The organism is Afipia sp. DC4300-2b1 (assembly GCF_049895725.1).
GTDB lineage: Bacteria > Pseudomonadota > Alphaproteobacteria > Rhizobiales > Xanthobacteraceae > Afipia > Afipia broomeae.
Genome location: NZ_JAFCSX010000002.1, coordinates 224,586 through 1,112,037 on the forward strand (window position 1 = coordinate 224,586; position 887,452 = coordinate 1,112,037).

Here is an 887,452-nt window from a genome sequence, read left to right on the forward strand (position 1 = left end):
TCACCGACATCCAGTCGGGCAAGTTCACCCGCGACTGGATGCTCGAGAACAAGGTCAACCAGGCCTCGTTCAAGGCGACCCGCGGCCGCAACAACGCCCACCAGATCGAGGCCGTCGGCGAGAAGCTCCGCGCCATGATGCCGTGGATCAAGGAAAAGGCTCTGGTCGACAAGACCAAGAACTGATTTCTGCCCCTTCCTTCTTGAGAAAGGCCGGTTGCCGCGAGGCAGCCGGCCTTTGCTTTTGGGGTAACTGAACGCCTGCTGAAAGCCGGCCTTAACCGAACGAAATATGTCGCAGGGCCAGTCCCTTGCGGCTACATGACGGTTACATTACGCTTTTGTGACACGCTGCGGTTTCCGGCCGCGCGGTTGGCTTCCTGGCCTTCGCCAGCCAAGGCCTCAGACAGTGCCGGGGTTAGTTCGCGTCGAGGCAATGTTGCCGCTGCCGACACCAGGTTCTCCAGCGATGAACCCGATGGCTGCCCGCCGTCGCTTTCCGTCGTAGCGGGCGGGCCGTGTCCGTTATCACCACATCGACTCCCGCCAGCAGCAAGGTTCAGCTTTGGCTGAAGTGGCTCGGCGATACCGGATGGTTATGGCGGCTACGCGTCGCGCTGATCGCCGCGATGCATCTCACGGCTATCTACGTTCTCGCCTCGGTTGAATACGGACCGTTCGCGATGACGCTGGCGCTGCTGACATGGGGGCTGCTGAACTTCCTCTGGCTAATCGCGTTTCGCCGTCCCGGCGTATCCGCGGCGTTGTCGCTGGCGCTGGTCGCAGCGCTGATCGTGCTGTCGCAGTTCAAGTACGGAATCATGCAGCTCACGCTGACGTTCCTGGATTTCCTGATCATCGACCGCGACACGGTTTCGTTCCTGCATTCGATCTTCCCGCAGCTCAAGACGCAGTCCATCGTGCTGGTGGCCATCGCCGTGCCTGTGATGTGGCTGGTCTGGCGCGCGGACCCGTTCCGGGTCCGCCGCGCGACCGCCGCTGCAGGTGCAGGCGTCTGCATGCTCGGCATCGTCGGGCTGTCGGTCGCTAATCCAGAACAGCCGTGGGAACCATTCCAGGGCGTCAATCACATCTCCAATCTGGCGCGATCCGGCGTTGTCTCTGTTTCGCATCTGACGTCGACGACGGGCTGGATCGAGGCCGACTCGAAGAGCCTTGTCGGGTCCGCGCAGGCCACGCCGCTCACCACATGCGCGCCGCGCGGCAAGCGTCCGAACATCATTATGGTGCTCGACGAATCCAGCTTCGACATCACGGCTGCCCCCGGCATCAAGGTGCCTGAGGATTATCGGAACTATTTCAAATCCTCCGACGGGCAGAGGCGTTCCTTTGTCACCGAATCCAGCGGCGGGCCGACCTGGTACACCGAGTTCAACGTGCTGACCGGTTTGTCGGCGCGGTCATTCGGCAAGATGAAGTTCTATGTCACGCGGATCACGGCGGGGAAGATTTCGCGCGGGTTGCCGCAGGCGTTGCAGCGGTGCGGGTACCGGACGTTCTCGCTGTATCCGACTTACGGGAATTTCCTCAGTGCGCGCAACTTCCAGACATCGGCAGGGGTCGGCAAGTTCATCGACATGGCCGACATGGGCGTCAGCGAGGACATGCAGCCCGACAAGTTCTATTTCGATCAGGCGTTGCAACTGATCGCGCGTGAGCGCAAGGCCGAGCAGCCGATGTTCGTTTTCGTCTACCTCACCGCCAATCACTTCCCGTGGACATCGACGTATCGTTCCGATCTGACGCCCGCCGGCTGGAAAGCGCCGGGCAACACCGGGGAAGTCGACGAATACATTCGTCGCCAAGCGATGACGGCCAACGATTATGCAAGCTTCGTGGCCCGACTGAAAAGCGAACACCCCGATGAGCCGTTCCTGCTGGTGCGGTTCGGCGACCATCAGCCCGCGATCTCGCAGAAGCTGCTGGAGCCGAAGCTGCCGCAACCGCTGCTGGCCGACCGCATCATGACCCACGATCCGCGCTACTACAAAACCTACTATGCGATCGATGCGCTCAACTACAAGCCGGATCTGTCGTCGGCTCTGGAGACGCTGGACGCGGCTTATCTGCCGCTCGCGATCCAGGATGCGGCGGGCATCCCGCTCGATCCGTCGTTCGTCGAGCAGAAGAAGATCATGCTCCGCTGCCGGGGGCTGTTCTATGCATGCAAGGATGGTGCGGAAGCGAAACGCTTCAACCGCCTTCTGATGGACGCGGGGTTCGTGAAGAACCTTTAGCGCTTCCCAATCTTCTCCCAAAGCCACCGCGCCACTGCGTCTGGCGAACTCGTGCCGTCGCCGCTGCTGGCGCGCAGGTTGGCCTCGCGCATCGTGGCGATGTCGATCTTGCCGAGCAGCGGCTGTAATGCCTCGCGCAGCTTCGTGTCACTGGTGCGTTTCGGTGCAACCAGCACCACGGCGTCGTAGGGCGGGATCGCTGCTTTCGGATCGCCCAGCACGACCAGATCGTATTTCGCGATCAGGCCGTCGCTGGTGTAGCCCGCAATCACATCCACCTCGCCGGATGCAACCGCCGCGTACATGAAGTCGGGCTGCATCTGCCGCTGCTGGCGAAAGGCGAGATTGTAACTCCGCCGCAGCGCCGCCCATTCCGGCCGAGAGAAGAACTCATAATCGCCCGCGATCGAGAGCGAGGATGCGCGCGGCGCAAGATCGGCAATGGTACGGATGCCGAGTTCTTCGGCGCGCTTGCGCGGCATCACCAGCGCATAGGCATTTTCAAATCCAAGTTCGCCGAGCAGTGAAATCCCGTGTTTGTCCTTGAGCGTTGTTGCCAGGTCGCTCAGCAATTCCTTGCGTGGCCTGATGTCGGTGCGCTTGAGCTGGTTGGCCCACAGCGTGCCGGAATAATCCACATAGACGTCGATGTCGCCGGAAGCGAGTGCCTCGAAGATCACATTGGAGCCGAGGCCTTCGCGCGGCGAGGCCGACAGCCCCGCGGCCTGCAGGCGCTGCGCGATCAGCGATGAGAGGATGTACTGCTCGGTGAATGTCTTGGCGCCGACGATATAGTTCGTTCTGGCGCGGGCCATTGCAGGCATCAGTGTGGCGGCGATCAATGCGATCAGACCAAGGCACCCCGCGACGATGCGCGTGCGGCTGTTCAGTTTCACGCCGCCTTCGATCAGCGCCAGCAACTGATCGACTGCGAGGGCCAGCAAGGCCGCGGCGGCGCAGCCGAACAGCACGAATACCCAGTTCTGCGTCTGCAATCCGGCGAAGATGTAGTTGCCCAGGCTTGTCTGGCCGATCGGCGTCGAGAGCGTCGCCGTGCCGATCACCCAGACGGCCGCGGTGCGGATGCCCGCCATGATCACCGGCAGCGCCAGCGGAAGCTCAACCATCGTGAGCGATTGCCGCTGTGTCATGCCGACACCTTCCGCGGCTTCCATGATCGCAGGATCGATCCCCTGTAATCCGGTGATGGTGTTCCGCAGCACCGGCAGCATGCTGTAGAGTGCCAGCGCCAGAACCGATGGCAGGAACCCGAAGGCCGAAAAGCCATGGCCGAACCATTGCAGCGACAGTCCGGCCAGCGCCAGTAACAGCGGATAGAACAGCGCGAGCAAGGCAAGGCCTGGGACAGTCTGCACGATGCTGGCGATGCCGAGCGTGATGTCACGCAACACCGGCCGCCGCCGCACGATCAGCGCCAGCGGAAAGCTGATCACAAGGCCGAGCGCCAGCGCCGTCAGACTGACACGGACATGACTGCCGAGATAATCGGGCAGGCGCGTCAGGGCGTCGTTCCATCGCGGATCGGACAAGAAATTCATGCCCGATCCTTTGGCAATAGTTCCTGCAATCGCTCGGCCTGACGGCGCGGCGTGTTCAGCAGTTCGCCGACATAGGCGTCGCTGCTGCTCGATAATTCCTGCGCCGCGCCTTGCGCGACCAGACGCCCGGCGCGCATCACCGCGACACGATCCGCGAGCAGCAGCGCTTCCGCCATGTCGTGGGTGATCATCACAGTGGTCAAGCCGAGGCTGCGATGGAGCGCACGATAGTCTTCGCCAAGCGCATCGCGGGTGAGGGGATCGAGCGCGCCGAACGGCTCGTCCATCAGCACGATCTTCGGATTTGCCGCCAGTGCGCGCGCCACGCCGACGCGCTGGCGCTGGCCGCCGGAGAGTTCGTGCGGAAACCGGTCTTTGTGCGCCCGCTCCAGTCGGACCAGATCGATCAATTCATCGACGCGCGCGGAGATCTTTTGAGCCGGGGTGCCCAGCAGCCGCGGTGTGATGCCGATATTGTCTGCGACGGTCATGTGCGGGAACAGCCCGCCGCTCTGGAATACGTATCCGATGCTTCGGCGAAGCGCGATGGGATCGAGGCCGCGCACATCGTCACCGTGAACGCGCACAGTGCCGCTGTCGGGGGCGATCAGGCGGTTGGCCAGCCGCAACAGCGTGGTTTTGCCGGAGCCGGAGCCGCCGACGACGGCCAGAAATTCTCCGGCCGTCACATTAAGCGAGACGCCGTCGACGGCCTTGATACGGCCCCGCTCGAAGCTCTTGCCGACATTTTCGTAGGCGATGGACGGCGCGGCACTGGTCATGCCGCATGATGGACCATCGGTGCTAGGCTGTCGACGGGCCGTGCGCTGCCGTGTAGCGTGCCGCGATCAATCGGAGAGTTTTCGTTATGGCCAGGAACGGCAAGTCCGCGCAACCGAGCGCGAAACAGTTGAAGTCCTATGTGGACCCGTTCCGGGTCGATGGTTCGCAGGAATTTCACCTCAAATCACACAAGCCCGACGAGAAGGGCGGTCTCGACAAGGACGCGGCGCGCGCGCTCGTCGACGCCAATCGCGGAAGAATGCGCGAACTGCAGGAGAAGCTTTATGCGCAGGATCGCTGGTCGGTTCTGCTGATTTTTCAGGGCATGGACGCCGCCGGCAAGGACAGCGCAATTGAAAACGTGATGTCGGGCATTAATCCGCAAGGCTGCCAGGTCTATTCGTTCAAGCAGCCGTCCACGAAAGAACTCGATCACGATTTCATGTGGCGGACCTCGAAGTGCGCGCCCGAGCGCGGGCGGATCGGCATCTTCAATCGTTCCTATTACGAAGAGGTGCTGGTGGTTCGTGTGCACCCGGAGATTTTGGCGAAGCAGCGGATTCCGCCCGAACTGGTGACGAAGAATATCTGGCGCGAACGCTTCGAGGATATTGCGTCGTACGAGAGATACCTTGCGCGCAACGGCACGCTGATCCTGAAATTCTTTCTCAACATTTCCAAAGAGGAGCAGCGCCAGCGTTTTCTCGATCGGCTCGATCAGCCGGCGAAGAACTGGAAGTTCTCGCTCGGCGATGTGGCTGAGCGCAAATTATGGGACAAGTATCAGGCGGCCTATCAGGATCTGATCCATCATACGTCGGCAAAGCACGCGCCGTGGATTGTCGTGCCGGCGGACCACAAATGGTTCGCCCGCCTCGTGATCAGCTCAGCCATTGTGACCGCGATGGAAAAACTCGACCTGAAATTTCCTGAGGTGGACAAAAGCGACGCCGGAGAATTGAAAAAAGTGAAGGTCGCCCTCGAACGAGAGGGACGGAGCGCGGCCGTTCGTGTGCCGAAAGCAAAGGTTGCGCCCTCGAAAAAGGGAACTGGTTGATAGGATTACGACCCCCATCGGTCTGCCCCCGCAATTCACAGTTCCCACATTGCGGGTTGCCGAGAGCGCCTGCCGAAAATATTATGCAGATGGGCGAGGATTCTTTCTGTGGCTAGTCTGCGAACGCTTGGTTTATTGGTTGTCTTGATCGGCCTCGGCGCCGCATCGAGCCCGATGGCCTATGCCGAGTGGTGGAAGCTCTATGCGCCGAAAGACTTCGAGGAATGTTCCCAAGGCGCGGAACAGCCGGGTCTGTCGAAGGATGCCCAGGCAAAGATCATCTCGGAGTGCGATTCAAAATTCGCAGGCCGCCGCAAAGCTGGCGGCGGCTACACTTATTTCGATTTCATGCAAAATCGTCACTTCGACATCGCGGGCCCTAATCCCACGCCGCAAGAACTAAAGCGGATGGATCAGGACTATCTGGCCTATCTGGAAACAAACCCGGAAACGCCGACCGAGGTCGTTGATACGGGTCAGGCACTCGCCGCGATTACCAACCAGATGAAGCCGGTCATTGATCAGAAACCGGCGGTTCGGACCAAAGCCACGGCCGTGGCCGTGGAGACGCCGCCTGCTGCCTCACCGGCACGCGTTCGCAAGAAAGACGTCTGCAAAGACGACGCTCTGTCATGCGGGTTGGCGAAAATCACGGACACCGTGAAAAGCCTGAAGCACGCCGTGCTGGGCGCGGACGCCGGCGTGAAGCGGCCACCTGGCGACCTCTCGAGGTCGCGGCCCGCGGGTGGAGCCTGACGGCTCGTCCGCGTATAGGGCAGCCTTGCTGACCAATCTTTGGCGTTGCGGCACCGCGCTTTTCTCGTCTAGAACAGCCTGAGGGAACGCGTCGGCAACCATCCATCAACGGTTTTGGGCCGATTATGCGTTTTTCGGGGACTGAATCGATGATTCGCGGCGGCATTCAGGAACAGCAGGGAACGGTGGCATTCGCCGCCTGCCTCGACGCGATTCCTGCTGCGCCGATGTCGTCCCTTCTTGGCGGGCTTCTGCTTCTTATCTGCCCCTGAGGGCCGTCTGGGCTTTTGCGCCTGGGCACTCAGGGGTTCGACGACAGCACCGAAACCCGAGCGCCCTGATGTGGCGCATCTGACCAAAGGATTTTCCCAATGACCACCGCGAACAAGTCCGACAAGGACCGCGTCGTTATCTTCGATACCACCCTGCGCGATGGCGAGCAGTGCCCGGGCGCAACCATGACGTTCGAGGAAAAGCTCGAGGTCGCGGATCTGCTCGACTCCATGGGTGTCGATATTATCGAGGCCGGTTTTCCGATCGCCTCGGATGGCGATTTTGAAGCCGTCCGCGAGATCGCCAAGCGCACCAAGAACGCGGTGGTTTGCGGCCTCTCCCGCGCGGCCCACAAGGACATCGACCGCTGCGCCGAAGCTATCCGCCCGGCGCGGCGCGGCCGCATCCACACGTTCCTGTCCACCTCGCCGGTGCACATGAAGTACAAGCTGCAGATGGAGCCGAAGGACGTGCATGAAATGGTGATCTCGCAGGTCACCCGTGCGCGCAACCACACCGACGACGTCGAGTGGTCGTCGGAAGACGGCACCCGCACCGAATTCGACTTCCTGTGCCGCTGCGTGGAATCGGCGATCAAGGCCGGTGCCACCACCATCAACATCCCGGACACCGTCGGCTACAGCGTGCCGGAAGAATACTACGACCTGTTCAAGCGGGTGCGCGAGACGGTGCCGAATTCCGACAAGGCGGTGTTCTCGGTTCATTGCCACAACGACCTCGGCATGGCGGTGGCGAATTCGCTGGCCGGTGTGCGCGCGGGTGCGCGGCAGATCGAGTGCACTATCAACGGCATCGGCGAACGCGCGGGCAATGCCGCGCTCGAGGAAGTCGTGATGGCGATGCGCGTACGTAACGACAAGTTGCCGTACTGGAACAACATCGACACCACGATGCTGACGCGAGCATCGAAATCGGTGGCGGCGGCGACGTCGTTCCCGGTCCAGTACAACAAGGCCATCGTCGGGCGTAACGCTTTCGCTCACGAGAGCGGCATCCATCAGGACGGCATGCTGAAGAACGCGCAGACCTACGAAATCATGCTGCCGGAAACGGTCGGCGTGAAGCAGACCTCGCTGGTGATGGGCAAGCATTCGGGTCGCCATGCTTTCATCCACAAGCTGGAGGAGATGGGTTACAAGCTCGCCAGCAACCAGCTGGAAGACGCCTTCGTGCGCTTCAAGGCTTTGGCCGACCGCAAGAAGGACATCTACGACGAAGACATCGAGGCGCTGGTCGATCAGGAGATCGCGGAATCACACGACCGAATTCATCTCGTGTCGCTGACCGTCATCGCGGGTACGCATGGTCCGCAGCGCGCGACCATGAAGCTCGATATCGAAGGCCAGATCAAAATCGAGGAAGCCGAGGGCAACGGTCCGGTGGACGCAACGTTCAACTGCATCAAGTCGCTGGTGCCGAACGAAGCGAAGCTGGAACTCTATCAGGTCCACGCCGTGACCGCTGGCACCGATGCGCAGGCTGAGGTCTCGGTACGGCTGTCGCAGGACGGACGTTCCGTCACGGCACGCGCTGCGGACCCTGACACTTTGGTGGCTTCGGCCAAGGCGTATCTCAGCGCCCTGAACAAAATCGTCATGAAGAAGCAGCGTGACATGCCTGCGGTGGCTGCCGCGGGACACTGATCGCCCTTTCATCTGAACTAACGAAACGCGGTGCATCTTTGATGCACCGCGTTTTGCGTTGCAGCAATCGCGCGTTACGACCCCTGCTAACGGGCAATGGTCTTGACCACGCCGGTCTGCGATGATCCGGTCTGGTTCAGAAAAACTGGAGCTGCGGAACTGCCGTGGCCCAACCAAGCCTCCGGGAGGAAACATGAAAAAACTCATTCTGGCTGCGGCCTCAGTCGCAGTGCTCGCGCTCGTTGGCCCCGCCACGGCGCAATCGCCGATCGTCATCAAGTTCAGCCATGTCGTCGCGCCGAATACGCCGAAGGGGCAGGGCGCCGAGAGGTTCAAGCAACTCGCCGAGAAGTACACAAACGGCAAGGTGAAGGTTGAGGTCTACCCGAACTCGCAACTCTACAAGGACAAGGAAGAAGTCGAGGCGCTTCAGCTCGGCGCAGTCCAAATGCTTGCGCCGTCGCTTGCCAAGTTCGGCCCGCTTGGCGTGAAGGAATTCGAGGTGTTCGATCTGCCCTACATCCTTCCGGACAAGGCGGCTCTCGGACGCATCACCAAGGGCCCGATCGGCAAAAGCCTTCTGGCGAAGCTCGAGCCGAAAGGCATCACGGGTCTCGCTTACTGGGACAACGGCTTCAAGATCATGACGGCCAACAAGCCGATGCATAAGGTCGCCGACTTTCAGGGCCTGAAGATGCGCATCCAGTCGTCGAAGGTTCTCGAAGCCGAAATGCGCGCGCTTGGCGCCATTCCGCAGGTGCTGGCGTTCTCGGAAGTCTATCAGGCGATGCAGACCGGCGTCGTCGACGGTAACGAGAACACACCGTCGAACGTCTACACCCAGAAGATGCACGAAGTGCAGAAGCACGCCACGCTCTCCAACCACGGCTACATCGGCTACGCGGTGATCGTGAACAAGAAGTTCTGGGATGGCCTTCCTGCCGACGTAAAGCCGCAGGTCGAGAAGGCGATGGCGGAGGCGACCGAATTTGCGAACGACATCTCGCAGAAGGAAAACGACGATGCCATCGCGGCGATGAAGAAGGCCGGAACCACGACCTTTTATGAACTGACACCCGCAGAGCGCGCCGAGTGGATGAAGGCCCTCGAGCCGGTGACTCAGGAGATGGCTTCGCGCGTCGGCAAGGATCTGATCGCGGCGTTCCAGAAGGAAGCCAACGCCAAGACCAACTAAGGCGGTTTTCGCGATAGGATAAGTGGTCCGGGATTCGACCCGGGCCACGCCCGTCTGATAAGGTGACGCGGGGCATCGGCTATATCGGAACGCGCGAAGACGCGGCCGCTGCGGGTGGGGACGAACTTGAAATCATTCATGCGCATCCTCGATCGTCTCGAGGAAACCCTGATTGCAACGCTGATCGCGGCCGCGACGGTGGTGATTTTTGTTGCCGTCGCCCATCGCTACACCACGGATTTCGTGGTCAACCATCGCAGCTGGCCCGGCGCGGTGCCCGCCTACGTGTTCCTCAGCAAGATTCATCTGTCCTGGGCGCAGGAGCTTTGCATCTACATGTTCGTGTGGATGGCGAAGTTCGGCGCGGCCTACGGCGTGCGCACGGGCATTCACGTGGGTGTCGACGTTCTGGTGCTGGCCCTCAGTCCGAAATGGCGCAAGTGGACGATCCTGTTTGGACTGCTCTGCGGCGCGCTGTTCACTGGCATCATCGGCACCATGGGCGCCAGTTTCGTCTACGGCCTGTCGCACACCGATCAGACCTCGCCAGATCTCGAACTGCCAAGCTGGATCGTCTATCTCTGCATCCCGCTGGGTTCTTACCTGATGTGCTTCCGCTTCCTGCAAGTCGCGTTTGCCTACTGGCGCACGGGCGATCTACCGCATCACGATCACACCCATGTCGAGGGCATCGAGGTCGATACCGCGATTGGTCCGACGCCGGAGGGCGTCCGATGACCACGCTGTTTATCTTCGCGCTTCTCATCGCCCTGATGCTGACCGGCATGCCGATCTCGATCGCACTCGGCCTGACGGTTCTGACGTTCCTGTTCTTCCTGACCAGCGTGCCGATCGAAGCGGTGGCGTTGAAACTGTTCACCGGCATCGAGAACTTCGAGATCATGGCGATCCCGTTCTTCATCCTTGCCGGTAACTTCCTGACCCACGGCGGCGTCGCCAAGCGCATGATCAATTTCGCGACCTCGATGGTCGGGCATTGGTATGGCGGCCTCGGCCTCGCGGGCGTTATGGCCTGCGCACTGTTCGCTGCCATTTCAGGCTCGTCGCCTGCGACCGTGATCGCAATCGGTTCGATCCTGATGCCGGCAATGGTCGCGCAGGGCTTTCCCAAGCGCTTCGGTGCGGGTGTCATCACCACATCGGGCGCGCTCGGTATTCTGATTCCGCCGTCCATCGTGATGGTGATCTATGCGGTGGCGACGGGCGGCAGCGTTGCCTTTGGTCCCGGCGGCGAACGCGTGACATCGGCCTCCGTCGGGCAGTTGTTCATGGCGGGCGTGATCCCCGGACTGATGCTGGCCTCGCTGCTCGGCCTGACAACGGTCTACCGCGCATGGAAGTTCGACTATCCGCGGCTGCCCCGCGCGACATGGGTCGAACGGTTCAAGGCATTCCGTGAATGCATCTGGGGTCTGCTGCTGATCGTGATCGTGCTCGGCGGCATTTACGCCGGCCTGTTCACGCCGACGGAAGCTGCGGCCATGAGCGCGGTTTATGCGTTCATCATCGCCGTGTTCGTCTACAAGGACCTGACGATCAGGGATGTACCCCGCGTTCTGCTCGGCTCGGCCAGCATGAGTGCGATGATCCTCTACATCATCACCAACGCGGTGCTGTTCTCGTTCCTGATGACCAGCGAACAGATCCCGCAGCAGCTCACCGCCTGGATGCTGGAGAAGGGCGTCAACTGGGTCACCTTCCTGATCTTCGTCAACGTCCTGCTGCTGGTCGCAGGCAACGTGATGGAAGCCAGTTCCATCGTGCTGATCACCGCGCCGATCCTGTTTCCGATCGCGGTGAAGCTCGGCATTCATCCGGTGCATCTCGGCATCCTGATGGTGGTCAACATGGAGGTCGGCATGTGCCACCCGCCGGTGGGCCTCAATCTCTATGTCGCGTCCGGCATCGCCAAAATGGGCATCACCGAGCTCACGATCGCGGTATGGCCGTGGCTGCTGACAATGTTGATGTTCCTGGTGGTCGTGACCTTCGTGCCGGAAATCTCGCTGTGGCTGCCGCGAACGTTGGGGATGCTGAATTAATGCGCGTTCACCTAGCTGTCCAAAGCTTAAGTTGAAAGCGCGACAGCGGCTGTCATCTTCGGGGAAGTTTCACCCGGAGATGCCCCCATGAAAAAAGCTATCCTCGCCGGCGTCGCGGCGGTTGCTATTATCGGATCGACCGCCGTCTACGCACAGCATCGCCATCATCATCAGCGCATGAGCACGGAAGACCGGGCGGCCTTCGTCGATGCGAAGATCGCGGCGGTGAAGGCCGGTCTTCAGCTCACGCCGGATCAGGAAAAGATGTGGCCGCCGGTCGAGGCAGCGGTCCGCGATTTCGCCAAGCAGCGGATTGCGATGGCCAATGCGCGCGCCAGCGAGCGTGATGCGCGCCGTGCGGAACGGGATCAGAAGGGGTCCGAAGACAGCAAGCCGTCAACAGCCGATCAGACCCGCGATCCGGTGGCCCGTTTGCGCGACCGGGCCGACAGGATGGCAGAGACCGCTGCCGGCCTGAAGAAGATCGCTGATGCGGCTGACCCGCTCTACAAGAGCCTCAACGACGGCCAGAAGCGCCGGCTGGCGGTGCTGACCCGCATGGGCGGTCATCACGGCTGGCGCGGACGGGGCTTCGAGCGCGGGCTGGACGATGACCGATTCGACCGGGATCGCGGTCCTGACCGTGATCGCGGCACCGGCGGCTCCGAGCGCCTCTGAAGGATCGGCTGAAAGCCTGTCGCGCCAACAAAAACCGCCAGATTTCCGGCGGTTTTTCGTATCCGGAACCATCTGGTTTTCCATTGCCTCAGGGGCCGGGAAAACACTGCAACCTTGCTGGACATGGCCGTTTCGCTTTGCTAAACGACGCCGTCCTCAACGGACATCCGGATTGGATCCGGGCGCATAGCTCAGTTGGTAGAGCAGCTGACTCTTAATCAGCGGGTCCCAGGTTCGAGCCCTGGTGCGCCCACCACCCATTCCTCTCAAACCGCCAATCCCGAGGTCGATTTGAAAAGGGCCGTTTCTGGCGCATTTATTGCGTCGGAAATGCATGTTTCCGGTCTCTTCGGAGCCAGGCCGGGAGCAATGGCCACTTTTGACCTCCGGTTTCTGCCTCCGAAAATTCCGTTCCCGGCGATCTGGATTTCTTCGCGCACGACAACGGTAAAGAAGCCAAAAAGAGCAAGTGCGCAAAGAAGTCGAACTGGCCTGCAACTGTAAGAACGAAGGGGCACTCCGCCGCGCCGCGCGCTAGTGCCCGCTATTGACGCGTACGCACGTTCCGCATTCCATAACATTCGATCTGAGCAGGTCTGCTTATGATCCGAAGCAGACGTTCAGGTTAGGGCAAGCCGCGCCTTGAGGCGCGGTGTGACCCAATTGAGAAAGGCTCGTAATTTGAGCGGCACCGGTTTTCGGGGCGCGTAGATGACATGCACCGGAAGTGGTTCCGGCTCAAATTTTTCGAGCACCACGTCGAGCTTTCCCGAGCGCTTGGCTGCATCCATCTTGTATGACATCACCCGGGTGAGGCCGGCGCCTTCGATGGCCGCCAGGACGGCAGCTTCCGATGTGTTTACGCACAGCCGAGACCGGATTGGCGCGATTGTTGGGCGCCTGCCCTGCACAAACTTCCACGATGTTGGCGTGTCGTTCTCGTCGATGGTGATGCAGTTGTGATTCTTTAGATCGCTGAGTTTCTGAGGTCGTCCATAAGCCGCCAGGTATGCAGTGTTGGCGCAGACCACGATGCGTATCGAGCCGATGCGGGTTGCGATCATACTGCTGTCTGGAAGGACGCCCACCCGGATGGCGACATCGACGTCCTCCGCGACAGTGCTGACGATGCGGTCTGTCAGTAAAAGTCGCAGAGAAATATCTGGATAGGTCTCCAGGAATTCCACCGCGATCGGCAGCAGATGGGTGTGCCCCAAGCCCCATGGTGCGGTCACAACCAGATCCCCTTTGGGAATCCGGTATTCGCCGGACACTTCGCGCTCGGCGTCTTCCACCTGCTCGATGATGCGTTTGCAGGCATCAATGTAAGACCGTCCAGCGTCGGTCAGCGTCATTCGTCGTGACGAGCGTTGAAATAACTGAGCTTTCAGGCGCGTTTCAAGCTCGGCAACTTTACGGCTGACGGTCGCAACCGGCGAGCCCAGACGACGCGCCGCGGCGGAGATGCTGCCGGTGTCGGTCACGGCGATGATCACTGACATCGCCTCCAAGCGGTCCATTGGACTTCGGCCCTTCCCATAAACTGAGAACTTCCTTCTCGATCATATGGGTTGCCCGGTTGCCTCGCAACGCGCTACGCGGGAATTAGTGGGAGGCCTTGGATGATAAGTCCGGACCATCATTGCGCCGATGTTAGTGCTTCCTCACGGCACATCGTCATGTTTGGTGGCTTGGCCACCGCCTCAACGCTGGCGGTTCTCCCCAACACCACGGCCACCACGGACCCCAAAGGCGCGAGTGGTCCGCCGGTTGGGGCGGGCGTGATCGCGACAAAAGACGGCACTCAGATTTACTACAAGGACTGGGGGAAGGGCCCAGCGATTATTTTCAGCCATGGCTGGCCGCTCAACGCCGACGCCTGGGACGACCAAATGGTTTTCATGGCGGCGCGCGGTTTCCGCTGCATCGCGTTCGACCGACGCGGTCATGGCCGTTCGAGCCAGCCGTGGCAAGGAAATGATTATGACACTTTTGCGGAAGACCTCGCGGCGCTGATCGGCGCGCTTGATCTCAAGGCAGCAACGTTGGTCGGTCACTCGGCCGGCGCAGGCGATATTGCGCGTTACATCGGCAGGCACGGTACAGCACGTGTTGCCTCGACTGTGATGGTGTCAGCGATCCTGCCACTGATGCAGAAGACGCCAGCCAATCCTCACGGCGTACCCGTTGAAGTATTCGACAATATCCGTGCCAGCGTCACTGGCGACCGGGCGCAATTCTATCGCGATCTTGGCGATGGACCGTTCTACGGCGCCAACCGCCCCGGCTCGAAAGTATCGCAAGGAATCAAGGACGCTTTCTGGCTCTGGTGCATGCAGGTTAGCCTGAAAGCCTCCTACGACGGCGTCACGGCATTTGCCGAAACCGACTTCACGCAAGATCTCAAGCGGTTCGACGTGCCGACGCTAATCGTGCACGGCGAGGACGACCAGAACGTGCCGATTGCGACCACGGCGCTGGTGTCGTCGAAGATGATCAAGAAAGCGACGATAAAGGTGTATCCCGGCGCGCCGCATGGGCTAACCACCACTCACAAGGACAAATTTAATAACGAACTGCTGGCGTTCGTTAAAGGCGCGAGTTCATGACGGCGGTCACGGCGCTCGCGGCAATGGGTTTAAGCGACCGGTCGTTCGAGCAACGGAGCAAAAACGCTATGATATTGTCAGACCAGCATTCTTTATCGCGGCGACGCTTTTGCCTCTGCTGCGTCGGCGGTGCCGCCTTCGTTGCGACCGGCGGCTGGCTTTCGCCGCGCCAGGCTTACGCCGAAGCGCGCGGCCTGGTCAGTCTGATCAAGGATAGCGCTGCCGTCTCGCCGATCGTTACCCATAAATTGCGCAACAATATAAGCGTGCTCGAAGGCTCCGGCGGCAATATTGCCGTGCTCACTGGTCCCGACGGCAAGGTGTTGATCGATGCCGGCATCGGCGTTTCGCGGTCGCGCATGAGCCAGGCGCTCGCCGATCTCGGGCCGGAGCCGATCACGCATCTCGTCAATACGCACTGGCACTTCGACCACACCGACGGCAATGCCTGGCTCAATGCCGCGGGCGCCAAGATTATTGCCCAGGAGAATACCCGAAAATATCTGTCCGAAGTGAAGCGCGTTGAGGACTGGGACTATAATTTTCTGGCACTACCGCCGGGCGGCATTCCCAGCGAAGTGTTTGCCAGCGAGCGCAGCCTTAAGCTCAACGGCGCGACACTCGCGCTGAAGTATTACGGGCCTGCGCACACCGACAGCGATATCTCCGTCACCTTTGCTGAGGCTGATGTCATGCATGTCGGTGACACCTTCTGGAATGGAATTTATCCGTTCATCGATTATTCGACTGGCGGCAGCATCGACGGGACGATTGCGGCCTGCGACGCCAATCTTGCCGCGGCGAAGGACACCACTATCATCATCCCTGGTCACGGCAAGCCGGTCAGCAACAGGGCCGAACTCAAGGAATGGCGCGACATGCTTGTTGCCATTCGTGACAACGTCGCCGCGCTCAAGAAACAGGGTCGCTCGCGCGACGAGACCGTTGCTGTCAAACCAACCGCGGCTTTCGATGCCAAATTCGGCAACTTCGTCATTGATCCCGGCTTCTTTACCCGGCTGGTTTACGAGGGCGTGTGACCACACACATCAGGCAGATTGATTTATCATCTTGAATCCGGAGACTTCGATGACGTTTGTTCAGCTGACCGACACACGCGTCGTTCTGGACCGCCGGCGTTTCTTTCTCGGCGTGTCTTTACTAGTAGCCGGTGCCGCTTATCCGTTGGAAGCGTTCGCCGCGAAAACATCGCCAGCCGTCAAGGCGCCGATCGTTACCCATCATCGCTACAAGACCGTCGACGGCATCAAAATCTTCTACCGCGAGGCAGGGCCTGCCGACGCGCCAGTCGTGCTGCTGTTGCACGGCTTTCCGACCTCTTCGCACATGTTCCGCACCCTGATCCCTGAACTCGCCGACCGCTATCATGTGATTGCGCCGGATTATCCTGGCTATGGTCAGAGCGATATGCCAGACCGCACGAAATTTTCCTACACTTTCGATCGCTTTGGGGAGTTGGTTGACGGTCTGCTCGATCAACTCGGCGTTAAAAAGTACGCCATGTACGTCATGGACTACGGCGCGCCGGTGGGCTGGCGTCTTGCTCTCAAGCATCCCGATCGAGTGACGGCGCTGATTGTGCAGAACGGCAACGCCTATGACGAAGGTCTCAAGGAATTCTGGGATCCGATCAAGGCGTACTGGTCGGATCATTCGGACGAGCACCGTAAGGCGCTCTATAAGCTGGTCACGCCCGAAATCACCAAATTCCAGTACACCGACGGCGTCAGCGACGTGACCCGCGTTGCGCCCGACAACTGGGTGCAGGATCAAGCGCTGCTGGACCGGCCAGGCAATGCCGAGATCCAGATGGATTTGTTTTACGACTACCGCACCAATTTGCCGCTCTATCCGAAAGTGCAGGCCTATTTCCGCAAGTACCAGCCGCCAACGCTGATTGTCTGGGGTAAGAACGATAAGATTTTCCCCGCCGATGGTGCGTACCCTTACAAGCGTGACCTTCCCAAAGTCGAATTCCACCTTATCGACACCGGGCATTTTGCGCTCGAGGACAAGTCTGATGAGATGGTACCGCTGATCCGCGATTTCCTGAGGCGCAAGGTGCGGTCATGAAGGGCCATGCCGCGAGAAAAATTGCAGTTCTGTTGAGCGTGGCCGCCGCCGCGATCTTCATTGCCACGGCCGCGCCTTTCACTACGGCGGGCGCCGAAGATGACAGCTCACCGATCTTCGGCGTCAAAATCCCTGCAGGATACAGGCAGTGGGAATTGATAGCGCCATCACGCGAGGCAGGCTTCGTCGAGCTTCGCGGCATTCTTGGCAACGCTGTCGCGATTAAGGCCTATAGCGAGGGCACGCTGCCTTTCCCCGATGGCGCCATGTTGGCAAAACTTGCCTGGAAAGAAGTGCCGTCGGCCGAGTTCAATGGCGCCTTCGTGCCGGGCCACACCACAACGGTGCAGATCATGGTCAAGGACTCGAAAAAATATACCTCAACTGGTGGCTGGGGCTTTGGCCGCTTCATCGACGGCAAAGCGGTGGACCGGGCGCAACACGAGACCTGTTTTGGCTGCCACCAGGCCAACGTGAAAGATCATGACTTTGTGTTTACACGGTTTGCACGGTGACAGACGAGCACCATCCTGATGAGTTCGATTTGCCGGCAATCGCCAAGCCAGCTGAACAGCCGCCGCCACGCCTTATCGTCTCGCCGCCGCTCGGGGAGGCGCTAGCCAGCGGCCTTCTTGTTCTGCAGTACCGCGCCGACAATCTGCGCATCGCTCCAGTCTACGGCGCCGGCGCACTCCAGGTGGTGCCGCGCCTCGGACATGTCCACGTCACGCTCGACGATGCGAATTGGCATTGGGTCGATGCAAGTGGAGAGCTGATCGTCCAGGGTCTCGACCCTGGAGCCCATCGCTTGCTGATCGAACTCGCGGATCCGACGCATCGTGTGATCGACAGCAAAACCGTAAACTTCCATATTCCAGCACGGTCGGCCGCGCATTGAAAAAATCGCGGTGCTGCGACAAATTGCGACCGGGCCGACGGCCGGTCCAATCTGGAGTCATTCTTTGCCGTTCAATCAATGACAATGAGGACGTTTGGTATGGGCAGAGCGTTAAGCATTCCCGCGTCGTTCTTCGGCATGGTGCTCGGCCTTGTGGGCCTTGGAGGTTGCTGGCGCGTGGCTCATCGAATCTGGGGTGTCTCAGCTTTGATTGGCGAATCCATCATGATGTTGGCCGTAGGGGTTTGGGCGCTGCTCGCTATACTTTACGTGGCGAAGTGGATCTGGCGCCGTGCGGAAGCTCAGAGCGAATTCGAGCATCCGGTTCAATGCTGCTTCCTCGGACTATTTCCTGTCGCAACAATGCTCATAGCTCTGGCCCTGCTACCCTACAGTCATAGCACAGCGGTGATACTCGGTATCATCGGTGGCCTGGGACAATTGGGATTCGCCGTCTACCGAACCGGTCAGTTGTGGACAGGCGGGCGCGATCCACTGACGACGACCCCCGTTCTATATTTGCCGACCGTAGCTGGAAATTTTGTATCCGCGAATCTTGCAGCTGCTTTTGGATTGGGGGACCTGGCAGCAATCTTCTTCGGAGCGGGCGTGCTGGCGTGGATGGCGCTGGAATCAGTGCTGATGCACCGACTGTACGTACATGCGCCGCTTATTCCTCCGCTGCGGCCGACGTTAGGCATTCAGTTGGCGCCGGCTGTCGTCGGGTGTTCGGCTTACCTCTCTCTTACCTCAGGATCACCAGATATAATTGCAAAGGGTCTGCTGGGATATGGACTGTTACAAGCTCTTATTCTTGCCCGGCTTCTTCCTTGGATTATGGAGCAACCGTTTGCCGCGTCCTATTGGGCGTTCACGTTCGGCCTAACGGCGATGGCTTTTGATGGACTAAGGTTTGTCGAGCGTGGAGCGGACGAACTAATGCTTCCATTGGCCTATGTTCTGTTTGCGCTGGCAAATATCAGCGTGGCTGCGATCGCGCTCGGAACGGTGTGGTTGATTATCCGCGGCCGTTTATTCGCCGCACCGTCCGCGACTAAACCCGCTACGCCCTGACTCAAGACAGATCTTTCCGCGCCCCGAGCAAACCTGTCCTTCGTTCAGAAACCCCGCCGTGCATCCGCACTGAAACGCGAAGTGGTCGATGAAAGCCTTCTGCAACGGGGACAATTCGCCCATCTCATCCAAGGTGCGGGCATGAATCTTCCGGGCAATGGCTACTGCTTGTATGCGATCAGATGTTGCGAGATGTCGTCAGCCGCGGCTTTCAGATCCGGCATGAATTTCTTGAACAGCGCCTTCGGAGAGTGGCGCGCGAGATTTGTGGACAGGTTGATGGCCGCGATGGTGCTGCCGTTAGCCCCGTAGATCGGAACGGCCATACCGAACGCGCCGAGTTCGAGCTCTTCGGTAACCACGCTCCAGCCCTGAACGCGCACCTTTTCGATTTCCTGCTCAAGCTTGTGGACATCGGTCACCGTCGTTCGGGTCCATTGACGGCGTTCCGAATTGGCGAGCACTGCGGAGCATTCGTCTTTTGGCAGTCCTGCGAGAAGCACGCGCCCCATCGATGTGCAGAACGCCGGAATGCGGCTTCCGGTGATCAGTCCTCGGCGCAGCACGCTCGTGACTTCGGCACGTGCGATATAGAGAACGTCTGCGCCGTCCAGCACCGAGATGGCGACGACCTCGTCAACCTTGCGGGAGAGGGTCTCGATCACTGGCTGCGCCACCTCGCGCAGCGACAGCGACGACAGATATGCAAAACCCAACTGGAGAATGCGCGGCGTCAGCATGAAGTCGTCACCCTCCTGACGCGCCATCCCGAGTGTGACCAGCGTGTACAGCAGCCGGCGCGCGCCGGCCCGCGGCAAGTTCGTGTGCCGGGCGACATCGGTGAGGGTCAGCTTGCGGTGATCACCGAACGCCGAAATGACGGCGAGGCCTTTTGCGAAGGCTTCGACGAAGGTGTCGCTGCCGCCCGGCCATTTCGAGATGTCCGTCCAAGGATCGCTGACGCGCACGGTCATTGTTGCCAAACCCCTCGGCTTGTGGCTATCGTTGTTCGATAGTCGACAATAAGTTCGACAGCCGAACAATGAAAGAGGGGAAATGATGCGACGATCGTTTAATTTGCTGAAGGTGCTGGCTCTGGGGGCGGCCTGTCTGGCGGCTCCAACCGCGCAGGCCCAGGATTTTCCGAACCGGCCGATCAAGATCGTCGTACCTGCCGCGGCGGGCGGTCCCACGCACATCACCGCGCAAATGCTTGCGGAGAAGATGCAGGCATCGCTCGGCCAGCCGGTGATCGTCGAGCCGAAGCCCGGGGCCGGGAACAATCTCGGCGCGGAGTTTGTCGCAAAAAGTGCGCCGGATGGCTACACGCTCCTGTTCGCGACAACGGGCACGCACGCGATCAACCAGACCTTGTTCAAGAAACTGCCGTTCGATCCGATCAAGGATTTCGATCCGGTTTCGCTGGTGGTGCAATATCCCCTGATGCTGGTTGTTTCATCGGACCTGCCGGTTAAATCGGTCAAGGAACTGATCGAGTACGCCAGAAAGAATCCCGGCAAGCTCAATCGTGCATCCGGCGGAATGGGTACGTCGATGCATCTGTCGGGCGAATTGTTCGTCAAGCAGGCCAATATCGAAGCGCCTCACATTCCGTACAAGGGCAGTGCGCCTGCGCTCAACGACCTCATGGGCGGGCACGTCCAGTTGATGTTCGACTCCATGATTACGACGATGCCGCTCGTCGAGAGCGGTCAATTGCGTGCGCTGGCCGTCACAGGCAAGAAGCGCTCTCCGCTGCTTCCTAACGTGCCAACCATCGCCGAAAGCGGGCTGCCGGACTACGAAGCCACCGGCTGGACCGGCATCGTGGTGCCGGCGGGGACGCCGCGGGACGTCATCATGAAACTGAACGGCGCGATCGTCGAAGCGATCAAGTCGCCCCCGGTGCAGGAGGCGTTCAGGAAGCAGGCCGCGGAGCCGGTCGGCTCGTCGCCGGAAGAGTTTGCCGCGTTTATCCGCAAGGAAACCGACAAGTGGGGCGCGACCATCCGCGCTGCGGGCATCAGCGCTGACTGACCGCTACCTGTCATTTTGAACCGGAAGAACGCTCATGCTTCAGTCCCTGGTCTCCGAGAAGAAAATCGATTGTGACGTTCACGTCACTTTGCCGACAACGGCGAAACTGGCGCCGTACCTTGACGACTACTGGCGCGAGCAGGTGACGACGCGTGGAATCGATCGGCTGGAACTGACCAGCGATATCTCGAACATCAGTCCGGCCTTGCGGCCGGACTGGAAGACAGGCAGCGATGTGCAGACAATCCGCACATTGGCGCTGGAGCCGTTCGGCACTGACATAGCCATCTGCAACTGCCTTTATGGCGCGCAGGCGGTCTACAATGCCGACCTCGCCGTGGCGCTGTGCCGTGCGATGAATGATTGGCTGGCCGAGGAATTCCTGAGCAAGGACCAACGGCTGCGTGGATCGATCGTCTTGCCTTGGCAGAGCCCGGAGAAGGCCGCGCTGGAAATTGAGCGGCTCGCATCCGACCGGCGGTTTGTCCAGGTATCGATGATGGCCATGGGCGACATGCCGCTCGGCCGGCGCGCGATGTGGCCGATTTATGCCGCGGCGGAAGCTCACGGTTTCGCGGTCGGGGTTCACGCGGGCACGGCTTACCGGTTCGCGCCCTGGACCAACGGATGGCCGTCCTACCACATCGAGGATCAAGTCGCGCAGAGTGTCGGTGTGCAGACGCAATTGCTCAGCCTGATTACCGAGGGTGTGTTTGAGGAATACCCGAAGCTGAAGGTTGTGCTGATTGATTCTGGCGTGACATGGCTTCCGCCGTTCCTGTGGCGCATCGACAAGCTCTGGCGCGGCCTGCGGATGGAAGTTCCGTGGCTGAAGAGGTCTCCGAAAGAGATTGTATCCGAGCATGTGCGCCTGACGCTGCAGCCGTTCGACGGTCCCAAGGACGCGCAAGTGATTCAAGAACTGGCCGAACAGATCGGCGAGCACATGCTGCTGTTCTCGACCGATTATCCTCGCTGGAATTTCGACGGCACCGATGCCGTGCCGCTGCGAGGGCAGCCGGATCTGATGCGAAAGCTCCGCACGGAGAACCCATTTGAAACCTACGCACGGCTCCGGGAGGTCTGACATGACGGTGATCGAGAGTCCTCAAGCGGGAATCGCCAGGAAGGCGGATGCCGGCATCATCGACTGCGATATTCACCCGCTTCCGAAGAGCGCCAAGAGCCTCCACCCGTTTCTGCCCAAGCGATGGCAGGAGCACTCCGAACAGTTCGGCGGGCATCTGCGGCAACCCTTCATAAACACGACACAGTATCCGCGTTCGGCGCCGCTGATTTGCCGCCGCGATGCGTGGCCGCCGTCCGGCGGTCCGCCTGGCTCCGATCTCGACTTCATGCGCGAGCAGCATCTCGATCCGTTCAACATCATCAACGGCATTCTCATCCCGTTGTTCGGGAACGTCGGAAGTGAGCGTAACCTCGGTTACGCAGCAGCCCTCGCCACGGCTCACAACGACTGGCAAGTGGCCGAATGGCTCGACAAGGAATCGCGCCTGCGCGGCACGCTTGTTGTTTCGCAGGACGATCCCGTTGCTGCGGTGAAGGAAATCGAACGCTGCGCGCGGGACCGGCGCTTTGTGCAGATCATGCTGGCGCCGCGCAGCAGCGAGCCGCTGGGGCGGCAGCGTTACTGGCCGATCTATGAAGCCGCCGAAGCGCACGACCTGCCGCTCGGCATCCACTCCTATGGCGTCGGCGGTCATGCCTCGACAGGCGGCGGCTGGCCGTCATTCTATATGGAGGAGCACTACGCGACCACCATGGGCGGACCGGCGACCATGAGCAGCCTCATTCTTGAGGGCGTGTTCGAGCGCTTTCCCAAGCTCAGGGTTGTGCTGGTGGAAATCGGTTTCGCGTGGGTGCCCAGCTTCGTCTGGCGCATGGATCGCTTGTGGGAACGGATGCGTGGCGAAGTCCCTCATCTGAATCATCCGCCGTCGTATTATGCGAAGCGCAATTTCTGGTACACAACCCAGCCGATGGAGGAGCCGGGCAGGCCGGACGACTTGCGCCGCACCTTCGATTGGGTGGGCTGGGACCGGTTGCTGTTCTCCACCGACTACCCGCATTGGGATCAGGACGATCCCGCTTACGCCTTCAACATCAAGCTGACGCCCGCGGAGCGGCGGCAAATCTGCCACGACAACGCCGAACAATTCTACCGGTTCTGAGCATGCCGAAACATCGTATTGCCTTCGTCAAGGAAATCCCGCCGGGGAGCAACAAGGTCGTGAACATCCGCGGCCGTGAAATCTGTGTCTTCAACGTCGGTGGCGACTTCTTTGCACTGCTGAATCGTTGCCCGCATGAAGGCGCGAAGCTCAGCCGTGGCGTTGTCGTCGGCTTGCCGGAATCTGAAACGCCCGGCTGTTACAAACTCTCGCGGCCCGGTGAAATCCTCCGTTGTCCCTGGCACGGATGGGAGTTCGATCTGAAGACAGGCAAATCGCATTGCGATCCGGAACGCATGTTCACGAAGCAATACAAGACGTGCGTCGAGAACGAGACGGCGGTTGCCGAGCGCGAGCTTCAGGCGGAGACGTTTCCTGTCGTGGTGGAAGAAGCAACGGTCTTCGTCGAAATGTAACCCGCTGCCGCAGCATTCCCTTCAGAATAAGAAAATGAGCAAACGATGAGCGAAAACGGTTGGCATGCGATTTGTCAGAATACCGATATCGATGAAGGGGGAATGCTTCCCTTCGAGGTCGGCAATTTTCAGGTCGCGCTCTACAAGGTGAACGGCGAGATCTTCGCCACCGACAACGTGTGCACGCACGGCATGGCGCTGCTGACGGACGGTTTCCTGGATGACGATGTCGTTGAATGTCCGCTGCACGGCGGCATGTTCAACGTCAAGACGGGGAAGGCCCTGTGTGAACCGGTCGACTGTGATGTGAAGGTGTACAAGACGCGTCAGGTCGATGACCGGATCGAGGTCCTGCTCAGCGAGTAACCGGCGGCGTCTTGCGGGCCTCGATCGCGAAAGATACGTTCGAGTTTTCCAGTTCAGGGGCATGTTCGGATGACGACGTTCCTGTTTGACGGGCCCGAAGCCGCTGACATCACCATTCTTCTCGCGCACGGCGCCGGCGCGGCGATGGATTCCGCTGCGATGACAGCGAGTGCCAAAGTCCTCGCGCAATCCGGCTTTCGCGTCGTGCGCTTCGAGTTTGGCTATATGGCCGCTCGGCGGACGTCGAACACAAGGAAGCCGCCGCCCCGCGCGGACCTGTTGAAAACGGAGTATCTCGCGGCTGTCGATGCCCTCGGCGCAACGGACAAACTCATCATCGGCGGAAAATCGATGGGTGGCCGCGTTGCCAGCATGGTCGGCGATGAGCTCTACGCGTCCGGAAAAATCGCCGGGCTACTGTGTCTCGGTTACCCATTTCATCCGCCAGAGAAACCCGAGCAGTTGCGCACCGCGCATCTTGCCGATCTCAAGGTGCCAACACTCATCGTGCAGGGCACGCGAGACCCGTTCGGAACAAGGGACCAGGTTTCCTCGTACTCTCTCTCAAAGAGGATCGAGATTCTCTGGCTTGAAGACGGCGACCACGATCTGAAGCCGCGAAAAAGCGTGTCAGGCCATTCCGCGGCGGATCATTTGAAGACTCTTGGCGAGGCGGCCGCATCCTGGGCTCAAAAAATCACGTCGTGAGCACGGTCAGTGCTCTGAGCCACGCGCATCTATCATTTTATCGCAGCGGCATCGGTGGCCGGGGAACGCTGGTATCGCCGGGCGGCGGCGGAAGTTGCTGCACGGGCGCAGGAGCGGGTGGCGGGATGTACGCTTCGCGTTGCGCGGCGGTTTGCGGATAAGCCGGGCTCGGCGAATAAGCATGTGATGGTGAAGGCGCAGAGGTCCGAGACATCGCAGGCGAGGGCGGTTGCCGCGAAGCTGGGGCCGGCTTCGTCGCCTGTGCGACAGGCTTGCGTTGCGCTGTTTGCTCTGTGGCTTTCGCGACATCGCGGCTCAGTTGCCGCTGGCCAGCTTGCAACTGTTCGACGGTTTCCTTGAGTGAAGCGATTTCGCGCGCCATGGTTTCAACCGACTTCGCGAGTTCGAGCGAAAGTTCAGCCTGCGCCGGCGAAGCTTCCGCCGCCCGTGTTGATGGCGGTGTCGCGGATTCGGCTGGCGCGGCCGGTGGCGCAGCGACAGTCTCCGGCGCTGATGCGCGTGCGGCAGCCTGCTGGGATTCCGGGATCGGGGAGGCAGCATCCTGCTGTTGGGCGGATTTGGTGTCTTGCGCGGGAGCCGGCGTGCTCACCAAGAGCTGCGGCACGAGGTCTGAGATTCTCTGCTTTGCGGCGTCGCCATAGGAATACCAGACCGCAGCCATCCCGCAGCCGGTGCATGCGATCAGCGCCAGGCGCCCCATACCGCGGCCGAAACCGGTGCGTGATACCGGATCGCGAACGTCGACGATGTTATCGTTCAGGGGAGTGTCGATAGCCGATGGCTCGCTGGCCGACTCCGTTACCTCGGTCGGTGTCGCATGAACCTCGGACTGATTGGGCGTCAGCCGCGGCGCAAGATCGCGAAGCTGGGCAGCGATGACATCATGCGGATCGTCGGTCTGCGAGTCAGCGTGTTGCAACTTGAATTGCATTGGCGCTCCGTGATTTTGAAAGGTGCGATGCGCGGGAGATTTCCGGCCGATCTGCAGGCGCAAGGGGGACATCGCGCTTTGACCGCAGCAAGGCAGCATCATGAAAACTGTGAGGCAGCGGAACCGTCGCGAATCTTGCGCGACGCGGCAGGCGGCCGGCCGGGAAACCTGCATGGGCCAATTGACGACCGTGCAGACAGGTGCAAATTCAGGCAGCTAGCTGGAGGGAAATCCATGCCTCACATCGTCTGCCATTATTCCGCGTCGCCCGATATGCCGCCGATTCTCGATGTGATGCTGGGGCTTCATCATGCCGCGGCGTCGACTGGCGTCGTTCAGGCCGACGATCTGAAGATCCGGGCGCTGCCATTTTCGGATTATCTTGTCGCCGGAGAGGAGCGCTCGTTCTTTCACATCTCGCTATATCTGCTGGCTGGCAGAACTCCGGAGCAGAAGGAGCGGCTGAGCATCGCGCTGCGTCAGGAGCTTGCAGAGCTTCTCCCCGGCATCACCAGTATCAGCATCGACGTCCGCGATATGGACCCGCAGGCTTACAAGAAGCGGCTGCTCGATAGTCCGTCTCACTCCGCGCGGCAGGCCTAAACCAGCAGCGGCTTGGCCGTGACGGCCATGTCCTTGAGCAGCGGAAGAAAGCGGTCGATCATTTCGCCGGTAGTGATACGGTCGACATGTGCGCCGATATTTGCCGCCGCCACGACCGCGCCATCGTAGCGATGAATCGGCACCGAGATCGAGCGGAAGCCAGGCTCCGCTTCGCGGTCGACCAGCGAATAACCCTTGCTGCGGTCGCTGATGATGGTGGCGATGACGGTGGATTTGTCTGTGACGGTTTCCGGCGTCTGGGCCGTCAGCGTCATGGCCTCAACCGCGGATTTTAGCTCTTCGTTGGAGAGGCGGCCGAGCAGCACGCGGCCCACCGACGTGCAATAGGCCGGTAGCCGGTAGCCGATATCGATGCCGGCGGAAAAAACCCGCGCCGGACTGGCCCTTGCGACAAAGACGGCTTCCTGCCCGTCCAGAATCGCGAGCGAGCAGACTTCGCGGGCCTTCGTGGAAATGTCGTCCATCAGCGGCTGCATGACGGCAACGATCTGATTTGACGACAGATAGGCCGAGGCCAGCGCCAGCACACGCGGTGTGAGCGAAAACAGCCGCTCGTCGCCGACGACGAAGCCGGACTTCTGGAGGGTCAGCAGAATTCTGCGGGCGGTGGCGCGCGGCAGATTGGATGCCTTGGCGATGTCGCTCAGGGTCATCGGGCGATGCTCGGTGCCGAACGATTGCAGCACCCGAAGGCCGCGGTCGAGGCTCTCGATGAACTCGCCGCCGTCGCGTCTGGCTTCTTCTTCCTCTGCGGTGCGCTTCACGCGGGGCATGCTCGGTCGGCCGTTCTTTCCGGTCATGAGTCGATCCGCCAGACGAGACCATAATTCGCGGGATTATGCACCCACCGCTTTGATCGTTGTCAAAAGCGTCTTGAAGTCGAACGAGAGGTCAGCGGCTTGCTCCGGCGTCGGTGAAACGCCGCCGCTGATCAGCCGTCGGGCCGCCATCTGATCGCCGGCGCGGTTGACGCTGTCGACGGCGCACAGTTTGTCCCGGCGATAGTAGAAAACCGAGAACTGCCCGTCTTCCAGCGATCCGCGTACCGCCTGCCGGTCGAAATTGCGCGATATCCCCACGGTCTGCAGTTTGGCGTCATACTGATCTGACCAGAAGCGCGGCACGCTGTCGTAAGGCCCGGTTTTTCCGGCGATAGCGAGTCCGGCGGCCTTGGCCTGATCCTGTGCATTCTGGACCGATTCCAGGCGAAGCCAGCCCTGCGCATGGGCGTTGTAGTGATTGGCACAGTCGCCGGCCGCGTAAATAGCGGGATCGCTGGTCAGGCCGTGGTCGTCGACAACGATTCCGTCGGTGCAGTTCAACTGCGCATCACGCGCCAGTTGATCGTTGGGCACGCCCCCGATTCCCACAAGGACGAGATCGGCGCGCAACCGCGCACCGCTTCGCGTTCTCACTACGCCGGCAAGGCCGTTGCGGTCCTCGATTTCTGCAACACCTTCGTTGAGCCGCACATCGACGCCGTGCCTTGTATGCAGATCGAGCAGGAACTGCGAGACGACCGGCGAGACGGAGCGTTCGAGCAGCCGGGACGCGCTCTCGATGACGGTGACTTTCTTGCCGAGCTTGCTGGCGGATGCTGCGACCTCGAGGCCGATAAAGCCGCCGCCGACGATCACGATCTCGGCCGCATTCCGCAGCCGCTCCTTCAGGTCGATCGCGTCACGGATCGAGCGCAGATAGCACACGCCGTCGAGGTTCGAGCCGGGAATGGTCAGCCGCCGCGCGTGGGAGCCTGTGCCGATGAATAGCTTGTCGAAATCCAGTGTCGTGCTGCCGTTGATCGAAAGCTGCCGCGCGCGCCGGTCGATCGCATGGACGCGCGTTTCGAGAATCAGATCGATCTGCTTGAGCTTGAAGAATGCGTCGTCGCGAAGAACCAGCCCATCCTGCTTGATCTTGTCGAGCAGGAAATCCTTGGACAGCGGAGGGCGCTGATACGGCAGCAAATGATCGTCGGTGACGACCGTGATGCGCTCCGCATAACCGCTGTCGCGTGCCGACAGTGCGGCCTGGATGCCGGCATACGATGCGCCCACGACGACAAGGCCGCTCATGATTGCGCTCCGGGAATATGGACGGTCAGGGCTGTGATCGAAGGCGGGAGTTTCAACTGGCAACTCAACCGGCTGGTGGGTTTGCGGATGGCGGCGACGGAGCTGAGCAGCTCGAGCTCTTCCGGCTGCGGTGGCGCCAGAACGCCTGAATGGCTTTCGTCTATGTAGACATGGCAGGTGGCGCAGTCGAGGCAGCCGCCGCACTCTGCATCGATTCCAGAAATGCCATTGCGGATAGCGGCGAGCATGACGCTCGTCCCGCTATTGATGTTCACGACATTCTCTGAACCGTCGGGCTGAACGAATGTGATCCGGGCCATGACTGTGTCCGCTGCTGAGCGCCATATGCAAAGTTCATTTAACGAACATATGGGCGTTCAACGAACATATCAAGCCGGAGGGAGCCGCGCAGGTCCGCTCGAAGCATTCAATTTCGCATTTGCAGCATAAATAAGCGCTCGCAGCCGTCAAATTGCACTTGCGTGTTTTCCAATTTGGAGACAGTCTAACAAATATCGCACATATGTTCGTTGATCGAACAGATGTGAAGCGCGGAGAAGGAAACCTGAGAAGCAAAGCCGGCTTCAAAGGTGCTGCCGGGTGAGGAGTTGCCGCTTGCGGCAATTTTGTATCTCCGGGCCTCGCGTGTTGCGGTGGAAAGGTTTTCAATCGTTGAAGCATCGCGGCTTCAACCTGGCCCAAGCGCGGGCCATCGACGTCTTCGGCAGGAAATCGTCTCGGGACCGGAAGGAAGAAACAGCCATGATGAGCCAAGAGCAGAATGATCTGATCACGCGCACCGGCCCGGCCGATCCCGCCGGCAAGCTGCTGCGGATGTACTGGCAGCCGGCGGCGCTGGTCGACGAACTCGAGGGCCCACGGCCCATCAGGGCGGTCAAGTTGCTCGGCGAGAACTTCGTTCTGTTTCGCGACGAGCAGGGCCGTTACGGACTGATGGATCGCGATTGTCCGCATCGCGGCGCGGACCTCGCCTTTGGCCGGCTTGAGAATGGCGGCCTGCGCTGTGCTTTCCATGGCTGGCTGTTCGACGTTCAGGGCAACTGCCTTGAGACACCGGCCGAACCTGTGGGTTCGGTGCTCTGCAAGAACATCAAGCAGCGCGCCTATCCCGTCGTGGAGAAGGGCGGCATCCTGTGGGCCTATCTCGGTGAGGGCGAGCCGCCCGCGTTTCCGGAGATCGACTGCTTCGTCGCGCCCGATGCCTATACGTTTGCGTTCAAAGGCCTGATCGAATGCAACTGGCTGCAGGCGCTGGAAGTCGGCATCGACCCGGCGCACGCCTCGTTTCTGCATCGCTTCTTCGAGGATGAGGACTTGGAGAAATCCTACGGCAAGCAATTCCGCGGCGCCTCCGCGGGCAGCGATCTGCCGATGACCAAGATCCTTCGTGAGTACGATCGCCCGATCATCAATGTCGAGAAGACCGAGTACGGCCTTCGTCTGGTGGCGCTGCGCCAGATCGATGACGAGCGCACCCATGTACGCGTCACCAATCAGTTGTTCCCGCACGGCTTCGTCATTCCGATGAGCCAGGAAATGACGATCACGCAGTGGCATGTCCCGGTCGATGACACGCACTGTTACTGGTATGCGATCTTCACCAGCTACACGACGCCGGTCGACAAGAAAAAGATGCGCGAGCAGCGTCTCGAGCTTTACGAACTGCCTGACTACAAATCGCGCCGCAACAAGACGAATGATTACGGCTTCGATCCTCACGAGCAGGCGACCGAGACCTATACCGGCATGGGCCTCGACATTAACGTCCACGACCAGTGGGCGGTGGAGTCGATGGGTGCGATCCAGAATCGGACCCGCGAACATCTCGGGCAGTCCGACAAGGCGATCATCCAGTATCGCCGCCTGCTGCGTCAGGAAATCGAGAAGGCCGTTGCCGGCGGCAGGCCGCTGCTGTTCCTCGATGAAGCGCATGCGCGCAGCATCCAGGGGCCGGCCACAATGGACGGCATCGGGCCGACGCGCGGCTGGGAAATCTACTGGATGGAGGTCGATGTCAAACGGCGGCGCGGTGCACCGTGGGCTGCACCGATCCCGACAGAGATCGCCGAGAAGGTGCCGCATCTCACCGCGGCCGAATAAGGATCTGCTGAGCCAATGTCAGGGAAAGCAACGTCATTGAGCTTTGTCGCGCGACATCGTCTTTGGTCTGAGGAGCAGAACGAAGCGGCGGTCCGCCTTCGCCGGATCGTCGAGGAGAAGGGACTCGACACCATCCGGCTGTCGTTCCCCGATCAGCACGGGATTCTGCGCGGCAAGACCCTGGTCGCGAGCGAAGCGCTGCGCATCCTTGAAAACGGCTGCACGATCACGACCACGATGCTGGCGAAGGATACGTCGCATCGCACGGTGTTTCCGGTGTTCACCGCAGGCGGCGGCTTCGGGATGACCGAAATGCAGGGCGCCGCCGACGTTCTGATGATTCCCGACCCAACGACCTTCCGGGTGCTGCCCTGGGCGCCGACCACCGGCTGGATTCTGTGCGATGTTCATTTCGCCGACGGTCGCGCGGTGCCATTCGCAACGCGCGGTCTCTACAAGTCGGTGCTGAACAAGCTTTCCGCGCGCGGTTATGATTTCATGGCCGGGCTCGAAGTCGAGTTTCATGTCTTCAAGGTCAACGACCCGAAGATGCAGCCCGGGCATGCCGGGCAGCCCGGCGAACCGTCGGATGTCAGCCTGCTGTCGCACGGCTATCAATACCTGACCGAGCAGCGCTACGACCAGATGGAGCCGGTGCTCGAACTGATCCGGCGCGATGTGGTGGCGCTGGACCTGCCGCTGCGCTCGATCGAAGTCGAGTTCGGTCCCAGCCAGTGCGAGTTCACCTTCGCGCCGACCGTCGGGCTCGATCCGGCCGATACGATGGTGCTGTTCCGCAGTGCGGTGAAGCAGATCTGTCATCGCCACGGCTATCACGCCACCTTCATGTGCCGTCCGCGCATTCCGAATGTCGTGTCGTCAGGATGGCATCTGCATCAGTCGCTGGTATCCCGTGCCGATGGCCGCAATGCCTTCATGTCAGACGCCGACGGTGAGTTCCTGTCGGACTTCGGCAAGGGCTATCTCGGCGGGTTGCTCGAACACGCCCGTGCCGCGACCGTGTTCACGACGCCGACGATCAATGGCTACAAGCGCTACCGGTCGTATTCGCTGGCGCCGGATCGTGCGATCTGGGGGCGTGACAACCGCGGCGTCATGATCCGCGTCCTGGGCGGTCCAAAGGACCCCGCCACACGGTTCGAGAACCGGGTCGGCGAGCCGGCGGCAAACCCGTATCTTTATATGGCGTCGCAAATCCTGTCGGGACTGGATGGCGTGGACCGCGCCATTGACCCGGGCCCGTCAGCCGATACACCTTACGAGACCAAGGCCAGCCTGCTGCCGAAGTCGCTGCGCGAAGCGGTTTTCGCGCTGAACGACGATCCATTTTTCAGGAACGCAATGGGCGCGGAACTGGTAGATTACTACGTGCACATCAAGAACGCCGAAATCGAGCGCTTCCAGGCCGAAGTCACCGAATGGGAGCAGCGCGAATATTTCGAGATGTTTTGACGCGCGCCGAACAGGTTTGACGTAACAAAAACAAACAGGAGCAGGGGACCACATGAACAAGGCAGTTAATTACGCGTGCGCTCTGGCCGTCGCCGGGCTGATGTCTGGGGCGGCTCACGCCGACACCATCAAGGTCGGCGTCATCGGGACCATGTCAGGGCCGTATGCGTTGTTCGGCCAGAACTTCAAGGCGGGCATCGAAGCCTGGGTTGCCGAGAATGGCAACAAGGTTGCCGGTCACGACGTCGAGTTCATTTATCGCGACGAGGAATCGCCGAACCCCGCGAAGTCCAAGGCGCTCGCGCAGGAACTGATCGTCAAGGACAAGGTGCAGTACATCGCCGGTCTCTATTTCACGCCTGACGCCATGGCGGTCGCGCCGCTGCTCGAAGAAGCCAAGACGCCGATGATCGTCTTTAATGCTGCGACGTCGGCGATCGTCGAGAAGAGCCCGTACATTGTCCGCACCTCGTTCACGATGTGGCAGAACACCGTTCCCGCCGCCAAGGTTGCGAAGGCAAAGGGCGCGAAGAAGGTGGCGATCGCCGTCACCGATTACGGTCCCGGCATTGACGCGGAAGCTGCGTTCAAGAAGACCTTCGAGGCCGACGGCGGCACGATCGTCGAAGCCATTCGCATGCCGATCGCCACCACCGATTTCAGCCCGATCATGCAGCGTATCAAGAGCTCGGGCGCTGACACCATCTTCACCTTCCTGCCGGCCGGTCCTCCCACGCTGGGCTTCGTGAAGGGTTACATCGACAACGGTTTGAAGGCGGCCGGCGTCAAGCTGATCTCGACCGGTGACGTGGTGACGGAGCCGGATCTGCCGAACATCGGCGACAACGGTCTCGGTATTCTGTCGACCTATCACTATGCGGTGTCGCATGCGTCGCCGGAGAACAAGGCGTTCCTTGAGCGGCTCGCCAAGGGCGGTACTGCGGCCGACAACGTGACGATGACGTCGGTCGCCGCTTACGACGGTGCGCGCGTGATCTACAAGATGATCGAGGCTACCCAGGGCCAGCGCGATCCGGAAAAGGCTGTAGCCGCGGTCAAAGGCATGAAGTGGGTCAGCCCGCGCGGCCCGGTGTCGATCGATCCGGCGACGCGCCACATCACGCAGAATGTCTATCTGCGCGAAGTCGCGAAAGAGAATGGCAAACTGATCAACAAGGAGCTTCAGACATTCGAAGCTCAGCCCGACTGGGCGCTGGTCAAGAACTAAACCACACACTCGCCACGCATGGATTGGCGCGAGTTCGCTCGCGCCAATCTTTTAGCTAACAGACAACTGGCCGAGCAATGCCGCACAGCCCGGACACCCTGCGATTCATCAATGCGCGGATCTATCGATCCGCCGGTGACACACGACCGGCCAGCGCGCTTGTCACCCGGAAGGGCGCCGTCCATTGGGTCGGCGAGAGGCAGGACGCGCCGGAGGCTGGCCGCACCATCGACATGCAGGGTGCGACGATCATCCCGGGCCTGACCGATGCACATGTTCATCTGTTCGCCATCGCCAACGAGCGCCAACAGGTTCAATTGAATGGATCGGGCGTCTGCACGATTGCGGATGTTCTGCGCCACGTGTCCGCATCGGCAAAGACGACTCCACCGACGCAATGGATCAGGGCGGTGGGCTTTGACGAGAACAATCTCGCCGAGCATCGCTATCCCATGCGAGATGAAATCGACGCCGTCGCTCCCCATCATCCGGTTATCATTCGCCGCTTTTGCGGGCACACCGCGATCCTCAACAGCGCTGCGCTGAAGCTGCTTCAGATCGGCGAGGGCGTGTCCGATCCGCCGAGCGGATCGTTCGGGCGCAGTGCCGCCGGGCGTCTGGACGGCAGCGCCAAGGAAAGTGCCGCGGAAGCGGTGTTCCGCGCGATCCCGGCTGTCGATCCGGCCGCGATGGCTGCTTCGTTGCGCGAAACCATCGAAGACAGCATGCGGATGGGCCTGACTGCTGCTGTCGAAGCCGCCGTCGGTTTCACCTGCGGGTTCGACGATGAATTCGCGGTATGGAAGTTGCTTCGTCAGGAGTCCTCGTTCTCACCGATCCGCCTTGGATTCATGTATCAGCTCGATCCCAAAGACGCCGCTATGCGCGGTTTGACGCCGCGCCCCGATCCTGACTGGCAGGCGATGACGCTAAAGTTTTTCGCCGACGGCATCGTCGGTGCGCGCACGGCGGCGGTCAGCAAGCCGTTTGCCGATACGGGCTCAACGGGTTTCTTTATGCGCGAGGAAGATGATCTCGAACGGGTGATTGTGGAGGCGCATCTCGATGGCTGGCAGACGGCGACTCATTGTGTGGGCGACCGCGCATCCGCACGCGTCATCGCGGCCTTCGAGAAGGCGGAGAGGGCGCTGCCGGGACAACAGCCGCGCCATCGGATCGAGCACTATTTCGTTCCGCCGGACGGTGGTCTTGCACGCATGAAGGCGCTCGGCGCCTTGATCGTGACGCAGCCGAGCTTCCTGACGCGGATGCGGCGTTCGATCCTGGAAGCATTCGGCCCGGATGCCCACACCAAATATCCTGCACGATCGGTGATCGATGCCGGTGTCACCTATGTCGGAAGCTCCGACGCGCCGACCGGGCACGTCTCGCCATGGATTGGCATGGCGAATGCCGTGGACCGCGGAGCGTCGCTCGGGTCTCCGATTGGAGCGGATGAGGCTCTGACACGCCGGCAGGCCGTCGGCAGTTACATCCATGGCGGCGCCTTCGCCATGAGCCAGGAAGACTGGCGCGGGACGCTTGTGCCGGGCATGGCGGCGGATTTCATCGCGCTTGATCGTGATCCGTTCGACGCTTCTACTGATCTCGCTGCGACTAACGTGCTGATGACGGTACTTCGCGGCGCGGTGCGCCATGACACGCTGTCGGCTGCTGCCGAGATGCAGGCGGGGGTGCACTGATGCTGACCGCGCTGAGCATCCTGCTGGACGCGATATCCTACGGAATGGTGCTGTTCACCATCTCCATCGGCCTGTCGATCATGATGGGCCTGATGCGCGTGGTGAACCTCGCCCATGGCGCATTCGCGATGATCGGCGGCTATCTTGCGTCCTATGCGTTGAAGACGCTCGGTATCAGTTATCCGATCGCCATTGTCATTGCCGTGATCGGTACAATCCTGATCTCGATTCCCTTCGAAGTCCTGCTGTATCGCCGTATCTACCGCCATTCCGATGCGCTGACCCAGCTCCTGCTCACCATCGGCATCACCTTCGTCATCATCGGATTGGCGAACTTCACCCTCGGGCCGACCTCGAAGCCGATCCCGCTTCCGGCGGCGCTCAGCGGTCCGTTCGATCTCGGCTTCCGCATGATCTCGACACATCGGCTGCTGGTGATCGCGTGCGGGCTGACAACGGCGCTGGCGCTGTGGCTGTTGATCGACAAGACGGAGTTCGGCGTGCGGATGCGCGCCGCCGTCGACAACGGCGATATGGCGGAATCCCTCGGCATCCGAACGCAGTGGATTTATTCGGCGACATTTGCGCTGGCCGTGGGGCTTGCGGCCTTCGGCGGCGTGCTGGGCGCGGAGATGCTGCCGATCGAGCCGTTCTACGCGCTGCGCTACATGGTCACATTCCTTGTTGTTGTATCGGTGGGTGGTGCGGGATCGATCCTCGGCGCGCTCGCGGCGTCGCTGTTTCTGGGGCTCGCGGACACCACGGGAAAGTATCTGGCGCCCGAGTTCGGCGAGTTTTTCTTCTATCTCGCGGTGATCCTGACGGTGTTCCTGTTCCCGCGCGGCCTTCTCGGACGGGCCCACTGACATGACCGAGCAGACCATCAAATACGATGTGCCGCGGCCGGGATTTCCGCTCCAGCAGGAAATCCTTGGTCTGCTGACGGTCGCGGTCGTGGGCGCGATCGGCTATTTCGCGTTTCCCGATGACCTTGCATTCCTGACGCGGCTGATCAGCATCACGTTCCTTGTTCTCTCGCTCGATCTCGTCACCGGCTATTGCGGTGTGGCAACGCTGGGGCAGGCGGCGTTGTTCGGCGTCAGCGCCTATGCGGTCGGCAATGCCTGCATCGCAGGGATTACCAATCCGCTGATCCTGCTCGCCATTGGGGCCTTCACCGGCGCGGTGATGGGGCTGATCTCCGGCGCGCTGATCACGCGCTTTCATGGTCTGCCGCAACTCGTGCTGTCCATCGCGATCGGTCAGCTCGTCAGTTCGCTGGCGAACAAGCTGTCGTCATGGACCGGCGGCAGCGACGGCCTGTCAGGCATTTCGCCGGGGAAAATCTTTGGCGTGTTCGCGTTCGATATGTACAGCCGGACATCGTACATCTTCTCGCTGGTGACGCTTGCGGTCGTCATGGTGCTGCTGCTGCGGTTCGTCCGTTCTCCGTTCGGCCTGCTGTGCCGCGGCATCAAGGATGACTCCCTGCGCGCGCTGATGATCGGAGCCTCGGCCTATCCGCGGCTCGTGATGATGTATGGCGTGTCGGGAATCGTTGCGGGTCTTGGCGGTGCGCTGATGGCGATCAACACCGGCGTGGTCGGGCTCGACAGCGTGAGCTTCGAGCGGTCCGCCGAAGTGCTTGTCATGCTGGTGCTGGGCGGAGCCGGAAACCTGTGGGGCGCGCTGGCAGGCGCGGTGATCTTCCAGATATTCGAGCACATTGTCTCGGCGGCCAATCCGTTCCACTGGATGACCCTGGTCGGGCTGTTGCTCATCATCATCGTTATCTTTGCGCCGCGCGGTCTCGGGCACAGCATCGCCTCGCTCTGGGCTTCGTTCTCGCAGCGGAGGCCGCGCCCATGAGTCCGCTGCTGGAACTGCGAAACGTTTCGAAGTCGTTCGGCGGTCTGCATGTCAACCGCGACATTTCCTTCAGTCTCGGCAAGGGCGATCGCGTTGCGCTGATCGGCCCGAACGGGGCGGGAAAGACCACATTGGTCAACGTGATTTCCGGTGATCTCTCGCCGTCCGACGGCAACATTTTCTTCGAGGGCAATGACCTGACGTCGGTCCCGATTCCCGGCCGCGTCCGGCAGGGGCTGGCGCGGACATTCCAGATCACCCGGCTGTTCACCAGTCTCTCGGTCGCCGAAAACGTCGCGCTGGCCGTCATGCAGCGCAAAGGTCTCACGCGCCGGTTCTTCTCGGTGGAGACGTTCGCGCCGCAGGTGCGCGACGAATGGATGCATATCCTGGGTATGCTTGGCATTGCACATCTGAAGCAGCTTCCCGTCGCGAAACTGGCCTATGGCCAGCAGCGTCTGCTCGATCTCGCCATCGGTCTCGCGTTGACGCCGAAGGTGCTGATGCTGGACGAGCCGGCGGCGGGCGTTCCGCACGACGAAGCGCCGAAGATTCTCGAAGCGATCAACCGCCTGCCGTCCGATATTGCCGTGCTCATGATCGAGCATGATATGGACCTCGTATTCCGGTTTGCGAAGCGTGTGCTTGTGCTCGCCAACGGTCGCCTGATTTTCGAAGGTAGTCCGCAGGACGTCACGAAGGATGATGAAGTCCGCCGCGCCTATCTGGGGAGCTACGCCGATGCCAGCCGCACGGCTTGAGGTCGAACGCCTGAGCGCGGGCTACGGCCCGACGCAGATCGTCTCGGAGATGTCGTTCGAGGTGCCGGCCGGCGGCCGTCTTGCGATCCTCGGCCGCAACGGCGTTGGCAAGACGACGCTGCTCGCGACTCTGATGGGGCTGTCGACGCGGCATCACGGCCGCATTGTTGCGGACGGACAGGACATCAGCGCGATGAAGACTTCGGCGCGGGCGCTGCGCGGCATGGGCTACGTGCCGCAGACACGCGATATTTTCGGTTCGCTGACCGTGGAAGAGAACCTGTCGACCGGCTTCAAGACGCGCGAGCGGGACGGGCTGGCCGGAATTTACAAGATGTTTCCACGCCTCGCAGAGCGCCGGCGGCATCTCGGGCTGCAATTGTCCGGGGGCGAGCAGCAGATGCTGTCGATGGCGCGGACGTTGCTCGGAAAACCGTCGATCCTGCTGCTGGATGAGCCGCTGGAAGGGCTGGCGCCGGTGATCTGCGATCAGTTGATGGAAACCATCTCTCGCCTTGCCACCAGCGGCGATATGACGATCATCCTGGTCGAGCAGCAGATCGAGCGCGCGCTCAATTTCGCGGATCGCGTAATGGTGGTCGAGCGTGGCCGCGCGGTCTGGGAAGGCGTGTCGGACGAACTGAAGTCCGATCGATCTCTGGTGAACCGGCTGCTTGGTGTAGGCATTCACTGACCGGCTTGCTAAGCTGGCCGGAACAACGAAAAGAAGACGCCCATGACGTTGATCTATCCGCGAGACAGCAACGCCGCCCATGCGCCGCGGTTGTCGCCGGCCTACAAGAGCACGGTGCTGCGCTCGCCGACCAGGCCGCTGGTGATGATTCCGCATACGCTGTCGGAATTGACCGGGCCGGTGTACGGACACGAGACCGTGCGCGAGAACGACAACGATCTCACCATCCAGCACAAGGGCGAACCGCTCGGCGAGCGGATTATCGTTCACGGCCATGTCCGTGACGAAGACGGCCGCGGCGTGCCGAACACGCTGCTCGAAGTCTGGCAGGCCAACGCCTGCGGCCGCTACATCCACGTCGTCGATCAGCATCCTGCGCCACTCGATCCGAACTTCACCGGCGCAGGCCGCGCACAAACGGACGCACAGGGGTACTACCGCTTCATCACCATTAAGCCGGGTGCATATCCGTGGGGCAATCATCCCAATGCGTGGCGGCCCGCTCATATCCATTTCTCGGTGTTCGGGCACTCCTTCATCTCGCGCATCGTGACCCAGATGTATTTCCCCGGCGATCCGCTGTTCGCTTACGACCCGATCTTCAATTCGGTGACGGACGAGAAGGCGCGGATGCGGATGGTGTCGAGCTTCGACCTGGAAAACACCAAGCCCGACTGGGCGCTCTGCTACCGTTTCGACATTGTATTGCGCGGGCGCAACGCCACGCCGCTGGATAACGACTGATGAGCAACATCACGCCGTCGCAGACCGTCGGTCCTTACTTCAAATACGGCCTCACACCGGGCAATGACTACGCGTGGAACGACGCGTTCAGCAACGATCTGGTGACGCCTGACGTGTCGGGCGACCGCATCCGCATCGTCGGGCAGGTGTTCGACGGCGAGGGCAAGGTCATTCCCGATTCCATGCTCGAAATCTGGCAGGCCGATGCGCAGGGACGCTTCGCCGATCCGCAGGACACGCGCGCCGCTCCGAACGCCGTGTTCAAGGGCTTTGGCCGCTGCGGCACCGACGCCAAGGGCGGGTTTGAATTCCGCACTATCAAGCCCGGTCCGGTGCCCGGTCCCGGCGGCAAGCCGCAGGCGCCTCATATTCTTCTCGCGGTGTTCGCGCGTGGCATGACACAGCAGGCGATCACGCGGATTTATTTCGAAGACGAGGCCGCCAACGCCGCCGATCCGATCCTTGCGCTTGTGCCGGCGGATCGCCGTGCGACGCTTTTTGCAAAGCGCGAGAAGGGTGATGCCGCAATCTACCGGTTCGACGTTCACCTGCAGGGCGACAGCGAAACCGTGTTCTTCGATCTTTAGCCGGACGGGCTAAACCGGCAGGGCGATCGAGTACTTCACCTGACTGAGCGCGAAGCTGGACTCGATCGAGGCAATGCCGTCGAGCCGCGTCAGCTTGGTTTTCAGGAAAGCTTCATAGGATGGAAGGTCGGCGGTGACCACGCGCAGCAGATAATCCCGGTTGCCGGTCATCAGATAGCACTCCAGCACTTCGTCCCACTTCGAGATCGCCCTGGCGAAGCGGTTGAGGTCTTCTTCCTTCTGCCGCTCCAGCTTGATCGAGATGAAAACGCTGACCGGAAGTCCCACCGATTTCTGGTCTACCATCGCGATGTAGCGCGAGATCACGCCGCGCTCTTCGAGCAGTTTCACCCGGCGATGGCACGGCGACACCGAGAGGCCGACCCGATCGGCAAGGTCCTGCATGGTCACGCGGCTGTCGGACTGAAGAATCGCAAGGATTTTGCGGTCGATCGCATCAAGTTCTGTCATTGGAATGAAATCTCACAAATATCCTTCTTATTGGTATACTATACTAATATTTTGCCGCCGGTCGAGATGATTTGAGATTTTTCAGCGCCCGGCGAGGACTAGCATTGGCTCGGACCTTTATCCCGGTGAACGCCATGCCCATCGAACCTTCTCGTCTGGAAATTCTGTCCGCGCTGACCCGCAAGGTGCTGTGGCTGTCGTCGTGGACCATCCATCATGCCAATCACATCCGGCCGGATTCCGACGGGCTGAAAGTCGGCGGCCATCAGGCCTCATCGGCGTCACTCGCGACGATCATGTCGGCGCTGTATTTCGGCGTGCTCAAGCCCGAGGATCGCGTGGCGGTGAAGCCGCACGCCAGTCCGGTATTCCATGCGATTCAATATCTGCTCGGCCAGCAGACCCGCGAGAAGCTGGAGAATTTCCGCGGTTTCAAGGGCGCGCAGTCCTATCCCTCGCGCACCAAGGATATCGACGACGTGGATTTCTCCACCGGTTCGGTCGGGCTTGGTGTGGCGCAGACGCTGTTCTCGTCGCTGGTGCAGGACTACGTGAAGTCTCACGGCTGGATGAAGGATCGGCCCGAGGGGCGCATGATCGCGCTGGTCGGCGACGCCGAACTCGATGAAGGCAATATCTTCGAGGCGCTGCTGGAGGGCTGGAAGCAGGGCCTGCGCAACACCTGGTGGGTAATCGACTACAACCGCCAGAGCCTCGACGCGGTGATCCATGAAGGGCTGTGGGAAAAGCTCGAGACCATGTTCCGCAATTTCGGCTGGGACGTGGTGATCGTGAAGTACGGCAAGCTGATGCAGGCCGCCTTCGCGGAGCCTGGCGGCGAGGCGCTGCGGAAGTGGATCGATAACTGCCCGAACCAGATGTACGCGGCGCTGTGCTTCCAGGGCGGCGCGGCGTTTCGCAAGCATCTGCTCGACGACATCGGCGATCAGGGCGCGGTGACGAAACTGATCGAGAAGCGCAGTGATGACGAACTGCTGGCGCTGATGTCCAATCTCGGCGGCCACGACATGGCCAGCATGCTGGAAGCTTTCGAGGCGATCGATCACGATCGGCCGGTCTGCTTCATCGCCTACACCATCAAGGGCGTCGGCCTGCCGTTCCAGGGCCACAAGGACAATCACGCCGGGCTGATGACGGTTTCGCAGATGGAAACCTTCCGCGCGGCGCAGAACATCCGCCCCGGCCACGAATGGGATCGGCTGGAAGGTCTGCCGCTCGACCACGCCCGCATCGAAAAATTTCTAAAGGATGTGACCTTCGCGCGCGATGGCGCACGGCGGTTCGATGCACCGAAGATCGAAGTGCCTGCGCAACTCAATGTGACGCTGACGCCGCGCATGGCGACACAGCAGGGCTTTGGCCTGATCCTCAATGAACTGGCGCGGGGCGATACAAAACTCGCGGAGCGCATTGTCACCACGTCGCCGGACGTCACGGTCTCGACCAATCTCGGCCCGTGGGTGAACCGGCGCGGCCTGTTTGCGATGGCGGAGAACACCGACCTGTTCCGCAAGGAGAAGATTCCCTCGACCTTCGCGTGGGATTACTCGCCGAAGGGCCAGCACATGGAACTTGGCATCGCGGAGATGAATCTTTTCATCATGCTCTCCGCGCTCGGCCTGTCTCACTCCATCAATGGCGAACGGCTCCTGCCGGTCGGCACGCTGTACGATCCGTTCATTGAGCGCGGGCTCGATGCGCTGAACTATGCCTGTTATCAGGATGCGCGTTTCATGGTTGCGGCGACGCCGTCGGGCATCACGCTGGCGCCGGAAGGCGGCGCGCACCAGTCGATTGCGACGCCCCTGATCGGCATGGCGCAGGATGGGCTCTCGTCATTTGAGCCCGCTTTTGTGGACGAACTTGCGGTCATCATGCGCTGGGGCTTCGAACACATGCAGCGCGATGACGACGGCGGATCGGTGTATCTTCGGCTGTCGACACGCACGCTGGATCAGCCGCAGCGAACGATGACGCCGGAACTTGCGAGCGACATTGCCGCGGGCGCTTACTGGCTGCGCAAGCCCGGGCCGAATGCCGAACTGGTGATCGCTTACACCGGCACCGTTGCGCCGGAAGCCATCGAGGCGACGGGATTGCTTGGCGAGTCACGCCGGGACATCGGCCTGCTTGCGATTACGTCTGCGGACCGGTTGCACTCCGGCTGGAGTGCGTCACGCAAGCTTCGCCGCAGCGGCGGGCCGCGCGAACCGAGTCATATCGAGCGGCTGCTTGCGCCGTTGCCGCGTGACTGCGGACTCGTCACCGTGATTGACGGTCATCCGGCGACACTGGCCTGGCTCGGCAGCGTTCACGGTCACCGCGTCGAAGCGCTCGGCGTCGAAAAATTCGGCCAGACCGGCACCATCGGCGATCTCTATGCCCACTACGGTCTCGATGCCAACACCATCATCGATGCGGCGGCGGCCCTGACATTCGGCGGCTCGCCGATCCGGCATCGCAAGATGGCGGTGTGAAAGGGCGCCCGGGCGCGGTTTTAACCACGCGGGGCATCCGCAGCCGGATCGATGAATTGCCGAGTTGACCGGACGCGGCAACCGCAGCACCATTGCCCCCATATGGGTTAAGGTGCTGAATGACCGAGCTTTCCAACCGCCAGTCCGACATTCTGAACATTGCGCGCGCCTCCGGGCGGGTGACGGTGGAGGATCTGGCGCGGCGCTTTGAAGTTTCGGCGCAGACCATCCGCAAGGACCTGAACGATCTGTGCGACCGCCGCTCGATGACGCGGGTTCATGGCGGCGCGATCATCGCCTCGGGCGTCGAAAACCTGGCCTACGAGGCGAGACGGTTCGTCGCGGCGGAGGAAAAGAAAGCCATCGGTGCGGCGGCGGCTGCGCAGATTCCCAATGGCTGCTCGCTGTTCATCAATATCGGCACCACGACGGAAGAGGTCGCGAGCGCGCTCACGGCGCACGAGGACCTGCTGGTCATTACCAATAATCTCAACGTGGCGATGCTGCTCTATCGCCTCCCGCGAATCGAGGTCATCGTCGCCGGCGGCACGGTGCGCCGCGCGGACGGCGCCGTGATCGGATCGACGGCGAACAACCTCATCACCCAGTTCAAGGTCGATTACGCCATCATCGGCGCATCGGCGATCGACGAGGAGGGCGCGTTGCTCGACTTCGACTATCGCGAGGTGCAGGCGGCGCAGGCCATCATCGCCAACGCGCGTAGCGTGATGCTGGTGGCCGACAGCACCAAGCTCAGCCGCAACGCGCCGGTTCGCATCGCGCATCTCAGCCAGATCCATACCTTCGTCACCGACCTGCCGTTGCCCACCGGGCTTCAGGCGATTTGCAATAGCCGGGGCATCGAGGTCATCGCGGCGATGCCCGACAAGCCCGCTGACGTGGCCTGACGGCCTTCAGCCGATTCCGCCGCTTGCTGGTTCAGCTTGTGGACAGTTGGCGCTCGCTTCTTGCTTGTCTGTCGACGCTGGAGCTGTAACTCCCTCACATATCTTCACTTTTCCCGAGTGCTGGCGCGTCTGCCTGCGCATTCATCACGCCGCTTGCTTTCGTTTTAAGTTGTGATTTAATCCAATACGAAAGCGAAATCGCTATAAGTGAAAATAGCGAGCGCCGGGGAGAGACGTTGGACAAGGTTTTCGACCTCGCAATCATCGGCGGAGGCATTAACGGCTGCGGCATCGCCCGCGACGCCGCGGGCCGGGGCAATTCCGTGTTCCTGTGCGAGATGAACGATCTCGCCAGCGGCACGTCGTCGTGGTCGAGCAAGCTCATCCACGGCGGCCTTCGCTATCTCGAGTATTACGAATTCCGCCTGGTCCGCGAGGCGCTGCTCGAGCGCGAGGTGCTTTGGCAGATTGCCCCGCACATCATTCGCCCGCTGCGTTTCGTGTTGCCCCATCACGCGGGACTGCGTCCGGCGTGGCTGCTGCGGCTCGGCCTCTTCATGTACGACTACCTCGGCGGTCGGCGTCTGCTGCCGGCGACGCGCACTGTCAATCTGGCGCGCGATCCGGTCGGTCAGCCTCTCGCCCCCGGCCGCTTCACCAAGGGCTTCGAATATTCCGACTGCTTCGTCGATGACGCGCGCCTTGTGGTTCTCAACGCGCGCGACGCGGCCGATCGCGGCGCGGTCATCCGCACGCGAACCCGCGCGATCGAGGCGCGGCGGCTGGACGATTGCTGGCAGGTCGTGCTGGAAGACATGATCACCGGTGCGCAGAGCAGCATCAAGGCGCGTGCGCTGGTCAATGCCGGCGGTCCATGGGTCGAGGATGTGCTGAGCCGCCGTGCGGGAATCAACGCCAAGGCCAAGGTGCGCCTGGTGCAGGGCTCGCACATTGTCGTGCCGCGCCTCTATGACCACGATCACGCCTACACGTTCCAGAACAGCGATGGCCGCGTCGTCTTCGTGATTCCGTTTCAGAACGACTTCACCCTGATCGGTACCACCGATCGCGATTACGACGGCGATCCGTCCAAGGTGAAGGCCTCGGCGGAAGAAATCGCCTATCTGTGCCAGTCGGTGAACGACTATCTCGCCAGGCAGGTGACGCCCGCGGATGTGGTCTGGGCCTATGCCGGCGTCCGCCCGCTTTATGACGACGGGGCCAGCGAGGCGAAAGCCGCAACGCGGGACTATGTCTTCGAATTCGATGCGCCGGGCGGGTTGCCATTACTGTCGATCTTCGGCGGCAAGATCACCACCTATCGCCGCCTGTCCGAAGAGGCTTTAGAGCGGCTGGAGCAGTATCTGCCGGGCAAGGCAAAGCCGGCGGGCTGGACCGGTACGGCGCCGCTGCCCGGCGGCGATCTCGATGTGTCCGCGATCCCGGCGCTGGCTGATGAACTGATCCGCGACAATTCGTTCCTGTCGCGCTCTCTCGCACTTCGTCTGGCGCACGCCTATGGTACGCGGGCCAGCAAGGTTCTCGATAAGGCGTCGTCGGCGGCGGATCTCGGACAGTTGTTCGGCGACACGCTGACCGAGCGTGAAGTCCGCTATCTTATCGCGCACGAGTTCGCGCGCACCGCCGAGGACATCGTCTGGCGACGGTCCAAGCTGGGTCTGCGTCTGTCAGCCGATGAAGTGAAGGCGCTCGACGACTGGATCGCCACGCATCGCAGCGGCTTCGACCGGCCGCTGAAGGAAGCGGGAGGCCGTGCATGAGCGTCACCCTCGAAAAGGTTTCGCGCGAGGTCAACGGCGTTCCCTGGATTCGGGATGTCTCGCTGACACTTGAGCGCGGAACATTGAGCGTGCTGCTCGGCCCGACGCTGGCGGGCAAGACATCGATCATGCGGCTGCTCGCCGGGCTCGACAAGCCCACCTCCGGCCGCGTGCTTGTCGACGGCAAGGACGTCACCGGTTTCGATGTACGCAAACGCTCGGTGGCGATGGTCTACCAGCAGTTCATCAACTATCCGACGCTGACGGTTTACGAGAACATCGCGTCGCCGCTGCGCGTGCAGGGCGTCGCGCGCGACGAGATCGAGACCCGCGTCAGGAATGCCGCAAAGCTGCTGAAGCTCGAACCCTATCTTAACCGGACGCCGTTGCAGCTCTCGGGTGGCCAGCAGCAGCGCACCGCCATCGCCCGCGCGCTGGTGAAGGGCGCGGACCTCGTGCTGCTCGACGAGCCGCTCGCCAATCTCGACTACAAGCTGCGCGAGGAACTGCGCACCGAACTGCCGCGCATCTTCGAGGAGTCCGGCGCGATCTTCGTCTATGCGACGACTGAACCCTCGGAAGCCCTGTTGCTGGGCGGCCGGACCATCTGCATGGGGGAAGGGCGGGTGCTGCAGGCCGGTGCGACGCCGCAGGTTTACCGGCGTCCTGACACGGTAGAAGTGGCGGAGGTGTTTTCCGATCCGCCGCTCAACACCGTCGGCATCGAGAAGAAAAACGGCTCGATCTTCTATTCCGGCGGCGAACGCGCGTCGGTGGCCGGTCTTTACGAAGGTTTGAGCGACGGCGCCTACCAGGTCGGCTTCCGCGCGCATCAGCTTGAAGTGGCGGCCCCCTCCAACGGTCGCCATGGATTCGTCACCACCGTCAGCGTGACCGAGATCACCGGCTCCGAAAGCTTCGTGCATCTCAAACGCGAAGGTTACACCTGGGTCGCGGTGCTGTCCGGCATCCACGAGTTTCTGCCTGGGCAGGAGCTTGAAGCGGTGCTCGATCCGAACGACCTGTTCATTTTCGATCAATCCGGCCGGCTCGTCGCCGCGCCGACAGCACGGTGAGATCATGGCTCGCATCGATCTTGTCGATCTTGCGCATTCCTACGGCGGCAACGCGGCGGACCGGGCGTCCTATGCGCTGAAGCCGATGACCATGACATGGCGGCAGGGCGGCGCTTACGCGCTGCTGGGACCGTCCGGCTGCGGCAAGACCACGCTCTTGAACATCATCTCGGGCATCGTCACGCCGTCGCACGGCAAGGTGCTGTTCGATGGCACCGATATCACGCGCTCCACGACGCGCGAGCGCAACATCGCGCAGGTGTTTCAGTTTCCGGTGATCTACGACACCATGACGGTGGGCGAGAACCTCGCGTTCCCGCTCAAGAACCGGGGCCTGCCGCGAAAAGAGATCGATGCACGCGTGACGGAAATCGCCGAGCTGCTCGATTTGACGCCCTACGTGAATCGTAAGGCGGTCCGGCTCAGCGCCGACGCCAAGCAGAAGATTTCACTTGGCCGCGGTCTCGTGCGGTCCGACGTTGCGGCGGTGTTGTTCGACGAGCCGCTGACGGTGATCGATCCGCACCTGAAATGGGAACTGCGCTCGAAGCTCAAGGCGCTGCACCAGGCGCTCGATCTGACGATGATCTACGTCACCCACGATCAGACCGAAGCGCTGACCTTTGCCGATACGGTGGTGGTGATGCACGACGGCAGTGTGGTGCAGAGCGGGACGCCGGAAGAACTGTTCGCGAAGCCGGCGCACACCTTCGTCGGATACTTCATCGGATCACCCGGCATGAATATCGTAACCGCCGAGGTGAAGGCCAATGAGGCGAAAATCGACGGCCACACCATCAGGCTGAACCGGACCTATGACAGCCTTCCGCTTGGCGCGAAAATCGAAATCGGCGTGCGGCCTGAGTTCGTTCATGTTGCCGCGCCCGCACCGGGATTGCTGTCGGCGCAGATCGAGCGGATCGACGACCTCGGCCGCGTCCGCTTTGCGCGCGTACGGATCGGCGACGTGAAGTTCGCTGCCCGCGTGCCGAATGGATTCTCTGTTCCGGACAACACCGCCGGGCTGGTGTTCGATCCGGCCCATATTCACGTCTATGCCGACAGTCTTTTGGTTGAAGGGCGCGCGTGATGGACAAGACGATCAACAACAAGGCCTGGTTGCTGGTGCTGCCGGTGTTCCTGATCGTGGCGTTCTCGGCGGTGCTGCCGCTGATGACGGTGGTCAACTATTCGGTGCAGGACACGTTTGGAAACAATCAGTTCTTCTGGAACGGGGTCGGCTGGTTCAAGGAATTGCTCGATCCGTCGACGGACCTCGGCGACCGCTTCCTGGCGTCGCTTGGACGCAATCTGCTGTTCTCCGCCATCATCCTCGCTATCGAAGTGCCGCTCGGCATTCTGGTCGCGCTGTCGATGCCGCGCGAAGGCTGGCGCGTCGCAGCCTGTCTCGTCATTCTCGCGCTGCCACTGCTGATTCCATGGAATGTGGTCGGCACCATCTGGCAGATCTTCGGACGTCCCGACATCGGCCTGATGGGCTACACGCTGAACAAGATGGGATTCGACTATAATTACGTGTCGAACAGCTTCGACGCATGGTGCACCATCATTGTCATGGACGTCTGGCACTGGACCAGTCTCGTCGCGTTGCTGTGCTACGCCGGGCTGAAATCCATCCCCGATGCATACTATCAGGCCGCGCAGATCGACGGCGCGTCGCGCTGGGCGGTGTTCACCGCGATCCAGTTGCCGAAAATGAAGCGCGTGCTGCTGATCGCGGTGCTGTTGCGGTTCATGGACAGTTTCATGATCTATACCGAGCCGTTCGTCGTGACCGGCGGTGGCCCCGGCAACTCCACGACCTTCGTGTCGATCGAACTGGTCAAGATCGCGCTCGGACAGTTCGACCTTGGCAAAGCGGCGGCGCTGTCCATTGTCTACAATATCATCATATTGATCGTGTGCTGGGTGTTCTACACGGTGATGACGAACGCCGATAACGAACGCGTGCAACCGGCGGGAGGTGCATGATGCATACCATTCCCGGACGTCGCATCATTCTCGGACTGTTCCTGATCTTCCTGCTGTTGCCGATCTATTGGCTCGTCAACATGAGCTTCAAGACCAACACGGAAATCGTCACGACCATGACGTTGTGGCCGAACAATCCGACGCTTGTTCACTACAAGCGCATCTTCACGGATTCGAGCTGGTACTCCGGCTACATCAATTCGCTGAAGTACGTCCTCATCAACACCATTCTGTCGATCTCCTTCGCGCTGCCCGCGGCGTATGCTTTCTCGCGTTACCGTTTCCTCGGCGACAAGCATCTGTTCTTCTGGCTGCTGTCGAATCGCATGGCGCCGCCGGCCGTGTTCGCGCTGCCGTTCTTCAATTTGTACTCGGCGATCAATCTGTTCGATACGCCCTGGGCGGTCGCGCTGGCGCACTGCCTGTTCAATGTGCCGCTGGCGGTGTGGATTCTCGAAGGTTTCGTGTCGGGCGTTCCGAAAGAGATCGACGAAACCGCGTTCCTCGACGGCTATTCGTTTCCGCGCTTTTTCGTGAAGATCCTGATGCCGCTGATCGCGAGCGGCATCGGCGTCGCGGCGTTCTTCTGCTTCATGTTCTCGTGGGTCGAATTGCTGCTGGCGCGCACGCTCACATCGGTGAACGCCAAGCCGATCGCCGCGACCATGACGCGCACGATCTCAGCATCCGGCATGGACTGGGGGTTGCTGGCCGCCGCCGGCGTCCTGACCATCATCCCGGGTGCTCTGGTGATCTGGTTTGTCCGCAACTATATCGCGCGCGGCTTCGCGCTGGGACGGGTGTAACCATGGAACATATTGCATGGATGGCCTGGACGGCACCAACGGCGATCTTCTTCTGTCTGCTGGCGGGAACGCTTGGAGTCATGACCTGGCTCGCGGTGCGCTACCCCGAGGCCGAGCGCGTCGGAATCCTGCATATTCCGACAACGCGCGGCGACAGGCTTTTCATATCGCTGATCGCCGCGGCGGTCATTCATCTTTTGTGGATTGCATTTGCGGGCACGAACACGATTGCGACGCTCCCGATCGGCGAGGGCGTCGAGGTCTCGAGTTTGTGGATCGCTACCGTAATTTCCATCGTGTCGGCCGTTGTCATATTTCGCAACGTCTAGCGGGTGGAGAAGAGGCAGATCCGTGGATCAACCCGGACCTGAAGTTGTGTTTTCAACGGAGGAAACCATGCGACACGTTATAAAAAGGAATCGTCTTTTGACGATGACAAGCGCGGTGGCATTGATTGCGGCGTCAGCCGCGATCAGCGCGCCGGCTTTCGCAGACGAAGCTGCGGCGAAGAAGTGGATCGACACGGAATTCCAGCCTTCGACATTGTCGAAGGAAGACCAGATGAAGGAGATGCAGTGGTTCATCAAGGCCGCTGAGCCTTTCAAGGGCATGGACATCAATGTCGTGTCTGAAACGATCACGACGCATGAATACGAGTCGGGGACGCTGGCCAAGGCGTTCACCGAAATCACTGGCGTCAAGGTCAAGCACGACCTGATCCAGGAAGGCGACGTTGTCGAGAAGCTGCAGACGCAGATGCAGTCAGGCAAGAACGTCTATGACGGCTGGATCAACGACTCCGATCTGATCGGCACCCACTTCCGCTACAACCAGACCGTGGTTCTGTCGGATTACATGACCGGCGAGGGCAAGGACGTCACCGACCCGATGCTCGATGTCGATGATTTCATCGGCAAGTCGTTCACCACCGGACCGGACGGCAAGCTGTATCAGTTGCCGGACCAGCAGTTCGCGAACCTGTACTGGTTCCGGTACGACTGGTTCACCAATCCGGACTACAAGGCGAAGTTCAAGGCCAAGTATGGCTACGAGCTTGGCGTGCCGGTGAACTGGTCGGCCTATGAAGACATTGCCGAGTTCTTCACCAACGACATCAAGGAAATCAACGGCGTCAAGGTCTATGGCCACATGGACTACGGCAAGAAGGACCCGTCGCTCGGCTGGCGTTTCACCGACGCCTGGCTGTCGATGGCGGGCAACGGCGACAAGGGCATCCCGAACGGCAAGCCTGTCGACGAATGGGGCATCCGCATGGAAGGCTGCCGTCCGGTCGGTTCATCCGTAGAACGCGGCGGCGACACCAACGGACCCGCGGCGGTCTACTCGATCGTCAAGTATCTCGACTGGCTGAAAAAGTATGCCCCGCCGCAGGCGCAGGGCATGACCTTCTCCGAAGCGGGCCCGGTTCCCGCGCAGGGCAATATCGCCCAGCAGATCTTCTGGTACACCGCCTTCACCGCGGACATGGTCAAGCCCGGTCTGCCGGTGGTGAATGCCGACGGCACGCCGAAGTGGCGCATGGCTCCGTCGCCGCATGGATCGTACTGGAAGGAAGGCATGAAGCTCGGCTATCAGGACGCCGGCTCCGCGACCTTGCTCAAGTCGACCCCGCCGGATCGCCGCAAGGCGGCCTGGCTCTACCTCCAGTTCATCAACTCCAAGACGGTGAGCCTGAAGAAGAGCCATGTCGGTCTCACGTTCACCCGCGAGTCTGACATCTGGGACAAGTCGTTCACCGAGCGTGCGCCGAAGCTCGGCGGTCTGGTCGAATTCTACCGCTCGCCCGCGCGCGTGCAGTGGACCCCGACCGGCAACAACGTGCCTGACTATCCGAAGCTGGCTCAGCTCTGGTGGCAGAACATCGGCGATGCGTCGTCCGGTGCGAAGACCGCGCAGGCTGCGATGGACTCGCTGGCTGCGGCCCAGGACTCGGTGCTTGAACGCCTTGAGAAGTCGGGCGTGCAGGGCGCCTGCGGACCGAAGCTCAACAAGAAGGAAACCGCGGAGTTCTGGTTCGCCAAGTCGGAGAAGGACGGCAACATCGCTCCGCAGCGCAAGCTGGCGAACGAGAAGCCGAAGGGCGAAACCGTCGACTACGACACGCTGATCAAGTCGTGGCCGGCCTCGCCGCCGAAGCGCGCCGAAGCCAAGTAGGCAAAGCAACCTCCCTGTGCGCTTAAGTGATGCGCACAACTTCAAGGCCGGGAGCAATCCCGGCCTTTTTCGTTTGATGCATCGCACTCTTTTGGGTGTTGTTGACACCTCGTTTCGGTTTGGGTCTGATTACGAAAAGGCTCGTGCAAAAAACGCATAGCTAATCGACACAAGAACCAAGCAAGGCGATCGATAGGATCGCGGCGTGACCAAATGCGATCGCTAGAATCGCGGCACGTCGGGGAGGGGTAACCGGGATGCTGGACTTCGTTCAGCAGTTGGTGAGCGGCATTGCGCTCGGCTGTGTCTATGGCCTGATCGCACTTGGCTTTGTCCTTGTTTACAAGGCCACCGAGGTCGTCAACTTTGCGCAGGGCGACCTGATGATGCTGGGCGGGTTCTTCGCCTTCACCTTCATCAGCCTGCTGGGTTTCAATTACTGGCTTGGATTCATTGCCGCGGTCGCGGCGATGGCCATGTTCGGCATGCTGGCCGAGCGTCTCGTGGTGCGGCCGATCCTCGGCTATCCGCAATTCTCCATCATCATGGCCACCATCGGGCTCGGGTTCTTCCTGCGGTCGGTTGCGGGCATGATCTGGGGCACCGACGATCTCAAGATCGAAACGCCGTTCAGCCAGGGCGTGCTGCGGCTCGGCAGCCTGGTGCTGGCCTATGACAAGCTGTCGGTGATCGCTGCGACCATCGTTCTTTGCGGCGTGCTGTATCTCTTCTTCAACAAGACCACCCTTGGCACCGCAATGCGGGCCAGTTCCGAGAACATGCTCGCCGCCTATTACATGGGCATTCCCGTCAAGCGCGTGGTGTCGATCGTCTGGGCGATCAGCGCCGCGGTTGCAACCTGCGCCGGCGTGCTGCTGGCGCCAATTACATTCGTCCATTCCAATGTCGGACTGGTGCTGGGTCTGAAGGCATTTCCCGCGGCGGTGCTCGGCGGATTCGGATCGATCCCCGGCGCCGTGGTCGGCGGCGTTCTGATCGGCGTGATCGAAAGCATGGCGGGCTTCTATCTGCCGCAGGGCTGGAAAGACGTCGCGCCTTACCTCGTGCTTCTCGCAGTGCTGCTGCTGAAACCCGAAGGCATCTTCGGGATTCACACGCGGAAGAAAGTCTGAGGGGCGTCGCATGCGGTTTCTGTTCAAGACCGACTACAACGACGACATCCGGCTCATCCCGCACAGCGGCTACTTCTGGTCGTATGGTGCGTTGCTGATCCTGCTGGTGATCGCGCCGTTCACGCTCTCTAGCTATCTGATGAGCCAGCTCGTGTTCGTCTGCATCTACGCCACCGTTGGCGTCGGACTGATGATCCTCACCGGCTTCACCGGACAGGCTTCGCTGGGGCACGCGGCGTTTCTTGCCATCGGGGCCTATACGGCCGGATACTTGCAGCAACTCGGCGTGCCGTTTCCGGTGTATTTCCTCGCCGCGGGAATCCTGACCGGGATTATCGGCGCGATGGTCGGATTTCCGGCGCTGCGGCTGCAGGGCATCTATCTTGTGATCGCGACGATTTCCTTCGCGCTGATCGTCGAGGAAGTGCTCGCGCGCTGGGAAAGCGTGACCCATGGCAATGACGGCATGCGGGTCAAGACCATTCAGTTGCTCGGAAAGACGATTCCGCGCGACAGCCCGACCTTTTATTACCTGTGTCTCGGTCTGCTCATTCTTGTCATTGTCGGTACGCTGAACCTGATGCGCTCGCCCACAGGCCGCGCCTTTGTCGCGATCCGCGACAGCGAAACCGCGGCCAAGAGCATGGGCATCAATGTCGCGCGCTACAAGGTGAAGTCGTTCGCGCTGAGTGCCGCGATCACCGGCTTCGCGGGCTGTCTGTTCGCGCACAAGATGTCCTTCATCAGCCCGGAGATGTTTACCCTCCAGCTCTCCATCGAATTCATCATGGTCATCATCATCGGCGGCGTGCTCAGCCTGCACGGCGCGGTGCTGGGCGCGATCTTCATCGTGATGGTCGATCCGTTCCTGACTTTCCTGAAGGATGACATTCCCGGCGTGATCGCTGGACTTGCCGCGACATTCGGTGCGGGCGCCGAGCAGGCGGCACATATCAAGGCAAATGTTGCGGCGATTGCCTCGGCGAACGGCCTGAAGGGCGCGATCTACGGCCTGATTATCATGCTGTTCATCCTGTTCGAGCCTTACGGAATTTACGGGCGCTGGCTGAAGATCAAGCTCTTCTTCCAGCTTTTCCCGCTCTACAAGCGCGCGACCTTCAAGCGGCAGAAGATCTACGTGAAGTCGGAGCGGAACCGATGAGCTGTTTCCGCGCGGAAAATCTCTCGCTTCACTTCGGTGGCCTCAAGGCGGTGGATTCTGTCAGCTTCGCGGTGGAGAAGGGCGAAATTCTCTCGATCATCGGCCCCAACGGGGCGGGCAAAAGCTCGATCTTCAACCTGATTTCGCGGCTCTATGAGCCGACCTCGGGAAAACTCTATTTCGAGGATCAGGACATTACCGCCGCGCAGCCGTACGACATCGCAAAATTGGGCATTGCCCGGACCTTCCAGAACATCGAACTGTTCGAGAATGCCACCGTTCTGAGCAACCTTCTGGTCGGGCGGCACCGCCACTCCACCACCAGTCTCTGGCAGGAGCTGCTGTTCCTGCCGAACGTGCGCCGCGACGAAAAAGCGCATCGCCGCCGCGTCGAGCAGGTCATTGATTTCCTTGACCTTGCCGCCCATCGGGACAAGCTCATCTCCGGGCTACCCTATGGCGTGCGCAAGGTGATCGAACTGGCCCGCGCGCTGTGCACCGAGCCGAAGCTGATCCTGCTGGATGAGCCCTCGTCCGGGCTGAATGTGGAGGAGACCGACGACATGTCGTTCTGGATCCGCGACATGAAGACCGAGCTTGGCATCACCGTGCTGATGGTCGAGCACGACATGACGCTGGTCAACCGCGTCTCCGACCGGGTGATCGCGCTGAACTACGGCAAGGTGCTGGCTATGGGTGCGCCCGCCGAGGTGCAGGCGCATCCCGATGTCGTCGCCGCCTATCTCGGCACATGAGGATTGAGCTCAGATGGTAAAGCGTAAACTATCGATTTTTTGCTTCACCTCTCCCCGTCGGGGAGAGGTCGGCGCGCAGCGCCGGGTGAGGGGGATCGATATTTCCGTTCTAGCATTGAACCCCCTCACCCCAACCCTCTCCCCCAAGGGGAGAGGGAGTACATTACGCCGCGTTCGTGTTGCGAGGACGATGTCATGAGCAGCCCCGACATCATTCTCAGGCTGAGCAACATAGAAAGCTATTACGGGCCGATCATGGCCATCCGCGGTATCAGCCTTGAAGTGCCGCGCGGCAAGATCGTCACGCTGCTCGGCGCCAACGGCGCAGGCAAAACCACTGTGCTCAAGACCATTTCCGGTATTCTCGATCCGCAGAAGGGCTCGATCGAATTCAAGGGCCAGCCGATCCAGCGCATGGAAGCCGACCGGATCGTGCGCCTCGGCCTCAGCCATGTGCCCGAAGGGCGCGAGGTGTTCCCGTTTCTCAGCGTGCGCGAAAACCTGATGATGGGCGCCTATCCGCGCAAGGATCGCGACGGCGTTGCTTCTGATATCGAGCGTGTCTACGGCTACTTTCCGCGTCTGCGCGAGCGCATCAATCAGCCGGCGGGGCAGCTCTCTGGCGGCGAGCAGCAGATGCTGGCCATCGGCCGCGCGCTGATGAATCGCCCGGCCTTGCTGCTGCTGGATGAGCCGTCGCTTGGTCTGTCGCCGCTGCTGGTGAAGGAGATCTTCACCATCATCAAGCGCGTCAACAAGGAGCAGGGCATGTCGATCCTGCTGGTGGAGCAAAACGCCAAGGTCGCGCTGGAGACGGCGGACTACGGATATGTCCTCGAAATCGGCCGTGTGGTGATGAACGATACCTGTGAGAGGCTGATGCAATCGCAGGATATTCAGGAATTCTACCTCGGCGCCAAGGAAGACGGCGCGCGGGGCGAACGGCGCTGGAAGAAAAAGAAGACCTGGCGATAACGATCAGGTTCGAAGTCCGGCAACAAGACCGGGCGGCAAGAATGGGAGAGAACGAACGCCGCGTGATCCGCGGCGAGGATAGGGAGCGAGCTATGGCGAAACCCGCAGTGATCACCGTCGCGGATACAATCGCGAAGAGTTTTCTGCTGGCGGTTGAAACGCGCGGCGACAAGACAGCGATCCGGGAAAAGCATCTCGGCGTCTGGCAGTCGACGAGCTGGCGGCAATGGCTGCAGACGGCGAAGGAGATCGCCTACGCGCTCCATGCATCCGGCTTCAAGCCGGGCGATGTTGCCTCCATCGTCTCGAATGCCACCCCTGAATGGGTGTTCGCCGATATGGGCGTGCTCTGCGCGGGCGGCGTTTCGTCCGGCATCTATCCGACTGACTCGGCCTCGCAGGTCGAATACCTGATCAACGACTCCCGGACCAGGATCATCTTCGCCGAGGACGACGAGCAGCTCGACAAGGTGCTGGCCTGCCGCGCGCGGTGCCCGACGCTTGAAAAAATTGTCGTGTTTGACATGGAAGGTCTCAGCGGCTTCAGCGATCCGATGGTGATGTCGCTGGACGAGTTCATGGCGCTCGGGCGCAACCACATGAACGGGCGCGAGGCGCTGTGGAAGGAGATGATCGAAAGCCGCGGCCCGAACGATCTCGCCATTCTGGTCTACACCTCGGGAACGACGGGCCCGCCGAAGGGCGCGATGCACTCCAACCGCAGCGTCACCCATCAGATGCGCTACGCGGACTATCTTCTGGTTCCGACCGATCACGAGGAGCGGCTGGTATTCCTGCCGCTGTGCCATGTCGCCGAGCGGATCGGCGGCTACTATCTGTCGATCGCCGTCGGCTCGATCATGAACTTTGCCGAAAGTCCGGAAACAGTGCCGGACAATCTGCGCGAGGTGCAGCCGACGGCGTTTCTCGCGGTGCCGCGCATCTGGGAGAAGTTCTATTCGGCCATCACCATCGCGCTGAAGGACGCCACGCCGTTCCAGCAGTGGATGTACCGCCACGCGCTCGCCATCGGCCAGCGCCTGACCGACTACCGGCTCGAAGGGGAGACGCCGCCGCTGCATTTGCGGCTGGCGGGGAAGGCGGCTTACTGGCTGGTGTTCCGCAATATCCGGCGGATGCTCGGCCTCGACCGCGTCCGCATCGCATTTACCGGCGCCGCGCCGATCTCGCCGGACCTGATCCGCTGGTATCTCGCCATCGGCCTCGACATGCGCGAGGTCTATGGCCAGACCGAGAATTGCGGCGTCGCGACCCTGATGCCGAACGACCGCATCAAGCTCGGCTCGGTCGGCAAGGCAGCGCCGTGGGGCGAGGTGATGATCTGCCCGAAGGGGGAGATTCTCATCAAGGGCGATTTCCTGTTCATGGGCTATTTGAATCAGCCCGAGAAAACCGCTGAAACCATTGATGAAAAGGGCTGGCTGCATACTGGAGATGTCGGCACTATCGACAACGAGGGCTTCGTCAAGATCACAGACCGGATGAAGGACATCATCATCACGTCCGGCGGCAAGAACATCACGCCGTCCGAGATCGAGAACCAGTTGAAGTTCTCGCCCTATATCTCGGACGCCGTGGTCATCGGCGACAAGCGGCCGTACCTCACATGTCTGGTGATGATCGACCACGAGAACGTCGAGAAGTTCGCGCAGGACTACAATATCCCGTTCACGAACTACGCGAGCCTGTGCCGCGCGCCGGAGGTCCAGGACCTCATCAGACGCGAGATCGAAGCGGTCAATGCGAACTTTGCCCGCGTCGAAACCATCAAGAAATTCCATCTGATCGAGCGGCAGCTCACGCCCGAAGATGAAGAACTGACGCCGACCATGAAGTTAAAGCGGAGCTTCGTGAACAAGTCCTACGCAGCCGAAATCGATGCAATGTACCGGGCGAGCGCTATGGCGTAAGCTCTTGAATACACTGTGCCAATAGAAGCGCATTCCGCGGCCTGAAAAGGCCGCTCAGCGGCGAAGGTAGCAAGGCCCGGCCTTCGCTGAATATGGGCCAACAGGAAGGAGACCGTTATGTCGAAATCGTTCAAGGCGCTTGGCCTTGCGGTGGGGGCGCTCGCGCTGACCCAGTCGCCGGCCTTCGCACAGACCAAGGTGACCAACGAAGGCATCTCGCCGACCGAAATTGTCGTCGGATCGCATCAGGATCTGTCCGGCCCGATCAAGGGCTGGGGCGTGCCGGTGGCCAACGGCCTGAAAATGGCAGCCGACGAGATCAATGCCGCCGGCGGCATCAACGGCCGCAAGATCAAGCTGATCGTGGAAGACAGTGGCTACGATCCGAAGCGCGCGGTGCTCGCCTCGCAGAAGCTGATCGAGAAGGACAAGATCTTCGCCATGGTCGGACCGATGGGTTCCCCCACCGTGCTCGCGGCGCAGGACATTTTGTTCGATGCCGGCGTGCTGCAGCTTTTCCCGCTCACCGCAGCGGAGTTCACCTTCAAGTTCGATCCTGCGAAGCCGCAGGAACGGCTGAAGTTCAACAACATTCTTCCTTATGTTGAAAGTACGCGTGCTGCGCTCAAGCACATGATCGAATGGAAGAAATTCGCCAAGCCCTGCATCATGCATCAGGATGACGAATACGGAAAAAGCGTGCTCGACGGCTTTAACCAGCAGACGGCTGCGATGAAGCTGACACCGGCGTCGATCACCAGCTACAAGCGGGGCGCATCCGACTTCAGCGCGCAGGTCGCGAAGATGAAGTCCGATGGCTGCGATCTCGTGGTGCTCGGCACTGTGATCCGCGAAACCATCGGCGCGATGGGTGAAGCCAAGAAGCTCGGCTGGGATGTGACGTTCCTCGGCGCAACACCGACCAACGTGCTTGAAGTGCCTGCCCTCGGCAAGGAAGCCGTTGAAGGTCTCTACGCCGCGGCAGGTTTTGAGATCCCATACCCGGACACCGCGAAGGGCAAAGCCAAGGACTGGCTGGACAACTACAAGAAGGCGTTCGGCACCGACGCGAACACGCAGGCGATCATCGGTTATAATGCGATGATGACCTTCGCCCATTACGTCAACAAGGCGGGCAAGGATCTGACCGGCCAGAAGGTGCTCGATGCGATGGAATCCGGCGACGTGTTCCAGGACATTTTCAACTCTCCGCCGACCAAGTTCTCCAAGACCAACCATCTTGCGAGCACCGTGACGCAGGTTCAGCAGGTCAAGAACGGCCGCTGGGTTCTGGTGAAAGAAGGCCTGATGTTCTGAGCAGGCCGCTCTGAAACGACATCGCGTGCGCGGTTGCCCGCGCACGCGATTTTATTTACGGTCCGGCTCCAACAAGAGAGCCAGCAAGCCCCAAGAATCCAGATGACGATTGAGAGTACGCTCAAGGCCGGCATCGCGCGCTGGTTTCCGGGAGCCACAGGCATCGATCGCCTCGCTCAACTCTCCGGCGGGGCAAGCCAGGAAACCTGGTCGTTCGATGTTCTCCATCCTGAACGAGACATGGCGGTCATTCTGCGCCGCGCGCCATCGGGTTACGGCGCGGCTCCGGGCCGTGCGGCCGGTCTCGAAGCCGAAGCAGTCCTGATGCAGCAAGCCTATGAGGCAGGAGTTCCATCGCCGCGCGTGCGTTATGTTTTGCGGGCGGATGATGGCCTTGGCAGCGGCTTCATCATGGACCGCGTCGAGGGCGAAACCATTCCGCGCAAGATCCTCCGCGATGCGGAGTTCGCCAATGCGCGCAAGGTGCTGGCGAGTCAGCTTGGCAGGGTGGTTGCGGACATTCACGCGCTGGATAAGGCGCGTTTGCCGAAGCTGCGGCTGATGACGGTGGCGGGCGAGCTCGACGATCTTGCCGCCGAATACAAATCCTTCGACTGGCCGCGCCCGGTGTTCGATCTGGCGCTGCGCTGGCTGCGCGACAATGCGCCGACGACGTCCGACACGGTGACGCTGGTTCACGGCGATTTCCGCCATGGCAATCTTATCATCGGGCCTGAAGGGGTCCGCGCGGTGCTGGACTGGGAACTGGCCCACTTTGGCGATCCGATGGAAGACCTCGGCTGGATCTGCGTGAACTCGTGGCGGTTCGGCGAGATCGACAAGCCGGTCGGCGGCCTCGGTTCGCGCGAGGACTTGTTTGCGGCGTATGAAGCCGCATCCGGCTGTCCGGTCGATGTGGCGCGGGTGATGTTCTGGGAGACACTTGGCACCTTGCGGTGGGGCATCATGTGCTGCGGCATGATGCAGCGCTTTCGTGCCGGTCCAGATCACTCCATGGAGCGCGCCATGATCGGCCGCCGCGCCTCGGAAACCGAAATCGATCTGTTGCGGCTGCTCTCGCCGCGTCGAGGGAAATAGTATGCAGGATCAGCCCACACCGGTCGAACTGATCAACGCAGTCGCGGAATTTCTTCGCTCCGATGTCGCGCCGCAATTGTCCGGACACGCTGCGTTCAAGTTGCGTGTCGGGCTGAACGCGCTCGATCTGGTCGCGCGTCAGCTCACCCTTGAGGCATCCGGTGATGCCGCCGAGCTTGAACGGCTGTCAAAGCTGCTTGGGACATCCGGTTCGCTGGAGGAATTAAACCGTCTGCTGTCGGCACGGATCGCAAGCGGCGAGGTCAGCTTTGATACGCCGGGACTGACCGAACACGTCTGGCAGACCACGCTGGACAAGCTCGCCATCGACCAGCCGAATTATGCGTCCTATCGCCGCGAGCGGGACAGCAAGAATTGATGTGGATTCGTCCTTCACCTCTCCCGTGGGGAGAGGTCGGGAGGCGAAGCGTGCCGGGTGAGGGCGTAGAATCTCTCGATGGATTTAGGGCCCTCACCCCAACCCTCTCCCCACCGGGGAGAGGGAGTCGACTTGCATTGCGTAAACTTACCGACCCTTCCACTGCGGGGGGCGCTTTTCCGCGAAAGCCTTGGGGCCTTCGATGTAATCCTCTGATGCGGCGAGCGCCTTGACGGCCGGATAGTCGAACTGTTCGGCCAGCGCCTGTTCCAGCGACACGCCGAGGCCGCGATGCATGGTCTGCTTCGAGGCGCGGATCGACATCGGGCCGTTCTGCAGAATGAGATTGGCCCAGCGCTCGGCGCCGGCCAGTGCTTCGCCTTTCGGAACCACCTCGTTGACGAAGCCAAGCTCCATGCCCTCCTTCGCGGAGACATGACGCCCGGTCAGGATCATGCCCATGGCGCGCTTGAGTCCGATCAGGCGTGGTAGGCGATGCAACCCGCCGGCAAGTGCAGCGAGACCGACACGGGGCTCGGGCAGGGCGAAGGTCGCGTTTTCCGATGCGATGATCAGGTCGCAGGCCAGCGCGATTTCAAAGCCGCCGCCCATGGCCACGCCGTTGACCGCGGCGATGATCGGCTTGTCGCAATCGAAACGGTGGGTCAGTCCCGCAAAGCCGCTGGTGTCCCAGCCGCGCTGGCCCCCCTGCGCCTGCCACTTCAGATCGTTGCCCGCGGAAAACGCCCGGTCGCCTGCGCCCGTCACGATCGCGATCCACTGATCGGGGTCCTTGTTGAACTCGTCAAAAACGCGATGCATCTCAAAGTGCATCGGCGAATGCACGGCGTTCATCACCTCGGGGCGATTGAGCGTGATGATGGTCAGCGGACCTTTGCGGTCCACTTTGGCGAATTCATAGGCCATGCGCGATTTCCTCGGACGTTTCTTGCGTTGCGTTGCAACATTTGAGCGATGTTGTCGTGGCCGGAATAGACCAGCAAAGAAGCTGCTTCACAAATTAATTAAGCGCTTGACTAACGCCTCGGCGCTTATCTTAATTCGCCATCCGTCGCGGGCATTCTCAAGCAGCGCGGCGCAAAGAAAAAACCAGGTCCGGGATGGACGTTCGGGAGTTGCGCGTTGGATTTCTCGCTGCCTGATGATCTGACTGCGTACCTCGCCGAGCTCGATCGTTTCATCGATCAGACCATCAAGCCGCTCGAGCAGCGCGACGACAACATCCGTTTCTTTGATCACCGCCGCGAATGGGCGCGCACGGATTTCGACAAGGGCGGCCTGCCGCGCCATGAATGGGAAGACCTGCTGCGTCAGGCGAAAAATCTCGCTGATGAGGCCGGGTATCTGCGCTTCGCAATTCCCAAGCGCTACGGCGGCAGGGACGGTTCGAATCTCTGGATGGCGGTGATCCGCGAGCATTTCGCCGCCAAGGGTCTCGGCCTGCACAACGATTTGCAGAACGAGCACTCGATTGTGGGAAACTTTCCATTGGTCACCATGCTGGACCGCTACGGCCGCGACGATCAGAAGGCGATGATCGAAGGCGCGCTCACCGGCAAGTATCGCATCACGTTTGGTTTGACCGAGCCCGATCACGGCTCCGACGCCACGCACATGGAAACCACGGCTGTGCAGGCCACGCGCGACGGCGTCAGCGGCTGGGTGATCAACGGCGAAAAGATGTGGACCACCGGCATGCATGTCGCGACGCATTGCGCGACCTTCGCACGCACATCGGGCAATGACGGTGACGCGCGCGGCATTACGTGTTTTCTCGTTCCGGCGAATGCGAAGGGCGTGAAAGTCGAGGAATATCTCTGGACCTTCAACATGCCGACCGATCACCCGCGCGTCAGCTTCACCGATGTCTTCGTGCCGGACGATGCATTGTTCGGCGAGGTCGGACGCGGTCTGTCGCTGGCGCAGTGTTTTGTGCATGAGAACCGGATTCGTCAGGCTGCGAGTTCGCTCGGCGCGGCTGTGTATTGCATCAACGAGAGCGTGCGCTATGCGCGCGAGCGCAAGCCGTTCGGTCACGCGCTGTCGGAAAATCAGGCGATCCAGTTTCCGCTGGTCGAGCTTGCGACGCAGGCCGAGATGTTGCGGCTTCTGATCCGCAAGACGGCGTGGGAGATGGACCGTATGACCCAGGCCGATGTCGAGCATCGGCTCTCCGACAAGGTGTCGATGTGTAATTTCTGGGCGAACCGGCTGTGCTGCGAGGCGGCGGACCGGGCCATGCAGGTGCATGGCGGCTTGGGTTATTCGCGGCACAAGCCGTTCGAGCACATCTATCGCCATCACCGGCGCTACCGCATCACCGAAGGGAGCGAGGAAATCCAGAAGCGCAAGGTCGCCGGATTTCTGTTCGGCTATATGGGGGCGGGAAAATTCGAGACCACGGAGAAGAGCCGCTAATTCGAGTTTCACAAGAGGCGAACAATCGCCCGTGAAGAATATGTTTCTGGAGGAAACGATGCGCAGGTGTACGTCCGGCCGGTCCGACCGGTTCATGCTGATCAGTTCGGAGCGTGTGTTCTACGCCGGGCTGCATGGCAAGCCCTCGGTGCGCACGCTCGGCGCGCTCGCGGTCTGTGTGCCGCTGCATGGCACCGCGTGCCTCGAAGTGGCCGGGCAGCCGCCGCGTGTTGGCGAGATTCTCGCCGTTCCGGCCTATCTGCCGCACAAGATCACATCGGAGTCGCGTGAAATTCTCGGGCTGCTGATCGAGCCTGAATCGGTCAGCGATGACGATCTCGCGCAGATCATCCGCCAGTGCGACGATCCGGTTGCGGCCGGCCGGCTCGCCGCGCGGTTTCGCGAAATCTATGCGACCATGGCGCTCAGCGGGACCAGCGGTTTCACTTCGGCCGATTTCGACCAGATCTTTCTCCAGCGCCGCCTGAAGCCGCGCGACCTTGATACGCGCATATCGACCGTCGTGTCGCGCTTTCAGGCGAAGCCGTCGAGCAGCATCTCGGGTGACGATTGCGCCAGCGGCGTCAAGCTGTCGCTGTCGCGGTTCCTGCATCTGTTCAAGGACGAGACCAGCATGAACTTCAAGACATTCCGCGCCTGGAAGCGCGCGCGGAATATTCTGCATCATGTCAATGTCGAGCGAAACCTTGCGCATTTCGCGCTCGATGCCGGCTATCCGGACTCGACGCATTTCAGTCACTCGCTGCGCCGCATCTACGGGCTTCAGCCGAGCGCGCTGTTTTCCGGCTCACGGCGCTTGCAGATCATCAACGGCAGGGATGTTGCGAGCGACGCCGCGAGTATGCGGGCTTAGGTGGCGGCCGGAACTCTCGGCGCGACCCCTTGCTCAATGCTGGCGCGGTCCTGCGCGGCAATCGCCCTGCGGAAGCCGTCGCGCTGCTTGAGCCGTTCCCAATAGGCGGCAACGGCATGGGTGAACTGAGCGGACAGTCCATTGGACTGCGCGAACATCAGGGCATAGCCGACGGAAATGTCCGCGGCGGTAAAGCGCCCGGCGCAGACCCAGTCCGACTGCGAGACGGCAGTTTCCAGCGCGCGCAGCCGGGCAAGAAACCAGCGTGCATAGTCGGCCGCGGCCTGCGGGTTCTTTTTCTCGTCAGGCTCAAGCTGCGAATAGCGGAAATAGATCGTCTGCGGAAACGTCAGCGTCGCTTCGCCGAAGAACAGCCAGTTGAGATACGCGCCATATGCAGGCTCATCGACTGCGACGTTCAGCGGTGTGGGGCCGTACTTCGTTACGAGATAGAGGCAGATCGCGGACGACTCGGTCATCCGCGCATCGCCATCGACGAGAAACGGAATGGTGCCCAAGGGATTTAGCTCGAGATACTCGCGCTTCAGGAAACGCGGCGGGAAGGGCAGCATCGTCAGGTCGTAGGGAATGCCAAGCTCTTCCAGGGTCCAGAGCGGACGGAAGGAGCGTGCACTCGAGCAGTGATAGAGCGTCAGCATATCGATAAATCCCTGAAGATGTCCGGCGTTATACAACGCGGAAGGTGCCTGAATGCAAGCGCTTACTGCTCCGGCAACGTCCCCATGTATTTGCACAGGATGCTGAGCATGACTTCATCGGCGCCGCCGCCGATGGAGGTCAGGCGGCGGTCGCGATAGGCGCGGCTGACGCGGGTTTCGTTCATGAAGCCCATGCCGCCCCAGTATTGCAGGCAGGCGTCGGGAATTTCGCGGCCCAGGCGTCCGGCCTTCAGCTTGCCCATGGTCGCAAGCGGGGTCACATCATTCCCCGCGATGTATTCCTCACAGGCACGATAAAGCAGCGAGCGCAGCAATTCGACTTCAGTCTTCAGTTCGGCAAGCCGGAAGTGGATCACCTGATTGTCCAGCAGCGGCTTGCCGAACGCCTTGCGCTGACGCGTGTAGTCGATCGTCTCGTCGATGGTCTTTTCGTGAGACTTCAGGCACGCGGCAACCGCCCACATCCGTTCCTCCTGGAACTGCATCATCTGATAGGTGAAGCCCTTGCCTTCATCGCCAATCCGGTTGCGCTTGGGAATGCGGACATCGGTGAACTTGATTTCGGCGGTGTCCGAGCAGTGCATGCCCATCTTGTCCAGCTTGCGCAGCACCTCGACGCCCTTGGTCTTCATCGGCAGGCAGATCAGCGACTTGTTGCGGTGAACCGGGCCATCGCCGGTGTTGGCGAGCAGGCACATCCAGTCGGCCTGCGTGCCGTTAGTGATCCACATCTTGCCGCCGTTGATGATGTAGTCGTCGCCGTCGGAGCGGGCCGTGGTCTTGATCGAAGCCACATCCGATCCTGCGCCGGGCTCCGACACGCCGATGCAGGCAACCATGTCACCCGCGATCGATGGCGCTAGAAATTCGCGCTTCATCTCGTCCGAGCCGAACCGCGCCAGCGCCGGTGTCGCCATGTCGGTCTGCACGCCGATCGACATGCCGACGCCGCCGGCGTTGATTGCGCCGAGTTCTTCCGCCATCACCATGCCGTAGCTGTAGTCGAGGCCCGCGCCGCCGTATTCGACCGGCTTGCACAGGCCAAGCAGGCCGAGATCGCCCATCTTCTTGAACACCTGACGGGCCGGATAGATCCCATCGCGCTCCCATTCATCGACGAACGGATTGATCTCGTTCTTGATGAACTGCTGCATGGTGCGGCGGATGGCGTCGTGTTCCTGCGTGAACTGCATTGCGTTTCCTGATGCCTTTAATTTTTGGCGTACATTTTCTGGACGGATTTGCTTGCGCGGGTTTGTGCGTCAAGCGAGATCGGCTCCCTCTCCCGTGGGGAGAGGGTTGGGGTGAGGGCGTAGAATCTATCGAGAGACCGTACGCCCTCACCCGATGCACGTCGTGCATCGACCTCTCCCCACGGGAGAGGTGAAGAAAGGTCTATGCTCTTGCATTCTATCCTCATGGCCGCGCTCTAAAGTCCCATCTGGCGGCTTGCCAGATCCTTCATGATTTCCTCGGTGCCGCCGCCGATGGCGTTGACCTTCACCTCGCGGTAGATGCGCTCGACTTTCGGCCCACGCATGAAACCGGCGCCGCCGAAAATCTGCACGGCTTCGGAGGCACAGTAAGCCATGGTCTGTGTCGCCTGATTCTTGCACATGCAGACCTCGGCCACGGGATTGTCGCCTTGCTCCAGCCGCCAGATCAGCATTTCCAGCATGGCTTGTGTGGCCGCCACGCGCTGCGCCATGTCCACGATCTTGTGGCGGATCACCTGATGATCGGCGAGACGCTTGCCGAAGGTCTTGCGCTCGCGGGCATAGGCGATGGCTTCCTCGACGCAGACGCGCGCGAATCCGGTACAACCGGCGGCGAGACCCAGCCGCTCGCTGTTGAAGTTCTTCATGATCAGCTTGAACCCGGCATTCTCGGTGCCGATCAGGTTGGCGACGGGCACGCGGCAATCATCAAAATAGAGTGTCGCGGTGTCGGACGCCCACCAGCCCATCTTTTTCAGCGGGGTGCGCGAAAAACCGGGTGTATCGCGCTCGATGAGTAACAGGCTGACGCCGCCCGCGCCTTCGCCGCCGGTGCGCACTGCCACGGTGTAATAGTCCGCGCGCATCCCGGATGTGATGAAGGTCTTCTCACCCTTGACCACGTAGTGGTCGCCGTCGCGCCGCGCGGAGGTGCGCAGGTTGGCCACATCCGAGCCGCCGCCGGGTTCTGTAATGGCCAGCGCGGAGATTTTCTTGCCCGCCAGGATGTCCGGCAGCACCCGTGCCTTCATCTCATCGGACCCGCCGTAAACGATCGGCGGCGCGCCGATGGTGTGGCTTTTCAGGCTGGCGCTGACGCCGCCGGCTCCGGCGCGGGCCAGCTCCTGCGCAGCGATCATGGACATGAAGCGGTCGCAGGGGATGCCGCCATATTCTTCAGGGAAGCCAAGCTGAAGCAGGCCGATGGAGGCGGCTTTTAGATAAAGCTCGCGGGGGAATTCCCCGGCCTCGTCCCATTGCGCTGCAAAAGGCTCGATTTCGGTGGCCACAAAGCGCCGCAGCATATCGCGGAACGCCAGATGTTCCGGGGTCAGAAAGGGGCTGGCCGACGTCTCGGCAAACCGCTCGGGGGCATCCATTCTCATCCTCCATGTCGGAGATTTATGGCCCGTTCCCGTGTCGCAGACTTGCGTTAAGCCGCCATGTCTTCTGAAATTATGCGCCCGAAAATTGTGGCAAGCCCAGCTAGTTTTCACAAGACGCTGGCAGCCTCCGCCTTTTACCGTTTGGAGCAATTCGCGATCGAACCCCGAGGACCCGAATGGACAAGGCCGTCGTTACCTGTGCGCTCAACGGCGTGCTGACCAATCCCAAGCAGCACCATGTCCCGGTCACCCCGGAGGAGATGGCGCGGGAGGCGAAGGCGGCGTTCGATGCCGGCGCATCGGTGATGCATATGCATCTGCGTCAGCAGGACCCCGACAAGGGCCACATGCCGTCGTGGGATGTGAACCTGTCAAAGGAAGTGCAGCAGGCGATCCGCGAGGCGTGCCCCGGCGTCATCATCAATCACACCACCGGCGTCAGCGGTCCGAACTATCAGGGTGCGCTCGATTGCGTGCGCGAAACCGCGCCGGAAATGGCCGCCTGCAACGCCGGCTCGCTGAACTATCTGAAAGTGAAGGCCGATGGATCCTGGGCCTGGCCGCCGCATGTATTCGATAATCCGCCGGACAAGATCCAGAAGTATCTCGACGTGATGAAGATCACCAAGACGCTGCCGGAATTCGAATGCTTCGATGTCGGCATCGTGCGCAGCGTGGCGATGTACAAGCAGAACGGCATGTATTCCGGCCCGCTCGAATACAATTTCGTTATGGGGGTCGCTTCCGGCATGCCCGCCGATCCCGAATTGTTGCCGATCCTGCTCAAGCTGAAACTGCCGGACTCCAACTGGAGCGTCACCGCCATCGGCCGCGAGGAGATCTGGCCGCTGCATCAGCGCTGCGCCGAACTCGGCGGCCATCTGCGCACCGGACTTGAAGATACATTCTATCTCGGCGACGGCACCAAGGTGACATCGAACGGGCAATTGATCGAAGGCATCGTCACATGCGCGCGCAAGGCTGGCCGCGAGATTGCCTCACCGGCCGAAGCGCGGAAAATTCTCAAGCTGTTGCATTGAGCCGAAGCGGACAAAAAAGAACCGCACGCTGATACAGGGAGATAACGTCATGAGCGATCTGACCGCAACGGGCGGCGTGCCCGGTCCCGGACGTATCGGGCGCGTGGCTGTGGGCGATATCCTGCGCCGCGCAGCCAAGCGCTTCCCCGATCGCATCGCGCTGACCGACCGTGCGCGGCAGGTGACGTTTACCGAGGTCGATCACGACGCCAACCGTTTCGCCAACTATCTTCTCGCGCGTGGCCTGAAACCCGGCGCCAAGATCTCGACCATCTGCAACAACTCGGTGGAATTCGTCAAAGCGCTGTTTGGTATTCACCGCGCGGGTCTGGTCTGGGTCCCGATCAACACCATGCTCGGGCCGGGCGACATGGATTACATCCTAGGCCATGCCGAGGTTCGCTTCGCGCTGATCGACGACAACCTGCATGCGCAGCCGGAGCGGCGCGCGGCGCTGGAGCAGCGTGGCATTGATCTGATCGCAGTCGATCTGACCGGCAAGGCGAAAGAGCAGGGGCTCGAAAGCTTCAACGAACTGATCAAGGGAAAGCCCGACATCGAGCCGGAGATCGCCTTCGATGACCGCGATCTGGCGATGATCATCTACACCTCGGGGACGACCTCGCGGCCCAAGGGCGCGATGCATTGTCATCTGGCGGTGGTGATGGCGGCGATGAGCAATGCGATCGAGATGCATCTCGACCGCAATGACGGCATCACGGGACAATTCCCGCTGTTTCATTGCGCGGCCCATGTCCTGCTGCTGACCTATTTGTCGGTTGGCGGGAAGATGGCCATCATGCGCGGGTTCGATCCCGTCGCCTGCATGGAAGCGATCCAGCGCGACAGGCTGACCGTCTTCATCGGATTGCCTGCAATGTATCAGGCGATCCTCGATCATCCGCGCCGCAAGGAATTTGATCTCTCGACCCTGCGCACCTGCGTTTACACCATGGCGCCGATGCCGCGTCCGTTGCTGGAACGCTGTATCGCCGAGTTGTGCCCGACATTCGTGCAGCCGAGCGGCCAAACGGAGATGTATCCGGCGACCACCATGTCACAGCCGGACCGGCAGCTTGCGCGCTTCGGTAACTACTGGGGCGAGTCGATGATCGTCAATGAAACGGCGATCATGGACGACGAAGGCAATCTGCTACCGCCCGGACAGGTCGGCGAGATCGTCCATCGCGGACCCAACGTGATGATGGGCTATTATAAAGACCCTGAAGCCACTGCTGCCGCGCGTAAATTCGGCTGGCATCACACCGGCGATCTGGCGCTGATCGACGAGCATGGCGAGGTGCTGTTCATTGACCGCAAGAAGGACATGATCAAGTCCGGCGGCGAGAATGTCGCCTCGGTGAAGATCGAGGAAACGCTGCTGGCGCATCCCGAAGTGCTGAGCGCAGCGGTGGTCGGCCTGCCGCACCCGCAGTGGGGCGAGGCGGTCTCCGCTTTCGTCAAGCTGAAGCCCAATGCGCAGGCTCGTGAGACGGACATCATCGAGCATTGCCGCAAGACGCTCGGCGGATTCCAGATTCCGAAACTGGTGCGAATTCTGGACGAGATGCCGATGACCGCCACCGGAAAACTGCGCAAAGTCGAACTGCGCCAGCAGTTCGTCGATCACTTCAACACGACATCGGCGGCCTGAAAGACAATTATCCATGGCGGTGATCGAGAATTCCATTTCGCCCACAAGCGCGAGCTATCAGGCCAATCGCGCGGGGATGCTGGCGCAGATCGCGCGGGTTGATGCCGTGGTGGGGCGGACGGTTGCGGCGTCCGAGCTTTCCAAGAAGCGATTTCACGAACGAGGACAATTGCTGCCGCGCGAGCGCATCGCGCTGCTGCTCGATGCCGGTGCGCCGTTTCTCGAACTCTCAGCCCTTGCCGGATACTGTCTCGATACGCCGGACCCGGACAAGAGCATTCCCGGCGGGGGCACCATCGCGGGCATCGGCTTTGTCTCTGGCGTGCGCTGCATGGTAACGGCGAGCGATTCCGGCATCGAGGCGGGATCGCTGCAGCCGATGGGTCTCGACAAGCGGCTGCGCTCGCAGGAGATCGCGCTGGAAAACAAGCTGCCGTCGGTGCAGCTTGTGGAAAGCGCGGGCGCGAACCTGATGCGCTACCGTGTCGAGGATTTCATTCGCGGCGGCACGACCTTCCGAAACCTTGCTCTGCTCTCGGCGGCAGGGCTGCCGGTGATTACCGTCACGCACGGTTCATCCACCGCAGGCGGCGCGTACCAGACGGGTCTGTCCGATTACATCGTGATGGTGCGCGGGCGGACGCGCGCGTTTCTGGCCGGGCCGCCGCTGCTGAAAGCCGCGACAGGCGAAATCGCGACGGAGGAGGAACTCGGCGGCGCGGAGATGCACACCAGCATTTCCGGACTTGGTGACTACCTCGCCGAAGATGACCGCGAGGCGCTCGGAATCGCGCGCCAGATCATGGCCGATCTCAATTGGGACCGTGCGCAGCCAGAGAGCGGCGGGCCGCCGCGTGCACCATTGTACGACACTGAAGAGTTGCTCGGCATCATGCCGATGGACCACAAGCGGCCTGTCGACATGAAGCAGATCATCGCGCGCATTCTCGACGGATCTGATTTTCTCGAGATTGGCGCGAACTACGGCCCTGCAACGGTTTGCGGCCATGGCCGCATCAACGGCCACGCCATCGGGATCATCACCAACAACGGCCCGCTGGACCCGAACGGCGCCAACAAGGCGACGCATTTCATTCAGGCCTGCTGCCAGTCGCGCACGCCGATCCTCTATCTCAACAACACCACGGGCTACATGGTCGGGAAGGCTTACGAGGAAGCCGGCATGATCAAGCACGGCTCGAAGATGATTCAGGCCGTGACCAACGCCACCGTGCCGCAGATCACCATCTATTGCGGTGCGTCGTTCGGCGCGGGCAACTATGGCATGTGCGGGCGCGGTTTTCATCCGCGGTTCTGCTTCTCCTGGCCCAACGCCAAGACGGCGGTGATGGGCGGCGAGCAGGCCGCCGGCACCATGGCGATCGTCGCGGAAGCCGCCGCCGCGCGGCGCGGCAAACCGATGGAGCCGGAAAAACTGGAGGCGATGAAGGCACAGATCATCGATGTGTTCGAAAAGCAGATGGATGTGTTTGCCACCAGCGGGCGGCTGCTCGATGATGGTGTGATCGATCCGCGCGACACCCGCGCGGTGCTGACAAATGTGCTGGCGATCTGCCGCGAAGCGGAACAGCGCAATCCGCAACAGGTCCAGTTCTCGGTGGCGCGGCCATGAGTGGGGCAAAACTGACACCGTTCCGCAAGATCCTGATCGCCAATCGCGGCGAGATTGCGCTGCGCGTGATGCGCACCGCCAAGCGTCTCGGCTTTGAGACCGTCGCGGTGTATTCCACGGCCGATGCCAACGCGCGCCATGTGCGCGAGGCCGATCAGGCGGTGTGGATCGGCGAATCGCAGCCCTCGCAATCGTACTTAAGGGTCGATGCCATCGTGGCCGCCGCGAAGGCGAGCGGCGCGGACGCCGTGCATCCCGGCTACGGCTTCCTTGCGGAGAATGCGGAGTTCGCCAAAGCCTGCCGCGATACGGGTCTTGTGTTTATCGGCCCCTCGCCCGAGGCGATTCACACCATGGGCCACAAGGCGGGCGCCAAGGACATCATGCAGAAGGCAGGCGTGCCTTGCGTTCCCGGTTATCAGGGCGAAGACCAGAGCGACGCGACGATGCTCAACGCCGCGAAGCGCATTGGTTTCCCGGTGATGATCAAGGCCGTGGCCGGTGGCGGCGGACGCGGCATGCGCCTTGTGGCGGATGACGCTTCGTTTCCGGATGCGCTGCGCGCGGCGCGCTCGGAAGCACAGAATGCGTTCGGCGATCCGACGGTTATTCTTGAGCGCGCGATTGTCCAGCCACGCCACATTGAAATTCAGGTGTTCGGTGACCGTCACGGCAACGCGATCCATCTCGGCGAGCGCGATTGCTCGGTGCAGCGCCGGCACCAGAAGCTGATCGAGGAAGCGCCATCGCCAGCGGTGTCGCCGGAATTGCGCGCGCGGATGGGCGCGACCGCCGTCGCCGCCGTCAAGGCCATCAATTATGAAGGCGCGGGCACGCTGGAATTCCTGCTGGATGGCGCAGGCAATTACTACTTCATGGAAATGAACACGCGGCTGCAGGTAGAGCATCCGGTGACGGAGGCGATCACCGGGCTCGATCTGGTTGAACTGCAGTTGCGTGTGGCGACCGGCGAGCCGCTGCCGCTCAAGCAGGAGGACGTGAGGTTCGAAGGCCATGCCATCGAGGTGCGGCTCTGCGCCGAGGATGCCGCGCACAATTTCATGCCGCAGTCCGGCAAGATGTTGCGCTGGCATGCACCCTCGGATTTACGCGTGGAGGACGCGCTGGAATCCGGCAGCGAGATCCCACCATTTTACGATTCGATGATAGCCAAGATCATCAGCCATGGCGCGACACGCGACGAGGCGCGGCGGAAGCTGATCACGGGCCTCGATCGCATGACGGCGCTGGGCGTCACCACCAACCAGTCGTTTCTCGCGCGCTGTCTGGACCATCCGGCCTTCGCGGCGGGGCAGGCGACGACGGCGTTCATCGCAGAACACTCGGCCGATCTGTCGCCGCCGAAATCCGAAGACGGACGTCATGCGGCCGTCGCCGCTCTGCTGGTGCATGTTTCAGCGATTGGTGCTGTTCACGCGCAACAGGGCCTCGGGCTGGCGCACGTCTATGCTATTCCGCTGCGCTTTGAACTAGACAGCCACGTTGTCGAACCGACGGTGCGGCGCGAACGCGGCGACGTCTTCAAGATCGGCATCGCCGAGTCCGAACACGCACTGGCGCTTGGGCCGCGCGACGGCGATGTGGTGCATTTTACCAGCGACGGCGTTCAGGGAGCAGCGAGGTTCGTTCGCGTCGGGACTGATCTCTATTTCAGTTTCGCTGGCGTCACGTCGCATGTGCGCGATCTGTCGCACATGGCCGTGATGAAGGCGGGTGCTGCCGGATCGGACGGCAAGCTGCGTGCCTCCATGAACGGGCGGGTGGTGTCGGTGCTGGCGAAGGCAGGAGATATTGTCGCGGCCGGCGCGCCTGTCATTGTGCTGGAAGCGATGAAGATGCAGCATGTGCACGCGGCGCCGGTCTCCGGCAAGCTCACCGCGCTGAATGCTGCGGAGGGCGATCAGGTGACGACCGGATTTGTGGTCGCTGAGATCGAGGCCGTGCAGGACGCGGCTTGAGGAGTACAGGGAATGTCTGACGCACCGGTTTTGCACGACAAGCGCGGCCACGCATTCTGGATCACCATCAACCGGCCCGACAAGCGCAACGCCCTGAATGCGTCGGTGATTGCCGGGATCGTCGAGGGCTTCCGCCGCGCTCATGAGGACAATGATGTGCGCGTCATCGTGCTGACCGGTGCCGGCGTCAAGGCGTTCTGCGCGGGCGCCGATCTGCAGCCGGGCGCGGGCTTTGCGTTCGATCTGTCGCAACCCAATCTCGCCTATGCTGATATGCTGCGCACCGCACAGAACGCCACCAAGCCGACCATTGCCCGCATCAACGGTGTCTGCATGGCGGGCGGCATTGGTCTTCTGTGCATGACCGACATGGCGGTGGCGGCGGACAATGTCGTGTTCGGCCTGCCCGAAGTGAAGGTTGGCGTATTCCCGATGCAGGTGCTGAGCCTGTTGCAGGCGATCGCGCCGCCGCGTCTGGTGCGCGAATGGTGTTTCACCGGCGAGCCGTTTACGGCATCGGAAGCCAAGGATGCCGGGCTGCTCAATCATGTGGTGCCAGCCGCCGAGCTCGACGGCAAGGTGGAATGGCTGATCGGGCGTCTCACCGACAAGTCGCCGACCGCCATCCGGCGCGGCAAATATGCCATGCGCGCGATGGCGTCGATGTCGTTCGATCAGGGCATCGCCTACACGGAATCCCAGATCGCGCTTCTTGCGATGACGCAGGACGCGAAGGAAGGACTTGCGGCCTTTGCCGAGAAGCGCAAGCCGGTGTGGACCGGGAAGTAACGCCATGAACAAGGTCTGGATCGAGGCTGCGCTGAACGGACCCTGGACCCGCGCCAGGCAACCGGGCATTCCCGTTGCCGTCGAGGACATTGTCGCGGACGGTATCGCCTGCGCTGAGGCGGGTGCCGCGATCATCCATGCCCATGCCTATGATGTGACGACCGGCCGCCAGAAGGACGACTGGGAGATTTATGCGCGGATCATCGAGGGCATCCGCGCCAAGGCGGATGTCATCGTCTATCCGACCATTCCGAGTCCGGGGCTGGGACAGGAGCAAAACACCAATCGCTTCGGCCATACGCTGGAGCTGGCAAAGCGCGGCCTGATCGAATGGGCGGTGATCGATCCGGGCTCCGTGCATATTTCGCGGTTTGACGATCTGGCCCACGGCGGCGTCTACGCAAATCCGCATGAAGACATTATGGAGGGCATGCGGATTGCGCGCACCCACAATGTCCATCCAAGCTACGCGATCTATGAGCCGGGTTTCACGCGGCTGGGCGCGGCGCTGGCAGCGATTGCGCCGCCATCACCGACGCCGATCTATCGCTTCATGTTCTCGGACGAATTCGCCTGGGGCTTCCCGCCGCGCGAAAAATATCTCGACATTCATCTGGATCTGCTGGCAGAGACAGCGCCGGGCGCGCCGTGGATAATCGCGGGTCTCGGCGTCGATATCACGCCGCTGATCCCGCACACGGTCGCGCGCGGAGGTCACGTCCGTGTCGGGCTTGAGGATGCGCTCTGGGGCAATCCGCAAACCAACGAAGCGCTGGTGAAGGATGCGGTGAAGCGTGTCCGCGATGCAGGCAGCGAACCGGCGACCACGGCGGAGGTCCGTCGCGGACTAAAGGCGATGAATGCAGCACGAGGGCGGACCTGACACCGTCATTGCGAGGAGCGCAGCGACGAAGCAATCCAGCTTCTTGCAAGAATGGATTGCTTCGCTTCGCTCGCAATGACGAACTTGTCTGTTGAAATCCAGTCAGACCAATAGGCGTTCTCAGCGCCCCTTGAACACCGGCTTGCGCTTTTCCATGAAAGCGGCGCGGCCTTCCTTGTAGTCTTCGCTCTTGAAGCACGCATCAACAAGGTCCTCACAGCGCTTCATGTCGCGCTTGAGTTCGTCCTTGCAGGCCTCGCCGACAATGAACTTGATCGAATCCACCGTCAGCGGCGCATTGGCGGCGATCGTGGCGGCGTAGTTCTTGACGTAGAATTCGAGTTCGTCATTTTCGACGATGCGGTTCACGAGGCCCATCTCGACCGCTTCCATGGCCTCGAACAGCCGCGCGGTGAAGAAGATTTCCTTGGTGAAGGAGGGGCCAACGACGTCCATCAGCCGCTTCACGCCGGGATAGCCGTAGCCGAGGCCGAGCTTGGCGGCGGGAACGGCAAAGCGCGCATCTTCGGAGCAGATGCGCAGGTCGCAGCAGCTTGCGATGCCCATGCCGCCGCCGACGCAGAAGCCCCGGATCATCGCGATGGTGGGTTTCGGGAATTCGTGGACGCTGGCATAAGCGGCTTCCACCGCGTCGTTGTATTTCCTGACGCCTTCCTCGGTCGAGCGCTCATCGCCGAATTTGGAGATGTCCGCGCCCGCGACGAACGCCTTGTCGCCCGCGCCCGCGAGCACGACGACGCGGATGCTGTCGTCTTTTGCGTATTCGCTCATCAGCCGTGTGGTGGCTTCCCACATCTCCAGCGACATGGCATTGCGCCGTTCGGGATTGTTGAAGATCACGTAACCGACGTTGCCGTCCTTGCGCGAGATCACCTTGTCGGTCGAAGCCATATGCGTGGTCCTTAAATTCAGACGACCTTGCTCTGCTGGAGCGAGGCGATTTCCTGTTCACTGAAGCCGAATTCGCTGAGCACGTCGCGGGTCTGTTCGCCAACGCGTGGCGGGCGCGCAGCCATGCGGCTCGGCGTGCGCGACAGCGTGAAGGGCTGGCCTACGAGCTGCTTGCCGCCGTCGGGCAAGGCTTGCGCGATGCCAAGATGCTTGACCTGCGTGTCATCGAAGACCTGATCGATAGAGTAGATCGGTCCGCATGGCACGCCGGCATCGTTGAGAATCTTGACCCATTCGCCGGTCGTGCGCTTCGCCATGTACGTTCCGATCGCGGCGTTCAGCGCATCGCGGTGCTTCGAGCGCAGCGCGATGGTCGCGTAGTCGGGATGCGTCAGCAGATCCGGCGCGTCGATGGCCTGCGCGAAGCGCTCCCAGATTCGCCCGCCGGTGGTGGCGATATTGATGAAACTGTCGCTGGTCTTGAACACGCCGGTCGGAATGCTGGTCGGGTGATTGTTGCCCGCCTGCTGCGGGATGTCGCCATCGACCAGCCAGCGTGCAGCCTGGAAGTCGAGCATGAAAATCTGCGCCTGCAGCAGCGAGGTCTGCACCCACTGGCCCTCACCGGAGACATCGCGCTCCAGCAGCGCGGTCATGATGCCGAGCGCGCAGAAGAGTCCTGCCGTGAGGTCGGCGACAGGAATGCCGGCGCGCACCGGGCCTTGTCCCGGCAGTCCGGTGATCGACATCAGCCCGCCCATGCCCTGCGCGATCTGGTCGAAGCCGGGGCGCTTGGCATAAGGCCCGTCCTGTCCGAAGCCGGAGATGCTGGCATAGACGAGGCGCGGATTGATCGCACGCATGCTTGCGTAATCGATGCCGAGCTTGTCCTTCACGTCGGGACGGAAGTTCTCGACGATGACGTCGGCCTTGGCGGCGAGGCGCTTGAATACCTCAAGACCTTTCGGGTCTTTCAGGTTGAGCGTCATCGCGCGCTTGTTGCGATGCAGGTTCTGGAAGTCCGGGCCGTTGCGCGGCCCGCCCGGCTGCTCGCTGTCGGCGAGGTCGGTCGGCGCCTCGATCTTGATGACGTTCGCGCCCCAGTCCGACAATTGGCGCACGGCGGTCGGCCCGGAACGAATCCGGGTGAGATCCAGAACCGTGAAGCGCGAAAGGGCGGACGAGGCGCGCGGAAACGTCATCGATTTCTCCGAAGAGATTACCCGGCGTTGCCGACCAGGCCCGCGGCGGCGATGCCGGCGAGGGCCGCGGTTTCGTCGTTGTCGGAGGTGTCGCCGCTGATGCCGATGGCGCCGAGCAGGTTGCCGTCCTTGTCATTGATGAGGACGCCGCCAGGCACCGGAACCAGCGCGCCGCGCGCCATGGTGTTGATGGCGTCGACGAAATAGGGCTGCTCGTTGGCGCGCTTGAAGATCGCGCGCGAACCCATGCCCAGCGCCAGCGCGCCATAAGCTTTGCCATGGGCGACTTCGCCGCGCAGCAGGCTGGTATTGTCTTCCGCCACGAACGTCTTGAGCGCGCCGCGCGCATCGAGGATCGCGATGGCCATCGGCTTCAGTTTCAGTTCCCGGCACTTGGCGAGGGCGGCATCGGAAATCTTGCGGGCAACGTCGAGCGTCAAAGTCGTCATGATTGGTCCTTCAAACGAAATAATCCCGGGTCTTTGAGCACGAGGCTGGATAGCGATCAAGCCTCGTGCCGGTGATGTGTCATGCGTGCGGCGACGGATTAAGGCGCTATGGCGAGTGACTGCAGGCCCGCACGGTCGAACGCCTTGCGGACGGTGCCGTCCTTTTTGGCCTCGTCGACGAATTCTTTCACATAAGCGAGAGCGGCGGGCTTGTTCTTCTGGATGCCGATGGCGACCCCTACGGTCTGAAATGCGCCGTCCAGAATGACGGAGCCTGGAAGCTGCTTCTGCAGCTTTGGCAGAGAGTCGTGGGTCAGGGCGAAGCCCTGCACATCGCCGGCCTTCATCATGGCCATGGCATCGTCCACCGACTTTGCCGGTGTGATGTTGGCTTGCTTCAGAGTTCGGGCGGCCGCGCGCATGGTGGTCGAGCCATCGATGCCGACGAGCTTGATGCCGGGCCTGTCGATCTCGCTCATCGATTTGATGCCGGAAGCGGCGGTGGTTATGAATGTGCTTTCGATCACGAAGTAGGGCGGGCTGAAATCGAGCTTCTGCCTGCGCGCCTCGTCGGCGGGCATGAATCCGATGTCGATGGTGCCTGCGCTGCCTGCTTCTGTGAGTTCGCCGGTGGTCGCAGTGACATGAAGCTCGACCGGAACGCCGAGCTTTTTGGCCAGCGCATTGCCGATGTCGAACGCGGGGCCGCTGACGTTGGCTCCGTCCCTGGCAACGAAGATCGGCGTGGGCGACGGGGCATAGGCAAGGCCGACGCGCAGCTTGCCGGTGGGTGCGAGTTCCTTCAGCACTTGTTCCTCAGCGGCCATGGTGTGAGTGGAAAAGATTTGGGTTGAAACAGAGGTTGCGGCAATCAATCCGAGAAGCGTGCTCATTTTCATTGGTTTCCCCCCCTTTGTTTTCGCGTGAGTTGTTTAGATCAGCGGTGTCCCCCGACTTCGGCAGAGAAGCCGGTCTTGACGTTGCTGTTCAGGCTCATCGCCAGCACCCGCGCGACATGCAGCGCCCCGCGGCCCGAACCGTCCTTGATCTGGTGGCGGCAGGATGTGCCGTCGGCCACAATCAGTGCGTCATCGGCAGCCTTGCGCACAGCGGGGAGCAGGGAGGCTTCTGCCATCTCGATCGACACATCATAAGTGTCCGCGCCGTAGCCGAAGGCACCGGCCATGCCGCAACAGCTCGACTCGATCTTCTCCACCTTCAGGCCGGGCACCAGCCGGAGAATCTTCTCCACCGGCGCGAACGCCCCGAACGATTTCTGGTGGCAATGGCCGTGCACATGCGCGCTCTTGTCGATAGCGCCAAGCGGCAGCCTGAGCTGGCCGGTCTCCGCCTCGCGGACCAGGAATTCCTCGAACAGCAGTGCATGGGCGCTGACCTTTTTCGCAGCTTCGTCAGAGCGCAGCGACAGCAGTTCATCGCGCAGCGTCAGAAGGCAGCTCGGCTCGAGGCCGACGATGGGCACGCCGCGCGCGGCGAACGGAATCAGCGTTTCCACCACGCGCTTGAGTTCGGCTTTTGCATTCTCGACCAGTCCCGCCGACAGGAAGGTGCGGCCGCAGCACAACGGCCGTCCGCCATCGATCGCGCGGGGCAGGTGAACGCGATAGCCACCGTCGACAAGAACGCGCAGCGCGGCATCAAGATTCTCGCGCTCATAGGCGCGGTTGAAGGTGTCGGCAAACAGCACCACCTCGCGGCCATTGTCCGGGCCAAAGGCAATTCCAGCCGGCGCGAACACATCGCTGCGGAATTCCGGCAGATCGCGTTTCGCACTGATGCCCGCGACTTTTTCGAACAGTCCCCGCAGCAGCGTGCTTTTGTTGCGCAGATTGGCGAGCCACGCAAAACGTGACGCCAGCCCGGCATAGTGGGGGAGGTAACCGACCAGCCGGTCGCGCAGGGTCAGACCGTGTGTCGCCGCGCGCGCCGCCAGCACCTCGATTTTCATTTTCGCCATGTCGACGCCGGTCGGGCATTCGTGGCGGCAGGCCTTGCAGGAGACGCAAAGCTTCATCGTGTCCATCATCGCATCAGACGACAGCGCGTCGGGGCCGAGCTGTCCGGAGATCGCAAGGCGCAGCGTATTCGCGCGCCCTCGCGTGACATCCTTCTCGTTACGCGTCGCGCGATAGGACGGGCACATCACGCCGCCCTCCAGCTTGCGGCACGCGCCGTTGTTGTTGCACATCTCGACGGCGCCCTGGAAACCGCCCGCCGCGCCGGGATACGCCGACCAGTCCATCACCGTCTTGATGTTCTCGACCTTGTAGCCAGGCGCATAACGGAACAGCGAGCGGTCATCCATCTTCGGCGGATGCACGATCTTGCCGGGATTGAGCGTGTTGTCGGGGTCGAAGCGCTCTTTCACTTCCTCGAACGCGTGAATGATCTGCGGGCCGAACATCTGCGCGTGGAATTCGGAGCGGACGATGCCGTCGCCGTGTTCACCGGAATGCGAGCCTTTATACTCGCGCACCATTGCGAAGGCTTCCTCGGCCATGGCACGCATCGCCTTGACGTCCTTGTCGAGCTTGAGATTGAGCACGGGGCGCACATGCAGGCAGCCCTCGGACGCGTGCGCGTACATGGTGCCGCGCGTGCCATGTTTCTCGAAGACTTTATTGAGGCGGTCTGTGTAGTCGGCGAGATGCGGCAGCGGCACCGCGCAGTCCTCGACGAAGGAAACCGGCTTGCCCTCCTGCTTCATCGACATCATGACGTTGAGGCCGGAGGTGCGGAAATCGGTGATCGCCGCCTGCATCGCAGGTTCGATCACTTCGACCACGCCGCCCCATTTGCGTTTCTGCAGGTCCCAGCCGAAGCCGAGGTCACCCATCAATTCGGAAAGCTGCTTGAGCTTGGCGAGGTTCGCCGCCTGATCCGCTTCTGCGAATTCCACCACCAGCAGGGCTTCCGGCTCTCCCTTCACCACCGCTTCAATGGTTGGCCGGAACATCGCGATGTCGCGGCCGAGCGCGACCATGGTGCTGTCCACCAGTTCAACCGCGATCGGTTTCAGCTTCACCAGATGCTGGGTGGCGTCCATTGCTTCATAGAAGCTGCCGAAGTGGCAGACGCCGAACACCTTCGCGCCGATCAGCGGCCACAGCTTGAGTTCGACGCGGGTGGTGAAGGCGAGCGTGCCTTCGGACCCCACAAGCAGGTGCGCCATGTTGTTGACCGGCTGCGGCGTCAAAGCATCGAGGTTGTAGCCGCCGACCCGCCGCTGCACATGCGGGAAGCGCGCCGCAATCTCACCCGCCTCACGCTCACCGAGCGCCAGCATGTCGCGAAACAGGTCGCGTCCCGGCTGCTGAATGTTCTGCCAGGCGGTATCGCGCGGCATCTCGCCGAAATGCAGCAGGGTGCCATCGGCCAGCGCCGCGTCCATCGAGATGGTGTTGTCGCGCATGGTGCCGTAACGCAGTGAGCGACCGCCGCAGGAATTGTTGCCCGCCATGCCGCCGATGGTGGCGCGCGAGGCGGTCGAGACATCGACCGGAAACCACAGGCCATATTTTTTCAGTTGCCGGTTGAGATCGTCGAGCACGATCCCGGGCTCGACCACGCAGGTGCGCTTCTCGACATCGAGCGAGATGATTCTGTTTAGATACTTCGAGACATCGACCACAATGCCGCTGTTGACGGTCTGGCCGCATTGCGAGGTGCCGCCGCCGCGCGGCGTGACAATGTATCCGTCGTCGCGGGCAATCGCCATGGCGCGCAGCGCGTCGTCCATGGTGCGGGGCACAACCACGCCGAGCGGCTTGATCTGGTAGAACGACGCGTCGGTGGCGTAGCGGCCGAGATCAAACGGATTGAACAGCACGTCCCCGCTGACCTCGCGCCTGAGACGCAGGGCGAGGGCGCTGTCCTGCGCGGTGGCGTTTCCCGTTGCGGCTTTCTGTTGCGCCATGTGTCTCAAGTGCTCTCGATGTTAATTGTCATTGCGAGCGAAGCGAGCTTGCTTTTCTTCACCTCTCCCCGAGGGGAGAGGTCGGCGCGAAGCGCCGGGTGAGGGGGTTCGAATTTCGATTCAGGCATCTAGATCCCCTCACCCCAGCCCTCTCCCCGACGGGGAGAGGGAGTTTGTCTGCCTTCGTCGCTTCGCCCGCAATGACGAGCAGGAACGTCAATTTTCCTCGCCGCGCAGCGCAGAGACATCGGCCCCGCGGCCGCTCGGCTGCTGCTCGCGCATGTATTCGCATACGGCGTCGCACTTACCTCGCATGTGGTCGAACATCAGCTTGCTGAGTTCATCGCCGTTGCGGCGGCGCAGGGCATCGACCATGGCCTCGTGCTCGCGCATGGCGTCGCTGAGCCGGTCGCGCCGCAGAAGATTGGCCGAGTAGCGCAGGCGTCGGACCATGGCGTTCGCGGTGGCGTAGTTCGAACTCAGGAACGGATTCGCCGCGGCATCGACGATGGCCTGATGGATCTTCTGGTTCAGGCGGAAATAGTCGGTCAGCTCCTGGCGCATATAGTGGGTGTACATTTCCAGATGCATGCGCTCGATGGCGGCGATGTCCTCGTCGGAAATCCGCTCGCAGGCCGCGCGGCCGGCGAGGGCATCGAGCCCGGCGATCAGTTCGAACAGATGGCGGATGTCCTGTTCGGAGAACTGGCGGACCCGCGCACCGCGATTGGGCAGCAGTTCGATCAGGCCTTCCGACGCCAGCACCTTGAGCGCTTCGCGCAGCGGCGTGCGCGAGACATCGAACTTCTCGCACAATTCGCGCTCGGGAATGCGGCTGCCCGGCTCCAGATGCCCCTCGACAATAAAGTCGCGGATCTGGCTCAGCAGGTCATCGTGCAGCGAGGCCGGCGCGGTCTCGACGATTTCCAGCGACTTGGTTCGCAAAAGATTATTCAAAATCCACAGCCTCCGAGAAGGTGACGTGCTGGATTTTATTCGAAATCGGCCAGCTACGCACGCTTTGCATCGATAAATGGATTAGTACTCGATTTATCTGTTGTCAGGAAGGAAATTTTGAATACAATCCATTCCAAGAAAATCTTGCGGTGCACAATTTATTGCATGCAAAAATGTCAACAAGGTCTTCAGGGAGCGGCGATCCGATGTCCAACGCCTCAGTCCACACCGGGCGGCACTTTCTCCAGATTCCGGGGCCGACCAACGTTCCCGATCGCGTGCTGCGCGCGATGGACATGCCGACCATCGATCATCGCGGTCCTGAATTTGCCCAGCTTGGCCTTGAGGTCATCGAAGGCTCGAAGAAAGTCTTCAAGACGAAAAATCCCGTCATCATCTATCCGTCGTCCGGCACCGGGGCGTGGGAAGCCGCCATCGTCAATACGCTGTCGCCCGGCGACAAGGTGCTGATGGTGGAGACCGGCCACTTCGCGACGCTGTGGCGTGCGATGGCCGACAAGCTGAAACTCGATGTCGAGTTCGTGCCGGGCGACTGGCGCCACGGCGCGAGCCCTGAGGATATCGAGGCGCGGCTGTCGAAGGACAAAGATCACAGCTTCAAGGCCGTGATGGTGGTCCACAACGAGACCTCCACCGGCGTCACCAGCCGCATTCACGAGATCCGCAAGGCCATCGACGCTGCGAAACATCCGGCGCTGCTGATGGTCGACACCATTTCGTCGCTCGGCTCGATCGATTACGAGCACGACAAGTGGGGCGTGGATGTCACCGTGTCCTGCTCGCAGAAGGGTCTGATGCTGCCGCCGGGTCTCGGCTTCAACGCCGTGTCCGACAAGGCGCTGGAAGCCTCGAAGAAGAACAGCTCGCTGCGGTCCTATTGGGACTGGCACGAGATCATCGCCGCCAACAGGGGCGGTTCGTGGTCCTATACGCCCGCGACCAACATGCTCTATGGCCTCAAGGAAGCCATCGCGATGCTGATGGAAGAGGGGCTCGACAACGTGTTCGCCCGTCACAAGCGCTATTCGGCGGCGACACGGGCGGCGGTGGAGACCTGGGGTCTGGAAAATCTCTGCCTCGATCCGCGCGAATACTCGCCGATCCTGACCGCGGTGGTGATGCCCGAAGGGCACGACGCAGACCAGTTCCGCAAGGTGACGCTGGACAACTTCGACATGTCGCTCGGCGCGGGCCTCAGCAAGATCAAGGGCAAGGTGTTCCGCATCGGCCACCTCGGACATTTCAACGACCTGATGCTGATGGGCACGCTGGCCGGCGTCGAGATGGCGCTCGATCTTGCGAAGGTGCCGCATCGCGCAGGCGGCGTCATGTCCGCGATGAGCGTTTTGACCGGACGCGACGCGAAGGCCTCTCAGGCGAAGACGGCAGTGGCGTAACGCCGCGTTGGCGGCGCCATTGATTTGAATTCAAAATCCGCAGGATAGCGGAAACACAAACAAGGTCCGGCGCACGCCGGGCTTCACAAAAGCGACAGGGAGAGACCGCATGAAGAATCTCATCAAGGCGACAAGTGTGCTTGCGCTTCTGGCGGCGACGCCGGCTCTGGCATGGGAGCCGGCCAAGCCGGTCGAGATCGTGGTCGCGGCAGGCGCCGGCGGCGCATCCGACCAGATGGCGCGCATGATGCAGGCTGCGATTCAGAAGAACAACCTGATGAAGCAGCCGGTCATCGTGTCGCTGAAGGGCGGCGCGTCGGGCGCCGAAGCCCTGATGTACATGAAGGGCAGCGATGGCGATCCCAACAAGGTGCTGATCGCCTATTCGCTGATCTACATGCTGCCGCTGTCGGCGAAGATTCCGTTCAACTGGCGCGAGCTGACGCCGGTTTCGGTGATCGCGATGGACCAGTTCGTGCTGTGGGACAATACATCCGGCCCAAAGACCGTGAAGGAATTCATTGAGGCTGCGAAGGCCTCAAGTTCGCCTTTCAAGATGGGCGGCACCGGCTCGAAGCGTGAAGACCACGTGCTCACCGTCTTCATGGAAAAGAAGACCGGCGCGAAGTTCTCCTATCTGCCCTACAAGTCGGGCGGAGAGGCTGCGACCCAGCTCGTCGGCAACCACACCGAAGCCAACGTCAACAATCCGTCGGAAAACCTTGAAGTCTGGCGCGCCGGTCAGGTGCGTGCACTGTGCGTGTTCGACAAGGAGCGCATTTCCTACAAGACCAAGGTCACCGAGACGCAGTCGTGGAATGACATTCCGACCTGCAAGGAAGAAGGCCTCGACATGCAGTACCTGATGCTGCGCGCGATGTTCCTTCCCGGCAAGGTGACGCCCGAGCAGGTCGCCTTCTACGACGATCTGTTCAAGAAGGTGACGCAGACTACCGAATACAAGGAATACATGGAGAAGCAGGCGCTGAAGCCCGTCTATCTCAACGGCAAGGACATGCTCAAATTCCTTGAAGAGGACGATGCCCTGAACAAGTCGCTCATGACTGAAGCAGGCTTCGTCGCGAAGTAAAACAAGCGCCTCCCATCCCACGGGATGGGAGGCCGTTTATCGTTTGCTCCAGATTTGTCCTTCATCCGAGCCGCATGTGCGGTTCGGCCTCTCCCCGCACGCGGGGAGGGGTTCAAGACAGCGAATGCATCATGGCCCAGGACATCGAAATCGTCGTTGAAGATCCGACCGCGCCGGACGAGAACTCGCCCGCGATCACCAACAATCGCACGATCGAGATGGCGGTGATGGCGCTGCTGCTCGGGCTCGCCGTGTTGCTTGGATGGGACAACTGGCGCACCGGCGCGTCGTGGGACGACACGGGCCCGCAGGCCGGTTATTTCCCGTTCTATCTCTCGGTCATCCTCGGCGGCGCTGCGCTCTACGGATTTGTCAGCGTTGCGATCAAGCGCACCGAGGGACTGGAAACCTTCGTCACCCGCGCGCAGTTCCGCCGCGTACTGCAGGTCTTCGTGCCGACCCTGCTGTTCTGCCTCGCGATGCAGTGGCTGGGGCTTTATGTCGCGAGCTTCCTGCTGATCGCGGGCTTCATGGCCATCGTCGGCAAGATCGCATGGTGGAAGTCGCTGCTCACAGCCTTCATCTTCGTCGCGATCATGTTCGCGACGTTCGATGTCGCGTTCGACGTCATCATGCCGAAGGGTCCGCTCGAAGCGGCCTTCGGACGCTAAGCCAGAACCGGGGACAGGATCATGGAAGCACTCGGCCTCTTGTTTCACGGTTTCGCGGTTCTTTTCACCTGGAAGATTCTCGCCTTGATGATGGTCGGGCTGGTGCTCGGCATCTTTGTCGGCGTGCTTCCCGGCCTCGGCGGCCCCAACGGCGTCGCGATCCTCTTGCCGCTTACGTTCTCGATGGACCCGACATCCGCCATCGTGATGCTATCTTGTATTTACTGGGGCGCGCTGTTCGGCGGCGCGATCACCTCGATCCTGTTCAATATTCCCGGTGAGGCCTGGTCGGTCGCGACCACCTTCGACGGCTATCCGATGGCCCAGCAGGGCAAGGCCGCCGAAGCGCTGACGGCAGCGTTCACGTCATCCTTCATCGGCTCGCTGGTCGCGGTGATGCTGATCACGTTCCTCGCGCCGAGCATTGCGGGCTTCGCGCTGAAATTCGGCCCGCCGGAATTCTTCGCGGTTTATCTTCTGACCTTCTGCTCGTTCGTCGGCCTCGGCCGCGAGGCCAAGCACAAGACCGTCATCTCCATGGCGCTCGGGCTGCTGCTCGCCGGCGTCGGTCTCGACACGGTGTCGGGGCAGTTGCGCATGACCTTCGGTTCCAACGATCTCTTGCGCGGTGTGAACTTCCTTGTCGCGGTGATCGGTCTGTTCGGTATCAGCGAAATCCTGCTGACCATGGAGGAGCGGCTGGCGCTGCGCGGCCATGCGGCGCGCATCAGCCTGCGGACAGTCTGGAACGTCTGGAAAGATCTGCCGAAGTACTGGGCGACGCTGGTTCGTTCGTCCGTGATCGGCTGCTGGCTCGGCATCACGCCGGGCGGCGCGATCGCCGCATCTTTCATGGGCTACAATCTCGCCAAGCGCTTTTCCAAGGACAAGGAATCCTTCGGCAAGGGCCGCATCGAAGGCGTGTTCGCGCCGGAAACCGCGGCGCATGCGTCGGGCACCGCCGCGCTGCTGCCGATGCTCGCGCTCGGCATTCCGGGGTCAGGCACGGCGGCGATCCTGCTCGGCGGCCTGATGGTGTGGGGGCTTAATCCGGGTCCGCTGCTGTTCGTGGAGCACAAGGATTTCGTCTGGGGTCTCATCGCGTCGATGTATCTCGGCAACGTCGTCGGTCTGGTGCTGGTGCTGACCACCGTTCCCATTTTCGCCTCGATCCTGCGGGTGCCGTTCGCGGCGATTGCGCCGATGATCGTGGTGTCCTGCGCGATCGGCGCCTACGCGATCCAGAACGCGATGTTCGACATCTGGCTGATGCTCTTGTTCGGCGTCGTCGGCTATGTGTTCAAGAAGATCGGCATTCCGCTGGCGCCGTTCACGCTGGCGCTGGTGCTCGGCAGCCGCGCGGAAGATGCGTTCCGTCTTGCGATGATCGGCTCGGGCGGCAGCGTGAAGGTGTTCTGGTCGAACGGCCTTGTCGGCACCATCACGACGCTGGCGATCACATTGCTGTTCTGGCCGGTGATCGACCGGATCTTCGCGAGCTTCAGCGGCAAGAAGGAAAGCCCGGCGCGGGCGTGAGCTTCTCCCTCGCTCTAGCGCCGCCATCTTTCGAGGCTCGCAAAGGCTCGCAGCTCAGGATGACGGGCTCGGCATCTGTTAAAACGAGCAACGAAGCAGGAACGTCATCCTGAGGTGCGAGCCGCTCTTTGCGGCGAGCCTCGAAGGATGACCGGTCACTAAACCTGCTTTGATTGTCCGCCGCGCCGCCTTGCTCGATTTTGGACGGTTTTCCAGTCCGACCTTATGAGCGCCTGCTTCTTTGCACGGCCCCAGCCTTTGATCTGTCGTTCAGCCGCAATAGCGTCGGTGATCCGGTCAAAGTATTGAGACCAAGCCAATTCAACCGGTCTCCGCGAATATGTGTAGCCGGGAAAATACCCCTGATTGTGCTGACCAATCCGGGTTGTTAGATCATTTCCGGTTGCAGACCCGACGTAGAATGACTTGTCCGAACACAGGAGAATGTAGACGTAAGCACCCATTGCCCGTCATCCTTCGAGGCTCGCAAGAGCTCGCACCTCAGGATGACGATATCGGTATCGGTCGAGACTTGCCAAGGCAAAGGGAGCCATCATCCTGAGGTGCGAGCCGTTCTTTACGGCGAGCCTCGAAAGGACGACGCGAACGTCCTCAGCCCTGCACCGCGCCGGTGACCTTGCAAGATCCTTCGGCGGTTTCCTGATCGATGAACGGGAATTTGGTCTTCTTGAACAGCTTGGTGGTCTTCGCCTTGACCGTCAAAGCCAGCCTCTGTTCGGTTTCGATCTTCCGGCCGCCGGTCTTGGACATGTAATCGCATTTCACGCGAATGTCCTTCACGGCGAAGTCATTGTCGTTGGTGACGGTGATATCGGCCGTGCCGGCGTTGTTGGAGCCGGGCTTGCGCCATTTCTCAATCGAAACCTTGACCTTGTCGCCGGGTTCGGCGGCGATGGCGATGCCGGTTGTGCCCAGAAAAATCCCTGCGATGGCGGTAATAATGATCGTCTTCATGGTCGAAATCCTGGTTGCATTCAATACAGCCACGACGCCGAGCGGCGGCCTGGCCTCAAATCCGGAAAAGAACGAGTGGCCATTGAGCGGGGGCGTTTCGCCGCTACTATAACGGCCACGATATTCAAGCAGCAACGGCGGTTGGACAGGAATTGCAATGAACGACATCTGGCGTCTCTCGGCTACTGAACTTGCGTCGCAGATCAGGTCCAAAAAGCTTTCGGCACGGGAGGCCGCCTCCGCCGCCATCGCGCGCCTGAATGCCGTCAATCCGGCCATCAACGCCGTGATCGATCATCGCCCGGACGAGACGCTGGCGCAGGCCGATGCCGTCGATGCCGCGATTGCGAAAGGGGCGGATGCCGGGCCGCTGGCCGGTGTACCCATCACCATCAAGGTCAACGTCGATCAGGCCGGATTCGCTACCACGAACGGTTTGACCCTGCAGCGTGACCTTGTGGCGCAGACCAACAGCCCGGTGGTCGATAACCTGCGCAAGGCGGGGGCGGTGATTGTCGGGCGCACGAACACGCCGGCCTTTTCGGCCAGGTGGTTCACCACAAATTTGTTGCACGGCGAAACGCGAAACCCGCGCGATCCCTCGATCACGCCCGGCGGCTCCTCCGGCGGCGCGGCGGCGGCTGTGACGGCCGGCATCGGGCACATCGCCCATGGCACCGACATCGCCGGATCGATCCGCTATCCGGCCTATGCCTGCGGGGTCCACGGCCTGAGGCCGACCATCGGGCGTATCCCGGCCTTCAACGCGTCGTCGCCCGAGCGGCCGATCGGCCCGCAGATCACGGCGGTGTCCGGGCCCTTGGCACGGACCGTCGGCGATGTGCGGCTGGCGTTTCATGCCATGTCGAAACGCGATCCGCGCGATCCCTGGTGGGTGCCGGCGCCGCTGGAAGGCCCAAGCCGCGAGAAGCGTGCGGCGATCTGCCTGCGTCCGGATGGTCTGGAGACTGTGAAAGAGGTCAGCGATGCCGTTGCCGACGCAGGCAAGCGGCTGGCGCGCGCAGGCTGGACCGTCGAGGAGGTCACCGAAATTCCGCCGTTTGAAGAAGCTGCGGATCTGCAGATGAAGCTGTGGCTGTCGGACGGCTATGACGCGCTGCGGGACATGGCCGAGCGCGAGGGCGATCCCGGCGCGCTGGCCGTTCTGCGCGACCAGGAATCGGTCGCGCGCGCCCTCGATCTCCCGACGTTTTCAAGACTGCTGACCCGGCGCGCGACACTGGTGCGTGCGTGGGAGATGTTCTTCGAGACCTGTGCCGTGATCGTGATGCCGCCGTGCGGCGAACTGCCCTTTGAATGGCAGCTCGATCTCAAGGGCGACGCCTCGCTGCACCGCGTGCTTCGGGCGCAGATGCCGCAGATTGCGCTGCCGTTCATCGGCATGCCGGGCCTGACGGTCTCGACCGGTCTGGTCGGGCGCGTGCCAGTCGGTGTCCAGATCGTGGCGGGACGCTACAGGGAGGATCTTTGCCTGCTGGCGGGCGAGGCGATCGAGGCGGGCGGCGTGCCGGCAAGCCCGGTCGATCCGGTATCGGCCTGAAGGCGGCGCTTGGCGTTGAATACGCTTTCAGTGTCGGCGAGAAGCTGCTGCGTGCGCCGGACGACGTTGCGCCCGGCCTTGAGATCGCGATTGGCAACGTAAAGCAGGCGATGCCCTTCGACGACGAGTTCACGGGCATGCTTGATTTGCTCGTCGAACGAGACAGCCTCTGGCGCTGCTTTGGCCGTCGTCATGGTGCGGCTCCCGACTATGCCTTCGTAGTGTCTGCATCTGCCCGACGATCACCAACGCCGATGTTAGCGAATCGTTCAGGGCGAGTCCCGCGAACGGCCAAACTTTCCACCAAAACGTGATTCGGGCGGCAACGCCTTGGCCGCCTTGGGGGAATTTTGCTTTGAACCCAACCGGAGGCGCAGCCGTCCAACAAAAAGCGCGGCGGGGGCGATGGCTTGCCGGCATGGACGCGGTGACTGGCGCGGTCGCAGCCGCCATCGCGGTGGCGCGGCTGCGTAAAAGGCGGCAGGGCGCAAATCCCGCCGATGCGCCGGTCTGGTGTGGTGGTTCGCAAGTCCGCATCATTTCTTCTGCACGCTTTTGCGGACTTTTATTCCCGCAGGCTCGCGCTTTTTATCGAGGGCCGCTCGCCGACCTTTGACTTGGCAAAGGCCCAATGGCGTCGCAGAACAAGGGCCATGCGAATGCGCCTGGTTCTTCAGATGCTCTGTCTCTTGTGGCTGCCGCCGGTAGCGGCGAGCGCGGCTGCGCCGATGGAGCGCGGCGTTGCCATCACCGATCCCGGCCTGCTGCAACGGCTTGACGAGTCGGGCTTGAGCCTTGGCAAGCTGCTCGGCGCGGAAGCGGGTACTGCAACCGCTGATCTGTTCGCGTTGCCGTCGATGACGCAGGTTCAGGAAGCGACGGATCGCGATTTCAACAGATATGTCCTAGACCATCACGACGATCTCGACACGCTCTTTCTGTTCGACCGCGATGCGCTGAACGCGCCCGGCACGCGGTTCGACATGGTGGGGATCATCAACCGGATGGATCGCGCGTTTGTTTCTCCCGATGCGTGCGGCGAAATCCGCCTGATCTATCGGCCGATCGCCAATCACGACTCCAGAAACAAGGATAATCCGCCGGTACGGCTGCCGATGACGCTTAATCTTGTCATGAAAGCGAAGCCTGCGGGGGCGGATACCACATGCGCTGAACTCGCCCGGCGCTGGCTTGCGCTGGCCGACCGCCCGCCCGCATCCGAACAGTCAGAGATGCTCACTGAAAAAAGCGGTGCGCTGGAATGGGTCACGCGTGATGCCATCGACAGGATCGAAATCAATGTGCAGATCGCACGCGCCTCGGCGGACGCGAATGACTTCGAGGGCCGGGCGGATTACCTGATGAAGGTGTTCCACTTCGATGGATTGAATTTCGTGGAATCTCCCATGGAGAACCAGATCGACGCGGCGCGCATTCGCGCGGATGAAAAGCTGCTGGCCGATTTCAAGGTATGGCTGCTTGATCCGGTTCAAATTGCGAACCTCGATCGCGGGGCTATCGTGCTGCCCGATCGCTTTCTGGCATCGGGTTCGATCAACGTGACGCCGGTGCGGGAAAATCCCGAAGACCGGGCACGCGCGCTGTTTACCGAAGATGAAGTCGTGGCCGCTCTCGCCAAGGCATCGGCCGATGCGCCGCTGCAAAACCTGCTGTCGCCTGCGGGTTTTGCGCGCCGTCTCGACGACATGACCTGCAGTGGATGCCACCAGACCCGCGCAGTCGGCGGGTTTCATTTTCCAGGCAAGGAGCGTCCCGAATGGGCAGCGGGTGCGGTGGTGGCGGCGGCATCGCCGCATTTCTTCGGCGATCAGGAGCGCCGCCGCGATGTTCTCGGCGCATTCCGCGATGGCCGCGCCCCCGATTTCTCGCGCGGCTTCTCCGCGCGTCCGCAGGCAAGCCGGTCCATTGAACTGGCCGGAACGACCTATCTGAATGGCTGGGGCGCTGTGTGTGCCGTGCCGGACGCGAATGCCGCGTCTGACAAGAGCTTTACGTCGTGGACCTGTGCCGAGGGGCTGACGTGTCAGGCCGCGACCGGCGCGAAGGATGCGCGGATCGGATTTTGTTTTCCGAAGGAGAAGTAATGCAACGTCGTCATTGCGAGGAGCGCTTGCGACGAAGCAATCCATTCTCCTTAAAGGTGGATTGCTTCGCTTCGCTCGCAATGACGATGGATGGATGATTGCGTTTCCTTACCTCTCCCCGCACGCGGGGGAGAGGGGGAGTTACGCCACAATCCCCGCCGCTCGCATCTTGGCGATTTCCGCGGCATTGAAGCCTACCGCAGCCAGCACCTCGTCGCTGTGCTGGCCGACATTGGGCGCCATGCGCGGCTGCACCTTCTTCGCGCCCTCGATGAAGATCGGCGTGTTGATGGTGCGCAGGTCGCTGTCGGCGAACGGCACGACAGCCTCGGTCACGCGCATCTGCTCGTCGTCCGGAATGTCCTGCGGAATGCCGACCACGCCGAAGATCAGACCGTTGCCATCGAGCGCCTTGCGCCAGTGCGCCAGCGGCTTGGTCGCGAACACCTTGTCGAGGATGGCGATCAGTTCCGGCGCATGCTTGTGGCGTGCGGGCTTGGTTTCGAAGCGCGGATCGGCCAGCAGGTCCTCGCGCTCGATCACCTTGGCGAATACCGGGAACTGCTTCTCTTCATTGAGCAGCGAGAGGATGATCCAGCGGTCGTCGGCGCACTTGTAGTGGCAGGTGACGGCGTTCAGCGCGCGGTCGCGCGGCGGACGCTTCTGGAAGGTCGCGCCGCACAGCGCGGCCTGCGCGTAGATGCCGTTGGACCAGATGCCGTTGACCATGAGATTTGACATCACCTGGGTGCCCTTGCCGGTCTTTTCGCGCTGATAGAGCGCGGTGACGATGCCGGCGAACAGCGACATGGCGCAGGGATGATCGCCCATGCCGGGCATCGAGCGGGCAGGCGTAGTCTCATCGGTTTCGCGCACGAGGTCCATCAGGCCGGAGCGCGCCCACCAGGCATTGCTGTCGAAGCCCGGCTTGTCGGCTTCCGCGCCGGTCTCGCCGTAGCCGGTGAACGAGGCGTAGATCAGCCGGTCGTTGAGCGGCGCGAGATCCTTGTAGGTGACGCCGAGCTTCTTGCGCACCGGCGGCGGGAAATTGGTGATGAACACGTCGCATTCGGCGGCGAGTTTGCGCAGAACGGCCTGCCCTTCGGGCTTGGACAGATCGAGCGCGAGGCTCTTCTTGTTACGGCCTTCCAGCATCCACGCATAGTTGTGGGGGCTGATCGGGTATCCCGGCAGGTGGGGCAGGTTGCGGACCGGATCGCCGGCGCCCGGCGGCTCGATCTTGATGACGTCGGCCCCGAAGTCGGACAGCGCGGTGGCGGAGGATGGTGCCGCGATGAAACTCGCGCAGTCGATGACCTTCAGACCCTCGAAAATTCCCATTTCGGCGTGTTCCCTGTGTTTCTTGCCGGGACCGCCGTTGGGCCGGTGGTCCGCTAATCGTTCTTGCGTTCGTCCGAAATCGCCTTGCCGTCGTTCGGCAGCGACCCCGGGCTTACGAAAGTGACATTGCCGGACAGCTTTGTCACGGCACGGAGGGTCGACGCAACTGCATCCCGCAATGCGTCAGCAGGGGTTGCAGTTTCCGCCGAAAGGGTCATCGCGTCGGTTTCCCTGTCGCGGGTCACCACAAGGCGCAGACGGCCCAGTTCTGGATGCCGGTTGCCGATTTCGGCGATCTGTTCGGGGCGCACGAACATGCCCTTGACCTTGGTGGTCTGGTCGGCGCGGCCCATCCAGCCCTTGATGCGCATATTGGTCCGCCCGCAGGGGCTTTCCCCGGCCAATACGGCGCTGAGATCGCCGAGCGCCAGGCGAACCCACGGATGATGCGGATCCAGCGTGGTCACGACGATTTCGCCGACGTCGCCGTCGGTGACCGGCTCGCCGGTACCGGGCTTGACGATCTCGACGATGATATTCTCGTTCACCACCAGCCCTTCGCGCGCCGGGGTTTCATAGGCGACGATGCCGAGGTCGGCGGTTCCGAAGTTCTGATAGGCGTCGACGCCGCGCGCCTTCATTTCGTCCTGCAGCGATTTCGGGAACGCGGCGCCGGACACCAGCGCGCGCTTGATCGACGACGCGTCGCGTCCGGTCTTGTCTGCCGCATCGAGCAGGATCTTCAGGAAGTCCGGCGTGCCGGAATAGCCGGCGGGCCGATAGGTCTCGATCAGCTCGAACTGCTGTTCGGTGTTGCCGGGGCCGCCGGGAATGACGGCGCAGCCGAGAGCGCGGGCGGAGCTGTCGAAAATGAATCCGCCCGGCGTCAGGTGATAGCTGAAGGTGTTGAGAATGATGTCGCCGGGGCGGAAACCGGCGGCGAACACCGCGCGCGCCCCGCGCCACGGATCATCCACGGCGGATTCCGGCTCGAAGATCGGGCCGGGCGATGTGAACAGCCGCCCGAACGATCCTGCGGGCGACGACACGAAGCCGCCGAACGGCGGCGCGGCCTTGTGCAGGGCCGGCAGTTCGGATTTGCGCAGCACCGGCAGCGCTGCGAGCGCGGCGCGGCTGGTGAGGGCCGCGGGATCGATGCCCTTGAGCCGCTCCGCATAGGCCGGCGCTTTTGCCGCTGCGCGCAGCACATCCGGCAGCCGCTTGAACAGATCGGCCTCGCGCTCGGACGGGGAGCGTGTTTCGAGAGCGTCGTAGTGGTTGGTCATCGGTAGTCCATTTGTTCGTCATTGCGAGGAGCGAAGCTATGAAGCAATCCAGCCTTTGCCTGGCACTGCTACCTATGGATTGCTTCGCTCCGCTCGCAATGACGGATGTGGTTACAGCCAGCGCTTGCGGCGCTTGAAGCTTTTCAGGTTCTTGAAACTCTTACGCTGGTCGCCCGCGCCGCCGAGATAGAATTCCTTGACGTCTTCGTTGTTACGCAGCTCATCGGCGGTGCCGTCGAGCACCACCTTGCCCTGCTCCATGATGTAGCCGTGGCTCGCGACCGAGAGGGCGGCGCGCGCGTTCTGCTCGACAAGGAGAATGGTGACGCCGAGGTCGCGGTTGATCTGCTTGATGATGCCGAACACTTCCTTGACCAGCAGCGGCGACAGGCCCATCGACGGCTCGTCCATCAGGATCATCTTCGGGCGCGCCATCATCGCGCGGCCGATCGCCAGCATCTGCTGTTCGCCGCCGGAGAGATAACCGGCGAGGCCGGTGCGCTCCTTGAGGCGCGGGAAATACTTGTAGACCATGTCGATATCGTCATCGACGTTCTTGTCGCTGCGGGTGAACGCGCCGAGCCGCAGGTTTTCCAGCGAGGTCATGTCGGCGATGATGCGGCGGCCTTCCATCACCTGGAAAATTCCGCGGCGCACGATCTTGTCGGGATCGATGCCATCGACCCGCTCGCCGTCGAACACGATCTCGCCGCGCGTGACTTCGCCGTCCTCGGTCTTGAGCAGGCCCGAGATCGCCTTCAGCGTCGTGGATTTGCCGGCGCCGTTGGCGCCGAGCAGCGCGACGATCGCGCCCTTCGGTACGTCGAGGCTCAGCCCGCGCAGCACGAGGATGACGTTGTCGTAAACGACTTCGATGTTGCGCACGGCCAGCAGCGGCGCGGCTGCGGCAGCGACGGCAGGCTTTGCGGTTGTCACGGTTTCGGTTTGCACGTCGGTCGTCCTGGGTTTTCTGAACCTCTCTCCGTTTACGGGAGAGGTCGAAGCCTGAGCGTAGCGAAGGGTTCGGGTGAGGGGCGATGTTCCGAATCGAAGTCTTGCCCCTCACCCCAACCCTCTCCCCGCAAAGCGGGGAGAGGGAGCAGTGCTTACCAGCCGAGCCATTCCGGCTTGCGCGGCAGGTCGACAGTCTTCACCTTCTCGAGCTTGACCGTGCCGTTCTTGACGAGATCGGCAACCGAAGCGTCGGTCGCGCCGGACACCTTCATGCGATAGATGTCGACCTTCAGCGTCGGGCGATGGTCCTTCTCGGTCCAGGTGGAGGGATTGCAGACGCCTTCCATTCCGGCCGGCACCCAATCCTTCTTCTGGTAGAAGCCCTTCTTGACGTTCTCGCCGACCGCGCCGCCGTTCTTGGCAGCCCACTCGACGGCTTCCTTCATGTAGAGCGCGGTGCAGACGCCCGCGACGTAGTGCACGGGACGATAGGCCGTGCCCGCAGCGTCCGACATCTTGGAGATGTCCTGCACCAGCTTCATGCCGGGAGCATTGCCGCCCCAGGCGACAGCGGTGCGCAGCGGGAACACCACGCCGTCGGCGGCAGCGCCTGCGGCCTTCGCGGCGTTCTCGTCCATGCCCCAGACGTTGCCCATGAACTGCACGTCGGTGCCGGCTGCCTTGCAGGCATTGAGCACGGAGATGTTGGAGCCTGCGGTGTTGCCGAGATAGGCGTAGTTCGCACCCGAGCTCTTCAGCGTCAGGCACTGCGCGCTGTAGTCGCCCGGCGTGAGCGCGAACACGATCGCCGGCAGCACGTCGAAGCCGAGTTCAGCGGCAAGCGCTTCACCCGCGGCCTTCGGCGCGTTCGGATACGGATGGTTCGCGCCCATGTGGACATACTTCGGCTTGCCCGGCTTGCCCTTGGACTTCCAGTCTTCGGCGGCCCAGGTCAGCATGCCGCGCAGCGCGTCGGAATAGCTCGGACCGTAGAAGAAGTTGTAGGGAGCGGCCTTGCCCTTGCCGCCGGCGCCGGTCGGATCGGACAGCGCCGCCGAGTACGAACCCGAGATGTCCGGGATCTTGTCTTCGGACAGGAAGCCGGTGAGGGCTTCGGTATCAGCCGTGCCCCATCCGAGAATGGCCGCAACCTTTTCGCCGCCCGACCACTTTTTGTACTGCGCGATCGCGCGCGGCACCTGATAGCCGTAGTCGACGGTGTCGACATTCACCGGCTTGCCGTTGATGCCGCCGTTCTTGTTCACATAGGCGAACGCATCGGCGACGCCCTGTCCAAACGGCGTGCCGACGTCGGATGTCGCGCCGGAATAATCGGCAAGGTGGCCCAGCGAGATCGGCGCCTGCGCCAGTGCAGATGAGCCGCCAAGCATCACCGCCAGAGCAGCGGTGCTCAGAAAGGTTTTCGTCATCATAAGCGTAATCCTCCGGTTTCCTCTCGAGGTCTTCTTATTGTCTGTCCCGTTCCGACCTCAATGCGAGAACGGGTAGAGTTTCCAGTAAGCCTTGATTTGCCGCCACCGGTGAGCAAGCCCATCCGGCTCGAAGATCAAAAAGACGATGATGATGACGCCGATGGCCATCTCGCGCAAGAAAGCGATGTTGTTCTTGAGCCCCAGCGCGTGATCGATTGCGCTGCCGCTGAGCGCGGCGCTGATCCACTCCATCGATTCCGGCAGCAGCACCATGAAGGCGGTGCCGAGCAGCGTGCCCATGATCGAGCCGATGCCGCCGATGATGATCATGGCGAGGAAGATGATCGAGCGGTCGATGCCGAAACCTTCGTTGGAGACGACTTGATTATAATGCGCGTAAAGCGCGCCGCCGACGCCCGCGAAAAATGCAGCCAATCCGAATGACAGCGTTCGGTATTTGGTGAGGTTGATGCCCATGATTTCGGCGGACAGGTAGTGATCGCGCACCGCGACCAGCGCCCGCCCGTCACGCGTCCGCATCAGGTTTGTGACGAGCAGATAGCAAACGATCACGTAGGCGAGCACGACATAGAAATACTGCCGGTCGCCGCGCAGGGTCTTGCCGAAGATCGAGAACGCATCCGCATGGGCCGGGACGCTGCCGCCGGTGAACCATTCGGCGCGTGAGAAGAAATCGAGCAGGATGAACTGCGCGGCCAGCGTTGCGATTGCGAGATAGAGGCCCTTGAGCCGCGCGGCGGGGAGGCCGAAGATCAGGCCGACCAGCGCCGTGACCACGCCCGACAGCGGAATGGCGAAGAACACCGGAACGTGCAGCTTGCTCGACACATAGGCTGAAGTGAACGCGCCGAAGCCGAAGAACGCGGCGTGGCCGATAGAAATCTGTCCCGTGAAGCCGACCACGATGTTGAGGCCGAGCGCGGCGATGCCGAAGATGCCGATCTGGATCAGCAGGCTGAGCGAATACTCATTCAGCACATACGGCGCAAAGCAGATCAGCACGATGCCGAGGATCATCATGTTCCGGCTGGTCGTGGTCGGAAACACGGTGGTGTCGGCCGCGTACGTGGTGCGGTAATCGCCTGCGGGGAGAAGGGTCTGGCCTGCCATGATCAGATACGCTCGAACTTGTTTTCACCTCTCCCCACGGGGGAGAGGTCGACGCGCGAAGCGCGGCGGGTGAGGGGGGACGGGGCGCGCGTTGCGGAGGCATGTAACCCCCTCACCCCAACCCTCTCCCCCACGGGGAGAGGGGGTAAATCGAGCCGGTGGCAGACCTTAAATGTTACGTGTGCCATCCTCATGATCAGATCCGCTCGATGTCTTTGGTGCCGAACAGGCCATAAGGCTTGATCATGAGGATGATGATGAGGGCATAGAACGGCGCGATCTCGAACAGATTGCCCCAGTGCAGGTATTCGCTGTCGACGAAATGCGCGAGGTTCTCGAGCAGCCCGATGATGATGCCGCCGATCACCGCGCCGCCGACACTGTCGAGGCCGCCGAGGATCGCCGCCGGGAACACCTTGATGCCGTAGGCGGCAAGGCCGGCCGACACGCCGTTGACGACGGCGACGACGACGCCGGCCACTGCGGACACCGTGGCGGAAATTGCCCAGGCCATCGCGAACACGCTTTTCACCGAGATGCCGAGCGACTGCGCGACCTGCTGGTTGAAGGCTGTCGCGCGCATGGCGAGGCCATACTTCGAGACCTTGAAGAACCAGGCCATGCCGCCCATCATCGCCACCGACACCGCAAGGCTGAGGAGGTAGACGGTCTGCACCTGCAATCCGAAGATGTTGATGAGCTTGGTATGGAAGACCGGCGGGAACGGCTGCAGGTTGACGCCGAACATCCATTTCATCAGCGCGGAAAACACCGTGGACAGCGCGATGGTCACCATGATGACCGAAATGATCGGCTCGCCGATCATCGGGCGCAGGATCACGAGCTGGATCGCGATGCCGAACAGGAACATGAACACCAGCGTGATCGGCATGCCGAGATAGAACGGCACCTGATATTTGGTCAGCAGCCACCAGCACACCCATGCGCCGATCAGCAGCAGTTCGCCTTGCGCGAAGTTCACCACCTGCGTGGCCTTGTAGATCAGCACGAACGACATCGCGACGACGCCATAGAGCGTACCGACCACGAGGCCGTTGATGAGAAGCTGGATCAGAAGCTGGGTGTTCACTCGGCCGCCTCCGCCGTCTTGTTTCGCGTTCCGAGGTCTATCACCGGCAGGGTGCAGCGGATGCGCTGCGTGGTGCCGTCCTGGAAGCGGATCACGGTGTCGATGTCGATGTCGGGTCTGTCGCCATAGATGGCGTTGATGATGTCGCCATACTTTTCGTTGATGACGGTGCGGCGCACTTTTCTGGTGCGGGTCAGTTCGCCGTCGTCGGCATCGAGTTCCTTGTAGAGCAGCAGGAACTTGGAGATGCGCTGCGCCGGCGGGAGCGTAGCGTTGACCGCTTCGACTTCCTTGCGCAGCAGCTCATAGGTCTCTGGCCGCGAGGAGAGGTCGGTGTAGGTGGTGAAGGACAACCGGTTCTTTTCCGCCCACTTCGAGACGATGGAGAAGCGGATGCAGAGCATGGCCGCGAGATAGTCGCGCCCGTCGCCCAGCACCACGGCTTCGGCAACATAGGGCGAGAACTTCAGCTTGTTCTCGATGTATTGGGGCGAGAAACGGTCGCCGCGCGAGGTCTGCGCCAGATCCTTGATGCGGTCGATGACCACAAGCTGCTTCGCCTTGTTGAAGTAGCCGGCGTCGCCGGAATGCATCCAGCCGTCGCGCATATCGACGGCGGTCGCGGCTTCGTTCTTGTAGTAGCCGGAGAACATGTTCGGATGGCGCACCACGATCTCGCCGACGCCGTTGATGTCGGGATCGCGGATTTCGATCTCGATGCTGTCGGCCATCGACACGCCGGTGGTGTCGGGATCGACCTCGTCGGGCTTGTGCAGCGTGAACGCGCCCAGCGTTTCGGTCTGGCCGTAGAGCGTGCGCAGCGGCACGCCCATGGCGCGGAAGAACTTGAAGGTGTCCGGGCCGAGCGCCGCGCCGCCGGTCGCCGCCGAGCGCAGCCGCGAAAAGCCGAGACGGTCGCGCAGCGCACGGAACAGGAGGGTGTCCGCAAGAGCGGAATGCTTGCCTTCGGCCAGCGCGGCAAGGCCCGCTTTCATGCCGACATCGTAAAGCCGCTGCTTGAGCGGAGACGCGTCCATCACGCGGGCGCGGACATCGGCGGCAATGGCTTCCCAGATGCGCGGCGCGAACAGCACGAAGGTCGGCGCGATCTCGCGGAAGTCGTTCATCATCGTGTCCGGCTCTTCGACGAAGTTGACCTTCATCCGCGAGAGCAGACCTTTGCCGAGCGCGTAGACCTGCTCCATGATCCAGGGCAGCGGCAGCACCGAGACGTATTCGTCGTCCGGGCCTTTGGGGTCGAAGGCGAGATAGTTCGCGCAGTGGCTGAGCACGCGGCCCGCCGCAAGCATGGCGAGCTTGGGGTTCGACGTGGTGCCCGATGTCGTGCAGAGAATGGCGACGTCATCGCCTTTGGTCGCGTCCACCAGTTGATCGTAAAGCTGCGGCTCGCGCGCGGCGCGGTCGCGGCCCATCTTCGCCAGCTTGTCGGCGTCGAGCAGGCGTGGATCGCTGTATTTGCGCATTCCGCGCGGATCGGAATAGACGATGTGCTTGAGGTGCGGCGCGCGGTCGCCAAGTTCGAGCAGCTTGTCGACCTGCTCTTCGTCCTCGGCGAACACGATCTTGGTTTCGCCGTAGGTCAGAAGATACAGCACTTCCTCGGGCAGCGACTCGCGGTACATGCCGAGCGACATGCCGCCGACGGCGTGGGCCGCGATTTCGGCGGCGACCCAGTCCGGCCGGTTGTCGCCGATAATGCCGATCACGTCGCCGCGCTTGATGCCGAGCTCGACCATGCCCAGCGTGAAATCACGCACGCGGTTCTGATAGTCGTTCCAGGTGAAGACGCGCCAGAGACCGAAGTCCTTTTCGCGCAACGCGATCTCGTTGCCGTGCTCCGCCGCATTGAGCCGCAGCATCTTGGGGTAGGTGTCGGCCTGTGCGACGCGGCTTGCATAATCCATCATGCCGTGGCCTCCGCGACAGGATTGGTGTCGTCGAGGACTTCGTCTTCCTCGCCGAGATAGGCCTTGCGCACATGCGGATCGTCCAGCACGTCGGCAGGCAGGCCTTCGGCGATCTTGCGCCCGAAATCCAGCACGGTGACGCGATGGGAAATATCCATCACCACGCCCATGTCATGCTCGATCATCATCACCGTCATCCCGTACTCTTCATTGAGATCGACGATGTAGCGGGCCATGTCTTCCTTCTCCTCGAAGTTCATGCCGGCCATCGGCTCGTCGAGAAGAATGAGTTTGGGCTCCAGTGCCATGGCGCGCGCGAGTTCGACGCGCTTGCGCAGGCCATAGGAGAGGGTTCCCGCGGTCGCCTTGCGCACCGACTGCAGATCGAGGAAGTCGATGATCTCTTCCACCTTGCGGCGGTGTTCGAGTTCCTCGCGCCGTGCGCCGGTCAGCCAGTAGAGCGAGCCGGTGATGAAATTGTTTTTCAGGAGGTGATGCCGCCCGACCATGATGTTGTCGAGCACGGTCATGTGGTGGAACAGGGCGAGATTCTGGAACGTGCGGCCGATGCCGAGCGCGGCGCGCGCATTCGGCTTCAGCCCCGTAATGTCGTGGCCCTGATAGAAAAGCTGTCCTTCCGTCGGGGTGTAGCGGCCGGAGACGCAGTTGACGATCGAGGTCTTGCCGGCGCCGTTGGGGCCGATGATCGAAAACAGTTCGCCTTCGTTGACGCCGAAGCTCACATCGGTCAGGGCGCGCACGCCGCCGAACCGCAGTGAGACCCCCCGCACCTCCAATGCGTAAGCCACTCAATTCCTCCCAGATACGGCGCTTGGCGCGCTCTTTATCTATGGTTCGACACCATGGGCCCGATCCTATACCGGGGGGCCCAGGCAAGCCATTCTACTATTGATGTTTTGCGCCGCAGGACGCATTTGCCGTAGCCGTCCTTACGGCAATCCGCGACATTGAAATGTCTTGTGCCTGACAATTCATTGGGCAATTTCACAGCGCGCGCGGTATACCAAAAGACGTTATGCCGCGTCGCAGCATGACGCGAGGGGCGATCGGGACAGCATGGTTTCTGCGGAATACCTCAAGCGCATTGCGGTCTGGTCGCGCGGCCTGAACGAGCGGGAAATCGACGTCGCGCGCGCCGGCGTGATTGAGAAAACGTTCGGCGCGAACGAATTCATCTGCATGCGCGGCGATCATTTCGAATACTGGATGGGCGTGGTCACCGGGCTGGTGCGGATCGGAACCGGGTCGCGTGACGGCAAGGCCGTCAGTTTCACCGGCATGACCAACGGCGCGTGGTTCGGCGAGGGGACCGTCCTGAAGAACGAGGCGAGGCGTTATGACGCGGTGGCCCTGCGCGATACCCGCCTCGCACTGATGGATCGCGCGACCTTCGTCTGGCTGTTCGAGAACAGCGTGGCCTTCAATCGCTTCCTGGTCGGGTTATTGAATGAGCGCCTCGGCCAGTTCATGGGTCTGGTCGAATACGGCCGGATGCTGGATGCGAAAGCCCGCCTCGCACGCTCCATCGCTTCGCTGTTCAATCCGATCCTGTATCCAGACCACTCGCGCCATCTCGACATCACGCAGGAAGAACTCGGCGCGATTTCCGGCATCTCGCGGCAGAACGCCAACCAATGCCTCAAGACGCTGGAGAAGGAAGGGCTGCTGCGGCTCGAATACGGCGGGGTGACAGTGGTGGATCTCGAAAAACTGCGGGCATACGGGGAATAGGTTTTCGCGATCTATCTCCGCGTCGGCCAAGGCCGGACGACGGGTTGCCATCACCGCGACGCCTTCTTCTTTCCCTTCATCAACGTCCTGATCTTGTCGGCATCGCCTTTGGTCAATGGATTGTAGATGACCATGCCGAGATCTGGCCGGCCATCGACGGCAAAGGCGGAGTATTCCATCTGCAGCGGCCCGACCTCGGGATGATGCAGCGTCTTGGTGCCGTCGCCATGCGCACGCACATCGTTGTTGCGCCACATCGCCGCAAACTCCGGGCTTTCGCGGCCCAGATCATCGACCAGTCCCTGAATCGCATTTGTCGCTCCTGCGCGGGCGGCATCGGCGCGAAACGCGGCGACCACGAAGCGCGCGACATTGGTCCAGTTATCCTGCCGGGAGCGCACGCCGGAGTCGCGAAAGATCAGCCGCAGGATATTGCGCTGCTCGGGCGCGAGTTGCGCGTAATCGGTCAGCACCGCCGCAGCCGCCTTATTCCACGCGACGACATCCCATGTCGGGGTTTTCACAAAGGCGGGACTGACCTCAAATGCGTCGAGCACGCGCTGCAGGCGCGGCGTGACACCTTCGGGCGTTTGATAACGGACTTCGGGCGGGCGGCCGAGGCCGAGCAGGAAGATGTGCTCGCGCTCGATATCGGTCAGCATCATCGCGCGCGCGATGCGGTCCAGCACATCGGCGGACGGCGCGCCGCCGCGGCCCTGTTCAAGCCATGTGTACCAGGTCGCGCTGACATTGGCGCGCTGCGCCACTTCCTCGCGCCGCAGGCCGGGCGTGCGTCTGCGCCTGAGCGGCAGACCGAAGGAAGCCGGATCGAGTTTCGCGCGCCGGTCCTTCAAATAGGTCCCAAGCAGATTGCCGCCTGTCTCCGTCATGGTCTGCCTGTTAGTTATTATACCCGTATAAAGTCACTACTTTACCAGCATAACGCAAAGCCCGACATTTGTCCCGTTCGATGAAGGAGAATGTCTATGCGTGTGTTTGTCACCGGCGCGACCGGATTTGTCGGCGAGGCCGTGGTTCAGGAATTGATCGGAGCAGGGCACAAGGTGCTCGGCCTTGCGCGCTCCGACGCGGGCGCGGCGTCACTGACTGCGGCGGGTGCGGAGGTGCATCGCGGCGATCTGCAGGATCTCGCCAGCCTGCGTCAGGGCACCATCGGAGCGGATGGTGTGATCCATCTCGCCTTCAATCACGACTTCTCGAAGTTTGCGGAGAACTGCGAGATGGACCGGCGCGCGATCGAGACGCTGGGTGTGGCGCTTGAAGGGTCGGAACGACCGCTGCTGGTGACATCGGGTCTGGCGCTGGTTGCGCCCGGCCGCATTGCCACCGAGGCCGACAGTCCTGCACCGGGTTTTCCCCGCCTGTCGGAAGCGGCGGCTGAAGCGCTTGCCGCGCGGGGCGTGCGGGCCACTGCCGTGCGGCTTGCGCCGTCGACCCATGGCGCGGGCGATCACGGTTTCGTTCCGAACCTGATCAAGCTCGCGCGCGAGAAAGGCGTCTCGGCCTATATCGGCGATGGATCGAACCGCTGGCCCGGCGTGCATCGCTTCGATGCCGCGCGGCTTTATCGGCTCGCGCTGGAAAGCGGTGCAGCGGGCGGTCCGTATCATGCCGTCGCCGATGAAGGCGTGCCGTTCAAGGAGATTGCGCGCGTGATCGGCTGGTGGCTGAGCGTGCCGGTGGTCTCAAAGTCGCCGGAGGAAGCCGAGGATCACTTCGGCTGGTTCGTGCGTTTCGCAGGCATGGATATTCCTGCCTCCAGCGAACGCACGCGCAAACTGCTGAATTGGCAGCCGACGCATCCCGATCTGCTCACGGATATCGACCAGAAGGCGTATTTCGAGGTGTGAACAGCAGATCGTCATTGCGAGGAGCGCAAGCGACGAAGCAATCCATTCGTCTTAAAGGTGGATTGCTTCGCTTCGCTCGCAATGACTACAACGTTTAGTCACTCCGCCCATTCCTGATCGGTCGTGAACACGATGGTGAGCCAGCGGTCCGGCGTGTCGTTGCCGATGGCCTCGCCAATCTCGTCGCGGATATTGTCCCATTCCTCAAGCCGTCTGGCCGGCAGGCCCATGGGAACGATGAAATAGAGCTCGATCTGCCGGCCGCGGCCGACCCGCGCAACATAGGCGCGGTATGACAGGAACTGATAGCGCAGCACGATTTGCTTGGCGATGGCCTCGACGTGCTGCATGAGATCGGGCGGCGTGACCAGCAGGGCGTCGGCCAGCGCCTGACGCACCGTGCCGATCGGAATCGGAATCACGATCAGGCAGACGATGGCCAGCGCGGCAGGATCGATGTAGGGCGACAGCCATTTCAGGCTGGTGCCCTGAATCAGGTAGCCGAAGATGAAGGCAACGAGCAGCGCGGCGGTCAGCGCCGCCGACATCATCCATGCCTTGGCGTCCAGCGCCACGAAATTGGATTTGATGGTCCGGTTGGCCCGCGCATCGAAGACCGCCATGCCGACCGCGGCGAGGGTGATTACCACGGCGTAGATGATCGCCTGATCGAAGGCGAGTTCGCGCCCGCCGGTCAGCAGGCTTCCAATGGCGTTGATCAGCGCGTAGATCGCCGCGCCTATCAGCAGAATGCCGTTCAGACCGAGGACCATCGGCTCCAGATGCCAGAAGCCCATGGTGAACTGTGCGATGAGCCGGGATTTGGAGCCGCCTTCCCGGGTGGATGCCGCGATCAGGTTGGCGACCAGCAGGGCGAGGATGGTCATGACAGCGTCGATCAGCGCATAGACGCCGTCGAAAACAATGGCGTAGGAGCCTGACAGAAGGCCGAACAGAATCCCCATCCCTGCGAGAGCCAGGGTCACGGCGATCGACAGGCGCAGAACACTTTGCTCGGTCATGCGAACGCATCCGGCACTACCGCGACGTCAAGGTCTCCATCGCGGGGCGGAGGGTATCACACTTCCAGCCATTCCTTGCGGACGGCCTGGTTGGCCTTGAGCTCGGCCGGGGTGCCCTCGAACACGATCCGTCCATGGCCCATCACATAGAGCCGGTGGGAGATCCGCATGGCGATGGACAGCTTCTGCTCGACGAGAAGGATCGCCACGCCGCGCTTGGCGATTTCCGCGATCAGGTCGCCGACCTGCTGCACGATCAGCGGCGCCAGCCCTTCGGTCGGCTCGTCGATCATGATGAGTTCGGGATCGCCCATCAGCGTCCGGCAGATGGTCAGCATCTGCTTTTCGCCGCCGGACAGCACGCCTGCGGCCGTATCGGCGCGCGCCTTGAGGTTGGGGAACATCTCGAGCATGTCCTCGAGCTTCCACTTGCCCGGACGCTTGGTGTCCTTGATCCCGAGCAGCAGGTTCTGCCGCACGGTGAGGCCGGGGAAGATGTCGCGATGCTCCGGCACGTAGCCGAGCCCGAGATGCGCGATCTTGTAGTTCGGCAGACCGGCGATGTCCTGGCCCTTGAACTTGATGGTGCCGTGCGGCGGCACTTCGCCCATGATCGCCTTGACCGTGGTCGAGCGTCCGACGCCGTTGCGCCCGAGCAGGCTGACGACCTCGCCGGCGCCGATATGCATATCGACGCCCTGAAGGATGTGGCTTTTGCCGTAATAGGCGTGCAGATCCTGGACTTCCAACATCACGCAGCTTCCTCGCCCAGATAGGCTTCCTTGACCTTCGGACTGTTACGGATTTCCTCAGGCGTTCCGGATGCGATGATATGGCCATAGACCAGCACCGAGATGCGGTCGGCGAGGCCGAACACCACGCTCATGTCGTGCTCGACGATCAGCAGGGTCTTGCCGACGGTGAGGCGGCGGATCAGATCCACCGCACGCTCGGTCTCGGCATGGCTCATGCCCGCGGTCGGCTCGTCCAGCAGGATGACATCGGCGCCGCCCGCAATCGTGATGCCGATTTCCAGCGCGCGCTGTTCCGCATAGGTCAGAAGACCGGCCGGGATGTCGCGCCGCGAGGTGAGGCTGATGTCTTCCAGAATCTGCGCGGTGCGCTCGCGCACTTCCGGCAGCTTGTCGACGCTTTTCCAGAACGCGTATTTGTGTCCCGTGGCCCACAGCACGGCGCAGCGCAGGTTCTCCCACACCGTCATGTTGGCGAAGACGTTCGTGACCTGGAAGCTGCGCGACAGCCCGCGGCGGTTGATCTGGTAGGGCGGCAGCCCCGAGATGGTTTCGCCGCGCATCAGGACATCGCCGCTGGTCGGCGCCATGTAGCCGCTGATGAGATTGAACGTGGTCGATTTGCCGGCGCCGTTCGGGCCGATCAGGGCATGGCGTTCGCCCTGCGCCACTTTCAGATTGAGGTCGCGGATCACCTTGGTGATGCCGAAGCTCTTCTGAACGTCGCGGATTTCGATGGCGTTGGGCTTCACGTCCGAGGTCATGCTGCCAATTCCTTCGCACGTGCTACGGTCAGCGCCTCATCCCAGGCCACGGCGACCCGCTTCCATGTCATCCGCGAGACGAAGAAGCCGCCGACGATCAGGATCACCGACGTGGCCCATGTCAGCGGGCTTGCGGCATTGAACGGAATGCCGAACGCCTTGATGTTCGGATCATCCATCGGATTCATCGTGTAGTGCACGATACATTCGATCCCGAGCATCAGTCCGATCATCAGCGCAAGCGTGGGAACCAGCGCCACGGCATAGGACGGCAGCACGCTGCCGAGCGTGCCGCCCCTGATGAGCGGCCGATGCATCATCAAAAGGCCGGTGATGCCCCCTGGCGCGTACATCACCACCGCGATGAAGAACAGGCCGAAGTAGAGCTGCCACACCGTCGTCAGGTCGCTCAGGCCGAGCGAGAGAATCGTGACGAAGATCGCGCCGACGATCGGGCCGATGAAGAACCCGATGCCGCCGATATAGGCCGCGAAAAGCACCGTGCCGGACTGCACCGCGCCGAGATAGGCGGAGTTCGCGATCTCGAAGTTGATGGCGGCGAGCGACCCTGCGATGCCGGCAAAGAAGCCCGAGAAGCAGAACGCGATATAGCGGACCACATGCGGATCGTAGCCGACGAACTGCACGCGTTCCGGGTTGTCGCGGACCGCGTTGCACATCCGTCCCAGCGGCGTGCGGGTCAGCGCGTACATCGCGATCATGCAGATCAGCGTCCAGGCCGCGACCAGATAGTAGATCTGGATTTGCGGGCCGAAGTTCCAGCCGAAGAAGCTCAGCAGCTTGGTGCGGTTGGCCGAGATGCCGGCTTCGCCTCCGAAGAACGTCCGCAGGATCAGCGCGGAGGAGGCGACCAGTTCGGCGACGCCGAGCGAGATCATGGCGAATGCCGTGCCTGAGCGTTGTGTCGACACCCAGCCGAGCAGGATCGCGAACACAAGGCCCGTGAGTCCGCCGACCAGCGGCACCAGCGGCAGCGGGATCGCCCACTTGTTGGCGCCGATGATGTTGATGGCGTGAATGACCAGGAAGCCGCCGAGGCCGTAATAGACTGCGTGGCCGAACGACAGCATGCCGGTCTGGCCGAGCAGGATGTTGTAGGATAGCGCAAAGATGATCGAGATGCCGATCAGGCTGAATGTCGTCAGGGCGCCGCCCGAGCCGAAGACCTTGGGCAGCACGAGCAGGAAGATCGCGACAGCGGCCCACAGCCCGTAGAACTTGAGATTGTCGGCAGCGGTCGGTGGCGGCGGCGCGGCGCGTGAGGTGATGTTGCTCATGTTTCACGCGTCCCCAACAGACCCATCGGACGGAGCGCGAGGATCAGCACCAGCAGCACATAGGGCATGATCGGCGCGATCTGCGCCACAGTGACGTTCCAGATGTCAGCCAGCCATGTTGATGCATAGGCAGGGCTGAGCGGACCGAACACTTCCGACAGCGATCCGTTCATCGAGACCGCGAAGGTCTGCACGAAGCCGATCAGAAGCGAGGCGATGAATGCGCCCGGCAGCGAGCCGAGCCCGCCGACCACCACGACCACGAACAGGATGGGTCCGAGAAGACCGGCCATGTTCGACTGGGTGACCAGCGCGGGGCCTGCGATGACGCCGGCGACTGCAGCGAGCGCGGTGCCGACGCCGAACACCATCATGAAGATGCGTCCGACATTGTGGCCGAGATGGCCGACCATGTGCGGATGGGTGAGGGCGGCCTGAACGATCATGCCGACCCGCGTCCGCTTCAGTACGACCAGCAGCGCGATGAAGATGGCGATCGACACCAGCAGCATGAACATCTTGTAGGCGGGGTAGTTGGTCGAGAAGATCGTGAAGGCCGGGAAATCGAGCAGCGGCGGCACGCGGAAATCGACCGGGCTCTTGCCCCAGATGATCTGCACTACTTCCTCGATCGCGAATGCGAGGCCGAAGGTGAACAGCAGTTCGGCGACATGGCCGTTGCGGTGAACCTGGCGCAGGCCGTAGCGCTCGACGCCCGCGCCGATGATGCCCGCGAGGATCGGGGCGATCAGAAGGGCAGGCCAGAACCCGAACCACCGGCTGATCTGAAATCCGAAGAATGCGCCGAGCATATAGAAGCTCGCATGCGCGAAGTTCAGCACGCCGAGCATGCTGAAGATGACCGTCAGGCCGCTGGCCATCAGGAACAGCAGCATCCCGAACAGGACGCTGTTCAATGTGGATATGACGATAAGCTCGAGCACGACCCCAGCACTCCCCCCGGATACATGAAGGTCCCGTGTTCACCCCGGCAGGCGCCGGGGCGAACACAACTAGTTGGCGAAAGAAGCCAGCTTGCAGTGACCTCTTATGGGCGGGTCATCTTGCAGGTGGTCGGCAGGATGGTCTTGTCGGTCTCGATCTTGGCGACACCCTTCCAGCCCCAGCCGGTCTTCTCTTCGTCGAACGGCTCCTTGTTCTTCAGTTCGCCGAACTGGGCGACGTACATCGGCTGGAAGAACTGGTGATCGTCCTTGCGCATGACGCCCTTGCCGCCGGTGAAGACCTCGAATTCCAGGCCTTCGAGGGCTGCAGCGACCTTTACGGGCTCAAGCGATTTGGCCTTCTCGGCCGCCGCCGCGAACATCCGCATTTCGTTCGCTGCGCGCGGATACCAGAAGGTCTGGCCAGCGTACTTGGCGCGGAACGCCTTCTCGAACTCGATCGATTCCTTGTGGTCGATGTTGGCGTAGCCTTCGACGATCGTGAACACCTGATCGTTGAGGTTGCCCTGCTTGATCGCGGTCGGGCCACCGGCGCCGCCTGCGTAGTAGGTGTACCAGCCAACCTTGAGGCCCGCGTCAGCCGCGGCCTTCAGCAGCAGTGCGAAGTCCTGGCCCCAGTTGCCGGTGATCACGGTGTCGGCGCCCGACGCCTTGATCTTCGCAATGTAAGGCGCGAAGTCGGTGATCTTCAGCAGCGGGTGCTTTTCGTCGCCGACGATCTCGATGTCAGGACGCTTCTCTTTCAGCATCGCACGCGCCGTGGTCCGCACGGATTCGCCGAACGAATAATCCTGATTGATGAGGTACAGCTTCTTGATGGAGGGAACGCCCTTCATGTAGTTGGTGAGGGCTTCCATCTTGATGTCGGAATTCGCGTCCCAGCGGAAGTGCGCAAAGCTGCACTTGTCGTTGGTGAGGATGGGGTCCACCGCGGCGTAGTTGAAGTAGAGCACTTCCTTGCCGGGGTTGCGTTCGTTGTACTTGGTGACGAAGTCACTCAGCGCGCCGGCCACGGAAGAGCCGTTGCCCTGGGTGAGGTAACGCACGCCGGAGTCGATGGCCTTCTGGGCCTGGATCAAGCTTTCCTGCGGGTTGGTCTTGTTGTCGAGCGGAACGATCTCGACCTTCTTGCCGAGAATGCCGCCTTTGGCGTTCAGTTCTTCGGCCAGATACTGGAAGGTCTTGAGGCCGACCTCGCCGACGCTGGCGCCGCCGCCCGAGAGCGGGTCGATATAGCCGATTTTTACAGTGTCCTGGGCCATCGCCGCTCCGCCCAGCATGGGAAGCGCGACTGCCGCAGCCATCATCATTTTACGCATTTTCATCTCCCTGAATTCTCTTTGAGAACGGCCTGTTTGATGGACGGTCAAGATCTTGATCGCAGGATCTTGATCTGGTGCCGTCCGCGGCCATTTCGTGGAACGGATTGTGGTCCAAGGGCCCGCAGGCCGCAAGCCCCGGTCTTGGGCAGGATGGGGAATGCTTAATTTGCCGGTCCCGGCGCGCGTGTGGTAGAGCCCCCGAAACCATCCGTCCGGCGCCCGCGACCAACATGTGCACGATCGCGCTCGGTGACAGTTGTATTTTCCGCCGAACTGCTTTTTGGTAATTCGGGCAGCCGGGATTTTGTATGCCAGCATTGATGAAAGAGTTGCGGCCGGCCGGGTCGCGTTTTGGGGTTGCCGATGGCCGCGTTGCCGTTTGATCTGAAGGGCAAGCGCGTCTTTGTGGCAGGCCATCGGGGGATGGTCGGTGGCGCCCTGGTGCGCCGGCTTGCGCGCGAGAATGTCGAAATCCTCACCGCTTCGCGCAGTGAACTCGATCTGCTCGATCAGGCCGCCGTCAACAGGTGGTTCGCGGCGATGCGCCCGCAGGTTGTATTGCACGCCGCCGCGAAGGTCGGCGGCATCGTCGCCAACAACACCCTGCGCGCAGAGTTCATCTACGAGAACCTCCTGATCGCGACCAACGTCATCCATGCGGCGCATGTGCAGGGCGTCGAGAAGCTGCTGTTTCTCGGCTCTTCCTGCATCTATCCGAAACTGGCGCCGCAGCCGCTGCGCGAGGATTCGCTGCTGACCGATACGCTGGAGCCGACCAACGAGCCGTATGCGATCGCCAAGATCGCCGGCGTCAAGATGGCGGAGGCCTATCGCAGCCAGTACGGCAGCGACTTCATCAGCATCATGCCGACCAATCTTTATGGTCCCGGCGACAACTATCATCCCGAATACAGTCACGTTGTCGCAGCGCTGATCCGCCGCTTTCACGAAGCGAAGGAAACCGGCGCGGCGGAGGTCGTGGTGTGGGGCACCGGCACCCCGCGGCGCGAATTTCTCTATGTCGACGACATGGCCGACGCGTCGATCCATCTGATGAAAAATTATTCCGAGGGCGGTCTCATCAATGTCGGCTCGGGAGAAGATATTTCCATCGCCGATTTCGCTCACGTCGTCGCCCGGACCGTCGGTTATACCGGCAGGATCGTGTTCGATACGTCGAAGCCGGACGGAACGCCGCGCAAGCTGCTCGACGTGAGCAAGCTTGCCAATTTCGGCTGGCGCGCCACGACCTCGCTCGACGAGGGCATGAAGCGCGCCTATGCCGCGTTCCTCAAGGAACAGCGGTAACGCTGTGACGGCGAAAGCTTTCCGGACCTACTGCGATGACGGTGCGGGGTTCTTGCGCATCTGTCTGGCGTTTGCCGAGCGCGGGTTTCGATAACAGTCGGCAAAGACCGCAGCGCCCGATTGCTTGCACTCACTATAGGACGCAAACAGGCACTCGCCCGGACGGCTAACGTCCCCCTTTGTCCGGATGCAGAAGGCCTTATCATTGGCTGACGCAGTTGATGGCGACGTCGCGCCGACAAGTGGCGAGGCGAGGCCGGCTGCGGGGATCGCGAGACCGCCGATGGCGACCAGGACCGCGGAGATGAGCTTCATGGGAACCTCCCGTGCTGTTCAGGAATAACCCCTCCGGCCAGGTCCAGGTTCCGCAATATCCTTGGCGCGTCCGGCACGGGAACAGCCGATGAACGATGATTTCGATCTTGAGCGGTTCATGGCGGCGCAGGCGCCGGTATATCCGCGCGTGGTCTCGGAGTTGCGTGCTGGCCGGAAACAAAGCCACTGGATGTGGTTCATCTTCCCGCAGATCGAAGGTCTCGGATTCAGCGCGATGGCGCAAAGGTATGCCATCGGTTCGCGCGCAGAAGCGGTGGCGTATCTTGAGCATCCGGTGCTTGGGCCACGGCTGCGCGAATGCACGCAACTGGTGAGTGCCGTTGCGGGCAAGGATATCCACGCGATTTTGGGTTCGCCCGACGACATGAAGTTCAAATCGTCGATGACGCTGTTCGCCAACGTGACGCCCGACAACACAGATTTCGTCACGGCCCTGCAAAAATACTACGATGGCGAATTCGATGAGGCGACAATCGCGCGGCTTGAGCATCCATGAAGCAAAGAAAACAGGCATGAAGCAGACACCCGTTCTCTCAACCGGCGTCGAGACCATCGCCAGCGCGGTGCTGACCGTGCCGACGAAGGGCGAGGGCTTTACCGACATCACGCGCGAGGTCGCGCGGTTTCTGAAGCAGGCCAGTGGAAGAGCCGGGACTGTCAGCCTGTTCATCCGGCATACGTCTGCATCCCTGACCATTCAGGAGAATGCCGATCCCGATGTGCTGGCCGATCTGCTCACGTCGCTGCGGCGGCTCGCGCCCGCCGATGGCGGCTGGCGTCACACCGTCGAGGGCCCGGACGATATGCCCGCGCATATCAAGACCATGCTGACCTCGGTCAGCCTGCAAATCCCGGTAATCGACGGCGCGCTCGCGCTCGGCACCTGGCAGGCGATCTATCTGATCGAGCACCGCGCGCGGCCGCACAGCCGCGAGGTGGTGATGCAGTTTATGGGAAGCTAGAGAGTATCATCACCGTCATTCCGGGGCGCTCGCACTTGCGAGCCAGCCCGGAATCCCGAAGTTGCTTCCGATGAACTCTTCTGGATTCCGGATCAGTCCGCTGCGCGTCCTGTCCGGAATGACGTGCTTGAGGAATTAACTCGCCGCGCTCGCGGTCTTGCCGTCGCTCTTCTTTGTCTTCGGTTTCGGCAAGGTCGCCTCGGTGCCGATGATCTCGCTGCGCTCCAGCTCGGCGATCTCGGCATCGCTCAGTCCCAGCACCTCGCGCAGCACCTCGTGATTGTGCTGGCCGAGCGTCGGCGCGAGATGGGTGATCGCATAGGGCAACTGTGAATCGCCCTCGCGATAGGCGACCGACGGCAACAGGTGCGGACCCATGAAGGGCCGGTCGCTCGGCTGCCAGTGGCCGGTCTTGAGCAGATGCGGATCGCTGGCGAGATCCTGCGGCAGCTTGGCAATGCCTGCGGGAATGCCGGCCTTCTGCAATGTCACCATCGCGATATCGGGGCGCACGTCGGCGAGCCAGTGCCGGATCGCGACCTCGATGGAATCTTCGTGTTCGCGCCGGCCTTCGACAGTCGCGAGCCTGGAATCGCCCGCCAGATCCGCGCGCCGCATCACGCCGCAGAGCGCTTTCCACTCGTCATCGCTGCGCACCGCGATCGTGATCCACTGATCGATGCCGAGCGTGGGAAAACATCCGTTCGGCACATATTGCGGATGGCGGTTGCCGATACGCGGGCTCGTCGCGCCGGTGGCTGACTGCTCAAGAATCGACGGAGCGACCATCGGCAGCATGCACTCGACCTGGCTGAGATCGATGTGCTGGCCTTCGCCGGTTTTCCGCTGCTGCATGAAACCCAGCAGCAAAGCGGCGGCAGCATTCAGGCCGCCGATGGGATCGCCGATCGCCGCATGCAGCATCACCGGCGGATCGTCCGGGCCGCCGGTGACCGATGGCAAACCCGATGCCTGTTCGAGTGTCGAGCCATAGGCGCGCACGCCGCTCCACTTTCCCGTCATGCCGAAGGCGGGCATGGTCACGACAACGAGACGCGGATTGATCTTGAGAATGTCTTCGACACCGAGGCCGAGGCGCGGCATCACATCGGCGGCGTAATTGTCGATCACCGCGTCGGCGTCCTTCATCAGGCGCTTGAGCAACGAGAGACCGGCTTCGGTGGTCAGGTCCAGCGTGATGCCGCGCTTGTTGCGGTTGTTCATCTGGAACCAGTAGGTCTTCTCGTAGGTCCGCTCTTCATGATAGGGCGGGCGGGTGTCGGTGCCGCGGAACCAGTCCGGATACTGGCAGGACTCCACTTTAATAACGTCCGCGCCGAGATCGCCCATCTGGCGCGTCGCGGTCGGCCCGGCCCAGCCCATGGTGAGATCGATGATGCGCAGGCCGTTCAGCGGCAGCGCATCCTGTGGTGTCGCGGCGCGCGTCGCCTTGCGCTGATGCGCGGGCAGGGCGGCCTTGTCGTCCGCCCCGGCCAGCGGCGCGCGGCCATTGGGTTTCGGCCGCGAGAGCGTCAGATACTGCGGAAGCACCGGGCCCTCGAACGACGCCGTGCCGATCTCCACCGGCCCGAATGCGCCGCGTTCGCGATACACATCCTGTTCGAGCAGTTCCTTCATGTCGGGCACCACGGCGAGCGGAAGCCGCAGCTCGATGCCCATCTCGAACCATTCGAGCGCGGTCTTCTTCAGCAGCGCCGGCGTGATGATCGCCTTCAGTTCGTCCGCATGCATGAAGCGGCCGATGGTCGCCGAATATTTCGGATCGGCGCCAAGCTCGGGCATGTCGAGCATGGTACAAAATCCAACCCACTGCGCGGGCGTGACGACCGTGACGCCGAGCCAGCCATGCTTGGTGACGAAGTTGCCGGACGGATAGCCGCGGCCGAACCGGTTGATGCCGGCGCGCGGACGCGTGAAGCCTGACTCAAGCGCAAGTCCGGTGTCGAACTCGCTGATGTGAAGCATGGCTTCGAGATTATTGACGGCGAAGCGGCGTGCGCCATGTCCGTAGCCGTAAAGCCCGGCGAGGGTTGGAATGAACGCGGTCAGTCCGCCGACCACGCCGATCTGTCCGTCACGCGGCAGCACGGGCGGGCCCTCGACCGGGCCGACCAATTTCACCAGCCCGGCGAGGCTGCGGCACACGGAATCGGTCGCGAGATAATTGCGATAGGGGCCGTGTTCGCCGAACCATGAGATCGCGGTGATCGCGAGTCCGGGATCGGCCTTGCGCAGGCGGTCGTGCGAGATCTGCGATGCCTTGATCTCGTCGGGATGCCGCGCATCCAGCAGCAGATCGGCGCCGGCGAGCAGGTCGAGAATCCGGCTCGCACCGTCGGCCGTTTCCGGATCGGCGATGATACTTTTCTTGTTGGTGTTCAGCCACGCGAAGGTGAGGCTCTCGCGCCTGCCTTCGCCCACGTCGGCCAGCGGCGGAATGCGGCGGCCCGGATCGCCGCCCTGCGGCTCGATCTTGATGACCTCCGCGCCGAAATCCGCAAACAGCTTGCCGCAATAGCCGAGCGTATCGCCCGATCCGAGTTCAACGATGCGGAGGGAGGAGAGGGGGAGAGAGGACATTTGATCCCTGTCTTTTATTGGCTTTGTTTTTTGCAGGGTGCCTGATCTTGGTGAAAAGCTCAATCGGAGGTTTTGTTGTCATTGCGAGCGAAGCGAAGCAATCCATTCTTGAGCAACAAGCTGGATTGCTTCGTCGCTCTCGCTCCTCGCAATGACGCGCCTGCAACAGAGTTTTCGGATTATCCGTTGTTCTTCGCCGCCCGCGGCGGTGCCTTGTTCAAAGCGAGCGCCATCGCGCTGATCAGCGGCTTCATGAAGAATGACTCATTGGCGGGATAGATGTCGGTGTGCAGGCCGTAGGCTTTCAGCTCATCCGACACCACCGGGCCGACCGACGCCACCGGCGTCTGCGCAAGACCCGCGCGCAATCTGTCCTCGCATCCATGCGCGCGCGCCACGTCGATCAGCCGGCGCACCTGACCAGAACTCGTGAGCGCGATGGCATCGACGCGGCGCTCCGCCATCTCGCCAATGGCTTCCACGATGTTGGTGTCGGCCGCCTGTGCGTCATAGATGTAGGGCAGCACGGTTTCGACGGTCGCGCCGTATGAGGTGATAGCGCCGATCAGCTTGGTGTGATCCTTGTCCGGATAAAGCTGAAGCCCGACGCGGTGACCTTTCAGGTCCTGCTGCGCCAGCATGGCGGCGACGCCTTCCGACGTCGGCGTTTCGGTCTGCATGTTGGCTTCAAGCCCGATCTCGCGCAGCGCGCGCACCGGCTTCGGGCCGCGCGCATATCGTTTCGATTTGGCAATGGCCGCGATGAAATCCTGATCGACGCCGACGCGCCGCGCGACCTTCATCATGCGGCGCAGGCCTTCGCCGGTCATCAGCACCAGATCGTCGAACGGCCTGTCGATGAACAGCCTGATCCAGGCCTCGACCGGGGCAGGGTCCGGCGCGTCATGAATGGTGAACATCGGGCATTGCAGCACGTCGGCGCCCTGTTCCTGAAGCAGGCGCGAAAACTGCGCTTCCTCGCGCGTTTCCAGAATCAGGATGCGGTAACCTTCAAGCCTGCCGGGCATATGGACCTTTCGTCGACAAAAGTCGCGCGTAGGACTTCAATTTAGGACGATGGCAGATCGGGTGAAAGCTTTTTGGGGCGATAAAATAGCTGTCGTCCCGCGAAAGCGGGGACCCATGACCGTGATATCGCGTCATCCTGAGGTGCAAGCCGCATCTTTTGCGGCGAGCCTCGAAGGATGCGTGGAACAAATACGGATCGCGCCATCATCCTTCGAGGCTCGCAAGCGCTCGCACCTCAGGATGACGGCGCTTTAGTTCTCGCACTCGGCCGTATGGGTCCCCGCTTTCGCGGGGACGACATGGAATGTGTGGCGCGATTCCTGTTCTGCCGCGATCACCACCATTGGCCAAAGTTCGGCGCGGGTGCTAGAGGAGGGGCCACATTCCGCCCCTCCAGATCGTGTTTCCCAAGATTTGTCCCCCATGTCCGCACAGCAATTCGTCCTGACCCTGTCCTGCCCGGACCGCCCCGGCATCGTGTCGGCGGTCTCCACCTTCCTGTTCGCCAACGGGCAGAACATTCTCGACGCGCAGCAATACAGCGACACCGAGACCGGCAGGTTCTTCATGCGGGTGAGCTTCGATTCGCCCGCCGCGAAGGCCGATCTGCCGACGCTTCAGGCCGGGTTCGGCATGATGGCGAAGCCGTTCGACATGGTCTGGCAGTTGCGCGACCGCGCCGTGCAGCAGCGTGTGATGCTGATGGTGTCGAAGTTCGATCACTGCCTTGCCGACATTCTCTATCGCTGGCGGCGCGGCGAACTGCCGATGACCCCGACCGCGATCGTCTCCAATCATCCGCTGGAAACCTATGCCGGGCTCGATTTCGCAGGCATCCCGTTTCATCATTTGCCGGTGACGCGCGCGACCAAGGACGAGCAGGAAGGCGCGGTCTGGAAAATCATCCGGGACACCAAAACCGATCTCGTGGTGCTTGCGCGCTATATGCAGGTGCTGTCGGAGGATTTCGCGGGCAAGCTGTCGGGCCGCTGCATCAACATCCACCACTCGTTCCTGCCGGGGTTCAAGGGCGCCAAGCCCTACCATCAGGCGCATGAGCGCGGGGTCAAATTGATCGGCGCAACCGCGCATTACGTCACCAGCGATCTCGACGAAGGCCCGATCATCGAACAGGATATCGAGCGCATCAGCCACCGCGACTCGCCGGAAGACCTTGTCCGCAAGGGCGCGGACATCGAGCGCCGCGTGCTCGCCCGCGCGATCCGCTATCACCTTGAAGACCGCGTTATCCTCAACGGGCGCAAGACGGTGGTGTTCACGGACTGACCGTTACGCCGCCGTCAGGTGCCGCTCGATGTCTGCGAGCGGATGGCTGGTCAGATCCTTGTCGATTTCGGCGATGATGCGGGCTCTCACATGGGGGTCGAGTGCGCGGCGCAAATCCGCAAGTGCGCGCGGCGGGGCAACGATGACGAAGCCCGGGATGTCGCGGTCCCGCGCCAGGGCCTCAAGCGCGTCAGCGATGGTTCGGGCAAATCGCTGCTCCCCGATCTCATGCCAGTCGGTCTGTTCGACCGAGCTGCGGCTGTTACCGACGCTCTGGAAACTGCGGCCCGGCGGGCCCGATCCCTGGTCGCGCGTCGGCGGATTGTCGTTCTGAAAAACCTGCTCGGTTTTCAGACGGGGCGCGGCTCCGTTGCCTTCGTTGCGCAGGAAAAGGGCTTTGCGGCCATCGCCGACAATGACGTACGCGTTGTGGGGAATGCGAAGGAAGTCGGATTTGGTCATGTGGAAGTCTCCCATGCCTCGGAAACCAACCATTCCGTCCGGGTTTCGTTCCTGCGGGCCGTCCCCGCGGTATCATCGGAATGGAGGGGGGCTGGCCGCAATGCGGAAAAGTTGCTCAGTCTTGCTAACCGGATTGTGGTAGTGAGCGCTGCAAAAAGAGGCGCATGAGTCGATCCGGAGAACATGATGCAAAGGCCGAAGCCGCCGTTTCGCGCTGACCATGTCGGCAGCCTGCTGCGGCCGCAACGGGTCAAGGATGCGCGCGCGCGGTTCGCCCGCGGCGAGATCACGGCCGCCGAATTGCAGCGCGTCGAGTCGCTCGAAATCGGCAAGATCGTTCAGAAGCAGAAGCAGAGCGGCCTGCGGCTCGCGACCGACGGCGAACTGCGCCGCTCGTGGTGGCATTTCGATTTTCTGAAGCACCTTGCCGGCTGCGAGCTTCACAAGACCGACGGCATCCAGTTCAACGGGATGACGACGCGCGGCGAAAGCATCCGCGTCACCGGCAAGCTCGATTTCCCGGCCAGCCATCCGATGATCGGGCATTTCAAGCTGCTCAAGGACAAATGCGATCTCGCTGGCATTCTGCCGAAGATGACGATCCCGTCGCCGTCGCTGCTGCATTATCGCGGCGGCCGGAGCGCAATTTCGCAGGAGGCCTATCCGCAGATCGATGACTTCTTCATCGATCTGGCGAAAACCTATCGCAAGGCCGTGCAGGCGTTCTACGACGCGGGCTGCCGCTATCTGCAATTCGACGACACGGTGTGGGGCTATCTCTGCTCCGAGGACCAGCGGGCAAAGCTGCGCGGGCGCGGCGAGGACCCCGATGCACTCCCGGCGGTCTATGCGCGCGTCATCAACTACGCGATTGCCGAGCGCCCAAGCGACATGACGATCACCACGCATGTCTGCCGCGGCAATTTCCGCTCGACCTGGATTTCATCCGGCGGTTACGAGCCGGTGGCCGAAACGCTGCTGTCGCGCGTCAATTACGACGGCTATTTCCTCGAATACGATACTGACCGCGCGGGCGGGTTCGAGCCGCTGCGCTTCCTGCCGAACGGCACCAAGATCGTCGTGCTCGGTCTTGTTACGTCGAAGACCGGCGCGCTGGAGACCAGGAGCGACATCCGGCAGCGCGTGATGGAGGCGGCGAAGCTTGTCCCGCTCGATCAGCTTGCGCTTTCGCCGCAATGCGGCTTCGCCTCGACGGAAGAGGGCAACATCCTCACCGAGGATGAGCAATGGGCAAAGCTGCGACTGGTCGCCGATGTCGCGACCGAGGTGTGGGGCACATCCTGACGGGCGGGCCCTTGAGGCCGAACGCCGATATAAGGACTGTCCGCACGCCGCCCGCCGGAAGACGGCGCACTCTGGGCCGTCACGCCACACGTCCGGCCCGCTGTCCCGGAACGTTTTCGGCCGCCCGCCGTTGACCTGCGGGCAGATGCGCCGCTTGCGGCAAGGGAACATGATATTGAACATCGCTGACAGGATTGTGCGGCCGGACGTGACTCCAGCGCCGCGGGGGCCGGGCGTCTCCTCCGCGATCATTGCCGCGCTCATCATCACCGGTCTCTACGTGGGCCGCGAAATCTTCGTCCCCATTGCGCTTGCCATTCTCCTTAGCTTTGTTTTGACGCCGCTGGTGGAGCGCCTCGAGAGCTGGCGCGTGCCGCGCAGCGCAGCGGTGCCCATCGTCGTGGTCGCAGCCTTTCTCGCGATCTTCGCTCTGGGGAGCGTGATCGCTTCGCAGCTCACGCAACTGGCCGAAGGCTTGCCGGGCTATCAGCAGACCATGCAGCGTAAGATTTCATCGCTGCGCAGCGTCACCTCGGTGGGTCCGCTGGAGCGCGCAGCGGGCGTCTTGCAGGATCTCGGCAAGGAATTGAACAGGCCCGAGGCCGATAGCGTCGAAACTCCACGCCCGGTCCCGCAGCCGGATCAAACGAAGCCCATTCCGGTCGAGGTGCGGACGCCGCCGCCCACCGCGCTTGAAAACATTGCATCGCTGATCTCGCCATTGCTGCACCCGTTGGCGACGGTTGGCGTGGTCGTGATCTTCGTGGTGTTCATTCTGTTTCAGCGTGAGGATTTGCGAAATCGCTTGATCAAACTTGCCGGGGCGAATGATCTGCAGGCCGCAACGTCCGCCATTAGCGATGCCACAGGCCGCCTCAGCCGCCTGTTTCTGTCGCAACTCGGATTGAACACGGTCTTCGGCATCGTGATCGGGCTAGGTCTTTCCCTTATCGGCGTGCCGAGCGCAATTCTCTGGGGCATTCTCGCCGGCATCATGCGCTTCGTGCCGTATATCGGTGCATTCGTGGCGGCCTTCTTTCCCCTCACGCTCGCGATTGCCGTCGATCCCGGCTGGTCGATGCTGGTATGGACTGTCGGGCTGATCATCATCACCGACGTGCTGGTTGGTCATGTGATCGAGCCGATGCTGTTCGGCCGCAGCAGCGGCCTCTCGCCCTTTGCGGTGGTGGTATCGGCAACATTCTGGACCGCGCTGTGGGGGCCGATTGGTCTCGTGCTGGCGACGCCGATGACGGTATGCCTCGTGGTGCTGGGTCACCATGTGGAAAGCCTGAAGTTTTTCGACATCTTGCTGGGAGATCGGCCGGCACTCTCGCCTCCTGAGATTTTCTATCAGCGCATGCTCGCCGACGATCCGGGCGAAGCCGTCGAGAAGGCCGAGGAATATCTGAAGGAACGCACGCTCTCGGAATACTACGAGGAGGTCGCGCTGAAGGGTCTGAAACTCGCTCAGAAGGATCTGAAGCGGGATCGACTGCCGGTCGCCCGCCTTACTGAAATTCGCGACAGCGTCGTCGAATTGATCGAGGATCTGGCCGACGAGCGCGATGACGCGCGCGAGGGCAATACGGTTGATGCGGAAGCCGAAGCCGCGATCGAGGCATCGGTGCCCATGCCCGAATTGCCCTTTGTGATCCGCGAAGGTCTTCCCGCCGCATGGCAGGCGGAGCATCCTGTGCTGTGCGTCGCGGAGCGCACGGACCTCGACGAAGCTGCCGCGCGGATACTCACGCAAATCCTGTCGAAACACGGGCTTGGCGCGCGCGTGGCAAAAAAGGAAGACATCTCAAGCAGCGGAATTTTCCGCCTCGATGGCGAGGGCGTCGCGCTTGTCTGCATCTCTGTGCTGGATGATGGAAGTCCGTCCTATACGCGCCATGTCGTGCGCAAGCTGCGCCGCAAGATGCCCGAAGCCAGGATCCTCGTCTGCTACTGGATGGCCGAGAACTCCGCCATCACGAAGGATACCGTTCAGGCCGATGCGATCGCCACGAGTCTCAGCACGGCCGCGAAGTATTGCCTTGATCTCGCGCAGCCGCGGAGCAAAACGGACGAAAAGGATGCTGCGCCTCGCGATGTCGGTCTTCGCGTTGCCGGCTGAGAGCAACGCAGGCTTCGTGTTGAAGTTCAGTGTCCGCTCAGCACCAGCGTCTTGACCGGCAGCAGCAGCGCCTGAATCCGCAGCAGCATTGCATGCACGATGCCGACCGCATCGACCGCGTGGAGCCAGATGCGCAGGCCCGAACTGGTGGTCTTGGCGTCGATCAGGTCGTGGTTGCTGGTGTAGGCGTTGGCGATGCAACTGCTGCCCGGCGTCACGCCATCAAGGCCGCCTTTGTAGATCGGCTCCATCAGAACCAGAATTGAACCCGGACGCAGTGTCTGTTGGGCTTCGAGCAGGAGTTCGCCGCCACGGAACTGGCCGGCGGCGATGTAATCCTGCACGCTCGTAATCACCATCGGGATGACGGTCCATGGTTTTGAAATGCAGGTCGCTTCCGCCACCATGCCGACTTTCATCACCTGGGCTTCGATCTGTCCAAATCCAGCAGCAAGAGCTTGCCGTCCCGCGCCTTCGGGAATGAGGATACCGGCCGAGCGGATCATCGGATTGACGAGGTCGCCCGGCCGCAACAGGAACTGCTCGACACGCCCGTCCACGCCGGCCCGTATGCTGGTCTTGTCGAGGTCGACCTGTGCCTGGGCGAGAGCTGCTTCCGCGCTGTCCCGCTCCGCCGGCAACAATGTTGTGGTGCGGATCACGGCGGATTGCTTTGCTGCCGTCACGGCGTCGAGCGTGCCCTGTCGCCCCGTCACCACTACTTCGAGCTTTTCAATATCGCGCTGCGGGACGATGCCGGGATTGCGCCGCTGCAGTTCGCGCTTGACCTCGAGTTCATCCGTGGCCTGCCGCAGCGAACTTTTCGCTTCCTGAATCTGGGCGTCGGCTTTCACCACCTCCGATTGCGCGGCGACCATCTGCGCATCGACCTCGGCGATCTTGCGCTGTGCGGTTTTGACCGCAGCTTCCTGCTTTGAACTGTCCAGTCTGAAGATGACGTCGCCCTTCTTGACCGGCGCGCTGAAATCAACGTTGACCTCCGCGACGCGCCCGATTGTCTCGGGAACGAGCGGGACCGTCCTGTAGTACAGCGTTGCGCTGGTGGTGGACGGATGGAAATAGAAAATGACGGTGATGAGCGAGACCGTCAGCATCACGCAGGCGGTGATGCCCCATCGCAGTTCGTACCAGACGGAGAACAGCGTGATCTCCTTGCCGATCCGCTTGCCCTGCGCATAGCGCCGATAAAGATAATCGGGAAGGATCGTCAGAATGGAGCAGAGGATCAGCTCAAGCATGATGCGACTCCACACGCTTGGCTGCTGCGTCCCTGGCTTTGCCGGGTGCGTCCGGGGAAGCGCCGTGAGCTGTCACTTGGTCCAGCGGTTCGGATGGATCGGGGTCCGGCGGAATACCAGCCATTTTCTGGACGGAGCCGGCGATGCTGCGCAGCGGCGTGCTGAAATCGGGCAGGTCGACCAGCGCAAGAAGCAGGGCGATCACCCAGAACAGGTGATTGTGGGTGAACAGCGCAAGCAGGCAGAGCACGGCCACGATCTCGAACTGCAGCTTCTGCGATTTGTGCGCCATCCGCTCGGGGAGCGAATGTATTTTCAGGTAGATGTTGCCGACGAACAGCACCGAGGCGAGCAAAATGATTCCGACCACGACCATAAGAATGTCGGTGTCACCGGGAGCGGTGATGAAGCCGGGGAGGTGATGGGGCGCCGCAGGGTGAAGTGACTCGCTCAAGGCAGTCTCCTCTCGCGAACATTGTGGTCAACATATGCAGAGATGGACCGTAACTATCGGCATGCCGAAAGTTCCATCCTTGCACAGGCATGGAACTTCGCAAGAGCAAAGTGCGCGATGTTGATCTGGGTCATGGTCGAGGGAAGACGTGCGCTGTCATCCCACCGCGCGAAGCTTGTTCATCTTCACAGAGAGTGGGCATCGGTGATGCGTTGCCGCTCGTGCCATTTCGACATGGGCCATGCGCCCGATCGCCGTCACCATCCCGCCTTTTGCGCGGAGGTTCGCCACCATCTCGCCTTTGCGGCGCGATCGTCAGTGATGCGTCGCGTCCGATCCGGAGATATTCAACAGTTCAACGACATGGCGCAGCTTGTCGGGATTGCGGATGATGTAGATCTCGGTGATCTTTCCGTCCTCGATGGCAAACGCTGTGGTCTGGAAAATGTCATCGCGCTCATAGCTGACATAGCCCGGCAGGCCGTTGATACGCATCGGGCGGAACAGATCGCGCGAGGGACGTCTGGCGAGTTTGCGCGAGAGACCCTGATACGCACGAAGCACGCGCTCCAGCCCGAGAATCGGATTGATAAAGGCGTGAACCTTGCCGCCGCCGTCGGAGCGCACCACCACGTTCTGGGCGAGGATTGCGCGTAGGGCGTTGGTGTCGCCGCTGCGCGAGGCGATGAAGAAGGCCTCGGCGATCCGGCTGCCTTCGTCGCGGGCCACGGTGTAGCGCGGCCGCGATTCCTGCACATGCTTGCGCGCCCGCGCGGCGAGCTGGCGGACGGCGGCGGGTTCGCGCTCAACCGTCGCCGCGACCTCATCCAGCGGAACGCTGAACACATCGTGCAGCAGGAAGGCCGCGCGCTCCAGCGGCGACAGCCGTTCAAGCGCAAGCATCAGCGTCAGCGTCAGGTCGTCCTGATCCATTTCGTCCGGCTCCTCGATCATGGGTTCAGGGAGCCACGAACCGACATAGGTTTCCCGGCGGGAGCGGGCGGATTTCATGACGTCGAGACACAGCCGCGTCACGATGCGCGACAGGAAGGCGGCCGGAGTTTCCACCGTTGTGCGATCGGCCTGCTGCCAGCGCAGCCACGCGTCCTGTACCACGTCCTCCGCCTCCGCGACCGAGCCGAGCATGCGATAGGCGAGACGCATCAGCCTGGGCCGGTGCGTCTCGAAGATCGTTGTGCTGGCCTCAGGCCGCGACACGGCTGCCTTCCTTCGGGTGTGCGAGCCGGAAGGCGATGGCGAGCCGGTTCCATGCATTGATCGCGCCGATCAGCATGGTGAGATTGACCTGTTCGGCGTCGCTAAATTCGGCCTTCACGAGTTCATAATCCTTGTCCGGTGCGCCGGTGGCCGCAACCATCGTCAGGCTTTCGGTCCAGGCAAGCGCAGCCTGTTCGCGCGGCGTGTACAACGTGGATTCACGCCAGGCATTGAGCATGTAGAGCCGCATTTCAGTTTCGCCAGCCTTCCGGGCGTCGGTTGAATGCATGTGGATGCAGTAGGCGCAGCCGTTGATTTGCGAGGCACGCATCTTGACCAGTTCGATCAGGCTGTGTTCGAGGCCGCTTTTTACAATGGCTGTCTCAAGCGCTGTCATCGCCTTGTAGGCATCGGGGGCGAGCTTGAACGGGGTTTGTTCCAGTCGTGGGGTGGTCATCATAGTCTCCATTGGAGGGTGGTGGGTTGCAGTTGCAGGTCTCGGCTCATTTTACTTTATGTCGGTCGTCAGAACCTTCTCGTCGGTGTCGAGAACGAACACCGCGAGCAGGGTTGCCGGCTCGGTGTCGCTCGCGTTCGCGCTGACGGCGTGCCGGTCACCCGGCATCTCCGCGAAGTTCTCACCGGCACGATAGGTCTTTTCCGGTCCGTCGTTCACCTTGCTGCGGATCGCGCCCTTCAGCACGGTTGCGTAGATGAAGGCCGAGTTCGGATGCGTGTGCGCGGGCGACGAGCCGCCCGGCTGATACTCGACCAGCACGCCTTTCATGCTCTTGCCTTTTACGTTCGGAAGAACGTGATCGAAAACCACCGTGACCTTCGCCTTGTTGTTGGCCGCGTCGTGGGCTGTTGCTCCGCTGACAAGCAGCAGGCCGATGGCGGCGGAGCCGAGAAGTGTCCTGAACATGTTTGACTCCGGTTAGGCGGCCGCGGAGGCCTGATTGCGGCGCAGCCACGCGTCGAATGTGATCGTGCCGGTGCGGGCGCCGGCATCCGGCGTCAGCGAGCGATCGTTGAGCTTGATGCCGAAATAGCGTGCGTCGGGATCGGTGATCACCTCTTTCCCGTCGTTGTTCGCGGAGAGGTATTTCCGGATCAGTTGATCCATCGGGAAGGATTCCGGTCCGCCAACCTCGACCATGCCCTGTGCGGGGGCGAGCGCTGCATCCGCAACTGCTGTCGCAACATCGTCGGCTGCCATCGGCTGGAATTTCGCAGGCGGGACGCGAACGGTTTGTCCCTCCGTTGCTGCCTGCGCGATGCCGCCGACGAATTCGAAAAATTGGGTGGCGCGCACGATGGTGTAGGGCACGCCTGAATTTTCAATGGCGCGCTCCTGCGCCAGCTTGGCGCCGAAGTAGCCGAACTCGAGCAGGCGTTCGGTGCCGACCACCGACAGCGCGACGTGCAACTTCACGCCGGCGGCTTTCTCCGCCGCGAAGATGTTGCGGCCCGCCGCCTCGAAGAAGGCCAGCGCGGCTGCGGCCTCGAACGACGGCGAGTTCGCCACGTCGACCACGACGTCGGTGCCCGCAAAGGCTTCCTTCAGTCCTTCGCCGGTGACCGTGTTGACGCCGGTCGATGGAGAGGCTGCGACAACCTCATGGCCGCGCTGACGCAGCCGGGCGACGACTCGCGATCCGATCAGGCCGGAACCTCCGATAACAACAATCTTCATGATGGCCTCCTCTTGTGCCGCGATGCGCGGCGGTGAAAAAGGCACGGAAGGCGTCCGATTGCGGCTTGCCGTGCACGTTCGCAGTCAAGACGAGGCAGCAGGGGCGGGATGTGACATCGCCCGAAAGATTTTTTTGGAAGGGCGCAAAGGAATGTAAGTTTAAGCCGCTTCGGTCCCGATGGCCTGATTTGAGGCAAATACGTCATTTCGGCAGGGTTTTCCGCCGCGTAGGTCTTGGTCTGGCTTTTTTGACGATGGAGCGAGCCATGGAAGACCTGCTGACCAACATCATCGACGCCCATGGCGGCATCGACCGCTGGAACTCATTTCAGAAGGTCGAAGCGACCATCGTGTCGGGCGGTGAACTCTGGGGCATGAAGGGCCTGGTGCAGGACGCCAATCCGCGCCGCATGACGGTGTCGCTGCATGAGGAATTCGCATCGGTCACGCCGTTCGGGGCCGCCGACCAGCGCACCAGTTTCACGCCCGATCGCATCGCCATCGAAAAGCTCGACGGAACGGTGGTGGCCGAGCGGCACGATCCACGGGCGCTGTTCGACGGTCACGATAAGATGACGCCGTGGGGGCCGCTGCATCGCGCCTATTTCAACGGCTATGCCTTGTGGACATATCTGACCACGCCGTTTCATCTCGTGATGAAGGGCGTCGAGGTTTCGGAGCTTGAGCCCTGGCGCGAAGGCAGCGAGACATGGCGCGTGGTGCGTGCGCGTTTCCCGAAATCGGTCGCCACCCACAGCGACATCCAGGACTTCTTCTTCGGCGAGGATTTCCTGCTGCGGCGGCACGATTACAATGTCGATGTCGCAGGCGGCTTCGACGCGGCCCAGCATGTGTTCAATTACATCGAGGCGGACGGGATCAAGCTGCCGTCGAAGCGGCTGGCTTATACGCGTGGCCCCGACCATCGGGCCGCGCTCGATCCGCTGATGGTTTCCATCGACATCAGCGATGTGCATTTTAGCTGAGGCTTTTGGTTGAGGCGGCGCAACGCAGGCCGTTGCGCTAGTCCATCCTGGTGAGGCGCATCAGGTCGAAGCCCTGGCCATCGAGCAGCAGAAGTTTCCGCTGCGCCTGATCGATGCGCCACGTTCTGACTTTCTCAAGCGTGCTGTGGAATTTCGCTTCCTGTCTCATCACCGCGGCCGAGCACGCCATGCGCGTCGAGGCCATCGGCAGAAACTTGATCGTGTTGCCGCTGACCGTCACTGAGCCCGCATAGCGGTTGCAGCCACCCATGCCGGTGACGATGCCGTCGTCGCGAATCTCCAGCGTTGTTTGCAGCCGGTCGATCACGCCGCCGCCATCGATGTCTTCCGCCAGCCACTTGCCTGTCGGTGTTGCAGGGTCGGCGGCCGCACCACAGGCGAGCACACAGACAAGAAGCGCGGACGCAGCGAGTTTCTGCAACATGGATAGCGGCCCTGGAATGATGGGATTTATGTTCTGCGAGGACAGCTATCCCCGTTCCGGTGGGCGCGGATAGGGCTGATTTAAAGGCAGTGATTTTCCGGAATGGCGGTTTCAATCGTGGGCAGATGATGGTAGGAGACTCGGCACGAATTCGTTCTGCCCACAAATTCTGGCCCACCCGAACGCTGCCCACCGGTCTGATGAAAAACGACCAGCTCCTGGCTCAGATTTCCGAATACTGCCGTCAGGCAGGTATGGCGGAATCGACGTTCGGCCGCCGCGCGGTGAACGACGGCAAGCTGGTGCACCGGCTGCGCGAGGGCAAGCGCATAACCGTCGACACACTGGAGCGGATTAGAGCTTTTCTTGGGGACGGCGTGCCGGTCGTGAGCGTGCCGGAACCGCCGATCGAGAAGCGGGATCCCACAGGCAATTTCCGGTTTTTCGAGAACCGGCAGAAGTATCTGCTGTTCGTTCACACCTGCTCGGAAAAGCGGGTGATCGCTGATCGCGTGGCGCTGGAGTTGGGGAGCATCCATCCCAGGCCGCCCGCCTTGCGTGTTTTCGACGCAGGGGTGGGCGACGGGACAGTGCTGGGGCGGGTGATGCGCGCGATGCACAGCCGGTTCCCGAACATGCCGTTCTATATCGCCGGCAAGGAAATCAGCCTCGAGGACGTGCGGCTGACCCTGAACAAGGTGCCGGACCGCCTGTTCGAGCATCCGGCGACGGTGTTCGTTCTGACCAACATGAATTACGCCGAGGCGCCGTGGCTGGCGCCGAAATCGCCGACCGCTGCGGCGGCGATGATCTGGCGCGAGGTCGCGCTGCGCGGCTCCTCGTCCGGCGAATTCGAGACGCAGATCGCGGATTTGCAGCCGTTTCTGGAAGAAAACTGGCGCGCCAGCGTCAGCGCCCGTTCGGGCATGCCGGTCTATGAGCGGCCGATCGCGCTTGTGATTTACCGCGAGGATCACCGGTTCCTGCTGGATGCGATGATTCCGCGGGCAGGGCGGGTCGAGGCCAATTTCGATCTGGTGATCGCTTCGCAGCCTTACCGGGCGAGATCGTCGCTGAACTTCCGCGCCAAGAAGATTGTTGCGCCACTGGCCCGCGCGCTGCGCGCCGGCGGACGGCTGATCGGGATTCACTCCTACGGTCACGATCCCGGCATGGAAATAGTGCAGTCGGTGTGGCCTGGAGAAAACCCTTTCGCGGTCAGCCGCCATGAGTTACTGCGCGCCGTGAAATACGAGCTGGGATCGGCCGGCCGCGATCTCAACTTTAACGCTTACGCGGATAACCGCTCTATTTTCCGGTACGATATGGAAGCGCTGCCCAACGAGGTAACAGGGCCGATCGGGACCTCGACGGCCTTTGCAGCATGGAATGCGGCGGTGTATGTCGCTCAGGTCGAAGACGACCGCCTGGACGAAGTCACGCAGAGCGGCCGTTATCTCGACGCCACCAGGGACGTGCTGCGCAAGCATAACGGTCTCTGGTTCTACGACGAATCCTACGTCATCTCCCGGCGTCGCGATTGAAAGAGTTCATGGTGTTTTCAAAAACGGAGCGGTGATCGTTCGCGTCATGAAAGCACGTCAAGTGAAGATGGAGCCCTGGTTCTGAAACCGGGGTTCTGAAAATTCAAACGGGCCGACCGCGGCCCATCTGGAAGGGATTGGTTGATGCGCGCGTCTTATCTGTTCACGAGTGAATCGGTTTCTGAGGGTCATCCGGACAAGGTTTGCGACCGGATTTCGGACGAGATCGTCGATCTGTTTTTCCGTGAAGGCCCCAAGGCCGGCATCGATCCGTGGGCGATCCGCGCCGCGTGCGAAACGCTTGCCACCACCAACAAGGTCGTGATCGCGGGCGAGACGCGCGGACCGGCCACCGTCACCAACGAGCAGATCGAAGCGACCGTGCGCGCCGCGATCAAGGACATCGGCTACGAGCAGGAAGGCTTCCACTGGAAGACCTGCGATATCGAAATCCTGCTGCATCCGCAGTCGGCCGACATCGCGCAGGGCGTCGACGCACTTCAGCCCGGCACCAACAAGGAAGAGGGCGCGGGCGACCAGGGCATCATGTTCGGTTACGCCACCAACGAGACGCCGGAACTGATGCCGGCGCCGATCCATTACGCGCACAAGATCCTGCGCCTGATCTCGGAAGCCCGCCACTCGGGCGTCGAGAAGGTGCTCGGCCCGGACTCCAAGAGCCAGGTTACCGTGCAGTACGAAAACGGCAAGCCGGTCGGCGTGCGCGAGATCGTCGTGTCGCATCAGCATCTCGTCGAGGACATGACCTCGAACCAGGTGCGCGAGCGCGTCGAGCCGTACGTCCGCAAGGCGCTGCCGGAAGGCTGGATCAACGGCAAGACCATCTGGCACATCAACCCGACCGGCAAGTTCTTCATCGGCGGTCCCGATGGCGACGCAGGCCTCACCGGCCGCAAGATCATCGTCGACACCTACGGCGGTGCGGCTCCGCACGGCGGCGGCGCGTTCTCCGGCAAGGACTCCACCAAGGTGGACCGCTCGGCGGCTTACGCGGCTCGCTATGTCGCCAAGAACGTCGTCGCGGCTGGCCTCGCGGATCGCTGCACGTTGCAGCTCGCTTACGCCATCGGCGTCGCGCGTCCGCTGTCGATCTACATCGACACCCACGGCACCGGCAAAGTCTCGGACGACAAGATCGAGAAGGCCGTCGCGGAATCGATGGATCTGACCCCGCGCGGCATCCGCAAGCACCTCGACCTCAACAAGCCGATCTTCGCGCGCACGTCGGCTTACGGCCACTTCGGCCGCACCCCGGACGCCGACGGCGGCTTCTCGTGGGAGAAGACCGACCTCGCAGACACGCTGAAGAAGGCGGTCTGATTCTTTCTTCCCCTCTCCCCTTGTGGGAGAGGGTGCCCGAGCACAGCGAGGGCGGGTGAGGGGTGTTTGCTTGTCGCAGACATCGGCCCCTCACCCAATTGAGTTTTATCGCTGCCATTCGCGCAGCCCTCTCCCACAAGGGGAGAGGGCACAGCAACGGCACCCCGCACAGGAACCAGGACAGTTAAAATGAGCACCACCACCAAGCCCCCAGCAGGCTTCAACGACTACATCGTCGCCGACATCGGTCTTGCCGATTTCGGTCGCAAGGAGCTCTCGCTCGCCGAGACCGAAATGCCCGGCCTGATGGCCACGCGTGAAGAGTACGGCCCCAAGCAGCCTTTGAAGGGCGCGCGCATCGCCGGCTCGCTGCACATGACCATTCAGACCGGCGTGCTGATCGAAACCCTCAAGGCACTGGGCGCCGACATCCGCTGGGTGTCGTGCAACATCTATTCGACGCAGGATCACGCCGCGGCCGCCATCGCCGCGGCCGGCATTCCGGTGTTCGCCGTCAAGGGCGAGACGCTGAAGGATTACTGGGACTACACCGCCAAGCTGTTCGACTGGCACGGCGGCGGCCACCCGAACATGATCCTCGATGACGGCGGCGACGCCACCATGTACGTCCACCTCGGCCTGCGCGCCGAGAACGGCGACACGGCATTCCTCGACAAACCGGGCTCCGAGGAAGAGGAAGTGTTCTTCGCGCTGCTCAAGAAGCAGCTCAAGGAAAAGCCGAAGGGCTACTTCAGGGCGATCGCCGACAGCATCAAGGGCGTGTCGGAAGAGACCACCACGGGCGTGCATCGTCTTTATGAAATGCAGAAGGCCGGCACGCTGCTGTGGCCTGCGATCAACGTCAACGACTCGGTCACCAAGTCGAAGTTCGATAACCTCTATGGCTGCCGTGAATCGCTGGTGGACGGCATCCGCCGCGGCACCGACGTCATGATGTCGGGCAAGGTCGCGTTCGTCGCGGGCTTCGGCGACGTCGGCAAGGGCTCTGCCGCGTCGCTGCGTCAGGCCGGCTGCCGCGTGCTGGTGTCGGAAATCGATCCGATCTGCGCGCTGCAGGCGGCGATGGAAGGCTATGAAGTCGTCACCATCGAGGACGCACTTCCGCGCGCCGACATCTATGTCACCGCGACCGGCAACAAGGACATCATCACGCTGGACCACATGCGCGGCATGAAGGACCGGGCCATCGTCTGCAACATCGGCCATTTCGACAACGAAATTCAGGTCGCGCAGCTCAAGAACTTCAAGTGGACCAACATCAAGCCGCAGGTCGACGAGATCGAGTTCTCCTCCGGCAAGCGCATCATCCTCTTGTCCGAAGGCCGCCTCGTGAACCTCGGCAACGCGATGGGCCATCCGTCCTTCGTGATGTCGGCGTCGTTCACCAACCAGACGCTGGCGCAGATCGAACTCTTCGCCAACAACAAGGACGGCAAGTACAAGAAGGAAGTCTACGTGCTGCCGAAGTCGCTCGACGAGAAGGTCGCGCGGCTCCACCTTGCCAAGATTGGCGCGAAGCTCACCGAGCTGCGCAAGGATCAGGCCGACTATATCGGCGTGAAGCCGGAAGGCCCGTACAAGACGGATCACTACCGCTACTGAGAACCACCCGTCATTCCGGACGGTCTGCGAAGCAGGCCGATCCGGAATCTCGATGGGTTGGAAAAGAACCTCTGGATTCCGGGTTCGCTCGCGATGCTCGCGCCCCGGAATGACTGAAACAGAAAAGCCCCGGATTGTTCCGGGGCTTTTTTGCTATTTGCTGCTGGGCGCTGCCGGCGCCGTGATGGTCACGCTGGGCCCGGAGCTTTTGCTCTTCATTCCGCCCTGCAGGAAAAAGAAACCAATGCCGACAACGATTACGGCGCCCACGATCACGCCCAATATTCCAATTCCACCACTTCCGCCTTCAGCCATCTTGTCCTCCTCCTAAAAAATGGCAACGGTCACGAAGCTGTTATGTTCCCGCCCGCACAATCCGGCATGCGCGTATCGCGGTTTGCGAATCCCGATAAGATGCGCAGGTTTCCGGTTCATTCGCTGATGCGAGGTTGCTCGTGACCGAATCAAGCGCCTATCCGACGACGGTTTCGCTGCTCGGTGTGCCCATCGAAGTGGGGGCCTCGCAGAAGGGCGCGCTGATGGGCCCGGCGGCGCTGCGCACGGCGGGCATCGCACAGCTTTTGGAGAGCCTCGACTTCAAGGTGGAGGATCACGGCGACATCGCGCCGCGTGAGCTGAGCTTCAGCGATGAAGCGCCCCCGGCGAACGCGAAGCACTACCGCGAGATCAAGGCCTGGATCGGCGAGACCTCAAGGCGTGCCTACGCCATGGCGAAGTCCGGCGCGATTCCGATATTTCTCGGCGGCGATCATTCGCTGTCGATGGGTTCGGTGAACGGCGTCGCGCGGCACTGGCACGAGCAGGAGCGCGAGCTGTTCGTGCTCTGGCTCGATGCCCACGCCGATTACAACACGCCCGCGACCACGATCACCGGCAACATGCACGGCATGTCCGGCGCATTCCTGTGCGGCGAGCCGGGGCTGGACGATCTGCTGCCGCAGAGTGAGCGCTCCTCCATCGTGACGCGCCAGCTCGGCCTGTTCGGCCTGCGCTCGGTGGACAAAAAGGAAAAGGAATTGCTCGCGCAGCGCGATGTCTGGATCGCCGACATGCGCCGGATCGACGAGTTCGGCGTCAGCGTCCTGATGCGCGAATTCATCGAGCGGGTGAGGGCGCGCAGCGGCGTCCTCCATGTCAGCCTGGACGTGGATTTCCTCGATCCGGTGTCGGCCCCCGGCGTCGGCACCACGGTGTCGGGCGGGGCGACCTATCGCGAGGCGCATCTGGTGATGGAGATGCTGCAGGATTCCGGGCTGGTGCGCTCGCTCGATCTGGTCGAGCTCAATCCGTTTCTGGACAACCGCGGCCTCACCGCGCGCACGGTGGTCGAACTGGTCGGCTCGCTATTCGGCCAACAGATTCATGACCGCCCGACGCCGAGCAATGCGGTGGTGTAGGCGAATTCAGTTTCAGTGCGAGATTTCCAACGCAGCCGGAGCGTTGTCTTTCAGCGCGATGAGCGGCGCATTCAATTCGCAGACGAGACCGTCCGCTGCATAGGTCGTGGTGACCTTGCCCGAGAAGTCTCCCTCGAGTAAGCGCGAAATCAGTCGCGACCCGAAGCCTTTCGCAGCCGGAAGCGGCTCCGTGACTTTTGGGCCGCCTTTTTCTGTCCATATGAAACGAAAGCGGGGTTCGGCATCGATGACGTCATTCGTCCACTCAACATTGACGGTGCCGTTTGTGGAAAGCGCCCCGTATTTGACTGCGTTCGTTGCAAGCTCGTGAACAGCGAGCGCTATTGCCAGCGCCTGCTTGGGCAACAACTCTACGTCGGGACCGCCGATAGTGATATGCCTTTGTCCGGTGCGGTGCGGAGCCAAAGCGCCTTCCACAACGGCTTTAATCGGCGCGCCCACCCAACTCGTCTGGGTCAGGATGTCGTGTGCGTGACTGAGCGTGAACAGGCGCGCTAAAAACGCCTGGCGGGCATCGGGAAACGCTTTCGCCCCGCATCGTTTGGTTTGCGATCGCACTGACGATGGCGAGTGTATTCTTGATGCGATGCTGTAATTCAGCCGTGAGCAGGGCCTGTTGCTCGATAGCATCCTTCAGCGCTTCCGTGGCTCTCCATTCTTCCGTGATATCGCGAGAGATCGAGAGCAGGTGTGTGGGTTTGCCTGCGTCATCGACGATAGGGGACACCTGCACATCCCAATAACGAGGATTCCCTTTCGCGGTGTTTGCCGCTCCCTTGAAGCGGCCGATACCGCCAGCTTTTGCCGTTGCAACCGCCTGACTGGCATCGATGTTACCGGTGCCTTCCCAGAAGTCCGGCCAGGGGCAGCCTTTCAATTCTGAGAAGTTTTCGACTTCCATAACGCGCTTTCCGCCGTCGCTCATGAACTGAAGGCGGCCGTCGAGATCGAGGATTTTGATGCAATCGCCGCAACCCGCCAGCACGCTTCGCAGGACATCGGCATTTCCAACCAGCGTTGGGCTTGCGGCGTTCAGTTCGTCGTTCATGGAACTGGTCGTCGATGAAGAGGCAACGTCAGATGGCATCGCTTAGCGGGTCCAAAAATCCAAATGAGTAATGACAAACACTAAATACGGCGCCTCAACCAAAGGCTAGAACTCCATGCAGGAAGAACTTCAATTCATTGCCAAAGTTCCGGAGGAGCCATCCTTCTTCGCGGCGTCGCGCAGGCCTGCGGGCGCGGTGCAGTGACAGGCCGGCATGGATGCCTCGCTGGTTAGTTGAAGTGAATCTTCCGGGAGAGCTTTAATGCTCGTTCCGCCCGTTAAGCTGGAAATGCCGCAGCACCTGCGGGTTATTTTCAGCGCCCAAGCCTCTGGCATTGCTCGCTTAAACGCCTGCGCCGCCGCGCGAACACAATTGAGTTGTTGCTTTAGGGCCGGCAACTGCTACAAGCCTCGCATTCGACCTGCGGCACAGCTTTTGTTAAAGCGCCCTTTGGACCTTTTCGGTCCCCTTCGGCTCCTTACCCTAAGACATCGCTAGATTGGATTTGCTCCGCGCGACGTCGTGCGGGACTGCGCATGTACGCGCCTCTAAGGATTGTTTGTTATGACGACTGGTACTGTGAAGTGGTTCAACGGCCAAAAGGGCTTTGGTTTCATTCAGCCGAACGATGGCGGCACCGATGTGTTCGTTCACATCAGCGCTGTCGAGCGCGCTGGCCTGACCGGCCTCGCCGAAGGACAGAAGGTTTCGTACGAAGCCAAGGTTGACAAGATGCGCGGCAAGACCAGCGCAGAAAACCTGCAGATTCTGTAAGGCCGATCGCGGCAGCCGGACACCGGTTGTCGCGCAAGCCCGAACAAGAAAAAGAGCCAGGCGCTGCATCCACGGATGTACTGGTTGCAGCAGCCAGCTTTTCGCTCGTTTCACGGATGTAATGAAACGGACGTCACTAGTGGAGCGGATTTGACATTCGCTCCATTTTTGCGACTGCTTCCCAAAGCGAATGTCAAATCCAAAGCTCCACTAGAAATATATCTGCCGGTGGGCCTTTGATTCTAACATTCGCAAGGAAGCCCGCCGCAATATGATGCGAATGTTAGAATCGGCCCACTAGGCCCCGTCAGAAATGATGGGGCTTTTTGCTGTCCGGTCCTGATCCCGAAAAGCGGACATCGTTTCAAACAAGGCGTTGCGCGCACCGACGCCGCAAAATCGGGTTGCCATGCCGCCCCGCTTGCCGGTTAAATCCGGGGCAGGGAGACTGAAATGCTCGACAAGACCAAAACAAATAACGACCACTTCGATGTGCTGGTCGTCGGCGCGGGCCTGTCCGGCATCGGCGCGGGCTATCACCTGCAGAAGAACTGCCCCGGCAAGAGCTACGCGATCCTCGAAGGCCGCGAGAGCATCGGCGGCACCTGGGATCTGTTCCGCTATCCCGGCATCCGCTCCGACAGCGACATGTATACCCTCGGCTATTCGTTCAAGCCGTGGACCGAGCCCAAAGCCATTGCAGATGGTCCGCGCATTCTGAATTATGTGCGCGAGACCGCGCGCGACAACGGCATCGAACAGAAGATCCGTTTCAACCATCGCGTCAAAAGCGCGTCGTGGTCGTCCAAGGATGCGCGCTGGACGGTGCAGGTGGAACGGGGGCCTGCAAAGGAGATCGCGCAGTTCACCTGCGGCTTCCTGTTCATGTGCAGCGGCTACTACTCCTATGAAGGCGGCTATGCGCCGGAGTTTCCCGGCGCACATACATTCAAGGGCCGCATCGTTCATCCGCAGAAGTGGACCAGCGACATCGATTATGCCGGCAAGCGCGTCGTGGTGATCGGCTCGGGCGCGACGGCGGTGACGCTGGTGCCGGAAATGGCCAAGACCGCTACCCATGTCACCATGCTGCAGCGCTCGCCGACCTATGTGGTGGCGCGGCCCGCCGAAGATGCGCTCGCCAACAAGCTGCGCGAGAAGCTGCCGGCCAAACTCGCCTATCACCTGATCCGCTGGCGCAATGTGCTCTGGGGCATGTATTTCTTCCAGCTCTGCCGCCGCAAGCCGGAGCGCGCCAAGCAGTTGATCCTTGGCGGCGTGCGCCATGCGCTCGGGCCGGATTACGATATCGGCACCCATTTCACGCCGCGCTACAATCCCTGGCAGCAGCGGCTGTGCCTGGTGCCCGACGGCGACCTGTTCAAGTCGATCAAGGAAGGCAGTTCCTCGGTGGTGACCAGCACCATCGACACCTTCACGCCGAAGGGCATCCGCCTCGCTGACGGAAGCGAACTGGAGGCCGATCTGATCGTCACCGCCACCGGCCTCAATCTGCAGGTGCTCGGGGGCATGCAGGTCAGCGTCGATGGGCGCGCGGTCGATTTCGCGCAGACCCTGAACTACAAGGGCATGATGTATTCCGACGTGCCGAACCTGGCCTCATCGTTCGGCTACACCAATGCCTCGTGGACGCTGAAATGCGATCTCACCTGCGAGTATGTCTGCCGCCTGATCAATTACATGGACAGGCACGGCTACAGGCAGTGCACGCCGCGCAACACCGATCCCGAGGTGCAGCGCGAGAACTGGCTCGATTTCACCTCGGGCTATGTGCAGCGCGCGGTGGCGAAGATGCCGAAGCAGGGCTCGAAGCGGCCGTGGAAGCTCTATCAGAACTACGCGCTCGACATCGTCTCGCTGCGTCTCGGCAAGGTCGATGACGGCGTGATGGTGTATGAGTAAGGGCGCTTTCTGCCATCATTCCGGCATGTGGCTTGTTGATCTCTCCACACGTCATTCCGGGATGCGCCCGCTTGGCGCAGACCCGGAATCCATTTTCCTCTATATATCACTGGATTCCGGGCTCGCGCGAAGACGCGCGCCCCGGAATGACGATGGAGTTTGATGCGATGAAGTCCCTTCCGTTCGCGCTCGGCCTGATGCTGGCCGCATCGCCGCTCTATGCCGACACCCAGCCTGCAACCAGCAAGGTCGTGGTCAAGCCGGTGATGTCCGCCACCACGACGTCGAGCGGGCAGCCGATCGTGCTGCCGCAAAAGGATGCGCAGGTCATCGTTTCGACCTACGAGATTCCGCCGGGCGCGGTGCTGCCCAAACACAAGCATCCGTTTCCGCGCTACGCCTATGTGCAGGCGGGGACCATCGCGGTCACCAATCTCGACACCGGCAAGACGCAGACCTTCAAGACCGGCGACTTCATTCTCGAGGCGGTCGATCAGTGGCACTTCGGCGCCAACAAGGGCAAGGTGCCGGTGAAGCTGCTGGTGATCGACATGGTCGAGAAGGGCGCGGTCAACACGGTGCTGCAGAAGTAAGCTCGCTCACATGTGACGGCGGATGAACGCGCCCGCGTGTTCCAGCGCGCGGCGGCCGGGTTCGAGATGCGCGTTCCACAGCGGCCAGGCGTGGATCATCTCCGGCCACACCTCCAGCGTCACGTCCACATCCGCCGCGCCCAGCGCCGCCGCGAAGCGAGCGGCGTCGTCGAGCAGCGTCTCGTGCGAGCCGACCTGAATCAGCGTCGGCGGAAAGCCGTGGAGATCGGCGAACAGCGGCGAGATGCGCGGATCGTTGCATGCGACGCCCGAGGGCACGAAGGCGTCGGCGAGTTCGCCGAGATAGCCCTTGTGGATGATCGGATCGACCGCGTCCTTTGTGGCCAGCGAGTTGCCCGACATGGTGAGGTCGGTCCAGGGCGAGGCCAGCCACGCGCAGGACGGATGCTCGCCTTGCACGCGCAGCGTGTTGATCAGCACGGCATTCAGATTACCGCCCGCGCTGTCGCCGCCGATGGCGATCTGCGACGGCAGATAGGCCTGCTTGCGCAAGTAGCGCCACGCGGTCATCGCGTCGTCCAGCGCTGCGGGAAACGGATGCTCCGGCGCAAGACGATAGCCGACCGCCAGCGTGCGGATTTTCGCCGCGCGTCCGGCTTCGGTGACCATGCGGCGATGGCTTGTGAGCGAGCCTGAGCAGTAGCCGCCGCCGTGGAAGTACATCAGCACGCGCGAGGCATCGCTGCCGGGCGCCAGCGACCATTCGCCCGGCACGCCGCCGAGATCGACGCTTGTCAGAACGATGTCGTCGGCCACCGGCCAGACCGAGCCGATCTCGTCCAGCCGCTCGCGGCGCTGCGCCCAGCCGACCGGCCGGGCCTTCGCCGTCAGCAGCGCGCGGATGGCGTCGATCTCGGAGGAGGGCATGGTGCTGCTCCTGTTGCGGTGAAGACCTTACTTCTGTTCGAGCCGCCACACACCGTCCCAGTCATCGCCGGGCGGGTCTGACGCAAAGCCGTCGAGACGCTTGATGAATGTCAGCGACGGCCCGTCATCGGGGACAGCTTTGAGCGCCGCGGCAAAGGCGCCGCGCGCATCGTCCCAGCGCCGGGCGCGATAGGCGGCGAGGCCGTCGGAATAGTGATCGCGAAGCGCGGTCTGCGATGCCGTCAGCGTGCCCTTGCGGCCCATGATCTCGAACACCGTTTCCGGGTGGGTCTGGCCCAGCGTCACGATCCGGTCGATCTCGCGCGTATCGATCTCGCCGGCGGCGCTGGCAACCGTCGCCTCCGAAACAAGGATGCGGCTGCCATAGGCCTTGTTCGCGCCTTCGAGGCGAGAGGCGAGGTTCACCGTGTCGCCCATCACAGTGTAGCTCATCATCAGTTCCGAGCCGATGCTGCCGACCAGCACCTCGCCGGTGGCGATGCCGATGCGAATGTCGAACGGCGCGGGGAGATTGCGCACCCCGAGCAGTTCGGGAAGCTCATTGCGCAGTTGCGGGACAAGCTCCAGCATGTCGAGGGCGGCGATGCTGGCGAGCCGCGCCTGATCGGCATCGGCGGTGAAGGGAGGGCCCCAGTAGGCCATGATGGCGTCGCCGATATACTTGTCGATGATGCCTTCATGCGCGCGCACCGGTGCGGACATCGCCGAGAGATAGCGGTTCATCACCTTGACCAGCCCCTGCGGCGTCGTCCCCCGGCTGGTGCTGCTGAATCCCTTCACATCGCAGAACAGCACGGTCATGACGCGGCGCTGCCCTTCGGATGCGATCGCCGGCTTGTCGATCAGTCCCTCGACCACGCGCGGATCGATATACTTGCCGAAGGTTTCGCGGATACGCTCCTTGAGACGCAATTGCTCGACCATGCTGTTGAACGCGGTGGTGAGCTGGCCGATTTCGTCCTGCGTGGTGACGATGATCTTTTCCTCAAGATGTCCGGCTTCGACCGCGCGTGCACCTTCCAGCAGTTTCCGGACCGGCCGCGTCATGCCGGCGCTGACCAGCATGGAGAACACCAGCCCCATGGTGGCCGCGAGCGCGGTCAGCACCGCGGCGATGATGGTGACCTGCGACTGCTTCTGCCGGGTCCGGTCGGCTTCCGTCCGCAATACCGCGAACATGTCCGCACGGATCGAATCGAGGCTCTCGTTGAGTTCATTGCGCAGGGCATCGACCCGCGCCAGCCCGTCATCGATGGCCTTGGTGTCGCCGGTTTGAAGCAGCGGCAGCATGCGCTCGATCTCGCTGTTGAGATGGCTGCGGGAGACGTTGAGTGCGGTCTCCAGCCGGGTGTCGAGCCGGGCCAGCGCTGTCGGGTCGGAGAATGTGACGCCTTTCTGGATCAGGCCGTTGATCAGTGTGCGTGCGGCCTGCACTTCCTGCTCGACTTCAGCGCCTTTGGTCTCAAAGACGCTGCGGATCGCGGTCAGGCGGTCGCTGCCGAATGGCGAGCGAATCCGTTCGATCACCATGCGGCGCAATTCCAGCGCCCGCTCGACGGAGCGGATGTTGGCGCGCGCCAGATTGCCGTAGGCCGGAATGTAGCTGGTCGTCAGTTCTTCGAGGCGGGCGGATACCTGCATCACCGACACCATGGACAGGATCGCCGTGACCGCCATCAGGACGATGAGCGTCACGGCAATGCCCATGATTTTTCGCCGGATCGACAAACGGATCATCGCAATTCCCCAAGGTGGGGGGAACTTTATCGCGAAATATGCGACCGCGATATGCGGCGGCATCTTGGGGGCAAACCCCACGCCGAGATATTTCAACAATTATTGAAATATTTCTTGCGCCGGCGAAAATATTTCAATAATCATTGAAATATGAACAAGCCGGATATCCTCGCGGCGCTGGCCGCCCTTTCGCAGGAAAACAGGCTGGATGCCTATCGCCTGCTGGTGCAGGCGGGTCCCGATGGGATGCCTGCGGGCGAGATTGCCGCGGATCTCGGCCTGTCTCCCAACGCGCTCACGTTCCATCTCGACCGGCTGCGCGAGGCGGGCCTTGTCAGCGCTCGGCGCGACGGCCGTTCGATGATTTACGCGGCCCAGTTCGACACCATGAACGGCCTGATCGGATACCTCACCGAAAACTGCTGCGGCGGGGCGGTCGATTGTGCGCCCGCTGTGTTGTGCAAGCCTGTGCGCAGGCGCACCAAGGTTTCTGCGTAAACGAAGGAGAGATTCCATGAAGCGTTTGCACGTTCACGTCGCCGTCAACGATCTCAGTCAATCGATCGGCTTCTATTCCGCATTGTTCGCTGCGCAGCCTTCGATCGTGAAATCCGACTATGCGAAATGGATGCTGGACGATCCGCGCGTCAACTTCGCGATTTCATCGCGAGGCAGGGAAGCCGGCCTGGACCATCTCGGCATTCAGGTGGAAGACGCACAGGAGTTGCAGGAGGTTTACGCACGGCTTCGCGTTGCCGGTGGCGAGGTCGTCGAGCAAGGTGACACCGCCTGCTGTTATGCAAAGTCGGAAAAGTCTTGGATCGGAGATCCGGCCGGAATCTCGTGGGAGACTTTCCTCACCAAGGGGGAGAGCACCAATTACGGCGACGGAACCGGCGAAAACGAAGCGCGTATCGCACACGAGAAGAAATCGGCGTGTTGTGCGCCGGAGATGAAGCCTGCTGCGGCCTCGGCCTGCTGCTAGAGGTCACGATGTCTGGCGAGATTTACAACGTCCTCTTCCTTTGCACCGGAAATTCCGCGCGCTCGGTGATCGGCGAGGCGATCCTCAACAAGATCGGCGCGGGCAAGTTCCGCGCCTACAGCGCCGGAAGCCAGCCCAAGGGTCAGATTCATCCGGAGACCATCAAGCTGCTGGAAAGTCTCGGTTACGATACGTCTGGCTTTCGGTCGAAGTCATGGGCTGAGTTTGCGCGTCCCAGCGCGCCCTTGTTCGATTTCGTCTTCACCGTCTGCGATAGCGCAGCGGCGGAATCGTGCCCTGTCTGGCCGGGGCAGCCGATGACGGCGCATTGGGGCATTCCCGATCCGGCGGAAGCGACGGGCACGCCCGCCGAGATCGCGATGGCCTTCAAGGAGGCCTACCGGCTGCTCAATCAGCGCATCGCAATTTTCGTTGCTCTTCCAATTCGCTCTCTCGACGAACTGGCTCTCCGCAACAAACTGAAGGACATCGGCGGGATGGAAGGCGCAACGAAAGCGCCCGAACGGACCTGATGCCTTCCCTCGCACAACGTGCCTTCGCCGAATGGCTCGGCACGGCATTCCTGCTGGCTGCGGTCGTCGGTTCTGGAATCATGGCGGAGAAGCTCGCGGGCGGAAACGGCGCCGTCGCGCTCCTGTGCAACACCTTGCCCACTGGCGCGATCCTTGTCGTCCTGATCCTGATCTTCGGTCCGATTTCGGGCGCGCATTTCAATCCGGCGGTTTCGGCCGCCTTCGCGATGCGCGGTGAATTGTCATGGCCCATCGCCGCGCTTTACATCGCAATGCAGGTGACCGGCGGGATCGCGGGGGTGTGGGCCGCGCACCTGATGTTTGAACTGCCGCTCTGGCAGTTCTCGACCACGGTGCGTTCAGGCGGCGGGCAATTGTTCGCCGAGGGTATCGCCACTTTTGGATTGCTGTTGACGATTCTGGGGTGTGTGGCGCGCGCGCCCTCAGCGGTGCCTTACGCGGTCGGGCTCTATATCACCTCGGCATACTGGTTTACGGCGTCCACATCCTTCGCCAATCCGGCGGTGACGGTCGCGCGTTCGCTGTCGGATACATTTGCCGGAATCGCACCCGCAGGCGTGCTGGCCTTCATCGCCGCTCAGCTTGTCGGCATGCTTGCCGCCGTCGTAGTGAGCGGCTGGCTGTGGAGGCGAACCACAAAGCCAGCGTAGCCCGGATGAAGCATGGCAATTTCCCATCGTCATTCCGGGATGCGCCCCTTGGCGCAGGCCCGGATCCACGACTGCGAAAATCACCTGAGTGGCTGTGGATTCCGGGCTCGCAGGAAGACGCGTGCCCCGGAATGACGGCGGACTCTCGAAACATTTCGTGATGGGGATACAAATCCCCGCGCTCTGAACCTCACTTATGTTTGCCGTGTCCCGCCCCGTCATGAGGGGCGTTTCGCGATCGTCACGATACGCGGGGCGGGATGCGGTGGCGCGGCAGCGTCAGGCCGGAGCGAGGGTCGCGGGGCGCAAGCCCGGATCGCGCGCACGCACCCGCAAGGGCGTGCGCAAGATCCGGAGGCGTGTGAGCGATGCAAGCGACGGCAGACGAACCACGCTGTGCGTTTGACGCGACGCGGGAAACCGCTTCGCCTGGCAGCGAGTCATCATTGACGCGTTGTCTACGGCGAACCGGAAGACCACTTCGCCGGACAACGCTATCCCGCGCCGGCCCAAGTCGTGTGGTCCCGACGCCCGAAGCTGGCGTCAGTCCGGCAGAGAGCTGCTTCCAACCGGAGGCGGAAACCCTCAGCAGGGATGCGGTGACGTAGCATCGTCCACCGGGGAGAGCACGAAGCAAGCCGGAGCCCCACCGCGTGCGGAACGCCGGATGCAAACGGCGTGACCGTGGCGACTACGCTCGTGTGCTTTCTCACTTTTGCACACGGGGCTGCGGATGCGCTTGCGCATCCGGCGTTCCGCGCGCCCTCATTCAAGGGCGAAGCGATCAAGATTTCGGGCGCCCCCGCGCCGTCATAACAACAGGGGCGATGAAGCGTGGCTACGCGAGGGATCGCGCGATGTGCCGGGCGAATGCTAAATTTTAGAAGCATTGCCTTCTGCCTGCGGAAAATACATTCTCCCGGCTCCGTACCTGCAAATCAAAAAGAGCTAAGACAGCCTCAAATGACAGCCTCATCCCGTGACCGCCTCGAACAAGCCCTCGTGAAAATCGCCGATCCCGCCGGGGAAGGCGCGCGCTCCTGCCTCACCGTCTATGCCGACGAGGCCCGCAAGGCGGCCGATGCTGCCGACGCACGCATCAAGTCCGGCGGTTCGCGCGGCCCGCTCGACGGCGCGGTCATCACCATCAAGGATCTGTTCGACGTCAAGGGCGAGGTCACCCGCGCCGGATCGAAGGTGCTGCCGGCGCGCAGCAAGCCGGCCACGGCGGATGCCGCCATCGTCACGCGTCTGCGCGAGGCGGGGGCCGTGATCGCCGCCAAAACCAACATGACCGAGTTCGCCTATTCGGGCCTCGGCGCCAATCCTCATTACGGCACGCCGGGCAATCCTGCGGACCGCAAGCGTGTGCCGGGTGGTTCGTCCTCCGGCGCCGCGGTCGCGGTGGGCGACGGCGTCGGCGAGATCGCCATCGGCACCGATACCGGCGGTTCGACGCGCATCCCCGCGGCGTTCTGCGGCGTCACCGGCTTCAAGCCCACGGTGAAGCGCGTGCCGCGCACCGGCGCATTTCCGCTGTCGTTCACGCTGGATTCGATCGGGCCGATCGCGCGCAGCGTTGCCGATTGCGCCAATGCCGACGCCATCCTGGCCGGCGAGACGCCATCGCCGCTGTCGCCGCCTGCGCTCGGCGACGTGCGCGTCGGCCTGGTGCAGGGCTATCCCGTCGAGGGCCTCGATGACATCGTCGGAAAGGCCTATCCGCTGGCGCTGGCCAGGCTCGGCTCGCACTGGAAGGGCAGCGACATCACCCTCGATGCACTCTCCATCATGCACACCGCCAACGAACGCGGCGGTGTCGCCCCGCCGGAGGCGTATGCCATTCACCGCACCCTGCTGGCGGAGGCGGGCGAGGGCGTCGATCCGAATGTGCGGGCGCGCCTGCTGCGCTCGGAGAAGATCAGCGCGGCGGATTACATCCTCGCCTTGCGCGACCGCGAGCGCGGCATCGCGCAGATGGACGCCGTGTTCGACAAGGTCGATGTGCTGGTGATGCCCACGGTGCAGATCGTCGCGCCGACCATGGACGAGGTGTCGACGCCGGAAAGCTTCAACAAGCGCAACGTTCAGGCGCTGATGAACACCGCGATCTGGAATTTCTTCGACACCTGCGCGATCTCGCTGCCGATCCGGCTCGGCAATGCGCTGCCGGTCGGCCTGATGCTGGTCGGCCGTCACGGCGGCGACCGCAAGCTGCTCGCCATCGCGGCTGCGGTGGAGAAACAGTTGGAGGCGTAACGGGACGTTGCCACATCCTCGATCGTCATCACCGGGCTTGACCCGGTGATCCACCTTCCTAAATGCAATGAAAAACGTGGATGGCCGGGTCAAGCCCGGCCATGACAGTTTCAGAGGTTTGCGTTAGCCGATCGCGACCTTCAGCGTGCCGATGCCGTCGATGCCGCATTCGATCTTGTCGCCGGGCGACAGCGCGGCGACGCCGGCAGGGGTGCCGGTCAGGATGATATCGCCGGCGCCGAGCAAGACCTGCAGCGAGAGCTTGCCGATGATTTCCGCGACATTCCAGATCATCTCGGAGAGATCGCCCTTCTGCTTCTCCGTGCCGTTGACCGAGAGCCAGATCTTGCCCTTCACAGGATGGCCGATCTCGGCGGCGGGACGCAGCGCGCCGCAGGGCGCGGAGAAATCGAACGACTTGCCGATCTCCCAGGGCTGCTCCTTCTTGCGCGACGCCATCTGCAGGTCGCGGCGGGTGAGGTCGATGCCGACGCCGTAGCCGTAGACGTGATCGAGCGCCTTGGCCGGATCGATGTTGGCGCCGCCGCTCTTCAGCGCGACGACCAACTCGACCTCGTGCTGGAAATCCTTGGTCAGGGAGGGATAGGGGATTGTCGCGCCGTCGCCGGTGATCATGTCGGCGTGCTTGGCGAAAAAGAATGGCGGCTGGCGCTCGTCGTTGCCCATCTCGCGGATGTGCTCGAGATAGTTGCGGCCAACGCACCAGATGCGGCGCACCGGGAAGGATTTCGATTCACCGGCGACGGGAATGGACGGTTGCGTGAGTGCGGGAATGACGAAGCTGGCGCTCATGGGAATTCCGGTTCTGGGAGGGCAACGAGGCGGGAGACGCGATCTTACGCGCTGGCGGCGACGGGAGCCAGCGGGTTGGCTTCACGATGCTGCAAACGGAAGAACGAGGCATAGCGCCCGCCGCGCCGCAGCAAGTCATCGTGACGCCCGGTTTCGACGATGGTGCCGTTCTCGACCACCAGGATCTGGTCGGCGTGCATGATGGTGTGCAGGCGGTGGGCGATGACGATGGTGGTGCGGTTCTGGCAAAGATGCTCGATCGCTTCCTGCACCTGCTTCTCGGACTCGGAGTCGAGTGCGGCGGTGGCTTCATCGAGCAGGATGATCGGCGCGTTCTTCACCAGCGCGCGGGCGATGGCGATGCGCTGGCGCTGGCCGCCGGAAAGCTGCGTGCCGTGTTCGCCGACCGGCGTGTCGTAGCCGCGCGGGAAGCTCATGATGAAATCGTGGGCGCAGGCGGCCTTCGCGGCAGCGACGATCTCTTCCTCCGATGCCCCGGCTTTGCCGAACGCAATGTTCTCGCGAATGGTGTCGCGGAACAGGTAGACGTCCTGTCCGACATAGGCGGTCTGCTGGCGCAGCGAGCGGCGCGAGACGTCGGAGATGATCTGCCCGTCGATGACGATGGCGCCAAACTTCGCCTCGTACAGCCGTAGCAGCAGCGCCAGCACGGTGGATTTTCCGCCGCCGGACGGGCCCACCAGCGCGGTCATCTTGCCGGGCTCGGCGACAAAGCTCATGCGGTTGAGCACGGTCTCGTTGCCGCGATAGGCAAAGGTGACATCGCGGAATTCAACCTTTGCTTCGGTCAACTGCAATGCGGGCTTGTCGCTGTCGTCCGGTTCGCTCGCCGGGCTGTCAACGATTTCGAGCAGCTTGCGCGCGCCGATCAGATAGCTGTTGAGTTCGATGTTGAGGCGGGCGAGCCGCTTGGCCGGTTCATAGGCCAGCAGGAACGCGGTGATGAACGAGAAGAACTGTCCCGGCGTCGCGCCGGTCGCGATGATGCGATAGCCGCCATACATCAGGACGCCGGCGATGGCGAAGCCGCCGAGGGTTTCCATCAGCGGGCTCGACCGGCCCTGGACCCGCGCCATCTTGTTGGCGTTGGCTTCAACCATCGCGATGTTCCGGTCGATCCGCGCCTGCATGGTGTCTTCAAGCGTGAACGCCTTGACCGTGCGGATGCCTTGCAGGGATTCCTGCATGGTTTCGAGAATGTCCGCCGTGCCGGTGAACTGGTTGTGAGCGAGGCCTTTGATCCTCTTCACCAGCTTGCGGATGACGAACAACGCAGGGGGTGCAATCAGCAGCCCGGACAGCGACATCCACGGGTCCTGAATCACCATCACGGCGGCCAGCCCGACCAGCGACAGGAAATCGCGTCCGACGGCGTTGATCAGGAGACTGAGAACCTGGGTCACGGATTGCGCGCCCGCGGTCAGCCGCGCGAGGAACTCGGAGGAATGGCGTTCGGAATAGAACCCGACATTCTCGCGCATCAGTTTCGCGAACAGCCGGCGCTGATTGCTGGCAAGGATGGCGTTGCTGATCTTCGACAGGATGACCGTATGACCGTAGGTCGCTGCGCCCTTGAGCGTGAACAGAACGATGATCGCCAGCGACAGCATCACGATGCCGTTGATGCTGCGATTGACGTAGGTCTGGTTGATCACTTCGCCAAGCAGCCAGGCGGACGCGGCTGTCGCGCCGGCGGATAACGCCATCAGGACGAAAGCGACCGTATAGCGCCGCCAGTGCTGGAGGCCCTGTTCGGTGATCAGGCGGCGAATAAGGGCAGCCGCCCCATAAGGGTCGTCGGTGATTTTTCGTGGAAGCTCGGTCATCCGCGTTCCATTGACGGCCGACACAACCGGCGCCCCGTCAGGGTTTCTGCGATGTCCGTCTCTTGCCCGCTATGGACCGGATTTTCAAGCGGAATCAGGGCCTTTGGGTCAATTCTACACTACGCTGAAACCGCCTGCCGGCCGTCCCGGAGCCGGTCTGCCAGCAGTTTTTCCTCCCATGCCAGCGCATGGCGGGCGATGGTGTCGAGATCGTCGTAGCGCGGCGTCCAGTCCAGCGTGGCGCGAATGCGTGATGTATCCGCGATCATGGTCATGATGTCGCCGGGGCGACGATCGGCATACTGAACGGCGAAATTACGGCCCGACGCACGCCGCACTGCCTCGACGGTTTCGAGCACCGAATAACCACGGCCATAGCCGCAATTCAGCGTCGCCGAAGGACCGCCGTTCTCGAGATAGGCAAGCGCCGCGCGATGCGCGTCGGCCAGATCGGTCACGTGGATGAAGTCGCGGATACAGCTTCCGTCAACCGTCGGATAATCCGTGCCGAAGACGTCGATCTTGGCGCGCTGGCCGGTCGCGGCTTCGACGGCGATCTTCAGCAGGTGCGTCGCGCCGACGGTTGCGAGACCGATCCGGGCTTCCGGGTCGGCGCCGGCGACATTGAAGTAGCGGAGCACGGCGTAATGCATGCCGTGCGCGGAGGCGACGTCGTGCAGCATGATCTCGGTCATCAGCTTCGACGAGCCATAGGGCGACAGCGGACGTGTCGGCGCTTCTTCGGCAACGGGCATCTGGTCAGGATTGCCGTAAACCGCGGCCGTCGATGAAAAGATGAAGCGGCTGATGTTGCACCTGACCGCCGCGTTCAGAAGATTGCGCGTCGTCATCGTGTTGTTGCGGTAGTAGCCGAGCGGATCGCGCAGCGAGTCAGGCACCACGACCGAGCCTGCGAAATGAATGATCGAGCTGACGTTGTGCGCGGCGATCACGCCTTCGACCAGGTTTTCGTCCGCGACATCGCCGATGAACAGGGGCACGCCCTCGGGCAGGAATTGCGAAAAGCCGGTCGAAAGATTATCGACGACGACGACGCTTTCGCCCGCATCGACCAGCGCACGAACCGTGTGGCTGCCGATGTAACCTGCGCCTCCGGTGACCAGAACTGTCATGGCTTTCCAATCCGCATTGCGTCCGCGCTCCGTTGGGCGCCTGTTGCGCGGAATGTGGAGCGAAGATGTTGCCGGAAGCTTGCAGAGAAACGATGGAAATGGGGTATAAAGCCGGGCTCTCGCGCCAAAAGGCTTCGCTTTTCCCGGCCGAAACCGCTTTATGGTTTCCAAAACGTAACGCCTAACAAGAGTTCCAGCCCCTCGCTCCGATGCCCGGTATCATTTTCATCAAGACCTCATCGCTCGGCGACGTGGTGCATCACATGCCGGCCGTCACCGATGCGCACCTTCACGCGCCCGATGCGCGGCTGACGTGGGTGGTCGAGGAAGCTTTCGCGCCGCTGGCGCGGCTCCATCCGGCGGTCAGCGAAGTGATCCCGGTTTCGACGCGGCGGTGGCGATCACAATTGATGCGCTCAGAGACCTGGAGCGAGGTCTCCGCGTTCAAGGCGAGATTGAAATCGGTCAAGGCCGAGAAGGTGATCGATACGCAGGGGCTGATCCGTTCTGCGCTTATCGCGCGAGCAGCATCCGGTGAGCGGCACGGCTACGACGCATCGAGCATCAAGGAGCCGGTCGCATCGTGGTTCTATGACGTCAAGCACGCGGTTGCGCGCGATCAGCATGCGGTGATGCGCAACCGGACGCTCACCGGATTGAGTCTCGGTTATCGGCCCGATCGGGCCATCGACTACGGGCTGATTAAGCCGCCGCGCAGTGGTGATGCGCGTTATGCGGTATTGTTTCACGGCACATCGCGCGCATCGAAGGAATGGCGTGAGGTCGACTGGATCGGTGCAGGCAAGTGGCTGCACGCGCAGGGCCTTGAGGTTGTGCTGCCGTGGGGCAATGAGCGCGAGCGGTTGCGCTCTGAGCGGCTTGCTCAAGCTATTCCGGGAAGCCGCATTCTTGATCGCCTGCCGCTCGATGAGACGGCGAAAGTGATTGCCAATGCTTCGCTGGTGGTCGGCGTCGATACAGGTTTGCTGCATCTGGCCGCGGCCTATGAAGTGCCGCTGATCGCGGTGTTCCTTGCCACCGATCCCGGCCTGACAGGTCCAGTCGGCAACGGATCGATCACGGTGGTCGGCGGGAAGGATGCTTATCCGTCTTTCGAGCGGGTCATCGAAGCGGCGGAGAAGCTGCCGCTCAAGCGCTGACGCGCTTGCTCAAGATATTCTCGACAAATCCCGAAATATCCGTTCCCGAAAACAGATAGCCCTTGATGCCCGCCGCCATGCCCGCATCGAGATCGCGTTGCTTGTCGCCGATGACGAAGCTGCGCTCCCTGTCGATCTGCCAGTGCTTCATCAGATCGAAGATCATGCCGGGCTGCGGCTTGCGCCAGCCGCACTCGTGATCGTATCCGGTGACTGTTCCGTCAGGATGATGCGGGCAATAGCGGAAGTCATCGATGCGCGCGCCGTCGCGCGCCAGTTCATCGCGCATCCAGTTGTGCAGCGCGCGCACATCGTCCTCTGAGAAAAAGCCGCGTGCGATGCCGGACTGGTTGGTGAAGACGAAGACGTAATAATCGGCCTCGTTCAGCTTCCTGATCGCATCCGCCACTCCCGGCATCCACCGGAGTCTGTCGCGGGTGCCGACATAGGCGTCGTCGAGATTGATGACGCCGTCGCGGTCGAGGAACGCCGCTGGTTTAGGTGTCGCGCCGCTGTCCGCCATCATTTTGGTTTTGTCGCGCCGATCAGCACTTGCTCGACCTCGTCGCAGATTGCGTGCATCGCCATCATATGGACCTGCTGGATCACGGGCGTGTCGTCGGTCGGCGAAACGAACAGATGATCGCAGGAGGCGCGCATGCTTTCGCCCTTTGCGCCTGTGAAGCCGACGGTCGTCACGCCCAGATCGCGCGCCAACTTGATCGCGGCGAGGATGTTCGGCGAACGGCCCGATGTGGAGAGCGCAAACAGCACGTCGCCACGCTTCGCAAGTCCCTGCACCTGCCGCGCGAACACCTGCTCGAAACCGTAGTCGTTGGCGATGGCCGTCAGCGCGGATGTATCGGTTGTCAAAGCGATCGCAGCCCAGCCGGCGCGCTCCTGCTTGTAGCGGCCGACGATCTCGGCGGCGATATGCTGGGCGTCGGCGGCGCTGCCGCCATTGCCGACCAGCAGGAGCTTGTTGCCGGACTTCAGAGCATCCGCGACAACGCGCGCGATGGTATGCGTCGTCGCGAGAAGCTCGTTGCTCCGCACGGCTTTGGTCAGCCCGTCGAGCGAACTTTGAAAATGTGCCGCGATCCGGTCCTGGCTCACATGTCACCGTGTGGGTTCGAATTCGCCTCAGTGGTAGTCACAGCAGGATAGAGGCGCAAGTGCGAGCGTCTTTCGAGATTAACGGGCGCTGGCCATCACGCGCTGCGCAGTCTCCACGACCTCTGATGCCGTGATGTCGCGCATGCAGTGATGATCGTTCTGGGTGCAGACCGGTTTATGACACGGCTGACAGGGCAGGTCGGTGGCGCGCTTGATCGTCGCCGCGAGGCCGTTCAGCGGCGCCCAGTGATAGGGGCTGGTCGGGCCGAAAATACCGATCGCCGGGGTGCCGATAGCAGCAGCGATGTGCATCAGGCCGGAATCGTTGGAGATCACGGTTTTCGCCGCCGCCATCGCCATGATGCCGTTGCGCAGGTCGGTCCCGGTGAGATCGCGCACCCGTGGTCCTGCGAAATTCACAATATCGGTCGCGATGGCTTTTTCGCCCGGTCCGCCGACCACCCAGACCTCAAAGCCCTGTTCGGCGAACATCCGCGCCGCCTCTGCATAGTAGGTCCAGCGCTTCGAGGCGCCGACCGACCCGGGCGCCAGCGCGACCGCAGCGCCGAGGCCGAGGTTTTTGGCCTGCCGCCAGGTTGCGACTTCTGCGGGCGGCACCACGAGTTGCGGCACGGGCCATTGCTTCGGCAGCGGGGCGTTGGCGGGCAGGGCGAGGGCGGCGTTCTTGTCGATAAAGCGGGGCATCTTCCGCTCGCCCCAGCGCCAGTCGTTGATCAGCCCAAACCGGACCTCGCCGACCCATCCCGTGCGCTGGGGAATGCCGGCCAGCGTCGGCGCAATGGCGGATTTCCAGGTCCGCGGCATCACAAGGGCGGTGCCGTAGCCGGCGGCCCGGAACTGCTGGGCCAGCGCCCATTGTTTCTTCAGGGCGAGCTGCCCCCGCGGGAGGTCCCAGACGATGCCTTTGCGGACGCCCGGCATGTAATCCACCAGCGGCGCGCACAGGCTGGTGACCAGGAGGTCGACCGGCCGGTTCGGCCACCGCTCTTTGAGGACCCGAACCACGGTATGGCCACGCACGAAATCCCCGATCCACATGTACGGGACGACCAGAACCGGGCTGGTTTCCGTGGGGTCGGGCGTCACGCCAATATCGCCTAAAAATGAATTTATGTTCATTTATTGAAGGGTTTCGGGTCGATCGTTACGGGTCCGGGAGAATTGTGGACGATCAGCCGGTTACCGCGTCCCCCGCACCACGTCCAGATGCGTTTTTGCGGCTCCGGGCAGGCTGGCGTCCTTCACCACAGTGCCGGACGTGAGTTGCCTGCCGGGCGGGAGTGAGGCAAAGGTGACTAGTGTGGTGGTTCGCAAGTCCGCCGTTTCTGCAGCTCGTGCATTTGCGGACTTGCGAACCAAAACCACACTAGAATCATGGATTTCTAGTGTCCTTTTGAATCCGAAGTTCGCTTGAGAATGCGCCGCACAAGCAGGCGAACTTCGGATTGAGGACACTAGCGTGAACTGGGCGGGATTCCTCAATGCTGTTGGTGACCGGAGGAGCCGGTTTTATCGGGTCGAACGTCGTCGCCGCCCTCAACGATGCGGGCCGCGCGGATGTGGCCGTATGCGATTTTCTCGGAAATGACGGCAAATGGCGTAATCTCGCCAAGCGGCAGCTCGCCGACGTGGTTCCCCCGGCTGAACTGATGCAATGGCTGAACGGCCGCAAGCTCGACGCCATCATCCATCTCGGCGCGATTTCGGAGACCACCGCCACCGACGGGGATCTCGTGATCGAGACCAATTTCCGCCTGTCGATGCGGCTGCTCGACTGGTGCACGGCGAATTCCGTTCCGTTCATCTACGCCTCGTCCGCATCGACCTATGGCGACGGCGAGCAGGGATTTCGCGACGACGCTTCGCTCGACGCCCTGAAGAAGCTGCGGCCGATGAATCTCTACGGCTGGAGCAAGCATCTGTTCGACATGGCCGTGATCGAGCGCGCCGCGAAGGGCGGGAAGATGCCGCCGCAGTGGGCCGGCCTCAAGTTCTTCAATGTGTTTGGCCCGAATGAATACCACAAGGGCACGATGATGAGCGTGCTGGCGCGCCGCTTCGACGACGTCAAATCCGGCCGTGTGGTGCAGCTCTTCAAATCCCACCGCGATGGCATTGCCGACGGCGATCAACGCCGCGATTTTATTCATGTGGATGATGTGGTGCGCGTGATCATGTGGCTGCTGGCCACGCGTTCGGTGAACGGCATCTTCAATGTCGGCACCGGCAAGGCGCGTAGCTTCCGCGACCTGATCCTTGCCGCCTATGGCGCGCTCGGCGTCAAGCCGAATATCGAATACATCGACATGCCCGAACAAATTCGCGGCAGCTACCAATACTTTACCGAAGCAGAGGTCGATCATCTGCGCGGCGCAGGCTACAATGGCGGCTTCACGGCGCTCGAAGATGCCGTCGGCAGCTATGTCAGGGATTTTCTCGACCGGCCCGATCGCTACCGCTGATCGTGCAAGAGACATACAGGCGTTTTCAGGGATACAGGCGTTCTCATGTTCGATTTTGACGCGCTGTCGCAAGCGATTGTCCGCCAGACGGTGCTCTGCGTCGGCGACCTCATGCTGGACGAATTCGTCTATGGCGAGGTTTCGCGCATTTCACCGGAAGCGCCTGCGCCGGTGATCGCGGCCCGGCGCAGCGAGATCAACGTTGGTGGCGCGGGCAACGTTGCCCGAAACATCGCCTCCCTTGGTGCGAAGTGTATCTTCGTCGGGTTGGTCGGGAATGACATTGCCGGCGAGACCCTGAGAGCAGAACTCGCCAGGGAAAAGCTGATCGAGCCGATTCTGGTGACCGATCCGGCGCGGCCAACCACGCGCAAGGTGCGTTTTGTCTCCGAGCATTTTTCGACACACATGCTGCGGGCGGACTGGGAACTGTCGGCGCCCGCGTCGGAAGTCACCGAACGCAAGCTGATCGACGCTGTGGTGGCCGCGCTGCCTCGCGCCGATATCGTGTTGCTGTCCGATTATGCCAAGGGCGTGCTGACGGCGCGCGTGATCCGCAACATCATCGACGCCGCGCGCAAGCTCGGCAAGCGGGTGATCGTCGATCCGAAGAGCGCCAATCTGGCGATCTATCGCGGCGCGACGCTGCTGACACCGAACCGCAAGGAATTTGCCGAGGCGACACGGCGCCGGATCCAGTCGGATGCCGATATCGCGGACGCGTCGATCGAGGCGCTGCGGACCGCCGACGCCGAGGCCGTGCTGGTGACCCAGAGCGAAGACGGAATGACGCTGGCCCATCGCGATGGCACCCTGATCCATGTTCCGGCGCAGCCGGCGAAGGTTCGCGACGTATCCGGAGCAGGCGACACGGTGGCTGCGGTTCTGGCTGTGACGCTCGCTTCTGGAATGGACTGGGAAACGGCCTTGCGCTGTGCGGCGGCGGGCGCTTCCGTGGCCGTCAGCAAGCCGGGCACGGCAACGGTGTCTCTTGCCGAACTGCGGCGCAAGATCCTGCCGCATGCGTCTCTCGCGGCAGAAGAGAAAATCGCTTCAAGCGCTGCGGACCTTGATGCGCATCTTGCCGAGTGGCGCACACAGGGATTGCGCGTCGGCTTCACCAACGGCTGCTTCGACATTCTGCATCCGGGTCATGTGCGCGTGGTGACACAGGCGCGCGCCGCCTGCGACCGCCTGATCGTCGGTCTCAACAGCGATGCGTCGGTGCGGCGTTTGAAGGGTGCCGAGCGGCCGGTGCAGGATGAGCGCGCGCGGGCCGAAGTTCTGGCCGCGCTCGAGGCGGTCGACCTGGTCGTGATCTTCGAACAGGACACGCCGCTGGAACTGATCACGCAGATCAAGCCGAGCGTTCTTGTGAAGGGCGGGGACTACACCCGCGAGCAGGTTGTCGGCCATGAGATCGTCACCGCCAACGGCGGCGAGATTGTGCTTGTCGACATTCTGCCGGGCCACAGCACGACGTCGCTGGTCAAACGGGCGCGAGAAGGCAAGGCATGACCGCGAACGCGTCCAATCTTGCGACCGGCGTCTCGCCCTCGATTTGGCGCAACACAGCCGCCTGGACAAAGGCGGCCGATGTCGCAGTCGTCCTCATGGCCGCTTCGCTGCCATGGTCGACGTCGCTGGTTGCGATATTTGCGGTGGCATGGCTGCTGTTGCTCATTCCCACAGCCGAGCTACGGGATTTTTCTGAAACGCTGAAACGGCCAGCCTGTTTTCTCCCGGTCACACTTTTTGCGCTGGCCCTTGCCGGCACGCTGTGGTCGACGGACATTCCTTGGGCTGCGCGCCTGCATGCGGTCAACCCGGTTGGCAAGCTGATTGCGATCCCGATTCTCATCCGTCATTTCGAGAAGTCGGGCAGAGGCCTGTGGGTTGCGCTGGCCTTCATTGCGTCCTGTGCCGCGGTGATGCTGGCGTCGTGGGCGATGGTCGTTGATCCGAGGCTGGCTTTCGATGCCTCACGAATACCCGGTGTCCCGGTCAAGAACACGATTGCGCAGGGGCAGGAATTCACACTGTGCGCGTTCGGTGCTCTTGGCGGGGCGATGTATGCGCTGTCGCGGCAGCAAAAGAGGATCGCGCTGTTGCTTGCGCTGCTGAGCGCAGGTTTCGTCGCGAACATGGTTTTCGTCGCCAATTCAAGGACCGCGCTGGCTTGCATCCCGATCTTGTTCGTTCTTTTCCTTGCGATGTATTTCAGCAAACGCACGGCGGTCATATTGGTGATAGGCGGCATCATTGCGGCGACCCTCGCCTGGAATACGTCGTCATACCTGCGTTCTCGCGTGGAGCAAGCGATTACCGAATATCAAGCCTATCGCACGTCGCATGCCGCAACATCGGCCGGGCAGCGGCTAGAATTCTGGCGCAAGTCAGTGAAGTTCTTCGAGGCTGCGCCTATTCTGGGACACGGCACCGGTTCAACCAAACTCTTGTTCGAGCGGGATGCTGTCGGCCAGACAGGCGCTTCAGCCGAAGTGATCGCCAATCCGCACAATCAGACATTGAACGTGGCGGTGCAGTGGGGGATCGCCGGAATCATAGTTCTCTATCTGATGTGGATTTCGCACCTGAAACTCTTCATCGGCAAGGAAGGGTTGTTCGCGTGGATCGGCCTTGCGGCTGTGGTCCAGAACTTCTTCAGTTCGCTGCTCAACTCCCACCTGTTTGATTTTACTGAAGGCTGGATTTACGTGCTGGCGGTGGGGGTTGCTGGCGGCATGATCGCTCGCGCCCAGAACGCCGATGCGCTTGCGGGGCAGGGATAGTTATGGCTGGCTTGTCCCGGATCAGATTCCCGCGCCTCACATGGCGAAATCTGCTGATCGTGATCCATGACGTGCTGGCGACGATCTTCGCGGTGGTTGCGAGTTTCTATCTCCGGTTCGAGGGCAGCGGCCTGACCGAGCGCTTGCCGCTGCTGCTCCACATCCTGCCTTACTTCGTCATTTTCAGCATTCTCGTCTGCTACACTTTCAGGCTGACGACGACAAAGTGGCGGTTCATTTCGCTGCCGGACTTCTTCAACATCGTCAAGGCATCGACGGTGCTGGCGCTGATGCTGCTGGTGCTGGACTACATTTTCATCGCGCCGAACGTCTATGGGACATTCTTTTTCGGCAAGACGACGATCATCATCTACTGGTTCCTTCAGAACTTCTCGCTTGGCGCGCTGCGAATTGCCTATCGCTATTTCCGCTACACCCGAACGCTGAACCAGGCGCGTGGCCTCGATGCCGCTCCGACGCTGCTGGTGGGGCGTGCTGCGGACGCGGAAGTGTTGCTGCGCGGCATTGAGAGCGGTGCGGTGAAGCGGATGTGGCCGGTCGGTGTACTGTCTCCTTCGGTATCCGATCGCGGACAGTCGATCCGTGGCATTCCCGTGCTCGGTGCCATCGATGACCTCGCCGATATCGTCGATGATTTCTCGCGCCGGGAAAGACCTCTTGAACGCCTGGTCATGATGCCGTCCGCTTTCGAGGCCGATGCGTCACCGGAGTCGGTGCTGACGCGAGCCCGCAAACTCGGACTGACTGTCAGCCGTCTGCCGTCGCTTGAGGGGAGTGGCGAGGCGCCACGTCTCGCACCGGTCGCGGTTGAGGATTTGCTGCTGCGGCCGAGCGTGAAGATCGATTATCAGCGTCTCGAAAGCTTCGTGAAGGGCAAGTCCGTCGTCGTCACCGGCGGTGGCGGCTCGATCGGATCGGAGATATGCGACCGCGTCGTTACGTTCGGCGCGTCACGGCTGCTGATCGTCGAGAATGCCGAGCCGGCGCTTCACGCGGTGATGGAAGACCTGACGGTCAAGTTTCCAACGGCGATTATCGAAGGCCGCATCGCGGACATTCGCGACCGTGCGCGCATTTCGCATCTCATGGCTGAATTCAAGCCAAGCATTGTCTTTCATGCAGCTGCGCTGAAGCACGTCCCGATCCTCGAGCGGGACTGGGGCGAGGGCGTCAAGACCAATATCTTCGGCACCGTCAATGTCGCGGATGCTGCGGTGAGCGCCGGCGCTGAGGCGATGGTGATGATTTCCACCGACAAGGCGATCGAGCCGGTGTCTATGCTGGGACTGACCAAGCGCTTTGCCGAGATGTACTGCCAGGCGCTCGACCGGGAGTTGATGCACAAGGCAAACGGCAAGGCGCCGATGCGGCTCATCTCGGTCCGCTTCGGCAACGTGCTGGCGTCCAACGGGTCGGTGGTGCCGAAATTCAAGGCGCAGATCGAGGCCGGCGGTCCGGTGACCGTGACGCACCCGGACATGGTCCGCTACTTCATGACCATTCGCGAGGCGTGCGACCTCGTGGTGACTGCGGCGACCCACGCGCTCGATCCCGTGCGGCCCGATGTGTCGGTTTATGTGCTGAACATGGGGCAGCCGGTGAAGATCGTCGATCTTGCCGAACGCATCATCAGGCTGTCCGGGCTTCAGCCGGGTTACGATATCGAGATCGTCTTCACAGGCGTCAGGCCGGGCGAGCGTCTGAACGAAATCCTGTTTGCCCATGAAGAGCCGACCGCCGACATCGGCATCGCCGGCATTGTCGCGGCGCGTCCCAACGAGCCGCCGCTCGACACGCTGCAACGGTGGCTGTCCACGCTGGAAAAGGCTGTGGCCAGTGAACAGCGCAGCGTCATTGTGGGTGTCTTGAAGGACGCGATCCCGGAGTTCAAAAGCGGGGCCGCGTAATCTAGCCGAGCGGTTCCCGTTGCCGGGAGAACCGGCTGAGCACCAATGCCACGGTGCTTAAGCCCAATGCCAGCGTCATCCCCTGGACGTAGGGCGATTTCAGCCAGATCGTCACCGCGGCAAATGCCCCGAGAACGACATTCAAAATGAAGACTTCGCTGACGACCTGCGTCACGCTGAAACCGTTGTTGGTCGCCTGCTGGTAGAAATGCGACCGGTGGGCAAGCCAGACGGCTTCACCCTTCAGCAGGCGCCGAACGAGCGTGAGCGTTGCGTCGGCGAGGTAGTAGAGCGGCAGCAACAGCGCAGCGATCAGGTGGCCTTGTCCCGCAAGCTCAATGAGGCACCATCCCATCAGCAAACCGATCGGCAGGCTGCCCACATCGCCGAGAAACAGCTTCGCGACGGGTTTGTTGAACGGCGCGAAACCGATCATCGCACCGCAGAGTGCGAGTGCAACGATTGTCGGGCCAGAAGACAGCTCGCCGTAGAGCCCAAACAGCGCCAGCGCGGCCGTCACGGGAACGACCTCCGCGACGGTGATCCAGTCAAGGCCATCCATGAAGTTGACGAGATTGACGAACCACAGTCCGCCGATCAGCATAAGCGACCGCTCCACCCAGACCAGCAGGAGGGGCACGAGACGAAGATCAGCCGGAAGCGTGGCGAGGACGATGCCGACGGCGACCGCCTGCATCAGAAGACGAGGCATGACAGGCATCGTCCGCAGGTCATCGTAGGCGCCGACCAGGGCGAGCAACACGGTTGCAGCGAAGATCGCCAACAGGGAAGAATTTACCGGTGCCCCAAAAAGAGAAGCCGGTATCGCGACCGACGCGATGACTGCCGCGATCACTGCTGCACCGCCGCCCTGTGGTGTCGGTGTGCTATGCGACGAACGTGCGTTCGGCCGCGCCAGCGCATAGCGCGCAAGCAACGGGTGCAGCACGACAATCAGCCCCGCGCACATGATGCAGGCTGCTAGCGGGGTTGCGATGGTCAGCAATGAATTCATGAAATGAGGATCACCCGGTCAGCGCTTGATGCCGACGGCGCACCAGTAAGGTACGCGCTCCGAGAAACGAATGTCCTGAAATCCGGCGGTCGTCAGCATGTCGCCAATCTGCACGCGTGTGAAGCGTTGTTCGAGGCGGGTGCAGAACCGGTCATATGCGTCGGTTCTCATCACGTAGAACGCGCGGTGCTTGTAGGATTCCAGCGGCAGCGCCGCGGCGGAAAATCCGAGCCGTTCGACGAGCGCGGCAAGCCGGGCCAGCGGCCAGTAAACGAACACAGCAATGATCTGACTGATCCAGAGGCGCGGCTTTTCCGGAAGGCTTGAAATCACGACGCGGAAGATGTTGCTGAATTTCCAGAGCGCGCGATACCAGGCCGGCCGGTTGTCGAGCGCGTAGTAAAGGTAGATCAGGAAAGGCGCGCCGGGTTTGAGTTTTGTCGAGATCTCGGAAATCGCGGCCTGGGTGTCGGGAACATGATGCAGCACACCCAGCGAGAACGCGAAGTCAAGCGAACCGTCGGGCAGGGGAAGTTCTCCAACGCTGGCGTGATGAAAACTCACGTTCTTCGCCGCGGCCAGATTTGTCCGCGCGACATTCAGCGCGTCGGCGCTTGCGTCGAGAAGGTGGAGGTGTCCGACGCGCGGCGCCACCATGACGGACCATCGGCCGCTGCCGCATCCGACATCCATGCCGACGGCGCTGGCCGGCAGGCGGTCCCAGGGAAAGATGTGAAAATAGCATTCAAAAATGGCCGCCCTGTCGTCCGCGGAAAATGCGTCCTCCCCCTGACGGAAGGTCGACCATTCATGGCCGAATCCGGCGGCAACTGCGGGGTCGATATTGCTGGGCGGACGATCGGTCATGAACTCTCACGTGGCTGCCGACGCGAAGATATATCGGCGCTTGGGCTTGCGGAGTGTTTAATCAAACTCGGAAGGGGTGACAACGTCCTCCGGGCATACCGCTGGTCCGGAAAATCATCGAACGGGGCGGTGCCTGTCCGCCGCGGCGTTTTTTCAAGTCCCGGATCCCGCTTTTCACCGGCACGCCGAAGCGATAGTAATGCGCCCCGGACAGTCTGGGAGTGGGTAGCTTGGTGGCTATTCGGTTGCTTCAAATGCTGCTCGCGGCTGTGCTGCTCAGCGGGTGTACCTTCTTCTTCGATGTGCAGGATTCCGTTCAGGCGGACCCCCAGCCGGATTCCCGGCAACTGCGGGTCATCGTCGGAGAGATCCAGCGCATTACGCAATCGATGAAGCTGGTCGGTGCTTCGGAAGTTTCCAATGTCGGGCCGAATGAGGCGCAGTCGGGTCCGGAAAGATGGACCGTTTGCTCGCGCGCGAACTTCGGCAATGAGATTCGTTACTTCACGTTTTTCCTGAAAGGCGAAGCGGTTGCTAACTGGCGGCCTGCCGTCATCAATGACAAATGCGAAGCGCGTAACTTCGCGCCGCTGGAACAACGGTAGCGCGCACAGCGTCGGCAGGGATTGAAGCTAGCGAATGCGCTGCAACTGCTCTTCATAGAGGGCGACCGTTGCCGCTCCGATCGCCTGAGCGGACATCTCATCAACGACGAGTTGCCGGGCCGCCGCGCCATAGCGGGTCCTCAACTCTTGGGATGCGGCCAGTTCACCTATGGCTTTGGCCAGCGCCTGCGGATCCTCGATCGGCACCAGCAAGCCCGTTTTTTCGTGTATCACGATCTCCCGGCAACCGGGGGCGTCGGTGGCAACCATCGGCCGGCCGCAGGCGGCAGCTTCAAGCAGACTTTTCGGCAGGCCCTCGCGGTGGGACGGAAGGGCCGCGATATGAGAGTCTCTCCACAGTGAAGCAATGTCGCCGACCTGGCCCAGCCACTTAATGCCCGGCTCACGGTTCCATTGCTGCGCCTCCTCTAACGTCACCGAATCGGGATTGGCGGGATCGGGAGTTCCCGCGATCAGGAGCCGAATATCCATGCCCTGAGTCCGCAGAATCCTGTGTGCGGCAACCAGCGCGCGAATGCCCTTGCTGGTCAGGAGGCGCCCCGCAAATCCCACGGTGATCGGGCCGTCGGGTTCCGGCAGCGGCGTCAGCTTGTCGGTATCGACGCCGGAGCCAGGAATGCGCGCGAGGCGATGATGATCGATCCCGATTGTTTCCAGCGCCGTGCGGTCGTCGGGATTTTGAACGAGAAAGACCGCGTGATCCCGGTTGAGCAGAAATCGCAACGCGACCGCGATGACGATACGAAGCAGAAGCGCTTGAGCCGTCGCCGAGGTAAACGCGTAGCCGAGACCGGTCATCGCATTGATCTGCGGCGTCGTCATTCCAAGCGACGAAATGCCGCCGAGCACGCAGATCTGCATGCCGACATGGTGCACAATCGCGGGGGCGAGTTCGCGCTTGATCTTGCGAAGCGCCTGAATGGTCGAGATGGCTCCCAAAGGAGACAATCCGCCTCGCCGCAGCGGCATGGGATGGATGGTGAAACCTTCGGCGCGTATGGCCCCCGCGGCAGGTCCAACCGACGTTGCCACGTGAACGTCAAAACCCGCCTCACGTGCCGCACGAGCCATGGGAAGCCGATGGGACAGGAACGCCTTGTCCTCGGTCACGACGTAAAGGAGCTTTTGCGCGCGCAGCGTCATACTTTTTGTTTACAGTCGTGTACGGAGACCAAGCATAGCGAACCTGTTAGGCCTGATCGGAGTCAGATTATTTCTGCAACCGATACACGTATTCGTCGCATCCTGATCCGAGTATTCCGCTGGTTTTAGACCGAGCAAAGATCCGCTCTGCTTTGAAACCAAGATCGATCATCCGACGGTCAACCTCCGCGGCAAGTGTCGTTTCGTATGGGTATCCTCCCAGCCAATCATGGACGTCGTGATCAAAATCCATGCCTCGGCTGGATTTATAGTTTGCAACATAAGTCTGAAAATCTTCTCCTCCTCTGATGAGGCTAGCCAGCCGGAACGCTCCTACGTAGCCACTTTTGAGAAATTTCTGAACGAAGATAGGTGCACCAGAATAAAGGCGCTTCTCAAATTTCCAGAACGCGTCCATGTATGTGGTACGATAGAGTGCAAGGGCTAGCAGTCCGTTTGGTGCGACCATTGCGGCGGCTTTGTTAACGGCCTCCCACATACTTCCGGTATGGTGCAAAACTCCCCACGAATACACGATGTCGAATGTCCCCAGAACTTTCGGATCAAGGTCAAAGACACTGGTATTTTCGATAAGCCAAGGAGTTTCCAGATTTCGACTTGAAAGTACGTTCTTGGCTGTATTCACGCTGTCTGGGTCGATATCCACACCAACAATCCGACCGGCGCCTAACCGAGCAGCAGCTAAAGCATGAAGGCCAGACCCACATCCGATATCCAGAAAAGAGCGACCTTCAAACTCTTCCGCTGGGATTAGCTTCAGCAAGCCCTTCTTTGCTTGTTCAATCTGCGGTTCATCGATCAGCTTCGAGTAGGAAGCCCAATTCTTGCCGAACGCGAAATGTGTATCGACCTTTTTGAGATGTTCATTTGACATACAGTAGTCCTTTTAGTTCAGCGCGGCAAAGCGCGAACGGCACAACATGGATAATGTCATCGATGATAAGGCACAGTTGCGATAAGCCGATCCCATTGTCTGAACACGATTTCAGGTTGGAAGGTCTCGGCGCGAGTCTTTGCTGCTTGTCCCATTTTTAGCCTCAACTGCGGTGCGGTCATGAGTTGAGCGAGCGCTTCCGCAAACAATTCGTTGGAATTTCCTGACACGAGTTGAACCGAGCGAACAAGAATACCGCTTTCGCCGGAAACGACGAGGTCTTCAACGCCACTCACGTCCTCGAAGGCTACCGTCGGAAGGCCGACAGCCATAGCCTCGGCAAGGGCATTTGGAAAGCCTTCGTAACGAGACGGAAATGCCAAGATATGAGAGCGCGCTGTCTCGCCGGCGATATCGCGTGATATTCCCATCAGCTTTATTCGACCGTCCAGTCCATGGAATGCAATGCGGTCGAGCAGCGTGGGACGGTCCGGCCCCTGTCCAAAAATCACAACGTCCCAGTCGGGAAATCTGGTCGCAAGTGTTGCAAAGCTGTCGATCAGAATATCGAACCCTTTCTGGTGATCGAGTCTGCCAATACCGATAATTCGAAACCGGCCTTCAGGTGACACGCGATCGGGATATGAAGCCACGTTGGCGAACGGTACAGGATTCGGAATCGTGACGATCTTACCCGTGGGTGAGTGCTCAAAGAATCTCGCCGCGCGGCGTGTTTGAACGACAATCCGGGCCGCATAGGGATATGTCAGGCGGCGGAGCGCTCGATCGAGCCAAGACAGGCGATACGAATGCGCTGTCGGATCGATGCGTTCGGAAACGATCACGGGAATTTTGAGGCCGCGGATAGCCAAAAGCACCATGACATTTGTGAGGTCAACAAACGATATCACAACGTCGGGCCGGAGGGCGGCGATGGTCCGCCGCAGCGCCGCTATCCAGGCCACGACTCTGACAATTCTGGCGACACCTGAGCCTTCGACGAAACGGCCGAGAGGGCATCGTTGCACTGCGCTGGAAACATCGTAGAACGATATCTCAGAAGCCGGGCTCAATGTAACGAGCGCTACCTCATGGCCTTTCTTGGCAAGATGATTGCAAAGCTGGGCCATAACCCGCTCGGCGCCGCCGGCTTGCATGCCTGCGATCACACAAGCCACTCGTAAAGGGCGCTCTCGTGTAGTTTGGGGGAGGATGGATGCTGGCACTTAGGGAGCTCGCTCACCCACGTAAACAAGACCGCCTTTCACTATTCGGCGATTAACGGCCAGTGAGCGCAGTTTGCCGAGCCATCGCTGCCAGGCGACCGGTTTGACTATGCGCGTTACGAATCCCGCTTGCTCCACCCGCACTGCGAGCGTTCCGGCAGTCCATACCCTGACATGCTGCCATCGATGAAAAGTACAGCCGCATTCGGGACAAAGGATTTTAGAAGCGTCATAATCTTCGTTGTTAGGTGTTGTAAAGAACACCTGCCCCCCGGGCTTAAGCAGCCTGTGGCACTCGGCGAGCATTCCGTCCAGTTCGGAATCGAGCAGATGTTCGATAACCTCCGTGGCAATGACGACATCGAAGAAGCCGTCGGGGTAGGACGTGGGCAACGATTGCGTCAGAACGGAGCCCTTGAACCGAGGCTCATCCTTGAATCGATCTGCAACGTGCCGCACGTACGTGTCGGAGAAATCTGTTGCATACATCTCTTGAGTGCCTCGCATTAATGGGAGGCAGGCAGCAATAACATCGCCGGGGCCGCAACTGAAATCCAGCAAGCGTGCATCTTCAGGTGCAGAGATCGAAGCGAAGAGTCGCTTTGCGACCATATTGCCGGCCATGAAGCCGAAGAAATTTTCGGCATATTTCGGATTGGACCCGTAATAGTCCCACAGCCGCTTCGATTTCTCTGCGGTCCATTCGATTTCGTGAGGTGTGAAGGGCATAGGGAGTTCCAATAGGTGTTTGTTTAGCGGATAGGAAGCAGGAGGGACTTCGCCATGTGTAAGTCGGAAATGCGGATAGCCCCGAATAAAAACGGCAGCGCTGCGACGCCTATCAAAGCCAGAAGCTTTGCCGCAGTGCTGGCCCAGCCGATTTCGAGCTGAAAAACGCAAGCGACTATGCCAGCTGCGACGACCCACATTAACCCGTGGCGGCTCCAAGGATAAGTGACCGGCATGAGGCGCGCGGAGGCCAACTGCAGCAAAACGAGCATGACAAAAAAGCTTACAATCATGGCTGCAATGATTCCCCATGCACCGAGGCTAGGGGTCAGAGAAAGAGCAGTCGCAAGGAATGCTGCGGACGCGATCGCTCCGATCCATGCATAATGGATTGTGCGTTGCCTCGCCTGCAGCCCCTGAGAAAATCCGGTTACAAAGCAGAACAAACAGTAGGCAATCGCCAACCCGGGTACAAAAAGATATCCGCTGCGAAAAGCTGGCCCCGCCAGAACAATAAACAGTTCGTGGGCAAACACGCAAAGCATTGCTGCGGTCATCAATAGTGTCGCTGAATAAAGCGAAAAAATACGAATTTGAGTTTTAGCAATGTCAGGTTCGTCTTTGCGTCGCAGGACAAACGGCGTCCATACGCCCTCGAAATTGCTTGATACGAGTACGAGGAGTCCAGCGGCTCCGGAAGCAACTGCAAACAGGCCGCTATCATTGACGTGGCCCGCTCGTGTCAAAAAGAATGCCGCAGAACTTGTCGTTAATAGTACCGCGATCTGCCAAGGCAGCATTTGCAAGCCTATACGAGCTGCTTCGGCAAGCTTATTCACTTGAAAGCCGCCAGTTAACCAGTGCCTCAAGGTCACCACATATGCAGCCGTTGTAAACAGCCCCGCAAGGGCGGTCGCGACATACTGGCTCTTAATAGTCAATGAGGCGGAAGCGATAAACCAGCCGAGCAAGCCGACCTGTAGAATCAAAGCCGGCACTTGCACCATCGGGTAAAGCTTATGCTTCTCGACCAAACGAACAATGAAGACAAGGCAAAGTGACCAAGCGTTCAGAAAAGCGGACAGCGCGCCCAGAGCGATAACGCCGCTGTATGAAGGGGTGTGAAGAAAGAATACGGATATTTCGCGCGAAAGCAGTGCGGTCGCTAGGTACAAGGTAGAAAGTATGCCGCCGATCGACAGGATGATTGTAGTGCTGATAGCACGGCGGGAGTTGTCCGTTTCAGCATTGCTGAATAGCGTTGGCAGTGCCTGTGCCAAACCGAAGCCGAACAATAAATTGATCAAAGCGGCACCGTTACCGATAAGCAGCATGACCCCGTAGTCAGCAGGGGTCAAAATACGAGTCATCCAGGGGAGCAACAGGAGCCTGGCCGCATTGTCGGCTATAGTAACTGCCAGGTAACCCGCCGATGATCCGAAGATGAATTTGGCACTCATCAGGTATCAAGCGCTCCACGGCTGCTTGTGGATATGCCCTTGATTAGAAATCCGCCGCCGTCCGGCAGAGCAATCATTTTCTCTGGCTTGTTCTTAAGTGTTTCGTTCACGGCTCTTGTCGCGCCAGGGCAAGTGGTGAAGCCATAGTCATCGCAAACAATGATACCGCCTGGGTTCATGCGCTGGTAGAAGAAGCTCATGCTATCCAAGGTAGGCTGGTACAGATCCACATCAATGTGAACAAACGCAAAGTGTTTTTCCTTCACGTCGTTGAAGCGCTCAGGAATCCATCCTTTGTGAAGTTCATATGCGGTAAATTCGGTTAGATTTTTTCGAACGATCTCTTCGCCTCGCGACATGTCTCCCTTATGCCAATAGACACCATCTATAGCCGCAGGTGTTGAGAGACCCTCAAACGAATCGAATACATGGTGGACCCGATTGAAATTGGAGTTTGCTGCGTTTGCATGGCAAATGAGATATGACCCGGCACCTTCGAAGGCACCACATTCCGCTGTATCTCCCGGGACTATCTCAACTAGTCTCATGAGTTCTCGAAGTATCCAGCGGCGTTCTTTATTGAACCCGCGTTCTTCACCGAATTTCTCAAGGTAACTGCCGAACCAAGGGTCTCTCAGCCAGTCGAGCTGTGACCACTTGAAGGGGTACTGCCTAAAAATAAGCGAGCCCAGCTTCACCAGCAGCTTAAATCTGAATTCGTCTGACAACATGCGCGGATTGATTGATTTTGCGGTTGGGATGTAGAGGAAGCAGGTTTCGGGATGGATTCCGTAGCTATCTGATAGAGTGGCAAGTAACGCCTGGGCAGCCCGAAGTACATGTCTTTATTGGATTAGTTCACTCTCATTATCGACTTAAGCATGCCTGATCCAGTACAAAGAGGTATGCCCCGCGGACCCTTGAAATCGCCCGAAATGCCTGAAGTCCTGTACGTTATTAGCAACCTCGGCATCGGGGGAGCGGAGCGCCATTTGTCGCTTGTAGGGCGCGCCCTGGTCGGCAGGGGGCACGGCGTCTGCGTTTACAGCTTGGCCGGGGATGGCCCTCTCCGCGGGGTGCTGGAGGAGGGCGGCGTCACCGTTTTTGTCCCTCCTGGGAGCCGCGCCGGTTCCGAAGGGTCGTCCATATCTCGTGCAATGCGATCGGCGCTTGCGGCGGTCCATCTCACCTACGTGATGCTGCGAACGCGACCGAGGATTGTGCATTTTTTTCTGCCCGCGGCATATTTGATCGGTGCGGTCGCCGCCGGTCTGGCGCGCGTAAAAATCCGGGTCATGAGCCGCAGAAGCCTCAACGTCTATCAGCGTGGTTACCCGATGATGCGCTGGCTGGAGATGAAACTTCACGGCGGGATGACTGCCATCCTCGGAAACTCCATGGCGGTCGTCCGTCAGTTGCGCGACGAAGAAGGCGTCCCTGAAGACAGGCTTGGCCTCATCTACAACGGAATTGAAATTCCGCAGAGTGCCGGCAATCGCATCGCTGTTCGATCTTCGCTCGGGCTTGACGACAAGACATTGGTATTTGTCATTGTTGCCAATCTTATCCCTTACAAGGGACATCTGGATCTCATCAAGGCTTTCAGCCTCGCGCATGACCGGATCGCTCAGCCCTGGCATCTTCTTGTCGTCGGGCGGGACGATGGCATTGAACCCGAACTGCGAGCGGTTGCCAGCCAACTGAACATCGACAAGCACATCTCGTTTCTCGGACTTCGCTCGGATGTCGCCGGTTTGATGTCGGCGAGCGATGTCGGATTGCTGAGTTCGCACCAGGAAGGTTTTTCGAATACGATCCTCGAAGGGATGGCAGCCGGCCTTCCGATGATTGTGACGAACGTCGGAGGCAATACCGAGGCGGTCGTCGATGGCGACACCGGCTTGGTCGTCAGTCCGCATGATCCCGCATCGTTCGCGGAAGCGATTGTTCAGCTTGCGGGTGATCCAGCATTGCGCCAGCGTTACGGTGATGCTGGCCTCAAGCGCATTGAGGCGCATTTTCTGTCGCATACATGTGCAGAAAAGTATGAAGCCCTGTATCGCGGATTAATGCAGGGAGCGCTGCCGCGCAACATTCCCGAGGTGCGTTACAAGACTGTCTGATCGAAAGCTCAGCCCCAGCGTTCCCGCCAGCTTTCGAACATCAGCAGATCCCAAAGCAGATACTGCCAGTTTCTGGCGCCGGACAGATGGTCGTGCCAGTAGCGCCGAACCAGGGCGACATCGAAAAGACCGGTTTCCGCCAGCCGCTGTTCCGACAGCAGGTTCTCCGCCCAATCGCGCAGCGGTCCCCGCAACCATTCCGCAAGCGGAACGCCGAAACCCATTTTGGGGCGTTCAACGAGTTCACGAGGAACATGCCGGTAAAGCACCTGCCGCAGGAGCCATTTTGTGACGCCGCCCCGGATTTTCACAGAATGAGGCAGGCGCCAGGCGAGTTCGACAACGCGATGATCGAGCAGGGGGACTCGCGCCTCAAGCGCGATCGCCATGCTGCAACGGTCGACTTTCGTGAGGATGTCGTCTGGCAAATAGGTCACGAGATCGAGGAACTGCATTCTGTCCAGCAGATCCGGAAAATCCTTCCTCACCGATTCATCCCAAAGGATGCCACGGGTTTCTTCAGTTCCCGCCATAAGAGCGCTTGGCTCCCAGTGGCTGACAAGGCGGCGGTAAAGAGCGTCCGCATCACGGAGCTTCAGTACGGATGCAACCTTGTGAATCTTGTCGCCGAGTTGTGGCGGTGTGAGGCTGCGAGGAAGGACTTTCGAGAGCCTGTCCCAGCGCTCGGTCGGTTGAGAGGTCAACGCGGCAGCTACACCGTTGCGTGCGAATTCCGGCATGAGCGAAAGCGCTTGCCATGAACGAGAGGTCAGCTGGTAACGATTATATCCCGCAAAGAGTTCGTCTCCGCCGTCGCCAGACAGCGCAACGGTGACGTGTTTGCGGGTCATGGCGGAAACGAGATAGGTCGGAATCTGGGAGGAGTCCGCGAACGGCTCGTCGAACATGTCCGCCAGCTTCGGCACGACATCCAGCGCCTCGCGCGCAGTCACCGTGAGTTCGGTATGATCCGTTCCAAGGTGACGTGCAATTGCAGCGGCGTGCGGCGCTTCATTGAATGCGGCCTGCTCGAAACCAATCGAAAATGTCTTCACCGGGCCGGAATTGGCGGCCTTCATCAGCGCAACGACTGTCGATGAATCGATGCCTCCGGAAAGGAACGCACCAAGCGGAACATCCGCCATCATTCGTTTTCCGACGGCGTCGATGAGCAGGGCTTCAAGGCGGTCCGTGAGCGCTGCATCAGTTTCCTTCAGGGGATTTTGGACGCCCTCGATCGCGATTTTTCTGGCGTCCCAGAACTTTTCCAGCTTCGGCTTTCCGCCCCACGGCAATGTCAGAATTGTGCCGGGCTCCAGCTTGAACACGCCTTCATAAACGGTGTGCGGAGCCGGGATGTAGTTGTGCCGCATGAATGAGGCGACAGCGTCGGATCTGATGCGCGGTGTCCAGTCCGGATGCTGGCGCAGCGCCTTCAGCTCCGAAGCGAAGGCGAACAGTCCAGCGGTGTGCATCCAGTAGACCGGCTTGATGCCTAGCCGGTCGCGCACAAGAGTCAGGGTGCGGTCTTTCCTGTCCCAGATGGCAAACGCGAACATCCCGATAAGCCGGGAGGCGGTGGCGGCGATGCCATACTCAGCGACCGCCTCGAGGATGACTTCGGTGTCCGAGTGGCCGCGGAATTGATGGCCGGCTGCTTCGAGGTCCGCGCGTATCGCCCGATGGCTATACACCTCGCCATTGTAGCTGATGATGTAACGCCCATCGGCGGAGTGCATTGGCTGGTGGCCGGCCGGCGAGAGATCGACGATCGCGAGCCGCCTGTGAACCAGGGCAATTCCAGCATCGTCGTCGATCCAGACATCGTGGCCATCGGGGCCACGATGTTCCAGACTGAAATCCATCGCTTTCGCGACGGCTCTCATTTTGTCGGCTGCTGATCGGTGCGCCGGGTTGGCGACGAAGCCCGCGATTCCACACATGGTTATGGGGCCGGCAGCCGACGCAGAATGTGTGCTTGGGCAATCATCGAAAGCCGGTCTCGACCTGATCTAGTCATGGCGATAAATCGCGGTTACGCACCGGCTTATAGCGAAATATTGGCTGCCGACGCAAACTGCAAAAGCGGCGCCAATCGGACCAAATTGGCCATTACGAAGCTTGTGAAAACCCGATTGTCAGCGCATAAGTTCGCCCGAAAAGGGCCTTTTACAGGCTTTGTCATCTCTGGATTTCATGCAGTAAAATGTCGATAGTTTCTGGTTCTGCCCACAAGCAGGCGATCTTCGCTCATTCGGAGGAATATGCAGCCTCGCGCCCCGAGTGGCGGAGCAAAGCTTCATTTTTTCATGGTGAGGATGAAGCCTATCTGCGGTTCCTGATTCCGAAGAATGCGCGCGTTCTTGAAATCGGATGCGGCATCGGCGACACGCTCGCAGCGCTCAAGCCTGCCCATGGCGTGGGCATTGATTTCAGCCCTGCGCTGGTTGGCATCGCTCGCGAGCGGCATCCAGATCTGACATTTGTCGTTGGCGACGCTGAGGATCCCGCCACGATCGCGTCGGTAAAGGGTCCCTTCGACTACATTCTGGTGCTGGATACCATCGGATCGCTCGACGATTGCCAGAAGTTTCTCGAACAGCTTCATCCGCTTTGCACGCGCGAGACGCGCACTATTATCGGGCACTTCTCGCATTTGTGGCAGCCCGTCCTCAGATTCGCGGAATGGATCGGGCAACGCATGCCTGCTCCGGAACAGAACGTGCTTTCGGCGGCTGATATTCAGGGACTACAAAATCTCGCGAACTTCGATCAGGTGAAGGGTGAGCAACGAGTTTTGATGCCTGTTTCGCTCCTTGGAGTGGGGCGCCTGATTAACAGGTTTATCAGCATTCTTCCCGGGTTTCGTTTTTTCGCTTTGCGTCATTATTCTGTTTGCCGGTCGTTACTAGCGGCAGGCGAGGATCTCAAATCGGCGACAGTCGTGATTCCCGCGCGCAATGAACGTGGAAACATCGAGCCTGCGGTGCAGCGGCTGCCGCAGTTCTGCGATGACATCGAAATTATCTTCATCGAAGGTCACAGCAAGGACGGTACTTTCGAAGAAATGGAACGCGTCAAGGCGGCGTATCCGGACAAGGACATCAAGCTGATGCGCCAGCCCGGCAAGGGCAAGGCGGACGCCGTGTTCACAGCCTACGATGTGGCACGTGGCGATGTCTTGATGATCCTCGACGCCGACCTCACCATGCCGCCCGAGCAGTTGCCGAAATTCTGGGAGGCGATCAAATCGGGGAAGGGTGAATTTATCAACGGCTCGCGCCTCGTTTACCCGCTTGAGGATGACGCCATGCGCTTTCTCAACCTGATCGCGAACAAGATATTTTCCTATTTGTTCTCGTGGCTGCTGAATCAGCGCTACACCGACACCCTCTGCGGGACCAAGGTGATGCGGCGCTCCGATTACTATCGGTTGCGCGCCGGCAAGGCATATTTCGGTGACTTTGATCCGTTCGGCGACTTCGATCTTATCTTCGGCTCCTCAAAACTTAACTTGAAATCCGTCGACATGCCCATCCGGTATGCTGCTCGCGCCTACGGTGAAACGCAAATCTCTCGCTTTCGCCATGGTGTGATGTTGCTGCGTATGGTTGTTTTCGCGTTCTTCAAAATCAAGGCAATCTAGGAGCGGTGCACTGGCCCTGGACGCCTGTTGGCGGTTGCTCTGGCCGGGCCGTTCCGGCGGATGATTTCGATTAGAGGATGTATGGCGGTATCTTCCACGAGTCTGAAACCTGCGCCGCCAGTCGATCAAGACGCGGGAATCGATGCTTTTGCGAGACTGACGCCGTTCGGCTGGTGGGGCGGATTGGGCGTCATCCTTGTGCTGCTGACAGCCTCATTCCTGCTCGCAGGATATTTCCTCGTCTACTGGCGCAATGCCGATATGGATTTCATGATTACGTACAGCGCGCTCTCGCTGAACGATGGCCGATACGTCTTTTTTCCCCATCCAGCCTATTTCACTATTCTGTCCGTAAATCGGTGGTTCCAGTTTCTGCATTTTATCGGACTGCTCGATACGTCTTCGCTCTCCGCGATGCCATCCGCATCCAATGGCCCGGCTTTCGATGCCGCGATGACGTCAGTAATTCGGGCGGCGCGTATCGTTGCGTGGCTGACAGCGACAGCCTTTGTCCTTGTTTTCGCCGGCCTCGCGCGGTTGCTGGTGAAGGACTGGCGGCTGGCATTGCTGGGAACGTTTGCGTTCGCATTCTCGGGTGGCATTGCCGTCCACATGCGTGCGCTGCGCAGCGAAATGATCTCGGGATGCGTTTTTGCATTCGCCCTGATGATCCTGATCATCGTGGCGCGGCGCGGAACGAATTGGCGCCCGGCCGTGGTGGGTCTCGCCGCGATGCTTTGCTTGCTGGCTATCGAGAACAAGATCCATGCAGTTCTGCTTGTTGCAGCGCTGCCATTTCTGATTCTCCCATTCGGTTCTGCGTCAGGATTAAGCGCGCCATTCTGGGGCCATTCACCGCGCGCATGGTTCGCCGTCCTTGGAGCGGCATGTCTCGCGGCTGTGCTGGTTTATGCCGCCTGGCCTTTGATAGCGATTGGATTCAATCCGGCAAATACGGAGGTGAGTACACTCCGCCCTCTGCTTCTGGGCAGGTTCGGCGTCTATCAGATCGGCCTGCTTATCTGGACGGGTCTCTGCATGCTTGCCTTTGCAAGGCTGTGGCGCGTTGAACCGTCCGAGACTCTCGCGGCGATCTTGGCCGTGATAGCCGGAGCTTCGCTCGCGCTTCTCGCGCTCTATATCGATTTCGATGCCAGCAATGTCTTTATCGTTTTGAATCCGCTTGAAGAGATGCTGGTTTTTGCCGATCCCCAAGCCATATCGGCGGCCGGTGGAGGCGGCCCGTTCGCGGCAATCAGCCTGCTGATATCGGGGGTGATGAGTGTTTTGCGGCGTTACACGTTCATATTGTTTTCGTCGCCGCGTCCAACGGTGTTTCTGACCTGGCTGATTTTGCCCGGGATCATTTACGCGTGGAGGCGGGGAGAGCGGCATGCCGCGCTGCAGGCCGGATTGCTGATGCTGTCGGCGATTGGAATCGACGCGCTCGGTATCCGTCGTGGACTGAAGGCCGAATATTTCATACTGACCGACCCTTTAATCATTCTCGCCGGCATGGTGCTGCTTGAACGAATGGCTGACCTGAGATTTCGCAAGTGGGCGTATCCGGTCGGCGTTGTGCTTATCGTTCTCCATGTTGGAATAAGTCAGGCAGAGCCTGCCAAGCTGGTTTTGAAGCGAACGGGGCCGGAAGCCATCTGCGAGTGGAACCAGCACTACTTGCCTCGCCTGCCACTGCCGTGGTGCGATCTTCCGCCTAAACGCTGACAGATATTAGCTGTCAGCGCGTGCAATCACATTGATGCTCGCGCCGTCGCCGACAAGTTGGCGGAGGTCTTCGGGCGAGGAAGAGAGCAGGCGTTCGTTACGCTCATGGTAGAACCGGTATCCGTTGGGAGCAAAATAGGACAAGAGTTCCTCGAGCGATGAGCCGCGCTCGTCGAGAACATAGGGCGACAGCTCCATCAGGAACGTTGGACGACTGTTGCGCAGCAGCGCCGAGCAGCCCCGCAGGACTTCGGTTTCGAATCCATCCACGTCCATCTTGATGAGTTGAACAGCTGGATTGGCGAGTGCGGCGAGCACGCCATCGATACTGCGAGCTCGTGCGATATTTGTCGGCATAGCCTGACCGAGATGTTTGGCATGCAGCCCGTTTTGCGGGCTAAGCGGCCAGCTAGAATAGATCGTCTCGGGCACTTCAGCATCATCCTTCTCAGCAAGAAAGCAGTGAAACGGTGTCACGCGGCCGGCGAGATCGGGATTCAATTCCAGATTCCGCGATAGTTTTGCAAACGCAAAGTCAGTCGGCTCAAAACACAGCACGCGGCCGGACGGCCCCACAAGTTGCGCCAGCAAAAGCGAGTGCACGCCGATGTTGGCGCCGATATCGAGAACCAGAGCGGATGGCTTCACCAGTTTTCGAAGCGCATTGCGTGTTCCTGGTTCAAACAGATTGCCAAGGAAAATCGCGAAATCGATGCCTTGGGATAGGTCGAGTTCATATTTCACGCCATCACGGATCACGATACATGAGTCTGAGAGACCCATGGCTGCGCGGGCGCGGTGAACGACCTTGTAAGCTGCTCGGGCAAGGGCAATTTTGTGGACGGTTTTCATCTATCCAACTCGAAATTCATTATGCGCGGTGATCTTCGTACGCTCTGAATTGCCAGCAGCGCACGGCGAGGGCGGCGAAGAGCAACTTGAACAGAAGACGCTGATCCGAAGGCCTCGGCGCCGGCGTCGCAGCCGTGGCCACAAGCGGTTATTCGCCCTCGGGAACGGCATGAGATATCTCGGACGTCTTCTCGGCGCTCAAGATCCAGACCAATCCGCCGATGGCGCCGACGACGAAGGAAGATGCGCCGAACAGCAGCGACACCACGGTGCCGTCGGTGGGGGCGAGACCGGCATAGCCGAACGCAACCATCATCGTCGCCTCGCGCACGCCCCAACCGGCGATCGAAATCGGCAGCATGGTGATCAGCATGATCGGCGGCACCAGCAGGAACAATTGCTCGAAGGCCGCCGGGGCCGCAATGGAGCGGACCGCGCACCATGCGATCACCACCGCCATCACATGAATCATTAATGAGAGGACGGCAACTTTCGGTCCGCTGCTGCGGTTGAAGATCACCTGATTGGCGATCACCGCGCAGGCATGGATGTGGCGCAGCGGCCAGAGCTTCTTGAGCCAGTTCCAGCGCAGCGCGCCGTAAACGAGAAAGCCGAGGCCGGCCGAGATTGCGGCAACGTCGACCAGCAGCAGCGCGAGGCGTCCGCGCGGGCTGCCGATCAGGTCGTAACTCCACGGCAGGCTCGCGACCACGATCAGCGCAAGCGCGATCAGACCGATGGCGCGGTCGACGAGAACTGAGTAAGTGGCGGCGCGCCAGCCTGCACCCGTGTGCCGTACAAGCCAGAGCCGCATCGCGTCGCCGCCGATTGTGGACGGCAGCGTCTGATTGAAGAACGCGCCGATCATGTTGTAACGGAAGGCCTGTCCTGTCCCGAGCGGTGCGGCGCATCGCGCGCTGATCTCGCGCCAGCGCAGCGCGCCAAGGAAAATCTGGAAGATCGTCGCCAGCACGGCAAGCAGAAACCAGCCGGGGCTGATCTGGCTCAGGCGGGACTGGATCGCCGCGAAATTGATGCCGCGAAACGCGATATAGAGCAGCGCCGCCGACACCAGTATTCGAGCGGCAAGAAGGAGAAATCCGCGCATTCCGGACCGCGATGGTTAATGTTGCTGAATATCTGACAAGGAGCGCTGAATACCGCGCTTGAGGGCCCTTTTCAGGCGTCTTGGTATGGCTTTAGGGCTGTTCTGGCAATAGGTAAGGTCCGCTATTGCCGCCGCCGCCGCACGGCGGCTAAAGAGGGCGGCTTGTTCGGGGCATCTGGCGTGGGTGACGCTTGTTGAGGCTTGGGGACGGAAACGCGTGACACACGGGCGCAAAATTGCGGTCATTGGACTGGGTTATGTCGGATTGCCGGTCGCGGCCGCTTTTGCCCGCGCCGGGGTTCCGGTGACCGGTTTCGATATCGATCAGCGGCGCATCACTGAACTGTGTAATTTTCATGATCGCACCAACGAAGTCGAGGCCGCCGATCTGCGCCATGCGTCGCTCTCGTTCACGCACGACGTGAGTGCGCTGGCCTCGTCCGACTTCTTTATTGTGACGGTTCCCACACCAATCGATGAAGCGCGCCAGCCCGATCTCGGCGCCATGTTCGCTGCCTCACGCACGGTCGGCACCGTGCTGAAGAAGGGCGATATCGTCGTCTATGAATCGACCGTTTATCCGGGCGCTGTCGAAGACGAATGCGTGCCGCTTCTGGAGAAAGCATCCGGCCTCAAGGCAGGAGATGATTTCAAGGTCGGCTACTCGCCCGAGCGTATCAACCCCGGTGATAAGCAGCACCGCTTCGAGACCATCATGAAAGTGGTGTCGGCGCAGGACGCGCCAACCCTCGACATCGTCGCCGACGTCTATGGGTCGGTTGTGACTGCAGGCATTCACCGCGCACCGTCCATCAAGGTCGCGGAAGCTGCCAAGGTGATCGAGAATACGCAGCGCGATCTGAATATCGCGTTCATGAACGAGCTGTCGTTGATCTTCCAGGCTCTGAACATCGACACCGGCGACGTGCTGGCCGCAGCGCGCACCAAATGGAATTTCATGCCGTTTCAGCCGGGTCTCGTCGGCGGACACTGCATCGGCGTCGACCCCTACTACCTGACCTATCGTGCGGAGCGGGCAGGGTATCATCCTGAAGTTATTCTGGCGGGGCGCCGCATCAATGACGGGATGGGCCAGCGCGTTGCCCGCGAATGCATCAGAGGTCTGCTGCGGCGTAAGAGCAACGGCGGGATCGTTACAATTCTCGGACTCACCTTCAAGGAAGATGTGCCGGATACGCGCAACTCGCGTGTCGTCGATATTATCCGTGAACTGGAGTCATTCGGCCTCAATGTGCAGGTCAGCGATCCGATGGCAGACCCTGCGGATGCCATGCACGAGTATGGTGTGAAGCTGATTGATTTCGATTCGTTGCAGCCCGCCGATGCCATCATCGTGGCGGTCGCCCACAAGACTTACGTCGATGCGGGATGGCCCATGATCCAGAAATTGTTGAAGGGCGGAAGCGGTCTCGTTCTCGACGTCAAGATGCGGCTCGATCGCGACAGACTGCCCGCCGGTATCGAGTTGTGGCGCCCTTGATTGCTGGATGGTGAAAAGAATGTCGGATGAGACAGTACTCGTTACGGGAGCCGCGGGCTTTATCGGCTTCCACGTCACGCAGAAACTCCTGCAGGCCGGCCGCCGTGTCGTCGGACTGGACAACATCAACAGCTATTACGATCCGAAACTGAAGGAAGCGCGCCTCGACGTGCTGAAAAACGATCCGGCCTTCAACTTCGTCAAACTCGATCTCGCTGACAGGGCCGGCGTGGCGGACCTGTTCAGCACCCACCGCTTTCCCGTGGTCATCCATCTCGCGGCACAGGCGGGTGTGCGGTACTCGCTCGAAAATCCCCACGCCTATGTCGACGCAAATCTTCAGGGCTTCACGAATATCCTGGAAGGCTGCCGGCACAACGCATGCCGGCATTTGCTGTACGCGTCGTCGTCATCGGTGTACGGCGCCAATACCAAGCTGCCGTTCTCGGTGCACGACAGCGTCGATCATCCCATCAGTCTTTATGCCGCCTCGAAGAAGGCGAATGAACTGATGGCGCATGCCTACAGCCATCTTTACGGCATTCCCTCGACCGGCCTGCGGTTCTTCACGGTGTACGGGCCGTGGGGCCGTCCGGACATGGCGATGTTCCTGTTCGCCAAGGCCATTCTTGAGGGGCAGCCGATCAAGCTGTTCAATCACGGCAACATGCAGCGCGATTTCACCTACGTCGATGACGTGACGGAAGCCATCGTGCGGCTGATCGATCACGCCCCCAAGGGACAGGCCAAGGCGCCGGACGCTGCTCCCGATCCCGGGACGAGCGCTGCGCCCTGGCGGGTTTTCAATGTCGGCAACAATCATCCCGAGGAATTGCTCAAGGTCGTGGCGCTCCTTGAAAAGGAGTTTGGACGCACCGCGGTCAAGGACATGCTGCCGATGCAGCCGGGTGATGTGCCTGCCACTTACGCCGACGTCGATGATTTGATGCGTGAAGTCGGTTTCCGTCCTTCCACCACGATCGAAGACGGCGTCGCGCGGTTCTCGGCGTGGTTTCGCGACTATCATCGGCTATAAGCCTCTGAAACATTTTGAGGACGCATGAGCGAGCGAATTATTCCACTGATTATGTGCGGCGGTGCAGGCACGCGGCTGTGGCCGGCTTCGCGCGAAGGGCGTCCCAAGCAATTCCTTCGGCTGTTCGGTTCGAACTCCACCTTTCAGGAAACGATGCTTCGCGTAAGCGATCCGAAGCTGTTCGTGCGGCCCATCGTCATTACCAACGCGGCCTATCGTTTCATGGTGCTCGAGCAGCTCGGCGAAATCGGGCTCGAAGCGGATATCCTTCTCGAGCCGGCGCGGCGCGATTCCGGCCCTGCGATCGCCACCGGCGCGGCTTTCGCGCTGACCCGGGATCCGGATGCGGTTGTGCTGGCGCTGGCTGCGGATCACGTGGTGCGCGATGCGGCTGCGTTCGTTGATGCCTGCCGGAAAGCGCTGAGCGTTGCGAATGCCGGCAGCATCGTCACGTTCGGTGTTCTGCCGGAGCGGCCCGCGACCGAATACGGATACATCCGGCCCGGCGAGGTTGTGTCCGGCGACGTTCGGAAGGTCTCGAAATTTGTCGAGAAGCCCGACCCCGCGACCGCGGCGGGCTACGTTGCCGACGGCTATCTGTGGAACTGCGGTAACTTCATGTTTCGCGCCCAGATGCTGCTTGATGAATACCGCGGCGTCGATCCCGACAGCGTCAGCACGCTCGTCGATGCTGTGGCCAGCGCCGGCCGCGATCTCGATTTCGTCACGCTCCCGCTCGAGTCGTTCGGGAAAGCGACGCCGATCTCGATCGACTATGCCGTCATGGAAAAAACCAACCAGGCTGCCGTTGTGCCGGTTGATTGCGGCTGGTCCGATGTCGGCTCCTGGCACGCGGTGTGGGAGCTGTCGGACAAGGACGAGCACGGCAATGTTTCGCAGGGACTGACGGTGTTCGAGGACTCGCGCAACTGCAATGTCTCGACCGACAAGGCGCTGGTGGCGCTGGAAGGCGTCGATGATCTTGTTGTCGTGGCGACGCAGGATGCCATTCTGGTGTCCCGCCAGAACGATCCCAACGGTCTGAAGCGGCTGGTCGGCAAGCTGCGAACCGTGGCTCCGCAGGTGACCGAAGACCATATCAAGGTGCATCGGCCGTGGGGGTCATACCAGTCGCTCGATATCGGCGAGCGTCATCAGGTAAAGCGGATTATCGTAAAGTCCGGCGGCCGTCTGTCGCTGCAAAAGCACCACCACCGGTCCGAACACTGGATCGTCGTGCGCGGCACGGCGCTGGTGACGGTGAACGAGATGCAGAAGATGGTTCACGAGAATGAGTCCATCTACATCCCGATCGGCGCAGTCCATCGCATGGAGAACCCCGGCAAGATTCCGCTGGAACTGATCGAGGTCCAGACCGGCAGCTATCTCGGCGAAGACGACATCATCCGCATCGAGGACGACTACCGGCGCTCGTAAACCGGAATCCTTTTGAAAATATTCCGGTTTTCAACGGGTTACGCCGGCCGCCGATGTAATTCTTTGAATCAAAACGTGTCCGAATTCCGGGCTCGTTCGTTCGCCACACATGTGACGGCATGCTAGGACATTCGCGGCGAGTGGGCAGGTGACTCGTGCCCGTTTTCAAGGAATCAGATGATGAGTTCGACGGCGTCGACGAAGAATACGGCTGGCAATGAAAAGGCGCTGCGCATTGGCGTTGTTGGCGCGGGTGTCATGGGCACCAATCATGCCCGCGTGCTGGCCGGTCTGCCCGGTGTCGAACTTGTCGGCATTGTCGATCCGCTTCAGGCGCATCGCACCCGCGCGGTCGAGATCGTCGGGTGCCCGACTTTCGCGACTCTTGAAGAGATGCTCGACACCGGACCCGATGCGGTCACCATTGCCGCACCGACGCATCTCCACCGCGATGTTGCGCTCGCCTGCATCGCGCGAAAGATTCACGTCCTCGTCGAGAAGCCGATCGCGTCTTCTGTCGAGGAAGGGAACGAGATCGTCACCGCCGCCCGCATCGCCGGCGTGACGCTGATGGTGGGTCACGTCGAGCGCTTCAATCCGGCCGTTGCGGCGATCAAGCAGGCGATCAAGGACGAGGAAATTCTGTCGATTGCGATTACCCGCGTCGGCCCGTTTCCGCCGCGCATGTCCAATGTCGGCGTGGTGATCGATCTCGCGGTCCACGACATCGACCTGATCCGCTGGTTCACGGAATCCGACATTGTTGACGTGCAGCCGCAGCTTGCGAGCGCTGTTGCCGAGCGCGAAGACATCGCGCTGCTTCAGTTCCGCACCGCCTCCGGCGTGCTTGCGCATATCAACACCAACTGGCTGACGCCGTTCAAGGCGCGCAGCGTCACCGTGGCGACGCGCGGCAAGTACGTTCAGGGCGACTTGCTGACGCGGCAGGTGACCGAATGTTTCGGCTTCCAGCGCGACGGCAGCTATTCCATGCGGCATCTGTCGGTCGGCCATGACGAGCCTCTGCGCGCCGAACTGGTTGCCTTCCTCGATGCCGTGCGCAGCGGGAATGCGCCTGCGGTCACCGGCGACGAAGGCGTCGCAAGCCTCGAAATCGCGATCAAGTGTCTCGATGCTCCGGCCGGCTCGATTGCCGCGCCGCTGCGCAAGGGACCGCGCGCCGTCGCAAGCTGACGGTAACATCGAACATCTTTCGGAATGGATTCGGCACGCACCATGAACCAGCATCTGCGATCAGAACCCGTGGCTTTTATCGACATCGGCGCGCAGCGCCGCCGCCTCGGCACGAAGATTGACGACGCCGTTGCGCGCGTGCTGACCCATTGCCAGTTCATCAACGGTCCCGAGGTCGCCCAGCTTGAGGCCGATCTCGCGGCCTATTGCGGGGCAAAGCATGTTGTCGCCTGCGCCAGCGGCACAGATGCGTTGCTGATGGTGCTGATGGCGCAGGGCATCGGCCCCGGAGACGCGGTGCTCTGTCCATCGTTCACCTTCTGCGCCACCGGCGAAGTGGTCGCGCTTGCCGGTGCGACGCCGGTGTTTGTCGATGTGAATGAGACATCGTTCAACATGGATATCGCGTCCCTGAAGAAGGGTATCGCGACCGCGCGCAAGCTCGGCCTGAATCCAAAAGCGATCGTGCCGGTCGATCTGTTCGGCCAGAGCGCGGACCATGACGCCATTGCCGAAGTCGCCAAAAACGAGGGTCTATTCGTGCTCGACGACGCCGCGCAGTCCTTCGGCGCCACCTACAAGGGCAAGCGTCTCGGTACGTTCGGTCTGGCGACGGCGACCAGCTTCTTTCCGGCCAAGCCGCTCGGCTGCTACGGCGACGGCGGCGCCATCTTCACGAACGATGCCGATCTTGCCGAGCGCCTGCGAAGCATCAGGGTACACGGGCAGGGCACCGAGAAATACGACAACGTCCGTCTCGGTCTGACCGCGCGGCTGGACACCATGCAGGCCGCGATCCTGATCGAGAAGCTGAAGATTTTCGACGACGAGATCGAGGCGCGTAATAAGGTCGCGAACCGCTATTTCGACGCGCTGCATAACATCGTGATCGCGCCGCGTGTGGCGGACGGCAATGTGTCGACCTGGGCGCAGTACACCATCCGCCTGCCCAATGGCGGCCGCGAGGCATTCGCCGATGCCCTCAAGGCGCAGGGCATTCCGACCGCGATCTACTACCCGAAGTCCATGCACCAGCAGACGGCCTACAAGCACTATCCGACCGTGGAGGGCGGGCTCCCGGTCAGCGAGAAACTGTCCGCGGATGTCATCAGCCTGCCGATGCATGCCTACCTCGATCAGGCTGCGCAGGATCGCGTCATCAAGGCTGTGCGCGACGCGCTGTCCTGAATTTTGCCAGAACTGCCAGATGATCGTCATGCCCGGGCTTGTCCCGGGCATCCGCGTCTTGGTGGCAACGTCAAAAAGACGTGGATGGCCGGAATAAATCCGGCCATGACGGGGCAGGTCAGGACTTCACCGGTTCGCGAACGGGACATCATGCGGTAGGACTAGCGGATGCTCGGACGCATTTTCACCGTCGGCGGCTATACCCTTCTTTCGCGGGTCACCGGGTTCGCGCGCGACATCATGCTTGCGGCGATCCTCGGCGCCGGTCCTCTGGCCGACGCCTTCTTTGTGGCGCTGCGGCTCCCCAATCACTTCCGGGCGATCTTTGCGGAGGGGGCTTTCAATGCCGCCTTCGTGCCGGCCTATGCGCATATCCATGGCGAGCGCGGCGAGGCCGCGGCAAAGCTGTTCAGCGACCGCATCTTCACCCTGCTGTTCGTTTCGCAGGTCGTACTGCTGGTCCTGGCGATGGTTTTCATGCCGCAGGCGATGTCGATCCTCGCGCCAGGCTTCACCGACGATCCCGCGCAGCGCAATCTTGCGATCGAACTCACCCGGATCACGTTTCCCTATCTGCTGCTGATCACGCTGGTGACGCTGTATGGCGGGATGCTCAATGTCATGCACCGCTTCGCCAGCGCCGCGGCGGCGCCGATCTTCCTGAACCTGTCGATGATGGCGACGCTGGCGCTGGCCGCGTTCTTTCCCACCGCCGGACATGCGGCGGCATGGGGCGTGCTGATCTCGGGTTTCCTGCAATATGTCCTGCTTGCAGGAGACGCCAAGGTTCACGGTATTCTCCCAAAATTCACCTCGTTGAAGCTCGATGAAGATGTGCGCGGATTCTTCCGCGCGCTTGGTCCTGCGACGCTGGGTTCGATGGGGACGCAGGTCGCGCTGTTCGCCGACACGATCATTGCGACGTTCCTGGCCGCCGGTGCGTTGTCGGCGCTGTATTATGCGGACCGGCTCAACCAGTTGCCGATCGGGGTGATCGGCATTGCCATCGGCACCGTGCTGCTGCCGGAAATGTCACGGCGAATTACCGCTGGCGATGATGAGGGCGCGATTGCTTCGCAGCGGCGCGCATTCGACTTCACATTGCTGTTCTCGGTCCCCTTCGTCGCCGCCTTTCTTGTCGTCCCTGATGTCATCATGCGCGCCATGTTTGCGCGGGGCGCGTTCTCGAAAGCCGATGCGGCGGCCGCCGGTGCGACGCTCGCGGCTTATGCGGTCGGACTCATTCCGTTTGTTCTGATCAGGAGCGCCGTCGCGACTTTCTATGCCCGCAAGGACACCGCGACACCTGTCAAGGCTGCGCTGACCGGCGTGGCCGTCAATGTCGCGCTGAAACTTGCGCTGGTCGGGTCGCTGGCGCAAATCGGGCTCGCGCTGGCCACCGCTGTTGGCGCATGGGTCAATCTCCTGCTTGTTGTGCTCTTTGCGGTGCGCCGCAAGTTCTTCGTGTTCGATCGGGCTTTTCTTGTGTCCTTGGCGAAGTTCGCGACAGCGGGCGTGGTATTGGCTGCGGCCCTGTGGCTCACGTCCCGCTGGGCGGCGACAGCATTGGCGGGGATGACATCGCTTCGCGATGAAACTGCTCTCGGAATTTTGATCGTGGTCGGCGTCATTGTTTACGGCGGCAGCGTGTTGCTGCTGTTCGGAAAGCGATGGCTGACAGCGCTGATTCGCGGGTAAGCCATTTGCGCTTCCTTCCATTCCGCTGCATGATGGACGTTAGAACCGTTCCAGATCGCAGCCGGAGATAGCATGGCTCCCGTAAAATTCGGTGTCGGGCAGAGCGTCCTGCGCAAGGAAGACGACGCGCTCATTCGCGGCAAGGGCCGTTATACGGACGATTATACGCCGGCGGCGGCGATGCATGCCCTGGTGCTGCGGTCTCCGCACGCCCATGCAAAATTCAAGATCGATGTGTCGCGTGCCAGAGGGCTCCCCGGCGTTGGGGCGATTCTCACCGCCGACGACATCCAGGATCTCGGCAGTCTTCCCTGTCTGTTCAACCTGCCTGACGAGCCTTTTACGGGGCCTCCGTATCCGATCCTCGCGCGCGACGTGGTGCGTCACGTTGGCGATGCCGTCGCTTTCGTGGTCGCGGACACTGTGGAGCAGGCACGCGACGCCATTGAGGCGATCGAGGTCGAATGGACGGCGCTTCCAGCCGCCATCGGTCTGGTCAATGCGGTGAAGAAGGATGCGCCGCAGGTCTGGCCCGATCATGCCGGCAACATTCTGTTCGACACATCGATCGGCGACAAGAAAGCAGCCGAGGCCGCCTTCGCGAAGGCGCATGTGGTGGCGGAAGTCACCATCGTCAACCCGCGCATCGTGACGAATTACATGGAAACCCGCGCGGTGGTTTGCGAGTATGATGCGAAGCGCGATCATCTGACGCTGACCATCGGCAGCCAGGGCAGCCACCGCCTGCGCGATATCCTTTGCCAGAACGTCCTCAATATTCCCGTCGAGAAGATGCGGGTGATCTGTCCGGATGTCGGCGGCGGTTTCGGCACCAAGCTGTTTCCTTACCGCGAGTATGCGCTCGCGGCGGTTGCTGCGCGCAAGCTGAAGAAAACGGTGAAGTGGACCGCGGAGCGCGCCGATCATTTTGTCGGCGATGCGCAGGGACGTGACAATGTCACCACGGCGCGCATGGCTCTGGCAGAGGACGGCAAATTCCTTGGCATGGACGTCGACCTGATGGGCGACATGGGGGCGTATCTCTCGACTTTCGGGCCTTACATCCCGCATGGCGGCGCAGGCATGCTGCCGGGCCTCTACGATCTTCAGGCGTTTCATTGCCGCGTCCGCACGGTGTTCACCAATACCGTGCCGGTCGATGCCTACCGCGGCGCTGGTCGACCGGAAGCCGCCTATGTGGTCGAGCGCCTGGTCGATGCAGCGGCGCGCAAGCTGGGCATGACGCCGGACGCGATCCGCCGCAAGAATTTCGTTTCTCCGCGCGCGATGCCGTACAAAACCGCCACCGGCAAGATTTATGACTCCGGCGACTTCGCCGCGCACATGAAGCGGGCCATGGACGTTGCCGAATGGAAGGAGTTTCCCAGGCGCGCCAAGGCGGCGAAGAAACAGGGCCTCGTGCGCGGCATCGGTATGGGCACCTATGTCGAAGTCTGCGGCACGATGGGCGAGGAAACCGCGCAGGTGCGGCTCGATCCCGACGGCGATGTCACGATCCTGATCGGCACCCAGTCCAGCGGGCAGGGGCATCAGACCGCGTATGCGCAACTCGTCGCCGAGCAGTTCGGAATCGCGCCGGAGCGCGTGCATATCCATCAGGGCGACACGGACGAGATTCCGACCGGTCTTGGCACTGGCGGTTCAAGCTCGATTCCGTCCGGCGGCGTCAGCGTGGAACGGGCGACGCGCAAGCTTGGTGAAAATCTGAAAGAGATTGCCGCAGACGCGCTGGAAACCGGCGCAGGCGATCTTGAATTTCGCGATGGAGCGATCCGGATTGTCGGCACCGACCGCACGATCTCGTTCGCCGACCTCGCCAAGCGTGCCGATCCGTCCAGGCTCAACGCAAGCGCCACCTTCAGCAGTGCGGACGGCACCTATCCGAACGGCACGCACATCGCCGAAGTCGAAATCGACCCGGCGACCGGCGTCATCCACGTGGTGAATTACGTCATCGTCGATGACTTCGGAGTGACGCTGAATCCGCTGCTGTTGGCAGGGCAGGTTCACGGCGGCACCATGCAGGGAATAGGGCAGGCCCTGATGGAGGCTGCGGTTTATGACGCCGCCGACGGCCAGCTCGTGACCGGCACATTCATGGATTACGCGCTGCCGCGCGCCGCCGACGGCCCGTCGATCAAGTTCGAAACCCACAACGTGCCGTGCAAGACCAATCCGCTTGGCGTCAAGGGGGCGGGTGAGGCAGGCGCGATCGGCTCGTGTCCTGCGGTGGTGAATGCGATTATCGACGGTCTCTACCGTGAGTATGGCATCGACCATATCGACATGCCGGCAACCGCGGAGCGGGTCTGGATGGCGATCGCGAAAAGCCGCCGGGAGCACCGATTGTAAAAAATTCCCGCCACACAAAGAAATTGTTGGGCTTGTCAGTTCGCGACGGGAATGTTGGATTCTGCCAGGCGTTGCGGAAAGAACAATTTTGAAACCGAGGGAAGGAAATATCCTGATGATCCGTTCCGTTCTTGTGGCAGCTGCGATCTTGCTCGGCGTGACGGCTGTCTCCGCCCAGCAAGACATCGCCGAGCAGCAGGATAAGCTGATGAAGACACTGGCGAGACCGATGTATGGGGTGCTTGGCCGCACGGTGAGAGGCCAGTCCGCCTACGATCAGGCGGCTATCGATGCCGCACTGGTTCAGCTCGAAGAGAATGTCGGAAAGATTGCGAATGTTTTTGCGGTCAATCCGAAGGAAGATGTTTTCGGTGCGGACTATGGATCGTCGCAAAAAATCTGGCAGAACAAGGCGGATTTCGACTCGAAAATTCCTCCGGTTGCCAAGGCCATTGCGGACGTCAAGGGCAAGATCAAGGATGCGGATAGTCTGAAGGCGGCTTACACCACCATCAACGACCGGTGCAACGATTGTCACGAAACCTACCGGGTCAAGCTGAAGTGACTGCTTGATTTCATCCAGTTCAGGCAAGTGATCACGGGGCGGTCGCATTCAAGCGATCCGCCCCTTTTGTTATCCGGTAAGATCTCGGCTGCGAAACTACTTCGTGACCTGCCCGCGAATTTCGCCGCCTGGATTCGCCGCGGTGTGGACGTTGATGTACAGCTTTCCAGCCATCAGATCAGCGGCCTGCGCATCGGTCAGGGTCGCGCTGCCTTCGGCTCCGCTTGCGGCGTCCTTGAACGGGATCACGACGGGAGCGTTCTTGCCGGCTTCGGCAGGGCCATGAAAATGCGCCATGGTGGCGGGCCCGGTGAGGCCGGAATAGGTCGTCTTCCAGGTCAGCATCTTGCTTGCGGTATCGTAGGTCACGTCCGCTGTGCCCTTGCCGGGGCTGGTGTTGGCAGGCACCTCGGCGGCACTGGTCAGATTGGCCTTCATGCTGATTTTCTCGGCGAAAGCCGGCCCGCTGAGTGCGACGCAAGCGCCGATGGCAAGGACTCCACGCGCAATTGCTTTGCTGTTCATCGTTTTCTCCCTTAGTTTTTGGCTTTCCAGTACCGATTGAACACTGGCCGAGGCCGTTTAGTTCCTGCCGTTTTCTCTGGGGGCACTTATGTTTCGGAAGCTTTTCCTGCTGGCGATCGTTGCGCTCGCTGCCGGTCTGGGAGTTTTCTGGTTCGTCACCGTTCCGGCTGTGGTTTCCGCCGAGGCGTTGCCGGCCTATTCCCCCAACATCGCCAACGGAAAAACCGTCTTCAACGCCGGGGGCTGTGCGTCATGCCATGCAGTGGTGGGTGAGCCGCGCACCATGCTCGGCGGCGGACTTGCCATCCCATCTCCGTTCGGCACTTTCTACGCGCCGAACATTTCGCCGCACAAGCAGAACGGGATCGGCAGCTGGAGCGAGGCGAATTTCGTCACTGCCGTGAAGCACGGCACCTCGCCAAACGGAGAGCACTACTATCCATCTTTTCCGTATGGGTCGTACACGCACGCCACCAACAACGACATCCGCGACCTGTTCGCCTATATCAAAACCTTGCCGCCGCTGTCCGGGCGCCCGCGTTCTCACGATGTGAACTTTCCGTTCAACGTCCGCCGCCTCATAGGCGGATGGAAATTCCTGTTCATGGACGACAAGCCGTTCGCGTCAGACCCGAAGCAGTCAGCGGCGTGGAATCGCGGCGCTTATCTGGTCAATGGGCTCGGCCACTGCGCCGAGTGCCACAGCCCTCGCAATTTCCTCGGAGGCATTGTGTCCTCGCAGCGCTTCGCCGGAGGCCCGAATCCGGAAGGTGAGGGCTGGGTGCCGAACATCACCCAGAAGGGCCTCAAGGACTGGAGCGAGAAGGAACTCGCCTGGTTCCTCAAGACCGGCGAATTGCCGAGCGGCGACACCGCGGGCGGCTCGATGGCGCGCGTGATTAAGAACACATCGCAGTTGAGCGAGGAGGATCTCGCGGCGATGGCGGCTTACATCAAGTCCCTGCCGGCGGTGGACGGGCCGGTGCGGCCCAAGAAGAAGACCTGAGGCGGGGTCAGTTCGGGGCGGAAAGAGCCCTGCATACCCCGGCCCAAAGCCATGTTGGGAGCGGGGTTTCCCGGATCGCCACCCCGTGCTTTGTCGGCCCGGAATTGCCGCAGGATTCTCGACTTTTTCCATGAATATCGTCAAAGCCGTTTCGTTCAAGGTCGCCAGCACATTGATGTTCGCGGTGATGGGCGCCCAGGTCCGTTATCTGGCCGGGGCCTATCCGGAAGGTCAGGTCGCGTTCTTCCGTTCAGTGTTTGCGCTGATCCCGATTCTTGTCGTCTTCGGCTGGCGCGGACAGCTCAAGGGTGCGCTTCGGACCGAGCGGCCGTCCGATCATCTTCTGCGCGGTGTCTTCAGCGTGGTCGGCACGTTTGCCACCTTCGCCGCGCTGGCCCGGATTCCGATTGCCGACTTCACCGCCATCGCGTTCGCGTCGCCGCTCATCACGGTGATCTTCGCGGCGGTGTTCCTGAAGGAAAAGGTTCACGCCTATCGCTGGTCCGCCGTCGCCTTCGGCTTCTGCGGCGTGATCCTGATGCTGATGCCTTACTTCCGCGATCACGCCGCGCTGACGGCGTCGATGATCGTTGGAATTCTGTTCGCGCTGACCAACGCATTCACCGCAGGCGGGGCGTCGATCCAGATCCGCCGCCTGACGGCGACCGAGACGACGTCGTCCATCGTGATCTTCATGACGCTTCTGGTGTTGCTGGTCTCGCTGCTGACCGCGCCGTTCGGCTGGCGCATGCCTTCCACCTGGCAGGATGTTGCGATCCTCGCCGGGATCGGCATCGCGGGCGGGCTCGGCCAGATTTTCTTCACGGACAGTTATCGGTTCGCACCGGCGTCGTTTCTGGCGCCGTTCGATTACACGGCGATGCTGTGGGCATTCCTGCTCGGCTACTGGTTCTTCGGTGAAGTGCCGACGCTTTATGTCGTGATCGGCGCGATCGTTGTCGCCGGCGCCGGAATTTTCGTCATCCTGCGCGAACGTTATCTCGGGCTGAAACGGCTGCGCGATACGCCGGTCGCGGCGATCGCCACCATGGCGGACGATGAAGAGAACCCGGACGCGCCGGTGTCCGATGAGGCCAGGGCGGCCTGAGAGCATCGTGCCCTGATCGCGGCCGCAATGGGTGAATCGTCATCCTGAGGTGCGAGCTCTTGCGAGCCTCGAAGGATGACATGCCATGAATTGCCGTCGCCCTTCGAGGCCTTCGCTTCGCTACGGCGCCTCAGGGTGACGGCGCGCCAAGAGTGAATTCAGGCCCTGGTGGGCTGGATAGATGCTCTCACACCCCGAAGGCCTTGAACGTGATGATGGTGTAGGTGTCCTGGATGCCCGGGATGACCTGCAGCTTCTCGTTCACGAAATGGCCGATGTCGGTCCCGCCGTCGACGTAGAACTTGACCAGCAAATCGTAGTCGCCCGCCGTCGAGTAGATTTCCGACGCGATCTCGGCCTCGGCAATGGCGTTTGCGACCGTATAGGACTGGCCCAGCTTGCATTTGATCTGGACAAAGAAGGGCACCATCGCTGTGTCTCCGGCAGGGCAATTTGACGTCTTCTGAAGCCGCAATAGAACCAAATCCGCTCCTTGTGGCAAGGCGGGTTGCCGGACGTTTCTTCTTGCTTCCTTCTCCCGTGGGGAGAGGGCGGCGAGCGAAGCGCGGCGGGTGAGGGCGTAGAATCTCTCGTTGGATCGAACCCCCTCACCCCAACCCACTCCCCGACGGGGAAAGGGAGCAGATTGCCTGCGTGGCAATGCTTCTCTCCCCAGTCAAAATGATCTAGAGCCTTGATGCAGGCCGCTGAGAGTTCGGTCGAATGATGAGAGAGCCATGAGCATACCGATTGCGCTCACCATTGCTGGTTCGGATTCGAGCGGCGGCGCCGGGATTCAGGCCGACCTCAAGACGTTCGCTGCGTGCGGCGTTTACGGCGCGTCCGCGATCACCGCGCTGACGGCGCAGAATACGACGGGCGTCACCGGCATTCATGATGTGCCGGCGGATTTCATCACCGCGCAGATCGATGCGGTGTTCAGCGATCTCGACGTCAAGGCCGTCAAGATCGGAATGGTCGCGCGGCGGGAAGCGATCGAAGCCATCGTGGCCGGTCTCGGCCGCTGGGTGCCGAAGCACGTCGTTGTCGATCCGGTCATGGTCGCGACGTCAGGTGACCGGCTGCTGTCGCCAGATGCGATCGATGCTCTGCGGACAAAGCTGTTGCCGCGCGCGAGCCTGATCACGCCGAACCTGCCGGAGGCCGCCGCACTGCTGAACGAGAGCATCGCAGAGAGCGGGCAGGATATCGAACAGCAGGGCAGGCGATTGCTCGCCATGGGATGTCCCGCTGTTTTGATCAAGGGCGGTCACGGGCACGGACCGGAGAGCACGGATTATCTGATCGATGCGAGCGCCGTGATCCGGCTCGCGGCGCCGCGCATCGCCACAAGCAACACGCACGGCACCGGCTGCTCCCTGTCGTCGGCCATTGCTGCGGGATTGGCCAAGGGGCACGATCTTGAAACCGCCGTTCGCGACGCCAAGGCTTATGTCAGTGCCGCCATCGCTGCAGCCGACCGGCTCGACGTGGGTCATGGCCACGGGCCCATCCACCACTTTCATGCGTTCGATTGATCGCGAAGCCTGAGAGTGGCTCCCTTCACCTCCCGTGGGGCGAGGTCGTCCGGCGAAGCTCGCGCAGCGAGCGAAGACGGGCGGGTGAGGGCGTAGAATCTCTCGATTTACCAAACCCCCTCACCCCAACCCTCTCCCCCGGGGGAGAGGGAGCACATCGCGCCTGGAGATGAGGTTGCGAACGGCTCAGAGCACGCGACAACCTGACGCGTTTGTCGCCTGTTTGTCGTACTCCGCTGCTAATCGCCATTAAGCGAAACAAAATCTGATTCTTCAGAACGCTTATTGGAACCAAGATGAGCTCGACCGATCTCGACAAATCCGTTGTTGAAACCGCCTATGCCCGCTGGGCGCCGATCTACGATGCGGTCTGCGGTCCGGTCATGGTGAAAGGCCGGCGTGCAGCCGCTGCCGCCGCGCGGGCCATCGGCGGGAAAATTCTGGAAGTGGGTGTCGGCACCGGCCTGTCGTTCGATGACTACGACAGCAGCACCGAGATCACCGGCATCGATATGAGCGCGCCGATGCTGGAGAAGGCACGCGCGAAGATGGCGAGCGGCAAGTATCCGTTCGTCAAAGCGGTCCACCAGATGGACGCCCATCACATGACCTTCGACGATGCGACGTTCGACTGCGTCGTGGCGCAGTTCGTGATCACGCTGGTCGCCAATCCGGAGCAGGTGCTGTCCGAGTGCCACCGCGTCGTGAAGCCCGGCGGCCGCATCATCCTCGTTAACCATCTCTATTCGGAAGTCGGCGTCGCGGCGGCTGTCGAGCGCTGGGCGGCGCAGAAAACCCGTGCGCTCGGCCTGCGGCCTGAATTTCCGTTCGCGCGCCTTCAGGCATGGGCGCAATCTAACGCAGGCACGACCCTCGTCGAGCGGCGCAAAGTTGCGCCGTTCGGCATCTACACACTTGTTTGTTTCGAGCGAACTGTCAGCTCGCAGGCTGCCTAGTCCGTCATCGGACTGTCATGCGATTCTGATAAGCGCTCGCCCATGGAAAGACAGGCTATGAGCGACAGTAGTCCAGAACGGCTCTTTCGCACTTTGTTTATCTCCGACGTCCATCTCGGAGCCCGCGGCTCGCAAGCCGACCGCCTTCTTGATTTCCTGCGCTGCCATGACGCCGATACCATCTATCTGGTCGGCGACATTATCGACGGCTGGGCGCTGAAATCGAACTGGCACTGGCCGCAATCCCACAACGACTTTGTGCAGAAGATGCTGCGCAGGGTCCGCAAGGGTGCCAAGGTCATCTACATCCCCGGCAATCACGACGAATTCCTGCGCTCGTACTACGGCACGCATTTCGGCGGCGTCGAAGTTGTCGAGACCGCGATTCATGAAGGTGCGGACGGCAAGAAGTATCTCGTTATTCACGGCGATATCTTTGATCTTGTCGTGCAGAACGCGCGATGGCTCGCGCATCTCGGCGATCGGGCCTACGATTTTGCGATTCAGATGAATCGCATGGTCAATGCGTTCCGCAAGCTGTTCGGCCGGCCTTACTGGTCGCTGTCGCAATGGGCCAAGCTGAAGGTGAAGAACGCCGTCAACTACATCGGCGCGTTCGAACAGACGCTGGCGGGCGAAGCCAAGCGCCACGGCGCGGACGGCGTGATCTGCGGGCACATTCACTACGCGACGATCCGCGACGAGAACGGCATCCGCTACATGAACTGCGGCGACTGGGTCGAGAGCTGCACGGCGCTGGTCGAGCACGAAGATGGCCGCTTTGAAATCCTGACCTGGACCGACCCGGTGCGCCGGCCGCAGCCCGCACCGCGCGTTACGGCGCAGGCCGCCTGATGCGTATCCTGGTCGCGACCGACGCGTGGCACCCGCAGGTCAACGGCGTTGTTCGCACGTTGACCAAGATGGCTGAAGCCGCCGCGTCGATGGGCGTCGACGTCAAATTCCTGACGCCGGAATCTTTTCGCACGATCTCGCTGCCCAGCTACGCCGACCTGCACGTCGCATTGCCGCGGCCCGGCAAGATTGCGGGCATGATCGAAGAGGCGCAGCCCGACTACATCCATATCGCGACAGAAGGACCGATCGGGATTCTGGTGCGGCGTTATTGCCAGAAGAACAAGGTGCCGTTCACCACGAGTTTCCACACCCGCTTCCCCGAATATGTCTCTGCGCGTTTCCCGATCCCCGAATCCTGGGTCTGGGCCGCGCTTCGCTTCTTCCACGGAACGAGCGATGCCGTGATGGCGGCGACGCCCGCGCTTGCAGATGAACTGCGCGGGCGCGGCTTCCGCAATGTGGTGCTGTGGTCGCGCGGTGTTGACGCGGAGTTGTTCCGGCCGCGCGATTTCGATCTCGCTCTGCCGCGCCCGATATTCCTGTCGGTCGGTCGTGTCGCGGTCGAGAAGAACCTCGAGGCGTTTCTGGATCTCGATCTGCCCGGCACCAAGGTCGTGGTCGGTGATGGCCCGGCCAAGGCCGAGCTTGAACGTAAATATCCTGACGCCGTGTTCCTTGGCACTATGCAGGGTGAAGCGCTTGCCGAGACGTATTCCGCCGCGGATGTCTTCGTGTTTCCGAGCAAGACCGACACCTTCGGTCTGGTCCTGCTCGAAGCGCTCGCCAGCGGTGTGCCTGTCGCGGCGCTGCCGGTGTCCGGCCCGCTCGATGTGATCGGCGACGCGCCGGTCGGTGTGCTGAACAATGATCTGCAGGCGGCATGTCTGGCGGCCTTGAATATCCCGCGCGATATCTGCCGCGAATTCGCGGCATCCCGAAGCTGGGGCGCATGCGCGCAGGCCTTTATCGACAACGTGACGCGTGAGCGTCCGCCGCAGGTCAAGCGCCGCTGGCGCCGCCGTCTTGCCCGCCGGCTCCGGCTGACATCGGAATCCCTGCCAACCGCCTGATCGCGAGGTGCCGCGATTCTTCGTGTCTGATTCTTCGGTGTCGATCGGGAGCGAGACGCACGTTCCTCTTCACCTCTCCCATGGGGAGAGGTCGGATCGCTTGAGCGATCCGGGTGAGGGGGTACGCTCTCTCGATAGATTCTACGCCCTCACCCCAACCCTCTCCCCACGGGAGAGGGGGCCGACCGCGTCCGGTGCTGCACCGAGACAAATAAGGTAGTTCAGACGGTCAAGCGCCGACGATCTTGCCCATATGCATCAGCGCGCTATACATGCGCCATGACCGAACCTGCTCTTCCCACCAATGCCGATGTCGAAGCCGCCGCGCGTGTTCTGGCGCCCGTCGCCATGCGAACCCGTCTCATCTCGTCGCCGGCGCTTGATGCGCTCGTCGGCGCGCGCGTGTTTCTGAAGCCCGAGGTGTTGCAGCGAACGGGTTCTTTCAAGTTTCGCGGCGCTTTCAACAAATTGTCTTCCATTCCGGAGGCGGCGCGCAAAGCTGGTGTCGTCGCGTTCTCATCCGGCAACCATGCGCAGGGCGTCGCGGCTGCGGCACAGATTCTCGGCATGCCGGCAGCGATCGTGATGCCGTCCGATGCGCCAGTGTCCAAGATCGAGCGGACCAAGAGTTACGGCGCTGAGGTCATTCCCTATGACCGCGACAAGGAAGACCGCGATGCCATCGCTCGCGATCTCGCGAGCAAGCGCGGCGCGACTGTCGTTCCTCCTTACGACGATCCGTGGGTTATCGCGGGGCAGGGCACCGTGGGCCGCGAGATTGCGGAGGATTTGTCGGCGCTTGGTGTCGCACCGGACATCGTATCCGCGCCGGCATCCGGCGGCGGGCTGATGGCAGGCATCGCGCTTGCAACCAAAGCGAAGTTTCCCGATGCGGGGCTGGTCACTGTCGAGCCTCATGGCTTTGATGATCACGCGCGTTCGTTCGCGGCCGGGCATCGCGAGCCGCACCGCGCGGTGGGCCGCACCATCTGCGACGCGCTGATGGCTTCCATTCCCGGCGAGATCACATTCGCGGTCAATCAGAAGCTCGGTGCTCGGGGCGTGACGGTGACAGACGATGAAGTCGCGAAGGCAGTGGGCTTCGCGTTTCGCGAACTGAAACTCGTTGTCGAGCCGGGCGGCGCGGTCGCGCTGGCGGCGCTTCTTGCGGGATACCTCAACGCCAAAGGCAAGACCGTTGCCATCGTCCTGTCCGGCGGCAATGTCGATGCGGATCTCTACGCGAAGCTGATTCAGTAGGCGTCACAATCCGGCCTTTTGCCCGCCTTTTGCGGCGAAGACCGTCACAACTTCGCCTTTAGCTGAAAAAGGCTACTTTCTCGGCCTGGCTCATCCGCCGGATCGGCGCCAGCGGATCGCTGCGCGGCGTCGCGGGCCTTGCGATAATTCCGCTGGCGATCAGGCTCTCACCAAGCGATGCCGGGGCGGTCATCTCCGGCACAATCTCCAGAGCCGGCTCGGGCGCTTCCGGCAGGATTTCCAACTGTATGGCCATCGCCGGCTCGGAAGCCTCGATCGCCTCCGCCGGAATTGCCAGCTCGACCGCCAGGCTTTCTTCCACCAGCAGCACCGCTTCTGTCGCCATCTCCGGGGACGAAGCCTCAGACACGGCCGCTACGTCGAACGATTCCTCATCGGCAGCTTCAATCTGCACCTCATCGGAGGCCTCGATAGGGGCCGTGTCGGCGACGTGGAGTGCCGCAACGGATTCAGCCTCGCTCAGCGGCTCGATGGTGGAGGGGGCAATGGCCTCGAACTCGCGCGCAGCCTGATCGAAGGCTTGCAACACGCCGTCTCGAATGCCGCCCGCGGCAACGTGATCGCAGGCGGCGTTGATCGCATCGACCTGCGACTCGAGCAAAAAGCAGATCCGTCCATCCGCACCGGATTCGCGCAGCCCCCAGGCGATCTCGCGGATCACCCGCGCGCACTTGCGCGACGGCGCGAGGGATTCCTCGAACACGCTACCGGACAGGCTCGCGGACACGCTTTCGCGGGCCGCGGCTACGATGGCGCGGACCGCGGCCATTGCCTCAGGTAACTCGTTCGATGGCGGTTCAACCGGCGGGATTTCGACAGCGGCCTGCTGCCGCTGTTCTTCTTTCTGGGCAGCGAGCGAGCTTTCGATGCGCGCAACGGCCTCGAGCACCATCGCGGTGTCGGCATTGCGGTTGCGCCGTGTGTATTCGTCCAGAAACCAGCGGCCGCGCGCGGTCTCCAGAAACGCCTCGCGAATAGCCTCGAAGTCCGCGTCCGTCGGCGACGCGGCGCGGGCTGAGATCGGCGACAGGGCGAAGGCTTCGTTGGCCATGAAAACCCGTGAAACAGAAACCTGTAGAACAGAAACGCGGTGACGCGATCCACACGCAAAAGCGATGTCCAGATACACCGAACACGCGCTAGATAACGATCACCACGAACCGCAGCGAATCGCAATTCCCTTGCTCACCAGCGAATCACAAAAGCACCCGGCCGGGCAATCCATCGCCCGCCGATTTGCCGTGCGGATCAGCCTGTTTTACGCCTCGACTTTCGGCATCATCGGTGTCCACCTGCCGTTCTTCCCGGTCTGGCTGAAGGCGATCGGCGTCGACGTGTCCTGGATCGGATTCATCACGGCCGCGCCGTCGCTCTCCCGTTTCACTGTCCTGCCGTTTGTCACAGCGGCGGCCGAGCAGCGCCAGATCCTGCGCGGGACCATGATCGCGCTTGCGTTCATCACGGCCGTTGGCTTTGCCATCCTGGGGCTGCTTCGCGACCCGCTCACCATCCTGATCGTGTACGCCATTATCGCCTGCCTCTGGACGCCGCTCAGTCCGCTGACGGACGGTTACGCGCTGAAGGGCGTCACACGTCACGGGCTCGACTACGCGCAGATGCGGTTGTGGGGGTCTGCGTCGTTCGTGGGGTTCGCGATGATTGCGGGCCTTCTGTTCAAGGTCATCGATCCGCAGAATCTGATCTGGATCATCGTTGCGGTCGCGCTTCTCAGTGCCGTTGTCGGTCTCGGCATTGTCCCGCTGGATGCGCCGCCGGCCGGTACCGCTCCGCAGGGGCGAGCGAGCGGCCTGTTACGGAAGCCGCTGTTCCTCGCCATCATTGGTGCCTCGGCGCTGATCCAGGGCAGCCACGCCGCCTATTACGCGTTTTCCTCGATCACCTGGCAGAATGCCGGATTTGGCGGATTCGCCATCGCGGCGCTGTGGTCGCTCGGAGTGGTCGCTGAGATCGTGGTGTTCGCGATTTCGCCGCGTCTCGCGTTATCGCCAACGGTCATGGTCCTGATCGGTGCCGTCAGCGCGGTGGTGCGCTGGGCTATCACCGCGCAAGAGCCGCGGATCGAGTTGCTGACGGCGGTGCAGGTGATGCACGGGCTGACCTTTGGGATCACGCAGGTCGGCACCGTCGCCTTGATGGTTCGCAACGTGCCGCATCACATGCTCGCAAGCGCGCAGGGCTATATGGTGGCCTCGCAGGGGGCCGTGACCAGCCTGACCATGATGCTGTCCGGTTTGATCTATGCGCGGGTCGGCGAGGGCGTCTATTACGCCATGGCCGTGATGGCGTTCTCCGGTGGGCTCATGATGGTCGCCGCACGCCGGCGGCTCGATGCGCACCACGCGGTGACGGACTAACCCCAGAGTTCGGCACCGGGCGGATAGACCGTGCTGCCGTCATAGCGCAGCCCGTCATCGCGATCCCTGGCCAGCAGCAACGGCCCGTCGAGATCGACCACCCGCGCACCCTGCGCGATCGTCAGCGCGGGCGCCATCGCCAAGGATGTCGCGACCATGCAGCCGACCATCAGATCGAACTCCAGTGCCTTGGCGGACTCGGCCATCACCAGCGCCTCGGTGAGTCCGCCGGTCTTGTCGAGCTTGATATTGATGGCGTCGTAGCGTTCCCGCAGGCCTTCCAGCGACGCGCGGTCGTGCACGCTTTCATCGGCGCAGACCGAGACGGGCCGCTTGATCCTGGCCAGCGCCTGATCCTGTCCGGCGGGCAGGGGCTGCTCGATCATCGTCACCCCGGCAGCGGCGCAGGCCGCGAGATGCCGTTCCAGGTTACCGTCGGTCCAGGCCTCGTTGGCATCCACGATCAGTTCGGCGTCCGGCGCAGCCTTCCGTACGGCGGCGATCCGGGCCTCGTCGCCGTCGCCCCCGAGCTTGATCTTGAGCAACGGCCGACGGGAAGCCTTGGCGGTTGCTTCCGCCATGGTCTCAGGTGTCCCCAGCGAGATCGTATAGGCCGTGGTCAGCGGGCGCGGCGCGGAGAGGCCAAGGAGCTCCCAGATGCGCTTTTCCGCCTCCTTCGCCTCAAGGTCCCACAGGGCGCAGTCGAGCGCGTTGCGGGCGGCGCCTGCACGCATCTCCCCTTGCAGCCCTAACCGGTCCAGCCCGCCATCGAGCGCGCCCTGCATGGCGAGGATGGCCTCCAGTGTTCCCTCCGGCGTCTCGCCATAACGGGCATAGGGAACGCACTCGCCGCGCCCGACAATGGCCTTACCGTTGGGGCCTTGGCGACTTACCTCGGCCACAATCACAACGGCTTCTGTCTTGGCGCCCCGGCTGATGGTGAAGCCGCCGGCAATAGGCCAGCGCTCGATCCGGGCGGCGAGTGTCAGCGATGGCATCATTTGTGAAATCGATTTTCGTGAGGGCGGGCTTGCCCAGATACGTCATTTATGGCTCTTAGTCACATCCCCGTACAGTTCGTTGGCATCGTGATAGGTTGCTTGATCAACCGGCACAGGAGTTGGGCTTGAACGGCAATCCGACATTGGAGCAGATACCCGTCGGCGCCGGTCTCGCGCTGCGTGCGGCTGGCCAATGGACGGTCCATCACGCGCCTGACCTCGAAAAGATCATTGAAGACACCGAACGGCTCAAGAACCGTCCGGACAATATCGTGATCGACGTCTCGCAGGTTTCCAGCCTCGATACGTTCGGGGCCTGGCTGATCGAACGGCTGCGCCGCAGCCTGACCCAGGGCGGCGTCGAGCCCAATGTGGCCGGCCTGTCCGCGAACTACGCGAGCCTCGTGAACGAAGTGCGTCAGGTCAAAGCCGGCGTCGTGCACAAGCGGCCACGGCAAACCCTGCTTGGCATGCTGGACGGCATCGGCCGCAGCGTCGTCGATGTCGGCGGCACGCTGGTCGGCCTGATCGGCATGCTGGGTGCGATCCTCAACGCGCTCTGGCGCGTGATCCTGCACCCGACCAGCTTCCGCTTCACCTCGATGATCCATCACCTCGAACAGGTGTGCTGGCGCGCGGTGCCGATCGTGGTGCTCATCACCTTCCTGATCGGCTGCATCATCGCCCAGCAGGGCATCTTCCATTTCCGCAAGTTCGGCGCCGACGTGTTCGTGGTCGACATGCTCGGCGTACTGGTGCTGCGCGAACTCGGCGTGCTGCTGGTGGCGATCATGGTCGCGGGCCGCTCGGGTAGCGCCTACACGGCCGAACTCGGCTCGATGCGGATGCGCGAGGAAGTCGACGCGCTGCGCACCATGGGCTTCGATCCCACGGAGGTTTTGATCCTGCCGCGGATCGTCGCGCTGATCATCGCCATGCCCATTCTCGCATTCCTTGGCGCGATGGCTGCGCTTTACGGCGGCGGGCTCGTCGCCTGGGGTTACGGCGGCGTGCAGCCCGACGCGTTTCTGGTTCGTCTGAAGGAAGCCATTTCCATCAATCATTTCACGGTGGGCATGGTGAAGGCGCCGTTCATGGCGCTGGTGATCGGCATCGTGGCCTGCGTCGAGGGCGCGGCGGTGAAAGGCAGTGCGGAGTCGCTCGGCCAGCACACCACGGCCTCGGTGGTGAAGTCGATCTTCTTCGTCATCGTCATGGATGGCCTGTTCGCGATCTTCTTCGCAACGATCAATATTTAGGATTGGATGATGGCGGAGAACTTCGACGATCACATCATCCGGGTGCGCGATCTCACGGTGAAGCTGAACGAGAACCTCATTCTCGATCATCTCGACCTCGATGTTAGGCGCGGCGAGATCCTTGGCTTTGTCGGCGCATCGGGCGCGGGCAAGTCCGTTCTGACCCGCACCATCATTGGCCTGATCCCGAAGCTGGCCGGCACCATCGAAGTGTTCGGCGTCGATATGGGCAAGGCCAGCGAGGATCAGCGCCGCGCGGTCGAGCGCCGCTGGGGCGTGCTGTTCCAGCACGGCGCGCTGTTCTCCTCGCTCAGTGTGAAGCAGAACATCCAGTTCCCTGTGCGCGAATTCATGAACGTGTCCGAGCGGCTGCTCGATGAAATTGCCATCGCCAAGCTCGCGATGGTCGGCCTCAAGCCGGAGGTCGCCGACCGGTTCCCGTCGGAACTCTCGGGCGGCATGATCAAGCGCGTGGCGCTGGCCCGCGCGCTCGCGCTCGACCCGGAGATCGTGTTCCTCGACGAGCCCACCTCAGGTCTCGACCCGATCAGCGCCGGCGATTTCGATCAGCTTGTGATGACCTTGCAGCGCACTTTGGGACTGACCGTTTTCATGGTAACCCATGATCTCGATAGCCTTAAAACGGCCTGCAACCGGATTGCAGTGTTAGGGGATCGCAAGGTTCTCCTGGTAGGCACGATGGATGACATGCTGGCCTCGCAGCATCCTTGGCTGCGGGCCTATTTTCATGGCAACCGCGCCCGGGCCGTGATCGCGTAATCAGTTTGCGTATTTGGAGTTTAAGTCGATGGAAACAAAGGCAAATTTCGTCCTGATCGGGGCGTTCACGCTCGCGGTGGTCGCCGCGGCGTTTGGCTTTGTGTTCTGGTTCCAGAACCTCGGCGCGGCCGCCCAGCGCGTTCCGCTGCGCATTGTGTTCGAGGGCGCGGCCTCCGGCCTGCGCACCGGCGGCAACGTCAACTTCAACGGCATCAAGATCGGTGAAGTCACCTCCATCAAGCTCGACGATCCCAAGCGCGTCGTGGTGATCGCCAACGTCGACAAGAACGCTCCGATCCGCAAGGACTCGCTGGTCGGCCTCGAGTTTGCAGGTCTCACCGGCGTGTCGTCGGTGTCGCTCAAGGGCGGTTCGGTCGAGGCGGGCGGCGTGCCCGTCGCCGAAGACGGCGTGCCGACACTGACGGCCGATCCCAACGCGATCCAGGATATCGGCGAAGCGGTGCGCGGCGTGCTTCAGAACGTCAACAAGCTGGTTCTTGAAAACCAGGAGACCCTGCACAACAGCATGACCAACATCGAGGTGTTCTCGAAGAGTCTTGCCGCCAACTCCGCGCGCATCGACAGCATCATGGCTGGCGTCGATGGCTTGATGGGCGAGAAGGGCGAATTGCAGGCCGCTGCGAAATCGTTCCGCGAACTGGCCGACAATCTCGACAAGCGTTCCGCCGGCCTGATCATCGACGGCCGCCGCACGCTCGCCGACATCAGCCGCGCGGTGAACAACTTCGACCGCAACCCGACCCGCGTGCTGTTCGGCGCGGGGCAGAAGGACGCTGCACCGGCTCCGCCGGCTCCGGCTCCAACCCCGGTCCGAAGTCCTGCCGACGCCCGCGCACGGCAGCGGTAGGGGTTTCACCTCGCCCGCTTGCGGCGAGTGGCGTTGAGGCATCCACGCAATCTCTCAACTGGTCGTCCCCGCGAAGGCGGGGACCCGTACTCCCTGAGTTCTCGATTTGAGGGAGATACCGGAGCAATCTTCTCGCCATCATCAGGATGTTCGGTGGTTATGGGTCCCCGCCTTCGCGGGGACGACGATTGGGTGTGATGCGACAGCGTGCGCCACTTCAATTTTCCGATTCAATTTTCAAACAGCATGCGCGTGTGGGGCTTGCCCCATTCGCGCCAACGAAGACGAGCGCCATCGCTCTCGCGCCGCGCGCGAGGTGAGCTTTTGGTTCTGCCCCAAACTTTGAGGGGCATGGAGCGCCGCAAGGCGCACCTTGTGTTCGTTTCGCTTCCGGCACCGCGTGCGAGGCGATGGTCTTCCGGAAGCGCATCGCCTTGCGGCGCTCCATTGCGGCGATTTTGGGCGAGGGGACCGTACTTCCGGGTGCGGACGGGGGAGGTTACTCGACCCCTGATCCGGACGGCTTTCGCCGCCTTCGTCCGCTCCGCGTCCAGCCGGCGAACGGCAGAGCCACATAGTTGGCCCGGACGGTGACCCCAGCCTCCCGGACGCGTGTGTGCGAAACACGCGCGCAGGCGCCGCATCCTGCTCCGCTTCAAAAGCGCCCTCGAGAAGCGCCCCTCACGACCAGGACATGGCGAACTTAAGCGCGGTTCAGAACACGGGGACGCGTATCCCCATCACGAAATGTTGCAGCCACCGTCATTGCGAGGAGCGAAGCGACGAAGCAATCCATTTTTTGCTGATAAAAGCACGAGGCAGATGGATTGCTTCGCTTCGCTCGCAATGACCATCGTGGGTGTCGAGACGTCCCGCACAAATCTTCTGCGTTATGCCGGCGAAAGCCGAGACGACATCGCGTGTGTCGCGTCATCCTGAGGTGCGAGCCGCGTTTGCGGCGAGCCTCGAAGGATGCGTGGCAAACACGACGGATCGCGCTGTCATCCTTCGAGGCTCGCAAATGCTCGCACCTCAGGATGACGATTCAGAATGTGCCGTCATTGCGAGGAGGGAAGCGACGAAGCAATCCAGTCTTTCGTGGCGACACGTGAAGATGAATTGCTTCGCGGCGCTCGCAATGACGTGCGTGGCGATACATGCCAAAAGAAAAAGCGGAGGCTTGCGCCTCCGCTTTTGATTGTTGCCGCACCTCTAACAGGCGGGTGTCTGAGCTTACCCCAGCCGGCCCGCTGCGTGAGCGAGCAGGGTGTAGACGAGGCCCGTTTCCGAGACGAGGTGGCTGCGCAGGGCTGCCGGTCCGCGCTCGTCGCGCGAGACTTCGTCCAGCAGGCGTTCGAACTCGTTGATGTAACGGTCCACCGTCTGCTTGAAGTTGCGGTCGGCGCGATACTTGCGGGCGACCTCGTCGAAAGCCTTCTGGCCCGCCGGCGTATAGAGCCGCTTGGAGAACGCCTTGCGCTCGCCGCGCTGATAACGGTCCCACATTTCAGCCGCGAGTTCGCGGTCCACCAGCCGGGCGATGTCGAGCGACAGCGCTTCAAGCGGGTTTGCGGACTGACGCGGAGCGGACGGCGCGGCACGGCCGCGTGCGCCGTCGTCGTTGTCCGAACGGTTCAGCAGATCGGACAGCCAGCCGTCGTTGTTGCCGCCATTGCCGACCGGGGAGACCGATGGCGCTTCGGTGCGGCGCGGCGCAGGGCTGGCCGGGCCGAACTCCGGCGCGGGCAGGCTGGATGCGCTGGCAACGTCGCGCGGACGCGGCGCAGGCCGCGAGGCGGTCTCGGCGCGGCCGCCGGCTGTCGCCATCACGGTTTCTTCCTCGCGATAGACGGTGCGGGTGGTCGGCGCGACGTCGAGGCCCTTGCCGTGGCGGGCGACGATGCGGTTCAGTTCGGCCAGTGCTTCGATCTGGTCGACGATCACCTTGCGCATCTGCGCGGTGCTCTCAGCCGCTTCCTGCGGCACTTCGAGAACGCCGCGGCGCAGTTCGGCGCGGGTGGCGTCGAGTTCGCCGTGCAGCTCGGAGGCCATCTGCTTCATGCCGTGCACGATGGTCGCAAACTTGTCTGCAGCCTGGCGGAACATGTTCTCCGCCTCGCGGGTGCCCTGGTCGTACAGTTCGGCCATGGCTTCGGAGGTCTGGCGGCGCTCGTCCTCGACGGCCATGCGGACCGCTTCGAACTGGCGGCTGACTTCAGCCGAGCTGGAGCCTGCGGTCTGCGCCACGATCTGTGCGATGTCGCGTGCCCGCGTTTCGGCCGCGGCGAGCGAGTCGTCGAGCAGGTTGGTGAAGCGCGAGAGACGCTCGTCGAGGTCGTGGGTCCGCAGGTCGATGGTCGAGACCAGCGATTCCAGCAGGGCGTTGCGTTCGGCGACGGAGTCGCTGGCGCGATCGTTGCTCCGCTCGATCAGGGTCGCAGCCTCGGCGAGGGCGCGGCCATGGTTCTCGAACTGCGACGAGATCGAGTTGAGGCTTTCCAGCGCGCCCGAGGTCTTGGCGGTGAACAACCCGAGCGACTGTTCCAGCGTTTTGGTGGAGTCGCCGTTGCGGCTGGTGACATCGTTCATCGTCGAGACGAACTCCGCAACGCGCGTAACAAGCGTGCGCTCGAGCGAGTTGAGGTTGTCGTGGGCGCCGGTGAGCACTTCCTGGAGCAGGATGTTGCCTTCACGCAGCCGCTCGAACAGGGCGAGCGTATCGGTGCGCAGGATCTTCGAGGTCTCCTGCAGCTCGTTGATGGTCGACGTCGCCACCTGACGTGACTGGTCGATCGCCGCGCGCGAGGTCTGGTCGATGTCCTTCAGCGACTTGCTGACGGCGCCGATCGCGATCTCGCTGGCGGTGTTGATCTGGCGGGCCAGATCCGAGGAGTTGTTCATCATCGCGACGGTGAATGCGCCGCCGTGATTTTCGATCGACTTCAGCGCGGAGTCCGCGGCGCTGCCGATGGTCGACGAAATTTCTGCGGCCTTGCTGCCGAGGGCTTCGACCAGTGCACCGCGGCGCGTGTCGACCAGCTGCGAAAGCTGCTCGGTCTGCTCGCGGACGCCGTCGGTGATCGCCTCGACCTTGCCGTTGAGCGTCGCGCCGAAGCGGTCGGTCGAGACCGCGATGGTGCGCTCGATTTCGGCGGAGGCCGACTTGATCTGCGCGGTCGCGCTGGTCGATGCGACGGTGAGGGTGTTCTCGGCTTCGCGCGCGGCCATCTGGATGGAGCGCTCGAGGTCGCCGGAGACCGACTTGAGGCTGGTGCCGACGTCGCCGGAGATGCCGCGAAGATGCGCGCCGACTTCGCCGGAAATATCCCGGAGCTGGGTGCCGACATCGCTGGTGATGCCGCGAAGCTGCGAGCCCACTTCGCCCGACACCGTCTTCAGATCGGTGCTGACTTCGCCGGACACGGCCTTGAGCTGGCCGCTGATTTCACCGGAAACCGCCTTGAGCTGGCTGCTGACGTCGCCGGAGAGCGAGATCAGCGACTGCTGGGCGGTGCGGGCGCCTTCCTGGATCGTGGTCGAGGTGTTGGACATCAGGCCGGTGAGGGCGCGCTCGGCTTCCTCGACGCGGGTCTTGATCGCCTGGGTCATGTCTTCCGAACGCGAGCCGATCGCCTCGGCGGCATGCTGGCCGCTGGTGGTGACGCGGTTCGCCGCTGCCTCGACCCGCGTATCGAGCAGGTTCTCGAACTGCGCGACGCGCGCGCTGATGTCCGAGGCGAGGGAGGAGACGTTGAACTCCAGATTGCCCTGGATGTCCTTGATGCGCGCGGTCATGGCGCTGGCCATATCGTCGACGCCGCCGGTCAGCATATTCATCACCTGGGTGCCGCGCGACTCCATGGCCTCGGCAATCGAGGCGGCGCGGTTTTCGACCACCGACGCGAAGGCCGCGGCGCGGCTGTCGAAGGTCTGCACCAGCGATGCGGTGCGGGTATCGACGGTGTCGGCGAAGGCCGCGGTGCGGGTGTCGATGGTGTCCGCGAAGGCGGCGGTGCGGGTTTCGACGATGTTCGCAAGTGCCGCGGTGCGGGTTTCCAGCGCATCGGTGATTGCGGCGGTCCGGGCATCGACGATGGTGGCGAAAGCTTCCGCTCCGGTGTCGACCCGTTCGGTGATCGCCGCCGTGCGCGCCTCGATGAGATCGGCGAAGGCCGTGGTGCGGCTGTCGATCGTATCGGTGAAGGCCGTGGTGCGGTAGTCGATCGATTCCTTGAACGCCGTGGTCTTGTCGTTGATCGTTTCGGTGAATTCGGCGGCGCGGGTGTCGAACACCTTGGCGATTTCGGCGGTGTGCTCGCCGAGTTTCTCGGTGAACGTCATGGCGCGGCCGTCGATCGCATCGGTGAAGGACGCTGCGCGGTTGCTGACCGTGTCGCCGAAGGCGGCGGCGCGGCTGTCGAACGTTTCCTCGAGGGCCTTGGTGCGGTTGGCAACGGTCTCGTCCAGCGCGTTGACGGTGGAGAGCAGGGACGTGTCGAGGCTGTCGATCCGGGCTTCGATCGCGGTCTTGAAGCCGGTGAGGCTCTGATCGAGCTTGTTGTGGATCTCGTCGCGATGCGTGGTGACGCGGGTGTCGAAGGTGTCGACATAGGCCTTGAGGTTGTCGGCGAGGCCCTGGGTGTGTTCGCCCATGCGTTCGACGATCTCGCCGCCATAGGTTTTCACCGTGCGGTCGAATTCGGCGATGTGGCGGGTGATCAGCGCGCCGAGCGTGCCGCTGTCGCGCGCGAACTTCTCGGCCAGTTCGTTGCCGTGTTCCTTGACGATACCGTCGAACAGGCCGATCTGGTTGCTCAGCGTCTCGTGGGCGCTTTCGGTCTGGCTCACGACCTTCGCCACCAGCGTATTGATGGTAACGTCGAGCGCTTCGCCGGCCTTGTCGCCGCTGGTCAGAACGCGGTCGGCAAGGCGATTGCCGGCCTCGTCGATCTGCTCGGAGAGGGTGGTGCCACGGACATCGAGCTCGGAGAGCAGGGACTCGCTCGAAACCCTCATCGATTCGACGATTTTGTCGGTACGTTCCGCAACGCTGGCAACGATTTCCTCCGAGCGGGCGGCGATGCTGTCGACGATGGTCGCCGAGCGCTGTTCGAACTCGCCGGTCATCTTGTCGAGGCGTTCGTTCAGGGCGTCGTGGACGCGGTCGGCGAGGTCCGCGAATTCCTCGTGAACGTGGCCGGTCTTGAAGTTGAGGCTGGCGGTCAGCTTTTCGCTGGCGTCGAGCACGCTGGCGGCGGTCTGCGTGCTGGCTTCCTCGAGGCGGTCGAGCAGGTCGCCGCCGCGCTCGCCGAGCGCGATGATCATGTTGTCGCCGGCGCTGGAGAGCGCGCGGGTGATGTGCTCGCTGCGCTCTTCGAGGGCGCCGGTGATGCTGCTGGCCACTTCATCGACGCGCGATGCGATGGCGTCGCTGATCAGGGCAATGTCCTGACGCAGATCGATCTGCACGCCGGAAATGGCGTTGCGGACCTGCTCGGCCTGGCCGACCAGGTTGTCGCGCTGAACCGCGATGTCCTGGAGCAGGGCGCGGATGCGCACTTCGTTGTCGCTGTAGGCACGCTCCAGCGAGGAGACTTCGTTGGCGACGAGGGCTTCGAGTTCGCCGGCGCGCGCGACGGCACGCTCGACGCCGTCACCCATGGCCGCGACTTCGCGGCGGATCGCCTGACCCACGGTCACGATCGCGCCGTTGGCGACATGCTCGGGCTCGGAGAAGCGGACGGCCATCTGCGCCATCGACTGGGCGATCATGCTCATTTCCTGGCTGCGCCACGCCATGCTGGCGATGAAGTAGAACAGCAGCAGCGGTGCAACGAGAACGGCGATCAGGCCGATCAGCGCCAGCACACCGGCGCTGCCCTGGCCGACGATTGATTCGAGTGCAGGCAGGAAAGCGAACGCAAGGAAGCCGACGCCTGCGATCCACAGGCCCGAAAACAGCGTCGCGACAGTATAGGCGTTGCGCCGCGGGCGGCCCTTCTGGATGGTCTGGAGAATGGCGCCGATGGTTTCGCGGTCGTCATTGGCGGGACTGCGGTCGAAGCTCGGGACGCCGAGGTCATCGGCAACAGGCGAACGCAGGTCGGCGCCGCGGCTGGCAGCGCCAAGTGACGGTTCGTTGCGCGCCAGATTGTCCCGACTGCTGTCGGACGGAGGCAGATCGCCGATGTTCAGAGCTTCCTGGATCGCCGAAAGGGCGGCTTCAGTTGGATCCTTGACCTTCGGATTTTTCGCCATGTGTCCCGCACGCCTTTATTTTTTACGCATCCGCAAGTGGCACCGCAGCCAGGGCTGCGCGCCGTCGAATGTTCCCCGATACCGGTAGACGAAACGAAGTTACGTTCGCCGATTTGTCCCGCCGGTTGTCCCGCACTTCCGCAAACATCCTATTGGCTCGGTGGGTCGAATGAAATGGGATGGGTTAATAGATTTTTAATCATCGTTAACACCGGCACGGTTAACGCTTTCAGAAATCAACAGTTTTCAAAAGCACTTTGGTATTTCTAGGCGGCGAGGCGGCGAAAACATGGCTAAATCGAGGCGAATGCCTGATACATTTCGTTAACCATTGGTGTGATTGCCTGACGGTGTTTCCGGCCGGATTCGAGCCGGTGCCGTCAGCAATTCGGATGGGTCATGTCACTTAACCTGGAGCGGTTGAACTGGATGCCGTCACCACCGCTCGTTCCAGAAGACTCCGCCATCGACGTCCAGCATCTCGGACGCATGACCCTCGGCGAAGCCGCGCTTGAAGCCGAAGTTCTCGGGCTTTTCGCGGCCCAGAGCGCCGATCTCGTCGCCCGCCTCAAAACCATCCCGGCGGACGCAGCCGCGCTGGCGCATACGCTGAAGGGGTCCGCGCGGGCGATCGGCGCATTCCGCGTGGCGGAGGCCGCCCTCGGCGTCGAAGCCGCCATGAAGAGCGATGGCGACGTTGCAGGCGCGATCACGCTGCTTCAGCGCGCGGTCGAGGAAGCCAGAGCCGCGATCGGCCAGATGTTGAACCGGTCCTGACCGGCTTTTCCGCACGGCTTTTATCCCCGGGCAGTGCTGGCGTCTGGCCAACTGACCCGTTATAGGACGTCTCCAACTGAATTATCCGGGCAGCACGTCAAATATGGTCAAGATCAATTTCACCGATCACTCGGGCACCACCCGCACCGTCGACGTCGAGGCGGGCGCGACCGTCATGGAAGGCGCGATCCGCAACGCAATTCCCGGCATCGAAGCCGAGTGCGGCGGCGCATGCGCCTGTGCGACGTGCCATGTGTATGTCGATGAAGCCTGGCGCGAGAAGGTCGGATCGCCGACGCCGATGGAAGAGGACATGCTCGACTTCGGCTACGACGTGCGGCCGAACTCGCGGCTGTCGTGCCAGATCAAGGTGACCGACGAACTCGACGGACTTGTGGTGTCGACGCCCGAGCGCCAGGCGTAAGTTCGCTATCGTCCTCCGGCTCCTCAGCCGGAGGCGGAATTTGTCGGGCAATAATCCATTCGATAATCGCGGTCACAAGGCCGACGACGAAAGCGGCGGCCACGATTCGCGTGTCCGCCTGCATCAGCATCGCAACAATGCCGAAGATCCAGATCGCGCCGGTCAGCCGGAGCGCGATCGCGAGCGTCGGTGGCCGATGATGCATAGCCCGAACTCAGAACGGCACTGACGCGCGGGCGCGGTAGGTCCAGAGGGCCGCGCCACTGTTGCTGCCGAGTCCGCCGCGCTCCGCGCCGACGGAGATCTGCGCACCGTTGGCGAACTTCAGATTGGCGCCGCTCGCGACACGCGCCGACCAGCCGTCGAGGATGGCGGCTGACACGGTCGCAAGGCTTGCGGGCGGGACGGCCGCAGTGTCGCCGTTGAAGTAGTAGTCGCCGTACAATCCGACATACGGCGCAATGGCGACCGACGACCACATCACCGGATAGGCGAGCCGGAGCCCCGCGCTGGCACGGCCTGTGGTGAAGTCGCGCGCGGTTTGAACCGTGCCGAGCGTGTCGTTGTAGGCGTTCTCGTGCTCCCACAGCGCGTAGATGCGCGCCGACGGTTCGATCATCAGGCCGTAGGTTTCATACTTGCCGGTCAATCCGCCCGATACCAGCCAGCGATTGCCGGTGAATGAGCCGGAGGCAGTGCCCGCGGTGCCGTCATAGCCGAGGCCGGAGTATCCGACTGCGGCATCGAAGCGGATGGTCTGGGTGATCTTCCAGCCGAGATAGCTGCCGACCGTCCAGCCGTCGCCCTTCATGCGGCCCTGCAACTGATCCGAACGATAGTCGAATGTCTCGTAGCCGCCGAATGCGCCGATCAGGAAGTCCGGCGCAAGCCTGCGCGTTAGACCAGCAAGCACGTTGATCTGGTTGCCATAGAGGGTCGACGTGCCTGCACCCGCCGCGCTCCATCGCTCGAGCGTTGCGCCGCGTACTTCCGCCCAGCCAAGCCAGTCGCGCGGTTCGACGAAACGCTTCGGGGCCTTGACCGGTCCGGCATAGGCGAGGGCATCGAAAGCGTCGTTGACGCGCGACTTGTCCGAGGTCGCGCCGAACGGAGTGGCCGAACTCACCTTTGACGAAGCCTTCGGATCGTCACTGCCGCTGTCGGCGGCGAAGTTGAAACGGATGCCGCTGTTGTTCGGGCTGACCAGCGATCCGCCATCGTCGGCGAAGCCTTCGTTGACGGCATTGTCGATCGCACCGGAGATTGCCTGACCGGAGAACTGGCTCACCACGGGCGTCGCCATGGCTTGCAGCGCGCGCAGCTTCAGGCTGTCTGCGGGAATGTTGATCGACTGCATCAGCGGCGATGATGTGCCGCTCGTAAAACCGGGGCTGCCGCTATAGCTCGCGGTGATGGTGTGGCTACCCAGCGCCAGCGCGGACGTGGTGAGCGTGGCGACGCCTGCAGACACGCTGGCGCTGCCGAGCGTTGTCGCACCGTCCATGAAGGTCACGGTGCCGCCGTTCGGCGCACCAGCGCCGCTTGTGACGCTCGCGGTGAATGTCACCGGCTTGCCCACGTCGCTTGGATTTTGCGACGACGCCAGCGTTGTCGTGGTGGTGGACAGGCTGATGGTCTGGGACAGGGCGGAGGATGTCGAACCGTTATTGTTGGTGTCGCCACCATACACTGCGGTGATGGAATGCGGTCCCGCAGACAGGGCCGAGGTCGAGAAGGTGGCGCTTCCCGCCGATACAATTCCGGACCCGAGCAGCGTCGCGCCGTCAAAGAACTGCACCGTACCGGTGGGATTGGTGCCGGTGACTGTCGCGGTGAAGGTTACGGATTGTCCGAACGGGCTCGGATTGGCGCTCGAGCCGAGTGTGGTGCCCGAGGTCCCGGGATTGACCGTGATCGAAGAGGTGGATGGTGTTGCGTTGGTGTAGTTCGTATCGCCGCTGTAGGTCAGGCTCACGGTGAAGTTGCCGCCGAGCGTATAGGTGTGCGTGGTGCTGCCAGTTCCGCCGCTCAGCGTGACAACAGCCTGAGACGAGCCGTCGCCGAAATTGATCGTCGCCGTGCCGGTCGGAGCCGGCACACCCGACGCGGTGGGCACCGTCACTGTAAATGTCGATGCCTGACCGACAACAGCAGGCGAGGGTGTGATGTTGAGGCCTGGCGAACTCGTGGCCTTGTTGACGGTTTGCGTCATGCTGGCCGAGCTTGCGACATAGTTGGTGCTGTCGCCGCCATAGTTCGCGGTCACGGTCTTGTTGCCCGCTGTCGCATAGGTATGACTGATGGATGCCGTGCCGCCGCTGAGCGTGACGGGTGTTGCCGCTGTGCCGTCGCCGAAGTCGAAGGTGACGGTGCCGTTCGGAGTGCCGTTGGATGCGGTCCCGGTCATGGTGGCGGTGAACGTCACCGATTGTCCGGCGATGCTTGGACTTCCGCTGCCCTGGATTTCCGTCAGGCTGGCATTGGCCGGGCCAGGTGTGCAGGTGACCGTGATCCAGTTCGAGGCGCCGCCTGCGCCATTGTTATAGATGTAGGCGATGATGGAGGACTCGTTGCCTGCAGCCGTCAGCGTGAAGGTCGAGAAGTTCGGAGGATTGCTGCGCTGCGCGCTCCTCTGGCTGCCGTCCGTGAACACCAGGTAGACCAGGTTCAACGAGCCGTCATTGGTGCGGGATGTCGTGGTCAGCACGTCGCCGGGGGCGAAACGCTTGCCGGAGATGCTATGCGAGGCCATCGGCGTTGAAGTGGACGCGGAGACGTCGAGTTCGCCATTGTTGACGGCATCGCAGCCGGCCGATGCCCATGCGCTTGACGTGGCCGAGACCGCCAGAAGGCCACCCGCCAACAGCGCGAACGCGGCTCGTTTGATCGCCGCGATCCTCTCAACGCACCCCATGCCCCACCCATTACTCCATGCTCCGTCGCCAACCGGGCGGCGGAGGTCTCAGCAGGAAACGTGTGGCAGATCGATTTGGAGACGTCTTCTCATTGCGCGCACGCGTTCTGTCCGGATGCCTAAAATCCGAATCTTTTCCGGCTTGTGGCGTAGCGGCCACATGGGGCGGCGTGAGAAATTTTTTGGTGATGAAATGGAAGCTCGAAAAATACGGGCGCAACGAATTTTTACGTCATGAAAGGTGACGTCAAGCCTCGCCGATACGCTCTCCAACGGACATGTTTTATCAAGATGGCCACAGGCCGTCTTCTCACTCCGCGCAAACGCCAAACTTTTTCGCGCTACGTGCGCCGTCCGTGTGATCTCAGAACGTCTGACTGACGCCGAGGCGGAGACGTAAGTGACCACCTGACCGGGCGTGAGCGAAGCCGTGACCGAGGCGTCCAGCCTCAGCCATTGACGGCTCCCCAACCGGCCTTGGCCTAACAAATCGGGAAAAAGCCGTCTTCTCATTGCGTGCAAACGCCCGGCCCCAAGGCTCAAAAAGAGAGTCTCTTCAGGCCTGTGGTCCGGGTGCCACAGGGTTCACGCGTTAAGAGACATCATTCGAGCGTCGCCCGGCGTCATGCCGTAGGCGCTGCGGAACACGCGGTAGAATGTCGCGATGCTGTCGAAGCCGCAGGCATAGGCGATGTCCGCGACCTGCCGCGCCGGTGTGAGGCCGAGCAGCCGGCGTGCTTCCTTGAGGCGCATCGCTGTCAGCGTCCGCGCGAAGGACAATCCCGTCGGCTCGAACAGCACATGCACCTGCCGCAGCGAGATCACGAGTTCGGCGGCGACCGTCGCCGATGTCAGATCCGGGCGGTGCAGATCGCGGATCATGATCTCGCGCGCCGCGTGAAGAAATCCGGCACGCAGCGCGGCGCGGCCTTCGGGTGAGCCTTGCGCAAGGCGGCCTCGTGCGATCAAGGCAAGCCGGGCGATGGATTCGATCTCGCCCGATGCCTGAAACGGATCGTGCTCCAGTGCGCTCAGCGTTGCCTTGATCAGCCGGGTCAGGCGGGCGCCCTGCATCAGCGGTTCAGGAAAGAGATCGTGGGTTCGCGCGCCGAGCGCGAGATCGTTCGTGAGCGGGATTTTCAAGGTGCGGAAATCGAAGCCGTCCGATCGTTCCGGCGTTCCCGCGAACATCATGTTCGAGTGGTTGATCGTGACGTCGCCTTCGCGCACCAGATGCACGCGGTCTCCCTTGGTCTTCATCCAGCCCGGCCCGCGGATCTGCAATCCGATGCTCAGACTGTCGCTCGAGACGCGCGCGATGTCGGCCGGTGTGCGGCTGACGCGATAGGACGACGCTGTCATCTCCGCCAGCACGGCGTTTCCAATCGGTGTCGCGGAGAACCGGCCGTGGAAGCTGGCGCGTTTTTCACGCTCCAGTTCGATGGTGACGCCGAACAGACTCTTGCCGCGCACTTCGCACCAGTGGTCGAAGCGATCCTGCGGACGAATGTCGTCGGTGGAGAAACTCAGCATCGCAGACGATCAGTCGAGGACGGCTGCGGTCCGCGCATCGCCTGGCGTGACGCCGTAGACATTGCGGAACACGCGGTAGAACGTGGCGGAGCTGTCGAACCCGGACGCCTGCGCGATCTCCGCAACGGGCTGCATCGGTGCATTTCTGAGCAGCCGCAGCGCTTCCGCGGCACGCATCGCCGTCAGCGTGCGTGCGCAGGACATGCCCGTCGGTTCAAACAGCAGATGCAGTTTCCGCGGCGAGATTCCGAGTTCGGCAGCGACCGCCGCCGGTGTCAGGTTGGGGCGATGCATGTTGCGCGCGAGGACATCGCGGGCGGCGTGCAGAAAACCGGACCGCAGCGCGGCGCGGCTCTCCGGCGAGCCGTGCCGTACACGCCCCTGGGCCAGCAGTGCGAGCTGCGCGAGGTGATCGACGGCGAGATCGAAATCGTTGTCGGGATTCCTGGCACAGTCCGCGGCCAGTGCTGCCAGCGAAGCGGATATGACGGTTTTCAAGCGCGGATTGTCGCTCAGCAGCGCCGGCGACAGACCTCGCGCCGCGCGGACGAGATCCTCCCGGCCGGTGAATGGAATTTTCAGAACGCGCAGATCGAAGCCGTGCGCGGTTGCCGGCCGGGTCAGATAGGGCAGGTCGGTGTGGCTGATGGCGATATCGTTCGCCGCCACCACGAACTCGCCGCCGCCTTTGCTGTTGAACCAGCTCGCGCCGCCGAGCTGCTGATAGATGCAGAGACTGTCGCCGGGCGCGCGGGCAACATCGGCGGCGGTGCGCGACACCCAGTAGGATGAGGCCTGCATCTCGCTGATCATTGCCCCGCCCGCGGGAACGGCCGTAAACCGTCCCCTGAAATTCTGCCGCTCATGCGGGTTCAGCGAGATCGTCACGCCGAACAGATTGCGGGCACGTACTTCGCACCAATAGTCAAACCGGTCCTGAGGACGGAGATCGTCGGTGTTGAAGCTGAGCATGACGGACGACTGGCCCGGTTATCGCAAATTCGCCTCAGAGATTTAGAGGCGAACGGCCATGGCGGCAACAGCAATTGCGGGGCAGCTTGTCGCTATGCGCGCAGCAGCCAGGGCTGAAATCGCTCGATGATCTCGGGCGTCAGCGGGGTCGGTTTGCGGGTCGTGGCATCCACCAGAACCGTGACCGCTTCCGCCGAGGCGGTGCAGACGTCGCCCGCGAACACCACCTGCGCGAAGGTCGCGGAGGTCCGCCCGAGCTTCGAGACGCCGATCCCCAGCTCGAAGCTTCCAGGCCAGTGCATTTCGGCGCGGAAATCGATGGCGAGATGCACCAGCATCCAGCTCAGCCCCTTCGGCATCAGTCCGCGGTCGCCGCTGCGCAGCAGCGTGACGCGCGCCGTCTCGAAATAGGTTGAATAGACCCCGTTGTTGACATGCTTGTTGGGATCGAGATCGCCGTAGCGGACGTTATCGGCCAGGCGGAACGGGTAGTCTTCCAGCTTGAAACTGGACTGTGGGCGGATCGGCGCGTTCAACGAATAAGTCTCCGGATTTATGCACCCTTACCTGAAAAAAGCCGGTCGTCACAAGCCGGTGGAGCATGCCCGCCAGCCCGAAAATCCCTTCCCCAGAGGGGCCGTCTTGGCTAGACAATGCCCTTAAAAGCGGCGCCTTGCGTGCCCGCACCTCGATCTTTCTCCCATGACAGACCGGAACGAGCATGACCGACACGATCAAAACTGATGTCCTGATTATCGGCGCCGGCCCCTGCGGGCTGTTCGCAGTGTTCGAACTCGGCCTGCTCGATATGAAAGTGCATCTGGTCGATATTCTCGACAAGCTGGGCGGACAGTGCGCCGAGCTTTATCCGGAGAAGCCGATCTATGACATTCCGGCGATTCCGATGGTCACAGGGCAGGGCCTCACCGATGCCCTCATGGAACAGATCAAGCCGTTCAATCCGACCTTCCATCTCAACGAGATGGTCGAGACCATCGAGAAGATCGGCGACCCGCTGTTCCGCGTGACGACGGATGCGGGTCAGGTGTTCGAGACCAAGGTCGTGGTGATCTCGGCAGGCGGCGGCTCGTTCCAGCCGAAGCGTCCGCCGGTGCCCGGCATCGAGGCCTATGAGGGCACCTCGGTGTTCTATGCCGTGCGCAAGATGGAGCAGTTCCGCGGCAAGGATCTGCTGATCGTCGGCGGCGGCGACAGCGCGCTCGACTGGGTGCTGAACCTTCAGCCGATCGCCAGGCGCGTGACGCTGCTGCATCGCCGTGACGACTTCCGCGCGGCGCCGCACAGCGTCGATCAGATGCGCAAGCTCGTTGCCGCGGGCAAGATGGATCTGAAGCTCGGGCAGGTGACCGCGCTCGAAGGCGAGAACGGTATGCTGGCCGGCGCGATGGTGAAGGGCACTGACAACGAGACCTTCAAGATCGACTGCAACACCATGCTGCCGTTCTTCGGGCTGACCATGAAACTCGGTCCGGTCGCGAACTGGGGCGTCAAGCTCGAGAACAATCTGGTGCCGGTGGATACCGAGGCGTTCGAGACCAACGTGCCCGGCATCTTCGCCATCGGCGACATCAACACCTATCCCGGCAAGCTGAAGCTCATTCTCTCGGGCTTTCATGAAGGCGCGCTGATGGCGCAGAAAGCGAGCCGCTACGTCTTCCCGGACAAGCGTGTCGTGTTCCAGTACACCACGTCGTCGTCGAGCCTGCAGAAAAAGCTCGGCGTGAATTGAAGCGTTCGAATTTTTCAACCTGTCATTCCGGGATGCGCCTCTTGGCGCAGGCCCGGAATCCATTCTTTGTCGCAACCTTGGATTCCGGGTTCACGCGAAGGGCGCGCCCCGGAATGACGGTTTTTCCGATAGTCAGGCTGATTATTGTCTTGTAGGCGTCGCCGGCGAGAGCGGTTCGCTGACCACTGGTGCTTCTGACAGACCAAGCCCCAGCACGCTCATTGCGGCGGGAAGTGCCGCGTCCGCCATTGCGGCATGACCTTCGGCGGTCGGATGGATTGCGCCGCCATAGACGGCGGAGAGCACGCCCCACGTCGCGTCATGAATGTCGCCCGGCTGGTTGGTCGGCGCTTTCTGTGCCTGCGGATAGGTCATCGCCGTGAAGTAGCTGTCATTGGCATCGCGGATCCAGCGCGCGCGCGGCGAGTACGGACGGAAGTCACTGGCGCCCGCGCCGCAGACCAGCGGATTGTTCGCGGCATCGACGATGTCCGCGACGAAGCTTTCGCCCTTTGCGGAGAAACATTCACGGTCGAACGGCGGATCGGTTTCGGCGCGCGCGCAGAACCCGTGACTGGCGAAGGCGGCCTGATGCTGATCGACGAAGGTCATGCGGTCGCGCGCGGGATTGCCGCACAGCACGCCGCCGCTGCATGTCGCCAGCTTCTTGAGCGAAGGCAGAAACTCGCTCTGCACGAATTCGGTGACCTCGGCGAGGCGCTGCGGGTCGGCGTTGAATGCGGGATGAATGTCGAAGCCGGCGCGTCCGCCGGGGCAGGGCGCGCCATTCAGCAGCGACGGGTTCGCGTAGGATGTGTAGATCACGCGCGAGAGGTCGCCGCCGACGAAAGGTTTCAGCGCCTGCCGCAGTTTGTTGAAATCCTGCGGCAGTTCGCGTTGCAGGGTGGAGCGTGCCTCGTCGACCGAACTGAGGACGCCGGTGCGCCGTGACAATGCGCGTTCGGTCTGCCGTTCGACAATGACGTCGGCGACAAGTCCCGAGAAGTCGACATCGTTGGCGCCGATCGAGAGCAGAATGAGATCAAGTTCCCGATCCGGCTGGCGCTTCGTTACCGCGGTCAGCGCCTCGCGCAATTCGGCGATCTGCGCATTCACAGTGCCCTGACAGGTCAGGCTGTTCTTCCCGACCACGCATTCGCGGGCGCGCTGCGCGCCGAACATGCCCTCATCGATCGTCGCGCCGGTGCAGGCCAGCGGCAAGTAAGTTACCGCGATCTGCGGATTCTGCGCGGCCAGCGCGATCGCCATGCGGGCCTGGTAGCTGTAGAGCGAACGGTGGCACGCCGGATTCATCCATTGCGCGCCGGCGCGCTGCCAGTTCTGCAGGCTGGTGCCGTCGGAGGTATCGCAGGCACGCGCGCCCTTGAAGCCCGCGCGGCCGGGGCGGAAGTACATTCCGGCAGGCCCGCCGAGATAGGAACGGAAACAGAAGCCATCGTCGCTGAGCGTCACTGCACGATCCGGATTGCCTTCGCCCGATGCGATCGAGTCGCCGAGGCCTGCAATGAAAATGTCGCGCACTGCGATCTGTGTCGTGACCCGTTGCGGTGCCTCGGACCCGCTTGAGACGTCGACGGTGACGGGCGTCGGGCGGCCGTAGCGGACGCGCAGGTTGATCGGCTCGGCGCAATCGAGCGTCGACTGCCGCGGCGGATCGCCGTCCTCGAAGGTCCATGCGCAGGTCGCGCCGACCGGCACCGCGCCGGTAAGACGGATCGTCACCGGATGATCGGTGGGCGTGAGATAGCTTTCCTTCACGCCGTCGCGCGTGCAGGGCTCGCTGACACGGCCCGTTGCGTCAATGCACAGGCGTCCCAGTATGTTGCGCGCCCAGCCACGGCCGTCGCTCTGCATTGCCAGTGCCTGTTCAGATTCAAGAATGGAGCGGCCGCTGAGCGAAGCGATATGAAGCTGGAAATCGCGCTCCTCGCGAAACAGGCGGAAGCGGTTGCGGACTTCCCACGAAATCTGCATCGTCGTCGTGAACTGCGGAACGGTCTGTGCGACGGAAGGCGGCACGAGCGGCGTCTGCGCCGCAGCAGCACTTGCCATCGCGCCGCCGAGCGCCGCGATCAGGAGCGATAAGCGGATTACGCGCGACTTGAGCATGAGGGTTTGAAGCCGACGGATAAGGCCAAAATGTGGGGCGGGGCTGAAACCTAAGATACGTTTCGGGACCCCACAAGCCACATCTTTGTGCGCAGGATTACTCCGCGGCCTGCTTCGGCTTCGACTGTGGAGGTGACGATTGCGCGACGGCGGGCGCGGGCTGAAGTTTTCGGCTCTGTTGCCACGGCAGGATGACGCTGAGCCACAATTCCCGGATGCCGAGGATCGTGATCGACGTGGCGAACGGGATCAGGAAGTAGAGGATGCGGAACACCAGCAGCGACGCCAGCAATTCCTCCTTGCCGAGCATCGGCAGGCCGACCAGCATCGCCGCATCGAACACGCCGAGACTGCCGGGCGCGTGACTGGCAAAGCCGAGCAGGGTGGCGAGAATGAACACGACGGAGAGCGTCACGAAATCGAGGTCGGGACTCGACGGCGCGAGGAGATACATCGCGAACGCGCAGAATCCGAGATCGACCACGCCGATCAGGATTTGCAGCGCCGTGAGCGGCGCTGACGGCAGATGAACCTTCCAGCCGTCCTTGCCGAGCTTGCGGCGGCCCTTGCCGGTGGCGATCCATGTCAGATAGATGCCGATGCCTGTGAGCAGGCCGACGCCGATCAACTGGTTGATGCTTTCGGGCAGCAGATCGATCGATGATGCGGCGGCCGGGTGCCAGATCATTCCGATGCCGAGCACGAAGGTGTTTCCGAGCCAGAATGTCAGGCCGGAAATGAAACAGATTTTCGCGACATCGATCGCGGTCAGCCCCCAGTCCGAATAGATGCGGAAACGGATCGCGCCGCCGGTGAACACGGTGGCGCCGATGTTGTGGCCGATCGTATAGCTGGTGAAGCTCGACAGCGCGGCGATGCGATAGGGAACGTGCATCTTGCCGATCGTGCGCAACGCGAAAAGATCATAGAACGTCAGGGTGAAGAACGCGCACAGCACGCACACTGCGGCGAGCGCGATCTGGCCTTGCGATTTTTCGGCAAGCGCAGTCAAAACGATCGCCGTATCCACGCCCTTGAGGGTGCGGAACAGATGCATGATCGCAATGGTCACGATAATTAAGCTGGCAACGATCCCGAGCCGTTTCCAGCCGATTCGTTCCCTGAAAACACGCCCTAGCGTGCTCAACACCTGTTGCATTCGTCCTCCCGGCAGGGCGCGTAACCTATAGAAGCCGATTGAGGCGACAGTGAGCAAGCGGCTGCGGCGGTACTCATACGCGAAATCCCATGCTTGGAAAATAGGTCGTTGTGCGGCGCAAGGTGCCGTTATTGCTAAGAAACCGGGGCCGGCCGGGCTGTCATCTTTGCTTCATATCCGGCCGGATGCCGCGATTCATCGATTAGCCGGATATGGGAAACGAAGATGCTGTTGCAAAGGGTGAGAGAGGCCAATCCTTTTCACCGGTTGCCATGATCTTCAGGAACATCCGCGTCTTCTTGATGGAATCTATGCGCTCAGGCAGAGCAGCCGTGTTGTAAAGGATTGTCGACGAGGAAAAGGCAGCCGACCGGAAGCTGACGCAACTGGCCGAAAGGGGGATCAACCAGAAGGCGTCAAGTCAGCCACGGCTACGATTCAACGTGAGGCTGAATGAGGCAAAAAGCCGCGCCGGCGCAAGCTCGGGGCGGCCTTTCACGCCAAGGGATCAGGCCCGGCGCATTGCGAACTTCGCGCCGCAGAAAGCCATTATGGCGCCAAGCCCGAGGGCGGCGAGACCTGCGAGCACACCGGCCAGTGTCGGGATCGCGCTCGGTGCTGCCGCGGCCTGACCCGCGGCCGCCAGCATGATAACGCCGACCACGACCAGAAACTGCCGCAGCCGAAGCGAGATCTGACCGGATACTGCGCTCTGCATCAGCGACGCGGAAATGAAGCCTGCCAGAAACGCCACCGCGGCGATCAGCCACCAGGCCAGCGCGGCACGCGCGGGCATCAGCTCGGGCACGTCGGTGCGCCACAGGTCTCCGAGATTGAGATTGAAGCGCTGGATGATGATGTGGATGCCGAGCGCAAGCAGCACGCCGAACAGGATCGATGCGGCAAGAACGATAGTTTGCGAGAAATAGGCAGGCTTGGCCATCAGGGTGTTTCGTCCGGGCACGGCAGGCTGCTATGACTTGTAGAATAGCGGCCGGTGGTCCCGCAAGGTGACCGGCCCCCGATTGCAGCCGATTGAAGGATTTTCATGCTCTCGCAATTGTTCGGTGCCACGCCGCGCGCCGGAGTGAAAGGCCTGGAGGTGGCTGGCGACGGCACGCAATATGTCTTCAAGCCATCACTGGTCGGGGGCGCGTCGCAATTCGACCTCACCGGCGAGGGACTGTCCTGGCAGGTGAGAGGAAAGCACGGTGTCTGGCCGCTGGAGAAGATAGCGGCGATTCGTCTGTCGTATCGTCCGGTGTCGATGCAGTCGCGGCGATTCCGTGCCGACATCGAGGACACGCGCGGCGAACGCGTGACGCTTTACTCAACGACGTGGCACACCGTCGCGCTGATGTCGCCGCAGGACAACGGCTACCGCGCGTTCATCGTGGAATTGCATCGCCGCCTTGCCGCGATGGGCAGCAAAGCCGTGCTGGTGGTCGGAATTAACCCGGCGATCTACACGGCGGGGCTTGTCGTGCTTGGACTTGTCGGTGTCTCAATGCTTGGATTGCTGATCCGTGCGCTGATCACGGGTGAGTTTGCCGGCGCGCTGTTCCTGATCGGGTTTGCTGCGCTGTTCGGCTGGCAGATTGGCGGCTTCCTGCGGCGTAACAAGCCGCGCACCTACACGTTCGATGCTCTGCCGAAGGATGTCCTGCCGTAACAGGGGTCAGCTCGGCCGGGCGTCGTTGGCCGGCCCGGCCAAACCTTACCGCCCGATGATGGGGATCACCCTCTGGCGGCGGGTGGACCATAGTCCAGGATGAAGCTGGAGAGAAGTCAGCCGAATGTGAAAATCGTTTCGTGGTTGGTTAGGCGCCCTAATGCCGCACCACGAGCACTGAGCATTTTGCATAACGCACGACGTGCCCTGCGTTCGAGCCGAGAAAATAACTCTGCATCGAGGGCCGGTGCGATGTCATGACAATCAGGTCCGCGCCGATGTCGGCGGCTTCCTCAAGCACCTCATGATAGATGCCGCCCTGCCGCACGGTGACCGAAATGCGCTTGCTGTCGATTCCGGATTCGCGCGCCACGATAGCCAGCGCTTCCTCGGATGACTGGCGCTGCTGAATCTCGAAATCGGGCGGGACATACTCCGCAAGCATCACCGGCGTGATCGGCATCACGTTGACCAGCCGCACCAGTCCGCTGGAGGATTTCGACAAGGACGCCGCCGTCTCGATGGCCGGTTTTGCGAGATCGGTATCGGCAAGGTCGATGGGGACGAGGATGGATTGAAACATCGGTCTCTCCGGTCGCGCGCGTTGGAATGATCACGATGGATTCGTTGGCGGCAAGATGCAAGGCCGCCTCGCCTGAGTGCGTTACGCCCCCTCAGATCCTTCGCGCAGCAGCTTCGGGCTTGCGAAGCGCTCGAGCCGTCCGGTGCGAAAGCCGACCTTCTCCCAGTCGTCGATCTTGAAATCGATCACAGTGACGCCCGCCGTCGGCAGGTTGCTCGCCAGCGCCTGACGCCCGGCGGGATCGCCGCTGGCGATAAGGCCGAGCGCCAGTTCATGCAGTCCCGGGTTGTGCGCGAGAATCAGAAGACATTGCGGATCTGCATCCGCGACACCGTGAATGATCCGCAGCAGTTCGGATGGATCGGCGCCGTACAATGCCGGCAAATGTTTTACCCGCACAGATGGCATCGCTGCGCGAAGCAACTCCCAGCTTTCCTGGGTGCGCGTTGCGGTCGATACCAGCACGAGGTCCGGCCGATAGTCGTGCAGGGCAAGCCATCGCCCCATCTCCGCGCCGTCATGCCGGCCGCGCTCGTCGAGACGGCGATCCTGATCCCTGCCGGAAGGGGCGTCCCGCTCGGTCTTGGCGTGGCGCAGCAGGATCAGACGGCGCATATCGCGATCTCGTTTCGGTGGGCGTGGCAAATGATGCGAACTTCGGTGGTGAACCACTAGGGCACGGCCCGGAATAGTGTACAAGCTTACGTCCGATATTGTGACGGACGGGACACCGTTACACCCAGAAAATACAGCTTGCGACAGGCGATCTTGGAACAGCGACCATGGATAACCCTTCGGTGAATTCGTCGGCGGATCTGCCGGGCCGCCCGCGGCTGACGTTCGACCTGGATGTCGACATCTGCGTGATCGGGGGAGGGCTCGCCGGTCTGACCATGGCGCGGGAAGCGGCGCGAATGGGCGCAAGCGTCGCGCTCCTTGAAGGCCGTGAGATCGGGTGGAATGCGTCGGGCCATAATCTCGGCACCGTCATGCCGGGCTACGGCATCGCTGTGTCCGATTTGATCGACCGTGTCGGCTTTGATAACGCGCGCGAACTGTGGTCGCTGGCGCAGGAAGGCGCCGACTATGTACGCGCCACCGTGACCGGCAACGCCATGCCCGGCGTGACATTGACGGAAGGCGCGCTCGAAGTTTCCACAGTCGATGCCGGCGATGAACTCATCAGCCGGTTGCAGACGCTCGGAGAAGATTTCGGCACCGAGATCGAAGGCTGGCAGATCGACCGCGTTCGCGAGACGCTGAAAACCGATCGCTACTTTCATGCGATTCATTTTCCGAAGGCGTTTCAGATCGACGGGCGGCGATATGTCCATGGTCTTGCGGCGCTGGCGGAAGAGGCGGGCGTGCGGATTTTCGAGGACACGCCCGTGATCGGTCTCGATCCGGCGGGCATCCGCAAGCGCGTCTTCACGCCGTCCGCGAAACTGCGTTGCACCCATGTTGTGCTCGCGGGCAATGCGCATCTTGGCGCGCCGGGCCGGCGTCTCACGGCAACGCTGCTGCCGACATGGCGATACGCGGTGCTGACCGAGCCGCTCGGCGAGCGGCTTGCCGATGCGATCACCTTTCAGGGGTCGGTCACCGATACCCATGACATCGATCACTTCCGCATTGTCGAGGGCGACCGGCTGTTGTGGTCGAGCCCGGAAACGACATGGCAGGGCGATCCGCAGCGTTATGCCAAGCGCATCCAGAATCGCATCTCCGCGTTTTTCCCGAAGCTCAAGCAGGTCGGGATTGCCGAGGCCTGGAGCGGGATGTTCGGACAGACCGTGCACGGCATGCCGCAGATCGGCGAACTGCAACTGGGTCTTTGGGTGCTGAGCGGCTTCGGCCGCCAGGGATTGAACACGACGGCGATGGGCGGTCAGCTTCTCGCGCGCAGCATTCTGCACGGCGATGATCGCTGGCGGCTGTTTTCGCCGTTCGAGCTGGTCTGGGCCGGCGGCTCGGCCGGGCGTGCGGCGGGGCAGGTGTTCAACATCTGGTCGCGCGGCTATTCAAATGCGGCCAGCGCGTTGTCGCGCTACCGCGAGCGCGCCCGCGGCCGCGAACAGATGCGGGAACGCGCCCGGGAGGCGCGGATTGCGGCGGCCAGGGCGCAGACCGCCCGTTTGAAATAACACTCTGCCGGCGGGGTTATTGGAACATGAGGGCTGAGGCTGTTCCGGCCTCGCGGGAAAGTGAGCCTGCGGCTGGAGTGTTGCTGTAACTTTTCGCGAAATGGACCGTAGATCGTGATGGACAGCCTGTTTCCCGACTTGCACGGAGCTTTGACGATGATCGACCGCCGTATCCTGCTCGCATCCGCGATGAGTCTCGCCGCATTTTCGGCATTCCGCTGGCTTGGTCTGGGCAGTGCCAGCGCGGGTGAAAAATCCGCCGAGAAATTCGAGGTCGAGAAGACGCCGGAGGAATGGCGCAAGCAGCTGACCCCCGCCCAATATAATGTGCTGCGCGAAGCCGGCACCGAGCGCCCGTTCACCAGCCCGCTGAACAAGGAGAAACGCAAGGGAACCTTCACCTGCGCCGGCTGCGACCTGCCGCTGTTTGCCTCCGAGACCAAGTTTGACAGCGGCACCGGGTGGCCGAGCTTCTATCAGGCGCTCCCCAACGCCATTCTCGAGAAGTCCGATCGCAGCTACATGATGGTGCGGACCGAAACCCTGTGCCGGCGGTGCGGCGGCCATCTCGGCCATGTGTTCGACGACGGCCCGAAGCCGACCGGCCTGCGCTACTGCATGAACGGGCTGGCGCTGACCTTCAAACCCGCGGACGGCTCATCGTCCTGATTTCGCGCGGCAATTCTTGCCCGCTAGGCAATTGTGCCCCGGTCTTTTGGCCGGGGCATTTCTTTTAGTGCATTGATATTGCAGCATAAATGCTGTTGGCACGGCGCTTGCGACCTCTTCTTCGACTACGGCCATGGCTATGGACACACCGGCGGGCCGCCCGGATCGAAGTTGGAGAAAATGTAATGGGTCTCTTTGGCGCACTCACCACGTCCGTCGCAGGTCTTCGTGCTCAGTCCTATGCGCTCGAAAACATCTCCGGAAACATCGCGAACTCGCAGACGACAGCGTTCAAGCGCATCGATACGAGTTTCCTCGACCTCATTCCCGATACCGGCACCAACAACCAGCTCGCCGGCAGTGTCGCGACCAACTCGCGTGAAACCAACACGGTGCAGGGCGACGTCCAGAAGGCCGCGGTTTCGACCTACATGGCGATCAGCGGCGACGGCTTCTTCGTGGTGCAGAAGCCCGGCAGCTTCACCGACAGCAACCCGGTCTTCAACGGCGTCAACAACTACACGCGCCGCGGCGACTTCACGCTCGACAAGAACGGCTATCTGGTGAACGGCGCCGGTTACTATCTGGAAGGCATTCCGATCGACCCGACCACGGGTAACGTCACCGGCAGCAATCCGCAGGTTCTGAAATTCGGCGGCGACTTCCTGCCCGCGCAGCCCACCTCGACCGTGACCTATCGCGCCAACCTCGCTTCGTATCCGATCACCACGAAGAGCGACAAGTCCGTTCCGGGTTCGGAACTGCTCAACGTCGGCGACTTTACCGTCAATCCGAGCACGGTCGGCACGCCGCCGCTGCCTTATCTCGACAACGTCGGAAGCGGCGCGTCGATGAACAGCGCGCTGACCACCGCGACCAAGATCAACGGCACGACCGCGCTGTCGGGCGCGCCGAACACCAACTCACTGTCGGCGAGCTTTGCGGCTGGCGACACGATCACGGTGAACGGAACGCCGATTACTTTCACCGACGCATCCAGCGTTCCGCCAAACCAGAATGACGCGACCCATATCCCGATCGGCAGCACCATCGATCAGCTCCTCGACAAGATTGACGGGCTGAGCGGCAACTCCGCGCTGTCCTCGACCGTCAACAATGGCTCCGTGCAGTTGCATACGGGTCTCGCGAATAACCTGGTTATCACCTCAAGCAATGCAACGGCTTTTGCCGCGCTCGGCTTCTCCGGCACCGTCACCGTAAATCGCCTGGGTGGCGGTTCGGCGGGCGCCGGTCACGTCATCGGCTCCGACGCCGCGACATTCATTTCGCAATCGATCGCGGGCGGCGCCACCACCGGCTACGACATCTCCGGCTCGCCTGTCAGCATCCAGTTCCGCTGGGCGAAGATGGACTCATCGACGCTCGGCCCAGGCCATACCGACAAGTGGAACATGTTCTATCAGGTCGATCCGAACGCGACGGGCGGCGCGACGGCCTGGCAGAACATCGGCACCGATTTCACGTTCAGTGCAAACGGCCAGCTCACTCCGGCGGTGGCATCGGTGACGCTCACCACTCCGACCATCAGCGGCGTCACGCTGGGCAATATCACCGTGAACTTCGGCGTCAGCGGCCTGACCTCGTTCGCCGATGCCAACGGCAACGCGCAGGTCAACGACATTCACCAGGACGGCTTCCCTGCGGGTTCGTTGCAGACGGTTTCGATCGGCGACAACGGCCGTGTGGTCGGCAACTATTCCAACGGCCGCAACATCGATCTGGCGCAGATCACGCTGGCGACCTTCAACGGCGCGAACTTCCTGAAGCGCCTCGATGGCGGCGCGTTCGAGGAGACCGACCAGTCCGGTAACGCGGTTTTCGGAAAGGCCGGCTCCATCACGGGTTCGGCGCTCGAAGGATCCAACAGCGATATCGCGGACGAGTTCACCAAGCTGATCGTCACGCAGCAGGCCTATTCGGCGAACACCAAGGTCATCACCACTGCGAACCAGATGGCGCAGGATCTGCTGAACGTGCTGCGATAATCGCTGAACACATTGTTGCGTGATCCGACCTGAGATGGGCAGTATGTTATGGGTCTGAGCCAAGCTCTTTCAACCGCGATGGCCGGCTTGCGGGCAAACCAGGCGTCGCTCGCGCTGGTTTCGTCCAACGTCGCGAACGCGGAAACGCCGGGTTACGTCCGTAAGACGACCAACCAGATCCAGACCGCGGTCGGCAACGGCGCCGGCGTCGAAACCATCGGCGTCAATCGCGTCCTCGACGATTACATCCAGAGCCAGTTGCGGACGGAAACCTCGGGCGCGGCCTACACCCGCACGCGTGCGAATTTCCTGAACAACCTGCAGAGCGTCTATGGTGATCCGGATTCGTCTGCCACGATTGAAGCGGCATTCAATTCGCTCACGACCGCGCTTCAGGCGCTCTCGACAAGCCCCGACTCGCAATCGGCGCGCACCGGCGTGCTCAATGCGGCGCAGGCGCTGGCCCAGCAGTTGAATTCGACCTCGCAAGGCATCCAGGCTCTGCGCAACAGTGCCGAGACGGGGATAGCCAACTCGGTATCGACGGCCAACAACGCCCTGACCCAGATCGCCAAGATCAACCGGCAATTGCAGGGCTATGCCAACCAGGACGCCGCGACGGCGGCGTTGCTGGATCAGCGCGATCAGTTCATCACGCAGTTGTCGGGACTGATGGACGTGCGCGTGGTCAAGGGCGAAGGCAATCAGGTTTCCGTTTACACGACCTCGGGCACGCAACTTGTCGGCGGCTCCGATGCCGCGCAACTGTCGTTCAACACTCAAGGCACGGTCACGCCGGAGGCGCAGTGGAACGCCGATCCGTCGAAGAGCACGCTCGGCACGATCTCCATTTCCTATCCGAATGGCGGAAGCATCGATCTCATCTCCAGCGGAGCAATCCGCTCCGGATCGATCGCGGCGTTTCTCGAATTGCGCGACAAGACGCTGGTGCAGGCGCAGGACCAGGTCGACCAGCTCGCGGCAGCGATGGCGAGCGCGTTGTCCGACAAAACCACAGGCGGCACGGCATATCCGCCAGCCACGCCTGTTCCGCCGCCCGGCACGCCCGCCGGCTTCGATCTTGATCTTGCCGGTCTTCAGGCCGGCAACACCGTTCATCTGACGTACACCGACAACATCACCGGCGTTCAGCACAATATTTCGATCATCCGCGTGGATGATCCGAGCGCGCTGCCGCTGAAGGACACGGCGACGATCGATCCGAACGACAAGGTGATCGGCGTCGATTTCTCCGGCGGCATGTCGTCGGTCGTCTCGCAGCTCAATGCTGCGCTGGGCGGCGCCAGCATCCAGTTCTCGAACCCGGCCGGCTCGACGCTGCGTGTGGTTGATGACGGCGCGACCGGCTTGTCAGACGTCAATGCCGCATCGGTCACGACGACGGCAACATCGCTGACCGGCGGCGGTCCGCAGGTCGCATTGTTCACCGATGGCGGACGATCTTACACCGGAGCGATCACGGCATCCGGTTCTCAGCAAACGGGCCTCGCGGGACGCATCACCGTCAATTCCGGATTGCTGGCGGATTCGTCGCGCCTGATCGTCTACAGCACGAGTCCCGCGACACCGGCTGGCGACACCACGCGTTCCGACTTCATCCTGTCGCAACTGACGTCCGGCACTTACAGCTATTCGGCAACGACCGGTATCGGCTCGAGCAGCACGCCCTATAAGGGCACGCTGCTCGGATTCACCCAGCAGTTCACGAACATGCAGGCCAATGCCGCGAGTTCGGCGCAGCAGCTCTCCGACGGTCAGGATGTCGTGCTGAACACGTTGCAGAAAAAAATGGATGCGACCTCGGGCGTGGATATCGACACCGAAATGGCCAACCTGCTCGCGCTGCAAAACGCTTACTCGGCAAATGCCCGCGTGATGTCCACGGTCAATTCAATGTTCCAGTCATTGATGCAGGTACTGTGAGGATCTCATGACAATCGATGGCGTTAGCGGCCGGACTTCGTATCTCGGCTCGTCGATTCTCAATCTGAAGAGTCAGCTCGACACGCTGACGCAGCAGCTCGCTTCGGGAAAGAAGTCGACATCCTATGCCGGTCTCGGCGTCGACTCGGGAACGGCGACGGGGCTGCGCGCGCAGATTTCGTCGATCGCCGCTTTTGCGAACACCGGCACCGTCCTGAATACGCGCATCAACGTCGCGAACCTGTCCTTGCAAGGCATCAAAGACGCAGGCAGCCAGGTCAAGGCTGCGGCCGCAGGCGCAACGCTGAATCTCGACAGCAATGGCAAAACCGCCGGGCAGAAGACCGCGATGGCGTCGTTCACGCAGGTTATCGCGCTTCTCAACACCGAGGTCGGCGGGCGTTACATGTTTTCCGGCCGCGCCACCGATACTCCGGCGACCGAGCCGGCCGATGTGATTCTCAACGGCAGCGGCACGCGCGCCGGTTTAAACCAGATCATCGACGAACGTGGTCAGGCTGACGGCACCTCGGGTCTCGGCCGGACAGTGATCACGTCGCCGACGCCGACCTCGGTGACGATCGGCGAAGACGTCGCGGGATCTCCGTTTGGCCTCAAGCTGAGCGCGATTACGACGACCTCGGCGACTGCGACAGTGACCGGCCCCGCGCCGCCGGCGGCGCCTCCCGGCGCGCCTTCGGAAATGTCGGTCGATCTCGGCGCGACCAATCCGGCCGATGGCGACAAGGTCCGCTTCACATTCAGCCTGCCGGACGGCACGTCTGAAACCATCGAACTCACGGCGACGACGACGACGCCGGTGCCTGCCGGCGGCTTCGCCATCGGCGCCGATTCAACGGCGACCGCCGCCAATCTCAAAACCGCGCTCAACACTGCGGTCGGCACCTTGTCGAACACCGCGCTGGTCGCGGCCTCCGCCATGGCCGCATCCGATAATTTCTTCAGTTCGTCCCCGCCATTGCGGGTCGGCGGTTCTCCGCTCAGTACCGCAACGACGCTCGTGAACGGCACCGCAACCAACACCGTGTCCTGGTACACCGGTGAGGACGGTCCTGATCCGGCGCGCGGAACGGCGGTTGCCGGCATCGACCAATCCATTTCGGTGCAGTACGGCGCGCGAGCCAACGAAGATGCGTTCGTTGCTCAGTTGAAGAACATCGCCGTCTATGCCGCGGTGTCGACCAACGCGAGCAATCCGAACGCGAACGGTCAGCTCACCGCACTGAACTCGCGGATTGTCGACAATCTCGCGGTGCATCCGGGTACGCAATCGATCCAGGATATCCAGGCCGATTTCGCCGGTGCGCAGGCTGCGGTCCAGACGGCGAAGGATCGGCAGACCCAGACCGGATCGGTCGCGCAGTCGATGCTGGATTCGATCCAGGGCATCGACGACAACGAGGTCGCAACCAAGATACTTGCGCTGCAGACTTCCTTGCAGGCGTCCTATCAGACCACCGCGTCGCTCTATCAAATGAGCCTGGTGAAGTTCCTCTAGCCGCCCTGCAACGATGAAACGAAAAAGGCCTCCTTCTGGAGGCCTTTTTTGTTCACTGGTCTGCGTGTGGTGTCAGGCGGCGCTGCTGAGGCTGGCTTCGCGCGCCTGTCCGTCTTTGGCGCTGTCGAGAAGCTGCTTTTCGTAAGCGATCAGTTTTTTCGATTCCTTCAGCGCTCTATAATAGTCGCCGCTTAAAATGTAGTTATTGATTTCTTCGACGAAGCCGGCCGCGCTTGGCGCGACGCTGAGGAAGTCACGCATCACGTCGAAGTACACCGAATGATGCTCCTGCGGATCGTGCGAAATGTACATGAGCTGGACCGCCAGATAGATCAGCTTCGCCGGCGTGTCGGCGGTATCCGGCGTCAGGATATCTTTCTCTCGCAAGACGGGCAGCCTCTCTCCTTCGATCAGGAATTTCGCGCGCTGATCGGTATTGGTGATGACGCACGACCCGACGATGATCTTTTCGTGCGGCTTGAGTTCGACCTTCAAAGCCATGGCGGTTCTCCGTGCGAGCCGGTTTCAAATCGATCCGGCGGATGGCGCGATCCTTTCGCGTTATGGTTAACGCGAGGTAAACGCCACGGTGACCATGGGGCGGCGGCGTTTAAGAAATAGTCCTGTCAAATCAACGTATTTGCGGTTTGCCGCAGTGCGTCCGCAGCCGCGTTTTGCGGACAGTTGAACGAAACCGGTTCACACCTTTTTAGACTGTTGGTTCCAATGTCGGACGGCTCGCTGATCGAAGCTATCAGCGGCACGCTTGTACACGTTGCGTTTTGCGTCACACCAGAAAGGTACGCCCAATGTCTTCTATCGTTCTCTCGTCGTCGGTTCGTCAGAACCTGCTCTCGCTCCAGTCGACCGCAGACCTCCTGTCGACCACCCAGACCCGCCTTGCCACCGGCAAGAAGGTCAACACCGCTCTCGACAACCCGACCAACTTCTTCACTGCCGCCGGCCTCGATGCCCGCGCCAGCGACATCAACAACCTCCTCGACGGCATCGGCAACGGCGTGCAGGTCATTCAGGCCGCCAACACCGGCATCAGCTCGCTCCAGAAGCTGGTTGATACCGCGAAGTCGATCGCCAACCAGGCTCTCCAGACCCCGGTCGGTTACACCAAGTCGTCCGTGACGTCGCTTGCGACCACCGGCGCGACCGCTGCCAACCTGCTCGGCGATCCTGATACGGCTGCTACGCGCACCGGTACCGCCACCGGTACTCTCGCGGCTGCTTCGGCTCTGACCGGCGCGACCGGCGGTAGCTTCGTTGCCGGCGACACCGTCATCGTCAACGGCACAACGATCAAGGTCACCGCTGCCGGCGCTGGTACTGCGACCGTCACCACCGATCCGGATGGCACGATCAACCTGAACACCACCGCGACCACTGCTGCGACCACGACCGACTTGACCGATGCGATCAAGACGGCTCTGGGCGGCGGCACCGCGGCTGCGTCGATCGCCAGCAACCAGGTTACGATCACGGCTGGCAACACCACCGACAGCATCACCCTCGGCGGCACCGCGCTGGCCAAGATCGGCCTCACCGCCGCGACGACTGCTCCGACCTCGACGGTGACCGGCAAGACGCTGACCATTGCTTCGACCGGTGGCGGCACAGCGACCAACATCACCTTCGGTAAGGGTGCTGGTCAGGTTTCGACCCTGAACGAGCTCAACGCGGCTCTGCTGTCGAACAACCTGCAGGCTTCGATCGATACCGCTGGCAAGATCACCATCACCACCTCCAACGATGCCGCTTCGGCGAACATCGGAACCATCGGCGGTACGGCGGCGGCGTTTGCCAGTGCAGCGGCCTCTCAGGCGGTTGCCGATCCGAACTCGCAGGCAACCCGCACCAGCCTGGTCAACCAGTACAACAACGTCATCGACCAGATCCGCACGACGGCTCAGGACGCGTCCTTCAACGGCGTGAACCTCCTGAACGGCGACCAGCTCAAGCTGGTGTTCAACGAAACCGGCAAGTCAACGCTGAACATCACCGGCGTCAACTTCAACCCGGCTGGCCTTGGTCTTGGCTCGCTGAGCGTTGGCACCGACTTCGTCGACAACGCGGCGACCAACAAGGTTCTGGCTTCTCTGAACACCGCCAGCACCACGCTTCGTTCGCAGGCTTCGGCTCTGGGTTCGAACCTGTCGATCGTGCAGACCCGTCAGGACTTCTCGAAGAGCCTGATCAACGTGCTGCAGACCGGCTCGTCCAACCTGACGCTGGCTGACACCAACGAGGAAGCGGCGAACAGCCAGGCGCTGTCGACCCGCCAGTCGATCGCGGTGTCCGCACTGTCGCTGGCCAACCAGTCGCAGCAGAGCGTTCTCCAGCTGCTCCGCTAATACCGGAAGCACTGCAAACCATCAGAACGGCGGGGGAAACCCCGCCGTTTTTTTATGGGTTTTGCTCGCGGAACGGTGCCGGAAGGCTCAAGCGGAAGGAATTTGAGGCGCAGGCGAGGGGTCGAAAACGCATTTACCCTTCGTTAAGGAAACAATTTAATCGGCTCTTAACCATAATTTAAACGGTGCCTCCTAAGAATTGGGGAAAGACGGTCGTTCTCCAAGTTGCATCACGCCGCTTCGTCGCCGGCTTTTGCTTATCTAAGGAAGGTACACAAATGTCCGATATCGTTCTTACGGCGTCAGTTCGCCAGAACCTGCTGTCGCTGCAATCGACGGCGGACCTTCTCGCAACCACCCAGAACCGCCTCGCGACCGGCAAAAAGGTCAACTCGGCCCTCGATAACCCGACCAACTTCTTCACGGCCGCCGGGCTCGACGCCCGCGCCAGCGACATCAACAATCTTCTCGACGGCATCGGCAACGGTGTGCAGGTCCTGCAAGCCGCCAACACCGGCATCACTTCGCTGCAAAAGCTGATCGACAGCGCAAAGTCGATCGCCAACCAGGCGCTCCAGACCAACGTCGGCTACGCCAAATCGAGTTTCACAACTGGCCCGAACCCCGGGGCGACGGGCGCCAACCTGCTTGGATTGCCGGATACCGCTGCAACCGTGACCGGCGCTGTCGTCGGCGGCGGCCTGACTCCGGCCACCACGCTGGCCGCTGCCGGCTTTGCCAATGGCGACTCGTTCACCGTTAACGGCAAGACGATTTCGTTCGTCACCGGTTTGGCTGCCGATCCGGCATCCACGACCGATCCCGTCACCGGTAATGTTTCGATCAGCCTGGCGAGTACCGCCGGCGGTACCGTCGCGACCATCCAGAGCGCTATCAGCAGCATCACCGGCGGTACGACGAGCATCGCGGGCAACCAGCTGACCGTCAGCAACGCAGTCGCCGACACCAGCAACAGCATTGTGTTCGGCGGCACCAGCAGCGTGCTGGCCAAGCTCGGCCTCTCGACCGGCACCACGCCGCCGACCTATACCTTCTCAGGCAAGACACTGACCATCCCGTCGACTGCGGGTGGACCGGCGACCAACATCGTCTTCGGCAATGGTGTTGGACAGATCTCCACCATCAATCAGCTCAACGCGGCGCTGCTGCCGAACAATCTTCAGGCCAGCATCGATTCGACCGGCGCGATCACCGTCACCACATCCAACGACGCCGCGTCTTCGACGATCGGCGCCCTCGGCGGCACCGCGACGGCGCCCGGTGAGTTGTTCGCGGGCGTGATCGTCTCCGCGCCGGTTGGCGAAGCCAACTCGCAGGCAACGCGCGCGGGCCTCGTGTCGCAATACAACAACATCATCAACCAGATCAAAACGACATCGCAGGACGCGTCGTTCAACGGCGTGAACCTCCTGAACGGCGACCAGCTCAAGCTGGTGTTCAACGAAACCGGAAAGTCGACGCTGAACATCACCGGCGTCAATCTCGATCCGGCTGGCCTCGGTCTTGGCGCGCTGACCTCCGGCACCGACTTCATCGACAACGTCGCGACCAACAAGGTGCTCGACGCGCTCAACTACGCGAGCAGCTTCCTGCGCTCGCAGGCATCGACGCTGGGTTCGAACCTGTCGATCGTGCAGATCCGCCAGGACTTCTCGAAGAACCTGATCAACGTGCTGCAGACCGGTTCGACGAACCTGACCATCGCCGACACCAACGAGGAAGCCGCCAACAGCCAGGCGCTGTCGACCCGCCAGTCGATCGCAGTGTCCGCGCTGGCGCTTGCCAACCAGTCGCAGCAGAGTGTGCTTCAGCTTCTCCGGACTTAAGAGACGGCTAAGGCTTAAGCAGGAAAAGCGGCGAGGGGGCATCCTCGCCGCTTTTTCGCGCCTTAAATTGCCGGTATTGCTCGTGACGGGCGGGCGCCGGTTCTGACACGAACTGCGCAGCGCAAGGGAGACAGAATGTGGCCCTCAGAGTCGAACTCAAGCCGTTTGAACGCATCGTCATCGGCCAAAGCGTCATCACCAATTCGGAAACGCGTGCGACGTTTCTGATCGATGGTGAGGTGCCGATTCTGCGCGAGAAGGATATTCTGACTGCGGAGACCGCGAACACGCCGGTCAAGCGAATCTATCTCTGCGTTCAGCAGATGTATCTCGAAGACGACATACCGAAATATCAGGATCTCTATCTCGGCTTCGTCAAGGATTTGCTGGAAGCAGTGCCAAGTTTCCGCAGCCACATAGAGGCCGCAAGTAATCTTATTTTAAGCGGTTATCTTTACAAAGCTCTAAGAGAAATCAGGAAACTGATAAGTCGCGAAGACGAACTCCTATCGAGGTGATGAATGTCTAACGCTGCCCAAGCCTACGCACGCACCGCTCAGACGACGGCGTCTCCCCGGGAGATCGAAGCGCAGGCTCTTCTGAAGGCCGCGAACAAGCTTCAGCATGCGATGACGAACTGGGATCATCCCGATACGAATTTCGCCGAAGCGCTGCTCTTCAACCGCAAGCTCTGGGCGATCCTTCTGAGCGCGGTGACCAGCGACGAAAATCCGCAAACTATCGAGGTTCGTCAGAACATTGCCAACATCGGTACGTTCGTCCTGACGCAGACCGCGGAATTGCAGCTCAACCCGCAGCCAGAAAAGCTGAAGTCGCTGATCGACATCAATTGCAATCTGGCGGCTGGCCTGTCCGGCCGCGCCTGACACCAGCGCATGGACGAACGATGGCCGATCTTTTAAGCATCATATCGTCGAACTACGTGGCGGTCGGCTCGAACGTCAACTATTCGAAAGGGCCTTACGTGCCCGTCGATGCCGCCAGCTACGAGGGTAACTGGACCGGCAAGTACGCCAACAACGACACGTTCAGCATTCAGGTCTCCAACGTCATCGGCTTCCGCGCCAAGGCGCGGTATCAGAGCGGCTCGACGGTGAAGTACCAGGACGTCCTGATCAGGGACAACTCGTTCAAGATCGGCGATTCGAAGTTCACGCTGACGAAGCAGGGTACGGCGCAGATCAAGACGGTCATGACCACCAACGGCACCCAGACCCTCGAGACCGCCTACGCCCAGCAGAACGGCCGTTAAACCCTCAAATCCGTATTTCTGCGCATGTTGTCCTCACGGGCGAGATCCATTGCCCGCAGATAGGCGCGTGCGCGCAGCCGCGCCTCGTCAGGATACTGGCGCACGACCAGGCTGGTTCTGCTGTCGACGGTGCGATAGACGATCTCGGCCGCGGCGCGATCGATAATCACCTGCTTCGAAAGCCGATCGGTTTCCGCCTGGGGATTGATGCGTGCCTGAACCGAGGGATCCGGCGCCGTAACGGCCTTGTCAGGTGGCAGTTGCGTCTGGACAGCCGTCTTCGCGCCGTTGGATGCCGGCTCGACGTATGTTGCAGAAACCGATGCCCCCACCGGTTTGATGTTGAAATCCGCACTCATGGCAGCCTCTGGCTTCCCCTTGAGTCAAACCCCAACCCTCCAATGCCGATTATGAGTGGAACCGGATGAATCCGGTCCTTATGTTCCCGCGCGGAATTGAATCAAAGTATCTGCATTTCGCATCGCGGCGACGTGCGAACGTCATTGCGAGCGAAACGAAGCAATCCAGACTGGCTCATCGCAGGCAGGCGCTGGTGCTTCGCCGCTTGCTTCTCGCAATGACGGCGCGGAATATCTAAAAATAATCGCTAAAGCGAACGGCTGACGGACAGCGGGGTCACCTGACGCGGTCCCGGCGTCGCGCGCTGTCCGCCGGCGGTGTAGCCGTTCGGAAGATTCTTCCGCTGCATTTCGCTGTTGACGCCGCGCACGATGCCCTCGGAGACCGCGTGAGCCGTCGCAAGTACGGTGAGATTGACCTGCAGCATCGCGCGGAACGTGTCGTGATGGCGGTGCAGCGCGGCGAGCAGTTCAGGCGTCGATTGCTTGAGGTAGTCGCGGCTGTGCGCAAGTCGGGAAATCGCGTCGGTGTACTGCCGCGACATCTCGTTCTTTTCGGTCTCCAGCGTCATCGCTTCGCGGATATTGCCGGCGCGGACCAGTTCGGTCTCGCGCTCTACGATCCCGAGCAGGGTGCTCATGATCTTCAGCAGCCCTTCAGCCAGCTTGCGCGCCTCGACCGGCGTCGCTGCTGGCGCGGGAGCCGTGGTTGCTTTGGCATTTTGCTGTTGCGTCATGGGTGCTCTTCCGTTGCGTCTAGCCGGCGCGGTTGGCCTGCTGAAGAATGAGAGTGCGGTAGACGTCGTTTGAAATTCCGACGCCGCCCGCCTGCGCGAAAGACTTGGAGTATTGCTCCGTCATCATCGAGCGCCAGACGCCGGTGCCCGGCGTGTTGCCGTAAGGCCCGTCGCCCTTGATGCCGTTCATCATCTGCGAAAACATCGAGTTGAGAAACACGGCCTCGAAATCCTGCGCCTGGCTCTTGGCTTTCGCCTGCGCCTGCGGCGAAACTTTCGTCAGCGCGTCTTGCAGCGTGAGGTCGGGACGTCCGCCGGTGAAGGTGGCAGGTGCCCGCGTGGTGGTCGGGGTGATGCTCATTACATCACCTCGATGTCGGCCTGGATCGCGCCCGAAGCCTTGATGGCTTGCAAGATGCCGATCAGGTCGCGCGGGCCGATGCCGAGGCCGTTGAGGCCATCGACCAGTTGTTGCAGCGAGACGCCGTCCTTCACGACCGCGAGTTTTTTGCCGTCCTCCTGAACGCCGACGCGTGTATTCGGTGTGACCACAGTGCGTCCGCGCGAGAATGGCGCGGGCTGGCTGACCTGCGGGCTTTCCGAAATGGAGACGGTAAGATTGCCCTGTGCGACCGCGACGGTGGCGACGCGCACATCGCGGCCCATCACGATGATGCCGGAGCGTTCGTCGATGATGATCTTGGCGCCGAGATCCGGCTCGACCTGCAACTGTTCGATCTCGGTCAGCAGCGCGACCACGTTACCCTTGAACTCCGCCGGAATGCTGAGCTGTACGGTGGAGGGATCGACCGGCTCGGCGGTCTTGGTGCCGAGATAGTCGTTGACCGCGGCGGCAATGCGCTTGGCGGTGGTGAAGTCGCCGTTGCGCAGGGCAAGGCGGACGTTGGGCAGGCGGTTCAGCGCGAACTCGATTTCGCGCTCGATGATCGCGCCGTTGGCGATGCGGCCGACTGTCGGGACGCCCTTGGTGACACTTGCACCTTGGCCTTCGGCCGAAAAGCCGCCGATCGCCAGCGAGCCTTGTCCGACTGCGTAAACGTTGCCGTCGGCGCCGAGCAGGGGGGTGACCAGAAGCGTGCCGCCCTGAAGGCTCTTGGCGTCGCCGAGCGCCGACACCGTGACGTCCATCCGGGTGCCCTGGGTGCCGAAAGCGGGCAGGTTGCCCGTGACCATGACGGCCGCGACGTTGCCGGTGCGGATGGTGGAGCCGCGGATGTTGACGCCCATGCGCTCAAGCATCGCCTGCAGCGACTGCTTGGTGAAAGGGATGTTGTTGAGCGTGTCGCCGGTGCCGTTCAGGCCGACCACGAGGCCGTAACCGATCAACTGGTTTTGGCGCACGCCCTCGATGTTCGCGAGATCCTTGATCCGCGATGTCGCCTGGGCCGATGCGCTGAAGGCGGACAGCATGGCGATCGCCATGCAGGCAGCCTGAAAAATCCGAAACATCCTCTGCTCCCCGCTGAGGTCTCTGCGGTCCGACCCCGTGCTCCCCACGAGGTTAGTCCGCAGTTAACTATGCGAGGGCCGTGCCAGAGCGTGCCGCTCCTTAAGATATTGTTCTGGCTAACGAATTATCGAAAGCGTCCGGTCGCTGTCCTCCGCCCGGAGCGCCGAACTTGCCGTATCCGGCATAAATTGCCGGGCTGTTTACTTCCCGTTAACCATAAATGGCCACTTTGGGGCATGGGGTTCCGCGGACCGGTGTAACAGCAGAGCTGGTGGTCCCGACCTGTTGTCTTGCGAGATAGGCACGATGCGAATCTACGGACCGAATGGAGCCAATCTGACATCGCCGGCGGCAAACGCGCGGCGCTCAAGCTCGACGTCCTTTTCCCTCGGCGACATCGGCACAACATCGGAAACCCGCCCGGCGGCAGCGCCGCGCGCCACCAGCGGCATCGATGCACTGCTGGCGATGCAGGGTGTTGAAGACTCCACGGAGCGCCGCCGCCGATCGGTGGCGCGGGGCCGGACTGCGCTCGATGTCCTCGATGATCTCAAGATCGGTCTCCTGGCTGGATCGTTCGATTCGACCACGGTCGCCCGCTTGCGCACTGCAGCGGCCGACCTGAAAGCCAGTTCCGGCGACCCCGGACTTGACCAGGTGCTGTCCGAAATCGAGCTGCGGGTGGAAGTCGAACTCGCCAAGGCCGGGCAGTAAGGCGGCTCGAAGGCGGTTCCTTTAGCCCGGAATTCCGGCCATTTCCGCGCCCGGGGCGGGGTGAGGTTCCCTGTGGAAGGCCTTATTTCAGCGCCCTATTCGGGTGCTTTCCGGCCCATCCGCGATATTGTCTGTCACATAGCGTAGCTATATAAGCTGCCGCGCGGACAGGCATTTTCCGTCCGCCTTGCATGTCGACATGGACCGCACTTGGAAAAGTTGAAGAACTACAGGCCCTCTGAAAAAGAGCCTTTCATGAACGAGCGTCAGCGGGAGTATTTCCGCCGGAAGCTGCTCGACTGGAAGGAAGAGATCCTTCGGGAATCGAAGACCACGCTTCAGCAGCTTCAGGAAGAGAACGTCAATCATCCTGATCTTGCCGACCGCGCTTCATCAGAAACCGATCGCGCCATCGAACTTCGCGCGCGCGACCGTCAACGCAAGCTCATCTCCAAGATCGACGCCGCCTTGCAGCGGATCGAGGACAATACCTACGGCTACTGCGAAGAAACCGGCGAGCCGATCTCGCTGAAGCGGCTGGAAGCGCGCCCGATCGCGACGCTGTCGGTCGAGGCGCAGGAGCGCCACGAAAAGCGCGAGAAGGTTTACCGCGACGAATAACGCAACCCGCGTCGCAACCTGTTGATCGATTTAGCCCGGTGGTCGAAAGATCATCGGGCTTTTTCGTTCCGTTTCGGAACAGGAGGGGCCTTCGCGAATTACGCCTAACAACAAAGGGAGGATAATCGTGAAGATAATTTTGATCGCACTGGCGCTGGCGACAGCATCGTTCGCCTTCATCGGTCAGGCCGATGCGCGTGGTTACAGGTATTGCCTCAAGAGTTCGCCTGGCCCCGGCGACTGCAGATACGCAAGCTATCAGCAGTGCAAGGCTTCGGCATCGGGTGTGGGCGGGACCTGCGTGCGCAACTATGGGCGGCGCTGAGCCGGAATTCTCCGGCTATGCGGCAAGGCTGAAGCCGGAGATCTGAACCCGGTTGCGGCCGGAAGCCTTGGCTTCATAGAGTGCAGCATCTGCTCTGCTGAGCAGCGCCTGAAGCGTCTCCGGCTCCGCCGAACGGATTGCGATTCCTGCACTGACCGTTGCCCGGACCGGTCCATTCTCGGTGTGAACGATCGTTGCTTCGATTTGAGATCGGATGCGGTCCGCAACAGCGGCCGAAGCCTTCGGACTGGAGTCCGGCATGATGATGCAAAATTCTTCGCCGCCCATCCGCCCGGCAAGATCGTTCGCACGGATGTTCGCGTGGATCACGTCGGCGAACGCCATCAGAATCCGGTCGCCGGAATCATGTCCGAAGCGGTCGTTGATCGTCTTGAAGTAATCCAGATCCATCATCACGACCGCGGTGCCGGCTGGAGCGGTCCCCATCCGGCCGTCGAATAATGCGCGCCGGTTGAGAAGGCCGGTCAGCGCGTCTCTCATTGCCTCCGACTTGTGGCCGTTCGCGATCCGCATCTGATTGAGGGTGAGGGAGAGGGCTCCGATACCGGTCAGCCCGGCGATCGCCATGATCGAGTTAAACTCCTCGGCCCAGTTTGAAGGCCGCGACGTCAGCACGATCTGGCCCTGCTCGGCGAGGGCGTAACCGCACGCGATGAAGGACGCCGCTGTGGCGACACAGCATATGGTGTTCGCCGTCATCAGGAGTGGGGATTCGGCGCGCGCCAGCCAGTAATGACGCGCGATCAATAAAAGAAGCGCGCCAATCGCGATGTTGCCAATCATCGTTCCGATACCGGAGTACCCCAGCGCGAAGGCTGCCGATGTCGAGATGAAAGCAAGCGCGACGGATACGGTTGTCGACGTCCAGTTGCTCCGGCCCGTGCAAAACCTGGCGCAGCCCGCGTGAAGCAATCCAAATCCCGCGATCAGGAACAGGAAGGATGTCAGCAGAAGTCCCGAATTGTACTTATCAACGACAGCGCCGAAGACAACGACGCCGGCGACGATGAGTGCAAGTCCGATCGACCAGATCAACAGATGGGTCTCGGATCGTCCGATCGCCCACATCATGAGGAACGTGATGCCGAGCGATGCGCCCGAAAAGCCGATGGCGACGAGGACGGATAGCTGATCGAGAAACATGACGCGTCCGCGGGTGAATTCTGGCCCCTAGATAGGTCAATGATCGTTACCTAACCAACGACAGCGGCGTCATTCGCTCCTCAGGGTGATCAAATGGTTACTCTGTTCAATCAAAGGATCGCGGTACCTCTCGTGCCGAGAAAGCCAGAGGCACGCACAAAGAAAAATGACCCCGTGAGGGGCCATTTCCTGCAACTCGATCAGCGATGGTTATGGTGATGATGGCCACGCTTGATGACGATCACCTTCTTGTTGTGGCCGCGATGCCATCCATGATGGCGATGCATTTCGGCGCGCGCGCCGCGATATTCACCGTGATGATGACCACGATGCATTCCACGATCGCCGGTCTTGACGACAACGGTCTGCGCGCTGGCGATCGACGGGACTGCGATGGCGAGCGCCGCAACAGCCGCAACAACAAAACCAAACTTCTTCATATCTTTCTCTCCTTTGAATAAAGCGAGAGTAGAACAGAAGCAGCAGGCTATCGTTCCGTGTGTTTCGCCGGTATTTTTATGAACCGCTGTTCATGCGCGGCCGCTAGGCCAGGGTATGTACGATGACGGGTCCGGCGACGGCGGTGGCCGGTCCAGTGAGCAACGGCGCAAGACTCTGCTCGATCCATGCAAGTCCGCGCCTGTTCGACTCTTCCGCGCCCGCGAAATTGTTGAAGATGCTGATCGCCGTCACCGTGTCGTCCGGCGCATAGATCACATAGTAAGCGATGAAGCCTTCGACATCGCTGATGATCGGGATCGCGCCTTCCTTGATCGTGCGCGCGAGTTCCTCGGCCATGCCGGCCTTTGCCTTTCCCTGACGAATAGCGGCGTACATGACACCCTCCTTCACCGGTCGGCTGCTCAAGGTTGCGAACGCTGCGACGTTGCATCGCGCCCATTCAGAGGCGGCCGAGCAGCAGGATTGTCCGCGCTGAAGGGTACGCAGCTTGCGCGGATGGAAATTATCACTTCCGTCGCCCTCTGAACACGGTGAATGTTTGCCCAAACGATCACGGCTCTCATCAGGGGAGCTGATGAGAGCCGCGTCGTGAACACCTTGCTGCGCCTAGGTTCGCCGCCGGGTGTGGGAGCTGGGAGAGAGACGGTGGGAGCCGTCCCTTATCGAAGAGACATCATCCTTTCCGAAATCGGGCCTGTCTTGAATTGCGCCTCGGTGTGGCGGTTAGAACGGCAGCAGAATATCGAAGGCCTGCTGGCCGTAGCGAGCTTGCTGCACATCGGTGAGCTGGCCGCGGCCGCCGTAGGCGATGCGGGCCTGCGCGATCTTGCTGGAGTCGATGGTGTTGTCGCTCTGGATATCCTCAGGGCGCACGATGCCCGCCACGACCAGTTCGCGGACTTCGAAGTTGACGCGGATTTCCTGTTTGCCTTCGACCACAAGGTTGCCGTTCGGCAGCAACTGGGTCACGACGGCGGCGACGTTGGTCTGCAATGCTTCCTGTCGGTTCACCGAGCCCTTGCCGTCGCTGGACGAGGTGGAGTCCGCGGTCAGCATCCGGCCCGGAGGGATCGCGGCATTGGTGCCGGGAATCTTGTTGATGCCGAAGAAACTGGTGACGCCGGAATTTTCCGAGTTGGTGCGGCTGCGCTGGGTCTCGTTGGCGATATTGGCCTTGTCTGTAATGTTGACCTGCACCGTGAGGATGTCGCCGATCTGGTGCGCGCGCTGATCTTTGAAGAAGGCGCGCGATCCGTTCCGCCACAGCGAGTTCGGATTGAACGACGCCGGCTGCGGCGCGGGCATCGGCATCGACACCGGCTTGTAGCCCGCCTGCGTTGTCGGATTGTCGATCGCCGAGAGTTTCGGCTTTTCACCGATCGCCGCGAGACGATCGAGGGACGAACAGCCGCTGGCCATGGTGCCGAGTGCCAGCAGGCTGCCGGCGACTATAAGGCGATTGAACACGTGGGACTTGGACATGACTGATTACTCGGCTTTTCTGGATTCGGGTGCGGGAGCGGCAGGTGGCTCGCTGTTCGAAAGTGCTGCGGTGGTAAGGCGAGGGCCGGGGGCGGTGATGGTGACCTGACCGGGGCCGGTCACAACGCCCTGGACGGTGCGTTTCGATTGCAGGTTGACGATGTTGACGATGTCGCCTTCGGTGCCGCTGTCGAGCGCTTTGCCGCGGCCGGTGAGATAGAGGCCCGGTGCTTCGTAGATCAGCATGACGCCCTGATCGCGCGAGACCAGATCCGGCTTTCCGAGGTCCGCCGCTTTCAGCGCCTGTCCGGCGCGCATCTGCTTGCGGGCCTGCATGCCGACCGAACGGTCGCGGTTGATCACGTCGTTTCCGATTTCACTCCTTGGCCGCCGCTCGACCACCACGTCCGATGATCGCAGAATCTCGTTGCGCTCCACCGCGCGGGTCAGCACGGCTGCTTCGATGGTTTCGACCGCGGTGCCGATGAAGCGCAGCTTGGTCGGATTGTAGGTAACGTCGTTGGGAATCTCGAAGGTGATGTCGAAGCGTCCGTTGCGCGGGTCGAATCGCACGATGGTCGCGCGCATGTCGCCGGTATGGGCGGCGTCGAGCTGCAATTCGCGCAGGTCACGCTCGAATGTGACGGAGATGTTGGCGGCGTCACCGAGGCCGTTGCGCCGTTCCAGCACGCGGGCGATCTGCTGTTCGATCTCTTTCGAGACGAGGGTGCGCGAAGAGCGGGTGATCGACACTTCGCGAAGGTCGCGGGTATCGACGCCGATCACCTGATGCGTGCGCAGCGCGGTCAGGAGCTGCGCGACGGGCAGCGATCCGGTGGTGCCGAGATCGGGCGCACGGAAGATCGCGATCTGCGCGGCGCTGCCGGCGTTCTCCACGATGTCGCCGATGCGGACAATGTCGCTGCTCACCGTCACGCTGGCGCGCAGCGACGGCTGCGCAAGCGTGTCCTGGTCCGACTGCGCCAGCACGGCGCCGGACATTGCGGCGAGGAGGGCGGCGGCGATGACGAATGAACGCAACATCACTCTCTCCCTTAGCGGAACATGCCGGTGGTGGATTGCATCATCTGATCTGCGGCGCTGACGACCTTGGCGTTCATCTCATAGGCGCGCTGCGCGGCGATCAGGTCGGAGATTTCCGAAACCACCTCGACGTTGGCCGATTCAAGATTGCGCTGCTGCATGTCGCCGAAGCCGTCGGCATTGGCGAGGCCGTCCTGCGGCGGGCCGGAAGCCGGCGTGTCGGTGAACAGGTTGTCGCCGATCGATTGCAGGCCGGCCTTGTTGATGAAGCGGGTCAGACCGATCTGGCCGACCACGGTGGGCGTGGTCGAGCCCGGCGTCATGACCGACACCTGGCCCTGCTGGTTGATGGTGAGCTGCGATGAATTCTGCGGGATCGTGATGGTCGGCTGCACCGGGTTGCCCTGTGCCGTTACCACGCGGCCCTGGCCGTCGGTCGTGAACGAGCCGTCCCGCGTGTAGGTGTAGGTGCCGTCGGTCATCTGGATCTTGAAGTAACCCTCGCCGCGGATGGCGATATCGAGATCGCCGCCGGTCGGATTGAGCGTGCCCTGTGTCATCAGGCGCGGCGTGCCGACGGTCTTGACGCCGCCGCCGATATCGATGCCGACCGGAAGGATGGTGCCCTGATCCGAAGCCTGCGCGCCGACGCGCTTGACGTGTTCGTAGATGAGATCCTGGAACTGCGCGCGCTGCTTCTTGTAGCCGGTGGTGCGCAGGTTCGCGATGTTGTTGGAAATGACCTGGACGTTGAGCTCCTGAGCCGCCATCCCGGTCGCTGCTGTGTAAAGTGCGCGCATGGATCAGTTTCCTTATGCCGGAACGTCGGCGAGTGTCTGGAGTGCGGTTTTGCGGAGGTCATTCTGCTGCTGCATCAGCGAGGCGACCGACTGATATGTGCGCATGACTTCCATCATGCGGGTCATTTCAGCCACGGCGCTGACATTGGACTTCTCGACGAAGCCCTGATTGAAGCGCGAGGCGAGGTCAGGCTGGGCCACGGTGCCGGCCGGCGCCGAATACAGGTTCGCGCCCTCCTTCTGGAGCTGCTGCGGATTGTCGAACTTCACCAGCTTGAGCTTGCCGCGAATGGAGTCGAACTGGGTCACGATACCTTCGCGCACCGTGACCGTGCCTTCGCTCGAGATCACGATCTCCTTGTCGGTCGGCTGGAACACGATCGGACCGTTGGTGCCAAGCACGATGTTGCCGCCGGTAGTGACAAGCTGGCCCTGGGCGTTGATCTGGAACGAGCCGTCGCGGGTGTAGCGTTCGCCCTGTGGGGTCTGCACCGCGATGAAGCCCTTGCCGTCGATCGAGACGTCGAGCGGGTTGCCGGTCTTTTCAGCGGGACCTTGCGTAAAATCGTGATAGGCGGTGCGGTCCTGGACGAAGCTGACGCGGCGGTCGCGAACCGAGAAGTTGTCCTCGTGCGCGCCCGTGTTCAGGTATTCCTCGAACAGCGACTTGTTGGCCTTGAAACCATTGGTGTTGGTGTTGGCCACATTGTTGGCAATGATGTCGATCTGCCGCTCAAGCGACATCTGCCGCGACAAAGCGACGAGAAGCGTATTCTCCATCGGCCAATCTCCCCTTGTTGAACCGCGCCGTGCCTCTCCCAAGGCGTGACGCGGATCGTGCGAACCGTTGAGGCTCTCCCAAGCCGCGGTTCTTCCCTTACAATGCGAGAGGTGTGCCAACTCAAAAATACAAGTAATTTCAATTTGTTATGGATTCTGAGAGGCCGCGGGGAGTCGGCAATAACCTCTTGTTGACCATGTTGCCCCGGCAAAATTTTCCCACCTGAAGAGCAAAAGAAAGATTTCGTTAACCATTGCGTCCGTACGGTGCTCAAACAGGGCGCTCACGCGCCGGCGGCCTTTGTATCGCGTCATTTAAAGCCAGTTCGGCAGCATCGAGCCCATCCCAGGACTGCGGGCGGGGGCAATGGCAGACGACGATCAGGTCGAGGAGGGCGCGGAAGCCGCTGCTCCGAAGAGCAAACGCAAACTCATTATGATTGGCGGCGCCGCGGTGCTGGTGCTCCTGCTGGCCGGGGGTGGCTGGTTCTTCTTTATGGGCGGACACGGCAAGGAGGAGCACGCGGCTGCTCCGCCGCCGAAGCCGCCGGTGTTCCTCGATGTGCCCGAGGTCCTGGTCAATCTCGCGAACGCGCCGGGCGAGCGGGTTCAGTATCTCAAGGTCAAGGTCGTGCTCGAGGTCAAGGATCAGCCCTTGGTGGCGCAGATCCAGCCGACCATGCCGCGCGTGATGGACCTGTTTCAGACCTATATGCGCGAACTGCGTCCGACCGATCTCAACGGATCGATCGGACTGTTTCGCCTGAAGGAAGAGCTGACGCGCCGCGTCAACGCTGCGATCTCGCCCAGTCAGGTGAACGCTGTGCTGTTCAAGGAAATCGTCGTTCAGTGACGGACGGAAGTTGAATCATGTCTCCGGGCGATAACAATGATGTCGATCAGGATGCGCTAGCCGCCGAATGGGAAGGCGCGCTGGATTCTGAAGATCCGGCCGCGGCTGCGGCTGAGGCGGAAGCCAACACGCTTACCGAAACCATGGCCGAGCAGTGGGCCGCCATGGTCGACGACGGCAGCCGCAATCTTGAAATCGGCAAGGCCGGTGGCGAGCGCGTCCTGTCGCAGGAAGAAATCGACAACCTGCTCGGTTTCAGCGACGGCGAGCTCAATATCGACGAGAACTCCGGCATTCGCGCCATCATCGATTCCGCGATGGTGTCGTACGAGCGCCTTCCGATGCTCGAAATCGTGTTCGACCGCCTGGTGCGGCTGATGACGACGAGCTTGCGCAATTTCACCTCCGACAACGTCGAAGTCTCGCTGGACCGCATCACGTCGGTGCGCTTCGGCGACTATCTCAATTCGATCCCGCTGCCCTGCGTGCTCTCGGTGTTCAAGGCCGAGGAGTGGGAGAACTTCGGCCTGTTCACCGTCGATTCGAGCCTGATCTATTCGATCATCGACGTGCTGCTCGGCGGCCGCCGCGGACAGCCATCGCTGCGCATTGAAGGCCGTCCCTACACCACGATCGAAACCAATCTCGTCAAGCGCCTTGTTGAAGTCGTGCTCGCGGATGCCGAGCAGGCGTTCCGGCCGCTCTCGCCCGTGACTTTCACCATCGACCGGCTTGAGACCAATCCCCGCTTTGCCGCCATCAGCCGGCCCGCCAACGCCGCCATCCTGGTCCGCCTGCGGATCGACATGGAAGACCGCGGCGGCAATATCGAGCTTCTGCTGCCTTACGCCACCATCGAACCCATCCGCGACGTGCTGTTGCAGATGTTCATGGGTGAAAAATTCGGCCGTGATCCGATCTGGGAAGGTCATCTGGCCACCGAGATCGCGCGGGCGGAAATCGCCGTCGATGCCGTGCTGTACGAAGCCAACATTCCGCTGAAGCAACTGATGATGCTGAAGGTCGGCGACACCCTGCCGCTCAACGTGCGTCCCGATGCGCTGGTCACCGTCCGCTGCGGCGACGTGCCGCTCAGCGAGGGCCGGATGGGGCGCGTCGGTGACCGTGTCGCCATCCGCGTCACCAAGCCGCTGCGCAAGCCGCACACAACTTACGCGATGTTCGAGAAGCAAGACGAGCAAACCAAACTGATGGAGGCACAATGAGTCACTCATTCGGACTGGTGATCGAGAGCCTGGTCGCGGTGCTGCTTCTGCTCACGATCGGATATTGCATGCTGCTGAACCGGCGGCTCAAGCGGCTCCGGGCCGACGAGCAGTCGATGCGCGGCATGATCGCCGAACTGATTACGGCAACCGAAATCGCCGAACGCGCGATCGGGGGCCTGAAGGTGACCGTGCGCGAATGCGACGAAAACCTCGGCGCGCAACTGAACGCTGGAACTGCGCTGTCAGCAAAGCTCAGCAAGCAGGTGATGGCCGGCGAGGCGATCCTCAACCGTTTGACGCAGATCGCGCTCGCGGCACGGCCCTCCACCCCTGAGCCGGAAACCGCGGCGGAAGCCGAGGCACCCGCGGCGCACAAGCCGTCGAATGCGAAGACCCTGCTCGCCGCCGCCCAGGCGTTCTCCGAACGGCGAAAGGCCACTGGTCTGGCTGCATGAAAGCGCTTCTTCGCGATATCCGGATCATTCCGATACTGCTGATCGCGACCTGTTGTCTGGTCGTGCTCAAGGTATCGGGCCTGCTTCTCGACGGCGGATACATTCTGAACGACACGCCGAAGCCGAAGTCATGGGCGCAGGACACGTTCAACTTCCCGTCGCCGGGCAAGATCGATGCCTCGGATATCACCGGCTCGGTCGCAGCGAAGAAGGAAGAGAAGCCGGTGGTGGCGGCTCCGGAAGCCGCGCCGATCCCGGATGGCAAGGTGGTCTATCCTGATCCGAACCGCGCGGTGACGGCGTCCGAACGGGCGGTTCTCGAAAGCCTTCAGTCACGGCGGCAGGAGATTGAAGCTCGCGCACGCGAAATCGAGATCCGGGAAAGCCTGATGAAGTCCGCCGAGAAGCGGATCGAAGGCAAGATCGAGGAGATGAAGGCGACCGAGGCGCGGGTGTCCGTTGCCGGGCAGCAGAAGAGCGAAGTGGAGGCGGCGCGGTTCAAGGGGCTCGTGACGATGTACGAGTCCATGAAGCCGAAGGACGCCGCGAAGGTGTTCGACCGGCTCGAACTGTCGGTGCTGTTCGAGATCGCTTCGCAAATTGCGCCACGAAAGATGTCCGACATCATGGGGCAGATGCAGCCGGAAGCCGCGGAGCGGCTGACGGTCGAAATGGCACGCCGCGCGACTGGAGATAAAATGTCATCCGCGAACGACTTGCCCAAGATCGAGGGCAGGCCGCAAGCGCAAGGCCGTAACTGAGGCGTGTTGGGAATGTCCTGCAAGGCCGCCGGCATATTCAAGCCCATCCGCAAGTCCGGCTCCAAAGCCCGGTCTTTCGCGGACAGGCTTCGTCGCGGCCTGCGGCCATCGGCGTTTGCGCTGGCTGTCCTGTTGTCCTGCCTTTCCATCGCTGCGGAAGCCGCTCCGGCTGATCCTGTGAAAGGCGAGGCGACGCTGACGGCGCAGCCCGGCTACGCGCGCCTGGTTCTCAAGTTCAAGGAAGACGTTCCGACCGAGGTCATTGTCGCGGGCGCGATCCTGGTCATTCAGTTCAAGAACTCCGTCGACGTTCCCATCGATCTCCTGGCGGATTCCGCGCCAGCCTATGTCGGATCGGTTCGCCGCGATCCTGACGGGACCGCGATCCGCATGGCGCTGACGCAGAAAGTCAGCGTCAATGTGATGACCGCGGGCGAGCGCGTGTTCATCGACCTGTTGCCCGAGAAATGGGTCGGCCTTCCGCCGGCATTGCCGGCCGAGGTCGTGAAAGAACTGTCCGAGCGCGCGCTGGCAGCGGAACGGGCGCTGCGGATTCAGAAGATCGCCGATGAGGCGAAGAAGCGCCCGCCGGTTCGCGTGCGGGCATCGGTTCAGCCGACCTTCGTCCGGTTTGTCTTTGAGATGCCCGATGGCGTGAATGTGTCATCGTCGCTGGGAACGGAAAAGTTCACGCTGTCGTTCACAGCGCCGCTGGTCTTCGATCTCGCGGACGCCAAGATCGCGATGCCCGCGAACATCACCTCGATCAATCAGAAGATCGACGGCGAGGCGTCACGCGTCGATATTGCTCTGGTCGGCGAGGCGGATATTCATTCGTTCCGCGAGGACAAGAACTACGTCGTCGATGTTGCTTTCGAGCCGTCGCAGAAGCCGCAAACCGTTTCGCCGGCGAAATCCTCTGTCCCCGGTGACAAGGCGAGCGAGTTCGCGCAGCCGACGTCCGAACAGATCGCGCGGCTGATGAAACCGGACGCCAAGCCGTCCGAGATAAAGCCGCCCGAGGTCAAACAGCCGGACGTCAAGCCAGTCGACGCCAAGCCGCCTGCGCCATCGCCCGAGGCCAAGACGGAGGCGGTGATCGCAAAGCCGGAGCCCGCCGCGCCAGCGCCGACTCCGGCTGTGGTCGCGGAAGCGCCCGCGCCAGTGAAGGTGCCGCCGGTGGCTTCGCCGCCCGCCGTGAAGGCACCGCCGCCCGAAGTCGCGACGGCCAAACCCGCAGCCGGGGTGACGGTTGAGGCAAAACTGACCAGTGACGATCTCCGTCTGACATTTCCGTTCAGCACTCCCACCGCCGCGGCGGTGTTTCGCCGTTCGGACTCGATCTGGCTGGTGTTCGACACCGATCAGGCGATCGATACCAGCGCCGTCCGCCGTGACGGCGGATGGATTGTCGCCGACGTGGAGCCGGTCGATCTGCCGAAGGGCCGCGCGCTGCGGATCCGCCTGAACCGTCCGCAGCTCGCAAACCTGATCGGAGACGAGCGCGCATGGACCCTCGTGCTTGCCGACAAGGCGCTGCCGCCGCAACAACCGCTGATCGCCACGCGCAACATGGCTGATCCGGGCCGCGCCAGCGTCAGCGTGAGCCTCGCGAAGCCCGGACAGCTTCACCGCCTGAACGATCCTGACGCCGGCGATCTCCTGTTGGTGATGACCGCTGGTGCACCGGCGCGCGGTTTCATCAAGCGCCAGGACTTCGTTGAATTCTCGCTGCTGGAATCGATCCACGGCGTCGTCATCCAGCAGAAGTCCGACGACATCACTGCGGGCATATCCTCCGACACTCTGACCCTGACGCGGCCTGGAGGATTGACGCTATCGACCGCGACATCCGCGCCGGAGCGCGCCGCGTCGCTGATCCGCCCGGTCTTCGATGTCACCGAATGGCGCGACTATCAGAACGCCGAGTTCATCCCGACGCGCAACAAATTGCTGACCAAGGCCGCCCAGGCAACCGGAACGGCGCGCTTGCCGGTCCATGTCGATCTGGCGCGGTTCTATCTCGCGCGCGGGATGTATCCCGAAGCAAAGGGCGTTCTCGACCTGGCGTTTTCCGAGATCAAACCGGGCGAGGAAGACGCGCCGTCACTGACCGTTCACGCGGTCGCCAGCACGCTGGCGGGTCGTCCTGCACTTGCGATGGCCGACCTCAACAACCCCTTGGTGACGGCGAATGTCGATTCCCAGCTCTGGAAGGCGCTCGCGCTGGCGCGGCAGGAAAAATGGGCCGAGGCACGCGAGAAGTTCAAGAACGTCGAGTTCGCCATCACGGCGCTGCCGCTCGATCTGCAGCGGATCGTGATCGCGGATGCGTTTCGCGCGTCGCTGGAGGTGAGGGATTATCCGGGCGCAGGGGTGCGGAGTAACGATCTGGATGTTGTCGGCGTCGGTCCCGAGCAGACAGCGGCGATCGCCCTGCTGCGCGGGCGGCTCGCCGAAGCGCTTAGCCGCGATCAGGATGCGCTGGCTGCGTTCCAGGCGGCCGCAGGATCAGCGGATCGCCCGTCCGCGGTCGAGGCGCAGGTCCGCCAGATTGCACTGCGCCAGAAGCGTAGCGAGATCAGCGATGACGACGCGCTTCGTGACCTCGAAGCCATTTCGGTCACCTGGCGCGGCGATTCCATCGAGGTGAAGACGCTGGAAATGCTGAGCCGGCTCTACGCGGCCAAGGGGCGTTATCAGGAGGCCTTCAGCGCCGTGCGCACGGCGACCATGCTGCAACCGAACTCCGAAGCGTCGCGGAAGATGCAGGACGAAGCGTCCGCCATGTTCGAACAGATCTACAACGGCGCCAGGGGGGACGACCTTCCGCCTGTCGAAGCCCTTGCGATGTTCTACGAGTTTCGCGATCTGACGCCGATCGGCCGCCGCGGTGACGAGATGATCCGGCGTCTGGCGGATCGTCTTGTCGCGGTCGATCTGCTGGAGCAGGCGGGCGAACTGCTGCAATACCAGATCGATCACCGGCTTGAAGGTTCGGCCCGCGCGCAGGTCGCCTCACGGCTGGCGATGGTCTACCTGATGAACCGCAAGCCCGAGCGCGCCATTACCGCGCTGCGCACCACGCGAATCGCCGATCTGGCCGGCGAGATTCGCCAGCAGCGCCTGCTGCTCGAGGCGCGGGCGCAGAGCGACATCGGCCGACACGATCTGGCGCTCGACATCATCTCGAACGTCGGCGGCCGTGAAGCGGTCCGGCTGCGGTCGGATATCTACTGGGCGTCGCGGCGCTGGCGCGAATCCGCCGAACAGATCGAACTGCTCTATGGCGATCGCTGGCGCGATTTCCAGCCGCTGTCGCCCACCGAGAAGAGCGATGTCATTCGCGCCGTGATCGGATATGCGCTGGCGGAGGATGCCATCGGCCTTGCCCGGTTCCGCGAGAAGTACAGTCCGAAGATGGACGGCGGCGACCGCGCGGCCTTCGACGTGGCGTCGCAGCCGGCGACGGCGAACAGCGCCGACTTTGCCCGGATTGCGAAAATGGCGGCGACCATCGACACGCTCGATGGCTTCCTGCGCGAGATGAAGGCTCGTTTTCCCGACGCCATGGCGCGCGCCAAGCTGCCGCAGGAAATCAAGGCCGATCCGAATCCGACAGGCAGTCTGCCCGAGATTATTGGATTGAAGCGGGTGAAGTCCGCACGTTGATTGCTACCTCGTCATTGCGAGCGTAGCGAAGCAATCCACTCTTCCCAGGAACAAATCCCAAGAACAAAAGCTGGATTGATTCGTCGCTGCGCTCCTCGCAATGACGTAAGTGGGCGCGCTGACATCACCCGCCGCCGTAGCTTTGCACGAGGCTGCCGGCCACCAGCGACCAGCCGTCCACCAGCACGAAGAAAATCAGCTTGAACGGCAGCGACACCACCACTGGCGGCAGCATCATCATGCCCATCGACATCAGGACCGATGCGACGACGAGATCGATAATCAGGAATGGCAGAAATAGCAGGAAGCCGATCTCGAACGCGCGCTTCAGTTCGGAGATCATGAAGGCGGGGACAAGGATACGCAGCGACATCTGCTCCGGCGACGCGGCCGGCGGTTCGCCCGACAGATCCATGAACAGCTTGAGATCCTTCTCGCGCACATTCTTCTGCATGAAGCTGCGCAGCGGCACGGTGCCGCGCTCGAACGCCTGCTCGACGGTGATCTGGTTGGCGACCAGCGGCTTGATGCCGTCGTCGTAGGCCTTTTGCAGCACGGGCCCCATCACGAAACCGGTCAGGAACAGCGCCAGCGCGATGATGACCGAGTTCGGCGGCGCGGTGGCGGTGCCCAGCGCCGTGCGCAGCAGCGACAGCACCACCACGATGCGGGTGAACGACGTCATCATCACCAGGATCGACGGCGCGATCGACAGCACCGTCAGCAGCGCGATCAACTGGATCGCGCGTTCGGTGACGCCGCCGTTGCCCTGACCCAGATTGATGCTGATATCCTGCGCGCTCGCGGGTTCGATCAGGAACCCGGCGGCGGCGACAAGACTGGCAAAAAATAAAACTCTACGCGGTGATGTCGAGAATCTCACGCGGGAGGCTTTGGACGGCCGAGGAGATTGGCCATCTCGTCTTCGAGATTCTCGAACGCAGCCTTCGGAGTGGGCGGCGGCGGAGGCGCCGGCGGCACTGGCGGACGCGGAGCGCCTTCGGAACGGGGCGCCGGCCGGTTGCCCATCGGTTCGGGAGCAACCGGTGGCGCGCCCGGCCGCTCGACCGGGCCGATCGACGGCGCGGTATCAAGGCGCGGTTCGCCGCCGGGGCGGCGCAGGGCGGCTTCGAGCCGCTGCGCCATATCGGCAAGATTCTGATCGGCCGATGACAGCGAAGGATCGGCGGCGGGACGCGCCGGCGGACGCGGCGGCAGCGGCGGCGCTTTCGGAGCGTCGCCCGAGCGCGGCACGCGCGGCGGCAACGGTTCGCTGCGCTCGCTTCGCGGGATTGCGCGAGGCTCCGAACGCAGCATCGGTTCGGGCCGCAGCGAGGGCTCCGCACGGATCATCGGTTCCGGCGTGAAGCTCGGCATCACATCGGGGCTGTGACGTTCAGGCAGCGGCGCCGGAGGGCGGCGAGTGTCGTCGAAATGGGGCGCGCGCAGCGGGCGCGGCGGCGGTTCAGGCGCGAGGGGCTCGCGATGTTCAAATGTGTCGGCATGGGGGGCTTCGCCGTCGGACCAACCGGCATCAGGCGCCAGACGTGGCGGAAGCTCGGTTCCCACGGGCCCGCGCGGCGCTGCCTGGTCGCGCTGCGGCATGCCGCGCACGATGTTGGGTTCGACCACGAGATCGGCGGGGCCGCCGATCATCAACAGATGCTCGACGTTGTCGCGCCGGACCAGCACCAGCCTGCGGCGGCCATCGACCGCCGCGGCGTCGATCACAGCGAGGCGGGGCATGCGTCCCCGGCTGGCTCCGGAACCGCCGAGACTGCTTCCGCCAAACCGGCGAACCAGCCAGGCGGCCACTCCGATCAACGCAAGAACGATGACGAAGGCGATGAAGAACCAAAGCGTTTGCGGCATGTCCTGTCCCCGTCAAACAACACTCGCATCTATGCCAGATTCGCAGGTCAGTGGCCGCGAAACAAGCAGTTTGGGACGAATTGAGTGCTAAGTGCGCGCTACCGGTTAATTCTTGACGGCAAATGCTGCCGCCGGCGGATCAGTACCCTATTAAAGCGCGGCGGGCCGAAATAGTTCTTCTGCCAGCGTCTCGAATCCGAAGTTCGCTTTATTTTGCAACACCTTCCTAACGAACTTCGGATTCGTAAGGACGCTGGAAACCTATGTTTCTAGTGTGGTTTTGGCTCAGACGTCCGCAACCGAAGGTGCTGCGGAAACGATGCGGACGTGTGAGCCACCACACTAGGACTTCAATGACTTGTCCGTTGAAGGCCATTCATGGCGAAAATGAGTCCGGCCGGTTCTTAACCCCTTATTAACCATACACACGGCAAATTCTGCCTACCTGAGGCGCTGCGCTTCGGGCTGAGGGCTGGCCGATGGCGATCACCGATCTTCCGATGTTGTCCGCGCTTCGCACCAAGATGCAGTGGCATCAGGAGCGGCAGCGGGTGCTTGCGGACAACGTCTCAAACTCCGACACGCCGAATTTCAAGCCGCGCGACCTGGTGGAACCCAAGTTCGACAGCAGCGGCGCGGGCCCGGTGACCGGCGCGATGCCGTCGCTGTCCATGGCGCGCACCAGCGCCGGGCACATCCAGGCGACCGGCGTCAGCGAGAATTTCAGTTCAAGCAACCGCGGCGGCTACGCGACGCGGCCCGCGGGCAACGCCGTCAATCTCGAGGACGAGATGCTGAAAGTCTCCGCCAACCAGGGTGACTACGCGGCGGTGACCGCGCTCTACACCCGCAGCCTCGGGCTTCTGAAGACCGCCATCGGAAAGCGGTAACGCGCATGACCCCGCCTAGGAGAGCCAAAGCATGAGCGACGGCAACGATTTTCTCAGGTCCATGAGCATCGCGACGTCCGGTCTGCGCGCGCAGGCGGGCCGGATGCGGGTGATTTCGGAAAACATCGCCAACGCGGATTCGACCGCAAAGACCGCGGGCGGCGATCCGTATCGCCGCAAGGTGCCGACGTTCTCCTCCGAACTCGATCGCACGCTCGATTCGCGCGTCGTGACGCTGGGGAAGATCAAGCCGGACAATTCGGAATTCCGCATCAAGCACGAGCCGGGCAATCCGGCGGCGGACGCCAACGGCAACGTCAAATACCCTAACGTGAACTCGCTGGTCGAAATGACCGACATGCGCGAAGCGCAGCGATCTTATGAAGCGAACCTCAACATCATCTCCGCCACGCGCCGCATGATCCAGCGCACCCTCGACATTCTCAAGGCCTGACAAAAGGGAATCAACTCATGGCTTCGCCAACAGTCGCTGCCAATGCCTATGCAAGCCTTGCGAAAATCATGGAATCAGCCGGCGGAGCCGCTGGTGGCGCCAAGGTTGGTGACACCGGCGGGGTATCGTTCGGCGCACTGCTCAAGGAAAGCCTCGGCAGCGTGATGGATGCGGGGCGCAAGTCCGACGCGCAGACCATCGCGATGGCGCAGGGCAAGGCCAACGTCATGGATGTCGTGACCGCGGTGGCCGAAACCGACGTCGCGGTGTCGACGCTGGTCTCGGTGCGCGACCGGGTGATCCAGTCCTACGAAGATATCATGCGGATGCCGATCTGATTCTGGCTTTTGAAATGCCTGCGGGCGGGGGATTGAAATGACAGGTGCTGAAGTTCTCGACGTCTCGCGCGATGCGATCTGGACCATCGTGAAGGTGTCGTCGCCGCTTTTGATCGTCGGCCTCGTGGTCGGCGTCGCGATCTCGCTGGTGCAGGCGCTGACGCAGATTCAGGAGCAGACGCTGGTGTTCGTGCCGAAGATTCTCGCAATCTTCGTCACACTTGTTCTGGCGTTGCCGTTCATGGCGGATGCGCTTAACAGCCAGATGCTGCGGATATCGTCGCGAATCATCGGCGGCTAGCGCATGATGCCGTCACCCTGAGGTGCGAGCACTTGCGAGCCTCGAAGGGCGACGGCGATCCTTCGAGGCTCGGCGCAAAAAGAGCGCCTCGCACCTCAGGATGACGCCGCCGAAAGTAATCGCTCGCATGAAAGTCAGGGGTATTTTATTCATGCGTATCGACATCTCGCTGCTTCCGGCGCTTGCCGCGGCCTTCATGCTGGTGTTCGCCCGCATCGGCGCCATGGTGATGCTGCTGCCCGGATTCGGCGAAGCCAACATTCCTGTCCGGGTCCGCCTCGGCATCGCGCTGGCGCTCACGCTCATTCTCCTGCCGCTGCATCGCAATGCCTATACCGTCAGCATGACCTCCATCGCGCCGCTGCTGGTGCTGATGGTTCATGAAATCATCATCGGCGTGGTGCTCGGCGCTACCGCGCGCGTCACGCTCTCCGCACTGGCCGTGGCCGGGTCGGTCATCGCCCAGCAGCTCGGCCTCGGTTTCGTGACCACGATCGACCCCACGCAGGGCCAGCAAGGTGCGCTGATCGGCAACTTCCTGACCATGCTCGGGCTGACGCTGCTGTTCGCGACCGACATGCATCATCTGGTGATCGCGGCGCTGAGCGAGAGCTACAACGCATTCTCGCCGGGCGAACTGATGTCGAGCGGCGACGTCGCGGCGCTGGCGACCAAGGCCTTCGCGACGGCTTTCAAGATAGGCATCCAGTTGTCAGCGCCGTTCATCGTGTTCGGTCTGGTCTTCAACCTCGGCCTCGGCGTGCTGGCGCGCCTGATGCCGCAGATGCAGGTGTTCTTTGTCGGCGTGCCGCTTTCGATTCTCGGCGGCTTCCTGATCCTGGCGGCGATCATCGCCACTATGATGGGAACTTACCTCGACTACTTCGGCGGTGTCCTCCACGAACTCGCGCCGCGGCGCTGAGGGCAGGGCATGTCAGACGAGGACAAGGAATCAAAAACACAGGACCCGACGCAAAAACGTCTCGACGATGCGTTGGAAAAGGGCGATGTCGCCAAGAGCCAGGAGGTCAATACCTGGTTCGTGATCGCCGCCTCGACGCTGCTGCTGTCGTCGTTCTCCGGATCGATCAGCAAGGGCATCGAGGTGCCGATGCGCAACCTGCTGATGAACATGCATCAGATCCGCGTCGACGGTCCCGGCCTGCTATCGTTGCTCAGCCAGATCGAACTGATGCTGATCGGCGTTCTCGGCGTCCCGCTGCTGCTGCTCTTGATCGCGGGCGTCGGCAGCAATCTGATCCAGCACCGGCTGGTGTTTTCGACGGAGCCGCTCAGCCCGAAATTCAGCAAGATCTCGCCCATGGCGGGCTTCCAGCGGCTGTTCGGCAAGCAGGCGGGTGCGAACTTTCTCAAGGGCATCTTCAAGGTCGTTCTGCTCGGCGTCGTGATGTTCCTCGTATTATGGCCTGAGCGTCACCGGGTTGATGCGATGATCCGGTTCGACCCTATGTCGATCCTGAACGTCACCAAGACCATCTCGGTTCAGTTGATGGGCACGGTGGTCGCAGCGCTCGCGCTGGTGGCGGCGCTCGACTACCTGTTCCAGTACCGGCAGTGGTTCGAGCGGCAGAAGATGTCGCTGGAGGAGATCAAGGAAGAATACAAGCAGTCTGAAGGCGACCCGCACATCAAGGGACGCATCCGGCAGCTTCGCCATGCGCGTGCAAAAAAGCGCATGATGGCGGCGGTACCTACGGCATCGGTGATCATCACCAACCCGACCCACTATGCGGTCGCGCTGAAATACGATCGCGGCATGGCGGCGCCGGTCTGCGTCGCCAAGGGTGTCGACGCGCTGGCGCTGAAGATCAGGGAAATCGCGACGGCCAACGATATCCCCATCGTCGAGAACGTGCCGCTGGCCCGCGCACTGCACGCAACCGTCGATATCGACGACGAAATTCCGGTCGAGCACTACCATGCGGTCGCCGAGGTGATCGGCTACGTGATGAAGCTCAAGCGCAGGATTTCCGGCCTTGGCTAATCGCTTGTTGACCTTGGGGAACCGGGTCTGGCGCGGGCAGGAGCACGGACGTAATGTGCCTTGCATTAGAAGGCCCGATTCAGGCACTCAGAGGCCGGTCGACTGCGAACTACAATGACTTGCGCGTCTTTTGCGGACTACGCGCGAACAGGCTGAGATGACAACCGATACGGGCAACGAACTTCGTCCCTCTTTCGCCGCCGTGCATGAGCCGGCCCGGCGAAGCGGAAGCATCTTTCTTGTGCTGCTGGTGGCGGGTGCGATCATTGCCGCGGCCGTAGCCTTTATGACCCTGGGCCGCACCCAGGCCCAGCCCTATATCCTGGTACTGCTGGCTTTGCTGGCGATGGTCGGGCTGTTCACGCTGTTCGCCTTTGCCGCCGGGATCGTGCGGTTCGCCGATCGTCTGGCGGAAGACCCGATCACGCGGCCGATCGCCGATCATGCGTTCGACGGGCTGGCGGTGACCGATCCGCGCGGTCATGTCGTCTACGCCAATACGGCCTATCTCGCGCTGACCGGCGCATCCGGTCCGAACGATGTGCGGCCGGTCGAGCGGGTCTTCATCGGCAATCCCGACGTCTCCGAAGCGGTGTTTCGCCTGCTCAAGGCCGCGCGTGAGGGGAAGCGCCAGCAGGAGGAGGTCCGCGTTGCAGGCGTCGACAGCGCCCATGGCCGTTGGCTGCGCATGCGCGTTCGTCCGCTGGGCACCGACAAGCGTCAGGCAAAATTCGCGGTGTGGTCGGTGGCCGACATCACCCGGGACCGCGAGCGTCAGGAAGACGTCTTCCAGGAATTGCAGCACGCCATCGAATATCTCGATCATGCGCCCTGCGGCTTCTTCTCCGTCAACGCCAAGGGCGAACTGGTCTACGTCAACGCGACGCTCGCCAACTGGCTGGATTACGATCTCGCGGAAATCGGGTCCGGCGGCCTGAAGGTCGCCGACATCATGTCCGGCGACGGCGCGTCGCTTCTGACCTCGATCACCCCGGAGCCGGGCGAGGTGAAGACCGAGGTGTTCGATCTCGACTTGCGGATGCGCAACGGCAAGACCATGCCGGTGCGGCTCTATCACAAGCTGGCGTTCGGCGCCGACGGCACGCCCGGCGCATCGCGTACGCTGGTCATCAATCGCGCGCGCGACGATCATTCCGATCCGCAGCGCGCGGCGGAAGTGCGTTTCATGCGCTTCTTCGATCATACGCCGATGGCGATCGCCACCGTCGACAAGGCGGGCAACATCGTGCGCGCCAATGCACGGTTCGCCAAGCTCACCCAGAGCCTGTCACCGGCCGGCACCGGCAGCAAATCGATCTTCGCTGTGGTGCACGAGCGCGAGCGCGGCGAACTGGTTACCGCGATCAACAAGGCCGCCGACGGGCAGGGCGATATTCCGCCCGTCGAGGCGATGCTGGACAGCACCAAGGAGCGCTGGGGCCAGTTCTTTGTCACCTCCGTCGAGCACGACGCACGCGATGCGGAAGCCGCGATCGTCTATCTGCTCGACACCACCGAAAAGCGCACGCTGGAAAACAGCTTCGCGCAGTCGCAGAAAATGCAGGCAGTAGGTCAACTCGCCGGCGGCATCGCGCACGACTTCAACAACGTGCTCTCCGCCATCATGATGGCGAACGACTTCCTGCTGAACGCGCACAAGCCGACCGATCCGTCGTTCCAGGACATCATGCAGATCAAGCAGAATGCCAACCGCGCGGCGGCGCTGGTCCGGCAATTGCTGGCGTTCTCGCGCAAGCAGACGCTGCGTCCGCAGGTGCTCGACATCGGGGATGTGCTCTCCGACATCAACGTGCTGCTGAAGCGCCTGCTCGGCGAGAAGGTGAAGCCCGAATTCGTCTACGGCCGCGACCTGTGGCCGGTGAAGGCCGACCTGTCCCAGTTCGAGCAGGTCATCGTCAATCTGGCGGTGAATGCGCGCGACGCGATGCCCGAAGGCGGCAAGCTGACGATCCGCACTGCCAACGTATCGGCGAAGGATGCCGAGCGCGGCGAATACAAAGGCATGCCGGCGGCGGACTATGTTCTGGTCGAGGTCACCGACACCGGCAGCGGCATTCCGGCGGACATCGTCGACAAGATCTTCGAGCCGTTCTTCTCGACCAAGGAAGTCGGGAAGGGGACCGGGCTCGGTCTCTCCACGGTTTACGGCATCGTCAAGCAGACCGGCGGCTTTATCTATGTCGACTCGGTCGAAGGACGCGGCACCGTGTTCCGGATTTTCCTGCCGCGGCATTTCCCGGAAGTCGAAGCCGTTCAGGAAGCTCCGGCCGCCGCCAGCGCGGTGGCGCAGGCACCGGCTCCGACCCGCGCGCCGGATCTGACAGGGCACGGAACCATCCTTCTGGTCGAGGACGAGGACGGTTTGCGCTCGCTCAACGCGCGCGGTCTTCGCTCGCGCGGTTACACGGTCATCGAGGCGGAGAACGGTCTGGATGCCCTGGAAGCCTTGGAGCGCGAGGAAGGCGCGGTCGATCTCGTTGTGTCCGACGTGGTGATGCCGGAAATGGACGGTCCCACCATGCTGACCGAGATGCGCAAGCGGAATCCGGACCTGCGGATCATCTTCGTATCGGGTTATGCGGAAGATGCCTTCGAGAAGAGCCTGCCGGAAGGCCAGCAGTTCAACTTCCTGCCGAAACCCTTCACGCTGAGCCAACTTGTGGCTTCGGTGAAGGAAACCATGACAGCTCCGTCATAGTCCGGGCCTGATTCGACCACGCCCCCGCGACTGAGGGCCGCAGGCCCTGTCCCGCCTATCCGCTTCCCTTATCCCGCGACGCTGCCCATGTATTGCGGGTCCCCTTTGCCGGGGATCAATGCCCCTTGAGGGCCGAGAGGGAACAGACATGATTTCGTCGCAGCGCTTGCGCTCAGTCATCAAAATACTTGCTGTGGTCATGGCCGTCGCCATGCCGCTGGCAGTCACCATTTCATCGTCGGTGGATGCCCGCCCGAGCAGCGGCGGCAGCCGCGGTTCGCGCACATTCTCCGCGCCGCCATCAACTCCGACTGCGCCCAACGCTGCGCAGCCGCTTAACCGCACCATCACCCAGCCCGGCGCGAAGGCACCGGCAGCGGCGCCCGCAGGCGGCGGCTTCTTCAACCGTCCCGGCATGGGCATGCTCGGCGGTCTTGCCGCGGGCTTCCTCGGCGCCGGCCTGCTCGGCATGCTGTTCGGCGGCGGATTGTTCAGCGGCCTCGGCGGCCTGTCGTCGATCATCGGCCTGATTCTCCAGATCGGCCTGATCTACCTCGTGGTTCGTCTTGCGATGTCGTGGTGGAAGCGCCGCAACGCGCCGGCCTACGCCCACGCATCGGCTGCGCCTGGTCAGGCTCCGCAGCCGGATCAAGGACCGATGGCCAACGCGCGATCCGGCTTCGGCTTCGGTCTGGGCGGCGGTTCGAACGACGCGCCGCTTGAGATCAAGCCGGACGACTATGATGCGTTCGAGCGTCTGCTCGGCGAAGTTCAGACCGCGTGGTCGAACGAGGACATCGGCAAGCTGCACACGCTGGCGACGCCGGAAATGGTCTCGTACTTCACCGAAGATCTCAACGCGAACAAGGAACGCGGCGTGATCAACAAGGTGTCCGACGTCAAGCTGCTGCAGGGCGATCTTGCGGAAGCCTGGCGCGAAGGCACGACCGACTATGCAACTGTCGCGCTGCGTTACGGCCTGATCGACAAGACCATCGAGCGTGCCACCGGCAAGATCGTCGAGGGCAGCGATGCGCCGCAGGAGGTCACCGACGTCTGGACGTTCGTGCGCCGCCCCGGCAGCCAGTGGGAACTCTCGGCCATCCAGGCGACCTGATCCCGCCGGATCGCTCAAAGATAATGAGAAAGGCGTCGCGCTCGCGCGGCGCCTTTTTGTTTGGTGGCTGGAAAGCGATCCTTCTGAACATCCGGCCGTGCCGGGTGTTACCATCGCCGGACCATCAAGGGATTCCCCATGCGGTACGAACTCTATTACTGGCCGACCATTCAGGGCCGCGGCGAATACGTCCGGCTCGCGCTGGAAGACGCGGGCGCGGATTACATCGATGTCGCGCGGGGCAGGGGCGGCGACAGCAAGATGATGGCCATGATGAAGCGCGGAGCGAAGCCGCCGTTCGCACCGCCGTTTCTGAAGGCCGGCAAGCTGGTGATCGGACAGACCGCGAATATCCTGCTCTATCTCGGCGCGCGTCACGGGCTCGCGCCGAAAGCCGAGGCGCAGCGCCTGTGGGTGCATCAGCTTCAACTGACCATCGCGGATTTCGTGGTTGAAGTTCATGACACCCATCATCCGCTCGGGCCGACGCTTTATTACGAAGATCAGCGCCCCGCCGCCAAGACGCGCACCAGCGTATTCTGGAGTGATCGTGTGCCGAAGTTTCTCGGCTATTTCGAGCGGCTGATCGGCGCCAGCGGCGGGCCGTATCTCAATAGCCGCAGGCTTTGCTACGCTGATCTGTCGCTGTTCCAGATCGTCGAGGGGCTGCGCTATGCGTTCCCGAACAACATGAAGCGCTTCGAGCGCAAGGTGCCGCGCGTGATCGAGCTGCGCGACCGGATTGCAGCGCGGCCGAACATCAAGGCTTATCTCGCAAGCGACCGGCGCATTCCCTTCAACGAGGACGGCATTTTCCGCCATTACAAGGCGCTCGACCCGTAGGACGGAATATTCCCTGACGCCATAACAAATCAATTTGATCTGCAATGGCAAATCCTGTTGCGGCTTCCCTGCTAAGAGTAGCGCCGTCCGAAGGTACTCAATCAGGGAGCAGACCTATGACGAAATTCGCGCTCTACGTTCCGCTTGAAGCAAAGCCGGGTAAGGAAAAGGATGTCGCCGCGTTTCTGAAATCCGCGCTGCCGTTGGTCGATGCCGAACCCGGCACGATCTCCTGGTTTGCAATCCAGGAAGGTCCGTCGTCGTTCGCGATCTTCGATACATTCAACGACGAAGCCGGCCGTGACGCCCATCTCAACGGCAAGGTGGCCGCGGCGTTGATGGAAAAAGTGAAGACGGGCGATCTGTTCGCCAAGGCTCCGCAGATCATGAAACTCGAGATTATCGCTTCCAAGCTTCCGAAATAGGCTTCAGAGCACGGCGCATCGGTTTTATATCGCTCCTATATCGAAGGCAGCCCGGCCCTCTCGAATTCCTATGGCCCACAGATCATCTTCCGGTTGTCACTCCGCATCTGCGTCGTGGCGATTTGGGAGATGGCCATGGCCGCTTTGTTTACCGGCGACGACAATCGCAACTTCTATGCCGAGGATGATTATCGCGCCTATCTGATCAGCCGCAATCCGCCGCCGATCGTTCATCACTCCGGCTCGGTTTATGTGAAGCGGCTGCGCGTCCATGGGCGGCGCGCTGTGAATCTCGTCGACTTCGTTCTGCATCGCATGGTCGAAGCGCTGGCCAGATCCAAGACGCGCCGTATTCAGCGTGAATTGCAATTGCGCGGCATACGCTATCCGCAAGAGACGCATGACGAGCCGTCATCGCAACGCTGAAATAAGAACTCCCCGATTGCCGGATTGCCGCGTAGACTGAGCGTCTGTTTCGATGCCGGTCCCGGCGATCCCTCACTCCGGAGTTTTCTCATGAAGATCACACCGTCTGGCTCCGTGCCGACCAAGCGCGCGCCTGCGTCCTATTTCACCGGCACGGTGTGGCAGGATCCTGTGATCGACACGCCTGCGCCGGCACGACTCAATGCGACGCGCGTAACCTTCGAGCCCGGTGCGCGTACGGCGTGGCACACCCATCCCGTCGGTCAGACTCTCTATGTGCTGTCCGGCACCGGTCGCGTGCAGACGGAGGGCGGCCCGGTGCTTGAGATTCACCCCGGCGACGTGGTGTGGATTCCGCCGGGTGAAAAACATTGGCATGGCGCCGCGCCGACAAGCCTGATGACTCACCTCGCGATGCAGGAATCCGAGAACGGCAGCTTCGCGACATGGCTTGAGCACGTGACCGACGCGCAATATGCAGTGGAGCCGTCAAAGTAACGGATGTCATCGCGCTGTCGTGCATCTGCCGCAGCGAAACGGCGTGAATAATTTCATCGCGAAACATGTCCGAAGCGCTGACGCATCGCGTTGCGCGGCGCAACGACGAATGCGCTTGACGATTGGTGTGCATACGACTTTAGTTTGCGCGGTCTGGGAGGTGCGTATCATGCCTTATGGGTCCGGGTTTCTTCTCAACAAACATCCTTGCGCTCAATGCGGTCAGCCGATCGCTTCACCGCTTTGGTCCGAGCGGGAGCGTAATCGCGTTTCGTTTCTGTGGTCATGCCATGCGTGTGACTATCAGTTTGTCACCATCGCGATCCTCAAGTCCGAGATGAGAGAGGATCCGGTTCCGCGGCAACCGCCAATGGCTGAAGTCGCTGTCCACGACGAGCCGGCGATCGCAGCCTGATTGTCTTCAAGCGTCGATGCGGATCAGCGCCGGTCCCGATTCGGGTTCGTGACGCTTGCGCAGGTGCGCCGGGCTTTCGGTGAGGATGACTGCGAGGGTGGGGCGCGCATGCGCCTCGCCGAGATGTCCCGCCATGGCGCTGCCGCCTCGCCGAATTGCGCTGTCCGCCGGTGTCGCGCAGCGGTTTCGATTGCGTCGCAGGTTCCATTTTGACTGAAACGTCAGCGGCGCGTCGCGATCAGGGTTCCCGAATCACCCATCTCGCCGCAATACTGTCGCATTCGCCCTGTCTGTTCCGGCTTCATTCACATCGCGAAGCAGGAGGATCGATGCGCATCATCACCCCCGCCATCTATGCAGCCCTGCTCGGGGGCGCGATCTACATCGCCATCTCGCAGAATCCGCTGCCAAACGCGGTCGCATCCGTGCAGCCCGAGGGCACCAAGATCGCCTACGCGGTGCCGACCGACAGCAAATCGCCCCCGGTGGTGCGCACCGGCAGGCGCGAAGTCTGCCGCCAGGCGGTGACGGCGAAGCATCTCAGCCGCCATCAGGCCCGCGATCATATGCAACTGTGCGTGGCGCAGGCGCGGGTCGAATGCCTGAAGCAGGCGATCGACCAGAAGCTCCGCGGCGCAGCCCGCCGTGTCTATGTGAAGAGCTGCGTCGCGGCGTAATCCGTCCCTAGCGGATCATCAAATCCTCAACGCGTGCAGCGACAGGCTCTGCTGCCTCCGGCTGTGCTTCGTGGAGAGGCACTGCGGGGAGTTGCAGGACCGTGGCGCGCTGACCGGGATCGAGCTGGGTCAGCAGCACGAGCTGCCCGTCGGGAAATTCCAGCGCGTCATGATGACGGTTCGGGTTGTCGAGATCGACGGTCCGGAACCGCGCGACGGTATGACGAACCTTTTTCCTGAAGAACGCTCCGTCGTATTCCACCTCGCGTTCGAACGCGAGTTCGGTGCCGGGGCGAACGCAGACCGCAACATTCGGCTCACCTTCGCCGGTGAAGCCGCGGGTTACGGTCATGGGAAATTTCGTCGACACCAGTTTTTCGCCAAGCCTGGCGGGGCGGCTTGCGACGGCGTGCAGACTATAGTCACACATTGCGGCCACTCCTGTTGTTGATCGATCAACCGGGTGATGCGCGGTGTATCAAAAAGGTAATGCGCTCGGGGCGGCGTTGTTATGCTGGCGCGCCGTCACCTTTTCGTGAAACGGCGAAGGCCGTGTTGCTCCATCCCTGATGGTGTCGTGGACGGGACTGACGTGGCCATCCATCTTCGAGTGATGCTTTTTGCAAGGATGGATCGCCGGGTCACGCCCGGTGATGACGTCATGATTGGTTGAGACGTCGCGCTCAGGCCGGTGGGCGGTCAGCGGCTCAGGTGAGCGGGCGTTCTGTCGCGCATGTGTGCGGCGCACTTCTCCCGCGCCATGCGCTCGGCCAGTTCGACGATCTTCAGGCGTCCCTGCATGTTGGGAATAGCCCTGAACGCGGCGAGCAAACGCTGCGCTTCCTCGTCCGATGTCACCAGAATATCCCTCAGCATTGTCCGTCCCTGCGACTTTAAGCGTCTCTTGGTTAGGCCGCTTCTTAGTCGCGGGACGTTACCATCCGGTTCATGCGCGAATGTGACGGCTTTACTGCGGTGTCAGCGTGGTTAAGCGGGTGTAAGCGCGGGCGAGGGAACAGCGCGGTTCCTCTTGGCGTGTCCGCGCACGCTCTCTCGTCGGCCCCGCGATCTTTCTCCGGTCGTCCCCGCGAAGGCGGGGACCCATACTCCCTGGACCATCGTGTTGTTGGGAGCGGGACAACTCTTTCCTTCGTCATCATAACGCTTAGTGGTTATGGGTCCCCGCTTTCGCGGGGACGACATCGAGGGTGGGGCAACAGGGCGTGTCCGCGTCATCCTGAGGTGCGAGCCGCGTTTGCGGCGAGCCTCGAAGGATGCACGGTTCGCGTCGTTGTCATCCTTCGAGGCTCGCAAGCGCTCGCACCTCAGGATGACGATCCGTTGCATTTCAGATCCACCGATTCAAACAGCCCGCGCGCGGGGCTTGCCCCGTTCGCGCCAAAGACAACCCGCGCCGACAGAAGCCACGCGCCATCGCCCCTGTTGTTATGACGGCGCGGGGGCGCCCGAAGTTCTTTCATCGCCTCGCCCTGAATGAGGGCGCGCGGAACGCCGGATGCGCGAGCGCATCCGCAGCCCCGTGTGCAAAAGTGAAAAGCACACGAGCGTAGTCGCCACGAACACGCCGAAATCATCCGGCGTTCCGCACGCAATGGTTGGAACGGCTTGCTGCGTGAGGCACCCCCGGTGGCCGGTGCTGAGTACACCACCGTTGTGTGGACTGACGGACTCGTCCATCGCCCTCTGTACGAGGAGCGACGGCGTCGTCCTGCCCCTTGGCGCGAAGCCGATGCGCCGGGATGACACGCCTTGGGCCGTCCGCAAACGGTGTGGTCGTCATCTCCGTGCCGCGCGAGATCACCCGGCAAGCCGGGAAATTCACGCGCGTCACGGCCTTCGAACACCGCCGCGGCCACCGCATCCCGCCCCGCGTATCGTGACGATCGCGAAACGCCCCTCATGACGGGGCGGGACATGACGAACATAAGTGAGGTTCAGAACGCGGGGATTGGTATCCCCATCACGAAATGTTTCGGCGGACAACGGCTCCCGCGAAATCCGGCGAACTAAGCCGCCTTGTCTTCGTCGATGAGCGGTTTGATCTTGTTAAGAGCAGACCCGATTTCGCGTGCGGCTACTTGCATGTCATACCGGTTCTGAAGGTTCATCCAGAAGTCGCCGGTGGTCTTTAACGCACGCCCAAGCCGCAAGGCGGTGTCGGCGGTCACACCGGTTTGCTCGTTCGCGATCCGCTCGATGCGGGTGCGCGGCAAGCCACAGGCCTTTGCAAGCTTTCCCGGCGACATTTTGAGAGGAAGAAGAAATTCTTCCCGGAGGACTTCGCCCGGGTGCATCGGCGGCAGTTTTTTTGTCATGTCCATATTCCCCCTTGGTGGGTGGGCGCTGCCCCTAATGATAGTCGGTCAGTTCAACATCCGTCGGCCCTTCGTCGCTCCAGATAAAACAAATCCGGTATTGATCGTTGACCCGGATCGAGTGCTGTCCCTTGCGATCGCCGCGCAACGCCTCAAGGCGATTTCCCGGTGGGGACCGCAGGTCCGCGAGAATTGCAGCCGCGTTCACCATTTCCAGCTTTCTACGGATAACCTTGAGGATGTCCGACGGGAAGCCTTTACCGGTCCGCCCATCGAAAGCGGCTGCCGTTACTTCATCCTTGAAGCTTCGGATCATTTGTCCAGTGTATCATTTAATGATACGCGTTGCAATATATATGTATCATTAAATGATACGCTTTAGCCCCCATCACACACCCTTCTCGCGCGACATCGTGATGCGCACGCCGGTCTTGGCGACAGTGCAGTGGACGTCGAGCTTGCGGTAGCGTGAATCGATATTGTAGCCGCGGATGATATTGGTGCGGCTGACGCAACGCTTTGCGCCCTTGACCGCGTCGGGCTTCGGGATGGTGAACACCAGCGCCGCCGCCGTGCCGATGAAATCGTAATAGGCTTCCGCCGGCTTCTTCTTGTCGGTGGAGGCGAACACGTCATTGGTGCGGTTGCGGCTCGAACAGCCGAGCGAGGCCTGCGTCACGGCGGGGTGTTCGAGATAGATCACGCCTGCGACCGTCTTGCCGATCTTGAGCCCGGGAATCTGGTTGACGAGATCTTTTGCGAGATCGTCGCAGCGGTCGGCGCGGGCAGGGGTGCTGCCGAGCGCGGCCATGGCGGCAACAAGCGCAGCCGCGACGGCGGAATGTCTAAAAACCGAGGTGCGTTTTGTCATGGTTTCTCCCATGGCATTGAAGCGTGCGGGACGGGTGAGTGCAAGGGGCGCTCTTTATCCCTCCCCCTTGTGGGGAGGGTAGCTTGTCGCGCACTTGTGCGCGGCAAGCCGGGTGGGGGTGTCGTTCAGCGTCGAAGATTTCAAGCGTAATGATGTACCCCCACCCCGGCCTCGCTTCGCCTGGCCGACCCTCCCCACAAGGGGGAGGGAGAACATGCGTCGTTGTGAGAATTCAAAACCCGTAGATCATCACGCCGATCGCGAACCCGACGAGCAGCACGAGATTGAACAGCGTCGGGACGGCAGCAAGGAATGTCGCGCGGCCGAGATGCTCGTTATGCGCCGCATAGGCGATGGCGCAGGCGGCGATCAGCGGGAAGGCGATGACCTTCGCGGTGGTTTCCACCGCGCCGAACGCGCTCCTGAACTCGAGCCCGTGCGCGACGACCGACGGCATGTCGTTCAGCCACGCCATGATGATGATGGTGCCGAGTGCGACGATCGCGTGCCGCACGCGGCCCATGGCCGCGAACACGATGGCGGCAACCGCCAGCACCGGATGGGCGGCAAGATGCGCCTTGACCAGTCCGGCGCCGATGCCCGAGCCGATATGCGACATGTCGCCGAACAGCGTCGGCGCATCGGAGAGCCCGAGCCCGGCCTCGATCAGGGCCAGAATAATGAGCACGGCGCGCAGCCCGAGCATTTGCGGGGCAGGCATGGATGTGGGCTCGGGCGCGGGGGAATCGGCAATCACCGGCGTAGCGGGGGACATGTCTGAAAGTCCTGATCGAAATCCATTCTGAAAGGCCGCACCGTAGCGCGTCCTCAGGCCGCGCACAGCCGCCCTGCAACGCTTCTGGCCATCTTCCCTTTGTCGGAAAAGCGATTAGAACGGTTCAAACCTAAGATGAGGCGCGAGCAGGACCCTTGAAAGTCCAACGCTTTTCGCCCTTCCAACCCGCGAGACCCTCCATGAACGCCCCGATCCCTGTGCCCGCGCCCAAAGCCGTTCCGCCCTACAAGCACACCCCGCTGTTTCCGCTGGGCGCGGACAAGACGCCGTACCGGAAGATCACGGCCGAGGGCGTCCGGGTCGAGACGGTGATGGGCAAGGAGATGCTGGTGGTGACCCGCGAGGCGCTGCGTGCGCTCTCCGAAGCTGCGTTCGGCGACATCAACCACTACCTGCGGCCGGGCCATCTGGCGCAGCTCCGCAAGATTCTCGACGACCCGGAAGCCAGCGATAACGACAAGTTCGTCGCGTTCGACTTTTTGAAGAACGCCAACATCGCCGCCGGCGGCATCCTGCCGATGTGCCAGGACACCGGCACCGCGATCATCATGGGCAAGAAGGGCGCGCGCGTCATCACCGAGGGCGACGACGAGGCTGCCTTGAGCGAAGGGGCGCGCGACGCGTATCTGCGCCGCAACCTGCGCTATTCGCAGGTCGCACCCCTGTCGATGTTCGAAGAGAAGAACACCGCCAACAACATGCCGGCGCAGACCGAGATCTATGCCGAGGGCGATGACACCTACAAGTTCATGTTCATGGCCAAGGGCGGCGGAAGCGCCAACAAGAGCTTCCTGTTTCAGGGCACGCCCTCGCTGCTGACCAAGGATCGCCTGCATGCGTTCCTGAAAGAGAAGGTGCTGACGCTCGGCACCGCCGCGTGTCCGCCGTATCATCTTGCCATCGTCATCGGCGGCACCTCGGCCGAACTCTGCATGAAGACGGTGAAGCTCGCCTCCGCGCGTTATCTCGATGAACTGCCGACGCACGGCTCGCCGGACGGCAATGCGTTCCGCGATCTGGAGATGGAGCAGCAAATCCTGAAGATGACGCAGTCGCTCGGCGTCGGCGCGCAGTTCGGCGGCAAGTATTTCTGTCACGACGTGCGTGTGATCCGGCTGCCGCGTCACGGCGCGTCACTTCCCATTGGTCTCGGCGTGTCGTGCTCGGCGGACCGTCAGGTGCTCGGCAAGATCACCAGGGACGGCGTGTATCTGGAGGAACTCGAACACAATCCGGCGAAGTATCTGCCGGAGGTGGAGGCCAAACTCGGCGGCGAGGTGGTGCAGATCGATCTCAACCAGCCGATGAAGGATATTCTCGCCACGCTGACGAAGTATCCGACCAAGACGCGGCTCTCACTCACCGGCACCATGATCGTGGCGCGCGACTCTGCGCATGCCAAGTTGCGCGAGCGCCTCGAGAAGGGCGAGCCGCTGCCGGATTACTTCAAGAACCATCCGATCTATTACGCGGGACCGGCGAAGACTCCCGAAGGCTACGCCTCCGGCTCATTCGGTCCGACCACGGCGGGCCGCATGGATTCGTTCGTGGATCATTTCCAGGCCGCGGGTGGCTCAATGGTGATGCTGGCGAAGGGCAACCGCTCGGCGGCGGTGCGCGACGCGTGCAAGAAGTACGGCGGGTTCTATCTCGGCTCGATCGGCGGCTCGGCGGCGAACCTCGCCGAACACTGCATCAAGAAGGTCGAGGTGGTGGAATATCCCGAACTCGGCATGGAAGCGATCTGGCGCATCGAGGTCGAGAACTTCCCGGCCTTCATCATCATGGACGACAAGGGCAACGACTTCTTCAAGGAGTTGAATCTGGGGTAAGATTTGACCGTGCCAGCCAAATCCAGCAAGCCGCCGTGGAAGAAGCCGAGCCCGCGCAAAAGCCGCGGCGGCAAGTCGTCGAAGCTCTCCCCGGAATTGCGGGAACTGGCGCGCGAACGCGCAGCGAAGGCGGGGCGTCGCTATCCCAACCTCATCGATAATATGTGGGCGGCGCAGCGTGCCAAGGCCTCAAGGATCGATGGCGATGCATGATCGCCCTCGGCCTTGATGGATTCAGAAACGGCTGGGTCGCCGTCCGCATCGATGGCGCGCGGCGCACGATTCATTTCATTGAGCATGTGCGTGAGATTGTTGCGCTCGGCTTTGACCGCGCCGGCATCGATATTCCCATTGGCATGACGGAGAACGGCGTTCGCGACTGCGATCTGAAGGCGCGCGAAAAGCTCAGGCCGCATTCGTCGCGCGTTTTCACCGGCGCGCGCCGGTGGCTTTGGCAGGATTTCACCGACCCCGACGAGGCCAACGTTGAAGCGCACCGGCGTGGGCAACCGCGCGTGTCCCGGCAGCTCTGGCATCTTGGCCCAAAGATCATGGAGGTCGATGCCTTCGTTCAGACGAACCCGTCTCTTGAGGTTCGCGAGGTGCATCCCGAACTGGTGTTCCTGCAGCTCAACGATAGCACACCACTGGATTCGAAGAAATCAGCGCGGGGCGCACGGCTGCGCCGCGCGTTGCTCAAGCGCGACGGATTTGCGATGATCGACACGTGGCTGAACGAGACGCGCATCGGCAAGGGTGCGAAAGCAGACGATGTCCTCGATGCCTGCGCCTGCGCGATTGCGGCGCGAGATTTCCGTGCTCGTCTGCCCGAAGGGGATGCTCCGCGAGATTCCAGCGGACTGCCCATGCAGATATGGTTCTAGAGCTGGCTTTGCCGCAGGTCGGGCGGCAGTTTACTTCCCCGGCGCGATGCCCTTGAACGACAGCCGCAACGCCGCAGCGACACGCGGATCGTTCTTCTTCCACATGCCGTCGCTGATCAGCGATGCCACGCCGTGCGCGACGGCCCATGCCAGCGCCAGCGTATCGGGATCGGTCGGTTTGCCCGGATCGGACTGGACGCCCGCAACGGCGATCCGCAACTGGTCGAATGAACCGGGGATGCCGTCGGTCTCGGCGCGGCTGTCCGAGCCGAAGCGGCTGAACGCCAGCCGAAACAACCGCGGCTCCGCCGAGGCGAAATCGATATAGGCCATCGCGGCGGCGTGAAGCCGTTCCTTGCCCTTGAGGCCCGTCGTCGCCTTCTGCGTGCGATGGGCGAGCAGATTGAGCGCCTCGGCTGCCACCGCCGCCAGCAATTCATCCTTGTCCGCGAAATGCTTGTAGGCGGCGCCCGACGTGACGCCCGCATCGCGCGCGGCCTCGCGCAGGCTGAAGTTCTCCGCGCCGCCCTTGCGGACGCGCTCCATCGCGAGGGCAACCAGGGCGCTGCGCAGGTCGCCGTGGTGATAGGCCTCTTTTTTTACCGGCTTCATGTAACTGGTGTTTACATTGGCCGGACCGAGTCGTAAAGTATGCACTGTTTACTTAAGCCAAAACGGCATTCAGGGAGAACGATAATGAGTCAGGTGGAGACCACAGCCGAGAAGCCGTACTGGGAGCGGGGCAACCTCGCGCCGGTCTTTGAAGAGGTGACCGCGTTCGACCTGACGGTGGAGGGCGCAATTCCGCCCGAGCTGAACGGGCTCTATGCGCGCAACGGCGCCAATCCGCGCGAGGGCCATGCCGGCCACTGGTTCATGGGCGACGGCATGCTGCACGGCGTTTCCCTGAAGGACGGCAGGGCGGAGTGGTACCGCAACCGCTGGGTCCGCACGCCGCGCTTCAACGGCGCGCCGTCGCGGCCGGGTATCCCCGACATCCGCGCCTCCACCGCCAACACCAACGTCATCGCCCACGCCGGAAAAATCATGGCGCTGGTCGAGAACGCGCTGCCGATGATGATGACCCGCGACCTCGATACGGTCGGTTTCCATGACTACGGCGGCAAGCTCGATACGCCGTTCACCGCGCATCCGAAAATCTGTCCGACGACTGGCGAAATGCATTTCTTCGGTTACGGCTTCATGCCGCCGTTCCTGACCTATCACGCAGTGGACGCGAGCGGGGCGCTGTTGCGCAGCATTCCGATCCCGACCAAAGCGCCGACCATGATGCACGATTTCGCGATGACGTCGGACCACGTCATCTTCATGGACCTGCCGGTGGTGTTCGATATGCCGGCCGCGCAGCGCGGGACCATGCCGTTCGCGTGGAACGACAGCTACGGTGCACGGCTTGGGATTCTGAAGCGCGGCGCGGGCATCGAGTCACTGCGCTGGGTGGAGATCGATCCATGCTATGTCTTCCATGTCGCGAACGCGTTCGAAGAGACAGACGGTAGCATCGTGATCGATGTGGCGTGGTACAACGAACTGTGGCGCGGCGGACCTTCGGCAACCACTTTCGACAAGGCCTCGCTGAAGCGCTGGCGGATTCCACCCGGAGCAACCAGGGCGCAGGAGCAGTTGCTGGACGACAAGGCGATCGAGTTTCCGCGCGTCAACGAAAGCCTGACCGGCTCGCGGCACAACATCGTCTATTCGGTCGATACCGGATCGGATCTCGCGTCCGGGCGCTACACCAGCGTGCGCAAATACGATCTGAAGTCCGGCAATAACACGGTTCATGACTTCGGGACCGGTGTGCCGAGCGAGTTCGTGCATATCGCCCCCGAGGGCAGCACCGGCGAGGATGACGGCTGGCTGATGGGATTTGTCTACGACCGCGCGCGCGACGCCAGCGATCTTGTCATTCTCGATGCGCAGAAGATCGAGTCCAAACCGGTGGCGCGGATCGGTTTGCCGGCGCGGGTGCCGCAGGGCTTCCACGGCAACTGGATGCCGGGGGTGTGATGGATTTCGCCGCGTTGGGGAGGCTGTAATCTCCGCTCATTCCCGCGCAAGCGGGAATCCAGTTCTTCAAGTCAGGACTGGGTCCCCGCTTTCGCGGGGACGAGCGGTTGAAGATGCCCGGAGCAAGAAGTTGTCATGGCCGGGCATAGCCGTTCGAAAAACGGCGTCGCTTTCGCTCGCCTATGACCCGGCCATCCACGTCTTAAACATACTATGAGCGAAAGAAGAAGACGTGGATCACCGGGACAAGCCCGGTGATGACGTCCATAAGTGTTGCGGTGTGCGGCGTTTTACAAGTTTCCCTCTCCCCGTAAACGGAAGAGGGAGCGCGTTCTTACGCCCGCGTTCCCTTGAACGGGAAACTGCCCATCGGGCCGATGCTGACATCACCGGAGATGGAATCGCCGTCGACCTTGCCTGAGAAGGCGAGCGTCAGCGGCATCGGATTGGTGATCGACGCCTTCCAGGCGACATTGTTGCCGTTCACGGTGCCGTCCACGATATCGGCTTCGTTGCCGTCCGCCGCCTGCTTGCCGGTCAGCGCGCCGCCATCGGATTTCAGCATCAGCGTCGCATCGCGATCGCCGAGCGGCGTGCTCAGGGTGATATTCCAGTTTCCGTCGACTGCCATGTGTTTCCCTCTCTCCGCGCCCGCAAGCCTGAATTGGTCTGAAGCGGGGCGCGCCGAGGCGGATATACCTCTTTTCCATTGGCTATGCGAATTTTGCACGGTGCATGTGCCGAACGCACGACCGCGCATTTTACCAATCCTTAGGACGTGCTTCCTAGCGTGAGCATCTGTATATCTACGTAATAAATTTGCGGTCGGTATGGATAAAGACAAGCGGGGCGCACCTCGCGTTAATTTTGAGCGTGGTGTCACTGTCCGGATACTCGCCATTGACGGAACGTGGCAGCGCCAGTGCGAAATGCTCGATGTTTCCGAGACCGGTGTTCTTCTGAGAGTTCTGGGCAGCCTCGCCGGGCTCGACTTGAAAGAGTTCTTTCTCGTCCTTTCGTCGCGTGGAACGGCGCACCGACGTTGCGCGCTGGCGTGGTTGGAAGGTGAACGGCTTGGCGCCGGGTTCGTCAAAGACAAGATTGAGAAGAAGAAAAATGCGTTCAAGCGGATCTAAATTGCGCGTTCTTCAACTGCAATTCGTTACCTGAACACCGTCGCCACAGCCACGTACCTTGTCGTGGCTTTCCACCAGTGTCCAGAAACCGCTGCATGGGCATCTTGCTGGGTCAGTTTGCCGGCTGGGCGGCCGCCGCTGCGGCGCGCAGCTTCCGCGTGATGGTGACCCGGAAGACCACATACTGAATGGCGAAGGCCAGCACCTTGGCGCCGATGGCGATCACCGTCACGTAAAACGCCCACAGTTTTACGTCGCCAATCATGGCGAATACAATGACGCCGATGCCGAGGACGAACATCAGAACGGCCCAGGCATAGCCCGCAATGGTGACGAGGTGAGGGATGTTCTCCTGCACGATCGGCGGCAGGTAACGCAGCATCCAGCCTTTGCGCAGCATGATCGCGCCGATGGCGAAATGCGCGATGCTGGGTTTGATCAGGACGAAGCGGGGATCTTTTGTCAGCAGCGTTGCGCTGCCGAGAACGATGACGAGCCCGAGGCTCGCCCACGTCATGATATCGAGTTTCTGCTGCTTGATCCGCGCGCGGATGAATTGCCCGACCGCGCCTGCGATAGCGACGCCTGTCGCGATTAAAATGTCTCCCGTCGCGGCATAGACCACGAGGAAGACGATGGTGGAGAAGAAATCGACGAAGAGCTGACGAAAGACGGCGGCCATGCCGCAACTGTCACACGGGGCCGGGCGCCGGAGCAAGGGCTTTCGGGGTTTCCGGAGCGTGGCGGAACGGGACGGGCAAGCCGCGCACCTTGGCCGCGGGCTTGCAGGCGCAATCGGTCACCGTGCCGGTGATGTCGGTCTGCGATACCAGCGGCTCTGTCGTATCGTCGCCGGCAAGAGAAACGCCGGTGAGCGTCAGGACAATTGCGAGACTGCCCCAGATCGCGACGCTTGGCTTCGCGCTGGTGGTTCGCCCGAACACGATCTGGGCGACGACCACGGAGATCGCGGCCAAGGCCGCCAGCACGACATCGCCGACGAGAACGAAGGCCGCGAAAAAGACAGCAGTCGAGAGGAAGCCGAGGACAATTTTGAGAGCAGTGCGGGCCATCGAAGGCTCCTTGAGTTTGTAACGATTGCGCTGTGGTCGGGATCAGGCAGCAGCCGCATTGGCGCTGGCCGCGATCCCGGCGCGAACGTGCTTCGGGTACCATTTCGTGAAGTAGGTGGCGGTGTTGCGGGCGGCGAACGCGATAGCGGCGCAAACCCACAGCGGCGTGCTGGGCAGATAGATCGTCACCATGTCGGCGAGGAGCATCAGAACAAAGGCTGCGCTCCAGACCCAGGTGAGGATGTAGTTGGTCCGCATGAAGTGCGGCAGCTTGGCGGTTTCGGCATCAACCACTTCCCGCGCATGCTGAATCGTGAAGGGCAGGCGGATTGCGATGGAAACGAGGGCGATGGCGAGCACGCTGCCATCGACGGCGAGACGGACGGATGTCGGGCTCATCTCGGCGGCAGCGATAAAGTGGTATCCGGCGAGCGAAGTGAAAATGACGAGGGCGCCGATGGGCAGCATCTTGATCGAGCGGCCTTCGACCATATCTCGAAGGACCAGCCCGAGAGCGACCAGAGCGCTGGCCGCAAGACTGATCTTCACCGTCGTCAGCAGCATGAGCGTGGCGAAAGTGGCGAACGGAGCGAGGATCAAAAAGAGGGCCATGGCGGTCTGCCTGGAAATATCTTGACGTTGTAAAGATGCATTTAGGCCCTCGCCGGGGAGTCGTCAAGGAAAATCTTGACAGCGTCAAAATGCATACCTAGATTGCGGTCATGGGTGCTCAAAACGCAGCAAAGCGGGAGAAACTCCCGAAGACCGCAGCGGCTGGAAAAAAGCCGCTGTCCAAGCCTGCGTCTGTGAAAAAAACATCTCCGGCCGCTGCCAGGTCCGCTCACAAGGGTGATCGCGGCCAGCCCTATCATCACGGCGATTTGCATGAAGCCCTGCTCAAGGCGGCCAAGACGGTCGCCGAGCGTGAGGGGATCAACGGGCTGACGCTGCGCGCGGTGGCGCGCGAGGCGGGTGTCTCACATGCCGCGCCGGCGCATCATTTCGGCGATGTCACCGGTCTTTTGAGCGAACTGGCGGCCATCGGTTTCAAGAAATTCTCCGAACAACTTGGCGCTGCGACGTGCAGCGAGGTTGCTCCGGAGGCTGTCGCTGCACGCAAGGCCAGCGCCTACGTCGCCTTTGCGCAGGATAATCCGTGCATGTTCCAGTTGATGTTTCGGGGCGAGCGCCTCGATCACGACCGGCCCGCGCTGCGCGAGGCATCCGAAGCCGCCTTTATCAAGCTCGCCAACATCGTTGCTGCCCGCCGTCACGAAGAGGTTGTACCCGACCATCTGACGCTGGAGCAGGCGGCCGATATCGCGCGGATCTGGTCGATGGTGCACGGATTCGCGATGCTTTATCTGGATGGCCGGCTGTCGCCGATCATGGACGGCCTGCCGCCCGGTACGACCGTGGAAGCGTTGCTTGCCACGATGATGACGCCGGACCATCGGCCGATTTAAGTTCGGCCCTCATGCTGCCGATATTTTGAGCGGTTGCCCGGATGCCCTGCCGTCGAGGGCGCGCGCGGTATCACCGCCATCATGAAAACGCTGTGAAATGTGCCCGGCGTAAACTGGAACCCGTTTTGCCAGGCGCTGTTGTGACACATCGCCATTGGCTGCGTCAGGCGTGTGGATCGTCAGTGGATCGTTCATGGGCTTGACGCGAAAATCATGTCATGTTGTGCGGAATCGCATTAGAACACCGCCAGCGCGCCTTGTGTCCTCGTTCGTTTTGCAGTGAGCCATGCCCGAAATATCTTCGAATAAGCCCTATCGCATCGGCCGCTCCAAGACCGGCCTCGGTCTCTTCGCCACGCAGAAGATCAAGAAGGGCACCAAGATCATCCGCTACTTCGGGCCGATGCTTGATTCGAAGAACAAGAAGCACGACGACATCGACAACAAGTATCTGTTTGAAATCAACAATCGCTGGACCATCGACGGTTCGGTGCGCAAGAACATCGCCCGCTACATCAATCACGCCTGCCGGCCGAACGCCGAGTCCGACGTCAACTCGCGCAAGCGCAAGGTCGTGATCCGCGCCATCAAGACCATCCAGCCGGGCGAGGAAATCAACTACGATTACGGCACCGACTACTTCAAGATTTTCCTGAAGCCGATCGGCTGCAAGTGCGACCACTGCGAGAAGAAGCGTGCGAAGAAACGCGCCGAAGCTCGCGCCGAGAAACTGCGGCTCAAGCTGAAGGCCGAAAAGAAGGCCGCCAAAGAGGCGCTGAAGAGCGGCAAGAAGGCCGACAAGTCCTTGAAGAAAGTGGTCAAGGCGGCGAAGTCCAAATCCCTGAAATCCAAGGCCGCGCCGAAGCGCAAGACCGTGGTCGGCGGCGCCAGGACGGGCGCAAAGGCCAATCCGCATGCGCGCGGCACCGGCAAGCCGACCAAGACCAAGTCGGCGCGGACCAGGCCGCTCTCGCAGATCGTCCAGGCGCAAAGCCCGGATCGTGCGAGCCGGGCTTCGTCGACCTGATCATCCGGCGGCGGCGCGCAACCGCCGCCCCGACATCCGCGCTCACAGACCTCTGAAAAGATTTCCTGCCAGCAGCAGGATGTAGCCGATGCCGAGCGTGGCGAAGGCGTGACCGCTGACCAGCGGAATCTTGACGCCAGCATAGGCGACGAGTGCGGCCAGCACGGCGAGAATGACCGAGATCAGAAAGATCGGAAACGTCGGTGCGCTGAGATTCATGACAAGTCCCCCGGAGAGATGCTCCGCACGATTGCGGTGGAGGGACTGAAGCCTGCCCGGACGGCTCCGGGCAAGGGCACGGCCACGCTCGCCTGTGGATGAATGCCGCCGCGCGCTATTCGGCGATGACGGCTTCCACGGCCTTGATGGTCTGCTGGATCGCCGCGATTTCCTGAATCAGGGCCTTTGATAGGGCAGGCGCGCCGGAGCCCATCTGCATCACCAGTTCGCGGCGGCGTTCGCGCAGCAGAACGAGCGGCAGGCGATGGTCGAACGTGTCTTCGGTGGTCATTCCAAATTCCGCTTCGATAACCGACATGTTCGGCTCCCATCAACGACAGGGACCAAAGCTAGCCGTTTTGAATTAAATGGCTGGAACGGAGATCGTTAAACTTGGATCGAATCCGGAAAACATGAGGCGGCATGAAAATGCCGGGCGGACGGGATGTCCGGCCCGGCATTTGTTTTGAAATCACGACAGTCAGCGTGCAGTCACGGCGCCCTCGCTCTTGCGCAGCCCGATGAATTCCAGTTCCGCGAACACGCCGACGGCGATCGCCTGCATCACGATGAAGGCCTGCCCGAGAAGATTGGGCGAGACCCAGCCGCTGGCGAGCAGCGCGATGCTGTCGATGGTCCAGATCGCGTTGATGACGATCACGGCCCATACGGCAGTCTTTGACACCACATCGCGCGAGGCGAGGTAACCGACGCCCAAAGCGAAAGGCACCAGCACGAGGCCGGCGTTACGCAGAAAGGCTTCGGGCAGATTCAGCAGCGCGGCGAAGAAACCTGCGCCGAATATCAGCATCAGCGCGGCTGCGCCGCTGAAGATGGCATCGATCTGAAGGGCGCGGCGAAGGAAGGGGGACGCATTGAGCATGTCAGTTCTCCTTTGGGGTTGACGGGTGGGTTTGGGTCAGAACTTGCGGCGGCGGGCGAGGTATTGACGCAGCAGGGTGAGCGGGCAGAGCGTCTTCAGCGCGCGGTCTTCGGCGGCCTGCACATGGGCAAACACGAACACGCCGGTGCCGTGCAGCAGCGGCTCGGGCATGTTGAGCGACTGCGCGAGCAGGCGCTTGGCGAGTTTGGCGATCCAGCCCAGCGGGCTTGTCGCGATGATGGAAGTGTCGAACCCTGCGGTCCGGCCGCCCTTCGCCGATGGCGGCTGCGGAGTGGCGGGCTTTGGTTGTGATGTCGTTCGCGTGGTCATCGGTCATCTCCTGTGATGCGGAAGATGATCCGGCGGCGGGACCAAATCGATTACCTTGCAGGTAATGGAACGCGTGAATTCTGCATGGTAGGTTTTCCACCATGATGAACGCACCATCTTCGGCGCGCCGCGCCGTCAAATCGTCCGCCAAGTCTTTGGTGAAGACACCGCCCAATCACTTCGGTGAGCACCTGCGCGAATGGCGGCAGCGCCGCCATCTCAGCCAGCTCGATCTTGCAGGCCATGCCGAGATTTCCGCGCGGCACTTGAGTTTCGTCGAGACCGGCCGCGCCGCGCCGTCGCGCGACATGGTGCTGCGGCTTGCCGAGCGGCTCGACGTGCCGCTGCGCGAGCGCAACGTGCTGCTGGTCGCGGCTGGGTTCGCGTCGGCGTTCCCCACGCGCTCGCTCGACGATCCTGCGCTCGCCGCCGCGCGTCAGGCGATGGAGCTTGTGCTGAAAGCCCATGAGCCGTATCCGGCGCTCGCCGTCGACCGGCACTGGAACCTGGTGTCGGCCAACGCCATGATCGCGCCGTTCCTTGCCGGCGTCGCGCCGTCGCTGCTGGAGCCGCCGCTGAACGTCATGCGCCTCAGCTTCCATCCGCAGGGGCTTGCGCCGCTCACGGTCAATCTTGCGGAATGGTGCGGGCATCTGCTGGAGCGGCTGCATCGCCAGTGCGAGGCCACCGCCGACCCGGTGCTGGTCGCGCTTTATGACGAGTTGAAAACCTACCCGATCCCGGCGCGGGGCGGGGTGCGCTCGAGTCTCGCCGATTCCGTGGCGATCCCTTTCCAGATGCGGTTCGGCAACGAGGTGCTGAGCTTCATCTCCACCACCATGATTTTCGGCACGCCGGTGGACGTCACGCTGTCGGAGCTGGCGCTCGAGACCTTCTTTCCGGCGGATGAGAAGACCGCTGCGTTCATGAGGGCAATGCAGCCGCGGTGATTGCAGGTTCTCTCGTTCATCGCCTACAAGCGCAAAAAACGCATGGATCGATGGACATGATGAGAAGCCCCGCTGACGCCGTTGAGACCTACATTCTGGCCAAGGACGGCAACCGGCCGTTCCTGATGCAGCGCGCCTTCGACGCGAATGCCGAGCTTGAAATGGTGGTGAAGACCGACGCCATTTCGTTTCCGAGCACGGCGAGGGGCGTGAAGGCCATCGCGGACGTGCTGGTCCATCGTTTCGGCATCGACTACGAAAACGTCTACACGGTTTGCCTCTCGCGTCCGTCGGACGCCGACCGCCGCAACTTTTCATGTCTCTGGCTGGTCGGGATGTCCGCCAAGAGCGACGGCAAGGTCCGGGTTGGTGCGGGGCGTTACGACTGGACGTTCGGTTCGGACGGTCTGGTGGAAAAGCTCGTCATCACCATCGATGTGATGAACATGTTCCCGGCCGCCGAACTCGTGGCGACAATGAACTGGCTGTCGCGCCTGCCGTATCCCTGGTGCACGCCCGGCGACGTTCTTGACGGCATGCCGAAGGCCGAGGGATTTGCGGCAATCGAAGCCTACGTCAAGCAGGCCAAGGCGATTCCGCAGGCGCAGTAACGGCCGTCGCGCCTTGTCTCATGGCCTCAATGGCTTATCTTCCGGTCACATCAGGCCGAGAAACAGCCCCGAGGATTCCATCATGAGCACTTTGAAGCCGTTGAAGATCGATATCGTGTCCGACGTGGTGTGCCCGTGGTGTTACATCGGCAAGAAGCGGATTGAAGATGCGCTGGCGCTGGTGCCGGATGTTCCAGTCGAGGTGAACTGGCGGCCGTTCTTCCTCAATCCGTGGGTGCCGCGCGAAGGCATCTCGCGTGACGAATACCTCACCGCCAAGTTCGGGTCTCCCGAGGCCTACAAAGGCATCGCGGGTCGCGTGGTCGCGGCTGCTGCGGAGGAGGGGCTCGAATACAATTCGGACCGCGTGAAGCGCCAGCCCAACACCATCGATTCCCATCGCCTGATCCACTGGGCCGCGGCGGAGGGCAAGGCGGCGCAGATGAAGCAGCGCCTGATGGAGCTTTATTTCCGCGATGGCGGCGATCTCACCGATACCGATGTGCTGGTGCAGGCGGCGGCTGACGTCGGTCTGGACGCGGACAGCGTGCGCAAGCGCCTTGCCACCGACGAGGACGTGGACCGCATTTCAGGTCAGGCGCAGGAAGCCTCGGAGAAGGGCATTTCCGGCGTACCGACATTCGTGTTCGCGCAGAAGTACGCGGTCTCCGGCGCGCAGCCTGCGGATCAACTCGCCCGTGCGATCCGTCAGGTCTCGGCGGAGATCAACCAGGCGGCGTGAGGGTTCCGGCAATGCCGTCATTCCGGGATGCGTCCTTGGGCGCAGGCCCGGAATCCATTCTTTCATCTGAGGTAATGGATTCCGGGTTCGCCTGCTTCGCTCGCGCCCCGGAATGACAGGGAGGAGCTGCTACGCTGCCGCCGCAGCTGGCGTCGGCAGCTTCGCCGGCAGACATGCCACCGCAACGAAGATGACCGCCGCCGCGCTGGCCATCAGCCGGAACAGCGTGTCGAAGCCGTAATTGCCGTAGACGAACGAAATCATCGGCAGCGCCAGCGCGAGCACCGTGAAGCTGACGACATAGCGCACGCCGTAGATCCGCGCGCGGGCTTCGCCGCTCGCCATCTTGCCGATCATGAAGTCGTTGATCGGAATCTGGCCGAACGCGCCGAGCATGAAGCCGAACGCCGCCGCCAGCGCCCATGCGTCGCGCAGGCCCGGCATCACCGCGAAGAACACGATCTGGATCGCGGCGACGATCATGAAAACCGTGCGCGGCCCGAGCCTGTCGAGCAGGCTGCCGACCACGAGCTGGGCCAATGAGGCCACCGCGAACACGATGAAGGTGAATGCGCCGACCATGGTGGCGATGTCGCCCTTGGCCGCCGCCACGCCGCTCGCCGACAGCCATTGCGTCATGTCGGTGGCGATGCCCTGCAGCCGCTCGTCGAAGATTTTCGGCAGTGCGAAGGTCGTCGATTGAAACACCAGGCTGGAAACAGCCGTGGTGAGAAACACGATGGCGGAGATGCGCAGCAGCAGCGCCTTCATGCCGGCGGATTGCGCAGGCGGGGCGGCAGCAGCTGCCGGCGCCTTCTGGTGCGCAGTGGACACTTCGCTCCACTGGTGCGCGGCATAGAGCACGCCGATGACGATGGAGAAGATGCCCGGCACCACGAAAGCGGTGCGCCAGCCGCCGTGATCGATGAAATAGCCGGTAATCAGCGCGGCGCTGGCGACACCGAGATTGCCCCAGACGCCGTTCACAGCCAGCCGCATGCCGGTGTTCTTCCATTTCTGGGTGACAATGGCGAGGCCGACCGGATGATAGATCGCGGCGAATACGCCGACGATGAAGAGACCGATGCCAACCTGAAGCGGCGTCTGCGCGAATGCGGTTGCGATCGACGAGATGCCGATGCCGATGAAGAAAACAACGATCATGCCTTCGCGGCTCCACTTGTCCGCGAGCCAGCCGGCGGGCAGCGAGAACAGCCCGAACGCGAAGAAGCCCGGCGTCGCATATTTCAGGAGTTCGCTGTAGCTGAGGCCCCATTCGCGCGAGAGCGCCAGCGCCGCCACCGTGGCGAAGATCAGCGTGAACAGATGATCCAGATAGTGGCCGATGTTCAGGAACAGGAAATGGATGCGGTCGCGCGTCATGGGAGCCTCGAAACAGAATCTCTGACGAAAAAGTACCCTTGGCAGGATGGCGCGGTCATGCCAATTTTCGTCGAGAATCTGCCATCGGGACTTCGACCGGCCATGACCCCGCGTTCACGCCGCAGCACTGACGCCAACGACTATCAGTTCGTGCCGCGTCCGCTGGCGGCGATGTCGAAAAGCTTCAAGGACGGCTTCGAGATCGAGCCGCATCATCATGCGCGCGACCAGCTCGTTTATGCGGTGACGGGCGTGATGCGGGTGCGCACGGCTGACGAGGCGTGGATCGTGCCGCCGGATCGCGCGGTGTATCTTCCGGCGCGGACGGTGCACGCGATCAGCATTCGCGGGCTTGTGGAAATGCGCACGCTCTACATCGCGCGCGATGCCCGTGACGATCTTCCGGCCGCGCCGACGGTGCTCGAAGTCTCGCCGCTGCTGCGCGAACTGGTGCTGGCCCTGATCGAGGAGCCGGTGGTCTATGACGAGCAGGGGCGCGGCGGCGCGGTGGCGCTGCTGATCCTGAGTGAGATCGCCAAGGCGAAACGGCTGTCGCTGGTGATCCCGATGCCGCGCGATCCGCGCCTGCTACGGGTTTGCAATGCGCTGCTGGCCGATCCGGCAAGCCGCCTCACCCTGGACAGTTGGGTCGATACCGCGGGCGCCTCGACGCGCACGCTGGCGCGGCTGTTCGAGGCTGAACTGGGTTTGAGCTTCGCCGCCTGGCGGCAGCGCGTGCGCTTTCACAACGCGCTGGAAGCGATCGTCGCCGGCGAGCCGATCTCGCGCGTCGCGGAGCGCAACGGCTATCGCAGTTCGAGCGCGTTCTCGGCGGCGTTCCGCAAGGCCATGGGCCAGCCGCCGAGTTCGCTGAGGAGAGAGGGAGTTGCGTGAGCGATGAGCTCACGCCTTCTTCAGATAGTAGTTCGCGTTCTTGCCGAGCGCGATGCGGCGGATGATGCGGCGCATGGTCTCCGAGCCGCGCAGCGGCTCGATGATCGCAGCGGCGGTGCGGTACACGGCGAGTTTCATAGCGTCGAGCGCCGGGTTCTTGCCCGGAGCCGCCTGCGGCAGGCCGAGGCTGCGCAGCATCGAGTTGAAGCGATGCAGGTCGTTCAGGCGGCGCACTTCCTCGGTCTTCCAGGTGATTGCCATGGAGATCGAGTAGGAGCCTGCGGTCTTCACCCAGTGCGGCCACTGATACGGGATGTAGCAGCCGTCGCCGGCGTCGAGATTGAATTCGATGCCGCGCGGGCGGAAGCTCTCATGGAACGGAACGTTGCGGTGCTTGACTGTGGAATGCTCGACCTGCGCATCGTCGGCGATCTTGCCGTCGCGGTTGTCGTAGACCGCGAAAATCTTCTCGCCATGGATCTGCACGAAGAAGTTGTCCTCGGCGTCCATGTGGAACGGCGTCGTCGAGTTCGGCGATGACACGAACAGGAAACCCTCGATCTGCGAAAAGCCCGCGTCCTCGATGCTCTTGAATCCCCGCGCGCGGGCGACCGATGTCAGTGCGTCCTCCAGAAGCTGGCGATACTCAGGCGCCTTCTCGATGCGCTTGAGCACCATCCATGCGCCGGCGGTCTGGATGCGGTTGACCACTTCGACCGGATCGAGGTCGACGCTCTTCACCTTGTCGGGGTCCTGGCTGATCGCGGCGTCGCCCGAATTATACTCAATCAGGTCGCGGGGCATGCTTGATGCGAGCTGCGCGATGCGCGGCAGCGTCAGCAGCGGATGACCCGAGAGCTTGTGACGGATCGCGAACGGCTTGAGCGGAAAATCCCGCTTCAGCGATTCATTGTCGGCAGTGATGACCGGCGAAATGCTTGAGGCGACGTTCATGAGCGTGTCTCCCGGAATTTTCTGATGAAATGAACGAGGCGGCGCGCGGGCTCGCGAACGAGCGCGCGCAGGGCGAGGCCGAGCCGGATGGCCGGCACGAACGGATCGCGGCGATTGAGCGGGATGAGGACGTCGCCGATGGCAAGCCGTCCGCGCCAGATCGGATCAATCATGGGGTGGCCGGGCATTGCGGTGGAATCCACCATCGCGATGCTCGGGTCGGCGCACATATGGCGCGTCAGTTCGAGCGTCAGTTGCACGCCGGGCGAATATTTGGCGAAGTTCTCGTCGACACCGAGCTTGAAATAGAAGGCGCGGTCGAGGTGACGCAACACGATAGCGGACGCGACCGGCGTCTCACCCGCATGCAGTGTCACGATTTCGCAACTGCCGCGCGCGGCCGCATCGAACACCGCACGGCGGACGAACGCGGCGTCGCCTTCGTTCTGGGCCAGCGCTGTGCCGCGCCTGGCTTTCCAGCCGCTGGCTTCGAGGGTGAGGAAAATTCCAAGGTCGCGTTTGATCTCGCTCGGCGCGGTCGCGATGGTGAAGATCACCTCGCCATGGTCGGCGAGCCGGTTGCGCTGGCGGCGGAGTTCTTTGAGTTTCTTCGGGCCGAGCGCGTCACGCAGCAGATCTTCGGCATTGCGCGTGGCGTCGAGGCTGGCGCGGGCGTGACTTTGCAGGATGCGCGGCTTCAATCCATCGCTCGCGAGAGCGCGGGTGAACGCCATCATGGCCGCGCCGTCGATCGGAATGTCGCGCAGGATCAGCGCATGCGCGCCGGCGTTGCGTGCCTGCTGCATTAAATCTGCTGCGGCCTCGTCCGCGCCGTCGCGGTCGAGCAGCGGCGTTGCGAGTGTGCCGTAGGGATCGGCGCTGACAAGCGCGGGCAGGGGCAGGTTATAGGCGCGCCATGCGGAAATCACCGGCAACAGGCCGATCAGGCGCGGCGCGTCGTTGGCCACGATAGCATCGACGCTCGCCGTGAGGGCGCTGACATTGGTGCGCGCCTGTGCGGAAGCATTCACCGCCAGTTCCCATTCGGGCAGGTAGTAGCCGTTCGGTTCGATGGCGTTGTCGCTCAGGCGCCGCCAGCGTTCCGCGGAAATCGTATCGAGCAGCGGCAGTGGGGCCGATGCTCCGGCTGCGGAGCGGCCGCTTTCGTCCGCTCGCTCGCGGGCAAAGCCCAATGCGCGGCGCGCGGCGGCGGCTTGTGCTGCGTTGGCAATCTCGACCACGTCCCAGTCCCTGTTCACGCGTTTTTTTGAGCGCGCAGCTTTTGGCGTCGCGCAGTTTTGTCGTGCGTCCCTGGTCTTCGACGCTATGCGGGAAACATCAAAATCGGATGTGGGGTTCGGGTTAAATGCGCGGTGCTTTTTTCATCAATCGTTAACGATGACGCGACGGGCTGCGATGGCGCGATCACGCCTGCCGGTATCATCTGGTTGAAAATGATCCGTACGCTTAAGGAAGTTTAAGTAATTGCGCGTAATGTCAAATTATTATGACACTACCGACGTCCGGTTTTCGCGGCGCCGGCCGTTTAAGACGACAGTTTTTGTAAACCGAAATTCTGGAAATACATTTTCACAAGCAGCCTCTGAAGGAGGTCGCAATGAGCAAGGAACTTCGTAAGAGCCAGCGCATCGATTTCGAGCGTGGTTTCGATGTTCAGATCATGGGAATAGACGGCACCTGGCGCCGCCCATGCAAGATGCTGGACGTCTCCGAGGGCGGCGCGTTGCTGAAGGTCGACGGCTCCGTCGGGAATCTGGACCTGAAGGAATTCTTTCTGCTGCTGTCCTCGACGGGACTGGCTTACAGGCGTTGCAAGATGGTGCGCGTGAACGGCGACCAGATTGGCGTGATTTTCCTGAAACCGGAAACCACCAAGAAAAAGATGGCCTCACCGTCGGCGAGACGGACGTCAGTGCAAGGGGTGGCCTGAATGTACTCTCTGCAAGATCATTCACGGATGTTCGCATGTCTCAAGAGCGCCGCTTTAACCGCGTAAAGCCGTCGGGAAGTCTCTCCCGAGCTGCCAAGATCATTGTCGATCCGAAATCTCCGGTGATCGGCTGCAATGTCGTGGATTATTCCGCGGGCGGGGCGTGTCTCGAGGTGGTGCCTCGCATGCCGCTGCCGCAGCGGTTCGAACTGCTCTACGCCGGCTCCAAAAAGAAATGCCGCGTCGTATGGGTGAAAGGCCCGCGTCTCGGGGTTTCGTTCTAGCTCATCTTCCGAGCGATGCGGACGATGCGTTCAGTCGAACGCAATGCCGAAGCGCTTGCCGTTGCTCCAGATCACACGGCACCGGGCCAAAAAATCGTCCGCCTTGATCGCGAGCCGGAACGTCGGCGGAATGACCGCCGCGTTGGCGACATCAAGCGCCGCGCCGCCGCCCGAAATGTTGCGCACCGTGCAATCGATTCCCGCGCCGCCGAATGTGATGACGCCGCCCTTGAACACGCGGCGGCGCGCTTGCGACCGCCTGTCCACCTGTAGTGCTTCTGTCATGGCTGCGAGCCTCTGGATCATGGGCGCCAGACTCGTGTGGTGGTTCGCAAGTCCGCATCGTTTCTACGGCGCGCTCCATTGCGGACTTGCGAACCCAAACCTCACGAGAGTTATATTTTCCTAGTGTCTCCCGAATCCGAAGTTCGATCCAGACGGTGCCGCAGAATGAAGCGAACTTCGGATTCGGACACTAGGGTATGGCCGGTTGCCAGCCTTTAAACCGATGCCCCGCGCCGGGCGCGGTCGCATTCAGGATTGATTCACGATAGGGGCCGCGCGGCAGGGCTCGGCCGTGCCGACGGATAAAATGACCGTGAAACCGGCTGATTCCGGCCGTTGCAGGGTACTCGCCCCGTCTTGGCCATCGTTTCACGGTGGAGTAGAACGGTGCACGGTCGCCGGTCGGGCGGCGATAACAATCTCAAAGACGAACAACCTCAAAAATTGACCGGGGTGGGGAGAGTTTCAATGCACGTGTTTCGGGTGGCGATGCTGATCGGAGCAATGACGGTTTCCGTCTCTATCCCGGCGCTTGCCCAGTTCACTCCCGGTTTCAGGCTCAACGAGACCAAGGAGCTTACCGAGGAAGAAAAGGCGCGGAACAAGGCCAATGAGGATGCGGCCAAGGCCGCCCGTTCCAAGATCCCGGACGCCAAGGCGAGCAACGATCCATGGGCCTCGGTCCGCAGCGAGCCTGCGGCCAAGCCGGCAAAATCGAAATCGACCGCCACGAAGTGATGCCGCGCTGGTGGCTATTTCAGAGGTTTCGGATCTGCTGACAGCCAGTTGTTCAGGTTGACGGCGATGTCGAGCTGACTGGCCTTCTTCAAAAGCTCATCGCGCTTCTGGCAGGGCGGCATCTTGCTCGCCTGGTTTCGCGTGTCGTCCGCGATCTTTTGCCACTTTTCTTCGATGGAGATTGAATTGGTCCGGGCCATGGATGGCGCTCTCCTGTTCGTCAGGGGTGAGCCAGGGCGGCAGCCTTGTCGAAGCAGCCGCCGGTTTCCGTAAACCGGTTCAACCGGCGGTTGGCCGAAACGATCCCTTGGCGAGGATGGCCGGCCGCGACATATTTTTGCATCGCGGTGGAACGAAAGCCGCGGCTCATTTGTCTTGCTGAGATATGACGAGCGGGGGACGAATGTTCAGCCTGATCCGGCTCATCCAGAGATGGCTATGGCCCGCGGGGGACGAGACTCCGTCCCCGGCGCAGGATTCGACCAGCATGGCCGACCTGGTCCGGTTGCTCGAGACGGACGCCGAGCCGTCCGACCCAGCGGGGACACCCAAGACCGACGCTGCCGATGGTTCCGGCGCCTGAGGCGTGATGCGGAAATCTTACTTCCCCTCGGGCGGCCGCACCGCGTGCACAAGCCGGTCCCACTTCGGCGATTTGAACGGATCAAAGCCGTCGCAGGTGTCGCACACGTACTGTTTGTGCCTGTTCGTGAAGACCAAGGTCATCCGTTGCCCGCAGACGGGACACATTGAAGGATCGAACGAGTTCATGGGTAGCTCCGCGTGGACGAGGCGGGAGCGCAAAACTCTCAGTCACCGGTGATGCCACAGTCGGACGGTGATGAGACAAGCCTAGCGGGTTCTGTTTTTCGCTGCATCAGAAATCGCGTCGGAAAGATCAGAACACGTCTACCTCATTGGAAGTAGGCCAAGGCGATTTTCAAAACTCGGCGGCGCGCAAAGCGCGAGTTGAAGAAGATTTTAACAAGGAGACTGCCTGAGCCGCCGCATGTTGATGCCCGCGCAGCGGATCTAGTGAAGGCGCCCGGCTTCCTGCTGCTGTGCAAGTTTTAGTTCTTCGGCGCGCTCCTGGCGTTCCCTCGCCAGAAACTCCCTCTCGCGTTTTTCAAACGCTTCCAGCTCTTTGTGGACCACCTGCATGAACTGGTCGTGCGCCGATTTAGCGATCTGGGTCGGGTTCATGGTCGGCACTCCTGTCAAGAAACAGTCACAGGAAAAAGCATAGCGGTGGCAAAAGTTCGGCTCCATTCATCACTTCGGGTTACAGCCCTGCGGCGCCTTGCAAAAAACCTTGAACGGCGAAGCAACGGAACGGCGGAGAGCGGGCATCGCCGGCGTTGCGGACTGTGACCATCTTCACAGACCCGGCCGTCAATTCATGGTTTGAAGACGCCGGCTCACGCGAGCCATCGTGAACCTCAGCGGCGCTCATACCGCTGGGGTGCCCTTGTCGGGCGTTCCTCCCAGACTTGGCCGCCGCTTCCTTGACGCGGGGCGGCGGCTTTTTGAACCAGCCAGGGGGCCTTACTTCTTGGGCTCGTGCAAAAGCCCTTTAATCAGCTTCTTCAACTGCGGCGATTTGATCGGGTCTGGCCGATCGCAGTGGATGCACTGGTAGGTGCGTGGGCCTTCGCGACCGGGCGGCAGCATCAACTTCAAAGGCTTCCCGCACTTGGGACAAATGTGCTCCTTCACGGGCATTGCGATCACCCTGCCAAGGGGAGATCCATCCTAGTTCCTGCGCTGGATGAGAATCGAGTCCAATCTTTGGATGAGGCTACGCCCAGAAACCCTCCGCGCCGGGAGGCTGGGGGAATTGTTGGATCGGCTCCTGCTCACCCGGTCGTCTGTATGCTTTTCAAAATCCGCGTAAGGCGACGAATAAAGCTGTCGATCCATGTGTCGGGCAAAGGTCGCGCCTTCGGCTTGCGATTAAATTGGTCCAGGCATGAGAGATGGATCGTAGTTTTTGTTGGGCCTGTCATTTGATATGGTCCTACCGGCAGCCTGAAGCCGGCTGTCATGGAACCAAGTTCGTATAGCGAACATCGTTCCATTAGAGGCCGCTTCCATAATTAAAACAGGCCACCTAGGGTTAAAACAGGCCAGTACCCGGTCCCGGATATATACCCTCTGGACATGTAGAACAAACCCGGTTAGAGTACCTATATTCTACGGGGAGGCTCACATGGCTCAGAAGTTGTCGAATATCCGGCAGTTCCAGAAGCGGTTCCCCGATGAGGACGCCTGCCTTAGTCACCTGATGCGGACACGGTTTGGCGAGCGGTTCACCTGTTTCAAGTGCCAGAAGCAGGCGACCTATTACCGGGTAAAGGCCCGCCGTTCGTTCGAGTGCGAGCATTGCGGCTATCAGGTTTACCCGACCGCTGGCACTCCGTTTGAGAAGACCCGCACCAGCCTGCGCGACTGGTTCTATGTGATGTTTCTGTTCTGCACGACACGCAACGGCGTGGCGGCAAAGGAAGTGCAGCGCCAGCTTGGCGTGACCTACAAGACGGCGTGGCGCATGTGCCGCCTGATCCGCCTCTATATGGGCTACGTGGACGGTGACTACCCTGTGGGTGGCCACGGCAAGACCGTGGAAGTGGACGAGACGTTTATCGGCGGTGTTGATAGCGGCAAGCCTGACGACAAGTCCGTCGTGTTCGGTATCCTAGAGCGTGGCGGTGACGTGGTGACACGTCATGTTATCGACCGCACCGCAAAGACGCTCGTTCCGCATGTCGTGAACTTCGTGAAGAAGGGATCGCGCGTCCACACGGACGAATTGTCCAGCTATCGCTCACTGACTGAGCGTCATGGCTACGATCACGAAACGGTCGATCACTCAGCCAAAGAATATGTTCGCGGCGACGTTCACACGAACGGAATTGAGTCGTTCTGGTCCAGCGTGAAGCGCGGGATCAACGGGACTTATGTTTGGGTTTCAAAGAAGCACTTGCAGACTTACCTGCGCGAGTTCGAGTATCGCCATAACTTGAGGAGTCAGCCTGCTTTGATGTTCGAGTTGCTTTTGCAGGCTTTTCCGAAGGTTCGGGTTGAGTAGCCATCATTTGCAAAAGCTTGTCGAAGCGCTTCATCTCAGGGCTTTCTGTGTTTCTTCGATTCTTAGTTTGCATCGGCCCGCCCAGTTTCGAAAATTATTGTCGCCGTTAAGAACCATATTGTCCCGCGCAAGGGTAACCAACTTCACCAAATTGTCCCGCTTGCTCGGATCATAAGGAAGAGATGTCTGTTGGTGAAAGACGCCCTGATAGTCCCTAAAGACCGTCAAGGCGTTGTGGTACTCGTTCAGAGCAATCTGCATTTTCTCAATACCCCAATCATTCGGCTGCAATAGGGCATTCAATTCGGAATTGTAGTTCGTGTTGTCGGGAATAAGTTTACCAAACAGCGCGGTATGAAGCTCTCCTATGGACGCCTGCATATCTCGTATGGTCGCGAGATATGGCGCGATGTCTTCGTTAGGCTTGTCCCAGCCTCCAGCAATCTGCGTCAAGCCAGCTTGAACCTTTGGCAATGCCCGATTGATCGCTACCGAAGCACTAAATAGCAGTTCGGATATTCGCTCCTTGTCGCCGCTTGAGTAGTACTTGGCTGGAATTAAAACCGAGCCTAGAGCGGGCTGTGTCGGTGCAGCCGGAACTGCTGATTGGGTTGGTTTAACTGGAGGAGCTTCCTCGACAGATTTAGGCGTTTGTATCTGCTGATACCCAAACGCGACAACTGCAACGAGCAAACCAAATGCAATGAAGTTCCTAGGTTCAAATATAGCCATCACTGTTTCGCGGTTAGAGGTCGTCCACCACGCAAGGCAAACTAGGGCAAAGGCCCCAGAGACCCAAAAAATTACGCCAGCCAACCATTTGTGCTCTGGCCACCTCATAGGGGCCACGCCTGCGGCGGTTTGTACCGCGAACAGGAAGAAAGTGAGAAAGAGCGGCGTATCCATTTAGGGCCCGTGCATCTGATTTCCCGCATACTACTGCGAGTAGAGGCGGGGCAGGCAATACCACAAAACATGTTACATGTCCTCAGGGTATATACTTGCCCGGTCCCTGAAAAGAACATATTGCGAACTTGGAACAAAAAGGGTACATTCTTTTCCATCGGATCACCACCGATTCCGGTCCGCCGACCCTGGGAAGCCGTTTGTCCGGCAGGCGAATCCCATACATAAGAGGAGCATCAGATGGCCCCCGCCGCCCTGCGTATCGTTGAAGGATCGTCCATGGACAAGACCAAGGCCCTGTCGGCCGCGCTCTCCCAGATCGAGCGCCAGTTCGGCAAGGGCTCCGTGATGAAGCTCGGCAAGAACGACCGCTCCATGGACATTGAGGTCATTCCGTCGGGCTCGCTTGGGCTGGATATCGCACTCGGCGTCGGCGGTCTGCCGAAGGGACGGGTGGTCGAGATCTACGGGCCGGAATCCTCCGGCAAGACCACGCTCGCGCTGCATACGGTGGCCGAAGCCCAGAAGAAGGGCGGCATCTGCGCCTTCATCGACGCCGAACACGCGCTCGATCCGGTCTATGCCCGCAAGCTCGGTGTCAATGTCGATGAACTTCTGATTTCGCAGCCGGACCACGGCGAGCAGGCGCTGGAAATCGCCGACACGCTGGTGCGCTCGGGTGCGGTCGATGTGCTGATCGTGGACTCGGTGGCGGCGCTGGTGCCGCGCGCCGAACTCGAGGGTGAGATGGGCGACGCGCTGCCTGGATTGCAGGCGCGACTGATGAGCCAGGCGCTGCGCAAGCTGACCGCCTCGATCAACAAGTCCCACACCATGGTGATCTTCATCAACCAGATCCGCATGAAGATCGGTGTGATGTACGGCTCGCCGGAAACCACCACCGGCGGCAATGCGCTGAAGTTCTACGCCTCGGTGCGCCTCGATATCCGCCGCATCGGCCAGATCAAGGAGCGCGACGAAGTCGTCGGCAACTCGACCCGGGTCAAGGTGGTGAAGAACAAGCTGGCGCCGCCGTTCAAGCAGGTCGAATTCGACATCATGTACGGCGAGGGCGTCTCGAAGATGGGCGAAATCCTCGACCTCGGCGTCAAGGCCGGCATCGTCGAGAAGTCCGGCGCCTGGTTCTCCTACGACAGCCAGCGCCTCGGGCAGGGCCGCGAGAATTCCAAGGCGTTCCTCAAGGCGAACCCCGAGATCACCGCCAAGATCGAGGCTTCGATCCGGCAGAACTCCGGCCTGATCGCTGAGCAGATTCTGGCCGGCTCGCCGGAACGCGATGCCGACGGCGAGGAGCCGCAGGACGAATAAAGCGTTTTCAGGCGAAGTGGGAACCGGTTCGCGTTAAGAAAACGCGACAACTAAAAAGAGTTCATTTTCGACCGGGCTTCACGGCCCGGCCGGTGCGATCCGAAAAGACGGGAATCCTTTTCGGGCATCCATCGCACCTTCGGAAGCAAACGGGCGTTGTGGATGTTGAGTTGCCGACATCCCCAGCGCCCGATTTGTTTTTGAGCTATGAGCGCGGCTGTTCTCTCTCGGCGTCGTCCCCGCGAAAGCGGGGACCCATACTCCCCGAGCTATCGATGCCGTGGGATGTGGGGCGGATGCGTCGTTCTCTTCAAATGAGAAAGAGGAAGGTGGATCCCCGCTTTCGCGGGGATGACCGGTTTAGAAATCGCGCGTGCGACTACTCCGCCGCCTGCGCGTAATCCGCGACCGGCGGGCATGAGCAGACCAGATTGCGGTCGCCATGAACGTTGTCGACGCGCCCCACGGGCGACCAGTACTTGTCGCTGCGCGAGGTGCCGGCCGGGAAGCAGCCTTCCGCGCGCGTATACGGCCGCTGCCAGTGATCCTCGGCGATGTCGTGCACGGTGTGCGGCGCATGACGCAGCGGCGAGGCCGCGATAGGCCATCGTCCGGCCTCGACGTCGGCGATCTCGCGGCGGATCGCGATCATGGCGTCGCAGAAGCGGTCCAGTTCCGCCTTCGATTCGGATTCGGTCGGTTCGATCATCAGCGTGCCCGGCACCGGGAAGCTCATGGTCGGGGCATGGAAGCCGTAGTCGATCAGCCGCTTGGCGATGTCGTCCACGGTGACGCCCGATCCTGCCTTCAGCCCGCGCGGATCGACGATGCACTCGTGCGCAACACGGCCGTTGTGGTTGCGATAGAGCACCGGGAAATGCGGATCGAGCCGCCTGGCGATGTAGTTCGCGTTCAGGATTGCGACTTCCGTCGCGCGGGTCAGGCCTTCGCCGCCCATCATCAGGATGTAGATGTAGGAGATGACGAGGATCGATGCGGACCCGTAGGGCGCCGCCGACACCGGACCGACCGGGGCCTTGCCGCCGTCGGTTGCGACATGTCCGGGCAGGAACGGCGCGAGATGCGCGCGCACGCCGATCGGGCCCATGCCCGGTCCGCCGCCCCCATGCGGAATGCAGAAGGTCTTGTGCAGATTGAGATGGCTGACATCCGCGCCATAGTCGCCGGGGCGGGCGAGCCCGACCTGCGCATTGAGATTCGCGCCGTCGAGATAGACCTGTCCGCCGTGACCGTGAACGATGTCGCAGATTTCGCGGATGTGCTCCTCGAACACGCCGTGGGTCGACGGGTATGTGATCATCACCGCGGCAAGATCGTTCGCATGCTGCGCAGCCTTCCTGCGCAGGTCCTCGACATCGACGTCGCCGCGTGCGTCGCAGGCAACCACCACCACGTCCATGCCGACCATGCTGGCGGATGCCGGATTGGTGCCATGGGCGGAGGAGGGGATCAGGCACACCTTGCGGTGCGCCTCGCCGCGCGAGCGATGCCAGGCGCGGATCGCCAGCAGCCCGGCATATTCGCCCTGCGCGCCGGAATTCGGCTGCAGCGACACGGCGTCATAGCCGGTGATGTCGGCGAGCCATTTCTCGAGCGTCGTGAACATGGCGTGATAACCGGCAGCCTGTTCCTTCGGCGCGTAGGGATGCAGTCCGCCGAATTCCGGCCAGGTCACCGGGATCATTTCGGTGGTGGCGTTCAGCTTCATGGTGCAGGAGCCGAGCGGGATCATGGCGCGGTCGAGCGCGAGATCGCGATCCGAAAGCTTGCGCATGTAGCGCAGGAGCTCGGTCTCCGAGCGGTGCTCGTGGAACACCGGATGGGTCATGAACCTGCTGGTGCGTGCGAGGCTGGACGGCAGCGCGTCGCGTGCCTCCTTCTCGATGTCGGCGTAAACCAGATTGCCGCCGAAGGTACGCCACACGCTCTCGACAATCGCAGGCGTTGTGGTTTCGTCCAGCGCGATGCTGACGGTGGTCTCATCGAGACGCAGATTGATGCTCTCATGGGCAGAATGCGAGATGATGGCCTGCCGCTGGCCATTGATGGCCACCGTCACCGTGTCGAAATAGGCGTCGTTCAGCGGCGCGAAGCCGAGTTTCTTCAACCCGGCCGCCAGCACTGACGTGCGCCGGTGCACGGTCCGTGCGATATGGCTCAAGCCTTCGGGGCCGTGATAGACCGCATACATCGACGCGATCACGGCGAGCAGCACCTGCGCGGTGCAGATGTTCGACGTCGCCTTTTCGCGGCGGATGTGCTGTTCGCGCGTTTGCAGGGCGAGGCGAAAGGCAGGGGCGCCGCGCGAATCCACCGACAGCCCGACAATGCGGCCGGGAAGCGAGCGCTTCAGCGCATCCTTCACCGCCATGTAGGCCGCGTGCGGTCCGCCGTAGCCCATCGGCACGCCGAAACGCTGGGTAGAGCCGATCGCAATGTCCGCCCCGAGATCGCCCGGCGATGCGAGCAGCGTCAGCGCCAGCGGATCGGCAGCGACGACGGCAATGCCGCCTTTTGCCTTGAGCGCTGTGATGGCGGCGCGCGGATCGAACAGCCCGCCGTGCGTGCCCGGATACTGGAACAGCGCGCCGAACACGTCGGCATTGCCCAGATCACGCGCAGGATCGCCGGTGATCAGCGACCAGCCGAGCGGTTCGGCACGGGTGCGCAGCACCGCCAGTGTCTGCGGATGCACTTCATGATCGACAAAGAACGCTTTGGTCTTCACCGATGACGAACGCTCCGCCAGCGCCATGGCTTCCGCTGCCGCGGTGCCTTCATCGAGCAGCGATGCGTTGGCGATGTCGAGGCCGGTGAGATCGCAGATCATGGTCTGGAAGTTGAACAGCGCTTCAAGACGTCCCTGACTGATCTCGGGCTGATACGGCGTGTAGGCCGTGTACCATGCGGGATTTTCGAGAATGTTGCGCTGGATCACAGCGGGGAGGATCGTGCCGGAGTAGCCTTGGCCGATCAGCGACGTGAACACCTGATTGCGCGCCGCGATGCCGCGCATGTGCGTCAGCGCTTCGGTTTCGGAAAGCGGCTTGCCGAGATCGAGCGGTGCCTTCTGCCGAATGGAAGCCGGCAGCGTCTGATCCATCAGCGCACTCAGGCTGGCCACGCCGACGGTCTGCAACATCGCGTTGATGTCGCGCGGCGAGGGGCCGATATGCCGGCGGACGAAATCGACGGCGGGTTCAGCGGGCTTACGGTGAGTCGTCATTGGACGCTCCTTGAGTTCTCAAGAACAGCGATTGAAGCGGACTTCACCTCTCCCCGGCGGGGAGAGGTCGCGCGCGAAGCGAGCGGGTGAGGGGGATCGATGTTCGATCGGAGGCGGTAGACCCCCTCACCCCAACCCTCTCCCCGCGGGGGAGAGGGGGAATATCTCGCGTGCCGCAACATCTCGTCTAAGCCGTGTGTTGCTTGTACGCGGCTTCATCCATCAGGCCGTCGAGATCGCCCTTGTTGGCGATCTTCAGCTTGAAGAACCATGCGGCCTTGCCGGGATCGGAATTGATCAGCGCGGGATCGGCGACCAGCGCGTCGTTGATCTCGATCACTTCGCCGGTGATCGGCGCGTAGACGTCGGACGCCGCCTTGACGCTCTCGACCACAGCGGCGGCTTCCGCCTTCTTCAGCGCGCGGCCGACCTTCGGCAGTTCGACGAACACCACGTCGCCGAGCTGGGTCTGGGCGTAGTCTGTGATGCCGATGGTTGCGACATCCCCCTCGATGCGGAGCCATTCGTGATCGGGCGTGTACAGTGTGGTCATGAAATCCTCAGCCTGTTGATTGCTATCGTTTGTAACCGTTGGGCACGAACGGCATCGCCGATACGCGCAGCGGCAGACGCTGCCCGCGCACATCGGCGAACACCGCCGTGCCTTCGGTGGAAAGAGATGTCGGCAGATAACCCATGGCGACCGGCGCGTTCAGAGTCGGTCCGAAGCCGCCGGAGGTGACCGCGCCGATTTTCTCGGGCGATGTTTCGCTGGCGTACAGCGCAGCGCCTTCGCGCACCGGCGCGCGGCCTTCCGCCCGCAGGCCGACACGGCGGCGCGGCGCGCCGGTTTCGAACTGTTTCAGGATGATGTCCGCGCCGGGGAATCCGCCCGCCCGCGCGCCGCCGGTCCGGCGGCTCTTTTGGACCGACCATTCCAGCGCGCCTTCCACCGGCGTGGTGGCGGTGTCGATGTCGTGGCCGTAAAGACAGAGGCCTGCCTCCAGCCTCAGGCTGTCACGCGCGCCGAGGCCGATCGGCAATACGGCGGGATCGGCGAGCAATGCCGCTGCGAGACGTTCGGCGTCTTTCGCGGGCACCGAAATCTCGAAACCGTCCTCGCCGGTGTAGCCGGAGCGTGAGACGAAGCAATCGATGCCCAGAACCTTGTGCGGTCCGGCATCCATGAACTTCATCGCAGCTATTGTCGGCGCATGCTTGCTGAGCACCTCGACCGCCTTCGGTCCCTGAAGCGCGATCAGCGCGCGGTCCGGCAGCGGTTCGATGATGCAGGTGCCGGAGAGATGCCTGCGCAGGTGCGCTTCGTCTGCGGTCTTGCAGGCGGCATTGACCACCAGGACCAGGTGATCGCCGAAATTCGCCACCATCAGATCGTCGAGAATGCCGCCGGCATCGCTGGTGAACTGCGCATAGCGCTGGCGGCCGTGCGGAACCGCGAGAATGTCCTGCGGGACCAGCGTTTCGAGTGCGCGGGCGGCGTCTTCGACCTTGCCGGATTTCGCCGTGAGCGTGATCTGCCCCATGTGGGACACATCGAACAGGCCGGCGGAGGCGCGGGTGTGGAGATGTTCCTTCAGCACGCCGGCGGTGTACTGCACCGGCATCTCGTAGCCTGCGAAGGGCACGATCTTGCCGCCGCGCGCCACATGCAGGTCGTGCAGCGGAACACGCTTCAGCGCAGTTTCGGCGGAGTCTGGTTGGCGCTCGGTGGCAAGCATATTCAGGGCTCCTGACGGATTCCGGGACGGTTCCCGAAACCTTGTCGAAGCCCCATCTGTCGCTGTGCCTGAGAGTATTATCCCGTCGGCGGATGCCGCGCCGGTCTCCCGGCCGCATCTCTTTCCAGATTTCAGTCAGTCACACGGTCCGTTTGCCTGAGAGTTTCCGGGGCGGTTGCTCCTTCGGCGCCGGCATGAAGCCGGTCTCTCCCGACGTGACTTGTCAGCTTAGTATATAGCTTACTTAGGCAGGGAAACACGCCTTTCGAGGCCCTGTCAACGCAACTGCGAGATTATCAACGGCCTTCATGGCGCGCTTAAGACTGCTTGCAAGCCGCTGATCTGGTGCACACTTTCTGGACATACCCGGCCTGTTCCGTCTAGAAACAGGGCGGGACAAATTGCGCTGCACGCGTCATTGAAGGCGGGCGGCACATCCGAGTGTTTTCGGGCGAAACAGAGCGTGTTTTGCAAGCCGAAAATGCACCAGAACATTCAGGCTTCTTGAAAGCTTTTTGGGCGCGATTGGACGAGTATGAGCGGCGTTAACGAGATCAGGTCGGCGTATCTGAATTATTTCGCGAAAAACGGCCACGAGATCGTGCCGTCGTCGCCGCTTGTTCCGCGCAATGACCCGACATTGATGTTCACCAATGCGGGCATGGTGCAGTTCAAGAACGTGTTTACGGGCCTTGAGAAGCGGCCGTATCAGCGCGCGACCTCGTCGCAGAAATGCGTCCGCGCCGGCGGCAAGCACAACGACCTCGACAATGTCGGCTACACCGCGCGGCATCACACCTTCTTCGAGATGCTCGGGAACTTCTCGTTCGGCGATTATTTCAAGGACCGCGCCATCGAGCTTGCCTGGAATTTGATCACCAAGGAGTACGGGCTCCCTAAGGACAAGCTGCTGGTCACTGTCTATTCCGAGGACGACGAGGCGTTCGGTCTCTGGAAAAAGATCGCAGGCCTGCCCGAATCGAAAATCATCCGAATCGGGACGTCGGACAATTTCTGGCAGATGGGCGACACCGGCCCCTGCGGCCCGTGTTCGGAAATCTTCTTCGATCACGGCGACAAGATCTGGGGCGGTCCTCCGGGTTCCGCCGAGGAAGACGGCGACCGCTTCATCGAGATCTGGAATCTGGTGTTCATGCAGTTCGACCAGATCGCGCCGGGCAACCGCGTCGCGCTGCCGAAGCCCTCGATCGATACCGGCATGGGCCTGGAGCGCATCGCCGCCGTGCTTCAGGGCAAGCACGACAACTATGAGATCGACCTGTTCGTCGCGCTGATCCGCGCGATCGCCGAATTGACGGGCGCCGATCCGAATGGCGAACAGAAGGCGTCGCTGCGCGTCATCGCCGACCATCTGCGTGCGTCGTCATTCCTGATTTCGGACGGCGTGCTGCCCTCGAACGAAGGCCGCGGCTATGTGCTGCGCCGGATCATGCGCCGCGCGATGCGCCACGGTCAGTTGCTCGGTGCGAAAGAGCCGCTGATGTATCGTCTCGTGTGGGCGCTGGTGCGCGAGATGGGCCAGGCCTATCCGGAACTGGTGCGCGCCGAGAACCTGATCGAGGAAACGCTGAAGCTGGAAGAGACCCGGTTCCGCAAGACTCTGGATCGCGGCCTTTCGATTCTCGACGAGAAAAGCGCTTCCCTGAAAAAGGGCGACATGTTCGACGGCGAGACCGCGTTCACGCTGTACGATACCTATGGCTTCCCGCTCGATCTGACGCAGGACGCGCTGCGCAACCGCGGCATCGGCGTCGACATCGCGTCGTTCACCGATGCGATGGACCGCCAGCGTGCCAAGGCGCGCGCCTCGTGGGCAGGGTCCGGCGACACTGCCACGGAGACGATCTGGTTTCCGCTGCGCGAGAAGCTCGGCGCCAGCGAGTTCCTGGGATACGACACGGAAGTCGCCGAAGGCGTCGTCACCGCGCTGGTGAAGGACGGCAAGGAAGTGGATAGCGCCAAGAGCGGCGACAGCGTCGCCATCGTCATGAACCAGACGCCGTTCTACGCCGAGTCTGGCGGTCAGGTCGGCGACACCGGCGTTCTGACCGGCGACGGCGTGCGCGTGCGCATCACCGACACCCAGAAGAAGGCCGGCGATCTTTATGTGCATCTCGGCACCGTCGAGCAGGGCACGGTGAAGCTCGGCGTGCCGTTGCAACTCGAAGTCGATCATGGGCGGCGCACGGCGATCCGCGCCAACCACTCGGCAACACATCTTCTGCACGAGGCGCTGCGTCAGGTTCTGGGAGATCACATCGCGCAGCGCGGCTCACTGGTCGCGCCGGAACGGCTGCGGTTCGACTTCGCGCACAACAAGCCGATTACGGCGGAAGAACTGCGCCGTATCGAAGATATCGCCAACGACGTCGTGCTGGAGAACGGCGAGGTCGTCACCCGCTCGATGGCGGTGGACGATGCGCGGGATTCCGGCGCGCGTGCGCTGTTCGGGGAGAAATACGGCGACGAAGTGCGCGTGGTGTCGATGGGCGCGGGCAAGGGTAATGCGCTCGGCTGGTCGGTCGAACTGTGCGGCGGCACCCATGTGCGGCGTACCGGCGACATTGGCCTGATCTCCATCAGCGGCGAAAGCGCGGTGGCGTCGGGCGTGCGGCGTATCGAGGCGCTGACCGGAAACAATGCGCGTCACGCCGTGAATGCAACCATACAGACGGCCAAGGCTGCGGCTGCGGAGATGAAGACCACGCTCGACGATCTGCCCGCGCGTGTCGCCGCGCTTATCGAGGAGCGCAAGAAGCTGGAGCGTGAACTCTCCGAAGCGCGCAAGAAGCTCGCCATGGGCGGGGTCAGCGTCGCGAGTTCTCACCGCACGGAGGACGACTTCCAGGAAGTGAAGGGCGTCAAGTTGATGGCGAAGAACGTGTCCGGCATCGAGATGAAGGACCTCAAGAGCCTTGCCGACGATGGCAAGAAACGCCTTGGCTCCGGCGTCGTGGCCATCGTCAATGTGGGCGAGGACGGCAAGGCCGGTGTTGTGGTCGGCGTCACATCGGATCTGACCTCGCGGTTCAGCGCGGTTGATCTGGTCAAGATCGCGTCTGAAGCGCTGGGCGGAAAGGGCGGCGGCGGACGTCCCGACATGGCGCAGGCCGGCGGCCCCGATGGCGCGAAGGCGGACGCTGCGCTGAAGGCGATCGAAGCCGCGATGGGGGCTTAACGCGACCTAGCGCAAAAACACGTAGTCCGCTGAATAAGGCACGCTCTGGTAAGCGCCCCGCTTGTCGCAAGCACCTTGCAGCTTTCCGCCCGCGGTATTGATCCGCTGCACCGTCGTGATTGCGCTGAGCGCGCCGCTTCCCCGCTGCGAGACGACTTCGAGCTTGAGCCACGGGATGTCCTTGTCCGTCGCGCCCGGCGCATTGCCGGCCGCCTTGCCGACGACTGCACTGCCGTCGCTGTATTCCCAGTTCGGTCCGGCGTAATGGCGCCCAACGGTCTTTCCGTCGGCAAGCAATGTCGCAATCGGCTCGCGGAAAACCCACGCGGGTTTTCCTGACGCGTCGGCCTTGCATTCGTAAACCTGCGCGCCTTCCGCGTGCAGCGTCAGCACAACCGTGCCGGTGGCCGCGATAGCAGCCGGCGTCTGCGCGTATGTGGCGGAGAGTGGTGCGAGGACGAAGCCTGCAATCGACAGCAATGCGAGGAAATCAGCTCTTATCGGGGTCATCGCGAGGTCCAATCATCGCCGGCGCTGTCGTCAGCGTGCCATCGTCTCCCGCCCATGTGTCGTAACCTTGTCGTGACTGCATTTAGATCGAGACGCGATTTACTGCGGCGATGGGTAGCGAAAGATGCACTGGCATCCATTTCCCCTATGCGTCAAAATGCGGCATGCATCACAATACTCCCTTGATTTCGACGGTCGTCGTCGGCCTTGTGCTGGCTTTTGTTCTCGGCGCGCTTGCCCAACGGGTCCGCATTTCACCGCTTGTCGGCTATCTCCTCGCGGGCGTGGTGATGGGCCCGTTCACGCCCGGCTATGTCGCGGATCAGAACATCGCCAACGAACTCGCCGAAATCGGCATCATTCTGCTGATGTTCGGCGTCGGTCTGCATTTCTCGCTGAAAGATCTGCTGTCGGTGCGCGCCATCGCGGTCCCCGGCGCAGTGGTGCAGATCGCTGTGGCGACGCTGCTCGGCATGGGGCTTGGCTGGACGCTGGGCTGGCCGGTCGGCGGGGGGCTGGTGTTCGGCCTCGCGCTGTCGGTGGCAAGTACGGTTGTGTTGCTGCGCGCTTTGCAGGAGCGGCGGCTGGTCGACACAGAGCGCGGGCGAATCGCGGTCGGATGGCTGATCGTCGAGGATCTTGCGATGGTGTTGACGCTGGTGCTTCTGCCGGCGCTTGCGGGATTGCTGAAAGGCGAGGGCACAAGCGGTCTCAGTGCCTACGCGATGGCGCAGCCGGTGCTCATTACGCTCGGCAAGGTCGCGGCGTTCGTCATCTTCATGCTGGTGGTCGGCCGCCGCGTGATCCCGTGGGTCCTGCATTACGTGGCGCATACGGGTTCGCGCGAACTGTTTCGTCTCGCGGTGTTTGCGATTTCGCTCGGTGTGGCATTCGGCGCGGCAATTCTGTTCGACGTGTCGTTCGCGCTCGGCGCGTTCTTCGCCGGCATGATTCTGAGCGAATCCGAACTCAGCCAGCGCGCCGCGAACGAAACCCTGCCACTGCGCGACGCATTCGCGGTGCTGTTCTTCGTGTCCGTCGGCATGCTGGTCGATCCCGCGATCATCGTGCGGGAGCCGCTGCCGCTGCTGGCGACCGTCTTCATCATCATCTTCGGAAAATCTGTCGCGGCTTTCGGCATCGTGCGCATGTTCGGGCATCCGACATCCACCGCGCTGACGATCTCTGCAAGTCTCGCACAGATCGGCGAGTTCTCCTTCATTCTGGTCAGCCTCGGTGTCAGTCTTGCGCTTCTGCCGGACCGTGGCCGTGATCTTGTTCTTGCGGGAGCAATCATCTCGATCATGCTGAACCCGCTGTTTTTTGCGTTGCTGGATCGCTATGAGGCGAAAAAACAGGCAGCCGAGGAAGCCGCGGCAGCAGCCTTGTCAGCGGAGGATTCCGCTGCAGAGGTGGCCGCGGAGGCGGCAAGGAAGAAGCCGGCCCGCGTCGAGTTGCCTGTCACCGCTCTCACCGGTCATGTCGTGCTGGTCGGATACGGGCGCGTCGGGAGTGTTGTCGGCGCTTCGTTAAAGCAGGGAGGCGTGCCGCTTCTGGTCATCGAAGATAATCCGGGATGCCTCGAAAAGCTCGCTCAGGCGGGAATCGAGAAGATCACGGGCAATGCGGCCGCGCCGGGAATGCTGGTTGCGGCAAACCTCGAGGCCGCGCGCGGGCTCATTGTCGCAATACCCGATGCGTTCGAGGGCGGGCAGATCGTCTCCAAGGCCCGCGCGATCAGCGCGACGCTGCCGATCATCGCGCGGGCGCATTCAGAAGAGGAAATTGCGCACCTCAAGCATCACGGCGCGAATAGCGTCATCATGGGCGAGCAGGAGATCGCCAAGGCGATGATTGCGCAGATCGGTCTCGCCAGCATCTGAGCGCTGGCCGCTGCGGGTCAGGATGCGAGATGCTTCTCGCGTGTTGCGATCAGGTTGCGGACCTCCCGAGTGATCGGAGCAGGCCGATGCGTCGATTGATCGGTGTTCACCCAGACGATTTCACCGGTGGCCATCAGATCCGCGCTGTCCTTCAGGAAGATTGCCAGTTCGAACGTCATGCTCGAACTGCCGATCCGCCCGACGCGGACGCCGACCTCGATCTCGGCATCGAAGCGGATCGGCGATTTGTACTCGACGACGGACTTCACGACATGGAAGTCCATGCCGGTCTTCTTGGCGTCGGCGTACTGATCGTATTTGAGCTCACGGAAATATTCGGTGATGGTGGTGTCGTAGAACGTCAGATAATGGGCGTTGAACACCACGCCCTGACCGTCGATCTCCGAATAGCGGATGCGGAAGGGATGGAAGAAGCTGAATTGGTCTCGCGTCATGTCCGGCGTTCCGGTTCTTTTTGAAATTCACAAGCAAACGGCGCAGACAACGTCTGCGCCGTCAAAGACATGAGATGCAGCTTGCGGCGCCTTACGCCGCAGGAGCCATCGCCTTGGTGAGGTTTTCCGCGACCTTGTCGAGGAAGCCCGTGGTCGAGAGCCACTTCTGATCGGCGCCGACCAGCAGCGCGAGGTCCTTGGTCATGAAGCCGGACTCGACCGTATCAACGCAGACCTTCTCCAGCGTCTTGGCGAACTTCGCCAGTTCCTCGTTGTTGTCGAGCTTGGCGCGGTGGGCGAGGCCCTGCGTCCAGGCGAAGATCGACGCGATGGAGTTGGTCGAGGTTTCCTTGCCCTTCTGGTGTTCGCGGTAGTGACGGGTCACGGTGCCGTGGGCAGCTTCGGCTTCCACAACCTTGCCGTCCGGCGTCAGCAGCACCGAGGTCATCAGGCCGAGCGATCCATAGCCCTGAGCCACGGTGTCGGACTGCACGTCGCCGTCGTAATTCTTACAGGCCCACACGTAGCCGCCTGACCACTTCAGCGCCGAGGCGACCATGTCGTCGATCAGGCGATGTTCGTAGGTAAGGTGCTTGGCTTCGAAGTCCTTCTTGAATTCGGTGTCGTAGATTTCCTGGAAGATGTCCTTGAAGCGCCCGTCATAGACCTTGAGGATGGTGTTCTTGGTCGACAGGTACACCGGATAGCCGCGCGACAGGCCATAGTTCATCGAAGCGCGTGCAAAGTCACGGATGGAATCGTCCAGGTTGTACATGCCCATCGCCACGCCGGCGCCGGGAGCCTTGAACACCTCACGCTCGATCACCGTGCCGTCCTCGCCGACGAACTTCATCGTCAGCACGCCCTTGCCCGGGAATTTGATGTCGGTAGCGCGGTACTGGTCGCCGAAAGCGTGGCGGCCGATGATGATCGGCTTGGTCCAGCCGGGAACCAGACGGGGCACGTTCTTGCAGATGATCGGTTCGCGGAAGATCACGCCGCCGAGGATGTTGCGGATGGTGCCGTTCGGCGACTTCCACATTTCCTTGAGGCCGAATTCCTTCACGCGGGCTTCGTCCGGCGTGATGGTGGCGCACTTGACGCCGACGCCCTGCTTCTTGATCGCGTTGGCCGCGTCGATGGTGACCTGATCGTTGGTCTTGTCGCGGTATTCCATCCCAAGGTCGTAATATTCGAGCTTCACATCGAGGAAGGGGTTGATCAGCTTGTCCTTGATGTACTGCCAGATGATCCGGGTCATCTCGTCGCCATCGAGTTCGACGACGGGGTTGGTCACCTTGATTTTTGCCATGGGGGATCGGGCCTTAAATTGGGGGCGGAGAGGGCGAGAGAACCGCAACGGTTCCGTAGCGAGGCTATAGCACCCGCGTTCGCGGGCTGGAAGGCAACGCACCTGAGACTTTCTGGCATGTCGGGCGAGACAAGCGTGCCGGCAGGTCAATCCTGGAGCTATTTCAGCCGGTGATTTTGAAGCAGTTCGCGCTTTCGCGGCCGCTCGCGGAAACCGTGCAGTGGCAAAACCCTTCAGCACTTCCGCCGGGTGCAGTTCGCCGGGACGCAACGGCGAGGATTGCCGGCGGGCACTTCTGCCTCGCGTTTCGCGCGAGATTCAAACGATTCGATAACCCCATGATTTATAAGGGTAATTTCAGGCGACCATGGCCGGAGCTGAATCGATCTGTTCGGTTCTTGAATCAATTCCTTCACGGGTTGAATCAAAATCTTCAGAAGGTGATTCAAAACCTTCACGCGTTGAATCCACATCATCAGAACCTGATTCAAGACCTTCACCGCGCTGATTCAGAATGTTGGGATTTCGGGCGGAGAACGGCGCTATCGGGCTTTGGGTGTGAAGGGCCCGGGCGGGGATTTCGTAATCAGGGCGGTCACGAGAAGCCCTATGATCGCGAAACCGAAGGTCAGCCAGAAGCCGTCGATATAGGCCAGCACGTTGGCCTCGCGCTGGACCATGCCGGCCAGTGTTCCGACGCTGCGCGCGGGGGCCGTCGCTGTGCCATGGCCAGCGAAATAGCCCGACATGCGGGCAAGAAACTGCTCCACCTGATCGGTGGCGTGGGTGATGTGCTGACCGATCAGGTTGGAGTGGGTCTGTTCGCGCACCCGCAGCCAGGTGGCCATCAGCGCAATGCCGATTTCTGCGCCGCCGAGGCGCATGATCTGGATATAGGCCGCAAACGCCGTCGCCCGGGTCGGATCGGAGTTGGACAGCGCGATGATAATGATCGGGAACAGCGTGAATGCCTGGCCGACCGATTGCAGCAACACAATCGGGATGAAGTCGGCCAGCCGCCAGGTATTGGTGATTTGCGTTCCGAGCAATGCGGCGATTGCGAACGTGATCAGGCCGATGATCAGGACGATTCTCACGTCGTATCGCCGCAGCAGCCAGATCGAGAGGGGAAACAGCACGGCAAAGGGCAGAACGCCATAGATCACAAGCAGGCGCCCCGTCTGTTCGGGCCGGAGCTGCGCAACGGCCGAGAGGAAATTAGGCACCAGCGACGAGTTGGAGAGACTGGTCAGGGTGTAGAGCAGGATGACGACCAGCGCGAAGCCGATGTTGCGCGAGAACAGCACATTGGCGTGCGCCCACGGCTCCTTCACCACGGCCTCGTTGATGAAAAACGCCACCAGCAGAAACGCACCGCAGCCGAGCATTGCGACAACAGTTCCGGAATTGAGCCAATCCAGCCGGTTCCCTTGATCGAGGCCGGCATAGACCATGGCGATGCCGGTCCCCAGCAACAGCATGCCGCCCCAGTCCGCGGTTTCCAGCAGCGTCCGGTTGACCGGATCGCGGGCGGCGCCAAAGTAAACCAGGATCGCCATCAGCACGGCGATGATCGCATCCTGCCAATACAGCCACTGCCAGCCGATCTGATCGACATAGAAGCCGACCAGCGCCGGACCGAAGTTGAGCGCAAAGCCGACTCGCAACGAATAAATCCCGATCGCCACCAGCCACCACTGCATCGGCAGGTTGCGGAAAATGATCATCAGCGTGGCCGGGACGAAGGTGCCGATCAGCAGGCCATGAAGGATCGTGAGGGCCAGAAGTGTCTGGTAATCGCGGACAAATGGGAGAACCAGCGAGATCACCGCGAAGACCAGACTAGGTAAGCCGAGAATGCGGCGCAGGCCGAATACGGTGGCAAGCCAGGCCACCGAAGGCGCGATGAAAATCTGCGACGCGGTCGAGGCCGTGCTCAGCCACGCGCCTTCGTCGAAGCTGAGAGAAAAGGCGCCCTTGATATCGGGCAGCCCAATCGTGAACATCCGGCTGTCGATGTTGGCCATCGACGAGCCGAGCAGCACGGCGATCACGGCGAGCAGCGGATGGTGAACAGCCTGACCGACCGAGACCGGCCCGCTGGCGATGATTTTAGCTTCCGCCACCGGCTTTGGCTCCGGCGTTCGAGGGCACAACGGTTCCCTCGGTGTTGATCCGCGTTACCGCCGACATGCCCGGCAGCAGACGATCGAGCAGCGGCTGGCCCTTGTCGAATTCGATCCGCAGCGGAATTCGCTGCACCACCTTGGTGAAATTGCCGGTGGCGTTGTCGGGCGGCAGCAACGCGAATTGCGATCCGCTCGCCGGGGAAACACGTGCGACATGCCCGCTCAGCTTCGCGTCCGGGAAGGTATCGATGGTGATTTCCACCGGCTGCCCTGGCTTCACGCGCGTCAGCTGCGTCTCCTTGTAGTTCGCGATGACATAGACATTCGGCAGCGGCACCACGTTGAACAGGTTGCTGCCGATGTTGACGTAATCTCCTGGCTGAACCTGCCGGGCTCCGACCACACCGTCGAACGGCGCGAGGATCCGGGTGTAGCCGAGCTTGAGTTTTGCGGCTTTCAGCGCGGCCTGAGCGGCGAGAACATCGGCGGCGCGCTGCTTTTTCGTTCCGGCGAGAACTTCGAGCTGGTGCCTTTGTGCGGCGATGACAGCGCGGCTGGCGCGGACATCGGCGTCCGCCTTTGCAAGGGCCGCGGTCGCCTGCTCGAGCCGCTGGCGGGTGAAGGCAGGGCTTTGGATCAGACCATGCTGGCGGTCGTATTCCTGCTGCGCTTCGACCTGGATGGCTTCGGCGGAGGCGAGCTGCGCTTCGGACTGCGCGATGGTGGCGTATTGAAGTTCGACCTGATTGGCGAGGTTGTCGAGCGCGGCCTGTGCCCCGGCGACGGCGGCTTCCGCCTGCGCAACCTGCGCCTCGTAGTCCGCAGGGTCGATCTCGACGAGCAGATCGCCGGCCTTGACGTGCTGATAATCGCTCGCGGCGACTTTCAGCACTTCGCCGGCGACGCGGCTGCTGAGTTGTGTTGTCTCGGCGCGAACATAGGCGTCGTTCGTGGTCTGGATCACGGCGCCGCCGATCCAGGCGTCCCAGCGCAGCGTCGCCACCATCACGAAGGTCGCCGCCGCAATCAGGCAGGCGACGGGAATCGCGACCCGGCGCAGCGTGGCGCTGACATGCGAAGGCTCGGGAGGCGGGGCGGACGCTGCCTGCTGTGGGGGAGTGCCGGCGGCGGGGTTATCTGTCTGAGCCATGGGTCACGCTACTCCAACCGGCGGAGAAAGTTCAAAGCCAAACCTGCAATTTCGGCATGACCGTATTGCAGGGGTTTTGCCGGACTTCCAGCGACCCGAAAACGAAAAATGTCTTGACCTGTCCGGCGTCAACTGCGTTACGGCATGGGAAAATGTGACACACAAAGCAGGGACAATGACCGGTTCAGGCACCGACAAAACCAAGACGCGCAAAGAATTGAACGGGCCCATCGTGGTGCTGGTCGAGCCGCAGCTTGGCGAGAACATCGGCATGTGCGCGCGCGCCATGGGCAATTTCGGCCTGACGCGGCTGCGCATCGTCAATCCGCGCGACGGCTGGCCCAATATGGCCGCCCAGCGCGCCGCCGCGGGCGCCGATCACATTCTTGATAAAGTCGAACTGTTCGACACGGTGGAAGCTGCGGTCTCCGATTGTTCGCTGCTGTTCGCGACCACGGCGCGGGCGCACGATCAGGCCAAGCCGGTGGTGGGTCCTGAAGAGGCTGCCCGTCAGATTGTCGGTGAAACAGCGGCAAGCGGCACGGCGGCGATTATGTTTGGACGCGAGCGCTACGGCTTGCAGAACGACGAGGTCGCGCTCGCCAATCGCATCGTCACGTTTCCGGTCAATCCGGGCTTCGCCTCGCTGAACCTGGCTCAAGCGGTTTTGCTGATGGGCTATGAATGGTTCAAGCTCGCCACCGCCAACGCACTGCCGTTCGACATGCCGGAACGATCGGAGCGGGCCTCGAACCATCAGATGCAGGCGTTCTTCGACAACCTCGTCAATGAACTCGACAAGGTTGAATTCCTCCGCCCGCCGGAAAAGCGGGACACCATGCTGGTGAACATGCGCAACATTTTCACCCGCATGGAGCCGACCAAGCAGGACATGCACACGTTGCATGGCGTGATCATGGCCATCGCGGAAGGCCGGAAAGGCCCGGCGAAAGGCGGGGTTCTCGACGGCAACGAAGCGACGCGGCTCCGTGCCTTGCTGGCGGAACAGTCCGACGGCCGCACACCATCCGAAAGCGGCGGCACGGTGAGGGGACTGGCGCGCCTGCTGCGGCGTAATCCGACCGATGCGGAGCGTATTCTCTGGCAGGCGCTGAGGACGGACCGCCGTTTCGCATCCCACTTCAAGCGGCAGACGCCGGTGGGGCGTCACATTCCGGATTTCGTATCGTTCACGAGGCGGCTGGCGATCGAACTCGTCAACGCCAATGAGACCGATGTCATCGCTCGCGACCGCGCGGCCCGGCGCGAATGGCTCGAGGCGCGGGGATATCGTGTTTGCCTGATCAACGCGGCTGACGTGGAAGCAAACCTCGATGCGCAGCTCGAACGGCTCGCCGCAACGGCCTAGCCCTTCGCTTGTGCAATATCGATTCTTGTTCAGCGGCGGGATTAAAGCAGGATAGGAAGGGTTGCTACAAAACGCACAAACCAAAAACCATCAAAGGGAGGCTTCCGTATGCGTTCACTTGGTCTTGCAGCATTGACGACTGCTGCAATCGTTCTCGCCGGTCCGGCTCACGCCCAAGCGCCGCAGGTTGAAAAGAATGTCTCGATGGCCATGGCCATCGCCATCATCCAGGGCACCATCGAGCAGTGCACCAAGGACGGCTACAAGGTGTCCGTCACAGTGGTGGACAAGGCCGGCAATGTCGCGGCGCAGGTTCGCGGCGACGGCACCAATCCCCACACCATGGAGTTCAGCCGCCTGAAGGCCTACACCTCGCGCACGCGCGGCCAGACCTCGCTCGAATTCATGAAGCTGGTTGAAAAGCCCGAGACGGCCTACCTCAAGCAGGTCCCGGGGACCGTGGCTGTCGGCGGCGCGGTTCCGATCAAGGTGGGGAACGAAATCATCGGCGCGGTCGGCGCATCGGGTGCGCCCGGCGGCGAAAAGGACGAAGTTTGCGTCCTCGCCGGCGTCGCGAAGGTTCAGGATTCGCTGAAGTAAAGCGATTCTGAATCGTCATTGCGAGGAGCGCAGCGACGAAGCAATCCAGCTTCAAAGGTGGATTGCTTCGCTTCGCTCCCAATGACGTGAAGGTTTTAGGTCGATGCGCGGCAGGCTTACTGCCCGGCCTTGATCTGGGCGACGGCGACCGCCACCAGTTCGTCCATCTTCTTGCGAACGTCGGCTTCCGACACGCCCTTGCTGGCCAGGTCGGCGGCCACCTTGCGCAGGACGTCGGTATCGCCGGCTTCCTCGAAATCGGCCGCGACGACCTCCTTGGAGTAGGCCACGGCGTCATCACCGGTTTTGCCCAGTTTTTCCGCCGCCCAGAGACCCAGCAACTTGTTCCGGCGGGCCTCCGCCTTGAACTTCTGTTCCTCGTCGAGGGCGAATTTCTTCTCGAAACCTTCCTCGCGCTTGTCGAAAGTGGACATATATCTGTTCCGTAAAGCTGAATTGGTCATGCCGGATGTCGGCGGGACCCTGCATATAGGAGGTCCGACCCCGGCAAGGCAACGTCCCAGAGGTCGCAGGAGGTGGCGATTGCGGGCGAAATGACCCGAAACTGGAATTCTTGAGGAATTCCAGCGCAAAACACCGCTTACTTTTGCGGGAATACGCGCTGCGTTGCGTTGTATCGGCCGGTTCAATCGGGTAGGTTGCCGATGAGTCCGGTTCGCGGTTTGTTTCACGATTCCGGACTTCACGGCAGCTCCGCCGTGGGTCGCGTAAATCACCCGGAGCACCCCATTCATGGACTTCAACAGAACACGGTACATCCCTATGAGCCGTCGGCGTCGCATTTACGAAGGCAAGGGCAAGACCCTTTACGAAGGGCCTGAGCCTGGAACCCTGATTCAGCATTTCAAGGACGACGCCACCGCGTTCAATGCCAAGAAACACCAGATCATCGAGGGCAAGGGCGTCCTCAACAACCGGATCTCGGAGTATGTCTTCCAGCATCTGAACGACATCGGCGTGCCGACGCATTTCATCAAGCGTCTCAACATGCGCGAGCAGTTGATCCGCGAGGTCGAGATTGTGCCGCTCGAGGTTGTGGTGCGCAACGTCGCCGCCGGATCGCTGTCGCAGCGCCTCGGCATCGAGGAAGGCACGCAGCTGCCGCGCTCGATCATCGAGTTCTACTACAAGAACGATCAGCTCGGCGATCCGATGGTCTCCGAAGAGCACATCACCGCGTTCGGCTGGGCCACGCCGCAGGAGATCGACGACATGATGGCGCTGGCCATTCGTGTCAACGACTTCCTCACCGGCCTGTTCCTCGGTGTCGGCATCCGTCTTGTGGACTTCAAGATGGAGTGCGGCCGCCTGTTCGAGAACGACATGATGCGCATCATCGTCGCCGATGAAATCTCGCCGGACTCGTGCCGGCTGTGGGACATCAAGTCGAACGAGAAGATGGACAAGGACCGCTTCCGCCGCGATCTCGGCGGCTTGCTGGAGGCCTACACCGAAGTGGCCAAGCGTCTCGGGATACTGATCGAGAACGACCGTCCCGCGGGCTCCGGCCCGGTGCTTGTGAAGAGCTGAGTTCGATGAAGGCACGCGTTACCGTCACATTGAAGAACGGCATTCTCGACCCGCAGGGCAAGGCCATCGAAGGCGCGCTGAAGTCGCTCGGCGTCGATGGCATTGCCAGCGTGCGGCAGGGCAAGGTGTTCGACATCGAAGTCGCCGGCGCGGACAAGGCGAAAGCCGAAGCCGCGCTGAAGGAAGCAGCAGACAAGCTGCTGGCGAATACGGTGATTGAGAACTACCGCGTCGAGGTTCTGGGTTAGGCGAAGCGACCAATGAAATCAGCCGTCCTCGTCTTCCCCGGCATCAATCGCGAACGTGACATGGCGCGTGCGCTCAAGCTCGCGTCCGGAAATGACGCCGCGATGGTGTGGCACGCCGACACGGCGTTGCCGAAAGGCACCGATCTGGTCGTGGTGCCGGGTGGTTTCTCCTACGGCGACTATCTGCGCTGTGGGGCAATTGCCGCGCGCGCCCCGATCATGGACGCGGTCCGCGCCCATGCTGCGGCTGGCGGTTTGGTGATGGGCGTCTGCAACGGTTTTCAGATTCTCTGCGAGTCGGGCCTGCTGCCCGGCGTATTGATGCGCAATGCACAGCTCAAGTTCATCTGCCGCGACGTGCATCTGCGCGTCGAGCGTTCCGATACGCCGTTTACGCGCGGCTACAATGCCGGGCAGGTGATCCGCGTGCCGGTGGCCCATGGCGAGGGCAACTACGCCGCCGACGAGGAAACCATCCGCCGTCTCGAAGGCGAGGGCCGGGTGCTCTATCGCTATTGCTCCGCCAACGGCGAAGTTGGCGACACCCACAACATCAATGGCGCGGCTGCGTCCATTGCGGGCATTGTCAGCGACAAGGGCAACGTCCTCGGCATGATGCCGCACCCGGAAAACCACGTCGAAGACATCATGGGCTGCACCGACGGCCGCGGACTGTTCGCGGGCCTGGTGGCGCATTTGAAGGCCGCCTAGAGGGCTTTTTTAGCCGGGATTTCTCCCTATCTGATGCTTGCCGCAGGCCGGGCCGCCGTGCACAAAAGAAGCCCGGAATCACGCATATTCCGCCTTGTCCGACCCCTCTGAACCCCCGGAGGGCCGCCGAAGCATTTGACCCGGAGCGACGTCGCCTTGACGATCAGGAACGAACCCCAGATCACCCCCGAACTCGTCGCCCAGCACGGCCTGAAGCCTGATGAATACGAGCGCATCCTCAAGCTGATCGGGCGGGTGCCGACGTTTACGGAACTCGGCATCTTTTCGGCAATGTGGAACGAGCACTGCTCCTACAAGTCCTCGCGCATCCATCTGCGCGGCCTGCCGACCAAGGCGCCGTGGGTCATCCAGGGGCCGGGCGAGAACGCGGGCGTCATCGATATCGGGGACGGGCTCGCCGTGGTCTTCAAGATGGAGAGTCACAACCACCCGAGCTACATCGAGCCCTATCAGGGCGCCACCACCGGCGTCGGCGGCATCCTGCGCGACGTGTTCACCATGGGCGCGCGCCCGATTGCCTGTCTGAATGCGCTGAGCTTCGGCGATCCGAAACATCCGAAAACCCGTCATCTCGTCTCCGGTGTGGTCGCGGGCGTCGGCGGCTACGGCAATTCGTTCGGCGTGCCGACGGTGGGCGGCCAGACGCGCTTCCACACGCGCTACGACGGCAACATCCTCGTCAACGCAATGGCGGTAGGCCTCGCGGAAAGCGACAAGATTTTCTATGCGGCCGCCTCCGGCGTGAACATGCCGATCGTCTATCTCGGCTCCAAGACCGGGCGCGACGGCATCCATGGTGCGACCATGGCGTCGGCAGAATTCGATGACGACAGCGAGGAGAAGCGCCCCACCGTGCAGGTCGGCGATCCGTTCGCGGAAAAGCTCTTGCTGGAAGCCTGTCTCGAAATCATGGCAGCGGATTGCGTGATCGCGATTCAGGATATGGGCGCGGCGGGCCTCACATGCTCGGCGGTCGAGATGGGCGCGAAGGGCGACCTCGGCGTCGAACTTCATCTGGACTCGGTGCCGACCCGTGAGACCGGCATGAGCGCCTATGAGATGATGCTCTCGGAAAGCCAGGAGCGCATGCTCATGGTGCTCAAGCCAGAGAAGGAAAAGCAGGCCGAGGCGATCTTCAAGAAGTGGGGCCTCGACTTCGCCATCGTCGGCTACACCACGCCGACCCAGCGTTTCGTCGTCAAGCACGGCGGCGATGTAATGGCCGATCTCCCGATCAAGGAACTGGAGTCGGAAGCGCCGCTTTATGACCGTCCGCATGTGCCGTCGCCGCAACTTCCTGTGATCCATGCGCGCGACGTCAAGGCGCCGGTGTCGATCACCGAAGCGCTGTCGAAGCTGATCGCCACGCCTGAACTATGCTCGAAGCGCTGGGTGTGGGAGCAGTACGATCATGTCATCGGCGGCAACACCTTGCAGCGCCCCGGCGGCGATGCCGCGGTGGTGCGCGTGCAGGACGGGCCGAAGGGCCTCGCGCTGACCTGCGATGTGACGCCGCGCTACTGCGAGGCCGATCCGTTCGAGGGCGGCAAGCAGGCTGTTGCAGAGGCCTGGCGCAACATCACGGCGGTGGGTGGCAAGCCGCTCGCGATCACCGACAATCTCAACTTCGGCAATCCCGAGCGTCCCGAGATCATGGGGCAATTCGTCGGCTGCCTGAAGGGCATCGCGGAAGCCTGCCGCACGCTGGATTTCCCGGTCGTGTCGGGCAACGTGTCGCTCTACAACGAAACCAACGGCCGCGGCATTCTCCCCACGCCATCGATCGGCGGCGTGGGCCTGCTGGATGATTTCACAAAGTCCGCGACGCTCGCATTCAAGGCGGAGAACGAAGCGATCCTGCTGATCGGCGATACGCAAGGCTGGCTCGGCCAGTCGGTTTATCTGCGCGACATCTGCGGCAAGGAAGAGGGCGCGCCGCCGCCGGTCGATCTCAGTGTCGAAAAGCGCAACGGCGATGTGGTCCGCGGCATGATCAAGGGCGGCACTGCGACCGCGGTGCATGACGTGTCCGACGGCGGCCTGCTTGTGGCGCTCACCGAAATGGCGATGGCCGGCGGCATCGGCGCGATCCTCGATGCGCCGCCGGAGGAGATCGTGCCGCATGCGTGGTGGTTCGGCGAAGACCAGGCTCGCTACGTCATCACCGTGCAGGAAGAGCATCTGCTGACGGTGCTGAGCAAGCTCAAGGCGGTCGGCGTGCCGTGCCATGTCATCGGCAAGACCGGTGGGCACGACATCGCGGTCGAAGGCGAGACGCCGGTTTCGGTGGCGTCGCTCAAGGCAGGCTTTGAGAACTGGCTGCCGGCCTACATGTCCGGAAAGAACTGATCGCGCGCTGCGATCATTTCCTGCTTTGACGTGTGCGCCGTCGCGGCGTCTCCTGCCGCGATGCCATGAATGCTTTTGCGACGTCGATGAACCGCGCCGCCAGCGGCGACAGATGATCCTCGCGCCACACCAGCGAGATATCGAGGGTCGCTGTCGAGTCCGCGATTTCCAGCGCCACGATGCCCGGCGGCAGCGTCGGGATGAAGGATGCATCGAGAATGGTGCAGCCGAAGCCCGACCGCACCAGTTGCAGCAGCACCGGCACGTCGTCGGCTTCTTCCGCAATTGTCAGGGAGAAGCCACGGTCCGTCACCAACTCATCGATGAGCGCGCGAAAGCCGCGCCATCGGCGGGTGCTGCCGATCACCAGCGGTGAGGTGGACAGGGTTCGCAGCGAAATCGCACGATTTGCCGCCCAGGCGTGACTCGCCGGAACCAGGGCGACCAGCCGTTCGCGCGAGATCGGAAGTGTCTGCTGCGGCGGCACTACGACATTCGACATCATGAAGCCGAGATCGAGCGTGCCCTCGTCGAAGGCGGCTGCCTGTTCGGATGACGCGAGCAGCCGCAGGCCGACCTGCGCCTGCGGGTGATGCTTGCGGAATTCGATGATGATGTCGGACATCGGGCCGGTGGCGGCGAATGTCGAATAGCCGACGCTGACGGTGCCGCTGAGCCCCTGCGCGACACGTTCGGCATGCATCGTGGCGCGGGCGAGACGCTGCATCGCGTCGGCGCTTTCGCGATAGAGCACTTCGCCGGCCGGTGTCAGCACAACGCGCCGGGTGGATCGCTCGAACAGCGGAAAGCCCAGATGGCGTTCGAGATCCCGGATGCTGCGGCTGAGCGCGGGCTGGGCGATGCCAAGCTGTTCGGCGGCTTTGCGGAAGCTCAGCGTTTCTCCGACGGCGAGGAAGTACGGAATTCTGGCGGGAAGCAGGGGGCGGATCATGAGAACGGGCCGCGCGAGCGGATTCCTATTATTGCTTTAAAGGCATCAATCCAAGCTTGATTGGTATTGGACAGGTATGAATGCCATCTGTCAAACCGGTCCGCATCAGCCTGCGGGGTGCGGTTCGCCCTGCCTCGCCGCGCCGGCGCAACCACAAGAAACTCACGGGAGAGGCCATTGCCCAAAGGCAAGGAGATGATCGTCGCGGCGCAGGCGGAAGCGGCGGAAGCCGGAGCGGAGATGTTGCGGGCCGGTGGCAACGCCATCGATGCGGCAATTGCCTGCGCGCTGGTTCAGGGCGTTGTCGATCCGCTGATGACCGGCATCGCCGGCTTCGGAAGCTGCGGAATCTACTTTCCCGGACAGAACTTCCACCAGTATCTCGATTTCCACGCGCCCGCACCGGCGGCCGCGCGTCCGGACATGTGGGAAAATCTGATCGAAGGTGAGGCGCGCGACGGCTACGGCTTCATTCTGCGCGGCAAGGTCAACGATCTCGGCTATCAGTCGATCTGCGTGCCGGCGTCGCTGAAGGCGTACTATGAGGCGCATTCGCGGTTCGGTGTGCTGCCGTGGCGCGACATCGTCGCGCCAGCGATCGCATGGGCCGAGCGCGGCTGGATGGTGCGCCCGCATGTCGAACTGTTCTGGTCCGACCCGGGCATCATGGACCGTGCCTCGGGCATCGATCGTCTGTCGTTCACGGCGTCGGGGCGGAAGCTCTATTGCCGCGAGGACGGCAGCTACAAGCGCGTCGGCGATCTAGTGCGTAACCCGGACTATGCACAGACGCTTCGCATGATCGCGGAGGGCGGCTCCGACGTGTTCTATCGAGGCGAACTGGCGAAGCGGATCGCCGCCGACATGATGGCCAACGGCGGCCTGATCACCGAAGACGATCTCGCACGTTATCAGCCGCGCTGGTGCGAGCCGCTGCGGGGCCAGTATCGCGGCTATGAAGTGACGACCAACAATCCGCCGGGCGGCGGGGTCATGCTGCTCGAGATGCTCAATGTGCTCGAGAGCTTCGATCTCGCGGCGCTCGGGCACAACAGCGTCGAATATCTGCGCGTGGTCTGTGAAGCGATGAAGCGCGCGACTGCGGACAAGGATCGGTTCCTTGGCGATCCGGGATTCCTTGATATTCCCGTCGGCAAGCTGACGTCGAAAGACTATGCCGCGACGATGGCCGCCGAGATCAAGCAGGGTATCAAGGGCGATGTGCCGCGCTTCAATTCGGGGCATCCGTCGAAGGACACCACGCATGTCTCGGTGGTCGACCGCGACGGCAACTGCGTGACCATGACCCATTCGCTCGGCATGCCGTCAGGCGTCATCACGGACGGTCTCGGCTTCATCTACAACGGCTGCATGGGCGTGTTCGATCCGCGGCCGGGTCGCCCCGGATCGGTCGCGCCGGGCAAGGCGCGGTTTACCTCGGTCGTGCCCTCGATCGTCTTCAAGGGTGGCAAGCCATATCTCGTGATCGGTGCGCCGGGCGCGACGCAGATCGCCATGGGTGTGCTGCAGGCCATTCTCAACGTGCTCGACTTCGGCATGACCATGACCGAGGCGGTGAGTGCGCCGCGATTCTCGGCCACGAGCAATGCCATCGACGTGTCCAACCGCATTGTGCACGGCGTGACGCGCGAACTTGAAGCCGACGGCTACGAGGTGATCCGCAGCCCGTACACCTTCGGCTTCGCGGCGGTGCACGGCATCCGGATCGACGGGGACAAACTCGACGGCGGCGCAGACCCCGGACACGATGGCATCGCGCTGCCGGTCTGACACAGAACAAGAGATAACAGAGGGAGGAAGAATTATCGTGAGAACAACAAGGATCGGATTGACCGTCGCGGCCATGCTGATGGCAGGCAGCGCGGCGCAGGCGCAGGTCTCCGACAATGCCGTCAAGATCGGCGTGCTGACCGACCACTCGGGCGGCTTCGCCTATCTGGTCGGCAAGCACTCGGTCGAAGCGGCGCAGATGGCGGTCGATGATTTCGGCGGCAAGGTGCTGGGCAAGCCGATCAGTGTCGTCACGGCCGACCATCAGAACAAGGCGGATATCGCGTCCGCGATCAGCCGCAAGTGGTTCGAGACCGAGGGCGTCGACACCATCACCGACGTCGCCGGGTCAGCCGTGGCGCTGGCGACCCAGGAAATCGCGCGCTCGCGCGGCAAGGTGCTGCTGATCTCCGGCGCCGCCACCACCGAACTGACCGGCAAGGCCTGTTCGGAAACGACGTCGCAGTGGAGCTACGACACCTACGCCTTCGCCAAGGGCACGGCGAGCCAGGTCACCAAGCAGGGCGACGATAGCTGGTACTTTCTGACCAGCGATTACGCGTTCGGTCATTCGCTCCAGCGCGATGCGAGCCGTTTTGTCGAGGCCAGCGGCGGCAAGGTGCTGGGAAGCGTGCGATTCCCGTTCGGTTCGCCGGACTTCTCTTCGTTCCTGCTTCAGGCGCAGGCATCCAGGGCCAAGGTGATCGGGCTCGCCATGTCGGGCGCGGACCTTCTGAGCGCGGTCAAGCAGGCGCGTGAATTCGGCATCGTGCAGTCCGGGCAGAACCTCGCCAGCCTCGTCATCTACATCAACGATATCGAGGGTGTCGGCCTGAACGTCGCGCAGGGCCTGACGCTGACGACCTCGTTCTACTGGGACGCCAACGACGAGACCCGCGCCTGGGCCAAGCGGTTCATGGAGCGCTCGGGCGGCTTCATCCCGAACCTGATCACGGCGGGCACCTATGCGTCGGTGCTTCACTATCTGAAGGCCGTCGAGGCCGCCGGCACCGATGAAGGCAAGGCCGTGGCTGCGAAGATGAAGGAGCTGCCGGTCAATGACTTCTACAACAAGAATGTGCAGATCCGTGCCGACGGCCGGGTGATGCACAAGACCTTCCTGATGAAGGTGAAGTCACCCGCGGATTCGAAATATCGCGGCGATTTCTATCAGCAACTGGCCGAAATGTCGGGCGACGAGTCGTTCAAGCCCCTGGCGGAAAGCGAATGTCCGCTGGTTAAAAAATAGAGGCCCAACGAAAGCGCGTGACTGAAACAGAAAAACCGCAGGTCAGCCTGCGGTTTTTCTTCGTTCTGACTGCGGTTTGCAGAATTACCAGCGGTCGCGCCCGACACCTATGCCGATGCCGACGCCCGGCGCGTATACGCCGACGCCAGGACCTTCGTTGTAGTAGCCGCGCTCCCTGTATCGGCGCCGCGGAGCGTAAGCATACGAGTCGTCCTGAACAATCACACGGCGTGCGCCGCGGGTGCGATAACAACGTCCGCTTTCATCGCACACCATGCGGACATGCTCGATGTCCGATCCGGTCTTCACACCCGAAATGCTATTCGTCATTGGCGCTGCAATCGCACTGCCAGCAAAAAGAGCGCTGGCGCCTGCTAAAAGCGCTATCGTGAAATGTCTCATTGTATGTCTCCTACCGGCAAAAGTACCGCTGGGGAGGCAACAGGAGGGACCGGTTGTTGTTCCATGTCATTCTGCGCGCGACAGAGCCGATTATCGAGGCGCGCGCATGACGGATTACATTTCCTCGATCATGACCTTGTTGGGGTAAAACGCCAGATGCCCTTCGATCTCTTTCACCGATTCATAGGGCGTCTCGTAGGTCCAGATCGCGTTTTCCAGCGTCTGGCCGCCTGACACGATGCTGAAATAGCTCGCGTCGCCCTTGTAGGGGCAATAGGTGCTGTGGTCTGTCCGCTTGAGCTTGTCGAAATTGGCATCGGCGCGGGGAATATACTGGACGGCGGGGTAACTTGCCTCTTTGAGCGTCAGGGCGTGGCTGGTTTCGGCGATCACCTCGCCACCGACGCTGATCCGGACCCGTTTGGGGTTCTTTGCGATTGTAATCGGGTGGTCCGGGCCTGGAATCTTCATACGAATGTTCATGGCGGGCTTCCTGTTGAGAGCCACAATATAGGAGCTATCTTCCGCAATGCCCGCGTGACGGCGCGGGTTGCAAGGGCTAGAATCAGGCATATTTCGGTGCGTTGCTTGAGCCGGGCTCGGCTCAACATGAGGAGATTCAAAGACATGCCAATGGACGCGCGGGACATCGAAACGATGATCAAGGCTGCCTTGCCTGACGCGCAGGTCACCATCCGCGATCTCGCCGGGGACGGCGATCACTACGCGGCCACCGTCATCTCGGAATCCTTCCGCGGCAAGTCGCGGGTGCAGCAGCACCAGATCGTCTATCAGTCGCTGAAGGGGCAGATGGGTGGTGTGCTGCATGCGCTGGCGTTGCAGACGGGTGTGCCTGACGCCTGATCGACGAAAGCGGGGGCGCCGTGTCGACCAAGAGAGCATTGCTGCGGGCGCGCGCGCCGCACCAGCATCATCGCGTCACTTACGTCGAGCTTTTCTTCGATCTGGTCTTTGTTTTCGCCATTACGCAGATTTCCCACACGCTGCTGGCGCATTTCACGCCGCTCGGCGTTCTGCAAACCACGATCCTGTTTCTGGCGGTGTGGTGGGTATGGATCTACACATCCTGGATCACCAACTGGCTCGACCCGGAGCGCACGCCCATCCGGGTGATGCTGTTCGGTCTGATGATCGCCGGCCTGCTGCTGTCCACATCCATTCCCAAGGCCTTTGAAAACAGGGGGCTGGCGTTCGCGCTGGCCTTTGTCGCCATGCAGGTCGGCCGCTCGGCCTTCACCTATTGGTCGATACCCAGGTCTGAGCCGGGTTTGCGCATGAATCTGTTGCGCATCACCCTGTGGCTCGCGTGCAGCGGCCTGTTCTGGATAGCAGGCGGGCTCGCTGAGGGGCAGGCGCGGCTCCTTCTGTGGATCGTCGCGGTGGCGATCGAGTATTGCGGACCGATGATGCGATTCCGGTTTCCCGGGTTAGGCGCGACGCCTCTCGAAGACTGGGAGGTCGAAGGCGGCCATATGGCCGAGCGCTGCGCGCTGTTCATCATCATCGCGCTGGGCGAGTCCATCGTGGTGACCGGAGCCACCTTCGCGGAAGCTACATGGACCGCGCCGACGGTCTCTGCCTTTGTTGTCGCTCTGCTCGGGAGCATCGCGATGTGGTGGGTGTATTTCCATATCGGGGCCGAGGCCGGAGCCGAGCATATTTCGCAGTCCAGGGACACCGGCCGGCTGGCCCGGCTTGCCTATACCTATCTGCACCTGCCGATTGTTGCGGGGGTCGTGGTGACGGCGGTCGGCGACGAACTGGTGCTGGCGCATCCCGCGGGTCATGCGGACACCAAGGCCATACTCAGCATCATCGGCGGGCCGCTGCTGTTTCTGATCGGCACGATCTTGTTCAAGCGCAGCATCCGCGGCATCTTTCAGCTCTCCCACCTCGTCGGTATCGCTCTGCTGGTCGTGCTGATCCCGTTCGCGCACTCGCTGTCACCGCTGCTGCTGTCAACGGCAACGACGATCGTCATGCTGATCGTCGCGGCCTGGGAGGCGATCTCGCTCGGCTCCGGGACGAAGGAAGACGAGATCTAGAGGTTGGCCGCTCCCACCTTGCGGGCTTATGCCTACGCCACCAGCGCGTGAACCGAGAACATTCCGTCGGGATCGGTCCATGAGGCGCGCGGCGTCCATCCCGAACTGCGCGCCAGATCCGTAAAGCGGTCGATGCTGTACTTATAGCTGCTTTCGGTGTGGATCGTCTCGCCGGTACGGAACGTCGCCGTGTGGTCCAGCACCCGCACAGTCTGCGGCTTGCGGCTGATCAGGTGCATCTCGATGCGATGGCGCTCGCGGTTGTAAATCGCACGGTGTTTGAAGCCGTCAAGATCGAGGTTGGCACCGAGTTCGCGGTTGATGCGCGCCAGCACATTGAGATTGAACTGACCGGTCACGCCTGCCGCGTCGTTATAGGCGTCGTGGAGCACGCGCTCGTCCTTCTCGAGATCGACACCGACGATCAATGTCGCACCTTCGCCGAGAATGGCGCGCGCGCTGCGCAGGAAGGCACAGGCTTCATGCGGGTCGAAATTGCCGATGGTTGAGCCTGGAAAGAAGCCCACTTTCGGCATGTCCTTCACTTCCGGCGGCAGTTCGAACGGCTTGGTGAAATCGGCTGTCACCGGATAAACCGCAAGATCGGGGAAGTCCTCGCGCAGCGCGCTGGCCTGGCTGTTGAGGAAATCGCCGGAGATATCCACCGGCACATAGGCCTTGAACGCGCACTGTTTCAGGAGAAGACGCACCTTGGTCGTCGCACCGGCACCGAATTCCACCAGCGCCGCGTTGGTCGGAATCGCGGTTGCGATCTCTGTCCCGCGATCGCGCAGAATGCGCAGTTCGGTGCGGGTCGGATAGTATTCCGGCAGCAGTGTGATCTGTTCGAACAGTTTCGAGCCTGCCTCGTCGTAAAAATATTTGGGCGACAGCTTTTTCGGCTGTTGCGACAATCCCTCGATCACGTCCTGCGCGAAGGAACGGTCAATTTGATCGGGGGACGGGGCATCAGTCCGCGCGTTGATATGCACATTCATGACGATCTCGTGCGTTGAGGATTCAGACGGCGTAATCGGCGAGGCGCAGTCCGGTGAACTGCCAGCGGTGATGTGGATAGAAGAAATTGCGATAGGTGATACGGCTGTGATTGTCAGGCGTAGCGAGCGATGAGCCGCGCAGCACCAGTTGGTTGACCATGAACTTGCCGTTGTATTCACCCAGCGCGCCTTCGAGGGCGCGATACCCGGGATATGGCGAATACGAACTGCGGGTCCACTGCCAGACGATGCCGAAGGCGTCGTTGAGATGACCCGCGCGCGCGGCGACTTCCCATTCCATTTCTGTCGGCAGGTGCTTTCCGCTCCAGCGCGCGAAGGCATCGGCCTCATAGTAGCTGACATGCGAGACGGGGGCTGATGGATCGATCGGCTGCAAACCGCCGAGCGTCATGATCTTCCATTCTCCGTCAGTGTTGCGCCAATGGCCGGGGGCCTGCCATTCCTCACGTTCGGCGGCCGCGAAGCCATCCATGAGCCACAGTGTCGGCGTCGTGTAACCACCGTCGTTCATGAAGGCGAGCCACTCGGCATTCGTGACGAGATTGCGCGCCAGTTTCACAGGGCCGACCAGCGCGCGGTGCGCAGGCTTCTCGTTGTCGAAATGGAATGACTCGTCGGTATGACCGATGGTGTGGATGCCTTCCATCAGCGTGACCCATGCGTCGCCGGTGCGGGTCGCAGCCGGAAATCTCCAGCCAGGCTGGTAGGCGGGCGGGATCGGGTTCTGTGCGAAGGCGTGCAGGATGTCGGTGAGCAGCAATTCCTGGTGCTGCTGCTCATGATTGAGACCGACCTCAATCAGCGGCTCCAGCTTCGCCAGCGTGTCGGCGTCCGCTGAATCGAAAAATGCCGCGACCGCGGCATCGACGTGCTTGCGATAGGCCGTCACCTCGTCCGCACCGGGGCGGGTGAGGTGGCCGCGCTGGGCCCGGGCGTGACGCGGCCCGGCGCTGACGTAATAGGAGTTGAACAGGTAGGCGTAATCCGGGTGGTAAGGCCTGTAGCCTGGAGAATGCTGGCCCAGCAGGAATTGCTCCCAGAACCAGGTGACGTGGGCGCGGTGCCATTTGGTGGGGCTGGCATCCGGCATCGACTGGACCAACTGGTCCTCGGGTGACAGCGGGGCCGCCCGCCGCTCGGTCTCGTCCCGGACCGTGCGATAGGCTGTCAGCAGCCGGGCCGCCAGTTCGTTGCGGGATTCCTGGCCAGATTTGGCCGTAAATGCGGAGGAAGTGGCGACACGGGCGTCTGACTGGGATGCTGGTTTCGTCACGAGTATCTCCGATTGAGGAGAGAACGATTCTTCTCCGGAACGGTTCCGCAGAAGGGATGCTCTAGATAGGGCGCCCCGCCGGAGATAAAAGGTAGCGTCGGCCATGAAATCGATACGTTGCGCAGGCGACGATTGTTTCAGGCGCCCGGCATGGCAGATCCGCGCTCCCGTCCGGGGGGCGCCGCATGGCACCTTTTCGGCGATTTGATTGGGCTGCCGAGCCGTTTCACGCTACATATATGGGGAGAGAGCAGGTCGGTGACCGAATCCCGGCCTGGGCAAGCCACTTAAGGACGCGAATATGAGCATCGACCAATTCATCGACAACGAAGTGAAGTCCAACGACGTCGTGCTGTTCATGAAGGGCACGCCGCAGTTTCCCCAGTGCGGCTTCTCGGGCCAAGTGGTCCAGATTCTCGACCACGTGGGCGTTGCCTACAAGGGTCTGAATGTTCTCGAGTCCGGCGAACTGCGCGACGGCATCAAGATCTATTCGAACTGGCCGACCATTCCGCAGCTCTACGTCAAGGGCGAGTTCGTCGGTGGTTGCGACATCATCCGTGAGATGTTCCAGGCTGGCGAATTGCAGCAGTTGCTCGCCGACAAGGGCATCGCGGTTCAGCAGCCCGTTGGCTGATGTTTTTCAAGGCGAGACGGCTTAAGCCGTCTCGCTTGTGCGGCCGCCTTTTTCACAGATACAGTCCTTCCATCCCGGACACGTGCCATCCGGGATGGAGGGATTTTTTATGCCCGTTTCCGCAACTCGTCAGCTGATTGAGGCAACGCCCATTCTGCGCCATGCCCGCAGCATTCTGCCTGTCGCGCTTTTTCTTATCACCGCTGTTCAGGCGTCGGCCGACGGCGCAATGCGGACTTATCCGCCGAACGCCGTTCTTTCTCCGCAGCGCCTTGAGCGCATCACCGACTTTTTCAATGCCGAAGTCGCGAACAACAAAATTGCCGGCGCGATCGTTCTGGTTCAGCACCGCGGCAAGCAGGCCTATTTCAAATCCTTCGGCAAGATCGACATGACGACCGGCGAGCCAATGACACCGGACGCGATCTTCCGGATTTTCTCGATGACCAAGCCGATCACGAGCGTTGCCGCGATGCTGCTGGTGGACGACGGCAAGCTCAGGCTGGACGATCCGGTGTCGAAATACATTCCATCATTTGCGGACGCCAAGGTCGGCGTGGAAACCAAGGCCGAGAACGGCGATCCCGTTCTTAAACTTGTACCGCTGGAGCGTCCGATCACCATTGAAGACCTCATGCGGCAGTCGGCCGGTATCCCCTATGGGTTTTATGGGACGGGCCTGGTGCGCTCTGCCTACAAGAATGCCGATATCTACGCCGAAGGGACTGACAACGCCGCCGTGGCCGAAAAGATCGCGCGGCTGCCACTGGCCGAGCAGCCCGGTACGCTGTGGGACTACGGCCACTCGCTGGACGTGCTCGCACGCGTGATCGAAGTGATATCGGGAAAATCGCTTTACGCCTTCGAAAAGGAACGGCTGTTCGATCCGCTTGGCATGAAGGACACCTCGTACTATGTGGCCGACCCGTTGCAGTATCGCCGGATTGCTGAGCCGCTGCCGAGCGACAGCAATTTTAGGACCGGGAATTCCCGTGATCCGCGTAAACCCTATAAATGGGAGCCGGGGACCAGCGGATTGCTCACCACCATCGGAGATTATAGCCGGCTGGCGCAGATGCTACTCAATGGCGGTGAACTCGACGGCAAGCGTTATCTGAAGCCTGAGACCTTCGCGACCATGACCGCGAACCACATCGCGCCTGCAACAAGCGTGAAGCGTGGATCGTACTACTTCCCCGGCGACGGCTTCGGATACGGCCTTGGCTTTGGCGTTCGCACTGAACCCGGGAATGCCACGCCTCCACCGCCGGGATCGCTCGGCGAAATCAAATGGGACGGTGCCGGTGGCACTTATTTCTGGATCGACCGCGCACAGGATATGTTTGTGATCCTGATGATGCAGTCGCCGTCAGAACGCGGCCGCATTCAGCCCGCGCTGAAAGCCATGGTTTATGACGCTTTAGAGTGACCGGCGCGCTTTGCACGATAGCCGCTGCCCGCTAAAGTCCGGCTCATTGACCGGATTTGCGGAGATCGGTTTTGTTTTATTCAAATATCGTCCGGCGCGCTGGCGCTGCCATGGTTGTCGCAGCGATCTCTGCAACGACATCACTGCCGGCTTGTGCGGAAAGCCTTGGGCGAACAGACCCGGACAAGGCCGGGTTCTTCCCGCAGCGGCTCGCGCGCATCACCGCGTATTTCAACAACGAAGTCGCGACCGGCAAGATCCCGGGCGCGATCGTGCTGATCCAGCGCCACGGCCAGCCCGCATACTACGAATCTTTCGGCGTCCGCAGTCTTGCCACCAAGGCGCCGATGACGCCGGACACCATCTTCACGCTGTTTTCGATGACCAAACCGATCACATCGGTGGCGGCGCTCATGCTGGTGGAGCAGGGCAAGCTCGCGCTCGACGATGAGGTGGGGCAATATGTCAAAGGTTTTTACCATATCAAGGTCGGCGTGGAGAAGCCGGGCCCGGATGGCAAGCCCGAACTCGATCTTGTCGCGCCGCACCGCCCGATCCAGATTCACGATCTGCTACGGCATTCAGCGGGCATTCCATATGCATCGCTCGCGTATGGCGTGGTGAAGAAGCCCTACGAAGATGCCGACCTGATGTCCGGCAAATTCACCAACGCAGAAGTTGCGGACAAGATCGCCGCGCTGCCGCTGATCAGTCAGCCCGGAGAATACTGGACCTACGGTCACGCCACAGATGTGCTCGGGCGGGTGATCGAGGTGGTGTCGGGAAAATCGCTTTACCAGTTCGAGAAGGAGAACCTGCTCGGGCCGCTCGGGATGACCAATACGAGCTTCTTCGTCACCGATCCGGCGAAGCAGGCGCTGATCGCCGATCCATTTCAAACCAAATATGACAAGCTCGATCGTGATCCGCGTGAGGTCACCAAATGGGAATCCGGCGGCGGCGGCATGGTGTCGTCGATCGCGGACTACGCGCGCTTTGTGCAGATGCTGCTCAATGGCGGTGAACTCAACGGCACGCGCATTCTGGCGCGCAAGACCATCGACCTGATGACGTCGAACCACATCGGCGAGGGAACGGGCATCAAGCCGTGGGTGTACTATTTCCCTGGTGCCGGATTTGGCTTCGGCCTCGGCGTTGCCGTGCGGACGGACGCTGGCGTCAGCCACTGGCCCGGCTCGGTCGGCGAGTTCGAGTGGAGCGGGGGCAGCGGAACGTATTTCCTGGCAGATCCAAAGGAAAACATGTTCGCGATCCTGATGATCCAGTCGCCTTCACAGCGCGGACGCATCCAGTCGGCATTCAGGAGCCTTGTTTACGGCGCGATGAAATAATCAGAACCTCACAGCAAGGTTGGCCCTGACCGAATGGGCGCTGGCATCGGCGGCGAGACGCCCGGTGTAAAGAATTCCCAGAATTGCATTCCGGTGAACGAGCGCGTCCAGCCCGGCCTCGACCAGCAGCGTGTCGGCGGCAATCGGAACGCCCGCAATCGCAAATGGCGACGGGCTTGCCGCAAACGACATCAGCGAGACGGGCGTAGCTCCATCGTAGGCGTGCTGCCATCCGAGCGACCCGCGCGCCGTCATGGCCCATGGGCCGATCGCGGGGATGGGCGCCTGTGCGCGCAGGCCGAGCGTTGAATAAGTGGCGGCGGTGGTGGCCTGTGCGACTCTGAGCGCCGCCGGCCCGCCTGTTTCCGTGAAGCCGTCGCTTCGGACCGACACGTAAGCGAGGTTTGCGAAGGCCTCGGCGTTCACCCAACTCCTGACGACGCCGTAGGCGGCTTCGCCGAAGACCTGTGCCGTGCTGGCGCTGTAGCTCGCGGTGGCCGTGTCCGCGAAGCCCGGGAAGGCGATGGTGCGTGTGGTGGAGATGTCGTGATGCGAATAGGCCGCGCCGGTGCGGACTGCGAGGTCGCCAAGTCGCCCGCCGCCGTACGCCGCGAGATGGAAGGTGTCGATGGTGGCGGATGACGTGCGTGCATCGACGCGGGCATCGGTTCGTCCGCCGCCGGTCGCTACGCCGAGGCGCCAGTTTTGATTGAGGGTCACGTCTACGCCGCCAATGGCCCCGCCGCTGGTCGCGCGCAGCGTCGCGGCGTTGCCGTCGCTGTTGAGGCGCGTCCAGTTGCCGTAACCCTGCACCCACGCGGCATAAACCGGTGCGATGACGGGTGCCGGCGCCTTGATCGGCCACTTTGGCCCGCCCTTGGCCTTGCGCGTCTTCTTCGCATAGGCGAGCGCGGATTCCTCTTCATCTGCAAATCCGGTTGCCTGTGAGCCGCTCGCGGGGTCCAGCCGCTGCCGCCCAAGAATAGCGTCGCGGATCAGAGAACTCTCATCCAGCATCAGCGAGCGCAGGCTCGGATGAATCTCGCCCGATACGCTGTCAAAGGCCGCGCGGGCCTGATCCGGCGTCAGCATCAGCGCCGCGTTGACGATCGGATTGGTCATGCCCAGCGCGGCGAGGCCACCGCCCGCCGAAATCTGGTTCGGTGTAATGCCGACGCTGGCGAAGTCGATGCTGTTGCGGACCAGCGTCAGATAGACGTTGTTGGGATCGTAGGTGAGCGTCGGATCGAGGAACGCGAAGTTCGATGTCACAGCGTCGTACGTGCCGGTGCGCGAGCCGGTGGATGTCAGAATGGTATAGATGGTCGTCGGGTTGTAAGCGCCCATGCCCGCGAACACGCGAACGGTGCCGCCGTTGATGGTTGCCGTGCCGGTGACGTTGATGAGGTCGGACTGTCCTGCGGCGTTGACTTCGACGTTGTAGAACGATCCCGCGTTCTGCACGTAGGGACCGTTCACGTTCAGCGTACCGATCGAATTGCCGGGCGCAATCGTGCCGTTCACGGTTGTCTGCCCGACAGTGCCTGTTCCACCGAGGACGCCATTGGTGTTCACGGTCGTGGTGCTGTTGGACAGATTACCATTCACTGCGAGCAGGCCGTTGTTGACGGTCGTCGTCCCTGTATAGGCCGAACTGTTGCCGCTCATGGTAAGCGAGCCAGTGCCTTGCTTGATGAAACCGCCGCTGCCGGTCAGGTTGCCCTGGAACGTGCGATCGAGATTGTTGCCGACTGTCAGCGAGCCTGTGCCGATTGCCGCCGTGCCCGGCCCGCTAAACGCGCCGACCGTCTGGCTGAAGCCTGCGAGATCGAAGGTCGCGCCGCCGAAAATGAACAGACTTCCGGCCGATGCAAGGCGGTTGCTGGCGCCGAGGCGCAACGTGCCTTGTGAAACGGAGGTGCCGCCGAGGTAGGTATTTGCAGCCGTAAGAGTGACGACTCCCGCGCCGCTTTTGGTGACGCTGCCGGTACCGGAAATCAGGTTGCTGAATGTGAATGAATTGGAGCGGTTGAAGGACAGGATCGAGTTATTGACGATATTGCCGCTGATCGAGCCCGTGCTGCCGCCAGCGCCGATCTGCAACGTGCCGGCAGAGATCGTGGTGCCGCCGGTAAATGTATTCGTGCCCGTCAGGCTGAGTGTATTGCTTCCAGCCTTTTCAAATGTGCCGTTACCGGAAATCGCTCCGGCATAGGTGGCGGACGACGAGAGGTTGACGATCATCGCGCCGTTGTTGTTGACGTTGCCGCTAATGAGACCCGTCGTGCCGCCGTTGCCGAACTGCGCGGTTGCGCCAGACGAGATATTTGTCGCTCCCGCATAAGTGTTGTTGCCGGACAGGATCGTCGTGCCGGCGAGAAAGTTCACGGTGCCGGGGCCAGTGCCCTGAATGCCCGGAGCAAAAACGTAGTTGTTCGAGGTGTGGTTGAAATTGATCGTGCTGGTCGCGCCAGTCGCGAAGATGACATTCGTTGCGTTCAGCGTGCCCGCTGCGGCGGCGGGAGACGCCGCTGCCGCGCCGATGTTGAGCGTTCCCTGACTGCCGGCGGCGCCGCCGATAACAACCGAACCGCCGGTCGAATTGATGTTGACCGTGCCGCCGTCGGCGATGGTCAACGTGCCTCTGCTGGTGGACGAACTTCCGATCGCCAGGCCTTGCGGTTGACTGCCCGGAACGTTGGGCATGTCCGAGATCGTCCAGACCGATCCTGGTCCCGTGACAACAGCATTGCCGGTGCCGCTGGCGCCGAGAATGGTGTAGCCGGTGTTGAGCGCGCCGCCGTTGCTGACTGTGATGTTGGCGGTCGTGCCGGCATTGTATGCGGCCCACACGTCATAGGGTGTGGTGAACGATGAATTCGCGCCGGTGACAGTTAGCGAACCGGTCGAGCCGGACGCGATGCCCATGCGAAGCTGCATGAACTGACCGTTGGTTGTCGCCGCGCCGTCCCTGATCGCGACCTTACCGCCATTCGATACGGTAAGCGTAGCCGTGCTGCTGGCCTTGCTGCCGATGCCGACCACGCCCTGCGACACGCCAGCGGAATTGCCCACAATGTCCCATTGCGAACCTGAACCGGTCACGGTGGCGCCGCCTCCGAGAGAGACGGCGGGAACGACAGTATTGCTGCTTGTCGTCGTGACTTTCGCGCCGCTGGAAATCGTCAGCGCGCCTGCACCGCTGGTGCCGATGTTCGCGGTACCGGTGCCCCAGGTCGTTCCCGCGCCACTGATGTTCGCAGTGCCGTTGCCGGTGGCGTTGGTGCCAATGGAGACCGATCCGGTAGTCGCGGTGGAGCCGCCGTTCAGATTGAAGGTGCCGGTGCCCCGTTCGCCGATTGTCATCGCGCCAGTGCTGACCGACGACCCGTTTGTGACAGTGAGTGTGCCGTTAGCGGTTGACGAGAAGTAACCCAGGATCGTCTGGGCGGTGGTGAGTGAGGCGCCGTTCTGGATTGTCACCTGACCGAGCGTATTCACGTCGGCTGCGACGTAGAGTTGTCCCGGATTGAACTGGGTGCCGGCGCCAGAGACGGTGACCGTCCCGGAGGAGTTCGCACTGTCGGCAACAGAGCCGAGGCCGGTCGCCGAAACGATGCTGCCGCCGGAAATATTGAGCGTTCCCGAGCCCAGCAGGCCGACATAAATGGTGCCGGTTGTGGCGAGGCCGCCGCTGTTGACGTTAAGCGTCCCGCTCTGTCCGCCAGTGCTTCCGAGCGTCACTGTGCCGGACGCAGCACCCGGTGCGTTAATGGTCGCGGGATTTGGAGTTGCTGCGTTGTTGATGTTGACAGCCGTACCCGAACCGGGGACAGCGTTTGGATTCCAGTTCCCGGCTGTAAACCAGTCAGCCGAGACCGTCCCGAGCCAGTCGGCGGATTCAGCCGGGCTAACGCCCAAAAAAGCCGTTGAGGCCAAAAGAACGCAACGAAACCGCCGCACTGGCGCGGATTGTCCAGCGCCATGCACGCCACAAACTGACTTTGTCACTGCCGCCCCGCTTCCCCAGAACAACGGGCAGACGGTGCCAAAGGGAGATACGTCACGCACTATTCAAATGAATAGGGTTAGTTTTAAATTGCTATGCGATTTTGGCTTTCCACAGCGGGTGCGGCGGGGTGGTCGTGAGCGAGGCCGAAGGCAAATTTCTGGACGCGCTCTATCAGGGTGTTTCCGACAGCAGCCAACTCACGCTCGCGCTGGAGCTGATCCAGAACATGTTCGGCTGCCGCAGCGCCGTTCTGGTGATGGTTGACGCACGCGATCCGACGGCGAATTTTGTCGAGACATCGGGCACGCTGCTTCAGAGCTTGCAGCTTTATGTCGAGAAATATGCCCAGATCGATCCTGCCCCGGCGCGCTTTCTCAGCCTGCCGGCGGGCCGCGCCATGAGTACGGATCGTCTGTTCACGCCTGAAGAACGCGCCACCGGCCAATTTTATAATGAATTCTTCAAGCCGATCGGGCTGATCGAAACGCTTGGCGGGCCCCTCTATTCCAGCGACGGAAATTTCGCGATGATCGCGCTGATGCGCGGCGATGATCGTCCACCCTTCGACGATCGGGAAGCGGCTTATCTAGAGCAGCTTATGCCGCACATCACGCGCGCGCTGCAACTGCGCCGCACGTTCTTCCGGATCGATTCACGAAATGTCGGCTTGCAGGCAACGCTCGACCGGCTGCAGGCCGGCCTGATGTTGCTGGCGGCTGACGGGGAGGTGCTCTTCGTCAACGCGGCGATGCACGCTCTCACACAGCAGAGCGACGGCTTTGTGCTTGGCCGGATGGGCAAGCCTCTGGTCACCCATACCGACGCGCGCCGGCGCTTTGATGCGCTGTTGATCAATGTCGCAGGCGGCGGTGCCGGCGGTGTGGTTGCCGTGCCGCGCGCCAGGGGACGGGACTATGCTGTCCTGGTCGCGCCGTCTCCGGCGTCCTCCGCGCAATCCGACTGGGAGCGCGGCGGGCCGCGTGGCGCGATCGTTGTCGTCCACGATCCCGATTCCGGATCTGCCAATACGTCCGAAATTCTGGAGCAGGGGCTTGGGCTGTCAAAGGGAGCCGCGCGGCTGGTCGCGGCTCTGGCGGCTGATCACGATCTCAAGACATTTGCAGAGAGCGAAGGCGTCACGATTCACACCGCGCGATTCCATCTGCGGAGTGCGCTGTCGCGCACCGGAGCCAAGACACAGGCCGAGGTGGTGCGGATCGCAGTTCGTCTGTTGCGGGATTTCGCTTTGGCCGAACCCAATCCGGTATCCTCCACCTGATTCGATCAGCCAAAGAAAAAGGCCGCCCGGTGAGGCGGCCTTTCGTATGTCTGTGATCCGCGCTGAGGAGTTAGCGCGAATAGAATTCGATGATGAGGTGCGGCTCCATCTGAACCGGGAACGGCACTTCCGAAAGACCCGGAACGCGCACGACCTTGGCAGTCTGCTTGCCGTGATCGACTTCGAGATAGTCAGGTGTGTCGCGTTCGCCGAGCTGGTTGGCTTCGAGCACGAAGGCGAGTTGCTTGGACGATTCCTTGATCTCGACGACGTCGCCGACCTTCACCTTGTAGCTGGCAATGTTGACGCGCTTGCCGTTCACCTTGATGTGGCCGTGGTTGATGAACTGACGTGCGGCGAACATGGTGGCCACGAACTTCGCGCGGTACACCACGGTGTCGAGGCGGCGCTCGAGCAGGCCGATCAGGTTTTCACCCGAGTCGCCCTTCAGGCGGCTGGCTTCGACGTAGATCGCGTGGAACTGACGCTCGGAAATGTTGGCGTAGTAGCCCTTCAGCTTCTGCTTGGCGCGGAGCTGCGTGCCGAAGTCGGAGAGCTTGCCCTTGCGGCGCTGGCCGTGCTGGCCGGGGCCGTATTCACGCTTGTTGACGGGGCTCTTCGGGCGGCCCCAGATGTTCTGGCCCATACGGCGATCGATTTTATACTTCGCCTCACTACGCTTAGTCATCGCGTCCTCTTTCTTTGAACGTGGGTTTTGAGGAAACGCGCCCTCCTGTGCAGCGGGATATGATCCCGGTGCTGACAGGTCCGCCTCATAAGCTTGATGGGGAGGACCACGGGTCGCGAAACGCAACGCGGGCCGAAAACCGGCCCGCGAGCAACGTGTTCATAGGTAGAAAAGGCCACGAAGTCAAATAGTTCAGGCCCTTATTTAGGGGCTGGGGTCGCGACCGGCTTGCCTTCCTCGACCACGTAAACAGCCATGATTTTCAAGCCCTTAGCGCCCGTCTTGACGTCATGAGGAATGCCGGCGGGAACCGCGTAGGAGTCCCCGGCCTTGAGCGCCTGATCAGGCTTGCCCTCGACAATCAACGTGGCGTCGCCTTCGAGGACATAGCCGGTGTCGATGCCCGGATGGGTATGACGGCCGGCCAGCGTGTCGGCCGGAATCTCGGCGATGACGGTGACGATATTGTAGCCCTTGGGGAACTCGATCTTTTGCAGCGGGGTGCGCTTGATGCCCCCCGGAGCCGGTGCCTGGGCTATCGCCGCGCCGACACCGGCAAATGCAACAACCGTCAGGCCGAGAATGATCTTCTTGAGCATGTGTATCTCCCTTTCGCTGTTCTCTTTCGGAACAGACCGCGCGGGAGGCTATCAGCCGAAGGATACCGGCGAAAGGGCGGTCTCAACTCACGAGGCTGGCGCCGAAGAACGGCATGAGCGCCTTGGCCAGCACCGGAGAGGGCGCTTGTCCGGACGTGAAGAGGATGCGCGCACCCAGCGCCTCGCCAATGCCATTGGCTGAGCCGAGCAGGTCGCTGACCCGCCGCGCGATCGCGGGCGCGGGGTCGATCCAGTCCACGTCCCATGGCGCAAGCGCAAGCATCTGATTGATCAGCAGGGGATAGTGCGTGCAGGCCAGCACCACGGTGTCGGTCCGCGCAGCGCCGTTGAGGAAGCACGGCGCAATCTCGGCCGCGATGGCGTCGTCGCTGACGCGCTCGCCGCGCAGCGCCGCTTCGGCGAGGCTTGCGAGATTTTCCGCGCCGACCAGCGTCACGTCGCAGCCCTGAGCGAAATCCGCTATCAGTTTTTTGGTGTATTCGCGCTTTACGGTGCCTTTGGTGCCGAGCACCGAGACGCGTTTGGTCCTGGACGAGGCGCAGGCGGGCTTGATCGCCGGCACCGTGCCAACGAACGGGACCGTGTAGGCTTCGCGCAGATGGGTCATCACCAGCGTTGACGCGGTGTTACAGGCGATGACGACAAGGTCGGGCGTGTGCTCGGCGATCAGGTCGCCGACCAGCGGCACGACGCGGGAGACGATCTCGTCCTCGGTGTGCTGGCCGTAGGGGAAATAGGCGTCGTCCGCGACGTAGGTGTAACGTGCGCCCGGCCGCAGCTTCACGATCTCGCGGAAGACGGTCAATCCGCCGAGGCCGGAGTCGAAAACCAGGATGGTGGGAACACGGGACACGGCGGGAGTGTATCGAAAGAGCCGTTACGATTCAGTTGTTTTAACGCCAGTCTGCCCTGCCCGAATGATAGCAGCGGCGGCGCTCTTCAGGCGTTCCCCGCTGACTGAGCGCGGGTCGATGCTGCCCGAGGCATAAGCTCCGTTGACCAGCAGCATAATTTGCTCGGCGATCCATCCCGGATTGGCAACGGATAGCTGTGCCGCAAGGCGCTCAAGCTCGGTCTTCAGCCGCATCTTGTTGGCGGAGGCCATGATGCGTGCCGGATGAGTTTCGTCGGGAATTTCCACCGCCAGGTTGATCATCGGACAGCCGCGATACGCCGGGCGCGCGATGCTCTCTGCCACGTCGTCGAGAGCGGCATTGATCTGATCGAGCGGGCTGTCTTGATGAGCCTCGGCGGCCTTATTCCATTTGTCCCAGAACCGTTGGTCGTGGGCTTCTGCGTAGGCCGCGATCAGTTCGTCCTTCGACTGGAAAACCCGATAGAGGCTGGTCTTCGACACCCCTGACACCTCGACGATCCGGTCAACGCCCGTTGCACGGATGCCTTCCCGATAAAACAGGTCAGCGGCCACGGACATGATCCGCTCTCTGGCCGTTGCGTCGGTCTTTCGGGGGGCGCCACGCCGGGGCCGGGATAATTCCAGTTCGCTCAAAGGCCTGCTCGGGTTCACCAGTTGAAGTTGACAATGTAACAGGTTTGTAACTATGTACAAGTTACAGACAGGTCTGTAACTTTATCGGAGCGAGCTAATGCGCGTCATCGAAGCATTTGAATTCACGGGATATTCGGGGTTGCGACTGGTCGAACGCGAGTACCTTCCGAGCCGGGACCTGGTAACAGTCCGCCTGACAGCGGCAGGCGTGAACCCGCTCGATCACACGATTCTGTCGGGCGGGCATCCGCGCGCCAAGCCTCCGGCCGTGTTCGGCAACGAGGGCGCGGGCGTTGTCACGCATAGCGGTCCGTCGTCGCTGCCAGTGGGCGCGCGCGTGATGTTCACCGCTCCATTCGGCAACGGGAGCTGGCAGGAATACGTACAGATCAAGGCTGAAGAACTGCAGCCCATCCCCGACGGCGTCGACGACGTCACTGCCACCGCAGCCGTCGTGGGTTATCTGTCGGCCTATCTGACGCTGCAGCAGGCGGGTTTTGCGGCGGGCAAATCGGTGCTCGCGCCTGCGATCGGCGGCGCTGTCGGCAACGCCACCTATCAGCTTGCCAGGGCGCTGGGCGCGTCGAAAGTGGTTTCAACGGCGGGCAGCAAAGCGAAGGCCGAGCAGGCGCGTGAGCGCGGCTACGATAACGTTGTCGATCTGTCCGCAGAGTCGCTCGCGCAAGGCGTACGGAGACTGACCGATGGTGCTGGCATCGACGTGGTGATCGATGCCATTGGCGGCACCATCACGAGCGAAGCGCTCAAGGCCATGGCCATGGGAGGATCGCTGGTGACGCTCGGCTATTCGGCAGGCCGCAATACCACGATCGATGTGACGGACATCATCTGGAAGGATCTTTCGGTCACCGGATTCAGCCTTTTCCGGTGCACGCGTCAGGAGATTCAAGCCGCGTGGGACGTGATCTCGCCGCTGCTTGTGAAGGGCACGGTCAAGCCGCCGGTGGCGCGCATTTTCCCGCTGGAGGAGGCGGCGAAGGCGCTTCAATACCTGATCGAGGAGCGGCCGTTCGGCAAGGTTATCCTGAAAATCGCCGACTGACGTTCGGCGCTGAAAAGTCCGAATGATCCGTCATGCCCGGCTCTATGCCGGGCACTCACATCTGATGTGTTTCCGTACTTCAGACCGGTTCGAGCGCCCGGTGCGGACCGTCCGGCAATTCCACCCGGACGGGATCGCCCGGCCGGACGTCGCCCTCTGCCAGCACGATGCTCATGACTCCGGCTTTGCGGATCAGCTTGCCGTTCGCATCCTTGCCGAGCGTTGCAGCCATCAGGCCCTTCTGAAAGCGATCGATCTGGATGCAAGGATTGCGTAATCCCGTGATCTCTACGATGGCGCTGTCCCCCAGATGAAGCCGGGTGCCTGAGGGAAGGCCGAGCAGGTCGATGCCGCGGGTGGTGACATTTTCGCCCATCTCGCCGGGGCGGACGATGAAGTTCTTGGGAGCGAGTTCGCCGAAAAGTTCTTCGTGGATCAGGTGGACCTGACGCAGGTTCGGCACCGTGGGGTCTTTGGCAACCCGCGAGCGGTGTTTCACCGTCTCGCCCATATGCGCGTCGCCGTCGACACCGAGGCCTTTCAGCAGCCGGATGCTGAGGGCGTTCGTCTTGCTGAAATGATGGCCTTTGCGAAGGCTGACAGCGGTGACGACAGCCATCAGTTCAGCTTGCCCCAAACACCCGCTTGAAAATCGTATCGACGTGCTTGAAGTGATACGCGAGATCAAATTGCTCTTCGATCTCCTTGTCCGACAGATACTTCTTCACGTCGGCGTCCTTCTTCAGAAGTGACTGGAAGTCGCCTTCGCCGCGCCAGACCGGCATCGCGTTGCGCTGGACCAGCTTGTAGGCGTCCTCGCGCGAGGCGCCTTTCTGCGTCAGCGCAATCAACAGCCGCTGCGAATGAACGAGGCCCCCGAGGCGATCGAGGTTCTTCTGCATGTTGGCCGGATAGACCAGCAGCTTTTCGACAACGCCGGCGAGGCGGTTGAGTGCAAAGTCCAGCGTCACTGTGGCGTCGGGACCGATCATGCGCTCGACAGAAGAGTGCGAGATGTCGCGCTCATGCCAGAGCACGACATTCTCCAGCGCGGGTGTCACGGCGGAGCGAACGATGCGCGCGAGGCCGGTGAGGTTTTCCGTCAGCACCGGGTTGCGCTTGTGCGGCATCGCCGACGAACCCTTCTGGCCTTCGGAGAAGAATTCCTCGGCTTCCAGAACCTCGGTGCGCTGCATGTGGCGGATTTCGGTGGCGAGACGTTCGACCGAGGAGGCGACAACACCAAGCGTCGCGAAGAACATCGCGTGGCGATCACGCGGGATCACCTGCGTCGAGATCGGCTCGACCGTGAGCCCCATCGCCTTCGCCACGTGCTCCTCAACCCGCGGATCGATCTGCGCGAAGGTGCCGACTGCGCCGGAAATGGCGCAGGTCGCGATTTCCTTGCGTGCGGCAATCAGGCGCTCTTTCGCGCGGGTGAATTCGGCATAGGCATAAGCCAGCTTGAGACCGAACGTCACCGGCTCGGCATGGATGCCGTGAGAGCGGCCGATGGTCGGCGTCATCTTGTGCTCGAAGGCGCGGGTCTTGAGCGCCGCGAGTACCTTGTCGGTGTCGGCAATCAGGATGTCGGCGGCGCGCGCGAGTTGCACATTGAGACAGGTATCGAGTACGTCCGACGAAGTCATGCCCTGGTGGACGAAGCGCGCTTCGGGACCGACGATCTCGGCCAGATGGGTCAGGAAGGCGATGACGTCATGCTTGGTCTCGCGCTCGATCTCGTCGATACGCTCGACATTGAACACCGCATCCTTGGCCTTGGCCCAGATCGTCTTTGCGGCGTCCTTCGGGATCACCCCCAGTTCGGCCAGCGCGTCGGCGGCATGCGCCTCGATCTCGAACCAGATCTTGAAACGCGTCTGCGGCTCCCAAATGGAGACCATTTCGGGGCGGGAATAACGGGGAATCATCGCGAACTCATAGGGTTGGGGATTACGCCGCGCTTTAGCAGATCGTATCCTGTGAGGCCACCCTGCATTGACATCATCAGCGGCGGTATGCCGTCCTATTTCCGATTTTTAAGGAGCTTACATGACCAGCGACACCATCCGACAGGAAATTGCCACCGGCGAGCGGGTGCTTTGGAATAAAAAGGCACTCGGGGGACTGAGATTGGAAGCCGGCGACTTACAGAAATCTGGCTTTGGATTGCTTTTTTTCGGCTTCTCGCTGTTCTGGATTTACGGTGCTTGGAATGACGCATCCAATGCCAAAGCTAGCCTTTTTCCTCTGCTTGGATTGCCATTTGCGCTCGTTGGATTTTATCTATTTGTCGGCCATTTTTTCTGGACCGCACTTTGCAGGCGGTACACGGAATACGCTGTGACCAACCAGCGTGTAATTGTCAGTTCTGGGATATTCAGTCGAGCGACGCAATCGATTGAATATCTTAAAATTCCCGTTCTTACGATGATTGAAAAATCTGACGGAAGCGGGAGTATTCAGTTTGGCGAGACAAAAAGTGTAAATCAGGGCGACGGCGTGTCTTTCGTCGCAACAAAAATCGATGCTGTCCCTGAGGTGCGTGCCGTTTACAATCTGCTTCGCAAAACATCGCATTCGTCGAACAAGTCTGAATTGACGAACGCTTAGATTGCCTCGCCGCGCGCGGACGCCGCCGCACCGCGGATCGCTGCAATGTTCGCTTTGTAGCTGTCCAGTGTACCGCCCTTGAACACAGCAGATCCGGCGACCAGAGCATTGGCTCCGGCTGCGGCGACCTTGGCCGCATTGTCTGCGGTGACACCGCCATCGACTTCGATATCGATCGGACGCCCGGCGCACATGGCGCGGACCTGCGAGATCTTCTCCAGCACGGCGGGGATGAACGACTGTCCGCCGAAGCCCGGGTTGACCGACATCACCAGCACCAGATCGATCATGTCGATGACGTACTCGATGGCGCTCGCAGGCGTTGCCGGATTGAGTGACACACCGGCCTTCTTGCCGAGGGCGCGGATTGCCTGCAGCGAGCGATGCAGATGCGGGCCCGCCTCGGCGTGCACGGTGATGACGTCCGAGCCGGCCTTGGCGAAGGCTTCGAGATACGGATCGCACGGCGCAATCATGAGATGCGTATCGAAGATTTTCTTCGAATAGGGACGCATCGCCTTGATGACGTCGGGGCCGTAGGAAATGTTCGGCACGAAATGGCCGTCCATTACGTCCAGGTGAATCCAGTCGGCGCCGGCCTGATCGACGGAGCGGACTTCCTCACCAAGTTTCGCGAAATCCGACGCCAGGATCGACGGCGCGATAATCAGCGGACGAGATGCGAAGGGCTGGGACATGGCGGTTTCCGATGGTTCCCCTTGCGCAGGGGGCGATGGCTTCGCCTAACACGCCGCCCGTGCGCGGGCAACGAGAGGCGGCTGGCGTGCACAGGAACCACGCGCTGAACCGGCAAATCCTGCCGCCGCGGGCAGAAATTGCCCTGCGGGACGTGCCGATCGAGGGAGAAAAACCCTGCATTTGCTGGGCTTTTCGAGCGGCACGGCAATTGCTGGATATCTGCCGGGATCATCTCGGCCGCGTATCAGCGGCCTTGGGGAGTATTGTGATGTTCTTTGCCGCAGGAGCAGTCGGGGCCGCAGCCGTTGGTGCGCTGGATCTGCTGTCGTCGCTGACGCCGGACAAGTCGAATGCGGCCAAGACCGGCGTCAAGCAGACGAACTCACTGTTCGATGTGGGCACGAGCGCCAGCGCGACCAACACAGCGACAATCACCTCAAGCACACCGACGCAGGCCGGAGCGCTGTCGCCATCGACATTCAACGCATTGCTGTCGGCGCAGGATGCGAACGGAAAAGCCAACCCGTCGGATGCGCTGAAGGACCTGTTCGCGCAGATCGACATCAACGGCGATGGCAAGATCACCAAGGCTGAGTTCGAAGACAAGCTCGGCGCAGGCGGCACCAATATCGCGGCGGCCGACAATGTTTTTGACAAGATGGATGCCGACAGTGACGGCTCCGTTAGTCTCGACGAGATGGCGTCGGCGTTGAAGCCCAAGGGCGGCCACCCCCATGCACATCGCGCCGGTGGCGGCGCTGATGCGCTGATGCAGGCGCTGCAAGGCGCTTCGAGCACCTCGACAACGAATAGCGATGGTTCGATCACCACCACGCTGACATATGGCGACGGATCGAAGATCACGATTAGCCAGCCTGCGGCTGCCGGCACGTCGACCAGTGCTTCGTCGCAGTACAATCTCGTTGATAAAATGATGCAGCGTCAGACAGATGCGCTTGCCGCTGCCGCGAAGCAGTCGGTCTCCGTCAAGGTCTGATTGTTGATGTAGCTGATACCGCCTGCATCGGTAGCACTACGCACAAGTCTTTCATTTTCATCAGTCGCTAACCACGCCGGATCGCTAATCGCGCTACGCAAATTTTGCGAGGTGCGAAGTGCAGATTGTGCTGAGGATAGCGGCGTGTGCCGGCATTATCGCCGCCGGCGCGAGCAGCGTTCATGCCGAAGACGATTTCATTTTTTCGCTGCGGCTGCGCGGGGGCTACGACACTAACCCGCAATTCTCGAACGGAACCGGAATTGGCGGGAGCGCCTTCATCGGCACGGACACCGCGCTTGCCGCCGGCACCAAAGAGAAGGGTTACAGCTACGGAGTCGCGGCGGAAGCAAGCACCACGCAGTACGCCAATCCGCTCGCGGTCCCCGCGCTGAGCGGAAAGGTCATCCTCCGCGGCACCTATGGCGGTGACGATGCCAATATTGCGGCCACCACGACCATCGCCGACACCAACACCTACAATCTGCGTTCGTCCGATCTCGTCCAATCGATCAAGGGCGAGGTGAAATTCGGATCAATCAAGATTTTCACGACGGTCGAGGGGGCCCGCTCGAGTCTGAACCAGACTAACGCGATCTTTCAGGATTTCCTGCCGAACCCGCAGGTCTATCTGCGCGGGACGCTGATACCCGGCATTGCGTATGTTCGCGACAGGTTCGAGATCGGTGCATCGGTCAACCTGTCGGTGCGACGCTATCAGAAAGAACTGGATGACTTCGGCTATCGCCGCGACAACGAACGTGTGCAGCCGTTCCTGTTCGCCAAATATCAGGACAAGGACATCACGGTGTTCGGCTCGATTTCGCAGTTGTACGGCACCTTTCATGACGTCGACTTCACCAACGTCAACACAACCCTGTTCGATGCGAGCCTGTCCTGGCGCATTGCGCCGTTTACGGTCGATCTTGCCGCCTATCGCCGCGCCAGCGAGACCACATTTCCGATCTCGCCGATCACCATCGATGCGGCTTTTACGGCGAGAGCGAGTTGGCTGGTCGAGCCGAAGCTGACGCTGACAGTGGCGGTCGGGTATGCCACGACGGATTATCTGGATTCGCGATTTAGCGCGCAGACGCTAAGTTACGGCATTGGAGCGTCGCACGATCTTGGAAATGGTTATGCGCTCGGGCTCGATCTTACGCGTGCGCAAGGGACACTCATGTCCGGTGAGAAAGCCAGCGCGATCGTCATCAGTTCATCGCTGACGAAGAAGTTTTCACCTTTCGCAAAGGACGAGAAGAAAGAGGAGCCGAAAGATAAACCGGCGGTGACGAAGAGCTAGGTGGCAGCCTGATCGAGCAGGGGGAATGCCGACCAGGCTGCCGCGCGAATGAGACTTGGGATGTGGGGAACTCATTCGCGGTCTTGCAGTGGCCTACACGTCAGTGCCCGCAGCCGCAGCCGCCTCCGAGCAGACCGCCAAGGGCGCCGCCCTTGCCGAGTACAGCGCCGAGGACGCCGCCCTTGCCGGTGGTGACCGCCGCGTTGACGACGAGAGCGCCCCGGCCATCAAGCAGGCCGAGCACACCGCCCTTGCCGGTAAGCACGTTCGCTCCGACGTTCAGACCTTTGCCACCACCGCCACCACCGGCGAGGGCGGGAGCGCTGATGAACGCCGTCGCGACAACGGCCAAGCACAGCATTTTCTTCATGACGTTTTTCTCCACTGTTGCGTGCACGACGTTGTGCACGCAGCGGACCGTATTGCGGAGAATGCCGGCTGCAATCGAAAGGCAAAGATAACCTTAAACAGCAGGGGTTTTCTGCATTTTGCGACATTATGATGCGAGAGTACTTACGGACAAATACGTAAGCAGCCGCACGGCAAAATCAGTCACTATTTTGCGAACCGCATTTTCCACGACGGCAACGCGCCGGCGAAGGGCAACGCGTTGGCTTCGTAGACGCCGCGTGCGATCGCACGCGCGACGACGTTCGCGGCAACGGCGCCTAGCTCGGTTAGCCCATACAGCGGATCGATTGCGTTCTCGCAGGTCGCCGCCGCGAACACGACGTCGCCGTCGAGTGGCGCGTGCACCGGATAGATCGCGCGGGCGAATCCGGTCTGTGCAATGATGGCGAGGCGCTTCACCTGCGGCTTGGTCAGGATGGCGTCAGTGACGACAATAGCAAGGGTCGTGTTTTCAATCGATGACGCGGCAGGGCCGCCCTTCAGCCGCATCGCAAGCATGTCGGGTGTGAAGGAAGACGGCAGACCGCGCCCGCCGAATTCCTTGTTCTCTTCGAACGGAGCCGCCCAGAACCAGGGCCCATCGCCGACGGTGACGCTGCCGACCGCATTGACCGACGCGATGGCCGCCACACGCACGCCATTTGCCATCACGGCCGAGGCGGAACCAAGCCCGCCCTTGAAATTGGCGGTGGTCGCGCCGAATCCTGCACCGACGCTGCCGAGCGCGAACGCGCCATCGGTCGCAGCGGCTGCCGCCGTGTATCCCAGATCACGATAGGGCGGGAAGCGGCCCCATTTCTTGTTGCCGCCGTTCAGCATGTCGAACTGAACGGCTCCCGGAACGATCGGGATCAGAGCGTCGCCGACTGCAAAGCCCCGTCCTTGCTCGGCCAGCCAGGCCTGCACGCCGCCGCCGGCCTCCAGCCCGAAGGCGGAGCCGCCTGAAAGCGTGATTGCATCGACGCGCTCGACCGTATTGACCGGCTCAAGCAACGCGCCGTCCCGGATTCCCGGTCCGCCCCCGCGGACATCGACAGAGGCCACAGCGGCCTTGTCGAAGATCACCGCGGTCACGCCGGACGCAACGCTTTCGTCGTGGGCATGGCCGACGCGGATACCGGGAATGTCGGTCAACAGGTTCTTCAAGGCGGCGAACTCCGATCACAGTCCGTTCACAACAGGCGGAACGGGCAGGGCTGGCGCTTGCATAGCATATGGGCGACAGTGCAATAAGCGGCATGATCCAGGACGTTTCCATCCCCGCCGCGCTCGCCGCCGGCATCATCAGCTTTCTGTCGCCCTGCGTGTTGCCGCTGGTGCCCCCGTATCTGATTTACCTGACGGGCGCGACCATCGAGCATGTCGCTAACGACGAGGAACCACGCGCATCCAAACGCGCAGTGATGTTGTCTGCGCTGGTGTTCGTGCTTGGCTTCTCCACCGTTTTCGTGGCGCTGGGCGCCAGCGCCAGCCTGATTGGCGGCCTGATCCGGGCCTGGTCCGCGCAACTGTCGATTGTTGCCGGCATCGCCATCATTCTGATGGGGCTGCATTTCCTTGGCCTGACACGCATCGGCTTCCTGATGCGCGAGGGACGCCTGCCGATTCCCAAGCCGGTCGGGTTGTGGGGCGCTTACGTCATGGGCTTGGCGTTTGCGTTCGGATGGACGCCGTGCATCGGGCCGATCCTCGCGGCAATCCTGTCGGTGGCGGCGTCGGAGACAACGGTCACGAAGGGAGCGGGGCTGCTCGCGGTCTATTCCGCCGGTCTCGGCATTCCGTTCCTGATCGCGGCATTTATGGTGGAGCAGTTTTCAGCAGTGCTCGCGCGGATGAAAAAACATCTCGCCACCGTCGAACGCGTCATGGGCGTCCTGATGATCCTGGTGGGAATCGGATTTCTTACCGGCGCAGTCACGGATATCAGCATCTGGCTGCTGGAGACCTTCCCGGCGTTGCAGAACTTCGGGTAACGGCGGCTAAATATAATGGCCGGGCGAGCCCGGCCATTATGATGTGCTGTTCGTGCAAAGGGACGCTTACGATCCCTTGTTCAACTCGGCGTAGTTGCCCTTGGCATCCCACTTGTAGACCACGTAGTCCAGCAGCTTGATGTCGCCCTTGGCATCGAACGACAGCTTGCCGAGCACGGTGTCCCATTCGCCGCCCTTGATGGCCTCGATGACCTTCTTCGGATCGGTGCTCTTGATCTTGTTCACGGCCTGCGACCAGACCTGGAACGAAGCGTAGGTGTAGAGCGTGTAGCCTTCGGGATCGATGCCCTTCGCCTTGAACTTCTCGACGATGGCCTTCGCGGTCGGCTTGTTGCGCGGATCGGGGCCGAAGGTGAACAGCGTGCCTTCCGCAGCCGCACCGGTGATCGAGGCGAATTCCTTATCGTTCATCGCATCACCGGCCATCAGGACCGTCTTCAGGCCCTGATCGCGCATCTGACGCAGGATCAGGCCGGCTTCCTGATGATAGCCGCCGACATAGACCAGATCGATGTTGTCGCGCTTCAGGCGCGAAACGATGGAGTTAAAGTCCTTGTCGCCCTTGTTGTAGGACTCGAACAGCTTCTCCTTGAAGCCGGCGGCGTTCAGCGCCTTCTTGGTCTCGTCCGCAAGACCCTTTCCGTAGGTGGTCTTGTCGTTAAGGATGGCGACGTTCTTGCCGGCGAACGCCTTGAGGATGTACTGCGCGGCGACAAGGCCCTGCTGGTCGTCACGGCCGCAGACGCGGAGCACGTTCCACAGCTTGCGCTCGGTGAACACCGGATTGGTCGAAGCCGGGGTTATCTGCAACACGTTGCCTTCCGCGTAGGCTTCCGACGCCGGGATCGACGACGACGAACAGAAATGACCGGCAACGAACTGGACTTTCGAGCTTGCGAGCTTTTCGGCCACCGACCGCGCCTGCTTGGGATCACATGCGTCGTCACCGACCTGCAATGCCAGCTTCTTGCCGTTCACGCCGCCCGCGGCGTTGAGATCGGCGACGGCGAGGTCCGCGCCGTTCTTCATCTGGCGGCCGAATGCGGACTCGCTGCCGGTCATCGGACCGGCGACGGCGACCGAAATGTCTTGCGCAAACGCAGCAGTCGACATGGCAATCGACGCGCCGAGTGCGAGGCCAAGGATGTGGATCGATTTCATAGGACAGTCCTCATGAAGGTCTCGAAGGGCGTGGCCGGACGGCCCGCCGGGCGAACAAATCCTGTGTATTGTCGGCTGATTTTACCGCCAAGTCATCGGCAATTTTGGTGACGGCTCAGGAGTTGGATGGCGCATCTTGCCGCAGCCGCCAGCCGAGGGGGCCGCTTGGCTCGTAGAGCCAGTAATACTGCTTCACCATCTGCCAGGCGCGGGTTCGCTGGAACGCGAGGCACGAAATTGCCATAAGGATGATGGTTTCCAGCAAATAGGTTTGCGGTTGCCACAGTGTTTCGTTGAACAGCGCGAAATGCACGAATCGCACTGCCAGTCCCATCGGAATCATGGCAACGGCCGCAATCCAGATGCTTCGCCACGTCAGCGCAATCGCGCGGCCCGCGAGCAACGCGCATCCGCCGCCAAGCACCAAGGTGATGAACAGCACCTGAAAAACGGATTCGTTGGCGTAAAACTGCTGCATCAGCGTCGCCCGCCTTCAAGGTAAGCTGCCCTAATCTCCGGCCGCGTCAGCAGTTCCTCGCCGGTTCCGCTGAGCGTGATGAGGCCGTTGACCATCACGTAGCCGCGGTTCGCCAGTTTCAGTGCATGGTTGGCGTTTTGCTCGACGATCAGAACGGTCAGACCATCCTGCCGGTTGAGCGTGCGGACAGCGTCGAAGATCTGCCGCGCAATCAGCGGAGCGAGGCCAAGCGACGGTTCATCAAGCATCAGAAGCCTTGGACGGCTCATCAGCGCGCGTCCGATCGCCAGCATCTGCTGCTCGCCGCCCGACAGCGTGCCGCCTCGCTGCGCGATGCGCTCCTTGAGGCGGGGAAACAGCGTGAAGACGCGTTCGAGGTCGACGCTGCGCTCGGCCTCGGTGCTTTCCACGGCGGCGTCCGCGCCCATGCGCAGGTTCTCCGCCACCGTCATGCGCGGAAAGATGCGCCGTCCTTCTGGGGACTGCGCAATCCGCAGCCGGGCGACATGGTGAGTCGGCTCGTTGGTGATGTCCCGGCCGTCGAACTCGATCGTGCCGGCGCGGGCGCGTGGCCGTCCGAACACCGACATCATCAGCGTGGACTTGCCGGCGCCGTTGGCGCCGATCAGGGCCACGATCTCGCCGGCATTGATGTCGAGGTCGACGCCCTTCAGCGCTTCGATATTGCCGTAGGCCGCGACGAGGCCGCGAATCGAAAGGAGCGCACTCATGTTCCGCCATCCATGACTTCGATGGCGGTCTTTTCGTCCGCGCCGAGATAAGCGGCGATCACCTTGGGATCGTCGCGGATTTCACGCGGCGTTCCGGCGGCGATCTTGACGCCGTGGTCGAGCACGAAGATGCAGTCGGAGATTTCCATCACCACCGACATGTCGTGTTCGATCAGCAGGATCGATGTGCCGTGATCCTTGCGGATCGCGCGGAGCAGTTCGCTCAGCTCGTCACTCTCGCGCGCGTTCAGCCCAGCCGCTGGCTCGTCGAGGCAGAGAAGTGCAGGCTCGGAGCACATGGCGCGCGCGATCTCGAGCCGCCGCTGGTCGCCATAGGGCAGGTTTCCTGCGGCATCATCGGCGCGGGAGGTGAGGCCGATGCGATCGAGCCAGTAACGCGCTCGCTCAATGGCGTCACTTTCCGCGCGGCGAAAGCTTGGCGCACCGACAAGGCCGAGAAAGGTGTAGCCCGACGCCAGCATCAACGCGTTGTGCTGCGCCACCATCAGATTTTCCAGTGCGGTCATGCCCGCGAACAGCCGGATGTTCTGGAATGTGCGCGCGACCTTCGCGACCTTGGAGATGCGATAGTCGAACAGCCGCTCCAGCAGGAACTCGCGGCGATCTTCGTGAACGAGACGCATCATGCCAGTGGTTGGCTTGTAGAAACCGGTGATGCAGTTGAACACGGTGGTCTTGCCGGCGCCGTTCGGGCCGATCAGTGCGGTGATGTCGCCGCGCTTCGCGGTGAACGACAGATCGTTGACCGCGACGATGCCGCCGAAGCGCATCGACAGGTGATCGACGTGAAGAATGGTGTCGTCGCCCGCCATCAGCCGTGGCCTTCCTTGACCATGGACGATGAGATCTGGGTCGGCTTTTCCAGAAACACCGACGGTGCGCGGTGGCCGATCAGGCCACGTGGGCGCCAGATCATCAGCAGCACCATGGCCGAGCCGAACACCAGCATGCGGAACTGTTCCAGCCCCCTGAACAGCTCAAAGCCGCCGATCATTGTGAGTGCGGCGAGCGCGACGCCGAGCTGGGAGCCCATGCCGCCGAGCACGACGATCGCGAGCACCAGCGCGGATTCGTGGAACGTGAAGGACTCGGGGCTGATGAAGCCCTGGCGTGTGGCGAAGAACGCGCCGGCGAATCCACCGAACATCGCACCGGTCGCGAAGGCCGTGAGTTTCGTGGTGGTGGTGTTGATGCCGAGCGAGCGGCACGCGACTTCGTCTTCGCGCAGTGCTTCCCATGCGCGGCCGATCGGCAGGCGGCGCAGACGGATGGTGACCCAGTTGGTCAGCAGCGCGAGCGCGAGGATCAAATAGAACAAAAACACCACGCGGTGTGTGGTGGAGAACTCGATGCCGAGCAGGGCTGCGAGTCCGTCGTCGGTGTTGGTCAGCGGAATGCCGAAGAACGAGGGGCGCGGAATGCCGGTGATTCCGTTCGGGCCGCCGGTGACATGCTGCCAGTTAAGCAGGATAAGGCGGATGATTTCACCGAATGCCAGCGTGACAATGGCGAGATAATCGCCGCGCAGCCGCAGCACCGGGAAGCCCAGCAGCACGCCCCAGAAGGCGGCGAGAATGCCCGCCAGCGGCAGGCAGGCCCAGAACGACAGGCCGAAGGTCGTCGCCAGCAGTGCGTAGGAATACGCACCGACCGCATAGAACGCGACGTAGCCGAGATCCAGCAGGCCGGCGAGACCCACGACGATGTTCAGACCCCATCCGAGCATGATGTATGTCAGCACGAGGATGCCGAGGTCGAGGATGTAGCGCTGATCGTAAAAGATCACCGGCACCAGCAGGGCGAAGACGAGCAGCGCCGGAGCGAAGAAACGGCCAAGGGTATCAACCGCGCCCTTGGCTGACTCTGGAACGAGCGAGATGCTTTTTGACGGCCCGATCCACTGCCGCAGCAATTCGACGATGATGCTGCCGAAAAACACTGCGGCCACGAGCGCGGCAAGATCGCCGAACCGCGTCCAGTAGATCAACTGTCCTTCCGGTCCGGCTTCGGTGCGGACGCCGATCATCAGCGAAAACAGAACCAGCGCCACAAGGGCGCTGATGAGGGATTTCTTGAGAATGAAAGCGACGCCGTGCGGAGCAGCGGCGGCGGCTTTGGGCGCGCGGGCGGCGGGATCGGTCGGACGCGCCACGCTGCCTCTCAGACTTTTTCGACTTCCGGACGGCCGAGCAGGCCGGTCGGAAGAAAGATCAGGACGACGATCAGGATCGAGAACGCCGCGACGTCCTTGTATTCGGACGAGAAGTACGCGGACCAGAACGTCTCGATCAGGCCGATGAGGAGGCCGCCGAGCATCGCGCCGGGCAGGGAGCCGATGCCGCCGAGCACCGCCGCGGTGAACGCCTTGATGCCGGCGACGAAGCCCATGAAGAAATCGACCACGCCGTAATAGAGCAGGTACATCATGCCAGCGACCGCGGCCAGCGCCGCGCCGATCACGAACGTCATCGAGATGGTGCGATCGACATCGACGCCGAGCAGCGCCGCCATGGTCTGGTCCTGCTCGCAGGCGCGCATGTCGCGCCCGAGCCGCGTCCGCGCCACCAGCCAGGAGAAGATCGCCAGCAGGATGACGGTGGTGATGACGACGATGATCTGGATGTTGGACAGCCGCACCACGAAGCCGTCGTTTTCGAACAGCGTGTAGCCGCCGGTGATGACAGGAGGCACCGGCTTGACGCGCGCGCCCTGCGACACCTGCGCGTAGTTGGTCAGGACGAACGACATGCCGATGGCGGACAGCATCGGCGCGAGACGGAACGATTGCCGCAGCGGGCGATAGGCGATCCGCTCCACGGTCCAGCCGTAGAGGGCGGTGATTGCCATCGCCACCAGCAGCACCAGCAGCAGGATGACGGGAATGGCCGTGAGGCCGATCGAGACCAGGATGAGGAACGTGATGAGGGCGATGAATCCGCCGATCATGAAAATATCGCCATGGGCGAAATTGATCATGCCGACGATGCCGTACACCATCGTGTAGCCGATCGCGATCAGGCCGTAGATCGAGCCGAGCACCAGTCCGTTGATGAGTTGCTGGGCGAAATAATCCATGGGCTGCCGTGTTCGAGCGAAGCGAGCGACACGTCGAAGGCCCCGGCAGCCGGATCGTCGCGTCGTCTCATTTTCTAACAGCGGGAACTGGGTGCGGCAACCGTACCGGGTGCGGCGTGGGGTCGTCGTCCACGATGTTTGCGTTGCCGCGAAATGGTCACGCCGGAACTCGGGTTCCTCTGAAACCAATGGAGATGCCGGCCGTTGGGGCTATGTTCAACGAAGGAGAGTCAACATGGGTAACCAGAACAATCCGAACCAGAACCCGGGCCAGCAGAGCCAGAATCCCAGCCAGAAGCCGGGTCAGCAGCAGGGTGGCGGCCATAAGCCGGGCCAGCAGCAGCAGGATCCAAGCCAGAAGCCCGGCCAGCCGGGTCAGCAGAAGGGCGGACACTGAATTTTCGGGCATGATCTTCATGCCTTGATTGTTCCGTTCGGACAGTCTGAGGAAATCCCGCCGAAAGGCGGGATTTTCATTGGCGGCCTGGTCGTGGTCGTTGTCCACAGGGGCGGGTGCGCCGTTAAGGTTAAGAAAGGGTTTAAATTGCCGCTCGCCTTTGAGGGGCGTTAGCTCCGCCGATCATCATTGCGGTGTCCAGCAGGGCGCTGCTTTGGCCGGGCATGATCGAAGCGCCAGTTTCAAGGCGCCGTGCCCTTCAGATCAGGGTGAGGCGGCATGCCGAAGGATTGGCGGATCAGCACGTTCAATGGCGTGCTTCTGGCGTGCTATTTCATCCCGTCATGGGTGATTTCGGCGATGAAAATCTGGGTCTCGCCGATCCGCGGGTTTTATGACCGCACCAATATCGCCGCGGCGATGTATGTCAGCGACTTTGTGACCCTGTCGGCGATGGGAACCATCCGCATCGCGTGGCTGCTCGCCCTCTCCAAAGTGATCGTAGCCGCGTTCTTCTTCGTGTTTCTGCTGCTGGTGATCCGCGCGGCGATCCGCAACAAGGGCGGAGCCGACGAGGCGCTGGCTTTCGCGCTCGGGGTTGGCTCCTTCATCAGCATGGCAAGCCTGATCGCGGCGTCAAAAGTCGGCGAACTCGCGGCGCTGCGGCTTCATGCCAGTGAATCGTTGCTGCTGATCGGCGCTGCGATTTTGCTGATCGTCGATACCGATCAGGCAACTGCGCCGGCGACCGAGAAGGCAGCCGCAGCGGAGCCGCATCACAGCTACTTCTCGAGCAGCCCTAATTCCTGAACCACGGCGGCGGCTTCCTTGACCGCATGATTGGCAGCGGGGACGCCGCAATAGATCGCCTGCTGCAGCAGGATTTCCTTGATGTCGTCCGGAGTGAATCCGCCTTCGCTTAAGGCTGCGCGGACATGGAGGCGAAACTCGTCCCATTGTCCGAGCGCCACCATGGTCCCGATCACCAGCACGCGGCGGGTGCGTTCGTCGAAATGCGGACGCGTCCAGATATCACCCCATGCGTAGCGCGTGATGAGATCGATGAAGTCGGCATTGAATGCGTTCTTGCCGGTCACCGATTTATCGACCCAGGCGTTGCCGAGCACCTTGCGCCGTTTTGCCGTGCCCTGATCGCGGCGTTGATCGTCGTCCATGGTTTCTCTCAGCGCTGGGTCAGGAAGCCGACCACGGCCTCGGTGAAGTTGTGCGACTGCTCGACATTGGAGATGTGCGCCGCGTCGAGCAGGGTCATGCTTGCATTGGGGATGTGACTGCGGATGTACACGCTGGCCTCGACCGGCGTCGAGACGTCGTGGCGTCCTGCGATCACCAGCGTCGGCGCGGTGATGCGGGGCAGCAGGTCGCGCTGGTCAAGCCGGCTCAATGCCTCGCAGCAGGCGACATAACCTTGCACCGGGGTGGCGACCAGCATGGCCTTCATCCGTGCGGTGATTTGCGGCTCGCGTTCGCGGAAATCCGCCGTCAGCCAGGCAGCAATAACGGCATCCGCGATGGAGGCGATCCCACCTTCGTTGACCGCCTTGATGCGGTTCAGCCAGTTGGTCGGATCGGGATAGTAGCAGGACGTATTGGCGAGAATCAGTTTTTCGATCCGCTCCGGCGCGTTGGCGCCGAGCCACTGGCCGACCATTCCGCCCATCGACAGGCCGCACCAGTGGATCTTTTCAATATTGAGATCGTCGAGAATCGCCAGCACGTCCTTGCCGAAACGCTCCATCGAATACGGCCCGGCTGGAACGCCGGATTTGCCATGGCCGCGCCGGTCGTAACGGATGACGCGATACAGCTTTGTCAGCGCCGCCATTTGCGGCTCCCACATCTGCATCGTCGCGCCGAGCGAATTCGACAGCATGATCGTTGGTCCGCCGTCGCGCCCCTCCACCGAGACATTGAGCAGGCATCCGTCGGCGTCGATCATAGGCATATTGGGTCTCCGTGAGTTCTTGTTGTTATTCGCTGGCCATCGATGCCAGCAGCCGGTCGATCAGCGTTTGCGCGACGCCCTGATAGGCCATCGGATCAAACAGGCCCTTGAGCGTATCGGCGTCTATGTGGGTCGTGACACGGGTATCTTCCGCAAGAACCTCGTGCAGATGCCGTCTGGTCTCGATCGCCCTGCGGCTTGCGGCCTCGACGATGTGATGCGCTTCGCTCTTGCCGACCTTTTCCGCCAGCGCCATCGATACGGCCTCGGCCATCACAAGACCTTGAGTCATGTCGAGATTGGCGCGCATCCGCTCGGGATCGACCTCGAGTCCCTCGGCGATCTCTGCAATCGCCTCGAGCGCTCCCGATGTGACCAGTTGCAGCGTCGGCAATGTCGGCCATTCGGCATGCCAGGGGCCGGCGCTGCGCTCGTGATCCTGAACCTGCGCGGCCATGATCGTCGCTGCAAGATTCGGCGCCATGGTCGCGGCCGCCAGTACTCTTGCCGCGGCAACCGGGTTGCGCTTGTGGGGCATGGTCGACGAGCCGCCGCGGCCTTCGTCCGCAGGCTCGAAGGCTTCTGCGACATCTGTCTGCATCATCAGCGAGACGTCGCGGGCGATCTTGCCGCAGGTGCCGGTGAGAATGGCCAGTGCCGACGCCACGTCCGCGATTCGGTCGCGATGGGTGTGCCATGGCGCGTCCGGCAGCGGCAGCGATAATTCCTGGGCGAGCTGTTCGGCGACCTTGAGGCCGTTGTCGCCAAGGGCGGCGAGCGTTCCGGCGGCACCGCCGAATTGCAGGGCGAGGGTTTCGCGGCGGAGCCGCTTCAGCCGCTCGCGCGAGCGATGCAGCGCAGCCGCGTATTCCGCCAGCTTCAATCCGAACGGCATCGGCAGGGCATGCTGCAACCAGGTGCGCGCGACGACCGCCGTCTCGCGGTGCCGGATCGCCAGGCGGGCAAATCCTGCAATTGCGCGGTCGAGATCCGCGATCAGGGCGTTGAGGGCAGCACGCAGGCCCAGCATCGTGGCGGTATCGATCACGTCCTGGCTGGTCGCACCCCAATGCACATAGCGCGCAGCAGAGGGGTCCAAGGTGGCGATCTTCGCGGTCAGCATCTTCACCAGCGGAATCGCCAGATTTCCGGCCTGTACCGCAGCCTCGGCAAGCGCTGCGCGGTCGAACGATTCGGCATGACAGGCTTTCGCGATGCTGACCACGGCGCTCGCTGGAATGATGCCGACCGCTGCTTCAGCCCGCGCAAGGGCGTGCTCGAAGTCCAGCATATGCTGCAAATAGACTTCATCGTCGCACACGGTGCGCATGGCGGCGCTCGACAGCAAGGGCGCGAGCAGGGGAGGCAGGGAGGAGCTCATGATGCGCGGACCCTATCCAAGCCATGCAGGTGTGCCAATAGCGCGATCCCCATTGCCGGAAGCGCCGCAACATTTCCCGGGCGCATTGCGTAAGTTTTGCAACGCTCCTTCCCGCACGATACCCTTTCCTTTGCGGGCGCTGTATCCTAACTGAGACCGGCAGAGCCGCAGGCGCGGTTAAAGAACGAGGAGGCTTGCACATGGCGATGACGATGACGGGCGAGGTGCAGCTTCCTGCTTCCCGCGAAGTGGTGTGGGCCAAGCTCAACGATCCGGCCGTTCTGAAGGCCTGCATTCCGGGCTGCGAAGAACTGAATGTCGCTGGCGAGAACCAGTTCGAGGCCGTTGCCAAGATGAAGGTCGGGCCGGTGTCAGCGCGCTTCAAGGGCAAGGTCACGCTCAGCGATTTCGACCCGCCGAGCAGCTACAAGATTTCCGGCGAGGGCGAGGGCGGAGTCGCGGGGTTCGCCAAGGGGGGAGCGACGGTCGCGCTGGCCGAAAAGGATGGCGGCACCCTGCTAAGCTATAATGTGGAGGCCCAGATCGGCGGCAAGCTCGCGCAGCTCGGGCAGCGGTTGATCAACGGCGCGGCCAAGAAGCTGGCCGATGAATTTTTTGCGAAGTTCGCGGACGCGGTGAAGACGGGCTGAGGCCGTTTCGGCATATCAGGTCCTCGTACAAATCAAGCCTTCTTGTTCGGAAGCGGCGCGCCATGAGGTTGCTCATTGCCGCAATGGCCCATATTATGAATTTGGAACCATTATAAACGCGTTTTGCGCCGCGCCATGCGGTGCTGCGTGAGTCCCAGAACTTGAGTCCCACAATCTGGGCGCCAAGCTGAAAACAAGAGAGTGTTGATGGCCAAGATTTCACTGATCGTGAACGGCAATCCCGTGACAGGGAAAGTCGAACCGCGCACGCTGCTCGTCCAGTTTCTCCGGGAGCATCTGCGGCTGACAGGCACCCATGTCGGCTGCGACACCTCGCAATGCGGCGCCTGTGTCGTCCATCTCGATGGCAAGGCCGTGAAGTCGTGCACCACGCTGGCGGTGATGGCCGACGGGCACGAGGTCAAGACCATCGAGGGTCTTGCTGCCGACGGCGCTCCGCTGCACCCGATGCAGGAAGCCTTCCGCGAGCATCACGGATTGCAGTGCGGCTTCTGTACGCCGGGAATGATCATGACTGCGGTCGATCTCGTGCATCGCAAGGGCCACGACCTGAGCGATGAAGTCATCCGCGAAGAGCTTGAAGGCAATCTGTGCCGTTGCACCGGTTACCAGAACATCGTCTTGTCGATCGCAGCCGGCGCCAAGGCGATGGCCAAATCCGATCTCGCGTAACCGACGCCGTTCCCGAAGGACCGCTCATGTACGATTTCAAATATCATCGTCCGGGGACTGTGCGGCAGGCCGCCAATCTTCTCGTCAAGAACGAAGACGCCAAGCTGATCGCCGGTGGTCACACCCTGGTGCCGGTGATGAAGCAGCGGCTCGCCAGCCCGCCGCATCTGGTCGATCTCAGCCACATCGAAGGGCTTAACAGCATCGAGATGAAGGGCCGCAATCTGGTGATCGGTGCGACCGCGACCCATGCGGAAGTTGCGAACTCCGCCGTTGTCGGCGAAGCGATCCCGGCGCTTGCGGAACTTGCCGGTCTGATCGGCGATCCCGCCGTTCGCCACAAGGGCACCATCGGCGGCTCGCTCGCCAACAACGATCCGACGGCGGATTATCCCGCTGCCGTCACGGCGCTGGGTGCGACCATCGTCACCAACAAGCGCCGGCTGAAGCCGGAAGAATTCTTCCAGGGCCTGTTCACGACCGCGCTGGAGCCGGACGAGATCATCACCCGCGTCATGTTTCCGCTGCCGAAAAAGGCCGCGTATCAGAAATTCCGCAATCAGGCGTCGCGTTACGCTCTGGTCGGCGTGTTCGTCGCGCGGCGTCCGTCGGATGTCCGTGTTGCAGTGACCGGTGCGGGCGGTGACGGGGTGTTCCGCGCCACCGAGTTCGAAGAAGCGCTGAAGAAGCGGTTTTCGGCGAAGTCGCTCGAGGGGCTCACCGTGTCTGCCGATGGCCTCAACAGCGACATTCACGGCAGCGCCGAATATCGTGCGCATCTGATCGGCGTGCTTGCGCGCCGTGCTGTGGAAGCCGCGACCGCGAAGAGCTGAATTTGGAGTCTGTGTGAGCATGAGCAAGATCCCCGCATCCGTCGATGCAACGCTCGATCTGCTCACCAGCCGTGGCTATCTCGCGGAGCGCTCGCTGGCGACGGTGGTCTACCTGTCGCTCAAGATGGGCCGGCCTTTGTTTCTCGAAGGCGAGGCCGGCGTCGGCAAGACCGAGATTGCAAAGGTTCTCAGCGCTGCTCTCGGGCGCAGGCTGATCCGGTTGCAATGCTATGAAGGCCTCGACGTCGCGTCCGCAGTCTACGAGTGGAACAGCGCCGCGCAGATGATCGCCATTCGTCTGGCCGAGGCCAGCGGTGAAACCGACCGCGAGCAATTGTCCGCCGACGTGTTCGCGGAAAAGTATCTCATCAAGCGGCCGCTGCTTCAGGCGCTGGAGCCGGATGTCGCCGGGCCGCCGGTGTTGCTGATCGACGAACTTGACCGCGCGGACGAGGCCTTCGAGGCGTATCTGCTGGAAATTCTCAGCGACTTTCAGGTCACGATTCCGGAATTCGGCACGGTGAAAGCACCGCAGCCGCCGATCGTCATCGTCACGTCAAACCGCACCCGTGAGATCCATGACGCGCTCAAGCGCCGCTGTCTCTATCACTGGGTCGATTACCCCTCTGCCGAACGCGAGCTTGCCATCGTCAAGTCGCGGGTGCCGAATATCGGCGCGAAGCTGTCGGAGCAGGTGGTCGGATTCGTGCAGGCGCTGCGCGAGCAGGATCTGTTCAAGGTGCCCGGCGTCGCCGAGACCATCGACTGGGCGACGGCGCTCACCGAACTCGATGCCCGCTCGCTGACGCCGCAGGTGGTCGGCGATACGCTCGGTGCGCTGCTGAAGTATCAGGATGATATTGCGCGCATGCAGGGCCCGGCACTCGACAAGGTCATCAAGGAAGCCGTCAGCGATCCTGCGGCCTGAATGCGCTTTCGGGAATCGTCATGCCAGATGACATCGAGACCCCAACGACCGGATTGATTGCGGACAATGTTATCGGCTTCGCGCGTGCGCTGCGCGTCGCCGGGTTGCCGATCGGGCCGGGTGCCGTGATCGATGCGCTGAAGGCGATGCGGCTGATCGATATCGGCAACCGCGCCGATCTGTTCACCACGCTGGAATCGATTTTCGTCAAGCGCCATGAGCACGCGCTGATTTTCGCGCAGGCGTTCGACCTGTTCTTCCGCCGTGCCGAAGGCATCGAAAGCATGCTCGACTCGGTGCCGCTGCCGCCCGAAGCGCAGAAGCCGCCGCCGCCCGCCTCGCGCCGTGTTCAGGAAGCCTTTGCGCAGAGCCGCAACATCGAAGGACCGGAGATCGAAGAGAAGGACGTCCAGCTTTCGGTGTCCGATCGCGAAGTGCTTCAGCGCAAGGATTTCGCGCAGATGAGTGCCGCCGAGATCGCGGAAGTGACCCGCGCCATCGCGAAGATGAAGCTTCCGCAGGCTGAACTGCGCACCCGCCGCTTCAAGCCGGACGCGCGGGGCCAGCGGCTCGATCTGCGGCGGACGCTGCGTGGCAGTCTGCGCACCGGCGGCGAGATTGTGAAATTCCAGCGGCTCGGGCGCATCGATAAGCCCGCACCCATTGTGGCGCTGCTCGATATTTCCGGCTCGATGACCGACTATACCCGTCTGTTCCTGCAATTCCTGCATGCGATTACCGACGCGCGCAAACGCGTTTCGGTGTTTCTGTTCGGCACGCGGCTGACCAACGTGACGCGTGCGCTGCGCGCGCGCGATCCTGACGAGGCGCTGGCGGCGTGCTCGAGCAGCGTCGAGGATTGGGCCGGCGGGACGCGGATCGCGACCTCGCTGCACAACTTCAACAACCTCTGGGGCCGCCGGGTGCTCGGGCAGGGTGCCATCGTACTCCTGATTTCAGACGGGCTCGAGCGAGAGGCCGATTCCCGGCTGGAATTCGAGATGGACCGGCTGCATCGGTCGTGCCGCCGCCTGATCTGGCTCAACCCTCTTCTGCGTTTTGAGGGCTTTGAAGCCAAGGCGCAGGGCATCAAAATGATGCTTCCGCATGTTGATGAATTCCGTCCCGTGCATAACTTGAAGTCCATGGAAGGGCTGATCGGCGCACTGACCGCGGACCAGCCGCCCCGGCGGATCGAAACCCGCTCCGCAGCCTGAGGAATCGAACCATGCTCAACCGCGATGACGACATTCTGAAAGCCGCTGAGACCTGGATGAAGTCCGGACACGGCGTGGCGCTCGCCACCGTGGTCGAGACCTGGGGCTCCGCGCCGCGCCCGGCTGGATCGAGCCTCGTCATCAATGACGACGGGACGTTTCTCGGCTCCGTCTCCGGCGGCTGTGTCGAAGGCGCGGTGGTCACCGAAGCGCTCGATGTGATCGCCAGCGGCAAGCCGAAGATGCTGGAGTTCGGCGTCGCGGATGAGACCGCGTGGAATGTCGGGCTGTCGTGCGGCGGCACGATCCGGGTTTTCGTCGAGAAGGTGGGCAACTCTTGAAACAGAATACGCTGGCTGAGCTGAACGCCGAGCGCGCGGCGCGCCGGGCCGTGATCGTTGTGACCGATGTCGTCAGCGGCGATCAGCGCCTCATCAAGGCCGCGGACATCGCAGCCGATCCGCTGCACGCCGAACTCGACAAGCATCTGCGCATGGGCAAGAGCGGCATGATCGAGAGCGACGGCAGGAAGCTGTTTCTCAATGTCTATGCCCCGACCGCGCGCCTGGTCATTATCGGCGCGGTCCACATCAGTCAGGCGCTGGCGCCGCTGGCGCAGTCGCTGGACTATGATGTGTTCGTGGTCGACCCGCGCACGGCCTTTGCCTCGCCCGAACGGTTCCCTGATGTGCCGCTGTTTGCGGATTGGCCCGATGTGGCGCTGCCGCCGCTCAACATCGACCGCTACACGGCGTTCGTCGCGCTGACCCACGATCCCAAGATCGACGATCCGGCGCTGTTGCATGCGCTTGAACGCGACTGTTTCTACATCGGCGCGCTGGGCTCGCGGAAAACGCATGGCAAACGTCTCGAGCGGCTGAAGGCCCAGGGTGCGAGCGACGCCGCGCTGGCGCGCATTCACGCACCCATCGGTCTCAATATCGGCGCGGTGTCGCCCTCGGAGATCGCGGTTGCGATCATGGCCGAGATCACGGCGCGGCTGCGGCTTCCTGCCGACACGCCGCTCAAGACGAAGTCAGCGGCATGAAATTCGGTCCTGTTGCGCCGGAAGACAGCATCGGCGGCGTCACCGTTCACGCCATCCGTCAGGGGCCGCTTGTCCTCAAGAAGGGCACCGTCATCGGTGCGGCTGAGGTCACGGCGCTGAAGCAGGCGGGCGTCAAGGAAATCGTCGTCGCGCGCCTCGACAAGGACGATGTGTCCGAGGACGAGGCGGCCGCCGGTATCGCTGCGGCGGTGGCGGGCGAGGGCGTCAATGTCGAGCGCGCCTTTACCGGCCGCGCCAATCTGTTCGCGACGGAAGCCGGCGTGCTGGTGGTGGACCGCGAGGCCGTCGACCGCATCAACCGGGTGGACGAAGCCATCACCTTCGCCACGCTTTCGGCATTTAAGCCGGTGGTGGCAGGTGAAATGATCGCCACCGTCAAGATCATTCCGTTCGGCGTCGAGGCGAAGCTGCGCGACGCTGCGGTGGTCGCCGCCCAAGCTGGACAGATGCGGGTCGCGCCGTTCACGATCAAGCGTGTCGGGGTCGTCTCGACGATCCTGCCGGGACTGGCCCCGAAGGTGATCGAGAAGACCTTGCGCGTCACCGAGGAACGTCTCGCGCCGACCGGCGCACGCATCATCGGTGAGCGCCGCGTCCCGCACGATGAAAGCGCGCTTGCGCCGGCGATCGAAGAACTGCTCGGGCTCGGTGCTGAACTGGTGTTGGTGTTCGGCGCATCCGCCATTGCCGACAGGCGCGATGTGATTCCGGCGGCGATCGAACGGATCGGCGGTGCGGTCGAGCACTTCGGGATGCCGGTCGATCCCGGCAATCTCATGCTGATCGGAAACGTCAGGAATTTTCCGGTCCTCGGTGCGCCGGGCTGCGCGCGCTCGCCGAAGGAAAACGGTTTCGACTGGATCCTGATGCGGTTGCTGGCGGGGCTTCCGGTCACCCGCGCGGATGTCACCGGCATGGGAGTCGGCGGGCTCCTGATGGAAATCGTGACACGGCCGCAGCCGCGCGTGCCAATCGAGGCCGACGGCAATCGCAAGGTCGCTGCCGTGATCCTCGCCGCCGGGCGCTCCACCCGGATGGGCGGGCCGAACAAGCTGCTGGCCGAACTGAACGGCAAGAAGCTGGTGCGGATCGTCGCCGAGCAGGCGCTGGCCTCGAAAGCATCGTCTGTCATTGTCGTCACCGGCCATCAAAGCCTCGAGGTCGAGGCGGCGCTGAAAGGACTTAAAGTCGAATTCACCCGCAATCCAGATTTTGCCGAAGGTCTTGCGACGTCGGTGAAAGCCGGCATCGGCGCGGTGCCTGACACCGCTGATGGCGCTGTGGTCTGCCTCGGCGATATGCCGCTGATCGACGCTAAACTGATCGACCGCCTGGTGGATGCTTTCGCGCCGGATCGCGGTTCGCTGATCGTGGTGCCGGTGGCGGGCGGGCGTCGCGGTAATCCGGTGCTGTGGTCGCGGAGATTCTTCCCGGAATTGATGACGCTCGACGGCGACATCGGCGCGCGGCATCTGATCGCCCAGCATGCCGAGGCGGTGGCGGAAGTCGAGGTCGAGGGCAAAAGCGCCTTTCTCGATATCGATACGCCGGAAATGCTGGCGGACGCGCGGCGCGGCTAGCGTTTACCTCTTTCCTTTCCACCCTGTTCACCAAGTTGAAACGCCCTCCCGCCTAATGTCCTTTCCGGAATGACCTCGGGGGAGGGGACGTTGACGGCTTTCATGGCGGCGCGTTGCCGCGCACTTTTTGTTTTTGCTTTGGTTTCAACTTTTGCCGCCCATCTCGTCACAACACCGGCTTCCGCGGCCGGCGCGCTGGCGATTGGCAAGTGCGGCGCCTATGGCCAGGCGTTCGATTATCCGGCCGAGCAGGCTGCGCGGGCCGCGGCCCTCAAGCAGTGCAAGGGCGATTGCTCCGCCGTGAACATGAAGCGCGCCTGCGCCGCGCTGTCGCTCGATATGACCAAGCCTTGCGGGGCTCACGGCTACGCTGTTGCTCCGCGCATCTCGACCGCGCTCAATGACGCGATGAAGAAGTGCTACGCGTTCGGCGGCAAGGAATGTGTTATCCGCGCCTGGGCTTGCGACGCAAAAGGCTAGTTTGCGGCTCCACATGGCGTTGCCGTTGCCCCGCGGCGACCATCGACTCTGGATAATCATTAAATAATTCAATATTTTATGAGATTTCTTCAAGTGTTTTTCTTTCCTCTTGAATATGACTGACCAGTCAGTCATATTCAAGGAATGGCAAAACGTCGTCTGATCGACACCCATACCGCCAAAGATGAACCCGCGCGCGGTGCGCGAACGCGCGCGTCCGCACATCGCACAGCACCAGCGCGCCCGTCAAAGCGCGCGGTCGGCGCGACCGAGCGGCGGGCTGCGATCATCGCGGCGGGTCTCGATGAATTTACCGCGAAGGGCTTTGCCGCAACGCGCCTCGACGATGTGGCCAGGCGCGCGGGTGTCGCCAAAGGCACGATCTATCTGCACTTCAAGGACAAGGAAGCGCTGTTTCAGGAACTGGTGCGCACGGCGCTCGGACCATTGATCACACGGATTTCGAATCCGCAGATCGGCGCAGGATCGGCGCGCGCGGCGATCGAATCATTGGCCGAGACGTTTGCCCGCGAGGTCATCGGCACAAAACGCGCCGATATCGTGCGGATGATTATTTCCGAAGGCACGCGCTTCCCGCAGCTCGCGGAATTCTACTACCGCGAAGTGGTCGCACACGGCATCGCCGGAATGCGCAAGCTGATCGAATACGGCGTCGCACGCGGTGAAATCCGTAACCCGGGGCTTGCGGAATTTCCGCAACTTCTGGTCGGGCCGCTGGTTGTTGCGGTGATCTGGCAGGGTCTTTTCGGCAAGCAGGCACCGCTTGATGTTGCCGCGATGCTGCGGGTTCATCTCGATCTGATTTTCAATGAAGGGAAAGCGACATGATTGCGTCGCGAAGCATTGCACGGGGCCTCGTGCTGTTGCTGGCCTCGATAAGTCTGGCCGGTTGCTGGGATTCCAAAAATCCCGGCTATCAGGGATGGGTCGAGGCCGACATGATCTTCGTCAGCCCGGACGAGCAGGGGCGTGTGGTCAAACTCAATGTCCGTGAGGGCGATCATGTCGAAGTCGGCATGCCGCTCTATGCCGTCGATGACGATCTTCAGCAGGCCGCCCTGAACCAGAGCAATGCCACGCTCGCCAACGCGCAGCAGGCCTACGATCGCGCAGCGTCTCTGAGCAAGACCGGCTCCGGCACACAGGCCAATTTCGATTCCGCGCTGGCCGGGCTGCGCGTCGCCGAGGCACAGGTGAATACATCGCAAACGCGGCTTGCACGCCGGCGCATGAACGCGCCTATCGCGGGCACGATCCAGCAGATCTATTTCCGTGAGGGCGAAACCGTTCCCGCGCAGAAGCCGGTGGTGTCGATTCTGCCGCCCGGCAACATGAAGGTCCGCTTCTTCGTGCCGGAGCCCGATTTGCCGAAGCTGAAGGTCGGCGAGGACGTTCGCGTGACATGCGACGGTTGCGCCAGCGATCTGACCGCGAAGATCTACTTTATCGCGACCATGGCGGAATACACGCCACCCGTGATCTACAGTCTCGATGAGCGCTCGAAGCTGGTCTATCTGATCCAGGCGCGGCCGAACAAACCGGATAGCCTGCGCGTCGGTCAGCCGGTCAGCATCTTCACAGACGGCAAGACGCCGTGAGCACCGACACCGCACAATCCGATATCGCGATCGAGGTCCACGGCCTGTCGAAGTCGTTCAACGGCCGTGAGGTGGTGCACGACCTGTCGATGCAGGTGAAGCGCGGCTCGATCTACGGATTTCTCGGTCCCAACGGCTCGGGCAAAACCACGACCATCCGCATGCTCTGCGGCCTGCTGACGCCGGACAGCGGCGAGGGGACATGCCTCGGCTACGACATCCGGCGCGATGCCGACAAGATCAAGCGGCGCGTCGGCTACATGACGCAGCGCTTCAGCCTCTATCAGGACCTGTCGGTGCGCGAGAACCTGGAGTTCGTCGCGCGGCTTTACGGCGTGCCGGACCCGCGCGGCGCGGCGCGCGAGATGATCAAGCGCATCGGGTTGTCGGGGCGAGAGGAACAGCTCGCCGGCGAACTGTCCGGCGGCTGGAAGCAGCGGCTTGCGCTGGGCGCCTGCACATTACCAAGTCCGCAGTTGCTGCTGCTCGACGAGCCGACTGCCGGTGTCGATCCCAAGGCGCGGCGCGAATTCTGGAACGAGATCCATGCGCTGGCGGCGGAAGGGCTCACCGTGCTGGTCTCAACGCACTACATGGATGAGGCCGAGCGATGCCACGAGATCGCGTATATCGCCTACGGCAACCTGCTGGTGCACGGCACCGTCGAAGACGTCATCGCGAAGTCGGCGCTGACAACCTACACCGTGACCGGCGAGGGATTGAACAAGCTGACCGCCGATCTCACCGGCAAGCCTGGGGTCGATATGGTCGCGCCGTTCGGCACCAGTCTGCATGTGTCGGGACGCGATGCGGCAGCGCTAGAGGACGCAATCGCGCCATACAGGTCTGGCGGCGATACGACATGGCACAAATCCGAACCATCGCTCGAAGATGTCTTCATTGAGTTGATGAGCCGCTCGAAGGATAACTTCCAATGAGCGCAACCGAAACAAGCAACGGCGGCGCGCGCGGCTTCTGGCAGCGCACCTATGCGATGCTGGTGAAGGAATTCCTTCAGCTCCGCCGCGACAGAGTCTCGTTCGCGATGATCGTGATGCTGCCGATTATGCAACTCCTGCTGTTCGGCTATGCCATCAATACCACGCCGCGCAACCTGCCGACCGCCGTGCTGTTGCAGGAGGACAGCGACCTCGGACGCTCGATCCTGAAGGCGCTGCAGAACACCGCCTATTTCCGCTTCACGCGCGAGGTTCACACCGTCGCTGAATTCGACAGTCTGCTCGAGTCCGGCAAGGTCCTGTTCGGGGTTGAGATTCCGCGTGGCTTCGAGCGTGCCGTCCGGCGCGGCGACAAGCCCGCGCTGCTGGTGGCTGCGGATGCCACTGACCCTGTGGCGTCCGGCTCTGCACTCGGCGCGCTGGGACAGATCGCGCAGTCGGCCCTCAAGCATGATCTTTACGCCGGCGATCCGCCTTCGATGCCGTTCGAGATCCGCGCCCACGCGCGCTACAATCCGGCAGCGGAGTCGCGGCTGAATATCGTACCGGGTCTGGTCGGGACGATCCTGACCATGACGATGCTGATTTTTACCGCGCTGTCGGTGACGCGCGAAATCGAACGCGGCACCATGGAAAACCTGCTGGCGATGCCGATCACTCCGGTGGAGGTGATGCTCGGCAAGATCATTCCATATGTGCTGGTTGGTTTTCTCCAGGCCACCATCATCATCGGCATCGGCTACTTCCTGTTCCAGGTGCCGATCCTCGGCAGCTTGGGGATGCTGGCGCTGCTCTCGACACTCTTCATCGCGGCCAATCTGTCGATCGGCTACACGTTCTCGACCATCGCGCAGAACCAGCTTCAGGCGATGCAGATGTCGATGATGTTCTTCCTGCCGAACATCCTCCTGTCAGGGTTCATGTTTCCATTCGCGGGCATGCCGGTCTGGGCGCAATGGATCGGCGAGGCGCTCCCGCTGACCCACTACATCCGCATCGTCCGCGCCATCATGCTGAAAGGCGCGTCGCTGGAGAACCTGCAGTACGACGCCATCGCTCTGTGCGTGCTGGTGCTGGTCGCCATGAGCATCGCTGTCACGCGATTCCGGCGCACTTTGGATTGAGGCCGCTAGCCGATGCTGTATTCTGCCCCGTAAAGGGCTGTAGGGGCAGGCATGGTACGCGGTCTGAGAGAGCTTTTGAGCAGCGAGGGACAGGACCCGGTTTCTGCGGACTTTCACCGCGCATTGACGCGGGAAATTCTGAAAACCGAACTGATCCGGATCAAGGCTCTCATCATCACGGCTTCGGCGATCGCCGGCATGTTGTGGACGGTGTACCTGATCGCACCTGAACAAATCGAACGGCTCTGGCACGGCAATCTCAAGCCGGCCTACCTCTTCATCGTTCTCGGGCCTTTCCTTCTGTTTGAGCTGCTTGCCCATGCCCTGGTGAAGCGGCAGCTCGAGCTTGACCGGGACGTATCTGTCGCAAGGCGCTACGCAAGCGCCTTCATCGAAACCAGCATGCCGACGATCGCGCTTGCGCTACATATCGACAACATGGGGTCGGTCACGGCGCTCGGTTTCGTCGCACCGCTGGTCTATTTCGTTTTCATCATCCTTTCCACATTGCGGCTTGATTTCTGGCTGTCGACCTTCACCGGATTTGTCGCCGCCGCCGAGCTGCTTGCGATGGCGATGCTTTATCATCCCGATGCGCCGCCGGAATTTGAGTACCACTTCGCGCGCAGCATGATCGTCTTTACTGGCGGGGTGCTCGCAGGAGCGGTTGGCGTTCAGTTGCGCAGGCAGTTCGAGAAGAGTATCGCCGCTGCGTCTGCGCGCGACCGGGTGACCAATCTGTTCGGCCAGCACGTGTCGCCGCAGGTCGTCGAACGCCTGCTGACGGAAGGAACAAGCACCGCGAGTGACACCCGCCGTGTCGCCGTCATGTTTGTCGATTTCCGCAGCTTCACCGCCGCTGCCCGGTCGCGCACCCCGCAAGAAGTCGTCGACCGGTTGGATGGCATATTCGCGGTGCTGGTCGAGATCGTCGATCGCCACGGTGGCATCGTGAACAAGTTTCTTGGCGATGGCTTTCTGGCGATTTTCGGTGCGCCATTCGAGTCGCCTGATGCGCTGGCCCGCGGTGTCGATGCGGCACGAGAGATGCTGGTCGCGGTATCACGCAACAACGAAGGAAATTCCTGGGCGCTGAATATCGGGATCGGGCTTCATTTCGGTGAAGTCGTCGCGGGCAATATCGGATCGCCGCGGCGCAAGGAATATACCGTCATCGGCGACACGGTGAATTTCGCGGCGCGGCTTGAAGCCCTCAACAAGGAGTTCAATTCACAGTTTCTGATCTCATCCGCCGTCCGCGAATCTCTCGGCGAAGCATGCGCCGACGCGGTTTCGCTCGGCGAGGTCGCGGTGAAAGGTTATGAACAGCCCATGGCGGTCTGGCGTCTGGGTTGACCGGTTATGCGGTTGCTGGTTTCGGATTTGGCCTGAGCAGCATCATGACCGCCGCTGCGATCAGACAGAGGATGCCCGCGGCAAAGAACGCCGGCAGATAGCTTTCATACAATGTTCGCGTCAGGCCCGCGCCGAATGCGGCCGCTGCCGATCCAAGCTGATGTCCGACGAAAATCCAGCCGAACACCATCGCCGCGCGTTCAGGACCGAAGTGCTTGGCCGTCAGCTTCACGGTCGGCGGGACGGTGGCGATCCAGTCGAGACCGTAGAACACGGCGAACAGCGACAGCCCGTAGAACGAGAAATCGGTGAACGGGAGGAACACGAGCGAGAGTCCGCGCAGGCCGTAATACCAGAACAGCAGCCAGCGATTGCTGTAACGGTCCGAAAGCCAGCCGGATGCTATGGTGCCGACGAAGTCGAAAATGCCCATGGCGGCGAGCAGGCTTGCTGATGTTGTCGCGGGAATCCCGAAGTCCGCACACATCGGAATGAGATGGGTCTGGACCAGCCCGTTGGTGCTTGCGCCGCAGACAAAGAATGTGCCGAACAGAATCCAGAACACGCGGGTTTTCGACGCATCGCGAAGCGCCGCGAACGCAGCGGCGATGATCGAGGTGGCGAGTGGCGTCGCCGGGAGGGGAGCGCTGCTGTTATCACCATAAGGACGCAAACCCAGATCCGACGGCCGGTCGCTCATGAACAGCAGGACTGTCACGGCGGCGAATGCCAGCATCGCGCACATGGTGCCCATGGCTGTGCGCCAGCCGAAGGTTTCGGTGAGGTAAGCCATGACGGGCAGGAAGATGAGTTGACCGGTCGCAACGCTTGCTGCGAGAATTCCGACGACCAGTCCGCGCTGCGCCACGAACCAGCGTGTGGCGACGGTTGCACCCAGCACCATCGCGGTCATGCCTGTGCCGAATCCGACCACGAATCCCCACAGCGCGATCAGATGCCAGGCCTGGGTCATGGCCAGCGACGCGAGCAGGCCCACCGAAATGATGGTCAACGCGGAAATCACCACGTTGCGCAGGCCGAAGCGCACCATGAGCGCGGCGGCGAAAGGGGCCATCAGACCGAACAGCAGCAGGCGGATCGACAGCGCAGAGGATATTTGCGTCGTGCTCCAGCCGAACTCCTTTTCCAGAGGCAGGATAAACACGCCCGGGGCGCCCACGGAGGCCGAACTGATCAGCGCCGTCAGGAACGTCACAGCTACCATGACCCAGCCATAGTGGATGCCGCGTGTGGCAAGGCGTGCCGAAACCCACGAAGAAAGCATTGCGTGTCCTGAAACGGGAAGGAAAGAAGCGTTGAAGTATGACCGAAATCACACGCTTCAACGGTCCTTAGGTTTGGAGTCGACCAAAGTCCAGGCTTGGGCTACCGGCGCGTCAGCACGCCGATGCGCCCATAGACTCCGGAGCGGTGGCTGTTGTCCTGGACATAGCCTGCGCCGAGCGACCACTCGAAAGCCGACATTTTGAACGATGTCAGGTGGGCGCCGATCCGGTACTGCCGATAGACCGCATCGCCCGACGTTTCCATTTCAGGCCCCGCCCAGAACCGATCCATGACGCGCCAGCCGGCAGCGGCGCGCACACCGAAACTGTTGCCGATGGTCGAGCCGGAGATCGACGATGCCAGCATCATTGTCGCCGTCGGCTCCCACCAGAGATCCGCGGCGACACGCAGTCCCACGTGAGTACCGCGCAGGCCGTTCCCTGGATCGTCCGGAGAGTAGCGATGGTTCTGGACATCGGGACCGGCGAAGACCTTGATTTCGAAGTCGCCGCGCTTGATCCGCCAGCCCGGCAGGACGGCGCCGAGCAGTCCAGTGCCGCGAATGTTGGTGCTGCCGGCGAGATAACGGTAGCTGCTTTGCGCAAGGAGCAGCTTGAGGGTGAAGCCATCCTGATTGAGGCCACCGGGTGCCCACTGAAGGCCGCCGTAGAAAGAGCCGCCACTGCGCCAGAGATCGAACCCGCTGAAATAGAGAAACTTCTCCGGATATGCGCCGCCGCTGAGAGCGCTGGCCGGTGGCAGCAGAAGATCATTCAGGGGATCGGCCGCAGTTGGAGAGCCTCCGCAAAGCAACGCGGCGGCGGCGACGCAAAACGCGCGCACCCTTCCAACGCAACGCATGGAGCCCCCAAGCCCCGGACACAAAAATACTTACGTAAAAATGCCACGTGATTAGAGCGTCAAAGGAGAAGTTCGTCTAGCGAACGAGCGGGAACGCGCCGTGAACGGGCTGCAAAAATTTTCCGCCAGCCTGTGGATAACTCAGAACTGCGGGGCGACCAGGTTTTCGATCTTCACGCCTTCGCGGTCCTCAATGATCTCGGCGATGAACTTGCGATGGCAGGCTGTGTGATCGCGCTCGTAACAGAGAATACAGACCGGTCCGGCTTTCATCACCAGTGCCGCAAGCTCGTCCATCTCCGCGCGCGCCTGCGGGGTTTTCAGATGCGCGTGATAGATTTTCGACAGCGTCTTCATGTCGCCGCTGCGCGCGGCTTCGCGGCCATCCTTTGGTGTGCCGAGGCCCCGCAGATGGACGTAGGATATGCCGCGCTCATCAAGACCAGCGGCAAGCTGGGTCTTGGAAAAGCCCGGACGTCGCGATGATGCGATCGCCCGCACGTCGGCGAGCAGCTTCACGCCGGCGTGTTGCAGTTCATCGAGAACCGCCTTCGGCGGCGTTTGTTCGTAGCCGATAGTGAAGAGCTTTTTGGCTTTGGCCATGCTGTCTCCCGTCCTCGTTCGCTCACGTCACGCGCTCGATCAATTCCATCGCCCCAGCCGGAGCCCGGATTTTTCCCTCGTGGATCACATAGGCGAATACATCGCGGGGTTCTTTCTTCGGCGGCGTCTTGTCGGAACGGGCAAGGTCATCGGGCTCGCTGCCCTGCGCCCACAACGTCAATCGCTTGGCCCATGCATCCAGTTCCTTGGGCGGGTAGGCGGTCTTCACCGTATCCTTGCCGGTCTGGAGGCGGACGTAAACGAAATCGGAGGTTATGTCGGCGATCGCCGGATACTTCGCATGATCGGCGTAGACCACCGCGACGTTATGCTTGCGCAGCAGCGCGATGAACGCCGGCGTGCAGAAACTGTCATTTCGCACTTCGACCACATGGCGCAGGGTGAGGCCGTCGAACTTGCGTGGCAGCAGGTCGAGAAAGGCGCCGAAGTCGGCTTCGTCGAATTTTTTGGTCGGCGCAAACTGCCACAGCACGGGGCCTAGCCGGTCGCCCATTTCCGTGACGCCGGAATCGTAGAACCTCTTGATGGAATCCCCGGCCTCCGCCAGCACGCGGCGGTTGGTGGCGAACCGCGGGCCCTTGACCGAGAAGATAAAGCCGTCCGGGACTTCGCTGGCCCATTTGCGGAAGCTTTCCGGCTTCTGCGAGCCGTAATAGGTGCCGTTGATCTCGATCGAGGTCAGCTTGGAGGCGGCGTAGGACAGTTCTTTCGCTTGGGTCAGCTTCTCCGGATAGAACACGCCCCGCCAGGGCGCGAAGGTCCAGCCGCCGATCCCGATATGAATTTGACCTGATTTCTTAGCCATTTCCCGTTTCCCTTGGAGACCCTTGCGGAACGCCGGTTGCGTACCTATCTCGTTTCTATCGGCAATGTTGCAGCTTCCGCTCCATTGCCGGGACGACCACGAGAAGAACCGTGAGAAGTTGAGCGCGCCGGATGTACGCGCAGACTTGATTCTCTCACTGGTTTCCCTCCGTGGTCGTTGGCATTTCTGGACCCCTGAATGCCCAGGCCACCCGATTTCCGGCCATTATCGCATCGAAATCGCGTCCCGGCAGGGCGTCTTGGCATCGTCCGGTCCCCCGGATATACGCTGGCTCCATGACTGAGGCCATCTCACCCGGGGCAGCACCTTCACGTCAATTGTGTGTCGTGGTGCCGACTTTCAAAGAGCGCGACAACGTTCCCAAGCTTTTTGCGAAGCTGGACGCCGCGCTGTCCGGCATCGCGTGGGAGGTCATCTTCGTCGATGACAATTCTCCCGACGGGACCTGGGAGGTTGCGCGTCAACTGGCCCAGACCGACACCCGGGTTCGGTGCATTCGCCGGATCGGCCGTCGCGGGCTGTCCGGCGCCTGTATCGAAGGCATCCTGGCCTCAAGCGCGCCCTATGTCGCGGTGATGGACGCCGACCTTCAGCATGACGAAACCCAATTGCCCAAGATGCTCGGACTGCTGCAATCGGGGCAGGCCGAACTCGTGGTCGGCAGCCGTTATGTCAGCGGCGGCGACACCGGCAGTTTCGGGAGTGCGCGCCTTGGCGGCAGCGTGCTTGCGACCAACATCGCAAAGAAGCTGCTGCATGTCGAAATCGCCGACCCGATGAGCGGGTTTTTCATGATCCGCCGCGAACGGTTCGAGCAGCTTGCGCCGTCGCTGTCGGTGCAGGGCTTCAAGATCCTGCTGGATATCGTGGCGACTGCCGGGGGAAAGCTCCGCGTGGTCGAGGTACCGTTTTCGTTCGGCGCGCGCCAGCACGGCGAGAGCAAACTGGATTCGCTGGTCGTGCTGGACTTCCTCGGTCTCGTGCTGGCCAAGCTGACCGGCGATCTGGTGTCGCTGCGCTTCCTGCTGTTCGCGCTGGTCGGTGCGATCGGTCTCTTCGTTCACTTCGCCACGCTGTACACGTCGCTTGCGCTCAACGTCCCGTTCGCCGAAGCTCAAGGCGTCGCTGCGTTTGTCGCGATGACCGGAAACTTTCTGCTCAACAACCAGCTCACGTATCGAGACCAGCGCCTGAAGGGCGGTGCTCTCATTCGCGGTCTCCTGCTGTTCTATCTCGTTTGCAGCGTCGGGCTTCTCGCCAACGTCGGCGTTGCGGCGACCGTGTTCGATCAGGAGCCGATCTGGTGGCTCGCGGGCGCGGCGGGTGCGCTGATGGGCGTGGTCTGGAACTACGGCGTGTCCAGTCTCTTCGTCTGGCGCGCAAAATGATTTCCGAGACGAAACTGGCGCGCGGTGCGGCTTTCACCGTGGCCGCGCTGGTGCTGCTTCGTCTGGTCGCGGCGGCGTTCACGCCGCTGACCTTTGACGAGGCGTACTACTGGACATGGTCGAAGCATCTGGCCGGCGGGTACTACGATCATCCGTCGATGGTCGCGGTGGTGATCCGGCTCGGCACTATGATCGCGGGTGACACGGAATTCGGTGTTCGCTTGGTATCGATCCTGCTGGCGCTGCCGATGAGCTGGGCGGTCTATCGCGCCGCGCGGATTCTGTTCGATGATTCCCGGATCGCCGCGACGGCGACGATCCTGCTCAACGCCACCCTGATGGCGTCGGTAGGGACCACCATCGTGACGCCGGATGCGCCGCTGATGGTGGCAGCGGCCTTTGTCCTGTACTTCCTCGCCAAAATTCTGGAGACCGGCCGCGGTATCTGGTGGCTTGGCGTCGGCGCAGCGGCGGGCTTCGGACTGCTCTCGAAATACACCGCGCTGTTTTTCGGCGCGCAGATCCTGCTGTGGCTGGTGCTGGTGAAGGACCAGCGGCGGTGGCTGGCATCGCCGTGGCTTTATGCCGGCGGCATCGTCGCCGTTGCGATCTTCTCATCGGTGATCCTGTGGAATGCCGATCATCAATGGGTGTCGTTCATTAAGCAGCTTGGCCGCGCGCGCGTCGCGGATATGACGCTCAAGTATCTCGGCGAAATGATTCCGACGCAGTTCGCATTCGCAACGCCGTCCGTCTTCATCCTTGGTGTGCTCGGCCTCTACGCGCTGGCGCGGGGCAGGGCGGCGAACGCTGCGAGCGCCACGCTGATCAACATCAGCGTCTGGATGATCTTTCTCTACTTCGTCTGGCACTCGCTGCACGCCCGTGTGGAGGCCAATTGGCTCGGACCGATCTATCCGGCATTCGCGATCGCGGCCGCATTCGCCGTGTGGGGCACGACATGGAAGGCGCGCGAGCAGCGTACGGTGAACTGGTCGCGCCGTCTCGCGCTGCCGATCGGCGTAATTTTGTTCGTGGTTTTGATCGTGCAGACCAACACCGGGCTGCTCACCGGCTTCCGCCGTGATGCCACCGTGCGCAGCGTCGGGGTCGGCTGGCCTGAACTGGCCAGGGAGATCGAAGCGCTCCGCATCAAACAAAACGCAAGCTGCGTGCTGGCGGCGGACTACGGCACCACGTCATGGATGATGTTCTATCTGCCGAAGGGGACATGTGTCGCGCAGTTCCAGCAGCGCTATCGCTGGACCTTCATGCAGGAGCCGGATGCGAATCTGCTGAAGGGCAAAGCGCTGCTGATTGGTCCGGTGGATTCCAGTCCGTATTACCGTGCGAGGTATGCCCGCTCCGAAAAACTGGCCGAACTCACCCGCAAGCGCAGCGGCGTCGGGTTCGAGACTTACCAGATCGACCTGCTCGACGGCGTGAAAGGCGAGACGCTCGACCGCTCGCCCGCGCCCGAGCTCGGCGGGCCTCAATAAAATCCGCGTTCCGTTGCTTCCCAAACGTTGCCGCCGCGCGCTCATTATTTGCGCGCAATGCGGAGAAATGATGCGGGAACGGCTTTGACGGCCGATGCGTTGGCTCACTACCATCGATCTATCCAGGGAGGCGGTCTATGGGGAAGGTTGCCGGTTTTGTTGCGTTGGCCGTCGTTGTCTGCGTGCAGCCGTGCTTCGCGCAGGGAACCGAGCAGGAGCGCGAGGCCTGCACGCCGGATGCCATGCGCCTGTGCGGACAGTTCATCCCCGACGGCGGCCGTGTCGAGACTTGTCTGCGGAACGCGGGCCCGCGGCTCAGCCCGGCCTGTTATGCGGTGTTCAATCCGCCGCGCGCGGCGAACCAGCCGCGGTCCGCGCAACAGCCGTCCCGGAAAGCGCCTCCGCCGCCGCCCGATGACGACGAGGATTGATGGAACCCGGCTGGTCTGAGGGTCTGCCTTACATCTGCCCTCACTTAATCCGCATTTAACTAAATGCCGCCTTAATGCCGCTCCGCACCTTTGCAAGATGTCGCGTGGGGAACTCCAAGCTCCGCAAGGCAACTGACGCTGGCCCGCTTTCGCATGCGCTGTTCGCGCGTGAACTGCCGAATGCAGCCGGAAGGACAAGGTGGGATTGTTCTGGATGCAAGGCGTATGAGTACCAGTTCTGTTGCGCGTACCGGCTTCACGGCCCACCACCACGGACGTTCCAAGGGGACCTCCAGCCCTTTGAATATTGCAGGCGGCGCAGCGATTGCGTTCGTGACGCTTGCCTGCGGCTGGACGCTCTACAGCAATGTGTTCGGCAGCAACCCATTCGGCACCGGCTATGAACTGGCGTCGCGCGACGCGCGTGTCGTGTTCGTCCCCGCAGGCCCCGGCCTCGACCGGCAGGCGTTTGCCGATCGCTTTACCGCGCTCACCGACGTTGCCGCCGACGAGCCGCCCGCACTCACCGTCGAGCAGAAGAACTACGCCGCGCTGATGGACGTGACCCATTCGCTCGGCGCGCCGCCGGTGACGTTCAAGCCGACCGTCGTTGCTGCGCCCGACACGCCGAAGCCCGGCCCGTCGCGGGCGGAGATCGCCAGGGCGCCCGATGTCGCGCTGCCGCCGACGACACCTGCGCGCGTCGCCAGCATTCCGCTTCCGGCTTCGCGCCCGGGCGACTTCAAGTTCGCGCAGCAGCCTCGCGTCAAGCCCGGCCACTCCGAGATGGTGGAGCGGGCGAAGAACGCCGCGCTCGCCGCAATGGCCTCCAAGACGCCGAGCCTGTTCGACAAACTGTTCGGCAAGACACCCGCGCCGGGTCCCGTGCTGGCCTATGCCGGCTCCGATGGCGGCGTGATGAACGACGGCACCTCGGCAACCCCGGCGGGTTCGAGCGAAGACGACAAGCTCACCGCGATCTACGACATCACCGCGCGCACCGTGTACATGCCGGACGGCTCGAAGCTGGAGGCGCATTCCGGCCTCGGATCGAAGCTCGACGATCCGCGCTACGTCAATGTCCGCATGCACGGCGCGACGCCGCCGCACATCTACACGCTCAAGCCGCGCGAATCGCTGTTTCACGGCGTGGCGGCGCTGCGGCTGACACCGGTGGGCGGCGAGGGCGCGATCCACGGCCGCACCGGACTCCTTGCGCACACCTACATGCTCGGGCCGAACGGCGATTCCAACGGCTGCGTGTCGTTCAAGGACTACAACGCATTCCTGAAAGCCTATCAGCGCGGCGAAGTGCGCCGCCTGGTCGTCGTCGCGAGCATGTAACCGCGCGCAAAGCCTGCATCATTGCGACAGCGCGGGCTTTGCCGCTGCGCTGTCCGGTGCACGGGACACGGCGGCGGGCGCGGTGCCCATGCCGAGCAGCCATCGCATCGGCCGCCACGGCCGGATCAGCCAGTGATATATCGCCAGCGAAACCGCGAGGGTCGCGAGCAGGATCACCGTAACCTTGCTCCAGACCGGCAGCGGCAGGTTCATCACCTCAACGCCGATCAGCAGCAGCACCGCATGGTGGATGATGTAGACCGGCAGCGTGGCCGCGGCGAGGTATGTCAGCGCCGGCGTGGCGACGGCGGGCTTGAAGCGAATGGCGAAGCCGAGCGCGGCGCAGACGCAGAACCACGCCGTCAGTCCGACAAACACGCGTCCCGGCGTGGAGACGCCGAAATACGCCACGCCGGCGAAGGCCAGCGCCATCAGGACCGCGAAGCGCGGCGCCTGCGCGCGTAACTGCACGTCGATCCCCGGCCATGCCGCGATCATGGCGCCGAACGTCATGTACATCGCGAAGTAAAAGAAGTTGGTCCGGTCGCCGATCAGGTTCGGCAGGAACGGCCAGTAGCCGTCAAACGCCGCGAGGTAGAGGCCGAGCGGCAGCGCGGGCAGAAACAGCACCGCGGCATTCAGCTTCGACGGGTCCGGCGCGCGGCGCGCCAGCAGCACCAGCAGCGGCAGAAGCATCAGCGAGATGATGAGGAGGTAGCCGAGGAACCAGAGATGCGACCATGTCAGCAGGTTCAGGATGCCGAGATTGCGCGGGAAGAAATCGAAAAAGCCGAGCGGGACGCTGGGATCGACATCGAGCATCTGCTGCAGGGTGCGGGCCTTGCGCAGGCCGTGGAAGCCGAAATCGCGGCCCTGCATCATCTCGATGTATTTGATGATGGTGCCGGAGGTCACGACCCCGAAGAGTAGCGGAACGAACAGCCGCACCACGCGGGTCCTGGCGAATTCCAGCGGCCCGCGCGCGCGCAGCGAGGCCACCGCGGTATAGCCCGCGATGGTGAAGAACGTCGCCATCGCAGAGATGCGGATGAACTCGGTCGCGAGGGTGGCGAACTGCGACGGCTCCGCGCTCTTGATGTGATAGTTGGGGTCCGCCGAGAAAATGATGAGCGCGTGCGCCAGGATGACAGCGGCACACAATGCGATACGCAACACCTCAAGATCAGTCCGGCGCATGGTGCTCAACGTTCCCGAAAATCCGCGAAATACAGGGTTTGTGAAAAGCCGCGCATCTTATCCGGCGGGCTCAAGGGAGGGCAAGGCGCGGGGGCTTCATTCCCGCGTGAGACGTGATCTCTCTCTCTCTCTCTCTCTCTCTCTCTCTCCGGTCGTCCCCGCGAAGGCGGGGACCCATACTTCCTGAACCATCGTGTTGTTGGGAGCGGGACAATTCTTTCCTTCGTCATCATAACGCTTAGTGGTTATGGGTCCCCCCTTCGCGGGGACGACATCGAGGGTGGGGCAACATGGCGTGTTCGCGTCATCCTGAGGTGCGAGCCGCGTTTGCGGCGAGCCTCGAAGGATGCACGGTTCGCGTCGTTGTCATCCTTCGAGGCTCGCAAGCGCTCGCACCTCAGGATGACGATCCGTTGCATTTCAGATCCACCGATTCAAACAGCCCGCGCGCGGGGCTTGCCCCGTTCGCGCCAAAGACAACCCGCGCCGACAGAAGCCACGCGCCATCACCCCTGTTGTTATGACGGCGCGGGGGCGCCCGAATTGCTTTCATCGCTTCGCCCTGAGTGAGGGCGCGCGGAACGCCGGATGCGCGAGCGCATCCGCAGCCCCGTGTGCAAAAGTGAAAAGCACACGAGCATAGTCACCACGAACACGCCGTTTTCATCCGGCGTTCCGCACGCAATGGTTGGAACGGCCTGTTTCGCGCTCTCCCCGGTGGACGGGCTCTTTCGCCACCGTTCTGGAAACTACGATCTTCCGCCTTCTTCGCGAACGAAGCGACGGCTCGATGTCTCCGTTCGACGCCAGCATCGCGGCGCCAGGACCACACGACTTCAACCGTCCGCGTGCTGCGCTGTCGTCATCCGGCGCACTTTTCATGTGCCGGATCTGACGCCGCGCGCGGCCACCGCATCCCGCCCCGCGTATCGTGACGATCGCGAAACGCCCCTCATGACGAGGCGGGATGGGATCAACATAAGAGAGGTTTGGAGAGCGGGGATTGGCGTCCCCATCACGAAATATTGCAAATATTGCAGCAATCATGGGTCACACGGGGAACGAGCAAATCAGTCTGTATCAGAAACGTCGATAGACAGCAGTGATCAACGTTTCGACGTGGCTGCCAACACCCACCTCCGTAAATGTATGCGAGTTAGGGTGGCCAGCTGTATTGCGTCGATCCAGACAGCCCGTTAGCTCCTTGTTTTCGGCCTTAGTGATGATCTTTATGTGTTCAAGTATATTTAAGAATTCAGCTTCCTTAACCGCTTGAGCTAAGTCGTCGCTCGTTGCCGCGGGCTTGCTCTTAGGAAATCTTCTTTGCATTTCCGAATTAAACTCGGAAAGCTTGTGATTAAGAACGTGACTGTAAAGAAGATAGACTGCACCGACCCAGGTCAGCACAATCGCAGCCCGATAGGATTTGTTCCTAACGCAGGCAATTGCCTCCTCCACGAAACGCGCTTTGTCCGGATCGCGAAGGTCAAGGACGTATTTCTCCAAGCTTTGAGTCACGGGCGTGAGTACGCCGATTGCGGACATTAAGCCTCGGTTCTCAAGGGTGGAGCGTCCCGGACCAGTTAATGTCCAGCCCGTGGGAAGTAAAAGAGCATGTGGGCTTTTGCCAAGGAAGGCCGCCGGAGCAGATTTTGCTCCATCTTTCCAGCCGTTTTCTTTCGCGATCGTCTTGATATCGGCATTCATGACAGGACCATCGTGATGGCCCACGATGAGCAAGTACTTTTCTGTTTTGGAAATGTCTTTGCGCGTAAGTGCGTCACGAAGCTCGGTCACGAATCATATCTTTGTCTGAATCAGTTCTTGAGCAGATTGAGTTAGTGCGAAATTTCCAGACGAAGGCTCGTTGATTTCTCCAGCGCCGAGCAGACCGTCAATTGTCTTACCCAAATTGCCCCGCATCGATGGCTTATAAAATTTAGGTGCATTTTTCATCTCGCTGTGAATCTGCGCCCGCGAAGCTGGTTCAATTTTGTCACTTAGTTGCAACTTAGCGAGAGCGACTTTGAAGAGCTCGGGGGCCGATTTTGGCTGAATTTTTGCAGCGAGCGCGGCAGTCGTAAATTTCTTATCGGAGCCGACAGCCAGCGTTTCGATCTCGTCGATCTCATCGTCGGATACTCCTACACCTAACGCATCTACAATGGCCGAGATTAGATCCGGGAGGTCGTTCTTTAGATATTCGACTTCGCCCTCCCATTCGATTTCAATTCCTTTCGCCTTGATGCGCAATTTTGCAGTCATAACCCACCTGAATTTTGTTTATTGCATCACTCAACTATTGCGTGCGTTCAAAGTAAAGGGCTGTCGATACGTTTGCACTACTCTTTGCCGCAAACATAAACCCCCGGCATCGCTGCAGGACGCGCCTTCGGAGGCGAGGAAGGTGACGACCGAGGCGATCTCCTCGACCTTGCCGACGCGGCGCATCGGGATGGCGGTTTCGATCCAGGTGCGCAGCGCGCCTTCATGGAAGCCCGCGGACTTGAAGCCCTGACGATCATGCCCGGATTGACCGCGCTGACGCGGATCTTGCGCGCGCCAGCTCCTTCGACAGCACCTCAATGATCGCATCGGCCGACGCCCTGGCCGCGCTGGTGGCCTCGTATCAGCGGCGAAACGCTCTCATCAATGCGGCAAAACATCGTGAATAATTCCTGTCTCGGGGGCCGTTAAGCCGGCCCGCGCCCCAGCGTCTTCACCGGCTGGAAAGGCTGTTTGCACGTTCTGGACATGGAAACGCGTCCGAAACGCGGGATTAATACGTATGCGATCTGGTAGTCCCGGAGTTCGCAATGTCCAATTATTCAAATCTGTTGTTCGTTTATCATCACGGGTTGATTTTCATTGCCGCCGCGGTGTGCCTGTTCGGCACCTGGGTTGGAATGCGCCATTTCGCCCGGGCCCGCGCCACAGAGGGAGCCACCCGCTATGGCTGGCTGTTCATGGCCTCGCTTGGTACCGGCGCTGCCCTCTGGGCTTCCATCTTCATCTCCATCCTGTCTCAGGCGCCGCTGTTGCCCAGCGGCTTCGATCTCGCGCCCGTCGCGGGCGCTCTTCTGATTGCGATCGTCTCATGCGCGCTCGGGTTTGAAATCGGCAGCCGCAAGCGGCCGTCGCTCGCTCCCGAACTCGGCGGCATGGTGGTTGGCGCAGGCATTCTGGCCATGCACTACGTCGGCCTGAAGGGATGGCACGTCGCCGGCACCGTCACCTGGAACTGGTTCGGCATCGCGATCAGCATCATTTTCGGGCTTGGGCTCGGAGCCTTGTCCGTCAACCGGGCGAACCGGCCCGTGACCCGTTACTGCCGCCACGGCGCGGCTGTCGTGATGACGTTTCTCGTATGTGTCATGCATTACACGCTGCTGGCGTCTCATCACTTCATTGCCGACAGCGCTGTCCCCCTGCCGCCGAATCTTGTCTCGGCGCACACCCTCGCGATCGGCGTCGTCGGCGCGGTGCTGCTCGTCATCGGCAGCGGCTTTTCGTCGTACATCATCGATCTGCGCTCGCGCACCGAGGCAGCGGAGCGGATCTATCAATTGTCGTTCAACGACACGATGACCGGCCTGCCAAATCGTGTCGCCTTTAACGAGCGTCTGGCTTTCGATGTCTCGGACGCCCACGAGAAAGCTCACAAGCTCGCCGCGTTCTCCATCGATATCGACGGGTTCAAGGACGTCAACGACGTGTTCGGGCACAGCGTCGGAGATCTCGTGCTGATCGAGGTTGCTGAACGCATTCGCCGGATTCTGCAGCCCGGAGAATTTCTGGCGCGGCAAGGCGGCGATGAGTTTCTCGCCCTGCAAATGTCCGGAAATCAGCCGGTCACGGCGCAGCAATTCGCAGAGCGTATCAGCGCGGCACTGCGCGAACCGTTCAATGCAAAGGGTACGCCGGTCAAGCTGACGGCTTCGATCGGCTATGCCATTTTCCCGACCGATACGCCGGAGCGCGATCAGTTGCTGAGCAACGCCAAGCTCGCCATGCATCGCTGCAAAATCACCCAGCGGGGAACGACAGGCCGTTACGATCAGCGGATGGATGAACCGGCGCGCGACCGCCGCGCTCTGGCGCGCGACCTTCACTCCGCCATCGAGGGCAACGAGCTTCACCTCTGCTATCAGCTGCAGACGTCCCTGGCGGACGGATCGATCCGGGGGGCGGAGGCCCTGATGCGCTGGAATCATCCGACCCGCGGCGTCGTCTCGCCGGGGGAATTCATCCCGCTCGCCGAGGAATCCGAACTGATCATTCCGATGGGCATCTGGGCCTTGAGAACCGCCTGTCGCGATGCGGCCGAGGGCAAGGTTCCGGGCGTCGTGGCCGTTAATCTGTCACCGGTTCAGCTCAAACAGCCCGATCTGGTGGAAACCATTCACACGATCCTGCTGGAAACAGGTCTGTCTCCATCGCGGCTTGAAGTCGAGATCACCGAATCGTCGTTGATGAAAGACCAGACCAGCGCGATGCACGTTCTTCGCAGACTGAAGGGCATGGGCGTAACAGTCGCGATGGACGATTTTGGCACCGGTTATTCGTCGCTGGCGACGCTGCACGCGTTTCCGTTCGACAAGATCAAGCTCGACCAGTCGTTCGTCCGGAAAATTCCCGAAAACATGTCTGCCGTCGCCATTGTGCGGACCGTGCTGGCGCTGGGCAAGAGTCTCGGAATTCCCGTCCTTGCCGAGGGCATCGAGACTGAGGAACAACTGCGTTTTCTCGCGCGCGAGGGCTGCGATGAAGGGCAGGGCTATCTGATGGCGCGGCCGGTCGAAGCGGGAAAACTTGCGGATGCGATCGCTGCAATCGAGCGGCGCGCGGCGCAGCACGTTGACTTTGACGATGCCCTGACCCGGTCCGGCAGTATCGCCGCAGCATAATCAACCCCGGCATCGCTGCCGGGGTTTTGCATGTCGTATTTATTTGTTCGAGATTCCAGGTTTGCGGAGCGGCAATGAGGAATGCCGCACCGCGCCCGGTTGTGGCTGCCGCTTACTTGAATCCGCCGGTCACGTGCAGCGTTTCGCCGGTGATGTAGGACGCGCCTTCGGAGGCGAGGAAGGTGACGACCGAGGCGATCTCCTCGACCTTTCCGACGCGGCCCATCGGGGTGGCGGTTTCGAGCCAGGTGCGCAGTTCGCCTTCATGGAAGCCCGCGGACTTCACGCCTTCGGTGACGATCATGCCGGGATTGACCGCGTTGACGCGGATCTTCTTCGCGGCGAGCTCCTTCGACAGCACCGACGTGATCGCATCCACCGACGCCTTGGTCGCGGTGTAGACCGCCGAGCCCGGAGGCGCGATGGTCGAGACGCCCGACGAGATGTTGACGATACTGCCGCCGTTCGCATTGAAGTGCTGCACGGCTTCCTGCGAGACCAGCAGGAGACCCAGCACGTTCAGGTCGAAGTGCTTGTGGAAGTGCTCCGGCGTGATGGCCTCGAGCGGGGCGAACTCGTAGACGCCGGCGTTGTTGACCAGAATGTCGATCGGCCCGAGCGCCTTCACCGTGTCCGCCACGACGGACTTCGCGGCCTTCGCCTCGGAGAGGTTGCCGTGCACGGCGACGGCCTTGCCGCCCCTGGCCTTGATCTTCGCCACCACATCGTCCGCGCCCTGCTTGCTCGACGCGTAGTTGACGGCGACGCTGGCGCCTTCGTCTGCGAGCTGAAGCGCGATTTCCGCGCCGATGCCCTTGGATGCGCCGGTGACCAGCGCGACCTTGCCTTCAAGTTTCTTTGTCATGTCCTGTTCCCTTTATCCCGCCTGATGTCTCTCTTGGATCAATTATCCAATAGTTCCGAAATATTGAACTATTGAACCAGTTCAAGGGGCGTCCTATATTATTTTTATGGTGCAGTTCGTTCATCCCGCGAGGCAGGACATCACGCTGGCCGGCGTGCTCGCCGCGCTGGCCGATCCGGCGCGGCTGATGATCGTCAAGAGCCTGATCGGCCAGAAGGATTGCATGTCGTGCACGGCGGTGGGCCCATGCAACATGGCCAAGTCGACGCTGTCCAATCATTTCCGCGTGCTGCGCGAGGCGGGCCTGATCCACACCACCAAGCAGGGCGTCGAGCATCGCAATGCCGTGCGCGTGGCCGACATCAACGCGCGCTTTCCCGGACTGTTGAAGACCATCCTCAAGCACGCGGACTAAGATGTAACTTCGTCTGGCTCTTAGTGGCGCGTGCGCCCGATCATTCAGCCCGGACGTTGAACACCGCACGCAGCCACCGCATCCCGCGCCATAGCGTCGAAGACGCACGTGCACGCGCTTTTTGGATCGTGACGATCGAGACAACGCCCCTCAGGCAATATCGGCGGAATCCGGATCAGAACCTGTAGTTCACACCCGCGCGAACCACGTCGATCTTGTTGTTGAAAGTCGTGATCAGCGCGGCGTTGGGAGCAGCGGCCGGGACGTTCGCCACGGTCGTATCTCCGAAGTCGTAATGGAGATATTCGACGCGAGCGGTCCAGTTGCTGGTCACAGCGTATTCAACGCCGCCTCCGATGACCCACCCCGACGACGTTGTGTCAAAAGACTGGGGAGTGAGCGGGACAACGAGCGTAATATTGGTCCGGTAGCTGATGCTGCCCCACGCCCCGCCGCCCGTCACGTAAACGAGCCAATGATTGGATGAATATCCCAGGCGGCCCCGGATCGATGCAAGCCAATTGATGTCTCGGGTGGCCTCATGGTGGAGTTCCGGCGGATAGGGAATGCCTCCGGAGGCAAAAGGTGCCGTGCCAAAGGCGTGAATGTTTGTGCCGGAAGAGTCCCCTTCGATGCCGAGCAGCCAGTTCGACGTGAATTGCCAATTATAGCCGATCTGGCCGCCGCCCACGATGCCCGAAGCATTGTTGCCGATGACGGCTGGATCGAAAGCTCCGGCCCCGGTCAATGCTGCCTTTGCGGAATCGTCGCTCCAGCCGCCGCCAAGGTGGCCGCCGATGTAGAAGCCGGTCCAGTTGAAGATCGGCGCGGCCTCGGGCGCAGCCAGAACGGGCGATAACGCCGCGATGGAAAGAATGGCGCCGGTCGCAATCAACGTCTTCATCCTGAAATGCCTTCTCAGTACTCGTCTGCTGTGTGATGTGAGGGATTCCGCTTCGCCTGTCTTGCACGCGGCGGAACAGCAATTGCACTTGGCGGCAGGCCTGCGGAAATCGTTCGCTGTGTTGCGCTGTTACAACGATGCACAGGGCTGTATCGCTGTGATTGACCTTAACGGCGCTGGGCTTGATTTAGGCGGAAGTATTGCCCGTTTTCGTGCCACCTGTTGGGTCGCCAGCCGCTGCCGTTCACGGTGGCGTGTGGTAGGGTGGTAAGGAAGGGGAACCCATTTGCAATACAGCAGGCGAACATGCCGAAGGTCGATTACTCGTCGGATCAGCTTCCCGCGCATTTGAGTGACAAGGCGCGCTTCATGTTGTGGCGCGATATCTGGCTGGAGCAGCTCGGCGCGGCCGAGATCAAGCACGCTGACGACAAGCCGTTCGCGACGTCGTCCAGGAATGTCATGCTCGGCAATCTCGGCGTCAGCCGATTCAGCACGACCACGAACCACTACGTTCGCACCCGCAAGCATGTCGCCAATGACCGTGACGACATCTACATCGGATTTTATCGCAGCCCCAAGCCGCAAATCTGGAGTGCGGGTAATCGCGATCTCACCATGAAGAACGGCAGCGTGATGGCCTACAATATCGCGCAACCATGTTCGAGCTTCACCGATGGCGTCACCTCATGGGTGATGGCCTCGATCCCGCGCGCGCAGATTCTCAAGGTCGTGCCGCATGCCGACGATCGCTCGGTAACCGCGCTCGACAGAAGCGATCCGATTGTGCGGCACCTCGAGCACACCATCGATTTTCTGCTCAATGCCGATGAAGTGCATGAATCGCTGCCTTTGATGCAGCATGCCGAAACCATGCTCGCCGATCTGATCGCGCTGGCGCTGGGCGCGCGCGGCGACGAAGCCCAGGTCGCGCAGACGCGCGGCCTGCGTGCTGCCCGCCTGCGTGAACTTTTATCGATCATCGAGGCGCGCTTTGCCGATCCCTCGCTCTCACCCGCCGCAATTGCGGAGAGTCTCGGGCTGTCCGACCGCTACGTGCGGGACCTGTTGTTTGAAAGCGGCGAGACGTTCTCCGAACGGGTGCTGGAATTGCGCCTGCAGAAGGCGCGCGCCATGCTCTCCGACCTGCGTTTCGACAGGCTGAAGGTGTCGGATATTGCGCTGGCCAGCGGCTTCAACGAAGTGACTTATTTCAACCGCTGCTTCCGCGCGCGCTTCGGCTGCTCGCCGACGCAATATCGCGGCGGGTTGTGAGGCGGGGCGCGGGGGATTCTCGCGGAATGAGAATGCCGCGCCGCCCTCGGAATGACAACGCGGAGCGGACAGAAAAGAAAAGGCCCGGATTGCTCCGGGCCTTTTGCATTTCGTAACTGCGAAAGACGCTTGGATCAGAAGTCCATGCCGCCCATGCCGCCGCCCGGCATTGCCGGTGCGCCAGCGCCACCCTTCTTCGGCACTTCAGCGATCATCGCTTCGGTGGTGATCAGCAGCGCCGCAACCGAAGCTGCGTTCTGGATCGCCGCACGCACGACCTTGGTCGGGTCGATGATGCCCTTGGTGACGAGGTTGCCGTATTCGCCGGTCTGCGAGTCGAAGCCGTAGGAATACTGCTCCTTCTCGAGCACCTTGCCGACGATGACCGAGCCGTCTTCGCCTGCGTTGATGGCGATCTGGCGGGCCGGAGCGGAGAGCGCCTTGCGGACGATCTCGACGCCGGTCTTCTGGTCGTCGTTCGCGGTCTTGATGCGCTTGAGCTGCTCGGAGGCGCGGAGCAGGGCGACGCCGCCGCCCGGCACGATGCCTTCTTCAACAGCCGCACGGGTCGCATGCATCGCGTCATCAACGCGATCCTTGCGCTCCTTCACTTCGACTTCGGTCGCGCCGCCGACGCGGATCACCGCGACGCCGCCTGCGAGCTTGGCCAGACGCTCCTGCAGCTTCTCGCGGTCGTAGTCCGAAGTGGTCTCTTCGATCTGCGCCTTGATCTGCTGAACGCGGGCTTCGATGTCGGCCTTCTTGCCGGCGCCGTTGACGATGGTGGTGTTTTCCTTGTCGATCATCACCTTCTTGGCGCGGCCCAGCATGTTCAGGGTCACGTTCTCAAGCTTGATGCCGAGGTCTTCCGAGATCGCCTGGCCGCCGGTCAGGATCGCGATATCCTGCAGCATGGCCTTGCGGCGGTCGCCGAAGCCCGGAGCCTTCACAGCGGCAACCTTGAGGCCGCCGCGGAGACGGTTGACGACGAGGGTGGCGAGAGCTTCGCCTTCGACGTCTTCAGCAACGATGACGAGCGGCTTGCCGGTCTGCACGACGGCTTCCAGCAGCGGAAGCAGTTCGTTCAGCGAGGAGAGCTTCTTCTCGTTGATGAGGATGTAGGCGTCGTCGAATTCAACGCGCATCTTGTCGGCGTTGGTGACGAAGTAGGGGGAGATGTAGCCGCGGTCGAACTGCATGCCTTCGACGACATCGAGTTCGGTGTCGAGCGACTTGGCTTCCTCAACGGTGATGACGCCTTCGTTGCCGACCTTCGCCATGGCCTTCGCGAGGAAATCGCCGATTTCCTTGTCGCCGTTGGCCGAGATGGTGCCGACCTGGGCGATCTCGTCGTTCGAGGTGACCTTCTTGGAGTTCTTGACGAGGTCTGCAACGACCGCTTCGACCGCGAGGTCGATGCCGCGCTTCAGATCCATCGGGTTCATGCCGGCGGCAACAGCCTTGGCGCCTTCCTTCACGATGGCCTGGGCCAGAACGGTCGCGGTGGTGGTGCCGTCGCCGGCAGCGTCTGCCGACTTCGAGGCCACTTCACGGACCATCTGCGCGCCCATGTTCTCGAACTTGTCTTCAAGCTCGATGTCCTTGGCGACGGTGACGCCGTCCTTGGTAATACGCGGAGCGCCGAACGACTTGTCGAGGACGACGTTGCGGCCCTTCGGACCGAGCGTCACCTTCACGGCGTTGGCGAGGATGTCGACGCCCTTGAGCATCTTGTCACGGGCTTCGACGCCGAATTTGACTTCTTTGGCGGACATGTTGGGTTTCCTTGAGTGTCAGGACAAGTTGGAATTCTGGGTGGGAGAGGGCGCTCTTAAGCGGCCTTCTTCTTGGCGCTGCCATCGGTGATGACGCCCATGATGTCGCTTTCCTTCATGATCAGCACTTCCTGGCCGTCGATCTTGACCTCGGTGCCGGACCACTTGCCGAAAAGGACGATGTCGCCGACGTTCAGGTCGATCGGGATCAACTTGCCGGCCTCGTCGCGGCCGCCCGGACCGACCGACAGGATCTCGCCCTGGGAAGGCTTTTCCTTCGCGCTGTCCGGAATGATGATACCGCCTTTGGTCTTCTCTTCGGCGTCGATGCGCTTGACCACGACGCGGTCGTGAAGCGGACGGAATTTCATGCAGTCCTCCTAATAGCTTGATAAGGCTAAGTTTTTTCAAATGTTAGCAGTCATGGTAGGCGAGTGCTACCGCAACTGACACGGACATAGGCCGATGGCGGGTGCCGGGCAAGGGTCTTTAGCAGAAAAATTGGCACTCTGATTTGACGGCTGCCAATTTTTGCTCAAGCGTTAACGCGGAGCCGGCCCCTCGTTTCCGGGCGATTGGGGCGGAGGCGGAGGTGTCCCGGTCTGCCGCCTGCGCTTGCTCACAATGTCCAGCTCCGGCCGGGGCGCGACCTCGGCGGGCATCGGCTTGTCGTTTTTCCAGGCCATGGCGCGGGCGGCCTGCAAGGACAGGAAACCAAAGGTGCGCACCGCCGCCCACATGATCCATCGGGTGAAGAAACCGACGCCGGAGACTTGCATCGCCTCATAAAAGATCGCGTCGGCGCGCTGCCTGGTCGGCGCCTCCGGGTGCGGCTCGGTGCCGGGGCGTAGCTCGTTGTAAAGATAGTCATGGACCACAGCGGCCCGGCTGTAGCGGCCCCACGTCGGCAGGAATGACTGGAAGAGACGCGGGATCGATGCGCCGTCGGTCTCGAACAGCTTGTGCACCTCGATCACGTGGCCGGAGTTCTCGTCGCCGACCTCATAGACCAGCGGCTGTTCAAGCCGCCACGTCCGGCAATCGACGTCCAGCTGCGTGATGGTGAGTTCGCCGGTGAAACGGCTCATGGCCCCGCTCCATATTTACGGGATGCGAGAGTCGCACGGGCGCGGCGAACTGTCAGCAGCAACCTTGTCAGCAGTCGCGGTGAGGTGCTGCTAATGCATTGAAAGATAACACTTTATTTAACATTTGAGCTTGTGATGAAGCTTCGTATTGGGTCAGATTCTCAGACAGCGCGTTTGTTCGCGACGTGGAATCCGGTTCGCGACTTGCGCGCTCAACAGAGAGTGGGTGCGAGCGCGTTCGACAAAACCGGTTGCCACTGTTTGCCGATCGCCTCCACCAAGGAGGTACTGATGGTCCCGAATGCTACCGTTTCTCAGGGCAACGTATCTGAGGACTTCAAACGGCAACTCGCCGGTTACGGCCTGACGACGGCCGAAATTCTCTACCGGCGCCCCGATCACCACTGGCTGCTGCAATCCTACGTCTGGCAGAACTACGACCTGTTCCCGAAATTTCCGGCGTTGAAGGATTTTCTCGCATTCTGGCAGGAGAAGCTGGAGGGACCGCTGGTTTCGGTCACCGTCGCGCACTCCAAGCTGATCAAGCCGGCTGAGATCAAGGCGATCGACGGCATGTTCCGGCTGCACTGAGCGGCTCGCGTCGCAATTCCTCGCCGTCATGGCCCGGCTCGTCCCGGCCATCCACGTCTTTCTGGATCTCCGGAAAGGATAAAGAGACGTGGATCACCGGGACAACCCCGGTGATGGCGACCGAGTATGTTGAGACTGCGCCGCGCGATTAAGAACCGTCTGGGTTCACCCGCGTCCGACGAACGGCATCTTGGTCGCCATGATGTTGAGGAACAGCGCGTTGGCGTCGAGCGAGCGCGTGGCCATGAACACGATGGCGTCGGCGACGTTCTGCACATCCATGCGCGGCTCGACCATGGTGTCGCCGCGCGGCTGCAGCACACCGCCGGCCATGCGCTCGGTCATCTCGGTGGCGGCATTGCCGATGTCGATCTGGCCGCAGGCGATGTCATAGGCGCGGCCGTCGAGCGCGGTGGCGCGGGTGAGGCCACTGATGGCGTGCTTGGTCGCGGTGTAGGGCGACGAGAACGGACGAGGGGCGTAAGCCGAGATCGAGCCGTTGTTGATGATGCGTCCGCCGCGCGGCGTCTGGTCCTTCATGATGCGGAAGGCGTGCTGGGTGCAGAGGAACGGCGCGGTAAGGTTGGTCGCCACCGTGGTCTGCCACTGCTGCAGGCTGATATCTTCCAGCGGCACCGGCGGCGTGCCGACGCCGGCGTTGTTGAACAGCACGTCGAGGCGGCCGAACGCGTCCATGGTCTTCGCGAACAGCGCCGCGATCGAGGCCGGATCGGTCATGTCGCTCGGCACGACGAGGCTCTTGCCCAGATCCTTGCCGGCCTTCGCGGTGTCTTCCAGCGCATCCTTGCGCCGTCCGGCCAGCACCACCGAGAAGCCGGCCTTCATCAGCGCCAGCGACGAGGCGCGTCCGATTCCAGAGCCCGCACCGGTGACGATTGCGACTTTCATTGGTTTCTCCCTTTTTACGCCGCTGCTGCGGCTTGTTCTGATTTTTAGTATGGCGGGTTGTCAGGTCTTCTGACCGTAAGGCGGACGCGGAATGCTCTGATGCGCGGCACGCAGCGCCGCCGACCAGCGCGAGCGCAGATCGTGGAAATACGGTTCGCCCGCTTCGATGCGATAGTTCACCTCGGCGTCGAGCACGTCGGGCCGCACCAGCAGAATGTCGATCGGCATGCCGACGCCGAGATTGGAGCGCATGGTCGAGTCCATCGATACGAGACCAACTTTGAGCGCGTCGTACAGATCGACGTCATAGGAGATCGCGCGGTCGAGCACCGGTTTGCCATACTTATGTTCGCCGATCTGCAGGTAGGGCGTGTCGGTGGTGCACTCGATGAAGTTGCCGGCGGTGTAGATCATGAACAGTCGCATCCGCGCGCCCTTGATCTGTCCGCCGAACAGGAACGACACGTCGAACGAGATGTCTTCCGCGCGCAGCGCGTTGCCCTCGAGTTTATGCACCTCGCGGATCGCCCGGCCGATCCGTTGCGCCGCCTGAAACATCGTCGGCGCATTCATCAGCGTCTCGACTTCGCCGGTGATCGGGTCCTCGAACCCCTCGTTCAGTGTCGAAATCACCGACTGGCTGATGGCGAGATTGCCCGCGGTGGCGATCGCCATGATGCGCTCGCCGGGGCTGCTGAAGATGTGCAGCTTGCGGAAGGTGGAGATGTTGTCGAGACCCGCATTGGTGCGGGTGTCGGCCATCATCACAAGGCCGTCACGAACCAGAATTCCGCAGCAATAAGTCATCAGTTCAAATCTCCAGACCGCGCATTTCTACGCGGCTGAGACGTGGGGGGCAACGGAAGAGGTGAGCTTGACAGGCCTAAGAAGCATGACAGTTGCCGTCATTGCGAGTAGCGCCAGCGACGAAGCAATCCATCTTCCGGCAGCAATATGGATTGCGCGAAGTTTATCATCGGGCCGGCGAAGCCGGACCCGTTGGCTCGCAATGACGCGAAACCGGAATCTCGCTCGTCGTCAGCTCTGGCTCTGCCGTCCGGCCTGATCGACCCGCACAGCGACTTCCAGCGTTTCGGTGCCGCCCCCGTAGCGGGTGCCGCGCGCCGGAGCTGCGCTCAGATAGTCGAGCCCGACCGCGACCCGGACATGGGCGTCGGTGGTGCAGATCGCGTTCGCGGCGTCGAAGCCGACCCATCCGAGCCTTTCGACATGGGCCTCCGCCCAGGCATGTCCGGCGTCCTGCGCGATCATGCCGTCCGAGCGCAGCAGATGCCCCGAGATATAGCGGGCGGGGACACCGGCGCTGCGCGCGCAGGCAATGAAGATGTGTGCGTAATCCTGACAGACGCCGCGCTTGAGCGCGAAGGCTTCCGGCGCAGACGTGCCGGCGTGGGTCGGATCGGTATCGAATGTCATGTGATCGTTGATCTGAAGCATCAGCGCATGGAGAAAGCCCAGCGTGTCTCCGGCTGCTTCGGTGTAGAGGTCGCTGGCGAACTTCGCCATGGCGGCGTTGACTTCGGTCAGCGGCGTCGCGCGCAGGAACAGGCTCGGCGGAAAACGCTCGTCGGTGCCGCGCAGCACGCCGCCGGTATCATGCGTCTCGACCAGGCCCTCGACATGGATGGTCAGGTCCGAGAGCGCACCATGGGTCAGCACATGCGTGACGTTGCCGAACGCATCCTGATGCACATCGAGGCGTGTATCGGTGGAGACGTCGATCTGCCAATCGGCGACATATTGTCCGTCATGGCTGCCGGGCGTCATGCGCAGGATCTGGATCACGCCGGTCGCCGGCGGCTCATAGCGATATGTCGTCGAGTGGGAAATTTTCAGGCGCATGGCAAAGCCGCAGTTTCGTGAGAAGGGCGTCAGTAGCACAACGCTGTCATTGCATTGTCGCAAATACGCATCGCAATGACGGGATGCAGCCCTGCATTCCGGGCAACTCAGATCAGATACTGTTTCGAAATGGTATCGCCCAGACGTGCGTTGTCTGCAATGAACTCCTGGATGAATTCATGCAACCCGCGCTGGAACAAATCATCCATGTGCGCGTGTTCCAGCCGGTTGCGGACACCGCGCGCGTGGCGCTGTGCGGCGCCCTGGCGCCCATAGGCGACGCCGATCTGGTCGAGATTGCGCACCAGATTGCCGTAGCAGCTCGCCAGCGAGCGCGGCAGCGATTCATTCAGGATCAGCAGGTCGGCGATCAGCCACGGTTTCAGCGTCTCGCGATACACCCAGTGATAGGCGGTGAGCGCCGAGACCGACCGCAGGATCGAGGTCCACTGATAGTAGTCGAGCGGGCCGCCGACATGTTCTTCTTCGGGCAGCAGCACGTGATACTTCACGTCGAGGATGCGCGCGGTGTTGTCTGCGCGTTCCAGATGCAGCCCGAGCCGCGAGAACCAGTAGGCGTCGTTGCGCAGCATGGTGCGGTAGGCGGAGCCGTCGAAACGCAGCGATGTCTCCTGCACGAAACGCAGAAACTTGGTCAGGTCCTCGCGCGTCTTCGCGCCCTTGGGCCAGCAGGCATGCAGTTCGATCCATGCGCTGTTGATGGTGTCCCACATCTCGCTGGTGAGCGCAGTGCGCACCGAGCGCGAATTCAGCCGCGCGTTCTCGATGCAGTTGCGGATCGAGGACGGATTGTCGGGCGAGAACGACAGGAAATCGACAACGGTGCGCTCGTTGGCCTCGTCGTGAAACCTGTAAAAGATGTCATCGATCCCCGCCGTGAGCAGCGCGGATTCCCATTCGTTGCTCTTGCCGACATAGGCGTCCGGCAGCGCGGTGGCGCGCAGCGTCGCCTCGATGGTGCGGGCGAGATATTCCGCCCGTTCGACGTAGCGGGCCAGCCAGTACAGACTTTCTGCGGTGCGCGACAGCATGTGTTACTCGAGAATCCAGGTGTCTTTGGTGCCGCCGCCCTGGCTGGAATTGACCACGAGCGAACCTTCCTTCAGCGCCACGCGGGTCAGACCGCCGGGCACAACGGTCACGTGATCCTTGCCGGTCAGCACGAACGGCCGCAGATCGACGTGACGCGGCGCGAGGCCGGACTCGGTGCAGGTCGGACAGGTGGAGAGCGCCAGCGTCGGCTGGGCGATGAAGCCTTCCGGCTCCTTCATCAGTTTGGCGCGGAAGGCCTCGATCTGCTCCCTGGTGGCGGCGGGGCCGATCAGCATGCCGTAGCCGCCCGAACCATGGACCTCCTTGACGACGAGGTCTTTCAGGTTGTCGAGGACGTATTTCAGATCCTTCGGCTCGCGGCAGCGATAGGTCGGGACATTCTTCAGGATCGGCTCTTCGCCGAGATAGAATTTCACGATGTCCGGCATGTAGCTGTAGACCGCCTTGTCGTCGGCGATGCCGGTGCCGACGGCATTGGCCAGCGTGACGTTGCCGGCGACGTAAGCCGACATCAGGCCGGGAACCCCAAGCACCGAGTCGGGACGGAAGGTGAGGGGATCGAGGAAATCGTCATCGACGCGGCGATAGATCACGTCGACACGTTTCAATCCCTCGGTGGTGCGCATGAACACTTCATCGTTCTTGACGATGAGATCGCGGCCCTCGACCAGTTCGACGCCGAGCTTGTCCGCCAGGAACGAATGCTCGTAATAGGCCGAGTTGTAGATGCCCGGCGTCAGCAGGGCGACGGTGGGCTCGGCCTTCGAGGTAAGCGGCGCGACCGAACGCAGGGCGGCCAGCAGTTCGTCAGGATAGTTCTCCACCGGCGCCACGCGATGCCGCGCGAACAGATCCGGAAACAGCCGCATCATGATTTCGCGGTTTTCCAGCATGTAGGACACGCCGGACGGCGTCCGCGCATTGTCTTCCAGCACGTAGAAGTTCTCAGAGTCGACGCGCACGATGTCGATGCCGGCGATATGGACATAGACGTCGTGGGGGACGTCCTGCCCGTTCATTTCCGGCCGAAACACCGGGTTCTGGAAGATCAGGTCGTCGGGGATGATCTTGGCGCGGAGAATGTCGCGGTTGTGATAGATGTCGCCGAGGAACATGTTGAGCGCCTTCACGCGCTGCTTCAGTCCCTTTTCCATTGTCGTCCATTCCTTGCCGGACAGGATCCGGGGAATGACGTCGAACGGGATCAGCCGCTCGGTGGATTCGGCCTCGCCGTAGACCGCGAAGGTGATGCCGATACGCCGGAATAAGAGTTCTGCTTCCTGGCGCCGGTATTCCAACGCGTCCGGAGGGGTCTCCTTCAGCCAGAGGCTGAGCTCGTGGTAGGCGGAGCGAAGGTCTCCACCGGTCCCATTCATTTCATCGAAGGCAACTGACATAAACCAGAACGCTTCCTTCACGCCAGTGGTCCGATTCTAACATTCGCCACCCCATTTCAGCGGGCGTCCTTGCGAATGTTAGAATCGACGGACCACTGGCAAAATATAGGTTTCTAGTGGAGTTTTGGATTTGACATTCGCCTCGTGGCCTCGCTGCTCGTTGGGTAGCGAATGTCAAATCCACTCCACTAGGGAGATACCAGATCCGCTGCTCAAACTGATGGTAGCAAGGCTTGGGCCAGCGCGATATGCATTGCCTGCGGGCAATTGGCGTGACCTTGCGTCGATCTGCCTGAAAAACGGGCGGGCGGTTGCCCAGGGATGCGGCAAAAGCTCGTGACTTCAATGCGTTGCGTGCGCCAGGGTTCCGGGCGTACCGGTAGATGACCGGCACACCGGTTTGGGACAGGTAGGAGAGTCAAGATGAGTGAGATCGTCACCGCCGGCATTCTTGTGATCGGCGATGAAATCCTGTCCGGGCGCACCAAGGACAAGAACATCGGCTTCATCGCCGAATACCTGACCAACATCGGCATCGACCTGAAGGAAGTGCGGGTGGTCGCCGACGACGAGGACGCGATCATCTACGCGCTCGACTCGCTGCGGCAACGTTACACCTATGTCTTCACCACCGGCGGGATCGGCCCGACCCACGACGACATCACCGCCGACAGCGTGGCCAAGGCGTTCGGGGTCAAGATCGACCATCACCCCGAGGTCGTCGCACGCTTCAAGGAGCGCTTCGGCGCGGACCTGAACGAGGCGCGGCTGCGGATGGCGCGCATCCCGGACGGGGCGGAGCTGATTTCGAGCGCGACCATCCTCGCGCCAGGCTTCAAAATCGGAAATGTCATTGTGATGGCCGGCGTGCCTTCGATCATGCAGGCGATGATGGACATCGTCTCGCCGAAGCTGAAATCCGGCGTGCGGATGCTGTCGGAGTCGGTGCGCGCCAATGCGCGGGAAGGCGACATCGGCACGCCGCTGCGCGCCATCCAGGAAGCCCATCCCGATACCAGCATCGGCAGCTATCCGTTCCTCGACGAGAACGGCAAGCCGAACACCAATGTCGTTGTGCGCTCGCGCGATGAGGCCAAGCTGCGCGCGGCGATGACGGACGTCGAAGCCATGCTGGCAAACCTCAAGGTCGCCAAAATATGAGCGAGCGATTTTTCGAGGCCATCGCCGCGGGGAAGCTTCCGCCGCCGGAATGCGCCAGGACGCTGGGCCTTGAAATCATCGCTTACGATCTCGATGCGCATACCGTGGAACTGGGGTTCGACGGCAAGCCGGAGTTCGCTAATCCCATCGGCATCGTGCAGGGCGGTTTCCTGTCCGCGATGCTGGACGATTGCATGGGGCTCGCGTCCGCAACCATGATGAACGTCGGAGAGTTCGCGCCGACGCTCGCGCTCAATGTCCAGTTTCATCGTCCGGCGAAGATCGGCAAGCTCAAGGGCTTTGGACGCGTGACGATGCGCGGCAAGGAAATCTTCCATCTTGCCGGCGAGCTGTTTCAGGATGACAAGCTGGTGGCGACCGCCAATGCGACGTCGCTGTTTCGTAAGATCGCGTTGTGATGGCGGGAGACCGTCAGGTCCGAGAGCGCACTCCTTCTCCCCGGCGGGGAGAGGGTTGGGGTCAGGGGCTCGATTGGTCGAGAGAGCGTACGCCCTCACCCGGATTGCTTCGCAATCCGACCTCTCCCCACGGGAGAGGTGAAGGGGAGATCGATGATGAGTGAAGAGGGCGCGCGCAAACCGTTCCCGGTGTCGTGGGACCAGTTTCACCGCGATGCGCGGGCGCTGGCATGGCGGCTCAGCGGGGCGGGGCCGTTTGAAGCGATGATCGCAGTCACGCGCGGTGGCCTCGTCCCCGCGGCGGTGATCGCGCGCGAACTCGGCATCCGCGTCATCGATACGCTGTGCGTGTCGAGCTACAGCCACACCTCGCAGGTGAGCGAGCCGACCGTCCTCAAGGGCATTTCCGACGCGGTGTCGCGGCTCGGCGGCGGCACCGGCAAGGGGCTGCTGGTGGTCGAGGATCTGGTGGACACCGGCAAGACCGCGCGCATTGTGCGCGATCTGGTGCCGCAGGCGCATATCGCCGCGGTCTATGCCAAGCCCATGGGCAAGCCGCTGGTGGATACGTTCATCACGGAAGTCTCGCAGGACACCTGGATCTTCTTTCCGTGGGACACGGGACTGTCGTATCTGCCGCCGATCAAGGACGGGGCGGCGTAGACTCGTTTGACCTCTCCCCGCAGGCGGGGAGAGGGAGAAGGCAGGATAGCGCAGCGTAGTGCGCTGCAACGACCGAACACGCTGGAACCTCGCCGGTCGACCTCGTAATCTGCGATCATCGATGATCTGGATGTGGAGGATCGGGACCATGACCGGCAGCATGATCGAAAACAAACGTGCGTTCGACTCCTCCGATATCACCGCGCTGTCACATCTGTATCGCGGCGAGCTTTACCGCAGCACGGTCTGGCGCACGAGGCTCGATGCCACCACCAACTGGGCGGTCCTGACCACCGGCATTGCGCTGTCCCTGACGTTCAGCAGCGAGCACGCGTCGCCATTGCCGCTGGTGCTGGTGGGGCTTCTGGTCGCCACGTTCCTGTTCATCGAAGCGCGGCGTTACCGCTTCTTCGATTTCTGGCGCATGCGCGCGCATGTGCTTGAAGTCCAGTTCTTCGGGCCCATTCTCAGGGGCGAGGGCGTGCAGACCGCGAACGGCTGGAACGAGATTCTCTATCAGGATTACAAGGCGCCCAACCTGCACATCAGTTACCTCGAGGCGGTCGGCCGGAGGCTTCGCAACAACTACTGCTGGATTTTCGCGATCCAGGTCACCGCCTATCTCGGAAAGCTTCTGATCCATCCGGAGCCTGTCGCCTCGCTGCACGAACTGTTCGCGCGGGCAACCGTCGGGCCGATCCCCGGCCAGCTTGTGCTGTTTGCCGGGCTGATCTTCCATGCGACCTGGATCACCATCGCGCTGGTTACATATCGCAGCCGACGGGGCGCGGGGCGCGCGCGGCCGCCAACTCCTGAAAAGGATCAGTTGCTGGATCTGGCGCGCGGATAGTCACCGCTTTACCTCTCCCCGTTCACGGGGAGAGGTCGGATCGTGAAACGATCCGGGTGAGGGGCGAGAGCGAAGCGCGAAGGTTGCCCCTCACCCCGACCCTCTCCCCGCAAGCGGGGCGAGGGAGAAGTGATCACCCCAGTTTCTCCCTTGCCAGCTTCGCGCCCGCGCCGAGTGCACGCAGCTTGGCTTCGGCGATGTCGCGCCGCATCGGGGCCATGCCGCAGTTCGTGGTCGCGACGATGTTTTCCTTCGGGACGAACTTCATCACGGCCTCGATGGTCTTCACCACGTCGTCGGGCGTTTCCACCACATCGCTGGCGACGTCGATCACGCCGGCCTGCACGATTTTGCCCTTGAGCAGCGCAAGCAGCTCCAGCGGCACATGCGAGTTGCGGCACTCGATGGCGACCTGCTGGATCGGGCTCTTGTCGATGGCCGGGAAAATCTGCTCGTACTGCCGCCATTCGGCGCCGAGCGATTCCTTCCAGTCGGTGTTGGCCTTGATGCCGTAACCGTAACAGATATGAACGGCGGTCTGGCAGGTGAGTCCTTCTGCTGCGCGGGTCAGCGCTTCGATGCCCCAGTCGTTCACTTCATCCATGAACACGTTGAACGCGGGTTCGTCGAACTGGATCATGTCGACGCCGTCGGCGGCAAGCGCCTTGGCTTCCTGATTAAGAAGGTCGGCGAAGGCGAACGCCATCTTCACGCGATCACCGTAATAGCTGTCAGCCAGCGTATCGATGATGGTCATCGGGCCGGGCAGGGTGAACTTCAATTTACGCGTGGTATGGGCCCGCGCGGCCTGCGCCTCGTCGGCATGGACGCGGCCTTTCAGTTTCAGCGGCGCGACCACCTGCGGCACCATCGCCTTATAACGGTCCTTGCGGATTCCCATTTCGACCTTGTGGGCGAAATCGATGCCCTCGACGCGTTCGAGAAAGCCGTGGACGAAATGCTGCCGCGCCTGCTCGCCGTCGGTGACGAGATCGATGCCGGCGTCTTCCTGGATTTTCACCCAGAGCAGCGTCGCATCGCGCTTGGCGCTGGCCAGTTCCGCGCCCTTGAGCTTCCACGGCGCCCACAGCGTATTGGGCTCGGCCAGCCAGTCGGGCTTCGGCAATGAACCGGCGATGGTCGTTTGAAACAGCATAGGACGCTTCCATTGTTATTGTTTGCTTGGCTGGGTGCCTATCTGCCATGTCCGGGCCAAGGCACACAAGTATGGCATACAAGCTGTTCGCGCTTGCGGGATGGAATGTGATCGGGAGCGCGGCTAGGATTGGTCCACAACCCTCACTCGCGGACATCTCATGATCGATCTCTATTATGCGCCGACACCCAACGGGTGGAAAATCTCGATCATGCTGGAGGAACTCGGGCTGCCTTATACGGTGTTTCCGGTGAACATCCGCACCGGCGAGCAGTTCAAGCCGGAATTCCTCGCGATCAGCCCGAACAACCGCATTCCCGCGATGATCGATCAGGCACCTGCCGACGGCGGCGAGCCGATCCCGATGTTCGAGACCGGCGCGATCCTGATCTATCTGGCCGAAAAGACCGGGCGCTTCCTGCCGCAGGATGTGCGCGGGCGCGTCAAGGTGATCCAGTGGGTGATGTGGCAGATGGGCGGGCTCGGCCCGATGCTCGGCCAGCACGGACACTTCGCGCTCTACGCGCCGGAGAAGATTCCCTATGCCATCGAGCGCTACCGCGACGAGGCCTCGCGGCTTTATGCCGTGCTCGACCGGCAGCTTGGCCGGACCGGCGCCTATGTCGCGGGCGAGGAGTATTCCATCGCCGACATCGCCTGTTTTCCCTGGACCATGACCCACAAGGCGCAGGGTTTCACGTTTGACGACTTTCCGAACCTCAAGCGCTGGTATGCGACCGTGCGCGCGCGGCCGGAGGTGCAGAAGGGGCTGTCCGTCGGCAAGTTCGACAAGACGCCGTTCACCGAGGATCAGCGCAAGAACATGTTCGGCAAGACCGCGCAGCAGGCGCAGTGAATTTCAACCTCTCCCCGTTTTACGGGGAGGTCGCGAGCAACGCGAGCGGGTGAGGGGCCGGCATCGTATTGTGAAGTTGCCCCTCACCCCAACCCTCTCCCCGCAAGCGGGGAGAGGGAGCGATAACGAGAATCGTGCGACGTCAGGCGCACAACAAAAGGAAACGCCATCATGATCGAGTTCTTCTTCGACTGCTCCAGCCCATGGACCTATCTGGCCTTCACCAACATCCAGCCGATGGCCAAGGAGCTTGGCGCGCCGATCACATGGCGGCCGATACTGGTCGGCGGCATCTTCAACACCGTCAACAAGGCGATGTATGAGACGCGCGCCAATCCGGTGCCCGCGAAACAGGCTTACACCGCGAAGGACATGCAGGACTGGGCCCGGCTCGCCGGCATCAAGATCACCATGCCGCCGACGATATTTCCGGTGAACGCGGTGAAGTCGATGCGCGGGTGCGTCTGGGTGCAACAGCAGCATCCGGACAAGCTGGTGCCGTTCGCAACCGCGGTGTTCGAGTCGTACTGGGGCGACGATCAGGACATCTCGAAGGATGAGGTGCTGACGAAAATCTGCGAACGTGTCGGCATCGATCCGCAAAAATTCTTCGCAGGCATCGGCGAGCAGTCCGTCAAGGATCAGCTCAAGGCCAACACCGATGAGGCGATCGCGCGCGGCGCATTCGGCTCGCCGACGATCTATCTTGACAAGACCGACATGTATTTCGGCAACGACCGGCTGCCGCTGATCCACGCCAAGCTGCTCGAGATGAAGGCGACGGCGTAATTGCTGTTGTCCTGGCGGATGGTACGGATCAGGACGCGGGCGTGATGCGCTCCCTCTCCCCGTCGGGGAGAGGGGTGGGGTGAGGGGGCTGGATGCCTGAAATGAAATTCGAACCCCCTCACCCGGATTGCTGCGCAATCCGACCTCTCCCCCACGGGGAGAGGTGAAGCACACATCGCATCGCATCGTTATTGCAGATAAGGATCAATTGAATGCCGCGTGCCGTCGTCTGCCGCGAACTCGGGCCGCCGGAGAAGCTGACACTGGAAGATGTGCCGCGTGCCGCGCTGGCACAAGGTCAGGTGCGGGTCGCGATCCATGCGGCGGGACTGAATTTTCCCGACATTTTGATGGCAGCGGGGGAGTATCAGCTCAAGCCGCCGCTGCCGTTCACGCCGGGGATGGAAGCGGCCGGCGAGGTGATCGAGATCGCGGGTGCAGATGGCATCAATGTCGGCGACAGGGTGATCGTGAAGGCGCGGTTCGGCTGCTATGCCGACGAGATCGTTGTCACGCCCGATCAGCTTGTGCCGCTGCCTGCGGCGTTCGACTACGCGCAGGGCGCGGCCTTCTTCGCTGCGCACGGCACGGCCTGGCACGCGCTGCATGATCGCGCGCAGATCAAGCCTGGCGAGGTGCTGCTTGTGCATGGCGCGGGCGGCGGCGTCGGCCTCGCCGCTGTTGAGCTTGGCAAGGTGTTCGGCGCGACTGTGATCGCGTGCGCCTCAAGCGAGGAGAAGCTGGAGGCCGCGAAGCAGCGCGGCGCGGACCATGGCGTGCTCTATGGCCGCGAGCCGTTCAAGGATGCCGTCAAGCGCATCACCGATGGACGCGGCGTCGACGTGGTGTTCGATCCGGTGGGCGGCGAAATTTTCGAGGACAGCCTGCGCTGCATCGCGTGGGGCGCGCGCCTCCTGGTGATCGGCTTCACCGGCGGCGTCGGCGTGGCGAGGACCAATCTCGTGCTCATCAAAGGCGCCAGCGTGCTCGGCGTGCGTGCGGGCGAAGCGGTGCGCAAAAATCCCGCGCTCGGCGTTGCGCGCCAGCAGGATCTCACCCGTCTGGCCAACGAGCGCCGTATCAGCCCCAACATTTCGCATCGCTTGCCGCTGGAAGATTACGCGGCGGCGATGCGCTTGCTGATAGACCGCCGCGTCATCGGGCGCGTGGTGCTGACGATGCGGTAGGCCTCTACTTGTATTCCCGTTCGGTCCACCACGGGAAATACGACGGCATGTCCTTCGACACCGTCTGCGCGAATTTCGCGGGCCGCTTTTCCAGGAACGACATCACGCCTTCGCGCACGTCGGCGGACTGGCCGCGCGAATAGATGCCGCGGCTGTCGACCTTGTGGGCCTCCATCGGATCGTCCGCGCCCAGCATGCGCCACATCTGCTGGCGGATCAGCGCGATCGACACCGGCGCGGCGTTCTCCACGATCTCGCGCGCAATGGCGCGGGCCGTGGTGATTAACTCATCCGCGGGCACGACCTTGCTGACGAGGCGGCCGGCGAGGGCTTCATCGGCTGGAAACACGCGGCCGGAATAACACCATTCCAGCGCCTGCGAGATGCCGACAATGCGCGGCAGGAACCAGCTCGATGCGGCTTCCGGCACGATGCCGCGCCGCGCGAACACGAAGCCGAACCGGGCATCGACCGAGGCGATGCGAATGTCCATCGGAAGCTGCATGGTGACACCGATGCCGACGGCCGCGCCGTTGATCGCGCCGATCACGGGCTTTAGGCACTTGAAGATGCGCAGCGTCACGCGTCCGCCGCCGTCGCGCACCGCATCGTCGCTCCATTCGACTTCGCCGTTCGGGCGCAGCGGCGCAGTCTTGCGATCGGACCGCGCGGCCCGGTCGAATGTCGCGCCGCCTTCCGAAAGATCGGCGCCCGCGCAGAACGCGCGTCCCGCGCCGGTCACGATGATGGCGCGGACGTCGTCGTCGGCGTCGGCTGCATCGAACGCCGCGATCAGTTCGTCCATCATGACATGCGTGAACGCATTCATCTTGTCCGGACGGTTCAGCGTGATGGTCAGGATATGGTCCTGAACCTCGTATTTGATCTGCTGATAAGCCATCGACGCTTTCTCTCCCGCTGGTTTCTTTTTGTTAATGCCGTTTGAACGGCCATCCTAGCGCGTCTCCTCAAGTGCTGGCAATTTGCGCAGACGGGACGCCACTATGCGATGGACGTTTTAAACGGCGAGGCTTAGCCTTGCTGTGATCGGGATGGAGACAGGAATGCGCGCGGTTCTTGAACATTGCGTCGGAGGGCAGGAAACGTCGCTTCCTGCCGATGCGCTGCTGATCCGGGAAGGGGAGACCACCGGGCGGCTCTATGTTCTGCTGAGCGGCCGGCTCGATGTTCTGAAGGGCGAAACGGTGGTCGCCACCGTCACCCAGCCCGGCGCCATCCTCGGCGAGATGTCGGTGCTGCTGGGCCAGCCGCATACCGCAACGGTGCGCGCCACGGTGGCCTCGACGGTTTATCAGTTCGATGACGCCGCCGCGTTCCTGCGCGCACAACCTGCGGTCGCGCTTCTTGTCGCGCAGCTTCTTGCGCACAGGCTCAATGCGGCGACAACGTATCTCGCCGACATCAAGCGGCAGTATGCCGACCACGACAATCATCTGTCGATGGTCGGCGATGTGCTTGAAAGTCTGGTCAACCTGTCTCCGGATGCGTCGTCGCGGGGATCGGACCGCCAGCCTGAGCCGCTGCCTGACTCCCGGCTATAAGCCATTCCGGAAATGCTTCGACGGTGTCCGCAGGCCGCCGCAGCGGCTTGCCGAGGTCGATCGACTGTTCGCCTGCCGCCGAAAACCAGTAGGCCCTGTTGCTGTCCAGATCGAGCACGATGTGCGCGGGCGTCGGTCCGAACTGTTGCCCCATATTGAAGACCCATGTATCGCCGATCCGGTCGAACCAGGAGCCGTCCTTGACGAACGGTGACTGGTGCACATGGCCCGACAGCACGATGTCCGGCCTGTAGCTCTCGATCCACTGCACAAGCTCGGCGTCACCGAAAGTGCGCGCGCCGCCCCAGCTCGTCGGCGAGTTCGCGGCCGGCGCGTGATGAATCCAGATCCAGCGTCCGCGATGCGCGGCGGCGGCTTCCTCGAGCTGCACGCCGATCTGCTCCTTGACGCGCGGGCCATCCCACCACGGGCAGACCGTGAAGAAGGTATCGCCGATGGTCAGGCTTTCGCCGTCATGGGCAATCCCGAGATTGCCGAGGTCGCCGATCCAGCGCGAGATTCGCTCCCCGGCCTCGTCGCGTTCGTCGAGATCGTGATTGCCCGAGCAGAGAATCACGCGCGTCTTGCTGGCTAGACGTTCGAGATATTTCCGCACGACGACGATCTGGGCGCGGAAATCGACAATCGATCCGATGTCGAGCGCATCGCCTGCGATGATCACCACATCGAACCGCGGCGCGATGCTGAGCACCCAGTCGAACTGCGGCAGGGCGTAATGCAGGTCGGCAACCACGAGGCAGCGCATGACGAATCACACCCCTAAATTCCAGTTCGCGAAAGCTCCTGAAGGCGCTGTTCGCGACGATCCGTCCGGCCCCGCATTTGTACCGTCAAACGCGAGCCATGCAAATCGGCGGTGTGAAATTCGGCAGGTCTTTTCGCCGCACGACATGCGATTGAGGCCTGCCATGCCTATGTTTTTTGCATTCGCGCGCGCCGGAGCGGCGTTGCGGTGGGAGTTTCAGAGCGCTCGATCATCGATTCCGGGTGCCCGGATTCCGGCGATATTGTCCACGGCACGCGCGTTTTACGTTACAAACCGGGCTTTCAGCCGCACCCCGCGCGATGTTACAACCCGCGCGCGCGGACGTGGCGGAATTGGTAGACGCAAGGGACTTAAAATCCCTCGATGGCAACGTCGTGCGGGTTCGATTCCCGCCGTCCGCACCAAGATGAGCGAATACGCGATAGGTCTTTTACTTGGGATGAAATCGTGAGTGGGGAGCTTCCCAATTTCCACCCTGATTGTTGCGAGAAGGTCGCCAGGATCGCCGCCGTAGCAAACGTGTTCTTGCTAGTTGTTCAGGTGTTCATTTTGGTGGCAGTGTCGCCTACCCAATGTCTCGGATGGCAAATCCCCAACAAGCTAGGTTCATCCTCGCTGTGGGGGATTGTCGCCATCGCCGCATTTGGAGTTGTGATCAGCGTTTATAGGGCTCTGACTTGGAAGAAATTCGTTCAAAGGAGTATCTACGGCGAGGGGGAGGAAGAGCCCAGCCGCTTTCCACCTATTGGGCCACGGGAAGCAATTAATAGACTCGTCGGCTTCGACGAAAGCCTTCGCAAGCAAGTCATCACGGACCAATTATTTTTAGCTGTTAATGTTGGCTGGACACTGTTTTGTGGCTTTCCATTGTTTCTGATGCTTGGGGTCTGCGTAGGCTGGCCTAAGCCGTGACAGACGAAGTCATAAGCACGGAAGAACGGAAGCGATGGTTCATCGGTTTGTTCGCCGTTTGCCACGTCATTTACTTCTTTCTCTTCATCCCGATCGTAGCAATGCGTACGTGGAGCATCGACCGGCGTCCCGTTGTTGTGGCCCGTGTCTCTGATGCGCGCGTGGAACTAGTCCGGGCCAAGACCTCTTATCGAGGGGTGAGAGCTACGATAGATTTCGAGCGGCCCGGCCCGAACGGGCCGATAAGCTGCCATCTTGAAGACTACGTTATGGGTCGAGATGATGAGCCAAAGGCACATGTAAGCGAATTTGAGCTGGCAGTTCATCCCAATTCATGCTGGGACGCGGTTCGTCTTCCTCTCGCAGTCCCGCGTAGCATTGCAGAGTGGGTTCTTTGCTACATGTTCGGGAGCCTTGTGATATTTGTCGGTGGCATTGCAGCCGCCATGCGTCGCTCCTCGTGATGCTCCGCAGGGTGAAGGAACAAGGTCGGGATACGAACGTGTTTTTCAGAACTGCCGTACGCGCATTGCTTGCCTCTGTAGTATTTGCCCCGACTCTTTTTATCCCAATGATCGCCCGCGGTCAGGGAAGTGAATGGCCGGCGGCGCTGGTCTGTCAGGCGAGCGTGCAATCCTATTTCAACCTGCCGCAACCGCCTCGCCAGATCGATGAAAGTTTCGGCTGGCTGATTTTCAGAAGTTCGCTGGGCGGCGTTTATGACTGCAAGGTGTGGGGCAGCTCCGTTTCGCTGAAATGGAAAAGTCACAACGGCACCATGAGCAACAGCAGGACTGAGGTCGATGCGAATGGTCCGGTGCTGACGGTTCGGCCGGGCGGAACGGGACAGTGGCGATTTCGCCGCATTGCTGACGGATATGGTTTGTTAAACGAGGGCAGGCACCGCTAAATGTGTCCGGGGGAATCTATCTGACCTCCTGACCGCCGATCGAAGGACTGACAATGGTGGACAAGCAAGCCCTGCGCGAAGAGACCGAACGGCTGGTGCGCGAGGCGATGGAACGCAAGGCTCTCGTGGTCAAGCAGGGCAACACGCGCTTCGAGGCCACCTGCGGCAAGTGCGGCAAGGCCAACCGCGTCACCGCGGAGAAGGGCACCAAGCGTGCGGCGTTCACCTGCAAGGAATGCGGCCACAAGCAGGAAACGCTTTGACCGGTCTGTCTCCTCAGCGCCCACCACAAATTCAACACGAAGACCCGCAACACGACGCGTATGGAACACGAGTGGATGCTTAAGGGGCTGGATCGCGGGCACGTGCGGCAGCGAGGGGCGGGCGGGCTGAGCGCCGCCCTGCGCATGGCCGTCCTTGGCGCGGTTGCGATGGGCCTCGGCGCTTGCGCGAGCCCGGGCGAGGGAGGCTTCGGGTCGAGTGTGTTTCTCGATCCGGCCAAGTACGAACTCTACAATTGCCAGCAACTCGTCTCCACCCGCAGGGACGTGAACAATCGCGTGGTCGAACTGGAAGGGCTGATGGCGAAAGCCGAGACCGGAGCAGGCGGAGCGCTGGTTTCGGGACTTGCGTATCAGACGGATTATCGCGCCCAGCGCGCCCAGCGCGACGATCTCGATGCGAGGATAGCACGCGACAATTGCAGCGCCGAGGTTGCGCCGCCCGCGGCTCCTGCCGCTGCGCCTAAACGCAAACGCTGATCCTGCCAGCGCCGTTTGAGCGGCGCATCACGACATGCGCCAGTCGTAGATCCAGTCCTGCTGCGACAGCAGCCGCGATCCGCCCAGCACCCTGATGACCTGATCGCGCGCGAAGCCGACCGGCCCGCCGAGATGATACCTCTGGCCGTTCTTGCGCGCCGTGCGCTGCGCCCGCGTCACGCGCGGCGCGCGCAGGCGGGCGTATTGGGCGAACGCCGCCGTTGGATTGGTCGGCGAGCTTTCAAGGCATTTCGCGATCACCGCGGCATCCTCGATCGCCATGCCGGCGCCCTGCGCGGCGAACGGCAGCATCGCGTGCGAGGCGTCGCCCAGCAATGCAATCGGTCCCTTGTTCCAGGCGCCGCCGTCGCGCATGGCGAACAGCGCCCATTTGCGCCAGCCGTCGACCGCGCCGATCATCATGCGCGCGGCGATCGGCCATCGCGGCGCTGAGAACTGATTGGCGATCTCGACCACATCGCCGGGCTCGCTCCAGCCCGGCCTGTTCCACTTGCCCGAGATGATCGCGACCACGTTGATGCGCTTGCCGCCCGACATCGGGTAGGCGACCAGATGTGCGTTCGTTCCCATCCAGAGCTGCACGCGCTGCGTATTGAAGCCGCGCGGCAACTGCGTCGCGTCCACCGTGCCGCGCCATGCGATGCTGCCGGTGAACTGCGGCTGCGCTTCGGGGAAAATCTGATGCCGCACACTGGACCAGACGCCGTCGGCGCCGATCAGCGCCAGTGCCTGCTCCTGCTGCCGCGCCGTGCCCCGCCGCTGAACGACGGTGACGCCCTTCGGGTAGACGGCGACGTCCTCGAACTGTGCACCAAGCCGCAGGTCGATATCGGGATGGCTCGTAACCCTCGCCACCAGCGCGGCCTGAAGGTCGGCCCGGCGGACGATCCAGTACGGCGCGCCATAGCGGAATGTGGCGGCTTCGCCGAGCGGAATCCGGCCGATCTCCTTGCCGGTGCGGGCGGTCATGATGCTGATCGAGTCGGGCGCGATCACATGCGGCGCGAGGGCGGGCTCAAGACCGAGATCGATCAGGATGCGGCTGGCATTCGGAGAAAGCTGGAGGCCCGCGCCGGCTTCCTGGAGTTTTTCTGCACGCTCGAGAATGATGACACGGAAGCCGCGCGCGGCCAGCGCCAGCGCAGCCGTCAGTCCCCCAATACCCGCACCAGCGACAACGATGGTGCGCGAATCGGCCACAGGCTTTTTAGGCGACCTTGTCTTTCAGCACGCATTCGGGCGGGCGGGCTTCGCCGGCCTTCAGATCGGCGGCGTAGCGATACAGCGTCGAGCAGTACGGGCAGATGATCTCGTTGTCGTCGCCGAGATCGAGGAAGACGTGTGGATGATCGAACGGGGGATTCGCACCCACGCACATGAACTCCCGAGAGCCGATTTCGATGATGGCCACGCCCGCATCGTTATGAAAGTGAGGGACGACGTGATCCGCCATAACAATCCTACCCCAATCCTAGTCTGGTGCGTCTTTGCCCATACCCCAGCACGCGCAGCGACGACGCAGTCGCTGCCTTGCAGCATACCGAGCGATACAGCTTATTCCTAGATTGCGGCATCGGATTCGTCCAATTCGCCGCAGAAGTCAGCATATGAATTCGACACAATCCTGCCGCCTTGGGAAAGCCCTTCTTTCGTTGGGGAGGTTGTGTCCGAAAAACGGCACACCATGTCATCGGCCAGTCATGGTCTCGAACCGGCGGGGCATTGAGGGGTTATCGTCCGTATGAAGGGTTTCTGGCGCATCGGTTTGACCCTCGCGGGCGCGGCTGCTTCGGCGGCGGCATTTGCCGCGCTGTGGCCCCATGCGCGCGAGGCCTCGGCCCTGCTGCTGGCTCAGGACGACCCGGCCCAGTTGTCGGACATTCAGGTCAATTCCGCCTTGCGAACGAATGCCGCGGCCATCGGGCAGGGCGCCGCGCAGGCGCTCGCGGATAACGACGCCGATCTGGCCAAAAGCTTCACCGATCTGGCGCAGGACAGGGGCGTCGCGCTGCCGTCCGGATTGGCGGCGCGGGTCGATGCCGCGGTCACCGACGAGAATTCCACCGCCAGTACGGCGCGGCGCTTTGCCACCGGCTTCGTGACCGGCGAGGCGGACGATGTGGCGAGCCTCTCCGGCACGGTCGCCGGCGACCTGTTCGTGTTCGGCGACATCCGCGATGTGGTGCGCGAGGGCAAGCGGCTGGCGATGGGCGAGAACGCCGATCAGTTGGTGCTCGGACTGGCGAGCGTCGGCCTGTTGGTAACGGCGGCGACATACGTTTCGGCCGGTGGCGCGACGCCGGTGCGTGCCGGGCTGTCGATGGTGAAGGATGCGCGCAAGGTCGGCCGGCTCGGCGCGGGCCTCACCGAATGGGCGGGGCGCTCTGCGCGCGGCGTGATCGACGCGCCGATGCTGCAACAGGCGGTCGCGACCGCATCGATCGCGCGGCCCGGCCAGACCATCAGCGCGGTGAAGGCCGCGTTCAAGGCGGAGAAGGCGGGCGCGCTGGTGCGTCTCGCCAAGGATGTCGGCCGCGTCAGCGAGAAAGCGGGCACCAAAGGCGCGCTCGACGTGCTGCGTATTGCCGACGGGCCGAAGGATGTCGCGCGCGCTGCAAAGCTCGCGGAATCCAAAGGCAGCCAGACCCGCGCCCTTGTGAAAATTCTCGGTCGCGGCGCGCTGCTGCTGACCGCAGGCGCATTCAATCTGGCGTGGTGGGTGTTTGCCGCATTGCTGGCGCTGTTCGGATTTATCACCTCGATCAAGGCGACGACCGAACGGCTGACGCTGTCATGGATTCAACGCTCCAAACTCAAACGCGCGCGGCGCGAGCTTGCTGAGGCTCAGTCGTAACGCCTCATCATTGCGAGCGAAGCGAAGCAATCCACTCCGATCCACTCTTATAAAACAAGGCTGGATTGCTTCGTCGCAAGTGCTCCTCGCAATGACGAAGCAGTAGACTGGCCTTGTTGGCTGCATCCGGGTAAACTTCACGCCTCGCATCGCGGCCGCTCCGGCTGCATCACTTCCCACGAACACTGGACGACAAGATGCCGAGTTTTCACAACGGCTCCGTTGAGCTTTCGTACCTCGATGAAGGCGAGGGCGATCCGATCGTCCTCGTGCACGGCTTTGCATCGAGCAAGAATGTGAACTGGGCCTATCCCGGATGGACGTCGACACTGACCAAGGCGGGACGCCGCGTCATCGCGCTCGATCTGCGCGGGCATGGTGAATCCACCAAGCTGTACGACTCCGAGGACTATCACATCGGCACCATGGCCGGTGACGTGCGCGCGCTGATGGATCATCTGAACATCGAACGCGCCGATATGATGGGTTACTCGATGGGAGGACGCATCACCGCCTATCTCGGCCAGCGCAGTCCGGAGCGCCTGCGCAACATTATCCTCGGCGGCATCGGCATGGGTTTGATCGAAGGCGGCGGGCCGGGTGAGAACGTCGCCTCGGCGCTGGAAGCGGCATCGCTCGACGACGTCACCGATCCGGTCGGCCGGACGTTTCGTGCGTTTGCAGATCAGACCCGCTCGGATCGCAGGGCGCTTGCGGCGTGCCTGCGCGGTAGCCGGCGGCTGATGACACGCGACGAAGCGGCCGCGATTGCCGTTCCGACGCTGATCGCAGTGGGCACGACCGACGACATCGCAGGCTCCGCATCCCGGCTCGCGGAAGTCATTCCGGGGTCGCAAGTGCTTGATATTCCAAACCGCGATCACATGCGCGCGGTGGGCGATCGCGTCTATAAGGACGGCGTTCTGGAGTTCCTGGCTAAACGGCCATGACATGCATCTGTGACGGGAGATGTAGATAATTATTCTACGGAGGCGGGAGATAATTATTCCAACGTCAACCTTGGCAACTGTTGCGGCCTTTCAACTTCCCATTATGTGGTAATATCTCCTCAACGCTCATCAGCCGGACCCTTGATCATGGCCAAGCCTCAACTTGATACAAAGTCGGCCCTTTCGACCGTCGATCCGGTCTGGACCCGCATCCGTGCCGAGGCTGAAGAGATTGTTCAGCGCGAGCCGGAACTCGCGACCTTCATCTATTCAACCGTGCTGCATCACGACCAGCTCGAGGATGCGGTGGTGCATCGTATCGCCGAGCGTCTCGATCATTCGGCGCTGTCCGGCGACCTGATCCGTCAGGCCTACAATGATGCACTCGAGGCCGAGCCTGATCTCGGCAACGCATTCCGTGCAGATCTCGTTGCAGTGTTCGATCGCGATCCGGCGACATCGCGCTTCATCGATCCGCTGCTCTACTTCAAGGGCTTCCATGCCCTTCAGGCGCATCGTCTCGCGCACTGGCTCTACAACAACAGCCGCAAGGATTTCGCCTATTACATCCAGAGCCGCGCGTCGGCGGAATTCCAGACCGACATCAATCCGGCTGCGAAGATCGGCCGCGGCATCTTCCTCGATCACGCCACCGGCCTTGTGGTCGGCGAGACCGCGGTGATCGAAGACAACGTGTCGATCCTGCATGGTGTCACTCTCGGCGGCACCGGCAAGGAGAACGAGGATCGTCATCCGAAAATCCGCCACGGCGTGATGATCGGCGCGGGCGCCAAGATCCTCGGCAACATCGAGATCGGACATTGCGCGCGCATCGCGGCGGGTTCGGTGGTGGTGAAGCCGGTTCCGAACAACGTCACCGTTGCGGGCGTGCCGGCGAAGATCGTCGGCGAGGCCGGATGCGCCGAGCCGTCGCGCACCATGAACCAGATGCTCAACGCCTTCGGCAACTGATCCAAGCTGGTTGCGATTTATCGCGGCGCAGGCCTAGCGGTCTGCGCCGGATCGTTTTAAAGCTATCGCCAACAATCATTGTTCAGTTGGAGAAACGCCCGTGGACGTTACGGAAGTCAGAAAGCTCGACGCCTATCTCAAGCGGCTGTTCGGCAATCAGAAAATTCGCGTCGTGCCGCGCCCGAAGAAGGACGACTCGGCCGAGGTCTATATCGGCGAGGAGTTCATCGGCGTGCTGTTCGTCGATGACGAGGACGATGATCGGTCCTACCAGTTCCAGATGGCGATCCTCGAAACCGATATCGAGGAAGAGGTCTGATCACGCGCTAGCCGTGCGGCTTGCGCATCCTGATGATGATCTGATCCATCGCGCCCGCAACGTCGCGCCATTTCGACAGCCAGCCGCGCGGAAAGCGGAACGTCAAATCTGCTCCTTCGATACGGCGCTCGGCAAGACACATGCCGGGCGTTTTCGCATCGCGGGTGCAGCGCGCGATGATCTGGGGCGATGAGGCGTAAACCAGATCCTCGTTCGCATAAGGCGTGTTGTCGCGGAACGGCCGGATACTCAGCCCGTCCTGAATGCTTCCGGCATTCTGATCGAGATAGCGCGGGTAGATCGTCCGCGTCCGCTCGTCCGGCGAGAGCGCATCGTGATGTGCCGCGATCGACAGGAAGATGCGGTCGATCTCCGGCAGATTGTCCTCGACCGTTTCCGCGCTCACAGGCTGACGCGCCTCGGGCGCTTCAAGCGACGGATAGGCGAAGTTGAGATCGACGCGTTCCTGCGGGCCGGTCCGCTTCTGCACCTTCACGCGGATCGCCTGGGTGGGCACGTTGAACAGCGTGTTGCCGATGCTGATCGGCAGGCGCGACGGATCGCCGGCCTTCTCGACACCCCAGGTCGGCCACAGCAGATAAGCCACCACTCCGACCGCGCAGGCGCCGATCACACCCATGATCAGGAACGGCACAAAGTGTCCGCGCTGGGCGCGCCGCGCGGGAGCCGGTCGGGGCGTTGCCGAAGAATACAGAGCCATGAGCAGAAGACAGACGTTCCAGGAGGTGGCTCGCCATGCGAGCGCCGAATCGCGGCGATTATGCCATGCGCCGGGTGATTTCCTCCCGGGTTCCGTGCGGGCGGACCCTGTCCGAGCCATGCGTCCGGGGCCGAACGCCACCGCGCTGTTAACCTTTCTTTAAGGATAAAGTAGCGGGCACGGCGGCATTTTGCGAAGCCTAGGGACGAGCCAGCCGGCACTGCGGATCGCATGACACCGGTGTGTGCATCGAATTGTTCTCGTGCGTTGTGAGTCCCGACGGATGTCGCCTGAAGCCCTCAATTCCTTCTTCGCCATTTTCATTGGATTTGCGCTTGCGGGGGCGCTGACCAGCGGCTTTCAGGCTTTCATGGAAAAGCCCCCCGGTTTCGGATTGCTGATGCAGGAGGCGAGCGCGAAGGCTTTCGCCGCCGTCCCGTTTCTGGTGTTCGCGGCACCCTTCATCATCATGCGCAATACCGTGCGTGGCCGCACGATCGAAGGCCGACGGGTTCAGTTCGTCGCGATGGCCACCGTCATCGCCGGATTTTGGAGCATGATGTCCGGCACGTTCGTCCTGATGCTGCTGGAAACCGCCGGCATCATCGCCTGATTTCCAGCCGTTCCCACACTCGCCAGACCCTGTTTATTCGTGGCATGGTCGCTCCGGATTTTCCGCGCTCGATCTGAAGCGCGTTACTGGAGACGACAAGAGAATGGCGATCTACGAGCTTGACGGGCGCGCGCCCGAACTTCCTGCCGACGGACAATACTTCATCGCCGAGACCGCGACGGTGATCGGCAACGTGCGCCTGAAGACCAACGCCAGCGTCTGGTTCGGCTCGGTGCTGCGCGGTGACAACGAACTGATCGAGATCGGCGAAGGCTCCAATGTGCAGGACAACTGCACCTTTCACACCGATCCCGGATTTCCGCTGACCATCGGCAGGAACTGCACCATCGGCCACAACGTCATCCTGCACGGCTGCACCATCGAGGATGGCGCACTGATCGGCATGGGCGCGATCATCATGAACGGTGCGCGCATCGGCAAGGGCTGCATCGTGGGCGCGGGGTCTGTGATTACCGAAGGCAAGACATTCGAGGATCGTGCGCTCGTGATCGGCGCACCGGCACGTGCGATCAGGACACTGACGCCGGAGCAGGTCACCGCCATGACCTACGGCGCGGCGCACTACGTGCACAACGGCAAGCGCTTCAAGGCCGGTCTGAAGAAGATCGGGTGAGGATGCGCGGCTGCAGGAGCTGATGCCCATAACTTCAGCACGGTGAGCTGCGCGATCTCCCGACGGCGCTGAACCATTGCGGGACCGGATCGAAGAATATCGGTGAGCAGAGGCGCTGTTTGCGCTATAAGCACCGGCATTCTTTTACGGCGATTGATTTTTGCAGTTGTTCTTCAACCGTTGCCGCGGGGGTGCAATGCATTCAGCTTTCAAGGAATTTGAGCATGACGCCTGGCAGACCGTTGTCGATGACTATGACGCCTCGTTCAGCCGTCTCACCCAACAGTCGATACCTGCGATCCTCGACATTTTGCAGGTGAAGCCGGGCACGACCTTGCTGGATGTCGCGTGCGGGCCGGGCTATCTCGCCGCCGCCGCGCAGCGGCTGGGCGCCAAAGCGAGCGGTATCGATTTCTCCGCGCCGATGGTGGAGCGGGCGCGCGCATTTCATCCGGATATTGCTTTTACGGAGGGCGATGCTGAGAGTCTGGAGTCCTATGCCGACAACAGCTTCGATGCCGTCGCGATGCTCTTCGGCATCCTGCATCTGGACCGGCCAGAAAATGCGCTGAAGGCCATGCACCGGGTATTGAAACCGGGCGGCAGGCTGGCGTTCACGGCGTGGGGGGCCCAGCCAACAGTGCCCGGATTTGCCATTCCCATACAGGCGATCCAGTTGCTGGGCGACCCCGATGTCCAGCTTCCTCCCGGTCCGCCGTTCTTTTACTACAGCGACCCGGCCAACTGCCGCGATGCGCTGACCCGGTGCGGCTATCGCGACATCGGCACCAAGGTCGTCGATCAAACGTGGGTCTTCAATTCTCCGGACGAATTCTTTCAGGCGCTTCTCAAGGGGACTGCGCGCACGGGCGGCATGCTCAAGCTGCAATCGCCCGGACGGCTGGCGTCGATCAAGGCCGACATCTGCACGTCGGCGAGTGCTTATCTCAACGACGGGAAGGTCGTTTTGCCGATGCCTGCACATCTGGTCTGGGCGATCAAGCCCTGAACGCTACGAGTTACGGCCGGGACTCGCGGGTTGTCCGGCTTTTCGTTTCTGCGCGGCGCGCGCGGTATCATCGCGCATCAGGCCTTTTGCATCCGCCACAAGCTTTGCGGCCGTGCGCCTGCTCGCGCATTTGAGGACGCTTTGCTCCTCCGACTGAACGATAAAATCTCGTCCGTCCCTGATGATCGCGTATCGCACCATGTGGCCGATCCCCGTGTTCACCGTCGCTTGTAGAGAAAAAAGCGCGCGCCGTCGGCAAACATGTGGCGTTATACCCGGCGCCGTGGCCGATGGTTTCCGGATGATTAAGCGAAACGAACAGCGCGCTCATTCTCGCAATGTTCGGAGCGGTCCACGCCGTCCGGCTCGTTCTGGAACTCCACCCCAGAGGATTGGACTAAAAGCTGAGCAAGACGCGCTGCCTTTCGCGCGCGGAGCGATTATATTGAAGTTGTTGTCAACAACCGAAAGGAGGTGGTCCAGTGTCTATAACCAAGCGCTGTCACCTCGCTGAGGCCGCCCGCTAAGCCATCATGGCTTCGGACAGGGCGGTCTTTCCGCCTGGTTCAGCGAGATCAGGGAAGGGCGCGTCGGGAAACCCGGCGCGCCCTTTCTGTTTGGCGCGGTGGTTCCAGCAAAAAGTTGCGGCCAGCCTTGGGGGAGGCTGGCCGCGCACGATCCGGTCTGGGACGGGGAGGGGTGGGGATACGACCGGAGCGTGGATTCCTATGACTTCAAGTATTCATTTTTGAGCATGACGTTTCGATCATGCTCCAAATCTCAGCGTGAACTTGCGGTGGCGACGGCTGGACGCGAGTCTCCGAGCGACACCCAGGCCTGCGCATCGGTCTGCGACTGACGCTTGACGAAGCGGTACCCAGTCTCGGTCCACGACACGACTTCCTCGTTCTGGTTGTCGAGGATGAACTCGCCCTTGTCGGACTTGACGGTCAGCACCGCGTGGCCTTCGCCCTTCTTGTCGCGCACCACCGTGATCAGCAGCGCTTCGCGCGGCCATCCGGCGTCGATCAGCATCTTGCGCTTGAGCAGGACATAGTCCTCGCAGTCGCCATATCCGTCGGTGGGATACGACCACTTCTCGATGACGCCCCAGTGATCCATGTCGGTCATCGGCTTGATAGTCTCGTTGACCCAGCGATTGACCCGCAGCAGATCTTTCCACGCCGCCTGCGTCATCACGATGTCGCGGGCCTGCGTCGCACCGCCCCGGCAATCACCGGGATTCTCGGCGCAGAATTCGACCCAGCCGATCGGCGCACGTGTGGTGTCGCCCAGGCTGGCATAAAGTACGCGTTCGCCTGCGGCATGCGCCGCAACCGTCATCCCCAACAGGCTGGCGGCAACCGCCAGGCCGACTCCCCGTCCACGAATTGAAAACATTGTGGCCCCCGTTTTTCTTGTTGGGACCACTTTTCACACAAAGGATTTTCGCCGCGGCTAAGTCGTCGAAGTACAATTGAGACGAATACAAGTAAAAGCTGCGGATAATTCGATCTATACTTGAATAAAATGAGCCTAAAATTTTAAATACTTGGATTTGATTCAAATTTTATCTATCTGCGACCAGGTAATTGATATTGCTGATGATTTTGATGTGGTGCGGGCGCGCCACGGGGCGGCCCGGCAAGCGCCCAAATGCTTCAGGGCGATACCCGGATGTGGGGTATCGCCCTGAGATGGCTCAAAATCAGAGATTTGGTAACCGCAGCGCTTTACTCAGCGCTTACGTTGTCTTCGACAGTCTCCGGAAGCTGCGCGTGAACGAACTCGATCGCGAAGCCTTCCTCGAGGTGGCGGACGACCCGGGCCTGCACACGGCCGAGGGTCACGGGTTCGCCGACCAGCGGCTTGATCTCGGCGGCAAGGGCCGCACCGGACAGTGAAAGGTCCATGATCCGGCAGGCGATGGCGCGGCCGTCGCCGAATTTGAGCACGGACATCGGATTGCGCGGCACGATACGGTCGTGGCGCCGGTCTTCCGGCAGGTTCAGGATCTGGCGGTTGGCAAGCCAGGTGAGCTGGGCGGCGAGCTTGTCGCGCTTGCGGGGCGTCGCGCCGACCGTCATCGCAAAGCCGTTGTCGAGCAGGCGGGTGATCTTGCCTTCGACGCGGCCGATATGATCGAGATAGGCCACCACGCGCTCACCGACATTGCCGATGCCGGGCGCCAGCATGGCGAGGCCGCCGGGAGACATATTGATGACCTGGCATGGAAATTCGCGCCGGTCCGCCAGCATGTAGCGGCCAAGCAAATGCACTTTCACGCGCTGAAAGCGTCGCCGCTCCTGAGCGGACGGACGGATCGATTGTCTTTGCACCAACGCCATCATCACACCGGTCGACCGGTTTTTCGGTATGATGAACCTTACGGCGTTCAGGGTTAACGATGTGTTAGTCCTAATGAATTGCGTTGGTTTAGCGCATGCCTTCGTACATGGTGAGGCCGCGGATCAGCGACCACTTCCGGAGCGCGCGCGGTCCGCGCCGGTCCTGCTTCAAATGACGCCATGATGTGAGGCTGAAGTCTTTCAGGCTGCCATAGGCCTGCAACTCCCCGACGGGACTGAGCGGCGCAAGCAGCCCGGTCATGCTGATCGGCGCGTGCGAACGGGCGCTGAACGGCAGCAGCAGCAGTTCGAGATGAATGCGCGTTCCATCCGGCGCCAGCGAGGTCGCGCCGGCGACGGTCGCCTGGGTTTCGTGGGCTACAATTCCGAGAATGTCCTGCATCTCTCCGCGATCGGCCTCACGGAACAGGCTGAGGAGGCTTCGCCCCTTCAGATCGGCGCCGAACAGGGCGCACATCCGGGTTCCAGCCACCCGGAACGGGTAGCCGGCGGAGGCATCGCAGGAGAGCACGAAAATGTCGCCAAGCAGATGCCGGACATGGCCGGGTTCCAGATCGCCCCGCTCGGGAGCGGCCGCGCCGGCGCGCTTCCTGTCCCAGTAGGCGTAGAATTCCTGGCTTGCTGGATGCTTCATGACCCGATTCCGCCCCGCTGACGACGATGGCGGGACAGATTTGTCCCGCTTTCAGGCGCCGCGAGGCCCCTTCTTGTTGTGCGGGACTTGAGGTGCAGCGTCCATGCCGGAGCGGGGATTTGGCTTTCTCCCAGCCGGATTTGCGTTGTTAAGATTAATTTAACTATGAGCTTCGTGGAAACGCGTAGGGCGGTTAGTGTCCAGCCACTCCAAGTTGCCGGTCTTCTCCAGGGATCGGCGGTTGTGAACTCAAGGTTGAATACAGGCGGCGGAAAGCGATCTGGTCATTGTACGGGGAGGGGTGGGGATACCCGGAGCGTGAAGCGCTCTTACCCGGACAGTCCGTACAGGAAGACCGGCGAGACCAGGGGAGGGCCTTCAAGCCCTCCCTTTTTCTTTTCCGGACCGGCCCTTGCGCTTGCACCGCACCGCCAAAGCCGCCTATCTCAGAAGCTGGCCCGCTTCGGACATTGTGCCCTTGAACTCTCCTGAATCGCCCCGCGAACCGATCCTGACCATTCCGTTCGGGATGACGGCTATTCTCGTCATCATGGCCGCGATCCATGGCGTGCGCGCCCTGCTGCCGCTCGCCACCGATCAGGAGGTGATCTGGACATTCGGCTTCGTGCCCGCGCGCTACGACGCATCGGTGCTGGCCGGGCAGTTTCCCGGCGGTGTCGGCGCCGAGATCTGGACATTCCTGACCTACGCCTTCCTGCATGCGGACATCACCCACATCGCATTCAACATGTTGTGGATGCTCCCGTTCGGCAGTGCGGTCGCGCGCCGGTTCGGCACGGTGCGGTTCTTTGCATTCTTCGCCGTGACCGCGATTGCCGGCGCGTTCGCGCATCTCGTGACGCATCAGCATGAGGTTGCGCCGATGATCGGTGCATCCGCCGCCGTGTCAGGCATGATGGCCGCGGCCATCCGCTTCGCCTTCCAGCACGGAAGCTTCCTGTCGTTCCGGCGCGGCGATGCGGAAGCTGCGGCGCGCGTACCCGCACTTTCGCTGGTGCGGTCGTTGCAGAACTCGAGTGTGCTCGGATTCCTCGCCGTCTGGTTCGGCCTCAATATCATCACGGGCCTCGGCGCGATCGCCATCGGCGCGTCGGCACAGAGCATCGCGTGGCAGGCGCATATCGGGGGCTTCATCGCCGGTCTGGTGTTGTTTTCATTGTTCGACCCGGTGCCGCGCGCGATTGTGCAGGACAACAATGCTGGCGTTTTGCCGCCTGCGTCAGACTGACCCGTGCCTGTTGCTTCTGGCTGACCTGCGCAATACCTGCAGTCTTGCGAGCAGGTGGTATTTGCTCCATCATCGCCATCGCCATCGCCATCGACGACGCCGGAGGCGCGAGAAACCAATCAGACGATACGTTGTTTGACTCGACAGCAGAATTGAAAGCCGCGCCGCGCATGACGTCAACGCGCAATCCCGCGGCCGGAGTTTCGGGAGGCTATAATGACGGTTCGGGCAATTCTGGGTACCAAAGGCCACCAGGTGATCAGCGTGTCGCCGGAAACCAAGCTTTCGGCGGCGATCAAGATTCTCTCCGAGCGCCGCATCGGTGCCGTCCTGGTGATGAGCGGCCAGAAAATCGACGGCATCCTCTCAGAGCGCGACGTGGTGCGCGTGCTTGGCGAGCGCGGCGCAGGCGTTCTCGAAGAGCCGGTTCGCAGCGTGATGACGCCGAAGGTCATCACCTGCCGGGAAACCGACACTGTCGGCGCGATTATGGAAGTCATGACGTCCGGAAAATTCCGGCATCTGCCTGTGGTCGAGAACGACAGGATCGTCGGTCTGATTTCGATTGGCGACGTCGTGAAGTGGCGTGTCGCGGAATTCGAGCGCGAGCAGGAAGCGCTGCACGACTACATCAAGACGGCGTAGGTCATACGCGCTATCAGTCTGGCTGACGGAAGCACTTCGTCATTGCGAGGAGCGAAGCGACGAAGCAATCCATCTGATGTTATGACTGGATTGCTTCGCTTCGCTCGCAATGACGACAATCGTCAGGGCTGCGTCGGCTGCGCTGTGCCCGGCGTCTGGTTCGTTGTCGGCGAGAGCAGATTGATCGCTTCCTGAATCGATTCAATGTTGCGTTCGGCGGCGCGGGTGCCGTGAGCGATCACTTCTTCGGCGCGATGAAAGTCGAACCATCCGATCTTGCCGACGCGCGGCGAGATCAGAACATCCGGCGGGTCGCCCGCGAGGCGCGAGCGCGTGATGCGATCCTGCATGATGTTGAAGGCCTCCACCATCACCGTCGAAATTCCCGGACGTCCGGCGCTGCCGAAGAATTCGCGCTTCACGGTTTTTTCGGCCGAGAAGAATTTTCCGAACCCGCGTTTCTCCGGCGCGGCCGGCTCAATTGGCGGCTCGGGCTCGGCATCGGCCCTGCCGTGCGCGGAGATGATGGTTCCGTGTCCGAACACGTCGGTCGAGACATTGCAGGCGATGACGATTTCCGCGCCGAGCGCGCGCGCCGCCGACACTGGCACCGGATTGACCAGCGCGCCGTCCACCAGCCAGCGATCGCCGATCAGAACCGGCTCGAAAATGCCGGGCAGGGCGTAGGACGCGCGCACCGCATCGACCAGCTTTCCGTTGGTGATCCAGATTTCGTGGCCCGTATTCACCTCGGTGGAAACCGCAGCGAACTTCAGCGGCAGTTCGTCGATGTAGGTGGCGCCGAACGATGCTTCGAGCTGGGCCGCGAGCTTGCTGCCGCCGATCAGGCCGGAGCCGTTGAGCCGGATGTCGAGATAGCTGAAGATATTGCGCGGCATCAGGCCCCTGGCCCAGGTCTCCAGCGTGTCGAGGTGTCCTGCGGCATAGGAGCCGCCGACAACGGCGCCGATGGACGTTCCGACCACGATGTCCGGGACAATTCCGTGAGCGAGAAGTGTTCGCAGAATGCCGATATGAGCGAACCCGCGTGCTGCGCCGCCGCCGAGCGCGAGCCCGATCGTCGGCTTTCTGATGACTGGCGCTCCCAGCTCCATCTTGTTCCTTGCGCCGTTCTGTCGAAATCCAATCAAACTCTCAAGCAACGCATGTCTCCTGGGGGCTGATAACAGCGAATCGGTCGCCTTTGACCGGATTCGGCCATCAGAACGCGAAATGGGTGTGATTGTGTCGGGGACACGCGTCTCGCGTAATCAGGAAATGTGACTGTAGCGCGGCCTGTCCTCGCGCAGAAGGCGTTATTCTCCCCAAGGGAGCCCCGGAAGGGTAGTCAAGCACGTTGTCAGGCTTGAATTTGCCTCGTTTTCGGTGAAAAACCTCCGCCATGACAGCCCCCGGACACCGCCGCAGGATAGCCGTGCGCGCCGCGCGCACCGGCTCGCCTGATGTTTTGCGTCGTTACGCACTGGCATCGGTGTGCGGGCTGGCGTGGCTGGTGGTGCTCGTCGCTCCGCAGCCCGCGGCTGCTCAGTTCATTGGCGATGCGCCGCCCCCAATTCCTCCGGCCAATGTTCCCATCGCGCCCACGCCGTCGGGGCCGGCGATCAGTCTTGCGCCGCCGTCCGGCCCCGCCGCGACGCCGGGATTGCCGGCAACCCTCACTCAGCCGCCGGTCACCACGGCCGCCCCGCCGCAGCCCGCGGCGACGCCCTCGCAAGGCGTGCTCGCATTGAATGCGCGGTTCGGAAAAGACCTGCCCGCCGTCAGCAGCGGTGTGATCTGGCGCGTCTATTCCGACAAGCCGGACGCCAGCGGCGCTTTCCAGCTTGTCCGCGAAGATCGCAGCCCGACGCCGAACATCGTGCTCGCGCCCGGCGGATATGTCGTTCACGCCTCGCTCGGTCTGGTGAGCGCGGTCCGTCCGGTCACGCTGCGCAACGATACGGTGCGTGAGCAGTTCGATCTGCCCGCCGGCGGCCTGCGCATCGAGGGCCGCGTCGGCACCAGCAAGATCCCGCAGGGGCAGATCACGTTCTCGATCTACAAGGGCAGCCAGTTCGAAGTCGGCGAGCGTGCGCCGCTCGCGCAGAACGTCGCCGCGGGCGATGTGTTGCTGGTACCGGAGGGCACCTACTACATCATCTCGAACTACGGCGACGCGAACTCTGTGGTGCGTTCGGACATTCGCGTGCAGGCCGGCAAGTTGACCGATGTCACCGTGACCCATCGCGCGGCAGTCATCACGTTGAAGCTCGTGAGCGACAGGGGCGGCGAAGCGCTCGCCAACACCGCGTGGTCGGTCATCACGCCCGCCGGTGACGTCATCAAGGAATACAACGGCGCCTTTCCAAAGGTAATCCTTTCGGAAGGCGAATATCGCGTGATCGCGAAGAACGAAGGCAAGGTGTTCGAGCGCCCGTTCAACGTGAGCAACGGCGTCGACGGTGAAGTCGAAGTCGTTGCCCGGTAATGATGCTGTTGCAAAACCGTCATAGTCTCTAAGGCGCACTAACCATCAGACGACTTAGAACTTTCACAAATCACACATCCGCTGCATCGGACCGCATTGTTTACGCAGCATTAAGTGCGCCCGCATTGGATACCGGCCGCTGACACGACAGAAAGCCGTGTCGATGGGGTGGGGTGCGTTGTGGTTGCCATCGCGAAATCGAAGAAGACTTCAAATTCGGAACTGTTCAGCGACGTTTCAATTTTACGGCGCAAATGGCAGGCAGCCCTCAAGCCCGGAAGAAATCTGCCGTTCTTTGAAGACGTGATGCTCGGCAGCCTTGGCCGCCTGGCCGATCATGTCATGCTCATCAAGGATGAGACAGCGCAGTTCAGGGTTTCGCGCGCCGGCCGTTACGTCGAGCAATGGCTTGAGACTGAGGTCTGGGATACGGCGCTCGATGCGTTTCCACCCGACTGCGCGATGGTCCTGAGCGAGGCGGTGGCGAATGCACGGCGCAGCCGCCAGCCGCATCTGGCGGCGGCTCATTGCGTCCGCGACGGCCTTGTCCAGATTTACGACATTCTCGCGCTTCCGGTCGCCTCGCGCTGGGGCGGCACCATGACCAGCATCTACGTCAATCAGCGCGGCGCTCAGTACAGTCTGCTCGACGCAGTCTTCTCCGCCGCTGACGACGGTATCCTGTCGCTGGCGACAATCCGCGATGCGGATGGCCAGCCCGCGGATTTCCAGATCGTCCATCTCAATCAGGGTACGGCGCGCCTGCTCAAGCTGCCGCCGGGCGAATTGCGCTGGCACCGGCTGAGCGCCGGGACGCACGCTTTATGTTCGCCGCAGGTTTTCCAGCGGCTCTGCGCTGCCGTCAAAGGCGGGGTGAGTGAACAGTTTGAAGTGAGCGATCACGACAGCACGCTGAAGATCAGCGCAGCGCCGGTCGGCGATCTGCTGTCGCTGTCGCTGACCGATGTCACCGACCTCAAGCGCCGCGAACAGTCGTTCCGTCTGCTGTTCGACAGCAATCCGATGCCGATGTGGGTGTTCGACGTCGAAACCCGGAGATTCCGCAACGTGAACGACGCGGCCATCAGCCATTATGGCTATGACCGCGACCGGTTTCTCTCGATGGAATTGCAGGACCTCTGGCCCAGGGACGAATGGGAGGAGCATTCCCGCGCACTGGTCGGCGTCGGCGAGGTTTACAACTCGGGCCGCAACTGGCGGCATCTGAAAGCCGACGGCAGCGAGATCGAGGTGCTGACATTCGGGCGCCGCGTGTCGTTCGAGGGGCGTGACAGCTTTCTGGTCTCGGCGGTCGATATTACCGAGCGGCGCAAGGCGGAAGCCCGCATCGCCTATATGGCGCACCACGACGGACTGACGAATCTCGCCAACCGCGTGATGTTCCAGGAGCGCCTGCGGCACGATCTGGAGCGCAGCCGTCTGGTCAACAAATGCGTGGCTGTGCTCTGCATCGATCTCGACCTGTTCAAGAACGTCAACGATTCCTTCGGCCACCACACCGGTGACAAGCTGCTGACGCTGGTGGCCGAACGTCTTGCGGCGGATGCGCGCCAGGACAATCTGGTGGCCAGACTCGGGGGCGATGAGTTCGCGATGATCCTCGGGGGCGACCTGTCGCCGAACGAGGTCAGCGCGCGTGCGATCCAGATCATCGAGACCCTGAGCGAGCCTTATCAGATCGACGGCCTTGAAGCTGTGATCGGCGCCAGCATCGGAATCGCAATCTCTCCGGGCGACGGCGACACCGGCGAAGAACTGCTGCGCAACGCCGACATGGCGCTGTACCGCGCGAAGTCGGAAGGCGGCGGCGTGCATCGTTTCTTCGAGAAGGAAATGGACCGTCACGCGCAAATGCGCCGCGACATGGAGATCGACCTGCGGCGCGCGCTGGCGACCGGCGAATTCCAGCTTCACTATCAGCCGCTGGTCGATCTGGCGCAGGACCGCATCGTGGCATTCGAGGCGCTGCTGCGCTGGCATCATCCGGTGAAGGGGATGGTTTCGCCCGCCGACTTTATCCCCGTCGCCGAGGACATCGGCCTGATCGTTCCGCTCGGCGAGTGGGTGCTGCGCGAAGCCTGCATGCAGGCGGCGGCGTGGCCATCCGATATCAAGGTCGCCGTCAACCTGTCGCCTGCGCAATTCCGCAGCCGCAGCCTCACGCAGACCGTGTTCAGCGCGCTTGCGCAGTCGGGCCTGTCGCCGCTGCGGCTGGAGCTCGAAATCACCGAGTCCATCTTCCTGGCGGACAGCGAGGCCAATCTCGCGACGCTGCACCAGTTGCGCGATTTCGGCGTCCGCATCTCGATGGACGATTTCGGCACCGGCTATTCCAGCCTGAGTTACCTGCGCAGCTTTCCGTTCGACAAGATCAAGATCGATCGCTCATTCGTGCGCGACCTTGCGGAGCGGCCGGACTGCGCCGCCATCGTCAGGGCGATTTCGAGCCTTGGCCGCAGCCTCAACATTTCAACGACCGCCGAAGGCGTCGAGACGATGGATCAGCTCGACAGATTGCGCGATGAAGGTTGCACGGAAGTGCAGGGCTTCCTGTTCAGCGCCGCGCGTCCGGCGTCGGAGATCGCCGCACTGCTCGGGAAGTTCGGAGACCACGCGACAAAGGCGGCGTGAGAAAATTAACCCGCTCATTCCCGCGACCGCGGGAATCCAGCACTCGACAAGTCTGGGTCCCCGCTTTCGCGGGGACGAGCGGAACCGGAATCTTGTTCTAGAACCGTGTCACGATATCGCTGAGCGCTGGGCGGGGCCGGTCGTCGGTGGGCCGCTCGGACTTGCCGATGTGAATGAAGCCCGCGATCTTCTCGTCCTCGTTCAGGCCGAGTGCATTGAGCACATCGCGGTCGAACGCCATCCAGCCGGTCAGCCAGTTCGCGACATAGCCGAGGGCGTGCGCGGCATGGACGATGTTCATGGCGCTGGCGCCGGCCGACAGTTCCTGCTCCCACGGCGGCACCTTGGGATGCTTCGACGTCTTGCTCACCACGGCGATGACAAGCGGTGCGTGGGTAAACCGTTTCTTCTCGGTCTCGACCTGATCCGGCGTCGCGGTGACATTCTTGGCGCGGAACACTTTCGCGAAAATCTCGCCGGCCTTGGCGCGCGCATCGCCTTCGAACACGATGAAGCGCCATGGCACGATCTTGCCGTGATCTGGCACCCGCGCGCCGATGGTGAGAATGGTTTCAAGCTCGGCGGGCGAGGGGCCGGGGCCGGTCATCTCAAGCGGCTTGAGCGAGCGGCGTGTCTTCAGAAGATCGAGTGCATCGGGCATGTCGTATCCAGATTGAGCACGCACGGGGGCGTGCGTGCCGCTGATATCGGAAATTCAAACCGCGATAACAAGGCATGCAGTTTATGAGGCCTCTAAAGAAGAGAGGCCTCATAAATCCTGTCAGGCATTCGCGCGCTTCAGGTCCGGCGGCATTGCTTCATACGCCAGCGCATTGAGCGCCTCGTCGAGCGGAAGCACGGTCTGGCCTTCGCTGCCGAGGCGGCGGATCGAGACCATGCGGCCTTCGGCTTCCTTCTTGCCGACCACGAGCAGCGCGGGGACCTTCGCCAGCGAATGCTCGCGCACCTTGTAGTTAATCTTCTCGTTGCGAAGATCGATCTCGGTGCGCAGTCCGGCCTTGCGGCAAGCGGCAAGAACCTCGCGCGCATAGTCGTCGCCATCGGATGTGATGGTGGTGACGACCGCCTGCACCGGCGCGAGCCAGAGCGGGAAGTGACCGGCGAAGTGCTCGATCAGGATGCCGGTGAACCGCTCCAGCGATCCGCAGATGGCGCGGTGGACCATCACCGGCGTCACCTTGTTGGAGTGATCGTCGATATAGAATGCGCCGAACCGGCCCGGCAGGTTGAAGTCCACCTGCGTGGTGCCGCATTGCCATTCGCGGCCGATGGCGTCGCGCAGCACGTATTCGAATTTCGGCCCGTAGAACGCGCCTTCGCCGGGATTGATCGAGGTCTTGATCCGGTTGTGGCCTTGCGCGGCGATCTGCTCGAGCACTTTCGCCATCACCGTCTCGGCGTGATCCCACGCCTCGTCGGTGCCGACGCGCTTTTCAGGCCGCGTCGAGAGCTTCACCGTGAGTTCACCGACGAAGCCGAAGTCCTCGTAGGTCGACAGGATCAGGTCGTTGATCTTGAGGCACTCTTCCGCGAGCTGATCTTCGGTGCAGAACACGTGAGCGTCGTCCTGCGTGAAGCCGCGCACGCGCATCAGGCCGTGCATCGCGCCCGACGGCTCGTAACGATGCACGATGCCGAACTCGGCAAGCCGGATCGGCAGTTCGCGATAGCTCTTGAGGCCATGCTTGAAGATCAGCACGTGGCCGGGGCAGTTCATCGGCTTGATCGCGAACCAGCGCTTGTCTTCCGCCTCGTCGCCGGCCGACTGCGCCGCGAACATGTTCTCGCGATACCACTCCCAGTGGCCGGAGGTTTCCCACAGCGACTTGTCGAGCATCTGCGGCGCGTTCACTTCCTGATAGTCGCCCGCGAGCCGCCGGCGCATATAGGCGATGATCGCCTGAAACAGCGTCCAGCCCTTGGCGTGCCAGAACACCACGCCGGGGCCTTCTTCCTGGAAATGGAACAGGTCCATCTCGCGGCCGAGGCGTCGGTGGTCGCGCTTCTCGGCTTCCTCAAGCTGCTTGAGGTAAGCGTCGAGCTCTTCCTGCTTGGCGAACGCGGTGCCATAAATGCGCGTCAACATCGGATTGTTGCTGTCGCCGCGCCAGTACGCGCCCGCGACCTTCATCAGCTTGAAGGCGTTGCCGACCTTGCCGGTCGACGTCATGTGCGGGCCGCGGCAGAGATCGAACCATTCGCCCTGCTTGTAGATCTTCAGCGACTGGTCTTCCGGAATGGCGTCGACCAGTTCGATCTTGAAGGTCTCGCCCTTGTCGGCGAACACCTTCTTGGCGCGATCGCGCGACCACTCTTCCTTGGTGAAGGGCGCATCCTTGGCGATGATCTCGCGCATCTTCTTTTCGATAGCGGCGAAGTCTTCCGGCGTGAAAGGCTCGTTGCGGAAGAAGTCGTAATAGAAGCCGTTGTCGATCACAGGACCGATGGTGACCTGGGTGCCGGGCCACAGCGTCTGTACGGCTTCCGCCAGCACGTGCGCGGCGTCGTGCCGGATCAGCTCCAGCGCACGCGGATCATCGCGGTTGATGAATTCGATCTTTGCGTCACGCACGATCGGGTCGGCGAGGTCGGACACGACGCCGTCCAGCGCCATCGCGACGGTGCGCTTGGCCAGCGAGGGCGAGATGCCCTTGGCGATGTCGAGGCCGGTGGTGCCTTTGGGGAATTCGCGCTGCGCGCCGTCCGGGAAGGTGACCTTCACTTTGTCGGTCTCGACGGGCTTCAAGTTGGCGAGGCTGTACTTCAATCCGGGCGCGGAAGGGTCTTTATCGGTCATATCATTCTCCTGTGGCTCACTCCTGCGAACGGGCGCAGGTAAGCGGTGGAAAGCGTTTTATAGCAGCGGATTCGGCGGTGCAATCGCCCATTGAACTCGCTTTCTGCCGTCGGGCACGCGCGTCCGTGCAGCGCATGGCTTTCATGCAGTTGCATTAAACCGTTCGTGTGCTAACAACACGGCGTGAAACGCTTTGCACCCACAGCCTTGATGCTCGGCAATTTCGTCACCGGCGTGAGTATTCTCGCGCCGGCGGGGATGCTGCCGGAGCTGGCGCAGGAATTCGGCGTCTCGATTCATGAAGCGGGATTGCTCATCACCTTCGGCGCGCTGGTGCTGTGCATCGGCTCGCCGGTGTCGGCGTGGCTGACCAGCGCCTTCGACCGGCGGATATTGTTGTCCGTGACGGTGGCGATCATCGCCGCGGCGCAGTTCGCATCGATGGTTGCGCCGAACTACGCAACGCTCATGGCGGTGCGGCTGGTGATGCTGGCGGTCGCTGCGCTGTTCACGCCGCAGGCCGCGGGCACGGCGGCGATGATGGTGCCGCCGGAGCGGCGCGGCAGCACGATGTCGTATGTGTTTCTCGGCTGGTCGCTGGCGCTCGCGGTGGGGCTGCCGCTGATCGCCTATGTCGCGAGCCATATCGGATGGCGCGTTGCCTATACCGGCATCGGCATTATCGCGTTGCTCAATCTGGCGATGCTGGTCTGGCGGATTCCGGCCGGGCTTGTCGGCGCGCCGGTCGATCTCAAGACGTGGAGCGATATTGCGCGAAATCGGCTGATCGTGCTGTTGCTCCTTATCACGGTGCTACAGACGTCCGGGCAGTTCGTGGTGTTCACCTATCTCGGGCCGCTGTTCGCGAAACTCGGCGGCAGCGCTCAACTGGCGATCATCGCGTTCAGCATCTACGGCGTCATGGGTTTCATCGGCAACGTGATCGCCAGCCGTGTTGTCGATCGCTGGGGGCCCTATCGCACATCGCTGACCACGATCGCGCTGCTGCTGTTCGGAATTACTATGTGGGCGCTCGGCGCGGGCATCGTGCCGCTGATGCTGGCGTCGATGATTCCGTGGGGCACGGCGTTCTCATCGGCCAATTCGATGCAGCAGGTCCGGCTTGCCGCGGCGGCGCCGCTGTTCGCCAGCGCTACGGTGTCGCTGAACACCTCGGGGCTTTATATCGGTCAGGCCATCGGCTCGGGGATCGGCGGCTTCCTGTTCGCGCACGAAATGTATTATGCGATCGGCTATGTCGGCGTCGGCTTTCTCGTGCTGGCGCTGATCACGGTGTTTATCTCACGGCGGTGAACTGATTTCCGTGCCGTCGTTGACGCCGCGCCATCGCGCATAGCGCCACGGCAGATACCAGCGCGCATCGGCCTGCAAAGTGCCGGGCACGTTGTCGATCCCCGAAGTGCCCCATGGCTGACAGCGCAGCAGCCGCGCCAGCGTCATCCAGCCGCCCGCCCACAAGCCGAACCGCGCAATGGCTTCGTCGCCGTAGACTGAACAGGTCGGAAGATGACGGCAGTTGAAGCCGACCAGCGGCGAAAGCGTGTGACGATAAATCCAGATCATGCCGCGGCCAGCGTTGCGCGGCAGATTTTGAACCCCGCCGGCGCAATCGGGACATCGGGCCGAATGTTTCATCTCAATGTCTCGACGGATGTCTTTACAGCGTTGGACGATGTTCTGCCGTTCGTGGCGGATTTATCGGCGAGTGCCGGAAACGTCGCCACGCACATGATGAGTTCCCGCGCAGGGAACCGCAACACATTGTCTTTCGCGCCACAGTTCCACAATTATCGCACGATTTTGACTGCGCCGCAGCAAAAGTGGAATAGACGCGAATCCTTTGCGCAGATACGTTTTTCATAACGCCCGTGTGACAGGATTCGTCCTTGCGGGATGGGGCCGATGCCGTTGTCGATTGGGGCGGGGAAGGAACCACGTTGTTCGTCGTGAGGTCGCTACCATGGGGCGGCTGGGCGCGGCTTTGCGCCACTGCCGTTTTTCTCGCGCTGCCTGGCTCCGCCACGCTCGGCGGTACGGTTGGTGCTTCCGCCACTCTCGAAGAACGCAAGCTTCCGATGAATTTCAAATGGCACGCGGCGCAGCCCGCCTGCGCGCAGGATTGCGCCGGCTGGATCGGCGCGGTCGGCGTCATCACATCCGACACGCCCGCGAAGTTCGAGGAGTTCTCGAGCGGACGCGATCTCAAGGGGACCACGGTGGTTCTCGATTCCAGCGGCGGGTCGGTGCTCGATGCCATTTCGCTCGGACGGCGCTGGCGCGGTCTCGGTCTGCGCACCACCGTTGGCATCGTGATCGAAAAGGAAATCGCGGGTGCTGTCGCGCGCGACATCGTGCCGGATGCCTACTGCGAGTCGATGTGCGTGTTCCTGCTGCTGTCGGGCAAAACCCGCCATGTCCCCGAAGGCGCGCATGTGCGCGTGCATCAGATCTGGATGGGCGATCGCGCGGACGATGCGCGGGCTGCAAGTTATTCGGCGGACGATCTGATGATCGTCGAGCGCGATATCGGCCGTCTCGCGAAATACACCTTCGATATGGGCGGCACCGGTGACCTGCTGTCGCTGGCGCTCAGTGTCCCGCCGTGGGAGGCGTTGCATCGACTGTCGGCGGAGGAGTTGCGCCTGACCAATCTCGTGACGATGGATGCTGTTGCCGAAGTCAAGACGCCGTCTGACGATGTCGTGGGAAGCGTGAGCCCGAAGGCGCAGGACCGCGTTGTCAGCGCGCCGGTGGTTGTGAGCGCACCTGCTGTTGCCCCGGTGATCTCAGATATCTCCGACAAGAGCATGCGGCCGGTGCCTGCGGGGACCAAGACGGCCGAAGCCCATGCGCCGACCGGTGGCGCGGCGCCCGCGGCCACTGACCGGAAGTAATCCCGTCAGGTTTGTGCCGGGGCGAGGGCGGCCTTGGCTTCGATCTGGCCGACGGCGTCCACCACCGCATCGAACGTCAGCAGGGTCGAGGCGTGGCGCGCCTTGTAGTCGCGCACCGGCTCCAGCATGGCGACATCCGCCCATTTGCCTTGCGGCGGCGCACCGTTTTCCTTGAGCATCCTGCGCACGGTTTCGCGCAGCTCTCGCAGTTCGGCGGCGTTGGAGCCGATCACGTGGCGGGCCATGATCGAGGAGGAGGCCTGGCCCAGCGCGCAGGCCTTCACGTCGTGGGCAAAATCGCTCACCACGCCGTCCTGCATCTTCACGTCGACCTTGACGGTCGAGCCGCACAGCTTGGAATGAGCGGTGGCGGAGGCATCGGGGTCGGCGAGCCGTCCCAAACGCGGAATATTGCCCGCCAATTCGATGATTTTCTTGTTGTAGATGTCGTTCAGCATGGCGGTCGAATTTCGCTCTTGCATGAGACCCCTGCCGCCCCCCGCTCTTGGCGGTCGCGGCCCTGAGCCTATATAATGCCCATGATGCAGGAATAAACCGCCTGCATTTCAGCAATGCATGGAAATATAGACGGTTTTTCCTGTGATTTGCTGCAATCATGCAGGCTAGGCGTCCGGCGGCTGGGTATCGCTGCCGCGGCTGACCGGTGACACTCCGGCCCCTCCGTCGAGGTTACAACAGACCAGGGCCGGTCGAACGGAGACGAAATGGACGCGATCATCAAGCCGATCCGCACCGGCAAGCCGGCGGAAAAATCCGAAATTCCTGCTTCCGACTACATGGCGTCTGCCATTGACCCCGGTCTGGTGCGTCCATCCCGCAGCGAGGCCGAGGCGGCTGCAAAGACGCTTCTGGCTTACATCGGCGAGAACACCAGCCGCGAGGGCCTGCTCGACACGCCGCGCCGGATGATCGAAGCCTATGACGAACTGTTTCAGGGGTATGCCCAGTGCCCGGCGGAAATCCTCGACCGCACGTTCGGCGAGACGGCGGGTTACGACGATTTCGTGCTGATGCGCGATATCAATTTCCATTCGCACTGCGAGCACCATGTGATGCCGTTCTACGGCAAGGCGCACATCGCCTATGCCCCGGTGGATCGCGTGGTGGGCCTGTCGAAACTGGCGCGTCTCGTGGATGCTTTCGCGCATCGTCTTCAGACCCAGGAGCATCTCACCGCGCAGGTCGCCGGTGCGATCAACGCCATCCTGAAGCCTCGCGGCGTCGCGGTGGTGATGGAAGCCGAGCACACCTGTATGTCGGTGCGCGGCATCGCCAAGGCGGGGACGAAGACCCTGACGTCGCGCTTCACCGGCGTGTTTCAGGACAATCCTGAAGAACAGGCCCGTTTTCTCAACATGGTCCGTGGCGTATAAGCCTTCGAACGAAGGCGTCCGCGCCTTCCTTTGAAAAGGTAACGCCGTGACTTCATCACACACACACTCGCATGACGTCGAGGAAGGGCTGGCGTTTCAGCCAAAATTCGACGCGTCCGGTCTCGTGACCTGCGTGGCAACCGACGCCGGCAACGGCGACGTGCTGATGGTCGCGCACATGAACGACGAGGCGCTGCGCAAGACGGTCGCGACCGGTGAGGCCTGGTACTACAGCCGTTCGCGCAGGAAGCTCTGGAAGAAGGGCGAAAGCTCCGGCCATGTGCAGCGTGTCGTCGAGATGCGAATGGACTGCGATCAGGACGCGGTGTGGATCAAGGTCGAGCAGGCAGGGGCCGCGTGCCACACCGGCCGTCGCTCATGCTTCTACCGCGCCGTCACCGGTGAGGGTGGCGAGGCGAAGCTGACATTCGTCGACGCCGACAAGGTGTTCGATCCCGCCAAGGTCTATCGCTAGACCTTAGTCTTTCCTGAGCCGGCGCTTGGCCCGTTGATCCTCGATGCTCCAGAACAGAGCGGTCGATGCCACCAGCAGGCTAGCGATCAGCCCCAGGAAAGCCCATGTCGCGTCGGCTATGCTGAGTGCGTTGATCATGCTCAGGACAATGCAAGGGATGGACCTTCGGTCATGACCAAGCCGCATGGCTGCTGCATGCCGGGCGAAGGACGGCGCGCGCTTCGCAAATTAACGTCCCGTTAACCATAAATGCGGCAGGTTGTGGCTGGTTCCTGGGGAGCGGGCACCATCATGGCTGTCGATACTTCAAGCATAACGACCGGGCTTGATTCCGCGCGCGCGAAAATTGCGGGCACGATCAAGAATGCCGCCAGCGCGACCGGCGCCAGCTTCGAGTATCTGATCTCGGCGGCGAAGATCGAATCCAACCTCAACCCCAGCGCGCAGGCTTCGACCTCGTCGGCGCGGGGGCTTTATCAGTTCATCGAGCAGACGTGGCTCGGCACGGTGAAAGAGGCGGGGTCTGCCTTCGGCTTCGGCAAATATGCCGACGCAATCTCCAAATCCCCCTCGGGCCGCTATTCGGTCAGCGATTCATCCACTCGCGACGAGATTCTCAAGCTGCGCGACGATCCTGCCGCCAACGCCGCCATGGCGGGTGTGCTGACCCAGTCCAACAGCTTCAAGCTCACTGGCATGATCGGCCGCCGACCGACCGACGGCGAGCTTTACATGGCGCATTTCATGGGGGTGAGCGGCGCATCGCGGCTGATTTCAAGCGCCGAGGACAATCCGCGTGCTTCCGGCCCGGCGATGTTTCCGAGCGCCGCCGCGGCCAACCGCTCGATCTTCTACAACCGCGACGGCAGCGCTCGCAGCGTCTCGCAGGTCTATTCTGTGCTGACGTCGCGCTACGATGCGGCGGCGAATTCCCAGACGGCGCGCACGGCGATGGCCGCGGCCGGCGTCACGCCGGGGCAGTCGCGGATGGCGGCGGCGCCCGTCGATAACGCGGCGTATCTTTCGAGTTTCCCGCAGGCTCGGCCCCCCGCCGATGCGCCCACCCAGGTCGCGGCGCTGCAAACGCCCGCTCAGCCGGTTTTCCGTTCGCTGTATCAGACCGGCGATCGCCCCGAGCCGGTGTCCAATACGGTGCGCGAACTGTGGGGCAACAACACGTCGATCACGAACCCGCTGCCGGCGGGCGCGGCCACCCGGACGGAGGCTCCGCAGGGGCTTGGGCTGTTCAGCGATTCGACCGGCGTTTTCAGCGGCTAGGCCTCACGCTTCATCCTTTGCCTCAAAGGGCGAGCGCGGATCGCGGTAGGCGACTCGCGCGGCCTTGAAATACCCTCGCAGCCTCACGCGAGTTGGCACCCTTGATGTATGTCTTCATCCTTATCGTCGGCCTGATTGCCGGTATTCTCGGCGGCATTGTCGGGACCGGCACGTCGATCATGCTGCTGCCGGTGCTGGCCTATTCGTTCGGGCCGAAGCAGGCGGTGCCGATCATGGCCATCGCGGCGATCATGGCGAACATGGCGCGCATCCTCGCATGGTGGCGCGACATCGACTGGCGCGCGGTCGTGGTTTACTCCGTCCCCGGCATACCGGCAGCCGCCCTTGGCGCGGGAACGCTGCTCGCGCTGCCCTCAGGTTTCGTCGACATCGCCATCGGCGCGTTTTTCATTCTGATGATTCCGTTCCGCCGCTGGATGCATGCGCGCCAGTTCACGCTGCCGCTGTGGTCGCTCGGGATCATCGGAGCGGCGATGGGCTATCTCACCGGCATCGTCGCCTCGACCGGGCCGATGACCGTCCCAATCTTCGTCTCCTACGGACTGATCAGAGGGCCGTTGCTGGGAACCGAAGCGGCCGTCTCGCTCGCCGTCTACATCAGCAAGGCGATCACGTTTCAGCGGCTCGATGCTCTGCCGCCCGACATCATTTTCAAGGGACTGATTGCCGGATCATCGCTCTTCGTGGGCGCGTTCATCGCCAAGCGTGTGGTCATGCACATTAACGCGGCGAACTTCCACTACTTGATGGAAGCCCTGATGCTGGTTGCGGGCCTGTCCATGTTCTGGAGTGCGTTTCAGGGTTGAGAGTCTGATTCAACTCTGAAACGCAGGCCGTTGATGTGACTCACGTTGGCAGTGAATCCTTTGCAAAAAGTTCTGCGAACTCCGCGCTCGGTGGAATCGGCTTGATCACATCGATCAGGACCCCGTTCGGGTCGGACGTGATGAAGTGACGCTGCCCGAACGCCTCGTCGCGGAGAGGGGTCAGGATCGGCAGGCCCGCCGCCTTTACCCGGCCATACATCTCGTCGGGATCTTCGACCTCGAAGTTCAGCAGCAGGCCGGACACCCGGCCGCGGCCGGCCTCCGGGATCGTCTCGTGGGTGCCGTCGAGGACCGCGAGGTTGACGCTCGGGTCGGCTTTTGAGCGCAGGTGGACGTACCAGTCGCTGCCGAAGGCCTCCTCGAAGCCGAAGTGGGCCTTATAGAAATCGGCCGTGGCGGCCACGTCACCGGTCATGATGACAGGATAGTAGCTGGTGATTTTCATGCTGGTCCCTTGCGAAATTACATACATTCTGTATGTTTTTTGATAAATAACGTACAGGCTGTATGTATGCAAGTTACTAAACCGGACGAATTGCCGCGGTCCAATCGTGACCGTACCGCAAGGACCCAGGGTGCCCTGATGCAGGCGGCGAGGGCTCTGTTCGTCGATAAGGGATATGCAGAGACCTCGACGCCGGAAATCGTCGCAGCCGCAGGCATTACGCGCGGCGCGCTCTACCATCACTTCGAAGACAAGCGGGCGCTGTTCCGGGCGATTGTCACCGGGGAGGCGCTCGCGGTGGCGGCGGCCATCGAGCAAAGGGCGCTCGCGGGTTTGTCTCCGATCGATGCGCTGGTCGAAGGAAGTTCGGCCTATCTCGATGCGATGCGCGTGCCGGGCCGGACGCGGCTGCTCCTGATCGAGGGGCCGTCGGTTCTTGGACAGGCCGAGATGAAAAAGCTGGATGAAGAGAATGCAACGCGCACGCTGCGCAGCGGGCTCGAAGCAGCGATGGATACGCGAGGCCTGCCGCTTGCGGCGCTGGCCGATCTGTTGTCGGCGGCGTTCGATCGCGCTGCGCTGGCGATCGACGCCGGCGAAGATGCGGAGGATTATCGGAACGCGATTGTCATGCTGATCCGGCGCGTGGTGGGGCGCTGAGTCCTGTCGCGTCCGCGAGGTTAACGAAACCTCAACAAACACAGCCGTTTATGGTGAACGTTTTCTTAAGTGTCATGGTTTACGGTTCGTAACAGTGGCGTCGCGTCGCGGTGCCTTGGCATGTTGCGTAAGCCGGAACACCCATGATCGTTCGGCAGTTTATTAGTTGGGTTCGCACGGCTCCCGCAGGGGAGCGCGCAGAGGCGACGCGGTGTCTGGCCCGCGCCTGGCTCATTTCCGATTTGTCGGAAGACGATCGAGCCGCCGCGGAAGGCGCGCTGCTGATGCTTCTCGATGATGCCTCGCCGCTGGTGCGGCAGGCGATGGCGGAAGTTTTCGCGCACTCGCTGGATGCGCCGGCCGCGATCGTGGCGGCGCTTGCTGTCGATCAGGCATCGGTGGCGGTCCCGATCCTCGAACACTCTCCGTTGCTGCTCGACTCCGATCTGGTCGACATGGTCGCGACCGGAAATGCCGAGACCCAAAGCGCCATCGCGCGCCGCTTCGATCTGCCGCCGTCGGTTTGCGCGGCACTTGCCGAAGTCGGCTGCGCCTCGTCGGTGCTGGAACTGATCGAAAATCGCGCCGCCCAGTTGGCTGATTTCTCGCTGGCGCGTGTGGCGGAGCGGTTTGGCCATCTCGCCGCGATCCGTGAATCGCTGCTGACGATGGATGAATTGCCTGCCGCGATCCGGCTCATGCTGGCGCAGAAATTGTCCGACACGCTGACGCAGTTCGTCACCGCGCGCGACTGGCTGAACCCCGATCGCGCCCGGCGCGTGGCGGGCGAGGCGATGGAGCGCTCCACGGTCAATATCGCGGCGCAGACGCGCGGCGAGGAGATGACCGCGCTGATTGGTCATCTGCGATCCATCGGCCAGCTCAATGCAGGGCTGATCCTGCGCGCGCTTCTCTCAGGCAACATCGAACTGTTCGAGGAATCGCTGGTCGAACTGTCCGGCCTGCCGCGCAACCGCGTGGCTGCGATCGTCCACGATCGCGGCGGCGTCAGCCTGAACGCGCTGCTCGTCAAGGCTGGCCTGCCGGAATCGACCTATCGCGCGTTCCGCGCGGCACTCGACGCGTCGCATGAAATCGGCTTCGTCGGCACGGTCGCGGGCGCGACGCGGCTTCGCCGCCGCATGGTCGAGCGCGTGCTCACCCAGTGCGAAACCGCCGAAACGGTCTCCGAACCTCTGCTGATCCTGCTGCGGCGCTTTGCGATGGAATCGGCGCGGGAAGAAGCGCGCCTGTTCTGCGACGAACTCGCGGCCGATGATTTTATCGGCACGCTCAATGCGCATGTTGCCGAAGAGGCGGGCGGCTACGACGCCTATCAGACTGACGACGACATGGATGCGTATGCCGCCGACGATGCTTACGAGACGTCAGAGGACGACGAGATCTACGGCGCTGAAGATACTTACGATGCCACTGCGGTCGACCCGCAGTATCGCGACAGTGTCGAGACCACGCGCTATATCGATGACTCCGCGAAGGATGAATATACGGTGCAGGACGTCTATGTAGTCGCGAATTCCGATCCGCTGCATTATGACGACATGCGAACCGAAGATGACGCTCGACATATCGACGCGTCAGTCCATGCCTTTGTCGATACTGCCATGGATCGGTATGACGGGTACGATCGCGATGAGCGCGATTATGACTACGACCGGCGCATTGCGGCGTAGTATTTTGAAGATCGCCGAAATCTGGCTTGAGCCGTCATCCTGAGGTGCGAGCACTTGTGAGCCCTTGAGGGATGACGGTGAAATCCGGATTTCTCCGCCGCGCATCCTTCGAGGCTCGCCGCAAGCGCGGCTCGCACCTCAGGATGACGCGCCATCGTGCAAGATGAATCCCGGCCTTCGCCGGCGCGCCGCAAGGAGTGTTGACGCATCGCGTCGTCCCGACACCATGCGATGGAAACACTGATCGAGGGTTATTCAGCCTTCCGGAACGATGCTCGGCGACAGGATCGCTTCGAGATGTTCGGGCCGGTCGCGGTTGACGTGGATCAGATATTCGTCCGCCACGCCGCGAAGCTTCTTGCTCAGTTCATCCGCCATGCCGACGGCATTGATCTTCGACTGTTCGCGATAAATCGCCTGGATCGCGTTGACATGGTGCTGGATCAATTCGCCCGGCACCTGAGCGAGATCCGGTGCATGTTCGATAATCCGGCACAGGCTTTCCGCCGCGGCAGCGGCGGTGGGGAAGCCGAACGTCGCAGCGCCGCCCTTGATGTCGTGCGCCGCGCGGAACAGTTCCTCGCGGTTCTCGCCGTTCAGTCCTTCGCTTGCGATTGCGGCATAGGCCGCGCTCAGCCGGTCGCACTCCACCTGCATCCAGTGGTTGAACTCGCCGGACAGGCTGGCGAGCGCCTGTTCGGCCCGCGCGACCGGATCGTCGAGATCCTTCTCTTCAGAATACCGCACCATCTTGCGCAGCGGGTTGGGCTGCGAGATGACCTGATGGTCCGCGAAGGTATCGACCTTGATCTCGACTGGCGGCTTGCGGGCCATGGGTGCTCCTAGTTTCCGGAACGGGCTTTGTCGAGCAGCGAGGGTTGCTGCACGACTTCGGCTTTGCCGCCGGTGCGCCGCTCGACGCCGATATAGGCCGCGTTGGGATTGCGGCGGCGGTCCGGTCCGAAATAGTTCTTGGTCTTGATGAAGGGCCGGGGATTGGCCACGACATTGAGGATGCGCTGATACAATCCCTTGGCGGAGATCGGCTTCGCCAGGAATTCCGTGACGCCGGCGTCGCGCGCGACCATGACGCGGCGCTTCTCCGAATGTCCGGTCAGCATGATGATCGGCGCGTAAGGATTGCCCACGCCGTCGGGCTGGCGGATCATCTGCGCGAGTTCGAGCCCGTCGAAAATCGGCATCGACCAGTCGGTGATGACGATGTCCGGGACATAGTGGGAGTACATCTCGAGCGCGGTCGCGCCGTCTTCCGCTTCATAGACTTCGCGCGCGCCGAACGAATGCAGCAGCGTGCGCAGAATGCGACGCATATGCGCATTGTCGTCGCACACGAGAAACCGCAGCTTGTTGAAATCGATAATGAACATGCGCCGCCCGGGGTGGCGCACCCGGACCAGGGTACACCTCGCATTAACTATATGCGGCCGCCGTTAACGAAGGGTTATCCAAGACGGCCGGGGCGGCCGGGTCAGAACCCGAACTGCTCGCTGAGGATGCGTTCTTCCAGGCTGTGGCCGGGATCGAACAGCATGCGGATCGAGATGGTCTTGTCCGCGATGATTTCGACCCGCTGCACGTCGCGGGCCTCGTCATGATCGGCGACGGCGGCGACCGGCCGCTTGTCGGATTCGAGCACTTCGAACACGACGAACGCCGTGTTGGGCAGCAGTGCGCCGCGCCAGCGGCGGGGGCGAAACGGGCTGATCGGCGTCAGGGCGAGGAGAGCCGCGTTGATCGGCAGGATCGGGCCCTGCGCCGACAGATTGTAAGCGGTCGAACCGGCGGGCGTCGCCACCATGATCCCGTCGGAAATCAGCTCGGCCATGCGCTCGTGCTCATCGACCATGATGCGCAGGCGCGCCGCCTGATGGGTCTGCCGGAACAGCGAGACTTCATTGATGGCGTGATGGATGTGCACCTTGCCGTGAACGTCGGTGGCGCGCATCAGCAGCGGATTGATGACGGTCAGCTTCGCGGCTTCCAGCCGCTCGACCAGCGAGTGCTGGCTGAACTCGTTCATCAGGAAACCGACGGTGCCGCGATGCATACCGTAGATCGGAATGCCGGAGCGCATATGCCGGTGCAGCGTTTGCAGCATCAGGCCGTCGCCGCCCAGCGCCACGACCACGTCGGCCTTGTCCGACGGCTGGTTGCCGTAGGCCGCGGTGAACTGGGCGAGGGCCTGCTGGGCCTCATCGCTCGGGCCCGCCACGAAGGCAATCCGCTCATATTTTCTCGGCTTCGTCATATCCGGATCAGCCCCTGAGCGCGCATCCACGAAGTCGTGGCGCGCGCGGGCTTCGTCTATACGAGGTTTTCCGGTGTTGTCGAGGCGGGATCGCCCGCGCAAAACAGTCCCGCGCGGTCAAAATCCGGCTTGACCCGCGCGGGGTTAACCAAGAGGACGGCGCGTGCCCGTGGCCAGGCGCGCGCCGTTGATCGGTTCGGTCAGTACGACGTCCGGCCGGTGGTCAGCGCGGAGGCCAGCGACTGATACTCGGCGCTGTCGCGGCCTGCGAGCGCTTCGATCCTCGCGAGGTGGTGCTTCGCCTGTTCGCGGTTGCCCTGTTCGACCTGCCACAGGCCGTAATACTGCCAGGTACGGACGTGGTTCGGATCCGCCTTCAGTGCGCGCTCATACCAGACACTGGCGAGCTCGTAGTTGCCGAGCTTGCGATACGAGTATCCGATCAGATTGGCGACATCGGCGCGGTCGTCCTGACCGAGCGCCTTGAGCTGGTCAATCGCCGCCGCGTACTGGCTGCGTTCGTAGATCGTCGCATAGGCGGCGCGATAACCCTGGAGGAACGCAGGGCTGTCGATCGAGGACTTCCTGTCGTCTTTCTTCTTGTCCTTGGGCTTCGATTTGGTGTCGGAGGCCGGAGGCGAGGGCGTGTCCGAAGGGGCTGCCTGCACGAGGGTGATCGAAGGTGCCGTAACGAACGCCGAAAGAAGAAATGCCAGAGATATCTGCCTGATGGTCAAGTTGCTCATGCGTAGCCTCCGTTGATCTGCAAACACGATCCTAATCCTGTTTGTACGTCTTAAACACCCGCCGGGTTCAAACATTCCTGCGTCAGACCGTCATAATTCCGGCGATTTCCGGTTCACCCGCCGGCCGGGCGCATGTCCAAACTGTCATCCAGATGAACGGAAGCCATTGGTGCGCTTCAGACTGAGTTCAGCGCGGGGGTCCTAGATTTGTTGCGACGATCGGTTACCCGGCCATCCGACCGGCCACCCCCGATCGCATGAAACAGGAGACTTTCCATGTTGAAGACAATTTCCGCAGCTTTGGTTGCCGCCTCAATGCTCGCCGCGCCTGCCATGGCGGCGACCGTCATCAAGACCGAGCGTGGCCCGGTGACCAAGACCATCGTCGTGAAGCCGTCGGTCGCGAAGGCGCATGCGCAGGTCGTCGTGGTGAAGAAGCATCGCCATCACCGTCACTATGGCTTGAACAAGCATCATCGTGGCCACGGCCACAAGGTCGTGATCGTGAAGAAGCATCGTCACATCTGATCGAGACGGATATTTCCGTGACCGCTATTGCATAGCCCCCGCATCGAAGCGGTTCATGGAAAGAAGAACGGCCTGCAGATCATCGGTCATGCGATGACTGCAGGCCGGGCTGTTTGTAGGGATCAGCGCCCGAAGGGGGCGCTGGCGAGGCGGATGCCGCCGAACACGCCGAAGCCGGGGCGAAGGTACCCGTCCGGGTTGACGTATTGTTCGTTTAGCAGATTGTCGATCCGTGCGAACGCGGTCACGCCTTCGGCAACCTTGTAATTGGCCGCGATGTTGACGACGGTGTATCCCGGAGTCGTCACGTTGACTGCGCCAAAGCGCGGAACATCCAGAAAACTGCTGAAAGTAATTGCTGTCGCGGTCAGTGTCAGATCGTCGACAGGCGTCCAGATGGCAGAGTAGCTCATCTTGTGGCGCGGCCTGCGCGTGAGCTCGATTCCCGTGGTGGCATCCACGGCGTCCGTATAAGTGTGATCGAAGCGTACCTTGAAACGATCATTGAACGTAATCGCGGCAAACGTTTCGAAGCCGGACGTCTTGGCCGCCTGCACGTTGAAGTACCTGGTGTTTGGGAATGTACCCGCCGTGTTGATCAGATTCGTGATGTCGTTGTTGAAGTAGGTCGTGCCGAATCGGATCCTGTCGTTTGCGATGGGCTGTTCGAATCCGACATCGTAACCTCTGCTTTCTTCGGGCTTGAGGTTCGGATTGGCGAGACCGAATGACGTATCGTAAAGCTGGGTCAGCGTAGGCGCCTTGAAGCCCGTTCCGTAGCTCGCTTTCAGCTTTGTTTCGGTGCCCGGTACGATAAACGCCGGTGCAACGCGGTAAGTTGTGTGGTCGCCAAACGCATCGTTGTCGTCAACGCGGACGTTGCTCACCACGAAGAATCTTTCAGCGAATTGCGATTGCAACTCGACATAGGCGCCGCGGTTGCTGTTTTCCTTTCTCGTGACAGAGGTCGAATCGAAGCGTTCGATGTCGTAGTCAGCGCCCACAACGAGCGTTTGTCCCGGTACAAACGCCGCAACGCTGCGCCAATCGTACTTGTTCCGCTCGCCGTGATTTGTTGTAAACGGCAACGGAACGAAATTGACGAAATCAAATCCGTTCGGATCGAAGTTGCCGCGGGTCATGTCCGTGAAATTGACGCCGAAATAGTTCTTCCAGCGGCCCTCAAAGAAAGACGTCACGGCTTCGCTGCGTGTGAAAAGCTGTCGCGTCTTTGTGTTGCTTTGCTGGGCGGCGGGAGCGCCAAACGGGAAGGCCGGATCGAATGCCGCATACCCCGTATAGTCAAGCGATGCCTCGGTGTATCGCCCCGTGAAGTTCAACGTCAGGTTTTCGGAAACATCCACTCCCACCTTTGTGGAGTAGGTTCTATTGTCGTAAGCGTCGTTATTGCGCGTCTGACCGGGCGGCAATGTGGAAAGCGGAGTTACCGCAACGCTCCCAGAGTGGAATTGCGTCACGTTGAAAGCATAGCTGACCGGCCCCTGCGATCCACTTACGCCCGCCGCACTGTTGACGGTGGCAAAACTGCCGCCCTCGACACGCGCGGTAAACTTTGGAGGCCCTTCGCCCTTCTTGGTAGTGATCGAAATAACGCCGCCGATTGCGTCTGAGCCATAGAGACCGCTCTGAGGTCCGCGCAAGACTTCAATTCGTTCGATGTCACCGGTCAGAAGGTTTCCGAAATCATAAGCGCCGTTTGGCGTGCTTGGATCGCTGACGTCAATGCCGTCGATTAGAACCTTGGTGTGGTTTGAGTTGGTGCCTCGCATAAAGACAGAGGCCTGATTTCCGGGGCCGCCGCTTTGCACGATGTTGAGACCCGGAACCGCCTGGAGTGCGTCAACGATCGTGCGGCGTTGATCGCGCTCGAGTTCGGCTGCTGTAATCACGGTGATCGAACTTGCCACCTGGTTTACCGGTGTTGGTACCAGCGTTGGCGAAGTCACCTCGATCGCCGGTAGCGCGCCGCCTGCATCCTGCGCGAGGGCAGGGCTGACGAGGGCGGTGCCCGCAAGGCATGCCGCTGCGAATGAGAGTCCGAGCGTCGCCGCCGGAAAGAGAGATTTGGAAAGAGTGGTCATGATAGAGCCCCGCCGATGCATGTGATCGCGGAGGCGCGGTGAGAACGCGCAGACACGACGGCCGGCGGCAGGTTTCTGCCTCCACACGTTCCGTCCTGACTGAGGAAACAGGCCATCGGCCGAACCTCCGCAACAGTTACGTCACGTCACCGCTGCGGAACGCCGCCCCTTCGCACGCCCCGTGCGACGGAAGGATGACCGGTACAGGCAGGTCTCCTGGCTCGCGGATCGTCGCCGTTGTCCGCCTTCCCAAGCCCGGCTGAAAAGCCTTCGCTCAGTGGCATATTGGACAACGGCTCACCGCTGACAGTTGCGGGGGCAGCTTCGGAATGGCCATGCAGACGTCACTTTTACGAGCCTGCACGGCGGCACCGAATTCCCTATTCGCCAGCTTGCGCTGGCACCTGTGCCGTGGTTGCAATCAACCGGCGAGGTGTTGCCTTGTCAATGACACAATGTCCAAGAAACCCAATGCGATGCCTCAGGTTGTGGACTTCATCGGAATGCGTTGCAAATTGGTGACATATACGCGGAGCGTTGCGCTGGCGCTGGTTGCGCTCGGTCTTGCGGGCTGTACGTGGACCGGCGGCAGCGACGGCCTGTCCTACACCGCCGATCGCGGCATCGAGAACCAGCCGTATCCTGCGAACTACCGTCCCGAACTGCTTGCGCTGCTGCGAACCTACCTGAACGATCCAACGGGCATACGCGACGCCGGGATTTCAGAACCGGCGCAAAAGGAAGTCGGGGGCCGACGGCGCTATGTCGTGTGTGTGCGCTTGAATGCGCGCATTGCGGGGCGTTACGCCGGTGTGAAGGAGCGTGCCGGCGTGTACGTTGACGGGCGGCTCGATCGCATCATCGAGGATACCGAGGATCTTTGTAAGGGTGTAACTTACGCCGCGTTTCCCGAACTGGAAAGGCTGACGCGCTGAGCGTCTACGGAGGGATGTCATGACGTCGAGATCAGCCGGGCGGTTGGCCCTCTGCCTGCTGCTGTGTCTCGGCGTCGGGATTCTCGAATCATATGTGACGCGGCCCGAAATCCCGGTGTGGTATGCGGCGCTGGCAAAGCCGTGGTGGACACCGCCGCCGGTAGTTTTTCCCATCGCGTGGACCATACTCTATATTCTGATGGCTGTTAGCCTGTGGCGCCTGTGGGATCGCGCGGCGCCGTCGGCTTCGCGGGCCTCGGCGATCACCTGGTTTCTGATTCAGCTTGCGCTGAACGCGGCGTGGTCGCCGGTCTTCTTCGGATGGCACGGCACCCGCACCGCGCTCGTTATCATCATCGGACTGTTGATCGCCATCGTGATGACAATGATCGCGGCTTCACGCGCCGACAAGTTCGCGGCCTGGCTGCTCGCGCCGTATCTGGCTTGGGTCGCCTACGCGACCACGCTGAATGCCGGCGTGGTCGCGATGAACTAACCGACGTCCTACGAAAAGTGCTGGACGATGGCCGCGAAGCCGCGCCACCAGGCGCGGTAGTTGTCGACATCGAGCGGGATCGGCTCGGCGGCGACACGGACGATCACAAGTTCGCTGATGGGATCGATGTAGATCCACTGGCCGTGGATGCCGATGCAGCACAGCGTGCGCCGCTTGCGGTCGATCTGATAGAACTTGCTGCGATAGGCCGCATCGGGAAACATCTCGGCGAATTCGCCGCGCGCCCAGGCTTCCGGATCGCCATTGTCGTTGATGTCGTCGATCCACCAGCCGGGAATGACCTGCCTGCCGTGCGCGACACCGCGCTGCCGGATCATTTCGCCGAAGCGGGCGAGGTCGCGCGGCGCGGCGCAAATGCCGCCGGCGGCGCGCATCGCGCCTTCCGGATCGAGCGTGACATAGGCGTCGGTTTCCGCGCCGAGCGGCGTCCAGAGATATTCGCCAAGCAGATCGGACAGGGCGCGGCCCGCCGCGCGCTCATAGACCCAGCCGAGCAGGTCTGTGTTGGTCGAGACATAGTGGAATGCGTGGCCGTGGGTTTTGCCGTCGGGCTTCTGGGTCGCGAGGTATTCGCGCAGCGCCATGGTGCTCTGGCCGGGTTGAATGACATCCCATCCCACAGCGCGGCGATAGCGCGCGACATCGCCGTCCGGATCGACGTAATCCTCGGTAAAGGAGATGCCGACCGTCATGTCGAGCAGATGCCGCACCGAGCAGCCGCCGTACACCGACGACGAGATCTCGGGCACGTAATCGGTCACGGGCCGGTTGGGGTTGAGAAATCCCTTGTCCGCAAGAATCCCGCCGAGCGCACCGCAGATCGACTTGCTCACCGAGAACACGATATGCGGCGTCGTGGCATCCATGCCGCCCGCGTACCACTCGGCCGCGATCCTGCCGCGGCGAAGAACCAGAAACCCCTTGGTGTTCGTGGTGCGCAGCGCATCGCGCAGCGTGGTGCGGCCCTTGTTACCCTCGAAGGCGACGTCGCCGATTTCGACAAGCGAGCTTTCCAGCGGAACGGGGTTTTTCGACGCCGCGATGTTCGCGGTCGGCAGCAGGCGGCGGACGTTGTGAAAGCTCCAGTCGCTGGAAGGCTGGGTGCGCCAGTTGGCGAGGGTTACGAGGTTGTCCCGCGCCGGCGGGAATTCAGTCATCAGTTTTTTTGCGGGACTCTTTGCGGTCAATTTGGCTGTCATGTTCTTCTTTTTCTCTGGCTGAAAGAAACGCGGGACATTGTGCGTTTAAATCGGCGCATGACAACACTGCGCCGCACAACCATCTGCCAGAAACCGGGAGAATCGGACTCGGAAAGGGAAAACTGACAAGGGGGCCCAGCAAAAACAATGCGCGAGACTCTCAGCCGCCGCGGCGGTCAAATCCCGGTATGACGCGGATGATTCTCAGACTGGCTCCTGAGGAGCCGATTGCGGTCGATACGTTGCTCGCCGTCACCTTGGCGGTTGCGGCTGCGCTCAACGCATGGTGCCTCAGCGCCTATCTTTAGATAGGCACGCGAACGGCCGAACCGGCTGAGCCGATTCGGCCGCGCTGATGTACAGGCTATACTGGCCTGTCTATGCCTTTATTTCGCGTTTTCCGAATACTTGAACGCCGGCATTGCCTTGAGCTGCTCCTTGGTGCCGCTCATGACCGCATGGTCCGGGTACCATTCATTCTTGGTCGCTGTCGCAGCCATGCCGCCGCCAGCGGCGCCCGTGGTTGTCGACGGCCGGGCCGTTGTCGACGTTCCTGCCGAGCCCGGCATCTTGTCGGCCGACGCCGAGCGGACCGGCTCATCGACCCATTTCAGCTTTTCGAACGTCACGGCGATGTCGTGCTGACCGACGCCAAGGAAACCGCCGACGCCGATGATCACGGCGTTGACCTTGCCGCTCTTGTCGAGAAGGATTTCACTGATGTCGCCGAGCTTCTCGTTGGCGTCGTTATAAACCGCGAGGCCGACAAGCTTGGAAGCCCGCCAGTTGCCTTGCAGATTCATCTGCTCGCTCGATGCAGACGCCGCGGGAGCAGGGGAAGGCGAGGCCGGAGTTGTGGTCTGCGCGAACGCCGCTCCACCAGCCAACGCGGTTCCGAGCAGAGCTGCAGCCACATATTTCTTGATCATCGGATTCTCCTTTCAATATATCGATTGAAACGGAAGAACCCAAACCGCTTGCTTATGTTCCGGGAACTATCTCTGTTCGCCCGCGTCAATTTAGCAAGTTTGCCGGCACCTTTTCGAAGCGCAGCGGAACCTCGCCGGTTTCGATCGCGGCGTGGAGATCGTTGAGCTGGGCTTCGAGGAACTCGTTCGCCGCGAGCAACGCCATCAAGGCGCCGCGCGTGTCACCGCCGCATTGGGCGATGACGTCGTCGAGGGCATTTTCATAACGGTCGTCATCATGTGAAGGCATGATAGTCCTCGTCTGGTTGCCTGAATCGCTGTCTACCTGCGTAGGCAACGGTGACGAGACCGTGACCGTTCCGAGGCGCGCCGAGTTGTCCACGCAATTCACAGGCGTTTTGACGCAGGACAGGGGGAATATTTGGCGTTCGCGCGATTGCTATTTCGCGGCCTGATCCACCGACCATACGTCGAAAATCCCCAGGTTGTAGAGGAAAGCGAGAGCGGCAATCACGCCGATCGCGGCAATCAGGTATTTGTGGTGCGCCCGAAACCCGCCGTTGCCGTCCATGCGAAATCCTCCGCGCGCCCGATGTCCAACCACATTTACTGGTGGCCCAAATCGGACGACAGCGCAAATTGAATGGCTGTGAGTTTCAGCCTGCCTCGGTTCGTCCGCCGCTCTTGCCCAGTAATATGCGCGACGCCCAGATGATCAGGCTGGCGATGCCAAAGAACAGCTCGCCGGTCAGCTTCAGGACCGCGGACAAAAAGTCGAGCACATCGAAGAGCTCCAAATAGTCGAGCAGCTTGATGATCAGGATCAGCACCAGCAGCGTGCCCAGCAACCACTCGGTCATTGCAACAGTTCTCCGCGCCGGCGCCGTGACATCGGCGACAAGTTGCTCCGTTGGTCGCTGCGGTAACGGCGGAGGTTCACGGTATTGCAATGCGCGGTTCCCGGAACCCCGGGGGACGCCAGGCGGTGGCCAGGTGAAGGTGGAAGCGGAAAAAGCCGCGGACCAATGTGCTGTCCGGAAAGCCGTCGCTTCGAGCGGCGGCTTTTCCGTTGGCGTGCGACCCGGCAACATCGCCGGCGGTCTTGTCCTCAGGCGGCCGCGCTGATAGCTGTTCCCCCGACGCCGGTTTAGCTCAGCGGTAGAGCAGCGGTTTTGTAAACCGAAGGTCGGGAGTTCAATCCTCTCAACCGGCACCATTCACCGCCGCCGTCGGCCGATTGCTTCAGCCCTCGTTCGTGCGCGGAATCATCCACGTTGAAAACGTCTGCCAGACGCCGTCGCCGAGATGGCGCTGATAGGCGATGAAATCGCCGTCGTTGCCACGTACGAATTCATAACGATGGTGGTTGAATTCTCTGGTTTGCACGGTCATCGAAGTTCTCCTCTGTTCGTTCTGACGGAGGAGCTAAGTGGCATATCCGGCCGATCAATAGAATGATGATTATCATATAATCACGTTGTCGAGAGGCGACGTTTCACCTGTGGAACCGGGCGAGCGAGCCCGCCCGGCGCCCGCCGTTAACCTTCCACTTTCCAAAATCTTATTGAAATCGCTCGCAATTGAGCGACCGCAAATGCTTACGCGTTAGGCTTACCTGACGATTGGGCGGGGCCTTTAACTCCTGGCTTGCCTCGCTGGATTAGGGTGCGGCTTCAACGAAGGTCTCATTCCATGCGTGCGATACTGGCTCTGGCGATCTTGATCGGAACGGCGGGAGCGGCAGCGGCCGATACCGGTCCGTTGATCGTGATTCCCGGCCGTGCGGGCGTTCCCGTCATGATCAATGGCCGCGATGCGTCCTATGCCGTCGTCGAAGGCGAATGGGGCCTCGCCAAACATTTCAAGAATGCGGACCGCGTTTATGGCGGCTGGGATCGCTACATCGGCCCCGAAGTCGGCCACTATTATCCGAGCGCCGGACGCACGCCGGGCTACGGCCGTCTCGAAATTCAGCCGCCTGCCAATCGCGCGCTGCCGCAGCCTGCGGAGAGCTATCATCGCTCGTGGTCCGCGCAATCCGCGCCGCCGGCGCCGCAGCAGCACTACGACGTTCCGCTATATCCACCGTCGATCATCGAAGCGCCGCGCGATCAGAGCGGTCGGCCGAACGGCTTCCGGCCCAGCTACAGGCCGAATGGTTTCCGGCCCGATCTGAAACAATAACGAGACCAAAACAAAAGCGTTTAACAGGAGAGAGTAATGCGTCAGACGATTGCAGGATTGATTGCGGGAGCAGCTTTTGCTGCGACCATGGCGGCGGCGGCACCCGCGCAGGCATGTGCGGTGACCGATCCGTGCGGCAGCTACGGCTATTATGCTTACAACTACGGATGCGGTTACGGCACAGGCTACGGTTACGGCGGTTGCGGCGTGCGCGAGCGTCTGACCGATGCGGACGCTTATCAGACGTATGCAAGCCCGCAGTATTACTGGGTGAATCAGGGCCCGACCTATACCGGCCCCGGCAACTTTGCTCCGGTGCCGACCTATCAGGAACGCGCGGTGATCGGTTCGCGCTACTACGGCCGGCCTTATCGTTATGGTTATGATGGCGGTCCGTACGGCAACGCCACCAGCCATTACTATGACGGCGCACCGGGCGTGCAGGGACCTGCGGTCTACAGCTATCGCTACGCCCGCCGCCATTATCACCGCGGCTATCATCGGATGCACTACCGTCCGTATCGCACCGCGCCGAAGTACTATTACACGCACCGTCACCACGGCCACGCCATGGCGCACGGATCGCGTCCGCTTCGCTACAAATACTGATCTCATTGATCGGATATAAAGCGAAACGCCCGTCTGCATCACGCAGGCGGGCGTTTTGATTCAGCCCATCAGACCAAGACGGCTTGTCCCGATATAGAGCGCGAGCGCGGCTGCATTCGAGACATTAAGGCTCTTGATCGCGCCGGGCATGTCCATGCGTGCGACCACGCTGCACGTCTCGCGCGTGAGCTGACGCAGGCCTTTGCCTTCCGCGCCCAGCACCAGCGCGAGCGGCGCATGCAGGGGCACCTTGCTGAGATCGCCCTGGCCCTCGCTGTCGAGGCCGACCGTCAGGAAGCCTGCCTCGTTCATCTCGCCGAGCGCGCGATGCAGGTTCGGGACTTCGATGATGGGCACAAGCTCGAGTGCGCCGGATGCGGATTTGGCCAGCACACCGGTCGCTTCCGGGCTGTGCCGTCCGGTGGTGACGATTGCCTTGACGCCGAACGCTGCGGCCGAGCGCAGGATCGCGCCGACATTGTGCGGATCGGTAATCTGGTCGAGCACCAGCACGATGCCGTCCTGAGGCAGTTCGTCGAGATGCAGGCCGGGCAGGGGATCGGCCTCGGCGAGCAGGCCCTGATGCACGGCATCCGGCCCGAGCCGGCGGTCGATGTCGCCCGGATGCACCAGCTCCGGCGGAACGCGGGTGTCGATCTTCTCGTCGGCAAGGCGGCGGGCGACGTTTTCGGTGACGAACAGCTTGCGGATTCGCCGTTCGGGATTGGCCAGCGCCATGGTGACCGAGTGCCAGCCATAAAGAACGACAGGGCCTTCGCCTTTCGCGTGTCCCCTGGCTTCGCGGTCGCGCCACTGAGGACGTCCTTGAGGCTTTCCCTGGTGCTTCCCGGAACGCTCCCCGTGCCGTTCCCGGTCACGGTCGCCACCGCGTCCGCCCGGTTTGGGGCCTTTGAAACGTGATTTGCGGTCTCGATCGCTCATGCGGCCTTGTCCCACGGGGCTGAAATAATGGCAATTTCCGGCTTTGGACGGCGGGAAGGGAAATGTGACAATCGTCCCGGCATTGGTTGACTTTACCCCGGTGCTTCGCCCATAAACGCGCCGACCGGGCGCCCGTCTACGGGCACGCTTTTTACCGTCATCCATGGCCGTTCAACCACCCCGTTCGGGTGGGCGAGGGTGTCCGATGACGTCGAGCGGGGGAGTGTCCCGAGTGGCAAAGGGAGCTGACTGTAAATCAGCCGCCGTATGGCTTCGAAGGTTCGAGTCCTTCTTCCCCCACCATATTGAAAGGGCTAGAGAATTTATCATTCTCTAGCCCTTTATTTTTGAACAGGTGATTCGAAATCTTTCCTGAGCCCCACTCTAAGCCCCACTTGTTTTTGGACTATGTTGCCCAATGGCAGGAGAGGCGATCCTTTGTCCGAAGAGGTGTCGCCGTTTGGGTAAGAGCGATTTCTTGGACACGGGTTTGGGCTAGGGAGATCGTCGGTCTGCTTCAAATGGGGTCCTCGTCTCCAAGGCTAGTCGCTGCACTGCCCGTGTTTTTTGGTTGTTAGCGCCGGGGACTTCAGCATCTGGTTGTTTCATGCTCAACTCTCGCGCATTGGGGAGGGGCGCGGGTTTGAGGCAAACGTCATTCATCTGAAAATTGCGTTCGCCTCTCGCGGTTCACGCCGTAACGAAACTTGGCGTTTTTCCCATTTTGTGACGAGCCATCAATTCAATGCACAAACGCTTATTAAGCGAACGGGATATCTGCACGAAGTTCATTACGCCTGCGCTGCGCAAAGCCGGGTGGGACGAAATGCTGCAAATCCGCGAGGAGGTTGGCTTTACCAAGGGCCGTATCATCGTGCGCGGCAAACTGGTCACGCGTGGGAAAGCCAAGCGCGCCGACTACGTCCTCTACTATAAGCCGAATATCCCGTTAGCGCTGATCGAAGCCAAGGATAACTCCCACAGCGTCGGCGACGGCATGCAGCAAGCGCTCGACTATGCCACCACGCTCGACATCCCTTACGCGTTCACCTCGAACGGCGACGGATTTGTATTCCACGACCGCACGGGCGCGAGCGTGCCGCGCGAGGTGAACCTGGGCCTCGATTCCTTCCCATCCCCTGGAAATCTGTGGGCGCGCTATCGGGCTTGGAAGGGCCTCGACTCAGAGGCCGAGCAGATCGTGCTTCAAGACTATTTCGACGACGGCAGTGGCAAGACCCCGCGCTACTATCAGGTGAACGCCGTCAACGCCGCGATCGAGGCGATTGCCAAAGGCCAAGACCGCGCGCTGCTTGTCATGGCGACCGGCACGGGCAAGACCTATACGGCGTTCCAGATCATCTGGCGCTTGTGGAAGGCGGGTCGCAAGAAGCGCATCCTGTTCCTTGCCGATCGGAATGTGTTGATCGACCAAACGATGGTGAACGATTTCCGTCCGTTCGGTGCGGCAATGGCGAAACTATCGACCAACGCAAAGACTATCGAACGGCAGGACGGCAGCAAGGTCGATTTGCCTCTGGCGTTAGACAAGAAACGGCGCATCGACACTGCGTTCGAGGTGTATCTCGGTCTCTATCAGGCAATCACGGGGCCGGAGGAGCGTCAGAAGCTTTACCGCGAGTTCTCGCCCGGCTTTTTTGATCTTATTGTAATCGACGAATGCCATCGCGGTAGTGCCGCCGAGGATTCTGCGTGGCGCGAAATTCTGACGCATTTTTCCGGTGCGACGCAGATCGGCCTTACCGCCACGCCAAAGGAAACTGAATACGTCTCCAACACCGACTATTTCGGCGAACCGGTGTTTACCTATTCGTTGAAGCAGGGCATCAGCGATGGCTTTCTAGCGCCTTACAAAGTCATCAAGGTTCATATCGACCGTGACGTGGAAGGCTATCGCCCAGAACTCGGCCAACTCGATCGCGATGGGAACGAGGTTGAAGACCGCATCTATAATGCCAAAGACTTCGACCGGAATATCGTGCTCGACGATCGGACCAGGCTGACAGCAAAGAAGATCACCGAATTTCTCAAGGAAAGTGGCGACCGCTTCCAGAAGACCATCGTGTTTTGCGTCGATGAAGAGCACGCGGCACGGATGCGGCAGGCGCTTGTCAATGAAAACGCCGATCTGGTCGCTGAAAATCAACGCTATGTCATGCGGATTACTGGCAGCGACAAGGAAGGCCAGGATCAACTTGGCAATTTCATCGACCCGGAATCGAAATATCCCGTGCTGGTGACGACGTCGCGGCTTCTCTCAACCGGCGTCGATGCGCAGACTTGCCGACTAATCGTGCTGGACCGCGCCATCGGCTCGATGACCGAGTTCAAGCAGATTGTCGGACGCGGCGCCCGTGTCCACGAGGACACCAAGAAGTTCTATTTCACGCTGATCGACTTTCGCGGCGCGACCAGTCATTTCGCTGACCCCGACTTTGACGGCGATCCGGTGCAGATTTACGAGCCGGGCGATGATGATCCGATTACCCCGCCCGATGAAACGCCGCAGGGCGACGGTGCGATCGCACCAACCCCGGGCGAGGACGAAATCGTGGTCGATCAGCCGGGCGTGCTGCTGCCGCCCGGCGGTGGTGGTCCGCGCAAGGTCTACGTCGATGGCGTCGGCGCGCGAATTGTTGCCGAGCGCGTCGAATATCTGGACGAGAACGGAAAGCTGGTTACCGAATCGCTGCGTGATTTCACCAAGACGGCACTGAAGAAGCGCTTTGCCAGCCTGGACGATTTCCTCAAGCGCTGGAAGTCTGCGGAACGCAAGCAGGTGATCATTGAGGAACTGGAAGCTGAGGGCCTACTGCTCGATGCCGTTGCCGACGAACTCGGCAAGAACCTTGACCCTTTCGATCTGATCTGCCACGTCGCCTTTGACAAGAAGCCGCTGACGCGCCGTGAGCGCGCAGACAAAGTGCAGAAGCGTGACGTGTTCACCAAGTATGGACCGCAGGCTCGCGCCGTCCTCGATGCGCTGCTGGAAAAATATCGCGACGAGGGTGTGCTCAATCTCGATGATGCCAATGTGCTGAAGGTGACGCCCTTCTCCATGATGGGCAGCGTCGTGCAACTCATCAAGGCGTTTGGCGGCAAGGAGGGCTTCGAGAAGGCCGTCCATGAGATGCAGGATGCCCTCTATCAGGACAGCGCTTAGTGCGCTTTTCAGGCATTTGGCAATGGAGAAATCTCACTATCACCGGCAAGGCAGTCTTGATGGATTGTGCGGGCACTACGCGATTGTAAATGCTCTAACCGTTTGTGGAGCCCTGAAAGGTTGGAGAAAGCAGCAAGCCATGCTTCTCGAAATTTGGGATCGGCACAAAGAGCTTTATGAAGGAATGTATTTTTACGAGATGCGGCGTGTCATTCATTATCTACAACGAAGCCGTAAATGGCCTGCTGGTGTTGCGGCTCATGCACTCTCTGAAAATGGAACTGTACAAAGGAACAGAGACGAGTACCTCAAGCAGATTTTCTCAGAGAGGAATGTTCAATGTGCGGTCATTCAGGTTCAACGTTGTGAAGACGACTGGGAAGATCATTGGTTGGTAATTAAAAGGTCCATCGGTCGGCTGCAATTCATCGATTCGGTCGACCAGAATGGACGCAAGATTATTCGAAAGGATCGAACGTCGCTTAAGATGGGGCGGCAAAAAAACAAGCATTCTAGGTCGTCCATGTGGCGTTTGATCAAGCCGCGTGAAGCAATTTTGTTTAAGTCCGTGAAAGAGGATTAGAGCAGTCGTGATCGTTCGTACTACCGTCAAATCGATTCAGGACATCATGCGCCAGGACGTGGGCGTCGATGGCGATGCCCAGCGCATCAGCCAGCTCACTTGGCTGTTTTTCCTCAAGATCATCGACGATCAAGATCAGGAGCTCGAACTGACGAGGGACGGCTATCGTTCGCCAATTCCCAAAAAATTCCAGTGGCGCGCCTGGGCGGGAAATCCCGAGGGTATGACCGGGCAAAGGTTGCTTGATTTTGTTAACGACGAGCTATTCCCGGCGCTGAAGGATTTGAAGCCCACTGGCAAGCCAGGAGATCGTCGCCGAGTGGTGCGAGATGTATTCGAGGATGCCTACAACTATATGAAATCCGGCCATCTCATCCGGCAGGTAGTCAACAAGATCAACCAGGTCGATTTCAATAATCTCGACGAGCGGCGGCACTTCGGCGAGTTTTACGAGCAGTTGCTCAACGACCTGCAATCGGCGGGCAACGCAGGCGAGTACTACACACCGCGCGCCGTCACTGCTTTTATGATCGACCGCATTGACCCGCATCCCGGCGAAATCCTGTTCGATCCAGCCTGCGGAACAGGCGGATTTCTCTCATGCGCGATCAACCATATGGAGAACAAAGGCTACGTCCGCACGCCGAAGCAATGGGAGAAAATGGAAGGCGCATTACGTGCTGTGGAGAAGAAACAGCTCCCACATATGCTCTGCGTCACCAATATGTTGCTGCACCGCGTCGAGGACCCAAGTTTTGTGCGCCACGACAATACGTTGGCTCGACCTCTGATTTCGTGGAGCAAGGATGAGCGCGTCGATATCATCGTCACCAATCCGCCCTTCGGGGGGCGCGAGGAAGACGGCATCGAGAACAATTTCCCGACCTTCCGCACTAAGGAAACTGCCGATCTGTTTCTTGCGCTGATCGTGCGTTTGCTTAAAAAAGACGGCCGCGCCGCCGTTGTGCTGCCCGACGGCACATTGTTTGGCGAGGGCATCAAGACGCGGCTAAAGGAACATCTGATGGAGGAGTGCAATCTTCATACGATCGTCCGTCTGCCCAATTCGGTGTTCAAGCCTTATGCCTCGATAGGCACCAACCTGCTGTTCTTCGAGAAGGGCGCGCCGACGAGAGACATCTGGTTCTACGAGCACCGCGTGCCGAACGGCCAGAAAGCCTATTCGATGACCAAGCCGATCCGGCTGGAGCATTTGCAGGGCTGCATCGACTGGTGGGGCGGCAAGGAGCGGAAAGGCCGCGAGGAGACGCCGCAGGCGTGGCGCGTCACGGCCGAGGAGGTGAAGGCGCGCGGCTACAATCTCGACATCAAGAACCCGCACAGCGTCGCCGACGATCACGGCGACCCGAAAACGCTGCTGGCGGACCTCGCCCGCGCCGAGGCGGAGACGGCGGGCTATCGCGACCAATTGAAGGCGATCCTCGCCGAGGCGCTCGCTCGATGAACGCCGAACGCTTGCTGGCGCATTACGAGAAGATCGCCGACGCGCCCGACGCAATTGCCCGCCTGCGCCGCTTCATTCTCGATTTGGCCGTGCGCGGTAAACTCGTGCCGCCGAATGCGAACGACGAACCGGCGTCGGAATTGTTCAAGCGGATCGCGACGGAAAAGGCGCGGCTGGTGAAGGCGGGCGCTTTTCGAGAGCCGAGCAGCTTCGTCAAGATTGAGCGTAAAGCTCTGCCATTTGAACCTGCTTCGCATTGGGGCTGGGCGCGGCTCATCGAGATCGCACGTCCAAGCTACGGCTTCGCTTTTACGTCCGGCAACTTCAACGCGGCGAAACGAGGAATGCCCCTCATCCGCATCCGCGACATTTCGAGCACCGACACGGAGGCTTACTTCGAGGGCGACTACGACCCTGCCTATCTGGTGACTGCCGGCGACTATCTCGTTGGCATGGACGGCGACTTCAACTTGCGTCGCTGGACGGGACCAGATGGCCTTCTCAATCAGCGAGTGATGCGGATCAACGGCTGGCGGTGCGGCATTGATCCCGAGTTCGTGAAGCTTCCGCTTCAATTTATTCTCGATCACTTGCACGGGCAGACCTCACTCACGACGGTTAAGCACCTGTCCGCCAAACAGGTGAACGGCATCGAGATTCCCCTCCCACCGCTCGCAGAGCAGCATCGCATCGTCGCCAAGGTCGATGAGTTGATGGGCCTGTGCGACCGGCTGGAGGCGGCGCGGGCGGGCCACGAGGCGAAGCGAGATCGGCTGGCGACGGCGAGTTTTGCCCGCCTCAGCGCACCCGATTCCGAAACCTTCCAATCCGACGCGCGCTTTGTCCTCGACGCGCTGCCGGTGCTGACCACGCGCCCAGACCAAATCAAGGCTTTGCGCCAGATCATCCTCAACCTCGCGGTACGCGGTAAGTTGGTGCCGCAGGATACGAACGATGAACCGGCGTCGGAATTGCTGAAGCGGATCGTTGTCGAGAACAAAAAACTCATGGCAGCAAAAGGCATTCGCGCGCAAAAGCCTGCCTTGCCTGCCGAAAATTTCGAAGCCGATAGTGAAATTCCGCAGACATGGTGTCATGTCTATTTGCAGGACATCGCTTATCAGATCACCGATGGAACGCACCTCACGCCAAAATATACTGAGACAGGTAAGCCGTTCTTGTCAGCTCAAAACGTCAAGCCTTTCCGCTTCATGCCGGAGAAGCATCGCTTCGTCTCGAAAACGGATTTCGATAACTATAGAGCAAACCGGCGACCGGAACGCGGCGATATCTTGATGACGCGAGTGGGCGCTGGGATTGGCGAGGCTGCAGTACTTGATTCTGACTTCGAATTCGCCTTCTACGTCAGCTTGTGCCTCATAAAAATTCCGAAGCGGTTCGTGAGCGTGGATTATCTGGTGCTGTGGCTTAACAGTCCTGAAGGCCGCGAAAGCTCGACCATTCGCACCTATGGCAAAGGTGCATCCCAAGGAAATCTGAACTTGGGACTCATTCGAACATTCAAGATTCCCCTTCCACCACTCGCGGAACAGCACCGCATCGTCGCCAAAGTCGATGCGCTGATGGCGCTGTGCGATCGACTGGAGGCGAGCCTTGCCGCCACGGCCGCCACCCGTCGCCGCCTGCTCGACGCGCTCTTGGCCGAAGCGCTGGCACCGATCGATGATCGCGAACTGGCGGCGGCGGAATGAGCAGCATCCCTGTCAAACCTCGTCGCATCTGGCTACGCTCCTTCTATGGCTTTGGTCCTGAAGAAGACGGCTACATCGGTTGGACTGAGGAAGGTCCCCGTGATCGAATGCTCGGGTTGGTTGAGGATGGCGACCTATTTATGATTTACGGCGCTTCAACCGCCGAGACTAATAAATCCCATCGCAATCGAGTCCTAGGCTTTCTTCAGGTTGAAGCGAAAGCAATACGGGACAAAGACAAGTCCTCTAAAGCGGGGATGCAGCGAAAGCGCGATAACGGCTGGCAGGATAAGTGGACCTTCGCAATTCCAGTCAAACGTGCCTGGCGGGCAGATGAGTCAATTCTACTAAGTCGGATAGCACCGGATACATATCGCCCGGAAGCTGGCCAGGCCATCGCGGTCTGGAATCCACCGCTTTCACTTGAGGAAATGAATAGGGCGCTGAAGATAAGAGTTACTGAAGTCAATGTTTTCGGCGAGTCACCGATATCCAGTGATGGTCTGATGAAGGGCGCTCTCGCTCAGGCCTTTCAACCTTCCCGTGCGTTCCCCGGCAGCTTTGGCGAAAGAACCAGCAATTACGAGGATGGGCCAACAATTCTCTATCTGGCGCGGTTCGAAGGCGATGGTTTTGCACTTCGAGGACATTCTAAGCCGCAATTCGACAAGTCTGTTTTGCTCAAGATAGGGGTCTCGAACAATTTAGGACGAAGGATTTCCGAACTGAACGCTGGTTTTCCACCAGCGGCAGTCGGCAAGTGGTCAATAGCGCTCAAATCAGAGCCATACGGCAATCGCAAAGAGGCTGAGGTGGCCGAACAATTATTCAAGGACGAAGCAAACAGGACAATGGAGAGCCTGGGCGGCGAGTTCTTCCAGGGCGACTTGACCGAAGCTCAGGGTATTTTTGCTGGGATACCCGGTGTGTCGCGATTTGGAAGATGAAGTTACGGAGCCGATAAACTGCATGAACGGATATTGGTTTAGGTAACAAACATCGCCTTGCAGCAGTACGAACTCTTTTGCTGGAGAGACCTTCGACGATGTCCGTGCCCGCTCATCTTGATTGGCTTGTTGATACCGGCGAACGGTTAAAATCCGCCGATGGCATCGAAATTGAAGTGTGGGAGCTAAAGTACGGCGATGATGCTGCAAGGCTTTCGGCGTGGGCGAAGCATTTCAGGGAGCACTACTGCGATGACGACATGCTGGAAAAACTCGTTGCTGGAACGGGAAAAACAAATGCCGAGTATCTGCTCAACGATAAATTTCCGGATGAGAAGAATGCGCCTGGTCCTAGTATTCGATCCGGAGATTTCGCAGAAATTCTCGTCGCGGACTACGTCGAGTACAAGCTCGGCTATTGGTCCCCGCGACAACTTCGTTATGACTTGAAATGGAACCGAAACGAGTCGACCAAGGGCTGCGATGTATTGGGCTTCCAGTTTATTCATGACGGCGGAGTCGATCCGAACGACGAGCTGTTTGTCTTTGAGTCAAAAGCGGCCATGTCTGGCAGTAAGCCGATCAATCGGTTGCAAGATGCTGTGGCCGACTCTGGGAAGGATATGTTGCGGGAGGCAACGACACTGAACGCGCTGAAGCAACGCTTCTATGAGCGGGGAGAAGACGCAGCAGCGCTGAAAGTACAGCGCTTCCAAAATATGCCCGATCGCCCATTCAAGCGAATAAGCGGGGCTGCCGCCGTGCTAAGTTCATCCCTGTACGACGGCGGAGTCATTTCACAAACGACAACGGTTGGCCACTTCAATGCCGCGAATCTCAAGCTTATTGTCATTCGCGGAGAAACATTGATGGAGCTGGTGAACGCACTTTACGCGAGAGCCGCAAATGAGGCCTGAAGCAAATGCTCAACGATTGCTTTCGGTCACGCGGGCCAAAGCGAAGATGTTCGAATTTGATGTGCCGCTTGAGTACCACATCGCGTTGCCACAGCGCCCCGAGCTGCTGTTTTCGCTAGCGGTCGGCCTTTTGGGAGATGCTGCTGCGGCCATCGCGGAAGGCGAAAGGATCGCGCCTCGCGAGGAAACAACAGCCGAATCATTGCTCTTCGCTGCAACCTATTTCGAATCATACATAGAGAGTCGCCTTAATGGCGAAGTATCGATCGACTTCTCAGTCCTTGGTGCCGCAGCCTATTATCTGGCCGACAACCCTGGAAGCGCGGTTGTCACCGCGCGCGGGATGGAGCCGCCTCCGGTTGCCCTCGGTTCAGGGCTCGCGCTGCTCGTCTATCGGCTCATCCTATCGAATTACGACGCAATCGGACCCACAGTCTATGGGGCGGGTATCGATAATGTGCTTGCGGCGATGTCCTCCTACCTTCGTGGAACGGATAGCGCGGATGATGCTCTTTCCGTGATCCAAGCTGTGCGCCAACGTGCCTATCTAGATGGGGATGGGCGCGAACTTCTTTATGCCGATATTGCGACAGCAATCGTCCGTAAGAAAATCGATAACTCGGCCCGTACAGTTTTGCCGAATGCATCGGGCCTTCCGCTCGATCATTGGCTGCCCGCGCTTGGGCGCGTCGGATTCCCCCGTGAGTTATGGCCGTCGCAGCGCCGAATCTGTGCCGCTGGCGTATTGCGCGGAGAGTCAGCCATCATTCAAATGCCAACTAGTGCTGGGAAGACCCGCGCAACTGAATTGATTCTTCGCAGCGTCTTTCTTAGAGATCGCGCTTGGCTCGCAGTCATCGTCTGCCCTTTTCGATCACTTTGTCACGATATTCGCGGGGATATGGCGCGAGCTTTTGCCGGTGAGAATGTTGTGCTCAATGAGGCTACCGATAGCTTTCAGCAGGACCTCGATATCGAAGACCTCTGGGAGCGGCGAACGATCCTTATCGTTACGCCGGAGAAGCTTTTGTATCTACTTCGACGAACGCCAGAACTTGCGCAGCATATTGGCCTAGTAATTTATGATGAGGGACACCAATTCGACAGCGGTGCGCGCGGCGTAACGTACGAACTTTTGCTGACTTCCCTAAAGCTGTCGCTTGCCGAGCAGACCCAGATTGTACTCATTTCCGCTGTTATCGCGAACGCGGGCAAGATTGCTGGGTGGTTGATCGATAACGAAGGAGCTGTTGTTGATGGAGCCGGTCTTATGCCGACCGCAAGGCGTGTGGCTTTCGCGAGCTGGCAAACTCCTCTGGGACGGCTCGAGTATGTTAGTCCCTTCGACCCGGATGATACCGAATTTTTCGTTCCGCGTGTGATCGATCGTGTAAGCCTTCGTTTGCTGCCACGGGAGCGAGCGCCGCGCTACTTTCCACAAGCGGAAGATGGCACGTCGATCGGCCTCTATCTCGGTCTCAAGCTCTGCACTAACGACAGCGTGGCCATCTTCTGCGGACGGAAAGACACCGTAGTCAAGATTTGCGAGATAGCCGTTGATTTGTTTCAGCGGAGCGATGCGTTCACGGCTCCGGTAGATGAATCCAATCCTGGGGAGGTAGAAAAGCTTGCCACTTTGTTTGCGCAGCACGTTGGCGAGGATGCGCCAGCGACGCAGGCGGCACGCATCGGAATCTTTCCTCATCATGCCAGTGTCCCGGGCGGATTGCGGTTAGCGATCGAACACGGGATGAAGATAGGCGATATACGTTTCGTAGTATGTACGTCTACGCTCGCTCAAGGAGTCAATCTTCCGATTCGATATCTGATCGTGACCGGAGTGTATCAGGGTGGCGACCGCATGCTTGTGCGGGACTTTCACAATTTGATTGGCCGCGCGGGCCGGGCCGGTATGCATACGGAAGGGAGTATCATTTTTGCGGACACCAAGGTCTTTGATAAAAGACGTCAAGCCCGCGAAAGGTGGCGCTGGCGGACTGCTGGGGAGCTACTCGATGCCTCAAATTCTGAACCTTCTGCCAGCAGCATATCGGCTATCTTCCAGCCGTTTGAGTTTGGACAGCCAACTAGAACGATAACGTTAAATTCTGAGTTGCTACAAGCGCTCGTCTTTGACGACGAGACGGCCGTGGACGCGAGCGTTGCTGAAGCAGTTGCCGCAAATCCAGGACTCGACGCAAGACGCTTTCGGCGATACCTCCAAGATCGCGTTCAAATAGTGCACGGGATTGCGTCGTTCCTGCTCGCGCATCTTGAATTTGTAAAGGAGGGGCTAGGAGAACGTGCGGTAAACCTCGCTAAGAACACGCTAGCGCATTATCTCGCCGATGAAACGCATAGAACACAGATCGAGACCGTTTTTCAAGAAGTGGCGGAGCGCTTACTCGAAGGCGCTGCGACCGAAGAAATGCGGGCGACGCTGCGGCGGTCTCCTTTGGCGCCCACAACGGTCAACACCCTTAAGACGTGGTTAGAGGCAAATCGGGCGACCCTCACCCAGGCGCTTGAGACGAGAAACTTACTTCCGTTAATTTCAGAGATCGTCCTACGGTATAACCGCAGCACGAGCATCACGGGTCTGTCTGACGAAACCGTCATGCCGCTCATCATTGAGCGGTGGGTAAGCGGCGCGACGTTCGACGCTATCCTTCGACTGCTCGTCGAGAGGAATATTCGCATCGGAGGAAGCAATCGTTTTCCGAAAGTAGAGGATGCGGTTGCTCTCTGTGAGAGCGGGCTTGGATATGAAGGCGCTATGATCCTTGCGACGATCGTTGATCTTGCGGAAGCTGGAGAAGGCGATCTGCGAGCAGCGCTGGCTCTTCTTCAACGACAAATGAAGTGTGGTTTAACATCTGTTGCAGAGCTTGGATTTTTTGAAGCCGGGTTCGCAGATCGCGTCGTCGCCCAAACGCTGGCCGCGAATTTTCCAGATGTATTCGACCGGCTGTCTGCGCGGTTAGCAGTGCGTAACGCTGCTGGCTTGGCGCGAGAGATTGTGACTCGTTATCCTTCATATTTCGCGTCTGTTCTGGACGAACTATTGGCATAGTCGTACAGTGAATGGATTCCGATGATGCAGAAGCATGTACGTCAGCTTATGCCGTAGTTACTCGGCGGCGATAAACCAGAGGGCCTGCCTCTCTTTAACTGGCGACGTTGGCGTCATGAGAGATTGAATCGCCAGATGTTGCGGACTACGATTGTTCTAAACCATCAATCGCTCAAATAGCCGCTCTGATCCGATTCCAGTTCAGCCAAGAATCGACGCATCTCGCCACGAACTTGTTCCCCAATTCCGCGCGGATCGTCGCCCGAGATATTGAACACCGGATTGAAGGAAACCGGTCCGCGCGTTGACGTGTTGTTTGTCGAGCCCGCGACCGCCGCAGCGCCGTCAGCGGTCAACCGGCGCAACGTGTTGTTAGTCTCGACGCGCCCGGTCTGGCCCGGCACGAACAACTCAGGGCCACGCTCGCCGACGAGATACGGCTTGCCGTAAGTCACCGGGCCACCGAGCGCGCGAGCGCCTGCGATGCCAGCGGGCTTCGCTCCACCGGCAGGAGCCGTCGCCGCGCCGCTAAACATTCCACGGATCGCGCTACCGGCGGCGATTGCCTTCGTGACCACTGTGCCAAGGAAGCCGATCAGCGACGAGATCGCGGTGATCACCACGCGCACGCCACTGGCAACCGCGCCGCCGAGCGTCGAGCCCCACTCCCGCCACTTCGCGCCGGACTCGTCGAGCGGCCCGAGCAGGTTGCTCAACCAAGTGCCGACGCTCTGAAGCCCGGTAGCCATCGACTTGATCGCATCGCCCGCCGGGCCGAGGCCCTGCATGAAGCCGGTCCCGAACGCGGAGAAGAACTCCTTGATGCCCGCCCAATTGTTCGAGACCCAAACGCCAAGGGCAACGAGCGCGGCAACGAGTGCGGTGATGATCAGGCCGACTGGATTGGCGACCATAAACAGCATGGCCGTGCCGACAGCGCGAAGTCCGGTCGCGATCAACAAGAACGGCGCAAGAGCCAATCGGCCAAGGCTCGCAGCAAGAACCGACAACGTCGCACCTGCTCCAAGTGCGGTCAGCATGCGCAGGCCGATCAGCATGGCACTGAAGCGACCGACAGCGACCATCGCAGCCGCACCCAAGAGGCGAAACGGAATGAGCAGGGCCATCAACGCAAGGTTAGCGCCGCGCATGCCGACCATCAGAAGGCGACCAATTGCGCCGAGGGCAAACATCAACGGCCCGGCGGCGACCGCAGCCGCAGCCAGGTAGACGCCGGTCTTCAACAGCGCCGGGCTACTCGCGGCAAGGTCTTTCATTCCCTGCGCGAGGCGTTCAAACCCCGCCGTGATGTCGGATGCGACGACCTCGAACAGCGAGTTGCGAACCGACTTCCACGCCGCGTCCAACTGAAGCAAGACCTTCGGAAGGCCCTGATTGGCAAGCTCGAAACGCCCTTGTGCATAGCCGGGCGTCTCTTTGACGATTTGCGCCAATAACGCATTCAAATCGGACTTCAAAAGAGCCAACATGCGGACAGACTGGCGTCCTTCAAAAATGTTCGCGAGGTCGCCTTGATTCGCGCCTTTCCCACGAAGATCAGTCAAAAGCTTGGTCATATCGACCTTGGAGCCCGCCAGAGCGAATGCATCGTCCACCGCGCGCAATACGGTTTCACGGTCAGTCGCCGACTGAGCGCCGACCTTTGCGACAACCGCGTCATAGATTGCCTTGCGCTGCTTCTCGGGGCTGCCATCATTGGTGGCGAGCACCTTGTCGATGTCCTTCTCGCGCCCGGTCATGTCGATACCGGCGGCACTGAGGCCCGCGACAACACCTGCGCCGTTGCGCTTGCCACCCTGCACATAGTCACCGTAATTGAGGCCGAGCCGAGCCAAGGTCGCGAGTCCACCTTTGGTAGGCTTGACCATGCGAACATAAGCCGAGCGCAACGCTACGCCCGCTTCGGAACCCAACTGTCCTTCCTTCGCCAGCGCGATAATCATCGCATTGGTTTGCTCGACCGAAGCACCGGCAGCGGCGGCGGCAGAACCTACGAACTTATATGCCTCCGCCATGTCCTTCGTGCTGGCGGTGGTCTTGACTGCGCCGTAGACCAGATTGTCGGTGATCCGCCGACTACTCGCGGTTGCATCCTCAAGCGTCGCCATGCCGAGCTTGTATTGCGTTACGATCTTGCTGACGTAACCGCCCAATTCCGCGCCGGTCATATCACCGGCGATTGCCGCGCCGCTGAGAATCGCGGGAAGGGAGCCTTTGGCAGCCGTCGCGTCGAAACCAGCCTTCAGCAACTCATTGAAGGTGCGCAGGATGCCCGTGGCGTCCCCGTATTTTGCGGCAATGGAGTCGGCGAAGGTCTCGACCTCCTTCCGCTGCCCATGTGGCAGTTCACCGATTGCCTCAAGTTGGTTGCCTGCTTTCGCGCGTTCGTTAGCGGCGCGAATCAAGCTCGCGGCTCCCCAAGCCGTAGGCGCGCTGACTCCTAACGTGAGATTGCGGCCCTTACGCTGCAACGTCTCCATGCGCTTCGAGGTCTCGGCAAGATGCCTGCTGACGGCTACAAACGGCGCATTGAACTTGCTGGCAGATGCAGTGAGTGAGGCCGCAAGGCCGTTGACCTGCGCCTTCGCCGCATTGACGGCACCGGCAAGGCTGGGACTGAGCTTGCCGCCGATGTTGACGGAGACGGAGAAGGCGTGAGCCATAGTTCTTACCTGAAAGAGTTGGCAGCTTGGTCGAGCATGCTGACGATCATGTCGCCAGCTCGGTTGGCGTCGTCGGGATGCAGATGGCGGATGACCCGGCGCGGAACGCCGAACGTTTGCGCCATGGAACGGATGACCTGCTCTGCGGAGTTGGTGCGGAAGTTCGCGATAGCGTTGAACGATGCTACCGTAAGCTTGTCTCGCCTCACGCGGTCGATCTCGATCGGGTGATTAAGGTTGATTTCAAGCGGACCTCGCATGTCAACCTCGCGGCCAATGGGACGCACCACCAGCAAAGCCGGGCGGCAGATGGATCGCATCAAGAGACACTTCGCTGCGGCCAGGGCGGTAGCGCGTCTGAGTGACAACTTCACGCTTCTCAAGCTGGGGGGTGATGACCTGACCGAACCGGCCACGCTGGTTACCCGCCGGGCGGATCGGGTTGCCGCTCTCGTCAAGCGACGCAAGGATTGCATATTCCTGAATCGTAGCGGCGATTTCGTCGGGGCGTGTAGGCGCGTCGCGATAAATCCAATGAGGTCGCATCTCGCATACCTCGCTCGCGGGTTGGTCCGGCGACTTGCGATGGATGTCGTGATAACTTGCGACGGTGGCGGCGAGGGGGTTTGTGCGCAATGCGGTGTTCACGGCGGCGGTCTCTTCGGACATGTCCTTCAATCGTGAAATGATGTCTCCGATCTGTGCCGCGAGCTTGTCGTAATCCTTCAGCAACTTTGCGGCTTCTTTGGTATTGGCTTCGCGCGCGGCATCGGAACGGGCGACAAGGACGGCATCGGCGACGTTCTTGCTTGCGGTTTCTTCCGCTGCGATAACGGCGGGTAGTTCGGAATCCAGATGGGCAAGGCGCGCTTCAAGTCGCGCGATGGTGCGACGGGTCGCTGCAATATCGGCTTCCGCCTTTTGATGTTCCTCATCGTTCATCAGTGCGATTCCAACTAGCGCACCTTCGAGCTTCGCGCGGTGTGCGGCGATCTCGCCCGTCGTGCGCGCGCTCTCGGTGCGGATCGCATCTGCCGTAATGGCGGTCTTGCCACCGAAAAACTTGCTCAGGATTGACATGGGTTTTCCTTTTCAGCGGGAGTGGGTGAATGCAGCGCTCGCGCGCATCCAGCGGGTGAAGGCAGAATGTTCAACGTGGGTTGCAAAATCCACGCTGTGAGCCATCCCTTGCCGTTGTAGCGCGACCTGCTGTGCAAGGCCGTGACGGGCATTGGTCAAGTCTGCGGTGGCCTGTTTTAGGCGGGCGATTGCGTCGGCGCGGTTCATTTCGCACCGCCAGTCCGATGAGCGTCGAGCCACGCGTCGAGATCGGCCTTCATATACCGGCACGAGCCACCGACGCGAAGGTGTGCCGGGCCAATGCCGCGCGCGGCGTAGTTCGCCAGCGTTGATGGGGCAAAGCCGAGATAGGCAGCGGCCTTTCGCCGGGAAAGAGGTTTGGACATTTTGTTCGCTCCTGCATTGGGAAAACCGCACGGCGCTGAAGGCTCCACCGTGCAGTTTTCTTACTTCTCCTCGGTTCATCCGCGAGGCAGGATCAATTTGAACGAACCGTCCAAGTTGAACAGTCTGTTTGGGTAGCCCTTAAACCGTCGGGGCTGTGCGATTGCGGGGCGTGTTGTCGTTGACGTGGCGCAATCGACGCGCATCGTGCTCAGCCACAACAGCAGCGCGTTCGTCGGCTCGCATTCGGAGAAGCTTTTGCTCAACGCCGATATCGATAAGGGCGGTCCACGTTTGCGGGATATTCATGCGCAGCTTGAGAGCGAGGGCTGTGAGTTCGCCAGCGAGTTCGGGTGGAAGCGCTTCAAGCGTGGCGACTGGGATAAAGCCGAATCCGAGCGTTGCCAGCACCGCTTCCATCGACTCCAAACTTGGCCGGTTCTTCCGACGCCATGCCTTAACGGATGCCCTTCGGACTCCGCTCCGTTCTTCCACCTCGTCATAGGTGAAATGCAGCCGCGCCATCTCGGCGAACACGAGCCGGACGTGTGGCGACACACTAGATGGCATGGTGACCGTGCGCTGATTTTTACGGCGGCGGGCAAGCTTGATAGGTCGGACAGAGAAGGTGTCCGGATAAAGCGGTGTGGCTGACATTGGTGAGACCCTGATGCAATGGAATTGCCTTCAGGATCAGGCAAATGGCTACCGGACATCAGTCTCTTTCGGTTGCCCTAGGAAAGGCTTCCATTCGCAACCACGCCGTGCCCGGGAACAACAAGCGACCTGAAAATTGCTGTACCTAGGAAAAGGGCGGGGTCGTCCGTCACCCACACCCTCCACCCCCTCTCACAGTACCTTTTTACCTTTCGGCCTTTTCTGCACCTCACGTTGCTTCGATCCGAAGGACGAGCGATGCTGTCTAACAGGGAGATTGATCTCGATGACAGTTAGACAGAAGCCCGATATCGAGCACTTACGATGGGCTGTTGAACAGCGAGGTGAAATTCAGCAAACATTGCTAGCCCTGTATGATTTTGTCCGTCGAGATGGATCAAACGGCTACGCTGACCCACCTGTCTACATTCTTGACCACCTGATCGGTGCTGCATTTTCACTCTGGCGCGCCGTATTTCTCGCTGAAACCTACAGGACCGATGAGAGCATCAGGGAGAGCCAAGAAAACTTCCTAGCTAAAGTGATAAGCGACAACTCCATCACATTCGGCGATGACAAGATAAACAGAGCTTGGACCGTCGGGTACTATCTCGACGATGCCAAGCTTCGCATTGAACGTGCATCAGCGTATGCCGACCATCACCTGAAGAGCGACAGCCGTCGCTTCGTAATTCATAATCTCCGGCTTCGCGGCACAATGGGCATTCCATTAACAGAGTGGGAATGGGAGTCTGCGCATTTTGCATTGCGTTACATGCTTCGAGTGCTTGATCCACAGACAAAGGCAACGCCAAAGCAACCCAATTTGCCCAGACCAGAGGGGCTTGAAGCCGTGACGCTGGGTGACGAAGGTAAGGGCGGCTAATCAACCTTCGGGAATTTGATTCAGAGGTTGTAGATATTCTTTTTGTCTTTTTGCGAGATTTCGCAAATCTCGCATCAACTGCTAGCATTTGATTCCCTGGCTTTTTCTATCAGGGCAATCTCTTCCACTTCTCGATCATGCAGTTTCCGGATCGCCCGCTCAGCAACCTCAAGGTCAATGACAATGAACCCGCGATCATGCGGAAGCGGGTGACCCAGCAAAATCCAAATTAGTGACTCGGCCAAAGAGGGCTCTTCGACATAGCGGTAGCGATGAATGGTCCAGCCGCCACGCATATCGTCCGAATCCCATTCTTCTTGTTTTTGGTATGTAAGCCCAATCTTGATAAGTCCGGGTTTGTCTGGGTGTACCAATAAAAATAGGAAGCCTGATTTTGCAACTTCCCACATTTGTTCCGAAGTTCGCTGGCCGATTCCGCACCGGGGGCAGCCTTCGCCTTCCGCGACAATTCTAGGTATCGTGCGCCACTCATGACCATTGGAGCACCGAAAGTTATTTCTTCCAGAAATCTTGCTTTTGACGTGCCCCAGTAAAGTGATGTCTCGTCCCGCGAGGCGCTTTCTCATCCATGCCGTGTACGCGTAAACATAGTCCGGTTGGGGTTTTGTTGGAGGCGGGACTCCCGCGCTCTCGGCGGCCTTCAGGCCAGCCTCTACCGTCTTCCATTCCATCTTTTGAACTTCAACGCCGCCCAGATATGGAATATCTGCTAGATGCGTCGCACCCCAAAAAGCTGACTCAGCCCGATTAGTATCCGGCACTGCGATGTATGTTTTCAGCTCCCAGTTCTGACCGGTTTCTTTGACCACGCGACCTGCATGTTTCGCAAAATCGCTGTTGTGCTCAGCTAATCGCATTTTGGGATGACGCGTGGTCTGCCCGACCTTGAAGAGGTTAGGGTCGGAAGGGTGGACCAGCACGTAAATATACCCCGACTTCATTGTGTTGTGCCGTTGGTGTTACGCCCCCAATACCTTCATCATTACTGCGCCCGCGCCGAATATTGCCGCACCGGCAATAATTCCACCCAAGGGGAATATCCAAACTGCTCGCCCGTCTTGTGCGCTCGTAGCGCGCATCTCAGCGGAGCAGCGGCGGACTTCTTCCTGCCTCTGCTCAATCCGCGCGATCTGCTCTTGAAGGTTCATGGCACGATCCTATTCGCTCGGCTGCCCAAGGTCATCAAAGAAGGTCGCGATCGATTCCAGCACCGGCGAAAAAGCGGGTTTGATTTTAAAGCGATGTTCGGTGGCGCGACCGATCTTAGCAAAAGTCGCACCGTCCTGCACCCGTTCTACACCAAGCGACGCCAGCGGACCGAGCCTCGCTTCCAGCCACGTCCGTAACCCAGCCACGCCACCGGACAGCACGCCGGGGACGTAGTAGCCGGTGTTCTGCTTTTGGCCGGGGCCAGCCTTCCGATAGGTGAACCGGCGGATGGGAGAGGTTGCCCCGGAATCTCTAATAGGATTCTTATTAGAGAAATCGGGGCAACCTCCGATCTTTTCGGCATCGTGTTTTGACAGACCGAAAGCCTGCATGGCATCCCGGCTATTGCTCAGGACAACACCTTCCACAGCCATATCCGCCTCTGCGCCGGGGGCTACATCGCCCCACCGGACCACCTCGCGCACTGGGAGTGGCAGCGGCACGTCGCAAACAATATCCAGCCAGCACGGCTCTGCGCGCCGGTGGGGCCGCAGACGCCCGTACGCCTGAATGAGTTCGCCTTCCGTGATCCGCCACCGCAGCGCCTCTGCAATCGGTTCCGGATGGTAATCCATGGTGGTCGCATCAATGGAGCCATCTGCAATTCGGATACCGCCCGGACGCTTGTCGAAAAAATGACCTGCGCCCCCGGCGACTGGTCGCCCGGCCAAAACCGATGCAACGGCTTCAACGGCGAAGCGGCGCGGAGCAGGACGCCCGATCACGATCAACCCAGCGACGTCCTGCATGTCGTTCATGCCAGCCAGGGCGCCGAAATGCCGAGCCACCACGTTAACGGGAAGTCGGCCCCCGATTTGTTCAAGCAAGCCCTTATAGGTGACAACACCGACCTGGTTGGGCGCGGCCAATGCTGCCCTTAGTCGGATGAACCGCACCACGCCGTCCACGTTGCGCGGCTTGGAGCCAGAGAACTCCACAAGCCCCAACTTCGACATGCTGACCGGAGCACCAGTGATCTGCCGCACTCGGACATGATCCGGCCACTTGGCGACAACGTCTGGCTGTTCAAGCACTTCACGCTGCAAGCCCGCGTCATCGAACCCGTCGAACGCAATCCGCAACAGCGATGCTGGCGGCGCTGTGGCATCAAGAGCCAAGACGGGAGCGTCCCAAGATTGATGCACCGTGTGCAGCGGCGTCAATGAAACCGCATTCCCACTGACCGTGATCCGGCCCGAGCGTGACCGATCACCGATGATGGCCTCAATCTTCCACTCCTCAAGGAAAGCAGAAATCTCACGCCAGAGCGTTTCAGCATCCCGCGCGAGCTTATTCGCGCTCGCATGGCGCTTCGCAACGGTCCTAAGTTCACCCTCCCGCATGTTTGGCTTCAAAACCGATGACGTGATCCGGCGCTGTTCAAGCCAGCCGACCCAATAGGCATCCTCAGCATCAATCCCGGCCTCGATCAGCGCAGCGCGCGACAATGGGCCGTTGCCGTTCGCCTTAATCGCCGCAGCCAGCCGCGTCCGGTAAGCTGTCACCGCATCCTGATCGGTCTCGCTACAGCCCTCGATCTTCGATGCAAGTAATTCGGAAACGTTAATCTGCACCGTGTCGCCGATGGCATTATCAATGAAGGACTCATCAATCACGATGGCGTCGGGCGGAAAGATAAAATCAGGCCGCTTGAAGAACAGCAACGCCGCCGTGACAATCCAAACTTGGGGACGTGCCTCCCGCTGACGCTCCATTCCGCAGCGGCTAGCAAGCGGGCAGCGGACAGTCTCGCCATCAATCCTGCGCTCGCAAACGGACTCGCGGATGCCAACACCCAAATCACGCGCCGCCGTATAGGCTGGGACGTTGCGACACATGGCATGCTCAGGCTCTCGCGGGTCTGGCTGTTCGTATCCGCGATACACCTCGGCCTTAACGTCATGTGAGGCGAAACCCGCCGCGATCTGGTCTGCGAGGTCGAGGCGCGGCACAACGTAGACAATATGCCGGGCACGCTGCGCTTGCTTCGCGGAACCTGTAATTGCGGCGTGGGACTTGCCGACGCCAGCCTCCGAGCGAACCACCTTTACCGAATGCACGGGATGAATCAGCGGCGGGTTGAGTGCTTTCTGATTCCGAAGACCAATGCCGTTGACAATGGCGGCGTCCAGATCAGCTCCAGTGAGCTCCCGAACGCGGGCTACAGCCTCCTCAAGACTGACGCGATTGTCGGGATACGTCGCTTGAGCCACCGGAGCGGCAACTGGCTCGCTCCAGCCGATCTGTTCGCGAAGCCATGCGAACGCTTTGGCGTTGTCACGATTGAACAGGCATTCTGCAACCAGCGTGACGTTATTGTAGCCCTGGCCCGTGCCGTGATCGATGATCGAACCATCATCGCGGATCGAAAGGCTCAGACCGCGCTTGTGGGATGGCAAACCGCTGCCGGAATGGCGAAAACTCGCGACGGAACGCCAACCACCGGATACGCGGCGCAACCCGTGCAGATCGAGTGATGGTAGCCAATGGCTGCGCGCAGTGGTGACCGCCCGGTCAAACGCACCATCACCAGACGCCGCACCCTGCGACCGCGCAGGCCGTTGAACACCGTCGCCACGCGTTTGTGCGCGATCAGGAGCGTCCCATCCGAACTGCCGCAACACGTCCTCCAACGCTGCGACGTGTGCGCCGGTGATCTCGGGAAGCTCGGCAAGCGGGGTGTCGAGCAATGTGCGCAGCGTGGTCCACAGATACGGGTAGCCAGTGTCGGGATGGATCGACGGCGGCAGTACGCTCTGCTTGCCTTCGGCGAGCAGGTCGAGAAGCCCGCGCTTGTCGGCGGTCCTGTAGTTTTTCGAGGGTAGCGAATCGGCTGACCGGAAAAAATATGTCGCCCCCTTGCGTCCACGCTTGCCGACAACGATTTCCGGCAGCACTTTGCGCAGCGGCTCGATCAGCGAGTCGTCGTCAATATCGACAGCAACGAGGCCACCGTAACCGCAGGCGATGCCAACCCCGGCGTCGGCCCATGTTGACCAATACGCAATTGTAGCCGGATGCGCCTGCCGCTTGCAGAACGCATTCCATCCTTTGAATCGATACCATTCCGGCTCGCCGTTGCGGCTAAGGTCGAGCCTACCGGGTTCCTTTCCGGACGGATTCCATTCGCATTCACCCGCCACGCCGATTGGCAATGGGCTGTAGCCGCGCTGCCGAAGGTCGAGCGCGGACCGCGCGAAAGGGGAACCCATCGCCTATGCCCACATCGCAACGATATTCTGCCAGAGCGAGCGAGTGGGACTCAGATGGAAGTCAAGCGATCCATCCTGAATCTCTGCGAGCGAGAACGTCCGATCAAGCGTGGGAATTTTGACATTGCGAAATTCAACGCTGCCATCATCGAACACCCGCATCCGATAGTCACGGGGTGAAACGGTGTGAAGATATTTCTCATGCCGCCTCGCCGCTGCGAGAACGTCATCAGCGCGGATCGGAAGGCTATTGGATTGGCCCCGTCCGATCGGGAAATTTTGATATGGTGTGATCACTGTCTTCATTCCTTCTGTTGACCCGGCATGTTCTTCCAAGCATGTCGGGTTTTTCTTGCTTACGAGACGCGTCCACCGCCGGGTGCGATACTGTTCGCCTACATGAAGGCCGCAAGAGACTGACGCGTGTAACGAGGTGATCGACCCACGCGAGTCGCTACTGGCCCGTAACCTTCGCGCCGCCAGCGGGCCAGCGTGATAGTTGATTTTCCAAGGAAGTCGGCGACTTCGTGTTCAGTCAGAAGGATGTCCACGATCTTGCTCCGGTCTGTTGCGAGTGGTCCTGAATAGTAATGAAGGGTTGCGATGGGTTTGTCGGGGGCATTCCGATATCCTTTGCCAAATTCCTTCTTGACCACGCACAACTCATTGTTCGCGCGTTGCCGCACGCCAGCCGCTCAGGTTTTTGTGAGGATTGTAACGGCTAAGCGCCGGGGTAGGGCGGCCCGCCCGAAGGCGGGCCGAGAGGGGTTAGGCGGCAGTATTGGCTTCGAGCCAGTCGGCATACAATCGAAGGGCCTTGGCGCAAATCTCGCTGTCCGTCGGCCCTAGCACCGTTTCTTCGCTCTCTTCCAGAGCCTTCGCGAGTTCGATTGCGTAGGTCGGATGGTGGGGGTTAGGTTCGGTCATCACCACCACCTCACGCTTCGTTCGCAGCACGGGGGGCGAGTCCCACCATCCATGCTTCAATTTCTGCCGCATCGAAGAAACGCGACCGGGAGATGTAAACAGGTGAGGGGAAGCCATCCTTTCGATGCTTCACCAGCCGTTCAAACGTGGAGCGGGGCATATCGAGCCGGTCGCGCACGGTCTCTGATTTAATCAATTGCTTCATGTCGAGTCTCTTGGATGTTTATGGTGATCCAAGAGATATCGGGAACAACCCACGCTTTCGAGGTAAATGGAAGCCGACGGATTTTACCCCGGATGGTGACGGACGATCCGTTGGCTATCCGCCGCGCCGGAATTTCTGCCAAGCCTTCCGGACGGTTTCGCCATTCACGTAGGGCAGCCTAGCTGCAACATGTTCAATGGCTTCGCCAACCCCGTCGCCATACTCCTCAATACGTCGCCAGACTTCGGAACCGATCTTCATGTCGCGCCAGTCGCGCCGCAGAACGTCAGCGGGGTTTTGCCCACCGTCGCCGCGCCACAGGACACCTAACTTCTCTGGCGTGAAATATAGCGGCCTGTCGTCGGGCGAAGATTGCATCGCGCGGTCGGCGATGGCGCTAACGCCCGTCGCGAAGCGATCAACTTCCGCCATCACAGAGTCAGGTATGAGCCTGCTGTGCTGGCGTGAGAGTGAGAACACGCGCCACGCCGCCACGACGTTTCCCGTCTTTTCGAAATAGGCTGTCAGGTCGGCAATCTCATTGCCAATGAAATCGATATCGAGTTTCGCCATCGATCACGCCCCAGCTTTGATCGGCACGACATTCGACTCCCGCGCTACCGTGAGGTTGGCGAGGAAGTCCGACCATAGGGCGAGCGCGTGACGCTTTTCTTGAGCGAATGAATACCGCTGATAAACGGCCATCACGCCGCGCATCTGATGGTTCATCACACGCTCAACAGTCACCACGTCCACCCCCAACCTTGGCATGGTGGTTGCGGCTGTGCGGCGAAGATCGTGAAGTCGCCAAGGCTCGATTGTAACAGCGCTGGGATCATCGCCCCGCGCCACCGCGTCGTCCGTCGCGATCTCAAGCATCACCGCGTCAAGATGCGATTTCGCATGGGCGGCAGAGAACGAAGAGAACACACGCGGCGAGTCCTTTATTCGGTCCATGCTGGTCAGAATCTTGACTGCGGTCGGGGCGAGGGGAACAACGTGTGCATTCCCATTCTTCGACCGCACACCACGGAGGGTCCAAGTCGGCGCGTCGCTGGTCAGGTCGAGTTCAGGCCATTCCATATCGCCGACTTCGCTCAACCGCTGCGCCGATAGCAAGAGCAGGTGGACGAATTGACGCCGAGGCCATTCGAGGCGGTCGATTGCCCGAAGCAAGAGTCGCAATTCATCATCGGTCAGGACACGGTCCCGAGGTGTTTCTTTTATCGAAGTGGTGCCTTCAAAGGGGTTTAGTGAGGCTAGTTCTTTGGCAATGCACCAACCAAAGAAGTGCCGCCCGTAAGCCCGGAGCCTTTGCGATTGAACCGGCGCGCGCGCCTTCACCGTATCGAGCAGTCCGATTGCGTCCCGCCGCTGAATGCTATCGATTCGCCGCTTGGCCCAGCTCTTGAGTTCCTTGTTCAAGACTCGCCGGACTTCGTCGCCAGATTTCAGCGAGTCCGCATGATCCGCGTAGTATCGAGGTAGCACATTCTCGACAGTGTCATCCTTCCGGCGGGATTCCCGTTCCTCGGCCTCGATCCGCACCAGATCGGCCTTTCTAGCGGCACGTTTTTGGTCCGCTGGGTCGGTGCCCGATGCGCGCTGTCGTCGCGCATCGCTTGCTGCGTCGCGCGCCTGCACCAGCGAGAGGGCACCCGGACCGTTGGCCGGTCCAAGTACCACGGTCACATCCTGCTTATTGCCGCGCCGGAATCTATAAACGAATGATTTTACACCGGATGGGTAAATTAGTACCCGCAAGCCCGGGTGTCCTAGGTCGGGAATGGCATATCGCTTTGCCTCCGGTTTGGCGTTGGAGATTTCCAGCGCCGACAGCGGCTTCTTTTCTCGTTTTCTAAGCCCCACTCTAAGCCCCACCTACATGTTGATTGTGACGACATCTTCCGAGATGCCATCAGCTATCAATACGGGAGCATGTCATTGAATACAAATGAATTTGCTGTTCTGGAGGGACTTTGCGGTGGTGCCTGAAAGTGCAGGATAGCTGACTGTAAATCAGCCGCCGTATGGCTTCGAAGGTTCGAGTCCTTCTTCCCCCACCATATTGAAATCGCCCGGAAGTTGCTTCCGGGCGATTTTTTATTGGGCGTGCCTGTGTCAGGCTGGGAAGCGGGGAACTGTCAGTGGGGGATCAAATCTGATGAAGTCGCTCGGCGTGGGCCTCGTCCGCCTGTCTCTCGGCTTCTGGCACGGCCTGCGCGATCCCGAATTTCAGGCCATCATCTTCCTGCTGACCATGTCGGTGCTGGGCGGTTCGATTTTCTACCATTGGGTCGAGGGCTGGTCGTGGCTCGATTCGGCCTATTTCAGCGTCGTAGCCCTGACCACGGTGGGTGACGCCACGCTTGGGCCGACCACTGGCGTCTCCAAGATTTTCACAATGGGATTTTCGCTGGTCGGGATTGGACTGGTGCTGGCATTTCTGTCGCGGTTATCGTCGTATCGCGATCTCGAGCGCCGTGACTGACGCAACAAAGCCGCCCTCGCTGGATCGGGGCGGCTTTCTCAATGACGGCGAATATGGCCGCTAAGAAATGCTCAGTCGTAATAGCGCCGCTCGCGGCGAACCTTGCGGGGCTTCACCGCACGGACGCCCGGTTCGGCATATCGGCCTTGCTCGGCAAAGGCGAAGACCGGATTAACCTGGCAATAGGCGCGCCGTCCCGAGGCGCTGGCCATGCACTGGGCGTAAGTATCGTAGTAGCAGGTGCCGGGACCGCTGGCGAAACCGCCCTCAACCAGGCAGAAGCGATAATCCCGAGCTTCGGCGGAGCCGGCGCCGAAGATGGCAACGCCCGCCAGAGCCAGAGCGGCTAAAAGTGCCTTGCGCATGAAATGTCTCCCGGTTGGAATTGGTTCTCATGAGAACCCGCTTCCCCGGAATATGGTTCCTTTGGGCCCGGGCTTCAAATCAATCGTGGTTGAGGCGGCGGAATGACCATGCTAGGTCTCGCCGCACTGCGGGTGTAGCTCAATGGTAGAGCAGCAGCCTTCCAAGCTGAATACGAGGGTTCGATTCCCTTCACCCGCTCCAAAATCCCAGCCCCATAAAATTCATAACAATCTGAAAAAACAGCAGATTACTTAAGTCTGCGGTTGTCGCGTGTCTGTCTGTGTGCTATTGTGTGATACAAATTGGGATACACGCTGAGACACCTGACAGACGCGGATATGCTTCACAAGTCCGACCAGGATCGCTTTCTGTTTCCGCGCAATGGCGTGCTGTATTACTGGCGCCGTGTGCCCAAGACGCTCGCGGCAATCGACAGCCGCGCGCCGCTCATTCGGCACTCGCTCAAGACTGATGATCTCGCGAAAGCGCGTGCGCAGCGCGATGTTCTTGAGAAGGCAGACAATCAACTCTGGGCGGCGATGCTGCTGGAGGGGAGGGAGCCCTCCCAGGCCCTCGAGAAGTATCAGGCGGCCAGGCTGCTGTGCGAAGCGATGGGCTTCAACTACTACCCCGTCGATGAACTGGCGCAGCAGCCCATCCCGCAAATCCTGCAACGTATGAACGTGGTCAAGCCGGTGGACACGCCGGCTGCTGTCGCAGCGGCGGTCCTGGGCGCCGAGCCGCTGCCCAAGGTCAAAGTCAGCGGCGCGTTCAAGGTCTATTGTGAGGAAATCGTCGCGGACGAGCTTACCGGCAAAAGTCCGGCACAGCGTGAGCGCTGGAAGAACGTCAAGAAGCGAGCGATCAACTCCTTCATCAACGTCGTCGGTGACAAGCCGATGGTCGACATTACACGCGACGACGGAAGGACTTTCTACAAATTCTGGCTCGCAAAGCTCGTCAACAAGAACGCCAAGGACCGCAGATCCGCGTCCATGTGCAATCGCATGGTCGGCAATCTTCGCGTGCTCTACGATTCTTACTTCAAGCATCTCGGGGAGTTCGATCGTCAGAACCCGTTTGCGAGCTTCTGGTTTGCCGACAAGTTCAAGAAAACGCGCCCGCCATTCTCGGTCGATTGGATCAAGACAAAAGTCCTGAAGCCCGGGGCGTTGGCCCGCATGAATCCGGAGGGCCGGGCCATTGTTCTCACGCTCGTCGAAACCGGAGCCCGCCCGAGCGAAATCTGCAACCTGACCGAACCCTTCATCAAACTGGACGATCCGGTCCCGCACATCCTGATTGAGCCCCGCCTGGATCCGGATGATCCCAGAGAAATCAAGACGGCGACGTCGATCCGGGCCGTCCCGCTTGTCGGTGCAGCCCTTGCCGCGATGAAAAAGTTTCCGAAAGGGTTTGCGCGATACAAGGACAAGGAAAGCAGCATGTCGGCTGCGCTCAACAAGTTCTTTCGCGAGAACGAGCTTTTCCCGACGCCAAAGCACAAGATCTATTCGTTCAGGCATTCCTTCGAGGACCGCCTCAAGAACGCCGGCGTTGATGATGAGTTGAGACGCTTGCTGATGGGACACGCGATCGATCGTCCGAAATACGGAGCCGGTGGATCGCTGGAATGGCGGCAAGCGGAGTTGCTGAAACTCGCATTGCCCTTCGACGAAACGATTATTTGATCCGTTCCTGGACCCGTGCCAGTCGGGCGTCCATCGCTTTGGCCTTTTCGAGTTCGCTCTCCAGTCGCTCGTAGAGCGGCAGATAGACGGCCCCCTTCTTGCCGGCCTGGACGATGATCTGTGCCAGCCGATCGAGATAACCCTCCAGTTCTTCAACGGTAACGGTCGCGGCTGGCGGTCGTCGACGCTCTGCCCAGTGTCCATCGTGCATACTGCCTCGAAACGCAAACGTCTCCAGAGCAGCTAAAGCGTCGGATCATTCGGGAAAAGGGCCGGCGCACCGTGTTCGCTGAAACGGACGCCACAGCGTAGAAATAGCGGTGCGCGCGTCACTCGCCTGGGCAGCGCCTGTAAACCGATAAAGGGGAATCCAGACATCATGGCCGAGTCGCCGGAGCTTGCACAGCGCCGATTGAGCTTGTCACTGCACCGGGACTCGCCGTAACTCGTCTCATCTGTCCTGCTTGCCGGAATGCGTCCCATGCCACTTCGTTCTGCGGTTTCATCCAAGATCGGCTTTGCACTTGAGATCGACGGTCAAATCAAAACTGAATTCAGCACGAAAGAAGGGGCGGAATCCGGAGCCGCAGAATTGAAACGCCGTTTTCCCGCGCTGCGGATTCGTGTTTACGACGCGGAAACCCGTTCGCTGCACGACGTGAGGCCGTGACGGCATGCCCGTCCGCCGTCCGTTGAGCAGAGGCGCATCCGCTCCAGCCTGGATCGGCGTCACTCCGGAAATTGTTGTCGTCTGATGCCGGCCCTTCGACCCGCCATAAGCCGCGACTCCGGACAAGCGAACGAGTCCCCTGACTCATCTGCCGATCCGGGATTGCCCAACATCGTTCGGCTCCAGTTCGCCAAGATTGACGGCGAGTGGCTGGAGCTTGAAGACATGCAGAGTCGAGGCCTTGCTGCCGAACGATCGTGGTCGTCTTTTTGCGCATTCTTCCGCGCACCCGATCCCGAGGCACTCGCCGCCAGCATGCGCAAGCTGGTGTCACCGCCCCACATCGACATCGTTGTTTCACCATCCGCAGGCGGTGTCTGGGTTCTGGGCGCGTATTATCAGCTTGAACCGGCGCTCGCCCGGTTGGCATCGTCTGCTCCCCGGGGCCGCTGAGTGATGTTTCCGCGCTATCGGACGGATGCTCCCGGAAAAGGCCTTACGAGGCCACGTCTTCGTCGTCGAGGCGCGCATCCGCCAGCATGAAGCGGTGGGTCCGTTTACAAAGCGGGCAATCAACCGAAACAAGCTTCAAGCGTTGACGGTTCACTGTTTCGGCATCCATCCAGATCCCGCTTTCGAAAAGCTGGCGCGCCGTCGGACAGAAGAATTTGAGTGCGACCGTCATCGACATACGCTCGGCCGGATCGCAGAACCTGCGAAGAATGAGACAACCAGATGAGACACTGGCCAAGACTGCTGGTGCTGAAACAAGCCATTCCTGCTCACTAGAAAGACACTTGAGAGAAGCCTAACCCGCAACGAATTCGAAAATAAGTTTTCCAAGCCCAGTGAGACGTCGCTCTGTGCTGGCGGCGGTGGCGCGAAAATGACCTCAACATTTAGACATTGCAGAGCCTCCCGTGAGGAGGGCGTGTCCCTGTCGGGACCGGGCTGTCGGCTGACGCTGAAACCCCGGGCGAGCCGGGTTTTCCCCCTTCGGGCTTCCATCCCTCACGCAGTCCTCGCGGCAATACCACCCAGAAAGCCGCTTCCGCGGATCGGTGCAGGGAGATCTGAGCGAGAGTGAGAGTGCGGACCGGATTGGCCGTGACGGGTTGGAAGTCGCGGGAAAGTCTCGCGGCGCCCGTCGCGGAGATCCGCGATGTCCAGATATTATTCTCATGCGCGCGCCGACAAGGACCGGGCGAGCCTCTACGACGAAGTCACCGGCAAGATCATCGCCGAGTTGGAGGCGGGGCGGGTGCCCTGGGTCCAGCCGTGGGGCACCGCGGCGGCGAAGGCGGCGCTGGCGGTGCCGAAGAATGCCGCCACCGGCCGGCAATACAGTGGCGTCAATGTCCTGATCCTGTGGGGTGCCGTCATCGAACGCGGCTTTGCGGGACAGAGCTGGCTGACGTTCCGCCAGGCGCTCTCGCTCGGCGGCCATGTCCGTAAGGGCGAGCGCGGCACGACCGTGGTCTACGCCGACCGCTTCATTCCGAATGATGAGAAGAAGCGCGCGGCGGACACCGGCGACGAAGCGCAGGCCATTCCGTTCCTGAAACGCTTCACGGTGTTCAACACCGACCAGTGCGACGATCTGCCGGTGGAGATCGCCATTGCAGCGCCGCTGCCGCCGCCCGGCATGATTGAGCCGGTTGTCGAAGCACTGATCAAGGCGACCGGCGTCGATTTCCGGATCGGCGGCAATCGTGCCTTCTACATGCCGTCCGAAGACTATGTGCAGGTGCCGCCGCCGGCGGCTTATTTCGAGCCGATCAACTGGCACCGCACGGCGCTGCATGAACTCGGCCATGCCAGCGGTCATCCATCGCGTCTCAACCGCGATCTTGGTGGCAGCTACGGCACGAAAAAATATGCGTTCGAGGAACTCGTGGCGGAATTGAATGCGGCTTTCTGTTGCGCCTCGCTCGGGATCGTTCCGACCGTGCGGCACGCCGACTATATCGGCTCGTGGCTCGATGTCCTGCGTGAAGATAACCGGGCGATCGTGCGCGCTGCGAGCCAGGCCAGCAAGGCTGCCGACTACATCCTTGGCTTTCTGCCGACTGGGAACGCCTCAAGGGATGTGCCAGATGAGGAGAGGAAAGTGGCCTGATCACAGGATGCTTCGACAGAACCGGCCGACGGCGGAACGCGGCCGGTTTACTCCCCGGCGGGAAGCGGTTCGATGTAGGTTCGATGGAACGTGACCGGCGTGGTGTGTCCATCGAACAGGATGATGACCTGGTTTCTGGTCCGGGCTTTCCGAAGCACCGTCCCGACCTTTGCCGCCTGTTTGGGATTCCGCGCCTTTCCCAGTTCGCTGAGGCGAAACCGCGTCCCGGCCTCGAAGTTGTCTGTGTGACCCGCCATTTCGCCTGTTATCCGCAACCGCTCCCGGTCCTTTATCGTTGGGGCGAACATAGCCATCGGCGGCCTACTCACGCCCCCCATAAAGACAACTGAGCCGCCCCTAACATGAAATCTTTTCGCGCCCGGTTTGTTCAGCCTCGCTGACATCGCGGCGACGATATCGCCCGATGGCGGCAGCGCGCCCACGGCGGCGGCCAACAATCACTTCCCGCCGGATCGCGGCACGGGAGCGGTTCGCAGCCTCTGGCGTGTGCGTTCACCGGAAGCGCGAGAGGGAGAGGAGGGTGGGTTTTCCGTGACGGGTTGGAGGTCGAGAGAGAGGCTTTCGGCCGCCCGTTTCGGAGACACTGACATGGCAAAGGCCGTTCAGAAGATCAAGCTGTCGTCGTCGCGCGACATTCCCTTCAATAAACTGGTTCTGTCGCAGTCCAATGTGCGCAGGATCAAGGCCGGAATCTCGATCGAGGATTTGGCCGAGGACATCGCGCGGCGGACCCTGCTGCAGAGTCTCAATGTCCGGCCGGTGCTCGACGCCGAGGGCCAGGAAACCGGCATGTTCGAGGTGCCGGCGGGCGGTCGCCGCTACCGCGCGCTCGAACTGCTGGTGAAGCAGAAGCGTCTCGTTAGAACCGCGCCGGTTCCTTGCGTCGTGCGGGACGCTGATGCGGACGTCTCTGCCGAGGAAGACTCGCTGGCCGAAAACGTGCAGCGAGCAGCGCTTCATCCTCTCGATCAGTTCCGCGCGTTCCAGACTTTCCGCGAGCAGGGGCAGTCCGACGAGGATATTGCCGCCAGGTTCTTCGTCTCGGTCAATGTCGTGAAGCAGCGGCTGCGGCTCGCGTCCGTGGCGCCGAGCCTGCTTGACGTCTACGCCGAAGACGGCATGACGCTCGAACAGCTCATGGCGTTCACCGTCACCGGCGATCACGCCCGCCAGGAGCAGGTGTGGGAGACTGTCAGCAAATCCGGAAACGACGAGGCTTACCAGATCCGGCGCATGCTGACGGAGAGCACGGTTCGCGCCTCCGACAGGCGGGCACAATTCGTCGGCGTCGAGGCTTATGAAGCCGCCGGCGGCACAGTGCTGCGCGACCTGTTCGAAAGCGATGATGGCGGCTGGCTCCAGGACGTGCCGCTGCTGGAGCGCCTCGTCACCGACAAGCTGAAGACCGAGGCGGAGACGATCGCGGCCGAAGGCTGGAAGTGGATCGATGTCGCCATCTGCTTCCCCTACGGCCACGACCACGGCATGCGCGAACTTGCGGGCGTGCCGGCCGACCTCACCGCCGATGAGCAGTCTACATACGACGCGCTGCGCTCCGAATATGCGACGCTTGAGGCGAAATATCAGGACGCGGACGAACTGCCCGACGAGGTCGATGTCCGCCTCGGCGAAATCGAAGAGGCCATCGCCGCCTTCGAGAACCGTCCCCATGTGTTCGACCCGGCGGAAATCGTTCACGCTGGCGCCTTCGTCAGCATCGACTCCGAAGGAGAACTTCTGGTCGAACGCGGCTATGTGCGCGACGAGGACGAAGCGGCGTATCGCGCCGCTTTAGTGGAGCCCGAATCTGGCGAAGAGGGCGATGATGACGACGGCCGCGTGGAGGGTGGCGAACCGGGGAGCGCACCCCGCGCCGTGATCACGGTCGGCCGCGGTCAACCCGAGGCCGACGATGATGAGGACGACGGCATCAAACCGTTGCCCGATCGCCTCGTCATGGAACTGACGGCCCATCGCACCCTCGCGCTGCGGGACGCACTTGCGAACAACCCGCATGTTGCGATGACCGCGCTTCTGCACAAGCTCTGCACCGATGCCTTCTTTACGGCCTATGTGCCCGGCTGCATCGAGGCAGCGGTCCGGCACGTCCAGTTGCCGGCGCAGGCACCTGGTTTGAAAGACAGCGCTTCGGCGACGTCGATCGACGAGCGTCACAAGGCCTGGTCGGCCGACATGCCGGACGATGAAGCCGCATTATGGGACTGGCTCGCCGCGCTCGACGAGGCCAGCCGCACGACGTTGCTCGCGCATTGCGTCTCCTTCGGCGTGAACGCGCTGTTCGAGAAGGTCGATCGTTACGATGGCAACGGCGTGTCGTCGCACGGTCTGCGCCGCCGCCTCGACCAGGCCGATCGTCTGGTGCGGGCGGTCAATCTTAACATGGTGGAAGCCGGATGGCGGCCGACGGTCGAGAACTATCTCGGGCGCGTCACCAAGAGCCGCATTCTCGAGGCGGTGCGTGAAGCCAAAGGCGAATCCTCCGCCCAGCTCATCGACCATCTCAAGAAGGGCGAAATGGCGAAGGAGGCCGAGCGGCTGCTCGGCGACACCGGCTGGCTCCCCGAGCCGCTGCGTCCTGCCGAGACCACGTCGGAATCGAACGACTCTGGAACTGCCGCGGACCCGCTGCCCGAATTCCTCACCGATGACGGTGAGGAGTCTGACGAGACGGCCGAAGACGAGCACGCGCACGCCGTCGCCGCCGAATGACCCGATCCCGCGGGGCGGCTCCGGCCGTCCCGCGTCCTTCCAGCATTTCACCCCTTAAGCCCGGCCACCGCGCCGGGCTTTTCGCATTTCACAACCTGTTCGAAAGGAGACCCCTCATGGGTTGGCTCTATATGCAATCGCTGGGCGGTTATTGCGGTCCGCGCCAGTATCTCGACGAACAGTTCACTTTCGACCGTCCAGACGGGACGTCGAAAGTGCTGCGATCCGCGCTCGTTGGCATGCGGGTCTACTATGCTGCCATTGAGCACATCCGCCCCGAGACGTCCGAACGGATCGTGTTCGCTGCCGTCTGTCTCATTCACTACAATCCTCGCGACCGCGAGGGCTATATCTTCGGCTACAAGGACATGGACGAAACAGTCGGGCCGAACGAAGCGAATTGTCCGGAGGCAATTCTCAATCTGCTGACGCCCACCAAGTATGCCTATGCCCAGGCATGGCGTGCTCGCTGCCGGGAGAATGCGGCCGCGCGGCGCGCGTTGTCGTGCAAGCCAACGCCACGGCCCGGTCAGACCATTGTTTTCGATACGGCGCTCTCGTTCTCCGACGGCCGCAGCCTCGACAGGTTCGAGGTTGTCGCCAATCCCCGCAGTCATCGCACCGTGTTGTTTCGCGCTGTCGATAGCGGCGGGCTCTATCGCATCAGCAACGTCAAACGTCTCACCTACAGTCTGATTGATCCGGGAGGATCGCATCCGTAGTCGGCGGTCTGACCGCGAAGGGGCCGGCGTGATCGCGCCGGCCCTTTCTTTTTGGCGGCTGCTGAAAGGGAGAGGCGGGCCGGGACGGGTTTGAGCCGCCGCGGAGAAAGAGAGCGTCCGGGCGGCCGATCCGTCCCCGCTCTCGGTAAGGCTCCCATCATGTCGCAATTGTCCTCTTCCGCGGCCGTCGCTGCGGCCGCGCCGGTTTGCGCCCCGGCAGATCCCGCCGTTGCCATCGTCGCTGCTGCGCAGCTCCTCGCTCCCCATCTCGAATCCGGCCGCCGCATCGATGCCGCGATCCTGCGCGCCGCGATGCAAACCACCTTCGGCGGCTCCGACAGCGACGGCGCCTGGACCTGGAAGCTGGCCTATGAAGCCTGCGAGGCCGCCATGGTTCTGTTCCTGCGCAAGTTCGGTCCCGCCATGCGGGCGAAGGCGGTTTCTCCTGCTGCAATGCTGCCGATGCTCGCCAAAGTTTCCGTTCTTCTTCCCACCCATACGCGCCGCTCCGAAGAGAGCGAGGCGCTTCAGCAATTCTCGACCCCGGTTGCGCTGGGATACGCTGCAAGCGTCGCGGCTGCGATCACGCCCGCCGATGTTCTGCTCGAACCCTCGGCGGGAACGGGGTTGCTTGGCGTATTCGGTGAACTCGCCGGCGCATCGCTGGTGCTGAATGAGTTCGCCGAGACGCGCGCGGCCATCCTCACGCAGCTCTTTCCCGCCGTGTCCACGACGCAGCACGACGCAGCCCACATCGACGATCATCTCGACAGCGGCCTCGTGCCGAGCGTCATTCTGATGAATCCGCCATTCTCCGCCGCGGTGCATGTTGACCGCCCCGTCGCGGACGCTGCCCTTCGCCATGTCGCGTCGGCGCTCGACCGGCTGGCCGACGGCGGGCGCTTGGTCGCTATCACCGACGCCAATGTCGCGCCCGATCATCCGGCCTGGCACGACGCCTTCGTTCGGCTGCAGGAGCGAGGCCGCATCGTGTTCTCGGCGGCGATCGACGGCGCGGTCTATGCCAAGCACGGCACCACGACGCCGACCCGGCTGACCGTGATCGACAAGATGCCGGCCACTGACCCTGGCGTATGTCCGGCGTCCTGCGGCGTCGCGCGCGATGTTGCGACGTTGCTCGGTTGGATCGGCGAACACGTTCCGCCCCGGCTTCCCGCCACCGGCACCGCGCGTGCGCCAATGGCGCCGTCTGCCGCCGTTCCCCGCACGGTGCGCGGCTATCTGGCGCGGGCCGCGTCGGGGGCGGTGGCGAAAGCATCCGCCGCCGAGCCGGAGGCGATCGAACTCGCCTACGAGACTGTCGATTGGACGCCTCGTGAGGGGGCGCGCCTGACGGACGCGATCTATGAGGAATACGCGCTCCAGTCGATCCGCGTGCCGGGCGCAAAGCCGCACCCGACGAAGCTCGTGCAGTCAGCCGCAATGGCGTCGGTCGCCCCGCCGGTTCCGGCCTATCGCCCGCATCTACCGTCAAGCATCATCTCTGGCGGACTGCTCTCGGACGCGCAGCTCGAATCCGTCATCTACGCGGGCGAAGCGCACGCCGACGTTCTCGCCGGCTGCTGGAGCGTCGACGACACCTTCGACCGCGTCACCGCGGCGCGCGACGATGCAGAGAACGCGGTGCGGTTTCGGCGCGGCTTCTTTCTCGGCGACGGCACCGGCGCCGGCAAGGGCCGCCAAGTCGCCGGCATCGTTCTCGACAACTGGCTCAAGGGCCGCCGCCGTGCGGTTTGGATCAGCAAATCCGACAAGCTGATCGAGGATGCGCAGCGGGACTGGCTGGCGCTGGGCCAGGAGCGCCTCCTGATCACGCCGCTGTCGCGCTTCCGGCAGGGAACGCCGATCCGGCTCGGTGAAGGCATCCTTTTTACGACCTATGCCACGCTACGCTCCGACGAGCGCGGCGAGAAGCTTTCGCGCGTCCAGCAAATCCTCCAATGGTTGGGATCCGATTTCGACGGCGTCATTGTGTTCGACGAAAGCCACGCGATGCAGAATGCGGCGGGAGGCAAGGGCGAGCGCGGCGACCAGGCGGCGTCGCAGCAAGGGCGCGCCGGCCTGCGGCTCCAGCACGCCTTGCCGAATGCGCGCGTGCTTTATGTGTCGGCGACCGGCGCCACCACCGTTCACAACCTGGCCTATGCCCAGCGGCTTGGGCTGTGGGGCGGGGAGGACTTTCCCTTTGCGTCCCGCGCCGAATTCGTCGAGGCGATCGAGAGCGGCGGCGTTGCGGCGATGGAGGTGCTGGCCCGCGACCTCAAGGCGCTCGGCCTCTATACAGCCCGTTCGCTGTCCTATGACGGCGTCGAATACGAACTGGTTGAACACAGGCTGACGAACGAACAGATCCGCATCTACGACGACTATGCCGGTGCGTTTTCGGTCATTCACAACAATCTCGACGCCGCCATGCGGGCGGCCAATGTCACCGGCGAAACCGGTACGCTGAACGCCCAGGCGAAATCCGCGGCGCGCTCGGCTTTCGAGAGCACGAAGCAGCGCTTCTTCAATCATCTCATCACCGCCATGAAAACACCGACGCTGATTGCGTCCGTCGAGCGCGACCTGAAAGCCGGTCATGCTGCCGTGATCCAGATCGTCTCGACCGGCGAAGCGTTGATGGAGCGACGCCTTGCCGAAATTCCGACCGAAGAGTGGGGCGACGTGCAGGTCGACATCACGCCGCGCGAATACGTCCTCGACTATCTCGCGCACAGCTTTCCGACCCAGCTCTACGAGCCGTTCACCGACGGCGAAGGCAACCTGTCGTCGCGTCCGGTCTTCCGCGACGGTCAGCCGGTGCAGAGCCGCGACGCGGTCGCACGCCGGGATCGCATGATCGAGAAGCTCGCCTCGTTGCCGCCTGTGCATGGCGCGCTCGACCAGATCGTGCAGCGTTTCGGCACCGATCAGGTCGCAGAAGTCACCGGGCGGTCGCGCCGCATCGTGCGGAAGACCGGCGCCTCGTCCGACCGCTTGATGGTGGAGAACCGCGCCGGATCGGCCAACCTCGCCGAAACCCAGGTGTTCATGGACGACCTCAAGCGCATCCTGGTGTTCAGCGACGCCGGCGGCACAGGACGCAGCTACCACGCCGAACTGTCCGCCCGAAACCGGCGGCTGCGCATACATTATCTATTGGAGGCCGGGTGGAAGGCCGATGCCGCCATTCAGGGGCTGGGCCGCACCAACCGCACCAATCAGGCGCAGCCGCCGCTGTTCCGGCCGATCGCCACGAACGTCAAGACCGAGAAGCGGTTCCTTTCGACCATCGCGCGCCGTCTCGACACGCTCGGCGCCATCACCAAGGGCCAGCGCCAGACCGGCGGGCAGGGCCTGTTCCGCGCCGAGGATAATCTGGAGAGCCATTACGCGCGCGACGCGCTGCGGCAACTCTATCTCCTGATCGTCGGCGGCAAGGTCGAAGGCTGCTCGCTGCAAGTCTTCGAAGGTGCGACCGGGCTGAAGCTCATGGATGCGAACGGCATCAAGGACGAGCTGCCGCCCATCACGACGTTCCTCAACCGTCTTCTGGCTCTGACGATCGACTTGCAGAACATTCTATTCGCGGCGTTCGAGCAACTGCTCGCCGCCCGCATCGAAGGCGCGATTGCGTCCGGCACGTTCGACGTCGGTCTGGAGACCCTGACGGCGGAGAGCTTCGCCGTCACCAGCCGGCAGACAATCTACACCCATCCCGGCACCGCCGCTGAGACGCAGCTTCTCACGATCACGCAGCGCCAGCGCAACAGTCCCGTTACACTCGATGATGCGCTGGAGCGGTTGTCTGATCCGCGGGTGTTGCTGCTGATCAACACCCAGTCGGGCCGCGCCGCTGTGCAGGTGCCGGCGCGCAGCATCATGCTCGACGACGGGGAGGTCGAACGGCGCGTTCGCCTGATCCGCCCGATGGAGCAGCCGGTCATGCCATTGGGGGCGATGCCGCAGACCCATTGGCAGGAAGCCGACCGCGCCGTCTTCGCCCGTGCGTGGTCGGGGGAACTCGCCGCACTTCCGGAGTTCACCGACAGCGAAATCCATATCGTCGCCGGACTGTTGCTTCCGATCTGGAAGCGGCTGCCGCAGGAATCCACCCGCGTCTATCGCCTCCAGACCGACGACGGCGCCCGCATCATCGGCCGCAAGGTGCCGCCAGCCTGGGTCGCGAACATGACGGGGGCCGCTCCGTCATCGCTCGCTCCTGAATCGGTGTTTGCGGCATTGCTCGATGGCCGCACCATCATCGAACTTGCCGAGGGCCTGCAGCTCCGGCGCGTGCGCGTGATGGGAGCCAACCGGATTGAACTCTCCGGCTTCACCGACGCCATGCGCGAGCGGCTCACGGCCTATGGCCTGTTTCACGAGATCATCTCGTGGAAGTTGCGGATGTTCGTTCCCGTCGACCGCAACGGACCGGGCGTGCTCGCCAAGGTGCTCGACCGTTATCCGGTGGCCCGTGTGGCCGAGCGCGAGGCGGCCTGATCATGCGTCAGGATGCCTCCGATCTCGCGCGCCGCCTCACAAGACATGCAGAGGCGGTGTGCCGTATCCATCTGTCGAACGGGCGCCGCGAAGGGCGTTACTGGCTGGTGGGTGACGTCAAGAACACGCCGGGGCGATCGCTGTTCGTGCGCCTGACCGGAGCCGAATCCGGGAAAGGCGCGGCGGGAAAGTGGACCGATGCCGCGACCGGCGAGCACGGCGATCTGTTCGACATCATCCAGATGGCGGGCAGCCTTCCGTTCCGCGACGCCGCCCGCGAAGCGCGCCGCATCCTCAGCCTGCCGCCACCGCTTCCCGAGCCCGATCACGGACTCCGGCGAGCCGCGGCGCCGACCGGATCGCCCGAGGCGGCACAACGCCTGTGGGCAATCTCGCAACCGATCGCCGGCACGCTCGCCGAGATTTATCTGCACCAGCGTGGCCTCACGCGCCTGCATGAGACCGCGAGCCTGCGGTTTCATCCGCGCTGCTACTTTCGCCCCGAGGGGCATGGTCCGACCGAGACCTTGCCGGCCCTGATTGCCGCAGTCACTAACCGCGATCGCTGCATTACCGGCCTGCACCGCACCTGGCTTAATCCGTCAGGATTCGATCCGGTGACGCTCGGCAAGGCCGCGATCGACACGCCACGCCGCGCGATGGGCGATCTGCTCGGACACGCCGTGCGTTTCGGTGCGGTGGATGACGTTGCCGCCGCAGGCGAGGGCATCGAGACCATGCTGTCGCTGCGCATGGTTGTGCCAATGATGCCGATGCTCAGTGCGCTCTCGGCCGCGCATCTCGCTGCCATCCTGTTTCCGGCCCGACTACGCCGTCTCTATGTCGCCCGCGACGATGATCCTGCCGGCAATACGGCGCACGACACGCTGATCGATCGAGCCCGCGAGGCCGGCATCGACGCGATCCCGCTGGCGCCGGCACTCGGCGATTTCAACGACGATTTGCGGCTGCTCGGCGAGGATACGCTGCGGGCCGCAATTCGGCTCCAACTCCTCCCGCAGGACGTCGCCCGCTTCATGCTGACGCCCGATCGGGTCCGCTAAGGGAGGGCGGGGGCGGTGCGGCGGGCTTGCGGGTCGTGCGGCAGCTCCCGGTCTCGGAAAGGGCCGCGCAGCCGGCCTTCTTGAGAGGCGCCGTTTTGCGGCAAACGGTCGGGCCCGGCAATGCCTGCGGCGCGGCTATTTTCCGCCGCGCGCCGCCGAAGGGCACTCACATTATTCATAGGACGACGGCGCGCTTTGCATCGCGAAGCAAAATAGCCGCGCCTCCGGCATCCTCCGCTTTGCTCCGGCCACGGCGCTGCGCGCCGTGGTGCAAGTCTGGCCCGTCCGCCGCCTTTCGTCGCCATGAAGGCCGCGATGGGCGCGGCCGATCCGACAAGGAGCACCGTCATGACGACCGACCACGACCGCACCGAGGCCACGCCATCCGTCACCGAACACGCGCTCGACGAACTTCAGCTTTACGGTTACCGCCCCTTCGAGGACGAGCCGGACACGCGACCACTTCCCGAAGGGCGCATGATCGCAGGCGCCGTCGCCGACATCTTCGACGCTCTCGTCGTGAGCCTGCGCGACACCAGGCTCGAGCCGGACCTCGACGATCTGCTCTGGTCGACCGTCAACATCTTTCACCGTGCCGGCGAGAGGATCGCACGCCAGCTCGACGACAACGAACAGGCGCAGCGGCGCTGCCAGACCGAACAGGACGGCAGCGAGATTCGCTCGGTCGAACTCGAACGCCTCATCGCCGAAGGTCTCACCCTTGTCGAGCGCCGCAACAGCATGGAGCTGTTCCGCGATCAGTCCGCCGACCTCTACGCCCGGTACAGCGGGTCGCACTGGCATCCGCGCTCCGGATCGAAGGTCAGCCATCGCACGATGACGGCCGCGATGATCGACAGTCGCGACTTCATCGCGGCAAAACGCCGAGCCGAAACCGAGATCATGCTGCCGCCAGGTCCGAAGGTCGCCTTCAGCGGTGGCGCTGACTGCAACGATCATCACGCCATCTGGGGTCGACTCGATCAGGTCCACACCAGGCATCCCGACATGGTGCTGTTGCATGGCGGATCGCCGAAGGGCGCCGAACGCATTGCCGCCCGCTGGGCCGATCACCGCAAGGTTCCGCAGATCGCATATCGCCCCGATTGGGACAGGCACGCCAAGGCCGCGCCGTTCAAGCGCAACGATGCAATGCTCGCGGCCTTGCCGATCGGCGTTCTGGTCACACCCGGTACGGGAATCCAGGCGAACATCATCGACAAGGCTCGTCGTCTTGGCATCCCGGTGTTCAAGATCGGCAAACCTGCCACCGCGGGCGGCGCGTAAGCGCCGCCTCAGTTTCCGAAAATCACAATGCGCGACTGGCGCGACGGCTCGCCGCGCCATGCGGATCTGCGTCACCACTATGACGACGACAGCAGGAATTCGCTTGGTGGGCACAGTGCCATCCATTACACCTATCAACGTGCCGTGGAGGTGGTGGAAGGCACAAACCCTGTCATTCTGTCACGGGAGCATCCACCCATGCTTACGCTCGCGATTCCACTCAGCATCGTCGGCCTCGGCGTCTTCTGCTGGATTCTTTACAGCCTTGCCGTCTATGCGTTGCCGTTCTTCATCGGTCTGTCCGTCGCTTTCTATGCTCACGTGACCGGAGCCGGAGCGGCCGGTGCGATCATCCTCGGCCTTCTCAGCGCCGGCTTCGTTCTCGCTATCGGACAAACGGCGTTCGCGACTGCGCATTCACCTGTCCTGCGCATTGTTCTGGGATTGACGTTTACCATTCCGGCGTCGCTCGCCGGTTATTATGCGAGCCTCACGCTTGGAGGACTCACGATCCCATCCGAGGGATGGCGCCATGTCTTCGCGCTTGTCGACGCTGTTGCCATCGGCGCGACGGCCTGGCTGCGCCTTGCAGCGATGCCCGCCGGTGTGGAGGCATATCGTCTGCCCGTCCAGTCATAGCGTTGGCGGCTCGGCAACCAGAACGCATGGTATCCCGGCCGTCTTCGGTTCGCCGCTGATCGGCACGATGACGGTGTCGGCAACGACCATCGAGACCGGGCACGTTATCGGATCGCTGCCGGCCGCGCGTCGGCCCGGACGAGAAGCGGGCCAGACGCGCGTGCGTGTCTTTGCTGCTCTCGGGCGGCGAATACGACGCTATCGCCGTGCCGGGTGAGGGATGCGCCGGCGCGCTTTTGGCCTTTGCTTCTGGGCGCGTTCGCCGCGTCTCCTTGCCTGATCCTGTTCCGAGAAGCGCGTCCATTCACGTCTACGATGGCCTGACCTTGGCCGGACAACGGCTGCGCCTCGATCGACTGGCCGCAATGCCGTCGTTCAACTTTCTTCCCCTGGCGGCTGCGCCGCCATTCCTCGCGAGACAAGAAAGTTGCCCGCCTGGCATCCTCCGCTGCGCTTCGGTCCTAAAAGCGGATGCGGCGTCGCTCGTCTCCAGCCTGTCGGTCGCCATCGAGACCGCGATAGTCGCGGCTCGGAAACAGAGAGCAAGGAGAACTATCATGGCGAACATCGGCACCTTCACGAAGACCGAAAACGGCTTCACCGGCGAGATCGTCACCCTCAGCCTCAAGGCCAAGAACGTCCGCCTCGTCGGTGAACCGGCGAGCAGCAACGAGAACGCGCCGTCCCACCGCATCTATGTCGGCCGAGTCGAGATCGGCGCCGCTTGGGCCAAGCGCTCCACCGAGGGTCGCCCGTATCACTCGGTCAAGCTCGACGACCCGAGCTTCACCGGCCCAATCTACGCGAACCTGGTCGAAGACGAGGCCGGCGAGACGCAGACGCTGATCTGGTCCCGCCCCCGCAAGGCCAACGCCGACTGACCAGCCGGCTCCCGATGCCCCGCCGCAAGGCGGGGCATCGCTCCTGTCCTGCATCCAGGTCGCGGCCTCCGCACGGCCGCGCGGCCTTTTTCGCGCTCAGCAGAGAGTCATCGCTTAGCTCTTGCCGCGCGCCGAAGTGCGCCGCAGCAATTCGTCAGGTTCGATGCCGAGGACGTTTGCCAGCTTCTCGACCGTGTCGATGCTGGCGGCATAGGTGCCGCGCTCCAGCGAACTGATATAAGTCCGGTCGACGTCCGCATCATGCGCCAGCGCCTCTTGCGACAGGCTTTTGGCCTGCCGGGCACGGCGCAGATTGCGAGCAAACACGTCCCGTAAACGCATGCGGTGAGTGTTCGGCTTGTAGAGTATTCCACCACGGAGTATTTTCGACAAAATGCTCCAGCCCGCCGTTCCAAACTCCAAGGCTCGCCTCGGGACTGTCGGGTTTGGAAGCGCCAGCGGACAACCAGGTCCTTGATAGTCGCAATTCTGTCATGGCGGCGCGGCATCTCTGTCTTAGGGTCGCCCGCCATCCATGCTCAATCGGAATGGACCACCTATGGCGACAGACGCTTTCGATGATCAACCGCCCGATGTGCCGCATCTGACGCCCTACGATGAGGGGCATGTCGAGATCTACCTTCGCTTGCTCGATGCCGATCACGAAGGGGCCGATTGGCGCGAGGCGGTGCAGATCATCTTCGGGATTGATCCGGACAAAGAGCCCGAACGCGCGCGGCGCGTGCATGACAGCCATCTTGCACGGGCGCGCTGGATGACCACAACCGGCTATCGCGGCTTCCTCAAGCCGCCGCAGTAGACTGAAATATCGAACATTTTTGCCGCCGGCTCCCGCCACCGGGGCGGCGTGACCTGCTGCCCCTGCAAAACGCTTTGCACCCGCGACTCTTCTGGCCTGCACAGGTCCCCGGAATACTCCGCAACGGGACGGCCCATGACTCTCTTCACGCAGATTGCTGGAGGTACGGCATGCCGGATCACGGAGGTTGGCGATCAGCCGACGCAAGCGGCTATCTGAAGCACGCGCAGCGTCTCGGACTGGCGTGGGAATTCCTGCGGCGCAATTCTGACTACCGCCGTGATTTCGAGGCGATGAGCCGCATGTTGGAAACCGGAAATCAGAACGATCTGGAGGCGGTCCTGGCGCTCGTTCGGCGCTGGGGCCTGGGCTTTCCCTTGCGACCCGGCGCTCCGGTGCAACCAGGCCCGGGCCGTCTGGGATGTCGCAGTTCAACCCGCGGCCGTCGTGTTCCACACCAGCCCGGTGGCGAGCAGCAGCAGCCTTCATCCCGACGTCTTTCCAAGCGCGGTTCTGGCAATCGCACATAGGGGCAATCAGCACGCGCTGTGGCCTGACAATGGCGATCTCCAGCAGGTCATGATCAGCGGCACGATCGCCGCCGACGCGCCGGTCGCAGCGTCGGTGACGATGGACGCCATTACCCCGCACCGCCTCATTGCTACCCTTCGGGTGTGGCATCGGCTGCAGGGCAATCCTGCGACAAAGCCTGTCCTGCCACTGACGCAACAGCAGCGTCGTCGCCTCATTCTCATGCTGCGTGCGCTTGATGGCTGGCAGGAACATGCGACTTACCGCGAACTTGCGGAAGTCCTTCTCGATCCCGGCGTGCGGCATCAAAGCCGCCGGGACTGGCTGACATCGTCGACGCGGGCGCAGATCATTCGCATCGTCCGTGACGCCATCGGCCGCATGCAAGGCGGCTATCTCGATCTTCTGCTCGGCTACTAGCGCGCAGCCAGCGGACGCCAGCAGTCGCACAGACACCGTGCCGACGTTCTAAGGGGGGATGGACAAAATCACGAGCGCCATCTTCGTCATCCTCCCAAGGCCCCCGATTACGCCAGACTGCGCGCATTCCACCGAGATACGTCGACGGTGGTGGTTTGTTGCGGATCGCGCACCATGGCCGACAAGGATCAATTCGAACGGTTTCTGCGCACGCCGGAGGCGGCTCGTTTGCTCGGGCTTTCGCCGCGGACGCTGGAAAAGCATCGCACCTACGGCACCGGTCCACGTTACCGCAAACTCGGCGGACGTGTCGTCTATGCGATCGCGGATATTCGCGCCTGGGCCGATATTGGCTTGCGGGAGTCGACCAACGATCCCAACGCGCGCGTCATTCCCGCTGCCAAGCCGCTCGTCCTCAAGCTGACACCACGCACGGGCGGGACGCGATGATCATGCTCGCGAACCGCGCAGCCCACACCGCCGATATGCGCACCGATGTCGATCTCGTCTGGCGCGCCAAAAGAATCGAGCATCGCCTACGCTTCGGCCATCCTGCTGCCATTCAGCATCTTGACCGCGAACGCCGGCGCGCAAGCTTTGCGCCCGGAGCCGTCTTCGCCGTGTTGCGCTGGACCGGAAACACCTACGGCACGACCTCGTCGCGGATCGATATCCTGCGCGCCGTCGGACACGGCGAGGGCTTCACCACGGTGCCGCTTGTCGCGCCGGGCGCCGCCGTCCTGTTGTCGCTGACCGCCTGGCCGAAGATCGAACGCGCGCTTCAGGCCATCGATGCCGTCGAGGCTCTCGGTATCGACCCTGCCGACGTTGCGCCGGATCACTGGCTGCACATTCACAACCGCCTCAGCGTTGGCGAGACGCCGCGACGCTACACGCCGGGCCGCCATCAGGCCTGGCTGAAACGCCGAAAGATCGCGCTATGAATCCCCGCTGGCGCGCCATTCTGATTGCGGCCATCGGCATCGGTGCGATCGGCGCAAGTGCGCCTGACCGCACGCCGCATTACATCTGGAATCTCACACCCAGTATTCCGCGCGGACTCTATCGTCTGGACCCGGACGCAGATGTCACTGTGACGACATTGGTGGCCGTCCGGCTTCCCGAGCCGCTCGCCACCGCGCTCGATCTCAACGGCTACCTGCCGCTTGGCGTCCCGCTTCTCAAACGCGTGGTGGCTTTGCCAGGGCAGGAGGTCTGCCGCGCCAATGTCACCATAACGGTTGATGCGGTCGCGCTGCCTTCGCCATCGCGGCTGCGTGACAGCCGCAATCGTCCGCTTCCGTCATGGCAAGGCTGCCATTGCGTCGGCGACGACGAAATCTTTCTCATGAACTGGGACAGCGACGACAGCCTCGACGGCCGCTACTTCAGCGTCCTGCCGCGCAGCGCGGTCATCGCGCGCGCTGTTCCCGTGTGGACCGACGAAGACGGCGATGGCCGCTTCATCTGGTTCGCGCCAACCGACTGAATCCCGTTCGTTCGCAACTAAGGAGACCATCATGGCACACATCGGCACATTTACCCGCACCGCTGACGGCTTCACCGGGACCATCAATACGCTGATGCTGAAACGGCATGTGATCGTCATCGTCCCGGCCATCGCCACGGAGTCCGAGAACGCGCCAAATTACCGCGTTCTCTCCGACGATACTGAAATTGGCGCGGGCTGGAAGCGCCGAAGCGACAAGGTCGGCGATTACGTCTCGCTTGTGATCGACGATCCGAGCTTCGTGCAGCCGTTGCGCGCCAATCTGTTTCCCGCGACCAGCGACGGCAAGACCTTCCATCTGATCTGGACCCGTCCCACACGGCGTCAAGCCGCGGCCTGACGAGCGTCAGGGCTGAAGCAGGCGAGGGCGACACCATGCGCAAATATGCTTCTCTCGGGGGCGATCACACATGACCACGGCGCGCCGCAAGCAATCTCTTCGGCGCGCCGTCGTTGTGGTCGCAGTCTGCTTTCTTTCCGTTCCGGCCCTTATCGAGCCAGCGCCGGGCGCTGCGTCTGATCTCGTCTCCCGCTACGAACCCATCGTGGCAGAAGCCGCGGAGCGCTTCGCCATTCCATCCGCCTGGATCCGAGCGGTCATGGATGTCGAAAGCCACGGCGATGCGCGCGCGCTGTCGTCGAAAGGCGCTATCGGCCTGATGCAGGTCATGCCGAAAACTTACGACGGCTTGCGTATCCGCTACGCGCTTGGCCGCGATGTTTACGATCCCCACGACAACATCATGGCGGGCGCTGCATACTTGCGCGAAATGTACGACCGCTTCGGCGCATCAGGCTTTCTCGCCGCCTACAATGCAGGGCCGGAGCGCTATCAGGACTACCTGACCACCGCGCGGCCGCTGCCGCTGGAGACGCGCGCCTATGTCGCCCAGCTCGCTGTGCGGTTGACCGGGACACTGCCCGCCGTCAGCGACACCATCGACCTGGCGCAGGATCAGGAATGGCCCGCGTCCGCGCTCTTCGCCAAACGCGCCGAGCGCAGCCAGAGCGACACCGCGAGCATGCTGGTCAAGACATCGGGATCACCAGCCAAAGACACAGGCGCATCACAAGCGAAACCATTCTCGCCGTCACGCGATGCGCTCTTCATCCCGCTTTCCGGCAAGACAAAGCGGCCATGACAGGCATGCGGGATCACGTCAGTACAGAACACCAGTTGGCTCGTTGCGAACAGGCCATGTTCGCACAAAACCACCGGCAGATTGACGGCAAGATAAAAGAGATGCCCCCGCGCAGGAGCCAAGCCACTGACGTGGCTGGTCTTCCCGCGGGGGCGTCGGTCGGCGCGCGTGCCGCGCGAAGAGAAAGAGCCAACAAGAACAACGCTGTTTTCGGCACCATTGGCGGATTCCCCGGCTCGATGGCGACAACGATGCGCGTCTCGCGGCGGATGCCATGAACGACCGCGACGACGATTTCCGCGTCCGGCCAGGCCGTATCGGCAATCGCGGATCAGGTCGGCACAAACCGTTCGTTCATCAGGTGCTCAGGGCCGCGAAGAAGGAAGGTGGGGAGGGCGGCGGCGGTGTGGCCGGCCGGCGCCGCGGATCGCGGTTCGGGCGCGGCGGAGCATCCTTCGGCCGCAGCCGGCTGCTCGGCGCGCAGCGGCGCGTGGTGATCAAGGCGAGGATCGTGCGGAATTCATCGCAGCAGGCGCGAACGGCGCCGCTGAGCGCACACGTCGCGTACCTCAAGCGAGACGGCGTCACCCAGGATGGCAGCCACGGCCGCATGTTCGACGCCGCAGGCGACGATACCGACGACAAGGCGTTCATGGCGCGCTGCGGCGGCGACCGGCATCATTTCCGTTTCATCATCTCGCCTGAGGACTCCGGCGAGATGAGCGACCTGCGTGCCTTCACCCGCGATCTCGTCGGGCAAATGGAGCACGATCTCGGGACGAGACTGGATTGGGTTGCTATCGACCATTGGAACACCGACAATTCGCATGTCCACCTCCTGGTCCGCGGCGTCACGCAGGATGGCGGCGATCTTGTGATCGCGCGTGATTACATCAGCCGCGGTTTGCGATCTCGGGCCGAAGATCTGGTCGCGCTCGAACTCGGCCCCAAGCCCGAGCATGCCATTCGCTCCGGGCTGGAACGCGAGGTCGAGGCGGAGCGATGGACGCGGCTCGACACCGAGATCCGGCGCGAAGCAAACGAGGCCGGTCTGATCGATCTTCGGCCGCCCGAAGCCAGTGCGGGCGATGGGCAGATCCGCCGCCTGATGGTCGGGCGTTTGCAGCGTCTCGAGCACATGGGATTGGCATCTGCGGATGGCCCCGGCCGGTGGACGCTCAGGCCTGACGCCGAGACCGTGCTGCGCGATCTCGCGGTTCGCGGCGACATTATCAAGACCATGCACCGCGCGATGACGGGGCAGGGTCAAGAGAGGGCAATGGGCGACTATGTCATCGAGACTGCGCATGCGCCGTCTCCTGTCATCGGCCGTCTGATCGAGACCGGCCTGCACGATGAATTGAGCGGGCAGGCCTATGCCGTCATCGACGGCGTTGACGGGCGCATCCATCACGTCCGGTTTGCTGCGACTGGCGCTTTGGCGAATGCTTCGCCTCCGGGCGGTTTGGTTGAAGTTCGCCGTTTCGGACGCGCTGATGATCGGTCTCTCACGTTGAGCCTGGTGTCACGTTCCGACGTCGATCTCACGGTTCAGATCACAGCTCGCGGGGCGACCTGGCTCGATCACCGTTTGGTGGCGAAAGATGCGGCGACGTTTGCATTGGGAGGTTTTGGCGCAGAGGCGCGCCAGGCGATGGAGGAGCGCACGGCGCATCTTGTCGGCGAGGGACTGGCCCGCCGCTACGGTGACCGCGTCGTGCTCGCACGGGATCTCTTGGCGACGCTTCGCCGCCAGGAGATCGATGCCGTCGCCGCGGGCCTTGCTGGTGAGACTGGACGGCCCTACCGACCAGCAGAAACCGGCGAGCAGATTTCAGGACAATATGTCCGCCGCCTCAGCCTGACCTCCGGCCGCTTTGCCATGGTTGACGATGGCTTCGGATTCAGCCTCGTTCCCTGGTCGCCGTCGCTGGAACGGCATGTTGGCCGGCACGTCGCAGGTCTTGCACGCGCCGACGGCGGTGTCGAATGGGGCTTTGGGCGCTCACGAGGACTGGGCCGCTGACCTATTGAAGTGGCCGGGGCGGGTTCGCGGCGCTTCTCGTTCTGGTATAGTGGCCGGACATCCAGGAGGCTCCCATGACCGAGAAGCCGATGGCATCTCGCCAAAGTCTCACCGATTGGAAAGACGAGATGCGCGAGGAACTTGATCGGGCGCTGGCGCGCGAAGAGCGCCTGCGCGCCGCTTGGCGCGAAGAGCGACGTCGCAAGTTAGCGAACCGCAACGAGCAGTCAACGATCGTCGACCCGGCCCGCCGCAAGGGCAACGCCTGAGACGCAGCGTGTGCCGCGCATTCGCGATAGCTTCCACACATCGCGATATCCTCAGACTGTCAGATCAGTATCTGCACGCCATCTCCGCCGTTTCTACGATGGTCGGCCGGTGAGGGTTGTTTTCCGTGAGCGGCGTCGCTTCCTTGGCACGCATCCGCATCCCAGAAGAGCAAGCCCGTGCCAGCAACCAAGGTCCTGTGGGGCCAGATTGTCGTCGTCTTCTCGATCGTACTCATGACAACATGGGGCGCGACACAGTGGACAGCGTGGCGACTTGCCTATCAGTTCGAACTCGGACGGCCGTGGACTGAGATCGGTCACTTTCCTGTCTATCCGCCGCCCGCCTTCTTCTGGTGGTGGTTTTCGTTCGACGCCTATGCGCCGGGTATCTTCGTCGAAGGGGCCTGCATTGCCGCCTCGGGCGGATTCATCGCCGCAGCTATTGCGATCGCAATGTCCGTCTGGCGCGTCCGCGAGGCCCGCGAGTCGCAGACCTATGGATCGGCGCGCTGGGCCAGCGAAGATGAAATCAGGGCCGCCGGTTTGTTTGCGCCCGACGGCGTCATGCTCGGACGGCTTGAGCGTGCCTATGTCCGGCACGACGGCCCCGAGCATGTGCTCTGCTATGCGCCCACCCGCAGCGGTAAAGGCGTTGGCCTTGTCGTACCGACATTGCTGACCTGGCCGGGAAGCTGCATCGTCCACGATATCAAAGGTGAAAACTGGCAGCTCACCGCCGGGTGGCGCGCGCGCTTCGGCCGTGTCCTTTTGTTCGATCCGACCAATCCGGATTCGACACCCTACAACCCACTGTTGGAAGTCCGTCGCGGTGACAGCGAGGTCCGTGACGTTCAGAACATTGCCGACATCCTGGTCGATCCTGAAGGCGCGCTCGAGCGCCGCAACCACTGGGAAAAGACCAGTCATGCGCTGCTGGTCGGCGCTATCCTCCATGTGCTCTACGCCGAGCCCGACAAGACGCTCGCTGGCGTCGCCAATATTCTGTCCGATCCGAAACGTCCCATCGAGACAACGTTGCGCGCCATGATGGCGACGCTGCATCTCGGCGACCGCGTGCATCCGGTCGTGGCGTCGGCGGCGAGGGAACTACTCAACAAGTCCGAGAACGAGCGATCTGGCGTGCTCTCCACCGCCATGTCGTTCCTCGGGCTCTATCGCGATCCGGTTGTTGCCAAGGTGACGGCGTGCGGCGACTGGCGGATCACCGATCTCGTCGAAGGAGAATTGCCGATCACGCTCTATCTCGTGGTGCCGCCGTCCGATATCTCGCGGACAAAGCCGCTCATTCGCTTGATCCTGAACCAGATCGGCCGGCGCTTGACGGAAGACCTTCATGCCAAATCGAAACGCCGCCGTCTGCTGCTAATGCTCGACGAATTCCCGGCGCTCGGCCGCCTCGACTTCTTCGAGTCCGCGCTCGCCTTCATGGCCGGGTACAACATCAAGTCTTTCCTGATCGCGCAATCTCTCAACCAGATCGAGAAAGCCTACGGCCAGAGCAATTCGATCATGGACAATTGTCATGTCCGGGTCGCCTTCGCCAGCAATGATGAACGCACCGCCAAGCGCATATCCGACGCTTTGGGAACCGCGACCGAATTGAGGGCCATGAAAAATTATGCCGGTCATCGGCTGTCGCCGTGGCTTGGCCATCTTATGGTCTCTCGTCAGGAAACAGCACGACCGTTGCTGACCACGGGCGAAGTAATGCAACTGCCGCCGACAGACGAAGTGGTTCTCGTTGCTGGTCTGGCGCCGATCCGCGCCAAGAAAGTACGCTATTTCGAAGATCGCCGTCTGAGCGGCCGGGTGCTGCCGCCACCGAAACCAGGCGCATCCGAGCGGCAAGACGGGGGCCGACAGCAACGCGTCGATGACTGGTCGGCACTGCCGGCGCCGAAGTCATCAGCTTCGCGCGACGTCGAAAGTTACGCCCGCGACGCTTCTGCTGATGGCGGCATCCGGCGCGAGCCCGCCTTGTCCGAGCACGAGGCAATCGCACCTGAAGCACCGCCACCGGCCACGGAATTCGCCATTGTCGACGATGATGCCGAAGAGGACGTGAAGCGGGTGACCACGGTGCGGCGGTACGTTCGCACAGTCGCGCGCCAGGCCGCGATGGATCCTGACGACGGAGTTGCACTTTAAAGGAGCCGGAATGAGAGAGCGGATCAACGTCTATGTCCCGCCCGAACTGTTGCGCCAGCTTATCGATCTGTCGGAACGCAAGCGCGTGTCGCGCAGTGCCATTGTCGAGGCGGCCGTCTCATCCTTCCTTTCGCCGGACGGTTCCGAGCGCATGGAGGCAGCGCTCGCCCGCAGGCTCGATCGCTTGACGCGGCAGGTGCAGCGGCTCGAACGCGATGTGACCATTGGAACTGAGACGCTCGCTCTGTTCATCCGTTTCTGGCTCACCGTAACGCCCGGATTGCCTGCTGACGCCCAGGCCAGCGCGCAGGCGATGGGACGGGAGCGGTTCGAGAACTTCGTCGAGACCCTCGGACGCCGGCTCAGCAGGGGGGCTAGCTTTCTGCAAGAGGCTCCGTTCGAGGGGATACGAAGGTCTGATCCTGCGGCCGGGCAGTCGGATTAACTGACGCCGGCGAATGGTCAGGAAAGCCAGATTGGGGCGGGTAGGCGGAATGACCAGATGCCCCTTTGAATCCCATCCAAGAATCTTTTGCAGGTTAGGTGGCGGTCAGTTGTCTTTTAACTGTGCGTTAGTGATTGCGGCGTGCCGCAGCGCTGACGCTTGGCTTGTTTGGAGTCGTCGGGGTACTCGTGCGAATTCGTCGTATAGAAATCACGTGCAGATGGCGATGGGCGAGGAGGGGATTGCTTTGCTTGGGCGTATCGATGGCCGCACTTGTCGGCGGCGTTGGCATCTCACAGCCTGTCTCGGCGGCAAACGCCAGTAATTCAGTGGTCTCTACCAAGCCGGCGGTGACCGCGACCGGGAAAGTGGAGCGAGGGCAGGCAGAAGAAGGGAAGGAGGGGCAAGGGAGAGTTGCCTCACCTGCCGGCGCGGTGCGACCGTCGGTGTCGCCTCAAAAGTTCGAGATCGATGATTTCGCCATCGAGGGCGGAAATAGCCTGTCTCAGATCGAGATCGAAGAAGCGGTCTATCCGTTCCTGGGACCGAACAAAACGGCCGAGGATGTCGAAAAGGCGCGGGCCGCGCTGGAGAAAGCATATCACGACAAGGGATTTCAGACCGTCAGTGTCTCTATCCCGGAGCAGAACTCCCAGCGCAAAGTCATTACGCTGAAGGTTGTCGAACTCAAGGTCGGGCGTCTACGAGTTAAGAATTCGCGCTATTTCGACCTTGAGAGGATTAAGACCCGTGCCGAATCCCTGAAAGAGGGTGTCGTTCCCAACTTCAATGACGTAACGAAGGACATTGTTGCGCTCAACCAATGGCCGGATCGTCGTGTGACACCGGCGCTTCGCGCGGGGGTAACCCCCGGTACGGTGGATGTCGATCTCAATGTCGAGGACACCGCACCGATCCATGCCAGCGTCGAATACAACAATCGTCAATCGCCGAGTACGACGGCGACGCGGTTTATCGGGACGGTGCGCTACGATAATCTCTGGCAGCTTGGGCATTCGGCAAGTTTCATCTATCAGGTGGCGCCCGAGCGCCCTGATGATGCCAAGGTGTTTTCGGGCTCGTACCTAGCGCGCATTCCAAGTGTGGAATGGCTCAGCTTCCTCACCTATGGCGTGAAATCGAGCAGTAGTGTTGCGACGGTCGGCGGCGCCAATATTGTCGGTCCGGGTGAGATTGTCGGCAGTCGCGCCATCATCACATTGCCGCCGCGGGACAGGTTCTTTCACTCCCTGTCGGTTGGTCTTGACTACAAGCACTTCCAGCAGACCGTGACGCTAGGATCCGGTGGGTTCTCCTCACCCGTGACCTACTACCCCCTCTTGGCAAGCTACGGTTCGACTTTCCAGGGTGAAAAGTTCACGACGCAGTTCAATGCCTCGATCACCTACAACATGCGGCCAATCAGCAGTGACTGGGAGGCCTTCGATGCGAAACGATACTATGCGTCGGCAAGTTTCACCCACTTCAACGCCGATGTGTCCCATACCCAGGAACTGCCGGAGGGCTTCCAATTGTGGGGCAAGGTTCAGGGGCAGATCGCCGATGGGCCGCTCGTCTCGAGCGAGCAGTTTAGCGCCGGCGGCTTTGACACCGTCCGCGGATATCTCGAATCCGAGGTGCTTGGCGACAACGGCGTGGCTGGCAATATCGAGCTGCGCAGCCCCAATATAGGCCAATTGTTGCAAAGCCATGTAAAGGACGAGACCGGGCAGGGGGCGCCGCGCTTCACGACCTTCAACGACTGGCGGTTCTTTGCCTTCGCCGATGGCGCGCGTGCGGAGACGTTGAAACCATTGCCGGACCAGCAGTCGCACTTCAACCTGTGGAGCTACGGCGTCGGCACGCGCTTCAAGTTGTTCAATTACGTCAATGGCGTCGTCGCCTATTCTGTGCCGATGGTCACGCAAGCGTACACGCGCGCCAACGATCCGCGTTTCAATTTCCGCATTTGGGGTGAATTCTGATGACAACGAAGCTGGGTCGGTGCCGGGGTGAGATGCGTCCGCGTAAACCAGGTTTTATTCGGCGGGCGACCGGAAGGGGCATCGCCGCGATGTTGTTCGGGCTTGTTGGCGCGCTGACATTGTCGTCACCGGCGAAAGCGTGGTGGAACGATGAATGGTCGATGCGCAAGAAGATTACCATCGACGCCAGCGCGTCGGGCGCCAACATCACCGATCCGATCGGGACTACACCTGTTTTGATCCGGCTGCATGCGGGTAACTTCCGTTTCGCCTCGGCGAAGGATGACGGCAGTGATCTTCGCTTCGTGGCCGGCGACGACAAGACGCCGCTCAAGCACCACATTGAGAAGTATGATCCGCTGCTGGCCGAGGGCCTGATGTGGGTCTCGGTGCCAAATGTACAGGCGGGTGCCAAGATCGAGATCTGGCTCTACTCTGGTAACAAGAAGGCGGCTTCAACGAGCGACGCCAAAGGTACCTATGATCCAGACACGCTGCTGATCTATCACTTCAACCAGCGCGGCACCCCCTCGCTGGATTCTTCGGTATGGGCCAATAACGCGCAGAGCGTGGGGCAGCCTGCAGACGGGTCGATCATCGGCACGGGTCTTCGTCTGACGGGGGCTGCGCCGCTTGCACTGCCGGCGTCGCCGTCGCTGGTACTGCCTTCGGGCAGTCCCTTCACCTTCTCGGCCTGGATCAAACCGGCTGTGTTGCAGCCGAATACGGCACTTTACAGTCGCCGTGATCCAGGCGCCGGCAATGCGCTCGTGATCGGACTTGATAGCGGCGTGCCGTTCGTCGAGGTAACCAATGCCGGCACCGTTCAGCGTAGCGGCGCGGGCGCGCCGGTTGCGCCGAACAGCTGGCATCATCTCGCGGTCATTGCCAGCAACGGTCAAGTCACGCTGTCCCTTGACGGAGCGCCTTACGCGTCGGTGGCGGCATCGCTACCGGCCCTGAATACGATTTCCCTGATCGGGGGTGACACCGCGACCTCCGGTGCCGCGCCCGTGGCGGTGCCGTCCGCAACCGAGCAGCCCGATACCCCAGCTGCGCAGGGGGCGGACGGCAGCGCGGCGCCTGCGGCAGATGTGCCTGCGACCACTATCGTTCCAGGTATGGCAGGCTTCATCGGCGATCTCGACGAACTGCATATCGACAAGGTGGCGCGGCCGGCAGGCTTTATCAGGTTCGCTGCTATCGGGCAGGGGCCGGAAACGGCCAAGCTGATTGCCTTTAGTGGTGATGAAGAGACCGCAAGCTGGCTCTCCGGCTACTTCGCGGTGATCCTCAAGTCGGTGACCCTCGACGGCTGGATCGTGATTGGCATTCTTGTCATCATGGCGGTGTTGAGTTGGGTCGTGATGTATGACCGCACCACCTATCTCGGCAAGCAGGCTAAAGCCAACGCTGTGTTCATGAAGCACTTCCGTGAAGTTGCAGACGATCTGACGGTGCTTGATCAGGCGGACGACAAGAGTGCGGCGACGCTGGGCGGCCGTCTGAACGCGAACGACGCTGAGACGATGAAGTTGTCTTCACTATATCGCATTTATCACATCGGTGCGCAGGAGCTTCGTCATCGTTTTGCCCGCAGCGGGGTCCGTGCGCGGTTCCTATCGGCTGCCTCGATTGCCGCGATTCGGGCTTCGCTCGACAGCGGCGTGGTCAAGGAGATCCAGCGGCTCAATCGGCAGATGGTGGTGCTGACGATTGCCATTTCCGGCGGTCCGTTCCTTGGCCTGCTTGGCACTGTGGTCGGCGTCATGATCACTTTTGCTGCGATCGCAGAATCTGGTGACGTCAACGTCAATGCGATCGCGCCCGGCATCGCGGCGGCGCTGGTGGCAACGGTCGCGGGTCTCGGCGTCGCGATCCCGGCGCTATTTGGCTACAACTACCTGATTTCCCGCATCAAGGAATTGACCAACGACATCCAGGTGTTCGTCGATGAGTTCGTCACCAGAATGGCGGAAGCCTATGATGCCGAGCGCCCCGATCCGATCGATCACCGCATGGCGGCGGAGTAATCACCATGCAGGTGCAGAGCGACTCCAAGCCGTACGATGACATCAACATCACGCCGATGCTCGATCTCGCCTACGTGCTGCTGGTGATCTTTATTATCATGACCACGGCGACGGTGCAGGGGCAGAAGGTTAATCTGCCGAAGGCTTCCGCTGCGCCGTCGCTGGCGACACAGACCACCAAGGCGATCACGGTGGCGAATGACGGCAAGATCTTCCTCGACACCATTCCGGTGACGCTGCCTGAACTCGAGCAGCGGCTGGTGCAGCAGAAGGCGCTGACACCTGAGTTTCCGGTGGTTCTGCGCGGTGATGCGCAGGCGCAGTACCAGAGCGTGATGGATGTGCTCGATCTGCTTGGCCGGATTGGTCTCAACCAGGTCGGGCTTGCGACGAAGCCATTGGTGAAGTGAGGCGGAGACCGGCGTGCGCACGATAGGCAATCATCCTGAGTCCAGCATCGCAGGGAGAACGCATGACACTGTATCAGCTTTTCATGTGCTGGCTGATCGTCAACGAGCTCGTCGTGGTCGTGGTCATCTTGCGCGCGGCGGATCGGAAAGGTTCGGCGGCACCGGCTACGGAGAGCCGTGCGATGCGACCAGTCCGCTAGTGAAGTGAGGGAGGATCAGATGCAGGCCGCATCCACGCAGAATATTGCCGAACTCGCCGGTCCCGGCGGAGGGCTGCTGCCGCGTCTGCGGGCGTGGTTCGCAAGAGGCACCACGATGTATGCAGCCGTGCTTCGTCACGATGGCGCGGCGGAGGATGCGCGGGTGGTCGATACCAGTGTCCGTAATGGGGGTGTCGATCGGCGTGGCGGCACGATGCAGGCCGGCGTGCCTGCGCCGGAGCAGGGCGCTCAACGGCCGACAGCCGTCCTGTTGCCGTTTCCGATTCACGGCGAGGCGCTGATGGTCAGGCTGGCGGAGCAGTTGCGCGCGCGCATTGCACGCAGTGGCGTCAATCGCGATTCATTCGTGTTGACGATGTGGCGGCGGCGGTATGTGCGCCTCATCATCGATGGCGCGGCTCAACTCGAGTTTTGCCCCGAGACGGACATCTATCGTCTTGTCATCGGCACCGAGCGAGACATACGGATCATCGTCGAGACAACGGATTTCGACTCCGTGGTGAGATTCATCGCGCAGTATGTCACCGACCGCCTTTCCGGTGAGTTGACAGGAGAGGTCGCGTCGTGAGCCTGCTGGCCAAAATCAGGAATCGGCTGAACGTAAAAGCGGACACCTCGGCCAACGAGGATGGCGAGGGCCGCAAGCCGAATCTGCGCTATGGCGGGGCGCTGGCCGCGATCGCGCTGGTGCTGAGCGGGACCATTTATCTGTTCGTCGGCCACGACGACGCTCCGCTGCCGCGCCAGGTGCGCGAACTGGCCGTCACCGTGGTGGTGCCGCCCCCGCCACCTCCACCGCCCCCGCAGAAGTTGCCCGAGCAGAAGATGATCGAGCAGCCCAAGATGGCGGAACCCGAATTCAAGGAAGACAAGCCGGTCGACACGCCAAAGGATGAGCCGGCCAAAGATGCCAAGAACGACGATGCGCCGGGGCCGCTCTCGCTTGACGCGATGGCGACTGGACCGGGTGATCTGTTCAATCTTGGCGGTAAGCCTGGCGGCAGCCCGTATGGTGGAGGGGGCGGCGGCGGTAGTCGCTGGGGGTGGTACGGCTCGATTGTGACCGCGCAGGTGGAGTCCGCGCTGCGTTCCAACCCCAAGACCCGTCTGGTGGTTGCGACTATCCAGATCCGACTGTGGGCCGATGGCTCGGGCCGGGTAACCAGGGTTGTTCTGACGCCATCGACTGGTGATGCCGAGGTTGATGCAGCGATTCGAAACGAGGTGCTTGGTGGCCTCGCGCTCCGCGAACCTCCGCCCAAAGACATGCCGATGCCGATCGTTACGCGCTGGATCGCGCGGCGTCCGAGTTGAGCTTCCGAGAAAGAACCATGCGTAGAGTGACTGGGGGACTAATGTCTGTGACTATGTTGAATGTGCACCAGCGACCGATGTCGCTTGCTGTCTCGTTATGCGCGCTGATGTGTGCATCGTCGGCATTCGCTCAAAACGCGATAAGCGAGGACAACACTCGGGCGAGCCGGGAGCCGTCACGGAGACCGACCGTCTCGCAATCAGCGCCGACATCACCGAGCACGACCGTCAACCTGCTCAATCTCATGGTGAAGCGCAAGATTGTTTCCCAGGAGGAGGCCGACGCCCTGATCAAACAGGCTGAAAATGAAGCTTATGTATCACGTCAGGCTGCGAAGGATGCGACGGCCAAGGCTGACGAGGCGGCCAAAGCCGCAACGGTGGCCACAGCGGCCGCCAATCCTCCTGGAACTAGGCATGTTGCCTATGTCCCGGAAATCGTCAAACGACAGTTACGCGAAGACATTAAACGGGAGGTGATGGCAAAGGCTGAAAAAGAAAACTGGGCGTCGCCTGGCCTCTATCCGGAATGGGCGCAACGTATCCACTTCTATGGGGATGCGCGCGCGCGCTATCAGGGCGCTTTCTTTCCGACCGGAAACAATCCGCTCGGCCTTTACAACTTCAATGCCATCAACACTGGCTCGCCCTTCGACAACAGCATAGGCAATCCGTACTACCCACCGACTTATAACACGGCGGAGAACCGCGATCAGTTCCGTTTCCGCGCGCGGCTCGGCATGGATGCGGACCTGTCCCATGGCTTCACCGCCGGTTTGCGGCTTGCCACGGGCGAGAACAGCTCACCGGTTTCGACCAACCAGACATTCGGAGCAAACGGGGGCAATTTTTCGAAGTATGCGCTTTGGCTCGATCGTGCAAACCTCAAATGGAAAAACGAAGACCTTGCGCTATCAATCGGTAGGTTCGACAGCCCGTTCTGGTCGCCGACCGATCTCGTCTGGCACCGCGACCTTGGATTTGACGGGGTCGCTTTTCAGGCCAAGCACGAAGTCATGCAGGGCTTCACGCCTTTCGTGGCTGCGGGTGCGTTCCCGATCTACAACACCGACTTCAATGCCGGCATCAACCTCAGCACTCAGGGTGCCAGCGCCGGTGATCCCAACGCGGGCCTGCCGAGAAAGTTCGCGAGCCAAGACAAGTGGCTGTTTGGCGCTCAGGCCGGGCTGAAGGGCAAGATTGATGAGGTCCATTCGTTCACCATGGGCGCTGCCTATTACGACTTCACCAAGGTCCAGGGTCGCCTCTCTAGGCCATGCACCGTGGCCTCCACTGCAGACGTTTGCGACACCGACATCCTGCGTCCGTCCTTCGCGCAGAAAGGCAACACCTACATGCTGCTGCGCGATATCATCGCGGATCCAATCGGAATCGGGAACGACAATGGCACGAAGAGCCAGTACCAGTATTTTGGGCTCGCAAGCCAGTATCGTCCTCTGGTCGTTAGCGGTCAGTTCGACTTCGGCGAATTCCATCCGACCCACATCGTCGTTGATGGCGAGTACGTGATCAACACTGCCTTTAATCGTGCCCTGTTGAACCAGACCGCGGTGAACAATCGCGGCCCTGATATCGCGAAGGGCGTGCCAGGCCCCTTCCAAGGCGGAAACCAGGGTTGGCTCGCGCGCGTGACCGTAGGCGACAAGCAGATCAAGCGGTTCGGCGATTGGAATGTTCATGCCGGTTACAAGTACCTCGAATCGGATGCGACCATCGACGCGTTCGTGGACTCCGATTTCGGTCTTGGCGGCACCAACCTCAAAGGTTATTTCGTCGGCGCGAACGTCGGTCTCAGCGACAATGTCTGGGCCAGCCTGCGCTGGATGAGCGCAAATAGTATCGCCGGCGCGAGTTATGCCGTCGATGTTCTCCAAGTTGACGTCAGCGCGAAATTCTAATCATGACCAGGCGAATCTTCATTGTCGTGGCGACTGTGATAGCGGCTCTTGGCGCGGTCGCGAGCGCCCCTGCACAGTCGCAGTCGCAGTCGGAGGCCGATCGTCTGCGCGATGCATTGCGTGCTGCGACGGCGCAGGCCCGCCAGCTCGAGGACGAGCGTGCCGCGCTTCAGGGCAAGATCGCTGAGGCCGAACGCGAGAAGGCAGCGGCCAAGGCCCAGATCGATGCCGCGAAAGCCGAGGTGCGGCGAGTCCGGAAGGAGCAGCGTGAGGCGATCGATGAGTTCAACAGACGGCTCGCCGAGCGAGATGAGACGCTCGAGAAATGGAAAGCCGCCTATGAAGAGGCCGCGACTGTTGCCCGCACCAAGGACGCCGAGCGTGCAAGGTTCGAAGGCGAGGCCAAGGCCTACAAGGCAAGCGCAAAAAGCTGTGGCGGCAAGAACAAGGAACTCCTGAAGGCCGGTGGCGAGCTGCTGGAGCGCTACAAGTCAGTGACCGTCGGCGACGCATTCGTAGCGCAGGAGCCGATGTTCGGCCTGGGTCGGGTCGAAGTGCAAAACCAGATTCAGACCACCTGCGACCGGATCCTCGACCAGCGGGTGCAACAGTGATGAACTGTGAAACAAGGAGCAGGGGCGTGACCAACTGCATCGCAATGCTGACGCGGGTCGCCGCGGGAGTGATCATGCTCTGTGGCCTAGCAACGCAAGGCGGTGCGCAGACGCCGCGACCGGCCCAGCCGGCCCAGGCAAGACCCGTTGTGGTGCAAACGGCGCCGGCGACCCAACCTGCGTTCACGGCCGTGACCCAAGGCGCGGTCCCACCACGCACGAGGTCGGCCGACATCGTCGCGCGGGTTGGCAACTCCGAGGTCTCGATCGAGGAGATCATGGCCTATGTCGCAAACCTCAGCGCGCGCGAGCAGGCCGCGGTCAACCAGGATCCGGCATTGTTGAGCCAGGCCGTCCGCGCGCTCCTCGCCAACCGCCTAGTCCTGCAGGAGCTGCTTTCCAAGAAGTGGGATCAGCAGCCGAACGTCGCGGCGCAGCTTGATCGCTTGCGGGAGACCGCGCTGGCCGAACTCTATTTGCAGTCGGTCTCCGTGCCGCCGGCAAATTATCCGAGCGACGACGAACTGCAGAAGGTCTACGACGCCAACCGGGACGCTCTCTTGGTGCCGCGTCAGTTTCAGCTCGCGCAGATCTTCGTAGCTGTACCCAAAGGCAGCGATAGGGCGGCCGAGGACAACGCAAAAAAGGTGGTTGACGATCTTCAGCGGAAGCTGAAAGTCGGGAGCGACTTCGCTGGCCTCGCTAACGAGAACGGTGCAAAGAATGGCGGAGATCTTGGGTGGATCGCCGAGCAGCAAATTCGTCCTGAAATTCGCAATCAAGTCATGGGGCTTGCGAAGAATGCCCTCTCTGAGCCGATCAGACTGGACGACGGTTGGCATATTCTCAAGCTGATCGACACGAAAGCGTCCTATACGCGCACGCTGCCTGAAGTAAAGGAAGCGCTCGTTCAGCAAATGCGCAGCGAACAGGCGTCCGTCCTGCGCCGCGCCTATCTTGCCGATCTCCTCAAGAAGTCGCCGCCCGCCATCAACGAGATCGCCTTGTCCAAGGTCTTGCACGACGCCAGCGGGGCGAAACGGTGAGGGGTGCGATGTCGTCAGTATTGAGAAGGGATATCGAGACGATTCGAAGGGCGCTTGCTGCTCGCGGCTATAGGAGCGAGGTGGCGTCCATATGGCGTAGAGGCGAGCTCCGTCCAGGAAGTGCGCTCGCCATCCAGTTTGGCGAGGCCACCGCGGCTGGATCGAACGGCCATTCGCGGCTGTTCATTGATGGCATCGTCCAAATCAACGCGGACGAGCAGGCCTCTCAAGGTCTGGTCCATCTGGTGATCGAGAAGGCGGACCAGGTGATCACCGACCGTTCACTTGAGCTTAGCTTGAAGATTGATCTGCATTTGGCCATAGACGCAAACTGTCGCTTGCCGAATGAATTGCGACTTGGCGTGTCCGCAATTCAAAGCGGATACGCCTATCGGCATCTTGTGGGGTTGCTCGCGGATGCCAATGAGACCATCAGGTCTCTCCCGCTTGGTCAGCAACGGAGAAGTGGCGGTAGCCCAGCCGCGAGCATCGAAGCACGTATGGTCGGCGATCTCGCTATCGGTCGCACTGGGCTTGCGCAGTCGAGTCTGCAGACCTTCTCGCAAAATTACCGGGACAGTGTGCTTTCCGCCTGTAATTGGCTGCAACAACGCGCTCTGCCGGAGCTTCGACTCGTCATGCGTGACCTGGCGGGAACGCGATACGGATCCAAGCGTCAGCCGGGTCGGTCTCCGATCGCGAACGACCCTGTTGTCCTTCCCGGGTTCCATGAAGCAACCAACTCGGTTCTCGAACCGCAGACGGCCCAATAATTGGGCTGCTTGACATCGATCATCTTTCAGGGAGACCGCACGTGACCGAAACGATCCTCACCGAAATCACTCTTCAGGCGTTGCGCGAGGCGTTCCAGGACGCCGGCTTCCGCGTCGAAGAGCTGAACGATCCGGTAGCCAATCTGCCGTATCTTCGTTCCGCAACCGGTGGCATGCCGTTCGATGTTCGCCCCGGCAACCGCTCGGCGATCGGGACCGACAGATATGTGGATGTCGGCTTGATCACCGTGTTCCAGGTACAGGGCGAACTCCCACTTGAGATCGTCAACCGCTGGAATGCGACGCGCCGTTTCGGTCGCGTTCAAATAAGTCCGCCATTCCTAGCCCTGCATTTAGATATCTCTGTAGCGGGCGGTGTCACGCATCGATTTCTGCGCACCCAGCTTGAGCTCTGGGACCATCTGATCCAGCAGCTCATCAGCTATCTTCGTGACGAGCTGCAGAAGCTTCCGGCAGCAGGATCCGCTGTATCGGCAGATCAAAACGCGACACCGGAAATGATCCGATCCAGCTTCGAGTTGCCCGCTGACGCATAAAGCAGCCCACGATAACCGTAAGATGCGCACAGCCTAACAGGAGACCGCCATGTCCGTCCGCCGCTCCCATCGTCGTCACCGGAAGCACAACCGCAGCAATGAAAGCAGTGGAGTGAGCGCGGTGCGGAGCGGAGGATATTTCAGGCTGTCGCGCAGCGCGCTGCTTGCCAGCGCAAGCATCATGGTTCTGACGCTGGCATCACCGGCGCGCGCGGTGCCGATCGGGCAGGGCTCGGGATCAGCAGCATCGCCACTATCTGCCGCGACCTACGCGGCACAGCAGGCACAGCAGCAAGCACAACGGGCAGCAGAGCAGGCGCAGCGCGCGATGTCGCGGGCACGAAATATTCTGCAGGACATGCAGTCGGCACAGGTAGCAGCGCGTGCGGCTGCACAGCAGGCCGCGTCAGTGGTGCCCAATGGTTTGACTGCGGGAGGTCTCGTGGCCAATCCCGATCTGGCCTTCAAATGGACCGGCGCCAACGGGCCGACACAGACGACATCCGGGGATCGGACCATCGTCACCATCCAGCAGACCGAGCAGAAGGCGATCGCCAACTGGACGAGCTTCAACGTCGGAGCGAAGACGACGGTCAATTTCGATCAGCAGGACGCAAGCTGGAGCATCCTCAATCGCGTGCAGGATCCGAGCCTCGCGCCAAGCAGTATCCTCGGGACCATCAACGCCAAGGGTACTGTCTACGTCATCAACCAAAGCGGCATCATTTTCGGCGGCACAAGCCAGATCAATGTCGGATCCTTGGTGGCCTCATCGCTCTGGCTCAACCAAAGCCTTTATGCGAATGGAATTCTAAACAACTCCACTGGAGAGTTCCAGTTCTCAGCTTTGCCGACCATTAAACCTCCGACCGATCCACTCGACACGGCGCCGTCTGTCGGCGCGGTCGGCGAGGTCGTCGTCGAAAAAGGCGCGTTCCTAAACGCCGCTACCTCGGGCGCGCACCAGGGCGGGCGCATCATGCTACTCGGTCCCAACGTCAGGAACGAAGGCGTGATCTCGACGCCGGACGGCCAGACCATTCTCGCAGCGGGCCTTCAGGTCGCGATCCGTGCGCATGACGCCAGTGATCCTAGCTTGCGCGGTCTCGATGTTTTCGTCGGCAAGGTTAGCGATCCTTCGCTTGGCGTTGTTGATACTGCAGGGAGCAGCCTGGCGGCGCGCGGTGTCATATGGAACGGCGGCTTAATTACCGCCCCGCTTGGCAACATCAGCCTAAACGGCGCGGCCATATATCAGGATGGAGTGACGCTGGCTACCACCTCGGTCGCGCTCAACGGACGGATCGATATCAACGCGGCCTACGACGCCGCCATCTTCTATGGGTTGCCGGGCGGGGCGTCGTTAAAGGACATCTATCCCGAAGGATTATACTTGGCGCCGCGCAAAACAGGCTTGGTTGAATTCGGGTCGCGGAGCCTGACCTCGGTCCTGCCGGAGATCGACAGCACAGAAACTGTACAGCTTTCCTCACTTCAACAGAAATCCCAGATCAATGTGCTGGGAAGCGCAATCCATCTCAAAAACGGGACGGACACCGGCGGAACATTAGTGGGAGCAACGATTCTCGCGCCGTCCGGCAAAGTTAGTATGAGTGCCGGCGAATTCCTCGATCTCGGTGATGCAGATATTGCAGATGAATATCGCACAACCAGGCTGCCCGGGATATCGCAGTTCTTTATGCCCTCCGGCAAGAATGGCGTTCTCCATCAAATCTATCTTGACTCCGGTGCGCTGATCGACGTCTCCGGCCTGGTGAACGTCCCGGAATCGGTCGCCAACACCGTGATCCAGGCGGAGCTGCGCGCGGCTCAACTCGCCGACTCGCCGTTACAGCGCGATGGCGCACTGCGCGGCGCCACCGTCTGGGTGGATCTGCTGCAAAGCGGCGTCTTCAACGGCAAGAGCTACATCGGCACACCGTTTGCCGACATTGCCGGCTTTATCGATCTCGTCCCGCACACAGTGGCGCAGCTCTCAGTCAACGGCGGCTCCGTGAACCTGAACGCGGGCGATGCTGTGGTGGTGCGCGATGGCGCCCGCATCAGTGTGGCGGGCGGGTCGATCGCCTATCAAGGCGGATATGTTCACGAGCAGTCGCAGCTCCTTCTGCAGGACGGCGGCTACGTGGCGCTGTCTCAAGCAACCCCTGATCGTGTCTATACTGGATTGGCTGGCGGATTCACGCGCAGTCACTCGCGCTGGGGGAGGACGGAAACATATTCGAGTTCGCTGCGCCCGACGATGCAATATCGCGACGGCTTCATGAAGGGCGGCGACGGCGGAACGCTTTCGATTATGGCGCCAGCGATGGTACTCGATGGTGCGCTCAATGGCGCCGTCTTGACTGGTCCCTATCAGTTGACGGCGGCTTCGGCTCCGAAGCCTTCGACGCTGAATCTCTTGTTGGGCAGTATCGCCGATTTCGAAGCAGGCAACGCCAAGCCATTTTTCACATCGAGCGCCGCTAACGCTCAGACGTTCAACGGAGTGTCGTTCGGCGTTGGCCCCGACATTATTCTGGGCGCGGCGCGCGCATCCGGCGGACCCGTCCCTACTGAGTTCTCCCAGCCTTTGGCCGCCGCAGACAACGCCACACTCAAGATTGATGCGTCTGTTTTCGGCGTCGACGGTTTCGGAATCGCTAATATCGACAATCAGAGTGGCCGGGTTTTGGTGCCCGCCGGAGTCAACCTCGGTTATGCCATCTCACCCTTGTCGGGACTCAGCATCACGGCGCGCGGTATCGACGTTCAGGGCGACATCACCTACCATGGGGGACAGGTTGTCCTGACGGGATCGTTGCTTCCGCTGGACTATCTGACGACGACACCGCCTTCCGTAACCAATCCTATTCGGTTCGAAGATCTGCCCTCCATCGTGGTATCGGGCCGCATTGATGTGTCGGGTGCCGTCATCGACGCCGCACAGGCTGCAGCATCTCCACGGATCACTGCGGGGGGGGCGATCAGTATCTCTGCAGGAGGAATAGGGATTGGGAGCCTCGGTTCTCACGTGCCACCGACGTCTTTTGCCTACCCAATGGGTATCGGTGGGAGCGTCTTGATTCGGGAAGGCAGCGTTCTCGACGTTTCAGGCGGCGTTCTCGTCAGCAGTTCGAGCAAAATTTCCTACGGTAATGCCGGAGCAATCAGCCTCCTCGGATTGGCTCCCTCTACCTTTAATGCGTTGATTGAAACGGCGCCGTGGATAGCAACCGGGGGCGGAACTGGCTCCTATCGAACAACGTTGCTTACCTCCGGTGAGTTGAGGGGGTTTTCCGGCGCAGCAGGCGGATCGCTCGCGCTCCAGGGCAGGGCCTTCCAGATTGGTGGCGCGGCTGCCGAAGACGTGACTGTGATCTCGCCGGACTTCTTCGATCGAGGGGGCTTCAGCCGCTTCGCACTGACCGGGTACTCTGCGCTCGGCCCCGATGGAGTCACAGTTGTTCCCGGTATACATCTGGTCGCAGGGATAAAGATCGAGCCCAAGGTGCAGAAGGTCGCGGCATCTTTCAGCGGCTCGCATGAAATAGGGCTGTCGCCTTATCTGCCCGTGGATGAGCTCCGCGATCCGGTGTCACTGACGCTGAGGGCAATCAACAACAGTCCCGCGCGTGGCGACATCCTCATAGGGGAAGGCGCTGCAATCTCGCTCAAGCCGGGTCGCACCGCCAATACGATCAAGGGCTCCTCCATCGCCATCAGTGGTTCCACGGTCACCGTGCTTGGAACGCTGACTGCGCCCGGAGGGAAAATCTCGATTGCCGCGGGATCGACGGCAAAGATTAACGAGAGCGGCGAGACTCTTACGCATACGCTGCACCTGGGCGCCAACAGCAGCCTGAATGTGGCTGGCGCCACCGTGCTGATTCCGGATGCGCGCGGATTGCGCACTGGCGCGGTGCTTGCTGGTGGCAGTATCACGCTTCAGGGTGACATTGTTGCCGAGAAGGGCAGCACTCTCGATGTTTCCGGTACCCGTGGTGTTCTCGACCTCCCGTCGAGTGCTGGAAGCGGACTATCTGCTAAATCCGTGGCGACGTGGATAGAGAGCGATGGTGGCTTGTTGTCGATCATAAGCTCGGGATTGCTGGTCGTCGAATCTACGCTCCGCGGTACTGCCGGCGGCGTGAACGCTGTGGGTGGCGTGCTTTCCGTATCATCATCGGTAAATTTTGGAGATAGCCGCATAGGGCCGTCCTCCTTCGTCCCCTCCCTCATCGTCACTCAGGACGATCAGCAACTGCTCAACGGAATCACGTTCGCACCCGGAAATGCGACAGTACGGACCGCGCTGCCGGGCAGCATATGGTGCGCCGTCGGCTGCCCGGACAGTGTCGTGTCCCGCGGGCATTTCTCCATCGACCGGTTCGCCAGCGGTGGCTTCGACACCCTGCGCTTGAACAGCGACGGCGGCGCAGGTGCCGTGCTGTTTCGAGGCGATGTCACGATTGACGCCCGTCGGAGCCTGATGGTGAGCCAGCTGGGCAACGCGATTTATGCTGACGGCGCGGTGACGTTGAGGGCGCCTTACGTCGCGCTCGGCAGCTCTTATCGGCCTTTCGCTCCAAGTGATGCTGCCTTCCTGCTGCCCAACCTCGACGCTGGCATTTTGGGTGCGATTCCGGCACATCAATTCGGCCCCGGCAGCCTGAGCGTCATCGCCCAGAAGCTGATCGACATCGGCAATCTGGCGCTGGAGAATATATCCACAACCTCGTTCGACGTCAGGGACGGAGACCTGCGCGGGTTCGGCGTCCTCGATGCCGCAGGGAGCGTGGTGATCGCGGCGGGGCAAGTCTACGCGCCAACCGACGCGCGGTTGCAGATCATCGTCAATCCTTCGAACGCCGACGAAGGCCGCTTGACGATCAGCGGCGGCGCATCGCGGCCAACGCCGCTGTCCGTCAATGGCGGGATCGAGCTTTACGCCCGTACGATTGACATCTCGGGCACCGTACGCGCGCCGTTCGGCACCATCAATGTCGGTTTCGATCCCGCGGAGCCAGCGCCTAAGGATCCCATCACCGGAGCGGATATTCCGGGTGTAAATACCCTGACGCTGGCGGACGGCAGCCTGCTTTCGGTGTCAGCGGATGGCTTGGTGATGCCTTACGGGGGTCTGGGTAAGGACGGCTCATGGATCCCGCCTTTCGCTCCCATCTCTCCGGTGCCGCCGATCAACACCTCGGGCGCACCGGAAAAGGTCGTCAGCCTTCTCGCCGACAAGATCAACTCGAAGTCCGGTGCCAGGATTGATATCGCCGGCGGTGGGGACCTCTACGCCTATCAATGGACGCAAGGCAATGGCGGCTCGACCGACATCCTAGCCAAATCGGACGCCTACGCGGTGATCCCGGGTTACGGCTTCGACTATGCGCCGCACTATTCCAACTCCGCCTCGGGCTATGTCAATGCGGGACTCGGCGTCGGCAGCCAGATCTATCTGGCTGCCGGCGCAGGCCTTGCTGCGGGCACCTATACGCTGCTGCCGGCGCGCTATGCGCTTCTCCCAGGCGCGTATCTCGTGACGCCAAGCTCCAGTTCGGCGACAGGCACCGTTTCCATAACGCGGCCCGACGGCTCAGCGATGGTCGCGGGCTATTTCAGCAATGCGCTGGACGGCAAGGCGCTGGGCGCGATCATGCCGAAGTACTTCGAGGTGGCGCCGGGCACCGTGGTGCATGCCCGCGCACAATATGATGATTTCCGTGCCAACACCTTCCTGGCCGACGCTGCGGCCAAGGCCGGCATAACTCCGCAGCGCCTGCCGATGGATGGCGGCCGTTTGCTGATCGCGGCGGCCACCGAGCTGCTGCTCCACGGCAGGGTACAGTCGGCAGGTGCGTCGGCTGCCGCACTCGGCGGGTTCGTTGATATCGGAAGTTCCAATCCGAATGGCATCGCCATCCTTGGCGGTACCGCCGAGCGGAGCCTTTATACCGGCTGGGTGACGATCGAAGCCGCCGATCTCGGCGCGTTTGGCGCGAGCAGCCTGCTCGTCGGTGGCCACCGGGACGGCACCGGTAACATCACGGTGACGAGCGCCAATCTCATCCTCGACAATCGGGAAGAAGCCCTCTTCGGGCAAGACGTTGTTCTCGTCTCGCGCGGGGCTCTGACACTGAAGGACGGTGCGCGGATCGAGGCTCGCGGCGCTGCGACGGGCGGGGCCGGCCAGCCCTTGAGCATCGGTCGCGACGCGGTGGCGGGGAGCGGCAATGGCTCAGCCGTTCGCGTCAGCACTTCGGCTGACGCGCGGCTGACGCGATTTGGCTATGATAGCTCCACCACGCCAACGCTGTTGGTTGGCCGCAATGTGCAGCTGATCGGCCGCGACGGACAGGGGCAGCCGAGTGCGGCTGGCTCGGTGATCTTGAATTCCACGGGCAATACGGTGATTGATCCGTCCGTCGTGATCAAGACACGCAGCCTGCAGGAGGCGGGCCAGCAAGTCACGCTAGCGCTCGACGGCAGCTACACGCTTCCCTCCAATCCCGGCATCGTCCTCACCGGGCAGGCGCTCAGCCAGTTGCTGACGGAGGCCGAGCGCGTGATACTGACATCCTACCGGACGCTCGATATCTACGGCCATGGCGAATTCGGCACCGTAGGGCAGGGCAAGCTCGCCTTCGAGGCCGCGCAGATTCGCGGCTTCAACACCGGCGCTGAGGGTGTGACTTTTGCCGCTGACACGGTGAGCCTCGGCAATCGCGAGCGCGGGATTGCTGCGTCAGCTGATCAGGCAGGAGCAAGTGGTGCGTTTCGCCTGAACGCCAACACTATCGAGCTCGGGGCTGGCGCGCTGGCGATCGACCAGTTCACGGGCGTGAAGCTTGATGCGGCGCGTGGAGTCCTGACCTCTGGGGCGGGCGGGCTTTCTCTCGGCAGTGATCTTGTCGTGGATACACCGCTCGTTACCGCAGCCAAGGGTGTGGATTACACGATTTCGGCCAATGGCCGGGCGATCTTCAACAGCACACTAGGGCAGACCGCTACGGTCGAGGGTGGTCTCGCCGCCAAGCTCACAGTGCTCGCGACTACGATAGAAGCCACGGGCGCAACCTTCCGGCTGCCGAGCGGTCGTCTCAGCCTGCACGCGCTCGATGGCGACATCGCTCTCACGGACACCGTTCTCGATGCGTCGGGAACGGAGCAGGTGTTCTTCGATGTGATCCGCTACTCCGGTGGTGGCGGCGTAGCGCTGACCTCGGATGCAGGTTCGGTTCGCCTGACGGGTGGTAAAGTTTCGGTGGCGGCGCCGCAAGTGGGTGGCGATGGCGGGGAGTTCGATGTCGACGTCAGGAACGGCGAGTTCATCGTCAGCGGAACGAGCCTCGAAGGTGGCGGTGGGGCCAAGGGCGTGGGCGGGCGTTTCAAGCTCGACACGAAGCGCCTCGTCGGCACTGCCGCGCTTGATGCCATGTTGGATCGGGGTAGCTTCTCGACCTTGCGCAACGTTCGGGTGCGCAGCGGCGATGTCATGCTCGACGGGCTCGCCACCGCTAAATCCTACTCGCTCTCGGCGGATGCCGGGGCCATCACGGCGACGGCCCACGGACAGATCCGTGCCGGCGGACCAACGGGAGGCACGATCTATCTCGCGGCGTCGGACGATATTACACTACAAAGCGGCTCCTTGCTCGACGTCTCGGCCGATGCGTTCGACAATGCGGGCAAGGGCGGTACAATCTGGCTCGAAACCCGTGGCGAGGGAGCTAACGGGATCGACATCCAGACTGGATCGCGCCTTGATCTTGCCGTCGCGGGCGGCCCGGGCGGCGTCCTCCATCTGCGTGCGCCTCGCACTGACGCGGCAGACGGTGCCGTAACCACCTCTGGCGCCGGCACATCGATAAAGATCCAGCCGGTGAACGGCACGGTGTCGAACGCCTCCTCAATCGTGGCCGAGGGATTCAAGGTCTATGCGCGTGCCAATGGCGCAATTGACGGCGTCGTTCAGGCGTTGGCAGACAACGACGCGAAGGCCTATCTCGGCGCCGCCGGAAGCGACGCCAATACGACAGCGATCAAGACCCGGCTGTTCGGCTCGCAGCCAGCTCTCGCTGCCATCGCCCAGATCACACCCGGCGTAGAGATCCAGAATGGCGACCGCAGCGCCGTCGCCTTCAAATTGAACGGCGCGGGCAGCCTGATTTCCTTCGACGGGGGTACGACCGCGACCGTCGTCGCGGGAACCGGAGCTCTGACTGTCTCAACCGCCGGCTACTGGATCGACGCAGCCACAGGGAAGCGGACGAGCTTTGCCGCCGGAGCTACTCTGACGGGTCTTTCCGCTAACGCCAAGATCATCACCGTGGGGGCAGGAACTCTGACAGCTGGCGGATCGGTGAGCCTTTCGGTTCCCGGCAATATCAATCTGACCGGGCTGAAGAACGCTGATATCACGCCAGTTGCGGGCGGCGTCGTCCTGTCGTTGGCCTCGACTGCAGATGCGACAGCCAACACCATCACCCTGCCGGCGGCCACGCCGTTCACGCTTCCATTTGGAACCTCAGGTGTTCGAATCAAATCATCTGCGGCAGGCTCCTACAAGCTGCCCAGCGGAGTCACCACCAATTTTCTCGCTAACGCGAATCTAAATAGTTTGGTTCCCGGAACCATCGTTACACTCAATGCGCCAGGCACTTTGACACAGCAATTCACAGTCAGCAACGGAGCGACGGCGATCACGCTGCCCGCCGACACGACGGTGAGCAACGTCACGCTCACGCTGAGCCAAACCAGCGGCGCGAATGTCGCGGTGCTTTCGAGCGGCAGCCTGGCGCTGGGCAGCGCCGCGAGCACAACGACATCCGACTGGAATCTCTCGACCTGGCGTTATGGTCCTGACCGCGTGCCGGGCACGCTCACTTTACGCGCTACCGGTAATATCGAATTCTACAATACATTGACCGATGGATTCACCAGCACCGGCGTCACCTATCCGAGTGCTGTATTGCCCGGAGCAGCGTCCGCATCCGCCACAAGTCGTCTACATTGGGGCGCTATGCTGGATCTGCTGATGCCAGCAGGCTCGGCCTCTTGGTCCTATCGTGTTATCGCGGGCGCTGATCTCTCGGCAGCCGACTACCGAGAGCGCCTGCCTCTGGCGGAGCTTGGGACCACAACCGGTTCGATAACGCTCGGCAAGAACGGTGCGGATTACAACGGTTTTGCTTCCTATGCGCCAAAATCGGCAACTGCAAGTGTGTCTAACGACCGGGTGCCGTACTATAGCTCGACAAATTTCTTCCAGGTAATCCGCACTGGGACCGGCGATATCGATCTCCTTGCAGGTCAGGATATCCGGCTCATCAACCCGTTCGCCGCGATCTACACCGCTGGCAGCCGGATCGTTCCCGATCCAGCCATCTTCGATGCACCGACCACAACATATCAGGCCTTCAATACAGCCTCCTACAATCTTGGTTATGCATTCCCCAAGCTCGTAACTTATCCAGCTCAATATAGTGATCATGGCGGCAACGTCACGCTGGTAGCGGGGAATGACATCCGCAGGTTGACCGGCTACGGCGCGGTCGGGAGCCGGACGTTCGTCGACGCGTCCAGCCTGGAATTACCAAACAACTGGCTCTATCGGCGCGGCTATATCGACCCGGCGAACGGCATGTTCGATATGGCGACCCCGTTCACGGATGGCTTGGGTAAGCCGACCGATAAAGCATCGACCACATGGTGGGTCGATTTCAGCAACTTCTTCCAAGGTGTCGGAACACTGGGCGGCGGCAACGTGAGACTCCAGGCCGGCCAAGACATCGTCAACGTTGACGCCGTCGCGCCGACTAATGCTTGGACTCCAAAGAACGTGCTGGCCGCGACGGCGCCGCTCACGGAATATGGTGGCGGCGATGTTTCCGTGATCGCAAGCCGTGATATCAGCGGCGGCGTCTACTACGTCGAAAAGGGCAAAGCGATCCTGGATGCCGGCGGCAGCATCCATTCCAATCCTGCGCGGAACACCGTAGATGCCCTAGCGTGGGAGTCGGGCTTGAAGATTTCGGCGGCGGGCGGCGTTGTCAGCGAGTTCACGAGAAATCTCATTCTCGATCCGGACTCCTGGCTGCCCACGACCCTGTTCCTTGGGAAAGGCGATATCGAGATATCCGCGGCGGGCGACATTCTGGTCGGGCCAATTCTCAACCCGTTTGCTTTGCCGCAAGGGATACTCAATAACTTGGCCCAGAAGACGTATTTCAGCACTTACGCGCCTACAAACAAGGTCATGGCGACCTCCCTCTCAGGGGATATCACCCTGTCGAACAAAAAAGGTCGCGACACGGTCGGCTCGCTTGCTAGTTACTACGAGCAGATGTTCGCTGTGCACAGCCTGTCCCCTTTGGCGTCGAGGCGTGGGTGGCTCCGTCTCGGGGAGGTGACATCTTTCGCGGGCCAGGACGTGTTCAGCCAAGTCTATCTGACCAAGCCGTCGACACTTCAGCTTGCAGCACTGTCGGGTGACGTATCTATTATTGGACCGCTGCTGCTCTCGCCGTCGCCAACCGGCACTCTCGATCTGCTGGCCTCTGGGAATATAAGTGGCTACAATTTAATAACGGACACAACTGGCTCCAGCATTTCCAAGTATGGCGTCGAAGCGCAGGTCACTCTTTCCGACGCAGACTACCTTCGCATTGCAAGCCCGCTGTCACCTCGGGCCACTTCTGGGGCGGGCAGAGTCATCGCAAGCCCGTCTTCATCCGCCGATGGGCTGTCTATCTCGGGTGCCACAAATCAAACCCTTGCCGACAAGCTTGCTGCGCACGGCAAGCTGACACATCGGGATGATTGGGAGCCGGTTCGCCTCTATGCACGCGGTGGTGATATCACCGGTCTGCAAGTGATCTCGCCCAAGCAAACCCGCCTGATCGCCGGACGCGACATTTCGGACATTGCCCTCTATTTGCAGAACCTGCATGAGACGGACATCAGCATCGTGTCTGCTGGTCGCGATATCGTTGGCTATGCGCCGAACTCGCTCGCGCGGCTGGCATCGTTGCCACTCGTTACTGTGATCTCCCCCTGGACAACTGTTGTCCAGATGGATTCGCCGCAGGCTGGTGATATCCAGCTCGGCGGGCCAGGCAGCCTTCACCTGCTGGCGGGACGCAATATCGATCTCGGCGTGGACGCTCGTGCCGGGACCGCGACTGCGCCTCAGAATGGAACCGCAACCGGCATTGTCACGATCGGCAATCAGTCCAACCCGTTCCTGCCGTTATCGGGCGCCTCCATCACCATGGCGGCCGGTCTTGGTACAATGGCGAAAGATATCGGCGGACCTGGCCTCGACTACGGCGCCTTCGAGCGAGATTTCCTCGATCCTGCGACAGCGGGTGACAGGGCGGACCGCCTGCTGTCGAAGCTTGGCAAGGCGCTCAATTTGTCGGACACCTCGCCCGCGACGGTGTACGCAGCGTACAAGGCTGCAGACGAGAACAAGAAGCGTAAATGGGCGCTCGAAGCCTTCTTTATCGCACTCGATCAGTCCGGTCGGGACCATAACGATCCGGACGCGATCCATAGGACTTATGAGGACGGCTTTGCCGCTATTGCCGCGCTGTTCCCGGCCAACGACGAGGCGAGAGGCAGCATCCTGCTCACATCGCGCCAGATCAAGACAGCGCGGGGTGGCGACATCAATATGCTAGTGCCCCACGGTGGAGTCGAGGTTGGCTTTACCTTGGTCGGGTCGCAGCCGCAGGATCAAGGCATCCTTACCGAAGGTGGCGGCGACATCCGCATCTTCGCCGACGGCAGCATCCTGCTCGGCACCTCCCGCATCTTCACCCTGCGCGGCGGCAATATCCTGATCTGGTCGAGCTTCGGGGACATCGCCGCCGGCGCGGCCTCCAAGACCGTCAAGGCGGCACCTCCGACCCGCGTGCGAATCGATCCCGATACCGGGATTGTCGAGAACGATCTCGCGGGCCTTTCCACCGGTGGCGGCATCGGTACTCTGGCTGTATTCCCCGACGCACCACCAAGCTGGATCAATCTCATCGCACCCAACGGTGCGGTGGATGCGGGCGATGCGGGCATCCGCGCGTTCGACATCAATCTCGCCGCGCGCCTCGTGCTGAACGCCGCCAACATCCAAGTGCAAGGCAACTCGACGGGAATCCCGACGGTGCAAGCGCCGCCTGTGGCCGCGCTCACGTCAGCCTCAAACGTCGGAGCCTCCACGCAGCAGTTAGCGCCGCAGCAGCCGAGCAACAACGGACAAGCCTCGGTCATGATCGTCGAGATTGTCGGCTATGGGGGATCGCAAGGCTCGGATCAGGACAATAACGACGAGCGGAAGCGTAATGCCCCATAAGCAGCCGCTCGCTTTGTGGTGGAAGCGGGGGCTTCACCTCCTCGGGGCACTGACGGGCGTTATCGCAAGTGCGGCGACGCCGTCGCCCGCCGCTGCTCAAGGGACCGCCTATCGCTCCGCCGCGAGCGCGCCGGCGACGTGGCAAAACTTTGCCGGCGAGCTGAAAGGCAGTTTCGAAAACCGGCTCGCTGGTGATGCTGCTGCCGCGCGCCGCCTGCACGAGGCCTTAGCAAAGCATGATAAACATTCGTCCGAAACCCTTGTGGTTCGTAGTTGGGTCACATCCGCCGGCAAAATCGAGCGATTGGAGTTCGACGGGATTGACGACGTAGACATTATCGTCGGTCTGCGCGCACTTCTCGCCAGTGTCGTTGTAAGCCCGCCGCCTGCCGATATGCTTCAGCCGCTGCACCTTCACCTGTCAGTCCGCTCCAGCGATCAATCGCACGAGGAGTAGTGGCATGTGGGTAAAGCGATGTGTGCTCGCCATTCTGATCATGGCTACGTCGACCGACGTTTCCATTCGATTTGCCCGTGCCGAGTCCATCTTGAGCCCGCCGGCCTCGGAAAGCCAAGCGAATCCATCGACTAAAAACGCGGATACGCAGGAGTCGAAAGCTAATGCCTCCACCCCGAGGAGTGTGCATGACGGCGGTGCGCTGCCTCAGGGATACGGTATGCGGGCAGACTATCGCGCTCTGATCGAAACAGAGGCCAGACGCGAGGGCCTCGCGCCGGAAGTCGCGGAAGCCGTGATGGCGGTCGAGAGCGGCTACAACCCGGCGGCGATTGGTGGCGTCGGCGAAATCGGCTTGATGCAGATTTTGCCATCGACTGCACGGATGCTTGGCTTTGCCGGCAGCAATGCCGAGCTTGCCGCGCCCGCCAACAACATCCGTTACGGCGTCAGGTATCTGGCCCAAGCTTGGCGTCTGGCGGGCGGTGACCTATGCACCGCCACGATGAAGTATCGCGCCGGGCATGGCGAGAGTCGATTTTCCTATCGTTCGGTCAACTATTGCCTGGCGGTGCGCAGCAAGCTGGTGGCGCGGGGCTTTCGCGTGACCGGCACCGTTCCGGTGGCGACGTTCGGGCAGCCGGACACCAGCGGGGGCGGGGATTGTAGACGCAAGTGCCTGAGCGGTGGGCGCATCGGCACTGTTAATCTCGCCGCGCTCAACACAAGGCTCAGCGCGCTGGTCGTGCAGGTCCGGACAGGGCGATAGCAATGATGACAACGGCGCCGATCTTCGTACCCCGTTCGGCTCGGCAGTGGGCGCTAGTGAATCTTGTCGCCCTTCATATCAAAGCGAATGCGACCGCGACGCAGGTGAGGGTCATGCGATGAGGGCGCGGAAGATCGATCCGGTTATCGATGCTGGGATTTGGAAACGAGTGGCGATTGTAATCGCAATCGTCATCCTTGTGGCGCTGGTCATGATCGCTGGCGCCAAAGCGCAGACGACCTTGCCCGAGATATTCGTCAGTCCGCCCGATCTTCCGCCGAAAAGTGTCCTGGGCGCCGGTCAAAAGGGCAGTAGAGACGGCGAGGCGGGAAACGACGGCAAGGCGGATGGCAACCAGTCACTCAAAGAGATCAATGAGCAACTCAGGCGCAAGACTGACGAGACCAATCCGGTTCTCAATACCCCACCGCTGGACGCACACTCCCCCGACACCAAAACCGGCATCGTTAATATCCCAGGAGTCCAGCAGCAATACGGGCTGAATTTCGGACATTCAGCCACGCCGTTCAGGCCGCCGCCCTCGACTTTCAACACGCCGCTCGGACGACGATAGAACGGGGTATGCCACGCCAGTTAGTCACTTAGGTCATACAGCACACTTTGGAGAGGTCGATGAAAAGACAGGTCGGAGCTGTTGGAGTTCTGCTTCTGGCGCTATTTGCTGAATGTGCCTTCGCCGAGTCGGCGCCTCCGAGTGAGGCGTCGCGAAGAGCAGAACTGAGCACCGCATTGCAGGCGGCTGGGCAAGCAGGAACCAAAGGGCCTGCCGATGTTTCCCTGATCGACCAGGCCGCGCTCAAGCTTTCGACCGGCGACCTTTTCGTCCCGAAGGAGGAAGGCGCGCGCCTGCTGCGCGCCTTCGGCAATGTCGTTAGCGAAACTAGTTTCGTTGGCCTTGTCGTCGGCCAATATCAGAACGATCTGTCGATTGTGGTGATCCGTCATGTCAGGGATGGTTACATCAAGGACGACGACGCCAAGAGCTGGAACGCTGACGACCTTCTGAAGAACCTAAAAAGCAGCACCGAGGAGGCCAACAAGGATCTGGTAGCGCGCGGATTTCCCGAACGGCAGGTGATCGGATGGGTTGAGGCACCGCATTATGATGCCGTCACACATCGCCTGGTTTGGTCGGTACTTGGCGCGGATAAAGGAGCGCCGAGCGACACTCCCAAGAACATCAATTACAACACCTACGCGCTGGGGCGTGATGGCTATTTCAGCCTGAATCTGCTGTCCGATTCGGATCGCATTTCAGGCGAGAAAGCATTCGCCCACCGGTTGCTTGCCGCGCTCGCCTACAATGATGGCAAACGCTACGAGGACTTTAACGCCTCGACCGATAGCATTGCCGAGTATGGGCTTGCGGCGCTGATCGGCGGAATTGCGGCCAAGAAGCTCGGCCTGTTTGCGTTAGCGATCGCCTTTGTGCTCAAATTCGCGAAGGTCATCTTCGCCGGAGCCGCGATGGTCGGCATTGGCGTCATAAAATTCTTCCGCCGTAAGACGAGAGATGACAAGACGGCGGATAGGCCGTTAGACGCACCAGACGCCGCATGAAGGCGCTGTTTTTCATACTGCTCCCAGGCCTCAAATGAGGCAAGATCGCTACCGCTGGCGGCAGCATCTGTTGTCGCTTGCGGTCTATGCCGCGATATGGGGTAGGCCGCTTTGCGGCGCGTTTTAACAGGTTGCTGCTGGCCCACGAGATGGGACACTATGTGGCGGCGCGCTAGCGCGGCCTGAAGGTCGGCGGGCCGGCCTTCATTTCGTTCGTTGGTGCCTGGATCGCATTCAAGGATCAGCCGGTTGATGTTGAAACCGAGGCCTATATCGCGCTTGCCGGCCCGGTTGCTGGAACCATTTCCGTTCTTACGGTGTATTTGTGGGCGCGGTCGGAAACCAGTGGCCTGCTGCTCGCTATTTCCTATTCAGGCCTGTTCCTCAATTTGTTTAATCTGCTTCCGATCTCGTCGCTCGTCGGCGGGACGGTGACGGACATCGTCAGCCCGCGTATCTGGCTTCTCGGCGCGCCGATGCTGTACCGGCCAAGCCCCACGCTGATCATTGTCGCTGTTCTTGCCCCGCCGTAGGTGATGAAGGCTTGGCGATATGCCCCCCAGCGCCGGAGAGCGCCACTTACTATACCATTCTGCCTCGAACCAAGCTCGAATATGGCGCAGTCTATCTTGCGCCCGCGGCGCTGCTGGCAGCTTTGACATGCGAGGTCCATGAACTGATGGGGCCAGTTCACCCGTTCTGTTAAGTGATGAAAGCCCGGTGCGTCGTCCCCGCCATGGCGCGGCACCTTTGTCACGGTAATCGGAGCACGGGGATTTGAATTCTAACGCTGGTTTGGGCTATTGAACCTGGATCATTGGCGGTCCTCATTCGGATCAATAGACTACTGTCATCAAAGGGATATACTGTTATTACTCAGTCGGACCGCAAGCTGGTTAGTCCGCCATGAAGGTCGCGCGGTTCTAAGGCGGCCTTTCCTTTACGGCGGAGATTTGACGAGCGGACTTAAGTGAAGGACACGCCTTTGAACGCGGAAGTAATGGCGGCGAAATCGCCTACTAAGTCGCACCTGACAGCCTTAGTTATGATCACGCTGTTGCTGATTCCGGCGCTCGTTTTTTCTGCGGGTGCCATCGAATTGAATTCTAGGTTGCCGCTGCAGCCTTTGGCGTTCGATATCCCCGCCCAGCCTCTTGCGGCGGCCTTGCACGCCTACAGTCGAAAAGTTGGTGTTCAGGTGCTTTACGACAGTCGCTCGGCTTCGGGCCAACAGTCTGTTGCAATCCAAGGATACTTTGCTCCAGATGAAGCGTTGATACGTCTTCTCGGCAACACTGATCTAGATGTGCGGCGTGCTAGGACGGATGCAATTACGCTGGTCGCGCCGGCAGTCATCGAGCATGGGCTTCCGCCGGTCAATCCGCTGACCGACGCCGATCTTGTACTCGGCGAATTGCGTGTTCGGGCGAATGTTCGGCCAAACGATCTTGAGAAATTTGCCGACTATAGCGAGACTGTCCGCTCCGAAGTCCAGCGAGCTTTGCTTAAGAATCCGCAAAGTGCAACGGGTAATTATCGAGCCGTTCTTGACTTGTGGATCGATCCCACGCGCACTATCCGCAAGGCCGCGCTCCTGCAATCGACCGGAGATGCTGTGCGCGATTCCGCTATCACAGGCACGCTACAAGGTTTGCTGATCCGCCAGCCGACGCCCGCTGATGCTCCCCAACCCATTCGCGCCGTCGTCGCTGTGAGCACGGCGAAATGAGGCCGCTTGCTACCGACGATAGCGCAGACCTAACGCCAGCCTCGACGTTCGCGCGGCTGATATTGTTTCCCGCGTTCGTTGGTATTCTCTTTATTGGCGGCGTCGCCTGGTTGCGGCTCGAACTCGCTGCGGCAGGCGGCACGCCTGAACAGATCCCGCTGGTGCAGGTCCATCTCATGCCGCGCCTGGACTCGCTGTCAATTCCAGTCGATTCAGAACAGCAATCGCTTGCGATTGCGACGCCAAGCCCCGTGCGTGGAATAACCGAAGCACCATCCTCTATGTCCGACCGAACGCTGACAAGGTTTCCGGCAGAGGAATCCGCACCGCCCTCCGATCCGCCGATGCCGTCAGCGGGTCTGAAGGATATCCCGGATCCCATACAGGATGATGCGAAGACAACGTTCCGGACAGAACTTGCGCGCCACATTGCGCGGTTCCAGCGGTATCCAAAGGGGGCTGAACGGCAACATCTGCAAGGGACGGTCCGGGCCGTGTTCTCAATCAACCGTGCCGGCAAGCTGCTTGGCGTACGGGTCAAAGGTAGCTCCGGTCAGTCTGTGCTGGACCATGCTGCCCTTGAAACCATCCGCCGAGCCCAGCCGCTGCCCCGGATCCCTCCGGCCTTGTCGGATACGTTGAACGTAGAAGTGACGCTCGGATTTGACCCGTCCTGAGTCGTTTCCTGTGCCGAACGTGGCGCGAATATAACGCCTGCCGTCGCATAACGGGCAGTCGTCCGACTGTCATAAATCTGTAATTCGCGACCTTTATCAGCAAGTTACCCTTGGAGTGTTGGGCTCCCGGGGCGCGTAGGGGGGCCGCGAAATTGGCAGAGTCCAATCAGACTAGGCTGAAGCGGCAGCTCGCTGAAAATTACGACACCTTGGTCAAGCACCTCACAGGGCAATTGGGGTCTTCCGAGTTCGCTTATGAGGTGCTGCACGAAACATTCGTGCGCCTTGATCGCGTTCCAGATGCGACACTCGTCGAAAAGCCCGCCGATTACGTCTTTCGCACCGCCATCAACGTTGCCAAGAACCTTCGAAAAGCGCGGACCTATCGTGTCCCTGCCTCTGAGATCGACGCGCTGCTCGAGGTAACCGACAACAGGCCAAGTCCGGCCCAGATCGCCGAGGAGCGGTCCGACTTCGAAGCCTTCGAGCGTGCGCTCCGCGAGCTTCCCGAACGCCCGCACCATGTGCTCCGTATGATGTCGCTCGAAGGCAAGACCGCCGAAGAAACGGCTGAGGCGCTCGGCGTCAGCGTGCGCACCGTTTCCTCAGACTACCAACACGCCTTGCAGCATTGTGCCAAGAGCATCGACCGCCGCATTTCTCCCCGCCTAGGCGGTCCGAGGCGGCGGACCTGAATGCGAGGCGAAAGAGCTCCGAGAGACGCCTATTCCAGACAAGGACGAACAGCGGCGCAGCCGCGCCATGCGGATCCGCCTTTCGGATTCTTTTTCATGATAGACCCTTCCCAGTTGTCTAAGAAAGAAAGGAGATAGTTGTTTGGTTCGGTTGGAGGAAAGCGGCCGTCCCAAAGAGGTTGGGAAGGCAATGGGTTTGCGCGCCAATGGCCCGGGTTGACGAGAATCATATATACCGAGGCGCCTTCGGCCGCGAAGGGATGTGTCGTCGGCTCTTGCGCGAATAGTGAGCGATCGCAGTGACCCTCCCTCCCGAAACACCAGGGCCGGACCCGCTACTTGACGAGGCGATCGTCTGGATCGTGCGGCTCAAGACCGAAGAGATTACACGCGCCGATATCGATGACTTTCAGCGCTGGCGAGCGCGGAGCGCAGCGCACGAAGCCGCCTTCCAGCGAGCAGCCCTTATCAATTGGCGGGCAGGCGTGGTCGCGGGCAAACTCACCGCGCCGTCGGCGCGTGTCGCCGGCATTGCGACAAGCCGCGGCCGCCTCAGCCGGCGCGCCCTAATCGGCGGCGGTCTTGCCGCCGCTGCCGTGGCCGGATACGCTGTCATCAGGCCTCCCTTCAACCTGTGGCCGTCATTGCAGGAATTGTCGGCTGACTACCGCACGGCAAAGGGGGAGCAACGCACGGTCAATGTCACCCCGGAAGTCTCGTTCGACCTCAACACACTGACCAGCATCGCCCTTCGCTCGAAGCAAAATCAGCCGACGATCGAGTTGCTGTCCGGCGAGGTCGTCGTCAGCACCCGCCGTCCGCCGCAAGGCGACTTGATCGTACTCGCTGCCGGTGGGCAAATCATCGCGAGCGAAGCGCGCTTCAGCGCACGCTGCCTTGATGACGTCGTCTCTGTTGTTTGCCTGAATGGTATCGTTAGTGTGCAGCAGGCTGGACAATCCACGCGCATCGTTGAGGGAGAACAGGTTTCCTATACAGGTAGTGGCCTCGGTGCCCGCGTGAGCGTCGATCCCGTGCAAGTGACTTCATGGCAAACCGGCTTGCTGATCTTTCGTGATCGACCGTTAGCCAGCGTGGTCGAGGAGATCAATCGATATCGCCCTGGCAAGATAGTCGTCGTCAGCGCCGCGTTGCGGCAACGTATCGTTAACGGCGACTTCGAGATTGCCAAGCTCGACACGTTCATCACCCAAGTGCAGCAGCTGACGGGGGCCCGCGCCACCGAATTGCCAGGCGGGCTGGTTCTCCTGAGTTGATCTCCTTCCTCCCTGCGGTGGGGCTAATCAACCCGACCGTTCCAGAGATTATTTGCCATGGTGGATTTGATGCGCCGACGGTGCGCATCAGTTCGAGAGCGTCGGCGTGCCGAGGGGCCCCCCCGGCCGCTCCCCTCAAGTGGGACACTTTAGGCTTACTCCGGCCGCGCGATGATCTGATGTTGGGCGTCCAACCCGATGCGGCCGCGCTCCAGTCCGTGTGACTGGCCCCCGCTGTTGTAGATGACGAGGACAGCATTGTCGTGGGTCGGCATGCTTGGCAATGTCACGGTGACGCTGGCGGCGCCGTCGGCCTTCGCGGTGAAACTGTTCGTCTTCCCGGCGCCGTCCATCGGCGTGAAGCTGATCGGATTCGTGTCGAAGTGGTTCTCGAAAAGGCTGTAGCTCGCGTTCGGCTGCAGGTTCTTGAACGTCGCCTCGAGCGTCACCTTGCCGTCCTTCTCCGTGATGGAGACGGTTCCGGTGGCGGCCAACCATGATTGGAGATTGAAGCCTAGCGGCTTGTGCTCGGCGTTGAACAGCTTCGACGTCTTGGGATCCTGGTCGATGAACGGCGGCCGAACGCCGGCGACGTGCTTGATGCCCTGCGGACCGGTGGCTTCTGCAGCGGCGGAATCCTCGACGAAGACCTGCGGATCGAGCACCTTAGGCTGTTTCGTCTCTGCGGAGAAGAAAGCGGCGTGCGTGACGAACTCAAGCTTCAGGGGCGAGGCCGCGAAGACGCCTCCGACGGAAGCGAAAAGCAGCCCGGCCGCGGCGGCCGAGAGGACGAGACGTCGTTCGAGCGTTTTGTGCATTGGAGTACCGTTACCTTTTGAGGTGACCGAACGAGCACATCGAGCCCGCCCGGCGCCATGGAAGGCACCTAGCGGACACGGAGGCCCGACCTTCAGTTCGTTGCGATCCCCTCGAAGTTACGTCGCCCTTGGCGAAAAACTTCGCGAATGGCCGCCCTCTAGCTGCCTGTGGCGACCCCGATCAGTTCCGAAAGACCCGCGAGCGTCCGGATTTCCCGGTCCGGTCGGCCCGGAAGGCGCTCCGGCCGCTGTGCGTACCGGTTGCACCAGACGACCCTCATGCCGAAGGCTGACGCCGCATAGGCGTCCCACGAATTCGACGAGAGAAAGCAAATCTGCTCCGGCGGAATCCCGAGCCGGTCGACCGCATAGCGGTAGACAGCGGAGTCGGGCTTGTACACGCCGACTTCCTCGACCGAGAGCACCGCGTCGAGCAATTCGTGGATGGCTGCGTTCCGGACGGCCCCGTCAAGCATCGCGGGAGATCCGTTCGAAAGGATCGCCGTCCTGAGGCCTGCCGCCTTCAATCGCCGGAGAATGTCAGGCGCCTCCGGAAAAGCCTCGAGTTTCAGATACAGGTCCATGAGGCGGTCGCGAAGGCCTGGCCGATCGATCTTCAATGTCTCAAGGGCATAGTCCAAGGCGTCGCCCGTCACCTGCCAGAAGTCCGCATGTCGTCGCTGTATCGCGCGCAACCAGGTGTATTGAAGTTGCTTGTCGCGCCAGAGGACGGTCAGCTTGTCGAGGTCGGCGCCGAGCATGTCCCGGCAGCCACGTGTTGCGGCGGCGAAGTCGAACAAGGTGCCGTAAGCGTCGAAGACGCAGGCCTTCACGTCGAATTGAAGCGTCGAAGTCATTCGGAACGTTCCTTAAGGGACCTGGTCAGGTGCCTTCCCGCCGTGAAGCAGAGACGCTAGGCTTGCCTGCAACAAGCCTCGGAGTCCTGACGCGGCGGGCACGGCACCGTTCCGTAAGAGCAGAATACGCAGCAGTCGCCGTCCTTGGGCTTCAAGCGGACGCCGCAGTGCCTGCAGTCGTAGAAGAATTGACAGGCGTCCGTCGGCATCCGCTCGGTCGACTCGTTGCCGCAGTTCGGGCACCGAATGGTGGAATCGAGGGTCATGTTTGCTGCTTACTCGATCCGCGTTTCAGGTGCGCGCGCCCTGCAGGGCACTGGTATCTTCCGGCCGCTCGAGCACATAGACGGCGCCGAGAACGAAGCCGAAGACGATATGCAACATCAAGGTCATGACCGGTGCCATCATCCCGAGATGGGATCCGAAGAAGCCGGCGCCGGCCATCGGCATTATCGCGACCATCATGATGAGCCAGGCACCGACGGCGAACACGATGCCTCTCAGCCAGTGGCTCTCGCCGGGGAGGCTAGTGTTCAGCCACGCGAACAGCGTGCCCCAAAGCACTGTTCCAATCATGGAGTGCATCGCCCAGCCTACGGCCGGCGATGCACCGAGCATGTCGGCGACCATCTTGATCGGGTTGAGCTCGGGCATCACGCCCATCATCGCCTTTATCGCCATGAGGCCAGAAAGAACGACGGTGGCTACGAAGCCTGCCACCATTCCTTTCATCCAATTTCCTGTCGTCATCGCATCTCCTCCATCTGTCCGTCGGCGACGAACCGTCACCGCACCGTTCGACGGGAGGGGCGAGATGGTTACGCCACACTTCGCGCGCGACGGCAGGTAACCTTTCGCAGGATGCGGCGAACCAATCCGCAGGTATCGTACGGAAAGTCGGAGCATGTCGCGCCACGTCCGGATCACGCATCGAGCGAGCGGCGAGGTCATCGCGGAGGGGCCGATCGGATTCTTCGGAATCACACCTTTCGAGGGCAACTACTACATCGCGCGGAAGTACCTGAAGACTTCGCGGCTAAAGCCGAATTGGATTCCCGGGTTCTGCGTCTACAAGTTCCTGTACGTGTGGCTCGACCTGCGTCTTCCAGACGGGACCCGCGAACCGTCGATTGGATGGTTGTACTGGCTGCCCAATCCGCTGTTCTTTTTAATCGCGTTCCGACCGGCCGTCCCTCAATCGTCGCCGGCGTTATCGGTACAGGAGATCGCTTGAAGCAGGAGGGCACCGGCGCCGGTCCAGGTGCGGCGCGGATGCCGTCGCGTCGCACGCTCCTGCTGCGCGCGTTGGCCAGCATGGCCGCCGGACTCGCGTCGGGCGAGGCCGCCGCGGTCGAAGACGACGTTCCCAATTTCGAATCCGGAAGATACCAGTTCACCATCGTCCGCCCTCGAGAGCAGCTGCCGTCGGTCAGGCTATTCCGTCTCGGTGGTGGCACGACCGACCCATCGTCGCTGCTCGGCAAGCCACTCCTCGTGAACTTCTGGGCATCGTGGTGCGCTGCCTGCCGCATGGAGTTGCCCGCTCTCGACAGGCTGTATCGAAACGCCTGGCGGGGTAGGGTGCATGTCGTCGCGATTTCGGAAGACCGCGGTCCGCGCGAAACGGTCGCGCGCTTCGTGAAGTCGCTCGATCTGAAGGCGCTTCCGATCTTTCTCGATCCCAACGGGTACGTGGCGTACTCGGACCGCGACAACGCCAAGAAGGCGCCGTTCGCGCTCTACGGCATGCCGATCACCTACGCCGTCTCGAGCTCAGGCGCGGTCGTCGGCTACATACCGGGCGATGCGGACTGGTCGTCCGCAGCGGCGGACGACCTCATCGCCTATCTGAGCAGAACGTAAGAGCTGGCGACCCGCTACGCCGTCTTACGGAGGTCCGCCACTTCGCCGCGAGCGGGATAATTGTTCTTCACGACGAAATCGATCGCCGTCAGGATGTCCGAGAAATGCGGCCTCGCGAACGGCATGGTCTGCACGCTGCCAAAGTAAAGGGTGCCGTCCGGCTTCACCAGGTAGATGGCAGGCTCCGAAAACAGCGCGGGCTCATCGACGCCGGCCGAGGTCTTTCCGCGCCCCGACGATACGTAGAGCCCCCAGTGGCGGGCCGCGTCGAGGGAAACTCCGTAGCCGATACGCAGCCGCGACAATCCCCACGTCTGCAGGGTCTGCTCCGCCCGCTCCTTGTCGTCGGTCGATAGCGCCACGACCGAGACGCCGCGCTTCTCGAACTCGTCGAGCTTGGACTCGAGGTCCTTCAACTGCATCTTGCAGATCGGGCAATGAAGGCCGCGATAGAAGACGAGCAGCGTAAAGTTGGCCGGCTTTTCAGATGCGAGATCGAATTGTCCGCCGCCGGCGAGATCGACGCGCAGCGCTGGCACGGCTTGGCGCGGCACGAGGGGAACGAGATCGCTCAATTCGGTGTCCTTTCAGTGATGGCCCCGATGGCGACCATAGTTCGAGACACGCGCACAGGCACGTCCGATATTTTTCCGATTCCCGCGTAACCTTTCTTCGTGGCCGGCGAACCTTGGCGTCGAGACGTCTCAACGCCCAAGGAGAACCCACCTCATGTCCTCGAACGTCCTTTGCAAGACTATCCTGTTCGCCGCGGTCGTCGCGATGCCCTCGCTCGTGAACGCCGGAGAGCCTTTCGACGCCAAGGCCTTCCAGGCCTCTCAGGCCGCCGGCAAGTCGGTCCTCGTTGACGTCACCGCGCCGTGGTGCCCGACCTGCAAGCAGCAGAAGCCGATTGTGCAGGCGATCGAGAAGGAACGTCCGGATCTCGTCGTGTACGATGTCGATTTCGACACCGCGAAGGACGTGCTGCGGCAGTTTCGCGTTACGCAGCAGAGCACGCTGATCGTGTTTAAGGGGCAGAAGGAGGTCGCTCGATCCACCGGCGAGACCGATCCTGGCTCGCTTCGTTCGCTGGTGGCGAAGGCCTTTTGAGGTGTCCGCAAATCTAGCGTTGGGCTACGCCGCCGGCGCGCTGTCGACGCTCTCGCCTTGCGTGCTTCCGATCCTTCCGATCGTGTTGTTCGGCGCGCTCGAGCGGCATCTGTGGGGTCCAGTCGCGCTTGCCGCGGGGCTGGCGGTTTCGTTCGCCGCAGTGGGGATTGCGCTCGCCTCGGTCGGCTTCAACATCGGTATTGATCCGGAGACGCTACGGCTCGCCGTCGCGGCCCTGATGGGCGCGGCCGGCGTGGTCCTTCTGGTGCCGGCGCTGCAGGGCAAGGTGGCCTCCATCGCGTCTCCGATCGCCGGCAGGGGCCAAGTTCTGCTCGACCGGCTACAGCCGTCCGGCATCTGGGGGCAGTTCGCGCTGGGCGCCGTGCTCGGCGTGATCTGGTCGCCGTGCTCGGGGCCGACGCTCGGCGCCGCGATCGGTCTCGCAACGCAAGGCGACGATCTCGGGAGGGCGGCGTCGACCATGGTGGCCTTCGCGCTCGGTGCGGCGACGCCGATCCTCGCGCTCGCTTACGGTTCGCGCCAGGCGATCATGGTGCGGCGGGACTGGATGGCGCGCGTCTCCCGCATCGGCAAACCGCTCATGGGGGCCGCCTTCTTCGGCATCGGGCTCTTCGTGCTCACGGGTCTCGACAAGGTCGTCGAGACCTCCCTGACGAACGCCATGCCGGAATGGCTGGTGAACGTGACGACGCGTCTGTGACGCCCGTCGATTTTCAACCCGAGGAGAAAACGCATGCCTACGCTGAAGAAGACACTACAGACCCTGGGATCGATCGCTGCCGTCGGCGGCATGATTGCGTCGACACCGGTCCCGGCGGCGGCCCAGGGGGCGAACCCCTGCGCGCCCAAGACGAAGTCGTCCAATCCGTGTGGGCCGAAGGCCAAAAAAGCCGCCAATCCGTGCGCGGCGAAGGGGAATCCGTGCGCGCCGAAGGGAAACCCTTGCGCCGCCAGGAAGTAACGAACGCGGGTTCGTTGACGTATCTCGTTCAGCGATGTTGCAGGATCGAATGGAGAAGGCGGCGGGCATCGCGAGATGACGCCGTCTTCGGCCATTCAGGCTTTCAAGGTTCATCATGATCGTTCGACAGGCGAAGGTACCTTTTGCTGACGAGGCGCCGATCCTTTCGCCGGAGATACTGTCGCGCATGGCGACCGCAGCGGAGACCGTCGTCGATTGCATGCGCGAGCTTCACGAAAGCGGGAGCAACCTGGTCGTGGAGGCCCTGCGCGGTAGCGAGGAGTTCGTTGAGTGGGAACACTATCCACGCGACGACGTGCGCGATCCGGATACTCATTCCCAATTCTTCTTCCACGCGCACGCCCTGGACGACCGGGAGCGACCCGACTATGCCCACTTCCACGCGTTTATGGGCGCGGCGGGAATGCCGCCTGGCGTTGTTCCGGCGAAACTCGATGGCTACAGCTCACGATCCGCAGAAGATGGCACTGCGATGTCCCATCTCGTTGCGATCTCGATGACGCCGACGGGCATGCCGGAGCGACTGTTCACCACGAACCGCTGGGTGACGGCGGAGACGTGGTACTGCGCGGGCGACGTGATCGCGATGCTCGATGGATTTGCCGTCGGCGGGGCGCGCCCCCTCGACCGCTGGATCACTTCGATGCTGGTTCTGTTCAGACCGCAGATCGAGCGGCTTCTCCACAAACGCGACGCCGCGGTCGATCGTTGGCGTGCGGCGCATTCCGACTGCAACGTCTTCGAGGATCGGCGTCTCGAAATCACGTCCTCGATGGATATCTCGCTCGAGGCGCACATCGTGTGGCTCGACGCACGGTTGGAAGGCGGTGGGTGACGCCGCGGGCGTCCGCGGAGGTAACCTTTCGGGCGCTGCCACGAACATCGATACAGACGGGAAGATCACCCCGTCGGACCAGCGACCATGCACTTCGCAAAGTCGCCCGAACCCGGAGGAACTCGAATGTCCAATCGCACGCTCAATGCAATGGTCGCCGGCGCGTTCGCCGTCGCCGTCGGAACGCTCGCCGCCACATCGGCCACCGCGCAAAGCAAGGCCGACATGGAAAAGATGATGAAGGAGAAGCAGGCCCAGACCATGAAGGCGATGGAGGGCGGCAAAATGGAGAGGTGCTTTGGCGTGGCGCTCAAGGGCCAAAACGACTGCTACGCCGGAGCCGGCACGACCTGCGCCGGCACCAGCACCGTCGACTATCAAGGTAACGCGTTCAAACTCGAGCCCAAGGGCACCTGCACGACCATGAACACCCCAAAGGGCGCCGGAAGTCTCACCCCGAAGGCCTGACGAATCCCGGGCGGGCTGCGGCGGCCCGCCCTCCATCCTCGAGATCACTATGCGCTTTCACTCGTCGTCATTAGAAGATCACGTACCAGCGCGTGCCGGCGTCGGCCTCAAGGCCGAGCACTACCGCACGATTATCGATACGGCGCCCGACATCGGCTTCTTCGAGGTGCATGCGGAGAATTACATGGGCGCGGGCGGTCCGCCGCATCGCTATCTGTCGGCGATCCGGGAGCGCTATCCGTTGTCCCTTCATGGCGTCGGACTCTCGATCGGCGCGGACAGGCCGCTGGACGAGGACCATATCGCGCGGCTCAGATTGCTCCGGCAGCGCTACAGACCCGGCCTGTTTTCCGAACATCTGGCGTGGTCGACGCACGACGCAGGTTTCCTGAACGACCTGCTTCCCGTGCCGTACATATCCGAGACGCTCCAGCGTGTCGTCGAGCATATCGACCAGGTCCAGACGGCTCTCGGCTGTCAGATGCTTCTGGAGAATCCGTCGACCTACGTTGCGTTCGCCGAGAGCACCTACGCGGAGACCGACTTCATCGCCGAAGTGGCGAGGCGCAGCGGCTGCGGCCTGCTGCTCGACGTCAACAACGTCTTCGTCGCGTCGACCAATCAGCAGTGGGACCCGGTCGCCTATATTGAAGGCTATCCGCTCGCCAGCGTGCAAGAGATCCACCTCGCCGGGAACGACCGGCATGCGGACGAGGCCGGCAGGCCACTTCTCATCGATACCCACGATCGCCCGGTCGAGGATGCCGTCTGGTATCTTTATGAGCTCGCAGTGCGGCTCGTCGGCCCGGTGCCCACGCTGATCGAGTGGGATGCACAAGTGCCCGCCTGGTCGACGCTCGCCGCGGAAGCGAAGCGGGCCGAGGCGATCATGTCCTTGAACCGGCCGGAGAGGCCACGCCATGCCGTCGCTTGCTGAACTGCAGCGCGGCTTCGCGGCCGCGTTGATCGATCCCGCGCTTCCGGCGCCGGCAGGCGTGGTCGGGCCGGACGGCAAACCGAGCTCGAGGCGTTTCGCCGTCTACCGCAACAACGTGATAGTCGGCCTGACGCAGACACTGCGGGATGCTTACCCCGCCGTGCATCGCATCGTCGGATCGGAATTCTTCCTCGCCTTGGCCCGCGCCTTCGTCGTCGGCGATTTGCCCCGGTCGCCGATGCTCTTCGACTATGGCGCGGGCCTACCCGATTTCATCGACCAGGTCGAACCCGCCTCCGTGTTGCCTTATCTGGCCGACGTGGCGCGTATCGAGAGGGCCTGGATCGAGGCTTACCATTCGGCCGAGTCCACGCCGGTCGGTCCTTCGGCGTTTGCCGAGATCGATCCGGACCGGCTTCCCGCCATGAGTCTTGTGCTGCATCCGTCCGTCCGGGTCGTCCGCTCGCGCTTTCCGGCACTGACGATCTGGCAGATGAACGTCGAGGGCGGCGTTCCCGGTCCGGTCGATTTGGCGGCCGGCGGCGAAAACGCGCTCGTTGTCCGGCCTGACGCCGACGTGGAGGTCCGATCGATTCCGGACGGTAGTCCGGAGTTCATCCACGCGCTCGCATCCGGAAGGTCGGTGCTGGCCGCGTTCGAACAAGCGCTCGTCGCCGACCCGGGCTTCGACCTGGCGGCGAACTTGACGGACATGATCCAGGTCGGCGCGGTGATCGGCTTCGAGACCGCACGGGAGCCGCTGAAGCCATGAGTTCGCTCGCGACAATCTCTACCGTCGAGGACGTCGTGCGTGGGGCGACGGAACGCCTCGCGCAGGTCGCCCTCGTCGTGGCGCCGCCGTTGCTGCGCGTCGCTTTGGCACTGCCGTTTTTCAAATCCGGATTGACGAAGTGGGACGGCTTCCTGTCCCTGTCGCCGGCGGCGTCGTTCCTTTTCGAAGACGAGTTCAAGCTGCACATCTTCGGACACGCGTACGATTTTCCTTTTCCCGCCGCGTTCGCGTACTTCGACGGCATCGCGGAGATCGTATTGCCGGTCTTGCTGATCCTGGGGGGCGCGACGCGCTTCAGCGCGCTTGCGCTCCTGGTCATGACGGGGGTGATCCAACTCGTCGTGCCGGAGGGTTGGGCGAATTTCCATTTGCCGTGGGCGGCGCTCGCCGTCGCCCTCATGGCGCTCGGTCCCGGCAAGCTTTCGCTCGATCATCTCGCCGCATCGCTTTGGCGGCGCAGGGTCCCTGACGGAGGCCGTCCATGACCGAGCGAAACGGTCGTCCTCCGCGGCTCAGGCTCGTCGGAAGCGAAGGCGACGCTGCGCCGGCCGCCCGCGAGCCCGCCGCCCGCGACTCCGACTGGGCGATCCTGATGGCTCATGCCCAGGACGGCGACAGGTCGGCTTATCAGCGCCTGCTTCGGGAAATCGCTCCGTACCTGCGTTCGCTGGCGGCGCGCCGCCATCGCGACCCGAGCGACGTCGAGGACGCGGTGCAGGACATCCTGCTGACCGTTCACGCGATCCGGCATACGTTCGATCCGACAAGGCCGTTCGGTCCGTGGCTGGTGACGATCGCGAACCGGCGGTTCATCGACCGGCTCCGGCGGCAGGGACGCAAGCGCGATCGGGAAACGCCGCTGATGCCCGAACATGAAACCTTCGCCGAGCCTCAGGCGAACCTTGAAGAGAGATCCGACAGACACGAACTCGAAAAGGCGATCGACGAGCTTCCCCCAATGCAGCGCAAGGCGGTACAGCTACTCAAGCTCAAGGAGATGTCCCTGAAGGAGGCCTCGACGGAGAGCGGCATGTCGATCGCGGCGCTGAAGGTGAACGTGCACCGGGCGGTGAAGAGCCTGCGGAAGATTCTCGGCGATCGGAGCGAGCCATGATTGCGACACCTGATCTCATCGAATCTCTTTCGAAGAACTTGAAGCCGGTACGCCGGCTGCGTTCTCCGGTGATGCGCGCTGCCTGCTGGCTTCTGCTCGCGGCGGTCGTCGTGGGTCTCCTGGCGGTCAGTCAGGGGATCCGTCCGGATCTCGCGACGCGGATTCATGATCCATCGTTCGCCGCCGGCATGACCGGAGCGATCCTGACGGGCATGCTCGCCGCAGTCGCCGCCTTCCTGGTGAGCCTGCCGGACCGGTCGCGCCTGTGGCTCTTTCTGCCAGCGCCGGCAGTCGTCCTTTGGCTGGCGAACATCGGCTACCAGTGCCTCGGCGATTGGGTCTCGTTCGGCCCCGACGGCGTCTCGATCGGAGAGGCGACGCGTTGCCTCGCCACCCTAGTGCTCACCAGCCTGCCGCTGTCGCTCGCGATGCTCGTCATGCTGCGCTACGCGGCACCGCTACGTCCGACCGCGGTGACCTGCATGGGCAGCCTGTCGGTGGCGGCGATCACCGCGACGGCCCTGTCGCTCTTCCATTCGGGAGATGCGACACTCATGATCATCATGTTCAACATCGGGACGGCAGTGATGTTCGTCAGTCTCGGGGGGCTGTTTGGACGCCGCATGATGCAATGGATCGCACCGCGCCTTTCGATCCGCGACTAGCCGGAAAGGATCTCCATGGCTCATCTCCCGTCGTTGCCCGCCAAGGCCACGCTGCTCGACGTCTTCAAGACGTTTCCGGAGATGAACCGTTCGCCGCTCGAATTCACGATGCGCTACTGCACGGGCATCGCCATTCACTGAGGCCGAATGCGAGATGATCGCGGCCTACGTATCGGGTCTGAACAGTTGCCGATACTGCCACGGCGTGCGCACGGCGACAGCCGAACGTCTCGGTGTTCCGCAAGGGGCGGTCGCAGCACTGCTGGCCGACGATGCGCAGACGGACATTCCGGCGAAGATGCGGCTCGTGCTGGCGGTCGCGGTTAAGCTCACCGAGCGGTCTGACAGCGTGACGAAGTCCGACGTTAATGCGGTCTTTGCTGCGGATGGGACGGCCAAGCGTACTACCACCTCGTCGCGACGGTGGCGCTCTTCAACTATATGAACCGGCTCGTCGAAGGCCTCGGCATCGAGCTCGATCAGGCCTACGCGGACGTCGCCGCGTAGCGCCTCGCCGACCGTGGCTATTGCCCGCTGATCCAGATTCCGGGCACAATGAACTGTTCTACAGTCGCCACCGACAATGGATATCTCTGCATGGCACTTAGCGGACGAGGGCTGCGCCCTAAATATCGTTGTGAATGATATTTGCGAACGCGTATCAAGGGATATCATTCCTGACCTCGATGAGCTGAACGACACGGTGCGTCGATCTGATGAAGTCAAACGCAGATAGGAATTTTGGGGCGGGAAATTATGGATCGCCGCGAAGGTTCGAGTTGTTGGCTTTCTTCCACAAGCACCTCGGAAACCGAGGTAAGGCCAAGTTATATCTTGAGGAGGCTAAGAAGCGTCCGAGGAGATGATCAGAAAGAATGCAAAGTATTTAAAAGAGATTCCAAAGAACGCTCCGATATTTTTGCAGATCAGAGTGATTTGCGATGCGCTCAGCGAGATTGGTTATGGTTAGAGTGCCCAAGGTGCGCTGAGGCGCGGACCACACATCATCTCTCCGGGTACAGACGAGATGGCCAATGGACGGAACGCCTTGGCTCAGAGATCGAGCCGACTCGTTATAACATGAAGCGAAGGCCGGTGGCGCGATGGAGCGCCTTCAGGTTCTCCGGCGTCTGGCAAACGATAAGGCAATCTTGGCCAAGGCTTTGCATGGCAAAGCGGCGCGAAGAGCCCGTTGTTTTCAGACGCTCCTGCATCTCCAGGAAGATTTTTGGGTCAGTCCAATCATTGTTGACAGTGAGCTCGATCCGCTCGGTCCTGCCGGCTCTTTTCATCTCGACCCAGGCGACGCCTTCCTCCACATCGACGTAGTCCTCAATCTCATTCAAGGAGAGAATGCCCTTGGTCATGCGGCAAAGCCTCTTGACGATGGTCTTATAGGCGCCGTGGTCCTCGATAAACTCGAAGTCGAAATGCCAGACATCATCGCTGGGCGGATCGAGCGAGACATGGGTTGCCCGATCGTAACCATCATCGCCCATCGCGATCAGCAGCGATTCAAATCCACCCTTCTCGATGGTCGCAACCGATCGTTCGGGCTCCCATTGAGTCCTCGGTTGATAGAGCGCCTCCGCGGAGACGCCTTCGCGAAGCGAGAGGCCGCAAGCGGCAACTGTATCCAGCATCTGCTGCAGGGACCGTCGTTTCCGAAAACCAAAGAACACGGGTATCTCCTAGTCCGATCGATTGCGCAGATGGTCTTTTCCTCTGCCGTTGCGGCGGAAAGCCAAGCGCAGGCTCACAGGCTGAGGCATGACGGTGGGCGGCAGTTGTCTGACCGAGTTGCCAAGAGCGATGATGGTCGAGCGATCAAGCTACTCCCACACGCATCTTCTATCTCGGCGAAATGGTGACTTAGTTTTCTATTTTGCGTTTCGACTGCGCGATTCGGGTCTCCGAATCGATCTGCAAGCCGTGGAGCTTTGATTGGGTTACAGTGATGGCGTCGCGCTCCCCGTAGGCCCGGCGGGGCGCGGCGGGCGACTTCGCCTGGGTTGGGGGAAGTCCCACCTGGGCTCCGGGCTCCTTGGCGATCGGCGTGGTCGTGACCTGAGCACCCGGCCGCTTTTTCAGAATATCGGCGATGAAGTTCGCGACATCCGCTGGCGGCACCAGTCGGCCTGGCCGGATCTCGACATCCACGATTCTGCGCGCGACCGGATCGTAGGCACACTCATAGGCGTGGCGGATCCATTGATTTTGCATCGTGAGCACGCGGATGGCGTCGCCGCGATAGCGGACGATGCCGTCGGCACCCGGCTGCTCGGCTTGGGTGAACATTCCTCCGAACGGCCGCGACAGCCAGTCGTAATCAAGCGGCGCCTTAGCCTCGATTAGCGGTACGCAAGCCTGCGCTGCAGCATCGGCGCTTCGGTGGACACAGCTGGCATCGCATGCCGCCGCGGAGGAGGCGGCCGGCGGCTCCGCCAGGGTTGGGGGCAGGCTGGACGAGGATTGTGGAGCCTGAGCCGTGCGGACAGGCTTGTCAGCTTGTTGTCCGGTGGCAACAGTAATTCCCATGAGCGAGATCGCCGATCCGAAAAGAGCACTAACGAAAGTTCGGGAGCACCGGCGGCGGCAAGGCACCCAGCGAAATTCGCGATCAGGTTCACTCAGATTGCACATGTTCATTTTCAACTCGGCAAAACAATATTTCTATCAATTCAATTCTAACATCATTTGCAACGTAATCAACGCGGGTCGAAATCATACCCTCTGCCGTCGCAAAAGCTTAATCGAACTCGCAGTTGTTCATCTTCGTGATCCAGTCGGCGTCCAGGTTCAGGAACGCTTTGTCGACATCGATATGTCCTTTCGCAACGGCTAGTGCCGCCGCTGCGGACAACAGCATGGATTGGTCCCAGGCCGCGTGCCAATGAAGGCTTACATTCTCGACCATTGCGCAATTGCGCGGTGGTACTCATCGGCAAGGGCTTCGGGGATATCAGCCCCACGCCCAGTCCGACGAGCGATTTCAATGGCAGTCGGTCGTTGGAAAAATCCGAAGTCAATCGGGTCTTTCGCATCGTTCGCAATCTGCACGATATAGTGAGCGGCCGCATAGGAAGCCGTATAAACGTCGTCCTGATGACACAGGCTCGACTAGAGACTGAACCATATCTCATTGCGATAGCGGCCCCGGCCTTTGGTCCCGCTGATGAGGCTAGCACCCGCAATAAGTCCGGCACATCGGCGGCACCGCCGTAGGCGTGCTGAACGTCTCCCCAACGCGGATCATCAAGAGACAGCATCAGACTAATTTATCCCCAGCCTGTGCGGCGTTAACCTGTCTCGGACCGGTAGTTCTTTACGGGTGCATAACCTCGCGGAAAGAACGCAGCGTCACTAACGTATGAATAACATACTGCTGGCGCGTCACTTCTCTGGCTGATTTTCAGTTTTGTCAATCCGTTGAGGGCGGTGCCGATATCAGAGCAGGCAAGTTCACTATGCCGCATTGCCGCAGGCAAAGATTCGGTGGTGTGGATCGCAGGTGCCTTGGCTGGCCGAGGGGAGCGCTTCAGCCAAGCGCTTCTCAACAATTTTCGATAATTTTTGCAGGTTGGGCCCCGGCCAGTTGTCTTTTAACTGTTCGTTAGTGATTGCGGAGTTCCGCGGCACTGACTCTTGAACTGTTTGAGGGCGAGTGGGGTATTTGTCACAAATCGTTGGGTCGGCATTGCGATGTCACGCGCGAGGGTTGGTTCTCGGGTCTGAAGCTGTTTGGACTGACGCGTCCGCTTCCTTTTGCCGGCGCTCGCGTAACGCTTCGGCGTCGAGCACTTCGCGGTGCGAAGAGTCGCCAACCAGAACGGCAGCGCCCCTATCATCAAGCAGCAATGGCGAATTTGGCCGCGGCGCAGCCCCCCGCTCCTCGGAGCGACTAGCCTTGGCGAGGGGCGGCGGAATTCCGCCATCACGATCATCGTTCAATGTCTGAATCATGACTTTTAAGGGAGTTGTCACCGTGAAAAAGCTTCTTCTCACCACCACTGCCATCGTGGCGTTTGCGACATCCGCCTTCGCCGGCGGCTCGTCCACCACGCTCACCCAGATCGGCGCGGGTCACCGCGCTGACATCGACCAATCGGGCGGCACCACAGGCTCCGTGGTTTTCCAGCAGGACAACGGGGGCAGCAGTTCCGGCGCCAACGTTCTCACGATCACTCAGGGAGGCAGCGCCAACAAGGTCTACGGATTGAACATCAACTACGATCCGCGCGGCGGACAGTCCGGTACCGCGAACAGCACCACGGTGAATCAGAGCGGCAACGCCAATCTTGTTGGGGTGCGCCAGGCAGGTGCCAACCAGAGCATTGCTGTGACCCAAAGCGGCAACAACAATGACGCAGCATATCTCTTGCAGACTACCGCCCCGGCAAATCCATCGACGACGCCGAATACACTCTCTCTGTCGCAGTTTGGTAGTTCTTTGGCTAGGTCGTTCCAGACAGGCAGTTCTCTCTCCGCCGCCATCCAGCAGGGGAGCGCAAGCGCCTCGGGCAGTCTGCTGGAGATTTACAATGAGCAACAGGGAAGCAACAACAGCTTTACTGCGATGCAGGCGGGCACAGGTGGATATATCCAGAACCAGCAGGCCGGTACAAACCACACCGTCGCCGTCACGCAGAACAGCTCCGGTTCGGATGTGGTGCGTAACTTCCAGAGTGGCGACAAAAACGATCTGCTTGTGATCAATCAGGGCGGCAACGGGAATACGATCGGCAACGTTCAGCCGGGCACCTTCAATCGTCTTACGGTTGATTTGCAAAACGGCAGCGGCAACACGATCGCGAGCGTCCAGTCTGGCACCTCCAATACCGCACGTGTGGCGATGCAGTCCGGAAGCGGTAACTTCATCTCCAATACTCAGTCCGGCTCCAACGGCAACGCCGAGTATAGCCAGACCGGTTCGGTTAACCGGGCGATTCTGCAAAACCAGGTTGGCGCCTACGGGCAGTTGACCGTGACCCAGGATGCGACCTCGCTCAACAGCGTCGTCGTCGCCTACCAGAACAGCGCGGCGACTGCTTCTGTTCCGAACAAGATCAAGGTCACGCAGTCGGGCGGCAGCGACAACAATGCCTATGTGCTCCAGGGTGCGGCGTTCGGGTCGACGCTGCCTGTGGCGGGCGACGCGTCGATCGGCCTCACGTCCGGTGTGGCCGGCAGCGGCAACACGATCACTGTCAGCCAAACCGGCGGCGCCAATTACGCCGCTGTCAGCCAGGTCGGCAGCAACAACACGGCGACAACAGTGCAGAACGGCACCAGCAACAGCGCGGTCGTCAGGCAGTAGGCCTCAGGCATGCGGCGAGGAATCTGTCAGGTGGGTAGGTGCCCACCTGACGTGCGATAGCGTTTTAGCTAGTATCTTTTGGAGATTATCATCATGAAGAAGCTTCTTCTCACGACCACTGCCATCGTGGCGTTCGCGGCATCCGCCTTCGCCGGCGGCTCGTCCACAAATCTTACCCAGAGCGGCACGGCTCAGAGTGCTGACATCGACCAGTCCGGCGGCATTGTTGGCACGGTCGTTTTCTCGCAGAGCGACGGGGCCGGCACCGGCAACAACGTGATCACCATCATCCAAAGTGGCAGCTCGAACCAAGTCCATGGACTGGTGTCAGCGAACAACCTCGGCGGCGGGCAGTCTGGCACTGTCAACACAGCGACGGTATCTCAGAATGGCGGCTCCAACATTGCTCGGCTCGGGCAGGTCGGCGCTAACCAGAGCATCGCCGTGACCCAGAGCGGCAGCTACAATTACGCGGGCGACCTCATTCAGACGAGTGCCGCGTCGAACACCGCGGCGACGCGGAACTCATTAAATCTATGGCAGTATGGTTCCGGGTCTTCGGCCAGGTCGTTCCAGACAGGCAGTTCTCTCTCCGCCACCATCCAGCAGGGGACCGTAAGTGCGTCGGGCGCTAACCTGAACGTCTACAACTATCAACAGGGAAGCAACAACAGTCTTACTACGACGCAGGCGGGGACGGGCGGAGCGATCGAGAACTCGCAGAGCAGCACGTACCAGACCGCCGGCATCGCGCAGACCGGCGAATACGGCTTCGTGATGAACATCCAGGACACTGGCACCAATAATCATCTGCTTGTGAGCAATCAGGGCGGCATCGAGAACTCTATTGGTAACGAGCAGTACGGCTCGTTCGGCCACGTCACCGTGAACAATCAGCTTGGCTATAACAACGGAGTCAGTGCGCGCCAATTTGGCAGCGGCAATACGTTGACGGTTACCACGCAGGATGGCGAAGGCAACGTGATCGTCAGCTATCAGTCCGCCAACAACGCCAGGCTGACTGTGCAATCGCAGACCGGCGACAGCAACCACATCGTCAACTACCAGTATGACACCTCGAATATTGCTGATGTGGTGCAGTCCGGCACCCGCAACACGATCACCAACAGTCAGTTAGGCAACTCGAACCAAGCCGACTTGGTACAAACCGGCACCAACAACACGATCAGCAATACTCAGTCGGGCTCCAACGGCAACGCCGAGTACACCCAGAGAGGTTCGGGTAACCAGGTGACCTTGATGGAGCAGAATGGCACGTACGGCCGGTTGAGCGTGACCCAGGATACGTCCTCGCTCAACAGCATTGTCGTCGCCTACCAGAACAGCGCGGCGACCGCGGCGGCTCCGAACAAGATCACGGTCACTCAGTCGGGCGGCAGCGGCAACAACGCCTATCTGCTCCAGGGGGCGTCTTTCACGAGCCATGCGCCGGACGTGGGTGCAACAACGATCGCCTACACGGCCGGCGCTCTCGGCAGCAACAACACAATCAACGTCAATCAATTCGGTGGTGGCGCCAACTACGCCGCCGTCAGCCAGGTCGGCAGCAACAACACCGCGACAACGGTGCAGAACGGCACCGGCAATCGCGCGGTCGTCAGGCAGTAAGCCGCAAGGCTTGTCTCGCGAAGTATGTCAGGCGGGCTCACGCCCGCCTGACATTGTCATGAGCTGTACGTCATTTAACATGACAGCGACTTCGATTAAGGAGACTGCGCCATGAGAACGCTGTTGCTGGTCTCCGCATGCGTGTTTGTTCTTGCGCCGGCACCATCCGCGCTCGCTGTTGGCTCGACCACCTTCCTCGTGCAGGTCGGCGTCCAGACGGCCAACATTGATCAAACCAAGGCCAATTTCGGTCAAGTCGGCACCGCCCTCACGGCGTTCACCCAGAACAACACCGGAGGTACCGGCAAAAACATCATCCACATCATTCAGGCCAATACCGGCGCGCCCCATCAGAGTGCCAATAATACGGTAAATGGCGTGCAGTCCGGCTCGACGAACCTTGCCAGCATCTATCAGTATGGCAACACCGGCAGAGTGATCATCAATCAGATCGGTGACAACAACGGCAACTGGATCGCCTTCACCCATACCATCGAGCAGAAAGAAAGCGCAGATCACAATTCGGTGGAGCTGTCGACCACCGGCAACGACAATGATTTCAGCGTCCTGCAGGAAGGTGGCGTCGGCAACACTGCCGCGATCAGCCAGATTGGCAGTTCGAACACGGTGAGCACCACCCAGAACGGGGCCAATCTCGTGTTGTCCGTGGTTCAAAGCGGGCCGAGCAATCTCAATAGCGTTCTGTCCAACCAGCTCGGTAGCCAGCACAGCCTCGCTGTTACGCAGGACGGCGGCGGCGGTCACGCGGCGAACAGCGACCAGAACGGCATCGGTAATTCTACGACGGTCATCCAGCACGGGGCGAGCCAGCAGGTGTTCAGCACCCAGTCAGTCGGTGGCACCGGTGTGCTCGGCAATGCGGCGACCTTCGTGCAGGACGGCTCGGGCAACCAAGCGCACAACACCCAGTCCGGCAGCTCTGGCCGCTTGAGGGTGAACCAGACCGGCCGCGACAACGAGGTGACGCTGAGCGATCAGATCGGCAACGGAAATATCGCGCTCCTGATCCAGTCGGATACCCGCAACATCGTAGTGCTGTACCAGAATGGCAACATCAACAACGCCAGTTCGAGTCAGTCGGGCGGTTACCAACTGGCAACGCTGTCGCAATACGGCAGCAACAACACCATCGTCGGTACGCAGGCCGGCGGCGGTAACAGTCCGGCGCTGGGTAATTCGGCGATCGTGACCCAGGGAGCGGAGGCCGCGCGGAGCAATGGCAATGCCGCCACCTACAGCCAGAGTGGTGCCGGACACTCGCTGACCATCAGGCAATAATCCGCGAGCCCGTGATATTAGCGCGCCGTTAGCTAATATCCCCGGCTTCAGTGCCCTTCGGGGCGCTGAGGTTCGATTTGCTACAATTTGAATGGCCAGTTTAAAGGCGGCTTTCCACCCCTCTGCGATGCTTCGCGCATTGCAAAAATGCGGCAGGGGGAGCGGGTTATGAAGGTCAACATTTTCAGCATGGGTCTGATGGCCGGACTTACAGCGGTGCTGGCCTCCACCACGACGCTGGCGTCGGTTATCAGTACCGGCACCACCGCAGCGAGTTTTGTCGTCTATCAGGCACCCGCTAGCGGCGATGTCATCGTCATCACCCAGAGCGACACCCGTAATCAGGCCACGGTCACCCAGAACGCCGACAGCAGCGCGATCACGATCGTGCAGAACGGCAGCGGCAACACCTTTCAGGTGATCCAGGCGGGCATGCAGAACGCCAGCGGCATGAAGCAGGCTGGGAATGGCAACGGTGCCAGGCTCGGTCAGAATGGCACCGCCTTGTCGGCGACTGTCATGCAGGATGGCGGCGGCAACAGCCTGCGCGCCGATCAAAGCGGCTTCAACCAACTCCTGATCGCGAGCCAGACGGGTCTCGGCAATACCCTATTGGTCAACCAGAGTGGCAACTCCAACCAGATCAGCGCCTCGCAGAACGGCAACAACCAGTCTGCGTGGCTGGCGCAGTCCAGCAGCAACAATCTGATCATCGCCAGCCAGGTCGGTAGCACCAATCAGCTCTCGGTAAACCAGGTATCGAACAACAACGTCGCATTTGTTTCACAAAACGGCCGCGGCAACGTGGCTCACATCCGCCAGTAGTTCAGCGCGCCTTTCTTCATTAGCCAAACCGGATATTTGCTTAATAAATCGTTGCAGTCTGCTTGCCCCGACCGCCTTGGCCGGGGTAAAAGTTTTGCCATTGCGGGAGTGGAGCAATGGCCGCCTTGGATCAATCGCCCCAAATTGTGTGCGTCGTCGTGCGCGAGAATGTTGGCGACAAAGTGCAGGTGCGCGGGCGCGTGGTGAGCCCCGAGGCCGGCCAGGGCATCTACTCCCTGCATGTCGTGAGGTCGGGTCCGGCCGGATCATCCAACATCAAGATGGGCGGCCCCGTCACCTTCGACGCGAATACGGAGACTTATGTCGGTCTCGCCAATTTCAATGTGGATCCGAACGCCGACTACAAGACCGAATTCTCGGTTACGGTGAATTATCGGACCTACAATTGCTCGTTGCCAAACGGAGAGTCGAAATGAATTTCAAAGCATCTGCCTCGCTCACAGCGATGGCTTTGGCGACGTCGCTCGCCGCCTCATCCGCAAGCGCCCAGACACTCTTGGCGACGTCGCCCTATACGGACATTTCCCGCTATACGGACACCGGCGCCTATATCGTGAACGCGGCCGCGCCTGGCCTCGGCGGCAACAACGCGACGATCAATCAGAGCGGTAACAGCAACGTGGCCTCGAGCGATGTGACGCTCGGCGCGTTCCGGAGCGGCAATGTCACGTCGCAGGCGCAGGCCGGCACTGCCAACATCTCGACTGTGACGGCGAACGGCAATTCCAACACGCTGGTGACCAGTCAGAACGGCAACGGCAATACCTCGACGGTGACAGCAAACGGCAGTTCCAACGCGCTCCTGACCAACCAGTTGGGCGATAACAACACCTTCAATGTCACGGTCAACGGCAACGGCAATACCTATAGCGGCATCCAGTCCGGAAACGGGAATACCTATACGATCACGACTCCGAACGGGACCAGCAACAACAGCTACAGCTCCAATCAGACTGGCCAGAATTTGTCCTACAGCATCACGCAAACGGCCAGCAATCAGTCGGTCTCGGTCACCCAGACCGGAATCGGACGGAAATGATGCGGCTTCCCCGACGAGGCTCAACCGGGCTTGAGGTCGTTTAGCCGAGCGCTGGCTTCCTAAATTCAGCGTTAGGACTCTCCGCCGATTTCCGCGAGCTTGAGCGGAATGGACCGCAGGCAGGCGGATAGTCGCTGCCTTGGCGGGATGGCTGAAGCCGGCCGGGCGAATCGTAAATTTTTCGCTATTTTTTTGCAGGTTAGGCTGCCGTCAGTTGTCTTCTATCTAGTCGTTGGTGGGCGCGGGTTGCCGGTAAGTGCGGATCGCGCTGCGCTGACATGCGCGTTTTTGGGATAGGGGACGTCCGTGCCAGATCGTCGTGCTGACATCGCACGCAAATGCGATGGGCCTATCATTCAGGCGGCTGCGATAACGACCTATGGATTTTGTCCATGGCCGGTTTTCCCGCTTGGACTGCGGCCTGGAATGCTGGTTGCCGCCGCGATGCTGGTCGTTGCCGCGATGCTGGTTGTTGCGGCATGCGGGCGGGCGGGCGCAGGAACGTTGGTCTATCAGCCGGTCAATCCCTCATTCGGCGGCAATCCGAACAATGGTCCTAATCTGCTGGGCCTGGCTAACGCACAAAACATTCCGCTCGCCAATCAGACCGCAGCACAAGCCGCAGCTGCGGCCGCGCGCGGCAGCAGCAGTGGAAGCTCGGCCCTGACGCCAGGGCAGATCTTTGCGGCGCAGTTGCAGAGCCAGTTGCTCAGCTCATTCGCGAACCAGATCACCCAGGCGATTTTCGGCGCCAACGCCCAGACATCCGGCAATTTCAGCTTTGGAAGTACGTCGATTACGTTCGCAAAAGTCGGCAACCAGATCAACATCGCGATCAATGACGGCACCTCGATTACGAATATCGTGGTGCCGGCGGGGCCTTAGTTGATGAGCGCGCCGGTTTAATTCCGTGACGAGTTGTTTGCCGTGGCTTGGACTTCTTGGGCTCTGGGGGGTTGCGTAAGGTGCGCTTGGGTTGGTTCTTAATTGTCGTCGTGGGCTTGCTGGGCCTGGCCGGATGTGCTCCTCCACCCGCGCGCGAGTTTCTCGAGGAAGCGCCAACCGTAACGCTGCCTTCCGTGACGGCGGCGGAGCTTGAGACATTGCCGCGGGCGAAGCGCAAGGTCGATATCGCTGTCTATCAGTTTGCCGACCTGACCGGCAAAAATGAACCTAACGATAACCTAGCTGTTTTTTCACGTGCGGTGACGCAGGGCGGAACAGCTTTCGCCGTCGATGCACTGCGTCGCGCCGGCAACGGAAGCTGGTTCACCGTGGTCGAACGAACCGGCCTCGCAAGTCTTCTCCAGGAGCGTCAGCTCGTCACCGCAACCCGCAAGGAAATCGATGGAGACAACGCACGGCCGCTGCCGCCGCTTCACTTTGCGGGGTTGATCATTGAGGGCGGTATCATCGCCTTCGATGGCAACGTGGTGACCGGGGGGCTGGGTGCCAATTATCTCGGAATTGGTGGCGATGCAAAGTACCGCAAGGATACCGTGACTGTCGCCATGCGCGTGGTGTCGGTTCAGTCTGGACAGGTGCTGACCAGCGTCACAACCACAAAAACAGTCTATTCCGTGTCGGTTCAGGGCAGTGCGTTTAAATACGTCGCCGTAAACAAGCTACTTCAGGCGGAAGCAGGCATCACGCGTACCGAACCCACGCAACTCGCGGTCCGTCAGGCGATTGATCTGGCAGTTTATGCCACTGTTGTGGAGGGGGCACGCCGAAAGATCTGGCGATTTGCTGATCCCGTTGCCGAACGATCCATTGTTCAGAAATATCTGGCACAAGAAAAATACGAACCATGGGCGCCGGAACACCAGCAAGCCATTCCGGCGTCTCCTGTTGCTGCCGTTTCGCAAGGTCCTGTGCTTCGGGTCCACGGGAATGCCGATAAGCCTGACCCGGCAAATCTTCAGCCCCAAGGCGGCTTGACCTCCGCAGCGCCAGTCAGAAGACAGGCAGCGGATAGCGCATCAGCGCCAGGGATCATCGGAACAGGTGGCTGACGCCTTCTGGTTTTCCAAACGGTTGTGCCGGATATAGCTGCAGCCGTTTGCGGTTCTTTCGATCGGCGGCGAAGCGGAGGCCAACGAGTGGTCCCGTAGGTTTCTTAATTGACCTGCTGTTGCTGAGGACGTTGCTGGCCTCAACAAGAAGTTTGCTCGGTACGTGGTTGGGATAGGTTTACTAAGAAATATGTCATATCGCTATGATGTGTGGCTGCAAGGACATGAATTCGGCATCGCCAGGATGTCTCTTCCTGCAATCCAATCGAGGGATAAGATCATGAGTTCCAAAGCTCGTTTTTGTGTATTTGTCGCGATTGGTGCCCTCCTGTTTCTCGAACCGGGAACAGCACAAGCTCAGTCGCGCTGGCCAAACACCCAAAACGTTAACGAATGCACCCAGCTCAATGATCCGGATCAAACGCGACGCTGCATCGAGGCGTATCAGGGGGCGCAAACAGACCCAGTCGCTGCTCCCCGGACGCCGAGCACCCCCCTTCTGTTGCCGATGCCGAGTCAGCCGGCAACCTCACGCAGAATTCCGCCTCCGCCAGGTCGCTGAGACAGAAACCGCGCGGTCGTTGTCCGAGTCAATTTGTAGCTGCGCCCGAGCGAGTTTCCTTAGCGATCTGCTCAGATCTGATCGCCGCGCGATCCGTGCGAACCAATACAAGTTGGGGCAGCCCATAACTACGCGGACGCTTGCTGCGGGAATCTGCTGCCGGGGCGGTCAATTTCATTGCCAAAACGGCTTGAGAATAAAGAGTGCCTCAAATTGTCGCTGAGCTTTTTTATGAGACGTCGCCGATCACATCCGGCATGACTTCCATGAGGCGATCACGCTGTGGCGAGGGAGAATTTTCGTTGCAATTCCGAGGCGCACCAGCTCGCCAGCAAGCAGCCGCTAACTTGTGACGATTTGCGCAACGAACACGTCATCCTCGGCCCCGATCTCGGCGCGCTCCTGCCGCACAAGCTCAACCGTGCGGGGGCCACTGCCAACGATCCATTATCACAATATCGAACATCACTCGGTGTCAATGGATGAGCAAACGACACTTCAGCAGGCGACAAACAGTCATGAGCGCGAGCAACTGTAGCAGTTTGAGATTCTGCCAATCGCTGAGGTGACAGCGCTTGTCTCACTGGTGCGCATTGCCGCACTGCGGAAGCATATATTCGGTTTCTGCTCCTATCCTGGTCTACCGGCCCTATTCATGGTCTTGCCTTTCCGGCCCGCGCTTAGACAGCGCTGCAAACGGTGGCGGGCGGCGGAGTATGCACCGGCAAGACTGGCACCTTGACGGAAAACCGCATGACGATCGTCGCCCTTGGCGCTGCGGGCGAGGGATGGTGGACGGGAGACGGCGAGCCAGCCGGCGCTACGGCTGAATTCATCCGATACGGCATCCTTGCGAACGCGCGCGATCCATTCGACCCGACCGAGAAGGCATTTCGCGCGCCTGGCAGTGACACGTTCGCGGCGAGCACACCGTATCGTGGGCTATCACTTAAACGGGAGTACGGTCTGCGTCCTGGTCTACTCGCCGTGACTAATCTTTGGGAATGGGAGGACGACGGCAGCCAGGTTGCCGCGACGAAGGGCGCGCCTGAGGCCATTGCCGGTCTGTCCGGGCTCTCGCCCGATGATCACGCCCGGCTCGCCGGAAAGGTCAACGAGATGGCGCGGCAGGGGATGCGGGTGTTCGGTGTTGCGATTGCCGAACTGCCGCGCGATATGGCGATGCCGGAAACGCCGCGCGATCTATCATTCTGCTTTATCGGCCTCGTTGGGCTGGCCGATCCGCTGCGTCCGACCGTGCCGGCTGCTGTCCGCGAATGCCGCTCAGCCAGCATGCGGGTCGTGATGATTACCGGCGACTACATGGAGACACGGCGTGGGCGATCGCGGAACAAGCTGGACTGAACGCGAGCGACGTCGTGTCCAGCGCCGATCTTGACCGCATGAACGACGCCGAACTGGCTGTATGAGCCCGCAGTGCGACGGTGTTCGCACGCACGATACCGGAACAAAAGTTGCGCATAGTCCAAGCGCTCAAAGCCAACGGCGAAATTGTCGCGATGACGGGAGACGGGGGCAACGACGCGCCCTCGCTCAAGGCGGCGCATATCGGCTCGCGATGGGAGGCCGCGGAACCGACGTAGCCAAGGAGGCGGCAGCGTTCGTTCTGCTTGACGACGATTTGCCGCAATCGTTGCTGCCGTCCGCCTTGGCCGCCGCATCTACGACAATCTTCGCAAGGCGACGGCCTAAATCTTTGCGATCCACGTTCTGATCGCCGGCCTGCCTTGATCCCACTTCTCTTTGGGTTGCCGCTTGTTTTCTGGCCGCTGCACATCGCCTTTCTCGAACTCGTCATCGATCCGATGTGTTCTATCGTATTCGATACGGAGGCAGAGGAGGCAGATGAACCGCCAGCCACGCGCGCCCGAGCAAACGCTCTTTGGGTCTCGGCATATCGCTTGGGAGCTAGTACAGGGTGCACTGATGCTGCTTTGGTCGCCAGTTTGTTCGCGCTTGCGCTGCGCCAGGGTTTGCAAGAGGCTGACGCGCGCGCGTTGACATTCACCACGCTCGTTGCGGCCAATCTCGGCTTCGTCCTCGTCAACCGTTCAAAGTGCGCCTCGCTGTGGGCGGCGTTCCGTCGGCGCAATCCGGCTTTGTGGTCGGCAACGGCGTCGACGGTCGCGATGCTTACCCTGGCAGTTGCCGCTCCATCGGCCCGCGAATTGTTTCATTTCGGGCCACTGCACCCTGACGACATCGCAGTCGCGCGCGGCTGCGGGGTCGCCATCCTCCTGCTGCTGGAAGGCCTCAAGCAGGGGCTCGGCGGGTTAAAGGGCAACCCCGCACGAACGCAGCAATATCGGGTCGGGTCATGGCGCTTGGCTTCACATGCTTCTCGCGTAGGATTTGCTGCCGGTAATCTGACGGGCTGACAAGGCCTGATATCCAGTCGATCCGCGATAGCCCTCGCCGGAAATTTCACGACTCTCTGTCGAAGAGGCCCTTGGATGTAGCCGGAGATCGTGTCCGTCGCCATGATGAGCGTCATGTCGAGGGTATGGATGTATCTGCTCGTCACCGATTGGCCCACCGGCGTGGCGATCGTGACCGCGGCGAAGTCGAGGTCGTCTATATTTGGGCCGAATTAAACGAGATACGAACTTTCCCCGTGGCTTGATCTTGTTGAGATGAAATCTCCAGTCACGTCTTTGTGCATGCCTGTCCATCCCGAGACTTTGCAGGTTGGAAGCCGCTCAGTTGTCTTTAATAAGATTGTCGTGTTCCGGGATGTTGTTCACTCGGTCGGCAAAGAAATGATGGCTGTCGGTCGCAGGTGAGTGACCGGCGGAAAAACCGGCCCATTGTATTGGGCGAATAGAAAATCCCAAGGCATCGAAGCGGCCTTCCAACCGCAATCCGAGGCCGCGGCAATCCTGTCGGGGGCGTGTGCCGCGATGATCAGGGGCACCGAGCTTGTGACCTTGATCCAAACGCTCGCCGCCGCTGAGCAGGGCAGCTTTTCAAAGGCTGGACAGCAATGCAGCGTTCCCGCATCAACCATCAGCCGGCGCGTCCGCGCGCTCGAGACCCAGATCGGCGTCAAGCTCTTCACCCGTCACCGGCACGGGCTGCGGCGCACCGTCGCCGGCGAGGGATTCATCGCGGAAATCCGCCGCGTGCTCAATGACCTCAATCTGGTGCTGGTCAACACCTCCGCCTCCAGGCGCGGACACAGCGGCTCGCTCCGGATCGGACTTTCTGTGTCGCCGTGGCGCGGCCGGTTGCGCGCGGCGCTCGCGGCCTATCGGGACAGGTTTCCCGCAGTGCAGATCCAATACACCGACGGCGAGCGCAAGGATCTGATGAAACGCCTCGATGCCGGCGCGATCGACATCGCGATCGTTGCCGATCACACCCGCCACGGCTCTCACGAAGTCATGGCGTTGTGGCGCGAGAATATCCTCGTGGCCATGCCAAGATCGCATCCGCTTGCCGGCAAGCGGCCGCTGGCGTGGGACGATCTGCGCAAGGAGCACGTCATCCTCGGCCGCGATCCGGGTCCCGATCTCGGCGAACTCCTGCTGCACAAGCTCAACCGCACGGGCCCGATGCCGACGATCCATCATCACAACATCGGGCATGACTTCTCGCTCAGTCTCATCGGGCTCGGACATGACGTGACACTGGTTTATGAATCCGACGCCAGCACGGAGCATTCCAGTATCGTCTACCGTCTGCTCACCGACGGACACACGCCAAGCCTCGTGCCGTTTTTTGCCTGCTGGATGCCCCACAACGACAATCCGGCGCTTCGGACCTTCCTCGACACGCTGCGCGAGCCGATGACAGACCGCTCCGATCCCGTCACGATCGGGGCGATTGATCGGCTGCGAACGGGACGGTCTTCCGCACCTTTCGGAACGCGCGATCCGTCGCCATGAAGCGGGCCAGCATCGGCGCGATCAGTTTGATCGGATCGGCCGACTGCCCTGTGTCACGCGTCAGCACCTCGGCATAGGCAAGAAGATCGCGATGCACGGAAGCGGGCAATTCGATGGTGAGCTTGATCGGCTTGTCGTCCGGTAGCGCTCCGAGCTTGAGCTTGCTCATTGTCATCCTCATCAGACTTTATAAGGCGCAAGGACCAGGTCGCGGTTGACGATGACGCGCACCGGAAATCCCGGCCGGATGGTCAGCGTCGGCTGCACGTTGAGTTGCCGCCGCACCAGGGTCTGGCCGCTCTGGTTGATGGTGTCCTGGCTGCCGGTTCTGAGCGCTCGCACCAGCGAGTTGTCGCCGCTGAGAACCAGTTCGCTGCCGATGCCAAGAAGCGTGGAGATCGCAGCCGCCCCGAGCAGGTTGCCCCAATGGTAATCGACGCCATCTTCCAGACCCGCATAACCCGCGCGGTCCGCGCCCGATTGCCGCTCCAGCACGATCGATCGGCCATTCGGCATGATAATGCGATTCCACACCAGGAGCACACGCGACTGCCCGAAGGAGATCTGGCTGTCGTATTGCCCGATCAGCCGCGCACCCTGCGGCACCAGGAGATATTTGCCGGACGGACTGTCATAGACGTTCTCCGTGACCTGCGCGGTGATCTCGCCCGGCAGATCCGAGCGGATGCCAGTGATGAGCGCCGCCGGGATCACCACACCGGCCTGGACGATGTAGCGCGATGCGGGACGCTCAAGCCGGTCTGGGCTCACCGTGCGCTTGTCGGGCACGGCATTGGCGAAGGCGAGCTTGCGGTCCTGCATGTTCTGCAACGAATCCGGATCGAGCGGCGGTTTGGTGTCAGGCGCAAGCGCGTTCGCCGGCGATGCCGCGGGCGTCGTGGCGGCGGACGCGATGGCCTGGCGCACATTGGTCGAGGCGAACACGCGGCTGACGCGGGCCGCCTCATTCTCCTGCACGATCCGCTGTTCACCTGGATCGAGCCCGGTCGCACCGCCCTGGGCGTTGAGAATGGGCCGGCCAAGATCGCCGGGAAGGGGAGGTCCGAGTTGCGGGACTGTCCGCGGCGGCGGCGCTTCCTGCGGCAGGCCGGTGTAGTCTTTCGGCAGCCTCGCAAGTTCGTCCGCGGTGGTCTTGTGGTCGGTTGAGTAGAGCTCAGTGCCGTTGCCGGTTCGCATACCGCGCGATTGCAGCGCGTAGATCATCGCGCCCAGCACGGCGATGCCGACCACGCTCCCGAGAGCGGCCAGTACTTTTCTGGAAAGTCGCGTCACGCGAGGCGGCTCCGGATGCAGCCGCAACTGCGCGGCCAGCGCATCGTCGGGATGGGGGTGCTGATCGCTCACCACAACCTCCATCCGTCGGTGCGAATGATGCGGACTTTCTGCTGGTTGTCGCCGCCGAGGCGAAGTTCGGCCGCCGCGAACAGCCGGTCGACGATGTAGTAGTTCTGCCGCGTGCGGTAGTTGACGAGTTCGGTCGCGCCATCGCTGCCGATCACGAACAGCGGCGGCATCTCGCCTTGGCTGATGCCCCGAGCGAATTCGATATAGACTTTGGCGCCGTCATCGAACACCTGCGTCGGCCGCCACGGCGGCGCGTCGCCCTCGATCGCGTAGCGGAAGCGCAGCTTGCCCAAGTCAATGCCGCTGTCGATCGGCGCCGCAGCATCCGCCTGTTCGTTCTGCCGGCGCAGCGCGATCAACTGGTCTTGTGGATATTGCCACGACACCGAGGCCATGTAGGTTTTCTCCGTGGAGCGCAACTCCATCAGATAGGTTCGCCGGTCGGTGTTGATGACGAGATTGGTGGTGAGATCCGGCCGCGTCGGCTTTGCCAGGATGTGAATCCGTTTGGTCGCACCTGTCCCGCTTTCAGTGTCGCCGATCACCCAGCGCACCGTGTCGCCCGCGGCGACCGGACCCGATCCCACCAGTTGCTCGCCATCCTGCAACGCGATGTCGGTGACTTGTCCCGGCGCGGTATAGACCTGATAGAGCGCGCCCTCGACAAAGGGATAGACCTGCACGGCGTTGAGATAGCCGTGACGTGTCGGCTGCACCCGCGCGGCGTCATTGGCCTTGGCGACCCGCTCCTTCGGATCCTTCGGCTCGGGTTTCGCCGTGGTCTTTCCCGGCAACGGCTTGAGCTGGCCGGGAAGGGGCAGGGGTTTCGGTAGTTCGACCACCTGGACAGGCTTCGGCGGGTCGGCCTGCAGCACCGCCGGCTCGAGATCGTCATAGCCGATCTGCGGCGGCTTCCAGGTGTTGGCGCAACCCGCGGCCGGCAACGTGCATATAATAATGTGAAGAAGGGTGCGGGGTCGCATCAGCCAAGCTCCTTTGACCAGTTGAGGGCGTGAATGAAGACCCCGAGCGGGTTGCGGCGCAGCTTTTCCGTGTCGCGCGGGGTCTCGATGACGATGGTGAGAATGGCGGTCCAGCGTTCGGTCGCGGCGAGAGAGCCGTTCTCGTAGCGGCGCTCAGTCCAGGCGATCCGGAACGAGTCCGATGAAGCCCGGATCACGCTGGAGACATCGACCGCGACCTGGCTCTTGCCGACCTTGGCGAAGGGATCGTTGGTGCGCGCATAGTCGTTGAGCGCCAGCGCGCCGCGATCGGTGACGAAGTCGTAGGCCGACAGCCAGTTCTGCCGCACGATGACGGGATCGACCGGGATCGCGCGCACCTGCTCGATGAAACGCGCCAGGTGCCAGGCGATCTGTGCATCGGTCGGCTTGTAGTCGGCGACCGCTGGTGCCACCGCCTGCGCCTGGCCGAACTGATCGACCTGCACCACCCAGGGCACGACGGTGCCGCGTGTCGCATGCCAGACCAGACCACCCGCGAGACCGGCCGCGAGCGCGAGATTGCCGAAGGCGATCAGCCGCCAGTTGCGGGCCTGGACTCGCGCCGAGCCGATGCGCTCGTCCCAGACCTGGGCTGCCTTCTGATACGGCGTCTCGGGCGCGGGCGTCTTGCCGTAACGGACGCTCGGTCGGCGGAACAGAGTCATGCGCGGTCATCCTGATTGAGAGGAACGGAATTCGAGCCGCCGCCGTGGTCGCCGGAGCGCACGGCATGAATGGCGGCGGAGGCGCCATGCTTAATGGTCTGGCTGCGGGCCTGGCGCTGCGCCCAGGCAGGTGGGCCGCTTGAAGTCGACGCGGTTGAGGCCGGCGATAGTCCTGCGGCTGATGCCACGCCGCGTGTGCCGGCACCGATTGCACCGCCGGCAACGCCCACGGCGCCGCTTGCCGCCATTGCGCCGGCGACGCCAAGTCCGCCTGCGGCCACAGCAGTCCCGACCGCGGCGCCCGCGCCGAGCTGCGGCGCGCCCGACACAAGCCCCGCGGCGATCGAGGGCGCGAAGATGCCGAGCCCGAACAGCGCCAGCGCCGCCAGCATGATCGCGAGCGCGTCCTCGATGGTCGGCTGGTTGCCGCCGAATCCTTGAGTGAATTCGCTGAAGAGAGACGTGCCGATACCGACGATAACGGCGAGCACCAGGACCTTGACGCCGGAGGCGACGACATTGCCGAGCACTTTTTCGGCGAGGAACGAGGTCTTGTTGAACAGGGCGAACGGGATCAGCACGAAGCCCGCAAGCGTCGTCAGTTTGAATTCGATCAGCGTCATAAAGAGCTGCACCGCCAGGATGAAGAAGGCGATGACCACGACCAGAAACGCCACCAGCAGCACGAAGATCTGGACGAAGTTGGTGAAGAAGGAGACGTAGCCCATCAGGCCGGAGGCGGCGTCGAGCAGCGGCTTGCCGGCGTCGACGCCGACTTGCGCCAGTTTCCCCGGCCGCAGAAAATCCGCCGACGACAGCGCCGAGCCCGACGCCTTGAGCCCCAATTGGGAGAAGCTCTCGAACACCACGCGGCACAGCGAATTGAAGTTGCCGATGATGAAGGCGAAGAAGCCGATATAGAGCGTCTTCTTGATCAGCCGTGCGATGACGTCTTCGTCCGCGGCCATCGCCCAGAACAGGCCGGCCAGCGTGATGTCGATCGCAATCAGGGTGGCGCTGAGATACTGGACATCGCTGCCGAGCAGGCCGAAGCCGGAATCGATGTAGCGGGTGAAGACGTCGAGGAAATGATCAATCACGCCGGTGTTGTTCATGGTTATTTCCCCGATGGTGTTGGCAGGATGCGCTGGCGGGCTTCCGCCCAGGCGCCTTTGCAGTCGGCGTCGTCGGCGGCGACCTTCGGGTCGAGCGCACTGCAGCGCACGAGCCGGCCGTCGAGCGCGCTCGGCTCGGTGGCATTGCCAATCGCGGCCTCCTGCCCGCAGCGCAGCGGCGCGGTGCAGCCCGCAACACACGCAGCGAGAAGGATCGTGATGGCCACGCGGTCGCGCATCGGCGTCGTCCTTCAGTGGAACATCTGCACGGTTTGCGGCTGATAGCCCTGACCACCGGTCAGGAAGCGGCGGACCTGTTCGCGCGCCTGGTCCTCGCCGGCGGCTTGCCTCGCCTGTTCGATCGACTGCGCCCGGCCTTGCGCCGCCATCAGCGCGGTGAGATCGGCGAGCTGCCGCGCCTGCACCGCGAGCAGTTGATTGCCGGCCTGGCTCGCCTGCAGCACGCCGACCGCCGACTGGCTGGCGCTGACGAGCGTATCGGTGTGCGATTGCGTGGCGGGAAGGTTGTTGACCGTGGTGGCGCCGACACTCATCGAATGCTGAAACGCCGAGACGGAGGTTTGCCAGCGGTCACGCGCGCCGTTGATCAATTGCTGATCGCTCTGCGACGCGCTGAAGCCCTGATACTTCTGAAACGTCTGCTCGATCGCCTGCACGTCATAGGCAATCTTGTCGACCTGCCGGAGCAGGTTCTGGGTCTGGGTGAAGGTGCGATCGATGTCGTTGAGCAGCGACGTCGGCAAGCTGGTCAGATGCCGCGCCTGGTTGAGCAGCATCTGGGTCTGGTTCTGGATCGCCGTGAGCTGATTGTCGATCTGCCTGAGCGTATTCGCCGCGGTCATCAGGTTCTGGCTGTAGTTCGACGGATCGAACACCGCGATCTGGGCTGACGATGGCGTGGCCGCGAAGAGGGAGGCGGCGAGAGCGGCGATTGCGGCAAGCGAACGGATGCGGGTCATGGGGATGGCTCCGGGGTGAAGGTGGGAAGGAGATCGGCCGCCCAGGCGTTGCCCTTGCGCCGCAGCCAGGCCGCGGCGAAGCCGTCGCGTCCGTGTTCGGCGACAAGTTCGGCAATGGTGACCTGGTCGGTCTTGGAGGAGGCCGCGACGAAGGCGAGCGCGGCGTCGCCGAGGCCCAATTCAAACAGCCGGTTGCCGCGGCGGGATTGGCAGTAGTAGTCGCGTTTCGGCGTGGCCCGGCTGACGATCTCGATCTGGCGGTCGTTGAGCCCGAAGCGGCGATAGACCGCCGTGATCTGTGGCTCGATTGCGCGCTCGTTCGGCAGGAACAGCCGTGTCGGGCAGCTCTCGATGATGGCGGCGGCAATCGCGCTATCCTCGATGTCGGCGAGCGACTGGGTAGCGAACACCACCGAGGCATTTTTCTTGCGCAGGGTCTTCAGCCATTCACGCAATTGCTGGGCGAAGCCGATGTCGTCGAGCGCTAGCCAGCCTTCGTCGATAATCAGAAGCGTCGGCGAGCCGTCGAGCCGGCCTTCAATGCGGTGGAACAGATAGGAGAGCGTGGCCGATGCAGCCGCGCTGCCGATCAGCCCTTCGGTCTCGAAGGCCTGCACCGGAGCATCGCCGAGATGCTCGGCTTCGGCATCGAGCAGCCGCCCGAACGGACCGCCGAGACAATAGGGACGCAGCGCCTGCTTCAGCGCACTGGATTGCAGCAGCACCGACAGACCCGTGAGGGTCCGCTCGCTTGGCGGTGCGGAGGCCAGCGAGGTCAGCGCCGTCCACAGATGTTCCTTGGCTTCAGGCGTGACGGTGATGCCCTCCCGCGCGAGGATCGCCGCGATCCATTCCGCCGCCCAGCCACGTTCGGCCGCATCATCGATGGCCGCCAGCGGCTGCAGGGTGACGGAGGACTCGCTGTCGTCCGACAGCGCGCCGCCGAGATCGTGCCAGTCGCCGCCCATCCCGATCGCTGCGGCGCGGATCGAGCCGCCGAAATCGAACGCGAAGATCTGGTTGCGTTCGTAACGGCGGAACTGCAGCGCCATCAGCGCCAGCAGTACCGACTTGCCGGCGCCGGTCGGTCCGACGATCAGGGTGTGGCCGACATCGCCGACATGGAGAGAGAACCGGAACGGGGTCGCGCCTTCGGTCTTGGCGAAGAACAGCGGGGGTGAACCGAGATGCTCGTCCCGTTCCGGCCCCGCCCACACCGCGGACAGCGGAATCATGTGGGCGAGATTGAGGGTGGAGACCGGCGGCTGCCGGACGTTGGCGTAGACATGGCCGGGCAGGGAGCCAAGCCAGGCCTCGATCGCATTCACCGTCTCGACCATGCAGGTGAAGTCGCGGCCCTGGATCACCTTCTCGACAAGACGGAGTTTCTCATCGGCTGTGGCGGGGTCGGTGTCCGACACCGTGATGGTGGCGGTGACATAGGCCTGGCCGATCATGTCGCTGCCGAGTTCCTGCAAGGCAGCATCGGCATCGGCGGCCTTGTTGGCGGCGTCCGTATCCAGCAGCGTCGAGGCCTCGTTGGTCATCACCTCCTTCAGGATCGCCGCGACGCTCTTTCGTTTGGCGAACCATTGCCGGCGGATCTTGGTGAGCAGCCTGGTGGCATCCGTCTTGTCGAGCATGATGGCGCGCGTCGACCAGCGATACGGAAAGGCCAACTGATTGAGTTCATCGAGCACGCCCGGATAGGTCGCGGTCGGAAACCCGATCACACTGAGCGTGCGCAGATGCTGCGCCCCCAATCTCGGCTCAAGTCCGCCGGTCATGGGTTCATCCACCAGCAGCGCATCGATCTGCATCGGGATCTCGGGGACACGGACGCGATGACGTTTGGTCGAGATGCAGGCGTGCAGATAGGTCAGCGTTTCCGCGTCATCGAGCCACGCCGCGTCGGGCACGAAGCCTTCGATCAGTTGCAACACGCGAGAGGTGCGATCGACGAAGCCGCGCAGCACTTCATGGCCGTCGACGCCGGTGCGGGCACGGCCCTCGTAGAGCCAGGCCTCGGCGCGGGCGGCGTCCTCCGCCGGCGGCAGCCAGCACAGCGTCAGGAAATACGCGCTCTCGAAATGCGAGCCGTGTTCCTCGAATTGCGCCCGGCGTTCCATGTCGACAAGCGCGGAGACCGCATCGGGAAAACGGCTGTCGGGATAGCGGTTGGCGACGTTGCGCTGCGCCTCGACAAAGATCGCCCAGCCCGAGCCCAACCGACGCAGAGCGTTGTTCAGACGCGCTGTGGTGCCGACCAGTTCGGCGGGTGTTGCGCTGTCCAGATCCGGCCCGCGAAACCGCGCGGTGCGCTGGAAGCTGCCGTCCTTGTTGAGCACGACGCCGGGCGCAATCAATGCGGCCCAAGGCAGGAAGTCAGCCAGCAGAGCGGGGCGTTTGCGATATTCAGCGAGGTTCATCATCGCAGCACCTCACGCGCCAAAATGCGTGGGGTAGCGCAGGTGACGGCGCACCACATCGACGAATTGCGCGTCGCGCTTGGCGGCCCAGACCGCGGCGGCGTGTCCGATGGCCCAGAGCAACAGACCCGGAATCCATAAGCGCAGGCCGAGACCGAGCGCGGCGGCAAGCGTGCCGTTCGCGATCGCGACCGTGCGGGGCGCGCCGCCGAGCAGGATTGGATCGCTGAGCGAGCGATGCACGGGCGCGGTGAAACCGGGGATGGGTTCAACGGGCTCAGTCATCAGATCACCGCCCCGCCGCCGAACGAGAAGAATGAGAGGAAGAAGCTGGAGGCAGCGAAGGCGATCGACAGCCCGAAAACGATCTGGATCAGCCGCCTGAAGCCGCCCGACGTGTCGCCGAAAGCGAGCGTCAGACCCGTGGTGACGATGATGATCACGGCGATGATCTTCGCGACCGGGCCTTCGACCGATTGCAGGATCTGGTTGAGCGGCTGCTCCCACGGCATGTTGGAGCCGGCGGCTTGCGCGGGCAGCGTGGCGGCGGCGAACACAAGGATCGCCGGGAAGAGCGCGAGCGCGTGTCGGGACTTGGGGCGAATGAACATCATGTGCGGTCACCTTCGGGATTGGCTTCGTGGATGCTGGAGAGGAGGACGTAGTCGCCGTTCGGCGCGAGTTCGCGCACGGCCGCGAGTTCGGCGACGCGGCGTTTGGAGCCGCGGCCGGCGAGCACGACGATGAGGTTGATGGTCTCGGCGATCAGCGCGCGGGGCACGGTGATCACCGCTTCCTGGATCAGTTGCTCGAGCCGGCGCAACGCGCCGATCGCGCTTCCTGCGTGAATCGTCCCGATGCCGCCGGGATGTCCCGTTCCCCAGGCTTTCAGCAGTTCGAGCGCCTCGGCGCCGCGTACTTCGCCGACGGGGATGCGATCCGGCCGGAGCCGCAGCGACGAGCGCACGAGATCGGAGAGCGTGGCGACGCCGTCCTTGGTGCGCAGCGCGACAAGATTGGGCGCTGCGCATTGCAGCTCGCGGGTGTCCTCGATCAGCACCACGCGGTCGGATGTCTTGGCGACTTCCGCGAGCAGTGCATTGACCAGCGTGGTCTTGCCGGTCGAGGTGCCGCCGGCGACCAGCACGTTCTTTCGCTTCTCGACCGCGAGCCGCAGCAGCTCGGCCTGCTTCGGCCGCATGATGCCGGCGGCGACATAGTCGTCGAGGGTGAAGACGGCGACCGCGGGCTTTCGGATCGCAAACGTCGGCGCAGCGACGACCGGCGGAATCAGTCCCTCGAAACGCTCGCCGGTCTCCGGCAGTTCAGCGGACACGCGCGGGGAGGCGGGATGGACTTCGACGCCGACATGGTGCGCGACAAGGCGCACGATGCGTTCGCCATCCGCCGGAGAGAGCCGCTCACCCGTGTCCTCGAGGCCGCCCTTCAGGCGATCGATCCAGAGCCGGCCGTCGGGATTGAGCATCACCTCGACGACGGAGGCGTCCTGCAGATAAGTCGCGATGGCTGGGCCAAGCGCGGTGCGCAGCATCCGCGCCCCGCGCGAGGCGGAGTCTTTGTTTTGTCCGGTCCCAGCCATCGCGTCCCCCAAGAAGCGCGGCGAGAATTCGCCGAGCGCCGGGGACGAATACAAAAGGCATCATCGGGGACGGGGCAACAAGCCAATCATGGCCGTCGTAGTCTGGCGTAGAATGACCTAGCAACGGCGAAACGGCTGAAATCGCAGCGTGCGTGTGCAGTGGATTAAGGGGACAACGCGCGATCTCACGCGATGAGGAGATGCGTGATGCGCACAAGCACGGCGGAAATTGAAGAGAGCTACTTCAGCGCCGCATTCAGAAGATTGGCGAGGCGCACGGCAGCGAGCGCGGCTTGCTTGCGCGCAACCGCGCGCGCATTCGTCTCATAGTCGCGCGTCAGCAGAACGGAAGTTCTGTCGAGACCGATCGGCGGCGCATACGCAAACTGCTTCGCGATCTCCGCGCTCTCCTTTATCCAGACCTCCGGATCGGAGATCTGCGCCGACGTCTCGCTCACGGCGACGCTGCCAAGCCCGTCCTTGGCATCCGCGTCGAACACGGCTCCATAAGGCGACGCATAGCCGCCGAACATGCGGTCCCAATAGGCATGAAAAATGACGGTCTCGCCCGTCGCGGGGATAACAGACTCGGCGTTGCCGCCTGAATCTCCCTTCGGAATGGATTGGGTAAACCGCGAGACGGCATGAAGCGGTTGATGCGCATCGCCGACAAGATGCAGAATCCAGACAAGGTCATACGAGCGCACATCGTCGGAGGCGTCGGACGATGCCGGCAAGGCCGCGATCATCAGCTTGAGCTGGGTAACGAGATCGACGGGATCGGACGCCGGCCATGACGTTCCGTCAGGCGAGAAGTTGGCGTCTTTGTAGTGCCAGTAGGCATGCTGATTGCGGTCGGCATAGCCGATGTTCTGGCCTGCGGTCGGACTCGTGACGGCATCGCGCGTGTACCCGTAAGGCTTTGTCTTGATGTCGTCGGCCCAGGTCGCCGCTTGGATGAAGGCGTAGAGCTTCGCCGTCTTCTCGTCAGGCGCGCCGGCGGTCCACTTTGGATAATCCGTGTTGAGCTTCAGCAGCGCGTCCGCCTTCTCCTTCGCGACGTCATCGAGTTTCTTGTAGGCGAGGTAGGCGATCTGCATGTGCCCTGCGTCCCACCAGGCGGACGCGGGCGAGGAGGCCACGGCAACGCAGACAGAAACAATGGCGATCCGAACAAGCTGACGCATCGTCCTGCCTCTTCCATGTTGGGTGCGAGACGCAAACTCTATTCCAAGAATGATGCAGAATTCAGACAGAGAAGCCGCGCGTCAGCGAAAGTCTCTGGGGTTAGGCTTGCGCCAGTTCTTCAGCGGCTTCAGTTCCGGCAGGTTCGCCGGGCGTTCGGGATAGTGAAACTCCTCGCCCACGAGCTAGCGACCTTCGAACCTGTCCCAGAACAGGATGGCATCCATCTGTTGTGCGAATTCATGGACGCGCCAGGCCCCGCCGTTCTGAATGATCTCGCCAGTCGGATTGAACGGCAGACTGTTGAGACGGCAGAGCACGTCGATCTCGCCCCAGTGGGTGCGCAGATAAGTGTCCTCCAAGCGCGACATGATAGGGGCGGCTCGGCTTCCATCGGTAACCGCCGCCGCCGCGCTGAAAGAATCCCCGGCGCTGCTTCAGGAATTCGGGCAGGCGCGCGATCGCATTCGCAATTCGCCGGGCCTCGTCAAAGCTCAGTCCGAGCGCGCCCAGATGATAACGCGACGCGGCCTCGCGATGATGGACCCATGCGACCTTCGTCCCGTTGGCGTCGGTGACGACGAATGTCTCGGCATTTTCCTCCTCGACCCGCCAGGGCACCGGAAACCGGCGTTTTTCGCTGCTTGACTCCATGAGAACAAAATAAGAACGTAAGCCAAGCAAGGTCAATCAGGAACTCGAAATGTCCGAAGCGGCGGAAGCCGATTCCATGTCGGAATCGGAACGGCTCGACATGGCCGTGGATCAGGCGATTGCGGCGCATGATGGCGACCCGCGACGCACGATCCGGAGCCTGCTTCTGGTGCAATGGCAGTTGGAGGCGAAGGTCTCGCAGGGCTTCATCAGGGGCGTCCAATACGGTCGCTTCAAGTGTTACAGCGGGTAGGCGCTGCAATAGGCACCTTCCAACCCGATCTTAACGGTTAACCTGCTATTGACCGTGATCGACGAGCGAGAGTGCGGTGTGGGAGCGGTCATGGCTGAGACGCAAATTGAATGGACCGACGCCACCTGGAATCCGGTTGCTGGCTGCTCCATCGTCAGCGCCGGCTGCACGAATTGCTATGCCATGGAAATGGCGAGACGACTTCAGGCGATGAATGTCCCGAAATATAAAGGACTCACGCGCCGCAGCGGCAAACGAACCGTTTGGAACGGCGTGGTACGTGAAGACAAGGCCGCCTTGGACATTCCGCTGCGCTGGAAAAAGCCGCGAAAAATCTTCGTTAACTCGATGTCCGACCTGTTTCATGATCGGGTCAGCGACGCCTTCATCCTGAAAGTGTGGGCCGTCATGCGTGCCACACCCCATCATCACTACCAGATCCTCACCAAGCGCCCAGAGCGGATGGGCGCGCTGGTTCGCTCCAAGATCGGCGACGTTCTGCCGAACGTGTGGCTCGGGACCAGCGTTGAGAATGCCGCCGTCACTGGCCGTATCGATCATTTGCGTACTGTCCCGGCGGCGATCCGCTTTATCTCATTTGAGCCGCTGATCGGACCGGTCGGGGAAGTCGATCTCCGTGACATCCACTGGGCCATCGTCGGGGGAGAGAGCGGAAGGTCGGCCCGCCCGATCCGCGAAGAATGGATTGATGAGATCTTCGATCGGTGTGCGATGCACAACACCGCGTTCTTCTTCAAGCAGTGGGGGACATGGGGGAAAGACAACAAGCGCCGTTCCAAAAAGGCCAATGGACGCGTATATCGCGATCAGGTTTGGGACCAAATGCCCGAGGCTTCGCTGTCGCCCTGACGACATAGACATAGCCCAACGCCAGGTGCGCCATCGCAGCGGCAATCTGAGCGGCAATGTCGGCTTGTGCTCCCACTCAGGTAAGAGAGAATATCGGCATTGTTGCCCGCCGGCGTTGGGTCGTCCTTTGGGTTCTGCATAGTCAGCCACGAGCAACGGAGCACCTTACGCGATGAGCGGACAGTATGAGTGGAAGCTCGGCGATCCGTTTCCTGTTCTTGGATCCCATAGCGTTGCCAAACACGACATTTTCGAACAATACCTTGGGATCTATATTGAGCGCCTCACGCGCACCCCCAGCCAGACGATGCTCAACCTGACCATTGTAGACGGCTTCAGCGGCGGGGGGCTCTATCGTCAAGGCTCTGCCGAAGTTGATGGCTCGCCGCTCCGCTTGTTGAAAGCAGTTGAGACAGCGGAAAAGGCACTGAACGAAGCACGCGCGAAAGGATTCGATATCAGGGCCGATTTCTTCTTCATCGACGCCAACCACCATCATGTTGCCTTCCTGACGGACGTACTTCGAAAGCGCGGCTACGGTCCGCGTCTGGGCCAGGATATTTTCATTCGTGAAACCCTGTTTGAGGACGCCTGCCCGGACGTGATCGCTCATATTCAGAAAAAGGGATCCGCACACCGTTCGTTGTTTTTTCTGGACCAATATGGCTGGAGCGATGTTCGACTACAGACGATCCGCACGATCCTTGGTACTTTGAAAAATCCCGAGATACTGCTGACATTCGCCGTCGACGCTTTGATCGACTTCTTGTCCATGAAAACGGCCGAAACGCAGGCGCTCCTGAATATCGACCTCAACCGCGAAGATGTTCGGGCTTTGATTGATCTTCGAACAGGAGAGGGATGGCGCTACCTGATTCAGAATGCACTGTATCGCCATGTCCAAGATCGAACTGGATCTCGGTTCTACACGCCATTCTTTATTCATTCTGTTGAGGCCCACCGATCATACTGGTTGCTACACCTGTCGAACCATCGTCAGGCGCGGGACGAGATGGGAAAACTGCATTGGCGCTTGAATAACCATTTTCAGCATCATGGTGGTGCTGGTTTCCATGCGCTCGGTTTCGATCCTTCGAAAGATTTGCGCCAAGAGTTTCTCACTTTTATGTTCGATGACGATGCAATGAAGCGCTCGGAAGCGGCCGTCCTCGATCAACTCCCGCGTATGATCCACGCAGCGAATCGCAACGGCGCAGGTCTGGTTGTCGAAGATCTCTTTGCAGGCAATTGCAACGATACGCCCGTCACCTCCGACATTATGAACCGGCAGCTGATCCTTCTTCGAGATGAGGGCGAGCTTGCGATCGTGACGCCCGACGGATCGAAAAAGCCCAGAGCCAAGACCGTCAGCTGGGACGATCGTCTTGTCCTGCCATCTACGCGATCGCTGTTCAGCCGTCTGGGATGGTGACGAAAGCAGCGACGACGCACTTTTTAATGCTCGTGATTTCATTTGGTTAGTTGAGGCAACAATGAACTGGGGTCAGCCTTTCAAACAGATCAACGATTTGAGCCCGATACGCGTTCGGCAAAATCTGATACGTGGAGGAAACGAGCTTTCCTGTCCAAATCCACTGTCGTTCACTTGGGAAGACTTGGTTCTGTCGCTTGCGCGAACTACCGCGCTTCTGTCTGCTGTCCCAGAACTTTCCCATGAGGAACGACAAGAACTCGCTCGAACGAGCGCCGCGTACTTGGCAAGCCATATGAATTTGTTCGTTGACGCGCAAGACGACGAATTTCTATTCACCACCAAGATCAATATTCTGGCCGACGAGCAACGAACGTCGCTTGCCGCGAAGCTCGGAGCGGTTGTTGCCGACCTTGTCATGCAGCGCATGGGCTTCCACTGGTCCGCAAACACGCGTGAACTCGCGCTGAAGCCCAGCAGGAGCGAGTCGACAAAGAAAATTCCTGATTTCGTCTACGATCCAGCAGGTGCGCACGGATTTCAGCCGCAAAGCATCGTCGTCGTCGAGGCGAAAGGCAGCTTGTCGACGCAAAAAGCGAAGCGAAAGCCGATCCTTAACCTCGCCCAGGAGGCCTACAACGAGCAGGTACGCCACATCGTCGGCGCCAAGAGCGGCGACTTGGAGGTAGCCAGCGGTTACGCAATCGCTTTTGGCACAATTCCAGGTGCGCGCCTGTCCACCCTGGCAATCGCAAGCCCGCAAGTGCTTCAGGTTCGTAGCTCAGTCAGCACGCCGGCACATTCTCTTTCTGCCGCGGCAAGCTATGCACCGCAGCCGGCCCCCGAGCCTGCTCCGAAAATGCAACATGTGCCCACTTACCCAGATCCCCAAAGGAGCGGAAGAGGCGGCGGCGAGCCACCAGGAGGTGGATTTCGGCGAGAAGGTGAGCGACGAGAGCCGAGTGGGCTGATCGCCTATGCAAACTACGAATCCGTCTTTCTTCTCTGCGGAGCAACAAATGTGGCCCGCGTGATGCGCAACAGCCTTTCGGGGCAAGGCGCGGACGTTTTGGATCCGGAAGGCCTTGTGCAAGATTTCTGGGTGTTCGAGCGTCGCGGAAAGCGCTTCTGGACGGGGCGCGATCACCCATTCTGGTGGTGGCCCGAATATCCATTGTTCGCAATCTACGAGCAATCGGCTAAAGAGATTCTGCGAAGCCTATCCGACAACCTAGGTCGGCTACCACGAACGGTATCGCTCACAGTCGCGCCAATTGCCGACGGATCTGAGCTTGATCGCGACTTCGACATGTCCATGCAGGGCGACGGGCTGGCGCTCCTTCATTTTTTCGGAGATCACGCCGAACATCGGCGCTGGGATATTCGGGCTGGCAATTGGCTTGATGGACGGGACGGTCCGGGGATGTGACGCATCATCGCACCTAATAGCCGCCAGCCGCCAGTGGCCGTCGAAGTCAGGGATGATCTCGCGCGAGGTCGAGCGTGTAGACGACCAAATCGCGAGGTCGCTCCGCAATCAACGAAGGCATGGCAATACGGTATGCCACGATTTCAGGCCTCAAAAGCATTGAGAACATAGCAGGAACATGCTAAAGGGGCAAGAATCACCGCGGTGGGAGTCAGTGGGCCGATCAGCCTTGAGTCTTGATGAGGGAGTGACGAGCCGGAGGTTACGCGCGCTGTTGAAACACGATCGGTTTGACCGCCATTTCGGGCGGGTTGCGGTGCTTGCCGGGGCGCTCTTAAGAAGGTTTTAGGTTGATGTCGGAGCAGGAGCGCGAGAGCACCACGCAAAAAGGTAACGCCTTTCGTGATCTGGTCGCGTCGATGCTCGAAGCCGCGAGCTTCGTCGCCGAGACGGAAACGCGTGAAGAGTTCAAGAAGGTCGATGTCCGCTGGCGTCGCGAAGATCTGGATGGACCGCTCAAGTATGTGGTCGAGGCGAAGGACCACGAAGGCACACTCGGACTCCCAGAATGTCGCGAATTCGTGGTCGATTACGGCACCCTGATCGACAAGGACGATGCCGATCGAGCCTGGCTCGTATCCAAAGGTCCAATAAGCCCGGACGGTCGTGCGCTGGTTGATGGGAAGCGCGGCTGTAAGGCAATGACGTTCGCAGAGTTTCAACGTCGCCTGCTGGGCCTTGATAGCTACCTTCACGACCTCATCTCATCCTACGATGTCGAAAAAATAGCCGGTTGGTACGTTCCACTGAAAACTGAAGATGGTGTCGATCTGGAGAAGGTCGTGCGAGACTGGATCGATGAGGCGGATGCACTTCCACTCGCCATCGTCGCGGGATACGGTAAAGGCAAATCCACATTTGCGCGGCACATCGCGGTAGTTCTGGCTCGCGAAGCTCTCAAAGAACCGTCCCGTCGCGTGCCGGTCCTCGTCCCCTTGGGTGACATCGTCGATGAGCAGTCTCTTGAAGGGCTGTTGGGGAAGGTCTTCACCACTCGTCCCGGTGTACGCGGCTATAACTTTGGTCTCTTTGAAAAGCTGAACAAGGCAGGTCGCTACGTCGTTATCTTCGACGGCTTCGACGAAATGAAGCATGGCATGACCCTGGCGCGTTTTGAGGCGAACATCACGGAGCTGATGCGCCTCGACAAGAACGCAGCGAAGCTTGTCATCCTTGGTCGCGACACGGCATTCCAGGATGACTACGAATTCAAATCAATCATCCACGGGCGTCAAATTACAGCAGGTGGCCAGGAGGTCGCAACGCGAGGACGTCGTGCCTTCCGCGAATTGACCGTCCGCAATTTCACGGCGGATGAAGCGCGAAAATTCGTCGAGAGTTTCTTTCCGGTCGTCGCACGCGAAGCCGCGCGCGGCTCAGGCAATCCCGTGGATGAAACCTGGATTGCGTCGCGGTTGGCTGAATTACTGAGTGACGCATTCGACGAGTTACTGAAGCGGCCGGTGCACGCACAAATGCTCTGCCAGATAGCGACCGACCCGAACCAATCGCTTACCGACCTCTCAAAGTATCGGCTGTTTGATAGGTTTGTTCACTTCCTCATCGATCGGGAAGTGAACAAGCGTGGTCGCGATCCCCATTTTTCCCTTGAAGTCCGACGAAATTTCAACCGTGCTCTCGCGTATTGGCTATGGGAACAAGGTGGCGTCTCCACCGTCACGCTTGCATCCGTGCCAGCCGAAATATGCCGGGAAGCCACCTCCGATGTTCGGCACGACTATGATGACACCGCATTGCGCAAGGAATTGACTGCCGGCTGCCTCATCGAAAAGGGCGCGACCGGCACCATTTATTTCGGTCATCGGTCACTACAGGAGTTTCTCGTTGCCGAACACCTGATCGCCACGGATTTTAATGGAGTGGCGCACGAGGATAAGAGTGCCGCGGTATGGACTCTTGCTTTGGTGACGCCGGAGGTCGGCAGTTTCATCGTGGAGGCTGCGAAATCCTCACCGCAAGTCTCCCAAACCGTATTGCCATGGTTCGATATCCTGAAAGATCTGCGGCGCAGGGATATGCCTCGCTCGGGGATGCGGTTCTTTTTGGAGCTATATGAGCATTTCGCGGACGCTCTACATGCGAATGATCCCTGGTTTGTCTGGCTTCGGTATTTTGCGGCCAACAAGGCCGTTGAGTTCGCACCGAAATCACCTGTCGCAGCCGATCAGTTGGCTGCATCGCTCCGATTTCTTGCGGGTAATAAAGAGCAACAAGCGGCTGCGCTGATGTTATTTGCCGAAGCGTTCGCGCGGCCGTCTGATGTGCGCACAAAGCTCACTGCTCAATTCATTGCGAAATGGCTCGATCCGGGTCTGCTTCGTGATGCTGTCCAGACTGCGCGAGAGAAGGGGCGCAACAAACCGCATTATATCCCAATGGATAACAACTTTCCGCTTTGGTGTTTTCTGCATGCAGCCAAGGTCGAGAGCAATCCCCCGCGTGTGACGATTGATCTTAAGGAGCTAAGGAAGCGCGCCGGTTTGGCGCTGCCGATGGGATTTGCTGACGAGCAGGAGGAAAACTTGCCCGAGGAAGCACGCTATCTCTCGGTGCAAGTGCAGCCGATCTATCGGGCATGGGGGGTGCGGGAATCCGAACTCGACAAGATCCGGCCGTTCTTTACCGACGAGACTGTTCGAGCAAAAATTCTGCCGCTTGAGATCGTGCGGACAGCGCGAGAGGATCGGGAAAAGCCTGCCGCGCCGGTCAAGTCGGTTACAAAACCGACTTTAACCTTGAAAAAACGTGGTCCCCATGTCGTCTGACATGCCAGAGCCCGCGGCGGGGTCGGGAGAACAGGAAGAGAAAGCAGTCAACGACCGTTCGCCAACTGCTCCTGAGAATATTTCTGTCTCGCTGCGCTGTTTTGATGAGGAGGGGCACGCGAGGAAGTTTGGCAATCTTCTCGCCATGTATGTCCGCGAGTTGAGCCGATATTTCGATCTGAGCAATCTTGATGGCATCACGGTCGCCTTTGACTATCATCAAGCCCTTCTGGATCTCGATCGCGGATATCCGACGACCCACAAGCTGACTCCTTCGGAGGGATTCGTCTTGGGGGTGGCGATGACACCAGCAGTTATCCGTGACGGAACGCTGAAAAGTCACATCGTCTTCAACGCGGCGGCGGTATTACCGCTTGAGGATGAAAAGCATGATGCATTCAAGCTCGCATTGCACATGGTTGCGCATGAGTGCGGGCATGTCGAGGTCACGCACCGTTTCGATGCCGCATTTCCGGGTGTCTTGTTGCGGAGCAAGGCCCGTAATGCCCATGATCGCCTACGATGGGACATTATCAAGGCGTGCTGGGACGAATATGCCGTGACGTCGATATGTGCTTGCTTCGGAGAGGACCCCACCGAAGGATATGAAAAGACTTTCATCCACGCGTTGAATGAAACTCGAGCCACTGCCAATGGACTTATAAAAGCATACCGTCTGCATGGAAATATCGAGCAAATTTTAGCCGAGGTCTATGGCATCTATGGCAATCTCATGAAGTACGCTTGCTATCATCTCGGCAATATCGCCGGTCATGGATTGGAGCTGGAAGACAGGCCGAATACGATCGCCGCTCTCGATGGTCATTGGTTCAAACCCTATTTCGAAAGACTAAGCGCTGCGTGCAAGAGCATCGCCGACGATTACGGAAAGTGGACTGAACGTAGCAAATTTGAGGTCATCGGTGATCTCGCGGATGAAATTGTCCAAGAGGGCGGGTTGGTAATTTCGAACTATACCGACGACGGCGGCTTTCACGTCGATATTCCATTTTCTCCGGACACAATGCCGGATATGCCCGAATGTCGGGCCTAACGGATAGAACCCGCGTGGGTTAGGGCGGTTGGAGTCTATCGGTACTTGGCAAGCCTGGATCATTCTGGAGACTTGCGTCCACCTTCTGTAGGAGTAACTCGTTCCGAGCTGCTATTAGCTTGGAGGCAAATGGCCAAGTTTCATCGCCTGTCTGCGTTGTGCCGGGCTTAATGCGCGCCAGAAGAAATGGACCTTGTCGGTCGCCATTTCCTGCAGGTCTGTCGTATGCTGCTTCTTGCGAAGTGTGATGTTGAAGAAAGACGGAGAATGATCGACGCGGTTGCGCCGAAGTCTCCAGAACACGACGAATGCCTGTTTCGGCGTAAGTTTCTTATTCTTTCGATAATAGACAAGCGCATTTTCGAGGATGCTGGCTTGTTCGGCCCGGGCAAGCGTTTCAAGCGCTTTGATGCATGAATTTAACCGCATCTGCTGCGTGAGCTTGTCCAGCCATTTCTTGGCTTCCTTGGGGAGGAGGCGGCGGCTTCCCTCGTAGACTGCGACATCAAATTGCAAGATGCAGTGCGAGCCGACCTGTAAGGCGTGTCCCGTGAATCTATTGCCAATTTCAAAATGATATCGCAGCCCGTCCTGACCGCACAGCTCGCAGGTTTCGCAAGGCTCTTCGTGATCTTCAGTACTTCCGGTGAAATACCATTCCTCAAACGCCTTCGGCAACGTGTCTCCCACCGAAAGCGGCAGGATGCTGTCTCGAACACGCTGGGAATAAGACTGCATGGCTCGGAGGCGCGCTCCTATGCTAAAGATCCTGAAGTGTCGCGGCTACGGTGGCTTTGTCGCAGGTGGCGGAACCGGAGGCTGGCCGGGCGCGACGCTTACGGCAGGGCTCGAAGGCGCGGGCGCTGCATCGCATAGGGTGTGCACACCTGCGGCAATGAGAGCTATGACCAACACTGCATAGACGACCAACAGTACGCCACGGGTTTCCCGATAGTTCTTCATCGCCTGTTCGATCGGCGTTTCTGCGATTTCTTCCCGCTCGCGAACGGAGATGTAATTATAGAGGCTTTGCATCCAGCTCCGCCGGGAAGAAGCCTGGCTTTGGAAGAATGCACCATTGATCCGCCACTGCAACGCGAACGACAAGGCGACGAATATCGCGGCAGCAAAGTAGAACAGGGAGGAGATCAAAGGGCCCGGCGTCTTGGCCGCATCGCCCAGAATCTTCAATACGAAAGGTGCTGCCGAGACGGCCAGATCGCGCCAGAGCGTTGCTGCGAGATCCTGTGCGCGTTGCGCCACCTTTTGGGTTTCATCAATAACGGTCTTGCGAAGGTCAGCGAGTGCCTTCAGGGTCTCGCGGCTCGATGATTGGACATGAGCTTCATAGGCAGCCTTGGCTGCTTCAAGGGCCTGGTCCAACGTTGTGGCGAGATCTTGTTGAGGACGGCTCGCCCGAGCCAGTTCGCCTGAAAAGATAAGGTGGCGGGCCTCGATATCCGTCCCCGACAGAAAGACCCATGTGGCGGCTTCGGTCAGTCGCGAACGGGCGCCGGGCAGGGTGGGATCATCGGCCTTAATGCGGTAGATCGGAGGCGTCGCTGCTGCCTGCAGCCAGACTTGGCCATCCTCGAGCCAGACCCGGGAGACGAGACCGCCCAGCAATCTGCGCGCAGCAATCTTTTCCCACGCTTGATACGTCGCCGATGCAGCGGCTGGCTCGGTCACCAGAATCCAGGGATTGAGATCGGTGGCGACCTCACGATCCGGAACAAAATCGCGAACATAGCGCGTCGGGTCGATGCGACCAGCCGAGGATTCCGGGGGCGGGACCGGTTGCGCCAAGTCCCACGAACAGACTTCCAATCCTCGTGCGCGAAAGACCTGAGTGGGATTGAAGTCGACGATCGCAAGACGCGGCAGCACAGTCCGTTGCGTCAAATAGTGCGGGATACCGGATTGGAATATAAAAAAGGCGCAGCCATCGGCGGCCGGCTTTTCAAGTGTGATGACGACCTCACGCGTCGCATCGAAGACGTCACCCGCGACGAGATCGCCACCAAGAGCTGGATTGTAGACTTGTAATGACGAGAACGGCGCTGGGATATCGTCGGCGAAGCCGAGCCAAGCGGCCTGCGCATCAGTCGACGGCAGCCGCCCCCGCAACACGAGGGCGTCAACACGTTCGTCCGCCGAGGCGCCGTTCGCGACTAGCTCACGAACGCATTCGACCAGATGTGCTGAGCTCGACGTCATCGAGTGTGATCGTGTCCTTGATGATGATCTCGCCCTTATCGCGATTCACCGAGATGACTGATGAGGTCAAACTGACGGGAAAAGTCAGTTTGACTCCACTTGCCGTCTCGACGCGACGGTTCCTTGGAGGCTGAATCGCATTCTTTTGGAGTACAAACGATTCTCCCGCCATGCCTTCGCGCTTCAGTCTCGCTGTGAAGTCCTTAATAATCGGGCTGTCATCCGGCAACGGGCCAACAATACTGGTCAGCCAGTTGGCAACGTTGTCGCCATCGACAGAACCGCCTGATTGACTGGCGTCGTAGAGGCGCTGAACGATATTCTTGCTCGTCCCTGGCGGAAGTGAGTCCTTGTATTTTTCTGCGAGGTTGCGCGTGACGTCGATAATTGTCTTTGTCAGCTCTTGTTCGGTCCGCTGGCGTCGCGCCAGCAAGAAACGCTCGAAATAGGCTGCGGGCCGCTGCGGATTCTGACGATCGACAACGAGATCTCGTCGCCGTCTTTACGCAGCTTGATGAGCGCGGCCTTCTGCAAGGCGTTACGGTTCTGGACAAAAGTTCGGTCAATTTCGCCGAAGGTCGGCTTCGGCTTGCCAGAGCGACCGCGACTGGTGTCATAGTTGTAGCTGAGAACCTTTTCGTCCTCGAATTTCAAAAGCGCAAACAACCGGCCGCTCGAACAGGACAGCGAGAAGATCAGAAAGGCGCCGACAGCCGTGCTGCCGCCGTGAGCTTCATTGAACGCCGTTGCGAGCTTCTCGCTTTCCTCCTGGAAAGTTGCCTTGTCCCGGCTGATCCGCGCGAGTTGCGCCCGCACCGGTGCGTCCGCGAGGAACTCGTACCGATTTCCACTGTTGACCGATTGGACGCGGCCTAGGAAAAAAGCCGAATGTCGGCCGGCGTCGAAAGCGGTCAGCAGCTGAAAATGTTCATCTCCTGGGCCGACGATATGGAAGACGCTCTGATCAATGCGCAGGCTTTGGAGTTCCTGCTCCGTAAGGAAGGCCATAAATCCACCATAGAACAAATAGAGAACATTGGCAATCGCGCGGCATTTGGTTCCAACTATGCCGCATCCCGTTAAAAATCTTGTATTTTTGTTAGGAATTCCACTTGGAATTGTAGCTTTGGCCTTGCGTATGGAGCGGTTGAAACCAGTGATAGTTCAATTTGCCCGTTCAGGCTTGTTCTTGTGGCACGCGGTGAATAATTTTCACATTTTTTATATTTCGAGAAGGTTTTTCGTGAGATAAGATTTGATTTCAGCTCAGAGGCGCAATCGCGCACGAAGTTCACGGTCGAGAGCGTTTTTCACGGATTTTGTCCATGCAGATAATGTTTTCAGGTCCGGTGAGCGTTTTTCATGACCGAAGGCTGCCGGAGCTCGCGACCCCTGCTGGATATGCCGCGCTGATTGATGCCTACCGCCTGTCCGTCCCGGTTCCGCGCGTGCTCGCTGCCATCGGAACGAAGCACCGCATCATCGAGCAAGCGGGATGGCGCATCTACACGCCGCGTCATGCGCCCGACGCGACCCTTGAGGGACATCTCACCTTCGCGCTCAAGAACGAAGGCCTCGACCTCGCCATCCTGAAGCGGCTTTTCCTCGCCGTGAGCGAGGGCGAAATTGCAGAGCTTGTGAAGCAGAAGCCGACCGGGCTCTACACGCGCCGCATCTGGTTTCTCTATGAATGGCTGTTGGGACGCGAACTCAATCTGCCCGCGGCAGACAAGGTCTCCTATGTCGATGCCGTCGACACCGAACTCCAATACGCGGGCTCCGGACAGAATTCGGTGCGCCACCGTGTTCGCAACAACCTGCCGGGGACGCCGGACTTCTGCCCGCTTGTGTTCAAGACACAGAGACTTACGGAATATGTTGCGCAGGACCTTAAGGAGCGCGCCCGTGTGGTGGTGAGCCAGGTCCCGAAGGACTTACTAGCACGAACCGCCGCCTTCCTTCTCCTCAAGGATTCAAAGTCAAGCTACGTCATCGAAGGCGAGAGGCCCCCGCAGGATCGTATTCAGCGGTGGGGCAGGGTTATCGGCGAAGCGGGGCGGACGCCGCTCGACGAGGCGGAGTTCTTGCGCCTGCAGCGCATTGTGATCGGTGACGAGCGCTTCGTGAAGCTCGGCTTCCGCAACGACGGAGGTTTTGTTGGAGAGCATGACCGCGAGACGCAGAGACCCATCCCAGATCACATCAGCGCGCGTCACGAAGATATCTCCTCACTCGTGGGCGGCCTGATCGCGTTCGATCAAGCAGCGGAAAATGAGCTTGATCCGGTCGTCGCTGCCACTGTGCTGGCCTTTGGGTTCGTCTATATCCATCCGTTCGAGGACGGTAATGGCCGTATCCACCGATACTTGATGCACCATGTTCTAGCGCGGCGTGGGTTCAATCCCGCCGGAATCCACTTTCCGGTTTCAGCGGCCATCCTCGACAAGATCGGTGAATACAAGGACGTGTTGGAAAGCTATTCGAGCAGATTGCTTCCATGCGTTGAATGGGAGTCGACCCCAAAGGGCAACGTCAGGGTATTGAACGATACCGGTGACTTTTACCGCTTCTTCGACGCGACGCTGCATGCCGAGTTTCTGTACGAATGCGTGCAGAGGACCATCGAACAGGATCTTCCAAAGGAAACCCAATTCCTGCGAAGCTTCGATACGTTCCGTGCCGGCGTTGAAAGCATGATCGATATGCCCGAACGGACCCTCAACAACCTCTTTGGATTTCTGCAACAGAATGAAGGGCGACTGTCAAAGCGCGCCCGCGGCAATGAATTCGCCGAATTGACGCCGGATGAGGTCGCGAAAATCGAGGAGCTCTATCAAGCTGCCTTCTCGAACCACTCCGGAGCAGCAAACTGACCACGTCCGCGTGACAATGCCGAAGCCAAGGCTGTCTTGATGTGTCGCCTGTCGTGCTAACCGACCATCTCAATACTTCTCGGAGTTCATCCGCGCTGTCAGATGCCGTAGTTCGCTGCTTAGGATTCGTGCACGAGATACATAGGCCTTCAACGAGGTGACGTCGTCGATCTTCGCAGGATCGTCGCAGGCCCTTCGCACCGTAACGGCTACTTGGCAAACGTCCACGCGCTATCGATTACCATATCGAGCAAATTCCTGTCGACATGCGCATCATGGCTTGGTCGCTTTCGGACTTGGCCATGCTAACCTGGATTTCCAATGAAAGTCGGCATGATGGGCGAGGTATCGGAATAGCTCGACATGGCCGAAGATCAGGCGATTGCGACGCATGATGGCGACCCGCGGCGCACGATCCGGAGCCTGCTTCTGGTGCAGTGGTAGTTGGAGACGAAGGTCTCGCAAGGTTTTATCAGGGGCGTTCAATACGGCCGCTTCGAGTGCTACAGCGGGTGAAGTGTCACAGCCTCGCATCGACACGGCTAGGGAGGGCATCAATTGCAGGACGTTGCTCTCAAGCCGTTTGAAATCTGCATCGACGGCAACCCCGTCTCCAGGCCGAGATTCCGCGAAGGTGCGGTAGCAAATAACCGCGCGGCTTTAGAAGTTTTCGGTGTTCTGGCAGTGCTGAGGATACCCTGAACAGCCCCAGAATTTTACATGTGTCGTGTGGTTCTCGCGGATTTTCATCGATCGACCGCAGGCCGGGCAAATCTTGCGCGAGAAGACGCGCTGGTCTTTTGCCAGAGTCATTATTCTAACTTCGCCGGCGCCACTGGCGGCCAACGTCCTTACGCACTCTCCGGTCGTTTCACCCGTTGTATAGACATCATCAACGAGCAGAACCTTGTTGCCGTTCCATTTGAAGTTGGAGTGGAAGGTGCCCTTGATCGCTTCAGCGCGCTCAAGCGGGTCCATCTGCTTGTAACCTTCGATTTCCTTGACGCAGCGCAGTCCCTTCAGTTCAAGTTCGATGTCCTCGTCGAAATGAGCGGTCGCCTCGTTGAGGAGCTGTTCAAAGCGATTTCGTTGCTGAGACGGCTTCATCGGCACAGGCACAACAAAGTCAGGCATCCAGTCGAGACTCTCGATTGCCTTGCCGACGGCCTCCCCAAGAATCTTGGCGTGAGTATCGTTGTTCTTCAGCGACAGCACGGCCGTGCTCAAAGCGCTGGTTGCGTGCCGCGGATCGGAGGCGGTGAAATAGCGACCGAGAGCGTAGACGGTAGGATCGTCGTCGCAATGAAGGATCGAACCCCAGTGGCTATGGAAAGGCCAGTCACTGGTCAGCGCTTCGCCAATGTAGCCGCGGCCGCCAAGGCGGTCACGCCGTAGCAAAGTGGACGCCTTCGACATGAAGATGTCCGGGGCGCTGGACGAAAGTTCAAAAATCGATGCAGGTCCCCAGCGGACCGCGATAGACGTCAACCCGGCGTGATAGGCAGCTTCGACGTCACCGACGTCGTCGCCGATGTAAAACGACTCCTGGCTGGCGGCGACTCCAAGGCGGTTCAATGCCGCCAGGATCGGCTCCGGGTCGGGTTTGTGGTTCTCCGTATCGCCGTAGCTGATGAGCGTATCATAAGGAATGCGGAACTGTCGCAAAACAGCCGTCGCGTACCAATCAGGCGATGAGGTTACGATACCAACCCTCTGGCCGTCCGCCTTGAGGAGACCGGGAAGCTCGTGTGGCGCTGCTCGGCCCTGCGCCGGAAAGGGGCGGATCAAGTGCGTATTCTGCCGGACGTTGTCCCACATCTGAAACCGACGCATCTGGGCAAGCGCCGAGCTGTCCACGAGCGTCATGTCGAGATCAAAAAGAAACACACCCGGCATCGTCAAAACATCGACATCTGTTTGGGCGACGACGGACGATCAGCGGCCGTGTGACCTACGCTCCCGGCCAAGCGATTCTCCAGCAGTTCGAGCATCGCGGCAAAATCCTGTTTGCTGGCGAGTGGCACGGCCACCGGACGGTTGCCATACCGCTCGAAGAGAATGCGTCGATAATCACTCTCGGCCCGCGCAGCCTCGGCGAAGCGGAAGGCCGGTAACTGCGTCATGGCCAGAATGCCCTGACTCTTCGGCTCGTCGGCATGGCGGCCCTGTGGTACGGGCGCGAACAACAGGCGGTCCTGCTGAATTGTGAAGCGGACCGTGTGCATTGAACCGCCCTTGATGTCGGTCTGCATGACGAAGGTTGCGATCGAAAGTCCGCTCTGTAGGCGATCGCGCTGCACCAGATTGCGCGGCGACGGCGGCACGCCGAAGGGCTGCTCGCTGACCAGCGCGCCGTTCTTCTCCAGGATCTCCTCGGCAAGCTTTGCATTTTGTTTCGGATAGATTCCTTCAAGGCCACCTGCCATCACGGCGATGGTTCGCCCGCCATAGCGCAGGGCCGCTTGATGGCTCAGCGTATCGACCCCGATCGCGAGGCCGCTCACGATAGCCCAATTGGCAGAGACCAAAGTCTCGACGATCCGGTCGCTGACGATTTCTCCGAACTCGGAAGGCTCGCGCGTGCCGATGCAGGCGACGCTGCGGCGCGGTGGCAGAGCGCCCTTGACGAACAGGATGGGCGGTCGGTCCGTAAGGGAGCGGAGCGCGTCCGGATAGTCGGCGTCGAAAATGGAAACAACGCGCACGCCACGGCGCTCAGCCTCATCGAGCACACGTTGCGCCTTCTCGCTCGCGTTGACGATGGCGGTCGGTTCGTGAAGGCTCTCGGCAACGGCCGCCGAGACGACGGATCTGAGCTTTGCGGGCTCAGCGCCAAGGATCGCGTCGATGAACGAAAATCGCTCGGCGAGGCGCTCGGCTGTGGCAGGGCCAATACCTCGCAAAGCGGTAAGCGTAAGAATCCCGGCTGCGGTTCTTGTCTCGGTGCTAATCATCATTCAACACCCTTCGAAAATAGCGGCCGCTCTTCCGCGTTCCATCGCGACGGGCTCGAATAGATCATCCGCGGCTTCCGGTCTTGGCGAGAGGGGCTTTGCTGCGTGGAAGCTTTTCGAAAAACTCATTCGCGCGGTCTCCAAGCGCATGTATGCGCACGGCCGCCTGCTTGGGAAGCCTGACAGTCAATTCGAGCTCTCCGCCGACGGCTTCGACATAGCTACGGAGTGTCGAGACGTGCATGTCGACCTGCTTCTCAATCTTGGAGACCGACGGCTGCTTGATCTTCAGCGCAGCCGCGACTTCGGCCTGAGCTTTGCCGGCGATCTGGCGTAGTGCTCGCAGACCGTCCACGTCGCGCGTTTGCTCCACGTCTGCTAAATCGCTTCTATCTTGCCGGTCCCGCGGTAAAGACCTGACGACATCATCAAAGCCGTGCCCCATACATTTAGCTCCATAGCGTCGGCAGCCGATCATCCCATCGCGTAGAAGCGCAGTGCGTCCGCGAGGCTGACCGTTGGTGCAGGCGCTGCCAGGTCTCGAAACTTGGATCAGGGGGCGCTTTTGAAATGCCCCCGACTCGTTTGTAAACATAGCCTTCAGGCTATATTGGGTCAACGCCGGTAAAAGCCATACCTTGCCTCTGAGCCCGATCTTGAACCACCGTGAGGGGGGAGCCATCGTGATACGGGGAGATTCTCCCTCGTTGCGGCAGAGGTCACAAGTGAACGTCGTCGATTTGCAGTTGGTGTTTTATGACGCGGCTCACCCTCAACTATGTTTGGAAACAGAAGCCAACACCGGTCGTCCTGCGCCGGACCGGGCGTGGCGAGAAGCTTCGCGTGCGACTCCCGTTTGCTGACGACAACCGGCAATGGCTGCAGAACGGCCGGCGAGTGGCACCGGAATAGATCGGCGGCAATCACGCTTATTGGGAGTTGCCGAAGGCCTGGTTCAACGACTTCGTTGATCGGGCGCTGCAGCGCTACGGCAAGGTTTACATCATCCAGCCCTATCGCGAGCAGGAGATTTGCGCGCGGGCGTGCCAGGACGCACAGGGGCACGAATGCCAGTGTTCCTGCATGGGCGCCAATCATGGCATCGGCAACGACGGTTCCTGGTTTGAGGTCTCCGACACCTTCTCAACCCGCTGGGGCGAGCGCGAATTGGCTTGCCGATTGCTAACGGCCAGGTAGGAACAATCACCCGATCAGACGACTACGTCATCGGGCAACGGATGAATTGCTCGACCGCGCCGTCGAGAAACACCCGCTCGATGTGATGCCCGGCGCCTTCGACGAGACTGCGTGCGACCATCGGCAGCTCCCGCACGGAGCGCTTCACGTCATCCATCGCGATTGGCGCATCGCTTTCCGGCACATCGATCCGTGTGACATTGTTCTTGCCGACCAGCAGGTAGGCTTGGCCGAGCGCATTACGCGACTGCGCGCGGGCGGCCGCATTGAAAGAACGCAGGAACGCCCAATCCTTGATGCCGCCGTTGCGAGCCTGCTCGTCGACGGTGAAGGTGGACTCACCGGTTCCGATGCTGAGGATACGCACGTCCTCGCGCGCAATGTCGAAGCACGCAAGAGCATCAACCAGGGCGTTCATGACCGGATTATTGGCCCAGATTCCACCATCGATCATGATGTAGCCGTCGTCCTCGACGCCGGGATAATAGGAGGGAGCCGCCGTCGTATGGAGCGCCACATGCGCGAACTTCTTGTGGCGGTCTTTCTGGTAGTCCGGATGGTGCGGCGTCTTGTAGAGGAACGGTTCGCCGTGACGCCCTTCGAAACTCGGGATCACCAGCCGGGTGACGGCATCGTCGAGCACCTTGTCACCAAAGATCCGCAGCAGTTCCTCCTTGAGGGCGCCCTGGTCGTGCTTTGGCTTGACCAGCCAGCGCAGCACCCTCGACACCTTGCCGAGCCCGGCCGCCGGCGGAAAGATGCGCTCCCCGCGCTCAAGATAAACATTCAATGCCTGGCGGGCCGTCATCCCGTGGGCAAGGGCGAGCGCGATGATGCCGCCGGTCGAGGTGCCCGCGATCATGTCGAAGTGATTGCCGATGGAGGCGCCGCCCAGGAAGCGGCTTTCGAGTTCGGCGAGGACGGCCGCAGGAAAGACGCCGCGAATGCCGCCACCATCGATCGACAGGATGCGGAAAGGGCGGCCTTGCGGCCACGGCTGCTTCAGACGAACGTGCTGGATGGTGCCGTCCGATCGCCGCGGCGGAACATAGTTCATGGCGTTGTCTCCCTTGCCTCGCCGAGGGGCTGACCTGCGTGGCGCCCGCCACCCGTCCAGCGCCCGGTCATCAACCAAAGTTCGTAGCAGGCGAGCCAATCGAGCGCCCAAGGGACGGTCGTGCTCGCGATCGTCATCGCCGCTGTCCATTCCCTCTTGCGCGGGTCGAACAGGCAAAGGGTCGGATCCTCGGCCGGCGGATAGACGTGGGGCAACTGCCCCTCGGAATTGTCGGGCAATCGAACCAGTTCGGGTGAGAGCACCCGCGCCTCGGGGAACGACCCGACCTCATAGCGAATCTCCAGCGTGAAGCTCGCATATTGCGGCTTGACGATTCCCACCCACCGCGCGGACTGCGCGCGGCGGTCAATCCTGCGCGCCGCGAACTGCGGCCAGGCAGCCTTCATCGCGGCGACCTGCTCGTCGATGGAGAGGATCGCCGCCGTCATCAGATCTTGCGCCCGAAGAAGGTGTGAGGCCGTGCTGCCGAAACCGCCGGGTTGACGAGCGGCGCTGCGACCGCGGCAGCGGAGGGCAACAAGAGGCCACCCCGCCGCGTGTAGAGCTGACGGGACTGCTGGATGCCGCCCCCGATCTCGGTCGCGATCTGGTCGGCGGCCCGGGTCACGACGCGGTCCCCGAAGTTCCCGCGCAACGTGTCCATCATCTTGTCGGGGAACATCTCCCCGTGGCGCATCGCCTCGATCGAACGGATGAGCTCGCGCAGATGCCCGGCGAATTCATCCTGCTGAGCGACAGATTCAGGCCAGCGGTCGGTGAAGACATCGGCCTCGCAGACCGGATTGGCGACATGCAGAAGCCGCCTGTAGAGCGAAGCCTGCTCGATGTCCCGGATGATCCAGCTCACGAGGCGAACGAGCATGGCGCTGAGCGACATGTTCGGCTGGGCGGCGAGCCCGGCATAATAGGAGAGCATCACCGAAGGCGGGGTGCGGCCGGTATAGCTGGCGTAGCGAATGTTGCGGAAGCGCTTGAGGAGCTGGAGGGCTAGCGTCGCTGTGTTCTTGACGATGAAGTCACACTGATCAGGAACATCATCGACATCGGCATCGGCGCGAGCGGCAAGACCAGCATGGTCAAGCCACCGCCGGTGGAATTCCTTGGCCATGCGCAATTCGAGCGGCGTCCTGCTCGCGTACCACTGCGCAAAGCCATAGGCATTCATGTCGACGAACCGGTCGTCGACCGACCGGCGCGGCCCCTTGGCGTGAGTGATCAGGCTTTCGCGATCGAGCGTGCCGTAGACGCGCCGCGACGGCGTGACGTCGAGATGCATCTTGTCGGCGTAGAACAGGGTGACGCAGCGCGTCTGCCGCAGCACCCGCTGGACCGGGTAGTCGGCGAGGGCGGTTTCGAGTTCGATCAGGATTTCGAGAGGCGTCATGCCGCGAAAGCGGCCGCCGAGCTGCGAGACGATGTCGAGATCGTACTCGTCGTCGGTGCCGCGCGTCGAAATCGTCGCATCGATCGCCATCGAGCCTTGGGGGTAGAAGTGCTCAATCTGGTCGAAGAAGGCCGTCGTGGCCTCGAGATGGCGCCGCACCGCCTCGTAACGCGACTTCGCCTTGTCATGCAGCGAGGGCGGCAACTGAACGCTGAGGGCGATCTCAGCGAGGATACGATCGAGAGGGTCGTCAAAGGGATTGAGGCCGGTCGGCGCAAGCTGGATGTTCATATGATCTCCGCGGCGGGCTGGGCTGCATCTTGCATCTCGCCACCGCCCGCGCGATGTTCGGGATGATATGAGTCGATATATGTCTACTCCGAACAAGATGGGGAGCTTGAATGCGTCTGTCAAGGGACGTAAGATATAGCTACTCCGAACACGGGCGGGGTAAAGGCAAGCGGAAGGGCGATCTATGAAATTTTGCAGCAGGATCAAAGACTTGCGGACAAAGAAAGGTCTGACCCTCGATCAGCTCGCCCAGGAAACGGGCTCGTCGAAGAGCTACATCTGGGAGCTGGAGAACAAGAATCCTCCCCGGCCGTCCGCCGAGAAGCTGTCCGCGATCGCAGGCGCTTTGGGGGTCACCGTCGATTACCTGATCGGAGCCGACAAGCAGACGCTCAGCGAGGCAGAGGACACCGCTTTCTTTCGGCAATATAGCGGACTTCCGGAAGAGACGCGCCGGCAAATTCGGGAAATGACCCGCATCCTCGACACGAAAACCCGCAAATGAGCGAGCCGATCCGCCTCCGGCCGCTGAAAGAGGCGGCACGCATTACGCAGATGCTCGACCTGGTCCTTGGGGTGGATCGGTTCGATCACGCACCGGTGGACATGATCGGCCTCGCACTCGAATACTCCCGCAAGGTTGCACCCGATAGCCCAATCCATGAGGTCGTGGAGCGCAACATTCCGGGTTGCGTCGGCGCCCTGGTCTACGGCGAGGCGCGGCCGCGCCAATGGGCGATTATGTACCACGTCGGCCAGTCCGCCGGCCGCCGGTCGTTCACCGTCGGGCACGAGTTCGCTCATTACATCCTGCATCGGCAGTTGATCGAGGAAGGTGAGTCTTTCGAGGGCGGAATCTACTGCGACGAGAACGCCGTGGTTCGCCGTGGTGGCTCGGGCATAGAACAGGAAGCCGACGAATTCGCAGCAGCTCTACTGATGCCCCTGCACGATTTCCGCCGACAATTGCCTGCCAAATCGCGTGCTGATTTCGACGTCCTCGGTCGCCTCGCAAAACGCTACGGGGTTTCGCTGACTGCGACAATATTGCGCTGGCTCGAATACACCGAGACGCGCGCAATGATGGTGGTGTCGAATGAAGGCTTTGCTCATTGGGCGAAGCCCAGCACACCGGCGCTTAAATCTGGGCGCTATATCCGCACGCGAGACACCGTATTCGAACTTCCCATGCAAGCCTTCGCCGCGCGCCGCGACTATTCCGACAGGGCCTTGATTGGCATCACACAGCAAGCCGGGATCTGGTTTCCCGAACCGGTGCATGAAATGTGCTTTCGTTCTGACCGGTATGATCAGGAAATCACGCTGCTCCAGTTCGAAGCGGATGGACCACGCTTCCAAGCGGAAGAGGAGGAGGCCGATGTTTTCGACCGTTTCGTGAAAAGCGGTCAAATGCCGGTTCGCTAGAGGTTTGCAGAGATGGGGCGCCCGTACTGAAATTCATTCACTTGCCACCGCATGAAGGTCGCGATGTCGAACTTGCGAACCATCGGCGCCTTTGCGCCCGCGCCCCCCGAAGATGGGTACTTCTATCCCGAGAAGTACGTCGCGTTCGTCGACATTCTGGGCTTCAGCGACCTCGTTGAACGAGCCGATCAAGACCGGGAATTGCGAAAGAGCCTCGCAGGTATCCTGCACGTCTTTCAGACGACATGCGGGACAATGCCGACCCTCGGGACCAAGGTGACGCAGTTCTCTGATTCCCTCGTCATTACCGCAAACCGAACGGAGCAGGGGCTGCGCTCGATCCTGAGCGGTTGCGAATGGCTGACCATGAACTTGATTCAATACGCCGTGCTGTTGCGCGGGGGCGTCGCAGTGGGGCGCGTCAGCCACGAGCCCCACGTCCTCTTCGGCATCGGCGTCAACCGCGCCTACCAGTTTGAAAAAAGCGGAGGTCCGCCACGCGTCGGCCTGGCTTCCGACGTCGTGGCCGACATCGAGAGCTATCCGCTTTTCAAGGACAGCGCAGTCTCGACGACCGATCCTCAGTCAGGAGTTCCAATGCTGCACACGCTGCGGCAGGTCGAATATTACGACGCCGTGCCGATCGCGGGTGGCATCGTGTGGGATCGAACGGCGCGCCATATCGCAGACCTGATCAAGGCGAACGCCAGCGATCAAGACATGCCGGAAAGCGCGCGGAGGAAGTGGATTTGGCTGCAGGCATATTGGAATCTTGCCGTGGCCAGATTTGGCATTCTGCCAACCGCAACGTGATCCTCGGCGAGTCTGTTGAATGATTTGCAGATCGCGCTCGTTGAGTCCGACCCGCAATCATGATCTAAGAAACTTGACGTTTACGGCCTGAATTCTGGGCTACAAACTGTGATATAGAGTGGGATACACGGCGCTCCGACGACATGAAAAATGCTTGCGATTTCAAGTCGTTATAGGTTGGTTGAAGGCGCTTCACCCGCTCCAAACCTGCCTTAAATTGATACCGGCAATGGTCTGAGCCCACCTCACGAGTCATCAAGCTTGTTGAGGTCGCGCACCGATTGCATGATCGGCTCGAAGTTCGCGCGCGCGTCGAGAGCGTCGAACAGTTGCGCTGTGTCGGACAGCAGCGCGTGAGAGCGCTGAATCGCGATCCTCACGTCGTCATGAGGGGTGTCCGACAGGCGGCCATGGCCGGACAGCAGGATTTTCGAGTCCAGTCCCTTCAGCCGTTCCAGCGACTGGATGTAGTCGGCGATGCTTCCCGATCCGAACACGCCGCCCATGACGCCTCCGGGCATCAGGGTGTCGGCGGCGAACAGCAGCCCCCTGTCCTGATCGAACAGGCTGATGCACGCCGAGGTGTGGCCGGGGGTGTACATCACATTCAGCCGGAAGTTGCCGAGGTCGATCAGGTTGCCTTCCTCAAGCCAGATGTCGATGTCGATCGGCACATTCGGCTCGTTGAACATCTTGCGCAGCATCGAGAAGTCGTCGCGCAGCATGATCTTGTTCGCGGCCAGGCGATGGGCGGCGATGATTGTCCTGCCGTTGAAATGATACGCGGCGCCGATATGGTCGAGATGCTCATGGCTCAGCACGACCATGTCGATGTCGGCAGGCTTGATGCCAAGGTGCTGAAGGCATTCCAGCAGATGCGGATAGTTCGACGACAGGCCGACATCGATCATGATGGTCCGCTTGCTGCCGCGGACCAGATAGGCGTTGGCGGCGCGGTTCTTGAACCGGATCTGATAGACGTCTTCGGCGGCCTGGATCAGGGAGCAGACGTCGTTGCTGAGAAGAATCGGAAAGGGCGAGGGTTTCCGGTCGCTCATGGCGCCGCGGTCCTGAAGTTGACGGCATTGGAGGCCCGCAGCCGTTTGCTCAGCGCATCCATGATCATCAGCGCGAAGGCGGGCTGCTGGCTGACGAGATAAACGAACCGGGCGTGATTGATCCGCATCACACGGGTGCCGGCGATGGCGGCAACGGCACTGGCTGAGCGCGCGGAGCCGTCGATCACGGCCATTTCTCCGAAGAATTCACCCTTGCCGAGGGTGACGATGACAGTTCTGTCTGCCCCGGAATTCTTGACAATATCGACCTTGCCGTTGAGCACCACGAACAGCTCGCGGCCGGTCGATCCTTCCTCGAAAATCATCTCCGAGGCGGCATACTCGTTGATACATTTCTCAATTGTCATAGTGCAGCCCAGCCGTCCGGCACCGGTTACGCCCCGTCATACTAGGACGGAATCCGGAGGGCGCAATCGATACGTCCGGCTGGCGCCCGCTACCGCAGGGCACAAACGCACAGGCCGGCCGGGCCGGGCGTCACGCAGGCTTCATGTTCGCCATCACCATCGTTGCGACATCGGTATAGGTATTCACCAGCGGCCCGACGATCTTGTGCATCGCGTTCTTGGACACCAGCGTGTCGTGCATCACGAGGTGATCGATGCCGGTGGTCAGGAAGCAGATCACGGCGTCGCGCGGGGTCTCGATGATCGGCTCGCCCTTGACGTTGAACGACGTGTTGATGAGGACCGGCACGCCGGTAAGGGCGTCGAATTCCTTCAGCAGCCGGTAGAGTGTCGGATTGGTCTCCTCGCGAACCGTCTGCACCCGCGCCGTGCCATCGACATGGACGATGGCGGGAATCCTGTTGCGCCATTCGGGGCGGACGTTCTTGGCGATCAGCATGAAGGGCGAGTCTTCCTCGCCCTCGAAGATTTCCTTGGCGCGCTCGTAGAGAACGATCGGTGCGAAGGGGCGGAACGGCTGGCGATGCTTCACCCGGCTGTTCAGGATGTCCTTCATCTCGGGCTTGCGCGGATCGGCCAGCAGGCTGCGATTGCCCAGCGCGCGCGGGCCGAACTCCGAGCGGTCCTGAAACCAGCCGATCACCTTCTGGTCGGCGAGCAGTTTTGCGGTGTCGCGAGCGATGTTGTCGCTTTTCGTTCGCGTCGTCTGAATGCTGACGAGCGGTTTTGAGATCGCGTCGCTCACCTCCTGATCGGAATAGCGCCGGCCGACATAGGAATGATCCATCACAAATGAACGCGGTTGCTTGAGGATTTCCAGCCAGCCGTAATAGGCGCAGCCGATCGCGATGCCGTCGTCGCCTGCGGCCGGCTGAATCCAGACATTCTCGAAGCCCGACTCGCGGGCAACGCGGCCGTTGGCGACGCAGTTCAGCGCGACACCGCCCGCGATGCAGAGATTTTTCGCACCGGTGGTCTCGCGCAGCCACGCCGCGCGGGCGAGCAGCACCTTCTCGGTATCGTCCTGAACGCGCCAGGCGAGATCCTCCCAGTGCTTCATCAGCGGGCTGGTCTCCCATTTCTCGCCGATGTCCGCGATGTAGGGCTTGTTCAGTTCGGAGGTCCAGCGCGGGACGGTGAGGACGTTGTCCTTGATCTGCATCAGCGGCTTGACGTTGCCGTGCCGTCCGTAAGGGGCGAGGCCCATCAGCTCGCCGCACTTGTTCCAGTCGCCGAAGATGTAGGTCGATGCGCGGCTGTAGAGCGCGCCGAGGCCGGGCATGTTGTAGAATTCGTCGCTGAGGAAGCCGCGATCGGGCTCCATCCAGACCTTCTTGAGGCATTCGAGCTTCGCGCCCGAGAATTTGTAGTAGCTCTCCGACTCGCGCGCCAACGGCGTCGCGGTGTCTGTGGCGGGAAACGGCTCATTGACGTCGGAGCGGTAGCTGCCGACGCCGTCGACAATCATGATCGCGCCTTCCTCGAAGGGGGAGACGGCGAACGCGCTGTAGGCGTGGGCGAGGTGATGCGAGATCGACACCACCTTGTCGGAGCGCGACAGGAAATAGGGATGGCTTTTGGCCTCCGCTCTCTCGTATTCCGGAAGAAAGCCCGGCAGGTCCTGGTAGAGCAGGCGGTCTTCCATTTCAGGAACCGGCAGGATGTAACAGTTGCGGACCACCAGATCGACGTCGTCGAGGGTGATGCCTTCGGCTTCCAGGCAGTAGTCGATGACTTCCTTGTAGAAGCCGCTGGCGTGCTTCTCGCGGGTGATGCGCTCCTTGGCTATCGCGTAAGCGATTTCGCCATCCCGCAGCAGACAGGCGCTCACGTCGTGGTCGTAGGTGTTGAGGCCGAGAACGTAAGTATGTTTTTTGGGCATGGACCAACTTTCGGAGCGGCGGGCTTAAACGCTTGGTGACGGAAAACGTTCGGATGGTTCAAATGTGTCTCGCAATTGCGAAGATATTTCGTTCAGCATGATGAACAACGGTTCAGCAAGAAGCGGGACGTACTCAGAATAGCGTGACGTGCGATGCATTGACCGGCGAGGCGAGATGATCCTAATCTGCTACCGGATGAATCGTGTAGAGTAGTCTTGTTTTTGACTATCTATTTTCCGAACGTGCCTGAACGGGACGCAGGCTCGCGAGTTGAATACGCGGAAGTGCTCCACGGCGTTTCCGGAAATGGAGGTTCTCTTTATGACTCAGATCAAGACACGTTCGAACGTCTTCAAACGTGCCCTGGCGGCGGCAGCGCTGGTGCTGGTATATTCGATCAGCTTCATCGGCACGTCGTTCGTTGTCGCGACCTCGACGTCGACCTCGGCGGAAGCCCGTGGTCGTGGCGGTGGCGGTCGCGGTGGTGGACGGGGTATCGGTCGCGGCCGTGGTCGTGGCGGCGGGTGGGCTCGTGGCCGCGGTCGCGGTTGGGGCCGTGGTCGTGGCTATGGCTTCATCGCTCCAGGCTGTTACTGGAGCCCGCGCTGGGGCCGGACGATCTGCCCGTACTGATCGGCGGATCGCTCGCTCACTGTGAACTGAAGAAATTGCGAGGTGCGACGGGTCTCCGTCGCACCTCGTTTCATTTTGGTGACGTTTTTTCTTTGTCTTCGGCCTGGGCCGGTTGCGATCAGGACTTTCGAAAGCCTGACGCGCGAACAAGAGGCGTCGCGGCATCGGCGCCGCCCACCAGTGCGTCTTTCGCAGTCGATACAATCCGCCGGATGATGTCGTCGACATCATTCAAGTCGCACAATCCGCCTGACAGCTTCTTCAGCCGTTCGCTGTCGGTCACGGTCTGCCGGATCATCGCCAGCGCGAAGTGCAGGCCCCAGTAGATATCGACTTCGTCGCGATGGGGCAGGGCGAGGCGCAATGCCGTCGCAAATCGCTGCAGGTGGCGGAATTCCTTATCCACGATCTTCTTGATCGGCGGCACGGTCTCGACCGAGGCGCGGGTCATGAAGCGGGCGGCGGCCGAGCGCTGCAAGTCGGGGCTGAGGCACCACCGCAGCGGGGGACCAACCAGCGCGCGCAAAATCGCCTCGACACTCGGACGGCCGCCGCCTTCCAGCTCCGCGGCTTTCAGTTCGGCAAACCGCTCGCGGTTCAGCACCGTGGTGCGGCTGATGAACAGTTCGGCGAGCAATTCGTCCTTGGACCCGAAATGATAGTTCACCGCGGCCAGATTGACGCCGGCGGCGGCCACGATGTCGCGCATCGTGACTTCGCCGAAACTACGCTCTGCCCAGAGCATTTCAGCGGCGGTGAGAATGGCAGTTTTCGTTTGGTCGCTCGACATAGAAGCCATGCAAAGTGAGAGATGCCATGCAAATGCGGAAAAGCTGTTCCGCGCTGCAAAATCATATCAAACATTTGTTTGATTGTCACTTGTCATTCAAACAAATGTATGAAATCAACCTAGCAGCAAGATTGCAGCGCGGCAAGCCGTTCACGCGAGGATCAGACAACGTCAACATTACTGACGTTGATGCCCGGGTGGACAGGTGGTCGCGAGTGTTGCAAGACCATTGTTAACTAACAACAAGAGAGGATCGTCCTATGGATTTCACAATGTCCGCGCGTCAGACCGAGTGGCGCAACCGCGTTATTGCGTTCATGGACAAGCATGTTCGCCCGGCCGCCCCGACCTACAAGGAACAGGATGCGAAGGGTGATCGCTGGAAAGTGATTCCGATCCTCGAAGAACTCAAGAAGAAGGCGAAGGCCGAAGGCCTCTGGAACATGTTCATGCCGCCGAACGAGCATGAAGACGACGAATTCCGCGGCGCGGGTTTGACCAACCTCGAATACGCGCCGCTCGCGGAGCAGATGGGCCACTTCTACTGGGCCTCCGAGGTGTTCAACTGCTCGGCGCCAGATACCGGCAACATGGAAGTGTTCATGCGGTACGGCACCAAGGAGCAGAAGCGCCAGTGGCTGAAGCCGCTGATGAACGGCGAAATCCGCTCGGCGTTCCTGATGACCGAACCTGCCGTCGCTTCGTCCGACGCGACCAACATCGAAACCAGCATCAAGCGCGACGGCGATCACTATGTGATCAACGGACGCAAGTGGTGGTCGTCGGGCGCCGGCGATCCGCGCTGCAAGATCGCGATCCTGATGGGCAAGACTGATCCGACCGCCGCCCGCCACCAGCAGCAGTCGCAGATTCTCGTTCCGCTCGACACGCCCGGCATCACGATTGAAAAGATGCTGCCGGTGTTCGGCTTCGACGACGCGCCGCACGGCCATGCCCAGATCCTGCTCGAGAACGTGCGCGTGCCGGCCAGCAACATTCTGCTCGGCGAAGGCCGCGGCTTCGAAATCGCGCAGGGCCGCCTCGGTCCGGGCCGCATCCACCACTGCATGCGCACCATCGGCGCCGCCGAAGAGGCGCTCGAGAAGATGGTCAAGCGTCTGTCGTCGCGCACCGCGTTCGGCAAGAAGATCATCGAGCAGTCGGTGTGGGAACAGCGTATCGGCGAAGCGCGCACCAACATCGAAATGACCCGTCTGCTCTGCCTCAAGGCGGCGGACATGATGGACAAGGTCGGCAACAAGGCTGCGCAGACCGAAATCGCCATGATCAAGGTCGCGGCGCCGAACGTCGCGCTCAAGATCATCGACGATGCGATCCAGGCATTCGGTGCCGCGGGTGTGTCCGACGAAGCCGGTCTCGCGAAGTCCTACGCCGGCATCCGCACGCTGCGTCTGGCGGACGGACCCGACGAGGTTCACAACCGGGCCATTGCACGGCTTGAGCTTCGGAAGTATTCCAATCACTAACTGAAATAGAAGAGATTGGGAGACGTCGTGGCTGAGCAGGTAAGGCAAGACGAGGATTACTCAGGCACAATGGAAGTCGAGGAACGTCATCGGATCGATGACGTTCGTCTCGATGCCTGGATGCGTGAGAATGTCGAGGGCTATCAAGGTCCTTTGACCGTTCTTCAATTCAAGGGCGGTCAGTCGAATCCGACCTACCGGCTCAATACGCCGACAAAATCCTACGTGATGCGACGCAAGCCGTTCGGCAAACTTCTGCCGTCGGCTCACGCCGTGGATCGCGAATTCAAGGTGATCGCCGCCCTGCATGCGCAGGGTTTTCCGGTGGCGCGCGCTTACGCGCTCTGCATGGACGACGCGGTGATCGGCGCGGCCTTCTACATCATGTCGATGGAAGAAGGGCGCGTGTTCTGGAATCCCACACTGCCGAGTCTCGAGCCCAAGGAACGTCACGCGGTCTTCACCTCGAAGATCGAGACGCTGGCGAAGCTGCACAGTTACGATCCGGAGAAGATCGGGCTGGGCGACTTCGGCAAGCCGGGAAATTATTTCGCGCGTCAGGTCGATCGCTGGACCAAGCAGTACCGGGCTTCTGAAACCGATCTGATTCCGGAAATGGAAAAGCTGATCGAGTGGCTGCCGAAGACCGTGCCGACGCAGAAGCGCGTGTCGATCGTGCATGGCGACTATCGCATCGACAACATGATATTCCATCCCATCCAGCCGAAGGTTATTGCGGTGCTGGATTGGGAGCTGTCGACGCTCGGCGATCCGATGGCGGACTTCGCCTACCTGCTGATGCAGTGGGTCATGCCGGGACTCGATGGCGCCGATTTCAAGGCGCTGAATATTCCGAGCATGGAAGAGGCGGAAGCCATCTATTGCGAGGCCGCGGGTGTTCCGCCGATCGAGAATCTCAACTGGTACTTCTCGTACAACCTGTTCCGGCTCGCGGGAATTTTGCAGGGCATAGCCAAGCGCATTCAGGACGGCACCGCCTCCAACGCCAAGGCTGATGCGTCGGCCGCGCGCCGCATTCCCCTGGCGCAGGCATCGTGGGCCTACGCCCAGAAGGCCGGCGCGAGCTGACGCGCAAACAAATCCGGCGTGACGCGCGGCAGCGCGCGTCCGCTCACTTCAAATCAAAAATCGGGAGAACGTCATGGGTCGCCTCGAGGGCAAGTCTGTCATCATCACCGGCGCGGGCAGCGGCATCGGCCGCGCGGCATCGCTGATGTTCACCAAAGAAGGCGCTAAGCTGATCGCGGTCGACAAGACCGAGGGCGTCAAGGAAACCGTCGAGCAGGTGCGCAAGGCAGGTGGCACCGCGGAAGCCGTGATGGCGGATGCAGGCCTTGAGGATGATGTGAAGGGTTTCATCGCCAAGGCGATCTCGGCTTACGGCAAGCTCGATGCGATCTGGGCCAACGCCGGCATCGGCGGCGGTCTGATCCCGATCGCCGAGCAGACGCCGGAGCATTGGCAGGAAGTTCTGCGCGTCAATCTGATCGGGCCGTTCCTCGCGGTGAAGCATTCCATTCCGCACATGGTGAAGCAGGGCCATGGCGCCATCGTCTGCACCGCGTCGGTCGCAGGCCTCAAGGCCAATGCCAGCGGTCATCCCTATGCGGCGAGCAAGGCGGGTGTCATCAGCCTGGTGCAGACCACGGCATACTCTCTCTCCGGCACCAATGTCCGCATCAACGCGGTGTGCCCCGGCCTGATCGAGACCGGCATGACCAAACCGATTTTCGACAATGCGAAAGAGCGCGGCACCGAAGGCAAGATCGGCCAGCTCAATCCGCTCAAGCGTCCGGGGCAGCCGCATGAACTCGCGGCAATGGGATTGTTTCTCGCCAGCGACGAAGCGTCTTACGTCAACGGCCAGGCGTTCCCGGTCGACGGCGGTCTGACCGCCTCGATGCCTTACGCCGGCAAGCCGATCTGAGTTGAAACAATGTCGAATGCACCCGCCAAGCCTTTTCTGGTCCAGCATGCCATTCCCGCCGGGGTGACATCGACACGCTGGTGGTGGGTGCGGCACGCGCCGGTTCGCACCGACGGCGGAAACATCTACGGCCAGTTCGACATCGATTGCGATTGCAGTGACAGCGTGGTGTTCGCGGGTGTCGCGAAATTCCTGCCGAGAGATGCCGTCTGGTTTTCCAGCAATCTGAAGCGAACCCATCAGACCGCCGCGGCGATCTGGGCTGCAGGGTTGCCGAAGCCGGATCAGATGCATCAGGACAAGGCGTTCGCCGAACAGGATCTCGGCGAGTGGCAGGGCATGAACCGCGCCGCGTTCTTTGCCGCGCGTCCGGCGTCGATCGCGAGCTACTGGTTCGCGCCTGCGCACGAGCGCGCGCCGGGCGGCGAGAGTTTCAACGATCTGTTCGACCGGACGGTGGCAGGCATCAAGCGCATCAACGCGGAGCATGCGGGCAAGGACATCGTGTGCGTCTCGCACGGCGGACCGATCAAGGCCGCGATCGCGCATGCGCTCGGGCTTGAGGCCGGCGCAGGTTTTGCCTTCACCATCGACAACTGCTCGGTGACGCGGCTCGATTATCTCACGAGCGACGGCCACACCGGCTGGCGCGTGCCGATGATCAACCAGCAGCCATGGATTGCCAGCCACGCCCACGATGCCATGCATCAGCCGGCGGGACCGGAAGTCACCAACAAGCTTGGATAACAATAAGCGGCAGCGCCGCACGCATAGGGAGAGAAGCGCATGACCTTGTTCGACATGACCGGAAAAACGGCCGTCATCACCGGCTCCACCAAGGGCATCGGCCGCGCGATTGCGGAGCGCATGGTGGAGCATGGCGCGCAGGTCGTGATCTCGTCGCGCAAGCAGGATCAGTGCGATCAGGTGGCGAAGGAAATCAACGACAAGTTCGGCAAGGGCAAGGCGATCGCCGTCGCTGCGAACATCTCAAGCAAGGAAAACCTCCAGAACCTGGTCGACGAGGCCAACCGCGCCTACGGCAAGATCGATGTGCTGGTCTGCAACGCGGCGTCGAACCCGTACTATGGGCCGCTCGCGGGTATCTCCGACGATCAGTTCAGCAAGATTCTCGGCAACAACATCGTCGCCAACAACTGGCTTATCAGCATGGTGGTGCCGCAGATGATCGCGCGCAAGGACGGCTCGATCATCATCGTCTCGTCCATCGGCGGCCTGAAGGGCTCGACCATTCTCGGCGCCTACGCGATCTCGAAGGCCGCCGACATGCAACTCGCGCGCAATCTGGCCTGCGAGTACGGCCCACACAACGTGCGCGTGAACTGCATCGCGCCGGGCCTGATCAAGACTGATTTCGCCAAGGCGTTGTGGGACAATCCCGATAACCTGAAGGCGTCCACCGCGCGTTCGCCGCTGCTGCGCATCGGCATTCCCGATGAGATCGCAGGCGCGGCGGTGTTCATGGGATCGGCGGCCGGCAACTTCATGACCGGCCAGACGGTCGTGATCGACGGCGGCGCGACGATTAGCTGATCGTCGATTCGTCATTCCGGGGCGCGCGACAGCGCGAGCCCGGAATCTCGTTGCGTGAATCTGGATTCCGGGTTCAACCCTGCGGGCTGCCCCGGAATGACAGCGGTTTATTCCACCGCTGCGTAGACGAGGCTGCGCACCAGCGTGCGGAAGTATTCGCGCTGGCCGGGACCCTGGCTCAGGAACAGCGCGAACAGGTCTTCCTTCGGATCGATCCAGAAGAATGTGCCTGCCATGCCGCTCCAGAAATACTGGCCGACGGAGCCGGCGAACGGCGCCATGCCTTCATCGGTACGGACGGCGAAGCCGAGGCCGAAGCCATGGCCCGCCGGCACCAGATGGCTTTCCACCTTGACGTTTGCAGCGAGGTGGTTCGACGCCATGAAGGCCAGCGTCTTGCGTCCGATCACGCGATTGCCGTCGAGAGCGCCGCCGCTGAGCAGCATCTGGCAGAAGCGCGCATAGTCCATCGCGGTGGAGACCAGTCCGCCGCCGCCGGATTCCATCTTCGGAATTTCCAGCGGATCGAACAGCGCGACCTTGTCGCCGGACCACGGATCGGCCGGGAAGGGCTGTGCGATACGCGACTTGTTGTCCTGCGCAGTGTGAAAGCCGGTCTCGTTCATCTGAAGCGGATTGAGGATGCGCTCACTGAGGAAAGCGCTGAGCGTCTTGCCGGAGACGACCTCGATGACGCGGCCGAGAATATCGGTCGAGCGGCTGTAATTCCATTCCGCGCCCGGCTGGCACATCAGCGGCATGCCGGCGATCAGCTTGGCGTGCTCTTCGTTGGTGATGTCGCGGCGGAAGACCTTCGCCTTCGCATACATCCGCTGCACCATCCCTGCGCCGGTGATCTCGTAGGAAATGCCGGAGGTGTGGCGCAGCAGGTCCTGAATGGTGATCGGCCGCACCGGCAGCGCATATTCCATCGCGCCGTTACGTTCGATGCCGACCTTCTGAGTGGCAAACTCCGGAATGTATTTGGCGAGGGGATCGTTGAGCAGGATGTAACCGTCTTCGACCAGCATCATGATGCCGAGCGACACCAGCGGCTTGGTCATCGAGAAGATGCGGAAGATGCTGTCGCGCGCCATCGTCGTGCTGCCGGCGGGATCCTGCTTGCCCTGCGCCTCGAACCAGCCGATCTGCCCGCGCCGCGCCACCATCGACACCACGCCGGGCGTCGTGCCCTTGTCGATCTCGCGCTGGAAGGCATCGCGCATCCGCTCCAGGCGCAGTGCGGAAAGGCCGATCGCTTCCGGTTTGGCTGAAGGAAGAGCAGGGGTTGCCTTGGCTGCGCTTGGCGTGGCGTGGACGTTCATGGAGCCTCCGGAGTTTTCTTGTTTTGCACAGGTTCCGGACATGACGGAACCGGCGGCGTCGCGGATGAGATTGATACAAAAATCCGCGGTTGAACAGGGCAGCGGAGCCCTGAAAGAAAAAAGCCGCCCCACAGAATGGAGCGGCTTCAAGTCACCGTAGAAATTCGGCCTGGCTTACGCCGCCCGGACCTCGCGCAGGAAGGCGTCGACCTGTGCCTTCAGCGTTTCGCCGTTTTGTGAAAGCTCGGCGGCGGATGAAACGACCTGATCGGCGGCGACGCCGGTCTCGCGTGCCGCATCGCGGACGCCGACGATGTTGGCCGAAACTTCACCCGTGCCCTTCGCAGCTTGCGAAACGTTATGCGCGATCTCGCGGGTGGCCGCGCCTTGCTCTTCAACGGCGGAGGCAATCGCGCTCGCGATCTCGTTGACCTTGCCGATGGTGCGGGTGATGCCGTCGATGGCTTCGACCGAGGTTCGCGTTGCCGACTGGATCGCGCCGACCTGCGCCGAAATCTCGTCGGTCGCCTTCGATGTCTGGCTGGCCAGCGCTTTCACTTCGGATGCGACGACCGCGAAGCCGCGCCCGGCTTCGCCGGCGCGGGCCGCTTCGATGGTTGCGTTGAGGGCGAGCAGGTTGGTCTGCGCGGCGATCTCGCTGATCAGTTTCACCACGTCGCCGATCTTCTGCGCGGCCAGCGCCAGGCCCTGAACTTCGGCGTTGGTCTGGTTCGCTTGCTGAGCAGCATGACCGGCAACCTGCGCGGATTCATTGACCTGCTGGGCGATCTCGTTAATCGAGGCGTTGAGTTCCTCGATCGCTGCGGCGACGGCCTGCGCATTGGCCGATGCCTCTTCGGACGCGTCGGCCACCGCCGTCGTCTGCTTGGTTGCTTCCTCCGCGGTGCGGGCCATGCTCTCAGCGGTGTTGCGCAACTCGGTCGAGGCCGCGCCCACGGCATTCACGACACCGCCGACGCCGGTTTCAAACCGCTCTGCCAGCGCGAGCACGGTGCTGCGGCGTTCTTTCTCCGAGGCAATGCGCTGGTCTTCCTGTGCCGCCCGCAACCGGCCGGTCTCGACCAGACTGTCCTTGAACACCTCGACCGCGCGCGCCATCGAGCCGATTTCGTCGCGGCGATTTCCGCCGGGCACAACGACTTCGTGCTGGCCTGATGTGATCGCGCGCATCGCGCCCTGAAGCGCGACGATGGGGCGCGCCAATCCGCGGCCCACCCAGGCAGCGATCAGGATCGCGATCAGGACGGCGGCAACAGCGCCTGCTGCAAGCCACTTGGCGGAGTTCGAGGCGAGTTCTTCATAGTCCCTGGTGTTGCGGATGATCTCGACCACGGCAACAGGCTGGCCCGAGAAATTCTTGAGCGGACCGAATGTCGTGGCTGTCGGCTGGCCGTCCAGTGTGCCCGTGAGGAAAATGGATTCCCCTGTCAGGGCGCGCTTCAGAGTGGCGGGCGAGGCGGTTGCGGCCTTCACCGTCGACGCGAGAGTCTGCACCTTGTCGTCGTTGATCTGATGGATGGCGACATCGACACCGAAGCGCGACTTCATCGACTTCACGAAGGTCTCGCCGAACGGCGCGCCGACGTCGACCGTGCCGAGCAGGGTCTCGCCATCCATAATCGGCGTCGCGCCGAAGATGTTGAGAACGTCGCGGCCGGCTTCGACACCGCCGATCGGCTTTTTCGTCGCGAACGACTGAACGATCATCTTGCGGCGGGCAGTGACGTCGTCGCCGAATGCCTTCGGATTGTGAACCCGGGTGAGGGCGACGCCCGGCGGTATCTGGATGGTGATCAGCTCAATACCGAGCGGCTTGATGTCTTTCAGTGTCTTGTCGAGCAGCGCGTTGATACCTGCGCGGTCCTGCGCGCGGATCATAGGCTTCAGTTCGGGCATGTTCGCCACGGTGTTGGCCACCGCCTGCACGGCGCGCGTATCGGACTCCATGGCGCCGATCATGTTCGCGTAATCGGATTGCAACTCGCGATGGAGGGCGAGATCGACGGCCGTGTTTTGCCGCCAGAGGCCGAATGCGGCCAGCCCTGCGCAGGAGGCGGCCGCCACCAGTGAAATCGCGATCATTATCCGGGCGGAAACGGACCAAAGTTTGCGCATCGTGTCCCCAAAAAATCCTGAGCCATGACAGAGAATTCTGTTGGGGAGTTTTTACGAACTTTGAATCAACGCCGGGTTAAGACCCTCGTTGGCGGCTCATTCAGCCGCTGAGGGTGTCTCGTTCGCCTGGTGGCGCGGCTCGGAGGAGGGCGCCACCATGCTCAAATGGAAGACGAGACCCGAGGGCGGATAGCGGAAATTGCAGTCGCCGCCGAGTTGCCGGCTGAGGTTTGTGATCAGACGCGTGCCGAAACCTTCTTCTGCGGGTGGTGTCACGGATGGGCCTCCGCTCTCGCTCCAGATCAGGCTGACGATCGTGCCCCTCGGGTCGTCGCGGGTCATCCAGCCAATGGTGACGCGGCCGTTTTCGTTCGACAGCGACCCGTATTTGAGCGCGTTGGTGCAGAGTTCGTGGAGGATCATCGCCATCGGCACGGCGGTCGTCGGCGGCAGATCGACCTCCGGTCCCGAGATTGTGACGCGATGTCCGCGATCCTGATGCAAAGGCGCCATCGCGGCTTCCGCGATTTCCGACAGGCCTGCGTGTTGCCAGTTCTTCCGGGTCAGGAGGTCATGGCCGCGCACCAGAGCCTGAAGGCGCTCGTGAAACTGGCGCAGCGCTTCGGGCCCCTGACTGTGGCGAAAGCTCAAGCTCGCTATCGACTGCACGGTGGCAAGGGTGTTCTTCACACGATGGGCAAGCTCGTGAACCAGAATCTCGCGCCGTTCTTCGGCGGTCGCGCGTTGCTCTTCGCGCATCGCGTTCTCGTCCATCAGCCGGTCGAAGGTCTGCCCGAGAACGCCGATCTCGTCGTCGCGGCCGACGATGCCGGTTCGCGCGGCATCGTGACCGCGCCGCCAGGCCTCGGCCGTCGCCACCATGCGCATCAGCGGCCGGCGGATAATGCTCTCGCCGACCAGCCAGGCCAGCAGGAACGCGACGGCGCTTCCGAGCGCGAATAGCGCGATGCTGTTGCGGACGGCGCGATCGATGGGCCCGAACGCTTCGCTGTGCGCGATGCCGCTGCTGACATAAAGGCCGAACGGGGTCGCCGACGCGGGGAGGAAGCCGATGATGCGCGGCACGCCGTCGATCCCGACAATGTCGTCGGTTCCCGGCGCGGACATTCCGATCCTGCCGAGGCTATCGGTCAGTTTCGTGCCGACGAACTTTTCAGGCGCGGGTTCGCGCGAAACCACGATGCCGTTGCGGTCGGCGATCAGGATGGTGCCGCCGCGCGGGACGCCGCGCTCCTTCAACTGCTGCCCGAGCCATTCCAGGTTGAGGCCGGCCACCACGGCGCCCTCGACCCTATCGTCCCGGATGATAGGGACTGCCATCGGAATGATGTTGCGGTCCGAAATCCGGCTGACGGTAAAGGGACCGATTGCGAATTTCTTCTGATCGACGGCCTCGCGGAAGTAGGTGCTGTTCGAAAGATTGGGCGAGGCGAGGCTTGGCTCGCTGAAGCAGCGGATATTGCCGTCCAGACCGACGATAAGAAGAGAGGTCAGCGGCTCGACATGCGGACGGACCCGCACGACATAGTCGGTACATGCGGTGCTGTTGAGCCGGCTGACCTCGTCTGCCTCCGCTACGGCGCGAAGTGAGGCCTGGATGCCATCGAAAATCTGGCCGACTTCGGAGGCGACGACCTGTGCGTTGCGCAGCGCGTCGCCCCGGACCTCGGCATAGCGCGTATTGCGCAGATCGAACGCGCCGTAGGCGACTGCGGCAAGGCCGGGCAGGGATGCAACAAGAGTAAGCGCCAGCAGCCGATGGGTGAGCGACATGCGGCGTATGGCGTTGCGAAGCGGCAAACCGTTTTCATCCCCACCGGTTGAGCTTTTAGTTAATGTACGCGGCACATCCGATGGCGGCAATCGCCAGAAAGCGGGTTCCATCAGCAGGTTAATCGGCAGGAATTGTCCTGAAATTCTCCGAGAAATCAGTCAGAAATCGCCGACAGGGGACGTGACGCCGCAAAGATCGTTCGCTATAGAGGCGGCATACAGGGGTGTAGCTCAGTTGGTAGAGCATCGGTCTCCAAAACCGAGGGTCGCAGGTTCGAGTCCTGCCGCCCCTGCCAGATTTGACCGTATAAATACGCGTTTCTGGCCCTTGGCCCGCTCCCCGAACCTTGACCTGACGCCCGTCCCACAGTAGATAACGGCACCTGCTGCCGGCCCGCTTTGACGGATATCCGGCGCGGCATTGTAATCCCCGGACAATCGAGCCCGCTTGGCGCTCATCCTTCAAACGAGGGTTGGGCGCAATAAACATTGGCGTGCGAGGGCTGTCCGGATTCCTGAAATAACTGAAATCACGCCAGGATACGACGTTTTCCCGGCATTATGGATGCGGACCTCAGACGATGGCTCTCAGCCCGTTCAAATTTCTGCAGGAAGTGCGCTCGGAGACCGCGAAGGTCACCTGGCCGACCCGCCGCGAGACCATGATCACTACGATCATGGTGTTCATCATGGTCGCGGTGTCCTCAGTGTTCTTCTTCGTCGCGGATCAGATCATCCGCGTCCTGATTACTTTCCTTCTCGGCATTCAGGCCTGAGCGCGGAACCGAAACAATGAGCATGCGCTGGTATATCGTTCACGCCTATTCGAACTTCGAGAAGAAGGTCTCCGAATCGATTCGCGAGCAGGCCAAGCAGCGCGGACTTGAAGATCTCTTCGAGCAGGTGCTGGTGCCGACCGAGAAGGTCACGGAAGTCCGCCGCGGCCGCAAGATCGACGCCGAGCGCAAGTTCTTTCCGGGCTACGTGCTGGTGAAGATGAACCTCACCGACGAAGCGTTTCATCTCATCAAGAACACGCCCAAGGTGACGGGCTTCCTCGGCGCGGAAAACAAGCCGATGCCGATTTCGGAAGCCGAAGCCATGCGCATCCTGCATCAGGTGCAGGAAGGCGTGGAGCGTCCGAAGGCGTCGGTGTCGTTCGAGATCGGCGAGAACGTGCGCGTGGCCGATGGCCCGTTCGCCTCGTTCTCCGGCGTGGTCGAGGAAATCGACGAAGCGCGTTCGCGCGTGAAGGTCGCGGTGTCGATCTTCGGACGTGCGACGCCGGTCGAACTGGAATTCGGTCAGGTCGAAAAGGTCTGATCGTTTCCGCCATCATCTGATGGCGGTGAGAATGCCGTGGGAGGAGACAGCCAGTCGCCAGCTGCCTGTTGAACCGCACCACGGTCCTAAGAAGGTCCGGAATGGTCCGGATCGTTTGAAGGAGTAAAGTATGGCTAAGAAAGTGACCGGATACCTGAAGCTTCAGGTCCCGGCCGGTGCGGCGAACCCGTCGCCACCGATCGGTCCCGCGCTTGGTCAGCGCGGCCTCAACATCATGGAATTCTGCAAGGCGTTCAACGCGCAGACGCAGAAGGAAGAAAAGAACACCCCGATCCCGGTGGTCATCACCATCTATGCGGACCGGTCGTTCACGTTTGAGATGAAGACCCCGCCGATGTCCTACTTCCTCAAGCAGGCGGCGAAGATTCAGTCCGGCTCCAAGGCGCCGGGCCGCGACGTCGCAGGCAAGGTGACCAAAGCGCAGGTGCGCGAGATCGCCGAGAAGAAGATGAAGGATCTCAATTGCGATACCGTCGAAGCGGCCATGAAGATGGTCGAGGGCTCTGCCCGTTCGATGGGTCTCCAGGTGGCGGGGTAACGATCATGGCTATTGGCAAGAAACTTGCGAAGGCCCGTGAGGGTATCGATCGTGAGCACCTCTATCCGCTCACCGATGCGGTGAAGATGGTCAAGGAACGCGCTTCGGCGAAGTTCGACGAGACCATCGAGATCGCGATCAACCTCGGTGTCGATCCGCGTCACGCCGACCAGATGGTGCGCGGCGTTGTCACCCTGCCGAACGGCACCGGCCGCACGCTGCGCGTCGGCGTGTTCGCGCGCGGCGCCAAGGCTGAAGAAGCCAAGGCCGCGGGTGCGGACGTTGTCGGCGCTGAAGACCTCGTTGAAAAGGTCCAGGGCGGCGCGATCGATTTCGATCGTTGTATCGCAACCCCTGACATGATGCCGCTGGTCGGCCGTCTCGGTAAGGTGCTTGGCCCGCGTGGCATGATGCCGAACCCGAAGATCGGCACCGTGACCATGGACATCGCCAACGCCGTCAAGGGCGCCAAGGGCGGTTCGGTCGAGTTCCGTGTTGAGAAGGCCGGCATCGTGCAGGCTGGCATCGGCAAGGCGTCGTTCTCGGAAGAGAAGCTCGTCGAAAACATCAAGGCGCTCGCCGACGCAGTCGTGAAGGCGAAGCCTGCCGGCTCGAAGGGCACCTACGTTCAGCGCGTTGCGGTCTCCTCGACGATGGGTCCGGGCGTGAAGGTCGAGCCGGGCAGCCTGCACTGACAGGCAACGGCTTGTGAATGATTTGAAGGCGGAACAGGGATAACACCTGCTCCGCCTTTTTCTTTGTGCTCCAGTGGACGTTCAGCAATGGCCCAACAAGTCCTGATCTATTCACAATTTCCCAAGGCGCTGATGGTGCGTATCGGCGAGCGTTACGACCTGCTGGACGGCAAGGGCATGCCGCCGATCGAGACATTTACGGCAGAGCAGTTGAAGCCGATCCGTGCTCTGATCACGGCAGGAGGGCAGGCAATACCCGCAGCAGTGCTGGATACGCTGCCGTCACTCGGCGCGATCATCTGCTATGGCACCGGCTATGACGGAGTGGATTTCGCCGAGACGAAAAAGCGCAACATCGTCGTCGGCCATTCGCCCGCGGCGAACGCAGCCTCGGTCGCCGATCTCGCGGTGACCTTGATGCTGGCGACGACCCGGCGACTGATTCCTGCGGATGCCTATGTGCGCAGCGGCGGATGGTCGGGAAAGCAGCCGTCGCCGTCGATGCGGCCAGGTCCCGGCATGACCGGCCGCAAGATCGGCATTTATGGGATGGGTGAGATCGGCCGCAAGATCGCAGCACGCTGCGCGGCGTTCGAGACCGAAGTCGCATACTACAGCCGCAGCAGGCATGATGTGCCTTATGGCTATCACACGAGTCTGGCGTCGCTGGCCGAATGGTCCGACATTCTCATGGTGGCGGTGCGCGCCGGCAAGGATACCCAGCACGCCGTCAACGCGGATATTTTGAAGAAGCTCGGCCTGCAGGGCACCGTCGTGAACATTTCACGCGGGTCGGTCATCGATCAGAAGGCGCTGGTTGCTGCACTTGAGAGCAACGCGATCGCTGGCGCGGGTCTCGATGTTTATGAAAAAGAGCCGCACGCGCCGGACGCGCTGACGAAGCTACCCAATGTCGTGCTGACGCCGCACATCGGCGGGCACACGGTCGAGTCACATATCGCCATGCAGGACTGCACGCTGGCCAATCTCGATGCCTTCTTTTCAGGCAGGCCCCTCCGCTATCCGGTTGCGTGAAGCCGGAAAAATAAAACTGTCATCATCTGTGTCGCGAATGCTGACATATGTAAGAAGCCGCAACGCAAACTGCGATGCTTCGTTCCTCGCGCAGTGAAAAATTTGTGTCGCCGCAGCGCACATTTGTTTGATTGCTGATTAGAACGAGTCGAATGTAGTGTTCGCCCTCGAATTTCCGAAGGAGACCCGCGATGGCGGCATTCGTACTCAAGATCAACGGCGGCGAACATCGTGTGGATGTCGACCCGCAAACACCTCTTCTCTGGGCAATCCGTGACGGCGCGGGACTGATGGGCACCAAGTACGGCTGCGGTGTCGCGCAATGCGGCGCATGCACGGTGCATCTCGATGGCCAGCCGGTACGCTCGTGTTCAATGCCGGTCTCGGCGGTGGGCGCCAGCGAAATCACAACTATCGAAGGCATCAAGAGCCGTGAAGCCCAGGCTGTGCAGAAGGCGTGGGTCGCGCTCGATGTGCCGCAATGCGGTTACTGCCAGTCCGGACAGATCATGAGCGCGACGTCGCTGCTCTCGCTCAATCCGAAGCCGACGGACGAAGATATCGATCTCGCAATGAACGGCAACATCTGCCGCTGCGCCACCTATGTCCGGATTCGCGCCGCGATCCACGACGCCGCCAAGTCGCTGGAGGGCTGAGCCATGAACGTTCACATCAAAGACACAGTCACCCGCGCATCCGCTCTCTCGCGCCGCTCGCTTCTGAAGGCGGGAGCGGGACTCGCGATCGGCGTTTATATCGCCAGGAGCGGCAAGGCTTTTGCGCAAGCGCCAGCCGCAGCACAGGTCAACATTACGCCGAATACGTTCCTGATCATTAATCCCGACGACACGGTCACTGTGCTTTGCAAGCACATCGAGTTCGGTCAGGGACCTTTCACCGGCATGGCGACGCTTGTCGCCGAGGAATTGGACGCAGACTGGTCGCAGATGCGCGCCGATCATGCGCCGTCCAATCCGGTTCTCTACAAGAACCTGCTGTTCGGCGTGCAAGGCACGGGTGGTTCGAGCGCTATCGCCAATTCCTACGAGCAAATGCGCAAGGTCGGAGCGGCTGCGCGCGAAATGCTGGTGGCTGCGGCCGCCAAGGAATGGAACGTGCCCGCCGCCGAGATCACGGTCGAGAATGGCGTGATCAAGCATCCGTCGGGCAAGCAAGGCCGGTTCGGCGCGTTTGCCGAGAAGGCGAACCAGATGCCGGTGCCGGCCGATCCGAAACTGAAGGACCCGTCGCAGTTCAAGTTCATCGGCAAGGAAGGCGCGACCAAACGCCTCGACAGCGCCGAGAAGTCGAACGGCACGGCAGTGTTCACGCTCGACATCAACGAGCCGGACATGCTGACTGCGGTGATCGCGCGCGCGCCGCGCTTCGGCGCCACGGTTGCGTCATTCGACGCGACGGCGGCGAAAGCCGTGCCCGGCGTCGTCGATGTGAAGCAGGTGCCGACTGGTGTTGCGGTTTATGCCAAGGGCTTCTGGCCGGCCAAGACGGCGCGCGATCTTCTGAAGATCACATGGGACGACAGCAAGGCCGAGAAGCGCGGCACGCAGCAACTGCTGAGCGAGTTTCGCGATCTGTCGAAGACGCCGGGCAAGACCGTGAAGACGGAGGGTGATTTCGAAGCCGAAGCCGCCAAGCCGGGCGGCCGCGTCATCGAAGCCGAATTCGTGTTTCCATATCTGGCCCACGCGCCGATGGAGCCGCTGAATGCGTTCATCCACTGGCAGGGCGATACGGTTACGTCGCGCTATGGCAGCCAGTTCCCGACGCCGGATCACGCGACCATCGCGAAGATTCTTGGCGTGCCGATGGAGAAGGTCTCGCTCAAGACCATTCTCGCGGGCGGCAGTTTCGGGCGGCGGGCGCAACAGACGGTGCATGTCGCGGCTGAACTCGCGGAGGTGGCGAAAGCCATCGGTCCCGGCAAGCCGATCAAGCTGGTCTGGACCCGCGAAGACGATATGCGCGGCGGATATTATCGTCCGTTCAGCGTGCATCGCATGCGCGGCGTGGTGCGCGATGGAAAGATCCAGGCCTGGAGCGACACCATCGTCGGCCAGTCCATTATGAAGGGATCGCCGTTCGAGGCGATGACCTTCAAGGATGGCCTCGACTCGACGGCCTATGAAGGCTCGAACGAAATCCCGTACGAGGTCGCCAACTTCAAATGCGACATGCATCAGGTCGATGTCGGCGTGCCGGTGCTGTGGTGGCGTTCGGTCGGACACACCCACACAGGTTACGCAGTCGAAGCCTTCGTCGACGAGTTGCTTGAGGCGGCAGGTAAGGACCCCGTCGAGGGACGGCTCGAACTGATGAGCAAGAAGCCGCGCCATGCCGGCGTGCTTCGTGCGGTCGCGGAGCTGGCGGACTGGAAGAATGCGAAGCTTGAGCCTGGCCGCGCGCGCGGCGTCGCGGTGGTTGAGAGCTTCAATACCTTTGTCGCGCAGATCGTCGAACTGTCGATGGAGGCGGAAGGTCCGAAGGTCCACAAGGTCTGGTGCGCGGTGGACTGCGGCGTCGCCGTCAATCCGGACATCATCCGCGCGCAGATGGAGGGCGGGATCGGGTTCGGTCTCGGTCATGTCCTCTATGCCGACGTGCCGATGGAAGATGGCCGCGTGGTGCCGGGCAATTTCGATGCCTACCGGTCGCTTCGCATCAACGAGATGCCGGCGATCGAGGTCACCATCGTCAAGTCGAGCGAGAAGCCGAGCGGCGTTGGTGAACCCGGCGTGCCGCCGATCGGTCCTGCGGTCGCCAACGCAATGGCCAAACTCGGTCAGGTGCGTCCGCGGCAACTGCCGATCGTACCGGGAGCATCGGCATGAAGTTGCTCAGGCAAGGAGTCCTTAGACAAGGAGTTTTGGCGCTTGGAGCGGGCGTCTTCGCCGCAACGTTGCTTGCGTTCGCGGGACCCGCATTTCGCGGCGAGGCGGATGCGGCGATGGAGCCGCCGGTCAATCCGGTCAAGCTGAAGCCGGTGTCGGCGTTTGGCGATATCAAGAACCCGAACGAGCGCGCGGTCGCGCTGTTCGAGGAGGCCGGCAAGGTGATCATGTCGCCGCGCTGCATGAACTGTCACCCTGCGACGGAGCGCCCGACGCAGACAGACAAGATGAGACCGCATCAGCCGCTGGTGGTGCGCGGGGAAGGCGGCATGGGCGCGGCGGGCGGTCTTGCCTGCAACACCTGTCACCACGAAACCAACTTCGATCCCGCCGGGGTACCGGGTCATCCGCAGTGGCATCTCGCCCCGCTGGAGATGGCGTGGCAGGGCAAGTCGCTCGGCCAGATCTGCGAGCAGATCAAGGATCCGAAGCGCAACGACGGCAAGGACATGGCCGCGCTTGTGAAGCATATGGCCGAGGACAGTCTGGTCGGCTGGGCTTGGGCACCCGGTGCCAATCGCACCCCGGCACCCGGAACCCAGAAGGAATTCGGCGATCTCATCAAAGCCTGGGCCACGGCAGGTGGCGCATGTCCGAAAATAGTAGGGAACACAAGAGGTTGAGGTTCAGTCCGCCTGCCGCTATGCTTTGAGGGTGCCTGAAGCATAGGCAGGCGGGCGGCTTCTGGCCCGAAAAATGCTTATGGAACTCAGAATCCCCTTGGCAACGCGTTCCTGACCCGTTAAACATTCCTTTCCGGGCGTGCTGGCTATCGCTGGCGCGTCTGTGCTCGTTTTCCGAAAATCAAACCAATAGGAGTCCATTCCTCGTCGATCATTCCGCATGGATTGCTCACAGGAACGGAAAGCCCTTTGTTTTGACAGAAGAAAACGGGTGGGGAGCTGTTCCGGCGAAAGCCGGATGAAGCTTCCATCCTGTCCAAGACTGCAGGTGCCTTGCCTGATCCCTCGTGGAAACGGCTTCGCTTAATCTCCTGCACAGACGGGTGAAAACCGGATTTCGTGACCCACCTCCGATTCGGCGGTGGCTGCGGGTTTGGTTCGAACCTCGACACCTCGTTCCGGCGAGCCGCAAGGCAGACCAGGGCGAGAGGGCAGGCTTCCAAAATGTCGTCGTGCCCGACGTGTTGAGAGATGAAATGTCTCGAGGCCAGCGGGCAGGACGATCGGTGCAACCCGGCGGTTCTGTCTCAAGCGGACCGCCAACCGGAAAGAGCTTGCTGTGGAACGAGCGGCAAAAAAAGAGGCGGTCGAAACGCTGAACGAGGTCTTCAAGACCACGGGCGTTGCGGTCGTTGCTCATTATTCCGGCCTGACCGTTGCCCAGATGCAGACTCTGCGGACGCAGATGAAGCAGGCTGGCGCCTCGGTAAAGGTCTCGAAGAACCGTCTCGCCAAAATTGCTCTTGAGGGCACGGATGTTGTTTCCATCGGCTCCCTGTTGAAGGGGCCGACCGTGATCGCGACTTCAAACGATCCGGTAGCAGCACCGAAGGTTGCCATCGAATTCGCCAAGGCGAACGAAAAGTTCGTCATCCTTGGCGGCGCGATGGGAACGACTGTCCTGAATCCCGACGCTGTGAAGGCGCTTGCCTCGCTGCCGTCGCTTGATGAACTGCGCGCGAAGATCCTCGGCCTCCTTGTGGCGCCGGCGACCAAGATCGCTCAGCTCTCCACCGCGCCTGCTGCGAAGCTGGCCCGCGTGGTTCAGGCCTATGCCTCGAAGGGTGAAGCGGCGTGACGCCATTCTCCATCTCAACTGGTTCGAACTGATACGCTGAAGGAAAGTTAAAATGGCTGATTTGCAAAAGATCGTGGACGACCTCTCGAGCCTCACGGTTCTCGAGGCTGCTGAACTCGCGAAGCTTCTCGAAGAGAAGTGGGGCGTTTCGGCTGCCGCCGCTGTTGCGGTTGCTGCTCCTGCCGCTGGCGGCGGCGGTGCTGCTGCCGCTGAAGAGAAGACCGAGTTCTCGGTTGTTCTCGCTTCGGCTGGCGACAAGAAGATCGAAGTCATCAAGGAAGTCCGCGCCATCACCGGCCTGGGCCTCAAGGAAGCCAAGGACCTCGTCGAAGGCGCACCGAAGCCCGTCAAGGACGGCGTTGCCAAGGACGAAGCCGAGAAGATCAAGGCTCAGCTCGAGAAGGCTGGCGCCAAGGTCGAACTCAAGTAAGTCGTTATGTTTCCCGGCCGGTTCTTCGGGACCGGCCGGACACTTTAATGTGTGACGGTTCGATGATTGACCCCTCGAATCGCCGCGAAGACCGCCTACATAGGCGGAGGCACGAAAGGACGGATCGCCCTTTGAAACCCGGATCGATTTCAAGGCGGGACGTTGGGAGACGAGATATTTCGGGCTTTAACAGGCCGTAGAGTTGTTTTGACGGGCAGAGCGCCACCAGCGCTCCGCGCGTCATTTTGCGTCTTGAGATTCGGAACGGGATCGCCCGCCGCCTGAAGCTCGGATGCCGTGACGCCGGGACAGTTGTCCGGGCGATTTGAAATTTAACCCGGATGCGGTGCCCATCGCACTCCGGAAGCGGCCGCCAGTCAAGGGCGGCAAAATGAGAGGCCACGATGGCGCAGCAGACGTTCACCGGTCGCAAGCGAGTTCGCAAGTTCTTCGGACACATCAAGGAAGTTGCCGAGATGCCGAACCTCATTGAGGTTCAGAAGGCGTCTTACGACCAGTTCCTGATGGTGGACGAACCTACCGGCGGGCGGCTTGACGAAGGCTTGCAGGCGGTTTTCCGCTCGGTGTTCCCGATCAACGATTTCTCGGGAACCTCGCAGCTCGAATTCGTCCGCTACGAGTTCGAACAGCCGAAATATGACGTTGATGAGTGCCGCCAGCGCGGCATGACGTTCGCTGCGCCGCTCAAGGTGACGCTGCGCCTCATCGTGTTCGATATTGACGAAGAAACCGGCGCCAAGTCCGTCAAGGACATCAAGGAGCAGGACGTATACATGGGCGATATCCCGCTCATGACGATGAACGGCACCTTCGTCGTCAACGGTACCGAGCGCGTTATCGTCTCGCAGATGCATCGCTCGCCGGGCGTGTTCTTCGATCACGACAAGGGCAAGACCCATTCGTCGGGCAAGCTGCTGTTTGCCGCGCGCGTCATTCCGTACCGCGGTTCGTGGCTCGACATCGAATTCGACGCCAAGGACATCGTGTTCGCGCGTATCGACCGCCGCCGCAAGATTCCGGTGACGTCGCTGATGTTCGCCCTCGGTCTCGACGGCGAAGAAATCCTGTCCACGTTCTACAAGAAGATCCAGTACAAGCGGATCAAGGACGGCTGGCGTGTGCCGTTCGTTGCCGACCGTTTCCGCGGCTATTCGACCATCAATGACCTGGTCGACGCCGATAGCGGCAAGGTCGTGCTCGAAGCCGGCAAGAAGCTGACCGTGCGTTCCGCGCGCCAGCTCCAGGAAAAGGGCCTCAAGGCGCTGCGCCTGTCCGACGACGAACTCGTCGGCATGTATCTGGCCGAGGATCTGGTGAATCCGAAGACCGGCGAAATCCACGCCGAAGCGGGCGAGGAAATCACCGAGAAGCTGCTAAAGGCGCTGAACGAGCAGGGCTACAAGGAACTGCCGCTGCTCGACATCGACCATGTCAACATCGGCCCCTACATCCGCAACACGCTCGCCGCTGACAAGAACATGACGCGTGAAGACGCGCTGTTCGACATCTATCGCGTGATGCGTCCGGGTGAACCGCCGACGCTCGACTCCGCGCAGGCCATGTTCCAGTCGCTGTTCTTCGACTCGGAGCGCTACGACCTGTCGGCCGTCGGCCGCGTGAAGATGAACATGCGTCTCGAACTCGACGCGCCGGACACCATGCGCACCCTGCGCAAGGAAGACATCCTGGCCGTCATCAAGACGCTGGTCGACCTGCGCGACGGCAAGGGCGAAATCGACGACATCGATCACCTCGGCAACCGCCGCGTGCGTTCGGTCGGCGAGCTGATGGAGAACCAGTACCGCATCGGTCTGCTTCGCATGGAGCGCGCGATCAAGGAGCGCATGTCGTCGGTCGATATCGACACCGTCATGCCGCAGGACCTGATCAACGCGAAGCCTGCTGCTGCCGCCGTGCGCGAGTTCTTCGGCTCGTCGCAGCTCTCGCAGTTCATGGACCAGACCAACCCGCTGTCGGAAATCACCCACAAGCGCCGTCTCTCGGCGCTTGGACCGGGCGGTCTGACGCGCGAACGCGCGGGCTTCGAAGTCCGCGACGTGCATCCGACGCACTACGGCCGTATCTGCCCGATCGAGACGCCGGAAGGCCCGAACATCGGTCTGATCAACTCGCTCGCGACCTTCGCGCGCGTGAACAAGTACGGCTTCGTGGAAACGCCTTACCGCAAGGTCAAGGACGGACGCGTGACCGACGACGTGGTCTATCTCTCCGCGATGGAAGAGGGCCGCTACCGCGTCGCTCAGGCGAACGTGCCGCTCGATAACAAGGGCCGCTTCACCGACGATCTGGTGATCTGCCGCCACGCCGGCGAGGTTCTGCAGATCACGCCGGACAAGGTCGACTATATGGACGTGTCGCCGAAGCAGCTCGTTTCGGTCGCCGCTGCGCTGATCCCGTTCCTCGAGAACGACGACGCCAACCGCGCGCTGATGGGCTCGAACATGCAGCGTCAGGCCGTGCCTCTGGTGCGCGCCGAAGCGCCGTTCGTCGGCACCGGCATGGAAGGCGTCGTGGCCCGTGACTCGGGTGCTGCGATCGCCGCACGCCGTACCGGCGTGATCGACCAGATCGACGCGACCCGTATCGTTATCCGCGCGACGGAAGATCTCGATCCGTCGAAGTCGGGCGTCGATATCTACCGTCTGATGAAGTACCAGCGCTCGAACCAGTCGACCTGCATCAACCAGCGTCCGCTGGTGAAGGTGGGCGATCAGGTGCGCAAGGGCGACATCATCGCTGACGGTCCGTCGACCGATCTCGGCGAACTCGCGCTCGGCCGCAACGTGCTCGTCGCGTTCATGCCGTGGAACGGCTACAACTTCGAAGATTCGATCCTGCTCTCCGAGCGGATCGTGAAGGACGACGTCTTCACCTCGATCCACATCGAGGAATTCGAAGTCATGGCCCGCGACACCAAGCTCGGTCCTGAGGAAATCACCCGCGACATTCCGAACGTCTCGGAAGAAGCGCTGAAGAACCTCGACGAAGCCGGCATCGTGTATATCGGCGCGGAAGTCCGCGCCGGCGACATCCTGTGCGGCAAGATCACCCCGAAGGGCGAAAGCCCGATGACGCCGGAAGAAAAGCTCCTCCGCGCCATCTTCGGTGAAAAGGCCTCCGACGTTCGCGATACCTCGCTGCGCGTGCCTCCGGGCGTGCAGGGCACGATCGTGGAAGTCCGCGTGTTCAACCGCCACGGCGTCGACAAGGACGAACGTGCGCTGGCGATCGAGCGGGAAGAGATCGAGCGTCTTGCCAAGGACCGCGACGACGAACAGGCGATTCTCGACCGTAACGTTTTCGGCCGCCTCGCTGACCTGCTTGAAAACCGCCAGGGCATTGCTGGCCCGAAGGGCTTCAAGAAGGACACCAAGATCACCCGTGCGGTGCTCGAGGAGTATCCGAAGTCGCAGTGGTGGCAGTTCGCCTCGCCGAACGACAAGCTGATGGCTGAAATCGAAGCCATGCGGAAGCAGTACGACGAATCGAAGAAGGGCCTTGAACAGCGCTTCCTCGACAAGGTCGAGAAGCTTCAGCGTGGCGACGAATTGCCGCCCGGCGTGATGAAGATGGTCAAGGTCTTCGTCGCGGTGAAGCGCAAGATTCAGCCCGGCGACAAGATGGCGGGACGTCACGGCAACAAGGGCGTGGTGTCGAAGATCGTGCCGATCGAAGACATGCCGTTCCTCGAAGACGGAACGCATGCCGACATCGTGCTCAATCCGCTCGGCGTGCCTTCGCGCATGAACGTCGGCCAGATTCTCGAAACGCATCTTGGCTGGGCCTGTGCGGGCCTCGGCAAGCGGATCGGGCAGGCTGCGGAAGCCTACTGGTCGAAGCAGGATCTCAAGCCGCTCAAGGAGACCTTGAAGAAGGTCTACGGCGACGACGAGACCATCAAGTCGCTGAACGACTCCGAACTGCTCGAACTGGCGCGTAACCTCAAGCCCGGTGTGCCGATCGCGACGCCGGTGTTCGATGGCGCCAAGGAGAAGGACATCGAGGACATGCTCGAGCTCGCCGGGATGAATAAGTCCGGCCAGTCGGTCGTGTACGATGGACGCACCGGCGACCAGTTCGATCGCAACGTGACGGTGGGCTACATCTATATGCTCAAGCTGCACCATCTCGTGGACGACAAGATCCACGCGCGTTCGATCGGTCCTTACTCGCTCGTGACCCAGCAGCCGCTGGGTGGCAAGGCGCAGTTCGGCGGCCAGCGTTTCGGCGAAATGGAAGTGTGGGCGCTCGAGGCTTACGGCGCGGCGTACACGCTCCAGGAAATGCTGACCGTGAAGTCGGACGACGTGGCCGGCCGTACCAAGGTGTACGAGGCCATCGTGCGCGGCGACGACACGTTCGAAGCGGGTATCCCGGAATCGTTCAACGTGCTCGTCAAGGAAATGCGCTCGCTCGGCCTCAACGTCGACCTGCACAATTCCAAGCTGGGTCCGACGCCGACGTCCGAAGCGGCCGAGTAATCAAGATTTCATGCCCGGCTCGTGCAGCCGGGCATCCGCGCCTTGTCTGAACGTCGGGCAGGGCGCGAGACGACTGACAAGTTTCGAATTTGCTGCCGATGACGATCGGCACGCGAGGAGAAGACGATGAACCAAGAAATTATGAATCTCTTCAATCCGACGACTCCGGCCCAGGTCTTCGACCAGATCCGGATTTCGATCGCATCGCCTGAGAAGATTCTGTCGTGGTCCTACGGCGAGATCAAGAAGCCGGAAACCATCAACTACCGCACGTTCAAGCCCGAGCGTGACGGCCTGTTCTGCGCGCGCATCTTCGGGCCGATCAAGGACTATGAGTGTCTTTGCGGCAAGTACAAGCGCATGAAGTACAAGGGCATCATCTGCGAGAAGTGCTCGGTCGAAGTGACGCTGTCGCGCGTCCGACGCGAGCGTATGGGTCACATCGAGCTGGCTGCTCCGGTTGCGCACATCTGGTTCCTGAAGTCGCTGCCGTCGCGCATCGGCCAGTTGCTCGACATGACGCTGAAAGACCTCGAGCGCATTCTGTACTTCGAATACTACGTCGTTCTCGAGCCGGGTCTGACCGCGCTCAAGGACCGTCAGCTGCTGTCTGAAGAAGAATATCTCCGTGCTCAGGACGAGTACGGCCAGGACAGCTTCACCGCCATGATCGGCGCGGAAGCGATCCGCGAACTGCTGAAGGGTCTCGAGCTTGAGAAGCTCGATGGCCAGCTTCGCGCGGAGATGGCCGAGACCGAGTCCGACATCAAGCACAAGAAGCTCGCCAAGCGCCTGAAGATCGTCGAAGCCTTCCGCGTGTCCGGCAACAAGCCGGAGTGGATGATCATGACGGTGGTGCCGGTGATTCCGCCGGACCTGCGTCCGCTGGTGCCGCTCGATGGCGGCCGCTTCGCGACCTCCGACCTGAACGACCTGTATCGCCGCGTCATCAACCGCAACAACCGCCTGAAGCGGCTGATGGAGCTGCGCGCGCCGGACATCATCATCCGCAACGAAAAGCGCATGTTGCAGGAAGCCGTCGACGCACTGTTCGACAACGGCCGCCGCGGCCGCGTCATCACCGGCGCCAACAAGCGTCCGCTGAAGTCGCTCGCCGACATGCTCAAGGGCAAGCAGGGCCGCTTCCGTCAGAACCTGCTCGGCAAGCGCGTCGACTACTCTGGCCGTTCGGTCATCGTGGTCGGCCCGGAACTGCGCCTGCATCAGTGCGGCCTGCCAAAGAAGATGGCGCTTGAGCTGTTCAAGCCGTTCATCTACTCGCGGCTCGACGCCAAGGGCCTGTCCACCACCGTGAAGCAGGCGAAGAAGCTCGTTGAAAAGGAGCGTCCCGAGGTCTGGGATATCCTCGACGAGGTTATTCGCGAGCATCCGGTGCTGCTGAACCGCGCTCCGACGCTGCATCGTCTCGGCATTCAGGCGTTCGAGCCTGTGCTGATCGAAGGCAAGGCGATCCAGCTTCATCCGCTGGTCTGCGCCGCTTTCAACGCTGACTTCGACGGCGACCAGATGGCCGTGCATGTCCCGCTGTCGCTCGAAGCGCAGCTGGAAGCGCGCGTGCTGATGATGTCGACCAACAACATCCTGCATCCGGCGAACGGCCAGCCGATCATCGTGCCGTCGCAGGACATCGTGCTCGGCCTGTACTACCTCTCGATCATGCGTGAGGGCCTGCAGGGCGAGGGCAAGGTCTACCGCGACATGGCGGAGATCGAGCACGCGCTGTTCTCGAAGGTCATCCACCTGCACACCAAGATCAAGTACCGGTGGACCGGGGTCGACGAGGAAGGCAAGACGATCTCGAAGATCTACGACACCACCGCCGGCCGCGTCATGCTCGGGCAGGTTTTGCCGAAGCACGGCAAGGTGCCCTTCGACACCATCAACAAGCTGATGACGAAGCGCGAAATCTCCGGCGTGATCGATCAGGTGTACCGTCACTGCGGTCAGAAGGAGACGGTGATCTTCTGCGACCGCATCATGGCGCTCGGCTTCTACAACGCCTTCAAGGCGGGCATCTCGTTCGGCAAGGACGACATGGTCGTGCCGCACGGCAAGTGGAAGATCGTCGACGACACCCGCACGATGGCGAAGGACTTCGAGCAGCAGTACAACGACGGCCTGATTACTCAGGGCGAGAAGTACAACAAAGTGGTCGACGCCTGGGCGAAAGCCTCGGAGAAGATCGCCGAGCAGATGATGAAGGAAATTTCGTCCGTCAAGAAGAACGCGAAGGGCGAAGATTCCCAGATCAACTCGATCTACATGATGGCTCACTCGGGCGCGCGCGGTTCGCCGGCCCAGATGCGTCAGCTCGCCGGCATGCGCGGCCTGATGGCCAAGCCGGACGGCTCGATCATCGAAACGCCGATTGTGTCGAACTTCAAGGAAGGCCTCACGGTTATGGAGTACTTCAACTCCACCCACGGCGCCCGTAAGGGCCTCGCGGATACGGCGTTGAAGACCGCGAACTCGGGCTATCTCACCCGTCGTCTGGTGGACGTGGCGCAGGACTGCATCATCACGCAGGACGATTGCGGCACCAAGCTCGGCATCAAGATGCGCGCCATCATCGACGCGGGCACGGTCGTGGCCTCGCTGGCGTCGCGTATTCTCGGCCGCACCGCGGGCGAGGATCTGCGCGATCCGGCGACCAACAAGGTCGTCGTCAAGCGCGGCACGCTGATGGAGGAGACTCACGTCGACGCCATCCAGCAGGCTGGCATCCAGGAAGTGAAGATCCGCTCGGCGCTGACCTGCGAACTGGTCAACGGCATCTGCGGCAAGTGCTACGGGCGCGATCTCGCCCGCGGTACGCCGGTCAACCACGGCGAGGCTGTCGGCGTCATCGCCGCGCAGTCCATTGGTGAACCCGGCACGCAGCTCACCATGCGCACGTTCCACATCGGCGGTGCGGCGCAGATCAACGAGCAGTCGTTCATCGAGTCGAACTTCGACGGCAAGATCGTCATCAAGAACAAGGCGATCGCGACCAACAGCGAAGGCTTCAATGTTGCAATGGTCCGCAACATGGTCGTCGCCGTGGTCGATCCGGACGGCACCGAGCGTGCGACGCATCGCATCCAGTACGGCGCGCGCATGCGCGTCGAAGAGGGCGATATGATCAAGCGCGGCCAGCGCATCGCGGAGTGGGATCCGTATTCACGCCCCATTCTGACCGAAGTCGAAGGCACGATCGGATTCGAGGATCTGGTCGAAGGCCAGTCGATCTCGGAAACGCTCGACGAATCCACGGGTATCGCAAAGCGCGTGGTTATCGACTGGCGCACGACCGGCCGTGGCGCGGACCTTCGTCCCGCCATCGTGGTCAAGGGCAAGGATGGCAAGGTGCTGAAGCTGGCACGCGGCGGTGACGCCCGTTACATGCTCTCGGTGGATGGCATTCTGTCGGTTGACGTGGGTGCCAAGGTCAAGGCGGGCGACATTCTTGCCCGTGTTTCGACGGAAAGCGCCAAGACCCGCGACATCACCGGCGGTCTGCCGCGCGTCGCGGAACTGTTCGAAGCCCGTAAGCCGAAGGATGCCGCGATCATCGCGGAAATCGCCGGCACGATCCGCTTCGGCCGCGACTACAAGAACAAGCGCCGCATTTCGATCGAGCCTGTCGACAAGAACGAGGAGACCCGCGAGTACCTCATTCCGAAGGGCAAGCACATCCATCTGCAGGACGGCGACATCGTCGAAAAGGGCGATTTCATCGTCGAAGGCAATCCGGCGCCGCACGACATCCTGGCGATCAAGGGCATCGAGGAACTCGCTGCCTATCTGGTCAACGAAATCCAGGAAGTTTACCGGCTCCAGGGCGTGCTCATCAACGACAAGCACATCGAAGTGATTGTCCGTCAGATGCTGCAGAAGGTCGAGATCACCGATCAGGGCGAGACCGACATGATCTCGGGCGAGCAGGTCGACAAGATCGAGTTCGACGCGCTCAACGCCAAGGCGAAGGAAGAGGGCAAGAAGCCCGCGACCGGTACCCCGGTGCTGCTCGGCATCACCAAGGCCAGCCTGCAGACGCGGTCGTTCTTCTCGGCGGCGTCGTTCCAGGAGACCACGCGCGTGCTCACCGAAGCTGCCGTCAACGGCAAGGTGGACCCGCTGGAAGGCCTCAAGGAGAACGTCATTGTCGGCCGCCTGATCCCGGCCGGTACCGGCGCCTCGATGGCGAAGATCCGCGAAGTCGCAGCCAAGCGCGACAAGCTGATCCTCGACGAACGCGAGAAGCAGGCGGCGATCACCCCGGCTGCTCCGGAAGCGGAACCGCTGGCTCTGCCGCCGGCGGAGTAATTCCGCAGCAAATGACATATGTCATATGATGAAAAGGCCGCCCCGAAAGGGCGGCCTTTTTGTTACGGTGGCGGACTTTTCAGCGGCCCCCCGTGTTTACGCTTATGTGATCCTCCTCACACAGGCGGCGGGAACACCATGTTATTTTTATAGTTCTTTATCTGGCGCCTGACGCCTGATCCCATTGCGAGGCCTGTTTTGCAGCAGCCTGACCGTCTGATTGCGGCGATTGAAGCTATCTATGCGTCCGCGGTGGATCCATCGCGATGGCCGTCAACGCTAGAGATCGTCACGAAATGCTTCGACGATGTCGGGGCGATCCTTATTTACGGCCGCGACGACGGCAGTTTTGGCGTCATCGAATCTCCATCGCTAAGGGAAGTGTGCGCCGAATACGCCCAGAGCTGGAGCGACCGCGACATCCGGGCCATCCGGGCGCGCGAACGCGGCTATTTCTTCAAGCGGGATATCATTACGGATCGTGATCTTCTGACGCCTGAGGAAATGGAGACCGACCCGTTCTACAACGATTTGCTGCGGCGGCATGGCCTCAAATATTTCGCGGCGGCGACCGTCTCCCCGGACCCGCATATAGAAGTCGCGTTGAGCGTGCAGCGTGCGATCGGCCGACCGGAATATTCGGAAGACGAGTTGCAGATTCTGGAGCGGCTTGCTCCGCATGTCGAAACATCGCTGCGTCTGAGCATCCACCTGATGGACGCCCAGTCCGTCAACGCAGGCATGGGCATCGCGATGGCCCGGATCGGAATCGGCGTGTTTGCGCTGGATGCGATGGGCCGTGTGGTGTCCTCCAATGCGGCCTCCCAGGCGCTTCTCGGCGATGGATTGAATATCGTGAACGATCGCCTGGTGCTTTCAAATCCCGCCGCGAGCGGGGAGGCGGTGACCGCGATCCGGAATGCCCTCGATGGCAACCGGATTATCCTGTCCCAGGAAACCAAACCGATCCTTGTGCATCGGCAGAACGCCAACCGCCCGCTGGCGCTGTATGTGCTGCCGATCCCGGCGAAGAATGTCGGCAACGGTTTTCTCACGCGTGCCCGTGCCATCGTTCTATTGATGAATCCGACCGCGGACGGCATTCCCGATCCTTCGCTGATCCGGGATGTTCTGGGTGTGACGCTGGGCGAAGCCCGCATTGCCGCGCTGGTGGGTTCTGGATTGTCGCCAAAGGACGCTGCGGAGCGGCTGGGCATTGCTGAAGAAACCGCGCGATCGGTCCTGAAGCGGGTCTTTTCCAAGGTTGGCGTGTCGCGCCAGAGCGAGCTTGCGGCGATGATGGCGCGGCTGGTCATCAAATAGAGTAGGGACGCATCCCCCAACCTGATGTTTATCCTGAGTAATACCTCTTACGGCTTTGACCCATTTGGGGGATGTATGGTCCCGTGACCGTCTTACTGTATGGCTATTCTGTGACCAACGAAGATGCGCATGCGATTAGGGCAGGGCTATAGAAACTGACGATAGTTTGAGGCCATAGGACATGATCGCCTTGCGGTGATTATTTTGATGTTCGTGGCTCGGAATACTCAGGAACACCTCCAGGGGCCGGCGCGAGCCGGCCTATTTCTTTTCCGACATGAGGTTACGCCACCCCCGAGCCGCCCCTCCCGGGCGGGTGCTGCCGGTGCCGCGGATGCCAGCGCTCTGGCTGCCCTCGCTCCCCGACAGGCCGGTCAAAACCGCAAAAACGCTGTTCTTTTAGGCACCTTCAGCCTTTTTCGCGTCGGATCGCGCTTTGTTCATCTTCCCTTCAGATGAAAAACGCATTTGTTTAAGATGAGTTAGACCGGCTTAAACCCGAACGGGTACCCGGCAGGGGCGAAGGACGACATGCTCGATCTTGCGATTGTAGGCGGTGGGCCGGGTGGCCTGATGAGCGCCTGGTACCTCAAGAAGAAACTTGGGGCGCTTTGCCGCGTCACGATCTACGAGGCGTCCGACCGCGTCGGCGGTAAGATCCTGACCAAGCAATTCGACACCGCGCCGGCGATGTACGAGGCGGGCGTCGCCGAGATCTATGACTACTCGATGACGGGTCCTGATCCGCTGCGGGAGCTGATCCAGCATTTCGGCCTGCAGACCATCCCGATGGACGCCGAGCAGGTGCAGCTTGACGGCGAATTGCTGGACGACGTGCCCGGCATGCGCCGCAAGTACGGCGCGCAGACCGCCAAGGCGATCGAGGATTTCCGCAAGCTCTGCGCCAAGATGGTGTCGCCCACCGAATACTATGAGGGCGTCGGCGCACACGACAACGAGCATCCCTGGGCCTATATGAGCGCCGAGGAACTGCTGGACCGCGAAGTCGCCGATCCGGTTGCCAAGCGCTTCCTGAAAGTGATGGCGCGGTCGGACATTGCCACCGAGCCGCACAACACCAACGGGCTCAACGCGCTGAAGAACTTCGTGATGGATGTGGACGGCTACATTGGCCTCTACTCGATTCAGAACGGCAACGAGCAACTCATCCACAGCCTGCGAAGTGAAATCGAGGCCGACATCCAGTTGAACCATCGGGTTCTGAAGGTCGGCAAGGCGGATTCCGGGCGCTACGCCATCAACATGATGAACGGCAAGGGGCCGATCACCAAGGAGCACGATCTCGTCGTGATGTGCCTGCCGCATTCGTGGCTGACGACGATGAACTGGGACGGCGAATTGCTGCGCCATTCGATGATCAAGCACATCGCCTATTTTGATCGTCCGGCTCACTATCTGCGCGTCTCGATCCTGTTCGACGAGCCGTTCTGGGGCGACAAGGTTCCGGGCGCGTGGTGGATGTCCGAGGCGTTCGGCGGCTGCTGCGTTTACGTCGAAGGGGCGCGGCACGATGTCGGCCGCCACGGCGTGCTGAACTGGCTGATCCCGGGCTCCGATGCGCTGGCATTCGCCAATCTCAGCGACAAGGAGCTGATCGATGCGGCAATCAAGTCGCTGCCGAAATCCTTCGGCGACGCCCGCGCGCATTTCCTCGAAGGCAAGACTCATCGCTGGCTGTCGTCGGTGAACTGCATTCCGGGCGGATTGCCTGCGCGCGACGTGATGACCAATCACCATCCCGAGCCGACGGACCATCCGGGCTTTGTAGTGGTCGGCGACTATCTGTTCGACTCGACGCTGAACGGCCTGCTGGATTCCTCGGATGCCGCGACCGACATCATTCTGACGCAGATGATCAAGCTGCGTTATGAGCGCGGCGAAAGCGGCAACGTGCCGTCCGACAAGATCGATCGCGCCTATTTCGACAACTACCGCAACACCGGCCCTTACGGCGAGGTCTGGAACCAGTTTACCGATCCGGACTACCTGATGAACCTCATCAAGATCGTCTGGAACCGGGCCAAGGGCTACAAGCTGCTGGTTGCCGGTTCCGCGAGCGGCGAACTGGTCGGTGCGCTGCGCGAACGCGGCATCGATGCCTGGGGTATCGAGAACAACCGCTACATTCACGGCAAGACGCCGAAGGCGCTGCGCAAGTACAACAAGCTCGGTTCGCTCACCAAGCTGCCGTTCAAGGCCGAGGAGTTCGATTTCGTTTTCGAAACCAGCCTCTGTCATATTTCGCCCAAGCAGGTGACGCGCGCCGTCCGCGAACTCAATCGCGTGGTGAAGACTGGTTTTGTGTTCGGATCGATCACCAGCGACATGGCGCCGGTCCTGATCGACCGCTACGACCTGCTGCGCGGTGTCAAAAAACTGGGCACCTGGTGGGAATGGTCCGAACTGTTCTTCGGCAACGGTTTCGACCTGTCCATGCATCGCCGCGATACCACCGACGCGGTTTGGGACGCGACGCTCGCGGCGAACAAGGGACCGGGCGACTGGTACGCCGACGCAGACAGCCTGCGTTATTCGTTCTTTGACAAGATTGCCGACGACGACTAATCGCTTAAGGGTGCACCGGCCATCCGGCCGCTGCGGCAAGTGATTGCGGCCGTTTGGCCGCGCAGCGACGGTTTTAGATGGCGACCACCCCGGATACCGACAAGGCAGGGTCGGGCAAGCCGCTCGACGACGAAGCTGCGCGCCTTGCCGCGACGGCTCAGGCCGACATGCCTCTGCCCCCGGAGCCGGACGACATCGACGACGATGAGGACGACGACGACGAGGATCTCGTCGCTTTTACCGCGAGCGAGGCCGCGGGCGCGTTCGCGACCCTGTGGCGGTTCACCTGGCCGCATCTGCGCAATTACAAGACCTGGCTCAGCTTCGTCGCGATCGGCCTTTTCATCGAGACGTTGTTCAACGTCATCATGCCGCTCAGCCTGAAGTTCCTGATTGACGACGCGCTCGGCGAGGAAGATTTCCAGGCGCTCTACACTATTCTGGGCGTGCTGGCTGCCGCGGGCATCATCACATCCATCGTTGCGGTGTGGTACGAGCGCTGGGACGCGCGGCTGGCGGCGGCGGTCATCTCCGATGTCCGCTCCCGGCTGTTCGAGCATGTCCAGAACCTGCCGGCGGCATTCTTCGGGCGCACCAAGCGCGGCGAGATCCTGTCGCGGTTTTCCGTCGACATGGCGGGCTACGAATCCTCGGTCAAGCATTTCGCCAACAGCGCGGCGCTGCCGTTCCTCGAACTGATCGCGGGCATCGGCCTGATGATCTGGCTGAACTGGCAACTCGCCGCCGTGGCGCTCCTGATCTTTCCGATCACGCTGATCGGCCCACGCATCCTGACCCCGAAGGCCGTTCAGGCCAACTACGAGCAGAAGGTCAACGAGTCCGCGATCCTCGGCGTGGTGCAGGAAAACGTCGCAGCGCAAATGGTGGTGAAGGCGTTCGGCCTGCAACGCAAGGCGTTCGGCTGGTTCTCCTTCCGCAACAACGCGGCGCGCCGCTCGATGGCCGATGCGACCTTCCTGTCGACCATGGTAGAGCGCACCGTTACCGTATCGGTGCTGCTGCTGCACCTGATCGTGCTGGCGATCGGCGCATATCTCGCCACCATCGGCAAGATTTCCATCGGAACGTTCGTCACCTTCGAAAGCGCGTTCTGGGAAATTTCCTATAACATCGCGCATCTGATGCACTTCATTCCCGTCGCGATTCAGGCGGCGGCGGCTGTGCGGCATATGGAAGAACTGCTCGACGAGCCGACGCGCGGCGCCGACCGGCCCGGCGCGCCCGATTTGCCGCGCATCACCGACAACATCAACTTCGACCGGGTCGTCTTCAAGTATGAAGGCAGCGACGCCACGGTGCTCGACGGGCTCTCGCTCAAGATCGGCGCAGGGAAGAACATCGCTATTGTGGGGCCGAGCGGCTCCGGCAAGAGCACGCTGCTCAATCTGATCCTGCGCCTCTACGAGCCGAACGAGGGCAAGGTGACCATCGACGGCGTCGATGTCCGCAGGGTCACGCGCGATTCGCTGCGCAGGAGCATGGCGGTGGTGTTCCAGGAGAACATGCTGTTCAACATGTCGCTCCGCGAGAACATCCGTCTCGGCAAGGACGGCGCGACGGATGCCGAGGTCGTGGATGCGGCGAAGAAGGCCGAGATTCACCAATATATTATGACGCTGCCGCAGAAGTACGACACGGTGGTCGGCGAGCGCGGCGATACGCTGTCCGGCGGCCAGCGCCAGCGCATCGCGATTGCGCGCGCCATTGTCCGCAATCCGTCAGTGCTGCTGCTGGATGAAGCGACCTCGGCGCTGGACCAGACCACGGAGGCGGCGATCAACCGCACGCTGCTCAAGGTCGCCAAGGGCCGCACCATGATTTTCTCGACCCACCGGCTGACGTCGGTGGTCGACATGGACGAAATCATTGTCATCAGCAACGGCAAGGCCATCGAACGCGGTCCGCATGCCGAACTGCTCAAGGCCAACGGCATGTACCGGAAGCTCTGGGATGACCAGCTTCATCAGTCGCATCATCCGGCAGAGGATGACGACGACGATGATGATGATGATGAGTGATCGCGCTTTTTGCGGCTGATTGAAATATCGCGGCACCCGAGATCTGCTCCCTCTCCCCATTGGGGAGAGGGGTGGGGTGAGGGGCCCTCAATCTATCGAGAGATTCTACGCCCTCACCCGACTTCGCTGTCGCGAAGTCGACCTCTCCCCACGGGAGAGGTGGGTCGAACGATAGGCAGGCTCATTCAATCTCAATTGAAATGTGAGATGAAGTGTTACGGCTGCGCCGTCCGCTGGACCGACAGCGTCTCGCGCACATGACGCAATGCGCCGAGGCCTGCGCGATGCAGGAAGCGGACCCAGCGCCGGACATGCCACGGCAGTCCGGTATCGATGGAAATCGAACGCAGATCGTAGGCCTGACGCTGTGAAGAGGCGTCGTTCGCACACTTTTCCGGATCGTCGTAGAACTGCGAAATCTTCGACGCGTCCATGCCCTCGCTGGCAAGCCAGGCCGGGATGTAGGCGTTGCACAGACGCTGCACGTCCATGAACACTTTTCCGGTGCCGGTGCCGGCAGCAGGACAGGACGTGCAGAACGCATCGCCGACCAGGACGATGCCCGCCTGCCGGTGCCCCTTGGTGATGTACAGATCGGCCGGACGAATCTTGATGATGCCATCGACCTTGAACTCGCCGGAGAGGGCGCGAAGGTTCGGCATCAGTTCGTGAATGGCCTCCTCGGGAGTCTGGCGCATGCGGCGCAGCCACGGATCATCCATCCCGCGATAGACCATGAGGTTGGCGCGCATGGCGGAGCCGATCGGGAACAGCGTCAGATAGGACATCTGCGCCGCGGAATTCTCCGTGAAATAGGTCAGGGCCGGAAATTCAAACGTCTCCCGGCCGACCGGTACGACATTGAAGCCCACGGTGATGGAGTGACACGGGCTGATCACTTCGCGCTCGATGCCGAGGGTGTGACGCAGGCCGATGTTCAGGCCGTTCGCCAGTACGATCAGCCGCGCGGAAATTTCTTCGCCGTTCGACAGTGTGAGCATCTGGCGATCGGCGCTGGTTGCGACGGCGGTGACCTTGGCCTCGATGAAATCGACATTGCCGGGGATCTGGCGGCGGACGGTGTTGACGAGATCGTCGTAGATAATCCCGTGCTGGTCGCTCGGCTTCTTGTCGAGCAGGCGGCCCAGCCGGGCGGTCCAGGCGCTGTGATCGAGCGTGGTGGCGGCAAGCACTGCGTCCGCGATGCCGGTTTTGCGCAGCAGGTCGAGCTGATAGCCGCCGAGTTTTTCGCAGCGGAAGTCGGGCGGATAGATTTTATGGGGATCGACCAGGATCGCTGAGATGCCGGCGCGGCCCAGCATCGCCGCTGCGGTCGATCCCGCAAGTCCGCCGCCAACGATGGCGATGTCTGTGTGCCGCATGTTTCGCCTCTATCTGAGCTGCTTAGCATTACGGCTGCAAACTCGACTAAAGCTTGAAACAAACGTGGTGAACGTCCGGTGAGGTTAATGCCGCGAAAACGCAGGTATTAACGATTAAAATGGTTGCGTCTTGCCTGCGACTGGCCGCCGCAGCATTAATGGAACCAGAGTAGGGCAGCCTGGTTTTGGATCACAGTCATGCCCTCGCAATCCGCCACCGCGAGAATGCGGCTTCCAGGCGCTTCCCAGGTTTGGCCTTCATGATTTCAGTTACGGTCGCAAAACCGGGCCAGGATATCAGCGCACAGTGGGATGATCTCATCCGGCGCGCGCCCGGCAACGCATTCATGAATCCCGTCGCGCTGAAGGCGGCTTTCGACACCATGTTCGCGGCGGTCTATGTGCTGCTGGCCTGGGAGGAGGGCGTCGAGTCCGCGCGGCTCGTGGGTCTGTGGGCCTTGCAGCAGCGCAGCGTCATGATGTTCTGGCCGGCGATGCTTGAGGCCCGTCCCTTCAACTACGCATTCCTGTCGACGCCGGTGATCGATCCTGCCTTTGCGGGCGAAGTGGTCCCCGCGTTCTTTGCCGCGATCCGCAACAATCCGGCGCTGCCCAACGTGGTCAGCCTGAAGGAAATGGATGCCGACTCGCAGGCCTATGCCGCGATTCAGAAAACCATCGCGGATGAACGTCACGCCCATCTGACCCTGACCCGGACCTTGCGGCCGTCGGTGACGCGGGAGAAGGGCGTGAAGAATTCGGGCTCGACCCGCAAGAAGCTTCGGCAGGACTGGAACAGGCTGTCGGCTCTCGGCACGCTTGAGGTGGTCAACGACCGCAACGTGGATGCGGCAAAGGCCGCGTACGAGCAGTTCCTCGATCTCGAAAAGCGAAGCTGGAAGGGCGCCGAGGGCACCGCGATTCTTTGCAGCGAACGGGACGCGGCGTTTACCCGGCGGTTGATCGGGGACCTTGCGGCGGACGGCGACGCTTCGGTGGCCCTGCTGCGGCTCGACGGGCGGGTCATTGCCGCCCAGGTGCTGATGTATTGTGGGCCAACGGCCTACACCTGGAAAATCGCGTTCGACGGCGAGTTTGCGAAGTACTCGCCGGGCGCTGTCCTCATCGACAAGCTGACCGAGCAGCTTTTCACCGCGACGGATGTACAAGCCATCGATTCGTGCTCGGCGGAGGGCAGCTTCATGGCCCAGCTCTGGACCGGCCGGAAAACCATGGTCGATGCGGTGGTCGATGTCGGCTCGACTCGCTCGCTGGTGTTCGCCCTCGAGGCGGCCCGGCAGTACGGCTATGAGCGGCTGCGCGATCTGCGGGACTGGCTGCGGGCCACCTCCCTGATCCCGGCAAAGCGGCGGCTGGCGCCGAACCTTTAAAACCGCAATCTCCGTCCATCCTTCTAAACCATTGAAATTAAACTACATTAGCGGAATCGACGGAGAGGGATGAGCCCGCTCTGCCGGATGCGAACGGGGATTCGCGGCTTGCGCGGGTGTCCGGGGCGGCTGCCCGGGCCGGGTTTGCGAGCGCAGAATCGGCGGGATTTTGCCCGGTGAAGATTCGCGTGCCGTGTCACAATCGGCGACTGCGCGGCTTCATGCGGTGTGTCAGAAGTGGCTCTGGCACTTGCTCTTTTCGCATGTCGTTTAGTCTTGACTTGAGTGTGCATGGCTTATAAAACCCGCCCACTTCACGACAGGCGGTGAGCTTCCCTGCGTCGGAACGGATCACCTTTTCAGCCCGCTTTCTGCGGATGGATCGGCACCAACCTCGACGAATGTCGCTCAGACGCTGTCGGCACTAGCCAGGCAATGCCAGGACAACATTGATCTCTCGGGCCACCGCGCTTTTGCGCACGCCTTAAAGATCAGTCTCGGATGCATGACCACGGTTTCGATTGTGGTCCTCTGTGGCGTTCAAGCGCTTTCCATTCGGAGCCCGAATGGATGGCGCCGTTTCGTTTTGCGCATGTTGAGTGCGCGGCGCGGACCGAGAACCCCAGTCTGGTTGCCGGCGTGAAGCGAGTGGGGCGGTTGGCTCCGAATGAATTTGCGAAGCTTGCAAGGCTTCGCGCGAACAAGGGTGAAGGCGAACGATGCCGACGATCAACCAGCTGATCGCGAATCCACGCGAAGCGCAGAAGTCGCGCAAGAAGGTGCCAGCTCTGCAGCAGTCGCCGCAGAAGCGTGGCGTTTGCACGCGCGTCTATACGACGACTCCGAAGAAGCCCAACTCGGCGCTTCGTAAGGTCGCGAAGGTGCGCCTGACCAACGGCTTCGAGGTCATCGGCTACATTCCGGGTGAAGGCCACAACCTTCAGGAGCACTCGGTGGTCATGATCCGCGGCGGCCGCGTCAAGGATTTGCCCGGCGTGCGCTATCACATTCTCCGCGGCGTCCTCGATACGCAGGGCGTCAAGAACCGCAAGCAGCGCCGTTCGAAGTACGGCGCGAAGCGTCCGAAGTAAGCGGGAGCATTTACGATGTCGCGTCGCCATTCGGCTGAAAAGCGTGAAGTGAACCCGGATCCGAAGTTCGGGAACATCATCATCACGAAGTTCATGAATTCGATCATGTACGACGGCAAGAAGTCTGCCGCCGAAAGCATTGTCTACGGTGCGCTCGAGATGATCGAGCAGAAGACCAAGCAGGGTCCGCTGCCGGTGTTCGAGCAGGCGCTGGAAAACGTCATGCCGACCATCGAAGTGCGCTCGCGTCGCGTCGGTGGCGCCACCTACCAGGTGCCGGTCGAAGTTCGCTCGACCCGCCGTCAGGCGCTGGGCATCCGCTGGATCATTACGGCCGCGCGTGGCCGCAACGAGAAGACGATGACCGAACGGCTCTCCGCTGAGCTGCTCGATGCGTCGAACAATCGTGGCAACGCGGTCAAGAAGCGTGAAGACGTGCACAAGATGGCGGAAGCCAACCGTGCCTTCTCGCATTATCGCTGGTAACGGCGAAACGAACGGAAATTAAGGACAGCCGCTATGCCCCGCCAACATGCCATCGAGGACTACCGTAATTTCGGTATCATGGCGCACATCGACGCCGGTAAGACGACGACGACTGAGCGCATCCTCTATTACACCGGCAAGAGCCACAAGATCGGCGAAGTGCACGAAGGCGCCGCGACGATGGACTGGATGGAGCAGGAGCAGGAGCGTGGCATCACGATCACCTCGGCTGCGACCACCGCGTTCTGGAACGGCAAGCGCCTGAATATCATCGACACCCCCGGCCACGTCGACTTCACCATCGAAGTCGAGCGTTCGCTGCGCGTGCTCGACGGCGCCGTTTGCGTTCTCGACTCCAACCAGGGCGTTGAGCCGCAGACCGAAACCGTCTGGCGCCAGGGCGACAAGTACAGGGTTCCGCGCATCGTCTTCGCCAACAAGATGGATAAGACCGGCGCTGACTTCTACAAGTGTCTGCAGGACATCATCGATCGCCTCGGTGCGAAGCCGGTTGCGATCCAGCTTCCGATCGGTTCGGAAAACAATTTCGTGGGCATGGTCGATCTCGTGATCATGAAGGCCTACGTCTGGAACAACGAAGCGCTCGGCGCGAAGTTCGACGTCGTCGAAATTCCGGCCGACCTCGCCGACAAGGCGAAGGAGTACCGCGAGAAGCTCGTCGAAGCCGCTGTCGAGCTCGACGACGACGCGCTGGCTGCGTTCCTCGACGGCAATGAGCCGGACGAAGCGACGCTGAAGCGGCTCATCCGCAAGGCGGTGCTGACCGGCGCGTTCTATCCTGTGCTCTGCGGCTCGGCCTTCAAGAACAAGGGCGTTCAGCCGCTCCTCGATGCCGTGGTCGACTATCTCCCGTCGCCGGTCGACGTGCCTGCGATCAAGGGCACCGACGAGGACGGCAACGAAGTCGTGCGCAAGGCCGACGACAAGGAGCCGCTGGCTCTGCTCGCGTTCAAGATCATGGACGACCCGTTCGTCGGCACCATCACCTTCTGCCGCATCTATTCGGGCGTTCTTATGAGCGGCACCGGCGTCATCAACTCGACGCGCGAGAAGAAGGAGCGTATCGGCCGCATGCTGCTGATGCATGCGAACAACCGTGAAGACATCAAGGAAGCCTACGCTGGCGACATCGTCGCGCTGGCCGGCCTCAAGGAAGCCCGCACCGGCGACACGCTGTGCGATCCGGATCATCCGGTCATCCTTGAAAAGATGGAATTCCCGGAGCCGGTGATCGAAATCGCGATCGAGCCGAAGTCGAAGGCCGATCAGGAAAAGCTGGGCGTTGCTCTGGCGAAGCTCGCGGCGGAAGATCCGTCGTTCCGGGTGTCGACCGATCACGAGTCCGGCCAGACCATTCTGAAGGGCATGGGCGAACTTCATCTCGACATCAAGGTCGACATTCTCCGCCGTACCTATAAGGTCGACGCCAACATCGGCGCGCCGCAGGTTGCGTTCCGCGAGAAGATCACCAAGCGGGCCGAGGTCAAGTACACCCATAAGAAGCAGACGGGTGGTACGGGCCAGTTCGCTGAAGTGTCGATCATCGTCGAGCCGAACGAGCCGGGTGCCGGTTACGAGTTCGAATCGAAGATCGTCGGCGGCGCGGTGCCGAAGGAATACATCCCCGGCGTCGAAAAGGGCCTCAACAGCGTGATGGGGTCGGGCGTCGTTGCCGGCTTCCCGGTGGTTGACGTCAAGGTCCAGCTCGTGGACGGCAAGTACCACGACGTCGACTCGTCGGCGCTCGCCTTCGAAATCGCGTCGCGTGCTGCATTCCGCGAAGCGCTGCAGAAGGGCAAGTCGGTCCTCCTCGAGCCGATCATGAAGGTCGAGGTTGTGACCCCTGAAGATTATACGGGTTCGGTGATCGGCGATCTCAACTCTCGCCGTGGCCAGATCCAGGGTCAGGACATGCGCGGCAACGCTAACGTCATCAACGCGATGGTGCCGCTCATGAACATGTTCGGTTACGTGAACAACCTGCGCTCGATGAGCCAGGGCCGCGCGACCTTCACGATGCAATTCGATCACTACGCTGAAGCGCCGGCAAACGTGTCGGCAGAAGTCCAGAAAAAGTTTGCTTGATTTCTTTGACGTAAGTCAAAGTTGAACGGAGAACGTCATGGCTAAAGAGAAATTCGAACGTAAGAAACCCCACTGCAACATCGGCACCATTGGTCACGTCGACCATGGCAAGACGTCGCTGACCGCGGCGATTACGAAGGTTCTGGCTGAAGCTGGCGGTGCTACGTTCACGGCCTACGATCAGATCGACAAGGCGCCGGAAGAGAAGGCGCGCGGCATCACCATTTCGACCGCTCACGTCGAATACGAGACGCCGAACCGTCACTACGCTCACGTCGACTGCCCCGGCCACGCCGACTACGTGAAGAACATGATCACCGGCGCTGCCCAGATGGACGGCGCGATCCTGGTCGTGTCCGCTGCTGACGGCCCGATGCCGCAGACCCGCGAGCACATCCTGCTCGCCCGTCAGGTCGGCGTTCCTGCGCTCGTCGTGTTCCTGAACAAGTGCGACATGGTCGACGATCCGGAGCTCCTTGAGCTCGTGGAAATGGAAGTCCGTGAACTGCTCTCGAAGTACAACTTCCCGGGCGACGACATTCCGATCGTTCGCGGTTCGGCGCTTGCCGCTCTCGAAAACAAGGATCCGAAGCTCGGCCACGACGCCGTTCTGGAGCTGATGAAGGCCGTTGACGCCTACATCCCGCAGCCGGAGCGTCCGATCGACCAGCCGTTCTTGATGCCGGTCGAAGACGTGTTCTCGATCTCGGGCCGCGGCACCGTCGTCACCGGCCGTGTCGAGCGCGGCATCGTGAAGGTCGGCGAGGAAATCGAAATCGTCGGTCTGAAGGCCACCCAGAAGACCACCGTCACCGGCGTCGAAATGTTCCGCAAGCTGCTCGATCAGGGCCAGGCTGGCGACAACATCGGTGCGCTGCTCCGCGGCACCAAGCGCGAAGAAGTCGAGCGCGGTCAGGTTCTCTGCAAGCCGGGTTCGGTCAAGCCGCACACCAAGTTCAAGGCTGAGGCTTACATCCTCACCAAGGAAGAGGGCGGACGTCACACCCCGTTCTTCACCAACTACCGTCCGCAGTTCTACTTCCGCACGACCGACGTGACGGGCGTGGTTCACCTGCCGGAAGGTACCGAAATGGTGATGCCGGGCGACAACATTGCGATGGAAGTGCACCTGATCGTGCCGATCGCGATGGAAGAAAAGCTCCGCTTCGCTATCCGCGAAGGCGGCCGCACCGTGGGTGCAGGCGTCGTCGCAAGCATCATCGAGTAAAGACGCGAATAGAGGGTAGCGAGCAGGTAACTGCTCGCTGCTCACCACTCACTACTCGCTCTTAGAGAAAGACAAACGGCAATGAACGGCCAGAATATTCGCATTCGTCTCAAGGCGTTCGACCATCGGATTCTCGATACGTCGACCCGCGAGATCGTGAACACGGCAAAACGTACCGGTGCTCAGGTTCGCGGACCCATTCCGCTGCCGACCCGCATCGAGAAGTTCACCGTCAACCGTTCGCCGCACGTCGACAAGAAGAGCCGCGAGCAGTTCGAGATGCGCACTCACAAGCGCCTTCTCGATATCGTCGATCCGACCCCGCAGACCGTGGACGCGCTGATGAAGCTCGACCTCGCCGCCGGTGTCGACGTCGAGATCAAGCTCTGAGCATGACCCCGAATGGTGGGCACCGGTTTTCGGACCGGGTCATGCTCACAAGATAAGTTAGTTAGTCCCTCGGGACAGAAAGAACAGGAAGCACGCCGATGCGCTCCGGAGTGATCGCACAAAAGGTCGGGATGACGCGGGTCTTTACGGAGACCGGTGAACATATCCCTGTGACCGTGCTCAAGTTGGGCAATTGCCAGGTTGTTGGCCATCGCACGACCGAGAAGAATGGATACGTCGCTTTGCAGCTCGGTTCGGGCTCGCGCAAAAGCGTCTATCTGCCGAAGGCTGAGCGCGGCCAGTTCGCCGTCGCCAAGGTCGAGCCGAAGCGCAAGGTCGCGGAATTCCGCGTCTCGGAAGATTCGCTGATCCCGGTCGGCGCTGAAATCCAGGCGGACCATTTCGTTGTCGGCCAGTTCGTCGACGTGACGGGCACCTCGGTCGGTAAGGGCTTCGCCGGCGGTATGAAGCGCTGGAATTTCGGCGGCTTGCGCGCAACCCACGGCGTCTCGGTCTCGCACCGTTCGATCGGTTCGACCGGCGGCCGTCAGGATCCCGGCAAGACCTTCAAGAACAAGAAGATGCCTGGCCACATGGGCGTCGATCGCATCACCACGCTGAACCTGCGCGTCGTCCAGACGGACGTTGCGCGCGGTCTGGTCCTCGTCGAAGGCGCCGTTCCCGGCTCCAAGGGCGGATGGATCACGATGCGCGATGCGGTGAAGAAGCCGCTTCCGAAGGAAGCTGCGAAGCCTGGCAAGTTCAAGCTGGCTGGCGGAACCGATGCTGCTCCTGAAGCGGCTCCGGCTGAGGAGGGCGCGTGATGGAATTGAAGGTCACAACCCTTGAAGGCAAAGCCGCCGGTTCGGTTCAGCTCTCGGACGAGATCTTCGGCCTTGAGCCGCGCAAGGATCTGATCCAGCGCGTCGTCAACTGGCAGCTCGCCAAGCGTCAGGCTGGTACGCACAAGGCCAAGGGCCGTGCGGAAATCTGGCGCACCGGCAAGAAGATGTACAAGCAGAAGGGCACCGGCGGTGCTCGTCACGGTTCGGCTCGCGTTCCGCAGTTCCGCGGCGGTGGCCGTGCATTCGGTCCGGTCGTTCGCTCGCATGCGCACGATCTGCCGAAGAAGGTCCGCGCGCTTGGCCTGAAGCACGCCCTGTCGGCGAAGGCTCAGGACGGTGGTCTGATCGTGATCGAAAATGCCGATCTGAAGGACGCCAAGACCAAGGCTCTGCTCGGACACTTCTCGGGTCTGGAGATCACCAACGCGCTGATCATTGACGGCGCGGAAGTGAACACCGGTTTCGCGCAGGCTGCGCGCAACATTCCGCACATCGACGTGCTGCCGATCCAGGGCATCAACGTCTATGACATTCTGCGCCGTCAGAAGCTCGTTCTGACCAAGGCCGCTCTCGATGCGTTGGAGGCGCGCTTCAAATGAAGACTCAGGATGCGCGTCATTACGACATCATCGTTGCGCCGGTCGTGACCGAAAAGGCGACCGTGGCTTCCGAGCACAACAAGGTTGTGTTCAAGGTCGCGTCGAAGGCGACCAAGCCGCAGATCAAGGACGCGATTGAGAAGCTGTTCGACGTCAAGGTGAAGAGCGTCAACACGCTGGTTCGCAAGGGCAAGACGAAAGTCTTCCGCGGCCAGTTCGGTTCTCAGTCGGATACCAAGCGCGCTGTTGTGACCCTCGAAGAAGGTCACCGCATCGACGTGACCACCGGGCTGTAAGGCGAACGACGATGGCATTGAAAACATTCAACCCCACGACGCCAGGCCAGCGCCAGCTGGTGATGGTCGATCGTTCAGCGCTGTACAAGGGCAAGCCTGTCAAGGCTTTGACCGAAGGCAAGCACTCGTCCGGCGGACGCGGCAATACCGGCCGTATCACCGTGCGTTTCCGCGGCGGCGGCCACAAGCAGGCTTACCGCATCGTCGACTTCAAGCGTAAGAAGGTCGATGTGCCGGCCAAGGTCGAGCGTCTCGAGTACGATCCGAACCGCACCGCGTTTATCGCGCTGATCAAGTACGCCGACGGCGAGCAGGCCTACATCCTGGCGCCGCAGCGTCTGGCCGTTGGCGACACCGTTGTCGCCGGCAGCTACGTCGACGTGAAGCCGGGCAACGTCATGCCGCTCGGCAACATGCCGGTCGGCACCATCGTGCACAACGTCGAGCTGAAGATCGGGAAGGGCGGCCAGATCGCCCGTTCCGCGGGCACCTACGCCCAGATCGTCGGCCGCGACCATGATTTCGTGATCCTGCGTCTGAACTCGGGCGAACAGCGCCTGGTTCACGGCCGCTGCATCGCCACCATCGGTGCGGTGTCGAACCCGGACCACATGAACATCTCGATCGGCAAGGCCGGTCGCAAGCGCTGGATGGGCCGTCGTCCGCATAACCGCGGCGTCGTGATGAACCCCGTCGACCATCCGCACGGCGGCGGCGAAGGCCGCACCTCGGGCGGCCGTCACCCGGTTACTCCGTGGGGCAAGCCGACCAAGGGCAAGAAGACGCGTTCAAACAAGTCGACCAACAAGTTCATTCTCATCAGCCGCCACAAGCGGAAGAAGAAGTAAGGATCGCCGGACATGGTTCGTTCAGTCTGGAAAGGCCCGTTCGTTGAAGGCTCTCTGCTCAAGAAGGCAGATGCCGCGCGTTCGTCCGGCCGTCACGACGTTATCAAGATCTGGAGCCGCCGCTCGACGATCCTCCCGCAGTTCGTGGGGCTCACCTTCGGCGTCTACAACGGTCAGAAGCATGTTCCGGTTGCCGTGAACGAAGAAATGGTCGGTCACAAGTTCGGCGAGTTTTCGCCGACGCGGACCTTCCACGGCCATTCGGGCGACAAGAAAGCCAAGAAGTAAGGGCTTGAGGACTTAGTCATGAGCAAACCAAAGCGCGAACGGGTTCTCCCGGACAACGAGGCAAAGGCGGTAGCCCGCATGCTTCGCGTCAGCCCGCAGAAGCTGAACCTTGTTGCGCAGTTGATCCGCGGCAAGAAGGCATCGTCTGCGCTCGCCGACCTGCAGTTCTCGCGCAAGCGGATCGCCGGCGACGTCAAGAAGTGCCTGGAGTCCGCGATTGCGAACGCCGAAAACAACCATGACCTCGATGTCGACGCTCTGGTCGTCGCTGAGGCGCATGTTGGCAACGGCATCGTCATGAAGCGTTTCGCACCGCGCGGCCGTGGCCGTTCGGGTCGTGTTTTTAAGCCGTTCTCGCAGCTGACGATCGTCGTTCGTCAGGTCGAGGCCGAGGCGAGCGCCTAAGGGCGGGAGAGAACGATGGGTCAGAAGATTAATCCAATCGGGCTGCGTCTGGGCATCAACCGGACCTGGGATTCCCGTTGGTTCGCCGGCAAGAACGAGTATGCGAAGCTCCTCCATGAGGACATCCGCATCCGTGAAATGCTGATGAAGGAACTTAAGCAGGCGGCCGTCGCGCGCATCGTGATCGAGCGCCCGCACAAGAAGTGCCGCGTGTCGATCCACTCGGCGCGTCCGGGCGTCGTGATCGGCAAGAAGGGCGCCGACATCGACAAGCTGAAGAAGAAGGTCGCCGAGATCACCGACTCCGACGTCGTGATCAACATCATCGAAATCCGCAAGCCGGAGCTCGATGCGACCCTGGTCGCCGAATCGATCGCGCAGCAGCTCGAGCGCCGCGTTGCGTTCCGCCGCGCCATGAAGCGCGCCGTTCAGTCGGCGATGCGTCTGGGCGCCGAAGGCATCCGCATCAACTGCTCGGGCCGTCTCGGCGGCGCCGAAATCGCGCGCATGGAATGGTATCGCGAAGGCCGCGTGCCGCTGCACACACTGCGCGCCGATGTCGATTACGGGGTTGCGACCGCGTTCACGACGTTCGGTACCTGCGGCGTGAAGGTCTGGATCTTCAAGGGCGAAATCCTTGAGCACGATCCGATGGCCCAGGACAAGAAGATGGCTGAAGGCGACAGCGGACGTCCGTCACGTCGCGATGCAGCCTGATTGAAATTCGAAGAAGGTTTGAGGGCGTAAGCCATGATGCAACCAAAGAAGACAAAGTTCCGCAAGGCGCATAAGGGCCGTATTCACGGCGTCGCCTCGTCGGGTGCGACGTTGTCTTTCGGCCAGTTCGGCCTGAAGGCGATGGCGCCGGATCGCGTCACCGCGCGTCAGATCGAAGCCGCCCGCCGCGCGCTGACCCGTCACATGAAGCGTGCCGGCCGCGTCTGGATCCGCGTGTTCCCGGATCTTCCGGTGTCGAAGAAGCCTGCCGAAGTGCGAATGGGCTCGGGCAAGGGTACGCCTGAACTGTGGGTCGCCCGCGTCAAGCCGGGCCGCATCATGTTCGAGATCGACGGCGTGACCCAGCAGACCGCGAAGGAAGCATTGTCGCTCGCCGCCGCCAAGCTGCCGATCAAGACGCGCTTCGTTGCGCGCATTGCGGAGTAACGATCATGGCCCAACTCAAAATCGAAGATATCCGCGCGATGAGCCCCGATCAGATGGACGACGCCGTCCTCAATCTGAAGAAGGAGCGGTTCAACCTGCGCTTCCAGCGCGCCACCGGGCAGCTCGAGAACACCTCGCGCCTGCGTGAGGCTCGCCGCGATATCGCACGCATCAAGACCATCGCCGCGCAGAAGCGCGACGGCAAGACGAAGTAAGGGGCGAAAGATGCCGAAGCGTACTCTCCAGGGCGTCGTCGTCAGCGACAAGCAGGACAAGACCATTGTCGTGCGTGTCGACCGCCGCTTCACCCACCCGATCTACAAGAAGACCGTTCGCCGGTCCAAGAACTACCATGCGCATGACGAGAACAACCAGTTCAAGGCAGGCGACACGGTCTGGATCGAAGAAAGCAAACCACTCTCGAAATTGAAGCGCTGGACGGTTGTTCAGAGCGACAAGAAAACAGCTTAAGCGCAACTTCGCGCATCAGAAAGAGGACGAGGTGCATCAATGATTCAGATGCAGACCAACCTCGACGTGGCCGATAATTCCGGCGCGCGCCGTGTCATGTGCATCAAGGTTCTTGGAGGTTCCAAGCGCCGCTATGCAACGGTGGGCGACATCATCGTCGTCTCGATCAAGGAAGCCATTCCACGCGGAAAGGTGAAGAAGGGCGACGTGATGAAGGCCGTCGTCGTTCGCGTTGCGAAGGATATTCGCCGCGCTGACGGCTCCGTCATCCGGTTCGACCGCAACGCGGCTGTGTTGATCAACAACCAGTCCGAGCCGGTCGGCACCCGTATCTTCGGGCCGGTGCCGCGCGAGCTTCGCGCCAAGAACCACATGAAGATCATCTCGCTTGCGCCGGAGGTGCTGTAATGGCTGCCAAGATCCGCAAGGGTGACAAGGTCATCGTGCTGAACGGCCGCGACAAGGGCCGGACCGGCGAAGTGTTTGAAGTGCGTCCTTCCGAGAGCAAGGCGCTCGTGCGCGGCGTCAACCTGGTGAAGCGTCACCAGAAGCAGACGCAGGCGCAGGAGGGCGGCATCATCACGAAGGAAGCCCCGATCCATCTGTCGAACATCGCGCTCGTCGGCAAGGACGGCAAGCCGACCCGCGTCGGTTTCAAGATTCAGAAGGATGGCACCAAGGTGCGCGTTGAGAAGCGCTCGGGAGCAGAGATCAATGGCTGAGACCGCATACGTTCCGCGCCTTCGCGCGGTTTACGACAAGGACATCCGCGGCAAGCTGGTCGAGCAGTTCGGTTATGCGAACGCCATGCAGGTGCCGGCGCTGGAGAAGGTCGTGCTCAACATGGGCATCGGCGAGGCCGTCAACGACCGCAAGAAGGTCGAACTGGCTGCCGCCGATCTCGCGCTGATCGCCGGCCAGAAGCCGGTCGTCACCCATTCGCGCAAGGCGATCGCGACTTTCAAGCTGCGTGAAGGCCAGGCCATCGGCGCCAAGGTCACGCTGCGCAAGTCCAAGATGTACGACTTCGTCGACCGTCTTGTGAACATCGCGCTGCCTCGTGTCCGCGACTTCCGCGGCCTCAATCCGAAGAGCTTCGACGGCAAGGGCAATTACTCCCTCGGCCTCAAGGAGCATCTGGTGTTCCCGGAAATCGACTACGACAAGTCGGGCGAGACCTGGGGCATGGACATTACGATCTGCACCACCGCGACCACAGACGATGAGGCGCGCGCGTTGCTGACCGCATTCAATTTTCCGTTCCGGCAGTGAGACACTGAACTAGTCAGCGTCTCAAACGCGGAAAGGTATGGAGACTACTCGTATGGCGAAGAAAAGTTCAGTCGAGAAGAATAACCGGCGTCAGAAGATGACGAAGAACGCTGCGGCCAAGCGCGCCCGCTTGAAGGCGATCATCGCCGACAAGAACAAGCCGATGGAAGAGCGTTTCGCGGCGACGATCAAGCTCGCCGAGATGCCGCGCAATTCGTCGGCGACCCGCGTTCACAACCGTTGCGAAATCAGCGGACGTCCTCACGCGGTCTATCGCAAGACCAAGATGAGCCGCATCGCGATCCGTGATTATGGCTCAAAGGGCCTGATCCCGGGCCTCGTGAAGTCGAGCTGGTAAGGGGAGGGTCGGACATGTCTACGCACGATCCTATCAGCGATCTCATCACCCGCATCCGCAATGCGCAGATGCGCAACAAGTCCAAGGTTTCGACCCCGGGCTCGAAGATGCGCGCCAACGTTCTCGAAGTGCTGAAGACCGAGGGTTACATCCGCGGTTACGCAGCGGTCGAGCATGCCGGCGGCCACAACGAGCTGGAAATCGAACTGAAGTATTTCGACGGCGAGCCGGTCATCAAGGAGATCGAGCGCGTGTCGAAGCCAGGTCGCCGGGTTTACGCGTCGGTCAAGAACCTGCCGCGCGTCCGCAACGGTCTTGGCATCTCGGTTCTGTCGACGCCGAAGGGAATCATGGCTGACCACGACGCGCGCGACGCGAACGTGGGCGGCGAAGTTCTCTTCACGGTGTTCTAAGGAAGGAAGACCAATGTCACGCGTAGGCAAAAAGCCCGTCGCGATCGCCTCCGGCGTCACCGCGAATATCGAAGGGCAGACCGTCAAGATGAAGGGCCCGAAGGGCGCTCTTCAGTTTGTCGTGCATGACGACGTTTCGGTCCAGATGAAGGACGGCGCGATCACAGTTGCGCCGCGCTTCGAGACCAAGCGCGCGCGCTCGCTGTACGGCACCGCTCGCGCCCAGATCGCGAATCTGGTCGAAGGCGTCACCAAGGGCTTCGAGAAGAAGCTGGAAATCACCGGCGTCGGTTACCGCGCCGCGTTGCAGGGCAAGAACCTGCAGCTCGCGCTCGGCTACAGCCACGACGTGATCTACCCGATCCCGGAAGGGATCACGATCACCGTGCCGAAGCCGACCGAAATCACCATCGTCGGCAACGACAGCCAGCGCGTCGGCCAGGTCGCCGCCGAGATCCGCAGCTATCGTCCGCCGGAGCCCTACAAGGGCAAGGGCGTGAAGTACGCCAACGAGTTTATCTTCCGCAAGGAAGGCAAGAAGAAGTAACGGAGCCGGTCATGTCGAAACTCAAGGTCACGAATGCCCGGCGCAAGCAGCGCGTACGTCTCGCGCTGCGCCGGACGGCGAACGGGCGTCCGCGCCTGTCGGTGTTCCGTTCGTCGAAGCACATCTACGCTCAGGTCATCGACGACCTGAAGGGCGAGACGCTGGCTTCGGCCTCGTCGCTGGAAAAGACGATGCGCGATGCCGGCAAGACCGGCGCGAACATCGACGCAGCGAAGGCTGTCGGCAAGCTGCTCGCAGAGCGCGCTGTGAAGAACGGCGTCAAGGAAGTGGTTTTCGACCGTGGTGGCTATCTCTACCACGGCCGCGTCAAGGCGCTCGGCGAAGCCGCGCGTGAAAGCGGCTTGAGCTTCTAAGCTCAGCCTTTGAAATTGGTTTGAACGGACACAAGGTCAGAGGCGCGAGCCTCACAAGGATTGGAAAACACCATGGCAGGTGAACGCGAACGCGGTGGACGCGAGCGGGGCGGTCGGGATCGGGAAGAGCGCGACAGCGAGTTCGTCGACAAGCTCGTCCACATCAATCGTGTGGCGAAGGTCGTCAAGGGCGGCAAGCGCTTCGGTTTCGCGGCTCTGGTCGTCATCGGCGATCAGAAGGGCCGGGTCGGTTTCGGCCACGGCAAGGCGCGCGAAGTGCCTGAAGCGATCCGCAAGGCGACCGAGTCGGCCAAGCGCAACCTGACGCGCGTTGCTCTGCGCGAAGGCCGCACGCTGCATCACGATATTGCTGGCCGTCACGGCGCTGGCCGCGTTTACCTGCGCGCAGCTCCGGCCGGTACCGGCATCATCGCGGGCGGCCCGATGCGCGCCGTGTTCGAGACGCTCGGCATCCAGGACGTGGTGGCGAAGTCGATCGGCTCGTCGAACCCCTACAACATGGTTCGCGCGACGTTCGATGCGCTGAAGCATCAGGATTCGCCGCGTTCGGTTGCAAACCGCCGCAACATCAAGGTTTCCACGTTGCAGTCCCGCCGCGTCGGCGGCGACGCGGAAGCTGTCGCGGAATAACTAGGGCGTGATCCGGAAAAGCGGTCTTCCGGTTTTCCGATAGGATCATGCCAGTCTGAAAAGACGTTTTGGAGTTAGGACAATGGCCAAGGCCGCAACGAAAACCATCAAGGTCGAGCAGACGGGTAGCCCGATCCGCCGTCAGGCCGCGCAGCGTGCGACGCTGATCGGTCTGCGTCTCAACAAGATCGGCCGTGTCTCTGAATTGCAGGATTCGCCTGCGGTTCGCGGCATGATCGACCGGGTCAAGCACCTCGTTCGCGTCGTCGACGAGAAGTAAGGAAGCAAGCGATGAAGCTCAATGAGATCGCCGACAACAGCGGCTCGCGCAAGAAGCGCATGCGCGTTGGCCGTGGCATTGGCTCCGGCAAGGGTAAGCAGGCAGGCCGCGGCGGCAAGGGCCAGACCGCGCGTTCGGGCGTGCGCATCAAGGGCTTCGAGGGCGGCCAGATGCCGCTGCATCGTCGTCTGCCGAAGCGCGGCTTCAACAACATCTTCCGGCTCGACCTGACCGAGGTCAACCTCGACCGTCTTCAGGAAGCCATCGATGCCAAGAAGCTCGATGCGAGCGCGACAGTCAACGCGGAGTCGCTGGTGAAGTCCGGACTCCTGCGCCGTTCGAAGGACGGCGTGCGGCTGCTCGGCCGCGGCGAACTCAAGGCCAAGCTCAACATCGAAGTGCACGGCGCGACCAAGTCCGCGATCGAGGCAGTCGAGAAGGCTGGCGGTTCGGTGAAGATCCTGGCTCCGGCGAAGGACGCTGCCGCCCAGAAGGCTGCTGCCAAGAAGCCGAACAGGAAGGCCTCGTAAGGTTCGACCGATCCCGCCTTTGTGACCGGCACCCGCGACAAGACTTCCTATATGGTCGTGCGAAGTCTTAAAAATCGCAGGTGCCCGGGCCGCTTAAGGCTCGGTACTGACGAATAGAAGGATCGGAGCCTCGGATGGCCTCTGCAGCGGAACAACTGGCGGCAAACCTCAACTTCGCGGCATTCGCAAAGGCTGACGAACTCAAGAAGCGCATCTGGTTCACACTGGGTGCGCTGCTTGTTTATCGGCTGGGCACCTACATCCCGCTGCCGGGTATCGACCCGAACATCTGGGAGCAGGTGTTCAAGTCGCAGGCCGGCGGCATTCTCGGCATGTTCAACATGTTCGCCGGCGGCGGCATCCACCGCATGGCGATCTTCGCGCTGAACATCATGCCGTACATCTCGGCATCGATTATCCTTCAGTTGCTGACGACTGTTTCGCCGCAGCTCGAGGCCCTCAAGAAAGAGGGTGAATCGGGCCGCAAGCAGATCAACCAGTACACCCGCTATCTCACCGTCATTCTTGCAGCGTTCCAGGCTTACGGCATCGCCGTCGGTCTCGAAGGCGCGGGCAATGTGGTGTCCGATCCGGGCATGTTCTTCCGCATCTCCACGGTCATCACGCTGACCGGCGGCACCATGTTCCTGATGTGGCTCGGCGAGCAGATCACCTCGCGCGGCATCGGCAACGGCATCTCGCTGATCATTCTGGCCGGCATCGTCGCCGAACTGCCGTCGGCGATCGCCGGTACGCTCGAACTCGGCCGTCAGGGTGCGCTGTCGACCTTCCTGATCCTCGCGATCATCATCATGGCCGTTGCGGTCATCATGCTGATCGTGTTCGTCGAGCGCGCGCAGCGCCGGCTGCTGATCCAGTATCCGAAGCGCCAGGTCGGCAACAAGATGTTCGAGGGCCAGTCCTCGCATCTGCCGCTCAAGCTCAACACCGCGGGCGTCATTCCGCCGATCTTCGCATCGTCGCTTCTGCTGCTGCCGACCACGATCGCGAGCTTCAACGCAGGGAAGGGACCGGAGTGGTTCCAGTGGCTGACGACCCAGCTCAGCCACGGCCGTCCGCTGTTCCTCGTTCTCTATCTCGCGATGATCGTGTTCTTCGCGTTCTTCTATACGGCGATCGTGTTCAATCCGACCGAGACCGCCGACAATCTCAAGAAGCATGGCGGTTTTATTCCGGGCATCCGTCCGGGTGAACGCACCGCCGAGTACATCGACTACGTGCTGTCGCGCATCACCGTGATCGGTGCGATCTATCTCGCGGTCGTCTGTCTGATCCCGGAAATTCTGATCTCTTACGCGTCGGTGCCGTTCTATCTCGGCGGTACCTCGCTTCTGATCGTCGTCAGTGTGACGATGGATACGGTCGCCCAGGTGCAGGGCTATCTGCTGGCGCACCAGTACGAAGGGTTGATCCGTAAATCGAAACTGAGGGGCCGCCGTAAATGAGGTTGATTCTTCTCGGGCCGCCGGGGGCGGGCAAGGGAACGCAGGCGCATCGACTGGTTCAAAAGCACGGTATCGTTCAGCTCTCCACCGGCGAGATGCTGCGTGCCGCTGTCGCAGCCGGAACGCCGGTCGGCCTCAAGGCGAAGGACATCATGGCCAGCGGCGCGCTGGTGCCTGACGATGTGGTGGTCGGAATCATCGCCGACCGCATCGAAGAGCCGGACGCGAGGAAGGGCTTCATCCTCGACGGCTTTCCGCGCACCGTGCCGCAGGCGCAGGCGCTGGACGAACTGCTCAAGAAGAAACACCTCAAGCTGGACGCCGTTGTCGAACTGCGCGTGAACGAGAGTGCGCTGCTGGAGCGGGTCGAGACCCGCGTCGCGCAGATGCGCGAGCGCGGCGAAGAGGTCCGGATCGACGATACGCCGGAGGTGCTCTCGAAGCGCCTGGCCAGCTACCGCGCCCAGACCGAGCCGCTGGTTCACTACTACTCGGAGAAGCGCAAGCTGATCACCATCGACGGCATGATGACCATCGAGCAGGTGACGGCGGCGATCAACCGGGTGCTGGCGGCGCTGGAAGCCGATTCGGCTGCCAAGTCCGCCAAGAAGGCCGCCGTTCAGAAGTCCTCCAAGGCCGGTAAGGCCAAGGGCGCAAAAAAGGCCGCCGGGAAGGCTGCCAAGGCACCCGCCAGGAAGACCAAAAAGGGCGCGAAACCGGCTGGCAAGGCTGCGAAGGGCGGTAAAAAGCCCGCCGCCAAGGCCAAAACCCGGGCCGCGGGAACCAAAGCTGCCAAGACCCGAAAAGTGGCCAAAAAGGCCACGAAAAAGAGCGCCAAGACCGCCAAGCGGTTGACGAAACGCCGCTAAATACATTAATAAGCCCGCATCCAGTCGGATAGTTCAGACGATGCCGGGCCCCGAAAGAAAAGTGGGGAGGGCGTCGTGTTTGCGTTTGTGAACACCCGCCCGACGCCAGAGACCTAACAAAGACAAGCTGTCCGGAGCGGACGGCGACAGGAGCGAAGACCGTGGCCCGTATTGCAGGCGTCAACATTCCGACCAACAAGCGCGTTCTGATTGCGCTTCAGTACATTCATGGCATCGGCCAGAAGAACGCCGCGACCATCGTGGAGCAGCTCAAGATTCCGGCCGACCGCCGCGTCTCGCAGCTCACCGACGCTGAAGTTCTCCAGATCCGCGAAATGATCGACCGCGACTTCCTGGTCGAAGGCGACCTGCGCCGCGAAGTCGGCATGAACATCAAGCGTCTGATGGACCTCGGCTGCTACCGCGGCCTGCGTCATCGCCGCGGCCTTCCGGTGCGCGGTCAGCGGACCCACACCAACGCGCGCACGCGCAAGGGTCCTGCCAAGGCCATCGCCGGCAAGAAGAAGTAATTTCGTTTCGACCACTGAACCGATCCGGCTCGCGAGGGCCGGGTGATCACCTGAATTTCCCCAGCGTCTGGAATCACGGACGCGCTTGAAGGAAGAGAAGAGACTTATGGGTAAAGAAGCCACACGCGTCCGCCGCCGTGAACGCAAGAACATCGCCTCCGGCATCGCGCACGTGAATTCGTCGTTCAACAACACGACCATCACCATCACCGACGCGCAGGGCAACACCATTGCCTGGTCGTCGGCAGGCACGATGGGCTTCAAGGGATCGCGCAAGTCGACTCCGTATGCGGCTCAGGTTGCCGCCGAAGACGTGTCGAAGAAGGCGCAGGAACACGGCATGCGTACGCTGGAAGTCGAAGTCGCGGGTCCCGGTTCGGGCCGTGAATCGGCTCTGCGCGCATTGCAGGCCGCGGGCTTCACCGTCACCTCGATCCGTGACGTGACCACGATCCCGCACAACGGTTGCCGTCCGCGCAAGCGCCGGCGCGTCTGATTGTTTGGACTGCCGCGGGCGATATGCGCCCGCGTTGTTTTTGAGATGCGATGACGCGGCCATTGTTTAAGAACGGTGCCCGCGCCGCCAGACCTCCAACGCCAGTGATTTTGATGGCATGGGTGAACAAGTGACGATCCAGAAAAATTGGCAAGAACTCATTCGTCCGAACAAGCTCAACGTGACGCCTGGTTCGGATCCGACCCGTTTCGCTACCGTCGTCGCCGAGCCGCTCGAGCGCGGCTTCGGCCAGACCCTCGGCAACGCGCTGCGCCGCGTGCTGCTGTCGTCGCTGCAGGGCGCTGCCGTGCAGTCGGTTCACATCGACGGCGTTCTGCACGAGTTCTCCTCGATCGCCGGCGTGCGCGAGGATGTGACTGACATCGTGCTGAACGTGAAGGACATCTCGATCAAGATGCAGGGCGAAGGCCCGAAGCGCATGGTCGTGAAGAAGTCGGGTCCGGGCGTTGTCACCGCCGGTGACATCCAGACCGTCGGCGATGTCGTCGTGCTGAACCCCGAGCTTCAGATCTGCACCCTCGACGAGGGCGCTGAAATCCGCATGGAGTTCACCGTGAATTCCGGCAAGGGCTACGTCGCCGCCGAGCGCAACCGTCCCGAGGACGCGCCGATCGGCCTGATCCCGGTGGACAGCCTGTTCTCGCCGGTTCGCAAGGTGTCCTACAAGGTTGAGAACACCCGCGAAGGCCAGATTCTCGACTACGACAAGCTGACGCTGACGATTGAGACCAACGGCGCGATCTCGCCGGACGACGCGCTCGCTTACTCGGCGCGCATCCTGCAGGATCAGCTCAACGTGTTCGTGAACTTCGAGGAGCCCCGCAAGGAGGTTGCCGCCGAGATCATTCCGGATCTCGCTTTCAACCCTGCGTTCCTCAAGAAGGTGGACGAGCTCGAACTGTCGGTTCGTTCGGCCAACTGCCTGAAGAACGACAACATCGTCTACATCGGCGACCTCGTGCAGAAGTCGGAAGCGGAAATGCTCCGTACCCCGAACTTCGGCCGCAAGTCGCTGAACGAAATCAAGGAAGTGCTGGCCCAGATGGGTCTGCACCTCGGCATGGAAGTGCCCGGTTGGCCGCCGGAGAACATCGACGAGCTGGCCAAGCGCTTCGAGGATCACTACTGAGAACTGCGTCATCCTTCGGGGCCGCCGCAAGAGCGACGGCACCTCAGGATGACGAACAAGCGATAGTCCGTCATCCTGAGGTGCGAGGGCATAGCCCGAGCCTCGAAGGGTGACGGAGATTAAGGGCGAACGCAGGCAGCCCACCTGAGCAAAATGTCCGACGAACCGTCGCGGCAATCTGGATTGAGGACTACATCATGCGTCACGGCAAGGTTCATCGGAAGCTCAACCGCACCGCGGAGCATCGCAAGGCGATGTTCGCAAACATGTGCGCCGCGCTGATCAAGCACGAGCAGATCGTCACCACTCTCCCGAAGGCGAAGGAGCTTCGCCCGATCGTCGAGAAGCTGGTCACCCTCGGCAAGAAGGGCGGCCTTTCGCTGCGCCGTCAGGCGATCGGCGAAATGCGCGATGTGGATCAGGTCAAGAAGCTGTTCGACGTTCTGGCGCCCCGTTACAAGGATCGTCAGGGCGGCTACACCCGCATCATCAAGGCCGGCTTCCGCTACGGCGACAACGCGCCGATGGCCGTGATCGAGTTCGTCGACCGCGACGTCGATGCCAAGGGCCAGGACTCGGGCCCGGTGCAGGAAACGTCGTCGGAAGCGGCGTAAGTCTCATCCCTCAGAGAATTCAAAAGCGGCGCCTTGTGCGCCGCTTTTTTTATTGGCCGGACGTTTCCCGTGCGGCCACAATGCCATGAACCGGCGGACACGATCTGGCAGTGGCGCGGGCTGTTTGGGCCGCCATATGAGTTCCATAGCAAAGGAGCTTTTCATGAAAATCGATCTCTCAGGCACCACCGCAATCGTGACCGGCTCGACCGGCGGCATCGGGCTGGCCATCGCCAGGGGCCTCGCCCGGGCCGGGGCGAGCGTTGTGGTCAACGGCCGCACACAGGACAGGGCGGACGCAGCAGCCGAGGCCATCGTCAAGGCGGTGCCCGGAGCGAAGGCGTGGGGCGTCGCGGCCGATGTATCCACCGCCGAGGGATGCGCGAAGCTGGTCGAGGCCGTGCCGGACACGGACATTCTCATCAACAACGCCGGCATTTTCGAGCCGAAGGGCTTTTTCGATATTCCCGACGCGGACTGGACGCGCTTTTTCGAGGTCAACGTCATGTCCGGGGTGCGGCTCTCGCGCGCCTACATGCCGGGGATGCTGAAGCGCAACTGGGGACGCATCGTTTTCATCTCGTCGGAATCGGGCGTGAACATTCCGAGCGAGATGATTCACTACGGCATGTCCAAAACCGCGCAGCTCTCGATCTCGCGCGGTCTGGCCGAGTTGACCAAGGGCACCAACGTGACCGTCAATTCGGTATTGCCTGGCCCGACCATGTCGGAAGGCGTGGAGACGTTCGTCAAGGATCTGGCGAAGCAGAACGGCCAGTCAGTGGAAGAGGCGGCCTCGCAATTCGTCAGGCAGCACCGCAGCACGTCGCTGATCCAGCGATTCGCAACGGTCGACGAGATCGCCAACATGGTGGTCTATGTCAGTTCGCGCGAGGCGTCGGTGACCAACGGCGCGGCCTTGCGGGCTGAAGGCGGCATTATCCAGACGATCGTGTAGCGCCTTTCAGAGAAGCAACAGATTGATTTCGGCGTTCTCCGGGAATGATTTTCTCCCGGGACGTCGTGTCGCATGCGACAAACGTCGCAGATCGGCCGTTTGTCACATCACTGTAACGCCACTGTCGCATTAATGCGGCCATGCTCATGGCTGCAATGCAACACGCCTGCTCGTCTTGTCCGCGGCAATTGTCGTTCTAGATCAAGCGAATACGGCCCGACTTTCAATGATCGGCTGACTTCATCGTGTGGACGACTGTTTTGAATGAAGAAACCGCCAATCTCTCGCCGTCGCGCTTCGAGCCGAACGGCTGGATGCAGTGGCCCCAAAATGAGGATTACAGCCTTCAGTTCATGCGTGTGCTGGGCTCCGCGCAAGAAGGCGGCAGCACCATCTCCGAGTGCTTCCTGACGGCGAACGCGATCACCGCCGGCGACGACGAAAGCTGGCATCGCGCATGGAATGCCATCGCCAACGTCAACAAGGCGCGCGGCAATCTTGCGTTGGAGGCGGGGAATATCCCGTCGGCGCGCAGCAACTGGCTGCGGGCATCGAATTATTACCGGACCTCGGAAGTCTTTCTGAAACTGGATGACGTGCGGCGCGCGACCGCACTGGAGCAGATGCGGGCCTGCGCGAATCTCGTGGTCACGCATCAGCCGTCGGGCGGCGAACTGGTTCGCATTCCCTGTTTCCAGAACGGCTTTGTCGAAGCCTATTTTCTGCCGGCGCCCGGGTCGGATTCGCCGGTGCCCGTCGCTGTCTGTGTCGGCGGGCCGGAGCATTTCAAGGAAGAGCATCTGCTGACGCTGCTGCGGCATGCTCATTCGCGCGGACTGTCGCTGCTGCTCGCCGATCTGCCGGGGCAGGGAGGCGCGCCGAAGCTCAAGGAGATGGTGCGATACGAGGTTGAGACCGCGATCAGTTGCTGCGTGGATTATCTGATTGCGCGCGGCGACATCGACGAGCGGCGGATCGCGATTTTCGGTGACGGACTGGGCGCCGCCTATGCCTCGCGCGCGGCGGGTCTCGACGACCGGTTTGCCGCCGCCGTGTGCGATGCCGGGATCTGGGACATGCACCAGCGCGTGACCGCGGCACAATGGATGTCAGGACACGACGGCGGTGACGCGATCGGTGACGAGATTCGCAGGATGCAGCGTCATGGCGGCATCACCAGCATCAAGTGCCCGATCCTGATGACGTTCGGAGAGTTTGACTGGCTCGATACCCGTCACGCCGATGCTCTGTGCACGGCGTTGAGGGAGGAGGGCGCGGACGTGACGCTGAAGGTGTTCTCCACTGCCGAGACCGCCGTGGTGCGCGGGCAATCCGACAACCCGACCATCGGCAACGAGTTTATCTTCGACTGGATATCGGCGCGCCTGCGAACGGCGCCTGCGCTCGCGGACTGACAGTCAGTTTCCTGCGGCGATCATTTGCGCGGCTTTCGCCAGGCGCTCCTTGAGCGTCGACAGCTTGTCGGTGAGATCGCGGAACGTCTGGGTCGAGAAATCCGAGAAGACGAGATTGTCGGCGACCACCTGCTGCGAATAGAGATTCGCGATCTGCTTGTGCGCCTTGTCGGTCAGCGACATCAGCACGACGCGCGCATCTTCCTTCGATGCGACGCGGCGCATGAAGCCGTGCTTTTCAAGGCTTTTCGTCTGGGTGGTCACGAACGAAGGATCGACATGAAGCTTTGTCGAGACCTCGCGGACGGAAATTCCCTTGCCCTCATCGAGATCATTGACCGCCATCAGGATCAGCCACTGCGGACAGGTGATGTCCAGCATGCGCGCCCAGTTGGAACGGATTTCTTCGAGATGCGTGTTGATCGAAATAACATCCCAGATGAACTTCCGGACCAGTGCATCGTCAGGACCCATGGGATGCGCATCGCGCGCCGTGCCGCGCGGGCTCGCAGTGTGACGTTGAGATGAAATTTTCTTGGCGGGAAGTCTGCCGGCCATTTAATTCTGCCTTTGCGAGCGAATGCGCAAAAATATGTCAGCATTTACGCCTTTGCAATCACTGCTTGCGTCATCCCGCTGACATGATGTTGCGGGGAAAGCACACGAACGCGGCCAAATAAAAGCATGAGTAAATCAATTATTGTAATCAATTGATGCTTGCGGTCATTGTTCCTGCGTCAGCCGGAGACGTCGGGTGACTCGTTGGTGGTCCCGCCCGGAAGGCGAGGCGGCCGGCGGTAAGCGGGGATCAAGGGGCTGATTGGGGTGGCTAGCGCCACGGGAAGCGGACCTTTCCTCAATTGAACAATTTTGGAGGTTTTATGAGCAAGATTAAGAGCCTTATCCTGGGTTCGGCGGCCGCGTTGGCTGCTGTCGCAGGAGCACAGGCGGCTGATCTTCCCGTTAAGGCGAAAGCGGTCCAGTACGTGAAGATCTGCTCCCTGTATGGAGCTGGTTTCTACTATATCCCCGGCACCGACACCTGCATCAAGCTGGGCGGCTACGCTCAGCTCGACGTCACGGTCAACGGCAGCGCCCACGGTCAGCCGGCCTGGAACAACAGCGCGAACACCGGTCAGCAGAACCGCTCGTCGGATTACTTCGTAACCCGCGCTCGTACCCAGCTGAACATCGACACCCGCACCGCCTCCGAATACGGCGTTGTGCGCACTTACTGGTCGAGCAACTTCCAGCACACCTCGGGCGACGGTCCGTCGTCGGGCGTGCTCACCATGGACCTCGGCTTCGTCCAGTTCGCCGGCTTCACCTTCGGTAAGGCGATCTCGGGCTTCCAGACTCCTTGGGGCGCAAACCCGGTTGGTCTGAACACCTCCAACCTTCTCGGCGGTTACGACAACTCCACCGGTATCACCCAGATTGCCTACACCTGGCAGTTCGGAAACGGGCTCTCGGCTCAGTTGGGCGTTGAAGACAACAAGACGATCAACCGCGCTCCGGTGTTCAACGCCAGCGGCTCCATCACCGGTGCAACCGCAGCTACGGTGGCGGGTGCTTACCTCGGCGCCGGCACGCTCGCTGCCAACCAGAACGGTACGGGCGGTCAGCACTCTCCGGATTTCGTCGGTAACGTTCGCCTCGACCAGGCTGCGTTCACCGCCCAGATCTCGGGTGCGGTCAACAACATCAGCGCCAACTATTACAGCACTGCTGCCGGCGCAATCGGCAACGAGCCTCTCGGTCATCCGAGCGATGCGTGGGGCTACTCGATCTCGGGCGGCATTCAGCTGAAGCAGCTGCCGACCGGCCCTGGCGACAAGCTGTCGTTGGACTTCACCTATACCGACGGCGCTCCGAAGTACATCATCGGCGGCACCACGGGTAACACCTTCGACGCCTTCAGCGGCGAGACTAACTTCGCTGGTAGCTACCAGTCGTTCGCTTCGCTGAACCTCTATGACGGCGTTTACGGCAACGGTGGCGGCATCGAGAAGACCAAGGCTTGGGGCTTCCGCGGCGGCTACGAGCACAACTGGTCGCCAGAGTGGCAGACCAGCGTGTACGGCAGCTACACGCGTGTTGACTACAATGACAACGCGAGGAATCTGATCTGCCTCCGCCAAGGTCAGGCGATCGGCGCGCTGACCGGTGGTGCAACAGCCAACGGCTACACCTGCAACCCGGACTTCGCGATCTGGCAGGTCGGCACCCGTACCGCATGGACTCCGGTCAAGAACCTGACCCTGTCGGGCGAAGTGCTCTACACCACGCTGGACCAGTCGAACACCGGTTCGATCACGACCACTGGTGCGAACCTGATCGGCGGCTTCAAGCCGGCCGGCACCTACGACTACAAGGATCAGGGTATCGTGTCGGGCCAGTTCCGCGTCCGCCGCACCTGGTAATCACGTAACGACCACTTGAACAAAGAACCCCGGCAGGAAACTGCCGGGGTTTTTCTTTGGTCTTATCCAAAAGTGGAAGTCAGCTTCCGCAGTGGCGAAAATCGGTGGCGCGCAATCGGCGATATCGAACAAACAGATCCCGCGCTGCACACGCAATCGTGAGAGCACGTATGCATTCCGATTGTTTGACTAAATAAGGTAATTGAGGCATGTTCCGGTCACAGCGCGACGGTGACGTCGCGGCTCGATTGTGCATCAGTTTTTCTCAGAAAATCTCCCATAACCTCCGGCAATGCCCTGCCGGAGGTTTTTTATTGGGGACGCGCGATAGTTGCGAACGCGCTACCAGCCTTCCAGCACCAGCTTGCCGGTGGAGCGTCCGCCTTCCAGCAGCGCGTGGGCCTGCTTGAGATTCGCCGCGTTGATCTTGCCGAGCACCTTGTCGAGGGTGGTGCGCAGCACGCCGTTGTCGATCAGGCTGGCGACGTCATCGAGCAGCTTGTGCTGTGCGATCATGTCGTCGGTCTGGAACGATGAGCGCGTGAACATCGATTCCCAGTGCAGCGATACTGCCTTGCCCTTCAGCAGGTTGACGTTGAGTGAGGCGGGATCGTCGATCAGCCCGATCTTGCCTTGCGGCGCGACGATGTCTGCGAGTGCCGCGAAGTGCTGATCGGTATTGGTGAGTGCTGCGATCAGCGCGACCGGCGGGACTTTCAGCGCGGAGATCTGATCCTTCATCGGTTTTGAATGATCGATCACATGATGCGCGCCAAGCTCAAGACACCACTTGCTGGATTCGGGACGTGACGCGGTGGCGACGACGGTGAGTCCGGTCAGCCGCCTCGCAAGCTGAATCAGGATCGAGCCGACGCCGCCGGCGCCGCCGATGATCAGCAGCGCGCGCGGATCGACGCTCTTGCCCGGCGCAACCCCGAGGCGATCGAACAACAGTTCCCATGCCGTGATGGACGTCAGGGGCAGGGCGGCCGCTTGGGCAAACGACAACGTCTTCGGCTTGTGGCCGACGATGCGCTCATCCACGAGATGGAATTCCGAATTGGTGCCCTGGCGCTGGATCGAGCCGGCATACCAGACCTCATCACCGGGCTTGAACAGCGACACGTCGGGTCCGACTGCGTCCACGACGCCTGAAGCATCGAAGCCGAGAATCTTGGTTTCGCCTGCGGGCGGCTCGGCGCGCTTGCGGACCTTGTAATCCACCGGGTTCGCGGAAATCGCCTTCACCGCGACGCGGATGTCACGCCCGCGCGGCTCCGGCTTGTCGGTTTCGAAATCGAACAGCGCGTCTGCCGCATCGATCGGCAGCGACTTCTTGTAACCCACAGCTTTCATTGTTCTTGCTCCATCAAGGACCATTGCGGTCTCCGAGAACCTACCTGTCGCGCCTAGGCGATGTTTGCAAGTACTGTCATTTCAGGGATATAGTCACCGTTCGGATACCAATGGATATATCCCAATGAAACGACAGGATTTCGGCTGCGCTCCGGGCTGTTCGGTGGAGGTCACGCTCGATCTGATCGACGGCAAGTGGAAGGGAGTCATCCTCTATCACCTTCAGGAGGGGCGGCTGCGCTTCGGCGAACTGCGCAAGAAGCTGCCGAGGATCACCCAGCGGATGCTGACCAAGCAGCTTCGGGCCCTTGAGGAGGATGACCTGATCGTCCGCAAGGTGTATGCGGAGGTTCCGCCGCGGGTCGACTACGAATTGTCCGAGACGGGCCAGCGGCTGCGGCCGGTGATTGATGCCCTCAAGGCGTGGGGCGATGCCAATCGCGCCCGGGTCGATGCCGCATTGGAAAACAAGGCTGCGGGAGCAAGGAAAGGCAAGGTGCAGCCGGACACCGCGAAGCGTCCGTCGAGGCTGCCGCAACCCGCTGAATAGTGATTTCTCCCGCCACCCCGGCGTGGCTGTATCTTTGGCATCAAGTTCAGGACTGTTTTCATGATCGTTATCCGTGCGCTTTCCGCGCTTCTCGTCTCGTCCGTTTTGGCCGCGCCCGCGCTGGCGCAGGATCGCGTGGTGCCCCAATCGCCGGCGCAACTTCGCTTTTCCTATGCGCCGATCGTTCAGCGCGTACAGCCGGCAGTGGTGAACGTCTACGCCGCCAAGATCGTGCAGAACCGCAACCCGCTGCTCGACGATCCGGTGTTTCGCCGTTTCTTCGGCGTGCCGGGCAATCAGCCGGAACAGATGCAGCGCTCGCTGGGCTCCGGCGTGATGGTCGACGCGGCGGGTCTCGTGGTCACCAACAATCACGTCATTGAAGGCGCCGACCAGGTGAAGGTTTCGCTGTCCGACAAGCGCGAGTTTGAAGCCGAGATCGTGCTGAAGGACAGCCGCACTGATCTGGCAGTGCTGCGCCTGAAGGACGTGAAGGAAAAATTCCCGGTGCTCGAGTTCTCGAACTCTGACGATGCGCTGGTCGGCGACGTCGTGATCGCCATCGGCAATCCGTTCGGCGTCGGACAGACGGTGACCCACGGCATCATCTCGGCGCTGGCGCGCACACAGGTCGGCATCACCGACTATCAGTTCTTCATTCAGACCGATGCGGCGATCAATCCCGGCAACTCCGGCGGTGCATTGGTGGACATGACCGGCAAGCTCGTCGGCGTCAACACCGCGATCTTCTCGCGCTCCGGCGGCTCGCAGGGCATCGGCTTTGCAATTCCGGCCAACATGGTGCGCGTGGTCGTCGCCTCGGCCAAGGGCGGCGGCAGTGCGGTGAAGCGCCCATGGCTCGGCGCGCGCCTGCAGGCTGTGACACCCGAGATCGCCGAAACGCTCGGGCTGAAGCGTCCGGCCGGCGCGCTGGTGGCGAATATCTCCGAGGGAAGTCCGTCGGCCAGAGCCGGATTGAAATTGTCCGATCTGATCGTGTCCATCGATGGCCAGGTCGTCGACGATCCGAATGCGTTCGATTACCGCTTCGCGACGCGTCCGCTCGGCGGCACCGCACAGGTCGAGGTGTTGCGCGGCGGCAAGCCGGTCAAGCTTTCGGTCGCGCTGGAAACCGCGCCGGACACCGGCCGCGATGAGATCGTCATCAAGGCGCGTTCGCCGTTCCAGGGTGCGAAGATCGCCAACATCTCGCCGGCGCTGGCGGACGAGCTGAAGCTCGACAGCAGCATCGAGGGCGTGGTCGTAACCGATTTGCCTGACGATGCCATCGCGACGAATGTCGGATTCAAGAAGGGCGACGTAATCGCCGTCGTGAACGGTCAGAAGATCGGCCGGACCAGGGATCTCAACAAACTCGCCACCGAAGGCTCGCGGCTCTGGCGCATCACGGTGATCCGCGGCGGCCAGCAGTTGAATGTCGTTCTCGGGGGATGATGATTATCGAGGCGCTTCTCCTGACCTCGCCCCGTTCTTGCGGGGAGAGGTCGGATTGCCATAAGCGCGTTTACGCGCGTCTTCGACCCGCTATGGCAATCCGGGTGAGGGGCTTTTGCTTGTTGCCGAGTTGCCACTTACCCCAACCCTCTGCCTGTAAACGGGGAGAGGGAGAAGAACTTGCCCTATGAACGCGAAGCGACCGCAGCCTTCCGCAAACCTCTTCGCCGCAGCCGGCATGGAGCAGGACGCACCGCGTCCGCTGCCGGACAAGCTGCGCCCGCGGACGCTTGCCGATGTGGTCGGGCAGGATCACATCCTCGGTCCGGATGGCGCGCTCACGCGGATGCTGGAGACTCGTACGCTCGGCTCGTTGGTGTTCTGGGGGCCACCCGGCACCGGCAAGACCACGGTGGCGCGGCTGCTGGCTGATGCGACCGAACTGGAGTTCGAGCAGATCTCCGCAGTGTTTTCCGGCGTCGCGGATTTAAAGAAGGTGTTCGATGCAGCCCGCGCCCGCCGCGAGATGGGCAAGGGCACGCTGCTGTTTGTGGACGAGGTGCATCGCTTCAACCGTGCGCAGCAGGATTCGTTTCTGCCGGTGATGGAAGACGGCACGGTGGTTCTGGTCGGCGCCACCACGGAAAACCCATCCTTCGAGCTCAACGCGGCGCTCCTTTCGCGCGCGCGGGTGCTGGTGTTTCACTCGCTTGACGTTGCGGCGGTGGAGAAGCTTTACGCCCGCGCTGAAGAGGTCGAGGGCCGGAAGCTGCCGCTCGATGCGGAGGCCCGCGCCGTGCTGGTGCGGATGGCGGACGGTGACGGCCGCGCCGCGCTGACACTGGCGGAGGAAGTCTGGCGTGCCGCGCGCCGGGACGAGATGTTCAACGCCGCGCAGTTGCAGGACATTCTCCAGCGCCGCGCGCCGATCTACGACAAGTCCGCCGACGGCCATTACAACCTGATCTCCGCGCTGCATAAATCCGTGCGCGGCTCGGATCCTGACGCCGCGCTCTATTATCTCGCGCGCATGCTGGACGCGGGCGAGGACCCGCTGTTTCTGGCGCGGCGGGTGGTGCGCATGGCGGTGGAGGATATCGGGCTGGCCGATCCGCAGGCGCTGGCGATCTGCAACGCCGCCAAGGACGCCTATGATTTCCTCGGCTCTCCCGAGGGCGAACTCGCCATCGCGCAGGCGGTGATCTATCTCGCGACCGCGCCGAAATCCAACGCCGGCTATATGGCGTACAAGGCCGCGATGCGCACGGCAAAGGAGGGCGGTTCTCTGCTGCCGCCGAAGCACATCCTCAATTCACCGACCAAGCTGATGAAGTCCGAAGGCTATGGCGGCGGCTACGAATACGACCACGACACGCCGGACGCTTTCTCGGGGCAGGATTACTTCCCGGAAGCGCTCGGCCGCCAGACGTTCTACGATCCGCCGGACCGCGGTTTCGAGCGGGAGATTCGCAAGCGGCTCGAGTACTGGGCCAAGCTGCGAAGAGAGCGAAAGGGCCGGAGCGAATGAGCGCCTTCAGCAAAACGGCTCGGACGCTCGCCGTGCTGGCCTCATTGACATGGGCTGGCATTGCGGCCGCCCAGACCGTTGAGGTGGCGCCCGGCGTTCAGGTCACGAAGAAAACCTACTCCGCGCCGATCAACGAGCAGCCGTTCTATGGCTTTGCCGAGAAAACGCCGGAGCTGCGCGCAACCGACGAACGCTTTGTGTCGGCGCTGACTCAGGCCGCCGGGACACGGCAGAGGGCGTTTGAGGAAACCACCCTGCGCGGCTGGAGGGCGCTTGGCGCCGGCAACACCGCCGAGGCTGCGCAGCGGTTTAATCAGGCGTTTCTCCTCGCTCCCGAACAGAGCGGCGTTTATCACGGCTTCGCGGCGGTGGTTCAGGTCCGCTTCAACGATCCCGCGTTCGCGGAGGAGTTGTTCAAGATTGCGCGAAAGCAGCCAAATCCGCCGAAAAATCTCAATGCCGATTACGGGCGGTTTCTTCTGATCGCCAGGCGCCCGGGCGATGCACGGCCGGTGCTCGAACAGGCCATCATCGATGCCCCCAATTTCGGCGACGCGTGGTCCAATCTTGCCTTCGCGCGAATTCAGAATGGCGACCGCACCGGCGCGTGCGCCGCTGCGGACGAGGCCGCCAAACGGAATCCGTCAGTCAACGCGAGCCGTGATCTCGCGCTGCTTAAAAGCAATGCGCAATGCAAATGAACGATACCGAATCCCGACGTCTTGAATTTGAATGGCCGACGGCTCGCCTTATCGAGCCTGAATGCGGCCCGAGCAGGAAAGTTAAGTCATGAGCCGCCGCGCCAGAAAGCCTCTCGCGAAGAAATCCGAACGCGGCAACAAGCGCGGCGTGAAGCGCTCCACCGACAAGCGCGGGTCGGGCAAGCCGTCATTCGGCGGGCCGGATAAACGCCCCGGCAGCAAGTTTCCGCCGCGCCGCCCGGCCGCCGAGTTTTCGGCGAAGCCAATGCGCGAGCCGCGTCCCGAGCCGGTGAGGGAGGAGAAAGCGGCACCTCCGCCGTTGCCGACCAAAGTGCAGACCGTTGTCGTCACCGCCGACGAGAACAACATGCGCGTCGATCGCTTCCTCGAGCATCGGTTCCCCGGCCTGTCGTTCTCCCATATCCAGCGCATCGTCCGCAAAGGCGAGCTGCGCATCAACGGCAAGCGCGCCGACAGCAAGGACCGGCTCGAGGAAGGCCAGAGCGTGCGCATTCCGCCGCTCAAGCTCGACACGCCGAAGGTTGGCGGTGAACTGTCCGAGGCTGCGACCAAGACGCTCGAAGATCTGCGCAAGATGATTCTGTTCGAAGACGCCGACGTGATGGTGCTGAACAAGCCCGCCGGTCTCGCGGTGCAGGGCGGTTCGGGCATGACCAAGCATGTCGATCAGATGCTGGAAGCGATGCGCGACGCCAAGGGTCAGAAGCCGCGTCTGGTCCATCGTCTCGACCGCGAAACGTCCGGCTGTCTTTTGATTGCCAAGACGCGCTTTGCAGCGAGCGCATTGACCGGATCGTTCCGCCATCGTTCCGCGCGCAAGATCTACTGGGCGCTGGTGGCGGGCGTGCCGAAGCCGAAGCAGGGGCGCATCTCGACCTATCTCGCCAAGGAAGAGAGCGAGGAAGATTCCATCATGCGCGTCGCCGCCCATGGCGACGAGGGTGCGGCGCATGCGGTGACGTATTATGCCGTGGTCGAGGCCTCGGCGCAGAAGCTGGCCTGGGTGTCGCTGAAGCCGGTGACCGGGCGCACTCACCAGTTGCGCGCGCACATGGCGCATATCGATCACGCCATCGTCGGCGATCCGAAATACTTCAACAAGGAAAACTGGGAACTGCCCGGCGGTATCCAGAAGCGGCTGCATCTTCTGGCGCGGCGGATCGTGATCCCGCATCCGCGCGGCGGGTTTATCGACGTCACCGCGCCGCTGCCGCCGCATATGCTGCAATCGTGGAACCTGCTCGGCCTCGAGGCCGACCGTTTCGATCCGATCGAGAACGCGCCGGAGGAGTGATCACGCGAGGGTGATGCTCTTGCCGCTGATGTCCGGGGTAACGATATGATCGTGATGAACAGAACCGCATTCGCAATCGTGCTCGCGCTGTCCGCGCCTGTGTCCGGCGTCGCGCACGCGCAGCTCTATCCGCCGGGCGGCGTTGGCGCGCAGCCTGTCATTCCGTTTCCGACCGCGCCACCGGCGCCGCCGCCACCGCCGATCGTGGTGCCGACCGTGCCGCAGATGAATTCGCCGCCGCCGTTCGCATTGCAGAACACGACGCCGGGTGTGGTGACGCAGGACACGCCGCCGAAGCCGGTGCTGAAGCGCGACCACCGTCCGTCGTTCAGCGACCGGGTCGCGCGCTGTCTTGACGACGGCGCGGCGTGGGGGCTTAACCCCAATCAGCGCGCGGCGTATTCGCGCCAGTGTGCAAATCAATAGGGCATGACCCCGAAAAGTGGAGACCGGTTTTCGGACAAGGTCATGCCCAGAAGATCAAAAGGCTAGTGGATGCGCGAACTGTTCGACGAAGTTGCCGGCAAGTCGCCGCTCGATCCGCGCGAGGCGTCGCGCAAGTCATCGCGCACGCCGCTGCGCAAGCGCTTCTATACCAGCGCGGGCGTGGCGGAAGGGCCTGAGGGTTTTACGGTGACGCTCGACGGCAAGCCGATCCGCACGCCGGGGCGCAATCCGCTGGCTGCGCCGACGCGCGAGCTCGCCGAAGCGATGGCCGCGGAGTGGGACGCCCAGGCCGACAACATCGATCCGATGTCGATGCCGCTGACACGGCTGGCCAACAGCGTGATCGACGGCGTCGTAAAGGACGTTCAGGCCGTGGCCGACGATGCTGCGAAGTACTTCGAGACCGATCTTTTGTTCTATCGCGCCGGTTTTCCCGACGCGCTGATCGCGCGGCAGGCCGAGCACTGGGACCCGGTGCTGCGCTGGGCTGCCGATGATCTTGGCGCGCATTTTATTCTCGCCGAGGGCGTGATCCATGTGACGCAACCGGAGACGGCGGTTGCGGCTGCGCGCAGCGCCTTGCCTGCGGATGCGTGGCCGGTCGGCGCGTTTCATGTCGCGACCACGCTCACCGGCTCGGCGCTGCTGGCGCTCGCGCTCAAGCACGGTGTGCTGGATGCGGCGCAGGTCTGGGCGGCGGCGCATGTGGACGAGGACTGGAATCGCGAGAAGTGGGGCGCCGACGAGGAAGTCGACGCCCGCCGCGCCTCAAAGTTCAGGGATTTCGAGGCCGCGGCAAAGGTGCTCAGAACGCTCTGAGCAATTCATACTTTCATGGCGCCGACTAACTCGTCCGTGGTCAGAATGGCGTGGGCATAGGTCGGACCATTGATGTTCATGGCCGCATGCATCGCCTCCGGCGTGCGCGCCGCAGTTGCGTCGCGAACGAGGGTGACGTGATAGCCAAGCTCCATCCCGATGCGCCCCGTCGCCTCAAGGCATGTATTGGCGAGCAGGCCGACAAGGATGATCTTCTCCTTGCCGCGCCGTTTGAGCTGGATATCGAGGTCCGTGTTCGGAAAGCCGCTTGATGCCCAGTGCTCGGTCGCGACAACGTCGCCCGGCTGCACCTTGAAGTCATCGTGAAATTCGCCGCCCCATGTCCCCTTGGCGAAAATCTGCCGTTCCATGCCGGAGAGCTGATAGGGCGTGGCATTTTTCCAGTTCTGAAGATCGCCCGCTTCCCAGCGATGATGCGGGACGTGGAAAACGGTGATGCCGGCCTCGCGTGACGTTTTGACGATGGTGCGCAGATTGTCGAGAAGCTTCAGTTCGGTTGCCATCGTCTTCACCATGGGCCACAGCTTGCCGCCTTCGCTGAGGAAGTCGTTGTAGAAATCGATGCACAGGAGCGCCGTGGTCTTGGGATCGTACGACTGGGGCATCGGAGAAACCTTGCTTTTGGCCGGGGGGCGGTTAATTAGCGTATTATCAACCTCTATTATATAAATAGAGTTCAATCAACATCTATTATCGGAAATCGCCAAATGGGTCGATCGAGCAGGCAACAGGCGGAAGAGAACCGCGAGCGGATCGTGAAGGTCGCCAGCGGGCTGTTCGCCGCCAACGGCGTCGGCGCTGTCGGTATCGCGGACGTTATGAAGGCTGCGGGAATGACGCAGGGCGGCTTCTACAAGCATTTTGAGAGCAAGGACGCGCTCGCTGCCGAGGCTTGCAGTTTTGCGTTCGCCGGTGCGGCCAGGATGTGGCGGCAGGTCGCGGAAACGGCGCAGCACGCGGGGCGCGATGCGCCCGGCGCGATCGTCACATACTATCTCGATCCCAAGCCGCCCGAAATGACATGCCCGATGGTAACTTATGCGCCGGACGCCGCGTCCGCTCCCGGTGAGCATCCGCTGAACGCCGCTTACAGCGCAGGCGTCCGCGATCTGTTCGACACCTTCTGCGAGCTTTCCGGGCCAGGATCGTCCGATGCGTCTCGGGATCACGCACGCATGCAGTTCGCGGCCATGGTGGGCTCCAACATGCTGACGCGTCCGTCGCGCGGAGCGGGATGGCTCACCCGATTCAGGCAATCCATGAAAACGAACTTGAACCCCGGTGGCCAGGCCAAAGCGGGCCGGAATACAGCGCGGACCGTGGATCGCGCCCGGCAGAAACCGGAGAGGGGCAGTTAACAAAGGGTTTACGACGCTGGTCTAGCTTGGCGGCCGAACAAGGCCTCCATCATGTCGATCGCCATTAATCCCGTGTTTCCGGTCGTCGCTGCCCAGGGCGTAGCGGCGGGCGTGGCGTTGCAGCCGGGCACCGTGATCGATGCGACCGTGCTCAAGCAGCTCGACGCCAATCTGGTCCGCATTGCGATCGCGAATCTGACAATCGAAGTCCTCTCCGAAGTGCCGTTGCAGCCCGGCCAGGCGCTGCAACTGGCGGTGTCGCAGACGCCGCAGGGTGTGCGGCTTCAGATCGTGCCGGGCGAGGGCGCCGCGCCGTCGTCCGTGGCCACGGCATCAGCCGGTGCGGCGAAGGCCGATACCGTCAGCGTGCCGAAGGCCGATGTGCCGGTGCAGGCCGCAGCCGCAGGCCGCGTGCTGACCAATCTCGAAGCGCTCGCCGTGTCGGCCGCAGTGCAGGGCGCCGCCGCACGGCAGGGCAGTCTCTCGCCGCTGTTCGCAAATCTTGGTGTTGCGGCGTCGTCACCGGCGCTGCCGCAAACGCTGCAACAGGCCGCCGCGCAACTGCTCGCGCAGCGCATCCCGCTCGGCGAGAATCTCACCGGCGATGCGCTCAGGACCGCGTTCCGCAATTCAGGTCTCTTCCTCGAGCAAAGCCTCGGATCATCGCAGGCTTCCAATGGTCCCGACCTCAAGGCCGCGCTGATCGTCTTCCGCCAGACCGTGGCGTCGTGGCTCGGCACCGCGCCGGCGCAGGAGGCCGCAGCGTCGCCGCAGCCGACAAACCTGCCGCCGTCCGCAGCGCCGCCATTGTCGCCGGAGATGGAAGCCGGTGACATCTTGTTGCCGCAGGCTGCCGCGCGCATCGCCGAGGACGCCGCCGAACTCGACGGCAAGGTCCGCATCTACGCGCCGAACGAACCGCTGCCGACGGCGGCCAACCGCGCAGCCACGGCCAGCGCCGGGCTCACGGCACTCCAGGAAGTGCTGCAGGCATTTCCGAAAGGCGTGCAGGACGAGGTCGCAAAGCTTCTCAATGCGGAAGCGCATGCCGGTGTGACCCGCATGCCGGGGAATGACGATGCGATCGCGCGCACGAATGTGCCGCCGCCACCGTTCCGCGGTTCGGAAACATCCGCACAGCCGGTCGCGCTGCCATCGCTCGCGCCCGACGATGCCCCGGCGACGGTCGCGCATCGGCTGATCGAGGATACCGACGCCGCATTGGCGCGGCAGACGCTGTTGCAGGCGGCTTCGTTGCCGCTGGATGTGCCCGGCGCGCGCAACGATCCGACCGCGCCGCGCTGGAATTTCGAGATTCCGTTCGCCACGGCGCAAGGCACGGCGGTGGCGCAGTTCGAGATTTCGCGCGATGGCGCAGGCAGCGAAGCCGAAGCGGCCAGCCGCGCCTGGCGGGCGCGCTTTTCACTCGATGTCGAGCCGAGCGGGCCGGTGCACGCGCTGGTGTCATTGAGCCATGGACGAACGTCGGTGCGGATGTGGGCCGAGCGGCCCGCGACGGCGGCGCAACTGCGCATCAATGCGCCGCAACTGTCGCATGCGCTGCGCGAAGCGGCGCTTGAGCCGGGCGACATCGTGATCGGCGAGGGCGCGCCGCCGAAGTCCGCTCCGCCCCCGGCCGGACATTTTCTGGATCGCGCGCTGTGAGCATCGATATCAAAAACCGTCTCGCGGTCGCGCTGCACTACGACAAGAAGGGTGCGCCGCGCGTCGTCGCCAAGGGAAAGGGTACGCTCGGCGAGAAGATCATCGAGATCGCCAAAGAGAACGACATTCCCATTCAGGAGAATGAAGTGCTGGCGGGCGCGCTGTCCAATGTCGAACTCGGCGACGAGATTCCCGCCGAGCTTTACAAGGGCGTCGCGGAGGTGCTGATTTTCGTCATGCGGCTGACGGGACGGCTGCGCTAGCCGAACTTAGCGCAGAAGCTTACGCATTCGACGCATGCTTCGCGCGCCACTTCGGACCCGGACCGCGCATATAGTGGTCCTCCGGGCGATACCGTGTGGCATATCGGCCGCCCAACAGCAGGGCTGCAAGCAGTTGGCTGAAAAATTTCATGTCCGCACCTATCGAGCGTTCAAGGAAACAGGTGCGCTGTCAGCCATAGGAAATCGAGATCGTTCGCCGCCCGAAGTTATGTATTTCCTATATAAAGGGATGTCCGGATGGTGTTCGGTGCCGCGTGAATTCGGCCCCGCTCGTCAAACCGATTTACGACTGCCGCCCTAGTAAGGGCGTGATTTTTTCGGAACACGTTCCGGCCTTCGAAATCGTGCCTTCAGGAGCTTCCCTTGCTGTCCCGCCGTCATGTTTTGTCGCTTGCCGCCGCTGCGGCCGTTATCCCGGTACCGGCATTCGCCACTGGCGTGCCGCGATACGAAGTCCGCAAGAATCTGCAGAAGTATTTCACCGACGACGGCACCGTTGGCGCTTTCGCGGCATTCCGGGCCGACGATCAGCATGTCATCGCCAGCGACAACACCCGCGCCCGCGAGGCTGTCCTTCCGGCGTCCAGCTTCAAGATTGCCAATTCCGTCATTGCGCTGGAAACCGGCGTCGTCGCCGATCCGGACAAGGACATCTTCAAGTGGGATGGCGTGACGCGCAGCATCCCCGAGTGGAACAAGGATCACACCATGCGGACCGCCATCGCGGCCTCTGTGGTGCCGGTCTATCAGCAGATCGCCCGGCGCATCGGCAAGGAGCGGATGCAGACGTATGTCGATGCGTTCGAGTACGGCAACCGCAACATCGGCGGCGGCATCGATCGCTTCTGGCTGACGGGTGACCTGCGTATCTCGCCGCTGGAGCAGATCGCATTCGTGGACAAGCTGCGGCGGCGGACGCTGCCGGTGTCGAAGCGCGCGCAGGATTTGACTGCCGACATTCTGCCCGTGACGAAGGCAGGCGACAGTGTCATCCGCGCCAAGACGGGTCTGATCGGCGTCGATGACAGGACAGCGGTCGAGGGTGTGAAGGCGAGCCTCGGCTGGCTGGTCGGCTGGGCCGAGAAGGGCAGTGCGCAGACCGTGTTCGCGCTCAACCTCGATATCCGCGAGGACAGGCACATCGCCAGCCGCATGAAGATCGCGCAGCAATGCCTCAGCGACATAGGAGCCATCTGACACTTTGTCCGGTTTCGCGCTCGCGCGAAACCGGCTAGGCTCGTGGCAATCCAAAAGAATAATGAGCCAAGGGAGTGAGTTGATGTCCTCTTCAGCAGCCGCGAAAATTGCGCCGGCCTCGTCGTGGAAAGATCTCGCCACGCGTTACAACGCTGCATGGAACGCCCACGACGTTGCGGCGATCATGGCGTTTCATGCCGACGACACCAGCTATCAGCGCCACGGCAGCCCGAAGGTCTACAAGGGCAAGGAGTCGGTCGCCGAGCAGTTCGGCAAGGATATTTCCGGATTGCCGGGAATCAAGTTCGAGCCGGTCGCGCTCTATGGCAGCGACGATCATTTCGTCTCGGAATCGATTCTCACCGCAACGAAGCCCGACGGTACGCCGGTGACCATGGAACTGGTGGACGTCATTACGCTCCGCGACGGCAAGGTGGTGCACAAGTCGAGCTACTTCGTGCCGAGCCGTCCGCCGAAGGCGTAACGCGCGCGCGTTGCTCTTTACCTCGACCCGTCTACGGGAGAGGGAGTGGTCGTTTGAGCCGCGATCTCTCCACCGTCATCATCGGGCTTGTCCCGGTGATCCCATTGGTGTGGCACGGTGCCCGAATAATCGGGATGGCCGGGACAAGCCCGGACATGACGGTCAGTTATCCCGCGTCCTTCCCGATCCGCCCCAGATGGGTGAACGTGAACCCCGCGTCGTATTTCAGGCCGTAGCCGAGCGCGCGGTCGATCCCGATATGCGCGCACCAGATCAGCGACAGGTGCATCGCCAGCGCCGAGGGCATGACCATGGCGAAGATGCCGAGCAGCATCGGGATGATCGCCGCATGGGCGGCGTTATATGCGGCGGCTCCCGTGCGCGGACCGGCGAGATAGCCCAGAAAGCTCAGGTCCGGCGCCAGCAGCAGGAGGGCGAACATCCACCAGGAGCCCTCGAAATAGCTGTAAAACACCATGCAGGCGGCGGCGAGCGCCGCGCCCTCCAGCCGGAGCAGGGTGCGGACCCCGCCGGTGGCGCTGCCTGGGGCCGGGGTCGTCGTGGTCTCGGTCATGGCTTGCGAATCCCTGTAAAGGACGCCTTTTAGCACGCGCCACAGGCCAGCCAGACCCGCCATTTTCGGGGCAGCAGGGCCATTTTCTCCCGCCCAAACAGCGTGCTAGAAAGCTGCCCAACCATCCAAGAACGGCGGCGTCCGCCGCCCGTGAACACACCGGGACGAAATCCATGAAGCATATCCTCGAAGCACTCGATCAACGCCGCGCGGGCGCAAAAAAGGGCGGCGGCGACAAGCGCATCGAGGCGCAGCACGCACGCGGCAAGCTGACCGCCCGCGAGCGCATCGAGCTGCTGCTGGATAAAGGCTCGTTCGAGGAATTCGACATGTTCGTCGAGCATCGCTCGGTCGAGTTCGGCATGGACAAGACCAAGATCCCCGGCGACGGCGTCGTCACCGGCTGGGGCACGGTCAACGGCCGCACCACCTTCGTGTTCGCCAAGGACTTCACCGTGTTCGGCGGCTCGCTGTCGGAGACCCACGCGCTGAAGATCACCAAGCTGCAGGACATGGCGCTGAAGGCGCGGGCGCCGATCATCGGCCTCTATGACGCGGGCGGCGCGCGCATCCAGGAAGGCGTCGCGGCGCTGGCGGGGTACTCCTATGTGTTCCGCCGCAACGTGATCGCCTCGGGCGTCATCCCGCAGATCAGCGTCATCATGGGCCCGTGCGCGGGCGGCGACGTCTATTCGCCGGCGATGACCGACTTCATCTTCATGGTGAAGAACACCAGCTACATGTTCGTCACCGGCCCGGACGTGGTGAAGACCGTCACCAACGAAGTGGTCACCGCGGAAGAACTCGGCGGCGCGAGCGTGCACGCGACGAAGTCATCGATCGCCGACGGCGCGTTCAGCGACGACGTCGAGACGCTGCTCCAGATGCGCCGGCTGCTGGACTTCCTGCCGAGCAACAACACCGACGGCGTGCCGGAGTGGCCGAGCTTCGACGACATCGAGCGCGTCGATGAATCCCTCGATACACTGATCCCGGCCAATCCGAACCAGCCTTACGACATCAAGGAACTGATCCTGAAGGTGGTGGACGAGGGCGATTTCTTCGAACTCGCGGACACCTTCGCAAAAAACATCGTCACCGGTTTCGGCCGCATCGCGGGCAAGACGGTGGGCTTCGTCGCCAACCAGCCGATGGTGCTGGCGGGCGTGCTCGACAGCGACGCCTCGCGCAAGGCCGCGCGCTTCGTCCGCTTCTGCGACGCCTTCAACATTCCGATCGTCACCTTCGTGGACGTGCCGGGCTTCCTGCCGGGCACCGCGCAGGAATATGGCGGTCTGATCAAGCACGGCGCGAAGCTGCTGTTCGCCTACAGCCAGTGCACCGTGCCGCTGGTCACGGTGATCACGCGCAAGGCGTACGGCGGCGCGTTCGACGTCATGGCGTCGAAGGAAATCGGCGCGGACATGAACTACGCCTGGCCGACGGCACAGATCGCGGTGATGGGCGCGAAGGGCGCGGTGGAGATCATCTTCCGGCAGGACATCGGCGACGCGGAAAAGATCGCCGCGCGCACCAAGGAATACGAAGACCGCTTCCTGTCACCGTTCGTCGCCGCCGAGCGCGGCTATATCGACGACGTGATCATGCCGCACTCGACCCGCAAGCGCATCGCCCGCGCGCTGGCGATGCTGAAAGACAAGCACGTCGATGTGCCGATGAAGAAGCACGACAATATTCCGTTGTGAGGGAATATCGGTGAAAACGGACGCAGCCGTATTACTAGATTTAATTAAAGAAATGAGTGCCGCAGTTCCGGCGAATGCAGATCCAACCTATGGGGCATTACATGCTTTTAATAAATCTCAACAAGGAGAATTCGACGTTATCGTAGTTGTTAACGATAGCTGTGGTCGCCTTCGAAGGTTTATCGATCTGATCCCCGATACGACAGACGTTCACCGTGGGGCGTTTCTTTCGGCAATAAAGGCATTTGAGAATAATTTCTCGCTCAAAAATATGGGTTTGCCGTGGAAACAATTTCTCGGCAACATTCAAACGGCAACGCACACACAGGCGCTACATTTTCTAGATTACATGATCCAATCGCAGAGTTTTTGGAAAGGTCGACGAGTTGAGGTGGACGATGCGATGGAGTTGCTTGGGTTGCTGGAAGCCTTTTTGTCGGAGCTTCAAGTTCCGGATTTTATCCGAGGTATTTTACTGAATGACATTGCTAAGCTTCGCGTTGTTCTTGCGAACTATGAAAAATTTGGTGAACAAGATTATTGGGATAAGTTTCAGAAGCTAACGGGTCTATTTGGTTCAATCTATACGACGCTGGACGAGAATGCTCGACAGCAAGCCACTCCTATTATGCAACGTATGATCCAGAGGGTGACAGGTGGGCTCTCGATAAGCGCGGATGTCGCGCAGCTTGCCACTACGGCGTTCGCGCTGTTGCCTAGAGTTTGAGGTATTATGCCCCACATCCTCGTTGTCCGCGCCACTGTCCCCGATGAATCCAAACGCGCTGCGTTCGATGCGTGGTATTCGCGCGAGCATCTGCCGGATGCCGTGAAGTCGTTCGGCTCAAAGCGCGCGTGGCGCTACTGGCTCGCCAACGATCCTGCCGTGCATCTGGCGATGTATGAATTCCCGGACCGCGCGTCGCTGGATGCCGCGGTAGGCGGGGAGGAGATGAAGCGGTTGATCCGCGATTTCGACCGCGACTGGCCGGATGTGAAGCGCACGCGCGACATCATGGTGCAGGCGGAAAGTTGGCCTGCGTAATTCACTTTGTCATGGCCGGGCTTGTCCCGGCCATCCACGTCTTTCTCCTTCCGGCAAGTCCAGTCTGGATCCCCGCCTTCGCGGGGATGACCGGGAGCGTAGAGCGGCAGGCGTTTCGCGGCTCCCGTCCTGCGCCCGCACCGGAACTATGCTACCCCTCCGTCATGGAGCCCGCAGAATCGGTCCTTTTCATCTTCGGTCTGTTCGCCATGGTCGCCGAGGCCATGACGGCGGCGCTGGCGGCCGGGCGGCGCAAGATGGACTGGTTCGGCGTCGCGATGCTCGGGTGCATCACCGCGCTCGGCGGCGGTTCGCTACGCGATGTGCTGCTCGGGCATTATCCGCTGCTCTGGGTGAAATATCCCTCGCTGCTGTTCCTGACCGGCGGCGCGGCGCTCTTGACCATCGCGCTGGCGCGCGTGGTGCATCGCTTTCACACTCTGTTTCTCGTGCTCGATGCGATCGGGCTCGTTGTCTTTACCATCATCGGCTGCAACGTTGCGCGGAGCATGGGGCATCCGGTGACCATCGTGGTGGTGGCGGGGATGATTACCGGATGCGCCGGCGGCGTGCTGCGCGATATCCTGTGCACCGAGGTGCCGCTGCTGTTCCGCAGCGAGCTTTACGCCAGCGTCTCGTTGATGACCGGCGCGATCTATGTCGCGGGCACGCATTTCGGCACCGAGCATGTCGCGGTGGTGATCGGCTCGGTCGCCTTCGGCCTTACGTTCCGCCTGCTGGCGATCCGCTACAAGTGGGAAATGCCGAAGTTCATCTACGAGCGCGAAGGGCCGCACTGAGCGTCCGGCCCGCGCCCGGTGCAGGGCCGCTTACGCCGCCTTGCTGCGCTTCCTGAGTTCTTCCTCCGCGCGCTTTTTCAGGTCGCCGGCGCTGACGTCCTCGATATGCGTGCTGACAAACCAGCTATTGCCCGCGGGATCTTTCACGCCGCCGGAGCGGTCACCGTAGAACTGGTCCATCGGCTCCATGATCGAGGTGGCGCCGGCCCTGATGGCTTTCTGGTAGGCGGCGTCCGCGTCCGGCACATACAGATAGAGCATGACCGGCGAAGCCTTGGCGTGTTCGGACGAGTCCGCGATCATGACCATCGAGTTGCCGATTTTCAGCGTGGCGTGCATCACGGTGCCGTCGGGCCGCTTGGTCATCTCGTGCAGCAGTTCGGCATCGAAGGCTTTCTTCAGAAAGCCGATCACCTTCTCCGCGCCATCGACAATGAGATACGGCGTGACGGTGTGGAAGCCTTGGGGAATGGGGTTGACCTTGGAAGCCATGAGCAAACTCCTCGTTTGGAAGAAGAATGACGAGAACAATCCGCGCCCGGACATGATCCGGCAACCGGCTGCCGCGCCTGGTCATGGCGGGTTGCCGGCGGGAGCTTCGTCCGCAATTGCGACGGGACCATGAACGGGCCGAACCGTGAGCAACGCTGCTGCGTCACAGTGGCGCGATTGAGATTAAATTGTGCCGCGCGATTTGTTCCAGGAAACTTTCAGGGAGCCTGCGCGTTTATGTGGCATGTCATCACGCAAGCCACCTCCCATGATCAATCAGCCACCTGCCGATGGCAGCAACATGCCCCGGCAGATGGTGTCGCGCGTCGAACTGGTGGGGCCGAGGCAGCCGACGCCTTATGACAAGGCGCTGTGTGCGAAGGCGCGGGGCGATGCCCTGAAAAAGCAACGCGAAGCGCTGGGCGCGTCCATGGTCATGAAAACCGGCGCGTCGCATCCCGGGCGCGGAAAGACGTCCTGAAGCCGACGCACGCACTGCGGGGCAACTCCGGTTCGATTCAAATTCTCTCAAGTTTTCCGCATGCGCGCCGTTAGACCGGCCACGATCTGTATCGTCACGCCAAGCAGCCAGCCGAACGCGAGCAATGACGATGTCGCGGTGGTTGTATCGGCGTCGGTCACGATGGAATACACCGATATGAAAGCCGTTATGGCGGCGAGAAAGGTTCCAGCCGAGCTCAGAAGCTCGACGGGGTCGGTGGACGGCGGAGGTTCGTCGGCGCGTGCGCGTGCCAGATGCAGCCTGGCGTTGCGGTGAGGGGGCACATCGATCCCGAGATAGAACCCGATTGCACCAAGAATCATCAGGGCGAGGCTCATGCTCACGGAGCCCAGCGCATCGACGCGTGCGTTGGCGACATGCGCGGCCACGAACAGGCCGCACGACGCGCCGGCCATGGACAGTCCGACGCGTTCGATGACATGAGCGAACCGGCTGGTCCGGGAACGGTATGTCCGGTGGGGGATGATGCTGTCTGCCATCTGTACCAACCACGGAACCGCGAAAGGTTCCTTCAGCATCGTGAAAAATTGGCGGGGCCTGTTTAGGACCGTCCGGCGCGGGTCGGAAGATACCCATTCGATACCTCGCGGATTGACAATTCCCGCAATTGGATTATATTCCTATTCGTCCTGCCCCGTTATGAGGGGCGTTTCGCGATCGTCACGATACGCGGGGCGGGATGCGGTGGCGCGGCAGCGTCAGGCAGGAGCGAGGGTCGCAGGGCGCAAGCCCGGATCGCGCGCACGCACCCGCAAGGGCGTGCGCAACATCCGGAGGCGTGTGAGCGATGCAAGCGACGGCAGACGAATCACGCTGTGCGCGCCGGCCCAAGTCGTGTGGTCCCGACGCCCGAAGCTGGCGTCAGTCCGGCAGAGAGCCGCTTCCAATCGGAGGCGGAAACCCTCAGCAGGGATGCGGTGACGTAGCATCGTCCACCGGGGAGAGCACGAAGCAAGCCGGAGCCCCACCGCGTGCGGAACGCCGGATGCAAACGGCGTGACCGTGGCGACTACGCTCGTGTGCTTTTTACCTTTTGCACACGGGGCTGCGGATGCGCTCGCGCATCCGGCGTTCCGCGCGCCCTCATTCAAGGGCGAAGCGATCAAGATTTCGGGCGCCCCCGCGCCGTCACAACAACAGGGGTGATCGCGCGTGGCTGTTGGTGGCGCGGGATTTCTTTGGCGCGAATCGGGCAAGCCCCACGCGCGCAGGCTGTTTGAATCGGTGAATCTGGGATGCAGCGGATCGTCATCCTGAGGTGCGAGCGCTTGCGAGCCTCGCAGGATGACAACGACGCGAATCGTGCATCCTTCGAGGCTCGCCGCAAACGCGGCTCGCACCTCAGGATGACGCGGGCAGGCGGGGACGACGAGAGAGCAAGAAAAACCCCGCCGAAGCGGGGTTTCGATAGCGCGGGGCGGAGTGCTTACCACCAGGTGCGGCAAACGCGGCGGCCCGGGGCCCAGGAGCGGCATGAGCGCACCACGCGAGGACGAACAACCGGCGGACGAACGACGACGACGCCACGGTTGGCGCGACAGCCGCCATATGGACCGCGGTGAAAGCCGGGGCCGCAACCGCCGGCGACCTGAATCACATCGGCGGAGGCGCCCGACGCGGGAGCCACAGGCATGGCGGCGCTGGCGGCGCCGAAGCCGGCAACGGAGGCCGCGAGGAATGCTGCTGCGAACAATGTTTTCATGGGGGTCCTTCCTTGGGTGATCAAATCGCGATGCGTTTCGGAGCGGCCGGGGCTGGCCCGGGGCACCGAAGATTATTCGCCGACAGTCGCCGACGGTGGCACAGTATTCTCTCGAATATTGACACAAGATGAACCGAATGTGGCCCGGTTGCGACCACTCACAAGGCATTCCGCCTGAGGCAGGGACTGACTTTCATGAAGACATTTATCTTATCGGGATTGCTGATGTGCGCCGCGGGCGTGGCCGTGGCAGCCGATGTCACCGCGATCTGCAAGCTCGGGGACGACAAGCGTACCGTGACAGTTGCGTTCACAAATCCCGAATCGAAGACGATGCAGTGCGAGGTCAATTGCGATATGGCGCTGCCCGGCGGGTTCGGGACGGTGGTGTGTGTCAAGCCGGTGCCCGGCGGCGCTAAAGATCAGGTGATGTGCACCGACGTAAGCAAAGGCAGCGCAGCCTGGGTCCGCGTCAAGGGCACCGAGGTCAATTGCCGCGATCCGAATGGAACGCCGGTCACACCCGCCGACGACAAGGCGGAGGAAGAAGAATCCGACGCGCTGATCAAAAGATTACAGAAGCAGGGTCAGGATTTCATCGACCGGCAGAAGAAATAACCCCTATCGCGAACGCGACGCCTGAAACGGTTCAGTTTCCATTCATGCGCGCTGCTGAATTCTGCTGTCGGGCAGAACATCAGAGGACGCACCATGGATCGCCGCGTTTTTCTCAAGTTCGCGTTTGGTGTCGCTGCCGCAGGTGCAGCCACCATCGCAGCCGCTCGCGCCGCACCGCTCGCGCCGCAAGCGCTCACCGGCACTCCGATCGAGCCGGATCAGCTTCCGCAAAATGCCGTCGCCAACGACGACGACCTGAACGAAGCGCAGGTCGAGCAGGTCCGCTGGGGCCGGCGCCGTGGCTGGGGCCGTCGCCGATGGGGATGGCGCCGCCGCCGCTATTGGGGTTTCCGCCGCCGCAGATACTGGCGCCGCCGCAGATATTGGGGATGGCGCCGCCGCCGTCGCTTCTATCGCCGCCGGTACTGGCGTCGCCGTTACTGGTGATGACGTACCTCATGCGAGGAGATGCGTCTGCCCGGGACAAAATTATTGAAGCTGCCAGGGAACGATCACGCTTCACTGCGTTTGTCCTTCTTGCGGGACATTCGGTGCCGTAAAACGTTCACAAGGAGATAGTTGATGGAACGTCGTAATTTCCTGAAATTCGCGTTCGGTTTCGCCGCCAGCGCTGGAGCTATCGCCGCGGCGGCAACTGCCGCAAGCGCCGCTCCGATGCTGGCCCCGCATCAGGATTTGATGAATGGGCCGAAGCCCGAGCCCGATCTGAGCGCCAAGCCCGCTGTTGCCGATCAGGACGATCTGGCGCGCGCCACACCTGAGAATGTGCAATGGCGCCGTCGCCACTGGCGTCGGCATCGCCGGCGGTACTGGCGCCGCCGCTGGTAATCAGCGGTTGAGCTGACGGACCCCGGCTTCAACGAGCCGGGGTTTCGTTTTGTCGCCGTCTATTTCGCGAGGAAGCCCAGCATCAGTTCATTGAACTTCGATTCGGCTTCGAGAAAGACCAGATGCCCGACGTTCGGGATCACCTCGGCCTTCGCGTTCGGCATTTTCGCCGCCAGCGCTTTGGCGAGATCGGCGTTATGTCCCATTTTCGGCCGCAGCGCCTCCGGAGCATTCGGCTTGCCGGGCGCATTGTGATCGTCTTCGCCCATGACGAACAGCGTCGGCCGGTCGATCAGCGGGATTTCGTGCGCAACCGGCTCGCGATAGATCATCTGTGCCGAATTGACGAAGGCGCGCAGCCAGCGCGGATATTCGGATGAGCCCTTGATGTTGAAGCGGGCATCGATGAAAGGCGTGATCGCCTCGGGCGGCAGCTTCAATGAGTAGTTGCTGACGAGCTGCGTCCGGTACCCGTCCGCGGTCAGCTTGTCTTCGTTCTCGAGAATTTTTTCGGTCGGCGTCGGCGGCACGTAGAGCCGGTAGTCCTCAAGTCCGATGGGAGCGGCCAGCAGCAGGCGGGAGACGCGGGAAGGGTAAGCGCGGGTGATGCGGACGCCGAGCATGCCGCCGAGCGAATGCGCCACGATGTCCACCTGCTGCAGTTGCAGATGATCGAGCAGCGCGATGGTGTTACGCGCCAGCGTATCGAAATGCAGGTCGAAGGCCGGCTTGGAGGATTTTCCAAATCCGATCTGGTCGGGCACCACCACACGATAGCCCGCGCCGGTTAGCGTCTTGATCACCGGCGCCCAGTAGCTCGATGGAAAGTTGCGGCCGTGCAGCAGGAGTACGGTGCGGCCGTTCGGTGTCGCTGGCGCGACATCCATATACGCCATACGGACCTGCTCACCCTCATTGGTGAGAGGCAGCATGTTGACCGGGTAAGGATAGGCGAAGCCTTCGAGGCCGATGCCGTAGGGTTCCTTCGCGACAGGCTCGGCCGCGTGCGCGGCGGTGAGCGACAGCATTGCGAACGGCAAAAGGTATAGCGATCTCATGAGACTCTCCCGGATACGGGCGGCACCGTTAGCGCCGTCGGGTATCCGGGTAAAGCACGTCGCGTTCTGCCCTCATGACAATGCCGTGAGGGCAGAAAGCGATGTCAGAGTTTCGGCGCGTTTCCGAGCGGAGTCTTGTTGAGCGCCTCGTTCTTCTCGGCGGCGAAAGCGTCGGCATCGATCTTGGCGGCACTTATGATCTGCTTGAAGTCGATCAGCGTGAATTCAGCCTTGCTGACGCGATCCGGCGTGATGCCGGGAAAAATCTCGACGGAGACGAGGGCATCGCAATTCGCCGCCTTGGCCTCGGTGACAAGCTTGTCGAGCGTCTTTTCCAGCGCTTGCGCGCGTTTCAGCTCCGCGACGCAGCTTCCGCGTCCATTGGCATCGTTGAGCGCCACGGCAGCTTTGGGATTGAGCGGTGCGTTGAGTGCCTCAAGCGCGGAAGCAGGGGTGTATTTCTGCTTCACCGACATCACCTTGCCGGCCTTGTAGAAGTAATACATGCGGCCGTCGCCGATCGCGGTCGGCTGACCGTATTTCGCGGTGACCCGTTCGATCATCTCGGCCTTCGACGGTTGCTTCTCGGCGGAAAAGCCGAGAACGCGCGAGATGTAATAAGCGCGGTTGGCGCTGGCCGGAGAGGAAAACACCGCCAGCATCGATTCACCCGGATGAGTGCTGGTGGGGGCGAGGGTGAACTTCATCGCGGTGACATAGGTCACGTTGGTGCCGCCGAATTTCTGCTGGGCGGTTTCCGGCTTCACACCCGGCAGGTCCTTCAGATAGGCCTCGAACAGGGGCGAGGCCTTGCTGCCCTCGGTGCTGCTCGACAGGCCGACGATGTCGGGTTGCAGCTTCGGGGAAAACGCGGTTTCCGGCACTTTCGGCTTGATCTCATAGGCCCAGCCTGTCGCCGGAAAGGTAACCGAAGACAGCGCGACAAATGCGATTAACCCACAGCGAAACATGGAACACCTGCTCAGAAATGAAGGAAGTCAAAGCGCAATGCGCGGCGAATTACGCCAATTTTTGCGCGTGTGTGTCAACACCGGATTGTTGCATTAATCATTCTTCGTGCCGAACAGCGCCGTGAACCGGTCGGCGCCCTTGGGCGAAAACGTCACGACGCGATTGCCCTTTTCGCGCCTGGCCCATTTCAATTCGTAAAGACGCGACAGAATCGCTGCGCCCAGCGATCCCGCAAGGTGACTGCGCCGTACGCTCCAGTCGAGGCAGGTCTTGCAGAGCGGGCGGCGGGTTCCGTCGAGTGCCGACAGGTCGATGCCGAAATCGGCGACAAATCGTTCGCCCTCCGGCGTCAGCGTTACGTTGCCCTTGTGCGTGCGCAGGAGCTTCTTTTCGGTCATGGCGTCGAGCATCTGGACGCCGAAATCGCCGGCGAGATGGTCGTAGCAAACGCGGGCGCGCCGCAATCCCGGGTCCGCCGGTCCGGTCCTGACCCGCAGATGGCCGGCGCGGGCGGCGAGGCCCATCAATCCCTCCAGCACCGCAGCGACATCTGGACCCGAAAGGCGGAAATAACGATGACGGCCCTGTTTTTCGGGAACGACGAGGTGACCCGCTTCGAGTTTGGCCAGATGCGAACTCGCGGTCTGCGGCGTGATGCCGGCTTCCTGCGCAAGTTCGGTCGCGGTGAGCGCGCGGCCACTCATCAGCGCCGTCAGCATGTTGGATCTCGCGGGGTCGCCGACAAGCGATGCGATCACGGCCATGTCCGGTCCTGCTTTCATACTTCGACCTTAATCGAAGCATTCGCGGCAGGCAACGGATAGCTTGCGGTCAAGACAAGGAGCGTCTCGTGACAATTACCGTTTTCATCCGCTACCAGCTTGATCCGTTCAGGCGCCATCTGTTCGAAGCCTACGCGCAGCGCTGGCTCACGATCATTCCCAAGTGCGGCGGCGATCTGCTCGGCTACTGGATGCCGCACGAGGGCACCGACAACATCGCGTTCGGACTGATCTCGTTTCCAAGCCTCGCGGACTATGAGTCCTATCGTGCGCGGCTCAGAGCCGATAGCGAAGGTATCGCCAATTTCAACTTCGCGCAGGAGCATAAGTTTATCCTCTCGGAGGAGAGGACTTTTTTGCGACAGGTGCAGGGCTGACACCGCCCAGGGGCCGATTGATTTCACATCGCATCAGCGGCATCGTCCGATGTAGCAAAGACACAGAAAACAAACTTGCTGGGAGAATGACCAATGCCGGTTTCGACAGCGCAGAAGCGCGCGGACTTCAGGAAACTCCACGAGAGCGGATGCTTCGTGCTGCCCAATCCATGGGACGTGGGTAGCGCACTGTTGTTACAAGGAATGGGCTTCAAGGCGCTGGCTTCGACAAGTTCGGGCATGGCCTGGTCGATCGGCCATTCCGACAACAACGTGAATCGCGATCATGTCCTGGCGCATCTGAAGACGCTGTGCGACGCCACGGATTTGCCGGTGAATGCCGATTTCGAAGCGGGGTTTGCGCACGATCCGGCAGGCGTGGCCGCGAACGTCGCGCGTGGTGTTGATACCGGCGTGGCCGGATTGTCGATCGAAGACTCGACCGGCGATGTGTCCGCACCTCTCTACGAGATGACACTTGCAGTGGAGCGCATGCGCGCGGCCCGCGCGGCGATCGATGCAAAGGGCGGCGACGTCGTGCTGGTGGGGCGCTGCGAAAGCTTTCTGGTCGGGCAGCCTGATCTCAAGGCGACCATCGCGCGGCTGGTGGCCTATGCGGAGGCCGGTGCGGATTGTCTCTACGCCCCAGGCATCAGGACCAAAGAGCAGATCGCAGCGGTCGTCAAAGAGTTGGCCCCGAAGCCAATCAATGTCCTGATGGGAGGTCCGGGACTGACCGTTGCCGAACTCACCGACCTTGGCGTGCGGCGGATCAGCATTGGCGGTGCGCTGGCACGTGCAGCGTGGGGAGGATTTCTTCGCGCCGCGCGAGAGATCGCCGAGAAGGGATCGTTCTCCGAGTTGGCTCATGCCGTGACGCATGGGGAGATCAATGGCTTCTTCATCAAGGTGGCGAAGGATCGGAAATGACGGAACGAAAAAGAGCGGGCATCCGCGAAGATGCCCGCCCTGACGTTCAGCCTTCGTGATTAGTTACTTGACGGCGCGCCAGCCGGAGCGTTGTTCTGCTGCGGAACTGCCGGAGCAGGGTTGTCAGCTGCCGGTGGAGCAGCCGGCCGTGCGGGGCTCATTGCAGATCCGGTGGTCTGGCCAGCCGGAGCACGAGGCGCCTGAGCGGTGCCGGCCGCCGAAGGCGAGGCAGGTGTTGTCTGTGCGGTCGGGGTCGCATCGGGTGATGTGCTTGACGAATTCAGCCCGTAGAATACGACGCCGAGAACGGCCACCAATGCGATCGCGAACAATGCGATACGCCCGCCGTTCGCAGGACCTTCAGCCAGTTCCGGATCCGCCTGAAGTTCGTTATCAATTTGTTCCGTTCGGCGGCGAAGCACATCATCGTTCGTCGCGGCGCTGTAGGGATCGTTGGGATTGCGTTCGATTGCCATAAATTCAATCCTCCAGTCGTTGCATCTGGACAGACAATCACCCGATGCTGGGGACGTTCCCGGCGCCGGGCGATGATGGGCCAAGAATCTCGGATTGCAGGTGCTCGGGTAGTCATCGGGCGCCCGTACCCGTCGTCTGGCCTGTCGTTATTGCACTGTTGTTCGAGACATCATGCGGTGCGGGGTTCATCCGCGCGAGTGCGACGGCGAGCACCACAAGGAGCGCGATGCCAATCAACGCCTTGACCGGTTTGCCTTGCTGATACGCGAACTCCTCGCTCGCCTGAGCAGGTTCGTCGGAGACACCTTTTTTGCCGTCCGACATCCAGTCGCTTCCTGACATGCGATTCATGATGCACATCCTCCGCTCTGTGACCCGTTGAGATCAGGTCTTTGTATGTCGGGGGCAACGGCCTGTCCGGTGGGAACGTTCCGGCGGAGCGTTGCATGGAGCGAGGGGCAGCATTGCGGGCAGACAGGCCGCACTGCAGCGGTGTGAACGGGCCCCGCCGCAGGCAAAAGTCCTTCGCAATGTCCTTTCGGCCTCAGGGAGGCGGGCGACACAACCGGTCCGAAGGAAGGCGAAAAGCGCCCTAAAATTACGTTTGAAAACAAAGGTCTGATGAATGCGATTTCTTTTGTGCGGGAAACAAAAAGCGACATAGACTGGTTCTAAGCAGACTCGTCACGGCGCAAGAGCCCGGCAAAGAGGCAAACGAATATGGGAATCAACCAAGGGCCGATCAGCCTCGACCAGAAATACACGCAGGCATCGGGACATGTTTTCCTGACCGGAATTCAGGCGCTGGTCCGGCTGCCGATGGCACAGGTCAGACGCGACCGCGCGGCGGGGCTGAACACCGCGGCGTTCGTATCCGGTTATCGCGGGTCGCCGCTGGGCGGCTATGACCAGCAACTGTTCGCCGCGCGCAAGCACCTTGAACAGTACAATGTGAAATTCCAGCCGGGGGTCAACGAGGACCTCGCCGCCACGGCAATCTGGGGTTCGCAGCAGCTCAATCTCTCGCCTGGCGCGAAATACGACGGCATCACCGGCATCTGGTATGGCAAGGGCCCCGGCGTCGATCGTTGCGGCGACGTCTTCCGCCACGGCAATGCGGCGGGTTCCGCCAAGAACGGCGGCGTGCTCTGTCTCGCCGGTGACGATCACGGCGCGAAGTCATCGACCGTGCCGCATCAGTCGGACCACGCCTTCATCTCCGCGCTGATGCCGTATCTCTATCCATCGAGCATCCACGAGATGATCGAGATGGGACTGCTCGGCATCGCGATGTCGCGCTATTCCGGCTGCTGGGTCGGCATGAAGGTGATCACCGAGACGGTGGAAACGACCGCGGAGATCGATCTCACCGACGAGATGACGCCGTTCATCATTCCGAGCGATTTCGAAATGCCGCCGGGCGGTCTCAACCTTCGCTGGCCGGACGACCGTTACGCGCAGGACAAGCGCTTGCAGGACTACAAGGGCTTCGCTGCCGTCGCCTTTGCGCGCGCCAACAAGATCAACCGCGTGACGATGGACTCGCCCAACGCACGGTTCGGCATCATGGCGTCCGGCAAGAGCTATGAAGACATTCGCCAGGCGCTGCGCGAACTCGGCATCACGCCGGAGGTGGCTGCGAAGATCGGTCTGCGGCTTTACAAGATCGGCATGCCGTGGCCGCTGGAGCCGGAAGGCGTGCGCGCCTTCGCCGTCGGTCTTGAGGAAATCTTCATCGTCGAGGAGCGCCGCGAGATCGTCGAGAACCAGGTCAAACAGGAGCTGTTCAACTGGCGCGACGATGTGCGCCCGCGCATCATCGGCAAGATGGACAATCACGACAAGCGGTTCCTGCCGTTCGCGGAAGAATTGAGCGTCGCTTCGCTGGCAAGCTCGCTGACCGAGCGGCTGCTGCAACTCGACCTCAATCCCGAAATCGTGGCGATGCTCCGCGCCAAGGCTGACTGGTTCAACGGCCGGCAGGCGACGCAGGTGCAGGCCATCGCGCCAGTCACGCGCACGCCGTATTTCTGCTCGGGCTGTCCGCACAATTCATCGACCAAGGTCCCGGAAGGCAGCCGTGCGATGGCCGGTATCGGCTGTCACTTCATGGCGTTGTGGATGGACCGCAACACGGAGACCTTCACGCACATGGGCGGCGAGGGCGTGCCGTGGGTCGGCATCGCGCCGTTCACCAACGAGAAGCACGTTTTCGTCAATCTCGGCGACGGCACTTACTTCCATTCAGGCAGCCTCGCGATCCGGCAGGCGGTCGCGTCGAAGGCCAACATCACCTACAAAATTCTTTACAACGACGCGACGGCCATGACCGGCGGTCAGCATGTCGACGGCGAGCTTTCGCCGCAGCAGGTGACGTTCCAGCTTCACAGCGAAGGTATCCGCGACATCTATCTTGTGTCGGAAAATCCCGAGGCCTATCCGGCATCCGACATCGCGCCCGGCACCAAGGTCGCGCACCGCGATCAGCTCGACGAAGTCCAGCGCACGCTGCGCGAGACGCCGGGTTGCTCGGCGATCGTGTTCGTACAGACCTGCGCCGCCGAAAAACGCCGCCGTCGCAAGCGCGGATTGATGGAAGACCCGTCAAAGCGGGTCGTCATTAATGCCGCGGTCTGCGAAGGGTGCGGCGACTGCTCGGTGCAATCGAACTGCATTTCGGTGGAGCCGCTGGAGACCGAGATGGGGCGCAAGCGCACCATCAACCAGTCGACCTGCAACAAGGATTATTCCTGTGTGAAGGGGTTCTGCCCGTCCTTCGTCACCATCGAGGGTGGCACGCTGCGCAAGCGTGCGCCGGTCGATATCGGCAATATCGGGGAATTGCCGGCGCCGGCCTCGGTGCCCTCGCTGGATCGCCCGTATAATGTCGCTGTCGGCGGCGTGGGCGGCACAGGCGTGCTCACCATCGGCGCGTTGCTCGGCATGGCCGCGCATATCGAAGGCAAGGCCAGCATGATCCTCGATATGTCGGGGCTTGCGCAGAAGGGCGGTGCGGTGCTCAGCCATGTGCGGCTGTCGAAGAATACCGCCGATGTGACGTGCTCGCGCATCGTCACCGGCACCGCCGATCTGCTGATCGCAGCGGATGAAGTGGTGGCTGTCGCCAAGGAGACGATTACGCTGGCGGAATCGTCGCGTACCTACGGCGTGATCAACACGCATTTGATCCCGATTGCGGACTTTATTCAGAACCGTGATTTCGATTTCCAGCGCGGCAAGGTCAATCGCGTGCTGGAAAATGCGCTTCGCAAGGAATCTGCGTTCCTCGATTTCACCAAGCCTGCCGAGACGCTGCTGGGTGACTCGATCGCGACCAACATGATGATGCTGGGGTATGCTTATCAGAAGGGCTTGCTCCCCGTCGGCGCTGAAGCCATCGAACAGGCGATCGAACTTAACGGAGTGTCGATCAAGATGAACACGCAGGCGTTCCGCCTTGGCCGCCTCGCCGCGCATGATCCCGCAAAGTTGGCGGCCATGATGAAAGACGACGAACCCGAGGCGCCCAAGACCCTCGATCAGATGTCGCTGGACGAGGTCATCGCGCATCGCACGAAATTCCTGACAGACTATCAGAATGCGGCCTATGCCGCGCGGTATCGCAATCTCGTCGATCAGGTTCGGAAGGTTGCATTCGACGGCGGCTACGGCGAAGCATTGCCGCGTGCTGTTGCGATCAACTACGCCAAGTTGCTGGCCTACAAGGACGAATACGAGGTGGCGCGGCTTTATACAGATGGGCGGTTTGCGGACAGCATCCGCAAGCAGTTCGACGGCAACTTCACGATGAACTTCAATCTTGCTCCGCCGATTCTGAACACTGGCACTGATGCGTTGGGGCGTCCGCGCAAGCGCGCCTTCGGTCCCTGGATGATGAGCGCGTTTGGCATGCTTGCGAAACTCCGCTTCCTGCGCGGTACGCTGTTCGATCCGTTCAGCTACAGCGAGGACCGCAAGCTCGAGCGCAACCTGATCAAGGGATACGAGCAGGATGTGGTGACAGCGGTGAAGCTGCTGTCGCCGAAGACCTACGACATTGCGGTGGAGTTGCTGTCGCTGCCTGATCAGATCCGCGGCTATGGCCCGGTGAAGGAAGCATCCATCGCAAAAGCCAAGGCGCGGTACGAACAGCTTGCCAAGGACCTGGTCAATCCGCCGCCGATGATCGCGCCGCAAATCGCAGCGGAGTGATCGCTGAAGCCACCGCAGTGTCGTGAGGTCTCAAATGATCGCCATTATCTTTGAGGTCTGGCCTGCGGAGGGACAGAAGGACCGCTATCTCGATCTGGCAGCACGGTTGCGCGAAGACCTCGAGCAGATGGATGGCTTCATTTCGGTGGAGCGGTTTCAAAGCCTCACCGATCCCGGCAAGCTGCTGTCGATTTCGATTTGGCGAGACGAGGCGGCTGTTGCCGGATGGCGGGCATTTGCACGCCATCGCGCGGCGCAGCGGGCAGGGCGGCAGGGAATTTTCAGTGACTATCGGCTGCGTGTCGCGGCTGTCCTCCGCGACTACGGGATGAACGAGCGGCGCGAGCAGGCGCCCGCGGACAGCATCGCAAGCTACGCGCCTGAAATCTGACCGATCGCTATTGCTTCCCGTTCGGTGCGACGATGTCAATGCGCCAATCGATGCCGCCATTTGTACGTCAGGCTCGTTCGCCCTGCGAAATTCAAGATGCTTGCCAAGCGCGGCTTGAAGGGTCAGAAAATCCGCTGAGATAATGCAGCGGAGATGACTTTGAGCATCAAGGGAAAAGCCTATATCGCCGGGATTTACGAGCATCCCACCCGGCATGCGCCGGACAAATCGACGGCCCAACTTCACGCCGAATGCGCCAAGGGCGCGCTGGAGGATGCCGGCCTGACCAAGGCCGATGTCGACGGCTATTTCTGCGCCGGTGATGCGCCCGGCGGCGTGATGCCGATGGCCGATTATCTGGGCCTCAAACTGCGTCATCTGGATTCCACCGAGACCGGCGGGTGCTCTTACATCATCGCGCTTGGGCACGCCGCCGAGGCGATTGCCGCCGGAAAATGTTCCGTGGCGCTGATCACGCTGGCGGGCAAGCCGCGCACTGGGCCGGCCGATGCCGCCACGCGCGTTCGGCCCCGAGGTCGATTTCGAAGCGGCTTACGGCGCGACAACCCACAACGCATATGGCATGTGCGCCATGCGCCATATGCATGAGTTCGGCACCACCAGCGAGCAGCTCGCCTGGGTCAAGGTCGCGGCCTCGCATCATGCGCAATACAATCCGCACGCGATGCTGCGCGACGTCGTCACCGTGGAGGACGTCCTCAACTCGCCGATGATCTCTGACCCGCTGCACCGGCTCGATTGCTGCGTCGTCTCGGACGGCGGCGGTGCGCTTGTCGTGACCACGCCGGAGATCGCGAAGTCGCTGAAGCGTCCACTGGTCCGCATGACCGGTCACGGTGAATCGCTGAAGGGTCCGAACGGCGGCCGCAAGCTCGACCTGACCTATTCGGCGGGTGTGTGGAGCGGCCCACCGGCGTTTGCGGAAGCAGGCGTGACGCCGAAGGATATCAAGTATGCGTCGATTTACGACAGCTTCACCATCACCGTGGTGGTTCAACTTGAAGACCTCGGCTTCTGTGCGAAGGGCGAGGGTGGAAAGTTCGTCGCCGACGGCAACCTGATTTCCGGCGTCGGCAAGCTGCCGTGGAATACGGACGGCGGCGGGCTGTGCAACAACCACCCGATCAACCGCGGTGGCATCACCAAGATCATCGAGGCGGTGCGTCAGTTGCGCGGCGAGGCGCATCCGAAGGTTCAGGTGCCGAACTGCGATCTCGCGCTGGTGCACGGCACCGGCGGACTGCTGGGTGTGCGTCATGCGGCATCGACCGCTATTCTGGAGCGCGTATGATGACCGACAAACCGAAGTATCCGGCCCCTGTGGGCAACCCTGAAACCGCACACTTCTGGGACGCTGCGAAAGAGGGCAAGTTTCTCATCAAGCGCTGCACCGCGTGTGGCGAGCCGCATTATTTCCCGCGCTCGATCTGTCCGGTGTGCTTCTCGGACCAGACGGTGTGGGAGGAGAGCAAGGGCGAGGGCGTGATCTACAGCTACAGCCTGATGCGGAAGTCACCGACGGGACCTTATGCCATTGGGTACGTCACGCTCGATGAAGGTCCGTCACTGCTGACGAACTTCGTGGACTGCGATTTGGCGACGCTGAAAATCGGTCAGCGCGTGAAGGTCGTGTTCAAGCCGACGGACGGCGCGCCGCTGCCGTTCTTCACGCCGGCCTGACAACAATAACAACAGCGAGGAAACATGCCGATCAAGTACGATGAGGTGATGGCGCTCAGGAATGTCGGCCAGAAGTATTCATGGACTGACCGTGAAGTGATGCTCTACGCCTATGGTATCGGCATGGGCGCCGATCCAATGGACCAGAAGGAGCTGTCGTTCGTCAACGAAGGCTACTTCACGCCGCGCGAGCTGAAGGTGGTCCCGACTTACGCGTCGGTTGCGGCGTGGGGCGCAAGTGCCGGCCCCATCGACGTCAACCGCGTCATGGTGGTGGATGGCGAGCGTGACATCACCTTTCACAAGCCATTGCCTGTCGCCGCCAGTATCACGGCGGACTCCAGCATTCTTGGCGTGTTCGACAAGGGCAAGGACAAGGGCGCGGTGATTCTGCGCAAGACCGTGCTCAAGAATGACAAGGGCGAGGATCTCGCCACGCTGATCGCATCGCAGTTCGCGCGCGGCGACGGCGGCTTCGGCGGCCCGTCCGAGGGGCAGCCTGAGCCCCATGCCATTCCGAAGCGCGCGCCGGACATGACGGTCGACATCTCGACCCGGCCGGATCAGGCGCTGATCTACCGGCTGTGCGGCGACCGTAATCCGCTGCACAGCGATCCGGAATTCGCCAGGCGCGCTGGCTTCGACCGGCCCATCCTGCACGGCATGTGCACCTATGGCCTGAGCTGCCGCGCAGTGCTTCAGACCTACGCGGATTATGATCCGTCCGCCTTTAAGCAGCACGTGACGCGCTTTTCGTCGCCGGTGTTTCCGGGGGAGACCGTGTCGTTCGATCTGTGGAAAGACGGCAACGTGATTTCGCTTGAAGGCCGCGTCAAGAGCCGGAACGTCACGGTCATCAGGAACGGAAAGACTGTTCTCGCCTGAAACAAGAAGAAACGGGAGGATTCGATGGGTTTGCTCGACGGCAAGGTTGCGATCATTACCGGCGCAGGCGGTGGTCTGGGCGAAGCCTACGCCAAACTGTTTGCGCGAGAAGGCGCGTCGGTGGTCGTCAACGATCTTGGCGGGCCACGCGACGGTAGCGGCGCCGACAAGTCGATGGCGCAGAAGGTCGTCGATGGCATCAAGGCCGAAGGCGGGAAAGCCATCGCGAATGGTTCGGATATTTCGACGATGGCCGGTGGTCAGTCGGTGTTCGACGATGCGATCAGGCATTTCGGCCGCGCGGACATTCTGGTGAACAATGCCGGAATTCTGCGCGACGGCACCTTCGCCAAAATGACGGAGGACAACTGGGACAAGGTGATGACGGTGCACCTGAAGGGCACCTTCTGCGTCACCCTGCCGGTCTTCAAATGGATGAAGGACAACGGCGGCGGCGTCATCGTCAATACCTCATCGACCTCCGGGCTTTTCGGGAATTTCGGCCAGAGCAATTATGGTGCGGCCAAGGGCGGTATCTTCGGCCTGTCCAATGTGCTGACGGATGAGGGACGCAAGTACAATATCCGCGTCTGGACGCTGGCGCCGGGCGCTTTGACCCGCATGACGGCGGATCTGCAGCGCTACATCGACAATCCGGGGGCCGCCATGGGGCCTGACGAGATTGCGCCGGCGGTGCTTTACATGGTGAGTTCCCTGTCCGGCGAACAGACCGGAAAGGTACTGGGCGTTTCCGGCCCGCGAGGTATCCGGGAGATAAAACTCCTGGAGCGGGAGGGGTGGAAGCCCGGCGGCCCGTGGAAACCGCAGGACATTGCGGCCCATGCGAGCGAGATTTTTTTCGACGAAGGCGTTAGAATTGTGCCGCGCAGCTACTGACACAAAAACAAGAAAGCAGTCCTCCTCTCATGAAACTAACTTACGAAGCGAGCGGTACGTTCGCGATCGCACCAACCCCGTTCTTCGATGACGGCCGCATCGACTACGACTCGATCGACCGCCTGACCGATTTCTACGCGGAGGTCGGCTGCAATGGCGTCACCGTACTCGGCATTCTCGGTGAGGCGCCAAAGCTCGAAGGCAACGAATCCATCGACGTCGCGACGCGCTTCATCAAGCGGGCCAAGGACAAGCAGATTATCGTGGGTGTCTCCGCGCCGGGCTTTGCGCAGATGCGCACACTCGCGCGCGCATCGATGGACGCCGGCGCCGCCGCTGTGATGATCGCTCCGCCCACGCACCTGCGCACCGACGAGCAGATCACCGGTTATTTCCGGCAGGCGAGCGAAGCTATCGGCAGCGACGTGCCGTGGGTATTGCAGGATTATCCGCTGACGCTGACCGTCGTCATGACTCCGTCGGTGATCCGCAAGATCGTCATGGACAACCCGTCGTGCGTGATGCTCAAGCACGAAGACTGGCCGGGGCTGGAAAAGATTTCGACTCTGCGCGGCTTCCAGAAGGACGGCTCGCTGCGGCCGCTGTCGATTCTGGTGGGCAACGGCGGGCTGTTCCTCGACTTCGAGATGGAGCGGGGCGTCGATGGCGCCATGACGGGCTACGCCTTCCCCGATCTGCTGGTGGATGTCGTCAACCTGTCGAAGGCAGGCAAGCGCGACGCCGCGCACGATCTGTTCGATGCGCATCTGCCGCTGATCCGTTACGAGCAGCAGCCGGGCGTCGGCCTCGCTGTGCGCAAATATGTTTTGAAGAAGCGCGGCAAGATCGCGTCGGACGCGCAACGCAAGCCGGGATCGAGCATGAGCGCGCTGGCGCGCAGCGAGGTGGACTATCTCCTGTCGCGCGTCGGGCGCATCGATAAACGGGCGAACATCTAATGAGCAGCGGCGGCAAGAGCGCTCCTGACCCGTCGAAGGCCTTACGCACGGCGTCCACGGTGCTGCTGTTGCGGGAAGCCGCCGGCGGCATGGAAATCTTCATGGTGCAGCGGAATCGCCAGATCGAGTTCAGTTCCGGCGCCTTGGTGTTTCCCGGCGGCAGCATGGACCCGAATGACCATGAGATCGCGACCGATCCGGCGCTCGTCGCCGATCGTGGCGGTCTCGCTATCGATACTGCGGCCATTCGCATTGGCGGCATCCGAGAGACGTTCGAGGAAAGCGGAATCCTTCTGGCGCGGCCGCGAGGCTCATCCTCGCTGGTGTCTGCGGAGAAGGCCGACGCCCTCGGTTCGCAGCGCGAGGCGCTCGACGCGGGCGAGGTGAGTTTCGCGGACATTCTGCGCGAACATGACCTTACTCCTGCGATCGATCTGCTTGCGCTCTTCGCGCACTGGATCACGCCGGTGAATCTGCCGAAGCGTTTCGACACGCATTTTCTGTTGGCGCTGGCTCCGGCAGATCAGATCGGCAGGCACGACGGCAGGGAGTCGGTGGATTCCGTATGGCTGTCGCCGAAGGCTGCGCTCGAGGCCGCTGAGTCGGGACGTTACAACCTGCCGTTTCCGACGATCCGCAACCTGATCAAGCTCGACAAGCTCGGAACTGCGCAGGCCGCAATGGACTTCGCGCGGACGACGCCGGTGGTAACCGTTGTGCCCGAGATGAGCAGGAACGAAAATGGAACCACGCGCCTGCGCATTCCGATCGAGGCAGGCTACGACGGCGACGTTTTTGACGTTGCACGCCCCTGAGAGGCTAATTCAGCGCCATTGAATCCATCGGCTGCCGTCACCATTCTCATGAGACGCGAAGCGCGCCCATGACGGTATCCGATGAGATTTTGGAAGATGGTTCTGACGGCTTTTCTGGTCCTTTTATTCGCCCCCATCGGCGTTTCTGCGGCATCGTATTTTTTGAGCGACCGGGCGTCGGCGAACTGGTACGCGGCCGATCGCTCCAGCGCGGGCGTTCTGCCGCAGGTATCGGATCATCCGGATGCGCTGGTTCGGATCTATGCCGCACGTACGGTGCGCTGGCGCGGCATCGTCGCTGTTCATTCATGGATCGTGTTCAAGGAGAAGGGCGCGTCGCGCTATAGCCGCTACGATTATACGGCGTGGGGAGAACCGATCCGCATCAACGGCTTCGTGGCGGACGGGCGCTGGTTCGGGCAGATTCCTGATGAGGTCTTCCGCGCAGACGGTGAGCACGCAGCACAGCTGATTCCGAAAATCCGGGCGGCCATTGACCGCTACAAGTATCGTAACCTTGGCGACTATCGTGCTTGGCCCGGCCCGAACTCGAATACGTTTGTTGCAGCGATCATTGATGCCGTGCCGGAGATGCATGCTGTGCTGCCGCCGACGGCGATCGGCAAGGATTATCCCTACGATGGCGAATGGTTTGGCCGGACGCCTTCGGGGACCGGCTTGCGGGCCACGTTGGGCGGCTATCTCGGTTTGACTGTCGGCTGGCTGGAAGGCGTCGAGTTGAATGTGCTGGGCGCGGTTCTTGGTGTCGACATTCGCCGCCCTGCAATCAAGATTCCGGGCATTGGACGCATTGGCATGAGTGCCGCAGCGGCGTAGTCAGTCAGAACGATGGCTGACCGAGATTGCCGATGACTTTCCCTCCACGACGAGTCGTGTGCCTCACCGAAGAGACGGTTGAGACGCTGTACCTGCTTGGCGAGCAGGATCGTATTGTCGGCGTATCGGGATACGCGGTTCGGCCGCCGCAGGTGCGGCGCGAGAAGCCGCGAGTCTCGGCGTTCATATCAGCCGACGTTCCCAAGATACTTGCGCTCGATCCCGATCTGGTTCTGGCATTCTCGGATTTGCAGGCCGATATCGTCGCCGATCTGGTGCGGGCAGGGGTTGCGGTCCACGTCTTCAACCAGCGCGATATCGCCGGCATTCTGGCAATGATCCGCACGCTCGGCGGATTGATCGGCGAAGCAGAAAAGGCGAATGCGCTCGCGGCATGGTTCGGGCAGCGGCTCGCGGATGTTGCTGCGATCGGGCGCGCCAGAGCGGTGCATCCCAAGGTCTATTTCGAGGAATGGGATGACCCGTTGATCAGCGGGATCGGCTGGGTGTCGGAATTGATTTCGATTGCCGGCGGAGAGGACGTGTTTCCGCAGCTTGCAAAGGCAAAGGCTGCGAAAGACCGCATCATTGCGCCTGAAGCCGTTGTCGCTGCCAATCCCGACGTGATCCTGGCGTCATGGTGCGGCAAGAAAGTCGTCCCGGACAAAATCCGGCAGCGCCCGGGCTGGGACGCGATCGCGGCTGTGCGCGACAACCGTATCGTGGAGATCAAATCGCCGTTGATCCTGCAACCGGGACCTGCGGCGCTCACGGACGGTCTCGACGCGATTATGGCGGCGTTGCAGCCGAACACATGAGATGCATCGACTGAAGGGCTGTTCAATCAGGTCTGACCGTATTAATAACGGTCTTGAATAAGAAGAACTGATCGATGGTGTCCCTTAAACAGCTCAAGTACTTCGACGCCGTGGCCAGATCCGGCCATTTCGGCAAGGCCGCCGAGCATTGCGCTGTGACGCAGCCTGCGCTTTCGATGCAGGTACAGGAACTGGAGAGAACCCTCGGAATTCAGCTCCTGGAGCGCGGTCGCAACGGTGTGATGCTGACCGAGGGCGGCAAAGAAATCGCACAACGTGCGGCGCGCGTCCTTGCCGATGTTCGTGACATTGTCGATGTCGCGCGGCGGCAGGGCAACGTCCTGTCCGGCCCTCTGGGTCTCGGCGTCATCCCTTCGGTGGCGCCGTATATCCTTCCGCAATTGCTGCCGATGATCCGGGACACGTTTCCCGATCTCGACCTTCACATCCGCGAAACGCAGACCCAAACCCTCGTTAACGAGCTAGCCGATGGTCAGCTAGACCTGCTGTTGCTCGCGCTGCCGGTCGAACACCCCGACATCGAGACGGTTCGGTTGTTTGACGATCGCTTCCTGCTGGCGATGGCGACGTCGCACCGCATGTCGAACCGGGTCAAGGCGACGCCTGATCTGCTGGAAGACGACCGGCTGCTGCTGCTGGAAGAGGGGCATTGCATGCGGGATCAGGCGCTGGCCTTTTGCAACCTGCGGCGGATCGAGAACATCAACACCTTCGGCGCGTCGAGCCTGTCCACACTGGTCCAGATGGTGGCGCACGGTCTCGGCATGACGCTGTTGCCGGAACTGGCGGTGCCGCTCGAAAGCCGGCGGGGCGACATTCACTTGATGCGGTTCGCCGATCCGGAGCCGCAGCGCGTGATCGGGCTTGCCTGGCGCCGAAGCTCGCCGCGGAAGCGCCATTTCGCCGAGCTTGGGCAGATGATTTCAGCGGCGGCGGCCAGGTAGGGGCACCGCGGTTGCGGCGCGCTCCAGAAAAACGCCTATGCAACCACCTTGTCGGCAGGTTGCTGCGTCCAGTCGATCAGCGGAACCCCGTAGGCTCTGCTCCAGACGGTCAGGAAGCGGGGAAACCAGGAGTGCGCGATGGCGCCGCGGTAGGCCCATGTGCGGTACTGAAGGCCGTTTTCGGACAATAGCTCCTGGTATCCGCCATGTGTCTCCGTGGCGTGATGGATATGACGCAGGATTTCGCGGGCGTAGGGCCGGTATCGCTCGCCCCCGGAGAATTCATCGTATTCGAGCATGCGGTCGGCGAACTCGACGTTGAAGGTCGGCCATGCGGACCGGCCTTGATAAGACGGCGTGGCGATCCGGTGGATAAGTTTCTTGCGCGGATTATCCGCCGACACGAAGAAGTGGAAGGTATCCGGAATCCGGAAGCGCGGCTCGGCGAGGATAAGATCGGCGGTTGCGCTAAACAGTGCGCGCTCTGCGTCGTTGCTGAAATCCCAGAAACCGTGCTGCACGTTGACGAAATCAAGCGCGATGGAAAACGCAGGCGAGTCCGCGTTGCAGTCGAGGCTATGCTTGATGTAGCCGTCGCGGCCGAATAACTGAAGCAGTTCTCCTTTGTACTGCGAGAGGCTGCGTCCCAGAATTTCCTCCAGTTCGTTCTGGTGCACGATCCCGAGCCGGATGCTCTGCTGGAACGTCGCATAGACGCTGGCGTTGGTGACGAAACGCAGCCGCTCCGCGCGAGTATCAGTCGCCGCCGAACGTGGCGCGCGGACATCGCAAAGCAGGGTACGGATTCCATAGCCGTCATAAGGTTCGAGACTTCCTGCGAGATCGAGCAACGATCTCTTCAGGTCTTCGCGATATTCGGCCAGCAGCGCGCGGCCGGTTTGTGCGGCGGTTGCCATGTCGGCATAGGGCGACGGTCGAAAGTCAGCGCGAATGATCTGCTCCAGACCACCCTGAATGCCGAGAAGCGTATCTGATGGCAGCGCGAAATAGTTGGCGCCGATATAGCGGTTGCGCTTCACGGGAATGAGCGTTGTTGTGATGATGCCGGAGCGCACTGCGCCCAGCATCAGGCGGACGCTTTTTTCCAGCAGACGAATCCGGCGGGTCGCGTCCTCGGAATCGATGATGGTCTGCGGATCGAGAACGTCGGGATAGAACCAGGCGAAATCCCGCGGATAGTAGGCCGACGCGTGCGGTGCTCCGGTGACAAGAAACGCTTCCTGCGCGGAAAAGGCGCTGTTCATCGAGTTGCGGTAAAGCTCGTCAATCTTCGCCGATGCATAATAGGCGCGCCGCAGGAAACGGTCGGAGAGGAAGTTGGTGGCTTGAAGGCAATTGGCGACAAAGGTCGCGGCGAGGCCTTGATAGAACCTGTGCTCGGAATTTGAAGACAGAAGCCCTTCGTTGCCGCTCACAATGTCCTCCCTCGCAATTCCAAGTCTTGAATAGCCTGGCGGCGCGATTCGATTGAAGCGCCATATGGGCGCAGGCCACCGTGCAAAGCTCGGCAAGCCATGCCGAAAGATGCCACTGTTGGCAATTCAAAATACTGAAATCTGACTGTCATAATTGGCATCTCGCCTGCGCCCGGCTGGGCTCAGACCACGTACTTCCCGGCTGCACGATGCCGAATTTTGGACGGGAATGGCGCGCTCCGAGAGATTCGAACTCCCGACCCTCGGAATCGAAAGACGTGAGCCGGGAAGTCATTTGCGCTTGCCCTTCATGGCCTTAGGCGGGACAGAAAAATTAGTCTGGGACTTTTTCTGGGAATTGATGTTTTCCGCCGTCGCTTCCATCCCGTTGCGAATGTCGTTTAGATCGGCGTCCGCATAGAACTTGGCGGTCGTCTTGATGTCGGTGTGCCGGAGAAGGCGCTGTGCGAGCTTCAGGTTGCCCGTGGTGCGCAGCGTCCGCATCCCTGTCGTATGCCGCGTATCATGCAGGCGCGCATCCACACCCGCCTTAGGCCACTGCCGGCGCCTGTTGGTCCCGATCCCGTAATAGGTCATCGGATAACGCTGGCCCTTAATGAACTTCTTCTTGGTTTTCGGGCAAACCCTGGTTCGCTGCGCAACGAAGGTGAAGACGTGTTCCTTATGATGGCCCCGTAGCGACCACAGGATCTCATAGGCGCGGCGGGGAAGGGGCAGGATCGCCGGAACGCCACCCTTGCCGATGATCGCTACGGTCGCCAGTTCGAAGTCCACCTGCGTCCAGACCAGCAGCACTTCCTTGCGCCGGAAACCCATGATCTCGGCGAACTCACGAAGCTGGGCAAACTCAAGGCTCTCGACTTCGTCAAGGCGCGCATCTTCGGCGGGCGTGATCTCGCGAATGGGCCGCTTGGGCACCTCCAGAAAATGGTTCTTCCAGACTGGCGGATTGTGAATCATCGCGTTCCAGTTTTCCTTGGCGCGGGTGAAAACCCGGCTGAGCAGCGACGTGACGGTCTTGTTGACCGTGCGCGGGCCTATGGGGCGATACAATTGCTTCCCCTTGTCATCTCGCCCGGCCTTCATGACGTGCTTCCTGCGGGCCTCTACGGCCTTTGAAACGGTATCGTCGGTAATGTCATGCAGGGCGACCTGCGGCCCGATATGGCCCTTGAGCCATTCAAGGGCGCGCTCTAGGTCCGGGTCGCTGCCGTGTCGTCCGACCTCATCCCACCATCGATCACACGCCACACCGAGCGTTAAGGGCTTCCGTCCTGTCTTGGCATTGTCAGCAACGATGCGCTTGGCTTCGGCGCGCCGGGCTTTCTCGACTTCCTTTGCGTCACGTTCATTCCGTTCCTTCGTGGACCCGGAAAATCGTAAACCCTGGATTTGGAAGTCGAATTGATAGAACGGGGAATTTCTGACCTTGAAGACTGACATGCCTCACCTGTGCGGCGGAAGAATTCCACAACATCATTTAGGGTACAGACGTAGTGCCTGCGGGCAACCCCGGTGCCCTTGATATGCACTGGCAGATTACCAGCCTCACGGTGCTTCCTGAGGGTTTTCAAGTCCATCCGCAGCAGGGGCGCGAGCGCAGGCAGCGAGAGCGTTGACGACTCCGCAAATGCTTGAACGATGCACGCGGGAATCTCCGCCTCTGGCATGGTGAGGGTGGGGGTCATGACAACGCCTTGCACATGATCCAGCCGATACCGAAGCCGACAAAAGCACTGAACGCCGCCAGAATGCCACTGGCGCGCACAAGACCATCGACCACATCAGGAGACGATGTCTCAGTACGAGTTCTCTCGTTCATCGTGATCCCTCATTGCGAGTGGAGTTTCTTTCTGAACCTACTGAATCATCAGTACTGAGAGAGCGGATGGCGGCTATAGCGGCTGACTTTTCGCAGATGTAGCCATTGCTATCCAATGAGGGGCAGAAGGCTATTGCGTTGCACGCCGCCTCCACCGTCTCAGACTTGATACGGGAGAGGGAGGATTCTGCGGCGAGGGCTCGTTGATAAAAGCCGTTTTTAATTTCTTCCATCTGACGTTTCTTGCGCGCTACGTCGTCATGATTCAGCCGCCATCGGTTCACCTCCGCTTGCAGTTCAGAGATGAAGGTGGCGGCTGCAACAACGTCCATCCGATCTTGCTCATATGAGCATCGACCGGCGATCTGCGGCAACCTCTCCACCAATCCCGTATAATAGGATTGGGGGGAGTTGTTCAGTGAAGATGCGTGCATTGTGGGATCGTGGCTCATTGCTGGTTATCCCGCTGAGTTAACCGATGCTCTCAATTTCGGAGGCGAGATTTGCCAGAATGTCGGCGTGAGATCGTATCGCCGCCTTCAGAGCATTTAACTCGGCGTCGCCAACTTGGATGATCCACTTATCCTTATCGAGGTTAAGGACTTCGCGGGCATCATCCTCAGAAATATTTGCTTTATCGTTCATCTCTCATCTCCCGTCAGTGGTTGCAGTTCAGCAAAGGTGTGAACAAAGCTCTTTTCTTAAACCTCAGGTAGCTCCGCGACTGAGTGTTCCTTCAAAAATTCCCATGCCTGCTTCGTCCAAAGCGCATCTGCCAGCGCGTTGTGCTCTTGACCCTCCTGTTCCGGCAATTTGGGATTTCCTAAATCAACACAAAGCTGCTTCACATCACGACAGAACATCGGCCAGCCCTTCGGCAAGTCGATCATGCGGCCATAAAGCTGGCACAGCGCCACCCAATCATAAGAGCAGTAGTAGGCCCAAAATTCTGGTTTCTCGCCGACGAACTCGATAATCTCACGGGCGATCTGAACTCGCGGCCTTGTTATCGATGGCTGCGACATGCCGGTTAAATGCGACAACACGTTTGCTTTAAGCCACGCGCTCTCGGCACACAGGCTGTATGCGTCTGGCGTCTCGGCGTAATAGGTGCGGCCATCTTCTGCGACGACACCGATCGAGATCAGTTCGATTGTCTTGCCGTCTTCCAAAAATTCGGTATCAAACCAAAATTTCATCTTTAAACCCCAGCGGTTGCAGTCCGTGAATTTAATGTTCTGAAATCTGTCGGCCTCGTTCACACCTTTTCTGAATCCGACTTCCCAGAGATTGCGATACGGCCCTTAGCGGTTGGCTTGGCCCAATACTTTTCGCGCTTGAGCAGCAGGCCCTTTCGGCGCATCCGAGTAGCTACCGCCTTCATCGGCGGCTTCATCCATTCGTATGGAAGCGCGTTGCCGACGACCCGCGATAGAACGTCGAGCAATTTTCTTTCCGCCTCTGTCAGCTTATTCATCTACGGCTCCATGAGGATTGGTCATTCTGCGGCCTGTGAGATTTGTTTAGCGATATGAGCAAGTGCGGCCCGTCCAACAAATTCGGCGTATGCCGGCGGAATGGCCTCGCTCAGTTCACCGAGCGTCATCCAGTTGATGCCCATGGCTTCCGAAGCGGCTGCTTTATGACCGCCGTTCCACACGTCGCGGGTGCCTCGACCTCCGGCAGACTTCGCGCGGCGCCGAGCATGCCCCCCGTAGATGCCGATTACGGGCCTATCATCATGTTGGCACCCAGGCTGGTTGATCTGAAAATTCGACTCTATCAATCGATGACGCTGCAACCGACATCCCTGCGCGCCCAGGCCGAACATCGATCCGCAAAGGGTGATCGGGTCTTGCATGTCCCATGCGGCTTCTTCGACGTTCTCGATCGCCCAAAGGACATCTGCCGGCATCCGGTCGCGAAATTGCTGGATTTGTCGCGGCTTACCCTTGGCGCCCGGTGCGTGTCTCAGCGCAGTGTAGCCCTGACAGTGAGGGCTGGCCCAGACGAAAGCGGCGCCGTACAGCGGGAACGTTAGCGCGTCGGCTTGGAAGAAGCGGAACGGATAGCGCGGCTGAGGCTCAATATCGACGCCGATTACATCAAAGCCGGCCTGATATAGGCCCATCGACACGCCGCCGGCCTTGCAGCACAAATCGATCGCAAGCGGACGGCTCATCCTTCACCGCCCAACTCAGTGCCCGATGCTGCTGTTCCGCTGGTGGCCGGCCTTGTGGCGATACTTGGCTGAACCGCCTCCCGCATCCCCTCTGCGGCCAAGGTGGCTAAGCAGCGCGCGTTCTCATGAGCAGCCCAGGCGCACCAATACTCTAACGTGTTGGTTTCCTTCGTCAGCCTATCAGGACTGAGCCTTGCCTGAGCCAGTCGTGCCGATGCCTCCTGTAAAACATTGGCGAAATTGAGCTCCGCGAATTCTTTGGCATCCCCCGGTGCATCAGCATTCGTCTCCGCGACTGAGGGCTGCGACGTGATCCAGCCGTGATGCCACATGAACGCGCAGTACGCGGCAACATCGCGAGGGTCACCTTTCTCAATGTGGGAATAGAGATGCGCGCGACACTCTTGTTCCCAATTGTCGTCGGCCCACCCGTCACCGAATCCGTATTTTTCCTCGGCAAGACGGAGCTTCTTGGCGAGCGCGGCAGCGAAGCGTTGGACCAAATCAAGCGTGCGAGGATGCAAGTTCGTCGGCCATGCCGGACTTGGGAGGGATACTACTGCTCCGGGCAATTCCTGCTTTGTGAGTCGAGTAATCTTCTGCTCCCCATCCACCTGAACTGATAGAAGGGAGACGACAGCGTCGGCGCGGTCCCGTACACGGTTTGCGGCCTCTGTGGAAAGCTCCGATGTGTCGTAAACCGCACCAGAGGCGGCTTTCCATTTGCGCGGTTTGTCGCCCGGCATATGATAAGTGCTATAATTCGCATCATGCTGGACCAAGCACCGCGCCACCGCTTCTCTATCCGGCTGGATACGGGTGTTCCATGCCTTCACAGGTGCGCGCGCCTCGCAGGTCGGACAGCATACCGCTGGCTCCTTGCGATCAGGAAAGCCGTCTGCGTAACGATAGCCCCTGAGAAGCGTATGGCCTTCGCTCCCACAAAACGGGCAAGGTGCCAGCGCCATCAACTCTCCTGCATCGGTTGTCATGGCTGGGCTCCAAATTCCTCGCTGGCCCATTCAGCCAGACAATCCTCGCAAAGAGCTTCGCCATCATCGTTGAATGCAACCGCAAGATCATTACAACTGCGGGCCTCACAAACCTGGCTGCCGCTGCCCTTGCAATCCTCGCACTCGCCGGAATCCCACACGTCAGGATCGTTGCCCCCGTATTTCGATTTGAAAATACGGCCTTCGCCGTTACATTTTCTGCAGGGCAGAATGCTCATCTCTGTGCGTCCTTGCGAGTTGCGGAGAGGGGATCAGAAAAGACCGCAGGAGGCGAAGATTCCGCGCCCTCGGTTCGACGCGTCTCCGCAACCGCTGGCGCACTCCTGGTTGCCGCAATAGCGGCGCGAGCTTTCAATTCCGCTTCGACGGCCTGCGCGTAGATGTTGATGGTGGATAGCGTCTTGTCGCCACCCGTCAGATCGGCCAGAACGCGCTGGCACGCCTCCAGTGCATTCAGTAGGTCGGGGGCGGCGGCGATAAGGCGGGCGTTAGCAACTTGGCGGCTATGTGCGTTGACATTGGCCACGACCAAGCCGCCCTTGATTGTGACGATGTACCACTCGGGATCAACAGACTCTTGACTGAAGAACCATGGTCCGGGGATATGGTCACTCAACGGAACACTCTCGTCCGCAACCGATCCATCCATGCACGCTCTTGTCTGAACATCACTGGTCATGATCCGAGTGCGCTTCATGACGATCTCCCGCTGTTAGGTTGAAAGAGTGGCGCGGGTGCGTTGGCGATTTCCGACCTTTCCAATGCCGTCCAATCGATCATGCCCTTGGCGGCGGTAAAGAACACAAAATCGACGAGCCATCCCTCGCGATCATCGCCGTTTTTTAGCCGCGCTATCCGCAGACAATTAGCTTGACGCTCGGCCAGCCAATCCCGAACCATCGACAGATCAAGAGCATCGATTGCTTGTTTGACAAACGCGCGGTCTGCATCATTCAAGCGCGTATATTCTGTTTCCGTGGTCATGAGGAGGACTCCGAGAGAGTGCGGAAGAGGGCATCTACGCGATCCAAAAGATCGCCGTCGCAAATCTCGCCTTCACAGCGGTTTCGCAATTCTTGCAGTGCTCTCAACAGATCAACGGACGCCTTTTCGGCGCGTTCAGCACGCCCCCGCGCGGCGTCCAATTCGCTCTTTAGATTGTAGGCGACATTCTCGGCTAAATAGTCCTGTGTGGACTCCATGATCTCGGTGTAAAATTGTTCGGCGACTTCACGAGCAACTGCCCCGACGCGCGTTCCAACAATCTTGCAAACTCCCTCGGCAGCCTGTTCCCACGGCACCAGCGTACGCCCACCCACACCCGGAGCGGACTGCTGGTTGGAGTCTGATATGCTTCTTCGGATAGACATTGGTTTGGTCCTGTTCAGAAAGAGATCCACCGCACAAAGCAATCATCAAACAGAGCAGTTCAGTCCGTGGCTGAGACAGCTTTCGTTTTCTTCGACTCAAAATATTTGCAGGCGTCGTAGTCTTTCTTCACCGCCGCGCCATGGTGACCAGAAAGCGAGCGATACTTTGCGCATTGCGTGGTGCGATATGTTTTGTGGACAAATTCCTGCAGCCGCTCGCTGTAGTAAGACGCCTTCTGGCTCTGTCTGGTCAGTCCGCGAAATTTGCAATCACCGCAGCGCTTGCCCTGAGGCCCTGTACCAGCAAAGAATGCCATGCCCGGTTTCGCATCATCGGTATCCGGGACGCCTTCGATCTTCGTCATGAAGCTCATTGCTCTGCCCCTTCGTAAGTTGTCTCAGTACGTGAGTTGAATGTTGGAGTTCGTGGGTTCTTTGTTCACGTCTTTTCTGCTCCCTCTCATCCCAGAATGCTCGGAGGAGGGTGTCTGCTTGTTCCTGAGAAGTCATGTAAACACGTCCTCAAATATCCAGTTCACAAAAGAAGCCCAGATCAATCCGACGTTTAGGCCGATAAAAAGCGCGTTTAGCGGTAATGGCCACAAGGGCACATTGATTGCGATCATCAAGAGATAAGTTGAGATGGCAAGAAGCCTCATCACACCACCTCACACTTACGGCTATCCAGGTCCATCATCGGCTGTCTCCGTTATCAAGAGCGGTCTTGGTGTCGAGGTGGATGGACTCACCCTTGGCTGCTGCAAGGGTGGAGCGCATGAATTCGATTTCGTCTTCAATGCGCGATTGAATTTCGCTGGCAAGCGTTATCCGAGCGGCCTCAGTGTTTAAATCTGGCTCATCGCTCAAAAATAGAGCCGCAAGCTCATAACACCTAGGATCGTATGACTTGGCTCGGCTGGTCATGCGGCCTCCATCGGGAAAGCACGCGCCGCATCAAGACCAATGGTCTGCTCGATATAATCCCTCTGCCAGTCTGAAAGAGGCTCGGAGTGATCGAGTGCTTCTGCAAATGCCCAAGCAACCGCCTCGGTCACGTCATTGCAGATTGAGGGCGCTTCACACTCATGAACAGTGGTGATGAGGCCGTTGCTCTCGAAGATCGCATCGACAACTTCGTCCATGGTGGCGAATGAGTAATGCTCGCCGGCAATGAACAGATCGGTGATGAATTTGCGGGTCGCCCGACCACTCAGTACCGGAGCCCCGCTGGTGTTCGTGATCTCGGCTTTCTGCGATCTTGACTGCATAACAAGCCCCTAATTGTTCAAACAAAATTCTTGCAATGAGAGAGCCCCACCTACGAGGGCGCTCGTACTGAGTGATTGGCCAATAGGTTTTCCATTGCCTTCTTAGCGTTCAAGAAAATCGCCTCTGTAACAGCGCGATCCTCCTCGGCGTCGCCCCGCAGGTAGCGGCGATCTTGAGTTGCCGCCGCGACTGCATCGACAAGCCAGTCTGCCCAATAGTCGCTGGTGGCTTTATTCATGCCGACCTCACTGTGCTGCGATACGGTTCGGTACCAAGCCAGTGGTGAGCAAGCTGGTGCGCTGACTTCTCCGAGAGCTTGCCGCGCTCGATCATCAATCGAACAAGCGTCTCGCGGTCGAACTTGCGGCGAGCGCCGAGCTTGAAAAGCGCGCCTAAGGTGAAATCCTGTTTTGCGAATTTAAGCATTGGCGCACTCGTCGCCCGCTTCGACCCAAGAGACGATGCTGTCGCGAAGCGCGTCGGTGTCACAGAGGATCGGAAGGCCGGCTTCAGCTGCTGCAGCTTCGAGTTCAGCGCGGCTGGTGTTTTCGTCGATGAAGATCATCTGCCTGTCCCCTTCTCCGCCACCCCAATGGGTAAGCTCATGGGAAGGAGTTATAATCCAACTAATTTGGACATGCAAGTCCCCCAGTCTAATTTATTTGGATTTTTATTTTAGGGCTTTATTCCGTCGCCTAGGTATGTTCTCCTTATGTTCTCAGGCAGGATCATGCGGCGACGCACAACGCAAAATTGCGCCGTTCGTTAGAATTTAAGGTTCCGAATTCAGACCTAGGGAACACTTGAGCCGGAATATTGGCCCTAGTTCGGGGCGTAAGGAGTGGGGAATTTCATGCGTGAATATCTTGCGTGGCATAGACGGCACGCGATCCACATCGCATCGGAACTGCCGGATGATCCAGAGGATGCGCTGGCGGTGCTGGCGCCCACCGTAGAACTGGTAGAAAAGTTCCTGATGGCCCCTCAGACGGCCATAGAGCGGCCAGCAGTGGCCTTAAGTCTCACCGCCGCCTCTCGGAGCCGGTCCCTTAAACCCACAGGCAGCCCCGTCTCATCGCCCTCGTAAAGCCAATCACGAGTCATGCCAGGAACCGCGTTGCGGATGCGCATGGCGAGGTCAACGGACAATGTGTAGCCAACCATAGGGTTGTTGAGGCGCTTCTTCTCAACGCCGAGTTTGGCGGCAAACGCGTCTTGGGTCGGGATACCCTCAGCGAGCATCACCGCCCGTAGGCGTTGAGCGAGATCGGAGTTTTTCCCCGCAGGGTCTTTCGTTGCCATGGCCAATGGTGGGGGAAGTCCAAATTTTTTTCCATCTAGGCTTTTTGCACCTTGTAAGTCCAATTTAGTTGGATTATAGAAGGTGTATGCACGAGCTGAAAACCACTTCCGAAGTCATGGACGCCCTCGGCGGCAACCCTGGCGTAGCAAAGCTCACGGGCAGCAAGCCGAAGGCCGTCTGGAACTGGCGCAGCTTCGATAAATTCCCGTCGAATACATACGCCGTCATGATCGTAGCGCTGCAGGAGCGCGGCAAGACTGCGCCAGCATCGCTCTGGGGCATGAAGTCACCCGAGGTGGCGTCATGACTCAAGTCGTCTCACCATTTGCCAGCAAGCTTCTCAGGGCGGCGCGTTCGATTACTGAACGGCCCGGACCGCCCAGATTTGAATTTTCAAGTAAGCAAAAGCAGATAGCCCGCCACCTAGCGCGCGACGGGTTTTCTTACGAGGAAATTCGCTGCGCAATGGGTATTGACCTTCATCCGAATATTTTTCGACGCAAGCTAAACGAGATCAACATCAAAGCGTCCCCGAGGGGGGCCAATACCGCCGCTTATTACCGGGGGACCCCATGAGCGCCGATCCACGCGGGGGCACACGTAGACCGGCGCTCGTTCATGCACCGGGGGCGTGGTGCAATCACAACAACCCAAACACCGCCAAGACAATCGCCAGCAAGATTCCGACCGCTATAGCGGCGATCATTGCGAGCCTGTCTGACATTGGAAATTCCTTCGGCTTCGCGCCGCTACGAATTCATTCATTGAAATCACATCTGCGCTCGGTCGTTGCAGCGTCCGTCGCATCCATTGTTTTAGCTCGTCCGTCGTTTGCAGACGCGGATCGAGAAGGGGTCGTAGGCCAGTAACGTGTCTGTCTGTCGTCGTCATGGTTGCAACTAACCATGACGGAGAAGCCAAGTGTGGACGAAGAGAGCCAAAATGAGTGTGCGTGAAGCAATGTTCGAGATCGCGGGGAAGCCAGGACATGGCGAACAGCTTGATTGGTTCGACAGAGTTGCCGAAGCCGCCAACATTTCAGCGCGTGCAGTCCGGTCACTCTGGCGCAATGAGATTCAAAATGACGATCACAGGGCCGCTATCGCCGTGCGGCGAGCTGCCGAGCAGGTCAAGAGAGAGCGGGCAATCAAGCAAGCCCGTCAGGAGGCGTCCGCCCTTGCGGCTCAATATCAAACCATCATCGGAGGGCTTCGTGCTGCGGACGAGAGTTTTTATAGCGCTGAAATTGATCGCCTTGAGCGCCTCGCTCGCATCATTGGCGGTCTGGATCGCACCTGAAATCAAGGGGGACGTGAAATGAAAACGTGGCCTTGGGACATAGCACTCGGAATTTTTGCGAGTTCGTTTCTCGTCTGCATTGGCGTTCTCATTGGAATGATGGTGAGCATGCGATGAGCAAATTCTGGACAGAAGAACGGTTGGCAAAGCTTAACGCCGAATACGCAGAAGGCATCCCGCTTCAGGATATTGCTGATCATCTCGGTACATCCAAGCGGACTGTTGAAAACAGGCTGTACTGGCTACGCATGACGCCAGAACGCCGCGCGGCTCGTCGTCAGAAGATCAACGAATACCGGCGCGCTCTCAAGAAGGAAGACACCCGCGTCACCATCGAGCAGGTCCAGGTATCGGCCCGTCCGTCGGAGGAGCAACTCAGGCAACGCGACGCAAGGGAAATGCTGCCTTACCGCGACTTGACGGCGATGCTGTGCGGCGATCCTCCGATTGGCCTCAGCGCATTGGATCAACGCGCATGAGCCTTTCAGCCCGTCGCATGGAATCGTTGGAGGTTGTGGACATCATGCCCGCCGAGCTGCGGGAGTGCGTCCACGAGTTTGGCCTTCCGATTGTAACCGTATGCCGGAAACACGGCATCAACTCAAAGCGCGCGATCCGTGAGGTCGTCCGCGAAATTTGGGCCGGTGCCCGTCAGACCGGCCAGCGCAACGACACGCGGGGCACTCTCGACTGGCTCCTGATGCGGGGCGGCGCATCGGCCAAGACGCTCTATCGCGTTCTCGCTGAGAACAACATGGCAATCGTTTCGGTCGAGCCAACGCGGGCAATGATTGATGCGAGCATGGCGGAGGTTTCTGGTTTCGCTGTCCGTTGCACCAAGGAAGAGAAGCACAAGCGACGGCTGCGCGCGGCCCTTCGTGCGAGCATGGCTGAGATGGTTAAGTCAGGAGTTCATGTATGAAGGCTCCCGAAATCGCATCTGCCCGTACTAACAGTGTTTTCAAGTACGTCCGTCACCATGACGTTGAACGCTGGGCCGCGCTTGGCTGGCGCGATACCGGCGCGCTGCGCGGCACACACCACGGCGAATATTCCCAGCTCATGGAATGGAGCGGAGAGGGTGAACCTGTGTTCCCGCCGGAGACGATGCGATGAGCGAGCATCCCAAAGCAAAGATGATCTACCTCACCGAGCCAAAGTACCGCGAGTACATCCTGAATGTCGGCGGTGAGGACGGCGTTTATCAGCGCGTCCAGCTCACGGAATTGCAGCTCTCACGTCTGGTAGACGAGGGCGCCGGCATGCTTCGCGGCTATCTGGAGGAGCGGGCATGACCGACTATTTCGAGATGGCGGCTGATCTGGACCGCGCGGTTGTGCGTCGTGGGCATCGCCTGAACCCCATCGGGGATGTTTATGGCCGGTTGACGGTTGTCTCAGAAGCGCCCCCGCGCATTAACGCGCGTGGCAAGGCTCTTAGAGTGTGGAATTGTGTTTGCTCATGCGGCAATACAACCACGAGAGAAACAGCCGCACTCAGTCCAAGCTATCGGTTCGATCAATCTTGTGGCTGCGCGCGCACCGAAAAGACGAAAGCCCGCAACTTCGTTCATGGCCTAGGAAGTCAGAAATCGCGCCCGCCAGAGTACGAAGTTTGGAGGGCGATGCGTCGCAGGACGCGCAACCCGAACTGCCAAGACTACAAATATTATAGTGCTCGCGGGATAGTTGTTTGCGAGCGCTGGGATAGCTTTGCCAACTTCTACGCAGACATGGGCCCTCGTCCGTCTGGCGATCATTCCATCGACCGTATAGACGTTGACGGCAACTACGAGCCTGGGAACTGTCGATGGGCGACAGCCCTCGTACAGCGTCATAATCAGCGTCGGAGCGCCGCTTGAACATGGTGACTCTCACGCTCCCATTCCCTGTTTCTGCAAACCGCATTTGGCGGAACGGAAACAAGCGCACCTACATCAGCCCGCAATACAAGGCGTGGAAGGATGAAGCCCATGTTGCCTACTTGCAGCAGAAGCGCGAAGCGGGAGAGCCAATTAAGGGCAACTTCACCTACCACATCGTTCTGGATGAGACGCGACGCAAGGTTGCGCGCGATGGTGATAACCGGGGGAAGGTCTGCCTCGATTTTCTGCAGGCGGTTGGTCTGATCGAGGACGATAAGCTTGCGGACGCTGGCTCATGGTCGTGGGGTCCCGTCGAGAAAAACACCTGTTTTATTCGTGTCTATCAGAAAGCGTAACCGCACAAGGGAGATGTGCAATGCAGTCAAGGACCGCAGAAAGCGATCAATGCGAGGAACATTCCTCTCCCGCACTGAGTGATCCATCCAGCGCGTTGAGGCTCGCAATGGAGCGTGCATCCGCACTGTACAATTTCTACCAAGCCGAACGATTGGCGGGCGCAAGCTCGATGCTGGCCAACGAACGAATGCATGAGTTTGCCAAGAGACTAGACGCAATCCCGGAAGCCTAATCACAGGAGAAGTCACCATGAGTAACGCAGTAGCAATGCACGAACCACAAGTCCTCGCCGCAATGACCCCTATGGATATGCTCAATAAGGCTGTCTCGCAGGGCGCTAACATTGACGTTCTTGAAAAGCTGATGAGCCTGCAAGAGCGTTGGGAGGCCAACCAGGCGCGCAAGGCGTTTGATGAAGCGATGGCATCCGCCAAGGCGGAAATCCCGGTTATCATCAAAAATCGGACCGTTGACTTCACATCCGCGAAGGGGCGCACCCACTACCGCCACGAGGATTTGGCCGAGGTCGCCCGCACGGTCACGCCGATCTTGGCAAGGCATGGCCTGTCATATCGGTTCCGCACTTCATCGGCGGTGAATGAGCCGGTCGTGGTGACGTGCATCGTGTCGCATCGAGACGGCCATTTCGAGGAAAACACCCTCACGGCTGGCCGCGACGACAGCGGCAACAAAAACAACATTCAGGCGGTTGGTTCGACGCTCACATATTTGCAGCGGATGACATTGAAGGCCGCGCTCGGCCTGGCCGCGTCGGACGATGACGACGGCGCGGCATCGGATGGTTCTCCCGATACTGTCAGTGATGAAAAGCTCGCCCAGCTTGTCGAACTAGCGGAAGCAGTAAGCGCCGATAAGGCGGCGTTCTGCAAGTATATGAAAATCAAGAGCTTAGCGGACTTACCGGCAAAGGATTTTGACCGTGCTGTTGCGGCTCTCAACAAGAAGGGAGCCAAGTCATGAGCGATATTATCCAGGGTTCTGCCGAATGGCACGCTATCCGCGTCGGCAAGGTCACGGCCTCGCGCGTCGCTGACGTGGTTGCGAAGACCAAAAGCGGGTGGGGAGCATCCCGCGCAAATTACATGGCAGAACTGATCGCGGAGCGCCTGACGGGCGAGGCGTCGGAACGATTCACCAATGCGGCGATGAACTGGGGCACCGAGAAAGAGCCAGATGCCCGCGCGGCGTATGAGTTTTTCCGCGATGCCTCTGTGACTGAGATCGGGTTTGTCGAACATCCATCAATCGGGATGACCGGCGCGTCGCCTGACGGGCTCGTGTCTGACGACGGTATGGTTGAGATCAAGTGCCCCAACACTGCAACGCACCTCGAAACGCTTTTGTCACAAGCGGTGCCAGCCAAATATAACACACAGATGCAATGGCAGATGGCCTGCACAGGTCGCAAGTGGTGCGACTTCGCATCATACGATCCTCGCCTGCCGGAAGAAATGAGCCTCTTTGTTAAGCGCGTTGAGCGCGACGACAAGATGATATTCGAGCTTGAGAGGGATGTTTCCGCCTTCCTTGCAGAATTGGATGAGAAGATTGCAAAACTCAACGGCATCTACGGCATGAAGGAGGCCGCATAAAATGGCTGGAAGCGTGAACAAGGTTCTACTCATCGGCAATCTTGGCGGCGATCCCGAAGTGCGCCGCACGCAGGACGGAAAGCCTGTCGTCAACCTGAGCGTCGCCACATCCGAAACATGGAAGGACAAGGCCTCTGGCGAGCGGAAAGAAAAAACCGAATGGCACCGCGTTGTAATCTGGAATGAGGGCTTGTGCAGCGTGGCAGAGAAGTATCTGCAAAAGGGCGCGAAGGTTTACATCGAGGGCGCGTTACAGACTCGCAAGTGGCAGGACAAGGACGGTCAGGACAAATACTCGACCGAGGTTGTTTTGAATGGCTACGGCGGCGTTCTGACAATGCTCGATAAGCCGGGTGAGCGGTCAGAGAGCCAAGAGCAGGGCAACGATTATGCCTTGGCCACTGGTCGCGCCCCGCCGCGCCGCGTTGCTGCGGGAAATAACGATCTAACAGACGACATCCCGTTTTAGGCCGCGCTCATGAGCAGGGCGCTAATCACGGTGAACGGGAAGTCTGACAGGGAGCGAGCGTCCGCATGGGCGTCTCAATCCCCTGTTGGAACGCGAATTGAGTTCAAGAAGCCAAAGCGCACCATTCCGCAGAATGACCGCATGTGGGCAATGCTGACCGACATCGCGTCGCAGAAGGAACACGCTGGCCGCAAGTATACGCCGGATCAATGGAAGGTGCTTTTCATGCACGCATGTGGTCGTGAGGTTCAGTTTATCCCGGCGCTGGACAACTCTACCTTCATTCCGTGGGGGAGCTCATCCTCTGATCTCTCAAAGGCGGAAATGAGCGAACTAATAGACTTTATGCACGCGTGGGGCGTGGAAAATGGTGTCCGCTTTCACGACGAGGTTGCAGCATGAGCAAGCGCGGTATTTTTGTGAGCGGCCCTATTGCTATTGTCCCGCTAACGCAGGGATACGTTGCGTTGATTGACGCAGAGGACGTGCCACTGGTCGAGGGTTATTCGTGGACCGCTCTAGTTAAGGCAAACACCATATATGCAAAGCGCGCGCAAAAGATTGATGGGCGCAGTGTTACGATTCGCCTGCACCGTGTGATTGTCGGTGCCAATGATGATCAAATCGTAGATCACATTAATGGCAACGGCAGGGACAATCGGCGCTGCAACCTGCGCATTGCGACCAATGCCGAGAACGCTCGCAATCGCGGTCCGCAGAAGAATAATACTTCTGGCTTCAAGGGCGTCACATGGAGCAAGGCCGCGAAGAAGTGGCAGGCGCAAATCAAGACCAATGGCGCTGTTAAATATCTCGGCCTGTTCGATAGCAAGGAATCGGCCAACACGGCCAGAGAGGTGGCATCAAAACAAGATCACGGCGAGTTTGCCTGGGGCGCCGAGAATGGCGTGACGTTCCATGATGGGGCGTTCGCATGAAGCTGCGCGGCACCTCACGCAAAGAGTTTCCTCTCTCGGTTCGCAAGCTGGCCATGGCCCGCTGCTGCAAGCCTGATGGTGTTCCAAAGTGCGAGGGCTGCGGCCACATGCTCAGCAAGCGCACCGGCACCATTTACGAGCACGTCATTCCTGATGGGCTGGGCGGCGAGCCAACGCTGGAAAACTGCAAGGTTCATTGCAAGAACTGCGCGGACCTCAAGACGTTCACCGAAGACAACCCGCGAATGCAGAAGGCGGATTGTGTCTTCAAGAAGGAATACGGGTTGGAGCCTCAGCGTAAGACGATCCAGTCGCGCGGGTTTCCTAAGGCAAGACCGCAGAGTTCAGCATCACGACCATTGAGGGTGAGGGAGGTCTAGGGGCAGTGAACATCACAGCATCACACCGAGAGTTCGCACAAGCTCATAAAGTGCGGATGGATAAGTTTTGGCCGGATCAAAAGCCACTTCGCGTCCGCCCACCCCAGCCGCCTCAAAAAGACTTCTACGACCTTGCGTGGGAGCTGTTGGCGGTCAAGCCGGGCATCCGTGAAATCCAGGAAATGACGGCTGAGCACTTCGGCGTTCCGGTCCTTTTCATGGAGACGGCCCGCAAGACGCAAGAAGCATATTTGCCGCGCGCTGTCGCAATCTATCTCTGCAAGCAGTTCACCACGAAGTCCTATCCCGTGATTGGCCGGCACTTCGGGGGAAGGGACCACACGACGATCATGCACAGCGTCCGCGCTGTCCAACAAATGATCGCTCTTAAACACCCAATCGCGAAAGACGTTCAGATTCTCTCAGACGAACTAGGGGCATGACATGACTGAGATCGGACACAACAGCATCGCTAAGGACCAGCTTAAATCCATTATCGAGCGCGTGGAGAACCGTGAAGCCGCAAGGGCTGAGATCGGGGACGAGATCAAGGACATTTACACCGAGGCCAAAGGCAATGGCTTCGATGTGAAAGCGCTGCGCCGGATTGTAGCCCTCCGTAAGCAGGACCCGGACAAGCGCGCCGAACAGGAGGCGATCCTGGATACCTATATGCACGCATTGGGGATGCTCGCATGAGCCGATGGTGGCGGGCATATGATGAGGCTGCGACCGATCCGAAGCTTGGACTTCTTTCGGATGAACTGCATCGCGCGTGGTTCAATCTAATGTGCATTGCCTCTTCTAATAATGGGGAGTTCCCGCCCATTAAGCAGATCGCATACACACTTCGCGTTAAGCCGGAGCGCGCCGCCGCTATCCTTGCAGAGCTTCATGGCGCTGGCCTTCTCGATAAAACAGAGGATGGCTTCGCTCCGCACAACTGGAACAAGCGCCAATATAAGGCCGATGTTACGGACCCGACTGCCGCCGAACGAATGAAGCGTTACAGGAGCAACAAGCGTAACGACCGTAACGCTACCGTAACGCCGTTACGACCAGATACAGATACAGATACAGATACAGAAGCAGAAAAGAAAGAGACGCGCGAAGCCGCGCTTGACGATGGGTGGCCGTCCGACTTTCGGGTGCTGTTCTGGGATGCGTGGCCCAACAAGGTCGGCAAGCCCAAGGCCATGAACGAGCTTGAGCGCCTTCGCCGGCGTGGCGTGCCGTGGCTCTCGATTTACGAGGGCGAGCACCGATACATCCGCACGAAGCCACCTGACAGGCCGTGGCTCAATCCCGCGACGTTCCTGCACCAGGAGCGCTTCAACGATCAACCAGCGGAGGTGGCAAGTGGAAAATCAGAAAGTCTTGCGAATGTCGCAAGGCGGCAAGCAGATGCAGGAATCTCATTCGGACCAAGGCCGACAGGGCTTCGCATCGTTGAGAGCGGGGATGATGTTCGGCTGCTACCGGAAGCAGGACGCGAACGATCCGGAGATTTACGTGGCAGCGGTAACTGCGATCCTGTCGGAGTATCCGGATTCGGTGATTGAAACGGTAACGGACCCGCGCACAGGCCTCCCAAGCAAAATCAAATGGTTGCCAACCGTGGCGGAGGTCAAGACCGAATGCGAAAGCCACATGTACCGGGTGCGCTACCAGGAGGCGTGGGACCGCCGGGCAGCAGAACAGCGCCGCGCGAGCGAGGCTGAGAAGGCTTCTCCAGAGACGCAGAAGAAGATCGGAGATGGTCTTGCTGATCTCGTTGCAAAGCTGAAAGCGGGCATAGGGCCATCAACGGTTTGATTTACTGAAATCCCACAAAGCCGGAATCGAAAACAACACTGAACACACGAACTGAGTGGAGGGACGAAATGAACGTCGATTTACAGAAAACAATTGAGACGCTCATTAGCGCCGTCGCAGGGCAGCGCGAAGAAATAGCATCGATAAAAAGACAGTTAGCTACAGCATTTCGAGAAATTGAGCGCTTATCTGGCGGAGCGAAAAAATGAAAATCGGATACGCGGACCCGCCATACATTGGTTGCGCGCACCTTTATCGCGATCAGGAAAGCTATGCGGGCGAAGTTGATCATGCTGAACTGATTGAGCACCTGCAATCCGATTATGATGGATGGGTATTACACGCAGCCGCCACGCCGAAATCCATGGCCGTCCTCGCGCCGCTGGTCGAGGGTGTTGAAGGCGCGCGCTGGATGTCTTGGGTCAAGGGTTTCGCTGCGTTCAAACGGAACGTCCCGGTCGCCTATGCGTGGGAGCCGGTCATTATTAAGGCGGCTCGCAAACCAGTAGTCAGCAAGCGTCTAGTGATGCGCGACTGGATTCAGGAAAGCATCACGTTGCGCAGGGGATTGACAGGCGCGAAGCCAGAGGCGGTTTGCCATTGGGCCTTCGAATTGCTTGGCGCTCGTCCCGAGGATGAATTGATAGACCTCTATCCGGGCACAGGTGCCGTCCACGAAGCGTGGCGGACGTGGCGCGGCAAGTTCACACTGCCCGTTTTGCAGGCCGCTGAATGAACACTCAGTCGCGGAGAGGGGCGTTAGTTCCGCGATTTAGGCTTTCTGGGATTCTTCACTGAACAATTTTCCATCACCACGGGGCATCACATGGCAAGAGTAGGCAGGAAACGAAACACGGCGGCGAGAAACAATATTTCACCCCAACCCGCACATTTCGAACATCGGCGGGATAGTAACAGTAGGGACAATTCAACGGCGGGGGTGAAGTTTTGACCGAAGCTGAACAGAACAGGCTCATTGCAGATAATATGGGCCTAGTTACCACGATAGCTTCCGATTTCCGGGGCGGCGACGCAGACTTTGAAGATCTGCAATCTTTCGGACGGGAAGGCTTGGTGCTGGCGGCGAGGTCATACGACCCCGACTCCGGGCGATTCTCCGTTTGGGCGTCGATCAAGATCAGGTCCGCCATCATGCACGGCATTCGGGCTGAACCCTCGGAGTGGTATCCAAAGGATTCTGGCGTTCCGCCGCTCAAGAGCGACAAGATCGAAAGAATCTACGAATACGACTCTTGGGGTGAATACGGTAATGCGGCGGCCATTTGTGAAACGTGGTCAAAGCTGGATACCTCGCCAGAGGATTTGTCGATCCTTTACGAGGACATCAAGGACCAGAAAGAAAAATTCGCTGCGGCGTTTATTTCGCTCAGCGGAGCCCAGCGCAAGCTGGTGGAAATGGTTTTCCTTCGCGAAACGCCAATAACAGTGCCGCAAGCCGCGCGGGAGTTGGGTATTTCCCGTTTCCAGGCGGGCCGGATGCTCAAAAAGGCGCTCAAGGTCATGCGAGAGGTTATTACCCGCATGAGCAGCAATAGATCAAAAAAGCCGCTGCCCGGTACGCCGTTGGCGGCTTGATGTGTTTCCGGGGGACAATAGCGCCAATGGGCTCCCTTACAAACCCCAGCCTTCACGGCTGCGTTCCCCGGAAAGTCCCTGCGTAGGCCTACGTAGAGCGGGCTGGTGTCCGAGCGCATTGCAATGATCGCTGTAACCGACGCGCGAGCCCGCATCAATTCAGGAACACTCAGTGACTATGCCTCGTTCGGCGTGATCTCTCATTCTGAGGTCTTTGCTGAACAGCCTTTCGAGGGGTGCTGCTGCTCGGAGCTAAATATTCATCGGGTGTGCGGCGCTTGCTGTGCATGCCGAAAAAGGGGTCTAGCTGGGAAACCGGGTGGACCCCTTAGTCTTAACAAAGATCTCGAACATCGGCCAAATCGAGCTTCTACCTGATGTAGCGCATAACACTGGTTTATGTGTTGGGTTGAATATTGGTTCAACAAAGATCGCAGAAAGCGCAAATCCCGAATAGTCGGGAGGCTACGTACTGAGTTTTCAACCCCAGCAGATAGGAGAGCCAAGATGGCTTCTGTCGATAGCGCCTCTGACGCCCGCACCGTGAACAATACCATGCGCCACGCTTACCGCATCCTCTCGGATGCTGAGAAGGCAAGCATGCAGGCGATCAAGGACGAGGGCCTGAAGTTTCACGATCTCATCGCTGGCATGGGCAATAGCCGCGAAATCTCGCTCGCAAAGACCAAGATTGAAGAGGCGGTTATGTGGGGCGTCAAGCACATCACGGCCTGAACATCGGCCAGGGCGAATGAGTGGACTTCATGACTGAAGATCAAATCAAGCACATGGTCGATCGCTTCCTTTGCTGGAAGCTTCCGAAAACGTTCAACCCGGATAACGGCATCAACTATCAGCGCCCGAATTACGCGCCAGAAGTTGATGCAACACCGAGCGGAACCAATCTATTCGACGCCACGCAAGCTGATGCGATGGTTCGCCATATGATCGATGGGATGCCCACTCAGTAATCATCTCTCGTCCATCCGCATTGCCCGCTTTCTGGGAGTCTTGTTTGAATATGTTCCTCTTCGTTTTGGGGCTGTGGCTGGCATCATTCGCAGGCACGTGCTGGTTTATCTACATAATGGTCACTGATAAATCATGACCCTTTGTCGTGACGGCGAATACATCACAGTAACAATCAACGGCCAGTCCGAGACGATGCACATAGGCGAATGGTCCAAGATCATATCGAGGCCGGCGAAGACTGAACGATTTACCTTTGCTCGTGGAACACCAGATCAATTCTCAACAGACGAATACAACGAGCCTCCTTGTGCATAGCCACCCCAACTCAGAATGGACCTATCGTTTTGAAGTCAGCCGACAGGGCCGTTGGGTGAGCGCGAGCCATTGGGGAATGTTTTGGGTAGAAAAGTGACTGAATTTACAGATGGCAAACAGCGCCCGGAACACCTGTTTAAGCCAGGTCAATCCGGGAACCCGAACGGGCGCCCGAAGGGCTCGCGCAACAAACTTGGCGAGGACTTCATCGCCGCGCTTCAGAAGGATTTCGAGGCTTCAGGCGAGGCTGCGATTGTTGCTGTGCGCACCGAGAAGCCGGATGCCTATCTGAAGGTAATCGCGTCGATCCTTCCGAGGGAACTGAAGATCACCAATGAATCCGAACTGACCGATGAACAGCTTATCGAGCGCATCCGCCAACTCGACAGCGTCATTCGACCTTTCCTCGGCGCTGAGGGAGCGGGCGGCTCTGGCGAACGAGATCAAGCGCCGGCTGTCACGCACTAAGCTCACTCGATACAAACCCTACGCAAGGCAGGAAGAATTTCACGCGGCTGGGCTCTCGCACCGCGAGCGCCTTCTGATGGCCGGCAACCAGCTTGGCAAAACTTTTAGCGGCGCCGCTGAGCTGGCTTATCATTTGACAGGCAAATATCCGCCATGGTGGCGCGGGCGAGTCTTCGACCGTCCTATTCGATCCTGGGCGGGATCTAAGACTGGCGAGGTGACGCGAGACGGCGTGCAGCGTCTTTTGGTTGGCGAGCCAAAGGACCGCGCATCCTGGGGATCGGGAATGATACCCGGCGATGCGATACAGGACACTTCTAGCCGAATGGGCGTTGCGGACGCTATTGATAGCGTTCTTGTTAAGCACGTTTCTGGCGATAATTCGACGCTGGGCTTCAAGTCGTACGATCAGGGCCGCGAGAAGTGGCAGGGCGAAACGCTCGATGTGGTCTGGTTCGATGAAGAGCCGCCGATGGACATCTACATGGAAGGGCTGACCCGGACCAACGCAACTGGCGGGATGGTCTATCTGACGTTTACGCCACTGCTCGGCATGTCTGACGTGGTTCATATGTTCATTCAGGAGTGCGGGCTGGAATGACCCGCTCCATCACCCGCATGACCATTGATGATGCGGGGCACTACACGAAGGAACAGCGGGACGCGATTGTCGCCAGCTACCCAGAGCATGAGCGGGAAGCGCGGGTTAAGGGCCTGCCTACGCTGGGTTCTGGCCGGGTGTTCCCGATCAAGGACGAGCAGATAGCTATCGATGCTATTCCGATTCCAGCGCATTGGGCGCGGATCAACGGCCTCGATTTCGGCTGGGATCACCCATTCGCTGCTGTGAGTAGCGCGTGGGATCGTGACGCCGATGTTTGGTACGTCATCGCCTGCTACCGCGAGAGTAAATCGACCCCGGTTATTCACGCTGCGTCGATCAAGCCGTGGGGCGAGTGGATACCATGTGCATGGCCCCACGACGGCCTACAGCACGACAAGGGCTCTGGCGAGCAGCTTGCCAGTCTCTATGCCGATCAAGGACTGAATACGCTCCCGGAGCGCGCCACGTTCGAGGATGGTGGCAACGGCGTTGAGGCGGGCGTGATTGAAATGCTGGACCGGATGCAGACCGGTCGCTTCAAGGTGTTTTCGCACCTCAAGGAATGGTTTGATGAATTTCGTTTGTATCACCGCAAGGATGGCAAGATCGTGAAGGAGCGCGACGATCTTTTGTCGGCGACCAGATACGCAATCATGATGAAGCGGTTTGCCGACTCCGAACCAACGGCTCGCCCGCGCTCGCAACGCCGCGTTGGCGGCTGGATGGGCGCTTGATGGCAGACGATTACGACGCCGACGATAAGGCAGAGGCCAAGGAGCCGACGCAGAGCGAGGCCTGGGAAGCCGTCCACAAAGAGGCCTTGCTGGAATACGAGCGCGACTATGAGCGCGAGCGCAATAACATTGATGAGGCCTACGAGGATCTTCGGTTTCGCCGGGGCAACAAGTCCGACCAGTGGACGCCAGAGGCGCTAGAAGCTCGCAAGGGCCGTCCGTGCCATGTCGTGAACAAGCTCCCGCAGTTCATCCGTCAGGTCACGGGCGACATGCGCCAGACGCGGCCAGGCATCAAGGTTGTGCCGGTCGATAGCGGCGCCGACATCAAGACCGCCGAGGTTCGCGCCGGCATGATCCGGTACGTTGAGAACCGCTCAAAGGCCAAGCACGTTTACACCACTGGGGCGGATAGCCAGGTTACTTGTGGCATCGGCCATTGGCAGATAACGACCGAATACGCCCATGCCGGAACCTTCAATCAGGAAATCCGCATTGTAGGCATCGAGGATAGTGTTTCTGTTCTCTGGGATGCAGACGCAATTTTGCAGACCAAGGATGACGCGGATCATTGCTTCGTCCCGGTCGATATGACGCTGGCGAAGTTCAAGAAGCAGTGGCCGAATGCCAAGGCCGAGGGCTTCGATACCCGGCAGTGCGGCACTGGCACGACCAGCGCCTTCGATAACTGGCACAGCGACGATTACATTCGTGTTGTCCAGTACTGGAAGAAGAAGCCGATGAAGCGCACGCTGGCGCTTCTGCCGGATGGATCGATCGAGGATCTGACAGATCAGGTCAAGGATGTTCCAAAGGAACAACTTGAGGCTGGGCTGAATTTCCTGCGTGAGCAGAAGCAAGCCCGTATCGAGGAGCGGGACAGCTACAAGATTTGCCGCTACCTGATTACGATGGCCGAGGTGCTCGATGAGCAGGACTGGCCGGGGATGTTCATCCCGGTTGTACCTGTGATCGGTGAGGAGGTCCGCGTCGGACGTGACGTGTATCGTCATGGCATCGTCCGCTACGCCCGCGATCTTCAGCGTATGGTGAACTACTACGCCTCGGCAGAAACTGAGGTTGTCGCGCTCCAGCCCAAGGCTCCGTACCTTGGCACCAAGAAAATGTTTCAGGATCACTACGATCAGTGGGAAGTCGCCAACACCGACAACTTGCCGTTCCTGGAATATACGCCGGACCCATCGGCGCCTGGCGGCAGGCCTGAGCGCATTCAGCCTCCCGTAGCCTCTCAGGCTATCCAGGCGGGCGCGCTGAACGTGTCCAACGACATGAAGGCGGTTATAGGCATTTACGACGCCAGCCTTGGCGCCAAGTCTAACGAGACTAGCGGCATTGCCATTGAGCGCCGCGACCAGCAGGGCGACACCGGCACATACGTCTATCATGACAACTTCGCGCTTGCGATTGAGCGCACTGGCGAGATCGTCAACGAACTGTTCCCGAAGATTTACGACACGCAGCGCACCATCCGCATTCTTGGCGATGACGGCAAGCCGGACATGGTCGAGATCAACAAGCCGCAGGTGGTTAACGGCGTCGAGAAGATTTTGAACGATATGTCGTCCGGCTCCTATGACGTGATGATGGAGCAGGGACCGTCGTACACCACCAAGCGCGAGGCCGCGCAGGCCGGCATGACCGAGTTTATCCGGGCCTACCCGCCCGCCGCTCCGGTGATGGGCGATTTGTACGCCAAGGCTATGGACTGGCCCCACGCGGAAGAAATTGGCGAGCGGCTGGAGGAGTTGTTGCCGCCTCCCATCAAGGCAAAGCTGGAAGCAGATCGCAAGCAGCGCGAGCAGGCGGCGGGCCAGCAACAGCCGCCGTCTCCTGAGCAGCGACAGCAGGAAGCGGCGCAACAGAAGCAACAGCAGATGGCCGAGCAGGCCGCTCAGATGCAGATGGCCGAGGCTCAGGCAAAGGTGGAGAAGGCGCAGGCCGAGGCTATGCAAGCAAAGGCCGATGCTGAAAGGGCGATAGCCGACGCCGAGAAAGCAAAGACCGAAGCCCTAATCAAGAAGGCAGAACTGGCCCGGCTTCACGTCGAGAACGTCCACGGTATCGAGCGCGATCACATCGATATGACGCGTGCTAATGCGGCGCACGAGCGCGACATGGCGCACAGCCAGGATCGCCACACTGCAGAAATGACGCTGCAGGGTCTTGGCGCATTCCGCGAGGGCGAGCGCCACACACGAGACATGACGTCGCCGGAGCCCGCTCCAGCGCAATAAGTTTCGCTTCAAGTCTGGCGGGTGAGCTGCCGGACAGAGCGTTTGCAAGCCGTCCTTCGGGGCGGCTTTTTCTATGGGAAGTACAATGTCCGACACCAACGAGCAGGCGGGGACGCCGGCTGAGGCGGAAGTTATCAACGACGGCATCATTGATCTGGACGCGGCGGTAACGCCTGAAGTCGAGATTGATGAAGACGGAAACCCGAAAGAGCCTGAAGCCAAGGTAGAAGAAAAACCAAAGGCCGATGGAGATGGTGAGCCGGACGACGGTAAGCCAAAGAAACTTAGTGGTGCGCAGCGGGCCAAGCTCCGTGAGCAGCGCCTTCTAAGTGAACTCTCCGCCAAAGAGCGGGAGATTGAAGAACTGCGTAGCAAAGCGCCGGCCAATGCTGGCGACGCAGACGAAGAAAAAGAGCCCGTAGAGGCTGACTTTAATGGTGACTGGTTTGCCTATCGCGACGCTTTGACGGCCTTCAGGGCTGGGCAGCGGACGAGGGAAATCATTCGCAAAGAACTCAGCTCGAAAGAGCAGTCAGAACTTACAACCAAACAGACCGAGGCCGCTCGGGAGCGCGCACTAGCGCACGCTGAGCGGATCGAAGACGCACGCGAGGTAATCGCGGACTTCGACGAAGTCATGGGCACGATGAAGGGAGTTCAGGTCCGGCAGGATGTGATCGACGAGATCATGTCTTCGGATAAGAGCGCGCTTCTTTCGTATCACCTCGCAAAGAACCCCGAAAAGCTCGACGCACTCAACAGCATGAACGCTCGTGAGCTGGCCCGCGAAATGGGACGGCTGGAAGCCACTGTTGCCTTGCCGGAAGCGAAGAAGCAAACCTCCGCTCCCCCTCCGTTAACCGCCCTGAAAGGCGGAGCCAGCCCATCCAGCGCCGAGAGCGATCTGAATGCGTGGCTCAAGAAGACATACGGAAAATAGGGAGCCTGAAATCCCGAAGGATTTAGGCAATGGCTAATACTACACTTACGGCATCCATCGTCGCGAAAGCCTCGCTGGCGATTCTCGAAAACGAACTCACCATGGCGAACGCCGTTTATCGCGGCTACGAGGGCGAGTTCGACAAGAAGATCAACGGCTATGAAGTTGGCGACACCATCACCATCCGCAAGCCGACCGACTTCACCGTCCGCAGCACGATCACTGCCTCCGCGCAGGACGTGACGGAAGCGAAGACCACGATCCAGGTCAACTCCATTGCAGGCGTGGACTTCGCGTTCACCTCGCAGCAGCTCACCCAGAATATCGGTGAACTGTCGGAGCGCGTCATTCGTCCGGCGATGATCCAGATCGCCAACCAGATCGACGTTGCGACGATGAACCTCTACAAGGACATCCCGCAGTGGGTCGGTACTCCCGGCACGCTCGTGCAGTCCTTCGCGGGCTTTGCCAAGGGCGCGCAGAACCTTGATCAGCGTTCGGTCCCGCAGGATAGCCGCTCGGCCATTCTTGCCCCGGCTGACTTCTGGGCTCTGGCCGGCAGCCAGACCGCTCTCTACTCGCAGGCGATCAACAACAAATCGTACCGCGAAGGCGAGATCGGCAAGATCGGCGGCATCAATACGTTCATGTCGCAGAACGCCCCGACGTTCACCACTGGCCCGATGGGCGGCACGCCGCTTGTCAATGGCGCATCGCAGAACACCACCTACGACACGACCGGCGCGAATACCCAGACGCTCATCACTGACGGCTGGACTGCGGCGGCTGCGGCTCGTGTGGTCAAGGGCGACGTATTCACCATTGCCGGTGTGTACGATGTGAACCCGGTCACCAAGGCAACCCTGCCGATCCTGAAGCAGTTCGTTGTTGTGAGCAACGGCTCTTCGGACGGCTCGGGCAACCTGACCCTGACCATTGCTCCGCAGATCATCACCTCGGGCGCGTTCCAGACCGTTTCGGCGGCTCCTGCGGACAACGCGGCGATGACCTTCGTGGGCACGGCAAACACCGGCTACACCAACAACCTGTTCTTCCACAAGAACGCCTTTGCGCTCTGCACCGTTCCGATGGTGAAGCCGCCAGGCGCCGTGGATTGCTCGCGTCAGAGCAAGAACGGTCTGTCGGTGCGTGTGATCCCGTTCTACGACGGCACGAACGACAAGAGCACCTGGCGTCTGGACGTGCTCTATGGCGTCAAGACCATCGATCCGCGCCTCGCGGTTCGCGTGTCCGGCACCTAACACACAGGGGGAGGGCTTCGGCCCTCCCTTTTCCTTTTAGGAGCCGCAATGTCCAAGACGCGCGCCGAACTCATCGATCAGGCTTTGATCAACCTTGGCGTCATTGCCGAGGGGCAGTCGATTGAGGCGGACCTTGTCGATAAAATGGACAAGGTGGTTGACCCGGCATGTGCCCAGCTTTCCCAGCTTGATATTTACTACGTTCAAGACGCGGGGGAGATCGGCCCCACGGGCGGCGAGATCGAAGACAGCGCGTTCCTATCGCTTGCAGCCTATATCGCCAACGCTGCGTGCGCATCATTCAATCTTCCGGCAGATACCAAACTTATGGCGCTTTCGCAGATTGCGGAGGCGACGCTGACTACACTCTCGCGCCCCGCAAGAACGCGGCGAACACTGCGTATTGACCCGGCTGTGGCCCCCGTACGGACGTACTATTGGGGCCGCACTTGAAGTCAAAGATTCCGTTCCCAGTTCAGACCGCTCCCGGCGCACAGTCGTTGGAGGGTGGAGGGCGGATTGTAAACGGCTATGTTGAGGAACTAGGCGACGGCGCGGCCAACAAGACGGCGATCCGCAGAGGGCCGGGACTCAAGACATGGGGCACGACCTCTCAGACCGGGTTTCGAGGGTCTACCTTGGTCAATGGCGTGCTGTATGCGGCGTTCAGCGGCAAGCTAGAAAAGTTCTCAAGTGCCGGCGGGGCGTCCACCAACGTAGGCAACCTGGCCGGCACCAAGCGCGGTTTCTTCGCCGCAAACAACAATACGACGCCAGATAAGGTTTTCGTTGACCCTGACGGAAACATTGCGACGTTCACGCCGAGCGCAGTCACAAGCGGTTATCCTGACCCAGACCTTCCAGCAGTCAATTCGGTGGATACCCTGGATGGTTATCTGGTGTTCACCACGGGCGATGGCCGGGCGTTTGCAACTGATCTGAACTCTACCGCAGTCAACGCGCTGTCATTCGGCAAGGCTGAGGCCAGACCTGATGGGCTTGTGCGTGGCGTGGCGTGGGGCGGGCGTATGTTGTTCTTCGGAACGGCAACGACCGAGGTATGGACGGATGCGGGCACGATACCATTCCCGCTGGCGCGCAACACGGTTATTCCGCGCGGACTGCTTGGGCCCTACTGTGTCGCTGGACATGAGGATGGGTTTTCTCGCGGCCCGATCTTCGTTGGCGACGATTGCGGCGTTTACAAGCTGGATGGCTACACGCCGGTTAAAGTGTCGCCGTCCGACTTGGATGGCTTGATTGAGGCGGTAGCGGATAAAACGACGCTTGAGGCTACGGCCTTTATCTCGCGCGGCCATGCTTTCTGGCAGTTGTCTTGTCCAGCGTGGACGTGGCGGCTGGATGTTACGACAAGCCAATGGTCGCAGGCAGAAAGCCACCTCATTACGCGCAGCCGCGTCTCCGGCGCCATATCGGCTTACGGTAAGTGGCTCACGGGCGACACGACCAGCGGTAATATTCGGGAAATATCGACATCGGCGCGTGACGAAACAGGCAACCCGCTTCGCCTGCGTATCGAGAGCGGGCCGGTGATGAATTTCCCTGCCGGCCAGACTGTGGGCCGGGCGGATTTCTATTTCGCAACGGGCGTCGGCGAAGCGACGGGTGCCGATCCTATTGCGACCAATCCTTCTGTTGAGATTTCGTGGTCGGACGATGGCGGCGTGACGTGGAGTATTCCTGTCATTCGCAAGCTTGGCCGGCAGGCGTCACCGCAGCAGCTTGTGTCGCTTGTTTCCTGCTCTGGGCGCACGCGATGGATGGGGCGGCGCTGGCGTATTGATATTTCCGATCCGGTCTATGCGTCGTTTCTGTACGGCACGCAGTCAGATGACCCGAGGGCCGTGTAAGTGGCTATCCGCAATCCTCCGATTGATGTTGTTGCTATCGATGCGGGCGGGCGGTTCACCAAGGACTGGTACGATCGGTTCAAGTACCTCGATGCGTTGCAGCCGCTCTCTGATGTAGATTTTACGGCAATTGAAGCCGAGATTGCGCTCAAGTCAGATACTACACGGACGCTCAATCCACAGACCGGTACGACATACACATTTGTTCTGACTGACAGTGGCAAGATATGCGAATTCTCTAACGCCTCAGCAGTCACCGTAACTGTCCCACCTAACTCGTCCGTGGCGTTCCCAGTTGGGACGCAGATCGAAGTCACGCAAACCGGCGCGGGCAAGGTGACGCTCGCGCAGGGCTCCGGCGTCACGATTACATCGCTGGCGAGCTTCAAGTCTATTGGCGGGCAATACGCAAGCGCAACACTTTACAAGCGCGCTACAGACACGTGGCAGCTTAGTGGAAGCCTGATCGCGTGAGCTACTTCGGTCTTGGCCTCATTTCAGGTGGATCGCCAGGCAACGACGCATTCACGAAGATCCTGCTCCACTTCGACGGGGCCAACGGTAGCCAGACGTTCACAGATAGCAACGCGGGCGGGACATCCAAGACCTGGTCTGTTATCGGCGGCGTGGCCAATACGACACTAACAACATCAGGTCAAAAATTCGGGACAGCGGCGCTAAGCCTGCCGTTCCTTGTCAACGTCGATGCGATTACGACGCCTTATTCTGCTGACTTCAACTTCGGTAGCCAGGATTGGACTATCGACTTCTGGTACACGCCAAATGTGAGTTCTGCATCTACCTCTGGTCTTTGCGGAATTGGAGACGAATTAGCTCTCGCCAATGTCGCGTTGATGATTTGGCGAAACAGCGGCGGGACACTCACCGCGAGCATGTGCAACACCAGTGCTTCAGTTTTTTCGGTCACCTCAACAACCACGTTTACTACGGCAGTTCAGCGGCACATCGCGTTTGTTCGAACCGGCAATACAATAAAGCTGTTCATCGACGGAGTCCAAGAGGGCGGCAACGTCTCGGTGTCAGGCTCTATCCCCAACATGACGGGCTACCCGTTCAGGGTGGGGGCGGCTGGCAGCAGCGCCGTGCATACAAAAGCATTCGGCATCTACGACGAATTTCGGCTCAGCGTTGGCATTGCCCGCTGGACTGCGAACTTCACGCCACCCACATCGGCGTACACTTAATTAAGGACATCACATGGGTCTTTTCTCCGATCTCTTTTCCACCAAGCCCGCAGAGGAGGCCGCAGCCGCAAAAGCTGCCGGCTATGCGACCGGAAAGACAGATGCGAATGCCGCGCTTGATGCGGGTCTTGCCCAAGCCAATCCGCTTTATAAGCAGGCCTATGGCGACTTTAGTTCGCTCGCTGGCAAATTCGGTGCTGGCCAGGATACCTACAATGATGCGACTGGTGTTAATGGCGCGGACGGCGTCGCGCGGGCCGCTTCCATCTTCAAGTCCTTGCCGGGCTATTCTGGCGGTCTGACCACGGGCATTGACGCGGTGAATCGCGGGGCGGCAGCTCGCGGCGATCTCGGAGGCGGAAATACTGCTGCGGATACGATCAAATTCGCCAGCGACTATGACGCAAACAAGTACGGCAACTTTCTCTCCGCACTTGCCCCCAATCTCAGCGGGGCTACTGCTGCGACCAGCGGCGGGGCGGGCGTGCTCGGCGCGCAGGCTGGCACGGCAACCGGTGTCGCAGGGCAGAAGGCCAGTTATGACTGGAACGCAGCGACCGGGACTGGCAACGCCAATGCCGATGCCGCTCTTGCTCCGTACTCTGCATCGCAGAACTTCTGGAGTGCGCTCATGGGCGGCGCGAACCTTCTTGGCAAGGCTACCGGCATTGGTGGCTGGGCTCCGTCGACCACTCTGAAGTTGGGCTGACGCGCATGGCAAATGGCTTCCAAGGGCCTCCGGCATTCGACTTCTATTCAACGCTCTCGGGCTTGGGCGATACGCTACAGGCCAACCAGAAGAAGGCGGCGTTGCAAGAGGCGCTGACCGGACAGGCTCCGTCCGGCAATTTCCTGACCCAGCTGGGCGGCAAGATTAGCGGCGCCGTATCGTCTTTGACGGGCGGGGAACCTGCGCCAGCACCAACGCCCGCTCCGTCATCGCCTGCGGCTGCATCCGGCGGCCCAGACCTTCAGGCCGCTATCCCGCGCCTGATCCGCGCTGGGTACACGGATGAGGCTGCGAAGCTCGCCACGATTCAGAAGGCGCTCTCTCCCGAGTCGTCCGCCGATTTGCAGGCCTATAATCTTTATCAGAAGCAGGAAATTGCTGCCGGCAGAACGCCGATGCCATTCCTGCCGTTCAAGACAAAGCTGGCAGAGGCTGGCGCAACGCGCGTGAACAACAGCACCAGCGTAACGAACTCGGGGGAAAAGGAGTTCGATAAGGCTGTTGGCAAGGATTACGGAGAGACGTTCGTCGGCATCAATAAGGCGGCGCGCGACTCGGTCGGTGCGTTGAACAATCTGAACTTGATGGAAAAGATCACCAGCGACCCGAATTTCTATTCCGGCGCTGGCGGCGAGACGGTTACAAAGGCAAAGCAGCTCGCGGCTTCGCTTGGTATCGCGGACGCCGCGACCGCTGCACCAAATGAGCTGTTTAAGAAAATCAGCCAGAAGTCAGTCCTTGATGCGGCTGGCGGCTCGCTCGGTGCCGGTTTCTCGAACGCCGATCGTTCCTTTCTTGAGGGCACCGTAGCAAATATCGGCAACACGCCTGAAGGCAACCGACAGATTATCGGTATCGCTCGCCGCGTAGAGCAGCGAAAGCAGGAGGTCGCTCAATTCGCGCGTGATTACGCCAAAAAGAATGGCGGTCGCATCGACGCTGGATTTGATACGGCGCTGGCAGAATGGACCGCCAAAAACCCCGCATTCCCGCAGGCGGCGACCGGACAGCGTGGCCCACAGCCCGCACCTCAAGCGAGCCCGGCACAGAACGCGCCGCGACAGGCGCCTGATGGAAATTTCTACGTGCCAGACCCCAACCGTCCGGGAAAATACCTTCAGGTGGTCCAGTAAATGGCGACGTTGCAGCCGGTTGATTTCGATCCGTTTGCTGATGCGCCGGCACAAACGCCGGGTGTATCGCGGGTCTACATCGGGCCTGGTGTGGAGAAGGCTACCGCACAGCCGGTTATGAAGCCTGTTGACCACGATCCATTTGCCGCGCCGAGTATGGCGGAGGACGTCGCAAAGTCCGCCGGGATCGGGGCGGTTAAGGGCGTCGTTGGCATGGTTGGCGCGGCGGGTGATGTTCGCGACCTGCTGTCGGCTGGCGTTGACTACGCTGCGGAGCATTTCAGCATCCCGAAGGACAAGGTCGAAGCGTTCAAGAGTGCGGTTTATAAAGGCGCAAAGCTAACGCCAGCGGCCATTGTTGCGGATGCGCCGACGTCTCAGGACATTCAAGGCGGCATTGAGCGCGCCATAGGGACCGAGTTCTACAAGCCGAAGACGAAGGCCGGAGAATATGCGCAAACGGCGGGCGAGTTCTTGCCGGCGGCGTTTGGCGGAGAAGCCAGCGCCCTTGCTCGCACTGCCAGAACTCTTATCCCGGCAGTTACCAGCGAGACAGCAGGGCAGGCCACGAAAGGCACCCGCCTGGAGCCAGTCGCGCGCTTTTTGGGTGCTCTGGCTGGCGGCGGGGCGACGGCCCTTGCGTCGCGGCCCGGAACGGCCTCGCGCTCCCTTTCCCGTCAATTGCCGGAGGGCATCACAGAGCCGATGGTGGTTCGCGCTGATGCTCTGATGCAGGAAGCTGCAGCGCGCGGCGTGCAACTCGCTTGGCCTGAAGCGTTGAGCCAGGTTGCGGGGCGTCCGGTTCTCACGAATATGATGCGCCATCTTGAGGCCTCGCCTCAGACCGAAGCGCAAATGGCCGAGTTCTTCGGCGGGCGTCCGCGTCAAATCGAACGTGCGGTGAGGGCCGAGGCCGATAACATCGCGCCAGTCAATGCCGCTCCATCATCCATCGGGCCAGCAGTTGGCCGCGCAGCAGATGAAACGATTGGCGACGTGCGCACCGCGATAAACCGTGCAACCGAGCCCTATTATCGAAATGCGGAAAGCGTAATTCTGACTCCGCAGGAAATGGCGCAGGTTCGCCAGATCCCCGGCTTCGATCAGGCCCGCGATGCGGTGCGGAATAACCCGCAGCTAAACTGGCGCGTCCAGCATCTGCCCGATGAGAGCGTCGGCTTCCTCAATGAAGTGAAAAAGCACTTCGATCAGGCAGCGGAAAACTCTGCATCGAAATTCAACCCATCCGCCAACCGGCAGGTTCAGGCTAGCAACGAGATGGCCGCTTCTGCCGTTAAGCAGATCGGTGAGGTCAAATCGCCGGACTATGCGGTCGCGTTGCGCGCGCAGCAGATTGCACGCGAACAGTATCTCCAGCCCTTGCTGGATGGTCCGCTGGGACGGCTGGCCAAGAAGGATTTGACCACAAGGGACGCTATCAATGCGCTATTCCCGAAAAATCCTTTGCCGAATAGCCAGCTTGAAATTGGTAATACGGTATCTGCGCTCGCCCGCAGAAACCCCGATGCCGCGCAAGACCTCGTTCGCGCCCACACCGAAAGCGTCTTCAACGAAGCCGCCAAAGATTTGCAGTCGGGCGCCAATCAAGCCGGAGGCGCAAAATTCCGAGCTCAACTAGTCGGAAACCCGCAGCAGGCGGAGAACTTCGAGGCGGCGATCAGGGCGTTGCCGCACGGGGCAGAGCGTTTACGTGGCATGAATCGATTGCTCGATGTTCTGGAGGCGACCGGGAATAGGCAGGCAAAGGGGTCTATGACGACCTACAATGCCGAAATCAATAAGCAGTTCGGGGCGGGGGGCTTGGCTCGTGACGCTGCAAAGATCACCGCCAACCCAGCGCGCCTCGCGCAACCGCTCGTTGACAAATATGAGCAATGGAAACTCGGCAGCAATCTAAACGAGCTTGCGCGGATACTCACGGATCGGCGGAGTGTGGATTTGCTGAGGGGGATAGCCAGTGCGCCTAATCAGAGTGTTGCCGGCCAATTGGCTCTCCGCCTTGTCGCGTTTGCGAATGGCTCGCGTCCTGAACCAGTCAAGAGTGTGGCTAACAAATAACGTGACAAAGAACGCTACGCCCATCGCGACGATGGTTGGCGCTAGACCTTGTCCGTTCAATACGACAGCGCAGAAGTAATAAACGGGCGTCGCGACCGCAGCCTGAAAAACCATCCACCTGAATTGCAGCATCTGCATCCTAACTAGCCGCCCAGAGGGGCGGCTTTTGCGTTTGGAAAGACCTGAATGGCCGGATCAATCTCACTCAGTCTATCACAGCAGTTCGACCAGTTGGGTAGGCCGCTGGCGAATGGATTGCTTTATTTTATTCAGGCTGGGACCACCTCCACGCCGCAAAACGCCTATTACGACACGGCTTTAACCCTCCCGCTACCCAATCCCGTCACCCTGAGCGCATCGGGCCGTATCCCCGCGTTTTACCTGGCGGACGGCCAGATCAAGGTGCGCCTGACCGATAAATACGGTGTCGCCCAATTTGAGCAGGACAACTTGCTTGTGGTCGGACCATCGTCTGGCGGGGGTGGCGGCGCCGGCGTCGATCCAACGACCGTCTTCCAAACCGGCGACTGCCTATGGCTTCCGGCGCAGGGCACTCGTTCTGGCTGGGTTCGCGCGAACGGTCGCACCATCGGCAGTTCCACCTCGGGCGCTTCTGAGCGAGCCAACGCGGACGTCTCATCGCTCTATGTCTATCTGTGGACCAACTATTCCAACACGGTTTGCCCGGTTTCGACCGGGCGCGGTGCAAGCGCCGCCGCTGACTTCGCCGCGAACAAGACCATCACGCTGCTCGACATGCGCGGCTATGTGCCGGGCGGTCTTGATGACATGGGCAACAGCGCGGCATCAAGATACGCGAATGTTCCGGTTGTCTCTGGGGATACGATCACCGCCGCGTCTGTGCTCGGTGAAGCCACGCACGCGCTCATTACCGCTGAACTTGCTGCCCATAGCCACGCCAATACGCTGACTGATCCGGGCCATACGCATACGACTGCGACCGGCTCCGCTGTGCTTACTCAGGCGGGTAGCACGGTTAACTTGCCGTACATCCTTGCCGCATCCACCACCGGATCGTCTACCACCGGCATCACCATCACCAATGCGAGCACCGGTAGCGGCACGGCCCACAACAACGTGCAGAAGACGATCCTTGGCTCGTTCTATCTGAAGCTCTGATCTACCACGCATTCGCGCTCTGCTCAGCGGCGAGTTCTTCTTCTGTCATGCGCCGGTATTCCCATCGCCCGTTAACTTTGCGGCGCATCACATGGGCAAACCAGCCCGAACGCGATCCATCGATCAGGCGTACGCGCTGCCAAGGCCAAGGTAAATACGGTGTCCATTCCATGGGCACACCTTTAGCACACCCCAGCCGCCTCCGGGCGGCTTTTTCTATGGGAAATTGAATGGCAATCAGCCTCAAGGCGACCGCCTACAACAACGCCGACTGGAATATGCAGCTCCAGGTCACGGATGCCGACACGGGCGCATTAATGGACTTCACGGGCGCGTCCATCGAGATCGCCGTGAAGGACCAGAACAATTGCGAGAAGCTAACCGCGACCGTCGATAACGGCAAAATCACACTGCCATCCACGGGCGTCATTGAGTGGCTTTTCCCGGTCACGGACATGCAGGGCCTTTGCGCCGGCCAATACAAAATGGGCGGCGTGTATGAACTGAACGGCGAAACCATTGCGCTCTTTACCGGAGAGCTTTCCATTGTCGATCTGGTGGCCAGCCTATGAGCCCTCCTGTCGTCAGGGTCAGCGTTCTAACTACGCCGCCTTCGCTGAAGCTGAAGCTTCTGCCTAAGCCCGTTGTTAAAGTGCAGATGCTTTCGCGGTTTCCGTCCAATGTGACGGCGCTGAGCCCAATCCTGCTTGACCGGACGGGCGGAAACTATCAGATCAGCTTTGATCTGAATTCCCTGATTGACGATCTAAGCACAGGCGCTTTCCAGCCGCTCGATAGCGACTTGACCGCAATCGCGGCCCTGTCCACTACGACGTATGGCCGCTCGCTTCTGACGCTCGCCAACGCAACGGCGCTGGCCGCAGAGGTCGATAGTTTCTTCCTGACGCCAGCCGAGGGCAACGCAGCCTATCAGCCGCTGGACTCCGATTTGACGGCGATAGCTGCGCTCACGACAACGACATTCGGTCGCGCACTCCTTACTCTTGCTGATGCCGCCGCTGCGCGTACCAACTTCGGCTTGGTTATCGGTACGGATGTGCAGGCCTATGATTCTGATCTTGCGGCGCTGGCGGCAAACAGCACAAATGGACTTTGGGCGCGCACAGGCGCGGGCACAGGCGCGGCGCGCACCATCACCGCTCCTGCGGCGGGCATCACCGTATCAAACGGCGATGGCGTTTCCGGCAACCCCACGCTGGCTCTGGCGAATGATCTTGCCGCCCTTGAAGGGCTATCTACTAATGGCCTGATTGCGCGAACGGCGACCGATACGGCCACGACGCGCACGATCACCGGCACCGCAAACGAAATCACCATCACGAACGGGGATGGCGTATCCGGTAACCCGACCGCTTCGTTGCCTAGTGCGCTGACTTTTACTGGCAAGACGGTCACCGGTGGCTCTTTCTCCTCTCCATCGCTGACCACGCCATCGCTTGGCGTTGCCACGGCAACCAGCATCAACAAGGTTGCGATTACGGCACCCGCCACCTCGGCAACGCTCACGATCCCCGATGGCGTGACGCTGACCGGTCCCGCCGCGTCTGGCACGGCCATGACGCTTGGCAACACCGAAACAGTTACCGGCGTCAAGACATTCGGCTCGGCTGGTGCCGTTGGCCGACTTAAGATCGCCGGCACGACTTCTGGATCTACCGTCCTCGATGCAACGGCGATTGCGTCTGGAACGCTCACGCTTCCGGCTGCAACCGATACGCTCGTCGGGAAAGCCACAACCGACACGCTGACGAACAAGACGTTCGACACTGCGGGAACAGGCAATAGCTTCAGTATCAACGGCGTGGCGGTTACGGCCAACACCGGAACGGGTTCGGTCGTTCGCGCGACGTCGCCGACGCTTGTAACTCCTGCTCTTGGTACTCCCTCCTCTGTGACGCTCACAAACGCCACGGGGCTCCCGCTCTCTACGGGTGTTACCGGCAACCTGCCTGTAGGCAACCTGAACAGCGGCACTGGCGCAAGCTCAACCACGTTTTGGCGAGGCGATGGAACGTGGGCCACGCCAGCGGGAGGCGGAGGCGGCACTCCAGGCGGCTCGAATACCCAGATTCAATATAACAATGCTGGAGTGTTTGGCGGTCTTGCCCGCGTCACTGGCGACGGCAACGATCTCAGCCTTGCCGGGTCTACCTCGGGCGCAACCAAGATTGTTGCGACGGCTGTTGCTGGCGCGACCACACTTACGTTGCCAGCCGCCACTGACACTCTGGTTGGCAAGGCAACGACTGACACGTTGACCAACAAGACGATTAGCGGCGCGAGCAATACGCTGACGGTTCGGCTTGCCAATGACGTTACCGGAAACCTTCCGGTCACCAATCTCAATAGCGGAACGTCCGCCAGTTCAAGCACCTTCTGGCGCGGTGACGGCACTTGGGCAACGCCTGCTGGCGGCGGCGGAACAGAAGCCACGCAGGCCGAAATGGAGGCCGCGACCGGCACAACGCAGATGGTTACGCCGCGCCGCGTGAAGGATAGCCCCTTTGCTGCGAAGGCTTGGGTCAAGTGGGGCGTCACAACGACGATTGATGCGTCGCAGGGCGTGTCATCGATCACGGATAACGGTGCGGGCGACTGGACGGTGAATTGGTCAACGGCATTCTCGTCGGCCAACTACGCCGTAGCCTATTCGGTAGAGCAAAATGCCGGTGTGCAGGCCGCAACCGACACGATCAAAAACGGCGGTCAGGCTGCTGGGTCATGTCGAGTGGCTTGTTACGATACAGGTAGTGGTTTGAACGACCCAGCCAAGAACCACGTCATCGCGTTCGGAGATCAGTAATGGCGATAGTCATTAAACGCGCCGATGGCGGCGTATCTGTGATGACCCTGCTTGGAGATGCCCTAGAGGCCGCAAACTCCGCGCCGGATCATCTTGAGACTATTGTGCAGGCTGAGATTGCGCAATGGCAGAAGGAGGACCGCGCGGATGTGGTTTCATGGCGCGTGATTCCTGATGAGGAAATCCCGACAGACAAGACCTTCCGCGCCGCGTGGCGCGACGAAACGCCGGACCTCAGGATTGATCTAGACATGGATCGTTGCAGGGAAATCTGGAAAAACAAAATGCGAGGTTCGCGCGCTCGAAAGCTCGCCGCACTTGATGTGGATGTTGTCCGGGCCATCGAGTCAGGACAAAGCACAGCCGAACTCGCACAAAAGAAACAAGCGTTGCGCGATGTAACCAAACATCCGGCGCTTGCTGCGGCAAGAACACCGGAGGACCTCAAGCAGGTCTGGCCCGACATTCTGAACTCCCCATGACCCTCGCTCACATCATCTTCATCCCGCTGATCTTCGTCGGGGTGAGCATCCGGTTCTTTTGCACCTAACCCACAAGGAAGCATCACAATGAAGGACTTTCTCATCAAATCCGGCGAGACGATTGTTCAGACCGTCCGGGATTATCCCAAGGGCACGCTGATCGTGGCTGGCGTCCTGATCGTGCTGGCGAAGGTGGCCTGATATGGAGCCAGCATCGATCCGCTACAAAAACCCCGGAGCTATGTGGGGAAGCGCCCTTGCTATCAAATGGGGTGCATCGCCCAAGGCTGTCACGCTGAACGATGGCAAGGGGCAGGGCAACAACATCGCCGTGTTCCCTACCTACGTTCAGGGCATCTGCGCCCAGCTTGACCTATGGCGCACTTCCAAGAACTATCGCAACAAGCGGTTCGCTGACGCCATTGCGATCTGGTCCGGCCATAACAACGTCGAAAGCTACATCGCGTTCGTGCTGGCCCGCGTGCCAGGTATGACGCGCAATACCGTCATGGATGACTCGTTCTGGCGTAGCTCCATGGGCCTCGCGTTTCTCAAGGCTCAGGCGTGGCATGAGGCGGGCAAGCGTTATCCTGCGCCCGATGCAGACTGGATCGAAGCGCAGCGGCTTGTCTTCCTTGGCCTCGCGCCTCCGTCCGCTCCAGCGAAAAAGAAACCTGTGTCCACGCCAAAGAAGACAGCTACGGCGACCACTGCCGGAGCCGGTGCGGCAACTGCTGCACAGCAGGCCGGATTCAGCGTTGGTTGGATCATCGCGATAGGTGTCGCTGTAGCCATCGCAGCCTTCCTCATCATTCATTTTTGGAAGCGCCAATGACCCTGAGAGAGAGACTGAAGGGATGGCGAACCGTCATCGTCGGCTCGCTGGTCGGCCTTCCATTGATCGCCTTGGAGGTGCTTGAGCAGTTCAATTTCATTGACCCATCAACGATCCTTCCCGAGCCGTGGGGCCAGCGCGTAGCACTTGGACTCGCCGTTGCGATGATCTTACTGCGCCTCATCACAACCGGACCTGTTGGCATGAAGGATGACGAGTGATGTTTAGCATGATTTTTGGCGGCCTCACGAGCCTCGCAACCGCAGCGATCGGTGCCTATAACAAGTCGAAAGACGTATCGATTGCCGCTATCCAATCAGCGGGCAGCATTGCCGCTGCCCAAGCGCAGGCAATGAGTGCGTGGATTGGGCACCCACTCTCGCCCCCGTCCATCTGTTGCTACGGCGTGGCCGTCTGGTTTTTCAAGGCAACGGCCTGCGACAAGGTGATTGGTCCGGCGCTCGGATATCAGTGGGCGACTGATCCTCTCACCGGAGGAACTGCTGAAATCGCGATGATCGTAGTGTCCGGGATGTTCTTCTCCGGAATCGCCAACATCATTAAGCGGTAGCAAATGACAAATGGAGAAATTGTGACCGATACGGGCGCTGTTGCAGCCATCATAAGTCCGTGGTGGCTCCCGGCGCTTCATCAAGTCTCTGACGTTGCGGCGTTGCTCCTGCCAATCGCAGGCGTGATTTGGCTGGTCGTGCAGATCGTCGTGAAGATCCAGCAGGCCAAGCGGCTGAAATGAAATTCATCGCGCTCCTGATCCTCTTCGGACTAGCGCAATGGTACTTCAGAAAGCCTCCACATCCAGTCGTTCACATTGTTCCGCATTGTCTCGATACGGAGCGCGGCTGGTTTCTGCCTTGTAGCGACGTTGACCGCTACGAGTACACATAACACACCAACTTATGGGGTTTCATGTTCTCAAATCCGGCAGCGGAATTTGCGACGTACGTCATCATTGCATTGGGGTTTCTAGGGATCACTGAGACGATCTGGTTGTCGCGGCGGGGGTGGCTGTAATGGGTAACCCTAGACTCTCAGAGCGCGATTTTATCGACCTGTTCAAGCGCAAGGGTGCGACCAGTCTTGCAAAGCACCTCGGGATTACCAAGCGCGGCGTTTACGAGCGCAGGCGTTCTATCGAGAGCAGGCTTGGCATCAAGCTCACCGCGCCAAATTCTGCCGGCGGGGTCATCCGAGAGGCCGAGCAGCGGGTTGCCAAGGAGTACCCGCATCGCGCGGCACTGGCGGTCAAGAACGGCCTCGTTATCGTCGGCTCCGACTTCCACATCTGGCCGGGGCAGGAAAGTGTCGCCCTTCGCGCATTCAAGGTTCTCTGCAAAGACCTCAAGCCTTGCGCTGTCATCCTGAACGGTGACGTGCTGGACTTTCCCAAAATCAGCCGTCATCCCCCGATAGGCTGGGAAAACACACCATCCCCAATTGAAGAAATAGAAGCCGCTCAAGAGCACCTGCATGAGATCGCGCAGGCATGCGGCAGGGCGCGTAAAATATGGACTCTGGGCAATCACGACGCCCGTTTTGAGACACGTCTGGCGACCGTCGCAAGCGAATACAAGGGCATTTCAGGAATCCACCTCTCGGACCATTTCCCGCTGTGGGAGAAGGGCTGGAGCGTCTGGATCAACGATAGCGTCGTTTGCAAGCATCGCTGGAAGGGTGGTGTGCACGCCACGCACAACAACACCGTTGGCTCCGGCAAAACGATGGTTACCGGGCATCTTCATTCCCAGAAGGTCACGCCGTACACGGACTACAACGGCACGCGCTACGGCATCGATACCGGATGCGTGGCCGATCCCGATCACAAGGCCTTCCTCGACTATACCGAGGACGCGCCCAAGAACTGGGTGTCAGGCTTCGCCGTTCTCAAATTCAAGGATGGCAAGCTGATGCAGCCAGAGCTTTGCACGGTCTGGGACAGCAAGTCCGTTCAGTTCCGTGGCGAGGTTATACGAGTATGACGCGCCGCAAATACTACCAGGTATCAGACGGCGAGTGGATTGCCGTTCCCCGGCGCGGCTTCAAAGAGCAATGCTGCGACTGCGGCCTTATTCACAAACTGAACTTCCGCCTCGTAGATGGACAAATTCAAGTTCAGGCGGTGAGGGATGCTAGGGCTACGAACGGCGCCCGCAAGCATTTTAAGTTCACCAAGGAACGGGATTGATGGGCCCGCACCTGATCGTGGTTGTAGGCCTGATCTACGCCTATATCTCACTGGAATCGGCGGTGAGGGGCAACACAGCAATGGCAATCATCTTTGGCGGGTATTCGCTGTCAAACGTCGGGCTATGGATGGCGGCGCGTTAATCCTCCGCCTTTTCTGTGATTGTATATCTTGTTTTGAGCCGACTGATAAAATCTTCCGGCCCCTCTAATGACTCAAATCCAAATTCATCGCACAACGCCCTGGCCCAGTAAGATGGTGGCTCAGCCGATTCACTTGGATGAGTTGCGGGAATTTCGACCAGCCATTCACCGGTGCCAACATCCACGATCTTCAACTCAGTATGCACCTTCTCGTTCATGCTCTCTCCCTCCTTCTGCGGTCTTCGCTGAACAATTAAACTTCCGCCATCGGCACTCCAGCTATATCTGCTGAGCCTGGGGGCCAGATAAGAGCGGCGTCGATGCCAGCCAGCCATATGGCGCACGGGCTGTTATAGGCGGCGCACATAGCCTTATGCATCGTGTTGTTCGGGCTGCGCATAGCCAAGAGTGTGGCGCGGACTTCCGACCTAACCTCGTCTCGCAATGCCTCTGTCTCATCCTCCCAAGCAACCAACTCGATACCGAACTTTTTGCCATGCTCGCGTCGATGGTTCCATTTCGCAATTGCTAGATGCTCAATCATGCTTTCAGTCATGCTAGGTTCCTTTGTTCAGTAAAGATCGCAGAATGAGAGATCACGAATTACGAGGGGTCACGTACTGAGTTGACCCGAGCGAACCTGTAGAAGTCTCCCGCCATCCACCCCGCCCAAAACATTATAGACCACTTAAGTTCTGGCAGAGCGTGTGGAGCACTTATCGTGAGCAGGATGCATCCGACGAGCCATGAAGTTGGCGTCCATTTATTCATCTTGGGCAACTCAGTACGAGGCCTGTCGTTCATCGGGATTTATCCTTCTGCGGTCTTTTCTGAACATCTTCTCCTACTCGGGTGAAGGAGGAGAGGGACTTGCGAGCATTCGGCGTATCCCAATTTCGTCCGAACTCGCGCTCGACCGCATTAAGCGGCCACTCCTTCATAACCAGCTTAGGAAATGATTTGGTTGGGGGTTTGAGGGTCATGGCTATTCTTTCCCAACATGCAGCGGTACCTTGCGCCATTCATGCTGGCCCTCCGATGATACCCAGAGCTGCTGGAGTTCAGGCGGCATCTGAACAAGATCAGCATGCCATCTCATTTGCGGGTCGGCCTTCCAGAACACGACCTTGGCGTCTGGTATAACCACAAGTCCCATCATCCTCTCCTATAATTTATTCAGTTCTGAATTGTTCAGAAAAGACCGCAGAAAGCAGGCATCCCGAACTACAGGTCATTCCGCGACTGAGTGTTCAAACTTTGCCTTAAGGCGCTCGTATGCCTTGCGTTCGTCATCGCGACTAACTGCAACGTATCTGACGCACCTTGCCACTCTGTCAGCCACAACTTCGGGGCTTTCCAGCCCAACGTAAGAGATGGAAAATTTTGAGCCGCTATCGTAGCCCTCGTCGTCCAACTCAACCTTGGCGCTGTCTCGGTATTCAGTGGGGATAGATGCCAAGGCGTCAGTGATTAGCTTCTGGAATTCCGCCAAGGAGTATTGGAAGTTATATTCGTACAGCACCTCAATCGTCACGACGCGTGCTTTATCAAAGTCCGTCCCAGCGTACATGCACGCCAAACGATAACCTTCGGGGTCGTTCTCAAAAGCCATTGCAATGCTCCACTCAGTTCGTGAGCCCTCGATTAGAGGGCGGTTTCAGCTTTCTGCGATCTTCCCTGCACCCATCATCCACCAAGAACGGATAGAGAACAAGACTCTGGGACTTTTCACGGGACTGTGCGTTCCCTTTCGTGGCCTAGCGTACCCTTTGATCCTCTTGCGTTCACGGTGACGTGCTGATTCGCTCTCCCCCGCCAAGAGCGCGAAAAGCCAGCATACACAGCTATTTAGGGTTGATTTCCTCTGGCGCGCTCCGAGAGATTCGAACTCCCGACCCTCGGAATCGAAATCCGATGCTCTATCCAGCTGAGCTAGGAGCGCTGACGGCTGCACCATAGCCAATGACGGCTCGAAATCCAGCCCGAAATCGCTCGAAAACTCCTGTTTTAGCCGCAGGTAGTTGCACGGTGTTTGCGGTCAAAACACAACGGAAAATACCGGAACGGGCTCGTCGAACCCCTTCAGCGTTCGTGGATCCAGCTCGACAAGAGGCACGCTCGACGCCACAGCGGAAGCTGCAATGCGATCGATCAGGATCTCGGAGTTCTTCGCACTCGAACACAAGCGCGAGGCAAGGTTCACGACGTTGCCGATTGCGCTGTAGTGGAGACGGCCGCCGGAGCCGATCCGGCCGACGGTCGCCGGTCCCTTCGCGAGTCCGACGCCAAAGCCCAGCCGGTGATCGAGTGCGTGCCAACTGGCCAGAAGCCGCTGAACGGTTCTCTGCATGTCGATTGCTGTATGGACGCCGCGCAATGCCGGATCAGGGCAGGCAACCGGCGCGTTGACCAGCACCATTGCTCCGTCGCCGGAGAAACTGATCAGAGTTGCCTCATGGGAGCTGACGACGCTTTCAAGCGCGTCATAGTATTCGCGCAGCACGCCGAGGATAGTTTCGGGCTCCGTGCGCGCAGAGAAGGCGGTGAAGCCTCGCATATCGCAGAATATCGCAACCACATCGACGCGCCGCCCATCGAGAACGCGATCGTCACCGGTACGGTCAATCAGTTCGGCGACCTGTGGAGCAAGAAAGCGCTTGAGCCGGCTTATGCGTTCGGAACGTTCCTGTGAGATCGCCAGCTCACCCGCCATCTCGTTGAACCGGGTCGCGAGCCGCTCGAACTCGTCACTCGTTGCAAGGTTGATGCGGTGTTGAAAATTTCCCGCACCGATTTGGGCGACGCCGTCCTCCAGCACGCGTATCGGTCCGACCATGCGCTGGGTCAGCCAGTAGGCGAGGATGGCGGCGAGGGCCGCTCCGGCAATCAGCAACGCTGTCGTGCGCCAGAGCGCAGCGTAGATCGGCCCGAATGCCTCGGCGACGGGTTGCTTGACGATGACACTCCAGTCGATGCCGGGAATCTGCACCATCGCCCCCAGCACCGTCTTGCCTGCGATGTCCTGCCCGGTGGCCGCCTGGCTGGGGCGAGACAGAATGGCTGTCCGCAGGTCCCGGAGCGGTTGCTGCGCGGGTTCATCGGCGCGCAGCACAAGGCTGATGTCGGGGTGCGCGACGACGCGGCCCGGCTTATCAAGCACGAAGGCTTCTCCGGTGCGTCCTACGCGAATTCCCGAGATGACCTCCCAAATGAATTTGAGATTGACCTCCGCGATAGCGAGCCCGTCTGCCGAACGGTTGCCCGCGACGGCGATCGTCATAAAGGGCTCCGAGCCGCGATAGAATGTGACCGGGCCAAACCAGATACGATCTGACCGGGCTGCCATCACAGCCGGTTTCGTTGAGAGATCCGCTCCGCTCTCAATCCTGTTCAAGCCGATGCGCGACACGAACAGCCGTTCCTTCCCGGCAGGGTCGACCAGACTGAGGCTCTCAATGGCCGGAACCTGGCGTAGCAAGCGCAGAGCGTCGAGCCTTCGCCTGTCGCCGCTGTCGTCCGACCACGGCAGTTGGACAACCCAGCCGAGCTGATCCCGGATACTTTCGATGAAGTCCTGAATGTTGACGGCAGCAAACCGGGCTTCTGCGTTCAGAAGGTCGTTTAATCTTGCGCGCTGGTCGTGATAGCCGAACCAGGCCTCGCTTGCGCCTGCGATCAGAAGCGGCACGACGGTCGCCGCAAACAGCGCGCGAAAGTATTTCCTGAACAGTGAGGTGCGCGGGGCGGTGCGTGGATCGGACATCGTCCTATCTCGAGAGACGGCCGGGCGGCCAGGTCATTCGATCACCTCGTCGGCGCTACTCAGAAGCGAGGACGGGAAGGATATGCCGAGGGCTTTGGCGGCCATCAGGTTGATGAACAACTCGACTTTGGTCACCCGTTGTACCGGCAAATCGGAAGGCTTCTCGCCCCTGAGGATACGGCCGGCATACATGCCAGTGTGACGGTGCGACTGACTGAAGTCACCGCCGTAACTCATCAGGCCGCCAGCGAGCGGGAAGTCGCGGGATTGGGTCATCGCAGGCACGGAATGACGGGCTGCCAATAGGGCCAGCAGCTCACTGCGGTAAGCGAAATAGGGATCGGAGCTGAAGACAAGTCCGCCCGTCCGCATTTCGCTCACAGCCTTAAACATGCCGTCAAATTCTTGCTCAGCGCTGGTTTTCATCACAACGAGCTCTAATCCGAGGCTTTCCGCCGCGGTACCAAGGTTCTTCAACTGCGTATCCGAGGTCGGACTTGTGGGATTAATGGCCACAGCGAATACATTGGTGCTTGGGCGGACTTCATGCAGGAATTCCAGGCGCTTGCGCGAGACCTCCACGCTCTGGCTGGACACGCCGGTGAGATTTCCTCCCGGCCGGGACATACTGTCCACCACCCCGAGCGCAACCGGATCGCCGCCCATTTCAAAGACAATCGGGATGGTGGTCGTGGCGGATTTGGCTGCAAGCGCCACCTCAGCGCCACCCGCAGCAACGATGAGATTCACCTTTCGATTGGCCAGGTCTGCGGCGAGTGCAGGTAACCGGCTGTACTGACCTTCCGCCCAGCGAAACTCGATGGCGACATTGCGGCCTTCTGCGTAGCCGATCTCTGCCAGACCGTTGCGGAAGGCGGTGAGGCGGCTGCCGTAGCGTTGCGGAGTTTCCGAACCAAGATATCCGATGACCGGCATGGTCTGCGCATAGGCAGGCACCATCCATGCAGCCGCGCTACCAGCAAGTGCAATGAAATCGCGCCGCCGCATTTGATCTGCGGTTGCGGCAAAGGCGCGAGGCATGAAACGCATGGTTCTCTTTCCAGCCAACGCGGGCCAATCGTTCGACGACAGCATAACTGCGGGACTTGGGTTACGGAACCGGATATCCGGCCACCTGCACATGAATATGACGGTTAAGCCGGGCGGGTAAGCTGGTGCGCCGCCTGCAGTTTGACCGCTGCTTGGAACGGATTTGGCTCGTAGTCCTGGAGGGACTCGCGAAGCGCTGTATCTCAACCGGTGCACGCTTCAATCTGCGTGCGCTGCAAGAATGGAGGTGCGCCTTCGTTGCGATGCGCAACATGGTTTCGTTGACGCTTCTTCTTTTGCGTCTAACATTCGTTCAGGCCCGTGAGAGGCCATCGGAGGAATGCATGATCCGTCTTGCCAGCCCTACTGCTCGCCGAGAATTTTCAAGGACTCCCGAAACCCAGCGCTCGCCGCTGGGTTTTTTGATGATTGCATCCACAATCGCAACGCTTGCCATCTTTTCAGCAGCCTCTGCACAATCACCGCCGAAGGGATCGCCTGAGCACATCAAGGCGGTGACGTCGGCTGTCGATCAGAACTCCATCAAGGACAACGCAGCAACGTCCAACGACTGGCCGACCATTGGCCTCGACTATGGCGAGACACGTTTCAGCAAGTTGAATCAAATCAATACCGACAACGTGAAGAACCTGGGTCTTATGTGGACCTACAACCTCGAATCGTCGCGCGGCGTTGAGGCAACGCCTCTGGTTGTCGATGGCATTATGTATGTCACCGCCTCATGGAGCGTGGTGCATGCGATCGACGTCCGCACCGGCAAGAGGATATGGAGTTTCGATCCTGAGGTTTCACGCTCCATCGGCTACAAGGGCTGCTGCGACGTGGTGAACCGCGGTGTCGCGCTTCACAAGGGCAAGGTTTTTGTCGGCGCCTATGATGGCCGGCTGATCGCGCTCGACGCTGTGACCGGCAAGAAGGTCTGGGAGAAAGACACGCTGATCGACAAGGAGCACTCGTACACGATTACGGGCGCGCCGCGTGTCGTGAACGGGAAGGTGGTGATCGGTAACGGCGGCGCTGAGTATGGCGCGCGGGGTTACGTGACGGCTTACGATGCAGAAACCGGCAATCAGGCCTGGCGCTGGTTCGTCGTTCCCGGCGATCCATCGAAGCCATACGAAGATGAATCGATGGAAGCGGCCGCCAAGACCTGGGATCCGGCTGGCAAATACTGGGTCAACGGCGGCGGCGGAACGGCGTGGGACACCATCACCTTCGATCCCGATCTCAATCTCGTCTACATCGGGACCGGCAACGGCTCGCCGTGGAATCGTCATCTCCGCAGTCCCGCCGGCGGCGACAACCTCTATCTCGCGTCGATCGTCGCGCTGAATGCCGACACCGGAAAATACGTCTGGCATTATCAGGAAACGCCGGGCGATCATTGGGATTACACCTCAACCCAGCCGATGATCCTGGCTGACATCAATATCGACGGCGCTCCGCGGAAGGTGATCCTTCACGCGCCGAAGAACGGCTTCTTCTTCGTGATCGATCGCACCAACGGCAAGTTCATCTCGGCGAAGAATTTCGTCGATGTGAACTGGGCGACCGGATACGACGCCAATGGACGTCCGATTGAAGTTGCCGCTGCTCGCGATCCGGAAAAAGGCATGGACGCCATTCCGGGTCCTTACGGCGCCCACAATTGGCACCCGATGTCGTTCAATCCGATGACCGGCCTCGTGTATCTGCCCGCGCAGGGTGTGCCGCTCAATCTCACTCCGCAGAAGGGCTGGAAGCACAATGCCAACCAGCCCGGCGAGTTCGGCGGCAACACCGGCTGGAACACCGGCTTCGTCCTTAACGCGACGCCGCCCCAGAACCTGCCGTTCGGCCGGCTCATCGCGTGGGATCCGGTCAAGCAGAAAGAAGCCTGGAAACAGGAATATGTCGCGCCGTGGAATGGCGGCACGCTGACCACCGCCGGCAACCTTGTGTTCCAGGGAACGGCTGACGGCCGCTTCATCGCCTACAACGCTACGTCTGGTGAAAAGCTTTGGGAATCTCCGACGGGCACCGGCGTCGTGGCGGCTGCTTCGACCTACATGCTCGACGGCAAGCAGTACGTATCGATCGCGGTCGGGTGGGGCGGTGTGTTCGGGATCGCGGCCCGGGCCACCGAGGCGGACAATCCCGGCACGGTCTATACCTTCGCGATCGACGGCAAGGCGCCGCTGCCGCCCATCACGAAATACCAGATGGAGAACCTCGTCGAAGGCGTGAAGTACAATACGGCAGATGTCGGGCCAGGAACGCTGCTGTATGTCAGCAGTTGCGTCACCTGTCACGGCGTGCCCGGCGTCGACAAGGGCGGCAACGTCAGGAACCTCGGTTATGTTGGCGCGGAGACCATCGCGAACCTGAAGAACTTCGTCTTCAAGGGACCGCATGTCGACAAAGGCATGCCGGACTTCACCGGCAAGCTGAGCGATGACGACGTGGTCAAGATCATCGCCTTCATTCAGGGCACTGCGGATGCGGTGCGTCCTCCGAAGAAGTGAGTCGCTGGACGGTATAAATGAGCGGGGAGCGGGTGGCTGACGGGCCGTCCGCTCCCTTGCTTTTGCGGAATGGTTTGCGCCGTTCGATTTCTAATTTTTCTTATATTTCAATTGGTTGTTCCGTTTATTTGAAGTTCCTTGATGTCCGCTCCGTCATGCTTAACGGTTTTTCAAACACAGTCCCGCCAGAGTCTTGGTGTTGATGGAGCTCATTAGGGCCGTCACCATTTGTTTCCGACTTCATCGTGCTCGGGCTTGCATGCGGATTGCCGTTTTTGTGTCTGTCGTTGTCTCACTGCTGGCCGCGATGCCGGCGCGTGCAGACCTGCGCATCACGCGCGATCACGGCGGCTATGTCGAAGAGTACAAGGCAAAGTATCAGCGCATCCGCGCTCGCGGCGAGCGCGTCATCATCGACGGCATCTGCAATTCGGCCTGCACGATGGTGTTCGGCATCGTGCCGATGAACAAGATCTGCGTCACGCCGCGCGCCAGCCTTGGTTTTCATCTGGCCTACTACGACAAGGCCTTTACGTTCGGCATGAAGATCAACAGCAGCGAGGGGACATCGGACTTGATGTCGTACTATCCTCCGACTGTGAAGTCGTGGATCAGCCGCAACGGCGGCCTCACCAACGATATGAAGAAGATCAAGAACGGCACGGACCTCTGGCAGATTGTCGATCCGTGCCCGGAGGAGTTCTTCTAACTCCCAATAGTTTTTCTTTGAAGCATCGGCGTTCTCGTCAGAACGTCACGACGCCCCTGATCGACTCTCCGCGCTTCATCAGATCGAACGCCTTGTTGATGTCGTTCAGCGGCATCACATGCGTGATCATCGGATCAATCTGGATTTTCCCCTGCATGTACCAGTCGACGATCTTTGGCACGTCGGTGCGGCCGCGGGCGCCGCCGAAGGCCGTGCCTTTCCACACCCGTCCGGTCACAAGCTGGAACGGACGCGTTGCGATTTCCGCTCCCGAGGGCGCGACGCCGATGACGATCGACTGTCCCCAGCCGCGATGGCACGCCTCGAGCGCCTGGCGCATCACGGTGACGTTGCCTGTGCAGTCGAACGTATAGTCCGCGCCGCCGATCTGGTCTTCTTTCGTCTTGGTCATGTTGACGAGATAAGGCACGAGGTCCTTGCCGACCTCCGTCGGATTGACGAAATGCGTCATGCCGAAGCGCTCGCCCCACGCCTTCCGGTCATTGTTGAGGTCGACGCCGATGATCATGTCGGCGCCGGCGAGCCGCAGGCCTTGCAGCACGTTCAGCCCGATGCCGCCGAGACCGAACACGATGGCCTTCGCGCCTTGCTCTACCTTGGCGGTATTGATGACCGCGCCGATGCCGGTGGTGACGCCGCAGCCGATGTAGCAAACCTTGTCGAATGGCGCGTCCTCGCGGATCTTCGCCACGGCGATTTCCGGCAGCACCGTGTAGTTCGCGAAGGTCGACGTGCCCATGTAGTGATGGATCGGTTTGCCGCCCAGCGAGAAGCGGGACGTGCCGTCAGGCATCAGGCCCTGTCCTTGCGTGGCGCGGATCGCGGTGCACAGATTGGTCTTGCGCGAGAGACAGGAGGGGCACTGGCGGCATTCCGGCGTGTACAGCGGAATGACATGATCGCCTTTCTTGACGCTGGTGACGCCGCGACCGACGTCAACGACAATGCCCGCGCCCTCGTGGCCGAGAATAGCGGGGAAGAGACCTTCCGGGTCGGCGCCTGACAGCGTGAATTCATCGGTATGACATATGCCTGTCGCCTTGACCTCGACCATCACTTCGCCCTCGCGTGGGCCTTCGAGTTGAACGGTCGTGATCTCGAGCGGTTTGCCGGCAGCGGTGGCAACGGCGGCGCGAACATCCATGGCGGATCCTCATGTTTGAAGCGAGTTCGGTCTGCGTTTCCGGGCAGGGCGTCCGGCGCATTTGACGATTGCCCGACACCATAGGATCGGGCAAGCAGTTGCGCAAATGAGCCAATCGTCGCCCCAGCCCACACTCGAATCGATTGCCGCGCGGACAGCGCCTGCGATCTTCGTCCTGCTATGGAGCACAGGATTCATCGGCACGAAATACGTGCTGGCCGGCGCCGAACCGCTGACCTATCTCACCGTGCGCATGGCCCTCGTGGCATTGCTGATGGGTGTGATAGCTGTGATCTGGCGGGCCAAATGGCCGAATCGCGCGGGCATCATCCACAGTGCGATTGCAGGGCTTCTCGTCCATGGCTTCTATCTTGGCGGGACAGCAGTCGCGATCTTTCATTCCGTGCCTGCGGGGCTGTCCGCGCTCATTCCGGGTCTGCAACCCATCCTGACATCCACACTCGCGAACCGCTGGCTCGGCGAGCGCGTTTCGCCGCTTCAGTGGACCGGACTGCTGATGGGCCTCGCCGGAACGCTGATCGTTCTGCACGGCCGTTCGCTGTCGGGCGAGGCGGGCTGGGGGTGGCTCGGCACCTGTGTCGCGCTTGTCAGCATCACGCTCGGCACGCTCTATCAGAAGCGTTATTGCAGCCAGATCGACTGGCGCGCCGGAAATTTCATTCAGTTTATCGCGGCGGGCTTGTTGTTCGCACTCGGCGCATGGTTGTTCGAAACGCGCGTGATCGTCTGGAACCGCGAGTTCGTGCTCGGTCTTGCGTGGCTGGTTATCGTGCTCTCGATCGGATCAATCGGCCTGCTTTACTGGCTGATCCGTCACTCGGCCGCGACACGGGTGGCTAGTCTCTTCTATCTGGTGCCCGGTGTGACCGCGATTATGGCTTATGTGCTGTTCGACGAGCGGCTTGATCTGATCTCGATCGCGGGCATGGTGATCTGCGCCGCGGCCGTGCTGCTGGTGAATCGCCCGGCGAAGGCCGACATCTCTCCCGGCAGCTAGCCGCGCGTCTTTGCATAAGCAGCGAGCGCCCGCGCACGTGCTGTCTTGTGATCGACGATCGGCTCCGGATAGGTTTTTCCAAGCGTCACGCCGGCTGCGGCCAACTCCATCGGCGTGGCTTCCCATGGCTGGTGGATCAGTTTGGCCGGAAGGCGCGCCAGCTCCGGCACCCACTTCGAGACATACGCGCCGTCGGGATCGAACTTCTCGCCCTGCAGGATCGGATTGAAGACGCGGAAATAGGGCGCCGCATCCGCGCCCGAGCCCGCCACCCACTGCCAGCTCGCCGGGTTGCTTCCGGGGTCGGCATCGACCAGCGTATCCCAGAACCACTTTTCGCCGTCGCGCCAGTCGATCAGCAAGTGCTTCACCAGAAACGATGCGACCACCATCCGTACCCGGTTGTGCATGATGCCGGTGTGCCAGAGTTCCCGCATCCCGGCGTCGACGATGGGATAGCCGGTCCGGCCGCTCTGCCATGCACGCAGCGCCTTGGCGTCGCGTTGCCAGGGGAATGCGTCGAACGACGATTGAAGATTCCGTTCGGCAAGTTGGGGATAATCGAACAAGAGATGACGCGAGAATTCGCGCCAGCCGAGTTCGCTCAGAAATTTCGCGACACTGCTGGATATTGCGGGTTTTCTGGCCGCAGCGAAACTGGCGGAATGCCAGACCTGACGCGGGCTGATTTCGCCGAAGCGCAGATGCGGCGATAGCCGTGACGTAGCATCGCGATCAGGGCGGTCGCGCAACGATGCGTAGCTTGCTATGTCGTTGTCGAGGAAATCCTTCAGCCGTTTCTGTGCTGCGGATTCGCCCGGCGTCCATGTCTCGCGCAACCCCGACGCCCAGTCGGGCCGAGTCGGCTCCAGGTTCCAGGAAGCCAGGTCGTCGGTGGCGATCTTCGGGCCGGCTGTCAGCGCCTTTGGCGCGGGCAGAGGTTTGGGTGGGTCGCCTAAGCTCAGGATGCGTTTCCAGAATGGTGTGAACACGCGCAGGCCGCGGCCTTCCTTGTTGCGCAGGCTTGCGGGTCTCACCAGCAGGTCGCTGGGAAAGCTGCGCGATGCGACGCCGATGCGGTCAAGGGCGGTCGTCACCTCGCGCTCAGTGGCCGCCTCACCGGGGATGTCGCTCTCGTTCCAATGGACCGCAGAAGCGCGGATCTCTTGCGCAAGATCTGCGATCACGCGCGCGGGACGGCCCCTGCGGAGGGTCAGCGATTGGCCTCGTGCAGTAAGGCTCCCCTGTAAACTCCGGAGCGACTGGGCGAGCCACCAGCGCGATGCGCTGCCGATCGGACGTCCGTGCTGAGGGCTGCCTTCTTCGTCCAGAACGTAAAGGCAGACGAGCGGTGCGCCGCTTTGGGCGGCATCATGCACGGCTGGATGATCGGAAAGCCGCAGATCGTCACGAAACCAGACGATCAAGGGGGAAGCTGAAGAACCTGTCATTGCGCTGGCAATCCTGACGTTAGCGGCAGCGCTTGGCCACCTGGCGAACTGTTAATGAGGCGGTAAACATAAACTGTCAAAATCCATCGATTTTTTGATCGGAATGCATTTTTTGGGGACGACACGATGGCACTCGGCTTGGGGAAGAATTCCCTTGGTTTCCTGAAGTTTAAACTCGGGACCAAGGCCACGATCTGTGCGGCGGTACTGATCGCCGCGACCACCTCGATGGTTGTCGGAGCAGCCTACTGGTCGCTGAGCACGGAGTTCGAGACAAGGGCAAAATCCGACATCGAAACCAGCCTTCGCACGCTGGCTCTGGCCTTCGCCGAAACTTACGGGGATGCCAAGGTCACGATCAAGGACGGCATCGTCAGCCGTGCTGAAATTCCTGCGATGCCGGAGTTCAAGGATCACACGACGGTTGATCGCGCGACGTCCTACGTCGGCGGGAACGCCACACTCTTCGTGTATGACGACGCGACCGGGCAGTTCGTCCGCAAGACCACCAACGTCAAGAAGGAGAACGGCGACCGCGCTGTCGGGACCCAGCTTGCGCCGGATCATCCCGCGCAGGCGGTCCTCCGAAGCGGGCAGGCCTACAAAGGACCGGCTGTGCTGTTCGGCAAAAGCTTCATGACCGCGTATCAGCCGGTATTCGATGCTGCGGGAAAGATCATCGGAATTCTCTATGTCGGGATTCCGACGGCCCCGCTCGACGCGATGCTTGTCCATGCCATGCAGATGATGACGATTGCAGCGGTGGTCGGGGCGTTGCTGGTTCTCGGTTTGACGATGCTGATCGTGCGCAGCGTGACCCGGCCACTCCGCTCGGTCACGGATACGCTGACATCGCTTGCGGAAGGCAAACCCGACGTGACCATCAATCATGTCGACAGGTATGATGAAATCGGCTCCATCGCCCGGACCATTGGCGTGTTCAAGAACAATTCTCTCGAGCGCCGCCGGCTCGAGGCGGAGCGCAAGACCGCCGAGGCGGAGTCAGTGCAGCAGCGCAAGGCGGAATTGCAAAGCTTCGTGGATGAATTCCAGTCCAACGTCGGCGGAATTATCGACAAGGTCCTGCATTCGTCCGGCGAGTTCGAGAGTACGGCAAGAAATCTGACCGAAACCGCGCGCAGCACGGCGCATCTGTCGAAGGCGTCCGCCGATGCATCGGCGCAGGCGTCGGAGCACGTGCGCAACGCGGCTGCGGCGTCCGAAGAACTGACAAGCTCGATCGCAGAGATCAGCCGCCGGGTTCAGGAATCCAACGGGATCGCTGCCGATGCCGTTCAACAGGCGGTCGCCACCGACGCACGGATGGCCGATCTGTCGATGGCAGGAGATCGCATCGGTGACGTCGTGAAACTGATCACATCGATTGCGGAGCAGACCAACCTTCTGGCGCTCAACGCGACCATCGAGGCAGCGCGGGCAGGCGAGGCTGGACGTGGCTTCGCGGTGGTGGCGCAGGAAGTCAAAAACCTGGCCGGCCAGACGGCGAAGGCGACCGACGAGATCAGCAGCCACATCGTCAACATGCAGTCTGCGACGCGTGAATCTGTCGCCGCGATCAAGGCCATCGGGCAGACCATCGAGCAGATCAACGACATTGCAACATCGATTGCCGCCGCGGTTGAACAGCAAGGGGCCGCGACGCACGAAATCGCCAAAAGCGTTCAAGCCGCCGCAACCGTCACCACCGAAGTCGCCGCCAATGTCGGGGACGTCGCCCGTGGCGCAAACCGGACCGGCGAGACGTCCGACGAGATCCTCAAGTCGGCGCAGGCGCTGAGCGGCGAGAGTTTGCATCTTCAGGCGGAGGTTGAGCGCTTCCTCGACGGTGTCAGGGCGGCCTAGGGGCGACCAACTAACCGACAAATAGAAAAGGGGACGCAATGCGTCCCCTTTTAATTTTGCGTCCTTGCCGCGATTATTTCGGCTGCGGAACAATCCGGATATAGGGCTTCGGCGACTTCCAGCCGCCCGGATAGATCGTCTTGGCTTCATCGTCGGTGACCGAGCCGGCGATGATAACGTCTTCGCCCTGTTTCCAGTCCGCCGGCGTCGCCACGCGATGCTTGGCAGTGAGTTGCAGAGAGTCGATCACGCGCAGGATCTCGTCGAAGTTGCGCCCGGTGGTCATCGGATAGACCAGCACGAGCTTCACCTTCTTGTCCGGACCGATGACGAACACCGTGCGCACCGTGGCGTTGTCGGCAGCGGTCCGGCTATTGGCATCGCCGGACGTGCTGGCGGGCAGCATGTTGTAGAGCTTGGCGACCGCGAGATCGGTATCGCCGATCATGGGATAGTTCGGCGCAAACCCCTGCGTCTCCTTGATGTCGTCGCTCCACTTGGCGTGCCTGTCGACCGGGTCGACGCTTAGCCCGAGCAGCTTGACGCCGCGCTTGTCGAATTCTGGCTTCAGTCCCGCCAGCCGTCCGAGTTCGGTCGTGCAGACCGGCGTGAAATCCTTCGGATGCGAAAAGAGAAGAGCCCAGCTATCGCCGATCCAGTCGTGAAATTTGATGCGTCCTTCGGTGGTATCAGCCTCGAAATCGGGCGCCACCGCGCCAATCTGGATTGTCATGTTTTTGGCCTCACGTACTTGGAGTTGCGAGGAAAATCTCGCTGCGCTGGTATATCGGCAGATGCCCCAAAACGGAACTGCATACCGAAAAGGACAAGGTTTTTCTCGCGAAGGACAGTCCTTTGAAAATCCGTTCTGCCGCGAGCCGGATTAATGAAAATTCATAATTGGCCGGCGCGGGCTCACTTTTTCGCTATGCCCCGAATTTGACTTTGATGCGCCGCAACGCCGCCGGTTCCGGTTGGCATTGCATGAACCATGCGGACGGTCAGTGCGACCAATCCGCAACCATAAGGGAAAGAAGCGCGCTCCGAATCGCTTCATTAACGCTTCGTTTACATCCGCATGAAAATGCTGCGGGACACAAAAAGAGAATAGTAACATGACGTCCGCCTCGATCATCTCCAACGCTCCGCTTTCCGACCTGATCCGGAAAATCGAAACCAGCTCCGTTGCCGACCGCGATGTGTCTGCCTACGCGCTCGCTTTCGTGCGCGACGGTGTCATCACCGGTGAGGGGCCGACGACGACAGGCCGCGTTCACTTCTCGCGGGCGCTGGATGCGGACGATGCAGCCTGGTGCGCGCGTATTCTCAACGCCGCGGCAAACACCAACGAGCCCGTCAGCCGCGCCGAGGCTGAAACCCTTTTCGAGATCAACAAGGCCGCGACCGAGCGCAGCGACGACGGCCGGTTCGACGACCTGTTCACAAAGGCGATCGTGCATCATGCGGCTGCTGCTTCCGGTCTGCCGGTGCCGCCGCGTTCCGTTGCGCTCTCACCCGAGACCTCGATCGAGAGCTGGGCGCCGACCACTGCGGTTGGCGTCAACACCGAAGTGCTTGAGTGGATCGCCGGCCAGATGCGCGGCACCCGCCGCAACAACCGCGCGCTTGCGGCGCTGGTCGCGAGCCTGATCGGCGCGGCGACCATGCCGCTTGCGCATACGCTGCCGAATTTCCTCGACCTTGGAATGTAAGGCCAGCGGCTTCTAACTGACGGACAGGCGCTACTTGGCGCCTGCCGTCTTGGCCAGTTCGGGAAGGCCGACAGTTTTTCCCGGAAATCCCGCCACATCGAAGTAGCGCTGCTCCTGGACGCGCTGGAACTTCAGCACGGTTCGCAGGCCGTTGGCGGCTGGCTTGCCGGTGATGGTGGTGGCGAACGACTTCGGGACGAGGCCGTTCGGCATCGCTTCCGTCATCACACGGCCCATCAGCGTGCCCTTGGGCTTGCGGTTGAGACCGAGAAGATGCGCCGCTGTGATGCCGACGTCGGCATTGCTCACGGGTAGATCACTGGCAAAACCGGCTTTGAAATCAGGACCGATCGCCGCCATGAAATTCATGGTGTCGCCGCGGCTGAAACTGCCGTGCATGCCCTGGCCCTGACGCAGAACGGTGTCCGCGATTTCGACCGAGCACAGCGTCGGTTCGTCGCACCCCGTGGAATAGGAGCGGAAGTTCACGACGATGGCCGGGTGGGGTGTCACGGCCTTGCCTCTCAGGCTGAGGGTCGAGAGCGGCAACGTGCCGGGAAGTTTCCCGAGCTTATCCTCGACGAAAATGCCGCTGACGTAATCCTGTTCAAGCAGCGCCTTCACGGTGCGGTCCGCAAGTTTCTTGTCACCCTTCGGCAGGTAGATCAGGTCGGAGCCGCCATTGGTCGCAACGACCAGATCCGGCTTGCTCGGGTCCTTGCCGAGCAGGGCGTTGCCGGCTTTCGGATACGCATTGGCGCCAACCTGCTTGTTGCCGTCGTTGGGATCGAACAGCGGCAGGTCCAATGCCTTCGCCAGATCGAGGGCAAGGAAACCGAGCGGCAGAAAACCTTCCGGCGTGTCGGGATAGCTGTTCTTCACCGTTGGACTGGTCTTGCTTTCCTTCGAGATTGTCGAGAAGCCGTGATCCGCCGAGACGATGATGTTGGTGGTGGCGGAGAGGCCGAGGTCGTCGAGAGCTTTCCGCAATTGAGCGAGATTGTTGTCGGCATTCTTGATGGCCGCGAGCGAAGACGGGCCGTTGATGCCCGGTGTCACGCTGTTGAGGCTGTCGCCCTGGTTGTGCTGGGTGCCGTCAGGATCGCGCGACCAGAACACCAGCACGAACGGCTTGTTGCGCGCCTTGAACATCGGCAGCACGACCTTGCTGGCGACGTCGGCGAGATATTCCTGCTGCTTGATGTTGGCGACCGTCGTGCCGGGGGTCTTGGCGTCACCGGCCTTGCCGTTGTCGCCGCGGCCGGGCGTCGCGAGAGGGAGGTTGGCGGCGGTCAGGGCCGCCTTCATTTCATCGGAGAGCGGAATGCCGATCAGCTTGCCGTCTTTTTCGACGGCGCCGGTCTGATCGTCGACGGTGATGGTCTTGGTGCCGGTCCGCTCGGTGTGGTCGAACAGGAATGTCGGGCCAACCTTACCGATGGCGGCCGTGCTGTATCCGGCGTCGCGCGCGGCTTTCAGCAAGGTTTCCTCGTTGAGGTAGTCGCCGTTGAAGTCCTTATCGACCTCACCCAAAATCTGGTCGTGCTCGATGAACGGCACGACCGTGCCCAACTGGCTCGGAACCGACTGCACCGGACGGCCGGTATAGATCGAGTTGCTGAAGGTGCCTGTGTCACCGAGATAGTGCCCGGTCGACATCCCGGACGCGTTGGCCATGGTGAAGGTGGGGAAGAGGGAGTGGGGGTTCTTGAAATTCACGCCCTTATCGCGCACGGCAGCCATCGCGGGCGCCAGTTCGGGGGTGACCTTGAGCGCGCGGAGCCCATCTGGCACGAATAGAATCAGGTTGCGGGGCTGGCTGTTTTGGGCGAAAGCGACAGCCGACGACAACGCCAAAAAACCAAAGGAAATGAAAGAAATGGTGCGGCGCATGGGAGACTCTTTTTCGGATGGGTATGCGGTCAATGCAGGTGTGCTGAGTGGTAACTTGGTGTAGTTACGCCTCGCGACAGAATTGTTACAACCCGCCGTGCATGCAAATTTGCGGTTGAAAGCTCTTCCAGCCGAATTCCGCCCTTAAGGTCCAAATCAGCTCATGTTCAAGAAGATACTGATCGCCAATCGCGGCGAAATCGCCTGCCGGGTCATCAAAACGGCACGCCGTATGGGCATTAAGACGGTCGCCGTCTATTCGGAAGCCGACCGCGACGCACTCCATGTCGAGATGGCGGACGAGGCCGTCTTCATCGGCCCGCCGCAGGCAGCCGAGAGCTACCTCGTCATGGAGAAGATTGTCGAGGCCTGCCGCCAGACCGGAGCAGAGGCGGTGCACCCTGGCTATGGGTTCCTGTCCGAACGTGAAGCTTTCCCGCGGGCGCTGGCGGCAGCGGGGGTGGTTTTTATCGGTCCCAATCCGGGCGCGATCGCCGCGATGGGCGACAAGATTGAATCGAAGAAGGCCGCAGCCAAGGCCGAGGTGTCCACTGTGCCGGGCTATCTCGGTGTGATCGAGGACGCGGCGCATGCCGCCAAGATCGCCGACGAGATCGGTTATCCGGTCATGATCAAGGCCTCGGCCGGCGGCGGCGGCAAGGGCATGCGCATCGCGCATTCGAAATCCGAGGTCGAGGAAGGCTTCAACCTCGCCAAGGCCGAGGCGAAAGCGTCGTTCGGCGACGACCGTGTTTTCGTCGAAAAGTTCATTGTCGATCCCCGCCACATCGAAATTCAGGTGCTGGGCGACAAGCATGGCAATGTGATCTATCTCGGCGAGCGCGAGTGCTCGATCCAGCGCCGCAACCAGAAGGTGATCGAAGAGGCGCCGTCGCCGCTACTCGACGAGGCCACCCGCCGCAAGATGGGCGAGCAGGCCGTCGCGCTGGCCAAGGCCGTGAATTACGATTCCGCCGGCACGGTGGAATTCGTGGCGGGCCAGGACAAGAGCTTCTACTTCCTCGAGATGAACACCCGCCTTCAGGTCGAACACCCGGTGACCGAACTGATCACCGGCGTCGACCTCGTCGAGCAGATGATCCGCAGCGCTGCCGGCGAGAAACTCGCGCTGACCCAGAAGGACGTGACGCTGACCGGCTGGGCCGTCGAGTCGCGCGTCTATGCCGAGGATCCGTTCCGGAATTTCCTGCCGTCGATCGGACGACTTGTGAAGTATCGTCCGCCCGCGGAGAGCAAGGTGGACGACATCACTGTGCGCAACGACACCGGCGTACAGGAAGGCGGCGAGATTTCGATCTATTACGATCCGATGATCGCCAAGCTGGTGACCCATGCGTCATCGCGGGCCGCCGCCATCGAGGCGCAGTCGCAGGCGCTGGATTCGTTTTATATCGACGGTATCCGTCACAACATTCCGTTCCTGTCGGCGCTGATGAACCATCCGCGCTGGCGTGAGGGCAATCTGTCGACGGGGTTCATCTCTGAAGAGTTTCCGAAAGGCTTCGGACCGCGCACGCCGGAAGGCGAAACCGCAAACCGGATCGCGGCGGTTGCCGCGGCTGTCGATCACATTCTGGGCGAGCGCAAGCGCCAGATTTCCGGCCAGTTGAACGGCCGCGCGGTGTCGCGCGAACGCCGCCGCGCGGTGTGGCTCGACCGGAACGAAGTGCCACTCGAAGTCGCGCGGGATGGCGAGGGGATTGTCGTGCGTCTTGTCGGCGCCGATGGCGCGCTCGGTCAGCCCGTCACACTGCTCTCGAACTGGAAGCCCGGCGATCCGGTCTGGCAGGGCAGCATCGCAGGGCATCCGGTCGCCGTGCAGGTGAGGCCGATGCCGAACGGCTTCCGGCTGGCCTATCAGGGCTATGAAGTGCCCGTGCAGGTCTTCACCGAAACGGAGGCCACGGCGGCGCGCCTGATGCCGATCAGTTCGGCCGCAGATGCCGGCAAGAAGGTGCTGTGTCCGATGCCGGGGCTCGTGATCTCGATCGCCGTGACCGAAGGTCAGGACGTCAAGGCGGGCGAAACCCTTGCCGTCATCGAGGCGATGAAGATGCAGAACGTGTTGCGTGCCGAACGCGACGGCGTTGTGAAGAAAATCGCCGCCACACCCGGGGCAACACTCGCCGTCGATGCGCTGATCCTCGAATTTGCGTGAGGGTGAAATGGTCCCGCAGGAGAAGCGCGAAGCATTCCGTGCCATCCTGTCGGGCCGCGAGGTCATACGTCCCGGTTCGGTCTACGATCCGATCTCGGCGCGCATTGCCGAGGACGTCGGGTTCGAGCTTGGACTGCTCGGCGGCTCCGCTGCGTCGCTGACCATCCTCGGCGATCCCGATCTGCTGCTGATTACGCTGTCGGAGCTCGCCGAGCAGGTGCGCCGCATTTGCCGCGCAGGGAAAATTCCCGTGCTGGTCGATGCCGATCATGGCTATGGCAACGCGCTCAACGTCCGCCGCACCGTGCAGGAGCTTGAAGCCGCTGGCGCCGCCGGATTGACCATCGAAGATACTTTGCTGCCGCAGGCTTATGGGCAGGCCAGGCCGCAGGTGATCTCGATCGAGGAAGGTGTCGGCAAGATGAAGGCGGCGCTGGACGGGCGCTCCGATCTGTCGCTGGTGATTGTCGGCCGCACCGGCGCCGCGTCGATCACCGGCATCGACGACACGGTGGCGCGTGCGAGAGCCTATGAGACCGCTGGCGTCGATGCGCTGTTTTTCACCGGTCTGAAAACCCGCGCCGAACTTCAGGCCATCGCGGCTGCGACCAAGCTGCCGATCATCATGGGAAGCGCCGATGGCGAACTCGCCGATACGGCGTTCCTTGCCAGCCAGCGCGTGCGTGTCGCCAATCAGGGCCACCAGCCGATCGCGGCGGCCACGCAGGCTGTTTACGAGACTCAGAAAGCGCTGCGCGATGGCGTTGCTCCGAAGGATTTGAAGGGACTGCCGTCAGCGGAACTCACCAACCGCGTAATGCGCAGCGCCGAGGTGAAAATTCGCAACGACGATTTCCTCGGACTGAAGAAATAAGACGCGAGGCCGAAGCGATGAGCGGTGTCATTCGTCACATCATCGTTCGAGGGAAGGTGCAGGGCGTTGGATACCGCGCCTGGATCGAGGGCGAGGCCGTGGCGCGAGGGCTCGCGGGATGGGCGCGCAACCGCAAGGACGGTACGGTGGAAGCGGTGCTGTCCGGCTCCGAATCCGATGTGGCGGCGCTGATCGAAAAATGCCGGCATGGGCCAGGCATGGCCCACGTAACGGCGGTCGATAACGAGCCTGCCGGTGAGGACATGCTGAACCTGCGCACGCGGGGTGAACGGTTCTCGATTCTGCCGACGATCTGACGCAGGTTACTTCGTGCCGGCTTCCTTGCGGAATGTTGCGGCCAGAATACGCAGCGCGGCCCGTTTCGATGCGTCGCTGACGCGGGAATAAAGCATCACTTTCGATGGGCTGAGCCGCGGCAATCCGAACGCCGGGCCGACATCGACCATGCCGGCCGGTGCGATCCGTTTCGCGAGCGGTGCGACCGCCAGTCCTGCGGCTGCTGCGGCGACGACAGCGCTCACGCCGCCGCCGATGAAAGCCTCGCTCCATTTCACATTCGCCTTGTCGAGCGCCCGCGTTGCGGTGGCGCGTACGCCGCATGGAGCGGCCAGCGCTGCGACGCGGAGCGTCTCGCCGTTGGCCCAGTGGAATCCGGGCGACGCGAACCAGCCGAACTCATCGGTGCAAAGTGTTTCCCCGCCGCGCCGGCTGCCTTCCTGACGCACCACGACGGCATCGAGTTCGCCGCCGTCGAATGCATCGAGCAGCGTCCGCGAAAAATCGATGGTGACCGCCAGTGTCAGCGATGAGGATGCAGCGTTCAGCTTTTCCATAATGGGCACAAGCTCAGGGCCCGCCGCATGGTCGCTGAGACCGAGCGTCAATTGCTGGTGCACCGGAGCCGATCCCGACAGCGCGCGGTCGTGGGCAGCGATCAGCGCGCGCGCATTGTCCTGAAAGGCCGCGCCGTCGGCAGTCAAACTGACGGCGCGGGGAGAGCGCTCGACCAGCCGCTTTCCGAGCGTGGCTTCGAGGCGCTGGAGTTTCATGCTGACCGCCGCCTGCGTCGTGCCGAGGGCCTCGGCGGCGCGGGTGAAGCTTTGGAGTTGGGCCACCAGCAGGAAGGCCTGAACGGTCGGGATATCCAGCGTGGTCATTTTATCATCACGTACTGTTATGATTGAAATACATAACGATAAGATATCAATATCATGCGGGAAGGTCTAGCTTCCGGTCGCGCGCTGATTGCGCAAGACCAAGGAGATACGTCCATGCCCCTCATTACAGTCCAGTACACCTCGCAACGTCACACACCCAAGGCCGACATCGCGGCCGCCGTCACCAAGCTGTCGGCGGACATCCTGCACAAGGACCCCAACGTCACCGCGGTGATCGTGCAATCCGTCGATGCCGCCGACTGGTTCGCCGGCGGTCGATCGCTGGCCGATCAGAACCTCGCCAGCGTGTGGGTCGATATTCACATTTCCGACGGGACCAACAGCAAGGACGAGAAGGCGGATTTCATTGCCGCTACGTTCAAGCGCATGGATGATCTGCTCGGACCGCTGCACAACGAGAGCTATATCTATGTGCATGATGCGCGTGCGGATGCTTACGGGTTCGGCGGCCTGACGCAGGAACGCCGTTACATCGCAGGCAAGCTTGCGGCGGCGCCCCGCAGTGCCGCGGCCTGATTTGCGCAGGTCTGAGAGCGCCTTCGGGATGCAAAATCCTCGAAGGCCTCCCTCAGCTTCAGAGGCTTTGATCGAGGCCGATGTGCGGAGCGGTCTTCAAGATGCTGTTGCGCTGGGCGAGGGCCAGACTGTAGTCGGGTTTGAGCGCGAGCGCGGAATCAAAACTTGAAAGCGCTTCCTGATGCCGCCCGAGTTGCTGAAGAGCGATACCGCGGTTGTAGTGAAGTATTGCAACGGCCGGCTGCAAGCCGATCGCCTGCCGGAGCTGCTGCTCAGCAGCTTCGTATTTATGCTGCTGGAGGAGGGCGACGCCGAGGAGATACATCGCATCGGCGTGTTTCGGCTCGGCTTCCAGGATCGCCCGATAGGCTCTTTCCGCCTCCGCAATCTGCCCGCGCTGATGGAAGCCCTTGGCCGTGGCGAGATTGGCCGGCACCGCGCGCCGCCGCTCGGCGTCAAGGCTCTTCAGCAATTGCGCCGCGTCGGCATGGCGTGGGTCGGCATCCAAAATCTGACGGCAGGCCTGCGCTGCTCCCTCGAGGCTGCCTTCCTTTTTCATTCGCAACGCGCGATCGAAAACCACCGGTAAGGTCAAAGGCTCGAGTGTGCCGCGAAGGTTGCGCTGGTCACGCGTGCTCACGCGCAGGCATTCGACCCGGCGCTCGATTCCGCCGAAGTCGTACTTGTAGGGGAAGTCGCCGGTCTGGAGATCGTAGACCGCGAAGCCGTTTTCAATCCCCCAGCGGACGCATTGCAGATGAAGAACGAAACCGGGAGGCGGACGCTTGACGTTCAGATCGCGTCCATTCAGCAGGCTGATCAGCGAACGGTTTTTCCAGTCGATGAGGCTCGCCTGAATGCCGATACGGTTTTCTCCCTGCCAGAGAATTGGCAGGTACAGCGCATTGTCAGCGAAGCAGCACCGCAGCATGTTGCGGAAGTTGTTCATCATGCCGTAGGGCAGCCGCGGATTGTATCGCGCGGCGAGCTTGGCGGCCCATTGCAGTTCCCAGAACTTCAGAAGGGCCTCGATGTCGTCTTCGATCGTCTCCGCGGTGGGGGTGGTGATTTTGTATTCGCCGTCCTCTGCCTGTCTCAATGCAGCGCGTGCATTTCGCCGCGCTTTCGTATCGAGCCGCTCGTACAGGAAAGCGTCCCAGCTATCGGGCAGGTTCACATAGACATAGATATCGTGATCGATGCCGTCGCCATCATCCGGGCGCTGGATCTTTTCCGTGACGAAGTCGGATGACGGAAATTCGTTCAGGAAGAGGGCAAGCCGTTCCGGCGAGGCGAAGATGTTCTCCAGGTGGAGTCTTGCCCAGTTCAGCCGCTTGGTATGATCCGCGAAAGCGGGGATGATGCTCCGATCGAGCTTGGGATCGCAGATGAAGCCGGTATAGCCGGCGAAATAGCCGCCGCCGGAGCGCAGTTCGTTGTGGAACGTGCCGTTCCGCCGTTGTTCAGTCCGCAGTTGCAGCGGGAAGAATCCGACATAGTCGGATGAATTGGCGTCCGCTTTCGCGGCCAGGACGATCCACTGGCAGCCGAGCTTTTCAAACCACCCCGCGATCCATGTCCAGGACATGTAGAGCTGCGCTTCGGGGTCCGCCTGATACACAGCCTCCCAATTGCTCCGAACGCGGAGCAACATGTCCCGGCTTTTGATCACATCCACATGCATGGCGTTGACCTTTGCTCCTGGGAGCGCTGGCGCACGAATGAGAAGTGTCTGCAGGCGAAGGCTGTTCTGGCTGTATTCCTTGCTTAAATTCCAAGACTGGCCCAATTACGCCACGGAAGGGCGGCCGTTGGCAAGGCTGTCCCGGCCGCCTCAGGCGCCAAAGACGTCCTTGAAAGCCTGCTTCAGGGCCACGTCCACATCGGCCATGGTCACCGGGAGGCCGAGATCGACAAGGCTGGTGACGCCGTAGCGGGGGTCTTCGACGCCGCAAGGAACGATGCCCGAGAAGTGCGCCAGATCCGGCTCCACGTTGATCGAGATGCCGTGCAGCGAGACCCAGCGCTTCAGGCGTACGCCGATCGCGCCGATCTTGTCCTCGTGGCCGGGCCCTCTCTCGGGCCGTGCCACCCAGACGCCGACGCGATCCTCGCGCCGCTCGCCGCGCACGTTGAAGGCGGCGAGGGTGCGAATCGTGAATTGCTCGAGGCTGGCGACATACGCGCGAACGTCGGGACGGCGGCGCTTCAGATCGAGCATCAGATATACCACCCGCTGGCCGGGGCCATGGTAGGTGAACTGCCCGCCGCGCCCCGTTGCAAACACGGGAAATCGCGCATCGAGCAGGTCCGCGGCCTTGGCGCTGGTACCGGATGTGTATAGCGGGGGGTGTTCGAGCAGCCAGACCAGCTCGGGCGCGTTCCCGGCGGCGATGTCCGCGGCGCGCTTTTCCATGGTCTCTACAGCGTCCTGATAGGCCACCGGCGAATCCGCCACCCGCCACTCGGCGGGCGGGCCGGAGCGGGGGAAAAACGACGTCAAAGCAAGGTCTTCGCGGCGCTCCTGGAGCATATTAACCATTGGGTAACCATAATCGTGCTGATCTGCGTCCATCATTCATGTGTGGGTGTCAAACCAAAGTGGCAACTCTCGATAACGTCTCGGTCGATCTGATGGTGGTTCTGGGGACCACGTCGATGCCCGTCCATCAGGTGATGCGGCTCAGCCGCGGCGCGATCATCGAACTCGACGCGACCGAGCAGGACGAGGTCAAGGTGCTCGCCAACAACCTGCCTATCGCCAGCGGTGTGGTGGTCGTCAACCGCAACCGCATCGCGGTTGAAGTCAAGCAGATGTTGCCCCGGACGCCCGATAACAGATAGTCGGGAAAAGCCTTGCCGAACCATCGGCCTAGGCCTTGTCCCCCTAATCTCGATTTGTTACACGGGCGCCGTTGATCCGCGCCGGGTGCGAATCCGGGCCGATCTTCTAGCGCTCGTGGCGGAATTGGTAGACGCGCTGCCTTGAGGTGGCAGTCCGTAACAGGGTGGGGGTTCGAGTCCCTCCGAGCGCACCATACTACAGCCAAACCATTGAAATAGCTGATCTTGCTGGCCCAGAGGCCTCGCGAACGCGCGGTGCGGGTTTGTATGCGGTCGACGGCCCTGAGAGTTCCGCCGTCGCGGGCGCTCGCATTTCGCGCCTTATGCGACCAGGTCCTAACCCGCGCCCTATTCGGCTGATTTCTTCAGGTCCTCAAGATCGGGATCTCTGTCAGGGTCTTGGTCAGGATGGTCCCAAGGCTCATCCAAAATCTCTTCAGGCTCGTCACTTGCTTCGCCTTTTGCCGGCTTCTTTGGATCATTCATCTGACGCCCCTGTGGTTAGCTGCGGCTAGACCAGTACGGCCCTGTAACCTTTCGCAGATCGTCCTCTGCCTGCCGCGCGGCCCGGTAATCTTCCAGAAATTCGATGTTCGTGTACGCGCCCTGCTTGGCGAGCAGGTGATACACGCTGCCGATGTGGCGCAGCCAGAACTTTGGCGGACCGGGCGGCAAGCGCCTGGCCTCCAGGATCGTCCTTCTGGCATGAGCCATGAGATAGTCGGTTGCGTCTGACATGCAGGAACAACGGCGTTGAGACCGCGGTGTTCCATCTGGGCGGTAGGAAGGGCTCCCTGGATTCAACCATGGGGCACACCCCTTACGCGGTGGATGAACAGCAGGAGGTCAACGAAGTCTGATCCATGCAGGCGCGTGATCGCTCGCGCCGTCTTCTGCACGAACGTCGGCATCGACGCCGCCCTCGATCAGCTTGGGCGCCAGATTCTTGCTCAGCAAAAGGTGATCCAGCCGAAGCCCGTCGTCGCGCTCGAAGCGGTTTCGCCAATAGGTCCAAAACGTATAGACCCGTTCGTCGCCATAGAGTTCACGAAGGGAGTCAGTCCAGCCTTTTGCCACCAGCGCGGCAAACGCTTTTCTCGGCGCCGGCTGCACGAGAGCATCCTTCGCCCACGACTTCGTCGGGTAGATGTCCAGATCTGTCGGAGCAACATTGTAGTCACCGGCCAGGATGACCGGGTGACCTTGCTTCTGAAGCTTTGCTGCATGTTTCGCGAGGCGCGAAAACCATTCCATTTTGTAGTCGAACTTTGGACCGGGTTGAGGATTGCCGTTCGGCAGATAGATGCAGGCGACGAGGACGCCGTTGATTGCCGCTTCGATGTAGCGGGCCTGATGATCCGACGGATTGCCGGGAAGCCGCCGGGCTGTCGCAACCGGCATGGCGCCCTTGGCAAGGATCGCAACGCCGTTCCAGGATGTCTCGCTTTCCCAGATCGCTGAATAGCCAGCTTTCAGAAGCTCCTTTTCGGGAAAGGATGCGGGCGCACATTTCAATTCCTGAAGGCACACCACATCCGGCTTGCTCCGCTTCAGCCATCTGAGAAGGTTCGGCAGCCGCTTGTTGACGTTGTTGATGTTGAAGGTCGCGATTTTCAAAGGCGAGTGTCCCCGTGAGACGCGTGAGGCATCACCTCGGAGCCTCGGCCATCGCTGCCAAGCACAACTCTATACTGCCTCAAATCGTCCAGTGCTCGCCGGGCGGTTTTTGTTCACCGGATATTCGGACCGGCCGGCACATCGGTGCGGCTGCCGGTTTTGATCGGCGCGGTGAGGGGCTTGAATGTTCCGTCGCTTGCCCGGACCGGATGACTGCCCGGAACGCGTGCGAGGCTTCGCGGCCTCGCCGCGGCGGAAATGTCCGTGCGTGCGGGCTTGCCCAAAAGCGGCGCGTTGGATGGCTGCAACATATGGACGGACGCCCGCGGGGCCATCTTCTGCCGCGCCAGCCAGACCGAACGCACCGACCGCGGAGCATCATGGAGCGGTGTTTCTGCCACTCCGAACACAAAGCCGCTCGGAGTCTTCGCCGCGATATTGGGGCCGTGAATCCAGTACGGAACCCATTGCGCGGGATCGGTGACGGTCTTTGGCCGTTCCGGCGTTGCCGGAACAACGTGGACGATGCGATAGCCGCGCGTCTTCAACTCGCGAAGGATCACAGGCAATGCGGCTTGTGTCCGCGCCTGAATGTCGTGCAGCAGCAGGACGCCTTTGCCTTTGGTTTCGAGCCGCGACAGCGCGTAGTTGACGACCTGCGTTGAGGAAATATGCCGCCAGTCGTCAGCGGGGAAATCGGCACTCCAGGTCATCAGGCCGCGCTTGGCCAGTTCGGCTTCGAGCAGATCGCCGCGGCGCAAGCCAGGAATCCGGAAGAACGGGGCAAGTTGCGAGGGATCGGCGAGGGCGGCTGAGACGTGGGCTATGCCGTCATCGATTTCAGCGCTCATACGCTCCGGTGGCAGTTTGCCGAAGAAAGTCGGATGGTTCTCGCTGTGGGTGCCGATGGTGTGCCCGGCATCGTGGATGCGGCGCACCTCCTGCGGAAATTCTTTCGCCATCCGGCCGACCAGAAAGAAAGTCGCCTTGACGCATTGCGCGGCAAGGATGTCGAGAATGGCGTTGGTGTGAGCGGGCAGCGGGCCGTCGTCGAAGGTCAGGACCACCTCATGATCTTCCAGCGGCAGAGTCTCGCCGTACTGCATGGTGCCGATCCGCGAATGCTCCTTCGGATCGACAACGATGGTGCGCGAGGTGCCGAGCGCGTCCGCCTTGCATTCGGCGGCCTGAGCAACGGTGGCCCCGAACGAGGCCGTCGCCGTGGACAGGCCAAGTGCTGTGAGGAGCGCGGTACAGGTTCCGCTGGCGGTTCGGCGCATGGACAATCCGTGATGGCGCGAGACCATCCTGCTTACCGCCGGGCCCCTGAACGCATGCTTAATTCGGCGGGTGTTCCTAACGGTCATTCAACGTACTCTTGACCGGCCGCGGCGGGACCAGATGAACGACCTTGTAGCCGTTGCGCCGGAGGTACTGCAAAAACGCGGGCAACATTTTGGCGGTCTGTGCCTTGGTGTCGTGGAAAAGGATGATTCCCTTCCCCGCGTTGTCGAGCCGCTCGGTAATGAGATTCAACTGCTGCTCCGGGGTCATCGGCTCCCAGTCGCTGGCCCAGAAGTCGGCGCCAACAACCGCGATCCCGCGCGACTGAAGGCCGTTCAGCAGGGCGGGTGTCGATGCGAAGCCGGGAAAGCGGAAGAAAGGCGTCGTCGGGACGGAAGTTGCCTTACCGTGTAAAGCCTTCTCGTCGGCAGCGATCCCGCGATCGATTTCCTCGATCGCCTGCGGCTGGCTAATCTTGTCCAGCCAGCGATGCGACCAGGTGTGGTGGCCGATGGTATGGCCTTCCGCAGCGATTTTTTTGACCATTCCCGGATTGGCTTCGGCATTCCTGCCGACCAGAAAGAATGTCGCCTGAACGCATTCAGCGGCCAGCGTGGCCAGAACTTTCGTTGTGGTCGGCGGGAAGGGGCCGTCGTCGAACGTCAGGACGACTTCCTTGTCCGCCAGCGGCAGGGTTTGCGGGAAGCTCTTCAGCCCGACGCGGGGAAATGCCTGCGGATCGACCGTCATGACACGCGAGGTGCCGAGCGCATCCTTGCGCGGGCAGTCCGCAGCGTTGGCTGCTGAAACGGACGCGACAAAAGCGAGCAGTGCGGCCTTTAACACGGTCATGACAGGATTCCCGGACGCGCGGATTTCGCGCGCCGCACATTTAGCATTGCGCCCGGCGGTGTCGATTGGGTATTGCCTGAAACGCACACGCAAATCAGCGGACCTCCATTGAACCAGTGAGGCACGGCATGGCCGATCAACAAGACCTTGCCGAGGCGGATGCCCCTCACGATTCCGTGCTGGACCAATATCCCATGAGGGATGAAGACGGCGAAATTCGTGCCCGGTTTGTCGGGATGATTGCCGATGCGGTTCAACAGGGCGATTCCGCATTTCTTCAGAAAATCGTCGCCGAACTCCACGAGGCCGATCTCGGCGATCTGATCGAGGCGCTGGAGCCCGATCTGCGGCCGCGGCTGGTGGAACTGACCGGTGCGGCCTTCGACTTCTCCGCGCTTAACGAGGTCGACGACACGGTTCGCGAGGAAATCCTCGAAGAGCTGGAGCCGGAAACGGTCGCCGAAGGCGTTCGCGAACTGGATTCCGACGACGCCGTTGAACTGCTTCAGGACCTCGACGAGGAAGACAAGGAAGAGATCCTTGAGAAGCTGCCGCAATCCGAGCGTGTCGCGCTGGAGCGCAGTTTAGACTACCCGGAAAATTCCGCCGGCCGCCGCATGCAGACGGAGTGCATTTCGGTGCCGGACAACTGGACCGCCCTGCAAGCCATCGAATACATGCGGGACACGCCGGGACTGCCGGACCGGTTCTACGAGATTTACGTGGTCGACAGGGACAAGCGCCTGAAAGGCGCGGTGCCTCTCGATGCGCTGCTGCGCGCGCGGCGGCCGGGGCCGATCATGGATCTGGTCGACGAGGACCGCCGCCGGGTTTCAGATCACGAGGACATCGCGGAAGTCGCGCGGATGTTCGGCAAGTACAATCTTGTCGCCGCGCCGGTGACCGACAGCGAGGATCATCTCGTGGGCGTTATCACCATCGACGACGTCGTCGACGTGATCGAGGAGGAGGCCGACGAAAACATCAAGGCTCTTGGCGGCGTCGCCCGTGACGAAGAGTTGTCGGACTCGGTGTGGACCATCGCCAAGAGCCGGTTCAACTGGCTGCTGGTCAATCTGGCGACGGCGTTTCTTGCGTCGGCGGTGCTAGGCCTGTTCGAAGGCGAATTGCAGAAGATGGTCGCGTTGGCGGTGCTGGCGCCGATCGTGGCCAGTCAGGGCGGAAACGCGGCCACTCAGACCATGACGGTCGCAGTGCGCGCACTCGCCACTCGCGAACTCGGCTCAAACAATGCATGGCGCGTTGTCATGCGCGAAGGTCTCGTAGGTCTGGTGAATGGGCTGGCATTCGCTGTTATCACCGGCGTGGCGGCTGCGGTGTGGTTCAAGACTTCCGGCCTCGGTATCGTTATCGGTCTCGCGATGATCTGCAATCTCGTCGCCGGCGCGCTCGGCGGCATTCTCATTCCGATGGCGCTTCAGCGCCTGCGCGCCGATCCAGCCGTTGCATCAGGCACCTTCGTGACGACGGTCACCGACATCGTCGGTTTCTTCGCGTTTCTTGGTATCGCGACGCTGTGGTTCGGACTCAAAAGTTAACGCTGCCCGTTTCGACATAGGTTCCTTGCGTTTGCATGGGTCTATGGGCACACCAGCGCCTCATTCTCGCCACCTGCCGCAATAAAACCAAATCATCGCATGCCGCAAAACATCGATGTTTTGGCGGCCTCTTTGAATCTTAGGCGAACGTGACGTTGTCGCACGCGACCGTCCATCACGCCAAAATCATCCGGAGCTAAAATTTTGATTAGAACAGTCACCGCCGTGGCGGCGCTTTGTGCGTTGTCCTCGATGGCCGAAGCGCGCGTTCGTGCACCGGCCGTCGCACCAGAATGCAACATCACGATGCCATGCATCGGAGTCGACAATCCTGTTCACGCGCGTCAGCGCGGTCAGCGTCGAGTGGAGCCCGCATTTTCCATGATGCAGCCAGCGGCGACGCCTCGGCTGAGCAGGCGGCAACAGCGGGCGCTTGAACGCGCTCAGCGCAACTTTGAACCGGCACCGCGTGCGGTCGCCGAGCGCGCGTCCCATGCATCGGAAGGATATTCCGCCGGTCTCATCGGTCCGTTGGCCGCCAAGCTCGCATCGATTCAGGCAGCGTGTCCGGGAACGCAGGCAATCTCGGGCATTCGCCACACGCGCATCGCAGGAACGCGCCGGATGTCGCTCCATGCGCAGGGCAAGGCCGTGGACGTGCGTGGTCCCTATGGCTGCATCTACGCGCAGCTCAAGGGCTGGAGCGGCGGCTACTCGACCGATTCCGGGCGCGTGCAGCACATCCACATTTCCTATGACGATGCGGGCGGCCGTGAGATGGGCCTTCGCTTCGCTCATGGTGGCGGACGCCGTTCGTGGCGCGAAGCCAACGCGCGCATGCGATAACCTGCACGACAAGACCGTCCGGAAACATCGGCTTTCCGGACGGGGCTTTCTGTTAACCGTCGATTAACCATGTTGGGTTGACCCTCCGGTCTGCGGAGGTGTCACATGCAGCGGCTACGGCTGAAGGCAGATGGACGGATTGTCGAGGTGCTGGACGGGCGGGAAGTTCCGCTCGTGCCTGACATGCCCGGCAGCAACGCGCCATCACGTGGAGCCACCACAGCACCGGTCGTGCGTGATCTGCGCCTTCGCGCAAAACTGACGCAGGCCGAATTCGCATCACGGCTCGGCGTTCCTCTCGAGACCATACGCAACTGGGAGCAGGGCAAGCGTTCACCGCGTGGTCCGGCGCGCGCGCTGCTGACCGTGATCGCTCACGAGCCCGATATGGTTTTCGCGGCTCTCGCGCGGCGGTCCTGACCCGCATGACAGTTCCGTCACACGCTGTTCTTGGCAATGCGGCATGCGCGGCGCAAGATGGTGAGCCTTCCGGCATGGAACGACGCTGAGGCATGCGATGCACACCGTTGAAGCGAACGGCGCCAACATCCCGACGATAGGTCTGGGAACGTGGGAGTTACGTGATCGTGCCTGTGCGCGTATCGTCGAGCAGGCGCTTCGGCTTGGCTATCGCCATATCGATACAGCGCAGATTTACGAGAACGAGCGCGAAGTCGGTGAGGGCGTACGCGCCTCCGGCATCAAGCGGGCCGACGTCTTTGTCACCACGAAAGTCTGGACCACCCATTTTGCTCCGAACGATCTGTTGCGCTCGACCAAGGAAAGCCTCGCGCGCCTGCGCATGACCGAAGTCGATCTGCTTCTGCTGCACTGGCCCAATCCGCAGGTGCCGCTGGAAGAAACGCTGGGCGGGCTTGTGGAGGCTCGGAAGCTGGGTCTCACACGTCACATCGGAGTGTCAAATTTCACCGTGGCGCTGATCGAGGAGGCTGTGGCGAAAGCTGCGGCGCCGCTGGTTTGCAATCAGGTCGAGTATCATCCGTATCTCGACCAGAACAAGGTGCTTGCGGCGTGTCATGCCAACGGGCTGGCGCTGGTCGCGTACAGTCCGGTCGCGAAGGGGCGCGTCAAGAATGCGGAAGCGCTGAACCGGATTGGCGCGCGATACCGCAAGAGCGCGGCGCAGGTCTGTTTGCGCTGGCTGATCCAGCAGGACGTGGTGGCTATCCCGCGCACATCCAAGGTCGAGCGCCTGTCCGAAAATCTCGACATCTTCGATTTCAATCTGACTGACGACGAAATGACCGAGATCTTCGCAATGGGGACGCGCAGCGGCCGCATCACCGATTTCGGTTTTGCCCCCAAATGGGATTGAGTGCGGCTTGATCTTGCCGCGGGGATCGCCCATTCAGGGCTGGCATGTTCTTCGCCGTCTCCAAGATTCTTGGCTTCTTCGTCGTCCCGTCCAACGCGGTCGCAATGCTTTGCGCGCTCGGCGCGCTGCTGTTGCTGACGCGTTTCCGCAAGGCGGGGTCGCGCCTTCTCGGACTCGGCGTCATTTTTATGCTGGTCTTCGGCTATTTGTCGCTCGGCAATCTGCTGCTGCTGCCCCTGACCGAACGCTTTCCGGCGTGGAGCGCGGCGGGCCGTACGCCGGACGGGATTATCGTTCTTGGCGGCTCCATCGATCCTGAGCGCAGTCAGGCGCGGGGCTCGCTGGAAATGGACGCGGCGGCCGAGCGCATCATTACAATGCTGCAATTGGCCCGGCGCTATCCGCAAGCGCGTATTGTCTTTAGTGGCGGCAGCGCGAACCTGATTCAGGAGCCGGTATCGGAGGCGCCGATCGCCGGCGATCTGTTACAGGACTTCGGAACACCGGCTTCGCGCATTGTGCTGGAAGGGGGTTCTCGTACCACTGCCGAGAATGCCGAGTTCACGCGCAAGCTGGTTTCACCAAAGCCGGGCGAGCGATGGCTGCTTGTGACATCGGCGTTCCACATGCCGCGCTCCATCGGTGCGTTTCGCAAGGCCGGCTTCGAGGTCGAAGCCTATCCGGTCGACTGGCGCACGCGCGGCTGGAACGATGCGGCGATGCCGTTTACGGCATTGAGCGCTGGCCTGGCGCGTACCGACGTCGCCGTTCATGAGTGGATCGGGCTGATCGCCTATTGGGCGACGGGGCGCAGCAGCGAGTTTTTTCCGGGACCGCGCAAGATTAACTAGGCCTGATCCCGCAGCATGCCATCGGGCTTGACCCGAGGCGGCGCCGGTTTTCGGATCAGGTCATGCCCATGTTTAATCGTGCCGCGGCAGGCCGAGGCGATAGACGCCGCGAAATTCATTCGGGTCGGCGGGTTTGCCCTTGCGGTAGATCACAAGGCGGCCTGCCTGCGCGAGGGCTACAGCGGACCTTCTGATCGGCACCAGCAGCCCATGCCAGTCGTCGCCGGCCGCAATGGCGTGAGCGATCTCCGGCGCGCTGAGAGTCTTTGCCTCGGCGCGCGCCAGCACGCCGAGAATGGCGTCCTCGAGCGACAGGTTATCGAGAGCTTTCGAATCGGAATGGTTCATGACCATGCCATGACGCATCCGAACCCGCGCGGCAAGCGCGCAGGGTGCTATTTCGACATCGCGCGATAGGCGTCGGAATCGAACTGGCGGCGCCAGATCACGACCACGATGGCCAACGTGGTTGCGATCAGGACCCACGGGCTGATGAACCAGCCGAGATAGCCCAGCGCGAACAGGAACGCGCGCTGGCCGCGATTGAAGTGCCGTCCCGCCGACTGGAACAGCTTGGTGGTTCGCATCACATGGGATTGCGCTTCGGGCGTATCGCGCTTCTCGGCAAAGGGCATCGCCCCGAGCAGGATGGCGACGTAGTTGAACAGGCGATAGGCCCATGAGAATTTGAAAAACGCATAGACGAAGATCACGATCAGCCCGACACATTTGATTTCCCACAGCGCAGGAGAGCTTCGGATGCCCAGCGGGAGCGTGGCGAGCACCGACATGGCTTCTTCGGTCGATCGCAGCAACGTCAGTCCGCCGCCGATCGCCAGCAATGTGGTCGATGCAAAGAAGGCCGTACCGTTCTGCAGTGAGGCCATGATCTGCATGTCGACCATCCGCGCCTCGCGATCGAGGATGCGCCGGACCCACACCTCGCGATAGATGCTCATGCGGGCGTTCAGGCTGTTGCGTCCATGCGCGGTGCGTTCAAGCGTGACCGCGTAGACCATCCAAGCCAGGACGAAGAACGCGATCGCCACGAGGTCGGCAGTTGCAAACAGGTTCACGATTCGATGCCTTCTGAATGATGCCTGTCACGATAGACAGGAAGCCAGCCGCTGCGAAGCAGTTTTGGCGTTTCCGGGGGCTGGTTGCGTGCCGCGCGCCGGGCGTGGCAAGGTTGACTTTGCAGGGAGAACTCAATCGATGGCTTTGACGCTCGTTATCGGGAACAAGAACTATTCCTCATGGTCGATGCGGCCGTGGATGGCCCTGAAAGGGACGGGAATCATCTTCGACGAGATCGTCATTCCGCTCTACACCGGTGATGCTGCCAAGCAGCGCATTCTGGATGTCACCCGGTCGGGCAAGGTTCCGGCGCTGGTCGACGGCGACATCACGGTCTGGGATTCGCTGGCGATCATCGAATACGCCGCCGAGCGGTTTCCGGATGCGCGTCTGTGGCCGCAGGACGTCGTGGCGCGTGCTCATGCACGCTCGATCTCGGCAGAGATGCATTCCGGCTTCATGGCGCTTCGCAACGAATGCGGCATGAACATTCATCGTCCGATCCGCTCAAAGCCGCTCTCCGACGATGCCAGGGCGAACATCGCGCGCATCCAGCAGATCTGGACCGAATGCCGGGCCCGGTACGGCGGGCAGGGGCCATATCTGTTCGGCGCCTTCAGCGGTGCGGATGCGATGTATGCGCCGGTGGTCCATCGGTTCCGGACCTATGCCATCGATGTAACGCCGCCGGTGCGCGACTATATGGAAACGATGCAGGCGAATGCAGCTTTCCGTGAATGGAGCGATGCGGCTCTGGCCGAGACGCTGCTTATCGAAAGATTCGAGATCGACTAACCCGGGGACTGCATAATGGGAATTCTCGACATGCTGACCAGTGTGATGGCGGCGAGGGCGGCGAGCGAACTGGACTCAGCCGTCATTCCGGCTGTCCTCAGCGAAGTGCTCGGCAGCGATAACCAAGGCGGGTTGTCAGCGATCGTGGCCAGGCTCGAGCAGGCCGGGCTCGGCGAGCAGGTGAAGTCTTGGATCGGCACCGGCCAGAACCTGCCGGTGAGCGCGCAGCAGCTCCAGCAGGTGCTAGGCAACGATGTGGTGAGGCAACTTGCGACCCGTTTCGGGATTCCGATGGATCAGCTCTCGACTGTTCTCGCGCAGGTTTTGCCCGGAGCAGTTGATCGGGCAAGTCCTGAAGGAGCGTTGCCGGAGAGCGCCTGAGATTATCCCGTTAACGCACTGAACTTGCCGGGGAATCGTTCCGTCGCGCAGATAAGGCGAAATTGCGGCATTGCACGCGGCTGGACCCTGCCTTGCCGCGGGCGCAAGGCCCTCGAAAGGCCTTCAAGGCACTGATAAATAGAAGTTATTTCGTCATTACCCATGTGCTGGTTTATCTGGCAAATGGGGGCTCTGCGTGCTATACCTCTGCCGGGCGTCAAACTGGCTTTGCCGGACAACGGCAGGCCGCCAAAATGCGCGTATCGCGTGATGGAGCAGGGTGTTGAAGCACAAATACATCGTTGGAGAGACTGTCTATTTCACGGCAAGCAATGTGGCGCGGCCAGCCGCCAGCGGAACCTACGAAGTGATCCGCCTTCTGCCGACAGACGGTGACGACTGCCAGTATCGTATCAAGAGTTCGACCGAAGCCTTCGAGCGTGTGGCCAAGGAAAGCCAGCTCGCCGTCGCCTGACAATTTTGGCTTGACGGAATTTTGCCGCGGTTACAGCGCTTGGTCTGGTTCGTTGTGAAGGGGACCTTGCATGAACCGGGCTTTGGCCACGTCGATCGAGAACTTTTGGAATTCGCAAAGCTTGCCGATGTGGCTGACCATTGCCGCAGCGGGCTTCTTCGCGATTATCCTCCTGGTCACGCTCTTTCGTGCTGAGCGATCGGTCGCGAACGGAGCGCTGACCGTTATCACGCTTCTGGCTATCGGCATTGCGGTCACCACCATGATCCGCGCGTCCGGTGTGGCCGGCGGCTCGTCCGGCGATTCCAGATCTTCCGTTCAATCCGGGGCTTCTCTTCCGGCGCTGGCCTGTCTCGACGGGCTTGCCGGAGAGAGCGTCGAGGCCGCCTGCGAAAAGGCGTTGTTTGCGTCAGCCGATTCCGTTGCGGCCGGCGTGTCCTATACCGCCGCGCAGATCACCCGTCTTGCCGCGTTTGGCAATGTCGCTGCTGCCAACAAGGTCATGACACCCGAACTCAACGCTCTGCGGCGGGCGATCGAACGCGATCGTTACGGACTGGTTGCTCAGGTGCTCAAGACGCGCGAGGGGTGCTCACTCTCGGCGCCGTGCCCGTTCTTCCAGTCGCTGACCAATTCGGGGCAGATTTCGTCCAACATGAGCGAAAATCTCTACGACGGCTTTGTCGGCCGCTACGCTGCCGCTTGGAACGCTCCGCCGGTTACCGCGAGCGCAGCACCACCCGTCGCGGCGCTTGGCACCGTGCCGCCGCCGGGACGGCCGGTGTCGGGTGATTTCCCGAGTGCGGCGTCGATCCCTCCGATCAACATCATGTCGCCTGAGCCGGCTGCGCAGGGCGCCCAGGCATCACAGCGCTCGTCGGAACCAGCGGCCGCGCCGGCGGCCCGTAGCGTGCCTGGCGCGGTGATTAATCCGCAGCCGGTACCGGCCGCCGCGAAGAAGGCCGCACCTGCGCCTGCGCCACAGAAATCGCGTGCACAAGCGCCCGTGCAGCTTGCGCCACCCAAAGAGAGCGATGATAACTGATCGCTCTTCCTCTATTTTAAGCGCCATGCTCCGGCGTCCCGCTGGCGATTTCCGAATATGCCGCTTCATCTCGTCAAGCTCAGCGTCGGTGCCACCTCCATCAAGGATCTTCGGGGCTGGATTGCCGAACGCGTGAAGCAGGCCAAGGCGAAGGGCCAGCCCCCACGCCACATCCACGTCACCCGGATGTCTCCCAAACGCGTCGACGAACTTCTCGACGGCGGATCGATCTACTGGGTCATCAAGGGCGAGATCGCCGCGCGCGAGAGAATTCTCGGCATCGAGCCGTTTCGCGACAAGGATGGCATCGGACGATGCCGCCTCGTGATGGAGCCAAAGCTGATTGCGGTAGCGCCGCGGCCGATGCGGCCGTTTCAGGGCTGGCGTTATCTCGATCCGAAAAGCGCGCCGCCGGATCTTGGCAAGGCCGCTGCCAGCGTCGCCGCGATGCCCGAACCGATGCGGCGCGAATTGCGCGAGCTGGGTCTTCTTTAGCCTAAGCCTTGATATTGTCGATCAGCCGCGTGGTTCCGATTTTCGCGGCGACCAGCAGCCGCACCGGTCCATCGTTCAGCGAGGAAATCGGCTCAAGCGTCTCTGCGTGCCGCGCCTCGAGATAGTCGAGGGCAAAGCCAGCCTGACGGATGAGATCGGCGCCGTCGGACAACGCGGCCTTGAAGTTATCGCCGTCGCGCATCCGCTTCGCCGTGGCCTTGAGCGTGCGAAACAGAACAGGCGCTGTGCTGCGCTGGTCGGGTGACAGGTAGACGTTGCGCGACGACATCGCGAGGCCGTCGCGCTCGCGGATGATTGCGCCGCCGATAACCTTCACCCCCAGATCAAGATCGCGCGCCATGCGCGTGACGACCTTGAGCTGCTGGAAATCCTTCTCGCCGAACAGCGCCATGTCAGGGCGCACCTGTGCGAACAGTTTGGCGACGACGGTCGCTACGCCGCCGAAGAAGTGCGGGCGGAATTTATCTTCAAGCCCTGCAAGTGCCGGTCCCTCGGGCGCAACCCTGGTTGCGAAGCCGTCCGGATACATCGTCTTCACATCCGGATTCCAGATCAGGTCGACACCCTCTGCCTTGAGGCGTGCAAGATCCTCCTTCCATGTGCGCGGATAGGAGCCGAGATCTTCGTGCGCGGCGAACTGCGTGGGGTTCACGAAGATCGATACGGCGACCTTCTGTGCACGACGTTTGGCGAGACGAACCAGCGACACATGGCCGTCATGGAGCGCACCCATGGTCGGCACGAGGGCGAGGGTGGCATTGCGTTTGCCGAGTTCGGTGCGCGCGCGATGAAGGGACGAAAGCGAACGTGCGATGATGGGGGAGCGGGTCATTCGTGCCGGTGTGTGCAACGGGTGATTGTCGGGTGGGCGCTAGTCTTAACAAAGGTGGTGCTGCGAGCCAACGACCGCCCGTCGTCTTCGCGCAGACTGCACGGCGATTCATCATGAAGTATGAGCCAATCGAATTTCACTTGATTCTTTCTGGACTTGGCTGAAGATATCCACAGGGGTTTTTGCATGCTTTTGCAGGCGAGTCAGGGGCAGTCCGGGTCGGCGCATGTCGTCGTGCTGGGCAACGAGAAGGGCGGGTCGGGCAAGTCCACCACCGCGCTTCACGTCGCCGTTGCCTTGCTCAAAGCCGGGCAGCGCGTTGCCACGATCGACCTCGACTCGCGCCAGAAGAGCTTCACCCGTTACATCGAGAATCGCCGGGCCTGGGTCCAGCGCACCGGGCTCTCCCTCGAATTGCCGCACCACTGCTGTGTTGCCCTGGGCTCCAGCATGCAGATCGGCGAGAACGAGATGTCCGAGTTCGAGCAGTTCTCGGCCGCCGTCAGCGCGGTGGAGCGAACCTACGACTTCATCGTCATCGATACGCCCGGGACCGACAGCTACCTGATGCGCCTGGCGCACTCGATGGCCGATACGCTGGTCACGCCGATCAACGACAGCTTCCTCGATTTCGACGTTCTTGGTTCGGTGGACCCGGCGACCTATTCGGTGATCGGCGAGAGCCACTACGCGACCATGGTGAAGGTTGCGCGCAAGCAGCGCCGCGACCTCGACGGCGCGACCACCGACTGGATCGTCGTCCGGAACCGGCTGTCGATGCTGGGATCGCGCAACAAGCAGTTGATCGCAGAGGGGCTCGACCAGCTCTCGTTCCGACTCGGTTTCCGCCCCGTGGACGGGTTCGCCGAGCGCGTGGTTTACCGCGAGTTCTTCCCGCGGGGCCTGACTGCCCTCGACGATCTGGACGAGGCGACCTTGGGCACCCGCCCGAACATGGCCCATGTGACTGCCCGCGAGGAGGTGACCGGCCTGTTGCGTCACCTGAAGCTCCCGCTCGACGAGCGAGGCCGCCGCCGGGCCGCGACCCGTGCTGAATGGTTCGCCCAGGTCGACCGCCCTCTCGAAAATCATGGGCTTACGGCCTAAATTTAAGGCTGAACTGCCGGGTTCCTTTGCGTTCCCGGAGCAGTTCCATAGCCAAAAGAGCGAATTTTTATTGCAAAATTCGAACGTATCGACGAATAGGCGGTTGTTATTTACCTGCGGTAGACCAAGCGGCGCGTTTGGCTGCCGGTGGCACGTTTGATGCATCGCACAATTTACTGGTCTCTGTCAGAGACATGACGTGGAATTAAGTTGGTTTGTCGCTAGTCTGTCATCATCTAACTGGACAAGTGACAAGGATTCTAAAACACTGTGTCGTGAAGGGCGGTCTGGACGAAATTCCGACTGGCACCTGACAATTCGAGGACGTGATGAAGCGCGGAATTTTCATCCTGCTTGGTCTGTTTGCGATCGTCGTTGTCGCGTATTTCACCGCGAGCAAATGGGCGATCCGTCACGAGACTCTGACGTTCTACGATGCCGCGCGTAATCGCCAGATCGATGTCGCGATTGCTGTGCGCCGTGACAAGGAAATGCAGGCAAATGCCGGCATGCTCACTTTGCCGGTGGCCGTGGTGAATCACGGCAATACCGTAAAATTCACAGAATACTCTTTCCTCGCTAACGTGCTTGCGGCTCGCGGATATTTCGTAACCAGCATTCAGCATGATCTGGCGACCGATGCTCCGTTGGTCACCAAGGTTGGCGAGCTTTATGTCGGACGCCTGCCGGTCTATCAGCGCGGCGTGGCGAACATCGAATTCGCAGTCGACCAGATGCGGAAAATCCAGCCCAACGCAGATTACGATCGTCTCACGCTGGTTGGACATTCCAACGGCGGCGACATCTCGATGTACTTCGCCAAAATGCATCCGGAGAACGTGAGAAAGATTGTCACGCTGGATAATCTTCGCGTGCCGTTCCTCACCGAAGGCAAATTCAAGATCCTGTCGTTCCGTTCGAAAGACCCCGTTTTTAAGGCCGATCCTGGCGTCGTGCCGGATGATGATACGTGCGATCAGTCCGGGATCACCGTGGTCAACACGGGCTTCCAGCATACCGACATGAGTGATCGTGGGCCTGATAATGTGAAGACGTCTATCCAGGGCGTTCTCGACAAGTTCCTTGCCGAAGACAATAGCAAGCTCGCGCCGGTCGATACGACCAAGAAGATCTCCATGCCGAAGCCTGACTCCGTGGCGCAGGTTGCCCCGCCCATCAACTAACGAAGTTGCGATCACGGTTGGTGTCGCCGGACTTACCCCGGCGCATCGCACGTTTGCGTGAAACAACCCCATCGCAAATGATTCCTGCTTGCTCTCGCCACATTCCGTTGGTGGCATAACTTCTGCTTGTTTGGATGTATCCAAATGGCAAATGAGGTGAGAGCCATGCCCGTCAACTCTTTTCAATCTCCCGGTCTGGTTCCGTCCGTGAAAGACCAGATCGCTCACGTCATCAGTGACGATGAGTGCATGTCGCGCCTGGCGCGCGCCGTGGCTGAGCACGATGACCGGCGGCTGAACGAGGTCGTCGAGCTTATCGGGCGACTCGCGGTGCCGATCGAGTAGGGCGATCCTTTAGCGATCTTTCGCCTGAGAATTGACCAAGCGCTCTCCACGCTCCACATAGGACTCGCCCCCAACCGCGAGATCCGATGACCCGCGATCCGACCATTCCGAAATCCCGCGAGCAGCCCGTCACAGGGCGCGGTCGCACGGAGCGGGACGTGCAGACATCGGCGTCGGCCGACATCGCCGCCTTCGTTGCCAAGGCGCGGGCGATGACGCCCGGCAAGGCGGGGACGGGCCGGCTGATCTTCGCGCTTGATGCGACCATGAGCCGTCAGCCGACATGGGACATGGCGTGCCAGCTTCAGGCCGACATGTTTCGTGAAGCCGGCAGCATCGGCGGACTTTCGGTTCGCCTCGTGTACTACCGCGGTTTGAACGAGTGCCGCGCGAGTCCATGGATTTCGGATACGGCGCATCTCGCCAGACTGATGAGCAGGATCGATTGTCAGGGCGGGCGGACCCAGCTTGGGCGCGTGCTGGCGGACGCGCGGCGCGAGGCTGTCGCCTCCGGCGTGCGTGCCATCGTCTTCGTGGGCGATGCGATGGAGGAAAACGTCGACGCATTGTGCGCCACTGCGGGCGAACTCGGGTTGTTGAAAGTGCCGTGCTTCATGTTTCAGGAAGGCAACGACCCGGCGGCGGAGGCGGCGTTCCGTGAGATCGCGCGGCTGACCGGAGGGGCGTGGTGCCGGTTCGACATGGGTTCGGCTGCGCAGTTGCGTGAGCTTCTGCGCGCGGCAGCCGCCTACGCCGCAGGCGGGCGCGATGCCCTCCTGAGGCTGGCGAAGAACACCTCGGGCGCTGCGGCTTTGCTTGGGCAGATGAAGTAATCGTCAGCAGGACAGGCGCGGCGTTATTTCGCAATATATCAGCTTAACAAATCCCGATATCACCATAGATCAGGTATGCGTGTCGGTAGCGCGCACTGCCGACGAACGATTGCAAGGATGATTCTACGCCATGCCGACCCTGATCGCAGGCATTGTCGCTGTCGCGCTGCTTTACGTGGCGCTGAACATCATCAAGGGCGCCGATCCGAAATGGCTCGCGAAGATCATCCGTGGCGGCGGCGGCGTGGTGACGTTGGCCGCGGCGCTGTTCATCGGGGCCAGAGGCGAGCTTGCGGTGGCGATCCCGCTCGGCATTTTCGGCGCAGGTCTGCTCGGGTGGTCGCCGTTCGGCGCGCAGCTCGGTTCGGCCTGGGGCAACTACGGCCCCGGCGCCTGGAAATCACAGGGGCAGAAGTCCCAGGTAAGGTCCCAGTTTATAGAGATGACGCTCGACCACGACACTGGAGCGCTTGAGGGGCTTATTACCGCCGGACCCGAAGCGGGGCGCGTACTCGACGAATTCACGCTCGACGAACTGATTGCTCTTGCGCGCGGGTTCGACGCCGAGAGCTGGGCTCTTCTGGAAAGCTATCTGGACCGCCGGTTTCCCGCCTGGCGTGAGCACGCGCAGGGCGAGGGGACAGGGCGGAGTGGAAGCGAGGATCGCCGCCCGGCGCCGAGTGGAAAAATGACGACGGAGGAGGCCTATCAGATCCTTGGCCTGAAGCCGGGTGCGGGGCGCGACGAAATCGGCAAGGCCCATCGTGGGCTGATGAAGAAACTGCATCCCGACCAAGGGGGCTCGACGTACCTCGCTGCCCGTGTGAACGAAGCCAAGGACACTCTTCTTCGCAATCATCGCTGACTCCAGCACGCAACATCACGCTACAAACTGCGAGCAGCCTTCCTCTGATTGAAATGCCCCTGCGGACGCCCGCCGTTGTCCGGCGTGATCGATCCTGCGATTAAGGTTTTAGAGACCAAATCTTGAAAAATGGTTGAATGCGCGCGCGCCCCGCAAAAAAGATAAAGCCCGCGGCACAACCGCGGGCTTTGTTTTTCCGATCTTGAATTGTGTTTTCGCGATCAGTTCCTGATGGCGATGCAGGAAATATCGGAGCGCTTCAGCGTGCGGCATGCAGCTTCGGCGGAGTCCTGATTGAGGCCGGCGAAGCGTGCGCGGTAGAGCGTCTTGTTGCCCTTCGACACGGTCTCGGTGAACGGATCGGCGTCGCTCAGCAGTCTGCTGGCGCTGCCGCGGGCCGCGTCGAGACGCTGGCGAGCTTCGCTCTCGGTTTCGAGGGCGCCGACCTGAATGATCCATCCCGAGCGCACGGCGGTCTTGATCGCGCCGTTGTGCTGCACGGTCTGGGTCTGCGCCGGCTGTGCAGGTGACAACGCGGCCTGTTGAACGGGCTGTGGAGCAGGCTGCTGCGGCGGAGCGGTGGAGGTCTGGAGAGCGACGGCCTGCGCGCCGAGCGTGGTGGGCGGTGCGCCGCGGCCGGGATCTGCATAAGCCAGCGTCTGCGCGTGCGGGGTCGATGACGAAGGGCTCGGGGCGGGAGCGGAGCCGATGATGCCCTGACCGATGCCGTTGCTGGTGTTGGGCTGAGCCGGGAGCGGAGCGGGGAAATCGCTGCGCGGTTGATTGGAAGCGACCGGCCAGGGCTCGGCACGGCGGTCGGCCTTGGTCTCCGCTTTGGCTTCGGCCTTTGTTTCGGCCCTGGCGACAATGGCCTTCGAGGTTTCTGCAACCTCGGCCTTCTGCGGTGCCGGGATGGCGCTGGTGGCAACCGGAGCAGGTGAACCCGGGGCCGCGGAAGCAACCTTGGTTTGACCCATGCGGACCTGAACCGTCTTGACGCGCACGGGTGTCATCGGTTCGGCGGAACCCGGAATGGCTGCGAAAGTCTGCGAGGAGATCACGCCGCTGGTGAGCGGAGCGGGAGCTGGCTTGTCCTGAGCTTCAGCAACAGCTCTTGCTGGTGTCGCCGGTGTTGCGCGCGGAGCGGGAAGCGGAACGGCTTCCGGCGGCGTCGATGCGACCTTGATCGCGCCCTGGACCTGAACCGCTGCGGCGGGCGTGGACTTGGATTCAGCCTTGGCCTCGACCTTGGTCTCGTCTTCATCGTTGTCATCCGCGCTCGCAACCCTGGTGTCGCCGCGTTCGGTGATGGCGGCAACGGTGCGGCGGGTCGAGGCCGCGTCGAGGTTTTCGGCCAGCAGGTTGCGCATGATCGCATCGCGCGAACCGCCGCTGCGTCCACCCATCACAACGCCGACCAGATAGCGATTGCCGCGCTTCATCGAGGTGACGAGGTTGAAGCCGGAGGCGCGGGTATAACCGGTCTTGATGCCGTCGACGCCTTCGACGCGGCCGAGCAGCTTGTTGTGGTTGCGGATCGAGCGGCCCTTGTAGTTGAACGCTTCGGTCGCGAAGTAGCGATAGTATTTCGGGAAGCGGTCCTGAATGGCGCGGCCCAGCGTGGCCTGATCGCGCGCGGTGGTGACCTGATCGCTGTCCGGAAGACCCGACGCGTTCTTGTAAACCGTCTTGCTCATGCCGAGCGCCCGCGCCTTGCGCGTCATCGCCTTGGCGAAATCGTCCTCGTCGCCGGCAATCGCCTCGGCGATCACGACGGCGGCGTCGTTGGCGGAGCGGGTCACGAGGCCCTTGATCGCGTCCTCGACGCGAAGTGTCTGACCGGGACGCAGACCCAGCTTGGTGGGCGCCTGCTGCGATGCGTGGATCGACACGTCCATTGGTGTATCGAGCTTCATCTTGCCGCTCTCCAGCCGCTCGAACAGCATGTAGAGCGTCATGATCTTGGTGAGCGAAGCGGGGTGGCGCAGGCTGTCGGCGCTGGTGGCCTGAAGCGTGTTGCCGGAATTGGCATCGACGATGATCGAGGAGAAAGAGGGGCTGTAACTGGATACGGCGGCGTGGCTGCGGTGCCGGTGACGCCGCCGGGCGTCGGCGGTGTCGAGCGTAAAGGTGACGGCCACTGAGAGGGTGGCGACGCCGAGAAGGCAAAGGCGGAGGGCGCGTGAAGACGCCGACGATTTGACCCCAAGCATGAATTTCCCCGTCCGATTCCCAGTTTATTCGCCTCGTTCTGAGGCCAAATTTGGTCCGGCCACAGCCCAATTTCGGGAGCTGGGTCGTCCACGCGAAGCCGCGGCTCGGGAGCCGGTGCCGGATGTTCGCTGATCCGGGCTAAGGCATTGGAACCGCGCCGCTTTTCGAATTCATCGCCGAATGCAAAAAGCACAGGGAATCAAAGTAGGTGGCCACGGTTTCAAAAGGGTTAAGCAAGAGTTTCCGCGATGCTTCACTTTTGTCTCGGATTTGAGACGATTGTGCGACGCACAAGATTCTTGACTTCTATTGTGCAATGCAGTACTACCAAAGTCGTGGTTAGGGAGCCGGGTACCTCCCGGCAGGTCAGGTCATCAGTCTGGGAAAGGACTCTGTGTAATGGTCAAGGTTGAAGAATTTCAGCAGTTCGGCAAAGAGCAGTTCGACGCAGCGGTTGCATCCGCCAACACCTTCTCGAGCGGCCTTCAGTCGATTGCTACCGCTTACGGCGACTACGCCAAGAAGTCGTTCGAAGACACCAAGACCTTCGTTGAGAAGCTGTCCGGCGTGAAGTCGATCGAAAAGGCCATCGAGCTTCAGACCGAATACGCGAAGACCTCGTACGAAACGTTCGTTGCTGAGTCGCAGAAGATCGGCGAACTCTACACCGATCTCGCCAAGCAGGCGTTCAAGCCTTTCGAAGGCATCGTCGCGAAGGTTTCGGCGACCACTCACTAATTTTACGGTTCTCTACCAAGAGAAAAAGCCCGGCTTTGCAGCCGGGCTTTTTTGTTGCCGTGATCTGTTTTGTTTACTTCGCGATGCGCAGTTTCGACAGCGCGGTGCCGATCGAACTGAATGCCGTATTGATGCCGCTGGCGCTGGTCGTCGAGAAGTAGTTACTGCTGCTGCTCGCGCAATACGACATCACGCTCGAGTTGTTGTCGTTGTTGGTATTCACCTGGATCGTATAGATCTGTATGCCGGCGGCTTTTGCGTTGTCGCACAGCAGCCTCTGGCGGGAATCGATCGACGACTGGCTCGAACTGTAGCGGTTCTGGGTGTTATCGCCGTCCGAAAGCAGAATGACGGCTTTCGTATACTTGAAGTTGGAATCTTCAGCAGGCGCGTTCAGCGGTGCCTGTTGGAGCAGCGAAATCCAGCCCCATGCCATGCCGATGGCCTGGTTGGTATTGCCCTGCGGCTGCATCTCATCGACCTTGTTCTTCAGAGCGGTCCAGTCATAGGTCAGAGGCATTATTTCGGCGGGGCAGTCCGAGTAGTTCTCTGCCGGGAACTGGGTGGCGCGATCGGTCAGGTTGTTTGCGGTCGCGGTCGTATTGTATGGCGCGGTGCTCAGCGTGTCATAATTCTGGTCGCGATCGGAGACGCAGCCAGTCCAGCCATTGGACTTCGTCGACGTCCAGTTGCCGTTGGCGTTGTTACAGTCGCTCTGCGTCATGAAGCCGATGGCGCTTCCCCACCAGTTGGCGCACTGGCCAAGGTCCCACCGCAGCCACTTCGCACTCTTGTTTCCCGTTCCGACGTTGACGTCTTTCGCGAACGGAATGATGGAGATGTAAACGTCGCCATCGGTCTTGGCGGCGGTCTTCAAGGTGTCGATCAGGCTCTTGGCGGATGTTTTCAGGGCATCCATCTTGCCCGAGCTCGCCATCGATCCGGTGTTGTCGAGCGCCAGCGCCACGCGCAGCTTGGTGGTGCCCCAAACCGTGGTCGAACTCGCGCCGAAGTCGAGCTTGGGAAGGCCGACCATCTTCATAAAATCGGTGTCCATCGAGCCCGAGCCGGTGAGTACCACCTTCGAGCCCTGGGACGTGCTGTTGGTGTAGACCGCGTTCACGGTGACGTTCTGCGCTTCTGGATGGTTGAACAGCGCGTTGAAGTAAGCCTGCGCCTTCTGGTTGATTTGAGAGGCGGTCAGGGCGGTCACGTCCTTTGAAATCATCAAGGCCGCTGTATCGAGCGCCGACTGCATGGCGGTACGGGCATTGTTGACGCGGGCATAGTCGACGGCTGCGCCGACGAAACCCAGGAGCGGGACGATCGCAATGGCGAACAGCACGGCAACATTGCCGCCTTCCGCACGGCGGAAGCGGGCGAGCGGTCTGCGGACCCGATTGAAAATCGATGCATCGTTCATGGCGTCACCAGAAGAGTAGGGTTCTGGGATGCGGGATAGGCCGGAGGCGTGAAGAGGTAGTAAAATGCTGCGGTGAATAACGGGTACACCTGAGGACAAGGCGGCCGGCGGCGCCTGTGTCGCGGTTTCATGGTCAAGGCCGAGTTGCGCACCTGGTTCGAATTTTATCGATTCGCCGGCCGGGTAGGCCGCATCTGAGGCAATGGAACGCTTGAAAATGGATGCAATGTTCATGGCGGTCACCAAAAATGGTCCTGCCATGTCGTAGAAGCCGGCGATGAAGGGGCGGTAAAAGTTGACGCCAATCTACGTAAAATGCCCCATAAAGCGGCTTGTTCCGGCCTTTAATCCCGATACATCCTCAACATCGTCTCAATGCGATGCGGCGAAATTGACGTGAATTCCGGGCACTTGCATTAACCACAGGCGGTGGTTGCGCCGATGCGACGCCATCTGTCCGGCACGGTTTCAGCCGGTAACGGTATGCTTGCGGGAGGGCGCGCGGCGACCCATATTGTTAATGTGATCAAAGGGCGCTTTGCCTCGGGCAGGGTTGCCGTTCCGTGGGGATTTTGAACTTTCAGGCCATGCTGCACGTGTCTTCATACCCGGTACCAGTCCCGGCACCCGAGGTGCCCGGCGAACGAACCTCCTCCTTTGGCCTGCGTATGAGCAAGGACGAGAACGACGGCAGCGGGCGAGGCAGTGGTCCGGGCACGTCTGTCATCACCAAAGTGAAGCCGAAGACCAAGCGGCCGAACCTCTATCGCGTCCTGATCCTGAACGACGACTACACCCCGATGGAGTTCGTTGTTCATGTTCTAGAGAAGTTCTTCAACAAGGACGTTGAAGCCGCGACCACGATCATGTTGCATGTGCATCATCATGGCATCGGCGAATGTGGCGTTTTTACCTACGAGATCGCCGAAACCAAAGTGACGCAGGTGATGGACTTTGCCCGGAAACACCAACATCCTTTGCAATGCGTGATGGAAAAGAAGTAGCATTTGAGTCTCGTTCGTTTTGTGGGAACCGGATGAGATTTCGAGAGTACGTACAAACAGGTTGCAGGAACTGATCAAGCCCGAACCCGACGACAAACGATCAAACGAAATGGCGGGGGCCATTAAGGGACGCGAATGCCGACTTTCTCTCAGAGCCTTGAACAATCCCTGCACCGTGCGCTTGCCATCGCAAACGAGCGGCATCACCAGTATGCGACGCTCGAGCATCTGCTGCTTTCGCTGATCGATGACTCGGACGCTGCTGCCGTGATGCGCGCATGCAGTGTCGATCTCGACAAGCTGCGCGGCAGTCTGGTCAACTATCTCGAAACTGAATTTGAAAACCTGGTCGCGGAAGGTTCCGACGACGCCAAGCCGACCGCCGGATTCCAGCGCGTCGTGCAGCGCGCGGTAATCCATGTGCAGTCCTCGGGCCGCGAGGAAGTCACCGGCGCCAACGTGCTGATCGCGATCTTCGCGGAGCGCGAAAGCCATGCCGCGTATTTCCTGCAAGAGCAGGACATGACGCGCTATGACGCGGTGAACTACATCAGCCACGGCATTGCCAAGCGTCCCGGTGTGTCCGAGGCGCGGCCGGTGCGCGGCGTCGATGAGGAAGCCGACACCAAGGGCAACGATGATTCCAAGAAGAAGGGCGAGGCGCTCGAGACCTATTGCGTCAACCTGAACAAGAAGGCGCGCGACGGCAAGATCGATCCGGTTATCGGCCGCCACGCCGAAATCAACCGCGCCATTCAGGTGCTGTGCCGCCGCCAGAAGAACAATCCGCTGTTCGTCGGCGAAGCGGGTGTCGGCAAGACCGCGATCGCGGAGGGCCTGGCAAAGCGCATTGTGGACAGCGAAGTGCCGGAAGTGCTGGCAGCGTCCACGGTCTTTTCGCTCGACATGGGCACGCTGCTTGCGGGCACGCGCTATCGCGGCGATTTCGAAGAGCGCCTCAAGCAGGTGATCAAGGAGCTGGAAGCGCATCCCAACGCGATCCTGTTCATCGACGAAATCCACACCGTGATCGGCGCGGGCGCCACCTCTGGCGGCGCGATGGACGCATCCAACCTGCTGAAGCCGGCGCTGGCTTCCGGCACGATCCGTTGCATGGGTTCGACCACCTACAAGGAATATCGCCAGCACTTCGAGAAGGACCGCGCACTGGTGCGCCGGTTCCAGAAGATCGACGTCAACGAGCCGACGGTCGAAGACGCGATCGGCATCCTCAAGGGTCTCAAGCCTTACTTCGAGGACTACCACAAGCTGAAGTACACCAACGATGCCATCGAGGCGGCGGTGAACCTCTCGGCGCGTTACATCCATGACCGCAAGCTGCCGGACAAGGCGATCGACGTGATCGACGAGTCGGGTGCTGCGCAGATGCTGGTGCCGGAGAACAGGCGCAAGAAGACCATCGGCATCAAGGAAATCGAGACCACCATCGCGACGATGGCGCGGATTCCGCCGAAGTCGGTGTCGAAGGATGACGCCGAGGTGCTCAAGCATCTCGAGACGACCCTGAAGCGCACGGTATTCGGTCAGGACAAGGCGATCGAGGCGCTGGCCGCGTCGATCAAGCTTGCCCGCGCCGGCCTGCGCGAGCCGGAGAAGCCGATCGGCTCGTACCTGTTCTCGGGTCCGACCGGCGTCGGCAAGACCGAAGTCGCCAAGCAACTGGCGGCGTCGCTTGGTGTCGAACTGATCCGCTTCGACATGTCGGAGTACATGGAGCGCCATACCGTGTCGCGTCTGATCGGCGCGCCTCCGGGCTATGTCGGCTTCGATCAGGGCGGCCTGCTGACCGATGGCGTAGACCAGCATCCGCACTGCGTGGTGCTGCTCGACGAAATCGAGAAGGCGCATCCGGATCTCTACAACGTGCTGTTGCAGATCATGGACCACGGCAAGCTGACCGACCACAACGGCAAGCAGGTCAACTTCCGCAACGTCATTCTCATCATGACGACGAATGCCGGTGCGGCCGATCTTGCCCGTCAGGCGTTCGGCTTCACGCGCAACAAGCGCGAAGGCGACGATCAGGAAGCGATCAACCGGCAGTTCGCGCCGGAATTCCGCAACCGTCTCGATGCCATCGTGTCGTTCGCGCATCTCAACACCGATGTCATCGGCATGGTGGTCGAGAAGTTCGTGCTTCAGCTCGAAGCGCAGCTTGCGGATCGCGACGTGACCATCGAACTGTCGGAGCCCGCCAAGGCCTGGCTGATCGAACACGGCTATGACGAGCAGATGGGCGCGCGGCCGATGGCGCGTATCATTCAGGAGCACGTCAAAAAGCCGCTGGCGGACGAGGTGCTGTTCGGCAAGCTGAAGGGCGGCGGACATGTCCGCGTCGTGCTGGTGAAGGACGAGCAGGACGTCGACAAGATCGGCTTCGAGTTCGTCGAAGGTCCGGTCACGCCGAAGCCCGAGAAGCTGCCAGGATCGCGCAAGCGTTCCGCGCCCCGCAAGCCAAAGGGCGGCGATGGTCCAAAGGGCCCGACCAAGCCTTTAATGAAGGTCTGATCAGGCTAAAGAGAACAAAAAAACCCGGCGGTCCAGCGATCGCCGGGTTTTTGCTATTTTGATCTGCTTTTCGACATTCTCGGCGGCGAGACTGTTGCGATGAAGTGGCGGCACCCGGGGAAGTGGCTTGCGGTTGGCGTGATCGTGACGCTAGCGGCGACGCTTGCGCGTGCAGATGAACCCGACGATCCGCCTGCGGCTCCAGCACCTGCTGCTGCCACAGCGAAGGATGGCAACACGCGCGAAGCGATGTGCCTGATGATCGAATCCGCGGCGTCCGCGCACGGTCTGCCTCTGGAATTCTTTGCGCGCGTCATCTGGCAGGAAAGCCGGTTTCAGCCGGACGCAGTGGGACCGATGACACGGAGCGGGCAGCGCGCGCAGGGCGTAGCGCAGTTCATGCCGGGGACGGCCAGCGAGCGGCGGCTGCTCGATCCGTTCGATCCGGTGCAGGCGCTGCCGAAATCGGCCGAGTTCCTGCAAGAGCTGCGCGAACAGTTCGGCAATCTCGGGCTTGCAGCGGCCGCTTACAATGCGGGGCCGCGGCGGGTGCAGGAATGGCTTGCCGGCACCGGTTATATGCCGTCCGAAACCCGCAACTACGTTTATGCAATCACCGGTACGTCGGTCGACGACTGGGCGTCTGCGGGCAAGAACGGCGCGATCAAAGACCGCACGCCGCCCGCCGGCTGCCGCGAACTGATGGCGCTGTTGCAGCGTGCACCCAACCCCTTTGTCACGGAGCTTGCCCAGCGCGTGAAGCTCGGCGCGGCGATGCCATGGGGTGTGCAGCTTGCCGCCGGGTTCTCGCGTGACAAGGCGCTGGCGATGTATGCCCGCTCCATGACGCGATTGAGTGCGATCATCGGCGATCGCGATCCGAGCCTTCTCAGCTCGATCTTCCGCAGCCGCGGCACACGCCCGTTCTATCAGGTGCGGGTCGGGGCGGACACGCGGGCTGCCGCCAATGAGTTGTGCGATCGCATCAGACGGGCGGGGCAGGCGTGCATCGTGCTGAAGAACGCGGAGCAGCATGGTTAACTGCCGCCAGTGCTGAACGCCGCCGAAAATTACAGGAATCTGTTGTGACGGTTAACGCCGCGGCCAGATCGCGAGCGAAAGGAACTCAATATTTGCAGGCATAACTTCAATTCGTGCAGTGAACTTTATGCTCAACGAAATGCTAACGCGATGCTGACGATTTTCGCTTAAGTTTTGCGAAACCGTTTTCCAATCATCTGATCGGGGGCAGCGAAAGCGTTTCGCCGCAGTCTGTGAGGAGGCCGTCGTGCTGACGTTCGGGATTATCGGAATAGCATTTGCAACCTTGTGTGTTCTCGGTTCGCTGTCGTCATCCGCGCGCGAGCCTTCGATCTGATTTGGATCTGATTTTAACGCCGCTGTTTGCGGCGAATGTTCTCGGCGCGCACCGATAGCGATGCGCGTCCTGCAAGCTGTGCAATTGAGCGGTACGGCTCCGCGAAATTAGCGTCCCCGGTCCCTTGACGGCGGCGCGTTTCAACCGCGTGATGAATCCAACGATTCACCCGGTATTCCACCCCTTGGCACTTCCCGCCCTCGATTCCCCGAAATGGCTAAGCACGCCCATCGCATTCGCGCTCGGGGTAAAATCCGCGCTGTCGTCGATTCTGGCGCTCGTGCTGTTCGGGACCTTCATCGGGGTCGGCGCATTCGCCCATGATACCGGCTTCACGCTGGGCTGGGCGCTGGCCAGCACGGTGCTGGTCTGGGCCGGGCCTGCGCAAATCATACTGATCTCCACATCCCATGCCGGCGTGACGCTTCTGGAGTCGGCGCTGGCGGTGACCATCAGCGCGATCCGGCTGTTGCCGATGGTGGTTTCGGTGCTGCCGATGTTGCGGACGCCGCAGACCAAGATGCGCCAGCTTGCGCTGCCGGCACATCTCGTGGCGGTGACGGTCTGGGTCGAGAGCTTTCGTCTGCTGCCGCATGTCCCGCGCGAGCGGCGGATCGCATTCCTGAACGGCCTCGGCTTCGGACTGGTGTTCCTGAGCAGTGTAGCCACGCTGATCGGCTACGGACTTGCCGCGAGCTTGCCGCCGCTGCTCGCCGCCGGCATTCTCGCGCTTACGCCGCTGACATTCCTGCTGTCCACGGCGCGCAACGCGCACAAGCTGGTGGACAAGCTGGCGCTCGCGCTCGGGCTTGCGCTCTATCCGCTGGTGCAACTGCTGCAAACCGGCGTCGACATCATGATCTGCGGTCTGACCGCCGGCACGATTGCCTATGGCGTTCATCGGATCCGGAGGCGCGCATGAGCGGACTGTTCGGCGATGGACAGGCGATCGCGCTGCTGCTGTTCGCGGGCTTCCTGTCGAACGAGGTCTGGCGCGTGCTCGGTCTCGTGATCGGCGGCGGGATCGATGAGAGCTCGGAGTTCCTGGTCTGGGTGAGGGCGGTCGCCGCTGCAATTCTTGCAGGCGTCATCGCGCAGATTCTGATTTCACCACCCGGCGCGCTCGCGACCGTCCCCGACGTGGTGCGCTATGGCGCGGTGGCCGTCGGTTTTGCGGTCTTCATCGCGACGCGCAGATCGGTGTTCGCCGGCGTAATCGCCGGTGAAGTCGTCGTGCTCGCGGGCAAGTGGTGGATGGGCTGAACCGCTCTGCGGCTCAGCCGTTCAGCGCTGCGATCAGCCGCGTGGCGTGATCTTCCAGAACCTTGACGTCTTCCTTGCGGCTTGCCGGCGGCAACAGCGCGACGCCCTCAACCCGTGGCATGACATGGACGTGCAGGTGATAGACGACCTGGCCCGCTGCCGGCTCGCTGAACTGTTGCAAGGTGATCCCGGCGGCATTGAAGGCTTTCATGCCGGCGACCGCGATTTTCTTCGCCGTGCGGGCGACATGCGCGAAGCTGTCGGGCGAGATGTCGAGAATGTTCCGGGCCGGAGCCTTTGGGATCACCAGCGTATGTCCGGGGCATCGCGGCATGATGTCCAGGAAGGCGAAGGTGTGTTCGTCTTCATAGACTTTGTGACAGGGAATTTCGCCGCGCAGGATCTTCGCGAAAATGTTGTTGGTGTCGTAAGCGGTCATGGTTCATCCCGGAAAAAGAGGCGCGTCACATTCGCCGCCCAGCGCCGCGCGGTCAAGCGGGGTTGCCTCAAGGATGGCATGTCAGGAATTCACCGTGGGCTCCGGTATTCCAGTGGCAATCTCATCGATCCTGTCGGCGAGATCGGCCAGATCGCGATGAAGACCGTCCAGCGTGTAGGCGAGGCCGAAAGTACGCCCGACCGCATTGAAATCCAGCGCGCGCATGACACCGGACTGCCGCAGGCCGCTGAACGTTTCCGTGAAAGCAAAATGCGCGGCGGACAGGTCTTCGCGTGAAACCACGGTGACGGCGTCGAGGGCGATCGCGCATCGCTGCGTCAATTCGGCTTCGGCGCGCAGCAGGTTCGCGGCTGCAGGCGCCAGCGTTGAGGCGATCGTGGCCGGAAGGGGTTCGCGGAGCACGTTGCCGATCGCGACGAGATCGTTGCGCACGCGCCAGAGCGTTCGCGGGATCGCGGAGGGAATGCGATGATCGGCAAGACGAGAGGCGCGCTCCCTGTCGGCATCTTTCAGCGCCTGCTCGACGGCGGTCAGCGCCTGCCTCAGGGCCGCGTGTTCGAGCGAGGGAGCCAGCGCCTCGCCGCGATCGAGCGCCTCCGCTTCCGCGAGCAGGAGCTTTCGCATGCGTGCCAGTACGGTGACCGAGCGGGCCACGACGACGGTATGGGAGCGCGCGGGAAATATCAGCACCATTGCCAGCACGCCGATCACGCCGCCCAATCCGATCTCGACAATGCGATCGAGAACGAACTGCTCGACTGGCGCGCCGGCCGGTTCGGTCAGCAGCATGATGGCGGCGGTGACCGGCGCCACCCGCAACTGAGGGCGGACCGCTGCGCCCCACACAGTGATGCACGTGACAAGGACGAGGGCGACGCCAATGCCGAGCGATGTGTTCGAATGAAATGCCGCTGCCAGTCCGCCGAAGACCGCGCCTGCCAGGGTGCCGATCATGCGCTCCGTGGCCGCGCCGAGCGTCCCGCCGATCGACCCTTGCATGACAATGATGACGGTGAACACCGCCCAGTAGCCCTGCGGCAGGCCGAGACTCTTGTAGGCCGCATAAGCCGCACCCACGGCAATGGTGACACGAACGGTCTGGCGCAGCTCGGAGGCGCGGCGCGTCAGGAATTCGCGGGTCCGGTCAGCGATTGAACTCAAGGCATTTCCCGCAGCGGTGTTGTGGTCGGCAAGTGAAGCTCAGGTTAGGCGGCTTGCGCGGCGGCCACAATGCCGGCGCTCAGTCGTCACCGTTGGCCTTGCGGAACGGACCGGCCTCGGTGAGTTCGCGCACGGCCTGCTGCACGTAGCTTCGCTCGTGCTTGAGATAGTCGCGGATCGCCCGGCGCAGCGCGGGATCGGCGATGTAGTGCGCGGAGTAGGTGGTCTGGGGCAGGTAGCCGCGGGCGATCTTGTGCTCACCCTGTGCGCCGGCCTCGACGCGCTTCAGGCCGCGCCGGATCGCGAAGTCGATGGCTTGATAATAGCAGACCTCGAAATGCAGGAAGGGATGGTGCTCGACAGCGCCCCAGTGGCGGCCGAACAGCGTGTCGGAGCCGATGAAGTTGATCGCACCGGCGATCCATTTGCCGTCGCGCTTTGCCATCACCAGAAGCACGTCTTTCGCCATGGTCTCACCGATCATGGTGTAGAACGCGCGGGTGAGATAGGGCCGTCCCCACTTGCGCGAGCCGGTCTCCATGTAAAATTCGAAGAATGCGTCCCAGACGTCGGGCGTGATGCCGTCGCCGGTCAGGGCATGAATGGTGATGCCGTTGGCGAGCGCGTCGCGTCGCTCGCGGCGGATCGCCTTGCGGTGACGCGAGGCCAGCGTGGCGAGGAAATCCTCGAACGTGCCGTAGCCTTCATTGCGCCAATGGAATTGCTGGTCGGTGCGTTGCAGGAAGCCATGTTCGGCGAGGAGCGTCCATTCGTCTTCGCGGGCGAAGGTGACATGCACCGATGAGGCGTGCGTGGCGCCGCACAGCGCGATCAGGCCGCTGGCCAGTGTCTCGCGGATACGCGCGGCATCCGGGCCGTTGCCCACGAGCAGGCGAGGGCCAGTCGCCGGGGTGAACGGAACGGTGGCCTGCAATTTCGGGTAGTAGCTTCCGCCCGCGCGCGCATAGGCATCAGCCCAGCCGTGGTCGAACACGTATTCGCCTTGCGAGTGATTTTTCAGATAACCGGGCACGATGCCGACGGCTTGCCCATTCATCCTCGCCACCAGATGGCGCGCAGCCCAGCCGGTGCGCGCGATGGCAGAGCCTGACTCTTCCAAAGCTGCAAAAAAGGCGTGCGTCACAAATGGATTGTAGCTGCCATCTGAATTGGCACACGCATTCCACTCGTCGGCCGGGACCTGGCCGACTGAGGAGACCGCTTCAAGGGTGATCTCGCAGGAATCCGTCAAAGGGAAGGGGTACCGTGGCCGTGAGAAAACCGAAACCGTTCAGCATTATAGATCGGTTCTTGCGCGGATGGCTTCAAGTATCTGGCATCGGATGGCTGGTATCGCGCGTTCGGCTTACTCCGGGATGAAACCCTCGAAAGTCATCTGGTCGGCATTTCGGGCGCTGCGTGCGCGCTGTTCCGGGGTCCGCACAGTCCACGTGATCAGCGCGCAGCCAAAGATGTTGCGTGCGATCCAGGGCGCAGGCGACGGCAAATCGTCGACCCGGTAGCTGACGAAATGCGGCTGCGTGCGGAACGCGTGGCGCAGGCCTGTCATCTCACGGGTTTTCTCGGGCGGCAGCCGCGTCCACTCGCCCTCGGTGTAGTGTCGTTCGGCCACGATGCCGCGCGGCAGACCGGGCATCAGGTCGCGCAGCGCCATCACCTGATCGGGATCGAACGACATCGCGGCGACCGGTCCGCTGTACGACGTCAGCACTTCGGCCATTCGCCTCACCAGCGTCCGGCTGCCGTCGAAACGGCTTTTCACCTCGAGCACCAGCGGGACGCGTCCGGCGACGCGCGCGCAGAGATCGCCCAGCGTCATCATCCGTTCTGCGGTGTGCCTGAAGCCGACCTGCTTGAGCTGCGCCGCGGTCAGCGACAGCAGTTCGCCGGTGCCTTGGGTGAGCCGGCCCAGCGCGTAATCATGGTGGACCATCGCCTCATTGTCGGCGGTGGCTTGAAGATCAACCTCGATCGCAAAGTTGCCGGCAACCGCTGCGTCGACTGCCGACGGCATGTTCTCGATGATGCCGCGCGCGCGGTCATGCAGCCCGCGATGGGCGATTGGCCGTGCCGTGAGCCAGCCGGGCGCGCGCGCAGCCATCAGTTTGATTTCTTGAGCATGATCTTGTCCGAAAACCGGTTCCCACTTTTCGGGATCATGCTCAGGCGACCTCGAAGATGCCTTCGACTTCGACCGCGGCGTCCGAGGGCAGGGCGGCCACGCCGACCGTGGTGCGCGCATGGCGGCCTTTGTCGCCGAATATTGCCACCATCAGATCCGATGCGCCGTTGAGCACCTTCGGCCCTTCGAGGAAATCCGGTGTCGCGTTGACGAAACCGCTAAGGCGCACAACGCGGGCAACCTTGTCGAGATCGCCGAGCGCCATCTTGACCTGCGCCAGCAGGTTGATCGCACAGCCGCGTGCGGCGGCGGCGCCTTGCTCGGTGGTCACGCCGGCGCCGAGTTTGCCTTTGGCGATCAGCTTGCCTTCCGGGGTGTTGCAGACCTGGCCCGATACGAACAGCAGATTTCCGGTGCGAACAAAGCCGACATAATTCGCGATGGGAGGGTTGGGCTGATGCAGCACAATACCCAACTCGTTCAACTTCTGCTCGACCGTTCCCGCCATGTCAGTCCCCGATGTTTTATCTGAGTATTTGCCCGGAGTGAGGTCCGGCGTTCATGCCGATGTGTCGGGCGCGCCATATTTCGCCCATCGTGCATTCACATGCAAGCGCGCAAGGCGTGCGATTTTTGCCGGATATTCGGGGCAATTTTGCGTTTTTGCCCCGGTTGCGGCGCAATGCTGCGGCTATTATTCTTCGATTCTCATTACCTTAAGGAGACGCCATGCGTCGCGCGCGCCGGATTTCGGGTTGTGGATTGGTTGCCCTGTCTGCTGTGTTTCTGGCATCGGCTGCGGGCGGAGCAGAAGCCGCACCCAGCGTTGCGTTTCTCGCGCATCAGGCGGTCTACGACCTGAGCCTGAAAACATCGCGCGGCAACGCCAGTGTCAGCAACGCGCGGGGCCGCATCCTGTACAACTTCGCCGGCAGTGCCTGCGAAGGCTACACCACTGAATTCCGGCAGGTGTCGCAGCTCGATACCGGTGAGAACAAAACCACCGTGAGCGATCTGCGCTCGACGAGCTGGGAAGACGGCGAGGGCAAGAGCTACCGCTTCAAGATCGAGACCCGCATGAACGATGCCGATACGACGTCGATCGACGGTATGGCGGAGCGCGACGGCAAGACAATCAGGGTCAAGCTGAAGAAGCCCAAGGCGAAGACGTTCACCATTGAGGGCGCGGTGTTCCCGACGGAGCAGGTCAGGCTGATCATCGAGGCCGCGCGCGAAGGAAAGTCGCTGCTCGAACTCGTGGTCTATGACGGGTCGGACGACGGCGAGAAGGTTTACAACACGCTCACCGTCATCGGGCAGCCGATCCCCGGGACAAAGATGCCGGCAAAGCCGGATGCCGCCAGCACCAACGAGAAGTTCAAATCCCAGACCCGGTGGCCGGTCACCGTGAGCTACTACGACCGTGCAACGAAATCGAATTCCGGTGAGCAGACGCCGGCCTATGCGATGTCGTTCGAGCTCTACGAAGACGGCGTGTCGCGGGCGCTCTCGCTCGATTACAACGATTTCGTCATTGCGGGCGCCATGGACAAGATCGACATCAAGGAAACCAAGCCCTGTAAATAGGGCGGGCCGTCATTCGGCTTTCGCCGGTCCATCATAGGCAATGCCGCGGATCACGGCGGCGTTGCCGAATTTTTTTCGGACATTGTCCATCGCACGCTCGGCATGAGCGGATCGCCGGTCCAGCAGATCCTGACCGTCGGCTTCCGCGCCGGGCTTCAGGGCGCTGACGCCGGCGCCGATCAGCCGGAACGCGGTGCCGTCGATCTCGCGGCTGAGCATTTCGCGCACCGTCGCAAAAATTCTGGTGGCAAGCTGTGTCGGGACCTGAAGCGATTGGGAGCGGGTGCGCTGCCTGAAGTCCGCGGTTTTCAGTTTCAGGGTGATCGTCGAGCCGGAGAGGTCGCCGCTTTTAAGGCGTGAGGACACCTTTTCGCATAGCCGCCACAGGATCTTTTCCAGCGTCGCGAAGTCCCGCACGTCGGTTTCCAGCGTCGTCTCGTTGGAAATCGTCTTGGCGCCGCGATCCGCGACGACCTTTCGCTCATCGATGCCGCGCGCCAGCCGCCACAGCCGCCGTCCCTCAGGACCGAACTGCTTCATCAGATCGGTTTCGTCTGCGCGCTGCAAATCCTTGATGAGACGGAACCCGCGCTGAGAGAGTTTTTCCTGCGAAGCGGGACCGACGCCATAGATAAAGCCGACAGGCCGGTCGGCCAGCATCTCGCGCGCTTCCTCCTGATCCAGTGCAGCGAAGCCGCGCGGCTTGTCGATATCGGATGCGATCTTGGCCAGAAACTTGTTCACCGACAGGCCGACCGACACGGTGATGCCGATGTCCCGTTCGACCTGAGTGGCAAACCGCGCAAGCACCTTGGCGGGGATCATGCCGTGCACGAGTTCCGTGCCGCTGAGATCGAGGAAGGCCTCATCGATGGAGAGCGGCTCGACCAGCGGCGTCAGCGCCATCATCGCGTGGCGAACCTCGCGGCCGACGCGGACATACTTCGCCATGTCGGGACGCACGACAACCGCCGAGGGGCAGAGGTCGAGCGCCTTGAACATCGGCATCGCCGAGCGCACGCCATACGTGCGCGCGATATAACAGGCGGCGGACACGACGCCGCGCTTGCCGCCGCCGATGATGACGGGTTTGTCGGCGATGTCCGGATTGTCGCGTTTCTCTACGGTTGCATAGAATGCATCGCAATCGATATGCGCGAGCGTCAGTGTTCCGAGAGAGCGATGCCGGACCATGCGGGGCGAGCCGCATTCAGCGCAGCGCATCGCCTTTGCCGCCGCGTCCGACAGGCAGTCGCGGCAGAAACCCGGTGAATCGGCGGGCCGACGGTCGCTCACTGAATTATTCCCAACGTGGTTCCAGCACCTCGCGCGCATTGGCGACGGCCTGCGGTGTCAGTTGCGAGGCGTCGGCGAAGGCCTTCACGGTCGCGTCATCGCGCACGATGAAATCGAGCACGCCCGCGAGGAACTTCGGGTCTGCGGCGGCCGTCCGGAGGGTTTGAGGGCCGATACCGCTCTCGGTCAGGAACAACCCTAGCCGTTCGGGATCGGACGCCAGGAAGGAGAGCGCCTGAATCGCAACGAATTCAGCGACTTCCTGAGGGTTTTTAGGGCCCTTTGTCATTGATCGTGTTTGCCTTTCCGTAACTTATCGTCTCTATTTTGAACCCATCATGCCCGAGTCATCACGGCGTGGCGAATTCAACGGTTTCAGCACGTACGGGCATTTTACGGGAATTGGAGGGCCAGGATGGCCAAAACCGTCCTGATCGTGGAAGACAACGAGCTCAATATGAAGCTCTTTCGCGATCTGCTTGAGGCCCATGGGTATCAGACAGTCGGCACGCGTAACGGGGTTGAAGCACTCGATCTCGCTCGCACATACCGGCCCGATCTCATCCTCATGGATATTCAGCTACCCGAAGTTTCCGGTCTCGACGTGACACGCTGGATCAAGGCGGATGTCGACTTGCGTGCTATCCCCGTGGTCGCGGTAACGGCATTTGCCATGAAGGGCGATGAAGAACGTATTCGCGAAGGCGGGTGCGAAGCGTATTTGTCCAAACCGATCTCGGTTGGGAAGTTTATTGAGACGGTTCGACGGTTTGTCGGCTAGGAAAGTTTGGAGAATTCGATGTCCGCGCGCGTTCTGGTCGTTGACGACGTTCTCGCCAACGTAAAGCTGCTCGAGGCGCGTCTGTCCGCGGAATATTTCGACGTGGTGACGGCGAATTGCGGGACACAGGCGCTTGAGATCTGCGAGCGCGCGGAATGCGACATCGTGCTGCTCGATGTCATGATGCCGGACATCGACGGTTTCGAGGTCTGCCGCCGCCTGAAATCGAATCCGAAGACCCATTTCATCCCGGTCATCATGGTGACGGCACTCGACAGTCCATCCGACCGCGTGCGAGGGCTCGATGCCGGCGCCGACGATTTCCTCACCAAGCCGGTGTCCGATGTCGTGATGATCGCCCGCGTGCGGTCGCTGACCCGGCTGAAGATGATGACCGACGAACTGCGCATGCGCGCGATCACGTCGCTCGAGATTGGCGTCAATGCGCCGGAGCGCGACGCGGTTGCCGATACGGGCAAGGGCGGGCGCATTCTGCTGGTGGACGACCGGCCGTCGTCCTACGAGCGGCTGGCTCCGGTGCTGGCCACCGAGCACAGCGTCGACGTCGAACCGAATCCCGCCGAAGCGGTGTTTCATGCCGCCGATGGCAATTACGATCTGCTGATTGTGTCGCTCGGGCTTGAGAATTTCGATGGCTTGCGGCTTTGCAGCCAGGCGCGCTCGCTGGAGCGGACGCGCAGCGTACCGATCCTCGCCATTGCCGATGCCGACAACAACGCGCGGTTGCTGCGGGGGCTGGAGATCGGTGTCAACGATTACCTGCTGCGCCCGGTGGACAAGAACGAACTGCTGGCGCGGGCGCGCACCCAGATCCGCAAGCGCCGCTATACCGATCACCTGCGCGACAACGTGCAGAACTCGATCGAAATGGCGATCACCGATCCGCTGACCGGGCTGCATAACCGCCGCTATATGGAAAGCCATCTCGCCACATTGGCGGAACAGGCGGCGATGCGGGCCAAGCCGTTGGCGCTGATGATGCTCGACATCGATTACTTCAAGTCGATCAACGACACTTACGGCCACGATGCCGGCGACGACGTGCTGCGCGAATTCGCGGTGCGTATCCGCAAGTCGATCCGCGGGATCGATCTGGCCTGCCGTTACGGCGGTGAGGAATTCGTTATCGTGATGCCGGAAACCGACCTGCATGTGGCGGGAATGGTTGCCGAGCGCCTTCGCCGCTCCATCGCTGGCGAGCCCTTTACGATCGAGAAAGGCGTCAAGCGCATCGAGGTGACCATTTCGATCGGCATCTCGACGCTCGAAACCAAGGGCGAGGCGATCAGCGCCGTCCTCAAACGCGCCGATCAGGCGCTGTACCGCGCCAAGCACGACGGCCGGAACCGCGTAGTGGCTGCGGCGGCTTAGCTCGCTTTCGTTCTTTCTTCTTTCGGCTCGAAATATGCGCCGGATAAGGGGTCAACCCAGCACAGGTGATCGTGCACCTGCTTGACGCCCGCGACATTCTCGGCGGCTACGATGATGGCTTGTCGCGTGCGCTCGTCCGTGATGACGCCGCAGATATCGACCACACCGTTGCGGACAAACACCTCCAGACCGGATGGGCCCCAGTCATGGCGCCCGATCTCTTTGAGAATGCGGGTGTGGATGTGTGTATCGTCCGCAGTGGGGTCGGGGACATCGCGAGCGAGGCCTGCGACAGCCCGGACGAAGTTCTGGCGGCTGATGATTCCCGTGAGCTTGTTGTTGCTGTTCATCACGGGAACGCGCTTGATGCGATACCTTTCCATGATGGCTACGACATCGGAGAGCGGAGTGTCTTCAGTCACGGTTTGCACGTCGCGCGTCATGATCTCATCAACGCGGCGTCCGGCGGTCTGGACATAGTCCGCGGCCTGACGTCCCGGGCCAAGGATAAAATCAAGCCAGCGTGGCCGGTTGCGCTGCGTACCGATTTCACGCCGGCGCAACAGGTCGCGCTCCGTGACAATACCGACCAGTGCGCCCTTCAGGTCAACGACAGGAAGGCCGCTCAGATGGTTGTCGAGCATAAGCCGAGCGGCATCAGTGATCGAGTCACCCGGGGCAACCTTGATGACTTTACGTGTCATGATGTGATGGGCTTTCATGAAATCACCTTTGCACGCGGGAATGGGCGTTCACTCGTTCAATGTGATCGCTTCTCCTTTAATCACCTTGATGCACATCAAATGGCGGAGATTCTCCCGCTGCTTTGAGCCATATCAAGCCAGAAGGTTCCGGCTCCGGCTAAGTTGAGCCCCAAGGAGATTGCCATGGCCACCAGGGACTTCTTGCTTCCGCTTGTCAGCTATCCGAAGCCGACGACAAAGGCTGCAATCGAGACGGTGTTTCAACTGAGCGAAAGTCTTTTATCGGCAGGAGCCCGCAACGGGAATCATTCGACCATCTCGCAACGCGTTTCTGCGGTGGTGTACGAGATCGAAATCGAGACGGGCCTTTACTTCGAAGGCGCCCATATGGGGGAGTTTCTCGAACGGGAGGCGAGAAAGAGCGCAGCGAATGCACAGCAGCTCGTCCATAGTTTCGAGGAGGTCGCCGCGCATCACAATGTGATGCACCGCTGTCGCCTTGAGCGCAGGGCGCCCTATGACATGACACGGAATCTGGTGGAGTTGGCGCGGCTGCACCACGTGACTGTTCAGCCCCTCAGGAAGGACACCGAAGACCAGTTTGATCTCGCCGAGCAGCTCATCTTCGAATCAGGCCGTCCGGTTCTGATCTTTCCGGAAGAGCCGCTGCGGCCGCTGGCGACGGCTGTCCAGACTGTTGCCGTGGCGTGGGATGGCAGCCGTCAGGCTGCACGAGCCGTCGGCGATGCGTTGCCGTTTCTCCGGCGCGCAAGGACGGTGAGGGCATTCACGGCGACTGACGACAAGCCACTGTCGTCTGCTCAAGGGCAGCAATTCGTCGAGTACCTGGCAGGATTCGGAATTGAAGCGATCCATGAGGACGTCAAGAAAACCGATCAGCATTCGATCGGCAGTTTCCTGGAAGCCTATGTTGCCTCCCGTGGTGTCGATCTTCTGGTGATGGGCGCTTACGGCCACTCGAGGCTGCGCGAGTTCATTCTGGGCGGAGCCACGCGCTCAATTCTGGCCAACCCGCCGTGCTGGGTCCTGCTGTCCCACTGACCGGTAGTGACCGACGGGAGGGGATAAAACGCAAAACGGGGCCGCGAGGCCCCGTTTTCGTACATAAGCAATTGAAATAATTACTTGATCTTGGCTTCGCGGAACTCGACGTGCTTCTTCGCGACCGGATCGTACTTTTTCTTCACGAGCTTGTCGGTCATCGTGCGCGAGTTCTTCTTGGCGACGTAGTAAAAGCCGGTGTCCGCGCTGGAAACGAGCTTGACCTTGATGGTGACCGCTTTGGCCATGTTTCAGAACCTCGAATGTCAGGAATCACGAGCAGACCCGACAGATCGAGCTGCATTTGGGGCGCAACCTAGCTTCGAACGCCCCAAAGTCAAGGTTTTAGGCCGTATTATTCCGAGAAGCGGATACCCCGGATTTCGCCCGCGAAGGCCCCCCGGTTCGATGGGCCTGAGAGGCTATTCAGCCGCTTTCACAGCCCCGGCAGGCTCGAAAAACCGGTTTTTGGGCCGTGGCAAGCCGAGATTTTCGCGCAGCGTACGGCCCTCGTAGTCCTTTCGGAAGATGCCCCGCCGCTGAAGTTCCGGAACCACCTTGTCGACGAAGTCGTCCAGCCCCTCCGGCAGGAACGGGAACATGATGTTGAAACCGTCGGAGGCGTTGGTCACCAGCCATTCTTCCATCCGATCGGCAATGGTGGCGGGCGTCCCGACAAACGACAGGCCGCCATAGCCGCCGACGCGCTGCGCAAGTTTCCGGACCGTCACGTTGTTCTTGGCCGCATATTCGACCAGCCGGTCGCGGCCGCTCTTGCTGGCGTTGGTGTCCGGGATGGGCGGAAGAGGGCCATCGGGATCGAATTTCGATGCATCGGTGCCGAGGATGACGGAAAGCCCCGCGATAGCGCTGTCATAGTGGACGAGGCTGTCGAGCAGGTCGCGCTTCTTTTGCGCTTCCTCGAGGGTGTCGCCAACGACAACGAATGCGCCCGGCAGAATCTTAAGGTGGTCGCGGTCGCGTCCCAACGTGTCCATGCGGCTCTTTATATCTTCGTAGAGCGCCTGGGCCTGGGCAAGCGTGCCGCCGCCGGTGAACACCGCTTCGGCCGTTTCTGCCGCAAGCTGCTTGCCGGGTTCCGACGCGCCGGCCTGAACGATCACCGGCCAGCCTTGCACCGGCCGGCCAATGTTGAGCGGACCCTTGACCGAGAGAAACTGGCCCTTGTGATTCAGCGTGTGCATTTTCGCGGGATCGAAATAGATGCCGCTCTCGGCATCGCGCACGAAGGCGTCATCGGCGAAGGAATCCCACAGGCCTGTGACGACATCGAAGAATTCACGCGCGCGCTTGTAGCGTTCACCGTGTTCGACATGCTCTTCAAGACCGAAATTCAGAGCGGTTTCCGGATTTCCGGTGGTGACGACGTTCCAGCCGGCGCGGCCGCCGCTGATATGATCGAGCGAGGCGAAGCGGCGCGCGACATGATAGGGCTCGTCGTAAGTGGTCGAGGCGGTCGCAACCAGCCCGATGCGCTCTGTCACGCCGGCCAGCGCCGCCAGCAATGTGAACGGCTCGAACGATGTGACGGTGTGACTGCGCTTGAGCGCGTTGATCGGCATATTCATCACCGCGAGATGATCGGCCATGAAGAAGGCGTCGAACTTGCCGTGTTCAAGTTTTTGAATGAAACGCTTCAGATGCGAGAGATTGAAGTTGGCGTCGGGGAAACTGCCGGGATAGCGCCATGCGGCGGTATGAATGCTGACCGGGCGCATGAAAGCGCCGAGGCGCAACTGGCGTGGGCTCATCGGACTCTTCCCCTGACGATTTTGAGGCGGCACTTAAAAAGTGTCGCTTGGCGATACAAAAGGATCAGAGATTGTATGGGGTGGCGCGATGCGTCTCGCCACGGAAGATTATTGTTTTTTGAGTTGGGCGCGAGGGCGTTTCTTCTCGGTGGGCTGGGTTACCCGCCCTTGAAGTCTTTCGGCGAGAAGCGGAGATCCAGCATGCGCCACTGATCGTAGCGATCTGCCGGAAGCATGGCGTAGGGCTGACACCTGTCCAGTGCATCCATTGCGCTGCGCATCAGGGCCGGGCCTTTTTCAGATGCGCTGGCTTCGATCAGCAGCGGCTCCGCTGCGAGTCGTCCGTCGCGCTGAAATGCAACGCGCAAAATGATCGAGACGTTGTCGGCCGGGGATATCGATCGCGGCAGGACGGAGCATGATTTCAGATGCGCCCGCAGTGCCGCGGCGTCCTCGCTGGAGATGTTCGCCTTTGCCGTCGCCTTGGCGTCGAAGTCGCCGGCTGCGCCGGCGTCCGGAAGAGTGAACATCATGCCGAACTTGCTGGTGATATCCGGGGCGGCGGTCGGCACTTCCTGCTGCTGCGCCGGAGGGGGCGTTTGAGGCTGCGCCTGTTGTTGAGCCTGAGGCCGCTCCGCAGGTTTGGGCGGTTCGGCAGGCTGCTGTTGCTGTTGGAGCGCGGCCTGCCGCGAATCCTGTTTCGCATTTGAAGCGGGAGTGGAGGCCGGTTTGGAGGGCTGTTCCGGGGCGGGTTGCGAAGATTCCCGTTCAGCCTGCTTTTCCGCAGCCTGCTCATTGGATTTTTCGTCAAACTTGGGAAAATCGTAATCGGGCTCTTTGGGAAGGGGCGGCGCCTCCTCGGGCGTGACGATATCAACGGTGATGGCCTCCGCAGTCGTCGGCTCGAACGGATGCACGCCCGCCAGCAAAAGCCAGGCTGTCAGGGCCGCAACATGTGCGGCGACCGATATGGCGGCGCCGGTACGCATACAACGGTGGTTCGCTCATCCCCCGGCGGGCGTTCCGCCGTCGGACGCCAACATATCAGCTCGCACGCGAGCATGAAACCACCACCCGTAGGTCAGGTTTCGCTCAGCACGTGAAGCAGAACGGGGCGTCCGCGAAGGCCAGACAATGTGAGCGGGGTGTCGGAGTTGAGCCACTCCGAGACCGACAGTTCCGGCGCAACGGCGGTTGTCATGACAGCCTCAGGCCTCCGCGCGCTGCGGAGAACCCGCGCGCGATCAAATGACGTCCCGCTGCATCTTTCCGCCGTAGAAGTGGAAGAACGGCACCTCGGCGGCATGGGAGAGCGGCCCCAGTGCAAGGCGCTTGTCCAGTTCGCGCAGCACCATCTTCGTCATCTGGTGAAGATCCGCGAGGGACAGTGACCCGAGTTCGACCCACACCAGTTCGACGAGTTCGGCATCGGCATGGACGACGCCTTCAACCCGGTGCGCGATCGACGATGCATCGGCGGTGAAAAATCGGGTGTCGAACCGCCGGACGCGGCCGGGCGGAGTGATCGCGCGGGCGATGAGGAACAGTCCTGACGGATCGGGCAGCAAGCCAGCCTCGGCGAACGGTTTCCATTCGCCGGTCAGTTTCGCCGCCGCGCCATTCATGCGCGCCACTTTGCGTCCCAGACAAAGACCGGTTTCTTCACAGGCCTCGCGAATGGCGGCCACCGCCAGCGCGCGGGCGCGGGCAGGGGCGATCTTCGGACTGCCGCCGATGAGTTTCTTCTCAAGTCCCTTGGGGATTTCCGCGGCCACCGGAATCTTGTTGTCGGTGGCATCGACCCGGCCGCCGGGAAACACGAATTTTCCCGGCATGAAAATGACTTTGTCATGCCGCTTGCCGACGAGGACCTTGGGCACGCTTCCGCTGCGATCGACGAGGATCAGTGTCGCGGCATCTTTCGGGCGGCGGTAAGGATGACTGTCGTCTTCCTTCTCTTCTTTCTCGGGCTCGCTCATTTCACCACGGTTAGCTTGGCAATCGTACCTTCTTCGACGTCCGCGGGGCGGCTCTCATCGAAGCCATGCATGCGGAACGCCCATTGCAATCCGACCACAGCGCCCTTTACGGGTTGCAGCAACACGAGCGACATGATGAGAGTGACCGGCAGATAGACCGAAAGCTGAAGGGCGATGGATGGTGCGTAGTCGGTCTCGATCCACAGCGCGATCGGCACAATGATATGGCCGACGATCACGATGACGAGGTAAGCCGGAAGATCGTCGGCGCGGTGTCCGCTGAAATCCTGTCCACACACCGAGCAGTTGTCGGCGACTTTCAGGAAGGCGCGGAAGACCCTGCCTTCCCCGCAGTTCGGGCAGCGGCAGCGCAGCCCGCGCGCCATCGCCTGCCAAACATCGCGCTTCGGCAGCGGCTGCGAGGCTGACGTCCACGTCTCGGTGGGCATAGTTCGGCTTTCCATGTTCAGCTCCTTTGAAAGGCGTGAGTGGTCCGATTCTAGCACTCGTATCCACTAGCGTTCCTTCTTCGACTTGCGCGTTTCGCGGGAAGGTTTGCGCAATTTCTTTCCGTTCTTGCTGTTGCGCCCTGGCCGTGCCTTGCCGCCGGTATTGGGCGGTCTGGCGCGGGTGTCGCGCACACGGCCGCCACGGGGAGCGGTTCGTCCTTCGGACAACAGTTCGAACCGCAGCGCGCCAGCCACAGGCGCAGCTTCTACCAGACGAACCTGCACCACGTCACCTAATCGATGCATGGCACCGCTGCGCGATCCGATCAGGGCATGGCGGGTCTCGTCATAGTTGTAATACTCGCTTCCCAGGGTGCGCACGGGAATCAGGCCGTCCGCGCCGGTATCGGCCAGTTTGACGAACAGTCCTGCGCGGGTGACGCCCGAGATTCGCCCCTCGAATGTCGCGCCGATGCGGTCGGCGAGGAAATGCGCGATCAGCCGGTCGGCGGTTTCGCGTTCGGCCTTCATCGCCCGGCGCTCGGTGAGCGAAATGGCCGCAGCGACTTCGCTAAGCGTTTCAAACGTCTCGGTTTCTGGAAGGGCGCCTTCACCGAGCCCGAGCGCGCGGATCAGCGCGCGATGCACGATCAGATCGGCGTATCGGCGGATCGGCGATGTGAAATGAGCGTAACGCCGTAGATTGAGGCCGAAGTGGCCGTAATTGTCCGCTGAATACTCCGCCTGCGCCTGCGAGCGCAGGACTACCTCATTTACCAGCGGCTCGGCGTCGCGTCCCTTCACCTGCGCAAGGATGCGGTTGAAGACGGCGGGGCGCAGCGCGCCGGTGGCAGAGAACGGCATTTCCAGCGTCTTGAGAAACTCACGGAGGTTGTGGACCTTCTCGACCGTCGGTTCGTCGTGCACGCGATAGATCAGCGGCAGCGTTTTTTTTTCAAGCGTTTCCGCAGCGGCGACGTTGGCGAGGATCATGAACTCCTCGATCAGCCGGTGCGCATCGAGCCGTTCCGGCGTTGCCACGCGATCGACCGTGCCGTCGGTTTTCAGCAGAATCTTGCGCTCGGGAAGGTCGAGGTCGAGCGGATCGCGCTCGTCGCGGGCGCGCTTCACCAGCGCATAGGCCGTCCAGAGCGGCTTGAGGATCGGATCGAGCAGGGGACCGGTGGTGTCGTCGGGGCGACCGTCGATGGCAGCCTGCGCCTGCGCGTAGTTCAGTTTTGCCGCCGAGCGCATCAGCACGCGATGGAAAGTGTGCGAGCGCTTGCGGCCATCCTTGTCGATCACCATGCGGACGGCGAGCGCGCCGCGCGGCTCGCCTGGCTTCAACGAGCACAGATCATTGGAGATGCGCTCGGGAAGCATCGGCACGACGCGGTCCGGGAAGTAGACCGAGTTGCCGCGCCTGAGCGCCTCGCGGTCCAGCGGCGATTGCGGCCGCACATAGAACGCGACATCGGCGATGGCGACATTGACGATGTAGCCGCCCTTGTTGTTCGGATCGGCGTCCGGTTCGGCATGAACCGCGTCGTCGTGGTCCTTCGCGTCCGGCGGATCGATGGTGACGAGTGGAACATCGCGCCAGTCCTCACGGCCCGCGAGCGTCGCAGGCTTCGCGGCCTCGGATTCGCGGATGACGTCGGCAGGAAATTCCTGCGGGATGTCATGCGCGTGGATCGCAATCAGACTTACCGCTTTTTCAGTCTTGAGCGAGCCGAGGCGTTCCTTCACCCGGCCGGACGGCAGTCCGTAGCCGCGCGAGCGCATCAGTTCGACGCTGATCAGGTCGCCATCCTGCGCGCCGCCGGAATCTTTGGCGGCGATGGCGAGATCGCGTCCGGCCTGTTTCTTGTCGACCGGGATCATCCGGCCGTCGCCGTTCGGCATCTCGCGGTAAATTCCCAGGACGCGGTGCTGGGTTTTGTCGAGCAGCTTGATGACACGGCCGCTATAGGTCTCATGCTTGTTGCGCGGTTTTTCCACGCGCAGCAGCACGCGGTCACCGACACCCGCGACGGTGCCGGGATTCGGCTTTCGCGGAACATGAATTGTAATGGCCGGTGCCGGACCATCGACCGCGGCGAACCATTCGGCGGGCGCGGCGATAAGCTCGCCGTCGCTGTCGCGGCCTGTGATGTCGGCGACGAGGGTGGGTGGGAGTGATTTGGGTTCACGGACCTTGCGGCCCTCTTTTGCGATCGCGCCTTCATCGGCGAGATCGCGCAATGCGCGCCGCAACTCGGCGCGCGATTCATTCTTCAGTCCAAAATGCCTTGCTATGTCGCGCGTCCGGGCCTCGCCCGGATGCGCATTGACGAACGCGACGATGCTCTCTCTGTCGGGAAAGGCAGTCGTCGCGTCGCTTTTCTTTTTCATTATCCGCGTGCTTTACCGGCGCTCTTCTTTTCAGCGACCTTCGTGACCTTGGCTGCGGCGACCTTCGATGCCTTCGCCTTGGCCGCCTCTGTCAGCGACACAGGCTCCGCGGCTTCCTTCTTCGGCGTAGCCTTTTTCGCTGCGGCTTTCTTGGCCGCGGGTTTCTTCGCAGGTGCCTCGGATTCGGCTGCGCCATTCGCGGCGGCGGCCTTTGCGGGCCTCTTCTTCGCGGCCTTCTTGGCGGCGCGCTTCGGCTTGCCGCCGGTCTTTGCCGCACGTTCCTCGATCAGCGCGATGGCTTCCTCGATGGTCAGCTTCTCCGGCTCGATGCTGTCGGGGATGGTCGCATTGATGCCGTCGATGGTGACGTAGGCGCCGTAGCGGCCCTTCTTGAGCATGATCTTGCCGCCGCGCGCGGGGTAGTCGCCGACCTCCTTGCCGGGATCAGCGCCAAACCGACGGCTCGGACCCTTGGCGATCTTTTCGGCGATCAGCGTCACCGCACGGTTGAGGCCGACGGTATACACCTCGTCGCCAGCTTCGAGGCTTGCGTAGGTTTTGCCATGGCGCACGAACGGACCAAAGCGCCCGATGCCGGCTGTGATGATTTCGCCGTCTTCCGGATGCGGTCCGATATCGCGCGGCAGCGAGAGCAGCTTCAGCGCAAGCTCGAGTTCAACATCGGCAGGCGACATGTTCTTCGGAATGCCCGCACGCTTCGGCTTCTCGTCCTCGCCGTAGTCCTTGGGCTCGCCGAGCTGGATGTAGGGGCCAAAGCGCCCGGCCTTGACTGCAACTTCGAGGCCCGACACCGGATCCTTGCCGAGCGGGCGATCGCTCGATCCGCTCGATGCGGCGAGGGGGCGCGTGTAACGGCACTCGGGATAATTCGAGCAACCGACAAAGGCGCCGAACTTGCCGGCCTTGAGGTTGAGCTTGCCGGTGCCGCAGCTCGGGCACTGGCGCGGGTCGCCGCCGTCGGCGCGCGGCTCGTAGATGTGTTCGCCGAGCATGGCGTCGAGCACGTCGAGCACTTCGGTGACTCGGACGTCCTTGATCTCGTTGACCGCGCCGATGAAGTCCTTCCAGAAATCCGTCAGCACCTGCTTCCAGGAAATCTCGTTGTTCGAGATCAGGTCGAGTTTTTCCTCGAGGTCGGCGGTGAAATCGAACTCGACGTAGCGCGCGAAATAGTTCTCGAGGAACGCCACCACGACGCGGCCCTTATCCTCGCCGTGCAGACGCTTCTTCTCGAGCTTCACATAGCCGCGATCCTTCAGTACCTGAATGATCGAGGCATAGGTGGAAGGACGGCCGATGCCGAGTTCTTCCATGCGCTTCACGAGCGAGGCTTCCGAGAAGCGCGGCGGCGGTTCGGTGAAGTGCTGGCTGACGTTGAGCCCCTCGCGCTTGAGTGCTTCGCCCTCATTGATGACGGGCAGGCGCTTTGAGTCCTCGTCTTCCGGATCGTCGTCGCGGCCTTCCTGATACACAGCGAGGAAGCCGTCGAACTTAACGACCTGACCGGTGGCGCGCAATTCGAGCACGCGCGCACCGACCTTGCCGGTGATGTCCACCGTGGTGCGCTCCATCTCGGCGGATTCCATCTGGCTTGCAATGGTGCGCATCCAGATCAGCTCATAGAGCCGGGCCTGATCGTTATCAAGTCTGGATTTCAGCGATGAAGGACGGCGCGACAGATCGGTCGGGCGGATGGCTTCGTGGGCTTCCTGCGCGTTCTTCGCCTTTGAGGTGTACTGGCGCGGCGAGTCCGGCACATAGGCTTTGCCGTAGTCCTCACCGATCACCTTGCGTGCCTGCGTGATCGCCGAAGGGTCGATCTGCACGCCGTCCGTACGCATATAAGTAATGAGACCGGTGGTCTCGCCGCCGATATCGATACCTTCATAAAGGCGCTGCGCGATGCGCATGGTGTGCGCGGGCGCGAAGCCGAGCTTGCGGCTGGCTTCCTGCTGCAGGGTCGATGTCGTAAACGGGGACTGCGGATTGCGCCGTGCGGGCTTGGCCTCGACCGTTGTGACGGTGAAGTTCGCAGCTTCAAGCGCTTTCTTGAAATCTTCGGCTTCCGCGCCGCTGCCAATGTCGAGGCGCTGAATCTTCTTGCCGTCGGCGCCGACAAGGCGCGCCTCGAAGGATTCGCCACGCGGGGTCGCCAATGTCGCAAGCAGCGACCAGTACTCGCGCGGGACGAACTTCTCGATTTCGAGTTCGCGGTCGCAGACCAGCCGCAACGCGACGGACTGCACGCGGCCGGCGGAGCGTGCGCCGGGCAGCTTGCGCCAGAGAACGGGGGAGAGGGTAAAGCCGACGAGATAATCCAGCGCGCGGCGCGCCAGATACGCATCGACCAGTGCGCCGTCGATCTGGCGCGGATTCTTCATGGCCTCGGTGACGGCCTGTTTGGTGATTGCGTTGAAGACGACGCGCTCGATCTTCTGATCCTTGAGCGCGCGCTTCTGCTTCATGATCTCCAGGACGTGCCAGGAGATCGCTTCGCCCTCGCGATCAGGGTCGGTTGCGAGGATCAGCTTGTCGGCACCCTTGAGCGCCTTGGCGATATCGTTGAGACGGCCGGCGGCTTTGGGGTCGGTTTCCCAGATCATCTGGAAATCGGCCTCCGGATCGACCGATCCATTCTTGGCCGGAAGGTCGCGGACGTGACCGTACGAGGCCAAAACCTCGTAGGAGGAGCCCAAATACTTGTTGATCGTCTTGGCCTTGGCAGGCGACTCGACAATGACGAGATTCATTTGATTCCAATAACTTAACGGGGGTATGCGGGCCGGAATCGCAAGATTCCATCAGGCTGGCTTGGCCGATACATGGGTAAAAGGGGGTCCGCTGTCAAATGGGGATCCGTGATGAGGCCGTAACCGGAGCTAAATTTCGCGCATAAGTTGCAGTTTATGGGTACTTGTGATTGTACATCTTATGCGTGTATTATTATAGAATACTCTTAAATTGATCGATTCTCGCGTAGGAAGGGGTCTGTGCGGATGGCCGCTCGCGACAGTCGCAGCGATTTCGTGCAGGCCGATTCCGTCGCCAGGGATGGCGGTCCGGCCGAGGCGGCGAGCTTCATTTCAGGGGCGGTTGCGGAGTTGGTCCAGCTCTCGCGCCGGCACCACCTCGATATGCTGGCGCACCTGCTCGACATGGCGCAACTCGAAGCGGATGACATTGTCCGCCGGCAACTGACCGGCGGTAAATTCTAGGTGGCCGCGGGAGCAATGACCTTGGTGTCCGCCTGATCGATCGGGCGGCCGTCATGGGCCAGGATCTGAAGCTTGCTGAGCGGCAATCCGTCCTGCTTGTCGACCAGTGAGCTGCAACTTTCGCCCGGTTTAACGGCATATTCCTCACCCCACTGGCGCATTGCGACCAGCACCGGAAACAGCGCACGGGCCTTCGTGGTCGGCACATAGTCCTGATACGCGCTGCCGTCAGAAGCGGGCTTCACCTCAAGAATGCCCTGTGCCACGAGCGTCCTCAGCCGCACGGCCAGAATGTTCTTCGCCACACCGAGATTTTTCTGAAACTGGCTGAAGCGCCGTGCTCCCATCAGCGCGTCACGAATGATCAGCAGCGACCACCAGTCGCCGATGGCGTCGAGCGTCCGCGCGATAGGGCATACATCGCCCTCAAGACTCTTTCGTTTCACAGCTTGACCTCCGATCACGCAATTGTGGTTGCATTATAGAACCAGAAGCGCTAGTCAGCAAGAGTAGTTTTATTATGAAACCAGAAACCAAGCTGATCAAAACAGGAGCGTTCCATGAGGCTTAAAGGAAAAACGGCATTTATCACGGGCGGCAACAGCGGAATCGGTCTGGCGACCGCAAAGCTGTTCGTGGCCGAAGGGGCGCGTGTGGTGATCACCGGCCGCGATCAGGCCAGACTCGATGCTGCGGTGAAGGAACTCGGGCCGAACGGGTTCGGCGTTAAAGCCGATGCCACGGATGTTGCACAACTCGAAGGCGCGGTCGCGCAGGCGGTGAAGAAATTCGGCAAGCTGGACATCGTGTTTGCCAATGCAGGCATCGCGGGCAACACGCCGGTTGGCGGCACCACGCTCGCGGCGTTTGAGAATGTCATCAAGACCAATCTCACGGCTGTGTTCTTCACGGTGCAGGCGGCCGTGGCACACCTGAACGACAACGGCTCGATTATTCTCAACGGTTCGGTCATCTCGGTTCTCGGCAATCCGGGCTATTCGGCCTATGCCGCGACCAAGGCCGGCGTACGCGCGATGGCGCGCGTGATGGCGTCCGAACTTTCGCCCCGCGGCATCCGTGTCAACGTTGTTTCGCCAGGTGCCACGCGCACGCCGATCTGGGGGCCTGGCATCGCGACGCCTGAAGCCGAGAAGATGCTGGAAAAGCGGATTTCCGCGAGCACGCCGCTCGGACGGATGGGCGAGGTCGACCACATCTCGAAGACCGTTCTGTTCCTCGCGTCCGACGATGCCGCGCATGTACAGGGCCAGGAAATCTTCATCGACGGCGGTTCGACCGCATCGCCCGCCGGCGCGCCGATCTATCGCGGGTAATCATAAAAGCGAGACCATTCCGCCGCCGTGGCGTTCCAGCCGTCCTGCCAGCTCAAGCTCGAGCAGGACGGTGCGGACCACGGCGGGGGAAACATCGCTCATGCGGATAAGATCGTCGATACCGATGGGCGAGGGACCGAGCAGGTTGAGAATCCGCGCGCGGTCACTGGCGGCGGGCTCGTCATCCACCGGTCGGCCGTCTTCCGGCTCGCTCATCGGCAATTCGACCGGACGCCCCATGATCGGCTGAACCGCGTTGATCACGTCGGCAGCTTCCGTCACCAGCGTCGCGCCCTGTTTGATCAGATCGTTGGTTCCTGCCGCGCGCGGATCAAGCGGCGAGCCCGGCACGGCGAACACCTCGCGGCCCTGTTCATTGGCGAAGCGCGCGGTGATCAGCGAGCCCGAGCGATGCGCAGCCTCCACAATAATGACTCCAAGCGAGACACCCGAGATCAGCCGGTTGCGGCGGGGGAAATCGCGCGCGCGTGGACCATGGCCGAGCGGCATTTCGGAAATCGCGCCGCTGCCTGACGCGATGATTGCCGCCAGCAAATCTTCGTGCTCCGCCGGATAGATCTTGTCATGTCCGCCCGCGAGCACCGCGACGGTGCCGGTATCGAGCGTGACGCGATGCGCGGCCTGATCGATGCCGCGTGCCAGACCGGAGGCGATCGCAAAGCCGGCATTGCCGAGATCTCGCGCGATGGTTTGCGCGAACTTCAGTCCCGCGCCGGACGCGTTGCGCGAGCCGACGATGCCGATCATCGGCTGAGTCTGGACATTCAAGACGCCGCGTACGCCGAGCAGTGGTGGGGAGTCGTCGATCAGGGCGAGGCGCGGCGGATAGCCATACTCACCCGGCGCGAGCAGAGCGACGCCAATCCGCCGGCTGTTCTCGATCTCCCGCTCGGCCTCAGCCTGCGTGCAGATGCGGCCCACCCTGGCGGCGCCGCCGCGCTGGGCCAGATCGGGCAGGCGGTCGAGTGCCGCGCGTGCACTGCCGAAGTGATTGACGAGGGAGCGGAAAGTGCGTGGTCCGACATTGTCGGAACGGATCAGCCGCAGCCAGTCGATGCGCTGCGCGTCGGTCAGTCTGGTCGTGGCTGAAGTCCTGATGTCCACGCGGCCCCCCGTGGACGGGAGTGTCGCGCAACTTGGCTGGCCGGACAATCCCGACTTGCGCGTTCGAGCGGATCAACCGCGACAAACGGGCAATCTTTTGAGGATTGCGGCCAGATCGCATAAGCCTTACCGATGCTTTTTGAACGGTTGCCCTGGCTGCCTTTTATTTCGGTGAAGCCGAATTATTCGGTTGGAATGCTGAGAATTGCTTATGAGCGTATCCAATACTGCGCCCGAGTATTTTCCTGATCCCAATCACCCAACTCGCAAACTATCAGGCATCGGCCAGATTTCGGCCGGTTTCGTCAAGGTATGGATATGCGTGATCGGCAGTGTTCTGTTCTGCCTGGCGACAGCGACGTATTTTCTTTATGAGTCAAACCAGAACACAAAGTTTCTGCATGGCATGGCCAGGGCCTTTCCAGAACGGCTTGGCGCAGACTGGACCGCGGGGACTGTCGACGGGCTTCCCGTTTTTTCAGGTCTTGTTTTTTTAGTCGCTCGTTTTGGTCACCCGATCCTGTTCTATGTCGTTGAGATCGGATTGCTGACCTGCCTCTTTTGGTCATGCTTCTCTCTGGCGCTTCGCCTCGCGGGACAAGCTGGTCAGTCCGCTTCCTTCCAGCTGTTGCTCACTGGAGCACTTGTTCTCCTCGCGCACGCCAGCGCGCCAGTTCTTCTCGGATATGGCGTCGCTGATCAGTATCTCATCGGAGGATATCTTCAGCCCTCGGAATTCGGCGTGCTTTTTCTTGCGTCATTCGCCCTTGCGCTTGCCGGATTTAGAAACTTTGCGCTTGTTGCAGCCGCTGTCCCTGCCGCGATCCACGGAGGGTATGCGATGCTTTCGCTCATCGTCGCCGGAAGCATGATGCTGTCAGATGGTGCGTCGCGACTCAACCTGAGTACGAAACTCGTGGCCATCGCGTTAATCATCGTCCCGCAGGTTGATCTGGCATTACGGTTTGCGCCCACCGATTACGCGACCTTCCGGGAGGCTGCGGGCATTATCGCGTTTGAGCGTATACCCCAGCATTCCGATCCTGCCCGCTGGTTGAGAGGCGAGGCTTACGCGAAGCTTGGTCTGGTGATCGTCGGCATATGGCTGGCACCGCGCGGTTTGCTCCGAAACACCCTTGCTGCACTTCTTGTCTGGGCAGTAGCCGGAACTCTCGTTGTTATCTCAACCGGCGCGGCTGGTCTCGCGCTTGTCGCGCCTTGGCGCGCGTCGATTATTCTTGTCCCTGTCTCGATGCTTGTCATATTGGCGCGGCTTGGAGAACTGTCGTTTGGATCACCATTTCGGCGAGGTATGGCAGTGGCAGGTGGCGTGGTTATCCTGCTCGCGTTATTTGTTGCAGGAAAGGAAGCGGTGGCGAAGTTTAAAAGCTACCGTGATCAAGGAGTGCCTGAATACGTTGAGTTCCTGCAGCGCAACCATAGGCCGGGTGATGTCTATCTGACCGATCCTTTCAATCAAAAATTTCGGCTCGATGCGCTGAGCGCGCAATTCGTGTCGTGGAAAACTCACCCGTATCTTGATCGCGAGGTGCTGGAGTGGCGTCGGCGCGTCCTGCTGGCGCGCGAAGTCTTCGGTGATCAGGGCGGAAAAGCGCCGTTGAATTGTGCTGCGCTTGGAAGATTGGTGCGGTTGTATCCCGTCACGCACGTGCTGCTGGAAAACAAAGACATTCCGGCCGGTGAAATATGCCCGCCGCTTGAAATGGTGTTCTCCGCCGGGCGGGCCAAAATCTTCAGGCTTGATCGGACGTCGCTGTAGTGTGTCGGGGTTGAAAGGCTCCGTTATTTGCTGCCGATCTTGCCCTCCGTGCCGTTCATCAGCCGCTGGATGTTGGCGCGGTGCATGATCCAGAGCGCGGCGGTCATGAGTGCGAAAACGGCGGCGAGGGCTGTGTGCTGAGCCCAGAACAGCATCACCGGCACAACCACGCTTGCGACCAGCGCGGCCAGCGACGAGTAACGGAAGATCAGCGCGACCGCGATCCAGATTGCACAGAAAGCGAGTGCGGCAGGCCAGAACAATCCAAGCAGCACGCCGATATAGGTCGCGACGCCTTTGCCGCCCTTGAACTTCAGCCACACCGGAAAAAGATGCCCTATGAAGGCGCCGACGCCCGCGGCAATCGCGGCGTTAGGTCCGCCGAAATGCCCGGCGACGATGACGGCGATCGTGCCTTTCAGCATATCGCCGAGCAGCGTCGCGGCGGCGAGGCCCTTGTTGCCGGTGCGCAGCACATTGGTCGCGCCGATATTGCCTGAGCCGATCGAGCGCAGGTCCTGCGTGCCGGCGAGTTTCGTTAGGATCAACCCGAATGGAATCGATCCGCACAAATAGCCGAACAGGAAGGCCAGCACGAAACTGAGCACGAAGGCCGTCAGAAAGCCGCTCATGATGCCTCACATATCGTAATCAAGCGCTGCCGCGGGCCGAGCTTACACATGCTCATAGACGGTGCGTCCGTCGACGATGGTGCGCGCGACGCGGCCGGTGAAACGCGCCTCGTCGAACGGTGTGTTCTTGCATTGTGATTTCAAGTCGGCCGGATCGAGCACCCACGGCGTATCGAGATCGATCACGATCATGTCCGCAGGAGAACCGGGACGCAGCGAGCCGCCGGGCAGGCCAAGCAGTTCGGCAGGGCGTGTGGACATGGCGCGAATGAGCGTCTTGAGCTCGATGTCGCCGGAGTGAACCAGGCGCAATCCCGCGGACAGCATGGTCTCCAGACCGATAGCGCCGGCGGCAGCCTCGGCGAATGGCAGGCGCTTGACCTCGACGTCCTGCGGATTGTGGTCCGACATGATGACGTCGATCAGCCCCGATGCGACGGCGGCGACGAGCGCGGTGCGATCCTGTTCGGTGCGCAGCGGCGGCGACACCTTGAGGAACGTGCGGTACGGGCCGATGTCGTTTTCGTTCAGGGTCAGGTGATTGATCGAGGCCGATGCACTGACGTTCAGGCCGGCCTCGCGTGCGCGCCTGAGAATATCGAGCGAGTCGGTGCAAGTCAGCGAAGCTGCGTGATAGCGCCCGCCGGTCAGCGCGACGAGACGCATGTCGCGTTCGAGCACGACAGCCTCGGACGCATTCGGGATTCCGAACAGGCCGAGCCGTGACGCGAGTTCGCCTTCGTTCATGACGCCTTCGCCGACGAGGTCCGGGTCTTCGGTGTGCTGCACGATCAGCGCATCGAAATCGCGGGCGTAGGTCAGCGCGCGGCGCATCACCAGCGCATTCATCACGCTCTTATCGCCATCGGTGAAAGCGACCGCGCCGGCCGCCTTGAGCAGGCCGATCTCGGTCATTTCGCCGCCCTTCATGCCCTTGGTCAGCGCGGCCATGGGATGAATGTTGACGATCGCGGTATCGCGGGCGCGGCGGAGGATGAAATCCACGGTCGCGGAGTTGTCGATCACGGGATTGGTGTCGGGCTGGCAGACGATGGTGGTGATGCCGCCTGCGGCAGCCGCGAGGCTCGCCGAGGCAAAGGTCTCGCGATGGCCAGCGCCGGGTTCCCCGACGAAGGCGCGCATGTCGACCAGGCCGGGGGCGACCACCTTGCCGGCGCAGTTAATAATGTCTGTGCCTTCGGGAACGCCCGCTGCGCCTATGCCGCGGCGCGCGTCGCGGATCATGCCGTCGGCAATCAGCACGTCACCGGGACCGTCGAGATCGCGGGAAGGATCGATCAGGCGGGCGTTGGCGAGCAGGATGGGGCGTCGATCTGTGCGCATTTGCTTCACGCGTTAGGCAGGTTGCGAGCCAGTGCTTCGAGCACTGCCATGCGCACCGCCACACCCATTTCGACCTGTTCGCGGATCAGCGACTGCGCGCCGTCCGCCACAATGGAGTCGATCTCGACTCCGCGGTTCATCGGCCCTGGATGCATCACCAGCGCGTCCGGCTTGGCATAGGCGAGCTTCTTCTGGTCGAGGCCGTAATAATGGAAGTATTCCTGACTCGAGGGAATGAACGAGCCGTTCATGCGCTCGCGCTGCAATCGCAGCATCATCACGATATCCGCGCCTTCGAGGCCTTCGCGCATGTCGCGGGCGACCTCGACACCCATGCGCTCGATGCCGGGCGGCAGCAGCGTGGAGGGCGCGACCACGCGGACGCGCGCGCCCATGGCGTTCAGCAGGATGATGTTGGAGCGCGCGACCCGCGAATGCAGCACGTCGCCGCAGATGGCGACCAGCAGACCTTCGAGCCGGCCCTTGTTGCGGCGGATGGTGAGCGCGTCGAGCAGTGCCTGGGTCGGATGCTCATGCGCGCCGTCACCGGCGTTAATAACCGAGCCGTCGACTTTCTGGGCGAGCAGTTCCACTGCGCCGGACGCATGATGGCGCACCACCAGAATGTCCGGATGCATGGCGTTGAGTGTCACCGCAGTGTCCATCAGCGTCTCGCCCTTGCGGATCGAGGACGACGACACCGACATGTTCATCACGTCCGCGCCGAGGCGCTTGCCCGCGATTTCGAACGAGGACTGGGTGCGTGTGGACGCTTCAAAGAACAGATTGACCTGGGTTCGGCCGCGCAGATTGGTGCGCTTCTTGTCGACCTGCCGGTTTAGTTCGACGAACTCTTCGGAAAGGTCCAGAAGGCCGCTGATATCGGCCGCGGAAAGGCCCTCGATGCCCAGCAAATGCCGGTGTCCGAGGACGAAAGTCGATTTCGATGCAGTTGTCATTAAAGCAAGAGCTATAGGCAGAGTTGCCCGGCGGAGCAAGGCGGATTCGGCCGCTGGAGAGTTTTCCCCCGCTGATGTCCGGGCAGGGTAAATGGCTCGAAAGCATGCTGCGGAGCATTGTTTCTATCGTATTTTCGCCGTCATGGCCGGGCTCGACCCGGCGGCAGAATAACGAACCGGGTCATGAGACTTACAACTGCGATCCTGCTGGGTGGCCTTGGGGTGTCTGCGGCGGCGGCTCAGCCGTTGCCTGCGGATTTTGTCTATCTGCGCGATATCGATCCGACCATCGTGCAGGACATGCGCTACGCCACGGCGAACAATTTCGTCGGACGCGTGCTGAACGGCTACGAGGCGGGCGAGTGCATTGTCACCCGCAGCGTCGGCGCCGCGCTGAAACGTGTGCAGCAGGATCTGAAGCCGCGCGGGCTGTCGCTCAAGGTGTACGACTGCTATCGCCCGCAGCGCGCGGTGGACGACATGTATGCGTGGGCGCAGGACGGACGCGAGACGCCGGAGCAGCGCCGCTATAATCCGAAGATGCGCAAGGCCGATCTGTTTCGCTTAGGCTACATCGCCAGACATTCCGGCCATTCGACCGGCAAGGCGGTGGATATCACGCTGGTGCAATTGCCCGTGTCAAAGGCTGCGCCGTTCGATCCAAGGGCCGACTATGCCTATTGCACCGGACCGCAAAACCGTCGCGCACCTGACAACAGCGTCGACATGGGCACCGGCTACGACTGCTCGGACGAGATCGCGCATACGGGCTCAAAGGCAATCACTGCGCAGCAGCGCAAGTGGCGCGGGACGCTGGTGAACGCGATGGCCAGGCATGGCTTCGTCAACTACAGGCTCGAATGGTGGCACTTTTCTTTGCCTGGACCTGGGAATACGGCTTTCGATTTCCCGGTCACGCGCCGGCCGTAAAGGTCGGCGCGTTTGGGCGTCGTTACTTGATCGACGCGTTGATGTTGGTGAACTTGGTATTGAGCTTCGTGCCCAGGCCGTTCACGGCAGCAATAATTGCCAATGCAATGCCGGCAGCGATCAGCCCATATTCTATGGCGGTGGCGCCGGATTCGTCTTTGATGAAACGCTGAATGGTTTTCATACCGGGCAGTATCTCTCGGGAACCCTGAATTTGCGGTAAAGGCTTGCGCGGAAACTCGGTTCTATTGCGTACGAATTGTCGCAGTTGCGATGGAACCCGAGCGGCAGAAATTGCCGACTGCGATCGGCGCGAAGTTCAACACGATGCCATCGCGGACGCGAAAGCACGAAGCTCAAGACGTCTGATGATCATCCCTTCGGGCTTGAATTTCCACTCCTCCAGCATAGCTTTGATGAAGACGCACGACCCGTGTGCCGGATGCAGAAAGGCCTCGCCATGAGCAGGGGCGCGATTGCAGTCACGACAGTTCTTCTGGCTATCCTGGCGGCCACGATATGGTGGGCGTGGCAAGGCTGGGTTGCACACTCCGATGTGCAGATGTCGATCCATGGCTACATCGCCATGGGACTGGGGATTTTCTTCTCGCTTGTGATCGGTTTCGGCCTGATGGCGCTGACGTTCTATTCAAGCCGTCGCGGTTATGACGATCTTCCGCAGGCGAAAGAGCCCTCCAGCAAAGAACCGGCTCCGCACAATATTCCGTAACAGGATGGCGTGAAACGCGCCGCGTTCCAGTGTAACCTGTTGTTCTCAACTGCGAGAACGACACATGACGCAATCGATCCTGTCCGCCACGACCGAAGTTTTCAACCAGTCGCCGCCGTTGGAAGACGTCGATCTGTATTCGCTCGATCGCCCGCTCGCGGAAGCTGTTGCGGCGAATGGCGGTGAGGGTGCAGCGGCGGAGCTCGCCGATTTCGGCAAGCACTGGGGCTCGGCGGCGATGGCGCAGCGTGGCCGCATCGCCAATGAAAACACACCGAAGCTGAAGACCTTCGATGCGCGCGGCTTCCGCCGAGACGAGGTCGAGTTTCATCCTGCGTATCATGAACTGATGGCGCACAGCGCCCACGCCGGCATTCACAACTCGACCTGGAACGCGAATGGCGAGACCGCGGGCGGAGCGTCCGAGGTCGTTCGCGGCGCAAAGTTCTTCATCGCCTCGCAGGTCGAGACCGGGCATCTATGCCCGATCACCATGACGCGCGCCGCGGTCGGCGCGCTGGCGGTCGATCCGGCGCTACGCGCAAAGGTGATGCCGGTGCTCGGCACCCGCAGCTACGATCCCGCATTCGTTCCGTGGTGGACCAAGCGCGGCATGACCATGGGTATGGGCATGACCGAAAAGCAGGGCGGCACAGATGTGCGCGCGAACATCACGCGGGCGGTGCGTGACGGCGACGCCTATCGCATCACCGGGCACAAGTGGTTCATGTCGGCGCCGATGTGCGATGCATTCCTCGTGCTGGCGCAGACGGAAGGCGGGCTGACCTGTTTCTTCATGCCGCGTTTTGCGCCGGACGGTTCGGTCAACGGCATTCACTTCCAGCGCCTGAAGGACAAGCTCGGCAACCGCTCCAATGCGTCCTCAGAGGTGGTGTTCGAGAACGCCTACGCGTTGCGCCTCGGTGAAGAGGGCCGTGGTGTGCCCACAATCATTCAAATGGTCTCGCTGACCCGGCAGGATTGTTCGCTGGCGTCTGCCGGGCTGATGCGCTCCGGTCTGGCGCATGCGCTGCATCACGCCCGCCATCGCAGCGTGTTCCAGAAACATCTCGCCGACCAGCCGCTGATGCGCAGCGTGCTCGCCGACATGGCGCTGCATGTGGAAGCCTCCACCGCGCTGGTGATGCGGCTGTGCCGGTCGTTCGACCGCGCGCCCACCGACAAGGCAGAAGCTGCCTACATGCGGCTGCTGACGCCGGTGGTGAAATACTGGACCTGCAAGAGCGCGCCGGGATTTCTCTACGAGGCAATGGAATGCCTCGGCGGCAACGGCTATGTCGAGGAGGGCATCCTGGCGCGGCATTACCGGGAGTCCCCGGTCAACGCGATCTGGGAAGGCTCGGGCAACGTGATGTGCCTCGATGTGTTGCGCGCGCTGTCGCGTGAGGCGGAAGCAGCGGCGGATGTGCTGCGCGGTCTTGTCGAGCAGACCAAGGGGCTACCCGGTGTGGTCGGGGCGGTCGGCTTCATCGCGAAGTCGTTTCGTCAGCCCGACGCGGAGCGCGTTGCGCGGCTTGCCGTGGAAACGCTTGCGCTGGTCGCGGCAACCGCTGCGCTCAATGAGGTCTCGCCGAAGCATGCCGAACTGTTCGCGGCGACGCGGCTCGATGCAAACCACGGCAATCTCTACGGTGCGGTCGATCTCGCCAGCGACGACATTCGCGGGCTGCTCGATCGCGCCTTGCCAACGTGATTGTTCCGCAATCACGGAATGGATCATTAATCACTGCTCGTCAGAATCGGTTCCGAGGCGACCAATAAACCGGAGATTTGACGATGACTGCTGCTGAAAGCCCTGCCGACGCCGCTCCCGTGTCGCCGCCGGGCAAAAGCCGCGAGCCTCGGGTCTGGAAATTCATCGGCACCAGCCTGTGGGGTGTGGCGCTGTTCGGTGCGATGTTCGCCGGGCAGGTCGCGGTGGTCGCATATTTTCTCGTCACCAGCGGCGAACCGATGGACACCAGCGCCATGACGGCGTTGCTGACGAACGGGCGGATCATTTCGCTCTCGGTCATCATGGGATTGCCGGCCATCCTTGCCATGCTGTGGCTTGCGACGCGGCTGTCGCGGACGCCGTTCGCGGACTATCTGGCGTTGCGCTGGCCGTCGTGGCGCACGCTCGCAACAGGTGTGGCGAGCATGGTGCTGCTGATGGTGGCGTGGGAGGTGATCAGCCGCGTAGCCGGCCGCGAGTCGTCACCCGGCTTCATGACGGATGTCCTGAAAACGGCGCGGGCCGACGGCGCGCTGTGGATTCTGGTTTTCGCATTCTGTGTGGCGGCGCCGATTGTCGAAGAGTTCTTCGCCCGCGGGTTTCTTTATCGCGGCTGGTCGGAATCGTTTCTGCGCCCGGCAGGCGCAATCCTGCTGTCATCGGCCGTGTGGACGCTGATGCACCTGCAATACAACTGGTTCTTTCTGGCGCAGGTGTTTTCAATCGGATTGCTGCTCGGTTATCTGCGCTACCGAAGCAACTCGACATGGCTGACGGTGATCCTGCACGGGCTCAACAATCTTGCCGCAACGATCCAGACCATCTGGCTGGCGAACAACTCCTGAGCGTCACGTCACCAGCGCAATCGCAATTGGCATGGTGATGACGGCGAGCGCCGTCTGCAAGGTCAGGATTTCCGCAACCAGCGGGGCATCGCCGCCCATTTGCCGCGCGAGCAGATAGGCGCTCGATGCGGTCGGCACCGAGGCGCAGCAGGCGACAATCGCGAGGTTCGTTCCCGACAGTCCGAAAGCCAGCCCGAGCGAGATTGCGAAGATCGGCATCACGACAAGCTTCAGCGCACATGACAGCAGCGCCGGCGCGTCGGGCCGCAGCACGCCCTTGAGTTGCAGTCCCGCGCCGACAACGAGAAGGCCGATGGCGAGTGAGGAGCGGCCGAGTGCGTCGATGAATTCATCGATCCATGTCGGAAGCTTGAGGCCAATCAGGTTGGCGGCCAGCCCGAGCGCGCAGGCCCAGATGAAGGGATTTTGCGCAATCGTGAGCAGAATGCGCCCCCATGACAGCCGCGTCGGCGCGGCGTAATGCGCCAGCACCCAGACCGACAGGACGTTCAGGATGGGAATCATCGCCACCATCGCCACGGAGGCGAGGGTGAGCCCGATATCGCCGTAGAGATTTCCGGCGACGGCCAGTGCGACATAGGTCTGCCACCTGCAAGAACACTGAAAGATCGAGGTGAACGATGGGCCGCTGACGCCAAGCCGCTTCATCAGGACCGGCCGCAATGCCAGACAGAGCGTTGCCATCAGCAGCACCGCGATCAGCAGCGCGCCGCCGACACCGAACAGCGGAACCTCGGAAAGTTTCGCGCGGCTCAGCGTCCGAAACAGCAGCGCGGGGAACAGGACGTAGTAGACGAGCTGCTCGGTGCCGACCCAGTGGGACTCTTCCTTCACGAGAACGCGGCGGAGAACGAAACCCATCACGATCAGCAGGAAGATCGGCACGATAGCCGCAATAATCGTTAGCATCGATCAAAGGTCTCCGGCCGCCTTGCGCAATGTCGCGAGCCGGTCCAGCGCGCCCTGCAGAATGAAGATCGCCGCGTGTTCGTCGATCACCTTGGCGCGCTTGGCGCGGCTCATGTCCATGTCGATCAGTTCGCGTTCGACGGCGACAGTGGACAGCCGTTCGTCCCACAGGCCGATGGCAAGATCCGTGAGCTTCGCGAAATTCCGGGCAAAGGCGCGTGTCGATTGCGCGCGCGGGCCTTCGCTGCCGTCCATGTTGATCGGCAGACCCAGGATGAAGCCCACGACATTGCGCTCGGCGGACAGGCTGAGCAGCTGTTTGGCGTCGGCGGTGAAGGTCTTGCGCTGAATGGTCTCGATGCCGGTCGCCAGTTTGCGATCCGGGTCGGACACCGCAACGCCGATGGTTTTGGTGCCGAGGTCGAGCCCGATCAGGGCTCCTCGTGCAGGCCAGAGGGCGGCGGCCTCGATCAGCGGGTGGATGGATGCAGGCATGGCTTCGCTTATCACGCGAGGTGCTTGCGTTGCAAAGCCTCAGGCAGGCGTCCGGGATCAGCCGGCTCAGGCGTTCTGCTTCACACGCCGCTTCGGCGCCGTGCCGACCGAGGCCATGAGCGTACGCAGCGCCAGCACCGGAGGAGAAATTTCACCCTTCCGCCAGATCAGCGGCGTGACGATATCGCTTTGGGCGCGGGGGATCGGGTTACGGCGCACGCGCGTCAGCGGCATGGCGTCGAGCACGGCCTCCGGCATCAGGGCAATCCCTGCGCCGGCTGCGACGCAGGCGACGATCGCGTGGTACGAACTTAAGTCCAGCACCCGTGAGGTGGTCAGGCTGTCGCGCGTGAGCCAGCGCTGCAGGACGCGGCGATAGGCGCAGCCGTCGGGGAAGGCGATCAGGCTCTGTCCTTCGGCATCGCGCGCGTTTCTGATCGGCTCGTGGTCAAGACTTGAGATCACCATCAATCGCTCGCGAAACACCGGCAGATGGGAAAGCGTCCGCGACGACGGAGGTTCGGCGATGAACGCGGCATCAAGCCGCCGTTCGGTCACCGCATTGACCAGGGCATCGTTGGTGCCGGTTGTGAGTTCGAGGCGCACATCGGGATAGCGGCGGTGAAACTCGGCGAGCACAGCGGGGAGGCGGCTGGCGGTTGTGCTTTCCAGCGATCCCAGTTTCAGCAAGCCTTGCGGCGCGGTGCCGGAGACAACATGGCGCGCCTCTTCGGAAAGATCGATCAGCCGCGCGGCATAACCCAGCAGCAATTCACCGCTCGGCGACAGGTGCAGGCGCTGCCGGTTGCGGTGGAACAGCGGGATGCCCACCGCGCTCTCTAGGTGTTTGATACGCGTGGTGATGTTGGAAGGAACGCGGTGCAGCTTCTGCGCCGCCTTGACGATCCCGCCTTCCTCGACAACCGTCTTGAAGATCTGCAAATCGGCGAAGTTCATCGTTCTGTTCTCCGGTGCGACCGTCGATATTTCCAAATCGAGAACAAGATGTTCTCAATTATTCATTATTCAGGAATTGAAAATCAGCGTACTCTTCTGGGGATTAGATTCAAGCCGCGGCTCCTGGGAACATCAGCCGCGTAATGTTGCCAATCAGGTCCGCCATGTCGTCTACCGCCGCACCCGCTGCTTTTTCCACGCCACCCAGAGCCGTCACCGCTGTATGGACCGGGCTGATCGGCCTCGCGGTTGCGATGGGGATTGGCCGCTTCGCCTTCACACCGTTGCTGCCACTAATGCAGCAGGATGCCGGCTTGACCCTGGTGCAGGGCGGCTGGCTCGCGACGGCGAATTACGTGGGTTATCTGGTCGGAGCGGTGATCTGCATTTCCGCACCGCCCGCGCCTTCGCGCGCGATTCAATGGGGCCTGACGTCGATTGCGGTGTTTACGCTCGGCATGGCGGCGACGAACGATTTCTGGCTATGGCTCGTACTGCGTTTTCTTGCGGGCGCGGCGAGCGCCTTCGTTCTGGTCGGTGTATCCGCTTGGGCGATGCCTATTCTCATGCATCTCGGCAAGGCGGCATGGTCGGGGCGGGTGTTCTCCGGCGTTGGCGTGGGGATCTGCTTCGCCGGTTTGATCAGCCTTGTCGCGGGCGTGACCGCGTGGGGATCGCGCGCGACGTGGATCGTTCTTGGCGCAACGGCTGCGGTTTTCGCATTCACGTTATGGCGCCGGCTTGCGAATGATGGCGCGCACGCTCCAGCGGCGGTCGGGGCGGGGCATACGCCGCTGTCCGCTCAGGCATGGCTCGCGGCGCTCTGTTATGGCGCTTTCGGTTTCGGCTACATCATTCCTGCGACCTTCCTGCCGGCGCTGGCACGCGAGGTGATCACGAATCCTGCGGTGTTCAGTTGGGTGTGGCCGGTGTTCGGGGCTGCGGCTGCGATATCGACCGCTCTTGCCGCACGCTTTTTTCCGGGACGCTCGCCGCGGCGGCTTTGGGCTTACGGACAATGGGTGCTGGCCATCGGCGTTATCGCGCCGGTGCTGGCGGTCAATCTCTACGTCCTGCTGTTTTCGGCGCTTTGTGTCGGCGGCACCTTCATGGTCATCACCATGGCGGGCGTTCAGGAGGCGCGTCGTCTGGGCGGCACGCAGGCACCGCGGCTGATCGCTGTCTACACCGCCGCGTTCGCCCTCGGGCAAATCATTGGACCTCTCACCGTGAATCTGTTCCACGGTGGTCTCACATGGCCCAGCCTGATCGCAGCGTTTGCGCTGGCGGCAAGCAGTTTTACACTTGGCCTGAGCGCACGTGCCTCGGGCGACGCTGGTTGAAATCCGCAGGAGAGATCGATGCACCAACATCCCGACCGCATGCCGCCCCTCAAGCTGGAGGAAATGGACGCCGTTCAGAAGACGGCCGCGGAAGCTTTGATCGCGGGGCCGCGCAAGGCGGTCAAAGGTCCGTTCATTGCCCTGTTGCGCAGCCCGCTATTGATGGACCGGTTGCAGCGTGTGGGTGAGTACATCCGTTTCGACAGCAGCCTGCCGCCGAGGATTTCCGAATTCACGATGTGTGTGGTGTCGCGCGCCTGCACCCAGCAGTTCGAATGGTTCACGCATGTCCCTCTGGCCATGAAGGAAGGCAGCAGCGCGGAGACCATCGAGGCATTGCGCTGCGGGCGCAGGCCAAACAATATGCATCCCGACGAAGCCCTGGTTTATGACTTCACGCAGGAACTCATGGCCCATCACGGTGTCTGCGATGCCACGTATGCCGCCGCGGTGGAGCGATTCGGCGAACGGGGAGTGATCGATCTCACCGGCCTGATCGGCTATTTCATCACCGTTTCGCTGGTGCTGAATGTCGCGCACACGCCGCCGGAAGTGAAGGATGGCGTGGCCGCCTTGCCGGCGCTGCCTCTATAGGTCCGTGGCATCCGGCAAGCCGCTCGTTTTATTGGCGTATTTCGGCCCCTAAACCGGATTCCACTTTGCCGGAAAATGCTCTATACGGCAGCCTGAATTGGGCCGCCGTCCCTGGAGTCTCCGGAATATGTCAGTCGATGCCGCCACCGTCCGCCGGATTGCGCATCTTGCGCGCATCGCCGTGAAGGAAGACGAAGTTTCCCATCTGCAGGGGGAGCTCAACGCGATGCTGGCCTTCGTCGAGCAATTGTCCGAGGTGAACATCGACGGCGTCGACCCGATGACCTCTGTCACGCCGATGGAGATGAAAAAGCGCGCGGACGTCGTCAGCGACGGCGAGATACCGGACAAGGTCCTCGCCAATGCGCCCGCCACCGAAGATCACTTCTTCCTGGTGCCCAAAGTCGTCGAATAGAACCCGAGGCAAACGCCATGTGCCTGTTGTGCAGCGACGAGAAGGCTTATGCGGCCTACATGACCTATCTCGACGAGATGGAGCGGCAGGGAAAGAATGTCGATCCGGACAAGGCTATCGACGCGGTGATCGACATGCTCGAAGCCGAGGCGGCGCAATCCAAGAAAAACAAGTCTCCCTTTATTTGCGATCCGATTGAAGAATAAATGACCGACCTGACTTCACTGACGCTCGCCGACGCCCGCGAGGGGCTGACGCAGAAATCCTTCACGGCACTGGAACTGACCGACGCGCATCTCGCCGCGATGGAAAAGGCGCGTGTGCTCAACGCTTATGTGCTGGAGACACCGGAGCAGGCGCGCGAACAGGCGCGCGCGGCGGACGCGACGATCGCGAAAGGCGAGGCTGGCCCGCTCGCGGGCATTCCACTCGGGATCAAGGATCTGTTTGCCACTAATGGGGTGCGGGCCACGGCGTGCTCGAAGATTCTCGGCAATTTCATTCCCCAGTACGAATCCACCGTGACCTCTCAGCTCTGGCGCGACGGCGCGGTGATGCTGGGCAAGCTCAACTGCGACGAATTCGCGATGGGGTCGTCCAACGAGACCTCGGCGTTAGGACCGGTGGTCAATCCGTGGCGGCGCGAAGGCTCGGATGCCAGCCTCGTTCCCGGCGGTTCATCGGGAGGTTCGGCATCGGCGGTGGCGGCGAACCTGTGTCTCGGCGCAACCGGCACTGACACCGGCGGCTCGATCCGCCAGCCGGCGGCGTTTACCGGCATCGTCGGCATCAAGCCGACCTATGGCCGCTGCTCGCGCTGGGGCATCGTGGCGTTTGCCTCATCGCTCGATCAGGCCGGACCGTTCGCGCGCACGGTGCGCGACACCGCGATCCTGATGCGCTCGATGGCGGGTCACGATCCGAAGGATACGACCTCGGTTGATCGGCCCGTGCCGGATTACGAAGCCGCCATCGGCAAGTCGGTGAAGGGAATGAAGATCGGTATTCCGAAAGAGTACCGGCTCGACGGGATGTCCGGCGAAATCGACAAGCTGTGGGCGCAGGGCGCCGACTGGCTGAAGGCCGCGGGCGCCGAACTGGTCGAGGTCTCGCTGCCGCACACGAAGTATGCGCTGCCGGCTTACTACGTCGTCGCGCCCGCTGAAGCCTCATCCAATCTCGCGCGGTACGATGGCGTGCGCTACGGCGCGCGAGTCAACGGCAAGAACATTGTCGAGATGTACGAGAACACCCGCGCAGAGGGGTTCGGCGCGGAGGTTCGCCGCCGTGTCATGATCGGTACTTACGTGCTCTCGGCCGGATATTATGACGCGTACTATCTGCGCGCGCAGAAGGTCCGCACCCTGATCAAGAAGGACTTCGAGGACGTGTTCGCGAAAGGCGTCCACGCTATCCTGACGCCGGCGACACCATCGTCGGCATTCGGTATCGGCGAGAAGGGCAAGGCCGATCCGATCGAGATGTATCTCAACGACATCTTCACGGTGACCGTGAACATGGCGGGTCTGCCCGGCATCGCAGTACCTGCGGGCACCGACGGGCAGGGGCTGCCGCTCGGCCTGCAACTGATCGGCCGGCCGTTCGATGAAGAGACGCTGTTCTCGCTCGGCGACGTAATCGAGCAGTCGGCAGGCCACTTCACCGCCAGGAAATGGTGGGCGTGACGCTTTGCGGGCACGGCGGTATGCCGTGCCGCTGCCTTGAATTCACCGTTCTGGTGGCCAATGCCTGATCCGCGGCGGTATGTGTTCATTAACTGCCAGCGGCGATAACGGCCGGTGGGATCGGTGATTATGCGTTGGGTGCGTCCTCTCGCCAATGTTGCGTTCGTGTCCGGCTTGCTGCTGGGCTGCGCGTCGATTCAGAACGCGCCGGTCAATCTCCCGGGATCTGATAATCTCACTGACCGAGGCAATATCGGCTTCGGCGAGACGACGAGTTACGACGACACGGTCGTTGGACTGTCTTTTTCAGGCGGCGGAACCCGCGCCGCCGCGTTTTCCTTCGGCGTGTTGCAGGAGATGGAGCGCATTCCGGTCCGCGGCGCGCAGGGACCGATGATCGACCGGGTCGAGTTTGTCTCTGGCGTCTCGGGAGGCTCCGTTACGGCGGCCTATTACGGTTTGCGGAAGCGGGCTGCTCTTGCCGATTTTCGCGAACGGTTTCTCCTGCGCAACGCGGAGGAGGGACTTCAGACAAATCTCACTCTGGCGACACTCTCCCGCGCGGTCGCTGGCGGCATCAACGACTCGACCGGATTTCCACGCTGGCTCGACGCCAATCTGTTTCAGGGGGCGACATTTCGCGATCTGGGCCTGACCAGCCGTCCGCAGGTCTGGATCAATGCCTCCGATATTTATAACAGGACACCTTTCGTGTTTGGTGCGGTGGCATTCGGCGCCATGTGCAGCAACCTGTCCGAATATCCGCTCGCAAACGCCGTCGCTGCTTCGGCGGCGGTGCCCGTGGCGTTCGCGCCGGTCGTAATCCAGACGTTCCCCGGAAAGTGCAACGAACGTCTGCCGCCTTGGATCGTGCGCGCGCGAGACAATGCCAACGCGCCTCCGATGCTGAACTCATTCGCAAAGGCGATCAGCCGTTACCACGATGGCTCGATGCCTTACATCAAGCTGCTCGATGGCGGCCTTGTCGATAACTACGGCCTGGCCGGCATGACCATCGCGCGGCTGTCGTCGGATACGCCGTATGGCCCGCTGAGCCCGCGACAGGCGGTGAAGCTGCGGCGTGCTCTGATTTTGGTGGTCGACGCCAAGACCGGCCTGTCGGGAAACTGGATCAATACCATTGAGGGGCCGTCCGGGGCGGACCTCGTCAAGGCTGCCGCCGATACGGCTATCGATGCCAGCGTCGCCGGCAGCTTCACCGCATTCACCGCGACCATGACTGACTGGCAGGGCTCGCTGGTGAGGTGGCGCTGCGGATTGTCGGCCGCGGATCGCGCGAAGTACGGCGTAGGTGCGAACTGGAATTGCCGTGATCTCAAATTCTATGTCGGCCGGATCGGGTTCGATCAGCTCGATCAGGCGCGCGCGGCGGACCTTGAACGGGTCCCCACGCGCTTCCATCTGCCACCCGAGCAGGTCGACAGTGTCATCGAGGCGGGGCGCGACGCGCTGCGGGCGAGCCCGGTTTTCCGCAGTTTCGCAGCGAACCTGTGATCTGATTCGGGGTTTTCTCGCCCGCGCCATCAAGGTAAAAGGCGGCCCATGAACGCACCCGTTAAATCGTCAAAACTCATCAAGGGCGCCACCGGTGACTGGGAAATGGTCATCGGTCTTGAAGTCCATGCCCAGGTGACCTCCAACTCGAAGTTGTTCTCAGGCGCTTCGACCGAATTCGGCGGCGCACCGAACGATCACGTCTCGCTGGTGGACGCGGCGATGCCCGGCATGCTGCCCGTCATCAATGAGGAGTGCGTTGCGCAGGCGGTGCGTACGGGGCTTGGCCTCAAGGCGCAGATCAACCTGAAATCGACCTTCGACCGGAAGAACTATTTCTATCCGGACCTGCCGCAGGGCTACCAGATCAGCCAGTACAAGTCGCCGATCGTCGGCGAGGGTGCGGTGGTCGTCGATCTTCCCGGCGGCGAGAGCGTGACGGTTGGCATCGAGCGGCTGCATCTGGAGCAGGACGCCGGTAAATTGCTGCACGACCAGCATCCGTCCATGTCCTTTGTCGATCTCAACCGTTCGGGCGTTGCCCTGATGGAGATCGTCTCCAAGCCCGACATCCGCTCGGCCGAGGAGGCGCAGGGCTACGTCGCCAAGCTGCGCTCGATCCTGCGCTATCTCGGCACCTGTGACGGCGACATGGAGAAGGGCAACCTGCGCGCGGACGTCAACGTCTCGGTGCGGCGTCCTGGCGAGGGCCTCGGCACCCGCTGCGAGATCAAGAACATGAACTCGATCCGCTTCATCGGGCAGGCGATCCATTACGAAGCCCGCCGCCAGATCGGAATTCTTGAGGACGGCGGCACCATCGACCAGGAGACCCGGCTGTACGATCCGAACAAGGGCGAGACCCGATCGATGCGCTCCAAGGAAGAGGCGCATGACTATCGCTACTTCCCGGACCCCGATCTGCTGCCGCTGGAGTTCACTGCGGACTACGTCGAGGCTTTGAAATCCAAGCTGCCGGAACTGCCGGATGAGAAGCGCGAGCGCTTCATCGCGGAAGTCGGCCTGACACCGTACGATGCCGGCGTTCTGGTCGCCGAGCGCGAGAGTGCGGACTTCTATGAGGCGGTGCTGGCGAGGCTTGCCGACAAGGCGCGCGACGGCAAGCTGGCTGCCAACTGGGTCATCAACGAATTGTTCGGCCGCCTCAACAAGGAAGGGCAGGATATTGCCTCGTCGCCGGTGTCGGCGGAGCAAATGGCCGCGATCATCGATCTGATCGGCGAAGGAACCATCTCCGGAAAGATCGCGAAGGACCTGTTCGAGATCGTCTGGACCAAGGGCGGCGATCCGAAGGCGCTGGTCGACAGCCTCGGCATGAAGCAGGTGACCGATCTCGGCGCCATCGAGAAGGTGGTGGACGACATCATCGCCGCCAATCCCGACAAGGTGGAGCAGGCGCGCGCCAAACCTCAGCTCATGGGCTGGTTCGTCGGTCAGGTGATGAAGTCATCGGGCGGCAAGGCGAACCCGCAGGCAGTCAACGACCTGCTGAAGGCCAAGCTCGGCATCTGAACATCGTTAATGCGAGTGACATCGTGCGCGCGGCGTCGCTCCCGCGCGCCGTTCCGACGTCTCGTTTTCCGTTTTCGATGTCACGACGAACCCTCGCAACGGTGCCGCAAGACGACGTGAGCGCCTCTCGACGCGGAATCAATTTGCGAATCAGATTCGCAAAAAGGTCGGGAAAAGTTCTCCGGCGCGAGCGATGATCGCGCCAAAACCAAATTTTTCAGAAAATATTTTTGTTGCCAAAATTTACGACTCAGAGTCCGCGAAAGGCGTTTTTCGCGCGCTGTGAAGTTACATGCGGTTTTATTGACGTTATGATGCGTGCTGCTTTGTGATGAAAGAAGCCGCTGCGGCACAGGCATTTCTTTGATGCGCGATGTTTCTTCGCTCGATCGTTTCTCGCCCGCGATGGCGTGCCGTGCGGATGCGTCGCAACGCTTCCGTTTCGTGTTTGCAGCGCGCGCGACGCCTTGTGCGTAAACACTTCCTTAAGCGGGACACTGTTTTTTTGAACGCGTTGGTGTAATCCAGATGAAGTGCATTTCGATTCCCGAGTGCACACAGCGATTAAGCCATCTCACGAACTTAGGAGGGCAACATGGCCAAGAAAGCGAAGAAGGCGAAGAAGGCGAAGTCGGCAGTGAAGAAGACTGCCAAGAAGACCCGCAAGGTCGCCAAGAAGAAGAAGTAAGGCTACGCCTTATGGAATTGCCGGCACATGATGCTGGCACCGTCACAAGAGCCGCCAGACAATCCAGTTCGCGAAAGCGGATTTGAACCGGCGGCTCCGGTCGACGAAAGAGGGTGTCGGCGAGACATCAGGCGAGACGGCCCGGCCAACCGGTCAGGCAGAAGAGTTCAAGAGCTCTTCGTTCGTTGCGGGGGATGACCCCGCAGTTTCCCGGCAAGACTATGCCGGTGAGATCTCAGTCCTGGCGTGTTCACCGACGCCCTCGTTTTTTTTGACCCCTGCGTATCTGCCGGTTCGGCGCACGCGGTCGCGGTCATCGAGGTTCTCCAAAACAAATTCTGATTTGAAGCTTCGGCCGGTGAATGTTCGCATTCGCAAGCGGCGGCGCTGACGCGGCGTCTTCGCGGCCAGAGCCCTGCGATCGCCGATTCACGATTGGTGAGGGAACGCTCGCGGGAGGCCAGCTCGTGCAATGGTTATCGCTTCGCCAAATACGAAGGTGAATCGATCTTCACGAATGCCGATAAACCCCTGCAAATAGCCCGTTTCTCGCAATTCGCCGGGCAGCGGCCCGCCGCATCGTTCACGTTCGATTCATCGCGATGCTTAAACTGCGATTCAAATTTTACGGATCCTATGGTGCCAACAAGCCGGCAAACGGCGAACGCGTATTCCGCAGAATTGGCAAACCGGTTTTGCGGAATACGCGCCAACAAAAGCAACAGTCGCATCGAACAGAATACTGACAGGAGCCGCGCTCGCCGCGGCGAGGAATCGGGAGAGCCACATGTTTCAGGGAACGATTGATACCGGCAGCGCACTGCCGATCGAAGCCACGGCGAACGGCGACATCCTGTTCGACCTCGGCATGATCTATTCGACCGGCCGCAGCGGCCTGATCGATCTGGTCGCCGCGCACAAATGGTTCAATCTCGCCGCACTCAAGGGCAGGGTGGATGCCATTTCCCTGCGCCAGGAAATCGCGGGCTTGATGTCGGATGTCGAGATCGCAACTGCCCAGCGTGAAGCTCGGGCATGGATGGCGGCGCACTAAGGTGACTCGCCAAGAAGTCCCCCATTTATCGACATTTTCGCGCACTCGTTGCTGTGATTTGTCGCTGCGCTCTTGCGATCGGTGATCTGTCACTCGCGCACAGACGTCGCCTTTGAGTCTCGGCTTCGAGGCGTTCCGAAAATTCCGTCTACCCGGCGCGATGTATCTCGCCATTGATGCGGGTTCGCCGGCGGTTCATCTGGTGACGTCGATGATTTGAATGTGGGTGGCGGAGACGGAGGGATTCGAACCCTCGATACCCTTTTCAAGGTATGCTCATTTAGCAAACGAGTGCCTTCAGCCGCTCGGCCACGTCTCCACAGGCTCGATATGCCTTACGCGGTCACGCGCCGCAAGTCGCTGAGGAATTTTCCCCGATTTGGCCCCAATCAGATCCGTTCGGGCCGCTCCTTTCTCTCACTCTATAATGTCTTCGGTTTTCTCAACGCGGTTCCGAGCCGGCCGAAGGCCGCCAAATACGCTGTGGCAGCCTAAAGTGTGAGGGAACACGGATCTCACGGCCGCCCATTCTGCTGGATTTCGCGGGCGACAGAGGCGGGCAGGGCTGACTGTTTTTGTGTCAGCGATTCGACGAATTCACAGCCGCAAGGGGCGCTAGCGCCGTTTGCACTGCCACATCCGCGTTCCAGGGGAACATTTTGGGGCAACCGCAAAAATACAACGTTTCCAGCCGCTTACAGATGTTCCATGGGGGATTTTGCGTGCTATTTGTGCAACACCTCCCTAAAAACGGCCGGAACAGCACCGTTTCAAGGCGGTCCTTTGTTGCGTGATTACGACTGTTGGGCAATGGTCATCGAAGCGACGGAGGGGGGCATCCCGAGGTCGTCCCGTTTGGGAGTTTCGCTTAAGTCGCTCGCGTTCAGCGGGAGTGTCCGAAAGCGCGAGGCGACCGGGCGGTTAGCGGGGATCAAGGGAACCTACCATGTGGTGTGACTTACACCACCGGCCTGGAACCTTCCCTAGAGAGCAAAACTTGGAGGTTTTATGAGCACCATTAAGAGCCTTATCCTCGGATCGGCTGCGGTTATCGCAGCATCCGCTGGAGCACAGGCAGCCGATCTTCCCGTCAAGGCGAAAGCCGTTCAGTACGTGAAGATCTGCTCCCTTTACGGCGCCGGTTTCTACTACATCCCCGGCACCGACACCTGCATCAAGCTGGGCGGCTACGTCCAGGCTGACGCCAACATCAACGCCGGCAACTACAACAAGCCAGCGTGGGATGAAACCGCAGGCACCGCTGGTGCTGGCGTGTTCGGTACGGGCAGCCGTAACTCGGACTACTTCACCACCCGTTCGCGCGTTCAGCTGAACATCGACACCCGCACCGCCACCGAATACGGCGTTGTTCGTACCTACTGGTCGAGCAACTTCGAGCATTCGACCGGCTTCGGCCCGTCGTCGGGCAACCTGACGATGGACTACGGCTTCGTCCAGTTCGCCGGCTTCACCTTCGGTAAGGCCGCTTCCACCTTCCAGACCCCTTGGGCTTCGGTTGGCGCGAACAACAACACCTCGTTCCTCATCGGCGGTTCGGACAACCTGACCGGCATCACCAAGGCTGCCTACACCTGGCAGTTCGGTAATGGCCTGTCGGCTGAACTCGGCGTTGAAGACAACAAGGTCATCACCCGCGCTCCGGTGCTGGACGCATCGTCGCCGTTCTCTGGTGCAACTGCTGCGGCTGCTGGCGCTCTCGGCGTTGCTTACCTAGCTACCGGCGCACTCACCGCCAACCAGAACGGCACCGGTGGTCAGCATTCGCCTGACTTCGTTGGTAACATCCGTCTCGATCAGGCGGCGTTCACCGCTCAATTGTCGGGTGCTGTGCACAACGTCAGCGCGAACTACTACACCAACCTCGCGGGTGCCGCTCCGGCTTTCACCGGAACGACCAAGAACGAAACCAATGGCCATCCGGGCGATGCCTGGGGCTGGGCCATCGCCGGCGGTCTGCAGTTGAAGCAGCTTCCGACGGGTCCTGGCGACAAGATCTCGTTGGACTTCACCTACTCGGACGGCGCTCCGAAGTACGTGATCGGCGGCGTTACCGCCAACACCTTCGACAAGTTCAGCGGCGACACGAACTTCGCTGGCAGCTATCAGTCGTTCACTTCTGCGAACCTGTATGACGGCGTTTACACGACCGGCGGCGGCATCGAGAAGACCAAGGTTTGGGGCTTCCGCGGTGGTTACGTGCACAACTGGACCCCGAACTGGGAAACCAGCGTGTTCGGCAGCTACACCAAGGTTGACTACAACACCAATGCGTCGGCTGCGATCTGCGGCATGCAGGCAAATGCCCGCGCTTCCGCTGGTATCGGAACTGCCAACGGCTTCTCCTGCAACCCCGACTTCGCTATCTGGCAGGTCGGCACCCGTACCGCCTGGACCCCTGTCCAGAACCTGACGTTCTCGGGCGAGTTCATGTACACCATGATCGATCAGAACAACACCGGCACGATCACTGCGGTTCCGGCGTTCCTGTTCAAGCCCGCTGGCGCTTACGACTACAAGGACCAGGGCATCTACTCCGGCAGCCTCCGCGTTCGCCGCACCTGGTAATAGCAACCGCCTGACGGCGATTGTTACCTGAACTAAAAGAACCCCCGGCAGGAAACTGCCGGGGGTTTTTCTTCGTGCACTTCTTTCCCGGATGAGAGGCGATGACGGAGTGCTTGCCAAACGTACCTGTGTCATCCCCGCGAAAGCGGGGACCCGTAACCACCCGACGCGGTGAAGGCGGCAGGATCGCTCCAGCATCTCCCACAACCAAGAACTCAGGGCGTATGGGTCCGGCTTTCGCCGGGCCGGCGCGAGGGTTATGAAAGACTTCTGTTGTGAAGGCGCGGGCCGTTATGCCCCATCACATCGGGCGCAGAACGCGATGATGCGATCCATCGTTGGCTTGTCCGCCAGCAGGGGCGCATGACCCTGGTCGGCCACCTTGACCAGATCGATGTCCGGCCGCCGGGTGATCATATCCTGCACACCCTGAGGTGAGAGCAGGTCCGACAATTCCCCATGGATCAGCATCAGTGGAATGCCGGCGAGCGCGTCGAATAGCTCCCAAATTGGCGGTGGCGGGTTCGACAGATCGATTCCCTCGACAGTCGCCGAAAGCCGCTCGTCATACGTACGTTCCAGCCCACCGTGTGCCGTTTCGCGGAACGCCCGACGTGCCCAGACTTGCCAATCAGCGTCCGTGAGCGACGGAAAGACAGTGCCGAACATTCCCTTGAGGCCTGTCACGGCCTCGCCCCACGTCTGACGCACCGGCGGATTGGTGATGTAGCCCTTGATCTTCACCAGCCCGCCCATCTCCAGGGCGGGGCCAATATCGTTGAGAATAACCCCGGCCAGCAGATCTGGTTTGGTTGCCGCGAGCGCCATGGAGATCAGGCCGCCACGGGATGTGCCGAGCATGATCGTGCGCGATATCCCCAGCGAGGTCGCCATGGTCAGCACGTCACCCAGTTCGACAGGGACTGAATACTTGGCCGGGTCCGGATCGTAGTCCGAGAGACCCCGTCCGCGCAGATCGATGGCCACCACCTTGCGTGGTGTCCCGGGATCGGTGGCCAGAGCGATCGCGATCTCATTGAAGTCGTCGGTGGTGCGTGTCAGGCCCGGCACGCAAAACACAGGCAATGCCGCGCTGTTATCGGGGCCGATGACCTTGGCATGGAGTTTCAGCCCGTCGGCTGACTGGCAGAAGACGTCGCGAAATTGTGCGGACATAGCGTTCCTTGCGAACAGGCGTGATGCAGCCGAGCCACCGGAGGCTGGCGGTCTATTGGGCCAAAAGTTTTCTTGAGATGGGTCACCGGGTCAAGCCCGGTGATGAATCCGGCAGAGAACTGCGGGCAATTACGCCTCAATCATTCCGGACCCGCGCCGCGGCGCAGGTCCGCCTCGATCAGCAGCTTGCTGCCGCCGCCAAACCGTGCGCGGTAAACCTGCAGGTTCTCCATGATGCGCTGAACGTAATTGCGGGTTTCGGAGAACGGAATCTGCTCGACCCAATCCACTGCGTCCACCTTGGGATCGCGGGGATCGCCGTAACGCTCGATCCATTTGCGCACGCTGCCACGCCCGGCATTGTAGCCGGCGAAGGTCATGATGTAGGAGCCGCGATAATCTTCGATCAGGCCGCCGAGTTCGGCGGCGCCAAACGCCGCATTGTAGGCGGAATCGGTTTTCAGCCTGGCGAGATCGAATGTCGCGCCGTGCCGTTTGGCGACGTATTTGCCGGCGGCCGGCGTGACCTGCATCAGGCCATAAGCCTGCGCCGGTGACACCACAGAGGGATTGAACGCGCTTTCCTGCCGGGCGATGGCGTAAACGATCGCCTTCTCAACCTCAGGCCCGAAATCCTTGTAGGGCGGGATTCCGATCACCGGATAGGCGTAATGGTCGAACGGCATGCCGCGGTTCAACGCAGCCTTGCCGACGAGCAGCATGCCTCGCGCGTCGTTGTGACGCTGGGTCAGTTCGCAAAGCGCGAGCAGCCCGTCCATGTCGGCGCGCTCGCCCATATCGGCGAGGATGGGGACGGCGATCTCGCGCTCATCCAGGGCGTAAAGAAGCTCGACGGCACGGACGACCTCCAGCCGCTCTCCGCCACGCGAACGGCCGGGCACGCCGTTCAGTGCGATCTGCGGCAGCCCAAGCTTCGCGCGGGCGAGCTGGCCGTAATAGCTGGTCGATTGCGCCGCGGCTGATTCATAGGCGTTGCGCGCCTCCTGCGGGCGCCCGGCGGCTTCCGCCGCGCGGCCCTGCCAGTAACCGGCGCGGGCCAGCGCCGTCGGATTGACGCTGCCGACCCCGATGCGCGCAAAGTGCTGGGCTGCGAGATTCGGATCGTTGAGGAACCTCAGTGCGATCCAGCCGGCGGTGAATTCCGATTCCGTTTTGTAAATATCGCGCGCGGGCAGCGATGCATCGCGTGCGACAGCATAGGCGAGGCGAGGCTCATTGGTGTCGAGCAGTTTGCGCGCCAGCAGACGCCGTTCGATCCACCACTCGTCTGCATTCACCAGCCGTGCCGGATCGCGGGGCGCTGCCTGCATGGCACGTGCGGCTTCCTGGAATTTGTCCTCGCGCCGCAGCCATTGTGCCTTGCTGAAAAGATACAGCGGGTCGTTGTGCAGGTCGCTTGGTACCGCATCGAGCAGGGCCTTCGCATTCGAGGCCTTTTTGTTGAGGGCGATACGCGCCTTTGCCAGCGCGATATGGCCGCTGCCGAGCCGTCTGGCGGAGCGCAACGCGGCTTCCGCATTGTCGCCGCTATACAGCAGCATATCCATCCGGATCTTGATGTCGCCGGGAGTCAGCAGCGTGCCGAACCGCTCAAACGCGGTGTCTTCGGTGTCAGAAGAGAATGGATCGCCGCGCCACGCTTCGCGCACCAGCCGTTCGGCACTTGCGCGATCGCCGCGGGCCAGCAGCGCGCGGGCGAGCATGAACCGGCCCTTGGCGGAGATCGGCTGTTCGCCATTGAAGAACGCCAGGACGGTGGAATCGTCGCGCTTGTCGTCCCACAAGGCTGCTTCGCCGCGGCGGCGCAGGAACGTCACGCTGGGCCAACTCGGATTTTCCGCAATGAAGTCGCGATAACGTTCGACAGGCGCACCATTGTCGTCGCTGCGCAGGATCAGCCATTCGGAAAGCTTGCGCGCAACGGGATCGGAGAGCGAAGCCTGAAGCTGCGTGGCATCGGCCGGCTTCCGTTTACGCACGAGATCAATGATCTGCTCGAGCGTATCCATGTCGGCCTTTGACGTGGACGATGTGCTCGACAGCGCCAGCGCCACCGACGGCTTTCGGGCCGGAGCAGGGCGCGCGGCCAGAGCTTTCGGCGCAGGCGCGGCCGGCGTGGCTGTTGCGGAAGCCGGGGCCTTTTGCTGATCCGGTTTTGCCGGAGCGGCCTGCGGCGCCTGGCGGGAGATCGGCCGGGGCTTCGGCAGCGGAACGGCGGACGCGGCATATGAAACCAGCGCAATCGCGCCAGCGCCGAAGAGTGCAGCACTCCAGCGTAACAGCCGGGCTGATCCCGCAGATGAAGGAGCAAATGGCATCACGGGCGGCCTATGCGGCGAATCATTCAAGACCTTCGCCTTCAGGTGTAGTTCATTGAATATGTGGACAAAACACCAAATGTGTTAGAACAGGCACAATGCCGCAACACCGCGGCAAAATAGCGGCTGATACGGGGCGTTCCTGGCTCCGGGGCGGTCCGTATTGTCCGGGACTTTCATCGCGTTCCCGGACTCGGTATCAATCATTAATCGCAGCGTGCGAAGCGTTCGGAGACAGAGCAATGGCAACCAAGACGAATTTCAGGGGGTCCCTTACCGCCTTGGTTACGCCGTTCAAAAACGGTGCATTGGACGAGGGCGGGCTGCGCGCGCTCGTGAACTGGCAGATCGAGCAGGGATCGCACGGTCTGGTTCCGGTTGGAACCACCGGTGAAAGCCCGACCCTGAGCCACGAAGAGCACAACAAGGTCACCGAGTGGTGCGTCGCGGAGGCAAAGGGGCGCGTGCCGGTTATCGCCGGCGCCGGCTCGAACTCGACGCGGGAAGCCGTGGCTCTGGCGAAGCACGCCGAGAAGGCGGGCGCCGATGCCGTGCTGGTGGTGACGCCCTACTACAACAAGCCGACCCAGGAGGGGATGTATCATCACTTCAAGGCGGTGAACGACGCGATCGGAATTCCGATCATCATCTACAACATTCCGCCGCGTTCGGTCGTCGATCTGTCGGTCGAGACCATGACAAGGCTGTTTGAACTGAAGAACATCGCCGGCGTGAAGGATGCCACCGCCAATCTCGCACGCGTGTCGCAGCAGCGCCACGCCATGGGTCCGGACTTCATCCAGCTCTCGGGTGAGGACATGACCGCGCTGGCCTATATGGCGGCGGGCGGGCACGGCTGCATTTCAGTCGTCGCCAACGTGGCGCCCAAGCAGTGCGCCGACCTGATGGTCGCCGTGTTGAAGGGAGACTATGCGGCCGCGCTCAAGATCCAGGACCGGCTGACACCGCTGCATGACGCGATCTTCAAGGAGCCGGGTCTTGCGGGCGCCAAGCATGGCCTCAAGCTGCTGGGCCGCGTGCATGAAGAGGTGCGCCTGCCGCTTGTGCCGGTGACGCCGCCGACCGGCAAGGTCATTCACGACGCGATGGTGTATGCCGGATTGCTCAACTGACGATCTTGGAAAGGGAATGAGCCGATGCTCGAGGAGTTCAAGAAATTTGCCCTGAAAGGCAATGTCGTCGATCTCGCGGTCGGCGTCATCATCGGCGCGGCGTTCGGAGCCATCGTTAACTCTCTGGTGGCGGACATCATCATGCCGATCATCGGCGCGGTGACCGGCGGGCTCGATTTCTCGAATTACTTCACTGGCCTGTCCAAGTCGGTCACGGCAACCAACCTGGCTGACGCCAAGAAACAGGGCGCGGTGCTGGCATGGGGCAGTTTCCTCACGTTGACGCTGAACTTCATTATCGTCGCATTCGTCCTGTTTCTGGTCATCCGTCTGATGAACCAGTTGAAGGCGAAGCAGGAAGCGGCGCCCGAACCTGCGGCCATGAGCAAGGACCAGCAGCTGCTGACCGAAATCCGCGATCTTCTGAAAGCGAAATAGATCACTATCTGTCACCAGCAGACATTCTGACGGGGCAAGCTCTCAGCGCCGTCAGCCGTACTGAAGGATTGCGTGTTCACGCGAGCCGTATTTTTCGCGTGTATGCGCACCGAGGCACCTGATGGCCGAGAAAAAAGAACCCACGATCAAGGTCATCGCCGAGAACCGCAAGGCGCGGTTCAATTACGCCATCGAGGACACCGTCGAGGCGGGCATCGTGCTGACCGGCACCGAGGTCAAGTCGACGCGCAACGGCAAGACCACGATTGCGGAGTCCTATGCGGATTCCAAGGACGGCGAAATCTGGCTCGTCAACGCCAACATCCCGGAATATTTGCAAGCCAACCGCTTCAACCATGAACCGAAGCGGGACCGCAAACTGCTACTGCACAAGAAGCAGATCAACAAGCTGATCGGCGCGATCGAACGCGAGGGAATGACGCTCATTCCGCTCAAGATGTATTTCAACGAGCACGGCAAGGTGAAGCTTCAACTGGCCCTCGCGAAGGGCAAGAAGCTGCACGATAAACGCGACACCGAGAAGAAGCGTGACTGGGCGCGCGAGAAGGGCCGCTTGCTGAGAGCGCGAGGTTAACGCCGAAAGGGCTAATGTTCTCGGATAGCTCAGCCTCCAGGATGCAAAGGATACTGCGATGAATCAGCCGAACTTGATGGATGTGGACTGGAGCAAGATCCCGGCGCCTGTCGACGACGGCGCGGCGCAGCACCTGATCGGCATGAAAATGCCGCCGGTTGTGCTGCCGGCCACCGATGGATCATCGGTCAAGCTGGCATCGCTGCCGGGGCGGGTGGTGCTGTTCGCCTATCCGCGCACGGGAGAGCCCGGCAAGATCAGCCTCGTCGATGACTGGGACATGATCCCCGGCGCGCGCGGCTGCACGCCGCAGACCTGTGCCTTCCGCGATCTGTTCAAGGATCTGAAAGATGCGGGCGCCCAGCACGTGTTCGGGGTTTCCACGCAGGACACCGCCTATCAGCGCGATATGGTCGAGCGTCTACATGTGCCGTTTCAGGTTTTGTCGGATAGCGATCTTGAGTTGACCCGCGCGCTCAAGCTGCCTTCGATGGACGTCGCCGGACTGACGCTTATCAAGCGGCTTGCGATGATCATCGACGACGCGACGATCACTCACGTGTTCTATCCGGTGTTTCCGCCGGACCGGAATGCGGGTGATGTGCTGGCTTGGCTGCAGGCCAATTCGCGCTAGCCCAGGTAGCTCTGCACGCTGGCAAACACCGCCCTGAACATCTGGGGCGTGAGAACGCCTGTGTTCGTGTTGTAGCGGGAGCAGTGATAGCTGTCGAACAGCCGAAGGGAGCCAGTCTGATGCTGCGCGCCGTGGGCGAAGGGCGCATCCGCTGCGCGAACGCCGAGCGTCTTTAACGTCGTATCATGTGCCACACGGCCCAGCATGACGACCGCACGCAGGCGCGGCATCTCGTCCAGCGTTGCATTGAAGAATGGGCGGCAGGTCTTGATTTCAGCAGGCAGGGGTTTGTTCTGCGGCGGCACGCAGCGCACCGCATTGGTGATGCGGCAATCCGTCAGCGTCAGCCCGTCGTCGGGGTGCGCCTCGTATGAACCCTGCGCAAAACCGGTATCGAGCAGCGTCGCGTAAAGAAGATCGCCGGCAAAATCCCCTGTAAAGGGCCGTCCCGTGCGGTTGGCACCCTGAAGACCGGGTGCCAGTCCTACGATCAGAAGCTGTGCGTCGATCGGTCCAAAAGAGTAAACGGGTGCGTTAAACCAATGCGGGTGCTGCGCGCGGTTGGCTTCACGATAGTCTTTCAGGCGGGAGCAGAGCGGGCAATCCGGGCCGGGTTCGTTCGACTGCCCTGAAACAGAAGAGGAAGGGCCGGCGCTGCTGCGCCGGCTCTCCTTGGTTTTCTGCTCAATCGTCGAATTCGTCATCGCCCCTTGGCGCCATTGAGCTGGTCGTCGCCCGCTGCAGGAATTGCGGCGTGTGCTGACGAGGTTCGCGCGGTTCGCGAGGAGCAGGGCGCTCGCTCGGGTCGCGGCCAAGCTTTGCTTGTAGCTGGACCAGATCAGTAAAGACATCCGCCTGGCGGCGCAATTCGTCTGCGATCATCGGGGGCTGGCTGGCGATTGTGGAAACGACCGTCACGCGAACGCCGCGGCGCTGCACGGCCTCGACCAGCGAGCGGAAATCGCCGTCGCCAGAGAACAGCACCATCTGGTCGATGTTTTCAGCCAGCTCCATGGCATCGACGGCAAGTTCGATGTCCATGTTGCCCTTGACCTTGCGGCGTCCGGAGGCGTCGATGAATTCCTTCGTTGCCTTGGTCACGACCGTATAGCCATTATAATCGAGCCAATCGATCAGCGGACGGATCGACGAGTATTCCTGATCCTCGATGATGGCCGTGTAGTAGAATGCCCGAACGAGAGTGCCACGACTCTGAAATTCAAGGAGCAGCCGCTTATAATCTATGTCGAAACCAAGGGTCTTCGCTGTTGCGTAAAGGTTTGCACCGTCAATAAACAGCGCGATCTTGTTCGTGGCAGAAGGCATCAGTTTTTACTCGCATCGTTGTTATCGCATGTATTCTTGGCGCGTATCCATCACCGCGCATTCCCATTCAATTCAGTTGTTATTCGCTAGAAGGTTTAGAGAGGATAAAGGACGCAAATATTCCGCGCGGCTGAGGCAGCGGCGCAGATCGCCGTACACCGTGATGAAGCAATGAAGCGATTTCTTGTCCATGGGACTATTTGACCCTCAGCTATGCTCTGGCGGGGCCCTTCCGGCAACGGCGATTTACGGACCAATCCGAAAAACATGCTTGCGAAAAGGCGCTGGTCGCTATACCTAGCGCGCATAGCGACATATTCTCAGATCCAGACCCGGAGCGGCAGCCGATGGCGCGCGTCACTGTTGAAGATTGTATCGATAAGGTCGACAACCGGTTCGACCTCGTATTGCTGGCCGCACACCGTGCGCGGATGATTTCCTCAGGGTCGCCCCTGACCATCGACCGGGATAATGACAAGAATCCAGTGGTTTCGCTACGTGAAATCGCTGATACGACCATTTCTCCCGAGGATTTGCGGGAAGAACTGGTCCATTCCCTGCAGAAATTCGTCGAAGTGGACGAGCCGGAACCCGATACTGTGCCGCTGATCGGCTCCGCCGGCGCCTCCGTTGACGCCGACGACACCGAAGTGGCCGTCGAGCGCATGACGGAAGAAGAGCTTTTGAAGGGTCTGGAAGGCCTTGCTCCGCCTGAGGAGCAGCCCGAGGAAGACGAATAAGGTCCTCCATCGGACCGGCTTTCCAGCGTTCTTCACTGTTTTTCCCAAAGGCCCGGGCAGATTGTCCGGGCCTTTGCATTTATTGATATTTTTAGTGTCTTCCTTGCGATTATCGGCGAGCGGGCGATATTGTGAATGGCGGTTCCTTTTCGAGGGCCGCCAATAAGGCAGGCAAGCGGAATGGCGATCTGGCGGCGAAATCAGCCCCAAATGCAAGCGGCGACCGAAGCGGCGGCGACGGCCCCGGCTGAGCCCCCGCCGCTGCCGGCCAAAAAGCCCGTCCGGACCAAAATGATGCGCCAGTACGACCTGGTGGACCGGGTCCGCGCCTATAATCCGAACACCGACGAAGACCTGCTCAACCGGGCCTATGTCTACGCCATGATGGCTCATGGCGAGCAGAAGCGCGCCTCTGGCGACCCTTACTTTTCGCATCCTCTTGAGGTCGCCGCGATCCTCACCAACCTGAAGCTGGACGACGCCACAATTGTCGCGGCGCTGCTTCACGACACCATCGAAGATACCGAATCGACCCGCGCCGAGATCGACCAGATGTTCGGCTCCGAAATCGGTGCGCTGGTGGATGGGCTGACCAAGCTGAAGCGGCTCGAACTGGTGTCGCGCGAAGCGAAGCAGGCCGAGAACCTGCGCAAGCTGCTGCTGGCGATCGCCGACGATGTGCGCGTGTTGCTCATCAAGCTCGCTGACCGCTTGCACAACATGCGCACGCTGGAATTCGTGCCGCCGGCGTCGCGGCACAGGATTGCGGAAGAGACCCTCGACATCTATGCGCCGCTCGCCGGCCGCATGGGTATGCAGGAAATGCGCGAGGAGCTGGAAGACCTCGCGTTCAAGGTGATCGATCCCGAGGCGCACGCCGTCGTGGTGCAGCGCCTGGATGCGCTTGAGGAGCGCGACCGCAATCTGATCGGCGAAATTGAAGCCCAGCTTTCCGCCAAGCTCGCCAAGAACGGCGTGAATGCGCACGTGAAGGGGCGGCGCAAGCAGCCGTTCTCGATCTGGATGAAGATGGAGCGCAAATCCGTCGGCTTCGAACAGTTGTCCGACATCTTCGGATTCCGCATCATCGTGAACAGCATCGCGGAAGTCTATCGCACCGTCGGCATCGTGCATACGACGTGGCCGGTGGTGCCCGGACGGTTCAAGGATTACATCTCGACGCCCAAGCAGAACGATTATCGTTCGATCCACACCACGGTGATCGGTCCCGGCAAACAGCGCGTCGAGCTGCAAATCCGCACCGAGGAGATGAACCGGGTCAACGAGTACGGCATCGCGGCTCACGCCATCTACAAGGATGGCGTCGGCTCCCCCACCGAGCGGCTCAAGCTGGAGTCGAACGCGTTCGCGTGGCTGCGTCACACCGTCGAGGTTCTGTCGGAAAGCGCCAACCCGGAAGAATTCCTCGAACACACCAAGATGGAGCTATTCCACGATCAGGTGTTCTGCTTCACGCCGAAGGGAAAGCTGATCGCGCTGCCGCGTCATGCCAATGTGATCGACTTCGCCTACGCCGTGCACACAGATGTCGGCAACAGCGCCGTCGGCTGCAAGATCAACGGCAAGTTCGCGCCGCTGTCTTCGGAATTGCAGAACGGCGACGAAGTGGAAGTCCTCACGTCGCAGGCGCAGTCGGCGCCGCCGACGGCATGGGAATCACTTGCGGTCACCGGCAAAGCCAAGGCCGCGATCCGCCGCGCCACCCGCACCGCCGTGCGCGATCAGTACGCGGGTCTCGGCCGGCGTATTGTCGAGCGCCTGTTTATGCGAGCCAAGATCGTCTACGCCGACGACAAGCTGAAGGGCGCGCTTCCGCGCCTTGCGCGGTCATCCATCGACGACGTGATGGCGGCGGTGGGACGCGGTGAGATGAAGGCGTCGGACGTCGCGCGCGCGATGTATCCTGACTACAAGGAAGAGGCGCGCCTCAGCGGCAAGAAAACCGCGGGCGCCAAGCCCAAACCGTCAGGCGACGCAAAGGCGTCGAATGCAATTCCGATCCGCGGCATCAATAGCGATCTGCCGGTGAAGTTCGCGCCGAACGGCGGCGCCGTGCCGGGCGACCGGATCGTCGGCATCGTGACGCCGGGTGAGGGCATTACGATCTATCCGATCCAGTCGCCCGCACTGAAGGATTTCGAGGAGGAGCCGGAACGATGGCTCGACGTCCGGTGGGACACCGACGAAGCAACGCCGCGGCGCTTTCCGGCGCGGCTGCACGTGCAGAACGTCAACGAGCCGGGCAGTCTTGCGCAGGTCGCGTCGGTGATCGCGGAACATGACGGCAACATCGACAACATCAGCATGAGCCGCCGCTCTCCTGATTTCACAGAGCTCACCATCGATCTTGAGGTCTATGACCTGAAACATTTGAACGGTATTATCGCTCAGCTTCGCGCCAAGGCGGTCGTCGCCAGCGTCGACCGCATCAACGGCTAACCGCATCACTTCAGGTTTTCCATGCCCGCAATTCCGCCGCTTCGTCTCGGGGTCAATGTCGATCACGTCGCGACCCTGCGCAACGCGCGCGGCGGACGCACGCCGGATCCGGTACGCGCTGCGCTACTCGCGATCGAAGCGGGCGCGGACGGCATCACCGCGCATCTGCGCGAGGATCGCCGCCATATCCGCGATGACGACATGGCGCGGCTGAAGGCCGAAATCTCCAAGCCGCTGAACTTTGAAATGGCCGCAACGGCCGAGATGCTGCAAATCGCGCTCGCGACAAAGCCGCATGCGGCGTGCCTCGTGCCTGAACGGCGCACGGAAGTGACGACTGAGGGCGGGCTGGATGTGGTGGGGCAGCGCGATGCGCTTGGTCCTTTCATCGCGCGGCTGACCGACGCCGGTATTCGCGTGTCCCTGTTCATTGCTGCCGATCCGGCCCAGATCGAAATGGCCGCCAAACTGAAGTCGCCTGTGATCGAGATTCACGTCGGCGCTTGGTGCGACGCTGTGGTCGAGGGGCAGAAACAAAAAGCCGAAGCCGAATGGCAGCGCATCGTCACCGGCGCCAGGCTCGCTCAGTCTGCGGGGCTTGAAGTTCATGCCGGGCATGGCCTCGATTACGTGACGGCGGAAACCATTTCCGCGCTGCCGGAGATCGTCGAACTCAATATCGGGCATTTCATGATGGGGGAGGCGATGTTCGTCGGCCTGCCGCAAACCGTTCGCGATATGCGCGCGGCGATGGACCGCGGGAGAAAGTCGCTCCGGGGTCATGTGAGATCATGATCATCGGCATCGGGTCGGACATCATCGACATCACGCGGATCGAGAAGGTGATCGGGCGTCACGGCGACCGGTTTATCGACCGGATTTTCACAGAGGCTGAGCGGGCCAAGGCGGAGCGGCGCTCCAAGATGCCCAAACTGATCTGGGCGACCTACGCCAAGCGGTTCGCTGCCAAGGAGGCCTGCTCGAAAGCGCTGGGCACCGGCATCCGGCGCGGGGTGTGGTGGCGTGACATGGGGGTGGTCAACCTGCCGGGCGGCCGTCCGACCATGAAACTGACCGGCGGAGCGTTGGCGCGGCTCGAATCCCTGCTTCCCCCGGGGCATGAGGCGCGGATTGACCTCACAATTACCGATGACTGGCCGCTGGCGCAGGCGTTTGTCATCATTTCGGCCGTCCCGGCCGCCAAGGTCTGAGCCTCCTGGGGGCACGGTTCCGAATTGCTCAAAAATCTAAAATTCATTGAACTGTCAGATGATTAGCAAGTTTTCATGAGCCCGTTGATTGCACCTCTTGCGACAACGGTCTAAAACCCGCGCGGGTGATTTGGGCGGCGTCTTCGCCTCTGATGGGCACAAAGGTCCAGTTCCGAGGCATGAAAAACCAGGATTCGAAAGAGCAGATGAGCGTGACAACACCGGCCAAATCCGAAGGCGGCGTCGGCGAGACCGTCCGCGTCGTCATTCACGCGCTCATTATTGCGCTGGTGATCCGGACCTTCCTGTTTCAGCCTTTCAATATTCCATCGGGATCGATGAAGGCGACGCTGCTGGTCGGCGACTACCTGTTCGTCTCGAAGTACTCATACGGCTACAGCCACTATTCGATCCCGCTGTCCCCACGGCTCTTCTCCGGCCGCATTTTCGGCTCCGATCCCGCCCGCGGCGACATCGTCGTGTTCCGTCTGCCGAAGGACGACACTACCGACTACATCAAGCGCGTGATCGGATTGCCGGGCGACCGCATCCAGATGAAGGAAGGGCTTCTCTACATCAACGACAAGCCGGTGGAGCGTGAACGGCTTCCGGACTTTGTTGGCGAAGATCCGTGCGGCTCGGATGCCACGGCGCGCGTCAAGCAGTGGAAGGAAACGCTGCCGAACGGCGTTAGCTACAAGTCGCTCGATTGCGTTGATAACGGTTTCTACGACAACACCAACGTCTACACGGTGCCGCCCGGCCACTTCTTCATGATGGGCGACAACCGTGACAACTCCACCGACAGCCGTGTCCTGTCAGCGGTGGGTTATGTGCCGGCGGAAAACCTGATCGGCCGGGCGCAGATGATCTTCTTCTCCATTGCCGAGGGCGAACAGGCCTGGCAGTTCTGGCGCTGGCCGGTTTCGGTGCGCTGGAATCGCATTTTCTCTATTGTGCGATGAGCGGCGACCCCGCAGTCGCCAAAACTCCCCCGAACACAGACGACGCCGCGAGCGCTGGCGCCGTGGAGATCAAGTCTGCGAAGAAAAAAGCGCGCAGGCCGAGCGCAAAGGCCGCCGCCAAGATTATCGAAGAGCGGATCGGGCACACGTTCGCCGATCCCGCGCTGCTGGCGACTGCTTTCACCCATGTCTCGGCACTAAAGTCCGCTCGCCGCGGCGACAGCTATCAGCGGCTGGAGTTTCTCGGCGATCACGTTTTGGGCCTGATTGTTTCGGACATGCTCTATCGGGCGTTCCCGAAGGCGGACGAAGGCGAATTGTCGAAGCGTCTCGCCGATCTGGTGCGCCGCGAAGCCTGCGCCGATGTCGCCAAGTCGCTTGGGCTGGATGAAGCCATCAAGCTCGGATCGGTGGGCGCTGGCGCCGGGGCACGGTTGCGGAATTCGGTGCTGGGGGATATCTGCGAAGCTGTGATCGGCGCCGTGTTCCTCGACGGTGGCTATGCGGCGGCGGCGCAATTCGTCGAGCGCAACTGGACCGAGCGGATGCGCAAGCCCGTTCGCCCACTGCGTGATCCGAAAACGATTTTGCAGGAATGGGCGCAGGGCAAGGGATTGCCGACGCCGGTCTATCGTGAGGTCGAACGGACCGGCCCGCACCACGATCCGCAGTTTCGCGTCGCTGTGGAATTGCCGGGACTGACCCCGGCGGAAGGTATTGGCGGCAGCAAGCGTGCCGCGGAGAAGCTTGCGGCGACAGCGCTGCTGAAACGGGAAGGCGTGACGGGCGGCAATGATGCCTGACGAACTGCAAGAGAATTCAACCCCCGAGACGCGCTGCGGCTTTGTCGCGCTGATCGGCGCGCCGAACGTCGGCAAGTCGACGCTGGTCAATGCGCTGGTCGGATCGAAGGTCACGATTGTCTCGAAGAAGGTGCAGACCACGCGCGCGCTGATCCGCGGTATTGTGATCGAAGACAATGCGCAGATCATTCTTGTCGATACGCCGGGCATCTTCGCGCCCAAGCGCCGCCTCGATCGCGCGATGGTGTCCACCGCATGGAGCGGCGCGCATGACGCCGACCTGGTTTGCGCGCTGATCGATGCGCGTGCCGGCATTGATGACGAAGCTGACGCGATCCTGAGCAAGCTCGAATCCGTCAATCATCCGAAAGTTCTGGTGCTGAACAAGATCGATCTGGTGCCGCGTGAAAAGCTGCTGGCGCTGGCCCAGAAGGCCAATGAGCGATTGAAATTCACGCAGACCTTCATGGTTTCGGCGCTATCAGGCGACGGCGTTGACGATCTGCGCCGCGCTCTGGCCAGAGACGTGCCCCCGGGCCCGTTCCACTATCCCGAAGACCAGATGTCGGACGCGCCGATGCGGCAGCTGGCGGCGGAAATCACGCGCGAAAAGATCTACCGTCATCTGCATCAGGAACTGCCGTATCAATCGACTGTGGAGACGGATTCCTGGCAGGATCGTAAGGACGGATCGGTGCGGATCGAGCAGACGATTTTTGTTGAGCGCGATAGCCAGCGCAAGATCGTGCTCGGCAAGGGCGGCGCGACGATCAAGGCAATCGGCGCAGATTCCCGCAAGGAGATCGCGGAGATCGTTGGCCAGCCGGTACATCTGTTTCTGTTCGTGAAGGTGCGCGACGGCTGGGGCGATGACCCGGAGCGCTATCGCGAGATGGGGCTGGAGTTTCCCAAGGAATGATGACCGGACCCGACGTCAAGGTGCCGACCAACATCTTCTATTTCGAGGTGCTGCTGTATCTGTCGCTGCTGATCGACGTGCTCTCGGCTGCCTTTCTCGATCGCATGCCGGATGACGTCACCGAGTCTACGAAACTGGCGGTCAATTTCATCGCAGTCATGATGACGCTCGGATTTGTCCAGCTCGTCTGGCTCACAGCGCACCGGCGCAAAAGCTGGGCGCGGATGATCCTGGTCGTGGCGCTGATGCTGTCTGTGGCGTCGATCGTCACGACGATGGGCGAAACCGGACTGCAATTCAGCACGTTCGTTGACATCGTTTCGACAGCGCTGACGGCGCTCGGTCTGTCGTTCTCATTCACCGGCGATGCCAAGGACTGGTTCCGGCAGCCGGAATAGGCGGCGCTTTCCGCAGCCATGCTGCTGCGGATGAGCCCAGAATCCTGTAAGCTTCGGTCATGGAATGGACTGACGAAGGCATCGTTCTGGGTGTGCGTCGGCATGGCGAATCCAGCGCCATCGTCGAACTGCTGACGCGCAGCCATGGCCGTCATCTGGGACTTGTACGCGGCGGCGCAGGTTCACGGATGCGCCCACTGCTTCAGCCGGGAAATACAGTGAGTGCGGTCTGGCGTGCGCGGCTCGACGAGCATCTCGGATACTACGCCGTCGAGGGCACGCGGTTGCGCGCGGCCACGATGTTCGGATCGCCGCATGCGGTCTACGGGGTGACGCATATGGCGTCGCTGGTGCGGCTGCTGCCCGAGCGGGACCCGCACGAAGATATCTACGAGATGCTGGAAGCCATCCTCAATGATTTCGACGATGCGGGCATGGCGGGCGTGCAACTGGTGAAGTTCGAGCTGGCGATGCTGACCGAGCTTGGCTTCGGCCTTGACCTGTCGTCCTGCGCCGCGAGCGGCGCGGTGAACGATCTGATTTATGTCTCGCCGAAGTCGGGCGCGGCGGTCTCGCGGCAGGCGGGCGAGCCGTGGCGCGACAGGCTGTTGCGGTTGCCGCCGTTCCTGCGCGAGAGCGATGACGGGACCAACGGCTGGTCCGGTCAGGACATCGAGGACGGCTTCCGGCTGACCGGGTTGTTCCTGCTGCGCAATGTGCTGGAGCCGCGGGGGCAGGGCCATTCGGACGCGCGGGACGGCTTCATTGCGGCGGTGATCCGGCCGCGCGTGAGGGCTGTTGCCGAATAAACAAAACGGGCCGGATTGCTCCGGCCCGTTTGCGCTTATCGACAAACCGAAAATCAATAATAGCGATAGTAACGCGCACGCGGGCGATAATATCCGCCGTAGCCATAACCGTAATAGGGGCGCGGCGCGTAATAGCGCGGGGCGGTCCGATAACAGGTGCGTACCCAGGCATAGCCGTTCCACACCGGGTTGCAGACCACCGCGACGGTTTCAGCCTGCCCGGTAGCAACCCCGGCCAGACCGCCGGCAAGCGGCATGGCCTCGGCCCGGCTTCCGGCAAACAAACCGGCGCCGATGAGCGCCAACGCGGCCACAGCCGCCAAAACAAAACGACGCATTCCAGTTCCCTCCGGGGTCTGTTACCGGCTCGCCTGTTCGGCTGACCGGCTGATCAGGATGGCCCGGGCCGACCCATACCCAGACCTATCCGCATGATGTAGCAGGGCAAATTATGGCGGAACAATTACGAACAGGTGATGTCCGCCTAATTCATTTGTTGTTCAATTTGCCCGGGGACGTTAACCCCTTGCCATGGGCAAAAGACTGATTCCACCGGAGCCAATGGATGTTCAGGAGGTCGCACTCCGCGAGGCGCTCGAAGAGCGCTATCTCGCCTATGCGCTCTCGACCATTATGCATCGTGCGCTGCCGGACGCACGCGACGGCCTGAAGCCGGTTCATCGCCGCATTCTGTACGGCATGCGGCTGCTGCGGCTCGACCCCGGCACGCCGTTCAAGAAATCCGCCAAGATCGTCGGCGACGTGATGGGCTCGTTCCATCCGCACGGCGACCAGTCGATCTACGACGCGCTGGTGCGCCTCGCGCAGGATTTCTCGTCGCGTTATCCGCTTGTCGACGGGCAGGGCAACTTCGGCAACATCGACGGCGATAATCCGGCCGCCTATCGCTACACCGAAGCGCGCATGACGGAAGTCGCGCGGCTGCTGCTCGAGGGCATTGATGAGGACGCGGTCGAATTCCGCCCCAACTACGACGGTCAGTCGAAAGAGCCGTTCGTGCTGCCGGGTGCATTCCCGAACCTGCTCGCCAACGGCGCTCAGGGCATCGCGGTCGGCATGGCGACTTCGATCCCGCCGCACAACGCAGCGGAACTCTGTGACGCTGCGCTGCATCTGATTGACAAGCCGAACACCAAATCGCGCGGCCTTCTGAAATATGTGAAGGGCCCGGATTTCCCGACCGGCGGCATCGTGGTCGATTCCCACGAAAGCATCGCCGAAGCCTATACGACCGGGCGCGGTTCGTTCCGCGTGCGCGCGAAGTGGGCCCAGGAAGAGGGCGCGCGCGGCACCTGGAACATCGTCGTTACCGAAATTCCGTGGCTGGTGCAGAAGTCGCGGCTGATCGAACGTATCGCCGAACTGCTGAACGAAAAGAAGCTGCTGCTGGTCGGCGACATTCGCGACGAGTCGGCCGAAGACGTGCGCATCGTCATCGAGCCGAAGTCGCGTAACGTCGATCCTGAAGTGCTGATGGAAACGCTGTTCAAGCAGACCGAGCTTGAAAGCAAGATTCCGCTGAACCTCAACGTGCTGGTGAAGGGCCGCGTTCCCAAGGTGCTCGGCCTCGGCGAATGCCTGCGCGAATGGCTCGACCATCTGCGCGATGTGCTGATCCGGCGCTCCAATTATCGCAAGAACCAGATCGAGCATCGCCTCGAGGTGCTGGGCGGTTACCTGATCGCCTACCTGAACCTCGACAAGGTGATCAAGATCATCCGCACCGAGGATGAGCCAAAGCCGGTGCTGATCAAGACCTTCAAGCTCACCGATCTTCAGGCCGACTCCATTCTCAACATGCGCCTGCGCAACTTGCGCAAGCTGGAGGAAATGGAAATTCGCGGCGAGGACAAGGATCTTCGCAACGAGTTGAAGGGCATCAAGGGCGTTCTGGCGTCCGAAGAAGAGCAGTGGAAGAAGGTCGCCGAGGGCGTCAAGAAGGTGCGCGACACCTTCGGCCCCAAAACCCCGCTCGGCAAGCGGCGCACGCAATTCGCCGACGCGCCGGAGCATGATCTCGCCGCCATCGAGGAGGCGCTGATCGAGCGCGAGCCGATCACGGTGGTTGTTTCCGAGAAGGGCTGGGTGCGCACGCTGAAAGGTCACGTCGAGGATCTTTCAAATCTCGCCTTCAAGACCGACGACCGTCTCGGCTTTGCATTCTTTGCCGAGAGCACCTCGAAGCTGACGCTGTTTGCCAGCAACGGGCGTTTCTACACGCTCGATGCGCAGAAGCTGCCGGGTGGGCGTGGTCACGGCGATCCGATCCGCATGACCATCGATATGGAGGGCGATGCCAATATCGTTTCCATGTTTGTGCAGAAGGGCGGCCGGAAATTCCTCGTGGCCAGCGGCGACGGGCAGGGCTTTGTCGTCAACGAAGACGATTGCGTGGCCAATACCCGCAAGGGCAAGCAGGTTCTCAATGTGACGGCGCCGAACGAGGCGGTGGCGCTTGCGACAGTGAGCGGCGATACCGTTGCGGTGATCGGCACCAACCACAAGATGGTGATTTTCCCGCTCGAGCAGGTGCCCGAAATGGCGCGCGGGCGCGGCGTGCGGTTGCAGAAGTACAGCGGCGGCAAGCTGTCCGACGTCATGACCTTCACCGCCAAGGACGGAATGACCTGGAAGGACTCGGCGGGGCGCGACCAGAGTTCGACCTGGAAAGAGCTCGCCGATTGGCGCGGCAACCGCGCGGACGCCGGTCGCCTAGCGCACGGTTTCCCGAAGTCGAACAAGTTCGGCAAGGTGATCGAGTAATCATCACATTACTTTGCCGACATCTGCAACCTTTTCTGATCGGGAGGGTTTGTAAGCCAGTGACGGAACTGGGGTTATCGGGCAGTTGCTAAAAAAGCCGCCCGGTGTAACCCGAATGGCGTTTTTTATCTGGAGTTCGATCATGCCGAAAGAAACGACCGCGATCATACCGAAAGAAACGCTGAAGCCCGATGATTTTCCAGTGAGCGCTGACGGGGAAAAGCTCGTTGCCGCCGATGGCACGCCGTTAGCCAAGGCAAAGACACCGGCAATCGCGGAAGAGATTGCCGACCGGCTCAACGAAGATGACAATCGGAAAGAAGAAGATCGCTGGTCCGCTTGATCGCTTCTGCGGCGGCGATAGAGTCCTCGCATTCCTGTGCGAGGCAGATGCAAATGGTCCGTTACAACGAAATTCGCGATGGCGAGGTCGCCGTCGAGCCTCCGCCGCCGACTGACGCGGGGCTTGTGTTCATCGGCCGAATCCGAACGCCATGGACCGACCGGCTGATGACGCCGCGTCAGGGCAAGCACGACGGTCCGATCTGCAAGATCGAGATTTTCGATCCATGGGTGCCGGCGCTGAAGGGGCTCGACAGGTTTACACAGGTCGAAGTTATCTACTGGCTGCATCAGTCGCGCCGTGACCTCGTTCTGCAAAGTCCGGCGAGTGACACCAATACGCACGGCACATTTTCCTTGCGATCGCCGGTGCGTCCCAATCCGCTTGGGACGTCAGTGACGAAACTTGTCGGCATCGAAGGCAACGCCGTTCTGGTGCGCGGGCTCGATTGTCTCGACGGCACGCCGCTTGTCGACCTCAAGCCGGACCGCTGCCAGTTTACGCCGATCGCTCCGCCGCAGCCGGGCGATTTCGAGGTCGGCTGTTGACTGCGGACGCGGTGGAAAGCGTCCGAACGGCAAAAGCCATCAAGGCGCTCGGGAAACATCGATAAATTTATAACGATAGTTTGTGAGTCTCTTCACTATAGCGCCGCGATGAGCGCGCGCTCGAGCCGCACCTATACCCGGTCTTAATTCTTCGAGGCTTTTCGTTACGGGCAGCGCGGGCAAAGTGCGGCCTGTGAGAAGGTGCGCCATCGATACTCATCAAGGGATTTTGACCATGAAGTACCGACACTTCATTGCCATTGCGATTGTCACCCTGTTAACCGCGTGCACGGGCGGCGGCACCGTGTATCAAGTCCCGTTTGAAGAAGCGCGTCGTGTTCTCGTCGCAACTAAATTTCCGCCCTATCTCTTCGGCAACATGACGCCGGATTGGTACATCAACGGTGCTGCCAATTCGGAGGTGATCTTGATCGCCCGCAAGGATGGAAAGGAAGTCGTCCGGTATGTTGCATCCTTGAAGCAGGAGAGTCAGGCGTCGACCCGTGTGAGCGGGGAGGTGAAGGAGACGAGCGCTCCTGCCGGCAAGACAGAGAAGACACCGACTGACAACCCTGCGCTCAAAAATCTGTACCTCGTTGCGATAAACGAGCGGATAGCCTCGGCGCTCGAGCGCCGTCCGTTTGACATGGGGCGTGTTCGTCCTGCTCTGACTGCCGCGGCCATTGGCAACATGGGCGCCATCAGAGCTTCCGCGGATGAAGCCGCGGCAGCGGCTGATCGTCTTGAGCGCGGCAGACGGTAACGGTTAGCGGCGCGCGTACGGGACCCTCTCGACGGCGCGCTGTGGACGTTTTGGTGTCCTAGCCGGTGACCGCGATCGCTTCGATCTCAATCAACCATTCCGGAGCCGCAAGAGCGCTCACGCCGACGAGTGTGCTGGCTGGCGGCGGCATGTTCGCGAAAAACGGCGTTCGCGCCTTTGCGATGATTGCGCGGTGTTCGGGCCGGTAGTTGACGACATAGGTCGTGATTTTCGCCACATCCGAGAACGTCGCATTGGCCGCGGCCAAGGCCAGGCCGATGTTCTTCATCACCTGCGTTGTCTGCGCCGAAAGATCGCCGGCGCCGACAATCGCACCCTTCTCGTCCAGCGCGACTTGCCCGGAGATGTAAATCGTGCGCGTTCCCGACGCCGCGACGACATGGGAATAGGCCGGATTCTGGAAGAGTCCTGTCGGGTGTGGATGTTCTAGCTTTCCCATTCGGTGGTTACCTCCGTTTTCCCGCCCAAGACTACAAGGACGCCGTTGACCCCTGAATGGCAATCTTGCTTTGTACCCGGTCGGCGTTAGCTAATCGCTGTTGCAAATCACTTGCAACTAGCTCCAGCGCCGTGCATATTGGCGCTATGGATGCACGATCCCCGCCACTGCCGCCTGACCAGGCTGCCACCCCGCCTGTGCCGGGAGGTTGGCGTACGGCGCGCGGAGAACCGTCCCTCTCGAACATGTTCGCGTCGATCCGCGTGGCGAAGGGCGGCTCGTTCTGGCGCAAGCTAGCTGCCTTTCTGGGGCCGGGATATCTGGTCGCCGTCGGCTACATGGATCCTGGCAACTGGGCGACCTCGCTCGCGGGTGGTTCCAAATTCGGTTATGCGCTGCTTGCTGTTGCGCTGATCTCCAACATCATGGCCATCGTGCTTCAGGCGCTATGCGCGAGGCTTGGCGTCGGCTCGGGCCGCGACCTCGCGCAGGCCTGCCGCGACGCTTACCCGAAGTGGGTGTCCTGGCCGCTGTGGCTGCTGGCGGAAATCGCCATTAGTGCGACCGACCTTGCGGAGATCATCGGCACCGCCATCGGCCTCAACCTGCTGTTCGGCATTCCGCTCGAGATCGGCGTGCTGATCACCGCGCTTGACGTGTTTCTCATTCTGGCGTTGCAGGCGATTGGCTTTCGCTGGATCGAAGCCTTCGTGGTCGCATTGCTCGGCGTGATCGCGGCGTGCTTCGCCGTGCAGATCGCGATGGCCGATCCTGACTGGGGCCAGGTGATCCGCGGCTTCGCGCCCACGGTAAATATCGTGGCCAACCGCGACATGCTTTATCTCGCGCTCGGCATTCTCGGCGCGACGGTGATGCCGCATAATCTTTATCTGCATTCCGGTCTGGTGCAGACGCGCGGCTATGGCGACTCTGTTCCGGAGAAGAAGGAAGCGATCACTCTTGCCACCATCGACTCCACCATCGCGCTGTGTCTTGCGCTGCTGATCAATGCGTCGATCCTCATTCTGGCTGCCGCGACCTTCCACAAGGCGGGCAAGACCGACGTCGCCGAACTCGATCAGGCCCATACGCTGCTGTCGCCGATGCTCGGATCGTCGATCGCGCCGACGCTGTTCGGCATCGCGCTGTTGTGCTGCGGGTTGAACTCGACCGTTACGGCCACGCTGTCCGGCCAGATCGTGATGGAAGGGTTCATCAACATCAAGATCGCGCCGTGGCTCCGGAGGCTGGTGACGCGCATGATCGCCATCGTGCCGGCGGCGATCGTGACCATCTGGTACGGCGAGAAGGGCACCGCACAGTTGCTCATTCTCAGTCAGGTGGTGCTGAGCCTGCAATTGCCGTTCGCTATCGTGCCACTCGTGATGTTCACGGCGAGCAAGGCCAAGATGGGGACGTTCGTCGCGCCGCGCTGGCTCTCGTTCATCGCAGCGATCATTGCGGCAGTCGTGATCGCGCTCAACGTGAAGCTGCTGATCGATTTCGTGACGGGCTGATCGCGCTTACTTGTCTTTTGAATTTTCGTCGAAACGTTCGCGCGCGGACTGGATCTGCGGCAGATGATCGAACGCCCATGAGCCGAGATGCTGCACCGGCGCCTTGAGCGAGTGCCCGAGCTCGGTCAGCTCATAATCCACGCGTGGAGGAATAGTCGGATAGACCGTCCGGGTGACGAGACCGTCACGTTCCAGTCCTCTGAGGGTCAGCGTCAGCATCCGCTGCGAGATGCCGCCCACCGTGCGCTTGATCTCGTTGAAGCGGCGCGGGCCGTCGCTGAGCAGCATGATGACCAGCACGCTCCACTTGTCGCCAATGCGTGCGAGGATCGACCCCACGGCCTGGCAATCGCCGGGCAGATGCCGGTCGGGTGGGGCGGTTACATCGATGTGACCGGGTTGCATGGGTGTTCTCAAGTTCAAAAAATGTGCCGTCTTGCGCGATTTATCAGAGGTCACCATTAGTGTCCAGGTATCAATCTGATACTAGAGCTAAAGGTGAACCCATGAAACTCCTCCATATCGATGCCAGCATCCTCGGCGGTAATTCCGTCTCGCGCCAGCTCTCGGCAGCAGCCGTTGAGCGCCTGCGCAAAGCCACTCCCAACCTCGACGTGACCTATCGGGACATCAGCGCGACACCGCTGTCGCATCTGACCGGCGAGCATCTCGCGGCAGCGCATGGCGCGACGCCAGAAACGCCGGCTGTACGTGAGGACCTCGCCGCCAGCGCCGCTGCGCTGGATGAATTCCTTGCCGCCGACATCGTTGTGATTGGTGCGCCGATGTACAACTTCACCATTCCGAGCCAGCTCAAGGCATGGATCGATCGCATCCTCGTTGCCGGAAAGACCTTCAAGTACTCGGAGAAGGGCGTTGAGGGGCTCGCGGGGAACAAGCGCGTAATCGTGGCCATCTCGCGCGGCGGCTTCTACGGCGTGGACACGCCGGCTGCGGCGGGCGAACATCTCGAAACCTATCTGCGCTGGGTGTTCGGTTTCATCGGCGTTACGAACCTTGAGATCATCGCAGCCGACGGGATTCAGATCGGTCCCGAGCAGCGTGAGAAGGCGCTTGTCGGCGCACTTGCAGCGGCTGGCGCCTTGCAGGCTGCAACCGGCCAGCGGGCTGCGTAAGCGATTATCGTCCGTTATATCCCGGCATTATGCCGGGACATGACGGTGCTGATTCAGAAAATGTGAAAGTGCTTCAGTCCTGCGGCTCAAGTGCAGTGGAGCCGACAGAATCGACGCGGAGCCAGCCGCTGGGCGCCAACCGTTGCTGCGGCAGGAAGCGGGCCTTGTAGTCCATCTTCCGCGAGCCTTCGATCCAGTAGCCGAGATAGACGTAAGGAAGACCGAGCCGCCGCGCGCGGGCGATGTGATCGAGGATCATGAACGTGCCCATCGAGCGGCTTTCCTCGCCGGGCTCGAAGAACGAATAGACCATCGACAATCCGTCGCTGAGGATATCGGTCAGCGCCACGGCAATCAGGTCGCCGCCTTTGCCGGTGATGCCGCTGTCGGCGGTTCGCCGGCGGTATTCGATAATGCGGGTCGAGACGTGGCTGTCCTCGACCATCATCGCGTAATCGAGCACGGTCATGTCCGCCATGCCGCCGTCGCGATGACGGGCGTCGAGATAGGCGCGGAACACCGAGTACTGTTCCGAGGTCGGCACCGCCGTGCGCAGTTCACTGACGATGTCGGCGTTGCGTGCCTGAATTTTGCGGAAATTGCGCGACGGACGGAATTCGTTGGCGATGACGCGCACCGAAACGCACGCGCGGCATTGGTCGCAGGCGGGGCGATAGGCGATGGACTGACTGCGGCGGAACCCGCCATGGGTGAGGAGATCGTTCAACTCGCCGGCTTTGTCGCCGACAAGATGCGTAAACACTTTGCGTTCCTGCTTCCCCTCCAGGTAGGGGCAGGGCGAGGGCGCCGTCAGGTAAAATTGCGGCGTATTGCGCGAGTGTTGTGTCACGTGTGGCCGTATGTCTCCGGTCTGCGCGATTCCCCTCCACAGCATCGCGCCGGGGAGGCCCGGGGGTCAACAGATTTGAACGCGCCACGGCAGGTATGACGCGGCTTTCAGACCGCATTATGCACAACACGGGCAGACCACACGGATGTGATCTGCCCGCATTGGAAGCCGTCTAGACGCGGGTGGTCTGAACCGTTGAAGGCTGGACATTGCTGTTGATGAAGACCGTGCCGAGCACGACGTCGTGCAGCAGCCGGCGACGGCCGTTGAACAGACCCACCAGCAGCACCAGCGGACTGAGGAACGAGACCGACACCCAGTACAGAACCGCGTGAACCGCACCGAGGATGAAGTAAGGCCGCTCGCCGCTCCAGGTTCGCATCTCGATGTCCATCATCCGCATGCCCACGGTGGCGCCGTTCGGTCCGCCGAGCGTCATGCCGTAATAGAGCAGCGCCCAGATCACCGAGAACGGCGAAATCAGCCAGAACAGGAACCAGCCCAGCCCCAGCGTGACGATACCGAACAGGGTGACGAAGAGGACCGCGAGGATGATCGGAATCGACAGGATCACGAGGTCGATCAGAAACGCGAAGGACCGCTTGGTCAGCACGCCGCGAAACAGTTCGGGCTGCAGCCACGGGTCATATGCGGCGCTGGCCGATGGGTTGTTGCGCCAGGTCGCACCTGATGTCGTGCCGCCGGTGTTTCTCGTGTCAGACATGGAAACCCTCCTCAGCGGCCATTTGCCCGGGCCGCTCGCTGCGCACATGGCCCCGCCATCTGGCGGGCGCAAGGCGGCTTAGGCTCACATGGAGAAAAAGTTATCCGGCGGGTTGCGGAACGGTATCAACGTCCGGCCTTCAGCTTTTCCGCCGCCTGCGGCGCGAAGTAGGTCAGGACGCCGTCGGCGCCGGCGCGCTTGAACGCAACCAGGCTTTCCATGATCGTCCGGTCGCGGTCGAGCCAGCCGTTGTTAATGGCGCCGGCAATCATCGCGTACTCGCCGGAGACCTGATAGGCGAAGGTCGGCATCGCGAAGGTGTCCTTCACGCGCCGCACGATGTCGAGATAGGGCAGGCCGGGCTTGACCATCACCATGTCGGCGCCTTCGGCAATGTCGAGTTCGACTTCGCGTAGCGCTTCATCCGAATTCGCCGAGTCCATCTGATAGGTGCGCTTGTCGCCCGTGAGTGTTTTCGCCGAGCCGATCGCGTCGCGGAACGGACCGTAGAATGCGGAAGCGTATTTCGCCGCATAGGCCATGATCTGCACGTCGCCGAACCCGCCGCGGTCGAGGCCGGCGCGAATTGCAGCCACGCGGCCATCCATCATGTCGCTCGGGGCGATGATGTCGCAGCCCGCTTCGGCCTGCACCAGCGCCTGCTGCACCAGAATGGCGACGGTCTCGTCGTTCAGGATCCGGCCGTCCTGTAGCAAGCCGTCGTGACCATGACTGGTGAACGGATCGAGCGCCACGTCGCAGAGAATGCCGAGATCAGGGAACTCCCGCTTGATCGCCCGCACCGACTGACAGACCAGATTATTGGCGTTCAGCGCTTCGGAGCCCGTCTCGTCGCGCAGCGAAGGCTCGGTGTAGGGAAACAGTGCGATGCAGGGAATGTCGAGTTTCATGGCGCGCTCGGCGTCCCGAACGCACTGATCGACGCTGAGGCGATCGACGCCCGGCATCGAAGCGATCGGCGCGCGCAGGTTGCTGCCGTCCACCACGAACAGCGGCCAGATCAGGTCGTCGGTGGTGAGCACATTCTCGCGCACCAGCCGCCGCGCCCATTCGGACTTGCGGTTGCGGCGCATGCGCGTGGTCAGATCGAGGGAAGGGGCGGCGGCCGTGTCCCGGTGCGGTGTATCCCGCAATTCGATCGGACGCCCGAATTTGATCGCCATCTTGATGCCACTCCCGCGCAGAAAAGATGTCCTACATGTAGCATCTGCCGGGCCGTCCGTCACCGCACGGGGACGTCATCGGCGGATTGATTTTACCGGCATAAAGCGCCAAACACACGGCATGAACAAAGACACCCGGCAATCGATGGCCGCGCGCATGGGCCGAGGCGCGAATGACGACGTGCCGCGCGATCAGGTCAACCTGGTCACTGCGATGACGTCGCCGGACGCCGAGACAGGCGAGAGCACATGGACCACACGGCTCGTGTTGTTCCTGCGCGTCATGGCCGTGCTGTCGATGATCAAGGGCCTTTATCACTGGGCGCAGATCACCGGCTTCATCGGCGGCGAGGAGAGCGCGTTCGAGGCGCAGACAACGCAGTGGCAGACCGCCACGGTTTATTTCGCGGTGATCGAACTGGTCGCGGCGGTGGGACTGTGGCTCGCGACGCCGTGGGGCGCCGTGGTGTGGCTCACGACCATTGTTTCGACTGCCGTGATCGAACTGATGTTTCCCACGATCTATGGTGGCAACCTGTTCGCGGTTCTCGTTTCCCTGATTTTGCTCGCGGCCTACCTCGTCCTGGCGTGGTTTTCGGCGCGGGAACGGCCGCCATAGTGCAACGCGGCAGGGCGACTTCGCCTTGATGCTTGACGGAATCTTTCAAATTCGAACGAACATGTTCTGGAATGCGACAGGCCCTGTGACGAAGCGTGAACATCGGGCTGTTTGGGTGAATCAAAACTAACAAAAAGCCCTTATTTTATCGATGTAACATACGATTCACCGTTTCAAATAAACCATCTCTTTATGCTGTTATTTAAGCTGATCTTCAAACGCCTCCCTTAGTTTGAACCTATCAGGCGAGACAAAAGTTTCGTCGAATAAGTCGTAAAAACGACAACAGGGGAAGTGTCATGATCAAAACAGCCGCTACGGCCATTGAGCCCGCACGCGACAACTCCGCTGCACCGGTGCAGCCGCTCTATCTCGAAGCCCTTACGCTTGTCGAGCGTCTGCATCGCCGTCTGCTCGACGTGATCAAGGACGAATTCGATCGCCGCGGCCGCGCCGACATCAATTCGGTGCAGGCTCTGCTGCTCTATAATATCGGCGACAAGGAATTGACCGCCGGCGAGTTGCGCACACGCGGCTATTACCTCGGCTCCAACGTCTCGTACAATCTCAAGAAGCTTGTCGAGATGGGCTTCCTCGATCATCAGCGTTCGCGCGTCGATCGCCGCTCGGTCCGCATCCGCCTGACCGCGCAGGGCCAGGAAATCCGCCACATCGTCGACGCGCTGTATCAGAAGCACGTCAAGACGGTGGAGCAGGTGGGCGGCATCTCGAACGCCGAGTTCGCGACGCTGAACAAGTCGCTGCATCGCCTCGAGCGCTTCTGGACCGACCAGATCCTGTATCGGCTCTGAGCCCTTCAAAAATTCGGGCCAGCCGGCAGATTAAAAAGACCGGCGGCCTATCGTTCTTCCCCGCAGTTTTACGCCGGTGCCCTCCGGCTGTTACCGAAGTGCGCACAAGACGCACGCGGAAGAATTCCGCACGAGTTTCCCCTGGTGTGGGATATGCGACTTAAGAGCGCGATCAGCAAAAGATCGCGCTCTTAAACTATTTGAAGGACGCATGATCTTTGCACCGAACCGCTCACATTTCGGCGGATCATGCACTGCGCCTTCGGGCGCCTTTTCGCGTTCGGCTTTCAGAGAATCGACTCGTAAACGAGTCCTGAATCCTCTCCCGCGGAAGGCAAAAATATCGTCCGAGACTCTTGCGCGGACTCTTTCCATCATCCTCACATCATGAGGCCGATTCTCAAATTCGCTGGCGACCGCCTGCAGGTCGCGCTGATGCTCGTGCTGCTGGCCGCGTGCTCGCTGAACGTGATGTTCCTCTGCGCGCGCCTGTAGGCCGGTGCGCTTTCAAAAAGCCGGTTTGAGCCGTTGGCGCTCCTTGGGCAGGTAATCTTGCCCAACCCTGGCGATCGGGAACCCGGAATGTGGGCAAAAAGGGCGGTTGCGGAGGGCCCGACCGGGCTGAACCCGCCAAAACCGCCGTTTCGAAGCCTTCGGGACGGGCCGGTGGCATGCAGCCCACAGCGCCAGCGCAGAACAGGGCTGCCCGGCATAAATTGCGGCCCACGGGCTTGGAACTTGGCCGCCCCCGCCAGATATGGTATCTCGCGCCTGCCGCCCTTAGATGACACCGGAGCAGTTTCAGGGAAGCCCGAAACCGGGTTTCGTCCGAAAATGCTCCCAATCAGGCCGCCCGTAGCCGATCTTGAAAGCTGCGGCGGTGGAGACATTCCGCAATGAGCTCATCTGCCAAGACTGCTTCCGCTCCCGATTCGTTTTTCACGGCCTCGCTCGCGCAGGCCGATCCCGAGATCGCGAATGCGATCAAGGGTGAACTCGGTCGTCAGCAGCATGAGATCGAGCTGATCGCGTCGGAGAACATCGTCAGCCGCGCCGTTCTCGAAGCGCAGGGCTCGGTGATGACCAACAAGTATGCGGAAGGCTATCCGGGCGCGCGATATTATGGCGGCTGCGAGTTCGTCGACGTTGCTGAAACGCTGGCCATCGAGCGCGCCAAGAAACTGTTCGGCGCGAACTTCGCCAACGTGCAGCCTAACTCCGGCAGCCAGATGAATCAGGCCGTGTTCCTGGCGCTGTTGCAGCCGGGCGATACCTTCATGGGCCTCGACCTCGCTGCGGGCGGACATCTCACCCACGGCGCGCCCGTCAACATGTCCGGCAAGTGGTTCAAGCCGATGCACTACACCGTGCGCCGCGAAGACCAGATCATCGACATGGACGCGGTTGCGAAGCAGGCGGAAGAGATCAAGCCGAAGCTGATCATTGCCGGTGGCTCGGCTTACTCGCGTGCCTGGGATTTCAAGCGCTTTCGCGAGATCGCCGACAGCGTCGGCGCGTATCTGCTGGTCGACATGGCGCACTTCGCGGGTCTGGTCGCGGGCGGCGTTCATGCCAATCCGGTGCCGTATGCACACGTCACCACGACCACGACCCATAAGTCGCTGCGTGGTCCGCGCGGTGGCCTGATCCTCAGCAATGATGAGGCGATTGCCAAGAAACTGAACTCGGCAATCTTCCCCGGTCTGCAGGGTGGCCCTCTGATGCATGTGATCGCGGCGAAGGCCGTCGCGTTCAAGGAAGCGCTGCAGCCGGACTTCAAGATCTACGCCAAGAACGTGGTCGAGAACGCCAAGGCGCTCGCGGAAACGCTGCGCTCCAACGGTTTTGAGATCGTCTCCGGCGGCACCGACAATCACCTGATGCTGGTCGACCTGCGGCCGAAGGGCCTTAAGGGCAACGTATCGGAGAAGGCGCTGGTCCGCGCCGGTCTGACCTGCAACAAGAACGGCATTCCGTTCGATCCGGAAAAGCCGTTCGTCACTTCCGGTCTGCGTCTCGGCACTCCGGCGGCGACCACGCGCGGGTTCGGTGTTGCCGAATTCAAGCAGGTGGGTGCGCTGATTTCGGAAGTGCTCAACGCCGTTGCCCAGTCGGGCGAAGGTTCGGCGCCTCTGGTCGAGGCAGCGGTCAAGGAGAAGGTGAAGGAACTCACCAGCCGCTTCCCGATCTATCAGTAAGGGGTACGCGGAATGCGCTGCCCGAGCTGCAACAGTCTCGATACGCAGGTAAAGGATTCACGGCCGACGGAAGATTCGGCCGTGATCCGGCGGCGACGCGTCTGCATGGCGTGCAACTTCCGCTTCACCACCTTCGAACGGGTGCAGCTTCGCGAACTCACCGTCATCAAGCGCAACAGCCGCCGGGTTCCGTTTGACCGCGACAAGCTGGTGCGCTCGCTCCAGATCAGCCTGCGCAAGCGTCCGGTCGATCCCGAGCGCGTTGAGAAGATGGTCTCGGCCATCGTGCGCGAGCTTGAAAGCGGGGGCGAGGCGGAGATTTCCTCGGAGGTCATCGGTGAGACCGTGATGGAGCATCTGCGCCAGCTCGACGACGTGGCCTATGTCCGCTTCGCCTCGGTCTACCGTAACTTCCGTGAGGCCAAGGACTTCGAGGCTGTGCTCGGCGAACTGTCCGGTGAGGATGAGCCGCCGCGTCCGGTGGCCGTGCGCAAGTGATTTTTTCGCGGCGCGGCGTTTCCTAATCCGCTAGCTTCAGCGCCGTGCCGGATACCTCTGACCAAATGTCTGAAGATTTGCGTTACATGCAGCTCGCGCTGGCGCTCGGCCGGCGCGGGCAGGGCCGCACCTGGCCGAATCCCGCTGTCGGCGCGGTCATCGTCAAGGACGGCGTCATTGTGGGGCGCGGCTGGACCCAGCCCGGTGGCCGGCCTCATGCCGAACCGGAGGCGCTGAAGCGCGCGGGCGATGCGGCGCGCGGCGCGACGCTCTACGTCACGCTGGAGCCGTGTTCGCATTTCGGAAAATCGCCGCCGTGCGCGGACGCGATCATTGCCGCGGGTATCGCGCGGGTCGTTTCCGCCATCGAAGATCCAAATCCTGAAGTCGGCGGGCAGGGTCATGCGCGGCTGCGGGCCGCGGGGATCGAGGTCGAAATCGGCCTGTGCCGGGAGGAAGCGGCGCGTGATCATGCCGGGCACTTCCTGCGCGTTGGTGCGAGGCGCCCGTTAGTCATTTTGAAGCTTGCTGTCTCCGCCGACGACAAGATCGCGGCCGCGGGCCATCGGCCCGTCGCGATCACCGGCGAAGCGGCGAAAGCCCGCATGCATCTGCTGCGCGCGCAAAGCGACGCAATCCTCGTCGGCATCGGCACGGTGCTTGCCGACGATCCGCTGCTCACCGTGCGGTTGCCGGGGCTGGAAGCACAATCGCCCGTACGCGTGGTGCTGGATCGCGCGCTGCGCCTGCCGGGAGCCAGCAAGCTGGTGCACTCCGCGCGGCAGACACCGCTGTGGGTCATGACGTCCGGTCTGTCGGAAGCACCTGCTGCGATGAAGCTTGGCGCGGCCGGTGCGCAGGTCATCCGCGTGCCCGTGGCGAATGAATCGACGCTGGGCCTCGATCTCAGTGCCGTCTTGAACGTGCTGGCTGAGCGCGGAATTACAAGGCTGATGGTGGAGGGCGGCGCACGCGTGGCGGCGTCATTCCTGAGTGCGGGGCTAGTCGACGAGGTCTGGCTGCTGCGCGGGCAGGGCGCTATCGGCATGGATGGTATTCCGGCGCTCGATACGCAGCCGTTGTCGGTGGTCACCCAGTCGCCTCGCTGGCGCGCGCGTGCTACCGAGACTTTGGATAGAGACACGCTTACGGTTTACGAACGATCATGATCCGGAAAAGTGGAAACCGGTTTTTCGACCAGATCATGATCAACTGAAAAGAGATCTAGATGTTCACCGGCATCATCACGGACCTTGGCGAAATCACCAGCATTACGCCGACGGCGCAAGGGCAGTTGCACCGGCTGCGCATCGCATGCCGCTACGACCAGACGACCATCGCAGACGGTGCGTCGATCGCCTGCAACGGCGTGTGCCTCACGGTGGTGCAGTCCGGCGTCGATCAGGACAAGACGTGGTTCGATGTCGATGCCGCTGCCGAGACGCTGCGGCTGACAACCGCGAAGGGCTGGGGCAAGGGAACGCGCCTCAACCTCGAGCGTGCGCTCAAGATCGGCGACGAACTCGGCGGGCACATCGTTGCCGGGCATGTCGACGGGATAGCCACGATCATCTCGCGCGAAGACCTGCCCGACATGGCCCGGTTCGAGTTGCGTGCGCCGCGCGATCTTGCAAAGTTCATTGCGGCGAAGGGATCGGTGGTGCTCGACGGCGCGTCGCTGACGGTCAATACTGCCGTTGACGATACGTTTTCCGTTCTCATCATCCCGCACACGTTGCAGGTCACGACGCTGAGCGACTGGCATGCGGGGTCGGAAGTCAATCTCGAAATCGATCTGATGGCGCGCTATGCCGCGCGATTGATCGAGATGAAATAGAATCTGCCTGAGCGCCAGATGGCGCAGGCAGGCGATGCACAGCGGCGGGATTGGCATGCGCAAGCAACTCACCGATCAGCAGGTCGAGGTCTTCCGGGAGCGATTGCTGCGCGCCGCCGAAAAGCTGTTTGCCAAGCATGGCGTCGCCGGCGTCTCGATGCGTCAGATCGCCCAGGCACTGGGTTACAGCCAGACGGCCGCGTATCGTTACTTTGCCAACAAGGACGAAATCCTGCTTGCGATGCGCGCGTCGGCGCTCGATCGCTTCTGCGGCCATCTCGAAGCGGTGTTCGATCCGGCGCGGGACGCGCGCAAGAATGCGCGCGCGGTGGGGCAGGCCTTCCTCGATTTCGCGCTGAAACATCCCGACACCTATCGGCTGATTTTTTTCACCGAAAATCTCGAACAGGCGATTGCTCCGCAATACTCCGCAACCATGAAGCGCTTTCGCGCCACCATGACCACCTATGTCCAGGCGCTTCTCGACGCCGGATATATCGAAGGCGATGTCGAGACGCTGGCCGAAGCGTTCTTCTCCGCCGCGCATGGCATTATCATGATGCACATGAGTGGTCTTCTGAAAACGGTCCGGGCGCGGGATGACCTGCACCGCGCATCCATGCGCCTCATCGCAAGGGGGGCGGGCATGTCCGATGTCCTGCAAGCGGCTGCGAAAAAGCCGATCAGGATCGCCGCAACCGGGCGCGCAGCCCGCAAAACTTGACGGTGTTAAATTAATTAAATAGCGTGCCGCCCAAAAACGGACCGCGTTTCGCCGCGGCCGGATGAGAACAGTTCAAAAGGGGAAACACATGCCGCTTTTCAGCGAATATCCGGTTGCAACGCTCCAGGATGTCGTCCGGTTCGAAACCGAGAAAACGCTGGAGCAGCGTTATGACGCGCGCAGCGTCTACGATATTTTTGCGAAGAGCGCGTCACGTCACCCTGATCGCACTGCGCTGACCATGCTGATGACCGGCGCTGATGACGAGACGGCGCGTGTTGTCACGTACAAGCAGATGCTTGATGGCGTAACCCGCGCGGCGAATTTCTTCGCAAGCCTTGGCGGTCCGGGGGCGGGAGTTGCCTACATCCTGCCGAGCCTTGTCGAGACGCATTTCACGCTCTGGGGCGCGGAAGCGCAGGGCTATGCCGTGCCGATCAACTTCCTGCTCCAGGCGCAGAACATCGCCGATCTGGTCCGCGCGGCCGATGCAAAGATTCTCGTCGCGCTCGGCCCGCATCCGCAACTCGACATCTGGCAGAAGGCCATCGAGGTCAAGAAGCTGCTGCCCGACATCAAGCTGGTGCAGGTCTCCCTGTCCGATGCACCGCTGCCGGACGGCGTGTTCGGTTTTGCGCCCGGTCTCAAGGGACAGGATGGCAGCGCGCTCACCTTCGGCAAGGCGCGGGGCGGCGATGACGTTGCGGCCTATTTTCACACCGGCGGCACCACAGGTTCGCCGAAGCTCGTCACCCATACCCATCGCATGCAGATCGCCGCGGGGTTCGGCGGAACGGTGTTGCAGGACTTGAGCGAGACCGATGTCATCACCAACGGTCTGCCGCTTTTTCATGTGGCCGCGACGATTTCGTGTGGGCTGTCGTTCTTCATCGCGGGTGCGAATGTCATCGTTCTTTCGCCGGCGGGAATGCGCAATCCGGTCATCATCAAGAATTTCTGGAAGATTATTGAGCGCTATCGCGCGACCGTGATTGGCGGCGTGCCGACGGCGCTGGCCGCGTTGCTCAATGTGCCGGTCGATGCCGACATTTCGTCGGCGCGCTACAGCATCTCTGGTGCGTCGCTGCTGCCGCGCGCAGTGGCCGTGCAGTACCAAAAGATGACCGGAACGAAGATTCACGAAATTCTCGGCATGACCGAGACCGGCGGACTTGTCTCGATCGATCCCGCGCCGGCGGAGCCGGTGCTGGGCTCTGTCGGCGTCCGGCTGCCGTATGCGCAGGTCGTGGTGCGCAGGCTGTCGGCGGACGGTTCGCTGGGTGAGGCATGCGCGCCGCACGAGGTCGGCGTGATGACCGTATCCGGCCCCAATGTCACACCGGGCTATAAGGATCAGAGCCAGAACGGCAGCGCGCTGCGTGACGGCTATCTCGACAGCGGCGATCTGGCCTATACCGACGAGGAGGGACGCCTGTTCATTGCGGGCCGCTCGAAGGATCTTATCATCCGAAGTGGCCACAACATCGATCCGGTTCTGATCGAGGACGCCCTGCAATCACACCCCGCAGTTGCATTGGCGGCAGCCGTCGGCCAGCCGGACAAGTATGCCGGTGAACTGCCGGTCTGTTATGTCGCGCTCAAGCCCGGCGCGCAGGCAACGCCCGATGAGTTGAAAGCGTTTGCCGAACCGCTGATCGCGGAACGCCCGGCCTGGCCGAAGCAGGTGATCGTCATCGACGCTATTCCGATGACCAGCGTGGGCAAAATCTTCAAGCCGCAGTTGCGCACCGACGCCGTGCAGCGGCTGGTGGAGCAGGTGGTGGCGGATGCCGTTGGGTCCGACAGCGCGAGGATTGATGTCGCAGCCGGCGGCAAGCGCGGCATTGATGTCACCGTAACGCTGGCTGCGGCGCAATCTGGTCAGCAGGGCGTGGTCGAGAAGGCGCTGGAGGGCTATTTGTTCGATTACAAGGTCGCACAGGCCGTTTGAGCCGGGTTCAAAGCTGCATCCCTGCCTTGAAAGGGGCCCGTTGTGCTTGGCTTTGTAGCGCTCAGCGACTACAAACGCGCAAACACGGAACCCTTTGACTGGATGGAATGATGGCTGAACCGCGGCGCGCAGAGCTCAAGGACCAAACCGATATCAGCGGCGCGACCGTCGTCATCATCGAAGCCCGCTTTTACGACGATATTCAGGAAGCGCTGCTTCAGGGTGCGATCAAGGAACTGGAGGCCGCGGGCGTCGGCTATGACGTCATCAGCGTGCCCGGTGCTCTCGAAATTCCGGCAGCGATCGCCATTGCCATGGATGCATCGAAGAAGAATGGTCGGCAGTATGATGGCGCGATTGCACTCGGCTGTGTTGTGCGCGGCGACACCATTCATTTCGAGATCGTTTCGATGGAATCCTCGCGCGCGCTGATGGACCTTGCTGTGGCGCGCAGCCTGCCCCTCGGCAACGGCATCATTACCGTCAACACCACGGAGCAGGCGTGGGAACGCGCCCGCAGTGACAAGCTGAACAAGGGCGGCGACGCGGCCCGCGCGGCGCTCACCATGATGCGGATCAAGAAGCGCCTGGCGAAACCACTATGAGCGCCGCTAAGAAAGCCAGCGACAAAGGACCGGGCGACCGCAAGGCCAATCGCCGCGGGGCGGCACGGCTCGCTGCCGTGCAGGCGCTGTATCAGATGGACATCGCAGGCGCGGGTATCGGCGACATCTTTGCCGAGTTCGAGAGCCATTGGCTCGGGAACGAAGTGGAGGGTGACACCTACCTTCCCGCTGAAGCGGCTTTCTTCAAGGATGTCGTGTCCGGCGTGGTGCGCGACCAGGGCAAGCTTGATCCGCTGATCGACAAGGCGCTCGAAAGCGGCTGGCCGCTCAAGCGTATCGACGCGATCCTGCGCGCGACATTGCGGGCAGGCGCGTATGAGCTCGAACATCGCAAAGATATTCCGGCGCGCGTCGTGGTGTCGGAATATGTCGATGTCGCGCATGCCTTCGTCGACAAGGATGAAACCGGCATGGTGAATGCTGTGCTCGACCAGATCGCACGGCAGTTCCGCGCAAGCGAATTTACGCGGGCGGGTCACTAGTTATGACGGCGCCGGGTGCCGGAGCATCGGGCGAGGACGATTTGATCGCGCGCTATTTCCGCCCGCTCGCGACCGATCCGGGTGCTTTCGGTCTCGTTGATGATGCGGCTCTTCTGAATCACTCCGGCGATGATCTTGTCGTAACCACGGACGCTATCGTCGAAGGCGTTCATTTCCTTCCCGATGATCCTCCCGACACCATCGCGCGCAAGGCGCTGCGGGTGAATCTGTCGGATCTGGCGGCCAAGGGCGCTTCGCCTGCGGGGTTTGTGCTGACGCTTGCGCTACGCGACGCGGCGGACAAATGGCTGGCACCGTTCGCCTGCGCACTCGGCGAGGACGCGGCGGACTTCGGATGTCCGGTGCTCGGTGGCGATACGGTCTCGACGCCGGGACCGCTGATGATTTCGATCACGGCGTTCGGCCGTGTGCCGCCGGGCAAGATGGTTCGCCGGACCGGTGCGAAGCCGGGCGACCGGATCGCGGTCACCGGCACCATCGGAGATGCGGCGCTGGGCTTGCGCGTTCTCAAGGGCAAGATCGCGGGCGAGGGGCTCGATACGTCCACGCGCGACTTCCTCATTCAGCGTTATCGCGTGCCTCAGCCGCGCAATGCGCTTGGTCTTGCGATCCGCGAACATGCCAATGCTGCGATGGATGTATCGGACGGATTGGCCGGCGATCTCACAAAGCTCTGTGTCGCGTCTGGCGTGTCAGCCGCGATCGGCCTCGCGGCTGTTCCGCTCTCCGCTCCCACGCGCGCCTTGCTCGCTAAGGGGAGTGCGGACATCGAAGCCGCATTGTCCGGCGGGGATGATTACGAGGTGCTGTGCACCGTTCCGGAGAATCGGTGGGACTCGTTCGTCGCCGCTGCACGCAAGGCCGATGTGCCGGTATCGGCTATCGGCAGGATCGAGGCGGGCGCGGCAGCGCCCCGGTTCCTCGATGCGGCAGGCCAGCCGATCATGCTGAAACGCCTGTCCTACAGCCATTTCTGATTGTTTTCGCGCTGCACCAAAACTCCCTGTGCAGCGTTCGTTGAATCATCCAAAAACCAGCCCCCCGAACACCGGTGGCGTTGCGTCAAGGGTACGATTTTGGCATTGTCCGCGCCGAATTGAGGCAGCTTTTCGCCTTCGAAAACGCATGACTTCTTTTTTGCGCGCCCGGTCGCCCTGTTACGACCCGTGGAGCGTTTCTGGGGAAACAGCAGGGGACTGAGGCAACATCAATGACAGCATTATGGTTGATCGTGCTCGCGGGAGCGCTTTCTATCGTCTACGCCGCGTGGGCAACTTCGTCGGTGCTTGGGGCTGATGCGGGCAATGCCCGTATGCAGGAAATCGCAGCAGCGGTGCGCGAAGGCGCGCAGGCCTATCTCAAGCGCCAGTACATGACGATCGGTATCGTCGGCATCGTGATCTTCGCGCTGCTGGCCTACTTCCTCGGCATTCTCGTGGCGGTCGGCTTCCTGATCGGCGCGGTGCTCTCGGGCGCTGCCGGCTTCATCGGCATGAACGTCTCGGTGCGCGCCAACGTCCGCACCGCGCAGGCGGCGACCAAGTCGCTGGCCGGTGGTCTTGAACTCGCATTCAAGGCGGGCGCGATCACGGGCCTTCTGGTCGCAGGTCTCGCGCTGCTCGGCGTGACGCTGTACTTCATGTACCTCACCAAGGGCGCAGGTTTTGCCCCCAACAGCCGCACTGTTGTCGACGCACTGGTGGCGCTCGGCTTCGGCGCTTCGCTGATCTCGATCTTTGCGCGTCTCGGCGGCGGCATCTTCACCAAGGGTGCGGACGTCGGCGGCGATCTCGTCGGCAAGGTCGAAGCCGGCATTCCGGAAGATGATCCGCGCAACCCGGCCACCATCGCCGACAACGTCGGTGACAACGTCGGGGACTGCGCCGGCATGGCGGCCGACCTGTTCGAGACCTATGCCGTGACCGCGGTCGCGACCATGGTGCTCGCTGCGATCTTCTTCGCCACGTCGCCGCTGCTCGTGAACATGATGACGCTGCCGCTCGCCATTGGCGGTATCTGCATTCTGACCTCGATCGCTGGCACCTTCTTCGTGAAGCTCGGCGCCAGCCAGTCGATCATGGGTGCGCTGTACAAGGGGCTGATCGCCACCGGCGTTCTGTCGTTGATCGGTGTGGCCATTGTCATTCACCAGTTGATCGGCTTCGGTCCGCTTGCTGGCGTGAAGTACACCGGCCTCGCCCTGTTCGAGTGCGGCGTCGTTGGTCTGGTGGTGACGGGTCTCATCATCTGGATCACCGAATATTACACCGGCACCGATTTCCGCCCGGTGAAGTCGATCGCCCAATCGTCGGTGACCGGTCATGGCACCAACGTGATCCAGGGGCTCGCCATCTCGATGGAGTCGACGGCGCTTCCTGCCATCGTCATCATCGCAGGCATCCTGATCACCTACAGCCTCGCTGGTCTGTTCGGCATCGCGATCGCAACCACGACGATGCTGGCGCTGGCCGGCATGATCGTCGCGCTCGACGCTTTCGGACCCGTCACCGACAATGCCGGTGGCATTGCCGAAATGGCTGGCCTTCCGAAAGAAGTGCGCAAGGCCACCGACGCGCTCGACGCAGTCGGCAACACCACCAAGGCCGTCACCAAGGGCTATGCCATCGGTTCGGCCGGTCTGGGTGCACTGGTGCTGTTCGCTGCGTACAATGAAGATCTCAAGTTCTTCATCGCCAACGCTGCGAAGTATCCGTACTTCCAGGGGGTCATTCCTGACTTCTCGCTGAACAACCCGTACGTCGTGGTCGGTCTGCTGTTCGGCGGCCTGCTGCCTTATCTGTTCGGCGCGATGGGCATGACGGCCGTGGGCCGTGCTGCCGGCGCGATCGTCGAAGAGGTTCGTCGCCAGTTCCGCGAGAAGCCCGGCATCATGAAGGGCACCGACAAGCCGGATTACGGCAAGGCCGTTGACCTTCTGACCAAGGCCGCGATCAAGGAAATGATCATTCCGTCTCTGCTGCCGGTGCTGTCGCCGATCTTCGTCTACTTCGTGATCTATGTGATCGCGGGTGGTGGCGCAGCCGGCAAGTCGGCTGCGTTCTCGGCCGTCGGCGCGATGCTGCTCGGCGTGATCGTGACCGGTCTGTTCGTCGCGATCTCGATGACCTCGGGTGGCGGCGCATGGGACAACGCCAAGAAGTACATCGAGGACGGCCACTTCGGCGGCAAGGGTTCGGATGCTCACAAGGCAGCCGTGACCGGCGACACCGTCGGCGATCCCTACAAGGATACGGCGGGTCCTGCCGTGAACCCGATGATCAAGATCACCAACATCGTGGCATTGTTGTTGCTCGCGATCCTGGCGCATTGATCGTCGCAATCTAGAACTGGAAAGCCCCGCGGCTTGCGCTGCGGGGTTTTTCTTTGCGCGGTTGCCGCAGACGATTGTTGCGATTTGATGACAGGTTGAATCTTTGTCCCCGCTGAAAATTTTCGGTAGGTCGGGAAACCAACACATCCTTGTGCGTTGTTACTCATTCCACCACGGGAGGCGAACGCATGGCAGCCGACGATGGAGATCCGTTCGAGCAGGGGAAGCTCGCACGATTCAACAATGAGCCGCACGACAATCCCTATCCGGAAAACACCGAACAGCACGAGCGCTGGGAGGCGGGCTACAGGTTTGTAGAGCAGGGTTTGATGTCAGTCTGACCCTTTGCGTCGAAACGAAAAACAGCCGCCTTTGAGGGGCGGCCGTTTTGCTTGAGGCGTTGTCCGACGTCAGTTGACGTCCATCTTGAGGCCTTCCTTGTTGATGATGCCCGCGAACTTCTTGATCTCGGCTTCGACGAAGGCGGTGTATTGTTCCGGCGTTCCGTAATCGGGCACGGCGCCCATTGCAGCGATGTTTCTCTTGATATCGTCGCGTTCCAGCATCTTTTTGATCTCGGTATTGTAGGCGTCGACGATCGGGCGCGGCGTTCCGGCTTGCATAAACATTCCGAACCAGGACGAGGCGTCGAAGTTGGCAAGTTCCGGCGCACTCTCGCGCATTGTCGGGACGTTGGGCGCCTTGAAACTGCGCTCCGGCGTCGTCACGGCCAGTGCGACGAGCTTGCCATCTTCGGTCTGCGGCAGTGACGGATAAAGATTGTCGAACAGGATCGCCACGTCGCCGCCGAGCGCGCCGGTCAAGGCGGGGCCCGCGCCGCGGAACGGGATGTGCGTCATCTTCACACCGGTCAACTGCATGAACCAGACGGCGGTGAGGTGCGGGCTTTGTCCGACGCCTGACGTGCCGTAGTTCAGCTTGTCCGGATTGGCCTTGAGGTAGGTGATCAGTTCCTTGATCGACTTGATGCCGCTGGAAGGATGCGCGGAGACGATGTTGGGAATGCGGATGGCATTGCTGACCGGCTGCAACTGATCCGCCTTGTAGGGCAGGGAGCGAAAGATGCTGTAGGCCACGGCATTGGGCCCGGGGTTGCCCACCAGAATGCTGTTGCCGTCCGGCTTTTGCTGGACGTAGTAGGCGGTGCCGATGGTGCCGCCGCCGCCGGATTTGTTCTCGACGACCGCCGATATGCCCCACGCCTGCTGCAAATGTTGCGCGAGGTAGCGGCCGATCACGTCGGTGCTGCCGCCGGGGGCCGCGGGCACGATGATGCGGACCGTTTCATTCGGACGCCAGTCGGCAGACTTCGCCGGGCGTGGCCAGAGCGGACTTGTCGAAAGAGCCGCGGCGCCCGACAGGACGGCGCGGCGAGAGAGTGAACGTGTCATCGGTAGTCCTCCCAACTGCATCTCGTTTTCGAGATATTGTTGGAGGAAAGCGTATCGGTCGGGTTTGGGGGCGGCAAGCGCCGCGGCTACGCGCGACGGACGAGAGTTTCGCGCAGCAAAATACCGGCGGTTTGCCCGCCGGTATGATTCAGGGATCAGCGCGGGCTGAGGAGCTTGAAGATCGGCGTGAGGTAGCTCATTTCCTGACCGCTGGTCGGCGTCGTGCGGCTGATGAAATCGAAGATCTTGCCGTCCTGAAGTCCGTAATTCGCGATGCGCTGGACCGTCCGGTTCTTGTCGAAATAGATCGCGATTACGCGCTGGTCGACGACCTGCTGCTGCATAAAGGCGACTTTGCGCTCCGAGCGCTGGGAGATGTAGTAGAACACTTCGCCGCTCAGGGTCGCGACGGTGGACGGCGTGCCCATCACGATGAGGACCTGATCCTGACTGGCGCCGATCGGAATTTGCTCGAGTGCGCCCGGGGGGAGGATGTAGCCCTTTTGGAACTGCTCACCGGTGCAGGCCGCCAGCATGGTGCCGACAAGCAGGGCAGCAGCCGCCACCCGGAGACCGGCAGCGAATCCCCGCATCCCAGCGGACTGTCTGAAAGCAGTCATCTTCCTCTTGCCTCTTGCATCAGCTTGAGCGTTGACGTACCGGGCAGAGCCTCGGATTTCAACACACCGGGAGCCATCAGCGCGATCAGGAATCGCCGCTGGCTCCGACGTGGAACCCAAAAATGCTTTGGCCATTCAATCGCTTCAGGAACCCCACCGTCCCGGGCGGCACCATTGAAGCCATCTATGGCATGATCGTGGCGCAAGCGCGAGAACCGGTGTTTTACACGGACCTCGGTGTCCGGGACACGGTTAATGGCCGATTCGACATGCTGATCCTGCACCTCTGGCTGGTGCTGCGCCGGTTACAGCCGATCGAGGGTGGAAGCGTCCTGTCACAGGCGCTTTTCGACCATTTCTGCGCGGACATGGACGACAACCTGCGCGAAATGGGGGTGGGAGACCTGACCGTCCCGAAGCGCATGCAGGCGTTCGGCGAGGCGTTCTACGGACGCTCGACGGCTTATGATTTGGCCTTAGAAGCGGGCGAGGCGGAATTGGCGCAGGCGTTGTCCAAGAATGTCTTCAACGGAGAGGCCCTGGAGAGAGCGAAGGCGCTCGCGGGATATGTCCGCGATGTTAGCGCCCGTCTGGCGGTTCTGGACGATGCGGCCTTTCGCACGGGGGCCTGGACCTTTCCAAAGGTTGAAACTGATCAACTGCGAGCGACGCCATGAGCAAGGGTCATATGACTGGCAGCGACCTTCCCTGGAGCTTTCCGGTGATGGTTTCCCAGTTGCCTGAAGCGGGATTGCATCAGGCTCTGGAAGCCAGCGCGGCTCAGCGCGATCTGATCGCCAAGGCCGCCGGCGTGAATGCGGTGCTGCGCGCCACTGCGTCATTCGATGTTGTGGCTGAAACCGAAGGCCGGGTGAGCGTCACCGGAAAGGTCACGGCCCGGGTCGAGCAGACGTGCGTGGTTTCGCTCGATCCCGTCGAGAATGATATCGACGAAGATATTGCGGTTGTTTTCGCACCACCCGCGCAGATCCCGGCGGGCGCCAAATCGGTTCAGAAGGAAGAAGGGGATGACGCTGAGATTCCTGATCTGCCTGAACCCATCGTCCATGGCGCGATCGACCTCGGCCAATTGGCCACAGAATTTCTCGTTCTGGGAATAGATCCCTATCCGCGCAAGCCGGGGGTCTCGTTCGTTCCGCCCGAAACCCCTGAAGACCCTGATGAGCACCCCTTTGCAGCCCTCAAGGCGCTCAAGGCCACGCCGGGCGGCTCTCAGGGCAAAAAACCCAAGGGAAAATGACGCGGCTGCGGGGAGCGCTTGACCGAACCTGCGGCCGGGGTCAAGCCGTTGTATCGCACCACAAAAACGCTATTGTCGCTGCCCGGCTGGGGCTGCGCTGTTTTTGGCGAAGACTTCCGCCTACCGCTGTCACAACGATGGCATCCAGCTCGCGGCCAGTTGCTTCGAGGCCGCAACGATCAGGTTTCCGGGACGCTTATGCCGCAAAAGGTTCGAATCGCGCTTGACGCCATGGGCGGCGATTTCGGTGCATCGGTGGTGGTCCCGGGGGCGGCACTCGCCTTGATGCGGCACACCGACGTCGAATTTCTGCTGTTCGGCAACAGCGCGTTGATTGACGAGCAGCTTGAGTCTCATCCAGCACTGAAAGCCGTCTCAAAGGTCTTTCATGCCGATATCGCCATCAGCATGGATGAGAAGCCCAGTCAGGCCCTGCGCCGCGGCCGCAAGTCATCCTCGATGTGGCTGGCGATCGACGCCGTCAAAAAGGGCGAGGCCGACGTCGCGGTCTCAGCCGGCAACACCGGCGCACTAATGGCGATGTCGCGGCTGAACCTGCACATGATGCCTGGCATCGACCGTCCGGCCATCGCGGCCGTGTGGCCGACCGTGCGCGGCGAGTCGGTCGTGCTCGATGTCGGCGCCTCGATCGGCGGGGATGCCCGCCATCTCGCGTCGCTGGCGATCATGGGAAGCGCCATGGCACGCGTTCTGTTCGATCTCGAACGGCCGACCGTGGGTCTGCTCAACATCGGCGTCGAGGAAGTGAAGGGCGTCGAGGCCGTCCGGGGAGCTGCCGAACTGCTCCGGGCGATGAACCTGCCGCAGCTCGATTTCATCGGCTTCGTCGAAGGCGACGGCATCGGCAAGGGTGCTGCAGACGTCATCGTGACCGAAGGCTTCAGCGGCAACATCGCCCTCAAGACCGCCGAGGGAACGGCCCGGCAGATTGCGGAGTATCTCCGCAGCGCCATGAGCCGGACCTGGCGTTCCAAGCTCGGCTACATTTTCGCGCGCGGCGCCTTCAATGCGCTGCGCGACAAGATGGACCCTCGCAAGGTCAATGGCGGGGTCTTCCTTGGACTGAATGGCGTGGTCATCAAGAGTCATGGCGGCACCGATGCCGAAGGCTTTGCGTCGGCAGTTGACGTTGGCTATGACATGGTTCGCTACGATCTCCTGCCCAAGATCAATCAAACACTCAACCGCGACGGCCACGCTCTTTCGATCGTGCCGAACGCGCAGGAGGCTGTCTCGTGACTGTGATGCGTTCGGTTGTGCTCGGCTACGGCTCTTATTTGCCGGAGCGCATTTTGACCAACGCCGAACTGGCGAAGATGGTCGATACCTCGGATGAGTGGATCATCCAGCGCACAGGCATCAAGCAGCGCCATATCGCGGCGGAGGGTGAGTTCACCTCTCATCTCGGTCTCAAGGCCGCACAGGCGGCGATCGCCAACGCCGGGATCGACACGCAGTCGATCGATCTGATCGTGCTGGCGACCTCGACACCCGACAACACATTCCCGGCGACTGCCGTTGCGATCCAGAACGGTCTGGGAATCAACCACGGTGCCGCGTTCGATCTGCAGGCGGTCTGCTCCGGCTTCATTTTCGCGCTGGCGACCGCCGACAATTTTCTGAAGACCGGTGCGTTCAAGCGGGCGCTGGTGATCGGGGCGGAAACCTTCTCGCGTATCCTGGACTGGAACGACCGTGGAACCTGCGTGCTTTTCGGTGACGGCGCCGGCGCGGTGGTCCTTGAGGCTCAATCGCAGGCCGGAACTTCCGCGGACCGCGGCATCCTGACCACACATCTGCGTTCTGACGGCCGTCACAAGGACAAGCTGTTTGTCGATGGCGGCCCCTCGAGCACCCAGACCGTCGGCCACCTGAGGATGGAAGGCCGTGAAGTGTTCAAGCACGCCGTCGGCATGATCACCGACGTCATCGTCGACGCATTTGATGCGACGGGGACGACGGCTGACGACATCGACTGGCTGGTTCCGCATCAGGCCAACAAGCGTATCATCGATGCATCTGCGAAGAAGCTGCATATTGCGCCGCAGAAAGTGGTGCTCACCGTCGACCGTCACGGAAACACCTCGGCAGCGTCGATCCCCCTCGCGCTCGCGGCTGCGGCCGACGACGGACGTATCAAGAAGAACGATCTTTTGATGCTGGAAGCGATGGGAGGCGGCTTCACCTGGGGATCGGCGCTATTGCGCTGGTGAGTCTTTTGCTAAAGTCTGTCGATAATTGAAAACAATTTCATGCTGTTGCATCGATGAGCAAGGTTGACCCTCGGTCGCTAAGCTCATAATTTCAGAACATAAATTTGTTCGCCGTGAGCGGGGCAGGCGATGACCGGAACCGGGAAGACAGTCACACGCGTTGATCTGTGCGAAGCCGTCTATCAAAAGGTGGGGCTGTCGCGCACTGAGTCGTCTGCGTTCGTTGAACTGGTGTTGAAAGAGATCACCGACTGCCTCGAGAAGGGCGAGACGGTGAAACTGTCGTCATTCGGTTCCTTCATGGTGCGCAAAAAGGGCCAGCGTATCGGCCGTAATCCAAAGACCGGAACGGAAGTGCCGATTTCTCCGCGGCGGGTTATGGTGTTCAAGCCGTCAGCGATTCTCAAGCAGCGTATCAACGGCAACGGCAGTGGCGGCGGTAGCGCCGATAGCGCCGACGACTGACTGACTTAGGACAAAGACGGACCTAGGACGGCGGCTTTCAACGGGGAGCCAGCATTTTGGACAAAGCGCCGGATGCGTTTCGGACAATCAGCGAGGTCGCTGATGACCTTGATGTGCCGCAGCACGTCCTGAGGTTCTGGGAAACGCGCTTCAATCAGATCAAGCCGATGAAGCGGAGCGGGGGCCGCCGCTACTATCGCCCCGATGATGTCAGCCTGTTGCGTGGCATCCGCCGGCTGCTTTACGGCGAGGGCTACACCATCCGCGGTGTGCAGCGCATTCTGCGCGAGCATGGCGTGAAATCGGTCCAGAGTCTCACCGACGGGTCCGCCGATCATGCTACCGCGCTGTTCGATGGACCCTCGTTCGGGCCGGAAAAGGGCGAACACGCCCCACACCTGGCCGCCGACGAAGTGGAGATCGACACCGAGGACGAACTCGCCGCCGCCGACGAACCTGATGCCCACCAAGAGGAGTATACCTCCACGCTGTCGCTGCGCGATCTCGGACCGCCGCTGACGGAAATCTCAGCGCCGAAAGCGGTGGTGCGGAAGCCGGTGCAGCCGGCTCCGCTGAACGGCCTGTCCGGCGCCGAGGCCTATGCCCCGCCGAATATCCGGAAAAGCGCGAGGCCGATGGATCGCGGCAAGCTTCAGGCGGCGCTGGACGATCTGATCGGCGCGAGAGCGCTGATCGATCAGGTCCTGAAGGATAATTGAGAAAGAGGGTGGTATAGGCCTAGCAATTTAGTCTCCTACCACCTCTTTGGTTGGTGTCGGCGTGCCCCAAATATCGTGAGGGACGGACGCTAGAAGGGGGACGTTCATGGGGCATTATCGGTTCGGTTTGGCAGAGGGGGAATCCTTTAGAGAATGGCCGGAAAATCGCTTTTCAGCAGTTCCGTACCCAATGATTGATCCGTCCAATGCCATACCGGCTATCTCAGCGGGTCTTTAGGGCGCTTACGACGCCCGAGGACGCTTTGTGCTTCTCAGACCATCTCGATCGCCGATAATCCCCGATACCGGCTAGACAACATAGAAGATGGAGTTCTCCTCTCTCCGGCTCTCCTCGGTCGAGGACGACTGAGTTCATTTGTCTTGTACGGCTAAGAGAAGCTGGCAGCGGCTCAAATGACGTGTGATATTTTAGGGGCAAATCGCTTATTCGTTCATTCTGTTGCATGTCGAAATGTACTAGGTCACCCGTGAAGAAACGTTCAAAGTTCAGCTCGCGGTTAAAAGTTGATCGAAAGCAGTCGGTCCGTTCGCCTGTGTCATCAAAGTTTGAACAACAAGCGCGAATCTTCAAACGACGAGAGATTGAACTTCAAAAAAAGATCGCGGCCTTGGGCAAGGAGATTGCCGATCTGAACATGAATGTGAGAAATCGCGAGCATGAAATTCAACTTATATACTCTTCGCGGAGTTGGCGGCTGACGGTGCCGCTAAGAAAAATTTCGTCGGCGGCTATGCCTATAAGGCAGCGACTGCATCTCGGCACAAAATGGCGCTACATCCGACAGATTATGAGAGCGCTTCTTGGGCCGAGTTATCAAACGCTGTGTGAGCGACAAGCAAGGGTTCTAAAGTCCCAAGCCCGGGAAATTCAGACCCACATTGAATTGATGGCGGTTCGGCCTTCGTTTTCGGTGATTATTGATGCCCGGTCAGGAGAGTGCGGACTTGAAGAAACGATTCGCTCTCTCCGCGCGCAACTTTATACAGACTACTCGATCACTGTTTTGGTGAACCCCAATAAGCCGTTGCAATCATTGCAGGGCATTCAGTTCGTTACTGATCTAAAGCCAAGCACGGCCGACGGAGAATTTCTGGTCTTCCTGGAATGCGGCCAATGTCTAGCACCAAATGCCGTCTACGAGTTCGCATCCGCACTTAATGCTGATGCATACGATCTAATTTACGCTGACGAAGACTCAATCAGCCGGTTTGGTCGTCGGCATACTCCGTTCTACAAACCGGGTTGGAGTCCTGATTATCTTGAAACCTTTAATTACGTGGGCTTTGCCGCATGTTTTAGAAAGAGTCTAAGCAAAGATCAGAACGAGTTTGTCAGTCAATACGACTTCGTACTCTCGTTTACCGAGCAGCCATGTCGCATCCATCATATCGCCCAAGTACTCGGTCATAGAACGCATAAAAATAATTCGGCAAAAGTTTCGGACGTGGGGCCATTGAGCCGGCGGTTAGGGCGTACAGATCGATTAGGCCAAGTGAGCCCGCATAAGACGTTTAATGGCTGCTTCGAGATTACAATCAAACTGAAAACTGAGCCGTTAATCTCGGTAGTTATTCCGACCGCTGGAAAAACGATAGTTTATGGGAAGAAATCAGTAGACTTAATCACGAATGTAATTCGAGAAATAAAAGAAAAATCGACATACAAAAATCTGCAGTTTATCGTTGTGCATAATGGGAATTTAGCTGAAGCGCAGGTGCTTCAACTTAGTAGTTATGAATGTAAGCTAGTGCCATTCTTGGATCGTGAGTTGAATATTCCTAAAAAGCTTAATTTGGGGGCTCAGCAGGCGGCCGGCGATATTTTGCTGTTGATGAACGACGACATTGAAGTGGTTGAGCCTGCGTGGATAGAACGAATGGTTGAGCACTTCGAGAAGCCACATGTTGGAGTGGTTGGCGCGCGGCTTACGTACCCGGATGGCAAACTTCAACATGCGGGCGTGGTGCACAACTACGGAAATCCCGACCATGTCAGAAGGATGTTCGATAGCGAGGAAGCTGGATACTTCTACAGCACATGCGGTGTGAAAAATTATCTTGCTGTAACGGGTGCCGTTATGATGACGCGTGCATCAACGTATCGGGCAGTAGGAGGTTATTCCGAGAAGTTAGCGGTTAGCTTCAACGACGTCGATTATTGTCTGAGGGTCAAAAATCTCGGACTAACGACGGTCTATGCGCCTGCAGCGAAGCTTGTCCACTTGGAGTCGCAGACTCGTGACCCAACTTTGAATAAGGATGAACTGCTTTGGTTTTATAGTTTGTGGGGGAGTGAAACCAATCCCGATCCTTTTTACAATGAACGATTTCTAACGGTCGCTCCGCCCACTTTTGTGCCAACGGTCAATCCTAGAATGATTTGATGCGCATTCTTTAGATGACCTTTAATTCGGGTGCAGCGACAACGAACTGGCCGCCCCAATTGGACACTTGGCTTAGTTGAGTTCGGATTTCATCTGAAATGTTCCAAGGCAAGATTAAGACATAATCAGGCTTTCGCTCGTCAATCGCCGCAGGCGCTAGAATGGGAATATGACTTCCTGGCAAAAACTTGTTTTGCTTTGAAAGAGCAGCGTCACAGACGAATGATACGAGATCCGGTTTGACGCCCGCAAAATTTAGCAAAGTATTTCCTTTCGCCGCGGCCCCGTATGCAGCGACCATCTTACCTTGCCGTTTTTTTTCAATGAGAAATGATAATAGATCGTTCTTTATTTTCTCGGCTTTAGCCTGAAAATCGCGATACAATCCTTCATTTAAAAGACCGAAATCCGCTTCGCGCTTTAGAATGGTTGCGACGGCGGTAGTTGAGGGACGCTGGTCGCTGGTGTGGCAGCCAAACACTCTTAAGCTTCCCCCGTGTGTCGTACGCATCCGACGAGCGCCGTCTTGTCTGATGCGGTATATTTCGCGAAGCGTGTGACCTTAAGTCTAGCTTTAAGGTCATCAGGCGATGCGGGTCGAGGTTTTAGGCGGGTTGGAGC

At 61.3% G+C, this 887,452-nt stretch carries 905 protein-coding genes, 9 tRNA genes, 5 pseudogenes and 2 riboswitches (1 of these 921 running past the window's edge); of the genes and pseudogenes, 565 read left to right on the top strand and 354 right to left on the bottom strand.

From position 1 onward, the window contains the following. Positions 1-185, top strand: partial view of a ketol-acid reductoisomerase gene (gene ilvC, locus ACP7AL_RS07735; RefSeq protein WP_006021660.1) — the 3' portion only. The gene continues 835 nt to the left of window position 1, outside the view; only the last 185 of its 1,020 coding nucleotides appear in the window; its start codon lies off the left edge, out of view; the stop codon is at positions 183-185. Positions 186-517: 332 nt separating this feature from the next. Beyond that, entirely contained in the window at positions 518-2,257 is a 1,740-nt protein-coding gene (locus ACP7AL_RS07740; protein ID WP_425990367.1) for an LTA synthase family protein, read from the top strand. On the opposite strand, the gene ACP7AL_RS07745 is transcribed toward ACP7AL_RS07740, so the two are convergent. Both ACP7AL_RS07745 and ACP7AL_RS07750 read right to left on the bottom strand, forming a co-directional pair. Continuing rightward, on the bottom strand, positions 2,254-3,816 hold the full coding sequence (locus ACP7AL_RS07745; RefSeq protein WP_425990369.1) for a glycine betaine ABC transporter substrate-binding protein: 1,563 nt from the start codon (positions 3,814-3,816) through the stop codon (positions 2,254-2,256). The genes ACP7AL_RS07740 and ACP7AL_RS07745 overlap by 4 nt on opposite strands. Continuing rightward, positions 3,813-4,598 (bottom strand): ATP-binding cassette domain-containing protein, encoded by a 786-nt coding sequence (locus ACP7AL_RS07750; protein WP_425990371.1) that lies wholly within the window; start codon positions 4,596-4,598, stop codon positions 3,813-3,815. The genes ACP7AL_RS07745 and ACP7AL_RS07750 overlap by 4 nt, the downstream gene beginning before the upstream one ends. A gap of 86 nt (positions 4,599-4,684) precedes the next feature. Between ACP7AL_RS07750 and ACP7AL_RS07755 the strand changes: the two genes are divergently transcribed. The 9 genes from ACP7AL_RS07755 (at position 4,685) to ACP7AL_RS07795 (ending at position 12,541) form a co-directional block, all read left to right on the top strand. Further along, positions 4,685-5,656, top strand: coding sequence for a polyphosphate kinase 2 family protein (locus tag ACP7AL_RS07755; RefSeq protein WP_425990373.1), 972 nt, complete (start codon positions 4,685-4,687; stop codon positions 5,654-5,656). Between the two features lie 108 nt (positions 5,657-5,764). Next, positions 5,765-6,412: a hypothetical protein gene (locus tag ACP7AL_RS07760; protein ID WP_425990375.1), complete on the top strand. Its 648-nt coding sequence runs from the start codon at positions 5,765-5,767 to the stop codon at positions 6,410-6,412. Between the two features lie 149 nt (positions 6,413-6,561). Beyond that, on the top strand, positions 6,562-6,684 hold the full coding sequence (locus tag ACP7AL_RS07765; RefSeq protein WP_006021654.1) for a hypothetical protein: 123 nt from the start codon (positions 6,562-6,564) through the stop codon (positions 6,682-6,684). Between the two features lie 99 nt (positions 6,685-6,783). Beyond that, on the top strand, positions 6,784-8,349 hold the full coding sequence (locus ACP7AL_RS07770) for a 2-isopropylmalate synthase (RefSeq protein WP_006021653.1): 1,566 nt from the start codon (positions 6,784-6,786) through the stop codon (positions 8,347-8,349). 193 nt (positions 8,350-8,542) lie between these two features. Next, positions 8,543-9,544, top strand: a complete 1,002-nt coding sequence (locus tag ACP7AL_RS07775) for a TRAP transporter substrate-binding protein (RefSeq protein ID WP_425990377.1) — start codon at positions 8,543-8,545, stop codon at positions 9,542-9,544. 138 nt (positions 9,545-9,682) lie between these two features. Next, on the top strand, positions 9,683-10,282 hold the full coding sequence (locus tag ACP7AL_RS07780) for a TRAP transporter small permease (RefSeq protein ID WP_425991650.1): 600 nt from the start codon (positions 9,683-9,685) through the stop codon (positions 10,280-10,282). Beyond that, positions 10,279-11,607: a TRAP transporter large permease gene (locus ACP7AL_RS07785; RefSeq protein ID WP_006021650.1), complete on the top strand. Its 1,329-nt coding sequence runs from the start codon at positions 10,279-10,281 to the stop codon at positions 11,605-11,607. The genes ACP7AL_RS07780 and ACP7AL_RS07785 overlap by 4 nt, the downstream gene beginning before the upstream one ends. A gap of 87 nt (positions 11,608-11,694) precedes the next feature. Then, positions 11,695-12,285, top strand: coding sequence for a Spy/CpxP family protein refolding chaperone (locus tag ACP7AL_RS07790; RefSeq protein WP_425990380.1), 591 nt, complete (start codon positions 11,695-11,697; stop codon positions 12,283-12,285). A gap of 180 nt (positions 12,286-12,465) precedes the next feature. Then, positions 12,466-12,541 (top strand) — tRNA-Lys (locus ACP7AL_RS07795). A 364-nt stretch (positions 12,542-12,905) separates the two neighbouring features. Here the strand turns inward: ACP7AL_RS07795 and ACP7AL_RS07800 are convergent. Beyond that, complete coding sequence (locus ACP7AL_RS07800) at positions 12,906-13,805, bottom strand: LysR family transcriptional regulator (RefSeq protein ID WP_425990382.1); 900 nt, start codon at positions 13,803-13,805, stop codon at positions 12,906-12,908. Positions 13,806-13,964: 159 nt separating this feature from the next. Here ACP7AL_RS07800 and ACP7AL_RS07805 point away from each other — a divergent pair, with 159 nt between their 5' ends. From ACP7AL_RS07805 to tehA, 6 genes are all read left to right on the top strand, one after another. Beyond that, positions 13,965-14,894: an alpha/beta fold hydrolase gene (locus tag ACP7AL_RS07805; protein WP_425990384.1), complete on the top strand. Its 930-nt coding sequence runs from the start codon at positions 13,965-13,967 to the stop codon at positions 14,892-14,894. A 68-nt stretch (positions 14,895-14,962) separates the two neighbouring features. Further along, a complete protein-coding gene (locus ACP7AL_RS07810) occupies positions 14,963-15,934 on the top strand; it encodes an MBL fold metallo-hydrolase (RefSeq protein ID WP_425990386.1) in 972 nt (323 codons plus the stop codon). Between the two features lie 49 nt (positions 15,935-15,983). Then, the gene (locus ACP7AL_RS07815) at positions 15,984-16,988 is read left to right on the top strand and encodes an alpha/beta fold hydrolase (RefSeq protein ID WP_425990388.1); all 1,005 of its coding nucleotides are present in this window, start codon (positions 15,984-15,986) and stop codon (positions 16,986-16,988) included. Next, complete coding sequence (locus ACP7AL_RS07820) at positions 16,985-17,503, top strand: cytochrome P460 family protein (RefSeq protein ID WP_425990390.1); 519 nt, start codon at positions 16,985-16,987, stop codon at positions 17,501-17,503. The genes ACP7AL_RS07815 and ACP7AL_RS07820 overlap by 4 nt, the downstream gene beginning before the upstream one ends. Next, complete coding sequence (locus tag ACP7AL_RS07825; protein ID WP_425990392.1) at positions 17,500-17,886, top strand: DUF6130 family protein; 387 nt, start codon at positions 17,500-17,502, stop codon at positions 17,884-17,886. The genes ACP7AL_RS07820 and ACP7AL_RS07825 overlap by 4 nt, the downstream gene beginning before the upstream one ends. Positions 17,887-17,985: 99 nt before the next feature. Next, positions 17,986-18,960 carry a dicarboxylate transporter/tellurite-resistance protein TehA gene (gene tehA / locus ACP7AL_RS07830; protein ID WP_425990394.1) on the top strand — a complete coding sequence of 325 codons (975 nt, stop codon included), beginning with the start codon at positions 17,986-17,988 and terminating at the stop codon, positions 18,958-18,960. 30 nt (positions 18,961-18,990) lie between these two features. Here the strand turns inward: tehA and ACP7AL_RS07835 are convergent. Next, positions 18,991-19,080 (bottom strand): annotated as a pseudogene (locus ACP7AL_RS07835) ((2Fe-2S)-binding protein); the annotation flags it as partial. 41 nt (positions 19,081-19,121) lie between these two features. Beyond that, positions 19,122-19,934 carry an IclR family transcriptional regulator domain-containing protein gene (locus tag ACP7AL_RS07840; RefSeq protein WP_425990396.1) on the bottom strand — a complete coding sequence of 271 codons (813 nt, stop codon included), beginning with the start codon at positions 19,932-19,934 and terminating at the stop codon, positions 19,122-19,124. An 82-nt stretch (positions 19,935-20,016) separates the two neighbouring features. Between ACP7AL_RS07840 and ACP7AL_RS07845 the strand changes: the two genes are divergently transcribed. From ACP7AL_RS07845 to ACP7AL_RS07870, 6 genes are all read left to right on the top strand, one after another. Continuing rightward, positions 20,017-20,997, top strand: a complete 981-nt coding sequence (locus ACP7AL_RS07845; RefSeq protein ID WP_425990398.1) for a Bug family tripartite tricarboxylate transporter substrate binding protein — start codon at positions 20,017-20,019, stop codon at positions 20,995-20,997. Positions 20,998-21,031: 34 nt separating this feature from the next. Then, positions 21,032-22,084 (top strand): amidohydrolase family protein, encoded by a 1,053-nt coding sequence (locus tag ACP7AL_RS07850; protein WP_425990400.1) that lies wholly within the window; start codon positions 21,032-21,034, stop codon positions 22,082-22,084. A 1-nt stretch (position 22,085) separates the two neighbouring features. Next, on the top strand, positions 22,086-23,189 hold the full coding sequence (locus ACP7AL_RS07855) for an amidohydrolase family protein (RefSeq protein WP_425990402.1): 1,104 nt from the start codon (positions 22,086-22,088) through the stop codon (positions 23,187-23,189). 2 nt (positions 23,190-23,191) lie between these two features. Next, complete coding sequence (locus tag ACP7AL_RS07860) at positions 23,192-23,605, top strand: Rieske (2Fe-2S) protein (protein WP_006021644.1); 414 nt, start codon at positions 23,192-23,194, stop codon at positions 23,603-23,605. 45 nt (positions 23,606-23,650) lie between these two features. Next, positions 23,651-23,971: a non-heme iron oxygenase ferredoxin subunit gene (locus tag ACP7AL_RS07865; RefSeq protein ID WP_006021643.1), complete on the top strand. Its 321-nt coding sequence runs from the start codon at positions 23,651-23,653 to the stop codon at positions 23,969-23,971. A gap of 69 nt (positions 23,972-24,040) precedes the next feature. Then, positions 24,041-24,679, top strand: a complete 639-nt coding sequence (locus ACP7AL_RS07870; protein WP_425990404.1) for an alpha/beta family hydrolase — start codon at positions 24,041-24,043, stop codon at positions 24,677-24,679. Positions 24,680-24,716: 37 nt separating this feature from the next. On the opposite strand, the gene ACP7AL_RS07875 is transcribed toward ACP7AL_RS07870, so the two are convergent. Further along, positions 24,717-25,631, bottom strand: coding sequence for a hypothetical protein (locus tag ACP7AL_RS07875; RefSeq protein ID WP_425990406.1), 915 nt, complete (start codon positions 25,629-25,631; stop codon positions 24,717-24,719). 234 nt (positions 25,632-25,865) lie between these two features. Here ACP7AL_RS07875 and ACP7AL_RS07880 point away from each other — a divergent pair, with 234 nt between their 5' ends. Continuing rightward, positions 25,866-26,234, top strand: coding sequence for a 5-carboxymethyl-2-hydroxymuconate Delta-isomerase (locus ACP7AL_RS07880; RefSeq protein WP_425990408.1), 369 nt, complete (start codon positions 25,866-25,868; stop codon positions 26,232-26,234). Here ACP7AL_RS07880 and ACP7AL_RS07885 read toward each other — a convergent pair. The 3 genes from ACP7AL_RS07885 to ACP7AL_RS07895 all read right to left on the bottom strand — a co-directional run bounded on the left by ACP7AL_RS07885 (position 26,231) and on the right by ACP7AL_RS07895 (position 28,650). Beyond that, on the bottom strand, positions 26,231-27,028 hold the full coding sequence (locus ACP7AL_RS07885) for an IclR family transcriptional regulator domain-containing protein (protein ID WP_425991652.1): 798 nt from the start codon (positions 27,026-27,028) through the stop codon (positions 26,231-26,233). The genes ACP7AL_RS07880 and ACP7AL_RS07885 overlap by 4 nt on opposite strands. Before the next feature lie 63 nt (positions 27,029-27,091). Beyond that, entirely contained in the window at positions 27,092-28,330 is a 1,239-nt protein-coding gene (locus ACP7AL_RS07890) for an NAD(P)/FAD-dependent oxidoreductase (protein ID WP_425990410.1), read from the bottom strand. Continuing rightward, positions 28,327-28,650, bottom strand: a complete 324-nt coding sequence (locus ACP7AL_RS07895) for a 2Fe-2S iron-sulfur cluster-binding protein (RefSeq protein WP_425990412.1) — start codon at positions 28,648-28,650, stop codon at positions 28,327-28,329. Before ACP7AL_RS07895 ends, ACP7AL_RS07890 begins: the two co-directional genes overlap by 4 nt. A gap of 442 nt (positions 28,651-29,092) precedes the next feature. Here ACP7AL_RS07895 and ACP7AL_RS07900 point away from each other — a divergent pair, with 442 nt between their 5' ends. From ACP7AL_RS07900 to pcaG, 10 genes are all read left to right on the top strand, one after another. Next, positions 29,093-30,451 (top strand): Rieske 2Fe-2S domain-containing protein, encoded by a 1,359-nt coding sequence (locus ACP7AL_RS07900; RefSeq protein ID WP_425990414.1) that lies wholly within the window; start codon positions 29,093-29,095, stop codon positions 30,449-30,451. Positions 30,452-30,466: 15 nt separating this feature from the next. Beyond that, complete coding sequence (locus ACP7AL_RS07905) at positions 30,467-31,924, top strand: glutamine synthetase family protein (protein ID WP_425990416.1); 1,458 nt, start codon at positions 30,467-30,469, stop codon at positions 31,922-31,924. Between the two features lie 52 nt (positions 31,925-31,976). Beyond that, complete coding sequence (locus ACP7AL_RS07910; protein ID WP_425990418.1) at positions 31,977-33,152, top strand: ABC transporter substrate-binding protein; 1,176 nt, start codon at positions 31,977-31,979, stop codon at positions 33,150-33,152. Between the two features lie 77 nt (positions 33,153-33,229). Further along, positions 33,230-34,855, top strand: a complete 1,626-nt coding sequence (locus ACP7AL_RS07915; protein WP_425990420.1) for an amidohydrolase — start codon at positions 33,230-33,232, stop codon at positions 34,853-34,855. Then, positions 34,855-35,721: a branched-chain amino acid ABC transporter permease gene (locus ACP7AL_RS07920; RefSeq protein ID WP_006021632.1), complete on the top strand. Its 867-nt coding sequence runs from the start codon at positions 34,855-34,857 to the stop codon at positions 35,719-35,721. Before ACP7AL_RS07915 ends, ACP7AL_RS07920 begins: the two co-directional genes overlap by 1 nt. Position 35,722: 1 nt before the next feature. Beyond that, positions 35,723-36,724: a branched-chain amino acid ABC transporter permease gene (locus ACP7AL_RS07925; RefSeq protein WP_425990423.1), complete on the top strand. Its 1,002-nt coding sequence runs from the start codon at positions 35,723-35,725 to the stop codon at positions 36,722-36,724. Further along, on the top strand, positions 36,721-37,485 hold the full coding sequence (locus ACP7AL_RS07930) for an ABC transporter ATP-binding protein (RefSeq protein WP_425990425.1): 765 nt from the start codon (positions 36,721-36,723) through the stop codon (positions 37,483-37,485). The genes ACP7AL_RS07925 and ACP7AL_RS07930 overlap by 4 nt, the downstream gene beginning before the upstream one ends. Then, positions 37,466-38,179 (top strand): ABC transporter ATP-binding protein, encoded by a 714-nt coding sequence (locus ACP7AL_RS07935; RefSeq protein ID WP_425990427.1) that lies wholly within the window; start codon positions 37,466-37,468, stop codon positions 38,177-38,179. The genes ACP7AL_RS07930 and ACP7AL_RS07935 overlap by 20 nt, the downstream gene beginning before the upstream one ends. A 42-nt stretch (positions 38,180-38,221) precedes the next feature. Beyond that, complete coding sequence (gene pcaH, locus ACP7AL_RS07940) at positions 38,222-38,923, top strand: protocatechuate 3,4-dioxygenase subunit beta (RefSeq protein ID WP_425990429.1); 702 nt, start codon at positions 38,222-38,224, stop codon at positions 38,921-38,923. Next, complete coding sequence (gene pcaG, locus ACP7AL_RS07945) at positions 38,923-39,510, top strand: protocatechuate 3,4-dioxygenase subunit alpha (RefSeq protein ID WP_425990431.1); 588 nt, start codon at positions 38,923-38,925, stop codon at positions 39,508-39,510. The genes pcaH and pcaG overlap by 1 nt, the downstream gene beginning before the upstream one ends. A gap of 9 nt (positions 39,511-39,519) precedes the next feature. Here the strand turns inward: pcaG and ACP7AL_RS07950 are convergent, their stop codons facing one another. Beyond that, positions 39,520-39,981 carry an Lrp/AsnC family transcriptional regulator gene (locus ACP7AL_RS07950; protein WP_006021626.1) on the bottom strand — a complete coding sequence of 154 codons (462 nt, stop codon included), beginning with the start codon at positions 39,979-39,981 and terminating at the stop codon, positions 39,520-39,522. 134 nt (positions 39,982-40,115) lie between these two features. Between ACP7AL_RS07950 and ACP7AL_RS07955 the strand changes: the two genes are divergently transcribed. From ACP7AL_RS07955 to ACP7AL_RS08035, 17 genes are all read left to right on the top strand, one after another. Next, positions 40,116-42,479, top strand: coding sequence for a transketolase (locus ACP7AL_RS07955; protein ID WP_425990433.1), 2,364 nt, complete (start codon positions 40,116-40,118; stop codon positions 42,477-42,479). Positions 42,480-42,598: 119 nt separating this feature from the next. Next, positions 42,599-43,387: a DeoR/GlpR family DNA-binding transcription regulator gene (locus ACP7AL_RS07960; protein WP_425990435.1), complete on the top strand. Its 789-nt coding sequence runs from the start codon at positions 42,599-42,601 to the stop codon at positions 43,385-43,387. Positions 43,388-43,623: 236 nt separating this feature from the next. Then, a complete protein-coding gene (gene glpD, locus ACP7AL_RS07965) occupies positions 43,624-45,168 on the top strand; it encodes a glycerol-3-phosphate dehydrogenase (protein WP_425990437.1) in 1,545 nt (514 codons plus the stop codon). Then, positions 45,165-46,244, top strand: a complete 1,080-nt coding sequence (locus tag ACP7AL_RS07970) for an ABC transporter ATP-binding protein (protein WP_425990438.1) — start codon at positions 45,165-45,167, stop codon at positions 46,242-46,244. Before glpD ends, ACP7AL_RS07970 begins: the two co-directional genes overlap by 4 nt. Positions 46,245-46,248: 4 nt before the next feature. Further along, on the top strand, positions 46,249-47,334 hold the full coding sequence (locus ACP7AL_RS07975; protein ID WP_425990440.1) for an ABC transporter ATP-binding protein: 1,086 nt from the start codon (positions 46,249-46,251) through the stop codon (positions 47,332-47,334). Then, the gene (locus tag ACP7AL_RS07980; RefSeq protein ID WP_425990442.1) at positions 47,334-48,236 is read left to right on the top strand and encodes a carbohydrate ABC transporter permease; all 903 of its coding nucleotides are present in this window, start codon (positions 47,334-47,336) and stop codon (positions 48,234-48,236) included. The genes ACP7AL_RS07975 and ACP7AL_RS07980 overlap by 1 nt, the downstream gene beginning before the upstream one ends. Next, positions 48,236-49,042 carry a carbohydrate ABC transporter permease gene (locus ACP7AL_RS07985; RefSeq protein ID WP_006021619.1) on the top strand — a complete coding sequence of 269 codons (807 nt, stop codon included), beginning with the start codon at positions 48,236-48,238 and terminating at the stop codon, positions 49,040-49,042. Before ACP7AL_RS07980 ends, ACP7AL_RS07985 begins: the two co-directional genes overlap by 1 nt. A 2-nt stretch (positions 49,043-49,044) precedes the next feature. Next, positions 49,045-49,371, top strand: a complete 327-nt coding sequence (locus ACP7AL_RS07990; protein ID WP_425990444.1) for a DUF2160 domain-containing protein — start codon at positions 49,045-49,047, stop codon at positions 49,369-49,371. 103 nt (positions 49,372-49,474) lie between these two features. Next, on the top strand, positions 49,475-51,217 hold the full coding sequence (locus ACP7AL_RS07995) for an ABC transporter substrate-binding protein (RefSeq protein WP_425991654.1): 1,743 nt from the start codon (positions 49,475-49,477) through the stop codon (positions 51,215-51,217). A 257-nt stretch (positions 51,218-51,474) separates the two neighbouring features. After that, positions 51,475-52,350 (top strand): branched-chain amino acid ABC transporter permease, encoded by an 876-nt coding sequence (locus ACP7AL_RS08000; protein WP_425990446.1) that lies wholly within the window; start codon positions 51,475-51,477, stop codon positions 52,348-52,350. A gap of 10 nt (positions 52,351-52,360) precedes the next feature. Continuing rightward, positions 52,361-53,512 carry a branched-chain amino acid ABC transporter permease gene (locus ACP7AL_RS08005; protein WP_425990448.1) on the top strand — a complete coding sequence of 384 codons (1,152 nt, stop codon included), beginning with the start codon at positions 52,361-52,363 and terminating at the stop codon, positions 53,510-53,512. Next, positions 53,509-54,267, top strand: coding sequence for an ABC transporter ATP-binding protein (locus ACP7AL_RS08010; RefSeq protein ID WP_425990450.1), 759 nt, complete (start codon positions 53,509-53,511; stop codon positions 54,265-54,267). The genes ACP7AL_RS08005 and ACP7AL_RS08010 overlap by 4 nt, the downstream gene beginning before the upstream one ends. Before the next feature lie 195 nt (positions 54,268-54,462). Beyond that, entirely contained in the window at positions 54,463-55,242 is a 780-nt protein-coding gene (locus ACP7AL_RS08015; RefSeq protein ID WP_425990452.1) for an ABC transporter ATP-binding protein, read from the top strand. Between the two features lie 92 nt (positions 55,243-55,334). Further along, the gene (locus ACP7AL_RS08020) at positions 55,335-57,173 is read left to right on the top strand and encodes an AMP-dependent synthetase/ligase (protein ID WP_425990454.1); all 1,839 of its coding nucleotides are present in this window, start codon (positions 55,335-55,337) and stop codon (positions 57,171-57,173) included. Between the two features lie 117 nt (positions 57,174-57,290). Then, positions 57,291-58,490, top strand: coding sequence for an ABC transporter substrate-binding protein (locus tag ACP7AL_RS08025; RefSeq protein ID WP_425990456.1), 1,200 nt, complete (start codon positions 57,291-57,293; stop codon positions 58,488-58,490). A 102-nt stretch (positions 58,491-58,592) separates the two neighbouring features. Beyond that, positions 58,593-59,588: a phosphotransferase family protein gene (locus tag ACP7AL_RS08030; protein ID WP_425990458.1), complete on the top strand. Its 996-nt coding sequence runs from the start codon at positions 58,593-58,595 to the stop codon at positions 59,586-59,588. A 1-nt stretch (position 59,589) separates the two neighbouring features. Next, positions 59,590-59,967: a DUF6285 domain-containing protein gene (locus ACP7AL_RS08035; protein WP_425990460.1), complete on the top strand. Its 378-nt coding sequence runs from the start codon at positions 59,590-59,592 to the stop codon at positions 59,965-59,967. Positions 59,968-60,114: 147 nt separating this feature from the next. On the opposite strand, the gene ACP7AL_RS08040 is transcribed toward ACP7AL_RS08035, so the two are convergent. Then, positions 60,115-60,894 (bottom strand): enoyl-CoA hydratase-related protein, encoded by a 780-nt coding sequence (locus ACP7AL_RS08040; RefSeq protein WP_425990462.1) that lies wholly within the window; start codon positions 60,892-60,894, stop codon positions 60,115-60,117. Between the two features lie 216 nt (positions 60,895-61,110). Here ACP7AL_RS08040 and ACP7AL_RS08045 point away from each other — a divergent pair, with 216 nt between their 5' ends. Continuing rightward, on the top strand, positions 61,111-62,406 hold the full coding sequence (locus ACP7AL_RS08045; RefSeq protein WP_425990464.1) for an acyl-CoA dehydrogenase family protein: 1,296 nt from the start codon (positions 61,111-61,113) through the stop codon (positions 62,404-62,406). Between the two features lie 58 nt (positions 62,407-62,464). Beyond that, positions 62,465-63,280, top strand: coding sequence for a helix-turn-helix domain-containing protein (locus tag ACP7AL_RS08050; protein WP_024920826.1), 816 nt, complete (start codon positions 62,465-62,467; stop codon positions 63,278-63,280). Here the strand turns inward: ACP7AL_RS08050 and ACP7AL_RS08055 are convergent. The 3 genes from ACP7AL_RS08055 to ACP7AL_RS08065 all read right to left on the bottom strand — a co-directional run bounded on the left by ACP7AL_RS08055 (position 63,277) and on the right by ACP7AL_RS08065 (position 66,556). After that, entirely contained in the window at positions 63,277-63,939 is a 663-nt protein-coding gene (locus ACP7AL_RS08055) for a glutathione S-transferase family protein (RefSeq protein WP_425990467.1), read from the bottom strand. The two genes, ACP7AL_RS08050 and ACP7AL_RS08055, sit on opposite strands and share 4 nt — an antisense overlap. Positions 63,940-64,001: 62 nt before the next feature. After that, positions 64,002-65,153 (bottom strand): acyl-CoA dehydrogenase family protein, encoded by a 1,152-nt coding sequence (locus ACP7AL_RS08060; RefSeq protein ID WP_425990470.1) that lies wholly within the window; start codon positions 65,151-65,153, stop codon positions 64,002-64,004. A gap of 236 nt (positions 65,154-65,389) precedes the next feature. Then, on the bottom strand, positions 65,390-66,556 hold the full coding sequence (locus ACP7AL_RS08065) for an acyl-CoA dehydrogenase family protein (protein ID WP_425990472.1): 1,167 nt from the start codon (positions 66,554-66,556) through the stop codon (positions 65,390-65,392). A 182-nt stretch (positions 66,557-66,738) separates the two neighbouring features. On the opposite strand from ACP7AL_RS08065, the gene ACP7AL_RS08070 reads away from it, so the two are divergent. The 6 genes from ACP7AL_RS08070 to ACP7AL_RS08095 are packed head-to-tail and all read left to right on the top strand — an operon-like array spanning position 66,739 to position 74,540. Then, positions 66,739-67,602 (top strand): 3-keto-5-aminohexanoate cleavage protein, encoded by an 864-nt coding sequence (locus ACP7AL_RS08070; RefSeq protein WP_425990474.1) that lies wholly within the window; start codon positions 66,739-66,741, stop codon positions 67,600-67,602. Positions 67,603-67,651: 49 nt separating this feature from the next. Further along, on the top strand, positions 67,652-69,256 hold the full coding sequence (locus ACP7AL_RS08075; protein ID WP_425990476.1) for an AMP-binding protein: 1,605 nt from the start codon (positions 67,652-67,654) through the stop codon (positions 69,254-69,256). A 13-nt stretch (positions 69,257-69,269) separates the two neighbouring features. After that, on the top strand, positions 69,270-70,889 hold the full coding sequence (locus tag ACP7AL_RS08080) for an acyl-CoA carboxylase subunit beta (protein ID WP_425990478.1): 1,620 nt from the start codon (positions 69,270-69,272) through the stop codon (positions 70,887-70,889). Beyond that, positions 70,886-72,868, top strand: coding sequence for an acetyl-CoA carboxylase biotin carboxylase subunit (locus tag ACP7AL_RS08085; RefSeq protein WP_425990480.1), 1,983 nt, complete (start codon positions 70,886-70,888; stop codon positions 72,866-72,868). The genes ACP7AL_RS08080 and ACP7AL_RS08085 overlap by 4 nt, the downstream gene beginning before the upstream one ends. A 12-nt stretch (positions 72,869-72,880) precedes the next feature. Next, entirely contained in the window at positions 72,881-73,657 is a 777-nt protein-coding gene (locus ACP7AL_RS08090; protein WP_425990482.1) for an enoyl-CoA hydratase/isomerase family protein, read from the top strand. 4 nt (positions 73,658-73,661) lie between these two features. Next, positions 73,662-74,540, top strand: a complete 879-nt coding sequence (locus ACP7AL_RS08095; RefSeq protein WP_425990484.1) for a 3-keto-5-aminohexanoate cleavage protein — start codon at positions 73,662-73,664, stop codon at positions 74,538-74,540. 120 nt (positions 74,541-74,660) lie between these two features. On the opposite strand, the gene ACP7AL_RS08100 is transcribed toward ACP7AL_RS08095, so the two are convergent. The 6 genes from ACP7AL_RS08100 to ACP7AL_RS08125 all read right to left on the bottom strand — a co-directional run bounded on the left by ACP7AL_RS08100 (position 74,661) and on the right by ACP7AL_RS08125 (position 81,997). Further along, complete coding sequence (locus ACP7AL_RS08100) at positions 74,661-75,452, bottom strand: enoyl-CoA hydratase (protein WP_024920816.1); 792 nt, start codon at positions 75,450-75,452, stop codon at positions 74,661-74,663. A gap of 17 nt (positions 75,453-75,469) precedes the next feature. Further along, positions 75,470-76,654: a CaiB/BaiF CoA transferase family protein gene (locus tag ACP7AL_RS08105; RefSeq protein WP_425990488.1), complete on the bottom strand. Its 1,185-nt coding sequence runs from the start codon at positions 76,652-76,654 to the stop codon at positions 75,470-75,472. Between the two features lie 17 nt (positions 76,655-76,671). Continuing rightward, on the bottom strand, positions 76,672-77,103 hold the full coding sequence (locus tag ACP7AL_RS08110; protein ID WP_006021595.1) for a GlcG/HbpS family heme-binding protein: 432 nt from the start codon (positions 77,101-77,103) through the stop codon (positions 76,672-76,674). A 98-nt stretch (positions 77,104-77,201) separates the two neighbouring features. Beyond that, entirely contained in the window at positions 77,202-77,996 is a 795-nt protein-coding gene (locus tag ACP7AL_RS08115) for a transporter substrate-binding domain-containing protein (RefSeq protein ID WP_425990491.1), read from the bottom strand. A 44-nt stretch (positions 77,997-78,040) separates the two neighbouring features. Then, positions 78,041-81,040: an FAD-binding and (Fe-S)-binding domain-containing protein gene (locus tag ACP7AL_RS08120; protein ID WP_425990494.1), complete on the bottom strand. Its 3,000-nt coding sequence runs from the start codon at positions 81,038-81,040 to the stop codon at positions 78,041-78,043. A 216-nt stretch (positions 81,041-81,256) separates the two neighbouring features. Next, a complete protein-coding gene (locus tag ACP7AL_RS08125) occupies positions 81,257-81,997 on the bottom strand; it encodes a GntR family transcriptional regulator (protein ID WP_425990496.1) in 741 nt (246 codons plus the stop codon). 206 nt (positions 81,998-82,203) lie between these two features. Here ACP7AL_RS08125 and ACP7AL_RS08130 point away from each other — a divergent pair, with 206 nt between their 5' ends. From ACP7AL_RS08130 to ACP7AL_RS08145, 4 genes are all read left to right on the top strand, one after another. Beyond that, positions 82,204-83,415: a pyridoxal-phosphate-dependent aminotransferase family protein gene (locus ACP7AL_RS08130; RefSeq protein ID WP_425990497.1), complete on the top strand. Its 1,212-nt coding sequence runs from the start codon at positions 82,204-82,206 to the stop codon at positions 83,413-83,415. Between the two features lie 109 nt (positions 83,416-83,524). Then, positions 83,525-84,505, top strand: a complete 981-nt coding sequence (locus tag ACP7AL_RS08135) for a tripartite tricarboxylate transporter substrate binding protein (RefSeq protein WP_425990499.1) — start codon at positions 83,525-83,527, stop codon at positions 84,503-84,505. 131 nt (positions 84,506-84,636) lie between these two features. Beyond that, positions 84,637-85,176, top strand: a complete 540-nt coding sequence (locus ACP7AL_RS08140; protein WP_425990502.1) for a tripartite tricarboxylate transporter TctB family protein — start codon at positions 84,637-84,639, stop codon at positions 85,174-85,176. 21 nt (positions 85,177-85,197) lie between these two features. Continuing rightward, positions 85,198-86,712, top strand: coding sequence for a tripartite tricarboxylate transporter permease (locus ACP7AL_RS08145; protein ID WP_024920810.1), 1,515 nt, complete (start codon positions 85,198-85,200; stop codon positions 86,710-86,712). A 158-nt stretch (positions 86,713-86,870) separates the two neighbouring features. On the opposite strand, the gene ACP7AL_RS08150 is transcribed toward ACP7AL_RS08145, so the two are convergent. Both ACP7AL_RS08150 and ACP7AL_RS08155 read right to left on the bottom strand, forming a co-directional pair. Then, positions 86,871-87,176, bottom strand: coding sequence for a GIY-YIG nuclease family protein (locus tag ACP7AL_RS08150; RefSeq protein WP_425990505.1), 306 nt, complete (start codon positions 87,174-87,176; stop codon positions 86,871-86,873). A 148-nt stretch (positions 87,177-87,324) separates the two neighbouring features. Continuing rightward, positions 87,325-87,855 carry a hypothetical protein gene (locus tag ACP7AL_RS08155; protein ID WP_425990507.1) on the bottom strand — a complete coding sequence of 177 codons (531 nt, stop codon included), beginning with the start codon at positions 87,853-87,855 and terminating at the stop codon, positions 87,325-87,327. On the opposite strand from ACP7AL_RS08155, the gene ACP7AL_RS08160 reads away from it, so the two are divergent. Next, the gene (locus tag ACP7AL_RS08160; RefSeq protein WP_425990509.1) at positions 87,845-89,248 is read left to right on the top strand and encodes an amidase family protein; all 1,404 of its coding nucleotides are present in this window, start codon (positions 87,845-87,847) and stop codon (positions 89,246-89,248) included. The two genes, ACP7AL_RS08155 and ACP7AL_RS08160, sit on opposite strands and share 11 nt — an antisense overlap. Here ACP7AL_RS08160 and ACP7AL_RS08165 read toward each other — a convergent pair. Next, positions 89,161-89,442: a hypothetical protein gene (locus ACP7AL_RS08165; RefSeq protein ID WP_024920807.1), complete on the bottom strand. Its 282-nt coding sequence runs from the start codon at positions 89,440-89,442 to the stop codon at positions 89,161-89,163. The two genes, ACP7AL_RS08160 and ACP7AL_RS08165, sit on opposite strands and share 88 nt — an antisense overlap. Before the next feature lie 465 nt (positions 89,443-89,907). On the opposite strand from ACP7AL_RS08165, the gene ACP7AL_RS08170 reads away from it, so the two are divergent. Continuing rightward, positions 89,908-91,353 (top strand): hypothetical protein, encoded by a 1,446-nt coding sequence (locus ACP7AL_RS08170; RefSeq protein WP_425991656.1) that lies wholly within the window; start codon positions 89,908-89,910, stop codon positions 91,351-91,353. Between the two features lie 141 nt (positions 91,354-91,494). Here the strand turns inward: ACP7AL_RS08170 and ACP7AL_RS08175 are convergent, their stop codons facing one another. From ACP7AL_RS08175 to ACP7AL_RS08210, 8 genes are all read right to left on the bottom strand, one after another. Beyond that, positions 91,495-92,694, bottom strand: coding sequence for a CaiB/BaiF CoA transferase family protein (locus ACP7AL_RS08175; protein ID WP_425990511.1), 1,200 nt, complete (start codon positions 92,692-92,694; stop codon positions 91,495-91,497). Between the two features lie 53 nt (positions 92,695-92,747). Next, positions 92,748-93,980: a phenylacetate--CoA ligase family protein gene (locus ACP7AL_RS08180; RefSeq protein ID WP_425990513.1), complete on the bottom strand. Its 1,233-nt coding sequence runs from the start codon at positions 93,978-93,980 to the stop codon at positions 92,748-92,750. Between the two features lie 111 nt (positions 93,981-94,091). Further along, entirely contained in the window at positions 94,092-94,931 is an 840-nt protein-coding gene (locus ACP7AL_RS08185; protein WP_006021581.1) for an ABC transporter ATP-binding protein, read from the bottom strand. A 155-nt stretch (positions 94,932-95,086) separates the two neighbouring features. Further along, positions 95,087-96,367, bottom strand: a complete 1,281-nt coding sequence (locus tag ACP7AL_RS08190) for an ABC transporter substrate-binding protein (protein ID WP_425990515.1) — start codon at positions 96,365-96,367, stop codon at positions 95,087-95,089. Between the two features lie 57 nt (positions 96,368-96,424). Continuing rightward, complete coding sequence (locus tag ACP7AL_RS08195; RefSeq protein ID WP_006021579.1) at positions 96,425-97,498, bottom strand: branched-chain amino acid ABC transporter permease; 1,074 nt, start codon at positions 97,496-97,498, stop codon at positions 96,425-96,427. A gap of 196 nt (positions 97,499-97,694) precedes the next feature. Further along, a complete protein-coding gene (locus ACP7AL_RS08200) occupies positions 97,695-98,588 on the bottom strand; it encodes a branched-chain amino acid ABC transporter permease (RefSeq protein ID WP_024920803.1) in 894 nt (297 codons plus the stop codon). Continuing rightward, positions 98,585-100,516, bottom strand: a complete 1,932-nt coding sequence (locus tag ACP7AL_RS08205; RefSeq protein WP_425990518.1) for a long-chain fatty acid--CoA ligase — start codon at positions 100,514-100,516, stop codon at positions 98,585-98,587. The genes ACP7AL_RS08200 and ACP7AL_RS08205 overlap by 4 nt, the downstream gene beginning before the upstream one ends. After that, a complete protein-coding gene (locus tag ACP7AL_RS08210) occupies positions 100,513-101,325 on the bottom strand; it encodes an ABC transporter ATP-binding protein (protein ID WP_425990520.1) in 813 nt (270 codons plus the stop codon). Before ACP7AL_RS08210 ends, ACP7AL_RS08205 begins: the two co-directional genes overlap by 4 nt. A 268-nt stretch (positions 101,326-101,593) precedes the next feature. On the opposite strand from ACP7AL_RS08210, the gene ACP7AL_RS08215 reads away from it, so the two are divergent. Beyond that, positions 101,594-102,268 carry a Crp/Fnr family transcriptional regulator gene (locus ACP7AL_RS08215; protein WP_425990522.1) on the top strand — a complete coding sequence of 225 codons (675 nt, stop codon included), beginning with the start codon at positions 101,594-101,596 and terminating at the stop codon, positions 102,266-102,268. Between the two features lie 50 nt (positions 102,269-102,318). Here the strand turns inward: ACP7AL_RS08215 and ACP7AL_RS08220 are convergent, their stop codons facing one another. Beyond that, positions 102,319-103,158: a helix-turn-helix transcriptional regulator gene (locus ACP7AL_RS08220; protein WP_425990524.1), complete on the bottom strand. Its 840-nt coding sequence runs from the start codon at positions 103,156-103,158 to the stop codon at positions 102,319-102,321. Positions 103,159-103,254: 96 nt separating this feature from the next. Between ACP7AL_RS08220 and ACP7AL_RS08225 the strand changes: the two genes are divergently transcribed. Next, positions 103,255-104,139, top strand: a complete 885-nt coding sequence (locus ACP7AL_RS08225) for an SDR family oxidoreductase (protein WP_425990526.1) — start codon at positions 103,255-103,257, stop codon at positions 104,137-104,139. Positions 104,140-104,237: 98 nt separating this feature from the next. Here the strand turns inward: ACP7AL_RS08225 and ACP7AL_RS08230 are convergent, their stop codons facing one another. From ACP7AL_RS08230 to ACP7AL_RS08255, 6 genes are all read right to left on the bottom strand, one after another. Further along, positions 104,238-105,161: a cation diffusion facilitator family transporter gene (locus tag ACP7AL_RS08230; protein ID WP_425990528.1), complete on the bottom strand. Its 924-nt coding sequence runs from the start codon at positions 105,159-105,161 to the stop codon at positions 104,238-104,240. Positions 105,162-105,217: 56 nt separating this feature from the next. Then, entirely contained in the window at positions 105,218-105,913 is a 696-nt protein-coding gene (locus ACP7AL_RS08235) for an ABC transporter ATP-binding protein (RefSeq protein ID WP_006021572.1), read from the bottom strand. Then, positions 105,913-106,677: an ABC transporter ATP-binding protein gene (locus ACP7AL_RS08240; RefSeq protein WP_024920799.1), complete on the bottom strand. Its 765-nt coding sequence runs from the start codon at positions 106,675-106,677 to the stop codon at positions 105,913-105,915. Before ACP7AL_RS08240 ends, ACP7AL_RS08235 begins: the two co-directional genes overlap by 1 nt. Beyond that, on the bottom strand, positions 106,674-107,975 hold the full coding sequence (locus ACP7AL_RS08245) for a branched-chain amino acid ABC transporter permease (RefSeq protein WP_425990531.1): 1,302 nt from the start codon (positions 107,973-107,975) through the stop codon (positions 106,674-106,676). The genes ACP7AL_RS08240 and ACP7AL_RS08245 overlap by 4 nt, the downstream gene beginning before the upstream one ends. Continuing rightward, a complete protein-coding gene (locus tag ACP7AL_RS08250; protein WP_006021569.1) occupies positions 107,972-108,919 on the bottom strand; it encodes a branched-chain amino acid ABC transporter permease in 948 nt (315 codons plus the stop codon). Before ACP7AL_RS08250 ends, ACP7AL_RS08245 begins: the two co-directional genes overlap by 4 nt. A gap of 104 nt (positions 108,920-109,023) precedes the next feature. Then, positions 109,024-110,259, bottom strand: coding sequence for a branched-chain amino acid ABC transporter substrate-binding protein (locus ACP7AL_RS08255; RefSeq protein WP_425990534.1), 1,236 nt, complete (start codon positions 110,257-110,259; stop codon positions 109,024-109,026). Between the two features lie 366 nt (positions 110,260-110,625). Here ACP7AL_RS08255 and fcl point away from each other — a divergent pair, with 366 nt between their 5' ends. Next, positions 110,626-111,570, top strand: coding sequence for a GDP-L-fucose synthase (gene fcl, locus ACP7AL_RS08260; RefSeq protein ID WP_425990536.1), 945 nt, complete (start codon positions 110,626-110,628; stop codon positions 111,568-111,570). A gap of 27 nt (positions 111,571-111,597) precedes the next feature. Here fcl and ACP7AL_RS08265 read toward each other — a convergent pair whose 3' ends face one another. Then, positions 111,598-111,885, bottom strand: coding sequence for a DUF3551 domain-containing protein (locus ACP7AL_RS08265; protein WP_425990538.1), 288 nt, complete (start codon positions 111,883-111,885; stop codon positions 111,598-111,600). 88 nt (positions 111,886-111,973) lie between these two features. Here ACP7AL_RS08265 and ACP7AL_RS08270 point away from each other — a divergent pair, with 88 nt between their 5' ends. Together ACP7AL_RS08270 and ACP7AL_RS08275 are read left to right on the top strand one after the other, a co-directional pair. Further along, positions 111,974-112,402, top strand: a complete 429-nt coding sequence (locus ACP7AL_RS08270) for a DUF1810 domain-containing protein (RefSeq protein ID WP_425990540.1) — start codon at positions 111,974-111,976, stop codon at positions 112,400-112,402. 16 nt (positions 112,403-112,418) lie between these two features. Further along, positions 112,419-112,868, top strand: coding sequence for a secondary thiamine-phosphate synthase enzyme YjbQ (locus ACP7AL_RS08275; RefSeq protein WP_425990542.1), 450 nt, complete (start codon positions 112,419-112,421; stop codon positions 112,866-112,868). A gap of 135 nt (positions 112,869-113,003) precedes the next feature. Here the strand turns inward: ACP7AL_RS08275 and ACP7AL_RS08280 are convergent, their stop codons facing one another. Together ACP7AL_RS08280 and ACP7AL_RS08285 are read right to left on the bottom strand one after the other, a co-directional pair. Beyond that, positions 113,004-115,469 carry a CoA transferase gene (locus tag ACP7AL_RS08280; RefSeq protein WP_425990544.1) on the bottom strand — a complete coding sequence of 822 codons (2,466 nt, stop codon included), beginning with the start codon at positions 115,467-115,469 and terminating at the stop codon, positions 113,004-113,006. A gap of 179 nt (positions 115,470-115,648) precedes the next feature. Beyond that, positions 115,649-116,497: a uroporphyrinogen-III synthase gene (locus tag ACP7AL_RS08285; RefSeq protein WP_425990546.1), complete on the bottom strand. Its 849-nt coding sequence runs from the start codon at positions 116,495-116,497 to the stop codon at positions 115,649-115,651. A 424-nt stretch (positions 116,498-116,921) separates the two neighbouring features. On the opposite strand from ACP7AL_RS08285, the gene purU reads away from it, so the two are divergent. Further along, on the top strand, positions 116,922-117,785 hold the full coding sequence (gene purU / locus ACP7AL_RS08290) for a formyltetrahydrofolate deformylase (RefSeq protein WP_425990548.1): 864 nt from the start codon (positions 116,922-116,924) through the stop codon (positions 117,783-117,785). A gap of 3 nt (positions 117,786-117,788) precedes the next feature. Here the strand turns inward: purU and ACP7AL_RS08295 are convergent, their stop codons facing one another. Beyond that, positions 117,789-118,247, bottom strand: a complete 459-nt coding sequence (locus ACP7AL_RS08295) for a host attachment protein (protein ID WP_425990550.1) — start codon at positions 118,245-118,247, stop codon at positions 117,789-117,791. A 186-nt stretch (positions 118,248-118,433) separates the two neighbouring features. Here ACP7AL_RS08295 and ACP7AL_RS08300 point away from each other — a divergent pair, with 186 nt between their 5' ends. Both ACP7AL_RS08300 and ACP7AL_RS08305 read left to right on the top strand, forming a co-directional pair. Further along, positions 118,434-119,552 (top strand): cobalamin-independent methionine synthase II family protein, encoded by a 1,119-nt coding sequence (locus tag ACP7AL_RS08300; RefSeq protein WP_425990553.1) that lies wholly within the window; start codon positions 118,434-118,436, stop codon positions 119,550-119,552. A gap of 169 nt (positions 119,553-119,721) precedes the next feature. Further along, a complete protein-coding gene (locus ACP7AL_RS08305; protein WP_425990555.1) occupies positions 119,722-121,674 on the top strand; it encodes an AI-2E family transporter in 1,953 nt (650 codons plus the stop codon). A gap of 26 nt (positions 121,675-121,700) precedes the next feature. Here ACP7AL_RS08305 and ACP7AL_RS08310 read toward each other — a convergent pair whose 3' ends face one another. The 6 genes from ACP7AL_RS08310 to ACP7AL_RS08335 all read right to left on the bottom strand — a co-directional run bounded on the left by ACP7AL_RS08310 (position 121,701) and on the right by ACP7AL_RS08335 (position 126,301). Continuing rightward, positions 121,701-122,933, bottom strand: a complete 1,233-nt coding sequence (locus tag ACP7AL_RS08310) for an HlyD family secretion protein (protein ID WP_425990557.1) — start codon at positions 122,931-122,933, stop codon at positions 121,701-121,703. Continuing rightward, positions 122,926-123,387: a hypothetical protein gene (locus ACP7AL_RS08315; protein ID WP_425990559.1), complete on the bottom strand. Its 462-nt coding sequence runs from the start codon at positions 123,385-123,387 to the stop codon at positions 122,926-122,928. The genes ACP7AL_RS08310 and ACP7AL_RS08315 overlap by 8 nt, the downstream gene beginning before the upstream one ends. A 315-nt stretch (positions 123,388-123,702) precedes the next feature. Further along, entirely contained in the window at positions 123,703-124,605 is a 903-nt protein-coding gene (locus ACP7AL_RS08320; protein WP_425990561.1) for a sigma-70 family RNA polymerase sigma factor, read from the bottom strand. Next, a complete protein-coding gene (locus ACP7AL_RS08325) occupies positions 124,592-125,062 on the bottom strand; it encodes a carboxymuconolactone decarboxylase family protein (RefSeq protein ID WP_425990563.1) in 471 nt (156 codons plus the stop codon). Before ACP7AL_RS08325 ends, ACP7AL_RS08320 begins: the two co-directional genes overlap by 14 nt. A gap of 51 nt (positions 125,063-125,113) precedes the next feature. Continuing rightward, positions 125,114-125,530 (bottom strand): cupin domain-containing protein, encoded by a 417-nt coding sequence (locus ACP7AL_RS08330; RefSeq protein WP_425990565.1) that lies wholly within the window; start codon positions 125,528-125,530, stop codon positions 125,114-125,116. Between the two features lie 12 nt (positions 125,531-125,542). Continuing rightward, complete coding sequence (locus ACP7AL_RS08335) at positions 125,543-126,301, bottom strand: SDR family oxidoreductase (RefSeq protein ID WP_425990566.1); 759 nt, start codon at positions 126,299-126,301, stop codon at positions 125,543-125,545. 266 nt (positions 126,302-126,567) lie between these two features. Between ACP7AL_RS08335 and ACP7AL_RS08340 the strand changes: the two genes are divergently transcribed. Next, the gene (locus tag ACP7AL_RS08340) at positions 126,568-127,287 is read left to right on the top strand and encodes a hypothetical protein (protein ID WP_425990568.1); all 720 of its coding nucleotides are present in this window, start codon (positions 126,568-126,570) and stop codon (positions 127,285-127,287) included. 37 nt (positions 127,288-127,324) lie between these two features. Here ACP7AL_RS08340 and ACP7AL_RS08345 read toward each other — a convergent pair whose 3' ends face one another. Next, the gene (locus ACP7AL_RS08345) at positions 127,325-127,732 is read right to left on the bottom strand and encodes an META domain-containing protein (RefSeq protein WP_024920786.1); all 408 of its coding nucleotides are present in this window, start codon (positions 127,730-127,732) and stop codon (positions 127,325-127,327) included. Between the two features lie 200 nt (positions 127,733-127,932). On the opposite strand from ACP7AL_RS08345, the gene ACP7AL_RS08350 reads away from it, so the two are divergent. The 3 genes from ACP7AL_RS08350 (at position 127,933) to ahcY (ending at position 132,240) form a co-directional block, all read left to right on the top strand. Then, entirely contained in the window at positions 127,933-129,276 is a 1,344-nt protein-coding gene (locus tag ACP7AL_RS08350; RefSeq protein ID WP_425990571.1) for a hypothetical protein, read from the top strand. 144 nt (positions 129,277-129,420) lie between these two features. Further along, positions 129,421-130,617 (top strand): methionine adenosyltransferase, encoded by a 1,197-nt coding sequence (metK, locus tag ACP7AL_RS08355; RefSeq protein WP_006021553.1) that lies wholly within the window; start codon positions 129,421-129,423, stop codon positions 130,615-130,617. 189 nt (positions 130,618-130,806) lie between these two features. Continuing rightward, complete coding sequence (gene ahcY, locus ACP7AL_RS08360; protein ID WP_425990573.1) at positions 130,807-132,240, top strand: adenosylhomocysteinase; 1,434 nt, start codon at positions 130,807-130,809, stop codon at positions 132,238-132,240. Positions 132,241-132,393: 153 nt separating this feature from the next. Here ahcY and ACP7AL_RS08365 read toward each other — a convergent pair whose 3' ends face one another. Continuing rightward, positions 132,394-132,555 carry a hypothetical protein gene (locus tag ACP7AL_RS08365; RefSeq protein WP_425990575.1) on the bottom strand — a complete coding sequence of 54 codons (162 nt, stop codon included), beginning with the start codon at positions 132,553-132,555 and terminating at the stop codon, positions 132,394-132,396. Between the two features lie 140 nt (positions 132,556-132,695). On the opposite strand from ACP7AL_RS08365, the gene rocF reads away from it, so the two are divergent. Then, positions 132,696-133,658, top strand: a complete 963-nt coding sequence (rocF, locus tag ACP7AL_RS08370) for an arginase (protein ID WP_425990577.1) — start codon at positions 132,696-132,698, stop codon at positions 133,656-133,658. Between the two features lie 12 nt (positions 133,659-133,670). On the opposite strand, the pseudogene ACP7AL_RS08375 reads toward rocF, so the two are convergent. Further along, positions 133,671-134,766, bottom strand: a pseudogene (locus ACP7AL_RS08375) (sensor histidine kinase). A gap of 526 nt (positions 134,767-135,292) precedes the next feature. On the opposite strand from ACP7AL_RS08375, the gene ACP7AL_RS08380 reads away from it, so the two are divergent. From ACP7AL_RS08380 to ACP7AL_RS08390, 3 genes are all read left to right on the top strand, one after another. Further along, positions 135,293-135,502, top strand: coding sequence for a cold-shock protein (locus ACP7AL_RS08380; RefSeq protein WP_006021548.1), 210 nt, complete (start codon positions 135,293-135,295; stop codon positions 135,500-135,502). A 453-nt stretch (positions 135,503-135,955) separates the two neighbouring features. Beyond that, positions 135,956-137,425 (top strand): flavin-containing monooxygenase, encoded by a 1,470-nt coding sequence (locus tag ACP7AL_RS08385; protein WP_425990579.1) that lies wholly within the window; start codon positions 135,956-135,958, stop codon positions 137,423-137,425. Between the two features lie 167 nt (positions 137,426-137,592). Then, positions 137,593-138,018 carry a cupin domain-containing protein gene (locus tag ACP7AL_RS08390; RefSeq protein WP_425990581.1) on the top strand — a complete coding sequence of 142 codons (426 nt, stop codon included), beginning with the start codon at positions 137,593-137,595 and terminating at the stop codon, positions 138,016-138,018. 6 nt (positions 138,019-138,024) lie between these two features. Here ACP7AL_RS08390 and ACP7AL_RS08395 read toward each other — a convergent pair whose 3' ends face one another. Continuing rightward, positions 138,025-138,906: an alpha/beta hydrolase gene (locus ACP7AL_RS08395; RefSeq protein ID WP_425990583.1), complete on the bottom strand. Its 882-nt coding sequence runs from the start codon at positions 138,904-138,906 to the stop codon at positions 138,025-138,027. A 27-nt stretch (positions 138,907-138,933) separates the two neighbouring features. Beyond that, positions 138,934-140,664 carry an adenylate/guanylate cyclase domain-containing protein gene (locus tag ACP7AL_RS08400; RefSeq protein ID WP_425990585.1) on the bottom strand — a complete coding sequence of 577 codons (1,731 nt, stop codon included), beginning with the start codon at positions 140,662-140,664 and terminating at the stop codon, positions 138,934-138,936. A 150-nt stretch (positions 140,665-140,814) separates the two neighbouring features. Here ACP7AL_RS08400 and ACP7AL_RS08405 point away from each other — a divergent pair, with 150 nt between their 5' ends. The 5 genes from ACP7AL_RS08405 (at position 140,815) to ACP7AL_RS08425 (ending at position 145,112) form a co-directional block, all read left to right on the top strand. Beyond that, positions 140,815-141,162 carry an ArsR/SmtB family transcription factor gene (locus ACP7AL_RS08405; protein WP_425990588.1) on the top strand — a complete coding sequence of 116 codons (348 nt, stop codon included), beginning with the start codon at positions 140,815-140,817 and terminating at the stop codon, positions 141,160-141,162. A gap of 16 nt (positions 141,163-141,178) precedes the next feature. Beyond that, positions 141,179-141,649, top strand: coding sequence for an ArsI/CadI family heavy metal resistance metalloenzyme (locus ACP7AL_RS08410; RefSeq protein ID WP_425990590.1), 471 nt, complete (start codon positions 141,179-141,181; stop codon positions 141,647-141,649). An 8-nt stretch (positions 141,650-141,657) separates the two neighbouring features. Further along, positions 141,658-142,182 (top strand): arsenate reductase ArsC, encoded by a 525-nt coding sequence (locus ACP7AL_RS08415; RefSeq protein ID WP_425990592.1) that lies wholly within the window; start codon positions 141,658-141,660, stop codon positions 142,180-142,182. Beyond that, positions 142,182-142,853, top strand: a complete 672-nt coding sequence (locus ACP7AL_RS08420) for an aquaporin (protein WP_425990594.1) — start codon at positions 142,182-142,184, stop codon at positions 142,851-142,853. The genes ACP7AL_RS08415 and ACP7AL_RS08420 overlap by 1 nt, the downstream gene beginning before the upstream one ends. Positions 142,854-143,816: 963 nt before the next feature. Continuing rightward, positions 143,817-145,112, top strand: a complete 1,296-nt coding sequence (locus ACP7AL_RS08425) for an amidase (RefSeq protein ID WP_425990596.1) — start codon at positions 143,817-143,819, stop codon at positions 145,110-145,112. Between the two features lie 123 nt (positions 145,113-145,235). On the opposite strand, the gene ACP7AL_RS08430 is transcribed toward ACP7AL_RS08425, so the two are convergent. The 3 genes from ACP7AL_RS08430 to galE all read right to left on the bottom strand — a co-directional run bounded on the left by ACP7AL_RS08430 (position 145,236) and on the right by galE (position 148,905). After that, positions 145,236-145,925: a fumarylacetoacetate hydrolase family protein gene (locus ACP7AL_RS08430; RefSeq protein ID WP_425990598.1), complete on the bottom strand. Its 690-nt coding sequence runs from the start codon at positions 145,923-145,925 to the stop codon at positions 145,236-145,238. Positions 145,926-145,969: 44 nt separating this feature from the next. Beyond that, entirely contained in the window at positions 145,970-147,772 is a 1,803-nt protein-coding gene (locus tag ACP7AL_RS08435; RefSeq protein WP_425990600.1) for an ABC transporter ATP-binding protein, read from the bottom strand. A gap of 119 nt (positions 147,773-147,891) precedes the next feature. Beyond that, positions 147,892-148,905, bottom strand: coding sequence for a UDP-glucose 4-epimerase GalE (gene galE / locus ACP7AL_RS08440; RefSeq protein ID WP_425990602.1), 1,014 nt, complete (start codon positions 148,903-148,905; stop codon positions 147,892-147,894). Positions 148,906-149,114: 209 nt separating this feature from the next. Between galE and waaC the strand changes: the two genes are divergently transcribed. Beyond that, complete coding sequence (gene waaC / locus ACP7AL_RS08445) at positions 149,115-150,065, top strand: lipopolysaccharide heptosyltransferase I (RefSeq protein ID WP_425990604.1); 951 nt, start codon at positions 149,115-149,117, stop codon at positions 150,063-150,065. Here waaC and ACP7AL_RS08450 read toward each other — a convergent pair. The 3 genes from ACP7AL_RS08450 to waaF all read right to left on the bottom strand — a co-directional run bounded on the left by ACP7AL_RS08450 (position 150,055) and on the right by waaF (position 152,321). Next, on the bottom strand, positions 150,055-150,591 hold the full coding sequence (locus ACP7AL_RS08450; RefSeq protein ID WP_425990606.1) for a D-glycero-alpha-D-manno-heptose-1,7-bisphosphate 7-phosphatase: 537 nt from the start codon (positions 150,589-150,591) through the stop codon (positions 150,055-150,057). The two genes, waaC and ACP7AL_RS08450, sit on opposite strands and share 11 nt — an antisense overlap. Further along, complete coding sequence (locus ACP7AL_RS08455; RefSeq protein ID WP_006021533.1) at positions 150,588-151,181, bottom strand: D-sedoheptulose 7-phosphate isomerase; 594 nt, start codon at positions 151,179-151,181, stop codon at positions 150,588-150,590. The genes ACP7AL_RS08450 and ACP7AL_RS08455 overlap by 4 nt, the downstream gene beginning before the upstream one ends. A gap of 78 nt (positions 151,182-151,259) precedes the next feature. Further along, complete coding sequence (waaF, locus tag ACP7AL_RS08460) at positions 151,260-152,321, bottom strand: lipopolysaccharide heptosyltransferase II (protein ID WP_425990609.1); 1,062 nt, start codon at positions 152,319-152,321, stop codon at positions 151,260-151,262. A 362-nt stretch (positions 152,322-152,683) separates the two neighbouring features. Here waaF and rfaD point away from each other — a divergent pair, with 362 nt between their 5' ends. From rfaD to ACP7AL_RS08480, 4 genes are read left to right on the top strand one after another with little or no spacing between them, the layout of a single operon-like run. Beyond that, on the top strand, positions 152,684-153,664 hold the full coding sequence (gene rfaD, locus ACP7AL_RS08465) for an ADP-glyceromanno-heptose 6-epimerase (RefSeq protein WP_024920764.1): 981 nt from the start codon (positions 152,684-152,686) through the stop codon (positions 153,662-153,664). A gap of 45 nt (positions 153,665-153,709) precedes the next feature. Next, on the top strand, positions 153,710-155,182 hold the full coding sequence (rfaE1, locus tag ACP7AL_RS08470) for a D-glycero-beta-D-manno-heptose-7-phosphate kinase (protein WP_425990611.1): 1,473 nt from the start codon (positions 153,710-153,712) through the stop codon (positions 155,180-155,182). Continuing rightward, entirely contained in the window at positions 155,179-156,456 is a 1,278-nt protein-coding gene (locus tag ACP7AL_RS08475; RefSeq protein WP_425990613.1) for an O-antigen ligase family protein, read from the top strand. The genes rfaE1 and ACP7AL_RS08475 overlap by 4 nt, the downstream gene beginning before the upstream one ends. A 2-nt stretch (positions 156,457-156,458) precedes the next feature. Further along, positions 156,459-158,384, top strand: coding sequence for a nucleoside-diphosphate sugar epimerase/dehydratase (locus tag ACP7AL_RS08480; protein ID WP_006021527.1), 1,926 nt, complete (start codon positions 156,459-156,461; stop codon positions 158,382-158,384). 1 nt (position 158,385) lies between these two features. Here the strand turns inward: ACP7AL_RS08480 and ACP7AL_RS08485 are convergent, their stop codons facing one another. Together ACP7AL_RS08485 and ACP7AL_RS08490 are read right to left on the bottom strand one after the other, a co-directional pair. After that, positions 158,386-159,399 (bottom strand): glycosyl transferase, encoded by a 1,014-nt coding sequence (locus ACP7AL_RS08485; RefSeq protein WP_425990616.1) that lies wholly within the window; start codon positions 159,397-159,399, stop codon positions 158,386-158,388. 18 nt (positions 159,400-159,417) lie between these two features. Further along, positions 159,418-160,266 carry a class I SAM-dependent methyltransferase gene (locus tag ACP7AL_RS08490; protein ID WP_425990618.1) on the bottom strand — a complete coding sequence of 283 codons (849 nt, stop codon included), beginning with the start codon at positions 160,264-160,266 and terminating at the stop codon, positions 159,418-159,420. Between the two features lie 233 nt (positions 160,267-160,499). Here ACP7AL_RS08490 and ACP7AL_RS08495 point away from each other — a divergent pair, with 233 nt between their 5' ends. After that, entirely contained in the window at positions 160,500-160,871 is a 372-nt protein-coding gene (locus ACP7AL_RS08495; protein WP_425990620.1) for a hypothetical protein, read from the top strand. A 27-nt stretch (positions 160,872-160,898) separates the two neighbouring features. On the opposite strand, the gene ACP7AL_RS08500 is transcribed toward ACP7AL_RS08495, so the two are convergent. The 6 genes from ACP7AL_RS08500 to ACP7AL_RS08525 form a co-directional block, all read right to left on the bottom strand. After that, a complete protein-coding gene (locus ACP7AL_RS08500; protein WP_425990622.1) occupies positions 160,899-162,035 on the bottom strand; it encodes a glycosyltransferase family 4 protein in 1,137 nt (378 codons plus the stop codon). A 67-nt stretch (positions 162,036-162,102) separates the two neighbouring features. Further along, positions 162,103-162,930 (bottom strand): class I SAM-dependent methyltransferase, encoded by an 828-nt coding sequence (locus tag ACP7AL_RS08505; RefSeq protein ID WP_425990624.1) that lies wholly within the window; start codon positions 162,928-162,930, stop codon positions 162,103-162,105. Positions 162,931-162,986: 56 nt separating this feature from the next. Then, complete coding sequence (locus ACP7AL_RS08510; RefSeq protein ID WP_425990626.1) at positions 162,987-164,099, bottom strand: glycosyltransferase family 4 protein; 1,113 nt, start codon at positions 164,097-164,099, stop codon at positions 162,987-162,989. Positions 164,100-164,156: 57 nt separating this feature from the next. Next, entirely contained in the window at positions 164,157-164,885 is a 729-nt protein-coding gene (locus ACP7AL_RS08515; RefSeq protein ID WP_425990628.1) for a class I SAM-dependent methyltransferase, read from the bottom strand. Positions 164,886-164,908: 23 nt separating this feature from the next. Continuing rightward, entirely contained in the window at positions 164,909-166,345 is a 1,437-nt protein-coding gene (locus ACP7AL_RS08520) for a lipopolysaccharide biosynthesis protein (protein ID WP_425990630.1), read from the bottom strand. Beyond that, on the bottom strand, positions 166,345-167,076 hold the full coding sequence (locus ACP7AL_RS08525; RefSeq protein ID WP_425990632.1) for a TylF/MycF/NovP-related O-methyltransferase: 732 nt from the start codon (positions 167,074-167,076) through the stop codon (positions 166,345-166,347). Before ACP7AL_RS08525 ends, ACP7AL_RS08520 begins: the two co-directional genes overlap by 1 nt. Before the next feature lie 204 nt (positions 167,077-167,280). Here ACP7AL_RS08525 and ACP7AL_RS08530 point away from each other — a divergent pair, with 204 nt between their 5' ends. After that, positions 167,281-168,468, top strand: coding sequence for a glycosyltransferase (locus ACP7AL_RS08530; RefSeq protein WP_425990634.1), 1,188 nt, complete (start codon positions 167,281-167,283; stop codon positions 168,466-168,468). Positions 168,469-168,476: 8 nt separating this feature from the next. On the opposite strand, the gene asnB is transcribed toward ACP7AL_RS08530, so the two are convergent. After that, positions 168,477-170,411: an asparagine synthase (glutamine-hydrolyzing) gene (gene asnB, locus ACP7AL_RS08535; RefSeq protein ID WP_425990636.1), complete on the bottom strand. Its 1,935-nt coding sequence runs from the start codon at positions 170,409-170,411 to the stop codon at positions 168,477-168,479. A 263-nt stretch (positions 170,412-170,674) separates the two neighbouring features. On the opposite strand from asnB, the gene ACP7AL_RS08540 reads away from it, so the two are divergent. Then, a complete protein-coding gene (locus ACP7AL_RS08540) occupies positions 170,675-172,114 on the top strand; it encodes a glycosyltransferase (protein WP_425990638.1) in 1,440 nt (479 codons plus the stop codon). An 81-nt stretch (positions 172,115-172,195) separates the two neighbouring features. Next, complete coding sequence (locus ACP7AL_RS08545; protein WP_425990640.1) at positions 172,196-173,842, top strand: hypothetical protein; 1,647 nt, start codon at positions 172,196-172,198, stop codon at positions 173,840-173,842. A gap of 6 nt (positions 173,843-173,848) precedes the next feature. On the opposite strand, the gene ACP7AL_RS08550 is transcribed toward ACP7AL_RS08545, so the two are convergent. Beyond that, positions 173,849-174,694 carry an FkbM family methyltransferase gene (locus tag ACP7AL_RS08550; RefSeq protein WP_425990642.1) on the bottom strand — a complete coding sequence of 282 codons (846 nt, stop codon included), beginning with the start codon at positions 174,692-174,694 and terminating at the stop codon, positions 173,849-173,851. A 148-nt stretch (positions 174,695-174,842) separates the two neighbouring features. Then, positions 174,843-175,802: a lysylphosphatidylglycerol synthase transmembrane domain-containing protein gene (locus ACP7AL_RS08555; protein ID WP_425990644.1), complete on the bottom strand. Its 960-nt coding sequence runs from the start codon at positions 175,800-175,802 to the stop codon at positions 174,843-174,845. 217 nt (positions 175,803-176,019) lie between these two features. Between ACP7AL_RS08555 and ACP7AL_RS08560 the strand changes: the two genes are divergently transcribed. The 8 genes from ACP7AL_RS08560 (at position 176,020) to ACP7AL_RS08595 (ending at position 186,794) form a co-directional block, all read left to right on the top strand. Then, on the top strand, positions 176,020-177,303 hold the full coding sequence (locus ACP7AL_RS08560; RefSeq protein ID WP_425990646.1) for a nucleotide sugar dehydrogenase: 1,284 nt from the start codon (positions 176,020-176,022) through the stop codon (positions 177,301-177,303). Positions 177,304-177,322: 19 nt separating this feature from the next. Further along, the gene (locus ACP7AL_RS08565) at positions 177,323-178,339 is read left to right on the top strand and encodes an NAD-dependent epimerase (protein WP_425990648.1); all 1,017 of its coding nucleotides are present in this window, start codon (positions 177,323-177,325) and stop codon (positions 178,337-178,339) included. Positions 178,340-178,363: 24 nt separating this feature from the next. Further along, positions 178,364-179,776, top strand: a complete 1,413-nt coding sequence (locus tag ACP7AL_RS08570) for a mannose-1-phosphate guanylyltransferase/mannose-6-phosphate isomerase (RefSeq protein ID WP_425990650.1) — start codon at positions 178,364-178,366, stop codon at positions 179,774-179,776. 180 nt (positions 179,777-179,956) lie between these two features. After that, positions 179,957-180,970: a Gfo/Idh/MocA family oxidoreductase gene (locus ACP7AL_RS08575; protein WP_425990652.1), complete on the top strand. Its 1,014-nt coding sequence runs from the start codon at positions 179,957-179,959 to the stop codon at positions 180,968-180,970. 42 nt (positions 180,971-181,012) lie between these two features. Beyond that, entirely contained in the window at positions 181,013-182,158 is a 1,146-nt protein-coding gene (locus ACP7AL_RS08580) for a DegT/DnrJ/EryC1/StrS family aminotransferase (protein ID WP_425990654.1), read from the top strand. 168 nt (positions 182,159-182,326) lie between these two features. Then, positions 182,327-183,856 (top strand): murein biosynthesis integral membrane protein MurJ, encoded by a 1,530-nt coding sequence (gene murJ / locus ACP7AL_RS08585; RefSeq protein WP_425990656.1) that lies wholly within the window; start codon positions 182,327-182,329, stop codon positions 183,854-183,856. Positions 183,857-183,928: 72 nt separating this feature from the next. Beyond that, positions 183,929-186,229, top strand: coding sequence for a xanthine dehydrogenase family protein molybdopterin-binding subunit (locus ACP7AL_RS08590; RefSeq protein WP_425990658.1), 2,301 nt, complete (start codon positions 183,929-183,931; stop codon positions 186,227-186,229). 115 nt (positions 186,230-186,344) lie between these two features. Next, on the top strand, positions 186,345-186,794 hold the full coding sequence (locus tag ACP7AL_RS08595) for a cytochrome c (RefSeq protein WP_425990660.1): 450 nt from the start codon (positions 186,345-186,347) through the stop codon (positions 186,792-186,794). 96 nt (positions 186,795-186,890) lie between these two features. On the opposite strand, the gene ACP7AL_RS08600 is transcribed toward ACP7AL_RS08595, so the two are convergent. After that, entirely contained in the window at positions 186,891-187,319 is a 429-nt protein-coding gene (locus ACP7AL_RS08600; RefSeq protein ID WP_425990662.1) for a CHRD domain-containing protein, read from the bottom strand. Positions 187,320-187,407: 88 nt separating this feature from the next. On the opposite strand from ACP7AL_RS08600, the gene ACP7AL_RS08605 reads away from it, so the two are divergent. Both ACP7AL_RS08605 and ACP7AL_RS08610 read left to right on the top strand, forming a co-directional pair. Then, entirely contained in the window at positions 187,408-188,325 is a 918-nt protein-coding gene (locus ACP7AL_RS08605) for a c-type cytochrome (RefSeq protein ID WP_425990664.1), read from the top strand. Positions 188,326-188,455: 130 nt separating this feature from the next. After that, on the top strand, positions 188,456-189,433 hold the full coding sequence (locus tag ACP7AL_RS08610) for a DMT family transporter (protein WP_425990666.1): 978 nt from the start codon (positions 188,456-188,458) through the stop codon (positions 189,431-189,433). A gap of 187 nt (positions 189,434-189,620) precedes the next feature. On the opposite strand, the gene ACP7AL_RS08615 is transcribed toward ACP7AL_RS08610, so the two are convergent. Beyond that, positions 189,621-189,863 carry an Lrp/AsnC ligand binding domain-containing protein gene (locus tag ACP7AL_RS08615; protein ID WP_425990668.1) on the bottom strand — a complete coding sequence of 81 codons (243 nt, stop codon included), beginning with the start codon at positions 189,861-189,863 and terminating at the stop codon, positions 189,621-189,623. Between the two features lie 307 nt (positions 189,864-190,170). Here ACP7AL_RS08615 and thiD point away from each other — a divergent pair, with 307 nt between their 5' ends. The 5 genes from thiD to ACP7AL_RS08640 all read left to right on the top strand — a co-directional run bounded on the left by thiD (position 190,171) and on the right by ACP7AL_RS08640 (position 195,115). Next, positions 190,171-190,971, top strand: a complete 801-nt coding sequence (thiD, locus tag ACP7AL_RS08620; RefSeq protein ID WP_425990670.1) for a bifunctional hydroxymethylpyrimidine kinase/phosphomethylpyrimidine kinase — start codon at positions 190,171-190,173, stop codon at positions 190,969-190,971. 296 nt (positions 190,972-191,267) lie between these two features. Further along, a complete protein-coding gene (locus tag ACP7AL_RS08625; protein WP_024918904.1) occupies positions 191,268-191,927 on the top strand; it encodes a class I SAM-dependent methyltransferase in 660 nt (219 codons plus the stop codon). Positions 191,928-191,984: 57 nt separating this feature from the next. Further along, positions 191,985-192,782, top strand: coding sequence for a UDP-2,3-diacylglucosamine diphosphatase (locus ACP7AL_RS08630; RefSeq protein ID WP_006021476.1), 798 nt, complete (start codon positions 191,985-191,987; stop codon positions 192,780-192,782). Continuing rightward, on the top strand, positions 192,782-193,855 hold the full coding sequence (locus ACP7AL_RS08635) for a glycosyltransferase family 4 protein (RefSeq protein ID WP_006021475.1): 1,074 nt from the start codon (positions 192,782-192,784) through the stop codon (positions 193,853-193,855). The genes ACP7AL_RS08630 and ACP7AL_RS08635 overlap by 1 nt, the downstream gene beginning before the upstream one ends. Before the next feature lie 279 nt (positions 193,856-194,134). After that, complete coding sequence (locus ACP7AL_RS08640; protein ID WP_425990674.1) at positions 194,135-195,115, top strand: threonine ammonia-lyase; 981 nt, start codon at positions 194,135-194,137, stop codon at positions 195,113-195,115. 58 nt (positions 195,116-195,173) lie between these two features. Here ACP7AL_RS08640 and ACP7AL_RS08645 read toward each other — a convergent pair whose 3' ends face one another. After that, positions 195,174-196,187: a hypothetical protein gene (locus ACP7AL_RS08645; RefSeq protein WP_425990676.1), complete on the bottom strand. Its 1,014-nt coding sequence runs from the start codon at positions 196,185-196,187 to the stop codon at positions 195,174-195,176. Between the two features lie 64 nt (positions 196,188-196,251). Here ACP7AL_RS08645 and ACP7AL_RS08650 point away from each other — a divergent pair, with 64 nt between their 5' ends. After that, positions 196,252-197,511, top strand: coding sequence for an MFS transporter (locus ACP7AL_RS08650; RefSeq protein ID WP_425990678.1), 1,260 nt, complete (start codon positions 196,252-196,254; stop codon positions 197,509-197,511). On the opposite strand, the gene dgcA is transcribed toward ACP7AL_RS08650, so the two are convergent. Next, positions 197,508-198,512 carry an N-acetyl-D-Glu racemase DgcA gene (gene dgcA, locus ACP7AL_RS08655; RefSeq protein ID WP_425990680.1) on the bottom strand — a complete coding sequence of 335 codons (1,005 nt, stop codon included), beginning with the start codon at positions 198,510-198,512 and terminating at the stop codon, positions 197,508-197,510. The genes ACP7AL_RS08650 and dgcA overlap by 4 nt on opposite strands. 125 nt (positions 198,513-198,637) lie before the next feature. On the opposite strand from dgcA, the gene ACP7AL_RS08660 reads away from it, so the two are divergent. From ACP7AL_RS08660 to ACP7AL_RS08670, 3 genes are read left to right on the top strand one after another with little or no spacing between them, the layout of a single operon-like run. After that, positions 198,638-199,771 (top strand): MlaE family lipid ABC transporter permease subunit, encoded by a 1,134-nt coding sequence (locus tag ACP7AL_RS08660; protein WP_425990682.1) that lies wholly within the window; start codon positions 198,638-198,640, stop codon positions 199,769-199,771. A gap of 9 nt (positions 199,772-199,780) precedes the next feature. Further along, a complete protein-coding gene (locus ACP7AL_RS08665) occupies positions 199,781-200,551 on the top strand; it encodes an ABC transporter ATP-binding protein (protein ID WP_425990684.1) in 771 nt (256 codons plus the stop codon). A 28-nt stretch (positions 200,552-200,579) separates the two neighbouring features. Continuing rightward, on the top strand, positions 200,580-201,419 hold the full coding sequence (locus ACP7AL_RS08670) for an MlaD family protein (RefSeq protein ID WP_425990686.1): 840 nt from the start codon (positions 200,580-200,582) through the stop codon (positions 201,417-201,419). A 1,233-nt stretch (positions 201,420-202,652) separates the two neighbouring features. On the opposite strand, the gene ACP7AL_RS08675 is transcribed toward ACP7AL_RS08670, so the two are convergent. Beyond that, positions 202,653-207,677 (bottom strand): methyl-accepting chemotaxis protein, encoded by a 5,025-nt coding sequence (locus ACP7AL_RS08675; protein ID WP_425990688.1) that lies wholly within the window; start codon positions 207,675-207,677, stop codon positions 202,653-202,655. A 399-nt stretch (positions 207,678-208,076) separates the two neighbouring features. Here ACP7AL_RS08675 and ACP7AL_RS08680 point away from each other — a divergent pair, with 399 nt between their 5' ends. Together ACP7AL_RS08680 and ACP7AL_RS08685 are read left to right on the top strand one after the other, a co-directional pair. Next, on the top strand, positions 208,077-208,454 hold the full coding sequence (locus ACP7AL_RS08680) for an Hpt domain-containing protein (protein WP_006021466.1): 378 nt from the start codon (positions 208,077-208,079) through the stop codon (positions 208,452-208,454). 103 nt (positions 208,455-208,557) lie between these two features. Beyond that, positions 208,558-208,878, top strand: coding sequence for a 2Fe-2S iron-sulfur cluster-binding protein (locus ACP7AL_RS08685; RefSeq protein WP_006021465.1), 321 nt, complete (start codon positions 208,558-208,560; stop codon positions 208,876-208,878). Positions 208,879-209,092: 214 nt separating this feature from the next. Here the strand turns inward: ACP7AL_RS08685 and ACP7AL_RS08690 are convergent, their stop codons facing one another. From ACP7AL_RS08690 to ACP7AL_RS08705, 4 genes are all read right to left on the bottom strand, one after another. After that, positions 209,093-211,792: an Ig-like domain repeat protein gene (locus tag ACP7AL_RS08690; protein ID WP_425990691.1), complete on the bottom strand. Its 2,700-nt coding sequence runs from the start codon at positions 211,790-211,792 to the stop codon at positions 209,093-209,095. 585 nt (positions 211,793-212,377) lie between these two features. Further along, positions 212,378-213,325 carry an AraC family transcriptional regulator gene (locus tag ACP7AL_RS08695; protein WP_425990693.1) on the bottom strand — a complete coding sequence of 316 codons (948 nt, stop codon included), beginning with the start codon at positions 213,323-213,325 and terminating at the stop codon, positions 212,378-212,380. Positions 213,326-213,334: 9 nt separating this feature from the next. Then, positions 213,335-214,297: a helix-turn-helix transcriptional regulator gene (locus tag ACP7AL_RS08700; RefSeq protein WP_425990695.1), complete on the bottom strand. Its 963-nt coding sequence runs from the start codon at positions 214,295-214,297 to the stop codon at positions 213,335-213,337. A gap of 92 nt (positions 214,298-214,389) precedes the next feature. Continuing rightward, entirely contained in the window at positions 214,390-214,833 is a 444-nt protein-coding gene (locus ACP7AL_RS08705) for an acyl-CoA thioesterase (protein WP_425990697.1), read from the bottom strand. 185 nt (positions 214,834-215,018) lie between these two features. Here ACP7AL_RS08705 and ACP7AL_RS08710 point away from each other — a divergent pair, with 185 nt between their 5' ends. Then, a complete protein-coding gene (locus ACP7AL_RS08710; RefSeq protein WP_425990699.1) occupies positions 215,019-216,047 on the top strand; it encodes an NAD(P)/FAD-dependent oxidoreductase in 1,029 nt (342 codons plus the stop codon). Between the two features lie 141 nt (positions 216,048-216,188). On the opposite strand, the gene ACP7AL_RS08715 is transcribed toward ACP7AL_RS08710, so the two are convergent. The 3 genes from ACP7AL_RS08715 to ACP7AL_RS08725 all read right to left on the bottom strand — a co-directional run bounded on the left by ACP7AL_RS08715 (position 216,189) and on the right by ACP7AL_RS08725 (position 220,279). Beyond that, on the bottom strand, positions 216,189-218,177 hold the full coding sequence (locus ACP7AL_RS08715; protein WP_425990701.1) for a hypothetical protein: 1,989 nt from the start codon (positions 218,175-218,177) through the stop codon (positions 216,189-216,191). Positions 218,178-218,274: 97 nt separating this feature from the next. After that, positions 218,275-219,336: a lysylphosphatidylglycerol synthase transmembrane domain-containing protein gene (locus ACP7AL_RS08720; protein WP_425990703.1), complete on the bottom strand. Its 1,062-nt coding sequence runs from the start codon at positions 219,334-219,336 to the stop codon at positions 218,275-218,277. Positions 219,337-219,844: 508 nt separating this feature from the next. After that, positions 219,845-220,279: a hypothetical protein gene (locus ACP7AL_RS08725; protein WP_425990705.1), complete on the bottom strand. Its 435-nt coding sequence runs from the start codon at positions 220,277-220,279 to the stop codon at positions 219,845-219,847. Between the two features lie 105 nt (positions 220,280-220,384). Here ACP7AL_RS08725 and ACP7AL_RS08730 point away from each other — a divergent pair, with 105 nt between their 5' ends. Then, positions 220,385-221,008 carry a hypothetical protein gene (locus ACP7AL_RS08730; protein ID WP_425990707.1) on the top strand — a complete coding sequence of 208 codons (624 nt, stop codon included), beginning with the start codon at positions 220,385-220,387 and terminating at the stop codon, positions 221,006-221,008. Positions 221,009-221,165: 157 nt separating this feature from the next. Here the strand turns inward: ACP7AL_RS08730 and ACP7AL_RS08735 are convergent, their stop codons facing one another. Together ACP7AL_RS08735 and ACP7AL_RS08740 are read right to left on the bottom strand one after the other, a co-directional pair. Beyond that, positions 221,166-221,591, bottom strand: a complete 426-nt coding sequence (locus tag ACP7AL_RS08735) for a universal stress protein (RefSeq protein WP_425990709.1) — start codon at positions 221,589-221,591, stop codon at positions 221,166-221,168. An 81-nt stretch (positions 221,592-221,672) separates the two neighbouring features. Further along, positions 221,673-222,206 (bottom strand): SixA phosphatase family protein, encoded by a 534-nt coding sequence (locus ACP7AL_RS08740; RefSeq protein WP_425990711.1) that lies wholly within the window; start codon positions 222,204-222,206, stop codon positions 221,673-221,675. Between the two features lie 167 nt (positions 222,207-222,373). Here ACP7AL_RS08740 and ACP7AL_RS08745 point away from each other — a divergent pair, with 167 nt between their 5' ends. From ACP7AL_RS08745 to ACP7AL_RS08765, 5 genes are all read left to right on the top strand, one after another. Then, complete coding sequence (locus ACP7AL_RS08745; RefSeq protein ID WP_006021451.1) at positions 222,374-223,735, top strand: NAD(P)/FAD-dependent oxidoreductase; 1,362 nt, start codon at positions 222,374-222,376, stop codon at positions 223,733-223,735. A gap of 156 nt (positions 223,736-223,891) precedes the next feature. Next, positions 223,892-224,404 (top strand): peptide-methionine (R)-S-oxide reductase MsrB, encoded by a 513-nt coding sequence (msrB, locus tag ACP7AL_RS08750; protein WP_006021450.1) that lies wholly within the window; start codon positions 223,892-223,894, stop codon positions 224,402-224,404. Positions 224,405-224,589: 185 nt separating this feature from the next. Further along, positions 224,590-226,410, top strand: a complete 1,821-nt coding sequence (locus ACP7AL_RS08755; RefSeq protein ID WP_425990714.1) for a flagellar hook-basal body complex protein — start codon at positions 224,590-224,592, stop codon at positions 226,408-226,410. Positions 226,411-226,458: 48 nt separating this feature from the next. Further along, positions 226,459-228,354 (top strand): flagellar hook-associated protein FlgK, encoded by a 1,896-nt coding sequence (flgK, locus tag ACP7AL_RS08760; protein ID WP_425990716.1) that lies wholly within the window; start codon positions 226,459-226,461, stop codon positions 228,352-228,354. A gap of 7 nt (positions 228,355-228,361) precedes the next feature. Beyond that, positions 228,362-229,873: a flagellar biosynthesis protein FlgL gene (locus ACP7AL_RS08765; protein WP_425990718.1), complete on the top strand. Its 1,512-nt coding sequence runs from the start codon at positions 228,362-228,364 to the stop codon at positions 229,871-229,873. A 72-nt stretch (positions 229,874-229,945) separates the two neighbouring features. Here the strand turns inward: ACP7AL_RS08765 and flbT (ACP7AL_RS08770) are convergent, their stop codons facing one another. After that, entirely contained in the window at positions 229,946-230,374 is a 429-nt protein-coding gene (gene flbT, locus ACP7AL_RS08770; protein WP_024918928.1) for a flagellar biosynthesis repressor FlbT, read from the bottom strand. Positions 230,375-230,682: 308 nt separating this feature from the next. Here flbT (ACP7AL_RS08770) and ACP7AL_RS08775 point away from each other — a divergent pair, with 308 nt between their 5' ends. The 5 genes from ACP7AL_RS08775 to ACP7AL_RS08795 all read left to right on the top strand — a co-directional run bounded on the left by ACP7AL_RS08775 (position 230,683) and on the right by ACP7AL_RS08795 (position 235,356). Further along, positions 230,683-232,236 (top strand): flagellin, encoded by a 1,554-nt coding sequence (locus ACP7AL_RS08775; RefSeq protein ID WP_425990721.1) that lies wholly within the window; start codon positions 230,683-230,685, stop codon positions 232,234-232,236. 278 nt (positions 232,237-232,514) lie between these two features. Further along, on the top strand, positions 232,515-234,083 hold the full coding sequence (locus ACP7AL_RS08780; RefSeq protein WP_425990723.1) for a flagellin: 1,569 nt from the start codon (positions 232,515-232,517) through the stop codon (positions 234,081-234,083). A 137-nt stretch (positions 234,084-234,220) separates the two neighbouring features. Further along, entirely contained in the window at positions 234,221-234,601 is a 381-nt protein-coding gene (gene flbT / locus ACP7AL_RS08785; RefSeq protein ID WP_006021440.1) for a flagellar biosynthesis repressor FlbT, read from the top strand. Positions 234,602-234,604: 3 nt separating this feature from the next. Further along, complete coding sequence (gene flaF, locus ACP7AL_RS08790; protein WP_425990725.1) at positions 234,605-234,970, top strand: flagellar biosynthesis regulator FlaF; 366 nt, start codon at positions 234,605-234,607, stop codon at positions 234,968-234,970. 20 nt (positions 234,971-234,990) lie between these two features. Beyond that, the gene (locus tag ACP7AL_RS08795) at positions 234,991-235,356 is read left to right on the top strand and encodes a hypothetical protein (protein ID WP_425990727.1); all 366 of its coding nucleotides are present in this window, start codon (positions 234,991-234,993) and stop codon (positions 235,354-235,356) included. Here the strand turns inward: ACP7AL_RS08795 and ACP7AL_RS08800 are convergent. From ACP7AL_RS08800 to ACP7AL_RS08815, 4 genes are all read right to left on the bottom strand, one after another. Next, on the bottom strand, positions 235,353-235,715 hold the full coding sequence (locus ACP7AL_RS08800; RefSeq protein ID WP_425990729.1) for a hypothetical protein: 363 nt from the start codon (positions 235,713-235,715) through the stop codon (positions 235,353-235,355). The genes ACP7AL_RS08795 and ACP7AL_RS08800 overlap by 4 nt on opposite strands. Before the next feature lie 248 nt (positions 235,716-235,963). Further along, positions 235,964-236,452, bottom strand: coding sequence for a hypothetical protein (locus tag ACP7AL_RS08805; protein WP_425990731.1), 489 nt, complete (start codon positions 236,450-236,452; stop codon positions 235,964-235,966). A 19-nt stretch (positions 236,453-236,471) separates the two neighbouring features. Further along, positions 236,472-236,813 carry a flagellar assembly peptidoglycan hydrolase FlgJ gene (flgJ, locus tag ACP7AL_RS08810; protein ID WP_425990733.1) on the bottom strand — a complete coding sequence of 114 codons (342 nt, stop codon included), beginning with the start codon at positions 236,811-236,813 and terminating at the stop codon, positions 236,472-236,474. Further along, positions 236,813-237,922 (bottom strand): flagellar basal body P-ring protein FlgI, encoded by a 1,110-nt coding sequence (locus ACP7AL_RS08815; RefSeq protein ID WP_425990735.1) that lies wholly within the window; start codon positions 237,920-237,922, stop codon positions 236,813-236,815. The genes flgJ and ACP7AL_RS08815 overlap by 1 nt, the downstream gene beginning before the upstream one ends. Before the next feature lie 307 nt (positions 237,923-238,229). On the opposite strand from ACP7AL_RS08815, the gene ACP7AL_RS08820 reads away from it, so the two are divergent. From ACP7AL_RS08820 to ACP7AL_RS08830, 3 genes are all read left to right on the top strand, one after another. Then, positions 238,230-238,637 carry a flagellar assembly protein FliX gene (locus ACP7AL_RS08820; RefSeq protein WP_024918934.1) on the top strand — a complete coding sequence of 136 codons (408 nt, stop codon included), beginning with the start codon at positions 238,230-238,232 and terminating at the stop codon, positions 238,635-238,637. Positions 238,638-238,892: 255 nt separating this feature from the next. Beyond that, positions 238,893-239,258, top strand: a complete 366-nt coding sequence (gene dksA / locus ACP7AL_RS08825; protein ID WP_006021432.1) for an RNA polymerase-binding protein DksA — start codon at positions 238,893-238,895, stop codon at positions 239,256-239,258. Positions 239,259-239,385: 127 nt separating this feature from the next. Further along, entirely contained in the window at positions 239,386-239,583 is a 198-nt protein-coding gene (locus ACP7AL_RS08830) for a DUF3551 domain-containing protein (RefSeq protein ID WP_425990738.1), read from the top strand. Positions 239,584-239,598: 15 nt separating this feature from the next. On the opposite strand, the gene ACP7AL_RS08835 is transcribed toward ACP7AL_RS08830, so the two are convergent. The 7 genes from ACP7AL_RS08835 to flgF form a co-directional block, all read right to left on the bottom strand. Next, positions 239,599-240,747, bottom strand: a complete 1,149-nt coding sequence (locus ACP7AL_RS08835; RefSeq protein WP_425990740.1) for a diguanylate cyclase — start codon at positions 240,745-240,747, stop codon at positions 239,599-239,601. A 200-nt stretch (positions 240,748-240,947) separates the two neighbouring features. Further along, entirely contained in the window at positions 240,948-241,187 is a 240-nt protein-coding gene (locus ACP7AL_RS08840; protein ID WP_425990742.1) for a hypothetical protein, read from the bottom strand. A gap of 103 nt (positions 241,188-241,290) precedes the next feature. Further along, a complete protein-coding gene (locus ACP7AL_RS08845) occupies positions 241,291-241,584 on the bottom strand; it encodes a hypothetical protein (protein ID WP_006021428.1) in 294 nt (97 codons plus the stop codon). 348 nt (positions 241,585-241,932) lie between these two features. Next, positions 241,933-242,691 carry a flagellar basal body L-ring protein FlgH gene (gene flgH / locus ACP7AL_RS08850; RefSeq protein ID WP_024918937.1) on the bottom strand — a complete coding sequence of 253 codons (759 nt, stop codon included), beginning with the start codon at positions 242,689-242,691 and terminating at the stop codon, positions 241,933-241,935. A gap of 6 nt (positions 242,692-242,697) precedes the next feature. Continuing rightward, complete coding sequence (gene flgA / locus ACP7AL_RS08855) at positions 242,698-243,735, bottom strand: flagellar basal body P-ring formation chaperone FlgA (RefSeq protein ID WP_425990745.1); 1,038 nt, start codon at positions 243,733-243,735, stop codon at positions 242,698-242,700. A gap of 11 nt (positions 243,736-243,746) precedes the next feature. Beyond that, positions 243,747-244,535, bottom strand: coding sequence for a flagellar basal-body rod protein FlgG (gene flgG, locus ACP7AL_RS08860; protein WP_006021425.1), 789 nt, complete (start codon positions 244,533-244,535; stop codon positions 243,747-243,749). A gap of 12 nt (positions 244,536-244,547) precedes the next feature. Beyond that, the gene (gene flgF, locus ACP7AL_RS08865; RefSeq protein WP_024918939.1) at positions 244,548-245,315 is read right to left on the bottom strand and encodes a flagellar basal-body rod protein FlgF; all 768 of its coding nucleotides are present in this window, start codon (positions 245,313-245,315) and stop codon (positions 244,548-244,550) included. Between the two features lie 367 nt (positions 245,316-245,682). On the opposite strand from flgF, the gene fliL reads away from it, so the two are divergent. From fliL to ACP7AL_RS08890, 5 genes are read left to right on the top strand one after another with little or no spacing between them, the layout of a single operon-like run. Further along, entirely contained in the window at positions 245,683-246,168 is a 486-nt protein-coding gene (fliL, locus tag ACP7AL_RS08870) for a flagellar basal body-associated protein FliL (protein ID WP_425990748.1), read from the top strand. Between the two features lie 17 nt (positions 246,169-246,185). Next, entirely contained in the window at positions 246,186-247,394 is a 1,209-nt protein-coding gene (gene fliM, locus ACP7AL_RS08875; protein WP_006021422.1) for a flagellar motor switch protein FliM, read from the top strand. After that, the gene (locus ACP7AL_RS08880) at positions 247,391-247,852 is read left to right on the top strand and encodes a DUF6468 domain-containing protein (protein WP_006021421.1); all 462 of its coding nucleotides are present in this window, start codon (positions 247,391-247,393) and stop codon (positions 247,850-247,852) included. The genes fliM and ACP7AL_RS08880 overlap by 4 nt, the downstream gene beginning before the upstream one ends. Then, positions 247,849-248,613 (top strand): MotE family protein, encoded by a 765-nt coding sequence (locus tag ACP7AL_RS08885; RefSeq protein ID WP_006021420.1) that lies wholly within the window; start codon positions 247,849-247,851, stop codon positions 248,611-248,613. Before ACP7AL_RS08880 ends, ACP7AL_RS08885 begins: the two co-directional genes overlap by 4 nt. Before the next feature lie 12 nt (positions 248,614-248,625). After that, positions 248,626-252,285: a tetratricopeptide repeat protein gene (locus ACP7AL_RS08890; RefSeq protein WP_425990751.1), complete on the top strand. Its 3,660-nt coding sequence runs from the start codon at positions 248,626-248,628 to the stop codon at positions 252,283-252,285. Positions 252,286-252,409: 124 nt separating this feature from the next. Here the strand turns inward: ACP7AL_RS08890 and fliP are convergent, their stop codons facing one another. Next, a complete protein-coding gene (gene fliP / locus ACP7AL_RS08895; RefSeq protein WP_425990753.1) occupies positions 252,410-253,168 on the bottom strand; it encodes a flagellar type III secretion system pore protein FliP in 759 nt (252 codons plus the stop codon). Further along, positions 253,165-254,157, bottom strand: a complete 993-nt coding sequence (locus tag ACP7AL_RS08900) for a flagellar biosynthetic protein FliO (protein WP_425990755.1) — start codon at positions 254,155-254,157, stop codon at positions 253,165-253,167. The genes fliP and ACP7AL_RS08900 overlap by 4 nt, the downstream gene beginning before the upstream one ends. A 479-nt stretch (positions 254,158-254,636) precedes the next feature. Between ACP7AL_RS08900 and flgB the strand changes: the two genes are divergently transcribed. From flgB to ACP7AL_RS08960, 12 genes are all read left to right on the top strand, one after another. After that, entirely contained in the window at positions 254,637-255,047 is a 411-nt protein-coding gene (flgB, locus tag ACP7AL_RS08905; protein WP_024918945.1) for a flagellar basal body rod protein FlgB, read from the top strand. A gap of 31 nt (positions 255,048-255,078) precedes the next feature. Next, the gene (flgC, locus tag ACP7AL_RS08910; protein WP_425990758.1) at positions 255,079-255,501 is read left to right on the top strand and encodes a flagellar basal body rod protein FlgC; all 423 of its coding nucleotides are present in this window, start codon (positions 255,079-255,081) and stop codon (positions 255,499-255,501) included. Positions 255,502-255,518: 17 nt separating this feature from the next. Continuing rightward, on the top strand, positions 255,519-255,839 hold the full coding sequence (gene fliE / locus ACP7AL_RS08915; protein WP_006021414.1) for a flagellar hook-basal body complex protein FliE: 321 nt from the start codon (positions 255,519-255,521) through the stop codon (positions 255,837-255,839). Between the two features lie 37 nt (positions 255,840-255,876). Beyond that, positions 255,877-256,140 (top strand): flagellar biosynthesis protein FliQ, encoded by a 264-nt coding sequence (gene fliQ / locus ACP7AL_RS08920; protein WP_006021413.1) that lies wholly within the window; start codon positions 255,877-255,879, stop codon positions 256,138-256,140. A gap of 151 nt (positions 256,141-256,291) precedes the next feature. Beyond that, a complete protein-coding gene (gene fliR / locus ACP7AL_RS08925) occupies positions 256,292-257,062 on the top strand; it encodes a flagellar biosynthetic protein FliR (RefSeq protein WP_425990760.1) in 771 nt (256 codons plus the stop codon). 9 nt (positions 257,063-257,071) lie between these two features. Further along, positions 257,072-258,145, top strand: a complete 1,074-nt coding sequence (gene flhB / locus ACP7AL_RS08930; RefSeq protein ID WP_425990762.1) for a flagellar biosynthesis protein FlhB — start codon at positions 257,072-257,074, stop codon at positions 258,143-258,145. Between the two features lie 157 nt (positions 258,146-258,302). After that, positions 258,303-260,864 (top strand): cell cycle histidine kinase CckA, encoded by a 2,562-nt coding sequence (gene cckA, locus ACP7AL_RS08935; protein ID WP_024918946.1) that lies wholly within the window; start codon positions 258,303-258,305, stop codon positions 260,862-260,864. A 148-nt stretch (positions 260,865-261,012) separates the two neighbouring features. Further along, positions 261,013-261,981, top strand: a complete 969-nt coding sequence (locus ACP7AL_RS08940; protein WP_425990765.1) for a Tim44 domain-containing protein — start codon at positions 261,013-261,015, stop codon at positions 261,979-261,981. 138 nt (positions 261,982-262,119) lie between these two features. Beyond that, positions 262,120-262,824 (top strand): glutathione S-transferase, encoded by a 705-nt coding sequence (locus ACP7AL_RS08945; RefSeq protein ID WP_425990767.1) that lies wholly within the window; start codon positions 262,120-262,122, stop codon positions 262,822-262,824. 116 nt (positions 262,825-262,940) lie between these two features. Beyond that, positions 262,941-263,249, top strand: coding sequence for a putative quinol monooxygenase (locus ACP7AL_RS08950; protein ID WP_006021407.1), 309 nt, complete (start codon positions 262,941-262,943; stop codon positions 263,247-263,249). A gap of 135 nt (positions 263,250-263,384) precedes the next feature. Then, positions 263,385-263,675, top strand: a complete 291-nt coding sequence (locus tag ACP7AL_RS08955) for a hypothetical protein (protein ID WP_425990769.1) — start codon at positions 263,385-263,387, stop codon at positions 263,673-263,675. Positions 263,676-263,765: 90 nt separating this feature from the next. Then, positions 263,766-264,173 carry a (R)-mandelonitrile lyase gene (locus ACP7AL_RS08960; RefSeq protein WP_024918950.1) on the top strand — a complete coding sequence of 136 codons (408 nt, stop codon included), beginning with the start codon at positions 263,766-263,768 and terminating at the stop codon, positions 264,171-264,173. Between the two features lie 421 nt (positions 264,174-264,594). Here the strand turns inward: ACP7AL_RS08960 and ACP7AL_RS08965 are convergent, their stop codons facing one another. After that, positions 264,595-264,723 carry a hypothetical protein gene (locus ACP7AL_RS08965; protein ID WP_425990772.1) on the bottom strand — a complete coding sequence of 43 codons (129 nt, stop codon included), beginning with the start codon at positions 264,721-264,723 and terminating at the stop codon, positions 264,595-264,597. 194 nt (positions 264,724-264,917) lie between these two features. Here ACP7AL_RS08965 and ACP7AL_RS08970 point away from each other — a divergent pair, with 194 nt between their 5' ends. Next, on the top strand, positions 264,918-265,265 hold the full coding sequence (locus tag ACP7AL_RS08970; protein ID WP_006021403.1) for a hypothetical protein: 348 nt from the start codon (positions 264,918-264,920) through the stop codon (positions 265,263-265,265). A 7-nt stretch (positions 265,266-265,272) separates the two neighbouring features. Here ACP7AL_RS08970 and ACP7AL_RS08975 read toward each other — a convergent pair whose 3' ends face one another. The 6 genes from ACP7AL_RS08975 to ACP7AL_RS09000 form a co-directional block, all read right to left on the bottom strand. Continuing rightward, entirely contained in the window at positions 265,273-265,695 is a 423-nt protein-coding gene (locus ACP7AL_RS08975; protein ID WP_006021402.1) for a hypothetical protein, read from the bottom strand. A 269-nt stretch (positions 265,696-265,964) separates the two neighbouring features. After that, the gene (locus ACP7AL_RS08980) at positions 265,965-266,141 is read right to left on the bottom strand and encodes a hypothetical protein (RefSeq protein WP_006021401.1); all 177 of its coding nucleotides are present in this window, start codon (positions 266,139-266,141) and stop codon (positions 265,965-265,967) included. Positions 266,142-267,292: 1,151 nt separating this feature from the next. Continuing rightward, the gene (locus ACP7AL_RS08985; protein ID WP_425990774.1) at positions 267,293-267,601 is read right to left on the bottom strand and encodes a HigA family addiction module antitoxin; all 309 of its coding nucleotides are present in this window, start codon (positions 267,599-267,601) and stop codon (positions 267,293-267,295) included. A 34-nt stretch (positions 267,602-267,635) separates the two neighbouring features. Then, a complete protein-coding gene (locus ACP7AL_RS08990; RefSeq protein ID WP_425990776.1) occupies positions 267,636-267,917 on the bottom strand; it encodes a type II toxin-antitoxin system RelE/ParE family toxin in 282 nt (93 codons plus the stop codon). A 72-nt stretch (positions 267,918-267,989) separates the two neighbouring features. Beyond that, positions 267,990-268,472, bottom strand: coding sequence for a hypothetical protein (locus ACP7AL_RS08995; protein ID WP_425990778.1), 483 nt, complete (start codon positions 268,470-268,472; stop codon positions 267,990-267,992). 232 nt (positions 268,473-268,704) lie between these two features. Continuing rightward, positions 268,705-269,247, bottom strand: a complete 543-nt coding sequence (locus ACP7AL_RS09000) for a hypothetical protein (protein WP_425990780.1) — start codon at positions 269,245-269,247, stop codon at positions 268,705-268,707. Positions 269,248-269,447: 200 nt separating this feature from the next. Between ACP7AL_RS09000 and ACP7AL_RS09005 the strand changes: the two genes are divergently transcribed. The 3 genes from ACP7AL_RS09005 to ACP7AL_RS09015 are packed head-to-tail and all read left to right on the top strand — an operon-like array spanning position 269,448 to position 271,984. Continuing rightward, positions 269,448-271,100, top strand: coding sequence for a fumarate hydratase (locus ACP7AL_RS09005; protein ID WP_425990782.1), 1,653 nt, complete (start codon positions 269,448-269,450; stop codon positions 271,098-271,100). 9 nt (positions 271,101-271,109) lie between these two features. Next, entirely contained in the window at positions 271,110-271,313 is a 204-nt protein-coding gene (locus ACP7AL_RS09010) for a hypothetical protein (protein ID WP_024918957.1), read from the top strand. Beyond that, complete coding sequence (locus tag ACP7AL_RS09015) at positions 271,310-271,984, top strand: DUF429 domain-containing protein (RefSeq protein WP_425990784.1); 675 nt, start codon at positions 271,310-271,312, stop codon at positions 271,982-271,984. The genes ACP7AL_RS09010 and ACP7AL_RS09015 overlap by 4 nt, the downstream gene beginning before the upstream one ends. A gap of 30 nt (positions 271,985-272,014) precedes the next feature. On the opposite strand, the gene ACP7AL_RS09020 is transcribed toward ACP7AL_RS09015, so the two are convergent. Next, positions 272,015-272,596: a TetR/AcrR family transcriptional regulator gene (locus ACP7AL_RS09020; protein ID WP_425990786.1), complete on the bottom strand. Its 582-nt coding sequence runs from the start codon at positions 272,594-272,596 to the stop codon at positions 272,015-272,017. A gap of 84 nt (positions 272,597-272,680) precedes the next feature. On the opposite strand from ACP7AL_RS09020, the gene ACP7AL_RS09025 reads away from it, so the two are divergent. Continuing rightward, positions 272,681-274,015 carry a carotenoid oxygenase family protein gene (locus ACP7AL_RS09025; protein ID WP_425990788.1) on the top strand — a complete coding sequence of 445 codons (1,335 nt, stop codon included), beginning with the start codon at positions 272,681-272,683 and terminating at the stop codon, positions 274,013-274,015. 334 nt (positions 274,016-274,349) lie between these two features. Here the strand turns inward: ACP7AL_RS09025 and ACP7AL_RS09030 are convergent, their stop codons facing one another. Then, a complete protein-coding gene (locus ACP7AL_RS09030) occupies positions 274,350-274,646 on the bottom strand; it encodes a hypothetical protein (protein ID WP_425990790.1) in 297 nt (98 codons plus the stop codon). A 199-nt stretch (positions 274,647-274,845) separates the two neighbouring features. Here ACP7AL_RS09030 and ACP7AL_RS09035 point away from each other — a divergent pair, with 199 nt between their 5' ends. Further along, positions 274,846-275,151, top strand: a complete 306-nt coding sequence (locus ACP7AL_RS09035; protein WP_111835254.1) for a PilZ domain-containing protein — start codon at positions 274,846-274,848, stop codon at positions 275,149-275,151. A gap of 112 nt (positions 275,152-275,263) precedes the next feature. Here the strand turns inward: ACP7AL_RS09035 and ACP7AL_RS09040 are convergent, their stop codons facing one another. The 3 genes from ACP7AL_RS09040 to ACP7AL_RS09050 are packed head-to-tail and all read right to left on the bottom strand — an operon-like array spanning position 275,264 to position 276,836. Then, the gene (locus ACP7AL_RS09040) at positions 275,264-275,833 is read right to left on the bottom strand and encodes an inner membrane-spanning protein YciB (protein ID WP_425990792.1); all 570 of its coding nucleotides are present in this window, start codon (positions 275,831-275,833) and stop codon (positions 275,264-275,266) included. 10 nt (positions 275,834-275,843) lie between these two features. Beyond that, positions 275,844-276,224 (bottom strand): hypothetical protein, encoded by a 381-nt coding sequence (locus tag ACP7AL_RS09045; RefSeq protein ID WP_425990794.1) that lies wholly within the window; start codon positions 276,222-276,224, stop codon positions 275,844-275,846. 42 nt (positions 276,225-276,266) lie between these two features. Continuing rightward, complete coding sequence (locus ACP7AL_RS09050; protein WP_425990796.1) at positions 276,267-276,836, bottom strand: hypothetical protein; 570 nt, start codon at positions 276,834-276,836, stop codon at positions 276,267-276,269. Positions 276,837-276,946: 110 nt separating this feature from the next. On the opposite strand from ACP7AL_RS09050, the gene ACP7AL_RS09055 reads away from it, so the two are divergent. Beyond that, on the top strand, positions 276,947-277,690 hold the full coding sequence (locus tag ACP7AL_RS09055; protein ID WP_006021388.1) for a TetR/AcrR family transcriptional regulator: 744 nt from the start codon (positions 276,947-276,949) through the stop codon (positions 277,688-277,690). Between the two features lie 9 nt (positions 277,691-277,699). Here the strand turns inward: ACP7AL_RS09055 and ACP7AL_RS09060 are convergent, their stop codons facing one another. Next, positions 277,700-277,885 carry a hypothetical protein gene (locus tag ACP7AL_RS09060; protein ID WP_425990798.1) on the bottom strand — a complete coding sequence of 62 codons (186 nt, stop codon included), beginning with the start codon at positions 277,883-277,885 and terminating at the stop codon, positions 277,700-277,702. 91 nt (positions 277,886-277,976) lie between these two features. Here ACP7AL_RS09060 and ACP7AL_RS09065 point away from each other — a divergent pair, with 91 nt between their 5' ends. Next, positions 277,977-278,717: an SET domain-containing protein gene (locus tag ACP7AL_RS09065; RefSeq protein ID WP_425990800.1), complete on the top strand. Its 741-nt coding sequence runs from the start codon at positions 277,977-277,979 to the stop codon at positions 278,715-278,717. A gap of 42 nt (positions 278,718-278,759) precedes the next feature. Here the strand turns inward: ACP7AL_RS09065 and ACP7AL_RS09070 are convergent, their stop codons facing one another. From ACP7AL_RS09070 to ACP7AL_RS09085, 4 genes are all read right to left on the bottom strand, one after another. Further along, positions 278,760-278,936: a hypothetical protein gene (locus ACP7AL_RS09070; RefSeq protein WP_006021386.1), complete on the bottom strand. Its 177-nt coding sequence runs from the start codon at positions 278,934-278,936 to the stop codon at positions 278,760-278,762. A 115-nt stretch (positions 278,937-279,051) separates the two neighbouring features. Beyond that, positions 279,052-279,255, bottom strand: coding sequence for a hypothetical protein (locus tag ACP7AL_RS09075; RefSeq protein WP_024577078.1), 204 nt, complete (start codon positions 279,253-279,255; stop codon positions 279,052-279,054). A gap of 162 nt (positions 279,256-279,417) precedes the next feature. Further along, positions 279,418-279,819, bottom strand: a complete 402-nt coding sequence (locus tag ACP7AL_RS09080; protein WP_425990802.1) for a hypothetical protein — start codon at positions 279,817-279,819, stop codon at positions 279,418-279,420. 36 nt (positions 279,820-279,855) lie between these two features. Next, positions 279,856-280,149, bottom strand: a complete 294-nt coding sequence (locus tag ACP7AL_RS09085; RefSeq protein WP_425990804.1) for a hypothetical protein — start codon at positions 280,147-280,149, stop codon at positions 279,856-279,858. Positions 280,150-280,253: 104 nt separating this feature from the next. Here ACP7AL_RS09085 and ACP7AL_RS09090 point away from each other — a divergent pair, with 104 nt between their 5' ends. The 3 genes from ACP7AL_RS09090 (at position 280,254) to ACP7AL_RS09100 (ending at position 282,452) form a co-directional block, all read left to right on the top strand. Further along, on the top strand, positions 280,254-281,099 hold the full coding sequence (locus tag ACP7AL_RS09090; RefSeq protein WP_425991658.1) for a helix-turn-helix domain-containing protein: 846 nt from the start codon (positions 280,254-280,256) through the stop codon (positions 281,097-281,099). 56 nt (positions 281,100-281,155) lie between these two features. After that, the gene (locus tag ACP7AL_RS09095) at positions 281,156-281,710 is read left to right on the top strand and encodes a hypothetical protein (RefSeq protein ID WP_425990806.1); all 555 of its coding nucleotides are present in this window, start codon (positions 281,156-281,158) and stop codon (positions 281,708-281,710) included. Positions 281,711-281,792: 82 nt separating this feature from the next. Further along, complete coding sequence (locus tag ACP7AL_RS09100) at positions 281,793-282,452, top strand: DsbA family oxidoreductase (protein ID WP_006021380.1); 660 nt, start codon at positions 281,793-281,795, stop codon at positions 282,450-282,452. Positions 282,453-282,581: 129 nt separating this feature from the next. Here the strand turns inward: ACP7AL_RS09100 and ACP7AL_RS09105 are convergent, their stop codons facing one another. Further along, the gene (locus ACP7AL_RS09105) at positions 282,582-283,835 is read right to left on the bottom strand and encodes an MFS transporter (protein ID WP_425990808.1); all 1,254 of its coding nucleotides are present in this window, start codon (positions 283,833-283,835) and stop codon (positions 282,582-282,584) included. 57 nt (positions 283,836-283,892) lie between these two features. Here ACP7AL_RS09105 and ACP7AL_RS09110 point away from each other — a divergent pair, with 57 nt between their 5' ends. Next, positions 283,893-284,729, top strand: coding sequence for an AraC family transcriptional regulator (locus tag ACP7AL_RS09110; protein WP_425990810.1), 837 nt, complete (start codon positions 283,893-283,895; stop codon positions 284,727-284,729). Positions 284,730-284,738: 9 nt separating this feature from the next. Here ACP7AL_RS09110 and ACP7AL_RS09115 read toward each other — a convergent pair whose 3' ends face one another. Beyond that, positions 284,739-285,683: a cupin-like domain-containing protein gene (locus tag ACP7AL_RS09115; RefSeq protein WP_425990812.1), complete on the bottom strand. Its 945-nt coding sequence runs from the start codon at positions 285,681-285,683 to the stop codon at positions 284,739-284,741. Beyond that, on the bottom strand, positions 285,680-286,924 hold the full coding sequence (locus ACP7AL_RS09120; RefSeq protein WP_425991660.1) for a GNAT family N-acetyltransferase: 1,245 nt from the start codon (positions 286,922-286,924) through the stop codon (positions 285,680-285,682). Before ACP7AL_RS09120 ends, ACP7AL_RS09115 begins: the two co-directional genes overlap by 4 nt. A gap of 377 nt (positions 286,925-287,301) precedes the next feature. Between ACP7AL_RS09120 and ACP7AL_RS09125 the strand changes: the two genes are divergently transcribed. Beyond that, positions 287,302-287,634 (top strand): PilZ domain-containing protein, encoded by a 333-nt coding sequence (locus ACP7AL_RS09125; RefSeq protein WP_425990814.1) that lies wholly within the window; start codon positions 287,302-287,304, stop codon positions 287,632-287,634. A gap of 35 nt (positions 287,635-287,669) precedes the next feature. Beyond that, on the top strand, positions 287,670-287,918 hold the full coding sequence (locus tag ACP7AL_RS09130; protein ID WP_425990815.1) for a PilZ domain-containing protein: 249 nt from the start codon (positions 287,670-287,672) through the stop codon (positions 287,916-287,918). A gap of 30 nt (positions 287,919-287,948) precedes the next feature. On the opposite strand, the gene ACP7AL_RS09135 is transcribed toward ACP7AL_RS09130, so the two are convergent. Then, the gene (locus ACP7AL_RS09135) at positions 287,949-288,203 is read right to left on the bottom strand and encodes a PilZ domain-containing protein (RefSeq protein WP_425990817.1); all 255 of its coding nucleotides are present in this window, start codon (positions 288,201-288,203) and stop codon (positions 287,949-287,951) included. 468 nt (positions 288,204-288,671) lie between these two features. On the opposite strand from ACP7AL_RS09135, the gene ACP7AL_RS09140 reads away from it, so the two are divergent. After that, on the top strand, positions 288,672-288,941 hold the full coding sequence (locus ACP7AL_RS09140) for a hypothetical protein (protein ID WP_006021372.1): 270 nt from the start codon (positions 288,672-288,674) through the stop codon (positions 288,939-288,941). 14 nt (positions 288,942-288,955) lie between these two features. Here ACP7AL_RS09140 and ACP7AL_RS09145 read toward each other — a convergent pair whose 3' ends face one another. Then, entirely contained in the window at positions 288,956-289,141 is a 186-nt protein-coding gene (locus ACP7AL_RS09145) for a hypothetical protein (protein ID WP_006021371.1), read from the bottom strand. Positions 289,142-289,973: 832 nt separating this feature from the next. Beyond that, entirely contained in the window at positions 289,974-290,144 is a 171-nt protein-coding gene (locus tag ACP7AL_RS09150) for a hypothetical protein (RefSeq protein ID WP_425990820.1), read from the bottom strand. A 1,006-nt stretch (positions 290,145-291,150) separates the two neighbouring features. Between ACP7AL_RS09150 and ACP7AL_RS09155 the strand changes: the two genes are divergently transcribed. Next, on the top strand, positions 291,151-292,029 hold the full coding sequence (locus ACP7AL_RS09155; RefSeq protein WP_425990822.1) for an IS1595 family transposase: 879 nt from the start codon (positions 291,151-291,153) through the stop codon (positions 292,027-292,029). Between the two features lie 30 nt (positions 292,030-292,059). Here the strand turns inward: ACP7AL_RS09155 and ACP7AL_RS09160 are convergent, their stop codons facing one another. Beyond that, positions 292,060-292,935 carry a hypothetical protein gene (locus tag ACP7AL_RS09160; protein WP_425990824.1) on the bottom strand — a complete coding sequence of 292 codons (876 nt, stop codon included), beginning with the start codon at positions 292,933-292,935 and terminating at the stop codon, positions 292,060-292,062. Between the two features lie 240 nt (positions 292,936-293,175). Between ACP7AL_RS09160 and recA the strand changes: the two genes are divergently transcribed. Beyond that, positions 293,176-294,264, top strand: coding sequence for a recombinase RecA (recA, locus tag ACP7AL_RS09165; RefSeq protein WP_006021366.1), 1,089 nt, complete (start codon positions 293,176-293,178; stop codon positions 294,262-294,264). A gap of 379 nt (positions 294,265-294,643) precedes the next feature. Here recA and gcvP read toward each other — a convergent pair whose 3' ends face one another. The 3 genes from gcvP to gcvT form a co-directional block, all read right to left on the bottom strand. After that, complete coding sequence (gcvP, locus tag ACP7AL_RS09170) at positions 294,644-297,511, bottom strand: aminomethyl-transferring glycine dehydrogenase (RefSeq protein ID WP_425990826.1); 2,868 nt, start codon at positions 297,509-297,511, stop codon at positions 294,644-294,646. Positions 297,512-297,698: 187 nt separating this feature from the next. Continuing rightward, positions 297,699-298,064, bottom strand: coding sequence for a glycine cleavage system protein GcvH (gcvH, locus tag ACP7AL_RS09175; protein ID WP_425990828.1), 366 nt, complete (start codon positions 298,062-298,064; stop codon positions 297,699-297,701). A 22-nt stretch (positions 298,065-298,086) separates the two neighbouring features. Continuing rightward, positions 298,087-299,250, bottom strand: a complete 1,164-nt coding sequence (gene gcvT / locus ACP7AL_RS09180) for a glycine cleavage system aminomethyltransferase GcvT (protein ID WP_425990830.1) — start codon at positions 299,248-299,250, stop codon at positions 298,087-298,089. Between the two features lie 134 nt (positions 299,251-299,384). Then, positions 299,385-299,474: riboswitch (glycine riboswitch) on the bottom strand. A gap of 311 nt (positions 299,475-299,785) precedes the next feature. Between gcvT and alaS the strand changes: the two genes are divergently transcribed. Beyond that, positions 299,786-302,449, top strand: a complete 2,664-nt coding sequence (alaS, locus tag ACP7AL_RS09185; protein ID WP_425990832.1) for an alanine--tRNA ligase — start codon at positions 299,786-299,788, stop codon at positions 302,447-302,449. A gap of 6 nt (positions 302,450-302,455) precedes the next feature. On the opposite strand, the gene ACP7AL_RS09190 is transcribed toward alaS, so the two are convergent. After that, complete coding sequence (locus tag ACP7AL_RS09190) at positions 302,456-302,959, bottom strand: DUF3455 domain-containing protein (RefSeq protein WP_425990834.1); 504 nt, start codon at positions 302,957-302,959, stop codon at positions 302,456-302,458. A 164-nt stretch (positions 302,960-303,123) separates the two neighbouring features. On the opposite strand from ACP7AL_RS09190, the gene ybaL reads away from it, so the two are divergent. After that, positions 303,124-304,842 carry a YbaL family putative K(+) efflux transporter gene (ybaL, locus tag ACP7AL_RS09195; protein ID WP_425990836.1) on the top strand — a complete coding sequence of 573 codons (1,719 nt, stop codon included), beginning with the start codon at positions 303,124-303,126 and terminating at the stop codon, positions 304,840-304,842. 17 nt (positions 304,843-304,859) lie between these two features. Here ybaL and ACP7AL_RS09200 read toward each other — a convergent pair whose 3' ends face one another. The 4 genes from ACP7AL_RS09200 to ACP7AL_RS09215 all read right to left on the bottom strand — a co-directional run bounded on the left by ACP7AL_RS09200 (position 304,860) and on the right by ACP7AL_RS09215 (position 309,888). After that, the gene (locus ACP7AL_RS09200; RefSeq protein ID WP_425990838.1) at positions 304,860-305,297 is read right to left on the bottom strand and encodes an acyl-CoA thioesterase; all 438 of its coding nucleotides are present in this window, start codon (positions 305,295-305,297) and stop codon (positions 304,860-304,862) included. 91 nt (positions 305,298-305,388) lie between these two features. Further along, positions 305,389-306,609, bottom strand: a complete 1,221-nt coding sequence (locus ACP7AL_RS09205) for an NADP-dependent isocitrate dehydrogenase (RefSeq protein ID WP_425990840.1) — start codon at positions 306,607-306,609, stop codon at positions 305,389-305,391. A 542-nt stretch (positions 306,610-307,151) separates the two neighbouring features. After that, positions 307,152-308,735 (bottom strand): MFS transporter, encoded by a 1,584-nt coding sequence (locus tag ACP7AL_RS09210; protein WP_425990841.1) that lies wholly within the window; start codon positions 308,733-308,735, stop codon positions 307,152-307,154. After that, the gene (locus tag ACP7AL_RS09215; protein ID WP_425990843.1) at positions 308,722-309,888 is read right to left on the bottom strand and encodes an HlyD family secretion protein; all 1,167 of its coding nucleotides are present in this window, start codon (positions 309,886-309,888) and stop codon (positions 308,722-308,724) included. Before ACP7AL_RS09215 ends, ACP7AL_RS09210 begins: the two co-directional genes overlap by 14 nt. A 175-nt stretch (positions 309,889-310,063) precedes the next feature. Between ACP7AL_RS09215 and ACP7AL_RS09220 the strand changes: the two genes are divergently transcribed. Then, positions 310,064-311,257: a TrmJ/YjtD family RNA methyltransferase gene (locus tag ACP7AL_RS09220; RefSeq protein ID WP_425990845.1), complete on the top strand. Its 1,194-nt coding sequence runs from the start codon at positions 310,064-310,066 to the stop codon at positions 311,255-311,257. A 108-nt stretch (positions 311,258-311,365) separates the two neighbouring features. Beyond that, positions 311,366-311,857: a GlcG/HbpS family heme-binding protein gene (locus ACP7AL_RS09225; RefSeq protein ID WP_024918984.1), complete on the top strand. Its 492-nt coding sequence runs from the start codon at positions 311,366-311,368 to the stop codon at positions 311,855-311,857. Between the two features lie 116 nt (positions 311,858-311,973). Here the strand turns inward: ACP7AL_RS09225 and ACP7AL_RS09230 are convergent, their stop codons facing one another. Beyond that, positions 311,974-312,291: a DUF1476 domain-containing protein gene (locus ACP7AL_RS09230; protein WP_425990848.1), complete on the bottom strand. Its 318-nt coding sequence runs from the start codon at positions 312,289-312,291 to the stop codon at positions 311,974-311,976. Between the two features lie 349 nt (positions 312,292-312,640). On the opposite strand from ACP7AL_RS09230, the gene purC reads away from it, so the two are divergent. From purC to purL, 4 genes are all read left to right on the top strand, one after another. After that, positions 312,641-313,408: a phosphoribosylaminoimidazolesuccinocarboxamide synthase gene (gene purC, locus ACP7AL_RS09235; protein ID WP_019196322.1), complete on the top strand. Its 768-nt coding sequence runs from the start codon at positions 312,641-312,643 to the stop codon at positions 313,406-313,408. Between the two features lie 5 nt (positions 313,409-313,413). Next, positions 313,414-313,656: a phosphoribosylformylglycinamidine synthase subunit PurS gene (purS, locus tag ACP7AL_RS09240; protein ID WP_024574838.1), complete on the top strand. Its 243-nt coding sequence runs from the start codon at positions 313,414-313,416 to the stop codon at positions 313,654-313,656. 12 nt (positions 313,657-313,668) lie between these two features. Continuing rightward, the gene (purQ, locus tag ACP7AL_RS09245) at positions 313,669-314,367 is read left to right on the top strand and encodes a phosphoribosylformylglycinamidine synthase subunit PurQ (protein ID WP_425990850.1); all 699 of its coding nucleotides are present in this window, start codon (positions 313,669-313,671) and stop codon (positions 314,365-314,367) included. Between the two features lie 156 nt (positions 314,368-314,523). Continuing rightward, positions 314,524-316,737 carry a phosphoribosylformylglycinamidine synthase subunit PurL gene (gene purL / locus ACP7AL_RS09250; protein ID WP_425990852.1) on the top strand — a complete coding sequence of 738 codons (2,214 nt, stop codon included), beginning with the start codon at positions 314,524-314,526 and terminating at the stop codon, positions 316,735-316,737. A 13-nt stretch (positions 316,738-316,750) separates the two neighbouring features. Here purL and ACP7AL_RS09255 read toward each other — a convergent pair whose 3' ends face one another. Continuing rightward, positions 316,751-317,689 (bottom strand): LysR family transcriptional regulator, encoded by a 939-nt coding sequence (locus tag ACP7AL_RS09255; RefSeq protein ID WP_425990854.1) that lies wholly within the window; start codon positions 317,687-317,689, stop codon positions 316,751-316,753. Positions 317,690-317,884: 195 nt separating this feature from the next. Here ACP7AL_RS09255 and ggt point away from each other — a divergent pair, with 195 nt between their 5' ends. Both ggt and ACP7AL_RS09265 read left to right on the top strand, forming a co-directional pair. After that, positions 317,885-319,480, top strand: a complete 1,596-nt coding sequence (gene ggt, locus ACP7AL_RS09260; RefSeq protein WP_425991662.1) for a gamma-glutamyltransferase — start codon at positions 317,885-317,887, stop codon at positions 319,478-319,480. A 73-nt stretch (positions 319,481-319,553) separates the two neighbouring features. Further along, entirely contained in the window at positions 319,554-320,729 is a 1,176-nt protein-coding gene (locus ACP7AL_RS09265) for an ABC transporter substrate-binding protein (protein WP_425991664.1), read from the top strand. A gap of 84 nt (positions 320,730-320,813) precedes the next feature. On the opposite strand, the gene ACP7AL_RS09270 is transcribed toward ACP7AL_RS09265, so the two are convergent. Together ACP7AL_RS09270 and ACP7AL_RS09275 are read right to left on the bottom strand one after the other, a co-directional pair. Next, positions 320,814-321,059 carry a hypothetical protein gene (locus ACP7AL_RS09270; RefSeq protein ID WP_425990856.1) on the bottom strand — a complete coding sequence of 82 codons (246 nt, stop codon included), beginning with the start codon at positions 321,057-321,059 and terminating at the stop codon, positions 320,814-320,816. Positions 321,060-321,245: 186 nt separating this feature from the next. Then, the gene (locus tag ACP7AL_RS09275; protein WP_425990858.1) at positions 321,246-321,614 is read right to left on the bottom strand and encodes a DUF427 domain-containing protein; all 369 of its coding nucleotides are present in this window, start codon (positions 321,612-321,614) and stop codon (positions 321,246-321,248) included. A 144-nt stretch (positions 321,615-321,758) separates the two neighbouring features. On the opposite strand from ACP7AL_RS09275, the gene ACP7AL_RS09280 reads away from it, so the two are divergent. Next, positions 321,759-321,995: a BolA family protein gene (locus ACP7AL_RS09280; RefSeq protein WP_006021342.1), complete on the top strand. Its 237-nt coding sequence runs from the start codon at positions 321,759-321,761 to the stop codon at positions 321,993-321,995. Positions 321,996-322,015: 20 nt separating this feature from the next. Beyond that, entirely contained in the window at positions 322,016-323,197 is a 1,182-nt protein-coding gene (locus tag ACP7AL_RS09285; RefSeq protein ID WP_425990861.1) for a low temperature requirement protein A, read from the top strand. 32 nt (positions 323,198-323,229) lie between these two features. Here ACP7AL_RS09285 and egtD read toward each other — a convergent pair whose 3' ends face one another. Both egtD and egtB read right to left on the bottom strand, forming a co-directional pair. Further along, the gene (gene egtD, locus ACP7AL_RS09290; RefSeq protein ID WP_425990863.1) at positions 323,230-324,195 is read right to left on the bottom strand and encodes an L-histidine N(alpha)-methyltransferase; all 966 of its coding nucleotides are present in this window, start codon (positions 324,193-324,195) and stop codon (positions 323,230-323,232) included. Positions 324,196-324,217: 22 nt separating this feature from the next. Then, positions 324,218-325,489 carry an ergothioneine biosynthesis protein EgtB gene (gene egtB, locus ACP7AL_RS09295; protein WP_425990865.1) on the bottom strand — a complete coding sequence of 424 codons (1,272 nt, stop codon included), beginning with the start codon at positions 325,487-325,489 and terminating at the stop codon, positions 324,218-324,220. A gap of 301 nt (positions 325,490-325,790) precedes the next feature. Between egtB and grxD the strand changes: the two genes are divergently transcribed. The 3 genes from grxD (at position 325,791) to ACP7AL_RS09310 (ending at position 328,907) form a co-directional block, all read left to right on the top strand. Then, on the top strand, positions 325,791-326,126 hold the full coding sequence (gene grxD / locus ACP7AL_RS09300) for a Grx4 family monothiol glutaredoxin (protein ID WP_006021337.1): 336 nt from the start codon (positions 325,791-325,793) through the stop codon (positions 326,124-326,126). A 109-nt stretch (positions 326,127-326,235) separates the two neighbouring features. Beyond that, the gene (locus ACP7AL_RS09305) at positions 326,236-327,555 is read left to right on the top strand and encodes a serine hydrolase domain-containing protein (protein ID WP_425990867.1); all 1,320 of its coding nucleotides are present in this window, start codon (positions 326,236-326,238) and stop codon (positions 327,553-327,555) included. A 110-nt stretch (positions 327,556-327,665) separates the two neighbouring features. Further along, on the top strand, positions 327,666-328,907 hold the full coding sequence (locus tag ACP7AL_RS09310; RefSeq protein ID WP_425991666.1) for a serine hydrolase domain-containing protein: 1,242 nt from the start codon (positions 327,666-327,668) through the stop codon (positions 328,905-328,907). Here ACP7AL_RS09310 and ACP7AL_RS09315 read toward each other — a convergent pair whose 3' ends face one another. Then, on the bottom strand, positions 328,908-332,828 hold the full coding sequence (locus ACP7AL_RS09315) for an autotransporter outer membrane beta-barrel domain-containing protein (protein WP_425990869.1): 3,921 nt from the start codon (positions 332,826-332,828) through the stop codon (positions 328,908-328,910). A gap of 224 nt (positions 332,829-333,052) precedes the next feature. Between ACP7AL_RS09315 and ACP7AL_RS09320 the strand changes: the two genes are divergently transcribed. Continuing rightward, positions 333,053-334,198: a PAS domain-containing protein gene (locus ACP7AL_RS09320; RefSeq protein WP_425990871.1), complete on the top strand. Its 1,146-nt coding sequence runs from the start codon at positions 333,053-333,055 to the stop codon at positions 334,196-334,198. Positions 334,199-334,268: 70 nt separating this feature from the next. Here the strand turns inward: ACP7AL_RS09320 and rpsD are convergent, their stop codons facing one another. The 4 genes from rpsD to ACP7AL_RS09340 form a co-directional block, all read right to left on the bottom strand. Then, positions 334,269-334,886, bottom strand: coding sequence for a 30S ribosomal protein S4 (rpsD, locus tag ACP7AL_RS09325; protein WP_006021331.1), 618 nt, complete (start codon positions 334,884-334,886; stop codon positions 334,269-334,271). Between the two features lie 200 nt (positions 334,887-335,086). After that, positions 335,087-335,485: a cupin domain-containing protein gene (locus tag ACP7AL_RS09330; protein ID WP_425990874.1), complete on the bottom strand. Its 399-nt coding sequence runs from the start codon at positions 335,483-335,485 to the stop codon at positions 335,087-335,089. Between the two features lie 82 nt (positions 335,486-335,567). After that, entirely contained in the window at positions 335,568-336,359 is a 792-nt protein-coding gene (gene murI / locus ACP7AL_RS09335) for a glutamate racemase (protein WP_425990876.1), read from the bottom strand. Positions 336,360-336,383: 24 nt separating this feature from the next. Then, the gene (locus tag ACP7AL_RS09340) at positions 336,384-336,941 is read right to left on the bottom strand and encodes a TetR/AcrR family transcriptional regulator (protein WP_006021328.1); all 558 of its coding nucleotides are present in this window, start codon (positions 336,939-336,941) and stop codon (positions 336,384-336,386) included. Positions 336,942-337,113: 172 nt separating this feature from the next. On the opposite strand from ACP7AL_RS09340, the gene ACP7AL_RS09345 reads away from it, so the two are divergent. After that, a complete protein-coding gene (locus ACP7AL_RS09345; protein WP_425990878.1) occupies positions 337,114-338,079 on the top strand; it encodes a quinone oxidoreductase family protein in 966 nt (321 codons plus the stop codon). A 79-nt stretch (positions 338,080-338,158) separates the two neighbouring features. On the opposite strand, the gene ACP7AL_RS09350 is transcribed toward ACP7AL_RS09345, so the two are convergent. Together ACP7AL_RS09350 and purB are read right to left on the bottom strand one after the other, a co-directional pair. Further along, the gene (locus ACP7AL_RS09350) at positions 338,159-338,698 is read right to left on the bottom strand and encodes an MOSC domain-containing protein (RefSeq protein WP_425990880.1); all 540 of its coding nucleotides are present in this window, start codon (positions 338,696-338,698) and stop codon (positions 338,159-338,161) included. Between the two features lie 4 nt (positions 338,699-338,702). After that, on the bottom strand, positions 338,703-340,010 hold the full coding sequence (gene purB, locus ACP7AL_RS09355; RefSeq protein WP_006021325.1) for an adenylosuccinate lyase: 1,308 nt from the start codon (positions 340,008-340,010) through the stop codon (positions 338,703-338,705). A gap of 121 nt (positions 340,011-340,131) precedes the next feature. Here purB and ACP7AL_RS09360 point away from each other — a divergent pair, with 121 nt between their 5' ends. Next, positions 340,132-340,692 carry a PH domain-containing protein gene (locus ACP7AL_RS09360; RefSeq protein ID WP_425990882.1) on the top strand — a complete coding sequence of 187 codons (561 nt, stop codon included), beginning with the start codon at positions 340,132-340,134 and terminating at the stop codon, positions 340,690-340,692. On the opposite strand, the gene rpe is transcribed toward ACP7AL_RS09360, so the two are convergent. Continuing rightward, positions 340,689-341,390 carry a ribulose-phosphate 3-epimerase gene (rpe, locus tag ACP7AL_RS09365; protein WP_425990884.1) on the bottom strand — a complete coding sequence of 234 codons (702 nt, stop codon included), beginning with the start codon at positions 341,388-341,390 and terminating at the stop codon, positions 340,689-340,691. The two genes, ACP7AL_RS09360 and rpe, sit on opposite strands and share 4 nt — an antisense overlap. Positions 341,391-341,659: 269 nt before the next feature. Between rpe and ACP7AL_RS09370 the strand changes: the two genes are divergently transcribed. Together ACP7AL_RS09370 and ACP7AL_RS09375 are read left to right on the top strand one after the other, a co-directional pair. Further along, complete coding sequence (locus ACP7AL_RS09370) at positions 341,660-342,388, top strand: EF-hand domain-containing protein (RefSeq protein ID WP_425990886.1); 729 nt, start codon at positions 341,660-341,662, stop codon at positions 342,386-342,388. A gap of 118 nt (positions 342,389-342,506) precedes the next feature. Next, on the top strand, positions 342,507-343,691 hold the full coding sequence (locus ACP7AL_RS09375; protein ID WP_425990888.1) for an outer membrane beta-barrel protein: 1,185 nt from the start codon (positions 342,507-342,509) through the stop codon (positions 343,689-343,691). A gap of 100 nt (positions 343,692-343,791) precedes the next feature. On the opposite strand, the gene ACP7AL_RS09380 is transcribed toward ACP7AL_RS09375, so the two are convergent. Next, on the bottom strand, positions 343,792-344,061 hold the full coding sequence (locus ACP7AL_RS09380) for a hypothetical protein (protein WP_024574861.1): 270 nt from the start codon (positions 344,059-344,061) through the stop codon (positions 343,792-343,794). 185 nt (positions 344,062-344,246) lie between these two features. After that, positions 344,247-345,248: a P1 family peptidase gene (locus ACP7AL_RS09385; RefSeq protein WP_425990890.1), complete on the bottom strand. Its 1,002-nt coding sequence runs from the start codon at positions 345,246-345,248 to the stop codon at positions 344,247-344,249. Between the two features lie 92 nt (positions 345,249-345,340). Here ACP7AL_RS09385 and ACP7AL_RS09390 point away from each other — a divergent pair, with 92 nt between their 5' ends. Then, positions 345,341-346,075 carry a cytochrome c biogenesis CcdA family protein gene (locus ACP7AL_RS09390; protein WP_425990892.1) on the top strand — a complete coding sequence of 245 codons (735 nt, stop codon included), beginning with the start codon at positions 345,341-345,343 and terminating at the stop codon, positions 346,073-346,075. A 66-nt stretch (positions 346,076-346,141) separates the two neighbouring features. Here the strand turns inward: ACP7AL_RS09390 and ACP7AL_RS09395 are convergent, their stop codons facing one another. From ACP7AL_RS09395 to ACP7AL_RS09420, 6 genes are all read right to left on the bottom strand, one after another. Continuing rightward, positions 346,142-347,257, bottom strand: a complete 1,116-nt coding sequence (locus ACP7AL_RS09395; protein ID WP_024919006.1) for a branched-chain amino acid ABC transporter substrate-binding protein — start codon at positions 347,255-347,257, stop codon at positions 346,142-346,144. A 115-nt stretch (positions 347,258-347,372) separates the two neighbouring features. Further along, entirely contained in the window at positions 347,373-347,735 is a 363-nt protein-coding gene (locus ACP7AL_RS09400; RefSeq protein ID WP_024919007.1) for a DUF6867 family protein, read from the bottom strand. Continuing rightward, positions 347,735-348,466 (bottom strand): ABC transporter ATP-binding protein, encoded by a 732-nt coding sequence (locus ACP7AL_RS09405; protein WP_425990895.1) that lies wholly within the window; start codon positions 348,464-348,466, stop codon positions 347,735-347,737. The genes ACP7AL_RS09400 and ACP7AL_RS09405 overlap by 1 nt, the downstream gene beginning before the upstream one ends. Further along, positions 348,463-349,299, bottom strand: coding sequence for an ABC transporter ATP-binding protein (locus ACP7AL_RS09410; protein WP_425990897.1), 837 nt, complete (start codon positions 349,297-349,299; stop codon positions 348,463-348,465). Before ACP7AL_RS09410 ends, ACP7AL_RS09405 begins: the two co-directional genes overlap by 4 nt. Then, positions 349,299-350,639 carry a high-affinity branched-chain amino acid ABC transporter permease LivM gene (gene livM / locus ACP7AL_RS09415; RefSeq protein ID WP_425990899.1) on the bottom strand — a complete coding sequence of 447 codons (1,341 nt, stop codon included), beginning with the start codon at positions 350,637-350,639 and terminating at the stop codon, positions 349,299-349,301. The genes ACP7AL_RS09410 and livM overlap by 1 nt, the downstream gene beginning before the upstream one ends. An 8-nt stretch (positions 350,640-350,647) precedes the next feature. Beyond that, on the bottom strand, positions 350,648-351,562 hold the full coding sequence (locus ACP7AL_RS09420; protein ID WP_006021312.1) for an ABC transporter permease subunit: 915 nt from the start codon (positions 351,560-351,562) through the stop codon (positions 350,648-350,650). 235 nt (positions 351,563-351,797) lie between these two features. On the opposite strand from ACP7AL_RS09420, the gene ACP7AL_RS09425 reads away from it, so the two are divergent. Together ACP7AL_RS09425 and ACP7AL_RS09430 are read left to right on the top strand one after the other, a co-directional pair. Beyond that, positions 351,798-351,959: a hypothetical protein gene (locus ACP7AL_RS09425; protein WP_006021311.1), complete on the top strand. Its 162-nt coding sequence runs from the start codon at positions 351,798-351,800 to the stop codon at positions 351,957-351,959. Between the two features lie 279 nt (positions 351,960-352,238). Further along, positions 352,239-352,769 carry a hypothetical protein gene (locus ACP7AL_RS09430; protein ID WP_425990902.1) on the top strand — a complete coding sequence of 177 codons (531 nt, stop codon included), beginning with the start codon at positions 352,239-352,241 and terminating at the stop codon, positions 352,767-352,769. Here the strand turns inward: ACP7AL_RS09430 and ACP7AL_RS09435 are convergent. Genes ACP7AL_RS09435 through ACP7AL_RS09445 form a run of 3 tightly spaced genes read right to left on the bottom strand, consistent with a single transcriptional unit; the run spans position 352,742 to position 355,306 of the window. After that, entirely contained in the window at positions 352,742-353,134 is a 393-nt protein-coding gene (locus ACP7AL_RS09435; protein ID WP_024574872.1) for a carboxymuconolactone decarboxylase family protein, read from the bottom strand. The two genes, ACP7AL_RS09430 and ACP7AL_RS09435, sit on opposite strands and share 28 nt — an antisense overlap. An 8-nt stretch (positions 353,135-353,142) precedes the next feature. Then, positions 353,143-353,925 carry a 3-oxoadipate enol-lactonase gene (pcaD, locus tag ACP7AL_RS09440; protein WP_425990904.1) on the bottom strand — a complete coding sequence of 261 codons (783 nt, stop codon included), beginning with the start codon at positions 353,923-353,925 and terminating at the stop codon, positions 353,143-353,145. Positions 353,926-353,950: 25 nt separating this feature from the next. After that, the gene (locus tag ACP7AL_RS09445; RefSeq protein WP_425990906.1) at positions 353,951-355,306 is read right to left on the bottom strand and encodes a 3-carboxy-cis,cis-muconate cycloisomerase; all 1,356 of its coding nucleotides are present in this window, start codon (positions 355,304-355,306) and stop codon (positions 353,951-353,953) included. Positions 355,307-355,506: 200 nt separating this feature from the next. On the opposite strand from ACP7AL_RS09445, the gene ACP7AL_RS09450 reads away from it, so the two are divergent. The 14 genes from ACP7AL_RS09450 (at position 355,507) to ACP7AL_RS09515 (ending at position 367,814) form a co-directional block, all read left to right on the top strand. Continuing rightward, positions 355,507-355,956: an SRPBCC family protein gene (locus ACP7AL_RS09450; RefSeq protein WP_006021305.1), complete on the top strand. Its 450-nt coding sequence runs from the start codon at positions 355,507-355,509 to the stop codon at positions 355,954-355,956. A gap of 207 nt (positions 355,957-356,163) precedes the next feature. Further along, a complete protein-coding gene (locus ACP7AL_RS09455) occupies positions 356,164-356,649 on the top strand; it encodes a (2Fe-2S)-binding protein (protein WP_006021304.1) in 486 nt (161 codons plus the stop codon). A gap of 26 nt (positions 356,650-356,675) precedes the next feature. Further along, positions 356,676-357,482, top strand: a complete 807-nt coding sequence (locus tag ACP7AL_RS09460) for an FAD binding domain-containing protein (RefSeq protein ID WP_006021303.1) — start codon at positions 356,676-356,678, stop codon at positions 357,480-357,482. 19 nt (positions 357,483-357,501) lie between these two features. Continuing rightward, on the top strand, positions 357,502-358,410 hold the full coding sequence (locus ACP7AL_RS09465) for an AAA family ATPase (protein WP_425990909.1): 909 nt from the start codon (positions 357,502-357,504) through the stop codon (positions 358,408-358,410). A 20-nt stretch (positions 358,411-358,430) separates the two neighbouring features. Further along, positions 358,431-359,627: a vWA domain-containing protein gene (locus ACP7AL_RS09470; RefSeq protein WP_024919013.1), complete on the top strand. Its 1,197-nt coding sequence runs from the start codon at positions 358,431-358,433 to the stop codon at positions 359,625-359,627. An 11-nt stretch (positions 359,628-359,638) separates the two neighbouring features. Beyond that, positions 359,639-359,968 (top strand): XdhC family protein, encoded by a 330-nt coding sequence (locus ACP7AL_RS09475; protein ID WP_006021300.1) that lies wholly within the window; start codon positions 359,639-359,641, stop codon positions 359,966-359,968. Beyond that, complete coding sequence (locus ACP7AL_RS09480; RefSeq protein WP_006021299.1) at positions 359,965-360,675, top strand: XdhC family protein; 711 nt, start codon at positions 359,965-359,967, stop codon at positions 360,673-360,675. The genes ACP7AL_RS09475 and ACP7AL_RS09480 overlap by 4 nt, the downstream gene beginning before the upstream one ends. After that, positions 360,672-362,276 (top strand): NTP transferase domain-containing protein, encoded by a 1,605-nt coding sequence (locus tag ACP7AL_RS09485; protein WP_425990912.1) that lies wholly within the window; start codon positions 360,672-360,674, stop codon positions 362,274-362,276. Before ACP7AL_RS09480 ends, ACP7AL_RS09485 begins: the two co-directional genes overlap by 4 nt. A 69-nt stretch (positions 362,277-362,345) precedes the next feature. Beyond that, positions 362,346-362,756: a DUF4189 domain-containing protein gene (locus ACP7AL_RS09490; RefSeq protein ID WP_425990914.1), complete on the top strand. Its 411-nt coding sequence runs from the start codon at positions 362,346-362,348 to the stop codon at positions 362,754-362,756. 144 nt (positions 362,757-362,900) lie between these two features. Further along, positions 362,901-363,605 carry a TetR/AcrR family transcriptional regulator gene (locus tag ACP7AL_RS09495; RefSeq protein ID WP_425990916.1) on the top strand — a complete coding sequence of 235 codons (705 nt, stop codon included), beginning with the start codon at positions 362,901-362,903 and terminating at the stop codon, positions 363,603-363,605. Continuing rightward, entirely contained in the window at positions 363,602-364,375 is a 774-nt protein-coding gene (locus ACP7AL_RS09500) for an HlyD family secretion protein (RefSeq protein ID WP_425990918.1), read from the top strand. Before ACP7AL_RS09495 ends, ACP7AL_RS09500 begins: the two co-directional genes overlap by 4 nt. Then, on the top strand, positions 364,372-365,313 hold the full coding sequence (locus tag ACP7AL_RS09505) for an ATP-binding cassette domain-containing protein (protein ID WP_425990920.1): 942 nt from the start codon (positions 364,372-364,374) through the stop codon (positions 365,311-365,313). Before ACP7AL_RS09500 ends, ACP7AL_RS09505 begins: the two co-directional genes overlap by 4 nt. Next, the gene (locus tag ACP7AL_RS09510) at positions 365,310-366,458 is read left to right on the top strand and encodes an ABC transporter permease (protein WP_425990922.1); all 1,149 of its coding nucleotides are present in this window, start codon (positions 365,310-365,312) and stop codon (positions 366,456-366,458) included. The genes ACP7AL_RS09505 and ACP7AL_RS09510 overlap by 4 nt, the downstream gene beginning before the upstream one ends. Before the next feature lie 51 nt (positions 366,459-366,509). After that, on the top strand, positions 366,510-367,814 hold the full coding sequence (locus tag ACP7AL_RS09515) for an adenylate/guanylate cyclase domain-containing protein (protein ID WP_425990924.1): 1,305 nt from the start codon (positions 366,510-366,512) through the stop codon (positions 367,812-367,814). A 4-nt stretch (positions 367,815-367,818) separates the two neighbouring features. Here the strand turns inward: ACP7AL_RS09515 and ACP7AL_RS09520 are convergent, their stop codons facing one another. The 4 genes from ACP7AL_RS09520 to ACP7AL_RS09535 all read right to left on the bottom strand — a co-directional run bounded on the left by ACP7AL_RS09520 (position 367,819) and on the right by ACP7AL_RS09535 (position 371,391). Further along, positions 367,819-369,099, bottom strand: a complete 1,281-nt coding sequence (locus tag ACP7AL_RS09520; protein WP_425990926.1) for an MFS transporter — start codon at positions 369,097-369,099, stop codon at positions 367,819-367,821. Positions 369,100-369,200: 101 nt separating this feature from the next. Further along, positions 369,201-369,962, bottom strand: coding sequence for a cellulose biosynthesis protein BcsS (gene bcsS, locus ACP7AL_RS09525; protein WP_425990928.1), 762 nt, complete (start codon positions 369,960-369,962; stop codon positions 369,201-369,203). Between the two features lie 141 nt (positions 369,963-370,103). Further along, a complete protein-coding gene (locus ACP7AL_RS09530) occupies positions 370,104-370,565 on the bottom strand; it encodes a DUF488 family protein (protein ID WP_425990930.1) in 462 nt (153 codons plus the stop codon). Positions 370,566-370,587: 22 nt separating this feature from the next. After that, positions 370,588-371,391 carry a DUF72 domain-containing protein gene (locus ACP7AL_RS09535; protein WP_425990932.1) on the bottom strand — a complete coding sequence of 268 codons (804 nt, stop codon included), beginning with the start codon at positions 371,389-371,391 and terminating at the stop codon, positions 370,588-370,590. 296 nt (positions 371,392-371,687) lie between these two features. On the opposite strand from ACP7AL_RS09535, the gene ACP7AL_RS09540 reads away from it, so the two are divergent. From ACP7AL_RS09540 to ACP7AL_RS09555, 4 genes are all read left to right on the top strand, one after another. Then, the gene (locus ACP7AL_RS09540; protein WP_425990934.1) at positions 371,688-372,800 is read left to right on the top strand and encodes a glycosyltransferase; all 1,113 of its coding nucleotides are present in this window, start codon (positions 371,688-371,690) and stop codon (positions 372,798-372,800) included. Continuing rightward, complete coding sequence (locus ACP7AL_RS09545) at positions 372,797-374,299, top strand: glycosyltransferase family 39 protein (RefSeq protein ID WP_425990936.1); 1,503 nt, start codon at positions 372,797-372,799, stop codon at positions 374,297-374,299. Before ACP7AL_RS09540 ends, ACP7AL_RS09545 begins: the two co-directional genes overlap by 4 nt. A gap of 137 nt (positions 374,300-374,436) precedes the next feature. Then, positions 374,437-374,730, top strand: a complete 294-nt coding sequence (locus ACP7AL_RS09550; RefSeq protein ID WP_024919024.1) for a hypothetical protein — start codon at positions 374,437-374,439, stop codon at positions 374,728-374,730. Positions 374,731-374,955: 225 nt separating this feature from the next. After that, complete coding sequence (locus ACP7AL_RS09555; protein WP_425990938.1) at positions 374,956-376,074, top strand: DUF2778 domain-containing protein; 1,119 nt, start codon at positions 374,956-374,958, stop codon at positions 376,072-376,074. A gap of 18 nt (positions 376,075-376,092) precedes the next feature. On the opposite strand, the gene ACP7AL_RS09560 is transcribed toward ACP7AL_RS09555, so the two are convergent. From ACP7AL_RS09560 to ACP7AL_RS09575, 4 genes and pseudogenes are all read right to left on the bottom strand, one after another. Beyond that, complete coding sequence (locus tag ACP7AL_RS09560; protein ID WP_425990940.1) at positions 376,093-377,271, bottom strand: acyltransferase family protein; 1,179 nt, start codon at positions 377,269-377,271, stop codon at positions 376,093-376,095. A gap of 1,080 nt (positions 377,272-378,351) precedes the next feature. Continuing rightward, positions 378,352-379,068, bottom strand: coding sequence for a hypothetical protein (locus tag ACP7AL_RS09565; RefSeq protein WP_425990942.1), 717 nt, complete (start codon positions 379,066-379,068; stop codon positions 378,352-378,354). Positions 379,069-379,071: 3 nt separating this feature from the next. Further along, positions 379,072-379,536, bottom strand: coding sequence for a hypothetical protein (locus tag ACP7AL_RS09570; RefSeq protein WP_425990944.1), 465 nt, complete (start codon positions 379,534-379,536; stop codon positions 379,072-379,074). Between the two features lie 30 nt (positions 379,537-379,566). Next, a pseudogene (locus ACP7AL_RS09575) lies at positions 379,567-379,888 on the bottom strand (SDR family oxidoreductase); the annotation flags it as partial. A 199-nt stretch (positions 379,889-380,087) separates the two neighbouring features. Between ACP7AL_RS09575 and ACP7AL_RS09580 the strand changes: the two are divergent. Beyond that, positions 380,088-382,178 carry a putative bifunctional diguanylate cyclase/phosphodiesterase gene (locus ACP7AL_RS09580; protein WP_425990946.1) on the top strand — a complete coding sequence of 697 codons (2,091 nt, stop codon included), beginning with the start codon at positions 380,088-380,090 and terminating at the stop codon, positions 382,176-382,178. 112 nt (positions 382,179-382,290) lie between these two features. On the opposite strand, the gene ACP7AL_RS09585 is transcribed toward ACP7AL_RS09580, so the two are convergent. After that, positions 382,291-383,043: an SDR family NAD(P)-dependent oxidoreductase gene (locus ACP7AL_RS09585; RefSeq protein ID WP_425990948.1), complete on the bottom strand. Its 753-nt coding sequence runs from the start codon at positions 383,041-383,043 to the stop codon at positions 382,291-382,293. A 106-nt stretch (positions 383,044-383,149) separates the two neighbouring features. Here ACP7AL_RS09585 and ACP7AL_RS09590 point away from each other — a divergent pair, with 106 nt between their 5' ends. Further along, positions 383,150-383,458, top strand: coding sequence for an ArsR/SmtB family transcription factor (locus ACP7AL_RS09590; RefSeq protein ID WP_425990950.1), 309 nt, complete (start codon positions 383,150-383,152; stop codon positions 383,456-383,458). A gap of 175 nt (positions 383,459-383,633) precedes the next feature. Here ACP7AL_RS09590 and ACP7AL_RS09595 read toward each other — a convergent pair whose 3' ends face one another. After that, entirely contained in the window at positions 383,634-384,362 is a 729-nt protein-coding gene (locus ACP7AL_RS09595; RefSeq protein ID WP_425990952.1) for an outer membrane protein, read from the bottom strand. A gap of 306 nt (positions 384,363-384,668) precedes the next feature. Here ACP7AL_RS09595 and ACP7AL_RS09600 point away from each other — a divergent pair, with 306 nt between their 5' ends. Then, entirely contained in the window at positions 384,669-385,637 is a 969-nt protein-coding gene (locus tag ACP7AL_RS09600; protein ID WP_425990954.1) for an AraC family transcriptional regulator, read from the top strand. A gap of 134 nt (positions 385,638-385,771) precedes the next feature. Here ACP7AL_RS09600 and groL read toward each other — a convergent pair whose 3' ends face one another. The 3 genes from groL to ACP7AL_RS09615 all read right to left on the bottom strand — a co-directional run bounded on the left by groL (position 385,772) and on the right by ACP7AL_RS09615 (position 388,500). Then, complete coding sequence (gene groL, locus ACP7AL_RS09605) at positions 385,772-387,412, bottom strand: chaperonin GroEL (RefSeq protein WP_006021277.1); 1,641 nt, start codon at positions 387,410-387,412, stop codon at positions 385,772-385,774. A gap of 56 nt (positions 387,413-387,468) precedes the next feature. Further along, complete coding sequence (locus ACP7AL_RS09610) at positions 387,469-387,783, bottom strand: co-chaperone GroES (protein ID WP_006021276.1); 315 nt, start codon at positions 387,781-387,783, stop codon at positions 387,469-387,471. 171 nt (positions 387,784-387,954) lie between these two features. Continuing rightward, complete coding sequence (locus tag ACP7AL_RS09615) at positions 387,955-388,500, bottom strand: DUF1353 domain-containing protein (protein WP_425990957.1); 546 nt, start codon at positions 388,498-388,500, stop codon at positions 387,955-387,957. Between the two features lie 291 nt (positions 388,501-388,791). On the opposite strand from ACP7AL_RS09615, the gene ACP7AL_RS09620 reads away from it, so the two are divergent. Continuing rightward, a complete protein-coding gene (locus ACP7AL_RS09620; protein WP_024919035.1) occupies positions 388,792-389,091 on the top strand; it encodes an usg protein in 300 nt (99 codons plus the stop codon). A gap of 165 nt (positions 389,092-389,256) precedes the next feature. Here ACP7AL_RS09620 and ACP7AL_RS09625 read toward each other — a convergent pair whose 3' ends face one another. From ACP7AL_RS09625 to ACP7AL_RS09645, 5 genes are all read right to left on the bottom strand, one after another. Continuing rightward, entirely contained in the window at positions 389,257-390,000 is a 744-nt protein-coding gene (locus ACP7AL_RS09625; RefSeq protein WP_425990960.1) for an SDR family oxidoreductase, read from the bottom strand. A 60-nt stretch (positions 390,001-390,060) separates the two neighbouring features. Then, positions 390,061-390,807, bottom strand: coding sequence for a proteasome-type protease (locus ACP7AL_RS09630; RefSeq protein ID WP_006021272.1), 747 nt, complete (start codon positions 390,805-390,807; stop codon positions 390,061-390,063). A gap of 231 nt (positions 390,808-391,038) precedes the next feature. Next, positions 391,039-391,863: a transglutaminase family protein gene (locus ACP7AL_RS09635; RefSeq protein ID WP_024919036.1), complete on the bottom strand. Its 825-nt coding sequence runs from the start codon at positions 391,861-391,863 to the stop codon at positions 391,039-391,041. Between the two features lie 107 nt (positions 391,864-391,970). Beyond that, complete coding sequence (locus ACP7AL_RS09640; protein ID WP_006021270.1) at positions 391,971-392,915, bottom strand: alpha-E domain-containing protein; 945 nt, start codon at positions 392,913-392,915, stop codon at positions 391,971-391,973. 3 nt (positions 392,916-392,918) lie between these two features. Continuing rightward, positions 392,919-394,334 carry a circularly permuted type 2 ATP-grasp protein gene (locus ACP7AL_RS09645; RefSeq protein ID WP_006021269.1) on the bottom strand — a complete coding sequence of 472 codons (1,416 nt, stop codon included), beginning with the start codon at positions 394,332-394,334 and terminating at the stop codon, positions 392,919-392,921. A gap of 423 nt (positions 394,335-394,757) precedes the next feature. On the opposite strand from ACP7AL_RS09645, the gene ACP7AL_RS09650 reads away from it, so the two are divergent. The 4 genes from ACP7AL_RS09650 to ACP7AL_RS09665 all read left to right on the top strand — a co-directional run bounded on the left by ACP7AL_RS09650 (position 394,758) and on the right by ACP7AL_RS09665 (position 397,427). After that, a complete protein-coding gene (locus ACP7AL_RS09650; protein WP_006021268.1) occupies positions 394,758-395,495 on the top strand; it encodes a competence/damage-inducible protein A in 738 nt (245 codons plus the stop codon). Further along, complete coding sequence (locus tag ACP7AL_RS09655) at positions 395,492-395,914, top strand: PaaI family thioesterase (protein WP_425990964.1); 423 nt, start codon at positions 395,492-395,494, stop codon at positions 395,912-395,914. The genes ACP7AL_RS09650 and ACP7AL_RS09655 overlap by 4 nt, the downstream gene beginning before the upstream one ends. Positions 395,915-396,070: 156 nt before the next feature. Beyond that, on the top strand, positions 396,071-396,577 hold the full coding sequence (gpt, locus tag ACP7AL_RS09660) for a xanthine phosphoribosyltransferase (RefSeq protein WP_425990966.1): 507 nt from the start codon (positions 396,071-396,073) through the stop codon (positions 396,575-396,577). A 148-nt stretch (positions 396,578-396,725) separates the two neighbouring features. Beyond that, a complete protein-coding gene (locus ACP7AL_RS09665) occupies positions 396,726-397,427 on the top strand; it encodes a DUF2270 domain-containing protein (RefSeq protein WP_006021265.1) in 702 nt (233 codons plus the stop codon). 133 nt (positions 397,428-397,560) lie between these two features. On the opposite strand, the gene ACP7AL_RS09670 is transcribed toward ACP7AL_RS09665, so the two are convergent. Continuing rightward, positions 397,561-398,583 carry a methionine synthase gene (locus tag ACP7AL_RS09670; protein ID WP_425990968.1) on the bottom strand — a complete coding sequence of 341 codons (1,023 nt, stop codon included), beginning with the start codon at positions 398,581-398,583 and terminating at the stop codon, positions 397,561-397,563. A gap of 160 nt (positions 398,584-398,743) precedes the next feature. Between ACP7AL_RS09670 and ACP7AL_RS09675 the strand changes: the two genes are divergently transcribed. The 3 genes from ACP7AL_RS09675 to ACP7AL_RS09685 all read left to right on the top strand — a co-directional run bounded on the left by ACP7AL_RS09675 (position 398,744) and on the right by ACP7AL_RS09685 (position 401,415). Further along, a complete protein-coding gene (locus tag ACP7AL_RS09675; RefSeq protein WP_425990970.1) occupies positions 398,744-399,439 on the top strand; it encodes a glutathione binding-like protein in 696 nt (231 codons plus the stop codon). A 171-nt stretch (positions 399,440-399,610) separates the two neighbouring features. After that, a complete protein-coding gene (locus tag ACP7AL_RS09680) occupies positions 399,611-400,228 on the top strand; it encodes a 2-hydroxychromene-2-carboxylate isomerase (RefSeq protein ID WP_425990972.1) in 618 nt (205 codons plus the stop codon). 212 nt (positions 400,229-400,440) lie between these two features. Further along, positions 400,441-401,415 (top strand): NADPH:quinone oxidoreductase family protein, encoded by a 975-nt coding sequence (locus ACP7AL_RS09685; RefSeq protein WP_425990974.1) that lies wholly within the window; start codon positions 400,441-400,443, stop codon positions 401,413-401,415. A gap of 4 nt (positions 401,416-401,419) precedes the next feature. Here the strand turns inward: ACP7AL_RS09685 and ACP7AL_RS09690 are convergent, their stop codons facing one another. Then, the gene (locus ACP7AL_RS09690; protein WP_425990976.1) at positions 401,420-402,316 is read right to left on the bottom strand and encodes a crotonase/enoyl-CoA hydratase family protein; all 897 of its coding nucleotides are present in this window, start codon (positions 402,314-402,316) and stop codon (positions 401,420-401,422) included. A gap of 163 nt (positions 402,317-402,479) precedes the next feature. On the opposite strand from ACP7AL_RS09690, the gene ACP7AL_RS09695 reads away from it, so the two are divergent. Continuing rightward, the gene (locus tag ACP7AL_RS09695; protein ID WP_425990978.1) at positions 402,480-402,977 is read left to right on the top strand and encodes a cyclic nucleotide-binding domain-containing protein; all 498 of its coding nucleotides are present in this window, start codon (positions 402,480-402,482) and stop codon (positions 402,975-402,977) included. Here the strand turns inward: ACP7AL_RS09695 and ACP7AL_RS09700 are convergent. After that, positions 402,904-403,743 (bottom strand): metallophosphoesterase family protein, encoded by an 840-nt coding sequence (locus ACP7AL_RS09700; RefSeq protein ID WP_425990980.1) that lies wholly within the window; start codon positions 403,741-403,743, stop codon positions 402,904-402,906. The genes ACP7AL_RS09695 and ACP7AL_RS09700 overlap by 74 nt on opposite strands. A gap of 338 nt (positions 403,744-404,081) precedes the next feature. Here ACP7AL_RS09700 and ACP7AL_RS09705 point away from each other — a divergent pair. From ACP7AL_RS09705 to ACP7AL_RS09725, 5 genes are all read left to right on the top strand, one after another. Beyond that, positions 404,082-404,168 (top strand) — tRNA-Leu (locus ACP7AL_RS09705). A 43-nt stretch (positions 404,169-404,211) separates the two neighbouring features. Continuing rightward, positions 404,212-404,676, top strand: a complete 465-nt coding sequence (locus tag ACP7AL_RS09710) for a hypothetical protein (RefSeq protein WP_425990981.1) — start codon at positions 404,212-404,214, stop codon at positions 404,674-404,676. Positions 404,677-405,151: 475 nt separating this feature from the next. Further along, a complete protein-coding gene (locus tag ACP7AL_RS09715) occupies positions 405,152-405,586 on the top strand; it encodes a hypothetical protein (RefSeq protein ID WP_425990983.1) in 435 nt (144 codons plus the stop codon). Between the two features lie 53 nt (positions 405,587-405,639). Next, positions 405,640-405,849 carry a hypothetical protein gene (locus ACP7AL_RS09720; protein ID WP_006021255.1) on the top strand — a complete coding sequence of 70 codons (210 nt, stop codon included), beginning with the start codon at positions 405,640-405,642 and terminating at the stop codon, positions 405,847-405,849. Positions 405,850-405,924: 75 nt separating this feature from the next. Then, positions 405,925-406,347 (top strand): hypothetical protein, encoded by a 423-nt coding sequence (locus ACP7AL_RS09725; RefSeq protein ID WP_425990985.1) that lies wholly within the window; start codon positions 405,925-405,927, stop codon positions 406,345-406,347. 27 nt (positions 406,348-406,374) lie between these two features. Here the strand turns inward: ACP7AL_RS09725 and ACP7AL_RS09730 are convergent, their stop codons facing one another. Continuing rightward, positions 406,375-407,568, bottom strand: a complete 1,194-nt coding sequence (locus tag ACP7AL_RS09730) for an FAD-dependent monooxygenase (protein WP_006021252.1) — start codon at positions 407,566-407,568, stop codon at positions 406,375-406,377. A 7-nt stretch (positions 407,569-407,575) separates the two neighbouring features. Further along, on the bottom strand, positions 407,576-407,821 hold the full coding sequence (locus tag ACP7AL_RS09735) for a zinc-finger domain-containing protein (protein ID WP_019196414.1): 246 nt from the start codon (positions 407,819-407,821) through the stop codon (positions 407,576-407,578). A gap of 288 nt (positions 407,822-408,109) precedes the next feature. Here ACP7AL_RS09735 and ACP7AL_RS09740 point away from each other — a divergent pair, with 288 nt between their 5' ends. From ACP7AL_RS09740 to ACP7AL_RS09755, 4 genes are all read left to right on the top strand, one after another. Next, positions 408,110-409,222 (top strand): hypothetical protein, encoded by a 1,113-nt coding sequence (locus ACP7AL_RS09740; protein WP_425990987.1) that lies wholly within the window; start codon positions 408,110-408,112, stop codon positions 409,220-409,222. A 197-nt stretch (positions 409,223-409,419) separates the two neighbouring features. Continuing rightward, positions 409,420-410,172: an alpha/beta fold hydrolase gene (locus tag ACP7AL_RS09745; RefSeq protein ID WP_425990988.1), complete on the top strand. Its 753-nt coding sequence runs from the start codon at positions 409,420-409,422 to the stop codon at positions 410,170-410,172. Positions 410,173-410,319: 147 nt separating this feature from the next. After that, complete coding sequence (gene cysE / locus ACP7AL_RS09750) at positions 410,320-411,144, top strand: serine O-acetyltransferase (RefSeq protein WP_425990990.1); 825 nt, start codon at positions 410,320-410,322, stop codon at positions 411,142-411,144. 100 nt (positions 411,145-411,244) lie between these two features. Then, entirely contained in the window at positions 411,245-411,463 is a 219-nt protein-coding gene (locus tag ACP7AL_RS09755) for a DUF3126 family protein (protein ID WP_006021247.1), read from the top strand. Between the two features lie 7 nt (positions 411,464-411,470). On the opposite strand, the gene ACP7AL_RS09760 is transcribed toward ACP7AL_RS09755, so the two are convergent. After that, positions 411,471-412,184 carry a hypothetical protein gene (locus ACP7AL_RS09760; RefSeq protein ID WP_425990991.1) on the bottom strand — a complete coding sequence of 238 codons (714 nt, stop codon included), beginning with the start codon at positions 412,182-412,184 and terminating at the stop codon, positions 411,471-411,473. Positions 412,185-412,467: 283 nt separating this feature from the next. Between ACP7AL_RS09760 and ACP7AL_RS09765 the strand changes: the two genes are divergently transcribed. The 3 genes from ACP7AL_RS09765 (at position 412,468) to ACP7AL_RS09775 (ending at position 414,440) form a co-directional block, all read left to right on the top strand. Beyond that, positions 412,468-412,797, top strand: a complete 330-nt coding sequence (locus tag ACP7AL_RS09765; protein WP_006021245.1) for a DUF6949 family protein — start codon at positions 412,468-412,470, stop codon at positions 412,795-412,797. A gap of 103 nt (positions 412,798-412,900) precedes the next feature. Next, on the top strand, positions 412,901-413,431 hold the full coding sequence (locus ACP7AL_RS09770; RefSeq protein ID WP_425990993.1) for a gamma carbonic anhydrase family protein: 531 nt from the start codon (positions 412,901-412,903) through the stop codon (positions 413,429-413,431). A gap of 196 nt (positions 413,432-413,627) precedes the next feature. Then, on the top strand, positions 413,628-414,440 hold the full coding sequence (locus ACP7AL_RS09775) for a methyltransferase domain-containing protein (protein WP_425990995.1): 813 nt from the start codon (positions 413,628-413,630) through the stop codon (positions 414,438-414,440). Positions 414,441-415,220: 780 nt separating this feature from the next. Here the strand turns inward: ACP7AL_RS09775 and ACP7AL_RS09780 are convergent. From ACP7AL_RS09780 to ACP7AL_RS09790, 3 genes are all read right to left on the bottom strand, one after another. Beyond that, a complete protein-coding gene (locus ACP7AL_RS09780; protein ID WP_425990997.1) occupies positions 415,221-415,841 on the bottom strand; it encodes a transglutaminase-like cysteine peptidase in 621 nt (206 codons plus the stop codon). 332 nt (positions 415,842-416,173) lie between these two features. Further along, a complete protein-coding gene (locus tag ACP7AL_RS09785) occupies positions 416,174-416,788 on the bottom strand; it encodes a PilZ domain-containing protein (RefSeq protein WP_425990999.1) in 615 nt (204 codons plus the stop codon). A gap of 88 nt (positions 416,789-416,876) precedes the next feature. Further along, complete coding sequence (locus ACP7AL_RS09790; protein ID WP_425991001.1) at positions 416,877-417,443, bottom strand: PAS domain-containing protein; 567 nt, start codon at positions 417,441-417,443, stop codon at positions 416,877-416,879. A gap of 529 nt (positions 417,444-417,972) precedes the next feature. Between ACP7AL_RS09790 and ACP7AL_RS09795 the strand changes: the two genes are divergently transcribed. After that, entirely contained in the window at positions 417,973-418,692 is a 720-nt protein-coding gene (locus ACP7AL_RS09795) for a rhomboid family intramembrane serine protease (protein WP_041712767.1), read from the top strand. 216 nt (positions 418,693-418,908) lie between these two features. Continuing rightward, positions 418,909-419,337, top strand: coding sequence for a CBS domain-containing protein (locus tag ACP7AL_RS09800; RefSeq protein ID WP_006021236.1), 429 nt, complete (start codon positions 418,909-418,911; stop codon positions 419,335-419,337). Between the two features lie 122 nt (positions 419,338-419,459). Here the strand turns inward: ACP7AL_RS09800 and ACP7AL_RS09805 are convergent, their stop codons facing one another. After that, the gene (locus ACP7AL_RS09805) at positions 419,460-420,500 is read right to left on the bottom strand and encodes a patatin-like phospholipase family protein (protein WP_425991004.1); all 1,041 of its coding nucleotides are present in this window, start codon (positions 420,498-420,500) and stop codon (positions 419,460-419,462) included. Between the two features lie 239 nt (positions 420,501-420,739). Here ACP7AL_RS09805 and ACP7AL_RS09810 point away from each other — a divergent pair, with 239 nt between their 5' ends. Next, a complete protein-coding gene (locus ACP7AL_RS09810; RefSeq protein ID WP_425991006.1) occupies positions 420,740-421,825 on the top strand; it encodes a hypothetical protein in 1,086 nt (361 codons plus the stop codon). A 180-nt stretch (positions 421,826-422,005) separates the two neighbouring features. After that, positions 422,006-424,477, top strand: coding sequence for a putative bifunctional diguanylate cyclase/phosphodiesterase (locus tag ACP7AL_RS09815; protein WP_425991008.1), 2,472 nt, complete (start codon positions 422,006-422,008; stop codon positions 424,475-424,477). Positions 424,478-424,574: 97 nt separating this feature from the next. On the opposite strand, the gene ACP7AL_RS09820 is transcribed toward ACP7AL_RS09815, so the two are convergent. Further along, positions 424,575-425,138 carry a nitroreductase family protein gene (locus ACP7AL_RS09820; RefSeq protein WP_425991010.1) on the bottom strand — a complete coding sequence of 188 codons (564 nt, stop codon included), beginning with the start codon at positions 425,136-425,138 and terminating at the stop codon, positions 424,575-424,577. A gap of 120 nt (positions 425,139-425,258) precedes the next feature. Continuing rightward, positions 425,259-427,295 carry a threonine--tRNA ligase gene (thrS, locus tag ACP7AL_RS09825; protein WP_425991012.1) on the bottom strand — a complete coding sequence of 679 codons (2,037 nt, stop codon included), beginning with the start codon at positions 427,293-427,295 and terminating at the stop codon, positions 425,259-425,261. A gap of 210 nt (positions 427,296-427,505) precedes the next feature. Between thrS and ACP7AL_RS09830 the strand changes: the two genes are divergently transcribed. Then, positions 427,506-428,609 carry an MFS transporter gene (locus ACP7AL_RS09830; protein WP_425991669.1) on the top strand — a complete coding sequence of 368 codons (1,104 nt, stop codon included), beginning with the start codon at positions 427,506-427,508 and terminating at the stop codon, positions 428,607-428,609. On the opposite strand, the gene yidD is transcribed toward ACP7AL_RS09830, so the two are convergent. Beyond that, positions 428,598-428,951 carry a membrane protein insertion efficiency factor YidD gene (yidD, locus tag ACP7AL_RS09835; RefSeq protein WP_006021229.1) on the bottom strand — a complete coding sequence of 118 codons (354 nt, stop codon included), beginning with the start codon at positions 428,949-428,951 and terminating at the stop codon, positions 428,598-428,600. The two genes, ACP7AL_RS09830 and yidD, sit on opposite strands and share 12 nt — an antisense overlap. On the opposite strand from yidD, the gene ACP7AL_RS09840 reads away from it, so the two are divergent. Further along, positions 428,943-429,179 carry a hypothetical protein gene (locus tag ACP7AL_RS09840; RefSeq protein WP_425991015.1) on the top strand — a complete coding sequence of 79 codons (237 nt, stop codon included), beginning with the start codon at positions 428,943-428,945 and terminating at the stop codon, positions 429,177-429,179. The genes yidD and ACP7AL_RS09840 overlap by 9 nt on opposite strands. A 23-nt stretch (positions 429,180-429,202) precedes the next feature. After that, the gene (locus ACP7AL_RS09845; protein ID WP_425991016.1) at positions 429,203-430,210 is read left to right on the top strand and encodes a hypothetical protein; all 1,008 of its coding nucleotides are present in this window, start codon (positions 429,203-429,205) and stop codon (positions 430,208-430,210) included. A gap of 5 nt (positions 430,211-430,215) precedes the next feature. Here the strand turns inward: ACP7AL_RS09845 and ACP7AL_RS09850 are convergent, their stop codons facing one another. Beyond that, positions 430,216-430,668, bottom strand: a complete 453-nt coding sequence (locus ACP7AL_RS09850) for an iron-sulfur cluster assembly scaffold protein (protein WP_041712301.1) — start codon at positions 430,666-430,668, stop codon at positions 430,216-430,218. A gap of 267 nt (positions 430,669-430,935) precedes the next feature. Here ACP7AL_RS09850 and folE point away from each other — a divergent pair, with 267 nt between their 5' ends. Together folE and hisI are read left to right on the top strand one after the other, a co-directional pair. Continuing rightward, complete coding sequence (gene folE / locus ACP7AL_RS09855; protein WP_024574946.1) at positions 430,936-431,604, top strand: GTP cyclohydrolase I FolE; 669 nt, start codon at positions 430,936-430,938, stop codon at positions 431,602-431,604. A gap of 46 nt (positions 431,605-431,650) precedes the next feature. Next, a complete protein-coding gene (gene hisI, locus ACP7AL_RS09860) occupies positions 431,651-432,079 on the top strand; it encodes a phosphoribosyl-AMP cyclohydrolase (protein WP_425991017.1) in 429 nt (142 codons plus the stop codon). A gap of 3 nt (positions 432,080-432,082) precedes the next feature. Here hisI and ACP7AL_RS09865 read toward each other — a convergent pair whose 3' ends face one another. Then, on the bottom strand, positions 432,083-432,217 hold the full coding sequence (locus tag ACP7AL_RS09865; protein ID WP_275450896.1) for a hypothetical protein: 135 nt from the start codon (positions 432,215-432,217) through the stop codon (positions 432,083-432,085). Between the two features lie 153 nt (positions 432,218-432,370). Between ACP7AL_RS09865 and ACP7AL_RS09870 the strand changes: the two genes are divergently transcribed. Next, positions 432,371-433,357, top strand: a complete 987-nt coding sequence (locus ACP7AL_RS09870) for a transglycosylase (RefSeq protein WP_024919070.1) — start codon at positions 432,371-432,373, stop codon at positions 433,355-433,357. A gap of 101 nt (positions 433,358-433,458) precedes the next feature. Then, positions 433,459-434,184, top strand: a complete 726-nt coding sequence (locus ACP7AL_RS09875) for a sulfite exporter TauE/SafE family protein (protein ID WP_425991019.1) — start codon at positions 433,459-433,461, stop codon at positions 434,182-434,184. Between the two features lie 40 nt (positions 434,185-434,224). Here the strand turns inward: ACP7AL_RS09875 and ACP7AL_RS09880 are convergent, their stop codons facing one another. After that, positions 434,225-434,650: a VOC family protein gene (locus tag ACP7AL_RS09880; RefSeq protein WP_425991021.1), complete on the bottom strand. Its 426-nt coding sequence runs from the start codon at positions 434,648-434,650 to the stop codon at positions 434,225-434,227. Positions 434,651-434,716: 66 nt separating this feature from the next. Here ACP7AL_RS09880 and ACP7AL_RS09885 point away from each other — a divergent pair, with 66 nt between their 5' ends. Together ACP7AL_RS09885 and ACP7AL_RS09890 are read left to right on the top strand one after the other, a co-directional pair. Continuing rightward, on the top strand, positions 434,717-435,310 hold the full coding sequence (locus ACP7AL_RS09885) for a TetR/AcrR family transcriptional regulator (protein WP_425991023.1): 594 nt from the start codon (positions 434,717-434,719) through the stop codon (positions 435,308-435,310). Between the two features lie 143 nt (positions 435,311-435,453). Further along, complete coding sequence (locus ACP7AL_RS09890) at positions 435,454-437,004, top strand: DUF2336 domain-containing protein (protein WP_425991025.1); 1,551 nt, start codon at positions 435,454-435,456, stop codon at positions 437,002-437,004. Positions 437,005-437,259: 255 nt separating this feature from the next. Here the strand turns inward: ACP7AL_RS09890 and ACP7AL_RS09895 are convergent, their stop codons facing one another. From ACP7AL_RS09895 to ACP7AL_RS09910, 4 genes are all read right to left on the bottom strand, one after another. Next, positions 437,260-437,838, bottom strand: coding sequence for an Hpt domain-containing protein (locus ACP7AL_RS09895; RefSeq protein ID WP_006021219.1), 579 nt, complete (start codon positions 437,836-437,838; stop codon positions 437,260-437,262). A gap of 8 nt (positions 437,839-437,846) precedes the next feature. Further along, a complete protein-coding gene (locus ACP7AL_RS09900) occupies positions 437,847-438,392 on the bottom strand; it encodes a response regulator (RefSeq protein ID WP_006021218.1) in 546 nt (181 codons plus the stop codon). A gap of 101 nt (positions 438,393-438,493) precedes the next feature. After that, positions 438,494-439,273: an NAD kinase gene (locus ACP7AL_RS09905; RefSeq protein ID WP_024919076.1), complete on the bottom strand. Its 780-nt coding sequence runs from the start codon at positions 439,271-439,273 to the stop codon at positions 438,494-438,496. 200 nt (positions 439,274-439,473) lie between these two features. Then, on the bottom strand, positions 439,474-440,019 hold the full coding sequence (locus ACP7AL_RS09910; RefSeq protein WP_425991028.1) for a tetratricopeptide repeat protein: 546 nt from the start codon (positions 440,017-440,019) through the stop codon (positions 439,474-439,476). A gap of 276 nt (positions 440,020-440,295) precedes the next feature. Between ACP7AL_RS09910 and ACP7AL_RS09915 the strand changes: the two genes are divergently transcribed. Next, on the top strand, positions 440,296-440,547 hold the full coding sequence (locus ACP7AL_RS09915; RefSeq protein ID WP_425991030.1) for a His-rich protein BRANT: 252 nt from the start codon (positions 440,296-440,298) through the stop codon (positions 440,545-440,547). 122 nt (positions 440,548-440,669) lie between these two features. On the opposite strand, the gene ACP7AL_RS09920 is transcribed toward ACP7AL_RS09915, so the two are convergent. Next, complete coding sequence (locus tag ACP7AL_RS09920) at positions 440,670-442,649, bottom strand: TonB-dependent receptor plug domain-containing protein (RefSeq protein ID WP_425991032.1); 1,980 nt, start codon at positions 442,647-442,649, stop codon at positions 440,670-440,672. 189 nt (positions 442,650-442,838) lie between these two features. Beyond that, positions 442,839-443,072: riboswitch (cobalamin riboswitch) on the bottom strand. 80 nt (positions 443,073-443,152) lie between these two features. Here ACP7AL_RS09920 and ACP7AL_RS09925 point away from each other — a divergent pair. Both ACP7AL_RS09925 and ACP7AL_RS09930 read left to right on the top strand, forming a co-directional pair. Continuing rightward, a complete protein-coding gene (locus tag ACP7AL_RS09925; RefSeq protein ID WP_244434385.1) occupies positions 443,153-443,584 on the top strand; it encodes a hypothetical protein in 432 nt (143 codons plus the stop codon). 19 nt (positions 443,585-443,603) lie between these two features. After that, a complete protein-coding gene (locus ACP7AL_RS09930) occupies positions 443,604-444,080 on the top strand; it encodes a TspO/MBR family protein (RefSeq protein ID WP_425991035.1) in 477 nt (158 codons plus the stop codon). Positions 444,081-444,088: 8 nt separating this feature from the next. On the opposite strand, the gene ACP7AL_RS09935 is transcribed toward ACP7AL_RS09930, so the two are convergent. From ACP7AL_RS09935 to ACP7AL_RS09955, 5 genes are all read right to left on the bottom strand, one after another. Then, complete coding sequence (locus ACP7AL_RS09935) at positions 444,089-445,300, bottom strand: serine hydrolase domain-containing protein (protein ID WP_425991037.1); 1,212 nt, start codon at positions 445,298-445,300, stop codon at positions 444,089-444,091. 386 nt (positions 445,301-445,686) lie between these two features. Then, positions 445,687-446,229: a PRC-barrel domain-containing protein gene (locus tag ACP7AL_RS09940; protein ID WP_425991039.1), complete on the bottom strand. Its 543-nt coding sequence runs from the start codon at positions 446,227-446,229 to the stop codon at positions 445,687-445,689. A gap of 85 nt (positions 446,230-446,314) precedes the next feature. Continuing rightward, the gene (locus tag ACP7AL_RS09945) at positions 446,315-446,611 is read right to left on the bottom strand and encodes a hypothetical protein (protein ID WP_343299467.1); all 297 of its coding nucleotides are present in this window, start codon (positions 446,609-446,611) and stop codon (positions 446,315-446,317) included. 57 nt (positions 446,612-446,668) lie between these two features. Beyond that, entirely contained in the window at positions 446,669-446,800 is a 132-nt protein-coding gene (locus ACP7AL_RS09950; protein WP_275451117.1) for a hypothetical protein, read from the bottom strand. A gap of 85 nt (positions 446,801-446,885) precedes the next feature. Then, positions 446,886-447,089, bottom strand: coding sequence for a hypothetical protein (locus ACP7AL_RS09955; protein WP_425991042.1), 204 nt, complete (start codon positions 447,087-447,089; stop codon positions 446,886-446,888). 281 nt (positions 447,090-447,370) lie between these two features. Here ACP7AL_RS09955 and ACP7AL_RS09960 point away from each other — a divergent pair. After that, positions 447,371-447,445 (top strand) — tRNA-Thr (locus ACP7AL_RS09960). A 26-nt stretch (positions 447,446-447,471) separates the two neighbouring features. Here the strand turns inward: ACP7AL_RS09960 and ACP7AL_RS09965 are convergent. Continuing rightward, complete coding sequence (locus ACP7AL_RS09965) at positions 447,472-447,621, bottom strand: hypothetical protein (RefSeq protein ID WP_006021206.1); 150 nt, start codon at positions 447,619-447,621, stop codon at positions 447,472-447,474. Between the two features lie 300 nt (positions 447,622-447,921). On the opposite strand from ACP7AL_RS09965, the gene ACP7AL_RS09970 reads away from it, so the two are divergent. Together ACP7AL_RS09970 and ACP7AL_RS09975 are read left to right on the top strand one after the other, a co-directional pair. After that, on the top strand, positions 447,922-448,413 hold the full coding sequence (locus ACP7AL_RS09970) for a hypothetical protein (protein WP_425991044.1): 492 nt from the start codon (positions 447,922-447,924) through the stop codon (positions 448,411-448,413). 36 nt (positions 448,414-448,449) lie between these two features. Further along, positions 448,450-449,022: a hypothetical protein gene (locus tag ACP7AL_RS09975; protein ID WP_425991046.1), complete on the top strand. Its 573-nt coding sequence runs from the start codon at positions 448,450-448,452 to the stop codon at positions 449,020-449,022. A gap of 60 nt (positions 449,023-449,082) precedes the next feature. On the opposite strand, the gene rlmB is transcribed toward ACP7AL_RS09975, so the two are convergent. Continuing rightward, the gene (rlmB, locus tag ACP7AL_RS09980) at positions 449,083-449,964 is read right to left on the bottom strand and encodes a 23S rRNA (guanosine(2251)-2'-O)-methyltransferase RlmB (RefSeq protein WP_024919083.1); all 882 of its coding nucleotides are present in this window, start codon (positions 449,962-449,964) and stop codon (positions 449,083-449,085) included. A gap of 217 nt (positions 449,965-450,181) precedes the next feature. Between rlmB and ACP7AL_RS09985 the strand changes: the two genes are divergently transcribed. From ACP7AL_RS09985 to ACP7AL_RS10020, 8 genes are all read left to right on the top strand, one after another. After that, a tRNA-Tyr gene (locus ACP7AL_RS09985) sits at positions 450,182-450,267 on the top strand. 442 nt (positions 450,268-450,709) lie between these two features. Then, positions 450,710-453,148, top strand: coding sequence for an EcoAI/FtnUII family type I restriction enzme subunit R (gene hsdR / locus ACP7AL_RS09990; RefSeq protein WP_425991049.1), 2,439 nt, complete (start codon positions 450,710-450,712; stop codon positions 453,146-453,148). A 22-nt stretch (positions 453,149-453,170) separates the two neighbouring features. After that, on the top strand, positions 453,171-453,731 hold the full coding sequence (locus ACP7AL_RS09995) for a hypothetical protein (RefSeq protein WP_425991051.1): 561 nt from the start codon (positions 453,171-453,173) through the stop codon (positions 453,729-453,731). 7 nt (positions 453,732-453,738) lie between these two features. Next, positions 453,739-455,196, top strand: coding sequence for an N-6 DNA methylase (locus ACP7AL_RS10000; RefSeq protein WP_425991053.1), 1,458 nt, complete (start codon positions 453,739-453,741; stop codon positions 455,194-455,196). Beyond that, positions 455,193-456,908: a restriction endonuclease subunit S gene (locus tag ACP7AL_RS10005; RefSeq protein WP_425991055.1), complete on the top strand. Its 1,716-nt coding sequence runs from the start codon at positions 455,193-455,195 to the stop codon at positions 456,906-456,908. Before ACP7AL_RS10000 ends, ACP7AL_RS10005 begins: the two co-directional genes overlap by 4 nt. Further along, positions 456,905-457,855 (top strand): GIY-YIG nuclease family protein, encoded by a 951-nt coding sequence (locus ACP7AL_RS10010; protein ID WP_425991057.1) that lies wholly within the window; start codon positions 456,905-456,907, stop codon positions 457,853-457,855. The genes ACP7AL_RS10005 and ACP7AL_RS10010 overlap by 4 nt, the downstream gene beginning before the upstream one ends. A 98-nt stretch (positions 457,856-457,953) precedes the next feature. Beyond that, positions 457,954-458,772, top strand: a complete 819-nt coding sequence (locus ACP7AL_RS10015; protein ID WP_425991059.1) for a Hachiman antiphage defense system protein HamA — start codon at positions 457,954-457,956, stop codon at positions 458,770-458,772. Continuing rightward, positions 458,762-461,845 carry a DEAD/DEAH box helicase gene (locus tag ACP7AL_RS10020; RefSeq protein WP_425991061.1) on the top strand — a complete coding sequence of 1,028 codons (3,084 nt, stop codon included), beginning with the start codon at positions 458,762-458,764 and terminating at the stop codon, positions 461,843-461,845. Before ACP7AL_RS10015 ends, ACP7AL_RS10020 begins: the two co-directional genes overlap by 11 nt. Before the next feature lie 164 nt (positions 461,846-462,009). Here the strand turns inward: ACP7AL_RS10020 and ACP7AL_RS10025 are convergent, their stop codons facing one another. From ACP7AL_RS10025 to ACP7AL_RS10050, 6 genes are all read right to left on the bottom strand, one after another. After that, a complete protein-coding gene (locus ACP7AL_RS10025) occupies positions 462,010-464,529 on the bottom strand; it encodes a phage tail tape measure protein (protein WP_425991063.1) in 2,520 nt (839 codons plus the stop codon). A gap of 5 nt (positions 464,530-464,534) precedes the next feature. Next, positions 464,535-464,789 (bottom strand): hypothetical protein, encoded by a 255-nt coding sequence (locus ACP7AL_RS10030; protein WP_425991065.1) that lies wholly within the window; start codon positions 464,787-464,789, stop codon positions 464,535-464,537. 1 nt (position 464,790) lies between these two features. Continuing rightward, entirely contained in the window at positions 464,791-465,609 is an 819-nt protein-coding gene (locus ACP7AL_RS10035) for a hypothetical protein (RefSeq protein WP_425991067.1), read from the bottom strand. 12 nt (positions 465,610-465,621) lie between these two features. Next, positions 465,622-465,816, bottom strand: a complete 195-nt coding sequence (locus ACP7AL_RS10040) for a hypothetical protein (RefSeq protein WP_425991069.1) — start codon at positions 465,814-465,816, stop codon at positions 465,622-465,624. After that, on the bottom strand, positions 465,813-465,995 hold the full coding sequence (locus ACP7AL_RS10045) for a helix-turn-helix transcriptional regulator (RefSeq protein ID WP_425991071.1): 183 nt from the start codon (positions 465,993-465,995) through the stop codon (positions 465,813-465,815). Before ACP7AL_RS10045 ends, ACP7AL_RS10040 begins: the two co-directional genes overlap by 4 nt. 139 nt (positions 465,996-466,134) lie before the next feature. Further along, entirely contained in the window at positions 466,135-466,650 is a 516-nt protein-coding gene (locus tag ACP7AL_RS10050) for a hypothetical protein (protein WP_425991073.1), read from the bottom strand. Between the two features lie 286 nt (positions 466,651-466,936). Here ACP7AL_RS10050 and ACP7AL_RS10055 point away from each other — a divergent pair, with 286 nt between their 5' ends. Beyond that, positions 466,937-467,536 carry a hypothetical protein gene (locus ACP7AL_RS10055; RefSeq protein ID WP_425991075.1) on the top strand — a complete coding sequence of 200 codons (600 nt, stop codon included), beginning with the start codon at positions 466,937-466,939 and terminating at the stop codon, positions 467,534-467,536. Positions 467,537-467,610: 74 nt separating this feature from the next. Here the strand turns inward: ACP7AL_RS10055 and ACP7AL_RS10060 are convergent, their stop codons facing one another. From ACP7AL_RS10060 to ACP7AL_RS10095, 8 genes are all read right to left on the bottom strand, one after another. Further along, the gene (locus ACP7AL_RS10060; protein WP_425991077.1) at positions 467,611-468,498 is read right to left on the bottom strand and encodes a GIY-YIG nuclease family protein; all 888 of its coding nucleotides are present in this window, start codon (positions 468,496-468,498) and stop codon (positions 467,611-467,613) included. An 18-nt stretch (positions 468,499-468,516) separates the two neighbouring features. Then, positions 468,517-468,705, bottom strand: coding sequence for a hypothetical protein (locus ACP7AL_RS10065; protein ID WP_425991079.1), 189 nt, complete (start codon positions 468,703-468,705; stop codon positions 468,517-468,519). Between the two features lie 9 nt (positions 468,706-468,714). Continuing rightward, entirely contained in the window at positions 468,715-471,978 is a 3,264-nt protein-coding gene (locus ACP7AL_RS10070) for a bifunctional DNA primase/polymerase (protein ID WP_425991081.1), read from the bottom strand. Positions 471,979-471,981: 3 nt separating this feature from the next. After that, entirely contained in the window at positions 471,982-472,284 is a 303-nt protein-coding gene (locus ACP7AL_RS10075; RefSeq protein ID WP_425991083.1) for a hypothetical protein, read from the bottom strand. A gap of 462 nt (positions 472,285-472,746) precedes the next feature. Further along, the gene (locus ACP7AL_RS10080; RefSeq protein ID WP_425991085.1) at positions 472,747-472,905 is read right to left on the bottom strand and encodes a hypothetical protein; all 159 of its coding nucleotides are present in this window, start codon (positions 472,903-472,905) and stop codon (positions 472,747-472,749) included. 10 nt (positions 472,906-472,915) lie between these two features. Beyond that, the gene (locus tag ACP7AL_RS10085; protein ID WP_425991087.1) at positions 472,916-473,110 is read right to left on the bottom strand and encodes a helix-turn-helix transcriptional regulator; all 195 of its coding nucleotides are present in this window, start codon (positions 473,108-473,110) and stop codon (positions 472,916-472,918) included. A 114-nt stretch (positions 473,111-473,224) separates the two neighbouring features. Beyond that, on the bottom strand, positions 473,225-473,683 hold the full coding sequence (locus ACP7AL_RS10090; RefSeq protein WP_425991089.1) for a hypothetical protein: 459 nt from the start codon (positions 473,681-473,683) through the stop codon (positions 473,225-473,227). Positions 473,684-473,686: 3 nt separating this feature from the next. Continuing rightward, positions 473,687-474,979, bottom strand: a complete 1,293-nt coding sequence (locus ACP7AL_RS10095) for a tyrosine-type recombinase/integrase (RefSeq protein WP_425991091.1) — start codon at positions 474,977-474,979, stop codon at positions 473,687-473,689. 295 nt (positions 474,980-475,274) lie between these two features. Between ACP7AL_RS10095 and ACP7AL_RS10100 the strand changes: the two genes are divergently transcribed. Continuing rightward, positions 475,275-475,601, top strand: coding sequence for a potassium channel family protein (locus ACP7AL_RS10100; protein WP_006021202.1), 327 nt, complete (start codon positions 475,275-475,277; stop codon positions 475,599-475,601). A 71-nt stretch (positions 475,602-475,672) separates the two neighbouring features. Here the strand turns inward: ACP7AL_RS10100 and ACP7AL_RS10105 are convergent, their stop codons facing one another. Continuing rightward, positions 475,673-475,966: a DUF3551 domain-containing protein gene (locus ACP7AL_RS10105; RefSeq protein WP_425991094.1), complete on the bottom strand. Its 294-nt coding sequence runs from the start codon at positions 475,964-475,966 to the stop codon at positions 475,673-475,675. Between the two features lie 128 nt (positions 475,967-476,094). Between ACP7AL_RS10105 and ACP7AL_RS10110 the strand changes: the two genes are divergently transcribed. Together ACP7AL_RS10110 and ACP7AL_RS10115 are read left to right on the top strand one after the other, a co-directional pair. Further along, positions 476,095-476,168: transfer RNA gene (locus tag ACP7AL_RS10110), tRNA-Gly, on the top strand. A gap of 137 nt (positions 476,169-476,305) precedes the next feature. Beyond that, positions 476,306-477,658 (top strand): DUF6538 domain-containing protein, encoded by a 1,353-nt coding sequence (locus ACP7AL_RS10115; protein WP_024919085.1) that lies wholly within the window; start codon positions 476,306-476,308, stop codon positions 477,656-477,658. Here the strand turns inward: ACP7AL_RS10115 and ACP7AL_RS10120 are convergent. After that, the gene (locus tag ACP7AL_RS10120) at positions 477,651-477,869 is read right to left on the bottom strand and encodes a hypothetical protein (RefSeq protein WP_024919086.1); all 219 of its coding nucleotides are present in this window, start codon (positions 477,867-477,869) and stop codon (positions 477,651-477,653) included. The two genes, ACP7AL_RS10115 and ACP7AL_RS10120, sit on opposite strands and share 8 nt — an antisense overlap. 621 nt (positions 477,870-478,490) lie before the next feature. On the opposite strand from ACP7AL_RS10120, the gene ACP7AL_RS10125 reads away from it, so the two are divergent. Continuing rightward, positions 478,491-478,781: a hypothetical protein gene (locus ACP7AL_RS10125; RefSeq protein ID WP_024919088.1), complete on the top strand. Its 291-nt coding sequence runs from the start codon at positions 478,491-478,493 to the stop codon at positions 478,779-478,781. Positions 478,782-478,824: 43 nt separating this feature from the next. On the opposite strand, the gene ACP7AL_RS10130 is transcribed toward ACP7AL_RS10125, so the two are convergent. Further along, positions 478,825-479,013: a hypothetical protein gene (locus tag ACP7AL_RS10130; protein ID WP_152544102.1), complete on the bottom strand. Its 189-nt coding sequence runs from the start codon at positions 479,011-479,013 to the stop codon at positions 478,825-478,827. A 477-nt stretch (positions 479,014-479,490) separates the two neighbouring features. Here ACP7AL_RS10130 and ACP7AL_RS10135 point away from each other — a divergent pair, with 477 nt between their 5' ends. Next, on the top strand, positions 479,491-480,447 hold the full coding sequence (locus ACP7AL_RS10135) for an ArdC family protein (protein WP_024919090.1): 957 nt from the start codon (positions 479,491-479,493) through the stop codon (positions 480,445-480,447). 47 nt (positions 480,448-480,494) lie between these two features. Here ACP7AL_RS10135 and ACP7AL_RS10140 read toward each other — a convergent pair whose 3' ends face one another. Beyond that, positions 480,495-480,704, bottom strand: coding sequence for a hypothetical protein (locus tag ACP7AL_RS10140; RefSeq protein ID WP_152544103.1), 210 nt, complete (start codon positions 480,702-480,704; stop codon positions 480,495-480,497). Positions 480,705-481,056: 352 nt separating this feature from the next. Between ACP7AL_RS10140 and ACP7AL_RS10145 the strand changes: the two genes are divergently transcribed. The 7 genes from ACP7AL_RS10145 to ACP7AL_RS10175 all read left to right on the top strand — a co-directional run bounded on the left by ACP7AL_RS10145 (position 481,057) and on the right by ACP7AL_RS10175 (position 492,297). After that, positions 481,057-483,198 carry a ParB/RepB/Spo0J family partition protein gene (locus ACP7AL_RS10145; RefSeq protein ID WP_024919092.1) on the top strand — a complete coding sequence of 714 codons (2,142 nt, stop codon included), beginning with the start codon at positions 481,057-481,059 and terminating at the stop codon, positions 483,196-483,198. A 116-nt stretch (positions 483,199-483,314) separates the two neighbouring features. Then, complete coding sequence (locus tag ACP7AL_RS10150; protein WP_024919093.1) at positions 483,315-483,920, top strand: DUF6927 domain-containing protein; 606 nt, start codon at positions 483,315-483,317, stop codon at positions 483,918-483,920. 159 nt (positions 483,921-484,079) lie between these two features. Then, entirely contained in the window at positions 484,080-488,426 is a 4,347-nt protein-coding gene (locus ACP7AL_RS10155) for a strawberry notch-like NTP hydrolase domain-containing protein (protein WP_425991099.1), read from the top strand. Beyond that, positions 488,426-489,490, top strand: coding sequence for a DUF7146 domain-containing protein (locus ACP7AL_RS10160; protein ID WP_024922102.1), 1,065 nt, complete (start codon positions 488,426-488,428; stop codon positions 489,488-489,490). Before ACP7AL_RS10155 ends, ACP7AL_RS10160 begins: the two co-directional genes overlap by 1 nt. A 348-nt stretch (positions 489,491-489,838) precedes the next feature. Beyond that, entirely contained in the window at positions 489,839-490,777 is a 939-nt protein-coding gene (locus ACP7AL_RS10165) for a DUF2493 domain-containing protein (protein WP_024922103.1), read from the top strand. A 27-nt stretch (positions 490,778-490,804) separates the two neighbouring features. Then, the gene (locus ACP7AL_RS10170; RefSeq protein WP_051472561.1) at positions 490,805-491,416 is read left to right on the top strand and encodes a hypothetical protein; all 612 of its coding nucleotides are present in this window, start codon (positions 490,805-490,807) and stop codon (positions 491,414-491,416) included. Between the two features lie 557 nt (positions 491,417-491,973). Continuing rightward, positions 491,974-492,297, top strand: coding sequence for a DUF736 domain-containing protein (locus tag ACP7AL_RS10175; protein ID WP_184084148.1), 324 nt, complete (start codon positions 491,974-491,976; stop codon positions 492,295-492,297). A 114-nt stretch (positions 492,298-492,411) separates the two neighbouring features. Here the strand turns inward: ACP7AL_RS10175 and ACP7AL_RS10180 are convergent, their stop codons facing one another. After that, positions 492,412-492,639, bottom strand: a complete 228-nt coding sequence (locus ACP7AL_RS10180) for a helix-turn-helix domain-containing protein (RefSeq protein ID WP_024922051.1) — start codon at positions 492,637-492,639, stop codon at positions 492,412-492,414. A 217-nt stretch (positions 492,640-492,856) separates the two neighbouring features. Here ACP7AL_RS10180 and ACP7AL_RS10185 point away from each other — a divergent pair, with 217 nt between their 5' ends. The 34 genes from ACP7AL_RS10185 to ACP7AL_RS10350 all read left to right on the top strand — a co-directional run bounded on the left by ACP7AL_RS10185 (position 492,857) and on the right by ACP7AL_RS10350 (position 532,047). After that, on the top strand, positions 492,857-493,117 hold the full coding sequence (locus tag ACP7AL_RS10185) for a DNA -binding domain-containing protein (protein WP_024922050.1): 261 nt from the start codon (positions 492,857-492,859) through the stop codon (positions 493,115-493,117). 170 nt (positions 493,118-493,287) lie between these two features. After that, positions 493,288-493,647: a transcriptional regulator domain-containing protein gene (locus ACP7AL_RS10190; RefSeq protein WP_425991103.1), complete on the top strand. Its 360-nt coding sequence runs from the start codon at positions 493,288-493,290 to the stop codon at positions 493,645-493,647. Continuing rightward, positions 493,565-494,068 (top strand): DUF2285 domain-containing protein, encoded by a 504-nt coding sequence (locus ACP7AL_RS10195; protein ID WP_160166494.1) that lies wholly within the window; start codon positions 493,565-493,567, stop codon positions 494,066-494,068. The genes ACP7AL_RS10190 and ACP7AL_RS10195 overlap by 83 nt, the downstream gene beginning before the upstream one ends. A gap of 174 nt (positions 494,069-494,242) precedes the next feature. Further along, a complete protein-coding gene (locus tag ACP7AL_RS10200) occupies positions 494,243-494,518 on the top strand; it encodes a helix-turn-helix transcriptional regulator (protein WP_024922047.1) in 276 nt (91 codons plus the stop codon). A 2-nt stretch (positions 494,519-494,520) separates the two neighbouring features. Further along, positions 494,521-495,012: a DUF2840 domain-containing protein gene (locus ACP7AL_RS10205; protein ID WP_024922046.1), complete on the top strand. Its 492-nt coding sequence runs from the start codon at positions 494,521-494,523 to the stop codon at positions 495,010-495,012. Then, complete coding sequence (locus tag ACP7AL_RS10210) at positions 495,009-495,557, top strand: S26 family signal peptidase (RefSeq protein ID WP_024922045.1); 549 nt, start codon at positions 495,009-495,011, stop codon at positions 495,555-495,557. The genes ACP7AL_RS10205 and ACP7AL_RS10210 overlap by 4 nt, the downstream gene beginning before the upstream one ends. A gap of 31 nt (positions 495,558-495,588) precedes the next feature. Beyond that, complete coding sequence (locus ACP7AL_RS10215) at positions 495,589-495,918, top strand: DUF736 domain-containing protein (RefSeq protein WP_425991106.1); 330 nt, start codon at positions 495,589-495,591, stop codon at positions 495,916-495,918. A 70-nt stretch (positions 495,919-495,988) separates the two neighbouring features. Beyond that, positions 495,989-496,720, top strand: coding sequence for a lytic transglycosylase domain-containing protein (locus ACP7AL_RS10220; RefSeq protein ID WP_024921628.1), 732 nt, complete (start codon positions 495,989-495,991; stop codon positions 496,718-496,720). Beyond that, positions 496,717-496,998 (top strand): hypothetical protein, encoded by a 282-nt coding sequence (locus tag ACP7AL_RS10225; RefSeq protein WP_024921627.1) that lies wholly within the window; start codon positions 496,717-496,719, stop codon positions 496,996-496,998. The genes ACP7AL_RS10220 and ACP7AL_RS10225 overlap by 4 nt, the downstream gene beginning before the upstream one ends. Continuing rightward, a complete protein-coding gene (locus tag ACP7AL_RS10230) occupies positions 496,995-498,746 on the top strand; it encodes a relaxase/mobilization nuclease domain-containing protein (protein WP_024921626.1) in 1,752 nt (583 codons plus the stop codon). Before ACP7AL_RS10225 ends, ACP7AL_RS10230 begins: the two co-directional genes overlap by 4 nt. A gap of 74 nt (positions 498,747-498,820) precedes the next feature. Next, positions 498,821-499,015 carry a hypothetical protein gene (locus tag ACP7AL_RS10235; protein ID WP_024921625.1) on the top strand — a complete coding sequence of 65 codons (195 nt, stop codon included), beginning with the start codon at positions 498,821-498,823 and terminating at the stop codon, positions 499,013-499,015. Positions 499,016-499,192: 177 nt separating this feature from the next. Further along, positions 499,193-501,184: a conjugal transfer protein TraG gene (locus ACP7AL_RS10240; protein ID WP_024921624.1), complete on the top strand. Its 1,992-nt coding sequence runs from the start codon at positions 499,193-499,195 to the stop codon at positions 501,182-501,184. A gap of 10 nt (positions 501,185-501,194) precedes the next feature. Next, positions 501,195-501,629: a ribbon-helix-helix domain-containing protein gene (locus ACP7AL_RS10245; RefSeq protein WP_024921623.1), complete on the top strand. Its 435-nt coding sequence runs from the start codon at positions 501,195-501,197 to the stop codon at positions 501,627-501,629. Positions 501,630-501,892: 263 nt separating this feature from the next. Further along, complete coding sequence (locus ACP7AL_RS10250; RefSeq protein WP_081758536.1) at positions 501,893-503,614, top strand: ShlB/FhaC/HecB family hemolysin secretion/activation protein; 1,722 nt, start codon at positions 501,893-501,895, stop codon at positions 503,612-503,614. Positions 503,615-503,703: 89 nt separating this feature from the next. Then, entirely contained in the window at positions 503,704-505,647 is a 1,944-nt protein-coding gene (locus ACP7AL_RS10255; RefSeq protein ID WP_244434403.1) for a DUF2341 domain-containing protein, read from the top strand. Between the two features lie 5 nt (positions 505,648-505,652). Next, on the top strand, positions 505,653-506,057 hold the full coding sequence (locus tag ACP7AL_RS10260; RefSeq protein WP_024921620.1) for an ExbD/TolR family protein: 405 nt from the start codon (positions 505,653-505,655) through the stop codon (positions 506,055-506,057). A 62-nt stretch (positions 506,058-506,119) separates the two neighbouring features. Then, positions 506,120-506,257 carry a hypothetical protein gene (locus tag ACP7AL_RS10265; RefSeq protein ID WP_160166490.1) on the top strand — a complete coding sequence of 46 codons (138 nt, stop codon included), beginning with the start codon at positions 506,120-506,122 and terminating at the stop codon, positions 506,255-506,257. 19 nt (positions 506,258-506,276) lie between these two features. Next, entirely contained in the window at positions 506,277-506,846 is a 570-nt protein-coding gene (locus ACP7AL_RS10270; RefSeq protein WP_024921619.1) for a hypothetical protein, read from the top strand. Continuing rightward, positions 506,843-507,592, top strand: coding sequence for an energy transducer TonB (locus ACP7AL_RS10275; protein ID WP_051472541.1), 750 nt, complete (start codon positions 506,843-506,845; stop codon positions 507,590-507,592). The genes ACP7AL_RS10270 and ACP7AL_RS10275 overlap by 4 nt, the downstream gene beginning before the upstream one ends. Before the next feature lie 41 nt (positions 507,593-507,633). Then, entirely contained in the window at positions 507,634-509,511 is a 1,878-nt protein-coding gene (locus ACP7AL_RS10280) for a putative porin (RefSeq protein ID WP_024921617.1), read from the top strand. A 2-nt stretch (positions 509,512-509,513) separates the two neighbouring features. Continuing rightward, positions 509,514-510,125 (top strand): hypothetical protein, encoded by a 612-nt coding sequence (locus ACP7AL_RS10285; protein ID WP_034459607.1) that lies wholly within the window; start codon positions 509,514-509,516, stop codon positions 510,123-510,125. Positions 510,126-510,151: 26 nt separating this feature from the next. After that, positions 510,152-511,171, top strand: a complete 1,020-nt coding sequence (locus ACP7AL_RS10290; RefSeq protein WP_244434405.1) for a peptidylprolyl isomerase — start codon at positions 510,152-510,154, stop codon at positions 511,169-511,171. 8 nt (positions 511,172-511,179) lie between these two features. Beyond that, on the top strand, positions 511,180-511,944 hold the full coding sequence (locus ACP7AL_RS10295) for a hypothetical protein (RefSeq protein ID WP_152544212.1): 765 nt from the start codon (positions 511,180-511,182) through the stop codon (positions 511,942-511,944). Positions 511,945-511,985: 41 nt separating this feature from the next. Then, positions 511,986-512,501 (top strand): YbjN domain-containing protein, encoded by a 516-nt coding sequence (locus ACP7AL_RS10300; protein ID WP_024921613.1) that lies wholly within the window; start codon positions 511,986-511,988, stop codon positions 512,499-512,501. Between the two features lie 49 nt (positions 512,502-512,550). Beyond that, positions 512,551-524,862 (top strand): filamentous haemagglutinin family protein, encoded by a 12,312-nt coding sequence (locus tag ACP7AL_RS10305; RefSeq protein WP_425991114.1) that lies wholly within the window; start codon positions 512,551-512,553, stop codon positions 524,860-524,862. Next, a complete protein-coding gene (locus ACP7AL_RS10310) occupies positions 524,852-525,319 on the top strand; it encodes a hypothetical protein (protein WP_024921611.1) in 468 nt (155 codons plus the stop codon). Before ACP7AL_RS10305 ends, ACP7AL_RS10310 begins: the two co-directional genes overlap by 11 nt. Before the next feature lie 22 nt (positions 525,320-525,341). Next, entirely contained in the window at positions 525,342-526,088 is a 747-nt protein-coding gene (locus ACP7AL_RS10315) for a lytic transglycosylase domain-containing protein (protein ID WP_244434406.1), read from the top strand. A 118-nt stretch (positions 526,089-526,206) separates the two neighbouring features. After that, positions 526,207-526,662 carry a hypothetical protein gene (locus tag ACP7AL_RS10320; protein WP_024921609.1) on the top strand — a complete coding sequence of 152 codons (456 nt, stop codon included), beginning with the start codon at positions 526,207-526,209 and terminating at the stop codon, positions 526,660-526,662. A 59-nt stretch (positions 526,663-526,721) separates the two neighbouring features. After that, positions 526,722-527,669 carry a DUF2167 domain-containing protein gene (locus tag ACP7AL_RS10325; RefSeq protein WP_024921608.1) on the top strand — a complete coding sequence of 316 codons (948 nt, stop codon included), beginning with the start codon at positions 526,722-526,724 and terminating at the stop codon, positions 527,667-527,669. A gap of 317 nt (positions 527,670-527,986) precedes the next feature. Further along, complete coding sequence (locus ACP7AL_RS10330) at positions 527,987-528,202, top strand: hypothetical protein (protein ID WP_244434407.1); 216 nt, start codon at positions 527,987-527,989, stop codon at positions 528,200-528,202. A gap of 437 nt (positions 528,203-528,639) precedes the next feature. After that, complete coding sequence (locus ACP7AL_RS10335) at positions 528,640-529,398, top strand: STN domain-containing protein (RefSeq protein ID WP_024921606.1); 759 nt, start codon at positions 528,640-528,642, stop codon at positions 529,396-529,398. Then, positions 529,395-530,075 (top strand): energy transducer TonB, encoded by a 681-nt coding sequence (locus ACP7AL_RS10340; protein ID WP_024921605.1) that lies wholly within the window; start codon positions 529,395-529,397, stop codon positions 530,073-530,075. The genes ACP7AL_RS10335 and ACP7AL_RS10340 overlap by 4 nt, the downstream gene beginning before the upstream one ends. A gap of 152 nt (positions 530,076-530,227) precedes the next feature. Further along, positions 530,228-530,770 (top strand): RNA polymerase sigma factor, encoded by a 543-nt coding sequence (locus ACP7AL_RS10345; RefSeq protein ID WP_024921604.1) that lies wholly within the window; start codon positions 530,228-530,230, stop codon positions 530,768-530,770. 299 nt (positions 530,771-531,069) lie between these two features. Continuing rightward, on the top strand, positions 531,070-532,047 hold the full coding sequence (locus ACP7AL_RS10350; protein ID WP_024921603.1) for a FecR family protein: 978 nt from the start codon (positions 531,070-531,072) through the stop codon (positions 532,045-532,047). A gap of 155 nt (positions 532,048-532,202) precedes the next feature. Here ACP7AL_RS10350 and ACP7AL_RS10355 read toward each other — a convergent pair whose 3' ends face one another. From ACP7AL_RS10355 to ACP7AL_RS10370, 4 genes are all read right to left on the bottom strand, one after another. Next, a complete protein-coding gene (locus ACP7AL_RS10355) occupies positions 532,203-532,865 on the bottom strand; it encodes a hypothetical protein (RefSeq protein ID WP_024921602.1) in 663 nt (220 codons plus the stop codon). A gap of 158 nt (positions 532,866-533,023) precedes the next feature. Next, on the bottom strand, positions 533,024-533,722 hold the full coding sequence (locus ACP7AL_RS10360) for a haloacid dehalogenase type II (RefSeq protein WP_024921601.1): 699 nt from the start codon (positions 533,720-533,722) through the stop codon (positions 533,024-533,026). A gap of 56 nt (positions 533,723-533,778) precedes the next feature. Next, positions 533,779-533,988: a GDCCVxC domain-containing (seleno)protein gene (locus ACP7AL_RS10365; protein ID WP_081758540.1), complete on the bottom strand. Its 210-nt coding sequence runs from the start codon at positions 533,986-533,988 to the stop codon at positions 533,779-533,781. A 25-nt stretch (positions 533,989-534,013) separates the two neighbouring features. After that, positions 534,014-534,472 (bottom strand): DUF6789 family protein, encoded by a 459-nt coding sequence (locus tag ACP7AL_RS10370; protein ID WP_024921600.1) that lies wholly within the window; start codon positions 534,470-534,472, stop codon positions 534,014-534,016. A gap of 154 nt (positions 534,473-534,626) precedes the next feature. Here ACP7AL_RS10370 and ACP7AL_RS10375 point away from each other — a divergent pair, with 154 nt between their 5' ends. Further along, positions 534,627-534,956 (top strand): hypothetical protein, encoded by a 330-nt coding sequence (locus ACP7AL_RS10375; RefSeq protein WP_024921599.1) that lies wholly within the window; start codon positions 534,627-534,629, stop codon positions 534,954-534,956. Continuing rightward, positions 534,953-535,585 (top strand): TlpA disulfide reductase family protein, encoded by a 633-nt coding sequence (locus tag ACP7AL_RS10380; RefSeq protein ID WP_024921598.1) that lies wholly within the window; start codon positions 534,953-534,955, stop codon positions 535,583-535,585. The genes ACP7AL_RS10375 and ACP7AL_RS10380 overlap by 4 nt, the downstream gene beginning before the upstream one ends. Positions 535,586-535,599: 14 nt before the next feature. On the opposite strand, the gene ACP7AL_RS10385 is transcribed toward ACP7AL_RS10380, so the two are convergent. Next, positions 535,600-536,160 carry a peroxiredoxin-like family protein gene (locus ACP7AL_RS10385; RefSeq protein WP_024921597.1) on the bottom strand — a complete coding sequence of 187 codons (561 nt, stop codon included), beginning with the start codon at positions 536,158-536,160 and terminating at the stop codon, positions 535,600-535,602. Between the two features lie 154 nt (positions 536,161-536,314). On the opposite strand from ACP7AL_RS10385, the gene ACP7AL_RS10390 reads away from it, so the two are divergent. From ACP7AL_RS10390 to ACP7AL_RS10440, 11 genes are all read left to right on the top strand, one after another. After that, the gene (locus ACP7AL_RS10390) at positions 536,315-536,695 is read left to right on the top strand and encodes a thioredoxin family protein (protein ID WP_024921596.1); all 381 of its coding nucleotides are present in this window, start codon (positions 536,315-536,317) and stop codon (positions 536,693-536,695) included. Position 536,696: 1 nt separating this feature from the next. Beyond that, on the top strand, positions 536,697-537,416 hold the full coding sequence (locus ACP7AL_RS10395) for a cytochrome c biogenesis CcdA family protein (protein WP_024921595.1): 720 nt from the start codon (positions 536,697-536,699) through the stop codon (positions 537,414-537,416). A gap of 376 nt (positions 537,417-537,792) precedes the next feature. Continuing rightward, positions 537,793-538,533, top strand: a complete 741-nt coding sequence (locus ACP7AL_RS10400; RefSeq protein ID WP_024921593.1) for a DUF6969 family protein — start codon at positions 537,793-537,795, stop codon at positions 538,531-538,533. A 126-nt stretch (positions 538,534-538,659) separates the two neighbouring features. After that, the gene (locus tag ACP7AL_RS10405; RefSeq protein ID WP_024921592.1) at positions 538,660-539,001 is read left to right on the top strand and encodes a BufA1 family periplasmic bufferin-type metallophore; all 342 of its coding nucleotides are present in this window, start codon (positions 538,660-538,662) and stop codon (positions 538,999-539,001) included. A gap of 49 nt (positions 539,002-539,050) precedes the next feature. Further along, positions 539,051-539,938 carry a DUF692 domain-containing protein gene (locus ACP7AL_RS10410; protein ID WP_024921591.1) on the top strand — a complete coding sequence of 296 codons (888 nt, stop codon included), beginning with the start codon at positions 539,051-539,053 and terminating at the stop codon, positions 539,936-539,938. Next, entirely contained in the window at positions 539,922-540,710 is a 789-nt protein-coding gene (locus tag ACP7AL_RS10415; RefSeq protein ID WP_024921590.1) for a DNA-binding domain-containing protein, read from the top strand. The genes ACP7AL_RS10410 and ACP7AL_RS10415 overlap by 17 nt, the downstream gene beginning before the upstream one ends. Next, positions 540,707-541,216, top strand: a complete 510-nt coding sequence (locus ACP7AL_RS10420; protein WP_024921589.1) for a DoxX family protein — start codon at positions 540,707-540,709, stop codon at positions 541,214-541,216. Before ACP7AL_RS10415 ends, ACP7AL_RS10420 begins: the two co-directional genes overlap by 4 nt. Further along, positions 541,213-541,845 (top strand): sigma-70 family RNA polymerase sigma factor, encoded by a 633-nt coding sequence (locus ACP7AL_RS10425; RefSeq protein WP_024921588.1) that lies wholly within the window; start codon positions 541,213-541,215, stop codon positions 541,843-541,845. The genes ACP7AL_RS10420 and ACP7AL_RS10425 overlap by 4 nt, the downstream gene beginning before the upstream one ends. After that, complete coding sequence (locus ACP7AL_RS10430; protein ID WP_024921587.1) at positions 541,842-542,510, top strand: NrsF family protein; 669 nt, start codon at positions 541,842-541,844, stop codon at positions 542,508-542,510. Before ACP7AL_RS10425 ends, ACP7AL_RS10430 begins: the two co-directional genes overlap by 4 nt. A 15-nt stretch (positions 542,511-542,525) precedes the next feature. Further along, positions 542,526-542,651 (top strand): hypothetical protein, encoded by a 126-nt coding sequence (locus tag ACP7AL_RS10435; RefSeq protein WP_275451126.1) that lies wholly within the window; start codon positions 542,526-542,528, stop codon positions 542,649-542,651. A 13-nt stretch (positions 542,652-542,664) separates the two neighbouring features. Further along, positions 542,665-542,955, top strand: coding sequence for a hypothetical protein (locus ACP7AL_RS10440; protein ID WP_244434409.1), 291 nt, complete (start codon positions 542,665-542,667; stop codon positions 542,953-542,955). A gap of 628 nt (positions 542,956-543,583) precedes the next feature. Here the strand turns inward: ACP7AL_RS10440 and ACP7AL_RS10445 are convergent. Continuing rightward, on the bottom strand, positions 543,584-544,192 hold the full coding sequence (locus tag ACP7AL_RS10445; protein WP_152544210.1) for a hypothetical protein: 609 nt from the start codon (positions 544,190-544,192) through the stop codon (positions 543,584-543,586). A gap of 190 nt (positions 544,193-544,382) precedes the next feature. Next, positions 544,383-545,048, bottom strand: a complete 666-nt coding sequence (locus tag ACP7AL_RS10450) for a hypothetical protein (RefSeq protein ID WP_024921585.1) — start codon at positions 545,046-545,048, stop codon at positions 544,383-544,385. 1,447 nt (positions 545,049-546,495) lie between these two features. Between ACP7AL_RS10450 and ACP7AL_RS10455 the strand changes: the two genes are divergently transcribed. From ACP7AL_RS10455 to ACP7AL_RS10505, 11 genes are all read left to right on the top strand, one after another. Continuing rightward, on the top strand, positions 546,496-547,827 hold the full coding sequence (locus ACP7AL_RS10455; protein ID WP_160166489.1) for a beta strand repeat-containing protein: 1,332 nt from the start codon (positions 546,496-546,498) through the stop codon (positions 547,825-547,827). Positions 547,828-547,920: 93 nt separating this feature from the next. After that, the gene (locus tag ACP7AL_RS10460; RefSeq protein WP_152544209.1) at positions 547,921-549,456 is read left to right on the top strand and encodes a beta strand repeat-containing protein; all 1,536 of its coding nucleotides are present in this window, start codon (positions 547,921-547,923) and stop codon (positions 549,454-549,456) included. Between the two features lie 111 nt (positions 549,457-549,567). Continuing rightward, positions 549,568-550,755 carry a hypothetical protein gene (locus ACP7AL_RS10465; protein ID WP_024921582.1) on the top strand — a complete coding sequence of 396 codons (1,188 nt, stop codon included), beginning with the start codon at positions 549,568-549,570 and terminating at the stop codon, positions 550,753-550,755. Between the two features lie 87 nt (positions 550,756-550,842). Beyond that, positions 550,843-551,580: a hypothetical protein gene (locus ACP7AL_RS10470; RefSeq protein ID WP_152544208.1), complete on the top strand. Its 738-nt coding sequence runs from the start codon at positions 550,843-550,845 to the stop codon at positions 551,578-551,580. Between the two features lie 116 nt (positions 551,581-551,696). Beyond that, a complete protein-coding gene (gene csgH, locus ACP7AL_RS10475) occupies positions 551,697-552,017 on the top strand; it encodes a curli-like amyloid fiber formation chaperone CsgH (protein WP_024921580.1) in 321 nt (106 codons plus the stop codon). Beyond that, on the top strand, positions 552,014-552,640 hold the full coding sequence (locus ACP7AL_RS10480; protein WP_024921579.1) for a hypothetical protein: 627 nt from the start codon (positions 552,014-552,016) through the stop codon (positions 552,638-552,640). Before csgH ends, ACP7AL_RS10480 begins: the two co-directional genes overlap by 4 nt. A gap of 306 nt (positions 552,641-552,946) precedes the next feature. Continuing rightward, positions 552,947-553,525, top strand: a complete 579-nt coding sequence (locus ACP7AL_RS10485) for a curli assembly protein CsgF (protein WP_347339950.1) — start codon at positions 552,947-552,949, stop codon at positions 553,523-553,525. 80 nt (positions 553,526-553,605) lie between these two features. Further along, positions 553,606-554,655 carry a CsgG/HfaB family protein gene (locus tag ACP7AL_RS10490; RefSeq protein WP_152544213.1) on the top strand — a complete coding sequence of 350 codons (1,050 nt, stop codon included), beginning with the start codon at positions 553,606-553,608 and terminating at the stop codon, positions 554,653-554,655. A gap of 1,315 nt (positions 554,656-555,970) precedes the next feature. Next, entirely contained in the window at positions 555,971-556,582 is a 612-nt protein-coding gene (locus tag ACP7AL_RS10495; protein ID WP_152544207.1) for a hypothetical protein, read from the top strand. Positions 556,583-556,662: 80 nt separating this feature from the next. Beyond that, complete coding sequence (locus tag ACP7AL_RS10500) at positions 556,663-556,821, top strand: cation-translocating P-type ATPase (RefSeq protein WP_081758546.1); 159 nt, start codon at positions 556,663-556,665, stop codon at positions 556,819-556,821. Between the two features lie 144 nt (positions 556,822-556,965). Continuing rightward, entirely contained in the window at positions 556,966-557,616 is a 651-nt protein-coding gene (locus tag ACP7AL_RS10505; protein ID WP_024921575.1) for a cation transporting ATPase C-terminal domain-containing protein, read from the top strand. Between the two features lie 321 nt (positions 557,617-557,937). Here the strand turns inward: ACP7AL_RS10505 and ACP7AL_RS10510 are convergent, their stop codons facing one another. After that, positions 557,938-558,093: a hypothetical protein gene (locus ACP7AL_RS10510; protein WP_160166488.1), complete on the bottom strand. Its 156-nt coding sequence runs from the start codon at positions 558,091-558,093 to the stop codon at positions 557,938-557,940. A 45-nt stretch (positions 558,094-558,138) separates the two neighbouring features. Between ACP7AL_RS10510 and ACP7AL_RS10515 the strand changes: the two genes are divergently transcribed. Next, positions 558,139-559,125, top strand: a complete 987-nt coding sequence (locus tag ACP7AL_RS10515; protein WP_425991130.1) for a LysR family transcriptional regulator — start codon at positions 558,139-558,141, stop codon at positions 559,123-559,125. On the opposite strand, the gene ACP7AL_RS10520 is transcribed toward ACP7AL_RS10515, so the two are convergent. From ACP7AL_RS10520 to ACP7AL_RS10580, 13 genes are all read right to left on the bottom strand, one after another. Then, positions 559,049-559,294: a DUF2274 domain-containing protein gene (locus ACP7AL_RS10520; protein WP_024921573.1), complete on the bottom strand. Its 246-nt coding sequence runs from the start codon at positions 559,292-559,294 to the stop codon at positions 559,049-559,051. The genes ACP7AL_RS10515 and ACP7AL_RS10520 overlap by 77 nt on opposite strands. An 11-nt stretch (positions 559,295-559,305) precedes the next feature. Then, a complete protein-coding gene (locus ACP7AL_RS10525) occupies positions 559,306-560,502 on the bottom strand; it encodes a TrbI/VirB10 family protein (protein ID WP_034459617.1) in 1,197 nt (398 codons plus the stop codon). After that, on the bottom strand, positions 560,487-561,473 hold the full coding sequence (gene trbG / locus ACP7AL_RS10530; protein ID WP_024921571.1) for a P-type conjugative transfer protein TrbG: 987 nt from the start codon (positions 561,471-561,473) through the stop codon (positions 560,487-560,489). Before trbG ends, ACP7AL_RS10525 begins: the two co-directional genes overlap by 16 nt. Further along, complete coding sequence (trbF, locus tag ACP7AL_RS10535; protein WP_024921570.1) at positions 561,473-562,159, bottom strand: conjugal transfer protein TrbF; 687 nt, start codon at positions 562,157-562,159, stop codon at positions 561,473-561,475. The genes trbG and trbF overlap by 1 nt, the downstream gene beginning before the upstream one ends. Next, positions 562,156-563,274: a P-type conjugative transfer protein TrbL gene (trbL, locus tag ACP7AL_RS10540; protein WP_024921569.1), complete on the bottom strand. Its 1,119-nt coding sequence runs from the start codon at positions 563,272-563,274 to the stop codon at positions 562,156-562,158. The genes trbF and trbL overlap by 4 nt, the downstream gene beginning before the upstream one ends. Before the next feature lie 2 nt (positions 563,275-563,276). Then, on the bottom strand, positions 563,277-563,513 hold the full coding sequence (trbK-alt, locus tag ACP7AL_RS10545; RefSeq protein WP_024921568.1) for a putative entry exclusion protein TrbK-alt: 237 nt from the start codon (positions 563,511-563,513) through the stop codon (positions 563,277-563,279). A gap of 12 nt (positions 563,514-563,525) precedes the next feature. Next, complete coding sequence (trbJ, locus tag ACP7AL_RS10550; protein ID WP_024921567.1) at positions 563,526-564,254, bottom strand: P-type conjugative transfer protein TrbJ; 729 nt, start codon at positions 564,252-564,254, stop codon at positions 563,526-563,528. After that, positions 564,251-566,686, bottom strand: coding sequence for a conjugal transfer protein TrbE (gene trbE, locus ACP7AL_RS10555; protein ID WP_024921566.1), 2,436 nt, complete (start codon positions 566,684-566,686; stop codon positions 564,251-564,253). The genes trbJ and trbE overlap by 4 nt, the downstream gene beginning before the upstream one ends. Positions 566,687-566,695: 9 nt before the next feature. After that, on the bottom strand, positions 566,696-566,968 hold the full coding sequence (locus tag ACP7AL_RS10560) for a VirB3 family type IV secretion system protein (RefSeq protein WP_024921565.1): 273 nt from the start codon (positions 566,966-566,968) through the stop codon (positions 566,696-566,698). After that, positions 566,968-567,294 (bottom strand): TrbC/VirB2 family protein, encoded by a 327-nt coding sequence (locus tag ACP7AL_RS10565; RefSeq protein ID WP_051472543.1) that lies wholly within the window; start codon positions 567,292-567,294, stop codon positions 566,968-566,970. Before ACP7AL_RS10565 ends, ACP7AL_RS10560 begins: the two co-directional genes overlap by 1 nt. After that, entirely contained in the window at positions 567,294-568,283 is a 990-nt protein-coding gene (gene trbB, locus ACP7AL_RS10570; RefSeq protein WP_024921563.1) for a P-type conjugative transfer ATPase TrbB, read from the bottom strand. The genes ACP7AL_RS10565 and trbB overlap by 1 nt, the downstream gene beginning before the upstream one ends. A 239-nt stretch (positions 568,284-568,522) precedes the next feature. Next, positions 568,523-569,470: a S1/P1 nuclease gene (locus ACP7AL_RS10575; RefSeq protein ID WP_024921562.1), complete on the bottom strand. Its 948-nt coding sequence runs from the start codon at positions 569,468-569,470 to the stop codon at positions 568,523-568,525. A gap of 183 nt (positions 569,471-569,653) precedes the next feature. Beyond that, positions 569,654-569,839 (bottom strand): hypothetical protein, encoded by a 186-nt coding sequence (locus ACP7AL_RS10580; protein WP_024921561.1) that lies wholly within the window; start codon positions 569,837-569,839, stop codon positions 569,654-569,656. A 332-nt stretch (positions 569,840-570,171) separates the two neighbouring features. Here ACP7AL_RS10580 and ACP7AL_RS10585 point away from each other — a divergent pair, with 332 nt between their 5' ends. The 6 genes from ACP7AL_RS10585 to ACP7AL_RS10610 all read left to right on the top strand — a co-directional run bounded on the left by ACP7AL_RS10585 (position 570,172) and on the right by ACP7AL_RS10610 (position 578,006). Beyond that, positions 570,172-570,375 (top strand): hypothetical protein, encoded by a 204-nt coding sequence (locus ACP7AL_RS10585; protein ID WP_024921559.1) that lies wholly within the window; start codon positions 570,172-570,174, stop codon positions 570,373-570,375. A 90-nt stretch (positions 570,376-570,465) separates the two neighbouring features. Next, the gene (locus tag ACP7AL_RS10590; protein ID WP_024921558.1) at positions 570,466-571,245 is read left to right on the top strand and encodes a DUF5131 family protein; all 780 of its coding nucleotides are present in this window, start codon (positions 570,466-570,468) and stop codon (positions 571,243-571,245) included. A 172-nt stretch (positions 571,246-571,417) separates the two neighbouring features. Next, on the top strand, positions 571,418-572,677 hold the full coding sequence (locus ACP7AL_RS10595) for a three-Cys-motif partner protein TcmP (RefSeq protein WP_024921557.1): 1,260 nt from the start codon (positions 571,418-571,420) through the stop codon (positions 572,675-572,677). Positions 572,678-572,738: 61 nt separating this feature from the next. Then, entirely contained in the window at positions 572,739-574,106 is a 1,368-nt protein-coding gene (locus ACP7AL_RS10600) for a hypothetical protein (RefSeq protein WP_244434410.1), read from the top strand. 353 nt (positions 574,107-574,459) lie between these two features. Next, entirely contained in the window at positions 574,460-576,952 is a 2,493-nt protein-coding gene (locus ACP7AL_RS10605) for an NACHT domain-containing protein (protein WP_024921554.1), read from the top strand. Beyond that, on the top strand, positions 576,942-578,006 hold the full coding sequence (locus ACP7AL_RS10610) for a hypothetical protein (RefSeq protein ID WP_024921553.1): 1,065 nt from the start codon (positions 576,942-576,944) through the stop codon (positions 578,004-578,006). Before ACP7AL_RS10605 ends, ACP7AL_RS10610 begins: the two co-directional genes overlap by 11 nt. A gap of 114 nt (positions 578,007-578,120) precedes the next feature. Here ACP7AL_RS10610 and ACP7AL_RS10615 read toward each other — a convergent pair whose 3' ends face one another. The 4 genes from ACP7AL_RS10615 to ACP7AL_RS10630 are packed head-to-tail and all read right to left on the bottom strand — an operon-like array spanning position 578,121 to position 581,231. After that, on the bottom strand, positions 578,121-578,744 hold the full coding sequence (locus ACP7AL_RS10615) for a hypothetical protein (protein WP_024921552.1): 624 nt from the start codon (positions 578,742-578,744) through the stop codon (positions 578,121-578,123). Between the two features lie 45 nt (positions 578,745-578,789). Then, a complete protein-coding gene (locus tag ACP7AL_RS10620; RefSeq protein ID WP_024921551.1) occupies positions 578,790-580,223 on the bottom strand; it encodes a hypothetical protein in 1,434 nt (477 codons plus the stop codon). After that, entirely contained in the window at positions 580,183-580,656 is a 474-nt protein-coding gene (locus tag ACP7AL_RS10625; protein WP_425991138.1) for a hypothetical protein, read from the bottom strand. Before ACP7AL_RS10625 ends, ACP7AL_RS10620 begins: the two co-directional genes overlap by 41 nt. Next, the gene (locus ACP7AL_RS10630) at positions 580,620-581,231 is read right to left on the bottom strand and encodes a hypothetical protein (protein WP_425991140.1); all 612 of its coding nucleotides are present in this window, start codon (positions 581,229-581,231) and stop codon (positions 580,620-580,622) included. Before ACP7AL_RS10630 ends, ACP7AL_RS10625 begins: the two co-directional genes overlap by 37 nt. Before the next feature lie 317 nt (positions 581,232-581,548). On the opposite strand from ACP7AL_RS10630, the gene ACP7AL_RS10635 reads away from it, so the two are divergent. Beyond that, positions 581,549-583,096: a Fic family protein gene (locus tag ACP7AL_RS10635; RefSeq protein WP_034461054.1), complete on the top strand. Its 1,548-nt coding sequence runs from the start codon at positions 581,549-581,551 to the stop codon at positions 583,094-583,096. A gap of 660 nt (positions 583,097-583,756) precedes the next feature. Here the strand turns inward: ACP7AL_RS10635 and ACP7AL_RS10640 are convergent. The 3 genes from ACP7AL_RS10640 to ACP7AL_RS10650 form a co-directional block, all read right to left on the bottom strand. Continuing rightward, a complete protein-coding gene (locus ACP7AL_RS10640; RefSeq protein ID WP_024920120.1) occupies positions 583,757-584,992 on the bottom strand; it encodes an HAD-IA family hydrolase in 1,236 nt (411 codons plus the stop codon). Positions 584,993-584,994: 2 nt separating this feature from the next. After that, on the bottom strand, positions 584,995-586,053 hold the full coding sequence (locus ACP7AL_RS10645; protein ID WP_024920121.1) for a DNA-processing protein DprA: 1,059 nt from the start codon (positions 586,051-586,053) through the stop codon (positions 584,995-584,997). 61 nt (positions 586,054-586,114) lie between these two features. After that, positions 586,115-586,405 (bottom strand): XRE family transcriptional regulator, encoded by a 291-nt coding sequence (locus ACP7AL_RS10650; protein WP_244434528.1) that lies wholly within the window; start codon positions 586,403-586,405, stop codon positions 586,115-586,117. A 584-nt stretch (positions 586,406-586,989) separates the two neighbouring features. On the opposite strand from ACP7AL_RS10650, the gene ACP7AL_RS10655 reads away from it, so the two are divergent. Further along, positions 586,990-587,247 (top strand): hypothetical protein, encoded by a 258-nt coding sequence (locus ACP7AL_RS10655; protein WP_244434529.1) that lies wholly within the window; start codon positions 586,990-586,992, stop codon positions 587,245-587,247. 22 nt (positions 587,248-587,269) lie between these two features. On the opposite strand, the gene ACP7AL_RS10660 is transcribed toward ACP7AL_RS10655, so the two are convergent. From ACP7AL_RS10660 to ACP7AL_RS10670, 3 genes are read right to left on the bottom strand one after another with little or no spacing between them, the layout of a single operon-like run. After that, positions 587,270-588,304 (bottom strand): CBASS cGAMP-activated phospholipase, encoded by a 1,035-nt coding sequence (locus ACP7AL_RS10660; RefSeq protein WP_024920123.1) that lies wholly within the window; start codon positions 588,302-588,304, stop codon positions 587,270-587,272. After that, positions 588,301-588,753: a hypothetical protein gene (locus tag ACP7AL_RS10665; protein ID WP_024920124.1), complete on the bottom strand. Its 453-nt coding sequence runs from the start codon at positions 588,751-588,753 to the stop codon at positions 588,301-588,303. The genes ACP7AL_RS10660 and ACP7AL_RS10665 overlap by 4 nt, the downstream gene beginning before the upstream one ends. After that, complete coding sequence (locus tag ACP7AL_RS10670) at positions 588,753-590,000, bottom strand: nucleotidyltransferase domain-containing protein (protein WP_024920125.1); 1,248 nt, start codon at positions 589,998-590,000, stop codon at positions 588,753-588,755. The genes ACP7AL_RS10665 and ACP7AL_RS10670 overlap by 1 nt, the downstream gene beginning before the upstream one ends. Positions 590,001-590,184: 184 nt before the next feature. On the opposite strand from ACP7AL_RS10670, the gene ACP7AL_RS10675 reads away from it, so the two are divergent. The 3 genes from ACP7AL_RS10675 to ACP7AL_RS10685 are packed head-to-tail and all read left to right on the top strand — an operon-like array spanning position 590,185 to position 592,238. Continuing rightward, entirely contained in the window at positions 590,185-590,505 is a 321-nt protein-coding gene (locus ACP7AL_RS10675; protein ID WP_024920126.1) for a helix-turn-helix domain-containing protein, read from the top strand. Then, complete coding sequence (locus ACP7AL_RS10680) at positions 590,502-591,425, top strand: ImmA/IrrE family metallo-endopeptidase (protein WP_024920127.1); 924 nt, start codon at positions 590,502-590,504, stop codon at positions 591,423-591,425. The genes ACP7AL_RS10675 and ACP7AL_RS10680 overlap by 4 nt, the downstream gene beginning before the upstream one ends. Before the next feature lie 51 nt (positions 591,426-591,476). After that, positions 591,477-592,238: a hypothetical protein gene (locus ACP7AL_RS10685; protein WP_024920128.1), complete on the top strand. Its 762-nt coding sequence runs from the start codon at positions 591,477-591,479 to the stop codon at positions 592,236-592,238. A 245-nt stretch (positions 592,239-592,483) separates the two neighbouring features. Here the strand turns inward: ACP7AL_RS10685 and ACP7AL_RS10690 are convergent, their stop codons facing one another. From ACP7AL_RS10690 to ACP7AL_RS10700, 3 genes are all read right to left on the bottom strand, one after another. Then, a complete protein-coding gene (locus tag ACP7AL_RS10690; RefSeq protein ID WP_425991146.1) occupies positions 592,484-593,296 on the bottom strand; it encodes an MBL fold metallo-hydrolase in 813 nt (270 codons plus the stop codon). Beyond that, positions 593,293-593,664 (bottom strand): Crp/Fnr family transcriptional regulator, encoded by a 372-nt coding sequence (locus ACP7AL_RS10695; RefSeq protein WP_425991148.1) that lies wholly within the window; start codon positions 593,662-593,664, stop codon positions 593,293-593,295. The genes ACP7AL_RS10690 and ACP7AL_RS10695 overlap by 4 nt, the downstream gene beginning before the upstream one ends. A gap of 130 nt (positions 593,665-593,794) precedes the next feature. After that, a complete protein-coding gene (locus ACP7AL_RS10700; protein WP_425991150.1) occupies positions 593,795-595,606 on the bottom strand; it encodes a carbamoyltransferase family protein in 1,812 nt (603 codons plus the stop codon). A gap of 322 nt (positions 595,607-595,928) precedes the next feature. Here ACP7AL_RS10700 and ACP7AL_RS10705 point away from each other — a divergent pair, with 322 nt between their 5' ends. Further along, the gene (locus ACP7AL_RS10705; RefSeq protein WP_425991152.1) at positions 595,929-596,240 is read left to right on the top strand and encodes a hypothetical protein; all 312 of its coding nucleotides are present in this window, start codon (positions 595,929-595,931) and stop codon (positions 596,238-596,240) included. Positions 596,241-596,358: 118 nt separating this feature from the next. Here the strand turns inward: ACP7AL_RS10705 and ACP7AL_RS10710 are convergent, their stop codons facing one another. Continuing rightward, positions 596,359-597,030, bottom strand: coding sequence for a TetR/AcrR family transcriptional regulator (locus ACP7AL_RS10710; protein WP_006021098.1), 672 nt, complete (start codon positions 597,028-597,030; stop codon positions 596,359-596,361). 260 nt (positions 597,031-597,290) lie between these two features. On the opposite strand from ACP7AL_RS10710, the gene ACP7AL_RS10715 reads away from it, so the two are divergent. From ACP7AL_RS10715 to ACP7AL_RS10735, 5 genes are all read left to right on the top strand, one after another. After that, positions 597,291-598,517 (top strand): acyl-CoA dehydrogenase family protein, encoded by a 1,227-nt coding sequence (locus ACP7AL_RS10715; RefSeq protein WP_425991155.1) that lies wholly within the window; start codon positions 597,291-597,293, stop codon positions 598,515-598,517. Positions 598,518-598,544: 27 nt separating this feature from the next. Then, positions 598,545-599,606: a phosphotransferase family protein gene (locus ACP7AL_RS10720; protein ID WP_425991157.1), complete on the top strand. Its 1,062-nt coding sequence runs from the start codon at positions 598,545-598,547 to the stop codon at positions 599,604-599,606. A 73-nt stretch (positions 599,607-599,679) separates the two neighbouring features. Further along, the gene (locus ACP7AL_RS10725) at positions 599,680-600,465 is read left to right on the top strand and encodes an SDR family NAD(P)-dependent oxidoreductase (RefSeq protein ID WP_425991161.1); all 786 of its coding nucleotides are present in this window, start codon (positions 599,680-599,682) and stop codon (positions 600,463-600,465) included. Positions 600,466-600,474: 9 nt separating this feature from the next. Next, positions 600,475-601,212: a histidine phosphatase family protein gene (locus ACP7AL_RS10730; protein ID WP_006021094.1), complete on the top strand. Its 738-nt coding sequence runs from the start codon at positions 600,475-600,477 to the stop codon at positions 601,210-601,212. Between the two features lie 39 nt (positions 601,213-601,251). After that, on the top strand, positions 601,252-602,019 hold the full coding sequence (locus tag ACP7AL_RS10735) for an SDR family NAD(P)-dependent oxidoreductase (protein ID WP_006021093.1): 768 nt from the start codon (positions 601,252-601,254) through the stop codon (positions 602,017-602,019). A 107-nt stretch (positions 602,020-602,126) separates the two neighbouring features. Here ACP7AL_RS10735 and ACP7AL_RS10740 read toward each other — a convergent pair whose 3' ends face one another. From ACP7AL_RS10740 to ACP7AL_RS10750, 3 genes are all read right to left on the bottom strand, one after another. Further along, on the bottom strand, positions 602,127-603,344 hold the full coding sequence (locus ACP7AL_RS10740) for a serine hydrolase domain-containing protein (protein ID WP_425991164.1): 1,218 nt from the start codon (positions 603,342-603,344) through the stop codon (positions 602,127-602,129). A gap of 174 nt (positions 603,345-603,518) precedes the next feature. Further along, positions 603,519-605,480, bottom strand: a complete 1,962-nt coding sequence (locus ACP7AL_RS10745) for a methyl-accepting chemotaxis protein (protein WP_425991166.1) — start codon at positions 605,478-605,480, stop codon at positions 603,519-603,521. A gap of 96 nt (positions 605,481-605,576) precedes the next feature. Then, entirely contained in the window at positions 605,577-607,274 is a 1,698-nt protein-coding gene (locus ACP7AL_RS10750; protein WP_425991168.1) for a sensor histidine kinase, read from the bottom strand. A gap of 220 nt (positions 607,275-607,494) precedes the next feature. Here ACP7AL_RS10750 and ACP7AL_RS10755 point away from each other — a divergent pair. The 16 genes from ACP7AL_RS10755 to ACP7AL_RS10830 all read left to right on the top strand — a co-directional run bounded on the left by ACP7AL_RS10755 (position 607,495) and on the right by ACP7AL_RS10830 (position 630,783). After that, positions 607,495-607,570: transfer RNA gene (locus ACP7AL_RS10755), tRNA-Trp, on the top strand. Between the two features lie 285 nt (positions 607,571-607,855). Continuing rightward, entirely contained in the window at positions 607,856-608,050 is a 195-nt protein-coding gene (gene secE, locus ACP7AL_RS10760; RefSeq protein ID WP_024574987.1) for a preprotein translocase subunit SecE, read from the top strand. A gap of 16 nt (positions 608,051-608,066) precedes the next feature. Then, positions 608,067-608,597 (top strand): transcription termination/antitermination protein NusG, encoded by a 531-nt coding sequence (nusG, locus tag ACP7AL_RS10765; RefSeq protein ID WP_006021087.1) that lies wholly within the window; start codon positions 608,067-608,069, stop codon positions 608,595-608,597. A gap of 130 nt (positions 608,598-608,727) precedes the next feature. Beyond that, positions 608,728-609,156 carry a 50S ribosomal protein L11 gene (gene rplK / locus ACP7AL_RS10770; protein ID WP_002712322.1) on the top strand — a complete coding sequence of 143 codons (429 nt, stop codon included), beginning with the start codon at positions 608,728-608,730 and terminating at the stop codon, positions 609,154-609,156. A 5-nt stretch (positions 609,157-609,161) separates the two neighbouring features. Further along, on the top strand, positions 609,162-609,851 hold the full coding sequence (gene rplA, locus ACP7AL_RS10775; protein ID WP_425991171.1) for a 50S ribosomal protein L1: 690 nt from the start codon (positions 609,162-609,164) through the stop codon (positions 609,849-609,851). Positions 609,852-609,938: 87 nt separating this feature from the next. Beyond that, positions 609,939-610,886, top strand: coding sequence for a 2-hydroxyacid dehydrogenase (locus ACP7AL_RS10780; RefSeq protein WP_425991173.1), 948 nt, complete (start codon positions 609,939-609,941; stop codon positions 610,884-610,886). A 191-nt stretch (positions 610,887-611,077) separates the two neighbouring features. Then, a complete protein-coding gene (locus tag ACP7AL_RS10785) occupies positions 611,078-611,542 on the top strand; it encodes a (2Fe-2S)-binding protein (RefSeq protein WP_425991175.1) in 465 nt (154 codons plus the stop codon). 3 nt (positions 611,543-611,545) lie between these two features. Next, a complete protein-coding gene (locus tag ACP7AL_RS10790; RefSeq protein WP_425991177.1) occupies positions 611,546-613,735 on the top strand; it encodes a molybdopterin cofactor-binding domain-containing protein in 2,190 nt (729 codons plus the stop codon). After that, positions 613,732-614,418, top strand: a complete 687-nt coding sequence (locus ACP7AL_RS10795) for an Isoquinoline 1-oxidoreductase subunit (protein ID WP_425991179.1) — start codon at positions 613,732-613,734, stop codon at positions 614,416-614,418. Before ACP7AL_RS10790 ends, ACP7AL_RS10795 begins: the two co-directional genes overlap by 4 nt. A gap of 619 nt (positions 614,419-615,037) precedes the next feature. Next, a complete protein-coding gene (gene rplJ / locus ACP7AL_RS10800) occupies positions 615,038-615,556 on the top strand; it encodes a 50S ribosomal protein L10 (protein WP_006021081.1) in 519 nt (172 codons plus the stop codon). A 52-nt stretch (positions 615,557-615,608) separates the two neighbouring features. After that, entirely contained in the window at positions 615,609-615,986 is a 378-nt protein-coding gene (gene rplL, locus ACP7AL_RS10805) for a 50S ribosomal protein L7/L12 (RefSeq protein WP_006021080.1), read from the top strand. Between the two features lie 404 nt (positions 615,987-616,390). Then, positions 616,391-620,509: a DNA-directed RNA polymerase subunit beta gene (gene rpoB / locus ACP7AL_RS10810; RefSeq protein ID WP_425991182.1), complete on the top strand. Its 4,119-nt coding sequence runs from the start codon at positions 616,391-616,393 to the stop codon at positions 620,507-620,509. A gap of 126 nt (positions 620,510-620,635) precedes the next feature. Beyond that, positions 620,636-624,835, top strand: a complete 4,200-nt coding sequence (gene rpoC, locus ACP7AL_RS10815; RefSeq protein WP_006021078.1) for a DNA-directed RNA polymerase subunit beta' — start codon at positions 620,636-620,638, stop codon at positions 624,833-624,835. A 198-nt stretch (positions 624,836-625,033) separates the two neighbouring features. After that, a complete protein-coding gene (locus ACP7AL_RS10820) occupies positions 625,034-626,158 on the top strand; it encodes a helix-turn-helix transcriptional regulator (RefSeq protein ID WP_425991184.1) in 1,125 nt (374 codons plus the stop codon). Positions 626,159-626,689: 531 nt separating this feature from the next. Beyond that, positions 626,690-628,744 carry an FAD-dependent oxidoreductase gene (locus ACP7AL_RS10825; RefSeq protein WP_425991186.1) on the top strand — a complete coding sequence of 685 codons (2,055 nt, stop codon included), beginning with the start codon at positions 626,690-626,692 and terminating at the stop codon, positions 628,742-628,744. A 77-nt stretch (positions 628,745-628,821) separates the two neighbouring features. Further along, entirely contained in the window at positions 628,822-630,783 is a 1,962-nt protein-coding gene (locus tag ACP7AL_RS10830) for an ABC transporter ATP-binding protein (RefSeq protein ID WP_425991188.1), read from the top strand. 215 nt (positions 630,784-630,998) lie between these two features. On the opposite strand, the gene ACP7AL_RS10835 is transcribed toward ACP7AL_RS10830, so the two are convergent. Beyond that, a complete protein-coding gene (locus tag ACP7AL_RS10835; RefSeq protein ID WP_425991190.1) occupies positions 630,999-632,165 on the bottom strand; it encodes an FAD-dependent oxidoreductase in 1,167 nt (388 codons plus the stop codon). A gap of 260 nt (positions 632,166-632,425) precedes the next feature. Here ACP7AL_RS10835 and ACP7AL_RS10840 point away from each other — a divergent pair, with 260 nt between their 5' ends. The 34 genes from ACP7AL_RS10840 to ACP7AL_RS11005 all read left to right on the top strand — a co-directional run bounded on the left by ACP7AL_RS10840 (position 632,426) and on the right by ACP7AL_RS11005 (position 655,696). Continuing rightward, positions 632,426-633,556 (top strand): GNAT family N-acetyltransferase, encoded by a 1,131-nt coding sequence (locus ACP7AL_RS10840; RefSeq protein WP_425991192.1) that lies wholly within the window; start codon positions 632,426-632,428, stop codon positions 633,554-633,556. 719 nt (positions 633,557-634,275) lie between these two features. Then, the gene (gene rpsL, locus ACP7AL_RS10845) at positions 634,276-634,647 is read left to right on the top strand and encodes a 30S ribosomal protein S12 (RefSeq protein ID WP_002712306.1); all 372 of its coding nucleotides are present in this window, start codon (positions 634,276-634,278) and stop codon (positions 634,645-634,647) included. A 15-nt stretch (positions 634,648-634,662) separates the two neighbouring features. Beyond that, entirely contained in the window at positions 634,663-635,133 is a 471-nt protein-coding gene (rpsG, locus tag ACP7AL_RS10850) for a 30S ribosomal protein S7 (protein ID WP_006021072.1), read from the top strand. A 33-nt stretch (positions 635,134-635,166) separates the two neighbouring features. After that, on the top strand, positions 635,167-637,239 hold the full coding sequence (gene fusA, locus ACP7AL_RS10855; RefSeq protein ID WP_006021071.1) for an elongation factor G: 2,073 nt from the start codon (positions 635,167-635,169) through the stop codon (positions 637,237-637,239). Positions 637,240-637,276: 37 nt separating this feature from the next. Beyond that, the gene (gene tuf / locus ACP7AL_RS10860; RefSeq protein ID WP_006021070.1) at positions 637,277-638,467 is read left to right on the top strand and encodes an elongation factor Tu; all 1,191 of its coding nucleotides are present in this window, start codon (positions 637,277-637,279) and stop codon (positions 638,465-638,467) included. 81 nt (positions 638,468-638,548) lie between these two features. Next, positions 638,549-638,857 carry a 30S ribosomal protein S10 gene (gene rpsJ, locus ACP7AL_RS10865; RefSeq protein ID WP_002712302.1) on the top strand — a complete coding sequence of 103 codons (309 nt, stop codon included), beginning with the start codon at positions 638,549-638,551 and terminating at the stop codon, positions 638,855-638,857. 98 nt (positions 638,858-638,955) lie between these two features. Next, positions 638,956-639,681 carry a 50S ribosomal protein L3 gene (rplC, locus tag ACP7AL_RS10870; protein WP_006021069.1) on the top strand — a complete coding sequence of 242 codons (726 nt, stop codon included), beginning with the start codon at positions 638,956-638,958 and terminating at the stop codon, positions 639,679-639,681. Continuing rightward, complete coding sequence (rplD, locus tag ACP7AL_RS10875; RefSeq protein WP_024920148.1) at positions 639,681-640,301, top strand: 50S ribosomal protein L4; 621 nt, start codon at positions 639,681-639,683, stop codon at positions 640,299-640,301. The genes rplC and rplD overlap by 1 nt, the downstream gene beginning before the upstream one ends. Next, positions 640,298-640,597, top strand: a complete 300-nt coding sequence (locus tag ACP7AL_RS10880; RefSeq protein ID WP_006021067.1) for a 50S ribosomal protein L23 — start codon at positions 640,298-640,300, stop codon at positions 640,595-640,597. Before rplD ends, ACP7AL_RS10880 begins: the two co-directional genes overlap by 4 nt. A gap of 11 nt (positions 640,598-640,608) precedes the next feature. Beyond that, positions 640,609-641,445 (top strand): 50S ribosomal protein L2, encoded by an 837-nt coding sequence (gene rplB / locus ACP7AL_RS10885; protein WP_006021066.1) that lies wholly within the window; start codon positions 640,609-640,611, stop codon positions 641,443-641,445. A 12-nt stretch (positions 641,446-641,457) separates the two neighbouring features. Further along, on the top strand, positions 641,458-641,733 hold the full coding sequence (gene rpsS, locus ACP7AL_RS10890) for a 30S ribosomal protein S19 (protein WP_002712297.1): 276 nt from the start codon (positions 641,458-641,460) through the stop codon (positions 641,731-641,733). Between the two features lie 18 nt (positions 641,734-641,751). Further along, positions 641,752-642,138 carry a 50S ribosomal protein L22 gene (gene rplV, locus ACP7AL_RS10895; protein WP_006021065.1) on the top strand — a complete coding sequence of 129 codons (387 nt, stop codon included), beginning with the start codon at positions 641,752-641,754 and terminating at the stop codon, positions 642,136-642,138. A gap of 15 nt (positions 642,139-642,153) precedes the next feature. Next, positions 642,154-642,855 (top strand): 30S ribosomal protein S3, encoded by a 702-nt coding sequence (gene rpsC, locus ACP7AL_RS10900; RefSeq protein WP_006021064.1) that lies wholly within the window; start codon positions 642,154-642,156, stop codon positions 642,853-642,855. Positions 642,856-642,888: 33 nt separating this feature from the next. Continuing rightward, positions 642,889-643,302: a 50S ribosomal protein L16 gene (gene rplP / locus ACP7AL_RS10905; protein ID WP_006021063.1), complete on the top strand. Its 414-nt coding sequence runs from the start codon at positions 642,889-642,891 to the stop codon at positions 643,300-643,302. A 5-nt stretch (positions 643,303-643,307) separates the two neighbouring features. Then, the gene (gene rpmC / locus ACP7AL_RS10910; protein ID WP_006021062.1) at positions 643,308-643,517 is read left to right on the top strand and encodes a 50S ribosomal protein L29; all 210 of its coding nucleotides are present in this window, start codon (positions 643,308-643,310) and stop codon (positions 643,515-643,517) included. A 10-nt stretch (positions 643,518-643,527) separates the two neighbouring features. Beyond that, positions 643,528-643,773 (top strand): 30S ribosomal protein S17, encoded by a 246-nt coding sequence (gene rpsQ / locus ACP7AL_RS10915; protein WP_425991200.1) that lies wholly within the window; start codon positions 643,528-643,530, stop codon positions 643,771-643,773. A 39-nt stretch (positions 643,774-643,812) separates the two neighbouring features. Next, positions 643,813-644,181 (top strand): 50S ribosomal protein L14, encoded by a 369-nt coding sequence (gene rplN, locus ACP7AL_RS10920; RefSeq protein ID WP_002712291.1) that lies wholly within the window; start codon positions 643,813-643,815, stop codon positions 644,179-644,181. Further along, positions 644,181-644,495, top strand: a complete 315-nt coding sequence (gene rplX / locus ACP7AL_RS10925; protein WP_006021060.1) for a 50S ribosomal protein L24 — start codon at positions 644,181-644,183, stop codon at positions 644,493-644,495. Before rplN ends, rplX begins: the two co-directional genes overlap by 1 nt. Continuing rightward, positions 644,488-645,045, top strand: coding sequence for a 50S ribosomal protein L5 (rplE, locus tag ACP7AL_RS10930; protein ID WP_006021059.1), 558 nt, complete (start codon positions 644,488-644,490; stop codon positions 645,043-645,045). The genes rplX and rplE overlap by 8 nt, the downstream gene beginning before the upstream one ends. Before the next feature lie 52 nt (positions 645,046-645,097). After that, positions 645,098-645,403 carry a 30S ribosomal protein S14 gene (rpsN, locus tag ACP7AL_RS10935; protein WP_006021058.1) on the top strand — a complete coding sequence of 102 codons (306 nt, stop codon included), beginning with the start codon at positions 645,098-645,100 and terminating at the stop codon, positions 645,401-645,403. Positions 645,404-645,417: 14 nt separating this feature from the next. Then, complete coding sequence (gene rpsH, locus ACP7AL_RS10940) at positions 645,418-645,816, top strand: 30S ribosomal protein S8 (RefSeq protein WP_006021057.1); 399 nt, start codon at positions 645,418-645,420, stop codon at positions 645,814-645,816. A 13-nt stretch (positions 645,817-645,829) separates the two neighbouring features. Further along, positions 645,830-646,363, top strand: a complete 534-nt coding sequence (gene rplF / locus ACP7AL_RS10945) for a 50S ribosomal protein L6 (protein ID WP_006021056.1) — start codon at positions 645,830-645,832, stop codon at positions 646,361-646,363. An 11-nt stretch (positions 646,364-646,374) separates the two neighbouring features. Next, positions 646,375-646,737 (top strand): 50S ribosomal protein L18, encoded by a 363-nt coding sequence (gene rplR, locus ACP7AL_RS10950; RefSeq protein ID WP_006021055.1) that lies wholly within the window; start codon positions 646,375-646,377, stop codon positions 646,735-646,737. A gap of 72 nt (positions 646,738-646,809) precedes the next feature. After that, the gene (gene rpsE / locus ACP7AL_RS10955) at positions 646,810-647,388 is read left to right on the top strand and encodes a 30S ribosomal protein S5 (RefSeq protein ID WP_006021054.1); all 579 of its coding nucleotides are present in this window, start codon (positions 646,810-646,812) and stop codon (positions 647,386-647,388) included. Between the two features lie 82 nt (positions 647,389-647,470). Then, complete coding sequence (gene rpmD / locus ACP7AL_RS10960; protein WP_006021053.1) at positions 647,471-647,668, top strand: 50S ribosomal protein L30; 198 nt, start codon at positions 647,471-647,473, stop codon at positions 647,666-647,668. A gap of 11 nt (positions 647,669-647,679) precedes the next feature. Next, positions 647,680-648,198: a 50S ribosomal protein L15 gene (rplO, locus tag ACP7AL_RS10965; protein ID WP_024920149.1), complete on the top strand. Its 519-nt coding sequence runs from the start codon at positions 647,680-647,682 to the stop codon at positions 648,196-648,198. A gap of 134 nt (positions 648,199-648,332) precedes the next feature. Then, positions 648,333-649,664, top strand: a complete 1,332-nt coding sequence (gene secY, locus ACP7AL_RS10970) for a preprotein translocase subunit SecY (protein ID WP_006021051.1) — start codon at positions 648,333-648,335, stop codon at positions 649,662-649,664. After that, a complete protein-coding gene (locus ACP7AL_RS10975) occupies positions 649,661-650,533 on the top strand; it encodes an adenylate kinase (RefSeq protein ID WP_425991206.1) in 873 nt (290 codons plus the stop codon). Before secY ends, ACP7AL_RS10975 begins: the two co-directional genes overlap by 4 nt. Before the next feature lie 161 nt (positions 650,534-650,694). Further along, a complete protein-coding gene (gene rpsM, locus ACP7AL_RS10980; RefSeq protein WP_006021049.1) occupies positions 650,695-651,063 on the top strand; it encodes a 30S ribosomal protein S13 in 369 nt (122 codons plus the stop codon). A 106-nt stretch (positions 651,064-651,169) separates the two neighbouring features. Next, positions 651,170-651,559 (top strand): 30S ribosomal protein S11, encoded by a 390-nt coding sequence (gene rpsK, locus ACP7AL_RS10985; protein ID WP_006021048.1) that lies wholly within the window; start codon positions 651,170-651,172, stop codon positions 651,557-651,559. Positions 651,560-651,677: 118 nt separating this feature from the next. After that, entirely contained in the window at positions 651,678-652,709 is a 1,032-nt protein-coding gene (locus ACP7AL_RS10990) for a DNA-directed RNA polymerase subunit alpha (protein WP_006021047.1), read from the top strand. Between the two features lie 197 nt (positions 652,710-652,906). Continuing rightward, positions 652,907-653,323, top strand: a complete 417-nt coding sequence (gene rplQ, locus ACP7AL_RS10995) for a 50S ribosomal protein L17 (protein WP_006021046.1) — start codon at positions 652,907-652,909, stop codon at positions 653,321-653,323. 163 nt (positions 653,324-653,486) lie between these two features. After that, positions 653,487-654,281: an SDR family NAD(P)-dependent oxidoreductase gene (locus ACP7AL_RS11000; protein ID WP_425991210.1), complete on the top strand. Its 795-nt coding sequence runs from the start codon at positions 653,487-653,489 to the stop codon at positions 654,279-654,281. Positions 654,282-654,541: 260 nt separating this feature from the next. Next, positions 654,542-655,696, top strand: a complete 1,155-nt coding sequence (locus tag ACP7AL_RS11005; RefSeq protein ID WP_425991212.1) for an alpha/beta hydrolase family protein — start codon at positions 654,542-654,544, stop codon at positions 655,694-655,696. A 3-nt stretch (positions 655,697-655,699) separates the two neighbouring features. On the opposite strand, the gene ACP7AL_RS11010 is transcribed toward ACP7AL_RS11005, so the two are convergent. After that, entirely contained in the window at positions 655,700-656,254 is a 555-nt protein-coding gene (locus ACP7AL_RS11010) for a MarR family transcriptional regulator (protein ID WP_425991214.1), read from the bottom strand. A gap of 323 nt (positions 656,255-656,577) precedes the next feature. Between ACP7AL_RS11010 and ACP7AL_RS11015 the strand changes: the two genes are divergently transcribed. Next, on the top strand, positions 656,578-658,119 hold the full coding sequence (locus ACP7AL_RS11015) for a porin (protein WP_425991216.1): 1,542 nt from the start codon (positions 656,578-656,580) through the stop codon (positions 658,117-658,119). 342 nt (positions 658,120-658,461) lie between these two features. Here ACP7AL_RS11015 and ACP7AL_RS11020 read toward each other — a convergent pair whose 3' ends face one another. Continuing rightward, complete coding sequence (locus ACP7AL_RS11020; RefSeq protein WP_425991218.1) at positions 658,462-659,475, bottom strand: zinc-binding alcohol dehydrogenase family protein; 1,014 nt, start codon at positions 659,473-659,475, stop codon at positions 658,462-658,464. Between the two features lie 124 nt (positions 659,476-659,599). On the opposite strand from ACP7AL_RS11020, the gene ACP7AL_RS11025 reads away from it, so the two are divergent. The 7 genes from ACP7AL_RS11025 to ACP7AL_RS11055 all read left to right on the top strand — a co-directional run bounded on the left by ACP7AL_RS11025 (position 659,600) and on the right by ACP7AL_RS11055 (position 666,290). Next, complete coding sequence (locus tag ACP7AL_RS11025; RefSeq protein ID WP_425991220.1) at positions 659,600-660,025, top strand: winged helix-turn-helix transcriptional regulator; 426 nt, start codon at positions 659,600-659,602, stop codon at positions 660,023-660,025. Between the two features lie 60 nt (positions 660,026-660,085). Beyond that, a complete protein-coding gene (locus tag ACP7AL_RS11030; RefSeq protein ID WP_024920154.1) occupies positions 660,086-661,480 on the top strand; it encodes a Do family serine endopeptidase in 1,395 nt (464 codons plus the stop codon). 187 nt (positions 661,481-661,667) lie between these two features. Beyond that, the gene (locus ACP7AL_RS11035; protein WP_425991223.1) at positions 661,668-663,008 is read left to right on the top strand and encodes a replication-associated recombination protein A; all 1,341 of its coding nucleotides are present in this window, start codon (positions 661,668-661,670) and stop codon (positions 663,006-663,008) included. Continuing rightward, entirely contained in the window at positions 663,005-663,709 is a 705-nt protein-coding gene (locus ACP7AL_RS11040; protein ID WP_425991225.1) for a tetratricopeptide repeat protein, read from the top strand. The genes ACP7AL_RS11035 and ACP7AL_RS11040 overlap by 4 nt, the downstream gene beginning before the upstream one ends. An 88-nt stretch (positions 663,710-663,797) precedes the next feature. Then, a complete protein-coding gene (locus ACP7AL_RS11045; RefSeq protein ID WP_024920157.1) occupies positions 663,798-665,024 on the top strand; it encodes an RluA family pseudouridine synthase in 1,227 nt (408 codons plus the stop codon). 45 nt (positions 665,025-665,069) lie between these two features. Then, positions 665,070-665,450, top strand: a complete 381-nt coding sequence (locus ACP7AL_RS11050) for a hypothetical protein (RefSeq protein ID WP_425991227.1) — start codon at positions 665,070-665,072, stop codon at positions 665,448-665,450. A 69-nt stretch (positions 665,451-665,519) separates the two neighbouring features. Next, positions 665,520-666,290, top strand: coding sequence for an ATP12 family chaperone protein (locus tag ACP7AL_RS11055; RefSeq protein ID WP_425991229.1), 771 nt, complete (start codon positions 665,520-665,522; stop codon positions 666,288-666,290). A 5-nt stretch (positions 666,291-666,295) separates the two neighbouring features. Here the strand turns inward: ACP7AL_RS11055 and ACP7AL_RS11060 are convergent, their stop codons facing one another. After that, positions 666,296-666,916 carry an isochorismatase family cysteine hydrolase gene (locus tag ACP7AL_RS11060; protein WP_425991231.1) on the bottom strand — a complete coding sequence of 207 codons (621 nt, stop codon included), beginning with the start codon at positions 666,914-666,916 and terminating at the stop codon, positions 666,296-666,298. Positions 666,917-667,018: 102 nt separating this feature from the next. Here ACP7AL_RS11060 and ACP7AL_RS11065 point away from each other — a divergent pair, with 102 nt between their 5' ends. The 5 genes from ACP7AL_RS11065 (at position 667,019) to ACP7AL_RS11085 (ending at position 671,299) form a co-directional block, all read left to right on the top strand. Continuing rightward, positions 667,019-667,669, top strand: a complete 651-nt coding sequence (locus tag ACP7AL_RS11065) for a TetR/AcrR family transcriptional regulator (protein WP_425991233.1) — start codon at positions 667,019-667,021, stop codon at positions 667,667-667,669. A 51-nt stretch (positions 667,670-667,720) separates the two neighbouring features. Beyond that, the gene (locus ACP7AL_RS11070; protein WP_425991235.1) at positions 667,721-669,334 is read left to right on the top strand and encodes a flagellar hook-length control protein FliK; all 1,614 of its coding nucleotides are present in this window, start codon (positions 667,721-667,723) and stop codon (positions 669,332-669,334) included. Then, positions 669,331-669,597, top strand: a complete 267-nt coding sequence (locus tag ACP7AL_RS11075) for an EscU/YscU/HrcU family type III secretion system export apparatus switch protein (RefSeq protein ID WP_006021030.1) — start codon at positions 669,331-669,333, stop codon at positions 669,595-669,597. Before ACP7AL_RS11070 ends, ACP7AL_RS11075 begins: the two co-directional genes overlap by 4 nt. A 384-nt stretch (positions 669,598-669,981) precedes the next feature. Next, positions 669,982-670,815: a penicillin-binding transpeptidase domain-containing protein gene (locus tag ACP7AL_RS11080; RefSeq protein ID WP_425991237.1), complete on the top strand. Its 834-nt coding sequence runs from the start codon at positions 669,982-669,984 to the stop codon at positions 670,813-670,815. An 82-nt stretch (positions 670,816-670,897) separates the two neighbouring features. Then, complete coding sequence (locus ACP7AL_RS11085; protein WP_425991238.1) at positions 670,898-671,299, top strand: nuclear transport factor 2 family protein; 402 nt, start codon at positions 670,898-670,900, stop codon at positions 671,297-671,299. A gap of 166 nt (positions 671,300-671,465) precedes the next feature. Here ACP7AL_RS11085 and ACP7AL_RS11090 read toward each other — a convergent pair whose 3' ends face one another. Then, a complete protein-coding gene (locus tag ACP7AL_RS11090) occupies positions 671,466-671,873 on the bottom strand; it encodes a DUF4260 domain-containing protein (RefSeq protein WP_425991240.1) in 408 nt (135 codons plus the stop codon). 173 nt (positions 671,874-672,046) lie between these two features. On the opposite strand from ACP7AL_RS11090, the gene ACP7AL_RS11095 reads away from it, so the two are divergent. The 4 genes from ACP7AL_RS11095 to ACP7AL_RS11110 all read left to right on the top strand — a co-directional run bounded on the left by ACP7AL_RS11095 (position 672,047) and on the right by ACP7AL_RS11110 (position 675,424). After that, positions 672,047-673,579, top strand: a complete 1,533-nt coding sequence (locus ACP7AL_RS11095; protein WP_425991242.1) for an acyl-CoA carboxylase subunit beta — start codon at positions 672,047-672,049, stop codon at positions 673,577-673,579. A gap of 10 nt (positions 673,580-673,589) precedes the next feature. Further along, positions 673,590-674,306, top strand: a complete 717-nt coding sequence (locus ACP7AL_RS11100; protein WP_425991244.1) for a hypothetical protein — start codon at positions 673,590-673,592, stop codon at positions 674,304-674,306. 6 nt (positions 674,307-674,312) lie between these two features. Further along, the gene (locus ACP7AL_RS11105; protein ID WP_425991246.1) at positions 674,313-674,624 is read left to right on the top strand and encodes a hypothetical protein; all 312 of its coding nucleotides are present in this window, start codon (positions 674,313-674,315) and stop codon (positions 674,622-674,624) included. A gap of 164 nt (positions 674,625-674,788) precedes the next feature. Next, complete coding sequence (locus ACP7AL_RS11110; protein ID WP_425991247.1) at positions 674,789-675,424, top strand: trimeric intracellular cation channel family protein; 636 nt, start codon at positions 674,789-674,791, stop codon at positions 675,422-675,424. Positions 675,425-675,454: 30 nt separating this feature from the next. Here ACP7AL_RS11110 and ACP7AL_RS11115 read toward each other — a convergent pair whose 3' ends face one another. Continuing rightward, positions 675,455-675,916, bottom strand: a complete 462-nt coding sequence (locus ACP7AL_RS11115; RefSeq protein WP_006021018.1) for a VOC family protein — start codon at positions 675,914-675,916, stop codon at positions 675,455-675,457. A gap of 268 nt (positions 675,917-676,184) precedes the next feature. Here ACP7AL_RS11115 and ACP7AL_RS11120 point away from each other — a divergent pair, with 268 nt between their 5' ends. Next, the gene (locus ACP7AL_RS11120; protein ID WP_024920168.1) at positions 676,185-676,397 is read left to right on the top strand and encodes a hypothetical protein; all 213 of its coding nucleotides are present in this window, start codon (positions 676,185-676,187) and stop codon (positions 676,395-676,397) included. Positions 676,398-676,444: 47 nt separating this feature from the next. Here the strand turns inward: ACP7AL_RS11120 and ACP7AL_RS11125 are convergent, their stop codons facing one another. Both ACP7AL_RS11125 and ACP7AL_RS11130 read right to left on the bottom strand, forming a co-directional pair. Further along, positions 676,445-676,918, bottom strand: coding sequence for a hypothetical protein (locus ACP7AL_RS11125; protein WP_425991249.1), 474 nt, complete (start codon positions 676,916-676,918; stop codon positions 676,445-676,447). 947 nt (positions 676,919-677,865) lie between these two features. After that, the gene (locus ACP7AL_RS11130) at positions 677,866-678,141 is read right to left on the bottom strand and encodes a GCG_CRPN prefix-to-repeats domain-containing protein (RefSeq protein WP_425991251.1); all 276 of its coding nucleotides are present in this window, start codon (positions 678,139-678,141) and stop codon (positions 677,866-677,868) included. A gap of 195 nt (positions 678,142-678,336) precedes the next feature. Between ACP7AL_RS11130 and ACP7AL_RS11135 the strand changes: the two genes are divergently transcribed. The 3 genes from ACP7AL_RS11135 (at position 678,337) to ACP7AL_RS11145 (ending at position 679,608) form a co-directional block, all read left to right on the top strand. Beyond that, on the top strand, positions 678,337-678,759 hold the full coding sequence (locus tag ACP7AL_RS11135) for a hypothetical protein (protein WP_425991253.1): 423 nt from the start codon (positions 678,337-678,339) through the stop codon (positions 678,757-678,759). Positions 678,760-678,852: 93 nt separating this feature from the next. Next, positions 678,853-679,206 carry a hypothetical protein gene (locus tag ACP7AL_RS11140; protein WP_425991255.1) on the top strand — a complete coding sequence of 118 codons (354 nt, stop codon included), beginning with the start codon at positions 678,853-678,855 and terminating at the stop codon, positions 679,204-679,206. A 135-nt stretch (positions 679,207-679,341) separates the two neighbouring features. After that, the gene (locus ACP7AL_RS11145; RefSeq protein ID WP_006021012.1) at positions 679,342-679,608 is read left to right on the top strand and encodes a hypothetical protein; all 267 of its coding nucleotides are present in this window, start codon (positions 679,342-679,344) and stop codon (positions 679,606-679,608) included. Positions 679,609-679,667: 59 nt separating this feature from the next. Here the strand turns inward: ACP7AL_RS11145 and ACP7AL_RS11150 are convergent, their stop codons facing one another. The 3 genes from ACP7AL_RS11150 to ACP7AL_RS11160 form a co-directional block, all read right to left on the bottom strand. Then, positions 679,668-680,666 (bottom strand): alpha/beta fold hydrolase, encoded by a 999-nt coding sequence (locus tag ACP7AL_RS11150; protein WP_425991257.1) that lies wholly within the window; start codon positions 680,664-680,666, stop codon positions 679,668-679,670. Between the two features lie 104 nt (positions 680,667-680,770). Further along, complete coding sequence (locus ACP7AL_RS11155; protein ID WP_006021010.1) at positions 680,771-681,637, bottom strand: hypothetical protein; 867 nt, start codon at positions 681,635-681,637, stop codon at positions 680,771-680,773. Between the two features lie 93 nt (positions 681,638-681,730). Beyond that, positions 681,731-682,420: an ArsR/SmtB family transcription factor gene (locus ACP7AL_RS11160; protein WP_425991260.1), complete on the bottom strand. Its 690-nt coding sequence runs from the start codon at positions 682,418-682,420 to the stop codon at positions 681,731-681,733. Positions 682,421-682,488: 68 nt separating this feature from the next. Between ACP7AL_RS11160 and ACP7AL_RS11165 the strand changes: the two genes are divergently transcribed. Both ACP7AL_RS11165 and ACP7AL_RS11170 read left to right on the top strand, forming a co-directional pair. Continuing rightward, on the top strand, positions 682,489-682,797 hold the full coding sequence (locus ACP7AL_RS11165; RefSeq protein ID WP_425991262.1) for an NIPSNAP family protein: 309 nt from the start codon (positions 682,489-682,491) through the stop codon (positions 682,795-682,797). Between the two features lie 93 nt (positions 682,798-682,890). Then, positions 682,891-683,727 (top strand): isocitrate lyase/PEP mutase family protein, encoded by an 837-nt coding sequence (locus tag ACP7AL_RS11170; protein ID WP_425991264.1) that lies wholly within the window; start codon positions 682,891-682,893, stop codon positions 683,725-683,727. 59 nt (positions 683,728-683,786) lie between these two features. Here the strand turns inward: ACP7AL_RS11170 and ACP7AL_RS11175 are convergent, their stop codons facing one another. Together ACP7AL_RS11175 and ACP7AL_RS11180 are read right to left on the bottom strand one after the other, a co-directional pair. Then, on the bottom strand, positions 683,787-684,203 hold the full coding sequence (locus ACP7AL_RS11175) for a hypothetical protein (protein ID WP_425991266.1): 417 nt from the start codon (positions 684,201-684,203) through the stop codon (positions 683,787-683,789). A 112-nt stretch (positions 684,204-684,315) separates the two neighbouring features. After that, on the bottom strand, positions 684,316-684,555 hold the full coding sequence (locus ACP7AL_RS11180) for a hypothetical protein (protein WP_425991268.1): 240 nt from the start codon (positions 684,553-684,555) through the stop codon (positions 684,316-684,318). Between the two features lie 369 nt (positions 684,556-684,924). On the opposite strand from ACP7AL_RS11180, the gene ACP7AL_RS11185 reads away from it, so the two are divergent. The 11 genes and pseudogenes from ACP7AL_RS11185 to ACP7AL_RS11235 all read left to right on the top strand — a co-directional run bounded on the left by ACP7AL_RS11185 (position 684,925) and on the right by ACP7AL_RS11235 (position 696,684). Then, positions 684,925-688,416, top strand: a complete 3,492-nt coding sequence (locus tag ACP7AL_RS11185; RefSeq protein ID WP_425991270.1) for an indolepyruvate ferredoxin oxidoreductase family protein — start codon at positions 684,925-684,927, stop codon at positions 688,414-688,416. Positions 688,417-688,450: 34 nt separating this feature from the next. Next, complete coding sequence (locus ACP7AL_RS11190; protein ID WP_024921532.1) at positions 688,451-688,807, top strand: antibiotic biosynthesis monooxygenase family protein; 357 nt, start codon at positions 688,451-688,453, stop codon at positions 688,805-688,807. Between the two features lie 159 nt (positions 688,808-688,966). After that, positions 688,967-690,119 (top strand): annotated as a pseudogene (locus ACP7AL_RS11195) (thiolase domain-containing protein). Beyond that, positions 690,119-690,508, top strand: a complete 390-nt coding sequence (locus ACP7AL_RS11200) for a Zn-ribbon domain-containing OB-fold protein (RefSeq protein WP_425991273.1) — start codon at positions 690,119-690,121, stop codon at positions 690,506-690,508. Before ACP7AL_RS11195 ends, ACP7AL_RS11200 begins: the two are co-directional and overlap by 1 nt. A gap of 24 nt (positions 690,509-690,532) precedes the next feature. Then, a complete protein-coding gene (locus tag ACP7AL_RS11205) occupies positions 690,533-691,393 on the top strand; it encodes a MaoC/PaaZ C-terminal domain-containing protein (RefSeq protein ID WP_425991275.1) in 861 nt (286 codons plus the stop codon). Between the two features lie 24 nt (positions 691,394-691,417). Beyond that, entirely contained in the window at positions 691,418-692,290 is an 873-nt protein-coding gene (locus tag ACP7AL_RS11210; RefSeq protein ID WP_006020997.1) for an SDR family oxidoreductase, read from the top strand. 29 nt (positions 692,291-692,319) lie between these two features. Then, positions 692,320-693,249 (top strand): dihydrodipicolinate synthase family protein, encoded by a 930-nt coding sequence (locus ACP7AL_RS11215; RefSeq protein WP_425991277.1) that lies wholly within the window; start codon positions 692,320-692,322, stop codon positions 693,247-693,249. Beyond that, positions 693,249-694,064: an NUDIX hydrolase gene (locus ACP7AL_RS11220; RefSeq protein WP_425991279.1), complete on the top strand. Its 816-nt coding sequence runs from the start codon at positions 693,249-693,251 to the stop codon at positions 694,062-694,064. Before ACP7AL_RS11215 ends, ACP7AL_RS11220 begins: the two co-directional genes overlap by 1 nt. Positions 694,065-694,160: 96 nt before the next feature. Further along, the gene (locus ACP7AL_RS11225) at positions 694,161-694,901 is read left to right on the top strand and encodes a DUF3750 domain-containing protein (RefSeq protein WP_425991281.1); all 741 of its coding nucleotides are present in this window, start codon (positions 694,161-694,163) and stop codon (positions 694,899-694,901) included. Positions 694,902-694,933: 32 nt separating this feature from the next. Beyond that, complete coding sequence (locus tag ACP7AL_RS11230; protein WP_006020993.1) at positions 694,934-695,719, top strand: cobalamin-binding protein; 786 nt, start codon at positions 694,934-694,936, stop codon at positions 695,717-695,719. A gap of 74 nt (positions 695,720-695,793) precedes the next feature. After that, entirely contained in the window at positions 695,794-696,684 is an 891-nt protein-coding gene (locus tag ACP7AL_RS11235; RefSeq protein WP_006020992.1) for a LysR substrate-binding domain-containing protein, read from the top strand. Positions 696,685-696,719: 35 nt separating this feature from the next. Here ACP7AL_RS11235 and ACP7AL_RS11240 read toward each other — a convergent pair whose 3' ends face one another. From ACP7AL_RS11240 to ACP7AL_RS11335, 20 genes are all read right to left on the bottom strand, one after another. Beyond that, complete coding sequence (locus ACP7AL_RS11240; protein ID WP_425991284.1) at positions 696,720-698,120, bottom strand: hypothetical protein; 1,401 nt, start codon at positions 698,118-698,120, stop codon at positions 696,720-696,722. A 291-nt stretch (positions 698,121-698,411) separates the two neighbouring features. Beyond that, entirely contained in the window at positions 698,412-699,584 is a 1,173-nt protein-coding gene (locus tag ACP7AL_RS11245) for a tyrosine-type recombinase/integrase (RefSeq protein ID WP_425991286.1), read from the bottom strand. A gap of 241 nt (positions 699,585-699,825) precedes the next feature. Further along, entirely contained in the window at positions 699,826-699,963 is a 138-nt protein-coding gene (locus ACP7AL_RS11250) for a hypothetical protein (RefSeq protein ID WP_425991288.1), read from the bottom strand. Next, on the bottom strand, positions 699,960-700,415 hold the full coding sequence (locus ACP7AL_RS11255) for a hypothetical protein (protein ID WP_425991290.1): 456 nt from the start codon (positions 700,413-700,415) through the stop codon (positions 699,960-699,962). The genes ACP7AL_RS11250 and ACP7AL_RS11255 overlap by 4 nt, the downstream gene beginning before the upstream one ends. A 19-nt stretch (positions 700,416-700,434) precedes the next feature. After that, the gene (locus tag ACP7AL_RS11260) at positions 700,435-700,608 is read right to left on the bottom strand and encodes a hypothetical protein (protein ID WP_425991292.1); all 174 of its coding nucleotides are present in this window, start codon (positions 700,606-700,608) and stop codon (positions 700,435-700,437) included. 56 nt (positions 700,609-700,664) lie between these two features. Continuing rightward, the gene (locus ACP7AL_RS11265; RefSeq protein WP_425991294.1) at positions 700,665-701,225 is read right to left on the bottom strand and encodes a 3'-5' exoribonuclease domain-containing protein; all 561 of its coding nucleotides are present in this window, start codon (positions 701,223-701,225) and stop codon (positions 700,665-700,667) included. After that, positions 701,222-701,440: a hypothetical protein gene (locus ACP7AL_RS11270; protein ID WP_425991296.1), complete on the bottom strand. Its 219-nt coding sequence runs from the start codon at positions 701,438-701,440 to the stop codon at positions 701,222-701,224. Before ACP7AL_RS11270 ends, ACP7AL_RS11265 begins: the two co-directional genes overlap by 4 nt. Positions 701,441-701,461: 21 nt before the next feature. Next, positions 701,462-702,145, bottom strand: coding sequence for a hypothetical protein (locus ACP7AL_RS11275; protein WP_425991298.1), 684 nt, complete (start codon positions 702,143-702,145; stop codon positions 701,462-701,464). Continuing rightward, positions 702,142-703,137: a hypothetical protein gene (locus tag ACP7AL_RS11280; protein WP_425991300.1), complete on the bottom strand. Its 996-nt coding sequence runs from the start codon at positions 703,135-703,137 to the stop codon at positions 702,142-702,144. Before ACP7AL_RS11280 ends, ACP7AL_RS11275 begins: the two co-directional genes overlap by 4 nt. Continuing rightward, entirely contained in the window at positions 703,134-703,376 is a 243-nt protein-coding gene (locus ACP7AL_RS11285) for a hypothetical protein (protein WP_425991302.1), read from the bottom strand. Before ACP7AL_RS11285 ends, ACP7AL_RS11280 begins: the two co-directional genes overlap by 4 nt. After that, positions 703,373-703,855, bottom strand: coding sequence for a hypothetical protein (locus ACP7AL_RS11290; protein WP_425991304.1), 483 nt, complete (start codon positions 703,853-703,855; stop codon positions 703,373-703,375). The genes ACP7AL_RS11285 and ACP7AL_RS11290 overlap by 4 nt, the downstream gene beginning before the upstream one ends. Beyond that, entirely contained in the window at positions 703,852-704,142 is a 291-nt protein-coding gene (locus tag ACP7AL_RS11295) for a hypothetical protein (RefSeq protein WP_425991306.1), read from the bottom strand. Before ACP7AL_RS11295 ends, ACP7AL_RS11290 begins: the two co-directional genes overlap by 4 nt. Continuing rightward, a complete protein-coding gene (locus ACP7AL_RS11300) occupies positions 704,139-704,528 on the bottom strand; it encodes a hypothetical protein (protein WP_425991308.1) in 390 nt (129 codons plus the stop codon). The genes ACP7AL_RS11295 and ACP7AL_RS11300 overlap by 4 nt, the downstream gene beginning before the upstream one ends. A 59-nt stretch (positions 704,529-704,587) precedes the next feature. After that, complete coding sequence (locus ACP7AL_RS11305) at positions 704,588-704,893, bottom strand: hypothetical protein (protein ID WP_425991310.1); 306 nt, start codon at positions 704,891-704,893, stop codon at positions 704,588-704,590. A gap of 328 nt (positions 704,894-705,221) precedes the next feature. Then, complete coding sequence (locus tag ACP7AL_RS11310; RefSeq protein WP_425991312.1) at positions 705,222-705,452, bottom strand: hypothetical protein; 231 nt, start codon at positions 705,450-705,452, stop codon at positions 705,222-705,224. Beyond that, positions 705,449-705,796 (bottom strand): hypothetical protein, encoded by a 348-nt coding sequence (locus tag ACP7AL_RS11315; protein WP_425991314.1) that lies wholly within the window; start codon positions 705,794-705,796, stop codon positions 705,449-705,451. Before ACP7AL_RS11315 ends, ACP7AL_RS11310 begins: the two co-directional genes overlap by 4 nt. Before the next feature lie 50 nt (positions 705,797-705,846). Continuing rightward, positions 705,847-706,035 carry a hypothetical protein gene (locus ACP7AL_RS11320; protein ID WP_425991316.1) on the bottom strand — a complete coding sequence of 63 codons (189 nt, stop codon included), beginning with the start codon at positions 706,033-706,035 and terminating at the stop codon, positions 705,847-705,849. Further along, positions 706,032-706,223, bottom strand: coding sequence for a hypothetical protein (locus tag ACP7AL_RS11325; RefSeq protein WP_425991318.1), 192 nt, complete (start codon positions 706,221-706,223; stop codon positions 706,032-706,034). Before ACP7AL_RS11325 ends, ACP7AL_RS11320 begins: the two co-directional genes overlap by 4 nt. Then, positions 706,216-706,362 carry a hypothetical protein gene (locus ACP7AL_RS11330; RefSeq protein ID WP_425991320.1) on the bottom strand — a complete coding sequence of 49 codons (147 nt, stop codon included), beginning with the start codon at positions 706,360-706,362 and terminating at the stop codon, positions 706,216-706,218. The genes ACP7AL_RS11325 and ACP7AL_RS11330 overlap by 8 nt, the downstream gene beginning before the upstream one ends. A 419-nt stretch (positions 706,363-706,781) precedes the next feature. Next, on the bottom strand, positions 706,782-707,099 hold the full coding sequence (locus tag ACP7AL_RS11335) for a hypothetical protein (RefSeq protein ID WP_425991322.1): 318 nt from the start codon (positions 707,097-707,099) through the stop codon (positions 706,782-706,784). Between the two features lie 86 nt (positions 707,100-707,185). On the opposite strand from ACP7AL_RS11335, the gene ACP7AL_RS11340 reads away from it, so the two are divergent. From ACP7AL_RS11340 to ACP7AL_RS11510, 35 genes and pseudogenes are all read left to right on the top strand, one after another. After that, positions 707,186-707,407, top strand: coding sequence for a hypothetical protein (locus ACP7AL_RS11340; protein ID WP_425991324.1), 222 nt, complete (start codon positions 707,186-707,188; stop codon positions 707,405-707,407). A gap of 635 nt (positions 707,408-708,042) precedes the next feature. Next, positions 708,043-708,399 (top strand): hypothetical protein, encoded by a 357-nt coding sequence (locus ACP7AL_RS11345; protein ID WP_425991326.1) that lies wholly within the window; start codon positions 708,043-708,045, stop codon positions 708,397-708,399. Between the two features lie 113 nt (positions 708,400-708,512). Then, complete coding sequence (locus ACP7AL_RS11350) at positions 708,513-708,878, top strand: hypothetical protein (protein WP_425991328.1); 366 nt, start codon at positions 708,513-708,515, stop codon at positions 708,876-708,878. Beyond that, positions 708,875-709,321 carry a hypothetical protein gene (locus tag ACP7AL_RS11355; RefSeq protein ID WP_425991330.1) on the top strand — a complete coding sequence of 149 codons (447 nt, stop codon included), beginning with the start codon at positions 708,875-708,877 and terminating at the stop codon, positions 709,319-709,321. The genes ACP7AL_RS11350 and ACP7AL_RS11355 overlap by 4 nt, the downstream gene beginning before the upstream one ends. Continuing rightward, positions 709,318-709,515 (top strand): hypothetical protein, encoded by a 198-nt coding sequence (locus ACP7AL_RS11360; RefSeq protein ID WP_425991331.1) that lies wholly within the window; start codon positions 709,318-709,320, stop codon positions 709,513-709,515. The genes ACP7AL_RS11355 and ACP7AL_RS11360 overlap by 4 nt, the downstream gene beginning before the upstream one ends. Next, positions 709,512-709,694, top strand: a complete 183-nt coding sequence (locus ACP7AL_RS11365) for a hypothetical protein (protein WP_425991333.1) — start codon at positions 709,512-709,514, stop codon at positions 709,692-709,694. The genes ACP7AL_RS11360 and ACP7AL_RS11365 overlap by 4 nt, the downstream gene beginning before the upstream one ends. A gap of 568 nt (positions 709,695-710,262) precedes the next feature. Beyond that, positions 710,263-710,619 (top strand): RusA family crossover junction endodeoxyribonuclease, encoded by a 357-nt coding sequence (locus tag ACP7AL_RS11370; RefSeq protein ID WP_425991673.1) that lies wholly within the window; start codon positions 710,263-710,265, stop codon positions 710,617-710,619. A gap of 250 nt (positions 710,620-710,869) precedes the next feature. Next, positions 710,870-711,601, top strand: a complete 732-nt coding sequence (locus ACP7AL_RS11375; RefSeq protein ID WP_425991335.1) for an ERF family protein — start codon at positions 710,870-710,872, stop codon at positions 711,599-711,601. After that, complete coding sequence (locus ACP7AL_RS11380) at positions 711,598-712,233, top strand: lambda exonuclease family protein (protein ID WP_425991337.1); 636 nt, start codon at positions 711,598-711,600, stop codon at positions 712,231-712,233. Before ACP7AL_RS11375 ends, ACP7AL_RS11380 begins: the two co-directional genes overlap by 4 nt. A gap of 1 nt (position 712,234) precedes the next feature. Beyond that, positions 712,235-712,702, top strand: coding sequence for a single-stranded DNA-binding protein (ssb, locus tag ACP7AL_RS11385; protein WP_425991339.1), 468 nt, complete (start codon positions 712,235-712,237; stop codon positions 712,700-712,702). Between the two features lie 9 nt (positions 712,703-712,711). Next, positions 712,712-713,104: a recombination protein NinB gene (locus ACP7AL_RS11390; RefSeq protein ID WP_425991341.1), complete on the top strand. Its 393-nt coding sequence runs from the start codon at positions 712,712-712,714 to the stop codon at positions 713,102-713,104. Further along, positions 713,101-713,640, top strand: a complete 540-nt coding sequence (locus tag ACP7AL_RS11395) for an HNH endonuclease (protein WP_425991343.1) — start codon at positions 713,101-713,103, stop codon at positions 713,638-713,640. The genes ACP7AL_RS11390 and ACP7AL_RS11395 overlap by 4 nt, the downstream gene beginning before the upstream one ends. After that, positions 713,637-714,020 carry an HNH endonuclease gene (locus tag ACP7AL_RS11400; protein ID WP_425991345.1) on the top strand — a complete coding sequence of 128 codons (384 nt, stop codon included), beginning with the start codon at positions 713,637-713,639 and terminating at the stop codon, positions 714,018-714,020. The genes ACP7AL_RS11395 and ACP7AL_RS11400 overlap by 4 nt, the downstream gene beginning before the upstream one ends. Before the next feature lie 5 nt (positions 714,021-714,025). Then, complete coding sequence (locus ACP7AL_RS11405) at positions 714,026-714,463, top strand: helix-turn-helix domain-containing protein (protein ID WP_425991347.1); 438 nt, start codon at positions 714,026-714,028, stop codon at positions 714,461-714,463. A gap of 1 nt (position 714,464) precedes the next feature. Beyond that, positions 714,465-714,719, top strand: a complete 255-nt coding sequence (locus ACP7AL_RS11410) for a DUF2312 domain-containing protein (RefSeq protein WP_425991349.1) — start codon at positions 714,465-714,467, stop codon at positions 714,717-714,719. Then, positions 714,716-715,582, top strand: a complete 867-nt coding sequence (locus tag ACP7AL_RS11415) for a hypothetical protein (protein WP_425991351.1) — start codon at positions 714,716-714,718, stop codon at positions 715,580-715,582. Before ACP7AL_RS11410 ends, ACP7AL_RS11415 begins: the two co-directional genes overlap by 4 nt. Next, on the top strand, positions 715,533-715,835 hold the full coding sequence (locus tag ACP7AL_RS11420) for a hypothetical protein (RefSeq protein WP_425991353.1): 303 nt from the start codon (positions 715,533-715,535) through the stop codon (positions 715,833-715,835). The genes ACP7AL_RS11415 and ACP7AL_RS11420 overlap by 50 nt, the downstream gene beginning before the upstream one ends. A gap of 68 nt (positions 715,836-715,903) precedes the next feature. Further along, positions 715,904-716,044 (top strand): hypothetical protein, encoded by a 141-nt coding sequence (locus ACP7AL_RS11425; RefSeq protein ID WP_425991355.1) that lies wholly within the window; start codon positions 715,904-715,906, stop codon positions 716,042-716,044. Continuing rightward, positions 716,041-716,571, top strand: coding sequence for a hypothetical protein (locus tag ACP7AL_RS11430; RefSeq protein ID WP_425991357.1), 531 nt, complete (start codon positions 716,041-716,043; stop codon positions 716,569-716,571). The genes ACP7AL_RS11425 and ACP7AL_RS11430 overlap by 4 nt, the downstream gene beginning before the upstream one ends. A gap of 212 nt (positions 716,572-716,783) precedes the next feature. Beyond that, positions 716,784-717,431 (top strand): sigma-70 family RNA polymerase sigma factor, encoded by a 648-nt coding sequence (locus ACP7AL_RS11435; RefSeq protein WP_425991359.1) that lies wholly within the window; start codon positions 716,784-716,786, stop codon positions 717,429-717,431. A gap of 507 nt (positions 717,432-717,938) precedes the next feature. Next, positions 717,939-718,166 (top strand): DUF7681 family protein, encoded by a 228-nt coding sequence (locus tag ACP7AL_RS11440; RefSeq protein ID WP_425991361.1) that lies wholly within the window; start codon positions 717,939-717,941, stop codon positions 718,164-718,166. Between the two features lie 29 nt (positions 718,167-718,195). Further along, positions 718,196-718,402 (top strand): hypothetical protein, encoded by a 207-nt coding sequence (locus ACP7AL_RS11445; protein WP_425991363.1) that lies wholly within the window; start codon positions 718,196-718,198, stop codon positions 718,400-718,402. Positions 718,403-718,769: 367 nt separating this feature from the next. Next, complete coding sequence (locus ACP7AL_RS11450) at positions 718,770-719,186, top strand: DUF5681 domain-containing protein (RefSeq protein WP_425991365.1); 417 nt, start codon at positions 718,770-718,772, stop codon at positions 719,184-719,186. After that, positions 719,071-720,524 (top strand): annotated as a pseudogene (locus ACP7AL_RS11455) (terminase large subunit domain-containing protein). The gene ACP7AL_RS11450 and the pseudogene ACP7AL_RS11455 overlap by 116 nt, the downstream one beginning before the upstream one ends. Continuing rightward, entirely contained in the window at positions 720,524-722,779 is a 2,256-nt protein-coding gene (locus ACP7AL_RS11460; protein WP_425991367.1) for a portal protein, read from the top strand. The pseudogene ACP7AL_RS11455 and the gene ACP7AL_RS11460 overlap by 1 nt, the downstream one beginning before the upstream one ends. Before the next feature lie 85 nt (positions 722,780-722,864). Beyond that, entirely contained in the window at positions 722,865-723,719 is an 855-nt protein-coding gene (locus ACP7AL_RS11465) for a hypothetical protein (protein WP_425991369.1), read from the top strand. 29 nt (positions 723,720-723,748) lie between these two features. After that, positions 723,749-724,981, top strand: coding sequence for a P22 phage major capsid protein family protein (locus ACP7AL_RS11470; RefSeq protein WP_425991371.1), 1,233 nt, complete (start codon positions 723,749-723,751; stop codon positions 724,979-724,981). Positions 724,982-725,029: 48 nt separating this feature from the next. Then, positions 725,030-725,434 (top strand): hypothetical protein, encoded by a 405-nt coding sequence (locus ACP7AL_RS11475; RefSeq protein ID WP_425991373.1) that lies wholly within the window; start codon positions 725,030-725,032, stop codon positions 725,432-725,434. A 185-nt stretch (positions 725,435-725,619) separates the two neighbouring features. Continuing rightward, entirely contained in the window at positions 725,620-726,852 is a 1,233-nt protein-coding gene (locus ACP7AL_RS11480) for a hypothetical protein (RefSeq protein WP_425991375.1), read from the top strand. Next, on the top strand, positions 726,853-727,326 hold the full coding sequence (locus ACP7AL_RS11485; RefSeq protein ID WP_425991377.1) for a hypothetical protein: 474 nt from the start codon (positions 726,853-726,855) through the stop codon (positions 727,324-727,326). After that, positions 727,323-728,057, top strand: coding sequence for a LamG-like jellyroll fold domain-containing protein (locus ACP7AL_RS11490; RefSeq protein ID WP_425991379.1), 735 nt, complete (start codon positions 727,323-727,325; stop codon positions 728,055-728,057). The genes ACP7AL_RS11485 and ACP7AL_RS11490 overlap by 4 nt, the downstream gene beginning before the upstream one ends. Positions 728,058-728,070: 13 nt before the next feature. After that, positions 728,071-728,766: a hypothetical protein gene (locus ACP7AL_RS11495; RefSeq protein WP_425991381.1), complete on the top strand. Its 696-nt coding sequence runs from the start codon at positions 728,071-728,073 to the stop codon at positions 728,764-728,766. 362 nt (positions 728,767-729,128) lie between these two features. Beyond that, on the top strand, positions 729,129-729,920 hold the full coding sequence (locus tag ACP7AL_RS11500) for a hypothetical protein (protein WP_425991383.1): 792 nt from the start codon (positions 729,129-729,131) through the stop codon (positions 729,918-729,920). Continuing rightward, positions 729,921-731,999: a hypothetical protein gene (locus tag ACP7AL_RS11505; RefSeq protein ID WP_425991385.1), complete on the top strand. Its 2,079-nt coding sequence runs from the start codon at positions 729,921-729,923 to the stop codon at positions 731,997-731,999. A gap of 186 nt (positions 732,000-732,185) precedes the next feature. Then, on the top strand, positions 732,186-733,139 hold the full coding sequence (locus tag ACP7AL_RS11510) for a hypothetical protein (RefSeq protein WP_425991387.1): 954 nt from the start codon (positions 732,186-732,188) through the stop codon (positions 733,137-733,139). A 1-nt stretch (position 733,140) separates the two neighbouring features. Here the strand turns inward: ACP7AL_RS11510 and ACP7AL_RS11515 are convergent, their stop codons facing one another. Further along, positions 733,141-733,311: a hypothetical protein gene (locus ACP7AL_RS11515; protein WP_425991389.1), complete on the bottom strand. Its 171-nt coding sequence runs from the start codon at positions 733,309-733,311 to the stop codon at positions 733,141-733,143. A gap of 58 nt (positions 733,312-733,369) precedes the next feature. Between ACP7AL_RS11515 and ACP7AL_RS11520 the strand changes: the two genes are divergently transcribed. From ACP7AL_RS11520 to ACP7AL_RS11560, 9 genes are all read left to right on the top strand, one after another. Beyond that, complete coding sequence (locus tag ACP7AL_RS11520) at positions 733,370-733,711, top strand: hypothetical protein (protein ID WP_425991391.1); 342 nt, start codon at positions 733,370-733,372, stop codon at positions 733,709-733,711. Then, complete coding sequence (locus ACP7AL_RS11525; protein WP_425991393.1) at positions 733,708-735,963, top strand: beta strand repeat-containing protein; 2,256 nt, start codon at positions 733,708-733,710, stop codon at positions 735,961-735,963. Before ACP7AL_RS11520 ends, ACP7AL_RS11525 begins: the two co-directional genes overlap by 4 nt. Further along, complete coding sequence (locus ACP7AL_RS11530; RefSeq protein WP_425991395.1) at positions 735,963-736,445, top strand: hypothetical protein; 483 nt, start codon at positions 735,963-735,965, stop codon at positions 736,443-736,445. The genes ACP7AL_RS11525 and ACP7AL_RS11530 overlap by 1 nt, the downstream gene beginning before the upstream one ends. A 202-nt stretch (positions 736,446-736,647) precedes the next feature. Then, on the top strand, positions 736,648-737,280 hold the full coding sequence (locus tag ACP7AL_RS11535; RefSeq protein WP_425991397.1) for a hypothetical protein: 633 nt from the start codon (positions 736,648-736,650) through the stop codon (positions 737,278-737,280). Continuing rightward, a complete protein-coding gene (locus ACP7AL_RS11540; protein ID WP_425991399.1) occupies positions 737,277-737,501 on the top strand; it encodes a hypothetical protein in 225 nt (74 codons plus the stop codon). The genes ACP7AL_RS11535 and ACP7AL_RS11540 overlap by 4 nt, the downstream gene beginning before the upstream one ends. Next, complete coding sequence (locus tag ACP7AL_RS11545) at positions 737,501-737,851, top strand: hypothetical protein (protein ID WP_425991401.1); 351 nt, start codon at positions 737,501-737,503, stop codon at positions 737,849-737,851. The genes ACP7AL_RS11540 and ACP7AL_RS11545 overlap by 1 nt, the downstream gene beginning before the upstream one ends. Positions 737,852-737,872: 21 nt before the next feature. Then, on the top strand, positions 737,873-738,034 hold the full coding sequence (locus tag ACP7AL_RS11550) for a hypothetical protein (RefSeq protein ID WP_425991403.1): 162 nt from the start codon (positions 737,873-737,875) through the stop codon (positions 738,032-738,034). Between the two features lie 277 nt (positions 738,035-738,311). Continuing rightward, a complete protein-coding gene (locus tag ACP7AL_RS11555; RefSeq protein ID WP_425991405.1) occupies positions 738,312-739,277 on the top strand; it encodes a metallophosphoesterase in 966 nt (321 codons plus the stop codon). Next, on the top strand, positions 739,274-739,483 hold the full coding sequence (locus tag ACP7AL_RS11560) for a hypothetical protein (protein WP_425991407.1): 210 nt from the start codon (positions 739,274-739,276) through the stop codon (positions 739,481-739,483). Before ACP7AL_RS11555 ends, ACP7AL_RS11560 begins: the two co-directional genes overlap by 4 nt. 139 nt (positions 739,484-739,622) lie before the next feature. On the opposite strand, the gene ACP7AL_RS11565 is transcribed toward ACP7AL_RS11560, so the two are convergent. The 6 genes from ACP7AL_RS11565 to ACP7AL_RS11590 form a co-directional block, all read right to left on the bottom strand. Further along, the gene (locus tag ACP7AL_RS11565; RefSeq protein ID WP_425991409.1) at positions 739,623-739,844 is read right to left on the bottom strand and encodes a hypothetical protein; all 222 of its coding nucleotides are present in this window, start codon (positions 739,842-739,844) and stop codon (positions 739,623-739,625) included. A gap of 35 nt (positions 739,845-739,879) precedes the next feature. Continuing rightward, positions 739,880-740,182 (bottom strand): hypothetical protein, encoded by a 303-nt coding sequence (locus ACP7AL_RS11570; protein ID WP_425991411.1) that lies wholly within the window; start codon positions 740,180-740,182, stop codon positions 739,880-739,882. A gap of 675 nt (positions 740,183-740,857) precedes the next feature. Then, on the bottom strand, positions 740,858-741,238 hold the full coding sequence (locus tag ACP7AL_RS11575; RefSeq protein WP_425991413.1) for a hypothetical protein: 381 nt from the start codon (positions 741,236-741,238) through the stop codon (positions 740,858-740,860). A gap of 253 nt (positions 741,239-741,491) precedes the next feature. After that, positions 741,492-741,568: transfer RNA gene (locus tag ACP7AL_RS11580), tRNA-Arg, on the bottom strand. Positions 741,569-741,664: 96 nt separating this feature from the next. Continuing rightward, positions 741,665-743,389 carry a cache domain-containing protein gene (locus ACP7AL_RS11585; RefSeq protein WP_425991415.1) on the bottom strand — a complete coding sequence of 575 codons (1,725 nt, stop codon included), beginning with the start codon at positions 743,387-743,389 and terminating at the stop codon, positions 741,665-741,667. A 33-nt stretch (positions 743,390-743,422) separates the two neighbouring features. Next, positions 743,423-744,397, bottom strand: coding sequence for an ABC transporter substrate-binding protein (locus ACP7AL_RS11590; protein ID WP_425991674.1), 975 nt, complete (start codon positions 744,395-744,397; stop codon positions 743,423-743,425). 467 nt (positions 744,398-744,864) lie between these two features. Between ACP7AL_RS11590 and ACP7AL_RS11595 the strand changes: the two genes are divergently transcribed. Both ACP7AL_RS11595 and ACP7AL_RS11600 read left to right on the top strand, forming a co-directional pair. Continuing rightward, on the top strand, positions 744,865-746,964 hold the full coding sequence (locus ACP7AL_RS11595; protein ID WP_425991417.1) for a PQQ-dependent dehydrogenase, methanol/ethanol family: 2,100 nt from the start codon (positions 744,865-744,867) through the stop codon (positions 746,962-746,964). A 259-nt stretch (positions 746,965-747,223) separates the two neighbouring features. Further along, positions 747,224-747,673 (top strand): hypothetical protein, encoded by a 450-nt coding sequence (locus ACP7AL_RS11600; protein WP_425991418.1) that lies wholly within the window; start codon positions 747,224-747,226, stop codon positions 747,671-747,673. Between the two features lie 37 nt (positions 747,674-747,710). Here the strand turns inward: ACP7AL_RS11600 and ACP7AL_RS11605 are convergent, their stop codons facing one another. Continuing rightward, a complete protein-coding gene (locus ACP7AL_RS11605; protein WP_024921518.1) occupies positions 747,711-748,838 on the bottom strand; it encodes an S-(hydroxymethyl)glutathione dehydrogenase/class III alcohol dehydrogenase in 1,128 nt (375 codons plus the stop codon). Positions 748,839-748,944: 106 nt separating this feature from the next. Between ACP7AL_RS11605 and ACP7AL_RS11610 the strand changes: the two genes are divergently transcribed. Further along, positions 748,945-749,856, top strand: a complete 912-nt coding sequence (locus ACP7AL_RS11610) for a DMT family transporter (protein WP_425991421.1) — start codon at positions 748,945-748,947, stop codon at positions 749,854-749,856. Here ACP7AL_RS11610 and ACP7AL_RS11615 read toward each other — a convergent pair. After that, positions 749,853-751,307, bottom strand: coding sequence for a cryptochrome/photolyase family protein (locus ACP7AL_RS11615; RefSeq protein ID WP_425991423.1), 1,455 nt, complete (start codon positions 751,305-751,307; stop codon positions 749,853-749,855). The two genes, ACP7AL_RS11610 and ACP7AL_RS11615, sit on opposite strands and share 4 nt — an antisense overlap. 126 nt (positions 751,308-751,433) lie before the next feature. On the opposite strand from ACP7AL_RS11615, the gene ACP7AL_RS11620 reads away from it, so the two are divergent. Continuing rightward, on the top strand, positions 751,434-753,170 hold the full coding sequence (locus ACP7AL_RS11620; protein WP_425991425.1) for a methyl-accepting chemotaxis protein: 1,737 nt from the start codon (positions 751,434-751,436) through the stop codon (positions 753,168-753,170). 73 nt (positions 753,171-753,243) lie between these two features. Here ACP7AL_RS11620 and ACP7AL_RS11625 read toward each other — a convergent pair whose 3' ends face one another. Beyond that, positions 753,244-753,903, bottom strand: coding sequence for a peroxiredoxin (locus ACP7AL_RS11625; protein ID WP_006020982.1), 660 nt, complete (start codon positions 753,901-753,903; stop codon positions 753,244-753,246). 382 nt (positions 753,904-754,285) lie between these two features. On the opposite strand from ACP7AL_RS11625, the gene ACP7AL_RS11630 reads away from it, so the two are divergent. Next, complete coding sequence (locus ACP7AL_RS11630; protein ID WP_425991427.1) at positions 754,286-754,882, top strand: hypothetical protein; 597 nt, start codon at positions 754,286-754,288, stop codon at positions 754,880-754,882. 30 nt (positions 754,883-754,912) lie between these two features. On the opposite strand, the gene ACP7AL_RS11635 is transcribed toward ACP7AL_RS11630, so the two are convergent. Continuing rightward, entirely contained in the window at positions 754,913-756,775 is a 1,863-nt protein-coding gene (locus ACP7AL_RS11635) for an alkaline phosphatase family protein (protein ID WP_425991429.1), read from the bottom strand. 163 nt (positions 756,776-756,938) lie between these two features. Here ACP7AL_RS11635 and ACP7AL_RS11640 point away from each other — a divergent pair, with 163 nt between their 5' ends. The 3 genes from ACP7AL_RS11640 to ACP7AL_RS11650 are packed head-to-tail and all read left to right on the top strand — an operon-like array spanning position 756,939 to position 760,145. Beyond that, on the top strand, positions 756,939-758,954 hold the full coding sequence (locus ACP7AL_RS11640) for an acetyl-CoA carboxylase biotin carboxylase subunit (RefSeq protein WP_425991431.1): 2,016 nt from the start codon (positions 756,939-756,941) through the stop codon (positions 758,952-758,954). Positions 758,955-758,961: 7 nt separating this feature from the next. Next, complete coding sequence (locus tag ACP7AL_RS11645) at positions 758,962-759,828, top strand: isocitrate lyase/PEP mutase family protein (RefSeq protein WP_425991433.1); 867 nt, start codon at positions 758,962-758,964, stop codon at positions 759,826-759,828. Between the two features lie 17 nt (positions 759,829-759,845). Further along, positions 759,846-760,145 carry an acylphosphatase gene (locus ACP7AL_RS11650; RefSeq protein WP_425991435.1) on the top strand — a complete coding sequence of 100 codons (300 nt, stop codon included), beginning with the start codon at positions 759,846-759,848 and terminating at the stop codon, positions 760,143-760,145. Between the two features lie 6 nt (positions 760,146-760,151). On the opposite strand, the gene ACP7AL_RS11655 is transcribed toward ACP7AL_RS11650, so the two are convergent. Continuing rightward, positions 760,152-761,006 carry a LysR family transcriptional regulator gene (locus ACP7AL_RS11655; RefSeq protein WP_425991437.1) on the bottom strand — a complete coding sequence of 285 codons (855 nt, stop codon included), beginning with the start codon at positions 761,004-761,006 and terminating at the stop codon, positions 760,152-760,154. A 114-nt stretch (positions 761,007-761,120) separates the two neighbouring features. Here ACP7AL_RS11655 and ACP7AL_RS11660 point away from each other — a divergent pair, with 114 nt between their 5' ends. After that, the gene (locus tag ACP7AL_RS11660) at positions 761,121-761,543 is read left to right on the top strand and encodes a tautomerase family protein (RefSeq protein ID WP_425991439.1); all 423 of its coding nucleotides are present in this window, start codon (positions 761,121-761,123) and stop codon (positions 761,541-761,543) included. Between the two features lie 58 nt (positions 761,544-761,601). Here ACP7AL_RS11660 and ACP7AL_RS11665 read toward each other — a convergent pair whose 3' ends face one another. Together ACP7AL_RS11665 and lipB are read right to left on the bottom strand one after the other, a co-directional pair. Then, positions 761,602-763,197, bottom strand: coding sequence for a GNAT family N-acetyltransferase (locus tag ACP7AL_RS11665; RefSeq protein ID WP_425991441.1), 1,596 nt, complete (start codon positions 763,195-763,197; stop codon positions 761,602-761,604). Between the two features lie 180 nt (positions 763,198-763,377). Then, positions 763,378-764,085, bottom strand: a complete 708-nt coding sequence (gene lipB / locus ACP7AL_RS11670; RefSeq protein WP_425991443.1) for a lipoyl(octanoyl) transferase LipB — start codon at positions 764,083-764,085, stop codon at positions 763,378-763,380. Positions 764,086-764,144: 59 nt separating this feature from the next. Here lipB and ACP7AL_RS11675 point away from each other — a divergent pair, with 59 nt between their 5' ends. Further along, complete coding sequence (locus ACP7AL_RS11675) at positions 764,145-764,387, top strand: FliM/FliN family flagellar motor switch protein (RefSeq protein ID WP_024921509.1); 243 nt, start codon at positions 764,145-764,147, stop codon at positions 764,385-764,387. Between the two features lie 109 nt (positions 764,388-764,496). Next, a tRNA-Leu gene (locus ACP7AL_RS11680) sits at positions 764,497-764,581 on the top strand. Positions 764,582-764,735: 154 nt separating this feature from the next. On the opposite strand, the gene ACP7AL_RS11685 is transcribed toward ACP7AL_RS11680, so the two are convergent. From ACP7AL_RS11685 to ACP7AL_RS11705, 5 genes are all read right to left on the bottom strand, one after another. After that, the gene (locus tag ACP7AL_RS11685; protein WP_425991445.1) at positions 764,736-764,873 is read right to left on the bottom strand and encodes a hypothetical protein; all 138 of its coding nucleotides are present in this window, start codon (positions 764,871-764,873) and stop codon (positions 764,736-764,738) included. A 15-nt stretch (positions 764,874-764,888) separates the two neighbouring features. Continuing rightward, positions 764,889-765,125: a hypothetical protein gene (locus ACP7AL_RS11690; protein WP_425991447.1), complete on the bottom strand. Its 237-nt coding sequence runs from the start codon at positions 765,123-765,125 to the stop codon at positions 764,889-764,891. A 108-nt stretch (positions 765,126-765,233) separates the two neighbouring features. Continuing rightward, on the bottom strand, positions 765,234-766,004 hold the full coding sequence (locus tag ACP7AL_RS11695; protein ID WP_425991449.1) for an exodeoxyribonuclease III: 771 nt from the start codon (positions 766,002-766,004) through the stop codon (positions 765,234-765,236). Positions 766,005-766,117: 113 nt separating this feature from the next. Beyond that, the gene (locus ACP7AL_RS11700; protein ID WP_425991451.1) at positions 766,118-767,284 is read right to left on the bottom strand and encodes a polysaccharide deacetylase family protein; all 1,167 of its coding nucleotides are present in this window, start codon (positions 767,282-767,284) and stop codon (positions 766,118-766,120) included. A gap of 76 nt (positions 767,285-767,360) precedes the next feature. Then, entirely contained in the window at positions 767,361-768,140 is a 780-nt protein-coding gene (locus ACP7AL_RS11705; RefSeq protein WP_425991453.1) for a polysaccharide deacetylase family protein, read from the bottom strand. Between the two features lie 128 nt (positions 768,141-768,268). Between ACP7AL_RS11705 and mgtE the strand changes: the two genes are divergently transcribed. Further along, a complete protein-coding gene (gene mgtE, locus ACP7AL_RS11710; RefSeq protein WP_425991455.1) occupies positions 768,269-769,699 on the top strand; it encodes a magnesium transporter in 1,431 nt (476 codons plus the stop codon). Between the two features lie 92 nt (positions 769,700-769,791). Here mgtE and ACP7AL_RS11715 read toward each other — a convergent pair whose 3' ends face one another. Then, positions 769,792-770,016 (bottom strand): hypothetical protein, encoded by a 225-nt coding sequence (locus ACP7AL_RS11715; protein ID WP_244434520.1) that lies wholly within the window; start codon positions 770,014-770,016, stop codon positions 769,792-769,794. Between the two features lie 64 nt (positions 770,017-770,080). On the opposite strand from ACP7AL_RS11715, the gene ACP7AL_RS11720 reads away from it, so the two are divergent. The 4 genes from ACP7AL_RS11720 to ACP7AL_RS11735 all read left to right on the top strand — a co-directional run bounded on the left by ACP7AL_RS11720 (position 770,081) and on the right by ACP7AL_RS11735 (position 772,732). Next, positions 770,081-770,545 carry a hypothetical protein gene (locus tag ACP7AL_RS11720; protein WP_425991457.1) on the top strand — a complete coding sequence of 155 codons (465 nt, stop codon included), beginning with the start codon at positions 770,081-770,083 and terminating at the stop codon, positions 770,543-770,545. Between the two features lie 105 nt (positions 770,546-770,650). Beyond that, positions 770,651-770,965 carry a helix-turn-helix domain-containing protein gene (locus tag ACP7AL_RS11725; protein WP_425991459.1) on the top strand — a complete coding sequence of 105 codons (315 nt, stop codon included), beginning with the start codon at positions 770,651-770,653 and terminating at the stop codon, positions 770,963-770,965. A 97-nt stretch (positions 770,966-771,062) separates the two neighbouring features. Next, positions 771,063-771,881, top strand: a complete 819-nt coding sequence (locus ACP7AL_RS11730; RefSeq protein ID WP_425991461.1) for an aldo/keto reductase — start codon at positions 771,063-771,065, stop codon at positions 771,879-771,881. Positions 771,882-771,925: 44 nt separating this feature from the next. Next, a complete protein-coding gene (locus ACP7AL_RS11735; RefSeq protein ID WP_425991463.1) occupies positions 771,926-772,732 on the top strand; it encodes a YdcF family protein in 807 nt (268 codons plus the stop codon). A 72-nt stretch (positions 772,733-772,804) separates the two neighbouring features. On the opposite strand, the gene ACP7AL_RS11740 is transcribed toward ACP7AL_RS11735, so the two are convergent. Both ACP7AL_RS11740 and ACP7AL_RS11745 read right to left on the bottom strand, forming a co-directional pair. Next, a complete protein-coding gene (locus ACP7AL_RS11740; RefSeq protein ID WP_425991465.1) occupies positions 772,805-773,080 on the bottom strand; it encodes a DUF3253 domain-containing protein in 276 nt (91 codons plus the stop codon). Between the two features lie 47 nt (positions 773,081-773,127). Continuing rightward, complete coding sequence (locus tag ACP7AL_RS11745) at positions 773,128-773,808, bottom strand: DUF599 domain-containing protein (RefSeq protein WP_006020960.1); 681 nt, start codon at positions 773,806-773,808, stop codon at positions 773,128-773,130. Between the two features lie 139 nt (positions 773,809-773,947). On the opposite strand from ACP7AL_RS11745, the gene ACP7AL_RS11750 reads away from it, so the two are divergent. From ACP7AL_RS11750 to ACP7AL_RS11770, 5 genes are all read left to right on the top strand, one after another. After that, a complete protein-coding gene (locus tag ACP7AL_RS11750; protein WP_425991467.1) occupies positions 773,948-774,604 on the top strand; it encodes a glutathione S-transferase family protein in 657 nt (218 codons plus the stop codon). A 15-nt stretch (positions 774,605-774,619) separates the two neighbouring features. Further along, on the top strand, positions 774,620-774,985 hold the full coding sequence (locus tag ACP7AL_RS11755) for a YidB family protein (protein ID WP_425991469.1): 366 nt from the start codon (positions 774,620-774,622) through the stop codon (positions 774,983-774,985). 283 nt (positions 774,986-775,268) lie between these two features. Continuing rightward, positions 775,269-775,460 (top strand): hypothetical protein, encoded by a 192-nt coding sequence (locus ACP7AL_RS11760; protein ID WP_006020957.1) that lies wholly within the window; start codon positions 775,269-775,271, stop codon positions 775,458-775,460. Between the two features lie 70 nt (positions 775,461-775,530). Further along, a complete protein-coding gene (locus ACP7AL_RS11765; protein WP_425991472.1) occupies positions 775,531-776,505 on the top strand; it encodes a hypothetical protein in 975 nt (324 codons plus the stop codon). A gap of 57 nt (positions 776,506-776,562) precedes the next feature. Beyond that, entirely contained in the window at positions 776,563-777,000 is a 438-nt protein-coding gene (locus ACP7AL_RS11770; protein ID WP_425991473.1) for a DUF1489 family protein, read from the top strand. Position 777,001: 1 nt separating this feature from the next. Here the strand turns inward: ACP7AL_RS11770 and panC are convergent, their stop codons facing one another. Beyond that, a complete protein-coding gene (gene panC, locus ACP7AL_RS11775) occupies positions 777,002-777,853 on the bottom strand; it encodes a pantoate--beta-alanine ligase (RefSeq protein WP_425991475.1) in 852 nt (283 codons plus the stop codon). A gap of 186 nt (positions 777,854-778,039) precedes the next feature. Between panC and ACP7AL_RS11780 the strand changes: the two genes are divergently transcribed. From ACP7AL_RS11780 to ACP7AL_RS11800, 5 genes are all read left to right on the top strand, one after another. Then, a complete protein-coding gene (locus ACP7AL_RS11780; RefSeq protein WP_425991477.1) occupies positions 778,040-778,960 on the top strand; it encodes a division plane positioning ATPase MipZ in 921 nt (306 codons plus the stop codon). Positions 778,961-779,289: 329 nt separating this feature from the next. After that, complete coding sequence (locus ACP7AL_RS11785; protein ID WP_425991479.1) at positions 779,290-780,144, top strand: alpha/beta fold hydrolase; 855 nt, start codon at positions 779,290-779,292, stop codon at positions 780,142-780,144. 165 nt (positions 780,145-780,309) lie between these two features. Continuing rightward, the gene (locus ACP7AL_RS11790; RefSeq protein WP_425991481.1) at positions 780,310-780,489 is read left to right on the top strand and encodes a hypothetical protein; all 180 of its coding nucleotides are present in this window, start codon (positions 780,310-780,312) and stop codon (positions 780,487-780,489) included. A gap of 86 nt (positions 780,490-780,575) precedes the next feature. Beyond that, positions 780,576-781,322 carry a VWA domain-containing protein gene (locus tag ACP7AL_RS11795; RefSeq protein ID WP_425991483.1) on the top strand — a complete coding sequence of 249 codons (747 nt, stop codon included), beginning with the start codon at positions 780,576-780,578 and terminating at the stop codon, positions 781,320-781,322. A gap of 130 nt (positions 781,323-781,452) precedes the next feature. Beyond that, positions 781,453-782,187: a DnaJ domain-containing protein gene (locus tag ACP7AL_RS11800; RefSeq protein WP_425991485.1), complete on the top strand. Its 735-nt coding sequence runs from the start codon at positions 781,453-781,455 to the stop codon at positions 782,185-782,187. Positions 782,188-782,408: 221 nt separating this feature from the next. Here the strand turns inward: ACP7AL_RS11800 and ACP7AL_RS11805 are convergent, their stop codons facing one another. After that, positions 782,409-784,400 (bottom strand): serine hydrolase, encoded by a 1,992-nt coding sequence (locus tag ACP7AL_RS11805; RefSeq protein WP_425991487.1) that lies wholly within the window; start codon positions 784,398-784,400, stop codon positions 782,409-782,411. A gap of 400 nt (positions 784,401-784,800) precedes the next feature. Here ACP7AL_RS11805 and ACP7AL_RS11810 point away from each other — a divergent pair, with 400 nt between their 5' ends. Then, entirely contained in the window at positions 784,801-785,139 is a 339-nt protein-coding gene (locus ACP7AL_RS11810; protein WP_006020947.1) for a phasin family protein, read from the top strand. Positions 785,140-785,212: 73 nt separating this feature from the next. Here ACP7AL_RS11810 and ACP7AL_RS11815 read toward each other — a convergent pair whose 3' ends face one another. Continuing rightward, positions 785,213-786,562 carry a pilus assembly protein TadG-related protein gene (locus ACP7AL_RS11815; RefSeq protein ID WP_425991489.1) on the bottom strand — a complete coding sequence of 450 codons (1,350 nt, stop codon included), beginning with the start codon at positions 786,560-786,562 and terminating at the stop codon, positions 785,213-785,215. 668 nt (positions 786,563-787,230) lie between these two features. Between ACP7AL_RS11815 and clpS the strand changes: the two genes are divergently transcribed. The 5 genes from clpS (at position 787,231) to ACP7AL_RS11840 (ending at position 792,736) form a co-directional block, all read left to right on the top strand. Beyond that, positions 787,231-787,566, top strand: coding sequence for an ATP-dependent Clp protease adapter ClpS (gene clpS, locus ACP7AL_RS11820; protein WP_024575101.1), 336 nt, complete (start codon positions 787,231-787,233; stop codon positions 787,564-787,566). A gap of 135 nt (positions 787,567-787,701) precedes the next feature. Further along, the gene (gene clpA / locus ACP7AL_RS11825) at positions 787,702-790,095 is read left to right on the top strand and encodes an ATP-dependent Clp protease ATP-binding subunit ClpA (RefSeq protein ID WP_425991491.1); all 2,394 of its coding nucleotides are present in this window, start codon (positions 787,702-787,704) and stop codon (positions 790,093-790,095) included. A gap of 99 nt (positions 790,096-790,194) precedes the next feature. After that, positions 790,195-791,136, top strand: a complete 942-nt coding sequence (locus ACP7AL_RS11830; protein WP_006020943.1) for a lytic transglycosylase domain-containing protein — start codon at positions 790,195-790,197, stop codon at positions 791,134-791,136. Positions 791,137-791,657: 521 nt separating this feature from the next. After that, the gene (locus tag ACP7AL_RS11835) at positions 791,658-792,395 is read left to right on the top strand and encodes an AzlC family ABC transporter permease (RefSeq protein WP_425991494.1); all 738 of its coding nucleotides are present in this window, start codon (positions 791,658-791,660) and stop codon (positions 792,393-792,395) included. Continuing rightward, positions 792,392-792,736 (top strand): AzlD domain-containing protein, encoded by a 345-nt coding sequence (locus ACP7AL_RS11840; protein WP_425991496.1) that lies wholly within the window; start codon positions 792,392-792,394, stop codon positions 792,734-792,736. The genes ACP7AL_RS11835 and ACP7AL_RS11840 overlap by 4 nt, the downstream gene beginning before the upstream one ends. Positions 792,737-792,749: 13 nt before the next feature. On the opposite strand, the gene ACP7AL_RS11845 is transcribed toward ACP7AL_RS11840, so the two are convergent. The 5 genes from ACP7AL_RS11845 to ACP7AL_RS11865 form a co-directional block, all read right to left on the bottom strand. Continuing rightward, positions 792,750-793,175, bottom strand: a complete 426-nt coding sequence (locus ACP7AL_RS11845) for an HIT family protein (RefSeq protein WP_024921489.1) — start codon at positions 793,173-793,175, stop codon at positions 792,750-792,752. An 81-nt stretch (positions 793,176-793,256) separates the two neighbouring features. Next, the gene (locus ACP7AL_RS11850) at positions 793,257-794,357 is read right to left on the bottom strand and encodes an FUSC family protein (RefSeq protein WP_425991498.1); all 1,101 of its coding nucleotides are present in this window, start codon (positions 794,355-794,357) and stop codon (positions 793,257-793,259) included. A gap of 79 nt (positions 794,358-794,436) precedes the next feature. Then, positions 794,437-795,609, bottom strand: coding sequence for a GNAT family N-acetyltransferase (locus ACP7AL_RS11855; RefSeq protein WP_425991500.1), 1,173 nt, complete (start codon positions 795,607-795,609; stop codon positions 794,437-794,439). A 114-nt stretch (positions 795,610-795,723) separates the two neighbouring features. After that, on the bottom strand, positions 795,724-796,479 hold the full coding sequence (locus tag ACP7AL_RS11860) for a glycerophosphodiester phosphodiesterase (protein ID WP_425991502.1): 756 nt from the start codon (positions 796,477-796,479) through the stop codon (positions 795,724-795,726). A 61-nt stretch (positions 796,480-796,540) separates the two neighbouring features. Continuing rightward, on the bottom strand, positions 796,541-797,008 hold the full coding sequence (locus ACP7AL_RS11865; RefSeq protein WP_006020936.1) for a RidA family protein: 468 nt from the start codon (positions 797,006-797,008) through the stop codon (positions 796,541-796,543). A 221-nt stretch (positions 797,009-797,229) separates the two neighbouring features. Here ACP7AL_RS11865 and ACP7AL_RS11870 point away from each other — a divergent pair, with 221 nt between their 5' ends. Next, complete coding sequence (locus ACP7AL_RS11870) at positions 797,230-798,087, top strand: cell envelope integrity EipB family protein (RefSeq protein ID WP_425991505.1); 858 nt, start codon at positions 797,230-797,232, stop codon at positions 798,085-798,087. 9 nt (positions 798,088-798,096) lie between these two features. On the opposite strand, the gene ACP7AL_RS11875 is transcribed toward ACP7AL_RS11870, so the two are convergent. Together ACP7AL_RS11875 and ACP7AL_RS11880 are read right to left on the bottom strand one after the other, a co-directional pair. Continuing rightward, positions 798,097-799,422, bottom strand: coding sequence for a DNA polymerase IV (locus ACP7AL_RS11875; RefSeq protein ID WP_425991507.1), 1,326 nt, complete (start codon positions 799,420-799,422; stop codon positions 798,097-798,099). Continuing rightward, positions 799,388-799,672 (bottom strand): DUF3572 domain-containing protein, encoded by a 285-nt coding sequence (locus tag ACP7AL_RS11880; RefSeq protein ID WP_006020933.1) that lies wholly within the window; start codon positions 799,670-799,672, stop codon positions 799,388-799,390. Before ACP7AL_RS11880 ends, ACP7AL_RS11875 begins: the two co-directional genes overlap by 35 nt. Positions 799,673-799,798: 126 nt before the next feature. Between ACP7AL_RS11880 and ACP7AL_RS11885 the strand changes: the two genes are divergently transcribed. Continuing rightward, entirely contained in the window at positions 799,799-800,164 is a 366-nt protein-coding gene (locus ACP7AL_RS11885; RefSeq protein WP_006020932.1) for a response regulator, read from the top strand. 18 nt (positions 800,165-800,182) lie between these two features. Continuing rightward, positions 800,183-801,556 carry a PleD family two-component system response regulator gene (locus tag ACP7AL_RS11890; RefSeq protein WP_006020931.1) on the top strand — a complete coding sequence of 458 codons (1,374 nt, stop codon included), beginning with the start codon at positions 800,183-800,185 and terminating at the stop codon, positions 801,554-801,556. Here the strand turns inward: ACP7AL_RS11890 and ACP7AL_RS11895 are convergent. Then, positions 801,553-802,278: a CBS domain-containing protein gene (locus ACP7AL_RS11895; RefSeq protein ID WP_425991510.1), complete on the bottom strand. Its 726-nt coding sequence runs from the start codon at positions 802,276-802,278 to the stop codon at positions 801,553-801,555. The genes ACP7AL_RS11890 and ACP7AL_RS11895 overlap by 4 nt on opposite strands. A 165-nt stretch (positions 802,279-802,443) precedes the next feature. Between ACP7AL_RS11895 and ACP7AL_RS11900 the strand changes: the two genes are divergently transcribed. Further along, positions 802,444-803,322, top strand: a complete 879-nt coding sequence (locus ACP7AL_RS11900; protein WP_425991512.1) for a universal stress protein — start codon at positions 802,444-802,446, stop codon at positions 803,320-803,322. A gap of 80 nt (positions 803,323-803,402) precedes the next feature. Here ACP7AL_RS11900 and rpmG read toward each other — a convergent pair whose 3' ends face one another. From rpmG to topA, 7 genes are all read right to left on the bottom strand, one after another. Continuing rightward, a complete protein-coding gene (gene rpmG, locus ACP7AL_RS11905) occupies positions 803,403-803,570 on the bottom strand; it encodes a 50S ribosomal protein L33 (RefSeq protein ID WP_002712167.1) in 168 nt (55 codons plus the stop codon). Between the two features lie 174 nt (positions 803,571-803,744). Then, entirely contained in the window at positions 803,745-805,094 is a 1,350-nt protein-coding gene (locus tag ACP7AL_RS11910) for an LLM class flavin-dependent oxidoreductase (RefSeq protein ID WP_425991515.1), read from the bottom strand. A gap of 158 nt (positions 805,095-805,252) precedes the next feature. Then, the gene (locus ACP7AL_RS11915; protein WP_425991517.1) at positions 805,253-806,023 is read right to left on the bottom strand and encodes a cell envelope biogenesis protein TolA; all 771 of its coding nucleotides are present in this window, start codon (positions 806,021-806,023) and stop codon (positions 805,253-805,255) included. 315 nt (positions 806,024-806,338) lie between these two features. Next, on the bottom strand, positions 806,339-807,073 hold the full coding sequence (locus ACP7AL_RS11920) for an NUDIX hydrolase (protein WP_425991519.1): 735 nt from the start codon (positions 807,071-807,073) through the stop codon (positions 806,339-806,341). Next, on the bottom strand, positions 807,070-807,537 hold the full coding sequence (locus ACP7AL_RS11925; protein ID WP_425991521.1) for a DUF983 domain-containing protein: 468 nt from the start codon (positions 807,535-807,537) through the stop codon (positions 807,070-807,072). Before ACP7AL_RS11925 ends, ACP7AL_RS11920 begins: the two co-directional genes overlap by 4 nt. Before the next feature lie 51 nt (positions 807,538-807,588). After that, positions 807,589-809,916, bottom strand: a complete 2,328-nt coding sequence (gene rnr, locus ACP7AL_RS11930; protein ID WP_425991522.1) for a ribonuclease R — start codon at positions 809,914-809,916, stop codon at positions 807,589-807,591. Then, the gene (gene topA / locus ACP7AL_RS11935; RefSeq protein WP_425991524.1) at positions 809,916-812,687 is read right to left on the bottom strand and encodes a type I DNA topoisomerase; all 2,772 of its coding nucleotides are present in this window, start codon (positions 812,685-812,687) and stop codon (positions 809,916-809,918) included. The genes rnr and topA overlap by 1 nt, the downstream gene beginning before the upstream one ends. 246 nt (positions 812,688-812,933) lie before the next feature. Here topA and ACP7AL_RS11940 point away from each other — a divergent pair, with 246 nt between their 5' ends. Then, complete coding sequence (locus ACP7AL_RS11940) at positions 812,934-813,152, top strand: hypothetical protein (RefSeq protein ID WP_425991526.1); 219 nt, start codon at positions 812,934-812,936, stop codon at positions 813,150-813,152. Here ACP7AL_RS11940 and ACP7AL_RS11945 read toward each other — a convergent pair. Continuing rightward, on the bottom strand, positions 813,149-813,598 hold the full coding sequence (locus ACP7AL_RS11945; protein ID WP_425991528.1) for a winged helix-turn-helix transcriptional regulator: 450 nt from the start codon (positions 813,596-813,598) through the stop codon (positions 813,149-813,151). The two genes, ACP7AL_RS11940 and ACP7AL_RS11945, sit on opposite strands and share 4 nt — an antisense overlap. 114 nt (positions 813,599-813,712) lie before the next feature. Between ACP7AL_RS11945 and ACP7AL_RS11950 the strand changes: the two genes are divergently transcribed. Then, complete coding sequence (locus ACP7AL_RS11950; RefSeq protein WP_006020919.1) at positions 813,713-814,486, top strand: SDR family NAD(P)-dependent oxidoreductase; 774 nt, start codon at positions 813,713-813,715, stop codon at positions 814,484-814,486. Here the strand turns inward: ACP7AL_RS11950 and dprA are convergent, their stop codons facing one another. Continuing rightward, positions 814,487-815,611 carry a DNA-processing protein DprA gene (gene dprA, locus ACP7AL_RS11955; RefSeq protein WP_425991530.1) on the bottom strand — a complete coding sequence of 375 codons (1,125 nt, stop codon included), beginning with the start codon at positions 815,609-815,611 and terminating at the stop codon, positions 814,487-814,489. A 211-nt stretch (positions 815,612-815,822) separates the two neighbouring features. Here dprA and ACP7AL_RS11960 point away from each other — a divergent pair, with 211 nt between their 5' ends. Beyond that, positions 815,823-817,391 carry a DUF6798 domain-containing protein gene (locus ACP7AL_RS11960; protein WP_425991532.1) on the top strand — a complete coding sequence of 523 codons (1,569 nt, stop codon included), beginning with the start codon at positions 815,823-815,825 and terminating at the stop codon, positions 817,389-817,391. A 23-nt stretch (positions 817,392-817,414) separates the two neighbouring features. Here the strand turns inward: ACP7AL_RS11960 and plsY are convergent, their stop codons facing one another. From plsY to ACP7AL_RS11975, 3 genes are read right to left on the bottom strand one after another with little or no spacing between them, the layout of a single operon-like run. Next, positions 817,415-818,023: a glycerol-3-phosphate 1-O-acyltransferase PlsY gene (gene plsY, locus ACP7AL_RS11965; protein WP_006020916.1), complete on the bottom strand. Its 609-nt coding sequence runs from the start codon at positions 818,021-818,023 to the stop codon at positions 817,415-817,417. 42 nt (positions 818,024-818,065) lie between these two features. Further along, positions 818,066-819,367 carry a dihydroorotase gene (locus ACP7AL_RS11970; protein WP_425991535.1) on the bottom strand — a complete coding sequence of 434 codons (1,302 nt, stop codon included), beginning with the start codon at positions 819,365-819,367 and terminating at the stop codon, positions 818,066-818,068. Between the two features lie 5 nt (positions 819,368-819,372). Then, positions 819,373-820,326: an aspartate carbamoyltransferase catalytic subunit gene (locus ACP7AL_RS11975; RefSeq protein WP_006020914.1), complete on the bottom strand. Its 954-nt coding sequence runs from the start codon at positions 820,324-820,326 to the stop codon at positions 819,373-819,375. A gap of 183 nt (positions 820,327-820,509) precedes the next feature. Between ACP7AL_RS11975 and ACP7AL_RS11980 the strand changes: the two genes are divergently transcribed. Beyond that, positions 820,510-821,256 (top strand): M15 family metallopeptidase, encoded by a 747-nt coding sequence (locus ACP7AL_RS11980; RefSeq protein WP_425991537.1) that lies wholly within the window; start codon positions 820,510-820,512, stop codon positions 821,254-821,256. 22 nt (positions 821,257-821,278) lie between these two features. On the opposite strand, the gene ACP7AL_RS11985 is transcribed toward ACP7AL_RS11980, so the two are convergent. After that, the gene (locus ACP7AL_RS11985; protein ID WP_006020912.1) at positions 821,279-821,440 is read right to left on the bottom strand and encodes a Flp family type IVb pilin; all 162 of its coding nucleotides are present in this window, start codon (positions 821,438-821,440) and stop codon (positions 821,279-821,281) included. A gap of 276 nt (positions 821,441-821,716) precedes the next feature. On the opposite strand from ACP7AL_RS11985, the gene ACP7AL_RS11990 reads away from it, so the two are divergent. From ACP7AL_RS11990 to ACP7AL_RS12000, 3 genes are all read left to right on the top strand, one after another. Further along, positions 821,717-821,986, top strand: a complete 270-nt coding sequence (locus ACP7AL_RS11990; protein WP_006020911.1) for a hypothetical protein — start codon at positions 821,717-821,719, stop codon at positions 821,984-821,986. Positions 821,987-822,050: 64 nt separating this feature from the next. Further along, positions 822,051-823,700, top strand: coding sequence for an acyl-CoA dehydrogenase family protein (locus ACP7AL_RS11995; protein WP_425991540.1), 1,650 nt, complete (start codon positions 822,051-822,053; stop codon positions 823,698-823,700). A gap of 83 nt (positions 823,701-823,783) precedes the next feature. Then, complete coding sequence (locus ACP7AL_RS12000; protein ID WP_425991542.1) at positions 823,784-824,566, top strand: CPBP family intramembrane glutamic endopeptidase; 783 nt, start codon at positions 823,784-823,786, stop codon at positions 824,564-824,566. A 3-nt stretch (positions 824,567-824,569) separates the two neighbouring features. On the opposite strand, the gene ACP7AL_RS12005 is transcribed toward ACP7AL_RS12000, so the two are convergent. From ACP7AL_RS12005 to ACP7AL_RS12015, 3 genes are all read right to left on the bottom strand, one after another. Then, complete coding sequence (locus ACP7AL_RS12005; RefSeq protein ID WP_425991544.1) at positions 824,570-825,496, bottom strand: AEC family transporter; 927 nt, start codon at positions 825,494-825,496, stop codon at positions 824,570-824,572. A 3-nt stretch (positions 825,497-825,499) separates the two neighbouring features. Then, positions 825,500-825,991, bottom strand: a complete 492-nt coding sequence (ruvX, locus tag ACP7AL_RS12010; protein ID WP_425991546.1) for a Holliday junction resolvase RuvX — start codon at positions 825,989-825,991, stop codon at positions 825,500-825,502. 66 nt (positions 825,992-826,057) lie between these two features. Next, positions 826,058-826,948: a LysR family transcriptional regulator gene (locus ACP7AL_RS12015; protein WP_425991548.1), complete on the bottom strand. Its 891-nt coding sequence runs from the start codon at positions 826,946-826,948 to the stop codon at positions 826,058-826,060. 164 nt (positions 826,949-827,112) lie between these two features. Between ACP7AL_RS12015 and ACP7AL_RS12020 the strand changes: the two genes are divergently transcribed. The 8 genes from ACP7AL_RS12020 (at position 827,113) to ACP7AL_RS12055 (ending at position 835,775) form a co-directional block, all read left to right on the top strand. Continuing rightward, positions 827,113-828,291, top strand: coding sequence for a YbfB/YjiJ family MFS transporter (locus ACP7AL_RS12020; protein WP_425991550.1), 1,179 nt, complete (start codon positions 827,113-827,115; stop codon positions 828,289-828,291). Positions 828,292-828,309: 18 nt separating this feature from the next. Next, positions 828,310-828,885 carry a carboxymuconolactone decarboxylase family protein gene (locus tag ACP7AL_RS12025; protein ID WP_425991552.1) on the top strand — a complete coding sequence of 192 codons (576 nt, stop codon included), beginning with the start codon at positions 828,310-828,312 and terminating at the stop codon, positions 828,883-828,885. Between the two features lie 127 nt (positions 828,886-829,012). After that, complete coding sequence (gene gatC, locus ACP7AL_RS12030) at positions 829,013-829,300, top strand: Asp-tRNA(Asn)/Glu-tRNA(Gln) amidotransferase subunit GatC (protein ID WP_024921462.1); 288 nt, start codon at positions 829,013-829,015, stop codon at positions 829,298-829,300. A 17-nt stretch (positions 829,301-829,317) separates the two neighbouring features. Then, positions 829,318-829,506 (top strand): hypothetical protein, encoded by a 189-nt coding sequence (locus ACP7AL_RS12035; RefSeq protein ID WP_006020902.1) that lies wholly within the window; start codon positions 829,318-829,320, stop codon positions 829,504-829,506. Beyond that, entirely contained in the window at positions 829,507-830,985 is a 1,479-nt protein-coding gene (gene gatA / locus ACP7AL_RS12040; protein WP_425991555.1) for an Asp-tRNA(Asn)/Glu-tRNA(Gln) amidotransferase subunit GatA, read from the top strand. A gap of 129 nt (positions 830,986-831,114) precedes the next feature. Next, positions 831,115-832,500 (top strand): patatin-like phospholipase family protein, encoded by a 1,386-nt coding sequence (locus ACP7AL_RS12045; RefSeq protein WP_425991557.1) that lies wholly within the window; start codon positions 831,115-831,117, stop codon positions 832,498-832,500. Positions 832,501-832,548: 48 nt separating this feature from the next. Next, positions 832,549-834,033, top strand: a complete 1,485-nt coding sequence (gene gatB, locus ACP7AL_RS12050) for an Asp-tRNA(Asn)/Glu-tRNA(Gln) amidotransferase subunit GatB (protein ID WP_425991559.1) — start codon at positions 832,549-832,551, stop codon at positions 834,031-834,033. A gap of 1,475 nt (positions 834,034-835,508) precedes the next feature. After that, positions 835,509-835,775, top strand: a complete 267-nt coding sequence (locus ACP7AL_RS12055) for an SEL1-like repeat protein (RefSeq protein WP_425991561.1) — start codon at positions 835,509-835,511, stop codon at positions 835,773-835,775. Between the two features lie 227 nt (positions 835,776-836,002). Here ACP7AL_RS12055 and ACP7AL_RS12060 read toward each other — a convergent pair. Further along, positions 836,003-836,094, bottom strand: a tRNA-Ser gene (locus tag ACP7AL_RS12060). Between the two features lie 689 nt (positions 836,095-836,783). Between ACP7AL_RS12060 and ACP7AL_RS12065 the strand changes: the two genes are divergently transcribed. Beyond that, a complete protein-coding gene (locus ACP7AL_RS12065) occupies positions 836,784-838,361 on the top strand; it encodes a porin (RefSeq protein WP_425991563.1) in 1,578 nt (525 codons plus the stop codon). A gap of 291 nt (positions 838,362-838,652) precedes the next feature. Here ACP7AL_RS12065 and ACP7AL_RS12070 read toward each other — a convergent pair whose 3' ends face one another. Next, positions 838,653-839,537: an alpha/beta fold hydrolase gene (locus ACP7AL_RS12070; RefSeq protein ID WP_425991565.1), complete on the bottom strand. Its 885-nt coding sequence runs from the start codon at positions 839,535-839,537 to the stop codon at positions 838,653-838,655. Between the two features lie 140 nt (positions 839,538-839,677). After that, entirely contained in the window at positions 839,678-841,876 is a 2,199-nt protein-coding gene (locus ACP7AL_RS12075) for a transglycosylase SLT domain-containing protein (RefSeq protein WP_425991567.1), read from the bottom strand. Positions 841,877-842,118: 242 nt separating this feature from the next. Between ACP7AL_RS12075 and dapA the strand changes: the two genes are divergently transcribed. From dapA to ACP7AL_RS12095, 4 genes are all read left to right on the top strand, one after another. Further along, positions 842,119-843,009, top strand: coding sequence for a 4-hydroxy-tetrahydrodipicolinate synthase (dapA, locus tag ACP7AL_RS12080; protein ID WP_006020892.1), 891 nt, complete (start codon positions 842,119-842,121; stop codon positions 843,007-843,009). Positions 843,010-843,033: 24 nt separating this feature from the next. Continuing rightward, entirely contained in the window at positions 843,034-843,447 is a 414-nt protein-coding gene (gene mscL, locus ACP7AL_RS12085) for a large conductance mechanosensitive channel protein MscL (protein WP_006020891.1), read from the top strand. Positions 843,448-843,568: 121 nt separating this feature from the next. Further along, complete coding sequence (smpB, locus tag ACP7AL_RS12090; RefSeq protein WP_024575150.1) at positions 843,569-844,042, top strand: SsrA-binding protein SmpB; 474 nt, start codon at positions 843,569-843,571, stop codon at positions 844,040-844,042. 58 nt (positions 844,043-844,100) lie between these two features. Then, positions 844,101-844,676, top strand: coding sequence for a peroxiredoxin (locus ACP7AL_RS12095; RefSeq protein WP_425991570.1), 576 nt, complete (start codon positions 844,101-844,103; stop codon positions 844,674-844,676). On the opposite strand, the gene ACP7AL_RS12100 is transcribed toward ACP7AL_RS12095, so the two are convergent. Next, the gene (locus ACP7AL_RS12100; RefSeq protein WP_425991572.1) at positions 844,673-845,380 is read right to left on the bottom strand and encodes a uracil-DNA glycosylase; all 708 of its coding nucleotides are present in this window, start codon (positions 845,378-845,380) and stop codon (positions 844,673-844,675) included. The two genes, ACP7AL_RS12095 and ACP7AL_RS12100, sit on opposite strands and share 4 nt — an antisense overlap. After that, a complete protein-coding gene (locus ACP7AL_RS12105; RefSeq protein ID WP_006020887.1) occupies positions 845,361-846,002 on the bottom strand; it encodes an NYN domain-containing protein in 642 nt (213 codons plus the stop codon). The genes ACP7AL_RS12100 and ACP7AL_RS12105 overlap by 20 nt, the downstream gene beginning before the upstream one ends. A gap of 347 nt (positions 846,003-846,349) precedes the next feature. On the opposite strand from ACP7AL_RS12105, the gene rpoZ reads away from it, so the two are divergent. From rpoZ to recO, 9 genes are all read left to right on the top strand, one after another. After that, complete coding sequence (gene rpoZ, locus ACP7AL_RS12110) at positions 846,350-846,742, top strand: DNA-directed RNA polymerase subunit omega (protein ID WP_006020886.1); 393 nt, start codon at positions 846,350-846,352, stop codon at positions 846,740-846,742. 210 nt (positions 846,743-846,952) lie between these two features. Continuing rightward, positions 846,953-849,202, top strand: a complete 2,250-nt coding sequence (locus ACP7AL_RS12115) for a RelA/SpoT family protein (RefSeq protein ID WP_034461129.1) — start codon at positions 846,953-846,955, stop codon at positions 849,200-849,202. A 21-nt stretch (positions 849,203-849,223) separates the two neighbouring features. After that, complete coding sequence (locus tag ACP7AL_RS12120) at positions 849,224-849,997, top strand: pyridoxine 5'-phosphate synthase (protein ID WP_006020884.1); 774 nt, start codon at positions 849,224-849,226, stop codon at positions 849,995-849,997. Beyond that, complete coding sequence (gene acpS, locus ACP7AL_RS12125) at positions 849,994-850,413, top strand: holo-ACP synthase (RefSeq protein ID WP_024918853.1); 420 nt, start codon at positions 849,994-849,996, stop codon at positions 850,411-850,413. The genes ACP7AL_RS12120 and acpS overlap by 4 nt, the downstream gene beginning before the upstream one ends. 206 nt (positions 850,414-850,619) lie before the next feature. Further along, complete coding sequence (lepB, locus tag ACP7AL_RS12130; protein ID WP_024918852.1) at positions 850,620-851,378, top strand: signal peptidase I; 759 nt, start codon at positions 850,620-850,622, stop codon at positions 851,376-851,378. Next, positions 851,375-852,181, top strand: coding sequence for a ribonuclease III (gene rnc / locus ACP7AL_RS12135; RefSeq protein ID WP_024918851.1), 807 nt, complete (start codon positions 851,375-851,377; stop codon positions 852,179-852,181). Before lepB ends, rnc begins: the two co-directional genes overlap by 4 nt. Further along, on the top strand, positions 852,174-853,100 hold the full coding sequence (era, locus tag ACP7AL_RS12140) for a GTPase Era (protein WP_425991577.1): 927 nt from the start codon (positions 852,174-852,176) through the stop codon (positions 853,098-853,100). The genes rnc and era overlap by 8 nt, the downstream gene beginning before the upstream one ends. Continuing rightward, positions 853,097-853,498, top strand: coding sequence for a hypothetical protein (locus tag ACP7AL_RS12145; RefSeq protein ID WP_006020879.1), 402 nt, complete (start codon positions 853,097-853,099; stop codon positions 853,496-853,498). The genes era and ACP7AL_RS12145 overlap by 4 nt, the downstream gene beginning before the upstream one ends. Positions 853,499-853,557: 59 nt before the next feature. Then, positions 853,558-854,307 (top strand): DNA repair protein RecO, encoded by a 750-nt coding sequence (gene recO / locus ACP7AL_RS12150; protein WP_425991579.1) that lies wholly within the window; start codon positions 853,558-853,560, stop codon positions 854,305-854,307. A gap of 53 nt (positions 854,308-854,360) precedes the next feature. Here recO and ACP7AL_RS12155 read toward each other — a convergent pair whose 3' ends face one another. After that, complete coding sequence (locus ACP7AL_RS12155; protein WP_006020877.1) at positions 854,361-854,645, bottom strand: hypothetical protein; 285 nt, start codon at positions 854,643-854,645, stop codon at positions 854,361-854,363. Positions 854,646-854,838: 193 nt separating this feature from the next. Here ACP7AL_RS12155 and parC point away from each other — a divergent pair, with 193 nt between their 5' ends. From parC to ACP7AL_RS12175, 4 genes are all read left to right on the top strand, one after another. Further along, on the top strand, positions 854,839-857,091 hold the full coding sequence (gene parC, locus ACP7AL_RS12160) for a DNA topoisomerase IV subunit A (protein ID WP_425991581.1): 2,253 nt from the start codon (positions 854,839-854,841) through the stop codon (positions 857,089-857,091). 142 nt (positions 857,092-857,233) lie between these two features. Beyond that, positions 857,234-857,434, top strand: coding sequence for a hypothetical protein (locus ACP7AL_RS12165; protein WP_425991583.1), 201 nt, complete (start codon positions 857,234-857,236; stop codon positions 857,432-857,434). 53 nt (positions 857,435-857,487) lie between these two features. Beyond that, the gene (gene tsaA / locus ACP7AL_RS12170) at positions 857,488-857,982 is read left to right on the top strand and encodes a tRNA (N6-threonylcarbamoyladenosine(37)-N6)-methyltransferase TrmO (protein ID WP_425991585.1); all 495 of its coding nucleotides are present in this window, start codon (positions 857,488-857,490) and stop codon (positions 857,980-857,982) included. 235 nt (positions 857,983-858,217) lie between these two features. Continuing rightward, complete coding sequence (locus tag ACP7AL_RS12175; RefSeq protein ID WP_425991587.1) at positions 858,218-858,745, top strand: hypothetical protein; 528 nt, start codon at positions 858,218-858,220, stop codon at positions 858,743-858,745. Positions 858,746-858,803: 58 nt separating this feature from the next. Here the strand turns inward: ACP7AL_RS12175 and ACP7AL_RS12180 are convergent, their stop codons facing one another. Beyond that, positions 858,804-859,205, bottom strand: a complete 402-nt coding sequence (locus tag ACP7AL_RS12180; RefSeq protein WP_425991589.1) for a RidA family protein — start codon at positions 859,203-859,205, stop codon at positions 858,804-858,806. A 146-nt stretch (positions 859,206-859,351) separates the two neighbouring features. Between ACP7AL_RS12180 and ACP7AL_RS12185 the strand changes: the two genes are divergently transcribed. After that, entirely contained in the window at positions 859,352-860,722 is a 1,371-nt protein-coding gene (locus tag ACP7AL_RS12185; RefSeq protein ID WP_425991591.1) for an Nramp family divalent metal transporter, read from the top strand. Positions 860,723-860,728: 6 nt separating this feature from the next. On the opposite strand, the gene ACP7AL_RS12190 is transcribed toward ACP7AL_RS12185, so the two are convergent. Then, entirely contained in the window at positions 860,729-861,127 is a 399-nt protein-coding gene (locus tag ACP7AL_RS12190) for a winged helix-turn-helix transcriptional regulator (protein WP_425991593.1), read from the bottom strand. A gap of 101 nt (positions 861,128-861,228) precedes the next feature. Here ACP7AL_RS12190 and ACP7AL_RS12195 point away from each other — a divergent pair, with 101 nt between their 5' ends. Continuing rightward, positions 861,229-861,858 carry an FMN-dependent NADH-azoreductase gene (locus ACP7AL_RS12195; protein WP_425991595.1) on the top strand — a complete coding sequence of 210 codons (630 nt, stop codon included), beginning with the start codon at positions 861,229-861,231 and terminating at the stop codon, positions 861,856-861,858. A gap of 73 nt (positions 861,859-861,931) precedes the next feature. On the opposite strand, the gene ACP7AL_RS12200 is transcribed toward ACP7AL_RS12195, so the two are convergent. The 3 genes from ACP7AL_RS12200 to hemB form a co-directional block, all read right to left on the bottom strand. Continuing rightward, positions 861,932-862,708, bottom strand: coding sequence for an arginyltransferase (locus tag ACP7AL_RS12200; protein WP_425991597.1), 777 nt, complete (start codon positions 862,706-862,708; stop codon positions 861,932-861,934). A gap of 172 nt (positions 862,709-862,880) precedes the next feature. Continuing rightward, positions 862,881-863,432, bottom strand: coding sequence for an RDD family protein (locus ACP7AL_RS12205; RefSeq protein WP_006020871.1), 552 nt, complete (start codon positions 863,430-863,432; stop codon positions 862,881-862,883). A 125-nt stretch (positions 863,433-863,557) separates the two neighbouring features. Next, entirely contained in the window at positions 863,558-864,616 is a 1,059-nt protein-coding gene (hemB, locus tag ACP7AL_RS12210) for a porphobilinogen synthase (RefSeq protein WP_006020870.1), read from the bottom strand. Positions 864,617-864,737: 121 nt separating this feature from the next. Here hemB and ACP7AL_RS12215 point away from each other — a divergent pair, with 121 nt between their 5' ends. The 13 genes from ACP7AL_RS12215 to ACP7AL_RS12275 all read left to right on the top strand — a co-directional run bounded on the left by ACP7AL_RS12215 (position 864,738) and on the right by ACP7AL_RS12275 (position 878,056). Continuing rightward, entirely contained in the window at positions 864,738-865,235 is a 498-nt protein-coding gene (locus ACP7AL_RS12215) for a DUF6163 family protein (protein WP_006020869.1), read from the top strand. 299 nt (positions 865,236-865,534) lie between these two features. Next, the gene (ldtR, locus tag ACP7AL_RS12220; protein WP_006020868.1) at positions 865,535-866,047 is read left to right on the top strand and encodes a transcriptional regulator LdtR; all 513 of its coding nucleotides are present in this window, start codon (positions 865,535-865,537) and stop codon (positions 866,045-866,047) included. Positions 866,048-866,943: 896 nt separating this feature from the next. After that, positions 866,944-868,245 carry a serine hydroxymethyltransferase gene (gene glyA, locus ACP7AL_RS12225; RefSeq protein WP_024918843.1) on the top strand — a complete coding sequence of 434 codons (1,302 nt, stop codon included), beginning with the start codon at positions 866,944-866,946 and terminating at the stop codon, positions 868,243-868,245. A 12-nt stretch (positions 868,246-868,257) separates the two neighbouring features. After that, positions 868,258-868,743 (top strand): transcriptional regulator NrdR, encoded by a 486-nt coding sequence (gene nrdR, locus ACP7AL_RS12230; protein WP_006020865.1) that lies wholly within the window; start codon positions 868,258-868,260, stop codon positions 868,741-868,743. A 65-nt stretch (positions 868,744-868,808) separates the two neighbouring features. Continuing rightward, positions 868,809-869,912 (top strand): bifunctional diaminohydroxyphosphoribosylaminopyrimidine deaminase/5-amino-6-(5-phosphoribosylamino)uracil reductase RibD, encoded by a 1,104-nt coding sequence (gene ribD, locus ACP7AL_RS12235; RefSeq protein ID WP_425991602.1) that lies wholly within the window; start codon positions 868,809-868,811, stop codon positions 869,910-869,912. A 59-nt stretch (positions 869,913-869,971) separates the two neighbouring features. Then, positions 869,972-870,580: a riboflavin synthase gene (locus ACP7AL_RS12240; protein WP_425991604.1), complete on the top strand. Its 609-nt coding sequence runs from the start codon at positions 869,972-869,974 to the stop codon at positions 870,578-870,580. Between the two features lie 55 nt (positions 870,581-870,635). Continuing rightward, on the top strand, positions 870,636-871,304 hold the full coding sequence (locus tag ACP7AL_RS12245) for a TetR/AcrR family transcriptional regulator (protein WP_425991606.1): 669 nt from the start codon (positions 870,636-870,638) through the stop codon (positions 871,302-871,304). An 88-nt stretch (positions 871,305-871,392) separates the two neighbouring features. Then, positions 871,393-873,255: an acyl-CoA synthetase gene (locus ACP7AL_RS12250; protein ID WP_425991608.1), complete on the top strand. Its 1,863-nt coding sequence runs from the start codon at positions 871,393-871,395 to the stop codon at positions 873,253-873,255. Positions 873,256-873,365: 110 nt separating this feature from the next. Then, a complete protein-coding gene (ribH, locus tag ACP7AL_RS12255) occupies positions 873,366-873,860 on the top strand; it encodes a 6,7-dimethyl-8-ribityllumazine synthase (RefSeq protein WP_006020860.1) in 495 nt (164 codons plus the stop codon). Beyond that, a complete protein-coding gene (gene nusB / locus ACP7AL_RS12260) occupies positions 873,857-874,363 on the top strand; it encodes a transcription antitermination factor NusB (protein WP_024918838.1) in 507 nt (168 codons plus the stop codon). The genes ribH and nusB overlap by 4 nt, the downstream gene beginning before the upstream one ends. A 2-nt stretch (positions 874,364-874,365) precedes the next feature. Beyond that, positions 874,366-875,361 (top strand): thiamine-phosphate kinase, encoded by a 996-nt coding sequence (gene thiL / locus ACP7AL_RS12265; RefSeq protein ID WP_425991612.1) that lies wholly within the window; start codon positions 874,366-874,368, stop codon positions 875,359-875,361. A gap of 233 nt (positions 875,362-875,594) precedes the next feature. After that, entirely contained in the window at positions 875,595-877,715 is a 2,121-nt protein-coding gene (locus tag ACP7AL_RS12270) for a sodium-translocating pyrophosphatase (RefSeq protein WP_425991614.1), read from the top strand. A 188-nt stretch (positions 877,716-877,903) separates the two neighbouring features. Next, positions 877,904-878,056 (top strand): hypothetical protein, encoded by a 153-nt coding sequence (locus ACP7AL_RS12275; RefSeq protein WP_006020856.1) that lies wholly within the window; start codon positions 877,904-877,906, stop codon positions 878,054-878,056. Between the two features lie 69 nt (positions 878,057-878,125). Here the strand turns inward: ACP7AL_RS12275 and ACP7AL_RS12280 are convergent, their stop codons facing one another. Further along, positions 878,126-879,127 (bottom strand): Bug family tripartite tricarboxylate transporter substrate binding protein, encoded by a 1,002-nt coding sequence (locus tag ACP7AL_RS12280; RefSeq protein ID WP_425991617.1) that lies wholly within the window; start codon positions 879,125-879,127, stop codon positions 878,126-878,128. 155 nt (positions 879,128-879,282) lie between these two features. Next, positions 879,283-879,747 carry an outer membrane protein assembly factor BamE gene (locus ACP7AL_RS12285; RefSeq protein ID WP_006020854.1) on the bottom strand — a complete coding sequence of 155 codons (465 nt, stop codon included), beginning with the start codon at positions 879,745-879,747 and terminating at the stop codon, positions 879,283-879,285. A gap of 122 nt (positions 879,748-879,869) precedes the next feature. Here ACP7AL_RS12285 and ACP7AL_RS12290 point away from each other — a divergent pair, with 122 nt between their 5' ends. From ACP7AL_RS12290 to ACP7AL_RS12320, 7 genes are all read left to right on the top strand, one after another. Next, complete coding sequence (locus ACP7AL_RS12290; RefSeq protein ID WP_425991619.1) at positions 879,870-880,424, top strand: ubiquinol-cytochrome C chaperone family protein; 555 nt, start codon at positions 879,870-879,872, stop codon at positions 880,422-880,424. Next, positions 880,421-881,008, top strand: a complete 588-nt coding sequence (locus ACP7AL_RS12295) for a YceD family protein (RefSeq protein ID WP_425991621.1) — start codon at positions 880,421-880,423, stop codon at positions 881,006-881,008. The genes ACP7AL_RS12290 and ACP7AL_RS12295 overlap by 4 nt, the downstream gene beginning before the upstream one ends. A gap of 198 nt (positions 881,009-881,206) precedes the next feature. Beyond that, a complete protein-coding gene (gene plsX, locus ACP7AL_RS12300; RefSeq protein WP_024575189.1) occupies positions 881,207-882,268 on the top strand; it encodes a phosphate acyltransferase PlsX in 1,062 nt (353 codons plus the stop codon). Further along, entirely contained in the window at positions 882,265-883,242 is a 978-nt protein-coding gene (locus ACP7AL_RS12305; RefSeq protein WP_006020850.1) for a beta-ketoacyl-ACP synthase III, read from the top strand. The genes plsX and ACP7AL_RS12305 overlap by 4 nt, the downstream gene beginning before the upstream one ends. A gap of 129 nt (positions 883,243-883,371) precedes the next feature. Next, positions 883,372-883,707: an integration host factor subunit alpha gene (locus tag ACP7AL_RS12310; RefSeq protein ID WP_024575191.1), complete on the top strand. Its 336-nt coding sequence runs from the start codon at positions 883,372-883,374 to the stop codon at positions 883,705-883,707. Between the two features lie 56 nt (positions 883,708-883,763). Next, positions 883,764-884,426: a MerR family transcriptional regulator gene (locus ACP7AL_RS12315; RefSeq protein ID WP_425991624.1), complete on the top strand. Its 663-nt coding sequence runs from the start codon at positions 883,764-883,766 to the stop codon at positions 884,424-884,426. 488 nt (positions 884,427-884,914) lie between these two features. Then, complete coding sequence (locus ACP7AL_RS12320; RefSeq protein WP_425991626.1) at positions 884,915-886,831, top strand: glycosyltransferase family 2 protein; 1,917 nt, start codon at positions 884,915-884,917, stop codon at positions 886,829-886,831. A gap of 10 nt (positions 886,832-886,841) precedes the next feature. Here ACP7AL_RS12320 and ACP7AL_RS12325 read toward each other — a convergent pair whose 3' ends face one another. After that, complete coding sequence (locus tag ACP7AL_RS12325; RefSeq protein WP_425991628.1) at positions 886,842-887,342, bottom strand: methyltransferase C-terminal domain-containing protein; 501 nt, start codon at positions 887,340-887,342, stop codon at positions 886,842-886,844. Positions 887,343-887,452: the final 110 nt, after the last annotated feature.

Bases quoted from the DNA above. Each gene is read 5' to 3' on its own strand.
- ACP7AL_RS07745 (WP_425990369.1), bottom strand. From the start codon at position 3,816: ATGAATTTCTTGTCCGATCCGCGATGGAACGACGCCCTGACGCGCCTG.
- ACP7AL_RS07750 (WP_425990371.1), bottom strand. From the start codon at position 4,598: ATGACCAGTGCCGCGCCGTCCATCGCCTACGAAAATGTCGGCAAGAGC.
- ACP7AL_RS07755 (WP_425990373.1), top strand. From the start codon at position 4,685: ATGGCCAGGAACGGCAAGTCCGCGCAACCGAGCGCGAAACAGTTGAAG.
- ACP7AL_RS07765 (WP_006021654.1), top strand. From the start codon at position 6,562: ATGATTCGCGGCGGCATTCAGGAACAGCAGGGAACGGTGGCATTCGCC.
- ACP7AL_RS07770 (WP_006021653.1), top strand. From the start codon at position 6,784: ATGACCACCGCGAACAAGTCCGACAAGGACCGCGTCGTTATCTTCGAT.
- ACP7AL_RS07775 (WP_425990377.1), top strand. From the start codon at position 8,543: ATGAAAAAACTCATTCTGGCTGCGGCCTCAGTCGCAGTGCTCGCGCTC.
- ACP7AL_RS07780 (WP_425991650.1), top strand. From the start codon at position 9,683: ATGCGCATCCTCGATCGTCTCGAGGAAACCCTGATTGCAACGCTGATC.
- ACP7AL_RS07785 (WP_006021650.1), top strand. From the start codon at position 10,279: ATGACCACGCTGTTTATCTTCGCGCTTCTCATCGCCCTGATGCTGACC.
- ACP7AL_RS07790 (WP_425990380.1), top strand. From the start codon at position 11,695: ATGAAAAAAGCTATCCTCGCCGGCGTCGCGGCGGTTGCTATTATCGGA.
- ACP7AL_RS07800 (WP_425990382.1), bottom strand. From the start codon at position 13,805: ATGGACCGCTTGGAGGCGATGTCAGTGATCATCGCCGTGACCGACACC.
- ACP7AL_RS07805 (WP_425990384.1), top strand. From the start codon at position 13,965: ATGTTTGGTGGCTTGGCCACCGCCTCAACGCTGGCGGTTCTCCCCAAC.
- ACP7AL_RS07810 (WP_425990386.1), top strand. From the start codon at position 14,963: ATGATATTGTCAGACCAGCATTCTTTATCGCGGCGACGCTTTTGCCTC.
- ACP7AL_RS07815 (WP_425990388.1), top strand. From the start codon at position 15,984: ATGACGTTTGTTCAGCTGACCGACACACGCGTCGTTCTGGACCGCCGG.
- ACP7AL_RS07820 (WP_425990390.1), top strand. From the start codon at position 16,985: ATGAAGGGCCATGCCGCGAGAAAAATTGCAGTTCTGTTGAGCGTGGCC.
- tehA (WP_425990394.1), top strand. From the start codon at position 17,986: ATGGGCAGAGCGTTAAGCATTCCCGCGTCGTTCTTCGGCATGGTGCTC.
- ACP7AL_RS07840 (WP_425990396.1), bottom strand. From the start codon at position 19,934: ATGACCGTGCGCGTCAGCGATCCTTGGACGGACATCTCGAAATGGCCG.
- ACP7AL_RS07845 (WP_425990398.1), top strand. From the start codon at position 20,017: ATGATGCGACGATCGTTTAATTTGCTGAAGGTGCTGGCTCTGGGGGCG.
- ACP7AL_RS07850 (WP_425990400.1), top strand. From the start codon at position 21,032: ATGCTTCAGTCCCTGGTCTCCGAGAAGAAAATCGATTGTGACGTTCAC.
- ACP7AL_RS07855 (WP_425990402.1), top strand. From the start codon at position 22,086: ATGACGGTGATCGAGAGTCCTCAAGCGGGAATCGCCAGGAAGGCGGAT.
- ACP7AL_RS07860 (WP_006021644.1), top strand. From the start codon at position 23,192: ATGCCGAAACATCGTATTGCCTTCGTCAAGGAAATCCCGCCGGGGAGC.
- ACP7AL_RS07865 (WP_006021643.1), top strand. From the start codon at position 23,651: ATGAGCGAAAACGGTTGGCATGCGATTTGTCAGAATACCGATATCGAT.
- ACP7AL_RS07870 (WP_425990404.1), top strand. From the start codon at position 24,041: ATGACGACGTTCCTGTTTGACGGGCCCGAAGCCGCTGACATCACCATT.
- ACP7AL_RS07875 (WP_425990406.1), bottom strand. From the start codon at position 25,631: ATGCAATTCAAGTTGCAACACGCTGACTCGCAGACCGACGATCCGCAT.
- ACP7AL_RS07880 (WP_425990408.1), top strand. From the start codon at position 25,866: ATGCCTCACATCGTCTGCCATTATTCCGCGTCGCCCGATATGCCGCCG.
- ACP7AL_RS07885 (WP_425991652.1), bottom strand. From the start codon at position 27,028: ATGCCCCGCGTGAAGCGCACCGCAGAGGAAGAAGAAGCCAGACGCGAC.
- ACP7AL_RS07890 (WP_425990410.1), bottom strand. From the start codon at position 28,330: ATGAGCGGCCTTGTCGTCGTGGGCGCATCGTATGCCGGCATCCAGGCC.
- ACP7AL_RS07895 (WP_425990412.1), bottom strand. From the start codon at position 28,650: ATGGCCCGGATCACATTCGTTCAGCCCGACGGTTCAGAGAATGTCGTG.
- ACP7AL_RS07900 (WP_425990414.1), top strand. From the start codon at position 29,093: ATGATGAGCCAAGAGCAGAATGATCTGATCACGCGCACCGGCCCGGCC.
- ACP7AL_RS07905 (WP_425990416.1), top strand. From the start codon at position 30,467: ATGTCAGGGAAAGCAACGTCATTGAGCTTTGTCGCGCGACATCGTCTT.
- ACP7AL_RS07910 (WP_425990418.1), top strand. From the start codon at position 31,977: ATGAACAAGGCAGTTAATTACGCGTGCGCTCTGGCCGTCGCCGGGCTG.
- ACP7AL_RS07915 (WP_425990420.1), top strand. From the start codon at position 33,230: ATGCCGCACAGCCCGGACACCCTGCGATTCATCAATGCGCGGATCTAT.
- ACP7AL_RS07920 (WP_006021632.1), top strand. From the start codon at position 34,855: ATGCTGACCGCGCTGAGCATCCTGCTGGACGCGATATCCTACGGAATG.
- ACP7AL_RS07925 (WP_425990423.1), top strand. From the start codon at position 35,723: ATGACCGAGCAGACCATCAAATACGATGTGCCGCGGCCGGGATTTCCG.
- ACP7AL_RS07930 (WP_425990425.1), top strand. From the start codon at position 36,721: ATGAGTCCGCTGCTGGAACTGCGAAACGTTTCGAAGTCGTTCGGCGGT.
- ACP7AL_RS07935 (WP_425990427.1), top strand. From the start codon at position 37,466: ATGCCAGCCGCACGGCTTGAGGTCGAACGCCTGAGCGCGGGCTACGGC.
- pcaH (WP_425990429.1), top strand. From the start codon at position 38,222: ATGACGTTGATCTATCCGCGAGACAGCAACGCCGCCCATGCGCCGCGG.
- pcaG (WP_425990431.1), top strand. From the start codon at position 38,923: ATGAGCAACATCACGCCGTCGCAGACCGTCGGTCCTTACTTCAAATAC.
- ACP7AL_RS07950 (WP_006021626.1), bottom strand. From the start codon at position 39,981: ATGACAGAACTTGATGCGATCGACCGCAAAATCCTTGCGATTCTTCAG.
- ACP7AL_RS07955 (WP_425990433.1), top strand. From the start codon at position 40,116: ATGCCCATCGAACCTTCTCGTCTGGAAATTCTGTCCGCGCTGACCCGC.
- ACP7AL_RS07960 (WP_425990435.1), top strand. From the start codon at position 42,599: ATGACCGAGCTTTCCAACCGCCAGTCCGACATTCTGAACATTGCGCGC.
- ACP7AL_RS07970 (WP_425990438.1), top strand. From the start codon at position 45,165: ATGAGCGTCACCCTCGAAAAGGTTTCGCGCGAGGTCAACGGCGTTCCC.
- ACP7AL_RS07975 (WP_425990440.1), top strand. From the start codon at position 46,249: ATGGCTCGCATCGATCTTGTCGATCTTGCGCATTCCTACGGCGGCAAC.
- ACP7AL_RS07980 (WP_425990442.1), top strand. From the start codon at position 47,334: ATGGACAAGACGATCAACAACAAGGCCTGGTTGCTGGTGCTGCCGGTG.
- ACP7AL_RS07985 (WP_006021619.1), top strand. From the start codon at position 48,236: ATGCATACCATTCCCGGACGTCGCATCATTCTCGGACTGTTCCTGATC.
- ACP7AL_RS07990 (WP_425990444.1), top strand. From the start codon at position 49,045: ATGGAACATATTGCATGGATGGCCTGGACGGCACCAACGGCGATCTTC.
- ACP7AL_RS07995 (WP_425991654.1), top strand. From the start codon at position 49,475: ATGACAAGCGCGGTGGCATTGATTGCGGCGTCAGCCGCGATCAGCGCG.
- ACP7AL_RS08000 (WP_425990446.1), top strand. From the start codon at position 51,475: ATGCTGGACTTCGTTCAGCAGTTGGTGAGCGGCATTGCGCTCGGCTGT.
- ACP7AL_RS08005 (WP_425990448.1), top strand. From the start codon at position 52,361: ATGCGGTTTCTGTTCAAGACCGACTACAACGACGACATCCGGCTCATC.
- ACP7AL_RS08010 (WP_425990450.1), top strand. From the start codon at position 53,509: ATGAGCTGTTTCCGCGCGGAAAATCTCTCGCTTCACTTCGGTGGCCTC.
- ACP7AL_RS08015 (WP_425990452.1), top strand. From the start codon at position 54,463: ATGAGCAGCCCCGACATCATTCTCAGGCTGAGCAACATAGAAAGCTAT.
- ACP7AL_RS08020 (WP_425990454.1), top strand. From the start codon at position 55,335: ATGGCGAAACCCGCAGTGATCACCGTCGCGGATACAATCGCGAAGAGT.
- ACP7AL_RS08025 (WP_425990456.1), top strand. From the start codon at position 57,291: ATGTCGAAATCGTTCAAGGCGCTTGGCCTTGCGGTGGGGGCGCTCGCG.
- ACP7AL_RS08030 (WP_425990458.1), top strand. From the start codon at position 58,593: ATGACGATTGAGAGTACGCTCAAGGCCGGCATCGCGCGCTGGTTTCCG.
- ACP7AL_RS08035 (WP_425990460.1), top strand. From the start codon at position 59,590: ATGCAGGATCAGCCCACACCGGTCGAACTGATCAACGCAGTCGCGGAA.
- ACP7AL_RS08040 (WP_425990462.1), bottom strand. From the start codon at position 60,894: ATGGCCTATGAATTCGCCAAAGTGGACCGCAAAGGTCCGCTGACCATC.
- ACP7AL_RS08050 (WP_024920826.1), top strand. From the start codon at position 62,465: ATGCGCAGGTGTACGTCCGGCCGGTCCGACCGGTTCATGCTGATCAGT.
- ACP7AL_RS08055 (WP_425990467.1), bottom strand. From the start codon at position 63,939: ATGCTGACGCTCTATCACTGCTCGAGTGCACGCTCCTTCCGTCCGCTC.
- ACP7AL_RS08060 (WP_425990470.1), bottom strand. From the start codon at position 65,153: ATGCAGTTCACGCAGGAACACGACGCCATCCGCCGCACCATGCAGCAG.
- ACP7AL_RS08065 (WP_425990472.1), bottom strand. From the start codon at position 66,556: ATGGATGCCCCCGAGCGGTTTGCCGAGACGTCGGCCAGCCCCTTTCTG.
- ACP7AL_RS08070 (WP_425990474.1), top strand. From the start codon at position 66,739: ATGGACAAGGCCGTCGTTACCTGTGCGCTCAACGGCGTGCTGACCAAT.
- ACP7AL_RS08075 (WP_425990476.1), top strand. From the start codon at position 67,652: ATGAGCGATCTGACCGCAACGGGCGGCGTGCCCGGTCCCGGACGTATC.
- ACP7AL_RS08080 (WP_425990478.1), top strand. From the start codon at position 69,270: ATGGCGGTGATCGAGAATTCCATTTCGCCCACAAGCGCGAGCTATCAG.
- ACP7AL_RS08085 (WP_425990480.1), top strand. From the start codon at position 70,886: ATGAGTGGGGCAAAACTGACACCGTTCCGCAAGATCCTGATCGCCAAT.
- ACP7AL_RS08090 (WP_425990482.1), top strand. From the start codon at position 72,881: ATGTCTGACGCACCGGTTTTGCACGACAAGCGCGGCCACGCATTCTGG.
- ACP7AL_RS08095 (WP_425990484.1), top strand. From the start codon at position 73,662: ATGAACAAGGTCTGGATCGAGGCTGCGCTGAACGGACCCTGGACCCGC.
- ACP7AL_RS08100 (WP_024920816.1), bottom strand. From the start codon at position 75,452: ATGGCTTCGACCGACAAGGTGATCTCGCGCAAGGACGGCAACGTCGGT.
- ACP7AL_RS08105 (WP_425990488.1), bottom strand. From the start codon at position 76,654: ATGACGTTTCCGCGCGCCTCGTCCGCCCTTTCGCGCTTCACGGTTCTG.
- ACP7AL_RS08110 (WP_006021595.1), bottom strand. From the start codon at position 77,103: ATGACGACTTTGACGCTCGACGTTGCCCGCAAGATTTCCGATGCCGCC.
- ACP7AL_RS08115 (WP_425990491.1), bottom strand. From the start codon at position 77,996: ATGAGCACGCTTCTCGGATTGATTGCCGCAACCTCTGTTTCAACCCAA.
- ACP7AL_RS08120 (WP_425990494.1), bottom strand. From the start codon at position 81,040: ATGGCGCAACAGAAAGCCGCAACGGGAAACGCCACCGCGCAGGACAGC.
- ACP7AL_RS08130 (WP_425990497.1), top strand. From the start codon at position 82,204: ATGTCCAACGCCTCAGTCCACACCGGGCGGCACTTTCTCCAGATTCCG.
- ACP7AL_RS08135 (WP_425990499.1), top strand. From the start codon at position 83,525: ATGAAGAATCTCATCAAGGCGACAAGTGTGCTTGCGCTTCTGGCGGCG.
- ACP7AL_RS08140 (WP_425990502.1), top strand. From the start codon at position 84,637: ATGGCCCAGGACATCGAAATCGTCGTTGAAGATCCGACCGCGCCGGAC.
- ACP7AL_RS08145 (WP_024920810.1), top strand. From the start codon at position 85,198: ATGGAAGCACTCGGCCTCTTGTTTCACGGTTTCGCGGTTCTTTTCACC.
- ACP7AL_RS08150 (WP_425990505.1), bottom strand. From the start codon at position 87,176: ATGGGTGCTTACGTCTACATTCTCCTGTGTTCGGACAAGTCATTCTAC.
- ACP7AL_RS08160 (WP_425990509.1), top strand. From the start codon at position 87,845: ATGAACGACATCTGGCGTCTCTCGGCTACTGAACTTGCGTCGCAGATC.
- ACP7AL_RS08155 (WP_425990507.1), bottom strand. From the start codon at position 87,855: ATGTCGTTCATTGCAATTCCTGTCCAACCGCCGTTGCTGCTTGAATAT.
- ACP7AL_RS08165 (WP_024920807.1), bottom strand. From the start codon at position 89,442: ATGACGACGGCCAAAGCAGCGCCAGAGGCTGTCTCGTTCGACGAGCAA.
- ACP7AL_RS08170 (WP_425991656.1), top strand. From the start codon at position 89,908: ATGCGCCTGGTTCTTCAGATGCTCTGTCTCTTGTGGCTGCCGCCGGTA.
- ACP7AL_RS08175 (WP_425990511.1), bottom strand. From the start codon at position 92,694: ATGGGAATTTTCGAGGGTCTGAAGGTCATCGACTGCGCGAGTTTCATC.
- ACP7AL_RS08180 (WP_425990513.1), bottom strand. From the start codon at position 93,980: ATGACCAACCACTACGACGCTCTCGAAACACGCTCCCCGTCCGAGCGC.
- ACP7AL_RS08190 (WP_425990515.1), bottom strand. From the start codon at position 96,367: ATGATGACGAAAACCTTTCTGAGCACCGCTGCTCTGGCGGTGATGCTT.
- ACP7AL_RS08195 (WP_006021579.1), bottom strand. From the start codon at position 97,498: ATGGCAGGCCAGACCCTTCTCCCCGCAGGCGATTACCGCACCACGTAC.
- ACP7AL_RS08205 (WP_425990518.1), bottom strand. From the start codon at position 100,516: ATGATGGATTATGCAAGCCGCGTCGCACAGGCCGACACCTACCCCAAG.
- ACP7AL_RS08215 (WP_425990522.1), top strand. From the start codon at position 101,594: ATGGTTTCTGCGGAATACCTCAAGCGCATTGCGGTCTGGTCGCGCGGC.
- ACP7AL_RS08220 (WP_425990524.1), bottom strand. From the start codon at position 103,158: ATGACGGAGACAGGCGGCAATCTGCTTGGGACCTATTTGAAGGACCGG.
- ACP7AL_RS08225 (WP_425990526.1), top strand. From the start codon at position 103,255: ATGCGTGTGTTTGTCACCGGCGCGACCGGATTTGTCGGCGAGGCCGTG.
- ACP7AL_RS08230 (WP_425990528.1), bottom strand. From the start codon at position 105,161: ATGACCGAGCAAAGTGTTCTGCGCCTGTCGATCGCCGTGACCCTGGCT.
- ACP7AL_RS08235 (WP_006021572.1), bottom strand. From the start codon at position 105,913: ATGTTGGAAGTCCAGGATCTGCACGCCTATTACGGCAAAAGCCACATC.
- ACP7AL_RS08240 (WP_024920799.1), bottom strand. From the start codon at position 106,677: ATGACCTCGGACGTGAAGCCCAACGCCATCGAAATCCGCGACGTTCAG.
- ACP7AL_RS08245 (WP_425990531.1), bottom strand. From the start codon at position 107,975: ATGAGCAACATCACCTCACGCGCCGCGCCGCCGCCACCGACCGCTGCC.
- ACP7AL_RS08255 (WP_425990534.1), bottom strand. From the start codon at position 110,259: ATGCGTAAAATGATGATGGCTGCGGCAGTCGCGCTTCCCATGCTGGGC.
- fcl (WP_425990536.1), top strand. From the start codon at position 110,626: ATGGCCGCGTTGCCGTTTGATCTGAAGGGCAAGCGCGTCTTTGTGGCA.
- ACP7AL_RS08265 (WP_425990538.1), bottom strand. From the start codon at position 111,885: ATGAAGCTCATCTCCGCGGTCCTGGTCGCCATCGGCGGTCTCGCGATC.
- ACP7AL_RS08270 (WP_425990540.1), top strand. From the start codon at position 111,974: ATGAACGATGATTTCGATCTTGAGCGGTTCATGGCGGCGCAGGCGCCG.
- ACP7AL_RS08275 (WP_425990542.1), top strand. From the start codon at position 112,419: ATGAAGCAGACACCCGTTCTCTCAACCGGCGTCGAGACCATCGCCAGC.
- ACP7AL_RS08280 (WP_425990544.1), bottom strand. From the start codon at position 115,469: ATGTCCTCTCTCCCCCTCTCCTCCCTCCGCATCGTTGAACTCGGATCG.
- ACP7AL_RS08285 (WP_425990546.1), bottom strand. From the start codon at position 116,497: ATGCCCGGCAGGCTTGAAGGTTACCGCATCCTGATTCTGGAAACGCGC.
- purU (WP_425990548.1), top strand. From the start codon at position 116,922: ATGTCCGCACAGCAATTCGTCCTGACCCTGTCCTGCCCGGACCGCCCC.
- ACP7AL_RS08295 (WP_425990550.1), bottom strand. From the start codon at position 118,247: ATGACCAAATCCGACTTCCTTCGCATTCCCCACAACGCGTACGTCATT.
- ACP7AL_RS08300 (WP_425990553.1), top strand. From the start codon at position 118,434: ATGCAAAGGCCGAAGCCGCCGTTTCGCGCTGACCATGTCGGCAGCCTG.
- ACP7AL_RS08305 (WP_425990555.1), top strand. From the start codon at position 119,722: ATGATATTGAACATCGCTGACAGGATTGTGCGGCCGGACGTGACTCCA.
- ACP7AL_RS08310 (WP_425990557.1), bottom strand. From the start codon at position 122,933: ATGCTTGAGCTGATCCTCTGCTCCATTCTGACGATCCTTCCCGATTAT.
- ACP7AL_RS08325 (WP_425990563.1), bottom strand. From the start codon at position 125,062: ATGACCACCCCACGACTGGAACAAACCCCGTTCAAGCTCGCCCCCGAT.
- ACP7AL_RS08330 (WP_425990565.1), bottom strand. From the start codon at position 125,530: ATGTTCAGGACACTTCTCGGCTCCGCCGCCATCGGCCTGCTGCTTGTC.
- ACP7AL_RS08335 (WP_425990566.1), bottom strand. From the start codon at position 126,301: ATGAAGATTGTTGTTATCGGAGGTTCCGGCCTGATCGGATCGCGAGTC.
- ACP7AL_RS08340 (WP_425990568.1), top strand. From the start codon at position 126,568: ATGGAAGACCTGCTGACCAACATCATCGACGCCCATGGCGGCATCGAC.
- ACP7AL_RS08345 (WP_024920786.1), bottom strand. From the start codon at position 127,732: ATGTTGCAGAAACTCGCTGCGTCCGCGCTTCTTGTCTGTGTGCTCGCC.
- ACP7AL_RS08350 (WP_425990571.1), top strand. From the start codon at position 127,933: ATGAAAAACGACCAGCTCCTGGCTCAGATTTCCGAATACTGCCGTCAG.
- metK (WP_006021553.1), top strand. From the start codon at position 129,421: ATGCGCGCGTCTTATCTGTTCACGAGTGAATCGGTTTCTGAGGGTCAT.
- ahcY (WP_425990573.1), top strand. From the start codon at position 130,807: ATGAGCACCACCACCAAGCCCCCAGCAGGCTTCAACGACTACATCGTC.
- ACP7AL_RS08365 (WP_425990575.1), bottom strand. From the start codon at position 132,555: ATGGCTGAAGGCGGAAGTGGTGGAATTGGAATATTGGGCGTGATCGTG.
- ACP7AL_RS08380 (WP_006021548.1), top strand. From the start codon at position 135,293: ATGACGACTGGTACTGTGAAGTGGTTCAACGGCCAAAAGGGCTTTGGT.
- ACP7AL_RS08385 (WP_425990579.1), top strand. From the start codon at position 135,956: ATGCTCGACAAGACCAAAACAAATAACGACCACTTCGATGTGCTGGTC.
- ACP7AL_RS08390 (WP_425990581.1), top strand. From the start codon at position 137,593: ATGAAGTCCCTTCCGTTCGCGCTCGGCCTGATGCTGGCCGCATCGCCG.
- ACP7AL_RS08395 (WP_425990583.1), bottom strand. From the start codon at position 138,906: ATGCCCTCCTCCGAGATCGACGCCATCCGCGCGCTGCTGACGGCGAAG.
- ACP7AL_RS08400 (WP_425990585.1), bottom strand. From the start codon at position 140,664: ATGATCCGTTTGTCGATCCGGCGAAAAATCATGGGCATTGCCGTGACG.
- ACP7AL_RS08405 (WP_425990588.1), top strand. From the start codon at position 140,815: ATGAACAAGCCGGATATCCTCGCGGCGCTGGCCGCCCTTTCGCAGGAA.
- ACP7AL_RS08410 (WP_425990590.1), top strand. From the start codon at position 141,179: ATGAAGCGTTTGCACGTTCACGTCGCCGTCAACGATCTCAGTCAATCG.
- ACP7AL_RS08415 (WP_425990592.1), top strand. From the start codon at position 141,658: ATGTCTGGCGAGATTTACAACGTCCTCTTCCTTTGCACCGGAAATTCC.
- ACP7AL_RS08420 (WP_425990594.1), top strand. From the start codon at position 142,182: ATGCCTTCCCTCGCACAACGTGCCTTCGCCGAATGGCTCGGCACGGCA.
- ACP7AL_RS08425 (WP_425990596.1), top strand. From the start codon at position 143,817: ATGACAGCCTCATCCCGTGACCGCCTCGAACAAGCCCTCGTGAAAATC.
- ACP7AL_RS08430 (WP_425990598.1), bottom strand. From the start codon at position 145,925: ATGAGCGCCAGCTTCGTCATTCCCGCACTCACGCAACCGTCCATTCCC.
- ACP7AL_RS08435 (WP_425990600.1), bottom strand. From the start codon at position 147,772: ATGACCGAGCTTCCACGAAAAATCACCGACGACCCTTATGGGGCGGCT.
- galE (WP_425990602.1), bottom strand. From the start codon at position 148,905: ATGACAGTTCTGGTCACCGGAGGCGCAGGTTACATCGGCAGCCACACG.
- waaC (WP_425990604.1), top strand. From the start codon at position 149,115: ATGCCCGGTATCATTTTCATCAAGACCTCATCGCTCGGCGACGTGGTG.
- ACP7AL_RS08450 (WP_425990606.1), bottom strand. From the start codon at position 150,591: ATGATGGCGGACAGCGGCGCGACACCTAAACCAGCGGCGTTCCTCGAC.
- waaF (WP_425990609.1), bottom strand. From the start codon at position 152,321: ATGAACATAAATTCATTTTTAGGCGATATTGGCGTGACGCCCGACCCC.
- rfaD (WP_024920764.1), top strand. From the start codon at position 152,684: ATGCTGTTGGTGACCGGAGGAGCCGGTTTTATCGGGTCGAACGTCGTC.
- rfaE1 (WP_425990611.1), top strand. From the start codon at position 153,710: ATGTTCGATTTTGACGCGCTGTCGCAAGCGATTGTCCGCCAGACGGTG.
- ACP7AL_RS08475 (WP_425990613.1), top strand. From the start codon at position 155,179: ATGACCGCGAACGCGTCCAATCTTGCGACCGGCGTCTCGCCCTCGATT.
- ACP7AL_RS08480 (WP_006021527.1), top strand. From the start codon at position 156,459: ATGGCTGGCTTGTCCCGGATCAGATTCCCGCGCCTCACATGGCGAAAT.
- ACP7AL_RS08485 (WP_425990616.1), bottom strand. From the start codon at position 159,399: ATGAATTCATTGCTGACCATCGCAACCCCGCTAGCAGCCTGCATCATG.
- ACP7AL_RS08490 (WP_425990618.1), bottom strand. From the start codon at position 160,266: ATGACCGATCGTCCGCCCAGCAATATCGACCCCGCAGTTGCCGCCGGA.
- ACP7AL_RS08500 (WP_425990622.1), bottom strand. From the start codon at position 162,035: ATGACGCTGCGCGCGCAAAAGCTCCTTTACGTCGTGACCGAGGACAAG.
- ACP7AL_RS08505 (WP_425990624.1), bottom strand. From the start codon at position 162,930: ATGTCAAATGAACATCTCAAAAAGGTCGATACACATTTCGCGTTCGGC.
- ACP7AL_RS08515 (WP_425990628.1), bottom strand. From the start codon at position 164,885: ATGCCCTTCACACCTCACGAAATCGAATGGACCGCAGAGAAATCGAAG.
- ACP7AL_RS08520 (WP_425990630.1), bottom strand. From the start codon at position 166,345: ATGAGTGCCAAATTCATCTTCGGATCATCGGCGGGTTACCTGGCAGTT.
- ACP7AL_RS08525 (WP_425990632.1), bottom strand. From the start codon at position 167,076: ATGTTGTCAGACGAATTCAGATTTAAGCTGCTGGTGAAGCTGGGCTCG.
- ACP7AL_RS08530 (WP_425990634.1), top strand. From the start codon at position 167,281: ATGCCTGAAGTCCTGTACGTTATTAGCAACCTCGGCATCGGGGGAGCG.
- asnB (WP_425990636.1), bottom strand. From the start codon at position 170,411: ATGTGTGGAATCGCGGGCTTCGTCGCCAACCCGGCGCACCGATCAGCA.
- ACP7AL_RS08540 (WP_425990638.1), top strand. From the start codon at position 170,675: ATGTCGATAGTTTCTGGTTCTGCCCACAAGCAGGCGATCTTCGCTCAT.
- ACP7AL_RS08545 (WP_425990640.1), top strand. From the start codon at position 172,196: ATGGCGGTATCTTCCACGAGTCTGAAACCTGCGCCGCCAGTCGATCAA.
- ACP7AL_RS08550 (WP_425990642.1), bottom strand. From the start codon at position 174,694: ATGAAAACCGTCCACAAAATTGCCCTTGCCCGAGCAGCTTACAAGGTC.
- ACP7AL_RS08555 (WP_425990644.1), bottom strand. From the start codon at position 175,802: ATGCGCGGATTTCTCCTTCTTGCCGCTCGAATACTGGTGTCGGCGGCG.
- ACP7AL_RS08565 (WP_425990648.1), top strand. From the start codon at position 177,323: ATGTCGGATGAGACAGTACTCGTTACGGGAGCCGCGGGCTTTATCGGC.
- ACP7AL_RS08570 (WP_425990650.1), top strand. From the start codon at position 178,364: ATGAGCGAGCGAATTATTCCACTGATTATGTGCGGCGGTGCAGGCACG.
- ACP7AL_RS08575 (WP_425990652.1), top strand. From the start codon at position 179,957: ATGAGTTCGACGGCGTCGACGAAGAATACGGCTGGCAATGAAAAGGCG.
- ACP7AL_RS08580 (WP_425990654.1), top strand. From the start codon at position 181,013: ATGAACCAGCATCTGCGATCAGAACCCGTGGCTTTTATCGACATCGGC.
- murJ (WP_425990656.1), top strand. From the start codon at position 182,327: ATGCTCGGACGCATTTTCACCGTCGGCGGCTATACCCTTCTTTCGCGG.
- ACP7AL_RS08590 (WP_425990658.1), top strand. From the start codon at position 183,929: ATGGCTCCCGTAAAATTCGGTGTCGGGCAGAGCGTCCTGCGCAAGGAA.
- ACP7AL_RS08595 (WP_425990660.1), top strand. From the start codon at position 186,345: ATGATCCGTTCCGTTCTTGTGGCAGCTGCGATCTTGCTCGGCGTGACG.
- ACP7AL_RS08600 (WP_425990662.1), bottom strand. From the start codon at position 187,319: ATGAACAGCAAAGCAATTGCGCGTGGAGTCCTTGCCATCGGCGCTTGC.
- ACP7AL_RS08605 (WP_425990664.1), top strand. From the start codon at position 187,408: ATGTTTCGGAAGCTTTTCCTGCTGGCGATCGTTGCGCTCGCTGCCGGT.
- ACP7AL_RS08610 (WP_425990666.1), top strand. From the start codon at position 188,456: ATGAATATCGTCAAAGCCGTTTCGTTCAAGGTCGCCAGCACATTGATG.
- ACP7AL_RS08615 (WP_425990668.1), bottom strand. From the start codon at position 189,863: ATGGTGCCCTTCTTTGTCCAGATCAAATGCAAGCTGGGCCAGTCCTAT.
- thiD (WP_425990670.1), top strand. From the start codon at position 190,171: ATGAGCATACCGATTGCGCTCACCATTGCTGGTTCGGATTCGAGCGGC.
- ACP7AL_RS08625 (WP_024918904.1), top strand. From the start codon at position 191,268: ATGAGCTCGACCGATCTCGACAAATCCGTTGTTGAAACCGCCTATGCC.
- ACP7AL_RS08630 (WP_006021476.1), top strand. From the start codon at position 191,985: ATGAGCGACAGTAGTCCAGAACGGCTCTTTCGCACTTTGTTTATCTCC.
- ACP7AL_RS08635 (WP_006021475.1), top strand. From the start codon at position 192,782: ATGCGTATCCTGGTCGCGACCGACGCGTGGCACCCGCAGGTCAACGGC.
- ACP7AL_RS08640 (WP_425990674.1), top strand. From the start codon at position 194,135: ATGACCGAACCTGCTCTTCCCACCAATGCCGATGTCGAAGCCGCCGCG.
- ACP7AL_RS08645 (WP_425990676.1), bottom strand. From the start codon at position 196,187: ATGGCCAACGAAGCCTTCGCCCTGTCGCCGATCTCAGCCCGCGCCGCG.
- ACP7AL_RS08650 (WP_425990678.1), top strand. From the start codon at position 196,252: ATGTCCAGATACACCGAACACGCGCTAGATAACGATCACCACGAACCG.
- dgcA (WP_425990680.1), bottom strand. From the start codon at position 198,512: ATGATGCCATCGCTGACACTCGCCGCCCGGATCGAGCGCTGGCCTATT.
- ACP7AL_RS08665 (WP_425990684.1), top strand. From the start codon at position 199,781: ATGGCGGAGAACTTCGACGATCACATCATCCGGGTGCGCGATCTCACG.
- ACP7AL_RS08670 (WP_425990686.1), top strand. From the start codon at position 200,580: ATGGAAACAAAGGCAAATTTCGTCCTGATCGGGGCGTTCACGCTCGCG.
- ACP7AL_RS08675 (WP_425990688.1), bottom strand. From the start codon at position 207,677: ATGGCGAAAAATCCGAAGGTCAAGGATCCAACTGAAGCCGCCCTTTCG.
- ACP7AL_RS08680 (WP_006021466.1), top strand. From the start codon at position 208,077: ATGTCACTTAACCTGGAGCGGTTGAACTGGATGCCGTCACCACCGCTC.
- ACP7AL_RS08685 (WP_006021465.1), top strand. From the start codon at position 208,558: ATGGTCAAGATCAATTTCACCGATCACTCGGGCACCACCCGCACCGTC.
- ACP7AL_RS08690 (WP_425990691.1), bottom strand. From the start codon at position 211,792: ATGGGGTGCGTTGAGAGGATCGCGGCGATCAAACGAGCCGCGTTCGCG.
- ACP7AL_RS08695 (WP_425990693.1), bottom strand. From the start codon at position 213,325: ATGCTGAGTTTCTCCACCGACGACATTCGTCCGCAGGATCGCTTCGAC.
- ACP7AL_RS08700 (WP_425990695.1), bottom strand. From the start codon at position 214,297: ATGCTCAGCTTCAACACCGACGATCTCCGTCCTCAGGACCGGTTTGAC.
- ACP7AL_RS08710 (WP_425990699.1), top strand. From the start codon at position 215,019: ATGACCGACACGATCAAAACTGATGTCCTGATTATCGGCGCCGGCCCC.
- ACP7AL_RS08715 (WP_425990701.1), bottom strand. From the start codon at position 218,177: ATGCTCAAGTCGCGCGTAATCCGCTTATCGCTCCTGATCGCGGCGCTC.
- ACP7AL_RS08720 (WP_425990703.1), bottom strand. From the start codon at position 219,336: ATGCAACAGGTGTTGAGCACGCTAGGGCGTGTTTTCAGGGAACGAATC.
- ACP7AL_RS08725 (WP_425990705.1), bottom strand. From the start codon at position 220,279: ATGGCCAAGCCTGCCTATTTCTCGCAAACTATCGTTCTTGCCGCATCG.
- ACP7AL_RS08730 (WP_425990707.1), top strand. From the start codon at position 220,385: ATGCTCTCGCAATTGTTCGGTGCCACGCCGCGCGCCGGAGTGAAAGGC.
- ACP7AL_RS08735 (WP_425990709.1), bottom strand. From the start codon at position 221,591: ATGTTTCAATCCATCCTCGTCCCCATCGACCTTGCCGATACCGATCTC.
- ACP7AL_RS08740 (WP_425990711.1), bottom strand. From the start codon at position 222,206: ATGCGCCGTCTGATCCTGCTGCGCCACGCCAAGACCGAGCGGGACGCC.
- ACP7AL_RS08745 (WP_006021451.1), top strand. From the start codon at position 222,374: ATGGATAACCCTTCGGTGAATTCGTCGGCGGATCTGCCGGGCCGCCCG.
- msrB (WP_006021450.1), top strand. From the start codon at position 223,892: ATGATCGACCGCCGTATCCTGCTCGCATCCGCGATGAGTCTCGCCGCA.
- ACP7AL_RS08755 (WP_425990714.1), top strand. From the start codon at position 224,590: ATGGGTCTCTTTGGCGCACTCACCACGTCCGTCGCAGGTCTTCGTGCT.
- flgK (WP_425990716.1), top strand. From the start codon at position 226,459: ATGGGTCTGAGCCAAGCTCTTTCAACCGCGATGGCCGGCTTGCGGGCA.
- ACP7AL_RS08765 (WP_425990718.1), top strand. From the start codon at position 228,362: ATGACAATCGATGGCGTTAGCGGCCGGACTTCGTATCTCGGCTCGTCG.
- flbT (WP_024918928.1), bottom strand. From the start codon at position 230,374: ATGGCTTTGAAGGTCGAACTCAAGCCGCACGAAAAGATCATCGTCGGG.
- ACP7AL_RS08775 (WP_425990721.1), top strand. From the start codon at position 230,683: ATGTCTTCTATCGTTCTCTCGTCGTCGGTTCGTCAGAACCTGCTCTCG.
- ACP7AL_RS08780 (WP_425990723.1), top strand. From the start codon at position 232,515: ATGTCCGATATCGTTCTTACGGCGTCAGTTCGCCAGAACCTGCTGTCG.
- flaF (WP_425990725.1), top strand. From the start codon at position 234,605: ATGTCTAACGCTGCCCAAGCCTACGCACGCACCGCTCAGACGACGGCG.
- ACP7AL_RS08795 (WP_425990727.1), top strand. From the start codon at position 234,991: ATGGCCGATCTTTTAAGCATCATATCGTCGAACTACGTGGCGGTCGGC.
- ACP7AL_RS08800 (WP_425990729.1), bottom strand. From the start codon at position 235,715: ATGAGTGCGGATTTCAACATCAAACCGGTGGGGGCATCGGTTTCTGCA.
- ACP7AL_RS08805 (WP_425990731.1), bottom strand. From the start codon at position 236,452: ATGACGCAACAGCAAAATGCCAAAGCAACCACGGCTCCCGCGCCAGCA.
- flgJ (WP_425990733.1), bottom strand. From the start codon at position 236,813: ATGAGCATCACCCCGACCACCACGCGGGCACCTGCCACCTTCACCGGC.
- ACP7AL_RS08815 (WP_425990735.1), bottom strand. From the start codon at position 237,922: ATGTTTCGGATTTTTCAGGCTGCCTGCATGGCGATCGCCATGCTGTCC.
- ACP7AL_RS08820 (WP_024918934.1), top strand. From the start codon at position 238,230: ATGCGAATCTACGGACCGAATGGAGCCAATCTGACATCGCCGGCGGCA.
- dksA (WP_006021432.1), top strand. From the start codon at position 238,893: ATGAACGAGCGTCAGCGGGAGTATTTCCGCCGGAAGCTGCTCGACTGG.
- ACP7AL_RS08835 (WP_425990740.1), bottom strand. From the start codon at position 240,747: ATGTTTCTCGATCAGCTATCCGTCCTCGTCGCCATCGGCTTTTCGGGC.
- ACP7AL_RS08840 (WP_425990742.1), bottom strand. From the start codon at position 241,187: ATGAAGAAGTTTGGTTTTGTTGTTGCGGCTGTTGCGGCGCTCGCCATC.
- ACP7AL_RS08845 (WP_006021428.1), bottom strand. From the start codon at position 241,584: ATGTACGCCGCTATTCGTCAGGGAAAGGCAAAGGCCGGCATGGCCGAG.
- flgH (WP_024918937.1), bottom strand. From the start codon at position 242,691: ATGTCCAAGTCCCACGTGTTCAATCGCCTTATAGTCGCCGGCAGCCTG.
- flgA (WP_425990745.1), bottom strand. From the start codon at position 243,735: ATGTTGCGTTCATTCGTCATCGCCGCCGCCCTCCTCGCCGCAATGTCC.
- flgG (WP_006021425.1), bottom strand. From the start codon at position 244,535: ATGCGCGCACTTTACACAGCAGCGACCGGGATGGCGGCTCAGGAGCTC.
- flgF (WP_024918939.1), bottom strand. From the start codon at position 245,315: ATGGAGAATACGCTTCTCGTCGCTTTGTCGCGGCAGATGTCGCTTGAG.
- fliL (WP_425990748.1), top strand. From the start codon at position 245,683: ATGGCAGACGACGATCAGGTCGAGGAGGGCGCGGAAGCCGCTGCTCCG.
- fliM (WP_006021422.1), top strand. From the start codon at position 246,186: ATGTCTCCGGGCGATAACAATGATGTCGATCAGGATGCGCTAGCCGCC.
- ACP7AL_RS08880 (WP_006021421.1), top strand. From the start codon at position 247,391: ATGAGTCACTCATTCGGACTGGTGATCGAGAGCCTGGTCGCGGTGCTG.
- ACP7AL_RS08885 (WP_006021420.1), top strand. From the start codon at position 247,849: ATGAAAGCGCTTCTTCGCGATATCCGGATCATTCCGATACTGCTGATC.
- ACP7AL_RS08890 (WP_425990751.1), top strand. From the start codon at position 248,626: ATGTCCTGCAAGGCCGCCGGCATATTCAAGCCCATCCGCAAGTCCGGC.
- ACP7AL_RS08900 (WP_425990755.1), bottom strand. From the start codon at position 254,157: ATGCCGCAAACGCTTTGGTTCTTCATCGCCTTCGTCATCGTTCTTGCG.
- flgB (WP_024918945.1), top strand. From the start codon at position 254,637: ATGGCGATCACCGATCTTCCGATGTTGTCCGCGCTTCGCACCAAGATG.
- flgC (WP_425990758.1), top strand. From the start codon at position 255,079: ATGAGCGACGGCAACGATTTTCTCAGGTCCATGAGCATCGCGACGTCC.
- fliE (WP_006021414.1), top strand. From the start codon at position 255,519: ATGGCTTCGCCAACAGTCGCTGCCAATGCCTATGCAAGCCTTGCGAAA.
- fliQ (WP_006021413.1), top strand. From the start codon at position 255,877: ATGACAGGTGCTGAAGTTCTCGACGTCTCGCGCGATGCGATCTGGACC.
- fliR (WP_425990760.1), top strand. From the start codon at position 256,292: ATGCGTATCGACATCTCGCTGCTTCCGGCGCTTGCCGCGGCCTTCATG.
- flhB (WP_425990762.1), top strand. From the start codon at position 257,072: ATGTCAGACGAGGACAAGGAATCAAAAACACAGGACCCGACGCAAAAA.
- cckA (WP_024918946.1), top strand. From the start codon at position 258,303: ATGACAACCGATACGGGCAACGAACTTCGTCCCTCTTTCGCCGCCGTG.
- ACP7AL_RS08940 (WP_425990765.1), top strand. From the start codon at position 261,013: ATGATTTCGTCGCAGCGCTTGCGCTCAGTCATCAAAATACTTGCTGTG.
- ACP7AL_RS08945 (WP_425990767.1), top strand. From the start codon at position 262,120: ATGCGGTACGAACTCTATTACTGGCCGACCATTCAGGGCCGCGGCGAA.
- ACP7AL_RS08950 (WP_006021407.1), top strand. From the start codon at position 262,941: ATGACGAAATTCGCGCTCTACGTTCCGCTTGAAGCAAAGCCGGGTAAG.
- ACP7AL_RS08955 (WP_425990769.1), top strand. From the start codon at position 263,385: ATGGCCGCTTTGTTTACCGGCGACGACAATCGCAACTTCTATGCCGAG.
- ACP7AL_RS08960 (WP_024918950.1), top strand. From the start codon at position 263,766: ATGAAGATCACACCGTCTGGCTCCGTGCCGACCAAGCGCGCGCCTGCG.
- ACP7AL_RS08965 (WP_425990772.1), bottom strand. From the start codon at position 264,723: ATGGCGGGACATCTCGGCGAGGCGCATGCGCGCCCCACCCTCGCAGTC.
- ACP7AL_RS08970 (WP_006021403.1), top strand. From the start codon at position 264,918: ATGCGCATCATCACCCCCGCCATCTATGCAGCCCTGCTCGGGGGCGCG.
- ACP7AL_RS08975 (WP_006021402.1), bottom strand. From the start codon at position 265,695: ATGTGTGACTATAGTCTGCACGCCGTCGCAAGCCGCCCCGCCAGGCTT.
- ACP7AL_RS08980 (WP_006021401.1), bottom strand. From the start codon at position 266,141: ATGCTGAGGGATATTCTGGTGACATCGGACGAGGAAGCGCAGCGTTTG.
- ACP7AL_RS08985 (WP_425990774.1), bottom strand. From the start codon at position 267,601: ATGACAAAAAAACTGCCGCCGATGCACCCGGGCGAAGTCCTCCGGGAA.
- ACP7AL_RS08990 (WP_425990776.1), bottom strand. From the start codon at position 267,917: ATGATCCGAAGCTTCAAGGATGAAGTAACGGCAGCCGCTTTCGATGGG.
- ACP7AL_RS08995 (WP_425990778.1), bottom strand. From the start codon at position 268,472: ATGACAAAACGCACCTCGGTTTTTAGACATTCCGCCGTCGCGGCTGCG.
- ACP7AL_RS09000 (WP_425990780.1), bottom strand. From the start codon at position 269,247: ATGTCCCCCGCTACGCCGGTGATTGCCGATTCCCCCGCGCCCGAGCCC.
- ACP7AL_RS09005 (WP_425990782.1), top strand. From the start codon at position 269,448: ATGAACGCCCCGATCCCTGTGCCCGCGCCCAAAGCCGTTCCGCCCTAC.
- ACP7AL_RS09015 (WP_425990784.1), top strand. From the start codon at position 271,310: ATGATCGCCCTCGGCCTTGATGGATTCAGAAACGGCTGGGTCGCCGTC.
- ACP7AL_RS09020 (WP_425990786.1), bottom strand. From the start codon at position 272,596: ATGAAGCCGGTAAAAAAAGAGGCCTATCACCACGGCGACCTGCGCAGC.
- ACP7AL_RS09025 (WP_425990788.1), top strand. From the start codon at position 272,681: ATGAGTCAGGTGGAGACCACAGCCGAGAAGCCGTACTGGGAGCGGGGC.
- ACP7AL_RS09030 (WP_425990790.1), bottom strand. From the start codon at position 274,646: ATGGCAGTCGACGGAAACTGGAATATCACCCTGAGCACGCCGCTCGGC.
- ACP7AL_RS09035 (WP_111835254.1), top strand. From the start codon at position 274,846: ATGGATAAAGACAAGCGGGGCGCACCTCGCGTTAATTTTGAGCGTGGT.
- ACP7AL_RS09040 (WP_425990792.1), bottom strand. From the start codon at position 275,833: ATGGCCGCCGTCTTTCGTCAGCTCTTCGTCGATTTCTTCTCCACCATC.
- ACP7AL_RS09045 (WP_425990794.1), bottom strand. From the start codon at position 276,224: ATGGCCCGCACTGCTCTCAAAATTGTCCTCGGCTTCCTCTCGACTGCT.
- ACP7AL_RS09050 (WP_425990796.1), bottom strand. From the start codon at position 276,836: ATGGCCCTCTTTTTGATCCTCGCTCCGTTCGCCACTTTCGCCACGCTC.
- ACP7AL_RS09055 (WP_006021388.1), top strand. From the start codon at position 276,947: ATGGGTGCTCAAAACGCAGCAAAGCGGGAGAAACTCCCGAAGACCGCA.
- ACP7AL_RS09060 (WP_425990798.1), bottom strand. From the start codon at position 277,885: ATGAACGATCCACTGACGATCCACACGCCTGACGCAGCCAATGGCGAT.
- ACP7AL_RS09065 (WP_425990800.1), top strand. From the start codon at position 277,977: ATGCCCGAAATATCTTCGAATAAGCCCTATCGCATCGGCCGCTCCAAG.
- ACP7AL_RS09070 (WP_006021386.1), bottom strand. From the start codon at position 278,936: ATGAATCTCAGCGCACCGACGTTTCCGATCTTTCTGATCTCGGTCATT.
- ACP7AL_RS09075 (WP_024577078.1), bottom strand. From the start codon at position 279,255: ATGTCGGTTATCGAAGCGGAATTTGGAATGACCACCGAAGACACGTTC.
- ACP7AL_RS09080 (WP_425990802.1), bottom strand. From the start codon at position 279,819: ATGCTCAATGCGTCCCCCTTCCTTCGCCGCGCCCTTCAGATCGATGCC.
- ACP7AL_RS09085 (WP_425990804.1), bottom strand. From the start codon at position 280,149: ATGACCACGCGAACGACATCACAACCAAAGCCCGCCACTCCGCAGCCG.
- ACP7AL_RS09090 (WP_425991658.1), top strand. From the start codon at position 280,254: ATGAACGCACCATCTTCGGCGCGCCGCGCCGTCAAATCGTCCGCCAAG.
- ACP7AL_RS09095 (WP_425990806.1), top strand. From the start codon at position 281,156: ATGATGAGAAGCCCCGCTGACGCCGTTGAGACCTACATTCTGGCCAAG.
- ACP7AL_RS09100 (WP_006021380.1), top strand. From the start codon at position 281,793: ATGAGCACTTTGAAGCCGTTGAAGATCGATATCGTGTCCGACGTGGTG.
- ACP7AL_RS09105 (WP_425990808.1), bottom strand. From the start codon at position 283,835: ATGACGCGCGACCGCATCCATTTCCTGTTCCTGAACATCGGCCACTAT.
- ACP7AL_RS09110 (WP_425990810.1), top strand. From the start codon at position 283,893: ATGCCAATTTTCGTCGAGAATCTGCCATCGGGACTTCGACCGGCCATG.
- ACP7AL_RS09115 (WP_425990812.1), bottom strand. From the start codon at position 285,683: ATGAACGTCGCCTCAAGCATTTCGCCGGTCATCACTGCCGACAATGAA.
- ACP7AL_RS09125 (WP_425990814.1), top strand. From the start codon at position 287,302: ATGAGCAAGGAACTTCGTAAGAGCCAGCGCATCGATTTCGAGCGTGGT.
- ACP7AL_RS09130 (WP_425990815.1), top strand. From the start codon at position 287,670: ATGTCTCAAGAGCGCCGCTTTAACCGCGTAAAGCCGTCGGGAAGTCTC.
- ACP7AL_RS09135 (WP_425990817.1), bottom strand. From the start codon at position 288,203: ATGACAGAAGCACTACAGGTGGACAGGCGGTCGCAAGCGCGCCGCCGC.
- ACP7AL_RS09140 (WP_006021372.1), top strand. From the start codon at position 288,672: ATGCACGTGTTTCGGGTGGCGATGCTGATCGGAGCAATGACGGTTTCC.
- ACP7AL_RS09145 (WP_006021371.1), bottom strand. From the start codon at position 289,141: ATGGCCCGGACCAATTCAATCTCCATCGAAGAAAAGTGGCAAAAGATC.
- ACP7AL_RS09150 (WP_425990820.1), bottom strand. From the start codon at position 290,144: ATGAACCCGACCCAGATCGCTAAATCGGCGCACGACCAGTTCATGCAG.
- ACP7AL_RS09155 (WP_425990822.1), top strand. From the start codon at position 291,151: ATGGCTCAGAAGTTGTCGAATATCCGGCAGTTCCAGAAGCGGTTCCCC.
- ACP7AL_RS09160 (WP_425990824.1), bottom strand. From the start codon at position 292,935: ATGGATACGCCGCTCTTTCTCACTTTCTTCCTGTTCGCGGTACAAACC.
- recA (WP_006021366.1), top strand. From the start codon at position 293,176: ATGGCCCCCGCCGCCCTGCGTATCGTTGAAGGATCGTCCATGGACAAG.
- gcvP (WP_425990826.1), bottom strand. From the start codon at position 297,511: ATGACGACTCACCGTAAGCCCGCTGAACCCGCCGTCGATTTCGTCCGC.
- gcvH (WP_425990828.1), bottom strand. From the start codon at position 298,064: ATGACCACACTGTACACGCCCGATCACGAATGGCTCCGCATCGAGGGG.
- gcvT (WP_425990830.1), bottom strand. From the start codon at position 299,250: ATGCTTGCCACCGAGCGCCAACCAGACTCCGCCGAAACTGCGCTGAAG.
- alaS (WP_425990832.1), top strand. From the start codon at position 299,786: ATGAGCGGCGTTAACGAGATCAGGTCGGCGTATCTGAATTATTTCGCG.
- ACP7AL_RS09190 (WP_425990834.1), bottom strand. From the start codon at position 302,959: ATGACCCCGATAAGAGCTGATTTCCTCGCATTGCTGTCGATTGCAGGC.
- ybaL (WP_425990836.1), top strand. From the start codon at position 303,124: ATGCATCACAATACTCCCTTGATTTCGACGGTCGTCGTCGGCCTTGTG.
- ACP7AL_RS09200 (WP_425990838.1), bottom strand. From the start codon at position 305,297: ATGACGCGAGACCAATTCAGCTTCTTCCATCCCTTCCGCATCCGCTAT.
- ACP7AL_RS09205 (WP_425990840.1), bottom strand. From the start codon at position 306,609: ATGGCAAAAATCAAGGTGACCAACCCCGTCGTCGAACTCGATGGCGAC.
- ACP7AL_RS09215 (WP_425990843.1), bottom strand. From the start codon at position 309,888: ATGGCTCAGACAGATAACCCCGCCGCCGGCACTCCCCCACAGCAGGCA.
- ACP7AL_RS09220 (WP_425990845.1), top strand. From the start codon at position 310,064: ATGACCGGTTCAGGCACCGACAAAACCAAGACGCGCAAAGAATTGAAC.
- ACP7AL_RS09225 (WP_024918984.1), top strand. From the start codon at position 311,366: ATGCGTTCACTTGGTCTTGCAGCATTGACGACTGCTGCAATCGTTCTC.
- ACP7AL_RS09230 (WP_425990848.1), bottom strand. From the start codon at position 312,291: ATGTCCACTTTCGACAAGCGCGAGGAAGGTTTCGAGAAGAAATTCGCC.
- purC (WP_019196322.1), top strand. From the start codon at position 312,641: ATGAGCCGTCGGCGTCGCATTTACGAAGGCAAGGGCAAGACCCTTTAC.
- purS (WP_024574838.1), top strand. From the start codon at position 313,414: ATGAAGGCACGCGTTACCGTCACATTGAAGAACGGCATTCTCGACCCG.
- purQ (WP_425990850.1), top strand. From the start codon at position 313,669: ATGAAATCAGCCGTCCTCGTCTTCCCCGGCATCAATCGCGAACGTGAC.
- ACP7AL_RS09255 (WP_425990854.1), bottom strand. From the start codon at position 317,689: ATGATCCGCCCCCTGCTTCCCGCCAGAATTCCGTACTTCCTCGCCGTC.
- ggt (WP_425991662.1), top strand. From the start codon at position 317,885: ATGATCGTCGCGGCGCAGGCGGAAGCGGCGGAAGCCGGAGCGGAGATG.
- ACP7AL_RS09265 (WP_425991664.1), top strand. From the start codon at position 319,554: ATGCTGATGGCAGGCAGCGCGGCGCAGGCGCAGGTCTCCGACAATGCC.
- ACP7AL_RS09270 (WP_425990856.1), bottom strand. From the start codon at position 321,059: ATGACGAATAGCATTTCGGGTGTGAAGACCGGATCGGACATCGAGCAT.
- ACP7AL_RS09275 (WP_425990858.1), bottom strand. From the start codon at position 321,614: ATGAACATTCGTATGAAGATTCCAGGCCCGGACCACCCGATTACAATC.
- ACP7AL_RS09280 (WP_006021342.1), top strand. From the start codon at position 321,759: ATGCCAATGGACGCGCGGGACATCGAAACGATGATCAAGGCTGCCTTG.
- egtD (WP_425990863.1), bottom strand. From the start codon at position 324,195: ATGAATGTGCATATCAACGCGCGGACTGATGCCCCGTCCCCCGATCAA.
- grxD (WP_006021337.1), top strand. From the start codon at position 325,791: ATGAGCATCGACCAATTCATCGACAACGAAGTGAAGTCCAACGACGTC.
- ACP7AL_RS09305 (WP_425990867.1), top strand. From the start codon at position 326,236: ATGCCCGTTTCCGCAACTCGTCAGCTGATTGAGGCAACGCCCATTCTG.
- ACP7AL_RS09310 (WP_425991666.1), top strand. From the start codon at position 327,666: ATGGTTGTCGCAGCGATCTCTGCAACGACATCACTGCCGGCTTGTGCG.
- rpsD (WP_006021331.1), bottom strand. From the start codon at position 334,886: ATGACTAAGCGTAGTGAGGCGAAGTATAAAATCGATCGCCGTATGGGC.
- ACP7AL_RS09330 (WP_425990874.1), bottom strand. From the start codon at position 335,485: ATGCTCAAGAAGATCATTCTCGGCCTGACGGTTGTTGCATTTGCCGGT.
- ACP7AL_RS09340 (WP_006021328.1), bottom strand. From the start codon at position 336,941: ATGTCCGTGGCCGCTGACCTGTTTTATCGGGAAGGCATCCGTGCAACG.
- ACP7AL_RS09345 (WP_425990878.1), top strand. From the start codon at position 337,114: ATGCGCGTCATCGAAGCATTTGAATTCACGGGATATTCGGGGTTGCGA.
- ACP7AL_RS09350 (WP_425990880.1), bottom strand. From the start codon at position 338,698: ATGGCTGTCGTCACCGCTGTCAGCCTTCGCAAAGGCCATCATTTCAGC.
- purB (WP_006021325.1), bottom strand. From the start codon at position 340,010: ATGATTCCCCGTTATTCCCGCCCCGAAATGGTCTCCATTTGGGAGCCG.
- ACP7AL_RS09360 (WP_425990882.1), top strand. From the start codon at position 340,132: ATGACCAGCGACACCATCCGACAGGAAATTGCCACCGGCGAGCGGGTG.
- rpe (WP_425990884.1), bottom strand. From the start codon at position 341,390: ATGTCCCAGCCCTTCGCATCTCGTCCGCTGATTATCGCGCCGTCGATC.
- ACP7AL_RS09370 (WP_425990886.1), top strand. From the start codon at position 341,660: ATGTTCTTTGCCGCAGGAGCAGTCGGGGCCGCAGCCGTTGGTGCGCTG.
- ACP7AL_RS09380 (WP_024574861.1), bottom strand. From the start codon at position 344,061: ATGAAGAAAATGCTGTGCTTGGCCGTTGTCGCGACGGCGTTCATCAGC.
- ACP7AL_RS09390 (WP_425990892.1), top strand. From the start codon at position 345,341: ATGATCCAGGACGTTTCCATCCCCGCCGCGCTCGCCGCCGGCATCATC.
- ACP7AL_RS09395 (WP_024919006.1), bottom strand. From the start codon at position 347,257: ATGAAATCGATCCACATCCTTGGCCTCGCACTCGGCGCGTCGATTGCC.
- ACP7AL_RS09400 (WP_024919007.1), bottom strand. From the start codon at position 347,735: ATGCAGCAGTTTTACGCCAACGAATCCGTTTTTCAGGTGCTGTTCATC.
- ACP7AL_RS09405 (WP_425990895.1), bottom strand. From the start codon at position 348,466: ATGAGTGCGCTCCTTTCGATTCGCGGCCTCGTCGCGGCCTACGGCAAT.
- ACP7AL_RS09410 (WP_425990897.1), bottom strand. From the start codon at position 349,299: ATGGCGGGCGACGACACCATTCTTCACGTCGATCACCTGTCGATGCGC.
- ACP7AL_RS09420 (WP_006021312.1), bottom strand. From the start codon at position 351,562: ATGGATTATTTCGCCCAGCAACTCATCAACGGACTGGTGCTCGGCTCG.
- ACP7AL_RS09425 (WP_006021311.1), top strand. From the start codon at position 351,798: ATGGGTAACCAGAACAATCCGAACCAGAACCCGGGCCAGCAGAGCCAG.
- ACP7AL_RS09430 (WP_425990902.1), top strand. From the start codon at position 352,239: ATGCCGAAGGATTGGCGGATCAGCACGTTCAATGGCGTGCTTCTGGCG.
- ACP7AL_RS09435 (WP_024574872.1), bottom strand. From the start codon at position 353,134: ATGGACGACGATCAACGCCGCGATCAGGGCACGGCAAAACGGCGCAAG.
- pcaD (WP_425990904.1), bottom strand. From the start codon at position 353,925: ATGCCTATGATCGACGCCGACGGATGCCTGCTCAATGTCTCGGTGGAG.
- ACP7AL_RS09445 (WP_425990906.1), bottom strand. From the start codon at position 355,306: ATGAGCTCCTCCCTGCCTCCCCTGCTCGCGCCCTTGCTGTCGAGCGCC.
- ACP7AL_RS09450 (WP_006021305.1), top strand. From the start codon at position 355,507: ATGGCGATGACGATGACGGGCGAGGTGCAGCTTCCTGCTTCCCGCGAA.
- ACP7AL_RS09455 (WP_006021304.1), top strand. From the start codon at position 356,164: ATGGCCAAGATTTCACTGATCGTGAACGGCAATCCCGTGACAGGGAAA.
- ACP7AL_RS09460 (WP_006021303.1), top strand. From the start codon at position 356,676: ATGTACGATTTCAAATATCATCGTCCGGGGACTGTGCGGCAGGCCGCC.
- ACP7AL_RS09465 (WP_425990909.1), top strand. From the start codon at position 357,502: ATGAGCAAGATCCCCGCATCCGTCGATGCAACGCTCGATCTGCTCACC.
- ACP7AL_RS09470 (WP_024919013.1), top strand. From the start codon at position 358,431: ATGCCAGATGACATCGAGACCCCAACGACCGGATTGATTGCGGACAAT.
- ACP7AL_RS09475 (WP_006021300.1), top strand. From the start codon at position 359,639: ATGCTCAACCGCGATGACGACATTCTGAAAGCCGCTGAGACCTGGATG.
- ACP7AL_RS09485 (WP_425990912.1), top strand. From the start codon at position 360,672: ATGAAATTCGGTCCTGTTGCGCCGGAAGACAGCATCGGCGGCGTCACC.
- ACP7AL_RS09490 (WP_425990914.1), top strand. From the start codon at position 362,346: ATGACCTCGGGGGAGGGGACGTTGACGGCTTTCATGGCGGCGCGTTGC.
- ACP7AL_RS09495 (WP_425990916.1), top strand. From the start codon at position 362,901: ATGGCAAAACGTCGTCTGATCGACACCCATACCGCCAAAGATGAACCC.
- ACP7AL_RS09500 (WP_425990918.1), top strand. From the start codon at position 363,602: ATGATTGCGTCGCGAAGCATTGCACGGGGCCTCGTGCTGTTGCTGGCC.
- ACP7AL_RS09510 (WP_425990922.1), top strand. From the start codon at position 365,310: ATGAGCGCAACCGAAACAAGCAACGGCGGCGCGCGCGGCTTCTGGCAG.
- ACP7AL_RS09515 (WP_425990924.1), top strand. From the start codon at position 366,510: ATGGTACGCGGTCTGAGAGAGCTTTTGAGCAGCGAGGGACAGGACCCG.
- ACP7AL_RS09520 (WP_425990926.1), bottom strand. From the start codon at position 369,099: ATGCTTTCTTCGTGGGTTTCGGCACGCCTTGCCACACGCGGCATCCAC.
- bcsS (WP_425990928.1), bottom strand. From the start codon at position 369,962: ATGCGTTGCGTTGGAAGGGTGCGCGCGTTTTGCGTCGCCGCCGCCGCG.
- ACP7AL_RS09530 (WP_425990930.1), bottom strand. From the start codon at position 370,565: ATGGCCAAAGCCAAAAAGCTCTTCACTATCGGCTACGAACAAACGCCG.
- ACP7AL_RS09535 (WP_425990932.1), bottom strand. From the start codon at position 371,391: ATGGCTAAGAAATCAGGTCAAATTCATATCGGGATCGGCGGCTGGACC.
- ACP7AL_RS09540 (WP_425990934.1), top strand. From the start codon at position 371,688: ATGACTGAGGCCATCTCACCCGGGGCAGCACCTTCACGTCAATTGTGT.
- ACP7AL_RS09545 (WP_425990936.1), top strand. From the start codon at position 372,797: ATGATTTCCGAGACGAAACTGGCGCGCGGTGCGGCTTTCACCGTGGCC.
- ACP7AL_RS09550 (WP_024919024.1), top strand. From the start codon at position 374,437: ATGGGGAAGGTTGCCGGTTTTGTTGCGTTGGCCGTCGTTGTCTGCGTG.
- ACP7AL_RS09555 (WP_425990938.1), top strand. From the start codon at position 374,956: ATGAGTACCAGTTCTGTTGCGCGTACCGGCTTCACGGCCCACCACCAC.
- ACP7AL_RS09560 (WP_425990940.1), bottom strand. From the start codon at position 377,271: ATGCGCCGGACTGATCTTGAGGTGTTGCGTATCGCATTGTGTGCCGCT.
- ACP7AL_RS09570 (WP_425990944.1), bottom strand. From the start codon at position 379,536: ATGACTGCAAAATTGCGCATCAAGGCGAAAGGAATTGAAATCGAATGG.
- ACP7AL_RS09580 (WP_425990946.1), top strand. From the start codon at position 380,088: ATGTCCAATTATTCAAATCTGTTGTTCGTTTATCATCACGGGTTGATT.
- ACP7AL_RS09585 (WP_425990948.1), bottom strand. From the start codon at position 383,043: ATGACAAAGAAACTTGAAGGCAAGGTCGCGCTGGTCACCGGCGCATCC.
- ACP7AL_RS09590 (WP_425990950.1), top strand. From the start codon at position 383,150: ATGGTGCAGTTCGTTCATCCCGCGAGGCAGGACATCACGCTGGCCGGC.
- ACP7AL_RS09595 (WP_425990952.1), bottom strand. From the start codon at position 384,362: ATGAAGACGTTGATTGCGACCGGCGCCATTCTTTCCATCGCGGCGTTA.
- ACP7AL_RS09600 (WP_425990954.1), top strand. From the start codon at position 384,669: ATGCCGAAGGTCGATTACTCGTCGGATCAGCTTCCCGCGCATTTGAGT.
- groL (WP_006021277.1), bottom strand. From the start codon at position 387,412: ATGTCCGCCAAAGAAGTCAAATTCGGCGTCGAAGCCCGTGACAAGATG.
- ACP7AL_RS09610 (WP_006021276.1), bottom strand. From the start codon at position 387,783: ATGAAATTCCGTCCGCTTCACGACCGCGTCGTGGTCAAGCGCATCGAC.
- ACP7AL_RS09615 (WP_425990957.1), bottom strand. From the start codon at position 388,500: ATGAGCCGTTTCACCGGCGAACTCACCATCACGCAGCTGGACGTCGAT.
- ACP7AL_RS09620 (WP_024919035.1), top strand. From the start codon at position 388,792: ATGGTCCCGAATGCTACCGTTTCTCAGGGCAACGTATCTGAGGACTTC.
- ACP7AL_RS09625 (WP_425990960.1), bottom strand. From the start codon at position 390,000: ATGAAAGTCGCAATCGTCACCGGTGCGGGCTCTGGAATCGGACGCGCC.
- ACP7AL_RS09630 (WP_006021272.1), bottom strand. From the start codon at position 390,807: ATGACTTATTGCTGCGGAATTCTGGTTCGTGACGGCCTTGTGATGATG.
- ACP7AL_RS09635 (WP_024919036.1), bottom strand. From the start codon at position 391,863: ATGCGCCTGAAAATTTCCCACTCGACGACATATCGCTATGAGCCGCCG.
- ACP7AL_RS09640 (WP_006021270.1), bottom strand. From the start codon at position 392,915: ATGCTGTCGCGCACCGCAGAAAGTCTGTACTGGCTGGCCCGCTACGTC.
- ACP7AL_RS09645 (WP_006021269.1), bottom strand. From the start codon at position 394,334: ATGTCAGTTGCCTTCGATGAAATGAATGGGACCGGTGGAGACCTTCGC.
- ACP7AL_RS09650 (WP_006021268.1), top strand. From the start codon at position 394,758: ATGAGTGAGATCGTCACCGCCGGCATTCTTGTGATCGGCGATGAAATC.
- ACP7AL_RS09655 (WP_425990964.1), top strand. From the start codon at position 395,492: ATGAGCGAGCGATTTTTCGAGGCCATCGCCGCGGGGAAGCTTCCGCCG.
- gpt (WP_425990966.1), top strand. From the start codon at position 396,071: ATGAGTGAAGAGGGCGCGCGCAAACCGTTCCCGGTGTCGTGGGACCAG.
- ACP7AL_RS09665 (WP_006021265.1), top strand. From the start codon at position 396,726: ATGACCGGCAGCATGATCGAAAACAAACGTGCGTTCGACTCCTCCGAT.
- ACP7AL_RS09670 (WP_425990968.1), bottom strand. From the start codon at position 398,583: ATGCTGTTTCAAACGACCATCGCCGGTTCATTGCCGAAGCCCGACTGG.
- ACP7AL_RS09675 (WP_425990970.1), top strand. From the start codon at position 398,744: ATGATCGATCTCTATTATGCGCCGACACCCAACGGGTGGAAAATCTCG.
- ACP7AL_RS09680 (WP_425990972.1), top strand. From the start codon at position 399,611: ATGATCGAGTTCTTCTTCGACTGCTCCAGCCCATGGACCTATCTGGCC.
- ACP7AL_RS09685 (WP_425990974.1), top strand. From the start codon at position 400,441: ATGCCGCGTGCCGTCGTCTGCCGCGAACTCGGGCCGCCGGAGAAGCTG.
- ACP7AL_RS09690 (WP_425990976.1), bottom strand. From the start codon at position 402,316: ATGGCTTATCAGCAGATCAAATACGAGGTTCAGGACCATATCCTGACC.
- ACP7AL_RS09695 (WP_425990978.1), top strand. From the start codon at position 402,480: ATGCGCGCGGTTCTTGAACATTGCGTCGGAGGGCAGGAAACGTCGCTT.
- ACP7AL_RS09700 (WP_425990980.1), bottom strand. From the start codon at position 403,743: ATGCGCTGCCTCGTGGTTGCCGACCTGCATTACGCCCTGCCGCAGTTC.
- ACP7AL_RS09720 (WP_006021255.1), top strand. From the start codon at position 405,640: ATGGTGGACAAGCAAGCCCTGCGCGAAGAGACCGAACGGCTGGTGCGC.
- ACP7AL_RS09725 (WP_425990985.1), top strand. From the start codon at position 405,925: ATGCTTAAGGGGCTGGATCGCGGGCACGTGCGGCAGCGAGGGGCGGGC.
- ACP7AL_RS09735 (WP_019196414.1), bottom strand. From the start codon at position 407,821: ATGGCGGATCACGTCGTCCCTCACTTTCATAACGATGCGGGCGTGGCC.
- ACP7AL_RS09740 (WP_425990987.1), top strand. From the start codon at position 408,110: ATGAAGGGTTTCTGGCGCATCGGTTTGACCCTCGCGGGCGCGGCTGCT.
- ACP7AL_RS09745 (WP_425990988.1), top strand. From the start codon at position 409,420: ATGCCGAGTTTTCACAACGGCTCCGTTGAGCTTTCGTACCTCGATGAA.
- cysE (WP_425990990.1), top strand. From the start codon at position 410,320: ATGGCCAAGCCTCAACTTGATACAAAGTCGGCCCTTTCGACCGTCGAT.
- ACP7AL_RS09760 (WP_425990991.1), bottom strand. From the start codon at position 412,184: ATGGCTCTGTATTCTTCGGCAACGCCCCGACCGGCTCCCGCGCGGCGC.
- ACP7AL_RS09765 (WP_006021245.1), top strand. From the start codon at position 412,468: ATGTCGCCTGAAGCCCTCAATTCCTTCTTCGCCATTTTCATTGGATTT.
- ACP7AL_RS09770 (WP_425990993.1), top strand. From the start codon at position 412,901: ATGGCGATCTACGAGCTTGACGGGCGCGCGCCCGAACTTCCTGCCGAC.
- ACP7AL_RS09775 (WP_425990995.1), top strand. From the start codon at position 413,628: ATGCATTCAGCTTTCAAGGAATTTGAGCATGACGCCTGGCAGACCGTT.
- ACP7AL_RS09780 (WP_425990997.1), bottom strand. From the start codon at position 415,841: ATGTTTTCAATTCGTGGACGGGGAGTCGGCCTGGCGGTTGCCGCCAGC.
- ACP7AL_RS09785 (WP_425990999.1), bottom strand. From the start codon at position 416,788: ATGGCGTTGGTGCAAAGACAATCGATCCGTCCGTCCGCTCAGGAGCGG.
- ACP7AL_RS09790 (WP_425991001.1), bottom strand. From the start codon at position 417,443: ATGAAGCATCCAGCAAGCCAGGAATTCTACGCCTACTGGGACAGGAAG.
- ACP7AL_RS09795 (WP_041712767.1), top strand. From the start codon at position 417,973: ATGACGGCTATTCTCGTCATCATGGCCGCGATCCATGGCGTGCGCGCC.
- ACP7AL_RS09800 (WP_006021236.1), top strand. From the start codon at position 418,909: ATGACGGTTCGGGCAATTCTGGGTACCAAAGGCCACCAGGTGATCAGC.
- ACP7AL_RS09810 (WP_425991006.1), top strand. From the start codon at position 420,740: ATGACAGCCCCCGGACACCGCCGCAGGATAGCCGTGCGCGCCGCGCGC.
- ACP7AL_RS09820 (WP_425991010.1), bottom strand. From the start codon at position 425,138: ATGCCCGATGCACTCGATCTTCTGAAGACACGCCGCTCGCTCAAGCCG.
- thrS (WP_425991012.1), bottom strand. From the start codon at position 427,295: ATGACCGATAAAGACCCTTCCGCGCCCGGATTGAAGTACAGCCTCGCC.
- ACP7AL_RS09830 (WP_425991669.1), top strand. From the start codon at position 427,506: ATGCTCGGCAATTTCGTCACCGGCGTGAGTATTCTCGCGCCGGCGGGG.
- ACP7AL_RS09840 (WP_425991015.1), top strand. From the start codon at position 428,943: ATGTTTCATCTCAATGTCTCGACGGATGTCTTTACAGCGTTGGACGAT.
- yidD (WP_006021229.1), bottom strand. From the start codon at position 428,951: ATGAAACATTCGGCCCGATGTCCCGATTGCGCCGGCGGGGTTCAAAAT.
- ACP7AL_RS09850 (WP_041712301.1), bottom strand. From the start codon at position 430,668: ATGCTGAACGACATCTACAACAAGAAAATCATCGAATTGGCGGGCAAT.
- folE (WP_024574946.1), top strand. From the start codon at position 430,936: ATGGACGCGATCATCAAGCCGATCCGCACCGGCAAGCCGGCGGAAAAA.
- ACP7AL_RS09865 (WP_275450896.1), bottom strand. From the start codon at position 432,217: ATGATCAACGCACTCAGCATAGCCGACGCGACATGGGCTTTCCTGGGG.
- ACP7AL_RS09870 (WP_024919070.1), top strand. From the start codon at position 432,371: ATGGCTGTCGATACTTCAAGCATAACGACCGGGCTTGATTCCGCGCGC.
- ACP7AL_RS09880 (WP_425991021.1), bottom strand. From the start codon at position 434,650: ATGAAAATCACCAGCTACTATCCTGTCATCATGACCGGTGACGTGGCC.
- ACP7AL_RS09885 (WP_425991023.1), top strand. From the start codon at position 434,717: ATGCAAGTTACTAAACCGGACGAATTGCCGCGGTCCAATCGTGACCGT.
- ACP7AL_RS09890 (WP_425991025.1), top strand. From the start codon at position 435,454: ATGATCGTTCGGCAGTTTATTAGTTGGGTTCGCACGGCTCCCGCAGGG.
- ACP7AL_RS09895 (WP_006021219.1), bottom strand. From the start codon at position 437,838: ATGGCCCGCAAGCCGCCAGTCGAGATCAAGGTCGATACCTTCGCGGAC.
- ACP7AL_RS09900 (WP_006021218.1), bottom strand. From the start codon at position 438,392: ATGTTCATTATCGATTTCAACAAGCTGCGGTTTCTCGTGTGCGACGAC.
- ACP7AL_RS09905 (WP_024919076.1), bottom strand. From the start codon at position 439,273: ATGACGAAGCCGAGAAAATATGAGCGGATTGCCTTCGTGGCGGGCCCG.
- ACP7AL_RS09910 (WP_425991028.1), bottom strand. From the start codon at position 440,019: ATGAGCAACTTGACCATCAGGCAGATATCTCTGGCATTTCTTCTTTCG.
- ACP7AL_RS09915 (WP_425991030.1), top strand. From the start codon at position 440,296: ATGTTGAAGACAATTTCCGCAGCTTTGGTTGCCGCCTCAATGCTCGCC.
- ACP7AL_RS09920 (WP_425991032.1), bottom strand. From the start codon at position 442,649: ATGACCACTCTTTCCAAATCTCTCTTTCCGGCGGCGACGCTCGGACTC.
- ACP7AL_RS09925 (WP_244434385.1), top strand. From the start codon at position 443,153: ATGCGTTGCAAATTGGTGACATATACGCGGAGCGTTGCGCTGGCGCTG.
- ACP7AL_RS09930 (WP_425991035.1), top strand. From the start codon at position 443,604: ATGACGTCGAGATCAGCCGGGCGGTTGGCCCTCTGCCTGCTGCTGTGT.
- ACP7AL_RS09935 (WP_425991037.1), bottom strand. From the start codon at position 445,300: ATGACAGCCAAATTGACCGCAAAGAGTCCCGCAAAAAAACTGATGACT.
- ACP7AL_RS09940 (WP_425991039.1), bottom strand. From the start codon at position 446,229: ATGATCAAGAAATATGTGGCTGCAGCTCTGCTCGGAACCGCGTTGGCT.
- ACP7AL_RS09950 (WP_275451117.1), bottom strand. From the start codon at position 446,800: ATGGACGGCAACGGCGGGTTTCGGGCGCACCACAAATACCTGATTGCC.
- ACP7AL_RS09955 (WP_425991042.1), bottom strand. From the start codon at position 447,089: ATGACCGAGTGGTTGCTGGGCACGCTGCTGGTGCTGATCCTGATCATC.
- ACP7AL_RS09965 (WP_006021206.1), bottom strand. From the start codon at position 447,621: ATGACCGTGCAAACCAGAGAATTCAACCACCATCGTTATGAATTCGTA.
- ACP7AL_RS09970 (WP_425991044.1), top strand. From the start codon at position 447,922: ATGCGTGCGATACTGGCTCTGGCGATCTTGATCGGAACGGCGGGAGCG.
- ACP7AL_RS09975 (WP_425991046.1), top strand. From the start codon at position 448,450: ATGCGTCAGACGATTGCAGGATTGATTGCGGGAGCAGCTTTTGCTGCG.
- rlmB (WP_024919083.1), bottom strand. From the start codon at position 449,964: ATGAGCGATCGAGACCGCAAATCACGTTTCAAAGGCCCCAAACCGGGC.
- hsdR (WP_425991049.1), top strand. From the start codon at position 450,710: ATGCACAAACGCTTATTAAGCGAACGGGATATCTGCACGAAGTTCATT.
- ACP7AL_RS09995 (WP_425991051.1), top strand. From the start codon at position 453,171: ATGGAGAAATCTCACTATCACCGGCAAGGCAGTCTTGATGGATTGTGC.
- ACP7AL_RS10005 (WP_425991055.1), top strand. From the start codon at position 455,193: ATGAACGCCGAACGCTTGCTGGCGCATTACGAGAAGATCGCCGACGCG.
- ACP7AL_RS10010 (WP_425991057.1), top strand. From the start codon at position 456,905: ATGAGCAGCATCCCTGTCAAACCTCGTCGCATCTGGCTACGCTCCTTC.
- ACP7AL_RS10015 (WP_425991059.1), top strand. From the start codon at position 457,954: ATGTCCGTGCCCGCTCATCTTGATTGGCTTGTTGATACCGGCGAACGG.
- ACP7AL_RS10020 (WP_425991061.1), top strand. From the start codon at position 458,762: ATGAGGCCTGAAGCAAATGCTCAACGATTGCTTTCGGTCACGCGGGCC.
- ACP7AL_RS10025 (WP_425991063.1), bottom strand. From the start codon at position 464,529: ATGGCTCACGCCTTCTCCGTCTCCGTCAACATCGGCGGCAAGCTCAGT.
- ACP7AL_RS10030 (WP_425991065.1), bottom strand. From the start codon at position 464,789: ATGCGAGGTCCGCTTGAAATCAACCTTAATCACCCGATCGAGATCGAC.
- ACP7AL_RS10035 (WP_425991067.1), bottom strand. From the start codon at position 465,609: ATGTCAATCCTGAGCAAGTTTTTCGGTGGCAAGACCGCCATTACGGCA.
- ACP7AL_RS10040 (WP_425991069.1), bottom strand. From the start codon at position 465,816: ATGAACCGCGCCGACGCAATCGCCCGCCTAAAACAGGCCACCGCAGAC.
- ACP7AL_RS10045 (WP_425991071.1), bottom strand. From the start codon at position 465,995: ATGTCCAAACCTCTTTCCCGGCGAAAGGCCGCTGCCTATCTCGGCTTT.
- ACP7AL_RS10050 (WP_425991073.1), bottom strand. From the start codon at position 466,650: ATGTCAGCCACACCGCTTTATCCGGACACCTTCTCTGTCCGACCTATC.
- ACP7AL_RS10055 (WP_425991075.1), top strand. From the start codon at position 466,937: ATGACAGTTAGACAGAAGCCCGATATCGAGCACTTACGATGGGCTGTT.
- ACP7AL_RS10060 (WP_425991077.1), bottom strand. From the start codon at position 468,498: ATGAAGTCGGGGTATATTTACGTGCTGGTCCACCCTTCCGACCCTAAC.
- ACP7AL_RS10065 (WP_425991079.1), bottom strand. From the start codon at position 468,705: ATGAACCTTCAAGAGCAGATCGCGCGGATTGAGCAGAGGCAGGAAGAA.
- ACP7AL_RS10070 (WP_425991081.1), bottom strand. From the start codon at position 471,978: ATGGGTTCCCCTTTCGCGCGGTCCGCGCTCGACCTTCGGCAGCGCGGC.
- ACP7AL_RS10075 (WP_425991083.1), bottom strand. From the start codon at position 472,284: ATGAAGACAGTGATCACACCATATCAAAATTTCCCGATCGGACGGGGC.
- ACP7AL_RS10080 (WP_425991085.1), bottom strand. From the start codon at position 472,905: ATGACCGAACCTAACCCCCACCATCCGACCTACGCAATCGAACTCGCG.
- ACP7AL_RS10085 (WP_425991087.1), bottom strand. From the start codon at position 473,110: ATGAAGCAATTGATTAAATCAGAGACCGTGCGCGACCGGCTCGATATG.
- ACP7AL_RS10090 (WP_425991089.1), bottom strand. From the start codon at position 473,683: ATGGCGAAACTCGATATCGATTTCATTGGCAATGAGATTGCCGACCTG.
- ACP7AL_RS10100 (WP_006021202.1), top strand. From the start codon at position 475,275: ATGAAGTCGCTCGGCGTGGGCCTCGTCCGCCTGTCTCTCGGCTTCTGG.
- ACP7AL_RS10105 (WP_425991094.1), bottom strand. From the start codon at position 475,966: ATGCGCAAGGCACTTTTAGCCGCTCTGGCTCTGGCGGGCGTTGCCATC.
- ACP7AL_RS10115 (WP_024919085.1), top strand. From the start codon at position 476,306: ATGCTTCACAAGTCCGACCAGGATCGCTTTCTGTTTCCGCGCAATGGC.
- ACP7AL_RS10120 (WP_024919086.1), bottom strand. From the start codon at position 477,869: ATGCACGATGGACACTGGGCAGAGCGTCGACGACCGCCAGCCGCGACC.
- ACP7AL_RS10130 (WP_152544102.1), bottom strand. From the start codon at position 479,013: ATGACGGTCGCACTCAAATTCTTCTGTCCGACGGCGCGCCAGCTTTTC.
- ACP7AL_RS10135 (WP_024919090.1), top strand. From the start codon at position 479,491: ATGTCCAGATATTATTCTCATGCGCGCGCCGACAAGGACCGGGCGAGC.
- ACP7AL_RS10140 (WP_152544103.1), bottom strand. From the start codon at position 480,704: ATGGCGGGTCACACAGACAACTTCGAGGCCGGGACGCGGTTTCGCCTC.
- ACP7AL_RS10145 (WP_024919092.1), top strand. From the start codon at position 481,057: ATGGCAAAGGCCGTTCAGAAGATCAAGCTGTCGTCGTCGCGCGACATT.
- ACP7AL_RS10150 (WP_024919093.1), top strand. From the start codon at position 483,315: ATGGGTTGGCTCTATATGCAATCGCTGGGCGGTTATTGCGGTCCGCGC.
- ACP7AL_RS10155 (WP_425991099.1), top strand. From the start codon at position 484,080: ATGTCGCAATTGTCCTCTTCCGCGGCCGTCGCTGCGGCCGCGCCGGTT.
- ACP7AL_RS10165 (WP_024922103.1), top strand. From the start codon at position 489,839: ATGACGACCGACCACGACCGCACCGAGGCCACGCCATCCGTCACCGAA.
- ACP7AL_RS10170 (WP_051472561.1), top strand. From the start codon at position 490,805: ATGCGCGACTGGCGCGACGGCTCGCCGCGCCATGCGGATCTGCGTCAC.
- ACP7AL_RS10175 (WP_184084148.1), top strand. From the start codon at position 491,974: ATGGCGAACATCGGCACCTTCACGAAGACCGAAAACGGCTTCACCGGC.
- ACP7AL_RS10180 (WP_024922051.1), bottom strand. From the start codon at position 492,639: ATGCGTTTACGGGACGTGTTTGCTCGCAATCTGCGCCGTGCCCGGCAG.
- ACP7AL_RS10185 (WP_024922050.1), top strand. From the start codon at position 492,857: ATGGCGACAGACGCTTTCGATGATCAACCGCCCGATGTGCCGCATCTG.
- ACP7AL_RS10190 (WP_425991103.1), top strand. From the start codon at position 493,288: ATGCCGGATCACGGAGGTTGGCGATCAGCCGACGCAAGCGGCTATCTG.
- ACP7AL_RS10200 (WP_024922047.1), top strand. From the start codon at position 494,243: ATGGCCGACAAGGATCAATTCGAACGGTTTCTGCGCACGCCGGAGGCG.
- ACP7AL_RS10205 (WP_024922046.1), top strand. From the start codon at position 494,521: ATGCTCGCGAACCGCGCAGCCCACACCGCCGATATGCGCACCGATGTC.
- ACP7AL_RS10210 (WP_024922045.1), top strand. From the start codon at position 495,009: ATGAATCCCCGCTGGCGCGCCATTCTGATTGCGGCCATCGGCATCGGT.
- ACP7AL_RS10215 (WP_425991106.1), top strand. From the start codon at position 495,589: ATGGCACACATCGGCACATTTACCCGCACCGCTGACGGCTTCACCGGG.
- ACP7AL_RS10220 (WP_024921628.1), top strand. From the start codon at position 495,989: ATGACCACGGCGCGCCGCAAGCAATCTCTTCGGCGCGCCGTCGTTGTG.
- ACP7AL_RS10225 (WP_024921627.1), top strand. From the start codon at position 496,717: ATGACAGGCATGCGGGATCACGTCAGTACAGAACACCAGTTGGCTCGT.
- ACP7AL_RS10230 (WP_024921626.1), top strand. From the start codon at position 496,995: ATGAACGACCGCGACGACGATTTCCGCGTCCGGCCAGGCCGTATCGGC.
- ACP7AL_RS10235 (WP_024921625.1), top strand. From the start codon at position 498,821: ATGACCGAGAAGCCGATGGCATCTCGCCAAAGTCTCACCGATTGGAAA.
- ACP7AL_RS10245 (WP_024921623.1), top strand. From the start codon at position 501,195: ATGAGAGAGCGGATCAACGTCTATGTCCCGCCCGAACTGTTGCGCCAG.
- ACP7AL_RS10250 (WP_081758536.1), top strand. From the start codon at position 501,893: ATGGCCGCACTTGTCGGCGGCGTTGGCATCTCACAGCCTGTCTCGGCG.
- ACP7AL_RS10255 (WP_244434403.1), top strand. From the start codon at position 503,704: ATGTTGTTCGGGCTTGTTGGCGCGCTGACATTGTCGTCACCGGCGAAA.
- ACP7AL_RS10260 (WP_024921620.1), top strand. From the start codon at position 505,653: ATGCAGGTGCAGAGCGACTCCAAGCCGTACGATGACATCAACATCACG.
- ACP7AL_RS10265 (WP_160166490.1), top strand. From the start codon at position 506,120: ATGACACTGTATCAGCTTTTCATGTGCTGGCTGATCGTCAACGAGCTC.
- ACP7AL_RS10270 (WP_024921619.1), top strand. From the start codon at position 506,277: ATGCAGGCCGCATCCACGCAGAATATTGCCGAACTCGCCGGTCCCGGC.
- ACP7AL_RS10280 (WP_024921617.1), top strand. From the start codon at position 507,634: ATGTCTGTGACTATGTTGAATGTGCACCAGCGACCGATGTCGCTTGCT.
- ACP7AL_RS10285 (WP_034459607.1), top strand. From the start codon at position 509,514: ATGACCAGGCGAATCTTCATTGTCGTGGCGACTGTGATAGCGGCTCTT.
- ACP7AL_RS10295 (WP_152544212.1), top strand. From the start codon at position 511,180: ATGTCGTCAGTATTGAGAAGGGATATCGAGACGATTCGAAGGGCGCTT.
- ACP7AL_RS10305 (WP_425991114.1), top strand. From the start codon at position 512,551: ATGTCCGTCCGCCGCTCCCATCGTCGTCACCGGAAGCACAACCGCAGC.
- ACP7AL_RS10310 (WP_024921611.1), top strand. From the start codon at position 524,852: ATGCCCCATAAGCAGCCGCTCGCTTTGTGGTGGAAGCGGGGGCTTCAC.
- ACP7AL_RS10320 (WP_024921609.1), top strand. From the start codon at position 526,207: ATGAGGGCGCGGAAGATCGATCCGGTTATCGATGCTGGGATTTGGAAA.
- ACP7AL_RS10325 (WP_024921608.1), top strand. From the start codon at position 526,722: ATGAAAAGACAGGTCGGAGCTGTTGGAGTTCTGCTTCTGGCGCTATTT.
- ACP7AL_RS10340 (WP_024921605.1), top strand. From the start codon at position 529,395: ATGAGGCCGCTTGCTACCGACGATAGCGCAGACCTAACGCCAGCCTCG.
- ACP7AL_RS10355 (WP_024921602.1), bottom strand. From the start codon at position 532,865: ATGCACAAAACGCTCGAACGACGTCTCGTCCTCTCGGCCGCCGCGGCC.
- ACP7AL_RS10360 (WP_024921601.1), bottom strand. From the start codon at position 533,722: ATGACTTCGACGCTTCAATTCGACGTGAAGGCCTGCGTCTTCGACGCT.
- ACP7AL_RS10365 (WP_081758540.1), bottom strand. From the start codon at position 533,988: ATGACCCTCGATTCCACCATTCGGTGCCCGAACTGCGGCAACGAGTCG.
- ACP7AL_RS10370 (WP_024921600.1), bottom strand. From the start codon at position 534,472: ATGACGACAGGAAATTGGATGAAAGGAATGGTGGCAGGCTTCGTAGCC.
- ACP7AL_RS10375 (WP_024921599.1), top strand. From the start codon at position 534,627: ATGTCGCGCCACGTCCGGATCACGCATCGAGCGAGCGGCGAGGTCATC.
- ACP7AL_RS10390 (WP_024921596.1), top strand. From the start codon at position 536,315: ATGTCCTCGAACGTCCTTTGCAAGACTATCCTGTTCGCCGCGGTCGTC.
- ACP7AL_RS10400 (WP_024921593.1), top strand. From the start codon at position 537,793: ATGATCGTTCGACAGGCGAAGGTACCTTTTGCTGACGAGGCGCCGATC.
- ACP7AL_RS10405 (WP_024921592.1), top strand. From the start codon at position 538,660: ATGTCCAATCGCACGCTCAATGCAATGGTCGCCGGCGCGTTCGCCGTC.
- ACP7AL_RS10410 (WP_024921591.1), top strand. From the start codon at position 539,051: ATGCGCTTTCACTCGTCGTCATTAGAAGATCACGTACCAGCGCGTGCC.
- ACP7AL_RS10415 (WP_024921590.1), top strand. From the start codon at position 539,922: ATGCCGTCGCTTGCTGAACTGCAGCGCGGCTTCGCGGCCGCGTTGATC.
- ACP7AL_RS10420 (WP_024921589.1), top strand. From the start codon at position 540,707: ATGAGTTCGCTCGCGACAATCTCTACCGTCGAGGACGTCGTGCGTGGG.
- ACP7AL_RS10425 (WP_024921588.1), top strand. From the start codon at position 541,213: ATGACCGAGCGAAACGGTCGTCCTCCGCGGCTCAGGCTCGTCGGAAGC.
- ACP7AL_RS10430 (WP_024921587.1), top strand. From the start codon at position 541,842: ATGATTGCGACACCTGATCTCATCGAATCTCTTTCGAAGAACTTGAAG.
- ACP7AL_RS10435 (WP_275451126.1), top strand. From the start codon at position 542,526: ATGGCTCATCTCCCGTCGTTGCCCGCCAAGGCCACGCTGCTCGACGTC.
- ACP7AL_RS10440 (WP_244434409.1), top strand. From the start codon at position 542,665: ATGATCGCGGCCTACGTATCGGGTCTGAACAGTTGCCGATACTGCCAC.
- ACP7AL_RS10450 (WP_024921585.1), bottom strand. From the start codon at position 545,048: ATGGGAATTACTGTTGCCACCGGACAACAAGCTGACAAGCCTGTCCGC.
- ACP7AL_RS10460 (WP_152544209.1), top strand. From the start codon at position 547,921: ATGAAGAAGCTTCTTCTCACGACCACTGCCATCGTGGCGTTCGCGGCA.
- ACP7AL_RS10465 (WP_024921582.1), top strand. From the start codon at position 549,568: ATGAGAACGCTGTTGCTGGTCTCCGCATGCGTGTTTGTTCTTGCGCCG.
- csgH (WP_024921580.1), top strand. From the start codon at position 551,697: ATGGCCGCCTTGGATCAATCGCCCCAAATTGTGTGCGTCGTCGTGCGC.
- ACP7AL_RS10480 (WP_024921579.1), top strand. From the start codon at position 552,014: ATGAATTTCAAAGCATCTGCCTCGCTCACAGCGATGGCTTTGGCGACG.
- ACP7AL_RS10495 (WP_152544207.1), top strand. From the start codon at position 555,971: ATGACGATCGTCGCCCTTGGCGCTGCGGGCGAGGGATGGTGGACGGGA.
- ACP7AL_RS10515 (WP_425991130.1), top strand. From the start codon at position 558,139: ATGATCAGGGGCACCGAGCTTGTGACCTTGATCCAAACGCTCGCCGCC.
- ACP7AL_RS10520 (WP_024921573.1), bottom strand. From the start codon at position 559,294: ATGAGCAAGCTCAAGCTCGGAGCGCTACCGGACGACAAGCCGATCAAG.
- ACP7AL_RS10525 (WP_034459617.1), bottom strand. From the start codon at position 560,502: ATGGAGGTTGTGGTGAGCGATCAGCACCCCCATCCCGACGATGCGCTG.
- trbG (WP_024921571.1), bottom strand. From the start codon at position 561,473: ATGCGACCCCGCACCCTTCTTCACATTATTATATGCACGTTGCCGGCC.
- trbF (WP_024921570.1), bottom strand. From the start codon at position 562,159: ATGACTCTGTTCCGCCGACCGAGCGTCCGTTACGGCAAGACGCCCGCG.
- trbL (WP_024921569.1), bottom strand. From the start codon at position 563,274: ATGAACAACACCGGCGTGATTGATCATTTCCTCGACGTCTTCACCCGC.
- trbK-alt (WP_024921568.1), bottom strand. From the start codon at position 563,513: ATGCGCGACCGCGTGGCCATCACGATCCTTCTCGCTGCGTGTGTTGCG.
- trbJ (WP_024921567.1), bottom strand. From the start codon at position 564,254: ATGACCCGCATCCGTTCGCTTGCCGCAATCGCCGCTCTCGCCGCCTCC.
- trbE (WP_024921566.1), bottom strand. From the start codon at position 566,686: ATGATGAACCTCGCTGAATATCGCAAACGCCCCGCTCTGCTGGCTGAC.
- ACP7AL_RS10560 (WP_024921565.1), bottom strand. From the start codon at position 566,968: ATGACTGAGCCCGTTGAACCCATCCCCGGTTTCACCGCGCCCGTGCAT.
- ACP7AL_RS10565 (WP_051472543.1), bottom strand. From the start codon at position 567,294: ATGTTCATTCGCCCCAAGTCCCGACACGCGCTCGCGCTCTTCCCGGCG.
- trbB (WP_024921563.1), bottom strand. From the start codon at position 568,283: ATGGCTGGGACCGGACAAAACAAAGACTCCGCCTCGCGCGGGGCGCGG.
- ACP7AL_RS10575 (WP_024921562.1), bottom strand. From the start codon at position 569,470: ATGCGTCAGCTTGTTCGGATCGCCATTGTTTCTGTCTGCGTTGCCGTG.
- ACP7AL_RS10580 (WP_024921561.1), bottom strand. From the start codon at position 569,839: ATGTCGCGCTTGGAGGACACTTATCTGCGCACCCACTGGGGCGAGATC.
- ACP7AL_RS10585 (WP_024921559.1), top strand. From the start codon at position 570,172: ATGTCCGAAGCGGCGGAAGCCGATTCCATGTCGGAATCGGAACGGCTC.
- ACP7AL_RS10590 (WP_024921558.1), top strand. From the start codon at position 570,466: ATGGCTGAGACGCAAATTGAATGGACCGACGCCACCTGGAATCCGGTT.
- ACP7AL_RS10595 (WP_024921557.1), top strand. From the start codon at position 571,418: ATGAGCGGACAGTATGAGTGGAAGCTCGGCGATCCGTTTCCTGTTCTT.
- ACP7AL_RS10600 (WP_244434410.1), top strand. From the start codon at position 572,739: ATGAACTGGGGTCAGCCTTTCAAACAGATCAACGATTTGAGCCCGATA.
- ACP7AL_RS10605 (WP_024921554.1), top strand. From the start codon at position 574,460: ATGTCGGAGCAGGAGCGCGAGAGCACCACGCAAAAAGGTAACGCCTTT.
- ACP7AL_RS10610 (WP_024921553.1), top strand. From the start codon at position 576,942: ATGTCGTCTGACATGCCAGAGCCCGCGGCGGGGTCGGGAGAACAGGAA.
- ACP7AL_RS10615 (WP_024921552.1), bottom strand. From the start codon at position 578,744: ATGCAGTCTTATTCCCAGCGTGTTCGAGACAGCATCCTGCCGCTTTCG.
- ACP7AL_RS10620 (WP_024921551.1), bottom strand. From the start codon at position 580,223: ATGACGTCGAGCTCAGCACATCTGGTCGAATGCGTTCGTGAGCTAGTC.
- ACP7AL_RS10630 (WP_425991140.1), bottom strand. From the start codon at position 581,231: ATGGCCTTCCTTACGGAGCAGGAACTCCAAAGCCTGCGCATTGATCAG.
- ACP7AL_RS10635 (WP_034461054.1), top strand. From the start codon at position 581,549: ATGCAGATAATGTTTTCAGGTCCGGTGAGCGTTTTTCATGACCGAAGG.
- ACP7AL_RS10640 (WP_024920120.1), bottom strand. From the start codon at position 584,992: ATGCCGGGTGTGTTTCTTTTTGATCTCGACATGACGCTCGTGGACAGC.
- ACP7AL_RS10645 (WP_024920121.1), bottom strand. From the start codon at position 586,053: ATGATGATTAGCACCGAGACAAGAACCGCAGCCGGGATTCTTACGCTT.
- ACP7AL_RS10660 (WP_024920123.1), bottom strand. From the start codon at position 588,304: ATGAACTATGTTCCGCCGCGGCGATCGGACGGCACCATCCAGCACGTT.
- ACP7AL_RS10665 (WP_024920124.1), bottom strand. From the start codon at position 588,753: ATGACGGCGGCGATCCTCTCCATCGACGAGCAGGTCGCCGCGATGAAG.
- ACP7AL_RS10670 (WP_024920125.1), bottom strand. From the start codon at position 590,000: ATGAACATCCAGCTTGCGCCGACCGGCCTCAATCCCTTTGACGACCCT.
- ACP7AL_RS10675 (WP_024920126.1), top strand. From the start codon at position 590,185: ATGAAATTTTGCAGCAGGATCAAAGACTTGCGGACAAAGAAAGGTCTG.
- ACP7AL_RS10680 (WP_024920127.1), top strand. From the start codon at position 590,502: ATGAGCGAGCCGATCCGCCTCCGGCCGCTGAAAGAGGCGGCACGCATT.
- ACP7AL_RS10685 (WP_024920128.1), top strand. From the start codon at position 591,477: ATGAAGGTCGCGATGTCGAACTTGCGAACCATCGGCGCCTTTGCGCCC.
- ACP7AL_RS10690 (WP_425991146.1), bottom strand. From the start codon at position 593,296: ATGAGCGACCGGAAACCCTCGCCCTTTCCGATTCTTCTCAGCAACGAC.
- ACP7AL_RS10695 (WP_425991148.1), bottom strand. From the start codon at position 593,664: ATGACAATTGAGAAATGTATCAACGAGTATGCCGCCTCGGAGATGATT.
- ACP7AL_RS10700 (WP_425991150.1), bottom strand. From the start codon at position 595,606: ATGCCCAAAAAACATACTTACGTTCTCGGCCTCAACACCTACGACCAC.
- ACP7AL_RS10705 (WP_425991152.1), top strand. From the start codon at position 595,929: ATGACTCAGATCAAGACACGTTCGAACGTCTTCAAACGTGCCCTGGCG.
- ACP7AL_RS10710 (WP_006021098.1), bottom strand. From the start codon at position 597,030: ATGTCGAGCGACCAAACGAAAACTGCCATTCTCACCGCCGCTGAAATG.
- ACP7AL_RS10715 (WP_425991155.1), top strand. From the start codon at position 597,291: ATGGATTTCACAATGTCCGCGCGTCAGACCGAGTGGCGCAACCGCGTT.
- ACP7AL_RS10725 (WP_425991161.1), top strand. From the start codon at position 599,680: ATGGGTCGCCTCGAGGGCAAGTCTGTCATCATCACCGGCGCGGGCAGC.
- ACP7AL_RS10730 (WP_006021094.1), top strand. From the start codon at position 600,475: ATGTCGAATGCACCCGCCAAGCCTTTTCTGGTCCAGCATGCCATTCCC.
- ACP7AL_RS10735 (WP_006021093.1), top strand. From the start codon at position 601,252: ATGACCTTGTTCGACATGACCGGAAAAACGGCCGTCATCACCGGCTCC.
- ACP7AL_RS10740 (WP_425991164.1), bottom strand. From the start codon at position 603,344: ATGAACGTCCACGCCACGCCAAGCGCAGCCAAGGCAACCCCTGCTCTT.
- ACP7AL_RS10745 (WP_425991166.1), bottom strand. From the start codon at position 605,480: ATGCGCAAACTTTGGTCCGTTTCCGCCCGGATAATGATCGCGATTTCA.
- ACP7AL_RS10750 (WP_425991168.1), bottom strand. From the start codon at position 607,274: ATGTCGCTCACCCATCGGCTGCTGGCGCTTACTCTTGTTGCATCCCTG.
- secE (WP_024574987.1), top strand. From the start codon at position 607,856: ATGGCTCTCAGCCCGTTCAAATTTCTGCAGGAAGTGCGCTCGGAGACC.
- nusG (WP_006021087.1), top strand. From the start codon at position 608,067: ATGAGCATGCGCTGGTATATCGTTCACGCCTATTCGAACTTCGAGAAG.
- rplK (WP_002712322.1), top strand. From the start codon at position 608,728: ATGGCTAAGAAAGTGACCGGATACCTGAAGCTTCAGGTCCCGGCCGGT.
- rplA (WP_425991171.1), top strand. From the start codon at position 609,162: ATGGCTATTGGCAAGAAACTTGCGAAGGCCCGTGAGGGTATCGATCGT.
- ACP7AL_RS10780 (WP_425991173.1), top strand. From the start codon at position 609,939: ATGGCCCAACAAGTCCTGATCTATTCACAATTTCCCAAGGCGCTGATG.
- ACP7AL_RS10785 (WP_425991175.1), top strand. From the start codon at position 611,078: ATGGCGGCATTCGTACTCAAGATCAACGGCGGCGAACATCGTGTGGAT.
- ACP7AL_RS10790 (WP_425991177.1), top strand. From the start codon at position 611,546: ATGAACGTTCACATCAAAGACACAGTCACCCGCGCATCCGCTCTCTCG.
- ACP7AL_RS10795 (WP_425991179.1), top strand. From the start codon at position 613,732: ATGAAGTTGCTCAGGCAAGGAGTCCTTAGACAAGGAGTTTTGGCGCTT.
- rplL (WP_006021080.1), top strand. From the start codon at position 615,609: ATGGCTGATTTGCAAAAGATCGTGGACGACCTCTCGAGCCTCACGGTT.
- rpoB (WP_425991182.1), top strand. From the start codon at position 616,391: ATGGCGCAGCAGACGTTCACCGGTCGCAAGCGAGTTCGCAAGTTCTTC.
- rpoC (WP_006021078.1), top strand. From the start codon at position 620,636: ATGAACCAAGAAATTATGAATCTCTTCAATCCGACGACTCCGGCCCAG.
- ACP7AL_RS10825 (WP_425991186.1), top strand. From the start codon at position 626,690: ATGCTCGATCTTGCGATTGTAGGCGGTGGGCCGGGTGGCCTGATGAGC.
- ACP7AL_RS10830 (WP_425991188.1), top strand. From the start codon at position 628,822: ATGGCGACCACCCCGGATACCGACAAGGCAGGGTCGGGCAAGCCGCTC.
- ACP7AL_RS10835 (WP_425991190.1), bottom strand. From the start codon at position 632,165: ATGCGGCACACAGACATCGCCATCGTTGGCGGCGGACTTGCGGGATCG.
- ACP7AL_RS10840 (WP_425991192.1), top strand. From the start codon at position 632,426: ATGATTTCAGTTACGGTCGCAAAACCGGGCCAGGATATCAGCGCACAG.
- rpsL (WP_002712306.1), top strand. From the start codon at position 634,276: ATGCCGACGATCAACCAGCTGATCGCGAATCCACGCGAAGCGCAGAAG.
- rpsG (WP_006021072.1), top strand. From the start codon at position 634,663: ATGTCGCGTCGCCATTCGGCTGAAAAGCGTGAAGTGAACCCGGATCCG.
- fusA (WP_006021071.1), top strand. From the start codon at position 635,167: ATGCCCCGCCAACATGCCATCGAGGACTACCGTAATTTCGGTATCATG.
- tuf (WP_006021070.1), top strand. From the start codon at position 637,277: ATGGCTAAAGAGAAATTCGAACGTAAGAAACCCCACTGCAACATCGGC.
- rpsJ (WP_002712302.1), top strand. From the start codon at position 638,549: ATGAACGGCCAGAATATTCGCATTCGTCTCAAGGCGTTCGACCATCGG.
- rplC (WP_006021069.1), top strand. From the start codon at position 638,956: ATGCGCTCCGGAGTGATCGCACAAAAGGTCGGGATGACGCGGGTCTTT.
- rplD (WP_024920148.1), top strand. From the start codon at position 639,681: ATGGAATTGAAGGTCACAACCCTTGAAGGCAAAGCCGCCGGTTCGGTT.
- ACP7AL_RS10880 (WP_006021067.1), top strand. From the start codon at position 640,298: ATGAAGACTCAGGATGCGCGTCATTACGACATCATCGTTGCGCCGGTC.
- rplB (WP_006021066.1), top strand. From the start codon at position 640,609: ATGGCATTGAAAACATTCAACCCCACGACGCCAGGCCAGCGCCAGCTG.
- rpsS (WP_002712297.1), top strand. From the start codon at position 641,458: ATGGTTCGTTCAGTCTGGAAAGGCCCGTTCGTTGAAGGCTCTCTGCTC.
- rplV (WP_006021065.1), top strand. From the start codon at position 641,752: ATGAGCAAACCAAAGCGCGAACGGGTTCTCCCGGACAACGAGGCAAAG.
- rpsC (WP_006021064.1), top strand. From the start codon at position 642,154: ATGGGTCAGAAGATTAATCCAATCGGGCTGCGTCTGGGCATCAACCGG.
- rplP (WP_006021063.1), top strand. From the start codon at position 642,889: ATGATGCAACCAAAGAAGACAAAGTTCCGCAAGGCGCATAAGGGCCGT.
- rpmC (WP_006021062.1), top strand. From the start codon at position 643,308: ATGGCCCAACTCAAAATCGAAGATATCCGCGCGATGAGCCCCGATCAG.
- rpsQ (WP_425991200.1), top strand. From the start codon at position 643,528: ATGCCGAAGCGTACTCTCCAGGGCGTCGTCGTCAGCGACAAGCAGGAC.
- rplN (WP_002712291.1), top strand. From the start codon at position 643,813: ATGATTCAGATGCAGACCAACCTCGACGTGGCCGATAATTCCGGCGCG.
- rplX (WP_006021060.1), top strand. From the start codon at position 644,181: ATGGCTGCCAAGATCCGCAAGGGTGACAAGGTCATCGTGCTGAACGGC.
- rplE (WP_006021059.1), top strand. From the start codon at position 644,488: ATGGCTGAGACCGCATACGTTCCGCGCCTTCGCGCGGTTTACGACAAG.
- rpsN (WP_006021058.1), top strand. From the start codon at position 645,098: ATGGCGAAGAAAAGTTCAGTCGAGAAGAATAACCGGCGTCAGAAGATG.
- rpsH (WP_006021057.1), top strand. From the start codon at position 645,418: ATGTCTACGCACGATCCTATCAGCGATCTCATCACCCGCATCCGCAAT.
- rplF (WP_006021056.1), top strand. From the start codon at position 645,830: ATGTCACGCGTAGGCAAAAAGCCCGTCGCGATCGCCTCCGGCGTCACC.
- rplR (WP_006021055.1), top strand. From the start codon at position 646,375: ATGTCGAAACTCAAGGTCACGAATGCCCGGCGCAAGCAGCGCGTACGT.
- rpsE (WP_006021054.1), top strand. From the start codon at position 646,810: ATGGCAGGTGAACGCGAACGCGGTGGACGCGAGCGGGGCGGTCGGGAT.
- rpmD (WP_006021053.1), top strand. From the start codon at position 647,471: ATGGCCAAGGCCGCAACGAAAACCATCAAGGTCGAGCAGACGGGTAGC.
- rplO (WP_024920149.1), top strand. From the start codon at position 647,680: ATGAAGCTCAATGAGATCGCCGACAACAGCGGCTCGCGCAAGAAGCGC.
- secY (WP_006021051.1), top strand. From the start codon at position 648,333: ATGGCCTCTGCAGCGGAACAACTGGCGGCAAACCTCAACTTCGCGGCA.
- ACP7AL_RS10975 (WP_425991206.1), top strand. From the start codon at position 649,661: ATGAGGTTGATTCTTCTCGGGCCGCCGGGGGCGGGCAAGGGAACGCAG.
- rpsK (WP_006021048.1), top strand. From the start codon at position 651,170: ATGGGTAAAGAAGCCACACGCGTCCGCCGCCGTGAACGCAAGAACATC.
- ACP7AL_RS10990 (WP_006021047.1), top strand. From the start codon at position 651,678: ATGGGTGAACAAGTGACGATCCAGAAAAATTGGCAAGAACTCATTCGT.
- rplQ (WP_006021046.1), top strand. From the start codon at position 652,907: ATGCGTCACGGCAAGGTTCATCGGAAGCTCAACCGCACCGCGGAGCAT.
- ACP7AL_RS11000 (WP_425991210.1), top strand. From the start codon at position 653,487: ATGAAAATCGATCTCTCAGGCACCACCGCAATCGTGACCGGCTCGACC.
- ACP7AL_RS11010 (WP_425991214.1), bottom strand. From the start codon at position 656,254: ATGGCCGGCAGACTTCCCGCCAAGAAAATTTCATCTCAACGTCACACT.
- ACP7AL_RS11015 (WP_425991216.1), top strand. From the start codon at position 656,578: ATGAGCAAGATTAAGAGCCTTATCCTGGGTTCGGCGGCCGCGTTGGCT.
- ACP7AL_RS11020 (WP_425991218.1), bottom strand. From the start codon at position 659,475: ATGAAAGCTGTGGGTTACAAGAAGTCGCTGCCGATCGATGCGGCAGAC.
- ACP7AL_RS11025 (WP_425991220.1), top strand. From the start codon at position 659,600: ATGAAACGACAGGATTTCGGCTGCGCTCCGGGCTGTTCGGTGGAGGTC.
- ACP7AL_RS11030 (WP_024920154.1), top strand. From the start codon at position 660,086: ATGATCGTTATCCGTGCGCTTTCCGCGCTTCTCGTCTCGTCCGTTTTG.
- ACP7AL_RS11035 (WP_425991223.1), top strand. From the start codon at position 661,668: ATGAACGCGAAGCGACCGCAGCCTTCCGCAAACCTCTTCGCCGCAGCC.
- ACP7AL_RS11040 (WP_425991225.1), top strand. From the start codon at position 663,005: ATGAGCGCCTTCAGCAAAACGGCTCGGACGCTCGCCGTGCTGGCCTCA.
- ACP7AL_RS11045 (WP_024920157.1), top strand. From the start codon at position 663,798: ATGAGCCGCCGCGCCAGAAAGCCTCTCGCGAAGAAATCCGAACGCGGC.
- ACP7AL_RS11050 (WP_425991227.1), top strand. From the start codon at position 665,070: ATGATCGTGATGAACAGAACCGCATTCGCAATCGTGCTCGCGCTGTCC.
- ACP7AL_RS11055 (WP_425991229.1), top strand. From the start codon at position 665,520: ATGCGCGAACTGTTCGACGAAGTTGCCGGCAAGTCGCCGCTCGATCCG.
- ACP7AL_RS11060 (WP_425991231.1), bottom strand. From the start codon at position 666,916: ATGCCCCAGTCGTACGATCCCAAGACCACGGCGCTCCTGTGCATCGAT.
- ACP7AL_RS11065 (WP_425991233.1), top strand. From the start codon at position 667,019: ATGGGTCGATCGAGCAGGCAACAGGCGGAAGAGAACCGCGAGCGGATC.
- ACP7AL_RS11070 (WP_425991235.1), top strand. From the start codon at position 667,721: ATGTCGATCGCCATTAATCCCGTGTTTCCGGTCGTCGCTGCCCAGGGC.
- ACP7AL_RS11085 (WP_425991238.1), top strand. From the start codon at position 670,898: ATGTCCTCTTCAGCAGCCGCGAAAATTGCGCCGGCCTCGTCGTGGAAA.
- ACP7AL_RS11090 (WP_425991240.1), bottom strand. From the start codon at position 671,873: ATGACCGAGACCACGACGACCCCGGCCCCAGGCAGCGCCACCGGCGGG.
- ACP7AL_RS11095 (WP_425991242.1), top strand. From the start codon at position 672,047: ATGAAGCATATCCTCGAAGCACTCGATCAACGCCGCGCGGGCGCAAAA.
- ACP7AL_RS11105 (WP_425991246.1), top strand. From the start codon at position 674,313: ATGCCCCACATCCTCGTTGTCCGCGCCACTGTCCCCGATGAATCCAAA.
- ACP7AL_RS11110 (WP_425991247.1), top strand. From the start codon at position 674,789: ATGGAGCCCGCAGAATCGGTCCTTTTCATCTTCGGTCTGTTCGCCATG.
- ACP7AL_RS11115 (WP_006021018.1), bottom strand. From the start codon at position 675,916: ATGGCTTCCAAGGTCAACCCCATTCCCCAAGGCTTCCACACCGTCACG.
- ACP7AL_RS11120 (WP_024920168.1), top strand. From the start codon at position 676,185: ATGATCAATCAGCCACCTGCCGATGGCAGCAACATGCCCCGGCAGATG.
- ACP7AL_RS11125 (WP_425991249.1), bottom strand. From the start codon at position 676,918: ATGGCAGACAGCATCATCCCCCACCGGACATACCGTTCCCGGACCAGC.
- ACP7AL_RS11130 (WP_425991251.1), bottom strand. From the start codon at position 678,141: ATGAAAACATTGTTCGCAGCAGCATTCCTCGCGGCCTCCGTTGCCGGC.
- ACP7AL_RS11135 (WP_425991253.1), top strand. From the start codon at position 678,337: ATGAAGACATTTATCTTATCGGGATTGCTGATGTGCGCCGCGGGCGTG.
- ACP7AL_RS11140 (WP_425991255.1), top strand. From the start codon at position 678,853: ATGGATCGCCGCGTTTTTCTCAAGTTCGCGTTTGGTGTCGCTGCCGCA.
- ACP7AL_RS11145 (WP_006021012.1), top strand. From the start codon at position 679,342: ATGGAACGTCGTAATTTCCTGAAATTCGCGTTCGGTTTCGCCGCCAGC.
- ACP7AL_RS11150 (WP_425991257.1), bottom strand. From the start codon at position 680,666: ATGAGATCGCTATACCTTTTGCCGTTCGCAATGCTGTCGCTCACCGCC.
- ACP7AL_RS11155 (WP_006021010.1), bottom strand. From the start codon at position 681,637: ATGTTTCGCTGTGGGTTAATCGCATTTGTCGCGCTGTCTTCGGTTACC.
- ACP7AL_RS11160 (WP_425991260.1), bottom strand. From the start codon at position 682,420: ATGAAAGCAGGACCGGACATGGCCGTGATCGCATCGCTTGTCGGCGAC.
- ACP7AL_RS11170 (WP_425991264.1), top strand. From the start codon at position 682,891: ATGCCGGTTTCGACAGCGCAGAAGCGCGCGGACTTCAGGAAACTCCAC.
- ACP7AL_RS11175 (WP_425991266.1), bottom strand. From the start codon at position 684,203: ATGGCAATCGAACGCAATCCCAACGATCCCTACAGCGCCGCGACGAAC.
- ACP7AL_RS11180 (WP_425991268.1), bottom strand. From the start codon at position 684,555: ATGAATCGCATGTCAGGAAGCGACTGGATGTCGGACGGCAAAAAAGGT.
- ACP7AL_RS11185 (WP_425991270.1), top strand. From the start codon at position 684,925: ATGGGAATCAACCAAGGGCCGATCAGCCTCGACCAGAAATACACGCAG.
- ACP7AL_RS11190 (WP_024921532.1), top strand. From the start codon at position 688,451: ATGATCGCCATTATCTTTGAGGTCTGGCCTGCGGAGGGACAGAAGGAC.
- ACP7AL_RS11200 (WP_425991273.1), top strand. From the start codon at position 690,119: ATGACCGACAAACCGAAGTATCCGGCCCCTGTGGGCAACCCTGAAACC.
- ACP7AL_RS11205 (WP_425991275.1), top strand. From the start codon at position 690,533: ATGCCGATCAAGTACGATGAGGTGATGGCGCTCAGGAATGTCGGCCAG.
- ACP7AL_RS11210 (WP_006020997.1), top strand. From the start codon at position 691,418: ATGGGTTTGCTCGACGGCAAGGTTGCGATCATTACCGGCGCAGGCGGT.
- ACP7AL_RS11215 (WP_425991277.1), top strand. From the start codon at position 692,320: ATGAAACTAACTTACGAAGCGAGCGGTACGTTCGCGATCGCACCAACC.
- ACP7AL_RS11220 (WP_425991279.1), top strand. From the start codon at position 693,249: ATGAGCAGCGGCGGCAAGAGCGCTCCTGACCCGTCGAAGGCCTTACGC.
- ACP7AL_RS11225 (WP_425991281.1), top strand. From the start codon at position 694,161: ATGGTTCTGACGGCTTTTCTGGTCCTTTTATTCGCCCCCATCGGCGTT.
- ACP7AL_RS11230 (WP_006020993.1), top strand. From the start codon at position 694,934: ATGACTTTCCCTCCACGACGAGTCGTGTGCCTCACCGAAGAGACGGTT.
- ACP7AL_RS11235 (WP_006020992.1), top strand. From the start codon at position 695,794: ATGGTGTCCCTTAAACAGCTCAAGTACTTCGACGCCGTGGCCAGATCC.
- ACP7AL_RS11245 (WP_425991286.1), bottom strand. From the start codon at position 699,584: ATGTCAGTCTTCAAGGTCAGAAATTCCCCGTTCTATCAATTCGACTTC.
- ACP7AL_RS11250 (WP_425991288.1), bottom strand. From the start codon at position 699,963: ATGAACGAGAGAACTCGTACTGAGACATCGTCTCCTGATGTGGTCGAT.
- ACP7AL_RS11255 (WP_425991290.1), bottom strand. From the start codon at position 700,415: ATGAGCCACGATCCCACAATGCACGCATCTTCACTGAACAACTCCCCC.
- ACP7AL_RS11260 (WP_425991292.1), bottom strand. From the start codon at position 700,608: ATGAACGATAAAGCAAATATTTCTGAGGATGATGCCCGCGAAGTCCTT.
- ACP7AL_RS11270 (WP_425991296.1), bottom strand. From the start codon at position 701,440: ATGAATAAGCTGACAGAGGCGGAAAGAAAATTGCTCGACGTTCTATCG.
- ACP7AL_RS11275 (WP_425991298.1), bottom strand. From the start codon at position 702,145: ATGAGCCGTCCGCTTGCGATCGATTTGTGCTGCAAGGCCGGCGGCGTG.
- ACP7AL_RS11280 (WP_425991300.1), bottom strand. From the start codon at position 703,137: ATGACAACCGATGCAGGAGAGTTGATGGCGCTGGCACCTTGCCCGTTT.
- ACP7AL_RS11285 (WP_425991302.1), bottom strand. From the start codon at position 703,376: ATGAGCATTCTGCCCTGCAGAAAATGTAACGGCGAAGGCCGTATTTTC.
- ACP7AL_RS11290 (WP_425991304.1), bottom strand. From the start codon at position 703,855: ATGAAGCGCACTCGGATCATGACCAGTGATGTTCAGACAAGAGCGTGC.
- ACP7AL_RS11295 (WP_425991306.1), bottom strand. From the start codon at position 704,142: ATGACCACGGAAACAGAATATACGCGCTTGAATGATGCAGACCGCGCG.
- ACP7AL_RS11300 (WP_425991308.1), bottom strand. From the start codon at position 704,528: ATGTCTATCCGAAGAAGCATATCAGACTCCAACCAGCAGTCCGCTCCG.
- ACP7AL_RS11305 (WP_425991310.1), bottom strand. From the start codon at position 704,893: ATGACGAAGATCGAAGGCGTCCCGGATACCGATGATGCGAAACCGGGC.
- ACP7AL_RS11310 (WP_425991312.1), bottom strand. From the start codon at position 705,452: ATGACCAGCCGAGCCAAGTCATACGATCCTAGGTGTTATGAGCTTGCG.
- ACP7AL_RS11315 (WP_425991314.1), bottom strand. From the start codon at position 705,796: ATGCAGTCAAGATCGCAGAAAGCCGAGATCACGAACACCAGCGGGGCT.
- ACP7AL_RS11320 (WP_425991316.1), bottom strand. From the start codon at position 706,035: ATGAATAAAGCCACCAGCGACTATTGGGCAGACTGGCTTGTCGATGCA.
- ACP7AL_RS11325 (WP_425991318.1), bottom strand. From the start codon at position 706,223: ATGCTTAAATTCGCAAAACAGGATTTCACCTTAGGCGCGCTTTTCAAG.
- ACP7AL_RS11330 (WP_425991320.1), bottom strand. From the start codon at position 706,362: ATGATCTTCATCGACGAAAACACCAGCCGCGCTGAACTCGAAGCTGCA.
- ACP7AL_RS11335 (WP_425991322.1), bottom strand. From the start codon at position 707,099: ATGGCAACGAAAGACCCTGCGGGGAAAAACTCCGATCTCGCTCAACGC.
- ACP7AL_RS11340 (WP_425991324.1), top strand. From the start codon at position 707,186: ATGCACGAGCTGAAAACCACTTCCGAAGTCATGGACGCCCTCGGCGGC.
- ACP7AL_RS11345 (WP_425991326.1), top strand. From the start codon at position 708,043: ATGAGTGTGCGTGAAGCAATGTTCGAGATCGCGGGGAAGCCAGGACAT.
- ACP7AL_RS11350 (WP_425991328.1), top strand. From the start codon at position 708,513: ATGAGCAAATTCTGGACAGAAGAACGGTTGGCAAAGCTTAACGCCGAA.
- ACP7AL_RS11355 (WP_425991330.1), top strand. From the start codon at position 708,875: ATGAGCCTTTCAGCCCGTCGCATGGAATCGTTGGAGGTTGTGGACATC.
- ACP7AL_RS11360 (WP_425991331.1), top strand. From the start codon at position 709,318: ATGAAGGCTCCCGAAATCGCATCTGCCCGTACTAACAGTGTTTTCAAG.
- ACP7AL_RS11365 (WP_425991333.1), top strand. From the start codon at position 709,512: ATGAGCGAGCATCCCAAAGCAAAGATGATCTACCTCACCGAGCCAAAG.
- ACP7AL_RS11370 (WP_425991673.1), top strand. From the start codon at position 710,263: ATGGTGACTCTCACGCTCCCATTCCCTGTTTCTGCAAACCGCATTTGG.
- ACP7AL_RS11375 (WP_425991335.1), top strand. From the start codon at position 710,870: ATGAGTAACGCAGTAGCAATGCACGAACCACAAGTCCTCGCCGCAATG.
- ACP7AL_RS11380 (WP_425991337.1), top strand. From the start codon at position 711,598: ATGAGCGATATTATCCAGGGTTCTGCCGAATGGCACGCTATCCGCGTC.
- ssb (WP_425991339.1), top strand. From the start codon at position 712,235: ATGGCTGGAAGCGTGAACAAGGTTCTACTCATCGGCAATCTTGGCGGC.
- ACP7AL_RS11390 (WP_425991341.1), top strand. From the start codon at position 712,712: ATGAGCAGGGCGCTAATCACGGTGAACGGGAAGTCTGACAGGGAGCGA.
- ACP7AL_RS11395 (WP_425991343.1), top strand. From the start codon at position 713,101: ATGAGCAAGCGCGGTATTTTTGTGAGCGGCCCTATTGCTATTGTCCCG.
- ACP7AL_RS11400 (WP_425991345.1), top strand. From the start codon at position 713,637: ATGAAGCTGCGCGGCACCTCACGCAAAGAGTTTCCTCTCTCGGTTCGC.
- ACP7AL_RS11410 (WP_425991349.1), top strand. From the start codon at position 714,465: ATGACTGAGATCGGACACAACAGCATCGCTAAGGACCAGCTTAAATCC.
- ACP7AL_RS11415 (WP_425991351.1), top strand. From the start codon at position 714,716: ATGAGCCGATGGTGGCGGGCATATGATGAGGCTGCGACCGATCCGAAG.
- ACP7AL_RS11425 (WP_425991355.1), top strand. From the start codon at position 715,904: ATGAACGTCGATTTACAGAAAACAATTGAGACGCTCATTAGCGCCGTC.
- ACP7AL_RS11430 (WP_425991357.1), top strand. From the start codon at position 716,041: ATGAAAATCGGATACGCGGACCCGCCATACATTGGTTGCGCGCACCTT.
- ACP7AL_RS11440 (WP_425991361.1), top strand. From the start codon at position 717,939: ATGGCTTCTGTCGATAGCGCCTCTGACGCCCGCACCGTGAACAATACC.
- ACP7AL_RS11445 (WP_425991363.1), top strand. From the start codon at position 718,196: ATGACTGAAGATCAAATCAAGCACATGGTCGATCGCTTCCTTTGCTGG.
- ACP7AL_RS11460 (WP_425991367.1), top strand. From the start codon at position 720,524: ATGGCAGACGATTACGACGCCGACGATAAGGCAGAGGCCAAGGAGCCG.
- ACP7AL_RS11465 (WP_425991369.1), top strand. From the start codon at position 722,865: ATGTCCGACACCAACGAGCAGGCGGGGACGCCGGCTGAGGCGGAAGTT.
- ACP7AL_RS11470 (WP_425991371.1), top strand. From the start codon at position 723,749: ATGGCTAATACTACACTTACGGCATCCATCGTCGCGAAAGCCTCGCTG.
- ACP7AL_RS11475 (WP_425991373.1), top strand. From the start codon at position 725,030: ATGTCCAAGACGCGCGCCGAACTCATCGATCAGGCTTTGATCAACCTT.
- ACP7AL_RS11495 (WP_425991381.1), top strand. From the start codon at position 728,071: ATGGGTCTTTTCTCCGATCTCTTTTCCACCAAGCCCGCAGAGGAGGCC.
- ACP7AL_RS11505 (WP_425991385.1), top strand. From the start codon at position 729,921: ATGGCGACGTTGCAGCCGGTTGATTTCGATCCGTTTGCTGATGCGCCG.
- ACP7AL_RS11510 (WP_425991387.1), top strand. From the start codon at position 732,186: ATGGCCGGATCAATCTCACTCAGTCTATCACAGCAGTTCGACCAGTTG.
- ACP7AL_RS11515 (WP_425991389.1), bottom strand. From the start codon at position 733,311: ATGGAATGGACACCGTATTTACCTTGGCCTTGGCAGCGCGTACGCCTG.
- ACP7AL_RS11520 (WP_425991391.1), top strand. From the start codon at position 733,370: ATGGCAATCAGCCTCAAGGCGACCGCCTACAACAACGCCGACTGGAAT.
- ACP7AL_RS11525 (WP_425991393.1), top strand. From the start codon at position 733,708: ATGAGCCCTCCTGTCGTCAGGGTCAGCGTTCTAACTACGCCGCCTTCG.
- ACP7AL_RS11530 (WP_425991395.1), top strand. From the start codon at position 735,963: ATGGCGATAGTCATTAAACGCGCCGATGGCGGCGTATCTGTGATGACC.
- ACP7AL_RS11535 (WP_425991397.1), top strand. From the start codon at position 736,648: ATGGAGCCAGCATCGATCCGCTACAAAAACCCCGGAGCTATGTGGGGA.
- ACP7AL_RS11540 (WP_425991399.1), top strand. From the start codon at position 737,277: ATGACCCTGAGAGAGAGACTGAAGGGATGGCGAACCGTCATCGTCGGC.
- ACP7AL_RS11545 (WP_425991401.1), top strand. From the start codon at position 737,501: ATGTTTAGCATGATTTTTGGCGGCCTCACGAGCCTCGCAACCGCAGCG.
- ACP7AL_RS11555 (WP_425991405.1), top strand. From the start codon at position 738,312: ATGGGTAACCCTAGACTCTCAGAGCGCGATTTTATCGACCTGTTCAAG.
- ACP7AL_RS11560 (WP_425991407.1), top strand. From the start codon at position 739,274: ATGACGCGCCGCAAATACTACCAGGTATCAGACGGCGAGTGGATTGCC.
- ACP7AL_RS11565 (WP_425991409.1), bottom strand. From the start codon at position 739,844: ATGAACGAGAAGGTGCATACTGAGTTGAAGATCGTGGATGTTGGCACC.
- ACP7AL_RS11570 (WP_425991411.1), bottom strand. From the start codon at position 740,182: ATGACTGAAAGCATGATTGAGCATCTAGCAATTGCGAAATGGAACCAT.
- ACP7AL_RS11575 (WP_425991413.1), bottom strand. From the start codon at position 741,238: ATGGCTTTTGAGAACGACCCCGAAGGTTATCGTTTGGCGTGCATGTAC.
- ACP7AL_RS11585 (WP_425991415.1), bottom strand. From the start codon at position 743,389: ATGTCCGATCCACGCACCGCCCCGCGCACCTCACTGTTCAGGAAATAC.
- ACP7AL_RS11590 (WP_425991674.1), bottom strand. From the start codon at position 744,397: ATGCGGCGGCGCGATTTCATTGCACTTGCTGGTAGCGCGGCTGCATGG.
- ACP7AL_RS11595 (WP_425991417.1), top strand. From the start codon at position 744,865: ATGATTGCATCCACAATCGCAACGCTTGCCATCTTTTCAGCAGCCTCT.
- ACP7AL_RS11600 (WP_425991418.1), top strand. From the start codon at position 747,224: ATGCGGATTGCCGTTTTTGTGTCTGTCGTTGTCTCACTGCTGGCCGCG.
- ACP7AL_RS11605 (WP_024921518.1), bottom strand. From the start codon at position 748,838: ATGGATGTTCGCGCCGCCGTTGCCACCGCTGCCGGCAAACCGCTCGAG.
- ACP7AL_RS11610 (WP_425991421.1), top strand. From the start codon at position 748,945: ATGAGCCAATCGTCGCCCCAGCCCACACTCGAATCGATTGCCGCGCGG.
- ACP7AL_RS11615 (WP_425991423.1), bottom strand. From the start codon at position 751,307: ATGACAGGTTCTTCAGCTTCCCCCTTGATCGTCTGGTTTCGTGACGAT.
- ACP7AL_RS11620 (WP_425991425.1), top strand. From the start codon at position 751,434: ATGGCACTCGGCTTGGGGAAGAATTCCCTTGGTTTCCTGAAGTTTAAA.
- ACP7AL_RS11625 (WP_006020982.1), bottom strand. From the start codon at position 753,903: ATGACAATCCAGATTGGCGCGGTGGCGCCCGATTTCGAGGCTGATACC.
- ACP7AL_RS11630 (WP_425991427.1), top strand. From the start codon at position 754,286: ATGACGTCCGCCTCGATCATCTCCAACGCTCCGCTTTCCGACCTGATC.
- ACP7AL_RS11635 (WP_425991429.1), bottom strand. From the start codon at position 756,775: ATGCGCCGCACCATTTCTTTCATTTCCTTTGGTTTTTTGGCGTTGTCG.
- ACP7AL_RS11640 (WP_425991431.1), top strand. From the start codon at position 756,939: ATGTTCAAGAAGATACTGATCGCCAATCGCGGCGAAATCGCCTGCCGG.
- ACP7AL_RS11645 (WP_425991433.1), top strand. From the start codon at position 758,962: ATGGTCCCGCAGGAGAAGCGCGAAGCATTCCGTGCCATCCTGTCGGGC.
- ACP7AL_RS11650 (WP_425991435.1), top strand. From the start codon at position 759,846: ATGAGCGGTGTCATTCGTCACATCATCGTTCGAGGGAAGGTGCAGGGC.
- ACP7AL_RS11655 (WP_425991437.1), bottom strand. From the start codon at position 761,006: ATGACCACGCTGGATATCCCGACCGTTCAGGCCTTCCTGCTGGTGGCC.
- ACP7AL_RS11660 (WP_425991439.1), top strand. From the start codon at position 761,121: ATGCCCCTCATTACAGTCCAGTACACCTCGCAACGTCACACACCCAAG.
- ACP7AL_RS11665 (WP_425991441.1), bottom strand. From the start codon at position 763,197: ATGTTGCTCCGCGTTCGGAGCAATTGGGAGGCTGTGTATCAGGCGGAC.
- lipB (WP_425991443.1), bottom strand. From the start codon at position 764,085: ATGGTTAATATGCTCCAGGAGCGCCGCGAAGACCTTGCTTTGACGTCG.
- ACP7AL_RS11685 (WP_425991445.1), bottom strand. From the start codon at position 764,873: ATGAATGATCCAAAGAAGCCGGCAAAAGGCGAAGCAAGTGACGAGCCT.
- ACP7AL_RS11690 (WP_425991447.1), bottom strand. From the start codon at position 765,125: ATGTCAGACGCAACCGACTATCTCATGGCTCATGCCAGAAGGACGATC.
- ACP7AL_RS11700 (WP_425991451.1), bottom strand. From the start codon at position 767,284: ATGCGCCGAACCGCCAGCGGAACCTGTACCGCGCTCCTCACAGCACTT.
- ACP7AL_RS11705 (WP_425991453.1), bottom strand. From the start codon at position 768,140: ATGACCGTGTTAAAGGCCGCACTGCTCGCTTTTGTCGCGTCCGTTTCA.
- mgtE (WP_425991455.1), top strand. From the start codon at position 768,269: ATGGCCGATCAACAAGACCTTGCCGAGGCGGATGCCCCTCACGATTCC.
- ACP7AL_RS11715 (WP_244434520.1), bottom strand. From the start codon at position 770,016: ATGCATGGCATCGTGATGTTGCATTCTGGTGCGACGGCCGGTGCACGA.
- ACP7AL_RS11720 (WP_425991457.1), top strand. From the start codon at position 770,081: ATGATGCAGCCAGCGGCGACGCCTCGGCTGAGCAGGCGGCAACAGCGG.
- ACP7AL_RS11725 (WP_425991459.1), top strand. From the start codon at position 770,651: ATGCAGCGGCTACGGCTGAAGGCAGATGGACGGATTGTCGAGGTGCTG.
- ACP7AL_RS11730 (WP_425991461.1), top strand. From the start codon at position 771,063: ATGCACACCGTTGAAGCGAACGGCGCCAACATCCCGACGATAGGTCTG.
- ACP7AL_RS11735 (WP_425991463.1), top strand. From the start codon at position 771,926: ATGTTCTTCGCCGTCTCCAAGATTCTTGGCTTCTTCGTCGTCCCGTCC.
- ACP7AL_RS11740 (WP_425991465.1), bottom strand. From the start codon at position 773,080: ATGAACCATTCCGATTCGAAAGCTCTCGATAACCTGTCGCTCGAGGAC.
- ACP7AL_RS11750 (WP_425991467.1), top strand. From the start codon at position 773,948: ATGGCTTTGACGCTCGTTATCGGGAACAAGAACTATTCCTCATGGTCG.
- ACP7AL_RS11755 (WP_425991469.1), top strand. From the start codon at position 774,620: ATGGGAATTCTCGACATGCTGACCAGTGTGATGGCGGCGAGGGCGGCG.
- ACP7AL_RS11765 (WP_425991472.1), top strand. From the start codon at position 775,531: ATGAACCGGGCTTTGGCCACGTCGATCGAGAACTTTTGGAATTCGCAA.
- ACP7AL_RS11770 (WP_425991473.1), top strand. From the start codon at position 776,563: ATGCCGCTTCATCTCGTCAAGCTCAGCGTCGGTGCCACCTCCATCAAG.
- panC (WP_425991475.1), bottom strand. From the start codon at position 777,853: ATGACCCGCTCCCCCATCATCGCACGTTCGCTTTCGTCCCTTCATCGC.
- ACP7AL_RS11780 (WP_425991477.1), top strand. From the start codon at position 778,040: ATGCTTTTGCAGGCGAGTCAGGGGCAGTCCGGGTCGGCGCATGTCGTC.
- ACP7AL_RS11785 (WP_425991479.1), top strand. From the start codon at position 779,290: ATGAAGCGCGGAATTTTCATCCTGCTTGGTCTGTTTGCGATCGTCGTT.
- ACP7AL_RS11790 (WP_425991481.1), top strand. From the start codon at position 780,310: ATGCCCGTCAACTCTTTTCAATCTCCCGGTCTGGTTCCGTCCGTGAAA.
- ACP7AL_RS11795 (WP_425991483.1), top strand. From the start codon at position 780,576: ATGACCCGCGATCCGACCATTCCGAAATCCCGCGAGCAGCCCGTCACA.
- ACP7AL_RS11800 (WP_425991485.1), top strand. From the start codon at position 781,453: ATGCCGACCCTGATCGCAGGCATTGTCGCTGTCGCGCTGCTTTACGTG.
- ACP7AL_RS11805 (WP_425991487.1), bottom strand. From the start codon at position 784,400: ATGCTTGGGGTCAAATCGTCGGCGTCTTCACGCGCCCTCCGCCTTTGC.
- ACP7AL_RS11810 (WP_006020947.1), top strand. From the start codon at position 784,801: ATGGTCAAGGTTGAAGAATTTCAGCAGTTCGGCAAAGAGCAGTTCGAC.
- ACP7AL_RS11815 (WP_425991489.1), bottom strand. From the start codon at position 786,562: ATGAACGATGCATCGATTTTCAATCGGGTCCGCAGACCGCTCGCCCGC.
- clpS (WP_024575101.1), top strand. From the start codon at position 787,231: ATGAGCAAGGACGAGAACGACGGCAGCGGGCGAGGCAGTGGTCCGGGC.
- clpA (WP_425991491.1), top strand. From the start codon at position 787,702: ATGCCGACTTTCTCTCAGAGCCTTGAACAATCCCTGCACCGTGCGCTT.
- ACP7AL_RS11830 (WP_006020943.1), top strand. From the start codon at position 790,195: ATGAAGTGGCGGCACCCGGGGAAGTGGCTTGCGGTTGGCGTGATCGTG.
- ACP7AL_RS11840 (WP_425991496.1), top strand. From the start codon at position 792,392: ATGAGCGGACTGTTCGGCGATGGACAGGCGATCGCGCTGCTGCTGTTC.
- ACP7AL_RS11845 (WP_024921489.1), bottom strand. From the start codon at position 793,175: ATGACCGCTTACGACACCAACAACATTTTCGCGAAGATCCTGCGCGGC.
- ACP7AL_RS11860 (WP_425991502.1), bottom strand. From the start codon at position 796,479: ATGGCTGCGCGCGCGCCCGGCTGGCTCACGGCACGGCCAATCGCCCAT.
- ACP7AL_RS11865 (WP_006020936.1), bottom strand. From the start codon at position 797,008: ATGGCGGGAACGGTCGAGCAGAAGTTGAACGAGTTGGGTATTGTGCTG.
- ACP7AL_RS11870 (WP_425991505.1), top strand. From the start codon at position 797,230: ATGCGTCGCGCGCGCCGGATTTCGGGTTGTGGATTGGTTGCCCTGTCT.
- ACP7AL_RS11875 (WP_425991507.1), bottom strand. From the start codon at position 799,422: ATGCGCGCGAGGTGCTGGAACCACGTTGGGAATAATTCAGTGAGCGAC.
- ACP7AL_RS11880 (WP_006020933.1), bottom strand. From the start codon at position 799,672: ATGACAAAGGGCCCTAAAAACCCTCAGGAAGTCGCTGAATTCGTTGCG.
- ACP7AL_RS11885 (WP_006020932.1), top strand. From the start codon at position 799,799: ATGGCCAAAACCGTCCTGATCGTGGAAGACAACGAGCTCAATATGAAG.
- ACP7AL_RS11890 (WP_006020931.1), top strand. From the start codon at position 800,183: ATGTCCGCGCGCGTTCTGGTCGTTGACGACGTTCTCGCCAACGTAAAG.
- ACP7AL_RS11895 (WP_425991510.1), bottom strand. From the start codon at position 802,278: ATGAAAGCCCATCACATCATGACACGTAAAGTCATCAAGGTTGCCCCG.
- ACP7AL_RS11900 (WP_425991512.1), top strand. From the start codon at position 802,444: ATGGCCACCAGGGACTTCTTGCTTCCGCTTGTCAGCTATCCGAAGCCG.
- rpmG (WP_002712167.1), bottom strand. From the start codon at position 803,570: ATGGCCAAAGCGGTCACCATCAAGGTCAAGCTCGTTTCCAGCGCGGAC.
- ACP7AL_RS11910 (WP_425991515.1), bottom strand. From the start codon at position 805,094: ATGAGCCCACGCCAGTTGCGCCTCGGCGCTTTCATGCGCCCGGTCAGC.
- ACP7AL_RS11920 (WP_425991519.1), bottom strand. From the start codon at position 807,073: ATGAGCGAGCCCGAGAAAGAAGAGAAGGAAGACGACAGTCATCCTTAC.
- ACP7AL_RS11925 (WP_425991521.1), bottom strand. From the start codon at position 807,537: ATGGAAAGCCGAACTATGCCCACCGAGACGTGGACGTCAGCCTCGCAG.
- rnr (WP_425991522.1), bottom strand. From the start codon at position 809,916: ATGAAAAAGAAAAGCGACGCGACGACTGCCTTTCCCGACAGAGAGAGC.
- topA (WP_425991524.1), bottom strand. From the start codon at position 812,687: ATGAATCTCGTCATTGTCGAGTCGCCTGCCAAGGCCAAGACGATCAAC.
- ACP7AL_RS11940 (WP_425991526.1), top strand. From the start codon at position 812,934: ATGGCCGCTCGCGACAGTCGCAGCGATTTCGTGCAGGCCGATTCCGTC.
- ACP7AL_RS11950 (WP_006020919.1), top strand. From the start codon at position 813,713: ATGAGGCTTAAAGGAAAAACGGCATTTATCACGGGCGGCAACAGCGGA.
- ACP7AL_RS11960 (WP_425991532.1), top strand. From the start codon at position 815,823: ATGAGCGTATCCAATACTGCGCCCGAGTATTTTCCTGATCCCAATCAC.
- plsY (WP_006020916.1), bottom strand. From the start codon at position 818,023: ATGAGCGGCTTTCTGACGGCCTTCGTGCTCAGTTTCGTGCTGGCCTTC.
- ACP7AL_RS11970 (WP_425991535.1), bottom strand. From the start codon at position 819,367: ATGCGCACAGATCGACGCCCCATCCTGCTCGCCAACGCCCGCCTGATC.
- ACP7AL_RS11975 (WP_006020914.1), bottom strand. From the start codon at position 820,326: ATGACAACTGCATCGAAATCGACTTTCGTCCTCGGACACCGGCATTTG.
- ACP7AL_RS11980 (WP_425991537.1), top strand. From the start codon at position 820,510: ATGAGACTTACAACTGCGATCCTGCTGGGTGGCCTTGGGGTGTCTGCG.
- ACP7AL_RS11985 (WP_006020912.1), bottom strand. From the start codon at position 821,440: ATGAAAACCATTCAGCGTTTCATCAAAGACGAATCCGGCGCCACCGCC.
- ACP7AL_RS11990 (WP_006020911.1), top strand. From the start codon at position 821,717: ATGAGCAGGGGCGCGATTGCAGTCACGACAGTTCTTCTGGCTATCCTG.
- ACP7AL_RS11995 (WP_425991540.1), top strand. From the start codon at position 822,051: ATGACGCAATCGATCCTGTCCGCCACGACCGAAGTTTTCAACCAGTCG.
- ACP7AL_RS12000 (WP_425991542.1), top strand. From the start codon at position 823,784: ATGACTGCTGCTGAAAGCCCTGCCGACGCCGCTCCCGTGTCGCCGCCG.
- ACP7AL_RS12005 (WP_425991544.1), bottom strand. From the start codon at position 825,496: ATGCTAACGATTATTGCGGCTATCGTGCCGATCTTCCTGCTGATCGTG.
- ruvX (WP_425991546.1), bottom strand. From the start codon at position 825,991: ATGCCTGCATCCATCCACCCGCTGATCGAGGCCGCCGCCCTCTGGCCT.
- ACP7AL_RS12015 (WP_425991548.1), bottom strand. From the start codon at position 826,948: ATGAACTTCGCCGATTTGCAGATCTTCAAGACGGTTGTCGAGGAAGGC.
- ACP7AL_RS12020 (WP_425991550.1), top strand. From the start codon at position 827,113: ATGTCGTCTACCGCCGCACCCGCTGCTTTTTCCACGCCACCCAGAGCC.
- ACP7AL_RS12025 (WP_425991552.1), top strand. From the start codon at position 828,310: ATGCACCAACATCCCGACCGCATGCCGCCCCTCAAGCTGGAGGAAATG.
- gatC (WP_024921462.1), top strand. From the start codon at position 829,013: ATGTCAGTCGATGCCGCCACCGTCCGCCGGATTGCGCATCTTGCGCGC.
- ACP7AL_RS12035 (WP_006020902.1), top strand. From the start codon at position 829,318: ATGTGCCTGTTGTGCAGCGACGAGAAGGCTTATGCGGCCTACATGACC.
- gatA (WP_425991555.1), top strand. From the start codon at position 829,507: ATGACCGACCTGACTTCACTGACGCTCGCCGACGCCCGCGAGGGGCTG.
- ACP7AL_RS12045 (WP_425991557.1), top strand. From the start codon at position 831,115: ATGCGTTGGGTGCGTCCTCTCGCCAATGTTGCGTTCGTGTCCGGCTTG.
- gatB (WP_425991559.1), top strand. From the start codon at position 832,549: ATGAACGCACCCGTTAAATCGTCAAAACTCATCAAGGGCGCCACCGGT.
- ACP7AL_RS12055 (WP_425991561.1), top strand. From the start codon at position 835,509: ATGTTTCAGGGAACGATTGATACCGGCAGCGCACTGCCGATCGAAGCC.
- ACP7AL_RS12065 (WP_425991563.1), top strand. From the start codon at position 836,784: ATGAGCACCATTAAGAGCCTTATCCTCGGATCGGCTGCGGTTATCGCA.
- ACP7AL_RS12070 (WP_425991565.1), bottom strand. From the start codon at position 839,537: ATGTCCGCACAATTTCGCGACGTCTTCTGCCAGTCAGCCGACGGGCTG.
- ACP7AL_RS12075 (WP_425991567.1), bottom strand. From the start codon at position 841,876: ATGCCATTTGCTCCTTCATCTGCGGGATCAGCCCGGCTGTTACGCTGG.
- dapA (WP_006020892.1), top strand. From the start codon at position 842,119: ATGGCAACCAAGACGAATTTCAGGGGGTCCCTTACCGCCTTGGTTACG.
- mscL (WP_006020891.1), top strand. From the start codon at position 843,034: ATGCTCGAGGAGTTCAAGAAATTTGCCCTGAAAGGCAATGTCGTCGAT.
- smpB (WP_024575150.1), top strand. From the start codon at position 843,569: ATGGCCGAGAAAAAAGAACCCACGATCAAGGTCATCGCCGAGAACCGC.
- ACP7AL_RS12095 (WP_425991570.1), top strand. From the start codon at position 844,101: ATGAATCAGCCGAACTTGATGGATGTGGACTGGAGCAAGATCCCGGCG.
- ACP7AL_RS12100 (WP_425991572.1), bottom strand. From the start codon at position 845,380: ATGACGAATTCGACGATTGAGCAGAAAACCAAGGAGAGCCGGCGCAGC.
- ACP7AL_RS12105 (WP_006020887.1), bottom strand. From the start codon at position 846,002: ATGCCTTCTGCCACGAACAAGATCGCGCTGTTTATTGACGGTGCAAAC.
- rpoZ (WP_006020886.1), top strand. From the start codon at position 846,350: ATGGCGCGCGTCACTGTTGAAGATTGTATCGATAAGGTCGACAACCGG.
- ACP7AL_RS12115 (WP_034461129.1), top strand. From the start codon at position 846,953: ATGCAAGCGGCGACCGAAGCGGCGGCGACGGCCCCGGCTGAGCCCCCG.
- ACP7AL_RS12120 (WP_006020884.1), top strand. From the start codon at position 849,224: ATGCCCGCAATTCCGCCGCTTCGTCTCGGGGTCAATGTCGATCACGTC.
- acpS (WP_024918853.1), top strand. From the start codon at position 849,994: ATGATCATCGGCATCGGGTCGGACATCATCGACATCACGCGGATCGAG.
- lepB (WP_024918852.1), top strand. From the start codon at position 850,620: ATGAGCGTGACAACACCGGCCAAATCCGAAGGCGGCGTCGGCGAGACC.
- rnc (WP_024918851.1), top strand. From the start codon at position 851,375: ATGAGCGGCGACCCCGCAGTCGCCAAAACTCCCCCGAACACAGACGAC.
- era (WP_425991577.1), top strand. From the start codon at position 852,174: ATGCCTGACGAACTGCAAGAGAATTCAACCCCCGAGACGCGCTGCGGC.
- ACP7AL_RS12145 (WP_006020879.1), top strand. From the start codon at position 853,097: ATGATGACCGGACCCGACGTCAAGGTGCCGACCAACATCTTCTATTTC.
- recO (WP_425991579.1), top strand. From the start codon at position 853,558: ATGGAATGGACTGACGAAGGCATCGTTCTGGGTGTGCGTCGGCATGGC.
- ACP7AL_RS12155 (WP_006020877.1), bottom strand. From the start codon at position 854,645: ATGCGTCGTTTTGTTTTGGCGGCTGTGGCCGCGTTGGCGCTCATCGGC.
- parC (WP_425991581.1), top strand. From the start codon at position 854,839: ATGGGCAAAAGACTGATTCCACCGGAGCCAATGGATGTTCAGGAGGTC.
- ACP7AL_RS12165 (WP_425991583.1), top strand. From the start codon at position 857,234: ATGCCGAAAGAAACGACCGCGATCATACCGAAAGAAACGCTGAAGCCC.
- tsaA (WP_425991585.1), top strand. From the start codon at position 857,488: ATGGTCCGTTACAACGAAATTCGCGATGGCGAGGTCGCCGTCGAGCCT.
- ACP7AL_RS12175 (WP_425991587.1), top strand. From the start codon at position 858,218: ATGAAGTACCGACACTTCATTGCCATTGCGATTGTCACCCTGTTAACC.
- ACP7AL_RS12180 (WP_425991589.1), bottom strand. From the start codon at position 859,205: ATGGGAAAGCTAGAACATCCACACCCGACAGGACTCTTCCAGAATCCG.
- ACP7AL_RS12185 (WP_425991591.1), top strand. From the start codon at position 859,352: ATGGATGCACGATCCCCGCCACTGCCGCCTGACCAGGCTGCCACCCCG.
- ACP7AL_RS12190 (WP_425991593.1), bottom strand. From the start codon at position 861,127: ATGCAACCCGGTCACATCGATGTAACCGCCCCACCCGACCGGCATCTG.
- ACP7AL_RS12195 (WP_425991595.1), top strand. From the start codon at position 861,229: ATGAAACTCCTCCATATCGATGCCAGCATCCTCGGCGGTAATTCCGTC.
- ACP7AL_RS12205 (WP_006020871.1), bottom strand. From the start codon at position 863,432: ATGTCTGACACGAGAAACACCGGCGGCACGACATCAGGTGCGACCTGG.
- hemB (WP_006020870.1), bottom strand. From the start codon at position 864,616: ATGGCGATCAAATTCGGGCGTCCGATCGAATTGCGGGATACACCGCAC.
- ACP7AL_RS12215 (WP_006020869.1), top strand. From the start codon at position 864,738: ATGAACAAAGACACCCGGCAATCGATGGCCGCGCGCATGGGCCGAGGC.
- ldtR (WP_006020868.1), top strand. From the start codon at position 865,535: ATGATCAAAACAGCCGCTACGGCCATTGAGCCCGCACGCGACAACTCC.
- glyA (WP_024918843.1), top strand. From the start codon at position 866,944: ATGAGCTCATCTGCCAAGACTGCTTCCGCTCCCGATTCGTTTTTCACG.
- nrdR (WP_006020865.1), top strand. From the start codon at position 868,258: ATGCGCTGCCCGAGCTGCAACAGTCTCGATACGCAGGTAAAGGATTCA.
- ribD (WP_425991602.1), top strand. From the start codon at position 868,809: ATGTCTGAAGATTTGCGTTACATGCAGCTCGCGCTGGCGCTCGGCCGG.
- ACP7AL_RS12240 (WP_425991604.1), top strand. From the start codon at position 869,972: ATGTTCACCGGCATCATCACGGACCTTGGCGAAATCACCAGCATTACG.
- ACP7AL_RS12245 (WP_425991606.1), top strand. From the start codon at position 870,636: ATGCGCAAGCAACTCACCGATCAGCAGGTCGAGGTCTTCCGGGAGCGA.
- ACP7AL_RS12250 (WP_425991608.1), top strand. From the start codon at position 871,393: ATGCCGCTTTTCAGCGAATATCCGGTTGCAACGCTCCAGGATGTCGTC.
- ribH (WP_006020860.1), top strand. From the start codon at position 873,366: ATGGCTGAACCGCGGCGCGCAGAGCTCAAGGACCAAACCGATATCAGC.
- nusB (WP_024918838.1), top strand. From the start codon at position 873,857: ATGAGCGCCGCTAAGAAAGCCAGCGACAAAGGACCGGGCGACCGCAAG.
- thiL (WP_425991612.1), top strand. From the start codon at position 874,366: ATGACGGCGCCGGGTGCCGGAGCATCGGGCGAGGACGATTTGATCGCG.
- ACP7AL_RS12270 (WP_425991614.1), top strand. From the start codon at position 875,595: ATGACAGCATTATGGTTGATCGTGCTCGCGGGAGCGCTTTCTATCGTC.
- ACP7AL_RS12275 (WP_006020856.1), top strand. From the start codon at position 877,904: ATGGCAGCCGACGATGGAGATCCGTTCGAGCAGGGGAAGCTCGCACGA.
- ACP7AL_RS12280 (WP_425991617.1), bottom strand. From the start codon at position 879,127: ATGACACGTTCACTCTCTCGCCGCGCCGTCCTGTCGGGCGCCGCGGCT.
- ACP7AL_RS12285 (WP_006020854.1), bottom strand. From the start codon at position 879,747: ATGACTGCTTTCAGACAGTCCGCTGGGATGCGGGGATTCGCTGCCGGT.
- ACP7AL_RS12290 (WP_425991619.1), top strand. From the start codon at position 879,870: ATGCTTTGGCCATTCAATCGCTTCAGGAACCCCACCGTCCCGGGCGGC.
- ACP7AL_RS12295 (WP_425991621.1), top strand. From the start codon at position 880,421: ATGAGCAAGGGTCATATGACTGGCAGCGACCTTCCCTGGAGCTTTCCG.
- plsX (WP_024575189.1), top strand. From the start codon at position 881,207: ATGCCGCAAAAGGTTCGAATCGCGCTTGACGCCATGGGCGGCGATTTC.
- ACP7AL_RS12310 (WP_024575191.1), top strand. From the start codon at position 883,372: ATGACCGGAACCGGGAAGACAGTCACACGCGTTGATCTGTGCGAAGCC.
- ACP7AL_RS12325 (WP_425991628.1), bottom strand. From the start codon at position 887,342: ATGCGTACGACACACGGGGGAAGCTTAAGAGTGTTTGGCTGCCACACC.